The sequence below is a fragment of the Burkholderia savannae genome, assembly GCF_001524445.2.
GTDB lineage: Bacteria > Pseudomonadota > Gammaproteobacteria > Burkholderiales > Burkholderiaceae > Burkholderia > Burkholderia savannae.
The window spans coordinates 516,737-1,436,760 of the sequence record NZ_CP013417.1 but is presented as its reverse complement, the minus strand read 5'-3'; the positions used below and the strand labels follow the sequence as shown (position 1 = coordinate 1,436,760).

Genomic DNA, 920,024 nt, shown 5'->3' with positions numbered 1-920,024 from the left:
CGCGGCGACGTGCATGCGGCGGCGGAACTCGCGCAGGCCGACGACGGGGACGCCGGACCGCTGCTGTGACGGCGGGCGGGTGCGGTCGGATCGACCGGGCCGGCGGAGCGCTCGGCCTTCGGGATGTGACGGACGACTCCGCTTGCGAGCGGCGCGTCCGGACGAACACGACGGAATCAATCGACCTCGGTCGCCGTCCCGAATCGACGCGGCGCGGCACGGCGCGTTCAAGGCGAAGCCGTCGATCTCGGTCGTTCCCCCCGCGAGCCGAGGCAGGTTCGCGCGCCCGTTCGGACTGCTAGATGCTCTGCCCATCGCGGCGCGCCTCACGCAAGCCATTTATCGAATCCGCGTCGGCCAACGCTCTACGTACGCGGCGCGCACTCGATCGCGCACGCGCCGCCCCGTCGCCTCGCTCGATTCGTTCGCGCCGTTTCGCCGTTCGCCCGACGAGGCTCCGCCGCGCATGCGGCCTCACCGCGGCACGAGCCGCACCATATGGCGGATCGACCCGAACTGCGCAAGACGCGGCCCCGCGAGCCGATAGCCCATCCGCAGATAGAGCCGCGCGGCCGGGTTGTCGACGAACACGCGCAGCTGCGTCTCCCGCAAGCCGCGCGCCTTCGCGAAGCGATGCGACATCTCGAGCAGGTACGTACCCGCGCCGCGCTGCCGATGCCCCGGCGCGATCTGCACGTCGCGGATGTGCAGCGAATCGCCCTCTTCGGTGATTCTCAACAAACCGATGGGCGAACCGTCGAGCTCGAGAATGAAGTTCTCCGAGTCGCGCCAGCTCGCGAAAAAGAGATCCGCGCGCCATTTGAGGCCGTGGCGCTCGTAGTATGCATTCATGTTGCCGTGCGTGAGCGCTTCCGCGAATTCGAAGTCGCCCGGCTCGGCGGAGCGCAGCAGATAGACGAGAGGAGCGGCGGCGGAATCGGACATGGCGTGTTCGCAAAACCTGCGTCATCGCCACGATAGCGCAGCCGGCGCGCGTTGCAATGCCGATTTGCACGCATGCGGCCACGATGCACCGAACAATCCGGCAGGAATCGGGACGGAAAACAAAAAGCCCGTTCAGGCGTTCCTGAACGGGCTTCGATTTGGCGGAGCGGACGGGACTCGAACCCGCGACCCCCGGCGTGACAGGCCGGTATTCTAACCGACTGAACTACCGCTCCAGTCTTGCTGCTTGCCTGGCAGGCGTCGGTGCTTCCTGCCGGCGCATCGTCTCGACGTTTCGTTCGAACGACGCCTTGTGTTGGCGTCCCCTAGGGGATTCGAACCCCTGTACTCACCGTGAAAGGGTGATGTCCTAGGCCTCTAGACGAAGGGGACAACGTACTGCTTACACCTTTAACGAAAAAGCCCGTTCACATGCAGCCTGAACGGGCTCTCGATCTGGCGGAGCGGACGGGACTCGAACCCGCGACCCCCGGCGTGACAGGCCGGTATTCTAACCGACTGAACTACCGCTCCACTTCTTGCACCCTGATCGACAAGCGTCGGTTACGCTCTTGCCGACCCGCTTCGTTTCCAATGAAACGCCGCTGATGTTTGGCGTCCCCTAGGGGATTCGAACCCCTGTACTCACCGTGAAAGGGTGATGTCCTAGGCCTCTAGACGAAGGGGACAAAATCTTTTCAGATTTGTCTTACTGCTTTGTTCTTGCCGTCAATTTTCACCAACAGCAAAGAATGAAATTCTAACTTCTTTCATTCCGTTTGTGAAGCATTTTTTCTGTCACTCAATGCTTCGCAAACCTCACTCACTCTGCGTTCAACTGGTGGAGGTAAGCGGGATCGAACCGCTGACCTCTTGCATGCCATGCAAGCGCTCTCCCAGCTGAGCTATACCCCCGTGTCTCGTTGACTGCTGAACAACAGAGAAGCGAGATTGTAGAGACGGTTTTGAGGTTTGTAAATACCCCATTTGCGATTCGAGCAAAATTCTTTGCGAAGCCGCGCACTCGGGACATCGAACCATTCGAACCACGCGGCCTCGGCTTGCGCGCGCTATGCGAGCGCCGCTTCGAGACGCGACACGACGACGTCGCGACCGAACAGCAGCAGCACTGCGTCGATCGACGGCGTGTGCGTCGTGCCCGCGACGACCAGGCGCACCGGCATCGCGAGCTGCGGCATCTTCAGCTTGTGCGCGCCGAGCGTCGCCTTCAGTGCGGCCGCGATCGCCTCCTTCGTCCAGTCGGCCGCCTTCAGCGCCGCCGCGAAATCGGCGAGCGCCGGGCGCACCGCCTCGGTGACGTGCTGCGCGAGCGCGTCGGCATCGGGCGCGGGCGCGCGATAGAACATCGCCGAGTTCTCCGCAATCTCCTTCACCGTCGACGCACGATCCTTCATGAGCCCGATCACGCCCGCCAGGCCAGGGCCCTTCGCGATCGCGTCGGCGTCGACGCCGAGCGCCGCGAAGAACGGCTTGGCGAGCTCGGCAAGACGCGCGTCGTCCGCTTCCTTGATGTAGTGGTTGTTCAGCCAGTTCAGCTTGTTGTGGTCGTACTGCGCGGGCGACTTGCCGAGATGCTCGAGATCGAACCAATCGACGAACTGCTCGCGCGAGAAGATCTCCGCGTCGCCGTGCGACCAGCCGAGGCGCGCGAGATAGTTGAGCACCGCTTCCGGCAAATAGCCGGCGTCGCGATAGCCCATCACGCTCATCGCGCCGTGGCGCTTGCTCATCTTCTCGCCCTGCTCGTTCAGCACGGTCGGCAGGTGCGCGTACACCGGCACCTCGCCGCCCAGCGCGCGCAGGATGTTGATCTGACGCGGCGTGTTGTTCACGTGGTCGTCGCCGCGGATCACGTGCGTGATGCCCATGTCGAGATCGTCGACGACGACGCAGAAGTTGTACGTCGGCGTGCCGTCGGGACGCGCGATGACGAGGTCGTCGAGCTCCTCGTTCGAGATCTCGACCCGGCCCTTCACCGCATCATCCCACTCGACCGCGCCCGTCAACGGATTGCGGAAGCGCAGCACGGGCTTCACGCCGGCGGGCGGCTCCGGCAGCACCTTGCCCGGCTCGGGGCGCCACGTGCCGTCGTAGCGCGGCTTGTCGCCCGCCGCGCGCTGGCGCTCGCGCAGCGCGTCGAGCTCTTCCGTCGACATGTAGCACGGATAGACGAGGCCCTGCTCCCGCATCTGCTCGAGCACTTCGCGGTAGCGGTCCATCCGCTGCATCTGGTAGAACGGGCCTTCGTCGTAATCGAGGCCGAGCCATGCCATTCCTTCGAGGATCGCGTCGACGGACGCCTCGGTCGAGCGCTCGACGTCGGTATCCTCGATCCGCAGCACGAACGTGCCCTTCATCTTGCGGGCGAAGGCCCACGGATAGAGCGCGGATCGGATGTTGCCCAGGTGGATGAAGCCCGTGGGGCTCGGCGCGAAACGGGTGCGGACAGGACGGGTCATAAACGATAGCTCGAACGCTTCAAACGGCGCATCAATTGAAACGACGCGGCGGCGCACGCCGCACGGCAATGCCGGGGTGCATGCGCGACCGGAACGCAAAGAGCACGAATTATACTCGCCGCGCGGCGCTTCCTCGTCGCGCGACGCCCGGCTCGCGCGGTTTGCGGCGGGGCCGCGCGTCATCGCCCAACTTACGCGCCCACACGCCCCTTCAAGCGGCGCGGCGCAGCGCCGCACGCGACCGGTCCGCCTCGAGCCCCGCAGCCTTCGCATTCCGGCGCCCCGGCAGCGGCGAACGAATCTCGCGCCCGGATATCTTCTCAAACGCCAGCCGGCCTCGCCCCCTGGCCATTCGGCCAACGGCCGCCTCGCCGCCCGGCCGAAGCTTTCGCGCGCGCGCCGCCAGTTGCTTTATGATGTGCGCGCCGCGGCCGCCATGCCGGCGCCGCGCATGGTCGCGCGCAATTTTCGGCGTGGCCGCCGGAATGTCGCCGTGCGCGGCGCGCCCATCGCGGCCGCGCACGGTCCGCAGTTGGAGATCGAGCCGATGTCGTCCCCCCGTTTGTCCCGCCGCACGTTCACGCTCGCCTGCGCGTCGGCCATCCTCGCCGCCTGCACGTCGACCGGCACGAAGCCGACGACGTCGGGCGCCGTCACGCTGCCTGCGAACCCGCCGCAGCCGCGCGAAAAGCCGGTCCGGATCGGCATCGCGCTCGGCGGCGGCGCCGCGCGCGGTTTCGCGCACGTCGGCGTGCTGAAGGCGCTCGAGGCGCGCGGCATCCCGATCGAGCTCGTCGCCGGCACGAGCGCGGGCTCGGTCGTCGGCGCGCTGTACGCATCGGGGATGAACGCGCTGCAGATCAACAAGCTCGCGCTCGCGATGGACGAGGCGTCGATCAGCGACTGGGCGACGCCGTTCCGCTCGCGCGGCCTGCTGCAAGGCGTCGCGCTGCAGAACTTCATCAACAAGACGCTCGGCAACCGGCCGATCGAGAAGATGACGAAACCGCTCGGCATCGTCGCGACCGATCTGAAGAGCGGCCAGCCGATCCTGTTCCAGCGCGGCAACACGGGGCTCGCGGTGCGCGCTTCGTGCAGCGTGCCGTCGGTGTTCGAGCCGGTGCGGATCGGCGATCGCGAATACGTCGACGGCGGACTCGTGAGCCCCGTGCCCGCGTCGTTCACGCGCAGGATGGGCGCGGACTTCGTGATCGCGGTCGACATCTCCGCGCGCCCGGACGGCGCGACGACCGGCAATCCGATCGAAATGCTGCTGCAGACGTTCACGATCATGGGTCAGACGATCAAGACCTACGAGCTCGACAAATACGCCGACGTCGTGATCCGCCCGAACCTCGCCGCGATGGGCGGCAGCGACTTCAACCAGCGCAACGCGGCGATCCTCGCAGGCGAGGAAGCGGTCGCGCGAATCATGCCGGAGCTGCAGCGCAAGCTCGCGGCCGCGCGCTCGACGGCGGCCGCCCCGGCGCGCCGCGCACGCGCCGCATCACCTCGGAACCGCCGCCCAAAAGCAAAAGCCCCGCTTCCATCGGAGAGCGGGGCTTCGACGCGCCCGGCAATCGGCCGGCGCGAGCGGTGCGCGACTCAGTTGCTGCCGTTCGCGCTCGTCGCGCTGACGTTGCCGTCGCCGATCGTCGCCTTCACGCGCTGGCGCAGATCGTCGGGCTTCGCCGAGAACTGCGTCTCGATCCGGCGCGCGCCGGTGAAACGCTTTTCCCAGTAGCCGCTATCGAGATCGTCGACGCGGATCGTGCTGCCCGTCGACGGCGAATGCACGAACTTGTTGTCGCCGATGTAGATGCCGACGTGCGAGAACGTGCGGCGCATCGTGTTGAAGAACACGAGGTCGCCCGGCTTCAGCTCGCTCATCCGGACCTTCTCGCCGACACGGCTCATCTCTTCCGCGCGGCGCGGCAGCGACATGCCGAGCGTGTCCTGGAACACGTAGCGCACGAAGCCGCTGCAGTCGAGGCCCGAATCCGGCGTGTTGCCGCCCCAGCGATAGCGCACGCCAATCATGTTCAGCGCGCCGACGACGACGTCGCCCGCCTTGCCGGCCATGCCCGACAGGAATGACTTCGCGCCGCCCTGGCTCTTCGCGGGCGTCGCGGCACTGACCTGCTGGAGATTCTGGGAGGAGGAGGCCGATTCGGCTTGAGCCGAACCGACGGCATTCTGACTGGAACTGCTGACTTCGTCGGCGAACGCGCCGGGAGCTGCAGCGATCAGGACGCCGACGAACATCCCGGCGACGACGCGCGTGCAAGCCTGGGTCAGATATCGGTGCTGCATTGGTCGATGGATTTGCGCTGGAAACTCAGCTGATTAGCGGAAAAATTTCGGTCGATACTAGCCACGAAGTATTTGTTTGTCAAAAGGAATTGAGAATTTCAATCAAACTTCTTGCACCATTCGTATTCATCATACTTAACGAACGGCTTTCAGCAATTTTTGCGTGTAAGGATGCACCGGATCGGTGAAGATCCGCTCGACATCGCCCGTCTCGACGATCGCCCCGCCCTGCATCACCGCGACCCGGTGCGCCATCGCGCCGATCACTTCCAGATCGTGGCTGATGAACACGTAGCCGAGGTTGTATTTGCGTTGCAGATTCGACAGCAGCTTCAACACTTGTTGCTGGATCGACACGTCGAGCGCGCTCGTCGGCTCGTCGAGCACAAGCACGCGCGGCTCCAGCACGAGCGCGCGCGCGATCGCGATCCGCTGGCGCTGGCCGCCCGAGAATTCGTGCGGATAGCGATGCAGCACGGTACGGTCGAGGCCGACTTCGCGCAGCACGGCGATCACCTTGTCGCGGCGCGCGCCGGCCGCGAGCTGCGGGCGATGCAGCTCGAGCCCTTCGGACACGATCCGCTCGATCGTCTGCCGCGGCGAAAGCGAACTGAAGGGGTCCTGAAATACCACTTGCATGTTCGCGCGCAGCGCGGTCCGCTCGCGGCCGTGAAAGCTCGCGAGCGCGCGGCCCTCGAATTCGATGTCGCCGTGCGCGACCTTCTGCAGCCCGAGGAGCGCCATCGCGAGCGTCGACTTGCCGGAGCCCGACTCGCCGACGATCCCGAGCGTCTCGCCCTGCCGTACCGACACGCTCGCGTCCGACACAGCGGTGAAGCGCCCCGAGCGGAACCAGCCCTCGAAACCCGGCAGCTTCTGCTTGAACTGCACGGTGACGCCGCGCGCGTCGAGCACGACGGGCGCGATCGGCAGCACCGGCGACACCGCGCGCTGCGGCCGGCTGTGCAGGAGGCGCTGCGTGTACGGATGCTCGGGCGCGTCGAAGATCCGCTCGACCGGCCCGCATTCGACGAGCTTGCCCTTCTCCATCACCGCGACGCGCTCGGCGAAGCGCCGCACGAGGTTCAGATCGTGCGTGATGAGAAGCACCGCCATCCCGCGCTCGGCCGCCGCGTCGCGCTGCAGCTCGAGCAGGAGCTCGACGATCTGCGCGCGAATCGTCACGTCGAGCGCGGTCGTCGGCTCGTCGGCGAGCAGCAGGCGCGGCCGGCACGCGAGCGCCATCGCGATCATCGCGCGCTGCCGCTGGCCGCCCGACAACTGGTGCGCATAGCTGTCGACGCGCTCGCGCGGCTTGTCGATCCCGGTGCGCGCGAGCAGCGTGATCGCACGCTCGCGCGCGTCGCGCTTCGACACGCCGTCGTGCAGCTCGATCGTCTCGCCGATCTGCTCGCCCACCGTGAAGAGCGGATTGAGCGCCGTCATCGGCTCCTGGAAGATCATCGCGATATCCGCGCCGCGCAGCCCGCGCATCGCGCGCTCGCTCTTGTCGGCGAGATTCTCGCCCGCGAAGCGGATCGTGCCGCTCACGTCGGCGTCGCGCAACAGGCGCAGCACCGACAGCGCGGTCACGCTCTTGCCGGAGCCCGACTCGCCGACGAGCGCGACGCGCTCGCCGCGGCCGATCGCGAGCGACACGTCGTCGACGGCGAGCGTGTCGCCGAAGCGCACGCGCAGCCGCTCGAGCGACAGCAGCGGCTCGCGCGGCGGCGCCGCCGCGCCGTCGTCCGCATTGCGCACGGCGCTCATCGGACGCCTCCCGCCGCGCGCGTCGTGTCCGCGACGCGCGTATCGAGCGCGTTGCGCAGTGCGTCGCCCATGAAGGTCAGCAGCAGGAGCGTCGCGACGAGCACGCAGAACGTCGCGAGCGAGATCCACCATGCGTCGAGGTTCGCCTTGCCCTGCGCGAGCAGCTCGCCCAGGCTCGGCGTCGGCGGCGGCACGCCGAGCCCGAGAAAATCGAGGCTCGTGAGCGCGAGGATCGCGCCGCTCATCCGGAACGGCAGGAACGTGATGACGGGCGTGAGGCTGTTCGGCAGCACGTGCCGCCAGATGATCTGCCAGTTCGTGAGCCCCATCGCGCGCGCGGCGCGCACGTAGTCCTGCGTGCGGTTGCGCAGGAATTCGGCGCGCACGTAGTCGGACAGCCCGATCCAGCCGAACAGCGACAGCAGCACGATCAGCAGGATGAAGCTCGGCTCGAATATGGAAGCGAAGATGATCAGCAGATAGAGCTCCGGCATCGAGCTCCAGATTTCGATGAGCCGCTGGCCGACGATGTCGATGCGTCCGCCGAAGAAGCCCTGCACCGCGCCCGCCGCAATGCCGAGCAGCGTGCCGATGAACGTCAGGACGAGCGCGAACTCGACCGACACGCGAAACCCGTAGACGAGCCGCGCGAGCAAATCGCGCCCCTGCGCGTCGGTGCCGAGCCAGTTCCCGCGCGAAGGCGGCGCCGGATTCGGCCGCTTCGAGAAGTAGTTGAGCGTGTCGTAGTAGTAGCGGTTCGGCGGATACAGCGCGAAGTTGCCGGGCGCGTCGAGCTTGCCGCGCACGTAAGGATCGAGATAGTCGGCGGGCGTCGGGAAATCGCCGCCGAAGGTCGTTTCCGGATAGCTCTTGAAGAGCGGGAAGTAAAAGTGGCCGTCGTAGCGCACGACGATCGGCTTGTCGTTCGACCACAGCGGCGCGGCGAGGCTCGCCGCGAACGCGATCACGAAGATCACGAGGCTCCAGTAGCCGAGGCGCTGCTCCTTGAAGCGCAGCCACACGCGCCGCGCGGGCGACGGCGACACCCGCGCGCGCGCGGCGTCGATCCGGGAAGAGACGGCGAGTCGGCTCAAATCAGCGCTCCAGTTGCTCGAATTGAACGCGCGGGTCGACCCACACGTAGCAGAGATCGGACACGAGCTTCGTCGCGAGCCCGATCAACGTGAAGATGTAGAGCGTGCCGAGCACGACCGGATAGTCGCGCCGGATCACCGATTCGTACGACAGCAGGCCGAGCCCGTCGAGCGAGAACAGCGTCTCGATCAGCAGGCTGCCGGTGAAGAACGCGCCGATGAACGCGGCCGGAAAGCCGACGACGAGCGGCAGGAGCGCATTGCGGAACACGTGCTTCCACAGCACGCTGCGCTCCGAGAGCCCCTTCGCGCGCGCGGTCAGCACGTACTGCTTGCGGATCTCGTCGAGGAACGCGTTCTTCGTGAGCATCGTGATCACCGCGAAGCTGCCGACGACCGACGCGACGATCGGCAGCGCGATGTGCCACAGGTAATCGGCGATCTTGCCGGCGACGGAGAGCTGCGCGAAGTTGTCGGACGTGAGGCCGCGCAGCGGGAAGATCTGCCAGAACGAGCCGCCGCCGAACAGCACGAGCAAGAGCACGCCGAGCACGAAGCCGGGAATCGCGTAGCCGACGAGAACGACGAGGCTCGTCGCGAGATCGAACGGCGAGCCGTTCCTCACCGCCTTCGCGATGCCGAGCGGCACCGATATCAGGTAGGTGAGCAGGAAAGTCCACACGCCGATGCTGATCGACACGGGCAGCTTCGACACGACGAGCGACCAGACGCTCTGATGATGGAAATAGCTGTCGCCGAGATCGAAGCGCGCGAAGCGCTCGAGCATCAGCCAGTAGCGCTCGAGCGGCGGCTTGTCGAAGCCGTACAGCGCTTTCAGCTGCGCGAGCTGCTGCGCGTCGACGCCCGTGTACGAGCGCATCCCGAACGGCGCGCTGCCCCGCTCGGCGCCCTTGCGCAGCTCCTGCACCGCCTGCTCGACCGGGCCGCCCGGCACGAACTGGATCACGGCGAACGTGATGGTCAGGACGCCGACGAGCGTCGGGATCATCAGCAGCAGACGTTTGAGGATGTAGCTCCACATAGGCGCACTCGGCACTCAGGCGTGTTCGAACGGTTTCGTCAATCGGCGGGCGCGGCAAGCGCGCCGCGCGGCGTACGCCGGGCCCGTGCGGCGCGCGCCGTGCGGGCCGCCGTCACGGCTCGGCGGACGCGCCGTGGCCAGGGCTCGCCCACCACGTCGACGCGACCCAGCCTTCCGCCGAATAGTACAGCGGCAGCGTCGACGGATAGGCGAGCGTGCGCTTGAACGCGATCCGGTGCGTCGCGCTGTACCACTGCGGCACCGCATAGTAGCCGTGCATCAGCACGCGGTCGAGCGCGTGCGTCGCATCGAGCAGTTCCTGCCGCGTCTCGGCCTGCGTGAGCGCCTTCAGGATCGCGTCGACCGCGGGCGACTTGAGCCCGGTCAGGTTGTCCGAGCCCTGCTCGTCCGCGTAGCGGCTCGCGAAGCGCGCGACCTGCTCGGCGCCCGGCACCTGGACGCCGGGGTAGCGGACCGTCGTCACGTCGTAGTCGAACGCGTCGAGGCGCTTTTGCAGCAGCGCGTAATCGGCCGTCCGATACTTCGCGACGATCCCGAGCTTCGCGAGATTGCGGATGTACGCGGTAACCACTCCCTCGAACGCCGAGCCCGAATCGTCGAGGATCTCGAATACGAACGGCTCGCCCTTCGCGTTGCGCAACGCGCCGTCGCGGTAGGTCCAGCCGGCTTGCGCAAGCAGCGCGCGCGCCGTCAGCAGGTTCGCGCGCAGCGATGCGGGCGGATCGGTGACGGGCTGCACGGTCATCGGCCCGAACACCGCCGGGTCGAGCTGCGCGCGCAGCGGGTTCAGCAGCGCGAGCTCGCCCGCGCTCGGCACGCCCGTCGCCTGCAGGTCGGTATCGGCGAAGTAGCTGTTCAGGCGCGTGTAGGCGCTGTAGAACAGCTGCCGGTTCAGCCATTCGAAGTCGAACGCGAGATCGAGCGCGCGGCGCACGCGCACGTCCTGGAACAGCGGCCGCCGCAGGTTCATGAAGAAGCCCTGCATGCCCGCGCCGTTGTGCTGGCGAAACTCGCGCTTCACGAGCTCGCCGCTGTCGAAGCGCTTGCCGACGTCGCGCCGCACCCAGTTTCGCGCGATGTACTCGATGAGCACGTCGTACTCGCCTGCCTTGAACGCCTCGAGCCGCGCGACGCCGTCGCCGTACAGCTTGTAGACGATGCGCTCGAAATTGTTCGTGCCGATCCGCACGGGGAGCGCGGCGCCCCAATACGCGGGATTGCGCCGGTACGCGATCGTGCGGCCGGTGTCGTAGCGCTCGATCAGGTACGGGCCGCTGCCGATCGGCTGCTCGAACGCGAGCTGGTCGAACGGCATGCGCGAGCCGTCCGGCCGCAGGCCCCATTTGCGCGAGAACACCGGAATGCCGCCCGCGATCAGCGGCAGCTCGCGGTTTTTCCGGCGAAACTCGAAGCGAACGGTCGCCGGATCGACGATCACCGCGCGCGTGATGTCCGCGTAGTACGCCGGGTATTGCGGCGCCGCCTGCGGGCTCTTCAGCGCGTCGAACGAATGCTTGACGTCCGCCGCGGTGACGGGATCGCCGTTCGAGAAGCGCGCGCGCGGATTCAGATGGAAGGTGACCGACAGCCCGTCCGGCGCCACCGCGATGTCGTCCGCGAGGAGGCCGTACGCGGACGCGGGCTCGTCGGCGCTGCCCGTCGTCAGGCTCTCGAACAGCAGGTCGAGGCCGGGCGCCGGGTTGCCGCGCATCGTGAACGGATTGAACTTGTCGAATGTCGTGAGCCGGTTCGGATTCGCGAGCACGAGCGTGCCGCCCTTCGGCGCGTCCGGGTTCACGTAGTCGAAATGCTTGAAGCCGGGCGGATACTTCGGCTCGCCGTACTGGGCGATCGCGTAAGCCGCGTGGGCGGCCGGCATCGCGGCGAGCGCGAGCGCGACGCCCGCGGCCGTCCGGCGCACGAAATGCACGAAATGCACGAAGCGCACGAGCGCGGCGCGCCGATCGGCCGCCCGTTGCGGCGCGGCCGGTCGCGCGGCCTGTTTGGGTGTCGCCGCGCGTCGCGGCGGTCGCGGCCGGCTGGCCCGGGGCGAACCGATCGTCATAGAAGCCTTGGCAGTCGTTCGAGGATGGCGATGTGAGAGAATTCTACCCACTCGCAACCGATTACAGCCAACCGGCGCCCGCCGATGCGCGGGCGCGGGCGCCACACATAGGAGAATTCATGGGCTTTCTCGACGGTAAACGTATTCTGCTGACGGGCCTCTTGTCGAACCGCTCGATCGCTTACGGCATCGCCAAGGCGTGCAAGCGCGAAGGTGCCGAGCTGGCGTTCACCTACGTCGGCGATCGCTTCAAGGATCGCATCACCGAGTTCGCGGCCGAGTTCGGCAGCGAGCTCGTGTTCCCGTGCGACGTCGCCGACGACGCGCAGATCGACGCCCTCTTCACGTCGCTCAAGGCTCACTGGGACACGCTAGACGGCCTCGTCCACTCGATCGGCTTCGCGCCGCGCGAGGCGATCGCGGGCGATTTCCTCGACGGCCTCACGCGCGAGAACTTCCGCATCGCGCACGACATCTCCGCGTACAGCTTCCCGGCGCTCGCGAAGGCCGCGCTGCCGATGCTGTCGAGCGACGCTTCGCTCCTCACGCTCTCCTATCTCGGCGCGGAACGGGCGATTCCGAACTACAACACGATGGGCCTCGCGAAGGCGGCGCTCGAGGCGAGCGTCCGCTATCTCGCGGTGTCGCTCGGCGCGAAGGGCGTGCGCGTGAACGCGATCTCGGCGGGCCCGATCAAGACGCTCGCGGCAAGCGGCATCAAGAGCTTCGGCAAGATTCTCGACTTCGTCGAGAGCAACTCGCCGCTCAAGCGCAACGTGACGATCGAGCAGGTCGGCAACGCGGGCGCGTTCCTGCTGTCGGACCTCGCGAGCGGGGTCACGGCCGAGGTGATGCACGTCGACTCGGGCTTCAACGCGGTGGTGGGCGGGATGGCCGGCCTCGAAGAGTAAGCGCGGCGCGGCGGCGGGCGGCCCGAGCCGCGGCGCTTCGGCGCACGGCGGCGCCCGGCGCGAAAAGGACGAACCCCACGCTCGCGAAAGCGCGGGGTTCGTCGGATGTTCGAACCGCCCGTTCCTCGGGCGGTTTTTTCATGGGGCCGGCGGCGGCATGCGTCGCTCGACGCGCCGTATGCCGGCCGGCGCACGGCCGAACGCCGGCATCAGTGACGCCAGCCGTTGTGGCGGCCGTTGTCCCGGTGGCCGCGGTCCCAATCGCGGTGATGGCGATACCATTCGTCGCGGCCCCAGTAGCGGCGGCCGTCCCAGTAACGGTCGCCGTGCCAGCCGATCACGATCGACGGCACGGGCGCATACACGGGGGCCGGTGCGTAGACGGGAGCCGGCTGATACACGACGGGCGGCGGCGGCGGCGCGTAGACCGGCGCCGGAGCGACGTAGACGGGCGCGGGCACACCGACGTTGATGCCGACGCTGACGCCTGCCAACGCGGCGCCGGATGCGAGCAACGCGGCGAGACCGGCCGCGAGCGAGGCAGCACGCAAGGTTTTCATGGACTCCCCTTCTGGTTGATTCGTTGGTTTCGACTATAGCGGGAACCGTCTGCGCCGCATATTTCAACTTTGTAAGAACTGATGCGCGGCATCGCATCGCGATCGGATCGCTAACGTTTCGTTACATTCGGCCCGATGCGGCCGGCCCGCCGCTCTGGACGCGGCGAAGCGGCGGCGAAACGCGCATCCGCCGCGTCGTAAAAGACGGGGAAAAGGATCGAGAATCGGCCGGCGTCGCCGCCCGCCTGTCAGCGCGCCGCGCCGGCGAATCGAAGAGAGGTTTTCCGCCCGCCGGGCTCGCATGCGCGAACGAGGCGGCCAATCGAGCGGGGAAGCGGGGAAGCCCGACGCGAAAGCGGCCGAATGCCGCCGAATGTCATCGAATCTCGGCCGATGCGGTGCGGCGGGTCGGTGCGGCGGGTGCGGCGGGGCGGCGGGTGCGGCGGGGCGGCGGGTGCGGCGGGTGCGGCGTAGCGGACGTTAGGCGCGCACGCATCCGTTGCGCCCGCCCGTCGCCCTGCATGCTGCGCGAGCGGCCTTCCCGACGCGCGGCGGATGCGCGCTCGCCGCGCGCCGGCTGGAGAGCCCGCCCGCGCCGCCGCACGCCCGGCGGCGCGCGCGTCGTCAAGCCGACACGGCCTCGACGGTCGGCGTTGCGGGCACCAGCGCATCGACGACGCGCAAATGCACGGGCACGTACTTGTGATAAGGCGTGCGCGACAGCGGATCGCAGTGCGCGCCCGACGTCAGGCGATTGAGCTCGGGCCCGATCGGCGCCCCGCCCTTGTAACGCATGCCATAGCCGTGCGGCAGCGTGACCATCCCGCGCCGCACGCTGTCGTCGAGCTCGGCGACGACCTCGATGCTGCCCGTCGCCGACGCGCACACGAGCTTGCCGCCGTCTGCGACACCTAGCGCGGCCGCATCGTCAGGATGAATCCGCAGCGAGCCGTGGGGATCGACCTTGCGCCACGACGGATCGCGATAGATCTGGTTCGCGTTGTACGCGCGCCGCTCGCCCGCCATCAGCACGAACGGGTAATCGGCGCCGGGCGGCGTCTCCGTCCCGAGCGCGCGCAACTCGTCGATCATCTCCGGAATGTGCAGATGCACGCGGCCGTCCGGATGGCGGATGAAGCGCCACATTTCGTGAAACTCGTGAATGCTCATCACCGTCCCGGAGCGCCGCTCGAGAATCGCGCGAAAGAGCGCGGTGCCGAGCGTCGCCCGGTTGCCGCGAATGCCCGCGCGGCGCACGGCCGCGTAGTGCTGCTGCGCATACAGCATCGTGAGCGGCAGCAGCGGCGCAATACCCGCGGCGTCGTTCGGCAGCGCGCGTCCGAGCGTGCGATAGACGATCGACGCCGCATGACGCTGCCACTTCTTGTTCGCCGCGAGCGCGATGCCGAGCGCGCCCATGTAGACGAGGTGCTTCGACGCGCGCGGCTCGAGCCGCGCGACGCGCTCGAGGAGCGGAAACCGGCCCGGCAGTTCGCCCATCTTCTCGAGCAGCCGCGTGTAGATCTCGGGCTCCGGCAGCGATTCGCCGAGCGGCGGCAGCAGCGCATGCCGCAGATGGAACGCGTTGGCCGGGAACTCGAGATTGAAACCCGTCGCCTCCCATTTCTCGAACTGCGACGCGGCGGGCAGCACGTAATGCGCGAGGCGCGCCGTCTCCGTCATCGCGACGTCGATCACGACAAGCAGTTCCAGCTTGCCGAACGCGCGCTCGTACGCGTTCGAATCGGCATACGTGACGACCGGATTCGCGCTGTCGACGAACACCGCGCGCACGCGATTCTCGTCCGCGTGCTCGATTTCGTCGGGCAGGATGTTGGGCGGATAGATGCCGGCGATCGGAAACATCCTGTGACGCGCGGTCCGCTTGAGCGGCTTGCCGTTCTTGCGCACGCGCTCGTCGGTGTGGCCGATGACGGGCAGCAGGAACGTATGCAGGTTGTTGCCGCCGCGCTTGCCGAAGTTGCCGGTCAAGAGAAACAGCAGCTTCTCGAGATAGCCGTTGAGCGTCGTGTGCAGCGTGTGCTGGATGCCGAGATCGATGCGCAGGCACGCGGCGCGTGCGGTCGCGAACCCGCGCGCGACGCGCTCGACGTCCTCGAGCGGCACGTCCGCGCGGCGGGCGTACTCGGCGATCGGCACATCGCGCAGCGCGCGCTCGACGAACTCGAAACCCGCGCAGCGCCGCGCGATGAACTCGCGGTCGATCAGCCCGTCGCGCAGGATGATCGCGAGCATCGCGCTCATCAAATACGCGTCCGTGCCGGGGCGCACCTGCAGATGGAGATCGGCTTGCTTGGCCGTCTCCGAGCGCCGTGGATCGACGACGACGAGCGTGCGGTTCGGGTCCTTCTTCAAGTCGCGCAGCGTGTCGCGTGCGTTCGGGATGCCGTGCGCCTGATATGGATTCGCGCCGATGACGAGCACGTAGTCCGCATGCTCGATGTCCTCGGTCGTGTGGCAGTCCTGACGGCCGAACAAGCGGCCGTTGAGCCAGAAATCGCCGGTCTTTTCCTGGCCGAGCGCGTTGTACGCGTAGCGGCTTCGCATCGCCGCGAGCAGTTGCCGGCTATACGCGCCGCCGACATGATTGCCCTGCCCGCCGCCGCCGACGAACGCGAACGCGTCGCCGCCGTGCCGCTCGCGCAGCGCGACGAGACGTTGCGCGATGTCGTCGAGCGCCTCGTCCCACGTGACGCGCACGAAGCTGCCGTCGGGCTCGCGACGCAGCGGATGCGTCAGGCGGTCGTCGTGATGCTGGTAGTACGTGAGGCGCGCGGCCTTCTGGCACAGATAGCCTTTCGAAATCGGGTGATCGTCGTCGCCGCGGATTTTCGCGAACTTGCCGTCCACGACGTCGACGACGAGACCGCAATTGCGCGAACACAGGATACAGGCGGTTTTTTCGACTGCCATCGCACGCTCCATCTGCCGGCGCACTCGCCGGAATCGGGGAATGGTGAATATCAAATAACGATCGTTATCGAAACGGACGTTATTCCACGTATTGACCGAAGTCAATCGAACAGACGCTCCAAACGCAGCGTGCATCGACGCGGCGATCGCCGAAACGCGAGCAAATGCGCCGCGCGTGCGTCGTCGACGCCGAACGCCGAACACCGGACGCCGAACACCGAACGCCGCGCGCACAAAGAGAAACGGCTTCGCGAACGCTGGCGTCGGCGCGCTTGCCGTCACGGCCGGCGTGACGACGAGCGCGTGTTGCTCGCAGCTCCATTCGGAATCCGAATGACCGCACGCGATCATCGGACGCGATCATCGGACGCGATCATCGGACGCGATCATCGGACGCGATCATCGGACGCGATCACCGGACGCGAACACCAGACGCGATCGTTGCGCGCGAAACGCCGAAAGTGCCGTCGACGCGCGACAGTCGCTAGAAACAAGAAACGCTCGTCGGGCCGCGCGGGCGCCCGAGCGCCGCACACGCCGATCAGCCCGAACGGGACTGCCCCGCGCCCTTTCCTACCGCAGGAATGTCGCGCGCGCACCCGCGCACCGCACGACGCACGCATGCCGTTCACGCACGGCGACAGCGGCGGCGACGCGACAATCGCGGACGCGGTGCGAACGACGACGACGCGTGAACGTTCCGACGACCGACGACCCACGCAACGACGAGCGCACGCGACGGCGACACCCGCGCGCCGCGCCGCCGCGCACCGTCATTTCTCGACAAAGGCGCGCTCGATCACGTAATCGCCCGGCGCATGGCTCGTCCCCTCGACGAAGCCGCGCCGCGCCAGGATCTCGACCAGATCGGCGAGCATGCTCGGGCTGCCGCAGATCATCGCGCGATCCACGGCGGAATCGAAAGGCGGCAGGCCGATGTCGTCGAACAGCTTGCCCGAGTCGATCAACTCGGTCAGGCGCCCCTGACGCTCGAACGTCTCGCGCGTCACGGTCGGGTAGTAGATCAGCTTGTCGCGCACCAGATCGCCGAAGTACTCGTTCTCGGGCAGTTCGGACGTGATGTGATCGAAATAGCCGAGCTCGCTCTTCCAGCGCACGCCGTGCGTGAGGACGATCTTGTCGAACGCCTCGTAGTATTCGGGATCGCGGATCACGCTGATGAAGGGCGCGAGGCCCGTGCCCGTCGACAGCAGGTACAGATGCCTGCCGGGCCGAAGGTTGTCGATGATCAGCGAGCCGGTCGGCTTACGGCCGACGAGCAGCGTGTCGCCGACCCGCAGATGCTGAAGCCGCGACGTGAGCGGGCCGTCGGGCACCTTGATGCTGTAGAACTCCAGATAATCGTCGTAGTATGCGCTGACGACGCTGTAGGCGCGCATCAGCGGCTTGCCTTCGATCTCGAGCCCGATCATCACGAACTGGCCGGTCTTGAAACGCAAGCTCGGATTGCGCGTCGTCTTGAAGCTGAACAGCGTGTCGTTCCAGTGATGAACGGACAGCACCGTTTCATGGGCGTTCGCGGACATCTCTTCCTCATCCTCCCGTCATGTTCATGAAGCGTACGACCTGCGGCGGCGCGTTCAGATCGAAGTGATGCCGCTCGGGCTTCAGCGGCATCGCGGCGACGATCGCGTCGCGCAAGCGCTCGCCGTCGCCTGGGCGAGCGCGCAGCACGTCGCGCAGCTCGACGCCGTGCTCGTTGCCGAGACACAGCAGCATGCGGCCGCTCGCCGTGACGCGCACCCGGTTGCAGTCGCCGCAAAAATTGTGGCTGTGCGGCGAGATCACGCCGATGCGAATGTCGCTGTCCGCCATCCGGAAATAGCGTGCGGGGCCGCCCGTCGATTCGGTGCTCGGAAATAGCGGATAGGCGAGCCGGATCTGCGCGAGCACCGCCTCGCTCGACACGAAGCTCGAAGCCCGGTCGTGCTCGTCGATCGCGCCGAGCGGCATCTCCTCGATGAACACCAGATCGAGCCGCTCCTCGCGGGCGAAACGCACCAGATCCAGCACCTCGTCGTCGTTGCGCCCGCGCAGGATCACGCTGTTCAGCCTGATGCGCCGGAACCCGGCGCCCTTCGCGGCGGCGATGCCGGCCAGCACCGCCTGCAGGCGGCCGGTGCGCGTCAGCGCGCCGAAGCGCTCAGCGCGCAGACTGTCGAGACTGACGTTGATGCGATCCAGGCCGGCCGCCTTTAACGGTGCGGCGAACCGCGCGAGGCGCGCGCCGTTGGTCGTCAGCGTGAGTTCGTCGAGACCCGGCAGTTTCGCCACGCGCTCGACGAGCGTCGTCAAGCCGGCGCGAACGAGCGGCTCGCCGCCCGTGAGCCGGATCTTGCGCACGCCGAGCGAGACGAACGCCTCGGCGACGGCCGCCAGTTCGTCGATCGTCAGCACGTCGCCGTGCGGCAGGAACCGCATGTCCTCCGCCATGCAATAGACGCAGCGGAAATCGCAGCGGTCCGTCACCGACAGACGCACGTAGGTGACGTCGCGGCCGAAGCGATCGGCGAGCGCGCGGCCCATGTCAGTTCGCACCGCGCGGCTTCGCGCTTTGGGATCGCCGCTCGCATGCGGCACGCCGCCGGCACGGGCGCTGATCGAATCGATGCGGCATGACGGGCATCACGCGCCGTTGCGGTCCAACTGGGCGAGCTTGCCTTTCACGTCGGTCCACGTCGCGTGATCGGAAAGCGCCGGCTTCCTGCCGGTGATCCGAGGCCAGTTCGGATGCTCGGCGAGCTCGGCGTTGAGCGCGATGAAATGCCGTTGATCGTCCGGCAAGTCGTCGGCCGCGCGTATCGCGTCGATCGGGCACTCCGGCTCGCACAGCGCGCAGTCGATGCATTCGTTCGGATCGATGACGAGAAAATTAGGCCCCTCGTGAAAACAATCGACGGGGCACACGTCCACGCAATCGGTGTGCTTGCAGCGAATGCACGCTTCCATCACGACAAAGGTCATCCGGTATCTCCCTGACGGCGGACTCGGGCCCGCGCATGTTGAATGCCGACGATGAGCGCAGGGCTTCACGGTCTTCCGTCGCGCGCTCGACATCGTTTCGAGCAGATAGTAAGTTCCAATTTGGAACCTATCAAGAAGAAACAGGAATTCTAGAATGAGCCGACTACGCGATGTCCGGCCCGCCGCTCTGTGCGTCGATGTCCGGGTCGCGAGATGACGGACGTACACGGCAAGCGCGTTGTCGCACAAGCCAGCGAGCGCGAATTGCGCCGGCACGCGAGATCGCTCCGCGACGTCACGCATACGGCGCATTCACATGCGAAGCGCTGCGGCACGAATCGCGCTGCGCGCAACGCGCAGCCGAGACATTCCATGCAGGCGGAACCCCGGTTCATCGGCCGCTCGATGGATATGGCGCGCTGCGCCGAGCCGAAGCCCGGGTCGTCGATGGCCGGCCGCGCGTTGCGAGCTTGATTGCTCCGCCCCGACGATCGCCCTGCCCGCCTCCGACGGACAACGCGAATGCGGCTTGCGCGCGCTACTCGAGCCAATACCGCGCGACGCCGCCGCGCGCATCGTCCTCACGTCACGCGTGCGACGCCGCTTCGGGCTCGAGTTCGGGCTCAGGCTGGCTCGGACGCGCCAACCGATCGCCGGAATGCCGATGGCGAGCAAAACGCGCAGAGACACGCGCCGCATTCCGGGCAGCAGGCCCGTCGAGGCCCGATGCGCTTCGCCGCCACGCACCTTTGCGCACTGCCCCGCTTCGGCCCCGACGCCGAGGCACGCCCACCCCATGGCGCGAGCGCCGCATGCACACGGTGCGCGCGGTTTTCTCGGCTGCCGCGAAACGCTCCGTCCGGCCGGCTGCGATTGAAGCTCGTTTCAATAACGATCGTTATGGTAACGGACGTTATTCTATACTCCAATCGAAGTCATTCGATCAAGGCCGCGAATACGGAAGCGACATGCGTTACACAGCGAAACACAAGGAGGCAAGCCGGGCCCGCCTCATCGAGGCAGGCGCCGCGCTCGCGAAGCAAAGCGGCTTCGCGAACACCGGCATGGACGCGCTCACCGCGGCGGCCGGCGTGACCACGGGCGCGTTTTATTCGCAATTCCGCTCGAAGCCGGAATTCCTGCACGCGATCGTCGAGCACGAGATGTCGAAGGTGCTCGCGACGGTCGAGAACCGCTCGAAGGACGACCTCGTCGCGGCGTTGCGCGGCTATCTGAGCACCGCGCACGCCGATCATCCGGAACTCGGCTGCCCCGTGCCCGCGCTCGGCGCGGAGATCGCGCGCGCCGACGTCGCGACGCGCAAGATGTTCGAGGATCTGATCAAGCGCTTTCAGACATCGATCGCGAACGCGCTGCACGACGACGAAGCGGCGTGGACGCTCGGATGCGCGGCGATCGGCGCGGTGCTCGTCGCGCGTGCGATGGCGACGCCCGAGCGCCGCGACGAAGTGCTTCGCTCGGTGCTTGCCTACACGATGCGATCGTTCGGCGGCGGCGCGCCGAAGAAATGACGGGCGCGCCGCGCGCGTCGAACACGCGGCGCATCTCGCGGCAAGCGCGCGCCGCCCACGCCTCGCGCGCGGGCGCGCCGAGCGTCAGTTCGCGATTCTGAACGGCGGCGCCGGATGCGCGCGTGCGGAGATTGTCTGTTGCGGCGGCAAACCTGCATCGTCCGTCGGCGTCGCTCGCGAACGCGTGATATGCAAGTCGTCCGCGCCGTTCAGCGCTTGCCGCTCGAGCGAATCGTCGCTTGCGTCGCGATGCAGCGGAACGCGCCGTGCGTGCGGCGCATTCTCGTCGTACGCTTCGGGCACCGTATGCAGCCGCTCGCCGCTCATGCCGGCAACCATCTGCGGGACATACCGCGCGGCCGACAATAACCTCCATCGGTAGCGGCCCATCATCGACAGGAAGATCGGCCTCGCGGCCGATTTCGAGTGCAACCGGGCGTCGGGCACGCGCCTGCGCTTCAACGCGAAGCCGTCCCCTCGCATCGGCGTGCCGACGTGATTCGGGCTTGCGGGATTCTCGTATACGCCGCTCATCGTCGCGCCGGCTTCGAGTAGTCCGAAATGGGAGGAATCCGCGCTATGAAGCCGGGCGACACCAACCGATGCTCGACCGGCGGCCGCGACTCCGCGATCGCCCCGCCACATGGCATCCGGAACTGGACACGCATCGGCTCGTCGTGATTCTCTCGGCATGGCCGGCCGTCAAACCGGCAAATCCGCACACCCAGTCCGGATGGGCCCGGTGCGCCGCGCGCGTGTCGATGACACGAACCATCGGAGTCCGAATCAGTGCAACCGACTCGCGCGATGCATCATCGCGCAGGCAAAGCTTCGCGCCGTCGCACGCGCTCAATGCCGCCGCGCGGCGGACGGGATTCCTGCGCTCGGCGGCCGGGCAGCGACAGATCGGAGGTGTCCCGAGCGGCAGACGGCTGCGACCGCGAATGCCCGAAGTGCCCCGCCGCCTGTTCCCGGCCTACGATCACGCATGCTCGACCGAGATGTCGATTCAGCTCCGCTCGATCGCGCCCGGCGTGTCCGCTCCAACCGGCGGGCACGCCGGCTCGCCGTCCGGCCACGGCGTCAGGATATCGAAGCCGCCTTCCGTGACGACCACCATGTGCTCCCACTGCGCGGACCACGAACGATCCTGCGTCACGACCGTCCAGCCGTCTGCGAGTTGCCGCGTTTCGGCGCGCCCCGCATTGAGCATCGGCTCGACCGTGAAGATCATGCCGGGCGCGAGGCGAAGCCCCGTTCCCGGCCGCCCGTAATGGAGCACCTGCGGTTCGTCGTGGTAAATGCGACCGATGCCGTGGCCGCAGTACTCGCGCACGACACTGAGGCCCTCGCGATGCGCGACGCTCTGGATCGCATGGCCGACGTCGCCGAGCGTCGCGCCCGGACGCACCGCCGCGATTCCCGCCATCATCGCTTCGAAGGTCGCATCGACGAGACGGCGCGCAGCCGCGGCCGGCTCGCCGACGAAATACATGCGGCTCGTATCGCCATACCAGCCGTCGATATCGAGCGCGACGTCGATGTTGACGATGTCGCCGTCCATCAATGCGTGATCGGATGGAATGCCGTGGCAGACCACATGGTTCACGGATGCGCAGATCGTCTTCGGATATCCGTGATAGCCGATGTTCGCGGGTCGCGCGTGCAGGACGTCGACGATGTAATCGCGGCACAGCCGGTCGAGCTCGTTCGTCGTCGCTCCGGCCTTCACGTGCGGCGCGATCATGCTCAGCACCTGCGCGGCCATCATGCCGGCGCGGCGCGCCATCGCGATCTCGGCCTTCGAGCGGATCGGAACGTGTCGTGAACGTGCCATCATGCGGTCCTCGCGGCGGCGGTGGAGGTCGTCGTCGCTTCGTCGCCCTGAATTTCCGCCTCGATCAACAGGCGGCAAATCTCCGCGTAGCTGAGCGTCGGATGCAATTCGGCGAGCATCCCGATACGCAGCCAGTGCTCCGCCTGCGCATTGATCGATCGGCTTAGCGCGGCGCTCGCATGGCGCAGCGATTCATGCATCTGATCGGATATCTTGACTATTCCCATGGCACGAATTTATACGATTTATATACGGATCGTATATTACCGGATATGCGGCGCGCCGATCAAGCGCGCCGTCGCACATGGTCACGCACAATGGGCTTCGGGAATCTCGGCGCAGACATCGACGAACGCGCGGCCTTCCGCCGCCGGCAGACGGCGCCGTGAATACCGCGCATCAAGCAAAAGTGCCCCGCCGCGCCATTCGGGAACCGATTCGGCGAGACGGCCCTTGTCGATCAGTTCCCGTACGCCATCTGGCTCGACGCGCGCGATGCCGGTTCCGGATGGCCGTGCGCCGAACGGAACGCCGGCATCCACGACAAGCATGCGCCCCTCGCCGTCATGCGCGGCACCCGACGTCCGGCCCCCGCGGCACGCTCATGCCAGCGCCCGCCCCGTGATCGGGCTGCGCGTCTGGACAATAGCGTTCGGCGCGATCGGCGGGCATCGCAAGACGGCCGTGTTTCCTCACGCCCGCGAGCGCCGCGACGATCATCGCGCCAATCTTCGGCAGCTTGCACGCGACGAGCGACGACGCGAACGGCTGCCCGAAAAGGATCGCGACGTCGAGCCCATCGTCGACGAAACCGCCCCGCGGCCTTCGCTCAATCAATTCCGCCGACCACCCGGGATGGCGATCGAGGCGACATGTCGCGAGAGGCGGCGCGAGCAACCCGCGCGAGCAGAACCTGTCGATGTTCACGCGCAAGCGGCCGCGCACCGCAGTCGATGCACAGGCCCATCGGCAACAGCGCATCGCTGATGCCAACCAGCTCAAACGCGACGGAGTCCTCACGATATTTGGGCTTTGAAGAAACGTTTCGCCGCGACGCGCTCAGACGGGCGCGCGATCGCCGCCGTAACCGGCGGTCCCGCACGCTACCGCGCCCAGTTCGACTGCATCGCGGCGAGGCAGCGAGATGCTGCATTCCGCATCGACCGAGAAAAGCGATGCACGCGATGATCGGCATAGCCGACAAAGTAGCCGGCGCGCTCGCGCAAATGCCGCTCACGGTGCCGCGCGACAAGCGTCGTTCGGCGCACAACGGAAGAGGAATACGCATTCGCGCAACCGGATGCCGAACAGCTTCGGCGAGAGCCGGATCGCGTTCGAGCGCGGCGAAGCAGAATCGACCGCGGGAGAAGCCGAACAACGCGCGGCGCTGCGCGCTCGCCACATGCGCGGGCTGAACCGAGCATGCACGCGGATTGCGACGCCGCACGCGAGAGAGCGTCAGCGACAAGCAAGGTGTGTGCGACGCGACGCGTTGCCGTCCGCACCCGCCCGCATCCATGCGCGCCCGGCCGCCAATCGATTGGCAATACGAACCAACGCGATTCCGACCGAGACGAAAGCGCCGCCGCGCATTGGCATTTCCAACACACCGGAAAAAGAAAAGCCCCGCAAGTCCGAGAACTTGCGGGGCTTGTTCCGCCATTTCTGGCGGAGACGGAGGGATTCGAACCCTCGATCCAGGTTTTGGCCCAGATGCTCCCTTAGCAGGGGAGTGCCTTCGACCTCTCGGCCACGTCTCCCAAACCTTCGCTCGCGCCAGGGAGGCAGCGCGACGAAGCCAAGATTCTATAGGGTTACGGGGCCAAGGTCAATTTCCAAGACGCATTTTCTTTCGTGCGTCATGGAAATTTCATCACGCCTGGTCGAGTTCGAATGCCTTGTGCAGCGCGCGGACCGCCAACTCCATGTATTTCTCGTCGATCAGCACCGAAATCTTGATTTCGGACGTCGAGATCATCTGGATGTTGATGCCCTCTTCCGACAGCGTACGGAACATCGTGCTCGCGACGCCGACGTGCGAACGCATCCCGACGCCGACCACCGACACCTTCGACACCTTCGGATCGCCCAGCACCTGCTCGGCGTTCACGTGGCCCTTCACCTGATTCGTGAGGATGTCCATCGCCTTCTGGTAGTCGCCGCGGCCGACGGTAAACGTGAAGTCAGTCTTCCCCTCGACGCTCTGGTTCTGGATGATCATGTCGACGTCGATGTTCGCATCGGCGACCGGGCCGAGGATCTGATACGCGATGCCCGGCTTGTCGGGCACACCCATCACCGCGATGCGCGCTTCGTCGCGCTGGAACGCAATGCCCGAAATGACTGCCTTTTCCATGGTCTCGTCTTCTTCAAAAGTGATCAGGGTGCCCGAGCGCATCTCCTCGTCGAGCGGAATTTGCGGATCGGTGAGACTCGACAGCACGCGCGTCTTCACGCGGTACTTGCCCGCGAATTCGACGGAGCGGATCTGCAGCACCTTCGAGCCGAGGCTCGCCATTTCCAGCATTTCCTCGAAGGTCACGCTATCGAGCCGGCGCGCCTCTTCGACGACGCGCGGATCGGTCGTGTACACGCCGTCGACGTCCGTGTAGATCAGGCATTCGTCGGCCTCGAGCGCGGCCGCGACCGCGACCGCCGACGTGTCCGAGCCGCCGCGGCCGAGCGTCGTGATGTGGCCGTCCGGATCGACGCCCTGAAAACCCGTGATGATGACGACCTTGCCCGCGTCGAGATCGCGGCGCACGCGCTCGTCGTCGATCGAATGAATGCGCGCCTTCGTGTACGCGCTGTCGGTCTTGATCGGCACCTGCCAGCCGGCGTAGCTCATCGCTTCGACGCCGATCTCTTGCAGCGCGATCGACAAGAGGCCGACGCTGACTTGTTCGCCCGTCGACGCGATCGCGTCGAGTTCGCGCGGGCTCGGCTGGCTCGAAATCTCTTTCGCGAGACCGAGCAAGCGGTTCGTTTCGCCGGACATCGCGGACGGCACGACCACCATCTGGTGCCCGGCCTGATGCCATTTTGCGACGCGTTTCGCGACGTTCTTGATGCGCTCGACCGAGCCCATCGAAGTGCCGCCGTATTTATGTACGATGAGTGCCATTGTCGTTCAGAACTGAAGAAGGGCCGCACGGGCGTACTGGACAGACCGCGATGCCGTTCGGTCACGCGGCTTGTGGCTGTGGACGGACGACGGGGAGAACGGCTGGGGCGCAGCACGCGGGCGTGGCGATTTGCCCGGAAAAGGCGGATCAGGCCGCGCAAACCGGGTACGTCACGCGGAAAACCTGCACAAAACGCTCGAAAATCGAGCCGAGCAAACGCTTGAGCGTACCCGATCGACGGCCGCTTGACAAGCCGCGCGGACATCGGCAGGCCGGGTCGCGACCTTTTTCCGGCGACGCGGAATTCACGGCTGCCGCGACGCGCGCCGGATACGCCGCGCTATGCGATCAGCACGTCCGGCCGCCATTCGATGCGCCGCCAGCCGCCCGGCGTGTCGACGCCGTCGTGCGCCGCGCGGTTCACGCCGACGCGCGGCACGAACAGCAGCCGGTCGCCCACGTACAGCAGCGGCACGTCGCGCTGCCATGCGGGCACGCCCCGCTCCTGGAACAGGTTCTTCAGCGTGCGCCCGGGCCCGCCCTGCCAGGTGCGCATCCGCTCGCCGCCCGCGCGCGCGCGGGCATGCAAGTCGGCCGCGGCGAGCAGCGCCTCCGGCACCGCATCGTGCTCGTGCGCGGCGGCCGGGCTGAACACGAACGTGCCGCGCCACGCGGGCAAGCGCCAGACCTCCTGCCCCCGCCATGCAAGCGCGCATTCCGGCAGCGGCGCGGCGGCAGCGGCCGCTTCGTCGCGCGCATCGGCATCGTCGTCAGCCGCATGAGCGCCGACCGCTTGCACGTCCGTCGCTTCCGCGCCCTCGCCGACTTCCCATTGGACGTGGTCGCGATAAAGGCGCAAGCGCCATCCGGCGTGATCGACGCGCAGCGCGTGCGCATCGCGCGCCGCGCGCAGCTGCTTCATCATCTCGGCAAGACGCGCGGCGGACGCGCCCGGCAGCCCGAGCGAGCGCATCCAGTAGCGCAGCAGATTCGCGCCGCGCTCGTCGTCGAGCGCGACAAGCGCATCGCGCGACAGCACGCGGCCGTCTTCGCGCGCGAGCGCGCGAAGATCGATCGCGGCGAGGTCGTCGAGCAGCCGCTGCGCGGCCGCCGCGTGCTGCGCGGCGCGGCCGAGCGCGTCGCGAAAGCCCGGGAAGTGCGGCGCGAGCGCGGGAAGCACGTCGACGCGCAGCGCATTGCGCGCGTAGCGCGTGTTCGTGTTCGATTCGTCGTCGATCCAGCGCAGCGCATGCTGTTGCGCATAGCGCTCGAGCTGCGCGCGCAGCAGGTGCAGGAACGGACGCACGCGCACGACGTCGGCCGATGCCGGCCGGTATTGCGGCGCCATTGCGGCAAGCCCCGCGATGCCCGCGCCGCGCAGCAATTGCAGCAGCACCGTCTCGGCCTGATCATCCGCATGCTGCGCGAGCCACAGCGCGTGCACGCCGTGGCGCGCGCACATCGACTCGAGCGCGCGATAGCGCGCATCGCGCGCGCTCGCTTCGACGCCCTGCCCGCTCGCGCGCGACACGTCGACACGCGCCGCGTCGAACTGCACGCCGAGCGCGCTCGCCGTTTCCGCGCAGTGCGCGAGCCACGCGTCGGCGTTCGCGCTCAGGCCGTGGTGGACGTGCAGCGCGATGCAACGCCCGGCGCCCGCTGCCCGCACGGCCGCGTGCAGCAACACGGTCGAATCGAGGCCGCCGCTATACGCGAGCGCGATGCGCGCATCGCCAGGCAGCGCGGACAGCGCGACGCCGATCGCATCGAGCACGACGCGATCGGCGGAAAACTCTTGTGGGGGAATCACAGCGGGAAGGCGCGTCGCGCCTCGCGAGTCGACGGCCCGGCGCTCACGCGCCCGGCGTCGTTTCCTTGAACTTGCCGTAGGCCATCAGGCGCTCGAAGCGGCGCTCGCGCAGCGCATCGATGCTCATGCCCTGGAACTGGCGCAGCGAATCCGCGAGCGCGCGGCGCAGCAGCGCGGCCATGCCCTTCGGATCGCGGTGCGCGCCGCCGAGCGGCTCGTTGATGATCTTGTCGATGAGGCCGAGCGCCTTCAGGCGATGCGCGGTCAGGCCGAGCGCCTCGGCCGCTTCCGGCGCCTTCGCGGCGCTCTTCCATAGGATCGACGCGCAGCCTTCCGGCGAGATCACCGAGTACGTCGAGAACTGCAGCATCATCACCGTGTCGGCAACCGCGATCGCGAGCGCGCCGCCCGAGCCGCCCTCGCCGATCACCGTCGCGATGATCGGCGTCTTGAGCTCGGCCATCACGTACAGATTGCGGCCGATCGCCTCCGATTGGCCGCGCTCTTCCGCGCCGATGCCCGGATAGGCGCCCGGCGTGTCGACGAACGTGAAGATCGGCAGCCCGAACTTTTCGGCGAGGCGCATCAGGCGCTCCGCCTTCCGATAGCCTTCCGGGCGCGGCATCCCGAAATTGCGCGCGGCGCGCTCCTTCGTGTCGCGGCCCTTCTGATGGCCGATCACCATGCACGCGTGGCCGTTGAAGCGGGCGAGGCCGCCTACGATCGACTGATCGTCCGCGAACGCGCGGTCGCCGTGCAGTTCGTGGAAATCGGTGAAAAGCTCGCTCACGTAGTCGAGCGTGTACGGCCGCTGCGGATGGCGCGCGATCTGCGACACCTGCCACGGCGTCAGATTCGCATACAGATCCTTCGTGAGCTGCTGACTCTTCTTCGACAGCCGCTCGATCTCTTCCGAGATGTCGACAGCCGAATCGTCCTGCACGAAACGCAGTTCCTCGATCTTCGCCTCGAGCTCGGCGATCGGCTGCTCGAAATCCAGAAATGTGGTCTTCATGTGTTTGAAATCCTTGGGTCTTGCGGCAGCGCGTATTCTAACCGCGCTCGCCTGGCGCAAGACCGGGTCGCAACTATCGATTAGCGAAAAGCAATAGCCGCGATCAGCTATTGGCCGTCAGCGGATCGAGACTGCGCCACATATACCAGGTGGCAACCGTCCGCCACGGCTCCCAGTTCGCCGCCACCTCGCGCGCCTCGCTGCGCGTGACGGGTTCTCCGCTGAAGTAATTGACGCTGATCGCGCGAATGAGCCCCAGATCGTCGAGCGGCAGCACGTCCGGCCGCGACAGGTTGAAGATCAGGAACATCTCGGCCGTCCACCGGCCGATCCCGCGGATCTGCGTGAGCTCCGCGATCACGTCCTCGTCGTCCATCGTCGCCCATTTGTCGACGTGAAGCGCGCCCGACACGAAGTGCTGGGCCAGATCCAGAATATATTCCGACTTGCGCTTCGACAGACCGCACGCGATCAATTTTTCCTGGCCGAGCTTGATGATCTGCGGCGGCGCGAGCTTCGGGCAGGCGGTTTCGATCTTGACCCAGACCGACTGCGCGGCCGCGACCGAGATCTGCTGCCCGACGACCGAGCGCGCGAGCGTGACGAACGAATCGCCGCGCTTGACGAGATGCGCCGGGCCGAACTTCGGAATCAGCTTCTTCAGGATTCGGTCGCGCTTGACGAGATCGGCGCACGCCTTGTCCCAATATGGCGGACGCGCGACCGCCTCGGCGTCGGTGAGCTGCACCGGCACGGCCGCCTCGGACACGCGCGCCTTGCGCGCGGCCGGCTCCGCCGATGCGACGACGACGGCCTCGCGCGGCAGCGCGTCGGCGCCCCGCTCGCCGTCGACCTTCGCGCGCGCCGGCTTCGTGGCCGCCGCGCGCAAGCTCGGCTTATGCGCGGCGCCATTGGCCGCGCCGTTCGGCGCCGCGCGCTTCGCGCTCGCCTCGTGCACCGCCGGCGCACGCGCGCCGGCCCGCTTGGCCGCAATCGGCGGCTGCGTCGCCGCACGCTTGGCCGGCGCTTTTCTGGCCGTTGCCATCTAGCCTCCTACCTGGCGAATCGATCAGTGGGACAGACGATGCGCGCTCATACGCGGCGCCACTCGGTCGACCCGCCCGGTTTGTCTTCAAGTGCGACCCCGGCCTCGAGCAGTTCCGCCCGAATCCGGTCCGCTTCGGCATAGTTCTTCGCTTGCTTCGCCGCGACGCGCGCGGCGATCTTCGCTTCGATCTCTTCCGGCTCGAGCGCGCCCGCGCGCGCCGTGCCCGACGCCTGCTGCAGGAACTCGCGCGGCTCGCGGCCGAGCAGGCCGAGCAGGCCCGCGAGCCGCTTGAGCTGGCGCGTGAGCGCCGGATCGCGCGTGCGGTTCACCTCGGTCGCGAGCTCGAACAGCACGGCGACCGCGACGGCCGTGTTGAAATCGTCGTTCATCGCGGCCGCGAAACGCTGCGCGTGCGCCTCGTTCCAGTCGAGCGGCGCCGCATCCGGCGTCGCGTCCTTCAGCGCCGTGTAAAGACGCGTGAGCGACGCGCGCGCGTCGTCGAGATGAACGTCGCTGTAGTTGAGCGGCGAACGGTAGTGCGTGCGAACGATGAAGAAGCGCACGACCTCGGCATCGTACTTCTCGAGCACCTCGCGGATCGTGAAGAAGTTGCCGAGTGATTTCGACATCTTCTCACTATCGACCTGCACGAAACCGTTGTGCATCCAATAATTGACGAAAGTTTGTCCCGTCGCACCCTCGCTTTGCGCGATCTCGTTCTCGTGGTGCGGAAACTGCAAGTCCTGACCGCCGCCGTGGATGTCGAAATGATTTCCGAGCAGCGTGCAACCCATCGCCGAGCATTCGATGTGCCAGCCCGGACGGCCCAGGCCGTATTTCGATTCCCACGACGCGCCCGCCGGCTCCTCCGGCTTCGCGCGCTTCCACAACACGAAATCGAGCGGATCTTCCTTCGCGTCGTTCGCGGCGACGCGCTCGCCCGCGCGCAGATCCTCGAGCGACTTGCCGGAAAGCTTGCCGTAGTCCGCGAACTTGCGCACCGAATAATTGACGTCGCCGTCCTTCGCCTGATACGCGTAGCCGTTCGCCTCGAGCTTCTCGATCATGCCGAGCATCTGCGCAATGAAATCGGTCGCGCGCGGCTCGATGTCCGGGCGCTCGACGCCGAGCGCGTCGAAGTCCGCGTTCATCGCGTCGGTGAAGCGGCGCGTGAGCGACTTGATCGTCTCGCCGTTCTCGACCGCGCGGCGGATGATCTTGTCGTCGATGTCGGTGACGTTGCGCACGTACGTCACGCGATAGCCGATCGCACGCAGCCAGCGCTGGACGATGTCGAACACGACGACCATCCGCGCATGACCGATATGGCAGTAGTCGTAAACGGTGATCCCGCAAACGTACATCCGCACTTCGCCGGGCTGCCGCGGCACGAAAACTTGCTTGTCACGCGCGAGCGTGTTGTAGATGCGCAGTGATTCCATAGAGACGAAAGTGAGCCGAAGGAAACCGCCTGGCGATGCTCGCCGTGCATGCGGCACCCGACAGGACTTCTGTTGGCTGGGCCGCGTGCCGTGCGCTTCCTCGGATGACATGCGGCGATCGATCCGCAAGTGAAGCGGTGACGGCCACGAGAGGCAAAGACTATCCGCGGCTCGCCGGAACGCGCGGACGTTTTGTTAGAATGGGTCGGAGTATAACATTCCGATTTGAGCCTATGAAACCTTCCCGCGGCCGTGCGCCGAGCGCTGCGACCCTTGTTGCGACCGCCGCCGTGAGCGCCGCGCTCGCGCTCTTTCCGGGCGCGGCGGCCCTTGCGCAGAAAGCGCCCGCCCCCATCGACGGCACGCCGGAAATCGACGCGTCGATCGCGAGCCGGAACTGGACGCAGGCGCTCGCGCAGCTCGACGCGCGCATCGCGTCGAACCCGCGCGACGTGCAGGCACAGTTCAAGCGCGGCGCGGTACTCGCGCGCCTGAACCGCGACGACGAAGCGATCAAGCAGTTCGTCGAGCTGACACAGGCCTACCCGGAGCTGCCGGAACCCTACAACAACCTGGCGGCGCTCTACGCGAAACACGGCCGCTACGACGAAGCGCGCAGCGCGCTCGTCACCGCGACGCAGGCGAACCCGAACTACGGCCTCGCCTACGAGAACCTCGGCGATCTCTACCTGCGCCTCGCGGCCGAATCGTACAAGCGCGCGCAATCGCTCGGCCGCACGAGCGGCGCGACCGCGCAGCGCCTGTCGGACCTGCAGAAGATCATCGCGCCGCCGAAGGCGAAATCGGCGGCCGCGCCGGCGTCGGCCACGCGCGACTATTCGGCGCGGGCGGCCGCGAACGTGACGACGACCACCCTGCCGCTTTCCCCGACGTTCCAGTTCGGCGGACCGAGCGGCACGCTTGCGATGCCGCCCTACGTCGCGCCGTCGCAATAACACCGCGACGCCGCGCCTTTCCTTCACCCACCCAGAGGACCGTTATGAAACGTCTGTTGCTGGCGCTCGGCAGCGCCGCCCTCCTCGCGACCGCCCCCGCGTTCGCGCAATCGGCCGCGACGCACCCCGTCGTGCAGCTGAAGACCACGCAGGGCGACATCCGCGTCGAGCTGTACCCGGAGAAGGCGCCGAAGACCGTCGCCAACTTCCTCGATTACGTGAAGGCGGGCCAGTACAACGGCACGATCTTCCATCGCGTGATCAAGGGCTTCATGATCCAGGGCGGCGGCTACAAGACGAACTTCGACGAGAAGCCGACCCGCGCGCCGATCCCGCTCGAGAGCCAGAACGGCCTGAAGAACGCGACCGGCACGATCGCGATGGCGCGCACGAGCGATCCGAACTCGGCGACCGCGCAGTTCTTCATCAACACCGTCGACAACGCCGGCCTCGACTATCCGAACCCGGACGGCAACGGCTACGCGGTGTTCGGCAAGGTCGTGTCGGGCATGGACGTCGTGAAGAAGATCGAAGCCACGACGACGACGGTGCGCGGGCCGATGCGCGACGTGCCGGAAAAGCCGATCGTGATCGAATCGGCGACGATCGTCTCGAAATAAGCCCGCCCGACTCTTCCGCGCGGCCGCGTCGTCCCGAGCGGCCGCGCGCCGTTTAACCCCCATCCACCGAAGGAACCATCATGATCGAACTGCATACGAACCACGGCGTCATCAAGCTCGAACTCGACGAGGCGAAGGCGCCGAAGACGGTCGAGAACTTCCTCAACTACGTGAAGAAGGGCCACTACGACGGCACGGTCTTCCACCGCGTGATCAACGGCTTCATGATCCAGGGCGGCGGCTTCGAGCCGGGCCTGAAGCAAAAGCCGACCGACGCGCCGATCGCGAACGAAGCGAACAACGGCCTGAAGAACGACACGTACACGATCGCGATGGCGCGCACGAACGATCCGCACTCGGCGACCGCGCAGTTCTTCATCAACGTGAACGACAACGACTTCCTGAACCACTCGTCGCCGACGCCGCAGGGCTGGGGCTACGCGGTGTTCGGCAAGGTCGTCGAAGGCCAGGACGTCGTCGACAAGATCAAGGCCGTCAAGACGGGCAGCAAGGGCTTCCATCAGGACGTGCCGAACGACGACGTCGTGATCGAGAAGGCCGTCGTGGTCTGAACCTGGCGCGACGAGGCACCGGAATGTTGCAGGAAACGCCGCCGCGAAGCGTCTTTGCGGGCGTGCCGGGCGAACGCGGGCTCGCGCACGCGGCTCGCCCGTTCCTGTTCGTCTCCGATCTGCATTTGAGCGAAGCGATTCCGCGCACGGTCGCGGCGTTCGAGCACTTCGTGCGCGTGACGGCCGACAGCGCGGATTCGGTATTCATCCTCGGCGACTTGTTCGAATACTGGATCGGCGACGACGTCCTCGACCACGATCCGTTCGCCGCGCGAATGGCCGCGCTGCTGCGCACGTTCTCCGAGCGCGGCATCGCGCTTTACGTGATGCGCGGCAATCGCGACTTCCTGCTCGGCAAGCGTTTCATGAAAGCGGCGGGCGCGCTCTTCATTCCAGATCCGTCCGTCGTCGTCGCGTTCGGCAACCGCATCGCGCTCGCGCACGGCGATGCGCAGTGCACGGCCGACCGCGGCTATCAATGGTTTCGCCGCTTCGCGCGCAACGGCCTCGCGCAGCGGCTCTTTCTCGCGTGGCCGTTCGCGTGGCGCCGCGCGCTCGCCGAGCGGATGCGCGCGTCGAGCGAATCCGGCCGGATGCGCCCCGCATCGCCGCGCTATGACGTGACGCGCAAGGGCATCGCCGCGCTATTCAAACGCAGCGGCGCGCGCACGATCATCCACGGCCACACGCACAAGCCGGCGCGGCACGTCGAGGCGGGCGGCGTGCGCTGGGTATTGCCCGACTGGGAACTCGACCACGCGCCGCACCGCGGCGGCTACCTGTGCGTCGACGCACAAGGGATACGCGCGCTGCCGCTCGATTGAGCATCGGGCACGTTCGAGACGGACGAGCGGGCAGCGCGGCTTCCGGCTGCCCCGCGAACTCGGTCGTGCCGCGCCGAGCGAACCCGGCGCGCCCCCATGCTCCACGCTCATTGGATTCCTGACGAGCGATGCGGCGAACCTTCGCGCCGCGCGCGACGGCAGGTTCGCGTCGCTTTGATCAGCTTTCGCGCGATGCCGCTCGGTGTCGGCTCGAATATGACGATGCATCGCAAACGGACCGCGCGCGGCGATATCCGATGCGAGGCATGCCGCGCGCAGCGCATCCTGCGCCCGCCCGACTCAGCGCCCGGCCGTCTTCCCGTCGAGCGCCCCGCCCTCGAACGCCGCGGAAAGTCGGCGCAAATCGAGCCGCGCGCCGTCCGCGCCCTGCAATGCATCCAGATGCGCGCCCAGCCGCTCGAGCGCGGCGACGATTTCGTCGACGCGCTGCGCCTCCTTCGCCGCATGATCGATGAGGCCGTGGACCGCGAGCGACATCGGATCGTCGGCGTTCGGCGTGATCCCGTACGCGCAGAACGCCGCGCGCTCGGGCGCGCGCTTCGCGTCGGCCGGCATCACGACCCGCGCCGGGTTGCCGACCGCGGTGCCGCCCACCGGCACCGGTTTCACGACGACCGCGTTCGAGCCGATCTTCGCGCCCGCGCCGACCGTGAAGCCGCCCAGCACCTTCGCGCCGGCTCCGACGATCACGCCGCGCTCGAGCGTCGGGTGACGCTTCGCGCCGCGCGTGAGCGACGTGCCGCCGAGCGTCACGCCCTGGTAAATCGTGCAGTCGTCGCCGACGACGGCCGTTTCGCCGATCACGACGCCCATCCCATGATCGATGAACACGCGCCGGCCGAGCGTCGCGCCCGGGTGGATCTCGATGCCGGTCAGGAAGCGGCCGACCTGCGACACGAACCGGCCGAGCCAGCGCCAGCCCGAGCGCCAGCACGCGTGCGCGAGCCTGTGGAACACGAGCGCATGCAGCCCCGGATAGCACGTGAGTGTTTCCCAGGCGCTGCGGGCGGCGGGATCTCGCTCGCGGATCGTGGCGACGTCTTCGCGAAGTCTCGTGAACATGATGGTGACGATGGAAGGAGGAAACCCGGCGCGCGGCCGCCGGGCGGAGCCGTTATCGCTTTGACAGCTTTGCTTATGACGTTCGGACGATTGTAGATCGGCCGCCGCGAGTGCGCAGCAGGCGCCGCGTTCTCCCTGCCGCGATCACGGATATAGCGCGCCGGCGGCAGACCGGCGCACGCCGCTACTCGCCTCGCCCGGCGCCGATGCCGGAATCGTCCGCGTCGACCGCGTCGCCGGCCTCGCCCGCTTCGCCTTCGCCGTCGCCCGAGGCGCCCGCACGCGCTTGCGCGCCGCCCGAATTCAGCAGGATGTGCTTCGCGATCCCGCGGACGATGTTCACCTCCTCGCGTTCGAGCCCCGTGCGCGCAAAGAGCCGCCGCAGCCGCGGCATCAGCTTCTTCGGATTGCGCGGATCGAGGAAGTCGAGCGCGATCAGCGCATTTTCCAGATGCACGAACATTCGCTCGATCTCGTCGCTCTGCGCGAGCGTGCCGAGCGCGGCGTCCCGCGGCGCGGCCGATGCGTCGCCTTCGAGCAGCGCGACGCGCAACTCGTACGCGAGCACCTGCACCGCCTGCGCGAGATTGAGCGAGCTGTACGCGGGATTCGCCGGAATATGCGCGAGCGCGCTGCAGCGCTCGACCTGCTCGTTCGACAGGCCCGTGCGCTCGTTGCCGAACACGAACGCGATGTCGCCGGTATGCACGTGCCGGAGGGCACTCGCGGCGGCCGCGCGGGGCGCGAGCCGCGGCGGCCCGTATTCGCGCGACCGCGCGGTGAGCGCGATCGACCACTGCACGCCGTTCAGCGCATCGGCAAGCGTCGGCACGACATGCGCGGACGCGAGCACGTCGTCGGCGCCGCTCGCCATCGCGAGCGCTTCCGGATCGCTCTGCACGTGCGGCACGCGCGGCGCGACGAGCACGAGGCGCGAAAAACCCATTGTCTTCAGCGCGCGCGCCGCCGCGCCGACGTTGCCGGGGTGACTCGGCTCGACGAGCACGAAGCGCGTCGACGTGAATCCGCCGCGTGCGGCGCGCGCCGGACGGGATGTGGCCGCGCCGGCGGACGGCGCGGACGGTTTCTGCTGAGATTCCAAGACTTTCATTTGACTGATCGGGATGCCGGTATGGTATCGCCAACTCGCCGACAAACCCACTCGTCCGAATGGCCAGCCGAACCGTGCACGCGATCGTTTCACAAAAAACCGCCGCGAGTCGGGTAAAATTACGTCCTTGCCCGCGGCGCCCGCACTGTTCGGCCCGCCCCCGCTCTTTGCCAATTCGTCTTTCGTCGGCGAAACGCCCGCCTGCCGCCACGTGCGCGCCCGGGCGCGTCTCGCTGGTTCGATCACCACTCGTGGCGGCCTTGCGCCGCCGGCTTCAGGATTCAGGCTCATGCATCCCATGCTCAACATCGCTGTCAAGGCTGCTCGCCGCGCCGGACAGATCATCAATCGCGCATCGCTCGACCTCGACCTGATCGAGATCCGCAAGAAACAGCAGAACGATTTCGTGACGGAAGTCGACAAGGCGGCGGAAGACTCGATCATCGAAACACTGAAGACCGCCTACCCCGATCACGCGATCCTCGCCGAGGAATCCGGCGAATCGGGCAACGAATCCGAATTCCAGTGGATCATCGATCCGCTCGACGGCACGACGAACTTCATTCACGGCTTTCCGTACTACTGCGTGTCGATCGCGCTCGCGCACAAGGGCGTCGTCACGCAGGCCGTGGTCTACGATCCGAACCACAACGACCTCTTCACGGCGACGCGCGGCCGCGGTGCATTCCTGAACGATCGGCGCATCCGCGTCGGCCGACGCGACCGCCTCGCCGACGCGCTGATCGGCACAGGCTTCCCGTTCCGCGAGAAAGACGGCCTCGACGCATATTCACGCCTTTTCACCGAGATGACGCAAGCGTGCACCGGGCTACGCCGCCCGGGCGCAGCCGCGCTCGACCTCGCCAACGTCGCGGCGGGCCGCCTCGACGGATTCTTCGAGCAGGGCATCAACGTCTGGGACGTCGCCGCGGGCAGCTTGCTCGTCACCGAGGCGGGCGGCCTCGTCGGCAACTACACGGGCGATTCGGACTTCCTGCATCGGCGCGAGATCGTTGCCGCGAACCCGAAGATCTACGCGCAGATGATCCCGATCCTGAGCCGCTACACGCACACGCGGCCGGCCGAGGAATGAGCAGCGGCCGCACCGAAGGCGCGTGACGCCAAGTCGCTTCGGCGGCGAGATCGGCGGCCCGCGGCGCCTCGAGCGCCGCGGGCCGTTTCGCTTTCAGGCCGGCTCGAACGAGCCGGCTCGCATCGCGGATGACGCTTTCCGCTTTACGACGTCGCGGTGAAACGTACCGCAGCGCGCTTCATCGCGACGAAAAAGGCGGCCGGCGGGCCACATCGCGACGCGAACGACGGCCATCACACTTGCGCCGCCTGCTTCGCCGGCCTCCATTACCGAACGGCAAAGCCTCCCATCGACGTGCCCGGCTGGCAATTGCTCGCGTAGATGTAGAGTTGCTTGCCCATCACAAATGCCGACGTGATGAGCGGATACACATCCTTGTTTCCGTTCAAGTACGACAGGGTGCCGACCGTCACCTCCATGACCCCGTTCTTGTCGATGAAGAGCTTGCTGATCGTGCCCGACGTGCACAACGTATCGGCGTGCGCGTACGACGAAGCCAAAAGCATTGCGGAAACGACAGCGGCGAGAGTCTTTTTCATTTCATTCTCCTAAATAAAAAAATGACGCTTCGATTGAAACACTGACTGCATGCATACACTCTTGCACTACACACTCAACTCCACCAACACTTCAACACTCGAGCATTCGTCGCGGATCGATGCGCGACAGAGTTCGGCCTGTACGGATCGCGGGCGCTCGATCGCATCGCGTCGGCCGCAGCGCGCACCGGATACACATCCGTCGAATTCGAAATAAACGGGCGCGGCATGACATCCCACCCGATTCGGTGGACGCACCGTGAATTGCAATGGATTCAAGCGCCGAGATTCATGGCAGTGCCGAATCCGCGATCGGCACGGCCTGCATCGGCAATCGAAAAATCACGAATCCGTCATCGTCGCGCGACCGCGTGCGAAGCGCCACGCCGCGCGCACTCGTATCGAGCCCACCCGCTGCAAAGCCGACAAGATTCGACGAGACATCATGGCCCCTTTTTTTTCGCGGGATATTGCCGACGCGCGCGAAATCGCCGCATCGTTCGATTAATCATTTTCCCGCTACTTCCCCGACTTCCACGATGCCGCATCGTTTCGACTCGAACGAGTCAATCGGCGGACATCGGCATTTCAATCAATGATCATCCGGCAGAGATACTCGGGTGGAGATACCCGACAACGCCGTATGCTGATTTCTTCTCGGTCAACACTGTACGGCCATCGTCAATCCGGCGTGTCGACGTGCTGTTTTCGTCACTTCGTCGCACACGCCTGATAGCAATCGCGCATTTCCGGATTCTTTTTATTTCTGCGCTCGACGGAGACTATTACCACTCCTCCAACAAAACCAATGGTATTAATTTATCCGCCCCTTCAATCAATAGCATTCGCCATGCATCGATAACAAAATAGACAATATAAACACCATCATACAATCATATTCTTACATCGGGAATGAATCAATAAACAATGCAGCACCGAATTCAGCACGCTCGGCATCAATTTTGCCTTTTAATTCGCGTTCCAATTATTGTTCGCGATCGCGTTCGAATACGGGCATTGAATCTCCGCGGTGTCGACGCGTCGCCCGCCTGCCGCCGCCCTACGCTCGGATGCGCGACGATCGCTCGACATCGCGGTTCGATCCGCGTCGACGCGCGGCTGAAACGGTCCCAACGGTTTCGATTGTCGATGGGTCGGCGTCGAATTCGAACGTCGACGGCGTCCGGCGAATGAACCGTGACGATGCTCGTCAAACCCGCGCATGTTCAACACCGAATTTTCTTTCGTTCGAGGCGACGGCCGGCGCGCCACGAAACGCCGCACTCGCCCGCGATCAAGCCGCACGATGCGCACGAATCGGCGCTGCCCGAACACGTTGGCCATCCGGCCGGCTTCGCGCAGCGCTACGACAAGGTAAACTCTCACCCAATTCCGCATACGCAGACAGATATTCGCAAGATGGCCACCCAAATCGATGCCTCCCCCGACGCAGCGGCAGCGGCCGCCGCGCAGCACACGCCGATGATGCAGAGGTCTTTCCGCCTTATCTGAAAAGGCGTAGGTCAGAAAGCTACGCCAAAACCTACTCCTGCCCTTTTTGGGGATCGACTGTTCCCGCCCCAAAACGGTCCTCGGACGTTGACGAAGAGGTGGCCTCACTCGTTCGGACAGTTTTCTGAGATTTTTAAGTGGAACGTCCGAGGCAATCATGCTGCCGATTTGATCGCAGGCAGCGTCGCGAAGTATGCCTCATCCGGCGTCCGATCCGCCAGGCTCGAATGGGGCCGTTTTCGGTTGTACAGCTCGATGTAGTCGCCGATGGAGCGCCGGGCATGGCTGACCGACTCGTAAGCTCGCAGGTAAACCTCTTCGTACTTGACGCTGCGCCACACGCGTTCGACGAACACGTTGTCGCGCCAGGCCCCTTTACCGTCCATCGACAGCCGCACGCCTCGACCCAGTACGGCCTCGGTGAACGCGCCCGCCGTGAACTGGCTGCCCTGATCGGTGTTCACAATGTCCGGCAGCCCGTAGCGCGCGAACGCTTCCTCGAGCGCCTCGACGGCGTGCACTGCTTCCAGCGTGATCGCCACCCGGTGCGAGAGCACCTTGCGACTTGACCAATCCACTACTGCCGTCAGGTACACGAAGCCTCGCGCCATCGGAATGTATGTCGTGTCCAGTGCCCACGCCTGATTGGCCCGGGCGATTTTCATGCCGCGCAGCAGGTACGGCCAGATCTTGTGCTGCGCATTGCGTCGGCTCGTGTTCGGCTTGCAGTACAGCGCTTCCACGCCCATGCGTTTCATCAGCGTGCGCACGCGGCGGCGGCCGACCTCATAGCCTTCCCGGCGCAACAGACGCGCCAGCATCCGCGCTCCGGCAAACGGAAACTCCATGTGCAGTTCGTCGATCCGCCGCATCAGCAACTGGTCCGCCTCGCTCACTGGCTGCGCCCGGTAATACGCGCTCGATCTCGCGATGCCAACCAGTCGCGTCTGTCGCGAAACCGGCAGCGCATGCGTACGGTCAATCATCGCTTTGCGCTCAGCAGTCCGGCTTTGCCGAGCGCTCCTGACAAAAAATCGTTCTCCAGCGTCAACTGTCCGATTTTCGCGTGCAGCGTTTTCACGTCCACCGGCGGCTCGTTCGACGGTGGAGCGGCCGCGCCGAACACATCCGCCGCACGCTCCTGCAGTTGCCGCTTCCACTCCGTGATCTGGTTCGGGTGCACATCGAACTGCTGCGCCAGTTCGGCCAGCGTGCGCTCGCCCTTGACCGCCGCCAGGGCCACTTTCGCTTTGAACGCCGCTGAGTGCGTCCGTCGGGTTCTCTTCGTCATCTTTCCGGTTCCTTTGCCTGCATTATCGCTGGCTCAGGCCCCGGGCATTCCACTTACCCGACTGTCCGAATTTGCGCGGCCACCTCTCAATGCGGCGCGGCGGGGGTTAGGAACGCACCCAGCGGGTGTGGAGACACCGCCTCCTCAATCTGGAGGTGACGAAAGAGCGTTCGTCGTTGCCAATCCAATGACCCGTTGCGGGATGGAACCGACGTCTAAACGTCGTAGCTCCTACGAATGTCAACGACGCTTGATGGCCGCATTCGGCCGTCCGATGCCCCGGAGCGGCCATTTGCATACACCACCGCCCTCGGTCAGATAGCCCAAGGCGCATACGGCCGCAGCGCGTCAACCGTCTGTACGAGACCTTGGCTGGCCATCGTGTCGAGATAGTCTGCCACTGACTTCGGCGGACTCCTCATCGACTTGCGATGTCGCGCGACCGCCTCCATCACCTTGTGCTTGTTCAAGTCCCACAAGTCGACGATAAAGTCGTCGGGATGCTGCGCCGACACGTTGTACTTTGCGACCCGCTCCTTGGGAAAATCCTTGATGTTCATCGTGACGATGAGTTCCGCCCCAGCATGCATGGCCGCCGCGACGACATGACGGTCGTCAGGGTCGGGCAACTCGATCACCTCGATCAGATGCTCATAGTTTTCAACTTTCGCGTCGCGAACATGCATGTCCATCAGTTCCCGCGTACGCTGGATCGCCTCGGGTTTCAGGTCGGTTCGCTTCGCGAGCAAATTCCTAGTCCACTCGTCATGAATCATATCGGTCCAACGCGCGCGGTACAGGTCCGTCAGCGCGAGATGCATCAACAAGTCGCGCAACGGAGCCGGATATAGGACGCACGCATCGTAGACAACGGTAAAGTTCGACGACATCCAATCAATATCCCATTCCAAGTTCTTGCGCCTGGGCCGTCAGTTCAGCTAGCGCGTCGAGACGGTTCGCATCGATCTTGTTTTTGTACTGAATCAGATCCAGATACATCACGCGTCGATGCGTATTTACCTTCCGGAATGGGATCTCGCCCTGCTCAAGAAGTTGAACTAGGTACGGACGCGAGACATTCAGAAGGTCGGCGGCTTGCTGGGTCGTCAATTCGGCATGGATTGGAATGATCGACACTGCGTTGCCATTTCCGATCTGATGGAGGATCTCGTCTAGCAGCCTCAATGCCGAGGTCGGGAGCGTGACCGTATGCGTATCCCCCTTCTCGTCCTTGAAATCAAACTGCTGAGTCTCGGCGTGGCTGTTCACGACCGTGACCAAATTCCGCCGAGACTCGCGCGCGAGCTCGGCCTCGTGTTCGGACGGGAGGACCGCAGGAGTGACAGTGGTGTTCATGATCTATCTCGGTGATGTCAAGCAAAGTGCCGACATCATAAATCGAAATATTCGAAACTGCAACCAACTCGAAATATCCGAAACAGAAGGTAGGTGCCCCTCATATCCGCCGATCATAAAAAGGGAATGAACATGCGGCCGGCGGCGCTGCGACCCAATCGCGATGCAGGAGCGGCGACGACTCTCAACACTCCAAGCAAGGGACAAGAACTGACCGAATGGCTAAGATCGCACCGGCGCACAAGGGCCACTGGTAAACTCGCGCGTCCAAAGTAACTTTCTGCCGGTCCCATGAAAACTCCGTCGTCGACCGACGTCCTCGCAGGCCATACGCCAGTGATGCAGCAGTACCTGCGACTTATTTTACAAGGCTCGGCGCACAAAACTACGCCAAGACCTACGCTCGCCCTCTTTTGGATCGGCCGTTACCGACCCGTTTGAGTCAGTCGGAAGCGCCAAAAGCGGTCAGACCAAGAAGCTTACTCTTGTACGCGCACTCAAGAGTCGTTACCTATAATGAAACCGCACAAACCGAGAAGTAGCAGCGAACGCTTGACCTCGACCGGACATTAATAAAAACTGGGGGATGAAATGTTTCGATTTGCTTCCTTAGTTTTTGCAATTATCTTTCTTTGTGGTTCACTCGGGGGCTGCGGTATCAATGCGGTAATTCGGAAGGCGCAGGCTGACGGTGCGCTTTTGACTGCCGCTCAGCCAATTTCCCTGAAGAACGTATATGGCGACCTAAGTGACATGCAAAAAAAAGCGGTGATCCCGGCGACGAATGACGCTAAGGGGAGCCCGGTGCCTGCACATTTCGATGATCCCATCGCCGACCATCACAAACGGGACTATGTGGGCGCAGTGCTGGCTGATTCGGCCCAAAAATGCGATGCGTTTATCGGCTCGCTTTCGGCCGGGCAGCGAGCCAACGACGCGGCGTTCGACATCGTTACGACTGCCTTGAATGCGATGGCGACGGCGTTTACGCCCGTCAATACTATCCATGCATTGACCGCTGGTGCGACATTTACGTCTGGCACGCGATTGGCGATCGACACCGACGTCTATGCAAAGGAAACTGCTCAATTGATTGCTCAAGCGGTCGATGACACTTATTACAAGCAATACGCGACGTATGCCGCAACGCTGAGCCAGCAAGACGAAATCAAAATCATTCCGTCAGTCGAGGTCGCGAAGATAAAGGCCTTCCACAAGGATTGCTCGCTAGATCGAGCTTTGGTTCATATATTCGGCAATCAGACCAAGGGCCCCTCACCCAAGCCTCCAATGTCCGTCTCCGACCTTAAGGTGGGCACGTTGCCTGCGCTGGCAGACGGGACGGTGTACGTCATCGAGAAATTGCCGGGGGATGGCACTGTCACGTACGCGACATATCAACCCGGTAGCGGTAAGCCGTCAGCCGATCAGTCTGCGCCTGCGGATCTATTCCTGAAAGCTATCTCGGGTCAATAGAGTCACGCCCCTTTGCCGTTCACTTGTAAGCGCGAATTTAACCCCACCTAGAATCGAAAGCTGAACGAGCGCAGGCTTGCGTCCGCAACTACAACTTGCGGACGCAACCGATGACACAGAACGAAGTTGATTTCCTGCCACTGCGGGTGACCGGCGTGACCGCGACGGGCAAGCGCAGGTTTGACGCCGAGGGTAAGCGCAAGCTGATTGAAGCCTGCCTGCAGCCGGGCGCGTCAATTGCCGGACTGGCGTTGAAGGCGGGTGTGAACGCGAACCAGCTGCATAAGTGGATTCAATTGCGCGAACGCGCGAATGCTGCTGTGACGGCGTGCGTCGAGCCCTTGCCATCGGCATTCGTGCCGGTCGTTCCGATCAACGAGGTGGCACCGGTGCGCACGAACCCCGAGCCGGTGAACGTACGGCGAACGTCACACAGGTACGAAGCGGCGAAGGCAATGACGCCGGCGCGACTATCAGCGCAGTTGCCCAACGGCGTAACGCTACAGCTCGAATGCGCCGCACACGATGGCGCTCTCGTGAAGGCGATGATCGAAGCGTTGGGGGCACGCTGATGTTCCGCTTCGACGCGGACCTGCAGATCTACCTGCACCGCGAGCCCATCGACTTCCGCGCCGGCATCAACAGCCTCGTCGCGCTGGTCGAGCAGTCGATGCTGCTCGATCCGCTTGCGCGAGCCGTCTTCGCGTTCCACAACCGCAAACGCGATCGCGTGAAGCTTCTGCTGTATGACCGGGCCGGATTCTGGCTCCTATTGAAACGCCTCGAGGCCGACCGTTTCGTTTGGCCCCGCCGTCAGCAAGCCGTGATCGAACTGACGGCCGAGCAGCTTCACCTGCTGCTCGACGGCGTCGATATCGACGCCGTGCGCCGCCACCCAGCGCGGCAGTACTGCCACACGAACTGAAGCAGGGTATCGCCGCTGTTGCCAGTAAACAACGGCGGCTTTAGCTGTTACAAATTCGCGTAAACCTATTTGGCTCTGCGTTTCGCTATCGTTGAGCGCATGTCCCCTCCCAATCTCCCCCGACTTCCGCGCACCGCCAAGGCCTATATCCACAAGCTGGAGGAGCGGGTGGCGGCCGATGCTCAGGTCATTGCCGAGCGTGACGCCAGGATCGACGAATTGACCAAGCGCCTGGATGCGCTGGAAGAGCAATATCGTCTCGCGTTGGCCCGACAGTACGCGCCGAAGAGCGAGAAGCGCCGCGACCGCGTGTTCAACGAGGCCGAAGAGGCAGCCCACGCTGAGCCGGCCGAGGAGGACGACGGCGAGCCGCTGACGTTGCCCGATACCGGGTTGCCGGAACCCGGCCAGCCTGAACCGCGCAAGCGTGGCCGCAAACCGCTGCCCGCGGACCTGCCGCGCGAGCGAATCGAGTACGACCTGCCCGAAGACCAGAAGATCTGCCCGTGCTGCAGCAAGGCAATGCATCGGATGGGCGAGGAAATCAGCGAACAGTTGCACATGCAGGTCAAGGTCTCGGTGCTGCAGCACGCGCGTTTCAAGTACGCGTGTCGGCACTGCGAGCGTCACGGCACGCACACACCGATCGTGGTCGCGCCGATGCCGGCGCAGCCCTTGCCGGGTAGTCACGCCAGTGCATCGATGATCGCCGCCGTCACGGCCGGCAAGTATGTCGACGGCACGCCGCTGTACCGGATGGAAGACGTGCTCGCACGCTCGAATATCGCAGTCAGCCGCGGTACGCTGGCGAACTGGATCATCCGCCCCGCCGAGCTTCACTACACGCGCCTGTTCAAGGCGCTCAAGAAGATTCTGCTCAGCCAGTGGCTGATTCACGGCGACGAGACCACCGTCCAGGTCCTGAAGGAGAACGGCCGAAACGCGCAGGACAAGTCATACATGTGGGTCTACCGAAGCGCGGAGGATAGCGAGCAGCCGGTGGTGCTGTTTGAGTACCAGCCGGGGCGTGGCCAGCAGTACCCGAAGGAGTTCCTCGGAGACTACGCGGGCACGCTGATGACGGACGGCTGGCCTGCGTGGCGGACGGTCAAATCGGCCACGCACCTCGGATGCCTTGCGCATGGACGCCGGATGTTCACGGATGCGCTCAAGGGGCAGAAGAACAAACCGAGCCCCCGCATCACGAAGGCGCTCGAATTCTTCCAGGCGCTGTACCAGGTCGAGACGCTCGCCAAACAGACGTTGCCCGAAGGCGAGACGCTGGCCGATTACCGGTACCGCTTGCGCCAACAGCACAGCGTGCCGTTGCTAAACGCCTTCAAGAGTTGGCTCGACGAGCTCGCGCCGAAGGTTCTGCCCAAGAGCCTGCTAGGCGAGGCGATCGGCTACTGTCTCCGGCAATGGCCTTACCTGAGTCGCTATGTGGACGATGGCCGGTTTGCAATAGACAACAACGTCATCGAACGCGACATCAGGCCGTTTGCCACGGCGAGAAAGTCGTGGCTCTTCAGCGATACGGTCGACGGCGCGAAAGCGAGCGCGATGGTCTACAGCCTGATGCTCACGTGTCGAGCCTGTGGCGTCGATCCCCATGCCTATCTGCTGCACGTGCTGACCGAATTGCCGCAGCGCGCACCGGATGCCGATATTAGCGACCTGCTACCGTTCAACTTCGCTCGACAGCAAGCCGTTACCGGGTAACTCCGATCGCTACCGCGCTGGGCCGAAGTATTGGTCCCACTGTTCCGAATCGGGATCGAGTCGGCGCACAATCGCGTCGTCTGCCCGCGCGATCAACCGTTCCAGCATCTGGCGCTTCGTTACCGAGTAACGGCGAGCTAACCGCGTCAGAGCAAGATACGCTTCCGTGCTCATCCACATATCCAGACGTCGATCACCGTTGCCGTCCTTGCCTGCCGTCTCGCGCCTTGCCCGATAAGCCGCCTGCCGCTGCGCCGTCGTTTGCGTCATCTCGCATCTCCTTCGTTACCCGGTAACTATCGATTCGAAACATGTTACCCGGTAACACGTCACCTAACGACGTGTGGCGGATTTAGCGCTTACGTTCACTTCGCCAAGTGCACTGGTGCCAAGTGGGTGATGGTGTCCGCGTCTTCCTTCGACGGGCCCAGCGCGTAGCTTATCAATAGACGGTCGCCATGCGACCGCGAAGGGCCGTTCATGGCCGACTGCCGCCTGATTCCGTCGGCCGAACCCGACCCGGAACTACCATTCGGGTCACAGGGACGTCAATGGCCGATCTGAGAATCTCACGGTCATCCGCTGGGTCTGTCCGCGAACGTCTGACAGGAGTTCGTTATGTCTTCGATTGGCTTCTGACTAATCTGCTTGGGCCGGCTCCGCTTGCGGCAGCGCCTCCCAAAAAGCCTGCCGGCAGCGGGCGGTTGGCAAAAGGATTTCTATATAGCTGCAATGTCCAACCTATTTCGTCAGTCGTTCGATAATCTTCGAAGACGATTACACCGGAAATATGTCTCCATCGCGGAAAGAGCGGATTAAGACCCTCCTGAAACGCATCAAACGGATTCGGAAGGTTGTTGGCGTCAATGACCACGAGATATGGATTTCCGACCGTCCCTTGGAAATTCCGTGCTTTCTTCTTTGCTGAATTCAAATACCCCGAAAAGGGAGCTGTGTAACAGACCTTCACTCTTGGCGGAGCTTCTTTAGCCTCGGGGCCTGCAAGTGTTTGACTTAGCGTGAACAATTTAACCGCATCAGTGGGCCACCAGTCGGGTGTTTCCTCCTTCTCGCCGGCTGTGAAGATTTCGTGAGGGGCGCGGGCTATAGGTTTGCTTCTGAGGTGCCACGAGCTTTCCTCATTTATCATGTCCTCGCTCCCAATCGTATTCGCAGCATGATAAAGGCGGGTTCTTGTTTCTGGTGTGAGAATATCTAGCAAGTGCACCACTAGATCAAACGGTCTTGCAATGGAATGTAGGTGGCTCGCAATTTCTGTGGCTTGCTGAGATAGCTCGATATGTTTGGCCTTTTTTTGAGAGCGAGTGACTTCAACTTCTATTGGTTCATTCAGTATAGTCACGTTGAGATCATGAGTTTTTTCGTGAGTCCGCCCCACAGGCTCAACTGACGCTGCACCGACTCCTAACAACAAACTCGCAGCCTGAAGCTCGGAGAAGTCGTCTATATTCAATTCGCCCTGTAATGAGAAGGGTTTTGCGAAGCGGGAAAGGAATGGTGTTCGAGAAAAGGCATTGGGTTCAATGAAGGTTAGCGGAAGCCCCCACCTTATCGCGCTATGCGCAGAAAATTTTTGATCTATCGCCGACAAAACTACGGAGTTTTCCGAGAGAAATCGTTCAAGAGCAAGCAGACAGGATCGGGCGGGCTCGCTAGTGACAAAGAGAGGCGCGTTCTCAAGTATGTCGTAAATGTCCATGGGGCTTCTCGATTGGTAAAGGAAGTGGGTATTACCTCGCGATCGTTCGGAGATCGCATACGAACACACATAATCGGACCCATATAGATTCATTTCCGACGGTCGAGGAGGAATATGTTATCTCATCGAGCCGGCAGCCCAGCGGCTAGCGAAAGAGAATCTGATGCTCGAGCAAAGGAGACGCTGGAATGTCATCTGGAGAACTCGGCCGAACGACCGTAGGTGGCCGCATTCGGCCGCCCGATGCCAACCCGGAGCGGCCATTTGCATACACCACCGCCCTCGGTCAGATACCTTACCAGTGTTTACGGAGGCGACGGAAGTGATGCAGCCAGGCATGCGTGCGCTCGACGACCCAGCGATATTTGCCAAGGCCGCTGCCATGTTCGGTACGGCGCTTGGCGATCACGGGCTCGATACTGCGATCGCGCAACGCGCGTCGATGTCGCTCGGAGTCGTAACCGCGATCGGCGTAGACCACACGCGGTCTCTGCAATGGGTGGCCACGCAATCCACGAATCGGCGGAATCGCGTCGATCAGCGGCAGCAACTGCGTGACGTCGTTGACGTTCGCGCCGGTCAGGATCGCGGCGAGCGGGGTGCCGTTGGCGTCGGTGACGATGTGGTGCTTGGAACCGGGTCGCGCACGATCGGTAGGGTTTGGCCCAGTTTTTGGCCCGCCCCAACGGCACGGATCGAGGATGAATCGATCGCAGCTCGAGAGAAGTCGATCTGGTCTGCTGCTCGCAGCTTCGCAAGAAGCAGCTCGTGCAAGCGATCCCATACGTCTGCGGCCTGCCAGTCGCGTAACCGTCGCCAACATGTCACGCCCGAGCCGCAACCCATCTCGGCAGGCAGGTCGCGCCAGCACAGTCCGGTCTTGAGGACAAACAGGATGCCAGTCAACGCAGCGCGATTCGAAACCGGCAGGCGCCCTGGGTTCTTCTCGCGCCGCGGCTTGGGTCGCGGCAGCAGCGGTTCGATCAGTGTCCACAATTCGTCGTCGATGATCGGCTTGGCCATCTCCTCGGTCTCGGTTGTTCCGATGCCTGAGGTTAACAGCTCGCCGCGAAAGTTAACAGCCCCAGGGGCCCTTTTTGAAACCGTCTCTTACGGATTAGCTTCCGGTGATGCACACGCGCTTGATCTCGGCAGTTCATGCACAAAAGCGTCGTAACGCTGCTGCGGCTCAAACTTCGAATTAGCCTCAGCACTCATCAAAGCGTTGACAATATCAGTAGCACAAAGCCGCACGAGTTCGACCCGACGAATCGGATTTTCGCTCCTATGTTCATCAGAATTCGCACAAACTCCCCCAATTGGTCTTTGAATTGGTCGTGCAGCCCAAGCTAGGTACATCCCGTGCAAACACTTGTCTGCACTGATAAAGAGAGTCTGAAGCCTTCTCAATAAAATAGTTGGATCAGATGCGGAATTGTTTGAATGGCTTTCATTGTATGGCGCAACTCCTTTTGCGAGCTGGATGTTTGCGTAGAGGCTCGTCCCGAAATCTGATACGGCTTGCTCGTATTCCCGATTCTTATCTCTGATTTCCTGCGTGGAAATTGTATTTGTCAGCGCGTCATATAGACGATAGCTTCGTATCTCAAGTAGGTAGATTGATTGGATAAGATGCTCAGTACCCACTCTGTAGATTTCTAGTTGCCTGGCCTTCAGTTCAGCCCGCTGATCTTTATGCTCTCGCCATTGCGAATAAATTCCACCAAATACTACGGTTAGAATGAAGCCAATAATGAGAAGTATCGCTGGATGACGAAAAAAACGATCGAGCGGCGACCGGCGTTTTGCTGGCCCCCGCCAGCGTCTATTGGACCAAGTTCCCATTCCTCCGCTCCACAAAGGCAGCTATTGGTATCGAAGTAGGGCCCCGGTTAGCTCGCCAATCAAGCATTCTTAGACAAAGCCAGCCGCGCTTGTGCCAGATGCCAAATCGACACAGCGATGGGGTTCGAAGGGACAGAGCAACTGGTGGCCCCCCCCTTAAGCAACTTTGTAGTGTCATCGGCCACTTTTTTCAGCTCCGATGTACCGGAGCTAACTGCCCGTCTCGTGGTTCGGGGAATGGAACGAGTGCCGAAAACCATGTGCAACAAACCCTTTCCGCACCATGCTACTGCACGCAGAGCGCACTATCCGCGGGCTTTGCCCCAAGCATCGTCGCAAACATATTCTTCCGAAGGCACCGAAATCTGCGCCGGCGTATATCGCACCAAAGATCGATAGGTGATCCTTTGGGACGCACATTCGATCGATGACGAAGTACAACGATCCCCGAGCGCAACGAGCCATCATGCCGTGCTGATAGAGGATAACGAAGACGACACGTCAGCGCCGGGCACGGACGGCTCGGACGTCACACAACTGTCAACTCTGACAGGTGTCGTGGCTGCACAACCTTAACAACCGCATCTACCGTACTCGATGGTAAATTTGCACGCAAATTTGCACGAGGGGGCCAAGTGGCAAAGCGCGCGATTATTTGCGTCGGCGATACGACGACACACGGCGGCAAGGTAATCGAAGGCTCGCCGACCTTCACGCTCGACGGGCGCGGCGTCGCCGGCGTCGGCCATAAGGTACTTTGCCCGCGCTGCAAGGGCATCTTCCCGATCCTCCCCGATCTGCTCGGCCGCCGCTACCCGCACACGATCGGCGACCGTGACACCGCCGTCGAGGGCATGCGCACGGCGTGCGGCGCGGAGCTGATCGCGTCGCAGGGAACCGGGACGATCGACGACGTCGGCGCGGGCGAACGCGGGGACGGCGGCTCGCCCGGCGGATCGGCGGCCGCAGCGGCGGCCGCGGTCGCCCCTTCCCCCGCCCTTTGCCTCGAATGCCTGAAGGCGGCGGCCAAGAACGCCGCGACGATGGTCGCGCGCGGATGACCATGACGCCGTCGGCCATCGAAGCACATTTCGACGCGCGCCGTTCGCCAATCACGCTGCCCGTGCGACTCTTCGCGGTGGTCGACGCGCTGCTCTTCGCCGAAGCCTCGGACGCCCCGCCGCTGCGCCGCGCGAACTACTCGATCGCGCTTTTCGACGGCACGCCCGACGCGTCGCTCGCCGATCACGGCCCTTGGCTGATCGATTACGCACTCGCGCCGGGGCCGATCCGGCGCGTGCTCGCCGAGCTGGCGGCCGGGCCGGTCGGCATGTCGTGGCTTGTCAGCGCGTATCCGTTCGAGCGGCTGGCCGCCGAATTGCGCGAGCGCCTCGACGTGCGGCTCCCGGACGGCCGCACGGCGCTGTTCCGCTTCTACGACGCGCGCATCCTGCCCGACATCGCGCGCGTGATGAGCGACGCGCAGCGCACGCAATTCTTCGTCGCGACGTACGACTGGCTCGTCGAGGTCGACGGGCGGCTGACCGGAGTGCATCCGCATGCTTGAACTGACCACGGAACAGGTCGCCGGACTGGCGGAGATCGACGAGCGCGGCTTCGTCGAACGCGTTCGGCAGGATCTCGTGAAGGAGAATCCGGCGTTTGCCGATGACGACGGCTTGTCGTCGCGGCTATGGACCGCGTATCGCGCCGCGCGCGCATTCGGCATCGAGCAGGACGAGAACATCGTCGCGTTCCTGAGGCTCGAGGCGTACGCGCCGAGCTTCTACGAGAAGCCCGCGACGAAGGCTTGGTTCACGCGCCCCGGCCGTTCGGCCGACGCGCGCTTTCATGATTATCTACGCGTCATCAAATGGCGCATCGAACATCCGGACGGAGGGCTGGAACATGGCGGGATTGGTGTTTCCGGTGATAGAAGCGGCGGCGGTGGAGCTTGGACCGATCTTGGCGCGCGCTGGCGTCGCCTTGTTGGGCGGGGCGACGGTGGCGGGAACGGCGAGTCTGTCGGGTGACACGCCGAAGGAAGACAGCAAGGCGACGCCGGATGTCAGGGCATTACCGCGCACGGGGGAAAGCTGCAAGAAATGTCCTCCCGAACAAACGGGCCTTCCTGTACGCCGCCGCTATCGGATGAATCGCGAGCCTCGAGAGTACCAAGGAAGAATCACTGGCCGTCCTTACAGCATCGAGGAAGGGTGGAGCGAAGAATGGAACTGGTGCAGCGTCGACTTCGATGGCTTTCGGAGCGACGAATGTCTGCTACAGGAAGCAAAGGGGAACTATGACCAGTTCTTCAGCCGCAGTACAAAGAAGCCTTTCAGGTGGTTCAAGGGACTCAGTAAGATCACTCGCGAGATCGAGGTACGAGCGATGGCGATACACGCGAACCCGCCGACGAAGCTAAAGTACTATTTCCAAACACCGCTCACGATGTCCTATTTTCGGACCACGCTTGCGGAAAATGGCATTCCTTTCGTTGTTACTGGTTGAACATGAAAATTACGTCCCGATTCAGAGATCCTCTGCACGACGCGGCTGATTTACCCGTGGTTTTCGAACAACTCGGAGCAGTTGCAAAGGCAATTCACCTACATGCACCTACTCTATCGACATGGTACTTGACCGGCGATACGAAAGAGGAAGCACACCTTTACCCCGCCTTCGAAAACTGGAAGCCGACCACACCCGCGCTGGCTGTCCTGAGGACGGAGTTTTCGGATGCGCCCCATCAGCCGCAAATCATATCGCTTTGGGATGGTGGTGACGACGAGAGTACCGGCGCAACTCTGACCTTTCTCGTCGCCACAAAGGAGCGCCCGAAGAAGATTGAAGTAGATTCCAATGACGAGTCCGTATTTAGCGTCGACCAAGCAATCGATATCGTCAGAGACATCACTCAACTGACGTCCCCGGCTTACGTCACCGTCGAGCCGTTCGGATATGTCGACAAGCAGGTTTTCGACGACAAGCCCGGCGTCGGCTGGATGCTCTACTTGCCGAAGGTTATTACGCAACAGCAGGTTCCCGAGGCCCGAGCGCTGATTCCCGTACCCGCCAAAGGCAAACAGACCGGCACGATCATCGTCAGCGTCACGGACGCCCCGTTCTCGATCGACAATCCCGAGCACGTCGCGATCGCGAACCGCATTGAGATCCGGCTCGTCGATCAAGACCTGCTCCCCGCCTACGTCGATATCTGAACAAGCCGGCGCGATTGCCGCGCCGGCTGCACGCGTCAAAACAATCCGACCGGCTCGGCTGAATCGTCCCAACTGAAAATGATCAGCTCGCGCCGCTCGACGCCCTTCCCGCCGCCTATCGTGTACTGAATCGGCACGCTCTCGATGTGGAAGCCGGCGAACACGCGCCGGATCTCCGGATGGTCGTTGAGGCTGACGATCGCGCGCCCCTTGATCGATCGCAGCCGCTCGGCCATCTTCTCGTATTCCACGAACGGAAACGCAACGCCGTACCCTTCCGTCTCGAAGTACGGCGGATCGAGATAGAACAGCGTGTGCGGCCGGTCGTAACGATCGATGCAGGTCGCCCAATCGAGCCGCTCGATGTATGCATTCGCAAGGCGAATGTGCGCCGCCGATAGCTCCTCCTCGATGCGCAGCAGATTCAACCCAGGCGGATGCTCCGTTCGTGTCCCGAACGTCTGCCCTTCGAGCTTCCCGCCAAAGCAACTTTTCTGAAGGTAGTAGAACCGTGCCGCACGCTGGATATCGGTGAGCGTTTCCGGGACCGTGTGCTTGAGCCATTCGAACACCTGCCGGCTCGTCAGCGCCCATTTGAACTGACGCACGAACTCTTCGAGGTGGTGCTGAACGACGCGATACAGGTTCACCAGCTCGCCGTTGATGTCGTTGATCACCTCGACCTTGGCCGGCGGTCGCATGAAGTAAAGCGCAGCCCCGCCCGCAAACACTTCGACGTAGCAATCGTGCTTCGGAAAACGCGGAATGATGTGATCTGCAAGGCGACGCTTGCCGCCGATCCACGGAATAATCGGATTTGCCATGGTGAAAGCCGTTTTTAAACTTGGTGTAGAATCCGGCCCGCCTACCGGTAGGTAGCAGGGCCTTGGCCGATTCACTGGCACAGACAGTGGAAAGGCGACCGGCATGCGTGTTCCCGCACGCGCGCCGGTCGCCCTGTTTCTCGTTACTTCTTGTCTTCGCAGCTCGGCGTTTCGGGCCGAACCGCACACACATAGCCCTGTAGGGCCGTCAGTTTGTCGATCTCGCGCTGATCGTCCCCAGCGACTGCAAAAACGCGTTCCGCAACCGCTGCGTCGACGTCTGCGAAGGCGGCGGCACCATCGCCCATGCCGGCGGCGCTGGAAGCGCCGGACATGCCGTCGCGATCGGCTGCCGTGCAGTTTCGGACGGCGACGCGCAGCCGCTCAGTGCCAGCGGCAAGAGCAGCCCGCAGGCTGCGATTCTCGGCTTCATGCTCGTTCCTCTCCTTCGTGGTTCGTTGGTCGACGGCGGCCACCGCCGACGCCGCCGCATCGTGCGCGGCGATCGCACGCTGTTCGGCGTCGAGCGCCGCGTGCGAGATCGCGTCCAACGCCTCGGCGTGCCGTTGCGCATCGAGCGCTCGCGCGACCTGCTCGTCGGCAAGCCGGCGTGCGCCGATCAGGTGTTCAATCCCAGCGCCAGCCGCCATGCCAAGCAGCGCGGCCAACAGATACGGGGTTGCTTTCGGCATCACAGCCCCCGCTCACAGATCGCGCGCTCTTCCGCGCGCCGCTTCACCAAGCCGGGCAACTCCCGGCCCCGCGCCGTCACCCATTGCGGGCGACCGTCGTCGGACTCGTTGATCGCGCGGCATGCGCCGCGCAGGTCGCCCACGTTGAAGCGCTTCGCCGTCGTGCTGGCGCAGTAGGCGTTCGCGCCGACGTTGTATGCAAAGCTCACGGCCGCCGCGAGCTGATACGGACGATCCTTCAGCCCCGGCGTGCAACGCAGCACGGGTTCGGCGTGCGCAATCAGTTGCGTTTCGAGTGACGCGCGGCACTCGGCCTCGCTGTACACCCTGCCGACGACGACGTCGCGCGTGTCGCCCATGCACTTCGTCGGAATAGCGACCGGGTCGAGATAGCCCACCAGCTTGACGCCCTCGAACTTCGGCACGACCACCGTCAGCACACCCGCCGAGATCGCGCCGACGACGCCGGCAAGCGTCTTCTTCGGCACCTTAACCATGCTTGCCACCTCGACGCCCCTTGTTCTTGATCATGTAGTAGCACTGAAGGCAGATGTAGCCGCCCGTCAGAATCGACACGAGCAGCGACGCCCACCAGTTCGCGTCGTGCCCCGATGCCCACAGCCACAGCGACGACGCAACCGGCGGGGCGCTCTTCGCAGCGCTCGCCGCAATTTCGCTTTTCACAGTGATTGACTCCACAAATAGAAAGAGCCGCTCCGGTTGCCCGTGAGCGGCTCTGCTGTATGCCCTGCGTCCGCGTTACGGCTGCGGCGCGGGGATGACGAGATTGATCTTCTTCGCCTGCTTCTTGCCGTGTCCGGCCTTCGCCTTACCCTTGTTGCCGGCGTTCAGCACGACTTCCGTCTCCCAACTACGCCCGGCGTACTCGTGCGTCACCGACTCGACGAGGAAATCGCCGTCCGCATCGCGCTTGAAACCCTTCAGCGTCACGGTTTTCTCTGCTGACACATCGGCGCGGCCGAGCATCCGCAAGCGGCTCGTGGCCGTGTGCCGGTTCAGCTTCGCCAGTCGCGCGGACGCCGCGGCCTTCGCCGCCTGCGGACTGGCAAATGCGTGCCGCTCGGTATGGATCGCTGCAGCGCCCGGCGGTGCATCCGGATTCGGGATCACGAGATCGATCTTCTTGCCCGACTTCGCGTCATGCACCTTCGTGCGCACGGCTGCGAAGCTCGCGCGATCCGGAAACGCAATCTCGTAGTCGATCAGTTGCTCCGGCGCGAGCACGAGCGCCGGCAGCACCTTGCCGCTCGTGCTCTTGCCGCCGCCGATCGGTGTGACGATCAGCTTGCCGGCCTTCACGGTCGCCGTCGCCCCGTACTGCCGCGCGATCCGCGTGACGAAGTGCAGGTCGCTTTCGCCGAACTGATCCGCACGCGGCACGACCACGTCGATCGAGCATGCAGCCGCCCACTTGTTGCGCCGGGCGATGTCGCCGACGACGTCGGCGAGCTTCGCGTTCGACCAACTGCCGTAGCGGTGCGTCTTCGACGTCGCCCGCAGATTCGCCGGCCGCCCCCGGATCGCCACCGTCGCAGGCGGCCCGCGCAACACGATCTCGTCGATCGCGTACTCGCCGAGCAACGACAGCCCTTGCCCTTCCCAACCGAGCGAGATCTTCAGCGTCGCGCCCTTCGGCGGGAAGCGGATCACGCCGTCGCGGTCGTCGAGCTCGATCTCGCACTCGTCCGCCTCGAGGCCGGGCTTGTCCGTCGTCCGGATCCGCAGCACGCGGTCCTGAATCGTGCGCGTGATGTCCGCGCCGTTCGCGATGATCTGGAATATCGCCTGCATCGCCCGCCCTCACGACCAAAGCTGAATCGGTTCATCGCGCGGCGCGTCGAGATCCGGCAGCGTGATCAGCACGCCCGAGCGGAACGGCTGCGGTTCGCGCGCGAGGCCCGGATTCGCCTCGTAGACGGCTTCGACGGTCCCGCTCAGCGTGCCGTAGGCGGCATAGCAGAGCGTGTCGAGCACGTCGCCGTCAGATGTTCTTAAAGTCCTCGCCATAGCGGCCAAACTCCAGACTGAAGGTTTGCTTGCGTGGCGCTCCGTCCGACATGAGCGCCTCCTGTTCTTCCTCGATCGATTGCAGATACCACCGCCCGAACACGTCGCCCGTGCCGCCCGTCAGTTGCACCGGCTTCATCTGCCCGCCGATCGCGCGCAATGCCTCCAACTGGCGCGCGCCCGCCCCGAGCGCCGGGAACACGACGCCGGACAGCACGATCGTTTCGCCGCCCTGACTCACCGCCTGCAACGCTTCCGGCCGGTTCAGGCGCTCTTGCGAGGCGACCTTGTAGCGGGTCGTGCGCCGCAGCTTGTCGAACGCGGCCGTCGACAGCCCGAAGTTAAAGCGCCGCCCCTCGTCGGTCGTCAGCGTCAGCAGATGAGGGGTCGCCGACGAAGCGTCGCCGCCCAACGCATCGAACGCCGCGCCGAGTCCGGTCGCCTGCAACACGGATTTCACGGCCTTCGCGTTATCGGAGCCGACGACGGCGGCAAACTGCGTTTCAGCGCCCTTCAGCGCCGTCGTCACGGTTTGCGCCGCCGCGTGAATCTGCGGATGGTTCGAGGCGTTCGCGATCCGCAGCACGCTGCCGACCGCGCCGGCCGTCGCGCGAAACCCGCGCGTCACCTCGCCCACCTTCGGGCTCAGATCGGTTGCGACCGATAGCGCGCTGCTCGCACCGTTCAGCAGCTCGGCGGCCGACGTCAGGTTGCCGGTCGCGAGCTTCGTCAACGTGTCGACCGTGTTCCGGCTCGCCGCGCGATTGCGCTCGTAGACGCGGTTCACGTGCTGCGCGCGCTCGGCCGCAATGCTGGCCTGCGTCGCCGCCTGCGTGATGCTCTTCACGAAATCCATCGCCTCTCCTACAGGTGCGGCGCGTCGAACAGCGCCGACCGGTTGTTGTTGTTCATTGATTGGGTCATCGCCCGCTGGATCTGCGGATTGATCCGCGCGAGCAGCCGGTCGGCCATCGCCTGATCGCTACCGCCCTCCAGCTTGATGTTGAAGACCGGCGCAAAGCTGTTTTGCTGCTCGACCTTGAACGCGCGCCGCTCGGCGACGCCGGGCTCGACAAGCGCTTTCGCGTTCGCGACCGCGCGCGCGGCTTCGGGCGTGTCGCCGCGATGCTGGAACGCCCATCGCGTGAGCGCCCCGAGCAGCTTCTGACCGGCGAAGGTGCCGATCGCCCCGCCCGCGACGCCGCCGATCGCAGCGCCAATCGGCCCGCCGAACGCGCCGATCGCCGCGCCGAGCTTCGCACCGACCACACCGCCCGCGAGACTGCCGCCGATACCCGCGAAGTTCTCGGCCTTCCGCGCGCGTGGATCGTCGCCGGCCGCGACCGCGTAAGCGTCCTTTGCAGCGAGCCCGACCTTCAGCACCGTGCCCGCGAGCGCGATCTTGCCCGCGTACGGCAACACGCGGCCCGCCATACCGCCCAGCGCCCGGCCGAGCCGCCCGAAGCGTCCGGCCCGGCCCGCCTTGCCGCTCGCCACGCCCTCGATCAGATCGCCGACGGAGCCGCCGCCGATGCCGCCGCCCGGCAGGTTGACGACGAAGACACGCTGCACGCCGCTGGCCGCCGCGCCGAGCGCATCGAGCGCCGGCCCACCGCGCCCCGGCTTCGCTCCCTTGCCGCCCTTCCCGCCGCCGCCCCGCGCCATCCGCGCGCCACGCGCGACGTCGAGCACGCCGCGACCGATCGACCACGCCGCACGCGCACCGCGATGCGCGATCGCCGCCCCCGCGACGCCGATGACGGCCGCCGCCGCGCGCGGCGACGCATCGACGATGTCGCGCACCTTCGCGCCGGCTTTCTTCGCCTGCTCGCCCGCCAGATCCGTCACCGGCCGCAACGCGTCGCCGATGCTGCGCATCGCCTCGTCCCACTGCTCGACGACCTCTTTCCAGATCTGCTTGGACGCAGCGCGGCGGTCGTTGAGATCCTTCTCAATCTCGCCGCTCGCCGATGCGGCGTTGCGTTTCAGATTCGTGTAGAGGTCGGCGTTCTGCAAGTACGCGGTAAGCGCCGCCTTGACCTGCATGTCGGTAAACAGGTCGCCCGTCTTCATCGTCTCTTCGAACGCGCGAATCTGCTTCTGACGCTTCGCCGGATCCAGCTCGGCGTTGATCGACTTCGCCGCCTCGGCCAACTGCTTCGCCTTCGCCGGATCGACCCGCTCGATGTACGCGCGCGCGAGCACGAACGACGCTTCGAGCGTCGACCAGCCCTTGCCGATCGCCTCCTTCATCTTCGCTTCGTAGTCGACGCCGGCTTTCTCGTAGTTGCGCTTCGTCTCGCCCGAGCCGATTTTCGAGAACCAGTTCTTCAGGTTGTTCGCGGCTTCGTCGGGGTTGCCCGCCGTCTTCATCTGCACCTGAAGCATCGCGCCCAGCTGCGTCACCGAGTCCTGCCCCGTGATGCCGATCTTCTTCATTTCCGCGAGCAGCACCGGGAACCAGCGAGCCATGTCGACCGACTCGAACGAGCCTTCCTTGCCGAGATACGCGATCGCCTCCAGCGCCTTAAGCATCGCGGCCGGGTCCTTGATGTCCGCGTTCTGCTCCAGCGCCTGGATCATCTTCGCCGTCTCGACGCTCGTCGCGCCTTGGCCGATCGAGAACTTCGCCACCGCCGGCGCGAAGCCGAGCGCCCGGTCGAGATCCATCCCGCCCGCCACCATCTGATTGACCGCCTCGGCCAGCTCGTTGCGGTTCATCCCGTTGGCCAACGCATCGCGCCGAATCCGTTCGGACATCGCGCGCTCTTCTCCCGTGCGCGCGATGCCCGCCTTGATCGCGATGTCGCGGATGATCGCCTGATACTGTGCCGACACCATCGTCGGCACCGCGATCGCGGCGGTCAGCTTCATCGAATCGCCGACCGCGCCGCGCATCGCCTCCCGGCCGCCGCTCAGGCGCTCGTGCCCCATTGCGCGCAGTTCGAGCCCGCGCGCGGTGCGGCCGAGCCGCGCATACGCGCGATCGAGCCGGTCGACCTCGATGCCGGCGTCGCGCAGCGTCCGCAGATTCGAATCCAGCTTGCGCCGGATCGTCTCGGCCGCGCTGTCGCCCGCGCGATGCAGGCGGCGAAACTCGTCCTGTAACTTGATCGTCTCGCCGATCTGGCGCTGCCACATGCCTTTTTCAGCGGCCGTCTTGCGCAGCCCGACGATCTTCGATTGCGTGTCGGAGATCGCCTTGCCGAACGTCGCGGATACCGCCCCGCCGATCACGATCCCCAACGCGATTTCGCGTGCCATCTCCGCTCCCTGTCACGTCAATCCGTCAACCACCACACCAGCTCCTCAAGCGTCAAGTCATCGATCGCTTGCGGACTGATCGAACACTCACGCAGCAGGCGCTTCGCCATCGCCTTGACGGTCTTTTCGTGCAATCGGGCGAGGGGTTCGAAAGGAGTCGTACGCGCGTTGCATCGCGACGTAATCGGCCATGTCCATCTGTTCCAGCTCGTCGGGCGCGACGTCGGCGAGCATCGCGAACAGCGTGATCTCGCGCAGCTCGTCGTCGTCCTGCGCACGCTTGGTCGCGCCGCGCACGTCGCGCACCTTCGGGCGGCGCATCGTCAGCGTGTCGCGCAGCACGCCGTCGAGCGTGATCGGGTAGTCGAGCTTGATCGTGATCGTGTCCATCGTGTTTCCTCAAAGTAAAAAGGGGCGCTGAGCGCCCCTTGGGTTCAAAGTTGCTTTGCCGCGCGTTACATGCCGAGATCGCGGCGCACCTGTGCGAGCTGGTCGACACCGTCGATCACGCGCACGAAGCCGAACACGTCGATCTCATGCATGACCGAGCCGGCGATCTCCAGCTTGTAGTAGTTCAGCGACACGGCATATTTGATCTCCGCCTTCTCGCCCGGCTTCCACGAGCCGGAATCGACCTCGGTCAGCATGCCGCGCATGTGAACCGCGATGGCCTTGCTGCCGCCCTTGATGTCGCGAAACGACCCGCGAAACGCGGCGTTGAACGCGGTGCCGTCCGCGATGCCGAAGAACTTCAGCACGTCGCGCTCCAGCGTCGACATCGCGAACGACGCTTCGAGCGCCTCCATGCCTTGATCCGTCTTGACGGCGGCGTCCATGCCGCCCGCACGAAAGTCGTCCGTCTTGATCTTCAGCTTCGGCGGCGTCACCTCGGTCGTGCGGCCGACGAAGCCGCGCCCGTCGACGTACATCGCGAGATTGAATAGGGTTTCCGGAATCACGCGTCACCTCTTACTGTTGGGTATCGAGCACTTCCGTGAGCCACTGATTCGTGATCTCGAAACGGAAGATCGGGTTTTCGGCGGGCGGGACGTCGGTGAACCGGATGTTCCAGTACACCTTGCCCTGCTCGAGCTGGCTCGCGCTGTTCAGGCGCGCATCCGCGTAGACTTCGAAGTTGATGACCGCGCCCTGTGTGCGCAGATCGCGCATGAACGCTCGCAGCCCTTCCGTGACGTCCTTCACGTACGTCGCCGTGATGCCGCGGTCGACCGCCCACTTGTGGCCCGCCTGCACCGCGTCCATCACGATGTCGAGCGTGCGCACGCGCGTGACGAACGTCCATTTCGGATCGGCCGACAGCGTGCGGTTGCCCCACAGCCTAAAACCGCCGTCGCGGATGATCGTCGTGACGAACGCGTTGTTCAGCAGGTTCGCGCGGCACGTCTCGTCGCCGTCGAGAAACTCGATCGGCCGGCTCGTGCCCGTGATGCCGACGATTTCCTTGTTCGACGGCGACGCCCAGAAGCCGATCGCCGCATCCGTCTGGCAGAACATGCCGGCCGCATACGCGGACGCCGGCGCGTCGGTGTCGACGTTCGCGCCCGTGTCCCAGTAACGCACGCCCGGATCGACCAGATACAGCCGCTTGCTGCCGAAGTTTTTTGCGTACGCGATCGCCGCCTCGTCGTCCGTGTTCGGGCCGTCGAGAATCGCGATCGCGCGCAGCTTGTTCGCGAGCGCGTCAGCGGCCGTCGCGACGGCCTGCTTCGACGTGTGGCCCGGCGCGATCAGCAGGCGCGGTTGCAGGTTGAACAGCGATTTGCCGTCGAGCAGCGCTTGCAGGCCGGTTCGCTTGCCGGCCGCCGAGACGCCGCCAATCACGTCCGACGCGAGCTGCGCGGCGTCGCCCTGCTTCTCGACGCCGACCGCGACGATCGCCGCCTTGCTCTGCGCGAAGATCGCGCGTGCGGCTCGCGCGACGGCGCTGTGCTCGCCGAACGCCTGCGCCGCGTCGTGCTCGTTCGTGAGCCGCACCGGCACGCTCGGTTGCACGAGATCCGCGCCCGGCGCGTACGTGTCGACGAGGCCGACCACCGACGACGACGGCACCGCGATCGTGCGCGGGCCGACGTCGACGACGGTCGTCGTCACACCGTGATAAAACGAGGTAGCACCCATTCAGGTCTCCAGAAATAAAAAAAGCCGCTCGGGTGAGCGGCTTCGATGACGAGCGAGTGGCGGTTACTGCGACGTGTCGGACGACGCGGATTCCTCAGCGGCCTGACTGGCCGCCGCCTGTTCTTCCGCCCGCAGCTTCTCCTCTTCGACCCGCTGTTTCTCCTCGACGGCGATCCGGATCGCCGCCTCGTCCGGCTCGTCCGGCCACACGTGCGACGCCGGGAACTCGGCCGACTCGACAATGCGCACGAGCGCCATCTGATACGCGGCCCACGCCTCGAAGAGCGCGCGCTCGAACGGATCGAGCTGCCCCGCCGCGAGCGCGTCAGCCTTGCCGCGATTCTTCGTGCGCGCCTTCTCCATGCGCGACGTGAAGTCGTTCATCGCCGCCTCGCGCTGCTTGCGCGCGACGATCTGCTCGTCGACGCGCCACGCGCCATCGCGCCAGACGTGCTCGTCGGACGGGCGCGGTGTCTCGGTCAGGCCGACGTCTTCCGGCTTCACGCCTGAGCGCGTGATCTCGGCCGGCGACCCACTGTCGGTGCGGTACAGACGCACGCCGCGATAGTCGGGCAGCAGCACCCATGTGCCGTCTTTCCAGAACGGCCACGTGAGCGGCGGGCGCTCGGGCAGCGGCTCGGCCGTGCAGAACGCCGGCACGAGCCAGCGCTTCGAATTGAGCGGATCGATGTCCGCCAGAAAGCTGACGACGTATTGGCCCGTCGCGTTGTCGTATTGATTGCAGAGCATGTTTTCTCCCTTGTCAGTAGGCGCGAAGCATCGCCATCACGGCGACGTTGCGCGGTCTGGATTCGTTACCGCCGTCAGCCGTGACGCTGACCGTGTGTCGATGACGGCCGCCGCCGCCGATGCCGACGTTATGGCCGTGACCGCCGTCCGTCGCGATCGCGTGGCTGTGCCCGCCGGCAACGCTCGTGCGGGACTCGCCCGCACTCTGCTGAACGGAATTCAGGCCCGGATAGCCCTGCCCGCTACCGGGCGCGCCCGGCGCAGTGTGGACGTGATCCCCGCTCCACTGCGTCGCCCCGCCGTGACTGTGGTTACCCTGCGCGTCGGTCCACGCCGTGTGAACGTGATCCGGTGCCTCATCCGTCGAGGCTGCGTGCGCGTGCGAGCGATTCTGGCTGTCCTGTGACGTCCCGATTCTGCGATCGACATCGAATCCGCGTCCGTCGTCCCAACAGCGCATGAACTCGCCGCGCAGTTCGGGAATCCGGAACGTCGCCGCGCCGTCACCGTCCGAATAGCAGCCCCAATTGCCGGTCGACCAGTCCTTCTCCGCGACGAGTGCGCCGCTTGCCTGCGCGTACGCCCACAGCGCCGGATAATCCGCGCGCTTGAGCACCGCGCCGTTGCACTTCAGATAGCCGGCCCGCGCGCTCGTGCGCATCTCGAAGACGATCTGTCCGACGGACGCCGTTGAAATCGCATCGGCAACCCATTGCGTCGTCGCGAGACGCGTCGAACGATCCCCCGACGGCGGCGTCGGCCCCGTCACGGGTTGATCGAACACAGCAAGCGTCGGCGTGAAGCGCAACACCGAATTCGTATTGCAAGTGACGCCGAATACGCCGTCCGCGAGGTGATAGAGACCAGTATCTGGCGCTCCGTCGTTGCCGAATGCGAGCGATGGTGCGGTGACGCTGCCCTCGGCCAATACGATGCGCGTGCCCGGCTCGCACGTCAGGTCGCCCTTGAGCGTGCCGCCCGTGTTCAAGTCGAGCGGCGTGAGGTTGCCTTCGTGCCACGCGATCCGGCCATCGATGCGGAACGTGTGGTCAGCAAACATGTATTGATACGACGATCCCGTCGACGACCACCAGCCGGTGCTGAGCTGGTTCGCGTAGAGGTACCCGTCGGCCGGACCGAGCTTGATATGCCCTTCGTTTGCGTTCCGTCCCACTTCGAGATCGTGGGCGATGTTCACGGTGCCACCGAAGACCGTGCCCGATCCGTTTCCGTCGATGATGACCTGCCCCGTCGACAGTGACCACGAGAACGGCCGATAGTCGTTGAACCCGCCGTCCGGGACGCCCTTCGGCGTCGACAGGAGATACACGCTCCATCCGTCGTTGCGGATGAACGCGCCGTAGCCGTCGCAGACTGCACGGAACTGCCCGCCGTCGCCGTGATCGAGCCCGGCACGCACGCCGTTGTCGAACGACGCCGCGACCGACGTGCGCATCTTCCGCTGACCGGTCGCGTCGAGCGACCATTCGGCAGCCGGCACCCCCTTCAAAGTCACTTGGAGCACGCCCGCCTTCGGCGAGAAGAGCCCCGTGTCGGGGTCGCCGTCAAAGCCGAATCCGGCATTGCTGCCGGCACCCGATCCGACCTTGCCGAGCAACGCGCCGGTCATCGCGTCGCCAGCCTTCGATACCTTGTCGCTGTCCTGCTGCTCGATCGCCCCCTTCAGATAGAGCGTTCGATTGGCAAGTTGTTTCGCTTGCACGTTGTCGATCCCGTCCGGACCGCCCATCACCGGGTCCGATGTCTCCAGCTGATAGACGCCCTCTTCCCATTGAGCACGTTCCTTCAGGTTTGCCATGCTGCCACCACTCCCCGTGAATATTGGCCGTTGCGGACGGCCGTACCGTTGTGGCGGATCGCGACCGCCGAGTAATCCAACTTGACCAGTTGACTGCGCGCGGGCGCGTAGCGCTCGATCGCGCGCACCAGCGCCTGCCCTTGATCGCGCGTGATCGACCGCTTCAGCTTCACGATGTACTCGGCCCACGCGCTCGCGCGCCCGTGAACGTAGTTGCCGTCCCGCAGCGCCGAGCCGTCGCGACGCTTCGCGACCCGCCCTTCCTGTATCTCGATGTCGCCGAAGCCGAGCCGTCGAACGATTTCGCGGACGGCCCACGGCGTGCCCTTCTTTCGGTGCAGCGCCAACGATCCCTTGATCAGCGCACGCCGCGCATCGTCCGACTCGGCCAGCTCCCACCCGTCGACGGCGACGGACCACGCGAGCCACGGCAGGAACGCGGCCGGGCATCGATCGACGTCCATCAGCGTGCGAAGGATCTCCGGATCGACGCTCGGCCGCAGCACGCGCGCGAGCGCGGCTTCGAGCGGCGTCTGATTCAACGGCAATAGACGCTCACTCATCGAGCACCTTCAGATTCAGGACGACGGACGTGCAATCGGCGAACTCTTGCCCGTTACACGTGACGTCGCCCAACGGGGCTTTCAGGTCGACGCGCGCGACGCTGCTGCCGCGCGGATGAAGCGCGCCCGCGATCGCCGAGCGCGCCATCCCGAGCTTGAGCCGGCGTGCCGCGTCGATCGCGGCGTCGAGATCGCGCCGACGCTCGGCCAGCACGACGGCTGGGTCCGGGCCGCGCCCCACGTAGACGTCCGCCTCGATCACGAATGCAACCGGCCGGGCCGGCACGACGAGCACCGTGTCGGTCAACGGCCGCACGTCTTCGGCGGACAATGCGGCGCGCACCTTCCCGAGCAACGCCTCGTCCGCGACACCCCCGTTCGACTGCGACATGATCGTCACGCGAACCGTGCCCGGCTCCGGACGATCGACTTGCACGTCGAGCACCTCCGGCGACACGTCGAGCGCGTGCTTACGATAGGCGTCGATCGGCCCCGCGTCGGTCGACGTCTCGATCGCCAGTTGCGTGCGCAGTCGGAACCGCTCGTCGCGTTCGTAGACCGGCGCGCGCGGCGGCGTCGCATCCGGATCGCCTGGATCGACGAGCGCTTTCTCGACGCCCATCAGAACCGCGACGTGTTCGAGATCCGCGCCGGTCGCGTACGCGAGCATGGTCGCCCGCGCAGCATCGTTGAATCGTGCGCGCGATCGGATCTCGTCGTATGCCGCCAGCTCGATCAGCTTGACGACCGGATCGGATTCGAGCGCCGCGCTCCAGTCCGGATAGATGCGCTTGAAGTACGCGAGCTTCATCTGATACGCCGTTTCGAAATCGAGCGTCTCGACCAGATCGGGCGGATGGAGCAGCGACAGATCGATCATCGTCATGCCGTCACCTCGAAGATTTCCGCCTTGCCGTCAACCTCGCCGCGAATCTCGAACGTCACGCGCCCATCGACGACCGCAAGCGCGGCGACACGTTCAAGCTTGATTCGCGGCTCCCATCGCCCGATCGCGCGCGCTGCTTCGGCCTGCGCCGACGAGATCCACCCGCGCGTGATCGGCAGGTCGACCATCGCCGGGATGTCCGAGCCGTACTCCGGCCGCTCGCGACGCGTGCCCCGGCGCGTGCCGAGGATGTCGCCGATGCTCTGCTTCAGGTGCGCGAGGCCCCTGAGTGGTGCGCCGGTCCACCGGTCCATGCCGACCAGTTCGCCCGCGACGGTCATACGCGCCCCTCAAGCCGGTTGAAGTCCGGATGGGTATCGAGATACTCGACGTGCTGCGCTTCCCTCGCGACTGCCTCACCTTTGATGACCCGCAGCACCGAACCGTCAGGAAACACGACGACACGACTACGGAAACGCGTATCGAGAAAGGTTGCGCTCGTTGGCGCGAATGCTCGCGAAACAACATGTGCCATCGGATACCCTCAGAATGAAAAAGCCCCGCTCAAGGCGGGGCTCAAAAAAGTCACTTTGAAAAATTCCAGTATCTCACGACGATACAGCGCTATTACTCGGCTCGAAGGAGGGTAAGCCGAAGAGGTCGAATCTCGTCGCCCTTTGCTTTTACGCAAAAATCGCCGCCTTTTGCCCATAATTTCGCTTTTTCCTTCCGTTGCTCCTCATTCCAAGTCGTCGATTCCACGGATGAAAAATTGAACTGCCCTCTGCAAAGCAACAGAACATTGTTGAAGCTGAAACGAGTAAATGCATAGGCGAAGTAAGCGGCAGGTTGACCATCAACCTGGGGTTTTACAGGAACAACATTTATCCTCACAGCCCGCATTGCCGCGACAAGTTCAGGTTTGAGAATCTGGTATATGTGCGGCCGCTCCTCCAGCACTCCACTCGCCCTCATAATAAAAGTTGTCACAGGCGCAAAGTACAGCACCCCTACAAATAATAGATATCCAACAAATACACATACAAGCATCATCGCCTTTGAAGCACGGACTGTTGAATTCCCTCTAATCTTCACAAGCAGGTAGGCCAATCCCGGTGCCATACCAGCCATACTAAACACACCCAAAAGCAAGAAGATCAGCAAAGAAGCAACGGTTCCAAACTTCGCGTCACTGAACAACTCCAAGCACAGGAGCATCGGAACAGATACCGCTACAGCTCCAAGCGTAGCGAACAATGAAAACATCAGAGCTCGCCCACAATACCGCAACGCCCGCATTATGACCTCGTTCATCCACGAGCGATACGAATACCATTTCTTCGATGTATCCCGGTCACCAGGGGGCATTGGACTACCACCGATCCGCCTCAAAAAAATATTCCTATTCCTAATCACGAAATACAACGCCACAACATAAGCGGCGACGATGGACATCGTGTAGGCAAGCCAAGGTGGCTGATCAAGCGCGATAACGGATAACGCCAAGATGAAGAGCCATCCAATCGGCGTGGAAAGATGCAACCTCCAGACCGCACGGGACAGATCATCCTTGAATTTTTCATCACCTGACGCAGCAATTTCTTCGTATGCACTGACGACCGGCCCAATGATCATCGATGGAAAAATGAATTGCACAAAGACAGCAAACATCAACAGGCATGCCGTCACAAACATCACAATGAAGCCAGAAATGGACACCACCGCATCCGAAAAAAGCTGCTCCCAGCCTATCTTTCGTAGATAGCTCCACAGCATCATCGCCGGAAAGAACAAGAATATTGGCGCGAATTTCCACGCGACATCAAGAGAGTCCTTTATTACGGGTATAGAGGCAGAATAGAAGCCAAGTATGCGCTTCAAAGTAACCTTTATCTCGCCAGACTCTTCTTTTCTTCGTCTTATCTTCTCGGCTTCCAACTTTTTATCCGGCGATCCGAATATATTTTCTTTCTCCGCCACCTGCGCACCGTCATCTCCGCTCGTTGGATCGAGTACTTTCGTATCCATTTATGCTGGCCCCTCTTGGAACGAATTCGAATTTGAGAGCTCGATTCTAGATCCTTAGAGCCATCCGTCGACCTCGTAAAAATACCGGTGCAGCGTGACTTCTGCCATCTACATAGGCGGGCTCACTGGAGCTCCGTCGCCTTGCTCCACGTGACTGTGCCCAAGGAACGACTTGCCGCCGATCTCGACGTCGGCCGTATAGCGAGCGCCGCCGTCGACTTCGACTGCCGGGCCGCCGTTCGCGCCTGCCCGGCCCTGCATGCCGCCGTTGAACGTCAAGCGCTGCTCGGTCGTCGTGTTGCCCGTGAACGTCGAATCGGGAACGTCGCCGAGCAGTTTCTCGGTGCGCAACGTCACGCCGTCCGCGCGTAGCTCCAGTTCCGTCTCGCCGATGCGGAAAACGATGCGCCCGCCCGCCGGCACGTCGATCCGGTACTCGTGCGACGCGTGGTCATAGACCTGCGACGCCCCATCCGGGAAGTCGAACGCCGTTTCGCTCGCGCTTCGTCGTGCTGCCCCACCGTGCTGTTCCGCGTAGTAGCCCGGCACCGCGTACGCGCTCGACAACTCGCCGGACGACGAGAAGACCGACGCCTGCTCGCCTTCGGACGGCGGGCGCCAGAAGCGCACCGCGCCCGCCGCGACCGTGAACCACGGCAACCAGTCACTGACCCAATCGCCGACGCGCACACGGCATCGCGGCGGGTCGTACGACACCGCGTCGACCGTGCCTTGCTGCACGAGGCACGCAAGCCGCCGGTCGATCTCACCGATTTCATACTCGAGCATCGTTACTCCGCATAGTCGGCCGGCGCGTCCTGCGCCGGGTCCCAATAGCTGCCTTCGTTGCCCGGCCCCGTTTCCGGGTCGACACCCCATACAAGCGTGCTACCGCCCGGAATCTCCGCCAGCTCACCGCCGATCCCGAATTCGTGCGTCCATTCGACGAGCCACACGAGGTACGTATCGAGCTGGGGGCGAAACGGGTCTTCGCCAACCTGAACCACCCTGCCGGGCGCGATCGGCAAGCCCCACGTCTGCATGTGAACCGCGAGCGCGACGCGCGCGGCAATCTCGCGCACGTGCAGCTCGTGCCCCGCGCCGTACGGATCGACGATGATGCGCGCCTGCATGCGACCGATCAGCGAGACGCAACCCGTTCCGTCGTCGTGCCCCGGCTCCATTTCGGACAGTTCGACCGCAATCAACGGCGTCGGAATCTGCGCACCGATCTCCGGATACGCTTCGATTCGTTCGATCGTCGGCAGTGCTTCGCGCAGGCCCTTCACGATCGCGTCGTGCAGCAATTTGAGGTTATCGAGCACGTCCCATCACCTTTTGTAGTTCGTAGTTCACTTCTTGCCGCAGGATCGTCAAGAGCCGCTGCTCGCACGCCTTCGCCGCGCGGCGAAACGCCGGGTCGCCTGTCTCATGCCAATCGACCGTCACGACGCGATACGGCAGCCGTGCCTTCCCGACACGCTCGAAGATCGGCCCGTCCGGTTGTCGCTTCGACTGCCGCCACGCGCCCGGAAACGACGAACGGCCGGCGCGCATGCCTTTGCGCGTCTTCACGACCGAGCCGAGGCGGTGCGCCTCGATCGGGTTCAAGCCGAGCCACACCTTGCCGGTATCGGCCGACCGCAGGAAAAAGTAGAGGCGTCGGCGGATCGCTTTCTGAGGAATGCGCGTCGCCGCGCTGACCTCCTTCGCCGTCTGGCTCTTGATCCACGCGGCCGTCTTGCGCAGCGTGCGTCGCCACGCGGCCTGCATCGCGGACGGCGAGATGCCCTGCAGGACGGCCGTGACCGCGCCGACATCGATTTCGACTTTCAGTGGGTTCATGTCATTGCAACATCAGGATCGTCCAGCCCGTGCCGTCCGGTTGCGCCTCGACGACGCGATAGCGCCCGCTGTGCGTGACGACGACGCTGCCGGGCCGGATGCCGACGGCGTCTTCGTCGATCACGTGCAGCATCGGCGCGACCAGATTCGTGCGTTTCGACCCGAGATCGGGGCCAAGCCAAGGCGCGTTGAACATGCCGCGCACGGGACGGCCGTCGACGACCACGTCGTCATCGGCCAGATCTCGCAGCACGGCCGCGTCAACGTCCGCAATCAGATCGTGGAACGCCACGCGTCACGCCTTCAGACGGATGCACGCGCGCGGGCGCGTGCAGAGGTGGATCGGGTTCGACTGCGCCTCGATCTCGACGCCCTTGTTGAACGGCATGACTTCCTGCCGCGCGTAGTACGGCAGGCCGATCGTGTTGACCGCGTCGACATAATCGCCGGGCGCGAAGCGCGAGATGAACAGATCCGCCACGCCTTCCGGCACCGCATACGCTTCGTCGTCGCCGACGAACGGGATGCCGCCGACCTTGCCCCGATAGCGCTCGAACACGATGCCGTCCAGCTCGATCGCGCCACGCGGATCGCCGCGCAGCGCCGCAGCCGCCGCCGTGTTGAGGAACGTCTCTTTGACGGTCGGCAGCGTCAGCAGCTTGCGCCAGAAGTTGCGCCCGCAGAACGCGCGCACGCTCGAAAACGGCACGTTGCCGAGCGCATCCTCGATCGCTTCGAGCGTGTCTTCGTTCTTGATCCGGATCTCGGTCTTCGCGTTCGACAGCTCGTATTCGATGACCTGCTGCTCGATGCCGAAGCGATCGAGCAGGTTCGCGACGACGTGCTTGCCGTCCGCGTCGAGGATCACGCCGCGAACCGCGCCGAGGCGGTGGTATTCGTGCGTCGCGTCGATCTGACGACGCATCTTCGCGAGCCGCTTGTCGACGTAGCGCTGCACCGTCTCCAGTTCCGAATCGTCGCCGAACGCGCGCAGATTCTGGATCTCGTCCGCCTTGATGACCGCGCGTTGCGGCAGGTGGACGGTGTTGAACGGAATCAGGCTCGGCTTGCTGCCCAGCACGTTCGGCGCGGGCGAGCCGCGCACACCGGCCGCCACGAGTGCGAGCGTGTCGCCGTCGCGCTCGATCTGCACCGTCGTCGTCGTGATGCCTTCCTCGTCGAACAGGCCCGTCTCGCCGAGGCGGCCGGGCAAGTGCGGCTGCTCGTTGATGGACGCCGTCAGGGACGACAGCGAGAACGCGTCGTCGTTGAAGATTGCGATGTCTGCCATATGCACTCCAGAAATGAAAAAGCCGCGCATCGGCGCGGCTTTGGGATAAGGGATTCGCCGGGATCAGCGGATGACGATGTGATGCGCGGCCAGATCGTCGCGGGCGGGCGCGTCGAGGCCCGCGAGCAGGCGCGCGTCGACTTCGGCGAGCCGCTTGATCGCGACCGCCGGGCGCGGCGTGTCGGACGCCGGCAACGGCGCGTAGAGGATCGCGACCGCGACTTCCGCGCCGGTCGCCGCCGCGTTGTCGTACGGCGCGTATTCGCCGGTCCCGATCGTGCCGAGCACGCAGCCGGACGGCAGCGCCGGGCCGGCCGCGACCGTGATCGCATCGCGCGAGATCTGGCCGGGGCCTTCCGAAATCAGAAATTCGGCGGGCAACGTGCCCAAAGTCTTGATGTTGGACATTCAGCGCTCCTTTCAGCGATGAAAAGTTACTTGGCCACGCGGCGGGCCGCGTAGATGTCGGACGTGCGCAATGCGCGGCTACGCGCTTGCGTCTGCTGCTGTGCCGGATCGGGTCGGCTGTTGATGCGGGTGCTCGACGCCGTGAGACGCTCGAACAGCCGCGCGCGCACCTGATCCGGCGACAGGCCGTCCGCGACGTATTGCGCGGTCAGGTCCGTCTGGTTCGCCGCGAGGCAGATCCCCGCGATGTCGGTCGCATTGCGGATTGCGCGATCGACCGTCTCGCGGTCGCGCAGGCCGGTCGCGGCGATCACGCCTTCGGCGCATGCCGCGAGATTCGCTTCGCGCAGCGAATTGAACACGTGCGCGGCGAGTGCCGTGACGTCGGGCGTCTGGGGTTTCGGTTCCGGCTCGGGATCCGGCGTTGGATCGGCCGGCGGTTCCGCGTCCGATTCGCCGGCCGCATCGAGCAACGCACGAACCTGCTCCGGCACGGCCGAGAAGCGCGCGAGAAGCGGCGCAGCGCCGGCCGACGCCGCCAGCTTCACCGGGGCCTCGATCACGTCGCAAAAGCCCTTCTCCTTCGCCTGCGCGGCCGTCAGCCACGTCTCCGCGTCCATCATGGCCCGCACGTCGTCTTCGGACAGACCGCTGCGCTGCGCGTACGCCGCCAGAATGCCGGCGCTCGCGTTGTCGAGCAGTTCGGCGACACGGCGCAGATCTTTCGATTCGCCGGCCGCGACCGTGTGCGGATGGTGGATCATCAACAGCGCGTTCTCGGGCATCTCGATCTCGTCGCACGCCATCAGCACCAGCGACGCGGCGGACGCCGCGATGCCGTCGACGCGCCCCTTCACCTTGCCGGCGTACCGCCGCAACGCGTTGTAGATCGCGAATGCGTCGAACACGTCGCCGCCCATCGAGTTGATCGCGACCGTGATCGACGATGCGTCGGTCGCGACGGCGTCGAGCTGCGACACGAAGTTCTGCGCGTCGGTGCCCCAAAATCCGATGTCGCTATAGATCCGGATCTCGGCAACCTTGCCGCCACCCGCCTGCGCCTGTGCGCGGATGTCCCACCACTTGCGGTTTCGCTTCATTCCCCATCCTCTTTCAAATCACTACCGTTTCCGTCTTCTATCGCGAGCTGCGTGTCGTATCGCAGGCCGAGCCGTTGCTCGCGCGCGAGATCCGCCGCGTTTTCCGCGTCGACCTGCTCGGGATCGTCGCCGCGCGCGAGCACTGCGCCCGTGCGGCTCGCGAGGCCCGCGCGGATCTCCATGCGCTTCGCGGTGACGTCCTGCACCGGGTGGATGTACGGCCAGCCCTGCGGCACCCATCGCACGCGCAGATAGTCGCGACGCCGGCGGAAGTAATCGGGCATCGGCATCGCGCCCGACAGCGCGCACGCGTCGACCCACCAGCGCCACACCTTGCGGCAGAACTGGTGAATGAACACGTTCCACTGAATCTGTTCGACGCTGCGCCGGAACTCGTTGAGGATCACGCGCAGCACGCGGTCGCTGACGTCCCGCAGATCGCCCGTGAGCACTTCGTAAGGCATGCCCACCGAAGCGGCCGACGCCATGAGCTGCTGGCGCATGAACGGCACATAGTCGTTGCCCGCGCCCGGCGGCTCCGAGAACTTCACTTCCTCGCCGGGCGCAAGCTCCTGCATCCCACCCGGTTCGAGCGACACGACCGGCGAAAACCCGTCGTCGTCGTATCGCATCGGCGCTCCGGAAACGGGATCGCCCATCGGGCCAAGCTCCGCGTGCGGCTTCGTGATGAAGCCCGCGAACAGGTTGCTGACCTCTTGCCGGAACAACACCGCGTCGTCGAAGTTGTCGAGCGAATGCAGCCGCAGCAGCACCGTCGACAGCTCAGGCACGCCGCGCACCTGTCCCGGCCGCAATGCGAGGAACACGTGCGCGATCTCGTCGGCCGGCACCCGCACCGTCCGCGTGCTGTCGCCGGCCTGCCGTCCATACTCGCCGGGATGTCGCGTCAACAGGTGATAGGCAATGCGCCGTCCGTCGTCGTCGAACTCGACGCCGTTGACGATCTCGCCGTGCGGCAGGCGCTCGTTCTTGCTCACAGGCAGATGATCGGCTTCGAGCAACTGCACCTGCAACGGCACGGCTAATCCGTCGTGCCAGCTACGCAGACGCCGCCGCACGAGCACCTCGCCGTCGCTAAAGAACGCACGAGCGGCCAACGTCTGCAATCCCGCCATATCGAACAGCCCGTCCGCGTCGATCTCCGCTGCGCTGTCTTCCCAAAGCAGCTTTTGCGCGTTTCGCATCGTCTCGTCGGGATGTCGCGGATGCGCCTGTATGCCGGAGCCGATCGTGTTCGACACGAGCCGCGTGATCGCGGCTTTCGCCCAAGGGTCGTTTCGAATCGCGTCGCGCGCCCGATGCCGCATCAGCGGCAGGTTTTGCGCCGCCGCCGCGTTCGGCCCCGCGCTCGACGCCTTCCACGACCGTGCGCGAGCGCCGCCCGTGCTCGCGGATTCGTACGCCGCCGCCTTCAGCCGCGTCGGCACCACGAATCCGCGCCGAGCGAGCATCGGATACGCGCGGCTCATCGAACCCCCTTGCCGGCGTGCCGCAGCCGAACGATGCGCGAGCGCCCGCTCGCGCCGTCGAGCGCGCGAATGATCTCGGTTTGCGCCTCGCGAAGCTCCAAGATCGAGCGGTACTTCACGCGGCGATCCGCATACTGCACTTCGAGCTCGCCTTTCGCGATCGCGGACTGGATGCGATCCAGATCCTGTCTTGTGTAAGCCATCGGCTTTCTCCTAGCGACGCGTCAGGTAGGCCGAGCGGCCGACGCGACGCCCCTGAATGCGCGAAACCCCGCTCGGTGGCGGGGTTTCGTTGGGTTTTGCGGTTTGCTGCTGCGGTGGTGGCTCCGTGTCCGCATCGCGATCCTCCGGCTGATCCGGCAGCACCTCGACCGGCAGCGCCGACGGCAACGCGTCGAGCACCGGCACCGCCTCGAACAGCGACACCTGCGACAAGCGCTGCTGCTCGACCTGCCAGTGCGGCTCCGTCATCAAATGCGTCTTGACGCTGCGCGCCGCGTGCAGCGCGTACACCTCGCAGTCGAGCGCTTCGTTACGTGCGCCGGCCTTCTTTTGCCAGACGCGTTTGGTCCCGATGCGAGCGGGCACCTTCACCTCGGCCGTCAACTGCGACAGGTAGTCCGACCGGACGTCGCGATACCAGTGCATGCGTCCGGGGCCGTCGCCGTCCAGCTTGAGCCGGTTGTCGAGAATCAGATCCTTGGCCTTGCTGACGCCGACCATGAACGGCCGCAGCCCGTACTTCGCCGCCTTGCTGTTGTTCCGCGTCGAGTCGACCGACGCGCGCGGCGTGCTGAAGATCTCGGCATTGGCATCCGTGCTGCCCTTGATCGCCAAGACGATCAAACCTTGCCGCTGCGCCGCGCGCACGTACCTGTAAACCGCGTCCGACGTCGAGCCGTCCGACGAGTCGATCGACGTCGCCCGGATCCGCAGCAGGCCGCCCGACTCATGACGGTACGCGTGCGTGATCAGCGTCGTGAGCGCGCCCCATACGCCGCCCGTCAACGGGTCTTCGCGTTGGTCCATCACGTTGCCGAAGATCTCGTCCCACGCGATCAGCCAGCTCTCCTCGCCCCGCCCCCACGCGCGCATCACAATCGCGAGGCGGTCATGCTGCACGTCGACGCCGAGCGTGAGCAGCAAGCCGCCCATCGGCACCGTGAACGGTGGATACGGCATCGCGCGTTCGGCGAGCGCGTCGATTTCGGGAAGATCGCTCTTGTACTTGTACGGCCGCCCCTGCGAGTTGTTGACGAATGAACGCATCTTCGTGTCGTCGCCGGAACGTAGTGCCTTCTCCGCCGTGAGCCACTTCTTCACCAGCTCGGCCATGCGCGAGCCGGGGAACGGCGACACCAGCTCGTTCAGCCGGAAACCGGCGACGCCGTAAAACGGCGCGGTCGCCACCCATCGGCCGCGTCGCACCGCGCGGATGCGCATCGGGTCGTCCCACAACGTGCCGCAGTGCGGGCACGTGTATCGCGCCGACTCCGGCCGGGCGCGGCCGAACACCTCGTGCGCCACATCGGCGTCTTCCGTCCACGTGACGTTCTCCCACGTCAGCTCGTGTTCCTCGCCGCAGTCCGGGCACGGCACCAGATAGACGCGCTGATCGGACGCCACGTATGCCTGCTGAATGCGCGAGAAGCCGTCGACCGTTGGCGTGCCGCCGAAGATCACCTTGCGCCGGCTGTCCGAGTAGCTCTTGTTGCGCTCCTCCAGCAGCGTGATCGAATCACCCTGCTCGCGCACGTTCTGATTCGCGTCGTCCGGCTCTTCGACTGCGACGACGGGCGCAGGCGTCGACTTCACGTCGTCCGGCGCGTTCGACGTGATGAACTTCAGGAACCCGCGCGGGAATGTCTTGTGATCCCACAAGTTGTTCTTGTCGCGGCTCGCATGCACGGGCAGTTTCGCCGACAAGCGAGGCGTCACCTCGACCATCGGCTCGAATTTCTCCATGTTGAACTTCTTCGCCGACTTCTCTTTCGCGAACATCACGATCATCGGGCACGGATCGACGTCGATTCGCCGGCCGATGTAGTTCAGCAGCACCCCGTCCGTCCACGCGACCTGCGCCGACTTCATGCACACGACCTTTTGCACGCGCGGATCGTCGAGCGCCGTATGCATGCCGAACACCCAAGGCGTGATGTTCGGGTTATACCGGCCAGGACTCGCCGTCGCCTTCGCGCTCATCCGGCGATGCTTGCGCGCCCAGTCCGTCGTCCCGATCTTCTCCGGCGGACGCAGCAGCTGCGCGATCCGCCGAATCACCGTCCGAACCGTCTCGGTCGTATCCAGAAAGCTGTTCAAGACACCCATACATATGCTCGTTCAACCATTCGAGGTCAATTTCAACGTCATGCAGCGCGCGCAATTCCTGCACGAGCTTGTCGGATAGCGCGAGCAATTCCGTCTGAAAGGCACCGACCATCTGGCCATATGCCTGCTCAAGCTGCGCGGCGTTGACCAACTGCCCTTTCTTTTCGGCGAGCGTCAGCAGCTTGATTTCGCGATCCACGCGTTCAGTCATCGCGCGCTCGGCCACAAGATCGATGCCGGTCTCGCTCGCGCGGCCGGCGGCCATCTCTCGCAAGTGCCGAAGGTAAGCCATGCGGATCTCATCCATCGACGCCGTTCGATAGTCGATGTTGAGCCGATCGACCAGACGCGAAACCGTCGACCGCTCAAGGTCGAGGTGCTCCGCGATCTGCTGCTGAGTCAGCATGTGAATGTGCCCCCCTATAGAGATTCAACAGTAGAGAAAAAACGCGGGTGCGCACCCCCGCATGCACCCGCGCCATAGGGTCCCCTGCCCATTTTCTAGGCATCGGCGACCCCGACCGCAAGCACCGCGACCGCGTGATCACCCGCACGCTCCATCGCCCACACGATGCGGTCCATTGGATCGTCGAATACGAAGCCACGCGCGGTAACGCGCCCCGTGCTTCGATCCTCATTCCACGCCGACCAGACCTCGCCCGGCCCGCCATTCGCCAACTCGCTTCGCATTTCAGCGCCCCAATGCAAAAAGCCCTGAGGGCTTTCGCACTCAGGGCTTCAAAATCTTCGGACGAGCAACGACCCGGAACAGGCCGCGTCACTCGGTGAATACCGGAATCAAATTGTCAGGGCGAAGTGTAGATGAAGACCTTACGGTTGAGCAACACTTTCTTTCTCTGCCTCTTTCATTTTGTCGATGATCGCCTGCATCGACACATACTCAACCTTGGGTTCGCTGAGCTTCTCGTCGATCGCGCGCTTCGCATGAGTAAGCGCCAAATCGAAAATCGACGTCGGTCGCGCCTTCAAACCAAGGCGACGGCAGATGTAGGCGGGATGCGCACGCCACACGTAATGCATCTGCAAAACCTTGCGATCCTGCGGCATCAATCGACGGCACGCGAGTTCGATCTTCTGCGCGTCCGCTTCGTCGAGCGTCGCGCTGATCGTTCGCCCGCCCGTGCCCGGAAAATAGATCGACGCGACAAGAGAATCGCCGTGCGCGCTGCCCGAGCGCATCGCCCTTGCCCAATTGTTCAAACGCTCTTCCAGTGTCATACCGTTCCCCGAATCAATCCTCATATCGACCGACGTGCGCCCCGCAATAACCCCGCCGTGACGAACCCGCGCCGATGATGGTCGATGCCGCGCGCGTGCAGCGGCACCCGTTCTCTACGTGCGCGCACTGCCGGTCGTCGGCGGCGGCTTGAGCCGCAGGCACGGCACTAGGACGACCTGCTTCAAGCGACGCGTTGCGACGCCTTCTCACCTCATCCCAGTTCTTTCGCAGTCGCGCAGGCGATGTGACGATGCGTTGCCAGAACTTGTCCCGATCGGCCCATGCGTATAGCCGCACGATCTCCTTCTGATCCCTGCCGTCGATGGCCAACATTGCGTCGACATCGGCGATCCATTTCGACCAGTTCGGCACATCGCCACCCGGATCACGGGCACGCAGGCGCTCGAACATCCAGCACGCCATCGATGACGACAGATCGTCACGGTTTTCACTTTGCTCACCCGCCCTGTGGTTAACCAACGACGCTTGAGAGAGAGTATGTTTTTTACTATTACTGTTTACTGGTTTACTAGTTGGAACGTCGTTCAGGTAACTTTCCGCTTCGCCTGCGCAAAACGCCCCGTCAGACAGCTGATCGGAACCACGTTCAGGTAGTGCCGCAACCTCATCGGAACGTCGTTCCGAAGTGCCGCATTTTTCAGCAGCATCGGAACCAGATTCCGAATTGCCCAATTTTTCATCAACATCGGAACCACGTTCCGATTCGCTCGCAATGATGTCGAAGTCGATCGCATCGCGCTGGCGAAGTGCGACATCCTTGGGAACGGCAAGGCGATAATGCGCATGTGCCCAACGGCGGGCCGGACGCCGCGACCGCCAACGCGCCAACCAACCGTGACGCTCGGCGACTTCGAGATGCGTGCTGACGCTGCGCTCCGACAGGCTCGCCTTCTCGGCAATCGTTCCGATCGACGGCCAGCAGATATCGTCCATTGCGTTCGCATACTCGGCGATCACAAACAATACCAACTTCGTGGTGGACGGCAGATCGCTACCGGTCATGGCTCGACGCCATGTGAAGAATGGTGAAACGGCAGACATAGTCAATATCCTTCGCCCGGCTCGGCGAAATTTTCGAACCGGGTTGTAGCGTTCTTAAACGCGAGCCGCACGGTCCCGATCGGCCCGTTGCGTTGCTTCGCGATGATGATTTCGGCGGTCCCCGTGTCGGGGCTGTCCGGGTTGTAGACCTCGTCGCGGTAGATGAACAGGATCACGTCGGCGTCCTGCTCGATCGAGCCTGACTCCCGAAGATCCGACATCACGGGACGCTTGTTCGGGCGCTGCTCCAGCCCTCGATTCAACTGAGAAAGCGCGATCACCGGCACGCGCAATTCGGTCGCAATTTGCTTGAGCGCCCGTGAGATCCCGCTGACCTCCACCGCCCGCATCTCCGTGCTGGCACCATCCCCCGACATCAGTTGGAGGTAGTCAATGACGACGACACCAAGTTGGCCGTGTTCGCGATGCAGGCGTCGCAATCGGGTTCTCAGCATCGACGGGGTCAGCGACGATCCTTCGAGAATGTGGAGATTCGCTTCGGACATGACCCGCACGCCGTGCGTAATACGCGACCAGTCGCTGTCTTCCAGCGAGCCGGTTCTCAGGCGATGTTGGTTGACCCGAGAAATCGATGCGAGCATACGCGTCGCAAGCTGCTCGGCAGGCATTTCCATCGATACAACGGCAGCCGGCAAACCGGACCGTGTGGCGACGTTTTCAGCGATGTTCATCGCGAGGGATGTCTTACCCATCGACGGCCGACCGCCGACGATAATCAACTCGCCTTCATGCATCCCGTCGAGGCGACGATCCAGATCGTCAAAACCGGTCGCCGTGCCAGTGACGCCGCCCTTGTCTTCGCGCTGATACAGCATGTCGATCCGCTCGACGACGCGACTCAACGTCGGCAGCATGGGCATGAAACCGTCGTCCTTGCGCCGATCCGCGTCGGACAAATGGAGAAACGCAGATTGCGCCTGATCGATGATGTCGGCCGGCTCGCGCCCGCCCGTGTGATGGCACAGCTCCATCACATGCTTCGCAGCGCGCAGGCAACCACGCAACAGCGACCTGTTTCGCATGATTTCCGCGTAGCGCTCGACATTGGCCGCACCCGGAGTCGATTGAACGATCTCGTTCAAATACTGCAATGGCCGCTTGATCTTCGCACCGGTTGCTTGCAGGCGCTCGAACACCGTGACGACATCGGCGCGCCGCTGATCAAGCACAAGTTGCTTGATCGCGGTATAGATGAGGCGATGGTCACGCAACGTAAAATCGTCCGTCGCGATCTGACCGCCAATCCGGTCATATACATCGCTATCCAACATCAACGCGCCCAATACCGCCTGCTCGGATTCAATCGAGGCGATCGGCTCATGTGCGTCGATCGGGTCCATTGCGCCCATATTTCCCCTGTCGATGATGACGTGTGATTTCGTTGACCCGTGGTCGAACCGAGTCCGGCCAAGGTGGCTTTTTCGTCAACTACGCCTGCGCCGAGCGAGGCGCGCGGCGGTTTGAATCAGCCGCTGAAACAGACGTTGCCCTTTGCGGCCCGTCGCGATGATCTGCTCGGCTTCGCGATCGTCGATTCGCTGATCTTCGAGCGCGCGAGACACGTCGTTGGCGACCTGCCCCACATGCGCTTGCAAGCGGAGTGTCGTCGTTACGAGATGCATCGTGCCCGGCTCGTGGCCGTCAACCGCGTGGTGATCGTCAACGCGCTCGGCAACCAGCCCGAACCGGGCGTTGAGCGCATGTAGCGCGTCGAGCGCGTGCGCCTCGGCTTCGCTCTTCTCCTGCATCCACTCGATCAACAGCTCGAACATCTCCATCGAGAGGCGACTGTCGCCCACACCGCGCAGGCGCAACCGGAGCGACTCCGGTGTGATGTTCTTGCCGCGCCTGTTTGTCAGGTAATTCGCTGCATCGGCCACGCCACCCGGCGCGTTGCGCACGGACGTGTAGAGCACGTCGAGCCATTCTGTACTGTCGTATCGGCAGGTCATTGAACTATTGGTGGATACTCGTTTTCAATCTTTTGCAGCTCGAGGGTGGGAAGTACGATTCGCTCTGCCTCCCCCGCAATCGACGGATCGGATCACTTGGTCGCGGAATTGCAGTACCTCTGTTCGGCCGACCGCTTGCCAAGGCAGTCGAGAAGCGCTTGAACGGTCGACACGCGCGGGTCAGAGACCACCCGTCCACCGATCTTCGCGAGCGTTTGATAGGGCACGCCGCTTTGCTTCGCAATTGCCGGCCAATCCCCCTTTGCTGCATCGAGCTGACGCAGCACGGCCGCAAGAATCGGCTCGCTTCCGGTCTCCATGACGCCCCCAAACACAATGGCAAGCCGCGATTTTATCCACTTAAGGAATTTCATTCAACCGATGAGTAGGGCAAACCATCCGCTAATGGGTATCCAAATTCGGCAAGATGTCGGCATGAAAACGCCGCCCACGAAGTCATCGCTTCGAATGATCTTGGCCCGCAAGCTGCGGTGGTACATGGATCACTACCCGCACGTGGACAAGCAAGAAAAGGTTGCCAAGCGCGCCAGCATTTCCCAAAGCTCGGTCAATCGAGTCCTGTCCGGGAAGGTAGATACGCAGATGCGGGTTGTAGAATCGCTCGCTAACGCCATCGGCATATCGCCAACCGATCTGCTGATCGACGACGAGAACGACGCGTCGGTAATTCATTACGATCGTGTGCGCTACGCCCAACTCCCCGAGGCGGAGAAGAAGGCAATCGAGCGATACATTGAATTTGTTCTGAGTCAGGCCGCCGCTACAACCGTCGAGGAAGATGAATCGACGACCATCGACGAAGTCATTCCGGCCTCACCGGAATCGAAGAAGCGCGCAGCAACCGCCGCTCAACGCCCATTATCGAATGAATTGTTGAGCGATGACCACAACCACAAAACCCGCATCCGAGGGACCAGAACGCGCAGCCGATAACGTCTACGAACTCCCCACGATACGAAGACGCACCCGGCAGACCACCATTCGCGCATTCCTGCATGATTTAATAGCCCGCCACGATCGGTCGCCGGCGGTCGCTGCCGCCGCCGTACTATTACGCGAGGACGGCACAATATCCATCTCCGCCAAAGGCGTGGACGCCGACACCGCAGAGGATGTCTTGGCCGGCGTGCACCAGCTAGCCGAGCGCCTCGAATACGCCCGGAATCAACACCCACCTCGGTTCGTCCGCCAACGCGGAACCGCAAGCATCCTCGCGACTGCGACGATCGGACTTGCAGCCGCAGCATACCTAAACACCTCAGCATGGCTTGATGCGGCACTAGTCCTTACGTGCCACGCCGCAACACTACTGTTTACCCCACGAAAACCTCGATAGCACGAACCCCGCTGCCAAACCCGGCGGGGATTATCTGAGGATAATTATCCGTATATGGATTGACAAGAGATTTTCCATTAATGGATACTCCGGCTGTCGCGTCGTACGACGCTCAACCGGAGATTCACCCCATGAAACCGATCGATCTTCACGCTGAGGCCCGCCGGAACTGGCTCCGCAACGAGCAAGCGCCCCGCGTTACACCTTCCGAGCCCGCACGCCAAAGCAACTTGGAAAAGTCACTGCTGTTCAAGTGCGTCTTCGCCGCCGCCGCCCTGATCATCGCCGCGAATGTGCTGGATAGCGGCCCCGTCGCTGACAAGCCCGCCACCTTCCACGCCAACGTCTGACGCTCACGCGCCGAGGACGGCTTGCGCACTCGGCGTAAAGGAGATGATGAAGTCATGCCCAGAATCAACGCAGCGCAGCACGCGGGCATCCCGCGCCGGGACACGCTGTCGCCCCGGACCGTCGCCCGTTACGAACGCGATCGCCAGCTTCCGACGTCGCCGCTCCTCATCGGCAAGCACGTCGTCATGCGCCGACCGCTCGTAGACGGCGTCTATATCGAGTACCTGATCATGGACGGCAACACTATTGCCGCGAAGCAGATCTCGATTCCAGACGAACCGACGTGTGCGGACGCGATCAAGCGCCTTCGCGCCGCGACAAGCGCCGAGCCGGAAAAGCACTCCTGCCCGAAGAAGCCGCGCGCGTTCAGGATCAGGGAGGCATCATGATCGACAACGCCCTCCCGAATGCGGCTCCGCGCAGACTCAACCCGTTCGTCGACCTCACGCCCGCTCAACGGGCCGACCTGACGGCTCGAATCCTGACCGTGTTCAGGCACGCCACGCACGCGATGACGTCCGACGAGGTGTGCACGACCCACTTCGCCGACATGCCGGGCGCGGCTGCGCAATGCATCGATAAGCTCGCGCGGGGCGGATGGTTGCGCCGCCAACCGCGTCCGCACGATCTGCGTTTCCTCTACTGGCTCACCGGATCGGACGCAGCCCCGCCGCTGTCGGTCCCCTGCAAGCAGGCAGACGGCACCTATTCGAACGATGCCGGCGGCGCACTCGCGCCTCGACATGCGCCGCGATCCGCCGTGCCCGCCGGATCCGCGCACACGCGCCCCGAACTCCACACGATCGTCACGCGAGACGCGGAACGTCACGTCGCCGTCTCGTTCCCGCATCTCCGCTCGCTTGAGATTTCCGTCGACTCGCTGCTTGGGTCGGATACCCGCACGTTGCGATTCCTGCGCCTGTTCCGCCAGAGCATCGACCTCGAAGTGTCGCGACTCGAACAGATGATCCAGAACCGGAGGACCGCGTGAAGCGCATGACGACCTACAAGCATCCGACGTCGTACAACGAGATCGTCGCTCACGCGAATGCCGTTCATGCACGTCGTCTCGCTCAACTCAAGAAGGCCGAGAAGCACATCCGAGCGATCGAGCGCGACCTCACGTTGGTCGCTGAAGCCGGCATTTACATTGACGTTGACGAGCATTCGATGCGCCTCGAAGACTGCCGCGCCCCCGGCGAATACCGCTACAACGGCCGCGCGAAATGGGCTCTCCGAATCTATGCCGGGATTTTCAGCGAGACGGCCGATCGCGCCGTCCGCGCGTTTCTCGCGCTCGGCTGGATCGTCGAGCGCATTGATATCGCTCCGAATCGCGCGAATCTCCTGCTTCGTCGACCGAAAACGCAGTCTCGCCTGATCCTCGACGGCTCAATGGAACTCGCTCGCAGTCTCCAACCGCAGGAGGCCGAGTAATGGATGCCCGCACCCAATCGCTCGCGCTCGTCGAGCCGATCGTCACCGGCAATGCGAAGGCCGCTGCTGCGGCGGCGGGCGCGACGTCGGCGGATCTCTGGATGGTGCCGTACGAACAGCTCCACTACGATCCACGCGACAACGTGCGCCCCGTCGATCAACAGTGGGTGTCGCACCTCGCTGCGCTGATGATCGCCAACGGCTACGACAAGAGTCAACCGCTCCATTGCTACATCCGGAAGGTCGACGGGAACGACCTCATCTACGTCTACAAGGGACAACACCGCTACCTCTCCGCAGGCAACGCGATCCGCGCAGGAAAGAACCTCGGCAAGATCCCCGTCGTCGTGCGCGATGCGAAGACGGTTGAACGCTCCGAGATGGTGATCGACGGCTACCTTAGCAACGAAAGCAAGCGCGCGTCTCCGCTCGAACTCGCGACGGTCGTCGCGGAACTGCGCGACGTACACGGCCTCGACACGAAAACGATCTGCACGCGCCTGAACGTTACGGATCAAACCATTCGTGACGTCGGCCTGCTTGAAAATGCGCCGGCGGAGATTCACCAGTTCGTCCGCGACGGCTCCATCTCCGGCTCGCTCGTGATCAAGGAGATACGGCGGCACGGCGCGGAACGGGCACTGGAGCGGATCGTCGCGGGCATGTCGAAAGCGAAGGACGCAGGCAAGACGAAGGTCACGAAAAAGCATCTCCGTGCCACATCGCCCAAGAGCGTCGTGGCGTCGGCTGCCGCCGCCGAGCCCCAACGGAAGATTGGCGAACAGCACGCAAAGCAGCTTTTGCAAGCGCTGCAAAGCGTATTGCACGATCCGTGCTTCGGCAAGTTGTCGCCGGGAACGATCGAAGGCGTACATCGCGCGTTGACGGGTCTCGAAGACCTGCTCGATGCCGTGCCGACGCGTCGCTCGAAGTATCCGATCGCCAAGGCAAACGAGCACGGCGTGTACGAGCCATCTGAAATCCTGTCCGCGCCCATCTCAAAGAGCACCGGGCGCACGCCCGTCGAGATTCGGCTCGCACAAATCGCCGAGGGCGATTGGGAATTCGGTTTCTCGTACACCTTCAGCAGCGCGGGCGGATCGTCGCCATGCAAGCGCATCGAAGGCGAATCGCCCGGCCGTTACAGGACGCGCGTCAAAGCGATCCGAGCTGCGGTTCAGGTGCTCACCCGCACCCTCGAAAACAGCAGCGCCTCGAAAGCGAAGGAAATGGCAAGCGTTCGGCGGTGGCTCGACAAGCTGTTCACGACGCCGGACCCGGACTGGACGCCCGAACTGGCACAGGAGGCGGCCCAATGACCCCGCGTCCGGCCCTTTCTACCCCACGTCCGCTGCCGCGAAAGCGGGAACGCGCGGACAAGCGCCCGGCTATCACACTGGCGAGCGTCGACGGCAATGCAGTTTCAAAGCGTGTGCGCGGGCTTACGCCCGCAAAGGCACTCCAGAAGAACGAAACGCCGCGTGCGCGGCGAAAAGCAATCCAGAGAAACGAAGCCCCTGCGGATGCCCGCAGGGGCATGCACGCACGCCTCGACGCGCTTTGCATCGAGATCCGCGCCCTTGTGAGCGACGTCTCGCACTCGGCCGACATCGTGCTGCTCGACCTGATGGCCGACGATGCCGGCAGCTACGCACGGCACAAAGCGGCGCAGGACGCTCGCACGTGGGCCGCAGCAGCCGGCGTCACGCTCGAAACGGGTTTGATGCAGCTCGGCCGGGCGATACCACGCGATCAGAATTGAGGATGACCATGAACGACAAACAGAACACCGCACCGAACTGGTTGCAGGAAGGCGATTTGCTCTATCGCATCACGATCGACACGCACCGGCAAAACCATGACGAAATCTATGTCACGCTGGCTGAAGGATCGCGGGACATACGTGCACGAGCAGCGCGCGCTGCTGAGCTTCGGGAAACTTTGAAGCGGCTCGGACCCAATAGGCTAACCGATGGCACCTCGCCCGAAGCGCTCACGAAGCTCAAAAGGCTCATTGCCGCCGACGAATACGCGATCTCGTTTCAGACGATGCAGCAGTATCGATCCGCGCTGCTACGGGAAATTGACAACGCGAGTCCCGTTCGCTCGATCCCGGCTACGATGACGCAAGAACAGCACGCGGCGATCGAGTTCGCGCTTGGCGCATGTGCCGGTCATCCGGCCGGCGAACAGCATGTGGCCGCACTTGAATCACTGCTTTCGCGGGGAGGCGACCACGCATGACTGTCGCGATGAAGCCCATATATCTCGACATCGCATCGGTATCAGCGGCGGTCTCCCTGTCGCCCGCGGTCATCCACAAACTCGTCCGGCAAGAGGAGTTCCCGAAGCCGCGCGCCCTTTCCGGGCGACGCGTCGGTTGGCTCACGCGGGAAGTCGAAGAATGGGCAGAAGCTCGAACGCCGTCCGAGTTCCTGCCGCCGCCTAACTGCGGGACCGGCCGGCGGAAAGCGACAATTGATGCGACCGGGTAACAGCCTCCAGCTTCTCATCGAGCTTCGTCAACCAGAGCCGGCGCTCGGCGTCATACGAGTGCCGGTTATAGATACCGCCGACACCCGGCAACATGTGCCCAAGGATGGCCTCGCCGATCTCGTACGGACAGCCGAGCGCAGCCAACATCGTGCGAGCCGTTCGACGCAGATCGTGAGGGGCCCAATGCGTGACCGGAAGACGCGGCCGGGCTTGTTCCGGCCGCGTCTCGCTATAGGGCATATGGAAATGAACGGCCTGACCGAACACCTTCTGCTGCATGTGCCCGCCTCGCTCAGCCGGGAACACCCTCCCCTTGCCGTAACGTTCGAGGCGTCGACGCACAACAGCATCCGCACGTCCGATTAACGGCACACGAAGATCCGTCGCCTGCTCGTGCCGGGCGTTCTTGGTCTTGGCCTTGGGAATCGTCCACCACAGCCCGTCCCGTTCGTCGGTAATCTCCGCCCCTTCCATTGCGCCGATCTCGGCACCGCGCGTCCCGGTCCAAAGGTACAGCGTCAACGCATCCTCGACATTGCGACTGAAATTCGGCAACCAGTTGATCAATGCACCCGCCTCGACGTCGCTCAGGAACCGCTTTGCGGTACCGACCGGCTGCCCTTGGATCCGTCTGCCGTTGCTGCGTAGTCGACCGCGCATGATTTGTCGCCACCAGTTCGACGCAGACTCGGGCAGCCGGCCAGCATCCAGAGCATAGTCCCAAGCGGCCCCGAGTTCGAGTCGAAGCTTCGACGCCTGCACCGGAATTTGCCGATACGAGTCGATCTTGCTGAACGCGCGCTCGCGCGTCAGCTCGGCGGCCGGCAGCGCTGCAATATCTCCCAACATCGTCCGGAACATCCGGGCCACTTCGGCCGCCCCCTTCGGCTGGCGATTGCGCTCGACGTGCCCCTTCAGGTAGGCCATACAGATATCGCGCACTGTCGGCGAATCCCCTTGCTGTACCATAACGCCGACAGAATCGTTTGCTTGCCGCTTGGCGAGCGCCGGGTCGTTGCCTGAGTTGCGCTCTTGTTTCAGACGCTCCCACTCAACGGCGGCCGCCGCGATGGAAAGCGCTGGCCACTCGCCGATTTTGATTTGTCGCATACGCCCATCGACGAGCGACTTGTAGCGGTAAATCCAACTGCGACGCGATGCCGTCGCCTCGAGCCTGAGCCCCGGACAGCCATCGATTTTCAGGTGTGCACCGGGCAAAAGTTGCTTTGCCGATCGGGCGTCAAACCGCATTCAGACCTCAGCGTAGGTTTCCGCCACGCGCATAACATCAGCGGCGTAGGCGTAGGTTCTGGAAGAGCCGAAAAGCTACGCTGACAATGGAAATTTAGCAAGATGTCGATAGGCGGGGATATTCAACAGTGAACACCCCGAAATGGACGGAAAGCCTTGATGGATAAGGACGTGCAAGAAATTACGGATTCAAAACAGCAGCTTACAGAAGGGGCGTTTAGCAACCACACGCCGATGATGCAGCAGTACTTACGCATCAAGGCAGAACATCCCGGAACACTCGTGTTCTACCGGATGGGCGACTTCTACGAGCTCTTCTTCGAGGACGCGGAGAAAGCCTCGCGCCTGCTTGATCTGACGCTCACGCAGCGCGGCGCGTCCGCCGGCACACCGATCAAGATGGCGGGCGTGCCGCATCACGCGGTCGAGCAATACCTCGCGAAGCTCGTGAAATTCGGCGAATCGGCGGCGATTTGCGAGCAGATCGGTGACCCCGCGACGTCGAAGGGGCCCGTCGAGCGCAAGGTCGTGCGCGTCGTCACGCCGGGCACGCTGACCGACGCCGCATTATTGTCCGACAAGAGCGACGTGTTCCTGCTCGCGCTTTGCGTCGGACACAACAAGCGCGGCGTAGCGTCGAACATCGGTCTCGCCTGGCTCAACCTGGCGAGCGGCGCGCTGCGGCTCGCCGAGGTCGCGCCGGATCAGATCGCCGCGGCGCTCGAGCGCATCCGGCCCGCGGAAATCCTCGCGGCCGACGGCACGATCGAATCGGTGCCGGCCGGCATGGGCGCGATCACGCGCGTGCCCGCCTGGCACTTCGACATCGCATCGGGCACACAGCGCCTTTGCGATCAGCTCGAAATCGCGAGTCTCGACGGCTTCGGCGCGCAGGCGCTCACGAGTGCCTGTGGAGCCGCCGGCGCGCTGCTGATCTACGCGGCGTCGACTCAGGGCCAGCAGCTTCGCCACGTGCGCAGTCTCAAGGTGGAAAACGAGTCCGAATACATCGGGCTCGATCCGTCGACGCGACGCAATCTCGAACTCACCGAAACGCTGCGCGGCACCGAGTCGCCGACGCTCTATTCGCTGCTCGACACCTGCTGCACCGCAATGGGCAGCCGCCTGCTGCGCCATTGGCTGCATCATCCGCCGCGCGCGTCGGTCGCGGCGCAAGCGCGCCACCAGGCGATCGGCGCACTACTCGACGCCGCCGCGAACGCGAGCCTCGACAGCCTGCGCTCGGCGCTGCGGCAAATTGCCGACGTCGAACGGATCACCGGCCGCCTCGCGCTGCTGTCCGCGCGGCCACGCGATCTGTCCAGCCTGCGCGACACGTTCGCCGCCCTGCCCGTGCTGCGCGAGCGCGTCGCCGAAATCGCACCGAACGCGGCCGCGCTCGGCCGCCTTGAAGCCGCGCTCGAGCCGCCCGCGGGCTGCCTCGATCTGCTGACGCGCGCGATCGCGCCCGAGCCTGCTGCGATGGTCCGCGACGGCGGCGTGATCGCCCGCGGCTACGACGCGGAACTCGACGAGCTGCGCGACATCTCGGAGAACTGCGGTCAGTTCCTGATCGACCTCGAAACGCGCGAGCGCGCGCGCACGGGCATCTCGAATCTGCGCGTCGAATACAACAAGGTCCACGGCTTCTACATCGAGGTCACACGCGGCCAGACCGATAAGGTGCCCGACGACTACCGTCGCCGCCAGACGCTCAAAAACGCCGAACGCTACATCACGCCCGAGCTGAAGACGTTCGAGGACAAGGCACTGTCCGCGCAGGAGCGCGCACTCGCCCGCGAGCGCGCGCTTTACGACAGCGTACTGCAGGCGCTGCTGCCTCACATCGAAGGATGCCAGCGCGTCGCAAGCGGCCTCGCGGAACTGGACTTGCTCGCGGCCTTCGCCGAACGGGCCCGCACGCTCGACTGGGTTGCACCGGAATTCACCGACGAGATCGGCATCGAAATCGATCAAGGCCGCCATCCGGTCGTCGAAGCGCAGGTCGAGCAGTTCATCGCGAACGACTGCTCGCTGAACACCGATCGCAAGCTACTCCTCATCACCGGCCCGAACATGGGCGGTAAATCGACGTTCATGCGGCAAACAGCGCTCATTGCGCTGATGGCGTACGTCGGCAGCTACGTGCCGGCGAAGGCGGCCCGCTTCGGTCCGATCGACCGCATCTTCACGCGCATCGGCGCGGCGGACGATCTCGCGGGCGGCCGCTCGACGTTCATGGTCGAAATGACGGAAGCCGCCGCGATCCTGAACGACGCCACGCCGCAAAGCCTCGTGCTGATGGATGAAATCGGCCGCGGCACGTCGACGTTCGACGGCCTCGCGCTCGCGTGGGCGATCGCGCGCCACCTGCTGTCGCACAATCGCTGCTACACGCTGTTCGCGACGCACTACTTCGAGCTCACGCAACTGCCGGCCGAATTCCCGCAAGCGGCGAACGTGCATCTGTCGGCGGTCGAACATGGGCACGGCATCGTGTTCCTGCACGCAGTCGAGGAAGGCCCGGCGAATCAGAGCTATGGGCTGCAGGTCGCGCAGCTTGCAGGCGTCCCCGCGCCGGTGATTCGCGCCGCCCGCAAGCATCTCGCGCACCTCGAACAGCAGTCCGCCGCGCAAGCGACGCCGCAGCTCGATCTCTTCGCCGCGCAGCCGGCCGTCGACGAACCGGAATACGACGAACCGCCGGTGGCCGTGCCGCATCCGGCTTTCGAGCGCCTGCTCGCACTCGATCCGGACGACTTGAAGCCGCGCGACGCACTCGACCTGCTCTATGAACTGCACGCGCTCGCCCGCACAGGCGCAACGGATGCGCAACGCTGACGGCATCGCGCCTCACGCGGCGCTTCGCTCGCGCGTCGCCGCTTTCGCGCTCACGTGCGCGCTTGCAGGCGGCATGCTGGCCGCGCCCGCGTCGTCGCGTGCGGGCGGCGAGCCGTATACGTTCGGGGTTCTGTCCGGCGTGATCGCGTCGTCCGACGACGAGCCGCCCGCTCGGCGCCTGCTCGACGCAATCGCACGCGACCGCTCGGTGTCGTTCATCGTCTACGAAGGTAACCTGAAGGGGCCGAAGGAAGCATGCCGCGATCAGTTGTACGAGCAGCGCAACGCACTGTTCGCGACGTCCCGCGTTCCTATCGTGCTGCTGCCGGGCCAGTTCGACTGGGCCGCGTGCGGCGCGCGCGACGCCGGCGCGTACGACCCCGTCGAGCGGCTCGACTTCCTGCGCCAAAGCGTCTTCACCGAGCCGGCACTGCCCGCCGCGAATCCGATGCTGCTCACGCGCGAGAGCGAAGTGCCGCGCTTTCATCCCTATCGGGAAAACGTTCGCTGGGTGCGCGACGACACGGTGTTCATCGGCCTGAACGCGCCCGCGCCGAACAACCGCTACCTGACGGCGGGCGGCCGCAACGGCGAGTTCGAGGATCGTGTCATCGCGAATGCGTTCTGGATCGATCACGCGGCCGAGTACGCGAAGCGCCGCAAGGCGCGTGCGCTTGTGATCTTTCTCGAGGGCGATCCGCAGTTCGACCGCTACGAACGTTCGGAGCGCTTCGGATGGCTGCGCTTCAACCGCCCTCGCACGCGCGACGGCTTTCGCGAATTCAAACGCGCATTGGTGAGAGCGGCCACGGTTTTTCGCGGCTCGATCGTCGTCGTCCATCCGAACGGCGAGACGCTCGCGAACGGCTTCAGGATCGACCGTCCGTTACGCGACGACAAAGGGGATCTGGTCGGCAACCTGACGCGCATCGCGATCGCGCCGCATGCGCGCCTGGCTCAATGGGTGCGAATCGGCGTCGATCCGGCGAAGCAGCCGATGTTCAACGTGAGCATGCAGACCGTGCCGAAGCATCTGCCTCAACCGCCTGCCCTGCCCGTCGTGCCGCATGACGACACGCCGCTGCCCGAAATGCCGGAAATCCCGGCGTCGCCGACGCTGCCCGATTCGGGCGCGAGCGGCGCGCAACCGCCCGGCTATGATGATTGGCATGGCGCGCGCGACGACCCATTCGATCACCGCGCGCCGTCGAGCGCGACATCCGGCGAGACTCCGGGCGTCGCCGCGCCCCGCTCAATGCAGGGTGCGCACTGAGCTGTTGTCTTCGTTGTCGTTATCGTCGTCCTCGTCTTCGTCGACGATTTCGAGCCCTTCCGCGCCGTGCGCGTGCTCGTGCTCGATCTCGTCCTCGGTCGCTTCGCGCACGTCCTTGACGGTCAGCGAAAAGCGCAGCGCCATGCCGGCGAGCGGGTGATTGCCGTCGAGGACGACCTTGTCTTCCGCGATGTCGGTCACCGTGTAGATCAGCGAGTCGATTTCCTCGTCGCCGTCTTCCGGCGTGCCTTCGAATTGCATGCCGACTTCGAGCGGCTCGGGGAAGCGGTCGCGCGGCTCGATCTTCACGAGTTCAGGATCGTAATCGCCGAACGCATCCTGCGGCTCCAGCTGGATTTGCGCTTGATAGCCGGGTTCCTGGCCGTCGAGTTGTTCCTCGATCTTGGGGAACGTGCCATCATAGCCGCCGTGCAGATAGACCATCGGCTCATCGCTCTCCTCGATCAGATTGCCTTGCGCATCCGACAGCTTGTAAGCGACCGACACGACAGTATTTTTTGCGATTTTCATCCAATTCTCCCAAGTACAACAGTCATTATACGATGCCCAAACGGCCACTACCCGAACCGTCCGGCCGTGTGCGCGAGCGCACTCGCGCGCCGCTGTCCGAGGCGCCGACCCAGCTTCTCGGCAACCTCACGCCCGCGCATTTCATGCGCCGATATTGGCAGAAAAAGCCACTTCTGATCCGGCAGGCGATTCCCGACGTCGCGCCGCCGCTCTCGCGCGACGCGCTGTTCGAGCTCGCGGGCGACTATGACGTCGAATCGCGTCTCATCACCCATTTTCGTAACAGATGGCAACTGGAGCATGGTCCGTTCTCGCTCGAGCATCTGCCGCCCGTGAAACGGCGCGAATGGACCCTCCTCGTGCAGGGTCTCGATTTGCATGATGACAGCGCCCGCTCGTTGCTCGAACGGTTCCGGTTCGTTCCGGATGCGCGCCTCGACGATCTGATGATCTCGTACGCGACGGACGGCGGCGGCGTCGGCTCGCATTTCGACTCGTACGACGTGTTCCTGCTGCAGGTGCACGGCAAGCGTCGCTGGCGAATCGGCGCGCAGCAGGACTTGTCGCTGCAGGAAGGATTGCCGCTCAAGATCCTCGAGCATTTCGAGCCGACCGACGAATGGGTGCTCGAGCCCGGCGACATGCTGTATCTGCCCCCGCACGTCGCGCACGACGGCGTCGCGATCGGCGAATGCATGACGTGCTCGATCGGCTTCAGAGCTCCGTCCGCGGGCGAGTTGCGCACGCAGTTCCTCTATCACCTGGCCGAGCGCGGCGGCTTGCGCACGGGCGCACGCGACGACGCGCCGTATCGCGATCCCGCGCAGCCCGCGGTCGACACCCCCGCGAGGCTGCCCCCGGAGATGACCGAGCGCGTCGCCAGGACGCTCGCCGGCATCAAATGGGACGAGCACGATATTGGCGATTTTCTTGGCTGCTATTTGAGCGAGCCCAAATCGAACGTCGTTTTCGATCCTCCTGCCCGCCGGCTCGGCGAAACCGCGTTCGCGGCCCAGGCCGCGCGCCGGGGCGTCCGGCTCGACAGGAAAGCGGCGTTGTTGTATAACGCGCGCTCGTACTTCATCAACGGCGACGCGTATTCGCTCGCGACGGCGGCGAAATGGCTGCCGGAACTGGCCGATTCGCGCCGGATGGGGGCGAAACGGTTTGTAACACTCTCCCGGGACCCCGCCATGACAGGCCTGCTGCACGAGTGGTATTGTGCGGGCTGGATACGGGTGGGTGAGATGGAGTAGAGTTGCCCGGCCGTACGCCCATACGAACGCATGTTTTGTATGGGAAAGACAACGTATTGACCCCGCATTTGTCGACGGTCGATAGGAAAGTGCATATAATTTCCGCCCAAGCCGTAGGGAAGATTCACGCTCTAGAAGTGCATCTCCACCAGCGGCCCAGGTCGGTGTTGGAGCACATTACCGGTATTGTTTCGCGCTGTTGCTTACCTTTAACCATAAAAGGACGTGATCATGAAGAAATCCCTCCTCGTAGCTTCCCTGTTGGCTGCCGTTGCGCTGGCTGCGTGCAACAAGAGCTCCGAGCAAGCTGCTTCGTCGGCTGCTAGCGACGCTACCGCCGCTGCTGCTTCGGCTGCTTCGGGCGTTGCCGCTGCTGCTTCGGAAGCGGCTTCGAGCGTTGCCGCTGCTGCGAGCGATGCAGCTGCTGCTGTGGCGTCGGCTGCTTCGGCAGCGACGGCTGCTCCGGCTTCGGGCGCAAGCCAGTAAGTCGCACCAGCATCAGCTGAAAAAAAAACCGGCCCGTGGGCCGGTTTTTTTTACGTCCTTCGCACGGTCCCCGTGCATCTGTTCCGCGGTTTCGCGGACGCCGACGAATCGTTGCGGCGCCCGCAGGCACGCGCTCGGGCGCGTGCACGCCCGCCGACGGCGCCGACGCATCAACGCAGGCTGAGCCAGCCGAAACCCTCCTCCTGCGACGCGACGAGCACGTCGCCCGCCCCACCCCCCAAAGCCGCCGCCAGCGCCGCCTGCGCGTGCGCCGGCGTATTGTTCTGCTGGCTCAGGTGCGCGGCCACCAGGTGCCGCAGCCGGCTGCGATCGAGCTCGGCGAGGATGGCGGCCGCCGCCTCGTTGCTCAGATGGCCGTGCGAGCCCCCGATGCGCGCCTTCAGCGACGCCGGATAGCGGCTTGCCGCAAGCATCGCGACATCGTGGTTCGCCTCCAGCACGAGGCCGTCGCAGCCGCTCAGCACGGCGCCGATGTGCGGCGTCGACATGCCGACGTCGGTCAGCACGCCAAGACGCGCCGCGCCGTCGCTGAAGACGAACTGGAGCGGCTCGCGCGCGTCGTGCGGGACGGTGTAGGGCCGCACGCACACGTCGCCCAGCGCGGCCTCCTCGTCGCTCCAGAGCACGTGGAGGTCGACGTCGGCTTCGTCCGCGCCGACCGCGCGCGCGGTGCCCCAGCTCATGTACAACGGCAGCGACGCACGGCGCGCGAGCGTCAGCGCGCAGCCGACGTGGTCGCCGTGTTCGTGGGTGACGAGGATCGCGTCGAGATCGTCGACGCGCAAATCGAGGCGCGCGAGCCGGCGTTCGAGTTCTTTCGCCGAGAAGCCGCAGTCGAGCAGAAGGCGCGTCGTCGTCACGCCATCCGATGCTTCGACGACGAGCGCGTTGCCTTCGCTGCCGCTTCCGAGGCTCGCGAATCGCACGAGCTTAGTTCAGCTGCGCGTGCAGCAGCGAGATGATCCGCTGCGCGTCGGACGAGTTGTCGATCTGGCCGTTCGTGTCGAGGACGGCCACTTGCGTATTCGAGTCGCCCTGCGCGCGCACGTTGACGAGGAATTCCTTGCCCGGCTTCGCGGCCGTCGGGCCACCGTAGAACAGCTTGCCGAACAGGCCGTCGCGCTTGAGCTCTTCCATCGAATTCGCGTAACGGACGTAGTAGATGCCCTTCGAGCGATCTCGATTGTCGACCGTGAAGTTCGTCCGGTCGAGCGCGAGGCCGACACGCAGCCACGCACGGTCGAACGATTCGGCCAGATCGAGCGTCGACGCGCCGCCGTTGGCGCCGACGACCGTCGCGGGCGCCGTCGCCGGACGCGCATCGGCGAGCAGTTGCTTCGCCTGCGCGTCGGTCAGGCCGAATTTTTCCATCAGCTTCGCGAGGAACACCGCTTCGAGCACCGGATTGCGCGGACGCTCTTCCCAGCGCGACGACGTGCCGCCCTGCGCGCCCGTCAGCTTCTCCTCCATCGCGCTATGCGTGATCGAGATGTCGGTGTTGCCGCCGGACGTACGCGTGACGAGCGTGCGGAACCGATCGCGCGTGCCCGACGAATAGGCGAAATCGATCACTCGGCCGATCGTGCGGCGGAACCAGTCGTCCGGGATGTTCGCGCGGTTTTCCGCCCAGTCGGTCGCCATGATGCCGGTCGAAGGCGCGTCCGTCTTCAGCACGAAGCCGTTGTCCTGCCAGAATTCCTTCAATTGCGGCCAGAGCTGCTCGGGCGTGCGGCCGTCGACGACGAGCCAGCGGCGGTCGCCGTCGCGCTCGACGTGCATGCCGAACGGGTCCTGCGCGCTCGGCTGCCCTTCCGTCGCGTTGCCCGCGGCCGTCACGGCGCGCGTCGGTGCGGAGCCGAGGCCCGAGTTCGTCGGCGGCGCGACGTACGACGGGCTGAGCGGCATCGCCGTCAGATCCTGCGGCACTTGCAGCGGAGGCGCCGAGCCGGTCGACTTGTAGTTGACCCGGTCGGGCGCGAGATAGTCGTTCAGCGTGTCGCAGCCGGCGAGCGCGCCCAGCGCGAGCGCCAGCACCGAAACCTGGATCGCACGGGAGGAAAAGGCGGAATGTTTCATGAAGTCCTTCGTCTTGCTAGAACGCGTGTCACGCACGACGCCGGGAGCGGCCGGGTCGGGTCGGATCGATCGGGATGCGGCGCGGCCGCACGGGCGGCCGCGTTGGGCCTCACAGGAGGCCGGCCTCGCGAAGCGCGCCGCGCACGGCTTCGTGGCAGCGCTCGTCAAGCGGCGTAAGCGGCAGGCGGATGCCGCCTGCGATCTTGCCCATCTGCTGCAGCGCCCACTTCACCGGAATCGGGTTCGCCTCGATGAACAGATTCTTGTGCAGCGACAGGAGCTTCATATGAATCTCGCGCGCCGCCTTCGCGTCGGCGGCAAGCGCCGCGCGGCACAGTTCGCTCATTGCGCGCGGCGCGACGTTCGCCGTCACCGAGATGTTGCCGTGGCCGCCGAGGAGCATCAGCGCGATCGCGGTCGGATCGTCGCCGCTGTAGATCGAGAAGTTCGCGGGCGCCGCGTTGATCAGCTGCGCGGCGCGATCGATGTTGCCCGTCGCGTCCTTCACGCCGATGATGCCCGGCACCTGCGCGAGCCGCAGGATCGTCTCGTTCGACATGTCCGCGACCGTGCGCCCCGGCACGTTGTAGAGGATCACCGGCAAGTCGACCGCTTCAGCGATCGCCTTGAAGTGGCGGTACATCCCTTCCTGCGTCGGCTTGTTGTAATACGGCACCACCTGCAGCGTCGCGTCGGCGCCCACCGCCTTCGCGTGCTTCGACAGCTCGATCGCCTCGGCCGTCGAATTGCCGCCCGCGCCCGCGACGATCGGAATCCGCTTCGCCGCATGCTTGACCGCGGTTTCGATCATGAGGACGTGCTCGTCGACGGAAAGCGTCGCCGATTCGCCGCTCGTGCCGACCACGACGAGGGCATCCGTCCCCTCTTCGATATGCCAGTCGACCAGCTTGCGGAAGGCCGCCAGATCGAGGCCGCCGTCCTCGAGCATCGGGGTGACGATCGCGGGGACGCTGCCGCGGATTTGAATGCCGTCTTGAGTGCCGTTAGCCATGAAACAAACGCGATGAAAAATCGGTAAAAGTCGATTGTAGCGGATTAGCCTGCCAGTCCGTAACGCGGATATCCCGCCCCTTCTTCCGCCGCGGCGCGCTCGCGCACCGCGCAGATTCGTTGGACGAATGCGTCGCGCGGCGTGGCGGCGAACCCGTCCTCGAACGCGACGACGCGCAACTGCCCGCGCACCGCGCCGAGCAACTCGCCCGGCGCGAGCAGAAACGCCGGATTGGACGGTTTGCCGACCGTTTGGTTGCCTTGCGCGAACGTCTCGTACAACAGCACGCCGCCCGGCGCGACTGCGGCGACGAGACGCGGCAGCAGCGGACGATGCAGATAATTCGTCACGACGACCGCGGCGAAGCGCGCGTCGTCGGCAAGCGGCCACGGCGCGGCTTCGAGATCGGCCGCCTGCTCGGCGACGCCCGGCAGTGCGCCGAGCGACGCGAGTGCGGCCGGCTCCCGCTCGAGCGCGCACACCGGATGGCCGCGTTCGGCGAACCAGCGCGCGTGGCGGCCGTGGCCCGCGGCGACATCGAGCACCGTGCCGCCCGCCGGCACGAGATGCGACCACTTGCGTATCCACGCGGACGCCTCGGCCGACGCGCCGTGCGCCGCCGCGCTCGGCGCGCCGTCTACCGCGATCGTCAGCGTCTTCAACTGTACGCGAGCCCCATCGCCTCGCGCACGTCGCGCATCGTCTCGACCGCGTGCTTGCGCGCCTTGTCGCAGCCGTCCGCGACAATCGCGCGCAGCAGCGACGGATCGTCCATGTACTTCTGAGCGCGCTCGAGCATCGGCTGCTGTTCGCGCAAAATCCCTTCGACCACCGGTTGCTTGCAGTCGAGACAGCCGATGCCCGCCGAGCGGCAGCCATTCTGCACCCACTCGTGCGTTGCTTCGTCCGTATAGACCTGGTGCAGTTGCCACACCGGGCACTTGTCCGGATCGCCCGGATCGGTGCGGCGCACGCGCGCCGGATCGGTCGGCATCGTGCGGACTTTCTTCGTGATCGTCGCCGCGTCCTCGCGCAGGCCGATCGTGTTGCCGTACGACTTCGACATCTTCTGCCCGTCGAGGCCGGGCATCCGAGACGCCGCGGTGAGGAGCGCCTGCGGCTCGACGAGGATGATCTTGCGTGCGCCTTCGAGATAGCCGAACAGGCGCTCGCGGTCGCTCATCGACAGGCTCTGCGATTCCTGCAGCATCGCGCGCGCCTGTTCGAGCGCCTCGTCGTCGCCTTCCTGCTGATAGGCGTTGCGCAGCTCGTGATAGAGCTTCGCGCGCTTGCCGCCCAACTTCTTCGCCGCTTCGAGCGCCTTCTCCTCGAAGCCCGGCTCGCGGCCGTACAGGTAATTGAAGCGGCGCGCGATCTCGCGCGTCATCTCGACATGCGGCACCTGATCCTCGCCGACCGGCACGAGCGAGCCGCGATAAAGCAGGATGTCGGCCGCCATCAGCACCGGGTAGCCGAGGAAGCCGTACGTCGACAGATCCTTGTCCTTCAGCTTCTCGATCTGCTCCTTGTAGGTCGGCACGCGCTCGAGCCAGCCGAGCGGCGTGCTCATCCCGAGCAGCAGCGCGAGCTCGGCATGCTCGGGCACCTTGCTCTGGATGAAGAGCGTCGCCTGCGCCGGATCGATGCCGGACGCGAGCCAGTCGATCAGCACGTCCCAGACGTTCTTCTCGATCACCTCGGGCGTTTCGTAGTGCGTCGTCAGCGCATGCCAATCGACGACGCAGAAGAAACACGGGTACTCGGACTGCAGCTTGACCCAGTTCTTCAGCACGCCGTGATAGTGGCCGAGGTGGAGCGACCCGGTGGGTCGCATGCCGGAAAAGATACGGTCTGGGAACATGATTGTCGTTAGAAAAGCGAGGCGAAAGGAGTCAGGATGGCCGTCACGACGGCGTAGCCGGCGCCCACCAGCGGCCTGAGCCACAATTTCGTCAGAAGGCCCGTCGCGACGAGCGCGAGCACGATGAAAAAGCCGTACGGCTCGAGCCGCGACAGCGCGATCGATTGCTTCGGCGGCAGCAGCGCCGCGAGCACGCGCCCGCCGTCGAGGGGCGGCAGCGGAAAGAGGTTCAGCACCGCGAGCACCAGATTGACGCCGACGCCCGCGCCCGCCATGCGCGTGAAGAACGGCTCGTCGATCGCGAGCGCGGCGAGGCCGATGCTCACGAAGCCCCAGATCAGCGCCTGGACGAAGTTGCAGCCCGGCCCCGCGAGCGCGACCCACAGGCTGCCCCAGCGCGGGTTGCGCAGATTGCGGAACGTGACGGGCACGGGCTTCGCGTAGCCGAACAGGAACGCCCCGCTCGTCAGGAAGTACAGCACGAGCGGAATCACGATCGTGCCGAACGGATCGATGTGGCGCATCGGGTTGAACGACACGCGGCCCATCATGTAAGCGGTGTTGTCGCCGAGCAGGCGAGCGACGTAGCCGTGGGCGGCCTCGTGCAGCGTGATCGCGAAGATCACGGGCAGCGCATAGACGGCGATTGTCTGTATCAGGGAAGAAGCATTCATAGCGCGCTATTGTAACAAGCGGGAAACGCGCGAACGACGCGCGTGCATGCGGACCGCAACGGCGGCCGCTCCGGTGCGCCGGGGCGGCGCGGCTGCGCTCACGCGGCGAGGCCGAACGGCTCGAGCGGCCCGCGGCCGGCCCGCACGAGCTGCGGCGCGTCGCCCGTCAGGTCGATCACCGTCGACGGCTCGCGCGGACACGCGCCGCCGTCGATCACGAGGTCGACCTGCTTTTCGAGGCGCACGCGGATTTCTTCGGGCTCGTTGAGCGGCTCGTCGTCGGGCGGCAGGATCAGCGTCGTGCCGAGGAGCGGCTGGCCGAGCGTCTCGAGCAGCGCGAGCGTGATCGCATGCGCGGGCACGCGCAGCCCGATCGTCTTGCGCGACGGGTGCGACAGCCGCCGCGGCACTTCCTTCGTCGCCTGCAGGATGAACACGTACGGCCCCGGCGTCACCGACTTGATCAGCCGGTATTGCCGGTTGTCGACCATCGCGAACGTCGCGAGCTCGGACAGATCGCGCACGAGCAGCGACAGATGCTGCTTCTCGTCGAGCCCGCGGATGCGGCGCACGCGCTCGACCGCGTCCTTGTCGTCGAGATGGCACGCGAGCGCATAGCTCGAATCGGTCGGCAGCGCGATCACGCCGCCGCCCCGCACGATTTCGGCCGCCTGCTTGACGAGGCGCGGCTGCGGATTATCCGGATGAATCCTGAAGAATTGGGACATGGGGACAAAGAGTATGGTTCGGCGCGCACGCCGGCCCGCGGCCGGACGCGCCGCCGGCGGACGCCGCTACAGCCAGCGCTCCCAGACGGGTTTGAGATCGGACGGCAGCGGCGGCAGGCTGCCGAGCTCGGTGCGCCCTTCGCCCGGCGCGTGGAAATCGGAGCCGCGCGACGCCTCGAAGCCGAAGCGCCGCGCGACGTCGGCGTATTCGCGGTACTGGTCGGGCGTGTGGCTGCCCGTCACGACCTCGATCGCGACGCCGCCCAAATCGATGAATTCGGCGAAGAACGCGTCGAATTCGATGGGCGTATACGCATAGCGGCCCGGATGCGCGACGACCGCCTCGCCGCCCGCCTGCCGAATCCACGTGACGGCGTCGGACAGCTTCGCCCAGCGGTGCGCGACGTAGCCTGGCTTGCCGTCGCCGAGATAGCGGTCGAACACGTCGGGAATCGACGCCGCATGCCCGTTGTCGACGAGAAAGCGTGCGAAGTGGGTGCGCGAGATCAGATCGGGATTCGACGCGTATGCGAGCGCGCCTTCGTAAGCGCCTTCGATGCCGAGCGCCGCGAGCGCGTCGCCGATCGCCATTGCGCGCGCCGCGCGGCCGTTGCGCGTGCGGTAAAGGCCATCGACGAGCGTGCGGTTCTCCGGATCGATGTTCAGGCCGACGATGTGCACGGTGCGCGACGCCCACGTCACCGAAATCTCGACACCGTGCAGATAGCGCATGCCGAGCGCCTCGGCGGTTTCGCGCGCGGCGCGCTGGCCGCCGACCTCGTCGTGATCCGTCAGCGCCCACAGCGTGACGCCGCCCGCATGCGCGCGACGCGCGACGTCGGCGGGAGAAAGCTGACCGTCGGAGACGTTCGAATGGCAGTGGAGATCGGCGTTCATCGTGGGCATCGGAGACTAAGCGTTCATTCTACTGCAATGCGCAAATTCGCCGAATGCGCCCCCGATGCCAATGGACGGGGCCGCGGCCGATTCCGGGGCCTTGCCTCGGTGCTCTCTCGCGTTTCGCGTATCTCCTTTCGCCGATTGGCCGATTGGCTGATTGGCTGATTGGCTGATTGGTCGACTTGTCGCCGAGCCGGAGCGGCGATCCCGATGTCAGCTCACGCGCAAAACGCCTCGATCAGCGCCGCGATCTGTTCCGGCTGGTCGTGATGGACCATGTGCCCCGCATCCTCGACGAGTTTTTCGCGCCAGTCGGCGAACGCCGCAAAACGCGCCTTGAATTCGGGAATCGGAATCTCGCCCGCGAGAAACGCCAGCGTCGGCGAATCGACCGCCTCGACGTGCAGCACCTTCGCGCGCACCTTCGACCAGATCGCCATCACCTCGTCGAGCCGGTACAGCAGCGGGCCGCGCAGCTTGTGCGCGGGATCGGCGAGCAGCTGGTATTGACCGTGCGCATCGCGCATCGACCAATGCTCGGCAAGAAACGCCGCGCGGCGCGGCTCGAGGCGCGGATTGGTCTTGACGAGGCGCGCGGCGACGTCCTCGAGCGACGCGTAGCGCTTGAGCGTCGGCGGCGTGCGTAGCTCGTCGAGCCATTGCCCGACGCGCCGCGGCGCCTGCTCGACGCGCGCGGGCGCGAGCCCGAATCCCTCCAGATCGACGACCCGCCGCACCCGCTGCGGCCGCGCACCCGCGTACAGGCAAACGACGTTCGCCCCCATGCTGTGGCCGATCAGATTGACTTCGCCGTCGGGCGTGTAGTAGTCGATCAGCGCATCGAGGTCCGCCAGGTATTCGTGGAACCAGTAATGGCCGCCGCCCTGCGCGGCGACCGGCCAATCGGACAGCCCGAAGCCGCGCGCATCGGGGGCGATCACCTGCCAGTCGCCCGCGAGCGCGTCGACGACGAACTGAAACGACGCCGCGACGTCCATCCAGCCGTGCAACATGTAGAGCGTCGGCGCATCGGGCCGCCCCCAGCGGCGCACATGCAGTTTCACGCCGCGAACCGTGACGAAATCGGAGACAGATTGAGTGGAATGCATCGCAGCCGCCAAAAAAAGAATGACCGTTCGATTATATCGATCCGGCTCACCTGGCGTCGGCCGGGCTTCAAGTCGGCGTGCGTGTCGAGGCACTTCTCTAGGTAAGCCGAGCGGCTGCAGCGGGCGCTCAATTGAGGGGCAGATCCAGAGGAACCGCGCAAACCGCCACGAATCGGCCCGAATCGGCACCAATCGTCGAAAACCGTCGCGATTCACCGCGATTCGCCGCAATTCGAATTCGTCGCGACTCGCCGGGTTGAGCAACGGCGGCATCTCCGACCGCCAACGTTGATCGGCGGATACCGATCGTGGCGCGCTCACGCCCCGGTTTGGCGAGCGAGGCGCACAGATCGCACGACAGCTTCGACGCGCCGATCACCGCGTCACCGCGTCACCCGGCGACCGCCCCTCCCGATCCGCCCGCCGGTCCTGTCGACCTGCCGTCCCGCGCACGGCGCACGCGCGGCCGCCGGACCACGGCCGCACACGCAGCGCGAGCCCATCATGCCTTCGGCTCGATGTCCTGCGCGACGAGCGCGTTCAATTCGTCGTCGTCGAATCCCGCGGCGCGGCGGGCATCGAAATTGAACGGGCCGCGCAACCGCGGCGCACGGTACTGCGCAGCGAGCCGTTCGTAGGTCGCACGCGGATCGAGCCCCGCCTCGTCGCACAGATGGCGAAACCACCGATTGCCGATCCACACGTGGCCGATCTCGTCGCGCAGGATCACGTCGAGAATCGCCGCAGACGCATCGTCGCCCGCTTGCTGAAGCCGTGCGCGGATCGGCGGCGACGCATCGAGCCCGCGCGCCTCGAGCGTGCGCGGCACGAGCGCCATTCGCGCGAGCACGTCGCCCGCCGTGCGCTCGCACATCTCCCACAGGCCGTCGTGCGCGGGAAAATCGCCGTACGCATGGCCGAATTCGGCAAGGCGCGCGGCGAGCAGCGAATAGTGATGCGCCTCCTCGGCCGCGACCTTCAGCCAGTCCGCATAGAACGCCGCGGGCATCTGCGCGAAGCGCCACACTGCGTCAAGCGCGAGATTGATCGCGTTGAACTCGATATGCGCGAGCGCATGCAACAGCACCGCGCGCCCTTGCGGCGAACGCATGCTGCGCCGCTCGAGCCGGCGCGGCTCGACGAGCGCCGGGCGCGCGGGCCGCCCGGGCAGGCCGCCCCCGGGTGCGCTCAGCTCGCGCTCGGGCCAGGCCGCCGCGCGGCCGTCGGCGAGCGCCGCGCGCAACTCGGCGACGAGCGCGGCCTTGCGCACGGGATCGGGCTCGCAAAGCGCGGTAAGCGCGTCGCTGCGCGCGCAGCGCAAGGGTTCGGGCGACGAAATCGGCACGTGTGGCATGAGAAGGCGACGCGCCCGCGCGGCACGCGCGCGAACGGCCGGGACAACCGTTTACAATAAAGGATTCGATCGCGCCGCATCCAAGCGCGACACAACCGCGCGCCATTGTACCGGCCGCCCAGACAAGCCCCAAGGGAGACATCGTGACCATCTACAAGCTCGGCGACAACGCCCCGTCCATCCACGAAAGCGTGTTCGTCGCGGACAGCGCGTCGATCGTCGGCAAGGTCGTGCTCGAAGAGAACGCGAGCGTGTGGTTCGGCGCGACGATCCGCGGCGACAACGAGCCGATCACGGTCGGCGTGGGCAGCAACGTTCAGGAAGGCGCGGTGCTGCACACCGACCCGGGATGCCCGCTCACGATCGCGCCGAACGTGACGGTCGGCCATCAGGCGATGCTGCACGGCTGCACGATCGGCGAAGGCTCGCTGATCGGCATCCAGGCGGTGATCTTGAATCGCGCGGTGATCGGCCGCAACTGTCTCGTCGGCGCCGGCGCGGTGATCACCGAGGGCAAGACGTTTCCGGACAATTCGCTGATTCTCGGCGCGCCGGCGAAGGTCGTGCGTACGCTGTCCGACGAGGACATCGCGCGGATGCACATGAACACGAAGAGCTACGCGATGCGGCGCGCGTATTTCAAGGAGCAGCTCGTGCGGATCGGCTGATCCGCCGCGCGCGAGCCGTTTGATCGTCAAGGGAAAAAAGTGAGCGACCAGTTACAGAAATTCATGTTCAACGCGGCCCCGGTGCGCGGCGAGATCGTCTCGCTGCGCAACACGTGGCAGGAGGTGCTCACGCGCCGCGATTATCCGATGCCCGTGCGCAACGTGCTCGGCGAAATGATGGCGGCGTGCGCGCTGCTGTCGGCGAACCTGAAGTTCGACGGCACGCTCATCATGCAGATCTTCGGCGACGGCCCGGTGAAGATGCTCGTCGTGCAGTGCAGCTCGGATCTCGCGATGCGCGCGACCGCGAAGTTCTCGGGCAACGCCGCGCAGAGCGTCGGCGACGGCACTTCGTTCGCCGAGCTGATCAACGCGAGCGGCCACGGCCGCTGCGTGATCACGCTCGATCCGGCCGACAAGCGGCCGGGCCAGCAGCCGTATCAGGGCATCGTGCCGCTGAACGGCGAGGACGGCCCGCTCGCGTCGATCGCCGACGTGCTCGAGCATTACATGCGGCACTCCGAGCAGCTCGACACGCGCCTCTGGCTCGCGGCCGATCACGATCGCGCGGTCGGCGTGCTGCTGCAGAAGCTGCCGGGCGACGGCGGCATCGTGCCGCGCGTGGAGGAAACCGACGAGGACACGTGGGAGCGCGTCTGCACGCTCGGCGGCACGCTGTCGCCGAAAGAACTGCTCGAAGTGGAACCCGCGACCGTGTTTCGGCGTCTGTTCTGGCAGGAGAATGTGCAGCACTTCGAACCGACCGCCACGCGCTTCCAGTGCACGTGCTCGCGCGAGAAGGTCGGCGGGATGCTGCGCATGCTCGGGCGCGTCGAAATCGACGGCGTGATCGAGGAGCGCGGCCACGTCGAAATTCACTGCGAATTCTGCAACCAGCGTTACGAATTTGATCCGGTCGATGTCACGCAGCTATTCTCGACATCCGAACTCGGTGCGGGCGTCGCGCCCGCCGCTGCGCAGAAGCACTGAGGCGCCCGCGCACGGGCAACGCGCCGCGCGCGCCGTGCGGCGGGCACGGCGCCGGCACAAGCCAGGAGGCAGTAGCATGAAACCGATACTCGTTCGCGCCGCGCCGCTCGCGGCGCTCGTTGCGGCCGCGTCGCTGAGCGGATGCGTCGCGCCGCCGTCGATGACCGTCTTGAGCCGTCTGCCCGAGCAGGCGGGCACGACGACGCACACGCTCACGCCCGACGAGCGCAAGCGCTACGACGAGATCGACCGGCAAGTGCTGCGCGAGCAGAACGCGGCGATCGCGGCCGACGAAGCGGCGCGCGCGTGGTCGTACTACTATCCGCCGCCCATCACCTATTACGGCGGCTACTACGGCGGCGGCTGGGGGCATGGCTGGGGCACGGGCTTCAGCTACGGCTACCCGGGCTGGTGGTGGTGAAACGCCGAATTCCGGCAGTTCCGGCGAATTAAGAACCCACGAGAAACAAAAAAGCGCGGCCGCAAGACCGCGCTTTTTTACTAGGCTTTCCGAAGCATCTCGATTGCGTGAAAACCGTACCGCTCCGCACCTCCGAGCCGGCATCGCCCGCACCGCGATCCGGCGCGCTCGGCGTGCAGCCCGACGGCGCGCCCGTCAGCCGTGCGCGGGCTTGTGGGCCTTGTCGCCGCCGTGCCGCTTTTCAGGCTTCGCGCGCGACACGGGATTCGGCACGACGCGCACCGGCGCGGCCGACACCTCGCCGCGCGTCGACGCCGCCGGCTGCGCGTTGCCCTGCGCCGCTGGCGCCGGCGAATTCGGCGACACGAACTGCACGAACACCTCGCTGTCCTTCACCATGCCCATCTCGTAGCGCGCGCGTTCCTCGATCGCCGACGTGCCGTTCTGCAAATCCTGCACTTCGCCCGCGATCCGCTCGTTGCGCAGCTTCGCGTCGGCGTTCTTCTGCAACTGGTCGTTCAACTGCTGCCGCAGTTCATGCACCCGCAGCCAGCCGCCATGCCCCCACCACAACGGGTACTGAATCACGACCAGCAAAGCGATCAGAACGACGGTAACGAGCCGCATGAATAAGCCGCAGATATAAGAAGCGCCGCTTCACGATATCGCGAAGCGGCGTCATCATCGATGAACAAGAGCGATAGTAACGCGTCAGCGCACGTCAGCGCAGGTTGTAGAACGCCGATTTGCCCGGGTAGCTCGCGATGTCGCCCAGATCCTCTTCGATGCGAAGCAGCTGGTTGTACTTCGAAATGCGATCGCTGCGCGACAGCGAGCCCGTCTTGATCTGGCCGGCGTTCAGGCCGACTGCGATGTCGGCGATCGTCGAATCTTCCGTTTCGCCCGAGCGGTGCGAGATCACGGCCGTGTAGCCGGCGCGCTTTGCCATCTCGATGGCCGCGAACGTTTCGGTGAGCGTGCCGATCTGGTTGATCTTGATGAGGATCGAGTTCGCGATGCCCTTCTCGATGCCTTCCTTCAGGATGCGCGTGTTCGTGACGAACAGGTCGTCACCGACCAGCTGCACCTTCTTGCCGAGACGGTCGGTCAGCAGCTTCCAGCCGTCCCAGTCGCTTTCGTGCATGCCGTCCTCGATCGACACGATCGGGAACTTGTCGGCGAGCGTCGCGAGGTAGTCGGTGAACTCGGCCGACGACAGCTGCAGGCCTTCGCCCGCGAGCTGGTACTTGCCGTCGTGGTAGAACTCGGAGGCCGCGCAGTCGAGCGCGAGCAGCACGTCTTCGCCCGCGCGGTAGCCGGCCTTCTCGATCGCCTGCAGGATCGTCGACAGGCATTCGTCGTTGCTGCCGAAGTTCGGCGCGAAGCCGCCTTCGTCGCCGACTGCCGTGCTCATGCCGCGGTCGCTGAGGATCTTCTTCAGCGCGTGGAACACTTCCGCGCCGCAGCGCAGGGCTTCACGGAACGTCGGCTGGCTCACCGGGACGATCATGAATTCCTGGATGTCGAGGCTGTTGTTCGCGTGCGCGCCGCCGTTGACGATGTTCATCATCGGCACCGGCAGCTGCATCGCGCCCGAGCCGCCGAAGTAGCGGTACAGCGGCAGGCCGGCTTCCTCGGCGGCCGCCTTCGCGACGGCCATCGACACGGCCAGCATCGCGTTCGCGCCGAGGCGCGACTTGTTGTCGGTGCCGTCGAGCTCGAGCAGCGTCTTGTCGAGGAACGCCTGCTCGGACGCATCGAGGCCCATGATCGCTTCGGAGATCTCGGTGTTGATGTGCTCGACCGCCTTCAGCACGCCCTTGCCGTTGTAGCGGCCGGCTTCGCCGTCGCGCAGCTCGATCGCCTCGCGCGAGCCGGTCGATGCGCCCGACGGCACCGCCGCGCGGCCCATCGTGCCCGATTCGAGCAGCACGTCGCATTCGACGGTGGGGTTGCCGCGCGAATCCAGAATTTCGCGGCCGATGATGTCTACGATTGCACTCATGGTTTCCTCTGAAAATAACGACGGATTCTGTCTTCAGCGACGGCTGCCGATGCGTGCGCGGCAGCCGCTCCTGCTACTGACGCGCGCCGCGGCCGCCGAGTTCATCAATTGAAATCGTTTTCCAGGAACGGCGCGCGCTTCACCGCCTGATCGAGCGTGACGAGCGTCTCCAGCAGCGCGGCCATCCTGCCGAGCGGCACCGCGTTCGGGCCGTCCGACTTCGCCTCGGCCGGGTTCGGATGCGTCTCCATGAACAGGCCCGCGACGCCCGTCGCCACCGCCGCGCGCGCGAGCACCGGCACGAACTCGCGCTGGCCGCCCGAGCTCGTGCCCTGCCCGCCCGGCAACTGCACCGAGTGGGTCGCGTCGAACACGACGGGCGCGCCCGTCTCGCGCATGATCGCGAGCGAACGCATGTCCGACACCAGGTTGTTGTAGCCGAACGACACGCCCCGCTCGCACGCCATGAAGCGGTCGTCCGACAGCCCCGCCTCGCGGGCGGCGTCGCGCGCCTTGTCGATCACGTTCTTCATGTCGTGCGGCGCGAGAAACTGGCCCTTCTTGATGTTCACGGGCTTGCCCGATTGCGCGCACGCGCGGATGAAGTCGGTCTGGCGGCACAGGAACGCGGGCGTCTGAAGAACATCGACTGCGGCCGCCACCTGCGCGATCTCGTCGATCTCGTGCACGTCGGTCAGCACCGGCACGTTCAGCTGCCGCTTCACCTCGGCGAGAATCCGCAGGCCCTCGTCCATCCCGAGCCCGCGAAACGACTTGCCCGAGCTGCGATTGGCTTTGTCGTACGACGACTTGTAGATGAACGGCACGCCGAGCTTCGCGCAGATTTCCTTCAGCCGGCCCGCCGTGTCGATCGTCATCTGCTCCGATTCCACGACGCACGTGCCGGCGATCAGGAAGAACGGCTTGTCGAGCCCGACTTCGAACCCTGCGAGATTCATGCTTTCGCTCCGGCGCGCGACTGCTGATACGCGAGCGCGGCTTGGACGAACGACTTGAAGAGCGGATGGCCGTCACGCGGCGTCGACGTGAATTCCGGGTGGAACTGGACGCCGACGAACCACGGGTGCATCGTGCGCGGCAGCTCCATCATTTCCGGCAGATCCTCGCTCGGCGTGCGCGCGCTGATCACGAGGCCGCCCGCCTCGAGCTGCGGCACGAAGCGATTGTTGACCTCGTAGCGGTGGCGGTGGCGCTCGTTCACGTCCTTGCCGTAGATCTCCTCGGCGAGCGTGCCCACCTTGATCGGGCAGCGCTGCGAGCCGAGCCGCATCGTGCCACCGAGATCCGAATCCTCGGTGCGCTTCTCGACCTTGCCTTCGCGGTCGTACCACTCGGTGATCAGCGCGACGACGCGCTCCGGCGTGTTCTGATCGAACTCGGTGCTGTTCGCCCGCGCGAGGCCGACGACGTCGCGCGCGAATTCGATGACAGCGAGCTGCATCCCGAGGCAGATGCCGAGATACGGCACCTTCGCCTCGCGCGCATGGCGGATCGCGGCGATCTTGCCTTCGGTGCCGCGCCGGCCGAAGCCGCCCGGCACGAGCACGGCGTCCAGATGCGCGAGGCTCGCGGCGCCGTTCGTCTCGAGCTCTTCCGAATCGATGTACTCGATGTTGACCTTGGTCGACGTGTGGATCGACGCATGGCGCAGCGCCTCGATCAGCGACTTGTACGACTCCGTCAGGTCGACGTACTTGCCGACCATTCCGATCGTCACCTCGTGCTTCGGGTTCTGAAGCTTATCGACGAGCTCCGACCACATGCTCAGGTCGGCCGGCTTCGGATCGAGCTTGAGCTCTTCGCAGATGATCTTGTCGAGGCCTTGGTCGTGCAGCATCTGCGGGATCTTGTAGATGCTGTCGACGTCCCACACCGAGATCACCGCGTCTTCCGGCACGTTCGAGAAGAGCGAGATCTTCTTCGATTCGTCGTCGGGGATCGGGCGATCGGCGCGGCAAAGCAGCACGTGCGGCGAAATGCCGATCTCGCGCAGCTTCTGCACGCTGTGCTGGGTCGGTTTCGTCTTCAGCTCGCCCGCCGTCGCGATGAAAGGCACGAGCGTCAGGTGAACGAAGCATGCGCTGTTGCGCCCGAGGCGCAGGCTCATCTGGCGCGCCGCCTCGAGGAACGGCAGCGACTCGATGTCGCCCACCGTGCCGCCGATCTCGACGATCGCGACGTCCGGCTCGCCGCACGTGGCCGACGCGGCGCCGCGCTCGATGAACGCCTGGATCTCGTTCGTGATGTGCGGGATCACCTGCACGGTCTTGCCGAGGTAATCGCCGCGACGCTCCTTGCGGATCACCGATTCGTAGATCTGACCGGTCGTGAAATTGTTGGCCTTGCGCATCTTCGTGCTGATGAAGCGCTCATAGTGGCCGAGGTCCAGATCGGTTTCCGCGCCGTCTTCCGTCACGAACACTTCGCCGTGCTGAAACGGGCTCATCGTGCCGGGGTCGACGTTGATGTAGGGATCGAGTTTGAGGAGGGTGACTTTGAGGCCGCGCGATTCGAGGATCGCGGCGAGAGAAGCGGCGGCAATGCCCTTGCCGAGGGAAGAAACTACGCCGCCGGTGACGAAAACATATTTGGTCATCGCTGGATGCTCGCGGGAAAAACGGATTATACCGTAAAGGCCGCGCGCCACTCAGCAATCGACGCTCGATCGCACCCTTTCCTTCTCCTTTCCGAGCTTGCCGGCAGCCGCCCGGCCGTCGTGCAGGGCGCGCACGCCGCATGCCGCGTATCACCGCGCGTCGCACCGCACGCCACGCGAATCCGGTGCGCCGCCCCAGCGGCTCATCCGGCGTCGCAATCGACCGTCGGTGCGCGCCGCGGCATATGCGACATATGCGTGCCGCGCGCCGCCGCGATCACCCGCGCCGCGCGTCGGCGCCGCCGCCCTCCGCGGCACGCAGCATGTTGAGCATGCGCTGCAGCGCTCGCGCGGTCTCGAGCGGGCGCTCCATCGGGAAGAGGTGGCTGCCCTCGAGCCATTCGATCCGGCCGTGCGCCGCGCGCTGCGTCGCCGCGAGCCCGATCTGGCGGATCTCGCGCGAGCGCGTGCCGGCGAGAAAGCCGACCGGCACGGGCGCGCCGCGCGCGAGGCGCGGGCCGAGCGTGTGCGGCAGTGTCCGGTAGATCATGTATTCGATCTGCCGATCGAACGCGAGCGCGCGCTCGCCCGCCGCACTCGTCTGCGGAATGCCGTAGTCGATGTAATCGGACAGCATCCGCTCGTCCCAGCGCGCGAACGACGGCTTCGCGCGGAAGTGGCGCCACGCGTCGTCGCGGCTCGCCCAATGGACGCGGCGGTTGCGCGTCGCGGCGGCGGGCGACAGGCGCTCGTCGAGCCCCGTCCATTGGCTCACGCGCAGCGCGCTGCTGCGCCAGCCTGCAATCACCGGCGAATCGAGCATCACGACGCCGCGCACCCATTGCGGGCGCTTGAGCGCCGCCATCAGCGACAGGTAACCGCCGAGCGAATGGCCGACGAGCCATACGGGCCGCTCGTACGCGCGGCCGATGTCGTCGAGCAGTTGCTCGACGAGGTGCGGCCAATCGCGCGTCACCGGAAAGCGCCGGTCGTGGCCGATCCGCTCGATGTAGCGCCACTCGTAGTCGTCCGCGAGCTCGGCGAAGATCGTCCGGTAAGTGGAAGCCGGAAAGCCGTTCGCATGCGAAAAATGGATGATGTCCTTCAAACGCCGCTGTCTCCCTGTCGTAGCCTCCGCGTCACGTCACCGGTCCATCCAGTAGCGCCGCTGCGCGTCCCGGTATCGTATCGGAGCGGGAACCGCGCCGCTCGACGCCACGTCGATGCGCACCGCGCCGTCGCGATCCGTGCGCGGCAGTTCGATGCCGCGCCCGGCATAGCGCGCCCAGACGGTCGGATGCGGATGCTGAAACCTGTTGGCGTAGCCTACCTGAAATATGGCAATGCGCGGTTCGACCGAATCGAGGAAAGGTTCGGTCGACGACGTGCGGCTGCCGTGATGCGGGACGACGAGCACCTGCGCGGCGAGCGCATCGCGCGATCCGGCGACGAGCGCACGCTCCGAGCGCGCGTCGACGTCGCCTGTCAGAAGCGCCGAGCCCTCGCCCGCCGACACGCGCAGCACGCACGACTGCGCGTTCGTCGCGCCGCCCGCGCGCGGGCCGCCGTCGGGCCAAAGCGTCGCGAACTCGACGCCGTCCCAGCGCCAGCGCTGGCCCGCCGCGCACGGTAGCGCATCCGTCACGCCGGCCGCGCGCGCGGCGCGCCACAAGCGGTTCGACGGCGGCAGCCCGCCCGTCATCTGCGCGACCGCGACCGAATCGAGCACGGCGGGCGCGCCGCCCGCGTGGTCCGAATCCGCGTGGCTCACGACGAGCGCGTCGAGCACGCGCACGCCCCGTGCTCGCAGGAACGGCACGACGATCCGCTCGCCCGCGTTCGACGCCTCCGGCCCCGGCCCCGCGTCGAACAGCAGCGCGTGCCGCGCGGTTTCGATCAGCACCGCGGAGCCCTGCCCGACATCGAGCGCCGTCAGCCGGAACGCGCCTTCGGGCGGCGCGAGCGGCGCGGGAACAACGAGCGGGAGCCACGCGAGCGGCGCGGCGCGGCGCAGCGGCCAGCCGCGCGGCGTCAGCGCCCAGACGACACCCGCCGCCGCCGCCGCGAGCGCGAAACCGTCCGGCGTCGGCAGCATCCAGACCGTGCGCCCCGCGCCGGCCGTCGCCTCGAGTAGCCGCATCAGCATCGCGACGAGCGCATGCGCGAGCGTATAGGCGAATGCATCGAGCGGCGCGGGCAGCACGACGCCCGCAAGCACGATCGGCGTGACGAGCGAGCCGACCCAGGGAATCGCGAACGCGTTCGCGAGCGGCCCGGCGAGCGGGATCTGCGCGAACCACAGCACGGTGAGCGGCGCAAGCGCGATCGTCACCGCGTACTGCGCTCGCGCGGCGTCGCTCGAGCGCCGAAAGAGCCGCCTCATCGACCGCGCCGACCACGCGCACGCGGCGCGCAGCCGCGACGCGCGCGACGGCGACACTCCCTCGCCCACCGCGCCGTCGATCACGCCCGGCACGCCGCGCGCGTCGTCGGTCTCGCGTGCGTCGCGCGCCGCGCTTCGCCCCGACGACACGAACAGGATCGCCGCCACCGCGCCGAACGACAGCCAGAAGCCGGGCGACGTCACCGCCCACGGATCGGCGAGCAGCACGCAACCGAGCGCCGCCGCGAGCACCGACGACGGCGCGAGCGAACGCCCGCTCAGATACGCGACGCCCGCGGCGGCGAGCATCCACCACGCGCGCTGCGCGGGCACGTTGAAGCCCGCGAGCGCCGCATAGCCTGCACTGCCCGCGATCGCGGCGAGCGCCGCGATCTTCTGCGCGGGCACGACGAGCGGCCAGTTCCGCCCGACGTAGCCCGAGCGCCGCCAGAACCCGCCCGCGAGCCACGCGCACAGGCCGCCGACCATCCCGACGTGCAGCCCGGAGATCGCGACGAGATGGCTCGTGCCGGTATCGCGCAGGATGCGCCGGTCGCCGTCGTCGATGCCGTCCTGCGCGCCGATCGCGAGCGCGACCACGATCCCGCGATGCGCGGCGTCGCCGAGCGCGTCGGCGATTCGCCCGCGCAGGCGCGCGCGCAGCCGGTCGACCGTGGCGACGATGCCGGGCGCCCTGCCGGCCAGCCGCCGCGCATCGTGCGTCGCGGACACGTAGCCGAGCGCACGGATGCCGCGCGCGAGCCACGCCGCCTCCGCGTCGCGCACGCCGAAGTTCGCGTTGCCGTGCGGGCGCTTGAGACGCACGCGCAGCCGCCACCGGTCGCCCGGCGCGAATTCGGGCGGCGGCGTGGCCGCGCGGCCGAACGCGTACCACGCAAGCGACAGCGTCGCGGGAAATCGGGCGATGCCCGCATCGTTGGCGTCGACGTCGAACAGGAAACGCACGCCTTTCGCGTCGCGCGACGGCAGCCCGCGCACCGCGCCCGTCACGACGATGTCGCGCCCCTCCCATTGCTTGGGCAGCGCATCGGCGAGCCGCCACTGCGCGCGCGCCGCCGCGTAGCCGAAGCCCGCGAGCGCCGCCGCGCAACAGCATGCGCACAACCCGGCCCGTCGCACGCTCGCGCGCGCATCGCCGCGCAGCGTGACCGCGAGCCACGCGCACCAGCCGAGCGCGAGCGCGCCGCCCGCCCATTCCGCCGCACCCGGCAGCGCCGCCTGCTGCTGCAGCGCGACGATGCCGAGCGCGAACGCACCGCACATCGCCCGCATCGCGCCTCCGTCTTTCGCGCCGCGAGAGCGACGCACGTCCGTCACGAATCGATTATGCGGACGAAAGCGCGAGACGCGGCAGCGCGGCGAGCGCGTTGGCCGAAGTGGATAGCGAAAGCGCGTCGGCGTCGATGCCACGCAGCGCGGCGATCGCCGCGCCGATGAGCGGCACCTGGTCGGGCGTATTGCGCTGCTTGTAGCGCCATTCGGGGGGAATGTCGGGCGCGTCGGTCTCGACGACGAGCGCGTCGAGCGGCAGTTGCGCGGCGAGCCGCCGGATCTGCAGCGCGCGGCCGAATGTCACGTTGCCGCCGAAGCCGAGCTTGAGCCCTTGCGCGAGATACGCGTCGGCCTGCTGGAAGCTGCCGTTGAACGCGTGCGCGATGCCGCGCCGCACGCCCGCGCGCCGCAGCCCGGCCAGCACGCGATCCTGCGACTTGCGCACGTGGCACACGACGGGCAGATCGAAGTCGCGCGCGAGCCGCAATTGCGCGTCGTAGATGAATTGCTGCCGGTTGTCGTCGAGACCCGGCACGAAGTAGTCGAGGCCGATCTCGCCGATGCCGACGAAGCGCGGATCGTCGAGGCTCGCGTCGACCTCCATCCGCAGCCGATCGAGATCCTCGTCGCGCGCCTGCGGCGTGTACATCGGATGAATGCCGAGCGCGTACACCGCGCCTTGCGTCGCATGCGCGAGCTCGCGCACCGTCGCGAAATTCATTCGCCCGACGCTCGGGATCACGATGCGCGACACGCCCGCCGCCCGCGCCGCGCCAGCGACGATCTCGCGGTCGGCGTCGAACTCCGGCGCGTCGAGATGGCAGTGCGTGTCGATCCACATCGCGTCACACCGGCACGGCCGGCTCCTCGTGCAGCACACCGTCGCGCAGCCGCAGGATACGGTCGCAGCGCGCGGCGAGATCGGGATCGTGCGTGACGATCACGAAGCTCGTGTCGAGCGTGCGCGACAAATCGAGCATCAGATGGAACACGTGATCGGCAGTCGAGCCGTCGAGGTTGCCGGTCGGCTCGTCGGCGAGCACGCACGCGGGCTTCGTGACGAGCGCGCGCGCGATCGCGACGCGCTGCCGCTCGCCGCCCGACAGCTCGCCCGGCCGGTGCTTCGCGCGCGCGCCGAGCCCCACCTGTTCGAGCATCTCGCGCGCGTGGTGGCGCGCCTCCTCGGTCGACATCCGGCGAATCCTGAGCGGCATCGCGACGTTGTCGAGCGCGGTGAACTCGGGCAGCAGATGGTGGAACTGATAGACGAAGCCGAGCGCGCGATTGCGCAAGTCGTTGCGCTCGCGCTCGGCGAGCTGCGTAAACGGCTTGCCGAGCAGCGACACCTGCCCCGCGCTCGGCTCGTCGAGGCCGCCCAGCACGTGCAGCAGCGTGCTCTTGCCCGAACCCGACGCGCCGACGATCGCGAGCTTCTCGCCGCGCCGCACCGACACCTCGGCGTTGTCGAGCACCTGTACGTTGAAGCCGCCCTGCACGAACGTCTTCGTGACGCCGCGCGCCTCGAGCACGTATTCGCGCGCGGCGCCACCTTGATGGTTCTGATTCATCGTCTGTTCGAAGACCCGGTCATTCATAGCGCAGCGCCTCCGCGGGGCGCACCTTCGCGCCGCGCCAGCTCGGATAGAGCGTCGCGAGCGCGGACAGCGCGAACGCGATCACGCCGATCCGGATCACGTCGCTCGCGACGAGCTCGGACGGCAGCTCGCTGATGAAGTACACCGACGGCGGCAGGAACTGCACGCCGAACGCGTGCTCGATCATCGGGATGAGCCACGGAATGCTCCACGCGATCAGGCAGCCGAGCGCGACGCCCGTCGCGGTGCCGACGAAGCCGATCGTCACGCCCTGCACGACGAAGATCTTCATGATCGAGCTCGGCTGCGCGCCGAGCGTGCGCAGGATCGCGATGTCCGCCTGCTTGTTCGTCACGGTCATCACGAGCGACGACACGAGGTTGAACGCCGCAACCGCGATGATGAGCGTGAGGATGATGAACATCATCCGCTTCTCGATCTGCACCGCCGAGAACCACGTCTTGTTCTGCTGCGTCCAGTCGCGGATGTACAGGTCGCCCGACAGCGTGTGCGCGAGCTCGCGCGCGACCTGCGGCGCCTTCTGCATGTCGACGAGGCGCAGCCGCACGCCCGTCGGCGCGGGCAGCCTGAAGAGCGCCTGCGCGTCCTGGATGTCGATCATCGCGAGCGTGCTGTCGTATTCGTAATGGCCCGATTCGAAGATGCCGACCACCGTGAACTGCTTCAGGCGCGGCATCATCCCGGCCGGCGTGATCGTGCCTTCCGGCGCGACGAGCGTGACCTTGTCGCCCACGCCCACGCCGAGGTTGCCCGCGAGCGCGTCGCCGAGCACGATCCCGAACTGGCCGGGCGCGAGCGCCGTGAGCGAGCCCGCCTTCATGTCCTTGCCGATATCGGACACCTGCGGCTCGAGCGACGGCTCGACGCCGCGCAGCATCACGCCGCTCACCGCGTCCTGCCGCGTGAGCAGCGCCTGCGCGTCGACGTACGGCGCCGCGCCGGTCACGGACTTGTTCAGGCGCGCTTCCTTCGCGCTCAGTTGCCAGTCGGGCATCGAGCCCGTCGGCGAGAAGACCTCGACGTGCGCGAGCACCGACAGCATCCGGTCGCGAACCTCTTTCTGGAAGCCGTTCATCACGGACAGCACGACGATGAGCGCCGCGACGCCGAGCGCGATCCCGAGCATCGACACGAGCGCGATGAACGAAATGAAGCCGTTGCCGGTCGTGCGTTTGCCGGCGCGAGTGTAGCGCCAGCCGATCTGCCATTCGTACGGAAGTTTCAAGCCTATCCTTTCTGCTGGTTGGAACGCCGCGCGCTGCGCGAATTCGCGCGCAGGAACCGGGCGGACCCGGTTACGCGCGCAGTGTGCCACACAATGCTTAATCGCCCCTGAAAACGTTCCGGATCGGGCGGCCCACGTCAGGGCGGCACACGCCGTGACAGCCCGCGCCGGGGCGGCTGGCGATCGAGCGATCCGCGCTACGGCGGCCCGGCGGCCGGCCAGTCGGACAGCGGCGACGCGGCCGATCCGAACGATTCGAACGATTCGAACGATTCGAACGGGTAGATCGGATCAATCGGATCAATCGGATCAATCGGATCAATCGGATCAATCGGGTCGATCGGGTCGATCGGGTCGATCGGGTCGGTCGATTCGGCCGCATCCTGCCATCCGGCGCCTCCACCGAATCCGGCACGACCGATTCGGCCCCGATCGAGCCGCGAATGCGGCCGCGCCACCGGCGCGCGAGCGCGCGGCAGGCCCGAAGCGCACGGCGCGCCGATCCGCAATTTTACCAACTCGGCCGCGCGCGCCGCACATGCGACGCGCGGCGCGACACCGGCGACCGGCTTTGCCGTTTGGCCTACAATGCGCACCATCATGCGTGCCCAACGTCTTCATTTCCTCGTGCCCTTCGCGCTGCCGTCGGCCGCCGACGCCGCGTCTTCCCTCCACACGCTCGACAGCCCCGCGCTCGCCCGGCTTCTCGCTCGCGCGCGCCTCGTCGAACACACGGTCGGCGAAGACTTCCAGCGCACGCTGCCGCACGAGCGCTGGCTCGCGCGCCGCTTCGGCGCGATTCCCGAGGATGCCGACGATGCGCCGCTCGCGCCGTACATGCTCGTCGCCGACGGCGGCACGCCCGGCGACGACACGTGGGCGTGCGTCGAACCCGTGCACGTGCAGATCGCGACCGATCACCTCGTGCTGATCGATCCCGCGTCGCTCGAGATCGGCGACGATGAAGCCGCCGCGCTGCTCGACACCGCGCGCCCGCTGATCGAGGAACTCGGCGTGAAGGTGCAGGCGCCGCGCGCCGCGCGCTGGTACCTGTCGAGCCCGCAGCTCGCCGGACTCGCGGGCGCCGCGCCGCTGCGCGCGAGCGGCCGCAACATCGAGATCTGGCTGCCGCACGAGACGCAGACGGGCGAACGCTCGCGCGCATGGATGAAGCTGCAGAACGAGGTGCAGATGGCGTGGTTCCGGCATCCCGTGAACGAGGCGCGCGAAGCGCGCGGCTACCCGGCCGTCAATTCGATCTGGTTTCATGCGCAAGGCGCGCTGAAGCCCGTGACGAGCCCGTTCGCGCGCGTGCTGTCGCGCTCGCCCGGCGCGCGCGGGCTCGCGCTCGTCGCGGGCGCGGCCGCGGGCGAGCCGCCCGCCACGTTCGACGCGCTCGCCGCCGGCGCCGCGCCGCAGCCCGACGGCGCGACGCTCGTCGAGCTCGACACGCTGACGACGCCGTTCCTCGAGCACGACTGGGCGCGCTGGCACGACGCGCTCGCCGCGCTCGAGCGCGACTGGTTCGCGCCCGCTCTCGACGCGCTCGCGCAAGGCCGCATCGGCGAGCTCGCGCTCACGCTGTGCGGCGACACGAGCGCCGCGACGCTCGCCGCGACGCGCGGCGACCTGCGCAAGTTCTGGCGCCGCCGCGCGCTCGCCTCCCTGTTCGAATAACGACAACCATTTCGCATGACCCGCATCGTCACCCGCATAGCCGCCCCCGCCGCGCTCGACGCGCTCGCCCGCCACGGAATGCATCCCGTGCTCGCCCGCCTGTACGCGGCGCGCGGGATCACGTCGCCTGCCGACGTCGAAACCGCGCTCTCGCGCCTCGTGCCGCCCGCCCAGCTGAAAGGCTGCACCGCCGCCGCCGCGCTGCTCGCCGACGCGCTCGAAGCCGGCCGCAAGATGCTCGTCGTCGCCGATTACGACTGCGACGGCGCGACCGCATGCGCGGTGGCCGTGCGCGGCCTGCGGATGTTCGGCGCGAAGATCGACTACCTGGTGCCGAACCGCTTCGAATACGGCTACGGATTGACGCCCGAGATCGTCGAGCTCGCCGCCGCGCGCGAGCCCGATCTGCTCATCACCGTCGACAACGGGATCGCGAGCGTCGACGGCGTCGCGGCCGCGAACGCGCGCGGCATCGACGTGCTCGTCACCGATCACCACCTGCCGGGCGACACGCTCCCCGCCGCACGCGCGATCGTCAACCCGAACCAGCCGGGCTGCACGTTTCCGAGCAAGCACGTCGCGGGCGTCGGCGTGATGTTCTACGTGCTGCTCGCGCTGCGCGCCGAGCTGCGCGCACGCGGCGCGTTCGGCGACGACCGCCCCGAGCCGCGTCTCGACGGCCTGCTCGACCTCGTCGCGCTCGGCACCGTCGCCGACGTCGTGCGCCTCGACGGCAACAACCGCGTGCTCGTCGCGCAGGGCCTGCAGCGAATCCGCAACGGCCGGATGCAGCCCGGCATCGCCGCGCTCTTTCGGGCGGCGGCGCGCGATGCGCGCAGCGCGTCCGGCTTCGATCTCGGCTTCGGCCTCGGCCCGCGCCTGAACGCGGCGGGCCGCCTGTCGGACATGTCGCTCGGCATCGAATGCCTGACGACCGACGACGTCGGCCGCGCGTGGGAGCTCGCGCAGCAACTCGACGCGATGAACCGCGAGCGGCGCGAAATCGAGGCGGGCATGCAGCAGCAGGCGCTCGCCGATCTCGCGTCGGTCGACCCGGCCGACGCGGCGACGATCACGCTCTTCAACCCGCAATGGCACCAGGGCGTGATCGGGATCGTCGCCGGGCGGCTGAAGGAGCGCTTCCACCGGCCGTCGTTCACGTTCGCGCACGCGGACGACAGCGGCGCGCGCGTGAAAGGCTCGGGCCGCTCGATCCCGGGCTTCCATCTGCGCGACGCGATCGACCTGATCTCGAAGCGCGAGCCCGATCTGATCGTCACGTTCGGCGGCCACGCGATGGCGGCGGGCGTCACGCTCGATACCGGAAACGTGCCGCGCTTCGCCGCCGCGTTCGAGGCGGTCGCGCGCGAATGGCTGTCCGACGACGCGCTCGCGCGCGTGATCGAGACGGACGGCGACCTCGAGGATGCGTACTTCACGCCGCAGATCGTCGAGCTGCTCGATTCGGCCGTCTGGGGCCAGGGCTTTCCGGCGCCGCTCTTCTCGGGCGAATTCGACGTGGCATCTCAGGCGCTCGTCAAGGACAAGCACCTGAAGCTGCAATTGATGCGCGGCCGCCAGCGCTTCAACGCGATCTGGTTCAACCACGCGCAGCCGCTGCCCGCGCGCGCGACGGTCGCGTTCCGGCTCGCGAGCGACACGTGGAACGGCATGACGCGCGTGCAGCTGATCGTCGAGCACGCGGCGTAACGCCACGCGCGTTTCCGATCGACGGGCGGCGGCAGCGCGCGCCGCGATACGCAACCGGCCGAACGAAATTCGGCGCAACGACAGGCGACGCATGGAACGCATGCCGAGCGTACACGGCGTCGCGAGGCATTGCGCGGCATCACGCGAGGTCACGCGACATCGTGCCGCGTTCGCCGCGCATGCGAACGCCTCGCTCGGCGGTCGCACCGGCCCGCCCGCCGCTCCATCGCGCTTCGCTCGCGCCGCGGTCGCACGCTCGAACGCCCGCGCGCCGATCCGTCGCGGCTGCCTCGCGAATCGATTCCGCGCGTCCCGGACCGCCGGCACCGCTCGGACGATCCGCGCAGCCCGCAGTCCGCGCGTCCGCACGCCATCGCGGCGCCCGAGCACGACGCCGAATCCCGCGGCGCCCGCCGCCGCCCGGCGCCCCCCGCCACGCCCCGCCCGATCGGCGCCTCCCGCGCCCCTCGCCGCGCCCCTCGCCGCGCGCGGCCGTGCGGGCGGCGCGGTACCGGCCGAGGCCCTCGATCGGCTATAATTTCCCCTTTTCACGAAGCGTCAAAAGCGAACAAGATCATGGAAGCGGAACGTCTGAACGCGATCGAAAGCTCCCTCGCGGACCTGCGCCGGCGCGCGGGCGAGCTACGGGGGTATCTTTGACTACGACGTCAAGTCCGAACGTCTAGCCGAAGTCAACAAGCAACTCGAAGATCCGAACGTCTGGAGCGACTCGAAGAACGCCCAGGCGCTCGGCCGCGAGAAGAAATCGCTCGAGAGCGTCGTGATGACGCTCACCGGGCTCGATAACGACCTGCGCGACGCGCAGGACCTGTTCGATCTCGCCCGCGAAGAAAGCGACGAGGACACGCTCGTCGCGACCGAAGGCGATGCGGCGAAGCTCGAGGCGCGCGTCGCCGACATCGAATTCCGCCGGATGTTCTCGAACCCGGCCGATCCGAACAATTGCTTCATCGACATCCAGGCGGGCGCGGGCGGCACCGAGGCGTGCGATTGGGCATCGATGCTGCTGCGCCAGTACCTGCGCTACTGCGAGCGCAAGGGCTTCAAGGCGGAAGTGCTCGAAGAGTCCGACGGCGACGTCGCCGGCATCAAGAACGCGACGATCAAGGTCTCGGGCGAATACGCATACGGCTATCTGCGCACCGAAACGGGCATTCACCGCCTCGTGCGCAAGTCGCCGTTCGATTCGTCGGGCGGCCGCCACACGTCGTTCTCGTCGGTGTTCGTGTATCCCGAGATCGACGACTCGATCGAAGTGGAGATCAACCCGGCCGACCTGCGCATCGACACGTACCGCGCTTCGGGCGCGGGCGGTCAGCACATCAACAAGACCGACTCGGCCGTGCGGATCACGCACATGCCGACGGGCATCGTCGTCCAGTGCCAAAACGACCGCTCGCAGCACCGCAACCGCGCGGAAGCGATGGCGATGCTGAAGTCGCGCCTGTACGAAGCCGAGCTGCGCAAGCGCCAGGCCGAGCAGGACAAGCTCGAATCGAGCAAGACGGACGTGGGCTGGGGCCACCAGATCCGCTCGTACGTGCTCGACCAGAGCCGCGTGAAGGATCTGCGCACGAGCGTCGAAATGAGCAACACGAAGGCCGTCCTCGACGGCGACCTCGACGACTTCATCAGCGCGAGCCTCAAACAGGGCGTGTAAGCGCCCCCGCGCGGGCGCGGTCCGGCCGGCCCGCGCGCCGGCCGCGTCGGCGCCGCGCCCCGCTGCCGCATTACCATCGAACCCGACCACCATGACCGAATCGACCCAACCGCAGGCCGCTGTCGCAGCGGACGAAAACCAGATCATCGCGGAGCGCCGCGACAAGCTGCGCACGCTGCGCGACCAAGGCATCGCCTATCCGAACGACTTCCAGCCAGCCCACCATGCGGCCGATCTGCAGACCGAATTCGCGGACGCCGACAAGGAAGCGCTCGAGGCGAAGCCGCTCGAAGTGTCGGTCGCCGGCCGGATGATGCTCAAGCGCGTGATGGGCAAGGCGAGCTTCGCGACGGTGCAGGACGGCTCGGGTCAGATCCAGTTCTTCGTGACGCCCGCCGACGTCGGCGCCGAGACCTACGACGCGTTCAAGAAGTGGGACCTGGGCGACATCGTCGCCGCGCGCGGCGTGCTGTTCCGCACGAACAAGGGCGAGCTGTCGGTGAAGTGCACGGAGCTGCGGCTGCTCGCGAAGGCGCTGCGCCCGCTGCCCGACAAGTTCCACGGCCTCGCCGACCAGGAAACGCGCTATCGCCAGCGCTACGTCGACCTCATCGTGACGCCCGAGACGCGCGCGACGTTCCGCGCGCGCACCAAGGCGATCGCGTCGATCCGTAAGTTCATGAGCGACGCCGACTTCATGGAAGTCGAGACGCCGATGCTGCACCCGATCCCGGGCGGCGCGGCCGCGAAACCGTTCGTCACGCACCACAACGCGCTCGACATGCAGATGTTCCTGCGCATCGCGCCGGAGTTGTACCTGAAGCGGCTCATCGTCGGCGGTTTCGAGCGCGTGTTCGAGATCAACCGGAATTTCCGCAACGAGGGCGTGTCGCCGCGCCACAACCCGGAATTCACGATGATGGAGTTCTACGCCGCGTACACCGACTACCGCTGGCTGATGGACTTCACCGAGCAGTTGATCCGCCAGGCGGCCGTCGACGCGCTCGGCACCGCGACGATCCAGTATCAGGGCCGCGAGCTCGATCTCGCGAAGCCGTTCCATCGTCTGACGATCACGCAGGCCATCCAGAAGTATGCGCCGCAGTACACCGACGGCCAGTTGTCGGACGACGCCTACCTGCGCAGCGAACTGAAGCGCCTCGGCGTCGACGTCGCGCAGCCGGCGTTCCTGAACGCCGGCATCGGCGCGCTGCAGCTCGCGCTGTTCGAGGAAACTGCGGAAGCGCAACTGTGGGAGCCGACCTTCATCATCGACTACCCGATCGAAGTGTCGCCGCTCGCGCGCGAATCGGACACGGTGGCCGGCATCACCGAGCGCTTCGAGCTCTTCGTCACCGGCCGCGAGATCGCGAACGGCTTCTCGGAGCTGAACGATCCGGAGGATCAGGCCGCGCGCTTCAGGAAGCAGGTCGAGCAAAAGGACGCGGGCGACGAGGAAGCGATGTTCTTCGACGCCGACTACATCCGCGCGCTCGAATACGGGATGCCTCCGACAGGCGGCTGCGGAATCGGCATCGACCGTCTCGTGATGCTGCTCACCGACAGCCCGACGATCCGCGACGTGCTGCTGTTCCCGCATCTGCGCCGCGAGGACTGAGCGCCTCGCGAGCCGCCCGCCGCCCGCCGCCCGTTTTCCCGCCCGATTCCCCGGGGCAAAACGCGGCGGCGGGCGGCGGCAGGCCCGCCTGCTTTGTAACCGCCAGTAAATCCCGGCCGCCGCGCCGCCGTCTTCTTCCGTCCCCTTCTTCACGCTGCCTTTGCGCCGCTTGCGCGAGCGGGCGTTTGACAGTGTTTGACATGCAAGTTTGCGCAGCGAATCGTTACAACTTGAAACGGCGTACCCGCGGCGTTTGATCGACACTTCGCTTCGGAAAATGACGCACCACCGTGTGCGGCTCGCTTTGCATGAGATCGGGGTGACCGCTGAAGCACCAACCTCGATCGACGTACTTTGCATGAGATCGGAGTGACTGCTGAAGCACTAACTCCGATCGACGTGCTTTGCATCGGATCGGAGTAACCGCTGAAGCACTAACTCCGATCGACGTACTTTGCATCGGATCGGAGTAACCGCTGAAGCACTAACTCCGATCGACGTGCTTTGCATGGGATCGGAGTAAGTGCTGAAGCACTAACTCCGATCGACGTGCTTTGCATGGGATCGGAGTAAGTGCTGAAGCACTAACTCCGATCGACGTGCTTTGCATGGGATCGGAGTAAGTGCTGAAGCACTAACTCCGATCGACACCGGAGAGTCGAAAATGGATAACCAGAACACCACCACGCAACAACGCCAGCGCATCCATCCGCTCGTCGCGACAGCCGCGGGCGCCGTCATCATCGCGAGCCTCGCCGCAACGGCCGCCGTCACCGGGCTGTTCCCGAAGGCGAGCAGCACCGATGCGCAGAACCCGCAGACGCAAGCCGCGCTGATCGCGTCGCAGCCGGCCGTCGACACGGCCGCCGCCGCGAGCGCCGCCCTCGCCGCGCAAGCAGCGCAGCAGCAGGCGGCGCAACGTCAGGCGGTCGCGCAAGCGGCGCCGAAGCCCGCGCCGCGTCCGGCGCGCCATCACCACACGGCGGCCGCGCCGCAACCGCCGCAATATGCGCAGCAATCGTCGCAGCAGCCGCAATCGTCGTACTGCGCGACTTGCGGCACCGTCGCCTCGATCGTGCCGGTGCGCACGGCGGGCACGAGCTCGGGGATCGGCGCGATCGGCGGCGCTGCCGCGGGCGGCCTGGTCGGCAACCAGTTCGGCCACGGCAACGGCCGCACCGCGATGACGATCATCGGCGCGCTCGGCGGCGGCCTCGCGGGCAATGCGGTCGAAAAGCAGGTGCGCAGCGAAACCGATTATCAGGTCCAGGTGCAGATGCAGGACGGCTCGACGCGCACGTTCACGTACCACAATCCGCCGCCGTTCGGCCAAGGCCAGCGCGTGCGGGTCGAGAACGGCACGCTCGTCGGCGCGTGACGCGAGCCGCGCGGCGCGAGCGGCTGCGCGCCGCATGCGCGTGCAGCCGAGCGATTCGGCGTCGCGGCCGCGCTGTCGGCCCGCCATGAAAAAACGGCTCGTGATTGCGTCACGAGCCGTTTTTCCTTGAATCCTTGCCGGAAATTTCGCGACCGCCGCGTCGCCCACGTCGCCGCGAGCCGTCATCCGATCCGCTATCCCGATTCATACGCCGCCGGGCTGGCGATCGCGCGACGCCGATCGAGCGGGCCGAGACGCACGCCGTCACGTCATCTCGCCATCTCGCGCTCCGCCTCGAGCGCGGCTGCCCCGCGCACCGGGCGCGACGGCGCCGCATCACACCGCATCGCGCCGCTTCGCCTGGCCTTTCGCCCAGCCCCAGCGTCGACCCGGCCCACGCTTGCGCCAGTCCCCCGCGCCGCGTCAGTCTTCGTCGTCGAAGTCCGATTCGTCGATCCAGTGCGCCTGGATCGCCTCGAGAATCTTCTCGCCCGAATGACTCGGATCGTCGTCGAAGCCGTCCAGCGCCAGCACCCATTGCCGCAGATCGACGAAATTGATCCGCTGCGGATCGACATCCGGATGCTTGTCCGCGAGCGCGATCGCGATCTCGCGGGAATCGGTCCATTTCATCGCCGAATCTCCTCGCCTCAGTGATTTTCCTTCGCGTGGTTGATCGAGTACTTCGGAATCTCGACGACCAGATCCACGCCCTCCTTCACGACCGCCTGGCACGACAGGCGCGACGTCGGCTCGAGGCCCCATGCCTTGTCGAGCAGGTCGTCCTCGTCCTCTTCGGACGGCTCGAGCTCGTTGAAGCCTTCGCGGATGATCACATGGCACGTCGTGCATGCGCACGATTTCTCGCACGCGTGCTCGATCTCGACGCCGTTGTCGAGCAGGTTGTCGCAGATGCTCTTGCCGGGCACGGCGTCGATCACCGCGCCGTCCGGGCACAATTCGACGTGCGGCAGTACTACGAGTTGAGGCATGTTCGTTCCGTTCGTTCAGCCAGTGCGCGGCTTGCCGCCGCGCCGTCCATCGCCGCGCCGGCGGCCGGTCGGCCGCGCGGCTCGGTTCGTATTCAGATCTCGTCGAGCTTGCGGCCGGCGAGCGCCCGCTTGATGCTCTTGTCCATCCGGCGCGCGGCGAATTCGTCGGTGCCCTCGGCGAGCGCCTTCGTTGCCGCGTCGATCGCGTTCGCGTCGTCGCCCGTCGCGACCGCGCGCAGCGACGCGACGAGGCCGTCGACCATCGCGCGCTCGTGCGCGTCGAGCAAATCGCCGTCGGCGGCGAGCGCCACGTCCGTCGCGTCGACGAGGCGCTGCGCCTCGACTTGCGCCTCGCGCAGCGCGCGCGCTCGCATGTCGACTTCGGCCGTCTTGAAACTGTCTTCGAGCATGCGCGCGATATCGTCGTCGCCCAAGCCGTACGACGGCTTCACGACGACCGACGCCTCGACGCCGGAGTGCTGCTCGCGCGCGAACACCGACAGGAGGCCGTCCGCGTCGACCTGATAGGTCACGCGAATTCGCGCGGCGCCCGCCGCCATCGGCGGAATGCCGCGCAGCTCGAAGCGCGCGAGCGACCGGCAGTCGGCGACGAGCTCGCGCTCGCCCTGCACGACGTGGATCGCCATCGCGGTCTGGCCGTCCTTGAAGGTCGTGAATTCCTGCGCGCGCGCAACGGGAATCGTCGAATTGCGCGGAATGATCTTCTCGACGAGGCCGCCCATCGTCTCCACGCCGAGCGACAGCGGAATCACGTCGAGCAGCAGCCAGTCGTCGCCGCCGCTGCGGTTGCCCGCGAGCAGATCCGCCTGGATCGCCGCGCCGAGCGCGACCACCTGGTCCGGGTCGAGGTTGACGAGCGGCGGCTGGCCGAAATGCTTCGCGACCGCGTCGCGGATCACGGGCATCCGCGTCGCGCCGCCGACGAGCACGACGCCCTTGATGTCGGCCGCGCTCACCTGCGCGTCGCGCAGCGCCTTGCGCGTCGGCGTCAGCGTGCGCTGCACGAGCGGCTCGACGAGCGCGGCGAACGCGTCGCGCGTAATCGTCTGCGCGAGCTTTTCGCCCGTCGACAGCTTCACGTCGACATGCGCGTCCCGCGCGAACGACAGCGCCTCCTTCGCGCCGCGCACGCGGTCGAGCAGCAGGCGCACGTCCTCGGGCGCGAGCGCCGCCGCCTCGATGCCCGCTTGCGCGAGCACGTGCGCGAACAGCGCGTGATCGAAATCGTCGCCGCCGAGCGCCGAATCGCCGCCTGCCGCGAGCACTTCGAACACACCCTTCGTGAGCTTCAGGATCGACAGGTCGAACGTGCCGCCGCCGAGGTCATAGACCGCGTAGAGGCCTTCCGCGCCGTTGTCGAGCCCGTACGCGATCGCGGCCGCGGTCGGCTCGTTCAGCAGGCGCAGCACGTTCAGGCCCGCGAGCCGCGCGGCGTCCTTCGTCGCCTGGCGCTGCGCGTCGTCGAAATACGCGGGCACCGTGATCACCGCGCCGACGAGCTCGTCGCGGAGCGTGTCTTCGGCGCGCTGGCGCAGCGTCGCGAGAATTTCCGCCGACACCTCGACCGGGCTCTTTACGCCGTCGACCGTACGGATCTGCACCATGCCGGGCGCATCGACGAATTCGTACGGCGCGTTCGCCGCGCCTTCGACCTCCGCCTTGCCGCGCCCCATGAAGCGCTTGACCGACACGATCGTGTTGCGCGGATCGATCGCCGCCTCTTCCTTCGCGGTATGGCCGATGCGGCGGCCGCCCTTCTCGAGATAGCGGACGACGGACGGCAGCAGCACGCGCCCGTCGTCATCGGGCAGCGCCTCCGGAATGCTGTTGCGCACCGCGGCGACGAGCGAATTCGTCGTGCCGAGGTCGATGCCGACGGCGAGGCGCCGCTGATGCGGCGCGGGCGCCATGCCGGGTTCGGAAATTTGCAGTAAAGCCATCTGTATGTTCGATGGGGGCCGAAGCCCCGCTTGCATCGCGTGCGTAATGCGCGCGGTTAGTGTTCGAGGCGCTCGATCTGAGCGCCGATCTCGGCCGACACGCGCTCGACGAACATCAGTTGCCGCACGGCCTCGGCCGCGCCCTGATCCGAGCCGCTGTCGAGCAGCGCGCCCAGCTTCGCGAGGCGCGCGCGCCGCTCGTCGCGCAATTCGGCGAGCAGCGCATCGAGCTCGCCGACGTTCTTCGCGGCCGCCGCATCCTCGATGCGCTCGCGCCACTCCATCTGCTGCATCAGGAACGCCGGCTCCATCGCCGTGTTGTTCTCGGCGCCGACGTCGACGCCGCGCAAGTGCAGCAGGTACGTCGCCCGCTTGAGCGGATCGCGCAGTGTCTGGTACGCCTCGTTCGCACGCGTCGCCCATTGCATCGCGATGCGCTTTTGCGCGTCGCCCGCCGCGGCGAAACGGTCCGGGTGCACCTGCGACTGCACGGTGCGGTACGCGGCGTCGAGCGTAGGCTCGTCGAGCGCGAATTGCACCGGCAGGTGAAAGAGATCGAAATGGCTGTCTTTCAGCGAAACCATCGCGTAATAGCTGTAGCGCTCAACTCGTTGTCGACTGCGGCACGACGTCGACCGATGTGCCGCCCATTAAAAAGGCGGCCCGCGCCGCCTCTCGTCCGCCTCGCGCGGATGCCGTCACACGCGGAACGATTCGCCGCAGCCGCACTCGTCCTTCACGTTCGGGTTGTTGAACTTGAAGCCCTCGTTCAATCCCTCGCGCGCGAAGTCGAGCTCCGTGCCGTCGATGTACGCGAGGCTCTTCGGATCGACGAAGACCTTCACGCCATGGCTTTCGAACACCTGATCCTCGGAGGCGAACTCGTCGACATACTCGAGCTTGTACGCGAGGCCCGAACAGCCGGTCGTGCGCACGCCGAGCCGCAGGCCCAGCCCCTTGCCGCGCCGCGTCAGATACTTCTGCACGTGCTGCGCAGCCTTTTCGGTCAGTGTGATAGCCATAGTGTCCTTCGTCGCACGAAGCGAGCCTCGTGCGTCATGCGTCTAAACCCAAAACCGGTCGACCCTGCGTCGAACCCGCGGCGCCGCTTACGCGGCGGCCTTGCCGTCTCCAGCGCCTTCGTGGTCGTGGCGCTTCTTGTAGTCGGCAACGGCCGCCTTGATCGCGTCTTCCGCGAGGATCGAACAGTGGATCTTCACGGGCGGCAGCGCGAGCTCTTCGGCGATCTGCGTGTTCTTGATCGCGAGCGCCTCGTCGAGCGTCTTGCCCTTCACCCATTCGGTGACGAGCGAGCTCGACGCGATCGCCGAACCACAACCGTAGGTCTTGAACTTCGCGTCCTCGATCACGCCGTTCTCGCCAACGCGGATCTGCAGCTTCATCACGTCGCCGCACGCGGGCGCGCCAACCATGCCGGTGCCGACCGCGTCGTCGTCCTTCGCGAACGAGCCGACGTTACGCGGGTTTTCGTAGTGATCCAGAACCTTGTTGCTGTAAGACATGATTCAAACTCCTTGCTTCGTTTCGTCTGCGCGGCACTCAATCGCCCGCGGAAATATCGTTGCGCTCAGTGCGCCGCCCATTCGATCGTCGACAGATCGACGCCGTCCTGATGCATTTCCCAAAGCGGCGACAGGTCGCGCAGCTTGGCGATCTTGCTCTTCAGCAGATCGATCACGTAGTCGACTTCCTGCTCCGTCGTGAAACGGCCGACCGTGAAGCGGATCGAGCTGTGCGCGAGCTCGTCGTTGCGGCCGAGCGCGCGCAGCACGTACGACGGCTCGAGCGAAGCCGACGTGCACGCGGAACCCGACGACACCGCGACGTCCTTGATCGCCATGATCAGCGACTCGCCTTCGACGAAATTGAAGCTGATATTCAGGTTGTGCGGGATACGATGCTCGAGGTCGCCGTTCACGTAGGTCTCCTCGATTTGCGACAGGCCGCGCAGCAGCTTGTCGCGCAGCATCCGGATGCGCTCGTTCTCGGTCGCCATTTCCTCCTTGGCGATGCGGAACGCCTCGCCCATGCCGACGATCTGGTGCGTCGGCAGCGTGCCCGAGCGCATGCCGCGCTCGTGGCCGCCGCCGTGCATCTGCGCCTCGATGCGCACGCGCGGCTTGCGGCGCACGTACAGCGCGCCGATGCCCTTCGGGCCGTAGGTCTTGTGCGCGGAGAACGACATCAGGTCGACCTTCAGCTTCGCCAGGTCGATCTCGACCTTGCCCGTCGCCTGCGCGGCGTCGACGTGGAAGATGATGCCCTTCTCGCGGCAGATCTCGCCGATCGCCTCGATGTCCTGGATCACGCCGATCTCGTTGTTCACGTGCATCACCGACACGAGGATCGTGTCCGGGCGCAGCGCGGCCTTCAGCGCGTCGAGCTCCAGCAGGCCGTCGTCCTTCACGTCGAGATAGGTCACCTCGAAGCCTTCGCGCTCGAGCTCGCGGCACGTATCGAGCACCGCCTTGTGCTCGGTCTTCATCGTGACGATGTGCTTGCCCTTGCCCTGATAGAAGTGCGCGGCGCCCTTGATCGCGAGGTTGTCGGATTCGGTCGCGCCGGAGGTCCAGATGATTTCTCGCGGATCGGCGTTGACGAGCGCGGCCACCTGCTCGCGCGCCTCTTCGACCGCGCGCTCCGCGTCCCAGCCGTATGCGTGGCTGCGGGACGCCGGATTGCCGAACTGCTCGCGCAGATACGGCACCATCTTGTCGACGACGCGCGGATCGACGGGCGTCGTCGCGCTGTAGTCCATGTAGATGGGCAGGTGGGGGATCTCGTTATTCATCTATCGCTCCGGGTATGCGTTCGTGCGGGGACTGTTCGTTGTGCTGCCGCGTTCAATGCGCGGCAATCATGAGCTTGCGATGTTGAAGACCGAATTCGGGCCGAGCGGAATCGAGCGCACGGGCTCGACGCTCGCCGCAACGGGCTCCGGCTTGCGCTTGTCGCGCAGCACGGCGGGCGTGCCTTCGCGGGCGCGCTGCTGATCGACGAGATCCTGCAGCGATACCGAATCGAGGTATTCGACCATCTTCTGGTTCAGCGTCGACCAGAGCTCGTGCGTCATGCAATGGCCGTCGGGCTGCTTCGTGCCTTCGCACGCGCCCTTGCCGCCGCATTGGGTCGCATCGAGCGGCTCGTCGACCGCAATGATGATGTCGGCGACCGTCACGTCCTGCGCGCGGCGCGCGAGGTTGTAGCCGCCGCCCGGTCCGCGGACCGATTCGACGATTTCATGCCGGCGCAACTTGCCGAACAACTGCTCGAGGTAGGAGAGCGAAATCCGCTGGCGCTGGCTGATGCCTGCAAGCGTCACCGGGCCTTGCTCCTGGCGCAGCGCCAAGTCGATCATCGCCGTGACGGCGAAACGGCCTTTGGTGGTGAGTCTCATGGTATTGAATGGGCAGCAATCTTGACGATTTTGGTCAAGTATAAATATTTGACAAATTTAGTCAAGTATCCCTGCCGCTAAAAGGGGGTTGTATGTGCGGCGCTTCAGCGCGCCGTTTCGCGCAAGCGCTCGAGGAGCCCGCGGCACGCATCCTCGCACTGATCGAGCACCCGCTCGAAGCCGCGCGCGCCGCCGAAGTACGGATCGGCGATTTCGCGCGCCGATGCGTCGCTTGCATATTCCATCAGCAGCCGGATCTTGCCCTGATGCTGCGGCGGGCAGCGCTTGCGCAGTTCGGCGAAGTTGGCGGAATCCATTGCGAGCACGAGATCGAAGCGCTCGAAATCGGCTGCGCCGATCTGCCGCGCGCGCAGCGCCGACAGATCGTAGCCCCGTGTGCGCGCCGCTTGCTGCGCGCGCGCATCGGGCGCCTCGCCGACGTGCCAGTCGCCCGTGCCGGCCGAATCGATCGCGATCGTCTCGTCGAGCCCCGCTGCCGCCACCTGGTGCCGCATCACCCCTTCGGCGGTGGGCGAGCGGCAAATGTTGCCGAGGCAGACGAAACAGATCGCGACGCTTTTCATCACGCAACCAGACAATCGCGGCGAACCGCACGGATGGACAGCGCGCCATTATACAAAGGCGCACCGATTCCCGCTTGCGCCAGATTCGGCTTCACGGCAGCTTACAAAGCCTTTGCGCCGGCGAGCGGCGCGACGGGCGACGCGGCGGGCAGCGCCTGCGACGCGTCGTCGACGAGCCCGTACGACACCGTGCGCGCGAGCTCGGCCGACGCATCGCGCGCGACCGCCTGCCCGCGCTGCGGCGCGGCCCCGGACAGGTACAGGTAAGCGGCGGCGGCGAGCGGCACGACGATCGCAAGCGGCCAGTACATCGATATTGTCTTTCTCATGATGCGACCTCTCTCGGCTGGCGCATTGGGACGCTCCCCAATGCTGACATGTCGAGATTCTATAGATCGCACCTATCGAGATAAATATGCGAATAGCGAACGCAGTGTTGTCGCTCGATGAACAGTCGCGGCGCAACGCGTTCCCCGTCCACGCGCGCCGCGCTTGCGCACGGTCAAGTCAGCGTGTCGACGACGACGGATCGAGATGCGTGCGCGACGCCGCGTACAGCTCGCGGAACGTCCTGCCGGCTGGTGCCGGGATGTCGCGCGTCGCGGTCCAGCCGCGCGCGAACGGGAACCGCCCGAGCGTGCCAGCGACGCCGCCCGACGTGCCGCCCGCCCGCTCGAGCACGCGCACGACGAGCTTCGTCGCGAACGCGTACAGCGTGGGCCGCCGCGCGAAAAAGCCCCACGCGGCGAGCGCCGCGCGCTCGCGCCACGGCCGCAGGTGACGCTCGACCTGCTTCTCGCGCAGCTTGCGCAGCAGGCCCGAAATCGGGATGCCGACCGGACAGACGCTGTCGCACTCGCCGCAGAGCGTCGCGGCCTGCGGCAAATCGAGCGCCTTGTCGAGCCCGACGTAGCTCGGCGTCAGCACCGAGCCCATCGGCCCCGGATACACCCAGCCGTATGCGTGCCCGCCGACCTTCTGATAAACCGGGCAGTGGTTCATGCACGCGCCGCAGCGAATGCAGCGGAGCATCTCCTGGAACTCGCCGCCGATGAGCCCGCTGCGGCCGCCGTCGACGAGCACGACATACGAATGCTCGGGCCCGTCCTCGTCGCCCTCTCCCCGCACGCCCGTGAGCAGCGAAAAGTAGTTCGACGTCTTCTGCCCGGTGGCCGAGCGCGGCAGGAGGCGCATCGCGGTCGCGAGATCCTCGAGCGTCGGCAACACCTTTTCGATTCCCGTCACCGCGACGTGCACGCGCGGCAGCACCGTGCACATGCCTTCGTTGCCCTCGTTCGTCACGAGCACGACGGAGCCCGTCTCTGCGATCACGAAGTTGCCGCCCGTCACGCCCATGTCGGCCGACAGGAAATGGGGGCGCAGCACCTCGCGCGCCTCGCGGGTCATCTCCGGAATCTCGGTCAGGCGCGGCCGTCCGTGCGTCCTCGCGAACAGCTCGGCCACCTCTTCCTTGTCCCGGTGCAACACGGGCGCGATGATGTGGCTCGGCGGCTCGTTGTCGTTGATCTGCAGGATGTACTCGCCGAGGTCGGTCTCGATCGACTGCACGCCCAGCCGGCCGAGCACAGCGTTCAGATTCGCCTCCTCGGTCACCATCGACTTCGTCTTGATGACCTTCTTCACATCGTGCCGCCGCGCGATGTCCGCGACGAGCGCCGCCGCGTCGGCCGTCGTCTCCGCGTACAGCACGGTCGTCCCGCGCCGCGCCGCCTCGCGCTCGAACATCTCGAGCCACACGTCGAGCCGCTCGAGCGCACGGTTGCGGCGCGCCTTCAGCTCCGCGCGCGTCGCGACGAAGTCGATCTGCGTGACGGCCTGCGCGCGTCCCGACACGAATTTCGTCGACAGCCTCTTGAGATTTTCCTGCAGGCGCGCATCGGCGAGCTTTTCGCCCGCGCGCGCCTTGAAATGCATCGATTGGACTTGCATGGCGGCTCGTGAGGTTCGTGGTTCTCGTCGCGATCGTTCGTTCGGCGGGGCGGCGCTCAGACGTCGCCCGCGAGCACCTGCGCGACGTGCAGCACGCGCGTATCGCGGTCGCGCGTGCGGCGCAGGCGCCCTTCGATGTTCAGCATGCAGCCGAGATCGCCGAGCACAACCGCGGGCGCGCCCGTCGCGCGCACGTTCGCGCATTTCTCGTCGACGATCGCGCTCGAGATGTCGCCGTACTTCACCGCGAACGTACCGCCGAAGCCGCAACAGTGCTCGCAGTCCTTCATCTCGTCGACGGCCACGCCGCGCTGCGCGAGCAGCGCGCGCGGCTGCGCCTTCACGCCGAGCTCGCGCAGGCCCGAACAGGAATCGTGGTACGTGACGGGCCCCTTGAACTCGCCCGGCTCGAGCTTCACCCGCGCGACGTTGGCGAGGAAGTCGGTCAGTTCGTAGACTTTCGTGCGCAGGCGCCCGTAGCGCGCCATCAGCTCGGGATCATCGCGAAAGAGGTCGCCGTAATGGACGCGGATCATCCCGCCGCACGAGCCCGACGGCACGACGACGTAGTCGAACTGCTCGAATTCGGCGAGCGTCTTTTCCGCCAGATCGCGAGCGATCGCGCGCTCGCCCGAGTTGTACGCGGGCTGGCCGCAGCAGGTCTGCGAAGGCGGCACGACGACTTCGCAGCCCGCCTCTTTCAGCAGCTTGAGCGCCGAAAAACCGATCTCGGGCCGCATCAGGTCGACAAGACACGTGACGAACAAACCGACTCGCATAGGCGCTCCTTCGAGAAAACGGCGCTCATTATCCGCCGTTTGCGCGGCAAGACCAACGTTGCGCCGCAATCGCGCAATGCCCGGCGCCGAGCGAGGACTTCCTCGAACACCGTTCGCTTTTTTCACTATACGAGATACAATCGCCGCATTGGTACTTGATGCGGCAATCGATTCCTCACGATGAGCAACCCGAACCCGGATTCCAAGACATCGATCCAGGTGATCGAACGGATGATGCGGCTCCTCGATGCGCTCGCCGCGCACAGCGATCCGGTCAGCCTGAAGGAACTCGCGCAGCGCACCGAACTGCACCCTTCCACCGCGCACCGGATCTTGAACGACATGGTGACCTGCCGTCTCGTCGATCGCTCCGACCCCGGTACATACCGGCTCGGCATGCGCCTGCTCGAGCTCGGCAATCTCGTGAAGGCGCGCCTGTCGGTGCGCGACGCCGCGCTGATGCCGATGCGCGAGTTGCACCGGCTGACGGGCCAGACCGTGAACCTGTCGGTGCGCCAGGGCGACGAGATCGTCTACATCGAGCGGGCGTATTCGGAGCGCTCGGGAATGCAGGTCGTCCGCGCGATCGGCGGCCGCGCGCCGCTGCACCTCACGTCGGTCGGCAAGCTGTTCCTCGCGGCGGACGAGACGTCGCGGGTGCGCGCGTACGCAACGCGCACGGGCCTCGCCGGCCATACGCAAAACAGCATCACCGATCTGCCGAAGCTCGAGCGCGAGCTCACGCTCGTGCGCCAGCAGGCGTGCGCGCGCGATAACGAAGAGCTCGAGCTCGGCGTGCGCTGCATCGCGGCCGGCATCTACGACGATTCCGGCAAGCTCGTCGCCGGGTTGTCGCTGTCCGCGCCCGCCGACCGGCTCCAGGACGCGTGGCTCGGCCAGTTGAGCCGCACGGCGCTCACGATCTCGGAATCGCTCGGCTATCGCCCGGAAACCGCGAGGGAAGCGGACGCGCTGGCGCAAAAGCAGGCGTAGGCGCGCGCGCATCGCGCTCCAGCGCTCGGCCGCCCCGCGCCTCCGGTGGCCGGCGCACAAAAAAAGCCCCGCATTCGCGGGGCTTTTTGCTGGGCGATGCGACGCTCGGCCGCGTCCGCGATCAGGTCCCGCCCGCCGGCGTGTTCGCCGCCGTCAGGCGCTCGCCGCCGCCGTTGTCGAGCCAGTTGCGCACGCGCGACGCATCGGCGAAACGCGAGTACTTGCCGAACGAATCGAGCAGCACCATCACGATCGGACGGCTGTGAATCGTCGTCTGCATCACGAGGCACTCGCCCGCTTCGTTGATGAAACCAGTCTTCTGCAGGCCGATGTCCCACGAAGGATTGCGCACGAGCGCATTCGTGCTGTTGTACGCGAGCGTCCGCTTGCCGGTGTTCACCTCGTAGCTGCGGTCGGTCGAGAACTTGCGGATGAGTGGGTACTGATACGCCGCGTTCACCATCTTCACGAGATCGCGCGCGCTCGACACGTTCTGGCTCGACAGCCCAGTCGAGTTCTCGAAATGCGTGTCGGACATGCCGAGCGCCTTCGCCTTCGCGTTCATCGCGGCGATGAACGCCGGACGGCCGCCCTGGTAGTAGCGCGACAGCGCGGCCGCCGCGCGGTTCTCCGACGCCATCAGCGCGATGTGCAGCATGTCCTCGCGCGACAGCACCGAGCCCACCGACAGGCGCGAACCCGTGCCCTTCTCGTAATCGCGATCCTCGTCGGTCACTTCGACCTCGTCGGTGAGCTGCGACTTCGAATCGAGGACGACCATCGCGGTCATCAGCTTCGTGATCGACGCGATCGGCACGACCGCGTGCGAATTTTTGTCGAAGAGCGGCTCGGACGTGTTCTGGTCGACGACGTAGGCGACGCTCGAGCGCAGCGCGAGCGAATCGGGCGTGTCGTGCAGGCCGAACGCCTGGCCGACCGACGGCGGCCGCGGCTGGAACGCGACGCGGCGCACGCCGCTGTGGTGACGGCCGTTCGACACGTAGGTCACGCGCTTGCGCGCGCCTTTCGCGCGCGGTTCGGCGCTCGACGACGCGGCGCGCAGTGACTTCTTCGCCGCGCTCTTCTTGCCTTTCGCGCTCTGCGCGGTCTTGGCGGTGGCGGCGAACGCGTCCGCGGGCGCGACGGCGGCCGTCGCCACCATCAGCGAGACGGCGACCGAAACGGCGGTGCCGAGCGCCACGCTCTGCATCATCCTGAGCGGTGCAAACAGTTGGGCTTTCATTGGGGTCCGAACAAAACGGCGGGAGGTTTCCGCAAGTGTAGTAAAAGCTGAAAAATAAGCAATATTAGGCACTTACCGATCTTCGTTAAACCGAAATGTAAGAATCGATCGTACCAGACCAATCGGCCCCGTCTCTTCCATCGAAAAATACGATGAAGAAAACGAAGCTCCCGACGCGCGCGACACACAAATCACCCACCGGTTGACCAGAATATCGGCGGCGCGACGGACAAGCTGAAGCAGGGGAAACCACGAATTCGACAGGCGAAGCGGGCCGGACGACCCGCCGATAGGCACGGCGGCGGGCGTTGACGCCCGCCGCCGTGCCGAAAACAGCGACCGCTTCGACATGCCAGAATGTTAAACGTTCCGTCACTCCGATCGGTTTACTCGCGTCGCGATGGTGCACTCTCGTGCGTGCGGCGGGCCTCCGAACCGGCTCGGGACACACGCTGAAACCGATCCCACCGAGACATTGCAAACTATTGTTTTGTCTAGAAATTGTCAGGTTTGTGCAATGCACCAAAAGTACTTGACATTCAATTCTGGCGCCCTAAAATAGAATCCATTGTTGCGTTGCACAAAGCAGTTTCAGGTATCTGTTCCCCAAAGTTGTGCCCTTTTCCTTCACGATCCCCGATCGAACTTCAGGAGCATGAACATGTCTTTGCTGACCCCCGAGCAAATCGCCGCTGCCCAGAAAGCTAACATCGAAAGCCTCTTCGGCCTCACGACGAAGGCGTTCGAAGGCGTCGAAAAGCTGATCGAACTCAATCTGCAAGTGGTGAAGTCGACGCTCGCTGAAAGTCAGGAAAACGTGCAGCGCGCGCTGTCCGTGAAGGACGCGCAGGAACTGCTCGCGCTGCAGGCGAGCCTCACGCAGCCGATCGCCGAGAAGGTGCTCGCGTACGGCCGCCACGTGTACGAAATCGCGTCGGCCACGCAAGCCGAATTCGCGAAGGTCGCTGAGGCGCAGTACGAAGAACAGAACCGCAAGGTGCAAGCGCTCGTCGACAACGTCGCGAAGAACGCGCCGGCCGGCTCGGAAACCGCCGTCGCCGCGCTGAAGTCGGCGATCAACGCCGCGAACACGACGTACGAAACGGTGCAGAAGGCCGCGAAGCAAGCGGTCGAAATCGCCGAAACGAACTTCAACGCCGCCGCTGCCGTCGCCACGAAGGCGGCGAATACCGCGGCCGCCGCGTCGCGCCGCAGCACCACCGGCGGCAAGACCGCGTAAGCGCCGGCGGCATCATCTGCTCGTTTGGGGAAAGCCGCGCATCTGCGCGGCTTTTTTCTCGGCCGAGAATGTCCGCCGCGCCGGGCGTCTTGTGCGCCCCCGCAAAATGAAACGGCGCCTCCCCTTGCTGGGGGAGGCGCCGTTTCTTCGTGCGGCCGCTGCGTGACGGCCGCGCCGCTTACTTCTTGCGCTGCGGCGGCAAGTCCGTGCAGACGCCTTCGTACAGCTCGGCCGCCATGCCGACCGATTCGCCGAGCGTCGGGTGCGGATGGATCGTCTTGCCGATGTCTTCCGCGTCCGCGCCCATCTCCACCGCGAGACACACTTCGCTGATGAGGTCGCCCGCGTTCAGGCCGACGATGCCGCCGCCGATCACGCGGTGGGTTTCCTCATCGAAGATCAGCTTCGTGAAGCCCTCGTCGCGGCCGTTCGCGATCGCGCGGCCCGACGCGGCCCACGGGAACACGGCCTTGCCGTACTTGATGCCTTCGGCCTTGCACTGATCTTCCGTCTTGCCCGCCCACGCGACTTCCGGATCGGTATAGGCCACCGACGGAATCTGCAGCGCGTCGAAGTACGCCTTCTCGCCGTGCGCGGCTTCCGCCGCCACGTGGCCTTCATGCACCGCCTTGTGCGCGAGCATCGGCTGGCCGACGATGTCGCCGATCGCGAAGATGTGCGGGACATTCGTGCGCATCTGCGTGTCGACGTCGATGAAGCCCCGATCCGTCACCGCAACGCCTGCCTTGTCGGCGCCGATCTTCTTGCCGTTCGGGCTGCGGCCGACCGCGACCAGCACGAGGTCGTAGCGCTGCGGCTCCGCCGGCGCCTTCTCGCCCTCGAACGTCACGTAGATGCCGTCGTCCTTCGCTTGCGCGCCGACCGTCTTGGTCTTCAGCATCACGTTGCCGAAGCGCTTCGCGTTGTACTTCTCCCAGACTTTCACGAGATCGCGGTCCGCGCCCATCATCAGGCCGTCCATCATTTCGACGACGTCGATCTCGGCGCCGAGCGTCGAATACACCGTCGCCATTTCGAGGCCGATGATGCCGCCGCCGATCACGAGCATGCGCTTCGGCAACTGGCGCAGTTCGAGCGCGCCCGTCGAATCGACGACGCGCGGGTCCTCCGGCATGAACGGCAGCTTCACGGCCTGCGAGCCCGCCGCGATGATCGCCTGCTTGAACTTGACGATCTTCTTGCCGCCGTCCGTCTGCACTTCGATGTGGTGCGGATCGACGAACGCGCCGACGCCCGTCACCACGTCGACCTTGCGCGCCTTCGCCATGCCGGCGAGACCCGTCGTCAGCTTCTTGACCACGCCGCCCTTGAAGTCGCGCAGCTTGTCGAGATCGACTTGCGGCTTGCCGAACGAAATGCCGTGCGCGGCGAGCGCCTGCGCCTCCTCGACGACGAGCGCGGTGTGCAGCAGCGCCTTCGACGGAATGCAGCCGACGTTCAGACACACGCCGCCGAGCGTCGAATAGCGCTCGACGAGCACCGTCTTCATGCCGAGATCGGCCGAGCGGAACGCGGCCGAATAGCCGCCGGGGCCGGCGCCGAGCACGAGCATGTCGCACTCGACGTCGGCGGCGCCGCCGAAGCTGCCGGCTTGCGGCGCGGGCGCGCTCGCCGGTGCGGCTGCGGCCGCTGCCGGCTTCGCCGGTTCGGCGGGCTTGGCCGGCGCGGCCTCGGCCGACGCCTCGACGAGCGCGATCACCGTGCCTCGCGAGACTTTGTCGCCCGGCTTGATCTTGATTTCCTTCACGGTGCCGGCGACGTCGCTCGGCACTTCCATGGACGCCTTGTCCGATTCGAGCGTGAGGAGCGTCTGCTCCTTTTCGATCACGTCGCCGGGCTGGACGTTGACTTCGATGACGTCGACGCCGGTGAAATCGCCGATATCCGGAACCTTGACTTCGATGAGACTCATGTACCGTCCCCTTCTTGATTAACTGCTGACAGACGGAGGGAAAACTCGCGAATTGAACCTGAACTACGGCCTGACTGGAGAACGGGAGCATGGGCAGGACCACCTTTGCCGTCCGCCCAAGGACGCGCCTTTCTTTTGGTTACTTTTCTTTGGAAGACAAAGAAAAGTGACCGCCGCCCCGCGCAGGAGCGACGCCAGCAGACCGTTAGGAAAGCAAGTTCAACGATGAAACGTGGATAACCGACAAAAAACCCACGCCCCCGCGAGCCTCCCCGCTCATCAAAGAATCACGCGACGGAAGTCGCCGAGAATCGCGCCGAGATACGCATTGAACCGCGCGGCTTCCGCGCCGTCGATCACGCGATGGTCGTACGACAGCGACATCGGCAGCGTGAGGCGCGGCACGAACTGCTTGCCGTCCCACACGGGCTTCGTTGCGCTGCGCGACAGGCCGAGGATCGCCACCTCCGGCGCGTTGATGATCGGCGTGAAATGCGTGCCGCCGATGCCGCCCAGCGACGAGATCGAGAAGCAGCCGCCCTGCATCTGGTCCGGCTTCAGCTTGCCCTCGCGCGCCGCCTTCGACAGTTCGCTCATTTCCTTCGCGATGTCGACGAGGCCCTTCTTGTCCGCGTCGCGAATCACCGGCACGACGAGACCATTCGGCGTGTCGGCGGCGAAACCGACGTGGTAGTACTGCTTGAAGACGAGGTTGTCGCCGTCGAGGCTCGCATTGAACGTCGGGAACTTCTTCAGCGCCGAGACGACCGCCTTGATCACGAACGCAAGCATCGTGAACTTCACGCCCGCCTTCTCGTGCTCCTTGTTCAGTTGCACGCGCAGCGCCTCGAGCTCGGTGATGTCCGCTTCGTCGTTGTTCGTGACGTGCGGGATCATCACCCAGTTGCGATGCAGATTCGCGCCCGAGATCTTCTTGATGCGCGACAGCGGCTTCGCCTCGATCGGGCCGAACTTCGTGAAATCGACCTTCGGCCACGGCAGCAGGTTCAGCTCGCCGCCGCCCGCCGGTGCGGCTGCCGCGGCGGGCGCCGCGCGTTGGCCCGTCATCACGCCCTTCACGAACGCGGTGACGTCTTCCTTCGTGATGCGGGCCTTCGGGCCCGTGCCCTGCACGCGCGACACGTCGACGCCGAGCTCGCGCGCGAACTTGCGCACCGACGGCGACGCGTGGCTCGCGCGATACTCGCCGCTCGCGGCAGGCGCGAGCGCGGCGGCGGGCGCCGCTCGCGGCGCGGGTGCGGCGGCGGGTGCAGGCGCGGAAGCCGCCTGAGCAGGCGCCGGCGCCGCCTGAGCGTGCGCCGCCTGCGGCGCGGCCGCGCCGCCGCCCGCCGCTTCGAGCACGACGATCAGCGAGCCCTTCGACACCGCATCGCCCACCTTCACCTTGATGGCCTTGACGACGCCCGCGGTCGGGCTCGGCACGTCCATCGTCGCCTTGTCCGATTCGAGCGTGACGAGCGACTGCTCGGCCTCGACCGTATCGCCGACCTTCACCGATATCTCGATGACGGGCACGTCCTTGTAGTCGCCGATGTCCGGCACTTTCACGTCGACCGTGCCGCCGCCGGCGGCCGGCGCGGGCGCCGCCGCGGCAGCGGCGGGCGCCGGCTGCGGGATGGGCGCCGCGGCGCCGTTCGCCTGCGCGGGCTTAGCGGCCGCTTGCGCGCCGTCGAGCAGCACGATCAGCGAGCCCTGCGACACCGCGTCGCCGACCTTGACCTTCACTTCCTTGACCGTGCCGCCGACGGGGCTCGGCACGTCCATCGTCGCCTTGTCGGACTCGAGCGTGACGAGCGACTGCTCGGCCTCGACCGCATCGCCCGGCTTCACGAGCACTTCGATGACGGGCACGTCCTTGTAATCGCCGATATCCGGCACCTTGACTTCGATCGCTTGACTCATCTGTTTCAGTCTCCTGTCGATCAGCGTCGCCGCGCGGGCGGCCGACTCTGATCCCATGCAAGGCGGAGCCGCGCCGCCCGCCCCGCCCTCGTCGACGAAAGCGGAAACGGGCGCGCGGCGTCACGCGGCGCGTGCGTTAAACCGTCATCGGGTTGGGTTTGGCCGGGTCGAGCTCGTACTTCGCGATGGCGTCCGCCACGACCTTGCGGTCGATCGCGCCTTCGTCGGCGAGCGCGTTGAGCGCCGCGACCGTGACCCAGTACCGGTCCACTTCGAAGAAATGGCGCAGCGCCTTGCGCGTGTCCGAGCGGCCGAAGCCGTCGGTGCCGAGCACGACGTAGCGGCGATCGACCTGGCCGCGAATCTGGTCGGCGAGCGCGCGCACGTAGTCGGTCGACGCGATCACCGGGCCCTGCGCGTCCTTCAGGCACTTCTGCACGTGCGACAGGCGGCGCTCCTCGGCCGGATGCAGCAGGTTCCAGCGCTCGACTTCGTGGCCTTCACGGGCGAGCTCGGTGAAGCTCGGCACGCTCCACAGATCGGCCGCGACGCCCCAGTCGTTCTTCAGCAGATCCGCGGCGGCGATCACTTCGTTGAAGATCGTGCCCGCGCCGAGCAGTTGAACGCGCGGCGCCTTCTGATCGGCGTCGGCTTTCTTGAACGAGTACATGCCCTTGATGATGTCGGCCGCCACGTGCTCGCCCTGCGGAATCGCCGGATGCTCGTAGTTCTCGTTCATCACGGTGACGTAGTAGTAGACGTCCTCCTGCTCCTGCACCATCCGGCGCAGGCCGTCCTGCATGATGACGGCGAGCTCGTAGCCGAACGTCGGATCGTAGCTCACGCAGTTCGGCACCGATGCGGCCCACAGCAGCGAATGGCCGTCCTCGTGCTGCAGGCCTTCGCCGTTGAGCGTCGTGCGGCCCGCCGTGCCGCCGAGCAGGAAGCCGCGCGAGCGCATGTCGCCCGCCGCCCATGCCAGATCGCCGATCCGCTGGAAGCCGAACATCGAATAGAAGATGTAGAACGGCACCATGATCTCGCCGTGCGTCGAGTACGACGTCGCCGCCGCGATCCAGTCGCACATGCCGCCCGCTTCGTTGATGCCTTCCTGCAGGATCTGGCCGGTTTCCGATTCCTTGTAGAACATCAGCTGGTCGGAATCCTCCGGCACGTACTTCTGGCCTTCCTGGTTCCAGATGCCGATCTGGCGGAACAGGCCCTCCATGCCGAACGTGCGCGACTCGTCCGGCACGATCGGCACGACGCGCTTGCCGAGCGTCTTGTCCTTCAACAGGATGTTCAAGATCCGCACGAACGCCATCGTCGTCGAGATCTCGCGGCCTTCGCCCGTGCCCTTCAGGAGCGGCTCGAACGCTTCGAGCGCCGGCACCGGCAGCGACTGCGCCTTCTCGCGGCGCTGCGGCAGGTAGCCGCCGAGGTCCATGCGCTGCTTGCGCATGTATTCGAGCTCCTTCGAGCCTTCCTCGAATTTCACGTACGGCACGTCGGCGATCTGCTCGTCGGTGATCGGCAGGCGGAACTGGTCGCGGAACTTCTTCAGTTGCTCGACGGGCAGCTTCTTCTGCTGGTGCGTGATGTTCATCGCCTGGCCCGACTCGCCCATCCCGTAGCCCTTGATGGTCTTCGCGAGGATCACGGTCGGCGCGCCCTTCGAGTTGCTCGCCTCGTGGAACGCCGCGTAGATCTTGTGCGGATCGTGGCCGCCGCGGTTCAGGTTCCAGATGTCGTCGTCGGACCAGTCGGCGACGAGCGCCTTGAGCTCCGGCGTGTTGAAGAAATGCTCGCGCACGTACGCGCCCGACTCCGACTTGTACGTCTGATACTCGCCGTCGACGACTTCCATCATGCGGCGCATCAGCGCGCCCGTCTTGTCGCGCGCGAACAGCGCATCCCAGCGGCTGCCCCAGATCACCTTGATCACGTTCCAGCCCGCGCCGCGGAATTCCGATTCCAGCTCCTGGATGATCTTGCCGTTGCCGCGCACCGGGCCGTCGAGACGCTGCAGGTTGCAGTTGATCACGAACACGAGGTTGTCGAGCTTCTCGCGGCTCGCCATGCCGATCGCGCCGAGCGATTCCGGCTCGTCCGTCTCGCCGTCGCCGAGGAACGCCCACACCTTGCGGCCCTGCGTCTTCGCGATGCCGCGCGCTTCGATGTATTTCATGAAGCGCGCCTGGTAGATCGCCATGATCGGGCCGAGGCCCATCGACACGGTCGGGAACTGCCAGAAGTCCGGCATCAGCCACGGGTGCGGATACGACGAGATGCCGTTGCCGCCAACTTCCTGGCGGAAGTTGTCGAGCTGGTTCTCGGTCAGGCGGCCGAGCAGGAACGCGCGCGAGTACACGCCGGGCGACGAGTGGCCCTGCACGAACACGAGATCGCCGCCGTGCTCGGCGGACGGCGCGTGCCAGAAGTGGTTGTAGCCGACGTCGTAGAGCGTGGCGGCCGACGCGAACGACGCGATGTGGCCGCCGACGTTCGTGTCCTTGCCCGCGCGCAGCACCATCGCGATCGCGTTCCAGCGCGTGTACGAGCGAATCCGGTGCTCGATGTCCTGGTCGCCCGGAATCTTCGCCTGGGCTTCGACGGGAATCGTGTTGATGTACGGGGTGTTCGCGGAGAAGGGCAGGTGCTCGCCGTGCATCCGCGCGAATTCGATCTGCTTTTCGATCAGGTAGTGCGCGCGGCCGGGGCCGACGGAGGAAATCACGCCGTCGAGCGCTTCGAGCCATTCGACGGTTTCCTGCGCGTCGTCGTCGCGTTCGGCCGCAACGTACTTCATCACTTCATTAGGTACAGCGGACATTCTCGTCTCCTGGGTGTCCTGGAATATGAAGATGGCCTTCGCGCGACGACGCATGCCGCCGGCTGCAACAAGCTCCCGCGGATTGTAAAGAGCGTCACACGCAGCGCGCAACAAAATTTTCGAATTATGAGATCATTTCTCGCAATACGAAATATTGCTGCGCCGCACCCATCCGATCGGCGTGTGCGGTTGATCATGCATCGATGATTCCGCTTTCGGTTCAACCTCTCTTGTACGCCTTTTGCGCATGGCGCGCTGAGCTACAATCCTGCCATGTTGACCGATCGGCTTTTCGCACGCTCGGCGCGACCGTCGGGCTCGCCGGCGGAGTCGCAGCCGTCCCGCTGGCACCACGGACCGTGGTGGTCCAACTCTTACCTGCTGACCCCCCTCCTGTCGATCCTGGTCTTTCTCGTGGTGATGAGCCTCATTCTGTGGAGCCTCAACCGCCGCGAGGAGCAGCAGCAGGAAGACACGCTGTTTCGCAACGTCGCGTGGGCCCAGCAGCAGATCCGGCTGTCGATGACGGGCGCGCAGGAGCAGCTTCAGGCGTTCGCGCGCGACATCGCCGCGGGCCGCGTCGACGAGCACGCGTTCCAGTCCACGGTCGGCGACGTGATGCAGGCGCATCCCGAGATCCTCTATCTGAACTGGTACACGGCGCCCGGCACGAAACGATGGCCGACGATGCAACTGCCGGTACTCGGCCAGCGGCTCGCGAAGCCGAACGACGCGCAGATGGACGAAGTCGTGCGCGGCGCGTACGGCGAGGCGCGCAGCACGCGCCGGCAATCGTATTCGCCGCTCGTCTACGACGACTTCGGCAACGGCTATCTGACGCTGCAGACGCCCGTGATCCGCGAGCGCGAATACCTCGGCTCGATCGCCGCGGTGTTCTCCGTCGAAGGGATACTGAAGCACGACATCCCGCCCGAGCTGTCCGCGAAGTACAAGATCTCGATCACCGACGCGAACAACCGCGAGCTCGCGTCGACGTCGTCGCGCCCGCGGCTGCCGCGCGACGCGCACTACGACCTGCCGCTCGATCCGCCCGGCCAGGGCCTCACGGTGCGCGTCTACGCGTACCCGCAGACGACGAACCTGACCAACAACACGCTCGTGTGGCTCGTCGCCGGCCTGTCGTGCTTCGTGCTGTGGAGCCTCTGGAGCCTGTGGAAGCACACGCGCCAGCGCTTCGAGGCGCAGCAGGCGCTGTACGCGGAGGCGTTCTTCCGCCGCGCGATGGAGAATTCCGTGCTGATCGGCATGCGCGTGCTCGACATGCACGGCCGCATCACTCACGTGAACCCGGCGTTCTGCCGGATGACGGGCTGGGACGAGAGCGACCTCGTCGGCAAGACCGCGCCGTTCCCTTACTGGCCGCGTGACGCGTATCCGGAAATGCAGCGCCAGCTCGACATGACGCTGCGCGGCAAGGCGCCGAGCTCCGGCTTCGAGCTGCGCGTGCGGCGCAAGGATGGATCGCTGTTCCACGCGCGCCTCTACGTGTCGCCGCTCATCGACAGTTCCGGCCGCCAGACGGGCTGGATGTCGTCGATGACCGACATCACCGAGCCGAAACGCGCGCGCGAGGAGCTCGCCGCCGCGCACGAGCGCTTCACGACGGTGCTCGAGAGCCTCGACGCGGCCGTGTCCGTGCTCGCCGCGGACGAAGCGGAGCTCCTGTTCGCGAACCGCTATTACCGCCATCTGTTCGGCATCCGTCCGGACGGCCATCTCGAGCTGTCGGGCGGCGGCTTCGACAGCGCGCAGGCGTCGTCGGACTCGATCGACATGGTCGACGCGTACGCGGGCTTGCCCGCCGCCGCGCTCACCGAGAGCACGGCGGACGCGCAAGAGGTGTACGTCGAGAGCATCCAGAAGTGGTTCGAAGTGCGCCGCCAGTACATCCAGTGGGTCGACGGCCACCTCGCGCAGATGCAGATCGCGACCGACATCACCACGCGCAAGAAGGCGCAGGAGCTCGCGCACCAGCAGGAGGAGAAGCTGCAGTTCACGAGCCGGCTGATGACGATGGGCGAGATGGCGTCGTCGATCGCGCACGAGCTGAACCAGCCGCTCGCCGCGATCAACAACTACTGCTCGGGCACGCTCGCGCTCGTGAAGAGCGGCCGCGCGTCGCCTGAAACGCTGTCGCCCGCGCTCGAGAAAACCGCGCAGCAGGCGCTGCGGGCCGGGATGATCGTCAAGCGAATCCGCGAGTTCGTCAAGCGCAGCGAGCCGAAGCGGCAGCCGTCGCGGGTCGCCGACATCGTCGCCGACGCGGTCGGCCTCGCCGAAATCGAGGCGAGAAAGCGCCGGATTCGGATCGTCACCGAAATCCGCGCAAGAATGCCTATTATTTATGTCGACCCCGTGTTGATCGAGCAGGTGCTCGTGAACCTGATGAAGAACGCGGCCGAGGCGATGCAGGAGGCGCGGCCGCAGGCGGAAAACGGCGTGATCCGCGTCGTCGCCGACCTCGAATCGGGCTTCGTCGACATTCGCGTGATCGACCAGGGTCCGGGCGTCGACGAGGCGACGGCCGAACGCCTGTTCGAACCGTTCTACAGCACCAAATCGGACGGGATGGGCATGGGGCTCAATATCTGCCGCTCGATCATCGAATCGCATCGCGGGCGTCTGTGGGTGGTCAACAACGTCGAGCCGGACGGCTTCGTGTCGGGCGCGACGTTCCACTGCAGCCTGCCCATTGGGGAACCGGAGGATCTCGGTCACCGATCCGAGACATCGCCATCACAAACCGTAACGGGAGAGATATGAATAGCCCTGTCACCACCTCTCAGGAAACCGTCTTTGTCGTCGACGACGACGAGGCCGTGCGCGATTCGCTGCGCTGGCTGCTGGAGGCAAACGGCTATCGCGTGCAATGCTTCTCGAGCGCCGAGCAGTTCCTCGATGCCTACCAGCCCGCGCAGCAGGCGGGACAGATCGCGTGCCTGATCCTCGACGTGCGGATGTCCGGGATGAGCGGCCTCGAGTTGCAGGAACGTCTGATCGCCGAGAACGCGGCGCTCCCCATCATCTTCGTGACCGGCCACGGCGACGTGCCGATGGCCGTGTCGACGATGAAGAAAGGCGCGATGGATTTCATCGAAAAGCCGTTCGACGAAGCCGAGCTGCGCAAGCTCGTCGAGCGCATGCTCGACAAGGCGAGAAGCGAAATCAAGAGCGTCCAGGAGCAGCGCGCGGCGAGCGAGCGCCTGTCGAAGCTGACCGCGCGCGAACAGCAGGTGCTCGAGCGGATCATCGCCGGCCGCCTGAACAAGCAGATCGCCGACGATCTCGGCATCAGCATCAAGACGGTCGAGGCGCACCGCGCGAACATCATGGAAAAGCTCAACGTCAACACGGTCGCCGATCTGCTGCGGCTCGCGCTGTCGAAGAAGCAGGCGTAAGCGCTTCTCTCCCCCTCCGCCGCCCGGCGCGCGCCGGGCGAGCGCGTTCTTTTGCGGCGCGACATTCCGCCCGCCCCAACCGGTTTGCGCTCCCGCTCACCCCATCCTCCGTTGCGCCGCGCCCCGTTTTCCATTCGTCTCGCGCGCCGCGCGTGGCGCGATTCGACTCGATCGATGTCGGGTGACGGCAGGCGGGCGGTATAATTCGATGCTTCGCTGCAGCGCAACCTGGCGCCGCACGCCCGCATCTCCAACCTTGTCAAGCAGATTCCCACCATGACAGCCACCCTGATCGACGGCAACGCCCTTTCGAAGACCCTGCGCGCGCAAGCGGCCGAGCGCGCCGCCGCGCTCGCCGCACGCGGCCACCGGCCGGGCCTCGCGGTGATCCTCGTCGGCGACAGCCCGGCGAGCGAAGTCTACGTGCGCAACAAGATCAAGGCGTGCGAGGACAACGGCTTCTTCTCGCTGAAGGACCGCTATCCTGCGACGCTCTCCGAGCCCGAACTCCTCGCGCGCATCGACGAGCTGAACCGCGATCCGAAGATCCACGGCATTCTCGTGCAATTGCCGCTGCCCGCGCACATCGACAGCCACAAGGTGATCGAGGCGATCGCGCCCGAGAAGGACGTCGACGGCTTCCACGTCGCGAACGCGGGCGCGCTGATGACGGGCAAGCCGCTCTTCCGCCCGTGCACGCCGTACGGCGTGATGAAGATGTTCGACGCGTACAAGATCCCGCTGCAAGGCGCGAACGCGGTCGTGATCGGCCGCTCGAACATCGTCGGCAAGCCGATGGCGCTGCTGCTGCTCGAAGCGGGCGCGACCGTCACGATCTGCCACAGCAAGACGCGCGACCTCGCCGCGCATACGCGCGCGGCGGACGTCGTCGTCGCGGCGGTCGGCAAGCGCAACGTGCTGACGGCCGACATGGTGAAGCCGGGCGCGACCGTGATCGACGTCGGGATGAACCGCAACGACGAAGGCAAGCTGTGCGGCGACGTCGACTTCGCGGGCGTCTTGCAAGTCGCGGGCCACATCACGCCCGTGCCGGGCGGTGTCGGCCCGATGACGATCACGATGCTGCTCATCAATACGATCGAAGCCGCCGAGCGCGCCGCCGCGGCGGCCTGACGGCGAACGGCGCCGGGAACCTCGCGGCGCACGCGCCGAGCCGCTTCGATCGGCGATTCCCGTGCGCGGACGGCTCGCCGGCACCCGCCCGCGGCCCGTGCCGGGCGATGCGGCGGCGCAGTAGCGATCGGCGGGCGATGGCCGGTGATGCCTGCCGTTGGCCCACGGTGCGCCCGCGGTGCGCCCACTGGTAGCCGATGGCCGCCGCGCGACGCCGGTCGCGCCATGCACCAGCGCCGGAACGCCGTCGGCGCCCGCAACCTGCCATCGCCTCTGAGCCCCGCCAAGCGTTCGCCGCCGCGCTGTACGCCATGGCCGCGCCCCCAGTGCCGCCACGCATGCGGCGGCCCTCGTCTCGCGGGGCACCCCGAGCAAGGCGCGCCGCGCGGGCGACCGACGGCCCGAAGAAGAGGCGCAATGGCGGATCTCGCGCGCCACCCCCTCCGCCCTCGCCGCACACATGCCGCACCCGCGCCGCCTGCGCGAATCGAACGGCCTTGCGCACGCCCGCTTCGACGCGCCGCCCGCGCGCGCCGTCCGGCTTTCCCCGCTGCGTACGCTCGGTCACCCATCGGCGCCCGGCGTTCCCGCCCCAATCGCTTCGTTAGAAACTATCGATTGGAAAGCGCGCGATGCGCCCCAATAATGTCGACATGAAGCGACGATCGGCGCCGTGCGCCGCCGTCATTCGCCTAACCCGAAACCGAAACCGCCAGGGAGCACTATGTCCGTCAGCGCAAACGCCAACCCGCTTCTCGATTTCTCAGGCCTCCCCCGCTTCGGCGAAATTCGCCCCGAGCACGCGACGCCCGCGCTCGACACGCTGCTCGCGAACGCGAACGACGCCGTCGAGCGCGCCGCGCGGCCCGACACGCCCGCGACCTGGGCGGCCGTCGTCGAGATCATCGAGCATGCGACCGAGCCGCTCGGCCGCGCGTGGGGTGTCGTCGGCCACCTGAACGCGGTCGCCGACACGCCCGAGCTGCGCGCCGTCTACGGCGAGAACCTGCCGCGCGTGACCGAATTCTGGTCGAGCGTCGGCCAGAATCTCGCGCTCTACGAGAAGTACAAGGCGATCGCCGCGAGCGCCGAATATCCGACGCTGTCCGTCGAGCGCAAGAAGATCCTCGACAACGCGCTGCGCGACTTCCGCCTGTCGGGCGCCGAACTGCCCGAGGACCAGAAGCCGCGCTTCGCGGAGCTGCAGGAGCAGCAGGCGGCGCTGTCGAAATCGTTCTCCGATCACGTGCTCGACGCGACGAACGGCTACGCATACTTCGCGCAGGGCGAAGACGAGCTCGCCGGCCTGCCCGCCGATGCGATCGCAGCCGCACGCGAGGCCGCGCAGAAGGAAGAGAAGGCCGGCTGGAAATTCACGCTGCACTTCCCATCGTATTTCCCGGTGCTGCAATACGCTCGGAACCGCGCGATGCGCGAGGCGATGTACCGCGCCTACGTGACGCGCGCGTCCGAGCTCGGCCCGCAATACGGCGACGGCAAGGCCGACTGGGACAACACGACGATCGTCGCCGACCAGCTCGCGCTGCGCCGCGAGGAAGCGCAGATGCTCGGCTATCACGACTTCGCCGAGGTGTCGCTCGCGCCGAAGATGGCGGAATCGCCGCAACAGGTGATCGCGTTCCTCGAGGATCTCGCGAAGCGCGCGCGCCCGTTCGCCGAGAAGGACTGGGACGAGCTGCGCGCGTTCGCGTCGAGCGAGCTCGGCCTCGCGGCGCTCGAGCCGTGGGACGTCGCGTACGCGGCCGAGAAGCTGCGCGAGCAGCGCTACGCGTTCTCCGAGAACGAGGTGAAGCAGTATTTCCCCGAGCCCGCGGTGCTGAAGGGCCTCTTCACCGTCGCCGAGACGCTGTTCGGCGTGAAGATCGCGCGCGACGAAGCGCCCGTCTGGCATGAGGACGTGCGCTTTTTCCGCGTCGAGAATCGCGACGGCTCGCTCGTCGCGCAGTTCTATCTCGACCTCTACGCGCGCGAAGGCAAGCGCGGCGGCGCGTGGATGGACGACGCGCGCTCGCGCGCGAAGCGCGGCGACGGCAGCGTGCAGACGCCCGTCGCCTATCTGACGTGCAACTTTTCGGCGCCGATCGGCGGCAAGCCCGCGTGCTTCACGCACGACGAAGTGATCACGCTGTTCCACGAGTTCGGCCACGGGCTGCATCACATGCTCACGCGCGTCGACGAGATCGGCGTATCGGGCATCAACGGCGTCGAATGGGATGCGGTCGAGCTGCCGTCGCAGTTCATGGAGAACTTCTGCTGGGAGTGGGACGTGCTGTCGTCGATGTCGTCGCACGTCGACACCGGCGAGCCGCTGCCGCGCGCGCTGTTCGACAAGATGCTCGCCGCGAAGAACTTCCAGAGCGGCCTCGGCACGCTGCGCCAGATCGTGTTCTCGATGTTCGACATGCTGCTGCACGTCGACTTCGATCCCACGGCGGACAACGCGAGCGTCAACGATTTCGCGCGCGAGATCAACGAGCGCTTCCACGTGATCCCGCAAGCGCCGTTCTCGCGCTGGCCGAACACGTTCAGCCACATCTTCGCGGGCGGCTATGCGGCCGGCTACTACAGCTACAAGTGGGCCGAAGTGCTGTCCGCCGACGCGTATGCGGCGTTCGAGGAAGCGGCCGGCTCGGCGGGCAGCGTGCTCGACGCGACGACGGGCGCGCGCTACCGGCGCGAGATCCTCGAAGTCGGCGGCAGCCGCGCGGCGATGGATTCGTTCAAGGCGTTCCGCGGCCGCGAGCCGAACATCGACGCGCTGCTGCGCCACAGCGGCATGGCGGACGCCGCGCCGGCGCGCGCGTAACGCAACGCACGCGCCGGCGCGGCGCGCTCGAGCCCGACGATCGGCCGAGCACGCGACGCCCCACCGCTGCTCCGCTGCTCCGCTGCTCCGCGATCCGCGATCCGCGATCCGCAAAAGACGGCAACCTGTTGGCATGGGTTGCCGTTTTTTTTATCGCCCGTCGACACGGCAAGTGCCGGCCGCTCGATCACGCTTCGGGCGACGCGTCGTCGTCGAGACTTTCGTCCTCGTCGTCGAACAGCGCGATCTGCCCGTGCCGCTCGGCGGTATCCTCGTCGATCCGCACGCCGACGCCCAACAGCCGCACCGCCTGCTTGCGGCGCGCGAGCCCTTTCGCGAGCAGCGCGACGGCGGTCTCGGCATCGGTCGCATCGGCGACGCATTCGACCGTCGTGCGCTGGAAATCCGCGAAGCGGATCTTCACGTACAGCTTTCTGATCGAGCGCGCGGCGCCCGCCCGCTCGATCCGCGCATCGAGCAGCACCGTCAACCGCCGGATCTCGGCCGCGCATTGGTCGAGCGTGGCGAGATCCTGGACGTAGGTCGTCTCGACGCTCACCGACTTGCGCTCCTGGTCCGCGCGCACCGGCCGCTCGTCGATGCCGCGCGCGAGCTCGTGGAGCCGCCGGCCGAACGCGCCGAACTCGTGATGCAGATCGAACAGCGACCAGCCGCGCAGCTCGTCGCAGGTGCGGATGCCGAGCTTGTCGAGCCGCGCCGCCGTCACCTTGCCGACGCCGTGCAGCTTGCGCACGGGCAGCGCGGCGACGAACGCGTCCACTTCGTGCGGCCGCACGACGAAAAGCCCGTCGGGCTTGTTCCAGTCGGACGCGATTTTCGCGATGAACTTGTTCGGCGCGACGCCCGCCGACACCGTGACGCCCACCGTGTCGCGCACGCGCTCGCGGATCTCGCGCGCGATCAGCGTGCCGCTGCCGTGACAGCGCGTCGCGCGGCTCACGTCGAGATACGCCTCGTCGAGCGACAGCGGCTCGACGTCGGGCGTGTAGTCGCGATAGATCGCCATGATGAGCCGCGACGCCGCGCGGTACTTGTCCATCGCGGACGGCAGAATCAGGAGATCCGGACACTTGCGCATCGCAAGCGCCGACGACATCGCCGAATGCACGCCGAAGCGGCGGGCCTCGTAGTTGCAGGTCGCGATCACGCCGCGCTGATCGGGGCGGCCGCCGACCGCGAGCGGGCGGCCGCGCAGCGACGGATCGTCGCGCATCTCGACCGACGCGTAGAAGCAGTCGCAGTCGCAATGAATGATCTTGCGCGCGAACGGGGCCGCGTCGCCCGAAGGCGGCGAAGACGTGTCGGAGGAAGGCGTCGGCTTGTCCAAGGTGCCGATACTGTACAAAAACACAGTGCGTGTTTCAACTGTGCGGCGGGGCGTGACGCCAAGCGCCCGAAAAGAAACAGGAACGCCGGCTGCAGCGGTTCGAACACACGGCAAGCGCCGCGCCGCGATCGCGACGACGGTCGCTCGATGCATATGCATCGAGCGAGAAGAAACAGGCATGCCAAGCATCGCGCGCACGCGTCGCTCGCGCAACCGTCAAGACCGGACGAGACGAGCACGCCGCCCGATCGAAGTCGAATGAAGCCGAAAACGGGAGAAAACCGGACGCGGAAAAACAAAAACCCGGCTCGAGAGCCGGGTTTTTGTCTTGGCGATTCGCGCATCGGTCACTTGCGCGTGGGACATCGCCGAATTTGGTTGCGGGGGTAGGATTTGAACCTACGACCTTCGGGTTATGAGCCCGACGAGCTGCCAGACTGCTCCACCCCGCGTCAGAGAAATAAAAGTATATGGGTTTTAAGCAGGTACGTCAAACTTTATTTCAAACAATCGTCACACACGCCGCCGCGCACCCGCCGATCGAACTAGTCCGGTCGACCCATCGGCACGCACGCGCCCGTTCTCCCGGCGAATAGGCAAGCGCGCCGCCCGTCCCTACTCTTGAGACGCTCCTCCTCGTCCCGAGAGAATCGTCATGGCTTCAATCTCCGCTCCTCCCGCATCGCTCGACAAGCGCGCGATGCCCGTGCTCGCGTCGAGCACGATTGCGTTCACGCTGTGCTTCGCCGTCTGGATGATGTTCGCGATCCTCGGCATTCCGCTCAAGAAAACGCTCGGCCTGAACGACACCGAATTCGGCCTCATCGCCGCGATGCCCGTGCTCACCGGCTCGCTGATCCGCGTGCCGCTCGGCATCTGGACCGATCGCTACGGCGGGCGCATCGTGTTCTTCATCCTGATGCTCGTCACCGTCGCGCCGATCTGGCTGATCGCGTACGCGACCGAGCTCTGGCAGTTCCTCGTGCTCGGCCTCTTCGTCGGGCTCGCGGGCGGCTCGTTCTCGGTCGGCACGCCGTACGTCGCGCGCTGGTTCCCGAAGGCGCGCCAGGGCCTCGCGATGGGCGTGTTCGGCGCCGGCAACTCGGGCGCGGCCGTCAACAAGTTCGTCGCGCCCGCGCTCATCGCCGCGGCCGGCACGTGGACCATCGTGCCGCGCGTCTATTCGATCGCGATGCTCGCGATGGCGCTCATCTTCTGGGTGTTCTCCGCGACCGATCCCGCGCACCGCTCGACAAACGCGACGTCGCTGCGCGCGCAGCTGCGCGTGCTGAAGGACCCGCGCGTGTGGCGCTACTCGCAGTACTACTCGGTCGTGTTCGGCGGCTATGTGGGGCTGTCGCTGTGGCTCACGCAGTACTACGTCGGCGAATACGGCTTCGGCATCCAGTCGGCCGCGTTCCTCGCCGCGTGCTTCTCGCTGCCGGGCGGCGTGCTGCGCGCGATCGGCGGCTGGCTGTCCGACCGCTACGGCGCGTATCGCACCACCTGGTGGGTGATGTGGGTGTGCTGGGTGATGTTCTTCCTGCTCAGCTATCCGCCGACCGACTTCACGATCCGCGCCGCGCACGGCCCGCTCGGCTTCCATCTGTCGCTCACGCCCGTCATGTTCACCGTGCTGCTGTTCGCGGTCGGCATCGCGATGGCGGTCGGCAAGGCGTCGGTCTTCAAGTTCATCGCCGACGAGTTCTCGGACGACATCGGCGCGGTGTCGGGCATCGTCGGTCTCGCGGGCGGCCTCGCCGGCTTCGCGCTGCCGATCCTGTTCGGCGCACTCGTCGATCTGACGGGCGTGCGCTCGACCTGCTTCATGCTGCTCTACGGCGCCGTCAGCGTGAGCCTCGTCTGGATGTACTTCAGCTTCCGCGCCGAGCGCGCGGCGCACGACCAGCGCGTGCTCGCCGCCCGCTCCGCGTGAGCAGTTCCTTCGTCATCTTCGTTCACTCAACGGATTCGATCATGTCCACTTCTCTACTCGTGCGCTGGGACCCCGAAAACCCGGCCTTCTGGCAAGCCAAGGGGCGCCCCGTCGCGTGGCGCAATCTCGCGATCTCGATTCCCGCGCTGATGCTCGCGTTCGTCGTCTGGTCGCTCTGGAGCGTCGTCGTCGTCAATCTCGATCGCGCCGGCTTTCACTTCAGCAAGAACCAACTGTTCTGGCTCACCGCGCTGCCCGCGCTCTCGGGCGCGACGCTGCGCATCTTCTATTCGTTCCTCGTGCCGATCTTCGGCGGCCGCCGCTTCACCGCGATCTCGACCGCGACGCTCCTGATCCCCGCGCTCGGGATGGGGTTCGCGCTGCGCGATCCGGGCACGGGCTATCCGACGCTCCTCATCCTCGCGCTCCTCTGCGGCTTCGGCGGCGCGAACTTCAGCTCGTCGATGGCGAACATCAGCTTCTTCTTCCCGAAGGCGAAGAAAGGGCTCGCCACGGGGCTCAATGCGGGGATCGGCAATTTGGGGGTGTCCGTCGTGCAGTTCGTCACGCCGCTCGTGATCTCGGCCGGCCTCTTCGGCGCACTCGCGGGCGATCCGCAGACCGTCTCCGCGCACGGCACGACGACGAGCCTGTGGCTGCAGAACGCGGGCTTCGTGTGGGTGCCGTTCATCGTCGTCGCGACGCTCGCCGCGTGGTTCGGGATGAACGACATCGCCGACGCGAAGGCGTCGTTCGCCGAGCAGGCAGTGATCTTCCGCCGGCTGCACAACTGGCTCATGTGCTGGCTGTACGTCGGCACCTTCGGCTCGTTCATCGGTTTCTCCGCGGGCTTCGCGCTCCTCACGAAGGCGCTCTTCCCGAGCGTGAATCCGACCGCGTACGCGTTCATCGGCCCGCTCGCGGGCGCGCTGATGCGGCCCGTCGGCGGCTGGGTGTCCGACCGGATCGGCGGCGCGCGCGTGACCTTCTGGACCTTCGCCGCGATGATCGCGGCGGTCGCGGGCGTGATCGCGTTCCTGCCGTCGGGCAGCGACGCGGGCAATTTCGCGGGCTTCCTCGCGATGTTCATCGTGCTGTTCGCGCTGACGGGCGTCGGCAACGGCTCGACGTTCCGGATGATTCCCGTGATCTTCCTCACCGAGCGGCAGCGTGCGGCGCAGGGCCAGGACGAAGCCGCGCAGAAGCAGGCGGTGCTCGACGCCGGCAAGGAATCGGCCGCGGTGCTCGGCTTTTCGGGCGCGATCGGCGCGTACGGCGGCTTCTTCATTCCGAAGAGCTTCGGCACGTCGCTCGACATCACGGGCTCGGCCGTGCCGGCGCTCGCGTGCTTCATCGCGTTCTACGTGTCGTGCGTCGCGATCACCTGGTGGTTCTATGCGCGCCGCAACGCGTCGATGCCGTGCTGAACGCGCGCTGACGCAGCCCCTTTCCGGACGCGGCGCGCTGCGACACGCCGCCGCACCGGACATGCATTCCGCCAGGGCGCGCCGCGCCCTCTAGTTCTTTCGAACTAGTTCTTCTCCCTCCCCTGTCCCGCTCCATCGGCGAATGGGCGCGCGAGCGCACGCGCCGTAATCTCGGAGTGTCCCCTGACACAAGCATTCGCAGCACCCGAGGGCGACCGCGGATGCCCTTGGAGAAACACACGATGAGTCACTTTCTGGATCGGCTGAAGTTCATGTCGCGCGTGAAATCCACGTTCTCCGACGGCCACGGCGCCGTCGTCGACGAGGACCGGCGCTGGGAAAACGGCTACCGCAGCCGCTGGCAGCACGACAAGATCGTCCGCTCGACGCACGGCGTGAACTGCACCGGCTCCTGCTCGTGGAAGGTCTACGTGAAGAACGGCCTCATCACGTGGGAAACCCAGCAGACCGACTATCCGCGCACCCGAGCCGATCTGCCGAACCACGAGCCGCGCGGCTGCCCGCGCGGCGCGTCCTACAGCTGGTACGTCTACTCCGCGCAGCGCGTCAAGTACCCGATGATCCGCGGCCGCCTGATGGAAATGTGGCGCGAGGCGCGCAAGACGATGGACCCGATCGCCGCGTGGGAATCGATCAGCCAGAATCCGGAGAAGGCGCGCCGCTACAAGAGCGTGCGCGGACTGGGCGGCTTCGTGCGCGCCGACTGGAACACCGCGACCGAGCTCATCGCCGCCGCGAACGCGTACACGATCAAGCGCTACGGCCCGGACCGCGTGGTCGGCTTCTCGCCGATTCCGGCGATGTCGATGGTGTCGTACGCGGCGGGCGCGCGCTACCTGAGCCTGATCGGCGGCGCATGCCTGTCGTTCTACGACTGGTACTGCGACCTGCCGCCCGCGAGCCCGCAGGTGTGGGGCGAGCAGACCGACGTGCCCGAATCGGCCGACTGGTACAACTCGAGCTACCTGCTCGTCTGGGGCTCGAACGTGCCGCAGACGCGCACGCCCGACGCGCACTTCTACACCGAGGTCCGCTACAAGGGGACGAAGACGGTCGCGATCTCGTCCGACTACGGCGAGATGGTCAAGTTCGGCGACATCTGGCTCGCGCCGAAGCAAGGCACCGACGCCGCGCTCGCGATGGCGATGGGCCACGTCGTGCTGAAGGAATTCCACGCGGCGAACAAATCCGCGTACTTCCGCGACTACGTGAAGCAATACACCGACATGCCGATGCTCGTGCTGCTGCGCGAGCGCGACGGCGTGCTCGTGCCCGACCACTTCCTGCGCGCGTCGCACCTCGCCGATTCGCTGAACGAAGCGAACCATCCGGAATGGAAGACGCTCGCGATCGACGCCTCGACGGGCGACATCGTCGCGCCGAACGGCTCGATCGGCTTTCGCTGGGGCGAGGCCGCGCACAACGGCGGCGAGAAGGTCGGCCACTGGAATCTCGAAATGAAGGACGGCGGCAGCGGCCGCGCGATCGATCCGAAGCTTTCGCTCGTCGATGCGCACGACGAAATCGTCGACGTCGGCTTCCCGTACTTCGGCGGCGAGCACGAATCGCTGCTCGCGCGCCGCGTGGCCGCGAAGCGCGTCGCGCTCGCCGACGGCACGAGCGCGCTCGTCGCGACCGTGTACGACCTGCAGATGGCGAACTACGGCGTCGACCAGGGCCTCGGCGGCCCGAACGTCGCGGCGAGCTTCGACGACGACGTGCCCTACACGCCCGCGTGGCAGGAAAAGCACACGGGCGTCGCGCGCCACCTCGTGATCCAGGTCGCGCGCGAGTTCGCCGACAACGCGGACCGCACGCGCGGCAAGAGCATGGTGATCGTCGGCGCGGCGCTCAACCACTGGTATCACAACGACATGATCTACCGCGGCATCATCAACCTGCTGATGATGTGCGGCTGCATCGGCCAGAGCGGCGGCGGCTGGGCGCACTATGTCGGCCAGGAGAAGCTGCGTCCGCAGTTCGGCTGGGCGCCGCTCGCGTTCGCGCTCGACTGGTCGCGCCCGCCGCGCCAGATGAACGGCACGTCGTTCTTCTACAACCACACGAGCCAGTGGCGCCACGAAAAGCTCGCGGTGGACGAGATCCTCGGGCCGACCGCCGATCGTTCGAAGTACGAAGGCATGACGCTGCTCGACCTGAACGCGAAGTCCGAGCGGATGGGCTGGCTGCCGTCCGCGCCGCAGCTCGGCAAGAATCCGCTCGACGTCGTCGACGAAGCCGAGCGCGCGGGCAAGGAGCCCGTCGCGTACGCAATCGAGATGCTCAAGAGCGGCAAGCTCGCGTTCGCGTGCGACGATCCCGACAACCCCGCGAACTTCCCGCGCAACATGTTCGTGTGGCGCTCGAACATTCTGGGCAGCTCGGGCAAGGGCCACGAGTATTTCCTCAAATACCTGCTCGGCACGCAGAACGCGCTCTTCAGCGACGAGGCGGATGCGCTCAAGCCGTCCGAGGTGCACGTGCGCGACGCCGCCGTTGGCAAGCTCGACCTGCTCACGGTGCTCGACTTCCGGATGAGCACCACGTGCCTGTACGGCGACATCGTGCTGCCGACCGCGACCTGGTACGAGAAGGACGACCTCAACACGTCGGACATGCACCCGTTCATCCATCCGCTGTCCGAAGCCGTGCAGCCGCTGTGGGAAAGCAAGACCGACTGGGAGATCTACAAGGCGATCGCGAAGAAGTTCAGCGAGATCGCGGGGCCGTACCTCGGCACGCGGCGCGACCTCGTTTGCACGCCGCTCATGCACGACACGCCCGGCGAGCTCGGCCAGCCGTTCGAGCCGAAGGACTGGCGCCGCGGCGAATGCGACCTGATCCCCGGCAAGACCGCGCCGTCGATGACCGTCGTCGAGCGCAACTACGGCGACATCCACAAGAAGTTCACGTCGATCGGGCCGCTCCTCGACAAGCTCGGCAACGGCGGCAAGGGCATCACGTGGAACACCGAGCATGAGGTGAAGGAGATCGGCGCGCTGTCGGACACGGTCGCCGAACCCGGCGTGAGCCGCGGCCGCCCTCGCCTCGACACCGCGATCGACGCGGCCGAGATGATCCTCACGTTCGCGCCGGAGACGAACGGCCACGTCGCGGTGAAGGCATGGGACGCGCTCTCGAAGATCACGGGCCGCGATCACACGCACCTCGCGATCGGCCGCGAGCACGACAAGATCCGCTTTCGCGACGTGCAGGCGCAGCCGCGCAAGATCATCTCCGCGCCGACGTGGTCGGGCCTCGAATCGGAGGAAGTGAGCTACAACGCCGGCTACACGAACGTTCACGAGCTGATTCCGTGGCGCACGCTCACGGGCCGCCAGCAGTTCTATCAGGATCACCGCTGGATGCTCGACTTCGGCGAAGGCTCGTGCGCGTACCGGCCGGCGATCGACACGAAGACCGTCGCGCCGCTGCACAAGCGGATGTCGAACGGCCAGCCCGAGCTCGTGCTGAACTGGATCACGCCGCACCAGAAATGGGGCATCCACTCGACCTACTCGGACAACCTGCGGATGCTGACGCTCTCGCGCGGCGGCCCGCACGTGTGGATCTCGGAGGCCGAGGCGCAGCAGGCCGGCATCCGCGACAACGACTGGGTCGAGGTGTTCAACGTGAACGGCACGCTGACCGCGCGCGCGGTCGTGTCGCAGCGCGTGCCGGCCGGCATGTGCCTCATGTATCACGCGCAGGAAAAGATCGTGAACGTGCCCGGCGCGGAGACGAGCGGCAAGCGCGGCGGCATTCACAACTCGGTCACGCGCACCGTGACGAAGCCGACGCACATGATCGGCGGCTACGCGCAGCTCGCGTACGGCTTCAACTACTACGGCACCGTCGGCAGCAACCGCGACGAATACGTGATCGTGCGCAAGATGAACCGGGTGGACTGGCTCGAAGAGCCGCTTAACGAAGGAGCAGAACAATGAAGATCCGCGCACAAGTGGCGATGGTGCTCAATCTCGACAAATGCATCGGTTGCCACACCTGCTCCGTCACCTGCAAGAACGTGTGGACCTCGCGCGACGGCGTCGAGTATGCGTGGTTCAACAACGTCGAGACGAAGCCGGGCGTCGGCTACCCGCGCGAGTGGGAGAACCAGGACAAGTGGCAAGGCGGCTGGAAGCGCAACGACGCCGGCAAGCTCGAGCCGCGCCAGGGCGGCAAGCTGAAGATCCTCGCGAACATCTTCGCGAATCCGAACCTGCCCGCGATCGACGATTACTACGAGCCGTTCACGTACGACTACGCGCATCTGCAGAACGCGCCGCTCTCGCAGACGCCGCCGACCGCACGCCCGGTCTCCGCGATCACCGGCCAGAAGATGGAGAAGATCGAATGGGGGCCGAACTGGGAAGACGATCTCGGCGGCGAGTTCAAGTCGCGCAGCCGCGACAAGCTGTTCGAGGCCGTGCAGAAGGAGATGTACTCGACGTTCGAGAGCACCTTCATGATGTACCTGCCGCGCCTTTGCGAGCATTGCCTGAACCCGGCCTGCGTCGCGTCGTGCCCGTCCGGCTCCGTCTACAAGCGCGAGGACGACGGCATCGTGCTCGTCGACCAGGACAAGTGCCGCGGCTGGCGCATGTGCATCTCCGGGTGCCCGTACAAGAAGATCTACTTCAACTGGCAGACGGGCAAGGCCGAGAAGTGCGTGTTCTGCTTCCCGCGCATCGAGGCCGGCCAGCCGACCGTGTGCTCGGAAACCTGTGTCGGCCGCATCCGCTATCTCGGCGTGATGCTCTATGACGCGGACCGCATCGAGCAGGCCGCATCCGTCGCCGATCCGCAACAGCTCTACGAAGAGCAGCTCGCGGTGTTCGTCGATCCGCACGATCCGGCGATCGAGCGCCAGGCGCTCGCCGACGGCGTCCCGCAAAGCTGGATCGACGCGGCGAAACGCTCGCCCGTGTACCGGATGGCGTGCGAATGGAAGGTCGCGTTCCCGCTGCATCCGGAATACCGGACGCTGCCGATGGTCTGGTATGTGCCGCCGCTCTCGCCGATCCAGGGCGCCGCGCAGTCGGGGCACATGGGGATGAACGGCGTGATTCCCGACGTGCGCAGCCTGCGGATTCCGCTGCGCTATCTCGCGAACCTCTTGACGGCCGGCGACGAAGCGCCGATCGCCGCCGCGCTCGACCGGATGCTCGCGATGCGCGCGTACAAGCGCGCGCAGACCGTGCACGGCGAGCACGACGCGCAGGTGCTCGAACAGGTCGGGCTCACCGCCGAGCAGGTCGAGGACATGTATCAGCTGATGGCGATCGCGAACTACGAGGACCGCTTCGTGATTCCGTCGTCGCACAAGGAAATGGCCGAGGACAGCTTCGACGAGAAAGGCAGTTGCGGCTTCTCGTTCGGCAACGGCTGCTCCGGCGGCACGTCGGACGGCACGCTGTTCGGCCGCAAGAAGGAAACGGCGGTGTCGTACGCGGCGCTGCCGAGCGTCACGCGCAAGAAAGCGAGCGCCGCATGAGCGCATCGCACGAGGAAAACGTCATGTCGATCTATCCGATTCTGTCCGCCCTCCTGACCTATCCCGAGCAGGAGCTGCTCGACGCGCTGCCCGACGTCGAGCGCGCGCTCGACGCGTTCCCCGACGCGCGCGCGACGCTCGCGCCGCTCGTCGAATCGCTGCGCGCCGCGCCGCTCATCGAGCTGCAGGAGCGTTACGTCGCGACGTTCGACCGCACGCCGTCGCACTCGCTGCATCTGTTCGAGCACGTGCACGGCGAGAGCCGCGACCGCGGCCAGGCGATGGTCGATCTGCTCGACGAATACCGCCGCCGCGGCTTCGAGCCCGTCGGCAGCGAGCTGCCCGACTACGTGCCGCTCTTCGTCGAGTTCCTCGGCGCGATCGAGGACGACGGCGACGCCGATCACGCGGCGCGGCTTCTCGGCGACGCGATCGACGTGCTCGCCGCGCTCGGCGAGCGCCTCGCGCGCGCGCAGAGCCCGTATGCGGCCGCGTTCGCGGCGCTGCGCGCGCGCTCGCCCGTCGAGCCGCGGCCCGTCGCCGAGCCGCCGCCGCGCACGATGGACGAAGCGCTCGAGCGCTTCGGCCCCGGCCACGACGGCGTCGAGCCGCTCCTCGCGCCCGCGGCGAACGCGTCGAACGCGCAGCCGATCCGCTTTCATCCGCCGCGCCGCGCGGCGACGCCCGCTCCCCGCGCGTGACGCGGGGGCGTCGCGAACCCGTTTCGAGGTCACGTCATGGATTATCTGAATACGTTCGTCTACGGCATCTATCCGTATATCGCCGCCGCCATCTTCCTGTTCGGCAGCCTCGCGCGCTTCGAGCGCGAGCAGTACACGTGGAAGTCCGACAGCTCGCAGCTCTTGCATCGCGGCGCGCTGCGCACGGGCAACATCCTCTTTCACGTCGGCGTGCTCGGGCTCTTCTTCGGGCACCTCGTCGGGCTGCTCACGCCCGTGGCGGTGTGGGACGCGCTCGGCGTCACGCATCACTTCAAGCAGCTCGTCGCGATGACGGCGGGCGGCGTGATGGGCTCGCTCGCGCTCGCGGGCCTCGCGATCCTGCTGCACCGGCGCCTGACGAACGCCCGCATCGCGGCCGTCACGCGCCGCGGCGACAAGGTGCTGCTCGCGTGGCTCCTCGTCACGCTGGTGCTCGGCCTGTCGACGATCTTCGAATCGGCGAGCCACACCGACGGCCATCTGATGGTGCAACTGATGACCTGGGCGCAGCACATCGTCACGTTCCGCGGCGACGCGGCGAGCTACGTCGCCGACGCGCCGTTGCTCTTCAAGGCGCACCTGTTCATGGGCATCTCGCTTTTCGCGATCTTCCCGTTCACGCGGCTCGTTCATGTGTGGAGCGGCTTCGCGTCGGTCACGTACGTCGGCCGCGCGTGGCAGCTCGTGCGCACACGCCGCTAGGCGCGGTTCGAGCGGGGTCGGAGCAAACGCATCGCGGCGCGCCGGGCGGGTGCGCCGCGATGCCTCACGCGCCGGAATGTCGCATCGGGAGCGCAACATTCGGCAGGACAATTGTCATGTTCAAAAAAATCATGACGTGCTATGACCCCCGCCCTCCCCGACTCCCCCGCCCCGTGGCGGCACCGCCTGTCGACGCGGATCGTCGCGCTCTCGGCGATCGCGTGGGCGCTCGTCCTCGCGATGGTGGGCGGCACGCTGTGGCTGTCGTGGCAGCTCGAAGGCGCGGGCGCGGCGATCAACGACGCCGGCAGCCTGCGGATGCGCGCGACGCGCACGTACGTCGAGATGACGGGCGCGGGCGTCGAGCCGCGCCGCCAGCTCGCGGCCGAGGTCGACACGATCGACGGCACGCTCGCGCGGCTGCGCCGCGGCGATCCGTCGCGCCCCCTCTTCCTGCCGAAGACGTCCGTCATCCAGCATCAGCTCGACATCGTCACCGACCGCTGGAGCGGCACGCTGCGCCCGCTCGCCGCCGCGGCGCTGCCGGGCGCGCCTCAGCCTGACGCGGCCGCCGCCTATCTCGTCGCACTGCCGGGCTTCGTCGACGAAGCCGATCTGCTCGTGCGCGAGATCGAATCGGACAACGCGCGCAAGACGACGTGGCTGCGCCTGTCGCAGATCGTGCTCGGCCTGCTCGCCTGCTCGGGCGCGGTCGCCGTCATCTATCTGCTGTTCCTGTGGATCATCCTGCCCGTGATGCAGCTGCGCGACGGCCTGAAGCGGATGGCCGCGCGCGAATTCGCGGTGCGGCTGCCCGTGCAGACGCGCGACGAGTTCGGCGATCTCGCGCGCGGCTTCAACCGGATGGCGAGCGAGCTGCAGGAGGTCTACGCGGGGCTCGAGGAACGCGTGCAGCAGAAAACCGCGCAGCTCGCCGCGCAGAACCGCGAGTTGAGCGCGCTCTACGAGATCACCGCGTTCCTGAACCGCCCGCAGGCCGTCGACGAGATGTGCGCGGGCTTCCTGTCGCGCACGATCGCGCAATTCGACGCCGACGCGGGCAGCATCCGCGTCACCGATCCGACGGGCGAGAAGCTGCACCTCGTGATCGCCGAGGGGCTGTCGACCGAGCTCACCGATCTCGAGCGCTGCATGCCCGTCGACGACTGCTTCTGCGGCACCGCGACGCGCGCCGAGACGGCCGTGCTGCACGACCTGCGCGGCGGCGCCGCGCACTCGCCGACGCCGTGCTCGCGCGAAGGCTTCGCGGCCGTCGCGGTGTTCAGGGTGATGACGCAGGACGCGGTGCTCGGCTCGTTCTCGCTGCATTATCGCGATGCGTCGCGGCTGCCCGCCGACGAGCGGCGCGTGCTCGAGACGCTAGGCCGCCATCTCGGGATCGCGCTCGATCACGTGCGGCTGTCGGCGAGCGCCCGGCAGCTCGCGGTCGCCGAAGAGCGCAATCTCGTCGCGCAGGGGCTGCACGACAGCATCGCGCAGAGCCTGAATTTCGTGAACCTGCAGACGCAGATGCTCGGCGACGCGATCGCGCACGACAATCTCGCCGATGCGCGCGACATCGTGCCGATGCTCAAGCATGGCGTCGAGCAAAGCTACGCGGACGTGCGCGAGCTGCTGCTGAACTTCCGCACGCGCCTCGCGCAAGGCGAGCTGAAGGCGGCGATCGAGGAAACGATCGCGCGCTTCGAGAAGCAGACGCGCATCGCGTGCGCGCTCGACTATCGCGAGACAAGCGGCGCGCCGCTGCCGCCCGACGAGCAGCTGCAGGTGCTGTTCATCCTGCAGGAAGCGTTGTCGAACGTGCGCAAGCACGCGCACGCACGGCACGTCGCCGTCGAAGTCGACAACGGCGCCGCGTTCCGGCTGTCCGTCGCCGACGACGGCTGCGGCTACGATCCGGCCGCGCTCGCCGCGCGCGCGGACACGCACGTCGGACTCACGATCATGCGCGAGCGCGCCGCCCGCCTGCGCGCGACGCTCACGTTGACAGGCGCGCCGCAACGCGGCGCGCGCGTCGAGCTGGTGCTGCCCGCCGACGCGCGACAGGCGGCATAGGAACAAGAACGAGGACCAGCATCATGACCATACGCGTACTGTTGATCGACGACCACACGCTCTTTCGCAGCGGCGTCAAGCTGCTGCTGCAACGCCAGCCGGATTTCGAAGTCGTCGACGAAGCGTCCGACGGCGTGGAGGGCGTGAAGCGCGCGAAGCGGCATCAGCCCGACGTGATCCTGCTCGATCTGAACATGCCGGGGCTGTCGGGGCTCGAAACGCTGCAACTGCTCGTGCAGGACGTGCCGTCCGCGCACGTCGTGATCCTCACGGTGTCGGAGGACGCCGAAGAGCTGACGACCGCGCTGCGCGACGGCGCATGCGGCTTTCTCGTGAAGAACATCGACGCGGAGACGCTCGTCGCGGGCATCCGCAAGGCGGCCGCGGGCGAGCCGGTGATCGCCGAGAGCATGACGGCGAAGTGGATCGCGAGCCTGCGCGCGCCGCAGCCCGCCGCACGGCCCGCGCCGGCCGCCGCGCCCGCCGCCGCGCACGCGTCGGTCGATCCCGACCAGTTGACGCCGCGCGAGCACGACATCGTGCGCGCGCTCGCGCGCGGCACGAGCAACAAGGAGATCGCGCGCGAGTTCGACGTCGCCGAGAGCACGGTGAAAATCCACGTGCAGAACATCCTGAAGAAGCTGAACCTGACGAGCCGCGTGCAGATCGCGGTGTATGCGGTCGAGCGCGGATTGACCGCGCAGCATCCGGCCGAGGTGTGACGCGGCGGCGGCGATCGGGGCACGCCACCGTACGCCGGCGCGCATCGCGCGATCCGTGATATCCGCGGCCGCGGCCGCTGCGGCGCCGAGCGTTCCGCGCTCCGGCGGTCCGGCCTCGCCCCGGCGTTGTCATGGATGTCCATGGCTCGCGGTAAGATGACGGCCTCACGCATCCTGCCGATCCTCCCATGAAAATCGCCACCTGGAACGTCAACTCCCTGAACGTGCGCAAGCAGCACGTGCTCGACTGGCTCGCACAGAGCGGCGCCGACGTGCTGTGCCTGCAGGAGCTCAAGATCCCCGACGAGAAATTCCCGAGCGACGAGCTCGAAGCCGCCGGCTACCGCAGCTGGTTCGCGGGCCAGAAGACCTACAACGGCGTCGCGATCCTCGCGCGCGCGAGCCTGCCGTTCGACGAAACGGACGTCGTGCGCAACATCCCCGGCTTCGAAGATGCACAGCAGCGCCTCATCGCCGCGACGGTCGGCGGCGTGCGGATCGTGTCCGCGTATTTCCCGAACGGCCAGGCGCTCGACTCCGACAAGTTCGTCTACAAGATGCAATGGCTCGACGCGCTGCAGGCGTGGCTGAAGGACGAGTTGCAGCGCTACCCGAAGCTCGCGCTGCTCGGCGACTACAACATCGCGCCCGAGGATCGCGACGTGCACGATCCCGCGAAATGGGAAGGCCAGAACCTCGTGTCGCCGCAGGAGCGCGCGCACTTCGCGCAACTGATCGGGCTCGGTTTCGCCGATGCGTTCCGCCGCTTCGATCAGCCCGAGAAGACTTTCACGTGGTGGGACTACCGGATGCTCGCGTTCCGCCGCAACGCGGGGCTGCGGATCGATCACATCCTGCTGTCGCCCGCGCTCGCCGAGACCTGCACGAGCTGCACGGTCGATCGCGTGCCGCGCACGTGGGAGCAGCCGTCCGATCACACGCCCGTCGTCGCGCAGATCGGCTGAGCCCGCTGCGCGCGGCCCCCGCCGCCGCCGCTCGGCGACGCGCGGCGTTCGCCGCAAGCGAGGCGGCGGCGCGCCGCGGCGGACGCCACGCCGATGCCGAACGTCGCGCCGAACGCGACGCAAGCGCCGCGCCGCGCGCATCTGCGAACGCATCGCCACGCCGCCCGATGCAAACGGGGCGCTCGAAGCGCCCCGTTTGCGTCAGCCTACCGATGCGGGCGCCATCCGCGCAGCCCGCATCGCCTCGCGCCGGATCACGATTCGAGATGCAGTTCCTGAATCTTGCGCGTGATCGTGTTGCGGCCGATGCCGAGCCGCTCCGCCGCCTCGACCTTGCGGCCGCGCGTGAAGTCGAGCGCCTCGCGAATCACCGCGGCCTCGAAGCGGCGCGCGAGCGCGTCCATCACGTCCGCCGAATTCTCGCGCAGCAGGCGCGCGACCTCGGTCCGCAGCCCGTGCTCCCACAGCGGATGCCCGGCTATCGTGCCCACGGCCGCGTGCGCGCTCGCGACGACGGGTGCGGCGAGCACCGCGCTCGCCGCGTGCGGCTCCGCCGCGCCGTTGCCGGCGACCGATGCGTCCGCATTCGCCGCCGCCTCCACCGGCGCGGCGCTGCCCGACGCCGTCTGCGTCGCGACGAGATCAGGCGGCAGATCCTTGATCTCGACCGTCTGCGCGGGCGCCATCACCGTCAGCCAGTTCGCGAGGTTCTCGAGCTGCCGGACGTTGCCCGGAAACGGCAGCGACGTGAGGTACGCGAGCGCCTCGTCCGACACGCGCTTCGGCTCGACGCCGAGATCGCGCGCGCTCTTCTGCAGGAAATGCCGCGTGAGGAGCGCGATGTCCTCGCTGCGTTCGCGCAGCGGCGGCAGCCTCAGCCGGATCACGTTGAGCCGGTGATACAGATCTTCCCGGAAGAGCCCCTGCCGCACGCGCGCCTCGAGGTTCTGGTGGGTCGCCGCGATCACGCGCACGTTCGCGCGCAGCGGGCTGTGGCCGCCGACGCGATAGAACTGCCCGTCCGACAGCACGCGCAACAGGCGCGTTTGCAGGTCGAACGGCATGTCGCCGATTTCGTCGAGGAACAGCGTGCCGTTCTCGGCCTGCTCGAAGCGGCCCTGGCGCGTCGTCTGCGCGCCCGTGAACGCGCCGCGCTCGTGGCCGAACAGCTCGGATTCGAGCAGATCCTTCGGGATCGCCGCCGTGTTCAGCGCGATGAACGGGCCGTTCGCGCGCGGGCTGTGCCGATGCAGCGCGCGCGCGACGAGCTCCTTGCCCGTGCCCGATTCGCCCGTGATCAGCACGGTCGCGGCCGAATGCGACAGCCGCCCGATCGCGCGAAACATGTCCTGCATCGCGGGCGCCTGGCCGAGCATCTCGGGCGCTTCGGCGAGCTTGTCGTCCTCGGGCACGCCGCCGCGCAGGCTCTCTTCGACCGCGCGCCGGATCAGCTCGACCGCCTTGTCGACGTCGAACGGCTTGGCGAGATACTCGAACGCGCCGCCCTGAAACGCCGCGACCGCGCTGTCCAGATCCGAGAACGCCGTCATGATGATGACGGGCAGCCCCGGCAGCCGGTCGTGCATCGCCTGCAGCAGTTCGAGCCCCGAGCCGCCCGGCATCCGGATGTCGGATACGAGCACCTGCGGCGTTTCCTGGTCGAGCGCGGCGAGCGCGTCGCGTACGTTCGCGAAGCTCCTCGTCGCGAAGCTCTCGCGTGCGAGCGCCTTCTCGAGCACCCAGCGGATCGATTGGTCGTCGTCTACTATCCAGATCGGCTTCATAGTCGGTCAGAGGTATGGAGAATCGCTGCGCCGCCGCTCAATGATCGAGCGGCAGCAGAATCTGAAATTCGGTTCGGCCCGGCCGGCTGTCCACTTCGATCATCCCGTCGTGCTGCTGGATGAACGTCTGCGCGAGCGTGAGCCCGAGCCCGCTGCCGTCGTCGCGGCCCGACACGAGCGGATAGAAGATCCGGTCGCGGATGTCGTCCGGAATGCCGGGGCCGTTGTCGATCACGTGCAAGTCCAGTGCCAGCTTGTACAGGCGCTTGGCGATCGTCACCTTGCGCGCGATGCGCGTGCGCAGCTCGATCTTCGCGTCGCCCTGCGCGATCCGCTCGCGCAGCGCCTGCGCCGCGTTGCGCACGATGTTCAGGAGCGCCTGGATCAGCTGCTCCTTGTCGCCGCGCAGATCGGGCACGCTCACGTCGTAATCGCGCTCGATCGTCAAGCCGCGCGGAAATTCCGCGAGCATCACCGCGCGCACCCGTTCGCACACTTCGTGGATGTTCACATCGCCGACGATGTGCGGATGGCGATGCGGCTCGAGCAGCCGGTCGACGAGCGTCTGCAGCCGGTCCGATTCCTTGATGATCACCTGCGTGTATTCGCGCAGCTCGCCGCGCTCGCGCTCGCCGAGCTCGAACTCGAGCAACTGCGCGGCGCCTCGAATCCCGCCGAGCGGGTTCTTGATCTCGTGCGCGAGATTGCGGATCAGCTGCTTGTTGACGGCCGTGAGGTCGTGGATGCGCTCCTCGCGGTCGGTGCGCGACTGCCGCTCGTTCTCGAACAGCTCGACGAGCACGAAATCCTGCGCGCCCTCGAGAAAGCCGACGATCGCGTGCACGTGCAGCGGCTCGCGGCCCGGGCGGTCGAGCACGGTGTCGAGATGCGTCGCATGAAAGCGCTCCTCGCCGATCGCGGTGATCGTCGTCGCGAGCTCGCTCGCGTTCGGGAAGATCTCGCCCCACGGCATCTGCGACAGCTGCCGGCGCGAGATGTCGAGCATCGCCTCCGCCGACGGATTGGCGAACGCGATCGTGAGCGTGCGCCGGTCGAGCACGAGCACGACCGTCGGCAACGCTTCCAGCCCCGTGAGGAGCCCCGAGCGCACGAGCCGGTCGTCGTCCGACAAGCGCTCCGGGTGGCCGGCCCTGGCCTTGATCAGATTCTTCAGAACCATCTTGCGTGGATGCCGTGTCAAAAACCGCCGTCGCGGGCGGAGCAAAAAGGGGACGGCGTCCCGCCGTCCCCTTTCAAGGCCCGATGCCTTCGCGCGCAGTTGCCGCGCGAAGGCCGGTGGGCGCCGCGGCGCTTCGTCCGCCGACGAGACGAAGCGCCATCGCCGCTTACAGCGAGTAGTACATCTCGAACTCGATCGGGTGCGTCGTCATGCGGAACTTCGCGAGCTCCTGCTCCTTGAGGCCGAGGTACGCATCGATCATCGCGTCCGTAAACACGCCGCCGCGCGTCAAGAACTCGCGGTCGTTGTCGAGTGCTTCGAGCGCCTGGTCGAGGCCCGCGCACACGGTCGGGATCTTTGCATCCTCTTCCGGCGGCAGGTCGTACAGGTTCTTGTCCGCGGCCTCGCCCGGATGGATCTTGTTCTGGATGCCGTCGAGACCCGCCATCATCAGCGCGGTGAAGCACAGGTACGGGTTCGCCATCGGGTCCGGGAAGCGCGTTTCGATGCGGCGGCCCTTCGGGTTCGACACGTGCGGAATGCGGATCGACGCCGAGCGGTTGCGCGCCGAGTACGCGAGCTTCACGGGCGCTTCGAAGTGCGGCACGAGACGCTTGTAGGAGTTCGTCGTCGGGTTCGTGATCGCGTTCAGCGCGCGCGCGTGCTTGATGATGCCGCCGATGTAGAAGAGCGCCGTTTCGGACAGGCCCGCGTAGCCGTTGCCCGCGAACAGGTTCTGGCCGTCCTTCCAGATCGACTGGTGAACGTGCATGCCCGAGCCGTTGTCGCCGACGACGGGCTTCGGCATGAACGTCGCCGTCTTGCCGTACGAGTGCGCGACGTTATGGATGATGTACTTCGCCCATTGCGTCCAGTCCGCGCGCTCGACGAGCGTCGAGAACTTCGTGCCGATTTCGTTCTGGCCCTGGCCCGCCACTTCGTGGTGGTGCACTTCCACCGGAATGCCGATCTGCTCGAGCAGCAGGCACATTTCCGAGCGCATGTCCTGGAACTGGTCAACCGGCGCGACCGGGAAGTAGCCGCCCTTCACGCCCGGGCGGTGGCCCGTGTTGCCGCCTTCGAATTCCTTGCCCGACGACCACGGCGCTTCTTCCGAGTTGATCTTCACGAAGCAGCCCGACATGTCGGTGTTCCATTGCACCGAGTCGAAGATGAAGAATTCCGGCTCCGGACCGAAGTACGCGGTGTCGCCGATGCCCGTGCTCTTCAGGTACGCTTCGGCGCGCTTCGCGAGCGAGCGCGGATCGCGCTCGTAGCCCTTGCCGTCCGCGGGCTCGACGACGTCGCAGGTCAGAACGAGGGTCGACTCTTCGTAGAACGGGTCGATGAAGGCGGCGTTCGGGTCCGGCATGAGCAGCATGTCCGACGCCTCGATGCCCTTCCAGCCCGCGATCGACGAGCCGTCGAACGCGTGGCCGCTTTCGAACTTGTCCTCGCCGAAGGCCGACACCGGCACCGACACGTGTTGCTCCTTGCCGCGCGTGTCCGTGAAGCGGAAATCGACAAACTTGACGTCCTCGTCCTTCACGAGCTGCATGACGTCGGCGACGGTTTTACTCATAACCTCTTCTCCTGATTGAACAAATCCGGCGGACTGGGACCGCCTCGTTAAGCGAGCTGCTGAGCGCAGCGTTCTTTGCCGCGTACAACCGATTCGAACGGGATCTTTGTAGCAGCTTCCATGCCATGCATGCGCCAGATCGGCGCGAAACGCGCGAGGGCTCGCCCCGTCAGGGCCGGGGCGCGCCCTTTCGGGGCTTCGATGCGCCCGGACGCCGCCCAGCGCGCACCTCGGTTGTGCAATGTATGGTTCCGCACACACGAAAATCCCTATTTTGGTGCCGATCGAGCATTTTGCACCTTTTCGGTGACAACCGCACATCGAAGCGATCGCCTGCCGGAAATCGCCGGCCGTCGCCGCGCACCCGGCGCGCTAGAATGCTTTTTTGATCCGCAGGAGACCTCCCGCCATGAGTACGCTTGAACAGCTTTACGCGCAAGCCGACACGCGCCGCACGCAAGGCAACCTGAACTACGCGGGCGCGCTCTCGCCCGCCGAGGCCTTCGAACTGCTGCAACTCGATCCGACCGCGCGCCTCGTCGACGTGCGCACCCGCGCGGAGCTCGACTGGGTCGGCCGCCCGCTCGTCGGCGACGGCCAGTACGCGCACATCGAATGGACCCGCTATCCGGGCGGCGTGCCGAACGCGGAATTCATCGATCAGCTGCGCATGGCCGCGCAGCCCGATCAGCCGATTCTGTTCCTGTGCCGCAGCGCCGCGCGCTCGAAGCTTGCCGCGGTGGCCGCCGCGCAGGCCGGCTTCACGAAGGCGTTCGATCTGCTTGAAGGGTTCGAAGGCGCAAAGGACGCGCAAGGACACCGCAAGACCGTCGAAGGCTGGTGCCATCGCGGCCTGCCCTGGATCGGCGCGTAACGCGCACTGCCGCCCGCCATCGTCGGGCCGGCCGATGACACGGCGATGACGTGACGCGCCACGGCGGCGCCGGGGCGCCGGCGTCGGGCGGCCCGGTGTGGGGCGAGGCAGTCGGTCGGGTCGGGTCGGGTCGGGTCGGTCGGGTCGGGTCGGGTCGGTCACGCAAGATGCGACGCCCGTCGGCGTCGACGGGCATGCGGCCCGGGCGCGATCAAGCGCCCTTCCTCTTTTCTTCTATCGCCTGGCAATCTTGCATCGGCGCGGCGATGGCCTGCGCCGCCCGCCCGGCTCAGCCGCGTTGCGGCTCGACGATATCGCCGCCGAGCAGATGCACGCCTTCGCGCAGCTTCACGAACGCGGCCGCGACCGCTTCCGGCTCGCCCTTCACGCCGAGATCGATGTGCCGGCGCGCATAGATCCCGCCCTTTTCCGCATCGCCCACGCTCGGCAGGCTGAACACCCGCACGCCCGGAAAGTCGCGCTCGATCTTCTCCATCAGCGGCGTCAGCGTCGATTCGGGCAGCTCGAACACATAAAGCGAACGCTCCGCGTGCGGCGTCGCGTGGTGCAGGTGCGCGTACTTCGTGTCGAGCACCCATTCGATCATCGGCCACGCCATGACCGGAAAACCCGGCACGAAGTGGTGGTCGGCGCACGAAAAACCCGGAATCCGGTTGTAGCCGTTCGGAATGATCGTCGCGCCGCGCGGAAACACGCCCATGTTGAGGCGATGGCGGTTCTCGGGCGAATCGAGATCGACGGGCGTCGCCGGGTCCGTGTGCGTCTCGCGAATCCGCTCCTCGATCAGCGCCTTCGCCTGCGGGTGCAGCTCGAGCGGCACGCCGAGCGCGGCGGCCGCGCACTGGCGCGTGTGGTCGTCGGGCGTCGCGCCGATGCCGCCCGTCGAGAACACGATGTCGCCCGACGCGAACGTGCGCGCGAGCGTCGCCGTGATCCGCGCGGGATCGTCGCCGACGTACTCGGCCCAGCCTAGCGCGAGCCCCCGCGCGCTCAGGAGCTCGATCACCTTTGCGAGGTGCTTGTCTTGGCGGCGGCCGGACAGGATCTCGTCGCCGATGATGATGATGCCGATGGTCATGCTTGCCTCGTCAAATCCGTGGAAGTCGCGCTCGCCGCCGCCGCGCGTTGATCCTGCAGCGCGCGCAGGCAATAGAAGCCGAACCACAGCGCCGAAAACACCAAGATGAACGCGTAGACCCAGATCATCGCGGCGGCGACGAACGGAAACAGCACCATCATCCAGATCGACGACACCCAGATGAAAGTCGGCACGGTGCCGAGCAGCCCGCTCGCGACGCCGATCCCGAAGAGCGGCCAGCGATGCTTGCGGACGAGCATGCGGCGCTCGTCCGCGCTCGCGTGCAGCGCGAGCGCGTCGTAGGTCATCACGCGGTACGTGAGCCAGCCCCAGATCACGGGCGGCAGCAGCGCGAAGAACGGCGGAATCAGCCACAGCGGCACCGTGACGATCAGCAGCACGATGCTCGCGAGCGCGGCCCACAGCGAATTGAACACGCTGCCGAACCAGTTGCCGCCGCGCTTCATCTCGAGCGATGCGAACTGCCGCTTCGACAGATGGGTGACGACGGCCGGCATCGACAGCGTCGCGATCAGCAGCAGCACGGTCAGCACGATGAGCGGGATCGTGAGCGACACGACGACGAACGGCGCGACGACCGCATGCAACTGCGACGCGCCGATCGCGTTGAAAAACTTATAGAGGAGCGCCGTCAGCGCGAAGCCGTCGAGCGCGGCGCGCGCGGCGTCGACGAGCGGCTGCCACGCGAACCACAGCACGACGCCCCAGACCACCGCGGCGACGATAAACGGCATGAAGGTGAGCCAGAGCATCCGCGGGTGCAGCGCACTCGCGAGCGCCCGGCCGAAGGAGCGCAGCAGATCGTTCATGCGGGACGGATCATCGATCGAGAATTGGGAAAGGCTCGGAAAGGATAAACCACGCGGCATGCGCGCGGCAAAACGGGGCGGTAGCACGGCGTCGGATGGCGAACGCGAGAATCGCGTGCATGCGCCGCGGGCGATGGCCGGCGAGCGTCGGGCGATGCGCGATGGGCAACGGAAACGAGAGCGGGCGTGACAGGCAACGGGTGACGAACAAAGGGCAGCGGGCAGTTGGGCGGTTGGGCAGCGATCGCGGCGTCGCGCGACCAATATGGCAATGGCCGGCCGCCGAAATACGGTATCAACGGCGAATGAAACCCGAAGCGAAAAGCCGCCCGGCATCGCCCGGGAAACCGCCGCCGCGCTCGCATGCCGTCCGCCGGGCGTCGGGCGTCGGCAAAAGTCCGGACGCGGCCCGAAAACGCGTGAAAACACAGATGGGCAGCGACGGAAATCGCCCGGAAACGAACACAAAGCGCCGCTGAAAGCGCCGCTCGACGCGACGCCGAGAAAGAAGCGACAGACTCGCCGGGGACGACGGCCCCGGGCGGCCCATTCGAAAGACCCGCTTCGCGGACGAAACGCACGGCGCGGCGCGCGCGATTTCCAGCCGGCGCCGCACGCCGCCGCGCCCCCCCGCCCGAGCCGGCCCGAAACGCCGCTCGCCCCGCCCCCGCCGCGCCCCGCTTACGCCGAAGCAGCGCCGCGCGCCTTCTTCGGCGCGAGCCGCCGTGCGATCCGCACGAACGCGAGCCAGTGCTGCGCCCAGAAGCCGTCGCCATACGACACCCCTTCGTACTGCTCGCGGATTCCCGTCGGCTCCGGCGTGCGGTTCCACGACGCGGTGCGAAACAGCATGTCCCACCACGGGAACAGCACGCCGAAGTTGCAGCCGTATTTCGTGCCCTCGTGGCCATAGCCGACCGCATGATGGCGGCGGTGGAACGTCGGGCTGACGAACAGGCGTTCGCCGAGCCAGCCGAACGGCAGCCGAGCGTTCGTATGCTGGACACTCTGCACGAAGTTCGTGAGCGCGGTCAGCACGACGAATTGCGACGGCGACACGCCGATCACGAGCGCGATCGCCGCGAAAAAGCACGCCTGGATCACGTCGTCGAGCAGGTGATTGCGGTCGTCGCACCAGAGCGACATCTGGCGCTGGCTGTGATGCACCGCGTGCAGCTCCCACCACACGCCGATCCGGTGCTGCCAGCGGTGATACCAGTAGCCGGCGAAATCGAGCACGATCAGGTAGATCGCGAACGCGACGACCGGCTTCGACGTGACGCCCGGCCACAGGTAGTCGAGATTGAAGTTCGAGACGCCGTGGAGGCGCAGCCGCGCCTGGAAGTTGTCGAAAAGCGGCTGCAACGCGAAAAAGAAGAACAGGTTGAAGATCCCGAGCTTCGCGATCAGCGTGTAGATCACGTCGACCCGCGCCTCCTTGCGGTTCGCCCATTGCTCGACCGGGCGCAGCGCCTCGAGCGGGCGCAGCAGCACGTACATCGCGACGACTTGCAGCGCGCCGACGATCACCCAGTAGAGCGCGTCGTACGTGTCCTCGTCGTAATCCATCAGGCCGACCTTGAACATCACCGGCTGCACGACATCGACGTACAGCCAGGTCTGCAGATCGGACACGAAGCCGTCGAGCGCGGCGACGATCATATGCAGCATGAACCGCTCCCCCGCCTCGTCACGCGCCGTTCGGCGCCGTCCACGGTGCCCGGTCGTAGAAATAGATCCCGTGCGGCGAGCGGCCGACCGAAATCGTCTGGATCAGCTTGCGGCTCGGCAGGTCGATCACGCCGACCTTCTTCGCGAAGCGGAACGTCACCCACAGCGTCTTCTTGTCGGCGGACAGCTCCATGTCGTCCGGGCCGGGCAAAAGGCCCGTGATGTCGCCGACGTTCACGAGCGCGTTCTCGTCGATGATGCTGATCGTGTTCGCGACCCGGTTCGTCACGGCGACGTGCGTGCCGTCCGCGAGCGAGCGGAAGTTGTGCGCGCCCTTGCCGGTCGGAATCGTTTTCACGATCTTCTGGTTGCGCCAGTCGACGACGGCGACGTAATCGGCGCCCGTCATCCCGATCAGCACGTACTTGTCGCCGGGCGTGAGCCAGAGGCCCGCCGGCACCTTGCCGACCTTCATCTTCCACTTGACCGTCTGCGTCGCCAGATCGATCGCGGCGAGCTCGCCCGACACCTGCAGCGACACGAGCACCGTCTTGCTGTCCTTCGTGAACGCGAGGTGGCTCGGCATCACCTCGAGCGGCACGCGCTTGGCGAGCTTCAGATCGCGGCCGTCATAGCTGTAGATGTCGACGCGGTCGAGCCGCAGGCCCGCCGCGACGAACCACTTGCGGTCGGGCGAGAAGCCGAGCTGGTACGGATCGTCGATTCCTTCGAGCGTGCGCTGCGGCTTGCCCGTCTTCGGATCGAGGAACATCAGGCTGTTGGACACCGAGTTCGCGACGATCAGCGACGAATTGTCGGGCGTCGCCATCAGGTGGTGCGGCTCCTTGCCGGTCGGATACTGACCGACGACCTGGCGGGAGCCCTCGTCGATCAGGGAAAGCGTCGCTTCGGCCGAATTCAGCACGATCACGTTGTTCGCGAAGGCGGCGACGGGCGCCAGCACGGCGGCGGCAAGCGCGAGCGTGCGGCCGAGGGAAAGGAAATTGCGCATGAAGACTCACGTCGTGGACTGGCGTGATTGTAAAACGCGCGAGAGCGCCTCCGGTTGACGTCCCGCGCCCGTGTGTGAACCCGCATACTCTGAACCGCGTTCAGCGCTGCATCGACTCCCACACTTTGTAGAGCCGCTTGACCGATACCGGCATCGGCGTGCGCAACTCCTGTGCGAAAAGCGAGATCCGCAGCTCCTCGAGGAGCCACCGGAACTCGGCGAGCCGCGCGTCCGCCACGCCGCCGCGCTGCGCGACCGAGCGCTGATAGTGCTGCGCGAGCGGCTGCAGCTCGGCGAACTGGCGCGCGTCGCGGGCGGGATCGGCCTTCAGCTTGTCGATCCGCAGCGCGACTCCCTTCAGGTAGCGCGGGAAGTGCGCAAGCTGTGCGTAAGGCGTGTCGACGACGAAGCGCTTGCCGGCGAGCGCCGCGAGCTGGCCCTGCATGTCCGCGTGCGCGGCCGGGAACGGCTTCGCCTGCGCGAGCTTCTTCGCGAGCCCCGCGTATTCGGCGAGGATCTGCCCGACGAGCCGCGCGATCTCCTGCGCGAGCAGGTTCAGGCGGCTCCGGCCCTCGTCGCGGCGCGCGTGGAAGCTCGCGTCGTCGGCGGGCAGCGGCTCCTGCAGGCACGCGCGATCGAGCGCCGTCACGATCAGCTGGTCGCGCAGCTCGTCCTGCGTGCCGAGCGACATGTACTGCATCGCCATCTCGCGCAGCCCCGGCAGGTTCTTCTCCAGATACTTGATCGGCTCCTTGAGCTGCAGCGCGAACAGGCGTCTGAGGCCCGCGCGGTGAATCCGCGCCGCCTCCTCGGGCGAATCGAACACCTCGACGTCGCAATGCGTGCCGCGATCGACGAGCGCCGGATAGCCGAACAGCGTCTCGCCGCGCCGGCGGATCTCGAGCAGCTCCGGCAGCTTGCCGAAGTTCCACGTCGTGAGGTTCTCGTAGAGCGCCGTCGCGCCGGCGTCGGCCGCGCCCGCTTGCGCCGCCGACGGCGCCGCGGCCTGCGACGACGCGCCGGCGCGCGCACCTGCACCTGCACCTGCACCTGCACCTGCACCTGCACCTGCACCGGCGCGGGCGGCGGGCCGCGCGCCGCCCGCCGCAATCGCGGCGGCGGCCGTGCCCGCGCCGTCGCCCGCCGGCGCGAGCGTGGCCGCGGCGGCGATCTTCTGGAAGTGCTGCTGCGCCTGCGCGCCCAGCTCCGCGCGCAACTGCGCGAGATTGCGGCCCATCGCGAGCTGCCGGCCGTGCTCGTCGATCACCTTGAAGTTCATGAACAGGTGCGCGGGCAGCGTCTCGAGCTTGAAGTCGGACGTCTTCGTCGCGACCTGCGTCTCTGCGCGGATGTCGGCGATCAGCGCCTCGACGAGGCCGCCCACGCCTACGCCGGCCGCGCCGAAGCGCTCGGCGCCGGCGCGCTCGACGAAGCCCGCCGCGTACTCGGGCAGCGGCACGCAATGGCGGCGCAGCTTCTGCGGCAGCGACTTCAGCAGCAGTTGCACCTTCTCCTTCAGCATCCCCGGCACGAGCCACTCGGCGCGGCGCGCGTCGACCTGGTTCAGCGCGAACAGCGGCACCGCGAGCGTCACGCCGTCGCGCGGCGCGCCGGGCTCGAAGTGATACGAGAGCGCCATCTCGACGCCCGCCATCGTCGCGCGCTTCGGGAACAGGTCGGTCGTCACGCCGGCGGCCTCGTGGCGCATCAGGTCGTCGCGCGACAGATACAGCAGGCGCAGCTTGTCCTCCGGCTGCCCGCTCTTCCTCACCTCGTCGCGATACCAGCGCTCGAACGCGGCGCCCGTATGGACGCCCTGCGCAATCGCCTGATCGTAGAACGCGTGGATCAGTGCGTCGTCGACGAGCACGTCCTGCCGGCGCGACTTGTGCTCGAGCTGCTCGATGTCGGCGAGCAGCTTGCGGTTGTGCGCGAAGAACGCGAGCTTCGTGTCGAATTCGCCGTCGACGAGCGCGCCGCGAATGAAGAGCTCGCGCGCGCGCGCCGGGTCCTGCCGGCCGAACGCGACGCGCCGCCGGTGATAGACGGTGAGCCCGTACAGCGTCGCGCGCTCGTACGCGCTGACCTGCGCCGGGCGCTTCTCCCAGTGCGGCTCCGACAGCGATTTCTTCAGCAGGTGCGCGCCGATCCGCTCGATCCATTCGGGCTCGATCTTCGCGATGCAGCGCGCGTACAGGCGGCTCGTCTCGACGAGTTCGGCCGCCATCACCCAGCGCCCCGCCTTCTTCACGAGCGCGGAACCGGGCCACAGATGGAACTTGATCCCGCGCGCGCCGAGATAGTGCGGCTCGTCGTCGGCCTTGAAGCCGATATTGCCGAGCAGGCCCGTCAGCAGCGACAGGTGGATCTGCTCGAACGTCGCTTCGGCCTCGTTCAGCCGCCAGCCGTGCTCGCGCACGACGGTCAAGAGCTGCGAGTGGACGTCGCGCCACTCGCGCAGCCGCAGGTGCGACAGGAAATTCTGCCGGCATGCGTCGACGAGCTGCCGGTTGGACTTCTTGTGCGCGACGGCCTCCTCGAACCACGCCCAGATCCTGAGCCACTGGACGAATTCGGAGCGCTCGTCGGCGAAGCGCCGGTGCGCCTGGTCGGCCTGCTCCTGCGCGTCGAGCGGGCGGTCGCGCGGGTCCTGCACCGACAGCGCGCTCGCGATCACGAGCACTTCCCGCAGAGCCTGCTGGTCGCGCGCGGCGAGGATCATCCGCCCGACCCGCGGATCGAGCGGCAGGCGCGCGAGCTCGCGGCCGAGCGGCGTGAGCGCGTTGTCGTCGTCGACCGCGCCGAGCTCGTTGAGCAACTGATAGCCGTCCGCGATCGCTCGGCCGGGCGGCGGCTCGATGAACGGGAACGATTCGATCGCCGACAGATGCAGCGATTTCATCCGCAGAATCACCGAGGCGAGCGACGAGCGCAGGATTTCCGGATCGGTGAAGCGCGCGCGGCCGGCGAAATCGCTCTCTTCGTAGAGGCGGATGCAGATGCCGTCGGCGACGCGGCCGCAGCGGCCCGCGCGCTGGTTCGCGGCCGCCTGCGAAACCGACTCGATCTGCAACTGCTCGACCTTGTTCCGGTACGAATAGCGCTTCACGCGCGCGAGGCCCGTATCGACGACGTAGCGGATGCCCGGCACCGTGAGCGACGTCTCGGCGACGTTCGTCGCGAGCACGATCCGGCGCGCGTTCGACGGCTTGAACACGCGCTCCTGCTCGGCCGCCGACAGCCGCGCGAAGAGCGGCAGGATCTCGGTGTGCGGCGGATGGTGCTTGCGCAGCGCCTCGGCCGCGTCGCGGATCTCGCGCTCGCCGGCGAGGAACACGAGCACGTCGCCCGGGCCTTCGCGGCACAGCTCGTCGACCGCGTCGACGATGCCGTCCATCAGGTCGCGCTCCGCCTCGCGCGCGGTCTTCGCGCGGTCGCGGCCCGAGCCCGCGCCCTCCGCGTGGCGCACGGCGGCCGGCCGGTCGTCGGCGATCGGCCGGTAGCGCAGTTCGACCGGATACAGCCGCCCGCTCACCTCGATCACCGGCGCGGGCCGCTCGTCGCTGCCGAAATGGCGCGCGAAGCGGTCCGCGTCGATCGTCGCCGACGTGACGATCAGCTTCAATTCCGGCCGCTTCGGCAGGATCTGCTTCAGGTAGCCGAGCAGGAAATCGATGTTCAGGCTGCGCTCGTGCGCCTCGTCGATGATGAGCGTGTCGTACGCCTTCAGCAGCGGATCGGTCTGCGTCTCGGCAAGCAGGATGCCGTCCGTCATCAGCTTGACGGACGCGCCCGGCGCGAGATTGTCGGTGAAGCGCACCTTGTAGCCGACCACCTCGCCGAACGGCGTGCCGAGCTCCTCCGCGATCCGCCGGCCCGTCGACGACGCCGCGAGCCGGCGCGGCTGCGTGTGGCCGATCAGGCCCGAGCCGCCCGCGCCGAGGCCGCGACCGAGCGCGAGGCAGATCTTCGGCAACTGGGTCGTCTTGCCCGAGCCCGTCTCGCCGCAGACGATCACGACCTGGTGAGCGGCGATCGCGCGCGCGATCTCGTCGCGCTTGCCCGACACGGGCAGGCTCTCGGGAAACGTGATCGGCGGAACGGGATTCGGCGCGATGCGCGCGCGCGGCGGCCGGGTGGCGCGAGGGCCGCAATCGCGGCGCTCGGCGCTCGGCGCGCGATCCGGCTCGGGGGCCGTCTGCCGGGGGCGCGGCGGCCGTTGCGCCGACGCGCCGGCGGGGCGCGGCTCGCCCGGCGTGCCCGCGCTTTTTTGAGCGGGACTTTTAGGTACATTCGACATGGGGGCGCATTATAATCCCGCCCATGAATTCCCAAACCGACCTTCCCGCCGCCCAATCGGGCGTCGCGCCCCAGCAATCCGCCGACGAAGCCGTCCATCACGCGCAGTTCGTCGACTGGATGCGCTCCGTCGCGCCCTATATCCACAAGTTCCGCAACAGCACGTTCGTCGTCGGCTTCGGCGGCGAGGTCGTGCAGCGCGGGCTGCTGAGCGCGCTCGTGTCCGACATCGCGCTGCTGCAGGCGATGGGCATCCAGATCGTGCTCGTGCACGGCTCGCGGCCGCAGGTCGAGGAGCAGTTGAGCCTGCACGGCGTCGAATCGGCGTTCTCGCACGGCCTGCGGATCACCGACGCGCGCGCGCTCGAATCGGCGAAGGAGGCGGCGGGCGAAGTGCGCCTCGACATCGAGGCGGCGATCAGCCAGGGCTTGCCGAACACGCCGATGGCGCACGCGCACATCAGCGTCGTGTCGGGCAACTTCGTCACCGCGCGGCCGGTCGGGATTCTCGACGGCGTCGACTTCGCGCACACGGGCGTCGTGCGCAAGATCGACGCGGAATCGATCCGCCATTCGCTCGCGAGCCGCAAGCTCGTGCTGCTCTCGCCGCTCGGCTTCTCGCCGACGGGCGAGGCGTTCAACCTGTCGATGGAAGACGTCGCGTCGGCGGCCGCGATCGCGCTGCGCGCGGACAAGATCATCTTCCTCACCGAGTCGCCCGGCATCGTCGACGAAGCGGGCGAACTCGTGCGCGAGATGTCGCTCGACGTCGCGGCCGAGCTGCTCGACTCGGGCGACCTGCAAGGCGACGACGCGTTCTACCTGAAGCACGCGATCCGCGCGTGCCGCGGCGGCGTCGCGCGCGCGCACCTGATTCCGCAGTCGCTCGACGGCAGCGTGCTGCTCGAGCTGTTCCTGCACGACGGCGTCGGCACGATGATCTCGTACGAGAACCTCGAGAGCCTGCGCGAGGCGACGCCGGACGACGTCGGCGGCATCCTGACCCTCATCGAGCCGCTCGAGACGGACGGCACGCTCGTGCGGCGCGGCCGCCACCAGATCGAACGCGACATCGATCATTTCTCGGTCATCGAGCACGACGGCGTGCTGTTCGGCTGCGCGGCGCTCTATCCGTACTCGACGGAGAAGATCGGCGAGATGGCGTGCCTGACGGTCGCGCCCGAAGCGCAAGGCTCCGGCGACGGCGAGCGGCTCCTCAAGCGGGTCGAGCAGCGCGCCCGCGCACGCGGCCTCACGCGGATCTTCGTGCTCACGACCCGCACCGAGCACTGGTTCCTGAAGCGCGGCTTCGTGAAGGCGAGCGTCGACGACCTGCCCGAAGACCGCCGCAAGCTCTATAACTGGCAGCGCAAGTCGCTCGTGCTGATGAAGCAGCTCTGAGCGGCGCGGCGCGCCCTTCCCCCCAGATTACGATTACAGGAGAGGTACACGATGGCCCGGATGATTCACTGCGCGAAGCTCGGCAAGGAAGCCGAGGGACTCGACTTCCCGCCGCTGCCCGGCGAGCTCGGCAAGCGGTTGTACGAGAGCGTGTCGAAGGAAGCATGGCAAGGCTGGCTCAAGCAGCAGACGATGCTCATCAACGAGAACCGGCTGAACATGGCCGATCCGCGCGCGCGGCAGTATCTGATGAAACAGACCGAGAAGTATTTCTTCGGCGAAGGCGCGGACCAGGCGTCCGGCTACGTGCCGCCGACGCAGGGCTGACGCGCGCGGCCGCTTCCGCGCTCCACGTTCCACGTTCCGCACGTCGGATGAAAACCTCGGGCAGCTATCGCTGCCCGAGGTTTTTTTACGGACATGCTCCGTGCGCCGAGCGATCGCGCGCCGGCCCGCCGCGCCACGCCGTCACGGCTTCGCGAGCGCCGCGCGCGCCGCCCCGACGTCGGCGCGCCTGCCGCGCTCGAGCGTCGCGATGCACACGAGCGACACCGCCGCGAGCGCGCTGTAGAACGCGGCGAGCGGCCACCACTGGCCGGCGAAACGGTGCGCGAGCAGCGTGCCCGCGAGCGGCGTGAGCCCGCCCGCGAGCGCCGCGCACAGCTGATACGACAGCGAGATCGCCGAGTAGCGCACGCGCACGTCGAATGCAGTGGACATGAAGCCCGCCATCACCGCGTACGAGCTCGACATGCACATCACCGCGATCGCGATGCCGGCGACGATCGCGACGGGCCGCCCCGTCGACACGAGCGCGAACATCGGATACGGCGAAGCGATCGCGAGCGCGGCGGCCGTCTTCAGGAAGCGCCCCGTGCCGATGCGCTGCGCGAACCAGCCGGACGCGAGCTGCGTGCCGAGCTGGATGAACGCGACGACGAACAGGCAATCGAGGATCATCGCGCGATCGAGCCCGAGCGTTTGCGTCGTGTAGTTCAGCATGAACGTATTGACGAACCACGCGCCGGCGACGCCGATCACGTTCGCGCCGAGACAGAGCAGCACCGTGCGCCACGCGTTGCACACCACTTCTGCGACGGGCAGCGCCGACGTGAGCCGCTGCGCCTTCACGCGCGCGAACTCCGGCGATTCGGCGACGCCCGCGCGAATCGCGAGCCCGACGACGAGAAGCGCCGCGCTCGCGAGAAACGGCAGCCGCCAGCCCCACGACAGGAACGCGTCGCGCTCAATCCCGGCCGCGAGACGAAACGCGAGGAGCGCGAGAATCAAGCCGGCCGGGCTGCCGAGCTGCGCGAACGACGCGAAGAACGTGCGCCTGTCCGCGCCCGCGTGCTCGCTCGCCATCAGCACCGCGCCGCCCCATTCGCCGCCGATCGCGATGCCCTGCGCGATCCGCAGCACGACGAGCGCGAGCGGCGCGACGACGCCCGCCTGCGCATACGCGGGCAAGAGCCCGATGCCGACCGTGCCGAGCGCCATGATCACGAGCGTCGCGACGAGCGCCTTCTTACGGCCGATCCGATCGCCGAGATGGCCGAACAAGAGGCCGCCGAACGGCCGCGCGAAAAAGCCGACCGCGAACGTGCCGAACGACGCGAGCGTGCTGAAGAACGGCTCGCTCGACGGAAAGAACAGCTTGCCGAAGATGAGCGCGGACGCGGTCGCGTAGATGTAAAAGTCGTACCACTCGATCGTCGTGCCGACGAACGCCGCGAGCGCGGCGCGCGCGGGCTGGCCGACCGGCGCGCGGTCGGCGCGGTCATCGTGCAGGGATGTCATCGTTGTCTCCATGTCTTTCATCGGTGGCGCGACTCGCGCGCGCCTTCACCGTTCGGGCCGGATCGCTCCGGGTTCGGCCGTGCGAAGCGGGCGTCGCGGGCGGTTCGGCCGACGGGCGCATCGATCGCCCTCGGACGCCCGGCCGCGCGCTCGCCCCGCGCCGACCATCGAGCCGCGGCCGCCGCGTCAAGCCGGCGGCCGCGTCCATTCGCTCACGTCGCCTCCTTCAGCACGCCCGCCTCGGCGAGCCGCGCCTGCGTCGCCGCGTCGATGCCGAGCGCATCGAGCACCGCGCGCGTGTCGCGGCCGAGCGACGGCGGCGCGACGCGGTACGTCGCGGGCGTGCGCGACAGCTTGATCGGCGACGCCGCCCCGCGATAGCGGCCCATCTCGACGACGAGCGCGCGATGCAGCGTGTGCGGATCGCGCGCGACGGCGTCGACCGTGCGCACCGGCCCGCACGGCACGCCCTCGCCCATCAGCTCGCGCGCGAGCGTCTCGCAGTCGTGCTCGGCGAGCCGCGCTTCGAGGCGCGCCTTCAGCTCGGCGCGGTGCGCGCAGCGGCTGCGGTTGTCGACGAAACGCGGATCGCTCGCGAGCGACGGCACGCCGAGATGCGCGCATAGCCGCGCGAACTGACGGTCGTTGCCGACCGCGAGAAAAATCGGCGCGCTCGCGGTGCGATAGCTGTCGTACGGCGCGATGTTCGGATGCGCGTTGCCGCTGCGCGCGGGCGTGCGCCCCGAGCCGAACCAGTTCGGCAGATGCGGATGCAGGAGCGACACGCCGCAGTCGTACAGCGCGATGTCGATCGACTGGCCGGCGCCGCTCTTCTCGCGCTCGGCGAGCGCGAGCAGGATGCCGGCGAGCGCGTTCAGGCCCGTCACCATGTCGACGATCGGCAGGCCGATGCGCGTCGCGTCGCCGTCGGCGTCGCCGTTGACGCTCATCAGGCCCGCCATCGCCTGAATCACCGCGTCGTAGCCCGGCAGCCCGCCGAGCGGGCCGTCGGCGCCGAAACCGGTGATCGCGCAGTGAATCAGGCGCGGAAAGCGCGCGCGCAGGTCGCGTTCGTAATCCATCCCCCAGCGCGCGAGCGTGCCGGGTTTGAAGTTCTCGACGAGCACGTCCGCGTCCTCGAGCAGACGCCAGAGAATCGCGCGGCCTTCGTCGCGCGACAGGTCGAGCGCGATGCCCTCCTTGTTGCGGTTCACGCCGATGAAGTACCACGCGTCGTCGTCGAAGAACGGCGGGCCCCAGCCGCGCGTTTCGTCGCCCGTCGGCGGCTCGATCTTGATCACGCGCGCGCCGTGGTCCGCGAGCGCCTGCGTGCAATACGGGCCGCCGAGGACGCGGCTCAGGTCGATCACCTTGAGGCCGGCGAGCGCACTGGGTGGCGCGGTCGTAGTCGTCGTCGCGTTTTTTGGGATGGTTGGGTTCGGTGTGTTCGCGGTGTTCTCGGTGTTCGCGATGGATACGATTCTCATCCCCGGCTCGCTAGACGGCACGAGCGATTCGCGCGGCGCGAACGCCGAACACGATGCGTGCGCTGCATGCCCCGCCGCGCCGGCGCCACCGGATGCCTGCGCCGAACCGATCGCCCGCGCAGCCGCCGCATCGACCACAAGCCCGCTCGACGGCGGGAACCGCTTCGAGACATCGCCGCTCATGCCGCCTCTCCCGACCCATCGCCGAGCAGCCGCAGCGCATCGTCGAGCGCGATCGGCCGATCGTTCAGCAGCGCCGCGAGCACGCCGGCCTGCGCATCGGCGCGCGGCAACGCGAGCGGATCGACGGGCGAAAGCCTGTAGCGCAACACGAGATGCGCGAGCGCGAGCCGCCGGTGATCGGGCGCAAGCCGCATCCCTTCGCTCGCGAGCAGGATCGCGGTCGTCGCGTGATAGAGCGAGGACGCCGCCTGCCGCACGAGCGCGTCTTCCCCCGTCCGCGCGACATGCTCGATCGCGTCGCTCGCGCGATCGAGCGCGCGGCGCAAACGCGTCGCACTCGCGTCGGGCAGCCGCGCCGCGTCGAGCGTGGCGCACAGGAACGCGCGCAGCGGCGCGAGCGCGCCTTCGCGCTTGACCGCCCGCGCGACGTCGAGCGCGACGATGTTGCTCGTGCCCTCCCAGATCGAGCCGAGATGCGCGTCGCGCAGCACGCGCGCGTCGCTCCACTCCTCGATGTAGCCGGTGCCGCCGCGCACCTCCATCGCGTCGCCGGCGACGCGCCGCGCATCGCGGCACGCGCGGAACTTGATGAGCGGCGTGAGGAGCCGCACGCAGCCGGCCGCCTGCGCATCGCCCGCGTCCGCCTTCGTGAGCAGCAGCGCGATCTGCATGAAGAGCGACCGCGCCTGCTCGGTCGGCACGAGCATCTTGACGAGCTGCCGCTGCATCAGCGGCATGTCGATCAGCTTGCGGCCGAACGCCTCGCGATGGCGCGCGACGTGCAGCGCCTCCGTCGCCGCGCGGCGCATCAGCCCCGCCGCGCGCACGCCGTTCGACAGCCTCGACATGTTGATCATGTCCGCCATCTGATGAAAGCCGCGCCCGATCTCGCCGATCAGATACGCTTGCGCGCCCTCGAGCGTGATCTCGCCGCTCGCCATCGAGCGGCTGCCGAGCTTGTCCTTCAGCCGCACGATCCGATAGCGGTTGCGCGAACCGTCGGCGAGCGTCTTCGGCAACAGGAACAACGCGAGCCCCTTGACGCCCTCGGGCGCGCCCTCGGGCCGCGCAAGCACCATCGCGAGATCGGCGTCCGCGTTCGAGCAGAACCATTTGTCGCCGTACAGACGCCAGGCCGTCGAGCCGTCGGCGGCCGTCTCGCGCACCGCGCGCGTCGCGATCCGGCCGACGTCGGAACCCGCCGCCTGCTCGGTCATGAACATCGCGCCTTGATACAGCACGTCGAAATCGCGCGACGCGAGCCGCGGCAGGAAGCGCTCGACGAGCTCGCGCGAACCGTAACGGCGCAGCGTGCGCGTCAGCGAATCGGTCATGCTGACGGGACAGCAGAGACCGAACTCGGCCTGGACGAACAGGAACGTCAGCGCGTACTTGACGAGCGGCGGCGGCGCATCGGCGCGATGGCTCATCGCCGCCAGCCCGAGCTCCGCATACGCGACGCGCTCGAGCGCGACGTAGTCCGGATGCTTGTCGATCGATTCGAGGGGCTCGCCGCGGCGCGTGCGCGGATGAAGCGCGGGCGGATTCTTGTCGGCGCGCGACGCGAGACGGTCGAGCTCGTCCGACGCGCGCAGCCCGAGCGCGCGCAGCTCGGGCTCGAGCCCGCGATAGCGCGCGTCGCCGAGATGCAGCCGCAACAGCGCCGCGCAATCGGGGTCGCTCGTGAAGAAGTTGATGCCCCGCGAGTCGGGGATGTTGGCGGCGCCCGCCGCGGGCGCGCTCGCGTCGACGATTTCCTTCATCATGTTCATCGCTTGTCTCCTGGCGCATGTCTCCTGGTTCGACGAGCGTAGAACCCCGATCGATAATCGTCCAATACAGGATTTATCCAGTACGATAAGCTGTATTTATCGATCGAGCCGAACGGAGACGTGATGGACCTGAAGCAATTGCGCTACTTCGTCGCCGTCGCGGAGGAACTGCATTTCGGCCGCGCGGCGAAACGGTTGTTCATCTCGCAGCCGGCCCTCAGCTTCGACATCCGCAAGTTCGAGGACGAACTCGGCGTGCAGCTGTTCGCGCGCACGAGCAAGTCGGTCGCGCTGACGAATGCCGGCGAAGTGCTGCTCGGCGAGGCGCGCCGGCTGCTGCTGCAGGCGCAGGAAGCGCGACGTCTGACGATTCGGTCGGCGTCGGGGCTCGCGGGACGGCTCAGGATCGGCTTCGTCAATTCGATGCTGTACCGCGGACTGCCGCCCGCGGTGCGGCGCTTCGAGGCGGACTATCCGAACGTCGAAGTCGTGCTGAAGGAGATGAACACGCACGAGCAGGTGCAGGCGATCCTGCGCGCGCAGATCGACGTCGGCTACGCGCATTGGGGCACGTTCCCGCCCGAAATCGACGCCGACACGATCTTCTCCGAGCCGTTCCTTTGCTGCCTGCCCGCGTCGCACCGGCTTGCACGGCGCAAGCGCATCGATCTCGCGACGCTTGCGCACGAGCCGTTCATCCTGTTCCCGCGCGACGCGGCGCCCCACTACCACGACCTCATCATCGCGCAGTGCGTGAGCGCCGGCTTCAGCCCGCAGATCCGGCACGAGGCGCGCTTGTGGCAAACGGTGCTGACGATGGTCGAATTCGAGATGGGCGTCGCGCTGGTGCCGAGCGTGCTGCGCCAGGTGCGCAGCGAGCGGCTGCGCTACCTGCCGCTTGGCGGCGATGCGCTCGAATCGCACACGTTGCGGCTGCGGCGCGCGAACGAGCGGGAACCCGTCGCCGAGCGGCTCGAGGAGTATCTAGACGACGAGATCCGGCGCCTTCGCGGCGCGACGAAGTGACGGCGCACGCGGCGCTGAAAAAGTACTGGATAAAAGTGCCCGATTGCCGGTAGAATCCGGTCCCGGGCCGCGCGATGCGCGGTCCGCACCCGTCAGATGGGTTATGTTGGAAAAAGTGCTTTACGAAACGAAAAAGCTCTGACATAATTCAAGGCTCTTTGGGCGGTTAGCTCAGCGGTAGAGCACTGCCTTCACACGGCAGGGGTCACTGGTTCGATCCCAGTACCGCCCACCAAAGACACCAAGCGTAACCTCTGGCGGCGCTTCAAAGACTGGTTCAGGCAGATCCTCAACGGACACCCCGAACCAGCGCTCAGCTAATAAGCAAAAGAGCCCCGCACTTGCGGGGCTTTTTTTTGGGGCTCTCCCGGTCTTCCCGAGGAACGACGCCGACCATCGCATCCGATCTCAACAGGGCAGTCTTGCCGCCAGCGCCCAAACAACCTCACCGGCTTGCTTGCGCACCCAGCACAAATAACAAACCCCGCCTGAGCGGGGCTTATTGTGATGCGGCAACCAACCTACCGTCGAGTGCCAGCGAACACCGATAACACACCGTGATCCTTTTCCCACTGTGCCGCTCGCCGCACACGAGCACGAAGTGCATCAAGGCTCAAACTCGGCTTGGACACGACCGCCTTAGCGCGTGCCCGTGCCTCTCGCAATTGGGCCTGCTGTTCGTCGTTCAACTGCTCGGCGGAAGCCCGCACCTCACTGCGCGTGATGAACATCGCTCCCTTCTTGCGAGATATCTTCGACGCCTTAGCCACAGCTTTACCGCCGACTCTTTGCTTGCCCGAAGTGCGCCCCCTGGGCGACTTGAACGTTTTCAAAGCGGACATTTTGCTTACCTCCGTAGCCTATCTTACTGGACTGAAGCGGTTTTGAACATGGCATGCGTCTCTCGCCCACGCTTCTTCATCCGTTCGTACCCGAATTGTTCGTAATAAGCTTGCAAACCCGACAGGGGGTTATCCAGCACAATTCGATTCGACCCGAAAACTGCCGCCACCACCTCGAGGACTGCGTCCACCATCGTCATAGCGAGACCCGATGGGACTTCGTTCTCGTCCTTCTCCAGAAACAGCAGATTCGTATGCAGATGCGCATCGCTAACCCGTATCAGCGCGAGGATTGGTACGCCCGTATCCGTCTGTACGCCAATGAAGCAACTACGCGGCATGTTCCGGCATTTTTTGATCGCCTCCCCCCAATCAAGCACTGCGTCTTGCGGCCAACCAGCGATGATCCCCCTCACCGCATCCCACCGCACAATCGATAATGTCGGCGCAGGCTCTGTCCCCCAGAGCGTTGCAATCATGGGCTCCGCCTGATCTAGCGCCACCTGCACGTTAGCGTGAAAAATTGTCCGAGTTGACGTCACAGTTGTTATTAGACAAGACAAAAACAATTACATGAAAACCGGATATAGGCGGCAACCGACAGGCTCAATTCTGCCAGACCGACACAACGCCAGAACCAGAACACTATGCATCATTGGGCTCCCCTTACTCACGGGCAGGCAGCAACAACTGAACCGCAGCAACCCCGACGTGCGGCGCTAAGTGCGCGTAGCGCTCCGTGACCGTGATCGACGAGTGCCCAAGTAGGTCTTTGACGACATACAAGGAGACTCCCGCCATGACCAGCCATGATGCGAACGTGTGGCGCAGATCGTGGACGCGAAAATCCTCGATTCCCACGCGCCCACATGCGGCCCGAAATCCTTTCTGGATCGTCGTCAACCGATCGCCCGAAGCCACCGCGAACACCCATCGCGATCTCGATGCATGGCGCTTTACCCAATCGCGCTGATCGCGTAACGCCGTCACCGCCTCATCGTTCAACGGCACAACACGCCGCTTACCGTTCTTGGTGTTTTCCGGGTCCAACTGCAACACCCGCCGATCAAAATCGACACGCGCCCATTCCAACATCAACAACTCGTTTTTACGGCACCCCGTATGTAACGCCAGCCGAATGAAATTCGACAAGTGCGGCCGACGCGCAAAGCGCCCCGCACTCTCAACCAACGATTCCGCCTCACTGCGACTAATCCAACGTACCCGCGACGCCCCGGACGTTATCGCAAGTCTAACGACCGGATTAGGCAGATCCGATCGATCGTACTCGATTCGTACGAAATTGATTGCGGCAGAAAAAAAGCGCAGTTCGCGTTGAATGGTCGTTTCAAGCACCCCTTCATCCCGTCGAGCACTGATATAGCCCCGCACATCGGCCCGTTTCAACGCGACAAGATCGCGGCCACCAAAGTAAGGCTGCAATCGCTTCAACGAATATAAATCCCTCTGCCGACTACGGTGCGTCTTGGCAGACAGGTAAATTCCGACAACTTCCTCGAAAGTCATTTTTCTTAACGTCTCACGCGCCATCGATTATCAATAAACTCGGAAACGTGAATAATCACCTTAATCGTGGAAGTTTGCCAAGACACCAACAATCTATTCCGCGTCAAGCCAGCCCAACGAATCAATTAGCTGTCAACGTTTCCTGTCGCCATCCAGAACACCCCCACCCCCTGATTCCAATAGAACTGCGCCCCGTCGCACGTCGCGCCGTTCTCAAGCACGCACCGATGCGCAGCCACAACCGCATCCATCGCGCCCGCCTCCGAGCCCAAGTGCGCATAGGTCGTCGTCTCCGGCACGACAATGCCCTTGCTCGTCCAATATCGCTTCTTATTGAACGTCGACGCGTCCGCATCCTTGCCGACATACTTTGCGATGTACGTCGCAATCCGATGCCGCATCGCCCGCCCCTTGCCGCCGATCCGCCTAAAAAAGCCGTTTTTGCCGAATCCACGCGTGCTGTCGTTCACCGCACCATCGGTTCCCGCCTTGCTGATCACCGACAGCCAGATCGAGCGCAACAGTTTCCAGTTCTGCCGACCGCTCACGGCCACGTGGATATGCCATGCGCCGCGCTGCTGTCGTTCGAGCACCGCCACGTAATGGAAGTCTTGCAACTTGTTCAGCCGTCGCCGGAACTCGTCCCACCACTTCGCCCATACTTCAATGCGCGCCTCATTCGCACGCGTCGAGAGCGTCAGCATGCGATCGGCCCGGATCGCCTTGCAGCGCTTCCGAATCATCCGCTTCGATCGCTCGATCGACGTGCGAAGCGACTTGTTGGACTTCGTTGCAACATCGTCTTCCGTCTCCCCCTCCAGAGCCACACGCTTTCCCCGAAGACCGCGCGGACGCAAACGCAGCTCATGAAAATGGCGTTGCACGGCCACGCTGAACGCTACGACCTCCTGCTGTCCATCCTCGAATCGCTGCGTGCGCACGATGTATTCGTCGCTGAACGGCGAATAGTCCGAGCACTGGAACGCCGACGCACTGTCGCAACGCGAGCGATTCAGCGCCTGCATCGAACCGACATCGTTCACCAGACTTTGGAACGAACGTGTTTCCTGACCTACAATGGCTGCATCCACGTTGGATACCTCGTATATCCGATGTTGATCACGGCCCGGGATCGCTGCGAACGATCGTCGGGCTTTTCTTTTTCTCACGCCTGTTCCAGGCGTCAACGTGAGCTATTTCCGTTAAGTGTTAGAGGTACAAGTTTAGGGGCCGCGCTGCGCGCGGCCCGCCCGGCGCGCTCTGCTGCGCTGGGCGAGCCCCGCGCACTTCAACCCCCAACCCCTCGCCACCGAACCGCCTACGCCCGCCCCTATCGCGCCGGAAGCGCCCCGCGCGGCAGTGCCTTGCAGAATGGAGGGGCCATCGCCGCAGCGCCTCCGCTCCCCGCCCCCGCGATTACCCGCTACTCGGTCCGGCGGGCCGCGCTGAGCCGCGCGACAAAGGCCAGGACTTCGCATTGCCGCCGTCGCCCTACGCCGCTTCGGCCTCGGCCGGACACTCCCGACGCTAGACGCCCGATTTTTCGTTACGCCCGCGATCGAGATAACGATTAAATCCGTCCATGTCGTACTCAAACGCCCCGCGCATCAACTCGTCAGCCCAATACGCCAAGCGCTCGACCACTTCTGCCTTTGATAGCCCCGCATCAACCGCCAGCCGATCAAGCGCGAAATGTGCCCGTTGGTCGACGGTAAAACTGAATCGGCGACGCTCGTAATCCTTGCTCGCATGAATCGGCAATCGCACCACTCGCCGAACCCAATCAACCTCATGCACGACTGACGCACGCGAACGTTGCGGATCGATAGCCTTGCGCTTCGACGCCTCTAAATCGCGACGGAGTTGCGCCAATTCTTCGCGAAGCCGCTCGTTCTCCATTACTAGCTCGTCATAAGCGTCGACAGCAGGTGGAATATTTTTCGTTACCGTAACGGGATTGCCTGACGCCTTGCGCCGCTCGCGGTATGCCGCCTGACGTTGCGCATTCGTCAACGCTCCGTCTTCCTTGCGAGGACGACCGCGACCACGCTTTTTCGTTACGACCTCAAGTGGTAACGGAATTGTTTTCGTGTCTTCGGGATGAATCATGGCGAACGCTCCATATCGGCATTGACCTTATTTTACGTTACTTGTAACGATAAATTAATATTCGTCACTCGTAACGATAAATATAATTCGCTAACCCGCTCAGATCCGCTGAACCTGCAAAACCAACAAAACCTCCGTGCGCTGCTTCGAGCTGGATCGACCATCGAGAAAGCTCGGCAGCCACGCATAACCGCTGCGCGCCGTCGCGTTGCGATCCTGAATCAAGCCGCCCAACACGACGACCTCACCGTCCTTCAATCGCGTCACCGTCTGTAGCTGCCGCGTGTTCTTCGTCGGCGACGTATCGACGCCGGTTTTCGTCGCGACGAAATCGGAAATCTCCTCACGCACCTTGAGCTCGATCACCTCGCGCATCACGGTCGGCTCGACGTCGAAAATCAAACCCGCATCCTGATAGGTGATCGACTGAACCGGCGTGCCGGTCGAGCCTTGGTAGCTCACGCTCGATTGCGTCGGCACCTGCTGCCCGACGTTCAGGCGCACGCGTTCGCCCGATACGATCCGCACGTGCGGCGCGCTGACGACCTTGAATCGCGAATCGGCATTCAGTGCCGATATCGCCGCGTCGACGCCCGGCCCCGTGAAGCGAACCGCGCTCGTATCCGACGACGTGTCGCCGCTCGAAACGCGAAGCTGACCGCTCAGCATGCGAACCGCGATGCTCCACGCCGTGTTGGTCGAATCGGTGTTCGCCACTTCGTACACCCAACCGCGAACGACCACCTCGCTCGGCACCGTGTCGAGTTCCGGCACGACCTTGCGCAACAGCGCGACTTCATCATGCGAGCCCACGATCACGAGATCGTCGCCGCGCGCCTGCACGCTCGTTTCAACGGGCATCGCGGGCACGTCGCCGGCCGGCGTTGCGGATTCGCCGGGCACCTGTACCGCGCCGACAGGTTGCGGCGGCATGCTGACGGGCGACATCAAAGGCATCGCGCGCGCGCCAATCATCGGCTCGATGAGCGAGCGCAGATAGTCGACGCGGCGATAGAGCGGCTTGTAGACGAACACGTCTTGATCGGCTTTTTCGCGCGCGGCGCCGGGCTTCTTCATCACGTAGTCGACGCCGTTCTTCGTCACGACCTGAAAGCCGAGCGATTCGAGGAAGTCGCCCATGACCGTGCGCACGTCGCGATTCCGATCGTCCAGGCGGAACGACACGAGCCGTCCGTCGCTCAGCACATCCGGGCCGAGCACGTAAGGCGTATGCATCGCCTCCTGATAGATCAGGTCGACAATCTGCGCCACCGTCACGAACCGCAGATCGAACGACGTGCCGGCGACGTGCTTCAACGGCGTCAACGTCGGTGCGGCGACTGGCGCCGGCGCGGCGGCCGACAAGCTCGCGTCAACCGGGAGCGTCGGCAACGGCGGCACCGCGCCAACCGCCGCCACCGAATACGCGATCAACGCCCCAATCAGCACTCCGTATCGCGTCATTGCATCCCCCCGCCTTGTTCTGTTTTTCCGGCTTGTGCGCCGGACCATGCACCAACGGTCTTTCCGTCAACCTCACCCGTCAGCAGCATCCCTTCGCCGCTGAATCCCGCCAGCGACACCGGGCGCAATCGGCCGTCCGCCGCGACGAGCACCACGTAACCGGCGCCTTCCGTCACGTAGCGCCCGGCAATGCGCCAGTCAGACGACAGGGGCACGGCCGGCGCGCGCTCGACCTTCGCGGATTGCGACGACGGTGCAGGCGCACCGGCTGTTTCGTGTGCCGACTCCGACATACCCGGCGTCACCCCGAAGCCGTCGCGCGCGCTGTAGAAGAACTTCACCGAGCAGTAGAGCAACACGCCCAACGCGATCGGCACGACGAACAACGCCTTGGGAACGACCGCCTGCTTCTTCGTGTGGACTTCGGCGCTCGTGTAGAGCCTGAACACCTCGCGCGGATACGCCCATTGCCGTTTCACCGCGTCTTTCAGGCTGCTCGGGTTGTGGCAGTGGTCCCACTCGTAGAGCATCGCGCGCTTGAGCCCGAACAGGTTCCGCACGTGGATATGCCGCCCGACCAGATCGCGCACCGTCTTGCTGATCCGCTGCGGATGCTGCGTGATGAGGATGAAGTCGACGCCCTTGTGGCGATGCACGTGCAGTTGCTCCACGTCCGGCGTCGGCTTTTGGCTGACCGTCGTCGGCGGGTAGATGCGTTGCGCCTCATCGATCACGATCAAGTCGTGCGCTTCGGCCTTTTCGTGCCACTGGCGCAACCAAGGCTCGTCAATCTCGACGTGCTCGATTGCCAGATCGCGAATGCCGTCGACCAGCACGCGACGCCCCTTCGCAATCTTCGTCAGCAACCAGACCGCGTGCAGCGTCTTGCCGCTCCCCGGAACCCCTGTGATCAACGTGATCATTTGCCGAACACCATTTTCGTTGTAGACGTGAGCATGTAGAACGACACGCGCGCCGAAAGCCCGCCGAGCACGTACGCGATGCCGTCGCCCACGCCACCAAGCGCGAGCACGTTCGCGATATCGGAGCTCAAGCCGCCGACGCTCGCCGACATCCATTGCACAACCTGAGCGAACACCAGATCGATTCCCGTGACCGTCACGAAGCCGATGCCGAGCGCGACCAGTACGCGCGTGACGATCGGTCCGACCAGCGACACCAGTAGGCTTGCCCAGCTCATGCCGCCAACCCCGTCACGAAGATGACGCCGGCGAGCAGCGCGCCCAGCAACAGCACCAACGGGCGCAGCTTCAAGGCGAACTCGCACAGCGGCTCATAGCTGAACGAAAGCTCGCTGCCGAACACGACGACCCGCTTCGGTTCCGGGCACACGCCCTTGGTCAATCCGATCGAGAGGGGCGACAGCGAAATGCGCTTCGTATTGCTGTTCACGGCCACATCCGACGCGCTGCCGAGCGGCGCGCATGCCGACGCATCGGGATGCATCGCGCAAATGTCGTCGCGCGACGGCCGGCCGTTTCCCGGATTGGTGCCCGGCGCCGGCGTCGGCACGGGAACGGGTTGCGGCAGCGGCTGCGGGATCGGTTGCGGTATGGGTTCGGGAACCGGACTCGGCACCGGCTCCGGGATCGGCATGGGCACCGGGCCGGGCACGGGTTCGGGCACTGGAATCGGCGCCGGCTGCGGAACCGGACTCGGCACGGGCTCGGGCACCGGGCGCGGCACAGGCACCGGCTCCGGCAGCGGAACCGGCACGGGCTGCGGCACCGGTTGAGGAATCGGGCGCGGCACCGGTACGGGCTGCGGTTGAGGCAGCGGTTCAGGCACCGGGCGCGGCTGCGGATTCGTCCCCGGCACCGGCACCGGCGCGGGAGCGGGGCGCGGCTGGGGTTCCGCTTCGGATGCCGGGCGCGGTTCCGGAATCGGCACGGGCACCGGCACCGGCTTCGGCACGGGAATCGGGATCGGCCGCGGCGGCACGAACGGCGTTATCAGAACGTCTTTGCCCTTCGGCGCGGCGGACGAGAACAGATCGGCGACGGTCGGCACCTGCCCCGGATTCTCTTTCGCCCACTCGGCAATATCGCGCTCGCTGATCGGCTGATACGGCAGGCCCTCGTAGCCGGGCTGCGATGCCGCGTTCTTCCACGTCTCGTTGACGAGGTTCGTAATCGTCGAAGTAGGCAATCGCGTCGCCGCGACCTTCGACGGCATGCGCGGCCACAGCTTCGACAGATCGTCGGCCACGAGCGGCACGACTTCCGGCTTGTATTGAAACAGCGAATCCTTCCCGCTTTGCACGACGCTGCGATAGGTGACGCGCCCGTTTCTGCCTTTGATCGCGACCGTTCGCGACTCCGTGTAATGCAACGCGATCGGGTTCCCGGGCACGTTCTGCATCGGCGCGAAATACAGCACGTGCGAGTGGACGTTTGTGTCGTTTTCCTCAACACAACCTGAATTCAGGCCGCAGTGCCCAAGGTATTGATACAGATACCACGCGAATTGCTGAGCCTGTTCGAGCGTGCTCGGCAGGATATCGAACGGTCCGCGCGTCGCGTAGAAATTCGACGTGCCGAATCCCGGCGAAAACGGATAACCGTTACAGAACGTGTTGTTTGCCGCACACGTCCCGTTCCGATAGATCGGAATGCCGGCCCGCGCAGCCCACACTTCCGGCAGCAACATCTTTTGGCGCGTCGGATCGATAGCGATCGCGGGCGGCTGAATCGGTGCATAGTTGTCCCCGACACTGGCGGGCAACGCGTTCACGCCAAGCGCGACTTGATCTTCGTTCCATAAGAAGCTCGCATCGCCCAACTGAAGAGCCGAGCCCAGCGCAAGAATGCCCATGCCCGCCAGAATCGTCAGCCAAACCGGCGCCCCCGCGAAGGCGAGCGCAGCAGCGGCCCCGGTCCCGACGACATTGAGCATGGTCGACGCCTGCCCCATGCCCGCCAGCGTCGCCGCAATGCGCGGATCGGATGCGGCGATGCCGCGTGCGATCGCGAGGCGCGTCAAGATCGCCGCCTGAGCGCGATTGATCACGAAGGTTTCAATCGGCGCGAGCGCTGCCTGTGCATGCGCCTGCTGATTGCACAACATCGCGAACGCCGCGAACAGCGCCAACCAGACGCCGCGAATTCTCTTGCGCATGCTCACCCCATCAAGATCAGCGCGGCACCGCCGATCGTGCCGACCGTCACGCAAAACTCGACGCAGAACCAAAGCATGACTAACTCTCCGAAGCAGATTCGAGAAAGCGACGCATCGCACGCAGCCCGTACGCGATCGCAAACACAAGCAGCATCGCCGCCCCCACTTTCAGGCCCGCAGCCGCCCCGCCATGCATCGGTGCATCACCCGCCGCACCGCCGTTCACAAGCGTCAGATGCACGACCTGTTGCACGCCCATCGAGCCATCGGACAACGCGCAGGGCGTTTGCCCCGTGCCCACCGGCTCACCGGCCGCGCTGCCGCACACCATCACGTCGATGCCTTGCGCCGCGCGTGCGCCGAATGCAATGCCGAACAACGAAGCAACCACCCACCTTTTCATTGGCTTTCACCCAAGAAAAAGCCCCCGGTACGCGCGCACATACCAGGGGCTCAGGAGTTCACGCGATCAGCGACCGAGGAAGCTCTTCACCGCGCGATAGCCGAACATCGCCGCCGACACCGCGAGCACCGCACCGCCGACGAGTGCGATGTTCGGGCCGATACCGGTAATCGAGCTCACGACCGGGCCAACGTCCATCGCCACGACCGGCACGTCCGCCGCGAATGCACCCATGCTTGCCGTAGCGAGCGCCGCAACTGCAACCAACTTCTTCATTTGATTTTTTCCTCTCAGGTTCAGGCCCGGTAGTGAGAGAACCGCCCGTGTGGGCCAGCTTCGAGCGATCCGGTTTCCTTGACGGATTACGACGATGCAGCCGCAGCCTTAGCGGTCGGTCGACCAAACGGCACCAGCGACACGATGCGGGGTTCGAGCTTGCCCTCCATCGACTGTTGAAGCGCGAACTCCGCGAGATAGTCGCCGGTCGGGGAATCCTTCAGCGCGGCCGGCAGATTGATCGTGCCGACGAGGATTTGCTTACCCTCGCTGCTCTCTTGCTCCAGCACGCATTGCGCCGTGTGAATCTCCCACGGCTGGCCGGTGCGCTTCGAAATGCCGCCGCGCTGGATCACTTGCAGAATGGTCAACTTTTGCTTGCTCATGAAAACTCCCTGTTAGGACTGCTATACGTAATGACTAGAGCCGCTCCGGCTACATGCGCGACGTACGCGCGAATCGAAAAAGGTGGACGCTAGGTCAGCCGTCCACAAAGCGCCGCGCTATCCGAGGGCCGAAATAACGCGGCGTACTACGGGGGAAATCACTTAACGGTTCCGACGGCGACTCAATCGGACCCGCACACGTCGGATGAAGCTCTCGAGGATGCGCTCCAACTGGATAGCGAGCACTGTCGAGGACACGAACGCCAGCAAAACGCAGAACACGAGGCGATAAAGGTAGATTTCGCTCAACTTGCCCCCCCCTACGCCATGCGAGCGATGACGCATGACGGCGCACTGACTTGAACGGAAATCAACGTGAGGGAATCGGCACGGCGACCACGGCGCGACAGCTCCGAGCGGGCCTTTCCCCGCGCACTTTCGGCATTGCGGGCTGTGACAGCGACGACGGCAACACGGTTGTGACCGCATTGCGTGTAGGCATGGACTTGGTATTTCGGCACTACCTCCCCCCCCGTTTGGTTGTGATATGACCCCGTTAGTGTGGGGTTTACCTTTCCTGACAGCCTGTTAGACTTCGCCAATCAACCATTTCTGGTCGCAACCAAAATTGGTAGCCAAAGAATAGCAACCAATTTTGGTAGACGCAAGGGATTTGTATGAATATCTCGCAATTGATCGACGCTGCACGCGAAAAAGCCGGTTCGTCGGCAACGTTAGCCGAGGGGCTTGGCATGCATCCGAACCGCCTAACAGACTGGAAAGCAGGCCGCCGCAAACCAGAAGCGAGCGAGATCGCATATCTCGCGGAACAAGCCGGGCTCCCGGTCCTAGAAACTGTTGCGGAAATCGAGGGCCAACTTAACGGGCGATATGCGCACATTTGGAAAACCGCCCTCGCGAATTTGCGGGCAGTGAGCGTTGGCGGCGCACTGGCCCTGTTGGTCTGGACGGGCTTTGGCGGCACCGTACCGAACAACGCCCAAGCAGCAACAGCCCACTGCCTTCACACGGCAGGGGTCACTGGTTCGATCCCAGTACCGCCCACCAAAGAATTCAAGCACTTAGCCAGTGCTTAAACGCCTCCTAGTTTGCTCTCGGGACACTCCGGGGACACCTAGGAGGCGTTTTCACATGGCGACCATCACTCGTCGCGACACCCACTCCCCCGAGCATCGTTGGCAAGCAAAGGTACGGCTCAAGGGGTTCCCCGTCCAATCCAAATCATTCCCGACCAAGGCAGAAGCGGAGAACTGGGCGCAGTCCATTGAAGCCGAAATGCGCCGAGGGACGTTCGTGGACACCGCCGCTGCGCGAGCAACTACCCTAGGCGACCTCCTACAGCGCTACGCTGAGCGCGTATCCCCGACCAAGAAAAGCGGCGAGCAGGAAGTCAAGCGCATCCGGTCCATGCTGGCGTGGCCTCTATGCCAGTACGCAGCCGCTAACGTATCGCCCGCCGTGCTGGCTGAATGGCGCGACGAGCGCCTACAGTCGGTCAGCGGAAGCACGGTCAACCGGGAGCTAAATCTGCTGTCGCATGTGTTCTCGACGGCGATGATCGAATGGGCGATCCACCTGCCTGCCAATCCGGTAAGCCGCATCCGACGACCGAAGCACAACAAGCCACGCAACCGACGCACCGAGGGCGGCGAAGAATCGCTGCTTCTGTATGAATGCAAGCGAGCCCGCAATAAGCATCTCTACCCCGCCGTACTCCTCGCAATCGAAACCGGGATGCGACGAAGTGAAATCGTAGGCATCGAGTGGGCGAACATCAATCTTGACCGCCGAGTCCTCTGGCTACCCGATTCCAAGAACGACGAAGAGCGAACCGTAGCCCTATCCTCCCGCGCTGTGGACGCGCTTGCTCAGGTCACTGCCGACCGAATTGGCCCAGTATTCCCCGGCCTGACGGTTGATGCAATCAAGTGCGCATACCGCCGAGCCCGTAGCAGGGCGAACATTGACGGCCTGCGCTTCCACGACCTCCGGCACGAAGCGACAAGCCGCCTATTCGAGAAAGGTCTCAATCCGATGGAGGTAGCCAGCATCACGGGCCATAAAACTCTGAGCATGCTACAGCGGTACACGCACCTCCGGGCCGAGGACTTGGCGAAGAAACTGGGTTAGCCCTGCCACGAAACAGCAACACTCGGGCGGCATAGTGGTCGTCCCGAGCAAAGTCAGCATGACTGCCCGCGCCTACAACCTCAAATGGAGAACAGGCATGGGCACTATCCAATCACGCTCCCGCCGCAGCGGCATACGCCTTCAAGCAACAATCCGCGTCAAGGGTTTCCCGACGCTCTCCCGCGCGTTCCAAGACAGGACAGACGCCGAGACATGGATTGCCGAGCAAGAGGCATTCATCCACCACCGCATCCACGCGTCGAAGATGGAAACCGAGCGCCAGCGAATCGCCGCTGAGTGTGAAGTCCAGTACCGCACGCTGGGCGATCTGATGCGACGCTACCTCACGACCGTTACGCCCGGCAAGCGCGCCGCCGACCAAGAAGCAATCCGCATGAACGGCCTTCTCAAGCATGCGATAGCGGACTGCCCGATCCTCAACCTCGACCGCCCACGCGTAGCAGAATGGCGCGACACTCGCCTGCTGACGGTCAGCGGATCGACAGTCAGGCGGGATATGACGTTGCTCGCGCACGTCGTCAAAATCGGTATTGAGGAATGGTCTGCACCGCTGACAGAGAATCCGTTCCGCGCAGTACGTCGTCCCGCAGAGGCACCGCCACGGGATCGACGCTTGAAGCTGGGGGAACAAGCCGCACTACTCTCCGCGTGTGATGATGCCCGCGCTCCGTACCTGCGCCCGGTAGTTGAACTTGCCCTCGAAACAGCAATGCGGCAATCCGAGCTTGTCAGCCTCGATTGGCAGCGCATCCGCTTGTCCGGACGCTGCGCCTATCTGCCCATGACGAAGAACAGAACAGCTCGCGGCGTGCCCCTGTCTTCGCGTGCCATCGAGATACTTGCAACTCTCAACAGACGCGGGAACGGTGCCGGCGCAGTGTTTGCGGGCGTAACGGCGGAGGCAGTGAAGCGCGCCTTCATCCGCGCCACACGGCGCGCATGCCTCGACAACTTCCGCTTCCACGATCTGCGTCATGAGGCGACCTCGCGATTCTTCGAGCGCGGGCTGACCGTGCCGGAAGTAGCCCGCATTACCGGTCATAAAACATGGGCGATGCTCGAACGGTACACTCACCTGCAACTTGACGACGTAGCACGGCGGCTGGACGGCCCAGCCGATCCGGCTGTAACGCCGCTGACCATCGAGCAATTAACGCACGAGCTACGGCGGCTTGTGGCAAGCGCGGATAGACTGCTACCGGATCGCCCGCACCAACCTTGAGCAGCTCAGCCGAGGAAGTCCAGCTGCCTTGTGTTGAATAGCGCTAGAGGTCAGTTTGCCGTTGCGCGAAGCCGAGCCATCGCCAACCCGATTGCGACATAGCGCCGCCCACCTAATCGCCGAGGCGGTTGTCAATCCGAATCTCGGGCGCTTCCGTCGCCACGTACTCCTTACGAGCACCACTCATTCTCCAGTTTCGAATCGGGTTCCCACTGCCGCGCAGCGTAAAGTCGGGTCCGATAGGGTATCCAGCGTACCGACGGATAGCAAGCGCGGCTCGCGTCGGCTTCGCCTCGCTCGGCTGACGCCCGCGCCAACAGATACAGAAACGAGTGACCGGTGCGACAAGCGACACCCTCACGGGTGCCACCTGCCTGCTACCGCGCTGCTGCACGCTTAGTAAGCCCAGCCCCAAGCGTTCTTGCTCGAAAGCCCAATGTCCGGGTCGACGTGTTCCGGCTTGTTGCCAAAGGTATCCCGCATACGTTGGGCGACCACCTTCGCGTCGATGTTAATCATTTGCTGATGCCCTTGTCGATTCGTCAGGAACAAGGACATGAAGCCGTTACCAAGGTTCTCGCCGGACGTTACTTGCCAATACGGGTACTCCATCGCGGCCGCTTTACTGCGTGAACTGAACGGCGTCAGCGCCATGCCTACATCAGTAGCATCCCCGGTAATCTCCGGCTCCAGCGGCCCCGCCTGCGTCACGATCGCCCACTTCAACGCCGCCTGATAGTTCTCCTGCCCCTGCCGCCCCACTGCGCCGGGGAACTCCCGATTCACCATCTCGTAGAACGGGCGCGCGCCGAAGGCTCGGTTGTTCAAGACAACTGCGCCGGGCACAAGGTCCGCATTCGCCACCACTTGCAACAGCGCGGTACGTGCCGCTGTGTCGTCGTCGTATGCGTATGCTTTCTTGTACTGCGCGATGAGTGGCGCGATATGTGCGGCAAGCTGCCGCTTGTTGCCGTCCGTCAGGTTGTATGGTGTTAGCTCACCATCCCCGCCCCACAGCGGAATCATGCGTTTGAACCACCCCGGCGAAGCGCTCGCCACAGCGCGCTTCGCATCCTGTACCTCCTGCGCCGTAGCGACTGCCCCTGCGCCCCGGCTGATTAGGTGCCGGGCTGTCTTGAGTTGCAAAGGATCATCCAGCTTGTACCCGCTGTTCAACAACGCAATCACCTTCGGCCCCATCGAGTCGCCCATGTACGCCATCACTGCCCCTTCGCCCCCGGTCCCTCGCCGCAACGCGTCCGCGTACTGCAATGCCTGCGCCATGTCCGGGGTAAGCGGCGCGTCTCCATTCAGCATGAGGTTCATTTGCTGGGTCAACACTTGCTTGAGCATCGGGGATTGGAGCGACGAATCATAGGCAACCGTGCTCAGCTTATCGAACAGGTTAGCCTGTGCGTCCGGATGATTCGCGAACTGCGTGCCGGTAGCCTGTTGGAACATGGTGTCTACAGCTTGCGCCTTCGCACCATCCGGGAGCGGCAAGCCCGTCAGGGCCGCTGGCGACGAGCCGTTAACAGCCTTCATCACAAGCTCAATCGACTGATCGTAGTTCAACTGCTTCAACTGCGCCTTCTGGTACTGCGCCAGAATATTGGCGTTCCCCGCGTCGAGCATCTTGTGCATCTGCGCCCGCTGTTCGTTGTCGTACATCGCGGTAGCATCGCCGTTTAGCTTCCGGTTCGAGTCCTCCATCGAGTCCATCGCGGCATCAAGTTTCGCGTGCCCTTCCGGAGACGAGTCCATTCCTGTCGTGCCATGTTGCAGACTCCACCGGAGATCCGCTCGCGATGTGAACAGGTTCCTCGCTGCCGGGTTCTTCAATGAGGACTCGTGCTCCAGTCGCGGAATCTGTACTTCGAGGTTGTCCTTCATGTCAGTCGGCATGGACTGGTATTCAGGCATCGCCCTAACAGCGCGCACCGCCTGCCAGTGTCCGCTACGCGCATTGCTGAGCGTGATGTCGCGGAGCCCGCGCTGATACGCCTCCGTGGTCATGTTCGCGGGTCGAATGAGCTGGTTCGTAAAGTCAGCGTAAGCGCGGTCCACGTCTGCTTGCTGGGGGTTGTTGTTCGCCGTGAGTGTGTCCTGTAACGCTTTGCCGCCGACCGTTCCAAGGTTCGTAAAGCCGTTGTACGCCTGTTCCTGCGTGAACTGCATGTACTGGCCCATGTGCGTGTCGAGCATTCGCGGAAGTTGCTCGGCGAACCCTTGCTGTACCAGAGAATCGAACGCGGGGTCACCGGTACTCTGAACCTGATTCATCTTGTCCACGATGTACGCCCGCACTTGGTCCGGCGACTTCTCACGAAGCAGGGGCATCGCCTGCATGAACTGCGACTGTGCGTCCTGCATTGCCGCTGCGACGTTGAACGCCTGCGCGCCTTGCACTGTAGCGTCCGGGCCGTACAGCTTCGTGTACCACGGCTGTTCGTTCTCGATGTCGATCAGGCTCTTGCCCTGCGCCGCTTGGGCCATGCCCTCGGCGTACTGTCGCTTCTTCGTGCGGTCGATGTACGGCTGAAGCATCCCGCCCGCCAGCTTGTTCAGTGCATCGAGCGTCACGCCGGAGCCGAGCACGCCTTGCCGGACCACTGCGCCCGAGTATGCGGCGATGTCCGTGCCGCCTGCGGCCAGCGGCCCGCTCGACTGTCCGCCGCTACCCGGACCTCCAGAGAAGCTATTTGAGCCCCCAATGCCGAGCGTACTTTGTTGAGTTACAACGCCGCCATCACCCGACAGCGAAAAGCTCACGTTTGCCATAACCTCTCCTTAATCCAGCCTGAAATTGAATGAATTGTTGCCCCTCGCATTGCCGCCCGAGTCGCCGCCGCCTACCGTGAACCCGTACGCGTTGTTACCGGATGTGCCGCTGCTACCGCCACCCCATGCACCGCTGAAACTGCTCACACCGCCCAGGATCGACTGTGACGCGTAGTTCGCCGTATTGCCGACACTGCCGCTGAAGCCACCGACGCTCCCGCCGCCAGTGTTTCGGAATTGCTGAAACCCCGCCCCGCCAGCAGCGCCCATGAGCGCCCCCTGTGCGGGCGTGATGTCCGGCGACTTCTCCGGGGCGAGGAACGTCTGTGCGATGTCCTTCTGGTAGTTCATGCCCGCGACGGTCTGCCCGTAGTCCTGCGAGGTGATGAGGTTCGAGCGCAGGCCCGCCGCTGCCATCACCTGATCGAAGGACATCTGCGCGCCCTTCGTAGCCTGCATCGTCGTGAGCCGTGATGTTGTGGTCTGCATAGTCGCGCGCATGATGTCGGCGGACGTGCCACCAACCCCACTAGCGGCCGCATCGGCTCGCAGCGCGCCGAGTTGGCCCGCAGCCGCGATCTGTTGCTCCACGCTACCGCGCACCATCGCGTCAGTTGCGCGCGCCATGTTCACCGCCTCCGCGTTCGTCTGCGAGCCGATGGCGATAGCACGGTTCTGGTTGCCAATCGAGCGCTGGGTGTTCGACAGCGCCGCCTGCGCCGCGAGGAACGCGTTCCCCGCTTCGCGGATCATGTTGTTGTTGTCCGCCGAGTCCTTCGACAGCATGTTCGCTGCTTCAGTCTTCGCGGAGTCCACCTTGTATTGCGCGTCGTTCTGCGCGTTCTGGATGCGGGCCTGCATCATGCCAACGCCCGCGCCAGCAATCATCTGAAACAGCGCGCACATTAGACTGTCCCGCCGTCAGGTTCGAAAGAGAATGATATGTACATCTGTACTCCTTATTTAATACCACACCACTAAGCGCGGCTGGGCTGATTGGTCGGTCTTCTACGTTCGGCTGACTGCGGGACATGCTACGCGCCGCACACAAAACCGCGTGCGCCACACGACAGCCGTTTTCGACCGGGCAGTTTCAGTGCTGCTCAGCGCGTTCCGACGTTTCACTCTGCTCTATCGCCCGCGCTCGTGCGAGTAGATCGGGACCGAATGCAAAGGCGCGCTCGGGGTCATCAGTAACATGCGCGTTGTCCGGCTCGCGCTTACGGAACTCCACAATCACCTCCGACAAGATCGCCTGTGTACGGGCCAGCCCTGCCGTGCTGAGCAAGACTTCCATCGCCCGGTTGTATGCCTGCTCATTCGTCAGACGTGCATTCTCGGTCATTTTCAAATCACTTTTCATACGCAATCCTTATTTACTAGTCGTTTAAATTACCGATTCGGGCCATGCCGGATCGTCACACCGACCAGCCCGCCAGCCGCATCACTTCCACTAGGTCAGGCTCTTTGCTACCGATCTCGAAGATGCGCGTTGGATGGGCGTTGCGCCAGTCCTCAGAGTGGACGCCGAGCCGGTCACAATTCACGGCTAACCGCCCGGTCGGGTACACCCGCGCTCGCCAGTCACCAATCACGAACGCCCAAACCTCGCCCGCAGCCTCGCGGCGTTTCCTCTCAAGCCGGTCCAAGTAGCCGTCCCGGCTTTGCTTACGCAAACCGAGCGAGACACAGCGGTTACGTGCATCCAATGCGAACCCCGTGCGCAATGTGTGGCACGTCCAGCACGAGTTGTCATAGACCCGCCGCTTCACGCTGTCACACTTCACACACGGCTTACCGCCGTACCATGTCTGCCCGGCGATAAGGGCATCAATCCGCTGCGGATACATCGTCTGCTTCCGGAGCGCCTGTTCGAATGTCTCGTCAGCCCGCGCCGCTTCCCGGTGTCGGCGCGTCAGCTTCGCCGCGAACGGCGGAACCTGCCACATGCCACGGGTTCGGTTGTGCTTCGCTCCCTTGGGCTTCATGCTGTCTCGAACAAAGCGTTCAACTCGGCGTCGGTCGGATCGGGGAGCGGCAAGCCGGTTACAACCTCAACCGGAGTTACAACCTTCGCTCGGGTTGTAACCTCAGCCCACGATGGAACGCCCCCGGTTGTAACCCGAACAATGCGCCGCCATACCGCCTTGCCGTGCTTGTTCGCCCGCTCGAAGTATTCCCGCTCGGAAGCGTTCTGCTCTAGTACGTGGCTCATCGCTGCCTCCCGGCCAAATCGGCGAACGTTCGCCTCAACGCCGCCTCGATGTCCCCAGCCGTCCTGCGAGCGTCCAGATCGAGCGCTACGGCGATGCGCCCACAGTCGGATACCTCGGTGAGTATCAAGTCCCGCAGCAGCCGTACGGTGCGCTTCTCGGCTTCCGTCACGCCGTCAGCTCCGCAGCAAGCGTCTCCGCCGGCCTCCCGTTACCGAACTCGGGCACACCTCGCGACTTCATTTCTCGGTCGGACAGTTTCGGTGCGCCGCCAGCAAACGCCACTATGCCTCGGCCATTTTTCATTCGCATTCCTTATCGATTAAATTAAAAGTTATCCCGGATTGCCCGTGGTTTTAGACTGGCGCAGTTCATCCCGTGTCGCGACATATCTATCGAACGCGACCCGAACTGCATGCTCAGCGAATCGAACAGCGTCCCATTCCGGTACATACGGCAGACGCCCGGAGGCTTCAATCTCCATTCTGAGGCGCTTTGCTACTGCCTCATTGCGCGCCTTCGCAAGAAGCGTGCGGAACGTCAACTCACCCCGCCTATCTTCCCCGGCGTGCTCATGCGCCTTGATGGACTTACCCGCGAACTGGAACAGTGGCCCAAGCAATGACTCTCCCGCCATGATCCCCGCCCGCTTCAGCGATGGAAGATACCGGCGCACATTGTCGACCCGCTTGCCAGTCAGTTCCGAGTACCATCGGCAAAGCTCGTGGAACCCCGGCGTAACGCCGCGTCGCCTATTGCGGAACTGTAGACAGAACCTAGCGAAAGCTCGCGACTCAGGCTTTAAGCTCGACATAGCGGCATCCCGTTGCAATGCTCGATGTCCAACCGCTCCAGCGATACGGATACCGTATTTCTCTGAGTCCGCCGCCTGTATGACCTCCCCGGTATCAAGGTTCACGTAATCATTAACCTCGACCGATTGGTATCGGCTGCTTAGCTCGCCGGCGACCATGACTGGCGGCATCAGCTTCCTCCAAACAGACCTTACCGAGAGCGCCGCCCATGCCGGATATCCTCGGTGCCTGCCGGGGTCGGCATCAGCTTCGAGCAAGTGCATTCTTAGACAAATACAACACAAGCCATTGATTAATAATAGAATTCCCCTTGTTGAAGTGAGGCAAACACCTCGGTGAGTCCACACGATGCCGAAGCTCTATCCAGATCATCGGATCGTTAAAGCCCCACGATGCTGCCGCGCCGGCGCGCAGGCCTGCGGATGGCTACGTAGACGAGCGCCGCCCAGCCGGGCATGGCATGGCTCGCTGGTGAAGTACTGCGTTGCCGGGTGTCTCGGCTTGCCGTCCGTCCACCACGCAGACGGCAACCTCAGCGGTGGGTTCGCTGCCGCTTCTCTGCCTCGCATGAGGCCGTAGCTAGGCGCAGTCCCACCAGCACATTGTTAAAGAACGCTTCGCATCCGGCAAACTGTTACCGGGCATCCGCTCGCAGCGCTAAGGCGCGCGCTCACATCCTGCCCTTCTGTCCACCTTCCACCGAGCCAGCAGCGCCAATGCGCCGCCCACTCGTTCCCGTCAGCGTCCAGCACAGGGCCGTAAACGCAAAAAAGGGCGCGTAGCGACACCGAGCAAGCGGACCATAGGCCAGCCTACCCAATGCAACTACGCGCCCTTGGATTCCCGTGCGATGGAGGGTTATGTCCATCACCGGAGCGGCCTCATGAGGCGGGCACGTTAGCTGAACCCTCGCGGATCAACCGCTGTTCAACTCGGGGCTAAAAGCCGCCATGACCTCACTACTACCGCATCGGCATTTCTACCGATGACGCGATCGTACCCTGAAAAAGCCCGCCCGTCAACAACCTGAAAGCATTTAATCAGTGAACCGTCAGCTCAGCGACAGTCAAAGCCAACGCGTGCGCCGCAATCTCCGCTTCTTCCGCCCGGTATCGGTCGCCCTTGCTGCCACTCAGCGCTGCTCGCTCACGCCACGCCGTCGCGCCAGCATCAGCGGCACGCAGCACCCTCGCCGCCCGCTCAGCGCTGCCCGCCTTCTTCGTCCACGGCTCGGACTGCAACACCCATCCTTCGGTATCCGCCACCGTCCCAGCCTCGGCGAGCATTTCATAGCCCGGCTCGCCAGCATTCGCAAGCTCTCCCGCCCTGTCTTCGTAACCAGCGAAGAACGCGCCGCGCACGTCATCATTCCCGGCCCACTCCGGGCAAACCTTCTCGAACATGACTTCCCACATGACCTCGCAATGCTCGGCCATGCTCGCCGGTCCCCACGGCTCATCCAGCCAGCGCGGCCAATCCTTCTCGGCGAATTCTGCACCTTGGTCGTACGCCTCGGCCTGTGCTGCGTCGATGTCGATGTTCGCGATGCTGATGCTCGTTTGATTCATGGTCATTTTGCGGTACTCTGCGGGCGCGCTGGCCCGCATCGGTTAGGTGATGCCCGGTCGATCCGCCAAGACTGAACCGAGCGTTACTGCGGTACGTGCGGTGCCAGCGCCTCAGTCAGCACCACCTCCTGGACTGACTGGCTTTCCTACTTCGTACTCGCACTGAGCCTGTTCGGTATGCAGCACGCTCGGCGGCGTCTTCGTCATCTGGTACGACATGGCGCGCATTAGGAGCTTCATCTGTAGCTCTCGATCTGCTGCGCTTTCGAATGACTTGGCGATGGACTTCAATTGCTCGCCGCGTTCTAACTGAATCCAGAAGCCCGCCAGCGTTTCGGTTTCGTAGATGCACTGCATAGTCTGCTGGCGGGTTGCCTGACGGCTCTCAGCGTGGCCCTCGGCTACATAGAGGGCGGTCACAGCGGCAACCACGACGATGGCTACGGTTCTCATGCCTGCTGGTCCTTAGCTTCTGCGATGGCTCGTTTAACAGCTGCTGTACTGATGGCGAAATGCTCGGCTGTTTGGCTGATACTCGCGCCGTGTTCTGCACGCCATGCACGAACTTCAGAATAGTCTGCTTTCCGCCTCCGTCCGACATTGGCGTAGCTGCCGTCTGTCTTCGCAATGGCGATACCCCGAGCCTGCATCTCGCGACGGTTCAGATAGTCCGCCTCGCCCTGTGCAGCCATGAATGCGAGCACGGCATCCCGCGTAGCCTTGCTAATCGCGTCCGTAGCGCCCCCATCGAACACCATGTTGTTCAGTGTGCAGATAACCCGCACCTTGGCTTTCATGAGCCGCTGCATAGTCTCGTGTAGCTCGTCGTACCGGCGACTGATCCGATCCAGCCAACGCACGTACAGCACACCACCCTTGCGTAAGTCCCGCTCGACAATCGCCCACTGCTCCCGATCCAGTGGCGCGACGTGATACCCGCTCACGCCTTCATCTATGAACACGTCGTCAGGCTCGACACCGTGCGCTGCTGCGTCTGCGTGCTGGCTCGCGCTCGACTGCCCATCCGTCGTGCTGATACGTCCGTAATACAGGGTTCTCATGGCTAGCTCGCTGGATCGAAATTGTTCATAGCTCGAATAATGACATGGATCGAATCTAGGGTCAACTATTTCGATCCAAGCTAGCGCACTCCTCTACCTAGGTCGATGAGGTACACCATTTCGAACCAGAATGGGTACATCCGCGAGCAGGGCAAATAGCGGACAATGCTTGGACAATCCAACTCCGTTTCAAAGATCGATGGCGACGCTTAACGAAAATGGGCAAGTCATTGCGCATTGCATCGAATGCAATGGCGCGCTCACAGTGTTCTTGGCTGGCGATCCACGGATCGGGCAAGGATTCGGGCAAATAACTCGACAGGTCTCAGAGCAGACAGCGCAGGTCTATCAACTCGTTCGCTGCACAGGATGCGGGTCCGGCGCGTTACTGACACTGCAATCTTTCCGTCGCCACGGGCAAGTAGGGTTGCTCGATTTCTATCCTGAAGCCCAAGACAGACTCTCCCTCCCGGCTGGCGTACCGGACGGCATTGCAAAGGAGTTTCGCGAGGGTGAAAGGTGTCGCGAAGCTGGCTGTTTCCGGGCGGCTGCGGCAATGTTCCGCTCGGTACTCGATAAGACTCTGCGTGCAAACGGATACAAGGAAAAGCGCGGCACGAATCTTGAGCAGCAAATTGATACAGCGGCTGCCGACGGCGTGATTACTGCAGCTCGCCAACGGCGCGCACACGATGAGATTCGCGTGCTTGGCAACGATGTTTTGCATGAGGCGTGGGAGCCTGTCAGCGCAGACGACGCAGCCGCCGCTCGACAATACGCACAACGCATCCTCGAAGACTTCTACGATGATCGCGAGTCCGTGTTGAAACTGCTACGGGCCAAGGGCAGAGTGGCGGACGAAGATCGACCACCGGGCACGGAATGAACCGCGCAACTATCCACCCGCGACCGATCCTCACTAGAGAAACGCGCACAGCCGCGCACGGGGGAGCGCAGGCGCGGGCGGGCGGCGTAAGTCCGCGCAGAAATCTCTATCGAATTTCGGCTCGGCAGTTTGCGACCGTTGCCCTTACAGCACCCGGTCAGAACTGATATTCTCTCGGCTGGCACTTCGCCATAACCGTCCCTTTTATGGGGACACTCCGGGGACACTCGGAGGGCAAATTAGGCATGAATTCGCGGGTAGGTAGAGCACTGGAAGGCCCGCGCAGCAAGGCGGAGCGGGTCTGAAGAAGCCCTTCACACGGCAGGGGTCACTGGTTCGATCCCAGTACCGCCCACCAAAGATTCGCCGCTTGTGGCGACGCGTCAAACGCTGGATCGAGCAGTTTTCTCCGGCGCTAGCGTAAAGCCATTCGGCAAAGAAAAAGCCCTGCACTCGCAGGGCTTTTTTTCTTCGCCCCCAGATTCACTGGGAAGCAATGACGACTTCTCAACCCGCCCCCGTGAGTAGGTCAAACAAGACCGTTACTCAACACTACGTCGAGCCATCGTCCTCTTGTTGTTGCCGCTCAGCGCGCTGCCGCTCGTCCTCAAGCCAGCGCATGGTCCTGCGATCTTGTAGCTTGCCTCGCACAATATCGATGACCAGGACAATCCCCGCGATTGCCAGCGTCAGCTTGGGACTGATGGCAAGACCGAACACGACCAAGACGCCCAGCAACTCGTAGAAGCGACTTTCCCACTTCCTCGCTTCGGCAGCGGCTTGCACCCAAGCATCGTAGTAGTCATCCAGGCGCTTGCTACCGAGAAAATCTTCGCTCCTATGTAAGCGCTAAATCCGCCACACGTCGTTAGGTGACGTGTTACCGGGTAACATGTTTCGAATCGATAGTTACCGGGTAACGAAGGAGATGCGAGATGACGCAAACGACGGCGCAGCGGCAGGCGGCTTATCGGGCAAGGCGCGAGACGGCAGGCAAGGACGGCAACGGTGATCGACGTCTGGATATGTGGATGAGCACGGAAGCGTATCTTGCTCTGACGCGGTTAGCTCGCCGTTACTCGGTAACGAAGCGCCAGATGCTGGAACGGTTGATCGCGCGGGCAGACGACGCGATTGTGCGCCGACTCGATCCCGATTCGGAACAGTGGGACCAATACTTCGGCCCAGCGCGGTAGCGATCGGAGTTACCCGGTAACGGCTTGCTGTCGAGCGAAGTTGAACGGTAGCAGGTCGCTAATATCGGCATCCGGTGCGCGCTGCGGCAATTCGGTCAGCACGTGCAGCAGATAGGCATGGGGATCGACGCCACAGGCTCGACACGTGAGCATCAGGCTGTAGACCATCGCGCTCGCTTTCGCGCCGTCGACCGTATCGCTGAAGAGCCACGACTTTCTCGCCGTGGCAAACGGCCTGATGTCGCGTTCGATGACGTTGTTGTCTATTGCAAACCGGCCATCGTCCACATAGCGACTCAGGTAAGGCCATTGCCGGAGACAGTAGCCGATCGCCTCGCCTAGCAGGCTCTTGGGCAGAACCTTCGGCGCGAGCTCGTCGAGCCAACTCTTGAAGGCGTTTAGCAACGGCACGCTGTGCTGTTGGCGCAAGCGGTACCGGTAATCGGCCAGCGTCTCGCCTTCGGGCAACGTCTGTTTGGCGAGCGTCTCGACCTGGTACAGCGCCTGGAAGAATTCGAGCGCCTTCGTGATGCGGGGGCTCGGTTTGTTCTTCTGCCCCTTGAGCGCATCCGTGAACATCCGGCGTCCATGCGCAAGGCATCCGAGGTGCGTGGCCGATTTGACCGTCCGCCACGCAGGCCAGCCGTCCGTCATCAGCGTGCCCGCGTAGTCTCCGAGGAACTCCTTCGGGTACTGCTGGCCACGCCCCGGCTGGTACTCAAACAGCACCACCGGCTGCTCGCTATCCTCCGCGCTTCGGTAGACCCACATGTATGACTTGTCCTGCGCGTTTCGGCCGTTCTCCTTCAGGACCTGGACGGTGGTCTCGTCGCCGTGAATCAGCCACTGGCTGAGCAGAATCTTCTTGAGCGCCTTGAACAGGCGCGTGTAGTGAAGCTCGGCGGGGCGGATGATCCAGTTCGCCAGCGTACCGCGGCTGACTGCGATATTCGAGCGTGCGAGCACGTCTTCCATCCGGTACAGCGGCGTGCCGTCGACATACTTGCCGGCCGTGACGGCGGCGATCATCGATGCACTGGCGTGACTACCCGGCAAGGGCTGCGCCGGCATCGGCGCGACCACGATCGGTGTGTGCGTGCCGTGACGCTCGCAGTGCCGACACGCGTACTTGAAACGCGCGTGCTGCAGCACCGAGACCTTGACCTGCATGTGCAACTGTTCGCTGATTTCCTCGCCCATCCGATGCATTGCCTTGCTGCAGCACGGGCAGATAGAGGTGGCCTCACTCGTTCGGACAGTTTTCTGAGATTTTTAAGTGGAACGTCCGAGGCAATCATGCTGCCGATTTGATCGCAGGCAGCGTCGCGAAGTATGCCTCATCCGGCGTCCGATCCGCCAGGCTCGAATGGGGCCGTTTTCGGTTGTACAGCTCGATGTAGTCGCCGATGGAGCGCCGGGCATGGCTGACCGACTCGTAAGCTCGCAGGTAAACCTCTTCGTACTTGACGCTGCGCCACACGCGTTCGACGAACACGTTGTCGCGCCAGGCCCCTTTACCGTCCATCGACAGCCGCACGCCTCGACCCAGTACGGCCTCGGTGAACGCGCCCGCCGTGAACTGGCTGCCCTGATCGGTGTTCACAATGTCCGGCAGCCCGTAGCGCGCGAACGCTTCCTCGAGCGCCTCGACGGCGTGCACTGCTTCCAGCGTGATCGCCACCCGGTGCGAGAGCACCTTGCGACTTGACCAATCCACTACTGCCGTCAGGTACACGAAGCCTCGCGCCATCGGAATGTATGTCGTGTCCAGTGCCCACGCCTGATTGGCCCGGGCGATTTTCATGCCGCGCAGCAGGTACGGCCAGATCTTGTGCTGCGCATTGCGTCGGCTCGTGTTCGGCTTGCAGTACAGCGCTTCCACGCCCATGCGTTTCATCAGCGTGCGCACGCGGCGGCGGCCGACCTCATAGCCTTCCCGGCGCAACAGACGCGCCAGCATCCGCGCTCCGGCAAACGGAAACTCCATGTGCAGTTCGTCGATCCGCCGCATCAGCAACTGGTCCGCCTCGCTCACTGGCTGCGCCCGGTAATACGCGCTCGATCTCGCGATGCCAACCAGTCGCGTCTGTCGCGAAACCGGCAGCGCATGCGTACGGTCAATCATCGCTTTGCGCTCAGCAGTCCGGCTTTGCCGAGCGCTCCTGACAAAAAATCGTTCTCCAGCGTCAACTGTCCGATTTTCGCGTGCAGCGTTTTCACGTCCACCGGCGGCTCGTTCGACGGTGGAGCGGCCGCGCCGAACACATCCGCCGCACGCTCCTGCAGTTGCCGCTTCCACTCCGTGATCTGGTTCGGGTGCACATCGAACTGCTGCGCCAGTTCGGCCAGCGTGCGCTCGCCCTTGACCGCCGCCAGGGCCACTTTCGCTTTGAACGCCGCTGAGTGCGTCCGTCGGGTTCTCTTCGTCATCTTTCCGGTTCCTTTGCCTGCATTATCGCTGGCTCAGGCCCCGGGCATTCCACTTACCCGACTGTCCGAATTTGCGCGGCCACCTCTCTCAGCCACCCGGCTGTCAACGCCTCAATGTCCGCACTATTTTTTCAACGGCCACTCGGAATCAAATCCGACATGTCACGCCATAGGCTTGCCGCCCCCACCAATATGAAGTTCCTGAGCGCGGCATACGAGACGCTCCCGACGCGATCTCTGTTGCCTCTCGCTTTTCGGCGAATTGCCGTCGATGAAGTGCAGTTCCGCCATCTCAACGCCGACTAGCCCGTCACTTCGCACAAGTATGTGGGGACACCGGGAAGCCCCAGCCACTCCCGTCAGTTCGAGATAGTCGCCATGAAACGACAGAGACAATCGCCATTCGCGCTCTTTCTTCTCGACTTCCCCCTTTGCCCCGAAAGGTTAAGTCTTTTTGTCTAGCGCTCATTTACCCGTCCATCACGGCCGATGAAAAATCGTTGCCCCCCCACTTTGCCCCGCTCACCGTCTAAATATCGCTCACGTTGTACGTTTCAGCATTCCCTGGATTTGTCCGCCCATGACGCGAAGCTAAACCTGTACCTACGAAACCATCACCATCAATTTAGATTGGCACGGCAACTGATCATGAGCATGGAATTTCCGCATCGATAACGCACCAACATCGCAACACGATACATCTCAAAAACGTGTACAAGCCTCCTCCACCCAAGCGTCACGCAAAACGCCCCTCTCACACGCCTCTTCAAAAATCCGGATAGTTAGTCTCCCATTTCTTCCTAAAATCCCCCTGAGAGATTCCATGCCTCTCCCGACAAAAATCCATTGCATCATAATAATCATCAAAAACATGGTAAGCGTAATTTTCCGAATGATCCGAAAAAACCTCCTGATCCTCATGATATTGCCGCTCGACAGTAAAGCTCTCTACTTTATAAAGCCATAAGGCGTCGCGCCTCGGCATCCTGCCAAACACCTCGATTTCCGGATACAAATCTTCCACGGAAACACCTTCCTCGATCAACTCTCGCGCCCGTTCATCCATATATCGAACGGCTCTGACTATCACATACTTAGACCCGCCATCAGGCAATATTTCCTCATAAAACATGCCATTCTCATCACCTCGAACTCCGGAAGGGAATGGGCTGTAATAAAACCTGGACTCTTTATCCATCGCCAATCATCCTTACGATCGAACTCTAATAAAATATTCTTATTATCTTTCCATCAAAATTATGGATCTGGAGGTGATCGCCCTGCAAGGCGTGATCCCCCGGTTTTGCATTCGCATCCGCAGCATCCCAATGGTAAGTACCTTCCCGCTCATACGCACCACGCCCACCGGGCAACCAGTCCGAGCCGCTTTCAGAGATCTTTCCCTTCGGAAGCGCCTGCCCTGTTGTATTCCTATATGCTCGAGGCATGCCCTTGCCCGTGGTTAGCGCGATCAACAATTCCTCGGCCTCCGCCCTTGAATTAACGGTTATTTGAGCCCTCTTACCCGAATTCAATTGCTCCTTTATATTTTTTAGATCACTTACGCAAGACAATCCCCACGGATCGATCCAGCCAATAGGATTCGGCGCATACTGATACTGATTCAACCCGCCCGCCAACCCGATCGGGTCCGGCGTAATGAACCGCCCCACGTCCGGATCATAGTATCGGAACGTGCTGTAACAGAATCCCGTCTCCAGATCCTCGTACTGCCCCTGAAACCGCAACGCCTGCGGCAGCGGCTGCATCACGTCCCCCGACGGATTCGCCTGGAATTCCGGTGCGTACGCTTGCAGCACCGTATTCCCCCACGCTCGATATCGCGTCCGCCACACCACCCGGCCGCCTCGGTCCGTCAGTTCCTCCGGCGCGCCGCCCGCGTTCGCGTGGAAATAATAGATCTTCGCCTCGGGCTTGGCTTCGGCCTCCGGCTTGTCGTGCTCGTCGCCGTGATACAGCCGCCACAGCCAATGGCTGTCGTCGCTGACCGCGTCGATCCGCGCCAGCGGCACATAGCCGTCGCCCTCGTACAGGTAGGTCACCGCCTGATGGCCGCGATACTCCTGCGCAAGCCGCATCCCGTCCCACACGAAGCGCGTCGTGCCGAACGCATCGTGCTTCGCGATCCGTCGGCCCAACGCGTCGTAGCTAAAGCGCACTGTCTGCTCGACGCCGCGCCGCACCGTCCTCACCTCGACGAGCCGATGCTCGACGTCGTACTTCAGATGCTGCTCCGTGTGCCCGCCCGTCAGCTTCTCGACGAGCCGCCCATGCGCATCGTACCGATAGCGGCGATCTCCGCTCATTAGCAGACGATTGCCCTCCACCCGCCCAGGCTGCCCCACCGGCCGCAGGTTCGACGCCGCATCGTACGCAAACGCCTCGGTCAGGACGCCTGCCGCATCCGGCCGCCCGCCTGCGCCCGCGCCGGCGGCCGTGCCGCCGAGCAATCGGCCGGCCGGGTCGTAGTGGTAGTTCAGCTCGCCGCCCAACGGATCGATCCGCGCCGTCAGCTCGCCGCCGCGGTCATACGCGAACGCCTTGCGCAGCAGATCCCGGCTCTGTCGAGTGCCGAAAGCAGCCCATGAACCCGGCGTGCGCTGCCAGTCACCGATCCATTGCCCGATCTTTCGCGACAAGCCGTCATACGCCGTCGCCAGCGTCTGCGCGCCCTGCGTCCGGCTCACCTCGCGATGCAGACGATCGCGCTCGAAATCGCAGACGGTCTCGCCGTTCGATGCAATCCGGTGCAGATGGCCGCTGCCGTAATACAGCCAGCTCAGCGTGCGGCCGTCCGGCAACGTCGTGCCGGTGCGATTGCCGAGCGCGTCGTATTCATGCGCGAGACGCGTCGTCGCGACCTGCCCGTCGTCGCCGGCCACATCCGACGTCTCCGCAACGAGCCGATCCAGTTCGTCATATGCAAACGTGACGGTGTTCATCGGGCGGCCGTCGAGATGCTTGCGCGCAATCCGTTCGAGGCGCCCGGTCGCGTCGTAATCGTATGTCGTCACGGTTTCCGGGGTGCGCCTGCGAACGAGACGCCCCAGCGCATCGCGCTCCAGCTCGATCGTGATCTGCTCGGGCGTGCCCGCCGCCTGCCGTACGACGATCGGCGCACCTCTCGCATCGCGCTCGTATTCGACGCGCAATCCGTCCGGACCGATCTGTTCGATCAGGCGATCGCCCGCGTCATAGGCAAACCGGTAGCTGTCGCGCAATTCGTTGCGGAGCGTGCGCAGATTGCCGGCCGCATCGTATTCGAAGCTGACCCGATGCCCGTTCGCATCCGTTCTCGACGCAAGGCGCCCGGCCGCGTCGTACGCGAATGCGGTCGCATGTCCGTTTCCGTCGACGAACGCGGCCAGTTCGTCCGCGAGCGACCAGCGATATTGTTCATCTCCGCCGGTCGGCAATCGCGTCTCGACGATCCGGTCGCGGCCGTCATGGCGATAGCGCGTCGTATTGCCGAGCGCATCGGTCAGCGCCACCATCCGGCCGCGCGCGTCGTGTTCGAACCGCGTCGTGATGCCCGAGCAGTCGGTGCGCGCAATCAGCCGGTGCTGCCCGTCCCATCCGAAGTGCGTGATGCCGCCGCGCTCGTCGACGATCGCCGCCGGCCGCCCTTGGCGGTTGAGCCGAAATTCGATGCGCTGCCCGAGCGGATCGGTCTCGCCGACGCGGTTGCCGCGCATGTCGAATTCATATTTCCATTGCCGCCCGTCGGCGAGCGTCTGCTGTTCGAGCGCCATCCATAGCGGATGCCATGCGAATTGCGTTTTCTCGCCGAGCGCATTCGTCAGCTCGGTGGGCAAGCCGCGCTCGTCGTCGTAGCGAAGCCGCGTCGTCGCGCCGTTCGGCTCCACGAACCCGAGCAGCTCCCGGTTCGGACTCCAATCGAAACGCCAGTTCCGCCCGAGCGCGTCGGTGTGCGCGGTCACGAGATAATCGGCGTTCCATTCGCATAGCTGCGTGCGCCCGAGCTGGTCCGTCACGCGCGCCGCCTGACGCTCGAAATCGTACGTGATGCGATAGCGCTCGCCGTCGTCGGTCCAATGTTCGACGATGCGCGCCTCGCGATCCGCCAGACCGTTCTCTTCCGCGAGCGCCTTGCGCTCGAACTCCTCCCACGCGTAACGCGCGGTCTTGCCGCCCGGCAACCGGTGCATCGTCATGCGCCCGGCCGGATCGTAGCCGAAGCGGCGTCGTTCGCGCCCTTGTGCGTCGGACACGCTCGCGAGCAGCCCGTCGGACGTGTACGTGTAGCTCACCAGGCATTCGCTCGCGCCGCCCGCGTGCAGGATCACGCGCGACATCCGCTCGCGGCGCGACGCATCGTATTCGATCCGCACGCGATGGCCCGCCATCGTCGCGAGCTCGTCCAGCCGGCCGTGCGCGTCATAGTGAAAGTGCAGCTGGTTCGCGTTGCGATCCTCGAACACGACGGGACGCAGCGTTTGCGTCGCGAGACCGGAGCGCGGCAGCCCGAAATCGAAGCACATGCCGTCGTCCTGCTCGACCATCCAGTGTCCGCCCGGCGTACACGCGAAGGTCAGCCCCTCGCTGCGATTGAAGTACTTCCGGCCCGGCTGCAGATCGGGCACCGGGGTGCTGCGTCCTTGCGCGTCGATCCAGCGATGCGGATTCTCGCCGCCGGCGCCGAGCCGCAGCTCGACCGCGTACGGCAGGTTCCAGCCGCGCCCGAGCGGGCGATCGTCACGCGGATCGAGGCTGCTGTAGAAGCGCTGCCAGACGATCGGCACCGGTGCGCTCAGCACGAAATCGAGGTCTTCTTCGCCGTCGAGAATCTTCGCGCCCGTCGGCAGATGGACCGGATGCCCGATGCGCCCCGACATCACGCTGCCGACGAGCTTGTCGGCCGCCACGTTGATCGCGAAGTTCATCGCGAAGCACGCGAGCTTGCTGGCAAGCGGCCCCTTGCCGCGTATCGCCTGGCAGAGCGCGATCGCGAGCCCCGCGTATTTCGCGATCGTCGCGAGCCACGGCGGCATCTCGCTCGTGACGTCGCGCACGCGCACGCGATCGCCGCCGATGCTCACGTTCGTCGACCCGGTGTTGATCTTGCCGTCGCAGGTGGTCGCATCCTTGATGCGCGATGCGGGCCGACCGTTGACGAACACGCTCGACGAGCCTTCGGCGAGATGCTCGCCCGCCGGATTCGGATGATTCGAGCAGGCGACGAAATCCTGATCGACCGGCACGAACAGATCGGCGACCGACTGCGGCTCGACGCCGGGCGGCAGCGGCGGCGCCGGCATGCCCGCCGCGCGCGCGGCGCCGCGCCCGTTCACGAAGACGTCGGTCGAGCCCGTCGAGATCGCGCCCTTCACGTCGCCGGGAATGAAGCTGTCGATCAGCTCGCCCGCTTTGTCCGATAAATAGCCCTCCAGCGAATCCGAGCCGAGAAAATGCGACGCCGCCGCATTGACGACCTGCGACATCACCGCGCCGACGACGGCGCCGAGCACCACCGCTCCGAGCCCGCCCGTCCCGACGACGAAAGCCGCCGCCGCCCCGATCGCCGCGCCGACCAGCAGGCCCGCGCCGATCGTCGCCGCCACTTTCAGCATCTGCGCGAGCAGCGATGTGTGCGTGAAGGTGTCTTGCGCGCGAGCGGCGGCGAGGAGCGACATGGCGGGATCAGTTCTGGTTCACGGGAGCAACCGGGGCCGTGGCGCGAGCGGCATGTGTACGAGGCGCGCGCGAACCCGCACGCGTCAAGCGTGGGCGCTGTAACTGGCGAGCAGCGTCCGCCACGTCGCGCGGTGCGCGTCCGTCAGCGGCGTCTGGCTCGACAGCGTGATGACGAGCAGACGCGGCGCGTCGGTCACGGTCATCGCCTGGATCTGGTAGAACGCCGATCCCGACTGACGGAACGTGCTTTCGAGCTCCAGCGCCGGCGCGCGCCGCTCGCCGATTTCCACCGGCCTACGCGAGATTTCCTTGAAACCCGTCACGTGGCGCGTCATCAGTCCGATCTGCCGCTGCATGCATCGGCCCAGATCCTCGCCGCCGATCAGTTGATCGCGGCTCACGACGATCTGGAACGTGCCGCTCGTGTCGGGATGCGTGAGCGCGAGCACGTTGACCGTGCGATCGTCGCCAAGCGAAGGAATCTCGAAACTGCACTCTTGCGTGAGATATTTCATGTTCGGCTCGTTGGCAAAGAACTCGCGCGCGGACCGCGCGCAGGCAGACGGGCGAGCGCGTCAAGGATTCAGATCGATCTTCTTGCCCTGCATCAGGAAGTAATCCGAAGCATGTTCGACGATCTGCACGCCCTCGAGCTTGATGAGGCCGTCCTTCGTCATCGTGATGCTCGACTTGCCGCACCGGATGACGACCTGATCGGTGACGTCGAGCACGTAGGTCCCGGCGGGCGGCGGCGCGGCGTCCTGCGCGGGCAGCGCGCCCACGGTCATCGCGAACGCGCTGCCGACGCCCACAGTCTGGTTGTTGCCGGTATTCGAAACGTGATCCTGCTTCACGTTGAGCGTGTGATTGCGCCCCACCGCCGAGCGATGATCGTTCCCGACGCTGCGCAGCTCGTCGTGCTCCACCTCCGTGCGCATGTCGCGCTCGGCCTGCAGCCACAGCTCCTCTTCGCCCTGCTTGTCGTCGAAGCGGATCGCGTTCGCGGTGCCCGCGTGCCCTTTCATCGAGCGCGACAGGATGCCGCTTTGCGTCGCGTTCTCCGGCAGCTTCCAGGGCGGCATGTTCTGCGCGTTGTAGACGCGCGAAATGATGATCGGCCGATCCGGATCGCCGTCGAGGAACGACACGACCACCTCGTCGCCGATGCGCGGAATCGTCACGCCGCCGAAACCGCCTCCCGCCCACGGCTGGCCGACGCGCACCCAGCACGAGCTGCCCTGATTGCGCTGCCCGAGCCGGTCCCAATGGAACTGCACCTTCACGCGCCCGAGCGAATCGGTGTAGATCTCCTCGCCCTTCGGGCCGACCACGATCGCCGTCTGCGGGCCGGCGATGACCGGGCGCGGCATCGCGAGCGACGCACGGAAAGGGATCTTCTTGCGGATGCACTGGAAGCTCGCCGTGTACGATGCGGCGCCTTCGTTCGACTGATAGTTGTTCAGGCCGTGATGGTGCACCGCGGTCAGCAGGAATTGCCGGTCCTCGGGCCGCGCGCCGCCGTGATCGTAATGATCGGTGAGCTCGAAATAGCGGCCGGGCGCGAGCGTGCGGCAGTTGCCCGCGCCGGTGAACGCCTTGCTGCCCGCCGCCAGCGCTTCGAGCCGGAAGCGCGCGAGCTCCTCGCCGCGGTCCGTCGAATCGAAGCCGTGCAGCCCGACGTAGTCGTACACCTCGTACGGCTCGACGCTGCCCTGCTCGGCCTTCGTGTCGCCCGACACGTAGCGCCGCGCGCCCGGCACCTTGTAGTCGAACGTCTTGAGGCTGACGGTGCTGGACGTCAGTTGTCGATGCGCGGCGAACTGCGACACGATCGCTTCGTCGTCGACGACTTCGCCCGCCGAATATCGCAGCGCCAGCGCGCCGTCGATCGGCTTGGCGTGAGTCGAATCGTCGGTGACGATCAGCTTGTGGCCGTCGTTCGCATGCTCGAAATAGTAGAAGAGCCCTTCCTGCTCTATCAAGCGGAGCACGAAGTTCAGATCGGTTTCGCGATACTGCGTGCAATAGCTATATGGCTTGAGCGCGCGGGACAGACGAAACGCGTAGGACGCCAGTTTCGCGTACTGCGAGAACACGCCGTCGAGAATGTCGCGAACGCTCTTGTCCTGGAAAATGCGCGAATCGACGCGCCGCGACAGCATCCACAGCCACGGCCGGACGGTGGCCGCATACGTCGCGAGGCCGCCGTCCGCGCCGGTATGGCTGAACTGCGTCACATAACCGTGGAAATGGCGCTCCGAGCCGCCGCTCGACGGGGTCGCCAGCTTCAGCGATACGGTGACCGGCTGCCCAATCATCTGCTTGAGCTCGATCGTCGGATCGCGCGACGCGAGGCCGATGCGCATGTCGAACAGAACGGACAAGCCTTCGCTGCATTGAAAATCGCTGACGACGAGCGCCGACTGACCGGAAAGCGGTGTCCGAATGCTCAGCAGGCGACTATTCTGCAGGTTCAGAAAACCCGCAAGGTCGGATAATTGCATGTTTGCCCCCGGCGCGCCCTCGTTCTTTTTGACGACATAGCAGGACGAAAATATAACGCATTAACTTGGAAAGTCACTGCGTTTTTTCCGGGTTTTAAAGCCAGCCCTAATTGCCCTCGACAAAACTCGGAAATTATTTCGCACACCTCGAAAAAATCATAATCGGACGGTAACACTTACATTATCGAATCGGTTCCGGCGTATTCGTGAAGAAGATCGATCGGCCGCATCATTCGACAGACTCGCATTAAATCGGACCGCCGATTATATTGACGGTTTATCGACGATTTTCCGAATGCCTTCCGGCAAGCGTCGCGACGTGATCGGCCTGAAACCCGTTCCATCCATTGCCATTCCACTGCCATGCCGAACGCACCTGCCTTGTGGGAGCCGTACTGCCATCGATCGGAAGCGGAATTCCATCTGTCGAACTTCGCCGGCAAGGTGCTCGGCCCAAAGGCGGGCGTCGTGTTTTTCGACGGCATTGGCGCGTCGCGCCTGAAATCGGCGACGCCCGACGCCAACGGCAATGCGCTCGATTTGGTGGTCGCCGTGTCCCGCCCGCCGCTGATGCCGGCCGATCCGCCCAACTCCGCGACACCTCAAACCATCGATCAATTGTCGATGCAGTGGGCGCAGAGCGTGTCCGCGGCCAGGCGATCGGCGCCCGGCCCCGCGCTGCTCGGGCCAGGCATCTCGAAGGCCCGCGACTTCATCGAGGAACACAAGAGCGCATTCGACGGCGCAGCCGTCGTCGGCGACACGTTCGGCATCCTGGCGGGCGCCGTGTCGTTCGCCGCGATACTTGCCGGCGGCGTGACGCTTCTGCCCGTGCTGGGCCTCGTGGCCGGCATGACGTCGGCATTGCTGCTGCTCGAAGACAGCCGGATGTTGAAGTACGAGCTGACGGGCGACGAGGTTCGCAAGAAGCCACTCGGCAACGCGTGGCACTACAAGGTACTCGAAACCGTGGGGCCGATCCTCATCCTGCCGGACCTCGTCGCGAGCGGTCCGCGCACGCTGGCTTCGCTGCCCCGCGTCGCGCGGGAAGCCGGCGAAATTTCCGAAGAGGCCGTCCAGGCGACGAAGCGGCTCGCGTCGCAACGCAACGCGCTCGACGCGATCAAGAGCGCGTCGCTCGACAATCCCAATCGGGCCGCGGCTCAGGCGCAGGCCCGGCAGGTGGAGGAACAGGCGAGCCGCTTCGCCGACGCCGTGCGCGAAGCGCAACGGAAACTGATGCAGGCTCGTCGCGAACTGCTGCTGTTGCGGACGATCGAAGCGCCCGCCTACATGGCATCCATCTACGGAGCCAGCGTGTACGGCATCGATCCGCCCGATAGCGTCACGCACGGGATCGACCGGCTTCAGCAGCGCCTCGGCGGCGAGCCTCGGCAAGACCCTGACCACCCCGCTCGCCTCCTCGTCCCCGATCGCCCGATGACGTCTCAACCCGGCGCGCCCGCGCCCGTCCTGCAATTTCAAGTCGGCGTCGGCCATCGTCCGGGAGCCGCGCATTGACGAACTTCGATCATTCCGCTGACGCGACGGCCGCGCGTCGTGCCTCCGGCGCCGCGGCGCGCCCCGGAAATCGCCCCGCCGGCGCGCCGCCCCAGGCGATTCCCGCGGGCATGGCGTTCTTCGTCGCGGTCGGCACGACCTTCATGGAACTCTTCGACTGTCTCGGCGACGTGGTGGGATTTGCTTCGGAAAACTACCGATTCGAGGAGATCGCCGTGGCCGCGGCGATCATGCTGACGGTGGGCATCGGATTCGGCAAGGGGAAGCGCTGGGCCGTGCGGCTGTTTCGTTGGCTATCCTATGCGGGCATGGCGGCGCTCGCCGCGGTGCTCGCGTTCGGCGCGTTCCTCACGATGGGCACCCACCCGCTCGACGCGGGCCTTGCATGGGTCATCTTCGCATTCGCCGTCGTGCAGATTCCGCTATACGTCGTCATATTCCGCGCGCTAAGACGCGTGCGCTGGCTCGATCCCGAGTCGCTGCCGCACGAGTGGGAGCCGTCGGCCCGTGAAGCGCGCGGCCGCTGAGCGCGTGCCGATTCCGGCGCTTACCCGACGACCGGAGCGCGGCGTCTCTCCGTGCGATGCGCGGCGCGCGGCGCACGGTGCGCTTGGCCGCGCGCCGCCCGCGCCGTGTCACGCGATGCCCAGCTGCTTCGCGGTCGCATCGATCGCCCGCTTCGCCTTCTCCACGATCTCGTCGATCTCAGTCTTCGAGACCACGAGCGGCGGCGACAGCAGCATCCGGTCGCCCGTCGCGCGCATGATCAGGTTGCCGTTGAAGCAGTAGTCGCGGCAGATCGTGCCGACCTCGCCGCCGTTCTCGAAGCGCTTGCGCGCGCCCGGCTCGCGCGCGAGCTGCAGGCCCGCGACGAGCCCCGCGCCCGAGATCTCGCCGACGATCGGATGATGCGAAAACGTCTCGCGCAGCAGTTTCTGGAAGTAGGGGCCCGTATCGGTCTTCACGCGCTCGACGATCTTCGCGTCGCGCAGCAATGTCAGGTTCGCCACCGCCACCGCCGCCGCGACCGGATGCCCGGAGTACGTCATCCCGTGATTGAACTCGCCGTGCGCGATCAGCGCGTCGGCGATCCGGTCCGACAGCGCGACCGCGCCCATCGGCACGTAGCCGCTCGTCAGCCCCTTCGCGAGCGTCATCAGATCCGGCTCGAAGCCGAAGTGCCGATGCGCGAACCATTCGCCGGTGCGCCCGAATCCGCCGATCACCTCGTCGGCGACGAGCAGCACGTCGTACTTGCGGCAGATTCGCTCGATCTCGGGCCAGTACGTCGACGGCGGGAAGATCACGCCGCCCGCGCCCTGGAACGGCTCGCCGATGAACGCCGCGACGTTGTCCGCGCCGAGCTCGAGAATCTTCGCCTCGAGCTGCCGCGCGCGCTCGAGCCCGAACGCCTCCGGCGTTTGCCCTTCGCTCGCTTCGCCGAAGTAATAAGGCTGATCGATGTGCACGATGTGCTCGACCTTCGACGGCATCTGCTCGTGCATGTAGCCCATGCCGCCGAGCGTCGCGCCCGCGATCGTCGAACCGTGATAGCCGTTCTTGCGCGAGATCACGAACTTCTTCTGCGGGCGGTTCTGCGTGCGCCAGTACTGATGCGCGACGCGCAGCACCGTATCGTTGCCCTCGGAGCCGCTGTTGCAATAGAAGAAGCGGTTGAACGACGGCGGCGCGATCTGGGCGAGCAGCGCGGACAGCTCGATGATCGGCGGGTGCGTGGTCTTGAAGAACGTGTTGTAGAACGGCAGTTCGCGCAGCTGCCGGCTGCCGGCCTCGATCAGCTCCTCGCGCCCGTAGCCGACGTTCACGCACCAGAGCCCGGCCATCCCGTCGATGATCTTGTTGCCGTCGGAATCCCACAGATACACGCCCTCGGCCTTCACGATCACGCGGCTGCCCGTGCGATTGAGCGAGCCCATGTCCGAGAACGGATGGATATGGTGCGCCGCGTCGAGCGCGCGGTACTGCGCGGTGCTGCGCTGCTGCGCACTCGCGCGCAGCGGCTGAACGAGGGCGATGTCTTCGGTTCGATACGTCACTTCGATCTCCTGAATGCGTCGTACATACGCACGCTCAAACGTGCAGCAGCAGGTGCTTGCGCTCCCACGAGCTGATCACGCGGAAAAATGCTTCGTACTCCGTTTCCTTCAACGCGAGATAGGCCTTCACGAACTTCTCGCCGAGCATCTCGGCAAGCGGCGCGCACGCGCTCATCAGCGTGAGCCCTTCCTCGAGATTGCGCGGCAACTGGTACGGCAGGCTGTAGCCGTCGCTCGCGAGCGGCTCGGTCGGCTCGAGCGCCTGCGTGACGCCGAGGTAGCCCGCCGCGAGCGTGCCCGCGATCGCGAGGTACGGGTTGCAGTCGACGCCCGGAATCCGGTTCTCGATCCGTCGCGCGGCGGCCGCCGAATGCGGAATCCGGAAGCCGACCGTGCGGTTGTCGTAGCCCCACTGCACGTTGATCGGCGCGGCCATGAAGCGCGACAGCCGGCGATACGAGTTGATGTACGGCGCGAAGATCGGCATCAGCGCGGGCGTGTACTTCTGCAGCCCGGCAAGGTACGCGCGAAACATCGGCATCACTTCGCCGCCCGCGCCGATGAAGAGATTGCGGCCCGTCTCGAGGTCGACGACGCTCTGATGGATGTGCATCGCCGAGCCCGGCTCGTTCTCCATCGGCTTCGCCATGAACGTCGCGTACATGTTGTGGCGCAGCGCCGCTTCGCGCACCGTGCGCTTGAACAGGAACACCTGGTCGGCGAGCGACAGCGCATCGCCGTGCAGAAAGTTGATCTCCATCTGCGCGGCGCCGACTTCGTGAATCAGCGTGTCGATGTCGAGCCCCTGCAGCTCGCAGTATTCGTAGATGTCCTCGAAGAGCGGATCGAACTCGTTGACCGCTTCGATCGAATACGACTGCCGCCCCGTCTCCGCGCGCCCCGTGCGTCCGACGGGCGGACGCAGCGGCAGATCCGGGTCCTTGTTCATGTCGACGAGATAGAACTCGAGCTCCGGCGCGACGACGGGCTTCCATCCCTTCGCGCGATACAGGTCGAGCACGCGCCGCAACACGTAGCGCGGCGAGATCTCGACGGGCGAGCCGTCGAAATGCACGCAATCGTGAATCACCTGCGCGGTCGGATCGACCGCCCACGGAATCAGGCAGATCGTCGACGCGTCGGGCACGCACACCATGTCGGGATCGGTCACGCCGGTGAGCGTGCCGTCTTCCGGGTAGTCGCCGGTGACGGTCTGCACCATCACCGCTTGCGGCAGCCGCATCGATTCGCCCGTTTCGAACTTGTTGCGCGGGATGATCTTGCCGCGCGCGATCCCCGCCATGTCGGGAATGATCGCTTCCACTTCGGTGATCCGGTGTTGCCTCAAAAAATCATCGATGTCTTGCATGTGAGCCTCTCTTCGATAAGCGTCGACGGCCTTCACGCGCGCGTCGCGCGTTCGGCCGTCCTGCGCATTCGGGCGCGGCACGCCGCGCCGAACGCCGCAAAGATTTCTCGCGACAGCGGATTGCCGTCGAACCGCCATTCCGGATGCCACTGCACGCCGAGCGCGAACGCGCGCGCGTCGCGCACGCCGATCGCCTCGACGAGCCCGTCGGGCGCGCGCGCTTCGACGGTCAGCCCGCCGCCGAGCCGCTCGATCCCCTGCGCGTGCAGCGAGTTGACGTCGACGCTTTCCGCGCCGTGCGCAAGCCGATGCAGCAATCCGCCCGGCTCGAGCCGGACCGGATGCGCGGAGCCGTATTGCACGTCGACCGGAGCGGACAGGTTCTCGCGATGATCGGCGCGGCCGCTTTGCGCGTGCACGGCCTGATGCAGCGTGCCGCCGTACGCGACGTTCAGCTCCTGCATGCCGCGGCAGATCGCGAGCACCGGCACGCCGGCGTCGATCGCCGCGCGCACGAGCGGCAGCGTCGTCGCGTCGCGCGCCGCGTCGTGCAGCGTGCCGGGCGCGCTCGCCGGGCCGCCGTAGCGCTCGGGCTCGACGTTCGAATAGCTGCCCGTCAGCAGCAAGCCGTCGATGAGCGCGAGCAGTTCGTCCGCGCGCTGCCGCGCGCCGAGCGCGGGCAGCACGATCGCGAGCGCGTCCGCGCCGGCGACGACGGCGCTCAGGTATTTCTCGCCGGCGACATGCGCGACATGCAGGCCGACCGTCTTGCGATCCGCGCAAACGCCGACGACGGGCCGCCGCCCGGCGACGAAATGTTCATCCATCGCGCTTCCTCCGATTCGACAGGCGCGACGAACGCGCGCGCAGCACGCGCGACGCATCGCGTTCGTCGAGAAAAACGGAAACGACGCCGCGCACAGCGGCATGCATGCACGTACGCGCGCGCCCGATGCGCGGCGGCGTGCGTGGCGTGGGCTCGACGGATTCGCGCGCGGCGCGGTCACGCAACGCGCGGCCCGCGCGCGATGCGATGCGCGCGCCGCCCGTTCGCATGCGGCTCGGCAACGCGACGGCAATGCGCAGCGACGACGAACCGGCGAGCGACGAGGAGCGACGAGAAGAGGCGCTAGGGCAACAGCGATGCGACGCCGTCGTCGTGAACCGCCGTGTAGGCGCGCGCGGCGACCGCGTTGTGACGGCGCACGGAGCGCCGGGACACGGTGGCGAAGATGGACAGGCTTGGGCTAGCGAGATACTTGCCGCAGCCAACGTCGGCGGCGTCGACGGCGTGCGGAAGGCTCGCGCGCCGACTTCGATCCCGCCTGACCAAGGGGCCTTGGACTCTCACGATTACACTCGACTGACTGTTTAAAGTATTGAACGCGGCAAGCGGCGATGCGACTCGGCATGCGCCGCCGCCCGGCCAGCCGGTCGATCGTCGCGAACGTCGCTGCAGCCCGTTCGCGAGTGGCGGCGGCGCGGGAAAACGCCACCGTGATCGATGTGACGGCTAGCTGACAATCAGCTTATCGTATCTGGAAATGCCGTCAATTCCGTTTCAAAAATACGGATCTAGGGTTTTCCCTTAATTCACGGCGGATGCATTGCTTAAAATATTCGACGATAACCGTCGATGGACGCGCGCATTGCGCGGCGTCGGCTCGTAGTCGGATCGGTATCCGAACGATTCCCGCCTCCCATGCTCGCTTCGCGCGGCGAACGAGCGAACCACGAGCGAAACCCGCATTCGTTTCGCATCGCAAACGAATGCGCGACGCAATCCGCCGCGCATCGCCCAGCGCGAAGCGCCGCGAATGGAGGCTGCCCTACAACGAGGTCAGCGATGCTCGAGTGCGGCCCTCGCGAGCGCCTCGAGCAGCGGCACGATCCGCCGCGCCTTTGCTTCGTCGTACGAATAAGGCCGCGTTTCGTCCATGTAGGTCGCTTGCACGAGCTCGAGCTGCACCGCCTGCACGCCGTGCTCCGGCGCGCCGTAGTGACGCGTGATGTAGCCGCCCTTGAAGCGCCCGTTCGCGATCGACGTGTAGCCGCCGTGCTTGTCGACGAGCGCGGCCAGCTTGTCGGCAAGACCCGGCGCCGCGCTCGCGCCGTTCGACGTGCCGAAGTTGAAGTCCGGCAGCCGGCCTTCGAAAAAGCGCGGCACCTGCGAGCGGATCGAATGCGCTTCCCACAGCAGCACGCGGCCGTGCGCGCCCTTCAGGCGCTCGAGCTCGCCTGCGAGCGCATCGTGATACGGCCTCCAGTAGCGCTCGCGACGGCGTGCGATCTCGGTGACGGTCGGCTCGTCGCCTTCCGCGTAGAGCGGCGACTTGTCGAACGTATCGACGGGCACGAGGCCCGTCGTATCCTGGCCCGGATAGAGATTCGCGTCGTCGGGCGGACGGTTCAGATCGACGACATAGCGCGCGTGCAACGGCACGATCACCGACGCGCCGAGCGTCTTCGCGAAATCGTACAGACGCTCGAGATGCCAGTCGCAATCGTCGACGTGGCGCGCGACGGGCGTCATCGTCTCGGCGATTTCGTCGGGAATGCGGGTGCCCGCGTGCGGTATCGACACGAGCAGCGGCAGCGTGCCGCGATGCAGCGTGAATACCGGCGGATACGATGCGGTGTTCATGATCGTTCGACCTCGTTGATGATGCCGCGCTTCGTGCGGCGCGCTCCCCGCCGCGCGCCGCGCGGCTCGCACGTGGCGGCCGGCTGCGCCGCTGCGCGCGCGAAGCGCTCGGCTTGCATGATTTTCATTGCGGCGCGCGCGGCACCCCGCCCTCGCGCCGGATGCCGGATGCCGGATGCCGGATGCCGGATGCCGCAGGCATGCTGACCGCATCGCGCGGCGGCCGCGCCGGCGCATCTTCGTATCATCCGTCGCTTGCGCAAGCCGGTCGCGCTTCAGCGCAGCAGTTGCGCGAGCGCCGCGCGATACCCGGCGTACGCGGATGCCTCGTCACGATGACGCCGCGCACTCACCACCTGCTCGCCGCCGACATACACGTCGAGCACCGGCGTGTCGCCGTGCTCGGCGAACACCGCACCCGACAGCCACGTGTCGCTGCCATGCTCGGCGATCGACGGATGCGTGGGATCGAGCACGATCCAGTCGGCGCGCCGGCCCGCCTCGAGCGCGCCGACCGGCCGGCCGGCCGCGCGCGCGCCGCCCGCGAGCGACGCCGCGAACAGACGGTCAGCCACGTGAGTATGCGCCGAATCGGCGAGCACGTTGCGCTCGCGCCGCACGAGACGCTGCCCGTATTCGAAGAGCCGCAGCTCGGCGCGCCAGTCGACGCTCGCGTGGCTGTCCGAACCGATGCCGATCGCGCCGCCCGCCGCGAGATAGTCGAGCGCCGGAAAGATGCCGTCGCCGAGGTTGGCCTCGGTCGTCGGACACAGGCCCGCGATCGCGCCGCTGCGCGCGAGCGCACGCGTCTCCACCGCGTCGAGATGCGTCGCATGGACGAGGCACCAGCGCGCGTTTACGTCGAAGCGATCGAGCAGCCATTGCACCGGCCGCGCGCCGTATGCGCGCACGCAATCGTCGACTTCCGCGGTCTGCTCGGCGATGTGGATGTGCACCGGCGCATCGGCCGGCAGTGCGCCGAGCAATTCGCGCAGGCCACCCTCCGATACCGCGCGCAGCGAATGCGGCGCGATCCCGTAGCGCAGCCCCCCGTGCTCGGGCAGCTCGCCGCGCAGCGCATCGAGGAGCGCGAGAAGCGCATCGGGCGTGTTGATGAAGCGGCGCTGGTCGTCGCGCGGCGCGCGTTCGCCGAAGCCGCTGTACTGGTACGCGACGGGCAGCATCGTGATGCCGATGCCCGCATCCCGTGCCGCGCCGACGACGCGCGCCGCCAGCTCCGCGAGCCGCGGATAGCGCGCGCCGTCCGGCGCATGGTGAACGTAATGAAACTCGCACACCGACGTATAGCCGCTCTTCAGCATCTCGACATAGAGCCAGCGCGCGACCGCAGCGAGCGCGTCGGGCGTGATCTTCAGCGCGAAGCGGTACATCAGGTCGCGCCAGCTCCAGAACGTGTCGGACGGATTCGCGCGATATTCGGTGAGCCCCGCCATCGCGCGCTGGAACGCGTGCGAATGCAGGTTCGGCATGCCGGGCAAGAGCGGCCCGTTCGCGTGCGCGACGCCCGCGGGCGCCGGCGCGTTCGCGCTCACGTCGACGAGCGCGCCCGTCGCGTCCCAGCGCAGCAGCACGTCGCGCTGCCAGCCGCCGGGCAGGTATGCGTGCTCGGCAAACAACATCGAATCGGTCATCGTCATGCCTGTCTTCCGTCAGCGCGCATCGCGCGCGAACACCGTCACCCCGCCCTTCACGACACGCTCGCACAACGGCCGGCCGAACCAGTACGCGAGCTCCGCGAGCGTCGACACCGACCACACCGCGAAATCCGCCTGCCGCCCGGGCGCGAGCGAGCCGTGCAGATCGCCTGCGCCGAGCGCCGACGCCGCGTGGCGCGTGACGCCGAGCAGCGCCTCTTGCACTGTCAGCTTGAAGAGCGTGCAGCCCATGTTCACCGTGAGCAGCAGCGACGTGAGCGGCGACGTGCCCGGGTTGTGATCGGTCGCGAGCGCGATCGGCACGCCGTGGCGGCGCAGCAGATCGATCGGCGGCAGTTTCGTCTCGCGAATGAAGTAATAGGCGCCCGGCAGCAGCACGGCGGTCGTGCCGGATGCGCGCATCGCCGCGACGCCCGCCTCGTCCAGATATTCGAGATGATCCGCGGACAGCGCGCGATAGCGTGCGGCGAGCGCGGTGCCGCCGCCGTTCGACAGTTGCTCCGCGTGCATCTTGACGGGCAGCCCGCGCCGCACGGCCGCTTCGAACACCCGCTCGCTCTGCGCGAGCGTGAAGCCGATCCGCTCGCAGAACACGTCGACCGCGTCGACGAGCCCCTCGTCGGCGAGCTCGGGCAGCATCCGCTCGCAGACCTCGTCGATGTATTCGTCGGCGCGGCCGGTGTACTCGGGCGGCAGCGCGTGCGCGCCGAGGAAGGTCGTGTAGACGCTCACCGGGAAGCGCTCGCCGAGCTGCCGCGCGACGCGCAGCATTCGGCGCTCGCTCGCGAACTCGAGCCCGTAGCCGGACTTGATCTCGATCGCGGTGACGCCTTCCGCGAGCAGCGGCCGCAGCCGCGCGGCCGCCTGCTCGAAGAGCGTCGCCTCGCTCGCTTCGCGCGTCGCGCGCACCGTCGACACGATCCCGCCGCCGCGCCGCGCGATCTCTTCGTAGCTCGCGCCCGCGAGGCGCTGCGCGAACTCGTCCGCGCGCTGGCCGCCGTAGACGAGATGCGTGTGGCAATCGACGAGGCCGGGCGTCACCCACGCGCTGCGCAAGTCCTCTCGCGGCCAGTGCACGTAGCCGGCCGGCACGTCGCTCGCGCGCCCGATCCATGCGACCGTGCCGTCGCCGTTCACCGCGATCGCGGCGTCCGCGATCGTGTCGTTCGGGTCGCCGTGCGCGCACAGCTTCAAGTTGTGCCAGAGAATCGATTTCATCCGCTCAAGCCTTGTCGTGAAGAAGCGTCACGCCGACCGCGAGCAACGCGCCGCCGCCGCGAATCGCGCATCGCAGCTCGCCGTTCGCGGGATCGTCGATGCGCAGCGTGTCGAACGGGTGCAGCGCGATCGGCGCGCCGTCGCCGAGATCGACGACGCTCGCGCCGCTCGCGCAGAACAGCAGCACGGTGTCCGCATGCAGCGCATGCGCCGCGCCGGCGTGCCAGACGTCGACGCTGCCGCGCGCGGCGTCGCGCCGCGTCATCAGGTTGAAGTCGCGCGTCGGGCCATCGTGCAGCTCGGCCGCGAGCTCGGCTTCCCCCGCGAACGCGGCGCGCTCGAGCGGCGCGCGCAGCTCGTGCCGCGCGCCGTCGGCGTCGACGAGCGTCATGCCCGCGCCCGCGAGCAGCACGAGCGTCCGGTCGACGCCGGCGAAGCGCGAGAACGGCCCCGCCTGCGCGACGTCCGCGACGCTCACGCGCCACGCGAACGCATCGAACGCGCCGCCCGCGGCGCGCTCGCCCGACGGATGCGCGGCGATCTCGCGCGTCACGCCGCCGCCGTTCTTCCACGGCGACGCGACGAGCGAGTCCGCACGTATCAGCGTCGCTTGCATCGTAGACGACACCATCCGCATCAGCGGCCGAGCATCGGCAGCTTCAGGCCCGCTTCCGTCGCGGTGCGCTGCGCGAGCTCGTAGCCGGCGTCCGCATGGCGCATCACGCCCGTGGCCGGATCGTTGAACAGCACGCGGCCGAGGCGCTCGTGCGCGGCGTCGGTGCCGTCGGCGACGATCACGACGCCCGCATGCTGCGAGAAGCCCATGCCGACGCCGCCGCCGTGATGCAGCGACACCCACGACGCGCCGCCCGCCGTGTTCAGCAGCGCGTTCAGCAGCGGCCAGTCGCTGACCGCGTCCGAGCCGTCCTTCATCGCTTCCGTCTCGCGGTTCGGGCTCGCGACCGAGCCGGTGTCGAGGTGGTCGCGCCCGATCACGATCGGCGCCTTCAGCTCGCCCGTCCTCACCATCTCGTTGAACGCCTGGCCGAGACGGTAGCGATCCTTCACGCCGACCCAGCAGATCCGCGCGGGCAGCCCCTGGAACGCGATCCGCTCGCGCGCCATGTCGAGCCAGTTGTGCAGGTGCGGATCGTCGGGAATGAGTTCCTTGACCTTCGCATCGGTCTTGTAGATGTCCTCGGGATCGCCCGACAGCGCGACCCAGCGGAACGGCCCCTTGCCTTCGCAGAAGAGCGGCCGGATGTACGCGGGCACGAAGCCCGGGAAATCGAACGCGTTCTCGACGCCCATCTCCAGCGCCATCTGGCGGATGTTGTTGCCGTAGTCGAGCGTCGCCGCGCCGCGCTCCTGCAGCGCGAGCATCGCGCGCACCTGCACGGCCATCGACTGCTTCGCCGCGCGCACGATGCTCTGCGGATCGACCTTCTGCGCTTCGCGCCACTGCTCGACGCTCCAGCCCTGCGGCAGATAGCCGTTGATCGGATCGTGCGCGCTCGTCTGGTCGGTCACGCAGTCCGGCGTGATGCCGCGCGCGACCATCTCCGAGAACACGTCGGCCGCGTTGCCGAGCAGGCCCACCGATACCGGCTTGCCCGCGCGCTTCGCCTCGTCGATCATCGCGAGCGCTTCGTCGAGCGTCTTCGCCTTCTTGTCGACGTAGCGCGTCTTCAGGCGAAAGTCGATTCGCGATTCATCGCATTCGACCGCGATCATCGAGAAGCCCGCCATCGTCGCGGCGAGCGGCTGCGCGCCGCCCATGCCGCCCAGGCCGCCCGTCAGGACCCAGCGGCCCTTGGGATCGCCGTTGAAGTGCTGGTTCGCGACCGCGAAGAACGTCTCGTACGTGCCCTGCACGATGCCCTGGCTGCCGATGTAGATCCAGCTGCCCGCCGTCATCTGGCCGTACATCATCAGGCCCTTGCGGTCGAGCTCGTTGAAGTGATCCCACGTCGCCCAGTGCGGCACGAGGTTCGAATTCGCGATCAGCACGCGCGGCGCGTTCTCGTGCGTGCGGAACACGCCGACCGGCTTGCCCGACTGCACGAGCAGCGTCTCGTCGTCGTTCAGGTCCGCAAGCGACGCGAGGATCTGATCGTAGCAATCCCAGTTGCGCGCCGCGCGGCCGATGCCGCCGTACACGACGAGCGCGTGCGGATGCTCGGCGACCTCCGGATCGAGGTTGTTCTGGATCATCCGGTACGCGGCTTCGGCGAGCCAGTTCTTGCAGACCTTCTCGCTGCCGCGCGGCGCACGGATCACGCGGGTCGGATCGAGACGCGGATCGATGTGTTTCGGGTGGTTCATGACGACTGCTCCCGGAAAGGAAAGTGAGTTTCGTTAAGCGTTCAGAAATGGCCGGTGAAGCGATAGCGGCTGCCCGGATGCCAGAGGTTCACGACCGACGCGACGACGCCTTGCGACCACGTGCGCCGATGCAGCACGAGGCACGGCTCGGTCTCGCTCATCTCGAGCTCCTCGCGCATCACGCGATCGGGCATCGCCGCCTCGATCCGGTACTCGACGCGCTGCAGCGGCGCGACGCGCATCAGGTACTGGTTCGGCGTGATCGCCGAGAAATCCTGCTCCGCGTAATCCGCGGCGACGGCCGGATTGACCCAGCGCTCTTCGAGCTGCACCGGCTCGTCGTTCTCGTAATGCAGCATCACCGAGCGGAAAAGCTTCGTGTTGAGCGGCACCTGCATTTCGTCGGCGAGCGCGTCGTCGGCCTTCATCGTGACGAGATCGAGCACGCGCGCATGGTGCCGGTGGCCGCGCGCGGCGATTTCGTCGGAGATGCTGCGGATCGCGACGAGCGTCGACTCGTACTTCGGCCGCGCGACGAAGGTGCCCGCCCCCTGGATGCGCGTGAGCACCTGCTCGGCCGTGAGCTCGCGCAGCGCGCGGTTGACCGTCATTCGCGCAACCTTGAACTCGCGCGCGAGCTCGTTCTCGGACGGCACCTGATCGCCTTCCGCCCATTCGCCGGCGTGAATGCGATCGAGGATGAAGTCCTTGATTTCCTGATAGGCGGGCGTGCTCATCGTCTTATTGTTCCGATTCGAACGCGAGCGGGCTCAGCGTCGCGAACGCGCGCTCGCGCACGCGCTGCGCGACCACCGCGATGTCCGGCGCGAAGTAATGGTCGAGATCGTAGTGCGCGACGTCCGCGCGGATCGTCTTCATCGCGTGCTGCAGCGCCGGGCTCGTTTCGTGCGGCGCGCGCAGATCGACGCCCTGCGCGGCGGCGAGCAGCTCGATCGCGAGGATGTTCGCGACGTTCTCCGCGATGTCCGCGAGCTTGCGCGCGGCGAACGTCGCCATCGACACGTGGTCCTCCTGGTTCGCCGAGGTCGGCAGCGAATCGACCGATGCCGGATGCGCGAGCGTCTTGTTCTCCGACGCGAGCGCGGCGGCCGTCACGTGCGCGATCATGAAGCCCGAGTTCACGCCGCCGTCCTTCACGAGGAAAGGCGGCAGGCCGGAGAGCGTCGCGTCGATGAGCAGCGCGATGCGGCGCTCGGCGAGCGCGCCGATCTCGGCCGCGGCGATCGCGAGGTTGTCGGCCGCGAACGCGACGGGCTCCGCGTGGAAGTTGCCGCCCGACAGCACTTCGCCCGTATCCGGGAAGATCAGCGGGTTGTCCGACACCGCGTTCGCTTCGATGAGCAGCACGCCGGCCGCGTGGCGAATCTGGTCGAGGCACGCGCCCATCACCTGCGGCTGGCAGCGCAGGCTGTACGGGTCCTGCACCTTGCCGCAGTCGCGGTGCGACACGTTGATCGCCGAGCCGTCGAGCAGCGACCGGTACGCGGCCGCCGCGTCGACCTGGCCGCGATGGCCGCGCAGCTCGTGAATGCGCGCGTCGAACGGCTTCACCGAGCCCGCCGCCGCGTCGACCGACAGCGCGCCCGACACGAGCGCCGTGCGGTACAGGTCTTCGATCGCGAACAGGTTGTCGAGCGCGAGCGCGGTGGACGCCTGCGTGCCGTTCAGCAGCGCGAGGCCCTCCTTCGCTTCGAGCGTGAGCGGCGCGAGGCCCGCGACGCGCAGCCCGTCGACGGCGCTCGCGCGCTCGCCGCGGATGAACACTTCGCCGATGCCGAGCAGCGCCGCCGACATGTGCGCGAGCGGCGAGAGATCGCCCGACGCGCCGACCGAGCCCTTGACCGGGATGAGCGGCAGCACGTCGGCGTTGAACAGCTTGACGAGCGCGTCCATCACGACGCGGCGGATGCCCGAGTGACCGCGGCCGAGGCTCGACAGCTTGAGCGCCATCAGGAGGCGCACGACGGGACGCGACATCGGCTCGCCGACGCCGACCGCATGCGAGAGCACCAGATTCCTCTGCAGCAGCTCGAGCTGATCGTGCGGGATGTGCGTGCTCGCGAGGCGTCCGAAGCCCGTATTGATGCCGTAGGCCGGCTCGCCCTTCGCGGCGATGTCGGCGACGGCTTGCGCGCCCCGGTCGATCGCGGCGAAACTCGCGGGATCGAGCGTGATCTGCACGTTCTCGCGGGCGATCCGGCGCAGTTGCGGGAGAGTCAGGCGGCCTGGGGTCAGCGTGATCATGAAGGGGTCCTGTCTATACAAGTTTCGGGATGAGTTGAGTGTAGTGACTCGATGTTGTATAGACAACTTGTTTTTCAAAAATCCGGGCTAGGAGTTTCCCCTAGTCCGGCGGGCGGGCGAAGCCGGATCGGGGCGCAGCGGCGGAGGCCGCCCGGGCGGGTCGACGAGCGCGACAATGGAAGTGGCCGGCCGGATTTCGCAGCGCTTCGCGCTTTGGGCGCGCGCTCGAACGACGATGGCGTCGCGCGCCGCGCCTTTCACCACGCGAAGCAGGATTTCGAAGGCGTTTCGCCAAGTTCCGATCCCGAATCATCGCCTCCCGGATTTGGCGGCCCCGACTCCTCGGATGGATCTCGATTTCCGTCGGCTTCCGATCGTCCGGCGTTGCGATCGCTCCGGTGGCCGGGCGTGGGCGACGCACGTTCGCGCGACGCCCGCGCCCAGCCGCGCGGAGATCGGCTCCGCTGGCGACGATCGCGCGCAGCCGCCGAAACCCGCATTGCCGCCGCTGCGACGGACATGTGAAGCCTCAAGGGGGAATCGGCGGGCGCGGAGCAGCGATGAGGCCATGAAGCGCCGACGAGATGAGTCGATCAGGCGGCAAGACGATCAGCCGATCGCGTCGATGCACGGACGCTCGAGCGCCGGCGGCCGTCCGTTCCGAACGCCTCGAACGAAACGAAGCGCCGCGCGGCGTGACTGACGCGCCGCCTCGAAACGGCTCGCCCGCCGCTAAAACGTGCCGCCGCCCGCACGCCGCCAGGCGACGCACGCGGCATAGCCCGCGGGCGCGTCGAGCCATGCCGCCTCGAACGCCGCCACGCCGCTCGCGGGCGAGTTCGGCTCGACGATGCCGACGACGGGCGCGCCGCCGTTCCCGCCCCGCGGCGGCGACGCGCCGCCGAGCACCGAAAACGCGGTCAGGCCGCCGCCGATCCCCGTGCCGAGCGCTTTCAGGAACGCCTCCTTCGCCGCCCACACGCGATAGAACGCCGCTTCGCGCTCGCCAGCGGGCAACATGGCGATCGCCGCCGCGTCCGCGGGCGCGAACACCGCGCGGCCGAGCGAGCTCCAGTCGACGCCCGCCCGCCCCGCCTCGATGTCGACGCCGACGCGCGCGGCGCGGCTCCACGCGATCAGCGCATGCGCGCCGGAATGCGACACGTTGAAGTCGAGCGTCGGCGCGAGCGCCGCGTGCGCCGGCGCGAGCCGCGGCCGTCCCCATGCATCGGCGACGATCCGCAACTCGGCGGGCGGCACGCCGAGCGCCGCGCCGATCACGCCGCGCAACGCGGCGCGCGTCGACGCGCTGCGCAGCGCGTCGTCCGCGCGAACGAAGCGGCTGGCGCGCTCACGCTCGTCGTCGCTCAGCCAATCCATCGTGCGCGCGCCGCGCGGCGCATCGAAATCGAAGTCGAGCCGCACGAGCCGCACGCCGGCGCGTTGCGCCGCCGCGGGCGGCGACAGCTCGACGGCGCGGCAGGCGTCGTCGAGCGTGAAAGGCAAGGCGGCGTCGGTCGTGAATGGCAAGGCGGCATCTGTCGGCTGGCGCATCGGCGGCGGGGCACGTCGTGCAGACAATGGAATGCGTTCGATGGTAACGGATCTTCGTGCGCCGAGCCGCGCCGGCCGCAGCCGGCGCGCGCCGCTCAGCCGGTGGCCGTCCGCCCGCCCTTCACGTCCTCGTCCTCGTCCTTGCCCTTGTCCTCGTCGCGCGCCGCGCGGCCGCGCTCGGGCGCGGACGGTTGCCGATAGACGTCGCCCGGCGTATCGGGCGCGAGTTCGCCCGTCTGGAGCCAGCCGAGCGCGATCGGCCAGAGCGTCTTTTCGAAGCGGCTGTGGAAGAACGCGAAATGCCCGACCGACGCCGCGCCGATCTGCTCGGGCGCGATCCGCAGATGCGTGACCGCGCTGTGCGCGTAATAGCCGAGCAGGCGCTCGACCGCCTCGACGCTGCCGAACTCGTCGTCCGACAGGCCGATGGCGAGCGTCGGCGCGGTCAGCCGCGCGAAACGCTCGACGAGATCGCGCCGCGCGTCGGCCGTCTCCGCGATCGGCGCGCGCGCGAACGCGTCCTCGAAGCGCGGCCGGCTGCGGCTCCACGACAGCGCGACGCCGCGCGGCGTGTCCTCCATCCAGCCGAGCCGCTTCGCGGGAACGTAGCCGAACAGGCGCGCGAGAATCGGCATCGCGACATGCCATTTGATCAGCATCCGCAGCCGATGCGAGCCCGCGTAATCACGCCAGTACGCATATTGCGAGCCGACCGTGAGCACGCGGCGCACGAGCGCATTCGAATTGGCGAGCCCGAGCGTGACACCGCCGACGCTGTGCGCGACGACGTCGACCGGCTGGCCCCCAAACGCGCGCGACGCGTATTGCAGGACCGCGTCGCAATCGAGACGCCCCCAGTCGAGCCAGGTCGCACGAAAGCCGGCGAGCGACGCGGGCCGCGACTCGCCGATGCCGCGATAGTCGTAGACGAGCACGTCGCTGCCGTGGCTGAACAGATACGCGGCAAAGCGGAAGTAATAGCGGCAGCGCACCGAGGTCGCGCAATTGACGACCGTCACCGGCCGGCCGGCTGCGGGGCCACGGTGCCGCCACGCAAAGCCGCGCACGAGGAAGCCGTCGGCGGCCGGCGCGACGAAGGGTTCAGGCGGAATGGCGTCGGGCCGCTGCTGGTCCGGCATGTCGTCTCCTGTCATGGTCGTTTTCGTCGATTCGGAACCGTGCGCCGCCGCGGCGCGAAGCTCGCCTGCGGCGGCCATTTTTTCTCGGCTTTCGCAGGGTCGGCGGACGAACGTCCGGGAGATCGCTCGCCGAAATCGGGCGGCGGCGCGACGACGTCGCGCAGGATCGGCGCGCGTCGGCGCGGCGCGTGCGCCGCCGTCTGCTCGGGTTCCGCTCAGCTTCTACTCAGGTTCCGCGTTTCGCCGCCTCGCATGCGGCCGCGCGAACATCGCACGGATACGCCGTCCGATTCACATCGGCGCGGCGTGCGGGCGACACGCGCGCGGCCGAATGACACGGCGAAACAGCAACGATACGTTACTCGATTTACGAAAAAGCGGCAGCGGACACACGCCGCGCCGGAAAATGATGGCGAGCGGCCCACACGCGAAGTGCGGCGCGATGCAACGCAACTCGACGTGACGTGACGTGACACGACACGCCATGAAGCGGTGCATCCTGCCCCGGTCGAGCACAAGCGACGGCGACGCCGTGCGAACGCGCCGGCTCGCCGTTCAACACTTAGCTTGCATCGAAGATGATCGCCGGAATCGCGCCCGATTCCGCGCCGCGGCGGCGCATCGATCCGTCGGCGCACGCTCTCCGGGGAAACGGCGATGAAGACGGCGCGACGGCGCGCGAAACGACGTCGTCGCATCGATGCCCGTCAGGCGAATGCGAGGACCGACGCCGCGATGCGCGAGCAAGTGAAAATGTAGCGCCGCGCCACGGCGATTCGCGACGTTCCGGCTAAGCGTTCGCGGTAGTCCATCATGCGCGCGTCGACGCCGGCGCGCCCGCATTGCGCCAACCGCCGCCCACTCGCCGCAACGGAAATCGGCCGGCGATGCGGCTGCCCCCTTGCTTCTCGACGCCCCCGCTTCTCGCCGCCCTCATGTGCCGCCGCGCGACTCGAAGAATCCGGCCCCCGGCGTCACCCGCCCGAGCCGCCGAGCCCGGTTCGGCCGAGCCGGGTTCAGCTCAGCAACCCGAGCATCGCCGCGCGCACGACGGCGGCCGTCTTGTTCGCGGTCCTGAGCTTCAGGATCGCGTTCTTTACGTGGAAGTTCACCGTATCGACGGAGATCGCGAGAATCTTCGAGATTTCGCCCGACGTCTTGCCGTCCGCCGCCCACTTGAGCACCTCGACCTCGCGCTCGGTCAGCCCGCGCTCCGGATCGGCCATCAGCTTCGGCAGCATCAGGTGGCCGAGCGCGGCGTGCGCGGTGCGCACGAGCCAGCGCATCCGGTATTCCTTCGCATCGAGCTCCGCCTCCGTCACCGGCTCGCGCGTGCGCACGAGCGCGAGCATGCCCATGCCGCCATACGCGTCGAAGTTCGACTGCGCCCAGCCGAACTTCAGCCCGAACGACTGCGCCTCGACCCACATTTGATGCGCGGACGCAAACAGCGTCTCGTTCAGGACGATCGGCTGCTGCGACCGGCGCCCGTGCGCAAGGATCGGATCGACATCGAGAAAGCCCGCCTCCGCATAGCGGCGCTTCCATTGCTCGGGAAAATTGCTGCGCGTCTCGATTCGCGGCCTGGACACCGGCCACGGCACGCGCAGCCCATACGCGCAGTATTCGAAATCGAGGGCCGTGGCGGCGATTTCGATGCTTCGAAACGCCTCTTCCTCGGATCGCGCTCCGTCCAGCCCCGCGAGCAGATCCTCTGCCCAATTCCCCATCGCCGCCCTCATCGGATCTCCATGTTCGGACAGGCCGAAGTTTCTCGCGCAGCGGTGCGACGCGCCGCATCCGGTGCGGCAATGCGAGGCAAGATCAACCGGCCCGAATGATCAGCGTGTATTTATTTGTGCTTGTGCGGTTTGCGTTTTGGTGCAATTCGATTCGAATTACACATGCGCGGCAACCTTCGGGCAAATGAGATTTTTTCATTCGCCAAAACGGGGCCATACGCTGCTCGAATAGACGAAGGGATCGCTCAATGCTTGTGTGGATTATTCACGCGCGTTGCGCGCGCATCTCAAAAAAAGCCCTTGCTGGAGCCGCTGCGAAGCGAATGACGGATGAATGACGGAGCCTCGTCGGAATGCGGCGATGCATGCGTTGCGCGAGGCTTGCCCGATATCTCGTTCTTCAAATCCACGAGCGCGACGGACGCATTGCGCGCACGACACCGCCCATGTCGAAAGAAAGGAAACGATGCGCGCATCGCGATGCAATGCAATGCAATGAGTGACCGGCGTGCGTCATCGGATAAATGACGCACGCCGCTTGCCGCGCGACCGACGATGAACGCCCATCCGGGCCCGGCGATCCGCGCAAGCGGCGCTCCTGCGCGCGACGGCGCCCTCGTCGCGATACGCAGCGCGCGCCGCGGTGCGATGCGGCCGAGCGCGCGAAGAGCGAAGCCGCGCTTGCGGCATGCCGCAAGCGCAATATGCAGAGACAAATCGGAAGAACAACGCGCGAGCGCGCGGCTACCTACGCGGGCACGCGACGCATGCCCCACACCGCCCATTGCGCGACGGCGAGCAAGCTCGACGCGTCGTTAATCGATCAGTTGGCTGCCGACGATAGCCGGCGCGGCGAGTGCAGCGGGTACAGCGAGTGCAGCGGACACTTGAGCGGACGCGCCGAGCTTCGCGGGCAGCACGGTCACCCGCATGAGTTGCGCCATGACGTCGGCGAGCGAAAGCGCGACGCTGCAGTTCGACGTGTCGATCGAGATATCGGGTGCGACGGGCGGCTCGTAAGCGCCCGACACGCCCGTGAACTGCATCAGCCGCCCTTGCTCGGCGCGCGCGTACATGCCCTTCGGATCGCGCGCGCGGCACACTTCGAGCGGCGTCGACACGTAAGTCTCGAAAAAGCCCGTCCCGACGATCGAGCGGGCGAGATCGCGATGCGCCTGCAGCGGCGAAATCGTCGCGACGATCACGATATAGCCCTCGTGCTGAAACAGCTTCGCGACGTGCGCGAAGCGGCGGATGTTCTCCATCCGGTCGGCGTCCGAAAAACCGAGATCGGAGCACAGGCCGGTGCGCAGCGCATCGCCGTCGAGCACGATCGCCTTCGCGCCGCTCTCGAGCAGCCGGTTCAGCAACACGTTCGCCGTCGTCGTCTTGCCGGCCCCCGGCAAGCCCGTCATCCAAACGACCGGGGCGACCGCCTCCGGCGGAAAGCCGCCATTCATATCCATGCGCTAGCCTCTGTCAAACTCTTCCTGACACTCTCGAAGAGTTTAACAACTGATAAGGATCAAAAAAGTGAACTTTCTGTAATATTTCCGCCATATTAATTACGAAAAATTAAACGTACCACCGCAGGATTCATCGGGTCGCCCCAATCGCGTCGAGCGCGCGCCGACGCGCGGCGTGGTGCGCGACGATCGGCAGCGCATAGGTGTCGCCGAGCCGCACGCGCGCCGCCTCGAGCTGCGCGGGCGGCGCGAGCCAAGGCTCGTGGATCGCGCTCGACGGCAAGCCGGCGAGCTCGGGCACCCAGCGCCGCACGTACGCGCCGTCCGGGTCGAACTTCTTGCCCTGCACGACCGGATTGAAGATCCGGAAATAAGGCGCGGCGTCCGCGCCGCAGCCCGCAACCCACTGCCAGTTCGCCGCGTTCGACGCGGCGTCCGCATCGACGAGCGTGTCCCAGAACCACGCTTCGCCTTCCCGCCAGTCGATCAGCAGATGCTTGACGAGGAACGACGCGCACACCATTCGCGCGCGGTTATGCATCCAGCCCGTCGTCCATAGCTCGCGCATGCCCGCGTCGACGAACGGATAGCCCGTGGCGCCGCGCCGCCATGCGGCGAGCGCCGCGGGATCGTCGCGCCACGGCATCCCGTCGAGATTGTGGCGCAGGTTGCGGCGCGGCAGATCCGGGAAGCGGTACAGTTGTCCGTAGCAGAACTCCCGCCAGCCGAGCTCGCCGAGAAACTTGTCGAGATCCGCCTGCGTCGCCGCGCCGTACGCGTGCGCATCGACCGCCGCATGCCAGATCTGCCGCACGGACAGGTTGCCGAAGCGCACGTACGGCGACAGGCGGCTCGTCGACGCGATGCCCGGCCGGTCGCGCTCGGTCGCGTAGCCGCCGAGCCGGCTGTCGACGAACGCGCGCAGCAGGCGGTGCGCGGCGTCCTCGCCGCAGCGCCACGCGTCGCGCAAGCCGCCCGTCCAATCCGGGCGCGTCGGCAAAAGCGCGAGCGCATCGAGCGTGACCTGCCGCTGCGCGATCCCGTGCGGCGGCGCGCAGCCGCTCAAGCGCAGCGGCGCGGCGAGCGGCGCCGCATGCACGCCGCGCCGCAGCGCCGCGCGCCAGTATGCGCCGAACACCTGATACGGATGGCCTGACTCGGCGACGACGTCGCCCGGCTCGAACAGCAGGCTCGCGTTGAACGTCTCGACCGTGACGCCGCGCGCTTCGAGCAACGTCTGCACCGCATTGTCGAGCGCGCGCTCGGCGAGCGCATAACGGCGGTTCCAATAGACCGCGCTCGCGCCGAGCGCCGCGACGAACGAAGCGATCGCGTCGGCCGCGTCGCCGCGCAGCAGCACGAGCCGGCTACCCAGCTCGGCGAGCGCGGCGTCGAGCGCGCGCAGCGATCCGTGCAGCCACCAGCGCGCCGCGCCGCCCAGCGGTCGCGCGCCGGCGCGCTCGTCGAACACGTAGACGCCGATCACCGGACGTCCCGACTCGGCGGCGCACGCGAGCGCGGGATGATCGGACACGCGCAGATCGTCGCGAAACCAGACGACGGCGCAAGCGCTCGGAGCGAATGCTGACAATGGATAGGCCCGCAGAAAGAAAAACGAAAGATCGTCAACTCGAATCGCATCGAGCCCCTCGCGGCGCGGAATCGGCGAATCCCGCTCGCCTTGCGGGGCAATCTCGTTCAGTATCGATCTTTCATGATCCCTGCGTCGCCCCTCAATATACGGAATTACCCTCGGTTTTATCCGTTATTTGTTCAGCAATTGCGGAATACGCGGACGTTTGAATCACGGCCCGACGCTAGCGACGCGGCGGCGCGCGCCGGCCGAGCCGTCGTTTGGAGGTCGCGCCCTAATCCGAATGTTTGGCTGAACGATAATTGAGCACGTATAAATCAGCGCAACGGGCATGAACTCGTCGGCGCGAATGGTAATCGCTTGCGCACGTATTAAATCGGAGCACAACAAAATCGGTACCCAACTTGGAGGGAGACAATGGCAATTCCGCAACCGGCTTCGGCGGCCTGGACCGACACGAAACGCTATGGGTGGCTGCTCGGCGCGCTGACGATCACGCTGCCGCTCCTCGCCGCGCTCCTCGCGCTGTCGACCGGCTGGCACATCTTCTGGTGGTTCGGGCCGCTGTTCGCGTTCGGCGTCATCCCGGTGCTCGACCTGCTGATCGGCGTCGACAGCGAGAATCCGCCCGAATCCGTCGTGTCGCAGCTCGAAAGCGATCGCTACTACCGCTACGTCGTCTATCTCGCGACCTTCATCGTCTACGTCGCCTTCGCGGGCGCGATATGGATCGTCGCGACGAAATCGCTCGCGTGGTACGACTATCTCGGCTTCGCGCTGTCGCTCGGCGCGGCGACGGGCATCTCGATCAACACCGCGCACGAGCTCGGCCACAAGACGAGCCCCTTCGAGCGCTGGCTCGCGAAGATCACGCTCGCGCCCGTTGCGTACGGCCACTTCTTCGTCGAGCACAATCGCGGCCATCACGTGCGCGTCGCGACGCCGAACGATCCGGCGAGCGCGCGCTACGGCGAATCGTTCTGGGTGTTCCTGCCGCGCACCGTGACCGGCAGCGTCGCATCCGCGTGGCGGCTCGAACGGGAGCGTCTCGCACGCGGCGGCCGCTCGGTCTGGACATGGCGCAACGAAGTGCTGCAGGCGTGGGCGATGACGGTCGCGCTGTGGGGCGCCGCGATCGCGTTCGGCGGCGCGAAGGTGATTCCGTTCCTGCTGATCCAGGCGGCCTACGGCGCGTCCCTGCTCGAGGTCGTGAACTACGTCGAGCACTACGGGCTCGGCCGCAAGCAGTTGCCGACCGGGCGCTACGAACGTTGCACGCCGCAGCATTCGTGGAACAGCAATCACGTCGTGACGAATCTGTTCCTCTATCAGTTGCAGCGCCACGCCGATCATCACGCGAATCCGACGCGCTCGTATCAGGCGCTGCGGCACTTCGACGATTCGCCGCAACTGCCCGCCGGCTACGCGGCGATGATCCTGCTCGCCTACGTGCCGCCGCTGTGGTTCAGCGTGATGAATCCGCGCGTGGTCGCGCATTACGGCGCGAACATGGCGCAATCGAACATCAAGCCGTCGATCCGGCAGAAGGTGCTCGCGGATCTCGCGATCGCGAACACATGACGATTCCGCGACGACTCGGGCCGCCGTCACGCACGGCGGCCCGTCGAGCGGTGAGCGTCGTGCGGTGAGCGTCGTGCGGTGAGCGTCGTGCGGTGAGCGTCGAGCGTCGAGCGTCGAGCGGTGAGCGGTGAGCGGTGAGTGTCGTGTGTCGTGTGTCGTGTGTCGTGTGGCGTGCGGCGTGCGGCGTGCGGCTGCAAGATGGATCACATGCGCGGCCGCGTGCCCGTCGCCCGAATCGGATATCGCTTGATTTTCGTCAAGCGGACATCACGCTGCGGCGCTTTCGTTCGCGCGCCATCGCATCGCTCCTGCGCTTTTCCCCCTTCTTCGCATAGCCGGCTGCCGCTTCTTCGCCGGCATCCGGCAACACATCTAGCCCATCGCATCGCGCCGACTATGATCGGATCGCGTCGCGCCCGTTCCGACTGAATCGCGTCTTCCGAACTGCGCGACGCGCGGCTCATCCGCGCCGCATATTGCCGGCGTCGCGCGCGCTCGCCGAGCCGTGCCCAACCCGCGCGGCGGCATCGCGCCGGGCCGCGACCAATTGACACGCCGTCTTTCCCGCCACGCCCCGCGACCCAATATCGGCGCGCCTTCGCGACCGGCCGCGCGCGTGGCGTAACGCCGTCGCGCCGCCCTGTCGCGGCATCGAGCCTTTACAAGCGCGTGGCCGTCTCATACCATCCCCTTAAACATACATTCTTTGTACATGTTTAATCGACGGCCCGTTGCGCCGCCGTCGCATTGAACGTTTTCTCCACATCCCACCCTCTTGAAAGGAGAGAGGTCATGCGCTCCACACGTCGTCTATGGACATGGCTCGGGCTCGTCTGCCTCACGTCATTCGCCGTCCTGCTATGGCTCGGCAGAGACATCTATCTCACCGCACCGCCGATTCCGAACGCGGTCGTCAGCGAAAATGGGCGCGTCATTTTCACTGGCGAGCAGATCAGGCGCGGTCAACAAGTATGGCTCGCGTCGGGCGGCCAGCAGCTCGGCACCGTCTGGGGCCACGGCAGCTATGTCGCGCCGGACTGGTCGGCGGACTGGCTGCACCGCGAGGCGCTCGAGCTGCGCGACGCATGGGCGCGCCAGCAATTCGGCGCGCCTTACGCGAAGCTGTCCGTCGAACAGCAAGGGCTGCTCGATGCACGCCTGAAGCATGAAATGCGCGCGAACCGCTACGACGCCGCGAGCGATCGCATCACGCTGTCGGACGCACGCGCGGCCGCGGTGCTGCGCGTTGCCGAGCACTACGAAGCATTGTTCGGCGCCGATCCGTCGCTCGACACGCTGCGCGAGCAATACGCGATGACATCGGGCTCGGTGCCGGGCGCAGCCGATCGCACCGCGCTCGCGTCGTTCTTCTTCTGGTCCGCGTGGTCGGCGACGACCGACCGCCCGGGCGAAACGAACGTCACGTACACGAACAACTGGCCGCACGAGCCGCTCGTCGGCAACACGCCGACGGCCGCGAACGGCATGTGGTCGATCGCGAGCGTGGTCATCCTGCTCGGCGCGATCGCCGGCATGATCTGGTATCACACCGCGCACGGCGAACACGACGCGCCGCTCGCCGTGCCGACGAACGATCCGCTCTTCAACGTGAAGGCGACGCCGTCGATGCGTGCGACGAAGAAGTATTTCTACGTCGTGATCGGCCTGCTGCTCACGCAGGTCTTCATGGGCGCGATCACCGCGCACTACGCGGTCGAAGGCCACAGCTTCTTCGGCATTCCGCTCGCGGACGTGATGCCGTGGATCGTGAGCCGCACGATCCATACGCAGTTCGGCGTGCTCTGGATCGCGACCGCTTGGCTCGCGACGGGCCTCTACATCTCGCCGTTGCTCTCGGGCCAGGAGCCGAAGCTGCAGAAGCTCGGCGTCGACGTGCTGTTCTGGGCGCTGATCTTCATCGTCGTCGGCTCGACCGTCACGGGCTGGCTCGGCACGCTCAAGCATCTCGGCACCAACTTCTCGTTCTGGATCGGCAACCAGGGGCTCGCGTACACGAGCATGGGCCGCGTCTGGCAGATCCTGCTCTTCGTCGGCCTGCTGTTCTGGCTGTTCCTGATGGGGCGCGCGCTGATGCCCGCGCTGCGGAACAAGGCGACCGAAGGCCGCGGCCTGATCGGCATGGTGTTCCTGTCCGCCGCGTGCATCGGGCTCTTCTATGCGTCGTCGCTCGCGTGGGGGCAAAACACGCACTACTCGATGATCGAGTACTGGAGATGGTGGCTCGTGCACCTGTGGGTCGAGGGCTTCTTCGAAGTGTTCGCGACCGCGGTGATCGCCCTCATCTTCGCGCGCCTCGGCCTCATCCGCTTCGAAAGCGCGAATCGCGCGATCGTGATGGAAACGATCGTGTTCCTGTTCGGCGGCATTCTCGGCACGCTGCACCATCTGTACTTCACCGGCACGACGACGTCGATCATCGCCGTGGGCGCCGTGTTCTCCGCATGCGAAGTGGTGCCGCTCGCGCTCATCGGCCTCGAAGGCTGGCAGACGTATCGCAAGTCGCAAGCCGCGCCGTGGGTCCAGTCGTACAAGTGGGCGATCCTCTGCTTCGTTGCCGTCGGCGTGTGGAACACCGTCGGCGCGGGGCTGCTCGGCTTCTCGATCAACCCGCCGATCTCGCTCTACTACGTGCAAGGCCTGAACATGACGCCCGCGCACGGCCACGCCGCGCTGTTCGGCGTGTACGGGATGCTCGGCATCGGCCTGATGCTGTTCTGCCTGCGCGGCATGTCCGCCCGCAACGCGTGGAGCGACGGCCTGCTCAAGCCCGCGTTCTGGCTGCTGAACGTCGGCCTCTTCATGATGGTGTTCATGTCGATCCTGCCGTCGGGCATCTATGAAGCGTACGCGAGCGTGACGAAGGGCCTCTGGTACGCGCGCTCGCCGGAGGTCGTGCACGCGCCGATCATGAACGCGCTCGTATGGCTGCGCGTGCCGGGCGACGTCGTGTTCGCGTTCGGCGTGCTGTATCTCGGCTGGTTCGCGCTTCGCCTGCTGCGCCGTCCCGCGCCGTCGCAGCCCGACGAGCGCACAGTCGGTCAGGCCGCGCAACGCACGTAAGCATCGCAACCTCGGGCCGGCCGCGCACGACGCGCGGCCGGCCCGCTCCCCTCCCCTCTCCGTTCGAGGACTACCATGTCCGATTCCTCAGCAACCCGAAACGAAACGCCGGACGAGCTCGCGCTGCGCGACGCGCTGCGGGCCGTCATCGATCCGGAGATCGGCGTCAACATCGTCGACCTCGGTCTCGTCTACCGGATCGAGCGTACCGGCGAGCGCATCGTCGTGACGATGACGATGACGTCGCCCGCCTGTCCGATGGCGGGCGTCGTGATCGACGACGTGCAGGCGACGCTCGGCGAGATCACGTCCGATGTGCTGGCAGTGGACGTCGATCTCGTCTGGGAGCCGCCATGGGCGCCCAAGATGATGAGCGACGCCGCCCGCGAGCAGATGGGCTGGCCGATCGCCTAGCGCGCCCGACGACTTCGACGCGATCCCGACGCGATGCCGACCGCCATGCTGCCGACCGCTTCGCCCGCCCGCCCGATCGTTCGCGCCGCTGCGGGCGCCGTCATCGTCGCGTTGCTCGCGTGCGGCGTCGCGACGGGCCTCGCGCGGCTCGGCGCGGCCGCCCCCGCGCACGCCGTGTCGAAGCTCGCGTGGCACGGCGTGCTGATGATCCCCGTGTTTTTCGGCGCGGTCATCGGCATCGAGCGCGCGGTCGCGCTCGGCACGCGCTGGGCGTATCTCGCGCCGGCGGCGGCCGTCGCGGCCGGCGTCGCATTGCTCGCGGGCGCGCCGCCTGCGTTCGCCGCCATGCTGCTGGTCGGCGCGGCGAGCGTCGCGCTCGCCGTCGGCGCCGCGGTGCTGCGACGGCAAGCCGCGCTGTTCCTGTGGGTGCTCGCCGCGAGCGTCGCATGCTGGTGGGCGGGCAACGTCGTCTGGCTGCTGACGGGCGATCCGTTTTCGGCCGTCGCCTGGTGGCTCGCGTTCCTGATCCTGACGATCGCCGCCGAGCGGCTCGAACTCACGCGCGTACGCCCGCTGCCGCGCGGCGCGAGCGCGTGCTTCTGCGGCATCGCCGCGCTGCTGCCCGCGGCCGCCGCGCTCACGCCCTGGCAGCCGCTGCCCGCACTGCGGCTGTTCGGCGCGGGCGAACTGCTGCTCGCCCTGTGGCTGATCCGCTACGACATCGCGCGCCGCACGGTGCGCCGGCGCGGCCTCACGCGCTTCATCGCCGTCTGCCTGCTATCGGGCTACGGCTGGCTCGCCGTGAGCGGCGCGCTCGGCCTGGACGGCGCGCTCGCCCCCGGCCATCCGGCGCACGACGCCGCGCTGCACGCGCTCACGCTCGGCTTCGTGTTCTCGATGATCCTCGGGCACATGCCGATCATCGTGCCGGCCGTCGCGCGGCTGCGCGTCGCGTACCGGCCGTTCTTCTATGCGCCGCTCGCGCTGCTGCACGCGGCCGTCGCACTGCGCGTCGCGGGCGGGCTCCTCGATGCGTTCGCATTGCGGCGCGCGGGCGGCGAAGCCGCCGCCGTCGCGATCGCAAGCTTCGCTGCGACACTCGCGATCGGCGTCGCGCTCGCGCGCCGCTCGCGCGCGAAGACGCGCCGCGACGGCGCCGAGCGCTCCATCTAGCCCGCCGCGCGCGCGGCGTCAACGGCCCGACGCCGCAGCCTTGCGCGCGAACAAGGCCGCGACCGTGCAATCTTGTCGCAGCGCATGCGCGCGTTTCTTCTTTATGATGCATGTAGAAAGCAACATATCGAAAAGGGGAACGTCATGCTGCTCGCCCGCTCGACCGAGCGCAACGCGCGCTCGCAGCCCGACGGCCGCCGCGCCTCGCTGTGGTCGACCGGCTTCCGGCCCTTCTACCTAGGCGGCGCATGCTTCGGCGCGATCGCGATGCTCGCGTGGCTAGGCGCGCTCGCGGGCCACGACTGGGCGGGCCACACGCCGCCGACGAGCGGCCTCTTCTGGCATGCGCACGAAATGATCTTCGGCTTCGGCGGCGCGATCGTGTCCGGCTTCCTGCTGACGTCGGTGCGCACGTGGACGTCGACGAATCCCGCGCAAGGCCCGTCGCTCGTCGCGCTGTGGCTGCTGTGGCTCGCCGGCCGCGTGCTGATGTGGACGGGGCCCGGCTGGCTCGCGGCCGCCGTCGACGTCGCGTTTCTGCCGGCGATCGCGTATGCGCTCATCCGTGCGTTGATCGGCGCGAAAAATCGGCATGGCATCTTCCTGCCCGTCGCGCTCGGCATGCTCGCCGCGCTCAACGCACTCTTTCACCTGTGGATTCGGCTCGGACACGCCGACTGGGCGCTGCGCTGCGCCGATCTCGCCGCGGGGCTGCTCGTGCTCTTCATCGTCATCATCGGCGGACGCATCATCCCGTCGATCACGACGGCCGCGCTGCCGGAACTGCCCGTCAGGCAGTGGCGGATCGTCGAATCGTCGGTGATGTCGGTCACGCTCGCCGCGCTCGTCGCCGATGCGGCCGGCGCGCCGGCGCCGGCGATCGCCGCGCTCGCGTGGACGGCCGCCGCGCTGCATGCGGCGCGGCTCGCCGGCTGGCGCTTCTGGGCGACCGGGCGACGGCCGATGCTGTCGATCCTGCATGTCGCCTATGCGTCGATCGCCGCCGGCTTCGCGCTGACGGCTTTGAGCGCGCATGGGCTCGTCGCGCATTCGCTCGCGCTGCATACGTTCACGACGGGCGCGATCGGCTGCGCGATCGTCGGGATGATCACGCGCACCGCGCTCGAGCATACCGGACGCGAGCTTGCCGCAAGCGCCGTCGAACGCATCTGCTACGGGCTCCTGATCGTCGCGACGCTCGCGCGCGTCCTCGGCCCCTGGCTCGTTCCCGCCGCGACGGCGCAGTGGCTCGTCGTCGCGGGAATCGGCTGGAGCGCCGCGCTGCTCGTCTATCTCGCCCGCTATGCCGTGTTCTTGATGTCGCCGGCCATGGCCGCGCCCGGATCGGACACGAGCTCCGGCAGCTAAGCCAAGCGTTGCCGCGCGGCGACGCGCGTCGTACGCGGTTGCTTCCGGCGAAGGCTCTCGCCGGCAGTCGTCATGCGAAGCACGCACGTTCGATCGAATAAGGACCGACGGGTTGGTCGTCGCGCCGCCGTCGCGCATGCAGCGATCCGACGTCGGCAATGATGCAGTGACGCGTTCGCCCCGCGCGCGCGAAACGCACACCATGCCCGAACATGGCGCGCCGTCGCGGACGAATCGTCACGCACGCCGGCAATGACGCGCGCGAAACACCCGCGATTCGCAGTTCGCGCTCCGCACGCATCCGGATGCGGAGCCATCGCACATCGCGCGCGCCCGATCTTCACGGCATGCTTGCGCCGCGCGCCCGCTCGTGTCCGTCGTTCACCTCAGCGCGACGCATCCCGCCACGCGCTCGCCCGTCGCGCCGGCAATCCGCGCGGCCCGACCGCCCATGTCGCACCCCTAATTCACCCCGGCTTAATCGCCGTCAAGCACACACCAAACTTCGCGGAATCGCCGTTGACCCATACAACATCTGGTATTTAGCATTCATCCCGTCACCAGATTTTGTGCCACCAACGAGAGAGGCCCACGTTGTCCGAGACCATGCTCCCCCACGCCGCGTCGAATCCGGCGTCGCGCGACAAGCCGCTGATCGACGTCGAATCGTCGATCAACGAATACCTGCAACGGCAGGACTGGCGCGTCAACGCAAACGCGAACCAGGGCTATTCGCTCGGCGGCCTGATCCTGAACGTGTCCGGCAAGGTGATCGCGAATTACTGGCTGAGCCACGTGTATCCGGGCGAGATCGGCGAAGCGCACCGCAACGCGGACCTGCACATCCACGATCTCGACATGCTGTCCGGCTATTGCGCGGGCTGGTCGCTGCGCACGCTGCTCGCCGAAGGCCTGAACGGCGTGCCCGGCAAGGTCGAGTCGGGCCCGCCGAAGCACATGTCGAGCGCGGTCGGCCAGATCGTGAATTTTCTCGGCACCTTGCAAAACGAATGGGCGGGCGCGCAGGCGTTCAGCTCGTTCGACACGTACATGGCGCCGTTCGTGCGCCGCGACGCGCTCACCTACGCCGAAGTCCGGCAGTACGTCCAGGAACTGATCTACAACCTGAACGTGCCGTCGCGCTGGGGCACGCAGACGCCGTTCACGAACCTGACGTTCGACTGGATCTGCCCGGAGGACCTGCGCGAGCAGGTGCCTGTGATCGCCGGCGAGGAGACGCCGTTCGCTTACGGCGATCTACAGGCCGAAATGGACATGATCAACCGTGCGTACATCGAAGTGATGCAGGCAGGCGATGCGGCGGGCCGCGTGTTCACGTTCCCGATTCCGACCTACAACATCACGGCCGATTTCGACTGGCACAGCCCGAACGCCGAGCGCCTGTTCGAGATGACCGCGCGCTACGGCCTGCCGTACTTCCAGAACTTCATCAATTCGGAGTTGAAGCCGAACATGATCCGCTCGATGTGCTGCCGTCTTCAGCTCGACCTGCGCGAGCTGATGAAGCGCGGCAACGGGCTCTTCGGCTCGGCCGAGCAGACGGGCTCGATCGGCGTCGTCACCGTGAATTGCGCGCGGCTCGGCCATCTGCACGCGGGCGACGAGCGCGCGCTGCTCGCGCGGCTCGACGAGCTGCTCGACTACGGCAAGGACAGCCTCGAGATCAAGCGCGAGGTGATCCAGCGTCACATGGACAACGGCCTCTTCCCGTATACGAAGCGCTATCTCGGCACGCTGCGCAATCATTTCTCGACGCTCGGCGTCAACGGCATCAACGAGATGATCCGCAATTTCACCCACGATGCGCATGACCTGACGACCGACTGGGGCCACGCGTTCGCGCTGCGCCTGCTCGATCACGTGCGCGCGCGCATCGTCGAGTACCAGGAGGAAACCGGCCACATGTACAACCTCGAGGCGACGCCCGCCGAAGGCACGACGTATCGCTTCGCGAAGGAAGACCGCCGCCGCTATCCGGACATTCTGCAGGCGGGCACGCCGCAGATGCCGTACTACACGAACTCGTCGCAACTGCCGGTCGGCTTCACCGACGATCCGTTCGAGGCGCTCGAGCGGCAGGACGACCTGCAGCGCAAATACACGGGCGGCACGGTGCTGCATTTGTACATGACCGAGCCGCTTTCGTCGGCCGACGCGTGCCGCACGCTCGTCAAGCGCGCGCTCACCCGTTTCTCGCTGCCGTATCTGACCGTCACGCCGACGTTCTCGATCTGCCCGACGCACGGCTATCTCGCCGGCAGCCACCCGTTTTGCCCGAAGTGCGACGAAGCGCTGCTGCGTCGCAAGTTGTCTCAATCCCAACCGATGGAAGCCTGAACATCATGACGACACTGAAAACCAACGACCAAGCCGCCCTCGCCGCGATCGCGCTGTCCGACGACGAGCGCCAGCCGTGCGAGATCTGGACTCGCGTGATGGGCTACCACCGCCCCATGTCGTCGTTCAACGTCGGCAAGAAAGGCGAATTCCACGAGCGCAAGTACTTCCGCGAACGCGAGTCGAGCGACGTCGCGTTGCGCGCCGCGGCGTAAGCGCACGGCCCGCGCGATGAACCTCGCCCTCGCCCGGCGTCATCCGCTCAAGGTGGGCGGGCTCGTCCCGTTCACCGCGACCGATTATCCCGGCCGGTTCGCCGCGGTCGTGTTCGTGCAGGGCTGCCCATGGCGATGCGGATATTGTCACAACCCGCATCTGCAAGCGCGCTCGCAACCCGCCGCGATCGAATGGGACGCGCTGCTCGCGTTCCTCGCGCGCCGCGTCGGCCTGATCGACGCCGTGGTGTTCAGCGGCGGCGAGCCGTCGATCGATCCGGCGCTCGCCGCGTCGATCGACGACGTGAGGCGGCTCGGCTTCAAGGTCGGCATGCACAGCGCGGGAACGCATCCGCGGCGGCTCGCGCACCTGCTGCCGTCGCTCGACTGGATCGGGCTCGACGTGAAGGCACCGTTCGACGACTACGCGCACACGACGCACGTGCGTACGAGCGGCGGCCACGCGCGGCGGAGCCTCGAAGCGGTGCTCGCAAGCGGCGTCGCGTACGAATGCCGGACGACCGCGCATCCCGACCTGCTGCCGGAGCCCGCGCTGCTGCGGCTTGCCCATGAACTCGCCGATCTCGGCGTCGAGAATTACGTGCTGCAAGTGTTTCGCGCGCAGGGATGCGGCGACAGCACGCTGAATGCCACGCCGGTCATCGGCTATCCGAGCGATGCATTGCTCGGCAGGCTCGATCGCCTGTTCGCGAATTTCGCGGTTCGACGCGGTTGAATCGGCGCGCATGCGCTCTGCGTCCATGCGATCGCGTGCGCGCGAGCGGTGAAATCAAAGATGCCCCCGAGCGCAAGATGCACTCTGCAACGACGACTCCGAGGGCGCTTTCGCCGCATGCGACGCATGCGTCGATCCCACCGCTCGAGTGCCGAGCAAGCCAGACGCCGACAAGCCGCCCGCGATTCTCCCGAACGAAATCACACCTTGTCTTGCAGTGCGGCATCTGCGCGCTCGTCGACGCGCGCGGCGCCGTCATGCGCGTGCTCGCGCCCGCATCGCGCGAGCCGCAACGCTTCGTCGCGCGCGAGCGCAAGAATGCGCTTCGCGTCGGCCGGGTCGAAGTCCTCGTGAAAGCGCTTCCTGACGCCGTGCTCGCCGAGTTGCACATGCGCGTCCGGCGCGATCCCGTGCCGCCCGAGGCTTTTTTTCGCGCACACGAGCGGGCAACCGTCGATCGCGATAATCGGCCGGCCCGAATGCGCGAGCTTCAACAGCGACGGCACGTCGCCGCCGACGCCCACGATGCACGACATCTCCGCGTCGCCGCTACGGTCGAGCCGCACCGCGACGTGATTCGCGAGTTGCGCGACGTTCGAACATCCCGAGCACGAATAGACGATCGGCAGCGTCTTCGTTTCGTTCTTCATTCCGCTCTCCTGAACGAGCGCTCCCCGGATTGCGCGCCTATCAGTCCGGCATTCCGCCGCGCTCGATCGGCCGCGAACGGAACAGCCGCGCCGGCAGCCACTGATCGAACGAGAACGCCGACAGATCGATCGCGTCGAGCGAATTCTTCACGAGCAACCCGAGCTCGGTGTCGCCTTCCATCGTCAGGCGCCGGCTGAAGAACAGCGTGTCCGGATCTTCGCGGCGTTGCGACAGCAGATAGAAATCGTATGCGGTCGCGCCGATCGTCAAGTCGACGTCGCGTCGGCCGGACAGCGCGGAAAACGCGCCGCGCCGGCAGACGAAATCGAACGCGACGCCCGCGTCCTTCACTTCGATGCGCAGCGGGCGATCCTCCAGCAGCGCGAGCGTCTCCGCGGGCAAATGCTTGCGCAGCACGAGATTGATCCCGCCCGCGAACAGCAACGCCCCCGGATACGCGGGCAGTTTCGACAGCAGCTTGCCGACCATGGGCGGCAATTGATAGATCGCGGCATTCATCACGGAATCCTCACAAACCAATCGGAAGCGGCGCGGCACAGGCCGCGCCGACGGCTTCAGCGCACGACGCGCTCGAGGCCCGGCTTGCCGTGCCAATAGCCGTTGCACGACGCTTCCGGCATCCGCTCGTGCAGCGCCGCGAGCGCGTCGCGCGCATTCGTGCGGCCGCTCAGCACGCCGTGGAACGCATCGATCACGTCGCCCATGTGCTGCGATTGCGGGCTGAGCCTCACGACGTCGACGTTCAGCGCACGCAGCGCGTCGATCTCGTCGATCAGGTTGTAGACGCGCGCGGATTGCGTCGAGATGCCGTTGAGCACGAGAAACGGCTCGCCTTCGCGCGTGTGCAGCGGCAAGCCGTCCGGATGCTCCATGCATACGTACTGGCAGTTGTCCTTCGGAAAATTGCGGTTCCGCGCGGTGAAGCAGCGCGCGGAAAACGCGAGCGGAATGCGCCCGTACGCGAACACTTCGGTTTCCAGATGCTCGGCACGCTCGGCCTGCATGCTCGCGAGGCCCGCCTCGCTCATCTCGGGCGGCATCACCCAGCGCCGCGCGCCGAGTTCCGCGAGCATCGCGAGCGTCGGCGGGTTGTAGACGTTGAGCCACGGCCCGGCGACGAACGCGCGCCGCGCGCTGCAGCGCACGGCGCCCATGTCGTTCGCCTCGACCAGATAGCGGCCGTTCTCGACGATCTCGCGCATCGCCTTCAGATCGCGGCCCGATTCGAGCAGCACCTGCGTCGACAGCACGACCTCCTTGCCCGCCTCGGCCAGCATGTCGGCAATCTCGAGCCAGTCCGCTGCGCGCAGTTCGTGGCGGCGCGAGCAAACGGTTTCGCCGAGATAGACGATGTCGACGGGCGTCTCCGACATCGCCTGATAGAACTGCATCGTCGCGACGCGCGGCCAGTAGTACTGCACCGGCCCCAAAGCAATTTTCATGATCCTCGCTCCCGCATTCAGGCGTGCGCCGTCGTGCGTGTCATTTCCACGGCCGGTGATAAGCGCCGAGCGTATGCTGCTGCCCTTCCGCGACCTTGTTCAATTCCGTCATCCATGCGGGCTTCACGTAGTAGCGCGCAAGGTTCGCCGCGCACTGATCGATCGCGTCGCGCCACACGCGCGTCACCTGCGCGACGTATGCGGGGCTGCGCTGGCGCCCCTCGATCTTGATCGCGCGTATGCCGATCTGCATCAGCTTCGGCAGCAGCTCCAGCGTATTCAGGCTCGTCGGCTCCTCGATCGCGTAGTAGCTTTCGTCCGCGACGGTGAAGCGGCCCTTGCAGAGCGTCGGATATCCGGCGTTCTCGCCGTCTTCGTAGCGATCGATCAGCACGCCGTTGAGCCGCGATTCGAGGCCGTCCGGCGTTTTCTGCCAGCGCACCGCCTTCGCCGGCGAGCACACGCCGCGCGTGTTCGGCGATTCGCCCGTCGCGTACGACGACAGCGCGCAGCGCCCCTCGACCATCACGCACAGGCTGCCGAAGCCGAACACTTCGATTTCGACCGGCGTGTTCTCGGCCACCTGCTCGACCTGCGTGAGCGACAGCACGCGCGGCAGCACCGCGCGCGCGATGCCGAAATGCTCGTGATAGAAATTGATCGCCTCGTAGTTCGTCGCAGAGCCCTGCACCGACAGGTGCAGCCGCAGCGCCGGATAGCGTTCGTGCGCGAAGCGCATGAGCCCCGGATCGGCGACGATGATCGCGTCGACGCCCGCGTCGGCCGCGCGGCCCACCGCTTCACGCCAGGCCGTCCAGCCGTCCGGCTGCGGATACGTGTTGAGCGCGACGAGCACCTTGCAACCGCGCTCGTGCGCGTAGCGAATGCCGGCGTCGATCGCCTGCGCGTCGAAGTTCAGGCCGGCGAAGTTGCGCGCGTTCGTCGCGTCGCGAAAACCGAGATACACGCAGTTCGCACCGTTGTCGACCGCGGCCTTCAGCGCGGGCAGGCTGCCCGCCGGACACACGAGTTCGATCGGCACGGCGCCTGTCGCGATGTGACTGCTTTGCGTCATGGCATGACGGCTCCATCAAGGAAACGAAAAACCGCTCGCGGCATGCCGTCGAGCGGCGAGAACGGGCGTCGCCCGAAGCGAAGCGCCTTCAGCCGAGCGCGGGCAGCGGCACGCAAGCCGGCTCAGGCGAGACGACCGCGGCGGCCGCGCGCTTCACGCCCGTCAACAGATAGTCGATCAGCTCGCGCACCGAACGGATCTCGTGGCCGAACGGCAAAATCTCGGAGCCGCGGAAGAACAGGCCGCGCTTGATGTCGCCCGCGAGCGCGAACGCGAGCCGCGTATCGATGCAGAACTGGCCGTGCTTCGCGATGCCGTCGCGCAGCCCGCATTGCTGCAGGCAATCGAAGCCGACGAGGCATTTGCGCGGCTTCGCCGCGCGCTGCAGCTTCTTTTCCCGCTCCAGATAGTTCGCGAGCCACGGCGTGCGCACCGCGCGCGCCGGCAGGCCCGCGACGCTCATGAACGTGACGATGTCGTCGGGCCTCGCTTCCAAGAGCACTTTCTTGAAGTTCGGATGCGCATCGCCCTCTTCCGTCACCGCGAACGGCGTGCCGAGCTGCACCGCGCTCGCGCCGAGCGCGAACAATTGCCGCACTTGCTCGTGGCTGTGAATGCCGCCCGCCGCGATGAGCGGAATGCGCTCGCGCTCGATGCCGAGCTCCTTGAACAGATCGAACGTACCTTCGAGCACTGCGGGAAACGCGAAATTCGGATTGTTCAGGCTGTCGGTCGTCGGCGCGCCGAGATGGCCCGCCGCGTAGCGCGGGTTCTCGATGACGACGGCGTCGGGCAGGCGATTCTTGCGCATCCACTTCTTCAGCACGAGCCCGATGCCGCGCGCGTCCGACAGGATCGGAATCAGCGCGACATCGGGAAAACCAGCGGCGAGCTCGGGCAAATCGAGCGGCAGGCCCGCGCCGACGACGACCGCATCCGCGCCGCTCTCGCACGACTGGCGCACGTAGGACGCGTATTCGGACAACGCGCGCATCACGTTGACGGCGACGAGCCCGCAGCCGTTCGCGAGCGACTTCGCCGCGCGAATCTCGCGATCGAGCGCCTCGAGATTCGCCGCATCGATGAGCGCGCGATCGCGCGAGCGGCCGGTGCGCGCCATCAGGTCCGGATGATGCCGACGCAGGTCGACGCTCGAGATCGTGCCGCACGCGCCGAGCGACGCGACGGTGCCGGCAAGCCGGTGCGCGGACACGCCGACGCCCATCCCGCCTTGCACAATCGGCAGCAGCGACCTGCCCTTGATTACGAGATTCTTGAATACGGTTTTGGCGACGGACACGGCAAATTCCTGAAAGGGGCGGCTTACGCCCGGTGCGTAAGTGTGCGGCCGAACCCGTTTCCGTCGCCTTAATCCGCGTCAAGGTCTCTGCCCGGGTCGACGACCAATCCGGGGTTATGATCAGAATACCGAAACATGGCTGCGGCGCGGCGCCGCGCCGTGCCATTGCGGCGGCGCCGAGCGCGCCCTTCGTGCGCATTCGCGACGCCTTTCTCAGCCGACATGCTTCCCGCCATGCAGCGCAAACTCGAACTCGACAATTCTCCCGCGCTGAGCGCGCCGCTGCGCTTTTTCGCAAGCGCGCCGCTCTTCGCGATCGCCGCGGCCGGCGTGCTGCTGTGGGCGGGACCGGACGCGTTCGCGTCGCGCTGGTCGCCGTATGCGCTCGCGCTCACGCACCTCGTCGCACTCGGCATGCTCGCGTCGACGATGATCGGCGCGATGATCCAGATCATGTCGGTCGCGGCGGGCATTCGGATTGCGTCGCCCGTCGCAAGCGCGACCGCGATCCACGCGTGCCTGGTGCTCGGCACGCTGCTGCTCGCGGCCGCGTTCGCGTGCCGGGCCCCCGCGCTGTTCGCCCCTGCCGCGCTGCTGCTCGGCGCCGCGTTCCTGGGGTTCCTGCTCGTCTGCGCGATCGGCTTCGCGCGGCACCGGCGACGCATGCCCGCCGGCGCCGCGAGCGTGCTGCGCACCGTGCGCATCGCGCTGCTCGCGCTTGCGGCCACCGTCGCGCTCGGCACATCGCTTGCGTTCGCGCTCGGCGGGCATCTACCCTTCTTCTCGATCGATCTCGTCGATCTGCACGCGGCCTGGGGGCTGGCCGGATGGGTCGGGCTACTGACGATCGGCATCTCATTTCAGTTGATTCCGATGTTTCAGGCCACCGAGCCCTATCCGCGCATCGTCACGCGCTGGCTGGGTCCATGCGTGTTCGCTTGGCTCGTTGCGGCGTCGATCGTCGCCGTCGGATCGGCCGGCCGCTTCGGTTTCGTGGCCGGCGTGATTCGCGTCGCGCTATACGTGACATACGCGGCGTACGCCACGCTCACGTTTTACCTGCTGTGGACCCGCAAGCGCCCCGAAGCCGACACCACGACGCTATTCTGGCGCACCGCGACAGCGAGCGTCGCAGGCGCGAGCGTGCTCTGGATCGTGAACGCAAGCGTCGGCGGCCGCGACGTTGCAATCACGACGGGCGTGTTGCTGACGATCGGCGGCGCATGGTCGGCGATCAACGGCATGCTCTACAAGATCATTCCGTTCCTGCTGTGGTATCACGCGCAAAAGGCGAGCGACACGGCGATCCCCGCCATGCCGAAGGTCAAGGACATGCTGCCGGAGCGCATCGCCCGCAGGCAGTTCTTCGCGCATGTCGCCGCCTTGCTGCTGCTCGTCGCCGCGAGCGTCGCGCCGGGCGCATTCGCGCGGCCGGCCGCCGTCGCGCTCGGCGTGTCGGCAGGCTGGCTCGCCGTCAACATGCTCGGCGCATGGCGGCGCTACGCACAGGTCAAGCGACGCGTCGCGTCGTCAGTACTGCATCTCGGAGCGTAGCCGATCGACGTCGGGGATGAAGATGTCGCGGCCGTTGACGACGACAAGCTCGCGCATGCAGAGATCGCGCAGCACGCGCGAGAAGTGCTCGGGCGTGAGATTCAGCCGCGACGCGATCGCCTTCTTGCCCGTCTCGAGCCGGATCTGCAGGCCGGATTCCGCGGGTGCGTCGTTCTGCTCGAGCAGATAGCTGATCACGCGCTGCGTGCCCGAGCGCAGCGAATACGTCTCGACGTCGACGACGAGCTGATGCAGCCGCATGCTGAGGCTCGCGAGCATCCTGCGCGCGAACGCCGGGTTGTGATCGAGCTCGTCGGTCACGGCGGCCTTCGTCACGTGCAGGAGTAGCGCGTCGGAGAGCGTCTTCGCCGTCACCGCGTACGGCTTGTCCATGAACATCACCGCTTCGCCGAAGCTGTCTCCCGGCCCGAGCAGACGCACGATCTTCTCGATGCCGAGCGGCGAAAACGAGCTCAGCTTGATCTGCCCGTAGACGATCATATGAAAGCCGCCGCACGGGTCACCGCGGCTGAACACTGTCTGCCCGCGCGACACCTGCGCGCGCATCGTGCCCCGCGCGAGATTGTCGAGCTCGCCGCGCGAAAGCCCGCTGAAGAGCGGCAACCGTGCAAGGAAGTCCTGCACCGGGATCTTGCTTTCTTTCATCACGCCACCTTCTAGATCAGCTTCGAATAGGACGCAGCGGCCGGCCGGCCGAGATAGCCGTCGAACACCATGCCGATCGCGCGCACGAACATGCGCCCCTTCGGCGTAACGGCGATCCGGTCCGCTTCGATCGCCAGCAGGCCGGCGTCGCGATAGGGCTCGAGCCGCGCCAGCTCGGGCGCGAAATACTGCGTGAAATCGATGCCGTGCCTGCGGCCGATCGCCGCGAAATCGACGGGCGTGCTGCACATCACCGTCATGATGACTTCGCGCCGCAGCAGATCGTCGGGCGTCAGCGCGAAGCCGCGCTCGATCGGCAGGCGTCCCGCGTCGAGATGGCGGTAATACGTCTTCAGCGAGCGCGTGGACTGGCTGTACGACGCGCCGACCTTGCCGATCGCGGAAACGCCGAAGCCGATCAGGTCGCATTCGGCCTGCGTCGTGTAGCCCTGGAAATTGCGATGGAGGCTGCCCTCGCGCAATGCGTTGCTAAGCTCGTCGCCGGGTTTCGCGAAGTGATCGAGCCCGATGTACACGTATCCGGCGTCGAGCAGCCGTTGCGTCGATTCGATGAAGATGCTCAGCCGGTCTTCGGCGGGCGGCAGCTCCGATTCGACGATCAGGCGCTGCGCCTTGAAACGGCTCGGCAGATGCGCGTAGTTGTACACCGCGATGCGATCGGGCGACAGCCGGATCACCTCGTCGAGCGTGCGCGCGAAACTCGCGGGCGTCTGCCGCGGCAACCCGTAAATCAGGTCGATGTTGACCGATTCGAAGCCGGCCTCGCGGCTCGCGGCGAGCGCGCGCTCGACCATCGGCAGCGGCTGGACCCGGTGCACCGCCTCCTGGACGGACGGGTCGAAATCCTGAACGCCGAAGCTCGTCCGGTTGAAGCCGAGCGACGCGAGCGACTGCAGCGTCCGCTCATTGACCGTGCGCGGATCGATCTCGACGCCGAGCTCCGCTTGCGGCGCGAATTCGAAGTGGCCGCGCAGCGCGCGCATCAGGCGCGCGAGCTCGTCGGTCGCGAAGAACGTCGGCGTGCCGCCGCCGAGATGCAACTGCGTCGTCAGGCGATCGCGGCCGAGATGCCGAGCGACGAGGTCCATCTCGCGGATCAGATAGTCGACGTACGCGTTCGTCCGGCTATGGTCCTGCGTGATGATCTTGTTGCACGCGCAGAAGTAACAGAGCGATTCGCAAAACGGCAGGTGCAGATAGACGGACAGCGGCGGATTGCGCTCGGCCGTCGCGCGTCGCGACAGATATTCGCGGTAGGCGTCTTCGTCGAATGCGTCGGAGAACCGGTCGGCCGTCGGGTACGACGTATAGCGCGGCCCCTGGCGGTCGAAGCGCCGGATCAGCGCTTCGGAGATCTGAACGTCCGCGAACGCGGGCGCGGCGTGTTGGGGAGCGGGCGCGGCGGTATCCGCGCCTTCGTTCGTATGCTTCGTGATGTCCATCTGCTTATACCCTGGCATGCCGCGCAAAATGCCGGCGTTTCATTGTCGGGCGTGCAGTGCGAACGGACTTGATGCAAGTCAACCTCCGACGTCGCGCACGTGCCGCTCGCGGCGCGGCGCGCGTATACGCTGAAGGGCTGTTCGCCCGCTACGCGAGCACGAAGCGCCCGACGAGTTGTCCCATGTGCTCGGCCTGCTCGCGCAGCGACGCGCTCGCCGCCGCCGATTCCTCGACGAGCGCCGCGTTACGCTGCGTCACTTCGTCCATCTGCGTGATCGCCGCGTTGACCTGTTCGATCCCTTCGCTTTGCTGCTCGGATGCCTTCGCGATTTCGCTCACGACGGTATCCACGCTGCGAATCGATGCGTTCACGCTGCGAATCGCGTCGTCCGCGCGCCTGAACAGCGACGAGCCGTCGGTCACGTGCCGGATCGATTCGTGAATCAGTTCCTTCACGTCCTTCGCGGCGCTCGCGCTGCGATGCGCGAGCGCGCGCACTTCGCCCGCGACCACCGCGAACCCCTTGCCCTGCTCGCCCGCTCGCGCCGCCTCGACGGCCGCGTTCAGCGCGAGGATGTTGGTCTGGAACGCAATGCCCTCGATCACCGACACGATGTCCGCCATCTTGTTCGAGCTGTCGTGGATCTGCGTCATCAGCGACACCGCATGCCCCACGATCCGGCCTGTGTCGGCCGCGCGCTCGGACGCCTGCGCGCTCAGCGTGCTCGCGTGCGAAGCGTTCGATGCGTTGTGGCGCACCGTCGACGTCAGTTCCTCCATGCTCGCCGCCGTTTCCTCGAGCGACGCCGCCTGCGTTTCGGTGCGGCCCGACAGATCGAGATTGCCGGCCGCGATCTGCTGGCTGCCGACCATCACCGAATCGGCGACGCGCCGCGTCTCGGTCAGCGTCTGCGCCCATACGTCGAGCAGCGCGTTGAAGCCGCGCTTGATGAACGCGAACTCGTCCTTGCCGCTCACCGCGAGGCGCCGGCGCAGATCTCCGTCGCCCACCGCATGCATGCAGGAAGACAATTGCGCGACGTTGTCGTGCGTCGACATCGCGAACGCGACGAACAGATAGAGCGCGCACGCGACGAGCGCGACGCTCAGCGTCATGATCGCGGTCACCTTCATCTGCTCGGCGTGCGCGCGCGCCGCGAGCCGCTCGCGCAACTGCTGCGCGAGCGCGCCATGCGCGCGGTACAGCGCGTCGATCGCATCGCTGCCTTGGCCGAAGTACGTCTTCGCGTCGATCGACGCATCGCCACCCGCGAGCGAGGCCACCGTGCGCTGAAATGCCGCGACCGCGCCGAGATCGATGCCGCCCGGCGTCTGCGCGCCGCCGCCGGCGCCGCGCGTGCCGTTCACGCGTTCGAGGTGATGCCGAATCACGTTCATCTGCTCGGCCAAGCCGCTCGCGCGCACCGCGAGCTCGCGCTTGTCGGCGTCGCCGAGCGCGCCGCTGCTCAGCGCGGCCGAGCCCTTGCCGCGCAACACGCCGACGGTCTCGGCCGTACCCGGCAGCACGAACAGCACCGAGTCGATCAGGTGATAGTTCGATGCGTCCGGATCGACACCGAGCTGCGAGGCGACCGCCAGATCCTTCTCGAACAGAAAGATCGAATGGATGACGTCGGTGTGCGAATCGAACAGCGCCGCGGCGGATGTGCCGAGCCCGCCCGTCGCCGCCTTCGCGTACTGGCTCGCGAGCGCGTCGACCGGCGCAACGACATCGAATCGGCCGGTGTCGCGCACCTGCTGCTTCAATGCCGCGACGAGACGCTCCGCGCTCGCGCTCGCCGCGTCGAATTTCCCGCGCATCGCTTCGTTGCCCGCGAGCACCGAAGCGCCCGCGCCGCGCCGCACCTGCACGGCCTTCAACAGATCCTGCGTCGTTTCGAGGATCGAGATGCCGTCGCGCTCGCTTTGCGTCGTCGCATAGGCATGCAACGCGACGGCGAGCGTCGCGTAGAGCGCCGCAACGAGCGGCACGATGAACAGCGCGGCGAGAATCGCGAGCTTCCTGGGCAACTTCATGCGCGCCATCAAGCGCATTCCAGGTCCAAATATTTGCTTGCTCATTCCTGCCCCTTTTCGATGTGATGAGACGACCGTTTCGGCCTCGTTTCCGCCGTATACGGATCGTTCGACCCGACACTTAAGCGAACTTAAGCAAAATCAATCGTCAGACATCGCCATCAAAATCTTCGCCACATCGCCCAAATTGCGCGAGCTGCACGTATTGCGCACATCGACGCAGCCGTTTGCGCAATACGTGCAGCTCGCGCACGCATGATTCGACGTTCGCGCACGCTGCGTCATTTGTACGCATCGAACGCGGCGCCTCCGAATTCGTGCGTCGCTGTGCCGCATGCTCGGCAACGCTCGGCTTTCCTGAACATTTCCTGACGCAGATCAAAATCACGCCCGATGACGGATACCCGCAACGCGTTCGATCAAGAATCTCCGTACGCGCGCGACGCATCATCCATGCGGGAGCACCGCGCCACGCGGCCGTTCGTCGGTGGACCGGCCGGCTCGTTCGCCGCCGCCGCGGCATCGCGACCCGCGGTCGCGCACGAGCGTTGGACCCGCATCGATTCACGCATTAAGATACATAATGTATGCATCTTAACAGGAGAGCCAACGTGAAGATCCCGCTCGCGACCCATCAACCTTCTCGGCAGCCCACCGGCCTGCCGGTGCTGCGGCTCGGGTTCAGGCCGTTTTATCTCGGCGGCGCTTATTTCGGGATCGTGTCGATCGCGCTCTGGCTCGCGTCGCTGCACGGGTTTCCAGTGGCCGGCCGGTCGCCCGCGATGAGCGGCCTTGCGTGGCATGTCCACGAGATGGTGTTCGGGTTCTCGGCCGCGATCGTCGTCGGCTTTCTGCTGACGGCGATCCGAGCATGGACCTCGCGCGATACGCCGCACGGCGCGCAGCTCGCCGCCCTTTGGCTGCTATGGGCGGCGGGACGCCTGCTCGTCTGGGCGGGCCCCGAACCGCTCGCCGCCGCCGTCGACTCCGCGTTCCTGCCGATCACCGCGCTCATCCTGCTGCGCGTGCTGCTCGCCGCACGCAACCATCGCAACGTGTTCCTGACTGTCGCGCTCTTTCTGCTCGGCGCGCTCAACGCGCTCTTTCACTGGTGGGCCACCCACGGACGCCTCGATCTCGCGCTGCAAGCCGCGTATTCGGCCATCGGTCTCGTGTTGCTGTTCGTCGTCGTGATTGCCGGCCGCATCGTGCCGACGTTCACGATGAACGCGATTCCCGGGTTCGCGGTCAAGCGCTGGAAATTCGTCGAGACGCTCGCCGCGCCGGTCACCGTGCTCGCGCTCTGCGCGGATGCGATTGCGCTGCCCGGCGCGCTCGTCGCCGCCGTCGCGTTCGCGGCGGCCGCGCTGCACGCGACGCGCATCGTCGGCTGGCGCTCGTGGCGCGTCGGCGCGCGGCCGATCCTGTGGATCTTGCACGTCGCGTATGCGTGGGTGCCGCTCGGCTTCGCGATGCTCGCGCTCGCCGCGCTCGACGTCGCGCCGCACTCGCTCGCGATTCACGCGCTGACGGTCGGCGTAATCGGCTGCGCGATCGTTGCGATGATCACGCGCACCGCGCTCGGCCATACCGGCCGGCCGCTGCGTGCGGGACCGAACGAAATCGCATGCTATTGGCTGCTGATCGCCGCGACGCTCGTGCGCGTGTTCGGGCCCTGGGTCGCGCCCGACATGACGAGCGTCTGGATCGATGCGGCGGGCGCGTGCTGGGTGGCGGCGTTCGCCGTCTATGCAATGCGCTACACGGGCTACCTGACTTCGCCGCGCATCGACGGCAAGGCGGGCTGAACCGGACGCGCGTCACCGTTGGGTTCGCGGCGCACGTGAGACGCGGGCAAGACTGCACGTTTTCGGAAAATACCGCGACGACCGCCGCGTCGCGCCTCGACAGATCATCGCGGAACGCGTGCCCGGATCGAGACGGACTCCGAAATACTTTTTCGCTATCCGCTTGCATCGCGGCATCCGGCGAATCGCCTCGTCACTCGAACGCGTATTTCGTTGCTTGCCATCGCGCGCCGCACCATCACATCGGCTCGGCTCGCGGCACGCGCGGACACGCCGCTGCCTTCGCGTTCGCGCGCACAGCTCGCAAAGACACGACTCGAAGCAGGGTCTCCGTGCCTTCGCTTGCGGCCCGCCAAATAGATGCATACCATGTACAACAATTAGGATGATCGACCGATCGCGAGTCGCGCGATGCGCAGCGCTTCGCATCGCACCGTCGTGACCGCCCTGCTCCACACGGATTCGCCCATGCTCAACGTCGCCCCACCCACGCCGCTCGCCCGAGCGCTCGAACAACCCTACCGGCAAGGATTCGTGACCGACATCGAATCCGATGCGCTGCCGCCCGGCCTCGACGAAAACGTCGTTCGCGAGATTTCGCGCCGCAAGCGCGAGCCGGCGTTCCTGCTGGAGTGGCGGCTCGCCGCATTCGAGCGCTGGCTCGCGATGACGCCGCCCGACTGGGGCAAGCTGCGCATCGCGCCGATCGATTTCCAGGCGCAGTCGTACTATTCGGCGCCGAAATCGCTGAAAGACCGGCTGAAGAGCCTCGACGACGTCGATCCGAAGCTGCTCGAGACTTACGAGAAGCTCAACGTGCCGCTGCACGAGCGCGCCCGGCTCGCCGGCGTCGCGGTCGACGCGGTGTTCGATTCCGTGTCGGTCGGCACGACCTTTCGCGAACAGCTCGCCGAAGCGGGCGTGATTTTCTGCTCGTTCTCGCATGCGGTCGAACACCATCCGGAGCTGATCGAGCGCTATCTCGGCACCGTCGTGCCGCCCGCCGACAACTTCTACGCGGCGCTGAATTCGGCCGTGTTCTCCGACGGCTCGTTCGTCTATGTGCCGCAGGGCGTGCGCTGCCCGATGGAGCTGTCGTCGTACTTCCGGATCAATGCGCGGAACACCGGTCAGTTCGAGCGAACGTTGATCATCGCCGAGCCCGGCAGCCACGTCAGCTATCTCGAAGGCTGCACCGCGCCTCAGCGCGACGAGCATCAACTGCACGCGGCCGTCGTCGAACTCGTCGCGCACGACGACGCGTCCATCAAATATTCGACCGTGCAGAACTGGTATCCGGGCGACGCGAACGGCGTCGGCGGCATCTACAACTTCGTGACGAAGCGCGGGCTGTGTGCGGGCGCGCGCTCGCGCATCGCGTGGACGCAGATCGAAACCGGGTCCGCGATCACGTGGAAATATCCAAGCGTCGTGCTGCGCGGAGACGAATCGAGCGGCGAATTCCATTCGATCGCCGTGTCGAATCACTGCCAGCAGGCCGACACCGGCACGAAGATGATCCATCTCGGCCGCAATACGCGCAGCCGAATCGTGTCGAAGGGCATCAGCGCCGGCCGCGCGCAGAACAGCTACCGCGGCCTCGTGCGCGTGGCGCGCACGGCCGAAGGCGCACGCAATCACACGCAGTGCGATTCGCTGCTGATCGGACCGCAGTGCGGCGCGCACACGTTCCCGTACGTCGAGAGCGCGCGCGGCGACGCCGTCGTCGAGCACGAAGCGACGACGACGCGCATCTCCGAAGACCGTCTCTTCTATTGCCAGCAACGCGGCATCGATCCGCAGGAGGCCACGGCGCTCATCGTCGGCGGTTTCTGTCAGGCCGTGCTCGAAGCGCTGCCGATGGAATTCGCGCTCGAAGCGAAAGCGCTGCTCGCGGTATCGCTCGAAGGCGCCGTCGGCTGATCCCACACATGAAGAACCGAGGAACCACCATGAATCGATCCGAACCCTTGCTGCAGGTATTCGATCTGAGCGTCGACGTCGCGGAGCGCCGCGTGCTGGAGTCGGTGTCGCTTACCGTGCCGGCGGGCGCGCTCGTCGTGCTGATGGGCGCGAACGGCAGCGGCAAGAGCACGCTCGGCATGACGCTCGCGGGCCACCCGGCCTATCGCGTCGCGCGCGGCCACGTGCGCTTCGACGGGCATGACCTGCTCGCGATGACGGTGCAGCAGCGCGCGCGCGCCGGCCTGTTCCTGTCGTTCCAGGCGCCGCCCGATATTCCCGGCGTGAAGAACAATCTCTTCGTGCGCACCGCGCTCAATGCGGTGCGCGAAGCGCGCGGCGACACGGCGCTCGACGCCGTCGATTTTCTCGGCGACGCGCGCGCGGCCGCTACGCGCGTCGGCCTGTCCGATTCGATGCTCAACCGTTCGATGAACGAAGGTTTCTCGGGCGGCGAGCGCAAGCGCAACGAGCTGCTGCAACTCGCGCTGCTGCGCCCTCGGCTCGCGATGCTCGACGAGATCGACTCGGGCATGGACGTCGACGGCGTGCGCGCGGCGATCGACCTGATCGGCCGGCTGCGTGAGCAAGGCACCGCGTTCGTGATCGTGTCGCATTACCTGCAGATGATCGAATCGCTCGCGCCCGATACCGTGTTGCTGCTCGATCGCGGGCGCATCGTCGAATCCGGCGATCTCGGTCTGGCGCGGGATATCGCGGCGAAGGGCTTCGTTCGCACGAACGCACTCGCGGAGGCCTGACGCGATGACGACCACCGACACCGAACGGATCGCCGCGCGAGCGCGGCTCTCTGAACGCGGCTGGGTCCCGCGCCGCGCCGAATCGTTTCGCCATCTTCCGCCGCCCGCCGCCGACGCCTGGCTCGGCGACGACGCTCGCCGCACGCGATCGGCCGCGCCGAGCGCGCCGGCGCGCGCCGGCTGGCTGCTTGCGCCCGTCGGCTCCGGCTCGCTCGGGCATGTCGACGCACGCCGGCTGGGCACGGCCGATCCCGCCGAGCGCGCCGCATTGTTCGCGGATCTGCCGACGTCCGGCGAAGGCGACGCCGCGCCGTTCTTCTGGGCACATCGCGCGCTGTGCGAATCCGGCCTGCGTCTGCGCATCGGCAGCGGTTCGGCGCAATGCCCGCCCGTGATGCTTCAGTTGCGGTTGCAGCCGCACGCGAGCGTCGAAGCGCCGCTCGTCGTGATCGACGTGATGCCCGGCGCGCGCTGCGTGCTGATCGAATCGCACGGGCACGAAGCCGCGGGCCGCAACGGCCCGATCACGCAGAACCTGCGGGCGCATATCCGGCTCGGCGCCGGCGCGTCGCTCTATCATTTGCGCGTCGCGACGCCTCGCGCGCTCGACCGCATCGCGCATCACGTGCACGTGCAGCTCGAGTGCGGCGCGCAATATCGGCAATCGCTGCTCGCGGCGGGCAGCGAGTACCACCTGCAACGCACGGTGCTCGATCTGCGCGGCGAGCATGCGCTCGCCCGCGCCTCCGGCGTGCTGTTCGCATCCGCGCACGCGAAGCTCGAACAGCAGATGCGCGCAACGCACGCGGCGCCGCGCACGAAGAGCGCGATCGATTCGCTCGCGCTCGCGAGCGGCAACGCGCAGATCGTCGCAAACGCGTTCTCGTCGATTGCGGCGGGCGCATCGGGTGCCGATCTCCGGCAGCGCCTGAGCGGCATTCCGACGAGCGGCGAACCGCGCGTCGTGCTGCGGCCGCATCTCGAGATCCATCACGACGACGTGCAGGCGGCGCACGGCGCGACGTGGGGCGCATTGCCCGAAGACGCGCTCTTCTACGCATGCCAGCGCGGCCTCGATCGACGCGATGCGCGGGCGTTGATCATCGCGGGCATGGCGCGCTCGGCGCTCGCGCGCGGCATCGACGCGCCCGGCATGCTGGAGACGCTCGGCGGCGATACGCTCGTCGCACGCGAGGTCGAGCGGCATCTGGCCGAACAGGCGGAAACAACGGCGGCAACGGAGGTTCGCCATGGGTGACATGCTGCGCTCGGCGACGATGGTGAACGCGTTTCCCGCACTCGCGCAGCGCGTCAACGGCGCGCCGCTCGCCTATCTCGACAACGCGGCGACGACGCACATGCCACGGCCCGTTCTCGACGCGATGCGCCGCTTCGACGAGCGCGATCGCGCCAACATTCACCGCGGCGTCCACACGCTGAGCCAGCGCGCGACCGACGCCTACGAGCGGGCGCGCGACACGCTGACGCGTTTCGTCGGCGGGCGCGCCGATCATCTGCTCGTCTTCACGTCGGGCGCGACCGACGCGCTGAATCTCGTCGCGCACGGCCTGTCGCTCGCGGGCCATACGCGGGCCGTGCTGCAGGAAGGCGACGAGATCGTCGTCAGCGCTCTCGAGCATCATGCGAATCTCGTGCCGTGGCAGATGGCCGCGCGCCGCTGCGGCGCGCGGCTGCGAATCCTGCCCCCGGACCCTGAGGGCCGCCTGCACGTGAAGGATCTCGAACGATTGCTGACGCCGCGCACGCGCGTGTTCTCGGTCACGGCCTGCTCGAACGCGACCGGCGAGCGGCCGCCCTACGAAGCGCTGCTCGCCGCCGCGCACGCGGCAGGCGCGCTGACGGTGCTCGACGCCGCGCAGGCAATGAGTCACGAAGTGCCGGACCTGTCGACGCTCGCGTGCGACTTCGCCGCATTTTCCGGCCACAAGATGTACGGGCCGATGGGCACCGGCGCGCTCGTCGGCCGCCGGGAGGCGCTCGATCGGCTCGTGCCGCTGCGCTTCGGCGGCGACATGGTGAGCTGGGTCGGCGAAACCGACGCGACGTTCGACGCATTGCCCGCGAGGCTCGAAGGCGGCACGCCGAACGTCGCGGGCGCGATCGGAATGGCGGCCGCCGCCGACTATATCGACGAAATCGGCCGAGAGGCGATCGACGCTCACGTGCGCGCGCTGCGCGACCACGCGGCAGCGGGCCTCGCGGCGCTCGACGGCGTGACCGTGCTCGCCGCGCACACGTCGTCGGCGATCGTGTCGTTCGTCGCCGACGGCGCGCATCCGCACGACATCGGCACGTTGCTCGACGAGCGCGGCGTCGCGTTGCGCACGGGCTATCACTGCGCGCAGCCGCTCCTCGAGCGGCTCGGCTGCGGGCCGACGACACGCGCATCGTTTGCGCTGTACAACACGCACGACGAGGTCGAACGACTCGTGGCCGGCGTCGCGCATGCACTCGAGGTATTGCGATGAATTCGACACTCTCCCTCGCTGCGCCCGCCGACGCGCGAAACACGCTCTATCAGGAACTCGTGGTCGAGCACAAGCGCGCGCCGCGTCACTTCGGCAAGCTCGTCGATCCGACGCACGAGGCGCGTGGGCACAATCCGCAATGCGGCGACGATCTGAAGGTGCAGTTGCGCATCGAAGGCGGCCGGATCGGCGACATCCGCTTCGAAGGCCACGGCTGCGCGATCTGCATCGCGTCCGCGTCGATGATGACCGAGGCCGTGATCGGCCGCGACGTCGAAGCCGCACGGCAGCTCCAGCAGCGATTCCGCGCGGTGCTCACCGGCCAGGCCGAGCACGACGAGGCCCATCTCGGCAAGCTCGCGAGCCTCGTCGCCGTGCAGCGCTATCCCAGCCGGATCAAATGCGCGCTGCTCGGTTGGCACGCGCTCGCACACGCGCTCGACACACACGCGACCGATGCGTCCGAACACGAGGCGCACGCATCATGAGACATCCGAAAGAAACGGTCGTCCTGCAACGGCCGGTTGCCGTCGAATGCGTGCCGTCCGGCGCGCCGCTCGACCTGCCCGCGGGCACGATCGCCGACGTCACGCAGGCGCTCGGCACGAACTTCACGCTCGTCGTCGGCGGCCAAATGGTGCGGCTGCGCGGCGCGGATGCGGACGCGATCGGCCGGCCACCGCCCGACGAGATCGAAGCGCCGGACGGCCCCGTCTCGCACGACGAGGCGCAAGCGTTCGTCTGGCGGACCCTGAAGACCTGTTACGACCCGGAGATTCCAGTCGACATCGTCGAGCTCGGCCTCATCTACGCCTGCATGATCGAGCCCGCCGAGCACGATCGCTTGAAGGTATCGATCAGGATGACGCTGACCGCGCCCGGCTGCGGAATGGGAGAAGCGCTCGCCGACGAAGTCGCCGACAAGGTGCTCGCGCTGCCGTTCGTCGGCGAGGTCAACGTGGACATGGTGTTCGATCCGCCGTGGGATCGGTCGCGGATGTCGGAGACGGCGATGCTCGCGCTCGGTCTTTGAAGAAACGGCGCTGCGACGCGGCGAAGCATGAGCCGTCAAAGCCGGCCGAAAGCGCCGTGACGCCCGCGCTTGCGGGCGCTTCCTTTCGCGGACGCTGTCCGCGCCGACGTAACGCGGCGCGACATGACGCGACGCGCCGAACATCCGTGCGAACATCCGTGCGGACATCCGGCGAACGACGCCCGCCGCGCATTCCCGCCCGCCGCCGTTCATGCGGAGCGACGCGACGCCAAGCGCGGACACCGCGCCATGTTGCGTCGCGCCGCGTCAAGCCGTGCGATTCAACCGCCGCAGCCGCCGCCCGAGCAGCAGCTGTCGCCCGCATCGTGCCCGAGCGCGCCGTCGCGCTTCGCGATCTGCACGCGCCACTGCGACGGTCCCGCCTCCAGGTACGTCCATTCGAACGAATCGGCCGCGAGTTGCTCCAACTGGTAATAGAGCGGCTTCGGATCGTGATCGTTGATCAGTTGCAGCGCTTCGCCGCCGGGCAACGCATCGAAGGTGCCGAAGATCAGTGCATGGCGCTTGTGATGAGGAATCCTACGAACGTCGATGATGGATGCGTACTGCTCGCTCATGGCATAGCCCTTGAAAAGGAGAAAGACGCGGCGCGCGACCCGTGTGGAACGCCCGCCACCCGCCGGGAAGTGCCGTCGGCGATTGCCCGGCTTGCAACATGCAGCCGTTAGCTATATAAAGTGCATGTATTGCGCATCTTATAGCGCGCCACCCTAGATAGCAACATTGAATATGCATCTTTTTGCCACGTATGCGACTCTCTGAATACACGGACTACACGCTGCGCGTGCTGATGTATTGCGCGTCGAATCCGGATCGCCTCATCACGATCGCGGAGCTCGCCGAGCGCCACCACGTGTCGAAGAATCACCTGACGAAGATCGTCAACAGCCTCGCGCGCCAAGGCACGCTCGAGACGACGCGCGGCCGGGGCGGCGGCGTGCGTCTCGCGCTGCCGCCCGAGCGTATCGGCATCGGCGACGTGATTCGCGCATCCGAAACGGACTTTCGGCTCGTCGAGTGCTTCGACCGGAACACGAATACGTGCATGCTCGCGGCGAAGTGCCGGCTCGAGCGGCTGCTCGACCGCGCCTTGCGCGCATATTTCAAGGAACTGGACGGCGCGACGCTCGCGGATCTCGTCGGCCCGCCACCGAAGAATGGATTGAGCGCGGCCGAGAAGATGCACGAATTCGCGATCGCGATGCCGGCGAAAGCGACCGCGCGAACGCGATGACGGGTTCGCGTTCGAACGCGAACGGGCGCCGCCGCGCGCCCGCTTCTCACGAATGCGGCAGTCGATCGTCGCGCGGCTGAATCGGCCGCGCCCTCTTCCGTCGCCGCTACCGCGCCGCCGCCGGCGCCCGGCCGACAGCGGCGAAGCCGCGTCAGACTTCGGTCCGCTCGTCGAGCATCGCGAAGTTGAGCATCTTCAGGTGGGCGACCATCATCGAGTCCATCGTCCGGACGTGATGATCGAACCAATCCGATACTTCCGCCAGCAGCCGGCGGCCCAGTTCGAACTGCGCGTCGCGCGCGATCTTGTCGCGCACGGACGCCGCCACTTTCAGCACTTCGTCGTGATCGGCCGCATGGCAGTACTGCGGCCCGAACTTCGTGCTCGCCATCCAGCGCTCTTCTCGTTCGAAGTGCTGACGGCAGTGATCGATCCAGACGTCGAACGCCTGCAGGAAGTGCGCGTCGTCCGCGCGCGCGGCTGCGTCGAGCAACTGGACGAATTCCGTGTGAACGGCATCGACGAACGGATCGTCGAGCTTCAGCTCGGGCTTCAGGTTGGGTGAAGGATCTTGCATCGGAAAGGCGGTGTAGTTCGTGATTCGATAGGCGACCTGACGGATCGCGTCTTCGAAGGTACATGCCGCCCTCGCCCTTCGCTCGCCGATCTTCGTTCACGTTGATTCAACACAAGCTTTTCGGAGCATACGGGCTCGCCCATGCGCGCAAAGCCGGCGCGCGGCGTGTCGGCTTTCATTTTTCCGCCACTGTCTTTCCAACCCATTTTGGGCCGTGCATCGGGCTCGCCTGAACATGCATCAAGACCTCGCCCCATGCGTTGTTTGCGAATCGTCAACATGCAATCCGCGAAATTCCGCTACATTCCGCCGCCAAAGCGACTGGTTGTCGCATCGAGTGCGACGAATGCGTTTCGGCGTCTCGCTAGGCCTGCTTCATCACAAACAAACTTAGGCAAATTCAATGGTCCGAAGAATAACGAGTAGAGCGTCCGCGATCCTGCGATTAGGACTCGTCGCGGATCTTTCCGGATGCAGCGAGCTGCACGTGCTCGATCCGAAGGGCGCGATCGGCGCCGCGGAGAAGGCGTTGATCGCCACGTCGACGTGGGCGATGCTGATCGTCGTCGTGCCGGTGATCCTCCTCACGCTGCTCTTTGCGTGGCGCTACCGCGCGTCGAACCGCAACGCGACCTACTCGCCGAAGTGGGCGCATTCCACCGCGATCGAGATCGTGATCTGGACGGTGCCGTCGCTGATCATCCTGTTCCTCGGCATCCTCACGTGGAAGACCACGCACGAGCTCGATCCGTATCGGCCGATCCAATCGTCGGTGAAGCCGATTGACGTCGAGGTCGTCGCGCTCGACTGGAAGTGGCTCTTCGTCTATCCGGACCTCGGCATTGCTTCGGTGAACCAACTGGCGGTGCCTGTCGGCACGCCGATCAATTTCCGGATCACGTCCGATTCGGTGATGAACTCGTTCTTCATTCCGCAGCTCGGCACGCAGGTCTACGCGATGGCCGGCATGCAGACGCGCCTGCACCTGATCGCCGACGAGCCGGGCGACTTCGCCGGCATCTCCGCGAACTACAGCGGCCGCGGCTTCTCCGACATGAAGTTCCGCACGCTCGCGACGTCGCGCGACGCGTTCGACGCGTGGGTCGCGAAGGTGCGCGCGTCGGCCGACCGGCTCGACATGAGCGCGTACGGCCAGCTCGCGCAGCCGAGCGAGAAGCAGCCCGTGCGCTACTACTCGACGATCGACCCGCGGCTCTTTCACAACATCATCGCGAAGTACAACAACGGCCACGTCCTCGATCTGACGGACGCCGCCTGTCGGACGAAGGGGTAACGCATGTTCGGTAAATTGACGCTTTCTGCCATCCCGTTCGATCAGCCGATCGTCATGGGCGCGGCCGTGTTCATGGCGCTCGTCGCGCTCTCGGTCGTCGGCACGCTGACCTACACGAAGCGCTGGAAATGGCTGTGGTCCGAGTGGCTCACGTCGGTCGACCACAAGAAGATCGGTGTGATGTACATCATCGTCGCGGTACTGATGCTGCTGCGCGGATTCGCCGACGCCGTGATGATGCGCCTGCAGCTCGCGCTCGCATACAACGGCCCGGGCTACCTGCCGCCGCATCATTACGATCAGATCTTCACCGCGCACGGCGTCATCATGATCTTCTTCATGGCGATGGCGCTCCTCGTCGGGCTCTTCAACCTGATCGTGCCGTTGCAGATCGGCGCGCGCGACGTCGCGTTCCCGTTCCTCAATTCGCTGAGCTTCTGGATGACGGCCGTCGCCGCGCTGCTGATGAACGTCTCGCTCATCGTCGGCGAATTCGCGCAAACAGGCTGGCTCGCGTATCCGCCGCTGTCGGAGCTGCAGTTCAGTCCGGGCGTCGGCGTCGATTACTACTTGTGGGCGTTGCAGATATCCGGCGTCGGCACGCTGATCACCGCGATCAACTTCTTCGTGACGATCATCCGGATGCGCGCGCCCGGCATGACGCTGATGAAGATGCCCGTGTTCACGTGGACCGCGCTCTGCTCGAACGTCCTCATCATGGCGACGTTCCCGATCCTGACGGTCGCGCTCGCCCTCCTCGCGCTCGACCGCTACCTCGGCATGCACTTCTTCACGAACGACGCCGGCGGCAACGCGATGGTCTACCTGAACCTGATTTGGGCGTGGGGCCATCCCGAGGTGTACATCCTCGTGCTGCCCGCGTTCGGCATCTATTCGGAAGTGATCTCGACGTTCTCGAAGAAGCCGCTCTTCGGCTACAAGACGATGGTCTACGCGTCGTGCGTGATCATGGTGCTCGCGTTCCTCGTGTGGCTGCACCACTTCTTCACGATGGGCTCGGGCGCGAACGTGAACGCGTTCTTCGGGATCATGACGATGGTGATCGCGATTCCGACCGGCGTGAAGATCTTCAACTGGCTGTTTACGATGTACCGCGGCCGCATCGAGTTCACCGCGCCCGTGCTGTGGACGATCGGCTTCATGGTGACGTTCACGCTCGGCGGGATGACGGGCGTGATGATGGCGATCCCCGGCGCGGACTTCGTGCTGCACAACAGCCTGTTCCTGATCGCGCACTTCCACAACGCGATCATCGGCGGCGTCGTGTTCGGCTATCTCGCGGGCTTCCATTACTGGTTCCCGAAGGCGTTCGGCTTCAAGCTCGACGAGAAGCTCGGCAAGCGCGCGTTCTGGTGCTGGTTCATCGGCTTCTACGTGTCGTTCGTGCCGCTTTACGTGCTCGGCTTCATGGGCATGACGCGCCGCCTGAATCATTACGACAACCCCGCATGGCATCCGTGGCTCATCGTCGCCGCGTGCGGCGTCGCGTTGATCGCGATCGGCGTGCTGCATCAGGTCGCGCAGGTGTGGGTCGCGGTACGCAACCGCAACCAGCCCGCCTACCGCGACACGACGGGCGACCCGTGGGACGGCCGCACGCTCGAATGGGCGACGACGTCGCCGCCGCCCGTCTACAACTTCGCGGTGATCCCGACCGTGCACGCGCTCGACGAGCTCGCGTACCGCAAGGAACATGGCCTCGGTGTCGGCGCCGGCAAGAAGATCGTCTATCAGGACATCCACATGCCGTCGAACACGGGTGCGGGCTTCATCATCGGCATGTTCAGCCTCGTGCTCGGCTTCGCGCTCGTGTGGCACATCTGGTGGCTCGCGATCGCGTCGCTCGTCGGCATCGTCGCGACGGTGATCCTGTATAGCGCGGGCGACAACGACGGCTATTACATTCCGGCCGAAACGGTCCGCAAGATCGAGGAAAAGCGCACCGGCGCGCGCATGCCGGCGCAGCCGGCCGAAGTCGAACTGGAGGTCAACTGATGTCGCACAACACGATGATGCTCGACCACGCGGCATCGCACGATCATCCGCCGTCGCATTCGGTGTTCGGCTTCTGGCTGTACCTGATGACCGACTGCGTGCTCTTCGCGGCGCTGTTCGCGACGTTCGCGGTGCTCGGCAATCAGTTCGCGGGCGGCCCGACCGGCAAGGACCTGTTCGACATTCCAGGCGTCGCGCTCGAGACCGCCGCGCTGCTGCTTTCCAGCATCACGTACGGCTTCGCGATGATCGGCGCGCACAAGCGGCGGCGTGGCGCGGTGTTCGGCTGGCTCGCGGTGACGTTCGTGCTCGGCGCGGCGTTCCTCGCGATGGAGCTGCGCGAGTTCTCGCACCTGATCGCCGAAGGCGCGGGGCCGCAGCGCAGCGCGTTCCTGTCGTCGTTCTTCACGCTCGTCGGCACGCACGGGCTGCACGTGACGGCCGGCCTCGCGTGGATGATCGTGCTCGCCGCGCAGGCGCTGCGCCGCCCCGAGCTGACCGAGCGGGACATCCGCAGGCTCACCTGCCTGAGCCTCTTCTGGCACTTCCTCGACATCGTCTGGATCTGCGTGTTCTCCTTTGTCTATCTTGCGAGCGTGATCTGAATGGCACATACGCATCTTTCTCACGGCGATGAAGCGCACGGCACCATCGGCGGCTACATCGCGGGTTTCGTGCTGTCGGTGCTGCTGACGGCCGCGTCGTTCGGCCTCGTGATGGGCGGCGTGCTGCCGCCGCGCGAGACGCTCGTGTCGCTCGCCGTGCTCGCCACCGTGCAGATCGTCGTGCATCTCGTTTATTTCCTGCACATGAACACGTCGTCGAGTCAGCGCTGGAACGTGATGGCGTTCAGCTACACGGTGCTGACCGCGCTGATCCTGATCTTCGGCACGGTCTGGGTCATGCACAACGTCGGCATGAACATGATGTCCCGATAGACAAGCCTTGCGACAAGCCTCGCGACGGGTCTTGCCGCGCGTCGGCGATGCCGTCCCGCGCTGGACGGCATCGCTCTTGTTGCATGTTTGCCGCTTTGCTTGTTCGTTGCTCTCGCCGCGCCGGGCGCACGCGCCGATCCGGCCGTCTGCACGTGGTGCACGCGTTACCGGATTCGACGGCGCCGCGCGAGCCGATTTCGATTCGTTTTCGATTCGTGTTCCGAAGCGTCGGCGAACATGAGCGACGATCGACATTCGCATCGTCCGTCGCTTCGCCGACGCCATTGCAACCGCATGCGCACGTGCTCACGCTCGCGTCGTCGCGCGGGCCTCGGGCGCGGCGCCTGCGATCCGGCGACCGGTATCCGCGCCGCCGTTCGGCGGGCGAAGCGCGGGATACCGGCACCGGCGCCTCGATGTCTTTTTGTGCTATCGACTCCATGAACGACTCCTCCAACCCCATTCGCGTCGACGAGCCGATGCCGCACCGCAAGGTCATCCGCTCGTGGATCACGCCGTTCGGCGAGCGTGTGATCGTCCGCTCGATCGCGCTGCTCGTCGTCGATTATCTGCTGCTCCTCGCCGCGCTCGCAGGCGCGCTGCTCGCGCCGTCCAGCGTCGCGAAGATCGTCTGCGGCATGGCGGCCGGCTTCGTCACCGGCCGCCTCTTCATCATCGGCCACGACGCGTGCCATCAGAGCCTCACGCCGAATCACCGGCTCAACCGCTGGCTCGGCCGCATCGCGTTCCTGCCGTCGCTCACGCCATACAGCCTGTGGGAAGTCGGCCACAACGTCGTCCATCACGGCTACACGAACCTGAAGGGCTTCGATTTCGTGTGGGCGCCGCATACGCCGGACGAGTTCGCCGCGCTGTCGCCGACGCGGCGTTTTCTCGACCGCATCTATCGCAGCGGCTGGGCGCCGGGGCTCTACTATCTCGTCGAAATCTGGTGGCTGCGAATGTACTTTCCGGCGAAGGCCTACCTCGGCGCGTCGCGGCCGATATTCCGGCGCGACTGCCTGCTCGTCACGGGCTTCGCCGCGCTGTGGATCGGCGCGGTCGTCTGGATCGCCGCGGCGACGCATCAGTCGACGCTCCTGCTGCTCGTCACCGGCTTTGCCGTGCCGTTCCTGTTCTGGTGCTCGATGATCGGCTTCGTCGTCTACGTCCACCACACCGATCCGCGGATCTCGTGGCACGCGAACCGCGCCGAATGGTCGCGCGCGGCGCCGTTCGTGTCGACGACGCTGCACCTGACGTTTCCGTTCGGCATCGGCGGGCTGCTGCATCACATCATGGAGCACACCGCGCATCACGTCGACATGAGCATCCCGCTGTACGGGCTGAAGGGCGCGCAGGCGAAGCTCGAAGCAATGCTGCCGGGGCGCATCGTCGTGCAGCGCTTCGGCTGGCGCTGGTATTTCGACACCGCGCGGCGCTGCAAGCTCTACGACACCGAGCGCAAGTGCTGGACCGATTATCGCGGCCGCGCGACGAGCGACGCGCATCTGCGCGCAGACGCGCCGATGGCGGATCAGCGGCCGGGCGGCGCGCAAGGCGGCGCGGGCGGCTCGGCCCGACCGAACGGCGCATGATGCGCGCGGCGCGCGCGGCCGGTCGCATCCGCCGCGCGCGCCGCTATCGCGAAGCGGCGCCGGTCGCCCTTGCGCCGAGCGGCACCGGCGCGCCTCAAAACGAAACCGGCCGCTTGCGCGGCCGGTCGATTCGAGCACATCGCGACGAGCGGCGAGCCGCCCGTCGAATGCGTTACTTGAGCGTCACGGGCACGCTGAAGTATTTCTTCGCGAAGCCGTCGATCGTGCCGTCGGCCTTCAGGTCCTTCAGCGCCTGATTGACCGCGTTCTTCAACTGCGCGTCGCCCTTGCGCAGACCGAAGCCGACGCCCGTGCCGAGGATCTCGGCGTCGCTCACGTGATCGCCCGCGAACGCGAAGCCCGCGCCCTGCGGCTTCGACAGGAAGCCCTTCGCGCCCGCTTCCGAATCCTGGAACGTCGCGTCGAGGCGGCCCGACTTCAGGTCTTCGTACGCGAGATCCTGCGTCTGGTACGGCACGACTTCGACGCCCGCCGGCGCCCAGCGCTTCTTCGCGTACGCTTCCTGGATCGTGCCCTGCAGCACGCCGATGCGCTTGCCCTTCAGCGACGCGGTCGTCGGCAGCAGGCCGCTGCCCTTCTTCGCGATCAGCTGGTTCGGAATCGTGTAGATCGGATCGGTGAAGTCGATCGCCTTGCGACGCTGCTCGGTGATCGTCATGTCGGAGTTGATCGCGTCGAACTTGCGCGCCTGCAACGCCGGGATCAGCCCGTCGAACGCGTTCTCGACCCACACGCACTTGACCTTCAGCTTCGCGCACACCGCGTTGCCGATGTCGATGTCGAAGCCCGCCAGCTTGCCGTCCGGCATCTTGTATTCGAACGGCGCATACGACGCCTCGACGCCGAAGCGGATTTCCTTCAGGTCGGCGCCAAACGCGCTGCCCGCCTCCAGCGCCGCGGCCGTCGCGACCGCGAACACGGCCATCTTCCGCCAGTTCAACTTCATCAGGTGTTCTCCTCGCTTTGAACGAACAATGTCAGTCAACGACCGGACCGCCGCATCATTGCAGCGCCGAAATTTCCGGACAATCGCGCGGGTCGGCCGTGATGCGGCGCAACAGCCGCAAGGTCGCGATTGTACCGTCTCGCGCGCCCCGAGCCGTCGAACGCTCGCTCGCGCGGCGCCGCATCGAATGGGGGGCGCGTCGAACGGAAGTTGCAAGACGATGTCGCAATCGCGCAAGGCATGTGCCGGAACGCGCGGCGATCGCGCCCGGCTACGCGGCGCAGGCGTCGGCGGCGCGTTTCGCCTCGATGCGCTCGCCGTGCCGCGCGAGCCGCCCGCCGCGCGACGTCGGCCGATAGCCGCGCGTCGAGCGCGCGCACAGCCGCCGCCCGGGCTCCGCTCGATGCGCCGCACCGCGCGGAACACGGTGGGCGCGTCGAGGTTCATCCGGCGCGCCGCTTGCGCGAGCGTGCCCGCGCGCACGAGCGCGAGCGAGCGCCGCCTGCGTGTCGATGGCCGTCGGTTCATATCGCGTTTCCACACGCATCGTTTCGCGCCTTTTCCGTTATCGTCGAGTGCGTCGCCGCTATTCGAGCGACGTATCCCGGGCGCGCCTTCGAGCGCCGCCCGCCGCCTTCGACCTATCGTCAACACGAGGAAACGCTCGCTCATGAAGCTCTATTACACGCCCGGCGCCTGTTCGCTCGCCATTCGCATCGCGCTCACGGAAGCCGGCCTGCCGTTCGAAGCCGTCAGGGTCGATCTGTCCAAACATCGGATCGCCGGCGACGGCGGCGACTTCCACGCGGTATCGCCGCGCGGCTACGTGCCGCTCCTCGAGCTCGACGACGGCACGCGCCACACCGAAGCGGCCGCGCTGCTGCAGCGCGTCGGCGATCTCGCGCCCGCCGGCGCGCTGATTCCCGCGCACGGCACGCCGGCGCGCTACGAGGTGATCGAATGGTTGACGTTCGTCAGCTCCGAGCTGCACAAGACGTACAGTCCGTGGCTCTTTCACGACGACACCGCCGAGTCGACGCGGCGTCAATGCCTCGACAAGCTCGATCGACGCCTGAACGAAGTCGACGCGCATCTCGCGACGCGCGAATATCTGAGCGCGAGCGGCTTCACGGTCGCCGACGCGTATTTGTTCGCGGTCGCGAACTGGTCGAACTTTCTGCGCATTCCGCTCGCGCCGTATCCGCATCTCGTCGCACTGATGGAGCGGATCGCCGCGCGGCCGAAGGTCAAGGAAGCGCTGGCGGCGGAAGGGCTCGACCGCTGAATGCGCGAGGCGCCGGGTTGCGCCGGGCCGAGCCGGGCCAAGGTCCGGCCGGACCGCATCGGGCCCGGCCCGCGCTTCACGCGAGCGACGCGTGCGTGTCGCGCGTCGTCTCGATGACGAGAAGCCCCGCTCGCAGGCCGGGCTTCACGGCCGGATTCGGGAACACGATGCGCTCCTCGGCATGACGCACCGCGTAGCGGTAGTCGCCGTCGCGCGCGAGCAGCGTGCCCTGCGCGAACGGCGTGAAGTTCGGCACGTCCTTCGCGACGAGAAGCTCGAGCGCGTCGCTTTGCTTCGTGATCTGGTCGACGACCGTGAACACGCGCGGCAGCGGCCCGCGCGGCGCGTCCCGGCGGCCGGAGACGAGGCCGCGCACCGCCGCGTCGGCGAGCGCGAAGCGCGCGAGATCGTTCGCGCCGAACGGCATCACCTTGCCGAGTTCGAGCGTGCACGCGAGCGCGCCGCACGTCGCCGCGGTGAAGTGCGAAAACGTGCTGCCCTTCGCCGTATGCAGCAGCACCGCGGCGATCCCCGCTTCGCCGAGCCACTCGAACATCGTGCGCGTCGGCGGCTCGCCCGTGTGCGGCAGCAGCGCGAACTGCTCGAACACCGACGCGCGAATCGCCGTGTGCATGTCGATGTGCCAGCGCGCGCCCCTCGCGCGGCCCGCCGTCGCGAAGAAGGCCGACGTGGCCGCCTCCAGCTGCGCCGCGCGCGGCGCCTCGCGGCTCGCCGCGAGCTGCGCGTGGCGAGCGCCGAAGAGCCGGTTCAGGTCATCGTCGAGATAGCGCTCGCCCGCGCGCATCGCGCCCGGATTGCCGAGCGCGACGAGGAGGCGACAGCGCAGCGGCAGCGCGCCGCGCGCGAGATCGCGCACGAGCATCGACAGCAGCTCGATCGGCGCCGTCTCGTCGCCGTGCACGCCCGCCGATACGAACACGCTTTGCCTCGCCAGCGCCGCGTCGGCGGGCTCGAGCTGCAGCAGCCCGTCGCCGAGCCAGCGCCAGCGCACCGCCGCACGCGCCGCGCATTCGCCCGCTTCCGCGCGCGGCTTTTCGCCCGCGAGCGTCAGCGCGAGGAAATCGTCGAGCCACGCGGCGTCGCCGCCGCGATCAGCGCTGGAAGTCATAGAGCGAGCCGAGGCCGAGGATCTGCGTCAGCGCATCGAGCGCGGTGCGCGATTCGTCGAGCAGCGCGGGATCGGCGAGATCGACGGGCGACAGCCGGTCGCGGTAGTGCTTGTCGATCCACGCGTCGAGCGACGCGAACAGCGCGTCGTTGATCCACACGTTCGACTTCACCGCCGCGCGCTCCGCATCGGTCAGCACGACGCGCAGCCGCAGGCACGCGGGCCCGCCGCCGTTCTTCATGCTCTCGCGCAGATCGAACACGCGCACGTCGCGAATCGGCCCGTTACCGGCGACGAGCGCGTCGAGATACGCGGACACGTTCGCGTTCTCGCGGCATTCCTGCGGCACGACGAGCAACTGCCGGCCGTCGTCGCGCGTCAGCAGCTGGCTGTTGAACAGGTACGAGCCGACCGCGTCGGCGACGCTCACCGCGCGATCCGGCACCTCGATCACGTTCAGCTGCGCGCCGAGCGCGCCGAGCGATGCGGTGAGCGCGTCGTACACCGCCTGCCTGTCGACGAACGCGCGCTCGTGGCAGAACAGCGTGTCGCGATTGCCGACCGCGATCACGTCGTTGTGGAACACGCCCGCGTCGATCACGTCCGGGCTCTGCTGCGCGTAGATCGTCGCCTCCTCGCGCAGGCCGTGGCGATGCGCGACCGCGCGGCTCGCCTCGAACGTCTGGCGCGCGGGAAAGCGCGTCGGCTCCGGCCCGCGGCGGAATTCGGCGCGGCCGTACACGAAGAATTCGACGCCGGGCGCGCCGTATTCCGCGCAAAAGCGCGTGTGATTCGCCGCGCCCTCGTCGCCGAGCGCGGGCGTGCCGGGCAGCGCGTCGTGCACCGCGAAGCGCGCTTCGTCCGCGAAGATCGCGGCGAGCGTGCGACGCGTCGATTCGTGCTCGATCGCGCGATGCAGCTTGCTGCACAGATTCGCCGGCGTGAAGTGCACTCGGCCGTCGCTCGTGTCGGCGGACGGGCTCACCGTCGCCGCGTTCGCGGTCCACATCGCGGACGCCGAGCTCGCGGCGGCGAGCATCTCGGGCGCCTGCTTCGCGGCCTTCGCGATCACGTCGGCGTCCTTGCCGGAGAAGCCGAGCTCGCGCAAGAGGCGCAGCGACGGCCGCTCCTGCGGCGGCAGCACGCCCTGCGCGAAGCCGAGCTCGGCGAGCTGCTTCATCTTGCGCAGCCCCTGCTTCGCGGCCGCCTTCGGGTTCGCGTCGGATTTCTCGTTCGACAGCGACGCGACGTTGCCGAACGACAGCCCCGCATAGTTATGGGTCGGGCCGACGAGCCCGTCGAAATTGGCTTCTTTAGCGTTCATCGTCGTATCCTGCTCAGAAATGAAGGCCCGGCGAGAGGCTCGCGGGCATCTGCAATTGCGCGCTCTCGACCGACGCCATCGGATACGCGCAGTAATCGGCCGCGTAGTACGCGCTCGGGCGATGGTTGCCGGAGCGGCCCGCGCCGCCGAACGGCGCCGCCGACGACGCGCCGTTGGTCGGCCGGTTCCAGTTCACGATGCCGGCGCGGATCGCGCGGCGGAACGTGTCCCAGGCTTTTTCGTCGTCGGCGAGCAGGCCCGCCGACAGGCCGAACGCGGTGTCGTTCGCGCGCGCTATCGCGTCGTCGAGATCCGTATAGCGAATGATCTGCGCGAGCGGGCCGAAATGCTCTTCGTCGGGCAGCTCGCGCACGTTCGTCACGTCGAGAATCGACGCGTTGACGAAGCCGAGCGCGGAATCGCGCTGCTTCATCTCGACGATGGGCGCAGCGCCCAGCTCGACGAGCCTCGCCTGCGCGGCGACGAGACGCGACGCCGCGCGCGCCGAGATCACCGCGCCCATGAACGGCTGCGGATCGGCGTCGTAGACGTCGGCCGTGATCTTCGACGTGACGTCCGCGAAGCGCGCGAGGAAGCGATCGCCGAACGCGCCGTGCGGCACGAGAATCCGGCGCGCGCACGTGCAGCGCTGCCCCGCCGACAGGAACGCCGACTGGATCGCGTGATGCACCGCCGCGTCGATATCCTCGACGTCGGCGACGACGAGCGGATTGTTGCCGCCCATCTCGAGCGCGAGCACGATCTCCGGCCGGCCGCCGAACTGCCGGTGCAGCACCGTGCCCGTGTCGGAGCTGCCGGTGAAGAAGAGCCCATCGATCTGCCGATGGTTCGCGAGCGCGACGCCCGTGTCCTTCTTGCCCTGCACGAGATTGAGCACGCCGGCGGGCAGCCCCGCGTCGTGCCAGATCTCGACGGTGGCGCGCGCGACGCCGGGCGCGAGCTCAGACGGCTTGAACACGACGGCATTGCCCGCGATGAGCGCCGGCACGATATGCCCGTTCGGCAAGTGGCCGGGGAAGTTGTATGGACCGAACACCGCGACGACCCCGTGCGGACGATGCCGCAGCACCGCGACGCCGTCGCCCATCGGCGTGCGCCTTTCGCCCGTGCGCTCGTGGTACGCGGCGATCGAGATGTCGACCTTCGCGGCCATCGACGCGACCTCGGTGCGCGCCTCCCACAGCGGCTTGCCGGTCTCGCGGCCGATCATCGTCGCGAGCGCTTCCTTGCGCTCGACGAGAAGCGCGGCGAAGCGCTTGACGATCGCGCAACGCGCGTCGAGATCGAGCGCCGACCACGAAGCGAATGCGCGCCGCGCGCTCGCGACCGCGCGGTCGACGTCGTGCGCCGACGCGCTCGCGCCTTCCCACACGCGCTCGTTCGTGCCGGGGTTGCGCGACGCGAAGACGGCTCCCGCGCCGTCGACCCAGGCGCCGTCGATGAAGAGTTCAGTCATGTCCGTTATCTCTGTTTGGGTTTGAGCGGCAATACGCGCACGAGATCGCCCGCGCTCACGCGCAGCGCGGCGGCATCGTCGGCCGACAGCATGAACGCGCCGTCCTCGACGAGTCCCGGCGCGACGCCGACGCGAAAATCGGTGAGCGACGTGTTCGACACGAGCGAGCGCGGTGCTTCGTCGCGTCCGTCGCCCCCATCACGCCGGTCGCGCCCGGCGCTCGCGCCGATCGCGACCGGCACGACGACGCTCTCGCGCACCGTGCGCAGATCCGAGACGTGGCATTCGAGCACGGGGCCCGCATCGAAGATGTCGACGTGGTTCTGATAGCGCAGCCCTTCCGCTTCGAGCATCTTGCGCGCGGGCAGCGTGTCGCGATGCGTGAGCCCGATCACGTCCTGCGCGTCCCGCGGCAGCAGGTCGACGTAGACTGGAAAGCGCGGCATCAGTTCCGCGAGGAACGACTTGCGGCCGTGCGAGCTCAGATAATCGGCGGCGTTGAAATCGATCTGATAGAAGTGCGATCCGACCGCGCGCCAGAACGGCGACGTGCCGTCGTCGTCGAAGTGCCCGCGCAGCTCCGCGCAGATGCGCTCCGGAAAGCGTTCGCGGAACTGCGCGATGAACATGAAGCGCGAGCGCGACAGCAGGCCGCCTACGCCGCCCGTCCGGTAGCGCGGGCTCAGGAACAGCGAGCACACTTCCGCGTAGCCCGTCAGGTCGTGCGAGATGTTCAGCAGCGACATCTTCGTCCACACGCCGAGATCCTGGCTCGCGTGGACGACCGTGCTCACGCGATAGTTGTAGAACGGCTGCGCGAGGCCGACTTCGGTTTCGATTCCGCACACGCCGGCGATGTCGCCCGACTGCGAATCTTCCATCACGAAGAAATAGCCGGCCTCGGCGGGCGTCGCGCAATTCTCGAGCGTGCGGCGCGTGCGCTCGATTCGCGCGGCGAGCGCGTCGCGGTCCGGCTTGAACGTGGTGAGCCCCGGTCCGGTTTCCTGCGCGAGCGAGACGAGCGCATCCACGTCGCCCGTTTGTACGACCCGAACGACGATCATGCTGCGTCTCCTGGTTGGTCCGACGGTTGGCCGTCGCGCTGATGCAGCGGCACGCAGCGCACCGTGTCGCCGTCGGCGACGCCGAGCGCCGCGCGCGCGTCGGCGGGCAGCGGCGCGTCGGCGCTGTCGGCGGGCAGATCGGCGAGCACGCAGCGAAACGCGTCGCCGCGCCCGCTCGAGAGCAGATACGTGGTGTCGCCCTGCGCGCGCGCCGCCTCGCGCACCGTGCGCTCGGCGTGCTTCGTCACGCACGCGGTGCGGTCGACCTGCGCGGTCAGCACGGGGCCGGCGTCGAAGATGTCGACGTAGCGGTCCGGCTCGAAGCCCTCCTCGAGGTGGATGTCGTACGCGAGGAGCGCGTGCTCGTTCGGCTCGCCGAGCACGCGCTGCGCGGCCTCGGGCAGCAGCGGCACGTAAAGCGGATAGGTCGGCATCACTTCGGCGATGAACGTGCGGCTGCGGCCGCCCGACTCGATCTCGACCGCGGCGAAGTCGCGCCCGAAGAACTTGCGGCCGACCGCCTCCCAGAACGGCGACGCGCCCGTCTCGTCGGTGACGCCGAGCAACAGCGAGAACACCTCGGGCGTGAAGCGGCTGCGGTTCGCGGCGATGTACATCATCCGTGCGCGCGAGATCAGATGCGCGGCGGCGTCGCCGCGCAGCGACGGATCGACGTAGAAGCCGGCGAGCCGGCTCTTGCCCGTCAATTCGTGCGACATCGTGAGCGCATGGATCTTGCGGTTCACGTGCAGCTCGCGCGACGCGTGGATCAGCGCGTCGTTGCGGAACGCGTAGAACGGCTCCGAATAGCCGGCCGCGGCGACGATGCTCGCGGTGCCGAGCAGCTTGCCCGTCGCGCTGTCCTCGAGCACGAACAGATAGAACTCCTCGCCGGGGAAGTCGACTTCCGCGCGAAACGAGTCCTCGGAAAGCGCGACGCGCGCTTCGAGCGCCGCGCGGTCGTGCGGCAGCGAGTGCAGCACGGGTTGCGCGGTGCGCGCCATCTGCGCGAGCGCGTCGAGATCGGCGAGTCTGCCGGGGCGTACGAAGAGCATCGTCGTTCCTGTCTACGTCAGCATTACTACGTCAGCGATATGGGCCGCTTGGGCGCTGCTTAGGGGCTGCTTAGGGGCTGCTTAGGGGCTGCTCAGCGCGGCGTAGCTTCGGCCTGCGCGGCGAGCACCTGCTCGACCGCCTTCTCGAAGCGCGCGAGGCCTTCGTCGAGCACGTCGAGCGGAATCACGAGCGACGGCGCGAAGCGCAGCACGTTCGGGCCGGCGATCAGCATGATCACGCCATGGTCGGCCGCGGCCGACACGAAATCCTTCGCGCGGCCGTCGAACGCGTCGACGAGCTCCGCGCCGATCAGCAGGCCCTTGCCGCGAACTTCCTTGAAGAGCTTGAAGCGCGCGTCGATTTTCTCGAGCGTGGCCGTGAGGCGCGCGCTGCGCTCCTTGACGCCTTCGAGGAGCGCCGGATCGCTGACGAGCTCGACGACCTTCTCGGCGATCGCCGACGCGAGCGGATTGCCGCCGTACGTCGTGCCGTGCACGCCGACCTTGAAGTGCGCGGCGAGCTCTTTCGTCGTGAGCATCGCGCCGATCGGGAAGCCGTTGCCGAGCGCCTTCGCGGTGGTCAGGATGTCGGGCGTGACGCCCGTGTCCATGTACGCGTAGAAATGGCCGGTGCGGCCGACGCCCGTTTGCACCTCGTCGAAGATGAGGAGCGCGCCGTGCGCGTCGCATGCTTCGCGCAGCGCCTCGAGGAACGCGGGATCGGCGGGGATCACGCCGCCCTCGCCCTGGATCGGCTCGACGATCACGGCGCAGGTCTTCGGGCCGATCGCGGCCTTTGCGGCGGCGATGTCGTTGTACGGCAGGTGCCGGATGCCTTCGGGCACGGGGCCGAAGCCTTCCGAATACTTCGATTGTCCGCCGACGCTGACGGTGAAGAACGTGCGGCCGTGGAACGACTGGAGGAACGACACGATCTCGTACTTGTCGGCGCCGTGTCGCTCGAACGCGACTCGGCGCGCGAGCTTGAGGGCGGCCTCGTTGGCTTCGGCGCCGGAGTTCGCGAAGAACGCGCGATCGGCGAACGTGAGCGATTCGAGGCGCTTCGCGAGGCGCAGGACGGGCTCGTTCGTGTAGCCGTTGCCGATGTGCCAGAGCTTGCGGCCTTGCTCGTCGAGGACCTTGAGGAGCTCCGGATGACCGTGGCCGAGCGCGGTGACGGCGATGCCGCCCGCGAAATCGACGTAGTCGCGGCCTTCCGTGTCCCACACGCGCGAGCCTTCGCCGCGCTCAGGCACGAACGGCGCGGGGGCGAACACCGGCACCATCACTTCATCGAAAGTCTGACGGGACACGTTCGGGCTCTTCATGACGATTCCTTTCGTTTCGTAAGAGGTAACAGATTCAAGTTTAGGCAACGCCGCGCGATGCGTCTTGCGCAATTGCGACGCGATTTGTCGGATGGGGTTCTTTTGCCCTTTTCGGCGGGCGACGATTTTTTGTCGGTTGTTTGGCGTATGTGTGTGTCGTGAATGGCCTGTGATGTTTGCGGTCTGTCAGCGTCGCCCCTCCCCGGGGCGGGGGTCACTTTTCTTTGTCTTGCCAAAGAAAAGTAACCTAAAGAAAGGCGCTTTTTCGGCCCAGGCCTAAGGCGACATGCTCGTTCGTGTCGGCACGGCCCCAACGTGTCGCGTCGCACCGGAACGCGGAGCGGATCGCGCGGGGGCCGTGTCGTCGCATCGCCCGCCGGCTCCTTTTTCGCTGCGCTCGGACGATGGGCACATCAAGGCGCGAGCCTCGGATTTGAATAATTGGCATACCTTGAGATTGGCGGCATGCGTCGTGCGGGGCGAGCCGTGACATGAAAGAGTGGTTTGCAGCGAAGTGAGCGGTGAAGCTGGCGAGAAGAGCGAACGCAGCTCCCTTTGCTGTCCGCCGAAGGACGCGCCTTTCTTTTGGTTACTTTTCTTTGGCAAGACAAAGAAAAGTGACCCCCGCCCCGGGGAGGGGCGACGCTCACAGACCGCAAACATCACAGGCCATTCACGACACACACACATACGCCAAACAACCGACAAAAAAAACGCAACGAAGAAAGCGCCCCCAAGGACTGCTCACGCTCAGTCCCGAGCCGGCGGCCGCTCCACCAAGGCCCCCGCGCGAGGCGGCTCGGCGCCCCCCTTCCCGTGCTGCTTCTCGAGCCACGCGCGCCGATCCTCGCGCGGCGTGACGCCGAAGCGTTCCCGATAGGCATTCGAAAAATGCGCCGCCGAAGAAAACCCGCACGCGAGACTCACCTGCACGACCGACTTGCTCGTGCGCTGCAACTGCGTGCGCGCCTTCAGCAACCGCAAATTCAGGTAATACTTCGACGGCATCGCGCCGAGATACTGTCTGAAGAGTCGCTCGAGCTGCCGCCGCGACACGCCGACGAGCCCCGCGATCTCGTCCGTCGTCAGCGGGTCCTCGACATTCGCCTCCATCAGCAGCAGCGCATCGTTCAATCGCGGGTGCCGCTCGCCCGGCGCCGTCACGAACGGAATCCGCTGGCGCTCCTCGCCGCTGCGAAGCGGCCCCGTGCCGAGCGCGTCCGCAACCCGCTCCGCCAGCTCCGGCCCCTGATCGCGGCCGATCATCGCCAGCATGAAATCAACGCTCGCCTGGCCGCCCGCGCACGTCGCGCGATCGCGGTCGATCTCGAAGATCTGCTGCGTGACGATCGAACGCTCGAATTGCTCCGCGAACTGCTGGTAAGTCTCCCAGTTCACGCTCACCCGGTAGCCCGACAACTGCCCCGCCATCGCGAGCCACCACACGCCGTGATGAATGCCCGTCACGAGCGGCGTGCGCTGGCCGACCCGCGCGAGGCTCGCGAGAAAGAGCCGGTAATCGGCGAACTGCTGGAACCGCTCGCTGACGACGATCAGCCAGTCGCAGACGATCGCATCGTTGAACGCGGCGTCCGCGTGCCACTGCGCGCCGCCCGCGAGCGGCACCGCGCGGCCGTCCCACGAGCACACCTGCCAGCGGTACAACAGGCGCGCGTCGATCTCGTTCGCGAGATTCAACGCGTCGACGATCGGCCCCACGCCCGACATCGACACGGGCGGCAACGCGACGATCGCCACCTGTATCGTGCGGGCGGGATTCGCTGGACGATTCACGGACGTCACGACCTGCCGCGTCGACCGTTACTTGAGGCTGCCCGACAGGAACTGCCTCAGGCGCTCGCTTTGCGGACGCCCGAGCACGTCGGCCGGATCGCCCTCTTCCTCGGTGCGCCCCTGGTGCAGGAACATCACGTGGTTCGACACGTTGCGCGCGAAGCCCATCTCGTGCGTGACGACGATCATCGTGCGCCCTTCCTCCGCGAGCTTCTGCATCACCTTCAGCACTTCGCCGACGAGCTCCGGGTCGAGCGCCGACGTCGGCTCGTCGAACAGCATCACGTCCGGATGCATCGCGAGCGCGCGCGCAATTGCGACGCGCTGCTGCTGACCGCCCGACAGATGCGACGGATACTGCTTTTCCACGCGCGGCGCGAGGCCCACCTTCTCCAGATATTCGCGCGCGCGCTCCTCGGCCTCGCGCTTCGGAAGGCCGAGCACGTGCACCGGCGCCTCCATCACGTTCTCGAGCACGTTCATGTGCGCCCACAGGTTGAAGTGCTGGAACACCATCGCAAGCTTCGTGCGAATCCGCTGCAGCTGCTTGTGATCGGCGACTTCGAGGCTGCCCGCGCGATCGGCCTTCGTGCGCACCGTCTCGCCGTCGACGACGATCTGACCCGCGTTCGGCCGCTCAAGAAAATTGATGCAGCGCAGGAACGTGCTCTTGCCGGAGCCGCTCGCGCCGATGATGCTGATGACGTCGCCCGCCTTCGCGTTCAGCGACACGCCCTTGAGCACCTCGTTGTCGCCGTAGCGCTTGTGGATGTCCCGCGCCTCGAGCTTGCACGCGGCGGTCGTGGTCGTGGTCTCTGCCAACTGGCTCTCCCTGGAGTGAAATCAATGACGGCCGGCCGCGAGATACGCGAGCCAGTGGCGCTCGGCCCGACGAAAGGCCGCGACGAGTGCGAACGATACCGCAAGATAGATCAGCGCGGCGATTCCGAACGACTGGAACGCCATGTACGTCGCCGAATTCGCGTCGCGCGCGACCTTCAGGATATCGGGCACGGTCGCCGTGAACGCAACCGTCGTCGCATGCAGCATCAGGATCACTTCGTTGCTGTAAAGCGGCAGCGCGCGGCGCAGCGACGACGGCAGGATCACCCGGCGGTACATCGTGAGCGGGCTCATCCCGTACGCGCGCGCCGCCTCGACCTCGCCGTGCGGGATCGCGCGGATCGCGCCCGCGAAGATCTCGGTCGTGTACGCACAGGTGTTGAGCGCGAACGCGAGGATCGCGCAGTTGAAGCCGCTCCTGAAGAACGCGTCGAGGAACGCATGATCGCGAACGAACGCGAGGCTGTACATCCCGGTGTAGATGAGGAGCAATTGCACGTAGAGCGGCGTGCCGCGAAACACGTACGTGTAGAAGCGCACGGGCGTCGACAGCCAGCGGTTCTTCGACACCCGCGCGACCGCGAGCGGCACCGCGCAGGCAAAGCCGATCGCGAGCGACGCGACGAGCAGCCACAGCGTGACGGCAAGCCCCGACATGCGCTGGCCGTCCCAGTAGAAGAACGCGCGCCCGAATTCCTGGAGAATCTCGATCATAGTTCCGCGTGCCTCACGCCGATGGAATAACGCTTCTCGAGCTGCCTGAGCACGAGATTGGAGACCGTCGTGATCGCGAGATACACGAGCGCCGCGACGAGGATGAAGAAGAACATGTTGAACGTGCTCTTGCCCGCGTCCTGCGCGGCTTTCACGACGTCGGCCAGGCCGATGATCGACACGAGCGCGGTCGCCTTCACGAGCACCTGCCAGTTGTTGCCGATGCCGGGCAGCGCGAAGCGCATCATCTGCGGAAACATGATCCTCACGAACACGCGCATGCCGCTCATCCCGTACGCGCTGCCCGCCTCGAGCTGGCCGCGCGGCACCGAGAGGAACGCGCCGCGAAACGTCTCGGTGAAGTACGCGCCGTAGATGAAGCCGAGCGTCAGCACGCCCGCGACGAACGGATCGATGTCGATCTGATCCCAGTTCATCAGATCGGTGAACTGGTTCAGCCAGATCTGAATGCTGTAGAACAGCAGCAGCATCAGCACGAGATCGGGCACCGAGCGGATGAGCGTCGTGTAGCCCGTCGCCATCGCGCGCAGCGCGCGATTGTGCGAGAGCTTCGCCACCGCGCCGACGAGGCCGAGCACGATTGCGGCCGCGAGCGACAGCACCGACAGCTCGATCGTCTGCACGGTGCCGGCCCAGATGAGCGGGCCAAAGCCGTATAGAAACACGCTTGTCTCCGTGATCGTGATGGGAGTGGCGCACGGACGGCTGCGCCGGTTTGACGCGGATAGTCGCAAGCGAAAAAAATCGGCTCAAATGGCGGTGGCGCGCAATGCTGCGCCGCAATATCACGGCGACGCCGGCGCGCGGCACGCGCACAGCACTGTTTTAGCGGGGTAAACGTCGGCGGCGGGCATTGCCGGCCGCGCGTCGTGCGCAGCTTTTTTGCAAGTTTCGAGTCGCTTTTGCGATAGGGACGACGGGCGCGGACGAGCGGCCGCAGCGGACGGTTCGCGGCGACGCACGATGATCGGCAGCGGGTTCGCGGGCGTTCGAGCCGCTCGCACCGCTCGCAACCAGTCGGGCACTGTCGGCAGCGCCTCGAAGCGAGTCTGAGCGCCTGGAACGGCTCCGGATGGCCTCGAAAGGCGTGAATGACGCACGCCGACGGCGCCAGTGGTCGTCGGCCGCGCTGCGCGGCATTGACCGGCACGCGCGGCGAAAGCCGCGAGATGACGAGATGACGAGATGATGAGATGACTCGAGGACGCGACGACGAAGCGAGGACGCCGTGAGAAGCCGGCGTCAGCGAGTGCCTGCCGGCGCCGAGGAGAAATCCGACGGCCAGCGAGTCACCCCGAGCGCCGACAGATTTTGCGAGCGCGCTCGCGAGCGTCCGCGATCGGCCAAGCCGCTCATGACGACGAACCGGCCATTGCGCCGCAAAGAACCGGCAAGGCGCGGCAGGCGCTCGGGCGCACGCGGCGCACATGCCTGCGTTCGCGTACGCGCAGTCGCGACGGACGAATACGAACCGATTGGGCCACGCGCCGACGCCCCACGGGGCCGGCCGCCCTCGACGCAGCCCCGCCCCGCCTCGACGCTCAGTGCCCCTTCAGGATGTCCGAGCGCGACGTCGTATAGACGAGCCCGTCCGGCCCGAAATGAGCGTTGAAGAACGCATCCTGATTGACGCCGTCCTCGAGCCAGCGCCAGCTCCACACCGTCTCCGGCTTGAGCGGATAGCGCGCAACCTCGGTCGGCTTGCCGAGCAGCCGCCGCACCTCGTCCTCCGACATGCCCGGGCGAACCTTCGCGAAGTTCGCGGCCGTCAGCACCTGCGTCGCGGCGACGAAGCGGCCGTTCGCGTCGATGTCGACCATGTAGGTCTCGTTGCCCATCGGGCCGCGCGGATATTCGAGACGCTTCGAGCCGTCGGTATAGACGCGCTCGGTTTCGGGCCGGCCCATCTGGCCGCGGATCTCGGCCTCCGTCGTCACGCCGGGCGTGAGGCCCTTGAGGAACAGCGGCGCGGGCTTGACCGCGTTGAAAAAATCCTTGAATCGCTGCACGGTCTGCTCGCTTTGCTGGTCGTCGCAGCCGGCGAGCACGAGCGCCGCGCCGAGCATTGCCACGGGAAGGACACGGAATCGGAACATCGTCATCGGGAAATGGCGCGACTTGCGCGTGACATCGAACACGCGCGCAAGCATACCGCACCGCGATCATCGTGCGCGGAAAGCGCGACTCGATGAAGCGCTCGAAGTGTGGTCCGTTTCACCGCGACGCGTCGCTTCTCGCGGCTGCTCACGGCTTCTCGTGGCTTCTCATCGTGTCGCGCCGTGTCGAGACGGCACTCGGCGGCGAGCCGCGGTTGGCAATCGCCCCGGCTTCGCGACGCGAAAGGAGGACAATCGCAACGCCCCTAGCCGCACGGCCGGACGATCGCCGGCGGAACCGCCGAGCGTGCGCGCGGTCGGCTCCCCTTTGAGCCTTTGAGCCTTTGAGCCTTTGAGCCTTTGAGCCTTTGAGCCTTTGAGCCTTTGAGCCTTTGAGCCTTTGAGCCTTTGAGCCTTTGAGCCTTTGAGCCTTTGAGCCTTTGAGCCTTTGAGCCTTTGAGCCTTTGAGCCTTCGTGCCTTCGTGCCTTCGTGCCTTCGTGCCTTCGTGCCTTCGTGCCTTCGTGCCTTCGGACGATCGATTCGGCAGCCCGGCGAGTCAACAGCCGAAAGGAAGCGCCGCGTCGCCCGACCACGCGCTCACAGCAGCGTCTCGACCTCGCGCTCGCGCCGCGCCTCGGCGGCTGCGACGCGGGCCGCGCGCCGCGCGTGGCTGCGAATCCGCCGTCGCGTGCGCGACAGCTCGACGAGCTGCCACGACCCGAGCGCCAGCGCGCCGAACAGCAGCTCGCGCACGCGCTTGACGAGCGCGAGCGACAGCGCCGCCTCGCGATCGACGCCGAACATCTGCGCGAGCAGCACGACGGTCGCCTCCTGGACACCCAGCCCGCCCGGCACCATGAACGCCGCATGGCGCACGGCCTGCGTCATCGCCTCGATCGCGATCGCGCCGCCGATCGACACCGGATGGCCGAGCAGCGCGAGCGCCCAGTAAATTTCGAGCGCGCCGACCACGTAGCCGGCGAGCTGCCAGAAGAATGCGCGAAACAAGAGGCCCGCGCGCGACATCAGCGCGTCGATGTCGGCGTCGAGGCGCTTGCCGTCGACGCCTTGCAGCAGCCTGTGCGAATCGCCGAGCAGCCGGCTCGCGAAGCGCTCGATCGCATGGAAGACACCGCCGCGCCGCATCAGCGCGAACGCGAGCACCGGCATCGGCAGCGACAGCACGAGCGCGACGCCGATCGTCTTCGCGCCGACGCTCTCCTGCGTCGCGGCGAGCAGCAGCACGAGGCCGAGCGCGGCGAACGCGTACTGAACGGCGATCGTCACCAGCACCTCGACGATCACCGACGCCGTCACGCGGCTCGCATCGGGCACGCGCCAGCGCGCGAGCCGGATGCCGACGATCTCGCCGCCGACGCCGACGACGGGCAGCAGGCGGTTCACCGCCTCGCGCACGGTCGCGATCCACCAGAGGAACGGCAGCGACGCGCGCTTGTCGAGCAGCAAACGCCAGGCGTGCGCGTCGAGCAGCAGCGGCAGGCCGTGAAACGGCACGAGCCACAGCAGCGCGAAGCCGGCCTGGCCGATCACGCGGACGGCGTCGCCGACGCCCTCGTGCACGACGAGCGCGAGCAGGATCGCGATCCCGATCGGCCAGCCGAGCCATTTGATCCAGCGGATCATGACGGCTGCGCCCCGGTGATCCGCGCGCCGCGCGGCAGGCGCGCACGCGCGCGATCGCCGAACACGTCGGCGAAGCCGCCGCACGCGACGCCCGCCGCCTGCACCGCGGCCGCGACGCGCGGCGACAGGAGCGCGGCGAGCTCGTCGGCCGGCCGGTAATCGCGCATCGACGGCGTGATCGGGCCGTCGCCCGCCTCCGCCGGATGCGAGTAGATCTCGCCGACGCCCGGCGGCAGCTTCGCGAGCGCGTCGAGCAGCACGGCCTCGTCCATCGCGCCCGTGTGCTCGATGCCGACCACGTAGTCGTTGTGCGCGATGCCCGCGCGGTCGAGCCGCGCGCGCACGAGCCCGATCCACGGCTTCAGCCAGAACGGCGTCGACGGCTCGTACGGCAGCCGCATCGCGGAAAGCCCGAATTCGCGGCCGATCTCGACGAGCATCGACAGCACGGTCGGATGCAGATGGAAATGCTTGTGCGTGTTCACGTGATCGAGCGCGAGCCCGGTCGCCGCGAACGCCTCGAACTGCGCGCGGATCTCGCGGCGCAGTTGCGCTCGCACGTGCGGCAGGAAGAAAAAGCGGCAGCCGTCCTTCGCCATCGCGTCGCCGAAACGGCCGTCGGGGCCGACGAGCGCGGGAATCTCGCTTGCGGGCAGCGTCGCCGGCCCGTCGGCGAGCACGACGTGCAGGCCGACCGCGAGCGACGGCAGGCGCTTCGCGCGCTCGATCGCGTCGCGCGCGGCCGGCGCGCCGACCATCAGGCTCGCGGCCGCGAGCACGCCGTCGCGGTGCGCACGCTCGACGGCGGCATTGACCCGCTCATGCAGGCCGAAATCGTCCGCCGTGAAGATCAGCGCGCGCCGCGCCGCGTCGGAGGCAGCCACCGATTACGCCTCGTGCGCGCGCAGGAAGCGGAAGAATTCGACGCCCTCGCGCAGACGGCGCTTCATCATGTCCCAGCTCGTCAGCATTTCGCGCAGGATCTCCCAGATCTTCGACGGGCGGAAGTAGAACTCGCGGTAGAAATGCTCGAGCTCGTGGTAGATGTCTTCCTTCGACAGGTGCGGATAGCCGATCGCCGCGAGCTGCACGCCTTCCTTGCTGACGAGGTTGATCGTCTTGTTCTCCTCCATCCAGCCGTTCTCGATCGCCTGGTTGTACAGGCGCGTGCCCGGATACGGCGCGGCGAGCGACACCTGGATCGTGTGCGGATTGATTTCCTTCGCGTACTCGATCGTCTTCTTGATCGTTTCCTTCGTCTCGCCCGGCAGGCCGAGGATGAAGGTGCCGTGGATCTTGATGCCGAGCTTCTTGCAATCCTCGTTGAAGCGGCGCGCGATGTCGGTGCGCAAGCCCTTCTTGATGTTCAAGAGGATCTGGTCGTCGCCCGACTCGTAGCCGACGAGCAGCAGGCGCAGCCCGTTTTCCTTCATGATCTTCAGCGTCGAATACGGCACGTTCGCCTTCGCGTTGCACGACCACGTGACGCCGAGCTTGCCGAGCCCGCGCGCGATCTCCTCGACGCGCGGCTTGAAGTCGGTGAAGGTGTCGTCGTCGAACATGATTTCCTTCACTTCCGGCATGTTGTCGCGAATCCACTTCACTTCCGCGAGCACGCTCTCGACCGAGCGCACGCGGTAGCGGTGGCCGCCCACCGTCTGCGGCCACAGGCAGAACGTGCACTTCGAGCGGCAGCCGCGGCCCGTGTAGATCGACACGTACGGGTAGTTCAGATAGCCGATGAAATAGTTGTCGATCTTCAGGTCGCGCTTGTAGACGGGCGCGACGAACGGCAGCTCGTCCATGTTCTCGATCATCGGACGCGCTCCGTTGTGCTCGATCGAGCCGTCCTTCGCGCGGTAGCTCATGCCGAGAATCTCGGCGAAGGGCTTGCCTTCGGCGATATCCTTGCAGGTGTAGTCGAACTCCTCGCGGCACACGAAATCGATCGCTTCCGTCGCGGTGAGCGAGTTGTGCGGATCGACCGCGACCTTCGCACCGACCATGCCGACGAGCATCGACGGCTTCATCTTCTTCAGGTCTTCCGCGAACATCGCGTCGGTCGGGAACGACGGCGTGCTCGTGTGGATGATCACGAGATCATAGTCCTTCGCGATCTTGAGCGTGTCTTCGACCGACAGGCTGTCGGCCGGCGCGTCGAGCACGCGGCTGCCCGGCACGAGCGCGGCCGGCTGCGCGAGCCACGTCGGATACCAGAAGGACCGGATCTCGCGCTTTGCCTGATAGCGGGAGCCCGCGCCGCCGTCGAAGCCGTCGTACGACGGTGCCTGCAAGAACAGCGTTTTCATGAATGCTCCGGTAGCCTGCTGCATAGATATCAATTCGTTCCAGTACAAATGTTTCGAAAACCGCGGGCGGCCCGTGGCCGCCCGCGCATCCCGTATATGTGTCGCGCCGTGTCGCGCGCCCTTCAGCGCCCGTCGCCCGCTTCGACGACGGTCGCGCGCGCGTCGCCGCCGACGACCGTCATCCTGGCGCCCCGCCACACGACCTGCGTGCCGAACGCGGCGACGAGCCACTCGAGCGCGAGCAGCGCGTCGCGCACCGGCACGAGCGGCAAATCGTGCCAGAACGCACGCCAGCCGGCCGAGCCGCGCGCATGCAGCGCGAGCCGCGCGAGCGTGCCGATCGCGGCGGCCGCGCCGGCCGTGGCACCCGCCGCCGACGCCGGGCCGAGCCACGCCGCGAGCGCCGCGCCGGCCGCGAGCCACGGCGCGGTGAACGTGATGAACAGGAAAGCGAAACCCGCCGGATTCAGCGAGCGGATCGTGCGCAGCCAGCGCGTCTCGCGCAGCCAGAGCGGCGCGAACGACGGCTCCGCGACGTCGGTCGCCACGTTCACCTCGGAGAGCACCGTGCGCAGCCCGAGCCGACGCGGCAGCTCGGCGAGCCAGTAGTCGTCCGCGAGTTCGTCCTTCAGCGCCTTGAAGCCGCCGATCGTATCGAGCGTCGCGCGCGTCAACGCGAGCGTCGCGCCGAATCCGAAGCGGCTCGACCCGCCGAGGTGGGTGATCCGCACCGACGGCGCGAACCACGCATCGACGAATTGCGCGCCGATCCGCGTCCAGAAGCCGCCGACGCTGCGCGCATGATACAGGCAAGTGACGACGCCCACCGACGCATCGGCGAGCGGCGCGGTCACGCGCGTCAGATAATCGGGTTCGACCGCGATGTCGCTGTCGGCGATCACGATGCGGCCGTGGCGCGCGCGCTCGGCGAGATTGACGAGGTTGCTGACCTTCAGGTTCGAGCCGTACACGCGCGCGTCGATCACGAGCTCGATGTCGCAGTCGGGATAATCGGCCTGCAGCCGCCGCACGACGGCGATGGCCGGATCGGCCGCCGACGCGACGCCGAACAGCAACTGGTAGCGCGGATGCCGCTGCTCGCAGAAGGTCGCGAGATTTTCGTACAGATGCGGCTCCGCCCCGCACAGCGGCTTCAGCACGCTGACGGGCTCGAAGCCGTCGCGCACGGCCGTGCGCGGCGTGCGCGGCGCCGGCGCGAACGCCGCGAGCACCGCATAGCCGCACGATGCGCAGGTGAGCGCGAGCAGCACCCACCCGACGATGGAAAGCGATTCCGTCATGCCGCTCGCCTCCGAACGATCGGACGGCGGGCGAAACGGGGACACGATGCTTCGGCGGGGACGAATTCGAACACGATCCCAACTCCTCTTACTTGCACTTTCAACGACGCGCAACGCACCGGAACCGGCCGTACGGCCGCAATCCCGAGGCTCCTCGTGCGGCTTTTCGCGGCAAGCGCAGGGAGAATTGAACGGAATCCGTGAGCGCGATTGGTGTGTAGGCCGCGAATTTTAGCAGCGACGCGCGGGCAGCGCTTGCCGCGCGTACCGAAAAGCACTGTTTCTGAACGGCAAATCCACGCAGATGCAATCAATTTCCGCGCAATTGCCCTCCTCTTAGCGTAAGCGCTTTGCAGGAAGCACGCTGTCCAAAACGTAAGGGTTTCTGTGGATTTTTGTACCAGATGAAATATTCGAGCCAAATCGTCCCGGATTTCATCAAATTTCTTGCGATTACAGTCTATTACAGAACAATCTTTCGCGCCGCTCCGCGTCAAGTTGACGCCGCGGCTCGCCCCTGACGACGGCAGGGATATCTTTCGGCCGCCGACGCGATCCGGAGCGCTTTGGCACAATCAGCGGCAACTGTTGTGTGCACGCATCACCGGTGGGCCGCGCCGCACGCGCGTCGGCCCATGTTCCGTCCCCCTACGCCATCGGTTCCGCCGTCGCCATGATCCCGTTCTCCGTTCTCGACCTCGCGCCGATTCCCGCCGGCGCCGACGCCGCACAGGCGTTTCGCCATTCCGTCGACCTCGCCCGCCACGCCGAGCGCCTCGGCTATCGCCGCTACTGGCTCGCCGAGCACCACAACATGCCCGGCATCGCGAGCGCCGCGACCGCGGTCGTGATCGGCCACGTCGCGGGCGCGACGCAGACGATCCGCGTCGGCTCGGGCGGCGTGATGCTGCCGAACCACGCGCCGCTCGTGATCGCCGAGCAGTTCGGCACCCTCGCGTCGCTGTACCCCGGGCGCATCGATCTCGGCCTCGGGCGCGCGCCCGGCACCGATCAGACGACGGCCCGCGCGCTGCGGCGCGACCTCATCGGCAGCGCGGATGCGTTCCCGGACGACGTCGTCGAGCTGCAGCGCTACTTCGCCGCGCCCGCCCCGGGCCAGCGCGTGCGCGCGGTGCCGGGCGCCGGCCTGAACGTGCCGATCTGGCTGCTCGGCTCGAGCCTCTTCAGCGCGCAGCTCGCCGCGATGCTCGGCTTGCCGTTCGCGTTCGCGTCGCACTTCGCGCCCGACTACCTGATGCGCGCGCTCGACGTGTACCGCGCGCAGTTCCGGCCGTCCGCGGCGCTCGCGAAGCCGTATGCGATGGTCGGCGTGAACGTGTTCGCCGCCGACACCGACGACGACGCGCGGCGCCTGTTCACGTCTCTGCAGCAGCAGTTCCTGAAGCTGCGGCGCGGCACGCCCGGGCAGTTGCCGCCGCCCGTCGAGTCGCTCGATGCGCTCGGCGCGACCGAGCAGGAGCTCGCGAGCGTCGCGCAGGCGCTGTCGTTCGCGGCGGTCGGTTCGCGCGATACGGTGCGCGAGCGGCTGCGCCGGCTGATCGCGCAGACGGGCGCGGACGAGTTGATCGTCGCCGCGCAGATCTACGATCACGGCGCGCGGGTGCGCTCGTACGAGATCGCCGCGCAGGTGCGCGACGCGCTTCGCGACGAGGTCGCGGGTTGATGGGGAGGCGCGGCGGCGCGATGTCGATGTCGATGTCGATGTCGATGTCGATGTCGATGTCGATGGCGATGTCGATGGCGATGGCGATGGCAGCGGTGGCGGTGGCGGTGGCGGTATAGATCTAGATGCGATATCAGCGCCGGCGTCGGCGTCGTCATCGGTAACGTCGCCGCTGACGCAGATGCCGCTATTGCTGCGGATCTTGCTCCGGCTACGCCCACGGATGCGGATGCGGATGCGGATGCGGATGCGGATGCGGATGCGGATGCGGATGCGGATGCGGATGCGGATGCGGATGCGGCAACGACGATACATCTGTCGGCAACGCGCGTATCTTCGTGCACGAAAGTGCCAACAAAGCGGCCGACGAACGACCGCCGAATCCGCCGCGAACGCGAACAGGACGAGCCACGCGCGCCCCCCGGTCCGCCGTCCGCCCCGCCCTGCCACGCCGCCTTCCGGCGGTCGCGCCTATTCGCTTGGCGCGCGCGCCGCGTGCGCGGGCCTCGCGTCCGCGAGCCCGTCGAGCAGCGCCTTGTGGAAAGTCGCCGGGTCCTGGATCTGCGGCGCGTGGCCGAGCGCCGGAAATTCGTAGAGCACCGCGCCCGGAATCGCCGCCTGCGCGCGCTTCGCGAGCGCCGGATAATGGCCGAGCCTCGCGTGCACGTCGGGCGGCGCGACGTCCTTGCCGATCGCGGTCGTGTCCTTGTCGCCGATGAGGAGCAGCGTCGGCACCGTGATCGCGCCGAATTCGTAGACGACCGGCTGCGTGAGGATCATGTCGTAGACGAGCGCCGAGTTCCACGCGACGGCGTCGCGCCCCGGCCCGCGATACATGCCAGCAAGCATCTGCACCCAGCGCTCGTAGGCGGGCGACCACCCGCCCGCGTAGTACGTGCGCTGCTCGTAGCGGCGAATGCCGTCCGCGGTCGTTTTCAGCTCGCGCGCGTACCAGTAGTCGACTGACAGCGGCGGCACGCCGAGCGCCTTCCAGTCCTCGAGGCCGATCGGGTTGACGAGCACGAGCTGCTGCGTGTCCTTCGGGTACATCAGCGCGTAGCGCACCGCGAGCATGCCGCCCGTCGAGTGACCGACGATCGTCGCCTCCTTCACGCCGATCGATTCGAGCAACGCGTGCGTGTTGTGCGCGAGCTGCTGGAAGCTGTACTGATAGCGCGCGGGTTTCGTCGACTTGCAAAAGCCGATCTGGTCGGGCGCGACGACGCGGTAGCCCGCCTTCGCGAGCACGTCGATCGTCTGCTCCCAGGTGCCCGCGCAGAAGTTCTTCCCGTGCAGCAGCACGACGGTGCGGCCATTCGGGCGCCTGGGGAGCACGTCGAGGTACGCCATCTGCAGCGTTTCGCGCTGCGACGTGAACGCGTAGCGATGCACCGGATACGCATACGCGAAGCCCTCGAGCTCCGCGCCGTACGCCGGGCCGTCGCCCTTCGCGCGCGCGGCGGCGCTCGCCGGCGCGGCGACGGCGGACGCCGCGCCGGCTTGCGGCGTAGCCGAGGTCGCGGCCGAGGTCGTGGCCGATGCGGCGCCCGAAGCCGTGGCCAAAGCAGCGCCCGGGACGACGCCCGCAACGGCCGCCGACGGCGCGGATGCGCGTGCCGACGGCGCGCCCGCGACGACCGGCGTGCTTGCGCACGCCGGCGCTTGCGGCATCGCCGTCACCGCGGCGGCCGCGGACATCGCGGCGAGCCGCGCGAACCGCATTATGCGAATCTGGAACATCATCGAAGCCGAGAAGAGAGAAGGAAACGGCCGGCCGGACATTCGCGCGGGCCGCACGCAATTTTACTTTCGACGGGCTGACGACACCCTCGTTACTGTATTACCAGATGTTTCCGCGAATGCGGAAAAGTCATGTATCGTTCGACGTAGTCCGACGAGCCCGCCGCGCGCAGGCACACTCGATCATGAAAAACGTCCTCAGCATTCAGTCGCACGTCATCTACGGCCATGCGGGCAACAGCGCCGCGGTGTTTCCGATGCAACGGCTCGGCGTCAACGTGTGGCCGCTCAACACCGTGCAGTTGTCGAACCACATGCAGTACGGTCATTGGGCGGGCAGCGCGATCGACGCGGCGAAGATGGAGCAGCTCGTCGACGGCATCGCGGCGATCGGCGCGCTCAAGCGCTGCGACGCGGTCCTCTCGGGCTTCCTCGGCTCGCCCGCGCAGGCGCGCGCGGCCGTCGAGATCGTGCGCACCGTGAAGGCGACGAACCCGAATGCGTGGTACTTCTGCGATCCCGCGATGGGCCAGACGGGCGGCATCCGCCCGGAGCCCGGCGTCGAGGAGTTCATCGTCGCCGAGTTGCCCGAGCTCGCGGACGGCATGGCGCCCAATCACGGCGAACTGCAGAAGCTCGCCGGAAAGCGCGTCGAGACGGTCGCGGAGGCGGTCGACGCGTGCCGCTCGATCATTCGCCGCGGCCCGCAGGTGATCCTCGTCAAGCATCTGCACGACCGCAACAGCCCTGCCGACCGTTTCAACATGCTCGTCGTCACCGAAACCGAAGCGTGGATCGGCCAGCGCCCGCTGTATGCGTTTCCGCGGCATCCGGTCGGCGTCGGCGACCTGACGAGCGCGGTCTTCGTCGCGCGGCGGCTGCGCGGCGACAGCGTGCGCGCCGCGTTCGAGCACACGCTCGCCGCCGTGCATGCGGTCGTGAAGGCGACCTACGACGCGCGGCGCTACGAGCTCGAGCTCGTCGCCGCGCAGGACGAAATCGCGCAGCCGAGCGAGTGGTTCGGCGCCTGGGTCACGGGCGCGGATTGATGCGGCGCGCGCACCCGTCCGCGTGTTGACCCGCACGCTCCGTCGCGCGCTTTTGCACCGGACGCCGCCGCGTGGGGGGTTCTCGCCGCTCTCGCTGTCCTCGCTGTCCTCGCTGTCCTCGCTGTCCTCGCTGTCTCCGCCGTCTCTGCCGTCTCTGCCGTCTCCGCTGTCTCCGCCGTCTCCGCTGTCTCCGCTGTCTCCGCTGTCTCCGCTGTCTCCGCTGTCTCCGCTGTCTCCGCTGTCTCCGCCGTCTCCGCCGTCTCCGCTGTCGCAGTTGCCGTCGCCTTCACCCTCAACCTCACCGCAACCACCTTCCTCGCGGCCACCGCTGCAATCGGCGCGCGCGCCTTCGTCGAGACGTCGGCCGCGCGCGTCGCGGGCCCGCTCGCGCCACACGACGAAATCTCGCCGGCCCCCCTGCGCCCGTCTCGCCGCGCCGGCGAGCGCCGTCGCGCTCGCGCGCGCGACACGGCATCCGCATGCGCACCGGCGCACGTTCATCCGGATGACACCGTTTCCCCGATATCCTCCCGGCGGCGTTGCGCGGCGGCGCTGCCGCGCAAGACGGCATCACGCATCGCGACCAACTCCCCTTCGGCCGCTGCCGCTCCGGCGGTCTCGCCCCACTCCAGACAAGGAAGCGACAACATGACCAATCAGAATCGCCGCGACTTTCTGCGCCTCGCCGCCGGCACGGCGGGCGCCGCCGCCTTGCAGCTCTTTCCGCCCGTGATCCGCGAAGCGCTCGCGATTCCCGCGAACCGCCGCACCGGCACGATCCGCGACATCGAGCACATCGTGATCCTGATGCAGGAAAACCGCTCGTTCGACCATTACTTCGGCAAGCTGCGCGGCGTGCGCGGCTTCGGCGATCCGCGCCCGCTCGTGATGCAGAACGGCAAGTCGGTGTTCCATCAACCGGTGCTCCTCGGCCCGGCCGAGCTGCCGCCGTTCCATCCGGACGCGTCGAATCTCGGCATGCAGTTCCTGCAGGATCTGCCGCACGGCTGGCAGGACATGCACGGCGCCTGGAACAAGGGCCGCTACGACCGCTGGATCGCGAACAAGGGGACGACGACGATGGCGTACCTCGAGCGCGACGACATCCCGTTCCACTACCAGCTCGCCGACGCGTTCACGATCTGCGACGCGTACCACTGCTCGATCCCGAGCTCGACCGATCCGAACCGCTACTACATGTGGACCGGCTACGTCGGCAACGACGGCGCGGGCGGCGGCCCCGTGCTCGGCAACGAGGAGAAAGGCTACGGCTGGAGCACGTATCCGGAGACGCTCGAGCAGGCGGGCGTGTCGTGGAAAATCTATCAGGACGTCGGCACGGGCCTCGACGCGGCGGGCTCGTGGGGCTGGACGCAGAATCCGTACATCGGCAACTACGGCGACAACTCGCTCCTCTACTTCAACCAGTACCGCAACGCGCAGCCGGGCACGCCGCTGTACGACAAGGCCCGCACGGGCACCAACGTCAGCGCGGGCGGCACCCTCTTCGACGTGCTGCAGCAGGACGTGAAGAACGGCACGCTGCCGCAGGTGTCGTGGATCTGCGCGCCGGAAGCGTATTCCGAACACCCGAACTGGCCGGCGAACTACGGCGCATGGTACGTCGAGCAGGTGCTGAAGGCGCTGACGTCGAATCCGGACGTGTGGAGCAAGACCGCGCTCTTCATCACGTACGACGAAAACGACGGCTTCTTCGATCACGTCGCGCCGCCGTTCGCGCCGCAATCGCGCGACAACGGGCTGTCGACGGTGTCGGCGGCGGGCGAGATCTTCCCGGGCGACGCGACGCACATGGCCGGGCCGTACGGGCTCGGGCCGCGCGTGCCGATGCTCGTCGTGTCGCCGTGGACGAAGGGCGGCTGGGTCTGCTCGCAGACGTTCGATCACACGTCGCTGCTGCAATTCGTCGAGGCGCGCTTCAACGATCGCTATTCGGTGCGCGCGCCGAACGTGACGCCGTGGCGCCGCACGGTGTGCGGCGACCTCACGTCCGCGTTCAACTTCGCGAGCCCCGACGACAGCTGGCCGCAGTTGCCCGACACGAGCGCCTACGCGCCGCCCGATCGCAATCGCCATCCGAGCTACGTGCCGGTGCCGCCCGTCGCGCAATCGATGCCGAAACAGGAAGCGGGCCTGCGCGCCGCGCGCGCGCTGCCGTACGAGCTCTTCGTGCTCGGCCGCATCGACAAGTCGACCGGCAAGTTCAAGCTGACCTTCGCGAACACGGGCCGCGCGGGCGCGTCGTTCCAGGTGACGGCCGGCAATCGCCCCGACGGCCCGTGGGCGTACACGGTCGACGCGCACAAGCGCCTGTCCGATGAGTGGAGCACGGCGCTCACGCTGAGCATCTACGACCTGACCGTCTACGGCCCGAACGGCTTCCTGTGCCAGTTCCGCGGCTCGACCGCCGCGGCGCTCGGCCTCGCCGCGAACCCGGAAGTGATCTACGGCTACGACGTCGCGAACGGCAACGTCACGCTGCGCCTGTCGAACCGCGGCCGCGCGACGGTGCGGCTCACGGTGACGAACGCGTACGGCAACGACAGCCCGCGCGTCTACGAGCTCAAGCCCGGCCAGCGGATCAACGACTACTGGGATCTGCGCGACAGCCACAGCTGGTACGACCTCACCGTCTCCGACGGCGCGCCGAACGGCTTCCTGCGCCGCTTCGCGGGGCACGTCGAGACGGGCCGGCCGAGCACGAGCGATCCGCTGATCGCGACGGTCTGAGCGTCGACGCGCACGCTCGCGCGCGCCGCTTCGGCGGTGCGCGCGGCGAGCGCAACGCGCGCCGGCGATCGCGCCGTTGCGCGACGGGCGCTCGCACGGCGGCGTGATCGCGCGGCGGCGGCCGAACGGTTACGAGAAACACGGGGCGCGACGCGCGCGGCACGGCGCGTCGCACCTGATTGCGTTGCGTTGCGTTGCGTCGCGTCGCGTTGGGTTGCGTTGCGTGACGACCGATCGGTTGCGCGCAGGCGAACCGTCGCACGAAATCGGAATCGCATCGAGCGGCGAGAACGGTGGGCCGTACCTTCTTCGTCGACGGCGCGCACTCGCTGCATCCGCGATCACATCGGTTTCCGCTTGCCGCACTTCCGCTCCCGTCTTTCTGTTTCTCTCGCCTTCCGTTTTCCGCTCTCTGCGTGCTGCTCATCGTTCGCCGTTCGCCGTTCGCCGTTTGCCGTTCGCCGTTTGCCGTTTGCCGTTTGCCGTTTGCCGTTTGCCGTTTGCCGTTTGCCGTTTGCCGTTTGCCGTTTGCCGTTTGCCGTTTGCCGTTTGCCGTTTGCCGTTTGCCGTTTGCCGTTTGCCGTTTGCCGTTTGCCGGCATCGAGCATCGCCCCGTTTGCGCGAAGCGCAACCTGCGAGCGGCCCATCCGCCGTTCTTTCGATCACCCTCCCCTCCGCCCGCTCACGGCCGCCGGGCGCCGCCTTCTGCCGCAATGCGCCGCTCACCCGCACGCACGCAAGCGCGGCGCCAATCGCCAACAGTCTGCAGAATCGAGGCCGCCCCGCCATTTCCCACCCTCGCCCGCCGTCGCGCGGCTATGCGCAAATCCGCATCCGATGCGCCGCAAATCGACAAGACTCGCCCAATTTGGCCTTCTATAAATCGGAAAGCCAGCTTCGCCGCGCCGAGCCGACCCGCCGGCCGCGACGCGGGCTTCGTGCATCCGCGCCACTCGCGTCCCGTTCGCGCATCGCCTACAAGGAAAGAACATGAGACTCCGCTCGCCCCTGTCCTCCCTCGCCCTCGCCGCCGCGCTCGCGTGCGGCGCAACCGGCGCCGCGCGCGCCGCCGACGACACGCCCGTCAAGATCGGTTTCGCCGCGCCGCTCACGGGCGTCAACGCGGGCTACGGCAAGGATCTGCAAAACGGCGTGCAGCTCGCGATCGACGACGCCCGCGCGCAGAAGATCAAGATCGCCGGCAAGCCCGCGCGCTTCGAGCTCGTCGTCGAGGACGATCAGGCCGATCCGCGGATCGGCGTGCAGGCCGCGCAGAGCCTCGTCGACAAGAAGGTGTCGGTCGTCGTCGGCCACTTCAATTCGGGCACGACGATTCCCGCATCGGTCGTCTACGACAAGGCGGGCGTCCCCGTCATCGATCCGGCCGCGACGAATCCCGTCATCACGTCGCGCGGGCTCGCGAACGTGTTCATGGTGATCGCGACCGACGGCCAGAACGCGGGCAACGCGGGCCGCTACGCGATCGACGTGTCGAAGGCCAAGCGGATCGCGATCGTCGACGACCGCACCGCGTTCGGCCAGGGCGAAGCCGACGAATTCGACAAGGCGGTGAAGGCCGCAGGCGGCGCGATCGTCGCGCGCGAATACACGAGCAACCAGGCAGTCGACTTCCGCGCGCAGATCACCAGCCTCAAGAGCAAGAACGTCGATCTGATCTTCTTCGGCGGCCTCGATTCGCTCGCGGCGAATTTCATCAAGCAGATGAAGCAGCTCGGCCTCGCCGCGCAATTCGTCGGCGGCGGCGGCGTGAAGGACGCCGAATTCATCAAGATCGCGGGCCCGGCGGCCGAAGGCGCGATGGCGTGGGAATACGGCCGGCCGCTCGACCAGCTGCCGCAGGGCAAGGATTTCGAGGCGCGCTTCAAGAAGCGCTTCGGCGTCGACGTGCTGTCGTACGCGCAATTCGGCTACGACGCGACGTGGGCCGCGATCAGGGCGATGCAGGCGGCGGGCTCGACCGAGCCGGGCGCGTATCAGCCCGCGCTGAAGAAGATCGACTTCGAGGGCATCACCGGGCGCATCGCGTTCGGCGGCGACGGATCGCTCAAGAGCGGGATGTCGACGCTCTATCAGGTGAAAAACGGCGCATGGCAGACGATCGTCACGAAGGGGGGCTGATCGGCCGCCCCTGAATTCGGCGGGCCGCACGCGACGCGCTGCACGCGCGCGGCCTTTTTCCCGACCGGCGCGCATCGCGCCTTTGCCTTGGAGTTTCGATGCATTCGAATGTCGTCATCGTCGGCGGCGGCGTCATCGGCAGCGCGACCGCCTATTTCCTGCGCACGCTCGATCCGGGCATCTCCGTGACCGTGATCGAGCGCGATCCAACGTATGCGCGCGCGTCGTCCGCGCTGTCCGCGGCGTCGATCCGCCAGCAGTTCTCGACGCCGCTGTCGATCCGGATGTCGCTCTTCGGAATCGAATTCCTGCGCTCGCTCGGCGAGCGGCTCGCGGTGGACGGCGAGCGCCCATCGATCGATCTGCACGAAGGCGGCTACCTGTTTCTCGCGACGCCCGCGGGCGACGCGACGCTGCGCGAGAACCACGCGCTGCAGACGTCGCTCGGCGCGCAAATCCGCTATCTGCCGCGCGACGCGCTCGCCGCGACGTTTCCATGGCTGCACGCCGACGATCTCGCCGCCGGCTGCTACGGCGAGCGCGGCGAAGGATGGTTCGACGGCTACGGGCTCGTGCAGGCGCTGCGCCGGAAGGCGCGCGCGCTCGGCGCGCAATACGTGAGAGCCGACGTGACGGGCGCGCGCGTCGACGGGCGGCGCGTCACGCAATTGCTGACGGCCGACGGCCGCGCGTTCGACTGCGACGCGATGGTCAACGCGGCCGGCCCGTGGGCGCGCTCGATCGCGGCGCTCGTCGGCGTCGACCTGCCCGTTCACGCGCGCCGCCGCAGCATCTTCAACGTGACGTCGCCCGCCGTGCTGCCGCGCTGCCCGCTCGTCATCGATCCGAGCGGCGTCTATTTCCGGCCGGAAGGCGCGTCGTTCATCTGCGGCGCGGCGCCGCCGCCCGAGCGCGACTTCGACGATCTGCCGCTCGACGACGTCGACCACGCGCTCTTCGACGAGCTGATCTGGCCGACCCTCGCGCACCGCGTGCCGCAGTTCGAGGCGCTGCGGGTCGCGCGCAGCTGGTCCGGCTATTACGAGTACAACGTGCTCGACCAGAACGCGATCATCGGGCCGCATCCGGACGTCGACAACTGCATCTTCGCGAACGGCTTCTCGGGGCACGGGCTGCAGCAGGGGCCGGCGACGGGGCGCGGCGTCGCGGAGCTGATCGCGCTCGGACGGTACGATTCGCTCGATTTGTCGCCGCTCGGCTTCGAGCGCGTGCTGGAAGGCCGGCCGATCGTCGAGAAGAACGTCGTTTGACGGAAGACGCGCCCGAGGCGCCGCGCGCGCGACGCATGCGCAAGCCGCGAACGAGCTCGGCGGCGATGCGTGCCGCGATGCAGCGGCGCCCGCGCCCTCATTTGCGCAGGCACACACCCCCCCATGCGTCGCCTGCGGCGCGTCAGAATCCGACGCCGCGCGCCATCCCGGCCGCCGCGAACACGATCACGACGACGAGCATCGCCTGCACGTGACCGATCCGCGCGTACGCGGGCGCGCGCGCGAGATCCGGCAGCATCCCGCGCCGCGCGGTCACGCGCCAGCGGATGAGGCCCGTCATCGGAATCAGTTCGAGCACGAGGATCAGCGCGAGCGCGCCCATTTTCAGATGAAAGAGCGGCGCGTGCAGATAGTATTCGCCGCCCTTCTCGAAGCCGCCGAACGCGCGGACGATGCCCGTCGTGATCAGCACGAGCGCGGACACGCCCCAGATCGCGTCGGCTCTGAACACGTCGGGCAAATCGGCGGACTGCCGCGACGCGGCGACGCGGCGACGCGCTTGAGCGCACGGCTGCGCGCGGCGATCGACGCGAGCGCGAAACCGAATGCGAGCAAATGGACGGCGGCGAGCAACCATCGAACGGTCAGCATCGGTCCTCCTTGTGTCGGCCAGGCGGACGCGGCGGCGCGAGCCGGCCCGCCGGCGTCACGCGACCTGCTTGAGCGATGCGTCAAGCGCACGCGCCGCGACGCGGTCTCCTTCCGTCGCGAGCGGCGTGCGCATCACGATCTGGCGGTTATGGCCGACTGCGGCGGGCGAATCCCACAGCAGCTCGAGCTTCGGCCGCGCGAACCGTCCGCCCGTGGGCGGCGCGGGCCGCGCCGACGACGGCGTTTTCGTCGACGCAGGCGGCGCGGCGGGCGCGGCGGCCCCCGGCTGCGCGGCGAGATCCGGTTGCGCGGCGGCGACCGGGGCGTCACTGCCCGGAACGGCGGCCGGCGCATCGATCACCGGCACATCGGCGCCCGGCGCATCGGCGCCCGCCACGGCGGAACAAGACGCAGCGGACGGCTGCGGCTCGGCCCCGTTCGGCCAGCGGACCGACAGCTCGCGCGCGTCGTATTGCCCGACCTTGCGGCTTTCCATCCAGACGACGACGGTGCGCGTGAGCGTATCGAGCGAGATCGCGTAGCGGCCGATCGCATAGCGGCGCGCGGCGACGTTGGTGCGCCACAGCGCGCGCGGCCGGCACATCCAGACGACGGCCGCATAGAGCGCGGGCGCGGCGAGCAGCCAGCCGTTGCTGAGCGTCAGCGCATGCAGCGCGCGGCGCCAGCCGGCCGCCCACGTGAACACGCCGACCGACCACACGGCAAACAGGAAGCCGAGCAGCGCGAAGAAGCGCAGCGCCTGGCGCAGCCACTGCGGAAGCGGATGGAACGGGCGCTCGGCGCGCGCCTGCGCGCCCGGGAGCACCAGCAGCAGGAACATGAGGACGACGTTGATGCACGCCCACGGCGACGACGCCATCGCCGACAGCGACGCGCGATAGCCCATCAGCGACATCGAGAAGAGCCAGCGGGCGAGCAACACGAGACCGATGGCTCGCAACGCGAAAATGACGCCCGAGCCGGGAGCCGGATTCGCACGCGTGGGTTTCGTTCTCGCCAAAACGCTCTCCTCTTGACGGCCTTGCCGGGGCCCGATTTTACGGCACGGCCATTATAGGGACATTACTAGGTCGACTGATGCCCGTGCGCCGCAAATCGCCGGATTGCGTCGTTTCCGGACACAGTGGCGCGGCGTGAATACAACAGATGGCGCGCGCGGTGCGCCCCCCGGGCCGGCCGGAAAACCGGCCCCGAATGCAAAATGCCCCGCCCGGTCGACCCGGGCGGGGCATCGATCAAACTTCCGGCGCTCGACGGCGCTGCGCCGCGCAACGTCGCGCGCGGCGCACATGAAGCGCGTCAGCCCGCGTTGACTTCGCGCAGCACCGTGCGGCGCTTCTGGCGCAGCAACTCTTCGTAGCCCTTCACGTAGTTCCGCGCCATCACCTTCGACGTGAAGCGCGCGTCGAACGCGGCGCGCACGCGCTCGCGCGGCAGCGTGGCCAGGCGCTTGACGGCGGCGACGGCCGACAGCTCGTCTTCGACGACGAAGCCGGACACGCCGTTTTCGATCACTTCGGGCACCGAGCCGCGCTTGAACGCGATGACCGGCGTGCCGCACGCCATCGCTTCGATCATCACGAGGCCGAACGGCTCCGGCCAGTCGATCGGGAACAGCAGCGCGTGCGCGTTGCCGAGGAACTCGGCCTTCTCCGCCTCGCTGATCTCGCCGATGTATTCGACGTGCGGCAGCGAGAAGAGCGGCTTGATCTTTTCCTCGTAGTACGCGCGGTCTGCCTTGTCGAGCTTCGCCGCGATCTTGATCGGCATGCCGGCCTGCTCGGCGATGCGGATCGCCGTGTCGACGCGCTTCTCGGGCGAGATGCGGCCGAGGAACGCGAGGTAGCCCGGCTTCACGTCCGGGATCGGCTTCAGCAGGTTCTCGGGCAGGCCGTGGTAGGTCGTCTGCAGCCAGTTCGCCTGCGAAAGCGGAATGCGCTGGTTGTCGGAAATCGACACGACGGGCACGTCGCTGAACGTGTTGAAGATCGGCTGCAGTTCCGGCAGGTCGAGGCGGCCGTGCAGCGTCGTCAGATGCGGCACCGGCTGGCGCGAGAACAGCGGGAACGGGTAGTAGTCGATGTGGAAGTGCAGCACGTCGAACTCGTCCGCGCGGCGGCGCACTTCCTCGAGCAGCAGCATGTGCGGCGCCATCACGTCGCGAATCGTCGGATCGAGGCGCAGCGCCTGCGGCCACACGGCCTCGAGCTTCGCGGAGGTCTGCGAATCGCCGCTCGCGAAGAGCGTGACGTCATGCCCCATCTCGACGAGCGCCTCGGTCAGATAGGACACCACCCGTTCGGTACCGCCGTACAGTTTCGGGGGAACCGCTTCGTGCAACGGAGCGATTTGAGCGATTCGCATGCGTAACTCCTAAAAAATCGGCAAACAATAAGACAGCGGGACGATCGCCCGCCTGCCGAACGCCGCCGCGACGTCGGTTGGACGCTAGGCGAGCCGGCTCGCGACACTGAGGCTGCGTCGCCTCGCAGGCCGCACCGCACGGGCAGTTAACGTTTCAGCGGGAAATCCGTTGACAGGTTCCAGTAAAACACCTAAGGACAAACCCGAAGTCGATTATCGGGGGTCGCGATCAGTGCGGCGCACAACATTTCAAAGTCTTTACGTTGTTACAAAGACGCAACACTTTGCCAATCTTCTGACAGGAAGACCGTTTTAGAGTAGTCGCGTCTGCCCCGCTCCCTGCGGCGACAGGCCGTGCGCGCGACGGTTTTTCGTCGATCGGCGAGCGGAACACGCCACGAAGCGCAAAATTTTATCCCAAAATGAGTCGCATACCCCGGCGTTACGCAACTCGGCGGCAGCGCGACACACCGGCTTGATTACAATGCCGGCTTTCGCCTGCTTCTCGGCGCGACGTTCGGACGCGGCGTTCAACCCTCGTTTCACCCACACGCACTGATTTTGGAAGCTCTCACCCCTGCCCAGCGCAACGTCTACAACGCGAAGCTCGCGAGCTACGCCGACCGGCCGCTCGCGTTCCTGTTCCGCTACATCCGGATGCACCCTGTCGCGCACGTCATCGTGCTCGCCAGCGTGCTCGCGGCGGTCGGCTGCGCGCTCGGCTCGCAATACGCGATCAAGCACCTGATCGACGTGCTCGCGGCCGGCCGCCATCATCCGGGCCCGCTCTGGGGCGCGTTCGCGCTCCTCGTCGGCCTCATCGCCGCGGACAACCTGCTATGGCGCGTCGGCGGCTGGGTCGCCGCGCACACGTTCGTCGCGGTGACGGGCGACCTGCGCCGCGACCTGTTTCAATATCTGAGCGGCCATTCGCAGACCTACTACGCGGAGAAGCAGCCCGGCACGCTCGCGAGCCGGATCACCGCGACGTCGAACGCGATCTACACGGCCGAGAACACGATGGCGTGGAACGTGCTGCCGCCGTGCATCGCGGTGATGGGCGCGATCCTGATGATCATCGTCGTCAATCCGCTGATGGCGCTCGGCCTGCTGTCGTGCTCGGGCGTGCTCGCGATCGTGCTGTTCAAGCTCGCCAAGCGCGGCTCGGTACGCCATCACCGCTTCGCCGCGAGGGCGGCGGCCGTCGACGGCGAGCTCGTCGACGTGATCGGCAACATGGGGCTCGTGCGCGCATTCGGGATGACGCTGCGCGAGCAGAAGCGCTTCGGCGCGACCGTCAAGGCCGAAATGGACGCGCGGCAGCAGAGCCTGCTCTATCTGGAGAAGCTGCGCCTGCTGCACGCGGTGATCACCGCGATGCTGTCCGCGGGCCTCCTCGGCTGGGCGCTGTGGCTGTGGGACCAGGGCCGCGCGACATCGGGCGACATCGTGCTCGTCAGCTCGCTCGGCTTCACGATCCTGCACGGCACGCGCGACCTCGCCGTCGCGCTCGTCGACGTCACGCAGCACGTCGCGCGCCTCGCCGAAGCGGTGAAGACGCTTCTCGAGCCGCACGGCATGCCCGACCGCTCGGACGCGATTGCGCTCGCGCCGCGCGGCGGCCGCGTCGACTTCGAGCGCGTGACGTTCGCGTATCCGCACCGCCGGCCGATCCTCGACCACTTCGACCTGCACATCGAGCCCGGCCAGCGCGTCGGGCTGATCGGCAAGTCGGGCGCGGGCAAATCGACCGTGCTCGCGCTGCTGCAGCGCTTCTACGACATTCAGCAAGGCTCGATCCGGATCGACGGCCAGGACCTCGGCTCGATCACGCAGGAAAGCCTGCGCCAGTCGATCGCGCTCGTGCCGCAGGACATCTCGCTCTTTCACCGTTCGATCTACGAGAACATCGCGTACGGCCGCCCCGAGGCGACGCACGAGGAAGTGCTCGCCGCCGCGCGCGAGGCGCGCTGCACCGAGTTCATCGAGGCGATGCCGGAGGGCTTCGAGACGATCGTCGGCGATCGCGGCGTGAAGCTGTCGGGCGGCCAGCGGCAGCGGATCGCGATCGCGCGCGCGATCCTGAAGGACGCGCCGATCCTGCTGCTCGACGAGGCGACGTCGGCGCTCGACAGCGCGTCCGAGGAAGCGATCCAGGCGGCACTCGACCGGCTGATGACGGGCCGCACGGTGATCGCGATCGCGCACCGGCTGTCGACGCTGCGCAACTTCGACCGGATCATCGTGATGAGCGCGGGCAAGGTGATCGACGACGGCAGCCCCGACGCGTTGCGCGAGCGCCCGGGCCTCTATCGCGACCTGCTCGCGAAGCAGCACGGCCGGCATCTGCCCGCGCCCGCGCCGGCGCCCGCGGACGGCAACGGCGACGACGATTCGTCCGCGTCCGACGACGACGAGCGCGTCGCCTAGCGGGGTGCTCCGCGTGTGCGGCGTGTACCGCGCCGCGCGGTGGGCGTTGGGCGTTGGGCGTTGGGCGTTGGGCGTTGGGCGTTGGGCGTTGGGCGTTGGGCGGCAGTGCGGCGGTGTCGAGCCGATCGTCGCCCGGCTGCCGCCTGTACGCAATCCTCGCCCCGCCAGAAAAAAGGCCCGGCCGGCATATGCCGGCCGGGCCTTTTCGTTGCGCTCGTCGGCGACGATCGGGAAGGCGTTCGGTCGATGCGGCCTCCAAGCATTCGCGACTTTCGACTTTCGACTTTCGACGCTCGCGTCGCGAATCTCGCCGATTCCACACGATTCGACTCCGCGCGATTCGGCATTCGGCACGCATCGCCCGCATGACCGGCACGAACGCGCCGCGCCCAACCCGCGAATCCTCAGCCGCTCCCGCGAGCGCGGCGCGCTATTTCCCGAGATCGCGCAAGAAGTTGTCGCGCCACACCGACACGTTGTTCTCGCGCAGCCGCGCGAGCATGTCGGCGTGGCGCGCGCGCCGCTCGGCGAGCGGCATCGACAGCGCGCGTGACAACGCGTCGGCCATTCCGCCGATGTCGATCGGGTTGACGATCAGCGCGCCCGTGAGCTCGCACGCGGCGCCCGCGAAGCGCGACAGCACGAGCACGCCCGGATCGTCCGGGTTCTGCGCGGACACGTACTCCTTCGCGACAAGGTTCATCCCGTCGCGCAGCGGCGTCACGTAGCCCACGCGCGCGAGCCGGTACAGCGCGGCGAGCACCGGCCGCTCGTATTGCCGGTGGATGTAGAGGATCGGCGCCCAGTCGAGCTCCGCGAAGCGCCCGTTGATGCGCCCCGACTCGCCTTCGAGCTGCCGGCGGATGTCCTGGTACGCGCGCAGGTCGGCGCGCGTCGACGGCGCGATCTGCAGGAACGACACGTGGTTGCGGAACGACGTCTCGTGCTCGAGCAGCTTCTCGAACGCGCGAAAGCGCTCGACGAGCCCCTTCGAGTAATCGAGCCGGTCGACGCTCATCACGAGCTGCCGCCCGCGCAGCGACGCCGCGAGCGATTTCACCGCGCGGCCGTTCTCGCCCGCCTTCGCGAGCGCGGCGATCTCGTCCGGATAGACGCCGATCGGATAGGCGGCCGCGCGCAGCGAGCGCCCGAACGCGTCGACGCGCGCCGGATGCGCGGTGCGATCGACCGCGCCGCCCGCCTCGTATTCGACGTATTCGAAGAACGCGCGCAGATCGGTGTCGGTCTGGAAGCCGAGCAGGTCGAACGCGCACAGCGCGTCGACGAGCTCGCGATGCGGCGGCACGTTCACGAGCACCTGCGCGGCCGGAAACGGAATGTGCAGGAAGAAGCCGATCCGGTTCTTCACGCCCGCCGCGCGCAGCGCCTTCGCGAACGGGATCAGGTGATAGTCGTGCACCCAGATCACGTCGTCGTCGCGCAAGAGCGGCACGAGCTGCTGCGCGAGCCACACGTTCACGCGCGAGTAGCCTTCGAACTCGTGGCGGTCGAACTGGATCAGGTCCGCGCGGTAATGGAACGCGGGCCACAGCGTCGCGTTCGAGAAGCCCCGGTAGTACTGATCGTAATCGCGCCGCGACAGGCCGATCGTCGCGAACGTGACGGGGCCGTGCTCCTCGACGCGAATCTGCGGCGCGCCCGACGCGACGACCTCGCCGCTCCAGCCGAACCACATGCCGCCCGTTTCCTTCAACGCGTCGTAGACGCCGATCGCGAGGCCGCCCGCAGCCGGCTCCCCTTCCGAGATCGGCGCGACCCGGTTCGAGACGATGATGAGACGACTCATGCGAGCGCGCGCCCCGCGTCGATCCAGCGCGCGAGCTGCTCGCGGAACGCGGCGACCGATTCGACGCGCGCGCGCGCCGACGTGTCGCCCGCGCCGACCTTGATCGACAGCCCGCCGTTCGCGTTGACGACGGCGAAGCCCAGCTCGTCGGTCAGATCGTCGCCGGCGAACACCGGCATGCGGCCGGCGAACGGCGGCTCGTTCAGGAACGCGGCGACCGCGCGCCCCTTGTCGACGCCCTTCGGCTTGATCTCGAACACCATCTTGCCCGGCTGCAGCACGTACGCGTCCGGATAGTCGGCGACGAGCCGCTCGGCCGCCGCGCGCGCGACGCCCTCGCGCTCGGGCGCGTTGCGAAAGTGCAGCGCGAGCGCCGCGCCCTTGATCTCGAGCAGCATGCCGGGATGCCGCTCGACGACCGCCGCGAGCTCGCGCTCGATGCGCAAGAGGCGCGGATCGTCGAAGCCGATCCGCTGCGTGTCGCCGTTCGCGTCGCGCCGCTCGGCGCCGTGCAGGCCCGCCACCGGCAGATCGGGCAGGTTCAGGTACGCGTCGATGCTGCCGATGCCGCGCCCCGACACGATCGCGACCGCGCCGTGCGAGAGCCGCCGCAGTTCGTCGACGAGCGCGGGCACGTCGGGCGGCACCTGGATCGCGTCGGGCGTCGGCGCGAGGTCGACGAGCGTGCCGTCGAAGTCGAGAAAGAACGCGGTGCGGGCAAGGGGAAGGGAAAGCGGGACGGATTGCATCGATTCGCTGATGAGAATGGCTGCCGGCGGGCGCGCCCGCCGGGCGAATGTGCGCATCTTACCGCGCCTCGTGCACGATGAACAAAAGCGCGGGCCTGCGACGCGCGGCCGGCATGCGCATCGCTGCGACATTTTGCCCCGGTTCGATGCGCGGTGCGCGTTTCGAAAAGACGATCTCGATCAAATTGCGCTACAGTCGCAACCGCCGATAGAAACAGCGAGACGCCGATGCGCCGCGATCCTCGATCCTCGATCCTCGATCCTCGATCCTCGATCCGAGGAGCCGAGGAGCCGAGATCCGAGGCCCTCGCGGCCGGGCCCGACGCACGAGCCGGGACGCGGCCGCGCGCCAGAGGCGCGGCATGATCGATGCGTCCGCCATCGCGGACGACGCCATCGCGGACGACGCCTCGATCGCCCCCGAAACCGCCGCGCTTCGCCGTCGCGCAAGATTGCTTCGAACCGAATTCGCCGATGCCGCTTCCCCTTTTCGCGGCGCGCGCGCGTGCCGCCTCGCCCGCTTGCGCCCGCACAACGCGCGTGATCCGCTTCGCCGCCGCCTGCGCGGCGGCGGCCGCGCTCGCCGGCTGCTCGCCGCGCGGCGAGCCGTGGCGGCTCACGAACGTGACGAGCCATCTGCCCGACCTGACGTTCTCGCTCACGGGCGAGGACGGCAAGCCGATCGACGCGTCCGCGTTCCGCGGCCGCATCGCGCTCGTCTACTTCGGCTACACGCATTGCCCGGACGTGTGCCCCGAGACGATGGCGCGCCTGATGCAGGTGCTCGCGCTGCTCGGCCCCGACGCGCGCGGCGGCGTGCGCATCCTGTTCGTGTCGGTCGATCCGGCGCGCGACACGCCGGCCGCGATGCGCGACTATGTCGGCGCGTTCGACGCCGAGCACGCATACGGGCTCACGGGCAGCGAGCAGCAGATCGAATCGCTCGCGAAGCGCTACCGCGTCGCGTATCAGATGGAAAAGCGCGATCCGAACGGCAACTACGAGGTCACGCACAGCTCCGCCGTCTACGTGTTCGACGCGCAAGGCCGCGCGCGCCTGCTCGCCACCGACCAGGATTCCCCCGACGCGATCGCCGCCGATCTGCGCCGGATCATCGCCAACCGTTCCTGAACCGGAACTCACTTACCGACAAGCCGATGACGCTCAAACCGAAATCCCTCGCCGCGCTCGCCGCCCTCTCGCTCAGCCTGCACGCGTACGCCGCCGGCGCCGCTTCGATCAGCGCGCAGAACGCGTGGGTGCGCTGGCTGCCGAACAAGCTGCCCGCCGCCGGCTACGTGACGCTCGTCAACGCGAGCGACAAGCCGATCGATCTCGTCGACGTCGACAGCCCCGAATACGGGATGACGATGCTGCACCAGACCGTGTCGAACGGCTCGACGCAAAAGATGGAGATGGTCGACAAGCTGACGATCCCCGCGCGCGGCAAGGTCGACATCGCGCCGGGCGGCTATCACTTCATGCTCGAGGAGCCGAAGCGCGCGATCAAGCCGGGCGACACCGTGCATCTGCGCATGCAGTTCTCCGACGGCGAGAAGCTCGACGCGCCGTTCGTCGTGAAGTCGCCCGCCGCCAAGTAAGCGTCGCGCGATGAACCTGCTGTACTGGCTCGAGCCGTGGGAGCCGTCGCCCACCGTCGTGATCGCGGTGCTCGCGGCCGGCGTGCTGTTCGCGCGCGGCGCGCGCAAGGCGAAGGTGTCGACGTCGCGGCGCGTCGCGTTCTGGTTCGGACTCGCCGCGCTGTACGTCGCGCTGCACACGCGCCTCGACTACTTCTTCGAGCACGAGTTCTTCATGCACCGCGCGCAGCATCTGGTGCTGCATCACCTCGGGCCGTTCTTCATCGCGCTGTCGTATCCGGGCGCGGCGATCCGCGCCGGCGTCCCGTTCTCGTGGCGGCAGCGCTACGTGCGCCCAGCGCTCGCGCAGCCGTTCGTGCGCGCAACGCTCGACGTGCTGTTCAATCCGGTCGTCGCGGTCGTGCTGTTCGTCGGCCTGATCTATTTCTGGCTGCTCTCGCCGATCCACTTCGTCGCGATGCTCGACTGGCGGCTCTATCGCGTGATGAACTGGAGCATGGTGATCGACGGGCTGCTGTTCTGGTGGCTCGTCGTCGATCCGCGGCCCGCGCCGCCCGCGCGGCTCGCGCCGGGGCGGCGCATCCTGATGGTCGTCGCGGCGATCCCGCCGCAGATCGTGCTCGGCGCGCTGATCTTCTTCACGCCGCACGAGCTCTATCCGATCTATTCGATCTGCGGGCGCGCGTTCACGTGGCTGAGCCCGCTGCGCGACCAGCAGATCGGCGGGCTGCTGCTGTGGATTCCCGGCTCGATGATGAGCGTGATCGGCGCGCTGATCGCGCTGCGACACTGGATGCGCCTGTCCGCGCGCGGCCGGCTGTCCGACGAGCGCGCGGCGCGCGCCGAGCTCGCGCGCATCCGCGCCGCCCGCTCGACGCCCTGACGATCGCGCGTCGCGCGCCGAACCCATGCAGATCCCGCGCTTAGTCGGCGCTTAGTCGGTTCTCGATCGGTTCTCGATCGACGCTCGATCGGCACTTAATCTGCGCTTAGTCGGCGAGTTCGGCGCGGCCGCTCGCGGCGGGCCTCACGCGATCGAGCGCATCCAGACGTGCGCAATGCCGTCTTCGTCGTGCACGTCCGAGCTCGGCGCGAAGCCGAACGCGCCGTAGAACTTCTGCAAATGCGCCTGCGCGTGCAGGCTGATCGGCGTGCCGGGCCACTGCACGCGCACGCGCTCGAGCGCGGCCGCGAGCATCGCGTTGCCGAGGCCCATGCCGCGAAACGGCTGCGTCGTCAGCACGCGTCCGATCCGCACGTCCGGCTCCGCCGCGTCGGGCGGCAGCACCCGCAGGTAGCATGCGAGACGGCCCTGCGCGTCGTATGCGCCGAGGTGCCACGCGTCAAAATCCGCGTGATCGATGTCGCGGTACACGCAGTTCTGCTCGACGACGAACGCGTCGCTGCGCGCGGAGAGGATCGCGTAGATTTCCCGCGGCGTCAGCGCGTCGAACGGCTTCCAGCGCCAGTCGAGCGCGACGGGCGGCGGCGCGGCGGTGGCGGACGAAGCCGCCGTCGTGGATGTGGACATGATCGATATTCCGAATGATTGGCGGCGCTGCTGCAAAGCGCGGAACGATCGATTATGCCTCGAACGGGCGCGCGGCCGCTTCGCGAATGCAAGGCCGACGCGCGCGCCGCACGGCAGCGGCCGCGCGCCCGCGAGCTCGACGCAGGCCGGCCATTCGCGTCCGCACGCGGCCCCGCACGCACGACGCACGAAAGAAGCCCCGCTCGTCGCGGGGCCGTCTTCCTTCGCTAAGCGCTCATCTTGCCGAAGCGGCCGGCGTTGAAATCGTCGACCGCCTGACGGATCTGCGCTTCGCTGTTCATCACGAACGGACCGTAGCCGACGATCGGCTCGTCGATCGGTTCGCCGCTCAGCCACAGCAGCGTCACGTCGTTGTTCGCTTCGATTTCGACGTCGCTCCCGTCCCGCGCGAACTGCACGAACTGCGCCTCGCGCACGACTTCCTCGCCGTTCACGAGCGCCGTGCCGCGCAGCACGACGAGCGCGAGCGTGCGGCCCGCCTCGGCGCGAAACCGCGCACGGCCGCCCTGCTCGAGGCGCACGTCCCACACGTCGAGCGGCGTGTGCGTGCGCGCCGGCCCGCGGCGGCCGTCGAACTCGCCCGCGATCACCCGCACGCGCCCCGCGCCGTCGGGCAACTCGACGCTCGGGATGCTGTCGCTCAGCAGCGTCTGGTAGCCGGGCTCGGACAGCTTGTCCTTCGCGGGCAGGTTCACCCAGAGCTGCACCATCTCGAGCGTGCCGCCGTTGCGCGCGAACTGCTCCGAATGGAACTCCTCGTGCAGGATGCCGCCCGCCGCCGTCATCCACTGGACGTCGCCCGGGCCGATATGGCCGCCCGCGCCCGTCGAGTCGCGATGGTCGACTTCGCCCTGATAGACGATCGTCACCGTCTCGAACCCGCGGTGCGGATGCTGGCCGACGCCGCGCCGGCGGGCCGTCGGCTCGAAGCGCGCGGGGCCGGCGTAGTCGAGCAGCAAGAACGGGCTCAGATGCGCGCCGTGGCTGTCGTAGCTGAACAGGGACCGCGCCGGAAAGCCGTCGCCGACCCAATGCGAGCGAGGCGCGCTGTACACCCCGACGATTTGCTTCATGTTCCTCTCCTTTCGTTCCTGGCCGAAGCGATCGCTTCGATCAATGGATAGAAGATAGAATCTGAACGATACCTTCGGTAGTGCGCGAAAATCGCACTCAGCGTTCCATATGGAGAACGATGAATCATGCGGGATCTGAACGATCTCTATTACTTCGTCCAGGTCGTCGATCACGGCGGCTTCGCACCCGCCGGGCGCGCGCTCAACATGCCGAAGTCGAAGCTGAGCCGCCGGATCGCGCTGCTCGAGGAGCGGCTCGGCATGCGCCTCATTCAGCGCTCGACGCGGCGCTTCGCGGTCACGGACACCGGCCAGACCTATTACGCGCATTGCCGCGCGATGCTCGTCGAGGCGGATGCGGCCGACGAGGCGGTCGCGCTGATGCGCGCGGAGCCGCGCGGCATCGTCCGGGTGACCTGCCCCGTCGTGCTCCTCGATGCGCTCGTCGGCGACATGGTCGCGGCGTTCATGGCCGAATGTCCGCTCGTCGAGATTCATCTTGAGGAAACGAACCGGCGCGTCGATGTCGTCGGCGAAGGCATCGACGTCGCGCTGCGCGTGCGGCCGCCGCCGCTCGAGGACAGCGATCTCGTGCTGCGCGTGCTCGCGGAGCGCGGGCAATGCCTCGTCGCGAGCCCGCGGCTGCTAGAGCGCGCCGGCGCGCCGCGCGTGCCCGCCGATCTCGCCGCGCTGCCGAGCCTCGCGCTCGGTCTGCCGCAAGACGAGCACGTGTGGAATCTGCACGGTCCCGACGGCGCGCACGCGGCGATCCGTCACCGGCCGCGGCTCGTCACGCGCGGCATGCCCGCGCTGCGCGCGGCGGCCGTCGCGGGCGTCGGCGTCGTCCAGTTGCCGACGATGATGGTCCGCGACCAGCTCGCCCGCGGCGAGCTGCGGCAACTGCTGCCCGGCTGGGCGCCGCGGCGCGAGATCGTGCACGCGGTGTTCGCGTCGCGCCGCGGGCTGCTGCCGTCCGTGCGCGCGCTGCTCGACTTTCTCGCGCAGCGCTTCGCCGCGCTCGAGCCCGACTAGACGTGCGCCCGGACGCTCGGCGCGCCGCTCGATGGGCGTCCAAGCGTGCGTTCGTTCGAGCGCCTGTTCGAGCGCCCGATCGCCCCCCGTCGACGGCACGGCCACGCCGCGCGTCACGCCGAATTCCCGTAGACTGCGCAAGCCACGGCCGCGCGCGGCCGCCGTTCAATCGTCACGTCAATCGCTCATGTTCGCGCTCTCCGAAACCCTTCCGTCGTCGAAGCCCGCGCTCTACGAAACGCTCGCCGCGCAGGCGCGTGCGCTCGTCGAGACGGAAACCGACGTCGTCGCCAACGCGGCGAATTTCTCGTCGCTCGTCTACCACTCGCTCGACGGCCTCAACTGGGCTGGCTTCTATTTCTACGATGGCCGCGAGCTCGTCGTCGGGCCGTTCCAGGGCAAGCCCGCGTGCGTGCGCATCGCGCTCGGCAAAGGCGTATGCGGCACGGCCGCGCAGACGCGCAGCACGCAGGTCGTGCGCGACGTGCACGCGTTTGCCGGCCACATCGCGTGCGATTCGGCGTCGCAATCGGAGATCGTCGTGCCGCTCGTCGCGCGCGACGGCACACTGATCGGCGTATGGGACGTGGACAGCCCGCTGATCGGCCGCTTCGACGACGACGATGCGAAAGGGATGGAGGCGCTGTGCCGGGTGTTCGTCGAGCTCGCGTGGGAAAACGCGGTGCGGCGCGGCGAGTAACTCGGGTATCCCGGCGATGCCGACGCGCACGGCGGACACCATCGCCGGTGAACCGTTCGGCCCGTCTTTCGACTGCGCGCGCGGCGTCGACCGATGCATGCTGCGCCGCGCCGGCCGCGTCGGCCGCGTCGGCCGCGCCGGCCGCATACAACGACGCGACTCATTGGCTACGGGCATGGCCTTCGCACGCGGACGCCGCGGCGGCGAACTTGCCTTGCGCGAAGCTATCCGCAACGTCACGCGCGATGCGTCAGCGTGCGGCGAAGGCCGCTGCCATGTCATGCGCTTCCCGGCATCGACATGGCCTTCGTCACGGAGGATGCGGCCAATGCGTTCCTCGCGCCGCCCGAGCCTAACCGAGACTTTTTTGCATGCGCGGTATGAACCGTCTGCTGGCGGACCGCCATGCCGCGCACGCGCGTCGGCATAGCCCTCCTCACGCAGAAGGCGCGACCGACACACCCACGTCGCCCCGATCGCGGTGGCCGCGCACCGGTTGCCCAGCCGCCCTTTCATCGAACCGGCCGAAAGCGGCCGGCTTCGCGCCACGCGTTTCGGTCGTCCGCGCCTATCGCACGATTCCGCCGCCTTGGCCGCGCAGCGCAACCCGCGACGCGCGTGCGCCGCGCCCCCACCAGCCCCACATCGCGAGCGCGATGATCGCAAGCAACGGTAAAACCAGCACGCTGCCCTCGGGCCCGGCCGCGCCGCCGCTCAGCAGCGCATGGCCGACGGGGTGCGCGGTCAGCCGCACGCCTTCGACGAGCCGGCCGCTGTCCGGCGCGCCGTAAAAGTACGATTCGCCCCAGTCCCACGCCGCATGAAAGCCGATCGCCCACCAGAGCGATCCCGTGTACCAAAGCGACAGACAGAAGACGAGCCCGAACAGCATCGCCGACGCGAGCCCCATGATCGATTCGTCCGGGCTCATCGCGTGCAGCACGCCGAACAGCGCCGACAGCAGCACCGCGCCCCACCAGAAGCCGAGCCAGCGCGCGAGCTTGTGGAGCAGGTAGCCGCGCAGCAGCGATTCCTCGAAAATCCCGGTCATCACGAACATCGCGGCCCAGACGGCCGCGTATTCCCATGCGCGCGCGCCGTGGATCGCCGGCGCGTCGAAGCGCAGCAGCCCCGCTTGCCATAACGCGAATACCAGCGCCGATATCGCCGCGAAGCCGCACACCACGCCGCCCGCGAAGCGCGACGCGCGTGCGCTGCCTTGCAGTCCGTACGAAAACGGCGAGCGACGCTCGATCCACGCGAGCAAAAAGGTGGCGAGCGCAACCGATGCGAGCTGCATCGCTTCCATGGCGGCGCCGTTCGCGACGGGCAGCGCCTCGTCGCCCACGGGCATCGGCACCAACCGGTGCGAGACGAACGCGAATGCCGCGATCGCGCCGACGAAGATCGCGACGAACAACGCGGCGCCCCACGGCGCGCGCAAGCCGTCGCGGCCGAAGAAGAATCGACGCAGGCGGCCGCCGCGCGGTTCCGTTTGCGTCGACATCGACGCCGACGTCGACACGCGGCCCGACGGCGCGGGCGAATTCGAATGAATCGGTTCCAAGAGCGCTCCCGGTCGAACGTCAAACGGACGGCCGCTCGCGCGATCGAAGCAGATCGTCGCGCGCGGCGTGCCGCGAATGCAAACCGAACGCGATTGTCACACCGGAAGGCGAGAAAACGAACAGGAAAACAAAAAAAGAAAAGCGCCGCGCATCGGGGGCTTGGTGCGGAGGCGCGAGCCGGAGTCACGCCGATCTGCGCGACTTTGCCGGGCGGCATGAATCCGCATGCGTCAAAAGCGGCTGCACGATTGCAATTCACTCGCACCACCGAATCGATATCCGCTCCCGACCGCCGCTTGCCCGCCTTCTAGTCTTGCCGCTGCCTGCAACGTCCGCCTCGACGTAGCCCCTCGTCACGGAGACCGAAACCATTTGTGCGCATGCGCACGCGACGCCCGACGCTCCGCCGCATCGCCGCATCGGCGCATCGGCGCATCGCCGCATCGGCGCACGTTCGCTTCCGCCTCTATCGACCGCTCCGAGCATCGTCATCCTTCACCGAGCGCAACGTCGACATCCGACATTCAATACGCAGCCGCATTTCGCCCATTTACCGAAAACAATCACGCCCGAGGTTTTTAAAATCAAAACCATCCGGCGCGCTCTATCGAAAATCAACAATGATAAATTAATACCATTTGAACTACCCAGGTGCGAATCATAATCTCCATTCTGCGCCGCAGCACCACCCATAAACCACGCTTAATTCCGATAAATAATTACAACTCATTCCATCAATATCTCAGAACCAGACATTAAAAAAGATTGCCAATCCGGACGTCGATCGCTTCCTGCCCGGAGGCAATGCAGTGCCGCCCAGCAGCTCCTTTTTTCACGCCATCAACGCGCTCAACGAGAGGAAGACCATGAAAATATTCTCGACCATCATTTTTTCAGTCATGATGCTTTTTTCCTCCTATGCCTCCGCAGACATCGTTTGCAAATCAGGAAAAATCAACAAAATCGAAACCGACTCGAACGGCAATCTCGTGGCCACGATTCTCGACGCCTCGTACTCATTTAGCGAAAGAGAAGTCTTCCCGCTCATATACTCGGCGTTCTCCGAAAATAGGGATTTCTACATCTACGGAAATACGTGCTACAACGGAGCGCCGGCAAGCCACTTCGCCATTCGATAGCCCAGCAGCAGCGTTCACATCGTCAATCAGATCGTGGCCGATCGGCGATCACCGGTCGGCCGTACTTCTTGCCGTACCGCCACAAGACGCTCTCGCGTCGAACGCCACGCATACGGCCCGCCGTCGCGCATACGGCAAGCGGCTGCCGGCGCCCCATTGCTGCTGCGCCGGCGCGTGAACGCCGGAAAAATCCCCGACCGGCACGGGCAGCCGGGCATCCCAACGTCGATTCGCGCGACGATATCCAACGAATCTGCAGCGGCCGACCTTGCACGTGGTCGTCATGCGGGCACGCACGCGAAGCGGCCGCGTTATCCACGGTTCATCGGCGCGCACATCCGCCTCGGCAACCATCGCGCTCGACAAGCCGTCAACCAGTCAAGATCGAGCGCCGACGCAACCCGCGCACGACGCCTCTACTTACCGCCAATCATGAGCGCGTCCATGCGCGTGCCCCGCCTTGGCCGAAACACGCGAGGAAAACGCGCCCGCGCTTGAAAGCTCGGCAACCGGAGAGAAAGCGGCTCGGCGCCAAGCGCCCAGGCATCCGACGACGAACGGGCAAAGGCGGCAACGACAACCCACCGCTGAAAGCTCATGGAAAGACAAACTCACGCATCACCGCTCCGATATACGCTCGAAGCGATCCGTCTTGATCTCGCCCTGCCTTTTAAAGAGATGTTCCTATCGGAAGGATCATCGTTGCATGCCATAATTCGCCGCAGCATTCGGGCTCGTTCGTCATCCTTTCAAGGCCATGCGTCGCCTTCTCCACCGCAAGATCGGCAGCCTTCTCGGATTGTTCGCAATCCTGATGGCGACGCTCGCGCCGACGGTCTCGCACTCGCTGTCGAACAGCCGTCATTCCGGCACGCTGCCGGGCGCCGTCTGCTCGGCGCGGGACGGCTCAAACGCGACGCCGTCCGACACATCCTCGTCGTCCGAAAAGGCGATTCACGAGCAAGCGTGCGCATATTGCGGATTGCTCGCCCACGTGCCCGTGGTACCGAGCGCGACCGCCGAATTCGCCCCCGAGAACGGGGCGCGCCATACGTCATCGGCCGCACCGGTTCAGCCGATACGTCGCCGCGTCCCGTTCACCACGGCGCAGCCGCGCGCGCCGCCCGCCCTGTCCTGACTGAAGCAGTCTTGCCGCGACGAACGCGTCATTGCGTCGCCGCGGTGTCGCGCGTCCGCCAACGGACGCGCGATCGCCCCCATGCAACCCTTCGACACGGATAAGTCATGCGCACCATTACCCCTCGCGGCGGTTTGCCCGCGCTCTCGACGCTCGTCGCCCCGGCTGCCGTAGCCGCGACGCTTTTCGCGCCCTGCGTTGCCGCCGCCCATGCGATTGCGGGCAATCGCGTGTTCCCGGCGACGATGGCGGTCGACGATCCCGGCGTCGGCGACGAACTCAATCTCGAGTTTGGCCACCTCAAATCGCAAACGGGCGACGGCGACGCCCAAGGCACCAATACGACGTCGCTCGAATGGGACAAGCTGATCACGCCGAGCTTCGCGCTGTCCCTGACCGGCACCTACGTGAACGTGAACGCGCCGAACGGCGGCTCGGCGCGCGGGTTCGACAACTTCGCGCTCGGCGCCAAGTATCGTTTCTACGTGAGCGCCGCACACGAATTCATGGCGTCCGTCGGCGTGATCGCCGAGCTTGGCGGAACCGGCTCAAAAGCGATCGCCGACCCGCATTCCGCGCTGACTCCGACGCTGTACGTCGGCAAGGGTTTCGGCGATTTGCCCGACGCCCTGAAATACTTGCGCCCGTTCGCGGTCACGGCCACCGTCGGGCCGCGGCTGACGACGAGCAGCGCCGATCCCGACTCGCTGAACTGGGGCGTGACGTTGCAGTACAGCTTGCCGTACCTGCAGAACTTCGTGCAGGACGTCGGGCTCAAAGCCCCGTTCAGCAACCTGATTCCGGTCGTCGAATTTCCGATGAACACCTGCACCGGCGGACCGTGCGCCGGCCATACGACCGGCACCGTCAACCCCGGCCTGCTCTGGCTGAATCGCTGGGGGCAATTCGGCGTCGAGGCGCAGATTCCCGTCAATCGCGCCAGCGGAAAAGGCGTCGGAGTCTTGCTGCAAGCCCATCTCTATCTGGACGACGTGCTCCCCAACTCGCTCGGCAAGCCGCTCTTCGGCAAAGGAGAATGAACGTGACCGTAATTCGCCCAATTCACCCTGCGTGCGCCGCGGCGGCGATCGTCGCGGGCGTCGTCGCTTCGCCGGCGGCGTTCGCGCATGTCTTCCCGCAATCGCAAACTCCGTCGGCGGGCGCCGAAGTGCCGCCGCCCGCGAACGTGACGATCGTGTTCGACGGACCGCTCGAGCCCGCGTTCAGCGCGCTGACGGTCAGCGACGCGACCGGCAAGCCGGTGAGCCGCGCGAAGGCGACCGTCGCGCCGAACGACGCGAAGACGATCAGCGTCGCGTTGCCCGCGCTGGCGCCCGGCAAATACGTCGTCCACTGGGTGGCCGTGGCCTCCGACGGCCACCGGACACAGGGTGACTATTCGTTCAAGGTGAAATGACGCGAACCGACGTTGCACATCCGCAGCATTTTCGTCACTTTCACCGCGCTGCGCGCGGCCTCAATGTAGTCGCCCGATCCTCCGGTTAGCGCGGACGCATTCGTCACACGATGCCGGCGTCCGTCGCCGCACCGGCGGCACGCCGGCATCGCGTCGCGCCGCCGCGCCGCATCGGCTCGTCGTTGGCCCGCTGGGCTGCGTCGTCCACCCGATCCGGCACGCCTCGCGCCGGACGCGCCACGTATCAATGCTGCGACGTTTCTCGTCGATTTCCCTATGGAGCGGCCGCCCGCTTGCGCCCCGCGCCCCGATACGTCCGGCGTCCGACCGGCTTGGCACGCCGCTAGCTTGTCTCCTCACGCTGCCAACGGCGGGCTCGACGCGCATTCAAGAACGACGTGTCATCCGGCGCTTCCTCACGGAAGCCCTGCCGGGGCATGTCCGATTCGTCTCGACGCCACGGGCTGACAGTGCGCCGGTTGTCCGAACATTCAAAATCCTCCTCCCCGTCGATGCTTCGCACGCGTCGCGGACGAGTTCATCAGGACGAGGCGCGTACTCGGAATGTTGGAAATCACCAATCGTCCATCCCGACGGAGAGCACCATGTTGGTCAAGTCATTTCGGTTCTTCAGGACGTGCCTGATCCTACTTTCGCTATGCTTCGCGATTCTTCCCGGACGGGCCCATGCAGTTTCGAATCAGTTGCTGCTGCTGTTGCCGGACAATTTCACGCTGCCCGATCCGCGCGTGTCGGCGTGGCTCGACGCGGCTTCCGAGGAAGGCCTGCAGATCTCGATCATCTACGACAGCCAGTTCGAACAGGCCGGCGCGTCGTTGCAACAGTATCAAGGCCTCATCCTTCCCGATCAGGTTCACACCGTCGCGGCCGATGCGCTCGTGACGGCGATCCAGAACTACGCGCTCAACGGCGGGCGCGTGATGATGGTCTACGATTTCGGCGCGCTCACGTCGACCGGCTTCTATCCCGTTCCTCAGTCGAGATTCAGCTCGATGGTGGGCGTGAGCTACGTGCTGTACGACTCGCTCGGCGGCAACATGATCGGGCTCGGCCCCGTGACCGGCATGGGAAGCACGCTGCGCGCGCTGCAGATTCCGCCCGGAAAGTCGATGGCGTGGTCGACGAGCGGCTCCACCACGACGACCGCCGTCAAGACGTCGGCGCTGGTGTCGGTGTCCGCGTCGCCCGGCCAGGTTCTGTACCTGCAACCGAGCCCGTCCAACCCCGGCGGATTGTCCGGCTACAACCACAACGCATACTTCAACTACAAGACTGAGAACGGGCTCGCGTCGAATATCAGTCTGGATCTCGGCCGGATTTCCAAGGGCCAGCAAGTCAAGGCGGGCACGTACACGGCAACGTCGACCAAGAGCACGTCTTCGTCGACGAAGAAGACGACGGGCGCGACCGCGCTCGCCACGACGTCGCCCGCCGCGACCACCGACACGCTCGAAGGCATCTCGGGCTACGTGTACGGCTTCCTCACTTACCCGAGCTTCGTCACGCAGGGCACGTACAGCGGCACGGCCCTGCTGACCTCGCCGAACTTCGGCCTCGTCGCCGGCTATAACCCGTACGGCAGCGGCGGCGTGCTGTTCGTGAACATGCCGCTCAGCTACCTCGAAGGGCAGACCGACGGCATGCCGCTGCACGGCTTCCTGCACTACTTCACGACGAACGTGCTGTCGATGCCGCACCTGTCGCTCGAACCGAGGGCGCAAGCGGGCATGGTGCTCAACTGGCATTTCTGCGCGGAAGAGATGATTCAGCCGGCCCAGTATCTGAAGTCGCTCGGCATCTGGAACAACGGGCCGTTCTCGATCGTCGTGACGGCCGGCCCGGACGACGCGGCGATCGGCGACGGGCTCGGCATCAATCTGACCAACAACACGCAGGCGAAGCAGCTGATGACGTACCTGTTGAGCAAGGGGCACAACATCGGCAGCCACGGCGGCTGGGATCACGACTACTGGGGCGCCAATGCCAGCGAGACCGATCAGAGCACGTTCCAGCAATACCTCGTGCTGAATCACCAGGCGGTGCAGACGGTGACCGGCAAGCCGGATGTCGAATGGGCCGCGCCTGAAGGCAATACGCCGACCTGGGCCGTCACCTGGCTCGAAAGCAACGGCTATTCGGGCTACTACTTCACCGGCCACACCGGCATGGCGCAAACGCGCGCCTACCGGAACGGCGCGCTGTTGAACCCCGGCATCTGGGCATTCCCGGTGATGCCGTTCGGCAAGTACGCGACTTTCGAGGAATTCCAGGAGTTCGGCGTGTCGACGACGGACGTCACGAACTGGTACGAAGCGCTGATGAACTTCGTCGTGGCCAACCGCACGACCCGGCTCATCTACATGCATCCGCTCGGCGCGTCGTGGTATCCGGGCGTGCTCTCGACGATCTTCACCTATGCGAACACGTTGATCGCGACGGGGCAATACAAGTGGTACACGATGGATCAGCTGACCCAGTTCGACAGAAAGCGCTTGCTCGTCACGTGGACGGCGACGGACACGGGCAGCAGCTGGTCGTTCGCCGCTTCCCAGCCGACGAGCCTGCAGGACGTGACGTGGCTGCTGCCGAAGAACGCCTTCCAGTTGCCGGTCGTGACCGGGGGAAGCGCCACCGTCGTGACGACCGATCCGACCAACTGGCTGGTGATCGCGGGCGCGGGAACGGCCCTGACGTTCACGAGCGCCAAGCTGTAATGGCGCGACCGCGACGCAGGATAGGCGCGGCCGATTCCCGATCGGGCGATCGGAAGTCGGCCGCGCCATCCGGATCGCTCACGTCGGAGGGACGACATGAAACGACACACGTTGCGACACGCGATGTGCATTCTCGCCGGATCGGCCGCGCTCGCGCTCTCGCCGGCGGCGCCATTCGCGCAGCAAGCCGGCCGGCCGCTTCAGGGCTTCGTTCGCCCGCCGTTCCATCTGCACGCGCAAGGACGCGCGGCTGCGGCCCCGGCCGGCATGTCGCCGGCGCAGATCCGGCACTTCTACGGCTTCGATCAGTTGCCGAGTGATTTTCGGGGCGGCAAGCAGATCATCGCGATCATCGACGCATTCGACAACCCTTCCGCCGAGGCCGATCTCGACGTGTTCAGCCGTCGATTCGCCCTCCCCCCCTGCAACGCCGCGAACAGATGCTTCGCCAAGGTCTACGCGAGCGCCGACCGCAGCCGCCCGCCGGCGGATGCGGGTTGGGCGCTGGAAAGCTCGCTCGACGTGCAGTGGGCGCACGCCATCGCGCCCGACGCAAAAATCGTGCTGATCGAAGCCGCATCCGACGCATTCGGCGACATGATGGGCGCCGTGGCGCTCGCGGTCGCCGCGCCGCCCAAAGGCGTCGGCGCGAAGGTCGTGTCGATGAGCTGGGGCGGCAGCGAATTCCTGTCGGAAACGCAGTACGACGGGCTGTTCATGAGCGCGAACGGCGTGTCGTTCGTCGCCGCGTCGGGCGACGGCGGCAACGCCGTTGACTATCCCGCCGCGTCGCCGTACGTACTCGGTGTCGGCGCGACGACGATCGCCACCGACGCGAGCGGACGCTACGCCGGCGAAACCGCATGGCCGGGAAGCGGCGGCGGCCAGAGCGTGATCGAATCGGAGCCGCCTTATCAGACGCGCTTCGGGATACCGTTCGACACGCCCGGCGCACGCGGCGTGCCGGACGTCGCCTACGACGGCGATCCCGCGTCCGGCTTCGCGATATACGATTCGTACGGATACGGCGGTCAGCGCGGCTGGTTCGTGGTCGGCGGAACGAGCGCGGGCGCGCCGCAATGGTCGGCGTTGCTGGCGATCGCGAACAGCGTGCGCGTCGAACGAGGCAAATCCACGCTGAGTGCGCTCAGCGCCGTCGAAGCGCTCCTGTACGGCATCGCGTCGGCTTCGTACCAGACGGCCTTTTACGACGTCACGAGCGGCTCGAACGGCACTTGCGGCTCGCTGTGCGATGCGATGCGCGGCTACGACTACGTAACCGGACTCGGACGCCCGATCGCCGGCAGTCTGGTTCAAGCGCTGATCGATGCGCCGTAACGACGATTTGCCCGTGCGGGCGTCGACGACGCACGGCGGCGGCTCGCCTCCGCCGCCCCCGGCGCGCGCGCGCTCAGACGCTCGCCCGCGCGCTTCGATGCAGACGGCCGAGCCGTGCGCCGCCGGCTCGCCTGCCGTTGCGGCGCGCGCGCTGGAGCGGCTCGCCTCGCTGCTCGTGCTGACGTTCGCGCTGTCGGCCATCGCGACGCTACGGGCCGCCGCATCGCCCGACGACGTCCCCGGCGAAGCCATCTACCGCCACGGCGTGCTCGCTTCCGGCGCCCCGCTGCGCGCGCTGCGCGAAGGCGGCCTGCGCATGGAAGGCGCCGCGGCCGCATGCGTCAATTGCCATCGGCGCAGCGGGCTCGGCGCCAAGTCGGGACGCACGACGATCCCGCCGATCGCCGGAACCTACCTGCTCCACGCAAGCACGCTCGGCGGCGAGAATCCCGGCATGCCGTACGTCGAAAGCATGCGAAGCGAGCGGGCCGCCTATTCCGACGAGACTCTCGCCCGCGCGATTCGAAGCGGAATCGACGCGCAAGGCAGGCAGCTCGGTTACCTGATGCCGCACTTCGTGATGGCCGACGACGACATGGCCGCATTGATCCGCTATCTGAAACAGCTCGATCCGCTACCCGCGCCGGGCGTCACCGACACCGCGTTGCATTTCGCGACGATCGTCACCCCGGACGCCGATCCCGTGAAGCGCCGCGCAACGCTCGACGTCTTGCGGCACTACTTCGCCGACAAGGAAGCGTTTCCGACGAGCGCGGCCCCGCAGGGATTGCAGACGGCGGACCCGGGCTCCGCTGCACGCCGCTGGCGGCTGCACGTCTGGGAGCTGAACGGCGCGGCGTCGACATGGGAAGCGCAACTCGCGCGCCACCTGGCCGCCGAACCGGTGTTCGCGGTGATATCCGGAATGGGCGGGCGAAACTGGGCGCCCGTTCGCGCGTTCTGCGAGCACGCGCGGATTCCGTGTCTGTTTCCGAACGTCGACGTGCCGGACGTCCGCGACGGCGACTTTTATTCGATCTACTTCTCGAAAGGCGTGCTGCTCGAGGCCGCGCTGATCGCCGCGGAAATCGAGAGCGGCGATCGCGAACGCGCCCCGCGCGCGATTCGCGAAGTGTACCGGGTCGGCGACAGCGGCGAAGCGGGCGCGCAAGCGCTCGCCGCTGCGTTGCGCGCACGCGGGCTCGACGTGTCGCGCGATGCGCTGATGCCGGGCGATCGCGTCGAGCAGGCGTTGAGCGGCCTCTCCGGCGACGATGCGCTCGTGTTGTGGCTGCGCCCCGCCGATATCGCGTCGCTGGGCCGCGACGCGCGTGCGCGAACCGTCTACATGTCCGGACTGATGGGCGGCCTCGATCATGCGCCGCTGCCCGAGCGCTGGCGCGCGATCACGCACATCGCGTATCCGTTCGATCTGCCCGATCGCGTCCGGCGTCGCGTCGACTACATGCTGGACTGGGCCGCGGCGCGGCACGTCGCCATCGTCGACCAGCAGGTGCAGGCGGACACGTTCCTCGCTTGCGTGCTGCTCGAGGAAGCGCTGGGTCATGTCACGGGCGCCTACGTGCGCGACTATCTCGTCGAGCGCATCGAAGACACGCTCGAGCAGCGCGTGATCACGGGCTACTACCCGCGCCTGACGCTCGCGCCGGGGCAGCGCCTCGCATCGAAAGGCGGCTACATGGTCCACTTTGCCGATATGAGCGGTACGCGCATCGTGGCCGACGGGGCCTGGACCGTTCCATAGACGTAGACGCCGCCCTGCCGCATTCGCAGGACGACGGCTCTGCCGCGCCGCAAGCGGGCTTCCCGCCCCGGGGACGCGCCATGCGGCCCACACCATGAGGAGACGAAAATGAACACGTTCCCGAAGCTTCCCCTGCTCGCCGATCTCGTGATCGCGGGCGCCTTGTTCGCCGGACACACCGCGCGGGCGCAGGAACCGATGGAGATGGATCACCACGCGCAGCATCACATGATGATGGCCGGGATGAAAACGTCCACGGCCGCCTATGCCGTGCCGGCCGTCATGCTGGTGCGCGACGACGGCAAGACCGTCGCGCTGAAAGACGAACTGGACGACGGACGTCCGGTCGTGCTGACGTTCATCTATACCACCTGCACGTCGATCTGCCCCGTCATCAGCCAGACGCTGTCGCAGCTTCAACAGGCGCTCGGCGCCGATCGCGACAAGGTACATATCGTGTCGATCTCGATCGATCCGGAAAACGACACGCCGGCGCGCCTGCGCGAATATGCCGCGAAATTCGGCGCGGGGCCGCAGTGGCAGCATTACACGGGTACGACGGCCGCAAGCGTGGCTGCGCAGAAGGCATTCAACGTTTACCGGCAGGACAAGATGGACCACAACCCGGTTCTGCTGCTGCGCGCCGCGCCGGGAAAACCCTGGCTCCGAATCGACGGATTCGCGACTAGCGGTGATCTGCTGCATTTGTACCGTTCGCTCGCGGCGTCCAATTGACGGAGCCGCCGAACGGCGAAAACGCGCTCGATTCGCAAGCACTCGTCGCCGCCGCTCACGCGCCGACGGCAAGCGCGATGCGATACGCGAACTCAAACGGACGCCGGCCCGGCGAAGACGCCACGACGGTTCGAATGAACGAACGATCGAAAGCGCGCATCCGGCGGCCGGGCGCAGCGCGTCACCGATCGGCGCGATCGACCTCGACGCCGCGCCACTGTCGAACCTGACAGGTGTCGTGGCTGCACAACCGCAAATCCCATACCTCGCGCGCTCGATGGTAAATTCGCACGCAAATTGACACGAGAGGGCCAAGTGGCAAAGCGCGCGATCATCCGCGTCGGCGACACGACGACGCACGGCGGCAAGGTAATCGAAGGCTCGCCGACCTTCACGCTCGACGGGCGCGGCGTCGCCGGCGTCGGTCACAAGGTACTTTGCCCTCGCTGCAAGGGTATTTTCCCGATCCTCCCCGATCTGCTCGGCCGCCGCTACCCGCACACGATCGCCGGTCGCGACACCGCCGTCGAAGGCATGCGCACGGCGTGCGGCGCGGAGCTGGTCGCGTCGCAGGGAACCGGAACAATCGACGATATCGGCGCGGGTGAACGCGGGGACGGCGGCTCGCCCGGCGGATCGGCCGTCGCAGCGGTTGCTGCTGTCGCCCCATCCCCCACCCTTTGCCTCGAATGCCTGAAGGCGGCGGCCAAGAACGCCGCGACGATGGTCGCGCGCGGATGACCATGACGCCACCGACCATCGAAGCTCATTTCGACGCGCGCCGTTCGCCAATCACGCTGCCCGTGCGACTCTTCGCGGTGATCGACGCGCTGCTCTTCGCCGAAGCCTCGGACGCCCCGCCGCTGCGCCGCGCGAACTACTCGATCGCGCTTTTCGACGGCACGCCCGACGCGTCGCTCGCCGATAACGGCCCTTGGCTGATCGATTACGCGCTCGCGCCGGGGCCGATCCGGCGCGTGCTCGCCGAGCTGGCGGCCGGGCCGGTCGGCATGTCGTGGCTTGTCAGCGCGTATCCGTTCGAGCGGCTGGCCGCCGAATTGCGCGAGCGCCTCGACGTGCTGCTCCCGGACGGCCGCACGGCGCTGTTCCGCTTCTACGACGCGCGCATCCTGCCCGACATCGCGCGCGTGATGAGCGACGCGCAGCGCACGCAATTCTTCGTCGCGACGTACGACTGGCTCGTCGAGGTCGACGGGCGGCTGACCGGAGTGCATCCGCATGCTTGAACTGACCACGGAACAGGTCGCCGGACTGGCGGAGATCGACGAGCGCGGCTTCGTCGAACGCGTTCGGCAGGATCTCGTGAAGGAGAATCCGGCGTTTGCCGACGACGGCGGCCTGTCGTCCCGACTATGGACCGCATATCGCGCCGCGCGCGCATTCGGCATCGAGCAGGACGAGAACATCGTCGCGTTCCTGAGGCTCGAGGCGTACGCGCCGAGCTTCTACGAGAAGCCCGCGACGAAGGCTTGGCTCACGCGCCCCGGCCGCTCGGCCGACGCGCGTTTTCATGACTATCTGCGCGTCATCAAATGGCGCATCGAACATCCGGACGGAGGGCTGGAGCATGGCGACATTGGCGTTGACGCTCTTGGAAGCGGCGATAACGGAGCTTGGTCCCGTCTTGGCGCGCGCTGGCGTCGCCTTGTTGGGCGGGGCGACGGTGGCGGGAACGGCGAGCCTGTCGGGTGACACGCCGAAGGAAGACAGCAAGGCGACGCCGGATGTGCGGGCTTTGCCGCGCACTGGCGAAAGCTGCAAGAAATGTCCGCCAGAGGGTGGAGCGAAAATTCGCCGCAATCATGGTGTCAACTGGAATGCGTACCGATATCAGGCACGCATTACTGGCTTTGCGTTCGACACTAAGGAATGTCGCTGGAGCGATGAGTGGAATTGGCTCGGCATCGACTTCGACGGCTTCCAGCCCGGCGAGTGCTTGCTACAGGAAACCAAGGGCAATTACGATCAGTTCCTCGATGGTTCGATCCCGAAGGCCGACAAATTTTTCAAAGGATTCGACTCGATGGAAGCCACTGCCGTACGACAGGGCGCAGCCGTGCGGGCCAACCCTCCAGCGCGATTGATGTGGTACTTCCAAACACCGCTCGCCCACCAACGCATGCTCATTATATTGAGACGGTCGGGTATTACCTCCGTCGTTCAGCCCTGAGAACCTCCATGAACATCACCGCCAGTTTCCGCGATTCGTCGCTCACTGCATTCGATTTTCCTGAAATCTTGGCGCGGGTATCGAAGATCATCGACGCGCTGAAGGCGCACGATGACTCTTTACGATATGAGAACTGGATGCTCAAAGGAGACAGCCAGGAAGACGCAACTAGGTACCACGTCTATGACGCTGCCGGCATCGCCACGCCAGCGGCGCTCGCCGTACTTCGCGAGGAGTTTCGCAACAGCAAAGACTTCACCTACGTAGCGATGTGGGATGGCAATCTTACTAGCGACGACGGCGCGTCCATATCGTGCCACGTCGGGGATAAATCCCTCCCTGACACATTGACCCTTCGCATCGAGGGTGAACGGTGGAGCGCCTACGCGGCCATTTCCGGAATCGTATCGACAATGGTCGCTGTATTCAGCCCAGCACTCGTCGAGGTGAGTTTCGACGAGTACGCTGTAAAGCAGGTTTTCGACGACAAGCCCGGCGTCGGCTGGATGCTCTACTTGCCGAAGGTCATTACGCAACAGCAGGTTCCCGAGGCCCGAGCGCTGATTCCCGTACCCGCCAAAGGCAAACAGACCGGCACGATCATCGTCAGCGTCACCGACGCCCCGTTCTCAGTCGACAATCCCGAGCACGTGGCGATCGCGAACCGCATCGAGATCCGGCTCGTCGATCAAGACCTGCTCCCCGCCTACGTCGATATCTGAGCCAGCCGGCGCGATTACCGCGCCGGCCGCACTCGACAAAACAACCCGGCCGGCTCCGCTGAATCGCCTCAACCGAGAATGATCCGTTCGCGGCGGTCGACGCCCTTTCCACCGCTCACCGTGTATTGAATCGGCACGCTCTCGATGCAGGAGCCGGCAAACACACACCGGATCTCCGGGTGGACATTGAGGCTGACGATCGCGCGGCCCACGATCGACCGCAATCAATCGGCCATCTTCTCGTACTGCGCGAACGGAAACGGTACGCCGTATCCTTCCGTCTCGAAATATGGCGGGCCGAGGCAGAACAACGCGTGCGGCCGATCGCATCGATCAATGCACGTCACCGCCCATTCGAGCCGCTCAATGTAGGCATTCGCAAGGCGAATTTGCGCAGCCGACAGCGCTTCCTCAATGCGCGGCAGAACCAGCCGCCGCAACGCAGTCGTCGCCGTTCCGAACGGCTCCCCTTCCAGCTTGCCGCCGAAGCCATGTTCCCGAAGGCGGCCGATGCGCGCCGTGCGCCGGATATCGATGAAGACGCCCGGGACCGTATGCCTGAGCCATTCGCATACCTGCCCGCTCGCTGGTGCCCAATTGAGCGGCGCGGAAATTTGAGCGGCGCGGAAAAAAGAAAAGCCCCGATCAACGGGGCTTTTTCTGGAGGCGCGAGCCGGAGTCGAACCGGCCTACACGGCTTTGCAGGCCGCTGCATAACCGCTTTGCTATCGCGCCGTAAGCGGTCTGCCGAACATCGCGAAAACCAGTTGGCCTGCAACGATCGACAGTTTTTTGATTGAAGGCCATCGGGCCCATCAAACAAAAAGGGAAGCTCGGCTTCCCCTTGTTCTGGAGCGGGAGACGAGTCTCGAACTCGCGACCTCAACCTTGGCAAGGTTGCGCTCTACCAACTGAGCTACTCCCGCATCGTCCTGCACTGCATGCTTTGCCGAACAACACGCCAAGCAAAACGCTGCTTTCAAACCTGGAGCGGGAGACGAGTCTCGAACTCGCGACCTCAACCTTGGCAAGGTTGCGCTCTACCAACTGAGCTACTCCCGCGTTTTACTTCATCCACCGCACTGCGCCAGGCACCGTTCAGTGGAGAAACGAGATTATGGTGAAACTCGAATTATGTGTCAAGCGTTTTTCGCGCCCTTTTTCTTCGACCGCATCCTCGCGCTCGTTGACGCGCAATCGGGCATGCGCGCCGAATGCTTATGCGGCGCCCCCGCGTTCGCGAATCTGCGGCCACGCCAGCTTCATGTAGTAGAGCATCGACCAGATCGTCAGCACGGCCGCGAGATAGATGAGCCACTCGCCCCACACGCGCGTGTCGATCGCGATGCCGCCGCCGAACGGCAGCCGGCCGTAGTACAGCAGCATCGGAATCGCAATCATCTGGCACGCGGTCTTGAATTTGCCGAGCGAATTCACCGCGACGCTCTTCGACGCGCCGATGTGCGCCATCCATTCGCGCAGCGCCGAGATCGCGATCTCGCGGCCGACGATCACGAGCGCGATCGCCGCGTCGAGGCGCGCGAGCTGCACGAGCACGAGGAGCGCCGCCGTCACCATCAGCTTGTCGGCGACGGGATCGAGAAACGCGCCGAACGCCGACGTCTGGTTCCACTTGCGCGCGAGATAGCCGTCGAACCAGTCGGTCAGCGCGGCCAGGATGAAGATCGCCGCCGCCGCCAGATTGCGGTGGTCGGCGCTCAGCACCGTATCCGGCAGATAGAACACGCCGACGACGAGCGGAATCAGCACGATTCGCACCCACGTCAGGAAAATCGGGAAGTTGAACGGCATGGCACGCGACACGGTTGAAGGATTTGCCATTGTGCCGCGTCACCCGCGCCGCCACAAGCAACGCGCCCGGCGCGGGCCGCGCCGCCTGGCTCGCCGGCCGGCGCGGCCCGCCCTCAGTGCAGTTGCCGGTAGATCTGCTCGGCGAGCGCGCGCGAGATGCCTTCGACGCTCGCGAGCTCGTCGACGCTCGCCGCGACCACGCCGCGCAAGCCGCCGAAGCGCGCGAGCAGCCGCTGCCGACGCTTCGCGCCGACGCCTTCGAGCTCCTCGAGCCTCGACGTCTGGCGCGTCTTCGCGCGCTTCGCGCGCATGCCGGTGATCGCGAACCGGTGCGCCTCGTCGCGGATCTGCGCGACGAGCATCAGCGCCGCGCTCTCCTTGCCGAGCTCGAGCGGCGCGCGGCCGTCGGCGAAGATCAGCGTCTCGAGCCCGACCTTGCGCCCCTCGCCCTTCGCGACGCCGACGAGCATCGCGATGTCGAGCCCGAGCTCGGAGAACACCTGGCGCGCGATCTCGACCTGGCCGCGGCCGCCGTCGATCAGCACGATGTTCGGCAACCGGCCGGCCGACGCGGCCGCGTGCACCGCGTTGCCGTCGATGCCGGCCGCCTCGTCCGCCGACGCCTCGGCGGCCGCTTCCTCGACCATCTTCTCGTAGCGGCGCGTGAGCACCTGGCGCATCGCGGCGTAGTCGTCGCCGGGCGTGATCCCCGTGATGTTGTAGCGGCGGTACTCGGACGACTGCATCTTGTGATGGTGATAGACGACGCACGACGCCTGCGTCGCCTCGCCCATCGTGTGGCTGATGTCGAAGCACTCGATCCGCAGCGGCGCGAGATCGTCGCTCTCGTAGCCGAGCACGCCGGCGAGCGCGCGCGTGCGCGCCTGCTGCGAGCCCTGCTCGGACAACAGCCGCGCGAGCGCGAGGCGCGCGTTCTGCTCGGCCATCGCGAGCCACGCGCGCTTCTGGCCCTGCGGCTGCCGCACGACCGACACCTTGTGCCCCGCCTGCTCGACGAGCAGATCGATCAGCTCGCGATTCGCGATCGCGTGGCTCGCGACGAGAATCGGCGGCACGCGATTGCCGAGATAGTGCTGCGCGACGAACGCTTCGAGCACTTCGGTTTCGAGCGGCGCGGCGTCGGCCTCCTGCGGCGCGGCGTCGTCGCCGATGTCGGACGGCGCGGTTGCTTCAGTTGCTTGCGCGGCTTCGCCGGCTTCGGCAATTGCGGCTGCCCGCGACGCTTCGGTGATCGCTTCGGCCATCGCGTCGGCGCTTCGTTCGACGCTTTCGTCGGCACACGCTTGCGCGCTCGCCTCGACATGGCGTGCCGCGCCGCCGTTCTCGCTCGCGCCCGCCGCATCCGCCGCATCCGCCGCATCCGCCGCGTCCGTTGCCGCATCGCCGGCGAGCCGCGCCTGCGCATCCGCTCCGGCACCCGCCTCGTCACCCGCCTCGTCACCCACGTCGTCGCCCGCCTCGTCGCCCGCTTGCGCGCCCGGATCGCCGGCAAGCGCGAGCGCGCTTTCGACGTGCGTCGGGAAGTACGCCTTGTCGCCGAGATGCCGGCCGCCGCGCACCATCGCCAGATTCACGCACACGCGGCCGCCTTGCGCGACGACGGCGAGAATGTCGACGTCGCTGTCGCCGCCGACGTCGATCGCCTGCTGATGCAGCACCTTCGCGAGCGAGCTCATCTGGTTGCGCACGGCCGCCGCCTGCTCGAACTTCAGCTCGGCCGCGAACGCATGCATCTTCCGCTCCAGCTCGCCCATCACCTCGTTTTGCCGGCCGAGCAGGAAGCGCGACGCGTTGTCGACGTCGCGCGCGTAGTCCTCTTCGCCGATCGCGCCGACGCACGGCGCCGAGCAGCGGCCGATCTGGTGCAGCAGGCAAGGACGCGTGCGGTTGTTGAACACCGAGTCCTCGCAGGTGCGCAGCTGGAACACGCGCTGCAGGATCTGGATGCTCTCGCGCACCGCCCACGCGCTCGGAAACGGCCCGAAGTACTGGTTCTTCTTGTCGACCGCGCCTCGGTAGTACGCCATCCGCGGAAACTCGTGCCCCGTGAGCTTCAGGTACGGGTACGACTTGTCGTCGCGAAACAGGATGTTGTAGCGCGGCGCGAGCGCCTTGATCAGGTTGTTCTCGAGCAGCAGCGCCTCGGCCTCCGAGCGCGTGACGGTAGTCTCGATACGCGCGATGCGCGTGACCATCATCGCGATCCGCGGCGAGAGCTGCGTCTTCGTGAAGTAGCTCGACACGCGCTTTTTCAGGTCGCGCGCCTTGCCGACGTACAGCACCGCGTCCTGCACGTCGTAATAACGGTAGACGCCCGGCAGATGCGGCAATTGGGCGAGGATCGGCTTGGGTTCGAAACGGGATTCGGGTGCGTCGGGGGATGTCATGCTCAATGCGGGCGCGAGCGGCGCGCGCGAACAAGGTCATTTAGAATCGCCAGTTTAGAGCATTCGCCGCGCGCGATCGCGGCCGGCTCGCCGCGGCACGCGCCCGCTCGGCGTTCGGCTTGCCGGTTCGCCGGTTTGCCTGCCGGTTTGCGTGCCGGCTTGCGCGCCGATCGGCCGGTCGGCGCCCCACTCGCTTCGCTTGGCACAGATCAGATGACGTCGTCCGCTCCCCTCACGCCCCCCGCCTCCGCCCTCGCCGACATTCGCCCCACGGACGCCGCCGCAAGCGCGATCGCATGCGACATCTTCTGCGCGGTCGTCGACAACTTCGGCGACATCGGCGTGTGCTGGCGTCTCGCGCGCCAGCTCGCGGCCGAGCACGGCTGGCAGGTGCGGATCTTCGTCGACGACCTCGCGACGTTCGCGCGCCTTCAGCCGGCCGCCAGGCCCGACGCCGCGCGCCAGACCGTCGACGGCATCGTCGTCGAGCACTGGCGCGCGCCCGCGCACGCCGGCGACACGCTCGAGATCGCCGACGTCGTGATCGAAGCGTTCGCATGCGAGCTGCCGGGCGCGTACGTCGCCGCGATGGCGCGCCGCGCGCGGCCGCCCGTGTGGATCAATCTCGAATACCTGAGCGCCGAGGACTGGGTCTGCGACTTCCATCTGCGGCCGTCGCCGCACCCGCGCTACCCGCTCACGAAAACCTTCTTCTTCCCCGGCCTCGGCCCCGGCACGGGCGGCGTGCTGAAGGAGCGCGACCTCGACGCGCGCCGCGCCGCGTTCGAAGCGAGCGGCGACGCGCGCCGCGCGTGGTGGCAAAGCGTCGCACGCGCGCCGATGCCCGGCCCGGACGCGACCGTCGTGTCGCTCTTCGCATACGAAAACCCGGCGCTCGACGCGCTCCTCGAGCAATGGCGCGACGGCGGCGAGCCGATCGCGCTGCTCGTGCCGGAGGGCCGGATCTCCGCGAGCATCGCGCGCTTTTTCGGGGTCGGCTCGTTCGGCGCCGGCGCGCACGCGGCGCGCGGCAGCGTCGCCGCGCACGGGCTCGCGTTCGTCGCGCAGCCCGACTACGACCTGCTGCTGTGGGCGAGCGACGTGAACTTCGTGCGCGGCGAGGATTCGTTCGTCCGCGCGCAATGGGCGCGCCGGCCGTTCGTCTGGCAGATCTACCCGCAGGCCGACGCCGCGCATCTGCCGAAGCTCGACGCGGCGCTCGCGCACTTCAACGCGCGCGTCGATCACGCAACGCGCGCGGCCACCGAGCGCTTCTGGCACGCATGGAACGGCGCGGGCGCGCCCGACTGGGCCGATTTCTGGCGGCACCGCGCGGCGCTCGCCGCGCGCGCGGCGAGCTGGGCGGACGAACTCGCGGCCGTCGGCGGCCTCGCCGGAAATCTGGCGAATTTTGCAAAAACTCAGTTAAAATAAGCGGTTATCCAATGGCTGACCACGCAAGCGCGTCCGTTATCGGCGCGACGCGCCAGGATAAAGGGGGCCGTCCGGCCGCGACCGATCACAGACGCGGCCGCTCGGCTGCCGGTTCGAGCCCGCTTGCGCCGTTGGCCGTTGAGCAACGCTCAGGCAACTTCTCTCGTTCAGGATAGTTTTAGTTATGAAAACCGCACAGGAACTCCGCGTAGGCAACGTCGTGATGGTCGGCAACGACGCTTGGGTCGTGTCGAAGACGGAATACAACAAATCGGGCCGCAACGCCGCCGTCGTCAAAATGAAGCTGAAGAATCTGCTGACGAACGCGGGCCAGGAATCGGTCTACAAGGCGGACGACAAATTCGACATCGTCGTGCTCGACCGCAAGGAAGTGACGTACTCGTACTTCGCGGACCCGATGTACGTGTTCATGGACGCCGACTACAACCAGTACGAAGTCGAAGCGGAAATGATGGGCGACGCGCTCAACTACCTCGAAGACGGCATGACGTGCGAAGTCGTGTTCTACAACGAAAAGGCGATCTCGGTCGAACTGCCGACGATCCTCGTTCGCGAGATCACGTACACGGAGCCGGCCGTCAAGGGCGACACGTCGTCGGGCAAGGTGCTCAAGAACGCGAAACTCTCGACGGGCTTCGAGCTGCAGGTGCCGCTCTTCTGCAATACCGGCGACAAGATCGAAATCGACACGCGCACGAACGAATACCGCAGCCGCGCATAAGCGCCGTTTGCGCGATCAGGTCGAACAAAGCGCCCTTCGGGGCGCTTTTTGTTTATTCGGCGCCGCTTATTGCATAAAGGCGCCACATCATAAACAATGCTTTGCAGAAACCGTGACGGGATTCAATTTGTATCATCCGTAACTGTTTTATAGTCGATAACAAATACCGTACGCCAAGTGCGCGATGGGGCATAAAATTCATTTCTCATCCCGAAATGGGGGCTGTACGCCGGTCCGGCCGACGGATCGGTCTTTCAACTCGCGCACACCATGCCACACGCCCTGATTGTCGAAGACGATCCCAATAGCTTGTCCGGCCTGACCGCGCTGCTCGCGGCGGACGGATTCTCGGTCGATACGGCGACGTCGCTCGCCGAGGCGCGCGGCGCACTCGCCCGCTCGATTCCCGACGTCGTGCTCGTCGACCTGAACCTGCCCGACGGCAGCGGCTTCGATCTGTTGCAGAACCTGCCGCAGCAGCAGCCGAACGGCTCGCTGCCGGTGATCGTGCTGACGGGCAACGCGACCGTCGAGAGCGCGATCGAAGGGCTGCGGCACGGCGTCTGGGATTACCTGCTGAAGCCCGTCAACATCCCGCGGCTGCGCAGCCTGCTCGCGCGGATTCCCCGCCCGTACGAGTTGATCGAGGAAGTGCAGGCGCTGCGCGCGACGCTGCGCCGCCTCGGCCGCTTCGGCTCGCTCGTCGGGCGCAGCGACGCGATCCAGCACGTCTACGACATGATCGAGCACAACGCGCGGACCGAAACCGCGGTGCTGCTGTGGGGCGAGCCCGGCACGGGCAAGGAGGCGGCCGCGCGCACGCTGCACGACCTGAGCCGCCGCCGCAAGGGCCCGTTCGTCGCGTTCGACTGCCGCGCCGCCGTTCAGTCGCCGCGCAACATCGAAACCAACGGCCGCGCGGTCGAGAGCATGCTGCTCGGCCGCGAGCGCGGCGCGTACACGGGCGTCGAGCGGCGCGACCCGGGCGTCTTCGAGCAGGCGAGCGGCGGCACGCTGTTTCTCGAGGAAATCACCGCGTTGCCGCTTTCGCTGCAGGAGGCGCTGCTGCGCGCGCTCGATTCGCAGAACTTCATGCGCGTCGGCGGCACGATCGAGATCGCGAGCGACTTCCGGCTGATCGCGACGACGCGCCGCCCGGCCCGCGAGGCGGTCGCGAACGGCACGCTGCGCGAGGATCTGTGGCTGCGCCTCGACGCCGCGTCGATCGGCCTGCCGCCGCTGCGCGAGCGCGACAACGACGTGATCGAAATCGCGGAAGCGTTCGTCGACGACCTGAACCGCGACGCGCGCGCCGCGGGCCTGAACATCACCGACAAGCGCGCCGCGCCGGGCTTCATCCGCGAATGTCTCGCTTACGACTGGCCCGGCAACGTGCGCGAGCTGCTGGAGCGCGTGCGGCTCGCATACGACCAGTCGGGCGACTTCATCGAAACGCTGCGCGCGGGCGACGCGTATCCGCAGCCCGGCGCGGCGCTGAACGGCAGCAGCGTGCAGGTGCGCGTCGGCACGCCGCTCGCCGACGTCGAAGACCTGCTGATCCGCGCGACGCTCGACGCGGTCGGCGGCACGCGCCACCGCGCGGCGACGCTCCTCGGCATCAGCCCGAAGACGCTCTACAACAAGCTGCAACGCATGAAGATCGGCTGACGCCCGATCGACGTCGACGCGAGGGCGGCCGCGCGCCGCCCTCGCCCGTTTCGCATCAGGCGAACGTACTGCGCAGGAGCGCCTGCGCGCGCAGATAGCGCGGCTCGCGCATCAGCTTGTTCCATTTGAGCGCCTTGCCGCGCGGCCGCATCTGCTTGATTCGCCGCAGCGATTCGCGCGACGTCGTCGCGCGCAGCGCGTCGAGCACCCGCTCCGCCGCATCCGGCTGATTGCAGATCAGCACCATGTCGCAGCCCGCGTCGAGCGCGGCCTGCGCCGCCTGCGCGAGCGTGCCGCCTTCGCGCGCCGCCTCCATCGACAGATCGTCGCTGAACACCGCGCCCGGAAAGCCCAGCCGGCCGCGCAGCACGTCTTGCAGCCACACGCGCGAGAAGCCCGCCGGCCTCGCATCGACTTGCGTGTAGATCACGTGCGCCGGAATGACCGCCGAAAGCGACAGCCCGAGCCAGTCGTACGGCGCGGCGTCGTTCGCGAGGATCTCGTCGAGCGGACGGTCGTCGGTCGGCAGCGCGACGTGCGAATCGGCTCGCGCGAAACCGTGACCGGGAAAATGCTTGCCGCAGTTCGCCATCCCGGCGAGCGCGAGCCCGTGGTTCAAGCTCTTCGCGAGCAGCGCGACGACGCGCGGATCGCGATGGAACGCGCGATCGCCGATCACCTTCGAGCGGCCGTAATCGAGATCGAGCACGGGCGTGAAGCTCATGTCGACGCCGCACGCGCGCAGCTCGGACGCGAGCACGTAGCCGGCCGCGGTCGCCGCCTTCGTCGCGTGCAGCACGTCCTTGTCCCACAGCTCGCCGAGCCGGCGCATCGCGGGCAGCACCGTGAAGCCGTCGGTGCGAAAGCGCTGCACGCGGCCGCCTTCGTGGTCGACCGCGATCAGGATGTCGTCGCGAATCGCGCGGATCGCGTCGGTGAGCGCGACGAGCTGCGCGCGGCTCTCGAAGTGGCGCGCGAACAGGATCACGCCGCCCGTCTGCGGATGTGCGAGACGGCGCGCGTCGTCGCGCGTGAGCGTCGTGCCGGCGACGTCGAGCATCACCGGGCCGGGAGTCAGTTTCATCGAATCAGCCCTTGCGGAGAAGGAATCAGGAAGCGGCGGCCGAGCGCGCGGCGGCGACGTCGTCGGGCGCCTCGGCGACGACGAACGTCACCGCGTAATCGCGCTCGTCGCTCACCGTCACGCGCGCGGTGATGCGGCGCGCATCGAGCCATGCGGCGAGCTCGCCCGACGCGACGACGTACGGCTCGCCGCTCGGCCGGTTGAGCGTTTGCAGCGCGCGCCACGTCATCGGCCAGTGCATGCCGAGGCCGATCGCCTTCGAGAACGCTTCCTTCGCCGAAAAGCGCGTCGCGAGGAACGCGATGCCGCGCGCCTCCGAGCGCGCGCGCCGCGCGCGGAACACGCGCAGCTCGTCGGGGCCGAGCACCTTCTCCGCGAAGCGGCCGTCCGTGCGCGCGAGCACGGCGGCGATGCGGCTCACCTGGACGAGATCGGTGCCGATGCCGTAGATCGCCATGCGTATCAGCGGCCGCCGTGCAGCGCGGCGACGCGCGCCGCGACCATGATCGCCTTCATCTCGCGCACCGCGTTGTCCCAGCCGACGAACACCGCGTGCGCGACGATCGCGTGGCCGATGTTCAGCTCGGCGATGCCGGGCAGCGCGGCGATCGCCTGCACGTTCGTATAGTGCAGCCCGTGCCCCGCGTTCACCTTGAGCCCGAGCGCGATGCCCGCGTCGACGCCCGCCGCGATCCGCTCGAACTCGCGCCGCTGCTCGGCTTCGCCGTGCGCATCCGCGTAGCGGCCCGTGTGCAGCTCGATCACGGGCGCGCCCGTCTCGTGCGCGGCGCGGATCTGCGCGTCGTCCGGATCGATGAAGAGCGACACGCGCACGCCGGCGTCCGCGAGCTGCCTGCATGCGGCGCGCACCGCGTCGAAATGGCCGGCAACGTCGAGGCCGCCTTCCGTCGTCAGCTCCGAGCGCTTCTCCGGCACGAGGCACGCGTCGTGCGGACCGATCTCGCACGCGATGTCGAGCATCTCCGCCGTCACCGCGCATTCGAGATTCATCCGCGTTTTCAGCAACGGACGCAGCGTGCGCACGTCCGCGTCGACGATGTGCCGGCGGTCTTCGCGCAAATGCAGCGTAATCGCGTCGGCGCCCGCGTCCTCGGCGGCGAGCGCCGCGCGCACGGGGTCCGGATACGCTGTGCCGCGCGCGTTGCGCAGCGTCGCGACGTGGTCGATATTGACGCCCAGTTCGATGGCGGTGGGCGATGTCAGGAAAAAGCTCATAGGTTTTGCAGGTCGATCAGGATCTGACGCGTGGCGAGCGGCGTGCCGCCCAGATAGGTGTTGAGCAGGAAGCGCATCAGCGTCTTGCTTTGCGCGACGGTCTGCGCCCGATGGTAATCGTCCTCTTCCATGTCGAGCAACGTCTGGCCGGCGATCACCGGCCAGTGCGACGGTACGTCGCCGCCCGCGTCGCGCACGCCGCGCTCCGGATCGAACACATAGAGCTTGTCGGGCTCGACCGCGCGCCGCGCGACCGTGCGCTTGAGCGACATCGCATAGCCCGTCTCGCGCAACAGCACGCGCTCGAACGAGCGCAGCACCTGCACGGGCGGCTCGCCGTGCGCGAGGCGCGTGAGCGTGACGAGATAGTGCTTGAAGAGCGGCGGGTGCGGGTCCTCGCGCGCGCAGAACTTGACGAGCAGCTCGTTCACGTAGAAGCCGCACAGGAGCGCGTCGCCCGCGAGCGGCAGCATGCCGCCCACCCATTCGGCGCCCGTCAGCGTGCGCAGCTCGGACTTGCCGGTCCACGACAACGACAGCGGCTGGAACGTCTGCAGCACGCCGCGCAGCGCCGAATGCGGGCGTTTCGCGCCCTTCGCGACGAGCGCGATGCGGCCGTGATCGCGCGTCAGCACGTCGACGACGAGGCTCGTCTCGCGATACGGATAGCCGTGCAGCACGAACCCCGGCTGCTCCGCGATCCGGAATTCGGATGTGCGCGCGGCGGCGCGGCGCGGCTTGCGCGCCGGCTTCTCGGCGTCCGGCGCGGGCGGTGCAGACAGCGCGGGCTGCGTAGACGGCGCGATCGAAGGTTGCGGGTCGGCGTCGGCCTCGTCGGTCATCCCGACATCGGACGTCCCGTCATTCGTACCCATAGGCGCGCAGCCCCGCTTCGTTGTCGGCCCAGCCGCTCCTCACCTTGACGAAGGTTTCGAGATAGACGGGGCCGTCGAACAGCTTCTCCATGTCCTGTCGCGCCTCGGTGCTGATCTGCTTGAGCTTCGCGCCCTTCTTGCCGATCACCATCGCCTTGTGCGAGTCGCGCTCGACGAGGATCGTCGCGAACACGCGCGTGAGCCGCCCCTCCTCCTCGAACTTGTCGATGACGACGGTGCTCGTGTACGGCAGCTCGTCGCCCGTCCAGCGAAACACCTTTTCGCGCAGGATCTCGGCCGCGAGAAAGCGCGAGCTGCGATCGGTCAGATCGTCTTCGCCGTAGATCGCGTCGCCCTGCGGCAAGTACGGCTTGATCGTGTTCATCAGCCGCTGGATGTCCTCCGAATGCTTCGCCGACAGCGGCACGATCTCCGCGAACTCGCGCAGCTCGCCCATCTTCTGGAAGAACGGGTACAGCGTGTCCTTGTCCGACACGCGGTCGAGCTTGTTCGCGACGAGCAGCGTCGGCGTGCCGGGCGGAATCAGGTCGAGCACCTTCTGGTCGTCGGGGCCGAAGCGGCCCGCCTCGATCACGAACAGGATCGCGTCGACCGATGTCAGCGTCGACGTCACCGCGCGGTTCAGCGACCGGTTGAGCGCGGTGCTGTGGCGCGTCTGGAAGCCGGGCGTGTCGACGAAGATGTACTGCGCGTCGTCGAGCGTGCGGATGCCGGTGATCCGGTGGCGGGTCGTCTGCGCCTTGCGCGACGTGATGCTGATCTTCTGGCCGACGAGCGCGTTCATCAGCGTGGATTTGCCGACGTTCGGACGACCGACGATCGCGATCATGCCGCAACGGAAACCGGTGGGAGCGGGTGCGTTCATATCAGGTTGCTGCTGGGTTCGGAAGCGGCCGCGCGACCGTGCGCGACCGCAATGTCGATTGGGACGATGTCAATGACCTGCATCGGCGACGCGCACGGGCGCGGCGGCCAGATCGGGCTCGGCGGCGGACGGCGACGCATCGCGGGCGCGCGGCGGACGGTCGGACGCCCCCGCGGCGCCGCGCGCGGCGGCGTCGGTTTTCTCGGCCGTCTTGTCGGACGCTTTTTCCGGGGCATGATCGGACGGCTTGTCATGCGGCTTCTCGAGCCCCTTGTCGTGTCCTTTGTCGAGCCCCTTGTCGGACACGGGTTCCGTCGCCTTCTCCGCCGGCTTCTCCGGCAACTTGTCGGCCGCCGAAGCAGGCTTGTCCGCCGGCTTCGCCGCGCGCGGCTCGGCCTTGTCGACACCATGTTCGACGTGCGCCGCGCGGATCACCGCGACGGGCGTGGCGGCGTGCGAACGCACGGACGCATCGTCGGCCTGCGCGGGCGCAGCGAACGACGCCGCCGCATGAGCCTGCGCGCCCGCCTTCGCGTCGGCGGATTTCGCCTCGACGGGCTTCGCGTCGGCCGAGGCTTTCGCGTCGGCCGCCTTCGGATCGTCGGCTCGGAACTCCGCGATCTTCGGGTCGGCGTGCTTCGGCTCAGCCGCCTTCGCGTCGATCGGCACGGCTTCGAGCGCGGCCCTCACGTCAACCGCCTTCGCGTCGGCAGCCTTCGGATCGACGCCCGCCGCGTGATTCACGCCACGCTCCTTGCGATCCGGCGAGCGCAGGTCGAGCGCCTCCTGCACGCCCTTCACGCCCGGCACGATCTCCGGCTCCACGTGCTTCGCGCCGCGCGCGCTCTTCGAGCGCTTCGGCTTCGCGGCGAGCATCGGCGCGGCCGCCATCACCTCGTCGAGCGCCTTCTTCGCGGCGGCCTGCTCGGCCGCGCGGCGGCTCGCGCCCGAGCCGGACACCTTCACGTCCAGCTTCGGCACCGTGCATTCGACTTCGAATTGCTGATTGTGCGCCGCACCATGCGTCGCGACGACGGTGTAGGTCGGCAACGCGATCTTGTGGCCCTGCAGATACTCCTGCAGCAGCGTCTTCGCGTCCTTGCCGAGCGTGCGCGGATCGATGTGATCGAGAATCGGCACGTACAGGCGCTTGATGACCCCTTGGGCGGCTTCGAAGCCGCCATCGAGAAACACCGCCCCGATGATGGCTTCGAACGCGTCCGCGAGGATCGACGGTCTTCGGAACCCGCCGCTGCGCAGCTCGCCCTCGCCGAGCCGCAGGCCGTCCGAGATATTGAGGGCCTGAGCGATTTCGTAGAGCGACTGCTGCTTGACGAGGTTCGCCCGCACGCGCGACAAGTCGCCCTCGTCCAGCTTGCCGAAACGCTGGAACAAAAGGGCGGCCACCGCGCAATTCAGAACGGAGTCGCCAAGAAACTCGAGCCGTTCGTTATGCGTGGCACTGTGACTGCGATGGGTCAAAGCCTGGCGCAACAATTCCGCATTGCAAAATTCATAGCGCAGCCGGCTTTCCAACTGGGATAGGGCCATGGACAGGAGTATAACGCGGGCGCCGCTTCGGTCGGCAAACGCGACCTGGCGCGAAAAGGCGTGGCGAGGCGGTGTTGCCGCCGGTTCTTAAAGTCGTTCGGCAACACGCCGCGCAGCCCTCGCGCGGCGTGTCGCAACATCGACGCACAGCTCAGTTGAACGAGCCGACGCGTTTCAGTTCGCTGAAGTTCATCCAGATGAAGAAGGCGCGGCCGACGATGTTCTTGTCCGGCACGAAGCCCCAGTAACGACTGTCCGCGCTGTTGTCGCGGTTGTCGCCCATCATGAAGTAATGGCCGGGCGGCACCTTGCAGACGACGCCGCGGCTGTCGTACTGGCAGTTGTCTCGATACGGATAATCGTCCGCGCCCATTACGAACGGCGGCACCGCCGGATTATTGAGGATCGCGTTCTTGCGCGCGCCGATCGTTTCCTCGAACTGCTTCGCGTAGTTCATCCGCTCTTCGTCGAAGTAGTCGGGCAGCGGCGCCTCGGGCACGGGCTGGCCGTTGATCGTCAGCTTCTTGTCCTGGTACGCGACCGTGTCGCCCGGCAGGCCGATCGCGCGCTTGATGTAGTCGACCGATTCGTCCTTCGGATAGCGGAACACGACGACGTCGCCGCGCTGCAGCGGGCGGCCCTCGGTGATCTTCTGATTCGTGATCGGCAGGCGCAGGCCGTAGTCGAACTTGTTGACGAGGATGAAATCGCCGACGAGGAGCGTCGGCACCATCGAGCCCGACGGAATCTTGAACGGCTCGACGATGAAGGAGCGCACGACGAACACGACGAGAATCACCGGGAAGAAGCTCGCCGTGTACTCGAGCCACCACGGCTGGCGCAGCTTCTCGTCGCGCAGCCGCGCGCGCGTTTGCGGCGCGTTCTCGTCGGCGAAGCGCTCGCCGATCCGCTCCTGCTGGCGGTCGAACTCGGCGACCGCCGCGTCTGCCGCCTTCTTCCGTTGCGGCAGGAAAACCAGCTTGTCCAGCACCCATGCAATGCCCGTCACGACGACGAGCACGAAAAGGATCAACGCAAAATTCATAGAGGATCAGTCCTGTTTATTTGTCTTCGACTCGCAAGATCGCCAGGAACGCCTCCTGCGGGATCTCGACCGAACCCACCTGCTTCATTCGTTTCTTGCCTTCTTTCTGCTTCTCGAGCAGTTTCTTCTTGCGCGTGATGTCGCCGCCGTAGCACTTCGCCAGCACGTTCTTGCGCAGCGCCTTGATGTTCTCGCGCGCGATGATGTGCGCGCCGATCGCCGCCTGGATCGCGACGTCGTACATCTGGCGCGGAATGATCTCGCGCATCTTAGCGGCGACTTCGCGGCCGCGATACTGCGACTGCGAACGGTGGACGATGATCGAGAGGGCGTCGACCTTGTCGCCGTTGATCAGCATGTCGACCTTCACGACGTCCGACGTCCGGTATTCCTTGAACTCGTAATCCATCGACGCGTAGCCGCGCGACACCGACTTCAGCCGATCGAAGAAATCGAGCACGATCTCCGCCATCGGGATTTCGTACGTGAGCTGCACCTGCCGCCCGTGATACTGCATGTTGATCTGCATGCCGCGCTTCTGCTCGCACAGCGTGATCACCGAGCCGACGTAGTCCTGCGGCATGTACAGGTTGACCGTCACGATCGGCTCGCGGATCTCGGCGATCCGCGCGGGCTCCGGCATCTTCGCCGGATTCTCGACCATGATCGTCGCGCCGTCGCTCTGCACGACCTCGTAGACGACCGTCGGCGCGGTCGTGATGAGGTCCATGTCGAACTCGCGCTCGAGCCGCTCCTGGACGATTTCCATGTGCAAGAGGCCGAGAAAGCCGCAGCGGAAACCGAAGCCGAGCGCCTGCGACACTTCCGGCTCGTATTGCAACGACGCGTCGTTCAGCTTCAGCTTCTCGAGCGACTCGCGCAGCGCGTCGTACTGGTTCGCCTCGACGGGATAAAGGCCCGCGAACACCTGCGGCTTCACTTCCTTGAAACCCGGCAGCGGCTCGGGCGCGGACTTCGTCGCGTGCGTGACCGTATCGCCGACCTTCGCCGCCGTCAGCTCCTTGATGCCGGAGATGATGAAGCCCACCTGCCCCGCCGACAGCGATTCGAGGTTGCGCGACTTCGGCGTGAACACGCCGACGTGCTCGACCGCGTACTGCGCGTCGGTGGCCATCAGCTTGATCTTTTCCTTCGGGCGCAGCGTGCCGTTGACGATCCGCACGAGCATCACGACGCCGACGTAGTTGTCGAACCACGAATCGATGATGAGCGCCTGCAGCGGCGCGTCGGGGTCGCCCTTCGGCGGCGGCACCTTCGCGATCAGCGACTCGAGCACGTCCTCGACGCCCAAGCCCGTCTTCGCGCTGCAACGCACGGCGTCCGTCGCGTCGATGCCGATCACGTCCTCGATTTCGGCGATCGCGTTCTCCGGATTGGCAGCCGGCAGATCGATCTTGTTGAGCACGGGCACCACTTCGACGCCGAGCTCGATCGCCGTGTAGCAGTTCGCGACGGTCTGCGCCTCGACGCCCTGGCTCGCGTCGACGACGAGGAGCGCGCCCTCGCACGCGGACAGCGAGCGGCTCACTTCGTACGAGAAGTCGACGTGCCCCGGCGTGTCGATGAGGTTCAGGTTGTAGACCTTGCCGTCGCGCGCGCGATAGGTGAGCGCGGCGGTCTGCGCCTTGATCGTGATGCCGCGCTCGCGCTCGAGATCCATCGAGTCGAGCACCTGCGCTTCCATTTCGCGGTCGGACAGGCCGCCGCAAAGCTGGATGATGCGATCCGCGAGCGTCGACTTGCCGTGGTCGATGTGCGCGATGATCGAGAAGTTGCGAATATGATCCATTCAGTGCCGATCAAGCGAAAAAGGCGCGCTCGACGACCGCGGAGCACGCCTTGTAAGTCGGTGAAAAAACGGCCTATTTTAGCCGAAAAGGCCCGCTAGGGGCGGCATTTTGGACCTCGGGCGCGCGCCCCTGGCCAGCGGCGCGCGGCGCGATCGTTCGGCGGGCGCTGCTGGCCGCGCGGCGCATGCCGCTACGGTGCGGCCGCACCCACTCTCCCCATACGTTCTTTTAGGCGCCCGCCTTCGACGCCGGCGCCGCGCGTCACGCCCCGCGCCGCGCGAGCGCCTCCCTGACCCGCGCCTCGTCGAAGCGGTGCCGGCACACCTCGACGCCGTCGAGCAGCAGCACCGGCACGTCCTCGTCGTAGCGCGCGACGAGCGCCGGCTCCGCGTCGATGTCGACGTAGTCGACGCTCGCCGAGCATTCGGCCGCGACAGGCGCGAGCGCGTCGCGCATGTCGTCGCACAAATGGCACCAGCCTCGGCCGTACAGCGTGAATCGCGCGGCGGCGCTCACTTCTGACGCGGCCGGATCGGGATGAACTGCGTGTTGTCGCCGCGCCGCACGAGCACCGCGACCGCGCGCTGCGGATCGAGCTTCGAGGCCACGTCGACGAACTGCTTCGCGCTCGTGATGTCGACGTCGCCGACGCGCAGCACGATGTCGCCGCGCTGCAGGCCCGCGCGCGCGGCCGGGCCGTCGACCGCATCGATCTGCACGCCGTTGCGCAGCTTGAGCGTCTTCAGCTGCTCGGGCGACAGGTCGCTGACCGTCAGACCGAGCGCATTGCTGCGCGGCTTCTGCTGCGGCGCCTGGCGGCTCTCGGTCTTCGCGCCCTTGTCGGTCGGGAATTCGGCGATCGTGATCGGCAAATCGCGCGACTGCCCCTTGCGCCACACCGTCACCGTCGCCTTCGCGCCCGGCTTCGTGTCGCCGACCATGCGCGGCAGATCCGACGCCGTGTCCACCGGGCGGCCGTTGAACTTCAGGATGATGTCGCCCGGCTGCAGGCCGGCCTTGTCGGCCGGGCCGCCCGGCTCGACGCTGCTCACGAGCGCGCCTTCCGCCTTCGGCAGGCCGATCGAATCGGCGACTTCCTTCGTCACCTCGCCGATCGCGACCGCGATTCGGCCGCGCGTGACCTTGCCCGACGCCTTCAGCTGCTCGGCGACGCGCATCGCCTCGTCGATCGGAATCGCGAACGAGATGCCCATGAAGCCGCCCGTGCGGCTGTAAATCTGCGAGTTGATGCCGATCACCTCGCCCTGCATGTTGATGAGCGGGCCGCCCGAATTGCCGGGGTTGACGGCGACGTCGGTCTGGATGAACGGCAGGTAGTCGCCGGTGTTGCGGCCCTTCGCGCTGACGATGCCGGCCGTGACCGTGTTGTCGAGGCCGAACGGCGAGCCGATCGCGACGACCCATTCGCCGACGCGCACGCGGTTCGAATCGCCGATCGCGACGGTCGGCAGGTTCGTTGCGCTGATCTTCACGATCGCGACGTCCGTGCGCTCGTCGACGCCGATGAGCTTTGCCTTGAATTCGCGCTTGTCGGTGAGCGTCACGTAGATCGTGTCCGCGTCGTCGACGACGTGCGCATTCGTCATCACGTAGCCGTCAGGCGACAGGACGAAGCCCGAGCCGACGCCGCGGTTCTGCTCGGTGTCGGGCGCGTCGGGCGTGCTCGGCGCGTTCTTCTGCCCGCCCGGCGGCTGCGGCAGCGGGATGCCGAAGAAGCGGCGGAAGAATTCCGACATGTCGCCGTTGTCGAGGCCGGGCGGCAGCGCGCCGCGCGTATCGGCCGGCACGCTGGCCGTCGTCCGGATGTTGACGACCGCCGGGCCGACTTTCTCGACGAGGTCCGCGAAATCGGGCAAAGCCGCGCGCGGCGCGGGCGCCGTGCCCGTGGCGGCGGGCGCGGCCGTGACATTCGGAGCCGCCGTCGCCGAGTGCGCGGCAAGCGGCGCCAAGGCCGCCACCGCTGCGGCGACGAGCCTGGTGCGCAGCGAGGGATTCATCATGTCGGAAACCGGAAGGTTACTTGGAAGCCTTGTATTCTATGGCAGACGCGAACTGCTGCAACGTCGCGGGAGGCGCTTCGCCGAGAACGGTGATCCAGAAATCGCCGCGGCGCTTGACGAGCACGTGCGTCGCGCCGGTGCTGCCCGCCCCTTCCTTGCGGCTGTTCTTTTCGGCTGGCTCGATAAAGACCGAAATGGTCGCGAGACCGTCGGTGAACACGGCCTGATCGACCGGAATCGGCGGATCGCTCGCGTCGCGCGCGGCCATCGGGCGGCGCACCTCGCGGATCTTGCGGAAGCCCGCGACCGTCGGCGCGATCTGCCAGCCCTGCGCCTCGATGTCGATGGGCGCCACCGGCGGCCGCACGACGGTCCAGCCGCCGAGATTGCGCATGCCGGCCGCGATCGCAGTCTTCTGGTTCGGCGCCGCGGCGCCGAGCTGCAGCTGCGAAAACGCGATCTGCTCGAGCACGTGATCGTCGGCATCGAGCGTCTGCGAACGCAGCAGAAGCCCCGTCTTCGCGTCGGTCCACAGCTTGTACGCGAAGCGGTACGCGTCCTTCGGCACGAGTTCGACGACCTGCGCGTCGAGGCCCGCGACGCGGTCGCGCCCGAGCGCCTTCGGCTCGTAGACGGACAGCACCTGCTCGCCGCCCGCACCCAGCAGCGCGGGGAACGAATCCTTGTTCTGGCGGCGCTCGACGACGCAAAGCCGCCGCTCGGGCACGAACGTGTAGAGATCGTCGTTGTGGCGCAGCAGCTTGCGCGGCTTGCCGTCGAGGCTTTCGACCTGCTCGAATTCGCCGTCGCCCTTCGACGCGAAATGGACGATCCGGGACGACTGCACGTACGCGCCGCGCTGATACACGAACGTGCCTTCGTAGTTCTGCTGCTGCGCGGCCTGCTGGATGCGATCGAGCCACTCGGCGGCCGAGCGCCGGGTGGCCACGGGATTGTCGGGCTGCTGAGCGAAGGCGGCGGATTGGACGGACAACAGCGCGGCCGCGCACAGCAACAGCGCCGGCAGCCGCCTCCAACCGAGGATGGCTTGATTCAACTGCAACGTCCGCATCGAATTTATTGGCCTTGCGTGGTGACGGCTGTGCGAATGACCGGCATCGAACCCGTCACGACGGGCTGCTGCGCGAACTGTTGATGCGCTTCGAGATATTGATCGAGGCTCGCATCGCGAATGATGTTCGCGTCCTGCAGCGCGGGCTGAGCGGCCGACACGCGTTGCAGGCCTTGCTGCGCGGGGCTCACCGACGCAACCTGGACAGCACCCGGCGCGCCGACGCGCTGCATCTGCGGCACGACGATCCACGTCAGCGTCGCCGCGGCGGCCGCGACCGCGAACGCGGGCACGACCCGGCGCCGCAGCCCCAGCAGCCGGCGCGCGACGGGCGCGGCGGCGGGCGCGAGCAGGTGCGGCTCGGCCACGAGGCTCGCCGAGAAGCGGGCCATGAATGCGCCGCTTTCGGCCGGCTCGAGCGTGAGCTCGTCGGACCGAAGCGCGTCGCCGATCACGTGATACTGTGCCCATGTCGCGCGCTCGGCGTCGCCCAGCCCTGCGAGAATCTGTTTCAGCGAAAGGCCCTCAGGCGCTTCGCCGTCGACCAGAGCGGACACGCGCTCGCGTTGCGAACACGTATGCGACTGCGTAGAGACCGACCCCATGATGCTCCCCATCTTGCACACCCCGTCGTAACACACGACTCCGTAACTAGACCCCAAGCCGCTTCGATTCGCCTCAGGCGCTCACCAGCGCTTGCCTTCCGGCGTATCGAGCAGCGGCCGCAATTTTGCAGCGATCGCCTCGCGGGCGCGAAAGATCCGCGAGCGAACGGTGCCGATCGGGCATCCCATCATCTCCGCGATCTCTTCGTAGCTCAGACCTTCGATTTCGCGCAGCGTGATGGCCGTTCGCAGCTCTTCCGGCAACAGCGCCATCGCGGCGTTGACCGTTTGGGCGATCTGCTTGCTCATCAACATCGACTCAGGCGTGTTGATATCCCTTAGTTGGTCCGCATCGGAGAAAGTTTCAGCCTCTTCGGCATCCGCGTCGGTGGACGTGGGCGCCCGGCGCCCCTGGGTCGCAAGGTAGTTCTTCGCCGTATTGACGGCAATCCGGTACAACCACGTGTAGAACGCCGACTCGCCGCGAAACTGCGGCAACGCGCGATAGGCCTTGATGAACGCGTCCTGGGCCACGTCCTCGACCTCCGCGGGATCTCGCACGAGGCGCGAGATCAACCGGATGATCTTGCGGTGGTATTTGGAGACCAGGAGTTCGAACGCCGCCTTGTCGCCATTCTGTACGCGCTCGACCAGTACCTGATCGATTTCTTTTTCACTCACCTGACAAATCCGTAAACGAGGGAAGCAACGCGGAGCGCTATTGTAACGTTCCCGCTCGAGGCGCTCATGCGCGTTTGAGCCAGGGAACGGTCCCGGCCGCGTTCATGCCGCCGCGAGCGTCCCGCGCGCGGCGCGCCGGCCGAGCACGCAGAGCGCGCGGAACACGGGCGCGTCGACCGCGTCCACCGGGATCACGAGCGGCGTTGCGCGCCGGCCGCGGCCTTGCACCGTCAGCACGACGAGCAGATCGCTCCATTGCGTGCAACCGGCGATCCGACCGCGCGCGAGCAGCCGCCCGCCGCGATCGAACGCCGCGAGCACGCCCGCACCGGCATCGATCCGCAACGCGGCCGGCTGGCGCCGCTCGCAGGCGGCCCGTGCGCGCAGCGCGACGAGCGCCGCGACCAGCACGGCGAGCGCCGCCGCCCCGCCGTTGCCGACGAGCGGCGCGGCGCCCGCATGCACCGCCGCGCCGACGACCGGCACGAACAGCGCGCATGCGGCGCGCAAGCACGCCGACGCGCGCAGCACGACGTGCTGCGCACCTGCCGATGCGGCGTGGAACGGCTCCGTCAAGCGACCCCGCGTCAGACGCGCTTGAAAACCAGCGTGCCGTTAGTCCCGCCGAAGCCGAACGAGTTCTTCAGCGCGATGTCGATCTTCATCTCGCGCGCTTCGTTCGCGCAATAGTCGAGATCGCACTCGGGATCTTGGTTGAAGATGTTGATCGTCGGCGGCGACACCTGATTGTGGACCGCGAGAACCGTGAACACCGATTCGAGCCCGCCGGCGCCGCCGAGCAAGTGCCCCGTCATCGACTTGGTCGAGTTGACGACGATGTCCTTCGCGTGGTCGCCGAACGCGCGCTTGATCGCGACGGTCTCGGCCAGATCGCCGAGCGGCGTCGACGTGCCGTGCGCGTTCAGATAATTCACCTGATCGGCATTCACGCCCGCGTTGCGCAGCGCGGCCAGCATGCAGCGGCGCGCGCCGTCGCCGTCCTCGAGCGGAGCCGTCATGTGATAGGCGTCGCCGCTCATCCCGTAGCCCGCGACTTCCGCGTAGATCTTCGCGCCGCGCGCCTTCGCGTGCTCGTACTCCTCGAGCACCATCACGCCCGCGCCCTCGCCGAGCACGAAGCCGTCGCGGTCCTTGTCCCACGGACGGCTCGCCGTCGCCGGATCGTCGTTGCGCTGGGACAGCGCGCGCGCCGCCGCGAAGCCGCCGATGCCGAGCGGCGACACGGTCGACTCCGCGCCGCCCGCGATCATCACGTCGGCGTCGCCGTATTCGATGAGGCGCGCGGCCTCGCCGATGCAGTGCAGGCCGGTCGTGCACGCGGTGACGATCGCGAGATTCGGGCCCTTGATGCCGAACTTGATCGACAGGTGGCCGGAGATCATGTTGATGATCGACGCCGGCACGAAGAACGGCGAGATCCGGCGCGGGCCGCGATTGAGCAGCTCGGTCTGCGTGACTTCGATCATCGGTAGCCCGCCGATGCCCGAGCCGACCACGACGCCGACGCGCTCCGCGTTTTCGTCGGTGACCTGGAAGCCGCTGTCGTGCATCGCCTGCACGCCGGCCGCGATCCCGTAATGGATGAAGGTATCCATGTGGCGCGCTTCCTTCGCCGGGATGTAGTCCTCGACGTTGAAGCCCTTCACCTCGCCTGCGAAGCGGGTCGAGAAGTTCGTCGCATCGAACTTCGTGATATTGACGATGCCGGACTTGCCGGCCACGAGATTGGCCCAGCCGTCGGCAACATTATTGCCAACAGGCGAAATCAGCCCAAGGCCTGTAACAACAACACGACGGCGGCTCACGGTAACCTCTTTTCCATTGAATGACAAAAACAAAAGCCACAGCGGCCACAGGAACCACTCCTGCGAGCCCTGTGGCTGTTAGCTCGGCCGGCGACGACGCCGACGCGATCGCGCATCCAGCGCAGCGTGTGCAAAAACTTGCAGACGGCGTGCGTGTTACGCCTTGACGTTCGCGCGAGCGTAGTCGATCGCTTGCTGAACGGTCGTGATCTTCTCTGCCTCTTCATCCGGAATTTCCATGCCGAACTCGTCTTCGAGCGCCATGACCAGTTCGACCGTGTCGAGCGAGTCCGCGCCGAGGTCGTTCACGAACGACGCTTCGTTCTTGATTTCAGCTTCGGCGACGCCCAGTTGTTCGGCGACGATCTTCTTGACGCGTTGTTCGATATTGTCCATTACCCCTCCGAGGGAAAGTTCAGATTTACAAGTGCGCGCATTTTAGCAGGTTTGGTGCTGCCCAAAATGCGCGCCGGCTTTGCGGCCAAGCATGCGCCGGATGCGCTGTCACGCATGCACGGCGCGGATGGTAAACGAATTCCGTTACGACATGAACATGCCGCCGTTCACGTGCAGCGTCGTGCCCGTGATGTAGCCGGCCTGCGGCGATGCGAGGAACGCGACCGCATGCGCGATGTCCTCCGGGCTGCCCAGGCGGCCGAGCGGAATTTGCGTCTTCAGCGCGGCCTGCTGATCTTGCGGCAGCACCTTCGTCATGTCGGTGTCGATGAAGCCCGGCGCGACGCAATTCACGGTGATGCCGCGGCTGCCGATCTCGCGCGCGAGCGCGCGCGTCATCCCCGCGACGCCCGCCTTCGCGGCCGCGTAGTTGATCTGCCCCGGATTGCCCGCGGAGCCGACCACCGACGTGATGTTGACGATGCGTCCGCCGCGCGCCTTCATCATCGGGCGCAGCACCGCGCGCGACAGACGGAATACCGCCTTCAGGTTCGTGTCGATGACGGCGTCCCACTCTTCGTCCTTCATCCGCATCGCGAGCTGATCCTGCGTGATGCCCGCGTTGTTGACGAGCACGTTCAGCGCGCCGAACTCGCTGAGCGTCGACTCGACGAGCGCGTCGACCGTCGCCGCATCGTTGACGTTCAGCACGGCGCCGCGGCCTTCGAGCCCGGCTTCCTTGAATGCGGCGGAAATGCCCTCGGCGCCCGCTTCGGTCGTCGCGGTGCCGATCACCGTCGCGCCGCGGCGCGCGAGCTCGAGCGCGATCGCGCGGCCGATCCCGCGCGACGCGCCGGTCACGATCGCGACTTGTTTGTCGAGAGTCTTGTCCATGCAGTGGTTCCGTGTTTCGGTTGAATCGGCAAGCTTGCGCGCCTGACGCAACGTCAGGCGGCGGCGAGCTTGAGCGCTTCGTCGAGCGACGCCGGATCGAACACCGACGCGCCAACCAGGTTGCCGTCGATGCGCTTCGTGAGGCCCGCGAGCACCTTGCCCGGGCCGCACTCGATCACGTGCGTCACGCCTTGGCGGGCGATGTGCTGCACGCACTCGACCCAGCGCACGGGGCCCGCCGCCTGGCGCACGAGCGCATCCTTGATCGCCTCGGGATCGGACGCCTGCGCGACGTCGATGTTGTTGACGACGGGAATCTGCGGCGCCTTCACGTCGACCTTCGCGAGGTAGTCGCGCAGCTTGTCCGACGCGGGCTTGAGCAGCGACGAGTGGAACGGCGCCGACACGGGCAGCGGCAGCGCGCGCTTCGCGCCCTTCGCCTTCGCGATTTCGCAGGCCCTCTCGATGCCCGCCTTCGTGCCCGCGATCACGACTTGCGCGGGCGCGTTGAAATTCACCGCTTCGACGACGCCCGACGCCGACGCCTCGGCGCACACCGCGCGCACCGCATCGTCGTCGAGACCGAGAATCGCCGCCATCCCGCCCACGCCGACGGGCACGGCCGTCTGCATCGCCTGCGCGCGGAAGCGCACGAGCGGCAGCGCGTCGCGAAACGCGATCGCGCCCGCGGCGACGAGCGCCGTGTATTCGCCGAGGCTGTGGCCCGCGACGATCGACGGCTCCACGCCGCCCGCCTGCCGCCACGCGCGATAGCACGCGTACGCGGCCGTCAGCATCACGGGTTGCGTATTCGTCGTCAGATTGAGTTCGTCGGCCGGGCCGTCGGCGATCAGCTTGCCGATGTCCTGACCCAGCGCGTCGGACGCTTCGTCGAGCGTCTCGCGCACGACGGCGACGTCGGCGAATGCATTGAGCATGCCGACCGATTGCGAGCCCTGGCCCGGAAAAACGAATGCAAATTTCATATCGTCCCCAAATGAATCGAATCGAGCGGCGCGCACGAACTGCGCGCCGATGGGATGCGAGGAGAAACCCGTCAGAAGCGGAAGACCGACGCGCCCCACGTGAAGCCGCCGCCGACGCCTTCGATCAGCACGTGCTGGCCGCGCTTGATGCGGCCGTCGCGCACGGCGACGTCGAGTGCGAGCGGGATCGACGCGGCGGACGTGTTGCCGTGCTCGTCGACGGTGACGATCATGCGTTCCTGCGGCAGGCCGAGCTTGCGGCACGTGCTTGTCATGATACGGATATTGGCCTGGTGCGGAATCAGCCAATCGACCTGCTCCGGCGCGAGATCCGCCTTCGACAGCGCTTCGACCGCGACCTTCTCCAGCACGTTCACGGCGAGCTTGAAGACGGCCTGGCCGTCCATGTGCAGGAATGCGCTGCCCGCGACGACGCCGCGGTTCACGTTGCCCGGCGTGCAGAGAATGTTCGAGTAGCTGCCGTCCGCGTGCAGCGCACTGCCGAGGATGCCCGGCTCTTCGGACGCCGACAGCACGACGGCGCCGGCGCCGTCGCCGAACAGCACGCAGGTCGTGCGGTCCTTGAAGTCGAGGATGCGCGAGAACGTCTCCGCGCCGACGACGAGCGCCGTGCGATGCTGCCCCGTGCGGATGAAGCTGTCGGCCGTGGCGAGCGCGTATGCGAAGCCCGAACACACCGCCTGCACGTCGAACGCGGCGCCGTTGTTCTTGATGCCGAGCTTGTTCTGCAGCAGGCACGCCGTGCTCGGGAACACGAAATCGGGCGTCGACGTCGCGACGATGACGAGGTCGATCGACTGCGGATCGACGTCGGCAGCCTCGATCGCGCGCTGCGCGGCGACGAGCGCGAGATCGCTCGTCGTCACGTCGGGCGCGGCGAAGTGCCGCGCGTGGATGCCCGTGCGCGCGACGATCCACTCGTCGCTCGTCTCGATGCCATCCTTCGCGAGACGAGCGGCGAGTTCTTGATTCGTGACGCGGTCGGGCGGCAAGTAGCTACCCGTGCCGAGCACGCGGGAATAGAGGGTCGATTGGGCCATTATGTCTTCGAGGAAAGCGCGGCGGAGGGCTCGGCTGGCTGGCCTGCGGACGGACTCGCCTGCCCCGCTCCGCCCGCGTCGCGACCGCTTTCGCCAAGCGGCGCGGCGTTTTCCGCCATCGCTCGCGAAAGACGCTCCAGCACGCCATTTTTGACGGCATCATACCCGCGTTTGATCGCCCACTCAAACGCGTACGCGTCGGCGGAGCCATGGCTCTTGATGACGAGACTGCGCAAGCCGAGCAGCGCCGCGCCGTTGTACTGGCGATGATCGACCCGCTTCTTGAAGCGCAGCAGCACGGGCAGCGCGAGAAACGCCATCAGCTTCGACAAAAGCGAGCGGCTGAACTCTTCCTTGATGATGTCCGCGAGCATCTGCGCAAGGCCCTCGGACGTCTTCAATGCAACGTTGCCAACGAAGCCATCGCAGACGATCACGTCGACGGTGCCCTTGTAGATGTCGTTTCCTTCGACGTTGCCGCGAAAATTCAACGTGCTCGCGCGCAATAGCTCGCCAGCGCGCTTGATTGTTTCGTTGCCCTTGATGATCTCCTCGCCGATGTTGAGAAGACCGATCGTCGGCCGCTCCTTGCCCTCGAGCGCCGCGACGAGCGCGTGCCCCATTTCGGCGAACTGCAGCAGGTGCTGCGGCTCGCAGTCGACGTTCGCGCCGAGGTCGAGCATCATCGTGTAGCCCGTCGGATTCGGCAGCGCGAACGCGATCGCGGGCCGCTCGATGCCGGGCAACGTCTTCAGCACGTAGCGCGACACCGCCATCAGCGCGCCGGTGTTGCCGGCGGAGATGCACGCCTGCGCCTCGCCTTCCTTCACGTGATTGAGGGCGACGCGCATCGAAGAGTCCTTCTTCTTGCGCAGCGCCACTTCGACGGGATCGTCCATCGCGACCACTTCGGTGGCCGGCACGACGGACAGCGCAGGCTCGCCGAGCGCCTTGCACTTCTTGAGTTGCGCCCGGATCGCGCTTTCGATGCCGACGAGCATCAGGTGCGCGTCGGGATGCGACCGAACGAACTTGACTGCCGCGGGAACGGTCACGGACGGGCCGTGGTCGCCTCCCATGCAATCGATTGTGAGCTTTACAGTCATGGAATGCGACGAATTTCAGGCACAAAAAAGCGGCAGTTGAATGCCGCCTTCTTGTTGAGCCAGGAAAGTGTCAAGCGAACCGGTTGTCGCGCGACGAGCCTGAATGGCCATCAGACGCGCGCCACGGAGACGGAAACGCTTAGTCGTTCTTCGTCTTGACGACTTTCTTGCCGCGATAGTAGCCGTTCGGGCTGATATGGTGACGCAGATGCACTTCACCCGTGCTCGGCTCGACGGCGAGCGGCGAGGTCGTCAGGAAATCGTGCGAACGATGCATGCCGCGCTTCGACGGCGACTTCTTGTTTTGTTGAACTGCCATGACTAACTCCTAAAAATTTTCCGGATTCTAACACAGCCCGATCCGGCGCTTGCTACCCCGGCCCTGCGGCCTCACGCCTTCCCGCGCCCCAACTGCTTAGTGTTTGCCGCCGTCCCCGCCCTTTTTCAGCGCTTCGAGCGCCGCGAACGGATTCGGCCTGTCGCTTTCGCCCGCCGGTTCGTCGGACGTATCGTCCGTATCGGCCGCTGGACCGCTCACGCCCGACACGAGGCTTTCGTGCACCGCCGGACAAACGTCGTGCTTCGGCACGAGCGGCAGCGAAAGCAGCAACTCCTCTTCGATCAATTCGACGAGATCGAACTGGCGCGAGCCGACGATCACATCGACGTCATCTTCGTCGAGCGGAAATTCGTCCGCCTCTTCCTCGGAGGCGACGATCCGGTACACGACGTCGATGTCGAACGACTGCCGGTACGGCGTCACGCAGCGCTGGCACTCGAGCCACGCGGCACCGTGCAGCGCGAGCCGCAGATAAGGCTGTTGCCCCTCGGCGCCGTCGTCCTGCAGCTCGGGCTGCGTCGAACCCTCGGCCTGCCAGGTGAATACGGTGTCGCGGTCTGGCGCGTCCGCCGGCACTTCGTTTAACATGCGCGGCAACTGCGAAAGCCGGACGGCACCCGCCGCCTGCCGAGCGCTGCGCGCAAATTCGAACAGATCGATCGCATGCGGATCGAGCGAAACCGCAGGCTTACCTGAAGACGGATTCATGTGCGCTCCTGCCGTATCAACCCTCGGTACAACTCGTCGTTCGTGCAGGCGGCCCGCGCACCACGCGCCCGATGCGTGGCGCACGATGCGCACGCCCGATGTGTACGTACGCCGATGGGACGCATCGGGCCGTGGTCGGGCACTCGCAAAAACCCTGCCGATGAAAAGCGCAAGAGCATACCCGTTTTATCTTTTCGAGTCAAATACTTAAGGCATCACCGAACACACCCCCGCCGAGCGCCCGCGTGCCGCGCGGCGGAGGCCATTCCTTCACATCCGATCTTTCGAACCGACCGATACCCGACACCATCATGCCGGACAACGCTTCCAGCCCGCCGCGGCTGATCCTCGCCTCCAGCTCCCGCTACAGGCGCGAGCTCCTCGAACGCCTGCGCGTGCCGTTCGACGTCATCACGCCCGAAGTCGACGAAACGCCGCTGCCGGACGAAACGCCGTCGGCGACCGCGCTGCGGCTCGCCGCCGCGAAGGCGCGCGCCGCGGCCGAACGCGCCCGAGCGCCTCACGGCGCGCTCGTGATCGGCTCCGATCAGGTCGCGACCTTCGACGGGCTGCAGATCGGCAAGCCGGGCACGCATGAGCGCGCGCTCGCGCAACTGCAGGCGATGCGCGGCCGCGAGGTCGAATTCCACAGCGCGCTTTGCCTGTACGACAGCCGCTCGGGCGCGACGCAGATCGAAGACGTGGTGACGCGCGTACGGTTCCGCACGCTGACCGACGTCGAACTCGACGCCTATTTGCGCGCGGAGACGCCGTACGACGTCGCGGGCAGCGCGAAATCGGAAGGGCTCGGCATCGCGCTTCTCGACGCGATCGACTCCGACGATCCGACCGCGCTCGTCGGCCTGCCGCTCATCGCGCTCACGCGGATGCTGCGCGCGGCGGGCTATCCCCTCTTCGGCGCGCGGGCGCCGGCTTCCGGCGGAGCGAACGGACGATGACGGCAGGCACGCTTTATCTGATCCCGAACACGCTCGGCGAAGGCGACGCCGAGATGCTCGCCGCCGTACTGCCCGCCGCCGTGCAGGCGCGCGCCGCGTCGCTCGGCTATTACATCGGCGAGAACGCGAAGACGACGCGCGCGTTCCTGAAGAAAATCGGCACCGAGCGGCCGATCCAGGAAATCGAGATCCGCGAGCTGAACGTGAAGACGCCCGCGGGCGAGATCGGCAAGCTGCTCGCGCCCGTGCTCGCCGGCGCCGACGCCGGGCTCGTGTCGGAAGCCGGCTGCCCCGCCGTCGCCGATCCGGGCGCGCTGCTCGTGCGGCGCGCGCACGAGCGCGGCGTGAAGGTCGTGCCGCTCGTCGGGCCGAGCTCGATCCTGCTCGCGCTGATGGCGTCCGGCCTGAACGGCCAGAGCTTCGCGTTCCACGGCTATCTGCCCGTCGACGCCGCCGCGCGCGCGAAGCGCCTGCGCGAGCTCGAGCAGCAGTCGCGCAAGGCGAATCAGACGCAAATCTTCATCGAGACCCCGTACCGCAATCACGCGATGCTCGATGCGCTCGTCGCGACGTGCGCGCCGTCGACGCTCGTATGCGTCGCGGCCGACCTCACGCTGCCGACCGAGACGATCGCGAGCCGCTCGGCCGCAGAATGGAAAAAGGCGCCCGTGCCCGATTTGCACAAGCGCCCTGCGATTTTCCTGCTGCTCGCGAACTGAGCGCGGCGGACCGCGCCGTCAGCGCAGCTTCAGCTCGCCGCCGGCCACGGCCGCCTTCAGCGCGGCCTTGCCGACCGCCGCGCCGAAGCGGCGCGCGACGCGATCGGTCAGGCTTTCCTTGACCGTGTAGTCGACGAGATCGGGCGCCTTCAGCACGTCGCGCGCGACGGTATCGGTCGTCCCGTAATCGTCGGCGAGGCCGAGCTCGATGCTCTTCGCGCCCGTCCAGAAAAGCCCCGAGAAGATCTCCGGCGAGTCGTGCAGCCGCGCGCCGCGGCCGTCCCTCACCGCCTTGATGAACTGCTCGTGGATCTGGTCGAGCATCTCTTGCGCGTGCGCGTCCATCTTCGCCGTCTCCGGCGAGAACGGATCGAAGAAGCCCTTGTTCTCGCCCGACGTGTGCAGCCGCCGCTCGACGCCGAGCTTGCCCATCAGCCCGGTGAAGCCGAAGCCGTCCATCAGCACGCCGATCGAGCCGACGATGCTCGCCTTGTCGACGTAGATCTTGTCGGCCGCCGCCGCGATGTAGTAGCCGCCCGACGCGCACATGTCGGAGACGACGACGTAGAGCGGCTTCGCCGGATACTTCTTGCGCAGCCGGCGGATCTCGTCGTAGACGATGCCCGCCTGCACCGGGCTGCCGCCCGGGCTGTTGATGCGCAGCACGACGCCCACCGTGCCCGAATCCTCGAACGCGCTGCCGAGCGCCGTGTTGATGTCCTCGGCGTTCGCGTTGGTGCTCGCCGCGATTTCGCCGTCGATCGTCACGACGGCCGTGTGGCGTCCGCTCGCGAGCTTGCTGCCGTCGCCGGACACGCTGAGGAACGCGAACGCGAGCACGGCGAGCACGACGAGGAACGCGAAGCGGAAGAATATCCGCCAGCGCCGTGCGGCGCGCTGCTCCTTGATCGCCGCGAGGGCGACGCGCTCGAGCACCGCGCGCTCCCAGTTTGGTTCGCGAGCGGCGGCGCTCGCCGCGGAAGAGGAAGACGGATCGGGCGGATTGATTTGATCGGACATGCGTGAAAGTCAGTGGTCAGAAGAGGCCGGGCGCAGATCGCCGTCGGGCAGCCAGAACACCGCGCGGCCGCCCGGCGTATCCCGCTCGTCGACCTGAACGGCGCGCAGCCGCGCGCCGCGGCACGGGCCGCCGACGCACTTGCCCGTCTCCGGCTCGTAGATCGCGCCGTGCGTCGCGCACATCAAGTATAAGCCCGACGATTCGAAGAACTGGCCCTCGGCCCAGTCTAGTTCCATCGGCACGTGCGCGCAGCGGTTCAGGTAACCGTACGCGCGCCCCTCGTAGCGCACGAAGAACACGACGGCAGGCTCGCCGCGCAGCGTCGCGTCGACCCGCACGCCCTCGCCGCCGTCGACGAGCGCGTCGGCCGCGCAGACGAAGCGCGCGTCGCCGCCGCCCGTCATGCGTGCTCCCGCAGCCAGCCGGCGAGCGCCGCGACGTCGGGCGCGACGAAGCGCGGCGACAGCGCCGCGAGCGCGTCGCCCGAATGCGCGCCGTACGCGACGCCGATGCCCGCCGCGCCCGCGCTCGCCGCCATCTGCAGGTCGTGCGTCGTGTCGCCGATCATCACGGTGCGCGCCAGATCCTGCCCCAATTCGCGCGACAGCTCCTGCAGCATCGCCGGATGCGGCTTGGAGAACGTTTCGTCCGCGCAGCGCGTGCCGTCGAAGAGGCTCGTGAGCTTCGCCTGGTCGAGCGCGCGGTTCAGGCCGACGCGCCCCTTGCCCGTCGCGACGGCGAGCAGGTAGCCGGTGTCGCGCAGTTCCTCGAGCATCTCGCGCACGCCGGCGAACAGCTCGATGCGCTGGTCCTTGACGAAATAGTGGAACCGGTAGCGTTCGGCGAGCCGCGGATAGTCGGCGGTATCGAGGCTCGGCGCGGTCACGGCGAGCGCGTCGCGCAGGCCGAGCCCGATCACGTAGCGGGCGGCCTCGTCGGATGGCACGGGCACGCCGAGATCGCGGCACGCGGCCTGGATGCTTTGCGCGATGTGCGCGGTCGAATCCATCAGCGTGCCGTCCCAGTCGAAGACGATCAGATCAAATTGCTGTCGGGCCATGCGTGTCACGCGTGTTCGCGCAAGTCGGTGAGTTGGTCGAGAAATTGCCGGCACTCGGCGGGCAGCGGCGCGTCGAACTGCAGCGGCTCGCCCGTCAGCGGGTGCGCGAGGCGCAGCCGGTGAGCGTGCAGGAACATCCGCTTGATCGACGGCACCGCGCTCGCGCGCGCGAGCGTCTTGTTCAGCGCGAAATCGCCGTACTTCGCGTCGCCGACGATCGGCAGGCCCAGATGAGCGAGGTGCACGCGAATCTGATGGGTCCGACCCGTTTTGAGTTCCGCCTCGACGAGCGCATAGCCCGGCCAGCGGTCGACGAGATTGAACACCGTGTGCGACGGCAGCCCGTCTTCCTGGACGCGCACGCGCCGCTCGCCGTCGGGCGTCGAGTACTTGAAGAGCGGCGCCTTCACCGCGCGGCGGCGGCCCCAGTCCGCCGCCCAGTCGCCGTGCACGCATGCGTAGTAGCGCTTGTCCATCCGGTTGTCGCGGATCTGCTCGTGCAGCCCGACGAGCGCCGAACGCTTCTTCGCGAGCATCAGGATGCCCGACGTCTCGCGATCGAGCCGGTGCGCGAGTTCGAGGAACTTCGCGTGCGGCCGCGCATGGCGCATCTGCTCGATCACGCCGAACGCAACCCCGCTGCCGCCGTGCACGGCGACGCCCGCCGGCTTGTTGAGCGCGATGATCGCGTCGTCCTCGAACAGGATCTCGAATTCCGCGGCGGGCACGGGCGCGGGACCGGCCGCGCGCGCGAGGTCGGCCGCCGCGACGCGCACGGGCGGCACGCGCACGACGTCGCCGAACGCGAGCCGGTACTGCGCATCGATCCGGCCCTTGTTCACACGGACTTCGCCGCTGCGCAGAATCCGGTAAATGTGACTCTTCGGCACGCCCTTGCAGACGCGCAGCAGGAAATTATCGATGCGCTGCCCGGCTGCGTTTTCGTCGATCTCGATGAGCGAAACCTGGCCGCTTGCGACCGAATTATGGGATTTTTTGCCTAACTCATTCATACTGAATATAATTTTGCGCAGCTTTCCGTAATGGAGCGGCCTGATCGGCCGGTTTTCGGGCGGACTGCGTGAGGCGCAAGCGCAAACTGTTATTTTACTTGCGCCCGGGGCGTGCTGCTCGTCCTCACGAAATGAAAGCAGCAAGTTGCACGCACGGCACCCCGCTCTGGCAGGGATCGCGCCCACAGGCGGATTCGGTCGGAGCCGTGCCGCGGTAACGGAATGTTGGACAAAAAGAATTTGTTGGGAGCTGCGGCGCGGCGCGATGTTAGCCCGGCGCGGCTCCCTGTTGCGAATAGAACGGCGTGCGCCCGATGTGGTTCCGCAAGAGCGCGGAGCTTGGCGACGTCAAAACCAAGGAAGGAACACCCCAGGCGGGAAAGTCGGGCTGGATTCGATACTCCCCGCTGCGGCCGAGCCGCAGCATATGCCGCCACCCGGCGCCGCGCGCACTTTGCGCCGCGCCCCGCGGCAGTGCCCGGTCGGAGGCTTAGCGCGCCCTGCGGCGCGCGGAGTGTCGACGCCGTGTGCTTTGAAGCCGTGTTCGCAGGCGCCCTCTGGCCGCGGCCCGTCGTATGGGCTCGCGCCTCATCAGGCCATTCTCCCGCCATCATTCCCGCTCCAGCGTGCTCGTGACAACACAACAAGGCGCGGCCTGACGTCGTCCCGCGCTCCGCCTGACAACCGGAGCGCGCCGCCGGCAGAGCCGCCTGGAGTCGTTCAATGAAACGCATGCTGTTCAATGCGACGCAGCAGGAAGAACTGCGCGTCGCCATCGTCGATGGGCAGAAGCTCATCGACATCGACATCGAAACCGCCGGACGCGAACAGCGCAAAGGCAACATCTACAAGGGCGTCGTCACCCGCATCGAGCCGTCGCTCGAAGCCTGCTTCGTCAACTACGGCGAAGACCGCCACGGCTTCCTGCCGTTCAAGGAAGTCGCCCGCCAGTACTTCAAGGAAGGCGTCGACATGCGCTCCGCGCGCATCCAGGACGCGTTGCGCGAAGGCCAGGAGCTGATCGTCCAGGTCGAGAAGGAAGAGCGCGGCAACAAGGGCGCGGCCCTCACCACGTTCATCTCGCTCGCCGGCCGCTACCTCGTGCTGATGCCGAACAACCCGCGCGGCGGCGGCGTGTCGCGCCGCATCGAGGGCGACGAGCGCCAGGAACTGCGCGAAACGATGGCGCAACTGCAGATCCCCGACGGCATGAGCATGATCGCCCGCACGGCGGGCATCGGCCGCAGCGCCGAGGAACTGCAGTGGGACCTGAACTACCTGCTGCAGCTCTGGCGCGCGATCGAGGCGGCGTCGCAAAGCGGCCACCCCGGCCAGCCGATGCTGATCTACCTCGAATCGAGCCTCGTGATCCGCGCGATCCGGGACTATTTCCAGCCGGACATCGGCGAAATCCTGATCGACACGACCGAGATCCATGATCAGGCCCGCGCGTTCATGGACATCGTGATGCCCGACAACGTCGGCAAGGTGAAGCGCTATCACGACGACGTTCCCCTCTTCTCGCGCTTTCAGATCGAGCACCAGATCGAGACCGCGTACTCGCGCACGGTGCCGCTGCCGTCGGGCGGCGCGATCGTGATCGACCACACCGAGGCGCTCGTCGCGATCGACGTGAACTCGGCGCGCGCGACCAAGGGCGCGGACATCGAGGAAACGGCGACCCGCACGAACCTCGAGGCGGCCGACGAAGTCGCGCGCCAGCTGCGCCTGCGCGACCTGGGCGGCCTGATCGTGATCGACTTCATCGACATGGAATCGGCGAAGAGCCAGCGCGAAGTCGAGCAGCGCCTGAAGGATGCGTTGAAGCATGACCGCGCGCGCGTGCAAATGGGCAAGATCTCGCGCTTCGGGCTGATGGAGCTGTCGCGCCAGCGCCTGCGTCCGGCCCTCTCCGAAGGCAGCCACGTGACGTGCCCGCGCTGCAACGGTACGGGCCACATCCGCGACACCGAATCGTCCGCGCTGCAAGTGTTGCGGATCATTCAGGAAGAAGCCATGAAGGAGAACACCGCGGCGATCCACTGCCAGGTGCCCGTCGAGGTGACGGCCTTCCTGCTCAACGAAAAGCGCCAGGAAATCAACAAGATCGAGTCGCGGTTCAAGGTCGGCGTCGTGCTGATTCCGAACAAGCATCTCGATACGCCGCACTACAAGCTCGAGCGCCTGCGCCACGACGACGCGCGCCTCGACGATCCGCGCGCCTCGTGGAAGATGGCCGAGGAAGCCGCCCGCGAGCTCGAGGCCGAAACCGGCTACAGCAAGCGCGCGGAGGAAACGAAGCCGCGTCAGGAAGCGGCCGTGAAGGGCATCACGCCCGAGCGTCCGGCACCGAGCCCCGCACCGCAGCGCCAGCCCGCACCCGAGGCGGCGCCCGCCGCCGTCGCACCGGCGAGCGGCGGATTCGTCAAGTGGCTGAAGAACCTGTTCGGCATGCAGCCGGCCGCGGCCTCCGCGCCGGCGCCCGCCGCGCAGGAAGCGGCCGCGCGTCCGGCGCGCGAGCGTGGCGAGCGCGGTGAAAAGGCCGAACGCGGCGGCGATCGCAATCGCAACCGTCGCGGCGGCGGCGCGCAACAGGCAGGCGGCCGCGACCAGGCCGCAGCGGGCGGCGGCCGCGCTCAGGCGCCGCGCGCCGAGCGCGAAGGCAAGGAAACCCGCGAGCCGCGCGAAGGCCGCGAGGCACGCGAAGGCCGCGGCGGCCGGGACAACCGCGAAGGTCGCGAAGGCCGTGAACCGCGCGAAAGCCGTGAGCAGCGCGAGCCGCGTGAGCCGCGTGAGCGCGCCGAAACGGTCGATGCCGCGGAAACACCGCGCAGCGAGCGCCGTGAGCGCGGCGAACGCGGCGAGCGGCGCAAGCCCGTGCCGCACGTCGCGACGCTCGAAACGGTGAACCGCGGCGAAAGCGCCCACGCGGAACCGGCCGAGAAACCGGCGCATGCGCTCGGCGCCGAAGCCGGCGTCGAGGCCGATTCGAACGCCCGCGACGGCGAGGAACGCCGCCGTCGCCGTCGCGGTCGCCGTGGTGGCCGCCGCGAGCGCGAGGACGAAGCCGCAGGCACCGTGCAAGCGGCGGAAGCCGGCGAAGACGTGACGGCCGAAGCGACCGCAGCCGATGTGCACGAAGCCGCCGCGCCGGTTGCCGGCCATGAGCCGCAGCACGCCGCGCAGGCGGGTGTAGCGGCGGTAGCGGCGTCAGCCGTCGCCGCGGAAGCGGTCGCTCACGTCGAGAGCGGCGCGACGGCCGAGCCGCAAGCGGCAGCCGAAACGCCCGCCGCCGGGGCCGAGCAGGCTCCGGCAGCGCCCGCTCGCGCTGTCGAAGCGCCGATGCAAGCCGCAGCGGTGGAGGCCGCACCGGCAGCCGCGGCGCACGCCGAGCCGGCTCCGGCCGAAACCGTGCAGGCGCAAGCCGCCGCGCCGGCCGAGGCCGCTGCCGTCGAGGCCGCACCGGTTGCAGCCGCCGCGGCGGACGTGTCCGAAGCGGCGGCTCCGGCGATTGCTCCGGCCCCGGTTGCCGAGCCAGCGCCGGCCGTCGCGCCGCAGCCCGCGCCTGTCGCGGCCGCGCCCGTCGAAACGCGCATCGCGCACGAGCCGCCCGCCGTCGCCGAAGCACCGGCTGCGCCGGCTGCCGAGGCCATCGCACCGGCTACGGCCGCCGCCCCCGTCGCGGCCGCGCCGGGCACGAGCCTCTCAACGGTGCTCGAAGCCGCCGGCCTCGTCTGGGTCAATACGGACGCGGACAAGCTGCATGCCGCTCAGGCCGTCGCCGCGCAAATCGTGCAGCCCATGCGCGTGCCGCGCGAACGCAAGCCGCTGCCGCCCGTCGACACGACGCCGATGCAGCAAGTCGAGACGACTCACCGCTGATCCGGTCGTCCATCGCACGAAAAAGCCCGCCCCGAAAAGGCGGGCTTTTTTGTCTGTGCTCCGGTTCTGCGGGTTTCCATGCCCGGCCCCTCCCGGCGCTTCCAGCTAAAATGGAGGTCTGGCTTATCTTGCAACGCACATGTCCCGACGCATCATCCCCGTGACCCCGGTGAGCGCGGCGCCCGATCTGCCCGGCGCCCTGCTCGCGCCGAGCGGCACGCTCCGCGACGCCTTCGCGCGCCCGTTGCGCGACCTGCGCATCTCGGTCACGGACCGCTGCAACTTCCGATGCGTGTACTGCATGCCGCGTACCGTGTTCGGCAAGGATTACCCGTTTTTGCCGCACAGCGCCCTCCTGACGCTCGAGGAAATCGAGCGGCTCGCGCGGCTTTTCGTCGCACACGGCGTCGAAAAAATCCGCATCACGGGCGGCGAGCCGCTCCTGCGTAAAAACATCGAATTCCTGATCGAGCGCCTCGCAAAGATGACGACCGTCGACGGACGGCCGCTCGACCTCACGCTGACGACGAACGGCTCGCTCCTCGTGCGCAAGGCGAGGAGCCTGCGCGACGCGGGGCTCTCGCGCGTGACGGTCAGCCTCGACGCGCTCGACGACACGCTCTTCAAGCGAATGAACGACGCCGACTTCGCAAGCGCCGACGTGCTCGACGGCATCTTCGCCGCGCAGGCGGCGGGCCTTGCGCCCGTGAAGGTCAACATGGTCGTCAAGCGCGGCACCAACGACGCCGAGATCGTGCCGATGGCGCGCCGCTTCAAGGGCACGGGCGTCGTGCTGCGCTTCATCGAATACATGGACGTCGGCACGTCGAACGGCTGGAACATGGCCGAAGTGCTGCCGTCCGCCGACGTGGTCGCGCGCATCGCCGAGCACTTCCCGCTCGTGCCGCTCGAGCGGCACACGCCGTCCGAAACCGCGCAGCGCTGGGGCTACGCGGACGGCAGCGGCGAGATCGGCGTGATCTCGAGCGTCACGCGCGCGTTCTGCGGCGACTGCACGCGCGCGCGGCTGTCGACGGAAGGCAAGCTGTATCTGTGCCTCTTCGCTTCGTCCGGCCACGACCTGCGCAGCCTCGTGCGCGGCGGCGCGACCGACGAGCAGATCGCCACCGTGATCGGCCACATCTGGCAGGCGCGCACCGACCGCTATTCGCAATTGCGCGGCAGCGCGCCGGCGACGGTAGAAGCGGCAAGCGAAGCGAAGCGCGTCGAAATGTCCTACATCGGCGGCTAGGCGCGCCGCCCGCTCGACGCGCCCGCCGCTTTCACGATGCCGCCGCACGCCGCCCCCTCCTCCACGATCACCGGCCTGCTGCTCGCAGGCGGGCGCGGCACGCGGATGGGCGGCGTCGACAAAGGGCTGCAGCCGCTGCGCGGCGAGCCGCTCGCGTTGCACGTGTTGCGCCGGCTCGCGCCGCAGGTCGACGCGCTCGTCATCAGCGCGAATCGCCATCTCGATGCATACGCGGCGCTCGGCGCGCCGTTTCACGCGCGCGTCATTACGGACACGCACGCCGACTTCGCCGGCCCGCTCGCCGGGCTCGCCGCAGGCATGCGCGCGGCGAGCACGCCGCTCGTCCTGTGCTCGCCATGCGATTCGCCGTTCCTGCCCGCCGATCTCGCCGCGCGCCTGCGCGCCGCGCTCGACGCGCAGCGCGCGGAGATCGCGTTCGCGACGACCGTCGACGCGAACGGCGGCGCCTCGGCGCAGCCCGTCTTCGCGCTCGTGAGCACCGCGCTCGCCGACGATCTCTGCGCCTATCTCGCGTCCGGCGAGCGCAAGATGCGCGCGTGGTACGCACGCCACAAGACGGCCGAAGTGCCGTTTGACGACGAGCGGGCGTTTTACAATGCAAACTCTTTGCGGGACTTAGCCGGCCTCGAACGCGCATGACGGGCCGCATCTCGTTGCTCGCGCCGCCCGCCGCTTGCGATGCGAGCGCGTCACAACGGCGGCCGGGACACCGGCCCCGAACACAATCCGCCTAGCGGCGCCGTCATCGATGACCACGCACACCACGCCTACGCCATCCGCCACGTCCGAGAACGCCGTCGCGCTGACCGTCGACGAAGCGCGCGCGCTCGCGTTGCGTTTCGTCGAGGGCGTCGCGCAGGTCGAGCGCGTCGCGCTGCGCGATGCGCTCGGCCGCGTGCTCGCCGGCGACGTCGCATCGCCGTTCGACATTCCCGCCTACGACAACGCCGCGATGGACGGCTACGCGTTCGACGGCGCGGCGCTCGCCGCGCCGGCCGCCGACGGCACGCTCGAGCTCGCGGTCGCGGGCCGCGCGCTCGCGGGCCATCCGTTCGACGGCCCGCGTGTCGCGAGCGGCGCGTGCGTGCGGATCATGACGGGCGCGCGCATGCCCGCGGGCTGCGACACCGTGATCCCGCAGGAAAAAGTCGATGCGGCGGGCGACGTCGTGCGCTTTCCCGCATCGGCCGCCGCGCGCGGCGACCACTGCCGCCGCGCGGGCGAGGACCTCGCGCGCGGCGCGAGCGCGCTCGCCGCCGGCCGCGTCGTGCGCGCCGCCGATCTCGGCCTGCTCGCGTCGCTCGGCATCGCCGACGTCGCGGTGCGCCGCCGCGTGCGCGTCGCGTTCTTCTCGACGGGCGACGAACTGCAACTGCCGGGCGAGCCGCTGCGCGACGGCGGCCTCTACGACAGCAACCGCGCGACGCTCGCCGGGATGCTCGCGCGCGTCGGCGTCGACGCGCTCGATCTCGGCATCGTCCGCGACGATCCCGCCGCGCTCGAAGCCACGCTGAAGGCCGCGGCCGCGCAGGCGGACGCGGTGATCACATCGGGCGGCGTGTCGGTCGGCGACGCCGATTTCACGCGCGCGCTGCTCGACAAGCTCGGCGACGTCACGTTCGCGAGCGTCGCGATGCGCCCGGGCCGGCCGCTCGCGTGCGGCCGCATCTGGGCGGGCGCACGCGACGCGCGGCCCGCGCTCTTCTTCGGCTTGCCGGGCAATCCGGTCGCGGTTGCGGCGACCTTCGTCGTGATCGTGCGCGACGCGCTCCTCGCGCTGATGGGCGCCGACGCGCCGCCGCTTCCCCGCTACCCGGCCGTCTGCGACGCGCCGCTCAAGAAGCGCGCGGGGCGCACCGAATTCCTGCGCGGGCGCGCGGCGCGCGACGCGAGCGGCGTCTGGCGCGTGACGCCCGCCGGCTCGCAAAGCTCGGCGTCGCTCAAGAGCCTGAGCGACGCGAACTGCTTCATCGTGCTCGCGCACGACGCCGCACGCGTCGACGCCGGCGCGACGGTCGACATCCTGCCGTTCGACGGCGTCATCTGAATCCGATCTCAGCACTTCCACGGGGGCAACTCGCATATGAAAAAACAAATCTCATCGATCGCGCCGGGGCAGACCGCGAAAGCGCTGATCCTCGTTTATCTGACGTTCAGCGTGCCGATCGTGCTGCTCGGCATCGTCAACGCATTCATCCGCGACCAATCGGTCGGGCTGGGCACGATCGTCAGCACGATCTTCAGCGCGCTGCTGCTGAACGCGATCGTCGGCTTCGTGCTGCTGTGGATCGCGTGCCACGCGTACAACTGGGTCGCATCGCGCTTCGGCGGCATCGAGATCGTGCTGTCGGACGCGCCGGAGGAAGCGTGAGCGCAGCGGCCGACGAGACGATCGCGATCCGCGCGGCCGCGGCGGCCGACGTGCCCGCGATGCTCGCGCTGATGCGCGAGCTCGCCGAATTCGAGAAGCTCACGCATCTGTTCGTCGCGACCGAAGCAGATCTCGCCGACGCGCTCTTCGGCGCGCGGCCGTCCGCCGAGGCGCTCGTCGCGGAAAACGGCGGCGCGATCGTCGGCTACGCGCTCTACTTTCACAACTATTCGACGTTCCTCGGCCGCCGAGGCCTCTATCTCGAAGACCTGTACGTGCAGCCGTCGCAGCGCGGCACGGGCCTCGGCACGCAGTTGCTGCGGCGGCTCGCGGCGATCGCGGTCGAGCGCCGCTGCGGCCGCTTCGAATGGACCGTGCTCGATTGGAATCAACCGGCGATCGACTTCTATCGGAAGATGGGCGCGGACGTGCTGCCCGATTGGCGCGTCGTGCGCGTGACGGGCGACGCGCTCGCGCGGCTCGCGGGCGGCGGCGCCTGAATCGGCCGCGAGCCGATGCACGTCCATGCGCGTCGATGTCACGCCGGCATCACGCCGACATCGCTTGCTTCGGCCCGCGATCGGCGCGAAACGCGACGGGCGGCCGGCAAAAACGCGAGCGCACGAAGCCGAACGAGGCCGCCCGGCACACGATCGAACCGGCAAAGCAAAACGGGGCGCACGCGGCGCCCCGTTTTTCGTTCCGCACGCCAGAGGCGCGCGAGACCAGCGATGCTTTCGCCGTTGCGCGCGGCGCGCGTCAGCTCTCGTCCGCCTCCGCGCCGTCGGCGCCCAGCAGCCCGTTCGCGACCTCGCCCGGCAGCGCCTCGACCTGCTTGAGCTTGCGGTTCATCACGCGCGTGCGCTGCTCGGCCGCCTCGATCGAGCGCGTGACCGTCTCGAGCTGCGACTTCGTCCGCGCGAGCACGTCGCCGAACTTGCCGAACTCGGTCTTCACCGCGCCGAGCACCTGCCAGACCTCGCTCGAGCGCTTCTCGATCGCGAGCGTCCGGAAGCCCATCTGCAGGCTGTTCAGGAGCGCCGTCAGCGTCGTCGGGCCGGCGACCGTCACGCGATAGTCGCGCTGCAGCAGATCGGTGAGGCCGGGACGGCGCAGGATCTCCGCGTAGAGCCCTTCGGTCGGCAGGAACAACAGCGCGAAATCGGTCGTATGCGGCGGCGCGACGTACTTCTCGGCGATCGTGCGCGCCTCCGCGCGAATCCGCGCCTCGAGCGCGCGCGCCGCTTCGTCGACGGCCGCCGCGTCCGCGCGCTCCTGCGCGTCGATCAGGCGCTCGTAATCCTCACGAGGGAATTTCGCGTCGATCGGCAGCCACACCGGCTGAGCTTCGCCTGTCGCGCCGTCGTCGTGCCGGCCCGGCAGCCGGATCGCGAACTCGACGCGCTCGCCGCTCTTCGGCACCGTCGCGACGTTCTTCGCATACTGGTCCGGCGTCAGCATCTGCTCGAGCAGCGCCTCGAGCTGCACTTCGCCCCAGGTGCCGCGCGTCTTCACATTCGTCAGCACCTTCTTCAAATCGCCGACGCCCGCCGCGAGCGTCTGCATTTCGCCGAGCCCGCGATGCACCTGCTCGAGCCGGTCCGACACGAGCTTGAACGATTCGCCGAGCCGCTGCTCGAGCGTCGCGTGCAGCTTCTCGTCGACGGTGCGGCGCATCTCCTCGAGCTTCGCCGCGTTGTTCGCCTCGATTTCCTTCAGGCGCGTTTCGAGCGTCGCGCGCACTTCTCCGATCCGGCGATCGTTCGCCTCCGTCAGTTGCTTGAGCTGCTGATTGAGCGTGTCGCCGAAATGCCTGAGCGCCGCGCCCTGCTCTTCGCGCGCGAGCTGCGCCTGCCGCTGCAGCGTGTCGCGCATCGCGTCGAACTGCTGCGTGTTGCCCGCGACGAGCTTCGCGAGCTGCTGCGCGAAGCCGTCGATCTGACTGTTCTGCACGGTCGCGACGCTCGAGAGCTGCGCGGCGAGCGTCTGCTGCAGTTGCGCGAAGTTGCCCGCGAGCTCGGTGCGCGAGTTGCGCGCGCCGTCAACGATCTCCGCGCGCAGCTCGCGCTCGAGGCGCTCGGCCGCATGCGCGTGCGCGTCGTTTGCGTCGTCGATCTGCTCGGCGAGCCGCTCGAGGCCTTCGCCGCGCGAGCCGCCGCGCAGCAGCGCGAAGAGCGCGACGGCGAGCGCTACCGCCAACGCGACGACGGCGGCCAGCAACAAGGTTTCGGTCATATGCGAGCCTTCCCCAGCACGCCGGGATTGATCGGATTCGGCGGACGGCCCGCGCGCGGCCCGACGCCGAGCGCCGCGATCAGATTGTCCGCCGCGAGATTCGCCATCGCGCGGCGCGTGCCTTCGCTCGCGCTCGCGATGTGCGGCGTCAGCACGACGTTCGGCACCTCGAGCAGCGCCGGATGCACGCCCGGCTCGCCTTCGAACACGTCGAGGCCGGCTGCGGCGATCCGCTTGTCGCGCAGCGCCGCGGCGAGCGCGGCGTCGTCGACGATCCCGCCGCGCGCGATGTTCGTGAGCGTCGCGGTCGGCTTCATCAGCGCGAGCTCGGCCGCGCCGATCGTATGGCGGGTCTCGGCCGAATACGGCAGCACGAGCACCACGTGATCGGCCTGCGCGAGGAGCGCCGCCTTCGACACGTACTCGGCATTTAACTGCGCCTCGATCTCCGGCGCGACGCGCGAGCGGTTGTGATAGATCACGCGCATGTCGAAGCCGCGCGCGCGCCGCGCGAGCGCCTGGCCGATGCGGCCCATGCCGATCACGCCGAGCGTCGCGCCGTGGATGTCCGCGCCGAGAAAGCTGTCGTACGACCACTTGCGCCACTGCCCCGCGCGCAGCCAGTGCTCCGCTTCGGCCATCCGCCGCGCGGCCGCCATCATCAGCGCCCAGCCGAAATCGGCCGTCGTCTCGTTCAGCACGTCGGGCGTGTTGGTGCCGAGCACGTGCGCGGCGTTGAACGCGCCGATGTCGAAGTTGTTGTATCCGACCGCCATGTTCGACACGACGCGCAGCCGCGGCGCGGCCGCGAGCACCGACGCGTCGATCACGTCGCTCGCCGTCAGCGCGCCGTCCTTGTCCGCGAGACGCGCCTTCAGCGCGAAGGGCGACAGCGCGTCGCCGTCGTTCCAGTCCACGTCGAAATATTGCTTGAGCCGCTCGATCACGTCCGGGAAGATCGAGTGCGCGACCAGGATTTTCTGCATTGCCGTCTCCGTCACGCCGCGCGGGCGGCGAACGCGCGCATCGCGCCGCCCGCCGCCCGCGCGGCCGTCATCGTCATCTTGCCTAACCGCCGAAAAACACCCACGTCGTCAGCAAAAACACCGGCACGAGAATCACGAGCGCCCAGCCGAGGTACGCGAAGAAGCTCGGCATTCTCACACCGCGCGACTCGGCGATCGCCTTCACCATGAAGTTCGGCGCGTTGCCGATATAGCTGTTCGCGCCCATGAACACGGCGCCCGCGGAAATCGCCGCGAGCGTCGTCGCGCCCGTCGTCATCAGCGCCTGCGCGTCGCCGCCCGCGAGATTGAAGAACACGAGATAGGTCGGCGCGTTGTCGAGGAATGACGACAGCACGCCCGTCGCCCAGAAATACATCGCGTCGATCGGCTTGCCGTCGGCGTCCGTGACGAGATGGACGATCGGCGCGAACACGCCGTCGCCGCCCGCGCGCAGGATCACGATCACGGGCGCGATCGTCACGAAGATGCCCGCGAACAGCTTCGCGACCTCCTCGATCGGCGCCCAGTTGAACGCGTTGCCCTCGCGCGCCGAGCGCGGCGTGATCGCGAGCGACACGAGCGCGACCGCGACGAGCGCGACGTCGCGCACCGCGTTCTGCAGCGCGACGTGCGTGCCGAACAGGTCGAACGTGACCCCCGGCTTCCACAAGCCGCTCATCAGCACGAGCGCGATCACCGCGCCGAGCAGCACGAAGTTGATCTTGCCCTCGATCGACACGCCGTGCGAATCGGGCGTCGGATCGAGGAACGGCTTGCGCTCCTCGCCGCCCTTCCGATAGAAGTACGTATCGATCGCGAAGAAGAGCGTGAGCAGGATTGCGCAGATGAAAAGCATCGGCCGCGCGAGATGGATCGTCGTCCAGAAGAAATCGATGCCGTTCAGGAAACCGAGGAAGAGAGGCGGATCGCCGAGCGGCGACAGCGAGCCGCCCGCGTTCGCGACGAGGAAGATGAAGAACACGACGACGTGCACGACGTGCTTGCGGTTGTCGTTCGCGCGCAAGAGCGGCCGGATCAGCAACATCGCGGCGCCCGTGGTGCCCATCACGCTCGCGAGCACGGTGCCGAGCGCGAGAATGCCGGTGTTGAGCTTCGGCGTGCCGTGCAGGTTGCCGCGCACGCAGATGCCGCCCGCGACCGTATACAGCGACGTCAGCAGCACGATGAACGGAATGTATTCCTCGAAAAGCGCGTGCATCAGCGTGCCGAACGCGGTGCCGAAGCCGAACGTCGCGGCGAACGGAATCAGGAACGCGACCGCCCAGGCCGCGGCGATCTTGCCGAAATGGTGATGCCAGAACACGGGCGCGATCAGCGGAAAGAGCGCGATCGACAGCAGGATGCCCGCGAACGGGATCGCCCAGAACGCGGAAAGCGCGGCACCGTCGAGCGTTGCGGCCGATGCGAGCGCGGGAGCGGCGCCTAGCGCGCCTCCCAGCGCCATGCCCGCCCAGGCGGCATGTCGTTTCATGTGAGTTCCTCTTGAATTGCGAATGGATACGGCGCGCAACGCGACGGCGGCGACCGTGGCGTCACGCGTCACGCGTCGCGCACGACGATCGCGTGAACGCGATACGGCCCGTGCGCGCCGAGCACGATCGTCTGCTCGATGTCGCCGGTGCGCGACGGCCCCGACACGAAGTTCACCGCGCGCGGCAATGCGCCGCGCTCCGCGCGGATCAACGCGAACGCGTCCTCGTGCCCCGCGACGATGCGCGACGCGCTCACGAGCGCGATATGGGTTTCGGGCAGCAGCGCGGCGGACGAGCACGTCTTCGGACTAGACAGCAGAACGAGCGAACCGGTTTCCGCCGTCGCGCAAAAACAGCCGGTGATGCCGACGACGTCGCCGTCCACGGGCTTCCTGAATTCGACCGCGAGCCCCGCGCCCGCCCAGTCGAGTTCGTCGAGCGTCGGCCACGCGATCGCCTGCGTGCCGAGCCCCGTGCGCCGCAGATACGCGGCGGCCGCGGCGGGCGCGTCGCGCATCGACGCGACGGTGTCGACGGTCGTCTCGAGCCGCAGCGCCTCGTCGACGAAGCGCGCGACGAGATCGCCTTCGAGCGGCGGCCGCGGCCCCGCCGGATGGCGCGCGACGTAATCGGCCGCATGCTCGCGCTCCACCTCGGCCAGCTCGGCCGGGCGGCCCTGCGCGGCGCGGATGCGCGCGAGGATGTTGCGGCGGGCAGCCGATGTGTCCATGAACTCCTCGTGACGATGGCCTTCGATACCGGCCCGATTATACCGGCCGATGCGGCGCGCGCCCGTCGCGGCGGACACGAAAAAAAGCGGGCCGTGCGGCCCGCATGCGCGCTGCGTCGATGCGGCCGCGCTCGCGCGCCGCCCTTGCGGGCGGCGTCACTTGCCCGCGTCGTCGTCGGGCGGCTGCGTGATCCCGAACACCTGGCGCAGATACGCGAGGTACGCCTTGTCGTCGCACATGCTCTTGCCGGGCGAATCGGACAGCTTCGCGACGGGCTGCCCGTTGCAGCGCACCATCTTGATGACGATCTGCAGCGGCTGGTAGCCGAGATCGTTGGTCAGGTTCGTGCCGACGCCGAACGCGAGCTTGCAGCGCCCGCGGAACCGCTCGTACAGCTGCATGACCTTCGGGATGTCGAGCGCGTCGGAAAACACGAGCACCTTCGTGCGCGGATCGCAGCGATTTTCCTCGTAGTGCTGGATGAGCCGCTCGCCCCAGTCGAACGGATCGCCCGAGTCGTGGCGCGCGCCGTCGAAGAGCTTGCAGAAATACATGTCGAAGTCGCGCAGGAACGCGTCCATTCCGTAGACGTCCGACAGCGCGATTCCGAGATCGCCGCGATATTCCTTCGCCCACATCTCGAAGCCGTAGGTCTGCGAATCGCGCAGCCGCGGGCCGAGCGCCTGGCAGGCCTGCAGATACTCGTGCGCCATCGTGCCGAGCGGCGTGATCTCGTGCTGCATCGCGTAGTAGACGTTGCTCGTGCCGGCGAACTGCGCGCCGAGCCCGTCGCGCAGCGTGCGCAGCACCTCCTCGTGCCAGATCTTCGAGAAGCGGCGGCGCGTGCCGTAGTCGGCGATCTTGCAATCGGCGAACTCGGGCTTCGCGCCGAGCAGTTGGATCTTCTCACGCAGCCGCTCGCGCCCTTCGCGGTAGTCGGGCCGGCGCTGCGTGTTGCGGAAGTACACCTCGTTGACGATCGCGAGCACCGGGATCTCGAAGAGGATCGCATGCAGCCACGGCCCCTTGATCTCGATGTCGATCTCGCCGCTGCCTTTTTGCGACGGCATGATCGAGATGTATTTCTCGTTCAGATGAAAAAGCGCGAGGAAATCGACGAAATCGCTCTTGATGAAGCGCAGCCGGCGCAGGTAGTCGAGCTCGGGATCGGTGAAACGCAGCTCGCACAGCGAGCGGACCTCGGCGCGGATCTCGTCGATGTACGGCACGAGGTCGACGCCGGGCGTGCGGCACTTGAAGCTGTATTCGACGCTTGCGGCGGGAAAATGATGCAGAACGACCTGCATCATCGTGAATTTGTACAGGTCGGTATCGAGCAGCGAAGTGATGATCATGATTCCAGACTGCCAAGATCGAGACGGAGCCCGAGCGTTCGCGCGCGGCGCGCCTGCCCTCCGGTTGACGCATGTTACCCGAATGCGGCGCAAATCCGCGCCGAAGCGCCGCGGCGCCGCGCGTTCCGCCATAAACTAATCACGAAACGGTATAAGCGGCGAAGTCGAGCGCGCAATGCGGGTTTGGCGCATCAGTTACAATGCCGGTTTTGGCGCCATGCGTCGCCCCCATACATACCTAGATTCCGCCGCAGGAGCGTTTTGAATGACCCACGTTGTGACTGAAGCGTGCATCAAGTGCAAATACACGGATTGCGTCGATGTATGCCCTGTGGACTGTTTCCGTGAAGGCCCGAACTTTCTCGCGATCGATCCGGACGAGTGCATCGACTGCGCGGTGTGCGTCGCCGAATGCCCGACCAATGCGATCTACGCCGAAGAAGACGTGCCGGGCGACCAGCAGCAGTTCACCCCGCTGAACGCCGAGCTCGCGAAGAACTGGCCGTCGATCACGAAGACGAAGCCCGCACCCGCCGACGCCGACGAGTGGAAAGACGTGCAGGACAAGCTGCACCTGCTCGAGCGCTGATCGCCCGCGCTCGCGGGGCGCGACGCGACGTCGCGTGACGAAGCCGATGTGCAAAAGTATTGACAGATCGGCCAGCGCCTCATAGAATCTCATTTCTCTGCTGTTTGTTCCCCGATAGCTCAGTCGGTAGAGCGCCGGACTGTTAATCCGTAGGTCCCTGGTTCGAGCCCAGGTCGGGGAGCCAAGAATTGCAAAGGCCCGTTGCAGACGGGCTTTTTCATGGCCGCCTAGTTTCGAGGCGTCAAGCACGCCGAACCGTCTTATTCCCCGATAGCTCAGTCGGTAGAGCGCCGGACTGTTAATCCGTAGGTCCCTGGTTCGAGCCCAGGTCGGGGAGCCAGCTTCGAAGGCCCGTCGTTCGCGACGGGCCTTTTTGCTTTTCCCCTCTACGTTTTCGTTGTGCCGCGCACCGTCGCGCCGGCGGCGGCGTGCTAGAGTCGTGCTCTGCTTCTCGCCACGCATCCGCCGCTTCCCCACCGATGAAAAACCGTTATTTCGCTGTCCTCGCGACCTGCGCCGCCCTCGTCTCGATCGCCACGCCGGCCGCGCGCGCCGAGGAAGTCGCAAGCGTCAACACCAATTTCCGCCTGACGGGCTCCGACCGCGTCGTCGTCGAAGCGTACGACGATCCGCTCGTGAGCGGCATCACGTGCTACGTGTCGCGTGCCCGCACGGGCGGCATCAAGGGCACGCTCGGCATCGCCGAGGACCCGACCGAGGCGTCGATCGCGTGCCGGCAGGTCGGCCCGATCCGCTTCACCGAGCCGCTCAGGCAGCAGACCGACGTGTTCAGCGAGCGGCTGTCGTTCATCTTCAAGACGCTGCACGTCGTGCGCGTCGTCGACAAGAAGCGCAACACGCTCGTCTATCTGACCTACAGCGACCGGATCGCGACGGGCAGCCCGAAGAACAGCGTGACCGCGGTGCCCGTGCCGACCGGCACGCCGATTCCGGTCAGATAACGGGCGCACCCGCATCGCCGGACCGTCGCGAGCCGCCGCCATGCGATCCGAACGCGCGCACGAGCAGGTCCGATACTGGCGCACGCCGCTGCTGCCGGACGCCGACTTCGTCACGGCGACCTACCGCGACCATGCGTTCGCGCCGCACTGGCACGACGCGTACACGATTCCCGTCATCGTGGCGGGCGCCGAGCGCTACACGTGCCGCGGCAGCGCCTATGTCGCCGACACGGGCTCGATCCCCGTCATCAATCCGGGCGAGATCCACACCGGCTCGCGCGCGGCCGAAGACGGCTGGCGCTATCGCGTGGCCTACGTGCCCGTCGACTTCATCCGCGCGCTCGCCGACGAAATCGCGGGCACGCCGCAGCCGCAGCCGTGGTTCCGGCTCGACGTCATCCACGACGCGGACCTCGCCGCGCGGCTCGTCGCCGCGCATCGGCTGATGGAAGCGAGCGGCGCGACGGGGCTGCGTGAGGCGATCGATCGGCTGCTGCGAGGCGAACGCGTCGCGGCGGCGGGCCGCGCTTCGGGTTTGGCTTCGGGTTTGGCTTCGGGTTTGGCTTCGGGTTTGGCTTCGGGTTTGGCTTCGAGTCCGGATTCCGGTCCGGCTTTGGATTCGGGTTCCGGCTCGGTTTCGACTTCGGCCTGGCTGCCGGATGCGCTCCCTCGCGACGCAAGCGCGCCCCGGCCGATCGACGATCCGCTCTCCGCCGAAACCGCGATGCTCGACGCCTACTCGACATTGATCGCGCGTCACGCCGGCAATCGCACCGCGCCGCGCGACGTCGCGGCCGACCGCCGGCGCGTCGATGCGATGCGCGAGCGGCTCGCCGCCGATCTGTCCGAATCCGTCACGCTGTCGGACGTCGCGCGAGCGGCCGGGCTGTCGCCGTTCCATGCGGCGCGCCTGTTCTCGCGCGCAACCGGCATGCCGCCGCACGCATGGCGCAACCAGTTGCGCCTGCAACGCTCGCTCGCACCGCTGCGCGCGGGCGCGAGCGTCGCCGACGTCGCCGCCGCGTGCGGCTTCTCCGATCAAAGCCACTTCACCCGCCATTTCAAACGGATGTTCGGCGTGCCGCCCGGGCGATGGCAGCCGTCGTAGCGTTGTAGCGACAGACGCGCATCGCCGCCGCCGTCGCTTCCCGCTCCGGCGAAGGTACCGGTACCAGCTTTGGCTTTGGCTTTGGCTTTGGCTTTGGCTTTGGCTTTGGCTTTGGCTTTGGCTCGGGCTTTGGCTCGGGCTGGGCCTTCACGACATCGACATCGCAAGAACGTACAAGCGAGCGCCTCTCCCGCGCGGCTATCCTCCATCGCACAGGAGGTAGCCGCCTTGTCCCAGTCCCGCTCCACGCATCCCCCGCCCGCCCGGCTCGGCGAATTCGCCGCCGGCATGCGCGACACCGTTCCGATGATGGTAGGTGCCGCCCCCTTCGGCGTGATCTTCGGCACGCTCGTCACGACGGGCCCGCTCGCGCCGTGGCACGGCGAGCTGATGTCGTTCGCGCTCTTCGCCGGCTCCGCTCAGTTCATCGCGCTCGGCCTGATCGCGGGCAGCGCGAGCTATGCGGTCGTGCTCGCGACGACGTTCGTCGTCAATCTGCGCCATCTGCTCTACAGCGCGACGCTCGCGCCGTACGTCGCGCATCTGCCGCTGCGGTGGCGCGCGACGCTCGGCGCGCTGATGACGGACGAGGTTTTCGCCGTCGCGTACGCGCACTACCGTCATGCCGAGCCCGGCGCGACCGGGCCGGACCACTTCTTCGGCTCCGGCGTCGCGATGTACGTGAACTGGCAGGTGTGGACGATCGCGGGCCTGCTGTTCGGCGCCGCGTTCCCGCGCCTGCAGTCGCTCGGGCTCGACTTCGCGATGGCGGCGACGTTCATCGCGATCGTCGTGCCGCAACTCGCCTCGCTGCGCAATCTCGCCGCCGCGGTGACGGCGGGCGCCGTCGCGCTCCTCTGCCGCGCGTGGCCGTACAAGCTCGGGTTGCTCGCCGCCGTCGCCGCGGGCGTCGTGATCGGCGTCGCGCTGACCTGGTTCGCGGAGCAGCGCGCGCGCCGGCGCGCGGAGGCCGCATCATGAGCTACGCGCTGCTGATTCTCGGAATGGCGGCGCTCACGTACGCGATCCGCACGACGCTCTTCCTGCTCGGCGATCGCCTCGCCTTCCCGCCGCTTCTCCTCGCCGCGCTGCGCTTCGTCCCCGTGACCGTGCTGACCGCGATCATCGTGCCGATGACGCTCGCGCCGCACGGCGGCGACGCGGAGCTGACCTGGCGCAATCCCCGGCTCGTCGGCGCCGCTGCCGCGGTGCTCGTGTCCGCCGCGACGCGCCGGCCGCTCGTCACGATCGCCGCCGGGCTCGCCGTGTTCTTTTTCTGGCAGGCGATCGTGCCGCCGCGCGGCTGGCTGCCGGGCTGAGCCGCGTGCGCCGCCCGCACGCGCGGCATCGGCGCGCACGGCCCTCAAGTTCCCGCGCGCACAGCCGTTAAGAGGATGAAGCCCCGCGCCCGGCGACCGAATCCCGTCATCCGATCCGGCCGGACAGCACGACGACCGACGGCCAGCCGGCCGATCCGCGCAGCCGACACGCGGCCTGCCCACGTCGGCTGCGCGCGGGCGAAAGCGCCGGTCGAGCCGACCGGCATCGAGCATCGAGACAGACATGGGCCAAATCACTCTCACGCTGAAAGACGACACCGTCGCTTCCCTGCGCAAAGACTTCGATGCGTTCTTGCGCGTGTCGCTCAAGCTCGATCCGCAGTTCGTCACGCCGTCGTTCGAGGATTTCCTGCGCGCGAAGCTGCTCGACAGCATGGTGCCGCTCACCGAGCACGCCGTGCAGCGGCTCCTGCAAGGCGGCCAGTATGCGTGGGCGAAGCGCACGCTCGACAAGGAGTTTCCGGACGTCGTCGCGATCCTGATCCGGCAGGCGGGCGAATTCGGCTTCGGCTTCGCGTCGCGCTCCGAATGGACGCCCGACGAACTCGCGAAAGCATGCCGCGAATGGGCGGCCGCCGTCGTGTCCGGCGCGCAGGGGGATGCGGCGCTCGTCGATCCGCTCGCCGCGCAGATCAAGGCGGCCGTCACCGACATTCAGACGCTCGAGGAGCGGATGCAGACGCCCGCGTGGCGGCTCGCCGAATCGCTGCGGCAACGCGTGTACGAAGCGAAGCTCGCGTGCGAGATGAGCGTCGGCAGCGTCGCGCGCGAGAAGCTCGGCGAGCTGCGCGGGCTGCTCAGGCTCGGCATCGCGCACGGCTCGTTCCAGAAGCAGGAAGCGCAGCAGATCATGGAATACCTGCGGCTCCTGAAGCCCGAGATCTTCGTCGAGGAGCCGTACGACATCTTCACGCGCATCGCCGCGTGGCTGCGCAGCGTGTTCATCGTCACGCCGCCCGCGCGCGGCGCGCAGAACACGGCGCAGCCGCAGGGGCGCCGCCGCCAGTAGCCAGTAGCCAGTAGCCATAGCCGTTGCAATTGCCGTTGGCCGTAACCAGTCACGCGCGGCGCGCTCGTTCGCGCGCGCGCAAACGCGGTTCGAGCACGAAGGCGGACCGCTAAAACGCAACGGCCCGGACCGCGCGATGCGATCCGGGCCGTCGTCCATCGGTCGACGCGCAACGCGCCAGGCGAGCCTTCCGGGGCGAAGCCCGCTTGCCGCGCGCCGGCCTTCGGCGCTTACTCGCCCGCGCCGGCCTTCACGCCGCCGTTGACGGACAGCGAGCCGTTCGCGCCGCCCGCGACACCCTTCGCCAGACCGCCCGCCGCGCCCGCGACGCCGCCGACCGCATTGCCCGCCGCGCTCGTCGCGCCGTTGACGGCGTTGCCCGCCGCATTCGTCGCACCTTCGACCGCGCCGCTCGCCTTCGTCTTCGCGTCCGCGCCGAGCTCGGCCGCTTCGTCGGCCTTCGCCTTCGCCTTGGCCTTCGCGTGCGTCACGTGCTTCTTCGCCGAATGCTTGACGGCATTCGCCGCCGCTTCCGGCGATGCGGCCGACAGGTCGCCGCCCGCGTTCAGTTGCGCGCTCGCGCCCGCCTTCTGGCCGAGCACGTCGGCCGAGCCGCCGACCGAACCTTGCGTCGCCACGCCGGCCGTCTGCGCGAAAGCGGTCGTCGCCACCGCCGCCACCGCGGCACCGATCAACATTGCACGAATCTTGGACATCGCAATTCTCCTCAACAAAGTCGTTGGAACGGCGTGCCGTCGAAGGCCGCCGCTATGTGCCCGCCGCGACATGCAGCGAGTCCGTGTACAGACCGGCCGATTTCGTTCGCGGTTCGCCGTTCTCGACAACTGTTACCCACCGTTTCATTTGCTGACGAGTTCGACACACTCGCTTACACGCGGCGGCCCGAATCGCGCGAAACCCCGAAAACATTTGACGCGCGCCTTACACCGCTTGCGCCGCGCATCGCTTATGATGCGATGCCGCCGTCGCGCGGCGCGCTCTTCTTTCCCGTTCTCACTGCCATGCCCAACCTGGATTTCACGCTGACCGGCGAATTCGTCGAACTGCATAACTTGCTCAAGCTCACCGGTCTCGCGGACAGCGGCGGCTCGGCGAAGATGCTCGTCGCGTCGGGCGCGGTGAAGGTCGACGGCGCGCCCGAGCTGCGCAAGACGTGCAAGATCCGCGCGGGCCAGGTCGTGCTGCTCGGCGACACGCGCATCGCCGTGCACGCCGCGACGTAGCGAGCCCCTGTCGGCCGTAAGGCCATCAGAAGCCGGCATCGACAGCGTTCGCGGAAACTCGTAATCTCATTGTTTCCTAAAAATAAGCAAAGGCGCGGGCAGGCCGTCCGCGCGAACGCGTCCCATGTCGCCTACCAGTTTCACGCGAGCGGCCGCCGCGCCGCCCCCCACCCTGTCCCGTCACGCCGCCGATACGGCGCGCCTCGCCGCGCCGCTCGCGATCGCGCAGCTGTCGCAAATGGCGATGAGCGTCACCGACACCGTGCTGCTCGGCTCGCTCGGCCCCGACTCGCTCGCGGCGGGCGGCCTCGGCGCGAATCTGTTCTTCGTCGTCGTGACGCTGCTGCAAGGCGTGCTGACGTCGGTCAGCGTGAGCGTCGCGCACGCGCGCGGCGCGCAGGCCGAGCACCGCGTGCCGCACATCTACTGGACGGGCTTCGCGCTGTCGTTGCTGCTCGCGGTTCCGGCGTTCGCGCTGCTGTCGTTCGCGGAGCCGCTCCTGCGCGCGTTCGGCGAACCGGCGGCGCTCGCGCGCAATGTCGGCGAATACGCGGCCGTGCTGCGCTTCGCGGCCCCCGGCAGCCTGATCGGCGTCGGGCTGATGCGCTCGTTCCTGCCCGCGATCGGCGCGGCGAAGCGGCTGCTGTGGGTGTCGCTCGCCGGCGTCGGCGTCAACGCGTTCCTCAACTACGGCCTGATCCACGGCGCGTTCGGGCTGCCTCGCCTCGGCTTCCTCGGCTCCGCGACCGCGACGACGATCACGATCTGGCTCTCCGCGCTCTTGCTCGTCGCGCTGCTGCACGGGCGGCCGGCGTTCAAGCACTTCGTCGTCGCCGCGCGGCCGCGGCTGCCGCTGATGGGCGAGCTGTTCGGCATCGGCTGGCCGGTGGCGATCACGTACGGCGTCGAATCGACGCTCTTCCTCGCGACGGGCCTCACGGTCGGCGTGCTCGGCGAATCGTCGCTCGCCGCGCATCAGATCGCGCTCAATGTCGCGTCGGTCGCGTTCATGGTGCCGCTCGCGATCGGCCAGGCGGCGAACGTGCGCGTCGGCTACTGGGCGGGCGCGGGCGCGCCCGTTGCCGCGCGGCACGCGGGCTTCGTCGCGCTCGGGCTCGGCATTGCGTTCATGTCGCTGTCGGGACTCGTGCTGATCGTCGCGCCGCACGCGATCGTCGGCCTCTATCTGAAGCTCGACGATCCCGCGAACGCGCACACCGTCGCGCTCGCGACGTCGCTGCTCGGGATCGCCGCCGTGTTCCAGATCGTCGACGGGATGCAGACGGTCGGCTCCGGCTGCCTGCGCGGCCTGAAGGACACGCGCGTGCCGATGCTCGCCGCGACGCTCGGCTACTGGGGCATCGGCTTTCCGACCGGCTACTGGTTCGCGTTCCATGCGGGCCTCGGCGCGCGCGGGCTGTGGTGGGGGCTCGCCGCCGGGCTCGCGAGCGTCGCGGTGCTGATGACGTGGCGTTTCCATCGGAAGAGCGCGGCGCTCAGGACGCATGCGCGCGGTTAAGCGCGGGCTTCGGCGCGCGCGTTAGCGCGTTAGCGCGTTAGCGCGTTAGCGCAGGCGAACACGGCGACGGCGATCCGCGCAAGCGCTCATTCGCCGCCGCGAGCGGCCTATGTTCATTTCATCGGACTCTACGGCACGCATCATCGCAAGCATCGGCCGATTCGCCGCACGATGCGCGCATGCGATCGCCGCCTCGTCGACGCCGTCGAATCGGCTGACCGCCATCCATCCGGCAAGGCGACGCCGACCGGACAGTCCGCGTCGCCTCGCGTCGAGTGCGGCCGCGCGCGACGTCGGCGCCGAGCGAAATCGGCGCATCCACGTCCCGCCAATCGCGCCGGCGCTCGCATACGCCACGCCGTCCCGATCGCCGCGACGCGCGTGCGCCCCGCCCCGCCCGCGCCCGATTCCTCCCGCGTTCGCATTGTCCGCCACGCGCGCCGCGGCACGAAATCGCGCGCGGCGCTATGCTTGCCGATCAAGCGGCCGCCGTCGCGAGAACGGCCCCGTCCCCGCATGCGCATTGCGCCGCGTCCGCGCGGCGTCCCCCGTCATCTGAAGGAGCAATCATGAGCGAAGCAGTACGGATGGAACGCGACACGTTCGGTGAAATCGCAGTGCCCGCGGCCCGGCTATGGGGCGCGCAAACGCAGCGCTCGCTGCAGAACTTCAAGATCTCGACCGAGAAGCAGTCGCCCGAGCTGATCGAGGCGCTCGCGCTGATCAAGCGGGCGGCCGCCGCCGTCAATCTCGAGCTCGGCGTGCTCGCGCAAGACAAGGCGAACGCGATCATCGCCGCCGCCGACGAGATCGTCGCGGGCAAGCACCCCGACGAATTCCCGCTCGCGGTCTGGCAGACGGGTTCGGGCACGCAGACCAACATGAACCTGAACGAGGTGATTGCGAACCGCGCGAGCGAGCTGCTCGGCGGCGAACGCGGCGAGAGCCGCAAGGTGCATCCGAACGACGACGTCAATCGCGGCCAGTCGTCGAACGACGTGTTCCCGACCGCGATGCACATCGCCGCCGCGCGCGCGATCGTCACGCATCTGCTGCCCGCGCTGCGCACGCTGCGCGCGACGCTCGACGCGAAGGCAGCCGCGTTCGCCGACATCGTGAAGATCGGCCGCACGCACCTGCAGGACGCGACGCCGCTCACGCTCGGCCAGGAATTCTCCGGCTACGTCGCGCAGCTCGATCAGGGCATCCGCCACGCCGAAGCGGCGCTGCCGCATCTTTACGAGCTCGCGCAAGGCGGCACCGCGGTCGGCACCGGGCTCAACGCGCATCCGAAGTTCGCCGCGGGCGTCGCGGCCGAGATCGGCCGGCTCGCCGGGCTGCCGTTCGTCAGCGCGCCGAACAAGTTCGAGGTGATGGCCGCGGCCGACGCGCTCGTGTTCGCGCACGGCGCGCTGAAGACCGTCGCCGCGAGCCTGATGAAGATCGCGAACGACATCCGCTGGCTCGCGAGCGGGCCGCGCTGCGGGCTCGGCGAGCTGTCGATTCCGGAGAACGAGCCGGGCAGCTCGATCATGCCGGGCAAGGTCAACCCGACGCAGTCCGAAGCCGTGACGATGCTGTGCTGCCAGGTGTTCGGCAACGACGTCGCGGTGAACTTCGGCGGCGCGAGCGGCAATTTCGAGCTGAACGTGTTCCGGCCGATGATCGCGCACAACGTACTGCAATCCGTGCGGCTGCTCGCGGACGGCGCGCAGAGCTTCAACGATCACTGCGCGGTGGGGATCGAGCCGAATCGTCCGCGCATCGACGCGCTCCTGAACGAATCGCTGATGCTCGTGACGGCGCTCAATCCGCACATCGGCTACGACAAGGCCGCGCAGATCGCGAAGAAGGCGCACAAGGAAGGCACGACGCTGAAAGCCGCGGCGCTCGCGCTCGGCTACGTGACCGAAGCGCAGTTCGATGAATGGGTGCGGCCGGAGAAGATGGTCGGCAACGGCTGATGTCCGATGCCGGCGACGCGCGACGCGCACGGCGGGGCCGCGACTCGGTCGGCGTCGCGCGGGCCGACGACGGCCCAGCGCGGCGGCGGGCCGGTGGCGGAGCCCGCGCTCGCCCGCGCTGGATCGGCGCCGGGCGGCCGGCGCCATGTGATTGCCGGTTGTCGTTCGATGGTCGCCGGTTGATCGTCGCCGGCTTGATCGAACGCGCTCGATCATCGGCGCTCGATCGTCTGCGTTCGATCCGATGTAATCGAATCGAAGCGCACGATCATCATCACGTGAACGTGCTCGCGGGCATTCGATCGCCGCCGCCCTGCCGACCGTACGATCCCGGCGCGCCCTCGATGCACCCTCGACGCGCAATCGCTGCAGCATGCGTGAGCAACGTGTGCGACGCACGTCGACGCAAGCCCGCGCACGCCGCCCCGCTTTCACGCCGCGCCGCGCCGCTCCAATGAAAAACGCCGCGAACGATCGCGGCGTCTTCGGTTCGATGAGCCCGGCGGCCCCCGCTCACGCGCCCGCTTGGCCGCGCGACGAGCGCCGATGCGCGCTCACACTTCCCCTTTCGCGACTTCCTCGGGCTTGAGCTCGACGATCTTGTCGAGCGCGGCCCGCACTTCCATCGCGTATTGCGCGAGCCGCTTCTGCTCGTCGGTGGAGGGCTCGAACGGCGGCACGGGCACCGGATTGCCGTTCTCGTCGACCGCGACGAACACGACGAGGCAATCGGTCGTCTGGCGCAGCACGCCGCCCTTCGGATCGCCCGCGTGCACCGACACGTGGATGTGCATGCTCGTGCGGCCCGTCGCGACGACGCGCGCCTTCAGCTCGACGAGATTGCCGACGAGGATCGGCCGCTGGAAGCGGATGTTGCCGACGCTCACCGTCACGCAATAGCGGCTCGACCAGATCGCCGCGCACGCATACGCGGTCTCGTCGATCCATTTCATCAACGCGCCGCCATGCACCTTGCCGCCGAAGTTCACGGACGTCGGCTCGGCGAGGAAGCGGAAAACGGTTTCGGTGCGATCAAGCGGCGCGGAAGGCGTGGCGGGCATGTCGGCTAGCTCCAGTTCTGCGGTGTAGCGGGAAAGGAGATGATTATACGTTGCGCTGCGACAAAGTGTCGCGCCCGCCGAGCCGGGCCCGCCGCGCACGCCGGGGCAAAAGCGGCGCTAGCTCGCGGCCGCGCCGTCAGTTGCGGATCGTGATGCCCTGATCGATCGTGCCGTACATCTCGATGCGGCCGGTGCCGGCGCCGGACCCGCCCGCGCCGCCGGACGCGCAGCCGGTGCAGACAAAGACGGCAATGAGGGTTGCAACAAGCGTTTTCATCGGGAGAAGCGTCGTCGAATGGCCGGCGCGCCGCGATGGCGCGCCGCCGGGTCAGCGGTCGTCGCATTTTACGCGCGCTGTCGGGACACGCGCCGAAGGCGGCGGGCGCATGACGTCGGGTCGCCCTAATCCGAGACACCTTGCCCTGGACCTGCTCCTTGCCCTGAGCCCAAACCTAAACCTAAACCTAAACCTAAACCTAAACCTAAACCTAAACCTAAACCTAAACCCAAACCTGAGCCAGAGCCAGAGCCAGAGCCAGAGCCAGAGCATGCGCCCGAACCGGAGCCAATGCCACGACTTGAACCTGAACCCGAACCCCGGCATGCGCCCGAACCGCAACGCCGGCTTCAGTCATCAAGCCCGGCGCGCATTCGACATTTCACCCGACGCCGAAACATCGAATGCAATACGCGCCTACACTCGAACACATCCCCCTGTCCGAAATCCGCCAATGTCCGACTCCGACCGCCACCACCATTTCCCCGGCCTGAGCCATCTGGGCGCGCTGCTCGCCGATCCGGGGCGCGCCGCGATGCTCTGGGCGCTGATGGACGGCAGCGCGCGCCCCGCGGGCGAGCTGACGATGATCGCCGGGCTGTCGCCGTCAGCGGCAAGCGCGCATCTCGCGCGGCTCGCGGACGGCGGCCTCCTCGCGCTCGACGTGCGCGGCCGCCACCGCTACTACCGGATCGCGTCGCCCGACATCGCCGCGGCGATCGAGGCGCTCGCGAACGTCGCGCAGGCGGCCGCGCCGCGGCGCCCGACGCCGCAACCGGCGCGCACCGTGCCGCCCGACATGCGCTACGCGCGCACCTGCTACGACCACATGGCGGGCGAGCTCGCGGTCCAGGTGTTCGAGCGGCTGATGTCGCGCGGCTGGCTGACGATGGCGGACGGCGCGCTCGACGCGACCGCGGCGGGCGCCGCGCAGTTCGCGCAATGGGGCGTCGACGTCGGCGGCCAGCGCGCGAAGCGCCGCCGCTTCGCATGCACGTGCCCGGACTGGAGCGAGCGTCGTCCGCACCTGGGCGGCGCGCTCGGCGCCGCGCTCCTCGACAGCTTCTGCCGGCGCGGCTGGATCGAGCACGCGGCGAAGCCGCGCGTGCTGCGCGTGACGCCCGCCGGGCAGCGCGAATTCGACGCGCTGTTTACCGGCGGATGACGCGCGCTTTCATCGGTCTGACGAATTCCCGAGTGCCGACAATTCTTGTTACACGCACGTCAAATCGCATAACAAAACGACCGTCACTGAAACATGTCGAGCGGATAGAGTGGATTCATACGGCGCGTGCCACGCCGGACATAACAGAGACAATGATGACCATCCTCGCCGTTCGTAGTCCATTTGCGCTGTCGCGCATCGCCCGCCACACGCTCGTCGCCGTCGCGATGCTCGCCGCCTTGCCGCCCGCCATCGCGCAGACCATCGATGCGCCGCCCGCCGGCGTCGCCCAGCAAGCGGGCGGCGATCCGCCGAGCCGCGTCGCGCGCCTCAATTACCTGTCCGGCGCCGTGACGACCGAGCCCGCGGGCGCGAGCGACTGGTCGTACGCGGCCGTCAATCGCCCGCTCACGACCGGCGACCAGCTATGGAACGATTCGGGCGCGCGCTCCGAGCTGCACATCGGCTCGACCGCGGTGCGCCTCGGCCAGTCGACGAGCCTGTCGCTCCTCAACCTCGACGACACGAACACGCAGTTGAAGGTGCCGCTCGGCACGCTGTCGACGCACGTGCGCGAGTTGCCGCCCGGCACGTCGTACGAAGTCGACACGCCGAACCTCGCGCTCGCGGTCGGCTCGCCCGGCGACTATCGGGTCGACGTCGCGCCCGACGGCTCGAGCACGACCGTCACCGTGCGGCGCGGCAGCGCGACTGTCTACGGCGACGGCGCGCAGATGCCGGTGTCGGCCGGCCAGCGGGTCGTCTTCACGGGCACCGGGCTGCAAGTCGCGGACACGGGCGCCGCGCCGCCGCCCGACGGTCTCGACGAATGGGCCGCGAGCCGCGATGCCGCCGAGGAGCGCTCGGTGTCGGCGCGCTACGTGTCGCGCGAAATCCCGGGCTACCAGGATCTCGACGCGAACGGCTCGTGGCGCGACGACCCCGATTACGGCGAGGTGTGGGTGCCGAGCGCGGTGCCCGCCGGCTGGGCGCCGTATCGCACCGGCCACTGGATCTGGCAGGCGCCGTGGGGCTGGACCTGGGTCGACGACCAGCCGTGGGGCTTCGCGCCTTACCACTACGGCCGCTGGGCCTACGTCGACGATTCGTGGGCCTGGGTGCCGGGCCCGCTCGTCGTCAGCGCGCCGCCGTGCTACGCGCCCGCGCTCGTCGCGTTCGTCGGCGGGGGCGGCGGCGGCTTCGACTGGAGCGTCGGCCTCGCGATCGGCGGAATCGCGGCAGCGGGCGTCGCGTGGTTCCCGCTCGGCCCGCACGATCCGTGGCGGCCGAGCTGGGGCGGCTGGAGCCCGCACTACTATCAGCACGTGAACCGGACGGTGATCGTGAACAACGTCAACAACATCAACGTCAACAAGACGGTGAACGTGACGAACATCACGAACATCCACAACACGTACGTGAACTTCCGCGCGCCGAACGCGGTGACGGCCGTGCCCGCGACCGCGTTCGTCCACGGGCAGCCGGTGTCGCGCTTCGCGCAGAAGGTCGATCCGCAGCAGTGGCGCAACGCGCACGTCGGCTCGGGCGCGCCGGGCGTCGCGCCGGTGCGGCAAAGCTTCGCGGGCGCGCTGCGCAACGCCGCGTACCGGCCGCCCGCGGCCGTCGAGCAGCGCGCGATCGTCGCGACGCGCAACCCGGTCGTGCCGGCCGCCTATCACGACCAGCTCGCCGCGCACCTCGCGCAAAGCGGCGCGCGGGTGCCGGGCGCGGGCGCGCCCGTCGTAAAGACCTCGGCGCCGCCGAACTATGCGATGCGGCCGGTGCGCTCGCCCGAAAACGCGGGTGCGCCGAACCGCTGGGCGATGCGCAACGTGCAGCTCGTCGATACGCACGCGCCTGTCGCTCAACCCGGCCGCCGACCGCAGGGCGGCGCCGGCAACCCGGCCGCGCGCGCGGGCGAGCCACCGCAGCCGAACATGCCGCAGCCGAATGCGGCCCAACCGAACCTCGCGCGCCCCGGCATCCCGCAACCGGGCCTCGCGCAGCCGAATGCGCCGCACGCGCCGGGCGGCCCGCAGAACGCGATGCAGCCGAACGTGTCTCGCCCGAATCCCGCGCCGGCGTTCAACAATGGCGTACCGCGGCCGCCCGCAGCCGACGAGGGCCTAGGCGCGCGCGCGGAATCACGCGCACCGGGCGAAGCGCAGCGCGCGCAGCCGTCGTGGACGCAGCCGCATCCGCCGATCCAGCAGCAGCACGCGAACGAAGGCCAGCCTCGCGCGAACGCCGGGCCGAATGCGCCGCTCAATTACCGTTCGCCGACGCAGAACGCGGTGCCGCCGATCCGCTCGACGCCCACGCCCATCCACCCCGCGCCGTCCGCGCCGCAGCCCGCCGAGCGGACGCAGCCGCAGCCCGCGCCGCGAAACGAAATGCGCGCGACCGAGGCGCCGCGCGGCATGCCGCGTCAGGACGCGCCGCGCAACGAATATCGCGCGCCGGCCCCTGCGCCACGTCCGCAGACGGAAGCGCCGAGGATGGAAGCGCCTCGCGCCCCCGCGCCGCGAATGGAGGCGCCTCGCATGGAACCGCGCCCCGCGCCGCCGCCGCCCGCCGTGCCGCACACCCCACCGCCTCCCGCGCCGCGCCAGGAGCCGGCGCGCCAGGTGCGTCCGGACCAGCAGCACGGCTCCGATGCGCACCGCGAAGAACGTCGGCGTGCGTGAGGTCGCGCCGCGCATCAAACAAAAAAACCCGCGAGTTTCGCGGGTTTTTTCATGATTCGGCCGACGAGCGGCGCGCCGCTCAGACGGCCATCGGCGCGCTCAACGGCTCGTGATGGCGATAACCGGCGAGCGTGAAATCCGACGGCTCGACGCGCTCGAGCCATTCCGGCTCGTACTTGCCTGTCTTCGCGTAATCGGGCACGCGCTCGGCGATCTCGAGCCGCGGGCTCTCGAACGGCTCGCGCTCGAGCTGCTGCTTCAGCATGTCGAGCTGATTCTCGTAGATGTGCGCATCGCCGACGAAGTACGTGAACCAGCGCGGCGCGTAGCCCGTCAGCCGGCCGACGAGCGCGAGGAGCGCCGCGCCTTCCGCGAGATTGAACGGCGTGCCGAGTCCGACGTCGTTGCTGCGGATGTACAGGCACAGCGAGATTTCGCGGCGCTCGACGTTCGGCAGGAACTGATACAGCAGATGGCACGCGGGCAACGCGATCTCGTCGAGCACCGCGGGGTTCCAGCCGTGAAACAAAATGCGCCGGCTCGACGGATCGCGCACGATCGTGTCGAGGCAATCGCGCAGCTGATCGATCGCCTTGTGGAGCAGCACCTTGCCCGCGCCGCCTTCGTCGAATCGGGCGACGACGCGAAAGCCGCGCGACGTCGCATCGGCGATCTGCGCGTCGGCGTGCGCGTCGAGCACCTTGTAGCCCGGCCACTGCCGCCATTGAACGCCGTACACGTCGCCGAGATCGTCCTCGCCGCGGCGGTACGGGTTCGCGAGCCACTGCGCGTTCTCATTCGCATTCGCGTCCCACACCTTGCAGCCGAGCGCGCGGAAATCGGCCGCGCTGCGCTTCGCGCGCAGGAAGCCGACGAGTTCGCCGATCGCCGACTTGAACGCGAGCTTCTTCGTCGTCACCGCGGGAAAGCCCTGCTGCAGATCGAAGCGCAGCATCGCGCCGGGCATGCTGACCGTGCGGATGCCCGTGCGGTTGTTCTGCCAGGTGCCGGTGTCGAGAATGGTGCGAACGAGGTCGAGATACTGTTTCATGCGGGTTCCTCCGGCCGCGGAAAGCGGCCGTGCCCGCCATTTTAGCAAGGGCCGCGTCAGCAGGCCCGACGCAGGTCCTCTTCGCGCTTCGCGCGCGTGCTGCCGTCGTCGCGCATCCCGTACGCACAGAGCAGACGGTAGAGCGTCACGCGCGACACGCCGAGCTCGCGCGCGGCGTCCGCGAGCCGGCCGCGATGCCGCAGCAGCGCGACTTCGATCGCGTGCCGCTCCGCGCTTTCGCGCGCCTCCTCGAGCGACATCGGCACGACTTCCGCGTAGTTCGACAGCTCGAGATCCGCCGCGCTGATCATCCGCCCTTCCGACATCACGATCGCGCGCCGCACCCGGTTGATCAGCTCGCGCACGTTGCCCGGCCACGCGTAGTTGTGAAGCGCGGCGATCGCGTCGGGCGTGAAGCCGCGCAACCGCCGGTGCGCGTCGCCCTTGAAACGCTCGAGCATGTGCCGGGCGAGGATCTCGATGTCCTTGCCGCGCGCGCGCAACGGCGGCTCTTCGAGCTTCAGCACGCATAGCCGGTGATACAGGTCCTCGCGAAAGCGGCCGTTGCGCAATGCGACCTGCATGTCGACGTGCGTCGCCGAGATGATCCGCACGTCGACCGGAATCGACGTGTGCCCGCCGACGCGCTCGACCTTGTGCTCCTGCAGGAAGCGCAAGAGGCTCGCCTGGCTCTCGAACGGCAGATCGCCGATTTCGTCGAGGAACAGCGTGCCGCCGTTCGCGGCTTCGATGCGGCCGATCTTGCGCTGATTCGCGCCGGTGAACGCGCCGCGCTCGTAGCCGAACAGCTCGGCCTGCAACAGCGTCGGCGGAATCGCGCCGCAATTGATCGCGACGAACGGCGCGCTCACGCGCGACGAACGCTCGTGAATCGCGACCGCCGTGAGCTCCTTGCCCGTCCCCGATTCACCGGAGATGAACACGGGCGCGTCGGTCGCGGCCACCTTGCGGATCATCTTGAAGAGCGCGAGCATCGCGTCGCAGGTGCCGACCATCTCGCCTTCGTTGCGCACCGTCGCGGCGGCGGGCGCGAGCCCTTCCGACAGCGTGACCATCCCGTACGCGTGGCCGACCGATTCGACGATGCGCTCGCATTCGTAAGGCACCGTCACGTAGTCGAAACAGTAATCGCGCACGAGCCGGCGCACCGCGTCGTCTTCCATCTGCCCCCGCCTCGTCGTCGCGATCCATCCCACGTTCGGCGTCTTCAAGCTGGCTTCGAGCTCGCGCAATTCGGCGGCCCCGACGCCGCAAGAAAAATCGAGCAAGCCGCCCGCGATCACGTCGCGCGCGGCGGAGCGCCGCATCTCGCGCGGCGAATCGACGACGTCGACCTGCCATCCGTGCTGATCGAAACAGCGCCGCAGATCCGCATCCGGACGATGGGAATAGTAGATGAGATGCCTTGCCGCAACATCCATGACGCCACCCAGTCAATCGAATTGCGTCGCGCCGCCTGGCACAGGCGCGCGACGGAACCGAGCCGGAACCCGCGAGAGGAGCTCGGCTCGTCATTTTTCACAACACTGGAACTGCGTTTCCCCGTAGATCGGCGCTTGGCTCGAAAAAGAGCGGTGGTCACGGCCGCCCGTTTCTCGACTCTATGTTGTTTCAGCGTACTGACAAGCGTGCGACAAAGCAAATGAATTAAATCAACTCTTTTCAGCATGGACTGCATTAAAACGGCATTGCATTCTTCTGCTTAAACTCCGAAAGACTGTGTTTATCAATTCGCTTAATTCGTTGCACGCTTGAATAGAAGATTAGATTAACCCGTCAATTTTTGAATCAGCGGTATTCCCAAGTGCCCGTTTCAGACCTGAAACGTTTTGCGCGCGATCGAGCGCGCCCCGATTCGTCCGCGCATTCGCGCAGCCCGCCCGGTCAACGGATTGCGCGCGATGGCATGCATTTCGCTGGATCACCGGCAAACCGGAGAGACGCCATGCGAATTGCGGCCTGTCTTGCCTATCGACCTCATTGCACCGCCACTGTGCTCGCCGCGTGGTTTGCCGTGTTGTCCCCTTTCGTCGCAACCGCGCACGAAAACGAAACAAATCGAATCACCGATGCGCAGCCCATGCACGTCGCCTCGGCCGAATGGACCGAACGCATCGCGCGCGTCGACGCCGGCGCGTTCGCGCGACCGCGCGAGCGCACGGCGACACCGGTTCCCGTCGCGACGCCGGCACCGCTCGTCGGCGGCGGCGCAGCCGTGACGCTATGGGACGAGATCGGCCCGCCGACGCCGCTGCCCGTGCCGGCCGACGCACAGCGCACGGTCAGCAGCGACGGCACGCGCGATACGAGGCAATGACGCATTCGAATGCAAAGGGCGAGCCCGCCGCGACAAAACAACGCAACGCGAACAGGAGACGAGATGACCGCAATGCCCGACGCTTCGCACCCGTCGTCGCGCCGCACGCTGTCCGCCGTGCGGATCGGTTTCAGCGACGCGAACGTGCGCGCCGAGCCGATGGGCGCGGTTCCGCGCGGCGCGGCGCGCGAGCACGCGGTCGAATCGCGCGCGGCGAATCGCCGACGCGCGTCGCGCATTCGCGACGATCGCGACCGTCTCGGCGCGCCGGCCGTGCATGCCTGCATGCGGCGCGCGAACGCGGCCGCCGCGCGCCGCACGCGCGTTTGGCCTCACTCCGATTCGAAGCATTCGCACATTTCCATCCGGCTCGCTCGGCTTCGCGCATCGCATGCGCCGACGAGCGCCGGATGCATCGCATTGTCGAACCCGTCAGGTTCGCCGCCCGCGCTTCGTCGCGCGGGCGCCGCAGGCCTTCAGCGCCGCAGCGTCACGATCCTCACGCTGAGCGCGGAAGTGGAGACCGCCCCGGATAGCGCGCTATCCGAGGCGGCCTCGAAACACGGAAATCTGGGACAGCCGTCGGGGGGGCATGACATGCAGCGTGCATTGCGCCACGGCGACGCGCTCGCACATCTCATCGGAATCGTCCAGGTCGTCCAGATAGCCGAAGCCGTTCATGCAACGGCAAACGTTTTGGTGCTCCGTCCCCCGGCGGGCACTCTTTTTGACAACGGAATTCCTAGACGTCGGAGCGCAGGATGACGACGCGCCCACGCTTTGCAGCGGCGAAGCCTGCAACGGCCGCCGGTTTCGCGCCCGCCTCGGCGCTTCGCCCGACTTCAGACAACGCACGCGGCGTCGCGCCGCGCAACGCCGTGCCGCGCGGATGCGCGCGCGTCGATCGCGCCGACGCCGCCGCGACAAGCGGGCGCGATCAGCGGATCGCAATGACATCGAGCGTGGCCCGCGACGCGCGCCGCCGACGCGATTCGCATCGGGCCGCGTGCGCATCGGCGCTTGTGCGCGCACCGGCCGCGGCATGCATGCCGCGGCGGTCGCGCCGGACGCACGACGCCGGCAACGCCGGCGACACTGACGACGCCGGCGACGCGGCGGCGCGTCGCGCCGGCGCACACGTTTTTCCGGCGCGGCGAGCGAACCGGCTCGCCGCGTCGAGCACACGTCGCGGCGCGGCGCGTGCGATCGGCATCATCGAATCGAAGACCGCCGGCAATGCCGGCGACAGGCAAGACAACCATTCGTCGTCGCCGCGCTGACGCGCAGCCGTCGACGGCTCTTACCGGGGAGTGTGCGTCGCGCCGCCGAACATGCGGCGCGTCGCGCAACGGGGGGACCGACATGGCCGGGGAAACCGCGCCGACGCTCGTTCGGCCAGCCGCCGCATTCGCGCGCCGCGCGCCGTGCGCGCGCGTCCTCGATCGCGGCGTCGCCGCTCGGCCGGACACGGTCGGCGGCGCCGCGCGGCCGCGTCGTCCGACTTCACGCACCCGGCACGCGCGCGCCGTCCGTGCATCGCGCGACGCGCGTCGCGCGCATCGCCGCGCTTCCGACCTGAACGAATGCTCGACGAATACGCATGCGCCGCGCCCGAGCCGAGCGCCGGCCAAACGGCGTCGCCCCCTTCGCCGCTCGCCCGCCTCGATCGCGGCGCCGGCGCGCTCGCCGCGACGCATGCGGCGAACGCGACGCCCGCACCGGACATCGCGCGCCGCTCTCGGCGCGCACATCCGCGACACGTTCTGAACAACATCCATGCAGAGGTGCATCGTGCAAGACTCCCGCTCCTCCTCCGGTTGCACGCCGCCCGGTCACGCCGCGCATCCGTGCGTCCCGCCGGCCGACACGGCCGCGCGCCAGCTCGTCTACCTGTCGCGCACGCCCGACACGGTGCTCGTCGAGCATCTGCGCGCGCGACACTGGAACGTGCACGTCGCACGCTCGGCGAACGAAGCGGCGCGGCGCGTGAAGCCGGACGAGCCGCAGGCGGGAATCGCCGATCTCGACGGCTTCGCGCCGCGCGAGCTGCCGACGCTCGAATCGGTGCTGCGACAACAGCAAGTCGGCTGGATCGCGCTCGCGGGCGACACCCGCCTCAACGATCCCGACGTGCGCCGGCTGATTCGCCAATACTGCTTCGACTACATGCAAGGCCCGCCGCCGCACGAGACGATCGATTACCTCGTCGGCCATGCATACGGCATGGTCGCGCTGTGCGACCTCGATATCGCGGCGGGCGCCGCGCAGGCGACGGGCGACGAGATGGTCGGCGCGTGCGACGCGATGCAACAGCTGTTCCGGATGATCCGCAAGGTCGCCGCCACCGACGCGACCGTGTTCATCTCCGGCGAATCAGGCACCGGCAAGGAGCTGACCGCGCTCGCGATCCACGAGCGCTCGGAACACCGCAAGGCGCCGTTCGTCGCGATCAACTGCGGCGCGATTCCGAATCACCTGCTGCAGTCGGAACTGTTCGGCTACGAGCGCGGTGCGTTCACGGGCGCGAGCCAGCGCAAGATCGGCCGCGTCGAGGCGGCCGACGGCGGCACGCTGTTCCTCGACGAGATCGGCGACATGCCGCTCGAAAGCCAGGCGAGCATGCTGCGCTTCCTTCAGGAAGGCAGGATCGAGCGCCTCGGCGGGCACGATTCGATTCCCGTCGACGTGCGGATCATCTCGGCGACGCACGTCGATCTCGAGGCGGCGATGCGCAACGGCCGCTTTCGCGAGGACCTGTATCACCGGCTATGCGTGCTGAAGCTCGAAGAGCCGCCGTTGCGCGCGCGCGGCAAGGACATCGAGATCCTCGCGCATCACATCCTGCATCGCTTCAGAAGCGACGGCGCGCGCAGGATTCACGGCTTCACGTCGTGCGCGGTCGAGGCGATGTACAACTACCAGTGGCCCGGCAACGTGCGCGAGTTGATCAACCGAATCCGGCGCGCGATCGTGATGTCCGACAGCCGCCAGTTGTCGGCCGCCGATCTCGATCTCGCGCCGTTCGCGACGCGCCAGGCGACGACGCTCGCCGAGGCGCGCGAGCGCGCCGAGCGCCGCACGATCGAGGCGTCGCTGCTGCGGCATCGCAACCGCCTGACCGAGGCGGCGGCGGAGCTCGGCGTGTCGCGCGCGACGCTGTATCGGCTGATGGTGTCGCACGGCCTGCGCGACTTGTCGTGGGGAACGCATCGACCGGGCGCGAGCGCCCCGGACGACGAGGCCGACCACGCGTGACGCGCGCGCGGCATGCGGCGCGCGGAACGCGGAACGCGGAACGCGAAGCGTCCGCCGCCGGGCACGCCGCGACGCGAATCACGCACCCGTCGCCTTTCGAGCCGGCGCGACGCGCGAACGCCGCCCGTGCGGCGGCGCCGAACGAAGCCGAAGCGCCGCGCGGCGGCCGACGCGCGATCCGGTAGAATCGTGCCCTTCCGGCATCTCTACTGTTCCCGTCATGACGACGCTGACCCTGATCGTCGCACGCGCCCGCAACGGCGTGATCGGCCGCGACAACCAACTTCCGTGGAAACTCCCCGAGGATCTCGCGTTCTTCAAGCGCACGACGATGGGCGCGCCGATCGTCATGGGCCGCAAGACGCACGAGTCGATCGGCCGGCCGCTGCCCGGCCGCCGCAACATCGTCGTCACGCGCGACGCCGCGCGTCGCTTCGACGGCTGCGACACGGTCACGTCGCTCGGCGACGCGCTCGCGCTCGCCGAGCGCGACGGCGCGGCCGAGGCGTTCCTGATCGGCGGCGCGCAGCTTTACGCGGAGGGCCTGCGCCACGCGGACAAGCTGATCGTCACCGAGATCGACGAGGACTTCGAAGGCGACGCGTCGTTCCCCGCGCCCGATCCCGCGCATTGGGAAGAGGTGTCGCGCGATGCGCATCGCGCGGCGCAGCCGAACGAGTTCGCGTACGCGTTCGTCGTCTACCATCGCAGGCGCGCCGGCTGACGAACGCCGGACGGCGCATGATCCCGCGCCCGCCTGCCCGACGGCATAACGTCCGACGACAAAAAAAGCGCCGCTTCCCGCGGCGCTTCTTGCTTTTGCGCGCGATCGAACCGATCGCGGCGCTCACTGCCCGGCGATCGTCATCTGTTCGATCAGCACCGAGCCCGTTTCCTTCGTGCCGCGCACGATCGAATCCGCGCCGATCGCGACGATGTGGCGGAACATCTCCTGCAGCGTGCTCGCAACCGTGATTTCCTCGACCGGATACTGGATCACGCCGTTCTCGACCCAGAAGCCCGCCGCGCCGCGCGAATAGTCGCCCGTCACATAGTTGACGCCCTGCCCCATCAGTTCGGTCAGCAGCAGGCCCGTGCCGAGCTTCTTGAGCATCGCGTCGAAATCGTCGGCCGGCTTCGTCTGCGCGCTCCTCAGCGCGATGTTGTGCGAGCCGCCCGCGTTGCCCGTCGTCTGCGTGCCGAGCTTGCGCGCCGAATACGTCGACAGGAAATAGCCCTCGACCACGCCGTCCTTCACGACGCTGCGCGCGCGCGTGCGCACGCCTTCCTCGTCGAACGGCGCGCTGCCCATCGCGCGCGGCACGTGCGGGTCCTCGACGATCTGCACGTGCGGCGCGAACACTTCCTTGCCGAGGCTGTCGACGAGGAACGACGTCTTCCGATACAGCGCGCCGCCGCTCACCGCCTGCACGAACGCGCCGAGCAGGCCCGCCGCGAGCGGCGCCTCGAACAGCACGGGCACCTTGCGCGTGTCGAGCCGGCGCGCGCCCATCCGCGCGAGCGCACGCTCGGCCGCATAGCGGCCGACCGACTCGGGCGACGCGAGCTCGTCCGCGCGGCGCTTCGACGTGTACCAGTCGTCGCGCTGCATGTGGCGGCCGCTGCCCGCGATCGGCGCGCACGCGACGTAGTGGCGCGAGTACGGATAGCCGGCGAGGAAGCCGCGCGTCGTCGCGAGCACGAACTGCGAGTGCTGCGCGGACACGCTCGCGCCTTCCGAATTGCGGATCTGCGGGCTGACCGCGAAAGCGGCGTCCTCCGCGCGGCGCGCGATGTCGACCGCTTCGTCGGCCGAGATGCACCACGGATGGTAGAGGTCGAGATCGCGCGGATCGGTTTCGAGCAGCTCGGCTTCGGCAAGCCCGGCCGCGTCGTCCTCGGCCGTGAAGCGCGCGATGTTGTACGCGGCCGCGACCGTGTCCTTCAGCGCGGCGGGCGAGAAATCGGACGTGCTCGCGTTGCCGCGCTTCTTGCCGATGAAGACGGTCACGCCGACCGTCTTGTCGCGGTTGTGCTCGATCGTCTCGACTTCGCCGCGCCGCACCGACACCGACAGGCCGTCGCCTTCGGAGATCTCGGTCGCGGCGTCGGTCGCGCCGAGCGCCTTCGCGTGCCGGAGGATGTCCGTCGCGATTTCTTTCAGTTCGTCCTGCGTGTGCGGGAAATAGTGCGCCTGGGCGTCGAGGTTTGCAGCCATCGTCGTGATATCCGGTGGCGGGCGGGTCGCCCGCGTGTTTCGAAATGTGCGTATCCCGCGATCATAGCAAGGTCCGGCGCCGGCGACGCGAGTCGGCGAACGCAGCGCGCTGCGGCGATGCGCGGCGTGCGGTGCGCGCCGCGATACAATGCCGCCCATGACACGCAAAACCCGCATCCAACCGATCGAGCACGCCGGCGAGGACGCCGACCACGGCTACGATCGCCCGAGCAAATCCCAACTGAAGCGCGACATGCACGCGCTGCAGGAACTGGGCTCCGCCCTCGTCGAGCTGCCGAAGGACGCGCTAAAGCGCATGCCGATGCCGGAAGATCTCGCCGACGCCGTGCGCGAGGCGCGCCGCATCACCGATCACGAGGGCAAGCGCCGCCAGGTTCAGTACGTCGGGCGCGTGATGCGCTCGCTCACCGCCGACGAGACGGCCGCGCTGCGCACGGCGCTCGACACGCAGCGCGGCGTGAACAAGGCCGAGACGGCGCGCCTGCACTGGATCGAACGCACCCGCGAGCAACTGCTCGCGAGCGACGACGCGCTGACCGCGTTCATCCGCGAGCATCCGGCCGCCGACGTGCAGGAAGGCCGCACGCTGATCCGCAACGCGCGCAAGGAAGTGCAGCAAGGCAGGCCGCCGCGCTACTTCCGCGAGCTGTTCCAGTGGATCAAGACGGCGAGCGGCTCGGCGGGCGACGCGCACGACTCGCCCGAGCACTCCTCCCCTTCCGACGATGAAGACGACGACGACCAAGCGTAACCATCCCGACGAACTCGTGATCGGCCTCGTGTCGATCAGCGACCGCGCGAGCAGCGGCGTCTACGAGGACAAGGGCATCCCGGCGCTCGCCGAGTGGCTCGCGGCCGCGCTCGCGTCGCCGTGGCGCGCCGAAACGCGGCTCATCCAGGACGACGCGCCGACGATCTCGGCGACGCTCATCGAGCTCGTCGACACACTCGGCTGCGACCTCGTGCTGACGACGGGCGGCACGGGCCCGGCGCGCCGCGACGTGACGCCCGAGGCGACGCTCGCGGTCGCGACGAAGGAGATGCCGGGCTTCGGCGAGCAGATGCGGCAGATCAGCCTGAATTTCGTGCCGACCGCGATCCTGTCGCGGCAGGTCGCGGTGATCCGCGAGACCGCGGACCACGCGGCGCTGATCGTGAACCTGCCCGGCCAGCCGAAGTCGATCAAGGAAACGCTCGAAGGGCTGCGCGGCGACGACGGCAAGGTCGCGGTGCCGGGTATTTTCGCTGCGGTGCCGTATTGCATCGACCTGATCGGCGGCCCTTACGCGCAGACGAATCCGGCCGTATGCGCGGCGTTCCGGCCGAAGAGCGCGGTGCGCGCGCCGAAGTGACGGCGGCCGTTGGCGGCGTGGCCGCGCAGCTCGCCAAGGCAGCCGATTCCGTGATAGGCGCCTCCGCGGCAGACAGCCTTCCGGAAGACGCCCCCGCCGCGGGCGGTCGAGGCACATTCGACGCACGCGGGCCGCGAGGCCCGTCCGACGTGCCGGCCGCGCACACGGCGGCCTTCGTGGAGCACGCGGCGCGGCGCAACGCGGCGACATGCGGCGCGGGCGCCGCGTCGTACGCCGGCTGCGGGCCGCTCGGCGCGGCGCGCGAGCGCGCCGGCACGCGCCGCGCACGGGCACCGCGCCGGATCGCGCGCGCCGCCCCGCTCCGCTTAAGCGGTCTCGCCCGCCGGCGCGGCCGGGATCAGGAAGTGCTCGCGATAGTACTTGAGCTCGTCGATCGACTCGTGGATGTCGGCGAGCGCGGTATGCATCGCGCGCTTCTGGAAGCCCTTGTAGATCGCGGGCTGCCAGCGCCGACACAGCTCCTTGAGCGTGCTGACGTCGAGATTGCGGTAATGAAAGAAACGCTCGAGCTCCGGCATCCAGCGCGCCATGAAACGGCGGTCCTGGCAGATCGAGTTGCCGCACATCGGCGACTTGCCGGGCGGCACGTGCTGGCCGAGAAACGCCGCGATCTGCGCGGCGGCGTCCGCCTCGGTGACGCGCGACGCCCGCACGCGGTCGATGAGGCCGGAGCGGCCGTGCGTGTTCTTGTTCCAGTCGTCCATCTTCGCGAGCGTCTCGTCGCTCTGATGGATCGCGAGCACCGGCCCTTCGAGCGCGACGTCGAGGGTCGAATTGGTGACGACGACGGCGATCTCGATGATGCGGTCGGTGTCCGGGTTCAGGCCCGTCATTTCCATGTCGAGCCACACGAGGTTCAATTCGTTGCGAACGAGCGCGGGCTGGCCGGCCGCGGCGGAGATATCGGTCATGTGCAATCCTGGGAAATGGGCGGACGGCGCGCGCCGCCGGGCGGGCCGGCAAACGACGAGCGGGCCGGGTCCGCAAGAACATATAATTCTCGCATAGATACCACCAGCGCCTTCGATGTCCGCCTATACCTTCACCCTGCTCTTCGCCGTCGCGGTCGTCGCGATGACGGGCACCAAGCTGTGGCTCGCGTCGCGGCAGATCCGCTTCGTCGCCTCGCATCGCGCCCGCGTGCCCGCGCAATTCCGCGAAACGATCCCGCTTTCCGCGCATCAGCGCGCCGCCGACTACACGATCGAGCGCACCCGGCTCACGATGTTCGAGATCGTCGTGGGCTCGGCCGTGCTCGTCGGCCTCACGCTCCTCGGCGGCGTCGGCGCGCTCGATTCGCTGCTCTCCGGCTGGCTCGGGCGCGGCTACGGCCAGCAGGTCGCGCTCGTCGCCGCGGTGCTCGTGATCTCGGGCGCGGTCGACCTGCCGTTCGAGTACTACCGCCAGTTCGGCATCGAAGAGCGCTTCGGCTTCAACCGGATGACCAAGCGCCTGTTCTTCGCCGATCTCGCGAAGAACGCGCTTCTCGGCGCGGCGCTCGGGCTGCCGCTCCTCTTCGTCGTGCTGTGGCTGATGAACCAGGCGGGCGCGCTCTGGTGGCTGTGGACGTGGGCGGTGTGGGTCGGCTTCCAGATGCTCGTCCTCGTGCTCTACCCGAGCTTCATCGCGCCGCTCTTCAACAAGTTCGAGCCGCTGTCCGACGACGCGCTGCGCACGCGCATCGAAGGGCTGATGAAGCGCTGCGGCTTCGCGGCGAAGGGCCTCTTCGTGATGGACGGCAGCCGCCGCTCCGCGCACGGCAACGCGTACTTCACGGGTTTCGGCGCGTCGAAGCGGATCGTGTTCTTCGATACTTTGCTCGCCCGCCTGACGGGCAACGAGATCGAAGCGGTGCTCGCGCACGAGCTCGGCCATTTCAAACGCCGCCACGTGATGAAGCGCATGCTCTGGACGTTCGCGCTCAGCCTCGCGCTCCTCGCGCTGCTCGGCTGGCTCGCGCAGCGCGCGTGGTTCTACACGGGCCTCGGCGTGATGCCGTCGCTCGCCGGCAGCAACGCGGGCGTCGCGCTCGTGCTGTTCTTCCTGTCGATGCCGGTGTTCCTGTTCTTCGTCACGCCGCTCGGCAGCCTGAGCTCGCGCAAGCACGAGTTCGAAGCCGACGCGTTCGCCGCGAGCCAGACCGACGCGCGCGACCTCGTCAACGCGCTCGTGAAGCTCTACGAAGACAACGCATCGACGCTCACGCCCGACCCCGTCTACACCGCGTTCTATTACTCGCACCCGCCCGCGTCGCAACGGATCGACCGGCTGCTCCAGCACTCATGAAGCACGCGCCGACCAAGCAGCCGGCCAAGGCCGCCGCGCGCGGCGGCGAGCGCGTCGAAGGGCGCGTGATCGCCGCGCACGGCCGCCACTACATCGTCGCGCCCGCCGACGGCGGCCCGATGCTGCAGTGCTTTCCGCGCGGCAAGAAAAGCGACGTCGCGGTCGGCGACCGCGTCGTCTACGAACGGACGTCGGCCGATCAGGGCGTGATCGTCGAGATCGGCGAGCGGCGCAACCTGCTCTACCGCTCCGACCAGTTCAAGTCCAAGCTCTTCGCGGCGAATCTCGATCAGTTGCTGATCGTGCTCGCGACCGAGCCGTATTTCAGCGAAGACCTGCTCGGCCGCGCGCTGATCGCCGCCGAGGCGAACGCGCTGAAGCCCGTCGTGGTGCTGAACAAGATCGACGTCGAGGCCGCGCTGCCGGCCGCGCGCGAGCGTCTCGCGTCATACCGCGCGCTCGGCTACGACGTGCTCGAGCTGTCGATCAAGGGCGCGCCCGACGACGCGCGCGCGCAGCTCGCGCCGCGTCTCGCCGGCCATTCGACGATCCTGCTCGGCCAGTCGGGGATGGGCAAATCGACGCTCGTGAACCTGCTCGTGCCCGACGCCGAGGCGGCGACGCGCGAGATCTCCGCGGCGCTCAACAGCGGCCGCCACACGACGACGTTCACGCGCCTCTATCCGCTGCCGGAAGGCGGCGCGCTGATCGATTCTCCCGGCTTCCAGGAGTTCGGCCTCTATCATCTGACGGAAGGCCGCCTCGAGCGCGCGTTCCCGGAGTTCCGGCCGCTGTTGCCGCATTGCCGTTTCTATAATTGTCATCATCTGCACGAGCCGGGCTGCGCGATCCTGGAAGCCGTCGCCGGCGGCAGGATCGCGGCCTCGCGCCACGCGCTGTACGCGCAGCTCGTGCACGAGGCGAGCCAGATCGTCCGCTAGCCCGGCGGCCCGGCGGCCCACGCGCCGCCGCCGCCCGTTCGTCACGCACGGAGGAGACGCCGATGCGCTTCAAGGCCCCCGACCTCGCCACCGCCCAGCACTGGGCGAACGTGCTCGACGTCGCAGGCGTCGGCTGCGAGCTGCACAACTGTTACGCCAGCGGCGCGCTCGGCGGCCTGCCGATGGACGCGTGCCTGCCGGAAATCTGGCTCGACGACGAGCGCGACGAGGCGCTCGCGCGGCGGCTGATCGAGGCGGCATCGGCCGGGCCGCCCGCCGGCGCGGCGCCGTGGCGCTGCGCGCGCTGCGGCGAGACGCTCGATGCACAGTTCACCGCGTGCTGGCATTGCGGCGCGGGCCGCGACCCGCGCGACGGCTGACCGCACCGCGTGCCGGCTCGCCCCGCAGGCCCGACGCCGCACCAATAACGTGCGCGCCCCGCTCGACACGGCACGAGGCGCAAAAAAGCCGGCTCGAAGCCGGCTTTTTCGTTGGCTGTCGCGGTCGGGGCGAAGCACGCGCAACGCCCCCGCCGCATCACGACACCCAGACGGCGATCGTCAGCATCAACAGAAGCAGCATCCACAGGATCACCGCGCGCCACACGAGGCCGACGGCCGACTGCAGCGTGCGCGGCGTGCAGTCGTCGCCGACCGTCACCGGCCCGTTGTCCCCCGCCGCGAGCGCATCGATGCTCGACTGCTCGGCGAGCGGGCCCGCGAGCCGCGCGCCGAGCGCGCCGCTGCCGGCCGCGAGCAGCACGCCGTCGTTCGAGTCGGGCCACTGGCGCGTGTGATTGCGCCATGCGTAGATCGCATCCTCGAAGTTGCCGACGATCGCGAAGCCGAGCGCCGTCAGGCGCGCCGGCACCCAGTCGATCACGAAGAACGCGCGCTGCGCGAACGTCGAGAACGCCGCGGTGCGGTCGTCCGCCGGCGCCGACCAGCTGCGCGACAGATATTCGGCGATCCGGTACAGCACCGCGCCCGCCGGGCCGACCGGCAGCACGAACCAGAAGAACACGCCGAACACGTGCCGATGCGACGCGACGACCGCGTGGATCAGCGTATGGCGGACGATCTCGCTGACCGGCATGTCGACCGTGTCGATGCCCGTCCACTCGCGCAGGATGTCGCGCGCGCGCGGCACGTCGTCGTTGTTGAGCGCGAGGTGGATGTCGGTGAAGTAATGGCTGAACTGCCGGAAGCCGAGCGTGAAGTACACGACGACGACGTTCCAGAGGAACGCGAGCACGAAGCTCACCTTGTACAGCAGGAAATAGACGAGCCCGACGGCAAGCACCCAGGGCAGCACGACGACGAGCCAGGCGAGCACGCCATGCTTCCTTTTGCCGGCGTCGAAGCCGTGCGCAGCCGATTCCGCATGAGACTGAAACAGCGCGAAGACCGGATTGCTCGGCGACAGCGCGCGGACCTGTTCGATGATGAGGGCAAGGAGAACCGAGAAGAAAGTCATGCGAAGGGCCGTGCCGTTCTGGGTGATTGATTTTTCGCGTAAAGATAGCACAGCGGGCGCGCCGGATGGCTGCGGCGTGCGTCGACTGTGGCGCCGGCCGCTAGGCCGCGAGGAAGCGGTACAGGTTGCGCAGCATGCCGGCCGTCGCGCCCCAGATGAAATACTGGCCGCCGACCGGCCCGCGCGGATACGGCATCGCGAAGAAGCGCCGCTCGCCGCCCTCCCAGCGGAACACCCTCACCTGGTGGTGCGCGGGGTCCATCAGGAAATCGAGCGGCACTTCGAAAATCTCGGCAACTTCGAGCGTGTCCGCCTGCACCGTGAACGGCGGATGCACGAGCGCGACGACAGGCGTCACGCAAAAACCCGTGCCCGTCAGATAGTCGGGCAGCGCGCCCAGCAATTCGACGCGCTCGCGCGCGAGCGCGATTTCCTCGCGCGCCTCGCGCAGCGCGGTGGCGTTCGCGTCGCGGTCGTCGGGCTCGCGGCGCCCGCCCGGGAAACTGATCTGGCCGGCGTGGTCGTTCAGGTGGTCCGCGCGCTGCGTGAGCAGCACGGTCAGGCCACGCTCACGCACGACGAGCGGCACGAGCACCGCCGCGCTGCGCGGATCGACGCCGTCGGCGAGCTGCACCTCGACGGGCTCCTGCGTCCATTCGGGCGGCTGCTCGAAACGGCTGCGCAAGCCGGCCGGCGTGAGCAACGGCGGCGGGACGGCCGGCAGACCGGCGCCGGTCGTCTCGATCGGCAGCACTTCGGGGTCGATGATGGGGCGACGGATCAAGGGGACGCTCTTCTCGGAATGGATATGACCATATTGTCGCGCCGGAAAGAAAAAAACGCCCATCGCGGCGGATCGTCGGGCGGCACTGCCGTCGGCAACCGGCAAATCGGCGGCGCGTGCGTCGATGCGTGGCTCATTATATGGTGCCGCAGCGATGCCGTCCGCGGCGCACCGATCGACGGCATGCAAGTTGGCCCGATTCGCGCTACATCCACGAACCGCCTGACGCGCCCGCGATCGAACGAATATCCGGCACGAACCGGCGCCGCCGTTTGTGCATCCCGCGGAACCGGCAACTTGCATGCGAGCGCCATCCGCGCGGCCCGGGATTCGGACCGCTCGGGCAACCGTCGTCGCACCCGGGCCTTCGAGAGCCGGGGCGATTCGGCCCCGCGCCGGGCAAACCCGGACGAGCGGAAAACCGGCCCGACAGCCGCTTCGCCCGCCCGGCAACAAGCCCGACAGCAAGCCCGACCATCGGCAAACCGAGCGCCGACGAACCAGCATGAACCCCGGCGCGCCTCGCTGTCACGCCCCACCCGCCCATATCACGATGCCCCCGCGACATGACGAACGCCTACGCACTCCACTCGATTCGCTACAACGACGCGCCCGACGCGCTTCGACGCCAGTTCGCCCTGCTCCACCAACGCGTCGACCCCGACGATGCATTTGCCCCCGGCGAAACGACTCCGGTGATCCACGATCCTCGCCTCGACGCGATGTCGTTCTACGTATCGACGCCGGCGAACCATGAAGTCGTCGGCTACTCGGCCGTCGTGCGCAAGACGATCTCGCACGCGGGCGAGCGCTTCTCGATCGGCGGGCTCAGCTGGGTGGCGACCGATCCCGCGCACCGGCGCGCGGGCCTCGGCACGCGCACGGTCGCGGCGGCGACGCAGTGGCTGCAAGCGAGCGGCATCGACATCGGCGTGTTCACGTGCGATCCGCCGCTCGCGCGCTTCTATGCGCGCGCCGGGCGCTGGCCGGTCGCCGCGCGCGTGACGCTGATCGGCAGCCGCGCGCAGGGCGCGCTGCGCAGCGACACGCTGAACAAGGTCGTGCTGATGCGGCTCTTTTCCGCGAAGGCGCGGGCCGCCGAAGCGGAACTGAGCCGTGCGACGATCGATCTCGACCTGCCCCTCGGCCAGTTCCTGTGAGCGAGCCACCGCGCGCCGGCCTTGCCGGCGCTCCGCTGGCACGAGCAGCACGCGTGCAGGCCGATGCTCGCCGTTTCAAGGCAGTGCGTCGAGCCGCCGATCGGTTTCACCCGAATGCGCAATCGCGCGACCGCGGTCGAATGCAAAAAGCCGCGGCAGCGCCGCGGCTCTCGACACGCTGCGAAAAAAAAGCGCCGTGCGGGAGCTTCCCGCACGGCGCTTTTCCGCACCTGACGAAACGCGCGCCGATCGACATCCGGCGCACGTTCCCGAGCGCGCTTACTGTTGCGCAGCAGCGGCGCGATCCTTCGACACCAGCTTTTCCTTGATTCGAGCCGACTTGCCCGAACGCTCGCGCAGGTAGTACAGCTTCGCGCGACGCACGTCGCCGCGACGCTTCACGACGATGCTCGCCAGCAGCGGCGAGTACGTCTGGAACGTACGCTCGACGCCTTCGCCCGACGAGATCTTGCGGACGATGAACGACGAGTTGAGGCCACGGTTGCGCTTCGCGATCACGACGCCTTCGTAAGCCTGAACGCGCTTGCGGTTACCTTCCACCACGTTCACGTTCACGATCACCGTGTCGCCCGGGGCGAATGCGGGGATCGTCTTGCCTGCGAGCGCGCGCTCGATCTCTTCCTGCTCAAGTTTTGCGATCAGATTCATCACTGACTCCTAAAGCCATCTTGTCGGCGTTTGCGCCCGCCTGCACCCAGGCTCGGCCCCGATAGAGGATGGATTCACATCTGGCGCCGCGCACGCATGCACGGCACCGCCATATTCGCGAGCGAAAGCGCCGCCGCCTCAGGAGGCCTGCTTCGCTTCTTTCGCGAGACTTGCAAGCCACGCCTCGTCGGCCCGGCTCAGCAACTTTTCGCGACGCGCCCGCGCGATCAGATCGGGACGCTTCGCAAGGGTGTTTCTCAACGCTTCCTGCCTACGCCAGCGTTCGATCTCGGCATGATGTCCGCCGAGCAGCACGTCCGGCACGCGCACGCCCTCGTATTCCTCGGGGCGCGTGTAATGCGGGCAATCGAGCAGCCCGTCGGCGAAACTGTCCTGCACCGCCGATTGCGCATCGTTCAGCACGCCCGGCAGCAGGCGCACGACGGCGTCCATCAGCGCCATCGCAGGCAACTCGCCGCCCGACAGCACGAAGTCGCCGAGGCTCAGTTCCTCGTCGACGCAACGATCGATCAGGCGCTGGTCGATCGCCTCGTAACGGCCGCACAGCAGCACGACGCCCGGCTCCGCAGCCATCCGCGCGACGCGCTCGTGCGTGAGCGGCGCGCCCTGCGGCGACATCATCACGACACGCGACGTCGCGACGCCCTGCGCCGCCTGCTCGGCCTTAGCCGCGCCGATCGCCGCTTCCAGCGGCTTCGCGAGCATCACCATGCCGGGGCCGCCGCCATACGGGCGATCGTCGACGGTACGGTAATTGTCGGTCGTGAAATCGCGCGGATTCCACGTGCGCAGGCCGAACCGCCCCTGCTTCACCGCGCGGCTCGTGATGCCCCAGTCGGTCAACGCGCGAAACATCTCCGGAAAGAGCGTGACGACGTCGAACTGGATCGCGCTCTGCGTGGCTTCGTCCATTTCAGTAATCGGCTTCCCAGTCGACGACGATGCGCCCCGCCGCCTGCTCGACCGCCTTCACGTACGCGCCGACGAACGGAATCAGCCGCTCGCCGGTTTTCGGCCCGCCATCCTTGCCGGTTGCCGGATATTCGACGCGCATGATCGAATGCACGCCGTTGTCGATCATGTCGGCGACCTTGCCGAGCGCGACGCCCGCCTCGTTGACGACGTCGAGGCCGATCAGATCGACCCAGTAGAACTCGTCGGCGGCGAGCGCCGGGAAATCGCCGCGACGCACGAACACGCGAAAACCGCGCAGCGCGAGCGCCGCATCCCGATCGGCGGAGCCGGCCGGATGCGCGACGATCGCGTCGCCATGCAGCTTCGCCTGCGTGACGCGCGCGGATTTCCGCTCCGCGCCCTTTTGCAGCCACCAGTCGCGCGCGTTGAGGAGCGCGTCGCCGCCTCGCCCCGCACCGGCATGGGCCGCGAGCTTGACCCAGCCCTTGAGGCCGTACGCGTCGACCACCGCGCCGACCTCGACCGCATCGTCCGGCCACGACTGCGCCGCGTCGATGCGAATTGCTTCCGAATCAGCCGCGCCGCCGCTCGCCGCTTTCACGGGCGCGCGCTCGACCGGCTTGCGGACGAATACGCCGAACGACGGCGCTTGTCCGCGCTTTGCGCTACCGGAGTCGTGACCAGCCATCAACGAACCTCGCAGCCGGCACTTCCGGCACGCCGCGCCATGTTAGGCAGCCGGCTGCGCCTTTTGCGCTTGCTTCACGAGACGCTCGACGGTCGGCGACAGTTGCGCGCCAACGCCTTGCCAGTACGTCAGGCGGTCTTGAGCGATGCGCAGCGCTTCGCCCTTCGTCGCGACCGGGTTGTAGAAGCCGACGCGCTCGATGAAACGGCCGTCACGACGGTTGCGCGAATCGGTGGCGACGATGTTGTAGAACGGGCGCTTCTTCGAGCCGCCGCGAGCCAGACGGATGATGACCATATGAATTCCTTCGGGGAAACCGGGTTCGAAAACTACTGAAACGTGCGATTATAGCCCGAAATCGATGGCACAACAAACACTTACCCGGCAAAAAAACCCGGCTGCCGCCTCCGGAGACTTACAATTGCCCCGTCGCGCGCTTCGCGCTCGCCCGCCTTCGTCCGTCATGCGTCCTTCCACCGCCCTGTCGCGCATCGTTTCGTCAGACCTGCCGGCTTTGCTGCGCGCGGCGGCCGCCGCCTGTCTCGTTCTCGCCACAATCGCAGCCACAATCGCGGCCGCCGATGCGTCGGCCGCGCTGCCGATCGACGAACTGCGCGTGCCGCCCGGCTTCCGCGTCCAGGTGCTCGCCGACGACGTGCCCGCCGCGCGCGAAATGGCGTGGTCGCCGCGGGGCATCCTGTACGTCGGCAGCATGGAGGGGCGGGTGCACGCGCTCGTCGTGCGCGACGGCCATGTGCGCGAGCATCACGTGATCGCATCCGGGCTCGAGATGCCGGTCGGCGTCGCGTACCGCGACGGCGCGCTCTACGTGTCGGCCGTATCGCGAATTTTACGCCTCGACCGGATCGACGAGCGGCTCGCCGCGCCGCCGAAGCCCGTCGTGGTCACGAACGCGCTGCCGACCGAACGCCATCACGGCTGGAAATTCATCGCATTCGGGCCCGACGGCAAGCTCTACGTGCCGACGGGCGCGCCGTGCAACATCTGCGTCGCCGACCGCGACCGCTACGCGATGATCGGCCGGATGAATCCCGACGGCAGCGGCTACGAGGTCTATGCGCGCGGCGTGCGCAACACGGTCGGCTTCGCATGGCATCCGGCGACGCACGAGCTCTGGTTCACCGACAACGGCCGGGATCTGATGGGCGACGACCGCCCCGACGACAAGCTGAGCCGTGCGCCGCGCGCGGGCCTCGACTTCGGCTATCCGTTCTGCCACGGCGGCGACGTGCTCGATCCGCAGTTCGGCGGCGGCCACACGTGCGCGAGCTACGTGCCGCCTGTGCTCAAGCTGGGCGCGCATGTCGCCTCGCTCGGCATGCGCTTCTATACGGGCGACATGTTCCCGCCCGACTACCGGGGCAATATCTTCATTGCCGAGCACGGTTCGTGGAACCGCAGCCGCAAGGTCGGCTACCGGGTCATGCGAGTGATCGCCTCGCCCGACGGCCGGTCGGCGCGCCAGGAGGCCTTCGTCCAAGGGTGGCTCCGGCCCGACGAAAGCGTCTGGGGACGCCCCGCCGATGTGCTGCCGCTGCCGGACGGCTCGCTCCTCGTCAGCGACGACTACGCAGGCGCGATCTACCGGATCACCTACGATGCGACGCATTGACGCAACCATCGCGTGACCGTGCCGCGCCCCACATCGTAGAATGCGAGCCGACCGCCGCGCCCCGCCTCGCCTCGCCGGGGCGTCCACGAAGAAGACCTCTCTGCCTGCCCGACATGTCCAGCAGCACGACCACGCCGCCCCGCTTTCGCTCAAAGACGCTCACCGCACTGCTCGCCTTCCTGTTCGGCTCACTCGGCGCGCACCGTTTCTATCTATACGGCTGGAAAGACCTCGCGGGCTGGGCGCACGTGTTCGCGACGATCGTCGGCGTTCCCGGGTTCCTGCTGCTCGCGGCCTCGGGGCGCAGCGCCGCGCTCGGCTGGTGGCTCGTCATGCCCGGCGCGATTTCACTGCTCGCCGCCTTCCTCGCCGCGCTCGTCTACGGGCTGCGCGCCGACGACAAATGGGACGCGCAATTCAACGCCGCAACGGACCGCCGCAGCCGCTCCGGCTGGGGCGTCGTGTTCGTCGTCATCTTCTCGCTGCTGATCGGCGCGTTCCTGCTGATGACAGGGCTCGCGCTCGCGTTCCAGACGTACTTCGAATCGCAGGTCGAGGCGGCCAAGCAAATTTCGCAATGATGCGTGCGCAGGCGCGGCCGACGCGACACACATACCCCGCACGAATACCCCGCGCGCATCACGCGCTCTAGAACAGGCTGAGCTGCGACGCGTCTTTCGCTTGCGCCGCCTTGCCCGGCCGCGCGAGCGGCGTCCGCGGCTTCGACTGCCGCTGCGCACCGAACCGCGAGAAATCGAGAATGCCGCGCGAGCGTTCGTTCAGCCCGCAGCGCTTGACCGCCATCCGGAAGCGCTGCCTGAGCAGATCCGCCCACATGCCGTCCCCCTTCATTCGCCGGCTGAAATCCGAGTCGTAGTCCTTGCCGCCGCGCATGTCCCGCACGCGCGCCATCACGCGCTCCGCGCGATCCGGGAAATGCGCGGCGAGCCATTCGGTGAAGAGCGGCGCGACCTCCCACGGCAGCCGCAGCACGATATAGCTCGCATGCGTCGCGCCAGCGTCCGCGCACGCCTCGAGCACGCGCTCGAGATCGGGCTCGGTGACGAACGGAATCATCGGCGCGACGCTCACGCCGACGGGCACGCCCGCGTCGCGCAGCGCGCGGATCGTCCGCAGCCGGCGCGAAGGCGTCGCGGCGCGAGGCTCGAGCGCCCGCGCGAGCTCGGGATCGAGCGTCGTGATCGTGACGGCCGCCATCACCTGCCGGCGCTCGGCCATCGGCGCGAGCAGATCGAGATCGCGCTCGATCAGCGACGACTTCGTGATCGCGGCAAACGGCTGCCCGTGATCGTGCATCACCTGGATCACCTGCCGCGTGATCGCCAGCTCGCGCTCGACCGGCTGATACGCGTCGGTGTTCACGCCGAGCGCGATCGGCTCGGGCACGTAACGGGGCTTCGCGAGCTCGCGCGCGAGCAACTCCGCCGCGTTCACCTTTGCGTAGATCCGGCTCTCGAAATCGAGCCCCGGCGACAGCCCGAGATAGCTGTGCGTCGGCCGCGCGAAGCAGTAGATGCAGCCGTGCTCGCAGCCGCGATACGGGTTCAGCGACACGTTGAACGGGATGTCCGGCGACGCGTTGCGCGTGAGGATCGTCCTCGCGCGCTCCTCGAACACCTGCGTGCGCAACGCGGCGGGCGGCTCGCCGTCGTCGTCGCGCGTCCAGCCGTCGTCGACCGCCTCGCGCTCGACGATCTCGTAGCGCCCCTGCAGGTTGCCCACCGCGCCGCGCCCCTTGCGGGGCGCGGGCGGCGCTACCGGATATTCGACGTCGGATCGATCGTTCATCGTGCCTCTGCTACGCGGCCCGAGCCGCGAATGACAAAACCGCCAATTACTGTATAAACATACAGTAATTGGCGGTTTGTGCCAAGCGCCGAGAATTCGCGCGCGCGCCCGCGCGCACGCGCGCTCGCCTCACTCGTCGACCGCGATCGCCAGCGTCTCCTTGATCTCTTCCATCACGACATAACTCTTCGACTGCACGGCGCCCGGCAGTTGCAGCAGGATGTCGCCGAGCAGCTTGCGGTAGTCGGCCATCTCGCCGATCCGCGCCTTGATCAGATAGTCGAAGTCGCCCGACACCAGATGGCATTCGAGCACCTCGTCGATCTTCATCACCTCGCGCCGAAACTGCTCGAACATGTTGCCGCTCTTGTGATCGAGCGTGATCTCGACGAATACGAGCAGCGCCGCGCCGAGCTGCGCCGGGTCGACGCGCGCGTGATAGCCCGTGATCACGCCGTCGCGCTCCATCCGCCGCACCCGCTCGATGCAAGGCGTGACCGTCAGGCCGACGCGCTCGGCGAGGTCCTTCATCGCCATGCGGCCGTCCTCTTGCAGCAGCTTCAGAATGCGCCGGTCGAGCTTGTCGAGCGCGCGTACCGGCTGGCGTTGGGTTCTCATCGTTTTTTTACTGAAAATTGAAAAAATACAATAACAAAACCTATAGTCTCAACAATACCATAGCGCAAAAAACTAGGTTGGGTGGAAATCGCAGAGCGCACCGGGTGTGCCGCGCGCCGCCCGGCGTCTTCTCTATCCGGAGCAGCTATGCGAGTGGTTATCTTGGGCAGTGGCGTGGTCGGCGTGGCGAGCGCCTATTATCTGGCTCGCGCGGGCCATGAAGTCACGGTGATCGACCGCGAGGCCGGTCCCGCCCTCGACACGAGCTTTGCGAACGCGGGCCAGATCTCGCCCGGCTACGCGGCGCCGTGGGCCGCGCCCGGCGTGCCGCTGAAGGCCGTCAAGTGGATGTTCGAAAAGCATGCGCCGCTCGCGATCCGCCTCGACGGCACGCGATTCCAACTGCAATGGATGTGGCAGATGCTGCGCAACTGCACGACCGAGCGCTACGCGCTGAACAAGGGCCGGATGGTGCGCCTCGCCGAATACAGCCGCGACTGCCTGCAGGCGCTGCGCGCCGACACGGGCATCCAGTACGAAGGACGCACGGGCGGCACGCTCCAGGTTTTCCGCACGCAGCAGCAGCTCGACGGCGCCGCGAAGGACATCGCGGTGCTACGCGAGGCGAACGTGCCGTTCGAGCTGCTGTCGAGCGACGAGCTGAAGAAGGCCGAACCGGCGCTCGCCGCGGTCTCGGAAAAGCTGACGGGCGGCCTGCGGCTGCCGGGCGACGAGACGGGCGACTGCCAGCTCTTCACGACGCGCCTCGCCGCGCTCGCCGAGCAGCTCGGCGTGAAGTTCCGCTTCAACACGAGCATCGACGCGCTCGCCATCGCGGGCGGTAAGATCGCGGGCGTTCATTGCGGCGGCGAGATGGTGCGCGCCGACGCGTACGTGGTCGCGCTAGGCTCGTACTCGACGGACTTCGTCGCGAATCTCGTGAAGATTCCGGTGTATCCGCTGAAGGGCTATTCGATCACCGCGCCGATCGTCGACGCGGCGAAGGCGCCGGTGTCGACCGTGCTCGACGAAACCTACAAGATCGCGATCACCCGCTTCGACGATCGCATCCGCGTGGGCGGGATGGCGGAGATCGTCGGCTTCGACAAGCGGCTGCGCCAGGCGCGCCGCGAAACGCTCGAAATGTGCGTGAACGACCTGTTCCCGGGCGGCGGCGACACCGCAAGCGCGTCGTTCTGGACCGGCCTGCGTCCGATGACGCCGGACGGCACGCCGATCGTCGGCCGCACGCCGGTGCCGAACCTGTTCCTCAACACGGGCCACGGCACGCTCGGCTGGACGATGTCGTGCGGCTCCGGCCAACTGCTCGCCGACCTGATGTCGGGCAAGAAGCCGGCGATCCGCGCGGACGACCTGTCCGTGCATCGCTATCTGAGCGAAACGGACGGCGAGCATCGTCCCGCCTACGCATGACGCACTGACGCGCGAATCGGGCGGCCCGCATGCGCGGCCGCGTTCAAAAGGAACGGCGCCCAAGGGCGCCGTTTTTCGTTTCAGCGTTTCGTTTCGGCGTCTAGCCGCCGAGCCGGACGATCAGAACTGGTCTTCCGTCAGCGCGAACACGCCCTGCCCGCCCTTCGCGCCGACGATCGACGCTTCGAGCCCGCTCGCCTGCGCGAGAATGTGCTCTGCGTAGAACTGCGCGATCGCGATCTTCGCGTCGTAGAACTTCGGATCGTCGGCGCGTTTTTGCTGCGCGGCGAGCAGCGCGCGCGCCATTTGCCAGCCGCACAGCACGACGCCCGCGAGCTTCAGATACGGCACGCTGCCGGCAAACACCGCGTTCGGATCGCCCTTCACGTTCGCGACGACGAAGTCGACGACGGCCGACAACGCGCGCGCGCCGTCTTCCAGTTGCGCCTTCATCGCGGCGAATGCCGGGCCATCGTGCGCGCCGAGCGCGTCGGCCGTCTGCCGGATCTCGCCGACGATCGCCTTCGCGACTGCGCCGCCGTCGCGCGCCGTCTTCCGGCCGACGAGGTCGTTCGCCTGGATCGCGGTCGTGCCTTCGTAGATCGCGAGAATGCGCGCGTCGCGGTAGTACTGCGCGGCGCCCGTTTCCTCGATGAAGCCCATTCCGCCGTGCACCTGAATCCCGAGGCTCGCGACCTCGTTGACCATCTCGGTGCTCCAGCCCTTCACGACCGGCACCAGATACTCGTAGATCGCCTGATGCCGCGCGCGCACGCCTTCGTCGGCGGCGCGGTGCGCGTGATCGCAATGCGCGGCGGCGACGTAGGACAGCGCCCGCGCGCCTTCCGTGAGCGCGCGCATCGTCGCGAGCATCCGGCGCACGTCCGGGTGATGAATGATCGTCACCGACTGCTTCGCGGAACCGTCGACGGGACGGCTCTGCACGCGCTCCTTCGCGAACTCGGCGGCCTTCTGGTACGCACGCTCGGCGACGCCGATCCCCTGCATCCCGACGCCGAAGCGCGCCGCGTTCATCATGATGAACATGTACTCGAGGCCGCGGTTCTCTTCGCCGACGAGATAGCCGATCGCGCCGCCGTGGTCGCCGTACTGCAGCACCGCGGTCGGGCTCGCCTTGATGCCGAGCTTGTGTTCGATCGACACGCAGTGCACGTCGTTGCGCGCGCCGAGGCTGCCGTCGTCGTTGACGAGGAACTTCGGCACGATGAACAGCGAGATGCCCTTCACGCCTTCGGGCGCGTTCGGCGTGCGCGCGAGCACGAGGTGGACGATGTTGTCGGCCATGTCGTGTTCGCCCCACGTGATGAAGATTTTCGTGCCGAACACCTTGTACGAACCGTCGCCCTGCGGCTCCGCGCGCGAGCGCACGAGCGCGAGATCGGAGCCCGCCTGCGGCTCGGTCAGGTTCATCGTGCCCGTCCATTCGCCGGAAATGAGCTTCGGCACGTAGCGGGATTTCTGTTCGTCGGTGCCGGCCGTGAGGAGCGCCTCGATCGCGCCGTCGGTCAGAAGCGGGCACAGCGCGAACGACAGGTTCGACGCGTTCAGCATTTCGATGCAAGGCGTCGCGATCAGCTTCGGCAGGCCCTGGCCGTCGTATTCGGTCGGATGCTGGAGCCCCTGCCAGCCGCCTTCGACGAACTGGCGGAACGCCTCCTTGAAGCCGGGCGTCGCCGTGACGGCGCCGTCCTTCCAGCTGCTCGGATTCTTGTCGCCTTCGACGTTGAGCGGCGCGAGCACCTCGCCGCAGAACTTCGCCGATTCGTCGAGCACGGCGTGCGCCGTATCGAAGCCGGCGTCCTCGTAGCCGGGCAGCTTCGCGACCTCATCGATGCCGGCCAGCTCCTTCATCACGAACAGCATGTCCTTGACGGGTGCGGTATAGCTCATGTTGCTCCTCTCCTAGTCTGCTTATGGTGTGAAAAGGGGCGCTCGCCGCGCCCCTTTGTTCATGTTCGACCTGCTCGCGCGTTGAACGCAACGCGCGCGGCGCGCGTCAGCCGAGCTCGTTCACGAGTTCCGGCACGAGCGTGAACAGATCGCCGACGAGGCCGTAGTCGGCCACGCTGAAGATCGGCGCTTCGGGGTCCTTGTTGATCGCGACGATCACCTTCGAATCCTTCATGCCGGCCAGGTGCTGGATCGCGCCCGAGATGCCCACCGCGATGTACAGCTGCGGCGCGACGATCTTGCCCGTCTGGCCCACCTGATAGTCGTTCGGCACGTAGCCCGCGTCCACCGCCGCGCGCGACGCGCCGAGCGCCGCCTGCAGCTTGTCGGCGAGCGGCTCCAGCACCTTCGTGTAGTTCTCGCCGCTGCCGAGGCCGCGGCCGCCCGACACGATGATCGACGCCGACGTCAGTTCCGGACGATCGAGCTTCGTCACCTCGCGGCTCACGAACTGCGACACGCCCGCGTCCGCCGCCGCGTCGATCTTCTCGACCGGCGCGCTGCCGCCTTCGGCCGCGACCGGATCGAAGCCCGTCGCGCGCACCGTGATCACCTTGATCGGATCGCTCGACTGCACCGTCGCGATCGCGTTGCCCGCGTAGATCGGGCGCTCGAACGTATCGGCCGAATCGACCGCCGTGATGTCCGAGATCTGCGCGACGTCCAGCTTCGCGGCGATCCGCGGCGCGATGTTCTTGCCGTATGCGGTCGCCGGCGCGAGGATGTGCGAGTAGTCCTTCGCGACGTTCAGCGCGGTCGCCTCGACGTTTTCCGCTAGACCGTCCGCGAGTTGCGGCGCGTCGGCCAGCAGCACCTTCGACACGCCCGCGATCTTCGCCGCCGCGTCCGCCGCGCCCTGCGCATCGCGGCCCGCGACCAGCACGTGAATGTCGCCGCCGATCTTCACCGCGGCGGCCACCGTGTTCAGCGTCGATGCCTTGATCGATGCGTTGTCGTGTTCGGCAATTACCAGAATCGTCATTTCTTTGCGCTCCCCTTACAGCACCTTGGCTTCGGTCTTCAGCTTTTCGACCAGCGTCTTCACGTCCGGCACCTTCACGCCCGCCGCACGCTTGGGCGGCTCCGCCACCTTCAGCGTCTTCAGGCGCGGCGCGACGTCCACGCCGAGGTCTTCCGGCTTCACCGTCTCGAGCGGCTTCTTCTTCGCCTTCATGATGTTCGGCAGCGTCACGTAGCGCGGCTCGTTCAGGCGCAGGTCGGTCGTCACCACGGCCGGCAGCGTGAGCGACAGCGTCTCCGCGCCGCCGTCCACTTCACGCGCGACGATCGCACGGCCGTCCGCCACCGTCACCTTCGACGCGAACGTCGCCTGCGGCAGATTCGCGAGCGCGGCCAGCATCTGGCCCGTCTGGTTCGAATCGTCGTCGATCGCCTGCTTGCCGAGGATCACGAGCTGCGGCTGCTCCTTGTCGACCAGCGCCTTCAAGATCTTCGCCACGCCGAGCGGCTGCACCTCGTCATTCGATTCGACGAGAATCGCACGGTCCGCGCCGATCGCGAGCGCCGTGCGAAGCGTTTCCTGAGCCTGCGCGACGCCCACCGACACCGCGATCACCTCGGTCGCCACGCCCGCTTCCTTCAGGCGCACCGCCTCCTCGACCGCGATCTCGTCGAACGGATTCATCGACATCTTCACGTTCGCGATATCGACGCCCGTGCCGTCCGACTTCACCCGGACCTTCACGTTGTAATCGACCACTCTCTTCACTGGCACCAGGATTTTCATGCACACGCTCCAAAGTTACGAACACGACCAGCGGCCATTTTATAGCGAGGCTCGGCCGCGCGGCGGCGACGCCGGGCATTCAATTTGCGGCTACCGAGGATAGCGTCCCCTTGCGGCATGCCGACAATAGCGAACGGTCGTTCTATTTTAAAAGAGAAAAAACCCGGACGCCAAGCCCGGGTTTTCGATTTCCGCCTCTAATCGGCGGCGCCCCTCGTTTCGCTCACCACGCGGCGATCACCGCGCCGCCGAATTGACGCTCGATGAAGCGCTTCACGTCGGGCGACCGGTACGCGGCGACGAGCTTCGCGACCCACGGCTTGTCCTTGTCTTCCGAGCGCACCGCGAGAATGTTCGCGTAAGGGCCGTTCGGACCCTCGATCGCGATCGCGTCCTGTTTCGGCTTCAGGCCCGCTTCCATCGCGTAGTTCGTGTTGATCGCGGCGGCGTCGACATCGGCGAGCGAGCGCGGAATCTGCGCCGCGTCAAGCTCGACGATCTTCAGCTGCTTCGGGTTATCGACGATGTCGAAGCGCGTCGCCTTCAGGCCCGCGCCGTCGCGCAGCTTGAGCAGCCCCTGCTTCTGCAGCAGCAGCAACGCGCGGCCGCCGTTCGTCGGATCGTTCGGGACCGCGATCCGCGCGCCCGGACGCAATTCCGCGAGCGATTTCACGCGCTTCGAGTAGATGCCCATCGGGAACGTGACCGTGTCCGCGACCTTGACGATCTTGTAGCCGCGATCCTTCACCTGCGCTTCGAGATACGGATAGTGCTGATAGCTGTTCGCGTCGAGGTCGCCCGCCGCGAGCGCCGCGTTCGGCTGCACGTAGTCGGAGAACTCGACGATCTTGATGTCGAGCCCGCTCTTCGCGGCGACCTTCTTGACTTCCTCCATCACCTGCGCGTGCGGGCCGCCCGTCACGCCGACCTTGATCGTCTGCGCCTGCGCATGCGCGCTTGCGACGCACGCGGCCGCGCCCAACGCGGCGGCGAGCTTCAGCATCGTTCTTCGTTGCATCTCCGGATCTCCTCACCGGTTGCGGCGCCGTCGCCGCCGCGTATCGCGTATCGCGGCGCGCGGCGCTCGTTCGTCTTCGATTGCGCTACTTGTGGCTCAGGCGCCGCACGAGCCAGTCGCCGAACGACTGCGCGATCTGCACGAACACGATCAGGATCGCGACGACCGTCCACATCACTTCGGGCAGATAGCGCTGATAGCCGTAGCGGATGCCGAGATCGCCGAGGCCGCCGCCGCCGATCGCGCCCGCCATCGCCGAATAGCCGACGAGCGACACGAACGTGATCGTGAGCCCCGCGACAATGCCCGGCAGCGATTCGGGCAGCAGCACCTTGAACACGATCTGGCCCGTCGTCGCGCCCATCGCCTGCGCGGCTTCGATGAGGCCGCGATCGACTTCGCGCAGAGCGGTTTCGACGAGCCGCGCGATGAACGGCGCGGCCGCGATCGTGAGCGGCACGACGGCGGCCGCCGTGCCGATCGACGAGCCGACGGCAAGACGCGTAAACGGAATGACCGCGACGAGCAGGATGATGAACGGCGTCGAGCGCACCGCGTTGACGATGCCGCCCAGCACGCGGTTCACCGCGAGGTTCCGCAGCACGCCCTGGCGGTCGGTCAGGTACAGCAGCACGCCGAGCGGCAGACCGACGAGCGCGCCGACCGCCCCGGAGATGCCGACCATGATCAGCGTCTCCCAGAACGACTGCACGAACATATCGAACATTTCACTCAACATACGAAAGCTCCTCGACGACCACGCCCTGCTCGCGCAGATACGCGAACGCCTGCCCCACCTTGCCTGGCTCGCCGGTGGCGAGCACCGCGAGCGACCCGAACGCGCGGCCCTGGATTTCGTCGATCTGGCCGTGCAGGATGTTGAAGTCCAGCTCGTAGCGGCGGATCGTCTCCGACAGGATCGGCTGATCGACGCCCGAGCCCGTGAACGCGAGGCGCAACAGGTGCCCGGAGCCCGTCTTCAGGCGCTCGGCGACGCGCGCCTTCATCGCGGGCGGCAGTTCCTGCGCGATCACGTCGCCGATCAGCGCGCGCGTGACTTCGTGGTGCGGACGCATGAACACGTCGATCACGTTGCCTTCCTCGACGACGCGCCCCGCGTCGAGCACCGCGACGCGATCGCACACGTCCTTGATCACTTCCATCTGGTGCGTGATGAGGACGATCGTGAGGCCGAGCTCGCGGTTGATGCGTCGAAGCAGGTCGAGGATCGCGCGCGTGGTCTCCGGATCGAGCGCGGACGTCGCCTCGTCGGACAAGAGCACCTTCGGCTTGCTCGCGAGCGCGCGCGCGATGCCGACGCGCTGCTTCTGGCCGCCGCTGATCTGCGCCGGATAGCGGTCTTTCTGCGCGGCGAGGCCGACGAGATCGAGAAGCGGCAGCACCGTCGCCTCGATCTCCCCGCGCTTCACGCCCGCGAGCTCGAGCGGCAGCGCGACGTTGTCGAACACCGTGCGCGACGACAGCAGGTTGAAGTGCTGGAAGATCATCCCGATATCGCGCCGCGCGCCGCGCAGCTCGCCGGCGGACAACTGCGTCAGGTCGCGCCCGCCGACGGACACGCTGCCTTCCGACGGCCGCGTGAGCAGGTTGATCGTGCGCACGAGCGTGCTCTTGCCGGCGCCGCTGCGGCCGATGATGCCGAAGACCTCGCCCTGCGGAATCGTCAGATTAACGTTGTGCAGCGCCTCGATCCAGCCGCGAGGCCCCTCGAATCGCTGCGAAAGGTTGCGAATTTCGATCATGTAAACAAAGCGGCGGAACCGCGCAGCCGGATGTGCCGGGCTTCGCTGTCGACCGCCGCCGCATCTAGGTCTAGGGAATAACCCGCGAGTTTACCGCATCCGCCACATTTCACTTAATAATCGATTTCCACCTTTTCATAACCAAACGCGATTAGAGGGCTGCGCCCGCACGGGCCGTCACGGACGGCGTCTATGATCGAGCGCATCCTTCATAACTACTCGCTCCGGAGACTCACGCCATGGACGCTGCCGCTTCGACTTCGCTCCGCTCCGCCGCTGCCGCCGGCGCGGCCCCGCAGCGCGGCAACCTGCGCACGGCCGACGGGCTCGCGCTCGCGTCGTACCGGTGGCCGGCTGCGCCGGGGTTCGCGGCGCCGCGCGCGAGCGTCGCGCTCGTGCACGGGCTCGCCGAGCACGCGGGACGCTACCAGGCGCTCGCCGAGCGGCTGAGCGCGGCGGGCATCGAAGTCGTCGCGATCGATCTGCGCGGGCACGGGCATTCGCCCGGCGAACGCGCATGGATCGAGCGCTTCGATCAATATCTGCAGGATGCGGATGCGCTCGTCGCGAGCGCGGCGCGCGACGGCACCCCGCTCTTCCTGATGGGGCACAGCATGGGCGGGGCGATTGCCGCGCTCTACGCGGTCGAGCGCGCGCCCGCGCGCCGCGCGGGCTTCGCGGGCCTGATCTTGTCGAGTCCCGCGCTCGCGCCGGGCCGCGACGTGCCGAAGTGGATGCTCGCGATGAGCCGCTTCATCAGCCGCGTATGGCCCCGCTTTCCGGCGATCAAGATCGACGCCGCGCTGCTGTCACGCGATCCGGCCGTCGTCGCCGCGAATCGCGCCGATCCGCTCGTCCATCACGGTTCGGTGCCGGCGCGCACCGGCGCCGAAATTCTCGACGCGATGCGGCGCATCGAGGGCGGGCGCGCGGCGCTGCGCGTGCCCGTGCTCGTCTATCACGGCACCGCCGACAAACTGACGGAGCCCGACGGCAGCCGCGACTTCGGCCGGCACGTCGGCTCGCCCGACCGCACGCTCACGCTATACGAAGGCAACTATCACGAGACGATGAACGATCTGGAACGTGAGCGCGTGATCGGCGCATTGATCGACTGGATTCTTGCGCGTGCGCCGGCGCACGGGTAATGCCGGGACCAAGCGGAGCGCAAGGACACCGGAACACGTTGCGCGAAGACGGGAGCGACGCGAGGTGAAGAACGGCGCGCCGCCAGCGCCGCGCGGATTCGCAACCGGCGCGGCGGCCGCGCCACCGCGCCACCGCTGCCTGAGCGCTCGCCTGGTCGATCGGGCGCGCCGCCGCGAACGGGATACGATCTCCGCCGCGCGTTGCTGGCGCTTGCCGATGCGCGCCGGCGCTCGACGGCCGGCGTCGCGCGCCATCGCGCCCGTCATCGCCCGCCCGTCGCTCGCCGTCTCGCGAGCTCACACCCCGGCGAGCACACGCAGATGCGCGACCACGCTGCGCCCGAGCGCGGACAGGTTGTAGCCGCCTTCGAGGCAGCTCACGATGCGGCCTTGCGCATGCCGCCGCGCGACTTCGCAGATCTGCGTCGTGAGCCACTCGTAGTCGGCCTCGACGAGCCCCATTCCGCCGATGTCGTCCTCGCGATGCGCGTCGAACCCCGCCGATACGAACAGCATCTGCGGCTTGAACGCGTCGAGCCGCGGCAGCCACATCAGGTCGACCGCCTCGCGCACCGCCATTCCGTTCGTGCGCGCGGGCATCGGCAGATTGACCATGTTCGGCGCCTGATGGTCGACGCCCGAGAACGGATACAGCGGATGCTGGAAGAAGCCGCACATCAGCACGCGCTCGTCGTTCGCGAACGCAGCCTCGGTGCCGTTGCCGTGATGAACGTCGAAATCGATGATCGCGACGCGCTCGAGGCCATGGATCTCGAGCGCATGGCGCGCGGCGATCGCGACGTTGTTGAAGAAGCAAAAGCCCATCGCGCGCGCGGGCTCCGCGTGATGGCCAGGCGGGCGCACGCTGCAGAACGCGTTGTCGTAGCGGCCCTCGAGCACGGCGTCCGTCGCCTCGACGGCCGCGCCCGCGGCGCGCAGCGCCGCGCGCCACGTGTAGCGGTTCAGCGACGTGTCGGGATCGATCTCGACGTAGCCTTCCTTCGGAATCCGGCTGCGGATGTAGTCGATGTGCGCCTGCGTGTGCACGCGGGCAAGCGCCGTCTCGCTCGCGAACGGCGCCGTCTCGTGGACGATCAGATCGTCGATGCGGCTCGCGATCAGTTGATCCTGGATAGCCGACAGCCGCGCCGGCGACTCGGGATGCCACTCCCCCATCTCGTGCAGCATGCAGTCGGGGTGCGTGTAAAAGGCCGTTGGCATAAGCTCGTTCCGCGACGCGGCCGGTGCGCGCCGCAGGTCTCCGTCAAGGATGTCCGCGATATCGTCTGGTGCGAAGTTCGCCGCTAACTTACCACAACGCGCCCCGCGCCGGGCCGGCGCGGCGGGCGCGTCGGTTATACTGGCCCGAAATCATCCGCCTCGTCCGCCTCGCTTCGACATGACTTTCAACCAGCCTGCCGCCCCCGCCTCGCTCGCCTTCCGCCTTCGCTTCCCGCTCGCCGCGCTGTCGCTCGCCGCAACGCTTCTCGCGTCCGCCGCCGTCGCGCAAACGCAGCCCGCCGCGGCCGTCGACGCGCAAGCGCAGCCGCAAACGCAACAGCAACAGCAACAGCAACAGCAGCCGCAGCCGCAGCCGCAGCCGCAGCCGAGCGTGCAGCAAGGGCAGACGTTCGAAGAAGAAATCGTTCCGCAGCGCTACGCGAACAACCCGAAGATCGACGCGTTCATCGCCGACATGGCCGCGCGCCACGATTTCGACGTGAACGCGCTGCACACGCTCTTCGCGCGCGTCAGCTATTCAGCGACCGCGGCGAAACTCGTGATGCCCGCGCCGTCGCCCGCCGTCAAGAACTGGCGCGTCTACCAGTCGCGCTTTCTCGACGCCGTGCGCGTGAACGCCGGCGTGAAGTTCTGGCGCGCGAATCAGGGAACGCTGCAGCGCGCAGCGGCGGAATTCGGCGTGCCGCCGGAGGTGATCGTCGGCATCATCGGCGTCGAGACGATCTACGGCCGCTACATGGGCAACTTCCGCACGCTCGACGCGCTGACCACGCTCGCATTCGACTATCCGAACACGCCGAATCGCGACTCGCGCCAGGAGACGTTCCGCAAGAACCTCGAAGACTTCCTCGTGTGGACGCGCGACAGCCAGCTCGATCCGACGAGCGTGCTCGGTTCGTACACGGGCGCCGTCGGCATCCCGCAGTTCCTGCCGAGCAGCATCCGCGAATACGCGGTCGACTACGACGGCAACGGGCACATCGATCTGCGCGCGAGCCAGGCCGACGCGATCGGCAGCGTCGCGAATTATCTGAAGCAGCACGGCTGGGAGACCAGCCGCCCGGTGGTATGGAACATCGCGCCCGACACGGGCAGCCTGGGCGTCGCGCAAGCGGCGGCCGACGGCCGCCCCGAGCCGCACTGGGCGCTGTCGCAGTTGCTGCGCGCGGGCCTCGTGCTCGACGAGCCGTCCGTCAACATCGCATCGGAGGCGAGCACGCCCGTCACCGTGATCGATCTGCCGACGCCCGGCCGCTCAACCGAATACAAGCTCGGACTGCAAAATTTCTACGTGCTGACCCGCTACAACCGCAGCTTCTTCTATGCGCTCGCCGTGTATCAGCTGGGCGAGCGCGTGAAGGCGCAGATGGAAGCGAGCGGCGCGCTGACGGCGCCGCCGGACAATGCCGCGCCCGCCGCGCAACCGTCGTCGGAATGACATTGCGTGCGGCCTGCGCCGTCGCGCCAATGAAAAAGCGCCGCTAGCGGCGCTTTTTCATTGACGGCCCCGCGCAGCCGGACCGCGCGTCACGCGGGGAACACGCCCGTCGACAAATAACGGTCGCCGCGGTCGCAGACGACGAACACGATCGTCGCGTTCTCGACCTGCCGCGCGACGCGCAGCGCGACTTCGCACGCGCCGCCCGACGAAATTCCGCAGAAGATGCCCTCGACGGCCGCGAGCTTGCGCGCCATCGCCTCGGACGCGGCCTGGCTCACGTTCTCGACGCGATCGACGCGGCTGCGATCGAAAATCTTCGGCAGATACGCTTCCGGCCATTTGCGGATGCCCGGAATGCGCGAGCCCTCTTCCGGCTGCGCACCGACGATCTCGATGTTCGGATTCCTCTCCTTCAGATACTGCGACGTGCCCATGATCGTGCCCGTCGTCCCCATCGCGGACACGAAGTGCGTGATGCGGCCCTCGGTCTCGCGCCAGATCTCAGGGCCGGTGCCTTCATAGTGCGCGATCGGATTGTCGGGATTCGCGAACTGATCGAGGATCACGCCCTTGCCTTCGCGCTGCATCTGGTCGGCGAGATCGCGCGCGAACTCCATGCCGCCCTTCACCGGCGTCAGCACGATTTCGGCGCCGTACGCGGCCATGCTCTGGCGGCGCTCGACGGACAGATCCTCCGGCATGATCAGCACCATCTTGTAGCCGCGGATCGCCGCCGCCATCGCGAGCGCGATCCCGGTGTTGCCGCTCGTCGCCTCGATCAGCGTGTCGCCCGGCTTGATCGTGCCGCGCTCTTCCGCCTTGCGGATCATCGACAGCGCGGGGCGGTCCTTCACCGACCCCGCCGGATTGTTGCCTTCCAGCTTCGCGAGAATCACGTTGTTACGAGCGCGAATCTCGTCGTCCGGCAAGCGGACGAGCTGCACGAGCGGCGTATTGCCGATCGTGTCTTCGATAGTTTTGTAAGCCATGAACGTCACGTTTATCCGATGCCGATGAGTGGATCGATTGTAAACCAGCGGAGAAACGTACGCGCACGACGGCCGTCAAGCCCTGACCGCCGCCGCGGACATTCGGCGGCTCTCTCGAGCAATGCGCTGCGGCCACGCAAAAAGCCCGCGGCGTGCGCCGCGGGAATTCGCCGCCGAAGCAGCGCCTGAAGGAGACATCGCCGTTGCCGCCGACCGTGCGATCGCTCGACCGCGGGATCGTCGGCGCCGGAATCGTCAGCAGCCCGGATTATTTCTTGCCGGCGGCCGCCGCTTTCTGCGGCGCCGCGGATGCGGCGGGCGCACGCGCCGCGCCGATCGCGAGGCCTTCGGCCTGCAAGCGCTCGACCGTCTTGCCGCCCATGCCCTTCACCCTGCGCGAGAGATCGGCCGCATCCTTGTACGGGCCGTGTGCGCTCCGCTCGTCGATGATCGCCTTGGCCTTCGCCGGGCCGATGCCCCTGATGCCGCGAAGCGCATCGTCGTTCGCGGCGTTGACGTCGACGGCAGCCCATCCGTGCGCGGCCGCGGCGCACAGCGCGACCGTCGCGAGAAGTTTCTTCAGCATCTGGATCTCCGTAGAAAAACGGCCGGCGGCTGCCGACCGTGAGATCCAGTCTAAGGATGCGGGCGCGCCTCTCAAAGCTGGCCGAACAGCCAACGCACGTAACGGTCGACGCCCTCTTGCACCGTCAGGAACGGCGCATCGTAGCCCGCCGCGCGCAGCTTCGTCTGGTCGGCCTGCGTGAAGCACTGGTACTTGCCGCGCAGCGCGTCCGGGAACGGCACGTATTCGACGAGGCCCGCGTCCACCTGCTCGCCAAGCGTGAGCGCGGGCTTGCCTTCGAGCGCGCGCAACGTGTTGACCACCGTCGTCGCGATGTCGTTGAACGGCTGCGCGCGGCCGGTGCCGAGATTGAAGATGCCCGATTTCTCCGGATGGTCGAAGAAATACAGGTTCACCCTCGCGACGTCCTCCACCGACACGAAATCGCGCGTCTGCTCGCCCGGGCCGTAACCGTTGTATTCGCCGAACAGCTTGACCTTGCCCTCGGCGCGGAACTGGTTGAAGTTGTGGAACGCGACCGACGCCATCCGGCCCTTGTGCGACTCGCGCGGCCCGTACACGTTGAAATAGCGAAAGCCCGCGATTTGGCTCTTCGCGCTCGGCAAGACGCGGCGAATCACCTGGTCGAACAGGAACTTCGAATAGCCGTAGACATTCAGCGGCGCCTCGACCTCGCGCTCCTCGACGAAGCGCGTCGAGCCGCCGTAGATCGCCGCCGACGACGCGTACAGGAACTGCGCGCCCTGCGCGAGGCACGCGTCGAGCACCGCGCGGCTGTAGCGGAAATTGTTGTCCATCATGTAGCGGCCGTCGTGTTCCATCGTGTCCGAACACGCGCCTTCGTGGAACACCGCACGCACCTTGCCGAATTCGCCGCGCGCGAAGCGCTCGACGAATTCGGTCTTGTCGAGATAATCGTCGATCTCGCAATCGACGAGGTTCTTGAACTTGTCCGCGCGCGTCAGATTGTCGACCGCGATGATGCGCGTCTCGCCGCGCTCGTTCAGCGCCTTGACGATGTTCGCGCCGATGAAGCCGGCCGCGCCGGTAACGATGAGGGTCATGATCGTCCTACCGATGAAAATGGGCACACGGCGCGCGGCAGCGCGCGCCATGCGCCGTTCAATGAAACAGTTCGTCGTACTCGACGGTCGCGGTGCCGAGCTTGCCGACCACGATGCCCGCCGCGCGATTCGCGAGCACGACCGCCTCGACGAGCGGCAGCCCCGCGCCGAGCATCGTCGCGACGGTCGCGATCACCGTGTCGCCCGCGCCCGACACATCGTACACCTCGCGCGCAAGCGCGCTCACGTGCAGCTCGCCGTCGTTCGAGAAGAGCGTCATCCCCTCCTCCGAGCGCGTGAGCAGCAGCGCGTCGAGCGCGAGCTCGGCGCGCAGCTTCGTCACGCGCGCGTGCAGGTCGTCCTCGGACGTCCACTGCCCGACAACTTCGCGCAGCTCCGCGCGGTTCGGCGTGATCAGCGACGCGCCGCGATAGCGCGCCCAATCGGCGCCCTTCGGATCGACGAGCACGGGCTTGCCCGCCGCGCGCGCCTTCGCGATCATCGTCGTCACGTGCGTGAGCCCGCCCTTCGCGTAGTCCGACATCAGCACGACGTCGTACGAAGGCAGCAGCGCGTCGAAGCGCGCGAGCCCCGCGAGCAGCACTTCGTGCGTCGGCGCCGCCTCGAAGTCGACGCGCAGCAATTGCTGCTGCTGCGCGAGCACGCGCAGCTTGATCGTCGTCGGCAGCGACGGATCGCGCTCGAGATACGGCGTCACGCCGCTTTCGCCGAGCAGCTCGACGAGCCGCTCGCCCGGCTCGTCGCCGCCGACGACGCACAGAAGGCCTGCCTGGCCGCCGAGCGTCACCGCGTTGCGCGCCACGTTCGCCGCGCCGCCCAACCGCTCCTCCTGCCGCTGCACGTGCACGACGGGGACGGGCGCCTCGGGCGAGATCCGGTTGACGTTGCCGAACCAGTAGCGGTCGAGCATCACGTCGCCGACCACGAGCACGCGCGATTTCGCAATCTGCTCGCGCGGCACGCCGCTCGCCGAGGCGGCGAGCGGCGCGCGCTTATCCGCGCGCGGAGGAAGAGACGGGCTCGACATAGGGGCGTCCAATCGCGTGGTAATCGATGCCGAGTTCGGCCATCGCATCGGGTTCGTACAGGTTGCGGCCGTCGAAGATCGCGGGCGCCTTCAGCACCGCCTTCAGATGCGAGAAATCCGGGCTCTTGAATTCCTTCCATTCGGTGACGATGACGAGCGCGTCCGCGCCTGCGAGCGCATCGTCGGCCGAGTCGACGAACGCGATCCGCGCGAGCGCGTCGGGCGCATCGTGCAGGTCGAGCGCGAACACGCGCCGCGCCTCGTCGATCGCGACCGGATCGTACGCGCGCACCGTCGCGCCGCGCGCGAGCAGCGACGCGATCAGGCGCCGGCTCGGCGCTTCGCGCATGTCGTCGGTGTTCGGCTTGAACGCGAGCCCCCAGACGGCGAACGTGCGGCCCGTCAGATCGGCGCCGTAACGCTGCTCGATCTTGCCGAGCAGCACGTTCTTCTGCGCGTGGTTCACTTCCTCCACCGCCTCGAGGATCTTGAGCGGCTGGCCGTTTTCGCTCGCGGTGCGGATGAGCGCTTGCACGTCCTTCGGGAAGCACGAGCCGCCGTAGCCGACGCCCGCGTACAGGAAGTGATAGCCGATCCGCGGATCGGAGCCGATCCCGCGCCGCACCGCCTCGATGTCGGCGCCGACGCGATCCGCGAGATTCGACATCTCGTTCATGAACGAGATGCGCGTCGCGAGCATCGCATTCGCCGCGTACTTCGCGAATTCGGCCGAGCGCACGTCCATGTAAATCGTCCGCTCGTGATTGCGGTTGAACGGCGCGTAGAGCTTTTTCATCTTCTCGCGGGCGATCGCGCCCGCTTCGTCGTCGTCGACGCCGATGATGATCCGGTCGGGCCGCATGAAATCGTCGACGGCCGCGCCCTCCTTCAGGAACTCGGGGTTCGACACGACCGAGAAGCGATGCCCGGCGCTGCCGGCAAGGCCGCGCGCGGCAAGCGCCTCGTCGATCACGGCGCGCACGCGCTGCGCGGTGCCGACGGGCACCGTCGATTTGTCGACGATCACCTTGTAGCCCGCCATGTGACGGCCGATGTTGCGCGCCGCCTCGAGCACGTATTGAAGATCGGCGGAGCCGTCCTCGTCGGGCGGCGTGCCGACCGCGATGAACTGGATCTCGCCGTGCGCGACGCTCGCCTCGACGTCCGTCGAAAACGTGATGCGGCCCGCGGCGCGCGTGCGCGCGATGATTTCCTGCAGCCCGGGCTCGTGAATCGGCATGCCGCCGTTGTTCAGGATGTCGATCTTGCGGGGATCGACGTCGAGACAGAACACGTCGTGGCCGATCTCGGCGAGACACGCGCCGGTGACGAGGCCCACATAGCCCGTGCCGATGATGGTGATCTTCATAAGTATTCCGATGATTCGCTCGAGCGGACGGCGTCCGCCCGGTTCAGGCCCGCGCCGGCGATGTCACGCCGGCTGGCGCGGCCTGCCCCATTACTGCCCCGCTACGCAACGGCGGGCTCGACGCGCCGCGGCGCATAGGTTTCCCATCCGCTGCATCCGGGGCACTGCCAATAGAAGAGGCGCGCCCGGAAACCGCAATTCTGGCATGTATATCGTGGCAAATTTTTGGTGCGCTGCTTGACGAGCGTGCGCATCATTTCGAGCTCGGCGCGGCGGGGCTCGTCGGCCGCGGCGATCTGCGCATCGAGCAAGTGCAGCATGCCGGACAGATTCGGCGCCTTTTCCATCTGCGAGCGCGCGAGCGCGTGCGCGGCGCCGTTGCCGCGCATCTGCGCGACGTACTGATAGACGACGTCGAGCAGATCGTTCGACGGATAGCGCCGCGCGTAGTCCGTCAGCAGATCGGCGCCGTCGGCCGCCCGATCGAGCGCCACGTAGGATTTCATCAGCTTGTCGGCGACGAGCGGCAGGTACGCGGGATTCTGCGTCTCGATCCGGCGCCAGTGCTCGATCGCCGCGAGATGGTCGCTCGCTGCGGCGGCAGCGTCGCCCGACAGGATCGTCGCACGCGCGTTCTGCGGATTCACCGCGAGCGCGTCGCGCAGATGCCCGGCCGCGAGTTCGGCGTTCTTGCGCAGCAGCGCGTCCTGCGCGAGCTCGCAATGGAATTGCGAGATCTCCGTCGCAAGGCGCGGCGCGCCCATCGATTCGATTCGCGTCGCGGTGTCGATCGACTTGTTCCAGTCCTTTTCGATCTCATAGATCGTGAGGAGCGCGCGCTGCGCGTCGAGCGCGTAGTCGCCTTCGGAGAGCTTGTGGAACGCCTCTTCCGCGCGGTCGAGCAGGCCCGCCTTCAGGAAATCCTGCCCGAGTTCGAAGAGCGCGTGATCGCGCTCGTTCACGGGCAGATCGTTGCGGCTCAGCAGGTTCTGATGGACGCGAATCGCGCGGTCCGTCTCGCCTCGACGGCGAAACAGGTTGCCAAGCGCGAAGTGCAGCTCGACCGTTTCGGGATCGAGCTTCGCGACTTCGATGAACGCGTCGATGGCTTTATCCGGCTGTTCGTTCAGCAGGAAGTTCAGGCCGCGGAAATACGAACGCGGCAGATTCGCGCTCTCGGACAGCAGCTTGTTGAGGTCGTAGCGCGACGCCATCCAGCCGAGCGCGAACGCAACGGGAATGGCGAGCAGCCACCAGAAATCGAGATCCATGCGACGTGTCGAAAAAAACCTGGGCCGCGCATCGTGCACGGCGTCGGCATCGTTAAATGACGGGCGGCATCGGCGGCTGGTCGACGACGGCCGGGTTCTCGCGCACAGCGCGCAAGTCGCGCTTCAGGCGGCCGTTCTCCATCCGCATCCGGAAAATCGCGGGCAGCGCAGACAACAAACCCGCGATCAGCCCGACGCCGAAGAACGCGAGGCCGATCAGGATCAGCGGAGCCTGCCAGTTGTACCCGGCTAGAAAATTCAGCGTGGCGCTTTGCGTATTGGCCAGCGCAAGCACCAGCAGCAGCACGAACACCAGCACACGGATCAACCAGACGATGAACTTCATGACTCCCTCTCTTTGACTGAGATTGTTCGGCAGCGCGTGCGACTCCCCTTCGCAGCGCTTCAGGCGCCCCGTATTGTAAAGGAAGCGTTTCGCGCTTCGTGAATCGCTTGTGCCGGCGCTTGACACGCTTCGCGAAACGCGCGCGGCGCGCCAAAGAAAAAGCGCCCGCGAGGGGCGCTTTCTTTCAGCCATGCTGGTTCGGCATCGACCGCGGCGGAACCGTCACTCGCCGCTTTCCGGCTCGTCGTTCTTCAACGGCTCGCCGGCACGGCCGTCGACGCGCTCGCGCAATTCCTTGCCGGGCTTGAAGTGCGGCACGTACTTCTCAGGCACCTGCACTTTCTCGCCCGACTTCGGATTGCGTCCGACGCGCGCCGGACGGCGGTTCAGACCGAAGCTGCCGAAGCCGCGAATTTCGATGCGATGCCCTTTCGACAAGGCGTCGGACATCGCATCGAGCATCGTTTTCACCGCGAAATCCGCATCCTTCAACACGAGCTGCGGAAATCGCGATGCCAGCTGGGCGACCAACTCGGATTTGGTCATACTTCAGCAGACCTCGCGAGGCTTACTGGTTCTGGCCGTCGAGCTTCGCCTTCAGCAGCGCGCCGAGGTTGGTCGTGCCCGTCGCAGCGGCGCTCGAATCGGCTTGCAGGCCGCGCATCGCTTCCTGCTGCTCGGCCGAATCCTTCGCCTTGATCGACAGGTTGATGCCGCGCGACTTGCGATCGATGTTGATCACCATCGCGTTGACCTTGTCGCCTTCCTTCAGCACGTTGCGTGCGTCTTCGACGCGATCCTGCGAGATTTCCGACGCACGCAGGTAGCCTTCGACGTCCGGCGTGAGCGTGATGACCGCGCCCTTCGCATCGACCGACTTCACGACGCCGTCGACGATCGAGCCCTTGTCGTTCATCGCGACGTAGTTGCTGAACGGATCGCCTTCGAGCTGCTTGATGCCGAGCGAGATGCGCTCCTTCTCGACGTCGATGCCGAGCACGATCGCCTCGACTTCGTCGCCCTTCTTGTACTTGCGAACCGCTTCTTCGCCAGCTTCGCTCCACGACAGGTCCGACAGGTGGACGAGGCCGTCGATGCCGCCCGGCAGACCGATGAACACGCCGAAGTCGGTGATCGACTTGATCGCGCCCGTGATCTTGTCGCCCTTCTTGAAGTTGCGGCTGAAGTCATCCCACGGATTCGGCTTGCACTGCTTCATGCCGAGGCTGATACGACGACGGTCTTCGTCGATCTCGAGGACCATGACTTCGACTTCGTCGCCGAGCTGAACGACCTTCGACGGAGCGACGTTCTTGTTGGTCCAGTCCATTTCCGACACGTGGACGAGGCCTTCGATGCCCGATTCCACTTCGACGAACGCGCCGTAGTCGGTGATGTTCGTGACCTTGCCGAACAGGCGCGTGCCCGACGGGTAGCGGCGCGAGATGCCTTCCCACGGATCGTCGCCGAGCTGCTTGATGCCGAGCGAGACGCGGTTCTTCTCTTGGTCGAACTTGAGGATCTTCGCGGTGACTTCCTGGCCGACCGACAGAACCTCGCTCGGGTGACGCACGCGGCGCCATGCGATGTCGGTGATGTGCAGCAGGCCGTCGATGCCGCCGAGGTCGACGAATGCGCCGTAGTCGGTGATGTTCTTGACCACGCCGTTGACGATCGCGCCTTCCTTCAGCGTCTCGAGCAGCTTCGCGCGCTCTTCGCCTTGCGTGGCTTCGATCACCGCGCGGCGCGACAGCACGACGTTGTTACGCTTGCGGTCGAGCTTGATCACGCGGAACTCGAGCGTCTTGCCTTCGTACGGGGTCGTGTCCTTGACGGGACGCGTGTCGACGAGCGAACCCGGCAGGAACGCGCGGATGCCGTTGACCATCACGGTCATGCCGCCCTTGACCTTGCCCGTGATCGTGCCGGTCACGAGTTCGTTGTTGTCGAGAGCCTTTTCCAGCGACAGCCACGAAGCGAGACGCTTCGCCTTGTCGCGCGACAGGATCGTGTCGCCGTAGCCGTTTTCCAGCGCGTCGATCGCGACGGAAACGAAATCGCCCGCCTGAACCTCAACCTCGCCCTGATCGTTCAGGAATTCCTCGATCGGAATGTAGGCCTCGGACTTGAGACCGGCATTGACGACCACGAAGTTGTGGTCGACACGCACGACTTCGGCGGAGATCACTTCGCCGGCGCGCATGTCTTGGCGGGTCAGCGACTCTTCGAACAGAGCCGCGAAGGATTCGGTATTCGGGTTGGAGGTTTGCAGGTCGGACATAAAAATCGGTTTGTGCGTGGTTTCGCTCTACCGCCCGCGCCGGCCGCAACGGCTGGCGACGCGCCCGCGAATCCACACGGGGTAAGGGTTTAACACACGCTTCGCGCGACGCGCGAAGCACCTACTGCGCTTTCGCCCCCGATCAGGCGGGCTGGCCGAGCTCCCGATACCACGCGAGCACCTGTGCGACCGATTGCTCGATCGTCAAGGCCGACGTGTCGAGGGGCTTGGCGTCTGCCGCAGGCTTGAGCGGCGCGGCGGCGCGATTGCTGTCGCGCGCGTCGCGTTCGCGCAAATCCTGGAGCAAGTTATTCATATTAGCAGAAAAACCTTTTTGCATCAATTGCTTATGCCGGCGCGCGGCGCGCGCCTCAACGCTTGCCGTCAGGAACACCTTCAGCACCGCGTCCGGGAAGATCACGGTCCCCATGTCTCGGCCGTCCGCGACGAGCCCGGGGGTCTTGCGAAACGCGCGCTGCCGCGCGACGAGCGCCGCGCGCACGGGCGCGTGGACGGCGATCGCCGACGCCCGGTTGCCGACCGCCTCCGCGCGGATCGCGTCGGACACGTCGACGCCGTCGAGCTGCGCGCAACCCTCGCGGAACGTGATGTGGAGGCCGTCGACCAGCTTTGCAAGCGCGTCGACGTCGTCGGGCTCGACCTGATAGCGGATGCTCGCGAGCGCCGCGAGCCGGTACAACGCGCCGCTGTCGAGCAGGTGAAAACCGAGGTGCGCGGCGACGAGCGCCGCGACGGTGCCCTTGCCGGATGCCGTCGGGCCGTCGATCGTGATAACTGGGGTCGGGTGAAAAGGTCGAGTCGATTTCATCGGGTCAATACGGGCGTCACGCCTTCGCGAGCGCCAGGAAACGGTCGAAATAGTCGGGGAACGTCTTGCCGACGCACTTCGGATCGTTGATGCGCACGGGCACCCCGCCCAGGCTCACGAGCGAGAAGCACATCGCCATCCGGTGGTCGTCGTAGGTGTCGATCGCCGCGTTCGGCGTGAGCTGCGCGGGCGGCGTCACGACGAGATAGTCGGCGCCCTCCTCGACCGTCGCGCCGACCTTGCGCAGCTCGGTCGCCATCGCGGCGATCCGGTCGGTTTCCTTCACGCGCCAGCTGCCGATGTTGCGCAATGTGCTCGCGCCGTCGGCGAAGAGCGCGGCGACCGCGATCGTCATCGCGGCGTCCGGAATCAGGTTGAAATCCATGTCGATCGGCGCGAGCCTGCCGTGGTCGTGGCCGATGCCGCGCACTTCGATCCAGTCGTCGCCCATCGTCACGTTCGCGCCCATCTGCATCAGCGCATTCGCGAAGCCGACGTCGCCCTGGATGCTCGCGCGGCCGACGCCCTCGACGCGCAACGGCCCGCCGCCCAGCGCACCCGCCGCGAGGAAGTACGACGCCGACGATGCGTCGCCCTCGACCATGATCGCGCCGGGCGACCGGTAGCGCACGCCCGACGGCACCGTGAAGCGCTGCCAGCCGTCGCGCTCGACCGTCACGCCGAAGCGCGCCATCAGCTTGATCGTGATCTCGACGTACGGCTTCGAGATCAGCTCACCCTCGATCTCGACGATGCTTGCGCCGTCCTTCGCCTTCACGAGCGGCAGCGTCATCAAGAGCGCGGTCAGGAACTGGCTCGACACGTCGCCGCGCACGCGGATCGGCGCGTCGACCGAGATCGTCGCGGGCCGAATCCTGAGCGGCGGAAAGCCCTCGCTGCCTTCATAGTCGATCCGCGCGCCGATCTGGCGCAGCCCGTCGACGAGATCGCCGATCGGACGCTCGTGCATCCGCGGCACGCCGTGAATCCGGTAGTCGCCGCCGTTCACCGCGAGCGCCGCCGTCAGCGGCCGCACCGCCGTGCCCGCGTTGCCGAGGAAGAGATCCGCGGTTCTCGCGGTGAACGCGCCGCGCGTGCCGCCGACGACGCAGGTGTCGCCGTCGCGCGACAGCTTCACGCCGAGCTTCGTCAACGCGTCGAGCATCACGCGCGTATCGTCGGAATCGAGCAGGTTCGTGACGGTCGTCTCGCCCTCCGCGAGCGCCGCGAGCAGCAGCACGCGATTCGAGATGCTCTTCGAGCCGGGCAGGCGCACCGTGCCTTGCGCATGGGAGAACGGGCCGAGATCGAGATGTTCCATGTGAAATCCTGTTGCAGGGATAGCTGAACGGACAGCGGATGCGGGTTTCGCGCCGCGCTCGCGCCACGCCGAGCGCGCCGCGCGCGAGCGCGCGAACACGGTTTCGAGCGCGGCGCCGTCGCCCGCGTCGATCGCCGCGCGCAGCCGTGCGAGCACGCGCGTGTAGGCGTCGAGCTCGTCGAGGAGCGCCGCGCGGTTCGCGAGACACACGTCGCGCCACATTTCCGGGCTCGACGCGGCGATGCGCGTGAAGTCGCGGAAGCCGCCCGCCGCGTACGAGAATTTCAGCTCGGCATCGGATTCGCCGAGAATCTGCTCGACGAGCGCGAACGACAGCACGTGCGGCAGATGGCTCACCGCCGCGAACACGCGGTCGTGCTGCTCGGCGCTCATCGCGCGCACGTCGGCGCGCGCCGCGCGCCACATCGCTTCGACCCGCGCGAGAGCGTCCGGCGCGTTCTCCGGCAATGCGCACAGCACGACGTTGCGGCCGACGTACAGATCGGCGAGCGCCGCGTCGACGCCGCTCGATTCGCGCCCCGCGATCGGGTGGCCCGGCACGAACTGGCCGATCCGCGCGCCGAGCGCCGCGCGCGCGGCCGCGACGACGTCCGACTTCGTGCTGCCCGCGTCGGTGACGATCGTCGACGCGTCGAGAAACCGCGCGATCCGCGCAAGAAGCGCGCCCGTCTGCGCGACGGGCGCGGCGAGCAGCACGAGATCCGCGCCCGCGAGCGCGTCGCGCAGTTGCGCGTCGTCGTCGAGCGCCGCCGCGCGGTCGATCACGCGCAATGCGAGCGCGCGCTCGATCGACGCCGTCGAGCGGCCGACGCCGACCACCTCGCGCCTGCCGCCCGACGCGCCTTCGCGCAACGCGAGCGCGAGCGAGCCGCCGATCAGCCCGACGCCGAAAATCACCAGTTTGTCGAAAGAAAAGCCTGACACGACGAGAGCCAAGTAACGCGCGTCCGGGCCAGGCCCGGGCGCGCGAGGGTCAATATCGAACGGCCGCCGGCCCGGCGCGCCGCACATTCGCAAGCGCGAAGAGCCATGCGCCGCCTCGCTGCGGCAAGCCGTTCAGCCGTGAACCTGCCGCCGCGCGCCGCTTCGGCCGATGCGGCCGAAGCAGGCCGCGCCGGCCCGCGCAACGCAACGCGATGCGCTTCACCGCGCGCGCGGATACGAACCGAGAATCTTCAGGAATGCCGCCTTCTTGCCGAGCTCCGCGAGCGCGGCCTTGACGGCGTCGTCGTCGCGATGCCCTTCGATGTCGATGTAGAAGTAATACTCCCACGTGCCGACCCGCGCCGGGCGCGATTCGAAGCGCGTCATCGACACGCCGTGCCGCGCGAGCGGCTCGAGCAGCTTGAACACCGCGCCCGGCTCGTTCTTCACCGACACGATGAGCGACGTCTGGTCGTGCCCGCTCTGCCCCGCCGGCTCCTTGCCGATCACGGCGAAGCGCGTGCGGTTGTGCGGATCGTCCTGGATCAGCGCATACGCGATCTGCAGCCGGTAGTGCGTCGCTGCGCGGTCGCCCGCGATCGCGGCGACCGTCGCGTCGTCGGCCGCGAGGCGCGCGGCTTCCGCGTTGCTCGAGACGGCCTGCCGCTCGAGATGCGGCGCGTTCGCGGCGAGCCAGTGCTGGCACTGAGCGAGCGCCTGCGCATGCGCGCAGACACGCTTCACGCCGTCGAGCGTGCCCGTCTGCGTGAGCAGGTTGTGATGAATCGGCAGCGACAGCTCGCCGCCGATCAGCAACTGCGTGTGCAGCAGCAGATCGAGCGTGCGCGACACCGCGCCTTCCGACGAGTTCTCGACCGGCACGACGCCGAATGCCACGGCGCCCGCCTCGACCGAGCGGAACACTTCGTCGATCGACGGGCAAGGCAGCCCCTCGATCGAATGGCCGAAGTAGTCGAACATCGCCTGTTCGCTGTACGTGCCGACAGGCCCCAGGAACGCGACGTGAATCGTCTGCTCGAGCGCACGGCTCGCCGCCATGATCTCGCGCCAGATCGCGCTGATGTGCTCGCTCGCGAGCGGCCCGCCGCTCATGTCCTGCAAGCGCGTGATCACCTGCTGCTCGCGCTCCGGCCGGAACACGGGCGCGTTGAAGTGCTTCTTGACCTCGCCGACCTCGAGCGCGACCGCCGCGCGCTGGTTCAGCAGCGCGATCAGCTGCGCATCGATCGCGTCGATGCGCTCGCGCAAAGGCTTCAGGCGGGTATTGAGTTCGTCGTCCATGAATTGACAAGCGTGCTTAGGGAGCGGCGCGCGTCACGCGCATCGCCGCTCGAAATCTCTCATGTACTCGACGAGCGCCTGCACGCCCGCGAGCGGCACCGCGTTATAGATCGACGCCCGCATGCCGCCGACGGACTTGTGGCCCTTCAACTGCAGCAGCCCGCGCTCTTTTGCGCCGGCAAGGAAGTCTTCGTTGCGCGATTCGTCGGCAAGAAAGAACGGCACGTTCATCCGCGAACGCGCCGACTTCTCGACCTTGTTCAGATAGAAGCTGCCCGCGTCGATCGCGTCGTACAGCAGCTTCGATTTTTCGATGTTGCGCTTCTCGATCTCGGCAAGGCCGCCTTGCGCCTTCAGCCACTTGAACACGAGGCCCGCGATGTAGATCGCGTAGGTGGGCGGCGTGTTGTACAGCGAATTGTTGAGCGCGACCGTCTTCCACTCGAACGCCGACGGGCAGATCGACAGCGCGCGGTCGAGCAGATCCTCGCGGACGATCACGAGCGTCACGCCCGCCATCCCGATGTTCTTCTGCGCGCCGCCGAAGATCGCGCCGTACTTCTCGATCTCGATCGGACGCGACAGGATGTGCGACGACACGTCGGCGACGAGCGGCACGTTGCCGAGATCGGGGATGTCGAACGTCTCGACGCCGTCGATCGTCTCGTTCGTGCACAGGTGCACGTACGCCGGATCGTCGGACATTTGCCATTCGGAGAACGCCGGCACGCGCGTGAAGCCCGCTTCCGTCTTGCCCGTCGCGGCGAGATGCGGCGCGCAGTATTTCTTCGCCTCGTTGAACGACTTCTGCGACCACGAGCCCGTGACGATGAAGTCGGCCGTCGTCCGCGAACCGAGCAGGTTCATCGGCACGATCGCGTTCTCGGCGATCCCTCCGCCCTGCAGGAACAGTATCCGGTAGTTCGCGGGCACGTCGAGCAGCTCGCGCAGATCGGCAAGCGCCGCCTCGTGGATCGACATGAATTCCTTGCCGCGATGGCTCATTTCCATCACGCTCATGCCGCTGCCGTTCCAGTCGAGCATTTCGGCGGCCGCCTGGCGCAGCACTTCCTCGGGCATCGCCGCGGGACCGGCGGAGAAATTAAAGACGCGCATCGTGAGAACCTCGGAAGGGACGCGGCCGCCTCGATCCGCCGAAAGCCGCGCGGGAAAAGGAAATGGCCGCTTGCGCTGTCGCGCAAACGGCCATTATCGCACTGTCCTGACGAACCCGCCAAACCCGGGCGGCGAACGCCCCGGCCGGCGGGCCTCAGCCGGCGCGGCTTACTTGCCCGGCTTGACCGTCGCGACTTCCTTGTCGGCTTGGTCGCGCGTCGCCTTGATCGCCTGCGGCATGTACTTCTGCATCAGGCCGTTCACGACGTCGCGGCCGACCTGATCCTGAACCTGGATGAACTTGCGGCCCGTCGGGCTCTTGTAGAACGTCGTCAGATCCTTGATCTCCGACGTGCTGTAGTACTTCGCGTACGCGTCGTACTGAGCCTGCATCGCGTCGTTCGTGAACTGCTGCGTGCCGAACACCTTGCCCGCGCCGTCGACGAGCTTCGGCACCGCATTCTTTTGCAGCGTCGGCACGGCGGCTTGCTTTTGCTTGTCGTTCAGCGTCTTGTTCTCCGACAGCGCGTCCGACAGGATCGCCGGCACGAGCTGCTTCGACTGCATCTCGGCGCTGTTCGCGATGGCCGCGACGAGCTTCGGCGCGTCGATCGCGTCGAGCAGATCCTTGATCGCCGCCTTCTTGTCTGCGTCGATCGGAGCAGCGGCCGCCGGAGCCGAAGTCTGGTTCGACAGCGACTGAGCCATCGCGAACGCCGGAACCATCGCTGCCAGCAGGACCAGTTGCTTGAATCGTTTTTGCATCATCACTCCCTCATGGAAATATGCACAGTTTATACGCCGCGCCCGTCACGCCGCATCTTTGCGTGCGCGCCGGGCGGCGGCTCGACGGTCACAACCGGCTCAGGCGTCGCCGCCCTCCGACGCGTCGTCGTCGTCGGGATCGGCATCCGCCTCGGCGATCTGCTGCAGACCCGAAAGCTTGGTGCCTTCATCGAGACTGATGAGTGTAACACCTTGCGTCGCCCGTCCCATCTCGCGGATCTCCGACACGCGCGTGCGGATCAACACGCCCGCCGTGGTGATCAGCATGATCTGATCCTCGGCGTCGACGAGCGTAGCGGCCACCACGCGACCATTGCGCTCGGACGTCTGGATCGCGATCATCCCCTTCGTGCCGCGGCCGTGGCGCGTGTACTCGGTGATCGGCGTGCGCTTGCCGAAACCGTTCTCGGTCGCGGTCAGCACCGATTGCTCCTCGCTGCCCGCGACGAGCATCGCGATCACCTGCTGACCTTCGTCGAGCTGCATCCCGCGCACGCCGCGCGCCTCGCGGCCCATCGGACGCACGTCGTTCTCGTCGAAGCGCACCGCCTTGCCGGCGTCGGAGAACAGCATCACGTCGTGCGCGCCGTCGGTGATCGCCGCGCCGATCAGGTAGTCGCCCTCGTCGAGGCCGACCGCGATGATGCCCTTCTTCATCGGCCGGCTGAACGCTTCGAGCGGCGTCTTCTTGACGGTGCCCAAGGCCGTCGTCATGAACACGTACTTGTCGGCCGAGAATTCCTTGACGGGCAGCACGACGTTGATCTTCTCGCCGTCCTGCAGCGGGAACATGTTGACGATCGGACGGCCGCGCGAGTTGCGCGAGCCCTGCGGCACCTCGTAGACCTTGACCCAGTACACGCGGCCGCGGTTCGAGAAGCACAGGATGTAGTCGTGCGTGTTCGCGATGAAGAGCGTCTCGATCCAGTCGTCTTCCTTCATCTGCGTCGCCTGCTTGCCGCGGCCGCCGCGCTTCTGCGCGCGATATTCCGACAGCGGCTGCGACTTCACGTAGCCCGCGTGCGACATCGTCACCACCATGTCCTGCGGCGTGATCAAGTCTTCCGTATTCAGCTCGGTCGCGTTCAGCTCGATCTTCGAGCGGCGCGCGTCGCCGAACTCGGCCTTCACCGCGTTCAGCTCCTCGCTGATCATCACGGTGATCCGCTCGGGCCGCGCGAGAATGTCGAGCAGATCGGCGATCTGCGCCATCACGTCGCGGTATTCGCCGATGATCTTGTCCTGCTCGAGGCCCGTCAGACGCTGCAGGCGCATCTGGAGGATTTCCTGCGCCTGCGTATCGGACAGCCTGTAGAGGCCGTCGCCCTGCATGCCGAACGCCGGGCTCAAGCCTTCCGGGCGGTACGCGTCGCGCCCGCCCGCCGCAGCGTTCTCCGTCTCGGCGCGCGTCAGCATCTCGCGCACGAGCGACGAATCCCACGACTTCGCCATCAGTTCCTGCTTCGCGATCGGCGGCGTCGGCGCGGCCTTGATGATCGCGATGAACTCGTCGATGTTCGCGAGCGCGACGGCGAGGCCCTCGAGCACGTGGCCGCGTTCGCGCGCCTTGCGCAGCTCGTAGACCGTGCGCCGCGTCAGCACTTCGCGTCGATGCGACAGGAAGCACTGCAGGATTTCCTTCAGATTGAGGAGCTTCGGCTGGTTGTCGACGAGCGCGACCATGTTCATGCCGAACGTGTCTTGCAGCTGCGTCGCCTTGTAGAGGTTGTTCAGCACGACCTCGGGCACTTCGCCGCGCTTGAGCTCGATCACGACGCGCATGCCGCTCTTGTCGGACTCGTCGCGGATGTCGGAGATGCCCTCGAGCTTCTTCTCGTTGACGAGCTCGGCGATGCGCTCGAGCAGCGAGCGCTTGTTGACCTGGTACGGCAGCTCGTCGACGATGATCGCCATCCGCTGGCCGCGGTCGATCTCCTCGAAGTGCGTCGTCGCGCGCATCACGACGCGGCCGCGCCCCGTGCGATAGCCGTCGCGCACGCCCGCGACGCCGTAGATGATGCCGGCCGTCGGGAAATCCGGCGCGGGGATGATCTCGATCAGCTCGTCGACGCTCGCCTGCGGATTGTTCAGCAGATACAGGCACGCGTCGACGACCTCGTTCAGGTTGTGCGGCGGAATGTTGGTGGCCATGCCGACCGCGATCCCCGACGAACCGTTGATGAGGAGGTTCGGAATCCGCGACGGCAGGATGAGCGGCTGCGTCTCGCTGCCGTCGTAGTTCGGGCCGAAGTCGACGGTTTCCTTGTCGATGTCCGCGAGCAGCTCGTGGCCGATCTTGGCCATCCGGATTTCGGTGTAGCGCATCGCGGCCGCGTTGTCGCCGTCGACGGAGCCGAAGTTGCCCTGGCCGTCGACGAGCATGTAGCGCAGCGAGAAGTCCTGGGCCATCCGGACGATCGTGTCGTAGACCGCGGTGTCGCCGTGCGGGTGGTACTTACCGATCACGTCGCCGACGATACGCGCGGACTTCTTGTAAGGCCGGTTCCAGTCGTTGTTCAGTTCGTGCATTGCGAACAGCACGCGCCGGTGCACGGGCTTCAAGCCATCGCGGACATCCGGAAGGGCACGTCCGACGATCACGCTCATGGCGTAATCGAGATACGACTTGCGCATTTCCTCCTCGAGGGAGGTGGGCAGGGTCTCTTTGGCGAATTGATCCATGTATCCGTATCTTTTCGGAGCGAAGACGGGGCCGCCTTTCGCGTGGGCGCCGCTCGCGCGACGCAACGTGCGATTCTAACATGCGCCCCAACCCGCCCCAACGCGGCCCCTCTATATAAGAATGGCGAAACTCGCGCGGCCGCTTCGCCGCCACCCCGCCCCGCCGCACGCACAAAAAAACACAAAACGATCAACGAAAGGTTCGCATTTCAAAAAATCTGCAATTCCCCGCCAACAGACTTGACAATTTTCAAAACATGCGGCAAGCGGTGTTGCACTCGCGCCACAATCGATAGACCGATCTTAGGGTGGGGAGGATTTTTTTTCGTGGGAAGGGAACGATATGGCAAAATGCCAACGCACTGAAAGTTAGACGCTGCTCGAAGTCTACACAGAGCGGTGCCGCGTTTTTTGTGCCGCACCAATGTTATACTTCGAGCAATGTATGACTTGTCATCGTCAACAGGCTCGCAGTAAACCTGCGGTAATCTCAATTTCGAGAGGAGAAATATGAATAAACTTTCAAAGCTCGCGTTCATTGCAGCTACCGCAGTTATGGCTGCATCCGCTTCGGCACAGTCGGTGCCGGCGTCGCGTCAAGCCGTGAATGACAACTGGGTGAATGGCACGGGCGAATGGGTGTGGATGAACGGCACGAACGAGCTCTGCTGGCGCGATGCGTTCTGGACGCCGGCCACCGCCAACGCGAAGTGCGATGGCGCACTGGTCGCCCAGGCACCGGCACCGGCCCCGGTTGCACCGGCTGCTCCGGTCATCACGAGCCAGAAGATTACGTACCAAGCCGATACGCTGTTCGACTTCGACAAGGCCATCCTGAAGCCGGCCGGCAAGCAGAAGCTTGACGAACTGGCCTCGAAGATCCAAGGCATGAACGTGGAAGTGGTCGTCGCCACGGGCTACACCGACCGCATCGGTTCGGACAAGTACAACGACCGTCTGTCGCTGCGCCGTGCGCAAGCCGTCAAGTCGTACCTTGTCAGCAAGGGCGTTCCGGCGAACAAGGTTTACACGGAAGGCAAGGGCAAGCGCAACCCGGTCACGGGCAACACCTGCAAGCAGAAGAACCGCAAGCAGCTCATCGCCTGCCTCGCACCGGACCGCCGCGTGGAAGTCGAAGTGGTTGGTACGCAGGAAGTGCAGAAGACGACCGTTCCGGCGCAGTAAGCCGCGGATCGATCGCATCTGCTTCAAAAGCCCCGCTTCGGCGGGGCTTTTTCATTGACGCGGCCCGGACATCGCTCGGCCGCGTTCCTGGCGACCTCGCCCGCTTAGCTTATATACTCGTGGCTTGACGGGCGCGCCGCCACCCTCTTTCCCGCATCCGCTTGCCGACATGACGAACGCCGATCCGCACGAACTCCAGAAATTCAGCGACCTCGCCCACAAATGGTGGGACCCGAACGCCGAATTCAAGCCGCTGCACGACCTCAATCCGGTGCGTCTGAACTGGATCGACGCGCATGCGCATCTGCCGGGCAAGCGCATCGTCGACATCGGCTGCGGCGGCGGCATCCTGTCCGAATCGATGGCGTCGCTCGGCGCGCAGGTCAAGGGCATCGATCTCTCGACGGAAGCGCTCGGCGTCGCCGATCTGCACAGCCTCGAGAGCGGCGTGACCGTCGATTACGAGGCGATCGCGGCCGAAGCGCTCGCCGCGCGCGAACCGGGCACGTACGACGTCGTCACGTGCATGGAGATGCTCGAGCACGTGCCGTCGCCCGCGAACATCGTCGCCGCATGCGCGACGCTCGTGAAGCCGGGCGGCTGGGTGTTCTTCTCGACGCTGAACCGCAACCTGAAGTCGTACCTGCTCGCCGTGATCGGCGCCGAGTACATCGCGCAGATGCTGCCGAAGGGCACGCACGACTACGCGCGCTTCATCCGGCCATCCGAGCTCGCACGCTTCGTGCGCGCAGCCGATCTGCAGACCGTCGAGATCAAGGGCATCACGTATCACCCGCTCGCGAAGCGTTTCACGCTGTCGAACGACACCGACGTCAACTATCTCCTCGCATGCCGCCGCAGCGCCTGACCCGCCACCCGTTTCGATCTCGTCCATGAGCTCATCCTCGCCCTCCTTCGCCGCGTCGCCGACCGACGAGCCGCGCCTCGATGCATGCGAAGCCGTGCTGTTCGATCTCGACGGCACGCTCGCCGACACCGCACCCGACCTCGCCGCCGCAGTCAACAAGATGCAGCGCTCGCGCGGCGTCGCACAAACGCCGCTCGACGCGCTGCGTCCGCTCGCATCGGCGGGCGCCCGCGGCCTGATCGGCGGCGCGTTCGGCATCGCGCCGGCGGACGTGGAATACGATGCGCTGCGCGACGAATTCCTCGCGAACTACGCGACCGACCTGTGCGTGCAGACGACGCTCTTTCCGGGCATCGGCGCGCTCCTCGACGCGCTCGACGCGCGCGGCGTGCGCTGGGGCATCGTGACGAACAAGGCCGCGCGGTTCACCGATCCGCTCGTCGAACTGCTCGGCCTCGCCGGGCGCGCGGCGTGCGTCGTCAGCGGCGACACGGCGTCGCACCCGAAGCCGCATCCGGCGCCGCTGCTGTACGCGGCGCAGCGGCTGTCGCTCGCGCCCGCGCGGATCGTGTACGTCGGCGACGACCTGCGCGACATCCAGGCAGGCAGCGCGGCCGGGATGCCAACGGTGGCGGCCGCGTACGGCTATTGCGGCGACAGCGCCGTGCCCGCCGAGTGGCAAGCGCAGCATCTCGTCGAGACAACGGACGAACTGGAGCGATTGCTGCGCGCGTTGCGCTATAATGTGTAATCCGCTGGGGGCGACCTGGTTTCGACAGGGGTTGTGAAGCGGCTAGGGCATGTCGAGGACCCGTCACCTCGTTAATCAATGGGAAAAACGTAACTGCAAACGACGATACGTTCGCACTGGCAGCCTAAGGGCCGCCGTCCTCTGCCTAGTTCACTGACGGGCTAGTGTCGCAAGACCGGTAGCAATACCGACAGAGGTCATATACGTCAGTTAAGCCTTGCCGGCGTCACGACGGCCGGGTCGAAAACTTAGTGAATCGCCGCAACGGAGCGTGTTCGTCCGCGACGTCACGGTTAAATCAAAAGACAGAACTAAACATGTAGAACTGGTCGTGGACCGCTTCTGGACGCGGGTTCGATTCCCGCCGCCTCCACCATTTTCCTGCCTAGCGTCACCCGTCTTTACCCAGAAAACCCCGCCCAGCTTGGCTTCGCGGGGTTTTTTATTGCAAACTACGCCCAACGTTGTCCGGTAGAAACAACCCCAAACCGGGGGTTTTTCTGGGGGCTCTCCAGCCCTCCATCAATCGACAACCCCCAAACCCCATTCATCCTCAGCCAGCAAAGGAACGCGCATGGCACTGACTGATATGGCGATCCGCCGCGCCAAGCCCATGGAAAAAACAGCAGAAGCTATTCGACAGCGGCGGACTGTTCCTGCTTGTCACCCCAGCAGGGCGAAAGCGATGGGTCTTGAAATATCGATTCGGCGGCAGAGAGAAGAGCTTGGCGTTTGGCACCTATCCGGAAGTTTCGCTGGTAGAAGCGCGCAAAAAGCGGGATGCCGTACGCGAAAAACTGGCGGCGAACATTGATCCAGGCGAAGCCAAGAAAGCCGAGAAGCGCACCCAGCGTCTCAACGCGGAACACTGGTTCGAAGCCATCGCGCGCGAGTGGCACGCGAAATACGCGCCCACATGGTCGGACAGTCACGGAGACCGTATCTTGCGCCGCCTAGAGGTGGACGCCTTCCCGTGGATCGGCGGCAAGCCAATGGCGAACCTGACGCCGCCTGACGTACTCGACATCCTGCGCCCCACCGAATACCCCGAAGCCCTTGTTCCGCAAGGGCTTTTTTTTGCCGCGATAGTCTCGCGCCGCGCTTTCGTCGATCGTCGGCGCGAGCGGCGCATTCCGCGCGTGCCGCCCTTCGTCCGCATCCGGCCTCTTCGCCAGATCCGATCGACCGCGTCGCGGCCGATTCGCGTTGGCAATGCGCGGCATGCGCCAGCGCAACACAGCGGGTAATACACGATGGCCTGTGTTTTTGATCGTGGCAGGCTAGCTTGCCGGTCGCAAAGCCGAAGCCGATTTCATCGGAACGGCGCCGTGACAGCTTGCCGCTCAATTCCCCTGGAACCAACCATGCGGATTCCCGAACTCGCGCTCTTCCTGCGTGCATGGCTGCGCAATCCCCGTCAGGTCGGCGCGCTCGCGCCGTCCGGTCCCGCGCTCGCCATGCTGATGACCGCCCAGATTCCCGGCGACAGCGCGCGCGTGATCGAACTCGGCGCGGGCACGGGCGTCTTCACGCGTGAGTTGCTGTCGCGCGGCGTCGCCGCCGAGCGGCTCGTGCTCGTCGAAGCCGATCCGGCGTTCGCCGCGACGCTGCGTCGCCGCTTTCCCGACCTGCGGGTCATGAACATGGATGCGGCCGAACTCGGCATCACGCGCGGCCTGTTCGGCGACGCGCGTGCGAGCGCCGTCGTCAGTGGCCTGCCGCTCGTCGCGATGCCCGTCGAGCAGGCGGTTGCGATCGTGCATGGCGCATTCGCGATGCACCTCGGCCCGGGCGGCGCGTTCTATCAGTTCACCTATCTGCCTCGCTGCCCGATTCCCGCAAGCCGGCTCGCGGCGATCGGCATTCGCGCGGAGCGCATCGGCATCGCATGGGCGAACGTGCCGCCCGCGGCCGTCTACCGGCTGCAGCGCTGTGCGGACTTCTGGGGTTCCCCGTCGCCGATCGGCCATGCGTGGCCGGGCGCGCGGCCGCCCTCGACGGCCGCTTGACGTCATGCCGGCGGCGAGCCGGCGCCGTCGCTTACGGCGTTCGCGTTCGCCTGTCCTCGCTTCGTTCGCCTGTCCTCGCTTCGTTCGTCAGCGGGCGATCTCATGCGTCGTGCCACGCATGCCCGCCGGATGCGCTGCGCGGCCGGCGTGCATCCGCCGCGCATCTCGCGCGGCCACCTCGGTCGGCGCCGCGCAAGAGCGCCGTCAATTCATCGGGCACTTCAGGTTGCAGCCGTTCGGATCGCCTATGTCGCCCTTCCTGCGCAGATCCGATTTCTTGCCGCTCTGATATTTTTTCGACGGCGCCGACGCGGCGAACTGCATCTGCGGATGCTCGTTCAGCCGGAACTGGTCATTCAGGATGCCGCCCGGCACGCCGGGCGAGTTCTGCGCGAACGCGACCGTCGCGGCCACGGCGAGCGCGCCCGCGGCGGCGGACGCGACGGCGAGATGGGTCAGGAGCTTCATCGGTGTGTCGGGCGCCGGTCGGCGCTTTGGCTCATACGAAAGTAAGCGGCAAGCGTAACGCAAATGCGCGCGCCTTGCAGCGCCGCTCGCATACCCGCTTCGTTACCGTCCGTGACCGCTCGCGCGCGCGCCGTCGGCGGTGCCCGCGAGGCCCGCCGCCACGTCGACGAGCGTGCCGCACGCGCCCGGATCATAGCCGTCGAGCCGCGCGACGGCGGCGTGGTAGCCGTCGTCTCGCAGCAGCGAAAGCGCGCCCGCGAGCGGCGCATCGCCGAGCCGCGAGCGCTCGCACGCGAAGTAATAGTCCTCGTCGACGATCGGTATGAAATCGAGGCCGAAATGGCGCGCGGCAGGCTCGACGCCGAAGCCGAGATCCGCCATCCCGCTCGCGACGAACGCGGCGATCGCCGAATGCGTCAGCTCCGCCGATGCGTAGCCGTCGATCCGCTCCGGATCGATGCCGATGTCGCGCAGCGCGAGATCGAGCAGCATCCGCGTGCCGGAGCCCGGCTGCCGGTTGACGAAGCGGATGTCGCCGCGCGCGAGGTCGGCGAGGCCCTCGATCCGCTTCGGGTTGCCGCGCGACACGAACAGGCCCTGCTTGCGGCGCGTCAGATGAATCAGCACGTGATCGGCATCGTCGAGCCACGGCCGGTAGATCTGCGCGCAGTGCGCGCGAAACACGCCGCGCGGCAGGTGAAACCCCGCCAGATCGCATTCGCCGCCCGCGAGCGCGCGCATTGCCTCGACGCTCTCGCGGTACTTGATGTCGACGGGCGAGCCGGCTTCGACGAGCGCTGACACGAGCGCCGCGACCGCGTAGCCGTGCGACGCATGAATCCGCAGCGCGCCCGCGTGCCGCACGAGCCGCCGGTTCAGCCCGCTCGCGACCTCGGCGGCGAGCGCGCGCAGGTTGCCGTCGAGGCGCTCGCCCGCGAGGCGCTGCGCAGCGACGACCGCCTGCCCGAGTTCGGACAGCGACGAGCCCTTGCCGCGCACGGTCTCGATCAGCGCGCCGCCGACGCACGCCTCGAGCGCGCGCAGAAGCCCCCACGCGTGCCGGTACGACAGCCCTTTCGCCTCGGCCGCCTGCGCGATGCTGCCCGTCGCCGCGACGAGTTCGAGAAGCGGTGCCACATCAGTCAGGCTCGCGGTGCGGCCGCCGTTGTCGCGCACGATCAAATGCGCGTCGCATTCGACTCGAATCATTTATGCAATCCCGTTTCCTATTGCAGCCGTCATTCTATCGATTTATCGTTGACTCATATCAATATCTCAAAGTCTGTTTGCGCTCCATATGAACCCAAAGCGCATATATGACTTCGGAGGAGGCAACCGGATGTCCCCCCATTCCGTCGCGCCCGACGCGCTCGTGCGCGCACACGCGCAACCCGGCAAATCGCTCGTCGCGATCCTGCATGCGATCCAGGACGACGCGGGCTACGTGCCGCCCGCATGTGTCGAGCCGCTCGCGAAGGCGCTCAATCTGTCGCGCGCCGAAGTGCACGGCGTGCTGACCTACTATCACCACTTCCGCACCGCGCCGCCCGCGCGCGTGACGATCCGGCTCTGCCGCGCGGAAGCGTGCCGCAGCATGGGCGGCGAGGCGCTCGTCGCGCACGCGCAGGCGCGCGCCGGCTGCCGCATCGACGGCGAGCACGGCGGCGAAGTCGCGCTCGAATCGGTCTACTGCCTCGGCCTTTGCGCGCAGTCGCCGTCGCTCACGATCAACGACACGCTCCACGCGAAGATGTCGCCCGCGCGCTTCGACGCGCTCTTCGACGCGGCCGTCCGCGCGAAGGAGCCCGCATGAGCACGCGCATCTACGTGCCGCGCGATTCCGCGGCGCTCGCGGTCGGCGCAGACGCGCTCGCCCGCGCGATCGAGGCCGAGGCGGCCGCGCGCGGCACCGCGATCGAGCTCGTGCGCAACGGCTCGCGCGGGCTCCTGTGGCTCGAGCCGCTCGTCGAGATCGGCACGGCCGCGGGCCGCGTCGGCTACGCGAACCTCACGGCGGCCGACGTCCCCGCGCTCTTCGACGCCGGCTGGCTCGACGGCGGCGAACACCCGGCGCGCGTCGGCATCGTCGACGAAATGCCGTACCTGAAGCGCCAGCAGCGGCTCACGTTCGCGCGAATCGGCATCACCGATCCGTTGTCGATCGACGACTACGTCGCGCACGGCGGGCTCGAAGGCCTGAAGAATGCGCTCGCGCTCGACGGCGCCGCCGCCTGCGAGACGCTCGTCGAATCGGGCCTGCGCGGACGCGGCGGCGCCGCATTTCCGGCGGGCGTCAAATGGCGGACCGTGCGCGAAGCCGCGGCCGCGCAGAAATACGTCGTCTGCAACGCGGACGAAGGCGATTCCGGCACGTTCTCCGATCGCCTCATCATGGAAAGCGATCCGTACTGCCTGATCGAAGGGATGATCATCGCGGGCGTCGCGACGGGCGCGACGATCGGCTACATCTACGTGCGCAGCGAATATCCGCACGCGATCGCGGCGTTGGGCGAAGCGATCGCCCGCGCGCGTACCGCCGGCTGGCTCGGCGCGAGCGTGCTCGGCACCGCGCACGCGTTCGAGCTGCACGTCGCGAAAGGCGCGGGCGCGTACGTGTGCGGCGAGGAAACGGCGCTCCTCGAATCGCTCGAAGGCAAGCGCGGCGTCGTGCGCGCGAAGCCGCCGCTGCCCGCGCTCGCGGGACTCTTCGGACAACCGACCGTCATCAACAACGTGATCACGCTCGCGACCGCGCCGATCATCTTCGCGCGCGGCGCGGCGTTCTACCGCGACTACGGGATGGGCCGCTCGCGCGGCACGCTGCCGTTCCAGCTCGCGGGCAACGTGAAGCGCGGCGGGCTCGTCGAGCTCGCGTTCGGCGTCACGCTGCGCGAGCTGCTGTTCGACTTCGGCGGCGGCACCGCGAGCGGGCGCCCGGCGCGCGCCGCGCAGGTCGGCGGCCCGCTCGGCACCTACCTGCCCGACAGTCAATGGGACATCCCGCTCGACTACGAGGCGTATGCGGCCATCGGCGCCGTCGTCGGACATGGCGGCATCGTGCTGCACGACGACACGTCGAACCTCGCCGCGCTCGCCGAATACGCGATGCACTTCTGCGCGCTCGAATCGTGCGGCAAGTGCACGCCGTGCCGGATCGGCTCGACGCGCGGCGTCGAGACGATCGCGAAGATCCGCGCGGGCGACACGTCGGAAAAGCAGGTGCGCCTGCTGCGCGAGCTCTGCGACACGATGACGGCGGGCTCGCTCTGCGCGATGGGCGGCATGACGCCGTACCCGGTGCTGTCCGCGCTCGATCACTTCCCCGAAGATTTCGGCCTCGCCGCGCGCGCGAAAAACGCTGCGCCGGCCGCGGCCTGACAGCAGGAGTCCCAATGACCTCTTCCGCTTTCGATTCGCCCCGGCAAGGCTGCGGCTCCGGTCAGTGCGCGTGCAAGAGCGCGGCGCAGGCGCGCCGCCCCGATCCGTTCGACGACACCGACTACGGCACGCCGGCGCGCCGCGCCGATACCGACGTCACGCTCGACATCGACGGCCGCACGGTGACGGTGCCGGCCGGCACGTCGGTGATGCGCGCGGCGATCGAGGCCGGCATCAACGTGCCGAAGCTCTGCGCGACCGATTCGCTCGAGCCGTTCGGCTCGTGCCGCCTGTGCCTCGTCGAGATCGAGGGCCGGCGCGGCTATCCGGCGTCGTGCACGACGCCCGTCGAAGCCGGCATGAAGGTGCGCACGCAAAGCGATCGCCTGCAGGACCTGCGCCGCAACGTGATGGAGCTCTACATCTCCGATCACCCGCTCGACTGCCTGACGTGCGCGGCGAACGGCGACTGCGAGCTGCAGGACATGGCGGGCGCAGTCGGGCTGCGCGAGGTGCGCTACGGCTTCGACGGCAAGAACCATCTGCGCGACGCGAAGGACGAGTCGAATCCGTACTTCAGCTACGACCCGTCGAAGTGCATCGTCTGCAACCGCTGCGTGCGCGCATGCGAGGAGACGCAAGGCACGTTCGCGCTGACGATCGCCGCGCGCGGCTTCGAATCGCGCGTCGCGGCGAGCGCGGGCGACGCGTTCATGGATTCGGAGTGCGTATCGTGCGGCGCGTGCGTCGCCGCGTGCCCCACCGCGACGCTCGTCGAGAAGAGCGTCGCGCTGCTCGGTCAGCCCGAGCACGCGGTCGTCACGACCTGCGCGTATTGCGGCGTCGGCTGCTCGCTGAAGGCGGAGATGAAGGGCGACCAGGTCGTGCGGATGACGCCGCACAAGAACGGCCAGGCGAACGAAGGCCATGCGTGCGTGAAAGGCCGCTTCGCATGGGGCTACGCGACGCACAAGGACCGCATCACGAAACCGATGATCCGCGAGAAGATCACCGATGCGTGGCGCGAAGTGAGCTGGGACGAAGCGATCGGCCATGCGGCCGCGCAGTTCCGCCGCATCCAGGACAAGCACGGCCGCGATTCGATCGGCGGCATCACGTCGTCGCGCTGCACGAACGAAGAAACCTATCTCGTGCAGAAGCTCGTGCGCGCGGCGTTCGGCAACAACAACGTCGACACCTGCGCGCGCGTGTGCCACTCGCCGACGGGCTACGGGCTCAAAGTCACGCTCGGCGAATCGGCGGGCACGCAGACGTTCGCGTCAGTCGGCTCGGCCGACGTGATCGTCGTGATCGGCGCGAATCCGACCGACGGCCATCCGGTGTTCGGCTCGCGGCTCAAGCGCCGCGTGCGCGAGGGCGCGAAGCTGATCGTCATCGATCCGCGCAGGATCGATCTCGTCGACGGCCCGCACGTGAAGGCCGTCCATCATCTGCAACTGCGCCCCGGCACGAACGTCGCGCTCGTCAACGCGCTCGCGCACGTGATCGTCACCGAAGGGCTCGTCGACGAGGCGTTTGTCGCCGAACGCTGCGAGCCGCACGCGTTCGACGTGTGGCGCGCGTTCGCTGCGCGGCCCGAGCATTCGCCCGAGGCGACGGCCTGTATCACGGGCGTGCCGGCCGACGCCGTGCGCGCCGCCGCGCGCCTGTATGCGACGGGCGGGCGCGCCGCGATCTTCTATGGGCTCGGCGTGACCGAGCATGCGCAGGGCTCGACGATGGTGATGGGCATCGCGAATCTCGCGATGGCGACGGGCAACCTCGGCATCGAGGGCGCGGGCGTGAACCCGCTGCGCGGACAGAACAACGTGCAGGGCTCGTGCGACATGGGCTCGTTCCCGCACGAACTGCCCGGCTACCGGCACATCGGCGACGCCGCGGTGCGTGCGCTCTTCGACGAGGCCTGGTCGACGACGCTGCAGCCGGAACCCGGCCTGCGCATCCCGAACATGTTCGACGCGGCGCTCGACGGCAGCTTCAAGGGCCTCTACTGCCAGGGCGAGGACATCGTCCAGTCGGACCCGAACACGCAGCACGTCGCGGCCGCGCTGTCGTCGCTCGAATGCCTCGTCGTGCAGGACATCTTCCTGAACGAAACCGCGAAGTACGCGCACGTGTTCCTGCCGGGCGCGACCTTCCTCGAGAAGGACGGCACGTTCACGAACGCCGAGCGCCGGATCTCGCGCGTGCGCCGCGCGATGAAGCCGCTTTCCGGCTATGCGGACTGGGAGGTGACGCTGATGCTGTCGCGCGCGCTCGGCTACGAGATGCGCTACGCGCATCCGTCCGAGATCATGGACGAGATCGCGCGCCTCACGCCGACGTTCGCAGGCGTGTCGTACGCGCTGCTCGACGAGCTCGGCAGCGTGCAGTGGCCCTGCAACGACGCGGCGCCCGAAGGCACGCCGACGATGCACGTCGATCACTTCGTGCGCGGCAAGGGCAAGTTCATGATCACGCAGTACATCGCGTCGCCGGAGAAGGTCACGCCGCGCTACCCGCTCATCCTGACGACGGGCCGGATTCTGTCGCAGTACAACGTCGGCGCGCAGACGCGCCGCACGGAGAACGTGCGCTGGCACGACGAGGACCGGCTCGAGATCCATCCGCACGATGCGAACGATCGCGGAATCAGGTCGGGCGACTGGGTCGGCGTCGAATCGCGCGCGGGGCAGACGGTGCTGCGCGCGCTCGTGACCGAGCGGATGCAGCCGGGCGTCGTCTACACGACGTTCCACTTCCCCGAATCCGGCGCGAACGTGATCACCACCGATAGCTCGGACTGGGCGACCAACTGCCCGGAATACAAGGTGACGGCGGTGCAGGTCGCGCCCGTCGCGCAGCCGTCCGAGTGGCAGCGCGCGTACACGCGCTTTCGCGCGGAGCAGCTCGCGCTGCTCGAGCGGCGCACGACGGCGAGCGCGCCGGCGACGTCGAGCGCAACGGCGACGGCAACGGGCAAGTGAGGTCGACATGGAAAGCCGACACCTGATCGACATGGCCAACCAGATCGGCGCGTTCTTCGCGTCGATGCCCGATCACGACGAGGCGGTCGCGGGCGTCGCCGATCACATCCGGCGCTTCTGGGAGCCGCGGATGCGGCGCGCGCTCCTCGCGGCGCTCGACGATCCGAACGACGAGGCCGCGACAAGCGTCGCGCCGATCGTTCGCGAGGCGATCGACAGGCACCGCGCATCGCTCGAACCGGCGCCCGCGCCCGAAACGCCGCGCGCCGCATAGGCGGCCGCAGGCGCGCGTCGCGACGCGCGCGACGCCGCCGTGCCGCGCGAACGACGCGCGCTCGCTGCTCGCAGCATCGCGTGCGGACAGACGCCGCATCGCGCGGATCGGCGCTGACGCTTCGCGCACGCCGCCCCCATCGCCGCGTTCGCGTTGACGCCGCATCGCGACGACGCAACGCTCGCCCGCTTCAAAGACGCGACAACCGCAAGGCAAGACGGCGAGACGGCGGCGCCGCTCGTCGCGCGACCGCGCGCCTGGCGCTTGCGTCGAGCACGCCGTCGCCCTCAAGTCTCGAGCCGCATCCCCGAAAACCACGTCTCGCAATGGTGCAGCAACGCGCTCGCATCGGTCGCCGGGCGACCGCGCGCGGCGACATAGCCGTCCGGCCGCAGCAGATAGAACGCCGGCCGCGCGCCCCCGTACGCATCGCTCAGCAGCGGCGCGCCCTCGCCTTGCGCGTCCGTCAGGCGCCAGCAGCGCACCGCGCCCGGCATGATCCGCTCGAGCGCGCCGGCAAGCGTGCGGCCGTCCTCGCCGGGGTCCGACGGCAGCGTGTCGTCGACGGCCGAGCGCGGCTCGAGCACGAGCAGCGTGAAATGCGCGGGATCGTGCAGATCGAAGAGGCGCGCGACGCCGGGCGCCTTGCCGAGCGGCCCGTCGAGCACTTGCACGAGCGCATCCGGCGCGCGTTCCCCGGCGCGCGGCCCGCCGTCGAGCACGCGCTCGAGCGTGAGCGGGCTCTTCCGGTACTGGATCGCAAGCTCGCTGACCGTGCGGCGCGCCGCATCCCGCAGCGGCCCGAACGACGCGAGAATCGGCACGACGTGCTCGCGCAGCAGCCTGAGCGGCCCGCGCCCCGCCTCGACGACCTGCGTCGCGAAGCTCGTCTGCCGCAGCACGTCGCGCTCGATCGGATGGCGCTCGTCGTGATACGTGTCGAGCAGCCGCTCGGGCGCGTTGCCGGCCAGCACCCGCGCAAGCTTCCAGCCGAGATTGAACGCCTCCTGGATGCCCGTGTTCATCCCCTGCGCGCCCGCCGGGCTGTGCACGTGCGCCGCGTCGCCCGCGAAGAACACGCGCCCGCGGCGCAGTTGCGCGACCATCCGGCTGTGCAGATGAAAATACGACGACCACGCGAGATCGCCGATCTTCAGCTCGGGCATCACGCGCGCGCGCACGATCTCGCGACACAGTTCGAGCGACGGCCCGTGCTCGTCGTCGAGCGCGCCGTTGCGCGGCGGTCGATCCGCGACGAGCCGGTAGCGCCCGTTTCCCATCGGAAACAATCCGGCGATGCCGTCGCCCGTCGTGAACAAATGAATCTCGTCGTCCGGCCAGTCGGCGTCGACATCGAGATCGGCGAGCATGAACGTCTGCTCGAACGCATGCCCGACGAATTCGACGTCGAGCAGATGCCGAACGGTGCTGTGCGCGCCGTCGGCGGCCACGACGTACGACGGCTGCAGGCTCTCCTCGCGGCCGTCGCCGTGGCGCAGGCGGACATCGAGCGCGCCGTCCGGATCGGTGCAGTGCGTGAGCGTCACGCCGCGCTCGACTTCGACGCCGAACGTCGCGAGATGCTCGGCCAAGAGCCGCTCGGTGACGGTCTGGTCGAGAAACAGCAGGTACGGATAGCGCGTTTGCAACGGATCGAAATCGAGCTCGGCGATGCGCTGCCCGCCCGAGTACAGGATCGCGACACGCGCGCGATGCCCGAGCTCGACGAACCGTTCGACGACGCGCTGCTGCTCGAGGAGCTCGAGCGTTCTGGCCTGGATGCCGATCGCGCGTGAAAAGCGCGCGGGCTGCGCCGCCTTGTCGACGATCCGCACCGGCACGCGGGCGCGGGCGAGGCAGAGCGCGGCGGCAAGCCCGGTCGGCCCGGCGCCGACGATCAGGACGGGAGGAGTGGCGAGCGGAACGACTGCCATAAAGACCTCGTCGATACGCAACATTCGCAGTCTACGCCCGCCGCCTCGCCGCATCCATAGCGCGGCGCGCCCCCGAATCGGCGGGCGCCGTCCGAGGTGTGGGAAAATGCGAGGTTTCCCGTTTGTCTCGCGTCATGGAATCCGCTTTCGACCGCGCATTCGCCGCACACCGCGCAGGCCGGCTCGACGTCGCCGAACACGGCTATCGGGCGGCGCTCGCGGCCAACCCCGCCGACGCCGATGCGCTGCACCTGTTCGGCGTGCTGCGCCATCAGCAGGGCCGGCACGAAGAAGCGGCCGATCTCGTCGGCCGCGCGGTCGAGTTGCGTCCGAACGACGCCGCGCTGCAACTGAACCTCGGCAATGCGTTCAAGGCGCTCGGTCGCCTCGACGACGCGATCGAGCGCTTTCGCAACGCGCTCACGCTCGCGCCGACGTTCCCGCTCGCGCACTACAACCTCGGCAACGCGTATGCGGCGCAGGAGCGTCACGACGACGCGGTCGACGCGTTCGAGCGCGCGCTCGCGCTCACGCCCGGCGACGCATCGATCCACAACAACCTCGGCAACGCGCTCAACGCGCTCGGCCGGCACGACGACGCGCTCGCGGCGTTTCGCCGCGCGCTCGAGTTGCGTCCCGGCCACGCCGGCGCGCACAACAACCTCGGGATGGCGCTCGCCGCGCTCGGAAACACCGACGAAGCGATCTCGCATTTTCGCGCGGCGCTCGCCGCCGAGCCGCGCTTCGTCGCCGCGCATTTCAATCTCGGCAACGCGCTCGATGCGATCGGCCGGCATGCGCAGGCGCTGCCCGCGTTCGAATCCGCGCTCGCGCTGCAGCCGCGCTTTCCGCTCGCGCTGTTCGGGCTCGCGAACGCGCTCGCGGCGCTCGGCCGCCATCGCGACGCGCTGCCGCATTACGAGCGCGCGGTCGGACTCGATCCGTCGTTCGTGCTCGCGTGGCTCAATCTCGGCACCGCGCACCACGCGCTCGGCGCGCACGAGATGGCGCTGCGCGCATTCGACCAGGCGCTGCGGCTCGATCCCGCGCATGCGCTCGCGCAAATGCATCGCGCGGTCACGCTGCTCACGCTGCGCGACTTCGCGCGCGGCCTGCCCGCGTATGAAGCGCGGCATGCGCTGCCGGGCGCGGCGCCCCTCGGGCCGCTGCCGCGCTGGCAAGGCGAGCCGATCGAAGGCCGCACGCTGCTCGTGCGCGCCGAACAGGGTTTCGGCGACACGCTGCAGTTCGTGCGGCTCGTTCCGCTCGCGCGCGAGCGCTGCGCGCGGCTGATCCTGCAGGTCCAGCCGGCGCTGCTGCCGCTCGTCGAGACAATGGCCGCGCGCTGGCGCGTGAGCGTCGTGCCGACCGATACGGCGCGCATGCCCGTGGCCGATCTCGTCTGTCCGCTCCTCAGCCTGCCGTTCGCGCTCGGCCTCGAATACGACGCGATCCCGTCCCGCACGCCGTATCTCGACGTGCCGGATGCCGCGCGCCGCCGCTTCCGCGGCTCGCTCGGCGGACACGCGAAGCGCAAGCTCGGGCTCGCGTGGTCCGGCAGCGCTCAGGTGCAGGAAAACCGCGCGGTACCGCTCGACACGCTCGCGCCGCTCTTCGCGCTCGCCGGCGTCGACTGGATCGTGCTGCAGCCGGCGCTGTCGGACGCCGAGCGCGCGGCGCTCGACGTGCATCCGCATGCGGCGCGCATCCACCGCCTCGATGGCTTGACCGATTTCGCGGCGACGGCTGCACTCGTCGATCGGCTCGACGGCGTCGTGTCGATCGACACCGCGCTCGCGCACCTGGCGGGCGCGCTCGGCAAGCCGCTGTGGCTGATGCTGCCCGTCGCCGCCGACTGGCGCTGGAGCACGGGCGACGATAGTCCGTGGTATCCGCATGCGCGGCTCGTCCGGCAATCGCAGCCGGGACGCTGGGACGATGTGGTCGCGACGGTCGCGGCCGAGATCGCGCGCGGGTGACGGCTCGCGCGCATTCGTGCGGGACCGCCTTCGGCCGTTCGAGCGTCGTATCCGCGAATCGTCGCTCGTGCAGGGCGCGCCGCGCCGTTATGGGTGGAATTCGCGCCCTTCTCGCCTTCTCGCCTTCTCGCCTTCTCGCCTTCTCGCCTTCTCGCCTTCTCGCCTTTGAGCCTTTGAGCCTTCGTGCCTTCGTGCCTTCGTGCCTTCGTGCCGCAATATTGTCGATGCCGCGCCCGCATACCGCCACGGCTCGCGACAACGATCCTCGCCGCCGCCACGCTCCGCCGCCGCAAATCGCTTCGCCCAAACAAAAAAACGGAGCGCTAGGCGCTCCGTTTTCCGCTTCGTCCATCGCGGCCCGCTCGCGCCGGGCCGCACGTTCGCTCAAGCCGTCTTGTACTGATTGCGCGCTTCCGGCGACCGGTACAGCGCGAGCGTCGCGATCAGCCCGCAGATCGCCGCGAGGCCGAGCCAGAGGCCCGGCGCCGCCTTGTTGCCGGTCTCGTGGATCAGCAGCGTCGAGATCGCCGGCGTGAAGCCGCCGATCGTCGTCGCGAGGCTGTACGCGAGCGAGAAGCCCGCGGTGCGCACGTCGGCCGGCATCACTTCGGTCAGCGCGACGACCATCGCGCCGTTGTACGAACCGTACAGGAACGACAGCCACAGTTCGGCCGTCAGCAGCCGCAGGAACGACGGCGAACCGACGAGCCACTGCATCACCGGATACGCGGTGAGGATCGTGAGCGCGGTGAACGCGATCAGCACCGGACGACGGCCGATCCGGTCGGACAACGCGCCCGACAGCGGCAGCCAGACGAGGTTCGACAGCCCGACGCAAACGGTCACGACGAGCGCGTCGATCGCCGACAGATGCAGCACTTCCTTGCCGAACGTCGGCGTATACGCGGTGATCATGTAGAACGACACCGTCGTCATGATGACCATCCCCATGCCCGCGAGCACGACGCCCCAGTTCTCGAGCATCGACTTCATGATCTCGCCCATGCTCGGGCGGCGGCGCTTCGCGAGGAACTCGTCGGTCTCCTTCAGCGAACGGCGGATCAGGAACAGGAACGGCACGATCAGGCAGCCGATCAGGAACGGGATGCGCCAGCCCCACGCCGTCATCTGCTCGACGGGCAGCGCGCGGTTCAGCAGCACGCCGACGAACGCGGCGAACACGACGGCCACCTGCTGGCTGCCGGACTGCCACGACGTGTAGAAGCCCTTGTTGCCCTTCGTCGCGATCTCGGACAAGTACACCGATACGCCGCCCAGCTCGACGCCCGCCGAAAAGCCCTGCAACAGCCGCCCGAGCAGCACGAGAATCGGCGCGAGCACGCCGATCGTCGCGTAGCCCGGAATCGTCGCGACGGTCAGCGTGCCGAGCGCCATCAGCGCGAGCGTCAGGATGAGGCCCTTGCGGCGGCCGTGATGGTCGATGTAGGCACCGAGCACGATCGCGCCGACGGGGCGCATCAGAAAGCCCGCGCCGAACACCGACAGCGACAGCATCAGCGACGCGAACGCGTTGCCGTTCGGGAAGTAGGTCTTGGCGATCGCTGACGCGTAGTAGCCGTAGACCATGAAGTCGTACATCTCCAGGAAGTTGCCGCTGACGACGCGGAACACGGTCCTGGCCTTGGATTCCTGCTGTATTGCGGGGGACGCTGTAGACATGTCTCTCTCGATAAGGCTGCGCCGCGGCCGATCGAGCGGCATGCGGCGCGTATCACATCGTGTTTCTTGCCCCGGCGCGCCGGGGGCGGTGCAGATCGATGATGCGCTGCACGGCGCCTGCCATCTTACTGCGAACGGCGGCGGGATGCGTCGATGCGTCACTTGCGAAGTCGTTCGAAAGGATTTTGAAAACTGACGAATACGCCGGGATTTCCGGCGTTTATCGTGTGAGCGATGCGGCGTCGCGCCGCGAGAATCACGCGGCCGCACCGCCGCTCTCCGACTCTCCGACTCTCCGACTCTCCGACTCTCCGACTCTCCGACTCTCCGACTCTCCGACGCTTCGACGCTCCGGATGCCGAACGAACGACGGGCCGCACCCGCGTGCGGCCCGTCATGTCGTCTCGCGCCGAGGATGTCGCGCGCCGATCGGCTACAGCCGCGTCTCGCGCGCCGCGCGCAGGAACGTGTCGAGAAGCGGCGTGCAGTCGAGCAGCTCCGGGCCGCCCGCGCGATGAAACTCCGGGTGCCACTGAACGCCGACGACGAACGGCGCGCGGCGATAACGAATTCCCTCGATGATCCCGTCTTCCGCCGACACCGCCTCGATGTTCAGATCGCGGCCGATATCGCGAATCGCCTGATGGTGGATCGAGTTGACGATCGCCTCGCGGCGGCCGGGGAACATGTTCGCGAGCGTCGAGCCGTCCGGGAAGCGGATCGCGTGCCGGTGCTGGTCGTAGTGCTCGCTCACGTGCGCGCCCGCCGTCGGCACGTCGGTCGCGATGTCCTGATAGAGCGAGCCGCCGAACGCGACGTTGATCAGCTGGCAGCCGCGGCACACGCCGAGCACCGGCTTGCCCGACTCGATGAACTCGTGCAGCAGCTCGAGCTCGTACATGTCGCGCACGCGGTCGCCGGGCCACTCGGAATACGCGTCGGAAGCCGCGTACGTCTGCGGCGACACGTCGGCGCCGCCTTGCAGCAGCAGCCCGTCGAGATGCTTCGCGTAGTCGCGCAGCCGGATGTTGCTCGGGTGCAGCATCCCCTGATGGCCGACGGTCGGAATCATAAACACGAGCACGTCGCGCGACATCACCCAGTGCGCGATCGATTCCTCCAGATATTGCAGCGTCTTGCCGCGCAGCCCCGGCGCGCCCGGCTCCGGATGGAAGATCCGCGCCGACACGCCGATGCGCAGCGTGCGTTGCGTGATCCGCTGGCCGGCGCGGTCGAACAGCCGGCGCGCCCGCGCGGCGATGATCCGGCCGAACACCGACCACGGCGTATCGCTCTGTTTCAGGTACGCGGGCGGCGCAGGCGGCGCGGCGCTCGCGGGCGGCGGGCGCGACGCCTCGAAATCGGGCGGCGCGCCGAAGCCGGGCGGCGGCGAGCCTGCCCTCGCGGCGGAAGCCGCGCCGGCGGCCGTCGCGCCCGGCGGCGCGGCGGCGGATGAACCGGCCGATGAACCGGCCGACGCGGCGGCTGGGCGCGCGCCCGGGCCGCCCGGGCCGACGCCGGGCGCACCGGGCTCGGCAATCGTATCGGTCGGCGCCGAGCCGGGGTCGCCGACGTCCTGCGCGGCCGCGATCTGCGCGGCGAACGCGCCGACGTGAACGGTCGCGCCCACGGACGGATTGTCGGAAACGGAAGACGATGCCGCGCCGGCGTGGCCGGAAGACGTCGCAACGGAAGAAGAGGCAGAACCGGACTGCTCGGCTCTTGCGGACGTGTTTTCGCTCATGACGAAGGTCTGGCGCGTCGGTCACGCGGAGAATCAACGAGAATTCATTATGCTTCAGTACACGATCGGCGGCAAACCGACAGCGTTTCGTCAATATTGTTGCAATGTTGTGTCGAATTCACGCCGACGCACGTTGCAATCGCGCGACGACGCGCATGATTCGGCGTGCGAAACGGCGCGCGTGCGCGTCGAGCGCGCATAGAGCGCGCGTCGGCAAACTGCATCGCGATGCGCCGCCCAGGCGCTTCGCCCCCCTGACTTCATGCGCGGCTCGCATGCAATCTCGCATCGGCTGACGGCGCACGCGAATAAACCTCACACGAACCTGCAGTCGACCGCAAACGTCGTTCGGATATCGCAACGGCCGCATGTCCGCACGCCCGAACGCCACCGCAGCGATCCGATTCGCCGCCGCGCGGCGATTCGGCATCCTGCGCGTCGGCCGACGCGAGCCGCGCACGCGAAGCGGCGAGCCGCCGGACTCAGCCCCGCGCCGCAGCGCTGTTCTACAATGCGCGAACCCGAGCGTCGCACGCCGCACGCGCGGCTTCGCGACGCGACGCGCCGCGCCGTGACGTGTCGTGCCGAGCGCGCTTCGCGCGGCGCGTCGCCAACCCGATCGAGCCCGATACCGCCATGACCACTTTCGCCCCCTTCCCGCCGCTCGCCCGGCTCGCCGCCGATCTCGCCGCCGGCACGACGACCAGCCGCGCGCTCGTCGAAGCCGCGCTCGAACGGATCGCCGATCCGGCGGGACAGGGCGCGGTCGCGTTCACCGAGGTCGATGCGCAAGGCGCGCGCGCGACCGCCGACGCGCACGATCGCCTGCGCGCCGCGGGCACTGTGCTGTCGCCGCTCGCGGGCATTCCGGTGTCGGTGAAGGATCTGTTCGACATCGCGGGGCAGGTCACGCGCGCGGGATCGCGCGTGCTCGCCGATGCGCCCCCCGCGACCGCCGACGCGATCGCCGTCGCCCGCCTGAAGCGCGCGGGCGCCGTGCTCGTCGGCCGCACGAACATGAGCGAGTTCGCGTTCTCCGGCCTGGGCCTGAATCCGCACTACGGCACGCCGCGCTCGCCGTACCGGCGCGGCGTGCCCGGCGACGAGCGGATCGCGGGCGGCTCGTCGTCGGGCGCGGCCGCGTCGGTTGCGGACGGCATGGCCGCCGTCGCGCTCGCGACTGACACGGGCGGCTCGATCCGGATACCCGCCGCGCTCTGCGGACTGACGGGCTTCAAGCCGACCGCGAGCCGGATTCCGAGGCAAGGCGGCGTGCCGCTTTCGGCGACGCTCGATTCGTTCGGCCCGATCGGCGTGTCGGTTGCGTGCTGCGCGCTCGTCGACCGGGTCCTCGCGGGCCTCGAGCCGCACGTGAGCGCCGCGCGGCCGCTCGAAGGCGTGCGGCTCGGCGTGCTGACGAACTACGTGACGGACGGCGTCGACGCGCACGTCGCGGCGTCGCTCGACACGGCGCTCAAGCACCTGGAAGCCGCGGGCGCGATCGTGTCGGAAGCGCGCTTCGCGCCGCTCGACACGCTGCCCGACATCAATCGCATCGGCTTTTCGTCGATCGAGGCGTACGCGTGGCATCGCCCGCTCATCGCCCGCCACCGCGACGCGTACGATCCGCGCGTGCTCGCGCGCATCCTGAAGGGCGAGCCGGCGAGCGCCACCGATTATCTCGATCTCGTCGCCGCGCGCGCGGCGCTCATCGACGAAGCGGCGCGCACCGTGTGGCAGCGTTTCGACGCGCTCGTCGCGCCGACGGTGCCCGTCGCGCCGCCGCGCATCGACGAGCTCGAGCGTGATGACGACGCGTTCGCGCGCACGAACGCGCTCGTGCTGCGCAACCCGAGCGCGTTCAACTTTCTCGACGCCTGCGCGCTGTCGCTGCCGTGCCATCCGCGCGACACGGCGCCCGTCGGCCTGATGCTCGCCGCCGCGCCGCATCGCGACGACGCGCTGCTCGCGATCGGCCAGGCGGTCGAAGCGGTGCTCGCGACGATCCGCTGACGCCGCCCGAAGACGGCGCGGCGTTCGCGTTAAAATCCGACGATTCATTTTCCTGACCGCTCGAAGGAATCCCGTTTCGATGAACAACCTGATGCTCTCGCTGCGCCGCGAACGGCGCCTGCTCGTGCTGCTCGGCCTCGTGTGCCTCGCGCTTCTGGCCGGCGCGCTTTATCTGCAGTACGTGAAAAACGAAGATCCGTGCCCGCTTTGCATCATCCAGCGCTATTTCTTCGTGCTGATCGCGTTGTTCGCGTTCATCGGCGCGGGCATGACGAGCGGCGCGGGCATCGTGGTGACCGAGGCGCTCATCGTGCTGTCGGCCGCCGCGGGCGTCGGCACCGCCGCGCGCCATTTGTACGTGCAACTGAACCCAGGCTTCAGTTGCGGCTTCGACGCGCTGCAGCCGATCGTCGACAGCCTGCCGCCTGCGCACTGGCTGCCGGGCGTGTTCAAGGTCGCCGGGCTGTGCGAGACCGTCTATCCGCCGATCTTCGGCATCCTGCTGCCCGGCTGGGCGCTGATCGCATTCGTGCTGATCGTCGTGCCCGTCGCCGTGAGCCTGCTGCGCCACCGCGGCCGGCTGCGCTGACCTGCGTCGGCGCGGCGGCGCATGGGGATCGCGATAGATCGCTCCGCGCCGCCGCTGCTCGGCCGCTGCTCGTTTTCCCGAGCGCGGCGGCCCGGGAGCCGACGCGCGCCGGCGGCGCCGCATCCGCGTCCCGCCCCGCCGCGACCCGCGCGGGGCAATGGTTTCCCGCCGCCCGGCAACTTCGGACGGGCGCGCGAATCCTACGTGCATCATGATCGCCGCCGAATAGCCCGCATCATTGCCAGGCCATGCCGCCATTTTTTTGCGGTGCTATCTTCGTTTCCGGATGGCGATCTACGTGCGCGAGGCGGGAGGCTCTCGACCCTGCGTAACGCGCGCCTGATCCGCAATGTCCCGTGGATTCGCCATGACAACGCAAACCATCCGCATTTCCCGCCGCAGCCCTGTCCGCGCCGCCCCGCGCATCAAGGCGCGAGGCGCCCGGCCTGACGACGGCGCGCGCCGCGCCGGTTCGCCGCGAGTCCGCCCGTCCGCCGCGCGCCGTCGCGACGCGCAGCCGATGCGCGCCGCCGCTCGCCGTTGCCGCGTCCGCGGCGTGTCCCTCGTCGTCTTCGGCCGCATTGCCTCCGGCCACGGCGATCGAGCCGGCTGCGCGAGCTTCACGTGCAGCACGTCGCGGACGGGCGCCGCGATCACGCGTTCGTCGCGCCGAGACGCCAAGCGCGCGCGCGCCGCGGCTGCCACCGCGCCCCGGCGAGCGCCGCGCACGACGCGTCCCGACGCGACCGCTCTCGCCCGCACGCGCCGCGCGAATCGCACGGCAGCAGCCGCCCGGCGGGCCGTCGCGGTCTGACTCAGGATCAGGAGAAGCGCCGGATGGAAACCTGGCTCACCGACCTGCAGCACCTGCTCGCCCGCGGCGACGCGGCCGTCCTCGTGACGGTGGCGCGCGTCGACGGCTCCGCGCCGCGCGACGCGGGCACGAAGATGCTCGTCACGCGCGAAGCCGCACGCCACACGATCGGCGGCGGCCATCTCGAGTGGAAGGCGATCGAGATCGCCCGACAGCTGCTGAAGGAAGGCGCGCACACGCCGCATGCGCGACGGCTCGAACGGCTCGCGCTCGGCCCGAGCCTCGGCCAATGCTGCGGCGGCGCGGTCGTGCTCGCATTCGAGCGGCTCGACATCGCCGATCTCGGCTGGGTCACGTCGCTCGCCAAGCGCACGGCGGCGGGCGCGCCGACCGTGCGCAGCGTGTCGTTCGGCCCCGACCCCGACGCGGTGATGCTGAGCGAGCCCGAGCCGGGCGCCGCGCGCCCCGACTGCCTGCTGTGGGAAATGAGCGGCGCGCCGCTATTGACCGAGACGATCGCGCCGCGCGCGTTTTCGGTCGTGCTGTTCGGCGCCGGGCACGTCGGCGCGGCGCTCGTGCGCGTGCTCGGCACGCTGCCCTGCCACGTCCGCTGGGTCGACGAGCGCGACGCGCAGTTCCCGCCGCCCGATGCGCTCGCGGGCATCCGCAACCTGTCGCTTGACGCGAACGACGCGCCCGACGAAGCGATCGACGAAGCCGAGCCCGGTGCGTACTTCGTCGTGATGACGCACAATCACGCCCGCGATCTCGAGCTCGCGCACCGCATCCTCGCGCGCGGCGACTACGCGTACTTCGGCATGATCGGCTCGCGCACGAAGCGGGTGCAGTTCGAGCACCGGCTCGCCGCGCGCGGCATCGACCCGTTGCAGATCGCGCGGATGCAGTGCCCGATCGGCGTGCCCGGCATCGTCGACAAGGCGCCCGAGGCGATCGCGATCGCCGTCGCCGCGCAGATCCTGCAGACCGTCGACGCGCGCCGCGCGAACGAGCATCCGGCCGCATCGCCTTCGCCGCCCGGCGCGCGCGCATGCTGAGCCGCCGTCATTCAAACCAGGTTACGCATACAGACACCACGATGACCCCGACATTCCAAGACAAGATCGCCCGCGCGCCGAAAGCGGAGCTGCACATCCACATCGAAGGCTCGCTCGAGCCCGAGCTGATCTTCAAGCTCGCGCAACGCAACGGCGTGAAGCTCGCATACGACTCGATCGACGCGCTGCGCGCCGCCTATGCGTTCAGCGATCTGCAGTCGTTCCTCGACATCTACTACGCGGGCGCGAGCGTGCTCCTCACCGAGCAGGATTTCTACGACATGACGGCCGCGTACGTCGAGCGCGCGCTCGCCGATCACGTCGCGCACGCGGAGATCTTCTTCGATCCGCAGACGCACACCGAGCGCGGCGTGCCGATCGAGACCGTCGTCGCGGGCATCGAGCGCGCGCTCGCCGATGCGCAAAAGCGCGGCTTCTCGAGCAAGCTGATCCTGTGTTTCCTGCGTCATCTGTCCGAGGAGGACGCGCTCGCGACATTCGAAGCGGCGCTGCCCCTCTTCGATCGCTACGCGCAGCGCCTCGTGGGCGTCGGCCTCGATTCGTCCGAGCGCGGCAATCCGCCGTCGAAGTTCGCGCGCGTGTTCGAGAAGGCGCGTGAGCGGGGCCTGAAGCTCGTCGCGCACGCGGGCGAGGAAGGCCCGCCCGACTACGTGACGCAAGCGCTCGACGTGCTGAAGGTGGATCGCGTCGATCACGGTGTGCGCAGCGCGGAAGACGCGGCGCTCGTCGCACGTCTCGCGAACGAGAAGATCGCGCTCACCGTCTGCCCGCTGTCGAACCTGAAGCTCTGCGTGTTCGACGACCTGACGAAGCACACGCTGAAGGATCTGCTCGACCGCGGCGTCGCGGTGACGATCAACTCCGACGATCCCGCGTATTTCGGCGGCTACGTCAACGCAAACTACTTCGCGACCGTCGACGCGCTGCAGCTTGGCGATGCCGACGTCTACACGGTGATCAAGAACGGCTTCGACGCGTCGTTCGTGAGCGCCGACGAACGCGCGGCGCTGATCGCGAAGCTCGACGCGCACTGGCACGCGGCCTGACGGCCGAAACGACGCGCGCGCTGCATGCGGGGCGCGCGAAAGCGCGCGCGTCGTGACGCGATGCGCTCGACACGAGACTCTGAGGAGAGCTTAACGATGGACCTCTATCAAGGCACCGCCGCGCCCGCGAAGCGCTCGGCGCTCGAGCGCCGCTTCGGCATTCGCGAGTCCGGCTCGCGGCTGCGCACCGAGATCGTCGCCGGCGTGACGACGTTCCTGACGGCGATGTACATCATCGTCGTGAATCCCGGCATCCTGTCGCAGGCGGGCGTGCCGTTTTCGGCCGCGCTCACGGCAACCGTGATCGTCAGCTTCCTCGGCAGCTGCGCGATGGGACTCTACGCGCGCAACCCGGTGCTCGTCGCGCCCGGCATGGGCATGAACGCGCTCTTCACGTTCGTGATGGTCCACGGCGGCAAAATGCCGTGGCAAACCGCGCTCGGCTGCGTGTTCTGGGCGGGCGTGCTGTTCGCGACGCTCGCCGCGTTCAACGCGCGCAAGCTCGTCGTCGACGCGATTCCGGCCAACCTGCGGCACGCGGTGTCGTGCGGAATCGGCCTGTTCATCAGCCTGATCGGGCTCGTGAACGCGAAGTTCATCGTCGGCGATCCGGTGACGATCGTCCATGCGACGTCGCTCAATCCGGTGATCGTCACGTTCCTCGCCGGCCTCGCGATCACGACCGTGCTCGTCGTGCGCCGCGTGACGGGCGCGCTCATGCTCGGCATCGTCGCGACCACGCTGCTCGCGATCCCGATCGGCCGCGTGTGGGGCGACGGCAGCGCGTACTGGCCCGCCGCGATCGCGGTGAAGACGCTCGTCAACTGGAACGGCTTCGTCGCTGCGCCGGACTTCTCGGCGATCGGCCAGCTCGATCTGCTCGGCTCGCTGAAATTCGCTTACTGGCCGTTCATCTTCGTGATGCTGTTCACCGCGTTCTTCGACGCGCTGTCCACGTTCATGGCGATTTCGGAAGCGGGCAACCTGCGCGACCGCGACGGCAATCCGCGCAACATTCGCCAGTCGATGATCGTCGACGCGTTCTCGGCCGTCGTATCCGCGCCGCTCGGCACGAGCCCCGCGAACGCGTACATCGAATCTGCGGCGGGCATCTCGGCGGGCGGCCGCACGGGGCTCGTCGCGGTGGTCGCGGGCCTGTGCTTCGTGCCGTTCCTGTTCCTGTCGCCGCTGCTCTCGCTCGTGCCCGCGATCGCGACGGCGCCCGCGCTCGTGCTCGTCGGCGTGTTCATGATGGAATCGATCACGAAGATCGAATGGCATCGCTTCGACGAGGCGATCCCCGCGTTCCTCGCGATGATCCTGATCCCGCTCACGTACTCGATCACCGAAGGCATCGCGTACGGCTTCCTCGCGTTCGTCGTGCTGAAGCTCTTCACGGGCCGCCGCCACGAAGTAAAGCCGGCGATGTGGGTGGTCGCCGCGCTGTCGGTGCTTCTCGTCGCACAGCTCTGACTTCAATCGATACGGATTCCCAACGATGACTCAAACCGCTTTCCGCGCGCGCCTCTTGCGATTCGACGGCGATCCCGCGCAATCGGACAATGCGGCCGCGTACGACGAAGACGGCCTCGTGATCGTCGACGACGGGCGCGTCGTCGCGGCCGGCGCGCATGCGGCGCTCGCGCCGCGGCTCGCGCCGGGCGCGACGCTCGTCGAGATGCGCGACAAGCTGATCGTGCCCGGCTTCATCGACACGCACGTTCATTATCCGCAGACCGAAATGATCGCGTCGCCGGCGCCGGGCCTGCTGCCATGGCTCGACCGCTACACGTTCCCGACCGAGCGGCGTTTCGCCGATCCCGCGCACGCGCGCGACGTCTCGGACTTCTTCCTCGACACGCTGCTCGCGTGCGGCACGACGACGGCGCTCGTCTACTGCACCGTGCACAAGCAGTCGGCCGATGCGTTCTTCGACGCAAGCGACGCGCGCGGTTTGCGGATGGTCGCGGGCAAGGTGCTGATGGACCGCCACTGCCCCGAGTTCCTGCGCGACACCGCGCAATCGGGCTACGACGACAGCGCCGAGCTGATCGCGCGCTGGCACGGCCGCGGCCGGCAGCTGTACGCGCTCACGCCGCGCTTCGCGCCGACGTCGACGCACGAGCAGCTCGAAGCGTGCGGCGCGCTCGCGAAGCTTCATCCGGACGTGTTCATCCAGAGCCACGTCGCCGAGAACCTCGACGAAATCCGCTGGGCGGCCGAGTTGTTCCCCGAGCGGCGCAGCTATCTCGACGTCTACGATCACTACGGCCTGCTGCGCCGCCGCGCGGTCTACGGCCACTGCATTCATCTCGACGACGACGATCGCCGGCGCTTCGCGGAAACGGGCGCGATCGCCGCGCACTGCCCGACGTCGAACCTGTTCCTCGGCAGCGGCCTGTTCGATTTCGATCGCGCGAATGCGCAGCGGATGGCCGTCACGCTCGCGACCGACGTCGGCGGCGGCACGTCGTTCTCGATGCTGCAGACGATGAACGAGGCGCACAAGATCGCACGGATGACCGGCCATCACCTGAGCGCGACGCGCATGTTCTGGCTCGCGACGGCGGGCGCGGCGCACGCGCTCGAGCTGGCGGACACGATCGGCACGCTCGCGCCGCGCACGGAGGCCGACTTCGTCGTGCTCGATCCGACCGCGACGCCGCTGCTCGCGCGCCGCACCGCGCGCGCGGAATCGCTCGAAGAGCTGCTGTTCGCGCTCGCGCTGCTCGGCGACGATCGCGCCGTCTATCGCACGTACGCGGCGGGTCGCTGCGTGCATCGGCGCGACGGCGCCGACGCGAGCTGAGCGGCCGAGCACGCAGGCAGGCGACCGTTCGGCGGCGGAACACGCCGCGCCCCCCCGCTGAAGCGACACGCATCGACTGACGTGCGAATCACGACCGACGACCGCGCGCGACGCTGCGGTGCAGCAGTCGCGACGGCAAAGACGCCGGCACGAGTCGAATCGCCGACACACGCGGCGCGTGCTCGCTGCCGCGCCCGCGCCTGCACCGCGCTCGCGCGCCCTGGCGCGCCGATTCCCCAATTCGACCCGATTCGATCCGATTCAAATCGGACTCGACCGAAACCCGACGCTTCCCCGCCCGTCCTCCGCAACCCGCAGCGCCCGCCCCCGCCCGCCGTGCCCGCCTGCGCCGGTGCGGGCGGCATCCCCGCCACATCGATTGCCAGCATCGCTTCGCTCCACGCGACGCGACGCAACGCAACGCGACGCAACAATCCTTCCCTTCGTGCAAAAAAGGCGTGCTAGAATCCGCTCCTCATTGGGGAGTAGCCGCTCCGCTTGAGCCGACGCCGCCCGGCGCGCTCGTGACGGAGGCGTCCGTCAACAGACTTGGCCGTCGCGGCCATGGCGGACGCAGCCCGCAAGGCCTGGCGAGACCGATGGTTCACCGCACGCCGCAGATGGGCCCGGCGCGCGGCGAATCGTCGCTCGCGTTCAACCAGGCCCTGGGATATTCATTCCGTGACTCAAGCCTTCCTAATCTCGACGGGCGCCGTCGCCCTCGCCGAAATCGGCGACAAGACCCAGTTGCTCTCTCTCGTCCTCGCCGCCCGCTACCGCAAGCCGCTGCCGATCATCGCCGGCGTCCTCGCCGCGACCCTGATCAATCACGCGTTCGCCGGCGCGCTCGGCGAGTGGCTCGGCGTGTATCTGACGCCGTCGGTGATGCGCTGGGCGCTCGCGATTTCGTTCATCGGGATGGGCTTGTGGATTCTCGTGCCGGACAAGCTCGACGCCGCCGAGGCGAACGCGAACCGCTCGCGTCTCGGCGTGTTCGGCGCGACGTTCGTCGCGTTCTTCCTTGCCGAAATGGGCGACAAGACGCAGATCGCGACCGTCGCGCTCGCCGCGCGCTTCCAGGATTACGTCGGCGTCGTCGCCGGCACGACGTTCGGGATGATGCTCGCGAACGTGCCGGCGATCCTGCTCGGCGACCGCTTCGCGCACCAGCTGCCGACGAAGCTCGTCCATGCCATCGCGGCCGTGCTGTTCGTCGTGCTCGGCGCGCTCGCGTTCGTTCGCGGCGGCGCCTGACGGCGCGAAAACCGCATCAGGCAGACGGACCATTCGTGGGCGCAGCCCCACCGCGCACGGCCGCGGCTCGCGGCGAAGGCAGCGGCCCGTTGTCCGCCGGCCCGGCGCCCGCTTCGCCGATATGCCGCTTCTTCGACCGGCCCGGCCGCTTCACCGGCCGCCCAGACCACCGGCTTCCCGCTCCGCCGACCTGCCTCGACGCCAGGCCGCCTCTCAACGCGCCGGCGCCGCGGCGGCGCCGGATGCGGGCGCGGCCGGCACCGCGCGCTCGTTCGACGGCATCGGCGCGGGCGCGCCGTTCTTGTCGACGGGCAGCCGCACCGTGCGCACGGTGCCGTTGCCGAGCGGGAAATCGGCGAGCGCCGCGCGGGCGAGATACGGCATCGCCTGCAGCAGCGACGAGCCTTCGCCCGCGTTGCGCGCGGCGACGTTATAGACCTCCTTGCCCGTCGCGCGCTCGGTGATCCGGATTTCGAGCGAACGCTGGAAGATCTGGTAGCTCTGATTCACGTAGCCCGCCGGAAACGGTCCCCACGGACCGAACGGCCCCCACGGGCCGCCGCGCCAGTACGGGCCGGGGCCGAACCACGGGTCGTAGTAGACGGGCTGCGGCACCGACACCCAATCGCTCTTGATGCCGTACGCGAGCCCGACGAGATAGCGCGCGGCCTTCTCCGGCGCGCGGGTGAATGCGTAGGCCGACAGCTCGTTGCCGACGATCTGCTCGTAAGTCGACTGCTCGAGGCTATTCTGCTGCTCGGCGGTCCGGGCGAACGCGTAGGTGCGCGTCGCGTCGCTGCCGCTCCAGTTCGAGAACGCCGTGACCTGCGTCGTGACGTAGGACGTGCAGCCGGACAGCAGCACGATCAGGGCACCCGCGAGCCATGCCGCGCCGCGGATGATGGGATTGCGTTTCATGTTCGTCCTCTTGATCGATGGCGTCGCGCGGGCCGGCCGGGCGTCGCGATGACCGGATCATACGCCGCCCGCGCGGGCACCGCGCCGATAATACGAAGACCGTTCGGCGCGCCGAAAAGTTCGCCCCGCGCACCGCGCGCAAAGGCTTTGTACAATGGGCTCCTGCCGCCGCGCCGCCCGATCGGCGCGCCCCCTACTTTCTTAAGCCCACGATCGACATGTCCGATACCGCCGCTCCATCCGCCGTGATCCGCCGCAGCGACTACACGCCGCCTGCGTTCCTGATCGACGCCGTCGCGCTCGAATTCGATCTCGAGCCGGCGCGCACGATCGTCAAGAACACGATGCGCGTGCGTCGCAACCCGGACGCCGCGCCCGCGCCGCACTTCGAGCTGATAGGCGAAGCGCTCGAGTTCGTCGGCGCGCGGCTCGACGGCAGGCCGTACGACGCCGTGCGCGCGCACGAGCACGGCCTCACCGTCGAGAACGTGCCCGACGCGTTCGAGCTCACGATCGAGAACGCGTGCGCGCCCGAATCGAACACGACGCTGTCCGGCCTGTACGTGTCGAGCGGCAATTTCTTCACGCAGTGCGAGGCGGAAGGCTTTCGCCGCATCACCTACTTCGTCGACCGTCCCGACGTGATGGCGTCGTACACGGTCACGCTGCGCGCGGACGAGGCCGCGTACCCGGTGCTGCTGTCGAACGGCAACCTCGTCGATTCCGGCGGGCTGCCGGGCGGCCGCCACTTCGCGAAATGGGAAGACCCGTTCAAGAAGCCGAGCTATCTGTTCGCGCTCGTCGCGGGCAAGCTCGTCAAGCTCGAGGAAAAGATCACCTCGGGCAGCGGCAAGGAAAAGCTGCTGCAGGTGTGGGTCGAGCCGCACGATCTCGACAAGACCCGCCACGCGATGGATTCGCTGATCCATTCGATCCGCTGGGACGAAAAGCGCTTCGGCCTCGAGCTCGATCTCGACCGTTTCATGATCGTCGCCGTCGGCGACTTCAACATGGGCGCGATGGAGAACAAGGGGCTCAACATCTTCAACACGAAGTACGTGCTCGCGAATCCGGAAACGGCGACCGACGTCGACTTCGCGAACATCGAATCGGTCGTCGGCCACGAGTATTTCCACAACTGGACCGGCAACCGCGTGACCTGCCGCGACTGGTTCCAGTTGAGCCTGAAGGAAGGCCTCACCGTGTTCCGCGACCAGGAGTTCTCGGCCGACATGTCGGCGGGCGACGGCGAGCATGCCGCGGCGCGCGCGGTCAAGCGGATCGAGGACGTGCGCGTGCTGCGCCAGCTCCAGTTCGCCGAGGATGCGGGCCCGATGGCGCACCCGGTGCGGCCCGAGAGCTACGTCGAGATCAACAACTTCTACACGATGACCGTCTACGAGAAAGGCGCGGAAGTCGTGCGGATGTATCAGACGCTGTTCGGCCGCGACGGTTTTCGCAAGGGAATGGATCTGTACTTCCAGCGCCACGACGGCCAGGCGGTCACCTGCGACGACTTTCGGCACGCGCTGGCCGACGCGAACGGCCGCGACCTCGCTCAGTTCGAGCGCTGGTATAGCCAGGCGGGCACGCCGCGCGTGACGGTCCGCACCGCGTACGACGCCGCCGCGAAGCGCTATTCGGTGACGCTGCGGCAAGGCTACGGCGAAGCCGCGCCCGCCGCGCGCGACACGCAGAACGGGCCGCTGCTGATTCCGTTCGCGATCGGCCTGATCGGCGCCGACGGCCGCGACCTGCCGCTGCGGCTCGAAGGCGAGACGGCCGCGTCGGGCACGACGCGCGTGCTCGAACTGACCGACACGGAAACGACGTTCACGTTCGTCGACGTCGACGAAGCGCCGCTGCCGTCGCTGCTGCGCAATTTCTCGGCGCCCGTGATCGTCGAATACGACTACCGTGACGAGGAGCTCGCGTTCCTGCTCGCGCACGACAGCGATCCGTTCAACCGCTGGGAAGCGGGCCAGCGCCTCGCGACGCGCGCGCTGCTCACGCTTGCCGCGCGCGCGGCCGCGCAGCAGCCGCTCGCGCTCGACGACGCGTTCGTCGCCGCGTTCAAGCGCGTGCTGACGGACGACACGCTGTCGCCCGCGTTCCGCGAGCTCGCGCTCACGCTGCCGTCGGAGGCCTATCTCGCCGACCAGATGACGCAAGCCGATCCGGCCGCCGTCCATCGCGCGCGCCAGTTCGTGCGGCGCCAGCTCGCGACCGCGCTGCGCGACGAGTGGCTCGCGGTGCACGAGCGCCACCAGACGCCGGGCGCGTATGCGCCGACGCCCGACGACTCCGGCCGCCGCGCGCTGAAGAACCTCGCGCTCGCGTATCTCGCCGAGCTCGACGAGCCGGCCGACGCGGTCCGTCTCGCGAACGCGCAATACGACGCCGCGAACAACATGACCGACCGCTCGGCCGCGCTCGTCGCGCTGCTGTCGGCGGCCGCCGGCTCGGCCGACGCCGCGCGCGCCGCCGATCGCGCGCTCGACGATTTCTACCGCCGCTTCGAGAAGGAAGCGCTCGTGATCGACAAGTGGTTCTCGATGCAGGCGACGCGGCGCGGCACGCCCGAGCATCCGACGCTCGACGTCGTGCGCAAGCTGCTCGCGCATCCGGCGTTCAACCTGAAGAATCCGAACCGCGCGCGCTCGCTGATCTTCGGCTTCTGTTCGGCGAATCCGGCGCAGTTCCACGCGGCCGACGGTTCGGGCTACGCGTTCTGGGCCGACCAGGTGCTCGCGCTCGACGCGCTCAATCCGCAGGTCGCCGCGCGGCTCGCGCGCGCGCTCGAGCTCTGGCGCCGCTTCACGCCGGCGCTGCGCGACAAGATGCGCGACGCGCTCGAGCGTGTCGCCGCGAACGCGCAGTCGCGCGACGTGCGGGAGATCGTCGAGAAGGCGCTCGCCTGACGGCGGTTGCGGCCGCCCGTTTCCCGGCGGCCGCGGACGAAAAAGCCGGCATCGCGTGTTGCGATGCCGGCTTTTTTATCGAGCGAGCGGACGACCGCCCGATCGGCTGCGCGAATCGAAGCCGAAGCCGAAGCCGAAGCCGAAGCCGAAGTCAATCGAATCGAGTCGGGTCGAATCGATTCGAGTCGAGTCGTGCGGCCCGCGCGAGCGATGCGCGCGCCCGCCGACGCAAAACACACGCGCGCGCCGCATGCCGCGCCCGGCCGTCACGCGCCGCCGCGTCACATCACGCGAGCGCCGCCTGCGCGACCGTCTCCCGCACGCGCTTCGCCGCCTCGACCATCGCGGCGAGCGCCGCGTCGACCTGCCGCCACTCCCGCGTCTTCAGCCCGCAGTCCGGATTCACCCACAGGCGCTCTGCCGGAATCCGCTCAAGCGCGAGCAGGATGAGCCGCTCGATCTCGTCCGCGTCGGGCACGCGCGGCGAATGGATGTCGTAGACGCCCGGCCCGATCTCGTTCGGATACGCGAACGTCTCGAACGCGTCGAGCAGCTCCATGTTCGAGCGGGTCGTCTCGATCGAGATCACGTCGGCGTCGAGCGCGGCGATCGACGGCAGGATGTCGCCGAATTCCGAATAGCACATGTGCGTGTGGATCTGCGTCGCGTCCGCGACGCCCGACGACGCGACCTTGAACGCGCGCACCGCCCAGGCGAGATACGCGGCGCGATCGCGCGCCTTCAGCGGCAGCCCTTCGCGCAGCGCCGGCTCGTCGATCTGGATCATTCCGATGCCGGCCTTCTCGAGATCGAGCGTCTCCTGGCGCAGCGCGAGCGCGATCTGCAGCGCGGTCGTCGCGCGCGGCTGGTCGTCGCGCACGAACGACCATTGCAGCATCGTGACGGGCCCCGTCAGCATGCCCTTCACCGGCTTCGCCGTCAGGCTCTGCGCGTACGACGCCCAGCCCACCGTCAACGGCTCCGGCAAATAGACGTCGCCATAGATGAGCGGCGGCTTCACGCACCGCGAGCCGTAGCTCTGCACCCAGCCGTTGCTCGTGATCGCGAAGCCCCACAGCAGCTCGCCGAAGTACTCGACCATGTCGTTGCGCTCCGCCTCGCCGTGCACGAGCACGTCGAGCCCGTACGCGAGCTGCTTGTCGATCGCGATGCGCACCTGCTCGCGCATCGCCTCCAGGTAGCCGAGATGATCGAGCACGCCCTGTTTGAGCGCCGCACGCGCGCGGCGGATTTCCGGCGTCTGCGGGAACGAGCCGATCGTCGTCGTCGGCAGCGGCGGCAGATCGAAACGCGCGTGCTGCGTGGCCGCGCGCGCCGGATAGGCGCCCGCGCGGCGTGCGTCGGCATCGGTCAGCGCCGCGACGCGACGCTTGACGAGCGGGTTGTGAATGCGCGCCGACGTACGTCGCGCGTTCGCGGCCGCCGCCGCATCGTCGAACTCCGCCGCGACCGCCGCGCGTCCCTTCACGAGCGCGTCGCGCAGCGCCGCGACCTCGCGCGTCTTCTGTACCGCGAACGCGAGCCACGCCTTCAGCTCGTCGTCGAGCTTCGGCTCGTGCGTGAGGTCGACGGGCGCGTGCAGCAGCGAGCAGCTCGTCGCGACCCACAGCCGTTCGCCGAGCGCATCGCGCACCGGCGCGAGCCGCGCTAGCGAGCGATCGAGATCATTGCGCCACACGTTGCGGCCGTCGACGATCCCGCACGACAGCACCTTGTCGGCCGGATAGCCCGCGACGAACGCGTCGAGCTGCGCGTCGCCGCGCACGAGGTCGATGTGCAGCCCCGCGACGGGCAACGCCTTCAGGAGCGCCGCGTGCTCGCTCGCGTCGTCGAAGTAAGTCGCGACGAGCAGCTTCGGCGCGTCGGGCGCGAGCGCTTCGTAGACAGGCTGCGCGGCGTCGCGCCACGCGGCGGGCAGATCGAGCGCGAAGATCGGCTCGTCGATCTGCACCCAGTCCACGCCCGCTTGCTTCAATCGCGCGAGCAGCGACCGATACGCGGGCACGAGGCGCGGCAACAGCTCGAGGCGATCGGCGAGCCCGTCGCGCGCTTTGCCGAGCCACAGCAGCGTGAGCGGGCCGACGAGCGCCGCCTTCGCGCGATGGCCGAGCGCGCGCGCTTCGCGCACTTCGTCGAAAAGCCACTCGACGCCCGGCCCGAACGTCGTCGCGGGCGAGTACTCGGGCACGAGATAGTGATAGTTCGTGTCGAACCACTTCGTCATTTCCATCGCCGGCTGCGCGGCGTTGCCGCGCGCCGCCGCGAAGTAGTCGGCGAGCGTGAGCGCGCGCGCGTCGAAGCCGAACCGCAACGGCAGGCCGCCGACGTGCGCGAGCGTCGTCAACACGTGGTCGTACCACGCGAAGTCGCCGGCCGTCACGCAGTCGAGCCCGGCCGCGCGCTGCGCCTGCCAGTGCGCGGCGCGCAGCGCACGGCCGGTCTCGACGAGCGCGTGCTCGGCGTCGGCCGACGCGCCTTCGCGCCAATAGCGTTCGAGGGCGAACTTCAGCTCGCGTTGCGCGCCGATGCGCGGAAAACCCAGGATGTGTGCGGTGGTCATCTCGATCCTCCAGAAGTGACCGGCAGTATCGGATTTGCCCTATCATTACTCAAACGAAAGTTTTTGCCGAATATCATGAATTCTTTTCAACATAGTAACCAGCCAGGCGCTTCTCGATGATCCGCTCACCGCTCGAATTCCGGCATCTGCAGACGCTCGCGGCGCTGCGCGACACCGGCAACCTGTCGCGCGCCGCGCAGGTTCTGTGCCTCACGCAGTCGGCGCTGTCGCACCAGTTGAAGGCGCTCGAAACGCACTTCGGGCTGCCGCTGTTCGTGCGCAAATCCGCGCCGCTCACGTTCACCGCGGCCGGCAAGCGCCTGCTCGCGCTCGCCGGCGAGGTCGTGCCCGCGATCGAGGAAGCCGAGCGCGACATCGCGCGTCTCGCGCTCGGCACGGGCGGCACGCTGCGGATCGCGGTCGAGTGCCACACCTGCTTCGACTGGCTGATGCCCGCGATGGATGCGTTCCGGCAGCGCTGGCCGGAAGTCGAGCTCGACATCGTGTCGGGCTTTCACGCGGACCCGATCGGCCTCCTGCATCAGGACCGCGCGGATCTCGCGATCGTCGCCGAGGCCGACGCCGACGAAGCCGTCGACCATCACCCGCTCTTTCGCTTCCAGATCGTCGGGCTCGTCGGCAACGACCACGCGCTCGCGCAGAAGCCGTCGCTGTGCGCGGACGATTTCCGCGACGAGACGCTCATCACGTACCCGGTGCCCGACGAAATGCTCGACATCGTCCGGCAAGTGCTCAAGCCCGCCGGCATCGAGCCGAAGCGGCGCACGTCGGAGCTGACGGTCGCGATCCTGCAGCTCGTCGCGAGCCGCCGCGGCGTCGCGGCGCTGCCGCTGTGGGCGGTCGCGACTTACCTCGACAAGCGTTACGTGAGCGCGCGAGCGGTGCTGCGCGCCGACGGCTCGACGCTGTCGGGCGAGCTCTACGCGGCGACGCTGCCCGCGTTCTCGACGCGCCCGTACGCGGCCGACTTCGTCGCGACGATGCGCGAGACGAGCGCAACGTCGCTGCCCGAGATCGAGCTGCTGTAAGCGGCGCGGCGCGCCGTTCCGACCCGCTTTCGCCGAAAAACCGTCTGCGGCAGGTCGCCACGGGTAAAATCGAGCCTATTCCTATCCCAACATCCAACGCATTCGTCAGCCTCTCGGAGTTCCCCATGTCCATTTCCCGACGCACCACGCTTTCCAAGTATCTGATCGAGCAGCAGCGTGAGACCAACAACCTCCCCGCCGACCTGCGCCTGTTGATCGAAGTGGTCGCGCGCGCGTGCAAGGCGATCAGCTACAACGTCAGCAAGGGCGCGTTGGGCGATGCGCTCGGCACGGCCGGCAGCGAGAACGTGCAGGGCGAGGTGCAGAAGAAGCTCGACATCCTGTCGAACGAGATCCTGCTCGACGCGAACGAATGGGGCGGCAATCTCGCGGCGATGGCGTCGGAGGAAATGGAAACATTCTTTCCGATCCCCGCGAACTATCCGCGCGGCGAGTACCTGCTCGTGTTCGATCCGCTCGACGGCTCGTCGAATATCGACGTGAACGTGTCGATCGGCACGATCTTCTCGGTGCTGCGCTGCCCGGACGGCCAGCTGGCAACCGAGCAGTCGTTCCTGCAGCCGGGCACCGAGCAGGTCGCGGCGGGCTATGCGGTGTACGGCCCGCAGACCGTGTTCGTGCTGACGACGGGCAACGGCGTGAACTGCTTCACGCTCGACCGCGAAGTCGGCTCGTGGGTGCTCACGCAAAGCAACCTGCGGATTCCGGAAGACACGCGCGAATACGCGATCAACGCGTCGAACGCGCGCCACTGGTACGACCCGGTGAAGCGCTACGTCGACGAGCTGAACGCCGGCGCCGAGGGCCCGCGCGGCGAGAATTTCAACATGCGCTGGATCGCGTCGATGGTCGCCGACGTGCACCGGATTCTGAATCGCGGCGGCATCTTCATGTACCCGGCCGACAAGCGCACGCCGGATCGCCCGGGCAAGCTGCGCCTGATGTACGAGGCGAACCCGATGTCGTTCATCGTCGAGCAGGCGGGCGGCGCGGCGACGACGGGCCTGCAGCGCATCCTCGACGTGCAGCCGACCGGCTTGCACCAGCGCGTGCCGGTGATTCTCGGCTCGAAGAACGAGGTCGAGCGCGTCTCGCGCTACCACCAGGAAGCCCAGTCGTAACGCGACGTCGCGCGAGCGACGGCCGAGCGCGCCCCGCTCGTTCGCATTCGGCGCGGCGAACGCGATGCCCGCCCGTTGCGGGCGTGCTCCGGTCGACCGGAGCACGACAAACGCGAGCTCGCATGGAGCCGTCATGGTGCGAGCTCGCGTTTCGATCGATGCGAGGCCATCGAATGCCTGCGCAAAGCGGTGAATCGATCGACGGGAATCCCGATGAATCAAGCAGTTACCGGCACCAATAAGCATTCTCCACAATTTTTTGCCAAATCCTCTTGCCAGCGTGCCGGTAGCTCCATATAATTTCGTTTCTCTGTTGCCGGTGTAGCTCAGTTGGTAGAGCAGCGCATTCGTAATGCGAAGGTCGTAGGTTCGACTCCTATCTCCGGCACCAACAGATTCAAGGGCTGCGATGCGAAAGCGTCGCGGCCCTTTTCGCTTTCCGGCGTCGCGCTCGCGTCTTGCGTGACGGCGCGCATCGCGACATTCGCCGCAGCGTCGCTTGCGAGACGCATGCGGCACATGTCGGCGCGCGCGTGCATCGAGAAGCCCTTTTCGTCGCGCCGCGCCGCCATCGAATGCGCACGTCGAGCGAATCGCCCACTGCCCCGCGTCCAGGCCGCGCCCGAAACCGTGATGAAGTCATTTCGAACTCGTTGCGAAATACGCCGTCCCGTTTCCGCGTCAATCAGATTGAGCCGGCCCCTGCGCCCCGATCCGCAAGACACGTCGAAGCTCCCGTCGCTGTCGGCGTTGCGCACGTTCGAAGGGTCCGCGCGCGGCTACAGCCTCACCGAAGCCGCGCATCATCCGCACGTCACAGTGGGCGCCGCGAGCCGCCAGATCAAGATGCTCGAGGACGAGCTCGGCGTGAAGCCGTTCGACCGCGAGGCGAGCAGCCTCTAACGGGTGACGATCCGGTTTTTCTTCAAGTCCTGCGTGCATGCGCCTCCTCGTGATCCAACCCGCCAGTGCCGCGCCATCGCGGCGCCGTGGCGAACGCCTTCGCGCAGTGCGTCCGGCAGACGCTTGCGCAACGACGGCGCGCGGAGAATCGCCTCGGTGATGCCGGCCGGCGTCGCCGCGCGGCTCAGGCAAGTCTGCGTCTCGCTCACGCTCAGCACCCGGCCGCACGCTGCGCCCAATCGAGAACGCCGCGCCAGTCGCCGAGCCCGCACGCGGCCGCGCATTCGAACACATCGTCGACGCACACCGCGATACCCGGCCGCATCGCAATACGCGAGCGCAATAGGCAGACACGGGCCGAGGGCCGTGAGCGCGTCGAATGGCGCTTCGCTGCCCAGCTCGACGACTCGCGTTCCGATGCGCTCGAACTACGCCTTCGCGTGCGCGCTCGCGCCGCCGTAGCACGCGCCGATCGAGCGGCCGGCGGCGATCGTGTCAGGAGAACTGATCATCGCCCGCGCGGGTCGACACTCATCGCGCACTTGGCGCGCGCGGATACGGATCTCACGCGGGCGGCGGCACCCGAGCTCGCCGAGAAACGCGCGCCGCCCGCCCTCTTTCGCTCAGCCATTCAGGAGCGTGACGATAAGTTCCCCGAACGAAGCGTGGAATGGCCGCCGCGCCGCCGCCGTTGCCCGCGGCGTTGGCCAGGTCCACCCGATCCACGTCGAGCGCGCGCAGCGAACGCTTATAAGACGTCGACGGCAACGCATATCTCGACTTCACGAGCGGCATCGCCGTGCTCGACACCGGGCATCGGCATCCGCGAGTCGCGGCCGCCGTGCAGGCGCGGCTCGCGCACGTCCGCAACCAGTTGCCGGCCGCAGATGCACTCGATGCGTCGTTGCCGTGGACGCCTATCACCGAGCGCGACAACCGGCTCGCGCAAGCGGGTGCGACGGTCGCGATCGCATGGCGGTTCACGCGCATGATGTTGCCGGCCATCGTCGACGAAACCGCTCATCCGCATCTGACGGCATTCTCCGCGTCCGCGGAGGACACGCCGCTCTTCGCCGCCTTTCCGCTCGCTTGAGACCGGCTGAAACCGACTGAATCCGACGCGCCGGCCGAGGCGTCGCGCAACGAAGCGTATCGCGTCGGCGTTGCGGTGCCGAACCCGTTTCAACCGAACGAAACGCGCACGCGTGCGTTCTGCCGCCGTGAACGGTGGCGCACCGCACGGTGCGCCGGTTCGTCGCCGCCTACCGTGGAAACTTTCGCATCGCGAACGGCTCGGCATTCGCTGCGGCGCCGCATGCGCGACGTTCGCCGCCGCGGCCGAATCACCGCAAAAGAATCGCGCGCGGATTTTTCTTACGCTTTTATTTCAATGCGCGTACCGGCGCCCGTCCGACAAAAAATATTTGGTCAATTCGGACGAGATGCGTAACATTACTTAACGATCCTGACCCGTCTATTGAAGTAAATTGCGGGGGCGACGCTCCGGGATCGGCGTGCGATCCGCGTCACGTCACAGGCAGCGCCCGACGTCGGTTCATTCGTGGGAATTAACAAAGGAGAGAACCACCATGGCTCATGGCTTGATTATGTGGCTCATCATCGGCGCAATCGCAGGCTGGCTCGCCGGCCTGCTCGTGAAGGGCGGCGGCTTCGGGCTGCTCGTGGACATCATCGTCGGCATCGTCGGTGCCGTCATCGGCGGCTGGCTCGCCGGCATTCTCGGCATTCACATCGGCGGCGGCTTCATCAGTTCGATCATCGTCGCCGTCATCGGCGCCGTCATTCTGCTGTTCGTGATCCGGCTATTCAAACGAGCCTGACGCCAGCTTCGCCCGGCGCGCCGCGCGGCCGCCGGGCGCTTGCGCCGCATTTCCCGTCTCGCGGCCACCCGCCGCTTCTTCGCATTCCCGATCGTCCAATCCCCTCGTTTCGCGCGAAAGGCATTCGCTCGCCATCGCACCGTACATGCACGCTCGAACACGACACGCGGCGCGATGTTGCGCGATGCGCGCCGCCGGCAAAGCGGACGCAGCGCCCGCTTGCCGGCGACGGCATGCGCCGCGCGCCGATCGTCAGGGCTCCCGACGTTGCAGCCACGCATCGAGCACGGCCGGCGCGAGCAGACCGCTCTTCGCGCGGCGCATGCCGTCCGCGTCGATCCACAGCGTGCGCGGCAGCTCCCCGCGCCAGCCCGGATCGAGCGCCACGCGCAACCTTTCCGGCATCGGCTCGGCGTTCGCATATTGCATGACGTTCGGGGGCAGCTTCATCTGCGCGAACGCGCCGGCGAGCTGCGGCGCGTGCTCGTCGAGCGAATCGAGCGCGACGAGCGCGATCCGCACCTGCGGATGGCGCCGCTGCCATTCGACGAGATGCGCGGCGTTCTCGCGGCAGTAGCCACAGTCGAGCGACCAGACTTCGACGACGAGCGGCGCGCCGCGCCCGCTCGCATAGAGCGACGCGACATCCGCCGCGCGCAGCGGCTGCGGCGATTGCGGCGGTTGCAATTCGCCCGCGATGCTCGACGCCGCGATCGCGAGCGCAGCGAGCATGAGCATCCTGCGCTTCATCGTTGCCCCTCCACGTCGATCAGCCGGTAGCCGTCGTTGCGCGTGCGCCATGACAGATAGACGCGCCCGCGATCAGTCAGCAATTGCGGATTGTCGCTCGCGCCGGACGTCTGCGCGATCGTGCGCGGCGCGCTCCAGTGCGCGCCGCCGTCGTCGGAGCGACGCAACTTGATGCGCATCGTGTCGCCGTCGAACGCCTTCCATGCGAGCCAAAGCGCGTCGCGCGGCGCGACGATCGCCGCATGCGACGCCTGCTCGTTCGGTGTCGCCGGATCGTCGCCGAACGCGAACGGCGTGCCGAGCGGCGCGCCGCCCGCATCGAGCCGCGAATAGAACACATCGGCCCTGCCGTCGACGACGCCGAACCACGCGAGATGCCGCACGCCATCGTTCGTGATCGCGAGCGCCGGTCCGTGATCCGGACACGCTTCGACCTGCCAGTTCGAGAACGTCGCGCGCACGGGCTCGACCGCGCGATCCGCCGACACCGGCAGCACCGCGATCGCGTGGTCGCGAATCTGGCCGGGAAACACGTTGCGCCACGCGGCCTGCACGCGCCCGTCGGGATCGGCCGCCATCGCGATCCGGCAGCATTCGCACGTGTGGTCCGTCACCTTGCGCTCCGGCGCGAAGGTCGCGCCGCCGTCGGCCGACACCGCGTAGTAGATCGCCGCACCGTCATACGCTCTCCCTGAGCGCTGCGCGGCGAGAAGGTCGCGCTTGTCGATCCACGCGGCGAAGACGCGGCCTTGCGGATCGACCGTCAGCATGTCGAAGCGATGCGTGATCGCCTGCCGGTCGCGATGCACGGTGACGGGCACGGACCACGTCGCGCCGCCGTCGAGCGAGCGCGAGAAGCGCACCATTCCGGTGTACGGCGCATCGAGCGGCATCGACCACGTGACGTAGACCGCACGCCCGTCCGGGCTCGCGGCAAGCTTCGGCCGGTTCTCGGCGCTCGTGTAGACCGGCTCGGGCAGCGCATTGACCGTCGCGGGCGCGGACAGCGTGCGCCCCGCGTCGTCCGAATGCGCGACGACGACGTGCTGTCCCTCGACCCACGCGACCCACAGCCGATGACGCGCATCGAACGCGGCGCCCGTCGCGAGCGGCGCTTTCTGCGCGGCGCCGGCAGTTGCCGAGTCCATTGCCATGTGAGCGGCATGCGGCGCGGACGCCACCGCAGCCGGCCGCGCGTCGTGCGCGAGCGCACCGCAGGCGAGCGCGAGCAGCGCGACGCCTGCCGGCCCATGCTTCAAAGCGACCATTTCAACTCTCCATAGAAGGTGCGGCCCGGATACGGGTGGAACACGTAGTAGCGGCGATCGGTCACGTTGTCGATGCCGAACGACGCAAGCCAGTGGCGATCGAAACGGTAGCGCGCCTTGAGATCGACGACCGTATACGAGCTGGTGCCGCCGTACACGTTCGGGTTCACGTCGCTGTTGTCGAGCGTGCTGAATTGGCGCCCCGAATAGCGCACGCCGACGCTCGTCATCCAGTGCTCGTCGAAGCGGTACGACGCGAGCAGGTTCGCGCGCATGCGCGGAACTCTCGGCCAGCGCGCGCCGACGTAGCTCGGATTCGCCGCGTCGGCGAGCGTCTGCGCGTTCGTCGCGGAGACGTTCGCGTCGACATCGAGCCCCTTGATCCCGACGTCCTGCCCCGAGAACGCGAGTTCGACGCCGCGCACGCGCACGCGCCCGACGTTCGAGATGTTCGTGTACGTCGAAGCGCCTGCGACCGTCGTCTGGCTGTAGATCGAATTGCGCAGGTCGCTCTGGAACACGCTCGCGCGCACGACGCCGAAGCCGACGTCGCGCTCGGCCGTGAAATCCCAGTCGATCGCCTTTTCCGGCTGCAGGTTCGGGTTGTTGTTGACGATCGCGTTGTTCGAGATCGTTCCTTGAAACAGCTCGGCGACGGTCGGAAAGCGCGTGCCCGTCGCGAACGACAGCCGCAAGCGCCACGCGTCCGCGGGCTGCCATTCGAGCGCGAGCTTCGGCGACAGCGCGGTCGCGCCGCGATCCGCATAACCGAGCGTCGCGCCCGCATTGCCGAGCTCGCCGCCGTACGCGTCCCAGCGCTCGTAGCGCAGGCCGAGCGTCGCGAGCCAGCCGGGCGCGAAACGCCACGCGTCCTGCGCGTACAGCGCCTGCGTGCGCGTGTTGCCGCGATAGCTGTTCGCGAGCGTCGTCGGCGCCGCGTTCCGCCAGTCGGCCGTGTTGTAGGTCGCGTTGCGCAGGAAATACGTGTCGAAGTGATAGCCGAACGAGAAGCGATGCCCGCGCACGTCGGGCGATTCCGCGCGCAGATCGACGGTGCGCCAGCCCGTGCCGTCGCCATGGAACACCGTGCCGGGCCCGCCGTCCCACGCGCCGGGCGGTGCGCTCGACGCGCTGCGCAACACGTCGCGCGACACGTCGTATGCGGAAGCGCTCGCCGACAGCTTCCAGCCGGACGCAAGCCGCGCGTCGAGCCCGAGCCCGTACAGCCAATTCTCCTGGTCGCCGTTCTGCGGCGCGAATGCGGTCGGCGACACCGTGTAGCTGCGCCCGCCGAACGACACGTTGCCGCCGTACACCGGGTTGCCTGCCGCATCGCGCAGGAACGTGTCGCCGTGCTGGCGGTAGTGGTTCTCCCAATGCCCGAGCGTGACCGTCGCGTCGACGTGGTCGGTGAACGCGTAGCCGAAGCGCAGCGTCTCGTTGAGCTGCTCGGTGCGCTCGATCGTCTGCGCGCCGACGATCGTCCGCGGCCGGCCGTTCGGGCCGACGTCTGAAGCCGCGCCCGTCACCGGCACCGGCGCGCCGAGCTTCGGATCGTACGCGGCGTTCGGGCTCGCGTACTGCATCGGCTGGCTGTCGTTCTCGAGCCGGTCGAGCGACAGCGCATACCAGAAACGTCCGATCCGGTCGGCGAGCCGCGCGGTCTGGTGATTGCCGCCGAAGCTGTCGGCGAAGCCGTAGCCGTCACGGTAACGCTGCGTGAAGAACTGCGTCGACACCGACGCCTCGAGCCGCTCCGGCTTGCGCGTCGTGATCTGCACGGTCGAGCCGATCGCGTTGCCCGGATAGAGCGCGGAAAACGGGCCGTACAGCACGTCGACGCGCGCGATGTCGTCGGGCTGGATCAGCGACCAGCGCGGCGGATACGAATAGCTCGAACCGAGCAGATTGGACAGCAGAAGGCCGTCCGCATAGACGAGCCCGCGCGCGCTCTGCAGCTCGTTGAAATCGCGGCCGGCGAACACGGAGTTGCGATCGCCGATGTAGCGGCGGCGCACCATCAGATTCGGCGCGTACTTGAGCGCGTCTTCGGTCGTCACGTTGACGTGCGAATCGATCTGATCGCGCGTGAGCGACTCGACGACGCCGGGCGTGTCGGGCGCGAATGCGGGGCGCTGCGCGGTCACGGTAACGACATTCAAGGTTTTCCCGGATGCCGTCGTCGCGGCGGCGGCGTCGGACGTTGAATCGGCAGGGGCGGCGCCCGTCGGCGCCGCATGAGCGGCCGGCCAGGCGAGCGCCGCGGCGCAGGCGGCCGCGAGCCGCCTGCGCGCGGCGAGCGCGGCAAGAGCATGAGACATGGAGAAGCAAATCCTGAAAACGTGGTCGGCGGATCGCCGCGCATGCGAACGCACGCCGCGCCCGTCTTCGCAGAAGAACGGACGTGACGCCCGACGTCGCGCGCGCGACGGCGCTCACGCGTGGCAACGCGCGAGCGGGCTGCTGAGATCAGACCGGGACGGTTTCAGGCGGGGCGCGCGGCTGCGCGATGCGCACGCCGCGGCGGAAGAAGACGGCGGGCCGCTCGACGCGGCTCGCATACGCGAACGCACGAACGAAGCACGGCAACACGGGCGCGCTCGAACCGAGCGCGACGTTCGCGGCGAAGCCGGGACAGTAGACGCAATGAGCGACGTGCGCGAGCGCGCCGTCGTCCTTGCGCGTCTCGCCCGCGCCGACGATGCGCTTCGCGCCCGCTGCGCTGCACAACTCGAGCGCGAACGGCGCGTCGGCCGCATTCGAGGCGGCGCGCGCGTAGCCGATGACGGGCGACAGTACGTTGAGTACCAGCGCCAGCCAGACGAGGCTCATCCATCGCGTCGAACGTTTCATCGCAGCTCGGGAAAAAGAGGCGCGCAGTATAACAAGTCAGTTTGCGGCTGCGCTTCGAACGATGCGCATCCGTTCGGAAACGCGCATTGCCGCAAATCAACGCAAATGCATGTACCGTTTAAGCAACAGAGACAAAATCTAACGATTGAACACTGGCACAAAGCAAAGCTGGCGTTCGATAATTCTCTTACCCAAGGAGAGAGAACATGGACGAAAGGCCAACCCGCATTCCGCCTCCCGAGAAGGTGATGAGCCCGGACCCCGAGCCCGTGGCCGTCGAGTTTCTCGCCGAGCTGCCCGAACATGTGCGCGCGTTTTTCGACGAGCAGCACAAGCTGTGCACGCCGAAGTAACCGTGCACGGCCCGACGGCGCATCCGTGCCGGTGAATCGTCGCGTGCTCGCGAACGCTTCCTTGCGCACCGCCGCCTTCTCGTCTCGGCAACCCATACCGAACCCGGGCCGCAACGGCCAGCCGGGTCGAGGCTGCTGCGTCCGCTGATCCCTCGCTTGCGCCGCGTCGCTGCGCAACGTCTTCGCTTATTCTTCTGTTTTTTCCACCACTCGGCTCCCGCAAGCCGGCATTGTCGTTTTTCGCCATGAAACCATCTCTTTGTGCAAGCCTGGCTGCCGCCGCGCTCGGCCTCGCCGTGCTGACCGCGCCTCGCGTCGCCGCCGCCGACGGCGACGACACCGCGCTCACGAACCTCGTCGCGCTCGCGTCGCAGCGCCTCGCGCTCGCCGAGCCCGTCGCTCAATGGAAGTGGATCAACAAGAAGCCGATTTCGGACCCGCCGCGCGAAGCGGCGCTGCTGGCCGACGTCGAAAAGCGCGCGACGGCGAGCGGCGTCGATCCCGCTTACGCCCGCACTTTTTTCGACGACCAGATCACCGCGAGCAAGCAGGTGCAGAACGCGCTCTTCGCGACGTGGCGCGCGACGCATGGCCCCGAAGGCCCCGCGCCCGATCTCGCGACGAGCACGCGGCCGCAGCTCGACCGGCTGACTCAGTCGCTGATCGCTGCGCTCGCGCGCGTCGCGCCACTGCGGGACGCGCAGGATTGCCCGTCGCGTCTCGCACGCAGCATCGCGAACTGGAAAACGCTGACGCGCTACGATTCGGGCCAGAAGGACGCGCTCGGCACCGCGCTGTCTCACGTCTGCACGGCGGGCGGCGCAAGCGCCGTCGGCTAGGCGGCAGCGGACGCGGCGCCCGCGAGCGGGATCGGTTGCAGCCCGCGCGCAAGATGCGTTCGCAGAATGCGGCGCACCGCGGGCGCCGCCTCCGCGTCGCGTCCGCCCGCCTCGCGCGCTTCGGCCGCGAGCGCCGCGGCCTGCTCGATCGACGCCACGGCGCCGACGTAGCGCCAACCGTCAACCACATGAAAGACGCTCGACTCGCCGCGCTCCTCGAACGCGACCGGCCCGTCGAACGGCCAGCCCGCGTCGCCCGCGGCGCTTCGGTCCGGCCGCCGGTTGAACGAAGGCGCGAGCGACGCAATCCAGTCCGCCTCGGCCAGCAGCGCGCCGAGCTCGCCGCCCGTCTCGCGCCACTCGACCCGCCTAACCAGCTGCGCAAGCCGCATTTCCTTCGACGAGCGCCGCTCCCCCGTCAACAGCGCGCGCAGCCTCTGCCGGACCCGAACGCTGCGGCCGACGTAGAGCGGCACATCGTCGTCGCCGAAGAGCGCATACACGCCGCAGCCGGCGGGCGCGCGCTCCAGATGCGCCTCCGTCAACGTGCCCGCGAGCCGGAAACGGCGCGTCGTGCGCGCGATTTGCTCGCGCAACTGATCGGCCGGAATCGCGTCGTGCAATGTTTGCCAGAACTGCCAGATGAGATCCGCGTCGGCGAGCGCCCAGTGGCGCGCCGAAGGCATGAGCGCGTGCCGCTCGATCAGCGCGTCGAGCCCGTGACGCGACTCGCGCGGGAAAAGCGCGCGCGACAACCGCACCGTGCAAAGCACGTCGGGATTAAACGCGAAGCCCGCGCGCTCGAATTCCGCGCGCAGGAACCCGCGGTCGAAGCTGGCGTTGTGTGCAATGAAGAGCTTGCCGTCGAGCCGCTCGAACAATGCGGATGCGATGTCGGCGAACGTGGGCGCGCCGCGCACCATGGCGTCGGTGATGCCCGTGAGTTGCTGGATGAACGCTGGAATCGGCTGCCGCGGATCGACGAGCGTCGTCCAGGTCGACACGTGATTCGCATGCACGGCGACGACGCCGATTTCGGTGATGCGATGCTCGACGGCCGAACCGCCGGTGGTTTCGAGATCGACGAACGCGAGCGGCGTGTCGATCGCAGGGTGGAGCAGCGGCGAGACGGACATGGATGGCGGGCGGACGGCACTTCGTGTGTTGTCGGACGGACGCGGGGGCGGCCCCGGCGCTAGCAGTCCCTATTCTACTCGCCCAAGAAATCAAAACCCCCGCCTAGGCGGGGGTTTGCACGGCCCTCGGCGCGTTTCAGGCGTTCAAAGCGCCTGAATATTCGCGGCCTGCTTGCCCTTCGGGCCGGTTTTCACTTCGAACGACACACGCTGATTCTCCTTAAGGGTCTTGAAGCCCTCCATCCTGATTTCGGAGAAATGGGCAAACAAATCTTCGCCGCCATTGTCCGACGTAATAAAGCCGAAGCCCTTAGCATCGTTAAACCATTTCACGATACCGGTATCCATATTCCTAGTTCCCCACTAAATAAAAATAAAACACGGGCTACGCCCTTATACCGTCACACAAAGCTCCGACGCTTCCTCTACCCCCTTCTTTCGACGTGCGGGAAGCACTGCAAGCTTGGTGGTGCTTTTATAAATGGGAGAATCCAATTCAGTCAAGAAAATTTTTGATGACCGCTTATACGATTTGATAAGAATACAACTGGAATCGGTACACTAGGAGCGAGAAATTAATTAACCGCAACAACACCTGTCATTATTACCGGGGTAGCTGACTATTAAAATCCGCAAAAGAAAAATCTACCGCGATCGAGCGAATTGACGAGGCTTAGTATTTGTCCGGGTTGCGGTGCGCAAGAACCTTTGCAATGCTGAGCGTCGCCCCGTAGGGCGCGGGAGACTGTCATGCTGAACGGCATCAAACGCTTCGCACACCGGCTCGGCATTGCGCGCCGCAACAATTCGACGGGCCGCGCGCCGGCGGCGCCCACGATGTTCGCGAGCGAATTCGATGCGACGTGGCATGGCGATCATTGGCAGAACCTGCTTGCATCGCCGCTCGATGCGCGTCACTACGTGATGGAAGACTGGGCGCAGCCCGTCCTGCCCGCGCAGGAAGAGCCGACCGACGCGTCGCCTCCACCCAGGCGCCGCAGGCGCTGGTATGAACAATAGGAGTGGGCAAAAAAAAGCGCGACCGGAGAGTCGCGCTGACAAAGGTTTGGAGATCTTTTCCGTCAACGAAAAAGTCTGCTTTGGTAAGCAGAAACCTCAGTATAACGAGTTGACTCCCTTTCATTAATCGTACTCCCCACAAACCTCTATTGCCGAAGTGTCAATAATCGCGCGCATGCGGGATGCACCTCGGCCGGCTCTCCACCGATTGTCGCTGTCGCGCAACGTCGCCGAAGGTTCGGGAGCGGAAAAATATTTGCTCAATCCAGCCCAAAGCCTTGCCCCGCAAGGGTTTCCGCCGCCACCCCAATTATTGCTGAAAAGAAAATACATTATTTCTTAATCCGGATTCATCGACTTTCGGCAACGCTCTTTTACACTGCGGATAGCTTGTGATGACGGGCGGCGGTATGCGCCCGAGACATGCCCCGGCTCGGTTTCTCGCAGCAGCCGCCGGGAACATCGAAGAACAGGTCAGATATCGTTATCCACCCTGTTTCGGACGGAGATAAACCCAATGAAAAAGACCCTCATCGTTGCCGCTCTCTCTGGCGTCTTCGCGACGGCCGCCCATGCGCAAAGCAGCGTGACGCTGTACGGCCTGATCGACGCCGGCATCACCTACACGAATAACCAAGGCGGCCACAGCGCGTGGTCGCAATCCACCGGCTCGGTCAACGGCAGCCGCTGGGGCCTGCGCGGTGCCGAAGATCTCGGCGGCGGCCTCAAAGCGATTTTCGTGTTGGAAAACGGCTTCGGCATCAATAACGGCACGCTGAAGCAGAACGGTCGCGAGTTCGGCCGCCAGGCGTTCGTCGGCCTGTCGCACGAGCAATACGGCACGCTGACGCTCGGCCGTCAATACGACAGCGTCGTCGACTACCTCGGGCCGCTGTCGCTGACGGGCACGCAATTCGGCGGCACGCAGTTCGCGCACCCGTTCGACAACGACAACCTGAACAATTCGTTCCGGATCAACAACGCCGTCAAGTACACGAGCGTGAACTGGGCCGGCCTGAAGTTCGGCGCGTTGTACGGCTTCTCGAACAGCAACGAGTTCACGAACAACCGCGCCTATAGCGCGGGCGTGTCGTACAGCTACGCGGGCTTCAACGTCGGCGCCGGCTACCTGCAACTGAACAACGACTTCGGCCCGACGGTGTCGAACGCATCGGGCGCGGTCGCACTCGACAACACGTTCGTCGGCAAGCGCCAGCGTGTGTTCGGCGGCGGCTTGAACTACACGTACGGTCCTGCGACGGCTGGCTTCGTGTTCACGCAATCGCGCGTCAATCGCGCGACGGCGATCGGCGCGAGCGCATCGGGCCTCTCGAGCGGCATCGCGCTCGACGGCACGTTCATGCGCTTCAACAACTATGAAGTGAACGCGCGCTACGCGTTCACGCCGGCCTGGACGGTCTCGGGCTCGTACACGTACACCGCGGGCTTCATCGAGAACCATCACCCGGGCTGGAACCAGTTCAACCTGCAGACGGCCTACGCGTTGTCGAAGCGCACGGACGTGTACCTGCAAGGCGTGTATCAGAAGGTCAACAGCGACGGCACGGGCCTCGGCGCATACATCAACGGCATCGGCGGCATGTCGTCGAGCGAAAAACAGGTCGCCGTCACGGCCGGCCTGCGTCACCGCTTCTAACCGGTCCTTCGGGCCCGATCAAAAGCGCCCCTTTCGGGGCGCTTTTTTTATGATCGATCGGATGGGCACGGAGCTGCTTCGCCCGAGTGCGCGCGATGTCGGCGGCATGTCTGCGCGGCTCGCGAGCCGCGGATGCATTGCTCGCGGCCGGCGTGCGAGAAGAGCAACGCGCTCTCCCCTCATGACTCACGCCGCGCCCGGCGCCGGGTAGCGAACGTCGAGCACGTCGATCGGCTCCGGCCCCACGGGCGTCACCAGCGTGACCGTGTCGCCGACGCGCGCCTTCAGCAGCGCACGCGCGACGGGCGAGATCCAGCTCACGTGCCCGCGATCCAGATCGACCTCGTCGACGCCGACGATCGTCACCGTATGCTCGGCGCCGTCCTGCGTCGCGTAATCGACGGTCGCGCCGAAGAACACCTGATCCGCGTTCTCCTGGCGGCTCGCGTCGACGACTTCGGCAAGATCGAGACGCTTCGTCAGAAAGCGGATGCGGCGGTCGATTTCGCGTAGACGCCGCTTGCCATAGATGTAGTCGCCGTTCTCCGAGCGATCGCCGTTCGATGCCGCCCACGACACGAGCTTCACCACCTCGGGGCGCGCTTCGTCGATCAGATGCAGCAACTCGTCGCGCAGGCGCTTGTGGCCCGCCGGCGTGATGTAGTTCTTCGCGCCGGGCGGAATCGCGGCCTGCGCGTGGTCGAGGTCGTCGTCGTCTCCGTCCGACTCCTTCACAAACGCCTTGTTCATGATGCAATTTAAGCGACTATCGGATGCTGTAAGGTTACACGAACAGCCTTATCTGATAAATCGTGGAGAAAGGCTTCCCTTTTTAAATTTGTTTGCTATAATCCCACTTCTGCGTGCGGCTGTAGCTCAGTTGGATAGAGTACTTGGCTACGAACCAAGGGGTCGTGGGTTCGAATCCTGCCAGCCGCGCCATTTTTTCAAGGGCCTTCTCGCGAGAAGGCCCTCTCAGTTCAAAGTTGTACCGCTTTGCGTGCGGCTGTAGCTCAGTTGGATAGAGTACTTGGCTACGAACCAAGGGGTCGTGGGTTCGAATCCTGCCAGCCGCGCCATTTTTGAAGGGCCTTCCTCCGGGAAGGCCCTTTGTTTTTGCGCGCGGATGGATGCGCCCCGCCGCTCCGCACGGCCGGCACTGAAAGCCCGCGCCCACCGCCCTTTCCTGCGCCTCTCGTCGCCTCGCCGCGCTCCAGACGAAAACGGCGGCCCGAAGGCCGCCGATGCCGCGCTTGCCTGCGCCCGCGCCGGGCGCCATCCGCACGCTAGTAATCCTGCCGCTCGCGATCGATCCGCATCCCGCCGTCGTGGCGCGCATGCACGACGTCGTCGTTCGAGCGCTCGCGCATGATCCGCATCACGTCCGGATTCGTGCGAACGCGGCGCATCACGTTCGCGAGATGCACGCGATCGCTCACCTGGATCACGAAGCGCAACACCGTCGATTCGTGCGTCAGATCCTCGTCCATCGCGATATGGACGATGTTCGCGTCGGCCGACGTGATGTCCGCCGCGACGCGCGCGAAAATGCCCTTCGTGTTCTTCACGAGCGCCTTCACCGCGACGTCGAACAGGCGGCCCGGCTGCGGCGCCCATGCGACGTCGATCCAGCGGCCCGGATCGCGCCGGTGAATGCGCTGCGCGACGCGGCAGGCCGTCGTATGAATCGCCATCCCGAGCCCGATGCCGATGTAGCCCATGATGTCGTCGCCCGGAATCGGCCGGCAGCACGCGGACAGCTGCACCGACATCCCCTCCGTGCCGGTGATCACGACGGGCGGCGCGTGGTTGGCCGCGTGACGCTCGGCGCGCGGCAGATCGTCGTCCGCATCGCGCCCGCTCATCAGCACTTCGATTCGCTTCGCCATCACGGCGGCCACTCGGCGGCCGAGACCGATGTCCGCGAAGATCTCCTGACGGCTCTTGTTGCCCGTCCACTGCACGAGCTTTTCCCACACCTCGGGCGCGACGTCCGCGAGCGCGAGCCCGTAGCCCTTCAGGCTCTGGTCGACGAGGCGCTCGCCGAGTTGCACCGACTCGTTCAGGCGCATCGTCTTCAGATAATGCCGGATCGCCGAGCGCGCCTTGCCGGTGCGCACGAAGCCGAGCCACGCAGGGTTCGGCTTCGAGTACGGCGCGGTGATCACCTCGACGATGTCGCCGCTCTTGAGCTCGGTGCGCAGCGGCAGCAGTTCGTTGTTGATCTTCACGGCGACGCACTGGTTGCCGAGATCGCTGTGGATCGAGTATGCGAAGTCGAGCGCGGTCGCGCCGCGCGGCAGCGCCATGATCTTCGACTTCGGCGTGAACACGTAGACCGCGTCCGGGAACAGGTCGATCTTCACGTGCTCGAGAAATTCGCTCGAATCGCCCGCCTCGCTCTGGATGTCGAGAAGCGACTTGAGCCATTGATGCGCGCGCTTTTGCACGTCGTTCAGATCCGCGCCGCCGTTCTTGTACAGCCAGTGCGCGGCCACGCCCGCCTCCGCGATCTCGTGCATCTTGCGCGTGCGCACCTGGAACTCGATCGGCGCGCCGAACGGGCCGACGAGCGTCGTGTGCAGCGACTGATAGCCGTTGACCTTCGGAATCGCGATGTAATCCTTGAACTTGCCCGGCACCGGCTTGTAGAGCGCGTGCAGCACGCCGATGCACGTGTAGCAGTCGAGCGGATGCTCGACGACGATCCGGAAGCCGTACACGTCGAGCACCTGCGAGAACGACAGCTGCTTGTCGCGCATCTTCTTGTAGATGCTGAAGATCGTCTTTTCGCGGCCGGTGATCTCGGCGTCGATCTTCGCGTCCGCCATCGCGCGCTGCACCGACTCGAGGATCTTGCTGATCACTTCGCGGCGATTGCCGCGCGCGGCCTTCACCGCCTTTTCGAGCGTCGCGTAGCGATGCGGATTGAAGTTCGCGAAGCTCATGTCCTGCAGCTCGCGATACGTGTTGTTCAGGCCGAGGCGGTGCGCGATCGGTGCGTAGATGTCGAGCGTCTCGCGCGCGACGCGGCGGCGCTTTTCCATCGGCACCGCGCCGAGCGTGCGCATGTTGTGCAGGCGGTCGGCAAGCTTCACGAGGATCACGCGCACGTCGCGCGCCATCGCGAGCAGCATCTTGCGGAAGTTTTCCGCCTGCGCTTCCTCGCGGCTCCTGAACTCCATCTTGTCGAGCTTCGACAGCCCGTCGACCAGCTCCGCGACCTTGGGGCCGAAGCGCTCGGCGAGCTCGCTCTTCGTCACGCCCTGGTCTTCCATCACGTCGTGCAAGAGCGCCGCCATGATCGCCTGGGCGTCGAGCTTCCAGCCGGCGCAGATTTCCGCGACGGCGACGGGATGGGTGATGTAGGGTTCGCCGCTCTGGCGATACTGGCCGAGGTGGGCTTCGTCGCTGAAGTGGAACGCCGCCTTGACCTCTTTGATTTCCTCAGGGCTGAGGTAATCGGCAAGCGCGGCCGTCAGCTTCGCGATGGAAACGACGCCGTGCTTGCGCGGCTGCTCCGGCGTCGCGGTCGGCCCGAACAGATGGCGAAACGACTGTTCGAGGACCGCGTCGATATATTGACGCGCGGAGGACGGTGCGGTGGCCTCGGCGTGCCCGGCCCCCGAGGAGGCGGACGATGGTGTGGTGCTCATTTTCGCCTCCTAGGTTCGCTCGTCGGTTGCGCGTGGACTACATGGCTGAAGAAACCGAGTGTGCCTTAAACGGGCACTTTCTTCAGCATTTCGACACCGACCTGGCCGGCCGCGATCTCGCGCAGCGCGACGACCGTCGGCTTGTCGCGGCTTTCGATCTTCGGCGTATGGCCTTGCGCGAGCTGCCGCGCGCGATAAGTGGCGGCGAGTGCCAGTTCGAAGCGGTTCGGAATCTGCTTCAGGCAGTCTTCAACGGTTATGCGAGCCATGTTGGGTCGTTCCTTCTGAATATGTTCCTTATTCTACCTTATGTGCCTCGTTCGCCGCCGTCACTCCGCGTGCGGCAGATGAATGCCGAGCTCGACGAAAAGTTCGGTGTGCCGCGCATATTGCGACGTGAAGCGCAGGCGCGTCGCGGCGACGATGCACTCGAGCTCGGCAAGCGCGTGCTCGAAGGTTTCGTTGATGACGACGTACTCCGCTTCCGCGGCGTGCGCGATCTCACTGCCCGCCGCGAGCAGGCGCCGCGTGATCACGTTCGGCTCGTCCTGCCCGCGCTTTTTCAGGCGCTCCTCGAGCGCGGCGAGCGACGGCGGCAGAATGAAGATGCCGACCGCGTTGCGGAACTGTTTCTTCACCTGCTGCGCGCCCTGCCAGTCGATTTCGAGCAGCACGTCGTGGCCGTTCTTCATCTGCTCTTCAATCCAGACGCGGGACGTGCCGTAGTAGTTGCCGTGCACTTCGGCGCTCTCGAGAAACTCGTGGCGCGCGTGACGCTCGCGGAAATCCTCGACCGTCGTGAAGTGGTAATGCTGGCCGTCCTGCTCGCCGGGGCGCGCCTTGCGCGTCGTGTACGAAATCGACAGGCAAATCTCCGAATCCTTCGACAAGAGCGCGTTGACGAGTGTCGACTTGCCCGCGCCCGACGGCGCGACGACCATGAAGAGATTGCCGGGATAGACGCCGACGTGCAGCGAATGCGCTGCCGCGCCGTCGCGGTTCGAATCGGTCATGTTGCGTTACTCCAGGTTTTGCACTTGCTCGCGCATCTGCTCGATCAGCAGCTTGAGCGCCATCGACGCGTCGGCGAGCTCCTTCGCCGCCGCCTTCGAGCCGAGCGTGTTCGCCTCGCGGTTCAGCTCCTGCATCATGAAATCGAGACGCTTGCCGACGCGGCCGCCCTTCTCGATCACGTGGCGCGTCTCGTTCAGATGCGCGGTGAGGCGCGACAGCTCCTCGGCGATGTCGATGCGGATGCCGTACATCGTCACTTCCTGACGAATGCGCTCGGCCGCCTCCTCGCGCGAAGCGATGGGCGCGCTGCCTACCGGCGCCGCGATGCCGAGCGCCTCCTGCAGCCGCTCGACGATCTTCTGCTGGTGCTTCGCGATCAGCTCCGGCACGAGCGGCGCGATGCGCGCGACGATCGCCTCCATCTCCGCGACGTTCGCGAGCAGCATCGCCGCGAGCTGCGCGCCCTCGCGCGAGCGCACGACGACGAGCTCGCCGATCGCTTCCTTGCCGCATGCGAGCACCGCCTCGCGCAGCGCCTCGGCGGACACGCCGCTCTCGGCAAGCACGCCGGGCCAGCGCAGGATCTCGCCCGAGCGCAGGCGGCCGACGCCCGGAAACGCGTCGAGCACCGCGCGCTCGAGCTCGGCGAGCTGGCTGAGCGCCGCGTGGTTCAGCGCGCCCGCGTTCACGTTCTGGTCGCCGCGCTGCAAATTGATGCGCACGTCGACCTTGCCGCGCGACAGCTTGTTCATCAGCATCTCGCGCAGCGCCGGCTCGCACGCGCGCACATCGTCCGGCATCCGGAAATTGAGGTCGAGGAACCGCGAATTCACGGTCCGCAGTTCGACCGATACGCTCGTGCCGCCGTTGCCGGAGGCCGTCGTGAGATCGCGCGTCGCGCTCGCGTAGCCCGTCATGCTGTAGATCATCGTTCGTCCCGTCGTTTGATGGCCCAGCGGGCCAGGAGGATTCGAGACGCCCGGCGCTTGCGAGGCGCGGGGCGCGAAACAGCCATTATCCCATTTTTGCGTGCCGGACCCGCCGGGCCGACGCGCCGTGCGCGCGGTAAAATTCAGCTTTCTCCTCTGCACATTGCCCCGATGACGAATTCCTCCCCACGCCCGAGCGGCCGCCGCGCCGACCAACTGCGCGACGTGCGCATCACGCGCCACTACACGAAGCACGCGGAAGGCTCGGTGCTCGTCGAGTTCGGCGATACGAAAGTGATCTGCACGGCGAGCGTCGCCGAGCGGGTGCCCGAATTCCTGCGCGATCGCGGCCAGGGCTGGCTCACGGCCGAATACGGCATGCTGCCGCGCGCGACGCACACGCGCAGCGACCGCGAAGCCGCGCGCGGCAAGCAGACGGGCCGCACGCAGGAAATTCAGCGCCTGATCGGCCGCGCGCTGCGCGCGGTGTTCGATCTGAACGCACTCGGCCCGCGCACGCTGCACCTCGACTGCGACGTGATCCAGGCCGACGGCGGCACGCGCACGGCAAGCATCACGGGCGCGTTCGTCGCCGCGCACGACGCGGTGACGAAGCTCGTCGCGGCGGGCAAGATCGCGCGCTCGCCGATCACCGACTACGTCGCCGCGATCTCGGTCGGCGTGTTCGGCGGCGAGCCCGTGCTCGATCTCGATTACGACGAAGATTCCGCGTGCGACACCGACATGAACGTGGTGATGACGGGCGCGGGCGGCTTCGTCGAGGTGCAAGGCACCGCGGAAGGCGCGCCGTTCTCGCGCGCCGAGATGAACGCGCTCCTCGACCTCGCGCAAGCCGGCATCGGCGAGCTCGTGCGCCTGCAGCGCGCCGCGCTGGAGGCCTGAGATGTCGCACGCATCGAACGACGCCGCGCTCTCGCGCATCGTCCTCGCGTCGAACAACCCCGGCAAGCTGCGCGAGTTCGCCGCCCTCTTCTCGACGGCCGGCATCGCTGTCGTGCCGCAGGGTGAGCTCGGCGTATCGGAAGCCGACGAGCCGCACGTGACGTTCGTCGAGAACGCGCTCGCGAAGGCGCGCCATGCGTCGCGCGCGACGGGCCTGCCCGCCGTCGCCGACGATTCCGGCCTGTGCGTGCCCGCGCTGCTCGGCGCGCCGGGCGTCTACTCGGCGCGCTACGCGCAGCGCGCCGGCCGCGAGAGGAGCGACGCGGCAAACAACGCGTATCTCGTCGAGCAACTGCGCGACGTCGCCGACCGGCGTGCGTACTACTGCTGCGTGCTCGCGCTCGTGCGCCACGCGGACGATCCGGAGCCGATCGTTGCCGAAGGCCGCTGGGCGGGCGAGATCGTCGATGCGCCGCGCGGCGCGCACGGCTTCGGCTACGATCCGCACTTCTTCGTGCCGGCGCTCGGCGCGACGGCGGCCGAGCTCGAGCCGGCCGCGAAGAACGCGGTCAGTCATCGCGCGCTCGCGCTGAAAGCGCTCGTCGCGCGGCTCGGAGAGATTCGATGAGCGACGCCGCCGCCAACGGCGCGCGCGTCGTCGCGACGTTCGCCGCGCCCGGCAAGATCCGGCTCGCGTCGCTGCCGCCGCTCGCGCTGTACGTGCATTTCCCGTGGTGCGTGCGCAAGTGCCCGTATTGCGACTTCAATTCACACGAATGGAAGGACGGCGGCGCGCTGCCCGAGCGCGACTATCTCGACGCGCTGCGCGCCGATCTCGAGCACGCGCTGCCGCTCGTCTGGGGACGCCAGGTGCATACGGTGTTCATCGGCGGCGGCACGCCGAGCCTGCTGTCGGCGGCGGGCCTCGACCGGCTGCTTTCCGACGTGCGCGCGCTGCTGCCGCTCGACGCGGACGCCGAAATCACGCTCGAAGCGAACCCCGGCACGTTCGAGGCGGCGAAGTTCGCGCAATTCCGCGCGAGCGGCGTGAATCGCCTGTCGATCGGCATCCAGAGCTTCGACGAGGCGCACCTGAAGGCGCTCGGCCGAATCCACGACGCCGCGCAGGCGCGCGCCGCGGTCGAGATCGCCGCGCGCACGTTCGACAATTTCAATCTCGACCTGATGTTCGCGTTGCCGAGCCAGACGCTCGACGAATGCCGCGCCGATCTCGAAACCGCGCTGTCGTTCGCGCCGCCGCATCTGTCGCTCTATCACCTGACGCTCGAGCCGAACACGTATTTCGCGAAGTTCCCGCCCGCCGTGCCGGACGACGACATGTCGGCCGACATGCAGGACTGGCTGCACGAGCGCACCGCGCAGGCGGGCTACGCGCGCTATGAGGTGTCCGCTTACGCGAAGCCGCATCGGCAGTGCAAGCACAACCTCAACTACTGGCGCTTCGGCGACTATCTCGGCATCGGCGCGGGCGCGCACACGAAGCTGTCGTTTCCGAACCGAATCCTGCGTCAGGCGCGCTACAAGCATCCGGCGACATTCATCGAGCAGGCGAAAGCGGGCGCGGCGGTGCAGGAGGAACGCGAAGTCGGGCCGCGCGATCTGCCGTTCGAGTTCATGCTGAACGCGCTGCGGCTCGTCGAAGGCGTGCCCGTGCACAGCTTCGCCGAACGCACCGGCATGTCGCTCGCCGCGATCGAGCCCGCACTCGCGCAAGCCGAGCGACGCGGCCTCATCGTCCGCGATCACGTGCGCATCGCGCCGACGCCGCTCGGCCAGCGCTTCCTCAACGATCTGCAGGCGCTTTTCCTGCGCGACGAATGACCGGCTGACGCTCGATCTGCACCCAGGCGACGCTCGGCCGAAGAACGAGCGGCCGATGCGCAAACGCGCGAATCGAACGCGGCGACGCCGACGATTCGCGCGCCATTTCGGTTACAATGCACGGCCTTGGAAGCGTGGCCGAGTGGTTTAAGGCACTGGTCTTGAAAACCAGCGACGGGCAACCGTCCGTGAGTTCGAATCTCACCGCTTCCGCCAGGACACGCTTTCCCCGCCTCTCAATAAATGCCGCAAAGCCAAGCCGGACAAAGGTTTGCGGGCAATCTGAGCTTTCGTAAGCATCCAAGAAAAGTCGTAAAATTCCAAATTTTGCCGGGTACTTTTCCGGGTACTTTTTGGACCTATAACGACAATGCCTGAGAGCCTCCTACGTCATCTGCAATGCCGCGCGGCCAAGCCGCGCGAACGCGCCTATCGCCTTAGCGATGGCGGCGGTCTCGCATTGCTCGTCAAGCCCAACGGATTGAAGTACTGGCAGTTCCGGTACATGAAGCCGGACGGCCGCGAAGGCTTGATACAGATCGGCCCGTACCCACGCGTCACGCTAGAGGCCGCAAGAGCGGCACGGAACGAGCATCGCGCGGCCGTGCAGGGCGGCAACGATCCTGCGATGCTGCGCAAGCAGGAGAAGGCCCGCCGCAAGATCGACGCAGCCCGCGCGCTGAACTTCAAGCAGTGCGCCACGGCGTTTATCGAGGCACGCAGTGCGGAATGGGTGAATCCGAAGCACACGCAACAGTGGACGAACACCCTCGCGACCTATGCCTATCCCATCATCGGCGCATTGCGCCCGGCCGACATCGACACGGACCTCGTGCGTCGAGTGCTTGAGCCGATCTGGCTAACGAAAAATGAGACCGCATCGCGCCTGCGCGGCCGAATTGAGAACGTGCTGGATTGGGCGAAGGTGCGTGGCCTGCGTGACGGCGAGAACCCGGCTCGCTGGAGTGGACATCTCGATCAACTGCTAGCCGCGCCGACCAAGGTGCAAAAGCCCAAGCATCACACCGCCCTTCCCTTCACGGAAATTGGCGCGTTCGTCGCAGAACTGCGCGGCATGGTCGGCACGGCGGCGCGTGCGCTGGAATTCACGATCCTGACGGCGATGCGTACCGGCGAGGTGATCGGTGCGCGCCACGATGAATTCGACGCGGATGCGCAGCTTTGGACCGTTCCAGCCGAGCGGATGAAGGCCAAGCGAGCGCATCGCGTTCCGTTGTCGGCGGCGGCGTTGGCACTGCTGAAAGCGCTGCCTACGTCGGAGGATTCGCCCGTCGTGTTCGAGGGCATGAGGGCTCGACGGCCGATGTCCAACATGGCGATGCTGCAAGTGTTGGAACGCATGAAGCGTGGCACGCTGACTGTCCACGGCTTCCGCTCGACGTTCCGGGATTGGGCGGCAGAGAGCACATCGTTTTCGAACGAGGTAGTCGAGATGGCGCTTGCGCATGCGATCCGCGACAAAACCGAGGCGGCGTACAGGCGCGGCGACCTGTTCGAAAAGCGCCGCACGCTGATGCAGGCATGGGCCGACTACATCGAGCAAGAAGTGGCGACCACATTAACCAAGGCCGCAGCCTGACCGCTTGGCCGCTCGGGCGTTCGACGGTGCGCCTGTTGGTCGTGAGCGCCATTGCCGCTATGAATATGTCCCCCTTCCGTGAGTTTCTCACCGATAAAACGGGCGTGACCTGGACGTGACGCGATCAATTGATTTAGCCCGCTATGATTATGTGGCCCCCCTATATCCGTCACCAGTAGAGAAAGGACGCGGGTGTGAGCCCCCGCATGCCGGCGACGGCATGGGGGCCCCCCGCGACTCCGGCCGCTGAACCCTTGCGATGGACGCAACAATGTGGGTGGGAGCGCGTCGCCGACTTCCCCCTGCGGAAACGCGTTTTCGATGGTTTCCAACTCGCGGAGAGCCGCGCCCGGCCTACGCTTGCGCTTGTCTCGGGTGTCCGCCGCAAAGCCGCTCAGCGCAAAACACGCTGGAGATTTGGAGATAAACGCCAGAATCGGCCGCAAAGCCTTGTGGCGTAAGGCTTTGATTGTCTCCAAACAGACTTGGAGAACGCTGGAGATACTGGAGATAAACGAACCCGGATCGTTACGAATTCAGCAAGATTCGAGACCGGCTTTCCCGGCTCGTGCCCAGTGATTTACGGGGCTGCTCCAATCGAAATTTAGGACAATCTATAGCTCAACATGACAGCTAGGCGACATGACGAACTGAAAATGGTCCGTAAATACCGTGTCCTTGAATGCACCATAGCGCGACGATTCAAGGCATGGCAAGAATCTCGGGAAAACTTGATAAGGACGGGAACCTTGTGTCGCTCGGCGCGGCGATTCGCGCTCGCCGCAAGGAATTGGTGATGTCGCAAGAGGCGTTGGCTGATTTTGCAGAGATCGACCGCTCGCACATGGGCAAGATTGAACGCGGTGAACGAAACGTTACCTTCATGAATATCGTCCGCATTGCGCACGCATTGCAACTTCTTCCCTCCGAGTTACTGCGTAACGCCGGCCTGTAGGCGCAGGCAACACATAGCGTGCGCCGCCCGGTTCCATCTGGTGCGCATTGCCAAAGCAACTTTGATTCGCGGGTGTGGAATCGCGCGCAAAGGAATTCCCGCCGCCGCCCTCCCGCACGGCGGCGGCGCGGTTCACAGTTCGAGCGTGAAGATCGACGGACGAACGCGGTACACCATGAATTTCCCGTGGCCGGGGATGTACTCCTGTCGATACGGATAGCCGTCGCTGCGCGGCATCAGCACGCCGCGCTTCATCAACGCCTTGGCGACCATCTTGTGATCGAAGCCGGCGCACACGTCCTTGCGAAACACGGCCGCCTCGATCAGATATTCCGTCTCGACGCTTTCGGCATCGTCGATGCTCATCTTGTCGCCGAACTCGGCGTAATACTCGCGATCGGACGCGATCGCCGTGCGGCGCTCGTCGCGCTTTACGTGCTGCTTGAAGCCCGCCCGGTGCGGCACGTTCGGCCGATGGTCGTCCTGCGCGCGGTTCATCCGCACGAAACGATTGTCGCCGTGCGCGACGAGGAAGTGCAGCACCTGACGCACGGCTTCCGCTTCGTCCGAATTGCCCGCGCCGCCGCGCAACTCCATCCAGCCCTCGAAGCAACGACGCGCCGCATCGACCGACGCGCCTTCCGGCCAACCGGTCAGGCCTTGCGCGGTCGCCAGCTCGCCCGCCACAGCAACAAGGCAGAATCGTTTCGCGACACGCGCGACCTGCGAATGCGCGCCGTCCGGCACCCATTCCGTCACCAGCTCATCAACGCGCTTGCGCAGATGTTCCGCCAGCTCGTCCGCCTGCGCGGATGCGAACTCGATGAACGCCGGCCCGGCCGTGCCGTAGTGTTTGCCTGCGTGCCGCTCTAGATGCTCGATCAACGCGGCCGGCGTCGGGAAGCCGTGCAGTTCCTCCACCACGCCCATGTCGCCCACTTCGGCAGGGATCGCCGGCAAGCGCACTTCAATGCCGCCCTTCATCGGCTTGTTCGCCTCGGCCATCAGCGCGGATACGCTCTTCTCGCCGTTCGACAGGAACAGCAGCCGCCACGTCAGGACTGGCTTGGCCGACCCGTTGCGCGACGCGCGCGCCTTACCCGACTCGTTCGCGAGCATGTAAATCACGTCGCCGACCAAGCGCGGCTCGACCTGCCCGATTTCATCGAGGATCAACAGTGCGTCGCTGTGCTGCGTGGCGACCGCTTCGAGCGCGTTGTCGGTCGCTTTCCAGCTCCGCACGTAGTCCGGCGAGCCGAACACGGACGCAGCGATCACGCCGCCCGTCGACTTGCCCTTGGAGGTCGTGCCGAGCAGGTGAAAGCCGCCCGACTGGAGCCCCGAGAAGTGCAGCAGCGGACCCGCAAAGGCGGTCGCGATGCAGAACAGCAGCCGGCTGTTGCCGACGCAGTAGGCCGCGACCTCGCGCCGCCAGTCGTCGAGCGTGCCGCGCTCCTTGAACTGGCTCTGGATCGGCGTATCGGCCTGATAGATCAGCGCCTCCTTGCCCGTGCCGATCACGCGATCGGGCAGCACGAACGCGCCGTGATGCCAGCCGACGCGCGGCACGCAGCGCACGCGCTCGTCGGGCCGCGCCATCTGGATGTAGTTCGCGATCTGCATGCGGGCGGTCTGCGTGACGCCGAGCTTGACGCCCATATCGAGCAGCATGCGCCGCAGCTCGGTGCCGTCGCCCGCGAACAGGCCGGCCGGCACCGCCCATCGCTTGAGGATGCCGTCGCGGTCGGTGAATTCCAGCAGATAGCCCCATTCGCTGCTCATCTCGTTGCGGGTCTCCGCGATCACGTCGATGCGCGTGCTGATCCAATGCGGCGGCAGCGGATCGCCCTGATTGTTAAAGCCGTGATACCAGACGCCTTCGTCGTCGACCTCGAACCGCCACGAGCCATCCTGCGCGCGAGCCGTTTTCGGGCGCTTGGCGGGCTTCGTGGCTGGCGGCCTAGCCTTGCCCTTATTGGAACCCGGCGAGCCGTCTACGGCGAGCGCTGCGCGCACGGCAGCGGCTACCGCATCCGGGCCGAGGTGTACAGCCAGATCGTTGAAGTCCGTACCGGCCGCCGGACGGTTCGGGCCGAAGTCGGGAACGGCCACCGTGCCGCCCACGGCTTCGGCGGTTGCGCGGGCCTTGGCTATTCCCGGATTGCCGTTCGTCGTGTGGTCGTCGTCGGCGCACACGACGATGCGCGCGTCCGGATACCGACCATGCAGTGCCGTCGCGACGGCGTGCAGGTTGCCGGCGTCGAACGCGACGGCGGCCGGGTAGCCCGTCGCGGCCGCGAGCGTCGCGCACGTGGCGTTACCCTCGCCGATCAGCAAGACCGAAGATACCGCGCCGCCGATCAGCGAGAAACAGCCTGCCTTACGGCCGTTCGGCAGATAGCGTTTCTGACCATCGGTCAGGATGAATTCGAGCGTCCACAGCTTGCCGTCCGCATCACGCGCCGGAATGACGAGTGCGCCGTCGCATGCGGCCGTGCCGATGCTCAGGTTGCCGCGATAGACGCGCAGCGCGTCGGCGGGGATGCGTTTGCGAACGAGGTAGGGGTGATCGGTCGGCGCGGGCTCGGCCGCCGACCAGATCGATTCGGCGAGCGCCGACGCGGCTTGCTGCTTCTCGGTCAACGCAGCCAGCTCGGCCGCCTCGCGGGCGGCGCGCTCAGCGTGCTGCCGTTCGCGCTGTTCTGGATCGACCGGCTTGGCGCGATGCGCGCGCGGATCGAAGCCGCCAAGCTTTGCGAGGTGGAACAGCGTGTTGATGGTAATCTTGCCGCCCTTGAACGACTTCCACACATCGCGGGCGTCTCTTGCGTGGTAGTTCTGCGCGCCTTGGCTCCATTCGTTCCAGAGGGCGAAACCCTCTTCGCCAAATTCGGCCTTGAGCGCCATGCCGGCCTGACGCCACGTGTCGCGATCGTCGGCCGGAACATAGCCGAGCGCGACGCTCGCCCGCTCGAATTCGGACATGGGTGTGTTACTCATAGATTCCCATTGGACGCGCGCCGGCCAGCTATCCGATTAGTAGTCCATATCGGGTAGCCAGTTACCGGCGCGCGAAGAATTGAATGATGCTGACGGCCGCCTAGCGGCCGAGCATCATGGTCGCCTCAGTGCGTCGTGCGCGGATCGCGCGTGACACCGAGCGCCGCGAACAGGTGCTGTTGCACACGCCCCATCAGGCCGGCGGCGAACGCGTGGCGGCTGACCGTGACGCGATGCGCATCGACCTCGCCGTCGTCGCGCATGCCGGCTTTCAGCCCGCGCACGAAGGCATCGACCTGAAAGGCGGCGTAGTCGTACAGACGCACTTCGCCTTTCAGCTCAAGCCATGCGTCGGCGCAGACCGCGCCGAGGTCGACGGCGAATTGCAGTTCGATCGGTGCGCCGGTATCGAGCGGCGGCGCGTTGTCGAATCCTTCAATCACGGCGGTTCGGACGTACTGGCTCATTGCGCACCTCCGACAACGGTCATCGCAAAGGCCAGCTCGCGCAGTTCGCTCGCCATGCCCTGCACCAGCCAAAGCAGGTTGACGCGCGCGCCCTCGCTCATGTCTTGAAACGTCGTGAAGCCGTCGTCGGCGAACGCCAGCAGCAGCGATTCGAGGTGCATCGCACGGCTCGCGACGAAGTGAGACAACGCGAGCGTGCCGGCGAATTCGATGCGGCGGCCGTCGTTCATGTGGATCGACAACGCATCAGCCACGCCGCACCTCCGCACGCACGAGCGCCGCGATGGCGACGAGGGCCGCGCCGGTCGCATCGAGCGTGGATGGGTACGTGTCGGCGGTGGCTGCTTCGCGCAGCGCGGCGCGGATGATCGAGTGGATAAGGGGAACATTTCGCCCGGAATAGGCGTGTGTGCACTTGCGCATTGGGTGCGACCTCCGTTTTCGTGGTAACGAACCCGGCTCCCAACGCCAATTGGGGTGGCCGGGCACATGACAGGGTTGGCGTACCGGCGAAAACGGAAACCGGCGTGCCCGAGGGCACCCCCGCCAAGGCCCGACCGTTGAAGGCGTGCGTTGACGCGCGGACGAAAAAATACCGCCAAATGGCGGTCGTCCGCCGTTTTCAGATTCCGGACGCCAATCCGGGTCGCTGCTGTCTCAGCGACACGCATAGGATACCGCGCGAGGCCGCGCGGCGCAAATTTGCCGAGCGACAAACCCGAAACGACGAAGCGGCGCAGCCGCAGCCGGCCACACCGCGTCATGGCAAAGCGACTTTGGGTGCGCGCGATCGTCATGCGCTGAGCCCGTTTTCGATCAGCGTGACCGCGATGCGTTGCAGCCGCACGGCGGAGCGGGCGTGCTGGTCGTCGCCACGCGACCACAGCACGTCGATAATGGCGTCGATTTGCTGCACCGATTGGATCGGCGAGTGGCCGGCCTGCATCGTCCAACGCGTCGCCCACGTCGAGCACCGAGCCTTCCAGCTCGCTCGCGAAAATCACACGCGACACAGGCGACAGGTTGCCCGGCGCGATGAGCAACTGGGCAATTTGCGTCGCATGAATCGCCGCCAGTTGGCAGGCGTGGCTATCCGACGCCCAAAGAGCGGTCGACACGCGCTCCAGGAACACGGCCATCCGAAGCAGATCGAGATTGCCGCACGTCACGCGCGCATCTTCGAACGCCGTGCAAGCGTCGAGCCACGCGCGACACATCGCAGCGGTTCGGCGAGCTTCACCTTGGGTCATGCTTACGCTGCCTCCCGCGTCGTCAGGGCGTCGAGCCACGCGTCCACGTCGGCGACCACGAAGCCGATGGCGCGCGGGCCGAGTTTCACGGGGCGCGGGAACGTGCCGGCCTTGATGCGGCGACGGACCTCGCTTTCGCTGAGGCCAACGCGCTCCAGCAGCGCCGGCATTCGCACGATGCGGCGCGGTTGGATTGCGGTTGCTTGGAATTGAACTGTCATAAAGCCTCCTAGATGCTCCCTGCCAATCGCAAGGATTGGAGCGGAGTCTAGAAGGCTCGCGCATGCCAATCATATGATTGGCATGCCATCGGCTAGTGCTTCTTTCCAGCCGCGCGCTGAATGGTACTGCGTGCAACGCCCCATTGGTCGGCAAGTGTCAGTTCGATATCTTTGACTTGCTTGTCCGGGTGCGCGGCGACTAGGTCGTCGTACTGCCGTTTCACTTCGTCTTTGTCAGCCGCCGTGAGCTTCGTTCGCGCGAGGGTTCCCTTGATTTGGAAGCTCGCCCGCTTCGCGCGCATCTCGTCAACGGTCGAGCCAAGCTCCTCGATGTGCTGTTCGCGGGCTTCCAACTGCGCGAACAGTCTGCTCGCCTCGGTGGAAGACAGGCGTCCTGTCGCGCATACGCTCGCGAGCAGCAGCAGTTTTTCCGCGTGGATGCGGTAGTCCGTCACCGTTTCCAGATCGGGGTAGAAGATATCCAGTGCCGCGCGATCGATGCGAGCATCCAGTTCAGCACCAAATTGGTCTCGTGCGTAATCGTTACTCTGCACGTCCGACCTGAGCCATGCTTTGAGCCAAAAGGCGACGTTCGGATCATGCTCAACGTCCCGCGCGAGCCGGACGAGATGCTCGATGGCACGAGCAGCCTCGCGAATCGCAAGCCCCGACAGCAGTTGCGCATCAGTCAGTAGATCATGCGCACCGATGTACTGTCGGGCCATCATCAACAAGTTGCCGTCATCAGCATCGGCTTCGCCACCGCGCTTGAAGATGCTATACGCCTTGTACATCAAGTTTGTTGCGGCGCGTTGTGCCCAGGCCGGGTAATCCCATCTTTCCACGACTTCGGCCCGCCGCCAGCAATACACGTTTCGGCGACAAGCGCCTTCGATTTCCCAGTACCGTCCGAGGGTGGTCTCAATAAATCGCGCCAGGCTGAGAGCCATTTCCTGCCATTCGGGGCGGCGGCGGATTACATCACGGCGATCGAGCGGAGCGAGTAGATCAGCGAAGAAGTAATCAGAGAGCGGATTGATCGCGACGTGCCGATTACGCAGCGCGATTGTGTCAAGGCAATTCACTTCATAGCCAACGTCATCAACGACCGCGCCAAACGATCTGTACAGCCCTTGTAGCAGCAAGTAGCCTCCCTGAGAAAATGTGTGTGAATAGACGCGGCGGGTTGGCAAGCCCAATTCGAACGAAAACGTGAGCCTCTGCGACGTTAGAATGAATCCAGGACACCCCTCCATCACCACCCCTCGGCAAAGCCCCGCGCAACGGCGCCGGCCGTGACGATGGCTTCGCTCAGGCCAAGTCCGACCGTGCGCCCATCTCCACGACGCGGTTTGGCGGCAGACCTAATTGGGCAGTTACATCCAACTCGTTCTTGTAGAGCAGGATGAATAGACTCAGCAGCACGCGCCGCCCCAGGTTGCCGCCCACAGGCACCACTAACGATTCGCGGCCCAGATGGCCAGCGGCATACCACCGACGGTACGTGGAGACTGCGAGACTAGCGGAACAGGCACATTCTTCATATCGGCCATAGTGGTCGCTTCAGAAAACAGAAATAACGCACGCTAGGCCCGCGAGGCCAGCCTGGCTCGGAGTTTTGGCAATCGCGCAGCAAAGGCCTGACTGAGTCATCTGGTGTGCGTGACCTTCCCCCGTTCTCCCGGACGGATGTAATGACACGCCATGCTCTGTGCTAACGAAGATCAATGTTGAATGCCGCCGGTGAGGATTGTAGAAGTATTCGTTGTTGTCGAACACATCGGCACGCGCCTCATCGATATAGCCGTGCAGTGATCTGCCCCGTGCAGGTCCTCGCTGAGACCTAACACCCGTGAGTTGCAACAATCCCACGAGAAGCTCGTAATCTGGATCCATTTTTCTTGGGAAATTATGGGGAAATTATGGACTTGCCAAATTTTGCCAAACTAAGTAGGATGCTCGCATGAGCACGATGAACATTTCCTTGCCGGAAGCGCTGAAAGTATTTGTCGACGAACAAGTCAGTCAGCGTGGCTACGGCACCAGCAGCGAGTACGTCCGCGAGCTTATTCGTAAGGATCAAGACCGTCAGCGACTTCGCGATCTGTTGTTGCAGGGAGCTGCAGCAGCGCAGACGCCGGCCGTCGATGAGGGATATTTTGACTCCTTGCGTGCACGCGTACGGAACGCTCGCGGATGAAGGTTAAGCCACTTATTCCGAGAGCGTTGGCTAGGCAAGATGTCGATGACGCAGTGAGCTGGTATGTGAACGAAGACGCCGAACGAGCCGCGTTGGGCTTCATTGATGCTTTGGAACAAGCCTACGCTCACATATGTCGCCATCCGTCCTCAGGTTCGACGCGCTATGCATACGAGCTTGGCATTCCTGAATTACGTTGTTGGTCGTTGAAGCGCTACCCGTACATAGTCTGCTATGTGGAAAGGGACGACCACATCGATGTCTGGCGTGTTCTGCATGGCCAGAGAAATTTCGCCGATTGGCTCGTCAGTGAGCATTAAGAGACCCGTTTAGCCGAAACCGCCTTCAAGGGCCGACGCGACAAGAAACGAATTCGGGATACGCCGATACCCCAAAGCGGCCCACCATATACAACGCGCAGCTACTGTACCCCGACCAACTGATAGCCAGTCGTCCTCGAACGCGCGTCGAATCCGCCATTGGCAGCGCGTCGAAAGAAGCTGGCAACGTGCCAAGGCGGCCGCTTGCCGGATGCATGGGGAAGCCAGGCGTACGGGGATACCGTCGCCTTTCGGAATCGGCGAAAAATGTCGCAGTGTTAATACGTGACGCGCGAAGGGTGGCGCGTTTCCATTGCTGCGAAGACATGACGAGTTCGGGCGCGATGATGTGGCGACATCGCGTGACGAAATAAGTCGACGTCGGCGTGCCGTCAGTACGAGGTATTGGACGACTACTCGTGAGTGACGCGAAACGCGATGAACAAGGAAAAATGATGCTGGTATGCAACATCGGCCTTCGTCATTTCACTTTGGACGCATGTCGCCCTGGGTCCGATGCTTGTCGGAGGCTACGGCCACCCCGTGCACGGTGTACTTGCCGGGCGACGAGGGATTTTCGTCCTTTTCGTACTAAATCTGGCAGTTTCTCCTCAGAGCCTTTATTTATAAGGTTCTCAGAGGCCTGTGACTATTGTCAGTAGGCAAAAAATACGTCTGCGATAACATACCTGCCCGCGATTACGGATCGCGCGAACTTGACGGGAGGCAGGAGATGCCATGTCTGGAATTTCGCTATGAGGGAAAGGATCGTCTATCCGCCTCCAGTCACCGCGGCTTGATGTGCCTCGGCATCGTATCGCATCCGATCACCACCCCGTAGTCCAAGGTTGCGCAAGGTAGTGTTGTAATGGCAAACAGGTAAGATCGGGACTCATCAAACCTGCATCGTCTTCTGGACATCACGGTCCGTGGCAAAAATGACGAATGAGTCAGCGGATTCCATTGGGGCCAGCGGGCTTCGACCTGGGTGGGCCGGATATACGCATCGGCTTGCGCTTGATCCTCGAGCGAGCGGGCAGGTTGCGAAACAGCAGGACGGATCAATCGCGTTGTTCTTCTTGTTGTTCCTCATACCGCTGCTGTCGTTCGGCGCATTCGCGATCGACGTCGCGCGCGTGGCGGTGGTGCGCAACGAGCTGCAAAACGCAGCCGATGCAGCGGCATTGACTGGTGCGGCGGCGTTGATGCAATCCATCGACACCGGTCCGAACTGGGCGCAGGCCGTCTCGACGGCGAACGGCGCGGTGGCTCTCAACGCGTCGGATGGCGTGAAGCTTTCGGCCGGCATGGTCAAGGCGGGCTACTGGAACTTGGCCGGCAGCCCGGCCGGCATGCAAGCGACGACCATTACACCTGGAACCTACGACGCGCCGGCGGTGCAGGTCACGATGACGCGCGCGACGGGCGTCAACGGCGGGGCGATACCGTTACTGCTGGGAGGCCTGCTCGGGATCGATAGCGTGTCCGGCAGCGCGACCGCTGTGGCGGCGATCGCGGCACCGGGGGCGGTCGCTTCGGGCGGATTGTTTCCGATCGCGCTGGACCAGTGCGTCTACAACCAATATTGGAACCTGGCGACCAATCAGCCGCTCGTCAATCCGTCGACGAATCTGCCGTACGAATTCATCGTGACGAACGGACAGACATACGGCATGTCCTGCATGGCAGGCCAATGGACTTCATTTCAGTCGACGGCGAACGACGTGACGACGATGACGAACCTGATGGCGACCGGCAATCCGTCGCCGTTTGCCATCGGCGACAGTATCTGGCTCGTCCCGGGGGCGAAGACGGCGCTTTACAGATCGGTTCCGGTAGGGACGACCGTGGTGCTGCCGGTCGTCACGCAGACGTCCAGCAAGACCTATGTCGCGATCGTCGCCTTCGCCGCCTTCCATATCGACGCATCGGTCGGCGGGAGCGCCAAGTACATCCAGGGGCACTTCGTCAGCGGCGTCAAACTGACCGGCGTCGCAACCGGCGTCGGGCCGTATTACGGCGTCTACGCGCCGCCAAGGCTCGCGTTTTGAGCCGAGATTCGCACGCGACGCAGGATGCGATGGGCCGCGCTGATGCGTTACCTCGACGATCCGCAAGTCCCGATCGATAACAACTGGTGCGAAAACCAGAGTCGCCGCCGGAACTCCGGATCATGGTTCGGCCGACCTTTGCGGCTACCCGGTTTCTCTTCGGATTCTGTCGAAGGTAAGCACCTCGCGGCGGCCGTCCGCAACACGACGGCCGCGTGAGGCATGATCGGGCATCGGACTACCTGGTTATCATTGGCTGGCAATCAATCAGTAGACGCCGATGGGTCAGCCTGCCGAGGCAGCTTGGTGGCCACGTTCCAGGGCAACAGTTCGTCGATGCGGTTAATCGGATGGTCAGCGATATGGGTCAGGACGTATTCGAGGTAGGCGCGCGGGTTGATCCTGTTGAGCTTGCACGTCCCGATCAGACCGTACATCGCGGCAGCCCGCTCGCCGCCGCTATCGGAGCCGGCGAACAAGAAGTTCTTGCGCCCCAAACTCACACAGCGCAGCGCGTTTTCAGCCAGGGCGTTGCTGATCTCGGCGCAGCCCTCTTTGCCATACAGCACGAGCGCATCCCACTGGTTAAGCGAGTAACGGATCGCTTTGGCCAGCTCGGATTTCTTCGACAGCGTGGCGAGCTTGCCCGTCATCCACGCCTTGATGGCTGCAAGCAACGGCACGCTTTTCTCTTGCCGCACGCGCAGCCGTTCAGCAGCAGGTCGGCCTCGGATGTCGACCTCAACGCCGTAGAGCTCGCCGATCAATTCGAGTACCTGTCGGGTCGCGTCGGTCGGCGTGCGGTCGTGAACCTCGTAGATGTACCGTCTCGCGTGGTCCCAGCATGCCGCTTCACGGATCTTGCCGCGCTCGTACAGTTCGTTGAAGCCGCTGTAGGCGTCGGCCTGCAGGATGCCCGCGAATCCGGCGAGATGGGTCTGGGGATGGATGCCTTTACGGTCGGGCGAGTAGGCAAACCACACTGCAGCCGATTCCGCCGAACCCGAACGGCTGTCGTCGCGCACGTACACCCAGAGCCGTCCGGTCTTCGTCTTCTTGTTGCCCGGCGCAAGCACCGGGATCGGCGTGTCGTCCGCATGCAGCTTCGACGTTGCCATCGTGTAGCGGCGCAGCGCCTCGGTCAGCGGCTCGCAAAGCGCCTCGCACTGACCGACCCAGCGGCCCATGCTGGCCGGATCGAGCTTCACGCCGTCGCGCGCGGCAATCTGCGACTGCCGATACAACGGCGTGTGGTCCGCGTACTTCGAGACGAGGATGTCGGCCAGCAGGCTCGGATGGGCGATGCTGCGCGTGATCGGCAGGCCAGGCATGGACGGTTGCGAGATGTGGTGGCACGGGCAGACCCACTTGCGACGGATCGTGCGAATCACCTTGAACACCGCCGCGACCCGGGCGAGTTGCTCGGACACGTCTTCTCCGAATGGCTGCATGGCGCCGCCGCACTTCGGACAGGTCGCGTCAGCTTCCAGCACGCGTTCTTCGCGTGGCAGATGCGGCGGCAGCGCTTCCTTCGGCGACGCGTCGCCGGCCGGCGTGCCCGCACTCGATTGGCGGGCGCGTCGCATATCCGCGACGCCACGCTCACCCGTCAGATCTTCGAGCGCGGTTTCGAGCCGCGCGACCTCCCGGTCCAACTGCTCGGACTTGCGCCCGAACTGCATGCGCTTGAATTTGGCGATCTGCGCCTTGAGATGCTCGATCTCGAAATCACGCTCGGCAAGCTGAGCACGGGCCTCGACCAGCAAGGCCCGCAGCGTTTCAACATCGTCAGGAAGTTCGGCGCCGTTCGACATGCGGCGCAGTTTACGAGCCTTCCGCGCGGTTTACAACATCGACAGTGCCGCGGTACGACGCGGCTGCCTCCAATCGATGCCTTCGAGCAACATCGACAGCTGCGCCGCCGTCAGATGAACCTTGCCGCCATCGGCCTGCGGCCAGACGAAGCGGCCACGCTCAAGCCGCTTCGCGAGAAGCCAGAGCCCGTCCTCGGTTGCCCACATGACCTTCACGAGATCGCCCCGGCGTCCCCGGAAGATGAACACGTTGCCACCCAGCGGATTCTCCTCGAGCGCCGTCTGCACCTTCGCCGCCAGCCCCTGAAATCCGCAGCGCATGTCGGTGATGCCCGCAACAAGCCAGACGCGTGTACCCGTGGGCAGGGAGATCACGACCGCAGACTCCCCAGTACGACCCGCAGCGTATCGGCATCGACCACGCCGTCGACCTTGACGATCACCCCGCTGATCCGAATCTCGATCGTCCCGGTTCGCGGCGTCGGATGGTCGACGTCGGGGGCATCCGGTGGCATTGTCACCGGCGGCGTCTCATGAACCACCGCCACTGGAATCAGCGACGTCGATTCGACCTGCAATTGCGCGCGATACCGGCTCCGCCAGGTGAACAGCATGTTTGCGTTGATGCCATTCTCCCGCGCCAACTTCGCAACCGACACACCAGGCTCGCAGGCCGCGGCCGCAAGCCGGCGTCGAAACTCGGGATCATGGTTCGGGCGTCCCTTGCGGCTACCCGGCTTGGCTTCCGACTCCGTCACAGTGATGTCCATCAAATCCAAAATGATGGGCACCACTTTGATGTCGCTCTTCATCGCCGTCTACGACGGCCGTCGTGAGGTGCTTACTGTCGAAGTGATGTCCATCAAATCGAAAATGATCGGCATCACTTTGGTGCCGGTTCTCGACTCCGTCTACCACGGCCTCCACGAGGCGCTGATATGACTTACCACGCAACAGCAACTGCTGACGGACTACCGGATGCGACTGGGGCTAGTGGGCGCGACCGGGTGAAAGTGCCGGATTTTGCATCCAAATGGCGCGGCTCGGTAAAGTCGAGGACTTCTCAAATTATTGATTTAAAATGTGATTCAAAACAAACCGCCAGATTTAGTACGAAAAGGACGAATACCTCGACAAGGGGGCAATGGTGCGCTGATCGTCTTCACGTCGTTCGGTGCGTCGGTTGTCTGACGGTATTCACGGGCTTGCCCGCCGTATCACTGGAACCCATCACGTGTCGGAGGGCTGTTACCGGCAGAATATGACCCGCACACCGGAAGTCAGTGGTTCCCGGGGCTGTTCGTTGCTCGTATAAGCGTCCGCACTGAACTGGCGATACGTCTTACCGTTCACGGATACCTCGCCCTGCGTCGAGCGTTCGGTCATCGCCAAGTTGCTCGTTTTCCATTGGCGCACCGTCCCAGACGCGGAAGCGTGCGACGACTCCGCGATGTGCTTTGTCGTAATATCAGCATCGGACCAGGGTTTGGCCTGCATCTTCTCGGTACGATGCCGTACTGAGCTCAACTTATCGGGTACAGTCCATGAACGGGCTTCGAAGGCTGGCGGGCGATCGAAGGTCTCGGGTTGCCATGCAAGCGCATGGCCTTCCCGCGGATCAATATAAACAACTAGCGGTTCGCTCATCATTACCATCGGAACACACCCCGAGTTTTCAGCTCGCGGCAGCATGGCGATCGTCTGTTGAACGTTGAGTGCATTCGCAGCATTTTGTTCGCTGAGAATGGCGAGCAACGCTTGGTTCGACAAGTTGGCCTGGGCGATCGCCTGCCCGCTACAGAATGCCAACATAAACAATGCGCTCCTCATGGTCGCCTCCATACAACTTGCTAGGCAAAAAGGGGTGCGGGCCCGGGGGAGCCAACACCCTCAAAGTAAGGGGAATATGGGAAGCATTATCCCCCTACGTGCGCACCCGGCCAACCAACTTCCACGGAAGACGCAGAATCTCGCACATGGCAACTCCTTTGCATATTTTAGGATGTGGTGCTCGTCGACACGACTTTCGGCGATACGTTGGTAGCCGGTGCTGCGCTTCGCTCCGTTGCGGGTCCACCTGTCCCGTCCGACGCGGGAGCGGCAACTGGCGCTGCCTGAGGCTCTGATGGGGGCTGCGTGGCCCTTGCGTCGCTATCCGTCGCCAAAGTGCCGTTAGGCTGTGAGTCGGTTTCGGGCAGGGCGTCCACGACTGGCGCGGATTTCTGTGCACCGAAGCCTTCACCTGCCGGGCCAGCGGTAATTACCGGCGCGACAATCGGGGCAGAAACCGGGGTCGGAGTGGCAGCCGGCTCGACCGACAATAACGGAGCGCTGTTCGGTATCGTGGTGCTCATCGCTTGCTGTTTCGCGTTGTCGCCTTGATCCGCCGGCGCTACGCTCGAATCTGCCTGCGACGAAGGCGCCCCCGATGCAGCGCCGACTTCGTGACTGGACTCCGACGCTCGCTTCGTCTCGGCTTGAGACGGTTTCGCATTGACGGGCGCAGCCGCGATCGCCAGTGCCGGCGCGGTGAGCTCCGCGGGTACCGGCACCGCGACTGGTGCAGCCGAGGCAACCGGCGCCGCACTGGGTACCGCGGCAGCAGTTGCTGCCTGCGCGGCCGAAACGACAGGCGCTGCGATGCGTGCGGGAACACTGGCTGCTTCGCGTTGCGTGCTAGCGCGCGCAACTGTACTGATGGCGGCCGCGTTGTTTCCAACTCCCTCGAGCGGTGGCAAGCCTAAACGATGGCGCACCAGCGGATCACGGTACTTTTCGTCATCCGCCGCAACCGCTTCGACGTTGGCTGCATTGTTGGAGCGCGCGAGCGGTGCCGTGGTGCCCGGGCAAAGATGACCGGTCGCCTCAACAGCGCGCCGATTGGCATCGCTCTGGCATAGCAGGGCGAGCGCGACATCCGTCAGCCCCATGGCCCGAAACTCGCGGGCGTCGAGGCGACGAACGCAAGCCTGATCGACCAGCGTTGTCCCACCTGTTGCGCCGAACCCGGGAAGCGACAATCCGATGCTGAGGGAACCCATGCACGTGTCCGACAGCGTCGTGGTTAAACCCGGCGCCTGAATGGTCGGGTTCGTCTTGATAGTCTGCGTGCCGGAATAATTCACGTTGTCGGTAGTCTGCGTGTTGTACGGGCTCGAGCCTGGGGTTCCCACATCCTGGGCCGCGAGGGTCGCCGCTGGCGATGAACTGGTGCCGCTTGACGGCAACGACACATTGACTTGAACGTTCGAATTCCCGCTGCCGTGCACCTGCGACGAACTGTTGCTCGTAGCGTCTCCCCCCCGCGCATTCCCGCCGCGCGACGACGTCGTCGTGTTGATGGTGTTGAGGCTTGAGCCTCCCCCTTGCCCAATCGACACGGAATTGGACGCGGACTGCGCACTCGAATTCGAGTTTGATGTCGTCTGTGCGTGCCCGCTGATCGTGGCCAATGCAAATACTGTCGCGCACGCCACCTTGATCTTTTCGCTGTTCATACGATACTCCGGATTAGGTTAACCTCCCGACCCTAACAACCGAATCACTTCCCGGTTCCTGCTCTACCTACTTTTTTGCTTCCCCGAGCTGTTTCCAGCCGTTGCCCAACTCGCGCCACGAATCGACCCAATAACCCCGATCCTGTTGAGCACCTGCTTCCTCGGCAGGGTTGCTTTTTGATGGCGTCGCCCGTTCCCGCGAGATGATCGTTTGAGTTTGGTCGTTTGGCGTTTGCAAAGACGATTGCGCATCGCCGGCCGAAGTTCGGTCGACGCAATAAGCCGATGTCGTGGCAAGCGCCAGCGCGACGGCAATCAATGTCTGCTTCATGCAAAGTCCTCACAATGACAACAGAACCAATCTGACGACCAGCGTTCGTGAGAAGCTGGTCCCCAACGGATGCATCACTTGCTGCTCGAGATGGCGCTGGCGTCACCTTGGCTTCCGCCAGATGCAGACGGCGAGCCGGCGTAACCCGTGCTGTTGGCGTTGGAGGTATTGATGTGATCTGCGCCGGCGATCGTGGCAGAGCCGTTCCTCCCGGTCAGCGCGATTGCACCCGCATTCGCATTGCCCTTGTCGTTCGCGGTGGTGGTCGTGTATTTCCTCGCGCCCAGAACGATCGTTGCAGTGACGCCGCCGGATAGCGCATCGGCGTTTGCATTCGTATCCTGGGTTGTTCCGCTGGCGCCGGCGACACCGATCCCACCGCCGGCTGCGAACGCGCCCCCGTCTTTTCCAGAACCACTGGCGGTCGAAGTCGAGTTGTGCATCGCGGAGGCCGTTGCGGTCGAGCCTGCAGGCGTGGCCGTGCTGTTTGCCGCCGATCCTGCAACAGATGTCGAGTTGCTGGTATAGCTTCCCGAACCGATGAGTACCGATCCGGACACGCCGCCTGTGACGGATTGCGTCTGGCTCGACGTAGTCGGCCCTGCCGTCGCAGCGGTCGAAAGCACTGCGAGAGCCGCCGCAAAAATAACATTCGCTTTCATGACGATCCCTTTTTGAAGGACGATTGGCAAGAAAGGAGACTGAATCCGTCCTCCCTGATGGCCTGGTCAGGATTCAGCCTCCACTTCGCTACCTGATGTCGTGTTCCCGGAACGCGCCTTAGTAGTGGCGGCTCATGCCGAGGGTCGACCATGCCTGCGCGTTCGCATCGGCGCCGCTGATACCCTGCGCTTGTGCGTTGCCGTCGCCCTTGCCGCTCACCGAGGAGGTGTTCGTATGGCCGGCGAAGGAGATCGTGCCGCTACCGGTCACGTTCTTGCCCGAGCCAGCGACGGCGCCGGCTGCACCGAGAAGTGGCCTCGCTCGTTCGGACAGTTTTCTGAAATTTTTGAGTGGACCACCCGAGGCAGCCATGCTGCCGATTTGATCGCAGGCAGCGCCGCAAAGTATGCCCTACCCGCTTCCTAGCGCAGGTATGCCCTCTATCCGTCGCAAGCGCGATTCGCTGATCGCAATGCGGGCAAATAAACATCAGCTAAGCTGGCGGCTACGCCGCCAGCCTCCCGCCTCAATTTGGCATCGGAACAGCATCAGCAACTCGTCGTCTGATGCAGTCCGTTGCGTTCATCTATCCAACTGCACTTCGACAACCGGCGCATCCACCAACACCTTCAAGAGCTCCGGCTGACGATCCAGCAGCTTCAGCAGATTGACCACGGCCGCCACGGGCGTGGCATCGCCGCTCTCGTAACGCGAGAAGGCGTTGTGTCCGCCACCGGTCAAGCGAGCGGCCTGCACTTGGCTCAGATGCAGTTTCTTGCGAATGCGACGAATTTCATGCTGCGTGTGCTCGCGTGCCTGGAGCACCAGCGCGTCACCGGCTTCTGCGTACCGCATCGCGCTTTGCGGATCGAATTCGACCTCGTCGCATGCCTTGCAGCGCCAGCCGGACAGTCCGTGAACTTGGGCGCTGAATGTTTCGTGCTGAATCGTAAAAGATTCGTTCTCGAACCGCGTCATGCCATTCCGGGTGCCGCAGTTCGCGCAGTTGCGATGTTTCATGTCACTTCTCCTTGAACTGAATGACCGGCGCCCCGTCGCTTCGCTCGGTAATCTTGATGTAGGCCAACTTGCCGTTGGGCGTGCCCGCGTGATACACGTCCTGCCATACCGTGTGATCGCCGTAGGTGGTCATGGATTTGAAGAAATTGCCGCCACGCCTATGTGACACGGAACTTAAGCCAGCAACGACGGCAAGCATGTCCGCGCTGGTGAGCCCCATGGCTCTTCCGCCATCAAGGGCAGTCTTCGTGAACGCGGCTGCCCCCAACCTGGCGACGGTGGCCTGAACGGTGGCGAGTTTGTAGTGCGGCGTGTTCTTCTCCATGCACAAACATTACCCTATAAGGGTTATTTTTGCAAGCTGCCGATCTCCGTGCGGCGGACACATCGCCCGCGCTTTCCGCCCCTTCAAGCACCGTGGCGGGGGAGAAATTTCTTTGCGCGCAGCGCTCCAGACAGCGAAGCAATTCTCGAAGCAACCAAGTGCGATCGATGAACTCGACTATCTGCCTCCAACTCTCTCTCCAAGAAAATTGGTGTTCTGGAGATACACTTGGAGACAAGGAAAGTCTTACTGGAAAAGGCTTTTCGGCCGATTTTGACGATTATCTCCAACTCTCCAACGATTTCTGCTCCTGCGGTGAAGCAAAGACGCCTGGCATCATTTGCACAATGGACGCCTTATCCGGGTACTAAATAGAGTACTTTCGGAACCAGAAATCCCGAACGCCTTGCCAAATAAGGCAGTTTGGCGGAACAAAAGGCGGAGACGACATTATCGAAGCCGGTCAAAGCCTTATAGGACGAAAGGGCCTATTTTTCTGGGTACTTGGTTGGGTACTTTTTCAATTTTTTTCCACAAAACCGTTGATACACAAGGCAGTTTGCATGACACCGCTTCCGCCAGCACACGCCTCCCCCGCCTCTCAAGAAATGCCGCAAAGCCAAGCCGGACAAGGGTTTGCGGGCCACCCAAGCTGTCATTGGCTTCCAAGAAAAGTCGCAGATTTTCAAAATCCGCCGGATACTTTTTCGGGTGCCTTCGGGATCGGAACCTGCAACGACGGTGCCCGAGAGCCTCCCGCGTGACCTTCAATTCCGCTCGGCAAAGCCGCGCGAACGCATCTACCCTACCGCCCGCCGGTCAGCGCGTGACGCGGCCTCGAGCCCCATCAGCCGAGCCAAGAGCGGCCATTTGACGAGCGCATCCTCATAAATCCGTTGAGCCTGCTCGTCGACGTAGTGCCCCGCGTCGAATCCCGCAACGTACTGCGTAAGCCCCGTCAGGTCGTTGTCGGGCTTTCCGTTTCGCGTGCTCATCGCTCCCCCACCCATACGCCGTCGGGCGTTCGCACCACGTAGCCGTCCGCGGTCTTCACCGTCACCGTGCCCTCGTTCTCGCCGACCATCTCGGTCTGCGGAAGATCCGCCGCGTAGCGCGACAGCGTCGCGCCCGGCCTGAACGGCGCGCCGCTCACGACGTTCGACAGCAATTGCGCGAGCGCGAGAAAGCTCGTCGGCTCGTCGATCACCGTCGTCGCGCCGTGATTGCCCGGAAAACCCACGAGCCGCACGCCGACGGGATCGTGGATGATGCGCGGCGTCGGTATTTCGCGCAGCCCCGCGACCTGGTTGCGATCGCCGCGCAACGCCGCGCCGTGCTCGGGCACGACCACGATCGCGGCTCGCCTGCCCGACGACGCGATCAGGTCCGCGAAGCGATCGAAGTCGTCCATCAGCTTGCGCGCGCGCAGCGGGTACGAGTCGAGGCTCGTCAAGTGGCTGCCCGGCAGTTGGTTGCCGTCGTGCAGGCTGATCGTGTTGTAGTACAGCGCGACGGGGCCCGCGGTCGTGCCGCGCTTCGCGTACCAGCTCGCGAGCGTCGCGTAGTCGTCCTTGACCGGCGAGCCGTCGAACGCGTGCATCGCGACGGGCGCGTCCGCGTTCGACAACACCGGCGCGTTCGGCGCGCCGATGTTGTCGCGAACGACCTGCAGGAAGTTGTCGAAATGGCCGTCGTGATTGAGCAGCGTCTGCGGCGCGAAGCCGGCTTCGGCCAGTTGCGCGAACAGATAGCACGACGAGGACGCCGGCTTGTACAAGTCCGCATGCGCCTCCTGTCCGCACGTCGCGCGCAGCACGCGAATCGCGGCCGGCCCGCTGTAGCTCGCCGCCGTGCTGAAGTTCGTGAACAGATAGTCGAAGCGTCCGAGCAGCGGATGATTGCGCAGCTTCGCGACGTCGAGATCGTCCCACGACAGCGAGCACACGTGCAGCACGATCACGTCGAACTGCGTGGCCGGATCGATGCGCGGATGTCCGAACGTCACGACGCGCTGCGACTCGCGCGTGCGAAACGCGGCAAGCGCCGCGTTGTGATCGAGCGCACGCGCGGCGTCGCGAGCGTCGGCGGCAGACGAGCCGTCGCCCGCCCGCGCGCCGGCGACGATCGCCTCGCCCGCCTGCCACATCGGTATCACGATCAGCGCCGCCAGCACGAACGTCGCGACGCGCACCCAGCGGTTCACGATCCCATAGACGACGATCGCGGCGATCGTCGCCAACAGCAGTGCGGGCGGCACGTATCGCGACGCGAGTTCCATCCAGTAAGCGAGACTGAACGACTCGAGGCCGCCGAACGCTTCGACGATGCGGGCGGCTGGCGGCAAGCCGGCCTCGCGGTAGATCAGCGGCACGGCGAGCGCGAGCGCGATCACGTGACGCAGCGCCTGCAATCCGCGCCGACGAATCGGCGCGGTCAACGCGAGCGCAAGCGCCAGGCCGACGTTCGCGAGCCAGAGCGGCTTCAAGTGCCCGGTCGCAAACAGCACGATCTTCAGGATGAAATACAGATTCCAGATCGTCATAGCCGCGGCTCCGTGTGATTCGTCTCGTCGTCAGCGCGCACGCTCCGCCTCTCGCGGCGAGCGCACCATCCGCAGCGTGCGTCTCGCGAGCCGTGCGTAGCCCGCGATGCCCGCCGTCGCCACCTGAACGAGGCCGCTCAGCGGCGCGTCGGACGGTTCGTCGTCGCGCCAGTCGAGCCACGCATCCGCGCGCCCGAACGTGCATTCGACGAGTTGCCGTTCGCGCTCGAGCGTCAATTGCTCGAACTGAACGCCGAGATAGCCGTCGCGCGAGCGCGCGACGCGCACGGGAAAGTGAAACGGCTGATCGCCTCGCGTGATGCAGATCCGAAGCGGCGTGCCGGGTTCGAGCATCAGGCCGGCCGGCGCCTCGAGGCCGAGGCCGCCGCTCGAATAATCGTGCGTGACGGTCGCGATGGTCGTGCCGTCGGCGAAGAGCAGCGTCGCCGGCACCCGCATCGCGATCCGGTGCGTGACGCGCACCTGCTTCGCCTCGTACGCGACGCCGATCGCCGCGCCGAGCATCATCAGGTTGTAGAGCGTCCAGCTCATCGTCAGCAGGACTGTCGACGCTTCGTCGCCCTGGGCGACGACGAGCCGCACGACTCCCGCGCAAATCGCGCCCGCGTTCAGCGCGAGCAGCGCGAGATACGGCTTCGACGTCGCCCAGTCGACGTAGGCTTCGTCGATCCGCCCGCCCTTCGCGGTCACGTTGAACCTGCCGTGCCTCGGGCTCAGGAACGCGATCGTCGTCGGCAGCGCGATGTACCACGCAAGCACCGATTCGTACACTTCCGCCCAGAACGAATGGCGAAAACGCCCCCGCATCCGCGAATTCGAGAGCTGGGCGAGCACGAGATACGGCAGCACGTAGCTCGCGAGCGCGAGCGCCGACGCGTTGATGAAATACAGATGGAAGAACAGGTATGCGATCGGCACCGTGAGGAACACGAGCCGCGGGATGCCGTAGAAGAAATGCAGCATCGCGTTGCCGTAGCAGATGCGCTGGAACAGGCCGAGGCCGCGCCCGACGAACGGGTTGTCGATGCGAAAGATCTGCGCCATCCCGCGCGCCCAGCGCATGCGCTGCTTGATGTGGCCCGCGAGGCTTTCGGTCGCGAGGCCCGCCGCCTGCACGGTCGGCAGGTACGCGCTCGTATAGCCGCGGCGATGCAGCTTCAGCGCGGTGTGCGCGTCCTCGGTGACGGTCTCGATCGCGACGCCGCCCACCTCTTCGAGCGGCCCGCGCTTGAGCACCGCGCACGAGCCGCAGAAGAACGCCGCGTTCCACAGGTCGTTGCCCGCCTGCACGAGGCCATAGAACAGGCTGCCTTCGTTCGGCACGCGGCGGAACGTACCGAGGTTGCGCTCGAACGGGTCCGGCGAGAAGAAATGGTGCGGCGTCTGCACGAGCGCGCAGTTCGGATCGCGCAGGAACGCGCCCATCGTCGTCTGCAGGAACGAGCGCGTCGGCACGTGATCGCAATCGAAGATCGCGACGTATTCGCCGTGCGTTCGCGCAAGCGCGCTGTTGATGTTGCCCGCCTTCGCGTGGCGGTTGTCGTCGCGCGTCAGATAGCCGACGCCCGCGTCGCGCGCGAATGCTTCGAACTCCGGACGACGGCCGTCGTCGAGCAGATAGACGTTGAGCTTGCCGGCGGGCCAGTCGAGGCTCTGCGCGGCGAATATCGTCGGCTTCACGACGGCGAGCGGCTCGTCGTACGTCGGAATGTAGACGTCGACGCTCGGCCAGCCGGCCGGATCGTCCGGCAGCGGCTCGACCGACCGGTCGAGCGGCCATATCGTCTGCACGAAGCCGAGCACGAGGATGAGCCACGTGTACGCCTCGGCCGCGTACAGCAGATAGCCGACCAGCGCCTCGACCGGCGTGCGGAAGTCGAGCGTTTCGGTGCTGCGCCACCAGACGTAGCGCATCATCGAAAGCAGCGCGAGCATCGCGAGCACGAGCGTCGGCACGTGGCCGGGCATGCGGCGGATCACGAGCGCGAGGCCGAGCACGGCCGCGAAGAACGCGAACTGCGCGCCCGGCAGCAGCGGCGACGTCGCGGCCCAAAGCCACAGCGCGGCGCCCGCCGCGGCGACGATCGACAGTGTCACGCGCGAACGCGCAACGCGCGTCGCGCCGCGCTCCATCCGCGCGCTCCATCGCTCCCATGGCAGCGCGCCCAGCATGACGGCGACGCGGCGCGCCGGCGCGAACCGAGCCGAATGCCGCTCAATGGCGCGACGACGAACCGCCGAGGCGGGGCGCGGCGCACGCACGACCACGCGCCAAAGCCACTCGCGCGAACTGTGCGGCTGCATCACCCCCCACTGCGTCGCCACGGCGAGTATCGCCGCCCGGAGCCAGTCGCGCGCGGCGTCGCGCCGGCCGGGCGCCGGCGGATGGAAGAACGCGCGCACGAGCCAATCGAACGACGAGCGTTCGGCGGGCACGCCAAGGCCGCGAGCGATCCAGTCGCGCATGCGGGCGGCCGCGTCGCCGATCCGGCGGCCGAGCGCGACGCGCGATGTCATTGCCGCGCTCCCGACGTCTCGCCCCCGGCCGGCGCATCGAGCCACGCGTCGACCCAACCCGCGACGCCGTGCATATCGTGCGACGCCTGCGAATGCGGCGCATCGTCGAAGAACCACGTGCCGCGCGCGAGCGACTCGGGCAGCGCCGCATCGAAATGCACGCGCTGCTCGAGCACGACGCCCGGCCCCGCCGCCGCGCGCAGCATCGCGAGCGCATCGCGCTGCATGTCGCGCGCGGGATTCAGGCGATTGACGACGATGTGCAGCGCAGTGCCGGTCTCGGCGCGCAGTTCGGGCAGCCGTGCTGCGGCCGTCGCACAACCGGCGGGCTCCGGCGGCACGACGCACAGCGCGAGATCCGCGCAGCGCAGCGCGTGCGCCGCCTGCTGCGACGGATAGCGCGCGGCGTCGATCAAGGTCACGCCGTTGCCGGGCAAATCGACGTCGACGAGCGAACGCGCAAGCCACTCCGGTTCGGCCGAGAGCCGCAGGTCGCACGCGAGCGCCTGCGCGGGATCGACGTCGCCATACGGCACGAACAGCACGCCGTCCGCGCTGCGCCAGGTGTGCGCGTGCCATGCGGCGGCCGCGCCCGACAGCGCGTGCGCGATGCCCGCCGACGCGAATGCGTCGAGCCCGAGCGGCACGCCGAGCAGATTCTGCGGATCGAAATCGAGCGCGACGACCGGGCGGCCGCGACGCGCGAGCAGCACGGCGAGCGCGGCCGTCAGCGTCGTGCGGCCCGCGCCGCCCGCCGTCGAAATCACGGCGATCGTCTTCATCGCGCGTCCTCACGTTCGGCCGCCTCGCCGGCGCCCGGCACATAGCGGCCGCGCAGCACGACGGGCGCGACGTCGAACGTCGAGGCCGCATGCCGGCGAAACCGCGCGGGCGCCTGCAGGCCGCGCCCGATGCCGAGCCGCCGCGACGCGATCCACGCGGGAATCGCGATCGCCACGCCGAGCACGAAACCGATCAGCATCCAAGTCATGGCCGCCCCTTCGGATCGCGCAGCGGCATCGCGAAGCGCGTCGCATCGCCGAGATGGCGGACGGCGGCTTCCGGCTGCGGCGAAACGGCGGCCGGCGCGGACGCGCACGCCTCGATTGCGTCGGATCGCCGGCCGGCCGTGTCGGCCGACGGCTTTTCCGCGATGGGCTCGTCCGCCGGACGCGCCGCGTGCGCCCGCGGGAACAGGTCGCTGTAGTCGGCGATCGGCGCGCGCCGGTTCGCCGCCAGCAGGCGATCCAGTTCGAGCTTGATGCTCTCGTTGGCGAGATGCACGATGCGATCGGACACGCGCTCGACCGGCACCTGGAAAAGGCGGTCGAGCACGCGCCGCACGTCGGGCAGCTCGCATGCGAACAGAAACAGGTAGACGTGCTGCGCGTCGGCCGTCAGCACGTCGCCGGCGCGGCGCGGCACGCACGCGCGCAGCGCATCGGCGTGCGCGACGCCCGGCAGCAGCGTCAGCTTGACGAGCGCATGCGGCAACGCGAGCGCGGCGCTGCGCTCGAGCACCGCGCGCACGTGCAGGCAGAACGCGCCCACCGGCAGATAGCCGAGCGCCCCTTCGCCGAGCAACGCCGCGAGCGCGGCGCGATAGTCCGACGGCACCGGGCGCGCATAGAGCTGGCCTTGCAGCGAGCGCAGCACGGCCAGCACGCGCGCATGCGGCAAGTCGCGCGCGATCACCTGGTTCGCGCCGAGGCTCAGCATCAGCAGCTCGAAGTGATGGCGCAGCACTTCCCCGCGCTCGACCACGACGATCTTCAGCGCGCCGCCGCAGCCGCGGCGCAGCGCGTGAACGATCGCGCACAGCGCCTCGAGCTGCGCATGCCCGGCGTACGCGAGCACGGCGGTCGCCGCGTGAGCCGCCGTGCAGGCCGCGAGCACCGCGTCGTTGTCGGAGACGACTTCCCATTCGTCGGGCGTCCACGTCTCGTTCCCGACCACCGCGCGCGAGACGACGACGCGCGCCTCGTCCGCGGCGAGGCGCTGCGCTTCGCGCGCGTCGGCGGCGCTGTCGTCCGCCGCCGTCAGCCGGCCCGCCGGCGTGAAGCGCAGCGCGCGCGCTTCGCCCGTCGCGAGCGCGCCGCGCGTGCGCCAGAAATCGACGACCCACAGCAATTCCCCGTGCGAGCGCTGCAGTTGCGCGACGCCCGCGCACGCGCGATGGAAGCCGCCGAGCTGCGCGCGGCGGGCATCGCGCACGATCGGGCGATCGTCCGGCGCGGCGTCGCGCGCCTGTCCGCTCGCGCCGTCGGGCGATGCGTCGCCGAGCAGCAGCACGACGGCGATCCGGCGCGCGAGGCACCAGGCGGCGAGCGCGCGCCCTTCTTCCGCGAGCGCCGCAGGATCGCTCCAGTCGAACCAGCGCTCGGCGCCCTCGACGAAATACAGCGCATTCGCACGAAAGCCGAATCGTTTCAGCGCGGCGAGGCCGCCGGCGAGCGCGGCGAACGGCGATTTGACCGCCTCGCCCGTTTCACCCGTTTTGCCCGCTTCGCCGCCCGAACGCACCGGCATCGCGAGCACGTTCAGGCGGCGCGGCCAGCCGCGCGCCGCGTTCGCGAAGCCGCGCTCACGCAAGCGAGCCGACGCCGACCGCGCGTCGCACGCAAGCACGACCGTGACGTCGCGCGCGCCCGCTTGCCGCGCGCTTTCCCAGACGAGCGCGTCGCAACCGGGCGTGCGCGCCGCCGCGTACACCGCGTATAGTCCGCCCGGCTCGAGCTTCGTCCATTCGCCGGGCAGCGCGTCGATCGCGAGGCGGCCCCAGTCCGCGCCGGCCGGCGGCGTGCGCGTCCGGCCGAACGCGCGCACGCCGGCGAGCAGCCGGGCGCCGAGGGTCGAGTAGCGGGCGGAATCGGATTCGGTGTTCACGCGCGAATGCTCCTTCCGACGTCTAGTAACTCGAATAGAGCCGAACCGGCTCGGGGGACAGACGGCTCTCGTTCTTGCGCGCGTCGAACGCATAGCGCAGGTACAGCAGCCCCGAGCTCGGCGCATAGTCATGCGAATGATCGATGCTGATGCGCGCGCCGATCACGAGATGCGGATTCACGCGGTACTGGACGATGCCGTCGACGCCGTAGAAGAACGCGACGCCCCGCGTCGATCCGCCGCCGAACACGAGGCCGCCGAGCGCCTGCGGCGGCTTCAGGCCGGGGACGTTCGGCAGCCCGTTCGGGAAATACGGCGCGTTTCTCTCGTAGCTGTTCGTCACGCCGGCCGTGACGGTCAGATCCCACGTGAGCGCGCCGCGCCGGCCGAGCCACTCGATCGGCACGCCGAGCGACAGGTAACGCTGCGGACTGTAGTAGCCGCCCTGCCCGTAGGTATAGAAACGCAGGTTGTTCGCGTAGTGCCAAGCATTGCCGACGAGGCCCGCGTCGACGCGCATGCCCGCGCGCCGGTAGACGGGCACGGTGAAGCCCGTGCGCAACGTGATCTCCGCATTGTCGGCAACGTTGCGCCCGGTCAGCACGCCCGCGCCGACATCCGCGAAAACGTTCGCCGCGCCGACGTCGACGCTCGCGTGCACGTCGACGCCGTCGCGCCGCCGCCCCCCCACGCCGCGCCTGTCCACGGATCGCGCAAGCCCGCATACGACAGCTCGCTGCCCGTGTCGTCGGGCCGCCGCGACGCGCCGATCGAGAAGCGCGCGGGCCCGGCGCCGAATCGATATCTCACGCCGCCGACGACGTAGTGCACGGGAAAGCCGAGCGGCGTCGTGCCGACGTCGACGCGCCACGCCTCCGACTGATAGCCGACACCGAATCCGACGCCCGTCGCCGACTGATGCAGCGAGCCGGGCGGATTCACGTTCTGCGACGCGAACGCGGAATACGTCGCGAACGTGGCGAGCGCGTACGCGTTCGGGTCGCGCGTGTCGAGCGTGCCCGCGTCGAGATGCACCGCGTCGAGATGAACGAAGAAGTGGCCGTCGTAGCGATACGGCATCTGCAGATAGACGGTTCCCTGCTGCGCGTGATATTCGGAGACGCCCGCGTCGCCCGATTTGTATGCGGGAAGCCACCCCGCCTCGATTTCCGGATTGCGCCGCTGCCGCAGATCGCCCCATGCGTCTTGCGCGGGCGTCGCGCCGTCGCGGCCCGGCGCGACGCCTTCCGCGCGCTCCTGCGAGAGCGACAAGCGATAGAGCGACTCGGCTTCGCCGTAACGGCCCTCGTCCTGCGCGACGCGGCCCGCTTCGACGGTAACGTCGGCGCGCGCCGGATAGGCGATGCGAAGCGCATCGGTCACCCGCCGCGCTTCGTCCGGCCGCCGCAGCGCGGTGAACCGGCGGGCGGCGGACAGGCGGACGTCGACGTCGTCCTCCGGCGCGCGCGCGAGCACGTCGCGCACGATCGCGAGCGCGCCGTCGCGATCGCCGGCCCGCTCGAGGATGCGGGCGAGCGACAGGCGCGCGTCGGCATCGTCGGGCGCGCGCGCGAGAATCGGCGCGAGCGCGTCCCGCGCGGCCGCGTCATGGCCCTGCTCGCGCTCGAGGTCGGCCAGCTCGAGCGCATAGCGCCTGTCGGCCTTCTCTTCCGGGCTCGCGGCGTCGAGCAGCCGACGCGCCCGCGCATAGTCGCCGCGCGCGAGCGCGTCGTCCGTCTTGCGCAGCACGAGCCGCAGCGCCTGGTCGTCGACGCGCGCCTTCTGCCCGACGGTCAGATTCGGCTCGTCGCGCAGCGCGGCGAGCGCGGCGGCGAGCTCGTCGTCGCGCCCCGCGCTGCCGAGCAGATCGCCGTAGCGCAACCGCACGTCGACGTCCGCGCGCTGCGGATGCGCGGCGATCCAGTCGCGCAGCAGCGCGACGCCGCGATCGCCGTCGCCTTCGGCGATCCATTGCGCGCCGACGGCGGCCGTCATGTCCGGATCGTCCGACGCGAGCGCCGCCGCGCGATCGAGCGCCGCGGCGGCCGCGCGCGTCTCGCCGCGCGCATAGGCCGCACGCGCGGCGTCGATCGCCTCTCTTGCGTCGAGCTTGCGCGCGAGCGCGTTCATTCCGTCGGTGCGCTCGCCGCGCGGCACCGGCGCGAGCGCCGCCTGCGCGCCCGCCGTGTCGTCGATCGACGCGAGATAGAGCGCGCTCGCGTAATGCATGTCGGATGCATCGGAAATCCCGAGCCCGTCGCGCATCACCGTCCGGCCGAGCTGAGGCAGGCCCATGTCGCGATACAAGCGCGCGAGCGCGAAACGTGTCCACGGCGCGTCGGGCGCGGCGCGCAGCGCCGCTTCGTAGCGCTCGGCCGCCGCGCCGCGCTTGCCCGCCGCCGCGAGCGCGCCCGCCTGCTGCGTGATCATGTCGGCGCGCAAGCGCGCGAGCGCGTGCCGGTCGCCCGCTGCGGAAAAACGGCGTTGCAGCGCGTCGAGCAGCGATTCGGCCTGATCGGCGCGGCCGGTTTGCTCGAGCAGCGTCGTCTCGCTGCGCACCGCCGACACGCTCGGCGCGTGCGCCGCCAGCAACTCGCGCAGCAGCGGCTCCGCGTCGCGCCAGTCGCGCCGGGCGAGCAGCGCGTCGGCGAGCATCAGTTCGGCGTCGGCCTGGCCGGGCTTCATCGCGAGCGCCGCGCGCGCCGCGCGCTCGGCGTCTTCCGTTCGGCCCTGCGCCGCCGCGGCCCGGCCTTGCGCGAGCAGGCCCCAGAAACGCGCGGTGCCGGCGAGGCTCTCCCATTTCGCGCGATTGTCGGGCGCAAGCGCGGCCGCGCGCTCGAACAGCACGCGCGCTTCGTCGTGCCGGCCTTCGCGAAGCCGCAACAAACCGAGCCCGCCGATCGCCTCCGGATCGCGCGGCCGCGCGCGCGCCGCCTGCTCGAGCAGCGGCCGCGCCGCGTCGTCGTCGCCGCGCGCGAGCGCCTGCAAGCCGCGCCGCTGCGCGACGTAGTCCGGATCGCGCTCGAGGCGGCGCTGCGCGTCGCGCTCGCGCTCGATCGCGGCGGCCGCGTCGCCGAACTCGGCATCGTCCGGCGCGAGCGCGAGGTAGGCGCGCATCGCATCGAGATAGGCGGGATCGCGGCCCGCCGACTGCAGCACTCTGCGCCAGAGCGCGAGCACGTCCGCGCGGTCGACGTCCTGCCGCCGCGCGAGCGCCGACACGATGCGGTTCGCCTCCGCGCGCGTATCGGCGCGCTCGTTCAGCAGCCGCACGAGCGCAAGCGTCGCGGCGACGTCGTCCGGATCGGCCGCTACGCTGCGGCGCAGCGCGTCGATCGCCTGCGCGCGGCCGTCCGGCGCGCGCGCGACGATCTGGTAATACTCCGCGCCGAGCGCGCCCGACGGCGCGCCGTGCGGAAACAGCGCGACGATCCTTCGCGCCGCTTCGTCGCCGCGCCCGCTGCGCGCGAGCAGGCGGATCTGCGCCATTTCCTCGCGACCGCTCGTCGCGACGCGATACTCGTCCTCGATCTGACGCGTCACCGCCGCGCCCGGCGCGACCGACCGCAGGCGCGCGAGCGCCGCCTGCGCGCCCGCGGCGTCGCCGAGGCGAAGCAGAATGCGAGCCTGCTCCGCGAGCAGCGCCGGATCGCCGGGCGCGATCAGCAGCGCCTTGCGGATCGCGTCGCGCGCGAGGTCGTCGCGGTGCTTGTTGGACCACATCCGCGCCGCCTCCAACAGACGCCTCGCGTCGGCGCGCGCGTCGGCCTGGCTCGGCGCGCGCAGGGCCGGCGGCGTCGCGGCGATCCCCGCCGTCGCCCAGACCGACGATGCGAGCCACGCGAACCGCGGCGCGAGCGCCGCCGCGCGCATCAGCGGCCCGCCGCGCACGGCTCGCTCCATCGGACGTTCAGCATGCCGTCGGCCGCGAACCGATAACGCCCGTCGCGCCAGCCGAGCCCGAACAGCGTCAGTACGGCCGTGTAATAGCCCGGCGCGGTTTCGCCGTCGAGCCGCGCGATGCGCTCGACCTGCGCGTCGCCGAGCGCGCGCTCGCCGCGCGCGTCGAGAAACGGCACCGCCGCCGCCGAAAAGCCCGCATTGCCCGCACTCGAGCCCGGCACGCCCGTCTCGGTATCGACCGTCTCCGGCGGCGCGCCGTGCGCGGCCACGTAGTTCGCGAACGGCGCGAAACGCGCGAGCAGCGGCTTCGCGAGCGGATCGTCCGCCGCGAGCATGCCCGTCCACAGATACACGCGAATCGCGTCGTACGCGCCCGCGCCGCGCGTGGCCGGATCGGCCCCGAAGCCGGCGCCCGCGCGATAGACCGTCCAGTCCGGCGCGAAGCCGCGCGGCGCGGCGTCGAGCAGCACGCGGCGCGCGCTCGAAACGAGGCGCGGCCAGCGCGCGTCGTCCGGCAGATGCGCGCCGATGCCGCGTATCACCTGCGGCGGCGAGTAGCTCGGGTTCAGCCGCCATCGGTCGCGCGCCGGCTGAAAGCCCTCCGGCCCCGGCAAAAGCGCGACGCCGAGCTCCGGCAGCGTCGCCGTCTCGTCGTCCAGCACGCGCTTCGCGAGCGCCGCGCCGCGCGCGATGTAGCTGCGCTCGCGCCATAAGCGCCCCGCCTCCAGCAGCGCGTACGCGATCCACAGATCGGCGTCGGATGCCGCGTTCGCGTCGAGCACGCGCCACGCGCCGTCGCTCGCGCGGCCCCACAGCCAGGCGGGCAAATGCGCGCTCAGGTCGCCTTGCGCGAGATTGTTCTCGGTCCAGCGAAGGAGCGCGTCGAAGGCCGGCCGGTCGTTCGCGACGAGTGCGAAGAACAGGCCGTACGCCTGGCCCTCGGACACGGTCCGCTCGTCGGCCGAACCGACGTCGATCACGCGGCCGTCGATCGACATGAAATCGCGCTTGAAGCGCGCCCAGCGGGGCCAGTCCGACGCGGCCGCGCAAACGCTCGCGTCGCCCACGGCGACGGCTTGCGCGCGAACGGCGGCGGCGCCCGCCACCGCCGCCGCGCCGACGAGCGCCGCCGTCGCCGTCGCCGCACGCCGCATCGGTCGGGCAAAGCCGGTGCGCCGCGTCGGGTCGATCGGCTCGCGGGCCATCCGTCAGCTCCTGCGGCGCCGCTCGGCGATCCGCTGCAGCACGCCGAACGCGGCGAGCGTGAGCAGCAGGCCGGCGAGCACGCCCGAGATGCCGAGCAGCAGCGGATGCTTCGCCGCGTGGCCCCAGAGCCGTTCGTACCACGACACATAGCCGACGATGTAGGTGTCGTTCACCCGCATGCTGTCCACCGCATCCGCCCGGACGAGCGCGAGATCGCCCTGCACCTGCGCGACGAGCCCGGGCTTGTCGAACACGTCGAGCAGATCGCCCAGGCGCTGCGCGTCGGTCGCCGTCAGCGCGACGACGCTGCGCCCGCGGCTGCCGGGCAGCTCGAAGCCGAGCAGCGCGCCGAGCGCGCCGCGCTGCTCGAGCAGCGCGCTGCCTTCCCGCCGCCTGTCGCCGACACGCCAGCGCTCCGTCACCGCGAACGCGGCGGGCACCATGCCGTCGGCGGGCCGCGCGCCGAAGACGACCGGCAACGCCGCGCGCCAGCGGTCGAGCAGCGGAAACGACGAGCCGCCGTCGACGACGAGCAGATCCTTGTCGACGAGCCCCGCCGCGTCGCGCTCGCGCGCGAGCGCGACGCGCAGCGCCGGAAAGCCCGTCCATTCGCCCATGTGGCCGAGCATCGCGAGGAACGCTTCGATTTCCTGGGGCGACGGCGCATCCGCGATCACGACCGCCGTTTGCGAAAGGTCCGCGTAGCGCGTGAACGGAAACCCGCTGTTCGCGAAATACGCGAGATTCGGCAACTCCGCGTAATGAACGAAGTGCGAGAAATCGATCGTCGAATCCGGATCGATCGCCGCGCGCTGCGGCTGCGACGCGACGCCCGAACACCAGCCGGTCTGCTGCGAATCGAGATTGAAGCGCAACTGCAACTGGTTGGCGCTGCCGACGCGGAACGCGGGGATGTCGACGGCACTCGTCCTGCGCGCGTCCGGATCGGACAGCAGCGGCAGTTGCAATCGTCCGCGCGCGTCGTCGGCCGACGCGAGCGGAAGACGGTACGACTTGACGAGCTGCTCGTTGATCTCGACCGACAGCGTCGAGTTGTTCGGCACCGTCGGCGCCGTGTAACGATAGCGCAGCAGCAGCGGCACGCCCGCCCCGCTCCACGAATGCAGATCGGCCGGCAGACGCAGGTTCAGCCGGATCGGATCGGGTGCGCTGCCGCGCACTTCGAGCGCGTCGGGCTGCTCGGCGAGCTCTCTGAACGCGACGGGCCGCGTCACGGGCAGCCAGCGCGGCGCGTCGTACGGCTTGCGCGGCGGGCCGGCATCGACCCGCGCGATCCGCGCCCACGGCCCGGACAGCGCCGCCTTGCCGAGCACGAGCGCACGAACCGCTTCGTCGACTTCGGCCGCGGTGCGCCCGGTGACGACGAGCAGCTTCTTGTCCGCGGCAGACGGATTGTCGGCGACGATCAGCATCGGGCCGTCGATCGCCGGCAGGCTCAACCCGGCAGGCAGCGCGGACGCAATGCCGACGACCACCGCGTGCGCGCCGGCAGGCGGCGCCGACGCGAGCGGAAAGCGCGCGTGACGGTAACTCGCGAGCGCGCCGAACCACGACGCGAGCACGCCCGCGCTGCGCAGCGTCGCGTCGTCGGGCGCCGCGGGCAGTACGAAAGGCAGCGTCAGCCGATCGTTGTCGCGCCGATCGAAGAACGGCACGGGCAGCAGCGCGAGATCGTTCGGCAGGCGCATCGCCTCCTCGTCGAGGATCAATTCGCTCGACGGGCTGACGTCGGCCCACAGCGACGAATGGTTCGGGTCCTCGCAATGATCGAGCGTGTAGTGCGCAACGAGATGCAGGCCGATCTGATTGAAATCGCTGAGCAAGCGCGAATCGATCGGAACGTCCTGCGTGACGGTGCGGCCCGCGCGCTCCGGCGCGAACGGCACGGTCGCGACGGCTTCGCCGTTGACCGTCACTTTCAGATGCGAAACGGCAAACACGAGCGCCGGCGAATACGCATAAACGAGGCGCAGCCGTGCGGCATTGACCACTCGATCGAGCCGCACGCCGGCGTTGACGATGCGCGTCGCGTCGACGCCTCGGAACTTGAGCACGTCGTATGCGCCGAGCGACGAGAACGGCAGGTGCGCTTCCGATCGCGCTTGCGATCGCGCTTGCGATTGCGCCTGCGAGGCGCGACCGTCGGCAACGCCTGCGTCCGGACGCCGGGACGCGGAGAAGTCCGCAGCGGACGCGGGCGCCGGCGCCGGCGCGGCTTCGGCGATTTGAAGCGCCGCCGCCATGGTCGACGCGACGGCGGCAGACGCGAGCGCCGCCCGCAATCGTTCGCGAAGCCGCCGTCGCGTGGCGCATCGGTCTTCTGCAGAAAATCCCAGATTGCGCATTGATTTATTTTTAATTCAACGAAATGCAACAATTGGAGCGAATTAGATAATCGGCATCATGATTGCCGAATCGACACCGAATATCTCGTAAGCGTCATGCCGATTCGAAAATCGGAATCGATTCCCTCGCCTCTTCGGCGCTGCAAAACGGATCTGCTTCAACTTTTATAATTCATCCGGTCTCACTGTGTGAGCAATATTTTTGTCTCGATTTTCCCGGTTGCAAGACGGGCGCGCATGACGTTCTCGCCGCGATGCCGCGACGAACGACGGGCGCCGCTTCGAATCGCCGCCGAAATCGCCAACGCTCGTGAACCTCATCGCGGCCGAGGCGGCGCGGCGGGTCATCAGGCGCGGCGTCCCGCGAGCGAAGCGGCGGACCGCCTGGGGAATTCGACCTGGAGCCGGCATCGCCGGACCACGAGCCGCCGGCAATCTTTTGCTGAACGAATCGAGCGTCGCGCGCAATCGACCGCGTTTTCTGCAATTGAAACCGGCATCGCGACATCTCGTCGCAAAGCGTAGCGATCCGAAATTTCCATTGCGTATTTTTCGGGCAATGCTGCCGAGACGCGCGTTCATCAGCGCGCGTGCGTCGAGCATTCGATACGGCGGCGCCGTCGCGTGTCGAACGTGCATTCCGTTTGCGATGCCGATCCAGAAAACCCTCCGCCACGCGCGCAGCGCCGCTACCGCGCGCCGATCAGCCGATATCCCTCGCCCGCTTCCGTCATGATGTGCTCCGGACGCCCAGGGTCGCGCTCCAGCTTCTGGCGCAAATGCCCCACGTAGACGCGCAGGTAATGCTGATCCTGCATGTGAGACGGCCCCCATATCTCCGTCAGCAACTGGTCATGCGTCAGCAATCGTCCGGCGTGCCGGGCCAGCAACGCGAGCAGCCGATATTCCGTGCGGCTCAAGTGCACGACCCCGCCCTCGCGCATCACGCTCCGCTCGCCGAGATCGATCGTGACGCCGCCGAAGCGCACGACGCCTCCGCGATGACGGGGATTGCCGGTCAGCCGCCGCAGACGCGCGTGGATGCGTGCGATCAATTCCGGCACCCCGAACGGCTTCGTCAGATAATCGTCCGCTCCGGCATTCAGCGCGGCCACCTTGTCGGATTCCCGATCCCGCGACGACAGGACGATCAGCGGCGCACGCGACGCGCGGCGAATCTCCCCGATCAGGTCCATGCCGTCGACATCCGGCAAGTTGACGTCGACGATCAGGAGGTCCGGATGCCGCCGCGCGACCTCGTCGAGCCCTCGTGCGCCCGTGCCGGCATCGTAGACGGCGAAGCCCTCGTGCGTGAGCGCCGCGCGCACGAAGTGACGGATGCAGGTTTCGCCGTCGATCAGCATGACGGTAGCGGTCGGCTCGCTCATGCTCGACCTTGTCGAATCGTTCGAGTCGACCGCGCGTGGCCGGCAGCCGGCGAAAATATCATGTCGTTGCCACCTCTCCAGGCTCATGCGCGGCAGACGACGTTGCGTCGAGCCCGCCGCGTTCGGTTCGCGTTCGCGCCGCCGATCTCCGGATGCCGTCGCGCCCGACACTCGCCGTCGCCGCGCGACGGCCCGCTCGCCGGCCCCGCGCGCGACGCCCGGCCTGGAGCGCCCTGCCGGATCGCTCACGACGGCCCGCCATCGATCGCCGGTCAGCGCATCGGCTTCGCTTCGTCGAGCGCCAGGTTCAGCTTCAACACGTTGACGCGCGGTTCGCCCAGCACGCCGAGCTGGCGCCCGCTCGTGCCGCCGGCAATCAGGCGGCTGACCTGATCGACGGACAAGCCCCGCGCTTTCGCCACCCGCTCCGCCTGATAGGCCGCCGCGGCCGGCGTGATCTCCGGATCGAGGCCGCTGCCCGACGACGTGATGAGATCCACCGGAATCGGCTTCGACACGTCCGTTCCCGCGGCCTTGAGCGCGTCGATCCGCCCTTTCGCTTCTTCGGCGAGCGCCGGGTTCGTGGGCCCGAGATTCGAGCCGTTCGATCCCTGCGCGTTGTACGGATTCGGCGTGGTCGCCGACAGACGCCCCCAGAAATACTGCGGCGCATCGAACTGCTGACCGATGACGGCCGAGCCGATCGCCCTTGCGTCGCGCGTGAGCAGGCTGCCGTTCGCCTGCCACGGAAACACGGCCTGCCCGATCCCGGTCACGACGAGCGGATAGAGGCCGCCCGTGATCAGCGTCAGCGCGGCGAACAGCACGAGCACCGGCCGAATCAGCGTCTTCATGATGTCGCTCCCCCGTTATGCCCAACCGAGCGCGGTCAGGATCACGTCGATCAGCTTGATGAACGGGAACGGCAACAGAATGCCGCCGAGCCCGTAGATCAGCAGATTGCGGCGCAGCAGCGCCGACGCGCCGAGCGGGCGATACTTCACGCCCTTCAACGCGAGCGGGATCAGCGCGACGATGATGAGCGCATTGAAGATCACCGCGGACAGGATCGCCGACGACGGCGACGTCAGACGCATGATGTCCAGCACGCCCAACTGCGGATACGTGGTCGCGAACGCCGCCGGAATGATCGCGAAATACTTCGCGACGTCGTTCGCGATCGAGAACGTCGTGAGCGAGCCGCGCGTCATCAGCATCTGCTTGCCGATCTCGACGACTTCGATCAGCTTCGTCGGGTTCGAGTCGAGATCCACCATGTTGCCCGCTTCCTTCGCCGCTTGCGTGCCCGTGTTCATCGCGACGGCCACGTCCGCCTGCGCGAGCGCCGGCGCGTCGTTCGTGCCGTCGCCCGTCATCGCGACGAGCCGCCCTTGCGCCTGATGCTCGCGAATCGTCGTGAGCTTCGTTTCCGGCGTCGCCTCGGACAGGAAATCGTCGACGCCCGCCTCCGCCGCGATCGCCGCGGCGGTGAGCCGGTTGTCGCCCGTCACCATGATGGTCTTGATGCCCATCTTGCGCAGCTCGGCGAAGCGCTCCTTGATGCCGCCCTTCACGATGTCCTTCAATTCGATCGTGCCGAGCACGCGCGAGATGCCGTCGCGCAATTCGGCGACGACGAGCGGCGTGCTGCCGCGCCGCGCGATGTCCTTCACGATGCTGTCGACTTCGGCGGGCACGCTGCCGTTGTGCGCTTCCATGTAGTGCTTGATCGCGTCGGCCGCGCCCTTGCGTATCTCGCGGCTCGGCGCCCCGGCGGAAGCCCCTGCGGGGGACAGGTCGACGCCGCTCATTCGGGTCTGCGCGGAGAACGACAGGAACACGGCGTGCAGCGCGGCCATGTCGCGCTGGCGGATGTTGAAGCGCTGCTTCGCGAGCACGACGATGCTGCGGCCCTCCGGCGTCTCGTCGGCGAGCGACGCCAGTTGCGCGGCATCGGCGAACGCCTCCTCGGTCACGGTCGACACCGGGTAGAACGCCGACGCCTGACGGTTGCCGAGCGTGATCGTGCCCGTCTTGTCGAGCAACAGCACGTCGACGTCGCCCGCCGCCTCGACCGCGCGCCCCGACGTCGCGATCACGTTCGCCTGCATCATCCGGCTCATGCCCGCCACGCCGATCGCGGACAGCAGGCCGCCGATCGTCGTCGGAATCAGGCACACGAGCAGCGCGACGAGCGCGGTGATCGTGACGGGATGGCCCGCCTTGGCTGCCGCGACCGAGAAGATCGAGAACGGCAGCAGCGTCGCCGTCGCGAGCAGCAGCACGATCGTCAGCGCGACGAGCAGGATCGTGAGCGCGATCTCGTTGGGCGTCTTCTTGCGCTTCGCGCCCTCGACCATCGCGATCATCCGGTCGAGGAACGCCTCGCCCGGGTTCGCCGTCACCCGGACGACGATCCAGTCGGACAGCACGCGCGTGCCGCCCGTCACCGACGAGAAATCGCCGCCCGATTCGCGGATCACGGGCGCCGATTCGCCGGTGATCGCCGATTCGTCGACCGACGCGACGCCTTCGATCACCTCGCCGTCCGCCGGAATCGCGTCGCCCGCCTCGACGAGCACGACGTCGCCGCGGCGCAGGTCGCTCGCGGTCATGATGCGGATCGGCGATTTCGGGTGCGGCCCCTCGAGCTTCTTCGCCATCACGTCGTGCCGCGCGGCGCGCAACGATGCCGCCTGCGCCTTCGAGCGCCCTTCGGCGAGCGCCTCGGCGAAGTTCGCGAACAGCACGGTGAACCACAGCCACAGCGCGACCGCGAGAATGAAGCCCGCGGGCGCCTCGGCGTCGCCGCGCAGCGCGGCGATCCACAGGACCGTCGTCAGGATGCTGCCGACGTACACGCAGAACATCACCGGGTTGCGCAACTGCGTGCGCGGCGCGAGCTTGCGCAACGAATCGACCAAAGCCGGCCGGACGATGGCCGGATCGAACATCGAGCGCGCCGCGAGGCGCGCGTGCCCGAGGTTGTCGGGGCGATGTTGCGATGCTTGGTTATCCTGAATCATGTCTACCTCGCCATGAACGACGTCAATGACCGGCGATCATCATCAGATGCTCGACGACCGGGCCGAGCGCGAGCGCCGGTACATAGGTCAGCGCGCCGACGAGCAGCACCGTGCCGAGCAGCAGCACGACGAACAGCGGACCGTGCGTCGGCAGCGTGCCGGCCGTCACCGCGATGCGCTTCTTGTCCGCGAGCGAGCCCGCGATCGCGAGCACCGGAATGATCGTGCCGAGGCGACCGAACCACATCGCGATCGCGAGCGTCACGTTGTAGAACGGCGTGTTGACCGAGAGGCCCGCGAACGCGCTGCCGTTGTTGTTCGCGGCCGAGCTGTACGCGTAGAGAATCTCCGAGAAGCCGTGCGGGCCCGGATTCGCGACGCCCGCCACGCCGGCCGCCGACAGCACGGCGACCGACGCGCCGACGAGCACGAGGAGCGGCGTCAGCAGAACGGCAATCGACACCATCTTCATCTCGTACGATTCGATCTTCTTGCCGACGTACTCCGGCGTTCGTCCGATCATCAGCCCGGCGACGAACACCGCCAGCAACGCGAAGACGAGCATTCCATAGAGTCCGGAACCCACCCCGCCGAAGATCACTTCGCCGAGTTGGATCAACATCAGCGGGACGAATCCGCCCAGCGGCGTCAACGAATCGTGCATGTTGTTCACCGCGCCGCACGACGCCGCCGTCGTGGCGACGGTGAAGATGCCCGACTGCGCGATGCCGAATCGGGTTTCCTTGCCTTCCATGTTGCCGCCGTCCTGAACGGGCGACGCGCGCTGATCGACGTTCAGCGTCGTGAAGACGGGATTGCCGGCCTGCTCCGCGGATATTTCGCCCCAGCACGCAACGGCGAACGCGATCGTCATCGCCGCGAGAATCGCATGGCCCTGCCGGCGGTCGCCCACCATGCGGCCGAACACGACGCACAACGCGGCGGGGATGATCAGTATCGCGATCATCTGCGTGAAATTGGCGACGGGCGTGGGATTCTCGTAAGGATGCGCGGAGTTTGCATTGAAGAATCCGCCGCCGTTCGTGCCGAGCATCTTGATCGCTTCCTGCGATGCGACGGGCCCCATCGCGATCGTCTGCTTGTCGGCCTTGAAGTCCGCCATCACCGCATTGCCCTTCGCGTCCTTGACCGGATTGCCTTGCGCGTCCGTCTTGGGCGCCTGGTAGTGCGTGACCTGCAACGTCGGCACGTCGACATACGACGAGAAGTTCTGGATCGCGCCCTGGCTCACGAGCGCGACGGCGACGACGAGCGCGGCCGGCATGAGGATATAGAGCGTGATGCGCGTGAAGTCGACCCAGAAGTTGCCGATCGTCTTCGACGTATGGCGCGCGAAGCCTCGGATCAATGCGACCACGACGGCAATGCCCGTGGCCGCCGAAAAGAAATTCTGCACCGTCAGCGCGGCCATCTGCGTCAGATAGCTGACGGTCTGCTCCGGCGTGTAGTCCTGCCAGTTGGTGTTCGTGACGAAGCTCACCGCGGTGTTGAACGCGGCGTCCGGCGTCATCGGGCCGAATGCTTGCGGATTGCCCGGCAGCCATTGCTGGATGCGCAACACGCCGTACACGACGACGACGCCGAGCGCGTTGAACGCGACGACGGCCATCGCGTATTGCCGCCACGACATCTCCGCGGCGGAATCGACGCCGGCTAGCCTGTACAGCGCGGTCTCGACCGGTCGCCCTACGCGGAGCACGATCGCCGACTTGCCGTCGAGCACATTCGCCATGTATCGCCCGAGCGGAATCGCCAGCGCGATCAATAAGACGATAAAAATGCCCGTCTGGATCGAATTGTTCAGGTTCATTCGAGATCCTCCGCGCGCAGAAGCGCATAGAGGAGATAGACGAACAAGACGGCCGTCGCGGCGCCCGCGAGCCACATCATCCAGGCACTCATGAGCGGCCTCCCGACGTGCGGCGCAGTTTGTCGCAACCGGCGATCATCGCGGCGATCAAGCCGCCGAATACGCCGATGGCGATGAGGTAAAGGAGATCCATGGTCGCGCCTCCAAGCGGAAACCCGCTAAACCCAGCGTATGAGAGCCACGGTAAACTTCCCGAAAAACCGAAGCGCGGGACTATAAAAGTTGCGTAAACAGAAACGGCGGAGGCGTCGGGTGAGAGAAAGCGAATGCGCGCCATCGCATCGGAGCGTCGAGCAACTTCGAGCGGCTCGATGCGAAATGAATAGAACCCCTGATCACTTCGGCGCAGCACGCCTGCGTCGGCGTCCCGCGCTCGGACGTAGCTTAGTCACGCGTTTTTACAGACAATTGACGTGAGTCAACTCTGTGACCAACGCCGAAATTTTGCATCGCCGCGTCGAACGCGGTTCGACTTCGTTTCGTTTTCTGTTCGAACTTCAATACGCCGGCAGACGTATCGATGAGGTCGCCTCGGATTCGGATTCGGATTCGGATTCGGATTCGGAGGCGTTCGGCGTTCGGCGTTGGACCACCACGAATCTCGCCATGCATAGCCGTTCACGTTTCGGAGCTCAATCAAGAATGGATAGCGAGAATTCGCGATCTTTCGACGGGACGCCTGAGCGCTAGCGCTCCCGCGCTCAAGTCGTGAATGCGTGAGTGCATGAATGCATGAATGCGCATTCACCCGCGCCTGACTGCAGGTGACGGAAAGCGGCATCCGCAAGGCGTGCGGATTCGCAAGAGGCACGCCATCGCCTCTCTTCAACCGTGAACGCACACCGTCGGCGATGCCGCGACCGCGTGCGGACCACGATGATTCGTCCGGATGCGATGCGCCGCGTGTCGGTGAGGCGCGCCGGCGCGAACGTGGCGGCGCCGCGGCGACGGCCGAGCGCGCGCGCCTGCATCGCGCTCTCGACATTCCGCCGCCCCGCGCTACGCACGGAACACGCATCGACAAGCGCGCCGACCCATCCTCCTTTACGACCTTTTTACTTGTCACCGGATCGCGGCTCAATAAAATATCAACCGTAATCCAACCGAGAGCCGGCGACATGACCATCCGATGTCCTCGTCCCCCAAGTTGCATCGCTACCTGACAGGCAGGACGCAAGCTCTTTTCCTCGAGCCATCGTCCTGCCGAAAGGCGGGCGGTGCGCGCCGCTAGCTACCCTTCCCGAGTGTCCTTCGGCCCGCAGGAATGGCCCGGCTGCCGCAACTCCGGCGGCAGCGCGCCATGCGGGGCTGCGTTCGCTCGCGGAAACCGCAACGCGCGCACGATGCCCGCGTTCCGAGGCGCGGCACGTCGCCATCGAGCCGATATCTGGCAATGGCCTTCCGACGGCGTCGACGCGCCCGGGCCGAATCCCGAGAGCCGGGACGGGCCGACCGTCGACACGACGCGGCTCCTGCTCTTCGCCCGCCCCTTCGGACTTCGCATCGTTTTGCGCGTGGCGAACGATGCGATACGCATGTGCGCCATGCGTGTTGAAGAAAGGATTGCTGATGAACGAGTTCCATGGAAATTCGGTGCCGGCGAACATGCCGCGGCTGAGCGCGCATGAAATGGCGGCGCTGATGCTGCTCGAACATGCGCCCGTCGAAATCGAGCGGGGAACGCTCGACATGACGATGCTCCGCGACGCAGGGCTGGCGGAACTGATCGATCGGGAAAAGGGCGCGCCCAAGTTCTCGATCACGCGGAAAGGAAAAGTCCTGCTGCGCATCCTGAGCGAATTGATCGCGCGGGAGAGCGTCGGGCGGCCGAGCCGGCGATCCTGATTTCGAGCGCGCGTCGCCGAACGCGTGAGAGGCAACATGTGCATCGCCGCAACACGCGCCGGACGGCTCGAGCGATTTTGATTCACGGGCATGCCCGCTCGCATGCATTGCATTTGACGAATCTGGAGCATCGACATGTTTGAAATCAACAAGAACTACACGCGCGAATTCATCCACACGGCCTGCGGCGGCAGCAAGCAGGCGTTTTTGCCCACGAAGAACGGCAAGGTCGTCGCCGCCTGCCTGCGGACGGATCTCAATCCGCAAGCGCCCGATGTCATCATCTGCGACGGCAGCGCTTCGGCAAGAGCCGCCGGCAGGACGCTCGCCAATCAGGGCGGCGCCATTCCCGTGTTCATCAAGATGGAGACGGACGCGTTTCGTTTCATCGGCCTGTTTGCCGTCAGCGAATCGTTGACCGCACCGCTCGACTGCACGCCTTTTGTGCGCAACAGCGGGTTCACGACTGGTCAGGTTTCGCGCGTCCTGAAGATGAAACGTTGCGAATAGGCGCGAGTGAAGGCGGCGCGGACGAGCGTTCGGCGCCCGGCCGCCACGCGATTCCCGGTGAGCGGCTCGGGCGCTTGCGCCCCGCGCGGCGTTTCCGTCGTCGCGCTGGCGCGCGATCGCCTGCGACACGAACGCTGGGGCTTTCGCCGCACTGATCGGCACGCCTGCGAATGCGTTCTTCGCGCAACGCGCATGTCCGCGTTGCGCGCGCGATCAACAAACTCCGGCCGGGGGCTCGCAACACAATGGCGACGTCGATGTGCGAAACGATTCGAGGCCGCAGGAAACACATCGGAAACGAACCGGAAACGATCGACCGCGAATTCGGGAAGACCGTCCTTCGCGAACGAGCAACGAGCCTCTATCGCGAATCGCTCGCTCCCCGCGGCGGTTCCTCGGCTCGCGCATCGCGCCGCGAAGCCACCGAGCACGAGCGCGACGATTCCCGTCGCGCGCCGCACGGGATGAGAACCTCGCATCGATCTCCCGGCGGCGGCCCATGATGTGCCGCCTATCGCCCAGGGCGTGGCCCCTTCCGCGCGAACTCGGCGGCGATCGGGCCATAATCCTCGAGCGGCGGAAACGTCGCGAAACCGTGCATCGCGCCGGTCCTCGCCCAAGGCAGCGCCTCGCTGGTATAGGTCTCGACGTAAGGGGTGAACCATCCGAAATCGTCGAGCATCGACGGGCGAACGTTGACGAATCCCATGCTGGGTTCGAGCTCGGTGAACACCCAGCTCTTGCACCAGTCACAATGCCGGTGACGGATCTGCTCGCCGTGCAGGCCGCCGACAACCGGCTCGCCTTCAGTCACGCGAAAACCCTGCGTGGGAATCGCCATCGACAGCGAGAAGGCGCTTGCGCTCATCTTCTGGCAACCGGTGCAGTGACACGCCATCGTCAGCAGCGGCGGTGCGGTGATCTCGAAGCGCAGCCTTGCGCAGCGGCATCCGCCCGTCCAGGGCAATTTCCAGTCTTCCATTGCGCTCTCTTCGTTGGTGGACAATCGAGGATGGGCCATCCTATTACGGATCGGGAAAGGCGATCAACGCGCATCGCGCATCGCGCATCGCGCATGCCGAAGCCGAAGCCGCAGCCGATGCCGGTGCCGGTGCCGATGCGTCGCGGCTTCGCCGACGAAACCGCCGGCGTGAGCGCATGCGTTTCGTGTTCGGCGCGACGGTGCCGGTCGAAAACCCGCTTTCGAGCGCGGCGCGGATCGAACAAGCCGCGCAGATTCGCTCCGTTCGACGGCGAAATCGCGCGGCACGGCGAGCGCCGCCATATCGCATCGTCGCATTGTCGAAGGGCGCGCATCGGATATCGCTTCGGACATCGCTCGCACCAGCACGAACTTCCGGCTGCCGCCGATAGCGGCTTGAAGAAACCTCTCGATCGATGCGACCGCGAGCACACGATTCGGCGCTCGATCGGCGGCGACGCGAGGCGGCTCCACGTCACCGCCTCGTCGACATCGCCGCGGCGACAATTGCCTTACGCCGCGAGCGCAAACGCGGCCGCCACCGCGAACGGAGCGATTACGCGGCGGGGGCGAACCGGTTCTCGCGATCACGTCGATCGTTTGTCCCGATGCACCGCCGAGCGCGCGGACCTATCATGAAATCGGTGCTCCGCCGATCCCCAGGGAGGCGATCATGACGACGCGCTCCGACTCCGTCCGAATCCGAACCGCATGGCGCGGCGCGGTGTTGTCCGCGTGCGCGGCCGCGCTCGCCGCATGCACGATCACGCTGCCGCCGCCGCACGGCGCAGTCGTCGTGCCGAGCGTGCCGTCGATGAGCGCCACCGAATACCGTGCGGCCGTCGCCGAGCGCATCGCCAATCGCAATTCGGATCGCATCCTGCGCGGCACGCCCCAGGCGATGCTGCGCTCGCTCGTGGTCGTCGCGTTCACCGTCGATCGCAACGGGCAGCTCGTGAAATCGGCCGTCTATCGCAGCAACGGCGACGACGAAGCGGAAGGCATCGCGCTCGCGTCGCTGCGCCGCGCCGCGCCGCTGCCGCCGCCGCCCGCGAAGATGCTCGACGGGCGCGGCCAGGTCGAATTGATGGAAACCTGGCTCTTCAACGACAACGGCCAGTTCCAGTTGCGCACGAAAGCGGCGCCGCAAGCGCAGACGCTCAACTGAACCGGACGCGGGCGCGAACCGCCGTTCCCGTCCGCCCGCGCGCCGCCGCACGCGGCGCGACGGCTCGCGCCCGCGTCGCTATAATTTCCCGCACCCCGTTCGGCCGCAAGGCCCGCTAGCGCGTCGCGCCTATCCGGCAAGCCGCGCCACGCATCGACGACACGCGGGCACGCAAAGGCCCGCATGGGCATGGCGTGCGCCGTCGCACGGCCGCGCGCGAACCGCCGGCATGCGCCGCCCGCTTCGCGTCGCACCCGACTCTCGATTCGAATCAAGGAGCGACGGCCGCCGCTCGCGCGCGACGAGCGATGCGCGAGCCGCCGGGCGTCGTACCGCCACAACCGGAGACCCGCATGTCGGATACCCGTCTTTCCGCTTCCGCCGCCGCGCCGCGCGCAGCCGGCACGACGAGCCATCGGCGCATCGTGTTCGCGAGCTTCATCGGCACGGCGATCGAGTTCTACGACTTCTACGTATACGCGACGGCCGCCGCGCTCGTGATCGGTCCCGTGTTCTTCCCGCACGGCTCGGCGACCGCGCAGGCGCTGTCCGCGTTCGTCACGTTCGGCATCGCGTTCATCGCGCGGCCGATCGGCTCGTTCCTGTTCGGCCACTTCGGCGACCGGATCGGCCGCAAATCGACGCTCGTCGCGTCGCTGCTCGTGATGGGCGTGTCGACGACGGCGATCGGCCTCGTGCCCGGCTACGACGCGATCGGCGCGCTCGCGCCGGTGCTGCTCTGCGTGCTGCGCTTCGGCCAGGGCATCGGCCTCGGCGGCGAATGGGGCGGCGCCGCGCTCCTCGCGACCGAGCACGCGCCCGCCGGCAAGCGCGGCTGGTTCGGGATGTTCCCGCAGCTCGGCCCGTCGATCGGCTTTCTCGCATCGAACGGCCTCTTCTTCGCGCTCGCGCTCACGCTGTCCGACGAGCAGTTCCGCTCGTGGGGCTGGCGCATTCCGTTTCTCGTGAGCGCGGCGCTCGTCGCGGTCGGCCTGTACGTGCGCCTGAAGATCGCCGAGACGCCCGCATTCCAGGCCGCGCTCGACCGGCACGAGCGCGTGCGCGTGCCGATCGCCGCGCTCGTCGCGCACCACTGGCGGCCGACGCTGCTCGGCGCGCTCGCGATGGTCGTCTGCTACACGCTCTTTTACATCTCGACGGTGTTCTCGCTGTCGTACGGCGTCGCGACGCTGCATTTCTCGCGCCAGAGCTTTCTCGGCCTGCTGTGCTTCGCGGTGCTGTTCATGGCGCTCGCGACGCCGCTCGCCGCCGCGGCCGCCGACCGCTTCGGCCGCAAGCCTGTGCTGATCGCGGGCTCGATCGCCGCGCTGCTGTCGGGCTTCACGATGGCGCCCCTTCTCGGCAGCGGCTCGACGGCGTTCGTCGCGCTGTTCCTGACGATCGAGCTGTTCTTGATGGGAGTGACGTTCGCGCCGATGGGCGCACTGCTGCCGGAACTGTTTCCGACCAACGTCCGCTACACGGGCGCGGGCGTCGCGTACAACCTGGGCGGCATCCTCGGCGCGTCGATCGCGCCGTACATCGCGCAGCTGCTCGCCGCGCGCGGCGGGCTCGCGTGGGTAGGCGGCTACGTGTCGGTCGCGGCGGCGATCAGCCTCGTCGGCGTGCTGCTGATGCGCGAGACGCGCGACGCGAAGCTGACCTGAACGCGCGAGCGACGGGCGGGCCGCGCGATCCGGATCGTGCCCCCGCCCGCGTCGAACGAGCGGCGGCCGGCCGCGTTTTCGTTACGCGTCGCCGTGTCTATACTCGATGGACGAACACCTGCCGCGCAGCGCGGCGAGCGCGACGCATTCGGCATCAGCCGACAGGAGCCGCCGCGATGGACCTCATTCGCCTGCAAAACTCCGATCTCGTGTTGATTCTCGCGCTGTCGCTCGGCGGCGCGCTGCTGCTTGCCGCGCACTTCAGGCCGAAAAGCTGGCTCGGCATCGCGCTCGAAGCGCTCGCCGCGAACCTCGCGGCCATTGCGGCCGTGATCGCGTTCGAATTACTGATGTCTTGAGCGCGCCGCGCCCGGCGAACGGGCCGCGCATGCCCGCGCACGCCTACATCGCGGCGACGCGCCGCGGCTCCTCCATCGTGCCCGCCGGATAGACGCGCTCGACCGCGCCGAGCACGTCGTCGACGCTCGGCGTGGAGCCTTCGTCCCCGATCGACAGCGACTGTGGCGCGCCGCCCACGCCCAGATGCTGGCGCGACGTCGCGCGAAAGATCATGACGGTCGGCTTCTCGAGCGCGTGCGACATGTGAACGAAGCCGGTATCGACGCCGACGACGAGCGTCGCGCGATCGATCTTGCGCGCGACGTCCGTGAGCGTCAGCTTGGGCAGCACGACGGCGCCCGGCGCGTGCGCGGCGATCCGCTGCGCCTCCTCGCGCTCGTGCTCGCCACCCCACGGCAGCAGCACGTGCAGCCCGCGGGCGAGCATCTCGCGCGCGAGCGCGCCCCAGTGATCGGCCGGCCAGCGCTTGTCGTCGTTCGACGTCGCGTGAAAGAACAGCGCATACGGCCCGGCCGGCTCCGCGTACGCCGCGAGCGGCGCCGTATGCGGCTCGCGCGACTCCGGCGGCACTTCGAGCAGGTAATCGGCGCGGCCCTGCGGCTCGTAGCCGAGCGCCTCGCCGGCGCTCACGCGCATGCCGTGCCACGCATCGCAAGCGGGGCGCGGGCCGAAGCGCCCGTTGTACGCGAACATCGCGCCGAGCTCGCCGAGATCCTGATTCCGGTAGCCGTAGCGCCGGCGCGCGCGCGCGAGAAACGAAATGATCGCGCTTTTGTAGACTCCGTGAAGGTCGATCACCGCATCGTAACGGTATGCGCGCAGCTCGCCGATCGAAGCCGCGATCACCTGCAGGTCCGCGCGGCTGCGCGCCTTCTTGAAACGCCGCAGCGGCGCGCACAGCACGCGGCTCACGCCGGTGCTCCAGCGCACGACGTCGGCGCACGATTCGTCGACGGCCCAATCCACCTGCACGCCCGGAAACGCGCGATGGATGTCCGCGACGACGGGCAGCGTCTGCACGACATCGCCGAGCGATGTCACCTTCACAATGAGAATACGTTTCATTTGTATGTGGATGTCTCCAGCTTGTTAGTTTGGCATTCTAATTAGATCGAATCGCAGAAGACAAAAATTACAATCAAATTACGATCACTCGACGTCGTCGCGGCCATGCATTGCGCTCCTTATAATTTCGTTTTTGCTCGCATCACTGCCCATGCAACGCCCTCGCCTGATTCCAACTCTCACGCGCCGCACGCAGCGGATCTGGCGCCAGTACGGCGTGTTCTGGCTCGGCGCGATCGCGGTGGGCCTGATGGCCGTCATGTATGCGCGGCTCATCGATTGGGGCTACGATGCGTTCCGCACGCTCGAGCGCGGCCGCCCGTGGCTGCCGTTCCTGCTGACGCCCGCCGTCGCCGCGCTGTCCGTCTGGCTCACGCGCCGCTTCTTTCGCGGCGCGGAAGGCAGCGGGATTCCTCAGGTGATCGCCACGCTGCACGCACAGCCTAGCGCGTTCGGCTCGCGGTTGCTAACGCTGCGCATCCTGTTCGGCAAGATCCTGATCTCGTGGCTCGGCATCGTCGGCGGCTTCACGATCGGCCGCGAAGGGCCGACCGTGCAGATCGGCGCATCGCTGATGTTCAACCTGCGCCGCTTCTACCCGCGCTCGAACGCGCTGATCGAACGGCAGCTCGTGCTCGCGGGCGCGGCGGCGGGCCTGTCCGCGGCGTTCAACACGCCGCTCGCGGGAATCGTGTTCGCAATCGAGGAGTTGAGCCGCAGCTTCTCGGCGCGCGCGAGCGGCGTGCTCATCACCGCGATCATCATCGCCGGCGTGATCGCGCTCGGCATGAACGGCAACTACACGTACTTCGGCACGATCGACATCGGCCTGCAATTTCCGAAAATGCTCGCGCCCGCCGTGCTGCTCACGGCGCTCGTCACGGGCGTCGCAGGCGGCCTGTTCGGCTGGCTGCTGCTCAACACCGGCCGCTGGCTGCCCGCGCGGCTGCTGACGCTCTACCGCGAGCGTCCGATCGTGTTCGCGGCGGCGTGCGGCGTCGCGATCGCCGCCGTCGGCGTCGCATCCGGCGGCACGACGTTCGGCAGCGGCTACGCGCAGGCGCGCGGGCTCCTCGACGGCCGCGAACAACTGCCCGTCCTGTATCCGTTGCTCAAAATGGCTTCGATGGTCGCGTCGTATCTGCCCGGGATTCCGGGCGGGATCTTCGCGCCGTCGCTGTCGATCGGCGCGGGCTTCGGCAATCTGCTGCACTACGTGTTCAGCGGGATGCATCTGCCGATGCTGATCGCCCTCGCGATGGTCGGCTATCTCGCGGCCGTCACGCAATCGCCGATCACGTCGTTCGTGATCGTGATGGAGATGATCAACGGCCACGCGCTCGTGATCTCGCTGATGGCGACCGCGCTGATCGCGAGCCGCGTGTCGCGCCTGTTCGTGCCGCCCCTCTACGAAACGCTCGCCGAGCGCTATCTGAAGCCGCCGCAGCCGAAGCACGCGGCGGCCGCGCCCGCCGCCGCCGCTCCCGCGCACACCGGCATCACGGCGCTCAAGATGCCCGAAGACGCCGAGTCGGCGCCCGCCGATCCGCTCGATACGCTGCGCGACGACGGCACGCCGGCCGCCGACGCGAACGATACGGCGACGATGGAAAAGCTCGGCGGCGCGAATGCCGCGACGCACGCCGCCGATGCGGCGAGCGAGGCCGACGCCTCGCGTGCGGCCCCGCTCGCGCAAGCGGACTCGGCTTCGGCGCTCGACGCAGACGGCGAGCCGACGGCGCGCGCCGACGCCTCCCCGCCGCAGTCGAACGGCGCACCGCATCGCGAGCCGCCGCATCGCCCGGCTCAATAGATCACGACGGGCGCCGGCCGGTAGTACACCGGCCGCGCCGGCACGATGACGCAGCCGGCCAGCGTCAGCGCGACGAGCGCAAGCGCGAACAAGGTTCGTTTCATCGCCCGGCCCTCCTCAAGCCCAGTGGCCGCGAATCCAGACCCAGCCCGGCCCGCGCTGCGCCCAGTGGCCCGGCTCCCAGTGCAGGCCGACGCGCTCGGCTTCCCAATGCCCGGCGATCCACACGTAGCGGCCATGATCCCAGCGCCAGTGGCCGCGATCCCACACATAGCCGACACGCGGCTCGGGCACGACCTCGTAGCGCACGGGCGGCGGCGCGCTCGGCGCAACGACGACGACTTCCGCGGCGGCCGGCTCGACGACGACGCCCGGCGCCGCCTGCGCAACGATGATCTCGCCGGCGCTCGCGGCGAGCGGCGCGGCGACCGCGCAAAGGCCCCCGCCCGCGACGACGAACGGCAGCACGACACGATGAAGAGAGAAAGACATCCTTGCCTCCGAGAATGTGATTGGATACGCGACGAGAGCGTATCCATTCAATGCTCGGGAAGGCGTAACGGCGGACAGACGCTGCGTTACGGGAGGCCCGAAAGTGCAACGAGAAGTAAGGCCTCGCGCGGCGGCCACGCACCGCGCGCGATGAGGCGGGAAATGCGTCAGGCTTGCGGAATCTCGATCTTCACTTCGAGCACTTCCAGATCGTCCTGGCGCTCGAGGCTCACGCGGATGTCATCGTTCGAAATCTTCACGTACTTCGAAATGACCGCGACGAGTTCCTTTTGCAGCGCAGGCAGATAATCGGCGGGCGGGCGGCCGCCCACGCGTTCGTGCGCGATGATGAGCTGCAAGCGCTCCTTCGCGACGGCCGCGGACTTCTTCTTTTCACCGAGCAGAAACGACAGAATCGACATGACGCGCCTCCGTTACTTGGAGCCGAAGAGGCGCTGCAGCAGGCCCGGCTTCTGATAGTCGGTGAAACGCAGCGGTTTGTCCTCGCCGAGGAAGCGCGCGACGATGTCCTTGTAGGCTTCCGCGACGTCGGTGCCGTCGAGGTGGACGGCGGGCAGGCCCTGGTTCGACGCGTGCAGCACTGCTTCGGACTCCGGCACGACGCCGATCAGCTTGATGCGCAGGATCTCGCTGATGTCGTCGAGCGACAGCATCTCGCCTTCGGTCACGCGTTTCGGGTTGTAGCGGGTGATGAGCAGGTGCTCCCGGATCGGATCTTTGCCTTCCGTCGCGCGCTTCGTCTTCGACGACAGGATGCCGAGGATGCGGTCCGAGTCGCGCACCGACGACACTTCCGGGTTCGTCACGACGAGCGCCTCGTCCGCGAAGTACATCGCATGCAGCGCGCCCGACTCGATGCCCGCGGGCGAATCACAGATGATGAATTCGAAATCCATCGCGATCAGGTCGTTGATGACCTTCTCGACGCCCTCGCGCGTCAGCGCTTCCTTGTCGCGCGTCTGCGACGCGGGCAGGATGTGCAGGTTCTCGCACTTCTTGTCCTTGATGAGCGCCTGGTTCAGGTTCGCTTCGCCCTGGATCACGTTGACGAGATCGTAGACGACGCGGCGCTCGCAGCCCATGATGAGGTCGAGATTGCGCAGACCGACGTCGAAATCGATCACGGCCGTCTTGTGACCGCGCAGCGCGAGACCGGAAGCGAAGCTCGCGCTCGTCGTCGTCTTGCCCACGCCGCCCTTGCCCGAAGTCACCACGATGATTTTTGCCATTTACCTACCCTGTGTTCGTCAATGAGGACCGACCGACCCGATTGCCGCGCCACGCGTGTTACGTGAGGCGCAGCGGTTCGATCATCAGTTTTTCCTGTTCCAACCGGATCTGCACCGACTTGCCGAGTACGTCGGCCGGCAGCGGGTTCTCGGTGGTCCGATAGATACCCGCGATCGAGATCAGCTCCGGTTCGAGACACGTGCAGAAGATGCGCGCGTCGTGATTGCCGTGCACGCCCGCGAGAGCGCGGCCGCGCAACGGCGCGTAGATGTGGATGTTGCCTTCCGCGATGACCTCGGCGCCGTAACTGACCGGGCCGAGCACCACGAGATCTCCCTTCGCGTAAATCTGTTGTCCTGAACGCAGCGGCTTGTCGATGACGAGCGTCGCCGATTGCGGCGCGGCGGCGGGCGCGGCGCTCGCCGACTGCGCGGGCGCCTCGACGCCGGACGGGCCGGCTTCGGCGAAGAGCGCGGCCTGCCCGGCGGCTGGCGCGTCCTGCTCCGCCGGCTGCGCGGGCGCGTCGTCCGCCGCCTTCGGCGCCGACGCGCGCCGGTCGCGCGCCTCGAGAAGCGGCAAGTCCCCGCCCGCCGCCCATGCGTGCTGGCCGGGCTGCGCGATCACGCCGATCGTCCGCATCCGCACGTCGTTCAGCATCCGGCGAATTTCGTCGAGCGGGACGCGTTCGTTGTCCGCGAGCCGCCGCACGTCGATCGCGACGACGTCGTCCGCAAAAAATTCGGGGGTCGCTTCGAAACGCTTGACCAACTCGGCGCGCAACGCATCGAGGTCGGCGGTTTTCACGATGAACAGCAACGTGTCGACCGAACCGCTGCGCAGTTCGAAGAATGGCGATTTTTTAAGCGACATGGACGTCCTGCAAAAAAATTTTTCGTATTTTACAGGCGTCCACGCCGGGGGCCATCATTTTCGGGCGCGCCGGGCGCCCGCGCGGCGCGGCGCCCGCCCGCGACGCCCGGTCCGGGCGCGGCAAGGAGGGAACGGGATCGGTTCGCACGCCGCTTACGCGTGCTCGCGCCAGACAAACAGCGATTTCATCGCGCCGGGCACGCGGGTGATAGGCGCCCGCTCGCCGGTGTCGGCGAAGCCGACGTGCTCGTAGAAACGGATCGCGCTGCGGTTCTGGTCGGCGATCCACGCGCAGATCTCGACGGCGCCGCGCGACGCGAGCCACGAGCGCGCCGTGTCGACGAGCAGCACGCCGCCGCGCAGGTGACGCACCGCGTGCGCGACCCACAGCTCGCTCACGAACGCGCGACGCGCGGGCGTGCTGTCGAAATACGCGCCGATCATGCCGGCCGGATGGCCTTCGGTGTACAACACGAACGTGGTCGATTCGTCGGACGTCGCGCGCTGCTGCGCGATCGCCGCCGCTCTCGCGGCGTCGACGGCCAGCTCGGCTTCCGGCGTCTCGCCGCTCGCATAGGGCTCGCGCAGCGAGGCGGCGCGCAGTTCGCGATACACGCCGCCTTGATCCGCGGCAATACGACGAACAGTCAAGGTCGAACTCATGCAGGCACAGCCCCCTTCGGACAGCAAGCCGTTAGCTTCAACCGAAAGCGGGGCATGAGTCAAATCGTAATTTCCGAATGGCTGCGAAATGTCGTCGATAAGCACGATATCGCGCGCAATTTCGCGCTTATGCGGCAGCGCAGCAATATGCGATGAACCGATCTGCCGGCTGTCGCGTCGCACGGGCGCGGACGTCGCCTCACCGGTCCGCCGACACGAGGGCGACCATGCGCACGGCCGCGCACGTCCGCGCCGAATGCCCGAACAGGCGAGCCGTGTCGGTAACGGCAACGCCGCGCTCATCGGCGGGCCGACGCGGAACGAAACGACGCGCATCCGTCCGGGCCCGAAGCGCCCTGCCCCATGGATGCAGGGGCATCGAGCGGCTGCGGCACGGAAATCCGGTGGTTCCCGAAGGCGCAAAGCCGCGTAGCGTATGAAAAAGCCCGCAACGTCGCGGGCTTTCCACTTGCAACGCAGGAGGCCGCGTGCGCAGTCGGCTTGCGGCGGGCCGGTTTCCGCCCGGAACCAACAGCTGCGGCGCACGGGCGAACCGCCACCTCGCGTTGCGTCGGGCGCACGCCCCGCCCTATTGGGCGCTAAAGGGCATCGTTCCCAACGAGGACAGCACGTACGTGCCGTCTGCGTTCAGATATGAGCGAACGCCGTTCAGCAAAATCTGCCCTTGCTGAGTCATGACGCCGCTCCACGTGTCCTGAATGCAATAAGGCCAGTTGGCAGGCCGAATATTCGCGATGAACGCGATGCTGTTGGGCGTGGTCACGTTGCCCACGTAGTTCCAGATTCCGGCGAGCACGCCGAAGGTCTGCTGCCCCTGCGGCGTGTATTTCGAAACGTAGCTTCCGCCGAATGTCCCGTTCCCTTCGTTTGCGTTGGCGATCGTCAACGTGAAAGCGCCGTCCTGGGATTTATAAGTTCCATTGATGTTCATGTGATTCTCCTTTTACCGAGTACACGTACATTTAGAACCTCTGGTGAGGGCGACAAGCGTCGGCCAGTCGCATCGCCGACGCATCGCCCTCTCTTCTCATTGGGCTCGCAATCGAATTGGCAGTGCAACTACCAGAAATGATAGGGAGACCGAAAGTCGCCCCTGCATCATCGCTCTGTCGCATGGAAAACTCGTGGCGCTGGCGCGGTGCAAAGCCGGGCGCTTCGTCGACGCGCGACGTTACAACGACGACGGCAAAGCCGCGGGCGCATGAGGTTACTGAGCAAGCGAATCACGACTCCACGTTCCGGTTTGCGCTGAGTCTCTTGGGTGGATGCGTCGGGGGCTCGCGCCTCGTCGGCGCGGGCCGCGTCGGCGATGATTCGAACGCGACACGGCTGCTTGCGGGTAGGTTCGAAGCCGCGATTGCGGCATTGAATCGCGATTCGCGACTCAAGGTTGTGACTTCGCCGAATCTGCGCGTGCGATCGAGGCAGGTATGCGTTGACATGTTGAAACGTCGAGCAATCGGCGCCGATCGTGGTGCCGCGCCGTATCCCGGCGCGCCGGCGCGCGCCGGCATGGAGCCTGAAGTATCGGAATGAAGACGCGATCTTCCCGGTTCAGCCAACCGCTCAGGCGAGCATGATCGGCTTGACTGTGACAAAGGAGATAAACGATTTCGTGCGCACGACGACCGGCGTCAGTAATTCGCCGACGAAGAACACGCGCGAGTTCGAATCGTCGCTCAGCGTGAAGGGGCGACGCGGTACTCATCGGCGGGGGAGCTGGTGTCGATGCGCCCGGTCAGGGTCTCCAAATCCCACGCCGCGTTCCTGCATCCCATCGATGCTGCTCAGCATGTGTTTGACCGCGCAATGCGGTCGAGCTGGTAGACGGCTAGCGTGTCGCCGCGCTTGAGATTTCTGGGGAGCGTGTCTGGAACGGGTCGTCGCAGCGTTGCGCGGAGCCGTTTTTCTTGTGGAATGCGTCGACGCCGGTCTTCGCCGACGCTTCGATCCGCGCACGCGTTTCCTGTTCTTGAGCGGAAACTCCGGCGTAATCGATGCTCGTATGGCATAAAAAAACGCCGGATTCTTCCATCGAATCCGGCGCTTCCTTAAGAGCAATCCGAGATTGCTCTCTCATCTGGCGGAAAGGGTGGGATTCGAACCCACGATACGGTATAACCGTATACCGGATTTCGAGTCCGGCGCATTCGACCTCTCTGCCACCTTTCCTTTTTTCGCTCACCGGTAGGTCGTCCCGGCGAAGCGAAGATTATAGAACACCCTTTTGCCGACTTCCAAGTTTTTTCTCAAATATTTTTCGAAGCCGCTCGGAAGCCCGCTCAGGCCGCGTTCGACGGCGCGTCGATCCGCTCGACGCCGCCCATGTACGGCCGCAACGCGACCGGCACCGTCACCGAGCCGTCGGCGTTCTGGTAATTCTCCAGCACCGCGACAAGCGTGCGGCCGACCGCGAGACCCGAGCCGTTCAGCGTGTGCACGAGTTCCGGCTTGCCCTGCGCGTTGCGGAACCGCGCCTGCATCCGGCGCGCCTGAAACGATTCGGTGTTCGAGCAGCTCGAAATCTCGCGATACGTGTTCTGCGCCGGCAGCCACACTTCGAGGTCGAACGTCTTCGCCGCCGCAAAGCCCATGTCGCCCGTGCACAGCGTGATCACGCGGTACGGCAGCTCGAGCTTCTGCAGGATCGCCTCCGCATGGCCGACCATCTCGTCGAGCGCCGCGTACGACGCCTCCGGCGCGACGATCTGCACCATCTCGACCTTGTCGAACTGGTGCTGACGGATCATCCCGCGCGTGTCGCGGCCGTACGAGCCCGCCTCCGAGCGAAAGCATGGCGAATGCGCGGTCAGCTTGATCGGCAGCGCGGACGCCTCGGCGATCGAATCGCGCACGGTGTTCGTCAGCGAGATCTCGGACGTCGAGATCAGGTATTGCGTGACGGTATTCTCCGCGCCGCCCTTCTCGACGCGGAACATGTCGTCGGCGAACTTCGGCAACTGGCCCGTGCCGTACAGCACGTCGGGATTGACGATGTACGGCGTGTACATTTCGCTGTAGCCGTGCTGCTGCGTGTGCGTGTCGAGCATGAACTGCGCGAGCGCGCGATGCAGCCGTGCGATCGGACCGCGCAGCACCGTGAAGCGCGCGCCCGACAGCTTCGCGCCCGTTTCGAAATCGAGGCCGAGCGGCGCGCCGACGTCGACGTGGTCCTTCACGTCGAAATCGAACTGGCGCGGCGTGCCCCAACGGCGCACTTCGACGTTCTCCGTTTCGTCGCGGCCGACCGGCACGCTTTCGTGCGGCAGGTTCGGCATCTGCAGCATCAGATCGGACACGCGGGCCTGAATCTCGTCGAGCTTCACCGCCGACGCCTTCATCTCGTCACCGATGCCGCCCACTTCGGCCATCACCGCCGACGTGTCCTCGCCCCGCCCCTTCATCGCGCCGATCTGCTTCGAGAGGCTGTTGCGGCGCGCCTGCAGCTCTTCGGTGCGGGTCTGGATCGCGCGGCGCTCCGATTCGAGCGCGGAGAACGCGGCGACGTCGAGGGTGTAGCCGCGATCGGCTAGGCGCTTCGCGACGCCGTCGAGGTCTTTGCGCAGCAACTGGATGTCGAGCATGGGAGGACAGGAGAATCGTTGTGTAAGAGGAGAATTCTAACGCACCGCGCGACCGCCACGGCGTCGGCCGGACGGCCGGCGTCGCAAACGGACCGCTGTTCGTGGCAGTATCGCGTTTCAGGCATGCGTGCCGCGCGCCGCGAAGCCGCTTTGCATGGGACCGGAGCGAGCGCTGACGCGCGAACGCCGGTCGACCGCGGTGCATGGGACCTGAACACGCGCTAAAGCGCTAACTCTCGTCGACTGCGGTGCATGGGACCAGAGTAAGCGCTAAAGCGCTAACTCTGGTCGACACGGAGAAACGATGGGCATCGAACTGGACAAGGACGTGCGCGACCGCGCGATCGCGTCGCTGCAACGCTATTTCACCGAAAACATGGAGGAGCCGATCGGCAACATCCAGGCCGGCGCGCTGCTGCATTTCTTCGTCCAGGAAATCGGGCCCGCGATCTACAACCTCGCAGTCGCCGACGCGCAATCGAGCCTGCAAGCGCGCGTCGCCGAGCTCGACATCGACTGCCATCACGAGCCGTTCGACTACTGGAAGAAGCAGCCCGCGCGCAAGCGCTGAACGGGCAGCCGGCCGCGGCCGCCGCTAATCCTTCTTGCCGGCGTCGCGATCGAGCTCGCGCAGCCACGCGAGCTTGTCCGCGATCTTCGTTTCAAGCCCCCGCGGCACCGGCTTGTACCAGCGCGGCTCGCGCATCCCGTCCGGCAAATAAGTCTCGCCCGCGGCATACGCGTTCGGCTCGTCGTGCGCATAGCGGTACGCGTGGCCGTAGCCGAGCTCCTTCATCAGCTTCGTCGGCGCGTTGCGCAGATGCACCGGCACCTCGCGCGACTTGTCCTGACGCACGAACGCCATCGCCTCGTTGTACGCGTTGTAGCCGGCGTTGCTCTTCGCCGCGCACGCAAGGTAGAGCACGGCTTGCGCGAGCGCGAGCTCGCCTTCCGGCGAGCCGAGCCGCTCGTACGTCCCGGCCGCGTCGTTCGCGATCTGCATCGCGCGCGGATCGGCCAAGCCGATGTCCTCCCACGCCATCCGCACGATCCGCCGCGCGAGGTATTTCGGATCGGCGCCGCCGTCGAGCATCCGGCAGAACCAGTACAGCGCGCCGTCCGGGCTCGAGCCGCGCACCGACTTGTGCAGCGCGGAGATCTGATCGTAAAAGTTGTCGCCGCCCTTGTCGAAGCGGCGCGCATTCATCGTCATCGCGCTCTCGACGAACGCCGCGTCGATCGTCGTCACGCCCGCGGACGTTGCCGCCGTCTGCGCCTGCTCGAGCAGGTTCAGGAAGCGCCGTGCGTCGCCGTCCGCGTAGCCGACCAGCGTGTCGACCGCCTTGTCGTCGAACGCGAGCCCTTCGAGCGCCGCGTCCTGCGCGCGCTTGAGCAACTGGCGCAGTTCGTCTTCCGTCAGCGACTTCAGCACGTACACCTGCGCGCGCGACAAGAGCGCCGAGTTCACCTCGAAGCTCGGATTCTCGGTGGTCGCGCCGATGAACGTGACGAGCCCCGATTCGACGAACGGCAGCAGCGCGTCCTGCTGCGCCTTGTTGAAGCGGTGGATCTCGTCGACGAACAGGATCGTGTGGCGGCCGGTGCGGTTCAGCATGTCGCGCGCCTGCTCCATCGCCTCGCGAATGTCCTTCACGCCGCCCAGCACGGCGGACAGCGCGATGAACTCGCAGTCGAACGCGAGCGCGGTCAGGCGCGCGAGCGTCGTCTTGCCGACGCCGGGCGGCCCCCAGAGAATCATCGAATGCGGCTTGCCCGATTCGAACGCGAGCCTGAGCGGCTTGCCTTCGCCGAGAAGATGCGTCTGGCCGATCACGTCGGCGAGCGTCTTCGGGCGCAGCGCCTCGGCGAGCGGCCGGCGCGGTTCGACTGCAAACAGGTCGGACATGGACCTTGGCTCCCACGAAAAACGATGGCGGCAAGCGTTCGCCGCCGGACCGGACATTATGACAGCCGCGCCGCCCGCTGCCACGGCGGGCCGGGCAGCGGCGCGGCGGCTAGGCGCGCGAGGCAGCGACGCGACGTGGCGCGCGCCCAAACGAACCGGGCCCGCCATCGCTGGCGGGCCCGGTCGTCGGTCGATGCGCCCCGGCCGCGCTCAGCCGGTGACGACGTCCGCGCCCTTCGGCACGACGAACTTGAACTGGTCGGCCTTCAGCGGCGGATTCGTCTGAATGTTCGAGAACGTGAGCAGCGTCACGTTGCCGAACACGTCGTGCAGTTCCATCGCGGCGAGCACGCCGTTCCTGAAGCCGATGCCGATCCGCTGGAACTGCGTGTCCTGCGCCTTCGGCACCATCTCAAGCCAGTCGATCCCGCCCTTCTCGCCCGCGTCGCGCAGCGTGTAGTTCTTCTCGAGATCGTTGCTGCCGAACAGGATCGCGGCGGGGCTCGCGCCGAGCGCGCCCGCCAACTTGCGCTCGGTGACCTGGTTCAGATCCTTGTCGTACACGTAGAGCTTGTCGCCGTCGGCCTGCAGCACCTGCTGGTACGGCTTCTGATACGTCCAGATGAACTTGCCGGGCCGCGAGAACACGAAGCTGCCGCTCGAGTTGTCGGTCGGCTTCACGGTCGGCACCGCGCCGCTCGCCGCCTTCGACGGCGCCTTGACGATCTGCTGCGTGAAATCGCCCTTCGCCGCGTGCACCTTCGCGACGAACGCCTTCAACTGCTCGGTGCCGCTCGCGAACGCGTGCGACGCGACGAGCGCGAGCGCCGCACCCGCGAGCGCGGCGCGCAGCGTGCGCGCGAACGTGCGCTTCGGCGCGACGCGAAAAGCGGGGTGAACTGCCAACGACTGATGCTGCATGTTGAGGTTTTCTCCGTAGACGGCCGGCGTGCGTTCGACCGACGGCGCCGGCGCGAATTCAATCTGCATCGCGCGCGGGCATGAGGATTTCGCGATTCCCGCTCGACGACATCGCCGACACGAGCCCGGACTGCTCCATCTGCTCGAGCAGGCGCGCCGCGCGGTTGTAGCCGATCCGCAGATGGCGCTGCACGAGCGAGATCGATGCACGCCGGTTCTTGATGACGACCTCGACCGCCTGGTCGTACAACGGATCAGACTCGCCGTTCGCATCGCCCGTTCCCGCGCCCGAGCCTTCGTCGCCGTCCGCCGTGCCGCCTTCGAGGAGCCCCTCGACGTAATTCGGCTCGCCGTGCTCCTTCAGCTTCTCGACGACGCGATGCACCTCGTCGTCCGACACGAACGCGCCGTGCACGCGCACGGGCAGCCCGGTGCCGGGCGGCAGGTACAGCATGTCGCCCTGGCCGAGCAGCGACTCCGCGCCCATCTGGTCGAGAATCGTGCGCGAATCGATCTTCGACGACACCTGGAACGCGATCCGCGTCGGCACGTTCGCCTTGATGAGGCCCGTGATCACGTCGACCGACGGGCGCTGCGTCGCGAGGATCAGGTGAATGCCCGCCGCGCGCGCCTTCTGCGCGATCCGCGCGATCAACTCCTCGACCTTCTTGCCGACGACCATCATCAGATCGGCCAGCTCGTCGATCACGACGACGATGTTCGGCAGCCGGCCGAGCGGCTCCGGATCGTCCGGCGTCAGGCTGAACGGATTCGGGATCTTCTCCTCGCGCTTCTTCGCGTCTTCGATCTTGTTGTTGTAGCCCGCGAGATTGCGCACGCCGAGCTTGCTCATCAGCTTGTAGCGGCGCTCCATCTCGGCGACCGTCCAGTTGAGCGCGTGGCCCGCCTGGCGCATGTCGGTGACGACCGGGCACAGCAGATGCGGAATGCCTTCGTAGACGCTCATTTCGAGCATCTTCGGATCGATCAGGATGACGCGCACCTGCTCGGCGCTCGCCTTGTAGAGCAGCGACAGGATCATCGCGTTGATCCCAACCGATTTGCCCGAGCCCGTCGTGCCGGCCACGAGCAGGTGCGGCATTTTTGCCAGGTCCGCGCAAACCGGCTTGCCGCCGATGTCCTTGCCGAGGCCGAGCGTGAGCATCGACGGCGCGTCCGCGTAGACTTCCGAGCCGAGGATCTCTGACAGGCGCACGGTCTGCCGGCGCTGGTTCGGCAGCTCGAGCGCCATGTAGTTCTTGCCGGGGATCGTCTCGACGACGCGAATCGACACGAGCGACAGCGCGCGCGCGAGATCCTTCGACAGATTGACGATCTGGCTGCCCTTCACGCCCGTCGCGGGCTCGATCTCGTAGCGCGTGACGACGGGGCCCGGGTACGCGGCGACGACGCTCACCTCGACGCCGAAATCCTTCAGCTTCTTCTCGATCAGGCGCGACGTGAATTCGAGCGTGTCGGCGGAGATCGTCTCCTGCGACGTCGGCGCGGGATCGAGCAGCGAGATCGCGGGCAGCGTCGAGTCGCCCGGCAGATCGGTGAAGAGCGGCTGCTGACGCTCCTTCTCCGCGCGCTCGGACTTCGCCGGCGTGACGACGGGCGGCACGATCGTGACGGGCTCGTGCTCCTCGATGCGCACGCGCTCCTCCTCGACCTTGCCTTCGCGCTTGACGGCCGCGGCCTCGCCGAGCCTGCGGTCGCGCTCGGCCTCGCGGCGCAGCTTCGCGAGCGTGAACGCGTTGATGATCGCATCGCCGACGCGCTCGGCGACCGACAGCCAGGAAAAGCGGAAATACAGCGACAGCCCGATCGCGAGCGCGATCAGCAGCGCGAGCGTGCCGCCCGTGAAGCCGAACGCGTGCGACACGCCGCGCGCGAGCGCCTCGCCGACGACGCCGCCCGGCGCGCGCGGCAGTTGCACTTTCAGCGACCACATCCGCAGCGCCTCGATGCCGTCGCTCGCGAGCAGCACGAGAACGAACGCGAAGCCCTCGGCGAGCCAGCCCGCCGGCCGTGCCGGCTCGTCCGGCAGCGTGTCGTGGCGGGTGATCCGCCGATAATTCGCGGCGACGCGCCGCCCGAGCAGCACGATGAGCCAATACGCGGAAAGGCCGAAGAGCAGCAGCATGATGTCGGCCGTCCACGCGCCGACCCTCCCTGCCCAATTCGCGATGTGGTCGACCTGCGCGGCGTGGGTCCAGCTCGGGTCGCGCCGGCTGTAGCTCAGGAGCGCCATCAGCAGGAACGCGAGCAGCGCGACCTGGAGAATCCAGCGAATCTCGGTCAGTAGGCGCGACATGCGATGCGGCAGCGCTTGGGCCTGAGCGGTGTAAGGTGCTTTTGCCATGAATCCGTCAAGAGGGCGATGAGGCGGCCTGCGCGCGGCAGGACGGCCGATCGTTCGATCCGATCTATTGTAAACGCTGCGCCGCCGCGCCAAGTGTAAATGACGGTAACGCCCCGCCGACTCGCGCCGGGAATGTGCACGCGTTACCACAGTTGGCGCCGCGCGAAGCTATCGCGTCGATTGAAAAGTCCATTCGGCAGCGCAGCAGACAGCCCTTTATAATGCGAGCTTTGCACCCATCTGCGACGGTATCCCGCTCGCAACGGGCCGCCCGGCAGCGTCATCCGCCCGGCCGGCCGCTTTTTACGGATCCTGCACATGTCCACGCCCAAACACGCGAAAGTCCTGATTCTCGGTTCCGGCCCCGCCGGCTACACGGCGGCCGTCTACGCGGCCCGCGCGAACCTGTCGCCCCTCCTGATCACGGGCATCGCGCAAGGCGGCCAGTTGATGACGACGACCGACGTCGAAAACTGGCCGGCCGATCCGGACGGCGTGCAGGGCCCCGAGCTGATGCAGCGCTTTCTCGCGCACGCGGAGCGCTTCAACACCGAAATCGTGTTCGACCACATCCACACCGCGAAGCTGCACGAGAAGCCGATCCGCCTCGTCGGCGACGCGGGCGAATACACGTGCGACGCGCTCGTCATCTCGACGGGCGCATCCGCGCAGTATCTCGGCCTGGCGTCGGAAGAAGCGTTCATGGGCAAGGGCGTATCGGCCTGCGCGACCTGCGACGGCTTCTTCTATCGCGGCCAGAACGTCGCGGTCGTCGGCGGCGGCAACACGGCCGTCGAGGAAGCGCTCTACCTGACGGGCATCGCGAAGAAGGTCACGGTGATCCACCGCCGCGACAAGTTCCGCGCGGAGCCGATCCTCGTCGACCGCCTGCTGGAGAAGGAAAAGGAAGGCGTCGTCGAGATCAAGTGGGACCACGTGCTCGACGAAGTGACGGGCGACGATTCCGGCGTGTCGGGCGTGCGCGTCAAGCACGTGAAGACGGGCGCGACCGAGGATGTCGCGGTGCAGGGCCTCTTCGTCGCGATCGGCCACAAGCCGAACACCGACATCTTCAAGGGCCAGCTCGAGATGAAGGACGGCTACATCATCACGAACAGCGGCCTGTCGGGCAACGCGACGGGTACGAGCGTGCCGGGCGTGTTCGCGGCGGGCGACGTGCAGGACCACATCTACCGCCAGGCGATCACGAGCGCGGGCACGGGCTGCATGGCGGCGCTCGACGCGCAGCGCTATCTCGAAAGCCTGCACGACCGCAAGTAAGCGCGCCGCGCGGGCGCTACAATGGCGTCTCGCCGCGCGCCGCCTGCCGGGTCCGACACACCGCAGCCGCTGTGCATCGCGCAGCGGCTTTTTCTTTTTCATGTCCGTCGGGCGAATCCGCAGCGTCGGCGCGCCCGCCCTTCCCCGCATTCGATTCATCATGGCGAAGAACCAGCCTCACCCGAGCGACCCCGCGAAGCGGCAAGCCGCCGCACGGGCGGTCGAACCGGCGCCCGCGCCCGCGAGCCCGCCACCGTCGCCCGCCGCGCTGCGCGGCCAGGGCCTCACCGGGCTCGGCGCGCTGCGCGCGTCGCTCGCCGGCGAATCCGAGCGCCGCGCGCGCGAAGCGGCGCAGGCGAAGCAGGCGGCCCGCCAGGCCAACGCCGACGCCGATCTGTTTCGCCGCGAGATCGGCGAGATCAAGCCGCTCGCCGCGCCGCCGCGCGCCGCGAGCGGCCGTCCGGTGCCCGAGCCCGTGCCGAAGCACACGCAGCAGGACGAGGAGGCGGTGCTGTCCGAGACTTTGTCCGACGAATTCGATCCCGAGACGCTGCTCGACACCGACGAGACGCTGTACTACCACCGCCCCGGCGTGAGCCAAGACGTCGTGCGCAAGCTCAGAAGCGGCGCATGGATCGTCCAGGCGCAGCTCGACCTGCACGGGATGCGGCGCGACGAGGCGCGCGAGGCGCTCGCCGAATTCATCCGCGACGCGGGCAAGAAAGGCCTGCGCTGCGTGCGCGTGATTCACGGCAAGGGGCTCGGCTCGGTCGGCAAGGAGCCGGTGCTCAAGGGCAAGGTGCGCGCGTGGCTCGTGCAGAAGGACGAGGTGATCGCGTTCTGCCAGGCGCGCGGCCACGACGGCGGCGCGGGCGCCGTCCTCGTGCTATTGCAGCCGGCCTAAGCGCGAAACCAAGACGGGCGGCAGCGTGCATCCCAGGCTCGCGCTCGCGATCGCCGTCCTCGAGGCGATCGCGACGCTCGCGTTCGCGATCTCCGGCTTCGTCGAGGCGCGCAAGAACCGGCTCGACTCGGTCGGCACGTTCGTCGTCGCGCTCGCGACCGCGTTCGGCGGCGGCACGATGCGCGACGTGCTGCTCGAGCGGCGCCCGTTCTATTGGGTCGAGCACCAGGGCTACATGATCGCGATCTTCGGCCTGTCGCTCGCCGCGCCGCTCGTGCTCAGGATGGCGTCGCGGCTGTCCGCCGAGCGGCTGCTGCTCGTCGCTGACGCGGTCGGCCTCGGAATCTTCAGCATCTCCGGCACGTCGATCGCGCTCGACGCGCAGATGCCGTGGTTCGTCGCCGCGATGATGGGCGTGACGACGGGCGTGCTCGGCGGGATCATCCGCGACGTGCTGTGCAACGACATTCCGCTGATCCTGCGCGATTCGCGGCCGTACGCGACTTGCGCGTTCGCCGGCTGCTTGATCTACCTGCTGCTCGTGTGGCTGCAATTCGATTCCGTCTACAGCGTGCTCGCGGCGACGGCCTTCATCCTCGTCGCGCGGCTCGTCACGTACAAGCTCGACATCCGGCTGCCGCACTAGCGGCGCTCGCTGCGCTCGCGGCGTGCGACGCAGGCGAAAAAAAGGCGGCCCGTGCCGGCACGTCCGCCCTTCTCTTCCCCGCTCCCTTGCCGTCTCACCGCCGCTCGGGCTTCGCCCGCGATCGGCGCGGCGATCGAGCCACGCACGCGTCGCGCGTGCGGCGCCGTCATCCGACGCCGCAGCCCGCGCGCGCGGAATCACGCGATCCGCGCCTCCGTCGACGGATCGAACAGCACCGCCTTCGACACGTCGAACAACAGCGACAGCTTCTGCTGCGGCCTCGGATCGGCGGCCGGGTGCACGCGGCTCACGATCCGCTTGCCGTTGACCTGCGCGAACACGTGCGTGTCGGGGCCCGTCGGCTCGGTCACGTCGACGGTCACGTCGACGGGCTGCAGGCGCGAGCTCTCGCCGTTGTGCGCGCTCCGCGCATCGGTGATGCGCTCCGGCCGCAGGCCGAGGATCACGTCGCGGCCGACGTGCCCGTTCATCCGCTTCGCGTCGAACGGCAGGTTCAGCACGCCGCGCATCGCGCCCGTGTCGAGCTCGATGCCCACGCCGCTGCCCTGCTCGACGAGCTTGCCGTTGATGAAGTTCATCGGCGGCGCGCCGATGAAACCCGCGACGAACAGGTTCGACGGCGAATCGTAGATGTCCTGCGGCGCGCCGAACTGCTGGACGACGCCGTCCTTCATCACCGCGATCCGGTCGCCCAGCGTCATCGCCTCGATCTGGTCGTGCGTCACGTAGACGATCGTCGTGCCGAGGCGCTGATGCAGCAGCTTGATCTCGGCGCGCATCTCGATGCGCAGCTTCGCGTCGAGGTTGGAGAGCGGCTCGTCGAACAGGAACAGCGCCGGATCGCGCGCGAGCGCGCGGCCCATCGCGACGCGCTGCCGCTGGCCGCCCGACAGTTGCCCCGGCTTGCGATCGAGCAGGTGCTCGATCTGCAGCATCGCGGCGACGCGATCGACAATCTGCTTCTGCTCGCCCTTCGGCACCTTGCGGATGTTCAGGCCGAACGAGATGTTCTCGCGCACCGTCATCGACGGATAGAGCGCGTACGACTGGAACACCATCGCGATGTCGCGATCCTTCGGCGACAGGTCGTTGACGACCTTCTCGCCGATCCGGATCTCGCCCTTCGTCACGGTTTCGAGGCCCGCGATCATGTTGAGGAGCGTCGATTTCCCGCAGCCCGAACCGCCGACGAGAATCAGGAACTGGCCGTCCTCGATGTCGATGTCGACGCCCTTCAGGACAGGCACGCCGTTCGGGTAGGTCTTGTACACGTCGCGGATGGAAAGGCTTGCCATGCTGTGAATCCTCTGTCTTCAGTGCGGCGCGCGTGCGCCGCGTCGTGTCTCGTATGTCTCGTATCGTTGCGCCGCGCGCGGCGCCCGCCCGTTCGCGTCGTTCGTGCCGAGCTCAGCCCTTCACCGCGCCCGCCGTCAGGCCGCGCACGAAGTAACGCCCGGCGATCACGTAGACGACGAGCGTCGGCAGCGCGGCGATGATCGCGCCCGCCATGTCGACGTTGTACTCCTTCACGCCCGTCGACGTGTTGACGAGGTTGTTCAGCGCGACCGTGATCGGCATCGAATCGACGCCGGAAAACACGATCCCGAACAGGAAGTCGTTCCAGATCTGCGTGAACTGCCAGATCAGGCACACCATGAAGATCGGCAGCGACACCGGCAGCAGGATCTTCGTGAAGATCGTGAAGAAGCCCGCGCCGTCGATGCGCGCCGCCTTCACGAGTTCCGCCGGCACGCTCACGTAGAAGTTGCGGAAGAACATCGTCGTGAACGCGATCCCGTACACGACGTGCACGAACACGAGGCCCGCAATCGTGTTGGCCATTCCGAAGAAGCCCTGCACGCGCGCCATCGGCAGCAGGATCACCTGGAACGGGATGAAGCAGCCGACGAGCAGCATCGTGAAGAGCGCATCCGCGCCGCGAAAGCGCCAGTGCGTGAGCACGTAGCCGTTGAACGCGCCGATCAGCGACGAGATCAGCACGGCCGGAATCACCATCTTGATCGAGTTGAAGAAGAACGGCTTCATCCCGTCGCAGCGCACGCCGGTGCACGCCTCGCTCCACGCCTTCGCCCACGGCGCGACCGTCCAGTTCGACGGCGGCGTCAGCAGGTTGCCCGTGCGCAACTGGTCGAGATCCTTGAACGACGTCGACAGCATCACGTAGATCGGGAACAGGAAGTACAACGCGAACAGGATCAACGCCGCGTAAATGACTGCCCGACTGAGGGTCATCTTAGGCTGCATTGCGGGTGCTCCTCGATTCCAGATACATGAGCGGCACGAGCACCGCGACGACGGTGGCGAGCATCATCACCGACGACGCCGCGCCGACGCCGAGTTGCCCGCGGTTGAACGAATACGTGTACATGAACATCGCGGGCAGCGACGACGACGTGCCCGGCCCGCCCGCCGTCAGCGCGACGACGAGGTCGAAGGTCTTGATCGTGATGTGGCAGAGGATCAGCAGCACCGAGAAGAACACCGGGCGCATGCTCGGAATCACGATTCTGCGGTAAATCGTGGGCAGCGTCGCGCCGTCGACCTGCGCGGCCTTGAAGATTTCGCTGTCGACGCCGCGCAGGCCGGCGAGGAAGAGCGCCATCACGAAACCCGTCGACTGCCACACGGCCGCGATCACGACGCAGAAGATCGCCTTGTCCGGATCGTCGAGCCAGCCGAACGAGAAATTCGTCCAGCCCCAGTCGTGCATCACCTTCTCGAGGCCCAGGCCCGGATTCAGTATCCACTGCCAGGCCGTGCCCGTGACGATGAACGACAGCGCCATCGGATACAGGAACACCGCGCGCAGCGCGCCTTCGTTGCGGATCTTCTGGTCGAGCAGGATCGCGAGAAAGAGCCCGAGCACGACGCAGATCGCGACGAACGGGATGCCGAACCAGCCGAGATTCGCGGCCGACGTCCACCAGACGTCGTTCTGGAACAGGTCCGAATAGCGGCCGAAGCCGTCGAAATCGTAGTTCGGCAACAGCCGGGAATTCGTCAGCGACAGATAGCCGGTGACGACGATGAAGCCGTAGATGAAAACCAAGGCGATCGCGATGCTGGGCGCGAGCACCAGTTTCGGAATCCAGCGGTCGGCGAACGCCGACAGCGGCGACGTGCGGTGCGCGGCAGCCGCGCTGGTTCCGTTTCCGCTAAGAGGGGCAGCCACGTGTTTCGACTCCTGGGACGAGATCGCCGCGCGCGGGCACGAAGCCGGCGCGGGCGGCGGGTACGGCGCGGGCCGGCTCGCGGCCCGTTTGCTGCGGGTGCAGCACGCAGCGCCCGGCGCGACGATGCGCGAATCCGGGCGCTCGCGCCGTGCGTTACTTCACCTTCGCGGCTCGCGCGAGCGCGGCGACCGCGCTCTTCGAGTCCTGCTGCGAGTTCATGAACTTCGTCACGACGTCGGTGATCGCGCCCGCCGTCGCGTCGCTCTGCGCCATGCCGTGCGCGAGCGACGGCACGTAGCCGCCGGCCTTGATCGCCGTCTGCTCATCAGCGTAGGACTTCTTCGCGCAATCGTCGAACTTGTCCATCTTCACGCCGAGACGCACGGGGATCGAGCCTTTCAGCAAGCTGAACTGCTCCTGGAACGCGGGCGTCATGATCGTCTTCGCGAGCGCGATCTGGCCGGGCGTCGCCGCCTTCTGGCCCTTCTGCTGGAAGAACACGAACGAGTCGACGTTGAACGTGTACGCATTCGCCGTGCCCGGCACCGCCGCGCAGATGTAGTCCTTGCCCGACTTCTTGCCGGCCGCCTCGAACTCGCCCTTCGCCCAGTCGCCCATGAACTGCATGCCGGCGCGGCCGTTGATGACCATCGCGGTCGCGAGGTTCCAGTCACGGCCGTTGCGGCCGGAGTCGAAGTAGCCCTGGATCTTGCGGACCGTGTTGAAGACTTCGAGCATCTTGTCGGACGTGAGCGTCTTCTGGTCGAGGTCGACGAGCGCCTTCTTGTAGAAGTCGGCGCCTTGCGACAGCACGACGTCTTCCCACAGCGTCAGGTCCTGCCACGGCTGGCCGCCCATCGCGACCGGCTGGATGCCCGCCGCCTTCAGCTTGTCGGCCACCTGGAAGAATTCGGGCCACGTCGCGGGCGGCTTCGCGCCGATCTTGTCGAGCGCGGCCTTGTTGATGTAGAGCCAGTTCACGCGGTGCACCGAGAACGGCGCCGCGACGGTGTTGCCCTTGTACTTGATGATCTTGTCGATCTCGGGCGGCAGGTTCTGCTTCCAGTCGCCCGCGGCCGCGTCGATGTTCACGAGCACGCCCTGGTCCGCCCAATCCTGGATGAGCGGCCCCTTGATCTGCGCGGCCGACGGCGCGTCGCCGCTGATGACCTTGGTCTTCAGCGCGGTCATCGCCGCGGCGCCCGCGCCGCCCGCGACCGCGAAATCCTTCCAGACGTAGCCCTGCTTCTGCAGGTCGTCCTTCAGCACGCCGACCGCCTTCGATTCGCCGCCCGACGTCCACCAGTGCAGCACCGTGACGTTCTCTGCCGCTTGCGACGCGGCGGCGCCGAACAACAGGCCTGCGGCGCCGAGCGCGCCCATGATCGCGCGAATTTTCATCAGTTATCTCCTCCAGATTTGGATCGATTCGTCAGGCTTTCGACTACGCGGATGCGCGAAAGCCGGCTTTGCTACGGAACGACACGGGAAATCGAGCCGCGAACGACGCATGATCGATGCGTTCGGGCCGATGCCGGCCGCGGGCTCTTAGGAACTGAGTGACTCGAAATTCAACGACCGTCTCCTCTTTGGGCTAACCGGTTCCGCCGCCTCGCGGCTCGAACCCGGGGCAGCGACGCCGCGCGAACATGCGCTTCATCAATGTCCGATAACATTTGCCGCGTGCGGCGCGCGCGCCGCACGGCCCGCCCGAAGACCGCGCCTCTTCATGCCGTGCGCTTCTTTTCTTCGTTCGGGTGCTACCCCTTGCGGCGGATTGTAGTTAAACTACAATTCAGTGTCAAAAATATTTTTATCGCACTACGGCCCGCGTCGCGGGCATCCCCAAACGGCGGAGACACATGCATACCGATTCGAGCTTCACCTTCGTTCTCTTCGGCGGCACCGGCGATCTGTCGATGCGCAAGATCCTCCCCGCGCTCTTCGAGGCTCACCGCGCGAACATGCTGTCGGAGGCCGGCAGGATCGTCGCCGTGGCCCGCCATGCGGCCGACCGCGACGGCTACCTGCAGTGGATCGACGAGCACGTGAAGCCGCATGCGGCGAAGGCGGCGGGCGGCGCGTTCGACGCAGCGGTCTGGCAGAGCTTTCTCGAGCGCATCGTCTACGTGAAGCTCGACCTCGGCCGCGCGGAGGACTACGCGCTGCTGCGCGACACGGTCGGACGCTTGTCCGGCATCCGCGTGTTCTACCTCGCGACGGGCCCGTCGCTCTTCGTGCCGATCTGCAAGGCGCTCGCCGCCGTGGGCCTGAACGAAGGCGCGCGGATCGTGCTCGAGAAGCCGCTCGGCTATGACCTGCGCTCGTCGAACGCGATCAACGACGCGGTCGGCGAGATCTTCGCCGAAGACCAGATCTACCGGATCGACCACTATCTCGGCAAGGAGCCGGTGCAGAACCTGCTCGCGCTGCGCTTCGGCAACGCGCTGTTCGAGCCGCTGTGGCGCCGCGAGTGGGTCGAGAGCATCCAGATCACGATCGCCGAGGAGCTCGGCGTCGAGGCGCGCGGCGATTTCTACGACAATACGGGCGCGCTGCGCGACATGGTGCAGAACCACCTGCTGCAGTTGCTGTCGATCGTCGCGATGGAGCCGCCGCACTCGATGGATTCCGATTCGGTGCGCGACGAGAAGCTGCGCGTGCTGCGCGCGTTGAAGCCCGTCGATCCGCGCGACATCGGCAAGGTCGCCGTGCGCGGCCAGTATCACGCGGGCGTGATCAGGGGCGCGCAGGTGCCCGCGTACGCGACCGAGCCGGGCGTGAAGCCCGAGAGCCCGACCGAGACGTTCGTCGCGCTGAAGGTCGAGATCGAGAACTGGCGCTGGGCCGGCGTGCCGTTCTTCCTGCGCACCGGCAAGCGCCTCGCCGACCGCGTCGCGGAAATCGTCGTCAACTTCCGGCCGGTGCCGCACTCGGCGCTTGGGCCCACCGCGCTGCGCGCGGGCGCGAACCGCCTCGTGATCCGGCTGCAGCCGAACGAGTCGATTCGACTGTACTGCCTCGCGAAGCAGCCGGGCGAAGGGATGAACCTCGCGAGCGTGCACCTCGATCTCGCATTCGATCAGTTCTTCAAGGAAGGCCAGATGGAGGCGTACCAGCGCCTGCTGCTCGACGTGATCAACGGCCGGCTCGCGCTCTTCGTGCGCCGCGACGAGCAGGAAGCCGCGTGGCGCTGGGTCGAGCCTATCCTGAACGAATGGGCGCGCTCGGCGAAGCCGCCGAAGCCGTACGCGGCCGGCACCTGGGGCCCCGCCGCCGCGAGCGCGATGCTCGCGCAGCACGGCACCTGCTGGCTCGAAGAAGAAAACTGACGTAACGCGGCGCGCGTGCGGCCTTCGCCCGCGCGCCGCCCGACGGTTCCCACCGAATTCATTCAATTCAATAAAAGCAGTCTGGAGGAGAAGTGATCGAGGTTCACGCTTTCGAAACCCCGCGCGCGCAATCCGAAGCGCTCGCGCAAGCGGTCGGCGAGGCGCTCGCGGCGGCGCTCGCGCGCAGCGCGCGCGCGACGCTCGCCGTGTCGGGCGGCACGAGCCCGCGGCCGTTCCTGCAAACGCTGTCGGGCGCCGCGCTCGACTGGCCGCGGATCGACGTGACGCTCGTCGACGACCGCTGGGTGCCCGACACCGACGACGCGAGCAACGCGAAGCTCGTGCGCGAGACGCTGCTGCGCAACGCGGCCGCGCAAGCGCGCTTCGCGCCGCTCGTCGACGTGCGCGAGTCGCTCGACTCGCAGATCGCGGCGCTCAACCAGAGCCCCGCGCACCCGCTGCCCGACGTCGCCGTGCTCGGCATGGGCGAGGACGGCCACACCGCGTCGATCTTCGCGGACGCGCCCGAATGGGACCGCGCGATCGCGACGGCCGAGCGCTTCGTCGCCGTCCACCCCGGCGCCGCGCCGCACGCGCGCGTGAGCCTGTCGCTCGATGCGTTGAAGCGCATCGAGCGCCTGTTCCTGCTGATCGCGGGAAGCCGCAAGCGCGAGGTGCTGGAGGCGGCCGCGGCCGCGCCGCAAAAGAACGCGATTTCGCAACTGGCCAACGACAAGGGGACGAAGCTCGATGTCTACTGGTGCGCAAACTAAGGCCGCCGCCGCGGCCCAGCACGCCGACGGGCCGCGCCTACTGGCCGACGTCGGCGGCACGAACGCGCGCTTCGCGCTCGAGACGGGCCCGGGCGACATCACGCAGATCCGCGTATACCCGGGCGCCGACTATCCGACGCTCACCGACGCGATCCGCAGGTATCTGAAGGACGTGAAGATCGGCCGCGTGAATCACGCGGCGATCGCGATCGCGAACCCCGTCGACGGCGATCAGGTCCGGATGACGAATCACAACTGGAGCTTCTCGATCGAGGCGACGCGCCGCGCGCTCGGCTTCGACACGCTGCTCGTCGTCAACGACTTCACCGCGCTCGCGATGGCGCTGCCCGGCCTGACCGACGCGCAGCGCGTGCAGATCGGCGGCGGCGCGCGCCGGCAGAACAGCGTGATCGGCCTGATGGGGCCGGGCACGGGGCTCGGCGTGTCGGGGCTCATCCCCGCCGACGACCGCTGGATCGCGCTCGGCAGCGAAGGCGGCCACGCGACGTTCGCGCCGATGGACGAGCGCGAGGATCTGGTGCTGCAGTACGCGCGCCGCAAGTATCCGCATGTTTCGTTCGAGCGCGTGTGCGCGGGCCCGGGCATGGAGATCATCTACCGCGCGCTCGCCACGCGCGACAAGAAGCGGGTGGCCGCGAACGTCGACACGGCCGACATCGTCGAGCGCGCGCACGCGGGCGACGCGCTCGCGCTCGAGGCGGTCGAGTGCTTCTGCGGAATTCTCGGCACGTTCGCCGGCAATCTCGCGGTGACGCTCGGCGCGCTCGGCGGCATCTACATCGGCGGCGGCGTCGTGCCGAAGCTGGGCGAGCTGTTCCTGCGCTCGTCGTTCCGCGCGCGCTTCGAGGCGAAGGGCCGCTTCGAGGCATATCTCGCGAACATCCCGACCTATCTCATCACCGCCGAGTATCCGGCGTTCCTCGGCGTGTCGGCGATTCTCGCCGAGCAGTTGTCGAACCGCACGGGCGGCGCGTCGTCGGCCGTGTTCGAACGAATCCGCCAGATGCGCGATGCGTTGACGCCCGCCGAGCGGCGCGTCGCCGATCTCGCGCTCAACCATCCGCGCTCGATCATCAACGATCCGATCGTCGACATCGCGCGCAAGGCCGACGTGAGCCAGCCGACGGTGATCCGCTTCTGCCGCTCGCTCGGCTGCCAGGGGCTGTCGGACTTCAAGCTGAAGCTCGCGACGGGCTTGACGGGCACGATCCCGATGAGCCACAGCCAGGTGCATCTCGGCGACACCGCCACCGACTTCGGCGCGAAGGTGCTCGACAACACGGTGTCGGCGATCCTTCAGTTGCGCGAACACTTGAACTTCGAGCACGTCGAGCAGGCGATCGACATCCTGAACAACGCGCGGCGCATCGAGTTCTACGGGCTCGGCAATTCGAACATCGTCGCGCAGGATGCGCACTACAAGTTCTTCCGCTTCGGCATCCCGACGATCGCTTACGGCGACCTGTACATGCAGGCGGCGTCGGCGGCGCTTCTCGGCAAGGGCGACGTGATCGTCGCGGTGTCGAAGTCGGGCCGCGCGCCGGAGCTTCTGCGCGTGCTCGACGTCGCGATGCAGGCGGGCGCGAAGGTGATCGCGATCACGTCGAGCAACACGCCGCTCGCGAAACGCGCGACGGTCGCGCTCGAAACCGATCACATCGAGATGCGCGAATCGCAGCTGTCGATGATCTCGCGGATTCTGCATCTCGTGATGATCGACATCCTCGCGGTCGGCGTCGCGATTCGCCGCGCCGCGCCGAACGCGGAGCTCGCCGAAGCGATGGCGCGCGCGAAGGCGCGCGCGGGCGCGAGCGCGGACGACGAGGCCGCCGACGTGCTCGACTGGCTGAGCCACGGCGCGGCGCCCGCGGCGAAGGACTGACGAGAGCATTCGACGCGCGCCGCGCCTCGCGGATCGCCGCAAGCCGGAGCCTTCGGGCTCCGGCTTTTTTTTGGTTGCGCGGCCCGGAACCGACGGGCAACGCGTCGACTCGGCTTCCCCACGATTGCACCCGGTTGCGCCGACAGCGGAGCACTTGCGCAACCCACGCGAACGATAGAAGAACTTTCCACGCGGCCGTGTAAATCCGGGATTCTTTGGAAACATTTTCCATTTTGACAAAACTATGCTTGCCTTCACTCGGCACGCATTCGTCACTGCCGTCCGCACCGATGCCGCACGAATCCGCGCGGGCGGCGAACGCCGTCGATGCGACGACGCAGCCGTAAAATCACTCGCTCAGTTTTGTCCCACGGAGATTGAAGATGAAGGCATTCAAACCGATGTTCACGTCAGCACTCGCCGCCGCGCTGTTCGGCATCGCTGCCGCTTCCGCGCACGCAGCCGACCTGCTCGACAGCGTCAAGCAGGCCGGCGTGCTCAAGATCGCGCTCGAAGGCACTTACCCCCCGTTCGACTACCGCAACAGCGACGGCCAGCTCGAAGGTTTCGACGTCGACGTCGCGAAGGAAGTCGCCGCGCGGCTCGGCGTGAAACCGCAATTCATCACGACCGAATGGAGCGGGATTCTCGCCGGCCTGCAGGCGGGCAAGTTCGACGTGATCGTGAACCAGGTCGGCATCACGCCGGCGCGCAAGCAGGCCCTCGACTTCAGCCAGCCGTATGTGTACTCCGCCGCGCAACTGATCCAGCGCGCGGACGACAAGTTCGACTACGGCGCGCCGGGCGCGCTGCAGGGCAAGCGGCTCGGCGTCACGCTCGGCACGAACTTCGCCGATCTCGCGAAGACGCTGCCCGGCGTCGAGGTGAAGACGTACCCGGGCGCGCCGGAGAAGCTGCGCGACGTCGCGGCGGGCCGCATCGACGTCAGCATGGACGACCGGCTGATGCTGCCGTACCTGATCAAGAACGCGCACATGCCGCTGCGGCCGGGCGCGACGGTCAAGGGCGGCGAGACGCAGATGGGCATCCCGTTCCGCAAGGGCAATCCGAAGTTCGCGAAGGCGATCGACGACGCGCTCGCCTCGATGCGCAAAGACGGCACGCTCAAGAAGATCTCGGTGCAGTGGTTCGGCGTCGACACGTCGGTCCCCAACGCGCAATAACCGTCACCACCCGCGCGCGTCGGCACGCCCAGGGGCCGCCGGCGCGCCCGTAAATGTTTTGGAGTCCAATTCATGGAAGCGTTCGATGTGGTCGTGCACGCCCTCCCCGTGCTCGCGAACGGCGCGATTCTGACGATGAAGTTCGCGCTCGCGTCGATGGTGCTGGGCCTGATCGTCGGCCTCGTCGTCGCGATCGTGCGAATCGGCAACAACCGGATACTGTCCGCCATCGCGCAAGGCTACGTCAGCCTGATGCGCGGCACGCCGCTGCTCGTGCAGATGTTCGTCGTCTACTACGGGCTGCCCGACATCGGCGTCTCGCTGGACCCGACTTCGGCCGGCATCTTGACGTTGACGCTCAACGCGGGCGCCTATCTGTCCGAAAGCATGCGCGGCGCGATCCTCGGCATCGGCCGCGGCCAGTGGGCCGCGTCGCACAGCCTCGGCCTCACGCACGTGCAGACGCTGCGCCACGTCGTCTGCCCGCAGGCGCTGCGCCTCGCGGTGCCGAGCCTCGGGAACACGCTGATCAGCCTCATCAAGGACACGTCGCTCGTCTCCGTCATCACCGTGACGGAGTTGCTGCGCTCGACGCAGGAAGCCATCGCATCGACGTTCCAGCCGCTTCCGCTGTATCTCGCGGCCGCGGCCATCTACTGGGTCCTGAGTACGCTGCTGTCGCGGCTCCAGGTGCGCGTCGAAAAGCGCTGCGTGCTACCGTCGGCGCACTGAACATGCGGCGGCCGTCCGGATCGCGGCACGGCCGCGCGTTGTGCAATTCGCAAGGTTTCCGAACATGATTACTCTCGACAACGTATCGAAGTGGTACGGCGCCCATCAAGTCCTCACCGGTTGCAGCGCAACCGTCACGAAAGGCGAAGTGGTCGTCGTCTGCGGGCCGTCCGGCTCGGGCAAGTCGACGCTCATCAAGACGATCAACGGCCTCGAGCCGTTCCAGCGGGGCGATATCATCGTCGACGGCGCGCGCCTTGGCGATCCGTCGATCAAGCTCGCCCAGTTGCGCGCGCGCGTCGGCATGGTGTTTCAGCATTTCGAACTGTTTCCGCACCTGTCCGTGCTCGAGAACCTGACGCTCGCGCAAATCAAGGTGCTGCGCCGCGACCAGGACGAGGCGCGCGACATCGGGCTGCGCCTGCTCGATCGCGTCGGCCTGAAAGCGCATGCGCAGAAGTTTCCCGGCCAGCTGTCGGGCGGACAGCAGCAACGCGTCGCGATCGCGCGTGCATTGTCGATGAACCCGATAGCGATGCTGTTCGACGAGCCGACATCCGCGCTCGATCCTGAAATGATCAACGAAGTGCTCGACGTGATGGTCGAGCTCGCGCGCGAAGGGATGACCATGATCTGCGTCACGCACGAGATGGGATTCGCACGCAAGGTCGCGAATCGGGTGCTCTTCATGGACAGCGGCGTGATCGTCGAAGACGCGGCGAGCGCGACGTTCTTCAGCACGCCGCGCTCCGAGCGCGCGCGCGACTTTCTCGACAAGATCCTGCACTGACCCGCTTGGCCTGCCGCCGCCCGGCGGCGTCACGACGACCCGACACCTCCACCCGGCATGAACACGACGACGCTTTCAACCAAACTGAACACTTTCGCCCGCCTGAATCTGATCGATGCGGCGACGCCGCTGCAACGGCTGCCGCGCCTGTCGGCGCACGTCGGCCGCGACGTCTACGTGAAGCGCGACGATTGCACGCCGCTCGCGATGGGTGGCAACAAGCTGCGCAAGCTCGAATTCCTCGCCGCGGACGCGCTCCGTCAAAACGCGGACGTGCTCGTGACGGCAGGCGCGATCCAGTCGAATCACGTCCGGCAGACCGCAGCGCTCGCGGCGCAACTCGGCCTCGACTGCGTCGCGTTGCTCGAAAACCCGATCGGGACCGCGCGCGACGATTACCTGCGCAGCGGCAACCGGCTGCTGCTCGATCTGTTCCGTGTGCGCGTGCACGACGTCGACAACCTCGACGACGCCGACCGGCAGCTCGAAGCGGCCGCGCAACGGCTGCGCGACGAAGGACGTCGCCCGTACGTGATTCCGATCGGCGGCTCGAACGCGCTCGGCGCGCTCGGCTACGTGCGCGCGGGGCTGGAACTCGAACAGCAGATCCGCGCCGCGGCGCTCGACTTCTCGGCCGTCGTGCTCGCATCCGGCAGCGCGGGCACGCACGCGGGCCTCTCGTTGGCGCTCGCGCATGCCTTGCCATCGCTGCCCGTGATCGGCGTCACGGTGTCGCGCACCGATGCCGCGCAGCGCCCGAAGGTGCGGCAACTGCTCGACCGGGCGAGCGCATTGCTCGGCGTCGAAACGCCGGCCGAGACGCGCATCGATCTGTGGGACGACTACTTCGCGCCGCGCTACGGCGAGCCCAATCGCGCGGGCAACGACGCAGTCAGGTTGCTCGCGCGAACCGAGGGGCTGCTGCTCGATCCCGTGTACACGGGCAAGGCGATGGCCGGCCTGCTCGACGGCATCGCGCGCGGCCGCATCGAAGGAAACGGCCCGGTGCTGTTCCTGCATACGGGCGGCGCGCCCGCGCTGTTCGCGTATCGCGACGCGTGCGGCGCGAACGCATGACGTCGCGCGAACGCTGAAGCGCCGTCACCCCGCGTTCGCGCACATCGCCGCGCCCGACGGCATCCGGCGCTATCTGTCGTCGCAATACGGCGTCGCGCACGCGTCGTGACCGCGCGACGCCGAACGCGGCCCTTCGTGCCGCGCGGCAACCGGCGCCAGCGGCAACGAAAAGCCGCATGCCGGCGGCGGCGCGCGCAAGCCGCCGGCTTCGCTACGCGACGTCGACGTTGCGGAACCTGCCCTTCACCGGCAGGCCATGCCAGCGCAGCACGAGCATGCGCCCGCCGAGGCACAAGAGGCCCGAGACGCCGATCGTCACGCCCATCGCGAACGGCGTGCCGTCGGCGAGCGCGCCGATCGCGACGCTCGCGAGCGCGCCGAGCGCGAGCTGCATCGCGCCGAACACCGCGGCCGCGGCGCCCGCGTTGTGCGGATAGCGGTGCATCAGGTCGGTCGTGCAATTGGCCGACAGAATCCCGACGACGCCGACGACGAAAAAGAGGCTCGCGACGATCGACCACAATCCGCCCAGCCCCGTCAGCGCGAAGAACGCGACGGCAAGCGACGCCGCGCAGCTCAGCAGCGACGCGCCCGCGATGATCTTCAGCGATCCGACGCGGCCGATGAGGCGCGTGTTCAGGAAGTTGCCGAGCATGATGCCGACGACGTTCAACCCGAACAGCAGCCCGTAATGCTGCGGCGACACGTGGAAGTAATCGATATAGACGAACGGCGTCGCGGTGATGTACGCGAACATCGACGCGAACGCCATTCCGCCGCACAGCATATGGCCCCACGCGACCGGATCGGCGACGATGCGCCCGTATGCGGAGAACGATGCGAGCACGGCCGAGCTCGCGCGCTTCTCGCGCGGCCAGGTCTCGGGCACGCGCAGGAACGCGGCCGTCGCGCAGACCGCGCCGAACAGCGTGAGCACGACGAACACGCCGCGCCAGCCCGAGAAGCGCAGCACCTGCCCGCCGATGAGCGGCGCGAGGAGCGGCCCGATCGCGGTGACGATCGCGACCATCGACAGCACCTTCGCCGCGTCGGCCGGCTCGTGCGCGTCGCGCGCGATCGCGCGCGCGAGCACCGACGCCGCGCCCGCGCCGAACGCTTGCAGGAAGCGCACGACGATCAGCATGTCGATCGACGCGGCGACGAAGCAGCCGACGCTCGCGAGCGTGAAGAGCGCGATGCCGCCGAGCAGCACGGGCCGGCGGCCGTAGGTGTCGGACAGCGGTCCGTAGAGCAGCATGCCGATCGAGAAGCCGGCCATGAAGCTCGTCAGCGTGCGCTGCGCGGCGGCGGCGCTCACGCCGAAGCCGGCCGCGATCGCGGGCAGGCTCGGCAGGTACATGTCGGTGGCGATCGGCCCGCACGCGGCGAGCGCGCCGAGCAACAGGATCAGCCGGCCGTCGGGCCGGCGTCTTGCGACGTGAGGCATTGGAATTCCACGGAAGCGGCCGCCGTGCGCGGGTGGGCGCGCGCGACGGCCAGGCAAGGAGGGCGGCGCCCGGTCGGGCCGCCGCGAGGCTCGATTGTACGCGACCGGTTGCCGGCGTTCTTGATGCAGGTCCGACTGGAGTGGCCGGCGTGATGTCCGGCGCATGGCGGTTTGGCGGTTTGGCGGGTTGGCGGTTTGGCGGTTTGGCGGTTTGGCGGGTCGGCGGGTTGGCGGGTTGGCGGGTTGGCGGGTTGGCGGGTTGGCGGGTCGGCGGGTCGGCGGGTCGGCGGGTCGGCGGGTCGGCGGGTCGGCAGGTCGGCAGGTCGGCAAGTCGGCGAGTCGGCAGGTCGGCGAGCGGCGGGTCGGCGGGCCCACGCCGCGTTTCATGATCCCGGCCATCGTCTCCGCGCGCCGCCGTCGCGCGGCGTCCGCGCATCGGTTAAGCTCGGCGTTTTCGTTGGACGATTCCGCGCCGAGCTGCCGACATGACCGCCTTCCTGCTAATCTGGAGCCCCAAGAAATGGCCTTGGCCCGAGCTGCCCGAAATGGCCGCGCGCGTGAAGGCGGGCGAAGCGGTCGCCGACGTCTGGGGCTGCGGCTTCTCGCGCAGCATCCTGCCGGGCGACCGCGTGTTCCTGCATCGTGTCGCGAAAGAGCCGAAGGGCGTGTTCGGTTCCGGCTACGTGACGCGCGGGCCGTACGAGGTGCCTGATCCGCAGACGAAGCGCGGCTACCGGCTTTGCATCGACTTCGTCTACGACTGGCTCGTCGACGGCCACAGCGAAGTCGTGATCCCGCGCGACGCGCTGCGCGCGCATCCGTTCTCGGTGCAGACGTGGGACGCGCAGACGTCGGGCACGTCGATCAAGCCGATGGTCGAGGGTGCGCTCGAAAAACGCTGGGCCGAACTCACCGGCAAGCGCAAGCCACCGAAGCGCGCATAGCCGGCGCACCGCCGCTCGTCACGCGCCGCCCGTCGGGCGGCGATTCGTACAGCGATTCGTACGGCAATTCGCGCTGCAATTCGCGCTGCAATTCGTGCTGCAATTCGCGCGGCGACTCGCCCCGCGCCTCATCCCGCCGTTCGCCGCGGCGAACGACGGCAATCGGCACCGAACCACGACCCATTCGTCGATCGACGCGACGAATCCGTCCGGCACCGCAGGAATCGCGCGAATCTCGCGCGCACGAGCGTCGATCGCGAACCGTTTCTCGATACGCCGCGCCGCGGCGTCGCCCGGACCCGCGTTGCCCGCGCTCCGCCCACACGCCCCGCCCCGCGCGCCGAACCGCCGCAGCGCCGGGAAAGCCCGCGCCGCGCGTCTCCGGTACAATCGGTCGGATCGATACGCCCGACGCGAGCCGCGGCGCTTCGCCGCTCGCGCGCACTCTCTCGCAGGTCCAATTCATGTCGAACAATCAGACTCTCTTCGAACGCGCTCAGCGAACCATCCCGGGCGGCGTCAATTCGCCGGTGCGGGCGTTCCGCTCGGTCGGCGGCACGCCGCGCTTCGTCGCGCGCGCGCAAGGCGCGTACTTCTGGGATGCGGACGGCAAACGCTACATCGACTACATCGGCTCGTGGGGCCCGATGATCGTCGGCCACGTGCATCCGGACGTGCTCGCCGCCGTGCAGCGCGTGCTCGCCGACGGCTTCTCGTTCGGCGCGCCGACCGAGGCCGAGATCGAGATCGCCGAGGAAATCTGCAAGCTCGTGCCGTCGATCGAACAGGTGCGGATGGTGTCGAGCGGCACCGAAGCGACGATGAGCGCGCTGCGCCTCGCGCGCGGCTTCACCGGCCGCAGCCGGATCGTCAAGTTCGAAGGCTGCTATCACGGCCACGCGGACAGCCTGCTCGTGAAGGCGGGCTCGGGGCTCCTCACGTTCGGCAATCCGACCTCGGCGGGCGTGCCCGCCGACGTCGCGAAGCACACGACCGTCCTCGAATACAACAACGTCGCGGCGCTCGACGAAGCGTTCGCCGCGTTCGGCGACGAGATCGCCGCGGTGATCGTCGAACCCGTCGCGGGCAACATGAATCTCGTGCGCGGCACGCCCGAGTTCCTGAACGCGCTGCGCGCGCTCTGCACGAAGCACGGCGCCGTGCTGATCTTCGACGAAGTGATGTGCGGCTTTCGCGTCGCGCTGGGCGGCGCGCAGCAGCACTATGGAATCGCGCCGGACCTCACGTGCCTCGGCAAGGTGATCGGCGGCGGAATGCCGGCCGCCGCGTTCGGCGGCCGCAGCGACATCATGTCGCATCTCGCGCCGCTCGGCGGCGTCTATCAGGCGGGCACGCTGTCGGGCAACCCGATCGCGGTCGCCGCGGGCCTCGCGACGCTCAAGCTGATCCAGGCGCCCGGCTTCTACGACGCGCTCGCTCAAAAGACGCGCCGGCTCGCCGACGGTCTCGCCGCCGAAGCGCGCACGGCCGGCGTGCCGTTCTCGGCCGACGCGATCGGCGGGATGTTCGGCCTCTACTTCACCGAGCACGTGCCGGCGAGCTTCGCCGACGTGACGAAGAGCGACACCGAGCGCTTCAACCGCTTCTTCCATCTGATGCTCGACGAAGGCGTGTATTTCGCGCCTTCCGCGTACGAAGCGGGCTTCGTGTCGAGCGCGCACGACGACGACACGCTCGACGCGACGCTCGCCGCCGCACGCCGCGCGTTCGCGGCGCTGCGCCCCTGATCTGCCGCACGACTGACAGGACGAATCGATGTTCTCGGAAAGCGACTTCACCCACATGCAGCGCGCGCTCGCGCTCGCCGCGCGCGGGATGTACACGACGACACCGAATCCGCGCGTCGGCTGCGTGATCGTCAAGGACGACGTCCTGATCGGCGAGGGCTTCACGCAGCCGGCGGGCCAGGATCACGCCGAAGTGCAGGCGCTGAAGGACGCGCGCGCGCGCGTCCACGACCTGCGCGACGCGACCGTCTACGTGACGCTCGAGCCGTGCAGCCACTTCGGCCGCACGCCGCCGTGCGCGCACGCGCTGATCGACGCGCGCGTCGGCAAGGTCGTCGCGGCGATGGAGGACCCGAACCCACAGGTGTCCGGGCGCGGCCTCGCGATGCTGCGCGACGCGGGCATCGACGTGCGCTGCGGCCTGCTCGCGCACGAGGCGCACGAAATGAACATCGGCTTCGTGTCGCGAATGACGCGCGGCCGGCCGTGGGTGCGGATGAAAACGGCCGCGTCGCTCGACGGCCGCACGGCGCTCGCCTCCGGCGAAAGCAAATGGATCACGGGTGACGCCGCGCGCGACGACGGCCACAAGTGGCGCGCGCGCGCGTGCGCGATCCTGACGGGCATCGGCACCGTGCGCGAAGACGATCCGCAGTTGAACGTGCGCGGCGTCGACACGCCGCGCCAGCCGCGCCGCGTGCTGATCGACAGCCGCCTCGACATTCCGCTCACCGCGCGCCTGCTCGAAGGCGGCTCGCTCCTCATCTTCTGCGGCGCGCTCGATTCGCAAAGCGAAGCGCGCGCGCTGGCGCTGCGCGAGCGCGGCGCGGAGATCGTGCCGCTCGCGAACGCGCGCGGCAAGGTCGACCTGCCCGCGATGCTCGCCGTGCTCGGCGAACGCGGGATCAACGAACTGCACGTCGAGGCGGGCCACAAGCTGAACGGCTCGCTGCTGCGCGAGCGCTGCGTCGACGAGCTGCTCGTCTATCTCGCGCCGAGCCTGCTCGGTGCCGACGCTGCCGCGATGTTCGATCTCGCCGCGCCGGCGTCGCTCGCCGATCGCACGCGCCTCGCGTTCCACAGCGTCGAGCGCGTCGGCGACGACCTGCGCATCCTCGCGCGCTTCGCGCCCGCACACGCGAGCGCGCCCCCCACTCACTGATAACGGAACCCGACACGATGTTTACCGGAATCGTCGCGGCAGTCGGCCGCATCGAAACGATCGAGCCGATCGCCTCCTCGCCCGACGCGGGCGTGCGCCTCACGCTGCGCGCGGGCGGGCTCGACCTCGCCGACGTCGCGCTCGGCGACAGCATCGCGATCCAGGGCGCGTGCATGACGGTCGTCGCGAAGACGGCCGACACGTTCGATGTCGAGGTGTCGCGCGAAAGCCTGAACAAGACGGTCGGCCTCGCCGAACCCGGCGACGTGAATCTCGAAAAGGCGCTGCGCGCGCACGATCGCCTGGGCGGCCACATCGTGTCCGGGCACGTCGACGGGCTCGGCGCCGTCACGCGCTTTGCGCCCGTCGGCGAATCGCACGAACTGCGGGTGATCGCGCCGCGCGAGCTCGGCCGCTACCTGGCCTACAAGGGCTCGATCACCGTCAACGGCGTGAGCCTCACCGTCAACGCCGTCGAGGACCGCGACGACGGCTGCGAATTCTCGATCAACCTGATTCCTCATACGGTCGAGGTGACGACGCTGCGGCATCTGAAGCCGGGAGCGAAGGTCAATCTGGAAATCGACATGATCGCGCGGTATGTCGAAAGGATGCTGTCGTCGGCGTCACTCATGAGACGCCCGTAACTGGTTAAACCAGCGCGAGTTTCGAGTTTAATCGTCCGCCGACTTACTTGGCGATCCGCTGCCGGAACCATTCCGCCAGCGCAGCTTCATCGAGCGCGCCAGCAGCAACCATTTCCATCGTCCTTACGGCGTCGGCCGGATCAAACTTCAGCCGATAGCCGTTGTCTGCCAGGAAAAGGCGCGCGACCACCCACGCAGTTCTCTTGTTGCCGTCCGCAAAGCCATGATTCCGAGCTAGTCCATACGCATAGGCGGCAGCGAGCGCCGCCGCGTCCGCATTTGCGTATAGGTCCAGGTTCTGCGGCCGAGCCAGTGCTGACTCCACTGCGCCTTTGTCGCGCACGCCATCGAGCCCTCCATGCTCGGCAAGCTGGCGATCATGCACCGCATAAGTCAGATCTGCGCGTACCCAGCGCCACGCTGTCATTGAGCCAGCGCCCGCAGAATCTCGCGGTCATCGTGCATGATCTCTTCCGCCAACTTCATCTGGCGTTCAAAATCCGGGTTGTACGGCGTAATCCGGTAGCCGCCTTCGGGCGCCTCAGTCAGATACACGGTATCGCCCTTCTGCACCTTGAGCCATGCCATCGCCTCCTTGGTAAGAATGAAGCCAGCCGAAGCTCCGACCGTTGTGACCTTGAATGTAAGCATGACGCCCTCCTTGCTATATAATTTTCATTATATAGCAATCGCTCGAAGGACATGGATTGAACCGCTCCACGACAGTTGGTGTTCAGGGACAGAAAGGTGTCCATCCCGTTCACGACGCCGACACAACACTAGAGATCAGCGAACTGGAGCGGTTGCGCGCCGAAAATGCGAGGCTCCGTGCCGTGCTCGATGCGCACGGCATCGACTTCCAACGGTCGTTGGCCGAACCAGTGGCCCCGCAGCAGTCCGAGGCGTCCCGGCTTAGTACGGACGAGAAAGTCGCTTTGTTTCGCCGGCTGTTTCAGGGTCGTACCGACGTTTATCCGGTCAGATGGCAAAGCAAGGCTGGCAAATCAGGCTACTCACCCGCTTGTGCCAACGAGTGGAGACCCGGTATTTGTGAGAAACCCCGAATCAAATGCTCCGACTGCGGCCACCGCCTCCTGATACCGTTGTCGGACCAGATTGTCTATGACCACCTTGCCGGTAGGCACACGATTGGCGTCTACCCCTTGCTGGCTGACGATACCTGTCATTTTCTTGCCGTCGATTTCGATGACGCCGACTGGCAGGAGGATGCTCAGGCTTTCAGGTCGTCATGCACCGAATTAGGCGTACCGGTTGCGCTGGAAATCTCGCGATCTGGCAATGGCGCGCACATCTGGATTTTCTTCCGGTCGGCCGTACCTGCTCGGGATGCGCGACGCCTGGGCACCGCGATCATCAGCCACACATGCGCGCGAACCCGGCAACTGAAGCTGGCATCCTACGACCGCCTTTTCCCTAATCAAGACACGATGCCGAAGGGTGGCTTCGGCAATCTGATTGCACTTCCTCTGCAAAAGACGCCGCGCGAGCAGGATTGCAGTGTATTCGTCGACGAGAACTTCCAACCCTACACGGACCAGTGGGCCTACCTGGCGTCGATTCAGTCGATGGCGACTGACTCCGTCGAGCAGACCACCATGGATGCTACGGGCGGTACGCACCCTCTCGATGTAACCTTCATTACCGAGGAGGATCAGGCAGAACCGTGGAAAGTGCGCAAAAACCGGCAAGACACACTGCCGGGTCCGATGCCAGATTCGCTCTCTGTCACAGCAGCAAATCTCGTCTATTTCGAGAAAGCATGCGTCCCCCAACCTTTGCTAAACCGGCTGATCCGCCTCGCCGCCTTTCCAAATCCCGAATTTTTTAAGGCCCAGGCTATGCGTTTCCCTGTCTGGGACAAACCACGAATTATTGGTTGCGCAGAAAACCACCCGAAGCACATCGCGTTACCGCGCGGATGTCTTGACGCCGCCCGCAAGTTGCTTCGTGACAACAGAATTCGGTGCGAACTTCACGACGAGCGGTTTTCAGGCAAACCCCTCGATGTCGCCTTTTCAGGCACGTTGCGAGCCGATCAGGAAGAGGCTGTCACGGCGATGCTTCGACACGATACCGGGGTGCTATGTGCTCCAACCGCATTCGGCAAAACAGTAACTGCGGCAGCCCTGATCGCGCGACGTGGGGTCAACACGCTAGTCCTTGTACACCGAACCGAACTGCTCCGGCAATGGCAGAAGCGGCTACAAGCGTTTCTCGGTGTCAGCAAGGGTGTTGTCGGCACAATTGGCGGCGGAAAAGTGAAGCCCAGCGGGCGAATCGATATTGCCGTCATGCAGTCGCTCTCACGCCAGGGCGACACGAGCGAGTTGATCGAGCAGTACGGGCATGTGATCGTGGACGAATGCCACCATCTCTCTGCGGTCTCATTCGAAGGATTGCTGAAGCGCGCCAGAGCGAAATATGTGCTCGGGCTGACTGCGACGCCGATCCGCAGAGACGGCCAGCATCCCATTATATTCATGCAGTGCGGACCAATCCGCCATACTGCCTCGCGACCGGACACGGCGCCACACGACCTTGAGGTCATTCCCCGAATCCAATCTTCGACGATTGACCTACCTGCCGAAGCAGGTATTCAGGATGTCTTCCGGCATGTCGCTACCGACCCGCACCGTACGGCGGCCATCGGGGACGAGGTGGTCGCTGCACTTTCCAGCGGGCGCAAGGTTCTCGTTCTGACCGAGCGCACCGAACACGTCGCGGCCATCGAAGAAGTTCTGACCAGAAGCGTGGAGAAGATTTTCACACTGCATGGGCGCATGTCGAAGAAACAACGAAGTCTCGTAATCGCCGAACTCGAAGCGTTGCCGGCAGATGCTCCACGAGTGATTCTGGCAACCGGCAAGCTCGTGGGCGAAGGTTTCGACCATCCTCCGCTTGACACGCTCGTCCTCGCAATGCCCATCTCATGGAAAGGTACGCTTCAGCAATACGCCGGAAGACTACACCGCGAGCACGCAACGAAAGCCGATGTTCGCATCCTCGATTTCGTCGACACTGGGCATCCGGGCTTGCTTCGGATGTGGGACAAGCGCCAGGCAGGTTATCGAGCAATCGGATATAGGGTAGAACATCCTAACCCGACTCATCGGCTTCTATAGCAGCCGATCAACGGCAGGAAAGTTCAGCGAGCCACAACCTGGCGCGACAACCGATTGCCCCGAAATGAATATTGAAACGTGAGCGAATACCAATACTACGAATTTGCCGCAGTCGACCGACCGCTTACTGGGCAACAGCAGGCTGAGTTGCGAACCCGCTCAACGCGTGCAACGATCACAGCCTCGAGCTTCGTCAATGAATATCACTGGGGCAACCTCAAAGGCGATCCGCTCGACTGGGTAGAGCGCTACTTCGACGCCCATGTCTATTCAGCCAACTGGGGGAGCTGCCGCCTTCTGTTGCGACTGCCACGGGCAATATTCAATGCTCGGTCGCTGCTCGATTACACCGGTCGCAAGGGGCGCGCGGCACCGTCGCAATTTGCGAAGGCGTTCAACGCAATCGACACTGGCGAACATTGCCTCCTCGACTGGTGGTTCAACGACGACTCTGGAGAACACCTTCGCTTCTCGGAAGAAGCAGACGGCGCAGGGTGGATGGCCCGGCTGCTACCCATCCGCGATGAACTGCTCAGAGGCGATACACGCCCGCTTTATCTCGGCTGGCTAGCGCGGATAGGTAATGGCGAGTTGCGCGACGATGACAGTGAACCGCCATTGCCGGACGGACTCAAGACACTGACACCTGCACAGAACGCCCTCGCTGAATTCCTGATGCTCGATCCGGACTGGCTCGCCGCCGCAGCAGAAACGAGCCCTCCACAGGCTGCTGGATCCGGGGATGATGACCGGTTCGATCCTTGGCTGCTCGAGTTGACGGAAGATGAAATGCGGGCAGCACTACGCATGCTGCTCGAAGGACGAAGCCAGGAAGCCGAGCGAACCCTTCGGCGCAGGTTCCTCACGTGGGAGCAGACAAGGCTTCCCAATCGCGTCACGAGCCCTGAACTACGACGTGTAGGCGAAATTGAGGCGCGGGTCTGTTTTCATCGTGAAGTCCGCGAGCAAAGGGAACGTGAAGCGCGCGAAGCTGCTGAAGCACGGCGCAAGACGGAGCGCGCAGGCTACCTGACATCGCTTCTCGAAGACGAGGACAGTGCGTGGTCCGCCATCGATTCGAAGCTCCTGCGTGGATCAGGGTCGTCCTACGACCAGGCTTTCCGCGCGCTACAGGATCTTGCCGAGGCGTACGCAGGCGCCAAACGCGACACGACATTTCGACGCCGCCTTGTTCGACTGATGGCACAGCACGGAAAACGCGGCGCCTGGGTGACCCGGTTGACCAAGGCGGGATATGTGTGGGAGCCAAAGCGGTGAGCAACGGAAGTACTAATTGCCCTCGGCGCCGACGGAGTGAGGCAAGGCATGTGTTGCGTCTCGTGCTATCCATTGCAGTCTCGCTTCAGCCACCGCTACTTGACGGTATACGCGTGCACTTTCGACCCCCGCGCCATGCCGAGTAAGCCTTTCCGGCCAGACTCAACATAATCGCGCGGTATGTCGAGCGGATGACGACCGCGCCGAAATAAGCGCCCGCCCCGCCACGTCCGGCGCCGCGCGCCGCCGGACGCGCCCGGGGTGCGACGCATGCGCGCGCGACCGGGCATCGGAACGATCGGCTCTTCGGCGCGCGCATGGCACCCTTTACGCCTGCTCGCCGTGCGCGACGCATCGCGCGCCGATCTTTACCGACGCTCGCAAACACCCGCCGGACGGCCGCCGCCGGGCTATCCGGCCGCATCGTCGCACGCGCCGCCGTCGGCCATTCGGCCAACACGCCGGCCGCCCTCGCCGCATCCGGCTAAAACCCGGCCGGCGTGGCGTAAAATACGCGCTTTCCCTTGCCCTGATCCTTTTATGACGCTCGCCTCCACGCCCGACATCATTGCCGAGCTCAAAGCCGGCCGGATGGTGATCCTCGTCGACGAAGAAGACCGCGAAAACGAGGGCGACCTCGTGCTCGCCGCCGAGTTCGTCACGCCGGAAGCGATCAACTTCATGGCCCGCTACGGCCGCGGCCTGATCTGCCTCACGCTCACGCAGGAGCGCTGCAAGCAGCTCAACCTGCCGCTCATGACGTATCGCAACGGCACCCAGTACGGCACCGCGTTCACGGTCAGCATCGAGGCGGCCGAAGGCGTGACGACGGGCATCTCGGCCGCGGACCGCGCGCGCACGATCGCAACGGCGGTCGCGCACGACACGCGCGCCGAGCACATCGTGCAGCCGGGCCACGTGTTCCCGATCATGGCGCAGCCGGGCGGCGTGCTCGTGCGCGCGGGCCACACCGAGGCGGGCTGCGACCTGACCGCGCTCGCGGGCTTGACGCCCGCCGCGGTGATCTGCGAGATCATCAAGGACGACGGCACGATGGCGCGCCTGCCGGACCTGATCGAATTCGGCAAGGAGCACGGCCTGAAGATCGGCACGATCGCCGATCTGATCCACTATCGCAGCCGCACCGAATCGATCGTCGAGCGCGTCGCCGAACGCACGATGCAGACCGCGCACGGCCCGTTCAAGGCGGTGCTGTACCGCGATCACCCGACGGGCTCGCCGCACATCGCGCTCGTGCGCGGCAAGCCCGCGCCGCACGACGAAACGCCCGTGCGCGTGCACGAGCCGCTGTCGGTGCTCGACCTGCTCGAGACCGGCGTGTCGACCCACTCGTGGACGCTCGACGCCGCGATGAAGGAAATCGCCTCGCGCGAGCTCGGCGTGATCGTGCTCCTGAACTGCGGCGACACGAGCGAGCATCTCGTCGACGTGTTCCGCGCGTTCGACGAGAAGGAAAAGGCGGCCGTGCTCAAGCGCCGGCCGGTCGATTTCAAGACGTTCGGCATCGGCGCGCAGATTTTGCGCGACGTCGGCGTCGGCAAGATGCAGGTGCTGTCGAATCCGCGCAAGCTCGGCAGCATGTCCGGCTACGGTCTCGAAGTCACCGGCTTCGCGCCGATGCCGGGCGGCGCGGCATCCGCCTGCGACGCCGCGTGACGGTTTCGTGTCGTAGTGTCGTACCGTTGTCAGCCTGTGCTGCAGCCCCTATCACCGCTCATCCACTCCACGGAAAGAATATGGAAATCGGACAATATCAACCGAACCTCGAAGGCGATGGCCTGCGTATCGGCATCGTTCAATCGCGCTTCAACGAACCCGTCTGCAACGGCCTCGCGGACGCGTGCGTCGAAGAGCTGGAGCGCCTCGGCGTCTCCGGCGAAGACGTGCTGCTCGTGACGGTTCCGGGCGCGCTCGAAATCCCGCTCGCGCTGCAAAAGCTCGCGGAAAGCAACCAGTTCGACGCGCTGATCGCGCTCGGCGCGGTGATCCGCGGCGAGACGTATCACTTCGAGCTCGTGTCGAACGAGAGCGGCGCAGGCATCACGCGCATCGCGCTCGACTTCAACACGCCGATCGCGAACGCCGTCCTCACGACCGAAACCGACGAGCAGGCGATCGCCCGGATGACCGAAAAGGGCCGCGACGCCGCGCGCGTCGCCATCGAGATGGCGAACCTCACGATGACGCTCGATCAACTGAGCGACGATGAAGACGAAGAGGACGAAGACGAGGACGAGGACGACGAAGACGAAGAGGAGCGCGCATGAAGAAGAGCGCCCGCCGACAATCGCGCGAGCTGGCGACGCAGGGCCTGTATCAGTGGCTGCTGTCGAACGCGGCGCCGGGCGAGATCGACGCGCAATTGCGCGGCGCGCTGGGTTACGACAAGGCTGACAAGACGCTGCTCGACACGATCCTGCATGGCGTGATCCGCGAGCATGCGACGCTTGCCGAGGCGATCTCGCCGAATCTCGACCGTCCGATCGATCAGTTGTCGCCCGTCGAGCGCGCGGTGCTGCTGATCGCGACGTACGAGCTCACGCATCAGATCGAAACGCCGTACCGCGTGATCATCAACGAAGCCGTCGAGCTCGCGAAGACGTTCGGCGGCTCGGACGGCTACAAGTACGTGAACGGCGTGCTCGACAAGCTGGCCGTCAAGCTGCGCCCGGCCGAAACGCACGCGCGACGCGACGCGTAACCCCCTTCGCGGGCGCGCGGCGCGCGCCCGCTTTTCGCTCTTTCCGCACCGCTTTGATTCGACGATGAATACCGCTGCCGATTCGCTCCTGAGGCTTGCGTCGCGCGTCGACGCGATCGAGCCGTTCTACGTGATGGAAATCGTCAAGGAGGCCACCGTTCTCGAGCGCGCCGGCCGCGACATCATTCACATGAGCATCGGCGAACCGGATTTCACCGCGCCGGAGCCCGTCGTCGAGGCGGCCGCCGCGGCGCTGCGCCGCGGCGTCACGCAATACACGAGCGCGCTCGGCATCGCGCCGCTGCGCGAGGCGATCGCCGCGCACTACGCGCGTGCGTACGGCCTGTCGATCGAGCCGGAACGGATCGTGGTGACGGCAGGCGCGTCGGCCGCGCTGCTGCTCGCGTGCCTCGCGCTCGTCGGGCGCGACGACGAAGTACTGATGCCCGATCCGTCTTACCCGTGCAATCGCCACTTCGTGGCGACGGCTGAAGGCCGCGCGGTGCTCGTGCCGAGCGGCCCCGAAGCCCGCTTCCAGCTGACCGCGAACGACGTGAAGACGCGCTGGGGCGAGCGCACGCGCGGCGTGCTGCTCGCGTCGCCGTCGAACCCGACGGGCACGTCGCTCGATCCGGCCGAGCTCGGCCGGATCGTCGACGCGGTGCGCGCACGCGGCGGCTTCACGATCGTCGACGAGATCTACCAGGGCCTGAGCTACGACGGCGCGCCCGTCACCGCGCTGTCGTTCGGCGACGACGTCGTCACCGTCAACAGTTTCTCGAAATATTTCAACATGACGGGCTGGCGGCTCGGCTGGCTCGTCGTGCCGCCCGCGCTCGTCGGCACGTTCGAAAAGCTCGCGCAGAATCTGTTCATTTGCCCGTCGGCGCTCGCGCAGCACGCGGCGCTCGCGTGCTTCGAACCGGACACGCTCGACATCTACGAGGCGCGCCGCGCCGAATTCCAGCGCCGCCGCGACTTCATCGTGCCGGCGATCGAATCGCTCGGCTTCAAGGTGCCCGTGATGCCGGACGGCGCGTTCTACGTCTACGCGCAATGCGGCGGCGTCGCGCACCCTGCGGCGGGAAACAGCGCCGCGCTCGTGAACGCGATGCTGCATGACGCGGGCGTGGTGCTCGTGCCGGGAATGGATTTCGGCGTCCATGCGCCGCGCGACTATATCCGGCTGTCCTATGCGACCGCGTACTCACGGCTCGAGGAGGCCGTCGAGCGTCTCGGCACGCTCTTCGGACGATAGAACGGGCGACGGCTGTGCGCTAACGCGCAACCTCATGCGCAAGCCCGCCGCGCGCGTAGCGAGTCGATCGCGCCCGTCGTGCGCGGCAGGTCGCACGCTATTTATAGCGTGGCGCCCGCCTCTTTCGCTTTCGCGCTTCTTTATTTGTCGGTTTTCGCATCTGTCGTCGCGGCGTACGCTTCGGCCCGACTGTTCGACGCTTCGGAAGCTCGAAGCTTGAAAGTCGAAGACTTCGGACTCCGGCGCAATTCGCACGGCCGGCCACAGTCGCAACAAATCGCAACAATTCAGCGTCACTGCGCCACCACCGCGTCGCCCTCGGTTAGTTGCATTGTAAGCGCTAAATCCGCCACACGTCGTTAGGTGACGTGTTACCGGGTAACATGTTTCGAATCGATAGTTACCGGGTAACGAAGGAGATGCGAGATGACGCAAACGACGGCGCAGCGGCAGGCGGCTTATCGGGCAAGGCGCGAGACGGCAGGCAAGGACGGCAACGGTGATCGACGTCTGGATATGTGGATGAGCACGGAAGCGTATCTTGCTCTGACGCGGTTAGCTCGCCGTTACTCGGTAACGAAGCGCCAGATGCTGGAACGGTTGATCGCGCGGGCAGACGACGCGATTGTGCGCCGACTCGATCCCGATTCGGAACAGTGGGACCAATACTTCGGCCCAGCGCGGTAGCGATCGGAGTTACCCGGTAACGGCTTGCTGTCGAGCGAAGTTGAACGGTAGCAGGTCGCTAATATCGGCATCCGGTGCGCGCTGCGGCAATTCGGTCAGCACGTGCAGCAGATAGGCATGGGGATCGACGCCACAGGCTCGACACGTGAGCATCAGGCTGTAGACCATCGCGCTCGCTTTCGCGCCGTCGACCGTATCGCTGAAGAGCCACGACTTTCTCGCCGTGGCAAACGGCCTGATGTCGCGTTCGATGACGTTGTTGTCTATTGCAAACCGGCCATCGTCCACATAGCGACTCAGGTAAGGCCATTGCCGGAGACAGTAGCCGATCGCCTCGCCTAGCAGGCTCTTGGGCAGAACCTTCGGCGCGAGCTCGTCGAGCCAACTCTTGAAGGCGTTTAGCAACGGCACGCTGTGCTGTTGGCGCAAGCGGTACCGGTAATCGGCCAGCGTCTCGCCTTCGGGCAACGTCTGTTTGGCGAGCGTCTCGACCTGGTACAGCGCCTGGAAGAATTCGAGCGCCTTCGTGATGCGGGGGCTCGGTTTGTTCTTCTGCCCCTTGAGCGCATCCGTGAACATCCGGCGTCCATGCGCAAGGCATCCGAGGTGCGTGGCCGATTTGACCGTCCGCCACGCAGGCCAGCCGTCCGTCATCAGCGTGCCCGCGTAGTCTCCGAGGAACTCCTTCGGGTACTGCTGGCCACGCCCCGGCTGGTACTCAAACAGCACCACCGGCTGCTCGCTATCCTCCGCGCTTCGGTAGACCCACATGTATGACTTGTCCTGCGCGTTTCGGCCGTTCTCCTTCAGGACCTGGACGGTGGTCTCGTCGCCGTGAATCAGCCACTGGCTGAGCAGAATCTTCTTGAGCGCCTTGAACAGGCGCGTGTAGTGAAGCTCGGCGGGGCGGATGATCCAGTTCGCCAGCGTACCGCGGCTGACTGCGATATTCGAGCGTGCGAGCACGTCTTCCATCCGGTACAGCGGCGTGCCGTCGACATACTTGCCGGCCGTGACGGCGGCGATCATCGATGCACTGGCGTGACTACCCGGCAAGGGCTGCGCCGGCATCGGCGCGACCACGATCGGTGTGTGCGTGCCGTGACGCTCGCAGTGCCGACACGCGTACTTGAAACGCGCGTGCTGCAGCACCGAGACCTTGACCTGCATGTGCAACTGTTCGCTGATTTCCTCGCCCATCCGATGCATTGCCTTGCTGCAGCACGGGCAGATCTTCTGGTCTTCGGGCAGGTCGTACTCGATTCGCTCGCGCGGCAGGTCCGCGGGCAGCGGTTTGCGGCCACGCTTGCGCGGTTCAGGCTGGCCGGGTTCCGGCAACCCGGTATCGGGCAACGTCAGCGGCTCGCCGTCGTCCTCCTCGGCCGGCTCAGCGTGGGCTGCCTCTTCGGCCTCGTTGAACACGCGGTCGCGGCGCTTCTCGCTCTTCGGCGCGTACTGTCGGGCCAACGCGAGACGATATTGCTCTTCCAGCGCATCCAGGCGCTTGGTCAATTCGTCGATCCTGGCGTCACGCTCGGCAATGACCTGAGCATCGGCCGCCACCCGCTCCTCCAGCTTGTGGATATAGGCCTTGGCGGTGCGCGGAAGTCGGGGGAGATTGGGAGGGGACATGCGCTCAACGATAGCGAAACGCAGAGCCAAATAGGTTTACGCGAATTTGTAACAGCTAAAGCCGCCGTTGTTTACTGGCAACAGCGGCGATACCCTGCTTCAGTTCGTGTGGCAGTACTGCCGCGCTGGGTGGCGGCGCACGGCGTCGATATCGACGCCGTCGAGCAGCAGGTGAAGCTGCTCGGCCGTCAGTTCGATCACGGCTTGCTGACGGCGGGGCCAAACGAAACGGTCGGCCTCGAGGCGTTTCAATAGGAGCCAGAATCCGGCCCGGTCATACAGCAGAAGCTTCACGCGATCGCGTTTGCGGTTGTGGAACGCGAAGACGGCTCGCGCAAGCGGATCGAGCAGCATCGACTGCTCGACCAGCGCGACGAGGCTGTTGATGCCGGCGCGGAAGTCGATGGGCTCGCGGTGCAGGTAGATCTGCAGGTCCGCGTCGAAGCGGAACATCAGCGTGCCCCCAACGCTTCGATCATCGCCTTCACGAGAGCGCCATCGTGTGCGGCGCATTCGAGCTGTAGCGTTACGCCGTTGGGCAACTGCGCTGATAGTCGCGCCGGCGTCATTGCCTTCGCCGCTTCGTACCTGTGTGACGTTCGCCGTACGTTCACCGGCTCGGGGTTCGTGCGCACCGGTGCCACCTCGTTGATCGGAACGACCGGCACGAATGCCGATGGCAAGGGCTCGACGCACGCCGTCACAGCAGCATTCGCGCGTTCGCGCAATTGAATCCACTTATGCAGCTGGTTCGCGTTCACACCCGCCTTCAACGCCAGTCCGGCAATTGACGCGCCCGGCTGCAGGCAGGCTTCAATCAGCTTGCGCTTACCCTCGGCGTCAAACCTGCGCTTGCCCGTCGCGGTCACGCCGGTCACCCGCAGTGGCAGGAAATCAACTTCGTTCTGTGTCATCGGTTGCGTCCGCAAGTTGTAGTTGCGGACGCAAGCCTGCGCTCGTTCAGCTTTCGATTCTAGGTGGGGTTAAATTCGCGCTTACGTTGCATTCACGACGCACCACCGTCGCCGCCCGCAAAGGCAAAAAGGCCGAGCCCCGCTCAACACAGGACCCGGCCTTTTCGATGATTCCCGATCTTCCACCCACTCGCGCTCGCGGCCGAAGCAACCTGCCGCTGCGGCGAATCCGCCGTTCGCGCGTCGTCAGGTGCCGAGCTCCGAAGCGGCGGCATCGTGCTTCGCCGCCGTGTCGACGCTCGCGTCGTCCTGCTGCGGCGCCTTCGGCGCGGTGGCTGACTTGATCGTCAGCGGGTGCGCGCCGTCGAGCGTCGTGCGCACGCGCTTTTGCGTCGCACCCGACGTCGACACGGTCGTGACCGTCACCGCGCCCTGCGCCGGCTGCTGCGACGCGTAGATCGACACCTTGCGGCCGCGCGCGACGTCGCGCAGCCGGTCGCGCTCGCCGACCACCTTCGCGCCGTAGCCGCCGTCGTCGGGCGTCGTCGCGCCGACGTACAGACGCAGCCCGCCCGCGAGCGAGCCGCCACGCGCGATGCAGTCCTTCAGCACGAGCGCGCCGACCTGGATGTTGACGAGCGGCTGCAGCGCGGCATCGGTGCCGCCGAAATACTCGAACTTGTCCGAATGCACCTTCGACATCACCTGCATCAGGCCCTGGGCCCCGACGCCGCTTTCCGCATAAGGATTGAAGCCGGATTCGATCGCCATCACGGCGAGGATCAGCAGCGGGTCGAGCCCGACGTCGCGCCCCGTCTCGAACGCCGCCTTGACGAGCTGGCCGACGGGCTCCTGCGCGACACGATAGCGGCGCGCGAGGTACGTGGCGACGAGCGCCTGTTCGCGGTTCGACGCGAGCGCGCGGTCGTCGCGCGCGTCGGCGGCGACTCGCTGCATCGGGATGAGCTTCGCGAGCGACACGGGCGACGGGCCGTTGCGCGCGGCGTCGAGGGTCGCGGCGGCGTCGACGGGCGAGGCCGTCGACGAGGGCGTTGCGTCCGCGCTGATCGATTCGCTTTCTTCGGCGTTCGCCGGGCCGAAAGCAGGCACCGGATGACCGGTGAGAAGCCGCGCCGGACCGGCCTGCACGGCCGCCGACACGAACGGCATGACTTTCGCTGCGAGCGTGCCGCGCACGTTGGGCAGCAGCCACAGCGCAAGCCCGATCGCTACCGCACAACAACCGACCACGCTGAATAGATGGTGACTGACACGCGTCCCGCGACGCAGCGCTGCGCGCAACAGCTGCGCATGCCGCTCACTGGGACGCCACGATAACCAAGCATTCATTCAGATCCTCCATGGACATGATTCATGCGGCTCGCTCGGCGCTCGAGACGAGACATGACGCGCTGCCGCGGAATCAAGACACCGAGCGTCTTGGTCGGACCGCATCGGTATCGGAGAAACGGTATAAGTACCGTTCAGAGCCACGTCGAAACAAGGCCTGCACTTGCGGCAGGCGGACGCGCGAGGCTCCTACGCAAAAAACCAGCGTCGACTGGGCGCTGGCTAGGACAACAAACAGACCGTCAGAAGGCCGTGCAGGTATCGGCGGACGGCGACGCGTTGCGTCTATAGGACCGGGGATTGAAGGTTCAACACTGGGGCCTGCAACCAATGTGAGCGGATTCTAGCAGGGTTTTATAGATCGTCAACACTATAGAAATACGATTTCATAACAAAAAGTAATGATTTGTTACGGGTCGGAATCGGGAGCCTCGTGCCGTCTGGCGTTCAGATCCGCCGCCATTTTTTGCGTTTTCATCGCTTGGCTGTCCGGCCGGGTAAAATCGGCGCTCGTTTCCGGGCGGACGCCGTGCCCGCCCCCCACCGCCGCCCGCCTGCCGCGCGCGGCCCGGACATCCTTCATGAAATACAAAGACTTACGCGATTTCATCCACAGCCTCGAACAGCGCGGCGAGTTACGGCGCGTCGCGCAACCCGTGTCGCCCGTGCTCGAAATGACCGAGCTCTGCGACCGCGTGCTGCGCGCGGGCGGCCCCGCGCTCCTGTTCGACGCGCCGACGGGCTACCGGTTTCCGGTGCTCGGCAACCTGTTCGGCACGCCGCGGCGCGTCGCGCTCGGCATGGGCGTCGACGCCGACGACGAAGCGGCGCTCGCGTCGCTGCGCGACATCGGCCGGCTGCTGTCCGCGCTCAAGGAGCCCGATCCGCCGAAGAGCCTGAAGGACGCGGGCAAGCTGCTGTCGCTCGCGAAGGCCGTGTGGGACATGGGCCCGAAGACGGTGTCCGCGCCGCCGTGCCAGGAAATCGTCTGGGAAGGCGCCGACGTCGACCTGCACAAGCTGCCGATCCAGACCTGCTGGCCGGGCGATGCCGGCCCGCTTCTCACGTGGGGCCTCACGGTCACGCGCGGGCCGAACAAGACGCGCCAGAATCTCGGCATCTACCGGCAGCAGCTGATCGGACGCAACAAACTGATCATGCGCTGGCTCGCGCATCGCGGCGGCGCGCTCGACTTCCGCGAATTCGCGCTCAAGCATCCCGGCCAGCCGTATCCGGTCGCCGTCGTGCTCGGCGCCGATCCGGCGACGACGCTCGGCGCCGTCACGCCCGTACCCGACACGTTGTCCGAATACCAGTTCGCCGGGCTCCTGCGCGGCGCGCGCACCGAGCTCGCGAAATGCCTGACGCCCGGCGTCGACACGCTGCAGGTGCCCGCGCGCGCCGAGATCGTGCTCGAAGGCTTCATCCATCCGCAGCAGGGCTCGCCCGCGGCGGCGCCCGAAGGCGCGCCGCCGCGCCCGGCCGCGGGCGCCGCGGCCGCCTACGAGCACGCGCTCGAAGGCCCGTACGGCGACCACACCGGCTACTACAACGAGCGGGAATGGTTTCCGGTCTTCACGGTCGAGCGGATCACGATGCGCCGCGACGCGATCTACCACTCGACCTACACCGGCAAGCCGCCCGACGAGCCGGCCGTGCTCGGCGTCGCGCTGAACGAGGTGTTCGTGCCGCTGTTGCAGAAGCAATTCGCCGAGATCACCGACTTCTATCTGCCGCCCGAAGGCTGCAGCTACCGAATGGCGATCGTCCAGATGAAGAAGAGCTACGCGGGCCACGCGAAGCGCGTGATGTTCGGCGTCTGGAGCTTCCTGCGGCAGTTCATGTATACGAAATTCATCGTCGTCGTCGACGAGGACGTGAACGTGCGCGACTGGAAGGAAGTGATCTGGGCGATCACGACGCGCGTCGATCCGGCGCGCGACACCGTGCTCGTCGAGAACACGCCGATCGACTATCTCGATTTCGCGTCGCCCGTCGCGGGCCTCGGCTCGAAGATGGGACTCGACGCGACCAACAAGTGGCCGGGCGAAACGCAGCGCGAATGGGGCCGGCCGATCGAGATGGACGCCGCCGTGAAGGCGCGCGTCGATCGCCTGTGGACCGAAATCGGCCTGTCGTGAGCCGGCGCGCCTCCAATCTTCGATAACGACACACCCCATGATGAGCTTCGCGCCCACGTCGATGTTGTCCGACGGCTTTTTCCTGTCGCTTTCCCTTTGCCTCGACATCGGCATCGCGAACGTCGCGATGTTGTCGCTCACGCTGTCGCACGGATTCAAGCAGGGCTTCTGGCTCGGCATCGGCTCGTGCATCGGCGATCTCGTCTATGCGGCGCTCGCGCTCGCCGGGATGGCCGTGCTGCTGCAGTTCGAGGCGGTGCGCTGGGCCGTATGGCTCGGCGGCGGCGCGGTGCTGCTCGTCCTCACATGGAAGATGGCGCGCGAGGCGCTCCTTCCCGCGCCGGCGCCCGCCACCGGCGGCAACGACACGCCCGCCGCGCCCGTTCAAGCGAGCACCTGGCGCCATTTCGCGCGCGGCATGTTGCTCGCGATGTCGTCGCCGTCGGCGATCCTGTGGTTCGCGGCGGTCGGCGGCGCGCTGATCGCGAAGGCCGGCGCGACGACGCCCTCGACGGCATCCATATTCCTGTCGGGCTTCTTCCTCGGCGGGCTCGCGTGGACGCTCTTTCTTTGCACGCTCGCGAGCCAGGGCCGCAAGCGCGCGGGCGCGGGACTGATGCGCGCGTGCCACGTCGTGTCCGCGCTGCTCTTCGCGTATTTCTCGTACAGCGTGATCGTCGGCGGCTATCGCGACCTGATCCTGAACGCGGCGGCTTGACACCCGCCTCGCCAGCCTCGCCCGCGAGGCGGCGCACGGCGATCCGCGCGCCCCTTTCGCGCGCCCCTTTCACGCGCGTCGGCCTCTCGCGCCGAGCCGCCACCGCTACCGACACGGCCACCGCGATCAAGAACCAAGCCGCTTCGCGGCCGTCCGCTCGGCGTCCATCGGAGGCATCCGTGCCGAGCGGCATCGCATCGCCGACCGAATCGACCCGCCGCGCAGGATGTCGCTCGCACACGCACGCCCGCCGACGAGCGACGACACCGCACCGCCGGTCGATCATCACGCCCGCCAGCATCGCATGCACGCCCGTCGCGTGCGCGCGAACGTTTCAGGCAACGGGCGGCGCACCGCCGCCGCCCATCCCCCCGCTCACCCGCGCAGGAACTCGCCGTAGCGCGCCAGATCGACGTTGCCGCCGCTCACGATCACGCCGATGCGCTTGCCCGCGACGGGCAGCACGCCGTCGAGCACCGCGGCCGCGCCGAGGCAGCCCGTCGGCTCGACGACCACCTTCATCCGCTGCGCGAAGAATCGCATCGTGTCGATCAATTGCGCGTCGCTGACCGTGACGACCTGCTTGACGAGCCTCTGGATGATCGGAAAGTTGTACGCGCCGACGTGCGTCGACGCCGCGCCGTCCGCGATCGTCCGCGGCGCGGGGATGTGCACGACCTCGCCGCGCGCGAGCGACTGCTGCGCGTCGTTGCCCGCTTCCGGCTCGACGCCGATCACCGCGCAGCCGGCCGCGAGCGCGGCGGCCGACAGCGCGCTGCCCGCGAGCAGCCCGCCGCCGCCGAGCGGCGCGACGAGCAGGTCGAGCTCGCCGACTTCGTCGATCAGTTCCTTCGCGGCCGTCCCCTGCCCCGCGATCACGTGCGGATGGTCGTACGGCGGCACGAGCGTCATCCCGCGCTCCTGCGCGAGCCGCGCGCCGATCTCCTCGCGGTTTTCGGTGTAGCGATCGTAGGTGATGACTTCGCCGCCGTAGCCTTTCGTCGCCGCGACCTTCGCGGCGGGCGCGTCGTGCGGCATCACGATCGTCGCGCGGATACCCGCGAGGCGCGCGGCGAGCGCGATCGCCTGCGCGTGGTTGCCGGACGAATACGTGAGCACGCCCGCGCGGCGCTGCTCGGCGTCGAAGTGCGAGATCGCGTTGTACGCGCCGCGGAACTTGAACGCGCCCATCCGCTGGAAGTTCTCGCACTTGAAGAAGATCGTCGCGCCGGTGTGCGCGTCGGCGGTGCTCGACGTGAGGACGGGCGTGCGATGCGCGACGCCGGCAAGCCTGGCGGCTGCGTCGGTCACGTCGGCGAAGGTCGGGAGAACGAGATCGGAGGCGGATTGAACAGGCATGGCGGCGAGAGCGAAAAACGCATCGTTGGACGAGGGAACAATCATTGTCCCAGCTTCGCTCGACTCGCGCAGCAGCCCGAAAGGAAAACGGCGCGGCACGAACCTTCGCCGTGCCGCGCCGTGGCATCAGGCGCGCCGCCGGCCGGGCGGCGCGTCGACGTCAGTGATCAGCGACGCCAGTACGGACGGCCGTAGTAGCCGTGATGACGCCAGTACGGGCGGCCGTAGCCGTAGTAGCCGCCGCCGACCACGACGGCGGGCGGCCCGTAGTACACGGGCGCCGGCGCGTAGACGACGGGCGGCGGGGGCGGCGCGTAATAAACGGGCGGCGGCGCGGCATAGACCGGGTAAGCCGGCGCGATCGGCACCCCGATGCCGACACCGATCGACACGTGCGCCTGCGCGGCGGCCGCAGCCCCGAGGCCCAGTGCTGCGACGGCGATCAACGGAATGAGCTTTTTCACTTTGGTTCTCCTGGCGGCGGGCTTCGGTGCCCGCCACATCAACAGCGACGGCATGCTTGCCGCATGAGACGAATGTAGCGAAATCCGGGATCGCGAGCCACGCCCATTTGTTGCAAATTGCAATTGCACAAAGCCTCGCGGCGCGGCGATGCGCGAAATCGGACGCCGCCGCGCGGGTGCGATCCGGCGGCAATTCGGCGGATGGCGAGAAGTCGCCGAACGCGCCGCTCGGCGGGCCCCGCCGCCCGTCCGGCGAACGGTAATGAACGATTACAAATTAGAGACAGCTTGTGGACGGCGCGAGACGGACGACCCCGCCCCTCGTTCCGCCCCCTAAAGCGAGCCGCCTTGGGGCCAGAGCGAACGCCGTCGCGACCGAATACGCGATACTGACGGTTTGCCGCAGATTACGGATCGCCGCCATGTCCTTGTCCGCCACGCCCCGCATCGGCTTCATCGGCGCGGGCCGCCTTGCCCGCTGCGTCGCCCGCCGCTTCGCGCGCGCCGGGTACGCCGTCACCGCGATCGCGAGCCGTTCGAACGCGTCGGCCGCGGCGCTCGCCGCGCAGATCGACGCCGATCTCGCCGTGCGCGTCGCCGCCGCTGCCGCCGCAGCCGCACCCGCCGGCCACGACGGCCACACCGACCACGACGGCCATCGCGCAAGCGCGACGCCCGGCGCGCGCTGCGCGGCGGTCGATTCGCCGCAGGCTGTCGTCGACGCCGCCGACCTCGTCTTCATCACCGCGCCCGACGACGCGCTCGGCCGAATCGCCGCCGAGCTGCGCTTCTCGCCGGCGCGCGCGGGCGCTCAGGCGCTCGTCCACTGCAGCGGCGCGTCGAGCGTCGAGCTGCTCGCGCCCGCACGCGCGCAGGGCGCGGCGACGGGCGGCTTCCATCCGCTCTATCTGTTCGGCGGCGGCGACGCCGATCTCGCGCGGATCGACGGCTGCTCGGTGACGATCGAGGCCGACGGCGCGCTGAAGGACGCGCTCGTCGCGCTCGCGGCCGCGCTCGGCTGCCATCCGCTGTCGATCCCGGCGGGCGGCCGGATGCTCTATCACGCGGCCGCCAACTACGCGGCGAGCTTCGCGCTTTGCAATCTCGCCGAATGCGTCGAGCTGTGGCGCTCGCTCGGCTTCGCCGAGGGCGACGCGCTGCGCGCGCTGCTGCCGATGCTCGCCGGCACGATCGAAACGGCGCGCGACAAGGGGCTCGCGAACGCGCTCGCGGGGCCCGTGTCGCGCGGCGACGTCGGTATCGTCGAGCGGCAGCTCGCGCTCCTCGAATCGCTCGGCGGCGACCACGCGACGCTCTATGCCCTCAACACCCGTCGCGCGGTCGCGCTCGCGCGCAAGCGCGCGTCGCCGCCCCCGTCGCTCGACGCGCTCGAGCAAGCCGTCGACGCATCGCTCGCACGTTCGCTCGACCTCGCACGCCCCGCCCGCGGCGAGCCGTGATAAGGTGACGCCCGATGCGCGCCGCCCACGGGCGGCGACGGCACGCTACCCGACTGGCCTGGATAACGAAAAGGATTCAAAGATGTTCGGCGAGATCGCCCGCTTTCTGCTCAATACCGTCTTCACGCTGTTCGGCGCCGCGCTGATCCTGCGCGTCTGGCTGCAGGCCGTGCGCGTGCCGCCGTACAACCCCGTCACGCAGGCCGTGCTGCAGGCCACGAACTGGATCGTGCTGCCGCTGCGGCATATCGTCCCGGGCGTGCGCGGCGTCGACTGGGCGAGCATCGCCGCAGCCGTCGTCACGTCGCTCGTCTACGTCGCGCTGATGGTGACGATGGCGGGCGTCGACGCGCTGTCGATCATCCCGACGATCCTCATCGTCGCGCTGCTGACCGTCGTGAAGTGGGCGCTCAATCTCGTGCTGTGGCTGACGATCCTGATGGCGCTGCTGTCGTGGCTGAATCCGCGCTCGCCCGCGATGGCGATCTTGTATCAGCTGACGGCGCCGTTCCTGAACCCGCTGCGCCGGCTGATCCCGCATCTCGGCGGCATCGACCTGTCGCCGATCCTGCTGTTCGTGATCGTCCAGGTGCTGATCATGGTCGTCACGCGCGCGGCGGTGTCGCTCACGCTGTTCGGAATCTGACACGCTATCCCTTCGGCGAATCAGCGGCGGCCGGCGCGCCGTCACCGAGATTGTCGATCACGCCGAAGCGCGCGGGAATCGTCGCGTAGCACACGCGCACCTTCTCGCGCGACACGCGCTCGACGAGCCGCTGCGCCTCTTCGGCCGTGACGATGAATTCGATCTCGATCGCAAGCGAGCCCTGCAGCTCGAAGAAGCGGTCCTCGTGCAGCACCCGGTGCTGGCCGAACCCGGCCATCGCGCGAAACGCGGAGCCGCCCCCGATGCCCATCCGGTTCGCCTCCTCGAGCAGCCATTCCCAGAGCGGCTTCCAGTGCAGCCGGTGATTCTCGTGTACGTAAAAACGCAGGAAGATCGCGTCCATAGCCGCCTCCGCCGGCGCCGGTCAGGCCGGCGCGAGCCACGCCCGCGCGGTCCACATGCCGAGCCCCGTCAATGTGAACGAACCTATCAAGTGTAGGGCAGCCACGGCGAGCGCCCAGCCGAACTCGCCCTGAGCCGCGTGCGTCATCACTTCGACCGAGTACGTCGAGAACGTCGTGAGCCCGCCCATGAAGCCCGTGATCACGAAGAGCCGCCATTCGGGCGGCAGCCCCGCCCGCGTCGTGAACGCGACGACCGCGAGGCCGACCAGATAACCGCCGATCAGGTTGGATGCGAGCGTGCCGAGCGGCACGTCGGGGAAGATCGCGTTGAGAGCGAGGCTCAGGAACCAGCGCAGCAGCGCGCCGAGCCCGGCGCCGACGAAGATCGCGACGATCGAATAGAACAAGGCCGTACCTCATGATTGACGGGGAAGATCCGCGCGCGGCCCGTGCGGCCCATGCGGCAAGGGCCACGCATCCCGCGCCGCATCGGCGGCGCGTGACGCCGGACGCGCCCGCATCGGCCGCGCACGCTCAACTTTATGCGGATTGCGGGATGTCCGGCAATCGGTCGACGCGCGCGATATCGGCCGCCCCCCCGAATGCGCCCGCGGTTTCGCTCGCCGGCCGCATCGGCGGCACCGCTTCGACCGTTCGTCATCGTCATGAAAAAATCCCGAATAAAACTTCCGTTCGTTCTATTTTCGAAGCGTCAAATAAAACGCAATCGAAAAACCAATAAATCAACCATTCGGATTATCAAGAAACTCTCCCCTGGGTTACTCCGGATATCGCACGGCCCGTTCCAGCGCATTCCCCGCCGCTTGAAGATCGCCCGCCACCGCCAATCTCCCGAGCCGTCCGATCGATTCGAAAAGAACAACGATCCCCATCCTCTGAATATCGAAATGGGCTCGGGGAATTCCCTCAATTCTCTCATTCCTATACAAAAAAAATTTTCCGCCCCGTAGAATTCAAACAGACCACTCCATTTATTGATATGGAGAATTCAACATGAAAAACAAACCCTTGCTGTCCGTCCTGATGGCGGCCGCATGCATTCAGGCATTCGCGACGTCGGCCGCGCTCGCGCAAGGCGACGGCCATTCGCCCTCGTACGTCGAAGGCACCCGCGTGCCGAAAGGCTACGCGCGACCGCCGTTCCACACGAATCCGACGCGCTTCTCGACCACCGGCGTCGCAGGCCTCGCGCCCGCCACCGTGCGGCACGCATACGGCTTCGATTCGATCGCGAATCAGGGCGACGGCATGGTGGTCGCGATCGTCGACGCCTACGACGATCCGAGGATCGAATCCGATCTCGGCGTGTTCAGCAAGAACTTCTCGCTGCCGCCGTGCACGACGCTGAACGGCTGCTTCAAGAAGATCTACGCGAGCGGCGGCAAGCCGCGCGCCGACGCAGGCTGGTCGCTCGAAATGTCGCTCGACGTCGAATGGGTGCACGCGATCGCGCCGAAAGCGAAAATCGTGCTCGTCGAGGCGGCGTCGAACAGCCTCAACGACCTGATGACCGCGGTCGACGCCGCGGTCGGCGCCGGCGCATCCGTCGTCTCGATGAGCTTCGGCGGCAGCGAGTTCAGCGGGGAGACGGGCTTCGACGGCCACTTCAGCTCGCCGCAGCGCGTCACGTTCGTCGCATCGTCCGGCGACAGCGGCAACGGCACCGAATATCCGGCCGTGTCGCCGTACGTCGTCGCGGTCGGCGGCACGACGCTGTCCGCCGACGCGTCCGGCAACTACATCGGCGAAACCGCGTGGAGCGGCAGCGGCGGCGGCGTCGGCACGTACGAGCCGGAGCCGTCCGGACAGGCGCTGTGGCCGATTCCGTACGCGGGCAGCCGCGGCGTGCCCGACGTCGCCTACAACGCGAATCCGAGCTCGGGCTTCGCGGTGTACGACTCGGTGACCTACCAAGGGCAGTCGGGATGGTTCGTCGTCGGCGGCACGAGCGCGGGCGCGCCCCAATGGGCGGCGCTCTTCGCGATCGCGAACTCGATGCGCGCCGCCGCCGGCAAAGCGAAGCTCGCCGGCTCGTACAACCTGCTCTACACGGCCGGCAAGTCCGCGTACGGCAGCGACTATCACGACGTGACGTCGGGCTCCAATGGCACCTGCGGGATGGTTTGCACCGCGAGCGGCGGCTACGACTACGTGACGGGATTGGGCTCGCCGCGCGCGCTCGACCTGGTTCAAGGGCTCGTCGCGCAACCGTGACGGGCGCGCGGCGGCGCGGGCGGCCGCTCGTCAGTCTCGCCGCCACGCGGCATCGAGCACGCGCAGCGTCTCGAGCGCGCCGCCCGGCAGTCCGATCACGTCGGCTCGCCGCGCATGCGCTTCACGAAGATTGATTCGGATCACGTCGTCGCCGATTCGCTCGCTGAAGAAGCGCACCGTCGGCACCGCCGTCCCGGCCCCGACTTCGACCACCACCACGCGCCCCGCGCGCGCGAGCCAGTCGCGCAACGCATCGTGCTGCGCGTCGTAGCGCGCGCCGAGCCATTGGGCATCGTCGAACATCAGGATGTTCGGCCGCGCGATTCCGCCGCAATGCGCACACGTGGGGACATCGCCGACGAGACTGCACGCGGGCTCGTCGACGACGGGCACGAACGACGCGGCGCCCCACGTGTGCGCCGAGCACGGGCGCAGACACTGCATCGCATGGATCGAGCCGTGGATCTCGACGATCCGCTCGGCATCGAAGCCCGCTTTCTGAAAGTGGCCGTCGACATTGCTTGTGAACACAAATGCGCCGTTGCGCATCGCCCCGGCCCAGCGCCGCAGAATGCCGAATCCCTCGTGCGGGACGACCGCGCGATACATCGCGAGCCGATGGCCGTAGAAGCCCCATGCGAGGCGCGGCCGCTCGCGAAACGCGCGCGGCGACGCGATCTCGTGAAACGCATAGCCGACATGGCCGAGCGCCGGATAGGCGCGCCACAGTCCTTCCGCGCCGCGAAAATCCGGCAGCCCGGAATCGATGCCGATGCCGGCGCCCGCCGCGACGAGCAGCGCGTCGGCGCCGGACAGCGCGCGTACGGCCGCGTCGACGCGCTCGGGGGCGATGCGCGCCGCGGCGTCGGATGCGTCGGGCGATGTGCCAAAGGATGCGCGGCGTGAGTCGGACATGGCTCGGAATCGTCGATCGAAGTCGGCACGATCATACGCCCGCGCGGCGCACGCTCAGAAGCGTTTTTGACGCCGAGCGATCATGGCGCGCGCTGTCGGCCGACGCGCGGCCGCCGGCTCGGTCGCTCCGCGATCCCCTTCACTTCGCCGCCGCACTCGCGCGCTGCAGCGCCGGCGTGCCTCGCACCAGCTCGACGATGAATGCTGAAGGCCATCGACGTCGGCGTTCCCCCGCCGGGGCCGCTCGACGTGCGCATCGAGCAAACGGTGATTGGCGTGAACTTCGTCGACACCGACTTTCGCAGCGGCCCGTACCCGGTCGCGTCGCTGCCCGCGGTGCTCGGCTTCGAAGGCGCGGGCGTCGTCGAGGCGGCGGGCGGCGAGGTCACGCGCCTGCGGCCGAGCTCGCTTGCGCACGCGAACGATCCGGGGTTGTACGCGCGCGGCGCGAGCGATCTGCTCGATGCGCTCGACGACGGAATGGTCGCGCCGATCGGCGCGCGCTATGCGCTGACCGATGCGGCGCGCGCATGCGGAGCTCGAGACGGGGAAGACAACGGGAAGCGTGATGTTGACCGTGTGACGCGGACGATGACGACGCGCGACGCTCGCGCGCGTCGTGCGTCGTGCGTCGCGCGTCGTGCGTCGTGCGGGCTCGCGAATATCCGTTCCATGCGCGCTGCCCGCTCGTCCGACGATGCCGGCGACGCGTACAACAACGCATCAGGATGCCCGTCGAGCGGCGGCAGCAGCAGCGGGCAGCGGCGTATGCATCGAACGGAGGCCAGGCACCGGCTTCCGCCATCGGCAAACCAGGCCCATTGCCATCCCCGCTTCAAACCCTGTAGAATCACGCGTTCTGCGGGCGTCGTATAATGGCCATTACCTCAGCTTCCCAAGCCCCGGCGCGTTAATCAAAACCACTATTCACGCGCGTTCTCACGTCGTATTTTCTCCCGGCTCCACGAAGAACCACTGTTGATGCGGGGTTCACGGCGATGCCAGTTTTCACCCCACTTGTGTTCCCCAAAAGCTGCAGCCCTATGCCTTGGGAAGATGAGATAATTTTGCCGCCACAATGGTTGCTGCATTTGCAACGAAGGCAAGGCGCATATCGTTCACCTTTACATCCATAACGTTCAAATACCGATGGCAACAGCAAAGCAGCAACTCGGCTCGTGGGGAGAGCAGTTGATTGTCAAGAAATGCTCTTGCCCGAAATGCAAGAGAAGCAAAACATTCAAACGGCTTCCGACCAATTTTAAGTGTGCCGACATCATCTGCGATTTTTGTGGATTCCTTGCACAAGTTAAGACCATGTCGGCGTCTGATGTTACTCCGCTACCTAAGCAGCTGTTGGGCGCCGCGTGGGGACCACAGAAAGAACGCATGGACGCGGCAATTTACTTTGCTCTGTTTCTTGTGCTTAAGACGACCGACGCTCACGCCATCTATTATCTGCCAACAGACTTTCAGAACCCTGCACTCTTTTCCGCTCGAAAACCTTTGTCCGACAACGCACGTCGCAAGGGCTGGCAGGGTTTCATGTACGTTCTGAGTGCAGTTCCGGATGGAGCATTCGTCCGCCTACTTTAGACGTATAAGGGCGCCCTTGCAGGGCATGGGCATCAGTAGCCAAATCAGATCAAACTTAAAAAATTACGGGCTGCTGGTGACAATTTGTCGATGTTAATCCCAAGACCTTCACTGTAGATTCTTCGAAGTACTCGTTGTTCCAGCTTCCCCAACTCGCGCCCCAGATCTTCAACGTTGTGTAAGCGCGAATTTAACCCCACCTAGAATCGAAAGCTGAACGAGCGCAGGCTTGCGTCCGCAACTACAACTTGCGGACGCAACCGATGACACAGAACGAAGTTGATTTCCTGCCACTGCGGGTGACCGGCGTGACCGCGACGGGCAAGCGCAGGTTTGACGCCGAGGGTAAGCGCAAGCTGATTGAAGCCTGCCTGCAGCCGGGCGCGTCAATTGCCGGACTGGCGTTGAAGGCGGGTGTGAACGCGAACCAGCTGCATAAGTGGATTCAATTGCGCGAACGCGCGAATGCTGCTGTGACGGCGTGCGTCGAGCCCTTGCCATCGGCATTCGTGCCGGTCGTTCCGATCAACGAGGTGGCACCGGTGCGCACGAACCCCGAGCCGGTGAACGTACGGCGAACGTCACACAGGTACGAAGCGGCGAAGGCAATGACGCCGGCGCGACTATCAGCGCAGTTGCCCAACGGCGTAACGCTACAGCTCGAATGCGCCGCACACGATGGCGCTCTCGTGAAGGCGATGATCGAAGCGTTGGGGGCACGCTGATGTTCCGCTTCGACGCGGACCTGCAGATCTACCTGCACCGCGAGCCCATCGACTTCCGCGCCGGCATCAACAGCCTCGTCGCGCTGGTCGAGCAGTCGATGCTGCTCGATCCGCTTGCGCGAGCCGTCTTCGCGTTCCACAACCGCAAACGCGATCGCGTGAAGCTTCTGCTGTATGACCGGGCCGGATTCTGGCTCCTATTGAAACGCCTCGAGGCCGACCGTTTCGTTTGGCCCCGCCGTCAGCAAGCCGTGATCGAACTGACGGCCGAGCAGCTTCACCTGCTGCTCGACGGCGTCGATATCGACGCCGTGCGCCGCCACCCAGCGCGGCAGTACTGCCACACGAACTGAAGCAGGGTATCGCCGCTGTTGCCAGTAAACAACGGCGGCTTTAGCTGTTACAAATTCGCGTAAACCTATTTGGCTCTGCGTTTCGCTATCGTTGAGCGCATGTCCCCTCCCAATCTCCCCCGACTTCCGCGCACCGCCAAGGCCTATATCCACAAGCTGGAGGAGCGGGTGGCGGCCGATGCTCAGGTCATTGCCGAGCGTGACGCCAGGATCGACGAATTGACCAAGCGCCTGGATGCGCTGGAAGAGCAATATCGTCTCGCGTTGGCCCGACAGTACGCGCCGAAGAGCGAGAAGCGCCGCGACCGCGTGTTCAACGAGGCCGAAGAGGCAGCCCACGCTGAGCCGGCCGAGGAGGACGACGGCGAGCCGCTGACGTTGCCCGATACCGGGTTGCCGGAACCCGGCCAGCCTGAACCGCGCAAGCGTGGCCGCAAACCGCTGCCCGCGGACCTGCCGCGCGAGCGAATCGAGTACGACCTGCCCGAAGACCAGAAGATCTGCCCGTGCTGCAGCAAGGCAATGCATCGGATGGGCGAGGAAATCAGCGAACAGTTGCACATGCAGGTCAAGGTCTCGGTGCTGCAGCACGCGCGTTTCAAGTACGCGTGTCGGCACTGCGAGCGTCACGGCACGCACACACCGATCGTGGTCGCGCCGATGCCGGCGCAGCCCTTGCCGGGTAGTCACGCCAGTGCATCGATGATCGCCGCCGTCACGGCCGGCAAGTATGTCGACGGCACGCCGCTGTACCGGATGGAAGACGTGCTCGCACGCTCGAATATCGCAGTCAGCCGCGGTACGCTGGCGAACTGGATCATCCGCCCCGCCGAGCTTCACTACACGCGCCTGTTCAAGGCGCTCAAGAAGATTCTGCTCAGCCAGTGGCTGATTCACGGCGACGAGACCACCGTCCAGGTCCTGAAGGAGAACGGCCGAAACGCGCAGGACAAGTCATACATGTGGGTCTACCGAAGCGCGGAGGATAGCGAGCAGCCGGTGGTGCTGTTTGAGTACCAGCCGGGGCGTGGCCAGCAGTACCCGAAGGAGTTCCTCGGAGACTACGCGGGCACGCTGATGACGGACGGCTGGCCTGCGTGGCGGACGGTCAAATCGGCCACGCACCTCGGATGCCTTGCGCATGGACGCCGGATGTTCACGGATGCGCTCAAGGGGCAGAAGAACAAACCGAGCCCCCGCATCACGAAGGCGCTCGAATTCTTCCAGGCGCTGTACCAGGTCGAGACGCTCGCCAAACAGACGTTGCCCGAAGGCGAGACGCTGGCCGATTACCGGTACCGCTTGCGCCAACAGCACAGCGTGCCGTTGCTAAACGCCTTCAAGAGTTGGCTCGACGAGCTCGCGCCGAAGGTTCTGCCCAAGAGCCTGCTAGGCGAGGCGATCGGCTACTGTCTCCGGCAATGGCCTTACCTGAGTCGCTATGTGGACGATGGCCGGTTTGCAATAGACAACAACGTCATCGAACGCGACATCAGGCCGTTTGCCACGGCGAGAAAGTCGTGGCTCTTCAGCGATACGGTCGACGGCGCGAAAGCGAGCGCGATGGTCTACAGCCTGATGCTCACGTGTCGAGCCTGTGGCGTCGATCCCCATGCCTATCTGCTGCACGTGCTGACCGAATTGCCGCAGCGCGCACCGGATGCCGATATTGGCGACCTGCTACCGTTCAACTTCGCTCGACAGCAAGCCGTTACCGGGTAACTCCGATCGCTACCGCGCTGGGCCGAAGTATTGGTCCCACTGTTCCGAATCGGGATCGAGTCGGCGCACAATCGCGTCGTCTGCCCGCGCGATCAACCGTTCCAGCATCTGGCGCTTCGTTACCGAGTAACGGCGAGCTAACCGCGTCAGAGCAAGATACGCTTCCGTGCTCACCCACATATCCAGACGTCGATCACCGTTGCCGTCCTTGCCTGCCGTCTCGCGCCTTGCCCGATAAGCCGCCTGCCGCTGCGCCGTCGTTTGCGTCATCTCGCATCTCCTTCGTTACCCGGTAACTATCGATTCGAAACATGTTACCCGGTAACACGTCACCTAACGACGTGTGGCGGATTTAGCGCTTACAACGTTGTGGCACATGTCATAAGCCGCCAGATATCCGTTTCGCCTCAGCATAAGCGCATGACCCAGCTTTGGTAGCGCTATCCCTCGTGTCACGAGTTCTTGTATCGAGCCAAGCTTAAGCAAGTCATCGCGAATCGCGACGATTTGCTCTTGCGTCAGTTCAAGTCGGTAGCTTGACTGGTGGCGAACCGTAAGCGCTAAATCCGCCACACGTCGTTAGGTGACGTGTTACCGGGTAACATGTTTCGAATCGATAGTTACCGGGTAACGAAGGAGATGCGAGATGACGCAAACGACGGCGCAGCGGCAGGCGGCTTATCGGGCAAGGCGCGAGACGGCAGGCAAGGACGGCAACGGTGATCGACGTCTGGATATGTGGATGAGCACGGAAGCGTATCTTGCTCTGACGCGGTTAGCTCGCCGTTACTCGGTAACGAAGCGCCAGATGCTGGAACGGTTGATCGCGCGGGCAGACGACGCGATTGTGCGCCGACTCGATCCCGATTCGGAACAGTGGGACCAATACTTCGGCCCAGCGCGGTAGCGATCGGAGTTACCCGGTAACGGCTTGCTGTCGAGCGAAGTTGAACGGTAGCAGGTCGCTAATATCGGCATCCGGTGCGCGCTGCGGCAATTCGGTCAGCACGTGCAGCAGATAGGCATGGGGATCGACGCCACAGGCTCGACACGTGAGCATCAGGCTGTAGACCATCGCGCTCGCTTTCGCGCCGTCGACCGTATCGCTGAAGAGCCACGACTTTCTCGCCGTGGCAAACGGCCTGATGTCGCGTTCGATGACGTTGTTGTCTATTGCAAACCGGCCATCGTCCACATAGCGACTCAGGTAAGGCCATTGCCGGAGACAGTAGCCGATCGCCTCGCCTAGCAGGCTCTTGGGCAGAACCTTCGGCGCGAGCTCGTCGAGCCAACTCTTGAAGGCGTTTAGCAACGGCACGCTGTGCTGTTGGCGCAAGCGGTACCGGTAATCGGCCAGCGTCTCGCCTTCGGGCAACGTCTGTTTGGCGAGCGTCTCGACCTGGTACAGCGCCTGGAAGAATTCGAGCGCCTTCGTGATGCGGGGGCTCGGTTTGTTCTTCTGCCCCTTGAGCGCATCCGTGAACATCCGGCGTCCATGCGCAAGGCATCCGAGGTGCGTGGCCGATTTGACCGTCCGCCACGCAGGCCAGCCGTCCGTCATCAGCGTGCCCGCGTAGTCTCCGAGGAACTCCTTCGGGTACTGCTGGCCACGCCCCGGCTGGTACTCAAACAGCACCACCGGCTGCTCGCTATCCTCCGCGCTTCGGTAGACCCACATGTATGACTTGTCCTGCGCGTTTCGGCCGTTCTCCTTCAGGACCTGGACGGTGGTCTCGTCGCCGTGAATCAGCCACTGGCTGAGCAGAATCTTCTTGAGCGCCTTGAACAGGCGCGTGTAGTGAAGCTCGGCGGGGCGGATGATCCAGTTCGCCAGCGTACCGCGGCTGACTGCGATATTCGAGCGTGCGAGCACGTCTTCCATCCGGTACAGCGGCGTGCCGTCGACATACTTGCCGGCCGTGACGGCGGCGATCATCGATGCACTGGCGTGACTACCCGGCAAGGGCTGCGCCGGCATCGGCGCGACCACGATCGGTGTGTGCGTGCCGTGACGCTCGCAGTGCCGACACGCGTACTTGAAACGCGCGTGCTGCAGCACCGAGACCTTGACCTGCATGTGCAACTGTTCGCTGATTTCCTCGCCCATCCGATGCATTGCCTTGCTGCAGCACGGGCAGATCTTCTGGTCTTCGGGCAGGTCGTACTCGATTCGCTCGCGCGGCAGGTCCGCGGGCAGCGGTTTGCGGCCACGCTTGCGCGGTTCAGGCTGGCCGGGTTCCGGCAACCCGGTATCGGGCAACGTCAGCGGCTCGCCGTCGTCCTCCTCGGCCGGCTCAGCGTGGGCTGCCTCTTCGGCCTCGTTGAACACGCGGTCGCGGCGCTTCTCGCTCTTCGGCGCGTACTGTCGGGCCAACGCGAGACGATATTGCTCTTCCAGCGCATCCAGGCGCTTGGTCAATTCGTCGATCCTGGCGTCACGCTCGGCAATGACCTGAGCATCGGCCGCCACCCGCTCCTCCAGCTTGTGGATATAGGCCTTGGCGGTGCGCGGAAGTCGGGGGAGATTGGGAGGGGACATGCGCTCAACGATAGCGAAACGCAGAGCCAAATAGGTTTACGCGAATTTGTAACAGCTAAAGCCGCCGTTGTTTACTGGCAACAGCGGCGATACCCTGCTTCAGTTCGTGTGGCAGTACTGCCGCGCTGGGTGGCGGCGCACGGCGTCGATATCGACGCCGTCGAGCAGCAGGTGAAGCTGCTCGGCCGTCAGTTCGATCACGGCTTGCTGACGGCGGGGCCAAACGAAACGGTCGGCCTCGAGGCGTTTCAATAGGAGCCAGAATCCGGCCCGGTCATACAGCAGAAGCTTCACGCGATCGCGTTTGCGGTTGTGGAACGCGAAGACGGCTCGCGCAAGCGGATCGAGCAGCATCGACTGCTCGACCAGCGCGACGAGGCTGTTGATGCCGGCGCGGAAGTCGATGGGCTCGCGGTGCAGGTAGATCTGCAGGTCCGCGTCGAAGCGGAACATCAGCGTGCCCCCAACGCTTCGATCATCGCCTTCACGAGAGCGCCATCGTGTGCGGCGCATTCGAGCTGTAGCGTTACGCCGTTGGGCAACTGCGCTGATAGTCGCGCCGGCGTCATTGCCTTCGCCGCTTCGTACCTGTGTGACGTTCGCCGTACGTTCACCGGCTCGGGGTTCGTGCGCACCGGTGCCACCTCGTTGATCGGAACGACCGGCACGAATGCCGATGGCAAGGGCTCGACGCACGCCGTCACAGCAGCATTCGCGCGTTCGCGCAATTGAATCCACTTATGCAGCTGGTTCGCGTTCACACCCGCCTTCAACGCCAGTCCGGCAATTGACGCGCCCGGCTGCAGGCAGGCTTCAATCAGCTTGCGCTTACCCTCGGCGTCAAACCTGCGCTTGCCCGTCGCGGTCACGCCGGTCACCCGCAGTGGCAGGAAATCAACTTCGTTCTGTGTCATCGGTTGCGTCCGCAAGTTGTAGTTGCGGACGCAAGCCTGCGCTCGTTCAGCTTTCGATTCTAGGTGGGGTTAAATTCGCGCTTACGGCGAACCAAGCTCACGCCAAGAAATTCGGCAGCCTGATCGGGTTCGTATATCACTGACTTCGAGCCGGGCTCAACCGGCGGTACAGTCAATCCGATCGGGGCAAGATGACGCGCGCAGAATTCAGCCACGCCCTCACACTCACCGCGAGATGAGGCAAAGAAAATCAAGTCGTCTGCATACCTGACCGCACGAAGACTCTGCTGCGCAATCGCGCGGTCAAACCCAGCCAGCATGATGTTGGAAAAGAATGGGGATAGCGGCATTCCCTGCCGCACGCCTCGCCCCACTTTAATGCCGAGCCGGCTGATCCTCTTCGCACCCGCCCTCGTCGCAGAAATCTCGCAACCAATCGCCTGCAGCAACAATGGATGGAGAGAGCGCTCGCGGATGACGGCTTTCAGCGCTCGCTCAAGATGCAACCGATCAATCGAGTCAAAAAAAGGCGCGATATCTGTCTTGTAGACCCATCCATACTTCGCTCGAATCTCACAAGCGTCGTGAACAGCCTTCTTCACCCCACGATCCTTCACGAAGCCATAGCTGATCTTGTTAGCAAGCCGATCTGCGTAGCGATCCGAAAGAAAATTCAAAAGCGCTCTCTGAGAGGTGGCCTCACTCGTTCGGACAGTTTTCTGAGATTTTTAAGTGGAACGTCCGAGGCAATCATGCTGCCGATTTGATCGCAGGCAGCGTCGCGAAGTATGCCTCATCCGGCGTCCGATCCGCCAGGCTCGAATGGGGCCGTTTTCGGTTGTACAGCTCGATGTAGTCGCCGATGGAGCGCCGGGCATGGCTGACCGACTCGTAAGCTCGCAGGTAAACCTCTTCGTACTTGACGCTGCGCCACACGCGTTCGACGAACACGTTGTCGCGCCAGGCCCCTTTACCGTCCATCGACAGCCGCACGCCTCGACCCAGTACGGCCTCGGTGAACGCGCCCGCCGTGAACTGGCTGCCCTGATCGGTGTTCACAATGTCCGGCAGCCCGTAGCGCGCGAACGCTTCCTCGAGCGCCTCGACGGCGTGCACTGCTTCCAGCGTGATCGCCACCCGGTGCGAGAGCACCTTGCGACTTGACCAATCCACTACTGCCGTCAGGTACACGAAGCCTCGCGCCATCGGAATGTATGTCGTGTCCAGTGCCCACGCCTGATTGGCCCGGGCGATTTTCATGCCGCGCAGCAGGTACGGCCAGATCTTGTGCTGCGCATTGCGTCGGCTCGTGTTCGGCTTGCAGTACAGCGCTTCCACGCCCATGCGTTTCATCAGCGTGCGCACGCGGCGGCGGCCGACCTCATAGCCTTCCCGGCGCAACAGACGCGCCAGCATCCGCGCTCCGGCAAACGGAAACTCCATGTGCAGTTCGTCGATCCGCCGCATCAGCAACTGGTCCGCCTCGCTCACTGGCTGCGCCCGGTAATACGCGCTCGATCTCGCGATGCCAACCAGTCGCGTCTGTCGCGAAACCGGCAGCGCATGCGTACGGTCAATCATCGCTTTGCGCTCAGCAGTCCGGCTTTGCCGAGCGCTCCTGACAAAAAATCGTTCTCCAGCGTCAACTGTCCGATTTTCGCGTGCAGCGTTTTCACGTCCACCGGCGGCTCGTTCGACGGTGGAGCGGCCGCGCCGAACACATCCGCCGCACGCTCCTGCAGTTGCCGCTTCCACTCCGTGATCTGGTTCGGGTGCACATCGAACTGCTGCGCCAGTTCGGCCAGCGTGCGCTCGCCCTTGACCGCCGCCAGGGCCACTTTCGCTTTGAACGCCGCTGAGTGCGTCCGTCGGGTTCTCTTCGTCATCTTTCCGGTTCCTTTGCCTGCATTATCGCTGGCTCAGGCCCCGGGCATTCCACTTACCCGACTGTCCGAATTTGCGCGGCCACCTCTTTGTTTTCGATCTTGGCGCGCACGATGACTTCGATGCAAAACTTGCCGTCGTCGCGCTTGCACATGCGACCGAGCAATGCAGCCTTGCCATCCCTCGACTTCGCAACGAGATAGCAATCTTCCACCACAACAGGCATCCATTGCCGGTTGAGCGAATCGACTGACATGACGCCGACCCGCTCATTCGCTGTCGGCCATGACCTTCCCTCGAACAACTTCTCGAACTCCATAAGACTTCAATCAGCGTTCACGCTACCCGCGCGAGAATCCGGCGCTGCGCCTGATATTGGACGTTCTGCGCATCGCCCTGCAACTCCTCCAGCGCTTTCATCAAAACGTCCTGATACAGCGGCAGCAACGCCGTCAACCGATCGGCGATCCCGGCGTCCGTCGCCAGATTGTTCACGAGCCTCTGATACCCGTCGAAGCCGAACATCCGGTCCCGGATCGGCCGGAGTACACACCGCCGATTGTCATTCTGCTCCTCGGTGATGTCGATGTAGCCGAAGTGCTTTAGGTCGAATGCCGCGCCGATTACTTGTCCTTGGCTGCCGCCGAGAACACAACTCAGTTCGTGCAGGGTCATGCCCGGAAATGCATTGATCAGTCCGAGTGCTCTGGCCGCCATCGGCGTCATCTGCAACGCGCTCGCGAGCGCCGACGCTCGACATCCCTCATAGGCGGTCATGAAGGCGTGAAACCGGGAAAGAGGATCGTTCGTGGTCATAGGTCGTTGATTTTTCTGGATTGGCCCTTGCCCGAGAGCGTTCGTTGTTATCCCCGACCGCTCAGGCATCTCCGCACGATACGTCACCCCCCCGACAAATTCAACCATTTTGGAATATAACATTCCAATACGGTTGTTCATCGCAATCGGAATGAAGACGACCATATCGTTCTATGACTACCCGCCCTGCCTCCCCCACGGACGACGCCCAAGACGCGCTGCTTGCCGCTCGCGTCGGAACTGCCATTGCCGAACAACGACGGGCACGCGGTCTGACTCAGGCGAAGCTCGCGGAGATGATCGATCTCGAACAGGAAGCGATCAGCCGGTGGGAACGCGGTACGAGGATGCCGACCTTGCATCGACTCCAGCAGCTTAGTGACGCGCTCGACTGCTCGGTTGACCAGTTGTTGCAGCGTGGATCTAAGCGGCCGGACGACCAACTGGCCATGATGGCGGATGCACTTGATGGATTGGATAGCGACGAGCGGGAACTCGTCGTGAATTTCGTTCAGCAGTTCGCTGACATGCTCAAGGCCAAGCATCCTGCCAAGAGCAAGCGGCGCAAGTAGCGATCAGGACTCGATGCGATGGCCGACGTACTCGGCCCATGCCGATTCGATCAGCGAAGTCGGTAACTCGCCCATCTCGTAACCCGGCACGTCTTCGAGAAGCATCAGCAGTCGGTCCGCGAACTCCGACTGAGAGAGGTTGCCGCCGAAATCTTCGCGCACAGCAACAGCCAGATCGCGCATCTGATCAATTGTCAGCGGCGGGAAATCGTTGGGGTGTTGGATGTCGTTCATGCTGGGACCATCTCCCGATTCGCGGTTGACGGCAAGTGGGTGAAAAATAGTCACTGCTCCTCACCCACCTATAGCAAATCTCCGTTGGCCGCAACTTGTCGAATTGATCACGCGGCCTACCAGCCGCAACAGGCCGACGCAATACTCACACGACGCCTCGACTACTTGATAGCATTAGGCCTTCACACGGGGGCCAAGATGACTCAACACGTTCCAGCAGGGCAAATCAAAGTTTTAGACATTCCCACACTATCTGACCGAGCAAAAACCAAATTAATTTCGGCAGGATATGTCACCCTACAAGACTTCCATGACAAGCAATTTCCAACACTCTATTCTCTAGTATCATTTGAACAAGCCAAGGAATTGCTAAAAATCCTTCTTGAAAAAAATATTTCAGTTCACTTTTCAAAAGCAGACTGGAGCGAAGATCAATGGCGCGAGTTCGTAGGAAAAATGGTTAGCGAAAATATTGTGTCATGGAGCGAAGTAGCACTCGCAGTATGCGGCGAACTCAATCCACCACAGGTAGGAACGGCAATCGCATCGAACAAATCATTTCAAAGCCGATTCCCCGCACGCGAAACTATGCGGAATGTAATGAGCTGGTTCTACGAGCAACGCGGAAAGTGCGTACTCTGCGGAACGCGAATGTTTTTAGAGGCCGACCACATTAGATCGAAGCAAGAATTTTGGGAGGCGGGCGAAGACCCCCTGAATGCTGATACACTAGATAACCTTCAGCTCTTATGTAAGCGATGCAATGTGATCAAACGACCCTCGCATGCACTCGGAGGTATTTCATTTGCCCCTGCTCAGAGCGTACTCATCTGGATTCTTCTCGCGCGCCGCCCCAAAACCAAAGCGGAATTCGCGACTCTATGTAGAGAACACGGATTGACGATGGCAAGCATCCGCTTCGACGAGGCGTGGGCGTTCGCTGTCTGGCTCCATCGCGAGGGAAAGTACGAAATGGATATTAGCTCCACATCACAAGCCCCCCTCCAAGACTTGCTTAACGACTAGGAGGCGTAACAAGCCGTTCGTACGTGCACACAGGCATGAAAGCGCGTTGAGAATCAGGGAACAATCGGGCTGATGACCGACGCGCAATGCTGGAAGAGGTTGTCCGTTTGGTCGAAAGTGACCGGTGCGCTCCTCCTAGTACAATACGGGATGCTAGACAGTCCTCGGTCGCAAGGAAGCGCAACCGCTCCCCTGCGGCCGTAGGACTAGCCCATGTTTCTAGGAAATCGAATGGCCCGACAGATCTCCGACGCTTTACGACGTCTCTATGATGAGTTCACCCGCATTCTCAGGCTGCCCCGAAATGAACTCGCAACCGACGATTCTTTTACACTCATATGCGAGCCGGTCGCAGGTTATCTGGCGACACTTCGCCAGACCACTGCCACATCCCGAACAACAAACTTTCTCGCCCAAATCAACAACAAATTCCGAATAAATGCCGAAAATATTGCCGTTTTTCTCGAGCGATCGGCCAAATCCGGATACACATTTAACTATCATGAGAAGTTGGTCATACAGCAAGCGTTCGATCGCATCGAACCCAACTTGCTATTAACCGTTCTCGATGAGCGCAATGTGCCGCGAACGATCGGCGAGCAACTAATGCGCCACGTGACTTGCGCGTCGCACGACGAAACGATTGAACACGTTACGGGAGAGCTTAATGCCCCGGCCAAGCTCCGCCGGGAAGTGGGCGACCGAAAAATAAAGCTTGAAATACTGAAATCCCTTTTTGCGTCCTTCATCTGGGCATGCGCAGAGAAAAAGGATTTGCACCGCTTCTTTGACAAGCATTTCTCTCACGAACACTACGAAGAAAGTTACTGGAACGAACTCCAAAGACGCTCCCCGCGACTATTTCATCGAGATCAAGCACTTCATTTCTTGGCACTGGATCAAGGGTGGGCGACCAATTTCAATGAGGAAGATACCCTGCGGAATTCGGCACTGAGCCTCGTAAGAAAAAGCTACGAGGCCATGAATAACCATGGCTTTTTTATTGTATTAATAGATCCAATACGATTCGGCAGTCGCGAAATTTCGTACGAGCTAGCAGCAGATATTACTCTATTTGGAGAAAAACATCTCGAACGGCCGTTGCATCGAGCGTATTTCCGCCACGAGAAAATTGCATCGACCACACTCAAGCACATTCCTCACATTGATACGGAGAAAGCCAACTTCTCACTAGTTAACGAGGGGTTTACTTATCGCGATTGCATACTATTAAACAACGGAACCAAGGAGCCGTCACAGCTACTGATTTTTCAGAAAAATCACCGCGACGAAACGCTTGTCCCTTGCCCCGCGTGCAGATCGGAAAATGTTGAGGGAAACTCGTATCCCAGCTTGGGCGTGAAGAGTTGGGAATGTCGCAATCCGTTATGCCCGGATCGGAGCAAGTACAACAGAGGGAAGCGATATTCTTTTCGTGCCCTGGCAATGCAGCAAGCCATTGACGATGAAAAGAATGATATCTCTGGCGATCTCGTCAAACGATGGCGACGTGACGTCGTTGATCGCTGGGAACCTGAATCGCTACTCACTATGATCGTGAGCTTTTATTCGATGTATGGTGATACCCTGAATTGCTATGGTGACTTCGATTATCAGCCGCAGGCTCTTTTGGGCCGTACACTCCGCTGGGAACCGCTTCCGCAGGAAGCGAAGGACGACTCGTTGCAATGGTTTCGTACCGCTCATTTCTTTCATCGGTTTGCGATCCCTTCGACCGTCACTGCATCTTGCAGCATGACCAATCTCGGCGATAATAGACTGGCCGTCTATTGTGGGGATTCGAGTTTAATTTTGCAAAACATCGATGATGACTGCATCGATGGCGCAGTCACATCACCACCATATTATAACGCGCGAGAATATTCACAATGGGACAACATGTACTGCTATCTGCAGGATATGTACAACGTGAATTTGCAAGTTTTTCGAATTTTAAAACCAGGATCGCTATATTTTTATAATATTTTTGACTACTTCGACAATGAAAATATCGTAGCACTCTCTGCACTCGGGCAAAAGCGCGTGACGCTATCCGCATACACGGTCGATCTCTTTCGAAGAATCGGATTTGAGTGCGTGGGCAACATCTGCTGGGATAAAGGAGAAATTGAGGGAAAACGCGGCTTCAATGGAGGAAATTTTTCGCCTTTCTATCAGTCGCCTTTTAACTGCTGGGAACATGTCCTCGTTTTCCGAAAACCCGGAATGCTCTCGCATGAATTTTCGGGGAGTAGAATCTTTCAGGCAAAGCCTGTGATGAAGATGATTCGTGGCAAGAACGTGCACGGGCATAGCGCCCCGTTCCCCGATGAAATTCCGCAGCTTTGCATTGACCTACTACCCGAAGACTCCGTTGTGCTGGACCCTTTCGCTGGCAGCCTAACCACTGGCCGAACTGCCGTACGTCACGGAAGAAGGGCGATCTGCATTGAGCAGAGTCACGACTATTGTGAGCTAGGGCTGGCCATTTATCAGGAGGAGCAAGTTCAACGCCAAGGAGAATTCGCTTTCTAGTCGTCGAGAGGCATCATTACGGGAGCGCATGTGGGTGCGCTCCCGTCCCGTATTAGACGGTTCAGCTCAAAAGAGCACTGCCAGCGATGCCACCGCTCCACCGCCGAGCGATGTCAGTTTCGCTACCACCGTCCAGAATCCCCCGCTTGCCATCCCCGCGCAAACCCCTGTAGAATCACGCGTTCTGCGGGCGTCGTATAATGGCCATTACCTCAGCTTCCCAAGCTGATGACGTGGGTTCGATTCCCATCGCCCGCTCCACTTTCCCGGCCGTGGATGCCATCCGCCGCCGAAGCACGCGAAGCCGCCTCGTCGAAGGCGGCTTTTTCGTATTTCGTACGCAGTATCGGGCGGCCCGTCGAACGCGACGCCGTCGCGCGCCGCGGCGCCACGCCCGCCACTCGCCTTTCATTGTCACGATGACTCACGACGACCCGAACGCCCCCGGCGTGCCGCACGACGACGCCAACGACGCAGCCTCCGCACCGGCCATCGACGCCGCGCCGGCAGCCGGCAACGCCGACGACGAATCGAACCCGCTCCATCTCCGCCGCATCCGCAGCTTCGTCACGCGCGCCGGCCGCGTGTCGACGGGCCAGCGCCGCGCGCTCGACGAGCTCGGTCCGCGCTTCGTCGTCCCGTACGGCAGCACGCAGCCGGACTGGGACGCGATCTTCGGCCGCCGCGCGCCGCGCGTGCTCGAGATCGGCTTCGGGATGGGCGCGTCGACGGCCGAGATCGCCGCGCTTCGCCCGGGCGACGACTTCATCGGCGTCGAGGTGCACGAGCCCGGCGTCGGCGCGCTGCTGAAGTTGATCGGCGAGCAGCAATTGACGAACATCCGGATCATTCAGCACGACGCGGTCGAAGTGCTCGAGCACATGATCGCGCCCGGCAGCCTCGACGGCGTGCACATCTTCTTCCCGGACCCATGGCACAAGGCGCGCCACCACAAGCGCCGGCTGATCCAGCCGCCGTTCGTCGCGCAGCTCGCGGCGCGGCTCAAGCCGGGCGCGTACCTGCACTGCGCGACCGACTGGCAGAACTACGCGGAGCAGATGCTCGAGGTGCTCGGCGCCGAGCCGACGCTCGAGAACACCGCGCAAGACTATGCGCCCCGCCCCGACTATCGTCCGGTGACGAAGTTCGAGCGCCGCGGGCTGCGGCTCGGGCACGGCGTGTGGGATCTGGTGTTCCGGAAGCGCGCGGGCTGACGCGCGACGCCGCGCGGCTCGCGCGCGGCGCAGACCGGGGAAAGAGAATCCGGTCGATTGAACGTCCAATACGGTCGCCGCGCGTCGCGGCGACCGCACGGCACGGCGGCGATGGCGGCTCGCTCGCCGCCGCCGTCAAACTCGTCGACTACCCGGGCGAAAATTCAGAACCGCGGCCTCAGCTCCACTCGATCCAGCCGCTATAGCCGACGAGCAGCACGAACAGCCCGAATGCGATCCGGTACCACGCGAATGCGGTGAAATCGTGCGACGCGACGTAGCGCAGCAGCCAGCGCACGCACGCGAACGCGCTGACGAACGCGGCGACGAGGCCGATCGAAAAGAGGCCGATCGAATCGACGCTGAACGCGCGCCAATCCTTCGCGGTTTCGTACAGCGTCGCGCCGAAAATCACCGGGATCGCGAGAAAGAACGAGAATTCGGTCGCGACGCGCCGCTCGAGCCCGAACAGCATCCCGCCGATGATCGTCGAGCCGGACCGCGACATCCCCGGAATCAGCGCGAAGCATTGCGCGAGGCCGACCTTCAGCGCGTCGAGCGGCGTCAGCTCGTCGATCGACTGCACGCGCGCCGGCGCGCCTCGCTCGCGCTGCCGGGCTTCGACCCACAGGATCGCCGCGCCGCCGACGACGAGCGCGACCGCAACGGGCACGGGCGCGAACAGCACCGATTTGATCGTTTTCTCGAACAGGAGCGCGAGCGCGATCGCCGGCAGCGTCGCGATCACGACGTTCATCGTGAACCGCCTGGCTTCGCGCTGCGCCGGCAGGCCGGTCACGACGTCGACGATCCGGCGGCGGTATTCCCAGCACACCGCGAGAATCGCGCCGAACTGGATCACGACGTCGAAGGTCTTCGCCTGCTCGGGATGAAAGCGCAGAAAGCTGCCTGCGACGATCAAATGGCCGGTGCTCGACACCGGCAGGAATTCGGTCAGTCCCTCGACGATGCCAAGCGCCAGCGCTTTGCAAATCAGTATCCAGTCCATCCGTGGCCCGTTTCCAAAGTGAATCAACCGAGGCCACGGAACCGCCGCGGCCGATCCGGCCGCGCGCGGCGCGACGTCACTTCTCGACGATCGCCACGCGTATGCCGTTTGTAAGAATTGTGATTGTACCGGGTTCGTAATTCACGCCGGCAAATTGCAATTGTTCCGGCTTGAACGTGTAGATCGGATAGTTGGTCAGCAATTGGGTCGCGAGCAGGCCAGCCGCCGCGCTGATCTGCTGCGTATAGAGTTGCGCGTCGCCGTCGACGCTCACGCTGTCGACGGCGGGCGCCTTCAGCACGACCGAGCGGCTCGGCGCGTCGTACGCGAGCTGGCCCGACACGGTGAACTTGCCGTTGACGGGCTCGCGCAGGAACGGGCTCCCGAAGCGCGCGTCGAGCCGCACCGCGACGCGGTTCCGGTCGGGCAGCAGCCCGACGACCGGATTCGCGAGCGCGACGTCGATCACCTGCGCGACCGTCTTCTGATACGGGAACTTGCGGGCGACCGCGCGCTGCACGTCGCCTTGCGAGAACGTGTAGTGATCGGGAATGAACGGGAACGTCGACGCGCACGCGGCAAGCGACACGGTGACGCCCGCCGCCGCGCACGCGGCGATCAGGAAGCGGCGCCGGTCGGGCGCGCTCGTCTGGGTCATGCTGAATCTCCTGCTGAGGCAAGCGGCGCGGCCGGCCGCGTATCGGCTTCGAGGCGGGCGAGCCATGCGAGCGCGTCGGCGCGCGACGCGCCGCACATCTCGTCGCTCGGCTTGAGGCCCGAGCAGCACGCGGGCCGCTCCGGCCGGCCGAAGATCGCGCAGCGCTCGCCGTCGGCGAGTTGCGCGCAGCGCACGCCGGCCGGCTTGCCGCTCGGCATGCCGGGAATCGGGCTCGAGATCGACGGCGCGATGCAGCACGCGCCGCAGCCTTCGCGGCACGCGTGCGCGGGCGCCTTCCCCGACATCACGGCAACTTCGCCAATCATCACATCAAACATCCCATAACAAGCCGCAACCGCCGCAAAATGCGGGATCGCGGGCCCGCGTCGAACGAAAGCCGTATTGTGCCATCCGCCGCTGCGACGTTATTACACAATTCAATGAAAGCGCCAATTTATATACTGACCGGCGTCACAGAGCACGATTCGAGCTTCCAGCATGACGCCGCCGATCCCGTCCGAAGCGCTGTTTCGACCCGACTTGCTCGCCAAATACACGGCGAACGGCCCTCGTTATACGTCCTACCCCACCGCGTTGCAGTTCCGCGAAGATTTCGATCCCGCCGACTACATCCGCGCGGCGGCCGATCCGGGCGCATCGGCAAGCGATCTGTCGCTCTATTTCCACATCCCGTTCTGCGCGGCCGCGTGCTTCTACTGCGGCTGCAACAAGATCGCGACCCGCAACCGCAAGCGCGCGCGGCCCTATCTCGATCAGCTGACGCACGAGATCGCGCTGCAGGCGGCGCTCTTCGACCCCGAGCGGACCGTCACGCAACTCCATTGGGGCGGCGGCACGCCGACCTTCCTGTCGAACGCCGAGACGGCCGAGCTGATGGCGGCGACCCGCGAATACTTCACGCTCGCGTCGGACCGCACGGGCGAATTCTCGATCGAGATCGACCCGCGCACCGCGTCGCCCGCGACGATCGTTCATCTGCGCACGATCGGCTTCAACCGCGTGAGCCTCGGCGTGCAGGACTTCGATCCCGACGTGCAGCGCGCGATCAACCGCGTGCAGCCGCTCAAGATGACGTCGGACCTCGTTCGCGCGGCGCGCGCGACGGGCTACCACTCGGTCAGCGTCGATCTCATCTACGGGCTGCCGCACCAGACGGTGTCGAGCTTCGCGCGCACGCTCGACACGATCGTCGAGCTCGAGCCCGACCGGCTCTCCGTGTTCGGCTACGCGCACATGCCGCATCTGTTCAAGATGCAGCGGCAGATCGACGCCGCCGCGCTGCCGCCGCCCGCGACGCGGATCGCGCTCCTCGGCCTCGCGATCGAGCGGCTCACTCGCGCGGGCTACGCGTACATCGGCATGGACCATTTCGCGCGGCCGGGCGACGAGCTCGTCCGCGCGCAGCGCAACGGCACGCTGCAGCGCAATTTCCAGGGCTACAGCACGCGCGCGGACGCCGATCTGGTCGGCATCGGCGCGTCGTCGATCGGCAAGGTCGGCGACGTCTACGCGCAGAACGCGAAGCATCTGCCGCGCTACGGCGCGGCCCTCGCCGACCAGCGCCTGCCGATCGCGCGCGGCGTGAGGCTGTCCGCGAACGACCGGCTGCGGCGCGACGTGATCTCGCACCTGATGTGCAACCTCGTGCTGCCGTTCTCGCATTTCGAGGCGGCGTACGGCGTGCGCTTCGCGAACAAATTCTCGCGCGAGCTCGACACGCTGCGCGGCTTCGAGCGCGACGGCCTGCTGTCGATCGGCGGCGATCGTCTGACGATTCATCCGGCGGGACGCCTCTACGTGCGCAACATCGCGATGGTGTTCGACGCATACCTGTCGGGCGCGTCCGAAAACCGTTATTCGAAGACGGTCTGAGCGCGGCGCGCGCTCGGCCCGCGTTGTTGATAAAGTGACGGTTTCATCGCACTCCGTTTTGACGCACGATGCGCACCACGCAAGCGACCCGCGCGGTCGAACGCCTGAAAGCCCGCGCCGGCAACCCGCAGTATTCGGCGGTCGGCATGCCGGGCGGCCTCTTCTACCTCGTCGACCGGGCAAGCGGCGCCGCCGAGAAGCTCTGCGCGCCGCTGCCGCTCGAGGATTTCGTCGCGTTCGTCGACGGCCTCGGCCCGAAGAAGCCGCGCAAGGCGAGCAAGCTCGACGTCGCCTTCGAGCAGCAGATCAAGAACAGCAAGCGCTAGCCGGTTTCGGGCTGCAGGCGTTCTGAAGGCAAGACATCAACCCCGTTTGGTACAATTCGAAAGTTCTTCGTCCCCTCGCTGACGGCCGTCCAGGCCCGCATGACACCATGAATATCGAAAAAGCGCGTTTCAACATGATCGAACAGCAGATCCGCCCTTGGGACGTACTGGATCACGACGTCTTGAGCTTGCTGTCGGTCGTCAAGCGTGAAAACTTCGTGCCGGCCGCGTACCGCGAGCTGGCGTTCACCGACATCGAGCTGCCGTTGCCGAACGGCCAGAAGATGCTGTTCCCGCGCGTCGAGGCCCGCATCCTGCAGGAGCTCGCGGTGAAGAAGCACGAGAACGTGCTCGAGATCGGCGCGGGCTCCGGCTACATGGCGGCGCTCCTCGGCGCGCGCGGCCAGCGCGTGACGACGGTCGAGATCGATCCGGAGCTCGCGCAGTTCGCCGAGGAAAACTTGAAGAAGAACGGCGTGACGAACGTCGAAGTCGCGCTCGGCGACGGCTCGCGCGGCTGGCCCGCGAAAGCGCCGTACGACGTGATCTGCGTGTCGGGCGGCCTGCCCGTCGTCCCGCAGGAGCTGCTCGAGCAACTGAAGGTGGGCGGCCGCCTCGCCGCGTTCGTCGGCGGCCGGCCGGTGATGGAGGCGCAGATCATCACGCGCATCGACGAGAAGCAATACCGCGTCGCCGATGTGTTCGAGACCTACGTCGAGCACCTCGTCAACGCGATCGAGCCGTCGCGCTTCAAGTTCTGAGGCAGCGCGTGCCGATGCAGATCCTGACCGCTTCCGCCCTCGCCGAATGGCTGCGCGACCCGGCGCGCCCGGCGCCTGTCGTGCTCGACGTGCGCGAGCCGTGGGAGATCGCGACCGCGAAGATCGACGGCAGCGTATCGATCCCGATGCAGCAGATCCCCGCGCGCAGCGAGGAGCTCGACGACGAGGCGGAGATCGTCTGCATGTGCCATCACGGCATGCGCAGCGCGCAAGTCGCGATGTTCCTCGAATCGCGCGGCTTCACGAAGCTCTACAACCTGCAAGGCGGGATCGACGCGTGGTCGCGCGACGTCGATCCGTCGGTGCCGCGCTACTGAGCGCGCATCGCGGCGGCGCGCGCGATGCGCGCCGCTTCGCCCGAGCGTCCCGCCCGCTTCCCGTCCCGCCTACTCCGTTTCCTTCAGCGCTTGCGCGACGATCGAGAACAGCTCGACGATCTGCGCCTCCTCCACGATGAGCGGCGGCGAGAACGCCAGGATATCGCCCGTGTAGCGGATCATCGCGCCCTTCTGGAAGCATTTGACGAAGACTTCGTACGCGCGCGCGCCCGGCTTGCCGTCGCGCGGCTTCAGCTCGACGCCGCCGACCAGGCCGAGATTGCGCACGTCGATCACGTGGCGCGCGTCCTTCAGCTGGTGGATCTCGCGCTCGAAGGTCGGCGCGATCTGCGCGGCGCGCGTGAGCAGCCCGTCGCGCTCGTAGAGATCGATCGTCGCGACGGCCGCCGCGGCCGCGAGCGGGTGCCCCGAATACGTGTAGCCGTGGAACAGCTCGATGCCGGCGGGCGCGCCGTTCACGATCGCGTCGTGAATCGCGCCGCTCGCGGCCACCGCGCCCATCGGCACGGCCGCGTTGTTCGTGCCCTTCGCCATCGTCAGCAGATCGGGCGTCACGCCGAAGAACTGCGATGCGAACGGCGCGCCGAGCCGCCCCCAGCCGGTGATCACTTCGTCGAAGATCAGCAGGATGCCGTGCTTGTCGCACAATTCGCGCAGCCGCTCGAGATAGCCCTGCGGCGGAATCAGCACGCCCGTCGAGCCCGCGACCGGCTCGACGATCACGGCGGCGATCGTCGACGCGTCGTGCAGCGCGACGAGCCGCTCCAGTTCGTCCGCGAGATGCGCGCCCCACGCGGGCTGCCCCTTCGAGAACGCGGCCTCCTTCAGGTTCAGCGTGTGCGGCAGATGATCGACGGACGGCAGCAACGCCCCGGAGTACGCCTTGCGGTTCGGCGCGATGCCGCCCACCGAGATGCCGCCGAAGCCGACGCCGTGATAGCCGCGCTCGCGTCCGATGAAGCGCGTGCGCTCGCCTTGGCCGCGCGCGCGGTGATACGCGAGCGCGATCTTCAGCGCGGTGTCGACCGCCTCCGAGCCCGAATTCGTGAAGAAGATGTGCTTCAGGTCGCCCGGCGTGTGGCGCGCGATCTTCGTCGCCGCTTCGAACGCCTTCGGGTGCCCCATCTGGAACGTCGGCGCGAAATCCATCTCCTCGGCCTGCGCCTTCACCGCGGCGACGATCTCGTCGCGCCCGTGCCCCGCGTTCACGCACCAGAGGCCCGCGGTGCCGTCGAGAATCCGGCGGCCGTCGTGCGACGTGTAGTACATCCCCTTCGCCGCGACGAGCAGGCGCGGCGCTTCCTTGAATTGCCGGTTCGCGGTGAACGGCATCCAGAACGCGGATAGGTCGGGGGTCTTCGAAACGTGTTCGGCCATGGAGGCTCCTCGGAGATCGATCGAACGATGCCTGGAATACGTCTTGATGCGCGCTGACGGGCGCGGCGCCCGAGCGTCGCACCGCGGGGAATTCGCATTGAGAGTGTAAGCACGCGGCCCGCGATGCACAACCATGCAGCATGCGCGCGCCCGGCGCTGCACCGCGACGGACCACGCGATGCGCGAACGCGGGCATCGCAGGCACCGCGGCGCATCGCCGAAAGCCCCGCCGACGGGCGCGCGCACGCGCGCCGCTTCTGGCACATGCCTTGCGTAATCGGTTCGCCGCGTGTCCGCTCCGGTGCGCGCCCACACTCCAACAGGCAAGGGGAATTCGATGAAACGTCGCAGTCTTTTGAAGTTCGGATCGATGGCAGGCGTGATGGCGCTCGCGGGGCAAAGCCCGCTCGCGCGCGCGGCGGATGCGGGCAAAGGCCCGATCAAGGTGGGCATCCTGCATTCGCTGTCGGGCACGATGGCGATCTCCGAGACTTCGCTCAAGGACACCGCGCTGATGACGATCGCCGACATCAACAAGAACGGCGGCGTGCTCGGGCGGCAGATTCAGCCCGTCGTCGTCGATCCCGCCTCGAACTGGCCGCTCTTCGCCGAGAAGGCGCGCCAGTTGCTCACGCAGGACAAGGTCGCGTGCGTGTTCGGCTGCTGGACGTCGGTGTCGCGCAAATCGGTGCTGCCCGTGTTCGAGGAGCTAAACGGCCTGCTCTACTACCCGGTTCAGTACGAGGGCGAAGAGATGTCGCGCAACGTGTTCTACACGGGCGCCGCGCCGAATCAGCAGGCGATTCCGGCCGTCGAATACATGATGAGCTCGGAAGGCGGCGGCGCGAAGCGCTTCTTCCTGCTCGGCACCGATTACGTCTATCCGCGCACGACCAACAAGATCCTGCGCGCGTTCCTGAAATCGAAGGGCGTCAAGGATTCCGATATTCAGGAAGTCTACACACCGTTCGGGCACAGCGATTACCAGACGATCGTCGCGAACATCAAGACCTTCGCGCAAGGCGGCAAGACGACGGTGATCTCGACGATCAACGGCGATTCGAACGTGCCGTTCTACAAGGAGCTCGGCAATCAGGGGCTCAAGGCGACCGACGTGCCCGTCGTCGCGTTCTCGGTGGGCGAAGAAGAGCTGCGCGGCATCGACACGAAGCCGCTCGTCGGGCACCTGGCCGCGTGGAATTACTTCATGTCGGTGAAGGGGCCGGCGAACGCGAAGTTCAAGGAGCAGTTCGCCGCGTGGGTGAAGTCGCAGAACCTGCCGGGCGGCGCGAAACGCGTGACCAACGATCCGATGGAAGCGACGTTCGTCGGCATCCACATGTGGAAGCAGGCGGTCGAGAAGGCGAAGAGCACCGATGTCGACCGCGTGCGCGCCGCGATGATCGGCCAGAGCGTGGCCGCGCCGTCGGGCTTCACGCTGACGATGGACGGCAACCATCATCTGCACAAGCCGGTGATGATCGGCGAGATCCGCGGCGACGGCCAGTTCAACGTCGTCTGGAAGACGAAGACGGCCGTCCGCGCGCAGCCGTGGAGCCCGTTCATCGCGGGCAATCAGGGCAAGCCCGATGTGGTCGGCTCGATTTCCGAGTTCCTGCGCCGCCGCCGCACGGCGCTCGCCTGACGCCTGCGCACGCGCCGCGCGAAAGCGCGGCGTCTTCATCGCGCGCGGCCGCGCCGCGCGCGCCCTCTCCCTTCGCGAGGACATACCGATGCCCACGCCTTTGAGCCGCGCCGCCCGTGCGTTCGCGGCGCTCGCCGCGTGCGCGGCGTTCGCGCTCGGCGCGCCCCGCGCGGCGCTCGCCGTCACGGCTGCCGACGTCGCCGCGCTCGCCGGCGACGACTTCGACGCGAAGACCGCCGCGGTCGACCATCTCGCCGCCGAGCACGACGCCGCCGCCGTCGCGCTCCTGAACGCGCTCGCGAACGGCGACGCGCTCGCGACCGACGCGGGACGCATCCTGATCCAGAGCGGCGACACCGCGCGCGACGCGCTGACGAACGCCCCCGCGCAGGCGGGCGACGCGCAACCCGTGATGCTCAACAACCTGCTGCGCACGAAGATCGCGAATGCGCTGTCCGGGCTCGATCTCGCTTCGCCCGATCCCGACACGCGGCGCGGCGCGATCGATGCGCTGCTGAAGAGCCCCGACGCATCGTTGAAACCGATGATCGACGCGGCGCGCGCGAAGGAGACCGACCCGACGCTCAAGCGCCGCCTCGACGCGCTGCGGGCGATCGCCGCGCTGCACGACGCCGATCCGGCGAAGCGCCTCGAAGCGGTGCGGCTCGTCGCCGCGCGCCGCGATCTCGACATGATCGAGCAACTGCGCCCGCTCGCCGCGAAAAATGCCGACGGCAGCTATGCGGAGCCCGATGCGCGCGTGCGCGACGCCGCACAGCAAGGGCTCGACGCGCTGCACACGATCCAGCGCCGCGGCGAGATCGCGGGCACGCTGTTCGCGGGCCTGTCGCTCGGCAGCGTGCTGCTGCTCGCCGCGCTCGGCCTCGCGATCACCTACGGCCTCATCGGCGTCATCAACATGGCGCACGGCGAATTCCTGATGATCGGCGCGTACGCGACCTATGTCGTGCAGACGCTCGTGCAGCGCTACCTGCCGGGCGCGTTCGACTGGTATCCGCTCGCCGCGATTCCGGCGTCGTTTCTCGCGGCGGCCGCGCTCGGTGCCGTGCTCGAGCGCACGGTGCTCAAGCACCTGTACGGCCGCCCGCTCGAGACGCTCCTCGCAACCTTCGGCGTGAGCCTCATCCTGATCCAGGCGACGCGAATGATCTTCGGCGCGCAGAACGTGCAAGTCGTCAATCCGTCATGGATGAGCGGCGGCGTGACCGTGATGCAGAACCTGATCCTGCCGTACAACCGGCTCGCGATCCTCGCGTTCGCGCTCGCCGTCGTCGGCGTCGCGTGGGCGGTGCTCACGAAGACGCGGCTCGGCCTGTTCGTGCGCGCGGTCACGCAGAACCGCCGGATGGCCGCGTGCGTCGGCGTGAAGACGGCGCGCGTCGATTCGTATGCGTTCGCGTTCGGCGCGGGCATCGCGGGGCTCGGCGGCTGCGCGCTGTCGCAGATCGGCAATGTCGGCCCCGATCTCGGCCAGAGCTACATCATCGATTCGTTCATGGCGGTCGTGCTCGGCGGCGTCGGACAGATCGCGGGCACGGTGCTCGGCGGCTTCGGCCTCGGGCTCGTCAGCAAGGCGATCGAACCGTTCTGGGGCGCCGTGCTCGCGAAGATCGCGGTGCTCGTGATGATCGTGCTGTTCATCCAGAAACGCCCGCAAGGGATGTTCGCCCTGAAGGGCCGCAGCGCGGAGGCTTGACATGACTTCGACGATCCAATCACTTTGCGTCGCGCCGAGCGCCGCCTCCCCCGCGGCGGCCGCCCCCGCCGCGCCGCGCTTCGCGCTCGGCCTGCCGCCGCGCCCCGCGCTGCTGTCGCGGCGCGCGTGGCTCGCGCTCGTCGCGCTGTGCGTCGCGGTGGGCGTCGGCGTGCCGCTCGCCGCGCTCGTCGCGCCCGAGTCGAGCGCTTTTCATCTGTCATCCTATGCAATGACGCTCGCGGGCAAGCTGATGTGCTACGCGATCGCCGCGCTCGCGCTCGATCTCGTCTGGGGCTACTGCGGCATCCTGAGCCTCGGGCACGGCCTTTTCTTCGCGCTCGGCGGCTATGCGATCGGCATGTACCTGATGCGCGCGATCGGCCGCGACGGCAAGTACGGCAGCGACCTGCCCGACTTCATGGTGTTCCTCGACTGGCATCGGCTGCCGTGGTACTGGAGCGGCACCGAGCATCTCGCGTATGCGCTCGCGCTCGTCGTGCTCGTGCCTGCCGCCGTCGCGTGGGTGTTCGGCTTCTTCACGTTCCGCTCGCGCGTGAAGGGCGTCTATCTGTCGATCATCACGCAGGCGACGACGTTCGCCGCGATGCTGCTCTTCTATCGCAACGAGACGGGCTTCGGCGGCAACAACGGCTTCACCGATTTCAAGCGCATCGCCGGCTTCGCGATCACGTCGCCCGACACGCGCACGGCGCTGTTGCTGATGACGTTCGCGACGCTCGTCGCGTCGTTCGTGGCCGCGCGCGCGATCGTCACGAGCAAGCTCGGCCGCGTCGTCACCGCGATCCGCGACGGCGAGACGCGCATCATGTTCCTCGGCTACAGCCCGCTCGCGTACAAGCTGTTCGTGTGGGTCGTGTCGGCCGTGCTGTGCGCAATCGCGGGCGCGCTGTACGTGCCGCAGGTCGGCATCATCAACCCGAGCGAGATGTCGCCCGGCAACTCGATCGAGATGGCGATCTGGGTCGCGGTGGGCGGCCGCGGCACGCTGATCGGCCCGATCGTCGGCGCGTTCGCCGTCAACGGCGCGAAGAGCGTGTTCACCGCGTACTTCGCCGAATACTGGCTGTTCTTCCTCGGCCTCATCTTCGTGCTCGTGCCGCTCGTGCTGCCGCGCGGCATCATGGGCCTCGTCGACACCGTCACGCGCAAGGGAACGCCACGATGAACGAGAACGCGATGATTCCCGACCTCGCGCAGCCGGACGGCGTCGATCTGCGCGCGGTCAGCGGCACGGCGCCGATGTCGCACGTCGTCACGCCCGGCGCGATCGACACGTCGCACGGCACGATCCTCTATCTTGAGGACGTCGAAGTGAGCTTCGACGGTTTTCGGGCGCTGAGAAAGCTGTCGCTGTCGATCGACGTCGGCGAGCTGCGCTGCGTGATCGGCCCGAACGGCGCCGGCAAGACGACGATGATGGACGTGATCACCGGCAAGACGCGCCCCGACGCGGGCAAGGTGTTCCTCGGCCAGACGCTCGACCTCGCACGCATGAACGAGCCGGAGATCGCCCGCGCCGGCATCGGCCGCAAGTTCCAGAAGCCGACCGTGTTCGAGCAGCACCCGGTATGGGAAAACCTCGAGCTCGCGATGGCGGCCGACAAGCGCTGGTTCGCGTCGCTGCGCGCGCGGCTCGACCGCGCGGCGCAGGCGCGGATCGAAGAGACGCTCGCGCTGATCCGGCTCGAGGACAGCGCGTACCGGCTCGCGGGCGAGCTGTCGCACGGGCAGAAGCAGCGGCTCGAGATCGGCATGCTGCTGATGCAGCGCCCCGCGCTGCTGCTGCTCGACGAGCCCGCGGCCGGCATGACCGACCACGAGACGATGGCGCTCGCCGAGCTGCTGAACACGCTGCGCGGCACGTGCTCGATGATGGTCGTCGAGCACGACATGGAGTTCGTCGCGGCGCTCGCGGGCGACGCGGGCCGCGTGACCGTGATGGCCGAAGGCGCGGTGCTCGCGCAAGGCACGCTCGATCAGGTGAAGCGCGACGAAGCGGTGATCGAGTCTTACCTCGGACGATGATGCGATGCTGACGATCGAAGCGCTGAACCAATACTACGGCGGCAGCCACATCCTGCGCGACGTGACGCTCGAAGCCGGCGACGGCAAGCTCACCGTGCTGCTCGGGCGCAACGGCGTCGGCAAGACGACGCTCTTGCGCTGCGTGATGGGCGTCGTACCGACGAAAAGCGGCGGCATCGCGTGGCGCGGCAAGCCGCTCGGCGCGCTGCCGCCCTACGCGCGCGTCGCCGCGGGCCTCGCTTACGTGCCGCAGGGCCGCGACGTCTTTCCGCGGCTCACCGTCGAGGAGAACCTGCTCGTCGGCGCGGCGAGCCGCAAGGCGCCGTCCAAGGTGCCCGACCGCATCTACGATCTCTTTCCGGTGCTGAAAGACATGCGCGCGCGGCGCGGCGGCGACCTGTCGGGCGGCCAGCAGCAGCAGCTCGCGATCGGCCGCGCGCTGATGAGCGAGCCGCAACTGCTGATCCTCGACGAGCCGACGGAAGGCATCCAGCCGTCGATCATCCAGGACATCGGCCGCACGCTGCGGCAGCTCGTCGACGAATCGAAGATGACGGTGCTGCTCGTCGAGCAGTACTACGATTTCGCGCGCTCGATCGCCGATCGCTACTGGGTGATGAGCCGCGGCGAGATCGTCGCGGGCGGCGCGGGCAGCGAGATGGACGCGCACGGCGTGCGTGAGATGATCGCGGTTTGAGCCGCGCGCTTCGCGGCGAAGGCGAGCCGAGCGCGCCCGTGCCGAACGCGCATTGCGTCAATCCGCGAGCGGCAAGCGGCTGCGCCGCGACGCGGCTCGCTCGCGCGAAATCGTCGCGCGCAACCATCGCGCCCGGCCGCGCCCGCGCGCCGGGTATCCTGTAGCATTGATGCGCCCGCTTTCCAGATTCGACCGATGTCCGCCCACGAACCCCACGCCACGCTCGTCCGCCCCGCCACCAAGGCGTGGCACGCCCGCCTCGAGCTCGGCTTCGAGCGGCAGCCGGCGGGGCGCACCGCGCTCGCCCATCGCCGGCACGCGGGGCCGCTGCGCGTGCAGCGCGCGCTCTATCCGGAAGGCGACGCGATCTGCCACGCGGTCATCGTTCATCCGCCGGGCGGCGTCGCCGGCGGCGACCGCCTCGAGATCGACGTGAGGCTCGACGCCGGCACGCACGCGGTGCTGACGACGCCCGGCGCGACGAAGTGGTACAAGTCGAACGGGCTCGACGCGCGGCAGCGGATCGACATCGACGTCGGCGCGCACGCGAAGCTCGACTGGCTGCCGCAGAACAATCTGTTCTTCGACGCCGCGCACGCGTCGCTCGAATTCGTGCTGAAGCTCGGCGACGGCGCGAGCGCGCTCGGCTGGGACGCGACGCAGCTCGGCCGCCAGGCGGCGGGCGAAGCGTGGTCGACGGGCAGCATCGCATCGTTCTCGAAGATCGTCGGCCCGTCGGGGCGGCCATTGTGGGTCGAGCGCGCGCGCCTCGACGCGGCCGATCCGCTGCGCGCCGCGCCGCAAGGGCTCGGCGGCTTTCCCGTCTACGGCACGCTGTGGGCGCTCGGCGCCGCATGCACCGACGCGCTCGCCGAATCGATCGCGCCCGCGCTGCCGTTCGACGACGCGCTGCGCGCCGGCGTCACGTGCGTCGCGCCCGGCGTGATGCTGATTCGCGCGCTCGCCCATTCGATGGAAACGCTGCAGCGCCTGTTCATCGACCAATGGCTTGCGCTGCGCCCGATCGTCCACGGCGTCGACGCGAAGCCGCTGCGTCTCTGGCAGACCTGATCGCCGCACGTTCCTGACGCACGCCTTTCAGAAAAACGCGCCATCTCGGTGCGCGCCGCACCGCCGCGCGGCACGAACGCGCGGATAAAACGCGTGGCACGTGCCTTGCTCTCTTGCTTCAGCAGGCCTCGCCGCACGCGCACGTTCGCAGTGCTACGATATCTTCGCGCCCGCCGCGCAGCGCGCCGCCCGAATATTACGTTTTCCAAAATGTTTCTTTCATGAAACTGACTCCCCGAGAAAAAGACAAGCTGTTGATCTTCACGGCGGCGCTTCTCGCCGAGCGCCGCCGAGCCCGCGGGCTCAAGCTCAACTACCCGGAGACGATCGCGTTCATCACGGCCGCGCTGATGGAAGCCGCGCGCGACGGCAAGACGGTCGCCGAGGTGATGCATTACGGCACGACGCTGCTCACGCGCGACGACGTGATGGAAGGCGTGCCCGAGATGATTCCCGACATCCAGGTCGAAGCGACGTTTCCCGACGGCACGAAGCTCGTCACCGTCCACCACCCGATTCCGTGAAGGCGCATCATGATTCACCGCATGGTTCATTTCCCCGCGCATTCCGCTGACGGATTCCGCGCCGCACGCACGCTTGGCCGGAGGGCCGCATGATCCCCGGCGAAATCCTCATCGACGAAGGCGAGCACGAGCTGAACGCGGGCCGCAAGACGATCGAGCTCGCCGTCGCGAACACGGGCGATCGCCCCGTGCAGGTCGGCTCGCACTATCACTTCCACGAAGTCAACGACGCGCTGTCGTTCGATCGCGCGGCCGCGCGCGGCTTTCGGCTGAACATCGCGGCCGGCACCGCGGTGCGCTTCGAGCCCGGCCAGTCGCGCACGGTCGAGCTCGTCGAGCTCGCGGGCGCGCGCGCCGTCTACGGCTTCCAGGGCAAGGTGATGGGGCCGCTCTGAGCGCCCGCCCCGACGCGACTCGTTGACACGCCCGCACGGGCATCCGAAGGATTCGACGACATGACATTACGTTTGAGCCGCCGCGCGTACGCGGAAATGTACGGGCCGACGACGGGCGACCGCATTCGCCTCGCGGACACCGAGCTGCTGATCGAAATCGAGCGCGACTATACGATCTACGGCGAAGAAGTGAAGTTCGGCGGCGGCAAGGTGATCCGCGACGGCATGGGGCAATCGCAACTGGGCGCGGCCGACGTCGCCGACACCGTGATCACGAATGCGGTGATCCTCGATCACTGGGGCATCGTGAAGGCGGACATCGCGATCAAGCACGGCCGCATCGCCGCGATCGGCAAGGCGGGCAATCCGGACATCCAGCCGGGCGTGACGATCGCGATCGGCGCGGCGACCGAGATCATCGCGGGCGAAGGCCTGATCGTGACGGCGGGCGGCATCGACACGCACATCCACTTCATCAGCCCGCAGCAGATCGACGAGGCGTTGGCTTCCGGCGTGACGACGATGATCGGCGGCGGCACGGGCCCCGCGACCGGCACCAACGCGACCACCTGCACGCCGGGACCATGGCACATGGAGCGCATGCTGCAGGCAGCCGACGGCTGGCCGATCAATCTCGGCTTCCTCGGCAAGGGCAACGCGAGCCGGCCGCAGCCGCTCGTCGAGCAGGTCGAGGCCGGCGCGATCGGCCTCAAGCTGCACGAGGACTGGGGCACGACGCCCGCCGCGATCGACAACTGCCTCGCGGTCGCCGACGACACCGACACGCAGGTCGCGATCCATACCGACACGCTGAACGAAGGCGGCTTCGTCGAAGCGACGGTCGCCGCGTTCAAGGGCCGCACGATCCACACGTACCACACCGAAGGCGCGGGCGGCGGCCACGCGCCCGACATCCTGAAGGTGTGCGGCGAGCCGAACGTACTGCCGTCGTCGACGAATCCGACGCGTCCGTACACGATCAACACGCTCGACGAGCACCTCGACATGCTGATGGTGTGCCATCACCTCGACCCGTCGATCGCCGAGGATCTCGCGTTCGCCGAATCGCGCATTCGCCGCGAGACGATCGCGGCCGAGGACATCCTGCACGATCTCGGCGCGCTGTCGATGCTCTCGTCCGATTCGCAGGCGATGGGCCGCGTCGGCGAAGTGATCATCCGCACGTGGCAGACCGCGCACAAGATGAAGGTGCAGCGCGGCGCGCTTGCCGAGGACAGCGTGCGCCACGACAACTTCCGCGCGAAGCGCTACGTCGCGAAGTACACGATCAATCCGGCGCTCACGCACGGCATCGCACACGAAGTCGGCTCGATCGAGCCGGGCAAGTGGGCCGACCTCGTGCTGTGGGAGCCCGCGTTCTTCGGGATCAAGCCCGCGATGATCCTGAAAGGCGGCATGATCGCGCTCGCGCAGATGGGCGACCCGAACGCGTCGATCCCGACGCCGCAGCCCGTTCATTACCGCGAGATGTTCGCGACGCGCGGCGGCGCGCTCGCGCGCACGTCGCTCACGTTCGTGTCGCAGCTCGCGCTCGACGCGGGCATCGGCCAACGCTACGGGCTCGCGAAAAGGCTCGTGCCGGTGCGCGGCTGCCGCACCGTGACGAAAAACGACATGATCCACAACGCGTGGCGGCCCGCCATCAGCGTCGATCCCGAAACCTACGACGTCGTCGCCGACGGCACGCTGCTCACCTGCGAGCCCGCCGCCGTGCTGCCGATGGCGCAACGCTATTTCCTGTTCTGAAGTCCTGACGAATCATCATGCGCACGATCGACAAACGCATCGCCCCGAACGTGAAACTCGCCGCCTCGCTCGTCGCGCGCGCGCCGGCGCTCACGCTCGCTTATGACGCGCGCTGCAAGAGCCGGCTCGCCGCGACGCTCGACACGGGCGAGGAAATCGCGCTCGTGCTGCCGCGCGGCACGGTGCTCGCCGACGGCGACGTGCTCGTCGCCGACGACGGCGCGCTCGTGCGCGTCGCCGCGGCCGACGAAGCCGTGCTGCTCGTGCGCGCGCCCGACGCGCTCACGCTCACGCGCGCCGCGTACCATCTCGGCAACCGGCATACGCCCGTCGAGGTCGGCGCGCATTACCTGAAGCTCGAATACGATCCCGTGCTCGCCGATATGCTCACGCGCCTCGGCGCGACGATCGAGCGCGCGAACGCGCCGTTCCAGCCGGAAGCCGGCGCATACGGCGGCGGGCATCGGCACGGGCACGACGCGACGTTCGCCGAGGATTACGCGCTCGCGCAGCAGGTGTTCGGCGAGCACCACGGCCACTCGCACTCGCACTCGCACTCGCACGATCACGATCACGATCACGATCACGATCACGATCACGATCACGATCATCAGCATGGTCCGTCCTGCTCGCACGGTCATGGCCATGGACACCGCTGAGCTCGTCGCGCTGCTGCATCTCGCGTCGCCGGCCTTGCCGATCGGCGCGTTCAGCTATTCGCAGGGCCTCGAGGCCGCGCTCGACGCGCCGCTCATCCGCAACGCCGACGACGCGCGCGACTGGATCGCGAGCGGTCTCGCCGACGTGCTCGCGCACGGCGAGCTGCCGTTCCTCGCGCATCAACTCGCGCGCTGGCACGCGCACGACGCGGCGGCGCTCGCCGAGGCGAACGACGAATTCGTCGCGAGCCGTGAATCGTCCGAGCTGCGCCGCGAAACCGAGCAGATGGGCTGGTCGCTCGCGCAACTGTGCGCGTCGCTCGAATGGGGCGACGCCGCGCGCCGCGCGACGCTCGCGTCGATCTCGCCGATCGCGCTGCCGAGCGCGTTCGCGTTCGCGGCGGCCGCGCACGGCGCGACGCCCGACGCGACGCTCGCCGCGTACGCGTTCGGCTGGGTCGAGAACCAGACGGCCGCCGCGATCAAGGCGGTGCCGCTCGGCCAGCTCGCGGGCCAGAAGATCATCGTCGCGCTGCGCGAGCCGATCCGCGCCGCGGTGCGCCGCGCGCTCGCGACGCCGCCCGACGCGATCAACACGTTCGCGCCGCAGCTCGGCATCCTGTCCGCGCGGCACGAATCGCAGTATTCGCGCCTGTTCCGTTCATAAGCATCCCAGAGCATTCTCACGCACCGAATCATGAACGCACCCCATTCCGCGGCGGCGGCCCGCCGCACGAAGAAGCTCCCGCCGCTGCGCGTCGGCATCGGCGGCCCCGTCGGCTCCGGCAAGACGACGCTCCTCGAAATGCTCTGCAAGGGCATGCGCGAGCGCTACGACCTCGTCGCGATCACGAACGACATCTACACGAAGGAAGACCAGCGCCTGCTGACGATCGCGGGCGCGCTGCCCGAAGAACGGATCATGGGCGTCGAGACGGGCGGCTGCCCGCACACGGCGATCCGCGAGGACGCGTCGATCAATCTCGAGGCGGTCGACCGGATGCTGTCGCGCTTTCCGGACGCGGACATCGTGTTCATCGAATCGGGCGGCGACAACCTCGCGGCGACGTTCAGCCCTGAGCTGTCGGACCTGACGATCTACGTGATCGACGTCGCGGGCGGCGAGAAGATTCCGCGCAAGGGCGGCCCGGGGATCACGAAGTCGGATCTGCTCGTGATCAACAAGACGGATCTCGCGCCGCTCGTGGGCGCGAATCTCGACGTGATGGCGTCCGACACGAAGAAGATGCGCGGCGAACGCCCGTACGTGATGTGCAATCTGAAGGCGCTCGACGGCGTCGCCGACGTGATCGCGTTCATCGAGAAAAAAGGATTGCTGACGGTCTGAGCGCGCGGCGCGCGATGTTCGCGGCCTGGGCTCGCGCGATCGCGGAGCGGCGCGACACCGCGATCGCGCGATGCGGCGGCCGTGGCGGCCGCGGCTGCGATGACGCCGCCGTCTCGCAACCACGCACGGCGCGATGCGGCGCTCAGTCGCGCGCAGCCCCCGTGTCGCGCCCGCCGCCCTCGCCTTCGTCGCTTGCCGCCGACACGGCACGCGGCGGCGGCAACAGCGCATTCAGCACGTCGACCGTGCGCGCGGTCGCCCCGCGATGCCGCGCGGCGAACGCGGCGCCCGCCGCGCCCATCGCGGTGCGGCGCGCGTGATCGGCGAACAGTTCGTCTAGCGTGCACGCAAGATCCGCCGAATCCCGCACCTGCGCGCACGCGCCCGCCGCGACCGCATCGGCCGTCGCCTGCGTGAAGTTGAACACGTGCGGCCCGATCAGCACCGGCACGCCCACCGCGCACGCCTCGATCAGATTCTGCCCGCCGAGCGGCAGCAGGCTCCCGCCGATGAACGCGATGTCGGCGGCCGCGTAGTACGCGCCCAGCTCGCCCATCGAATCGCCGAGCAGCACGTCGACGTTTGCCGGCAACGCGGATGCGGCCGGCTGGCCCGCCGCGGCGGCGGCCGCGTCGGCCGCCCATTCGGTGCGGCGTGCGTGGCGCAAGCCGCGCCGCTCGACGAGCGCCGCGACTTCGGCGAAGCGCTGCGGATGGCGCGGCACGAGAATCAGCAGCGCACCCGGCGTCGTCACCCCAGCGAACGCGTCGAGCACGAGCGCCTCCTCGCCGTCGCGCGTGCTCGCCGCGACCCACACCGGCCGCCCGCCGATCGCCTCGCGCCATGCGCGGCCGCGCGCGGCGAGCTCGGGCGGCGTCGTCATGTCGAACTTCAGGTTGCCGAGCACGGCGACGTTGCGCGCGCCGAGCGATGACAGGCGCTCCGCGTCGGCCGGGCTTTGCGCGAGCACGCGCGAGAAGCCGCCGAACACTTCGCGCGCGGCCGAGCCGAACTTCGCCGCGCGCCTGAACGAGCGCGCCGACATCCGCGCGTTCGTCAATACGAGCGGCACGTCGGCGCGGCGGCACTCGTCGATGAGCGTCGGCCAGACTTCAGTCTCCATCACGAGGCCGAGCGACGGCCGCCACCCATGCAGGAAGCGCCGCACGAGATGCGGCAGATCGTACGGCAGATAGCAGCGCGACACGCGCTCGCCGAAGATCTGCTCGCCCGTCGCGCGGCCGCTCGGCGTCATGTGAGTGAGCAGCACGTGCACGTCGGGCCGCGCGCGCATCAGCGCATCGACGAGCGGCTGCGCGGCGCGCGTCTCGCCGACGGACACCGCGTGCACCCAGACGATCGGCGTCGATTCGTCGATGTGGCGCGCAAGCGCGCGGCCCGGCCCGAAGCCGAAGCGCTCGCCGATATGCTCGCGATAGCCGCGCTCCTTGCGCGAGCGCCACAGCAGGCGCAGCACCGCGAGCGGCGCGATCAGCCACCACAGCGCGCGATAGATCGCTCTCAGCATCGCGCGGCGGCTCCGTCGAAGGAAACGTCGCGCGCGCTCAAACGAGAGCCCTGCCCTGCAGGCGTTCGAGAATGCCGAGCGGCGCGCGCTCCGGACGGACCATCGCGTCCACCGGCAGGAAGAAAGTCTGCTCGAGCATGAACTGGCCGGACATCACCGCGTGCGACGCCTGATCCGAGAAGCACACCCACACGCTGCCCGACGGGAACGGCATCGTCTGCTGCGGGCTGCTCTTCTGATAGTCGAGATCGGCCTTCATGCTGTCGTGCAGATTCAGCATCAGGTGGTCGTACGCGCTGCGGCGCGACTTCGTCACGTGCAGCAATTCGAGCAGCCACGCGGAGCCCGGCACCTGCGGCTTGATGCGCGGCAAGAAGCGCTTCGCGACGTCCTCGAACGGCTCGCCGACGCGCCACACGCGCGGCACGCCCGCCGGGTTCACGTTGGTGAACACGCGCAGAATCCGCTCGCCGTAATTCGGCCGCGACGGAAACGCGTCGACGTGCAGGCGGCTGTCGTCCTTGCGCCACGACGTCTCGCGCGTCTCGACCTGCATCAGGCGCAGGCTCGTCGGCGCGACGCGCAGCTTGCCGCGATACTCGGGAAAGAGGCCGTCGACGAGCGTGCCCGCCTGCTGCTGGAAACGCGCGATCAGCGCGCGCACGGCCGATTGCGTGACGGCGTCGCCCGCCACGCCGGCGAGCGCGCCGCCGTTCGGCGCGAGGCTGATGTTCTTGCGCTTCGGATCGGCGAACGCGGGATCGAGCAGCGCTTCCTCGCCGCCTTCGATCGCGAAGCGCAGATGTGAAAAGAACAGCACCTTGCCGTCTTCGAGGCCGGCGAGCAGCTGCTCGCGCGGCACGGACAGATGTTGGCCGCTCCAGTCGGCGGACGCAATTTCGATGATCTGGGATTCGCTCATGATCGCCTGTCGGGATTACAAGAGGCCGAACGACGCGAGTGCGTCCTTCACCTGCGAAAGGGACGGCGGCGCGCCGGCGGTGCCGAGATTGACGACGTTGGGCGACCAGTAGCCGCCCGTGCGCCAGGCTGTCGCGAAATTGTACAGTTCGACGGTCGGACGCTTCAGCGCCGCCGCGATGTGAACGAGGCCGGTATCGACGCCGACCGTCGCCGCCGCGCCGTCGATGAGGCCGACGACCGCGGGCAGCGACAGCTTCGGCGGCACGATCGCCGCCGCGCCGAACGCCTTCGCGAGACGCTCGCTCGTCGCGCGCTCGGCGTCGCTGCCCCACGGCAGCACGAGCGACGCGCCGCGCCGCACGAGCGCCTCGCCGAGGCCGATCCATGCGTCGTCGGGCCACTGCTTGTCGGCGCGCGACGTCGCGTGGACGAACACGACGTACGGCACCGGCAGGTTCAGATCGAGCGACGCGAGCGCTTGCGACGCGCCGCGCGTGTCGACGCCGAAATCGATCGCATCGGCAGGCGTCGGCGCGGGGTCGCCCAGCGCGGCCGCGACGAGCTGCCGCGAGCGCTCGACGACATGCGTGCGCGGCACGATCGGCACGCGCTTGTCGTAGAAGAAGCGCACCGGCCACTCGTAGCCCGCGCCGTCGGTGCGGTTGCCGAGGCCGACGAGCGGCCCGCGCGCCCAGCTCGCGACCCACGCGGTCTTGATGAGCCCCTGGCAATCGATCACGAGGTCGTAGCGCTCTTCGGCGAGCCGCCGCCGGAACGCGCGGATCTCGCGCCACGTGCCGGGCGTGCCGAGGCGCTTGCGCCAGCGCCGCAGCGAGAACGGCAGCACGTTGCGCACGCCGTCGACGAGCCGCACGAGATCGGCGAAGCCTTCCTCGACGAGCCAGTCGATCTGCGCGTCGGGATGGCGCCGGCGGATGTCGGCGATCACCGGCATGTTATGCACGACGTCGCCGAGCGACGACACGCGCACGATCAGAATTTTTTGCACGCTGAAAAAAATGGCCGGCAGCCGCCGGCACAGACCGAAAGGACGGATTTTATCGCGCCGGACGGCCGGCACAGACAAAAAGCGGCGAACGCACGAATGCGTCGCCGCTTTTTCGACAAGGCTTGCGTCAGCGCAAGGCCGGTCGGGCCGCCCCCGCCGCGCGACGCGCGAAAGTCAAGCTCAGAACGGCAGGTTCGCGTCCGGCTTCGCGGCCTTCAGCGCGCGCCGGAAATCGTCCTGGATTCGCGCGAGCGCCGCGTCGGACGTCGCCTCGAAGCGCAGCACGACCACGGGCGTCGTGTTCGACGAGCGCGCGAGGCCGAAGCCGTCCGGATACTCGACGCGCAGGCCGTCGATCGTCACGACTTCGTCGGCGCCGTCGAACTTCGCATCGGCGCGCAGCTTGTCGATCAGCTTCACGCTCTCGCCCTCTTCGAGCTTGAGCTGAAGCTCCGGCGTCGACACCGCGTTCGGCAGGCCGTTCAGAAGCGCGCTCGGATCGGCCACGCGCGCGAGGATCTCGAGCAGGCGCGCGCCCGTGTAGAGACCGTCGTCGAAGCCGTACCAGCGATCCTTGAAGAACACGTGGCCGCTCATCTCGCCCGCGAGCGGCGCGCCCGTTTCGCGCAGCTTCGCCTTCACGAGCGAGTGGCCCGTCTTCCACATCAGCGGCTCGCCGCCCTTCTCGCGCACCCAGTGCGCGAGGTTGCGCGTGCACTTCACGTCGTAGATGATCTGCGCGCCCGGGTTGCGCGACAGCACTTCCTGCGCGAACAGCATCAGCTGGCGGTCCGGGTAGATGATCTGGCCGTCCTTCGTGACGACGCCGAGGCGGTCGCCGTCGCCGTCGAACGCGAAGCCGATCTCGGCGTCGGTCGTCTTCAGCTTCGCGATCACGTCCTGCAGGTTCTCCGGGTGCGCCGGGTCCGGGTGGTGGTTCGGGAAGTTGCCGTCGATGTCGGTGAAGAGCTCGACGAGCTCGCAGCCGAGCGCCTTGAACAGGCGCGTCGCGAGCGGGCCCGCGACGCCGTTGCCCGCGTCGACGACGAGCTTGAGCGGCCGCGCGGGCTTGATGTCGCCGACGATGCGCTCGACGTACTGGTCGGCGACGTCGTATTGCTCATACGAACCGCTGCCGGCTTCGAAGCGCTCGTCGACGATGCGCTTGTAGAGGGCCTGGATCTGGTCGCCGTAGATCGCGGCGCCGCGCAGCACCATCTTGAAGCCGTTGTAGTCGGGCGGGTTGTGGCTGCCCGTGACGACGATGCACGAGTCGACGCGGCGCTCGCCGTTGGCGAGCGCGAGCGGCACGCTCGCCGCGAAGTAGCCGACGGGCGTCGGCACCATGCCGACGTCGACGACATCGACGCCCGACGCGCGCAGCCCGTCCGCGAGCGCGCCGACGAGCTCGGGGCCCGACAGGCGGCCGTCGCGCGCGACGACGACCGCGTCGCCGCCCTGCGCGCGCACTTCGCTGCCGAACGCGCGGCCGATCGCGCGCGCGACGTCGGCGTCGAGCGTCTTGCCGATCACGCCCCGAATATCGTATGCCTTGAAGATGGATTGGGAGATCATCGATTCACTCTCAGTGTCGTCCATAAAAAATTTGGCCGCCTCAACGCGAATGCGTAAAAAATTGTCGCCCGAACCGACCGGCGAGCGGCAACGCATGGCTCTGCCGATGCCGGAAGCGAATCCGATCCAACTTATAATCGCTGGTTTCAGCTACGCCGATCGCGCCCATTTTAATGCCTGAATGCTTCATCGCAGCAAAACCGCTCCCGCGGTCGGCCGGCCCGGTCATCTCGCGCACGTTTGCCCGCGGCGCGTCATGCTGAAATCCAGGCTTTCGAATCCCGACGTCGCGAAGGCCGTCGCGAACCTCGCGTGGCTCGGGCTCGAGCGGCTCACGCAGATCGGCGTCGCGATCGTCGTGAGCGGCCTGCTCGCCCGCTACTTCGGCCCCGACGCGTTCGGCAAATGGCAATACGCGAATACGCTCCTCCTCGTCCTCGCGCCGCTCACCTGGGTGTGCGGCGCGGAGATCCTCGTGCCGACGATCGTCCAGCGCACGGGCGCGCAACTGGGCGCCGTGCTCGGCAGCGCGTTCGCGCTGCGCTTCGCGGTGTCGGTCGCCGCGCTCGCGCTCACGTGGGCGGCGATCGCCCTGGGCGCGTTCGATCCGCTCGTCGGCGCGATGCTCGCCGGGCTCGCGGTGACGCTCGTGCTGCGCGAGCCGTTCGTCGGCATCGTCAATGCGTGGCTGCAGAGCATGACGTACAGCAAGCCGCAACTGCTCGCGAGCATCACGGCGGCGATCGCGAAGATGGCGCTCGTGTGGCTCTTGGTGCGCGCCGCCGCCGCGCCCGCGCGCTTCGGCTGGCTGTGGGCGCTCGAGGCCGCGGCGATCGCGGCCGCGCTGATCTGGTATTACCGCGGCCGCAACGGCGGCGCGCTCGGCTGGCGCGTCGAGCGCCCGCTCGTGCGCGAGTTCGCGACGACAGGCACCGTCTTCTGGCTCGGCCTCGTCTGCATGTACCTGTTCCTGAAGCTCGACCGGCTGATGCTCGAGCGCTACGTGTCGTTCGCCGAGCTCGGCCGCTACGCGGCCGCGCAGCAGTTGAACGAGAACTGGATCACGCTCGCGCTGATGCTCGCGCAAACGATCGCGCCCGCGTTCGTCTACCGCGTGCAGGACGCGCCGCGGCTGCGCCGCAACGTGTGGCGCCTGATCGGCATGACGGCCGCGCTGATGGCCGCGGGCGCGCTCGTGCTCGACCTGCTCGCGGGCTTCATTATCCGCAAGGTGTTCGGCCCCGGCTTCGAGACGTCGGTCGACGTGTTCCGCCTTGCGGTGTGGCTGTCGGTGCCGGCCGGCATCGAGGCGATCGGCAATCTCGTCGTGCTCAAGTATCAGGCGAAGTTCGTGCTGCTCGCGAAATGGTCGACGGCGCTCGCGCTCGCCGCGCTCGTCAACCTGATCGCGATTCCCGCACTCGGCCTCTATGGCGCGCTCGCGGGCCTCGCCGCCGGCTATCTCGCCGCCGCGTCGGTCAATTTCTATTACATCCGCCTGAAGCTGCGCCCATGACGCCCTCTTTCGCCACGCCCGGCGCCGCCCGCTCGCTCGACGACGTCGCCGTGCTGATTCCGGCATACAACGCGCACGACGATCTGCTGCGCACGCTGATGTCGTTTCGCGAGGACGCGCCCGTGCGCGTGCTCGTCGTCGACGACGGCAGCACGCCGCCGATCGCCGCGCCCGAACTGCCGGGCCTCGCGATCGACGTGCTGCGGATGCCGCGAAACGGCGGAATCGAGCGCGCGCTCGCGGCCGGCATCGACGCGCTCGCCGCGCGCGGCTTCCGCTACGCGGCGCGCATCGACGCGGGCGACCTCGCCGCGCCCGGCCGGCTCGCGAAGCAGCGCGCGTACTTCGACGCGCATCCGCACGTGGCGGGCCTCGGCACGTGGACGCAGGTCGTGTCGCGCGACGGCCGGCCGCTCTTCATGCTGACGCCCGCCGCCGATCCCGCGACGCTGCGCCGCACGCGCTTCTTTCGCTCGCCGTTCGTCCATCCGTCGATGATGCTCGACATCGCGGCGGTGAAACAGGCCGGCAACTATCGAATCAAATATCGCGCGGCGGAAGACCTCGATCTTTTTTTACGGTTAATGGAACGCTACGATTGCGCGAACCTGCCGGAGCTCGGTTTGTATTACGAATTGAACGAAGGCGGCATCAGCGCGACGAAGCGGCGGCGGCAGATCGCGTCGACGCTCGCGCTGGCGCTGCATTACTTCGATCCGCTCAATCCTTACGATTGGCTCGGCGTCGCGAAAAATCTGCTTCATTTCGTGACGCCCTATTCGACGCTGCAGCGCGCGAAGCGCCTGCTGTTCGCCCCGCGCGGCGCCGCATGACGCGCCGCGCCCGCTCACGCGCCCGCTCAGACTGGCCCGCGCATCCGATTATTTTTTTCAGCCCGACATGAGTTCCGCTTCCGCCCTGCGCATCGTTCTCGTCTGCAATACCGCGTGGGCGATCTACACGTACCGGCACGGCCTGCTGCGCATGCTGATCGCGCGCGGCGCGCAGGTGACGGTGCTCGCGCCGCGCGACCGCACGGTCGAGCCGCTCGTGCGGATGGGCTGCCGCTACGCGGAGCTGCCCGTCGCATCGAAAGGCACGAGCCCGCGCGAGGACCTGCGCACGCTCGCCGCGCTCTATCGGCACTATCGGGAAATCAGGCCCGATCTCGTGTTCCATTACACGATCAAGCCAAACATTTACGGATCGATCGCCGCATGGCTCGCGCGCGTGCCGTCGATCGCGGTGACGACGGGCTTGGGCTACGTATTCATCCAGAGAAGCCGCGCCGCACGCGTCGCGAAGGCGCTGTACCGCTTCGCGTTCCGCTTCCCGCGCGAAATCTGGTTCCTGAACCGCGACGATCTCGACACGTTCGCGCACGAGCGGCTCCTCGCGCATCCGCAGCGCGCGCGCCTCCTGCACGGCGAAGGCGTCGACCTCGAGCAGTTCGCGCTCGCGCCGCTGCCCGAGCGCGACACGTTCACGTTCGTATTGATTGGCCGCCTGCTGTGGGACAAAGGCGTGCGCGAATATGTCGACGCGGCGCGCGCGCTGCGCACGCGCTATCCGCAGGCGCGCTTCGCGCTGCTCGGCCCCGTCGGCGTCGACAATCCGAGCGCGATCTCGCGCGCCGACGTCGACGCGTGGGTGCGCGAGGGCGTGATCGATTACCTCGGCGAGGCGCACGACGTGCGGCCGCACATCGCCCGCGCCGACTGCGTCGTGCTGCCGTCGTATCGCGAAGGCGTGCCGCGCACGCTGATGGAAGCGTCCGCGATGGGCCGCCCGATCGTCGCGACCGACGTGCCGGGCTGCCGCGACGTCGTCGCCGACGGCGACACGGGCCTCTTGTGCACGGCGCGCGACAGCGCGAGCCTCGCCGCGCAACTCGCGCGGATGCTCGACATGAGCGCCGCCGAGCGGCGCGCGATGGGCGAGCGCGGCCGGCGGAAGGTCGCCGCGGAATTCGACGAAGCGAAAGTCATCGAACGTTATCATCAGACCATTTCCGCCCTGACGGGCGTCACACTTTGACGGAGCAATCAGCAATGAGCACGAAGGGCACGATCCTCGTCACCGGCGGCGCGGGCTATATCGGTTCGCACACCGCCGTCGAGCTGCTCGAGCACGGCTACGACGTCGTGATCGCCGACAACCTCGTCAACAGCAAGCGCGAGGCGATCGCACGGATCGAGAAGATCACGGGCAAGACGCCCGCCTTCCACGAAGTCGACGTCTGCGACGAGCGCGCGCTCGCGCGGGTGTTCGACGCGCATCCGATCACGGCCGCGATTCACTTCGCCGCGCTGAAGGCGGTCGGCGAATCGGTCGCGAAGCCCGTCGAGTATTACCGCAACAACCTCGACGGCCTGCTGTCGCTGCTGCGCGTGATGCGCGAGCGCAACGTGAAGCGGATCGTGTTCAGCTCGTCGGCGACCGTATACGGCGTGCCCGAGCGCTCGCCGATCGACGAGACGTTCCCGCTCTCGGCGACCAACCCGTACGGCCAGACGAAGCTGATCGCCGAGCAGATCCTGCGCGACGTCGAGCTCGCCGATCCGGCCTGGCGCGTCGCGACGCTGCGCTACTTCAATCCGGTCGGCGCGCACGAGAGCGGCCTCATCGGCGAGGACCCGGCCGGCATTCCGAACAACCTGATGCCGTACGTCGCGCAGGTCGCGGTCGGCAAGCTCGAGAAGCTGCGTGTGTTCGGCAGCGACTACCCGACGCCCGACGGCACCGGCGTACGCGACTACATCCATGTCGTCGATCTCGCGCGCGGCCACATCGCGGCGCTCGACGCACTCGAGCGCCGCGACGCGAGCCTCACCGTCAACCTCGGCACGGGCCGCGGCTACAGCGTGCTCGAAGTCGTGCGCGCGTTCGAGAAGGCGTCGGGGCGGCCCGTGCCGTACGAGCTCGTCGCGCGCCGCCCGGGCGACGTCGCCGAGTGCTACGCGAACCCCGCCGCCGCGGCCGATATCATCGGCTGGAAGGCCGAGCGCGACCTCGACCGGATGTGCGCGGACCACTGGCGCTGGCAGGAAAACAACCCGCGCGGTTTTGTATAATCCGCTGTCCAATTTCCGGGCACGCCCATGCTCAGCTTCGCCGTCGGCTTCATCGTCTCGCTTCTCGTCACGCTGCTCATCGTCCGCTATGCGCACCTGCACGAGAAATTCTCGATCGACAACGATCTCGCCGGCGTGCAGAAATTCCATGCGCGGCCGGTGCCGCGGGTGGGCGGCATCGGCATTCTGATCGGGCTCGTGGTCGCGACGGCGCTGCTGTCGCGCCGGTATCCGGCGATCGCGGGCAGCATTCTCGGGCTCGCCGCGTGCGGGCTGCCCGCGTTCGCGTCCGGGCTGATCGAGGATCTGACGAAGAAAGTGACGCCCGCCGCGCGGCTTGTCTGCACGATGGCGGCCGCGGCGCTCGCGTTCGTGCTGATGGGCATCGCGATCACGCGCATCAGCGTGCCGCCCCTCGATTTCCTGCTCGGCTACGCGGCGATCTCGGCCTCGGTCACGGTGCTCGCCGTCGCCGCGCTCGCGAACGCGGTCAACATCATCGACGGCTTCAACGGCCTCGCATCGATGGTCGCGTTCATGATGTTCGCGTCGCTCGCGTACGTCGCGTTCCAGGTCGGCGATCCGGTCGTGATGTCCGGCTCGATCGTGATGATGGGCGCGATCATGGGCTTCTTCATCTGGAACTTTCCGGCGGGCCTCATCTTCCTCGGCGACGGCGGCGCGTACTTCATCGGCTTCATGCTCGCCGAGCTCGCGATCTCGCTCGTGATGCGGCACCGCGAGGTGTCCGCGTGGTATCCGGTGCTGCTCTTCATGTATCCGATCTTCGAGACCTGCTTCTCGATCTATCGGAAGAAATTCATTCGCGGCATGTCGCCCGGCATCCCGGACGGCGTGCACCTGCATATGCTCGTCTACAAGCGGCTGATGCGCTGGGCGGTCGGCACGCGCGCCGCGCACGAGCTCACGCGCCGGAATTCGCTGACGTCGCCGTACCTGTGGCTGCTCTGCCTCGTCGCGGTGATTCCCGCGACGCTCTTCTGGCAGCACACGATCCATTTGTTCGCGTTCGTGATCGTGTTCGCGCTCACGTACGTGTGGCTTTACGTGAGCATCGTCCGGTTCAAGTCGCCGCGCTGGATGGTGGTCCGCAAGCATCAGCCGAGGCGGTAACGCGGCGGCGGCACAACGGCAGGCAAAAAAAAGCGCGAGCCGATCTTCGACTCGCGCTTTTTCCATGAAGCAGCCCATCCTGAATTGGGATCGATGCCGTTTCGGCCGCTCGCTGTTCCCGCTACCGTTTCGAGCGTTGATTCAACGAATCGAACGCTTGCCGTGCGCCTCGCATGTTCGAGCGAACGCGGCAACGAATTCAGCGGCGCGGCGCCCCGGCCTTCACGCTTCGCCGCCGCCGAATTCCTCCCGGCCGAAACCGACTGCCCAACTTGCCCGCTTCGCGGAGCTGAACGATTCGGCAGGCCCGAACGGGCACGTTCTCGGCCGGGCGCGCGCCTATACGCCGGCCCCGCCCGCGGCCCTGCTTCTCGGCCGGCGTCACGCCTCGCGGCCGATGCCGGCGACGAGCCCGTTGCCGGTCGGCACGCTCTGCAGCGTCGGCCCGGCAGCCGGCTGATACTCGGGCACCCAGCGCCGCAGATCGCGCCGCACTTCGTCGTCGCTCAGCACACGGTGCTGCATCAGCCACGGCAGCAGCTCGTCGAGCAGGTGATCGGGCACCTCGCGCGCGCGCGCGGTGCGCAGCTTCGGATGCGGCGTGCGGGTCGTCGTCTCGTCGTCGGCGAGCAGTTCCTCGTAGAGCTTCTCGCCCGGACGCAGCCCGCTGAACTCGATGCGGATGTGATCCTCGGTGAAGCCGTAGAGGCGGATCAGATCGCGCGCGAGATCGACGATCTTCACCGGCTCGCCCATGTCGAGGATGAAGATCTCGCCGCCCTGCCCCATGCTCGACGCCTGCAGCACGAGCTGCGACGCCTCGGGAATCGTCATGAAGAAACGCGTGATCTCCGGATGCGTGACCGTTACCGGACCGCCCTTCGCGATCTGCTGCTGGAATTTCGGAATCACGCTGCCCGCGCTGCCGAGCACGTTGCCGAAGCGCACCGTCTCGAACTGCGTGCGCGCGCTCGTCTGCTGCAGTGCCTGACAGGCCATCTCCGCGAGGCGCTTGCTCGCGCCCATCACGTTCGTCGGGTTCACGGCCTTGTCGGTCGAGATCAGCACGAAATGCCGGACGTCGTGGCGGATCGCCGCACGCGCGACGCGATACGTGCCGAGCACGTTGTTGCGCAACGCCTGCCACGCGTTGAGCTCCTCCATCAGCGGCACGTGCTTGTACGCGGCCGCGTGGAACACGATGTGCGGCGCATAGCGCGACATCACCTGATCGAGCAGCAGCGAATCCTTCGCATCCCCGATGATCGGCACGACGGGCAGATCGGGAAAGCGCTCGCGGAGCTCTTCGGTCAGGCGATACATCGCGTATTCGGACAAATCGAAGGCGATCAGTTGCGCGGGCTGGAATTTCAGGATCTGGCGGCAGAGCTCCGAGCCGATTGAGCCGCCCGCGCCGGTCACCATCACGACGCGGCCGCGCAGCAGCGCTTCGACGTGCGGCGTGTCGATCGTCACGGCCTCGCGGCCGAGCAGATCCTCGAGGTCGATCTGACGGATCTGCGACAGGAAGCCCTGGCCCGGCATCAGCGCGGTCAGCGACGGCAGCACCATCGCCTTGACGCCGGCGCGCACGCAGAGCGTGGCGACGCGGCGCTGCGCTTCGACCGAAGCGGACGGGATCGCGATGATCGCGTATTCGGCCTTCGCGGTCTCGGCCCAGTGCGCGACTTCGCTAATGGGGCCGAGCACCTTGTAGCCGTAGACTTCGCGCCCGTGCTTCGCGGGATCGTCGTCGAGCAGGCCGGCGAGACGCCATTCGCCGGAGCGCGACAGCTCGCGCGCGAGGCTCGCGCCCGCAGAACCCGCACCGAGCACGAGGACCGGCTTACCCTGGCCCACGAGTCCGCCGTACAGGTAAAACTCCTTCGTCGTGCGATAAAGCGCACGGGCACCACCCATTGCCAGGAACAACAGCATCGGCGTCAGCACGAGCACCGAACGCGGGATGATCGGCGCAGGTTGCAACATGACGGCACCGATCATCACAATCAAGCTGCCGAATATGACCGCTTTGGAAATCCGTACCAAGTCGGGCAAACTCGCGAACACCCAAAGGCCACGATAGAGCCCAAACACATGAAACATCACCCCATACACAGGGATGATCCAGGCGAGCGCGATTAGTCCACCAGACAGGAACTCTCCCGGAACGGAACCATTGAATCTGACAAGATAAGCAATCAGCCATGCGCCGCAAACTGCCGTCAAGTCGAACAAGAATGCGCTTAGCGACAGCCACGATGCTTTTGGTCTAATCATAAGTGGCAAACCTCGTATAGCTATTTTGTTTTCGCTGCGGATACGTGATGCCATCGGAGATCAATCGCGGCACCGACAATCGCCAGTACGCCGTACCACAGGCAGAACACGGCCCATTGCTTGCATGTCGATCGGCCCAACGCCCACAGTGCCGCGGCGATACCGGCGCACATGATGACGTATGCACACTCCGCCATACGCGCATGTCCGACGCCCGAACGAATCACCCGCTGATAGTAATGCTCGCGATGCGCTTGCCAAAACTTCTCACCTCGTAACAAACGTCTCAGTAATGTTACGGATGCATCACATATAAAGGGAGCAAACACCATGGCCGGAAACCAGATCGGCCATGCACCCGTGCGCCACCCCCAGTAGCCGAACGCGCCCGCGAGGAAGCCGACGGAAATAGATCCGGCATCGCCGAGAAAGAGTTTCGCCGGGTGAAAGTTCAACCACAGGAACCCCCCTGCCGCTCCCGCGATCGCTGCGGATGCGAGCGCAAGTCCCGGTGACGAATTCGGCGCCAGAAACGCCGCGGCTGAATAAGCGCCGAAACCGAACAGCGTCATGCCACCCGCCAGTCCGTCCGCGCCATCCATGAAATTATAGAGATTGATGAGCCATAACATCAGAAAAGCAACGAGCGTCAGCCACCACCACGGCGCCAAAGCCGGATACGCGAGCATCAATATCGCCACAGCCAAGAGATGTCCAGCGAATCGCACGCGCGCCGACAAGCCTCGGCGATCGTCGACTTGAGACATGGTTGCGAGTCCCAATGTGAGCAAGGCGATCACCCAAAGTTCGGGGGTGAAGAGCATCATGGCCGCAACCGACACCGGCACGACCCCCCATCCGCCAACGCGCGGCGTCGGACGAACATGAAGCGAACGGTCATTGGGGACGTCGGTCGCCAAGCGCCACGCAAGACCGGTCGCCAGCAAACCACGCAAGATCGCAGCGCACACCGCCGCTGCGCACAGGAAAATTCCGATGGCGCCCAGCCACGGAGAAACCAAACCATTCAGCATGACGGAATTCTACTCGGGAGAACAAGTGGTTCGATACCATCGAGCGGTCGCACACAAACCTTCACGTGTAGAAAATGGGGGGCGCCAGTCGAGCGTGCGACGTATCAGCGATGCATCTACGCGAAGACTGCCGGTCAGCCGCTCGATTTGCGGCGTGCGTCCCATCACGCGCCCCAACAGGTACAGCGCTCGCGTTGGCACTGGAAAGAGTCGTGCTGGCTTGTTCAACTGCTCGCCAATAACTTTCAGCAGATCCGTTACCGTCGGTGCGTCGTCGTCGGCCACATGAAAGGTGCAATTGGCTGCTCTCGGATCGTCCACGCAGCATGTCAGCACATCGGCGAGATTACCAACGTACAAGAGGCTGCGTCGTGCGCTGATCATTCCAAGCGGCAGTGGAACGCCACGCGCAACTACACGCATGAGACTCAAGAAATTCGCCCGCACGCCCGGCCCATAGACGAGTGGTGGACGGATGATCACAATCTCCATTCCGGACGCTCGCCCGAGCTGTCGCAGCGCCTCTTCCGCTTTCCACTTCGAATGCCCATAGGCATCTTCGGGGCGCGGCTCGGCGTCTTCGGTCAACGGCACGCCGCCGTCGCGTTCCGCCACCGCCTTGATGCTACTCACGAACACGAAGCGGCGCGCGCCCAGCTGACGAGCAGCACGTGCGATCCGCAATGTTCCAGTCACGTTGGTCGCGTCGAAAGCTGCCTGTGGATCGCGCACGCCATCCCGCATGACATGTACACGGGCAGCTAGGTGGACGACGCAGTCGATCACCTCGCCCGACCGAAATGCATTGTCATCGAGACCGACGAAATCGGCGCGATCGTCAACCCATTCCACTACGCCATGAACGCAACCGCCCGCCCGTCTGACGAGTCCTGTCACGTGATGTCCGCGATTCAGAAGGGACTCACACGCCGCACGCCCCACAAAACCGTTCGCGCCAGTCACGAGAATTCGACTCACCACCATCTCCAGCCGAAACGATTAAAGAACTTAAATGCCGACGCGACAAACAAGCGGACGTGCAACCATCCCTTACGAGCCGCCCCTCCGCCGTAATGCACGATGCGCACGTCGGGAACATAGGCGACGCGCGTCACGTCGTGCGCGCGCAAGCTGAGATCATAGTCCTCGAAATAAAGGAAGTAGCGCGCATCGAAGCCAGCAAGCGATTTGAGCACGTCCGTTCGAAACAACATGAAACAACCGCTGACGATCGGCGGTTCCCAAACGACGTCCCGCTCGTTGATCCGATCACGCATCTCATACCGCGCAAGACGCGCGCCGAATGGCTTTCGCAAACGAACCGGCAGGAAACCGCGCACAAAAAGATCGAGGACGGTCGGAACACGTCGACAAAGATATTGAATGTGCCCGTCCTCGCCTGCAATGAAAGGGGACAACAAGCCGAGAGCGGGATGACGGTCGAAGAAGTCAAGCGAACACGCCAGCGCATCGTTATCGAGATCGATATCCGGATTCAGGATGAGGTGATACCCGCTGTCGATCTGATCGATTGCAAGATTGTGCCCGCATCCATAGCCGACATTGCCGTGTCCTGACAGGACTGCGCTGCCGATGCCGTAATCGCGCAGCAAATCTGACGCCGGAGAGAGATCATGTGCGCCGCCGTTGTTCACGAGGTAGACGAAGATCGGCAATGCTGGCCACCGGCTGCGAAGTCTGTCGACGGCAACGCACAGACTGTACGCGGTCCGCATCAACACTGTCATGTCCGGCCGGTACACGACGATCGATATGGTCAATCCCCGCCCAAATCCGGGCTGCAACGTGGAGACAGTCATTTCAGAATCAGGAAAACTCGCCCCTTGCCAATTGGCAGGCGATTCATGCATCGAAAATGCAAGTTTGATGAAAAGTCGCGAAACGAGCAAGCCGGCTCACGCTCGACAAGCGCCCTCTACGCACCCAGTCCAGTGGCAAGAAATCTCGTAAGCGCTCGTCAGAACATCGCACGAGCCCGCTCACGATTGATTACACGCCATACGCCCGCACCGGATGCCGACACAAATTCCAAAACCGTTACAGTTGTTACAATCCGCGAATTTCATTATGAAAAATTACAAAATGCCATCATCTCTCCAACCGCGCTACACTACGAAAACGATTAGCTTCAACACCATCGGGCGCCGCCCGCCGTAAGGACTGGGCGCTATGGTCACCATGTCTCGGCGGCGCAGTTAAGTGGATTAGGCTTGCACGTCACTCGTTCAGCATGCCCAACTCCGGAACGTCATGTCGCTCGACACGGCCGCGTCGAGCGGCGCGCTTCCGAGCGGACATGTCTGCGGTGTCGGTTGGAATTTGCGCCATCCCGACTTTTACGAAGCAAGCTGCCTCCGGCTGCGCCGTTCGCCCGAAGCGCTCCCCGCGCCGGAGATCGAATCCCATCCCCATATCCCTCTAGATAGTCAGCAACATAATGTTCATCCTGTTCGGCTCGCCGAGATCGGGCACCACCCTCTTCAAAGAATCCCTCAATCTCCACAGTGCGATATTCATTCCGAATCAAACCACGTTCATCAGCCCGGTCGCTCACGTCATCAGCTGCATCAGCGATTGGTCGGCCGCGCGCAAAATCATCGCCGAGATCATTGTCTCGACCGATGACTACCGCGAAGTGCTTGAACCGTACATCTCGGTTCAGGAAGTCGAAGCCGTGCTTGCGCAAGCCGAACCGACGCTCGCGGGCGTCCTGTCAGCGATCTACGGCCGCATCGCAAGCAACACGGGCAAACACGTCTGCGGCGACAAGACCCCGGACGACCTGCTGTCCATCCGTAAGCTCGAACAGGTCGGCCTGCTCAACTCAAATCTCAAGTTCATCCACATCGTCCGCGACGTTCGCGGCGCGATGGCATCGCTGAGAAATGTGACGTGGGCCCCTCAGGGGATCGACGAGTACTTTCCCCGCCTCTGGAACTACACCAACCTGCATCTTTTCAAAGCGATGCAGGGGCGAACGAACTATCTGCTCGTTCGCTACGAAGACCTCGTGTCCGATCCGCGCATCGCACTGTCTTGCACTTCGTTTTTCCTCGGCCTGCCGTTCGAGGAAAACATGCTCGACAATACGCAACGAGCGCCTGTGTTGCGCAACGATCAGAGCCATCTGAACCTGTCGCAGCCCTTCCTCAAGGAACGGGCGCAGTCCTGGCAAAACGAACTCCCGCCAGAGATCAACCGCCATTGCGTCACCACGGCGGCCGAGGCAATGGCAGCATTCGGCTACCTCTGAGCGTGCGCGTTGGCAAGGCCACGGCGCCAACGCGCCCTCGCCTTGCTGCGCCACCAATGACACCGTTTACGCTCACGAGCCGACGGCATCGATCACGCTCCAATCGTCAACCAATCACCGTCGATCCAAAGGCTTCCGCGTGACGCGGGTCGATGGCGTATTCGTAGAATGCCGCCCGTGTCGGAAAGGCGGGCAGCGTCGTCTGAAAGAAGCACAGCAGTTCCGTCATGCCCTTGTTGTCGAGAAAACGCTTGAACGCGGCCAGATCCGCCGCGCCCAACTCGGTGGAAAAGAGCCTCGGACCGGACATTGCCAATGCTTGGGCAATCACGGCCGCAATTTCGATCCGTACTTTGCTCAGATCTTCCTTGATCGTATTGCGCTCGTGCACTCGGTAGACAATATGCTCACGATCGCCATCGACACACACTGAACTGTGTGCAAACGCAAACATCAGGAAATCGAGATCATGGCAGTACCGCAACGGCTGGAAACCACCAGCAGCTTGCCACAGCGCACGGTCGAACACCATGTTCGACGTCGTCGCGACAAAATTCTCGTTCAGGAGCGCCAGTTGAGCAAGCTTAGTGTCGTCGAGGAACTGCTGCGCCCGCCTCAGCCAATCGATCGCGGCGCCGCTATGCTGCCTAACGCCGTTGTCATCCATGATGCTGACTCGCCCCGCAATGAGACCGACGCCGGGTTGCTCGCGCACGATCGCTCTGCAACGCGCGAGTTTGGTAGGTACAAAAACGTCGTCGGAGTTGAGAACGGCGACAAAGTCACCGCGGCTCAAGCCAATCGCGCGATTGATCGTGTTATGCGCTCCAGCGTTGTCTTGTCGATACGCCTTCGCCTTTGGAATCTTCGACAGCACGCGCTGCGCGACGTCAAAGCCGTTGTCGGACGAACCGTCGTCGATCAGAATGATCTCGTCGGCCTGCGACGTCTGCGACAGCACGCTATCCAGCGCGCTTTCGATGTAACGGGCATGATTGTAGAGAGGGATCACGACCGAGATGGTGGCGGCCTCTACTGCTCCCGCAGAGGTCGCACGACAGAATCGGAAAATCGACATATTCGTCAATCAGTATATGCTGACCGGTCGCAAGCGGCCGGTGCTTCGTTCATTGAATATCGGTATCGAAGAACGGGAAGTAGCGCGATCGGTAGTGCAAATCTCTCGTTCGTTCCTTGATGAAGCGCGCGGGATTTCCGCCGACGATCGTATAAGGCGCCACGTCACGCGTCACGACCGCCCCCGCACCGACAACCGCCCCTTCGCCGATGTGTACGCCGGGACAAATGATCGCGCGCGCGCCGATCCACGCGTGATCCTCGATCACCACCGGTTTGCATAGACACACGAAATCCGGATTCTGCGGATCGTGCGTCAAGGTCTGGATCAACGTGTAGTGTGAAATGTTGACGTTGTTCCCGATCGTCAGCGGCACGCGGCCGTCGAGATACGTGTAGCGGTTGACGACGGTGTTGTCGCCGATCGAGATGTGATAGCCGGTAACGAAGCATCCCATCGCAATGCTCGAATCCCGGCCGATCCGCACCTGGCAGAATCGCCGCAAAAACCAATGCCGGATGCGATACGGCATGTAGTTCATGAAGAGGTGATTGCCGAGATAAAAACACACTGCCGGCTTGAAACGCCAGCGGACGAAACGGCAGAACGACTTCAACGAATGGATCATGTGCCCCCTCTCACGCCGCTCAGCGATTCGCGGCTTTCACTGCGCCCTCGATGATTTCCTCGTACCGCTTGACGATATTCGCGAAATCGAATCGCTCATAGATCTTGCAACGACCAAGCATGCCGCGCTTTTGCCACACGTCGGCATTCGATGCCATCTCGTCCATCGCATCGGCAAGGCGCGGAGCGATCGCATACTGCCGAGGCACATAGGCAAGTTCATCCAGCAGTTTCGAGTTCAGGTTCGGCGTATCGCCGTATTCGTTTGGAATCAGTATGCCAACATCGCCGTTCTCGATCACTTCCGCCGACGCGCCGGTGTCGGTCAGTATCATCGGCTTTTGATAGAACATCGCCTCGTTCATTGCGATGCTCCACCCTTCGATGAACGACGGCAGAAGAAAAGCATCCGCCATTCGATGCACGTCCTCGACATCGGGGAAATAACCCGGCATCAGAATATGCTGCTCGAGTCCATGTTCGACAAGATACTGGCGCAGCGCGTCAACGTGCGGCGGGAAGATAACATTGCCAACGCACAGTATCTTTACGTCCTGTCGGCGCGTCAGCAAATGGCGCATCGCATCCGCCATCACGTAGTGCCCCTTGTGCAAATTGTAGGACGCAACGTTCGCGAAGACGTAATCCGTGTCGGCGAGACCTAGCTGCGCGCGTGTCAGCTTTGCCGGTTTCCTCTCCCTCGCTTCGTGCTCCGAAAGGATCAACCCGTTCGGCACGGTCACGACCTTGCTCTCCGATACGCCGAGCTTCTGCACCGCGTAACGCGTCGCATTTTTCGAGACCGACACGTAGTGATCCACGTACCGGTCGTTGCTCGCGAACGACTGCGCCTGCGCGTCCGAAAAGAACGCGTAAACATTGTGGATGAACGTGATGTTCGGAATGCCGAGCCGCGCGAACAGCGGATAACCGGTATCCGAGAAGTGCGACATCGAGACATCTGCGGTCAATTCACGGAGCACGCGCTCGTACGCCGCAAGCGTGTTCGAAGACGGCAGACCGACCACCGTCAAACCCGCGTCGCGCGCAACAGCGCCGAGATGCCCAACCTTGCCCGGCGTGACGATCGTTACGTCGAATCGGTTTCTATCGAATGCGATCGCCGAGTCGAGCACCACTTTTTCAAGACCGCCTTTATCGAACGACGCCAATTCGATCACGACGCCGAGTCGGCCGTCCGAACGCGGGCGACGCTGCGGCGGCTTACGAAACATTGAAAGCAAGGAGCGCAACATGAATTTGAATGAAGTCCAGTGATTTCGTCAGTGAATATCGAACGCGTTCGACCGGAGTTTGCGGGAGCCCGCCTTGACTCCGATGGAGTCGAGCAAACCCGACAACAGGTTCGCGACGCTCTCCACGGAATACTCGGCGGCAGCCGCCACAAAGCCGGCATCGGCGACATGCTGCCAAAGCTGGCGATCTTCGTGCAGTTTCACGATCGCATCGGCGATCTCCTCCGCGCCGTCGCCCTCGAGCACCTGCTCGCCAGCGACGAGCCCCATCCCCTCGCTCGCCACCTTGCTCAGTACGCACGGTAGCCCGTGCAATAGACTGGACACAACCTTGCCTTTGATTCCTGCACCGAAACGCAGCGGCGCGACTGAAACTCGCGCGGCGTCCATCACTTCTCCAAGGTTCTCCACGAAACCGACGATCGTCACGCCGGCGACAGGGTTATCGAGCGTGCGCACTTCATCTGTCGTGCCGCTACCCACGATGCGCAATTCCGCATCCGGCAAACGCCGGCGCACGAGCGGCCAAATGTCCTTTACCAGGAACTTCACGGCATCGACGTTGGGACGGTGAGCAAAACCGCCGACAAACAGCACGCCCGAGCGCTCGTCGAACGAACGGGTCGACCGAGTAGGCAAGCGCGGAATCGGAATTCGATGTACGTTCGCGTCCGGCACGATGTCTCTGAGGATGTCGCCCTCGAGGCGGCTGACGACGATCGTCGCGTTGGCCTCGGACACCGCCTGAATCTCCGCTCGCCGCAACAGCAGCGCCTCTTCGAGAGCCTCCGGCGAACGCTCGAGAATCGCCGCTCGCTCTTCCCGCAGATAATGCAAGTCGACTGTGCCGAACACGATCTTGATACCCGGCACATCATGGCGAAGCGGCTCGATCACGTGTCGCGCGACAATGATGCGCTGTGCGATCACAACCGCGGCGCCCTTCGCTTCTTCTGTCACGAGACGATTGAGCGACGGAAGATCGGTAGCATATTGCACGCGCACGCCCCAGCGCCGAAGCGCGTCCGCATAGCTTTCGACTGGCGTCTGCTCGAAGGCCGCGATGAAACTTACGTCGAATCCGAACTCGCGGAAGATGCGCATGTACCAGTACGCGTCGACCGATCCGGAGTCTTGATCGGGCTTCGGCACGAACGCATCGACGATCACGATCTTCGGACGATGCGACAGCGGCAGCACGTCACCGAACGCCCGATCAGCGCGGAACAATTTTTCGTAACGCTGCCGAAGCGACCAGCGTTGATGCGCATCATCCCATGTAGAACTGACGGGAACGTCGGCGCACTCGTCCGGACCATGTGCGGTAAACCGCGCGAACGGCTGCAGATACGTATTCGCACCGCGCTTGGCGAGTTCGAGCGCAATCAACACAAGACCAGTCGAAACCGGCGGCACGTGATCGAACGCGCTTGCGATATCGTCCCAGATGCGCTTGCGGATTGCGATGATCCCGGGGCTCGCCGCCTTCACCGGAACGACGGTGCGAATCAACGGGTTGTCCGCCGCCAAGCCGACGCCGAACGGCTTCATCCGAGCGCTCGCATCGACAACGGCGCCTGCCGCCCGCACCTGCCCGTGCCTGTTGAGCACGAGCCCAGTCACGGCCGCCGCATCGGGAAAGCGCGCGAAGACCTCGTCAATCGCCTCAAGCCAACCGGGATGTGCAGCAAGATCTTCCGAAATCAACACGACAAATGCCTCGTCCGGCGACGCGATGAACTCGGCCAGCGTGGCGAGCGACATCCCCGCCTCCACGATCGCAAGTGCGCGGACCCCACTGTCGGCCACGAGCCGCGCGTCTGCCGGACCGGCCAGCAATACCTGGAACGGAACCGACGTCGTATGCTGACTCAACGCAGCGAGACAGTGGTCGAGCGCCTTGCCGCGACCGGTCGATTGAACGACCACGATCGCGCGCGGTACGGCAGATTGCTCGAATCGACGCAGCGTGCTCGCCGATACGGCGGTGGATATGACGGCCTCGGCGACACGGCCTCCCGGAACAGCATCCGAACGTGCCGAAGCTTGCCGCTGGCGAGCCGTGCGCAGACGCCGCGCAGCAAAACGCAACGGTTTCGTGACGCGCCAAGAGGCCGAGCGGAAAATCATGTCGGCTTGTTGGCGCAGATCTTCGTTCTCACGCAGCAGCGCCGCTATCGAAGGCTCGATCGCGGGTTCAGCCACCGGCCCGGCAGCAAACGCGTGCAGCGAACCAACCCCACCCGCGTTCGCGCGCTTCACATACCCCGCCATTTCGTCGACTTGCGACAGCAGCTGCCTCGACACTTCTTTCTGCTCAGCGAGCGCATTCAGCACTTCCCGAACGGGCATTGCGTCGGCAGGCTGCGCGGCGATAACCGCCCGAGGCACATCCCCCCCCCTCAGGCGGCCCAGTTCGCTCGTGAGCTTCGCGATCTGCGCGTTGCACTCGATGATGACTTCATTAAGTCTCACGGTTTCGACCGTTAGACGACCGATTTCCGCATCGCGCTTTAGCACCTCTTCGGTCAGTCTGACAGTGTCGGCCACCAGACGGCCGATTTCGTCAGCACGGCTCATCGTCTCGGTCGTCAAGCGCACGATCTCGGCGCCTTGGGCGCCGATCTGATCGTTGCGGGCGTTGTCGTAACGGCCGAATGACACGCCGCCGTCCAGGAGATCGTCGTCCGGCTCCGGAATCGGGCCGTCGGATGCGATCGCGATGAAATAGACCGGATCCACGACGCCGAGCGTCGAACGATATTCGCCGATCGAAGTTTCCGACCAGCAATGGATCTCACGTGCGCCCACCCTCCCTTCTCGCTGCAGCACGGAACCCGCGATCGGCTTCTGCTCGAAGAGAACGAAATGCTTGAATCCACTCTTCAACCATTCGACGAACTCGTCGCGATCGAGTTCGCGTACGTGATATTCGTTCGGCGGCGCACCCGGCGGCGAATAGATCGGTCGATTGGGCGTCGAAATTATCATCAGACCATTGGGTTTCAGCACGCGACGGGCCTCGCGCATGAAAGCCTCGTGCTCACGGAAATGCTCTAGCGTCTCGAACGAATTGAGTATGTCGACCGAAGCATCCGGCAGCGGGATGCTTGTCGCGCTACCGTATTCGAATCGCAAATTGGCCTGGTCGCCATACCTGACGCGTGCGTTCTGTACGGCTCGCGCGTCGATATCGACGCCGATCACGGACTTCGCAGCTTGCGCGAGCAGTGCCGACCCATAGCCCTCCCCGGACGCGATGTCGAGCACATCCTTGCCCGCGCAGAGCCCCGTCGAGAAGAGATAGCGATGATAGTGCTCGTATTGAATCGGGCCGCCCACCCCAGGCAGATAACGCTCACCGGTAAACTCGTGACCGTTTTCTGCACCTTTGAATCGAAACCTTCGGGCTTGCATTGTCATGTTGAAAAATCCTGCTCTACTAACTGGCGTAGCCTGGATGAACTGATCTCATTATTTGCTCCGCCGTCCTCCGCTGGTAGCGGCGACAATCACGCGACGCGATCGGATCCGCCCGTCACTACGATGCCGGCGAAACTTCGACGTGCACCATCGGCACACCGACGAGCGCGTGCCTGACCCTCGACGTATGCACGTCGAGCGGCAGCGCATCATGAATCCAATGGAGTTGGATGTGATCGTATTGCGTGCCTTCCGCCACGGCCACATTGATCGAGAAACGCCCTACGGGCAAGACGGGCATCAAGAACGAAAACTCCGCGCAAAGCGTAGTGTCCCCGTCACAGCGAACCGGCCTGTCTGCGTAACTCGCGTAGGTATTATCTCCGATCAGTTCCTGCCCCCGCTCATTCTTCAGAAAGAAGCCAACGATGGGCGACACGAGTGCATCGTCCACCTTGATGGCGACGCGCAACGTCACGGCCTCGCCACCGACGATCCACTCGAGCCGCCGCTTCTCGCCATCGACGAACGAGACGTCGACAATCTGCGCGCCGCCGGAGCCGAACGCCCGTGCATGGTGATCGAATGGCAGCACCTGAATGTCATTGCGCAGCGGCGATGCATTAATGATGTCTCGACGCTGGTCGTGCGCAGCGGGCACCTGCTTCGGCTCGACACGCTGCACACCGCTGGCAGTCCGCGCACTCGACGCCCCATGTCGCGCCTCCAAGTACGCAGTACAGACTTCAGCAGGGTCGCCCTCGGCAACGATTCGTCCGCTATCGATCCAGATTACCTTCGAGCACAGTTTCTTGATCGTCGACGTATCATGGCTGACGAACAGAATGGTTCCGTGCTTCTTGAAGACATGAAGAAACCGGTAACACTTCTGATTGAAGAAGGCGTCGCCCACGGCAAGCGCCTCGTCGATGATCAGGATGTCCGCATCGACGTGTGCAATCACTGCGAACGCCAAGCGCACGAACATGCCACTCGAATAGGTCTTGACCGGTTGATCGATGAAGTCGCCAATGTCGGCGAACGCCACGATCGAATCGTAGCGCTCGTCGATCTGCTGACGCGACAGCCCGTACAACTGCGCGTTCAGATAGATGTTCTCGCGGCCCGTGTATTCGACGTCGAAGCCGGAGCCGAGTTCGAGGAGCGCAGCCACCTTTCCGCGAACCACGATGTCTCCTGCCGTCGGCGCCAGCGTCCCGCACACGATCTGCAAAAGCGTGCTCTTGCCCGAGCCATTGCGACCGATGATGCCGACCGTCTCGCCTGCGGCCACGGAAAAGCTCACGTCGCGCAGTGCCCAAAACATGTTTGAAAGCGTGTCCGCACGGCGATGTGCCGCACTGCGCGCGGCCGCATTCGGCGCGAACCTGGCTGCGGCTCCAAGCACACTTCTTTTCAGCCGATCGGCAGGCCGTTCGTATGACGCGAACCCCTTGCTGATCTGGATAGCTTCGATTGCTATGTTTTCAGGCATGTAAACTGTTGGTCCCGAGGCGGCTTCGCGCGTCGCAAGGCGAACCGAGTGCGACATGCTCGCCCGCGAAAGGTGACGCTTCGGCCGTGGGAAACGACGCCGATGGCAAATAGGCCGTGATTCTACCTCGTTTCTCCATTTCACAATATGGGAAATTCTGCGTAGGCCTCGTTCGCTGCTCGCGGCTACGCGCCGGGCATCCAAATCCCACGGGCTATTGCGACTGTGACATTGCCACGTCGGTGCACAATCCGGCCCCTCCGGCATGCGCAACCGATTTCAGCATTTACACTTCGACACAAACAGTGTCGAAGCCCCGCCCGATCAACTGCAAATCCAGTGTGAGATAATTGCGCGTGCCGAGTGAGCCCTCGCCCCGCAACGCCGCCTCGAGATAGTCAACACAGATGCCGGCGCCCTTGCTCCATGCCCGCGAAGTTGCGACCAGCCGTCGCGCCGATCGCTTAAATGCCCGACATCCTTTGTCATTTCCGCTGAGATAGCCAATCGAATCTATGCAAAGCTTTAGCGTTTCGCCGCGATACCTCGCCGCATCGCTGGTGAAGAACCGGCGTCTGATGTTCGATCTTGCACGGCGCGACGCCGTCGGACGCTACAAAGGATCGTTCCTCGGCATACTCTGGTCGTTGCTCACGCCGATCATGATGCTAAGCGTCTATACATTCGTGTTCAGCGAGGTCTTCAAGTCGCGCTGGAGCGATTCCGCGCACAGCGCGTCGAAAGGCGAGTTCGCAGTCGTACTATTCGCCGGCATGATCATGTTCAACCTGTTCTCGGAATGCATCAACCGTGCGCCGTCGCAGATCCTGTCGAATACGAACTTCGTCAAGAAAATCGTGTTTCCGCTCGAAGTCCTGCCATGTGTGACTCTACTGTCAGCTTTGTTCCACCTCTGCGTCAGCGTGCTCATTCTCCTCGTTGCCGAATGGTTCATCGTTGGCACCGTACCCACAACCGCCTTGCTGTTTCCAATCGTCCTCGCCCCCCTTTGCGTCTTCATCATGGGCGTGAGCTGGATGCTTGCCGCGACGGGGGTCTATTTGCGCGACATCGGCCAAACGGTCGGCATCGCCATCACCGCGCTGATGTTCCTGTCACCGGTTTTCTTTCCGGTTTCCTCTCTGCCGGAGCGGTTTCGAGGATTCGTCTATTTAAATCCCATGACGTTCCCGATCGAGCAAAGTCGCGATGTGCTCGTCTGGGGTCGCATGATCGACTGGAATCACTGGATTTCTTATTCGGTGATGGCGGCAATCATCGCCTGGATCGGATTTGCCTGGTTCCAAAAAACCCGCAGGGGCTTTGCAGATGTCATCTGAAGTCGTCATCCGCGCTACTTCGCTGAGCAAGGGTTTCGAGTCGTACAACAAGCCGGCCGATCGCCTGAAGCGAAGCGTCTACGGATTGCTGGGCGGCATCGCGCCGCTAGCCACGCTAAGGCGCAGGCTGCTCACGCACGCACGATCTTGCGTTCGCATGTTCTGGGCACTCAAGGACGTCGACTTCGAGATCGCCCGTGGCGAAACGGTTGGGATCATCGGACGCAACGGCTCCGGCAAGAGTACTCTGCTACAGATCGTGTGCGGAACGCTCGCGCCAACGACAGGCGACGTGCGCACGAATGGTCGCATTGCCGCGTTGCTGGAACTCGGCTCCGGCTTCGACGCCGAATATACGGGCCGCGAGAATATCTACATCAACGGCCAGCTTCACGGGTTGACGCGTGAGCAGATCGACGCCCGCGTCGAAGACATCATCGCGTTCGCCGACATCGGACACTTCATCGATCAACCGGTCAAGATTTATTCGAGCGGCATGTTCGTGCGCCTCGCGTTCGCGGTGATCGCGCACGTCGACGCCGACATTCTCGTCGTCGACGAAGCGTTGGCGGTCGGCGATGCCTTCTTCACCCAGAAGTGCATGCGCTTTCTGCGGCGTTTCCAGCAAACCGGAACGGTACTCTTCGTGAGTCACGACGCGTCGGCGATCCGCGGGTTGTGCGACCGCGTCATTTGGCTCGATCGCGGTCAGATACTTGAATCGGGTAGCGCCAAGGCAGTATGCACTCACTACTTCGAGGCGTTCTACAAGCAGCAGCAAGGCGAAGGCGTCACATGGCAGCATGACGAGAAAGTGAGCGCGAAGGCGTCGGTTGATCAGGCCGAGCGCGACTCGGACATCGCGACGGCGGATCAACGGCTGCTTTTTCCGTTGCGCAAAACAGTCCCTGTCCCGCAAAACACAGGGATATGCATCGATCCGCATACGCTTCCCATCCACCGCACTCGCGAGCTTATCGAATCGGCACACCTGACCAACGAAAACGGCGCGCCTATCGCGTGGGTAATCGGCAGCGAGCACGTCGTGCTTCGTATCCTCGTACGACGCCCCAACTGCGGCTCAACGCCCACCATTGCGTTTTTTGTCAAAGATAGGCTCGGCGAACCGCTTTTCGGCGACGACACTTCGTTCGCACAGGTTGCGGACGAGGCTGACGCACACGCGAGCCCCGCGATCATGGCCGAGTTTCGGTTCGACATGCCGATTCTGCCTCCTGGCGAATACGCATTCTCCGTTTTCTGCACGACCTGCAAAAACGGGCCAATCGAGGTCGCCGATTGCATTCACGACGCTTTGATCGTGAAGTCCGAAGCGTCCCGCGTGGCGACCGGCCTCATCGGCGTACCGATGAGCCGCATCGATCTCTACGTTCGCGAGTCCGCTGGGGAAATTTGAGCGGCGCGGCGGCGAAGCGCTCCGTCCAACTCGACTTGCGTATGCAGCCCAACATACATGACATCCGGCCAACCTTCCAATCTCCAGGCCACCGCGCCAACTCATAGCGATACGCGTGCGGGCGCTGAGCACGAGCCTGAACGAAGCAATGCAATTCAACGCATCGCCGAACTCGAGCACGAACTCGTCACCCTTCGCGCGGACCTCGTGCGCCACCTGTCGGCGGAAAGCAAACGCGAGCAATTGGAACGCGAATTGGCTACGCTGCGCCAATCCGTATCCTGGCGCATCACCGCACCATTGAGGCAGATCGCGGCCGTCGCGCGAATCGTGCGCATCGTCAGCGAGACAATTCAGCGGCAAGCAAACGTTCAGGGGAATTATGCGGGCGCGTTCATGTACTACGGCAAAGCGCTTCGCCGCGAAGGCCTTGGTGGCTTTTTCGCTCGCCTTCGACGTTTGCGCGGCGGCATGGGATTTGCTGACGCCCCGCCGTCCGAAGCTGTCTATCACGCATGGATCGACAAATACGACACGCTCGGTGATGCGCAGCGCCTGGAAGCACAGATGCTGATGCAGGCCTTCAAGCGCAAACCGGTGATTTCGATCGTCGTGCCGACATACAACAGCGACCCGTCGCTGCTGGACGCGATGATCCGGTCGGTGCGCACACAAATCTATCCGCACTGGGAACTTTGCCTTGCCGACGACGCGTCGACAAGTGACGCGCCTGGTCGGATCATCCGCCAGCACCAAGCCGAAGATGTGCGAATCAAGGCCGTGTTCCGCGAAACGAACGGCCATATCTCTGAAGCCAGCAACAGTGCGCTGACGCTTGCGACAGGCGAGTACATTGCGCTGCTCGATCACGATGACATCCTGCCCGCCCATGCGCTGTTCGTCGTCGCCCAATACATGAATCGCCACCCCGACGCACGCATGTTCTATAGCGACGAGGATAAGCTCACCGAGGACGGCAAGCGGACGATGCCGTATTTCAAGAGCGATTGGAATCCGGCGATGTTTGCGACGCAGAACATGTTCTCTCACCTCGGCGTCATCGAGACGGCGCTGGTCAAAGCCGCAGGCGGCTTTCGCCCGGGCTTCGAGGGCAGCCAGGATTACGACCTGGCGTGGCGATGTGTCGAAATCGCCGGGCACGCCACGGTGGTCCATATTCCGCATGTGCTCTATCACTGGCGGATCACGCCGAGCAGTACCGCCGGGACCCGTGACGCAAAACCCTACGCAGCGCAAGCGGCGCTTCGCGCCGTCGACGAGCATCTGAAGCGGACCAGCATTGCGGCCACGGTCGAACAGCCATTCGATTCGCTCGGCATCCTGCGTATTCGCTATACGATTCCAAGCCCAGCGCCACGAGTTTCGATCGTCATTCCGACTCGGGATGGCGTCGCCCTCGTGCGGCAGTGCATTGACAGCGTCCTGCAAAAAACGCTCTACCCCAACTATGAGATCATTGTTGTCGATAACGGCAGTTTCGAAAACGAAACGCTCGCGTACTTCGCCGAAATCGGACAGCGGCCGAACGTCCGGATTCTGCGCGACGATTCACCATTCAACTTTTCCGCGTTGAACAATCGCGCGGCGGCCGTGTCGACCGGTGCCTATCTCTGCCTGCTGAACAACGATACCGAGGTTATCTCGCCCGATTGGCTTGATGAGATGGTGGGCCTCGCGTCACAGCCTGGCAACGGCGCGGTCGGCGCTGCGCTCTGGTATCCGAACGACGTGCTCCAGCACGGCGGTGTTCTGCTCGGCCTCGGCGGCATCGCTGGTCATATGCATCACATGTTGAGGCGTGGGCATCTCGGATATTTCAATCGTGCAGTGACGATGCAGAATCTGTCTGCGGTCACCGCCGCCTGCCTCGTGATTCGAAAGTCTGTATTCGACGAAGTCGGCGGGATGAACGAGGAACTCGCCGTCGCATTTAATGATGTCGACTTCTGCTTGCGGGTTCGCGAAGCAGGTTACGCAAACGTGTGGACGCCTTACGCCGAGCTCTATCACCACGAATCGGCGACGCGCGGCTCTGACATGGCGCCGGAGAAGTACGCACGCTTTGCAAGGGAAGTCGACTGGATGGAGCAACGCTGGGGGGCCGCGCTCGAACGCGATCCTGCCTACAACCCGAATCTATCGCTAGGCACTGACGTTTTACCCTTCACGCTCGCCGATCCGCCGCGCGTGCGCATGTTCGACTGAACTGCGTCGGTCAGTCGATTCTCGAGAAAATCAATGGGCGCGGTACGCTCCGAGTCGGCCGCGCCAACCGTCAACAATGCCGCGCCATGCCATCTTCAGGTGTGCTTTCCTATCGGTGGGAAAAAAGCAGTAAACCAGCAGACGGACCGGCAACTTGACGAGTTCCGTCGTCTTCCACGTCAGCGGCATCGACGCCCGCTTGACTAATGCGACCACGTTGCGGAACTGGTAATAGTGCCGCAACGGTCCGTGCATCGGATAGGCGCGGCCCAGCACGCGAACCGGCTCACCGCCGAGTTCATGAGTCATCCGAAGCCATGGCACTCCGACGACCCGATACCCCTTTTGCTTGGCTCGCACGCACCATTCGAGATCGACGAAATCAATGAATAGTGCTTCGTCCATCACGCCAATGTCCGACCAGCAAGCAAGATTGATGCAAGAGCCCGACGTGATGAGAAAGTCGACATCAATGGGCACATCGCCGACGGGCGGAATACGCTTGAGCTTGCCCCACCCGAAGCGAACGAACGGCGCGACGCCGCGCAACCGGCGATCCTCGTAAGCCGGACCGGCAAGCGCCACCTGCAGACCCGTAGCATTCGTGCCCATCAAGACGCGCGGCAACTCCGAGAGCAGGTTCATCGGCGGATCGCTGTCCTGGTCGAAAAGAATAGCTATCTCGAAACCGCCGCGAATCAGTGCGCCGACACCTCGGTTCAGCGCGGCTGCAATGCCCAGATTCTCGCCGTTCGCCACGTACTCGATCGACTCGGACAAGCCAATTGCATCGCGCTTCCGGGCGACGGGCGTATTGTCGACGACCACACAATGCATCGCGTTAGCAAGACGATTGGCCCTCGCAATGCATACTTCGTCGGGATGAAAAAAAACGATCACCGCACCAGTACGCGGCCAATCACCGACAGCGTCGCTCAATCCGTTTCCAGGCATAGTCGCAGCGCGTCGCGCCAATCTGGTGCAGACACGCCAAAAGTCTCGGCCAACCTTTGATTCGAAAGCTGGGAATTGAGCGGCCGCACCGCCGGCGTTGGGTAGGACGACGACAGAATCGCACGCACAACCGGCTTATTCATCAAATCGGAAAATGCGAAGATCGCCTCGGCAAACGCATGCCAGGATGTCACGCCTCCCGCCGTAAGGTGATATACGCCGGAACGTTCTCCCCACCAATCGACTTGCTGGGCACCTGTTACTACCGATTGTGCGAGCACATGTGCGGTCAACTCCGCGATCGTGCGCGACCATGTCGGCGCGCCAAACTGGTCGGCCACGACGCTCAACTCCTCGCGCTCCGCCCCGAGTCGCAGCATCGTGAGCAGAAAATTCCGACCGCGGGTTCCATACACCCAGCTTGTGCGGAAAATCAAGTGATGACAGCCGGAAGCCACGACGGCCTGCTCGCCGGCCAGTTTGCCCTTGCCGTAAACATTCTGCGGATTGACGCGATCATCCTCGACGTAGGCACCCACCTTCGTGCCATCGAATACATAATCGGTCGAGTAATGGACGAGCGCGGCGCCGAGACGCTTCGCTTCCTCGGCCAACAAGCCGGGGACCTCTGCATTCAGGCGCATTGCCGCAGCCACGTCTGCTTCCGCCTTGTCGACCGCAGTGTAAGCCGCCGGATTCACGATCCAGTCAGGTGCAACGTCCCTCACGACCCGACGCGTCGCGTCCAGATCCGACAAGTCGAGTTCGCACCGATCAAACGCGACGACTCGACCCAGGCCTTGCAAACTACGAGCTAGTTCGTGACCGACCTGCCCGTTGATTCCCGTCAGCAGAATCACCCGCTCGCGTACCGTCATGCCCACCTCATGCGTAATGTTCGGCATCGGCAAGCAGCTTGCCCGCCGCATCCTTCGCCGCAAGCAGCGGCTCGAAATCGATCGGCCATTCGATCCCGATCGCCGGATCGTTCCACACGATGCTCCGCTCGAATTCGGGATACCAGTAATCGGTCGTCTTGTAGAGGAACTGCGCAGCCTCCGACAGCACGACGAAGCCGTGCGCGAAACCGGGCGGCACCCACAACTGCCGATGGTTGTCGCTCGACAGCACGACGCCCACCCATTTGCCGAAATTCGGCGAGCTCTTGCGGATGTCGACCGCGACATCGAACACTTCGCCTTCGACCACGCGCACGAGCTTGCCCTGCGCATGCTGGATCTGATAGTGCAGCCCGCGCAGCACGCCCCTCGCCGAGCGCGAATGATTGTCCTGGACGAACTCGACGCCCGCCTCCACCTGCTCGGCGAATTCCCGCGCGTTGAAGCTTTCGAAGAAGAAGCCCCGCGCGTCGCCGAACACCTTCGGCTCGATGATCGTGACTTCAGGCAGCGCCGTCGGCGTTACTTGGATGGCCATGCAACTTGATCCGTGAGAATGTGTTTCAGATATTGTCCGTAGCCGTTCTTCGCGAGCGGCTGCGCGAGCTTCAGCACCTGCTCCGCGTCGATCCACTGCCGGCGGTACGCGATCTCCTCGGGACACGCGACGACGAGCCCCTGGCGCTTTTGCAGCGTCGCGATGAACGTCGCCGCTTCGATCAGCGAATCGTGCGTGCCCGTATCGAGCCACGCATAACCGCGCCCCATGATTTCGACGTTGAGCGCGCCCGCGGCGAGATAGCGGGAATTCACGTCGGTGATCTCCAGCTCGCCGCGCGCGGACGGCTTGATGTCCGCCGCGATGTCGCACACCTGGTCGTCGTAGAAGTACAGCCCCGTCACCGCGTAGTTCGAACGCGGCTTCGCGGGCTTCTCCTCGATCGACAGCGCGCGGAAATCGCGGTCGAACTCGACGACGCCGTAGCGCTCCGGATCGTGCACGTGGTAGGCGAACACCGTCGCGCCCGATTCCTGCTCCGACGCCCGGTCGAGCTGCTTCGCGAGATCGTGGCCGTAGAAGATGTTGTCGCCGAGAATCAGCGTCGACGGATCGCGGCCGACGAATTCGCGGCCGATGATGAACGCCTGCGCGAGCCCGTCCGGCGACGGCTGCACCGCATAGCGGATGTTCATCCCCCACTGGCTGCCGTCGCCCAGCATCGCCTCGAAGCGAGGCGTGTCCTGCGGCGTCGAGATGATCAGCACGTCGCGGATGCCCGCCACCATCAGCGTCGACAGCGGGTAATAGATCATCGGCTTGTCGTAGACCGGCAGAAGCTGCTTCGACACGGCGTGCGTGATCGGATACAGCCGCGTGCCGGAACCGCCGGCGAGAATAATGCCCTTGCGTGCCATCGATTCAACCTTTACGCGCGTTGCGCGTAGTTCGTTTCGACCCACTTGCGGTAATCGCCCGACACCACCTCGTCGACCCATTCCTGGTTGTCGAGGTACCAGCGCACGGTCTTCGCGAGGCCCGTCTCGAACGTCTCGGCCGGCTTCCAGGCGAGCTCGCGCTCGAGCTTGCGCGCGTCGATCGCATAGCGGCGATCGTGGCCCGGGCGATCGGTCACGTACGTGATCTGATCGCGGTACGACCCCGCGGCTTTCGGCCGCGCTTCGTCGAGCAGATCGCACAGCGTGTGCACGACGTCCAGGTTCTTCTTCTCGTTCCAGCCGCCGACGTTGTACGTCTCGCCCGGCACGCCGCGCGCGAGCACTTCGCGAATCGCGCTGCAGTGATCGCCGACATAGAGCCAGTCGCGCACGTTCTGGCCGTCGCCGTAGACGGGCAGCGGCTTGCCGCCGAGCGCGTTCGCGATCATCAGCGGAATCAGCTTCTCGGGGAACTGATACGGACCGTAATTGTTCGAGCAGTTCGTCGTGAGCGTCGGCAACCCGTACGTGTGATGGTACGCGCGCACGAGATGATCGGAGCCCGCCTTCGTCGCCGAGTACGGGCTGTTCGGCGCGTAAGGCGTGGTTTCGGAGAACTGCGGATCGGTCGCGGACAGCGAGCCGAACACTTCGTCCGTCGACACGTGCAGGAAACGGAACGCGGCCTTCGCATCGGCGTCGAGCGCGCCCCAGTACTGGCGCGCGGCCTCGAGCAGCGTGAAGGTGCCGACCACGTTCGTCTGCACGAAATCGGCCGGGCCGTGAATCGATCGGTCGACGTGGCTCTCCGCCGCGAAGTGCACGATGGCCCGCGGCTTGTGCTGCGCCAACAGAGCGTCGATTGCAGCGCGATCGCAGATGTCGACGCGCGCGAATACGTGCTTCGGATTCCCCTGCAACGACTTCAACGTGCCGAGGTTGCCCGCGTACGTCAGCTTGTCGACGTTCAGCACCGCTTCGCCGGATTGTGCCAGCCAGTCAAGCACGAAGTTGGCGCCGATGAAACCGGCGCCGCCCGTTACCAAGATCATGGGATTCCTTTGCTGAAATTGGGAGTCGGTCAAACAACCGGCGTGATGTCAGCATGGCCGGCATGTTCGGGAGAATGCCGTTGGTCGCTCGAGTGTCACCGCCGGTTGCGGCCGCGAGGCTCGATCGAACCATGCGCCCAAGTCGGCAGCGCACAGCTACTGCCCCACAAGGCCGCAATTATACGGGCAAGGAAGTGAAAAAACATCCCTCTAACATCTTGAAACAGCTCGGGAAGTGTGCTTACGACACGATATTTTCGAGAACGTTTCTACCGCAGCGGCCAATGCCGGATCGCATTTTTTCTGCCACCGATCCGCCCGGATCGATGGGGTTTCTTGTGATACCGTGAACCCGGTTTGGTCTCGAATGCAAAGGAATGACATCTATCTCCAGCGGCCCGCCGATCGCCTTCGGCGACCTCCAAGGTTGCCACGACGCCTATCGGCGGCTCCTCGACAAGCTCTCCCCGGCGGCCGACACGCCGCTCTGGTTCGCAGGCGACCTCGTCAACCGGGGCCCCGCGTCGCTCGCGACGCTGCGCGAGATCGCCGCGCTCGGCGAGCGCGCGGTCGCGGTGCTCGGCAATCACGATCTGCACCTGCTCGCGGTCGCGGCCGGCATCCGCACGCTGAAGCCGGGCGACACGATCGGCGAGATCCTCGACGCCCCCGACGCCGACGATCTGATCGAATGGGTGCGCCACCGGCCGTTCGCGCATTTCGAGCGCGGCATGCTGATGGTGCATGCCGGCGTGCTGCCGCAATGGGACGCGACGCTCGCGCTCGAGCTCGCCGACGAACTGCAGCGCGCGCTGCGCGCGCCGAACTGGCACGACACGCTGCGCAACCTGTACGGCAACGACCCCAATTGCTGGAGCCCGAACCTGAAGAGGACGGATCGGTTGCGAGTCGCGTTCAACGCGTTCACGCGCATTCGCTTCTGCACGCCCGCAGGCGCGATGGAATTCAGGGCGAACGGCGGCCCGGCGGCCGCGCCCGCCGGCTATCTGCCGTGGTTCGACGCGCCCGGGCGAAAGAGCGCGGACGTCACGGTCGTCTTCGGCCACTGGGCCGCATTGGGACTGATGCTGCGCGACAACCTGGTCGCGCTGGATTCGGGATGCGTATGGGGCAATCGGCTGTCGGCCGTGCGGCTCGCGCACGAGCCGGCCGAGCGCGCGGTTACGCAGGTCGCGTGCGAACGCTGCGGGGCGGCGGACGAATAACCAACCGTCTCGGCAAGCCCGACCGTGCGGGAATGCGGCCGGCGGGCGCCGCCGCCTCCCGCCGATCGATGCCTCATTGCGCCTACCCTTCGCGGCGCGGCATCGCGTCGACGCTTACCTCCGGCTCGGCCTCGCCCTCGGATTCGCCGGCCGGCTCGGCGGGCGTCGGATGCGCGGCGGCGGCAAGCCGCGCGAGATCCGCATCGAGCGGCCGCTCGACGTCTCGCTGCATCCGTGCAAGCGCATCGGCGATCGCCGCGCGCGCGCGCGCGGCCATTTCTCGCCGGTCGCCCGTCGCGGCGATTGGCTCGCACACGTAGAGATGCGCGGTGAGCGGCCCGCCGCTCAGCACCATGTCGAGCGACCTGGCAAGCGACAGATCGCCGACGTATGCCGGCGCAACCGACTGGCGCCCGCGCCCGTCTTCATACATCAGGCAGATCGGCTGCACCGCGCAGCCGGCCGACACCACCGCCTGAAACAGGTTCGAATGGAACGGCAGCAGCCCGAGGCCGTCGGACGTCGTGCCTTCCGGAAACACGCACATCAGCTCGCCCTTGTCGAGGCGCTCGGCAAGCTCGTGCATGATCCGCTTCGCCTCGCTGCGTTTCTCGCGCTGGATGAACACGGTTCCGAGGCGCTCGGCGAGCCAGCCGACGACGGGCCACGCACGCACCTCCGCCTTCGACACGAACGGCGTCGGCCGCCACGCGTTGATCACGTAGATGTCGAGCCACGACACGTGATTGCCGACGACGAGCGCGCGCTCGTCGAGCCGCGCCGCGTCGTTGTGCACGACGAGCCGCATTCCGCAAAGCTGCAGCATCTTCACGGTCCAGCGCCGCGTGATGTCCAGGCGGCGCGCGGGCGTCACGCGCTCGAAGAACAATGCGACGACCGCCATCCCGCGCAGCAGATGCAGGACGAGGCGCGTCTTGCGTAGGGCTCTCATGATGGGGCTCGCGTCAGCGGCGCTCGAACGCGACCTGGCCGCCGACGAGCGTCGCGCACACGCGCGCGGGCAGCTCGTAGCCGAGGAACGGCGTGTTGTGGCCCTGGCTCTTCAGCGCGCGGGGCTCGACGCGCCAGTGCGCATTGGGATCGAACACGCACAGGTCGGCGAGCGCGCCTTCTTCGACGCGCCCCGCGGGCAGCTTCAGCACGCCGGCGGGCGCCGAGCTGATCTTCGCGAGCGCGCGCGCCATCGGCACGCCGGCTTCCCGCGCCCATTTGACGGTCAGCGACAGCAGCAGCTCGAGGCCCGTCGCGCCCGGCGTCGCCTCGGCGAACGGCAGCAGCTTCTCGTCGTCGTCGACGGGCGTATGGTCCGAGCAGATTGCGTCGATCGTGCCATCGGCGAGCGCGGCGCGAATCGCTTCGCGGTCGCGCTCGGTGCGCAGCGGCGGATCGAGGCGGAACTGCGCGTCGAAGTAGCCGATGTCGACGTCGATCAGATGCAGGTGGTTCGCGGCGACGTCGCAGGTCACGGGCAGGCCCTCGGCCTTCGCCGCGCGCACGAGCGCGACGCCCGCCGCCGACGACAGCCGCGCGACGTGCACGCGCGCCCCCGTCACGCGCATCAGCTCGAAGAGCGTGTGCAGCGCGATCGTCTCGGCCGCGACCGGCACGCCCGACAGGCCGAGCCGCGACGCGACAGGCCCGCTCGCCGCGACGCCGCCCTTCGCGAGGAACGCGTCGACGGGCCGCAGCCACACGGCGTAGCCGTAGGTGCTCGCATACTGCAGCGCGCGCAGCAGCACCTGCGTATCGGCGACGGGCGCATCCGCCTGCGTGAAGCCGATGCAGCCCGCTTCGGTCAGCTCGACCATCTCGGTGATGGTCTGCCCTTTCAGGCCGACCGTCAGCGCGCCGAGCGGATACACGTGCGCCTGGTGCAGGTTGCGCGCGCGGAACTTCAACATCTCGACGAGGCCCGGCTCGTCGAGCACGGGATCGGTGTCGGGCGGGCACACGAGGCTCGTCACGCCGCCCGCGACCGCCGCGGCCATTTCGGATTCGAGCGTCGCCTTGTGCTCGTAGCCCGGCTCGCGCAGCCGCGCCGACAAATCGACGAAGCCCGGCGCGACGATCTTCCCGGCCGCGTCAATCGTCTTCGCCGCGTTGAAATCGGCGGGGGCCGCGCCGATCGCGGCCACCTTGCCGGCCGCGACGAACACGTCGGCCTGCCGCTCTATGCCGGCCGCCGGATCGATGAGCGTGCCGCCTTTGATATGAATCTTCATGCGCTGTCTGTTGATGCGTTGAATGCGTTGATTTCGTCGGGTCCGGCACGCGGCGCGGGGCGCCCGCGGCGCCTGGACGGCGCGATGCGTCAGTCGTTCCGTCAGTCGTTCGTGCCCGCGACTATCCCCATCACGGCCATCCGCACCGCGATGCCGAACGTCACCTGGTTCAGGATCACCGATTGCGGACCGTCGGCCACCTGCGAGTCGATCTCGACGCCGCGGTTCATCGGCCCCGGGTGCATCACGATCGCGTCGGGCGCGGCGAGCGCGAGGCGCTCGGGCGTCAGGCCCCAGCTCTTGAAATATTCCTGCGCGGACGGCAGTAGCGCGCCGCTCATCCGCTCGTTCTGCAAACGCAACATGATGATCACGTCGACGTCCTTCAGGCCTTCGTCGAGGTTGTGGAACACGCGCACGCCCATCTGCTCGAGCCCGCCCGGCAGCAGCGTGCGCGGGCCGATCGCGCGCACTTCCGGCACGCCGAGCGTCGTGAGCGCATGGATGTCCGAGCGCGCGACGCGCGAATGCAGGATGTCGCCGACTATCGCGACGCGCAGCTTCGTGAAATCGCGCTTGTAGTGGCGGATCGTGTACATGTCGAGGAGGCCCTGCGTCGGGTGCGCATGGCGGCCGTCGCCCGCGTTGATCACGTGCACGTGCGGCGCGCAGTGCTCGGCGATCAGGTACGGCGCGCCGCTCGACGCGTGGCGCACGACGAACAGGTCGGCGTGCATCGCCGACAGGTTGTTGATCGTGTCGAGCAGCGATTCGCCCTTGCTCGTCGACGACGCGTTGATGTTCAGGTTGATCACGTCGGCGGACAGCCGCTTCGCGGCGATCTCGAACGTGGTGCGCGTGCGCGTCGAATTCTCGAAGAACAGGTTGAACACCGACTTGCCGCGCAGGAGCGGCACCTTCTTCACTTCGCGGTCGGTCACGCTGACGAACTGCTCGGCGGTGTCGAGGATCTGGTTGACGATCGCGCGGGGCAGCCCCTCGATCGTCAGCAGATGCTTGAGCTCGCCGTTCTTCGTGAGCTGCGGGTTGCCCTTCAGGAAGCCGTAGCGAAAGCGCTCGGCGGGCGCGGCCGCGGCGGGGTTGCCGGTGCGGCCGGTGGTGTCGGTCGTCATGATGTGCGTGATTCCAACGTGTTGCCAAACGGCGCCCGGATGCGCGATGCGCGCGGGCGGCCGGAATGCGTGTCGCGCGCGTCAGCCGGCGCGCGCCTCGGTGCGAAGCGTGAATTGTCCCGCGTCGGTGCGCTCGAGCACGAGCGTCGCGTCGGCGTCCACGGCGAGCGTGCCCCCGGCGAAACGCGCCGCAATCGGCAGCTCGCGCCCGCCGCGATCGGCGAGCACCGCGAGCTCGACGGCGGCGGGCCGCCCGTAGTCGTACAGCTCGTTGAGCGCCGCGCGCACCGTGCGCCCGGTGTACAGCACGTCGTCGACGAGGACGATGCGCCGCCCTTCGACCTCGAACGGCAACGACGTCGGGCTCGCCTGGCTGTGCAGCCCCTTCTTCGCGTAATCGTCGCGATGCAGCGCGACGTTGACGACGCCGAAACCCGGCGCGGCAAGATCGCGCGCGAGGCGCTCGGCGAGCCATGCGCCGCCGCTGTAGATGCCGGCGAGCACGGGCCCGCCCGCTTCGGCGAACGCGGCTTCGCCATAGGCGCCGCGAATCTGGTCGAGCAGGACGCGGTAAAGCGCCTCGGCGTCAATTGAACTCATGATGATCGGGCAGTTCGTCGAGGTATTGTTGGAGGATGACACGGGCGGCCTCGGCGTCGACGCGATCCGCGCCGGCGCCGCGCGCGCGCAGGCCCGCACGCGCTTCGACCGACGAATAGCGCTCGTCGACCCAGCTCACCGGCAGGTTGAAGCGGCCGTTCAACTGATTGCCGAAGCGCAATGCCCGCTGCGTCATCTCGTGCGGCGCGCCGTCCGGATGCAGCGGCAAGCCGACGACGAGCGCGTCCGGCTTCCATTGCGCGATCAGCTCGCCGACCGCCTTGAAGCGGTGCTCGCGGTTCAGATTGGGAACGATGACGAGCGCGCGGGCCGTGCGCGTCAGCGCATTGCCGACCGCCACACCGATGCGTTTTTCGCCGTAGTCGAACGCCAGGAGCGTCGCGTCGCGCGCAAGCGCCGCGCTCATGCGTGCCCTGCCTCGCCGGAAAGCATCGACGGGCTCACGCCGAGCAACCCGAGCGCCGCTTCGAAGCGCTCCTCGGCGGGCGTGTCGAACACGATCCGCGGATCGGCCGCGACCGTGAGCCAGCCGTTCTTCGAAATCTCTTCTTCGAGCTGTCCCGCGCCCCAGCCGGCATGGCCGAGCGTCAGCAGGAAACGCTTCGGGCCCGTGCCCGTCGCGACCGCCTCGAGCACGTCCTTCGACGTCGTCATCTCGAGCCCGCCTTCGACCGTCATCGACGAGTTGTACGCGCTGCCCGCGACCGGCTCGTGCAGCACGAAGCCGCGCTCGGTCTGCACCGGGCCGCCGAAGTAGACGGGGATATGCAGGAGGGGCTCGATCTCGAGCTTCAGGTCGATGCGGTTGAACAGCGACTCGAGATCGATGTCGGTCGGGCGATTGATGACGAGGCCGAGCGCACCGCGCTCGCTGTGATCGCAAAGATAGACCACCGTTCCTGAAAACGTCGGGTCCGCCATGTTCGGCATGGCGATCAGGAACTGGTTGGTAAGGTTGATGCGATCGGAACTCTTTGACATGGTTTGAATTTTAGCAAAGACCTCGCGGCGCGACGGACGCCGCGTATCGCGGCCTCGTACGCCGCGCGGGTCGACACGACATATCACTCACTCTATCACGCGTTCGCGGCCAATCGGCATGCGCGCCGCGCGTGATTGCGCCACATCGGCCGAAAGCAAGAAGCCAGCCGAGCAGTTCACTCGCCGCCCGTCCCGTCATGCGTTCCGGGCCGCGCCCGACAATGCGCCCGCGAGCGCCGCGCACGCGTCCGTCAAGTCGGGCGGCGCGATGCCCGCCGCGATCCTGTGCAACGCGGCGCGCAGCGCTTCCGCGGCCTGCCGGCACGCCGCCGCGCCGGCCTCGTCCGTCGCGCCGAGATGCGCGCGGCGGCGCCACGCGAGCCCGAGCGCATCGGCGAGCAGCGCCGTGTGCCCGAGCCCGAGCGCACACGCGGCAGAGCCGACACGATACGCAGCCTCCGCCGCCTGCCATGCGGCGCCCGCGTCGGCCGCGCGCGGATCGAGCGCCAGTTCGGCCATCGACGCATCGGCCGTCTGCAGAAAATCTTCATATGCATGGCCGTTGACGGTGACGACACCGAGCTCTCGCGTCGGCGCGGCGCGCACCGCTTCGGCCTCGGCGCGCGCGGCGCCCGCCTCCCACAACGCCTCGGACGCCTGCGTAGCCGCGACGTGCCACGCGACGGTCAGCCCGTAGTCATGCAACAGCTCGACGTCGCTCACGTCCTCGGCCGCCGCGCCGTAAAGCGCATAGTCGCGCCAGAAAAGCGCGAGCGCCTCCCGGACAAGTGCGGCCGGCGCGATCCGCAAGCCGCGTGCCTGCTCGCCGAGCAGCAGATTGCAGCGCGCGAGAAAGCGCTTGAGTTCGACGCCGCCGTGCACGCGCAGCACCCGCACGCACGCGCCGGCGAGTCGCCAAAAGTCGTACGGAAACGGGCCAGCCAGTTCGGCCGTGCATTCGGCGAGCCCGTCGAGCGCCGTGTCGGTCGCCGCCTCGGACGCGCGCAACGCGCCGAGAAGCGCCTGCTCGTAGCGCGCGCGCAGGTGCGCAAGCGCATGCGGCGACAGCGCATACAGCGTCGCGGGCGGCACCGCCCGGCCGGCGAGCGCGAGCGCGTCGCGCGGCGTATCCGCGCGCAAGTCGCTCGCGGCCTGCGCGCACAGCGCGCCGTAATGCTCGAACAGCAGCGGCGAGCACGCGAGCTCACGCAGATTGTGCCGCTCGAGCGCGGCGCGGAAATCCCGCAACGCGGACTCGAACGCGATCGGCTGAACTTCGGTCGCCGCAAGCGGCGCGGCATGCGCAAGCGCGACGGTGAAGCGCTGCGCGGCGAGCCAGCCCGCCTCGTGCAGCGCCGCGGAAGCGACGGCAAGCGGCTCGGCCGGATCGGCTCGCCGCTCGAACGCCTGTTGCGCGGCGCGCAGCGCCGCCTCGGCCGTGGGGACGGCGCCGCCCCGCGGATTGGGCAAGGCGTCGAGGATCGGAACCGTTGCGATTTCAGAAATGATGGCCACGAGCGTCAGCACCTGAAACGAAGCCGCGCCGCAAGCGGCGCCTCAACCCGTCGATGCCGCCGCGCCGACGCCGCCGGCTCGCTCGATCGCGAACCGGCGGCGCGAGACGGTCAGATCTGGACCATCTCGAAATCTTCCTTGCGCGCGCCGCACTCGGGGCATGTCCAGTTGATGGGAACGTCTTCCCAGCGTGTGCCTGGGGCAATGCCCTCCTCCGGCAACCCAGCTTCTTCGTCGTAAATCCAGCCGCAGATCAGGCACATCCAGCTTTTATATTCCATCTTAAGCCGCGTAAAGGAAAGTCCGTTGATTTGAAGAGCCATGATGGTACCGTGTCGGCGCCGGACTGCCTAGCAATCGGCCTCTAGACACGTTTGCTCGCTGCGACGCGATAAAAAAACGCTTCGAACGAACGGAATCCGCCGCATAATTGACTGCGCGGGCGCACCTGGCTGGTGCATCCGCCAACCGGCTTCATCGTTTCCTCTTTCCATTTCCATGTCCAGCAACACCCCTCCGATCGTCCTCACTTTCGGCCTGTCCGATCCGACGGGCGGCTCCGGCCTGCAAGCCGACCTGATGACCCTCGCGAGCATGGGCTGCCACGGCGTGTCCGTGCTGACGGGCTACACCGTGCGCGACTCCGCCGCCTGCGACGAAGTCACCGGACTCGATCCCGACACCGTCGCCGCCCAGGCTCGCATGCTGCTCGAAGACATGCCCGTTGCCGCGTTCAAGATCGGCGCGGCGACGCGGGCGGAAGTCGTGAGCGCGATCGCGGAAGTGGTCGCCGATTACGACGGCGTGCCGCTCGTCCTCGCACCGGACTTCACGCTCGACGACGAGCATGTGCTAGCCGCCGACGACCTGCGCGAATCGATCGCCGATCTGCTCGCGCCGCAAACGACGCTCCTCGTCGCCGATCAAGCGACGCTCATCGCGCTCGCGCAGCCGGACGGCGACGCCGAAGCGCCGAATCTCGACGCCGCGCTGTCGCATCTGCTCAGCCAGGGCTGCGAATACATCCTGGCGACCGAGACCGGCTCCCACCGGCTCGTCAATTCGCTGTACAGCGAGGAAGGCCAGATCCGGCAGGATTTGTGGGAGCGCACGCCGCATCGGCTGATGGGCATCACCGACACGCTCGGCGCGGCGATCGCGGCGCTGCTCGCGAACGGCCAGGAGCCGCCGGAGGCGGTACGCGAGGCGCAGGAGTATCTCTATCAGGCGGCGCGCGACGCGTTTCGGCCCGGGATGGGCGCGTACCTGCCGGATCGCTTCTTCTGGGCGCGCAGCAATGAGGACGAATCGCCCGCGCCGACCGGGGTCGGCAAGCGCGCGAACTGAAGTGGCGATGCCCGGGCGCGGCATTGGCGGCACCCGGGAGATCCGGACGGTGCCGGCGAGCGGCGGGGGCTTTTAGCTTCTGGCTTCGCCTCCCCCAGCTTCGGAGCTCGAACCCCGGATCGTTGGCGCCAGCCCTCGGACTTCGGACCTCAAACTCCGCCACCGTCGCCCGATACCGTCGCCCGATACCGTCGCCCGATACCGTCGCCCGATACCGTCGCCCGATACCGTCGCCCGATACCGTCGCCCGATACCGTCGCCCGATACCGTCGCCCGATACCGTCGCCCGATACCGTCGCCCGATACCGTCGCCCGATACCGTCGCCCGATACCGTCGCCCGATACCGTCGCCCGATACCGTCGCCCCAAACGAAAACACCCGCATCGCTGCGGGTGTTTTCGTTTGGGAGAACGCGCGTCGCCGCGCGTCCTTCGATGTAATCGGCCTCAGGCCAATTACATGTCCATGCCCATGCCGCCCATGCCGCCCGGCATGCCGCCCGGCATCGGAGCGTCTTCCTTCGGCAGTTCCGCGACGGCTGCGTCCGTCGTCAGCAGCAGGCCGGCGACCGATGCCGCGTTCTGCAGCGCGGTGCGCGTAACCTTGGTCGGATCGACGACGCCGGCTTCCACCAGGTCGCCGTACTCGCCCGTCGCTGCGTTGTAGCCATAGTTGCCTTGGCCGGCAGCAACCGCCGCGACCACGACGCTCGCTTCTTCGCCGCCGTTCGTGACGATCTGGCGCAGCGGCTCTTCCATCGCGCGCAGCACGATCTTGATGCCGGCGTTCTGGTCGGCGTTGATGCCGGTCAGAGCCGCGATCGCGGTGCGTGCGCGGATCAGCGCGACGCCGCCGCCCGGGACGATGCCTTCTTCAACGGCAGCGCGGGTTGCGTGCAGCGCGTCTTCGACACGTGCCTTCTTTTCCTTCATTTCGACTTCGGTCGCAGCGCCGACCTTGATCACCGCCACGCCGCCGGCCAGCTTCGCCACGCGCTCTTGCAGCTTTTCACGGTCGTAGTCCGACGTCGCTTCTTCGATCTGCGTGCGGATTTGCTTCACGCGCGCTTCGATGTTCACGGCTTCGCCTGCGCCGTCGATGATCGTCGTGTTTTCCTTGCCCACTTCGATGCGCTTCGCCTGGCCCAGTTCGGCCAGCGTCGCCTTCTCGAGCGTGAGGCCGGTTTCTTCCGCGACGACCTGACCGCCGGTCAGGATCGCGATGTCTTCCAGCATCGCCTTGCGACGATCGCCGAAGCCCGGCGCCTTGACCGCAACGGTCTTCAGGATGCCGCGGATGTTGTTGACGACCAGCGTCGCGAGCGCTTCGCCTTCGACGTCTTCAGCGATGATCAGCAGCGGACGGCCTGCCTTCGCGACTTGCTCGAGCACCGGCAGCAGATCGCGGATGTTCGACACCTTCTTGTCGTGCAGCAGCACGAACGGGTTGTCGAGGACGGCGACTTGCTTGTCCGGGTTGTTGATGAAGTACGGCGACAGGTAGCCGCGGTCGAATTGCATGCCTTCGACGACGTCGAGTTCGTCAGCCAGCGACTTGCCGTCTTCGACGGTGATCACGCCTTCCTTGCCGACCTTGTCCATCGCTTCAGCGATGCGATCGCCGATCGACGAATCGCTGTTCGCCGAGATCGAGCCGACCTGTGCGATTTCCTTGTTCGTCGTGCACGGCTTGCTGATCTTCTTCAGCTCTTCCACCGCTGCCGCGACAGCCTTGTCGATGCCGCGCTTCAGGTCCATCGGGTTCATGCCCGATGCGACGTACTTCATGCCTTCGCGAACGATCGATTGCGCGAGGACGGTTGCCGTCGTCGTGCCGTCGCCGGCGTTGTCGCTGGTCTTGGAAGCGACTTCCTTGACCATTTGCGCGCCCATGTTCTGGAGCTTGTCCTTCAGCTCGATTTCCTTCGCGACCGACACGCCGTCCTTGGTGACCGTCGGGCCGCCGAAGCTGCGCTCGAGCACGACGTTGCGGCCCTTCGGGCCCAGCGTGACCTTCACTGCGTTGGCGAGAATGTTCACGCCTTCGACCATCTTCGCGCGGGCGGAATCGCCGAATACGACGTCTTTAGCTGCCATCTTCTAACTCCTTGAAATCTCTGAGATTGTGATCCGTTGGTGAACGCTTACTGAGCGTTGACCACGGCCATGATGTCTTCTTCGCGCATCACCAGCAGTTCCTGGCCGTCGACCTTGACGGTTTGGCCAGCATACTTGCCGAACAGAACACGATCGCCGACCTTTACGTCGAGAGCGATCGGTGCGCCCTTGTCATCGCGCTTGCCCGGGCCGATGGCCAGAACTTCACCCTGATCCGGCTTCTCAGCGGCTGCGTCGGGAATGACGATGCCCGAGGCGGTCTTGGTTTCCTGATCCAGGCGCTTGACGATCACGCGATCGTGCAACGGACGAAGGTTCATACTCACTCCTCTCTTGATTGAGACTGAAGAACGCTGAGGGAAACTACCGGACGGCTCGCCGGCCGGCAGGAATTGTTAGCACTCTCGTGCAGCGAGTGCTAATTATATGGACGGGTTTTGACAAATTCAAGAAGTGGAATCGCGCGCGATTCGGGGACGATCCGGCGGGTGGGAAGGCCGGGAAAACGGCTGCACGGCGACATCGCGCCGCACACAAATTACAACAAAAACAAATACTTGCAAAAACATCGCGTGATGCGACGGGACGCGTCGCGCGCCGCATCGTGGATTTCCCGAGCGGATCGACGGCGCATCTGCCGCGCCGACTCGGTCGATGCGGAGCACAAAATCATCGCATACGAAATCCTTACGGCCAAGCCGATTCGCCGTGACGGCAGGTCGCGGATCTGGCGGCCAGCACGGCCAATGCCGGCGACGAACCGCCGCCGCGCCCCGCCCCGTGGCACTTCGCGACGCATCTCGCTCCGAAACGACAAGGCGGCATGGCCTCTTCGCCATGCCGCCTTGCCTCGCCTTCTAGCCAACCACCTTCCGGCCGGTTACCGCCTGCCGCTGCCCCCTATATATAGGAAGGAGAGCGAAGGCGCGTCCCGCAGCATCGCCCGGACGCGCCGCGCGCCATTACTTCGGCAGCGCGCCGGCGAGCGTCGCGATCGACGACGCGACCGGAGCGAGCGGGCTCGACGCGGGTGCCGTCGACTTCGACGACGAGACCGTCAGGTTCGGCAACGACCCCACCACCGCACCGACTGACGAACTCACCGAGTTGACGACCGTGCTCGCGGCGGCGGCGCCCGTCGACAGCAGCGAGCCGGTCGAGGCGGCCGTGCTGCCGAACGCGTTGCCGCCCGACGTCAGGACCTTCCCTGCCGAGTTCGCGCCCGAACCCATCAGGGCGGAGCCGACGCTTCCGAGTTGCGAGCCCGTCGCGACGCCCGTGCCGGCCGCCCCCGTCAGGGCTCCCGTCAACGCACTCGCGCCGCCGCCGACAGCGCCGCCGATCACAGCAGCCGGACTGCCGCCCGCGACCGTCGCGATCGCGCTTGCCGCGTTGTTCGCTGCGCTCGTCAGCGCGCCAGCCGGATTGCTGACGGGCAGCGCGCTCACGAGGCCAGCGACCGCGCCCGTAACCGGGTTGCCGTTCGCCGCTCGCGCGAGCGTGCCCGCGACGTTGTTGACAGCGCCCGTCAACACGCCCGTCGGATTGGCGACGGGCAGCGCGTTAATCAGGCCGCTCACGACGGTCGTGATCGGCGTGATCGGATTGCTGCCGATCGCGTTCGCGAGCGTACCTGCCACGTTGTTCACGACGCCCGGCAGCGGGTTGTTGGCCGCCACGCCGGCGAGCGCGCCGGCCACGTTGCTGCCCGCGCCTGCGAGCACACCCGTCACGTTGCCGACGGCCCCGGCCAATGCGCCCGCGCCGTTGCTCGCCGCGCCCGCCAATGCGCCGGCCGTGTTGCCAAGGGCGCCGGGCAGCGTGTTGCTCAGTCCACCGATCGCGCCTGCGAGCGGATTATTGCTTGCAAGCCCGGTCAACGTTCCCACGGCGTTGCTCAGTGCACCCGGCAGCGGATTGTTGTTCGCCAGATTCGTCAGCGTGCCCACCGCGTTGTTCGCGACACCGGGCAGCGGGTTGTTCGCCACCGCGTTTTGCAGCGTGCTCGCGGCGTTGCTCAGTGCGCCCGGCAGCGGATTGTTGTTCGCCAGATTCGTCAGCGTGCCCACCGCGTTGTTCGCGACACCGGACAGCGGGTTGTTCGCCACCGCGTTTTGCAGCGCGCTTGCGGCGTTGCTCAGTGCGCCCGGCAGCGGATTGTTGTTCGCCAGATTCGTCAGCGTGCCGGCCGCGTTGCTCACGACGCCCTGAACGGGGTTGTGGCTCACCGCGTTCGCGAGCGCGCCCGCCAAGCTGTCGAGTGCGCCGCTGCTGATCGACGCGTCGGCCGAACCGAGCGCGCCGGCATGGATCGCCCCATGCTGCGCGTCGCCTGCGAGCGCCAATGTCGCGCCGCCGGAGCCGGCGCTGCCGAGATCGCCGGTCGATGCGGAGACCGGAAGAGTATTCAGCCCCCCTGCGACGGCCGGCGTCGCAGCCGCGACCCCAAACGCGACTGCTGCGGACAGTGCAATGCTCGTCAACTTGAAGTTTTGTTTCATATGTGACCTCGTGTGGATAGGTACCGCCGTCATTACGGCGCGGAGGTCATCGCACGGAGCATGCCAGCATGTGCGCCGAGTCGATCGCGCACTGTTTTCTTCAAAAACACAAATCGTCGGCGAATTTAATTGCTCGATATGTCGAACGGGCAGCATAGTTAACGTGTCGCCATACAGTCGTTACGAACGCCGTAACGTAACAATGCATTGCATTCCGTTACATTCAATCTCAAGAAATGTCATTATTCAATGCATACATAAATTCCTTAAAAATCCAATGAAAATTCAATAAAAAATTGCATTGATATTTCATGAAAAATATGTCATTCGCCACTCCCTCGAGACGACGACGTGCGATCATCGTCAGGATCGAGGATCGGCCTCTCATTGCGCAGATCCGTTGGGGATGGCAGGGCACTCGGAGCGAAGCAAAACTCCTTCCCGCGCGGCCAGAAAGATCCGGAGACTCGAACATCCCTGCCTCTTCCTCACGGCTCCGTCGCCCAGACGATCTACGACATGGTCAGGCACGGCCGCACATGCGGCGACGTTTGCACGCCCACTCGCCCGCACACATTCAATCGGCGACCGCCAGCCATCATCTTTCATGTCGAAATGAAATATCGATTTCATTCGCTCGACATTCTTTCTTCTTCCACATGAAATGCACTTTGAATTGAATAAAAAATGTCGACTTGACTCCTCCCAAGGTTCGTGATTTCGCTCAAAAAAAATCGAACGAATTCGATGCCGTTCACGAAACGGACATCTTCATCAAGATCGCGCGCCGAACATCGCACCCGGCGATCCGACGACAGGGCTCGCGAGAAGCACGAAGGATCAGATCGACGTGGCGCGCACGATCGATGCGACCGGCATCAAGCCGGCGATCGATCGCACGTTCGCGCTCGACGACATCGCCGGCGCGTTTCGCCGCCAAGCGGCCGGCAGACACTTCGGCAAGATCGGCCCGTCGATCTGAGCGCGAACCGCGTGGGCCGCCCGCGCGGCCGGCTCGGCACTCAGCGCATCGATCTGCGCTTCGTGTGAACGATCGGGTTGTACCGCGACGTGAAGCTCATCGTTGCGGACAACCGCGCAAGCGCAGCCGCGCCCGCACCGCCGACCTCGCTGTGCGCGGGCGAGGCGAGAAGCGCAGCGAGCCACGCGTTCAGCGCGTCGCCATGAAAGCGGCGAGCCATCGCGGTCACGATGTCGGGCGCCGCGATCATCACGCCCGCGAGCAGGTAGCACGCCCAGAAGCTGCCGGCGCCCGTCAGGCGATCGAGCCGGCAGACGGCGAGCGCGGCGAGCAGCCCCTCGGTCGAAGCGAGATCCTGTCGCTCGCCGCGAATCGCGGCCGCAACGCCATTGTGTTCGCCGCCGTACGCGGCGAGCGTGATGGGCACGTTCGCCGCGAGCGTTGCCGAAAACGCCGCGAGTGCGGCCATCGCGTCGATGCTCTTTTCGTCCGCGCCCCACATGCGTCCGATCGCACGGTCGATCACGCGGCCCGCCGCCCGTCCGTCGAAGCGCACCAGACCGCGCATCGCGTCTTCGGCGACTTCGCTGTCCGTGGCGAGCCCGCGCCCGACGCCGAACTCGATTGAGTCGAGCGCGGCCCAGCCGATTTCGGGACCGACGTAGCCGCACGCGTCGGCAACGCCATACGCGCCGTCGAACACGGCTTTCGAACCGGGCAGATGGCGATCCACGGCCGCAAGCAGCCGCTTCGTCGGCATGCGCTCGAATGTGCCGAAAGCCGTGGCGAGCGCCGTGTCCGCAGACACGCCGCCTTGCAGCGCCGCGAGCAGTTCGTTCAGAAGATCGGCGGCGGCCGCCGGGCCGTGCCGCGCGTTCGCGCCCGCCCGCGCGAGCGTGTCGCGCGCGGCGGTTGCGATGCGCGCCTCGCGGCTCGCCGCCGCCGAGGATGCGAAGCACTCCGCATGATCGAGGAGATGCCGAAGCCATGCTGCCGTGCGCAAGCTGCCGAGCGACAGGCCTTGGGCGTCGACGCGATGATTATGATTGTCAGGCATGGGTCATCCGAGAAATAGCGATGCGGATCGTGTCCGCACTCGGGCGACGGCAACTGTCGCTGCACGTCGCGCACGAGCCGCCTTCGCCCATGCGTCGAAGGCTCGACTCCGCGCGCCGCGTCGATGCGCGAACGCGTCGCCCCATTCTTTTCGACGACGGCCGCCCCGCTTTCGATCGGGCTCCGAAACGCCGGCGCGACGGCTGTTTCGCCTTCGCACCCGTTTCGCGCGCCTGCGCGCCACCCGCGCACGCATCGCGCGACGCGCATCGCGGCCCCACGCGCCCACCCCTTCAGCGCGATCGCGATGCTCGCCGGGCCGCGCATCCCGGCATAACGGCATGCGCGACTGCCCTCGCGTCAGGCGGCCTTTCGGTCGCACTTCGTCTCGCGAACGCGGCGGCTCCTGGCGGCCGCGTTCGCGCAATGCACGCGCAGCGGCTCATGATCGACGAGCCGCCGCACGCAGGAACCCCGACGAACGCGAATTACTGCACGCGGAACTTCGGCGACGTCACGACCGTCCCCGTTACCTTGCAGTCCGGCGTCAGCACCGCATTGCTGAAGGTCAGCGACGAATTCGCATCGCTCCACGTCGTGACGATCTTGCTCGGGCCGCACTGGCCGAGCAGCGTCACGTTGACCTGCGCGTTGTTGATCGTCAGTTGCGTCGCGCTGTCGGCCTGGCCCGTCCACGGACTCGTGCCGCTCGCGCTGCCCTTGATGAGCCCGCACAGGCTGTTGCTGCCGGTAAACGTCGTCGACGTGATGTTGACGATGCCCGCGGGCGTGATCGTGCCGTTGAACGTCGCGACGCAGTTCGCGGAAATCGAGCCCTTGGTCAGCAGCGTTTCGTTGGGAGACGACGTCGCCGAGAACGGCTCGCCGTTCGGATTCATCGGCTGCCCGTCGACGCGAGATACGGTGACGGCGAGCGCTGGCGTAGCTGCGGCCGCTGCGAATGCCAACGCGACAACGAACGGAACAAATTTACGGTTACGCATGGGTCTGCCTCACTTGACGAATGGCGGCATGCCGCCAGTGACGTGACGTCGCAGCCGACGAATCGCGACCGCTCGGTCACAGGAAGCCCGGGCGCCGGCGCCGCGCGCCCATGGCTCAGAACTTGTAGGAAATCCCGACGAACGTGATGAGCGGATCGGCCTTCAGCCGCGTGCGCGTCGTCGCGAGCGTCGTGCCGTCGGCCGCCTTGATGACGAGCGACGAGTACGTCTTGAGCGGCATGTACGACAGCGTCGCCGTCAGCGCCCAGTTCTTCGCGAACGCATAGCTCGCGCCGAGGTTGTAGACCGGCGTGAACGACGACGAAGCCTTCCCCTCGACCGACGTCGGCCCCGGCTTGCCGGCGCCCGCCGCGAGCACGCTGCCGAGGTTGTCGTTGATGTCCTTCGCGAAATTGCCGTTGAGCTCGATGTTCGAGAACCAGCTGTACGCCACGCCGATGCCGACGAACGGCCGGAACTTCGCGGTCGGCGAATTGAAGTAGTAGTTCAAGATGATCGTCGGGCTCCATTGCCGCGCATTTTTCACGGCGGGCTGATTCGCCGGATTGCCGAGATCGACGCTGCCGAGCGATCCGGACGGACCGGGCGGCCGGATGACGCCATGCCCCGTCAGTGCGAACTCCGGCGGAATCCCGAGCACGGACGTCACCGCGATATGGTCGGTGAAGAAGTACGTGAACGTGAGGCCTACCGTGTCCGCGTTGTTGACCGTGAGGCTCGTGCCCGGTGACGTGAACGATCCCGGCAGCCGCAGCGGCCCGTTGATCGGCGAATTGACGACGTTGGTGGTGAGGCCGTTGGTCGAATCCTGCGGCATCACGTGCAGCCAGCCGAGCGTCGCGACCAAATCGCCCGCCCCCTGCGCGAAAGCGCTCGTCGATGCACCGGCAACGACGCACGCGGCAATCAGCTTCTTCATGAAGTCTCCTGATACTCCGGTCGGTCGACGCGGGCTGCAAGCCGCGCGTCGCCGTGTGTCTCCTGTTGCGCGCGGCGCTCACTGCACGAACGCGCCCACCGTGAAATACGGGTTGTTGACGTCGCTCATGTCGAGAAAGCCGAACACGCCGCCCGTGAAGATGAACTTGCCGGTAGGCGGCCCCGACGCGGCATTCGTCTGGACCGTCGTGACGACGCCCGGCACGGCCTGCGTGTAATCGAGATCGAGCGAGCGCGTGAGCGCGACCTGCGACGCATGGAACGGATCGAGCAGCGTCGCCTGCGCGCCGACGAGCGCCGTCGCACGGTAGTCGAGCACGCTGTCGACCCCCGTGTACTCGCCGTTCTGCGAGCCCGACGCGATCGTCGCCTGCGGGCTGAGGATCGAGATCCCTGATTCGTCGTCCGCGACGGGCGAGCCTTGCGTCAGGTCGGCATTCGCCGCGCCGGTGCGGATGAAGATCGGCACCAGCTGATTGCGCAGCTTGCCAACGATCAGGATGCCCTTGCCCGCCTTCGTCGGATCGAGCGACGGCAGCGTCGCCGCAATCTGCGGCTGATAGTTGAGCGACTGGAACGCCGGCGCGTCCGCGCGCAGCGTCAGTTTCTGATTGACGGTCGCGCTCGATGCGAGCGGCTGGCCGCCGTTCTTCTTGCCGAAGTTGTCAGTCTCGACGTACGTGCCGTCCGCGTTGATCGTGACCTTCGCGTCGACCGCCGCCGGCGCGAAGTTTTGCGACGGCACCTGGTGATAGCCGAGCTGGTTGTAGTTGCCCGCGATCTTCGAAAGATCGGTCTCCTGATCGGAGAAGCTGATGAACGGGTAGTAAGGGAACGTCGTCTTCGGAATCTGGCCGACGCCGATCACGCCGCCGAACTGGATCGTCGCGCCGGGTATCGCGCCGCCCAGCACGCCTTCGCCGAGAAACACCCGCGCCGGACGGTTCGGATCGAGGCTCGCGTTGTTCAGCCGGAACGTGCACTGATTCAGCTTTTCGGTCGGCAGCCCCGTTTCGTCCGTCAGCGTGCCCGTCACGACGTTGTTCGGCGGCGTATCGCGCGTCGGCTGCACGGTGCCCGTCGCCGCCGGCACCGGCGACGCCAGATACGTGATCTGAAACGTCATCTTCGTCGTGTCGAGCTGCACGCGGACCAGTTCGCCCGAACCCGAGCCGCCCGTGAACACGGTGTTGTAATCGATCGTCTTCGGGCACAGACGGACGACGGGCGCGGGCGGCGGATCGTCCCCGCCGCCGCAGGCGGTCAGGACGGGAGCCAGTACGGCGGCGGCCAGCGATTTTCTCCAATACATAGGAATCCTCGATATCGTGAAGTCCGCGGCGGCGCCCGGCGCCGCCGCCATGTCATGCTTTACTGAACGAATGCGCCGACCGTGAAGAACGGGTTGTACTGGCTGTTGTTGACGACCATTCCGTACACGTCGCCGACCTTGATGAGCCAGCCGTAGTCGCCTTTCTTGAAGATCGCGACCGCGCCCGTGCTGCCTTGCGCATTGAAGTCGCGCGTCGCCGTCACCTTGATCTTGCCGGGCGTCGTCTGCGTGTAATCGAGCGAGAACTGCGAGCTCACGGACGACGTCATCGGATCGAGAAATGCCGCAGTCGCGCCCTGGAACAGCGTCGACGTATAGTTCGCCGCGAGCGTCGACACGGCCGAGCCGTCCGTGCAGTTTCCGGCGGACGGATAGAAGAAGCCGTCGTGATACGTGCCGGGCAATTCGGGATGAGGCGTCGTGTTGTCGAACGCGGAGCCGCTGTTGGCGGGCGCGTTCGAAGTGCCGCCGAAGCTCACGACGCCGCACGCAACCGCGCTCGTCGCGCCGATGAAGCCGCCTTGCAGCGAATTCGCCGCGAGCGGCGTGACGGGCGCGAGCACCGAGATGCCGATCTCCGCATCGGCGACCGACGCGAGCGGATTGCCCGCGTTGACGTTCGCGTAGCCGACGCGAATGACGACTGGCACGAGCCGGCCGTTGAGCTTGCCGACGATCATCACGCCCTGCGCCTGGCTCGGCGTGATGATCACGAGCGGCTGCCCCTGCCCCGCGGACGGATACGGCTGGTTCGGTTGCGGATGGCTCACGAACACGTTGTCGGGCGAGCCGTCCGCGTTCGTGCGCAGCGTCCAGGGCGTGCCGGTCGTGCGGCACGAGTAGTCGCTGCCCGGCGTGATCGTGCACGAGCCGTCCGCATTGAGCGTCTGAGTCCAGTTCACGACATCGGGCTGCCAGCCTTGCGGCGCGGCCGTCTGGAACGACGTGCCCGTCGGCAGCAGGTGCACGCCGACTTCGTTGTAGGCGCCCGCTACTTTCGTGAAATCCGTTTCGGTGTCCGTAAAACCGATGAACGGATAGAAATCGAACGTGCGCGACGGCACCGTGCCTATCGTGAAGCCGGGAAACAGCTGAAGGCCCGAGAACGCGACCGTCGCGCCCGGAATGCCGCCGCCCACGACGCCCATGCCGACGAACAGCATCGGCGGATCGGCTCGGTTGATCGTCACCGAATAGGCGCCGTCGCTCGTCGCGCCGTTGTCGAGCACGAACGCACAACGGTTCTGCTCGGCGGTCGGCAGGCCCGTTGCGTTGTGGAACGTGCCGTTGATCGTGAGACCGGCGCGCGTGTTGTTGATCTGCCCCGCCGACGTCGGCACCGACGACGCGACGAACTGCATCTGATACGTCTTCTTCGCGGTATCGAACTTGACCTTCACGTATTCGCCGCTGCCCGACCCGCCCGTGTACGTCGTCGAGTAATCGAGTGCGTCGGGGCAGAGCTTCGTCACCGTGGGCGGCGTCGTGCTCGGGCCGCTCGGCGGGCACGAGCCGCCCGAACATTGCCCGACCTGTATCGGGCTGGGATCGTCGCCGCCGCCGCAGCCGGCGACGAACGGCATCGCGGCGACCACACAGGACAGCACGGCAGCGCGAAGATTAGGAATGCAAAACATCACCCCTCCTTTTTGATCGAATCCGGTCTCGTCCGGCGTGACCTTACCGCCCGCCGGATGGTTGGTATCTCGGTGTCGCCGACTGGCGACGCGGCGATTCGCGACGCTTGGCCGCGAACGCGCGGTCAGTGCGGAATCGACCCGCGGAATTCAATGCGCGCGCCGATTCGCGGCGCGGCATGGCGATGCGGCGCCCTCAAGCGGAAATTGAATGAATATCGACGGCTAATTAGCGATGCGATTGCGCGGGAAAGCAATGCGCGCGACGACTGCCCGAATGGGAATTTGAAAAGACAACTGCTCCGCCGACCCCTCGTATGTGCGTATCATCCTCAGTCTCCGTAAGTACGCTCGTAGTTATCGTGCTGCTTTATTTGCCATGACTATGATCCGATGAATGGGCCGTGTAAACCGACACATGGTTCCAAACATCCGAGCCACGACAAACCTCGACCACTCAATGTTCTCAACGTTTTTTCAAACGTCGTACTTGGCGATGTCAAATTCCGATCGAACAGCTTTCGCGTTGCTTTCTCGCAAGCATGATGAATGACGCGGCGCATCAAAGCAACCCTTTCCGCATTTTTCGCTCGTTTCGTACGATGCAGGAAACAATGGCGTTGTTTCGATTCGCCAGAAAAAACATCAGTCGGGAATAAAAATCACATTGCGCCGGCATTTATTTTTCTCGATATTTCGCGGCGCCGATTACGAACCGGCCGAACGCTTGCGATCGCTCAGTCGGTCGCGCCGCTTTTCTGGGCGTCATAGGCCGTGCGCGCGTCGAGCACGGCGTCGATGTGCGTCTCCGCCCACACGATGATCGGCGAGATCGAATGCGCGAGCGTGTGGCCGAGCGGCGTCAGCGCATATTCGACCGATACCGGCACCGTCGCGTAAACGGTGCGGGCGACGAGACCGTCCCGCTCCAGCCGCTTGAGCGTTTGCGACAGCACCTTCTGCGACAAGCCTTCGATGTGCCGCAACAACGTGTTGAAGCGCAGCGGCTGATGCGACAGCAGCGCGAGGATCAGCACGGTCCATTTGTCCGCGATGCGATCGAGCACAAGCCGCGTCGGGCATTCCGACGCGTACACGTTACCCTTGCGCAGCGCGTCGAGAAGCGAAGGTTTCCTCTCGGTAATCTGCTCACCTTTCGGTGCGTTCTTCCTCATCGTTGCCATCCAGTCTATAGTTTCCACCGGTAACTACCTGTTCCGCAGATACTAGCACCAATTGCACGACGGTTCGCTTCCGTCGCGCGACGCGCGCGGCGCAAGGCTTCCGGTTTTCGGGACGACCGGCAACGCAGCCGGTGCCGTGTCGATTTGTCGATTCGTTTTGCTAACTTTTCAGCGAGGTGACGCGCCCAGATTCCGATTCGATGATACCGTCCTGCTTCGACGACGCCGCATCGCTTGCCCACGCGTCGCCTTCACAAAACCAATACTCTCAGGGAATCCTTCATGTTCAAGCGCTCCCTCGTGGCGCTCGCCGCCGCAGCCGCTTCCTTGTTCGGCGCAAGCCCATCTCATGCGGCGGACGCCGCCGCACCGCTTCAGATCGACGTCTACAACCCCGGCGAGAAAAGCCTCTTTCCCGTGTCGTCGGAAATCGTCACCGGCAAGACCGGCACGATCCTCATCGACGCACAGTTCCAGCGCAACGACGCCGAAGCCCTCGTCAACAAGATCAAGGCGACCGGCAAGCCGCTCAAGCTCGTCTACGTGAGCCACAGCGATCCGGACTACTACTTCGGCCTCGATACGATCAAGGCCGCGTTCCCGGATGCGAAGATCGTCGCGACGCCGCAGACGGTCGCCGCAATCCGGGCGAACAAGGACGACAAGCTCGCGTACTGGGGGCCGATCCTGAAGGACAACGCGCCGCGCTCGCTCGTCGTGCCGCAGCCGCTCAAGGGCGACAAGCTGACGCTCGACGGTCACGAGCTGCGCATCGTCGGGCTCGACGGCGCGTCGCCCGACCGCACGTTCGTGTCGATCCCGTCCGCGCGCGCGGTCATCGGCGGCATTCCGGTCGCGGCGAACATCCACGTGTGGATCGCCGATACGCAGACGCCGGAATCGCGCCGCAACTGGATCAAGACGCTCGACAGGATCGCGGCGCTGCATCCGAAACTCGTCGTGCCCGGCCACTACCTCGCGAATTCGGACGGCAGCGAACCGTACACGCTCGCGTCCGTGAAGTTCACGCGCGATTATCTGGTCGCGTTCGACGCGGAAGCCCCGAAAGCGAAAAATTCCGCGGAGCTGATCGCCGCGATGAAGGCGCGCTATCCGAACCTCGCCGACGTGTCGTCGCTCGAAATGAGCGCGAAGGTCATCAAGGGCGAGATGCAATGGCCCGTCGCCGGCGCGGCGTCCGCCTTCCCGGCCGCGGGGAGGAAGGCGCTCGTGCAGTTCGGCGACATCGGCTTTCGCCTCGACTTCAAGGACGACCACACGATGACGTTCGTCGGCACGTCCGGCCAGTACCAAGGCGCGACCGACACCGTCGAATACAAGGCGACGCAGATCCGGCCGCAAGTATTCATGGTCTATTGGCACGAGCCGAAGAGCGGTGACAACGTCGTGCACGTCGAAGATTTCGAGAACGGCGTCGTCTACACGAACATCGCGCATCGCAACGGCGAGTCCCTGCATCTGAAGGGGACGATCCGCCTCGAGGACGCGAAGTAAAGCCGAGCGTCGCACCTCCGGCCGCCTGAGCCGGGGGCGGCGGTGCAGCGGTGCGGCCGTACGACGGTGCGAGCGGCGCGGCGCTTCGCCAACGCGCCGCGCCGCGCCGCGCGAGCGATCCGCTCGATCCGGCCGCCGAACGCGCCTTCGATGCGCACGTGATCGCATCGCCCGACACGCCATCTAGTATTCTGGATTGCATGGACGTCAACCAACTGATCGCGCGCCGCGTGCGCGCCCTCCGCGACCTTCGCGGCTACTCGCTCGACGCGCTCGCGGAACGCAGCAAGGTGAGCCGCTCGAACATCTCGCTCATCGAACGCGCGCAAAGCAGCCCGACGGCCGTCGTGCTCGAACGGCTCGCGAATGCGCTCGGCGTGTCGCTCGCGTCGCTGTTCGAGGACGATCGCGACGCGCACGCCGCGTCGCCGCTCGCTCGCGCCGCCGAGCAGCCGGTCTGGAAAGATCCGGCGTCGGGCTACGTGCGCCGCAGCCTGTCGCCCGCGGTGGCGTCGCCGCTGCAGCTCGTCGAGGTGAGGTTCCCGCCCGGCGAGCGCGTCGCGTACGACACCGGCGAGCGAGACGCGGATTGGCATCAGCAGATCTGGATGCTCGAAGGCGAAATGGACATCACGAGCGGCGACGGCACGTGGCGCGTCGCCGCCGGCGACTGTCTCGCGATGCGTGTCGATCGCCCGACCCTCTTCTTCAATCCGGGCCGCAAGGCCGCGCGCTACGTCGTCGCGCTCGCCGCTGCGAACGCGATCCGTGCCGGGAGAATCGAATGAGCGACTCGATCGACGTGCGCTGCGTCGGGCCGAACGAAGCGGCCGCGTGCATCGACGCGCTGTCCGACGTGCTGATCGATTGCGTCGAAGGCGGCGCGTCGGTGAGCTTCATGGCGCCGCTCGCGCGAGACAAGGCGCGCGCGTTCTGGCGCGACGTGGCCGATGGCGTCGCGCGTGGCGATCGCACGCTCTTCGTCGCGCAACACGCTGACGGCCGCATCGTCGGCACGGTCCAGATGATCACGCGCTTGCCGGAAAACCAGCCGCATCGCGCGGACGTCGCCAAGATGCTCGTGCATCGCGACGCGCGGCGCCGCGGCGTCGCGCAGCGGCTGCTCGACGCGCTCGACGGTGCCGCGCGCGCGGCCGGCAAGACCGTCCTAGTGCTCGACACGGTGACGGGCGGCGACGCCGAGCGGCTCTACCGGCGCGCGGGATGGCAGCGCGTCGGCGTCGTGCCCGATTACGCGCTGATGCCCGACGGCGCGCCGTGCGCGACGACGTTCTTCTACAAGCGGGTCTGAGCCGCGGCGCCGGGATCGCGCGCCGCGCCAGCCGCACGTGCGACGCCTGCGCCAGCCGTCCCGTGCCCGCCGCCATCTTTCGATTGCCCGGCAACGCCGCCGTGCCTTAAGCTCGCCTGATCGGCCGTTTCGTCTGCAGATTGCACCACGTGCCACGCATGCCGCAGGCGCGCTTGCATGCGGCATCGGCGCGCCGCGGTCGGTCGATACGCGCCGTGGCCGATTCGAGCCGCAGAGCATCGCCGCCCGGCCGGTCCCGCGTTTCCTCGACGAGCGATTCCCCATGACGGTCAACCCGACTTTCGCCTTCATTGTCACCTGTCTCGGCTTCGGCTTCATCCCGGGCCCGGCGCTGCTGCAAACGGTCTCGCTGACGCTGCAGCACGGCCGACGCGCGGGCGTGCTGTCGGCGCTCGGCATCCATCTCGGCGCATTCGTCCAGATCTGCGCGGTCGCGGTGGGCGCGGTCGTCGTCTTCGACACGTCGCCGTGGCTCTATCACGCGCTGCGCGTCGCCGGCGGCGCGTATCTGGTCTGGCTCGGCGTCGAGCGCATCCGCTCGCGCGCGGGCGACGACGGCGCGCCGTCCGCCGTGCCGAGGAACGTGATCTCGTCGAGCGCGCTCATCGAGGCGTCGAATCCGAAATCGGCGCTGTTCTATCTGTCGTTCCTGCTGCAATTCGTCGATCCGGCCGCGCCGCTCGGCGTCGGCTGGCAGCTCTTCCTGCTCGGCGCGAGCGCGAACCTGCTGTTCTCGCTCGCCGACCTGACCTGCATCGCGCTCGCGCATCCGCTGCGCACGCGCGCGACGCCGGGCGGCGCGGCGATGATCGCCGGGCGCTATCTCGCGGGCGCGCTCTTCATCGCGCTCGGCGTCGCCGCGATCGTCGAGCGCTGACGCGGCATTGCACGGGCAGCCGGACGAGATCGCGCGCGTTCCCTCGCATGGAGCGCGACGCCGCGGCTTCGATCGGCGGCCCATCGCGCGTTCGCGCGCGCCGACGACGTGCTCGCATCCGCATCGCCGCGCCTTCGTCGCCGGTACCGACGCGCGCGGCACCCGGCTTTGCGCCGTCAGCCCGGCGCACGAAAATAGACAGCAATGCGTAATACATATGTAATCATTCGCTGCGACGATCGCATCCCGGCCGGCCCAGGCCGCGCGGAATGCGCCGCGCTCGCACGCGGCGCGCGGGCGCAAACGCCCGCCGCCGACGCCACCCTTTTTCGAAGCCCGTTTTCGTTTCACAGGATCGACGACATGTTCTTCAAGCGCTTGTTCGCTTTCTCCCCGGTCGCGCTCGCGTGCGCGGCGACGCTCGCGCTCGCCGCCTGCGGCGGCGACGACCCCGCCCCCACGCAGCCGATCTCGGCAAAGGTGCAGGTGGTCGGCCATCGCGGCGCGAGCGCGCTGCGCCCCGAGCACACGCTCGCGTCGTACCGCAAGGCGATCGAGGACGGCGCGGACGTGATCGAGCCGGACCTCGTCGCGACGCGCGACGGCGTGCTCGTCGCGCGCCACGAGAACGAGATCTCGGGCACGACGAACGTATCGGCGCTGCCGCAGTTCGCGAGCCGCAAGGCGACGAAGACGATCGACGGCGTGCCGCTCACCGGCTGGTTCACCGAGGATTTCACGCTCGCCGAGCTGAAGACGCTGCGCGCGCGCGAGCGCATCCCGCAGTACCGTCCGGCGAACACCGCGTACAACGATCAGTTCGAGATCCCGACGTTCGACGAGATCGTCGCGCTCGCGAAGCAAATGTCCGCGCAGGTCGGCCGCACGATCCATCTCTATCCGGAGACGAAGCACCCGACCTACTTCCAGTCGATCGGCCTGCCGCTCGAGGACCGCCTCGTCGACGCGCTGCGCCAGGACCCGTACACCGCGCGCGACGCGACCGTCTACATCCAGTCGTTCGAAGTCGCGAACCTGAAGGCGATCCGCAACCGCATCGGCGCGAGCCAGCCGAACTGGAAGCTCGTGCAGCTGATGGACGAGCCGAAGCAACGGCCGTACGACTTCGTGAAGGCGGGCGATGCGCGCACCTACGGCGATCTGTCGACGCAAAGCGGGATGCGCGAGATCGCGACGTATGCGAACGCGCTCGGGCCGTACAAGACCTCGATCATTCCGGTGGGCGCCGACGGCGCGCTGCAGCAGCCGACGAACTATGTGCGCGACGCGCACGAGGCGGGGTTGCTCGTGCATCCGTACACGTTCCGGCCGGAAAACAACTTCCTGCCGGGCTCGCTGAAGGACGGCGGCGCGCCGAGCGCACGCAACACGGCGGGCTCGGTGCGCGAGATCCAGGCGTACCTGCGCGCGGGCATCGACGGCTTCTTCACCGACGATCCCGCGGTCGGCCGCGCCGCCGTCGACACGTTCCGCCGGTGAGCCTGCGCGCGCGGGCCGCGCGTCGCCGCGGCCCGCGCGCGAACGACGCGTCGCCTGTCAGCAACCGGCAGCAAGACGCCTCACAGCGAGCTTACAATGCAGCCTCCCTTCCTTCGGAGGCCTCCCCATGACACACGGCCTGCACGGCCCGAAGCGCTGGTACGCGCTCGTCGTTCTCTGTCTGGGCGTGCTGATGATCGTGCTCGACTCGACGATCGTCAACGTCGCGCTGCCGTCGATCGGCGCGGACCTGCGCTTCGCCGAAACCGCGCTCGTCTGGATCGTGAACGCCTACATGCTGACGTTCGGCGGCTGCCTGCTGCTGGGCGGCCGCCTCGGCGACCTGTACGGCCACCGCCGGATGTTCCTCGCGGGCCTCACGCTCTTCACGCTCGCATCGCTCGCGTGCGGGCTCGCGCAGACGCAGGCCGTGCTGATCGCCGCGCGCGCGGTGCAGGGGCTCGGCGGCGCGGTCGTGTCGGCCGTCGCGCTGTCGCTCATCATGAATCTGTTCATCGAGCCGGGCGAGCGCGCGAGGGCGATGGGCGTCTACGGCTTCGTCTGCGCGGGCGGCGGCAGCCTCGGCGTGCTGCTCGGCGGCTTCCTCACGAGCGTGCTCAGCTGGCACTGGATCTTCCTCGTGAACCTGCCGATCGGCGTCGTGGTCTACGCGCTGTCCGCCGCGCTGCTGCCGAAGGCGCGCGCGCAGGCGGCCGACGCGCGGCTCGACGTCGCGGGCGCCGTCGCGGTGACGGCTTCGCTGATGCTCGCGGTCTACGGCGTCGTGAACGGCAACGAGGCCGGCTGGCTGTCGACGCAAACGGTCTCGCTCCTCGCCGGCGCCGCCGCGCTCTTTGCGGCGTTCGTCGCGATCGAGGCGCGCGTCGCGCATCCGCTGATGCCGCTCGTGCTCGTCGCGAAGCGCAACGTCGCGGCCGCGAACGCGATCGGCGTGCTGTGGGCGGCCGCGATGTTCGCGTGGTTCTTCCTGTCCGCGCTCTACATGCAGCGCGTGCTCGGCTACGGGCCGCTCGAGGTGGGCCTCGCATTCCTGCCCGCGAACCTCATCATGGCCGCGTTCTCGCTCGGCTTGTCCGCGAAGATCGTGATGCGCTTCGGCATCCGCGGCCCGATCGCGGCGGGGCTCGTGGCCGCCGCGATCGGCCTCGCGCTCTTCGCGCGCGCGCCCGCCGACGGCGGCTTCGTCGCGCACGTGCTGCCGGGCATGGCGCTCCTCGGCATCGGCGCGGGCGTCGCGTTCAATCCGGTGCTGCTCGCCGCGATGAGCGACGTCGCGCCGAGCGATTCGGGGCTCGCGTCGGGCATCGTCAACACCTCGTTCATGATGGGCGGCGCGCTCGGCCTCGCGGTGCTCGCGAGCGTCGCGTCCGCGCGCACCGATTCGCTCGTCGCCGCGCACGCGGCGCTGCCCGTCGCGCTCAACGGCGGCTATCGCGTCGCGTTCGCGTGCGGCGCCGTGTTCGCCGCCGCCGCCGCGTGCCTCGCGTTCGCGCTGCGCATCCGCGCGCAGTCGAACGCCGCGGCCGAGCTGCGCGGCGCAGCGCATTGAGTGGCGCGAAACACGCGGGCTGCGCCGGCGGCGCGCATCGCTCGCGGCGGGGTGCGGCTCGTCTGTTGCCGATTGTCGGTTGCGGGTTGCGGGTTGCGGGTTGCGGGTTGCCTGTGGCCTGTGGCCTGTGGCCTGTGGTCTGTTGCCGGTCGCCGGTCGCCGGTTAAGCGTTGCGCCGTGTGTGCTCGCCTTCGAGCGCACCGCCGCGCGACACCTTCCGAGCGCATCGTTCGCGGCTGGCGATCGAGCTCCGGCGCCGGCGGCTTCGCGCGGGCGGCGGGGTGCGGCCGCGCCGTCCGCCGCCGCCCTCTTCACGCCCGATCTCGCATCGCATGCCGCGCGCGGCTGACTGCCTTCGTCCGCTCGACGCCCTCGCGATTCTTCCCCGATCTTTTTGCGCATTTCCGCATCGACTCGCGAGTTTTGCGACAATGTCGGATTCGCCTCGCGCCGTCGCTTTCAAACGCCTAACGTTCTCCGCCGATGTCGTTGCCTCATATCGATCCGCTCTACTCCCTGTCCGGCCTCCTCGTCGGTTTCCTCGTCGGTCTGACGGGCGTCGGCGGCGGCTCGCTGATGACGCCGATCCTCGTCCTGCTGTTCAACGTGCATCCGGCAACCGCAGTCGGCACCGATCTGCTGTACGCGGCGATCACGAAGGCGACGGGCACCTTCGTGCACGGGCTCAAGGGCACGGTCGAATGGCGGATCACCGGGCGCCTCGCGGCGGGCAGCGTGCCCGCCGCCGCGATCACGCTGTGGTTCCTGCATTCGCACGGCATGCACTCGCAGGAAACGAGCCGGATGATCCAGCTCGTGCTCGGCGCCGCGCTGCTCCTCACGTCGCTGTCTCTGCTGTTTCGCCCGCAACTCGCCGCATTCGCCGCGCGGCGCACGCGCGCGCTGCCGCCAAGCCCGGCGCGCACGCTCGCCGCGACCGTGCTCACGGGCGCCGTGCTCGGCGTGCTCGTGTCGCTGACGTCCGTCGGCGCGGGCGCGATCGGCGTGACGGTCCTGCTGCTGCTGTACCCGGCGCTGTCGACGACGCGCATCGTCGGCTCCGACATCGCGCACGCGGTTCCGCTCACGCTCGTCGCCGGCATCGGGCACTGGATGCTCGGCTCGGTCGACTGGTCGATGCTGGTGTCGCTGCTGATCGGCTCGGTGCCGGGCATCGTCGCCGGCAGCCATCTGTCGGCGCGCGCGCCCGAAGGGCTGCTGCGCCGGCTTCTCGCGACGACGCTCGTCGCGGTCGGCGCGAAGCTCGTGCTTTCCTGACCCGCATCGCGCGCGCCAGGCGTTGGTCGGGCGCGCCGCGATCGCGCGGTGCGGTGCCGCGCCGGCCATCGCAGCCCATCGCTGCGCCTCGCCACCCTTCGCAGCCGTCGTCTCCTCGTCCCCTCGTCCCTTCGTCCCTTCGTCCCTTCGCTGTCTCCGACGCGGCTCGACGCAGCCACTCAGCCTTCGCGCAACCGCCACGCAAAAAAACCTCGCGAGCGCGATGCGCCCGCGAGGCAACGATCGCCGCGAAGCCGCCGCCCCCTAGCGTTGGCCGCCCGCCGTCGCGAGACGACGGCGAGCGGCCTGGCCGAAAACGGCTAGCCCCGCGTCACTGCCCCTGCTGTTGCTTCTGCTGCTTCAACTGCAGCGCCTTCTGCTGACGCAGCAGCACGCGCTGCAACGCCGTGCGGTCCGCCAGGACGCCGTCGTAGAACGTGGCGAGATCCGCCTTCATCGCGATCCGCGAATGATCGTTCAGATAGATCATGTGGCCCGACGGATAGTATTTCATCGTCAGGTTCGCCGACTTGAGCGACGGATCGAGCGGCATCTGCTGCAGCGTGAGCTCGGTCTGATGGAACGGCGTCACCGCATCGAAGTAGCCGTTCGCCGACAGCACCTTGAGGTCCGGGTTCAGGCTCATCGTCGCGGCAAGGTCGCCCGCCGTGTACAGCGTATTGCCGCCGCCGCGGCTCGCGCCCGTCGGATCGGTGTGGCTGAAGTCCCAGTTGTTGAACACCTGGTCGTTCAGATCGACGAACGACGACGTCGACACGTACTTCAGGTCGTTGTTGATGTAGTCGTTCCACAGCACCGTGTACGCGCCGCCGACGTTGCTGATCGACGGATCGTTGCTGCCCGAGTTCGGCAGGATGTACGGCGCGATGCCCTTGCCCGTGTAGTTCGCGCGTCCGTCGTACTGGCCGATCTGGATGCCCGGCACGAGCGTCAGGAAGAACGTGTACGGCGGGTTGTCGTCCGACGACGGCACGTTGCCGAGCGCGGCCGGATTGCCGAACGTCTGGATCAGCGAGACGGGATCGGTGCCGATGTATGCGCCCATCTGCTGCGCGGCCGCGAGGTTCAGGTTCAGGCGCACGTTGACGAAGCCCCCGTCCTGCGGATTCGGCGCCTGCGCGAGCGGCGTGAGCACGTTGTCCGCATAACTGCGCGCCTGCGCCATGTACGCGTCGAGATCGGCCGGTTTCGGGCTGACGGTCGTCTTGTTCCAGTAGAACGCGTCGGCCGCGAGCGTCGGGAAGATGCCGATCGCGCTCACCGCGTTCGAGTAGTCGAGGATCGACGATTGCAACGTGATCCCGTTCAGCTCGATGCCGTCCTCATGCAGCACCCATGACGTCACCGCGCTGCGCGCCGTGCCGTACGATTCGCCGAACAGGAACTTCGGCGAGTTCCAGCGCGCGTACTTCGTCAGGTAGCGCTGGATGAAGCGGTCGATCGAGTGCGCGTCCTGGTCGACGCCCCAGAAATCCTTGTTCTTCGCCGGCGCGATCGCGGCCGAGTAGCCGGTGCCGACCGGGTTGATGAACACGAGATCCGAGCGGTCGAGCAGGCTCTCCGGGTTGTCGCGCAGCCGGTACGGCGCGGGCGGCGTGAAGTTCGGGAACGACGACTGCAGCCGCTTCGGCCCGAACGAGCCGAGCAGCAGGTAAACCGCCGACGAACCCGGGCCGCCGTTGTAGAAGAACGTGACGGGGCGCGGCTTCTTCGGATCGGGATTGTCGAGCGTGTACGCGACGTAGAACATCTTCGCGTTCGGCTTCGACGTGATCGGATCGATCGTCACGAGGTGGCCGGCCGTCGCCGTGTAGGTGAGGGTCTGGTCGCCGAGCTTCACCTGCCGGTGCACGAGCGCCGCGCCTTCCGTCGCGTCCGTCACGGAATCGTTCGGGCCGGTGCCGTAGACGTCGTTGTCGATGTACGGCTGATCGGGCGGCAGCGCGGCGTTGGTCGTCGCGTCGGCGGCCGTCGTCGCGTTCGCGGACGTCGCCGAGTTCGCGACGTTCGCGGCCGCGAGCGACGGGCTGCCGCCGCCTCCGTCATCGCCGCCGCACGCGGCGACGAACAGCGCGGCAAGGGCGGCAGCGGCGACCGGTCGCGCCGCCCTGCCCAATCTGAGCGCGAAACCGTCTTTCAAGGACTTCTGTGTCTTCATTATTGCCCTCTCGAATAGAACGATAAATTCCGCCGATTGAAACGGATGATTTCATCGACGTTCCTCGCTTGGAATGCGACCGTTATGCGACGCGCACCCGAGCATTTTCGCCATGCGCAGCATTGGCGCACGGAATTATTTACCCGCTCGAATTTCCGGTTCGACGCACTGGAATCAACTCCAGAATAAAATCGGCAATCGAAATGCCGACCGCGCGGGACGCCCCCTGCGTTCCGAGCAGACAAGCCCGCCCCCTGCCAGCAGCCAAGCGGCCGCGGGCATTGTTCTTTTACAAAAAATAATCCCCACCCGATTTTCGATTAATCATCATCCGCCAACGGAATCCGATTTTTCGAGGACCGAAAAATATTCCAGAAAGGATTAATTAATGAAACAGAAATATATTAGTCACATGTAATTTTTAAAAATATGAGCAAATATCGGCGCATATTAGAAGCGCCGGTCTGCAACGTAAAGTAAGAATTTGTTACAGGAAAAATGACGAATCGCGGCGATCCGGCCGATGCGGTTCGCCAATGAAAAACGGCCGGCCGCACGTACGTGCGGGCCGGCCGTCGCGGGCAATCAGGTGCGTGCGACGCCGCGTCAGAGCGGCACGTCGATCGCCCCCGCGCTCACCGTGATCGCGTTCGCGCCGGGCGACTGGACGATGGGTGGCAGATTCGCCGTCGACAGCGCGGGCGCGGCCCCCGGCACGCCGCCGCGCGGCACCGTGCGAATCACCTGCGACGGCGGCAGCGGCGCGCCGTTCTTCAGGTGGTTCCACATCAGGTTGAGCGCCTGCTCGTCGTAGTAGTGAACGGGCACGAAGCGCGTGTCGAAGCCGGGCACGGGCAGGAACGCGTCGAAATGCTGGCCGTTCGTCACTTCGTAGAACGACAGCTGGCTCGCGTTGCCCTCGGTCGCGCTGTTCTGCGCGACATACGCGCGCGACGCGTGGTTGACGGGCACGAGCGCGTCGCTGCGGCCGTGCACGATGATCGCCGGCTTGTGCTGCAGGTTCGCGTTCACGCGCACCGCGTCGACGTTCGCGCCGATGCCGAGCTGGTTCGCGCTCCAGAGCTGACGCAGGCAAAACGCGCCCGCGAAGCTCGCGTCCGGCGTCGCGAGCCGGTGGTCGACGCCGCCCGACGCGCCGTTGAACACGAGATTGATGCCGTTCGTCGGCGGCACGCCGTTGCCCGCGCCGAACAGGTTCGTCATCGGCGACGTGGCGGGAGCGGCGACGGCGCCCGTCGCCGGGTTCGTCGTCGCGAAACTGAAGTTGCACAGGTTGTCGCTGACGCGCGAGCGCGTGTACGCGTTCGCGTACGTGACCGCGATCGCCGGCGTCGCCTGCGAATCCCACATCGGCGCCTGCAGCAGGTCCGAGTCAGCGAGATAGCCGGCCGCGTGAAGCTGCGCGAGCGCGTCGTTCGCCTGGCTCTGCGTATCCGCGCCCGACACGAGCCCGGCCGCGGCGAGCGTCGCGCAGCGCTGGATGCGGATCGACTGCGTGACGCCCGTCGGCAGCGCGCTGAGATAAGGCGCGCCCGTCGCGGCGGGCGCCGCGGCCGCGCACGGCTGCAGCAGGTTCGCGAGCGTCGCGTAATCGGCGAGCGGCCGGCCGAACGACGGCACGGGCACGCCGCCCTGCTCGACCGTCACGCCGGAGCTCAGGCGCACGTTGATCTGCGGCTCGCCGACGACGACCGCGGTGATCCAGCCGCGCGTATCCTGCTCGGCCGCCGCGAGCGCCGCGCCGCCGCCGTTGCTGACCGACGCGGCGATCGTCGTGATGTCGCCCGGGCGGTAGCGGATGCCGCGGCGCGTGCCTTCGACGACGGGCCCGAACTGCTGGTTCAGCGCCCAGTACGCGAACTCGACCGCCTGCAGCGTCACGCGCCCCCAGTCCTGCTCCGGGTTCTGCTGAGAATGCGCGTGCTTGTACGCGTAGCGATTCGGAAACGCGCTGTTGAACGAAGCGAGCGCGCCGCTCGACTCGCTCGCGGTGAAGAGGCTCGCGCTGCCGGCGCTCGCCGCGCTCGCGAGCGTGCCGTCGATCAGCGTGACGAGGCCCGTGCCGATCTCGTGCGCGCCGTTGCCGCCGCCCTTGTCGTTGTACGCGACCGCGCAGCCGCGCTTCAAGCCCCATTCGCCCGCCGACGCGATCGCGCCGTAGACGCCGCGCGAGCCCGACGCCGTCGCCGTCACGATGCACGGATTCGCCGGATCGAAGCTCGCCGGCACCTGCACGAGCAGCGTGACGTTCTTGCGGCCGGTGCCGTCGTCGGAGTACGCGAGATATTCGGTGCCGGCGATCTTGCCTTCGCCGAGCGTGTCGTTGCCGGCGAGATCGACGTTCGGCCCCCAGAAGCGCCCGTAGCCGCCGTTCGGCGTGACGTCGACGAGCGCGCGGTAGTTCGAGTAGATCGCGAGACGCCGCAGCTCCGCCGCCGTCGGCTGCGCCGGATTCGCGAAGCCGGGCCGCGTGTCGCCGCCCAAGCCCGTCTTGCCGAGGCCGGCCGTCAGCAGATCGTCGCTGACGCCGTCGAAGGCCGTGGTGCGCACGCTGCCCGAAACGAAGCCGGGCAGCACGTTCACCTGTGCGTTATCGTCGCCGTGGCATGCGCCGAGCAGCACGCTGCCGAAGAGCGCGAGCGCCAGCATCGACGCGCGCTTCGATCCGCCCCTGATCGTCGTCATTGTTGCCCCTAGTCAGCTTGATTGGTTCTAGCCGCCCGATCGTCGAGCGGCGCGCGCCGAGCCGGGCCGGCGCGCACGGCGGGCGGCGCAGCGACGCCGCCCGCGCATCGCCGTCACTGCGGCTGAACGGACAGCTTGTTGTTGACCGACGCGACGCCCGTCACGCCTTTCGCGGCCTCGACCGCCTTGTCGATCTGCGACGCATCCGGCACCGATCCCTCGAGCGTCACGACGCCGCCCTTCGCGCGCACCGTGATGTTCGACACGTTCACGCCGTTCACCTTCGAGATCGCCTTGCGCACCGCGTAGCCGAGCTTGCGGTTCGATTTGCGCGCGGTCTTCGCGGCCGCCTTCGACGCGTTCGTCGCGGCGGCGGGTTCGCTCGCCGCCGCGGCGGGCTCGCTCGCCTGCGCAAATGCGTTGCCGCACGCGAGCGCCGCGACGATCATGCCTGCGACAGCCTTCGATACGATCGATTTCATGCGTTCTCCTGATTCTGATGGTTTCGACGGGAACCGCGACAGCAGGCGATGCTCGGTCCGCGAGCGGACCGCGATGCGGCGTCGCGCGACGCCGCACGTCGGCTGCGCGAGATGATGCGGGACGTGCGCCGGCCGGGAATCGGGCCGGATGCGAACCGGCGCGCGGCGGATCGGAACCCGTCCGCTGCGCGCCTCGCCGCGCCGGAACGCTGCGCGACGACGGGCGCGGCCGTTGCGGCGCATGCGGCCGCATCGGCCGGCGCCCGGGCACGCGTTCGACAGATGAACACGCGCCCGGGCACCCTGCACAATGTAATCCACAGTCCGCGTGCGCGCCAAGTTCTCTTGCCGCGGCGCGACGCAGCGCGCCGCCGCAGAGCCGCCGAACTCGGGTACCATCGCCGCGAACAGACCGCCAGCCGTCAGTCTCATGAAGCCAGACCAACCTCGCCGCCGTCATCGGCCGCACCGCATCGTCGCCCGTTTCGTCGCGGTGTCGTGGCGCGATCTCGCGATGTCGATCGGACCGACCGTCGCGCTGTCGATCGCCGCGATCTGGCTCGCGATCGCGCTGATCCAGCCCGCGCCGCCGACGTCGCTCGCGATCTCGGCCGGCCCGCCCGGCAGCACGAACTGGCGCGCCGCGCAGCGCTACAAGCAGATCCTCGCGAAGAACGGCGTGACGCTCGACGTGCTCGAATCCGAAGGCTCGGCCGAAAATCTCGCGCGGCTGTCGGACCCGGCGCAGAAGGTCGACGTCGGCTTCGTCCAGAGCGGCATCGAGCAGAAGGAGAAGCAGGAGAATCTCGTGTCGCTCGGCAGCGTCGGCTACGTGCCGCTCGCGATCTTCTATCGCGGGCCCGTGATCGAGCGGCTGTCGCAGTTCAAGGGCAAGCGGCTCGCGCTCGGAGCCGAGGGCGCGGGCGCGCACGAGCTCGGCCTCGCGCTGCTGAAGATGAACGGCATCGCGCCGGGCGGCTCGACCGAGCTGCTGCCGCTCGCGGGCGAGGACGCGGCGCGCGCGCTGACCGAAGGCAGGATCGACGCCGCGTTCCTGTCCGGCGACTCGACGCAGATTCCGGTGATGGCGAAGCTGTTCCGCGCGCCCGGCGTGCATTTCTATTCGTTTACGCAGGCCGAGGCGTACACGCGGCGCTTCCCGTACCTGACCGACATTACGCTGCCGATGGGCGTCTACGATCCGGGCACGAACCTGCCGCCGTCGGACATCCACACGCTGTCGCCGACCGTCGAGCTGATCGCGCGCGACACGCTGCATCCGGCGCTGTCGGACCTGCTCATCGAGGCCGCGCGCGAAGTGCACGGCCACGCGACGATCCTGCAGCGCGCGGGCGAGTTCCCGTCCTCCGTCACGCACAGCAGCTTTCCGCTGTCCGACGACGCCGCGCGCTACTACAAGTCCGGCAAGACGTTCCTGTACCGGAAGCTGCCGTTCTGGGTCGCGAGCCTCGTCGACCGGCTGCTCTTCATCGTCGTGCCGCTCATCGTCGTGCTGATTCCGGGGCTGCGGCTCGTGCCGGCGCTGTACGGCTGGCGCGTGCGCTCGCGGATCTACCGCTGGTACGGCGCGCTCATCGCGCTCGAGCGCAACGCGCTCGGCGAGCACACCGCGCAGGAGCGCGTCGAGCTGCTCGACAAGCTCGACGACGTCGAGGAATCGGTCAACCGGATGAAGATGCCGCTCGCGTACGCCGGCCAGTTCTACGTGCTGCGCGAGCATATCGGCTTCGTCCGCGAGCGGCTGCTCGCGCGCGAACACGAGACGCCGTCGCCCGCCGCGCCGGACGCGCGAACGCAAACGCAGCCAAGGCCCGCCGGCAGCCCGCCTCCGTCAACCGGCGCTTGAGCCGAAATTCCGTCGCGGCGGCTGCATTTGCCCGCGCCGCCGCGTAACATTGAACAACGGGGCCGCGCGTTGCGTCCTTTTCCTCAGGAGACTCTCCATGACCGTCGGCCTCGACGCCTCCCAGCCGATATGGTTCTACGACTTCCTGTCGCCGTTCTCGTATCTGCTGCTGGAGCAGCACGGCAAGTGGCCCGGCATCGCGTTCGCGCTCACGCCGGTGGCGCTCGCCGAAATGCATCGCCGCTGGGGCCACCGCCCCGCGTCCGACGTGCCCGCGAAGCGCGTCTTCACCTATCGGCACGCGCTCTTTCGCGCGGAGCAGCTCGGCATCCCGTTCAGGATGCCGCCCGCGCATCCGTTCGATTCGACGCGCCTGCTGCTGCTCGCGATCGCGCTCGATTCGGACGTCCACGCGATCCGCGAGATCTTCCGCTTCGTCTGGCGCGAGGGGCGCGACCCGACGGCGCCCGACAATTTCGCCGAGCTGTGCGGCCGCGTCGGCATCGCGCACGACGACGACCGCATCACGTCCGACGAAACGCTCGCGCAGCTGCGCCGCAACACCGAGGACGCGATCAGCCTCGGCGTGTTCGGCGTGCCGACCTTCTGGCTGAACCGCCAGCTCTTCTGGGGCGAGGACGCGCTGCCGATGGTGCTCTACTGCGCGCGCACGCCGAGCTGGCTCGAATCGGACGAAGTGAGACGAATCAGCGCGCTGCCGTCCGGATTCGCATGACGTCGCCCCGCTTGCCGCGCCGCGGCCGCGCGATGCGCCGCGCCTGCGCCTGCGCCTGATGCCGCCTTCCCCACCGCAGATGCAACGGGATCAAGACCCCGCCGCGTCGCTCGACGTGTGGCTCGTGCGCGTGCTGCGCACGCTGCTCGTCGAGCGCAGCGTGACGCAGGCCGCGCTGCGCCTGAACCAGACCCAGCCCGCGGTGAGCGCCGCGCTGCGCAAGCTGCGCGACGCGCTCGGCGATCCGCTCCTCGTGCGCGGCAAGACGGGCATGGTGCCGACCGAGTACGGCGCGTCGCTCCTCGGCGCCGCCGAGCGCGCGCTGCACGACATCGACTTCGTCGCGACGCCGCACGGCCCGTTCGATCCGGACACCGCGCGCCGCACGTTCCGGATCGCCGCGCCGGATTACCTGAACGACTTCTTCATGCCGACGCTGATCGCGCGCTTTCGCGCGGCGGCGCCGCACGCGCGGCTCGAAATCGATTCGCTGAATCCGTCGCTCGATCACGCCGCCGCGCTCGATGCGGGCGCGCTCGATCTCGTGATCGGCAACTGGCCGAAGCCCGATCCGCGCTTCGTGCGCACCGATCTGTTCTCGGACTCCGTCGTCTGCCTGATGCGGCGCGACCATCCGCTCGCGCGCGCGCCGCTCACGCGCGACGCGTACGCGAACGCCGCGCATCTCGCGCCCGCGCCGTACATCGGCGCGCGGCACAACGCGATCGAGATCGGCCTCGCGCGCGCGGAGATCGCGCGGCGCGTCGTCGCGACGCTGCCGTACTTCGGGCTCGTGCCGCAGGTGCTGCTGCAGTCGGACCTGATCTTCACGACGACGCGCCGCTTCGCGATCCATTACGCGCAACTGCTGCCGCTCGTCGTCGCCGAGCCGCCCGTACCGTTTCCGCGCATTCGCTGCTATCAGCTCCGGCATCCGGCGCCCGATCGGCCAACCGACGTCGATTGGCTGAGCGCGCTGATGGGCGATGTGTCGGCGGCGTTGACGGTACGGGGAAAGCGGCGGTAAGGAGCCGGCGGCGAATGTGCCGCGCGAGCGTGATGCGCGACGCCGTCGGTATCGGTATCGGTATCGGCGTCGGCATCGGTATCGAGCCGTCGATGGTTACTCCGCGCGTCGCTCGTTCGCCAACGAATGCATCGCAGAGCGAAACGCCGACAAGCAGCCGGACCGCATCGCATCGACACGATGCACGCCCCGCGGATACGTCGCGCACGCATCCGTCGAAGGCCCTCGCCCGCGCCATCGCACCGCGCACGCACCGCCGAATCAGCGCGATGAAGAGCGCTCCGCTGAGCGCAGCGGCAACGTCTGCCAACGTCGGCGCGGTCGGCCCGCGGCGATGCGCGAAGAGGAGCCGCACCGCGAACGCCGCTCCGCGCACGGGCACGCCGAGCCAATCCCAGCACGCACCAATCGCAGCGCGCACTCGACGCCGCCCAGCAAGCAATGAGGGGTTTGTCGCGACCTTATCGTGACCTTATCGCATCTTGTCGCGACCTCATATACTGAATTTCGTGCCTTCCCCGCCGAACCGCGAATCGTCGATTCGCGGCCCCATGCGCCCACGCCCACGCCTTCGCCTACGCCTTCGCTCACCGCCGCCGCATCAGCGCGATGAAAAACGCACTGCCGAGCGCCGCGGTGACGATCCCGATCGGCAGATCCTCCGGCGCGGCGAGCGTGCGCGCGGCGACGTCGGCCCACACGAGCAGCGCCGCGCCGCTCAGCCCCGCGACGGGCAGCAGCCGCCCGTGCTCCGCGCCGACGAGACGCCGGCACAGATGCGGCGTCACGAGCCCGACGAAGCCGATCGCGCCGCTCACGGCGACCATCGCGCCCGTCGCGAACGACGCGATCACGAACACTTCGCGGCGCATCCGCGCGACGGACACGCCGAGCGAGGCCGCCGCGACGTCGCCGGACATCAGCGCGTTCAGCTCGCGGCGACGCGCGAACAGCAGCAGCGCCGCGAGCGCCGCGCAGCACGCGGGCGCGCCGAGCAGATCCCAGCGCGCGAGCCCGACGCCGCCCAGCATCCAGAACAGCACCGACGACGCGGCGCGCGGATCGCCGAGATACAGCAGCAGGTTCGCGACCGCGGTCATCACGAACGACACCGCGATGCCCGCGAGCAGCAGGCGATCCGATTCGAGCCGGCCGCGCCGGTACGCGAGCGCGATCACGAGCGCGGTTGCGGCGAGCGCGCCCGCGAACGCCGCGAACGACAGCGTGAGCGGCCCGAACGCCGCGCCGAAGCCGAGCGTCGCCGCGACCGCGCCGAGCATCGCGCCCGAGCTCACGCCGAGCAGATGCGGATCGGCGAGCCGGTTCGCGGTCGCCGCCTGCAACGCGACGCCGACCATCGCGAGCGTCGCGCCGACGAGCGCCGCGAGCAGCGCGCGCGGCAGCCGGATCTGCCAGACGATGCTGTCTTCGGCGATCGACGCGCCGTGCGGCGCGAGCGCATCGATGCGCAGCAGATCGGCCACGTGCGCGGCGACGATCGCGACGACGCGCGCCGGCGCGATCGGTGTCGCGCCGAGCGCGACCGCGGCGACGATCGAGCTCGCGACGAGCGCCGCGAGCGCGGGCAGCACGAGCCGCGCGCGCCATCGGCGGCCGCTCGATGCGGCAGACCCATGCGATGCATCGACGATCGTCGCGTCGCTCATCGCGCCGCCCTCGCGAACGCGTCCGGATGCAGGCCGCGCGCGATCGTCTCGACGGCCGTCGCGTTCTCGACGCCGGGCGTCGCCGCATCGTACGGAATCACGATGAAGCGGCGCGCGCGTATCGCGTCCACTTGCGCGAGCGCCGGCTGGCTCAGCAGGAACCGCTTCTTCTGCTCGGCCGTCACCGCCGAATAGTCGACGATCACGATCGCCTGCGGATTGCGCGCGACGACGCTCTCCCAGCCGACCTGCGTCCAGCTGCGCGGCACGTCGTCCATCACGTTGCGTCCGCCCGCCGCCGCGATCAGCGCGTTCGGCATCGCGAGCGCGCCGGCCGTCAGCGGCTTGTCGGTGCCGCTGTCGTAGACGAACACGCGCGGCGGCGCCTTTCCGCGCGCCGCGCCCGCCCCCGCGAGCGCGCGGCGCACCGCGTCGATGCGCGCGCGCATCGCGCCGACGACCTGCGCCGCGCGCGCGTCGACGCCGAAGATCCGGCCGAGGTTCGTCAGATCGCGATAGACGTCGTCGAACGACGCGGGCGGCCGGCGCATCACGTCCGAGCACGACTCGCTCAGCTCGTACGTTCGGATGCCGAATCGTTCGAGCGACGCGGGCGTGACCGGGCCGCCCGGATTCATCCCGTAGCCCCAGCCGGCGAAGTAGAAATCCGCGCGCGCGTCGATAAGCGCCTCGAGCGACGGATAGTGCGTCGCGAGCTCGGGCACGCCCGCGAGCGCCGCGCGCAGCCGCGCATTGCCGGTCTTCCAGCCGGCGATGCCGGTGTAGCCCGCCATCCGGCTCTTCAGGCCGAGCGCGATCATCATCTCGGTCAGGTTCGCGTCGTTGCTCACGGCGCGCGCGGGCGCGCGCTCGAACGTCACGTCGCGATCGCAGCTGCGCACCGTCACCGGAAAGGCGATCGCATCGCCCGTCGTCGCAGCGGCGGCGATCATCGCGGCCGTCGCGAACGACAGCGTGCGGGCGGCGTGCGCGCGCGCCGCGCCGGGCGAAGCAGCGCTTCGTTTCAACATCGTTCGGCATCCTCCGGATAGATCAGCGTGACCCGCGGGCGCCCCGACACCGGGTGCGCGTCGACGATCGCATCGACGCCGAACACGCCGGCAATGAGCGCGCGCGTCAGCACGTCGGCGGGCGCGCCGCTCGCGACGATGCGCCCGCCCGCCAGCACGTGCAGCCGGTCGCAATACGCGGCGGCGAGATTCAGGTCGTGGATCGTCGCGAGCGTCGTCACGCGCAGCGCGCGCACGCGCGCGAGCAATTCGAGCTGATGGCGCACGTCGAGATGGTTGGTCGGCTCGTCGAGCAGCAGCAGCGCCGGCTGCTGGACGAGCGCGCGCGCGAGCAGCGCGCGCTGCTTCTCGCCGCCCGACAGCGACGCGAAGCGCCGCTCGCGCCGCGTCCACAGATCGACGTCGCGCAGCGCGGCTTCGACGATGCGCGCGTCGTCCGCGGTGTCCGCATCGAACAGGCGCTTGTGCGGCGTGCGGCCCATCCGCGCGACTTCCTCGACCGTCAGCCCGAAATCGTCGGGCGCTTCCTGCTGCAGCACCGCGATTCGCTGCGCGCTCCAGCGCGGCGACGCGCGCCACACGTCCTGCGCGTCGAGCGTCACCGTGCCCGCCTGCGGCCGTGCGAAGCGGAACGCGCAACGCATCACGCTCGTCTTGCCGCTGCCGTTCGGGCCGATGAGGCCCGCGAGCTCGCCCGCGCGCACGGTCAGCGACAGTTCCCGCAGCACGCCGGGCGCGCCCGGCGGCGACCAGCTCAGGCATTCGATGTCGAGTGTCGCGGACATGGGCGGGCCTCGTCGAGGGTCGTCAGGATGGGCGGCGCGCTAGAAGCGCAGCGTCGCGACGAGCTCGGCCGAACGCGACGGCCCGAGCAGCCATTGCGCGCCGCCGTTCGACGTCGACGCCGCGTACGTGCGGTTCGCGAGATTGCGCGCATAGAGCGCGACGTCGACGTCGCGCGTCGCCTGCCACGCGAGCGACGCGTCGAACACCGTGTACGACGGCACCGGCACGAGGTTCGCGTCGTCGCCGTAGCGGCGGCCGACGTAGCGCACGCCCGCGTTCGCTTGCCAGCCGGGCGCGAACGCCCAGCCGATCCACAGGTTCGCGCTCTGCTGCGGGATGTCGTGCGGCACGTTGCCCGCGCGCTGCACGGCCGCATCGCCTGTGCGCTGACTGAAATCGTCGTAGCGCGCGCGCAGCCATGCCGCGTTCGCATCGATCGTCACGCCGCCCGGCAGCCGCACGCCGCCCGCGAGCTCGACCCCGCGCGACGACTGGCGGCCGACCTGCTGCGCACGCGCCGGATTGAGCACATCGGTGCTGACGAGACCGCGCTTGACGATGTCGTACACGGCGAGCGTCCAGTACGCGCGGCCCTCCGCGATCTCGTGCTTGACGCCCGCTTCCCACTGGCGGCCGGTCGCGAGCGTGTAGTTCGCCTGCGACGCCGACAGCGTGACGAGCGAGCCGACGCCCTCCGCGCCCGTCGTGTATTGCGCGTACGCGGCGAGGCTCGGCGTGATCTCGTAGACGAGCCCGCTGCGCCAGCCGGTGTGCGCGAAGGTCTTGTCGAACGTGCCGCCCGCGATCAGATCGTCGCGTCGCAACGACAGATGGTCGTAGCGCAGCCCGCTCACCCACGCGAGCCGCGGCAGCACTTCGAGCCGGTTCTCGACGAACGCCGCCGCCTGGCGCGTGCGCGTGCGAAAGCGCGGCAGCGTCGGATCGGGGCTCGCGAACGCGCCGGGATCGAAGCCGTATGCATCGACCGTCGATGCGCCGCGATACGGCGAATTGTTCGCGCCGTCGAACGCGATCTGGTTGAACTCGACGCCGATCACGAGCCGGTTCGCCCGGCCGAGCACGCGCGAGTCGATGCGCGCCGTGAGCCGCTCGCCGAACTGCCGCTCGCGATGGAAGATCTCGAGATAGTCGCCGCGCGCGACGGTGCGCGACGCCGCGTCGAGCGCGTACGATTCCGCGTCGCGCCAATGGCGGCGCGTCGCGAGGTAATAGAGCTGGCCGTCGAGCGTCACGCCGTTGCCCGCGCGATACGTCGCGGCGAGCCGCGTCCACGTGTCGTGATAGGCGATCGTCGCGTCGCCGACGTTGTAGTTGCGCTCGCGCAGCGCGCGATCGAGTACGCCGTTCGTCACCGGCGCGCCGAAATAGGTCGCGGGCTTCTGGCGGCCGTAATCGAAATCGAGCGCGATCGACAGACGCGGGTCGACGTCGAGCTTCAGCGCGCCGCCGACGGCCGTCGTGTGCGCGTCGCCGCGATCGACGAAACCGCGCGTGCGCTCGTCGCTCAGGTGGAAACGATAGGCAAGATGCGAACCGAGCGCGCCCGTCGTGTCGAACGCGACGCGCTTGCCGCCTTGCGTGCCGATGCCCGCCTGCAGCGTCGTCGAACGCTCGCGGCTCGGGCGCTTCGTCACGACGTCGACGACGCCGCCGATCGCCCCTTCGCCGTACAGCACGGACGCGGGCCCGCGCAGCACCTCGATCCGCTCGGCGGACCACGTCGAGAACGGGAACGTGGCCGTGCCCGCGGCCGGATAGAGGCGCACGCCGTCGACGAGCGTCGTCACCGATTCCTGCCCCGCGAAGCCGCGCACGCTGAGCGCGGTGCCGCCGTTGCCGGGCGCCGCGGCCGTGCTGAAGCCCGCCGCGCGCGTGACGGCGTCGACGATCGTGCGATCGCCGCGCGCGGCGATCTGCTCGGACGTGATCGCCTCGACGCTCGCGGGCGTGTCGAGGCTCGCGAGCTTCAGACGCGAGCCTGCCGAAAGCGGCGTGGACAGCGCCGGCGGCGCGTGCGGCGCGCCGCTCGTCACGTGCACGGTCGGCAGTTCGCGATGGCTTTCGCGCGCGGGCTCGGCCGGGTCCGCGTCGGCGGCGAGCGCGCCGGACGCCGTCATCGCGCACGCGAGCGCCGTCACGCAGCGCTCGATAGTCGTGCTGCGCCGTGACGGATCGGCGCAGGCCGCCTGGTCACAATGCACGGCGTGGGCGGCGTGGGCGGTGCGCGCGCCGGCCGCTGCGGGCGTCCGGCGCAACGCGCGGCAACGCGACGGCGCGTGTGGAATCCGGCTCATCGGCGAACCGCCTCGGCCGTCATCGATGCCGGGGCGCGCATCGTGCGCCCCGCTGTCGTCCCCGCTGTCGCCCCCGTTTCGCGGTCCCGGATGCGCCCCGCCTGTTTCGCTACGTTCACTGCTCGTCGACTCCCGCAACCTTGATCGGCATCGCGCGGGCGACTCGACGCCGTCGATCGGCGGCAGGGACGACGGCCCCGCCGCATCGGCGTCGCGCACGCGCGCTTGTGTGCAGGCGACGCGCGCGTCGCGCGATCGCGATTGCTTGCGGTTCGCCTACACGGCGGGGACGATGATATAACATATCATCCTACTTTTGCACGGGGATCGAGGTCGAGGAATCGAGGAATCGAGGAATCGAGGAATCGGGAGAACCGGGAGAACCGTCGGAATCGGCGCGGACGATACATTCGACCGCGATCGGCACATCACGAGCCCGCCCGACGTCCGCGCGAGCGATCCGGACCGACACATGCCGATCACGGAACAAAGCGTTCGACGACATGCCGCCTGCATGCTGCAGGCGCGCGTGCCGGCCCGCACGCGCTCACTTCGCGCAGAAGGTTTCCTGCAAATGCGTCCAGCGCACCGCGCCCGTCTGCGAATCGCGCTCGAACACGACGGTCGAGCGGCGCGTCGGCAACTCGCCCGTCGCGTCCGTCTGATACTCGCAGTAGCTGACGACGCCGTGCGTCGACTCCGCCGCGAGCGCGCGCATCTCCGAAAACGTGATCTTCAAGCCGGGCTTGCGGCCGGCGAGCCGCGCGAACAGCGCGCGCATGGCCGCGTGATCGTAGACGTTACCGTCGGTGCCGATCATCGTGAAGTGCGGCGCGAAGCGCGCCATCAGCGCGTCGAGCGCCTCGGGCCCGGATACGTCGCCCGACAGCCAGCCGCCGATCGCGTCGCAGCCGGCGACGACTTCATCGAAATACGGTTGATGCGCTTGCATGGGCTTCTCTCGTCAAGGCGCGCGACACATGGCGCGCGAATCCGCGAGTCTACGCGATGCGCGCGGCGCGCGCATTCGATGCGATCCACGCGTCGGCTATTTTCAATGGCGACGAACGCTGGTTTCCCGCGTGTGCCGCTCGGCACGCGCATGTCGCGTGCCAATGTGCGGACTTTTCCGCAAACATGCCGTTCGCGCTCGAAGGCGCAACGCGCCGATGCGCTTGGGTGCGATCGCGCGCACGACCGAACGCCGACAGTCGACTCGAGCGTCCGCGACATTCCACCCCCGATCAGCACGCCGGGCGGCCGACGCGTGTCTGCGCCGCTGCACGAAATTCGACATCGCAAACGGTGGCGCTCCACGTCGACGCGCCAAAACCGGATCGAGAGATATCGAGCGCGCCGCGAATCGACGCGCCGCGCTCGATCGCAGGCACTCCATCTGCGTCCGTTGGGGCCAGCGCATGCCCACGCCGCTGCAAGACGCGCGACGTCGCAACGGGCACGGCTCCACGCCGATGCATCAAAGCGGGATCGAAGGATATCGAGCGCGCCGCCGCAAGACCCGCGCCATCGCGGCCCGCGACGCAGCGGCTCAGCGCGCCGGAACCGGATCGAGGCCCGTCTTGCGCACGTCGTCGGCCGACGCGGGCGACGCCAGGTAATCGAGCAACGCGCGCGCCTCGCGCGGATGGTTCGCGCCGACCGGAATCCCGCCCGCGAACCGCGTGACCGATTGCAGCGCCTCCGGAATCTTGCCGACAAACGTCGCGCCCTGCACCGGCAGCAGTTCGCTCACCTGCTGGAAGCCGAGCGCGTAGGTGCCGTCGGCCACCTTCGACGCAACCGGAATGCGCGGCACCATCGTCGCCTTCGGCCTGACCTCGGCCTCGACGCCGAGCCGCTTGAACAGCTCGTTCCCGATGTAGACGCCGCTCGCGCTGTCCGAATACGCGACCGACTTCGCCTGCAGCAGCGCGGCCTTCAGCGCGTCGGGCGAGCCGATGTCCGGCACCGGCTCGCCCGCGCGCACGACCGCGCCGATCCGCGAATCGGCGAGCTCGACGCGCGAGGCCGGATCGACCTTGCCTTCGCGAATCAGCGTGTCGAGCGCGTAGCCGACCATGATCACGACATCGGCCGGTTCGCCGCGCGCGAGCCGGTTCGGGATCGCTTCGGGCGTCGCGCCCATCGACGGGCCATAGGCGATGTCGAGCGTGTTGCCCGTCGACGCCTCGAACTTCGGCGCGAGCAATTTGTACGCGGCGGTGAAGCCGCCGGAATTCATCACGTGCAGCTCGGCTGCATGCGCTTGCGCGAGCGCGGCGGCCGCAACCAGCAGCGCGACGCCGATCTGCTTCGTCAGGGCGTGTCTCATCGTTGTCTTCGTGTTCGGGCGATCGTCGGATGGGAAGCGACGGTCATCTTCGCGGAAACCGGTTTCGCTGAATAGCGCTGGTTTGTACGGATCGGCCGGCGACGGCGCGCCGTCGCCGCTCGCATTCGCGCAACACACGCGAAAGGGGCGGCTTCGGCGCGATTCGGTCTGATGCGATTCGATGCAATGCAGTGAAATGCAATTCGACGCGATGCGATGCGATGCGATGCGGCGATCGTCACACCGCGCGCCTCGTGCGCGCCAACGCGCGATGCCCGCTCACGCCGCCGCGCAATCGCCGCGCGTCACGCTCCCGCCCGCGCCGCGCGCACCGCCTGCGCCGCGCGCAGGATCGACTCGCCCGTCGCGGGCGCGGCGAGCGGCGGATTGATCGCGTACTCGCCGAGCGCCGCAATCGCGTCGCGGATCGCGAAAAACACCGAGAACGGCAGCAAGAGCGGCGGCTCGCCTACCGCCTTCGACCGGTGGATGCTGTCCTCCGCGTTGCGGTTGTCGAACAGCCTCACACGGAAATCCGGCGGACAATCGTTGACGGTCGGAATCTTGTATGTCGACGGCGCGTGCGTCTTCAGCTCGCCGCCGTCGCTCCACCACAGCTCCTCGGTCGTGAGCCACCCCATTCCCTGGATGAACGCGCCTTCGACCTGCCCGATATCGAGCGCCGGATTCAGCGACGCGCCGACGTCGTGCAGCACATCCGCGCGCAGCACGCGCATCTCGCCCGTCAGCGTGTCGACGACGACTTCCGACACCGCCGCGCCGTACGCGTAGTAGAAGAACGGCCGCCCGCGCAGCGCCGCCTGATCCCAGTGCAGCTTCGGCGTCGCGTAGAAGCCGTCCGACCAGAGCTGCACGCGCGCGCGATACGCCTGCGCGACGACTTCCTCGAACGGCACGGCCGCATCGCCCACCCGCACTTCGTCGTGCACGAAGCGCACGTCGGCCGCGCTCGCCGCGCCGGCGCCGAAGCGCTCGGCCGCGAACGCGGCGAGCCGCTCGCGCAATTGGCGCGCCGCGTCCTGCGCGGCCTTACCGTTCAGATCGGAGCCCGTCGACGCGGCCGTCGCCGAGGTGTTCGCGACCTTGCTCGTGTCGGTCGCCGTCGCGCGAATCCGCGCGAAGCCGACGCCGAGCTCGTGCGCGACGACCTGCGCGACCTTCGTGTTGAGCCCCTGGCCCATCTCGGTGCCGCCGTGGTTCACGAGAATCGAGCCGTCGGTGTAGATGTGGACGAGCGCGCCCGCCTGGTTGAAATGCGTGACGTTGAACGCGATGCCGAACTTCACCGGCGTGAGCGCGATGCCCTTCTTCAGCACCGGGCTCGCCGCGTTGAACGCGCGCGTCGCCGCGCGGCGCTCGCGGTACGCGCTCGTCGCCTCGAGCTCGGCGATCAGCTCGGGGAGCACGTTGTCCTCGATCGTCTGCCCGTAAGGCGTCACGTTGCGCTCGGTCTTGCCGTACAGGTTCGCGCGGCGCACGTCGAGCGGATCGCGGCCGAGCGCGCGCGCGACGCTGTCGACGACGTACTCGATCGCGAACGCGCCCTGCGGGCCGCCGAAGCCGCGAAACGCGGTGTTCGACTGCGTGTTCGTCTTCCCGCAGCGGCCGACGATCGACACGTCGGGCAGCCAGTACGCGTTGTCGAAGTGGCACACCGCGCGCGTCATCACGGGCCCCGACAGGTCGGCGGAGAAGCCGCAGCGCGACGTCATGTCGACCGCGACGCCTTCGATCACGCCCGCATCGTCGTAGCCGACGTCGTAGCGGGAATGAAAGTCGTGGCGCTTGCCGGTGATCATCATGTCGTCGTCGCGATCGGGGCGCAGCTTCACCGGGCACTGCAGCTTCCACGCGGCGAGCGCCGCGCAGCACGCGAACAGGCCCGATTGCGATTCCTTGCCGCCGAAGCCGCCGCCCATCCGCCGGCATTCGACGAGCACGTCGTGCGACGCGAGCCCGAGCGCGCGCGCGACGAGATGCTGCATCTCGCTCGGATGCTGCGTCGAGCTGTAGACGTGCATCGCGCCGTCCTCCTTCGGCACCGCGTACGCGATCTGCCCTTCGAGATAGAACTGCTCCTGGCCGCCGAGCGTCATCTCGCCCGACTCGCGATGCGCGGCGCGCGCGATCCGCGCGGCCGCGTCGCCGCGCGCGAGCTTCATCGGCGGCAGCACGTACGAGCCGGCCGCGCGCGCGGCCTGCGCGGTCAGGATCGCCGGCAGCTCGTCGTATTCGATCTGCGCGAGACGCGCGGCGCGACGCGCCGCATCGTGCGACGTCGCGACGACGACGAACATCGGCTGCCCGACGTACTGGACGACGCCGTCGGCAAGCACCGGATCGTCGTGGACGATCGGGCCGCAATCGTTCGCGCCAGGAATATCGGCCGCGGTCAGCACCGCGACGACGCCCGCCGCCGCGCGCACCGCGTCGAGCCGCATCGACACGATCCGCGCGTGCGGCTTCGCGGACAGGCCGAGCGCCGCGTGCAGCGTGCCCGCGACGAGCGGGATGTCGTCGGTGTAAGTCGCGCGCCCGCTCACGTGCAGATGCGCGGACTCGTGCGGGCGCGACACGTGGACCTGCTTGAACGCGTCGCGCTCGGCGTCGGCGGCGACGCTCAGGAAGGGTTCGGCTTGCTGGTTCATGATGCGATGGCTCCGCTTGGCGTCGATCGGTCAGGAGGCGGCCGGCTCGGCGGCGACTTCGCGCACGTTCACGGCCGATGCGGGCAGAGGATCGTGCGGGCGGGTCTCCAGCCAGAAGCGGTACAGCAGGTTCTTCGCGGTCTCGAGCCGATACGCGCTCGTCGCGCGCATGTCGGTGAGCGGCGCATAGTCGCTCTCGAGCGCGCGCATCGCGGCGAGCGCGGCGGCCTCGTCCCAGACGGCGTTCTCGAGCGCGCGCTCCGCGTGCGGCGCGCGCTTCGGCGTCGCGGCCATCCCGCCGAACGCGACGCGCGGCGCGCGAATCGCGTCGCCGTCGGCGATGAACGCGAACGCCGCGCAAACGGCCGAGATGTCGGAATCGAAGCGCTTCGACACCTTATACGTGCGAAAGCGCAGGTTCGCGCGCGCGCCGGTGCGCTTCGGCACCTTCAGCGCGGCGACGAACTCGTGCCCGGCCATGTCCGTCTTCTGGTAGCCGAGATACAGATCCTCGAGCGGCAGCTCGCGCACGGCCTCGCCGCCGCGCAGCACGACGCGCGCGCCGAGCGCGATGAGGCCCGGCATCGAATCGCCGATCGGCGAGCCGTTCGCGACGTTGCCGCCCATCGTGCCCGCGTTGCGGATCGGCAGCGACGCGAAGCGCTTCCACATCTCCGTCAGTTCCGGGTAGTGCGCGGCGAGCGCCGCGTACGCGGCCTCCACCGTCGCGCCCGCGCCGATCTCGATCCACTCGTCGCGCTCGACGATCCGGCGCAGCTCGCCCACCTGGCCGACGTAGATCACGTCGCCCAGCTCGCGCAACTGCTTGGTCACCCACAGGCCGACGTCGGTGCTGCCCGCTAGCACGCGCGCGGCCGGTTTGTCGGCCTTCAGCCGCGCGAGCGCGTCGAGCGTGCGCGGCGCGTCGAACGACTGGCCCGCGTGCTCGTAGTGGAACGTGTCGTCGCGGCGCAGCGACGCGAGCGTGCGCGCGAGCGCGGCGACGTCGACGCTCGCCTTCGGCGGCGGCGCGTCGAACATCCGCACGGCCGCGTCGACGATCGGCCGGTAGCCGGTGCAACGGCACAGATTGCCCGTCAGCGCGTCGGCGATCTCGGCGCGCGACGGCGTCGTCCGGCCCGTGCGCGACGCTTCGTGCCCGTGCGTCTCGTACAGCGCCCACATCGACATCGCGAAGCCCGGCGTGCAGAAGCCGCACTGCGAGCCGTGGCATTCGACGAGCGCGTCCTGCACCGGATGCAGCGTGCCGTCCGGCTGGCGCAGATCCTCGACCGTGAAGAGCGCGCGGCCGTCGAGCGTCGGCAGGAACTGGATGCACGCGTTGACCGCCTTGAAATCGACGCCGCCCGCGTCGTTCAGCTCGCCGACGACGACCGTGCACGCGCCGCAGTCGCCTTCCGCGCAGCCTTCCTTCGTACCGGTGCAACGCGCGTCCTCGCGCAGATACTGAAGCACCGTGCGGGTGACGTTCGCGCCGCCGATTTCGCGGATCGCCTGACGATGGTAGAAACGGATCGGCTCACTCATGTTGCGTCGTTCTCGAAAATGGGGACACGCCCGGACGGCGGCGGCGCGCGCCGTGCTCAAGCGGCGCGCGCACCGCCGCCGTCGGCGTCTTCGTCATATTTCGCACGCTATCACCGTCAAATTCCGGAACCCATAGCCGAGCGCGCATGCGGCTTATATCGCTGCGACGATATGCCGCTTTGCACACCGTTTAACTAAGCGGTACATGCAAGAAAACCGGTTCCATGTAAAAATTCGGCTTTCGCATCAAACGGATGCGCGTCTTCGTTCCGTCCCCCAATGTCCGCCGATTCCGCCCCCTCCCCGCGCAGCGCGTTCGCGACGACGCTGCAGATCGTTTCCGTCGTTTCGTTTACGTTCGTCTGCTACCTGACGATCGGCCTGCCGCTCGCGGTGCTGCCCGGCTTCGTCCATGACGAGCTCGGCTTTTCCGCGATCATCGCGGGCGCGGCAATCAGCGTGCAGTACTTCGCGACGCTCGCGTCGCGGCCGCTCGCCGGACGCTTCGCGGACACGCTCGGCCCGAAGCGCACCGTGTTGCGCGGGCTCGCCGCATGCGGCGCGAGCGGCGCGCTGCTGCTGTCCGCCTTCGCATTCGTGCGCTGGCCGGCCGCGAGCATCACGCTGCTCGTCGCGAGCCGGCTCGTGCTCGGCGTCGGGGAAAGCCTCGTCGGCACGGGCGCGATCCTGTGGGGAATCGGCCGCGTCGGCACCGCGAACAACGCGCGGGTGATCTCGTGGAACGGCATCGCGACGTATGGCGCGCTCGCGATCGGCGCGCCCGTCGGCGTCGCGATCTCGCATGCGCTGATTCCCGCCGTGCTCGGCGTGCTCGTGATCGCGCTCGCGGCGCTCGGCTATTACCTCGCCCGGCTGATCGCGCCCGTGCCGCTCGTGCACGGCGAGCGGATGTCGTACGCGAGCGTGTTCACCCGCGTGCTGCCGCACGGCCTCGGCCTCGCGCTCGGCTCGGCCGGCTTCGGCTCGATCGCGACGTTCATCACGCTCTACTACGCGGAGCGCCACTGGCCGAACGCGGCGCTGTCGCTGACCGTGTTCGGCACGCTCTTCATCGGCGCGCGCCTGCTGTTCGCGAACACGATCAAGACGCACGGCGGGTTCCGCGTCGCGATCGTGTCGTTCGCGTTCGAATCGGCGGGCCTGCTGATGTTGTGGCTCGCGCCCGTGCCGCACGTCGCGCTCGTCGGCGCGGCGCTGACGGGCTTCGGCTTCGCGCTGATCTTCCCGGCGCTCGGCGTCGAGGCGGTCGCGCTCGTGCCGCCCGCGAGCCGCGGCGCGGCGCTGTCCGCGTATTCGGTGTTCCTCGATCTGTCGCTCGGGATCACGGGGCCGCTCGCCGGCTACGTCGCGGGCGCGTTCGGCTATCCGCAGGTGTTCCTGTGCGCGGCCGTCGCGGCGGCGGCGGGCGTCGCGCTGTCGACGGTGCTGTATCAGCGGCAGGCGCGCTTGTCCGGCAGCGGCGCGGCGGCCTGAACGCCTGCCGCACGGCGCTCGACCGGACGAATGGCCGGCCGCGACTCGACCATAGAGCGAGAAAACCAAGAAGCCGCCCGCGCATCTCGGGCGGCTTTGTTTCATGCGGCCATCGCGCCTTCGCGCAAGCGAGCTTGCGGGCCGCCGGGGGGTGTTGGCCTAGCCGCTGCGTCGGCCCGTCGCGATGCGCGAGCGCGCCCGCGAGTGATGAATCGAATGGAAACGGCGGCCGGTGGCTAGCAGGCTGCTGAAATTCTCTCGCGAGGACTACGGCTGAAAATTTCCGCCCTCGTAAAACGCTCTACAAGCCGCTCGCGCGACTTCGGGAAGAGGTAGACGACCCGCGAAACCGTCTGCGAGCCCCCCCTCAAAGTAGTTTTTCAACAGCCTGCCAGAGGCTCGCGATTGAGTGGCGATTAACGATCGACGGCGGCTGGTCGTCCGTGGGCGCGCTGACTGTCGGCAGGCTTGAACGACTGGCGTTTAGTTGTTGGGCGATTGGCGACAATCGCGGTCGGCGGTCGGCAGCGCAACAGTATCCGTCGCAGACGACTTCGACCGCACGCACCGCGCCGCCGTCCCCGCATCGGATGCACCACACGGACCGCGCGCCGCACGGTACGCCGCCCGTTCAGGCGGCTCGCACGAAGAGCCGCCGCGTCAGATCGAACGCGACCAGATTCCCGGCGACGACGAGCATCAACCCGAGCACCGCGAGCGACGACCATCGATATCCCTCGAACACGGTCGATACGGCGAGCGCGACGATCGGAAACAGCACCGTGCAATAGGCCGCGCGTTCCGGCCCGATCCGGCCGACGAGGGTCAGGTACGCGGTGAACCCGATCACCGAGCCGGGCACCGCGAGATAGACGAGCGCGCCGAGATAGCGCGGACTCGTGTCGATCGCGAGCGGCAGCCCGGCCGCGACGCTGCCGACGGTCACGATCGTCGCGCCGATCAGCATCGCCCAGCCGTTGGTCGCGAGCGGATGAAGTCCCATCGACTGCATGCGGCTCGACAGCAGATTGCCCGCCGAGAAGCACATCGTGCCCGCAAACGCGATCGCGAGGCCGATCCAGGTCGCGCGATCGTCGACGTGCCCCGCCATCTGCTGCCAGAACAGGCACGCGATGCCCGCCAGGCCGAGCAGCGCGCCGGCAACCGCGGACGGCCGCAGCGGCCGCCCCATGAACACGCGTCCGTTGATCGAGTTCAGCAGCGGCGCGGTCGAGAACACCACGGCGACGAGGCCGCTCGGCACGACCTGCTCCGCATAGTAGAAGCACAGGAAATTGAGACAGAAGAGCGCGAGGCCCTGCGCGGCGAGATAGCGCCACGCTTCGCGCGGCGGCCGGACCGGCCGGCGCATCACGCGCAACAGCACGAACATCGCCGCCGCCGCGAGCCAGAAGCGCCACGCGATCGACACGGGCGGCGGCACGCTGCCGAGCTGCCATTTGATCGCGATCCAGGTGGTGCCCCAGATCAGCACGGTGACGACGTAAAGCGACAGATTCATGGCGGATTCGAAAGCAGAAACGGAATCGGATTCGGATTCGGAAACACGATTCCGACTATGCCGCCGCGCATCCGGCGCCGATTGTCTGGAATTGCGGTCATTTGCACCTGGGCGGGCCGTGCACGCGCGCGCACGCTTATACTCGCCCCATCATGCATACGCCCTCCACGCCTGCGCTCGATGCGCGCCTGTCCGTGCCCGCCGCCGATTTCGTCGGCGACGAGGTGCCGTTCGGCCTGCAGTCCGTCTGCCGGACGCTCGCCGAGGCGAACGCGACGCTCGAACGCTTCGCATGGCTCGGCGATCACCTCGCGATCGCCGAGTGGACGCGCATCACTGAGGAAAGCGAAACGGTCTACGCGCAGCCCGGCCATCACACGCTGTCGTGCTATCTGGACGGCGGCTACCGCACCGAGCGGCAGAAGGTCGCGCGCTACGGCGCGCCGAGCCTGCTCTGCGCGCTGCCTGGCGATCATGAATCGCGCTGGTGGGTGCGCGGCGAAATGCATTTCGTCCACCTGTACTTCCTGCCGGAGCACTTCGCGCAGCGCGCGATCCGCGAGCTCGACCGCGAGCCGCGCGAGCTGAAGCTCGCCGATCGCACGTATTTCGAGGATGCGCGCGTCGCCGCGCTATGCCGCTCGCTCGCGCTCGAGCGCTGGGACGACGCCGACGGCCGGCTGCGCGTGAACGAAACCTCGCACGAAGTGCTGAGCCTGCTGTTGCGCGGGCAAAGCATGACGTGCGCCGACACGCCGTTCAAGGGCGGGCTCGCGCCGGCCGTGCGCCGCCGCGTGCGCGACTACATCGACACGTACCTGACGCAGCCGATGACGCTCGGCGAGCTCGCGGCGCTCGCATCGCTGTCCGAATACCACTTCTCGCGCATGTTCCGCGTATCGTTCGGCCGTGCGCCGCACGCGTGGATCGCGCAACAGCGCCTCGTTCGCGCGCGCACGCTGCTGCGCGCGACGTCGCTGCCGCTCGCGCAGGTCGCCGCGCGGTGCGGCTACGCGAACGCCGCGCACTTCAGCCACCGCTTCCGCGATGCGCACGGCGCGACGCCGGGCGAGTACCGCCGGGCGATGCAGGCCGCGTAGCCGGCCCGGACATCGCCGCGCGCCGCGTCACTCGCCGCGCCCCGACAGCGCCTGCTCGAGCGCCGAGACGCCCGCCGGCAGATCGACGGGCGCCTTCAGATCGATCATCGTGCGGCCGAACGCGTGCAGCGTGCGGAACAGATTGTGCTCGCGGCATTGCTCGCCCATCTGGCCGATGCGCACGATCGGCAGGCCGAACGAGCCCGAAATCTCGACCTGGTACTGCTTCGAGATGTGTCCGCAGATGAGCCCCGGCGTGAGCCCGTCCGGCACGGCGATGCCGACCACCGAGTTCAGCCGGCACGACTCGGGCGCGTAAAGCTCGAGCCCCATTCCGGTGATGCCCGCCTGCAGCGCGAGCGAGCAGCGCAGATGCCGCGCGTAGCGGTTCTCGAGCGTCTCCGCGCAGACGAGCCGCAACGCCTCGTGCAGCGCGAGCACGCCGGACACGGGCGCCGTGTAGTGATAACCGGCGTTGTGCCAAAAGTTCTCGGCGAGCGCCATGTCGAGGCACCAGTGCGTGTTCGGCGCCGGGCGGCTCTTCATCCGCTCCCACGCGGCGTCGGAGAACGCGATCAGCGACACGCCCGGAATCGACGACAGCCCCTTCTGCCCGCCCGTGATCACCGCGTCGATGCCCCACGCGTCCATGTCGAGCGGCATCGTCGACAGCGTGCAGACGGCGTCGACGACGACGAGCGCGCCCGCCGCCTTCGCGATCGTCGCGATTGCCTTCAGATGGCGGTTCCACACCGTGTTCGACGTCTCGCCGTGGACGATCGTGACGATCTCCGGGCGCTCGCGCGCGATCGCGTCGGCGATCTCGTCGAGGCTCGCCACGGCGCGATCGGGCACGTCGATCGACGCGACGCTCGCGCCGACGCGCGTCGCCATCTCGGCCATCCGCGCGCTGAAGAAGCCGTTCTTGACCGACAGCACCCGGGTGCCGGGCCACGCGAGATTCGAGATCGCCATCTCCATCGCCGCGGAACCGGGGCCCGCGACGCCCAGCACCCACTTCGTGCGCGTCTGGAACACGTAGCGGGCCATTTCCTTCACCTGCTCGATGATCTTCGCCATCGTCGCGCCCAGGTGATTGATCACGATCGTGTTCGCCTTCGCCACCGCCGCCGGGATCGGCACGGGGCCCGCGCCCATCATGAGGAGCGGTTCTTCGGGCAGAATCGCGTCGAGCGGGACGACGACGGGACAGGGAATCGGCGAATGATCGGTCGTGGACATGAGCTGAGCGGAACAACGGGTTGAGAATACGGTGATCGATCGATCATTCCGCGAACCGTTGCAATACGCAAGTGTTTTGATCGACGCGAGCTTCGGATGGGCGCGACGGCGGCGGCGGGCAGCGCGGCGACGCATCCTGCCGGCCCGCTTCGCCCGCGCGCCTGCGTTGCCGCGAGCCGGCCGCGGCCGCCCCGGGCCGCGGCGAACCGGGTTCGCCGCTCGCCGCGCCCGCCGTCGCCCGCGGTCGTCGACGGCCCGCCTGCGACGCATCAGTACTTGACGCCCGCCGCGGCCCGCCTTTCTTCTTATTCGGCCGCCGGCGCTTTTCTCGCGCGACGCCCCCGGAAAATTCCCACCCGCGCCGTCCGAATAGGCCAAATCGTCATCAAATCCGCCTCCCACTAAATCGAAAAATCATTTTTTGCAACCCGAACCGTCAAGCTTTTCGAAAAAGCTTGCATTAACCATTCGATGCGATGCAGCAAATTTATTTGTTCCGCGCCGGAAAAGAACCTTAGACCGCATTGCAATCCGCTCACAAAAATCCCCGGAAAAATGCTCGAACGGCGTGCGCCGCACGGCGCTGCGCACTCCGAACCAGCGGAGTACCGTACTGGAAACGGTACCGCGCCGGCCGCGCCGCGCGGACGCCTCGCAGGGATTAAAACTGTCGCATTCGTCGAATATCATCCGCGCAAATCTCGGAATCGGTTCACACCCCGAAAATAGGGATCGCCGATCCCGACGACCGATTTATTACATTCGAGATGAAATAATTATTTAGTTGACTGATGCACTCAGCTTATTGAACAATTTGCCCAGCCTTCGATGATTCGATATTTAAGACAAGTTCTGTGCTGATCCGACAGCCGGCGGCTTGCCATGATCGAAGGCGAAAAACACAACATAATCATTTAATGGGCCAACGAAAGCTATGAACCAAATCCAGACCATGCGTGTTTTCGTATGTGTTGCAGAACTGCAGAGCTTCCGGCGAGCGGCGCGGAAACTCGGCGTATCGAATGCGCTCGTCACGCGTTCGATCGCGATGCTCGAGACACATCTGAACACGCGCCTCATCCATCGCACGACGCGCAATCTGTCGCTGACGGAAGCGGGCATCCGCTACCTCGACGGCTGCCGGGCGCTGCTCGAGGAGTTCGATCAGCTCGAGGCATCCGTCGAGCGGGCGGTTCATGAGCCCGTCGGCACGTTGCGCGTCGCCGTGTCCGGGTTGCTGTCGCCCGGCCGGGTCACGCCCCTCGTCGACAGCTACCGGCGTCAGTACCCGAAGGTCCGCGTGCAGCTGACGCTGACCGAAGGGCCGCTCGACGTGATCGAAGCCGGCTACGACGCCGGCCTCGTCACAGGCGGCCGCCTCGACGGCAACCCGGCGCTGATCGGCCATCCGCTGATGCCGAACACGCTCGCGCTGTGCGCCGCGCCTTCGTACATCGAACGGCACGGCGCGCCGCACCGGCCCGACGATCTCGTCCGCCATGCGTGCATCGCGCTGCCGGCCGACCAGCACTCGTCGACCTGGCGCTTCGTCGATCCGGATCACTTCACGCACGTCGTGTCGCTGCAGCCCGTCTACACGGTCAACAGCGCATCGATGGTGCGCGCGGCGACGCTCGCCGGCACCGGCATCTCGGTGCTGCCGGAAAGCTACATCGCCGACGCGCTGGAAAGCGGCGAGCTCGTGCGGATTCTCGGCGACTACCGGATCGACGATCCCGACACGCAGCTGTCGATCGTCTATCCGAACCGCCAGTTCCTGCCGGCGCGCACCCGCAGCTTCGTCGAGCACGCGCTGTACCACCTCGGCGGCCAGAAGACCGAGACGAACGGCCACTACTTCATGCGCGAGGCCGGCACGGCGAAGCGCCCCGACGTCGTCACGGGGCTCCAGTGACGCTCGGCTGAAGTAAACTAATGCGCACCCTTTACCGGAGGCAAAGCGTGCGCGTGATTCTTTTCAGCAGCCGGCAGTACGACCACGATTCGTTCGATGCCGCCAACCAGTCGTTCGGCTACCGGCTGCATTTCCAGCCTTCCCATCTCGACGCGGAGACGGCGATCCTCGCGCGCGGCTACGAGGTCGTCTGCCCGTTCGTCAACGACACCCTCGACGCCGCCGTGCTCGAGGCGCTCGCCGCGGGCGGCACGCGCCTCATCGCGCTGCGCTCGGCGGGCTTCAACCATGTCGACCTCGCGGCGGCGGCCCGGCTCGGGCTCATCGTCGTGCGCGTGCCCGCCTACTCGCCGCATGCGGTCGCCGAGCACGCGGTCGCGCTGATCCTCGCGCTCAACCGCCGCCTGCCGCGCGCCGTCGCGCGCACCCGCGAAGGCGACTTCTCGCTGAACGGGCTGCTCGGCTTCGATCTCTTCGGCAAGACGGTCGGCGTAATCGGCACGGGCCTTATCGGCAGCGTGTTCGCGCGGATCGTGGCGGGCTTCGGAATGCGCGTGCTCGCGCATTCGCTGCCGCCGCACGACGACGCGCTGATCGCGCTCGGCGTGCGCTACGTGCCGCTCGAGCAGTTGCTCGCCGAATCGGACATCGTGAGCCTGCACTGCCCGCTGATGCCCGCCACCCATCACCTGATCGACGCCGGCGCGCTCGCCCGGATGAAGCCGGGCGCGATGCTGATCAACACGAGCCGCGGCGGCCTCGTCGACACGCAGGCGCTGATCGACGCGCTGAAGACGGGCCAGCTCGGGCATCTCGGGCTCGACGTCTACGAGGAGGAAAGCGGGCTCTTCTTCGAAGACCATTCGGATCGCCCGCTGCAGGACGACGTGCTCGCGCGGCTGCTCACGTTCCCGAACGTGATCGTCACGTCGCACCAGGCGTTCTTCACGCGCGAGGCGCTCGCGGAGATCGCGCATACGACGCTGTCGAACATCCGCGCATGGCAGGACGGCGCGCCGCGAAACGTCGTCGACGCGGTGCAGCAGGGCTGACGGCGAGCGGGGGCGGACGCGCCGTGGGCAGTGCGGCGTAGGCCGTATGGGCCTTGGATCTTGGGCCTTGGGCCTTGCGCCTTGGGCCTTGCGCCTCACGCCGTGGGCCGCGGACCTTGCGTCGTGCTCCGGCACGCCGATTCGGCGGGTCGGGCCCCGTCGGCTAAACCCCTTATTGGCGCGCCGCGCGAGTCTGCTATCGTTGCGGCGATTCTTCGCCTCCACCCGTTTCGCCAGTTCACCATGCGTTTCGACGAACCCGCGATCGCCGCCGTCTACCGGGCGATCTTCGAGCGGCGCGACATGCGCCATTTCACGTCCGCCCCGGTCGATCCCGCCGTTCTCGCGCGCTTGCTGCGCGCCGCGCATCACGCGCCGAGCGTCGGCTTCATGCAGCCGTGGCGCTTCATCCGCGTGACCGACCCCGCGCTTCGCGAGCGCATTCACGCGCTCGTCGACGCCGAGCGCCGCGCGACCGCCGACGCGCTCGGCGAGCGGCACGACGAATTCATGCGGCTGAAGGTCGAAGGCGTGCGCGAATGCGGCGAGCTCCTCGTCGTCGCGCTCGCCGACGGGCGCGAGCGGCACGTGTTCGGCCGCCGCACGCTGCCGGAGATGGATCTCGCGTCGGCCGCTTGCGCGATCCAGAACATGTGGCTCGCCGCGCGCGCCGAGGGGCTCGGGATGGGCTGGGTGTCGCTCTTCGACGTCGACGCGCTACGCCGGCTGCTCGCGATGCCGGACGGCGCGAAGCCGATCGCCGTGCTATGCCTCGGCCACGTCGACGCGTTCTACGCGAAGCCGATGCTCGAGGAAGAGCGGTGGGCCACGCGGATGCCGCTCGAGGAATGCCTGTACGAGAACGGCTGGGACACCGCGCCGACGCCTGCGCGCAACACCTGATCAGGCCCTAAACACAGGGGTTTTCCCTGAGATAAAATCGCGGCTGTCCCGCTCGCTTCCATCGGCGCGCCGCATCCCGCGGCGCCGGAGGCGGCGGCCCTCCCGCGAGTCGTCCATGCCGCTGCCCCTCTTCGCCCTTGCCGTTGCCGCGTTTGGTATCGGTACCACCGAGTTCGTCATCATGGGCCTCCTGCCGAACGTCGCGCGCGACCTAGGCGTGTCGATTCCGGCGGCGGGCATGCTCGTGTCCGGCTACGCGCTCGGCGTGACGATCGGCGCGCCGATTCTCGCCGTCGTCACCGCGAAGATGCCGCGCAAGGCGGCACTGCTTTCGCTCATCGGCGTGTTCATCGTCGGCAACCTGTTTTGCGCGATCGCGCCCGGCTACACGGCGCTGATGATCGCGCGCGTCGTCGCCGCGTTCTGCCACGGCGCGTTCTTCGGCATCGGCTCGGTCGTGGCGAGCAGCCTCGTCGCGCCGAACAAGCGCGCGCAGGCGATCGCGCTGATGTTCACCGGCCTCACGCTCGCAAACGTGCTCGGCGTGCCGCTCGGCACCGCGCTCGGCCAGGCGTTCGGCTGGCGCGCGACGTTCTGGGCCGTCACCGGCATCGGCGCGCTCGCGGCAGCAGCGCTCGCCGTCTGCGTGCCGAAGCGCCTCGAGATGCCCGCCGCCGGCATCGCGCGCGAATTCGGCGTGCTGCGCAATCCGCAGGTGCTGATGGTGCTCGGCATCAGCGTGCTCGCGTCGGCGAGCCTCTTCACCGTGTTCACGTACATCACGCCGATCCTCGAGGACGTGACGGGCTTCACGCCGCACGACGTCACGCTCGTGCTGCTGCTCTTCGGCCTCGGCCTGACGGTCGGCGGCACCGTCGGCGGCAAGCTCGCCGACTGGCGGCGGATGCCGTCGCTCGTCGCGACGCTCGCGGCGATCGGCGTCGTGCTCGCCGCGTTCGCGGGCACGATGCGTACGCCGATGCCCGCGCTCGTGACGATCTTCGTGTGGGGCGTGCTCGCGTTCGCGATCGTGCCGCCGCTGCAGATCCTGATCGTCGACCGCGCGAGCCACGCGCCGAATCTCGCGTCGACGCTCAACCAGGGCGCGTTCAATCTCGGCAACGCGCTCGGCGCGTGGCTCGGCGGCACCGCGATCCACGCGGGCGTGCCGCTCGCGAAGCTGCCGTGGGCGGGCGCCGTGCTCGCGATGGCGGCGCTCGCGCTCACGCTGTGGTCGGCGTCGCTCGAACGGCGCGCGGTGCCGGGGCCGGCCGAATGCGCCTGATGCGCGGAGCGCGCGAGGCAGCGATTCGCTGCGCGGCAGGCCGGATGATGCGCCGCCGGCAACGGATCGATCGCCCCGTTGAATCGCGCTCGACGAACGGCGCGCTGCCGATCGGCGTGGCCGTCGGCCGCGCGACGTGATCGCATGCGCGGCGCGCCGGTCCGGCTTGGGCGATTGGCTCGCCGCGCAAGCGAACGTCGACGCATCGAAAGGCGCGAATCGCGTCGCGCCGTCAAGCATCGGGCATTTCCGCTTTTCGCCGAAGTCTCGTGTCACGCGCGGCTCCCGGTTGGGCTCCGCGCATTCGAATGCCGGTTGGGCCGCGTGCGCGACTCGAATCGCGCCGCCGCGCAGCGAGCATCCCGCTTTTCACCGAAGTCTCGTATCACGCGCGGCTCCCGGTTGGGCTCCGCGCATTCGAATGCCGGTTGGGCCGCGTGCGCGACTCGCACCGCGCCGCCGCGCGTCGGACATTTGCGCTTTTTCGCACATGCCGAGAATGCCGCGCGTCGCGTGCGATCATCGGCCCGGTACGGCATGCGTGAATCGGGCAGGCGCCGCCGTCCGTCCATACGACCGCGCGACACACGGCCGGCGCAGCATCGAGCCCGGCTGCCTCCACCACGCACGCTCCGCCTCCGCCTCCGCGCAGCCCCGGCATCGGCATCGGCATCGGCGTCGCCGCGTCGCGCGGCACGCATCTCGATGGAGCGATTCCGCTCCCCGGTGTAGCATCACGGCCGTCATGAAAACGATCCTCACCCGCGATTTTCTCGCGCTCATTCTCAGCGTCGCCGTCGTCGGCCTCGGCACGGGCGCCACCCTCCCCCTCACCGCGCTCGCGCTCACCGAGGCGGGCCACGGCACCAACATCGTCGGCATGCTGACCGCCGCGCAGGCGGGCGGCGGCCTCGTCGTCGTGCCGTTCGTGTCGGCAATCATGAAGCGCTTCGGCGGACGGCAAGTGATCGTCGCGTCGGTGCTCATGCTCGCCGCGGCGACCATCCTGATGCAGTTCACGTCGAGCCTCGCCGTCTGGGGCGTGCTGCGCGTCGTCTGCGGCGCCGCGTTGATGCTGCTCTTCACGATCGGCGAAGCGTGGGTCAACCAGCTCGCCGACGATGCGACGCGCGGGCGCGTCGTCGCGATCTACGCGACGAATTTCACGCTGTTCCAGATGGCGGGCCCCGTGCTCGTCAGCCAGATCGCCGGGATGACGAACGTGCGTTTCGCGCTGAGCGGCGCGCTTTTCCTGCTCGCCTTGCCGTCGCTCGCGTCGATCCGCAAGACGCCTGTCGGCGACGAGCCGCATCACGAGGCGCACGACCGCTGGACGCGCGTGATGCCGAAGATGCCCGCGCTCGTCATCGGCACCGCGTTTTTCGCGCTGTTCGACACGCTCGCCCTCTCGCTGCTGCCGCTCTTCGCGATGGAGCGCGGCGTCGCGAGCGGAACGGCCGTGCTGCTCGCGGCGATCCTGCTGTTCGGCGACACCGCGATGCAATTCCCGATCGGCTGGCTCGCCGACAAGCTCGGCCGAGAGCGCGTGCATATCGGCGCGGGTTGCGTCGTGCTCGCGCTGCTGCCGCTGTTGCCCGTCGTCGTCGCGACGCCGTGGCTCTGCTGGCCGCTCCTCTTCGTGCTCGGCGCGGCGGCGGGCAGCGTCTACACGCTGTCGCTCGTCGCGTGCGGCGAGCGCTTCCGCGGCTCGGCGCTCGTGACGGCGAGCTCGCTCGTGTCCGCGTCGTGGAGCGCGGCGAGCTTCGGCGGACCGCTCGTCGCCGGCGCGCTGATGGAGCAGCTCGGCGGCGATGCGCTGGTCGGCGTGCTGATCGTGTCGGCGCTCGCGTTCATCGTCGCCGCGCTTTGGGAGCGACGAACATTGCCGATGCACGCGGCTCGGCAGGAGCGGTGACGCAAATCGGAGCTGCGGACGTTCGCGGCCGCGAGTCCGCTGTCGTCAGCGAAAGAATGGACGAGTGCGCATGGTCGCTCGGGATTTGGCAATGTCTTGCGCGGTTTGAAACTTCTCGCTTCCGGCGTTCGAATGCTGAATGCTGAATGCTGAATGCTGAATGCTGAATGCTGAATGCTGAATGCTGAATGCTGAATGCCGAGCCGAGCCGAGCCGAGCAACGCACGGTGCAGAATACCTTGTGCCAAGCTCCAACTTCGGAATTTGCAATTTCCGACATCGAGCTCTTGGCTTCTGGCTTCTGGCTTCTGGCTTCTGGCTTCTGGCTTCGAGGTTCGAGGTTCGAGGTTCGAAATTCGAAATTCGAAATTCGAAATTCGAAGCATACGACGCATGAAGCGCCGCGCATGACGCAGCAAACGACATCCCGCCACCGCGTTGCAACGCCCCCTCCGCCCGGACACCGGACCGCCCCGACGCACCCGCCCAAACGACACGGGCGCTTGCAGCACCGAAGCCGCAAGCGCCCGATTCGACCTCTCGCACAGCCCGCGCCGCGACACTGCTCGCCGGGCGGCACGACCGTCTCCCCTCACTACGCTGTCACCCCTTCGACGCCGGCAGAATCTTCCCGACGCACGTCCCGAAGCCGACGCGATACCCGTCGCCCTGGCACCAGCCGGCGAGCGTCAGCTCGTCGCCGTCCTCGATGAACGCGCGCACGCCGCCGCTCGCGAGCGCGACGGGCTCCTTGCCGTTCCACGTCAGCTCGAGCAGGCTGCCGAACGAATCCTTCGTCGGCCCGCTGATCGTGCCCGAGCCCATCAGGTCGCCGACCCGCGTGTTGCAGCCCGACACCGTGTGATGCGCGAGCTGCTGCGCCATCGTCCAGTACATGTGCTTGAAGTTCGTGCGCGAGATCGTCGTCGCGCCGGCCGCGCCTTCCGGCTTCAGCCGCACTTCGAGCTCGACGTCGAACGCATGCTCGCCGCCGTGGCGCAGATACGCGAGCGGCTCCGGCGCCTGCTTCGGCTGCGCGGTGCGGAACGGCTCGAGCGCGTCGAGCGTGACGATCCACGGCGAGATCGACGTCGCGAACGTCTTCGCGTTGAACGGCCCGAGCGGCACGTATTCCCATTGCTGGATGTCGCGCGCGCTCCAGTCGTTCAGGAGCACCACGCCGAAAATGTGCGACTCCGCGTCCTCGCACGCGATCGGCTCGCCGAGCGCGCTGCCGCGGCCGACGATGAAGCCCGTCTCGAGCTCGATATCGAGCTTGCGGCACGCGCCGAACACCGGGCGGTCGCTGTCCGGCAGCTTCAGTTGCCCGTTCGGCCGGCGCACCGGCGTACCGCTCACGACGACCGACGACGCGCGGCCGTTGTAGCCGATCGGCATCTCGGACCAGTTCGGCAACAGCGCGTTCTTCGGATCGCGAAACATCGAGCCGACGTTCGTCGCGTGTTCCTTCGACGAATAAAAATCGGTGTAGCCGGGAATGTCGACGGGCAGATGGAGGGTCGCGTCGCGCTGCGCGACGAGCGCGCGCGCGCGCAACGCAGCGTCGTCGCGCAGCCGCGCGCAGCCGCGCTCGAAAAGGGCGCTCAGCTGGACGCGCACGCTGCGCCACGCATCGCGGCCGAGCGCGATGAAATCGTTGAGCGCCGGCCGCTCGAACACGGCCGCCTCGCCCTCCACCGTCAACAGGCCCGCGCGCGCGAGCTCGGCGAGATCGACGATCGCATCGCCGAGCGCGACGCCCGCGCGCTTCTCCGGATGGCGCGCATCGCTGAAGATGCCGAACGGCAGGTTCTGGATCGGAAAATCGCACGCGGCGTCGTTCGCCGCGTCGAGCCAGCTCTTGCGCGAAGGATCGAGGCTCGCGCGCAGTTCGTCGGGGGTAGCGCTCATCGTTGCTCCGGATTGAAGTGCTTCTTGAGGCCTTGCCAGCATTCGAAGTAATTCGCCTGCAGTTGCGCGGTGTCGAGCGCGAAGCGCGTCGGGCGAATCAGCGTGCGGGTCTCGAACATGAACGCCATCGTGTCGCCGACCTTGTTCGGCTTCGACGTGTCGATCGCCGAGGCCTTCTCGAACGTGTCCGCATCCGGCCCGTGGCCCGACATGCAGTTGTGCAGGCTCGCGCCGCCCGGCACGAAGCCTTCCGCCTTCGCGTCGTACGCGCCGTGCACGAGCCCCATGAATTCGCTCGCGACGTTGCGGTGGAACCACGGCGGGCGGAACGTGTCCTCGGCCGCGAGCCAGCGCGGCGGGAAGATCACGAAGTCGATCGCATCGACGCCCGGCGTGTCGCTTTGCGACTGCAGCACGAGGAAGATCGACGGATCGGGATGGTCGTAGCTGATCGAGCCGATCGTGTTGAAGTGACGCAGATCGTACTTGTACGGCGCGTAGTTGCCGTGCCACGCGACGACGTCGAACGGCGAATGATCGATGTCCGCGCGCCAGAGCCGGCCGTTGAGCTTCGCGACGAGTTCGAACGCGCCTTCGCGGTCTTCGTACGACGCTCTCGGCGCGAGAAAGTCACGCGGATTCGCCAGCCCGTTCGAGCCGATCGGCCCGAGGTCCGGCAGCCGCAGCAGCGCGCCGAAGTTCTCGCAAACATAGCCGCGCGCGTGCCCATCCGGCAGCGCGACCGCAAAGCGCACGCCGCGCGGAATCACCGCGATCTCGAACGGCTCGACGTCGAGGCGGCCGAGCTCCGTCATGATGAAAAGCCGCCCTTCCTGCGGCACGATCAAGAGCTCGCCGTCCGCGCTGTAAAAGAAGCGCTCGCGCATCGAGCGGTTCGCCGCGTACAGGTGGATCGCGCAGCCGCTCATCGCGGCGGCCGAGCCGTTGCCCGCCATCGTCACCCAGCCGTCGACGAAATCGGTCGGCTGCGCGGGCATCGGCAGCGGGTCCCAGCGCAACTGGTTCGGCGGAGTCGGCGGCACGTCGTCCGAATCGCCGAAGTCGGCGACGATCCGGCGCTCGCCGGACACGAGCTCGAACGGCCGATGCACGGCGGCGGGCCGGATTCGGTACAGCCACGACCGGCGGTTGTGACCGCGCGGCGCGGTGAACGCGGTGCCGGACAACTGCTCCGCATAAAGCCCGTACGGCGCGCGCTGCGGCGAGTTGCGCGCGTGCGGCAGCGCGCCCGGCAGCGCCTCGGTCGCGAATTCGTTCGCGAAGCCGCTCTGGTAGCCGGCTTCGCCCGGTTTCGATAAATCCAGTGTCATGATTGTCGTTCTCTCCATTCAAGCGACGTTCGGCGCGGCCGCGCCGCGCCGCCGCGTCACGCTCGCGAGGCCGATCACGAGGACGGCCGAGCACAGCACCGGCACGGCCGCCGCGTGGAACAGCGCGTCGTTCGACCAGCCGAGCGCGATCAGTTGCCCGCCGACGAGCGGCCCGAGCACGGAGCCGGCGCGGCCCACGCCGAGACTCCAGCCGATGCCCGTCGAGCGCAGCGACGTCGGGTAATAATGGCCCGCGAGCGCGTTGACCGCGGGCTGTCCGCCGACGACGCAAAAGCCGCCGACGAACACGGCTGCGAGCAGCCAGACGAACGCATGCGCGACCGAGCCGATCATGCCGACCGCGATCGTCGCGCACGCGAAGCACGCGAACAGCACGCGCATGAAGCCGTGCCGTTCGATGAACCAGCCGAGCGACAGCGTGCCGATCACGCCGCCCGTCTGCAGCACCGTGCCGACGATGACGGCCGTGCCGCTTGCGTAGCCCGCGTCGCGCATCACGGTCGGCAGCCAGTTCGACAGGAAATACAGGTCGATCAGGTTCATGAAGTTGATCGCCCACAGCAACAGCGTGACGCCCGCGCGCCCCGCGCGGAACAGTTCGGCAACGGGCGCGCCCTTCGGCGCCGCCTCGCGCACGACGAGCCGCGTGTCGGGCGGCACGGCGAGTTGCGGCGCGAACCTCGCGAGCCACGCGCGCGCCGCTTCGTGCCGGCCCCGCAGCACGAGCAGTTGCGGCGATTCCGGCAGGCGAGCGGCCATCGCGGCCGCAAGCGCGAGCGGCACCGCGCCGCCGACGAAGAACACCGCGCGCCAGCCGAACGCCGGAATCAGCGCGGCGCTGACGAAGCCGCCCAGCGCCGCGCCGGCCGTGAAGCCGCACGACACGATCATCATCCGCTTCACGCGGTGCACGCCCGGGCTGCATTCGCCGACGAGCGCCATCGCATTCGGCATGATGCAGCCGAGCCCGAGGCCCGTCACGAAGCGCAGCGCGATCAGCATCGGGATCGACGTCGCGAACGGCGTCGCGAGCATCGTAAGCGCGAAGAACAGCGTCGCGCCGATCAGCACCGGCCGCCGGCCGATGCGATCGGCGAGCACCGACAGGCCGAGCGCGCCGAGCAGCATGCCGAACAGGCTCGCGCTGAAGACGGGCCCGAGCGCCTGCTTCTTCACGCCCCACTCGGCGATCACGCTCGGCGCGACGTAGCCCATCGCCTGCGCATCGAAGCCGTCGATCACGAGACACAGCCCGCAGAGCGCGAGCAGCATCGCGTGAAACGCGGGCCGATGCATGTCGTCGATCACGCGCTCGATTTCGAGCACGCGCGCGCCGGCCGCCGCCGTCATTGCAGCGCCGGCGCGCCGGGCGCGCCGTCGAGCGTGGCCGCGCCGCTGCGCGCGAGCGCCATCGCCTCGCGCAGCACGTCGAGATCGCCGACCTGGTTCGCGAGCAGCAGGATCAGCTTCGCGTTGACGATCTGGCTCTCGCTGTCGGGCAGGTCGCGGTGCATGTCGATCAGCGCCTCGTAGAACGCGTCCGGATCGGATAGACGCAAGCGGGTGTCGAGGTGCATCGTGTGTCTCCTGGTCTCGGTCGGTAGCTGGTTCGGTCACGCGTTGCAGATCGCGCGGGCGAGCGCCGCGCGCACCGCGCCCGCGTCCGCCGTGCGAAAGCGCGCGCATACGTGCTGGTCCGGGCGCAGCAGATAGAACGTGCCGGGATGCGCGTCGTAGCGCTGCGCGGCGAGCCCTTCGCTGTCCTCGATCACGTCGACGCCCGCCACCGCGCGCGCGCCGCCCTTCGGCACGACGAGCAGGGGCGCGACGGGCAGCGCGTGGCCGCGCGTCGCGTCGGCGAGCGCGGGCGCGTCGCCGATCGAGCCGAACAGCAGGCCGACGAAGCCGCCTTTCAGATGCTGCAGCAGCCAGCCGGGCTCGCCGTCCGCGAGCACGGGCGCATCCGGCGCGACCGCGCCCGGGACCGGCGCGCGCTCGAACGTGTCGCCCGCCCGATCGGGCGTATTGAGCCGCGAGTCGGCGAGCACGGCGGGCACCGACAGCCGGCCGCTGTTGACGAGCTTGCGCGCGAACTCGCAGTCGCGCGCGAGCTTGAGCGTCGCGTCGCGGAACACGCGCGAGATCGGGCTCTTCGGCGTGATGAAATCGGTCGAGCGCGTCGAATTGCGGATATTCTCGTCGGCCGCGAATTCGCGCTCGCGCGCATACGTGTCGAGCAGGCGATCCGGCGCGCGGCCGTCGAGCACGAGCTTCAGCTTCCATGCGAGGTTGTCGGCGTCCTGCACGCCGCTGTTCGCGCCGCGCGCGCCGAACGGCGACACGCCGTGCGCGGAATCGCCCGCGAACAGCACGCGGCCGTGGCGGAAGCTGTCCATCCGCTGGCAGCGGAACGTGTAGACGCTCACCCATTCGAGCTCGAACTCGACGTTCGGCCCGAGCAGCGCGCGCACGCGCGGAATCACGCGCTCCGGCGCCTTCTCGGCGACGGGATCGGCGTCCCAGCCGAGCTGAAAATCGATGCGCCACACATCGTCCGGCTGCCGGTGCAGCAGCACCGACTGATTGCGATGGAACGGCGGATCGAACCAGAACCAGCGCTCGGCCGGAAACGGCGCGCTCATCTTCACGTCGGCGATCAGGAAGCGGTCCTTGAACGTGCGGCCGCGGCTGTCGAGGCCCATCATCGCGCGCAGCGGGCTCTTCGAGCCGTCGGCCGCGATCACGTAGCGCGCGCGCAGCGTGTACGGCCCGTCCGGCGTGTCGACGTCGAGCTCCGCGTGATCGGGCGTCTGCCGGATGCCCGTCACGCGGCTCTTCCAGCGCAGGTCGAGGTTCGGCAGCTCGAGCGCGCGCTCGGCCAGATAGCCTTCGACGTAGTACTGCTGCAGATTGACGAACGCGGGCCGCGCGTGTCCCACTTCCGGCAGCAGATCGAACGCGTAGATCAGCTCGTCCTGCAGGAACACCTTGCCGACGTGCCAGCCCACGCCCTTCTGCGCGACCCGCTCGCCGCAGCCGAGGCGATCGAAGATCTCGAGCGTGCGCTTCGCGAAGCAGATCGCGCGCGAGCCGCTCGACAGCGTGTCGTCGTCGTCGAGCAGCACGACGGGCACGCCCTGCTGCGCGAGATCGATCGCGGCCGCGAGCCCGACGGGCCCCGCGCCGACGACGACGGCCGGATGCGGCTCGCCTTCGTCCGCACCGGCCGCGCGCGGGCGATAGTCGAACTTCAGCGTCTGATAATCGATGGTCATGATGCCGCCCGCCGCGCTCAGCCTTCGAGGGTGTGCCACATTTCCTTGTCGCGCTCGGCCGTCCAGATCCGCGGGTCCGGATGCTGCGTGGCCTCGTCGAACGCGCGCGTCACGTCGAACGGCATGCAGTGATCGAAAATCACCCAATCGCCGAACTTCGGCTTGAGCGCCGCGTACGTTTCCTTGTAGATCGCGTTCAGGTCCTTGCCCGACGCCGCACCCGACTTCACCTTCGCGTACAGCTCGCTCACGAACGCGCGCGTGCCGGCGAGCCCGTCCGCGACTTCCTCGCGCGTCTTCAGCGCCGCGCCGCGGCCCGGCACGAGCTTCTCGGGCTCGAGCGCCGCGATCGCGTCGAGCGTCGCCGGCCAGTCCTGGAAGTACGCGTCGCCCGCGTACGGCGTCGCGCCGTACTCGACGAGGTCGCCCGACAGCAGCACCTTCTCCTGCGGCAGCCAGACGACCGTGTCGCCCTTCGTGTGCCCGCGCCCGAGCTGCATGATCTTCACTTCGAGCTTGCCGAGCCGGAGCGTCATCTCGCCCTTGAACGTGAGCGTCGGCCACGTGAGGCCGGGCACCGATTCGACCGAGCGGAACAGGCGCGGAAAGCGCTCGATCTCGCTCTTCATGTCGGCCGCGCCGCGCTCGACGATGAGCTCGTACGTGTCCTGGCTCGCGATCACGTGGTCGGCGCCGTACGCGGATGCGCCCAGCACGCGCACCGCGTGATAGTGCGTGAGCAGCACGTACTTGATCGGCTTGTCGGTGACTTCGCGGATTCGGCGGATTACGTCCTCGGCCATTACGGGCGTCGCCTGCGTGTCGGCGACGAGCACCGCGTCGTCGCCGATGATGATCCCCGTGTTCGGATCGCCTTGCGCCGTATACGCGTACGCATGCTCGGACAGGCGCTCGAACGTCACCTGCTTCTCGGTCAGGTCCGCCTGCGATGCAAATTTCTTGTCACCCGCCATCTGTCGCTCCTTGCTCCGTATTGAGGGATGCGCCGCTTTTGTCGGACAAGCCGCGCGTTCGAATGCTTGATCTGCGTCAATATTGCGATTTACGAATAGTAAAACCAATTACGATTAGTGAAATCAATGTATACCCTAACCGCCAGCGCGGAACCGATATCGATATGAGCAATTCACGCAGCCAATCACGCGCGGCGCTGCTACTATCGTTCGTATGCGGCGGCCGTTTCGGCCGCCTTTCTTCCTTCCGGAGTCCATGGTTCCGCCCACCATTCCCGAGCTCGTCGCCCGCGCGGGCAAGCTGCCGTTCCTGTGCGACCACCTCGCGCTCGAGGACGGCGCACAAAGCGCGTACGCGCACCTTCGCGACCTGAGGCTGGCGAGCGTCTACGAGCCGATCTACGACGTGTCGATGCCGGGTGCGCCGCAATCGACGTCGCTCACCGACGCGATCGAGCGCTACGGCGACGAACTGGGTTTCCAGGCGGTCACGTACCTGGGCGGCGCGCCGTTCGATCCGATCGACGCCGTCGCCGACGATCAGGAGCTCGTCGCGCTCGACCGGCTCGCGCGCAGCCTGCACGCGATCAACTTCTTCGGCGCGCAGCGGCACGGGCTGCTGTTCCTGCGCGTGCACGAGCGGCTGTTGAAGAGCGTCAAGTACGACCACGGCAAGCACTTCTCGACGGTGCTCAAGGGGTTCGGGCTGCCGCCCGAGCGCGTCGTGATCGAGCTGCCGGCCGCGGCCGTCGCGCACAAGACGTTCCTCGGCTATCTGACGAAGAGTTATCAGCACTACGGCTTCAAGGTCGCCGACAAGCTGCCCGATCCGGGACGCATCCTCGCCGTCGAGTCGGACATGGCGCGGCCGGACTACATCAAGATGGATGCGGCGATCGCGCTGCGCGAAGGGATGGTGAAGGCGCTCGTCGGCTATGCGCAGCGCGTGCGCATTCCGCTCATCTTCGATCACGTCGTCGACGAAACGCAGTTCGAGCTGCTGCGTCAGTACGACGTGCGGCTCGTGCAAGGGCCGGTGTTCTCGCAGCCGGCCGCGGTCTGACGGAGGCGGCCGCGTACGGCGCGCCGTGCGCCGCGCGGAACGCGCACGCCGCGGGCAAGATTGCGCGGCGCGATGCCGCGCCGGGCGGCGTGCGAGGAATCGGGGCGACGCGGTCGCCGCCACCGCCGGGCGCCGGTCACGCCTCGCGTTTCCCGACACGCGCGATGACACCTCCGTGATTGTCGCGTCGCGGCCGCGCATCGGTGCATCGGTGCATCGGCCGCCGCGATCGGGGCGAGGCGATTGCCGACCGCGCGAAGCGTAAGCGTCGGCTTTCCCGACGCGCGCGGCGCATGCGCCGCACTTGCGTCGCGACGCGCGCATTTCGCAATGCCTGGGGTCTGCATCGCCATCGCTCGGCAACGCCCGCGCAACGCCGGCTCAATGGTCGCCGTCGTCGCGCACCGCCAGATCGCCCGCCACTTCGAGCCCCGGAATACGGCTCGCGTACCACGTGTGCGCTTTCGGCCGAATCACCGACGGATCGTCGAGCGTCGCGTAGTTGACCTCGACCGTCGTGGGCGCATCCGAGCGCCGATATTCGAGCTGCGCGCCGCACTGCGCGCAAAAGCGCCGCTCGCCCCACGCGCTCGACGCAAACACGCGCGGCGCGCCCTTCACATACTCGAACGCGCCGATCGGCACCGTCGCCCATGCGAGCACGGCGGCGCCCGTCGTCCGCTGGCACAGCCGACAATGGCAGAAACCCGCGTCGGCGGGCACGCCGGCGATCCGGTAACGAATCGCGCCGCACGCGCACCCGCCTTCCAACGATTCCGAGCCCGGCATCACGGACATCCTGTTCACGTTGCACCTGAACGGTGCGATAGAAAGCGGGGTCTACGATACAACCGATCGCGCCAGGCTGTCGCGTTGCATCGAAGTGCGCGGCGGCGCGTCGAAATGCGGAAAGCAAGCGTTGGAATGCGCAGCGCCGAATGACCATGCCGCATTACATCATGCGCCAGCGCGCGGCCGGACGGCGCGCGGCGGCGCGCCAGCGCGCGACTCAGCCCAGTTGCCCGAGCCGCCGCGCGAGCGCCTTCAGCTTCGGGCCGACCCGGTTGCGAAACACGTCCTCGCTCATCGACGACGCCGGCCCGCTGCAGCTCAGAATCAGCCAGCGCCCTTCGCGCGGCTCGCGAAACGGCACCGCGACCGCGTTCACGTCCCCGTGCCAATCGCGAAACGAGTAGCAGCAGCCGTCGACGGCGAATTCGCCCACCGCGCGCTCCGCCGCCTCGACGAGCGCCGCCCCCGCCCGCCCCTTCCCCGCCGTCTTGCGCAGCTCGGCGAAGAGCGCGGCGCGCGCGTCGGGCGGCTGCACGGCGAGATACGCGCGCCCCATCGAGCTCGTCAGCATCGACAGCCGCGACCCCGACGCGAGCCCGAGCGTCAGCGCCGTCTCGCTGCGGATCGTCTCGAGGTAGATCATGTCGAGGCCGTCGCGGCAGCCGAGCGACACCGCCGCGCCGATCTCGCGCGCGAGCGCCTGCATGTGCGGCCGCGCGAGCGCGAGCGTGTCGGAGCCCGCGAGCAGCGCATAGCCGAGCGACAGCACGCCCGCGTCGAGCGCGTACTTGCCGAGCGCGTCGTCGTAGCGCAGATAGCCGAGCACGGTGAGCGTGTACGCGAACCGGTTGACGGTCGCCTTCGGCAGCCCGGTCCGCTCGGCGAAGTCGCGGTTGCCGAGCATCGTTTCGCCGGGCCTGAACGCACGCAGCAGATCCAGCCCCCGCGCGAGGGCGACGACGAACTTGCGTTCGTCGAGCGTGTCGGCATCGATGGTCGAAAAATTCATGCGGTGATACACTGGGTTCAATTTGCAAAACATTGTTCCGCACAGCGGAACTATAGTCAAGTGAGGAGATGACGAGATGGCTGCCGCAACCTTTCATTGGGACGATCCGCTGCTGCTCGCCCAGCAGCTCGGCGACGACGAGCGCATGGTGCGCGACGCCGCGAACGCCTACGCGCAGGACAAGCTCGCGCCGCGCGTGACGCAGGCGTTCCGCCACGAAACCACCGATACGGCGATCTTCCGCGAGATGGGCGAGCTCGGCCTTCTCGGCCCGACGATCCCCGAACAGTACGGCGGCCCCGGTCTCGGCTACGTGAGCTACGGCCTGATCGCGCGCGAGGTCGAGCGCGTCGATTCGGGCTATCGGTCGATGATGTCGGTGCAGTCGTCGCTCGTGATGGTGCCGATCTTCGAATTCGGCTCCGACGCTCAGAAGGAAAAGTACCTGCCGAAGCTCGCCACGGGCGAATGGATCGGCTGCTTCGGCCTGACCGAGCCGAACCACGGCTCCGATCCGGGCGGCATGGTCACGCGCGCGAAGAAGGTGCCGGGCGGCTACTCGCTGTCGGGCTCGAAGATGTGGATCACGAATTCGCCGATCGCCGACGTGTTCGTCGTCTGGGCGAAGCTCGACGAGGACGGCCGCGACGAAATTCGCGGATTCATTCTCGAGAAGGGCTGGAAGGGCCTGTCGGCGCCCGCGATCCACGGCAAGGTGGGGCTGCGCGCGTCGATCACGGGCGAGATCGTGCTCGATGAAGCGTTCGTGCCCGAAGAGAACATCCTGCCGGGCGTGAAGGGCCTGCGCGGCCCGTTCACGTGCCTGAACTCGGCGCGCTACGGCATCGCGTGGGGCGCGCTCGGCGCGGCCGAATCGTGCTGGCACACCGCGCGCCAGTACGTGCTCGATCGCAAGCAGTTCGGCCGGCCGCTCGCCGCCAACCAGTTGATCCAGAAGAAGCTCGCCGACATGCAGACCGAAATCACGCTCGGCCTGCAAGGGGTGCTGCGGCTCGGCCGGATGAAGGACGAAGGCACGGCGGCCGTCGAGATCACGTCGATCATGAAGCGCAACTCGTGCGGCAAGGCGCTCGACATCGCCCGCCTCGCGCGCGACATGCTGGGCGGCAACGGCATCTCGGACGAATTCGGCGTCGCGCGCCATCTCGTGAATCTCGAGGTGGTGAATACGTACGAAGGCACGCACGACATCCACGCGCTGATTCTCGGCCGCGCGCAAACGGGCATTCAGGCGTTCTTTTGAGCCTCGCGCATACGCGATCCGGGCCGGCTTCCCGCTTTGCGCTTTGGCCGACGCCCGCGCCGCCGAGGCCCGCGCGCGTTGCTCGGCAGCCACGCGCCGGCCGGGGCCTCCGGATCGCTTCGGTGTCGCCGCAAACGAAAAAGCCCCGGCACGCTCGCCGGGGCTTTTTCGTCACATGACAGTCACGCCGCGAAAACGCGCGGCGCGCACGCCGCTCACTTGTTCGGCTGCGGCGTCAGGCGCAGGTACGGACGCACCGCCTTGAAGCCCTTCGGGAAGCGCTGCTTCAGCTCTTCCGGGTCCTGCAGCGACGGCACGATCACGACGTCGTCGCCATCCTTCCAGTTGCCGGGCGTCGCGACCTTGTAGTTGTCGGTCAATTGCAGCGAGTCGATGACGCGCAGCACTTCGTCGAAATTGCGGCCGGTGCTTGCCGGGTAGGTGATGATGAGGCGCACCTTCTTGTTCGGGTCGATCACGAATAGCGAGCGCACGGTGAGCGTCTCGTTCGCGTTCGGATGAATCATGTCGTACAGCTCGGAAACTTTGCGGTCGCCGTCGGCGATGATCGGGAAGCCGACGCTCGTCGCCTGGGTCTCGTTGATGTCGTCGATCCAGCCCTTGTGCGACTCGACGCTGTCGACCGACAGCGCAATCACCTTCACGTTGCGCTTCTCGAATTCGCCCTTGAGCTTCGCGGTCAGGCCGAGCTCCGTCGTGCAGACGGGCGTGTAGTCGGCCGGATGCGAGAACAGGACGCCCCAACTGTTGCCGAGCCATCCATGGAATTTGATGCGACCGAGGCTCGAATCCTGCTCGAAATCCGGCGCGGTGTCGCCAAGACGTAGACTCATGTTGCAGCTCCTTGAACTTGCATGGGTTGGGTGCCCCGGCGCACGATGCGCACGGGCAAGCTTTTAGCTTAAGGGATTCTACGGCCGGCGCGAACGATTATTCCGTCAGATATTCATGCCTTTTCGTCATTCTTGCCGAGAGGCGTTTGACAATCCCGGAAACTTTTTCGTTCCGGATCGGCTCTCTATTGTCATTGCAAGTCGTTTACCATGCTACACAAGCGCGATCTTGCGCCGCCTGTACGCTGAGCCGCCGCGCTCGCCCGCAGGCACGGGTTTCGCTACGATGTGCGTAGGACAACCCGCCTCGGCAAGAAGGGAGTCGCAATGTCTGAAGTCAACAAGGAGAAACTGATGTCGGATATCAAAACTGTTCTCGCGGACGCGGAAGACCTGCTGAAGCAGGCCGCGAGCAGCACGGGCGACCGTGCGACCGAGCTGCGCGAGAAGGCGCTCACGCGCCTGAAGCAGGCGAAGGAGAAGGCGGCCGACGTTCAGGTGGTCGTGGTCGAAAAAGGCAAGAAGGCGGCGCGCGCCACCGACGATTACGTACACGAGCATCCGTGGACGTCGATCGGCATCGCGGCCGGCGTCGGCGTGCTGGTCGGCCTCTTGATCAATCGCAAGTAACGCGGCGCGCCAACGCGAGAGACAGCCCCCGGCGGCGCGCACGGGCGCGCCGCCGGGATTACGCGCTCCGGCCCGTCGCGGCGCCGGCCGTTCTCCGCGCGCAAGCGCTTCATCCATGACGACAGAAACCTCATCGCATCAGTCCGCGCACGGACCGCTGCGCCGCCTGCTCGGCTCCGTGTTCGCGCTCCTGCAGACCCGGCTGGAACTCGTCGGCATCGAGCTCGCCGAGGAGAAGGAGCGCCTGATGGGCGTGCTCTTCCTCGGACTCGCCGCAATGATGCTCGCGACGATGGCACTCATCAGCCTCACGGTGCTCGTCACGATCGCGTTCTGGGACACCTACCGCTGGCAGTCGCTCGCCGTCATCACCGCGCTCTACGCGCTCGGCGCGCTCTTCTGCGGACTGAAGGCGCGCTCGGGACTACGCAATGCGCCCGTCGTGTTCGAGGCGACGCTGAACGAACTGGAAAAGGACCGCGAGCTGTTCCGCGGCAAGTCGTGAACGCGCGGCCGCGCTCCTCGCCGCGCCCTTCTTCTTCTCGCCAATCTCCCGTCGACGCGCCATGAGTTACTCCGCTCCGGAACAACGATTCCGCACCGCTTCGCAGAAGCGGCACATGAGCGCGGCCCAGTACCGCGCGCTACGCAAGGAACTGCTGATCCTGCGCTCCGACGTCGAGCGCCTGGAACTCGCACAGGCGGGCGCCGAGCTGCGCCAGTCCGTCACGCATTTCAAGTGGCTGAAGTTCCTCGTGCCCGGCGTGTCGGGCGGCTCGCTCGGCAAGTCGGCGAGGAACGTGAACGCGACGCTCGGCGCGCTCGTCAGCCAGTATCCGTTGTTGAGCTCGCTCGCATCCGTCGTGCTGGCGAAGCCCATGCGGGCGCTGCTGCGGGCAAGCGCGCGCCCCGCACTCAAATGGGGTGCCGTCGGCTTCGCGGTGTGGGAGGCGTATCAGATCTGGAGGCAGGCGAAGAGCAGCGACGACTCATCCGCCCCATCCGACGCGCCGGCGCCGCGCGATCGGCGTGCGTAGCCGCAATCGGTCGAGCCTCGGGCCGAATCGCGCCTAACCCGTTCGCCAACAAGCGTCGGCGTTCGGCATATCCCGGCCGGCAGCATTCGCTCCGGCCACGCGATTCTCGCGCGTGCCGTCCGCGTGCAGCACATAGGCTCCGCAGCGGTCGTCCCGCATCGCACCATTGGCGGTCGGGCTCGCCTCCAGCGCATAACCACCACGCGCGCCGTCGAACATGATCCGCAACGCATAGACGGCGTTGTCCGAATCGGGCACCCGGTTCATTTCTTCCGGCAATGTGGCGGGCGCCCCCTCGCCGAACGCGTCGACATACTGCGCGGCGCGATACAGCGCGGCAATCGCGCTCAACCGGTTCCCGCGTTCGACATGGCCGCGATACGACGGCACCGCAAGCGCCGCCAGCACGGCCACGATCGCAAGTGCGACGATCACTTCGATCAGCGTGAAACCGCGCAAATGCGAACTGCGTTCAACATACTTCATTACCGCTTCCCTCTCCATCTATGCCGGCCGTCCCACAACCCGGCGCCAACGGCGTTCGATGCGACTGCTGTCGATCGCAACCTGCAGTTGCAGCCACTCGACCGTATCCTTCATCGCACCCACGCCACGCGCGGTCACGAGGTATGCGCGCGCGTTGGGACGACCCGGCAGCTTCCACGCTTCGATCACGCAGCTCGGCGCCTGCGCCGCGCCCGGCCATCCGGCGTATGGCCTGAACGCGCCGCCGCCGTCGAACGCGCCCGGTTGCCGCCACCCATCCGGCTCGCGTGCCGTCGTCGCATCGCCTCCCGCGGGGGCGAATGGCGCCGTACCGCTCGACAGCGCATCGGCGCACGCCTCGAGCGCGGCGTCCGCTGCGCGAAATGCAATCGATCGACTCGCGACGTTCGTCGTGCGCCGAATTTCCGTCTTCGCAATCTCGAACCACGCGGACGACATCACGATCAACGAAGCCGTTACGGCAAGTACACCTGGCAGCGCAACACCGGACGAGCCGCGCGTTGCGCGCTCGCGCCGCCACGCCGCTTCGCGCCGCACCGAATGGCGGCGAACGATCCGCACGCGTTTTGCCCGAAGCACGGCTGCGAAACGCATCATGCGCTTTCTCGATTGCGAACGGCAACATACCGTCGCAACGAGAACCTCGTGCGCGTGTCCTGCGCGCTCGACGTTCGCCCTTCGCAATCGACGTAACGCACGAGTCGCCCCGTGCGCATGCCCCGCACTTGCACGCAAACGGCCACGGCGGCCACATGCGCCCAATCCGCGGCGGTCAAAGCCGACGCATCGGTCCACTGCACTGCACCGCTCAGCCGGTAGCGCAAACGCAAGCGCTCGACGCCCTCGACAAGCGGCTGTGCGATGCCGGGCCTACCGCTGCCCTCGCAGTACAGCTCCGGCTCGCCCGTCGATGTGCTGACGCGCGCGTAGAAGCGATTGACGATCACCGGCTTTCCGTCGGCAGCGCCGACGCCCTGGCCGAGACAGTCCGTCGCTTGGCCGCTCGTCGTCGGCCAAGTGGAATTGCCGTCACCGACGTAGCGGACGACGAGGCCGTCGGAGCCGTTCGCGAGCGGATCGCATGCGAGTTGCCCGTCGGCTCCGACAGGCCTTCCCGCGACACAGCCGAACAGCCCCTGCACGGGCAGCGCATCGTGCGCGTCGAGCGGCACGAAGCCCGCGATCTGGATCTGCTGGGCAATCAGCGCGAGCGATGCCTGTGCAGCGTCGCGCAACCGCGCGGCCTCTGCCGCCGTTGCATAGGCGGCCCGCTGCACGCGATAGAGCGAGATCGCGGCCAGCAGGATCAGCAAGCCGAGCGCCATTGCGATCATCACCTCGATCAGCGTGTGGGCACGCCAACGCGCCGCTCGCATCATGAGCGCTCCGTCGATACATACGCGAGCGCCACGCATTGCCTGTCGCCGTCACGCGAAGCCGCAACATCGCCTTCACAGCGCAACGGCTCCACCGCAACCGCTCCGGAGCGTTGCCATTCGACGCGCACGCTAGCAGTGCCGGCGCCTCCGCTCGTCGCGACGAGCCTCCCGTGACGCAAACGTGACATCGACAGGTCCCAATCGACGCCCGACGGCCCGCCGGCTCGCGCCATCTCCGCCCACGAATCGGCGACGAGCATCGCCTGCTCGCGCGCCGCGGCGTCGCGTTCGCCGCGTATCGTCGCGAGAAAAGCGGCGATTACGCCAAGCGCCGCGATCGCGAGCAGCGCGCATGCGATCGCCACCTCGAGCAACGAGCTCCCGCGCATCGGCCGAAATCGCATCATGTCGACGCTCCGCAACCGCCCTCGGAAAGCCGTACGCGACCGCCTGCCGCGATCCGCAAACAGCGTCGCCAACGGTCGCCGCGCCACGCGTCAGACGCATCGCTCGGCGCGAACTCGAAACTCCGGAAGCCGCCGATTACTTGGCCCGCAGGCGGCGTAAATACGACGTCGCCGCCCGCGCCCGTCACGGCCACCTGAGCGTCGCGCACAATGCGTCGCAAGACGCGCGTTCCGCGCTCGCCGTCCGCGACGGCCACGGCCCAGCCGCACGACCAGTCGGTCGCTCCGTCGTCGCACGGCCGCCCCGCCGCGATGCATCTCGCGGCAGCGTCGCTGCGGCACAGCATGACGCGCATGCCGAGCCTGACCGCCTCCCCTCGCGCATACGCGAGCGATGCGCCGAACACGCGCGCACGTGCGTCGATCCGGTCGCGCATGCGCGCGCCGGCGAACGTTGGCGCGGCCAACGTCGCAACAAGTGCAACCAGCACGAGCACGACCATCAATTCGACGAGCATGAAACCCGCCGTCGCTCGCCCGCAACCTTCCGCTCGCATCGCCCGCTCCGTGAATCCGATGCGCCGACTCTACCGGGGCCGACGAACGGGCGCCATCTGCCGAATGGCCGAATCGCACATTGCGGCCGGACGCACGACAATCGCCCTGACGAGCACGAACACCGCGTGCTACGCGGGAGAAACGTATGGAATGGGAAACGAGACGGAAAACGGAATGCGCGAGCTCAGCGCTTGCGCGGCGGCTTCGCGGGCGCCGTGCGGCGGAATTCCTCGATCACGTCCGCGAACTCGGACACGTCTTCGAACCGGCGGTAGACGGACGCGAAACGCACATAGGCGATCGTGTCGAGCTGGCGCAACTCGTTCATCACGAGTTCGCCGAGCTTTTCGCTGCGTATTTCGCGCTCGCCGGACGCGAGCAGCTGATATTCGATTCGGGCGACCGCCGCATCGATCGCATCGGCCGCAACCGGGCGCTTGCGCAGCGCCAATTGCATGCTCGCGACGATCTTGCGACGGTCGAATTCGGTGCGGCTGCCGTCCTTCTTCACGACGGCCGGCAACGCCAGCTCGACCCGCTCGTACGTCGTGAAACGCTTGTCGCAGGCCGAGCAGCGGCGACGCCGGCGGATCGCGGCGCCGTCTTCCGACACGCGCGAATCCACCACTTGCGTATCGTCGTGCCGGCAGAACGGGCAGCGCATGGCCGATCAGCGATAGACCGGGAAACGCTTCGCGAGGTCGGCGACCTGCACGCGCACGCGCTCGATCGTCGCCGCGTCCTCCGGATTCTCGAGCACATCGGCGATCAGGTTGCCGACGAGTTCGGCTTCCTGCGTGCCGAAGCCGCGCGTCGTCATCGCCGGCGAGCCGAGGCGGATGCCGCTCGTCACGAACGGCTTTTCCGGATCGTTCGGGATCGCGTTCTTGTTGACGGTGATGTGCGCATTGCCGAGCGCCGCTTCCGCCGCCTTGCCGGTAATGTTCTTCGCACGCAGGTCGACGAGCATCACGTGGCTCTCGGTGCGCCCCGACACGATGCGCAGACCGCGCTTGACGAGCGTCTCGGCCAGCACGCGCGCGTTCTCGACCACCTTCTGCTGGTATTCCTTGAATTCCGGCGACAGCGCTTCCTTGAACGCGACCGCCTTCGCGGCGATCACGTGCATCAGCGGACCGCCCTGAATGCCCGGGAAGATCGCCGAATTGATCGGCTTCTCGTACTCGGCCTTCATCAGGATCACGCCGCCGCGCGGGCCGCGCAGGCTCTTGTGGGTCGTGGTCGTGACGAAATCGGCGTGCGGCACCGGGTTCGGGTAGACGCCCGCAGCGATCAGGCCCGCGTAGTGCGCCATGTCGACCATCAGGTACGCGCCGACCGCCTTCGCGATCTTCGCGAGACACTCGAAATCGATCTTCAGCGCGAACGCCGACGCGCCCGCGACGATCAACTTCGGCTTGTGCTCGTGCGCGAGCTTCTCGGCGGCTTCGTAATCGATGTCTTCGTTTTCGTTCAGGCCGTAGCTGACGACGTTGAACCACTTGCCCGACATGTTGACGGGGGAGCCGTGCGTCAGGTGGCCGCCGTGCGCGAGGCTCATGCCCATGATCGTGTCGCCCGGCTTGAGCATCGCGAAGAACACGCCCTGGTTCGCCTGCGAACCCGAATTAGGCTGCACGTTCGCGGCTTCGGCGCCGAACAGCGCCTTCACGCGCTCGATCGCGAGCTGCTCGACGATATCGACGTATTCGCAGCCGCCGTAGTAGCGCTTGCCGGGATAGCCTTCCGCGTACTTGTTCGTGAGCTGCGAGCCTTGCGCCGCCATCACGGCCGGGCTCGTGTAGTTTTCCGACGCAATCAGCTCGATGTGCTCTTCCTGGCGGACGTTTTCCTGCTGGATCGCTTGCCAGATCTCGGGATCGACGTTCGCAATGGTGCTTTGGGCTCTGTCAAACATACGGTTTCCGTTAAGTGTGTACAGGTTGACCGAAGTGGCCGAATGCGTCGCGCAGCCGGCGGCGCAGCCGGCTCGACGTGGCGGAGGATTCCGTGGAACGCGAGGCAGGACAGCCACCGGCAAAGCGCGCAACGCGGCGCACAACGGCTGCCCAGGCGAACGGCAAAAGCGACGCCCTGCGCTTCACGGTGGGACGCTCCACCTTGACCTCGAAAGGCCTTATCGCCAGTCACGCAGGGACATTGAGCGCGTTAGTTTATTGGATGCGCCATGAATAGGCAACCGCGCCCGGCGCCGCCCAACCATATTAAGGGACAAATCTATCGCGCATCCGGCCGGGCATTCCCGGGAATGCGTCGCGGGCGAGCGCCGCCGCGCCTTGCCGCACCGCCGCGATGCCAGTAGGCTAGCGAGTTCTCCCCAGCAAGCCTCGTTCAAGGAGCAGCAGCAATGATCGTGTTCGTTACCGGCGCGTCGGCAGGTTTCGGTGCCGCCATCGCCCGCGCCTTCGTCAATGGCGGCCACCGCGTCGTCGCCACCGCGCGCCGCAAGGATCGCCTCGACGCGCTCGCCGCCGAGCTCGGCGGCGCCCTGTTGCCGATCGAACTCGACGTGCGCGACCGCGCGGCCGTCGAAGCCGTGCCGGCCGCGCTGCCCGCGGAATTCGCCGCGATCGATGTCCTCGTCAACAATGCGGGCCTCGCGCTCGGCGTCGAGCCGGCGCACAGAGCCAGCCTCGACGAATGGCAGACGATGATCGACACCAACTGCTCGGGCCTCGTCACGGTCACGCGCACGCTGCTGCCCGGCATGGTCGAGCGCGGCCGCGGCCACATCTTCAACCTTGGCTCCGTCGCGGGCAGCTATCCGTACCCGGGCGGCAACGTCTACGGCGCGACCAAGGCGTTCGTACGCCAGTTCAGCCTGAACCTGCGCGCCGACCTGATCGGCACGCCGCTGCGCGTCACCGATATCGAGCCGGGTCTCTGCGGCGGCACCGAGTTTTCGAACGTGCGCTACCGCGGCGACGACACGAAAGCCGCGAGCGTCTATGCGAACGTCCAGCCGCTCACCGCCGAGGACATCGCGGACACGATCTATTGGGTCGCCACCCGCCCCGCGCACGTGAACATCAACACGATCGAGATGATGCCCGTCGCGCAGGCGCCCGCCGGACTGACCGTCCATCGCGGCTGAGCCCGCTCCCCGCCGGACCGCCCGCGCAGCCTGCCGGGCGGCCCCGCAAAAGGCAACATTCCGTTACGAATCAGGGAAATCGCGAACGTCCGTTCCGGTAGAATGCGCGCCATGACTGAACCCAGCCGACAGCCCGACGCGGCGCCCGACTTCGCGTGGCCGGTCCGCGTCTACTACGAAGATACCGACGCCGGCGGCGTGGTCTACTACGCGAACTACCTGAAGTTCTTCGAGCGCGCGCGCACCGAGTGGCTGCGCGCGTGCGGCATCGACCAGAGCCGGATCGCCGACGAAACGGACACGATCTTCATCGTCCGCCGCGCGGAGCTGGACTACCGCGCCCCTGCGCGGCTCGACGACGCGCTCGGAATCGTCTGCAAAATCTCGCGGCTCGGCCGCGCGACGGTGGAATTCGAACAGCAGGCGTGGCGAGACGGCACGCTGCTCGTCGCCGCGGACGTGCGAATCGGCTGCGTCGACCGCTCGACGTTCAAGCCGGCCGCCATCCCGCCGTCCGTTCGCGTCGCGCTCGAGCGTGGACCGTCCGCAAGCGGCCGGCGAGCCGTGTCAACGGCGTGCGCGTGAGTGCCGTTTAGACTGAGCCGATGAACTCGACCCCGTGATCCGCCACTAAGCAAGGTTCGGCGAAAAGCTTCCGGCGACGCGCCGCCGGCGCGTGGCGCGCTCGGTCAAGCATCTTGCCGAACGCCGCCGGAGCGCGCCGGCCGGGCGTACCTGGCCAGGCCTCCCCGAAGGGACGTTACACAAATCTCTATGAACACTTCTCAAGACCTGTCGATCATTTCCCTCGTCCTCAACGCGAGCGTGCTCGCCCAGGCGGTGATGGGGCTCCTCCTCGTCCTGTCGCTGATGTCGTGGACGTTCATCTTCCGCAAGTGGTTCGCGATCCGCCGCGCCCGCGCGCAAACCGAACGCTTCGAGCGCGATTTCTGGTCGGGCGGCGACCTGCAGGCGCTGTACCAGAGCGCCGCGAACAACCGTCATACGATCGGCGCGCTCGAGCGGATCTTCGAATCTGGGATGCGCGAATTCCTGAAGGCGAAGGAGAAGCGCCTGAACGACCCCGCGCTGCTCCTGGATGGCGCGCGGCGCGCAATGCGCGCATCATTCCAGCGTGAAATGGACGTGCTCGAGTCGAACCTGTCGTTCCTCGCGTCCGTCGGCTCGGTGAGCCCGTACATCGGTCTGTTCGGCACGGTCTGGGGGATCATGAACTCGTTCCGCGGCCTCGCGAACGTTCAGCAGGCGACGCTCGCGAACGTCGCGCCGGGCATCGCCGAAGCGCTCGTCGCGACCGCGATCGGCCTGTTCGCCGCGATTCCCGCCGTCGTCGCGTACAACCGCTACGCACACGACATCGACCGCCTCGCGATCCGCTTCGAAACGTTCATCGAAGAATTCTCGAACATCCTGCAGCGCCAGGCGCAATAAGGAGCACGCGATGGCCGGCACCCCCATTCGTTCCAGCATGCGCGGCGGCCGCTCGCGCCGCTCGATGGCCGACATCAACGTCGTGCCCTACATCGACGTGATGCTCGTGCTGCTCGTCATCTTCATGGTGACTGCGCCCCTCGTCGCGCCGTCGATCGTCAATCTGCCGACCGTCGGCAACGCCGCGCCCCAGGAGCAGACGCCGCCCGTCGTCGTCAACATCCGCGCCGACGGCAAGATCAGCGTGCGCTACAAGGGCGAGTCGGGCGCGTCGCAGGAAGACACGGTGACGAAGGCCGAACTCGACAGCTTCATCGCGTCGCGCCAGGCCGACCACCCGGATCAGCCGGTCGTGATCGCGGCCGACAAGACGGTTCAATATGACGCCGTGATGACCGTGATGTCCGATTTGAAGGCGCGCGGCGTGAAGCGCGTCGGTCTCCTCGTCAAGTCGCAATGAAGCCTCGCCAGTCGCGCACCGCCGCCTATCCGCCTCGGCCGCCGCGCGAGCGCGGCACAGGCCGCGCGTTCCTGCTTGCCGCGCTGATGCACGTGCTGCTCGCGCTCTTTCTGTACCACGGCGTCCAATGGCAGAACAGCACGCCGGCGGGCGCGGAAGCGGAGCTGTGGACGTCGGTGCCGGACACGTCGACGCCGCAGCCCGCGCCTATGCCGCCCGCGAAAGTCGCCCCTCCTCCGCCGCCCGTGAAGAACGAGGAGGCGGACATCGCATTGCAGCAGAAACGGCGCGAGCAGCAGGCCGCGGCCGCGCGCGAAGCGCAGCTCGAGGAGCAACGCCGCCAGCAGCAGCTGAAGGCGCAGCAACTCGCCGCGCAGCAGGCTGCCCAGCTCGCCGCACAAAAGGCTGCCGAGCGCGAGAAGCAGACCGAGAAGCTCAGGCAACAGCAGCTCGCCGAGCAGCAGCGCAAACTCGAACAGCAAAAGCTCGAGCAACAGAAGCTCGAACAGCAGAAAAAACAGGAACAACTCGCCGCGCAGAAGAAGGCCGAGGCCGAGAAAGCGGCGAAGGCCGCCGCGGCCGCCAAGGCGAACGCCTCCGCGAAGGCGAAGCTCGACAAGGAGCGCCAGGCCCGCCTCGCGCAATTGCAAGGCATGGCGGGCGGCGGCTCGGGCGGCGGTGAAGGCCTCGCGAAGAGCGGCACGGGCACGGGCTCGGGCGGCAATGCGGCGTCGCCCGGCTATGCGGACAAGGTTCGCCGGCGCGTGAAACCGAACATCGTGTGGGCGGGTGAGCGCGACGGTCTCGTGACCGTCGTCGCGATCCGCTGCACGCCGTCGGGCGACGTGCTCAGCGCGTCGATCCGCCGGTCGAGCGGAAATTCGGGGTGGGATCAGGCGGTGATCAGCGCGATCCAGGCGTCGGTGCCGTTGCCGCCCGATACCAACGGTCGTACCCCGTCCGAGATTACGATTACCTTCAAGGCGGCGGAATGAGCGCGTTTGCGCGTACACTCCCGCCGTCGCGCCGGGAACGAATCGGGTATTTTTGAGTCTCTGCGGTTGCGCAGCGTACATACGGGAACAGGAAGCATGAGTTTGATGACGAAGCTAGGTTTCAGGGCACTCGTGGCCTCGTGTCTGATTGCCGCGGGCAGCACCGCCCACGCGCAGGTGAACGTACTGATCACGGGCGTCGGCTCCACCCAGTTTCCGATCGCCACCGCGAATTTCGTCAATGAAGCGAGCCTGCCGCAGCAGGTCACGTCGATCGTGCGCGCCGACCTCGCGAGAAGCGGCAAGTTCTCCAACGTCGACGCGGGCAGCACGCCCGTGCCGGAGACGGCGTCGGTCGATTTCGGCGCGTGGAAGGCGAAAGGCGCGAATGCGTTCGTCGCGGGCAGCGTGAACCGCGAGCCGAGCGGCCAGTACAAGGTCAACTTCATCCTCTACGACACCGTCAAGCAGCAAAGCCTCGGCGGCCTGTCGCTCACGACGTCGAACGACAACGAGGGGATGCGCAAGACGGGCCACAAGATCGCCGACTACATCTACCAGAAGCTGCTCGGCGTGCGCGGCGTCTTCAACACGCGCCTGTCGTACGTGCAGCGCACGGGCAACGTCTACAAGCTGCTGATCTCCGATTCGGACGGCCAGAACGCGATCCCCGCGCTGACGAGCAAGGAGCCGATCATCTCGCCCGCGTGGTCGCCGAGCGGGACGAAGGTCGCGTACGTGTCGTTCGAGTTGAAGAAGCCGGTCGTGTACATCCATGATCTGCCGACGGGCCGCCGCTACGTGATCTCGAACCAGAAAGGCAACAACAGCGCGCCCGCGTGGTCGCCCGACGGCCAGACGCTCGCCGTTGCGCTGTCGCTCACGGGCAACACGCAGATTTATTCCGTCAGCGCGACGGGCACCGGGCTGCGCCGCCTGACGCGCAGCGGCTCGATCGACACCGAGCCGTTCTACTCCCCCGACGGCAAGTGGATCTATTTCACGAGCGATCGCGGCGGCGCGCCGCAAATCTACCGGATGCCCGCCGAAGGCGAGAGCGCCGGCACCGCTCAGCGCGTGACGTTTACCGGCAGCTACAATACGAGTCCGCGCGTCAGCCCGGACGGCAAGCTGCTCGCGTACATCTCGCGCACCGGCGGGGGCTTCAAGTTGTACGTTCAAGATCTGCAAACGGGTGCGGCGAACGCCGTCACCAACACGACGCGCGACGAATCGCCGAGCTTCGCGGCGAACGGCCAGTACATTCTGTACGCTACGCAATCGGGGGGCCGCAGCGTGCTGGCTGCCGTTCCGTCCGACGGCAGCGCGCCGCCGCAGATCTTGTCCGTTCAGGGCGGCGCGATTCGCGAGCCGTCCTGGGGGCCCTTCATGCAATGACCAACAGGAGAGTAACCATGATGTCGAAGAAACTTCGTCTGGCGTTCGCGGTGCTGATGATCGGCGCGCTCGCCGCATGTAAGTCGGGCGTGAAGCTCGACGAGCACGCGAACCAGGGCGGCGCGGTCAGCACGCAGCCGAACCCCGAAAACGTCGCGCAAGTGACCGTGGACCCGCTGAACGATCCGAACAGCCCGCTCGCGAAGCGCAGCGTCTACTTCGATTTCGACAGCTACTCGGTGCAGGACCAGTACCAGTCGCTGCTGCAGCAACACGCGCAATACCTGAAGAGCCATCCGCAGCGCCACATCCTGATCCAGGGCAACACCGACGAGCGCGGCACGAGCGAGTACAACCTCGCGCTCGGCCAGAAGCGCGCGGAAGCCGTGCGTCGCGCGCTGTCGCTGCTCGGCGTCGCGGATTCGCAGATGGAAGCCGTGAGCCTCGGCAAGGAAAAGCCGGTCGCGCTCGGCCACGACGAAGCGTCGTGGGCGCAGAACCGCCGCGCAGACCTCGTCTATCAACAGTAAGTAACGGAAGAATCGCTGTATGACGCACCGTCCTTCTTGGCTGCGCACGGCCGTCGCGCTGTGCGTGGCAGGTGCGGCCCTCGCGGCCGCGCCGGCGCACGCGGGCCTCTTCGACGACGACGAAGCCCGCCGTGCGGTGCTCGACTTGCGCAGCAAGTCCGACAGCCTGGCGAGCCAGCTCGCCGCCGCTCAACGCACGATCCTCGATCAGACGAACCGCCTCGACCAATTGAACCAGCAGGTCGCGACGCTACGCGGCGAGAACGAGGATCTGACGAACCGTCTGACAACGCTCGAGCGTCAGCAGAAGGATTACTACGCTGATCTCGATACGCGCCTCAAGAAATTCGAGCCGCAGAAGACGACGGTGGACGGCGTCGAGGGCACGGTGCAGCCAGGGGAAACGGACGCGTTCAACGCAGCGTCGCAGCAATTCCGCAACGGCAACTTCAAGGGCGCAGCGGCTTCGTTCCGCGCGTTCATCGCCAAATATCCGCAAAGCCCCTATCAGCCGACCGCGCAGTACTGGCTCGGCAACGCACAGTACGCGCTGCGCGATTACAAGGGATCGACGGCGACGTGGCAAGGCCTCGTGAAGAACTATCCGCAGCATCCCCGCGCGGCGGATGCGCTGATCGCGATCGGCACCAACCAGCTCGAGCAAGGCCAGAAGGCGGCCGCGAAGAAGACGTTCGAGCAGGTCGTGTCGCAGTTCCCCGGCTCGAACGCGGCGGAAACGGCGCAGAGCAAGCTGGATGCGATCAAGTGACGGCGAACGGCGCGGCCAATCGGCGAGTTGACAAGCTCACGAGGCGGCCGCTATAATTTTGCCTCTTTTGGGTCGTTAGCTCAGCTGGTAGAGCAGCGGACTTTTAATCCGTTGGTCACTGGTTCGAATCCAGTACGGCCTACCAAAGACATCAAGGGCTTGGCGTTCGCGCCAGGCCCTTTTCGCATCTGCGGCAAGTCGAATTTCGGCGGCGACGATGAAGTCGACGTACTTGGCTTCGTTCGTTACGCGCTCATCGCACTGCGTCGCATCGCTCGGCGCGACAATCCCCCACCCGGCCATCCCGCCACCCGAGCGCATCCTCGTGCGTCCGGTTTGCGCTCAGCGCTCGAAGTACGCCCGCGCGCCGCCAGCGCACGTTCCATTCACGTCGACGACAACGGTTCAAGAATTGCCTTTCGGCCTTGCGCCGTCAGGCAGCCTCAACGGATGCGCGCGCCGTCGCCTCGATTCACTTCGGCGGCAGGCAGCGGCACGCCGAAGCAACACGCCCCACCGAACGAGAAATGCACAGCTTTCGCACGCCGGACAGTTACACTCGAACGAAGCCCCCTTCCCGCGCAACCAACCCGCCGTTTCCGCTCACATCGTCTCGGCCGCAAACGTCGCCCAGCGTATGATGCACGCAGCCGCGGCCAGCGCTAATGCAATCAGCCCGCCTTCGATCAAGGCTACGCCGATCCAAACGAATCGATTCACATTCATGAGCCCCCCATGGCGTGACTGCCGTTCGGTCGTTGCGCGGGCGCCTACGCGGCGGCCCGCCCATCGACGCGACGCGATTCGATTTCAGTCGATCAATGCGAACAATGCGAATTGCGCGCCGACGGATTCACGCGCTTCTCGACGGCTGAACGCCCGCCGCCTTGCCGATGTTGCCGCGCGCATTGACCAATGCGACGCCGATCAACGTGACGCCGCCGCCCAATAGCGTGATCAACAGAGGCTTTTCGCCAAGCCAGATCCAGCTGATCAGAATCGAAAGCGGTGGAGACAGATACAGAAAACTCGTGACTTGCGATGCAGGCGCGCGCCGCAGCGCGAAATTCCACGCGATGTATCCGACGAACGTCGGCGCGATGCCGAGCCACGCCAACGCGGCGAGGCGGGCATGCGACGCGTCGCCGATCGCGGCGGCGAGATGCGGCGCGCCGAACGGCACGGCGGCAATGGTCGCCGCGGCGAACGCAGTCGCCGTCACGCCGAGCGATCCCACGCGAGCGAGAATCGGCTTGAGTCCGACCGTATAGAGCGCGAGGCCCGCAACGCTGACGAGCACCCACAGCGCGGCCGGCTCCATCCTGAAGCCCTGCCCGCTCGTGACGACGACCAACGCTACGCCCACGAGCGCGATCGCGAAGCCCGTCGCCTTGATCAGGCTGATCGACTCGCGCAGCCAGATCGCGGACAGCAGCGCGGTCGCCCCCGGCGACAGCGCGATGAGCATCGCCGCCGTGCCGCTCGGAATGCGCGTCTCCGCGTAGGCAAGACAAAGGTGATAGACCGTCAATCCGAGAATGCCGAGCACGGCGATTTTCGGCAGATCCCGCGCGGCCGGCAACGAGAAGCGCTTGACGGCCCATAACGCCGCAAAACTGATCGAAGCGACCAACAATCGCGAAAATGCGATCTCGCTAGGCGTAAATGCGCCCAGACAGTATGCAATAGCGGCATACGACGAAGACCACGTCAACAATGCAATGCCGATAGCCGAAAAGGCCCGACCGTCCAGGCGTCCGTTTATTTCCATCAGTTCGGTGTCCCCTTGATGCGACGAGTGAAATTCTTTTATATATCGATGCCGTTTCGGTGAATGATGCGCACCCCGATACGCCGAAGCAGCGTGCGCGTCACGCCCAACTGGAAAGCGCCCGCTCGAGATCGTCGATATCCGACATCGCATTCGTGCAATGCGCGGACAACCGAATGGCCGAATCGAAACCGCGCGCACCCAGATAAAGCGGCGTATGACCGCCCGCGATTTTCCACGCATTGATCCGATGCGATCTTAAATGATTAACGACTTCGATGGGCGTCCGATCTCGATGCACGAAACTCACGATTCCGCTGTGAACCGATCCCGGATGAAGCAACGCCACGTCGTCCCGATCAGCGAGCCGCTCGCAAAGCGCCGCGTAGATCTGCCGCGCCGGGTCGAGATCCCGGCCGCGCGCCTCGTCGACGGCGACCTTCAGGCCCATCAACGCCGCCAAGTGCATTTCGCTCAGCTCGAGCCGACGCGCGCTATCGTCGTGCAACCGATGCCGATCGCACGCCAGCACTTCCGCCGCGTGCAGGTCGATCGGATGTTCGCCCAATCGATCGAGCCAGCGCTGCGACACGATTGCAAAGCCGGTGCCCCGCGGGCCGCGCAGAAACTTGCGGCCCGCGGCCGTCAGCAGGTCGCAGCCGATTCGCTGGAAATCGGTGTCGAGCTGACCAGCGGACTGGCACGCATCGACCGCGTAAAGCGCGTGCGGACTCGCGCCGCGAAGGATGCGCCCGATCCGCTCGACCGGCAGCACGATGCCGCAACCCGACGGAACGTGGACCACGCTCGCGAGGCACAGCGCGTCGTCCGCGTGCGCTTCGATCCATTCCAGGTCGAGATCGCCGTTCTCGAGCAGCGGCACGACCTCCATTTCGAGCGCATGCCGCGTGCACAGCATCTGCAACGCGAGCAGATTGCCCGCGTATTCGTACGGCGTGGTCCACACCTTGCCGCGGCCGCGCCATCCGGTGATGGCATTCACGCACGTCAGCCACGCCCGCGTGCCGCTGTCGAAGAGCGCGACGTTCCTGCTCGACGGCGCGTTCAGCAGCCACGCCAGACCGGTTCGCACCGCATCGAGCGCCTCGGCGTGCATGCGTTCCGCCTCATATGCACCGTGCTCGAATTCAGCGTTCAAATAGGCTGTCATCGCGCGAATCACCGCCGGCGACGCGAGCCCCGCGCCCGCTGTATTGAAGTGAATCGGGCGCATCTCAGTATTCGCCGCCGAACACGATGCGCGACGGATCTTGGATGTCCGCCAGCGCCAGCAGGACGGTTTCCGGCGCTTCGGCAAGGCGATGAAGGAAATGCAGATACCAGTTGTCGCCGAACGTGCCGTAGACGCGGCAATTCACACCGTCGCGGCGAAGATCGCGCAGCCTGCCCGGTTGCACGCCGTGCAGCATCTCGATTTCCGCATCGCCGCCGAGCAGGCCGTCGCGCATCAGACGCTCGATGAGCGCCGGGTCCTGCGTCGCGAAACTGCGGTCGACGCCGGCGTCCGCCATGCGGCGCGCCAATTCGACGTAGCGGTCGTTCAGTGCGGAAGAGCGCGGCAGCGCCCGCTCCGGCGCTTCGTCGTACACGCCCTTGACAAGCCTGATCTTGCGCCCGGCCCGCAGCACCGCGTCGAGGTCGCCGGCCGTGCGGTGCAAATACGCCTGCAGCGTGATGCCGACGTTCGCATGCGACGCGGCGAGCTGATGGAACACCGACAGAATATCGTCGACCATCGGAAAACGCTCCATGCTGAGCGTCACGAACACGCCCCTTTCGCCCGCCGCGCCGGCGATGCGGTCCGTCACCTCGCAGGCGAGATCGCGCGCGATCAGCAAGCCGACGTTGCTCAGATCGAAATTGAGCTCCGTTCGCCGCCCCAGGCCGCCATGCGGCAGCAGATCGATCAACCGCCGATACTGCGCTTCGACGCGCCGGACCTCCTCGCGATCCGTGACGTTTTCGCCGACGCATTCGAGACCGACTTCGTATCCTTTCCCGGCCAGCACGCGCATCCGCTCGACGGCGGTGCCGGCGTCGCCGGCGACGATGTAGCGGCTCGCCGGCACTTGCAGCCATTCGCGCAACGCAGATCCTTCACGAAAACGCTGCGCATACTGCGGATTCGCGGCGAACCCCTTCAATGCGGCTGCGGCGAGCATCGTGATTTCGTCGTTCATTCAGGCACCTTGGCGGGAAGCTACGGGAAAATCGAGGGGAGCGGAAACGCGGATCTCGTCGAGAATCGATCGCATGACGGACATTCGTCCGGACGGCGCGGTGAAAATGCCGCCCGACGTCCGATTGACCGCCGCATAAGCGCAATCGCCGAGCAAGATCGTATGCGCGCGCCGAAGATTCCAGAACGGAATACCCGCGAGCAAATGATGAACGAGGTGGTAATTGTCGCCGTGCATGCCGATGAAAGCGCGCTCGAGCAGGACGGGGAAGCGGTTTCGGGTAATCGTCAGCGTGCTTCGAGTCGTGCGAATGACCGGAAAATGCTCGGAAATTTCGGAAAACCAGCCAATGATCTGGAATGTCGTAATGATCGGAACGATCCAGAAAATAACATAACCGAGCAGGCCCACCGTGACGAAGAATGCCATAAAGATGGCCGCCTGCGTCAACACCAATCCCATCAGTTCTTTTTTGTCACCCGAAATCTCGCCGAGCCGGTTCGTCATCAAATATTTCAGATAGCTGCCGACATTGAAAAGCAGGATCGTCTTGACAATGAATCGCATGACGAAATCGAGGCGATCGCGCACGTCGAACAAACCGCTCTCGATGTAGTGGATGTAATCGGGATCGCGGTTCGCGTCGCCGAGAAACGTGTGATGGTCGAGCACGTGCGATTTCACGTAAGCCCGATGGCTTTGGAAGATCGGGTAACCGGCAAGCCAGCGCCCGAAAAAATTGTTCAGCGTGCGGTTGCGCGTGAATGTCTTGTGGCAGGACTCGTGCAGCAGGGAGGCGAGCGCCCGCTGCCGCGACCCGATCACGAGCAGCGCAAGCGGATAGCACCACATCGACCAATATGTCGCATAGACCGCCGCCGCGATGCAGAGATAATCGCTCGCCAGCTCCAGCGGGCCGCGCCAGTTATTCAGGGCGAATAACGGCTTCAAGCGTTCGCGAATTTCCTTTGAGAACACATGCTTTTCTATCATGGACGTTCCTATTTTTAAGTGCTTCTTCTAGGCGCTTCCCAATGACACATGCGCACGATCGAAAACCGACTTCCCTCCAAATGTCATTCATAAATCAAACAAACATCAATCGCGAATATTACATATTAAATAGCGCTGATTAAACGACAAATTAGTCGATATCCACGTGAACTTTCGTCTGATGGACGACCGACTTCGACATTCCGACGAAAATAGCGTCGGCACGGTGAATATTCGTAGTCGGAGCTGCAATCGAAGTGCGGGTGACGCGCCGCCATGAGAAGACGATTGGGATGCGTGCGCGTGGCCGCCCCCTCTGCCGAAGAACGGAGTTTGGCCGAAGGCCCGTGGCGGCATGCAGCCGGTCCGCGATGATGGGATTCGCGACGCGGATCGCTCGTCGCCTCAGGTGTGCGCGGCACATCGGGCAACGACGTCGCGAGTTGCCGGGCAGCGTGATCTGCGTCGTTCGAGCGCGTGGTCATGCGCATCGCGAAAGCCGGGGGCGCTTAGCGAAAATATCGAGGTGGCTGCAATGGCTTCGTCCGCAGCCGGCACAAAGTCGCCCAGCGATCGCAACGGTTCAGCGGAGCCCACTGTCAACGCACGCCAAGCGCAATAGACGTCTTGCCATCCGGCACGAGCGCGCCTACGCGGCGGACGAACCGTGAAGACGCTCAACGACGCCCCAGCGCGGGCTCAGCGTGCCCTTTCCGCCGTGAATCGCCTCATGCCCGCCCGGGCATCGCGTCGAGGCGAAATTGACAAACGAGCTCTGCGCCGTAAGCGAGCCGTTCGAGTTGAGCGGGCGTCATCGCGACGAGACGAGTCGCCAGTTCGTTCGAGATGCCAAGCGTCGTCCGAGCGCGGCCGGCGTCCTCGCACAACAAGCGCCGCGCGAGCCTAAGATACCGCTGGTTGAATTCCGCGATCTCGTCGAACGCGTCTCTCTCGTCTTCCATGACCGCCCCGTTTCGATGAAGAACGCGCGCATCCGCGAACGTTCTCGCCGACGCGCTTCACCTGCCCGATGCGCGTCCGCAAGCAAAGGCTAATGGATGCGCGCCGCGCCCGTCCGACAAAATCCGGCCGCGTTCCGCCAAATGACGATCCGCGCGCACGTGTGCGCGACGCAGTCGGCTTGCAGCCGAACGCCGCGAGCGCCGCACGAAGACGTCGTCCGCGCGGTTCCCGCCGCGCGTCGACACGCGCATCGCAATCGACTTGCAGTCCCCATCGGCCATTTGCTACGCACAATCGGACAGAACGATAGGCGCGTTCGCCCGTCCGCCTTCATACTCGCCCCCGGTCAGCCGCTCCCCCCGGGCGGCGAACCTTCCGATCACTCGGAATTGGCCTGCCTGCACGCGCCGTTGCAGGCGGGCATTTTTTCTCCCGCGTCGAATCCGACGCGACGCGACGCGACGCGCTCGCGCCCGTGATCGCGCCCGGCGTCATCTCGCATCCGCATCGCAAACTCCGTCGTCATTCGCGGCGCGTCTATTCGCAAGCCGCTGCCGCCGCCACCGTGCTTGATCGAATCGACATCGTCAGAAGTCTGTCCGATTAGACCTATATTTAGCGCAACCAAACAATTCAAACGGCCCTACCATCGCATTACTGCGCCCGCATCGCCGATGTCGTTCGCTTCGAGAACGCATCGCCGGCTCGCGCGCAAACGTTCAACGTCTTCGAAGGAAGGTTCGACGCCCGATGCTGAAAGTCACAAAAGCCGTATTTCCCGTTGCCGGCCTCGGCACCCGCTTTCTGCCCGCGACGAAAGCGAGTCCGAAGGAAATGTTGCCGGTCGTCGACAAACCCCTGATCCAGTATGCGGTCGAGGAAGCGATCGCCGCCGGCATCACCGAAATGATCTTCGTGACGGGGCGTAGCAAGCGCGCGATCGAAGATCACTTCGACAAGTCGTACGAGATCGAGGCGGAGCTCGAAGCGCGCGGCAAGGAGAAACTGCTGTCGCTCGTGCGCGGCATCAAGCCTCGTCACGTCGACTGCTTCTACGTGCGCCAGGCCGAAGCGCTCGGCCTCGGCCATGCGGTGCTGTGCGCGGAGAAGCTCGTCGGCGACAGCCCGTTCGCCGTCGTGCTCGCGGATGACCTGCTCGACGGCCGCCCGCCCGTGCTGCGGCAGATGATCGACGTGTTCAATCACTATCACACGTCGGTCGTCGGCGTGGAAGAGATCGCACCGCACGATTCGAAATCGTACGGCGTGATCGACGGCAAGCGCTGGGAGGACAATCTCTTCAAGCTGGCCGGCATCGTCGAGAAGCCGGAACCCGCGGAGGCACCATCGAACTTCGGCGTCGTCGGCCGCTACGTGCTGACGCCGCGCATCTTCGACCATCTGCGCGCGCTCGAGCCGGGCGCGGGCGGAGAACTGCAATTGACCGACGCGCTACAGTCGCTGCTGAAGGACGAGCAGGTGCTCGCGCATCGCTACGACGGCACGCGCTTCGATTGCGGCAGCAAGATCGGCTATCTGAAGGCGACGGTCGAGTTTGCGCTGCGCCACCCGGAAGTCGCAATCGGCTTCGAGCAGTATCTGAGCGAGCGCTTTCCGGAGCTCGACGTGGCGTAACGCGTCGCGTACACCATGCGCGAGCGGCACATGCGAGCGTGACGACACGCGGCAGGGGCCGCTCGCGGCCGGCACGGCACGCAATGCGCGCCCGACACGCCGTGACGCTCGACGGGCGATTCACGGCACGATGGACGAGCCGACTTCGCGGCCGACTCCGCCATCGATGCCGACGTCACCGAACATCCGAGGCGCGGCGGGAATTTCGTACGGATCTCGAAATATCCGGCTTTCCCCGCAAACGCTTCTACTTCTTGAACACGCCGACGACGCCCTCATCGTCGAATACGAGCAGCGCGTTGATGCGTCGCGCCTCCATCATCAGCAACGCATCCTCGACGCGCGTGCCGAGCGGCACCATTGCCGGATCGATCGACATCAGATCCGACGCGACGCGGCGGAACAACGCGTCGCCATGCGTTTCGATCGCACGCCTCACGTCTCCGTCGGTGATGATTCCAAAGCCCGATTCGCGCCGCACGATCGCGAGCCCAAGCCGGCCTCTCGTCATCGCTTGCAGCACGTCGATCGCCTGTTCGTCTTCGTCGACGAACGGCAGATCGCCGGCCGCCATTTCGTCATCGACCTTCGACAGCAGGCGTCGCCCAAGCGAGCCGCCCGGATGGAAGCGCGCGAAGTTCTCGGGCCGAAAGCCGCGCGCCCTCATCAGCGTGACGGCGAGCGCGTCGCCCATCGCGAGCGCCGCGGTGGTCGACGACGTCGGCGCGAGCTGAAGCGGACACGCCTCCTGCTCGACGCCGACGTCGAGATGGCTGTGCGCCGCTTTCGCGAGCGTCGATCGCGCATTGCCCGTCATCGCGACGAGATAGTTGCGGTTGCTTTTCAAGAACGGAATCAGCTTGATCACTTCGTCGGTCTCGCCCGAATACGAGATCGCGAGAAACGTGTCGGCCGACGTCACCATGCCGAGATCGCCGTGATACGCCTCGCCGGGATGCATGAAGAAGCTCGGCGTGCCGGTGCTCGCGAGCGTCGCCGCGATCTTTCGCCCGATGATCCCGGATTTGCCCATGCCGCAGACGACCACGCGGCCGCTCGAATGCAGGATCGCTTCCACCGCGTCGCCAAACGCTTCGTCGACGCGCTCGGAAAGGCCTGCGAGCGCGCGCGATTCGATGTCGAAGACTTGCCGCGCGGAATCAAGATAGTTGTGATGGTTCATCGAAGAGCCGTGAAAGGCGATGAAAAATGTTGTTGGTTCTCGTCATGCGCGGCTCGCGCGCGAGCCGCGTGCAGTCCGATCACACGGCAATGTCACGCGTGCCGGGATCATTGGACGACGTGATGCCGCATCCATTGATCGAGCAGCGGGCGATACGCTTCGTCGAGCGACAACCCGGAACGCACCAGCACATGTTCCGCCACTTCGCGCGCGACGCCGTCGCCGCCCGCGCGCGACACGACGTGGTCGACGCGCCGCTTGACGAGCGCGTGCGCGTCGGCGGGTGCGTACGAAACACCCACCGAATCGATCACGGGCAAATCGTTCACGTCGTCGCCGACATACGCGATCGAATCATCGGCGAGCGACCGCTCCGATTTGATGCGCGCGTAGCCGGCGCGCTTGTCGTCGCATCCCGATACGAACACGTCGAAGCCGAGCTGTTGCGCGCGCCATGCGAGCGGCGCGCTGTGACGGCCCGACAGGATGCCGCTGCGAATGCCGTGCGCACGCAGAAGCGCGACGGCGATGCCGTCCTTCGCATGAAAGCTCTTCATGAACTCGCCGTCGCCCGTCACGTGCAGCCGGCCGTCGGTCAGCACGCCGTCGGCGTCGAACAGCACGAGCCGGATCGCGCCGCGATACGCGGGCGCGCTCATCGGATCTCGAGCGCGGGCATGCGCTTGACGAGATCGTCGATCGCCTTCACTTGCGACAGGAAGCCTTCGAGCAAATGCAACGGCAGCGCGCTCGGCCCGTCGCAGCGCGCGTGATCCGGATCGGGATGCGCTTCGAGAAAGAGCCCGGCGATGCCCACCGCCATGCCCGCGCGCGCGAGATCGACCACTTGCCGCCGCCGCCCGCCCGACGCGTCGCCGAGCGGATCGCGGCATTGAAGGCTGTGCGTGACATCGAAGATCACCGGGCAACCCGTCGTCTCGGCCATCTGCCTGAAGCCGAGCATGTCGACGACGAGATTGTCGTAGCCGAACGAACTGCCGCGCTCGCACAGAATCACCTGATCGTTGCCGGCCTCGCGGCATTTCGAGGCCACGTGCTTCAACTGCGTCGGGCTCATGAACTGCGGCTTCTTCACGTTCACCGGCTTGCCCGTCTTCGCGATCGCGACGACGAGATCAGTCTGGCGCGCGAGGAACGCGGGCACCTGCAGCACGTCCGCGACCTCGGCGACCGGCGCGGCCTGCTCGATCTCATGAATGTCGGTGATCACCGGCACGCCGAAGCGCGCCTTCACCTCCGCGAAGATCTTCAGGCCCTCGTCTAGCCCGACGCCGCGATACGAATGAATCGACGAGCGGTTCGCCTTGTCGAACGACGCCTTGAACACGAACGGAATGCCGAGCTTGCGCGTCACCGCGACGTATTCGCTGCACACGTCGAGCGTGAAATCGAGACTCTCGAGCACGTTGAGCCCGCCGAACAGCACGAAGGGCAGGTCGTTGCCGGCTGTCACGCCGGGGCTGATTGCTACGTTCATAGATCAACTCTCCCAATGGACCGCCCCGTGCCGTGCGCTGCGCTCCGATTCCGCGCGGCGGGCCCGCATGAGGGGCGGCGAATCCTCAAGACGCGCGCACGAGCCGCGACGCGTACACCGGCGCAAGCTGCCGGAAAAAACGTTCTTCGCCGAAGCGCTCGCGCGCTTCCTGCCGCGCGGCCGCCGCGAGGCGCGCGCGCAGCGCCGGATCGCGGTCAATCGATGCGAGCAGTTCGACCGCATCGCCGGCGTCGCGAAATATCGCGCCAGTTTGCAGGTGCCGTATGACGTCGACATTTCCCGCGCATGCGGACGCGACGACAGGCAGGCCGAGCAGCATCGCCTCGATGACCGACACGGGCATGCCTTCCCACGACGACGTCGACAAATATACGTCGACACAGCGCAATCGTGCGACGACTTCCGCGCGACCGAGCCAGCCGGCGACTTCGACGCCTGCGTCGCGCAGTTCCGCCTTGAGTGCCGCGTCGCCGTCGCCGATCCAGGCGAAGCGCAGGCGCGAGCCGCGCAGGCGGCGTGCGATCTCGGCGAACAGCCGCGGATTCTTCTGCGCACGAATGCCGCCGACCGTCACGACCCGCAACGTCGAACCGCACACGCCGGCCGAATCGGCTGCCGCAGGCGACGGCATCGCGCCGACTGCGTTCTCGACCACGACAACCGGCTGCCGCAAATGCGCGCGGACCGCGTCGCGTTCACTGTCGGAGCAAGCGATGTACAGGCATCGCTTCACGCACGCGATTCGCTCGAGCGCGACGAACGCCGATCGCTTGAGCGCGGAAATGTCGCGGCGCATGAACGAGATGCAGTGCGGGCTATAGAAGAACGCCGCATCCGGCAACGCGAACAGCGACGCGATTCTTCCGAGGAATCCCGCAAACGACGAATGCAGGTGCACGACGTCCGGCCTGATGCCGATCAGCGTGCGCCGCAGTTCCAGCAACACCGGCAGCGGCGGCACGCCCTTCATCTGGATGTGGCGCAGCTTGACCGTTGCGTCGAACAGCGTTTGAAGATTCGCGGGCGTATCGGGCCGGATCGAATAGACGACGTGCACGTCGTGCCCCTCGCGCGCGAGGCGATTCGCGATCAGGCACACCATCGACAACGTGCCCGTCGCGCTCGATTCGAGGATCTGCACGATCTTCATCCGCGTGCGGCCGTTGTTCGTTGCGCCCTTCTCCGGCGGCGTCGCAACCCGCCGCGGCCGTGCGGTGTCGATCGTCATCGCACGCTCCGCATCGAAGCGATCGCATCGAGATGCTCGGTGACGCCCGATTGCGAAATCATGGCCGTCCATCCGAGCCACTTCATCCATGCGGGCTCGTTGCGCGGCACGCGCAGTCGCGCGAGCGGCAGCAGCTCGTCGAATATCGATGCGCCGGTGACGTGCGAACGGATGCCGAGCGTCCGCGTCGCATCGACGTTCGACGGCGCGTCGTTGCAGACGATCTTCTTGCCGAGCGCCGCGTATTCGAGCAGCTTCGTCGGCGTCTGGAAACAGTGCGGCCGGTGATACGGGAAATAGCAAACCGCATACTCGGAGCGCTGCACGATCTTGAGCGCATCGCGCTGCGGCACACGTCCGACGAACTGGATGCCGGCGATGTGCCCGAACGTTTCGTGAATCTCCCGCTCCGGCTCGCCGACGAGCACGAGCGTGTCGCGCGCCGTGCGCGGCGCGTCGCGATACGCGGCCAGCACCCTGTGGAAGCCGCGCTCGCGGCTCATCTCGCCGATATAGCAGAACCGGCCCGCCGGGCCCTCGCCCGCCGGTTCGTTCGCGATCCCGAAGATCCAGTCCGGCACGCCCATCGGCAGCAGCAGCGACGGTATTTCGTCGCGAAACGCCATTGCGCCGCGCATCCGCTCGTTCTGAAAGATCCGCAGATCCGGCTTCGCATTCAACGCGCGCTTGAGCGCGTCCTTGACTGCCGCGAGCCGGCCGACCGACAGCGATCGGTAATCGTGAATCACGAATCGAGCGGGCGGCAGCGACCGGTAGAAGCCCATGATGCACCACAGGATGCAGTTGCTTCGGTCGCCGAACCGCGCGTAGGCGCTCGCGTCGCCATCGTGGACGTCGAAGCCGCGCTGGCCGAGAAAATCCCGGTACGCGGCGATTTCCGGGTAGTTCGCTTTCCCCGGATGGAGGATGAATACCTTCATGCTGCGCTCTTCTCCTTCTCGAGCACGCGCGCCGGCACGCCCACCGCGACGCCGCCGTCCGGCACGTCCCGCAGCAGCACGGCGCCTGCGCCGATGCGCGCGCGGTTGCCGATCCGAATCTCGCCGAGCGCGATGCTGTGCGCGCCGAATTCGACGTCGTCGCCGATGAACGGCACGCCGCTGTAGGTGCCGTCCGGCTGCAGTGTGTTGCCGATCGTCACGCCGTGCCGCAGCACGCAACGCTCGCCGATCTCGCAATAGCCGTTGATGACGAGCCCCGTGCCGTGATACAGCGTGAGGCCCTTGCCGATCTTCGTCTTGACCGGAATCTCGATGCCCATGATCCAGTCGCAGACGACGATGTAGAGCGCGATCGCCGGCGCGCCGAGCGCAAGCGTCAGCTTGCTGCGGCACGCGAGATAGTTCGCGATCCGGAAGAACACGACGACGCAGCGCGTCTTGAAGAACGCATTGCGGCGGCAATCCTCGGCGATCGCGACGATCGTCTGTTTCAGCGTCGTGCGCATGTCAGTGCTTCATCGAAAATACGTTCCTCGCCGCGCGCGGCGCGATTTCGCCCGTGCCGAAGTAATCGATGCCGTCGATCAGGAACGAATGGATGTACTTGAGCAGCCGCGCGCGATCGAATTCCTTGTAGAAGCACCGGCCGAGCGACATGACCGGCTTGCCGTACAGGAGTGCCTCGAGCCCGACCGTCGAATTGATCGTGACGACCGAATACGCGTGCCTGATCAGATCGGTCGTCGGCGACGTGACGATGTCGAAGCGATAGACGCGCTGCATCCGCACGACTTCGTCGATCACGGCCGTATCGCACTCCGCCGGATGCAGCTTGACGATCAGGTCCGCGCTTTCGTTCGCCGCGTGCTCGAACGCAAGCTGGATCGCCTTCAGATTGTCGACGTCCGAATGCAGCTTGATCTGCGTATCGCCGGACACCTGCAGCGGCAGGAACACGTAGCGCACCGCCGACAGCTCCTTCGCCGTCAGCGCTTTCGCCTCGGCCGGCGCGAGCGCGCCGTTGGTCGCGCGCACCGTATCGAAGCGCTTGCGCGCCACGCCTTGCGTGGCGGTCTTCAACGCATAGTTGACGGCCGACACCGCCTTGCGCCGCCACGACGTGCGCGCTTGCGGCAGCGGCCTCGCCTTGTATCGCTCGTAGCGCGCGAGCCAGCGGCGATGCTCGTCCTCGGTCGGCATCGGCAAGCCGTCGATGACGGCCGGACTGCGGCTGATCGACGACAGCGCGTTGACGCCGAGCCGATCGACGAACAGCTTGTCCGGCAGGTTCGAGATCTCGACGAACTTCGTCGGAACGCCGTGCGCCGCGCACGCATGCGCGACCGCGCGGCACACGAGCTGCTGCCCGTTCCACATCAGGCACTGCGAAATCAGACGGCGACGAAACACGTTGGACATCGCGGCATAGATCGCCGCCGCGTCGGCACGCGCGAGCCCGGGCGTCATTTGCCCGTTCAGCACTTCGATCGACGCGTCGGAACGAATCGCGGCCGCCGCGTCGGACGCCGCCGGCATCGGCGCGCCGCGCCGCAGATAAACCGACCGGATGCCCGCGCTCAGCGCCATCAGGTGCGCGACCGGCTCGCTCGTCGCGAACAGAAAGCCGAACTCCTTTCTGACCGCCTTCACGAGCCGCGCGGCAAAGTAATAACGCTCCATGGAATCGATGACGACGACAATCATGATCTGCGCTCAATGAAGAATTGGAGGAAACGTCATGCGTCGGCACGCCGACGAGACACGCTGCCTTTCATCACGCCAAACGTCAGCGCGATGCCGGCGATCATCAGCACGGCGCCGGAAAAGGAAAACAGGCGCACGCTCGCGAGCACCGACAGATCCGCGAGCTTCGCCGTACACAACGCACCGGCGAGCACGACGCCTGAGCCGAGCTGAAACAGGAAATCGATGCGCTGCGCGCGCGCCGCGAGAAAGATCTGCGACAGCGGCACATAGATCATCTGGAATGCGAAGAGCGGGATCATGCATTGGAAGAACGCGATCGCGCCGCTCCAGCGCGCGCCGAAGAAGAGCCCGACGAGCGGGCCGAACAACAGCGCGCCGCCTGCTGCATAGCCCGCCGCGAGCAGCGCGAGCGAGCGCGCATACGCGCCGAATACCTTCGGCACCATCGCTCGTGCGTCATCACGCGCCATCGCGGCCATCGCGTCGCGCCGAAACACGCCGCCGAGGCTCTGCGCAACCAGCGATACCGGAAAGAAACCGAGCCGATACGCGGCCGCGAAATAGCCCGCGCTCTGCGCATCGAACCAGTGTGGAATCACGATCGCGAGCGCATAGGTCAACACCGAGCCGCAAAGCGTCGACGGCAGGATGTACTTCGCGAAGCGGCTATGCTCGACGAAGAATGCACGCGTCACTTCGAACGAATAGCCGCGCCGCTTGCCGTGACAGGCAACCGCGAGCAGCATCGACAGTGCGACGAATACCGTGACCGCCGTATATGTGCCGAACGCGTCGACTCTTCCGAGCGTCGGCACGACCGTCGCGGCGAGCATGCAAGCGAGAAACGAACCGTTCACGGCGATGCGGCTCGCCGCGATCCAGCCATAGCGCCTCAGGCTGTTCAGATAGCCGCCCGCGGCCAATTGAATGAATACGGCAAAGCCATACGCGGCGACGGCGACCAGCTCCGCACGGCCCGTCACGAAAATCGCCGCACCGCCGAGCGCAACGATCGCCGTGCCGAGCGCCATCACGTTCACGAGCGCGTTGAACGACTCCGCCGCACTGTCGCTCACGCAAGCGAGCTCGTAGCGGCACGCGAGCAGCGTGCCGGCGAACGTCGCAAGCGCGAGCAAATAGTTGAAATGGCCGAGCGCCTCCGGGCCCTGGAAGCGCCCGATCAGCGAGATGCAGCCGAAAAGCGCGATCTGCCCGGCGACGACGCCGCACAGCGACACGATCGAATCGCGAGCACGGATCATCGCCGCGCTCCGGCAGTCGAATGCGCGCGCCGCGCGCACGCCGCGCAGAACCGACGATCACCGTCGCTTCCGCTCGCGTACACATGAACGTCACGCATCGCGCTTCGCTCCGTATTCGTACGCAACGTAGCGATAGCCGCCGTACTTCGATCCGTACCCGTACTGGCCGAGCCGCGGATTGATCCCGTTGAACACGATGCCGCTCAGCCGCACGCCGTTCTGCGCGAGGCGCTTCGCGGATTCGGCAATCTCGCCGAGCTTCGTCGAGCCGGCGAGCGCGACGAGAAACGCAGTGCCCGCCGTCGCGGCGAGGATGCCCGTATCGGCCACCGCGAGCACCGGCGGCGAATCGATCACGATGACGTCGTAGCGCGTCGAGAACGCATCGATCAACTCGGGCACGCGCGGGTTGAGCAACAGTTCCGCCGGGTTCTTCGGCATCGCGCCCGTCGAGATGAAGTCGAGCCCGGCGATCACGTCGCGATGCAGCACGTCGTCCGGCTGCACCGCGCCCGCGATCAGTTCGGAGAATCCCTTGCCGCGCGCGAGGCCGAGATAGTCGTTCAGATGCCCCTTGCGGATGTCGCCGTCGATCAGCAGCACGCGCTTGCCGGCCATCGTCAGCACCGCGGCGAGATTCGCCGACACGAACGACTTGCCGACGCCCGGCGCGGGGCCCGCGATCACGACGACGTTGTTCTTCGCTTCGAGCATCGCGAACTGCAGCGCCGTGCGCAGACTGCGCAGGCTCTCGACGGCCGGCTCGTCCGGATGCACGACGGACAGCAGCGACATCGCGCGCTCCTTGCGCTTCGCGCGCTCGGTCAGCGCCCGCTGCTGCTCGCTGCGCGGCACGGTCGCATAGACGTTCATGCCCAGACGGCGCTCGATCTCGTTCGGATCGGAAATGCCATGAAACAGCATCGAGCGGCCGACCGCGGTCCCGCAGCCGGCGAGCACGCCGATCAGCAGCGACGCGATCGCGACAAGCGCCTTCTTCGGCTTGACGGGCACTTCCGGCACCGCTGCCGTATCGACGAGCCGCACGTTGCCGACCTTCCCCGCTCGCACGAGCTGCAACTGCTGCATGTTGTTCAGCAACGCCGTGTAGAGATCGGTGTCGACCTTCACGTCGAGCATCAGTCGCACGATCTGCTGCTGCAGATCCGGCAGCCGCTTGATTTGCTGCTCGGCCGCGCCGCGATAGCCGTCGAGCGCGGCGATCTGCCGATCGATCGCGACGACGCTCGGATGCTTCGGCGTGAAGCGCGACAGCAGCTCCTGCCGCTTCTGCTGCAGCTCGAGCAGGCGTGTCTTCGCATCGGCCGATTGCGCGAGCACGAGCTTCGCCTCTTCGGTCAAATCGACGGTTCCGTGCTCGTCTCGCAATTTCGTCAGGCGTGCTTCGGAATCGGTCAGGTGCCGCTTGAGCGTCGGCAGCTGGGCGTTGAGAAACTCGAGCGATTGCGCGGCCTCCGCCGATTTGCGCTGGATGTTCTGCGCGACGTATTGCCGCCCGATTTCGTTGAGCGCGCTGCTGACGAGCTCCGGATCGGTGTCGCGCAGGCTCGCGACGACCACGTCCGATTGCTTGACGCGCTCCTGCACGTCGAGGTTGTCCTGCAGATCCTCGATCGTGCGCAAACGCGAGCGGCGCACGAGCACGAACGTCGCACCCGGCTTCGCGGCGGCCGCATCGACACGCAGCGCGATCGCCCCGCCCTTCGCCGCAAAGCGTTCGAGCCTGCCGACCACGCCTTCGGCGCCGCGTTCGAGATCGCCGCCCGCGAGCCGATAGCGGCGCGCATCGAGCATCGTCAGCTCGAACTTGTCGCCTTCGAGCGAACGCGGCACATCGAACGTCGCGACGTCGATGCGCTCCTGGCCCCACGCATAGCCGCCGAAGCCGGCGAAGCCCGGATTCGACAGCCCCTCATTGCGGCGCGCGAGCCAATTGCCGATCAACGGAAAGCGCTTCGGCTTCGCATCGACGAAGAGCTTCAATTGGTCGACCGCGCGCGACACGACAAGCCGCGACGCGAGAATCTGCGTCTCCGCCGCCGCGGACGATTTCACGTCGAAGAGCGACGAAACATCGCCGAGCAGGCTCTTCGCGGCGGACGTGTCCGGGCTGTCCTCGACCTGAATCAGGATGTCCGCCTGATAGACGGGCTTGCTGAGCACCGCATACGCGACGCCGATCGCAAAGCAGCCGGTCGCGATCGCCGCGATCAGCCAGCGGCTTTCGATCAGGATGTCGAGAATGGCGATGAAGTCGGTTTCGCCGTCGCTCTCGGGAAGCGCTTGTGTGCCGGATTGGTTGGAATTCATGTATCGAGATCTTGGGGATTCGGTTCCGCGCGTGCGCGCGATCGTTCACACGAGCCGCAGCCGCGACAGCCAGCCGTTCACGCCGAGCTCGATGAGCCGCGCGGACCGCTCGAACACGAAGCGCGGTTGGCGATAGGGATCGTGAACGTCGAAGTTCTCATGCTCGCCGATGCGAAACACCTTGCCGCGCGCGAGCGGATACCGGTCCTCGACGTGCCGCCGCTGCGTGCGGTCCATCACGAGAATCAGGTCCGCCGAAGCGCACTGCGCGCGGCCGAGCTGCTGCGCGCGATGCGCGGAGAGATCGATGCCGCGCTCACGCATCACGTCCTGCGCGAACGGCGCGGCGGGCAGCCCGACGAGCGCGTCGAAGCCCGCCGACGTCACCGCGCGCCCCGGCAGCGCGGCCGCGAAGAACGCGGCCGCCATCGGGCTGCGGCAGAGGTTGCCTTCGCAGACGACGAGAATCGATTCGATCATTTGGTCACGACCGCCGCGGTCAGGCCGGCGTTGACGGCCGGCAGCAACAGGCTGAGCACGCGGCTGAACCGCACGAGCCCGTTGCCGTCGACATAGACGATGTCCTTCGGCTCGAGCTCGAACTGGTTCGCGAGCACCATCGCGACAGGCGAGCTCGCGTCGAGCCGGTAGATCTGCGGCTTCGCGTCGAGCGAGCCGCGAATCACATACAGCTGCGCCGCATCGGCCGTCGTCGCGTTCAGGCTGCCTGCCTGCGATAGCGCGTCGCTCAGCATCAAGCGGCCGTTGCGCATCGGCAGCGCGGTGACCGGCTTGTTGACCTCGCCCATCACGAACACGCCGCTCTCGTCGCGCGGCGGAATGCGCAGCAGATCGCCGTCCTTGAGGACGACCCGCGAAGGATTGATCCCCTGCCCGGCGCCCGACAGATCGATCCGTTGCTCGACGCCGTTGCGCACGAGCATCACGCGGCTCTGGTCCGCGCTCGTCGAGAAACCGCCCGCGCGGCTCACCGCGTCGTGCAGCGTCATCGGAATGTCGTTGAGCGGCTGCGAGCCTGGCGTATGCACTTCGCCTTCGATATAGACCTGCTTCGCGCGGAACGACGCGATGCGCACCGTCACCTGCGGATCGCGAAACGTCTCCGCGAGCTTGCGTGCGAGCCGCGCCTGCACCTGCTCGGGCTTGAGCCCGGCGACGGCGATGCGTCCGACGAACGGAAACTGCAGCGTGCCGTCTTGATCGACGACGAAGCCTGCCGGCGCATCGGCCGTGCGCGCGGCCGTCTGCTGCTGCGCGCCGAGCGCCGCCGCGAGCTCGGGATGATCCCAGACCGTGATCTGCAGCACGTCGCCGCGCCCTATCGTGTAGCCGGACACCGGCGTCGCGAGATCGGACGCGCCGCGCGCGCCGCGCTGCGCGGCGCGCAGCGTGCGGATCAGATTCAGATCGATGTTCGTGATCGGAACCGGCAGTTGCTCGCCGCGCGGCTCGCGGCCGGCCTCAGTCGACGCGCTTGCGTCAGCGCTCGATACCGGCACGTTCGCCGGCTGCTTCATCCGCATGCCCGGCGCGACGCCGCATCCGGCGAGCACCACGCATAGCGGCACCCACATCGTCAACAAACGCACGCGTGCGCCGTACGTGCGTGTCGGCGGCGCGACGCCGCCTGCTTCCCCCAGACTACCCATCTACACCTCGACTCACTTTCTAGTTCCGGCCCTCTCCGGCCGCCGATCGCCGCGAAGCGCGCGCTCAATACGCGCCCGATCCGCGTAGGACCACGTTGACCGTTTTCAACAGGATGTACAGATCGCGTCGAAGCGACCATTCCTTCACATACGACACGTCGAGCGAAACGCGTGTCGCGTAATCGGTATCGTTGCGGCCGCTCACCTGCCACAGTCCGGTCATGCCGGGCTTCGCGGCGAGGTAGTAGCGAACGTCCTCGCCGTAGCGCGCAAGCTCCGCCTCGACGATCGGCCGCGGCCCGACGAGGCTCATCTCGCCCTTCACGACGTTCAGCAGCTGCGGCAGTTCGTCGAGGCTGCTTCGACGCAGGAAGCGGCCGATCGGCGTGATTCGCACGTCGTTCTTCAACTTGAATTCGCGCGCCCATTCCGCGCGCGCGTGCGGATCGCGTTCGAGCAGCGACTTCAGCACGGCGTCGGCGTTCATCACCATCGAGCGGAATTTCAGGCACTTGAAGCGGCGGCCGTCCCGCCCGATGCGCATGTGCCCGAATACGGCCGGGCCGCCGTCGCGCATGACGAGAAAAGCGATCACGGCGAGCACCGGCGATAACACCGCGATCAAGCACGACGCGGCGGCCACGTCGAACGCGCGCTTGACGATCCGCTTCGCGATGCCCGACGTGCGCATGCGATGCGCGACGTGGCCCACCTGATCGAGCGTCGCGGCCTTCACCTGACGGCTCGCGCGCTCGACAAGGCCGAAGATAGCGAGCGTGACCGCACGAAAAATCAACAGCCCTATGCCGCTCGTGACCGTCCAGTACGCGAACCACTCGCTCGAGAGAATTTGCGCGCGGCGCAGCGCGTACAGCAGCGCGACGGTGCCGCCCTGCACGACGAGCCATGCGAGCGCGGTGCGGCTGATCAGATGCACGGGCGAGCGCCGCCGGGACGACTCGTAGATCCCACATGCGGGAAAAACCGACAGCGACAGCGCAGCGGCGAACGCCACCAGCGATCCGTCGAAGAACTGCGCGTTCGGGCTGCCGGACGCCTCGATCAGGATCGGAAGGAACGCGCCGACCACGATCACCGCGATGTCGACGACTCTGGGAAATATCGCTGGCATATGTGAACCTCGATTGCGTTTCATCAAAAATTTACTTCGTACTTCTATATTTCTAGCCACCATGCCCGGCGTGTCGTGCACCTTTCATCGATGCATCGACATCCGAATCGACAAACATTCGGCGTTCATCGCCCGACGAAGTCCGAACGACGCCCACGGCCTCGCACGTGAGCGTGGCAAAGCTGAGGTTAGGGGTGAGACGACAGGCGCGGCGCGACGCTTGTTATGAAATCGATTCGCTCAGCCGCGACTCGAATTCGCCGCATGCGAGATCCGCGCCTGCGCCTCGGCTGCGCTCGACTGCGCGATACTCGGTCGGCGACATCGACAGATGCTGGCGAAACAGTTTCGCGAGACGATCGCCGCTGCCGAGCCCCGTGCGCCGCGCGATCTTGTCGACCGGAAGGTCGGTATGCACGAGCATGTGGCATGCATGCGCGAGCCGAACTTTCTGCACGAACTCCGACGGCGTCACGCCGATCTCCTGCTTGAATCGGCGCAGGAAGTTGCGCTCGCTCATCGCCGCCGCATGCGCCGTGTCGGCGATCGAAATGCGGTTCGCGCTGTTGTCGCGCAGTTGTTGGACCGACGCGCGAATCAACTTGCTCGCACGCGCCTCTCGCGCGGCGAACGCCGACTCGGCGGGCCGGGCGGCGATCTCCGGGCACAAACGCTCGGCAACCTCGTGCGCGACGCCGTCGCCGCAATCGTGTCGAATGACGGCGAGCGCGGCCGAGAATGCAGCACGTTCCGCCGCGGTCGGATGGACTTTCTCGGCGGACGCGGCGCCTGAGAGCATCGTGTCGATCGACAGATCATCCGCGGCCACATCGCCGCGCTCGAGATTCGTGAGCCCCAACAGGCGACGCGCCCCGTCCGCCGCGCGAACGTGGGCCCGCGCGTTGCGCAACCATTCGGACACCTTTTCATCGTCACGATCGGACGCATCCGGTTCGCCGATTGCGAAAATCGCATGCACGCTGTCGAGCGCGCGCTCGTGCAGCGGCTGGGACCAAACGGGAATGCCGGACGACGAATACACCGCACCGCCCTTCGCCGACAGCAGCAACATCTCGTAATCGCCGCCGGATTCCGCGTCTGCATGTCGGAAACGGTTGACGAGATTGAAGATCTCCGCCATGCGTCCCGCGTGCATCAACGAAAAGCCGTCAAACAAGACGACAGCGATTCCTTTCCGGTAGCACACGCCACCGAAAGCTGCACCACGACTCACGTGTGCTCCCATCCGACCAATGTTGAACGCGCATTCCATCCCGCCGGCCCTTTCCACTCATTCAGCAATGTCTATTCTGCGGTGCATCATATTCCTTCAAATGGCTGCAACAATCTTTCTGTCTGATTACGACGCCATGTTGGCGGATTGAATCTGGACATCGATTCCATCATTTATTGATCGATCCAATTCGGATTGGTGCGCACATTGCATCAAAAGACACGCGCGCACTTGTCGATTTCAGACGATCTTTCGGCAACTGAATCACTGGCCGCGCGCGGAGCATCCGATATGGACGACGGATGAAGACAGACGCGCCCGGCGCCGCGTCGCACTGGCGATCCAAACGGACTGCTAGTGAATGGAGCGGCCGAACGGCAGCACCGGCGCACGCCTGCGCGTTCATTCACCGACGCGCCGCGCTGCCGTTTCTTGTGGAGGAAATATGGCGATCTCGCATGCAAACGAGATGCAATGCGTACGCCGCCTTGGCGCCGACTCTATCGAATTCGTCGCCGAATCGCATGTATTTTTACAATTGGAATTGATCTTTCGTTACCGGCATGCCTTTAGGCTATTGCGTATTTTTACGATATTCATCTAGCGCTTTTCGATAATGTCCGGTCGAAGCCGATTTTGCGTCACGAACAATGCCTGTGATCACCGCGCATCGGCGATTTCATATATGTGAGGCGTGATGCGCGATACCCGCGCATTAACGCGACTCGCATCGATTGGACAAATCCGACGGCGGCCCGCGCTTGTGGCGCGAGAAACTGCAGTCGCTCGCAGCGACGCCTTACAATACTGCGTTTTCTTGAACGAATGCACGCGATGTGGTCTGCCATCAGCGATCTGGGCGACGCCGCCTTGACCCTTCCTCTTTCCGTCGTCTGCTGCGCGTGGCTCGTCCGCTCGTCGCCCGAGCGGCGCGACGCGCTGTCGTGGCTCGTGCTGCTCGCGGCCGGCATGCTCGTCGTCGGCTTGACGAAGATCCTCTACGCGGGGTGCGGCGTGCAGATTCGCGCGATCGACTTTCGCGTCGTCAGCGGCCACACGATGCTCGCATCGGCGGTGTGGCCGATGGCGCTCCTGCTCGGCCTGCAATGGCTGCGCTCGGACATGGCATTGACGGCGGGTCTCGTGCTCGCCGCGTTGATCGGCACGGCACGCGTGTTCGACAAAGCACATACGGTGTCCGAAGTAATCGCCGGATGGGCGGTCGGCACGCTCGTCACGCTGTCGTTCGTGCTATGGAAAGGCGCACCCGCTGTGTCGCGACGCCTTTGGCTGTACGCGTCGGTTTCGCTAATGGCAGTGCTCGCCGTCTCCTACGGGAGACACGCGCCGATTCAAGCTGCGATCGAGCAATACTCGCCGTTCCTCTGCCGTCAACTCCCCTGGTGACGGTCGGTTGCGGCCAGGACTAGTCGCCAGCCGCCGAAACCCCGTCCCGATCGGACGCGCGCGCGTGCGAAAGCGCACGCGTCGCTATACTCCCGGGCACCGCGGCGCATCGATGCCCGATGCATGCCGGCGAGCGTTTCGCACGGCAAGCGAAGCGCGCCGTCGAGGCGCGACAGACGGCACCATCGAGCGCGTCGAGGCGCGCGCCGCGCATGCGACGGTCGACATCGGCGCCGTGCGCGTGCATGCCGGCGATCTCGCTTCGGAAGCGTCGCCGCGCGATGCCAGCGCGCTCAACGCGCGACGTTCGAGCAGCACGGCTCGAAAGCGTGCGCCGCTCACGAACCACGGAGTCTTCATGCGACGCGCGAGCGTTCCCACCCTGCTCTTCGCCACCAGCGCCTGCTTCTTTTCGCTGAACGCGTTCAGCGTGCGCGCGAGCTTCGCGGCCTATGCGCTGCTCGCCGTCCTTGCGCTGTTCCGCGCACCGACGCTGTTCGCGCGCCAGCACCGGCTGCCCGCCATCGCCGCGTACTGGATGCTCAGCGTAAGCGCCGCGTTCATCGTGTCCGCGTTCGGCGATTTCTACGCGAACTTCTACGTCAAGTTCGTGCTGATCGAAACCTACATCGCGCTCGCGTTCTGGCTGTTCGCGAGCGGCGTGCTGTCGATGCGCTCGCTCGAGCGGACATGCGAGGCGCTGATCTACGTGCATGCCGCGTTCTTCCTCGTGCAACTCGGCTACTACCTGATCTCCGGCCACTTCATCGACTTCGACAGCTACGTCCGCGAGAGCGATTCCGAAGCGTTGTACGCGACGAAGGCGCTGAGCGACAGCCTCATCTCGATCCGCGCGCTCGGCCTCTATTCGGAGCCGTCGTTCTACGCGATGACGGTCGTGCCCGCGGGCGTCGTCCTGCTGCTAGCGAAGCGGCGCATGGCGGCTGCGACGATCGTCGCGTTCGCGACCGCGCTGCTGTCGTTCTCGATCGCGGCGATCATCGTCTGCGCGCTGCTGTTCGGCGTGCACTTCCTCGCCGGACGCTCGTCGATCCGGATCAAGCTCGTGATCGTCGCGGTCGCGCTCGCGATCGCGCCGGCGATGTACGGCGTGTACGACAAGCGCGTGAATCAATCCGCCGACTACGACGCGCTCGGCAGCCGCACGCTCGTGCTGCGCGAGCTGAGCGCGCGAGACGCGCTCGCCGACGCATTCGGCAACGGCCTCTTCTGGGACGAGCGGAACAACGTCGGCAAGACGCACCTGCGCGGCTATCAGGTGCGCGACAGCTCGTTCTACGTGTATCTGCTGTTCGCCACCGGCGGCGTCGGCGTCACCGCGTTCTTCGGCGCGCTGTTCATGCTGTTCCGGCGGCGCGGCCGGCGGCGCCTGCTGCTGTATCTGCTGCCGCTCCTTCTGTTCAAGTTCCACGCGCTATACGGCATGCTGTGGCTCACGCTCTTGATGTTCGTCGTCGTCGCCGGACACGCGGGGCATGCCGAGCGCTCGCCCGAGCGTCGCGAACGGCCCGGTACCGGCCGGCTGAGCGCGACCGGCGCGTCGTGCCCCTAGCGTCCGCCGCCGAACGCGTGCCGAAACGCGAAGGAGAATATCGATGTCAATTCATGGGATGCTGGCCTGCCTGTTCTGCGCGTCCGTCGTTGCGTCGTCGGCCCCACAAGTGCCGCCCGCCGCGCCGCCCGGCCGGGTGATCGCGCACAGCGCGGCGGCGACGCACGTGTTCCTCGGCTCGCCGTCGCTCGCGATCCTGCCCGACGGCACCTATGTCGCGTCGCACGACATGTTCGGCCCGTCCGCGCTGCCCGACGAAGTGCACGTGTTCGCGTCGCACGACAGCGGGCAGACCTGGGAAAAGCTGAGCGTCGTGGCCGGCCAATACTGGTCGTCGCTTTTCGTCGTCGGTGGCGCGCTGTACTTGATGGGCACCGATCGCTCGATGGGCACGCCGGTGATTCGCCGCTCGACGGACGGCGGCGCGACGTGGACGACGCCGAACGACGTGCAATCCGGACGCTTCGCGCTCAACGGCCGCTACATCACGGGGGCCGTGCCGGTACTCGTCGACCGGGGCCGCGTATGGCGCGCGTTCGAAGTCATCGACGGCGGCGACCTGCGTTCGCTCGTGCTATCCGCACCCGCCGACGGAGATCTGCTCGACACGCGCAACTGGCGCACGCCGAAGCCGCTGCCGTCCGATCATTCGTGGCTCAACAACAACTTTCTGACGTGGGAGGAAGGCAGCGTCGTGTCGACGGGCGAGCGCGATCCGGCGATCGTGTTGCGCGTGAACACGAAGCACGGGCCGGAGAAGGCGGCGCTCGTGCGCGTGCTCGCGGACGGCCGGTCGCTGTCGTTCGATCCGGCGCACGACTTCGTCGATTTTCCGGGCGGCGGCAAGAAATTCACGATCCGATTCGATTCCCGCTCGGGACGCTACTGGTCGCTCGCGAACGCGGTGCCGAACGCCGACGGCAGCGCGAATCTCGAACGCGTGAGAAACACGCTCGCGCTGACGTCGTCGCCCGATCTGCGTCACTGGAGCGTCGAGCGCGTGCTGCTTCAGAGCGTGGATCAGCAGCGGCACGGCTTTCAGTATGCGGATTGGCAATTCGAAGGCGACGACATCGTCGCGGTCGTGCGGATGGCTTTCGACGATAGCGAAGGCGGCGCACGCAATCAGCACGATTCGAACTACGTAACGTTCGTGCGGGTGCGCGATTTCAGGCATGTGGAGGCGGCGAAGCGCATCGAGGCAGATTCGCATTGACGGGCGGCGAGCATCGCACGCGATGCGATTCAACAGCGCGGGATGTACGGCGCGCGGCCGCACGCTGCACGCGCCGACTTCGGCCGATCGCCACCGCGCATTCGATGCCCGCGCATCGATTCGCGGACGGCCCGATCGCGGGCGTGTCGACGTGCGATCGATCGTAACGGCCTTGCACACGATGATCGCCGGACGATCGCACTGGTCCGCGAGAATCGCCGTGCTCGCACGATGCCGGCGGCATCGCTCACCGCCCGCCTATCGCAACATGCTTTCGAGTTTTCCGCTCGGCCCCGCGAATCCCTGCGACGCGCCGTCAAAGCGCATCCGGACGGAAGCGAGCTCGCGCGGCAGGCGTGCCGAGCGCGGACGCGCTCGCGGCATCTCGACGAAGCCGAGGCGTTCGTACAGTGCGCGGGCGCGCACATTGCTCGTCAACACGTCGAGCACGATCTCCCTGCCGGTTTCCGCGCACAACATCCCGGCCTGCATCGCTTCGTCGAACAGCGCGCTGAACGCACCGCAACCGCGCACGCGCGCGTCGGTCGCGCAATGCGCGATCAGCGTCTGCGTACGCTTCGGCGCAGGCAGCTCACTTTCGAGCACGAGCCCGCGCAGCAGCATCCGGATCGTGCGCGCGAGGCCGAAGAAGCGCAGCAACATCCACGCGACGTGCAGATCGTCCAAGGCTGTCGCGCGTCCGTCGTGCGCGGCGAGCACCGCGTCGATCGCGCCGCTTTCGGCAACCGCGACGCGATGACGCCGCCACGAAAAACGCCCTTGCTTCGACGCGAACGCGAATTCGAGGAATGCGATGCATCGTGCGGGCGGCTCGCCGAGAAAGTAGCCGAATTCCCGCACGCCGGATTCGAACACGAGCGGCGCGCATGCGTGCGCATCGCTCGCGGCGGCCGGGCGAAAGCGCCACGAAGACGAGCGCGATGCGGCCTCGGCCGATGCGCCGTGCTCACCTTCGGCGGGCGAAGTCGCCATCGTCTTCGGCGCCGCCGTCAGCGCGCGAGCCGCACGAGCGCCGCGATCGTGCGCTCGATCTGCTCGGGCTCGTGCGTCGAGCAGATGAAAAAGCGCAGGCGCGCGGCCTTCTCTTCGACGGCCGGATAGAAGATCGGCTGCACGTTGATGCCTTCGTCGAAGAGCGCGTTCGCCCATTGCGCGGCCTTCAGCGAGCTGCCGGTGATGACGGGCACGACCGCATAGCCTTCGCTCGTGCCCGTGTTGAGACCGGCGTCGCGCGCTTGCGTGAGGAATTGCAACCCGCGCTCGCGTAGCGTCGCGATCCGCTGCGGTTCGGCCTGCAGGCGTTCGAGCGCGGCGAGCGACGCAGCCGCGAGCACGGGCGAGAGCCCGACGCTGTACAGGAAGCCCGGCGCGAGATGGCGCAGGATGTCGATGAGCGGCTGGCAGCCGGCGATGAAGCCGCCGCATCCGGCGAGCACTTTGCTCAGCGTGCCCATCCACAGATCGACGTCGGCGGACGGCACGCCGCAGTGCTCGCGGATGCCCTTGCCTTGCTTGCCGAGCACGCCGAGCGAGTGCGCCTCGTCGACCATCAGGAACGCGCCGTAGCGCTGCTTGATCTCGACGAAGCGCGCGAGGTCCGGCAGATCGCCGTCCATGCTGTAGAGTCCTTCGATCGCGACCAGCACGTGCCGGTATTCGCGGCGCACGCGCGCGAGGAGCGCGTCGAGCGCGCGCCAGTCGTTGTGCGGAAAGCTCAGGCGCTTCGCGCCGCTCAGCTGCGCACCCTGCACGATGCTGTTGTGCGCGAGCGCGTCGTGCACGACGAGATCGCCCGGCCCGAACAGCGAGCCGATCACGGTCACGTTCGTCGCATGGCCACTCACGAATGCGACACAGTCGTCGGTCTCGTAGAACGACGCGAGGCCGCGCTCGAGCTCGCGCTGCACGGGCCGCTCGCCCGCGACCATCCGGCTCGCCGACGCGGACGTGCCGTAGCGGTCGATCGCATCCTTCGCGCGCGCCGACACGACGGGGTCGCCCGCAAGGCCGAGGTAGTTGTAGTTCGCATAGTTCAGGTATTCGCGGCCGCCGATGTGCGTCGTCGCGCCGGCGACGCCCTCGTGCACGCGAAAGAACGGCGACTCGACGCGCAGCTTCTCGCCCATCTCGCGGATGATCTTGACCTGCTGGTATTGCGGCATCGCCTCGAACCAGCTGCGCGGATCGCCCGTTACGTGTGCAGTGGCGGAAACCGGCGCACGACGCGCGCCGCCATCGTCGGAGACGCGATCCAGTTGCCGCTTCAAAGCTTTTGCCGCAAGTTGCTGGCGCAGGTGATCACCCAATCCCATCTGAACCGTTCGCCTGTTTTAGTCAGTGAAGTCTACATATTACGCGACGAACTCGGCCCATTCCCAGGCATTCGTCGTCGACAACAGTTTCTCGACGAGCCGGAAGTTCATCTCGTGGCTCGGCCGAAACGCCGATATGCGGCCGAGCAGCGGCGCGCCCGCGAGCGCGAGATCGCCGATCAGATCGAGCACGCGGTGGCGGACGAACTCGTCCGGCTGCCGCAAGCCGCCAACGACGCGCGAGCCGACGATCGACGCCGTGCACGACGGACGCGCGCCGCGCAGGATCGGCACGCCACGCAGGTAGCCGGCGACGATCGCGGGAATCGCCCATTTGACCCGTCCGTACGAGCGCGACGGCGCGATCTCAGCGGCGAACACGGCGGGCGTCAGCACCCCGCTCCATTGCATGTCGCCGAAACCTTTCAGGTCGTTGCGCACGCTGAGCTCATAACGCGTGGCGGGCTCGATGCGCATTTCCCGCCGAGCGGTGCCGTCGCCATCCGTCACCGTCACTGTCCGCAGCACGCGTATGAAACGCTTCGGCGCCGGCAGCGCCGTGCGCCCGCACGCGCGAAGCGCGTCGATCCAGGGCCGCGCGCTGCCGTCCAGAATCGGCACCTCTTCCGCATCGAGCTCGACGATGGCGTGATCGATCTCGCACGCGAGCAGCGATGCGAGCAGGTGCTCGACCGTGCGCACGCCGACGCCGTCCGCATTGCACAGCATCGTGCAAAGCGGCTGCGCGCGGCGCAGCGCGGGATCGGCGGCGAGGGTCGCAAGCTCGCGGCCGTCCTTCATCCGCCGGAACGCGATGCCGCGCTCCCGCTCGCGACCGCGCGCGGGCAGAATCCGCACGCGCACGCGCCGCCCGGTGTGCAGCCCGTGGCCTCCGAGCGCGAGCTCGCGCGCGAGCGTGCCTTCGCACGCCTGCCAGCCGGCGGGCGCGCTCATGCCGTCACCAGCGTCGTCGGCGAGCCGGCCACGTGCTCGTCTTCGCCGACCTTCAACGCCCGGCGCGCGTCGCCGTCGAGCGCGTGTTGCGCAGCGACCGCGGCAAGCCGCGCGTCGTCGCCGTCGCCCGTGCCCGGCTCGCCGTCCACCGCGCCCGAGATCATGTCGACGATCCGCCCGGCGAGCAAGTGCACGGTCGCGCCGTCCGCGATCGACATCACCGACAGCTTGACCTCGAACGTCTCCTCGACCGCCATCCCGAGCTCCATGCCCATCAGCGAATCCATGCCGAGATCGAGCACCGACTTGTCGAGTTCGATCCGCTCCGGCGACAGATGAAGGATGCGTGCGATCTGCGCGCGCAGATTCTGTTCGACGACGCCGACCGCCTCGTCGCGCGGCAGCGCCGCGACTTCTGCGCGCAGCCGCGTGCCGCCGTCGCGTGCGGGCTCGTTCGTGCCGCGCGCGCGCAACAGCGCGTAGCGGCGCGCGGCGGCGGCGGGCATTCCCCGCGACACCGCGTGCCAGTCGAGCCGCACGACTGCCTCGCCCGCGTCGCCCGAAAGCAGCACCCGCTCGAGCGCGGCGAGCGCCTCTGCGGACGTGATCGACACGCCGCCGATCCGCGCTTGCAGAGCCTCGCGCGTCTCGGCGTTGCGTGCCAGAAAGCCGACGTCCTCGAGCGGACCCCAAGCCATGAACGTGCCGGGCAGCCCCGCCGCGCGGCGCTGCTCGACGAGCGCCTCGACGAAGCTGTTCGCGGCGACGTAGCTCGCCTGCCCCGGATTGCCGAGATAGGTCGTTGCCGACGAGTAGACGACAAAGAAATCGAGCGCATGCTCGCGCGTTGCGCGATGCAGGTTCCACGCGCCCGCCACCTTCGGCGCGAGCACGGCGGCAAAACGCTCGTCGTCGAGATTGCGCACGAGGCCGTCGTCGATGTGCATCGCCGAATGCAGCACGCCCTTCAGCGGCGTGCCGCGCGCGTCGATCTCGCCGATCGCGCACGCGAGTGCGGTCGCATCAGTCGCGTCGCACGCGACGACGTGCGTCCTGACGCCCAGTTCCTCTCGCCAGCGCTCGACCTCGGCGCGCAGCGGCTCGGCGAGCGCGCCGCCGCGGCTCGCGAGCGTCAGGTGCCGCGCGCCGCGCGACACCATCCAGCGCGCGGTGGCGAAACCGAATCCGCCCGTGCCGCCGACAACGAAATACGCCCCCCGCGGATCGAGCGTCAATGCGCATCCGTGCGCAGCGGCGACGCCGCGCGTTGGCGCGGGCGTGCCCGCCGGATACGTGACGAGCACCTTGCCGATCTGGCGCGCCTGCTGCATGTAGCGGAACGCATCTTCGACGCGCGCAGCCGGGAATGCGCGATACGGCAGCGGATGCAGCACGCCGTCGTCGAACAGCGCGATCACCTCGCCGAACAGGCGCGCGGTCAAATCGGCGCGCACGCCCATCAGTTGATCGGCGTCGATGCCGAAATAGCTGATGTTGTTGCGAAACGGCCGCAGACCGATATAGCTGTTCTCGTAGAAATCGCGCTTGCCGAGCTCGAGGAAACGGCCGAACGGACGCAGCGTGTCGATGCCGCGCACCATCGCCTCGCCCGCGAGCGAGTTGAGCACGACGTCCACGCCCTCGCCGAGCGTCAATGCGCGGATCTCGTCGGCGAACGACAGGCTGCGTGAATCGAGCACGTGATCGGCGCCAACCAGCCGCACGAACTCGCGCTTCTCGTCGCTGCCCGCCGTCGCGAACACCTCGGCGCCGAAGTGGCGCGCGAGCTGGATCGCCGCGACGCCGACGCCGCCCGCCGCGCCGTGAACGAGCACCCGTTCGCCGCGGCGCAGCCGCGCGAGCTCGGCGAGCGCGTAGTACGCGGTGAAGAACGTCGTCGGGATCGTCGCCGCCTCTTCGAACGACAGCCGTGAAGGTTTGCGCGCGATTGCGGCAGCGCGTGTCGTCACGCGTGTCGCGAACGATGCGGGCGCGAAGCCGAGCACCGCGTCGCCCGCCGCGAAGCCGTCGACGTCGCGGCCGGCGCGCACGATGCGCCCGGCGAACTCCATGCCGATCGTCGCACCGGCGAAGCCCGCCTCGACCGCCTCGTCGGACAGCAACCCCATCGCGTACATCACGTCGCGGAAGTTCAGGCCAGTCGCGACGGGCTCGATCTCGACTTCGTCCGGCTCCAGCTCGCGCGCCGGCAGCGCGAACCATTCGAGATTGCGCAGCGAACCCGGCGAATCGAAGGCGAGCACCGCCGGCCGCCGCTCGCCGATCGCGTCAACCGCGCGCGCGTCGATCTGCGCGGCGCTCAGCATGCGCGGCACGAAGCGCCCGCGCGGCGTGAGCAGCACCTCTTCCTCGGCATCGTCGGCTAGCAGCTCGCGCACGAGCGCATCGGGCGCCGCGTCGCAGTCGGGATGCACGTCGACAAGCCGGCACGACAATTCGGGATGCTCGTTCGCGAGCACGCGGCCGAATCCCCAGAGGCCCGCCTGCGCCGGATCGAGCGGCGCGTCGAGCGCGAACGGCGCGCCGCCGCGCGTGACGACCGACAGCCGCACGCTCGCCGTCGCGTCGACGACGCCGAGTTCGCGCACGAGCCGCGCGAGCGAGACGACGCCCGTTTGCTGCGCACGCATCATCGCGGCGCCGTCGGCATCAGCCGCCAGCGCCGCATCGGGCGCGACGAACACCAGATGATGCTGCTGCGCGGGCGACGCGACCGCAACGATCTCGGCCATCCGCTGCAGCGACACGGCCTCCGCATAGCAGCCGGTGCTCGCGAGCGCACCCGCGAGCACCATGCCCGCGTCGCCGTCGTCACCCGTCGCCACGAGCCAGCGCTCTGCGTACGCGGCGGTATCGAGGCTGTCCCACACGCCGCCGTCGAGCGCTTCGCGCGCGTCACCCGCCTTCGCCGCGGGCTTGCGTGCGACGATGAACGTCGGCACGCCCTCGAGATCGAGCGATTGCTCGAGATGGCGCGCGATGTCGCGAAAGCCCGCGTGCGTGAGCAACGACTGAATCTCGGCCGGCGCTAGCGGCGTGCCGCGCGATGCATTCGCGCCGCCCTCGGCGAGCGAGAACACGATGTCGGCGAAACGGCCGCCGCGCGCCTCCACGGCGACGACGAGCCCACCCGGCGCCAGATGCCCGAACACGACGTTCAGGAATCCGAGCGAATCGTGCTGCGCGGCGAGCGCGCGATCGATCAGTATGACGTCGTAGGGCGTGCGATCGTCGGTGTCGAGCGCAAAGCCGTCGCCCGTCTTCAACGCGACCGTCTGCACCGACGGATGCGCCGCCGCGTCGAAGCCCGCGAGCTGCCGAGGTGTGCCGGCGATCGCATAGTCGCAGCGCGCGGCCAACTGCGCGGCGCAAAGCGGCTGCAGCACGTCGCGGCCGGGCGCACCGATCTCGAGCACGCGCAGCCGCCGCGGTACGCGCCACGCGTCGAGCGCCTGCTCGACGCAGGCCGTGACGAGCGCCTGAGCATGAGACCAGGTCGGCGACGCTTCGTAGAAGTGCTCGACGAGGCTGCCCCCCGTTGGCGACAGCACCTGCGCGGCCGGCTTCTCGCCGCGCAACACGGCCGGCAGCTCGGTGCCGCAATGCGCGAGCAGCGTCAGCTCCGCGACATGCGCGGGCGACTCGGCGAGCAAGCCGCGCCACAATTCGTCGAGCGCGGGCAGCGTCGCGCACGCGACATCGCTGCGCACGAGCCGCGCGCGGTCCCACTGCGCGAGCCCGTCCTCGACGAGCATCGCGGCAAGACGCGCGACGAGCCCCGCGCGCTCGTCCGAGGGCGGCACCGGCTGCTGAAACGCGTCGATCGCATCGAGCGCGCGCAGTGCGTATGCGCTCGCGAGCACGTCGAAGAGCGGCAGCATCTCGGTCAGATGGCTCGTGCGTCGCGCGAGATCCTCGCGGGACGCGAGCGTCGCAACCGCGCCCTCGACGAGCCGTTCGGGCGCGGGCAGCGCGCTCGCGTCGAACGCCGACGGCAGCGGCTTCGCATCGAGCGCATAGACAAAGCGCGCGGGCGGCGCGTGCCGCCGGCCGACGAGGTCGACGCGGCGGAACCGGCACGCGGCGAGACGCGCGACGATCGCGCCGCCTGCGTCGAGAAACTCGAACGACGCGACGATCGAATGCGGATTGCGCCGCTCGATCCGCGCGAGCACCCGCGCGACGACATCCCCGCGCAGAAAATCGATGCGTCCCAGTTGAACCGGCACGTACGCCGCGTGCGCATCGGCGCCGCCGCCGTGCGCGAGCAGCGCGAAGAGCGGATGAAAGCCGCCGTCCGTCAACGCCGGATGCAGCAGGTACGCAGCGAGCTCGGCGGCATCGCCACAGGCCTGTGGCGCGGCGACGTCGGCGAGCGCCGCGTCGCCCGCAATCCTCAGCGCACGCACCCAGCGAAATGCAGGGCCGTACGCGAGACCGAGCGCCGCCGCGCCGTCGTAGAGCGCGTCGGCGCTCGACGCGGGCTGCGCGTAGAGGCGCGCGAGCGTCTCGGGCGACACGGCGCTCGACGCGCTCAGCGCATTGCCGCTTTCGAGCAGCCGGCCGACGACGTTCTCGACCCACGGCGCATCGCTCATCCGATCGCGAGTCTCGATCCTGAACGACGCGGTGCGCGGCTCGATCGTGAAGCGAAACAGCTTCGCGTGCTGCCCCTGAAACACGACGGGCGCTCGGATCTCGAGATTCTCGATCGCGCAGTCCGACGTGCCGAAAAACGCGCACGCGGCGGCGAGCGCCATCTCGACGTAGCCCGCGCCGGGGAACGTGGCGCCGCCGTCGACGACGTGATCGGCGAGCATCGGCACGCGCGCGGGATCGAGCTGGTTCTCCCACGCGAACGCATGCTCTCGCAGCCGGTAGCCGAGGAGCGGATGCGCGCGGCGGCGATTGACTAGATCGTAGCCCTCGGGGCTCGGATCGAGCCAGTGGCGCTCGCGCTGCCACGGATAAGTCGGCAGCGCGACGCGCGGCGCGTCGGGCGCGAGGCGGTCGGGATCGATCCGCGCGCCGTGTGCGACCGCGGACGCGACTGCATAGCGCAACATCTGCGCGCCGTCCTGTTGGCGCTTGAGCGTCGGCAGCGTCGCGCCGGACAGCTTGAGCGCGGTCAGCGTCTGCTTCACGTATGTGCGCAGGATCGAATGCGGCGATACTTCGATGAACAGACGAATGCCCTCGGACACGATGGCCGCAATCGCGTCTCCGAAACGCACCGGCTCGCGGATGTTGCGCCACCAATAGCGCGCGTCAAGCGCGTCGCCTGCAAAGCGCCCGCCCGTGACGGTCGACACGAATCCGCCCGTGCCCGCACGCGGCGCGAGGCCCGCGAGCTGCTCGAGCACGACGGGCTCGATGTGCTCCATCTGCCGACTGTGGAAGGCGTAATCGAGGTCGAGCAACTGGAAGAACTGACCGTTCGCGCGCAGCGACGCCTCGATCGCCTGCAGCGCGTCGAGCGCGCCCGCGAGCGTCACCGACTGCGGACTGTTCACGCCTGCGATCTCGACGCTCGCACCGAGCTCGAGCTGCGCGATCAGCGCGCGCGCGACGTCCTCGCCGACGCCCGCTGCAGCCATCCGTCCGCTGCCGCGCGTGAGCCCTTGCGCTCGGCTGCGAATCTTGATGACGTGCACCGCGTCGGCGAGCGACAGCGCATCCGCCGCCCACGCCGCCGCGATCTCGCCGACGCTGTGGCCGACGACCCGGTCGAAGCACACGCCGCGCGCGTCGAGCACGCGCACGATCCCCACTTGAATCGCGAACAGAAGCGGTTGCGCGTTCTCGGTCGCGGCGAGCCATTCGGCGCTCGCGCCAGCGCACATCACGTCGACGAGCGATGCGCTGCCGTCCGCGCACCATAGTGCGTCGACTTCGGCGAGCGCAGCGCGAAACACCGCATCTTCCGCGTAAAGCTGCCGGCCCATCCCCGTCCATTGCGAGCCGTTGCCTGAAAAGACGAGCGCGACGCGCACATCGTGCTCGGCAGCGTGCGCCTGCGCGACGCACGCGGGCACCGGCGCGCCGCCCTGCGCGAGCGCGGCGAGCGCCGCGCGACCGTCGGCCGCGCTCGCGGGCCCGACAACCGCCCGCGCTTCAAACCATTGCTTGCGCCGCACCGCGTTGGCGGCGAGCGCGTGCCACGCGCAGCCGTCGTCGAGACGCTGCAGATAACGCGCGGCCAGCGCGGCGAGCGCCTGCGGCGCACGCGCCGTCAGCACGAGCGGCGGCGGCGCGTCGTTCGCACTCGCATCGGCGGCGAACCGCGCATTGCGCGCCGCGGCGTCGCCCGGCGCGGGCGCTTCCGTCAGCACGACGTGCGCATTCGTCCCGCCGAAGCCGAACGAATTGACGCCGATCGCGAGCGGCGCGCCGCGCGCATCGAGCGGCGTATAGCGATCGACGACGCGCAGCCGCCCGCCCGCGAAATCGATGTTGGGATTCGGCGTCTCGAAATGCAGCGAGCGCGGCACCGCGCGGTGCTTGAGGCAGCACACGGCCTTGACGAGGCCCGCCATTCCGGACGCGGTCTCGAGATGGCCGATGTTGGTCTTCACCGAGCCGATCAGCAGCGGATCGTGCTCCGGACGCTGCGCGCCCGCGACGTCGATCAGCGCGCGCGCCTCGATCGGATCGCCGACCGCCGTGCCCGTGCCGTGCGCTTCGAGATAGGCGAGCGAGCGCGGATCGATGCCCGCGCGCCGATACACGTCGCGCAGCAGCGCGGCCTGCGTCGCCGCGCCCGGCACGCTGATGCCGCCCGGCGAGTAGCCGTCCGAGTTCACGCCGGAGCCCGCGATCACCGCATGAATCGTGTCGCCGTCGGCGAGCGCGCGCTCGAGCGGTTTCAGCAGCACGAACGCGCCGCCCTCGGCGCGCACGTAGCCGTCGCCCGTCGCGTCAAACGCGCGGCAGCGGCCGCGCGGCGACAGCATCGATGCCTTCGAGAAGCTGACGAAACCGAAAGGATGCGCGAGCAGATTCACGCCGCCCGCGAGGGCGAGCTCGGCATCGCCCGTCTGCAGCGCCTGAATCGCCTGATGCAGCGCGACGAGCGACGACGAGCACGCGGTGTCGATCGACATGCTCGGCCCGCGCAGATCGAACAGATAGGACACGCGATTCGACGCGATGCTGAGCGTGTTGCCCGTCGCCGAGTACGGATCGACCGAATTCAGGTCGTCCATACTGCGATTGCCGTAGTCCGGGCTCGCGACGCCGACGTATACGCCGCAGTTGCGTCCGCGCATGTCGGCAGGACGCACGCCGGCGTCCTCGAACGCTTCCCACGCGAGCTCGAGCAGCAGGCGCTGCTGCGGGTCCATCTGGGTCGCCTCGCGCGGCGAAATGCCGAAGAAGGCCGCGTCGAAACCGGCAACATTGTCCAGCACGCCCGCGGCGAACGTGTAGCTCTTACCCGGTTCGCGCTTCGACGGATGTCGATAGAAGTCCGTACCGAATCGCTCGGCGGGCATCTCGGTGACCGCGTCGCGCTCGTCGCACAGCAGCCGCCAGAACGCGTCCGGGCTCTCTACGCCACCGGGAAAGCGACACGCCATCCCAACAATTGCAATCTTTACATTCATCTTTGTGTCGTTTTTTCCGATGCACTGGCCCGAGGACTGCCCGCCTCTTCCGCCTCGGTCGCACGAAGCAGAATCGAGCCGAGCTCTTCGACGCGCGCATCCCGCCGACAAGCGTCAGGAGTGCCGAAGTTCCGCCAGATAAAGTAGTCGCTGCGCTCGGGCGCGACGCCCAGCTTACCGAAAACGTGCGGCAGCGCCGGGACATGGTCGCCATAGAAGCACACGACCGTGTCACGCCGTCGAGCGCGCAAATGCTCGAGCAGTCGCCCGATCATTGCATCCGCATTTGCGGCGTGACGCAAGTAAACAGTGAAGTCGCGCCAATCGGCGCCGTCGCCGAGCGCGTGGCGCGCGCGCGATTCGTCCGGCTCGACCGTCTCCAGATGCAGCGGGCCGTGGTTCTCCATCGTCATCGCGAACGCGAAGAGCGGCTTCGCGCGCGGCGCGTCGAGCTCGGCGATCAGCGCATCCGCGACCGCCGCGTCGGCCACGTACGGGCCCGCGCGCGGCGCGTCGCCAAAATGCCGAATGTCGAGGAAGCGCTCGAAATGCAATAGCGGGAACACGCGCGCGCGGCCGAAGAAGTCCGCATAGTAAGGATGAATCGCAACCGTCCCGTAGCCGCCGCGCCGGAACCAGCCGGCGAGCGAATCGCACGCGCGGCGCAGAAACGCGTAAGGATAGAAGCGCGCGTAGCCGAGGCGATCCGACGCGAGCCCCGTCAGCATCGCGAACTCGGTGCGCATCGTGTTGGCGCCCCACGCGGGCACTGCAAGCTCGCCGTAAAACATTGACTCGCGCCGAGCGCGATCAAAATGCTCGAAGAGCGACGGCTCGACGCTGCTCACGACACGCCGCGCATCGAAGAACGATTCGCTCTGGATCACGATCACGTCCGGATACGCGGCGGGCCGGCCGTCGGCGAACGGGCTCGCCGCCGCCGCGCGCTCGAACGCGCGCAGCGTCGCCGGCCGCAGCCCGTTCAGCAGATAGGCGACGAAGGTCGCGAAGAATCCGTTGCGCAGCTGGTCGGCGCTCGCGTCGAGCGTGAGCGCGAGGCGCTTTGCAAGCGCGCCGCCGCAAAAGAAGCACGCGACGATTGCCGCGGCCGACGTCGCAAACGGACGCGGCGCGAGCGGCGCCTCGGCCCAGTACCCGGCGGCGAGCAGCGCGATCCCTGCCGCGATCGCCGCGACCTTGCCCACGCTCAGGAACGGCAGATACAGACGCGGATGAGAAAACAACTGGCTGAAAAGGCTGAGATCGGTGAACACGAAAGGCTCGCGCAGCGACTCGTATTTCGCGTTGCTGACAACCGCCGTCAGGCCCACGAGCGCAACCGCGACGAACGTCGAGAACAGCACGCGCGCAGTGACGAACAACACGCAGCAGCCGACGAACGCGACCGCGAGCCCGTGCAGCGCGACGGCCGCGGGTGGCCGCCGCCAGCGTGCGCGCGGCGTCGCGAGCGCATCGAGGGCGAACGACAGCGCAGCCGCGATCGCAAGGGTGAGCGCGAGCCCGCCGCTCACGCTAGCGCTCCTCGCGCGGCAAATACGACAGCCTGCCGAGGATCGCGTCCGCCAGCGCCGCAGGCAGCAATTGCAGCAGACGCATGCCGAACGCGAGCAGCCCCGGAAACGCGATTTCCGCGCGCCCGACGGCAAGCTTGCGACGGATGTGGGCGGCCGCCTTGTCGGCGGACCACAGGAACGGCTTGTCGCCCGGGAATACGTCGCTCATCGCCGTCTTCACGAAGCCCGGCAGGATCACGGACAGCCTGACGCCGTCGCGCGCGAGCAACGGACGGACCGAATCGGCATACGCCTTGATCGCCGCCTTGCTCGCGCAATAGGCGGGCGAAATCGCCATGCCGCGCAGCGCGGCGAGCGAGCTGATGAGCGCGATTTGGCCACGCCCGCGTATACGCATGCACTCAAGAACCGGCAAAATCGTGTGCATCGTGCCGTAGAAATTCGTGTCCATGACCACGCTTATTCGTGCAAAGTCTTCACAATCGCTAGACGATGCAAGGGTACTCGCAACACCTGCGTTCGCAATTAAGAGATCAATTGGATGCGATTGGTCGAAGCGCGATAACCACTCCCGCGTCTTCTCGGAATCTCGCACGTCGAGGAGCGCAGTGACTACCTCAGCCCCGGCGTCACGACAGTGCTGCGCGCAGACTCCGAGACGCGTGGCGTTCCGCCCCACAAGCCCCAACACAACACCACGTTCGGCATAACACCTGGCGAGCGCTTCGCCGAGCCCTGCACTGGCGCCGGTGATCACTATGCAGCGAGAAGAACACGCAGTCATCGGCCGACGTATCCTGCGAGTTCTCTAGCCACGGGCGGCCTCTTTCAATTGGGGAGGCAGCATATGCTGCTGGGGCAAAATGCTTGATTCGGAGGATAGGGACGTCTGTCCGACAGCAAACGGAGACGTAGCCGCCTCAAGACGGCTAACCGCACCGGCTGCGGCCATCGCGATGCCCGAGCGACTGTAGAAATCGCCGTTGATTTGTGTGTGGCGAATCACATAGTCGATGAACGCCTGATACAGTGCCGCGTCTGGGCTCTCAGCCCGTTGCCAGAAGTCGTCCAGACTCCCCTGCCACGTCATGCCCGGCATCGAATAGACCGCCGCTCCAAGTGTCATCAGCGGTCGATCGTGGTGGAGTGCGGACAAACCCACCGTGCTGTTGACGACAACTACACCGCGCGCGCGCTCGAGCAGGGTCGGCAGGTGGCCGGCCTCTATATAGCGCACACGATCCGCCATCCCTAGTTGTCCTGCAAGGGAACGGACTTGGCGATGAGAGCCTATCAGGCCGGTATCGAGCGGATGATTTTTGACTACAAGCAGCGCATCGGATGGCGCATGATCCGCAAACGAATGCAATACCTTGCTGATGACCTCGCGAATCCCAGAGAACGGCGAATGCTCGATGATCTGACTATCCGAATTCAGCTGCAGCGGGAATAGATAGTAGGGGCGCCGCTCAGTGACAAGCGCTGACGCAACTCGACGCGCCTCCGCCTTGTACCTGCTGAGCCGGGCAAAACGATTGGCGAGGCCTGCATATTCGACGAATCCGTTATATGGACGATGGCTCCGATAATTCGGGAACCGCCATGCATGGAGCGCGTTGGCCATTCGGTAGTGAATGTCGTGCCATGCTCGGATCTGGAGGCTATACCCGGTTGGCTGGCCCGGAGGATTGGTCTCGCGCCGTTCCCTATACCACGTCGGATCAAGAGGCAGCATAGAGCGGCCATTGACGCCAAACGGTTCCAGCGTAATCCAATTCGGCCGCACATAGCCTTCTTCGAATACGTGCACCCTGACGCCGAGCGATTGCGCAACCACGTGGACTGGCCGATGAATCGCACGGCAGTCGCCAAACATAAGCACGTCGCTGAAGTCCCCGGTGCTCAGCACATCGCTATACCAAAACGCAAGGTCACTTGACGCCCCGGCATAGTTCCACGCGGGCTCCTTGCCAGAATACGCAACATCGCCACCGCAAAAGTTGACACGCCGGACAATATGGCGACGGGCGAGCAGCATAGCGCATAACACCTCAAAAAATGGCGATGCGGGCCCCTGTAACACGAGGAACGAGCGTCTCATCGAAAGAGCACGAAGATTAAGAAAACCTCTAAGGAAACGCTGATCAAAGGCCCAGCGCGAAGGTTATCGGAAGCGCCGGGTCGTCATTTTCGGATGGCGAAGCGAAGTGAGGCTCATTTTGGTGAGTTCGATGCGGAAACGGGCCTCACTTCTCGCATTTTTCACACACAAGACGGATTGCCGTCATGTGCCGAGTGCAGCCGATTTCGCGCGATCACCAGGTTCGCCAATGCGAACAGGCTGAACAACTGCGCCGTGTTCTTGGCCAGCCCCTTGTAGCGCACCTTGCGATGACGAAACAGGTTTTTGACGATATGGAACGGATGCTCGACCCGCGCACGAATCTGCGCCTTGGTCCGTTCAGCCGCGATCACCAGTTCCTTCAGCAGACCGTCCTGCATGGCCTTGATCTTGCCTCGCTTGGCCGCCACGCTCCACTTCACCGACTTGCCCTTCATTTCGTCGCGCTTGTCTACGCCGACGTAGCCGGCATCGCCGAACGCTTCCTCTTCATGCCCGTGCAGCAACGCATGGGCTTGTGAGACATCGGATACGTTGGCAGATGTGCCGACCACGCTGTGAATCAGTCCCGAATTCGCATCGACGCCGATGTGCGCCTTCATGCCGAAGTGCCATTCGTTACCTTTCTTCGTTTGGTGCATTTCCGGATCTCGAGTCTTCTCAGCGTTTTTGGTCGACGGCGGCGCTTCGATGATCGTCGCGTCGACCAGCGTGCCTTCCTTCATCAGCAGTCCACGCTCGCACAGCGAAATGCCGATCTCGTCAGACAGGCCATACCACTGCTGCAAAAAGTAGATTCGCAGCATGCGTTCCAGACCGATCGGCGGCCGACCTCGTTCGCCTTTCGGGTAATACGGCGCGATCGCCGAGATCAAACGCGGCCACGGCACGACATTCTCCATCTCAGTCAGGAAGCGCTGACGCTTGGTCACAACGCTTCTTGCCCGCGCTTTCCGCTTCTGCAAAGCTGATCTGCCGTTTCATCACTATCGATCCGTTCCATCAACCTCACATCACAACGTCCCGGGCGGCCTCCACGATGACCGCCGAGCTGGATAATTCAGCGTTTCCCTAGAGCGTGTTATGCACTTTTCATCGGCGCCACCGTCCAAGGGAGATGGAAAAACGCAGACCCTACCCAAGTGACGTAACGGACGAAGAATGGAGCTTCGTCGTGCCGTATCTGACGCTGATGAAGGAAGAGGCCCCACAACGGCAATATGAATTGCGCGAGCTTTACAACGCGTTGCGCTGGTTGGCCCGTGCAGGCGCACCGTGGCGGCTGTTGCCGACGAACTTCCCGCCGTGGGAGGCCGTGTACCAGCAAACCCAACGATGGCTGCGCACAGGCTGCTTTGAGGCGATGACAGACGATCTGCGTTCGATCATTCGTCTGGCACATGGACGTCAGGGCCAACCCAGCGCGGTGATTCTCGATGGGCGGACGTTGCAATCGACGTGCGAGAGCGGTCCGCGCGCGGGATATGACGGCTACAAACGCAAACGCGGTAGCAAAGTGCACATGGCTGTCGACACCTTGGGCCATCTGCTGGCGGTGCACATCACGCCGGCTAACGAGCAGGAGCGCACTCAGGTGCAACAACTGGCGCGGCAGGTTCAGCAGGCTACGGGCCAGACGGTGAAGCTCGCTTTTGCTGACCAAGGCTATACCGGCGAACACGCGGCGCAGGCAGCACGTGACGAAGGCATAGAGTTGCAGGTCATCAAATTGTCCGAGGCGAAGAAGGGCTTCGTGCTTCTGCCACGGCGCTGGGTGGTCGAACGTAGCTTCGGCTGGGTCAACCGTTTTCGCAGGCTCGCGCGCGACTACGAGCGCTTGCCCGAAACCCTCGCCGGATTGCATTTCGTTGTCTTCGTCACTTTGATGCTGACTCATACCGTTCCGTATTTTTGAAAGTGCATAACACGCTCTAAGGAAGAACAGCTGCTCCAGCAACGGCGCTCCTGGACTTGAAGACGCCGCCAGTGCGCGCGGGTTCGTACGGAGTATAGATCAACAGTAGCCAGTCCAGCGTATGAAATTCATAATGCGAACCGCCGAAACTGCATGAAGAAGCTTGCCGATTACATAATTTTCGTGTTTATACTGCTTCTCTTCGAGACGCAACTCTTTCCTTTCCGATGGGCCGGCATGGAAAAGATTGCAGCAGCGCGCACATTGGAAGTCTTCGTTTGGGGTGCGCCGGATTTGTCTACACAATCCGGCAAATTGTTAGTGTTAGTTTGTCGCACTGGCACGCATTGCCGCTTCAGCTATGCCCTTCGCGACAAAACGTGCGGCGAAACTGTCAGGAGATCGCTATGCCCGAGGTACAGAAAGTTGCCCGCACCAAGGTCGATATGCTTGAATTGCCCAACCAACTCGACGACGTCAGACAACTCCGCCCTCTGGCAGTCTTGCCCTGCGACTGGGCCTACCGCATTCAGGATGCTGTTGCTGCACCAAACGCTCCTGGAAAAGCCGAGTCGACTCGCAGATCGAGGCCATCGTCGATCTAGCATTTGATCCGTCCGACCTATGGCTAGCTGCGCACATCCTGCGCCCAACGTCTCGCCCACACCTCGGATAGCCGGGTGGCTGAAGGCATTGAAAGCACAATGTCCACGCAAAGACGGACGGCCTCCACGGAATACCTGCTTTGCAGCGCTGGAGCGTAGCGAACGGATGGGTACCTAGCTAATATATTTGCAGCATCTTCAGTTAAAACTGGAAAGAGCTTTGGAAAATCAGATCCTCCTGAAGCGGTCTCGAGCAAGCTTCATAAAACTGCAACACACTCTTGGCATGATCAGTAGAGTAAATACCCTGTTTCTGATCCTCGTCGTACTGCCGACCATAGTTTCCATCATCTATTATGGCCTGATCGCGTCAAACATCTATGTCTCCGAGGCCAAATTTTTGGTTCGCAGCCCTGACCGTCAAGGCATATCACCGTTTGGTTTCTTTCTAAGCCAGGCAGGTTTCAGCCGATCGCAGGATGACGCCTATACGATCCAGGAGTTCATTCTTTCTCGTGATGCGCTCATCTCGGCAGATCGGGATCTACATATCAAGGCCGCCTTCGGTGCACCGTCTGTCGACATCGTGAGCCGCTTCGACGCGTTCGGCCGAAACGATAGCTACGAGAAGTTCTATCGCTATTACCAAAAGATGGTCGATGTACAAGTCGAATCGACCTCTTCGATCTTGACCTTGAAAGCACGCGCCTTTACGGCCAAAGACGCGCATGCGTTAAATGAGCGCTTGCTTGAGATGAGCGAAGCACTCGTCAACAAGCTAAACGAGCGCGCACGCCTTGACATGATTCGGTTCGCCTCTGGAGAAGTCACAGGGGCAGAGGCAAGATCGAAGGCCGCTGCGGTAGCCTTGGCTCACTATCGAGACAAGCAAGGCGTCATGGACCCCGAAAAGCAATCGGGCATCCCCCTCCAGCAAGTCGCAAAACTGCAAGATGAACTGATCTCTACCAAGGCGCAGATTTCCCTACTAGAGAAACTTGCCAAAGATAGCCCGCAGCTCCCCGCTTTTAGGCAACGAGCACAGTTGCTCACTGAAGCCATCAACACTGAATCAGCACGCATCGCCGGAGCGTCAGACCGGTCGCTGGCAAGCAAAGCGTCCGAATATCAACGTTTGGAACTTGACAAGGAGTTTGCGGACAAGATGTTGGCCAGCGCCATGAGTACGCTCGAGCAGGCTCGCAACGAAGCGCAACGCAAGCAACTTTATCTTGAGAGAATTGCGCGCCCCAGCTTTCCAGATGCATCTCTCGAACCCCGACGCCTCACCAATATCGTTATTACCTTGGTTATCTCATTGATAATTTGGGGGATATTGATGCTCTTGGTTCACGGCATCAACGAGCACCATGAATAACGGTCGCGAACGTGAGCGCCAATCGATCCGGTCCGCATTAAGGATTCAATTGCGTGTGATCGGCGCACTGCTAATGCGTGAGATTATCACGCGTTACGGTCGCCACAATATCGGTTTTCTTTGGTTGTTACTGGAGCCCATCATCTTTACGGTGGGTGTCGTCATTCTCTGGAACATTACACACAGCATGCACGGCTTCCGTGTCCCGGTTACGCCGTTTGTCGTGACTGGCTATTCTAGTCTGCTTTTGTGGCGAACTTGCTCGTTCCGCGGGCTAAAAGCAATCGAGCCGAATCGCAGCCTGCTACACCATAGGCCAGTGAAAATCCAGGACATTTTTTTTGCTCGGATGCTGCTGGAAGTGGCTGGCGTTACAGCATCGCTCGTGCTTTTGATCGTAGTAATGATTGGGATCGATTTGATGAGCTTTCCGGCTGATCTGTCTTTGATCGTCATCGGCTGGTTTTTTTTATGCTGGTTTAGCGCATGTCTCGGAATAATTCTAGGCTGCCTCAGCGAGCATAGCGATTTGGTCGAACGATTGTGGCACCCCGGCAGCTATTTTTTACTGGCGGTAAGTGGCACTTTCTTTATGGTCGACTGGCTGCCACAAACATTTCAGAATGTGGTATTGTGGTTTCCTATGACGAACGCGGTTGAAATGATGCGTGCTGGCTACTGGGGAAATTCGAATCGCTTTCATTTCAGCGTTTCTTATACATTCCTTTTCTGCCTCTCTATGACTCTCGTCGCACTTTTATTGATGGGTGACCGACGCATGAAGATGCTCACATAGCTTATGGGCGTCAAGATGCTCTCCCTGCGAAACGTTACGAAGCGATATAAGTCAAGGACCGGTAGCCATACGGTGCTCAACAGAATAAGTTTAACTATTGAACGCAGCGAAAAAATAGGCATATTCGGGAAAAACGGGGCCGGCAAATCGACGCTCATCCGCTTGATCAGCGGCCAGGAATCTCCTGACAGCGGCTTGATTCAGCGAGAGATGGCCGTATCCTGGCCCCTGGCTTTTGCAGGCGGCTTTCAGGGAAGCTTGACCGGCCTCGACAATCTTCGTTTTATCTCTCGAATTTATAACATCGATCATGAATCAATTCGCGGCTTTGTAGAGGAATTTGCGGAGCTTGGCAAGTATTTGCGCGAGCCAGTCAAAACATATTCAAGCGGTATGCAAGCGCGCCTTGCGTTTGCACTCTCACTCGCCATCGAATTCGATTGCTATTTAATTGACGAAATTATTGCAGTTGGTGATGCCAGATTTCATGAGAAGTGCGTTCATGAGCTGTTCGAAAAACGCAAAGATCGAGCATTCATCATCGTTTCTCACGATGTCGGATTTATTATGAAATTCTGCAACAGCGCCGCCGTTCTCGACCAGGGTACGATCATACGCTTCGACGATGTATCCGATGCATATGAGCACTACAGCCAGCATATCCTCGGACTAGGGTAATTACGACAATGACTACATCAACATCAGTGGTAGTCGCAAGCCTACCCATTACGTCCGGGAATGAGCGAGGGAACGAGACGATCGACTCGATGATCACGCTCGATCTAAGCGGAATAGCCTACGAAAATCACCATGCGCCCGTTTTTCATGCGTGGCTGAAATTAAATAAGCAAGAGCGTAGGCAAGCTCTGCACGACCGTTACATTTTCTTTTCTGTCACATGCTGCGTTGACCAGCACTTGACAGATTTGCTACAACTAGATTTTGCAAAAGCAAACGAATTCACAAAAGATTTACTGAGTGACCTGTCGTGCCTATCTCAAGGTCTTATCGGCTACAGTGAGGAATGGTTTCGAGGCCTCAACCAACTTGCCGGCGCATTCACTGACCGCAATTACTTGCCCGAAGCGAGTGCTGTCGTCGATATCGCACTACGAACGGGTGCGGTGAAATTTCCTCGCATTGCTCAATCGATCAGCTTACATCGCGCATATCTCGACGCGATAGCTGGGCGGCATGAACATGCATCGGAGGTTGCATTAAGGTTAGTACGCAAGCCTTACCTATTGCCTAACCGTCGGGAATTACCGAAGCTGTACCAAAAATTAATGTATATCCTTGCGGCAAGCAACCACCTCGACGAATACAAAACTGTCCTCTGGAAGGGAATTTGCAGCATCCATTCGAACGAACAGCTTCGCATCGACTTTATTTCGCAAATCGTTAAGACCTACCGGGGCGCCTTTCGCGCCTCCCTTCGCAACGAAGTTCCATTACATTACCGCCTGCCATTTCTCCTAGCTAATGTCGCGAGGCTCGCAGGCTCCAATCCGGTGTTGCGACCTCTCCGCGCTCATAAGCCTCTATGGGGCATCTATTTGGGTGTGTTACATCTGCTTCATTCGTTCAGATCGTCGTCGATGTCCGGGCCGACCGGTGTTCAGCATAGGACTGACCAGACCGGCTGGCGGTGGCATATTCCCCTCCTTGCATCAAAGCCGAAACGCCGAGTTTTGATCACGCGGGCCATGGGTGGAATCGGGGACGTGGTCATGATGACTGCGGGTCTTCGAGCTCTCGTTAAAAGATATCCCAGAGCACAGATCGATTTTGCCGTGCCGAAATCGTTTCACCCGATCTTCGAGGGACTCAAAGGGGTACGAATTATTGATGTAAACAGCGACAACGTGGACTTAGCACAGTATAACCGCTGGATCAACCTTACGGATTGCCCGGCGGGACGCATCGAGGCAAGACAATACCCGAACGTTCGGAGTAGTCGCATTGAAATTTTTGCACGCGCCATGGGTGTATCAAAATCATATGTCAGACGCTCGGTTGGTTTTTTGCCGTCCTATCAAGTTACAACCGAAGAAACGGAATGGGCTACGTTGTATCTGAGTCAAATTAACCCTGATGGCCTGCCCGTCGTAGGAATTCAGCCCTTTTCCGTTGACAGCTACAAGAATTGGCCGGATATGGAAAACTTGGCAAAGCGCTTGAGCCAGGATCATTGCGTTCTGATTTTTCACCATGAAACCATCTCTGGTTACGTTTCTTACAATATTCATAAGATATTAATGCCATTAAGGAAAAGCGTAGCCCTACTTACCAAGTGCCAGCGACTTGTTGCCGTAGACTCATCGTTCGTTCATCTATCCGCTGCGCTGGACGTCAAAACTGTCGCAATCTTCGGCCCTACGAGCGGGCGCGTTTTCTGTCGTCATTATCCTCATGTAAAATACATAACCCCCAAGAAATCGGAATTCCCGTGTTCCCCGTGTTGGCGCAACGAACACAAGCCTTGTCATCTAACGAGGGGCCGCGAGAGTATATGTTTGCGCTCCATCGCTACAGAACAGATTTTAACGGCCCTAAAAGCAAACTTCGATCGGCCAAATCCGAGAACTAATGTATTGACTCATATTCGGAACTGGATTCTCTATGGCCGAGAATAAAAGTACATACATATTGCGAAACCACTCGAGCATCGATGACTACACATTTATAAATCAATCGTCCGTTGAACAATCAAATTCTCAAGTGACCGAAATTACTTGACCACGCATCAGATTTACTTCTTTAATTTGAAATTGAGAATCATTATCCATGACAGACAAGAGCCTTGACGAAACCCAGCTAAGAGAATTGGTAATGCTCGTCACCCGAAACGGGCAGCCCAACATAAATTCGCTAGCCGAAATAACGCGAAATGACCTTGCAATTCGATGGAATTTAAAGGTTTATGGGTATCTACTTGCACGACTCCTTCTGGAGAAGGATTCTTCGCGCAAATCAATTAGCGTCGACGCATCCCCATTCCCTAGGAACTGGAAAGCAACGGAACTGAAAGATTTCGATCAAATCTGGTTTCGTTCAGTTTGCCAAGAACTACATATCGAACCAATTCTTCACAGAAAGGTCTGGGAACTCGCGTATGTCGTATCAGCGCTGCACTCATTCGATCTTCTGCGACACGGCGTGAAGGGACTTGGCTTTGCATGTGGCGAAGAACCGCTTCCTTCACTCTTCGCCAGCAAGGGTGTCGAAGTAGTGGCTACCGACCTCATGCCACACGCGGCTGCGGCTTCTGGCTGGAAAGACACTGCGCAGCACGCATCCAGTTTGGACCTTCTCTGGAAACCGGACTTGGTGTCACGGAACGCGTTTGACAAGCACGTTTCACTTCAGTTTGTCGATATGAACGACATACCGTCTTCCCTGCACGGACAATTTGATTTCTGCTGGTCTATGTGCGCGTTTGAGCATCTTGGCTCTATCGAGCGCGGGTTGTCGTTTGTTGAGAATTCGCTGAAAGTTTTAAAGCCGGGAGGTATTGCGGTCCACACGACAGAATTTAACTTTGCGAGCGATTCCGACACTATCGACAACTGGGGCACAGTACTTTTCAGGCGGAGCGACTTCGAGCGTCTTCGGGAGCGCCTTGCCCGACAAGGCTTTGACGTTCCACCTGTTTCCTACGAGACCGGCGACCACCCGGTAGACTGGTTTCTCGATGTGCCGCCGTTTCCAGGAGACCCCGGATATCTCACACAAAAGTTTCCCCAGTACCCGCACTTGAAACTTGTTGTCGACGGCTTCCCGTCTACTTGTTTCGGTTTATTCGCCCAAAAGCCGCTCTGATACATCGCAATTATGGCAACTTCGTCAATGCGGGCTATTGCCGTTACAGTGCTGATATTGATGACTGGAGGCTGCAGCACTACCCCAACCTGGCTACCGACATCCGGACCAAGCAAGAAGGACATCACTGAGCAGAAGGCGGCACTCCCGATACCCGTCATCGACATCAACGAAAGTGTCACCCAACGCCTGCTCGGCGAACGGAAGAACACGACCTTCGCTCAGGTTTTTCCCAGCCAACCTGTAGCCGAGTATCTGGTCGGCCCCGGCGACGTACTCCAGGTATCCATTTGGGAAGCACCACCCGCAACGCTGTTCGGCCAGTTGTCGGCCAGCCTGGGCGACGAGATGGGTGCGAGCCGGGCCACGACTTTTCCGGAGCAGATGGTGAATGCAGAGGGCACGATCAACGTGCCCTTCGCTGGGTCTGTGAAAGCCGCCAGCAAGACTCCGCGCGAGATTGAGGAGGCGATCACGCGACGGTTGACCGGCAAAGCCCATCAGCCGCAAGTGCTGGTAAGAATCACAAAAAACACCAGCTCGAACGTAACCGTCGTTGGAGAAGTCAACGCAAGTACGCGCATGCCGCTGACTGCCAAAGGAGAACGACTGCTGGATACATTGGCAGCAGCGGGCGGCGTAAAACAGGCCGTGAGCAAAATAACGATTCAGCTCACGAGGGGCGGACAACACTATTCGATGCCGCTCGATTCGATCATCCGGAATCCGAATCAGAACATCATGCTCCGGCCGGGTGACGTCGTAACCGCTATCTACCAGTCGTCGAGCTTCATCGCACTCGGCGCGACCGGCAAAAATCAGGAAGTTGAATTTGAAGCGAAGGGAATCAGCCTGACGCAAGCGCTTGGGCGAATCGGCGGATCGGACGATCAGCGAGCAGACGCGCAAGGGCTTTTCATATTTCGCTTCGAAGATCCCAGTACCCTTGGCGGACGGGCCGAGTCGTGGCCACATACCGCTGAAGGCAAGATACCCGTTATCTACCGACTCGATTTGAAGGATCCTCGCAGCTTCCTGGTCGCCCAGGACTTTCCGATCAACAACAGGGACGTGCTCTATATGGCCAACGCGCCCGCAGCCGAGCTGCAAAAGTTTCTCAACATATTGACGTCGTCGATCTTCACCGTAAGCAGCCTGGTCAATACGGCACGGTAGTTTGGAGACGCGTTCACGTGAACACAGTATTGATTGATGTGACAAGGCTGGTGGATCGCCGCCTTCAAAAATTGCTACCGACTGGCGTCGACCGGGTAGGCCTGGAGTACGTCGAACATTTTCGCGCGCGTTCGCGCGCTGTGGTGAGGTTCGCGGGGCGCTGGGTCGTCTTGAACGAGCGGCAATCTCAGCGTCTGTACGACTCCCTACATTGTTCCGACAGCGGTTTTACCAGTATGGTTCGTCGCTGTCTGGGCAGTGCGTATGTATGTAATTGGGATCGCGGGAGCACTGCGTCAATATTGATCAATACCGGCCATAGCGGGCTCGATCAGCCCACCTATGTCGAGCAGGCAAGGCGCCGCAATTGGAGGCTGGTTCTGTTTCTTCATGACCTGATACCCGTCACGCATCCCGAGTACTGCCGCCCAGGGGAAGCTGTAGTGCATCGGCGACGACTCGAGGCAATGCTATCGCCGAAAGTCGGGCTCATTTTAAACTCGCATGCGACGCAACGAGAACTGGAAGAGTACGCGGCTAAGGTCCAAAAGCCGGTTCCGCGCTGCGCCGTTGCGCCGCTGGCATCTGCGCGCCTGCCAAAGCCGAGTGCGGTTCGCCCGATGGCGGAGTCATACTTCGTCATGTTAGGCACAATAGAGGCTCGAAAGAATCATTGGTTTCTCCTCCACGTCTGGAAGCGGTTGGTCGAACGCTTAGGAGAACACGCGCCGGTGCTCGTTATCATCGGACGGCGCGGGTGGGAATGCGAAAACGCAATCGACATGCTCGACCGTTGCGAAAACCTGAATTCTAAGGTCATCGAACTCACCCATTGCAATGACACGGGCTTAGCCACATATCTGCATCACGCACAAGCGCTTGTATTCCCGTCATTAGTCGAGGGATACGGCATGCCACTTATCGAGGCCCTATCGACAAGTGTGCCGGTGATTGCCAGTAATCTCGACGTGTTTCGAGAAATTTCGGGAGAGATTCCCGACTATCTGGACCCACTCGACGGTCCGGCGTGGACGGACCGCATTGACGCTTACACGCGCTCCGACTCCAGAGAACGCAAAGCGCAGATCGCCCGATTGGCGGGATTCCACGCGCCAACGTGGAAACAACATTTTGAGATTGCGGAACACCTTATTTCAGAGTTGACCTCATGACCGCGAACTTCTCATCAGCAAAGGTTCTGGTTGCAGGAGATGTCATGCTCGATCGATACTGGTTCGGCGACACACGGCGCATTTCACCTGAAGCGCCGGTACCGGTCGTGCTCGTCCGCGACGTTCGTACGACGCCCGGCGGTGCAGCCAACGTTGCTGTCAACGTCGCCAACCTCGGCGCAAAAACCATGATCATGTCGGTAGTCGGCGCGGACGCGGCAGGAGACGACCTCGTGGAACTGCTCCAGAAATCGAACATCAGATGCGGCTTTCATCGCGATTCAAGGTTTCAAACGACTATCAAGCTTCGTCTGCTCGCACGGGGTCAGCAAGTCGTGCGTGCCGACTTTGAAGAGCGGCCGGATCATGAATTGCTGTTGCCGCTCATATCGTCGTTCGAAGCGGCGTTGGATGGTTACAGTGTCGTCGTATTCTCCGATTATGGGAAAGGCGGACTTGCACACTTGCGCACGATGATGCAGATGGCTCGGAAGCAAGGAAAAATCGTGCTCGTCGATCCGAAAGGGGCGGATTATTCGCCATACGAGGGAGCAACGCTACTCACGCCGAACCGTGAGGAATTCGCGATGGTTGTCGGCACGCCGTCATCGGAGGCCGACTTCGAAAGCAAGGCATTTGCTCTGCGTGATCGGCTCGGTTTCAAAGCCCTCCTCGTCACGCGATCGGAAGAAGGCATGAGTCTATTCATCGACGACCGGCACATTCGTATCCCGGCACAGGCCCGCGAAGTCTACGATGTGTCGGGCGCTGGCGATACCGTGATCGCAACAATGGCTGTCGCATTAGGAGCAGGCTGCGGCATGGAGGATGCGGCGCACGTGGCCAATCGCGCCGCAGGTATCGTTGTCGGCAAGGTAGGTACCGCCCCCATTTCACTAGAGGAGCTCAACGCATTCTGAACGTGTCGTCACGACGCGCGTTGTCGATTTCATGAAAATTCCAGTTTGCGTTCAAGGCTGCGCAACCCGAACGGACCGCTTTCACGGCAAGCTTCTGCTCAAGCTTGCGCGCATCGTTCGTGATGACGCGGTAGTGATTATGCCAGGGCCCATCTGGTCAACAGGCGCGGCCGGTGTGCCGATGTTGTCGTGGTTCGCGCCGCCTTATCGCGGCAATCCCCAGACAACGATGTGCGACGCGCTAAACCGGCTCTTCGCGCATGACAGGGCGCTGGGTGAATCGCCCGATGTGGTGCGGCTCATGAAGCGTCTCGTCCTCACCGGAGCGGGACGCGAGCGGACTGTAAGGCGCGGGTGTCCCGCAGGATTGTCGGTCGTACCACGCATGCGCAGAATTCTGCTCATCGATCAGCGGAAATGCGCTGGCTTCGGGGGGAGCACAACATTTCTGCGAATGCTCTCCACGGCGAGGGACGAACATCCTGACGCAGAACTGTGGCTGTGGCCATCTTCGGACAACGCGTCCGGGGCGTGGCAGCTCACGCCGCGGTTTCCCGAACGCGCACGCAAGATTGAACAGGGATACCACTTCTTTTCCGTCTTGAGCCAAATTGACCATGTCTACACGGTCGACGCTTTCGAGGGTTTGGAGGCCCTGATTGCCGGTATACCAGTGCGGGTTTTCGGCAAGCCTTTTTACGCGGGCTGGGGACTGACACAGGATGACATTCCTTTGCCCGAGCGCCGCGCGCGTCCGACTCTCGCCGCACTGTTCGAGGCCGTCTATCTGCGGCTGTCGCACTACATGGCCCCAGACAGTGAGGAACCGTGCAGCCTCGATCAAGTGCTTGACAGCATCGAGTTGCAGTACGCGATCCGCGACCGATTCAGCGATTACGCTCATATCGCCGGCGTGCGCTTTCAACTTTGGAAGCGCCCATTTGCGACACCATTTCTCAGCGCCGGCGGGGGCACGTTGCGCTGGCCGCATTCGCCTCGCGCGGTAAGTCCGAACGAGTGGATTGCATTGTGGGGCAGCAAACATGTCGAAAGCATTGCGCCAGGTGCCCGCGTCATTCGCATGGAAGATGGCTTTTTCCACTCACTGGGCCTGGGCTCGGACATGAGTGCGCCGCTGAGTCAGGTCATCGACCGGCGCGGTATCTATTTCGATGCACGGGGGCCCAGCGATCTGACGGACATCCTCAATGAGACGCAATTTGATAATGCTGAACTCGTGCGTGCAGAAGCGCTGCGGGAGTTGATCGTGCGCTCGGGAGTCACGAAATACAACCTTGGCCGACGGAAACCGAATTGGCGCGCGCCAGCCGGTAGAGCGCTATTGCTCGTGCCCGGTCAAGTGGCCGACGATGCGTCGATCCGCTTCGGCACGAGCCTGTTCGGTTCCGCCGAGGCCTTGCTTCGCGAAGTGCGCGCGCGTAATCCCGATGGATTCATTGTGTATAAACCGCATCCGGACGTACTTTCCGGCAACCGAATCGGGCTCGTTGACGCGTATCGCTTGGCCGACGTCGTCGACACCGATGCTGATGTGCTTTCGCTCATCGAGTACGCGGATGAAGTGCACACGCTATCGTCCCTCGCTGGTTTCGATGCGCTACTACGTGGAAAAAAAGTCTTCACATACGGCTTGCCTTTTTACGCTGGATGGGGACTCACGTCGGATGCAATCCGGCCGATACCGTGGCGACGGCGCACGCTTACACTCGAGATGCTGGTCGCCGGCGTTCTGTTACGTTATCCGATCTACTGGAATTGGAGCACTGAGCTTTATGTTACGCCCGAATCAGTGGTGCGGAAACTGGCTCCGCTCGCGGCACGGCCATTGGAGCATGTGCGCGACGATCCACATCGAGCCCTTCGCAAAGCATTTCGCTGGACCCGCAATGTACTCAAGCATTTGCTTTGGGCAGTCGCCCGGCAGCGGCAGGTGCAAAGAAGGTAAGCGCTCTTTGAAGGACGCCATTGGGTACCTCGGCCGCTGGAGCGGGTGCGCGGCAATCGAGCGCGGCCGCTCGTGAAGGCTTGGCGTTGGATGCGTAATGTACTATCGCACGCACGATGGCGAATCGCACGGCGAAATGCGATTCGCCAAGATCATCCTGACAGTTGAAAATCGGCCGACGAAACAAGGCAGGCCGGCGCGTCGAAAGAATCGAAAACCACTGGTTCAGCGGCACGAGCCAGAACAGCTTTGCAAACCGAGGTCATTCATGAACATTTTTCCGGTGATCCTGTGCGGCGGCAGCGGCACTCGCCTCTGGCCGATGTCGCGCGGCGGCTATCCGAAACAGTATCTGAAGCTCACCGGCGACAACACGCTCGTCCAACAGACCGCACTGCGCGTACGCGACGTCGAAGGCATCGGCGCGCCGATCGTCGTCACCAACAACGAGCAGCGCTTCCTCGTCGCCGAGCAGTTGCGCCAGGTCGGGATCACGCCGTCGTCGATCGTCCTCGAGCCGATGGGGCGCAACACCGCGCCCGCGATCGCGATCGCCGCTCTCCTCGCGCTGCGCGAATCGCCCGATGCGCTGCTGCTCGTGCTGCCGTCCGATCACGCAATCGACAACGAAGCCGCATTCGTCGACGTCGTGAAGACGGCGGCGACCGTCGCGGCCGACGAGCATCTCGTCACCTTCGGCGTCACCCCGGCGCAGGCGCACACCGGCTATGGCTACATCCGCCGCGGCGCGGCGCTCGCGGGCGACGCGCAGGTCTATCGCGTCGACGCGTTCGTCGAGAAGCCGGATGCCCCGACCGCCGAGCGCTTCGTCGCGGACGGCGGCTACTACTGGAACAGCGGGATGTTCATGCTGAAGGCGTCGACGTATCTCGACGAGCTGCGCAGCCACGCGCCCGACATCGCGCGCCAGGCCGAGCTCGCGCTCGATGCGGCGAAGCGCGATTGCGATTTCCTGCGGCTCGATCCGCAAGCGTTCGCGGCAAGCCCGAACGTGTCGATCGACTATGCGGTGATGGAGAAGACCGAGCGCGCAGCCGTCGTCGTCGCCGCGAATCTCGGCTGGAACGACATCGGCTCGTGGAGCGCGCTCGCCGACATCGCGGCCACCGACGCGCAGCGCAACGCGCTCATCGGCGATGTATACACCGACTCGGTCGAGAACTCGTACATCCGCGCCGAGCATCGAATGGTCGCCGCGATCGGCATCGACAACATCGTCATCGTCGAAACCGCGGACGCCGTGCTCGTCGCGCATCGCGACCGCGCGCAGGACGTGAAGAAGGTCGTCGAATGGCTGAACGCGTCGGGCCGGCACGAATCCGTCACGCATCGCCGCGTGATCCGGCCGTGGGGCTCGTACGAAGGCATCGATCAGGGCGACCGCTTCCAGGTGAAGCGCATCGTCGTCAATCCGGGCGCGCAACTGAGCCTGCAGATGCATCATCATCGCGCGGAGCACTGGATCGTCGTGAAGGGCACCGCGCTCGTCACGAACGACGGCAACGAAATCATCCTGACCGAAAATCAGTCCACCTACATTCCGCTCGGCGCCACGCACCGCCTGAAGAACCCCGGCAAGATTCCGCTCGAGCTGATCGAAGTCCAGTCGGGCGCGTACCTCGGCGAGGACGATATCGTTCGCTTCGAGGATACGTACGGACGCACGTCCGCGACATAACGCGTCGAGCCGCGCTCCGCACGCGCGCGAGCGCGGGCGGAGCGTGACGATGCGTGACGAAACGGGGCCGCCCCGGCAACGGGCCGCATGCGCGCGCATGCGGCCCGTTTCGTTTTGCGCCGCGCTCGGCCCAGAGCCGCCTAGCAGCAGGCGCGCGCAAAATCGGCTAGGCTTCGCACATCGCAGTCTGCGCGGCGAATCTCGGCGATCACGATGATCGCGGCGATCGATCCGCCCGCGCGCGTTCGACGGAGGTGCTTACGATGTGCCGCTGGCTCGCCTACACCGGCAATCCGATCCAGCTCGAAACCGTGCTGTTTCGCGCAAAGCATTCGCTGATCGACCAGAGCCTGCATTCGCGGATGGGCGCGACGACGACCAACGGCGACGGCTTCGGCATCGGCTGGTACGGAGAACCCGACGAGATTCCGTTCCTCTACCGCTGCGTGAGTCCCGCATGGAACGACCGCAACCTGCGCGAAGCGGCGCGTGCGATCCGCTCGCCGCTCTTCGTCGCGCACGTTCGCTCGGCGACCGACACGCCCGTGCAGGAAACCAACTGCCACCCGTTTCGCCGCGGCCGCTGGCTGTTCGCTCACAACGGGCTGATCCGTCACTATCACACGCTGCGGCGCGAGCTGATGATGCGCATCGATCCCGCGCTCTTCGCGTCGATCGAAGGTTCGACGGACTCCGAAGTGATGTTCCATCTCGCGCTCACGTTCGGGCTCGAGCACGATCCGCTGCCCGCGCTCGAGCGAATGGCGGGAACGATCGAGGATGCAGGCGCACATCATCGCGTCGACGCGCCGCTCAACATGACCGTCTGCGCGACCGACGGCGAGCAGGTCGTCGCGGTCCGCTATTCGAGCGAGCGCGACTCGCGCTCGCTCTTTCACAGCGCGTCGTTCCACCATCTGCACGAGCTGTATCCGCACGATCCGCGCATCCAGGCAATCGGCGACGACGCTTTCCTCGTGCTGTCCGAGCCGCTCGTCGACCTGCACGACGCGTGGGAAAAGATCCCGGAAAGCACGGCGATCATTGCGCGCCGCGGCAACATCCGGCAGGTTCCTTTCACGCCGCATCGCTCCACGTGACGCACCGGTCGCGCGGCGAAGGTTGCCCCATCGCCGCGAGTCGGTTATAAAAAAGCCCCTTTTCGCGTGGCTTCACGGCCGCCTCCGTTCAATTCATTTGGAGACCTCTTCGTGGATCTCGCCTCCGTGCAAACCTTCATCGTCACTCGCGGCATCGATTTCGGCCTGCAAGTCATCGCATCGATCGCGCTCTGGATCATCGGACGCTGGGCGATCCGGATCGTCACGAACCTGATGGGCAAGATCATCCGCAGAAGCGGAAAAGTCGACACGACGCTGTCGCACTATCTGGAGTCCGTCGTCAGCGTGCTGCTCACGGTGCTCCTAATCCTCGCGATCCTGCAAGTGTTCGGAGTGCAAACCACTTCGTTCGCCGCGCTGCTCGCGGGCCTCGGCCTCGCGGTCGGCACCGCGTGGGGCGGCCTGCTCGCGCACTTCGCGGCCGGCGTGTTCATGCAGGTGCTGCGCCCGTTCAAGGTCGGCGACGTGATCTCGGCGGGCGGCGTGACGGGCACCGTCAAGGAGCTCGGCCTCTTCGGCACGACGATCGTCACGGGAGACAACGTCGTCACGCTCGTCGGCAACAACAAGATCTTCTCCGACAACATCGCGAACTACAGCGCGACGCCGACGCGTCGCGTCGATCTGACGGCGAAGATCGCGAACGGCGTCGACGCGTCCGATGCGATCCGGCGCCTGAAGGCGGCGCTCGAGCTGATCCCGAACGTCGTCAAGCATCCGGCGCCCGACGTCGGCGTGCTGTCGTTCACGCCGGAAGGCCCGCTCCTGTTCGTGCGGCCGTCGACGCAACCCGGGAACTACTGGCAGGTGTACTGCGACACCAATCGCGCGATCCTCGACACGTTCCGCGAAGCCGGCTATCCGACGCCGGAAACCCCGATCGCGCATCGGACGACCGCGGATGCCGTCAAGTCCTGACGCCGTCGCGCGGCGCGCGCCGCGCAATCGCACCGTCGCGACGACATGCTCGCGCGGTGCGCACCGCGCAGGCCGCCCCGCTTGGCCCTTCCATCGTCGCCCCCCTCTTCGAAGCGGGCGGCGTCGCATTCGGCGATCGTTTCCGTTCCAGCTTGCCATGCGGCGACAGGCCGTTCACGCGTCGAGCCGAATCACGCCGCACGACGCACCATGAAAAACGGCGTGGCTCATGCCACGCCGTGCAATCCTGCGCACCGTGCCGCGCGCGTCGCAGGCCGCACGCGTCGCGGCGGCTCCCGCCTCTCGCCGCTCAGCGGCTCCCCTGCGTCTTCTGCCCGTCCGACTTGCGGCGCAGCAGCTTCCACAGCGCGCCGATCGCGACGGGAATCACCGCCGCGCCGATCCCGACGAGCACGATCACGTTCAGGTAATGGCGAATGAACGGAATGTTGCCGAAGAAGTAGCCGAGGAACACGAGCAGCAGCACCCAGATCAGCGCGCCGATCACGTTGAACAGCTGAAAGCGCGCGAAGCTCATCGCCGATGCGCCCGCGACGAACGGCGCGAACGTGCGCACGACCGGGATGAAACGCGCGAGCACGAGCGTCTTGCCGCCGTGCCGCTCGTAGAAGTTGTGAGTCTTTTGCAGCGCGGCGCGATCGAGGAAGCGCTCGAGCCCCGGAATGTGCGTGTTGAAGACTCTCGGCCCGATCGCGCGGCCGATCAGATAGTTGACCGTATTGCCGCCGACCGCCGCGACGAGCAGCAGCACGATGAGCCCCGCGAGCGTCATTTCGCCCGTCGCCGCGAACGCGCCCGCGATGAAGAGCAGCGAATCGCCCGGCAGGAACGGGAAGACCACGAGCCCGGTTTCGCAGAAAACGATCAGGAACAGCACCAGATAGACCCAGGCGCCATACTGCCGGATGAAATCGCCGAGAAATGCATCGATGTGCAAGACGAGGCTGACGAAATGAAGCAGCGTTTCCAAATGCGTTTCCTTGTGTCGGTGACGAAGTGAGCGCGCGCCGGCCGCAAAAAGGCCAGAAGCAGGGCCGGATGCGAAAAATCCATGCTGTCATGATACCGAAAGTGCCTTAAGCGACCGTGAAATTTGGTCGGCGAGCGACGTCGCGCACCGAGCGCGGCGGGCGACGCCCGGCACAGGCTCGCTATAATTCCGCCATGTCCGAATTCACCGATTCCGCCGTGGGCGCGACGCCCGACGGCGCCTCCCCGTCCGCGCCGCGCCAACTGCGCGCGATCCAGCCGCTGCCCGATCAGCTGATCAGCCAGATCGCGGCGGGCGAAGTGGTCGAGCGGCCCGCGTCCGTCGTCAAGGAGCTCGTCGAAAACGCGCTCGACGCGGGCGCGAGCACGCTGCGCATCATGCTCGACGAAGGCGGCGTCAAGCGCATCTCGATCACCGACGACGGCTGCGGGATTCCCGCCGACGAGCTGCCGCTCGCGCTGATGCGCCACGCGACGAGCAAGATCCGCTCGCTCGCCGAGCTCGAGGCGGTCGCGACGCTCGGGTTCCGCGGCGAGGCGCTCGCGTCGATCGCATCGGTCGCCGAAATGTTCATCACGAGCCGCACCGAGGAGGCCGCGCACGCGACGCGCATCGACGCGCAGACGGGCGTGCTCGCGCCCGCGGCCGGCACGCGCGGCACGACGATCGAAGTGCGCGAGCTGTACTTCAGCACGCCCGCGCGCCGCAAATTCCTGAAGAGCGAGCAGACCGAATTCGGCCATTGCCTCGAGATGATCCGCCGCGCGGCGCTCGCGCGGCCGGACGTCGCGATCTCGGTGCTGCACAACGGCCGCGCGGTCGAGCACTGGAACGCGAGCGAGCCGGCGGCGCGCGTGGCGAAGATTCTCGGCGAAGGCTTCTCGAGCGCGCACCTGCCGCTCGACGAGCGCGCCGGGCCGCTTGCCGTCTACGGCTGCGCGGGGCTGCCCACCGCGAGCCGCGGCCGCGCGGACCAGCAATACTTCTTCGTCAACGGCCGCTTCGTGCGCGACAAGCTGCTCACGCATGCGGCGCGCGCCGCGTACGAGGACGTGCTGCACGGCGACCGCTATCCGTCGTACGTGCTGTTCCTCGACCTGCCGCCGGAAGCCGTCGACGTGAACGTCCATCCGTCGAAGATCGAGGTGCGCTTCCGCGATTCGCGCTCGATCCACCAGTTCGTGTTCCATGCGGTGCAGCGCGCGCTCGCGCGGCATGCGGGCGCATCGCCGGAAACGACCGCGGGCGGCCACGCCGCGCATCTTTCGCCGGTCGAGCCGGCGTCGACCGAATCGTTCGCCGCGCCGGGCGCGTCGTTCGTCCGCCCGGGCCTCGCGGCCGGCGCGGACGCCGGCGCCGGCCAGCCGGCGCCCGGCAACACATGGCTGCGGCAATCGCGGATGACGCAAGGCACGCTGCCCGTCGCGCAACCGCTCGCGCTGTACGACGCGCTTTTCGGCCGGAAAGACGCGGGCACGCCGCACGGAACGACGGGCGACGGGCTCGAGGCACGCGACGCGACGGATGCAGCGGATACGCCGAGCGCTCACCGCTTCGCGACCATGCCGGGCGGCGCCGCGTCGCCCGCGTTCTCGGCGGCGGATGCGTCCGCCCTCCCGATGCACGACGAGCAGCCGCTCGGCTTCGCGGTCGGCCAGATCCACGGCATCTACGTGCTCGCGCAGAACGCGCGCGGCCTCGTGATCGTCGACATGCACGCCGCGCACGAGCGGATTCTGTACGAGCAGTTCAAACGCGCGCTCGCCGACCGCACGGTGGCCGTGCAGACGCTGCTGATTCCTGTGTCGATGAGCGCGACGCCCGTCGAGATCGGCACGGCCGAGGAAGAGCGCGAGACGCTCGACGCGCTCGGCTTCGATCTCGCGGTGCTGTCGCCGACGACGCTCGCGATCCGCGCGGTGCCCGCGCTCCTGAAGGATGCCGACCTGCAGGCGCTCGCGCGCGCGGTGCTCGCGGATCTGCACGCATTCGGCGGCTCGCGGGTGCTGACCGAGCGCCAGCACGAACTGCTCGGCACGCTCGCGTGCCATCACGCGGTGCGCGCGAACCGGCGGCTCACGCTCGACGAGATGAACGCGCTGCTGCGCCAGATGGAGGCGACTGAGCGCGCGGACCAATGCAACCACGGCCGGCCGACCTGGTATCAATTGACGCTCGGCGATCTCGACCGGCTCTTCATGCGCGGCCAATGAGCGAACGCACCGCAGCACCCGCGCGGACGGTCGCGTGCCTGCTCGGCCCGACCGCGTCCGGCAAGACGGCCGCCGCGCTCGCGCTCGCCGCGCGCCGGCCGATCGAGATCGTCAGCGTCGATTCGGCGCTCGTCTACCGCGGAATGGACATCGGCACCGCGAAGCCGACGCGCGACGAGCGCGCGGCCGTGCCGCATCATCTGATCGACATCGTCGATCCGGCCGACGCTTACTCGGCCGCCGAATTCCGCGCAGACGCGCTGCGCGTCGTCGCCGAAATCGCCGCGCGCGGCCGCACGCCGCTCCTCGCGGGCGGCACGATGCTCTACTACAAGGCGCTGACGCAGGGCCTGAACGACCTGCCGGCGGCCGACCCGGAGGTGCGCGCGACGCTCGACGCCGAAGCCGCGCGCGACGGATGGCCCGCGCTGCACGCGCGCCTGGCGAGCGTCGATCCGGCGACGGCCGCGCGGCTCGCGCCAAACGATTCGCAGCGCATTCAGCGCGCGCTCGAGGTGTATCGGCTGACGGGGCGGCCGATGTCCGCGCTCCTCGCCGCGCCGCCGCGCGACGACGACGCGGCGGCGGGCCTGCGGTTCGTGCCCGTCGCGCTCGAGCCGTCGGACCGCGCGGTGCTGCACGCGCGCATCGCCGCGCGCTTCGACGCGATGCTGGAGGCGGGCTTCATCGACGAAGTCGAGCGCCTGCGCCGGCGCGAGGATCTGCATCTCGGCCTGCCGTCGATGCGCTGCGTCGGCTACCGGCAGGCGTGGGAGTATCTGGACGGCGTGACCGACTACCGGACGATGCGCGACAAGGGCATCTTCGCGACCCGGCAGCTCTGCAAGCGGCAGTTGACATGGCTGCGCGCGATGCCGGAGCGGGTCGTCGTCGATTGCTGCGCCACGGACGCGACCGCGCGCGCGGTCGACGCGCTCGAGCGGGTGCTCGACGGCCGCGCGCCGGCCTGACGGGCTGCACGCCGCCCGCCCCGCCCGTCAGGCGGGCGACGCGAGCAGATTCGCGTCGCGCACGAGCCGCCAGCGGCCGTCCGATTTGCGCAGGATCGTCAGCGTATGGCCGCAGCGGCGCATGGTGTCGCCGCCCGGCGGCGTCACGTCGATTTCGAGGAAGTTGCGCAGGTACGCCCAGTCGCCCAGCACGCGCAATTCGTCGATCCGGTAGCGGCCGTCGATCCGCGGCGGCGGGCTCACCGCATTCGCGTCCCGCGACGCGGCGGCGAACGCCGCCTTGTCGAACGGCGGCCGGCCGGGCACCATGAAGATCGCGTCGTCGGCGATCAGATCGAGCACCGTCGTCAGATCGCCGCGCCGGCTCGCGACGAACCAGGTTTCGATCAGTTCGCGAATCGCGTGTTCGTCGTCGGTCATCGTCGTTCCTCCTATCGACCACAGGTGGCGCTTCAGCGCTCATGCCGGGCGGACGTCGACGAAACTCGGCGCATCAGCGCCTAATCCCGACCCGTGCAAAGCTGCTGGCGCTTCGGCACTTGCTCCGGCCCCATGCGCGGCCGTCATCGGCGCAGCGCGCGGCCCAGAAAAAAAGCCGCCCGGATCGGCTCCGGGCGGCTTTCGATGAACATCCCGACGGCGCGGCGCGTCAGACCACGACCGTCTGCGCCTCGCCCTCGCGGCTCGCGCGCACGGCGCCGATCTTCCACACCTGCTCGCCGGCGTCGGTCAGCTGGCGGAGCGCTTCATCCGCATCGGCGGCCGATACGATCACGGCCATCCCGATCCCGCAGTTGAACACGCGGTGCATTTCCGCGTCGGCGACGCCGCCGTGCTGCTGCAGCCACTGGAACAGCGGCGGCAGCGGCCACGTACGCTGGTCGAGTTCGGCGGTGAGGCCGTCGCGCAGCACGCGCGGAATGTTCTCGACGAGGCCGCCGCCCGTGATGTGCGCCATGCCCTTCACCGCGATCTTCTCCATCAGCGCGAGGAGCGGCTTCACGTAGATGCGGGTCGGCGCCATCAGCGCGTCGGCGAGCGAGCGGCCGTGGAAATCGGCCGACAGGTCCGGATTCGCGCGTTCGATGATCTTGCGCACGAGCGAGAAGCCGTTCGAATGGATGCCGCTCGACGCGAGGCCCAGCACCGCGTCGCCCTCGGCGATCGTGCTGCCGTCGATGATCTTGCTCTTCTCGACCGCGCCGACCGCGAAGCCCGCCAGATCGTATTCGCCGTCCGGATACATGCCCGGCATCTCCGCCGTCTCGCCGCCGATCAGCGCGCAGCCCGACAGCTCGCAGCCCTGCGCGATGCCCTTGACGACGGTCGCGGCCGTGTCGACGTCGAGCTTGCCGCACGCGAAATAGTCGAGGAAGAACAGCGGCTCGGCGCCCTGCACGAGGATGTCGTTCACGCTCATCGCGACGAGATCCTGGCCGACCGTGTCGTGTTTGTTCAGATGAAACGCGAGCTTGAGCTTCGTGCCGACGCCGTCGGTGCCCGACACGAGCACCGGTTCGCGATACTTCTTCGGCACTTCGAACAGCGCGCCGAACCCGCCGATGCCGCCGAGCACGCCGTCGCGCAGCGTTTTCTTCGCAAAGGGCTTGATCTTGTCGACGAGCGCATCGCCCGCGTCGATGTCGACGCCCGCGTCGCGATAGGACAGACCTTGAGCGTCAGGAGCGGATTTCGGAGGATTCATGGGGGAATGCGAGAAGGTCGGTAAAATGCGATTTTACCCGAAGCCGGCCGGGCGGCCGGAATTCCCCGCATCGATTCATCAGGGAACGCATCGTGCTCCATTCGTCACCGTTTTCGCCGCTCGAGCGGCCGCGCCCTCGCCTGGCGGGCGCCGCCGCACGGCGGGCCACCCGCTCGCGGCGCGCCGCCTGCCGGCCCGCCGCGAGCGGCCGCGGACGCGGACGCTCGCCGACGATGCCGTTCACGCGCCGCCGCCCTTCGGGCACGCAACACCGGACCCGATTCGCACCGTGACTGTATCCCGTCAACTGACGCTCGACCTCGGCACCCCGCCGCCCGCGACGTTCGACAATTTCTACTCGGGCACGAACGCCGAGCTCGTCACGCGCCTGCGCGAGCTCGATCTCGCGCTCGCGGCCGGCCCCGTGGCCGACCGCACGTTCTACGTATGGGGCGAAGCGGGCAGCGGCCGCAGTCACCTGCTGCAGGCGCTCGTGCACGACACGACGTACGGCCACGCGCGCTACGTGAGCCCGCAAAGCGGGCTCGACGCGTTCGTGTTCGATCCGCGCGCGTCGCTCTACGCGGTCGACGACTGCGACGCGCTCAACGATGCGCAGCAGATCGCGCTCTTCAACCTGTTCAACGAAGTGCGCGCGCATCCGATGACGGCGCTCGTCGCGGCCGGCCCCGCCGCGCCGCTCGCGCTCGACGTCCGCGAGGACCTGCGCACCCGCCTCGGCTGGGGGCTCGTGTTCCATCTCGCGCCGCTCACCGACGAAGGCAAGGTGGCCGTGCTCAAGCACGCGGCGAAGGAGCGCGGGATCGCGCTCGCCGACGACGTGCCGTTCTACCTCCTTACCCATTTCCGCCGCGACATGCCGAGCCTGATGGCGCTCCTCGACGCGCTCGACCGCTTCTCGCTCGAGCAAAAGCGGGCGGTGACGCTGCCGCTCCTGCGCGCGATGCTGGCCGCGCCGGAGCGCGACGAGGCCGCCCCGGGCCGGTTCAAGTAGCTTCAAGTAAAATGCGCATCCATGACTAATTTGGCACTTTTCGACTTGGATCACACGTTGATCCCGACCGACAGCGACCACGAGTGGGGCCGCTTCATGGTCCGTCTCGGCATCGTCGACGCGGACAGCTTCTCGCGTCAGAACGACCGCTTCTACGCCGACTACAAGGCCGGCAAGCTCGACATCCACGCGTACCTGAGCGCGATGCTCACGCCGCTCGCGAAGTATTCGCGCGCGCAGCTCGCGCAATGGCACGACCAGTACATGCACGAGGTGATCCGGCCGGCGATGCTGCCCGCCGCGATCGAGCTCGTGCGCCGGCACCAGGACGCGGGCGACCTCTGCTGCATCGTCACCGCGACGAACGAATTCATCACGCGCCCGATCGCGACCGCGTTCGGCGTCGACACGCTGATCGCGTGCGAAGTGGAAACCGTCGACGGCCGTCCCGACTCCGCGTTCACCGGCCGCCCGCGCGGCACGCCGAGCTACCGCGAAGGCAAGATCACGCGCACGCAGGCGTGGCTCGCGTCGCTCGGCAAGCGCTGGGAAGACTTCGATCGCAGCTACTTCTACAGCGATTCGCACAACGACATTCCGCTCCTCGAAAAAGTCACCGACCCGATCGCGACCAATCCCGACGACACGCTGCGCGCATACGCACGCGAACACGGCTGGCGCATCCTCGACCTCTTCCAACCGTCGTGATCAAGAAACTCATCCGCAAGCTGTTCGGGCAGGACGCCCGCGAGGCGCAAGACGCGCCGCAGGCCCCGGCCGCCCCGCGCGAAGCCGCCGTTGGCGGCGCATCGGCCGCGCCCGCCGCCGCGAGCCGCGCGAAATCCGCGCGTAGCGCGCCAAAGAAGGCCCGCAACGGCGAGCCGACCGTCGTGCCCGCGAGCGTTCACGCGATCGATCCCGCGCTCATCTCGAAAAACGCGATCCGCGTGACCGACACGCTGCAGCAAGCGGGCTTTCGCGCGTTCATCGTCGGCGGCGCCGTGCGCGACCTGCTGCTCGGCATCGCGCCGAAGGATTTCGACGTCGCGACCGACGCGACGCCGACCGAGGTCCAGCGCCTGTTCCGCCGCGCGCGGCTGATCGGCCGGCGCTTCCAGATCGTCCACGTGCAGTTCGGGCAGGAGCTGATCGAGGTGTCGACGTTCCGCGCGCTCGTCGACGCGCCGCAGGAGCCCGCCGACCCCGCGCCCGCGAAGCGCCTGAAGCGCGACGAGCTCGACCGCCGCACGCACGCGGTCGACGCGAGCGGCCGCGTGCTGCGCGACAACGTGTGGGGCGAGCAGCACGAGGACGCGGCGCGCCGCGACTTCACGATCAACGCGATGTACTACGATCCCGCGTCGCAGACCGTGCTCGACTATCACGACGGGATGGCCGACATGCGCGCGCGCCTGCTGCGGATGATCGGCGATCCGGCGACGCGCTACCGCGAGGACCCGGTGCGGATGCTGCGCGTCGTGCGCTTCGCGGCGAAGCTCGGCTTCGACATCGAGGAAAAGACGCGCGAGCCGATCAAGGAGCTCGCCGATCTGATCAACAACGTGCCGGCCGCGCGCCTCTTCGACGAGATGCTGAAGCTGCTGCTGTCGGGCCACGCGCTCGCGTGCCTGAAGCAGTTGCGCAAGCAGGGGCTGCACCACGGGCTGCTGCCGCTCCTCGACGTCGTGCTCGAACAGCCGCAGGGCGAGAAGTTCGTCACGCTCGCGCTGAACAACACCGACGCGCGCGTGCGCGCGGGCAAGCCGGTGTCGCCCGGCTTCCTGTTCGCGACGCTCCTCTGGCACGACATGCGCCAGCGCTTCGAGCAGTACGCCGCAAACGGCGAGTATCCGGTTCCCGCGATCAATCGCGCGATGGACGACGTGATCGACATGCAGACCGAGAAGCTCGCGATCCACAAGCGCTATTCGGCCGACATGCGCGAGATCTGGGGGCTGCAGTTGCGCCTCGAGAAGCGCTCCGGCCGCAGCGCGCTGCGGCTGCTCGAACACCAACGATTCAGAGCGGGGTATGATTTCCTCCTGTTACGCTGCGAATCCGGCGAGCTCGATCCCGCCGTCGGACAGTGGTGGACTGATTTCATCGACGGCGACGCCGCGACGCGCGAGGCTCTCCTCACGCAGGGCGGCAGCCGCGACAAGTCGCCTCGCAAGCGGCGCCGCCGCGGCGGACGCAGCCGCCGGACGGACGAAAGCGCCGAGGGCACGGAAGGCGCCGTGCGCGGCGAGTCCGACGCGAACGACTGACGCTTGCGCCGTCGAACGACGTAGGAAGGAAAGCCATGACGGTTGCTTATCTCGGGCTGGGGGCCAATCTCGGCGACGCGCGCCAGGCCTTGAAGGACGCAGTGGTCTGCCTCGCCCAGCAGCACACCATCACGGTGCTCGGCAAGTCGAGCCTGTACCGGACGGCGCCCGTCGACGCGGACGGCGGCGATTACTACAACTGCGTCGTGAAGATCGACACGACGCTCGCCGCGCGTGCGCTCCTCGCGCTTTGCCAGAAGATCGAGCACCACTTCGGCCGCGAGCGTCCGTACCGGAACGCGCCGCGCACGCTCGACATCGACATCCTGCTCTACGGCGAACTGACGATCGCCGAACCCGACCTCGTCGTCCCGCATCCGCGCCTGACCGAACGCGCGTTCGCGCTCGTGCCGCTCGTCGAGATCGATCCGGCGCTCGCGATTCCCGCGCGCGGCCGCGCCGACGAATTCCTCGCGGACGTCGCGCACCAGCGCATCGAGAAGGTCCAGACCTGCCAGTGCCTGGCCATGCGGGCCGCCGCCGAAAAAAACCGCTGCCGATGAACTCGACACCGCTCACCGTCACTGCCCCCGACTGGCGGCCGCCGTGCCGCTACCTCGCGATCGAAGGGCCGATCGGCGTCGGCAAGACGACGCTCGCGACGCTGCTCGCCGAACGCTGGTCGATGCGCGCGCTCCTCGAACGCCCGCAGGACAACCCGTTTCTCGAACGCTTCTATCGCGACACCGCGCGCTACGCGCTGCCGACGCAGCTCGCGTTCGCGCTGCAGCGCGAGCGCCAGGCGCGCGAGATTGCTGCGACATACGAAGCGAACACGCCGATCGTTGCGGATTTCATGCCGCAGAAGAACGAAATCTTCGCGCGGCTCACGCTGCCCGACGACGAATGGCAGCTGTACCGGTCGCTCGCCGCGCACCTCGACACGCCGGCGCCCGCCCCCGACCTCGTCGTCTATCTGCAGGCGAGCCCCGAAGTGCTGTTTGCGCGAATCCAGAAGCGCGGCGAGCCGATGGAGCTGCAGATCGGCGATGCCTATCTGCGCTCGCTCTGCGACGCATACAACGAATTCTTCTATCACTACGACCGTACGCCCGTACTGACGGTCGCGGCCGAGCACCTGAATCCGCTCGACTCCCCCGACGACCTTGCGCTGCTCGTCGACCGCATCGCGTCGATGCGCGGCCGCAAGGAATTCTTCGTCAAGGGCGGCAGCGCGCGCTGACGCACGCGCGCGGTCGCCCGTCGCGACGCCGCCCTTTCTTTCACCATCGAATCGGACCTCCCATGACCTACCTCCAGGAATCCAGCCGACCGGCCGTGACGGTACCCAAGCTGCAGGCGATGCGTGAAGCCGGCGAGAAGATCGCGATGCTGACCTGCTACGACGCGAGCTTCGCCGCCCTCCTCGACCGCGCGAACGTCGACGTGCTGCTGATCGGCGATTCGCTCGGCAACGTGCTGCAAGGCCAGACGACGACGCTGCCCGTCACGCTCGACGACATCGCGTATCACACCGCCTGCGTCGCGCGCGTGCAGCCGCGCGCGCTCGTCGTCGCGGACCTGCCGTTCGGCTCGTACGGCACGCCCGCCGACGCGTTCGCGAGCGCGGTGAAGCTGATGCGCGCGGGCGCGCAGATGGTCAAGCTCGAAGGCGGCGAATGGCTCGGCGACACGGTGCGCTTCCTCGTCGAGCGGTCGGTGCCCGTGTGCGCGCACGTCGGGCTCACGCCGCAGTCGGTTCACGCGTTCGGCGGCTTCAAGGTGCAGGGCAAGACGGAAGCGGGCGCCGCGCAGTTGCTGCGCGACGCCCGCGCGGTCGAGGAAGCGGGCGCGCAACTCGTCGTGCTCGAAGCGGTGCCGACGCTCGTCGCGGCCGAAGTCACGCGCGAGCTGTCGATTCCGACGATCGGCATCGGCGCGGGCGTCGAGTGCTCGGGCCAGGTGCTCGTGCTGCACGACATGCTCGGCATCTTCCCGGGCAAGCGGCCGCGCTTCGTCAAGGATTTCATGCACGGGCAGCCGGGCATCTTCGCGGCGGTGGAGGCTTACGTGCGCGCGGTGAAGGACGGCGGTTTCCCCGGGCCCGAGCATTCGTTCTGACGGCGCGGCCGTCCGAATCGTTTCGCACGGCGGCGCTTCGCTTACGCGGCGCAAGCGAGGTTCGGGCGCCGCACCGTCAAAAAAGTGCGGCATCCGACGCAGGCGGATGCCGCTTTTTTATTGGTCGCGGCGCGATGCGAGAGCGGGCGGGTGCACGAGCCGATGCATTCGTGGCGCGCGCGCCCGAACGGCGTCGCGCCTCGGAGCTCGCGCCGGTGCGAGCCGCCCTGCCGAAACAATGCGGCGCTCCGCGCGGCCCGTCGACCGCCGCCCGACCGCGGCTGATCGGGCGCTCCACGCGTATGCCGCTCCTGATGCGATATCGATGTTGCGCGCACGCCGCCACCGTCGCCGCGATCGCGCGATCGCCACATCATGCAACTCGCAGGCCGCAACCGCGAACCGGCAACCGCGGCCTGCGGCGCACGTCGACGCGGCCGCCCTCGCTCGGGAGCATGCCCGTCGCCGCGACAACGCCGCCCGTCCAGACCGTGCCGACTGCAGTCGTCGCGGGCCGGGCCACATAAACGAGCGCGTGTCCGGCCGCCGTCGGCGCGCCTATCGCCCCCGTTCCGCCGCCGTCTCGCCGCCTCGCACGAGCCGCGCAGGCACCGCGCCGCGCAGCGCGTTCGTCAGCATCAGCGCGTCGGCGCGCAGCACGTCGTCGAGCGTGAGCACGCACTCGGACGCCTGCAGCGCCGGATCGTCGAGCAGCACGCCGCGCATCACGCCCGGCAGCACGCCCGACGCCAGCGGCGGCGTGAGCCAGCGCCCGTCCAGCTTCACGAACACGTTCGCCCGCCCGCCTTCCGTCAGCTCGCCGCGCTCGTTGAAGAACAGCATGTCGAACGCGCCGTACGTCTCGGCGTCCTTCCACGCGCGATCGTAATCGGAGCGGCGCGTCGTCTTGTGCGCGAGCAACAGGTCGCCCGAGCGCATCGGCGCGAAGCCGTGCTCGGGGGCGAGCAGCACGTCGACCGCGTCGCCCGCGAGCGGCGCAAGCGGCGCGGCCGCGACATCGAGCGCGCCGTCCTTCGCGAGCGCGACGCGAACGCGGTGCTCGCCATCGGCGAGCTGCGCACAGCGCGCGTCGATGCGCCGCTTCGCCTGCGCTTCGTCGAACACGAAGCCGAGCGCGTCGGCGCTCGAACGCAGCCGCGCGAGATGGCGCTCGAGATGGCGCACGCCGGCCTCGCGCGTCGCGTGCATCGTCTCGAACAGCTGAAGGCCGGGATCGGCATCGGTCAGGAATCGCGCTTTCAATTCGCACTCCGCATATTCGTCGGCGGCGACGCTGTCGAGCACGATGCCCGCGCCGACGCCCATCGTGCCGCACCGCGCGCCGTCGGCCGCCGGCGCGGCGAGCGTCAGCGTGCGGATCGCGACCGACAGGCAGAAGTCGCCGCACGCATGCGTCGCGGCGCACGAGCGGGGTTCGCTCGACGCATGCGCCTCTCGGTTTTTCGCGGCGGTTTCCGCACGCGGTTCGTTATGCGTCGATCCGTGGCCGCCATCCTTCGGCGCGCGCGCCGAAGGAACGTCGGCCGCACCGCCCTTTCCGGCAATTTCGCGCCCGCCGTCGTCCGGCGGCGCATCGAGCCAACCGATCGCGCCCGTATAGAGCCCGCGCGGCGTCGTCTCGATCGCGTCGATCAGCTGCATCGTCTTGTGCTTCGGCGCCCCCGTGATCGAGCCGCACGGGAAAAGCGCGCGCAGCACGTCGGCGAACGTCGCGCCGCCGACGATGCCGGCTTCGACCGTCGACGTCATCTGCCACACCGATGCATACGGCTCGACCGAGAAGAGCGCCGGCACCGTCACCGATCCCGTGCGCGCGATCCGCGCGAGATCGTTGCGCAGCAGATCGACGATCATGACGTTCTCGGCGCGGTTTTTCGCGTCGTTCGCAAGAAACACGGCCGCTGCCGCATCCTCGCGCGGATCGTCCGAGCGCGGCGCGGTGCCCTTCATCGGCCGCGCGCGCAGGAGCGCGCCCGACTTCTCGACGAACAGCTCCGGCGAGCACGACACGACCCACGCACCGCCCGGCAGCGCGACGAGCGCGCCGTAGCGCACCGGCTGGCGCGCGCGCAGGCGGCGATACAGTGCGAGCGGCGCGCCGAACGCCTCGAAGCGCAGCCGGTACGTGTAGTTGATCTGATACGAGTCGCCCGCGCGCAGCGCGTCGTGCACGGCGGCGATCGCCGCGTCGAACGCGTCGCGCGCGACGCTCTTCGTCACGTGCGCGACGCCCGCCGCCGACGGCTCGGCCAAGCCGCCGTCGCGCGAAGCGAGCCACGCGTCGACTTCGTCGCGCGACAGCTTCGCGCATTCGGAAAACAGCAGAAAACGCAGCACGCCGCCGCCGCGCGTTCCGAGCTGCAGGTCGCGCCCGAATTCGTAATCGCCGAGCACGGCCGCGTGCAGCCCGCGCCGCGCATCGTCGGCGACGGCCGCGCACACCGCGTCGAGCTCGGCCGGATCGGCGCAGACGCGCTCGTGCGAGAACCCCAAATACAAACGACTCGACCGCGCTGCCGCGGTCGAGTCGCAATCGTCGAAGAGCGCGAACACCGCGCCCGCTTCGTCAGTCATCCTGCATCACCTGCGTGCTGCGTGCCGTCCGTCACTCGAAGAAGCTCTTCACCCGGTCGAACCAGCTCTTGCTCTGCGGGCTATGACGCGGGCCGCCTTCCGCGAGCGACTTCTCGAACTGCTTGAGCAAATCGCGCTGCTGCTCGGTGAGCTTCACGGGCGTCTCGACCTGCACGTGCACGTACAGATCGCCCGCGATGCTGGAGCGCAGCCCCTTGATGCCCTTGCCGCGCAGACGGAACGTCTTGCCCGACTGCGTGCCTTCCGGCACCGTAAACGACGCGCGGCCGGCGAGCGTCGGCACTTCGATCTCGCCGCCCAGCGCCGCCGTCGTGAACGGAATCGGCATCTGGCAGTGCAGATCGTCGCCGTCTCGCTCGAACACCGAGTGCGGCTTGATGTGGATCTCGACGTACAGATCGCCGGACGGCCCGCCGTTGATGCCCGGCTCGCCGTTGCCCGCCGAGCGGATACGCATGCCGTCGTCGATGCCCGCCGGAATCTTCACCTCGAGCGTCTTGGTTTCCTTCACCTTGCCCGAGCCGTGGCAATGCACGCATGGCTCCGGGATGTAGGTGCCGGTGCCGTGGCACTTCGGACAGGTCTGCTGGATGCTGAAGAAGCCCTGCGACATCCGCACCGTGCCCTGGCCGTGACAGGTCGGGCAGGTTTCCGGCTTCGTGCCCGGCTTCGCGCCCGAGCCGTGGCAAACGCCGCACGACGCCCAGCTCGGCACGCGGATCTGCGTGTCGTAGCCGTGCGCCGCCTGCTCGAGCGTGATTTCCATGCTGTAGCGCAGGTCCGCGCCGCGATACACCTGCGGGCCGCCGCGCGCGCGGCCGCCGCCCGCCGCCTGGCCGAAGATGTCGCCGAAGATGTCGCCGAACGCATCGGCGAAACCGCCGAAGCCTTGCGCGCCGGCCGCCCCCACGTTCGGGTCGACGCCCGCGTGGCCGTACTGGTCGTACGCCGCCCGCTTCTGGCCGTCCGACAGCATTTCATAGGCTTCCTTCGCTTCCTTGAAATGCTCTTCCGCGTCCTTGCTGTCCGGATTGCGGTCAGGGTGGTACTTCATCGCGAGCTTGCGATATGCCTTCTTGATTTCGTCGTCGCTCGCGTTCTTCGCGACGCCCAGAACCTCGTAGTAATCCCGTTTCGCCATATCGTTTCAATGCCGCCGCGCGAAGCGCGCGCAACGGCTCCTCTCGCTTCCAGTAAAGTCTTGCGACTGGTTGAGCGCCGCGCCGGCCGGCCCGCAGAAGCCGGCCGGCGCGGCGCTCGCCATAAAACAAATGTGCCCGGAGAGCCGCGAGGCCCGCCAGGCGCAAGTATGATCCGCCAATTCGGCAGTGAAGCAACGGACCCGGGAAGGCCGCGCCGGGCGCCTCGCGTGGGCGCCCGGCGCGGCCGAACCTCGACCCGGCTTCAGTCCTTCTTCACTTCCTTGAAGTCGGCGTCGACGACGTCGTCGGCCGCCTGCGCGCCGCCCTGCGCCGCACCTTCGGCTGCCGCGCCGGCAGCGCCCGCCGCGCCGGCCTGCTGCGCCTGCATGTCGGCGTACATCTTCTCGCCGAGCTTCTGCGACGCCGTCGCGACCGCTTCGATCTTCGCATCGATCGCCGCCTTGTCGCTCGACGCGCTCTTCAGCACGTCCTCGAGCTCCTTGAGCGCCGCTTCGATCTTCTCCTTCTCGCCCGCCTCCAGCTTGTCGCCGTACTCGGTGAGCGCCTTCTTCGTGCTGTGCACGAGCGCGTCGCCCTGGTTGCGGGATTCGGCGAGCTCACGCAGCTTGTGGTCTTCCGCCGCGTTCGCTTCCGCGTCCTTCACCATCTTCTCGATCTCGGCTTCGGACAGGCCCGAGTTCGCCTTGATCGTGATCTTGTTCTCCTTGCCGGTCGCCTTGTCCTTCGCACCGACGTGCAGGATGCCGTTCGCGTCGATGTCGAAGGTCACTTCGATCTGCGGCACGCCGCGCGGCGCGGGCGGGATGCCCTCGAGGTTGAACTCGCCGAGCAGCTTGTTGCCCGCCGCCATCTCGCGCTCGCCCTGGAACACCTTGATCGTCACGGCGCCCTGGTTGTCGTCCGCCGTCGAATACACCTGCGCGTGCTTCGTCGGGATCGTCGTGTTCTTGTTGATCATCTTCGTCATCACGCCGCCCAACGTCTCGATGCCGAGCGACAGCGGGGTCACGTCGAGCAGCAGCACGTCCTTGCGGTCACCCGACAGCACCTGGCCCTGGATCGCCGCGCCGACGGCAACGGCTTCGTCCGGGTTCACGTCGCGGCGCGGGTCCTTGCCGAAGAACTCCTTCACCTTCTCCATGACCTTCGGCATGCGGGTCTGGCCGCCGACGAGAATCACGTCGTCGATGTCCGACACCTTGACGCCCGCGTCCTTGATCGCGATCCGGCACGGCTCGATCGTGCGCTCGACCAGTTCCTCGACGAGCGCCTCGAGCTTCGCGCGCGTGACCTTCAGGTTCAGGTGCTTCGGGCCCGACGCGTCGGCCGTGATGTACGGCAGGTTGATTTCGGTCTGCTGGCCCGACGACAGCTCGATCTTCGCCTTTTCGGCGGCTTCCTTCAGGCGCTGCAGCGCGAGCACGTCCTTCGACAGGTCGACGCCCTGCTCCTTCTTGAACTCGCCGATGATGTAGTCGATGATGCGCTGGTCGAAGTCCTCGCCGCCGAGGAACGTGTCGCCGTTGGTCGACAGCACTTCGAACTGCATTTCGCCGTCGACGTCCGCGATCTCGATGATCGACACGTCGAACGTGCCGCCGCCGAGGTCATACACCGCGATCTTGCGGTCGCCCTTCTCGGCCTTGTCGAGGCCGAACGCGAGCGCCGCGGCCGTCGGCTCGTTGATGATCCGCTTGACTTCGAGGCCGGCGATGCGGCCTGCGTCCTTCGTCGCCTGACGCTGGCTGTCGTTGAAGTACGCCGGCACCGTGATCACGGCTTCCGTGACCGGCTCGCCGAGGTAATCCTCAGCGGTTTTCTTCATCTTGCGCAGCACTTCGGCCGATACCTGCGGCGGCGCGAGCTTCTGGTCGTGCGCTTCCACCCACGCGTCGCCGTTGTCCGCCTTGGTGATCTTGTAGGGCATCAGGCCGATGTCCTTCTGCACTTCCTTTTCCTCGAAGCGGCGGCCGATCAGGCGCTTGACCGCGAAGAGCGTGTTTTTCGGGTTCGTCACCGATTGACGCTTGGCGGGCGCGCCGACGAGGACCTCGTTGTCGTCCATGTAGGCGATGATCGACGGCGTCGTGCGCGCGCCTTCCGAGTTCTCGATGACCTTGACCTGATTGCCTTCCATCACGGCGACGCACGAGTTCGTGGTGCCGAGGTCAATACCGATGATCTTTCCCATTTTTCCTAATCTCCAGAAATTCCGTTCGCTGCGTCGCGCCGGGTTGCATCCGCCGCGCCGCGCCAAATTCGACTCTGCACTCGAAATAAGTGCGGCCGCGCCGTTTTCAAGACCCCGAAGACGATGCGGCCATTAAATTTTTTCAATCGGCGGGACGCCCGGCTTCGCCCGCGGCGTCAGCCTTCGCGCGGGCCGCGGCGACGGCCGCCTCGAACTGCGCGAGCCCGTGCCGGCTGGTCGCCCGGCCGAGCTTCCTGACGCGCCGAAAGAACAACCAGGTCGGCACGCCGTGCAGCGCGAAGCGCCGCGCGAGCGCGCGATGTTCGTAGGCGTCGCCATGGAACCATTCGAGGCCGAGCGCGCGGATCGCGTCAGGGTTCGCGAGCATCGCCTTCTTCGCGATTTCGCAGTTGAAGCAGTCGGCGCCGCGAGCCAAGCCCCCTTGGGGGCGCCCCAGAAGGACACGGCGGCGAGCGCATCGCCCGCGCTCGCGAGCCCGGCGTCGAAATTCGCGGCATCCAGCGCCCGCATGTCGAACGCCGCGAACGCCGCCGCGTCGACGCCCGTGCCCGCCATCGCCGCCGCTTACTTCGACTGCGCGACCGTCACGAGCGCCGGACGCAGCACGCGGTCGGCGATCGTGTACCCCTTTTGCAGCACGGCGACGACCGTGTTCGGCTCCTGGTCGGCCGGCACCATCGAAATCGCCTGGTGCAGATGCGGATCGAACTTCTCGCCGACCGGATTGAGCGCCGCGACGCGGCCCTTCTCGAGCGCGCTCGCCAGTTGGCGCAGCGTCAGCTCGACGCCTTCGCGGACCTTCGCGAGATCGCCGGACGTATCGCCGAGCGCCGCCTCGAGGCTGTCGAGCACGGGCAGCAGGTTTTCGGCGAAGCCCTCGATCGCGAACTTGTGCGCCTTCGCGACGTCATCCTGCGCGCGGCGGCGCACGTTTTCGGTTTCCGCCTTCGCGCGCAGGAAGCTTTCCTGCAACTCGGCGATCTTGGCTTGAGCCTCGGCGAGCGCGGCTTCGGCAGCCGGCGCCGCGTTTTCCGCGGCCTGCGCCTCGCGACCGGTTTCTTCAGTCGTTTGGTCAGTCGGGTTCTCTTGCGTGTTTTCCATATCGCTAGAAAGTCGGTTTAGAGGTTAATGCCAAAACGGCAACCGGTTCCGCGCTTTTGCGGGCAAACGGCCGGCGCCGCACAATATCGGTGCAAATGGGGCCCGGGGCGGCAAATTCAAGAGGAGTTTCCGCAAGAATCGCGCCCCCGGCGAAGGCATCGCGCCGCATTGCGGTGCGATGCGGCCGCGCGTCGCGAATTCGGGCCGAAACGGCCTGTAACAACCCTTACCGACCGTTCGCTGGATCGCACCAATGCGCTGAACTACACTTCCATCAGGCGTGTCGCGGAGCACGTATACCCTACCCCGACAGTCGCCCGACACCGGACCAGAGGCCCTTTCACCCGTCTTCTCGAGGGGAGTACCGTGAAACTGACCTTCGCTATCTCGGCAGTCGCGCTGGTACTCATCGCCGGCACGACGACCATCTGCCTATCGGGCGCCGTCACCGAACGGACGACCGAATACGGCAGCGCACGCGCGACGTTCGATCAGCTATTCAGTTCTCATTCGAAAATCTGTCGATGACGCGGCGGTCCCGCTTCGTCGGCCGCCCGTGCAACTGCGCCGCCGGCTCGCGGAAATGCCGGCGCCGCTCGAGTTCCGCGAGACGCTTCTCCCGCCCCGCTTCCGTCTCCGCGTAGAGCGTCTGCGCGACGCTCGCGGGCCCGCGCACGTCGCACACGCCGAGCACGTCAACCTCCCAGACGACGCCTTCGATCGTCACGTCGACCCGATCGCCGACGCGCACCTCCTTCGCCGGCTTGACGGCCGCGCCGCCGATCCTCACCCGCCCTTTTTCGACGGCGTCGGCCGCGAGCGAACGGGTCTTGAAAAAGCGCGCAGCCCAGAGCCACTTGTCGATGCGCAGCCGCGCGCCGGGTTCGGTCGATATCTTGAAATTCATGGCGGTCAGCTCACGGCCTCCGGTGCCGGCGCCGCGCGCACCGGCCAGCCTTGCAGGTTTTCGGCGGCGATCTCGCCGAGCGCCGAGATCCATGCGCGCGACGCATTCAGGCACGGAATCCGGTGAAACTCCTTGCCGCCGCCGTGCAGGAACTCGCCGCGCCCCTCGATCCCGATTTCCTCGATCGTCTCGAGGCAGTCGGCGGTGAAGCCCGGGCAGAACACGTCCGTGCGGCGCACGCCCGCCGCGCCCAGCTCCCTGAGCGTCGGCGCGGTATAGGGCTGCAGCCACTCGGCCTTGCCGAAGCGCGACTGGAACGTGACCCGGCACTCGAACGTCGTCAGGCCGAGCGCGGACATCAGCAGCGCGGCCGTCTGCTGGCATTGATCGTGGTACGGATCGCCGAGATCGAGCGTGCGCTTCGGCACGCCGTGAAAGCTCAGCACGAGCTTGTCGCCCGAATCGAACGCGGGCCGGCCGTGCACCGCCCAATAGTGGCGAACCTGCTCGGCAAGCGCGTGAATGTAGGCCGGATGGTCGGCGTAGTGGCGCACGGTGCGAATCTCGGGCTGGTTGCGCATCCGGCCGAGCGCGGCGAACGCCGCGTCAAACGCGGTGGCCGTCGTCGACGCCGAATATTGCGGGTACATCGGCAGCAGCAGCACGCGCTCGGCGCCCGCGCGCTTGAGCTGCGCGAGCACGTCGGCGATGCTCGGCGTGCCGTAGCGCATCGCGTACTCGACGATCACCCGGTAGCCGTTCGCCGCGAAGAGCGGCCGCACGCTCTCGACCTGGCGCTCCGTATGCACGCGCAGCGGCGAGCCTTCGGACAGCCAGACGGCCGCGTACTTCTTCGCGGACGCGCGGCTGCGCAGCGGCAGGATCAGCGTGCGCAGGAGAGCCTGCCAGACGAGCTGCGGGATCTCGACGACCCGCGGATCGGACAGGAATTGCGCGAGATAGCGGCGCACCGCGCGCGGCGTCGGCTCGTCGGGCGTGCCGAGATTGACGAGCAGCACGGCGACGCGGTGGGCGGCCGACGCGTGCGACGGCGGTTCGAGGTCAAAACGCATGGAAAGAGCGTGCCTGGGCACCGAATCGAACGACACTCATTATAGCGGGGCGGCCCGGGGCCACCAGTCGGCCGTCCGGCCGATTGCACGGCGAGCGGCGCGCCGGCACGATGGCGGTGACGGATTCGAGCGAGGGGAAAACGGCGTCGGATGCCGAAAAAGTATGATGAAACGGCGATGAAACGCGGACGGAACCGGTTACTGCTGGCTGAGCGTCATCGACAGGAGGCGCGCGGTGATGTCGACGATCGGAATCACGCGGTTGTAGGCCATCCGCGTCGGGCCGATCACGCCGAGCGTGCCGACGATCTTGCCGTTGACCTCGTACGGCGCCGTCACGACGCTCATCTCGTCGATCGGCACGAGCGTCGATTCGCCGCCGATGAAGATCTGCACGCCCTGCGCGTGGCTCGACACGTCGAGCAGTTGCAGCAGGCTCGTCTTCTGGTCGAATACGTCGAACAGCTTGCGCAGCCGCGCCATGTCGGACGACAGATCCGCCACTTCGAGCAGGTTGCGCTCGCCGGAAATCAGCACGGTTTCCTCGTCGTCGGCCTCCTCGGTGCTCGCCGTGACGGCCGCGTGCATCAGCGCCGTCATGTCGCCGCGCAGCTCGTCGATTTCCTCGCGCAGCCGGCGGCGCACCTCGTCGAACGACAGGCCGGCGAAGTGCGCGTTGATGTAGTTCGACGCCTCGGTGAGCTGCGCGGGCGTGTAGTCGCGCTGCGTCGCGATCATGCGGTTCTGCACGTCGCCTTCGGGCGTCACGATGATGAGGAGTATCCGCTTGTCCGACAGGCGCAGGAATTCGATCTGCTTGAACACGTGGCTGCGGCGCGGCGTCAGCACGACGCCCGCGAACTGCGACAGGTTCGACAACACGCTCGCCGCGGCCGCGACGACCTTCTGCTGCGGCTCGCCCGCCTGCAGCGTGGTCTGCACGAGCCGCGTGACGGCGTCGGCATCGATCGGCGACTCGACGGTCAGCATCGTGTCGACGAACAGGCGATAGCCGCGCGGCGTCGGCACGCGCCCCGCCGACGTGTGAGGGCTCGACACGAGGCCGAGCTCCTCCAGGTCGGACATCACGTTGCGGATCGTCGCCGGGCTCAGCTCGAGCCCGGAATAACGAGACAACGTGCGCGATCCGACCGGCTGACCGTCGGCGATATACCGCTCGATCAGGGTCTTGAGGAGGGTTCGTGCGCGTGGATCTAGCATGACGGAAAATTTTAGCGCAACCGGGCGGCGCCCGCGAGCATCCCGTGCGCGCCGCCCGCTTGCCCCGCTTGCCCCGCTTGCCCCGCTTGCACCCGCTTGCACCCGCTTGCGACCGGCTTGCGACCGCCCTTGGCCCGTTTTGCCGCCCCCCGGGCCGGCGAGCGGTTCTTTTCGTCATCGAGCTATGGTGTAATGCCGGCATGAAAATCGGCCACCAATTCCATACCGTCGCGCTCGTCGGACGCAGCAACACGCCCGGCATCGCCGAGCCGCTCGTGTCGCTGGCCGCGTGCATCGCGAAGCGCGGCTTCGAAGTCGTGTTCGAGGCGGACACGGCGCAGGCGATCGGCAGCGCGGGCTACCCGGCGCTCACGCCCGCCGAGATCGGCGCGCGCGCCGACGTCGCGGTCGTGCTGGGCGGCGACGGCACGATGCTCGGCATCGGCCGCCAGCTCGCGCCGTACAAGACGCCGCTCATCGGCATCAACCACGGCCGGCTCGGCTTCATCACCGACATCCCGGCGTCCGACATGCAGGAAGTCGTGCCGATGATGCTCGCGGGCAGCTACGAGCGCGAGGAACGCACGCTGCTCGAGTCGAGGATCGTGCGCAGCGGTGAGCCGATCTACCACGCGCTCGCGTTCAACGACGTCGTCGTCAACCGCAGCGGCTTCTCCGGCATGGCCGAGCTGCGCGTGTCGGTCGACGGCCGGTTCATGTACAACCAGCGCTCGGACGGCCTCATCGTCGCGACGCCGACGGGCTCGACCGCATACGCGCTGTCGTCGCAGGGGCCGATCCTGCATCCGCAGCTGCAGGGGATCGTACTGGTGCCGATCGCGCCGCACGCGCTGTCGAACCGGCCGATCGTGCTGCCGGACGATTCGAAGATCGCGATCCAGATCATCGGCGGGCGCGACGTGAACGTGAACTTCGACATGCAATCGTTCACCGCACTCGAGCTGAACGACACGATCGAGGTGCGCCGCTCGAAGCACACGGTGCCGTTCCTGCATCCCGTCGGCTACAGCTACTACGCGACGCTGCGCAAGAAGCTGCACTGGAACGAACACCCGTCGAGCGAAGAAGAAGACGACGACGCATAAGTCCTGACGCCATCCTCCGACGACACCCATGCTCCGCCACCTCTCGATCCGCGACTTCGTCATCGTCGCCGCGCTCGATCTCGAATTCGACAGCGGCTTCACAGTTTTCTCAGGCGAAACGGGCGCCGGCAAATCGATCCTGATCGACGCGCTCGCGCTCGCGCTCGGCGAGCGCGCCGACGCGAGCGTCGTGCGCACCGGCAGCAGCCGCGCCGACATCAGCGCCGAATTCACGCCGCACGACCGCGTCGTGCGCTGGCTCGACGAGCACGCGTTCGACGCCGACGACACGGTAATGCTGCGGCGCGTCGTCGACGCGGGCGGCCGCTCGCGCGCGTTCATCAACGGCACGAGCGCGACGCTCGCGCAGCTGCGCGAAGTGGGCGAGATGCTCGTCGACATACACGGCCAGCACGCGCATCAGTTGCTGATGCGCGCCGACGCGCAGCGCGAGCTGTTCGACACGCACTCGGGGCTCGTCGCCGACGCAGGCGCGGTCGCGCGCGGCTACCGCGCGTGGCACGACGCGACGCAGGCGATCGACGCCGCGCAAGCGCACGAGCGCGAGCGCCAGCTCGAGCGCGAAAAGCTCGCGTGGCAGCTCGCCGAGCTCGACAAGCTCGCGCCGCAGCCGGGCGAATGGGCCGAGATCAGCGCCGAACACAAGCGCCTCACGCATTCGGCGAACCTGATCGACGGCGTGCAGGGCGCGCTCGACGCGATCTCCGAATCGGACGACGCGATGCTCACGCAACTGGGCGCGATCGTATCGAAGCTCAGAAGCCTCGCCGAGTACGATCCCGCGCTCAACGACGCGCTCGCGTCGCTCGAGCCGGCCGAGATCCAGTTGCAGGAGGCGTCGTACTCGCTGTCGCACTATGCGCAGCGGCTCGACCTCGATCCGGATCGGCTCGCGCAGGTCGAAACGCGGCTCGACGCGCTGCACTCGACCGCGCGCAAGTTCCGGCTGCCGCCCGAGACGCTGCACGACGAGCACGAAGCGCGCCGCGCGCAGCTCGCCGAGCTCGACGCCGCCGCCGATCTGAGCGCGCTGCAGGCGATCGCCGACAAGGCGAAGGAAGCGTATCTCGCTGACGCGAGGAAGCTGTCGAAGGCGCGCGCGCAGGCCGCGAAGGCGCTCGGCGCGGCGGTGACGACGGGCATGCAGGAGTTGTCGATGGCGGGCGGGAGCTTCGAGGTCGCGCTCGTGCCGCTCGCCGAAGGCGGCGCGCACGGGCTCGAGCAGGTCGAGTTCCGCGTCGCGGGCCACGCGGGCGTGCCGCTGCGGCCGCTCGCGAAGGTCGCGTCGGGCGGCGAGCTCGCGCGGATCAGCTTGGCGCTCGCGGTGATCGCGAGCGCGGCGAGCCCGACGCCGACGCTCATCTTCGACGAAGTCGACACGGGCATCGGCGGCGGCGTCGCCGAGGTGGTCGGGCGGCTGCTGCATCAGCTCGGGCAGATGCGGCAGGTGCTGTGCGTCACGCACCTGCCGCAGGTCGCGGCGCGCGGCGACCAGCATTTCCAGGTCGCGAAGGGACAGGACGGCGCAGGCGGCACCGTGTCGACGGTCGTGCCGCTCGACCGTGCGAACCGGATCGAGGAAGTCGCGCGGATGCTCGGCGGCCTCGAGATCACCGCGACGACGCGCAAGCACGCAAAGGAGATGCTGACCGCGTGACGCGGCGGCATGCATGCCGGCCGCGACGGAACCCGCGCGGCGCGGCTGCGGTCGCGGTCGCGGTCGCGGTTGGCGGTTGGCGGTTGGCGGTTGGCGGCTGGCGGCTGGCGGCTGGCGGCTGGCGGCTGGCGGCTGGCGGCTGGCGGCAAGCAGTCAATCAGTTCGCCATTCTGTCCGGCGAGCGATTCACCTCCGCCATCAGTTGAGATCTTTAACCGGCCTCAGCACACGAAATTCCTGACACGTCCGGCTGTCTCCATCTCCGTTTCCGCAGCTCAGCCACAGAGCTACAGCCGCAGACATCGTCGGCGCCCCAGCGCATCGCTGCGCCCCTCCGGCGCACCCGGACAAATCGCGCGACAATCGGCGCACGGCGGCGCCGGCGAGTTCGCCCGGCGTCGCGAGCGTCGGGCAGCGGCCGCGCGCAAGCGCCTTCTCGTCTTTCTCGTCTTTCTCGTCCTTCTCGTCCCTCCGCCCTTCCCACCACCTGCTACCCGCTCCCCGCTACGCCCCGAACACGCGATTCCACAGCGCGGCCACCGCGTCCCGCTCGGCCGCGACCCGCTCCGGCTCGACGCGCGCCTTCTCCATCCCGTCGAGCCGCAGCCGGTGCTGCAGCCTCCGGTAGATCCGGTAGGCGGCGCCGACCGTCTCCGCTTCCTCCTCGCTCATCAGCCCGAAGCGCGACACCTCGCGCAGCAGCGCGATATTGCCGGTGTTGCGAATCATCTCCGGATGGCGCGCCGCGTGCAGCAGCACCCAGTACTGGACGATGAACTCGATGTCGACCATCCCGCCGCGGTCGTGCTTCAGATCGAACAGCTCGCTCGTGTTCGGATGCCCGGCGAACACCTTGTCGCGCATCCCGACGATCTCGGTCGCGAGCACCGCCGCGTCGCGCGGCGTCGTCAGCACCTGCACGCGGATCGCCTCGAACGCCGCGCCGATCCGCGCGTCGCCCGCGCTGTAGCGCGCGCGCGTGAGCGCCTGGTGCTCCCACACCCACGCGGTGTTCGCCGCGTCGCCCTCGCGCAGCTGATAGCGGCGGAACGCGTCGAGATCGGTGACGAGCAGCCCCGCCTCGCCGTTCGGCCGCAGCCGCAGGTCGATGTCGAACAGCGTGCCCGCGCCCGTCGCGGTGGTGAGCCACGTGATCAGGCGCCGCGTGAACGTCGTGTAGACGTCCGCCGCGCGCTCGTCCGGATCGTCGTACAGGAAAATCAGGTCGAGATCGGACGCGTAGCCGAGCTCCTTGCCGCCGAGCTTGCCGTACGCGATCACCGCGAAACGCGGCGTGTCGCAGTGCCGCTTCGCGAGCTGCGCCCAGACGACGCCGATCGTCACGTCGAGCATCGCGTCGGCGAGTTCCGACAGGCGGTCGCTCACGTGCTCGACCGACAGCTTGCCCGCCAGATCGAGCAGCAGAATCCGGAACACTTCGGCCTGGTGCGCGTGGCGCAACAGATCCATCTGGTGCTCGGCGCCGTCGGCGGCGGCGAGCCGCTTGCGCAGCGCGTCCTTGAACGCCGGCCAGTCGAACGGGCTCGCAATCGCTTCGTCGTCGAGCAGCTCGTCGAGCAATTGCGGGTGGCGGATCAGGTAGCCGCCGCCCCAGCGCGTCGCGCCGAGCACCGACAGCACCCGCTGCAACGCCGCCGGATATTCGGTCAGGAGCGCGAGATACGCGCCGCGCCGGCCGACGGTCTCGAGCAGGTCGAAGCAGCGCACCACGGTCTCGTCGCGATGCGCGGCGTCGATGCGCGGCGCCGCCTCGAGCGCGCGCTGCGCGACGCGGTCGAAGCGCACACGGCTCGATTCCGGCAGCCCCGTGTAGCGCGACGAGCGCCACACCGCCTGCAGCCGCGCGAGCACCGCCGCCGGATCGGCGAAGCCGAGCTCGGCCAGGCGCGCGGCGAGCGCGTCGTCGGCGCCGTCGTCGGCGAGCGCGCCGCTCCAGATGCAGCCCGCCGCGCCGCCTTCGTCCGCGCCGCGCTTGCCGCCGCCCGCCTTGTCGGCGAACACCTGGTCGAACTGCGCCTCGACGAACGCGCGGTGCCGGTCGAGCTCCGCCGCGAGCGCCGCGTAATCGGCGAACCCGAGCGACGCCGCGAGCGCCGCACGCTCGGCCGGATCGACGGGCATCGCATGCGTCTGCGCGTCGTTCCGGTATTGCAGCCGGTGCTCGAGCGTGCGCAGGAACAGATAGGCGTCGGCGAGGCCCGCGCGCACGTCTTCCGCGATCAGGCCGCTCGCGCTCGCGTGGCGCAGCACGGCGAGCGTCGGGCGCACCCGGAAGCCCGCGTCCTGCCCGCCGCGAATCAGCTGGAACACCTGCGCGCTGAACTCGATCTCGCGAATCCCGCCGCGGCCGAGCTTGATGTCGTCGGCCTTGTCGGGCCGCATCGTCGCGCGCCGCCGCGCCTCCTGCCGGATCTGCTCGTGCAGCGACCGGATCGCGCCGATCACGCCGAAATCGAGATAGCGCCGGTAGACGAACGGCTTGACGATCGCGTCGAGCTGCTGCGCGAGGCGGCGCGCGGCGGCGCTTTCGCGCTCGGTCACGAGCCGGCCCTTGATCCACGCATAGCGCTCCCACTCGCGCCCCTGCACGTAGAAGTACTCCTCGAGCATGCCGAGGCTGCAAACGAGCGGGCCGGAATCGCCGTTCGGGCGCAGCCGCATGTCGACGCGAAACACGTAGCCGTCGGCGGTCGCCTCGGACAGCACGCCGATCAGGCGCCGGCCGAGCCGCGTGAAGAACTCCTGCGCGGAGATCGGCGCGCGGGCGCCGCCCGCCGTCTCGCCGTCGTCCTCGTAGACGAAGATCAAGTCGATGTCCGACGATACGTTCAGCTCGCGGCCGCCGAGCTTGCCCATCCCGACGACGCCGAGCGCGAGCCGCTCGCCCGACGGGCCGCGGGGCTCCCCGTACAGCGCCTCGAGCTCGGCCGACAGCAGCGCGAGCGAGCGCTGGATCGCGGCCTCCGCGAGGTCCGTCATCGCGCCCGTGACTTCGGCGACATCGGCGCGCCCCGACAGGTCGCGCTCGGCGATCGCGCCGAACGCCTCGGCGCGCAGCTGCCGCAGCGCCTTTTTCAACGCGTCCTCGGACGGCGGCTGGCCGCCTTCGGCGAGCAGCGCGTCGAGGCGCGAATCGAGCGCCGCGCGGGCGACGGGCGCGGCCGCCCACGCGGCGATGCGCGCGGCGAGCGCCGGCCGCGCCGCGACCGCGCGGGCGAGATAGTGCGAGTAGGAAAGGGACGGCAGGTCGGAAGCGTCGGTCATCGTCGAACGCGCGTGGCGCGGTGAAAGGCCGCGGGCCGCCGCGCGCCGGCGGCGCACGGAGCCGGCGCGCGCGGCCGGCCGGACAGCCCGCAACGGCGGCGTCGCGAAAGCCGCCTGCGGGAACCCGTGTGATACATTTGAACGTCAGTTCGCAAAACTACCATACCGCCGCCCCTTCGCCGCATGTCCGACCGTCAGGATTCCGCCGCAACGACCGAAGCCGGACCTCCGCAGCACCATCACCCGGTCCTGCGTCGCGTGTTCAAGGGCTTGCTGGCGATCGCGCTCGCCGCCTACTTCGTCGCGGCCGCCGCCTTCCTCGGGCTGCGCTACGTGCTGTTGCCGCGCATCGACGAGTACCGCCCGCGGATCGAAGCCTTCGTGTCGCAAAAGCTGCACGCCGAGCTGCGGATCGGCCGGCTCGCGCCGCACTGGTCGGGAATGCAGCCGGGCGTCGACATCAGCGAGCTGACGATCCGCGGCCGCGACGGCCGCGTCGCGCTGTCGGTGCCGCACGCGACGGCCGCGCTGTCATGGCGCTCGCTCGCGCGCCTCGCGCCGACGCTGTCGAGCCTCATCGTCGACGACCCCGACCTTCTGACCGAGCGCCGCGCGGACGGCTCGCTCTTCGTCGCGGGCGTCGCGGTGCCGACGACGAAGACGGGCGCGGACGACACGTTCAGCGCGTGGCTGCTGAAACAGGAGGCGATCGTGCTGCGCGGCGGCACGCTGCGCTGGCGCGACGCGCAGCACGACGCGCCCGAGCTCGCGCTGAAAGGCATCCGGATCGCGGTGCTCAACGACGGAATCGTCCACCGGATCGCGCTGCAGGCGCCCGCGAACGGCACGCTGTTCCAGGGCCCGCTCGACTTTCGCGCGCGTTTCGTCCACAAGGCGCTCGCGCCGGTCGGCAAGCCGTCGAACTGGACGGGCGACGCGTACCTGTCGACGGGCCCCGTCGACCTGCCGACGCTCGCGCGCTACGTGAACATTCGCCTCACCGCCTACGCGGGCCGGATCGACAACGCGATCTGGGCGCATTTCGGCGACGGCCATCTGTACCGCGCGGGCGGCGAGCTGCGCGGCTACGACGTCGCGCTGCGCGTGCGCCCGACGCAGCCGCGGCTCGACATCCCCGTCGCGCGCTTCGGCTGGGATCTCGCGATCGAGCCGAAGCGCGACTACACGCTGCACCTGTCGCGGCTGCACGCGGAGCTCGGCCAGCCGCCGCTGCCCGACGGCACGCCGATCTCGCGCGCGCTCGCGCTGCACACGCTGACCGCGCGCTACCGCGTGCCGAGCGTCGACGAGGGCCAGTTGCTGAGCGTGTCCGGCGACCGCGTCGATCTCGGCATCCTCGCCGAATTCATCCGCGGGCTGCCGCTTCCGGCGCGGCTGCGCAACGAGCTCGTGCGCTTCGATCCGCGCGGGCTTGTTGCAAACTACACGATCGAGGTCGAGCGCGCGAAGCCGGCGAGCCCCGCGTTCGTCGACCAGGAGCGCCAGAGCGGCACCACCCCGATCATCCGCTACCGGTTCCAGGGCGATCTGCAGGGAATCAGTTTCGAGGCGCAGGAGCCGCCGCCCGGGCTGTCGCCGCACGGCCACCCGCGCGCGGGGATTCCGGGCGTCGAGAACCTGTGGGGCCACGTCGACGCGGACGAGAAAGGCGGCGCGGCGAGCTTCGACACCGTCGACGCGGCCGTCACGGTGCCCGGCGTGTTCGACGAGCCGCGCCTCGCGTTCGACCGTCTGCGCGGCCGCGCGAACTGGACGGTCACGCCGGCGCCGGGCGAGCGGCACGCGCGGGTCGACGTCGCGGTGCCCGAGTTCCACGTCGAGAACGCCGACGCGGCGATCGCAGTCGCGGGCAGCTACGCGAACCCCGGCCACGGCCGCGGCTCGCTCGACCTGAAGGCCGACTTCGAGCGCGCGGCCGTCGCGCGCATCACCCGCTACCTGCCGACGAGCCTGTCCGACCACCTGCGCCTCTACCTCGGCCACGCGCTGCAGGCGGGCCAGGTGAAGAAAGGCGCGACGATCGTCGCGAAGGGCCCGCTCGAGACGTTCCCGTACGAGCACGATCCGAAGGCGGGCGTGTTCCACATCGTCGCGCCGTTTTCGGGCGGCCGGTTCGAGCCGACGCCGCAGCCGCCGCGCACGCTCGCGAACGGCACGCCGAACGTGTGGCCCGCGCTCGACGGCATCGACGGCGTGTTCGAGCTCGCGCAGAACAAGCTGCGCTTCGACATCGGCCGCGCGCGCTACAAGGGCGTCGCGCTCACGAAGGTGACGGGGCGCATCGACGACCTCGGCAATCCGACGCATTCGCCGCTCGTGATCGAGGGCCGCGCGCACGGCCCGCTCGCCGATCTGCTCGACTACGCGAACCACAGCGCGGTTGCCGGGATGACGGGCCACGTCGGCAACCTCGTGCGCGCGCAGGGCCCCGCGACGCTCGCGCTCAAGCTGACGATCCCGCAGCATGTTCCGCATCCGCACGTCGGCGTCGACGCCGCGCTCGGCTTCGCCGGCAACACGCTCGAGGCCGACGGCGTGCCGCCCGTCACGCGGCTGCGCGGCAATCTCCGCTTCACCGATCACACGGCGAGCGTCGACCGGTTGACCGCACGCTTTCTCGGCGGCGACGTGCGCGCGAGCGGCGCGCTGTCGGCGAACGGCCGCTATGCGTTCGACGTCGACGGCCGCCTGTCGCTCGACGCCGCGCGCGGGCTGAACCTGCGCGGTGCGGCGGCGGCCGCGCTCGAGCGCGTCGTCGGCGACGCGCCGTACCAGATCGCCGTGCGCGGCGCGAAGGGCGGCCTGCCCGACATCACCGCGAACTCGGATCTGACGGGCGTCGCGCTCGAGTTCCCCGCGCCGTTCGCGAAGCCGGCCGGCACGCCGATGCCGTTCAGCTTCGCGCTCGCGCCCGAGCCGCAGGCGGGCGGCAAGCCGCTCGAGCGCGCGGACCTGAAGCTCGGCCCGCTCGCGGCGACCTACCTGCTCGACATCGAGCGCGGGCAGCCGGTGCGCGCGGTGCGCGGCGCGGTCGGGATGAACCGGATGCCCGACATGCCGCAGGAAGGCGTAAGCGCGGCGATCGACGTGCACGAGCTCGACGCCGACGCGTGGCAAACGTTCGCGCAGGGCTTCGGCAAGTCCGCGCACGCGCGCGAGAAGCCGGCCGCGTCGCCCGTCGATCTCGCGAGCTTCGCGCCGAAGCGCTTCGCGCTGCACTTCGGCACGCTGAAGCTGCTCAAGCGCAACTGGGAGAACGTGATCGTCGGCGCGTCGCACATCGACGATCTGTGGCAGGCGAACATCGCGTCGAACCAGGTGTCGGGCTACCTGTCGTGGGCGCCGGGCGGCGGCCCGACGGGCGCGGGCGTGCTGAGCGCGCGGCTCGCGAAGCTCGTGATCCCGCAGAGCGCCGAGCACGATCTCGTCGGCCGCGCGATCGATCTGCCGACGCCCACCAACCACGCGATGCCGGCGATCGATCTCGTCGTCGATCAGGTCGTCGCGCGCGGCCACGACATCGGCCGGCTCGAAGTCGACGCGCGCAACATCGACGAGAACGGCATCCCCGTCTGGCAGCTCGACAAGCTCGAGCTCGCGAATCCGGCCGCCAAGCTCACCGCGACCGCGAACTGGCGCACGTCGCGGCGCGCGCTCGCGCGCGGCGCCGGCGAGGACGACGCGCCGCGCCGCACGGTATTCGACTTCACGCTCGCGATCGACGACGCGGGCGCCCTGCTCGACCGCGTCGGCCTGCCGCGCACGGTCGCGAACGGGCGCGGCACGCTGTCGGGCAAGGTCGCGTGGCGCGGCGGCCCGACCGCGATCGACTATCCGACGCTGAACGGCCGCCTGTCGCTCGACCTCGCGCACGGCCAGATCCTGAAGGTCGATCCGGGCGCGGCGAAGCTGCTCGGCGTGCTGAGCCTGCAGGGCCTCGCGCGCTTCCTGACGCTCGATTTCCGCGACGTGATCGGCAAGGGCCTGCCGTTCGAGACGATCACCGGCACCGGCCGGATCGACAACGGCATCGCGCATACGCAGGATTTCGAAATGAAGACGTCGCCCGCGAAGGTGACGGTGACGGGCTCCGTCGACCTCGCGCACGAAACGCAGGACCTGAACGCGCACGTCGCGCCGAAGGTCAGCGCGAGCGCGGCCGCGATCGGCGCGGCGATCGTCAATCCGTTCCTCGGCCTCGGCGTGCTCGCCGCGAATCTCGCGCTGTCCGAGACGCTCGCGCACGCGTTCGCGGTGGACTACGCGATCACGGGCTCGTGGGCGCATCCGCACATCGAGCGTGTCGGCGGCGATCGGGGTAAGATGGGCTACGCGCCCGCGGCCGCCGACCACTGACGCGGCCGCCGGGCCCGCACCCTTTTTTCGGCAACCGAATCCGTCATGACCGATCGCCACGCCTTAGCCTCGCCGTTTCGGGTCGCCGCGCTGCAAATGGTCAGCACGCCCGATCTCGAGCGCAACCTCGCCGACGCCGGCCGGCTGATCGCCGACGCGGCGGGCTCGGGCGCGCGGCTCGTGCTGCTGCCCGAGTATTTCTGCTTCATGGGCCACCGCGACACCGACAAGCTCGCGCTCGCCGAACCGTATCGGGATGGCCCGATCCAGCGCTTTCTCGCCGATCGCGCGAAAGAGCACGGGGTCTGGGTGATCGGCGGCACGCTGCCGCTTTGCGCGCCCGAGCCGTCGCGCGTGCTGAACACGACGCTCGTGTTCGACCCGTCCGGCCGCGAGGCCGCCCGCTACGACAAGATCCACCTGTTCAACTTCGAGAAGGGCGACGAATCGTTCGACGAGGCGCGCACGATCCGCGCGGGCGACGCGGTGCGCACGTTCGACGCGCCGCTCGGCCGGGTCGGCCTGTCGGTCTGCTACGATCTGCGCTTTCCGGAGCTGTACCGGCAGATGGGCGACTGCGCGATGATCGTCGTGCCGTCGGCGTTCACGTACACGACGGGCCGCGCGCACTGGGAGACGCTGTTGCGGGCCCGCGCGGTCGAGAATCAATGCTATGTGCTCGCCGCCGCGCAAGGCGGCAAGCACGAGAACGGCCGCCGTACGTGGGGCCACAGCATGCTCGTCGATCCGTGGGGCGAAATCGTCGCGGTGCGCGACGAAGGCGCGGGCGTCGTCGCGGGCGAAATCGATCCCGCGCGGATCGCCGACGTGCGGCAGAGCCTGCCCGCGTGGCGGCACCGCGTGCTCGCATGAGCGCCGCGGCGTCGCTCAGCCGCCATTGAAAGACGGCCGCCGCGATCCATCTACCGGAAAGAAAGCGCGTCCGACAACCGTTTCAGAAATTGAGAATCCCCGAATCCGCATGAACATCATCGAACCCGGCATCCGCAATCTCGCGCTCGCGAAGGACATCCTGCTCACGCCGTACGGCCTCGACGAGAGCCTTCTCACGCGCACGCTCGCCGACATCTTCACGCATCGCGTCGACTACGCGGACCTATACTTCCAGGCCACCCGCAGCGAAGCGTGGAGCCTCGAGGAAGGCATCGTCAAATCGGGCAGCTTCAGCATCGACCAGGGCGTCGGCGTGCGCGCGGTCGCGGGCGAGCGCACCGCGTTCGCGTATTCGGACGACCTGTCGCCCGACGCGATCCTCCAGGCGGCCGCCGCGACGAAGGCGATCGCCGCCGCGGGCGGCGGCAAGCAGAAGATCCGCGTCGCATCGTCGCTGAAGGGCGTGTCGGGCCGCGACCTGTACCTGCCCGCCGATCCGCTCGCGTCGCTCGACGCGACCGCGAAGGTGAAGCTCCTCGAGCGCGTCGAGCAAATGGCGCGCGGCCGCGACCCGCGGATCAAGCAGGTGATGGCGGGCCTCGCGGGCGAATACGACGTCGTGCTCGTCGCGCGCAGCGACGGCGCGCTCGCGGCTGACATCCGCCCGCTCGTGCGCGTGTCGGTGACGGTGATCGCCGAGCAGAACGGCCGTCGCGAGATCGGCTCCGGCGGCGGCGGCGGCCGCTTCGACTACGGCTACTTCACCGATGAAGTCCTGTCGCGCTACGTCGACGACGCGGTGCACGCGGCGCTCGTGAACCTCGATGCGCGCCCCGCGCCGGCCGGCGCGATGACGGTCGTGCTCGGGCCGGGCTGGCCGGGCGTGCTGCTGCACGAGGCGATCGGCCACGGCCTCGAGGGCGACTTCAACCGCAAGGGCTCGTCGGCGTTCGCGGGCCGCATCGGCGAGCAGGTCGCCGCGAAGGGCGTGACCGTCGTCGACGACGGCACGCTGCCGAACCGCCGCGGCTCGCTCAACATCGACGACGAAGGCAACCCGACGCAGTGCACGACGCTGATCGAGGACGGCATCCTGAAGGGCTACATCCAGGACACGCTGAACGCGCGCCTGATGAAGATGCCCGTCACCGGCAACGCGCGGCGCGAATCGTACGCGGCGCTGCCGATGCCGCGCATGACGAACACGTACATGCTGAACGGCGACAAGGACCCGCAGGAGATCATCGAATCGGTCAAGCACGGCCTCTACGCGGTGAACTTCGGCGGCGGCCAGGTCGACATCACGAACGGCAAGTTCGTGTTCTCGGCGTCCGAGGCGTACATGATCGAGGACGGCAAGATCACGTATCCGGTGAAGGGCGCGACGCTGATCGGCAGCGGCCCGGAATCGCTCAAGTACGTGAGCATGATCGGCAACGACATGAAGCTCGACACGGGCGTCGGCGTGTGCGGCAAGGAGGGGCAGAGCGTGCCCGTCGGTGTCGGCCAGCCGACGCTGCGGCTCGACAACATGACGGTCGGCGGCACCGCGTCGTAATGCGGCGTTGCCGCATCGCGGCGCAGACAATTCGCGCGAATCGACGACATTGCGCGGATTGCCCGCATTTTTAGAGTCACAGGATTGCCAGCCGCGCCCCGACCGGGTATAAATCTCGTTCTCGTATCGCTTCATTGATGAGCCGCATTTCCGCCATGTCCGCAAAGTTTTACTTTTACTTTTTTTGGCATCTCAGGCCGCTGGCGGATCGAGAGGAGTGATGGCGCGCGAAGCGCAACCGAATTCCCGAAAAACCGCCGGCGAACCCGGCGGTTTTTTTTCGCCCCGCCGGTTCGCGACAGCGGCAGACGAATCGATCCACCGGCTTTCCCGAATCACCCGAATTGTCGAATTGAACAGCTAGCCGCACCCGCGTACGCCGGGCGGCGCCCCGAACCGGAGAACCCAAGCATGCCCCCGCACAATACCGACGACGTCCGCATCCGAGAACTCAAGGAGCTGATTCCGCCCGCGCACCTGATCCGCGAATTCGCGCTGAGCGAAGCGGTGTCGGAGCTCATCTACAACTCGCGCCAGGCGATGCACCGAATCCTGCACGGGATGGACGACCGCCTCATCGTCATCATCGGGCCGTGCTCGATCCACGACACGAAGGCCGCGCTCGAATACGCGGGCCGGCTCGTCAAGGAGCGCGAGCGCTTCAAGAGCGAACTCGAGATCGTGATGCGCGTGTACTTCGAGAAGCCGCGCACGACGGTGGGCTGGAAGGGGCTCATCAACGATCCGCACCTCGACAACAGCTTCAAGATCAACGACGGCCTGCGCACCGCGCGCGAGCTGCTGCTGCAGATCAACGAGATGGGGCTGCCCGCCGGCACCGAATACCTCGACATGATCAGCCCGCAGTACATCGCCGATCTGATCTCGTGGGGCGCGATCGGCGCGCGCACGACCGAATCGCAGGTGCACCGCGAGCTCGCGTCGGGGCTGTCGTGCCCGGTCGGCTTCAAGAACGGCACCGACGGCAACGTGAAGATCGCGGTCGACGCGATCAAGGCCGCATCGCAGCCGCACCATTTCCTGTCGGTGACGAAGGGCGGCCACTCGGCGATCGTGTCGACGGCCGGCAACGAGGATTGCCACGTGATCCTGCGCGGCGGCAAGGCGCCGAACTACGACGCGGACAGCGTGAACGCCGCTTGCACGGACATCGGCAAGGCCGGCCTCGCCGCGCGCTTGATGATCGACGCGAGCCACGCGAACAGCTCGAAGAAGCACGAGAACCAGATTCCGGTCTGCGCGGACATCGGCCGGCAGATCGGCGCGGGCGACGAGCGGATCGTCGGCGTGATGGTCGAGTCGCATCTCGTCGAAGGCCGCCAGGATCTGAAGGAAGGCTCCCCGCTCACGTACGGCCAGAGCATCACCGACGCGTGCATCAACTGGGACGACAGCGTGAAGGTGCTCGAAGGCCTCGCCGAAGCGGTGAAGGCGCGGCGCGTCTCGCGCGGCAGCGGGAACTGAGCGCGGCGGGCGTTGCCGCGCGACGGTTCGTTCGGTTCGTTCGGTTCGTTCGGTTCGTTCGGTTCGTTCGGTTCGTTCGGTTCGTTCGGTTCGTTCGGTTCGTTCGGTTCGTTCGGTTCGTTCGGGCCGCGGTTCGCGGCCCGATGCTCGCGGCCCGCGCTTCGCGCCATATTCTCGGTGCGTCGTCCGCGTGCGCCGTCGCACGCGAGACGTGACCGGTCGCGTAGTGCGCGCATCGCTCGGCGGCCGCCGCGTCAACGCACGCGGCACTCGCCGCCCGGCCCGCTTCAGACGCCGCGCTCCGCCGAACTTCACCGCACTTCACCGCGCGCGTCGGGCATGCGCGACGAAGCGCGGCGAACGCGCGAAAGACTCCATGATCGCCCGACCGCGACGCAGTGAGCCATATCGACGGAAATCGGAAGGACGGCTCGATCAGGCGCATGCCCGCCCCTGATCGACACGATTCCAGTCCGCGTCGAGCAGGCCGTGCCCAAAGAAAAAGCCCGGCTCGAAACGCCGGGCTTTTTCGTTTCGCTTCAGCGAACGTTCGCCGTTCGCGAGCGCTTCGTCATTCGAGCGCGCCCGAGCCGAAGATCTCCGTCTGCACGCGCTCCGGCGCGACGCCAAGCGCGACGAGCGCATCGCGCTGCTGCTTCATGAATGCGATCGGACCGCAGATGTAGTAGTCGGCGTCCGGCACGAGCGCGTGGCGCTCGAGCGCCGCCGGCGTGATCCGCCCTTCGTGGTCGTGATCGACGCCCGGCCGGTCGTTCGGGCCGACTTCCTCGTAGAACACCGCACGCTTCACGTTCGGATGCGCGTCCGCCGCATCGTTCAGCCAGTCGCGGAACGCGTGCGCGTGCGCCGACCGGCAAGCGTGCAGGAAGCGCACTTCGCGCTCGCTGCCAGACGCGACGAGCGCCGACGCCATCGACATCATCGGCGTGATCCCAACCCCGCCCGAAATCAGCACGACGGGCGTCGACGCGTTGCGGTTCAGCGTGAAGTCGCCCATCGGCGCGGTGACCTCGACGATCGAATCGACGCCGACGCCGTCGTGCATCAGCGTCGACACCTTGCCCGCCGGCACTTCCTCGCTGCGCCCCGCTTCGCGCTTGACCGAGATGCGCAGCCACTGGCCGTGCGGCGCGTCGGACAGGCTGTACTGGCGCGGCTGGTCGACGCCCATGTCGCCGACGAAGCGCTTCACCGAAACGTACTGGCCCGGCTCGAACCCTGGCGCCGCGCCGCCGTCGGCGGGCGTCAGGTAGAACGACGTGATCTCGTCGCTCTCGCGCACCTTCTTCGCGACCTTGAACGGGCGGAAGCCGCTCCACGCGGCGTTCTCGTACAGATTCGCCTCCGCGCCGATCAGAATCGCCGCGAGCTGGCCGTACGCGACGCGCCATGCATCGAGCGTGTCCGGATCGACCGCGTCGCCGAGCACCTCGACGATCGACGCAAGCAGGTTCTCGCCGACGATCGGATAGTGCTCCGGCCGGATGTTGAGGCTCGCGTGCTTGTGCGCGATCCGCGACACGGCGCCGCCGAGCGCGCCGAGATTGTCGATGTTCGCCGCGTACGCGTAGACCGCCTTCGCGAGCGTCTCCGGCTGGCTGCCCGTCTTCTGGTGCGTCTGGTTGAAGACGTTCTTCAACTCGGGATGACGCCCGAACATCCGTTGATAGAAGTGCTTCGTGATCGTCGCGCCGTGCTCCGCGAGAACCGGGGCGGTCGCTTTCACTCGGGCCATTTGCTCGGCGGTCATCTGAGTCATGAAAGTATTCCTCTGTTAAACATTCTCACACGATACATCTTTATAGGCGCATGCCCGGCAGGCAAATTGTCGCACCTCGCCACAACGAGCCCGCAATTGCAATGATGCGCATCAACGCGTTCAGCGCGCGCGGTCCCACAACACGTCGGCGCCGCCCGCCGCGCGGTTCAGCACGCGCGCGAGCACGAACAGCAGATCCGACAGCCGGTTCACGTAGCGGCGCGGCGCCGCGTTGAGCGCCTCGTGCGCGCCGAGCGCGACGATCGAGCGCTCCGCGCGGCGGCACACGGTCCGGCACACGTGCGCGAGCGCCGCCGCGCGCGCGCCGCCCGGCAGGATGAATTCCCGGAGCGGCGGCAGTTGCGCGTTGTAGTGCGCGAGCCAGCCGTCGAGGTGCGCGAGATGCGCGTCGGTGATCGCCGCATGCCCCGGAATGCAAAGCTCGCCGCCCAGATCGAACAGATCGTGCTGGATCGTCGAGAGCGCCGCGCGAATGTCGTCCGGCAGCGGCTCGGCGAGCAGCACGCCGATCTGCGAGTTCAGCTCGTCGACGTCGCCGATCGCCGCGATCCGCGCATCGTCCTTGCGCACGCGGCTGCCGTCGCCGAGGCCCGTCGTGCCGTCGTCGCCCGTGCGGGTCGCGATCTTGCTCAAGCGATTGCCCATTCGTGTCTCCCGTCGTCTGCGGCAGCGCGCGCCGCGTCGGTGAAATCCCTATTATCGCAGCCGCGCTCGCGGCGGCGCGCATGCTTTCGAGCGTAGAATGATCCGGCCCGCCTCGCCGCGGCGCCCGCCATAAAGATCCGCCCCCAGGAGACTCGCGTGAACCACCCCGCCCCGCCGCATCGCCCGCTGCCTGCCGCCTTCGTCGACGCGCTCGCCGCCCGGTTCGGCGCACGCATGTCGACTGCGGAAGCCGTGCGCGCCCATCACGGCCGCGACGAGTCGCCGTTCGATCCGCAACTGCCGGACGCCGTCGTGTTCGCGCAAACGGCCGACGACGTGCGCGACGTCGTCGGCCTCTGCGCGCGGCACGCCGTGCCGCTCATTCCGTACGGCGTCGGCTCGTCGCTCGAAGGCCATCTGCTCGCCGTGCGGGGCGGCGTGTCGCTCGATCTGTCGGAGATGAACCGCGTGCTGTCGATCGACGCCGACGACCTCACCGCGACGGTCGAGCCCGGCGTCACGCGCCGCGCGCTCAACGACGCGCTGCGCGACACCGGCCTCTTCTTCCCGATCGACCCGGGCGCGGACGCGAGCATCGGCGGAATGACCGCGACGCGCGCGTCGGGCACGAATGCGGTGCGCTACGGCACGATGCGCGAGAACGTGCTCGGCCTCACGGCCGTGCTCGCGGACGGCCGCGTCGTGAAGACGGGCACGCGCGCGCGCAAGTCGTCGGCGGGCTACGATCTCACGCGGCTTTTCGTCGGCTCGGAAGGCACGCTCGGCGTGATCACCGAGATCACGCTGCGATTGCATCCGCAGCCCGAGGCGGTGTCGGCCGCCGTGTGCGCGTTCGGATCGATGAGCGCCGCCGCGCGCGCGGTGATCGAGACGATCCAGATCGGCGTGCCGATCGCGCGCGTCGAATTCGTCGACGCGCTCGCCGTGCGCGCGATCAATCGCAACGCGCATCTCGGGCTCGTCGAGGCGCCGACGCTCTTCTTCGAATTCCACGGCACCGAATCGGGCGTGCGCGAGCAGGCGCGGCAGGTCGAGGAACTCGCCGCGCAAAACGGCGGCCAGGGCTTCGAATGGGCGACGCGCCCCGAGGATCGCACGCGCCTCTGGTCCGCGCGCCATCACGCGTATTTCTCGATGCTGCAGCTGAAGCCCGGCTGCCGCGCGGTGACGACCGACGTCTGCGTGCCGATCTCGCAGCTCGCCGCGTGCGTCGAGGAAACCGAGGTCGATCTGAACGCGTCGTCGCTGCCGTGCCCGATCGTCGGCCACGTCGGCGACGGCAACTTCCACGTCGCGATCCTCGTCGATCCGGCGAAGCCCGAAGAGCTCGCCGAAGCGGAGGCGCTCAACGACCGGATCGTCGAGCGCGCGCTGCGCATGGGCGGCACCTGCACGGGCGAGCACGGCGTGGGGCTGCACAAGATGCGCTTTCTCGCGGCCGAGCACGGCGAGAACGCGGTCGACGCGATGCGCGCGATCAAGCGCGCGCTCGATCCGGACAATCTGATGAATCCCGGCAAGATCTTCACGATCGACGCATGAAAACGACGACGCCGGCGCCGGGACGACCGAACGACGTCGCGCCGTGCGTCGCGCAACAGGAGGAGACATGAACGCCCCCGCCGAACTGTCGGCCGATCTGCGCGCGCAGCGCCAGCGCGAAATCGTGCAGGCGCTGATGGCCGTGCTGCCGACCCACTGCCTGCTGTATCGCGACGAGGACACGGCCGCGTACGAATGCGACGCGCTCTCCGCGTATCGCAGGCTGCCGCTCGCGGTCGCGCTGCCGGAGACCGAATCGCAGGTGCAGCGGATCGTGCAGATCTGCCGGCGGATGGACGTGCCGATCGTGCCGCGCGGCGCGGGCACGAGCCTGTCGGGCGGCGCGCTGCCGATCGGGCACGGCGTCGTGCTGTCGCTCGCGCGCTTCACGCGGATCGTCGAAGTCGATTCGTACGCGCGCACGGCGACGGTCCAGCCGGGCGTGCGCAATCTCGCGATTTCCGAAGCCGCCGCGCCGTATGGGCTCTACTACGCGCCCGATCCGTCGTCGCAGATCGCCTGCACGATCGGCGGCAACGTGGCCGAGAACTCGGGCGGCGTGCATTGCCTGAAGTACGGGCTCACGTGCCACAACGTGCTGCGCGTGCGCGGCGTGACGAGCGACGGCGAGATCGTCGAATTCGGCTCGCTCGCGCTCGACACGCCCGGCCTCGACCTGCTCGCCGTCACGATCGGCAGCGAAGGCATGTTCATCGTCGTCACCGAAGTGACGGTGCGGCTGATTCCGAAGCCGCAGGCCGCGCAGCTCGTGATGGCGAGCTTCGACGACGTCGTCAAGGGCGGCGAGGCGGTCGCCGCGATCATCGCGTCGGGCATCATCCCGGCCGGCCTCGAGATGATGGACAAGCCGGCGACGCAGGCGGTCGAGACGTTCACGCACGCGGGCTACGACCTCGACGCGGCCGCGATCCTGCTGTGCGAATCGGACGGCACGCCGGAGGAAGTCGCCGAGGAAATCGTGCGGATGACCGCGGTGCTGCGCGAGCACGGCGCGACGCGCATCCAGGTGTCGCGCAGCGAGGCCGAGCGGCTGCGCTTCTGGTCGGGCCGCAAGAACGCGTTCCCGGCCGCGGGCCGCATTTCGCCCGACTATTACTGCATGGACGGCACGGTGCCGCGCCGCGCGATCGGGCCGCTTCTCGCGCGCATCGAGCAGATGGAGACGAAATACGGGCTGCGCTGCATCAACGTGTTTCACGCGGGCGACGGCAACATGCACCCGCTCATCCTGTTCAACGCGAACGATCCCGACGAGCTGCACCGCGCGGAGGAATTCGGCGCGGACATCCTCGAGACGTGCGTCGAATTCGGCGGCACGGTGACGGGCGAGCACGGCGTCGGCGTCGAGAAGCTGAATTCGATGTGCGTGCAATTCTCGCGCGAGGAATGCGACGCGTTCTTCGCCGTCAAGCGCGCGTTCGATCCGCCCGAGCTGCTGAATCCGGACAAGGGAATCCCGACCCGCGCGCGCTGCGCCGAATACGGGCGCATGCACGTGCGCGGCGGGCTGCTGCCGCATCCGGACCTGCCGCGCTTCTGAGGCCGCCGCGCGGCCTAAGGGGTTCGCCCGACTGTACGATCGCGCAGCCCCGGTAAAATCGACCGAAACGAACAACGAAACACAACGCCATGGAAGAGGACGACATCGTCGCGGGGTGGGCCGCGCGCATCCGCGAAGCCGCGGCGAGCGGCCGCGCGCTGCGCATACGCGGCGGCGGCACGAAGGACTGGTACGGCCAGGCGCTCGACGGAGAAATCCTCGACGCGCGCGCGCATCACGGCCTCGTGTCGTACGACCCGGCCGAGCTCGTCGTCACCGCGCGCGCGGGCACGTCGCTCGCCGAGCTCGAGGCGACGCTCGCCGAGCGCGGCCAGATGCTGCCGTTCGAGCCGCCGCACTTCGGGCGCGGCGCGACGATCGGCGGCGCGGTCGCGGCGGGCCTCGCCGGCCCGCGCCGCGCGACGACGGGCGCGCCGCGCGATTTCGTGCTCGGCGTGACGATCCTGAACGGGCGCGGCGACATGCTGCGCTTCGGCGGGCAGGTCGTGAAGAACGTCGCGGGCTACGACGTGTCGCGGCTGATGGCGGGCTCGCTCGGCACGCTCGGCCTGATGCTCGATCTGTCGATCAAGGTGCTGCCGATTCCCGCCGCCGAAGTCACGCTGAAGTTCGACATGAGCGCGACCGACGCGGTGCGCAAGCTCAACGAATGGGCGGGCCGCCCGTTCCCGCTGTCGGCGAGCGCGTGGCGCTACGGCACGCTCGTGCTGCGGCTGTCCGGCGCGGAAGCGGCCGTGAAGAGCGCGAAGAACGCGCTCGGCGGCGAGGCCGTCGACGCTGTCGAGGCCGAGCGCTTCTGGGAAGGCGTGCGCGAGCAGAACGATCCGTTCTTCTCGTCGCTCGCGCCGGGGCACGCGCTGTGGCGCCTGTCGCTGCCGTCGATCACCGAGCCGATGCATCTGCCGGGCACGCAGATGATGGAATGGGGCGGCGCGCAGCGCTGGTGGATCACCGATGCCGACGCGCAGACGGTGCGGATGAGCGCGAAGCAGGCAGGCGGCCACGCGACGCTCTTTCGCGCGAGCGAAAGCTACGACAAAAGCGCGGGCGTGTTCACGCCGCTGCCCGCGCCGCTGATGAAAATTCACCGCGGGCTGAAGACTGCGTTCGATCCGGCGCGCATCTTCAACCGCGGCCGGCTCTACCCCGATCTCTAAAGCCCGATGCAGACGAACCTCGCCGATTTCATCCGCCATACGCCCGACGGCGAAGATGCCGACGCGATCCTGCGCAAGTGCGTGCACTGCGGCTTCTGCACCGCGACCTGCCCGACCTATCAGCTGCTCGGCGACGAGCTCGACGGCCCGCGCGGGCGCGTCTATCTGATCAAGCAGATGCTCGAAGGCGCGGAAGTCACCCGCAGCACGCAGCAGCATCTGGACCGCTGCCTCACCTGCCGCAGTTGCGAGACGACCTGCCCGTCGGGCGTCGAGTACGGCCGGCTCGTCGACATCGGCCGCAAGGTCGTCGAGGCGAAGGTGCCGCGGCCGCTGTCGCAGCGCATCGTGCGCCGGCTGCTCGCGAGCTTCGTGCCGAACGCCGCCGTGTTCGCGCCCGTCATGCGGCTCGGCCAGCACGTGCGGCCGCTGTTGCCGAAGCGGCTGCGCGACAAGGTGCCGCCGCGCGCGCGCCTGCTCGCGTGGCCGAGCGCGCCGCGCGAGCGCCGCGTGCTGATGCTCGCGGGCTGCGTGCAGCCGTCGATGATGCCCAACATCAACATCGCGACCGCGCGCGTGCTCGACGCGCTCGGCATCGAAACCGTGGTCGCGCCGGAGGCCGGCTGCTGCGGCGCGATCCGGCTGCACCTCGGCTATCACGACGAGGCGCTCGACGACGCGCGCCGCAACATCGACGCGTGGTGGCCGCACGTCGAGCGCGGCGTCGAGGCGATCGTGATGAACGCGTCCGGCTGCGGCGCGACGGTGCTCGAATACGCGCACCTGCTGCGCGGCGATGCGGCGTACGCGGACAAGGCGCGCCGCATCGTCGGGCTGACGAAGGACCTGTCCGAGCTGCTCGGCGGCTTCGAGGCCGAGCTGATCGCGCTCACGCGCCGGCGCGGAATCCACACGGTCGCCTACCATCCGCCGTGCACGCTGCAGCACGGCCAGCAGTTGCGCGGCAAGGTCGAGCGGCTGCTGGAGGCGCTCGGCATCGAGGTGCGCCTGCCCGCCGACAGCCATCTGTGCTGCGGCTCGGCGGGCACCTACTCGCTCACGCAGCCGTCGCTCGCGTACAAGCTGCGCAAGCAGAAGCTCGCGAAGCTGCAGGCGACCGAGCCGCAGATGATCGTGTCGGCGAACATCGGCTGCATCGCGCATCTGCAAAGCGGCACGCAGGTGCCCGTCGTGCACTGGGTGCAGCTCGTCGAGAACCTGCTTTACGGCTGACGCCGCGCGGCGCGCGCACGCCGCTTCGCGCGCGCCGGCTGCGCACCGGTTGTCCGCCGGTTGTCCGCCGGTTGTCCGTATAATTCCCGCATCCTCCGCGCGCAGCGGCACGCCGCCCGACGCGCGCCTCAAGTTTCGTTCGCCCTGCCATGTCCGATCTCGCCGCCCGCCTCGCCTCCGTTCACCGCCGCATCGAAGACGCCGCCCGCGCGGCCGGACGCGAGCCGCGCGCGGTCACGCTGCTCGCGGTGTCGAAGACGTTTCCGGCCGACGCGGTGCGCGCCGCGCACGCGGCCGGCCAGCGCGCGTTCGGCGAGAACTACGTGCAGGAGTCGATCGACAAGATCGATTCGCTCGCCGATCTGCGCGCCGAGCTCGAATGGCATTTCATCGGCCCGCTGCAATCGAACAAGACGCGCCCCGTCGCCGAGCGCTTCGACTGGGTGCACGCGATCGACCGGCTGAAGATCGCGCAGCGCCTGTCCGAGCAGCGGCCCGCGCATCTGCCGCCCCTGAACGTCTGCGTGCAGGTGAACATCAGCGGCGAGGCATCGAAGAGCGGCGTCGCGCCCGCCGACGCCGCCGGGCTCGCACGCGCGATCGCCGCGCTGCCCGCGTTGCGGCTGCGCGGGCTGATGGCGATCCCCGAGCCCGCGCACGACGACGAAGCGAAGCGCGCGCCGCACCGCGCGCTGCGCGCGCTCTTTGACCAGTTGCGCGCCGAGGGCCTCGCGCTCGACACGCTGTCGATGGGCATGTCGGACGATCTCGAAGCCGCGGTCGCCGAAGGCGCGACGATCGTGCGGATCGGCACCGCGATCTTCGGCGCGCGCGATTACGCTCACTGAACCCGTCACTTCTTTCTCAACGGCCTCATTCATCATGAAAATCGCATTCATCGGCGGCGGCAACATGGCCGCCGCGTTGATCGGCGGACTCGTCAAGCGCGGTGTCGCGGCAAGCGGCCTGCTCGCCGTCGACGTCAACGAAGACGCGCGCCAGCGCGCGCAAGCGCAATTCGGCGTGCGCACGGCGGCCGCGATCGACGCCGCGCTCGCCGGCTACGACGCGATCGTGCTCGCGGTGAAACCGCAAGTGCTGAAGGACGTCGCGGCCGCGCTCGCGCCGCATCTGTCGACGCAGCTCGTTGTCAGCATCGCGGCCGGCATTCGTGGCGCGGACTTGTCGCGCTGGCTCGGCGGCTATCCGCGCGTCGTGCGCACGATGCCGAACACGCCAGCGCTCGTCGGTCTCGGCGTGACCGGGCTGTCCGCGCTGCCGGACGTCGACGCGGCGGGCCGCGACCTCGCGTCGAAGGTGCTCGGCGCGGTCGGCGAGACCGTCTGGTTCGACGAAGAATCGCAGCTCGACGCCGTGACCGCGATCTCCGGCAGCGGCCCCGCGTACGTGTTCTATTTCATCGAGGCGCTGCAGGAAGCGGCGCGCCAGCTCGGCATGAACGACGCACAGGGCCGCGCGCTCGCGGTCGCGACGTTCGCGGGCGCCGCGCAACTCGCGGCGCAGTCGGGCGAGCCCGCGAGCGTGCTGCGCGAGCGCGTGACGTCGAAGGGCGGCACGACGGCGGCCGCGCTCGCATCGTTCGACGCGCAGGGCGTGAAGGATGCGATCGTGCGCGGCGTGCTCGCCGCGCAGGCGCGCGCGAAGGAAATGGGCGACGAGCTCGGCGCGGCGTAACCCGTGCTCGCCGAACCGGGGCGCGATCCGCCGCGCCCCGGTTCGGCCGTCGGGCGGCGCCTGCGCCCCATTTCGAAAGGTCGACGCTTGAAGGGTCGGTCTCACTGTTCGAACGTGTGCCCGCCGGCATACTCGCGCGCGACGAGCAGCCGACGCGCGGTTCCTCGTATGCCGCAACCTTCCGCCTTTCGCCCTCGTGCCGGCAGCAACTTGTTCGTTGCGCCGCCGCACATCGGTCACCGCATCGATCGGGCGCTCGGCATCGGCCCGCGATCGATCTCACGGCGCGGGCCCCGCGCGCCACGTGACGCGCGCGGCCCGCGCAGCCGCACCGCCCGCGGCAGCGGCCGCTCGCGACGCATCGCAGCAGCGCACCCGGAATGCCGAACGATCGCGATGCGACCGCACCGGGCTCGCCCTCCCCGCGCGCACGTTCCGGCGATGTCCGCGATGCCATCGCGGGCATCCGATTCCGACGCCCCGCGCACGCTTTCGGTTCACGCTCCAAAGCGCCGCCACCGAGGCAATTGATATTTGTGGCCCAATTAAAATGCATCACACCGTCTATTTTTAATAAATTTTTTTGCTTTATCGACATATTCCGCCACATGAATCGTCGACTCCCGATCGAATGACAATCGATTAAATTTCCGGACGAAAAATAAAAATCGCCAAGATCGGGGTCAAACGCCAAAACCCCGATATTTCACCGATCGAGACATTCGTCGATTTCGTTCAAAACCGGAAATTTCTACTTCGCACCGCCCATCGCGCCTGTACACATTACATTTCCGCGCCTTCCACCTACATCTTCTTGTAGTTTTTAATTGTGACAAAACGATGTCTAATGAAATCCAAAATGGACAATGGCATTCGATAATTTCGAATCGACTCATTGCATCCGGCCCTCCCCACGGCGTGTCGACCTATTGCTGTTGATCGGCATCCGTTGCTCGGCAAACGCTAGGAAAGGTGAATCCATGACAAAGACAAAAGCACGCGTCCTGAAGGAACTGATTTTCGGAAAAGAGCTGGAGTTCTTCATGGAGGCGCACAACGCGCTGAGCGCGAAAATCGCCGAGGAAGTCGGCTTCAAGGCGATCTGGGGCTCGGGCCTGTCGATCTCCGCATCGCTCGGGCTGACCGACCGCAACGAAGCGTCGTGGACCCAGGTCGTCGACGTCGTCGAATTCATGGCCGACCACACGTCCGTGCCGATCCTGCTCGACGGCGACACCGGCTTCGGCAACTTCAACAACGTGCGACGGCTCGTCAAGAAGCTCTCGCAGCTCGGCATCGCCGGCGTTTGCCTCGAAGACAAGCTCTTCCCGAAGATGAATTCGTTCCTCGGCTCGGGCCAGGACCTCGCGGACATCGCGGAATTCTGCGGCAAGCTGCGCGCGGCGAAGGACAGTCAGACCGATTCGGATTTCTGCGTCGTGGCGCGAATCGAGGCGCTCGTCAGCGGCTGCCCGATGGAAGAGGCGCTGCGGCGCGCCGACGCATATTGCGACGCGGGCGCCGACGCGGTGCTGATCCATTCGAAGAAGGCCGACGGGCAAGAGATTCTCGACTTCTGCACCCAATGGTCGCAGCGCGCCCCGATCGTCATCGTGCCGACGAAGTACTACAAGACGCCGACGTCCGCGTTCCGCGACGCGCGCGTGTCGGCCGTGATCTGGGCCAATCACAGCCTGCGCGCGTCCGTGACCAACATGCGACGGGTGACGCGCGCGATCTACGAGAGCCAGACCGTGGCCGGGATCGAGCACGAAATCGCGACGCTGAACGACATCTTCGAGCTCACCGGCGAATTCGAAGTGCAGGCCGCCGAGCACAAGTATCTCGCCGCGTGATTCGCGTGATTCGTGCGATTTCGCCGAAGCGGCAAGCAACGGAGCGCGATGCGGCGTAGCCCAAGCCCGCGCGCGATGCGACATGGCGGGCAATGCGACGCGTTCGCCGCGGCGTCGGGCGCATCGGCGACGCGCGAAGCGATTCGGCCTGGCGGCCCGCTCGCCGCCGAATCGGCCCGGGCGCCCGGGCGCCCGGGCACCCGTTGCGCCGGGCGGGCGCGCCGGTCTGCCTGGCGGGCATCCATCCGGCGTTGGCGGGGCATACGGCCAGCGCCAGGCAGCCGCGCCGCCGTCCCGCGTTGCGAACCATCGGCCGGCGCCGCGCCTCCCGGCGGCACCGGCCCTCGTCCCATCACCACGAACGTGAGCGCACCATGCAAACCAAGCGAATTTCTTCCGATGTCTTTCCGACGGCGCTGAATCCCGTCCTCGTCGACATGGACGTCTATGCGTCGAAGGCCATTTCGCTGCGCGCGAAGGCCGATCCGCAGATCGCGAACCTGAGCTTCGGCGAGCCCGTGTTCGGTCCGCCCGCGCATCTGCTCGACGACATCGCCCGCGAGGACCTGTCGCTCAACGCGTTCCTCGACGCGTCGAAGCGCTACGAGAATCCGCGCGGCAGCCTCGCGCTGCGCGAGGCGATCGCCGGCTGGTATCGCGACCGCTACGGACTGCTGCTCGATCCGGAGCGCGAGATCATGGCGACGCACGGCGGCGTCGAGGCGATTGCGCTCGCGCTGCTCGTGACGTCGGCGCCCGGCGATCCGGTGATCGTCAGCGATCCCTCGTATCAGCTGTACGCGCGCGCCGTCGCGACGCTCGATCGCGTGCCGCGCCGCCTGCGCCGGGAGCCTGCGCAGCACGAATACGCGAACAGCCTCGCGGACGATGCGCTGTTCGCCGGCGCGAAGGCGTTCATCGTGAACTCGCCCGAGAACCCGACTGGCTACGTGGCGAGCGGCGAGGACTGGCGACGCATCGCCGAAGTGGCCGACAAGCACGGCACCTGGGTCATTCACGACGAGGTCTACGACGTGATGCATTTCGAGCGGCCGCACGCGCCGGCGAGCACGTTCGAACCGCTCGCGCGCAACGCGATCCTCATCAACAGCTTCTCGAAGAAATTCGGCCTGCCCGGGCTGCGGATCGGCTGGATGGTCGCGCCGGCTCACGTCATCGATCAGGCGGCGAAAGCGCACGACTACCTGTACCTCGGCGTCAACATCCAGTACGAGCGCATCGCGACGCGCGTCATCGGCGACCCGAAGCGCGACGGCTGGCTCGCGCAAACTGTCGCCGATCTGCGCGCGCGCAACGTCGCGGCGCTCGAGCGCCTGTCGTCCGACGCCGGCTATCGATGGACGCGCCGCCCGCTCGGCGCGATGTTCTTGTTCCCGGACGTGAGCGGCTACTACGAGCGACTCCCGGCCGCCTTCCGCCGCAGCGGCGTGCCGATCGGCGACGAAGTCGCGCGCTTCCTCCTCGAGGCGCGCAAGGTGGCGGTCGTGCCCGGCTCGGCCTACGGCAAGCTCGGCGACAACCACGTGCGCCTCGTTCTATGCACCCAGCAACAGGCATTCGAGCAGGCGCTCGAACGGATGCGGCACACGGCTTGAAGACGACGCGCGGCTGAGCCGGCCGCCGCTTTTCGATCGAGATCTCGACTCCAAAGGCCACTTCGATGACTACACTGCGCGATTCCTTTCACGAGCGCGGCTACGTCCGCCTGCCGCATCGCGCCACGCGGATCGATCTGTCGCGCGTCGAAGCGGAATACGATCGACTGGCGTCGCAGGCCGCGCGCCGCCTCATCGAGAATCCAGGCGCGCCCGCCGAAGCCGGCGCCGTCATCGCGGTCGCCGAGCGCGCCGATCCGCACACGCTGTGCCGCTTCGAATACCTGGCCGGGGCATCCGCCTACGTGAGGCAGTCGCTCGTTCCGCGCCTCGCGCAACTGATCGAACGCGTGCTCGGCGAGCCCGTGTCGCTGTTCAAGGACAAGTGCAACCTGAAACTGCCGGGCGGCGGCGCGTTCACCGCGCATCAGGACATCACCGCCTATCGCCATTTCCCGACCCGCTATCAGGTCACGGCCGCGCTCGCGCTCGATCCCGCGGTCGCGGCGAACGGCGGCCTCGAGATGGCCGACGCGCGTGGCGGCGCACTGGCCGGCGCGCCGTCGGCGCACACGCCGCGCGGCATGCTCGCCGAGCTGCCGAGCTACGACGGCGGAGCGCGCAACGGCGACATCGTCGACGAGCTCGCCGCCCGGATGACGTGGACGCTCGTCGAAGCGCAGCCGGGCGACGTGATCCTGTTCGATTCGTACGTGCCGCACCGCTCCGACGCGAACCGGTCGGATTCGATGCGCCGCATGCTGTTCTTCACGTTCAATCCCGCGAGCGAAGGCGACCTGTACGAGCTGTACTACCGCGAGAAACGCAGCAGCCCGGACAACCCGATCTTCCACGTGGCCACGCCGACGCAACACAGCGCGATCCGGGAGGCGCCGAAATGAACGATGCCGCCGGCGGGCCGCCGCGCGCGCACGCGGCCCGGCACCGCCTCTTCACGCCGGGCCCGCTCACGACGTCGGATGCGGTGCGCGCCGCGGCCGCGATCGATCTCGGCTCGCGCAGCCCGCCCGCGGCGGCGCTCACGGCACGCCTGCGCGCGAAGATCGCGCGCATCGCCGGGTGCGGCGGCGGCTACAGCGCGGTGCCGCTCCAGGGCAGCGGAACGTTCGCCGTCGAAGCGATGCTGTGCAGCCTGCTCGCCGACGACGATCACGTGCTGATCGTCGAGAACGGCGCCTACAGTGAGCGGATGACGCAGATATGCCGGATACACGGCATCCGGCACGACGTGCTCGCGTGCGACCACGCCGCGCGCTTCGATCTGTCGCGCGTCGAGCGCGCGCTCGACGCGAGTCCGCACGTCACGCACGTCGCGGCCGTTCACTTCGAGACGGCGCTCGGCGTGCTCAACGACGTCGCGGGCCTCGTCGCGCTCGCCGCGCGGCATGGCCGCCGCGTGCTGCTCGATGCGATCAGCACGTTCGGCGCCTATCCGCTCGATTTCGCCGGACGCACGCTCGCGGCGCTCGCGCTGTCGTCGAACAAGTGTCTTCACGGGCTGCCCGGCCTCGGCTTCGTGATCGCCGACGAGCCCGCGCTCGCGCGCCGCCCCCGCCCGCGCACGCTGAGTCTCGATCTGCTCGCGCAACATCGCGCGCTCGAATCGAACGCTCAGTGGCGCTTCACGCCGCCCGTCCAGATCATGCTCGCGCTCGATCGGGCGATCGACGAATACGATGCGGCAGGCGGGCAGCCCGCGCGCCTCGCGTCGTATCGGCGGCGCGCGCAGCGGCTCGTCGACGGGCTCGCGCGCGTCGGCGTCGTGCCCGTCATCGACGCCGCGCACCGCGCGCCGATCATCACCACGTTCGCGACGCCGCCGCACGTTCGCGGCCGCATCGCCGCGCTCGAGCAATACCTGTTCGAGCGCGGGCTCGAAATCTATCCGACCAAGCACTCGAATCCGGATTCGTTCCGGGTCGGCGTGATCGGAGAACTCGACGATGCCGACATCGACGAACTCGTTCTGCGCATGTCCGAGTTCATCGCGCCGTTCGCGCCGAGCGCGGCACAGCCACGCGGCGCGCGGCGCGCGGGCGCGCGAACGCCGCCCCCCGCCTGAAATCGGCCGTCGGCCGTCCGCCGTTCGTTATCGGTCATTCGCTATCGGCCATCCGTTTCCGGTGAACCATCATGAGACACGCGATATTGACGCTGGATATTCTCGAACAAACGTCGTCCGCGCGAACGGAGCGCGATATCCACGACATCCTCTCCAGAATCACGGTGAAACTCGGATTCGACTATTTCTTTTACGGCGCGCTTACCGACATCGGAAAAGAGGAAAACCCGGTCAGGACGATTTCGGATTTTCCCGCCGCGTGGCGAGAAAAATACAAATCCGCCGGCTATATCCGGATCGACCCGATCGTGCTGCATTGCGTACGCCGCGTGATTCCGCTGCAGTGGCACGACGGCATCTGCGATTCGCGCGAGCAGCGGGAATTCATGGTCGATGCGCGCCAACACGGGCTCGTCGCGGGCGTGAGCTTTCCGGTTCATTCGGCGCACGGCGACGTGAGCGTATTGAGTCTCGCGTCGCGCGCGGCCGCCCGATCGAAGAGCCTGTCCGCGAAATACGCGCCGACGGTTCTCGCTCAAGGCGCGCTCGCCGCCGCATTCGTGCGCGAAGGCATCGAGCGCGTCTCGAACCGGCCGGACCACGAGCCGAGCGCGCCGCTGACGCATCGCGAGCTCGAATGCCTGAAATGGATCGCCGCCGGAAAATCGAGCTGGGAAATCGCGATGATCCTCGGCATATCGGAAAACGGCGTGCTTTATCACGTGAAAAAATTGATGGCGAAATTCGACGTTCAATCGAGGCATCTCGCCGTGCTGAAAGCGATGGCTTCCGGCATGGTGTAAATGCGGTCCGCCGGTCCGCGAAATTGGCCGAAAGCGCTATATCGACGGGCCGTTTGACTGGCCGGACAATCATCAATTAGAGTGAAGTGATCCCTGTCGTTGTCCCAATTTCGGATCGGCGAAATGATCAGTTATGTCGGTGGCCTGGTGTTGCTCGCAGCATTGCTGCACGCGTCATGGAATGCGATTCTGCACGGCAATCGAGACCGCTTCCTGTCGATGACGTGGATGAGCATCGGCATCGCCGCCGTCGCGATCGCCTTCGTCGCGTTCCTGCCCGCTCCCGCCGCGCCGTCCTGGCCGTACGTCGTCGCTTCGGGCATCGTGCACATCGGCTACAACCTGAGCCTCGTCTATGCGTACCGGCGCGGCGATCTCGGCGAGGCTTATCCGATCGCCCGCGGCTCGTCTCCGCTTCTCGTCACGCTCGGCGCGGCGCTCTTCGCGGGCGAGCGCCTCGGCGCGCTCCACCTGATCGGCATCGCGCTCGTTTCGGCCGGCATCGTCAGTCTCGCGTGGCAGCGCAGCAAGGTGTCGTATGCGAACGCGGCGGCAGCGCTCATGACGGGCGTCACGATCGCGCTGTACACCGTCATCGACGGCATCGGCGTGCGCCTGTCCGGCAATTCGGTCTCGTACGTCGCGTGGACCTTCGTGTTCTACGCACTGATGCCCGCCGTGTTCGTGGCGGCCCGCGGCCCGCGCGCGCTGAGCGCGCCGCGAATCGACATCGGCTCGTCGGTCGGCGGCGGCATCGTGTCGATCGTCGCGTACGGCATCGTCGTCTGGGCGATGCAATTCGGCGCGATGGGCGCCGTATCCGCGATCCGGGAAACGAGCGTCGTGTTCGCCGTGCTGATCGGCCGGATCTTCCTGAACGAGCAGGTCACGGCGAAGCGCTTCGTTTCATGCGTCGTGATCGCGGCCGGTGCGGTCTGCATCGGCGCATGAGGCCCCGAACGATGAAAGCCGCTCCGCCCCCCGGCATCTTCGCCACCGTCTGCACGCCAGACGTCACCCTCGACGCCGTTCGACGCGAGTTTCCGGTCGCGGGCCCGGTCGATCTGTCGGCGCCGCGCGCGGACCTGCGCGGCGCCGAGCAGGCAAACGTGCTGCTGACGGTCGGCCGGATCGGCGCGAGCCGGGACGCGATGGCGCGGCTGCCGAACCTGTCGATGATCTGCTGCTGCGGCTCGGGGTTCGAAGGCGTCGATCTCCCCGCCGCGCGCGATCGCGGGATCGTCGTCGCGCACTGCCCCGACGCGAACGCGTCGGCCGTCGCGGAATTCGCGATCTGCCTGCTGTCGGCGTGCGTGCGGCAGCTTCCGGCGCTGCATCGCTTCGTCGCCGACGGAAACTGGCGCGTCGCGCGCCCGATTCCCTTCCCGCGCGGACGCGGCATTGCCGGCGCGCGCGTGGGAATCGTCGGGCTCGGCGCGATCGGGCGGCGGATCGCGGCGCGGCTCGTCGCGATGGAGGCGCAAGTCGGGTACACCGCACTGCGGGCGAAGCCCGAATCGGGCCTCACGTTCTTTTCCACCGCGCTCGACCTCGCGCATTGGGCCGATCATCTCGTCGTCGCGTGCCGCGCCGACGAGCATAACCGCGGCCTCGTCGGCCGCGACGTCATCGGCGCGATCGGGCCGGCCGGCGCCCTCGTCAACATCGCGCGCGGCTCGCTCGTCGACGAAGCCGCGCTGGCCGGCGCGCTGGCCGAACGGCGACTCGGCTGGGCCGGACTCGACGTGTTCGCCGACGAACCGAACGTCGGCGAAGCGTTGCGCCGCCTGCCGAACGTCATCCTGACGCCGCACGTCGCCGCGGAAACGCTGGAAGCGCAGCAGGCGGTAGCCAGAATGGCGCTCGAGAACGTTCGATCGCATGTGGCCGGAATGCCGGTGCCCTATCCGGTCCGGCCGGGCGCGGAACGTTCGCCGAATTGAAACGGGTGTCGTGCCGCACGCCGACGAATCCGCGCGGGGGATGCGGAGGATGCGGAGGATGCGGAGGACGCGACGCGGCGCGATGCGATGCGATGCGATGCGATCACCGATCGTCAATGCCGCGCGAACGTCGGCAAGCGCGTCTCATGAAGCACGAAGACATAGACACGAAGTGGGATTCGGGCGTCGCAAAGGGCTTCGGCTTCGGCTCCGGCTTCGGCTTCGGCTTCGGCTCCGGCTCCGGCTCCGGCTCCGGCTCCGGCTCCGGCTCCGGCTCCGACTTCGACTTCGACTTCGACTTCGACTTCGACTTCGACATCGGCTTCGACTCCGGCTCCGGCTCCGGCTTCGACTTCGACTTCGACTTCGACTTCGACTTCGACTTCGACTCCGGCTCCGGCTTCGGCTTCGGCTCCAGCCTGTACCCGCACGCGGCGGCATGGCCGCGTGATCGCGCTCGCGAACGCAACGCGTGCGCCCTTGCGCGCAAGCGCTCACGCAGCTCGCGCGCAAGGGCGGCCTTCGCGCACGGTTTCGGCACATAAAAAGAAAGCGGCCCGACGGCCGCTCTCCCTTCTCCGCCGGACGACGGCCAAGCCGCCGCCATCGCGACGCCTACAGCGCAGCGAGCGCGTAATGCGCGGCGATCCCCGCGAACAGCACGCCGCCCAGCCAGTTGTTGTGCCGGAACGCCGCGAAGCACGCCATCCGCTCGCGGTCCTTGATCAGCGTGTAGTGATAGATCGAGCAGCCGGCCGCCGCGGCCCAGCCCGCCCAGTACGGCCAGCCGAAGCGCAGCGTCGCGCCGAGCCACGCGTAGATGCCGAGCATCCCCGCGTAGCAGAGCATGATCGCGAGCACGTCATGGCGGCCGAACGTGATCGCCGACGTACGCATGCCGATCTTCAAGTCGTCGTCGCGATCGACCATCGCGTACGCGGTGTCATACGCGACCGACCAGAGCACGTTGGCCGCCAGCATCGCCCATGCGATCGCCGGCACCGTGTCCTGTACGGCCGCGAACGCCATCGGAATCCCGAAGCCGAACGCGATGCCGAGGTACGCCTGCGGAATCGCGAAAAAACGCTTCATGAACGGATAGGTCGCCGCGACGACCACCGCGACGACCGACAACTCCTTCGTCAGCGCATTGAGCGGCAGGATCAGCAGGAACGACACGAGCGCGAGGCCAACCGCGATCGCGACCGCCTCCCATGCGCGGATCTTGCCCGACGTGAGCGGCCGGTCGGCGGTGCGCTTCACGTGGCGATCGAAATCGCGGTCCGCGTAATCGTTGATCGCGCAGCCGGCCGAGCGCATCAGCAGCGTGCCGAGCACGAAGATGAAGACGAGCGACGGCGCCGGGCGGCCGTCGGACGCGATCCACAGCGCGTTGAGCGTCGGCCAGAGCAGCAGCAGGCTGCCGATCGGCTTGTCCATCCGGATCAGCCGCAAATAGAGAGGAAAACGGGCGAGCATCGGGGCAAACGGGCAGCGAGCCCGGGAACGTAACCTCGGCATTGTAGAACCGTGCGGGATTTGCGGCAAAAACGCGGGAGCTGCTCTATTGCCCTTTTTTATCGTTCCTTCCGCTCGTGCTCGTGCTCGCGCTCGCGCTCGCACCTGCGCGCGGCTCGGCGGCTTCGCTCGAGACGGAAAGGCGGCAAACGCGCGGGCGCATCGATGTCGTGCTTCGTCGGCGCGGCAAGCTGCGTGGTGATCGGCGCGACGACCGCGCGCCGAGCGAGCGCGCACGCGCCGAACTCGCTCGCGCGCCGCACGGCGCTGCGCCTCTCCGCGCGACCGCTGGCGTTCGTCGACTAACGCTCGTCGTCCGTGCCGAGCTTGTCGACGAACGCGTCTTCCGGCCGCAGCACGCGCCCGCCGTGCGTGCGCGGCGCCATCGCGGCGACGGGCCGGCCGCTGCGCCGCTCGACGAGACGCGAACGCGGCTCGTCCGCCGCGAACAGCCGCGCCTCGCCCCACTGCCGCAGCGCGACGACGACCGGAAAGAGCGCGCGCCCCTTGTCGGTCAGCACATACTCGTGGTGCGCGGAGCCGTCGGACGCGGGCGCCGCCGCGAGCACGCCCGTATCGACGAGCGTCTTCAGCCGGTCGGCGAGCATGTTGCGCGCGATGCCGAGGCTGCGCTGGAACTCGGTGAAGCGGCGCACGCCGTCGAACGCGTCGCGCACGATGAGGAGCGACCAGCGATCGCCGACCGCGTCCACCGCGCGCGCGACGGGGCAGGCATCGGCGCTCATGTCTCTACGTCGGGCCATGGCTTGCGGGAATCGAAAAAAAATGCGTCGCGGCGCGCGGCGGCAAACCGTGCGTGCCGCAGACAATAAGTTGCATTCTAAAACCGTCCGCGCGGCTCGCCAATCGCCGCGCGAGCGCCGGCCCAGACCGGGCCGCGTACGCGCGCGGGCGTCGCGGAATCGCCCGGCGCGCCACATGTGAAAAAAGCCTCTCGCGGCCAGGCCGCGGGAGGCTTGCGTCAAATCGACCGACTCAGGAAAAAGACCCGCGCCACGGCGCTCGAAGCGGCGGCGGCACCGCCGCGCGCCGCTCGCTCACGCAAGCAGCGAGCGCAACATCCACGCGGTCTTCTCGTGCGTCTGCAGGCGCTGCGTCAGCAGATCGGCGGTCGGCTCGTCGCTGGCCGCGTCGGCGTCCGGGAAGATCGCGCGCGCGGTGCGCACGACGGCTTCGTGCCCTTCGACGAGCTGGCGGATCATGTCCTCGGCGGCCGGCACGCCGTCCGCTTCCGGAATCGACGTCAGTTTCGCGAATTCGCGATACGTGCCCGGCGCGACGACGCCGAGCGTGCGGATGCGCTCCGCGACGAGATCGACGGCGAGCCACAGCTCGTTGTACTGCTCCTCGAACATCAGGTGCAGCGTGTTGAACATCGGGCCCGTCACGTTCCAGTGGAAGTTGTGCGTCTTCAGGTAGAGCGTGTACGTATCGGCGAGCAGGCGGGACAGCCCTTCCGCGATTTTCTTGCGATCCTTGTCGCTGATGCCGATGTTGATCTGGGTTGCGTTGCTTTTCTTGGCCATCCTCGAGACTCCTTGTCCGATGGTTCGAACCGGCGAAAATGCATCGAAAGATCCGCATGCCGAACGCGACGTGCGCGTATGCGACATGCGCGTATCAGGCAGGCATGCGCGTATCAGGCATGCGCGTATGCGACGTGCATGTGCGACGAGCGTGCCGGCGGCATGCTGCACGTGTGCGCGCCGCGCGCGTTCGGGCCGCGCCAGTTTAGCCTAGTTCGCGATCGCGCAATTTGCGCGAAACGGATGCGCGCTCAACCGCCCGCGGCCGCCGCGAGATGACGCGCGGCCTGAGCGATCAGCACGGCCGCGCCGCTGCCCGCGATCGCGAAGCCGACGAGCCGCCGCAGCGCGACGGCGCTCGCGCGCCTCGCCGGCGCCACGTGCCTGTCGAGAATCATTTGCGTCATGATCGTCCCTCCCTGAAACGAAATCGGCGGCCCGCGGAGAAACGGCCGGTCATGCGCCCGGCCGTCTCCCGTTGCGTCGCCGCGTCAGCGGCACATCGCCGCGATCACGCGAGGTCGAAGCGGTCGAGATTCATCACCTTGTTCCAGACCGCCACGAAATCGCGCACGAACTTCTCCTCGGCGTCCGCGCTGCCGTAGACCTCGGCCAGCGCGCGCAGCTGCGAGTTCGAGCCGAACACGAGGTCGACGCGCGTGCCCGTCCACCTGACTTCGCCCGTCGCGCGGTCGCGCCCTTCGAACACGTCGTTCGCGGCCGACGCGGGCTTCCACTCGGTGCCCATGTCGAGCAGGTTCACGAAGAAGTCGTTGGTGAGCGCCTCGGTACGCGCGGTAAACACGCCGTGCTTGCTCCCCCCGACGTTCGCGCCGAGCACGCGCAGCCCGCCCAGCAGCACCGCCATCTGCGGCGCGCTCAGCGTGAGCAGTTGCGCCTTGTCGACGAGCAACACCTCCGCCGGCACCGTGTACTTGCCCTTCAGGTAGTTGCGGAAACCGTCCGCGACCGGCTCGAGCACGGCCATCGCTTCGACGTCGGACTGCTCCTGCGACGCGTCCATGCGGCCCTGCGCGAACGGCACCGTCACCGCGTGGCCCGCGTTCTTCGCGGCCTGCTCGACGCCCGCGCAGCCGGCGAGCACGATCAGATCGGCGAGCGACACCTTCTTGCCGCCCGGCTGCGCGGCGTTGAACGCCTGCTGGATGCCCTCGAGCGTCGCGAGCACCTTCGCGAGCTGCTCGGGCTGGTTCGCTTCCCAGCCCTTCTGCGGCGCGAGGCGGATGCGCGCGCCGTTCGCGCCGCCGCGCTTGTCCGAGCCGCGGAACGTCGACGCCGACGCCCACGCGGTCGACACGAGCTGCGACACGGACAGCCCCGACGCGAGCACCTTGGCCTTCAGCGCGGCGATGTCGGCATCGTCGATCAGCGGGTGGTCGACGGCCGGAATCGGGTCCTGCCACAGCAGTTCCTCGGCCGGCACTTCCGGGCCGAGATAGCGCGCGCGCGGGCCCATGTCGCGGTGCGTGAGCTTGAACCACGCGCGCGCGAACGCGTCGGCGAACTGGTCCGGGTTCTCGTGGAAGCGGCGCGAGATCTTTTCGTACGCGGGATCGAAGCGCAGCGACAGGTCGGTCGTCAGCATCGTCGGCCGGTGCTTCTTCGACGGATCGTACGCATCGGGAATCACCGCGTCGGCGTCCTTCGCGACCCACTGGTGCGCGCCCGCCGGGCTCTTCGTCAGTTCCCATTCATAGCCGAACAGGTTCTCGAAGAAGTTGTTGCTCCACTGCGTCGGCGTGGTCGTCCACGTGACTTCCAGGCCGCTCGTGATCGCGTCGCGGCCCTTACCCGTGCCGTACGCGCTCTTCCAGCCGAGGCCCTGCTCCTCGATGCCCGCGGCTTCCGGCTCGGCGCCGACGTTCGACGCGGGGCCCGCGCCGTGCGTCTTGCCGAACGTGTGGCCGCCCGCGATCAGCGCGACCGTCTCTTCGTCGTTCATCGCCATCCGCGCGAACGTCTCGCGAATGTCGCGCGCGGCGGCGAGCGGGTCGGGGTTGCCGTCCGGGCCTTCCGGGTTCACGTAGATGAGGCCCATCTGCACGGCGGCGAGCGGGTTTTCGAGGTTGCGGTCGCCCGAGTAGCGGCTGTTCGGGCCGCCGCTCAGTTCCAGCCAGATCTTCTCCGAGCCCCAGTAGACGTCCTCGGGCTCCCACGTGTCCGCGCGGCCGCCCGCGAAGCCGAAGGTCTTGAAGCCCATCGATTCGAGCGCGACGTTGCCGGTCAGAATCAGCAGGTCGGCCCACGAGATGCTGCGCCCGTACTTCTGCTTGATCGGCCACAGCAGCCGGCGCGCCTTGTCGAGATTCGCGTTGTCGGGCCAGCTGTTGAGCGGCGCGAAGCGCTGCTGGCCTTCGCCCGCGCCGCCACGGCCGTCGGCCGTGCGGTAGGTGCCCGCGCTGTGCCACGCCATGCGGATGAACAGGCCGCCGTAGTGGCCGAAATCGGCCGGCCACCAGTCCTGCGACGTGGTCATCAACGCGTGAAGATCGCGCTTCACCGCAGCGAGGTCCAGCTTCTCGAACGCTTGCGCGTAGTCGAAATCCTTGTCCATCGGATCGGACAGCGACGAGTGCTGATGCAGGATGCTCAGGTCGAGCTGATTGGGCCACCAGTCCCGGTTCGACGTCCCGCCGCCTGCGGCGTGATGGAACGGGCACTTCGCTTCATTCGACATGCGATTTCTCCTTGGTTCGTCTACGCCCACCCGTGCGGCCCGGCATCGAAGCCGGACGCCGTTCGTGGAGCGTCATTGCGGGGCAAGAAACAGGTTGATCCATCCTGCGTACGGCGCGGCGAATGGTTCGGACATGCGGGCCGGCGCGCGGCGGCGGTCAGCTGCCGTACGCGCGGTCCGCGAGGTAGGCGAACGCAATCGGACGCAGGCTCCGGATGGCAGCCCTGGCACGATTGACGACCGTCATGCGCGGCGCAATGTTCCGCCGCGGGTGCTGCTTCGCCGAGTGCATCATGACATCCTCCTTTGACGCTTGCGCTGACCGTCCGGCGACGCCGCGCCGATCCATGCAAAAAATTTTACATATAGCTATCGCAATTTTGAAGTTAATAAATTTTATTTATGTGATAGGCAAAAATAAACGGAGCCGCGAGGCTCCGTTCAGGCGCGGCGACACGGCGCGTGTCGCACACGCCGCGCTCCGCTCGATTCGGCTCAAGGCTCAGTTCACCGTCGCCGGAATGTCGAGCTTCGACACGCCGGGCAGCTCGCACGCGGTGATCGCCTCGCTGATCGCGTCGATCGCCGGCATCCGCGTGAAGCTCTTGCGCCAGACGAGCACGACGCGCCGGTCCGGCACCGGCTCCTCGAACGGCACGTACGACAGCAGATCCGCGTCCGGGCCGTTCGCATGCGGCCCCACTTCGGAGACCGACATCCGCGGCAGCACCGTGATCCCGACGCCGCTCGCGACCATGTGGCGGATTGTCTCGAGCGACGAGCCCTCGAACGTCTTCTGGATGCCGTCCGCGGTCTGCGAGAAATGCATCAGCTCCGGGCACACGCCGAGCACGTGGTCGCGGAAGCAATGGCCGTTGCCGAGCAGCAGCATCGTCTCCTGCTTCAGATCGGCCGCGTCGATCTTGCGGCGCTTCTCCCACGGATGCCCGGCGGGCAGCGCGACGACGAACGGCTCGTCGTACAGCGGCCGCACCATCAGGCCGGTTTCGGGAAACGGCAGCGCCATGATCGCCGCGTCGATCTCGCCCTGCTTCAGCAGCTCGAGCAGCTTCAGCGTGTAGTTCTCCTGCAGCATCAGCGGCATCTGCGGCACGCGGCGGATCATCTGCTTGACGAGCGTGGGCAGCAGATAGGGCCCGATCGTATAGATCACGCCGAGCCGGAACGGCCCGATGAGCGGGTCCTTGCCCTGCTTCGCGATCTCCTTGATCGCGAACGTTTGCTCAAGCACGCGCTGCGCCTGCGTGACGATCTGGTCGCCGATCGGCGTCACGCTCACTTCGCTCGCGCCGCGCTCGAAGATCTGCACGTTCAGCTCGTCTTCCAGCTTCTTGATCGCCACCGAGAGCGTCGGCTGGCTGACGAAACAGGCTTCGGCGGCCCGGCCGAAATGGCGTTCGCGCGCGACCGCGACGATGTACTTCAGTTCGGTAAGCGTCATTGCGGGTTAATCAATCATTTCATGACGATAGATTAAATTTATACACCGGTTGAGCCGATTCGCCAACCTTCGTCGAAAACATGCCGCTCCGCGCCGCGTGGCGGCAGCCGCCCGAGCCGCGCGCTCACGCCTTCAGGTATTGCTCGCGCGCGCCGAGCCAACGCGCCAGATGCTGCTCGACGACGTCCGGATGGCCGGCGATGAGGCGCGCGGCCGCGTCGCGCGCCGGCTCGATCAGCCAGCCGTCGTTTTCCAGATCCGCGAAGCGCAGCATCGCCGCGCCCGACTGGCGCGCGCCGAGGAACTCGCCGGGGCCGCGAATCTCCAGATCGCGGCGCGCGATCTCGAAGCCGTCGGTCGTCTCGCGCATCGTCTTCAGGCGCGCGCGGCCCGCGATCGACAGCGGCCCGCTGTACATCAGCACGCACACCGACGCGGCGGTGCCGCGCCCCACCCGCCCGCGCAGCTGGTGCAGTTGCGCGAGCCCGAAGCGCTCGGCGTGCTCGATCACCATCAGCGACGCGTTCGGCACGTCGACGCCGACTTCGATCACCGTCGTCGCGACGAGCAGCTGCACGTCGTTGCGCGAGAACGCGTCCATCACCGCGGCCTTCTCCGCCGGCGCGAGCCGGCCGTGCACGAGCCCCACCGTCAGCTCCGGCAGCGCGGCGGCGAGCGTCTCGAACGTCTCGACGGCCGTCTGCAGCTGCAGCGTCTCGCTCTCCTCGATGAGCGGGCACACCCAGTACACCTGGCGGCCCGCGAGCGCCGCCTCGCGCACGCGGCCGATCACCTCGTCGCGGCGCGCGTCCGCCACGAGCCGGGTCAGGATCGGCGTGCGGCCGGGCGGCAGCTCGTCGATCGTCGACACGTCGAGATCCGCGTAGTACGTCATCGCGAGCGTGCGCGGAATCGGCGTCGCCGACATCATCAGCTGATGCGGCTGGAAGCCCGCCGCGCCGTCGGCCGCGTTCGCCGCCTTCGCGCGCAGCGCGAGCCGCTGCTCGACGCCGAAGCGGTGCTGCTCGTCGACGATCACGAGCCCGAGCCGCGCGAATTCGACCGTGTCCTGAATCATCGCGTGCGTGCCGATCACGAGCTGCGCGGTGCCGAGCGCGGCCGCCTCGAGCGCCGCGCGCTTGTCCTTCGCCTTCAGGCTGCCGGCGAGCCATGCGACCGACACGCCGAGCGGCTCGAGCCAGCCGCGCAGCTTGCGCGCGTGCTGCTCGGCGAGGATTTCGGTCGGCGCCATCAGCGCGGCCTGGTAGCCGGCGTCGATCGCCTGCGCGGCGGCGAGCGCCGCGACGACGGTCTTGCCGCTGCCGACGTCGCCCTGCAGCAGCCGCTGCATCGGGTGCGGCTGCGTGAGGTCGTGCGCGATCTCGGCGACGACGCGTTCCTGCGCGCCCGTCAGCGTGAACGGCAGCGCCGCGTACAGGCGCGCGGACAGCGACGCGCCGTCGCCGCGCGCGCGGCGCGGCATCGCGGGCGCGGCGCGCGTGCGGCGCGCCTCGTGCGCGCGCTTGAGCGATAGCTGCTGCGCGAGCAGCTCGTCGAACTTGATGCGGGTCCACGCCGGGTGCGTGCCGTCGATGAGCGCCGTCTCGTCCGCGCCGACGCCCGGATGATGAAGGATGCGCACCGCGTCGGCGAGCGGCGGAACGTCGAGCGGCTTCAGGTACGCGCGCGCGATCTCGCCCGGCAGCAGCTCGGGCAGCGGCGTGCGCGTCAGCGCGTTGTCGATCGCCTTGCGCAGATACGCCTGCGACACGCCCGCCGTGCTCGGATAGACGGGCGTGAGCGCCTGCGGCAGCGGCGCGTGCTCGTCGACGGGCTTCACCGTCGGATGCACCATCTCCAGGCCGAAGAAGCCGCCGCGGACGTCGCCGCGCACGCGCAGCCGCTGGCCGACCGCCATCTGCTTGACCTGCGAGCCGTAGAAATTCAAAAAACGCAGCACGAGCTCGACGCCCGCGTCGTCGCGCAGCTTCACGAGCAATTGGCGGCGCGGCCGGTACGCGATCTCGTTGTCGAACACCACGCCTTCCGCCTGCGCGATTTCGCCCGGCAGCAGCTCGCCGATCGGCGTGAGCGTCGTCTCGTCCTCGTAGCGCATCGGCAGATGCAGGACGAGATCGATGTCGCGCTTCAAGCCGAGCTTCGCGAGCTTGTCGGCGGTTTTGACGAGCTTCGGCGCGGCCTTCGCGGCGGATGCGTCGGCGGCCGGCTTCGAGGCGGGCTTGGAAGCGGGCTTGGGAGCGGATTTCGAGGCGGATTTTGCGGCGCGCTTCGCGGGTTTCGTCGTTTCGGCCGGCGCGTCGTCGCGGTCGTCGCGGTCGGCCGGCAAGGCTTGGGCGGCCAGGAATGCCGGGGAGGCGGCCGGCACGATGCGGCCGTCGGCCGTGCGGCCTCGCGGCGCGCCCGCGCGCGGCCGCGATCGCGCGCCGGCGTCGGCGCCGAACTCGGCCCAAGCCGCCGCATGCGGCGCCTGCACCGGCGCGGCGGCGTCGGGCCGATTTGGCGCGTCGGCGTTTCGTGCGGCGCCCGATGCGCCCGATGCGCTCGGCACACTCGGCGCACTCGGCGCGCCACGATCGCCCGGTCGCCGCTCGTCGCGGCCCCCGCGCGCCTTCCTCGCGCGCTGCGCCGCACGCGGCGCGCCGGCGTTCGGCGCGTTCGGCGCGTCTTTCACGTCTTTCGCGTGGGCCGCATCCGTCGCATCCGTCGCACCCGTCACGCCGGGCGCGCGCGCGGCGGCGCGCGACGCGGCGTCGTCGGCGAATGCATCGGCTTCGGCAGGATCGGTTACGGAACGGCGAACGGGCACTGGCATCGGGTAGAAGGCTAGCAAGTACAATAGCGGCTTTCACGTCGCACGAACGAGCGACGCCGGCCAAGCCGCGCAACCCCGCCATCATAGCGGCTCGTGCGCGCCGCGACGCGCTTCGCCCGTCAGGCCGGCCGCCCCGACCCCGTTTCGCATGCTCACGCTTTCCGATTTCGATTTCGATCTGCCGCCCGAGCTGATCGCACAAACCGCGCTGCCCGAACGCAGCGCGAGCCGCCTGCTCGAGGTGGACAACACGACCGAGCCCCCGCGCCTCGTCGACCGGCGCTTCGCCGAGCTGCCCGCGTGCGTCGCGCCGGGCGACCTGCTCGTGTTCAACGACACGAAGGTGCTGAAGGCGCGCTTCTTCGGCCACAAGGCGAGCGGCGGCAAGATCGAGGTGCTGATCGAGCGCGTCACGGGCACGCGCACCGCGCTCGCGCAGATCCGCGCGAGCAAGAGCCCCGCGCCCGGCACGACGCTCACGCTGGCCGACGCGTTCGACGTGACGGTGGGCGAGCGCGTCGAGCCGTTCTTCACGCTGCACTTTCCCGACGACTGCCTCGCGCTGATCGAGCGCCACGGCCGGCTACCGCTGCCGCCGTACATCGAGCACGTGCCGGATGCGAACGACGAGGCCCGCTATCAGACGGTGTTCGCGGCGAATCCGGGCGCCGTCGCCGCGCCGACGGCCGGCCTGCACTTCGACGACGCGGTGCTCGCCGCGCTCGACGCGCGCGGCGTCGAGCGCGCGACGCTCACGCTGCACGTCGGCGCGGGCACGTTCCAGCCGGTGCGCGTCGAGAACATCGCCGAGCACCGGATGCACAGCGAGTCGTACGAGCTGACCGCCGCGCTCGTCGAGCGGATCGCGGCGACCCGCGCGCGCGGCGGCCGCGTGATCGCGGTCGGCACGACGTCGATGCGCGCGCTCGAGGCGGCCGCGCGCGACGCGGAGAATGCCGGCCGGCCGCTCGCCGCGACGCACGCGGAAACCGACATCTTCATCACGCCGGGCTATCGCTTTCGCGTCGTCGACCGGCTCGTGACGAATTTCCATCTGCCGAAATCGACGCTGCTGATGCTCGTGTCGGCGTTCGCCGGCGTCGAGACGATCCGCGCCGCGTACCGGCACGCGATCGACGCGCGCTACCGTTTCTTCAGCTACGGCGACGCGATGCTGCTCACGCGGCGCGAGACGCCGGAGACGCCCGAGACGCCGCAAACGCCGGGCGCGTAGGCGGGCGGCCCGCGCGCAACGGCGGCGAGCGCACGTGCCGAACGCGCCCGCGGCGCGGCGCGTCGCAAGCGCCGGCCGCCCGCGCAGCACTCGCCGCCTTCGCCTGCCGGGCGCACGCGCTTTTTCACCGCCGCCGGAATCCCAGCGGCACTTTCAACATGCGCCGGACTTGTCGATCCGGAGTCAGCGCTTTAGCGCATACTCCGGTCCCATGCAAAGCGCTTCCGGTGGCAAGGAGAATCAAGCGATGACCGAAGGTTCATCCCACGATCACGATACGCACGATCACGTTCGCCCGCACAACGGCCTCAAGTTCGAACTGCTGACGACCGACGGCCGTGCGCGCCGCGGCCGCGTGACGCTCAATCACGGCGTGGTCGAGACGCCGATCTTCATGCCGGTCGGCACGTATGGCACCGTGAAGGCGGTGCAGCCGCGCGAGCTCGACGAGATGCGCGCACAGATCATCCTCGGCAATACGTTTCACCTGTGGCTGCGCCCCGGCCTCGAGACGATCGCGGCGCACGGCGGGCTGCACCGCTTCATGGGCTGGCACAAGCCGATCCTCACCGATTCGGGCGGCTTCCAGGTGTTCTCGCTCGGCGATCTGCGCAAGATCACCGAGGAAGGCGTCACGTTCGCGTCGCCGATCAACGGCGACCGGTTGTTCCTGTCGCCGGAAGTGTCGATGCAGATCCAGAAGACGCTGAACTCGGACATCGTGATGCAGTTCGACGAATGCACGCCGTACGCGACCAACGGCGTGCCGACGACGCACCGTGAAGCGGCCGATTCGATGCGCATGTCGCTGCGCTGGGCGAAACGCTCGCTCGACGAGTTCGACCGCCTCGGCAATCCGAACGCGCTCTTCGGCATCGTGCAGGGCGGGATGCACGAGGATCTGCGCGACGAATCGCTCGCCGGCCTCGCCGAGCTCGGCTTCCACGGGCTCGCGATCGGCGGGCTGTCGGTAGGCGAACCGAAGGAGGACATGATGCGCGTGCTCGAGCACGTCGCGCCGCGCCTGCCCGCCGACAAGCCGCACTACCTGATGGGCGTCGGCACGCCGGAGGATCTCGTCGCGGGCGTCGCCGCGGGCGTCGACATGTTCGACTGCGTGATGCCGACCCGCAACGCGCGCAACGGTTGGCTCTTCACGCGCTTCGGCGACGTGAAGATCCGCAACGCCACGCACAAGAATTCGCTCAAGCCGCTCGACGAAACCTGCGGCTGCTACACCTGCCGGAACTTCTCACGCGGCTACCTGCACCACTTGCACCGCGTCGGCGAGATTCTCGGCGCGCAGCTCAACACGATTCACAACCTGCACTACTACCTCGAGCTGATGCGCGAAATCCGCGAGGCGATCGAGACGCACACGTTCGACGCGTTCCAGAAGCGCTTCGCGGAGGATCGCGCGCGCGGCGTCGACTGACGGGGGCGCGGCGGCGCGTCGCGCGCAGAGGCGTCGCGCACGTCGGCCGGCGCGATGCCTCCGGCTTCGCGAAACGTGCGCACGTGCGCGCGCACGTTCCGCGGCGAATCGCCGCCGCGCATCGCGGCCATGCCGCCCGCCCAATGCCCTCGCCCGTTTGCGCCGGCCGCGCCCGCGCTTCGGCGCGCATATCGGACGACCGCCGCCGACGCGCCGGACCCGCAAAACCTTACAATTATCTTTCGTTACGCGCGCGAACGCCGCCGGATCGAGGTTAACAGCTTGAAACCAAAGCGCATTTGCGCCGCTGTCGCGGTTAGGGCCGGTGGTAGAATAACCGGCTTATTTTTCGATCTTCCCTAACGGAGAGACCAACGTGTCGTTCATTTCCAATGCCTATGCGCAAGGCGCAGCGGGCGGTGCCGAATCGAGCCTGATGAGCTTCCTGCCGCTCATCCTGATGTTCGCGGTGCTCTACTTCATCATGATCCGTCCGCAGATGAAGCGGCAGAAGGAGCATCGCAACATGCTCGCCGCGATGGCGAAGGGCGACGAAGTGGTGACGAGCGGCGGGCTCGTCGGCAAGGTGACGAAGGTGTCGGAAGCCTACATCGGCGTCGAGATCGCCGAGGGCACCGAGATCACCGTGCAGAAGGCCGCCGTCACGACCATCCTGCCGAAGGGCACGATCAAATCGCTGTAAGCCCCGCCCCGCGTCCGGCCGCCCACGGCCCGCGCCGCGAAGCGCGCGGGCGCGAGCGGCGCCGGACGCGACGCCATTCCAGCCAACCATCCCGTTCGGCCCCCTCATGAATCGTTATCCAATCTGGAAATATGTGGTGATGGTCGTGGCGCTCGCCATCGGCTTTCTGTACACATTGCCCAACTTCTTCGGCGAAGCGCCGGCGGTGCAGGTATCGAGCGGCAAGGCCACGGTCAAGCTCGGCGCCGACACGCTCGCGCAAGTCGAGGCAGCGCTCAAAGCCAGCCAGGTCACGGCCGACGACGTCACCTTCGACAACGCGAGCGCCAACGCAACCATCCGCGTGCGCCTGAAGGACACCGACACGCAGCTGCGCGTGAAGGACATGCTGCAAAAGGCGCTGAACGCCGATCCGAACGATCCGCAGTACGTCGTCGCGCTGAATCTGCAGAGCGCGTCGCCGCGCTGGCTGACCGCTCTGCACGCGCTGCCGATGTATCTCGGCCTCGACCTGCGCGGCGGCGTGCATTTCCTGCTGCAAGTCGACATGACGGGCGCGCTGACGAAGAAGCTCGATTCCGACGCGTCCGACGCCCGCACGCAACTGCGCGACAAGGGCATCCGCGACGGCGGCGTGAACCGCGTCGATCAGACGGTCGTCGCGAACTTCGCCGACCAGGACACCGCCGAGCAGGCGCGCAAGCTGCTCGCCTCGTCCGTCTCCGAACTCCAGTGGGCGACGCAGCCGGGCGGCGGCGGCTACCAGGTCGTCGGCACGTTCACGCCGGCCGTCCAGAAGGCCGTCGAGGAAGCGGCGCTCAAGCAGAACCTGACGACGCTGCACAACCGCGTCAACGAACTCGGCGTGTCCGAGCCGATCCTGCAGCAACAGGGCAACGACCGCATCGTCGTCGAGCTGCCGGGCGTGCAGGACACCGCGAAGGCGAAGGACATCATCGGCCGCACGGCGACGCTCGAGGCGCGCCTCGCCGACCCGCTCAACCTGCACCCGAACCCGAACGATCCGGTGCCGCCGGGCGAAGAGCTGTTCACGCAGGGCAACCAGGCGCCGGTGCTGCTGAAGAAGCAGGTGATCTTCACGGGCGACCGCATCATCGACGCGTCGGCGGGCTTCGACGAGCATCAGCGTCCGTCCGTGAACATCCGCCTCGACTCGGCGGGCGGCCGCGCGGTGCGCGCGGTGTCGCGCGAGAACATCGGCAAGCCGATGGCGATGGTGCTGTTCGAGAAGGGCAAGGGCGAAGTGCTGACCGTCGCGACGATCCAATCGGAGCTCGGCGACCGCTTCCAGATCACTGGCCAGCCGACCCCGCAGGCCGCCGCCGATCTCGCGCTCCTGCTGCGCGCGGGCTCGCTCGCCGCGCCGATGGACATCATCGAGGAACGCACGATCGGCCCGAGCCTCGGCGCGGACAACATCAAGATGGGCTTCCACTCGGTCGTCTGGGGCTTCGTCGCGATCGCCGTGTTCATGATCGCGTACTACATGCTGTTCGGCGTCGTGTCGGTGCTCGGCCTGTCGGTGAACCTGCTGCTGCTCGTCGCGGTGCTGTCGCTGATGCAGGCGACGCTCACGCTGCCCGGCATCGCGGCCATCGCGCTCGCGCTCGGCATGGCGATCGACTCGAACGTGCTGATCAACGAGCGCATCCGCGAGGAGCTGCGCGCCGGCGCGTCGCCGCAGATCGCGATCCAGCAGGGTTACTCGCACGCATGGGCGACGATTCTCGACTCGAACGTGACGACGCTGATCGCCGGCCTCGCCCTCCTCGCGTTCGGCTCGGGCCCCGTGCGCGCGTTCGCGATCGTGCACTGCCTCGGCATCCTGACGTCGATGTTCTCCGCGGTGTTCTTCTCGCGCGGCCTCGTGAACCTCTGGTACGGCGGCCGCAAGAAGCTGCAGTCGCTCGCGATCGGCCAGGTGTGGCGCCCCGCCGCCGCCGAAGCCGCGGCCGCGCCGCAGCTCGGCCAGGACGCGCGCGCGAACGCGCCGCAGGGCGCGCGCGTCGCCGCGCCGAAGCAGCCGGCCGGCGCGCCGCGCACCGGCAAGCCGGTCGCGCGCCGCCGCTCGGGACCGGGCGTGCCGCCCAAGCAAGGCTCGTCCAACTAAGCGCCGGAGACGAACATGGAATTTTTCCGCATCCGTAAAGACATTCCGTTCATGCGGCACGCGTTGATCTTCAACGTGATCTCGCTCGTGACGTTCCTCGCCGCCGTGTTCTTCCTGCTCCATCGCGGGCTGCATCTGTCCATCGAGTTCACGGGCGGCACGGTGATCGAGGTCCAGTATCAGCAGACCGCGCAGCTCGAGCCGGTGCGCTCGACGCTCGGCACGCTCGGCTACGCCGACGCGCAGGTGCAGAACTTCGGCACGTCGCGCAACGTGCTGATCCGCCTGCCGCTCAAGCAGGGCCTCACGTCCGCGCAGCAGAGCGACCAGGTGATGGCCGCGCTGAAGGCGCAGGACGCCGACGTGACGCTGCAGCGCGTCGAGTTCGTCGGCCCGCAGGTCGGCCGCGAGCTCGCGACCGACGGCCTGCTCGCGCTCGCGTGCGTCGTGATCGGCATCGTGATTTATCTGTCGTTCCGCTTCGAATGGAAGTACGCGGTCGCCGGCATCATCGCGAACCTGCACGACGTCGTGATCATTCTCGGCTTCTTCGCGTTCTTCCAGTGGGAGTTCTCGCTGTCGGTGCTGGCCGCGGTGCTCGCGGTGCTCGGCTACTCGGTCAACGAGTCGGTCGTCATCTTCGACCGAATCCGCGAGACGTTCCGCCGCGAACGCAAGATGACGGTGCAGGAAGTGATCAACCACGCGATCACGAGCACGATGTCGCGCACGATCATCACGCACACGTCGACCGAAATGATGGTGCTGTCGATGTTCTTCTTCGGCGGCCCGACGCTGCACTACTTCGCGCTCGCGCTGACGGTCGGCATCATGTTCGGCATCTATTCGTCGGTGTTCGTCGCGGGCTCGCTCGCGATGTGGCTCGGCATCAAGCGCGAGGATCTCATCAAGGAGAAGAAGACCGCGCACGATCCGAACGATCCGAACGCGGGCGCGCAGGTGTAAGCGCCCTGTCGCACGAAAAAGCCGGTTCCTCGCGAACCGGTTTTTTTTCGCCTGCGAATCGCTTGCGCACGCGCGCCCCTCGCCTCCTTGGCTCGCCGCCGCGCACGCACGCGGTCGCACGCGCCGGCGCGCGCGACGCCGGACGCGAACGCCCCGCTACCGGAACCCGAAGCGCCGCCGCAGCGCGACGAGCGCCGCGAGGCTCACGAGCGCGGCGAAGAACGGGCCGCGGCACGAATGCGGACGATTCTAGGCACACGCCGCGCGCGCCAAAAAAGAACCGCCGCGCCCGATGCGGGACGCGGCGGTTCGTCGGAGCGATGGAGCCGCCGCGCATAGCGGGCGGCGCGCCGCTTCGCGTTACTGCTTGACCGCTTCGGCCGTGATGAGGAGCTTCGTCTTCATCTTGAAGCCGTACTGCTTGCCGTAGTCGAGGCCGAAGTCGTCGCGGTTGAATTCGCCGACCGCGTCGACGCCGCACACTTCCTTCTTCAGCATCGGGTGCGGCATGCACTTGAACGAATCGATCTTCAGCGTGAGCGGCTTCGTGACGCCGTGCAGCGTCAGGTTGCCGACGACTTCGGCCGGCTTGTCGCCTTCGAACTTGATCGTGCCCTTGTAGGTCGCTTCCGGGTATTTCGACGCGTCGAAGAAATCGGGCGTCTGCAGGTGCTCGTCGAGCTTCTGGTTGCCGGTCGCGATCGACGCGACCTTCGTCGTCACGTCGACGGTGCCCGTCTTCGCCGCGCGGTCGAGCGTCACGGTGCCGCTCGACTGGTCGAACTTGCCGCGCCACACCGACAGGCCGCCGAAGTGGTCCGCCTCGAAGCTCGGATACGTGTGGCTCGGATCGAACTGGTACGTTGCGGGCGCCGCATGCGCCGAGAACGACAGGGCGGCGGCGAGCGCGCCCGCGGCGATCATCAGTTGCTTGTTCAAATCAATCTCCTTGTGACGGCGCCGCATTCCGAAGCGGCGCAGGGGTGGTGCGAACTGCCGCCCGCGTTACTTCGCGGCGACGATGTGAAACTTGATCTGCACGTCGTCGGCGACGACGGACGTGTCCTTCCATTCGCCCGTGCCGACGTTGAACGTCGAGCGCTTGATCGGCAGCACGCCGTCGAAGACCTGCGACGCGCCGTTCTGCGTGATGGTCACGGGCACCGTCACGGGCACCGTCTTGCCCTTGATCGTCAGCTTGCCCGACACGTTGTACTTGTTGCCGCCCGCGGGCGCGATCGCGCTCGACACGAAGCTCGCCTGCGGGAACGCCTTCGCGTCGAACCAGTCCTTGCCCGCGACCTGATCGTTGTACATCTGGTCGCCGAGATCGTAGCTCGCGACGTCGATCGTCATCTGCGCGCTGCCCTGCGCGGCCTTCGACGGGTCGAACTTGATCTGCGCGGAGAACTTCTTGAACACGCCTTCCGTCGGCACGTTCATCTGCTTCGAGACGGCCGACACCTTGCTCTTCGCGAGATCGACCTGCGCGAACGCGGTGCCCGACACGGCGACCGAGGCGGCGGCGAACGCCGCGAGCATGTAGCGGTAGAACGAGACTTTCATAGCGATCCTTGTTATTTGAGGAACGGAAGCATCCGCGACAGCACGCCGTCGCGGTCGAGCCACTGGTGCTTGACGGCCGCCGCGACGTGCGCGGCGACGAGCGCGAGCAGGCCGTAGTTGAGCGCGACGTGCGCTGTCTTCAGCACCGCCTTCAGCGCGGGATCGGGGTCGATCAGGCGCGGCAGCGGCACGAGCCCGAGATAGACGACCGGAATGTTCGCGGCCGAGCTGTACAGGTAGCCCGTCACCGGAATCGCGAACATCAGCACGTAAAGGAGCGCGTGCACCGCGTGCGCGCCCGCGCGCTGCCATACGGGCATGCCGGCCGGCATCGGCGGCGGCACGTGGGTCGCGCGCCAGAGCACGCGCACGATCGCGAAAGCGAACACCGTGCAGCCGATCCACTTGTGCCACGAATAGTATTTGAGCTTCGTCGGCGTGAAGCCGTGAATGCTCGTCATCACCCAGCCGAGCGCGAAGCCGCACACGATGAGCAGCGCGATCAGCCAGTGGAGGGCGATCGCGGTGCGCGTGTAAGCTGCGGGGGACGTCGAAGACGGAAACGATGCCATGAAATCCTCAGTTCAGCGAAAAGCCGCGCCGGCGCTGCCGCATTCGTCCGACGCATGTCACGGCCGCCATGCTACCGCAACCGCCCGCGAATGGCAGAATCCCGAAATCGCCGCCCCGGCCGGGCGCGCCGGTCGGCCGGCCCGACGGCGCCGGCGGCCGGGCGCCGGTACTTGACACCGCAAAAACCGCCTTTTGATAAGATTGGCGCGGGTTCCGGCCCTGTGAACGCGGCGCCGCGACGCCGCGCAACCGCCCTTCCATATGGATAGAAACGCCCTGATTGCCTGTCACGAATGCGACGCACTGTTGCACAAACCGCCGCTTAGCGGCAAAGACATCGCCCGCTGTCCGCGCTGCGACGCGCTGCTCTACCGGAGCGGCTCGGCGCAGATCGACCGCATCTGCGCGCTCACGGCGGGCGCGCTCATCACCTTCCTGATCGCGCAGGGCTTCCCGATCCTCGAAATGGACGTGAACGGCATGCGCGTGCAGACGACGCTCTTCGGCGCGCTCGAGGCGATGTGGAATCAGGGGATGCCGCTCGTCGCGGTGATGGTGTTCTGCTCGACGCTGCTGTTCCCGCTCGTCGAGCTGTCGGCGCTCCTTTACGTGCTGATCCCGCTGCGCGCGGGCGCGATCCCGCCCGGCTTCAACCGCGTGCTGCGCGCGATCCAGCTCGTGCGGCCGTGGGGGATGATCGAAGTGTTCATGCTCGGCATCCTCGTCACGATCGTCAAGATGGTGAGCCTCGCGCGCGTGATTCCCGAGGCCGCGCTCTTCGCGTTCGCGGCGCTCACGCTGATGCTCGCCGTCGTCGTGATGTTCGATCCGCGCACGCTGTGGGACATCGCCGATTCGCTGTGCGAGCGCGCGCCGCGTGACGCGGCCGACACCGCCGCTGCGTCCGGCGCGGCCAGCCAAGCCGGCAAGGCGCGCGCGCGATGAGCGAGATCGTCACCGCCGCGCGGGCCGGCATGGCGAGCTGCCACGCATGCGGCCACGTGCAGAAGCTCACCCGCCCGTCGCCGGATTCGCTCGGCTCGCACGAAACGCCCGAGCACTGCGCGCGCTGCGGCGCCGCGCTGCACCTGCGCATACCGGACAGCATCGCGCGCACCTGGGCGCTCCTCCTCGCCGCCGCGATCCTCTACATCCCGGCGAACCTGCTGCCGATCATGCGCACGGCGTCGATCGTCGGCTCGCAGGAGGACACGATCATGAGCGGCGTCGTGTATTTCTGGGTGTCCGGCGAATGGCCGCTCGCCGTCGTCGTGTTCGTCGCGAGCATTCTCGTGCCGATGTTGAAGCTCGGCGTGCTCACGATCCTCGTCGTCACCGCGCAGCGCCGCTCCGCGTGGCGGCCGATGCAGCGCACCAAGCTCTACCGGATCGTCGAGCGGATCGGCCGCTGGTCGATGCTCGACATCTTCGTCGTCACGCTCACCGTCGCGCTCGTCCATTTCCGCTCGCTCGCGGTAATCACGGCGGGCCCCGGCGCGCTCGCGTTCGGCTCCGTCGTGATCCTGACGATGCTCGCGTCGATGCAATTCGACCCGCGCCTCATCTGGGACAACGTAGAAAACTCAGGGAATCCTCATGAATAGACCGCAAGGCCCGCAGCACGACCCGAACGCGGCCCCTCCCACCCCGCCCGGCGGCGAGCCGCCCGTCCTCCCCGAGCCCGTGATCACGCGGCGCTCCGGCTGGCTGCCGTCGCTCGTGTGGCTCGTGCCGCTCGTCGCCGCGCTGATCGGCATCGGGCTCGTCGTCAAATCGGTGCTCGAGCGCGGGCCGGAGGTCACGCTCAGCTTCAAGAGCGCCGAGGGCCTCGAGCCCGGCAAGACACAGGTCAAATACAAGGACGTCGAGATCGGCATGGTCAAGACGATCAAGCTGTCGAAGGATCTGTCGCACGTGCTCGTCGAAGTGCAGCTGAAGAAGGAGGCCGAGAACTTCGCGGTGAAGGGCTCGCGCTTCTGGGTCGTGCGGCCGCGGGTCGGCGCGACCGGCGTGTCGGGCCTCGGCACGCTGCTGTCGGGCGCGTACATCGGCGTCGACGCGGGCCGCTCGGACGAGACCGAGGAGTCGTTCACCGGGCTCGAGACGCCGCCCGCCGTCACCGGCGACCAGAAAGGCACGCAGTACGTGCTGCGCGGCGATTCGCTCGGCTCGATCGACATCGGCTCGCCGATCTACTACCGGCGCGTGCAGGTCGGCCAGGTGGTCGGCTTCTCGCTCGACAAGGACGGCACGGGCGTCACGTTCCGCGTGTTCGTCACCGCGCCTTACGATCAGTACGTCGGCCTGAATTCGCGCTGGTGGCAGGCGAGCGGCGTCGACCTGCGGCTCGACTCGAGCGGCTTCAAGCTGAACACGCAGTCGCTCGCGACGGTGATCCTCGGCGGCATCGCGTTCCAGTCGCCGCCGAACCAGTCGGCCGGCTCGCCCGCGCCGAACAACATGACGTTCCGCTTGGGCGCCGACGAGACCGACGCGATGCGCGAGCCGGACGGCGAGCCGGTGCAGGTCGTGATGAACTTCAACCAGTCGCTGCGCGGGCTGTCCGTCGGCGCGCCCGTCGACTTCCGCGGCATCGTGCTCGGCCAGGTGACGAACATCGGCATCGACTACGACCCGAAGACGAAGAACTTCACGATGCCGGTGACGATGAACGTGTTCCCCGACCGGCTCGGCCGGAAGTTCCGCGAGGCGGCGCAGGACAAGGGCGACGCGGCGCGGCGCGAGGTGCTGTCGCGGCTCGTCCAGCACGGGCTGCGCGGCCAGCTGCGCACGGGCAACCTGCTGACGAGCCAGCTCTACGTCGCGCTCGATTTCTTCCCGAAGGCGCAGCCCGTGAAGATCGATCTTGACCGCCTGCCCGTGGAGCTGCCGACCGTGCCGAACACGCTCGACGAGCTGCAGCTGCAAGTCGCCGACATCGCGAAGAAGCTCGACAAGGTGCCGTTCGACCAGATCGGCGCGAACCTGAACAGCGCGCTCGCGAACGCGGACAAGCTGTTCAAGCGGCTCGACACCGAAGTCGCGCCCGAGGCGCGCGACACGCTGTCGGCCGCGAAGCAGACCTTCGCGACCGCGGAAGCGACGCTGCAGCAGGATTCGCCGCTGCAATCGGACGTGCGCGGCGCGCTGAAGGAGCTCACGCGCACGCTGCAGTCGCTCAACGCGCTCGCCGACTACCTCGAACGGCACCCCGAATCGCTGCTGAAAGGCAAACCAGGAGATCAGAAATGACCGCACGCTCGCTCCGACCGGCGCGTTTCGCGCGCGCCGCGGCGGTGGCCGCGGCGGCGGCCACGCTCGCGGCCTGCTCGTCGTCGCCGCCCGCGCGCTTCTACACGCTCGACGCCGCGGCGGCGGCCGGCGCCGCACAAACCGTCAGCGCGAATCCCGCGTTCCTGATCCAGGTGCCGTCCGTCGGCGTGCCGGAACAGGTCGCGAAAAATCAGTTCGTCGTGCAGCGGAACGCCGCGCAAGTCGACGTGCTCGAGCAGGAGCGCTGGGCGTCGCCGCCCGCCGACGAGATCCGCCGCGCGCTGTCGTCGGCGCTCACGCGGCGGCTCGACACGATCGACGTCGCCGACGCCGCATATCCGGCGGGCGTGCCCGTCTATCGGGTGAGCGTGAACGTCCAGCGCTTCGAGTCGTGGCCGGGCCGGCATGCGGCGCTCGCGGCCGTCTGGAGCGTGCGCGCGCTGCCGAGCCTGGCGGTGATGACCTGTCGCACCGACGTCGTCGAGCCGGTGCAGCCGGGCTACGACGCGCTCGTCGCGGGCCACCGGGACGCGGTCGGCGCGCTCGCCGAGCAGATCGCGGCCGGCGTGCGCGCAATGGCGGCGGCGCGCGCGAGCGGCGCGGCGAAGGCCACGGCGAGCGGCGCGACGAGCGGGGCAGCGGCGAAGAAAGCCTCGACGGCGGCGAAGGAAACGGCGGCGGGCGATGCGTCCGTGCTCGCGACGCCGGTCGCGCGCTGTCCGGCAAATCCGGCTGCGGCGGACACGCAGCGCGTCGGCGACGCGCCGTGATGCGCGCGCGGCGCGGCGGGAGGGATCGGCGCGGCGGGGGGAATTTGGCGGTTGGGCGGTTGGGCGGTTGGGCGGTTGGGCGGTTGGGCGGTTGGGCGGTTGGGCGGTTGGGCGGTTGGGCGGCGAGCGGCGAGCGGCGAGCAGCTGACGGTTGAGGCGGTTCGCGGTTCGCGGTTAGGTAGTCGAGGCAGCGGCGTCGTGCAACTTGATCGCTCCGGAATGGATCGCGGCAGCGGTGAAGCTGGCGGAAGTGATGGAAGTGGCGGAAGCGGCGGAAGCGGCGGAAGCGGCGGAAGCGGCGGAAGCGGCGGAAGCGGCGGAAGCGGCGGAAGCGGCGGAAGCGGCGGAAGCGGCGGAAGCGGCGGAAGCGGCAAAAATGATCGCATAAGCCGGTTCGCCCGGCCTGCACCGAATCGATCGATTTTGTGCCGCTCCGGTAACGCGTGAGCCCCGCCGCCCGTGAACCGCCGGCTGTCCGGCGCAGTCGCTCCGGTCGGCACCCGGATTCGGCGGTCGCGGCCGATAGCCGCAGATCGCCCGACCAAGCCGCTGCCGTCGCCGAGCCGCCGGCCCGACCGCCACGACGCGCGCCCCGCCCTTGCCGGGCCGAATCCGGCCTCGGGGCCGTGCCCGTCGGCCTATCCGCTGGTCCGACCGCCCGCCCCAACCGGCGTGACGGCCCGACGGCCGGACAACCCGAAATCCCGACAGCCCGAAATCCCAACGGCCCAACGGCCCGACGGTCCGACGGTCCGACGGTCCGACGGTCCGTTTGACATTGTTTATCGATTCGACCGAGGAACCGACGGCGCCGCCGACAGTCGCCTTGCGTTTTTTGCGTCGATTGACGATCCTACGCACCTTCCGGCGAGCCGGGGGCCACGTGCGCCTGCCGCGCCGCCCCGCCGTCGTCTCGGACCGTGCCGGTCCGTCATCGCGCCGCGAGCCGCGGCGCCGCGCATTCGACGTACGCCAGAACGATTGCACGATCGACCGAACCGCCGCGCGCGAGCCGCCCTTGCGCCGCGCCGCCGGTTTGCGCAGCATTCCGACAGAACCCTGCCCTTCGGGGCGCCCGATATTCCGCTTATGTTCGAATCCCTGACGACCCTGATCAAGAAGTGGCGCGCGTCGCGCAGCGCGAGTCATCAGCTCGACGCGCTCCTCGCGACGGCCGACGCCGACGCTCCTTACGCGGAGCGCGCCGAATGGCTGATCGAGCTCGCGCACTGGCTGCGCCGCGACGGCGCGATGCTGGCCGCCGCGCCCGCGCAGGCCGAATCCGGCGAACGCACGTTCGCCGCGCACGCGCGGCTGCGCTACGTGCTCCACGTGCTCGATCGCAACCCCGAGTGGAAGACGAACGTCGCGCGCGTGCTGCGCGGCGTGCTGCGCGAAAGCGACGGCATCTCGCTGCTGTGCGACGCCGGAATGCCCGTGCATTCGGGCTTCTTCGGCGCGCTCGTCGAGCGGATCGACTCGTCGCTGATCCCGCCCGCGCCGAACCGCCGCGAGCTCGCCGCGCTGTTCACGCTGATGTTTCCGTCGACGCCCGACGCGCAATGGATCGACGCGCTGCCCGACGATCTGCTCGCGCGCCTGGCCGACCTGTTCGCGTTCGACGTGACCGACAAGGAGCGCCACCAGCCCGGCTCGCTCTCGCGCGACCTGCTCGCCGCGCTGCACAACCTCACGTGCCAGATCAGCTCGACGGGCCTGTCGCAGACGGTACGCAGCCGCCTGTCGGACGAGGACGCGCGCACGCCGCTCGAAGCGCAGCCGTTCTACCGGCTCACGCGCGCGATGCTCGCCGTCGAGACCGCGCAAGCCGCGCTCGACGACGGCGGCGCTCCGAGCAAGCTGCTGCACGAAGTCAACTATCTGCGCGTGCTGCTCGACGAGTGCCGCGTGTCGATCGACGACGTGTTCTCGCATCTGTACCGCAACGGCGTGTCGGTCGACATCGTGTTCCAGGTCGAGCGCATGCGCATGCGCATCCTGCGCGCGGAGACGCTGCTGA

General features: G+C 66.6%; 819 protein-coding genes, 20 tRNA genes, 1 other RNA gene, 19 pseudogenes and 2 riboswitches (2 of these 861 running past the window's edge). Of the genes and pseudogenes, 367 read left to right on the top strand and 492 right to left on the bottom strand.

Going from position 1 to position 920,024, the window contains the following annotated elements; genetic code table 11:
• A protein-coding gene (locus WS78_RS07225; protein WP_038753493.1) for an AraC family transcriptional regulator crosses the window boundary here: on the top strand, window positions 1-69 show its end. 795 nt of this gene lie to the left of the window's left edge; 69 of the gene's 864 nt are visible here — the last part of the coding sequence; the start codon falls outside the window, past its left edge; its stop codon occupies window positions 67-69.
• Between the two features lie 405 nt (window positions 70-474).
• Here the strand turns inward: WS78_RS07225 and WS78_RS07220 are convergent, their stop codons facing one another.
• The 7 genes from WS78_RS07220 to gltX form a co-directional block, all read right to left on the bottom strand.
• Complete coding sequence (locus WS78_RS07220; protein WP_038753496.1) at window positions 475-945, bottom strand: GNAT family N-acetyltransferase; 471 nt, start codon at window positions 943-945, stop codon at window positions 475-477.
• 159 nt (window positions 946-1,104) lie between these two features.
• Window positions 1,105-1,181, bottom strand: a tRNA-Asp gene (locus WS78_RS07215).
• 81 nt (window positions 1,182-1,262) lie between these two features.
• Window positions 1,263-1,338, bottom strand: a tRNA-Glu gene (locus WS78_RS07210).
• A 64-nt stretch (window positions 1,339-1,402) separates the two neighbouring features.
• Window positions 1,403-1,479, bottom strand: a tRNA-Asp gene (locus tag WS78_RS07205).
• A gap of 79 nt (window positions 1,480-1,558) precedes the next feature.
• Window positions 1,559-1,634: transfer RNA gene (locus tag WS78_RS07200), tRNA-Glu, on the bottom strand.
• A 150-nt stretch (window positions 1,635-1,784) separates the two neighbouring features.
• Window positions 1,785-1,860 (bottom strand) — tRNA-Ala (locus tag WS78_RS07195).
• Window positions 1,861-2,015: 155 nt separating this feature from the next.
• On the bottom strand, window positions 2,016-3,425 hold the full coding sequence (gltX, locus tag WS78_RS07190) for a glutamate--tRNA ligase (protein ID WP_059574491.1): 1,410 nt from the start codon (window positions 3,423-3,425) through the stop codon (window positions 2,016-2,018).
• Window positions 3,426-3,861: 436 nt separating this feature from the next.
• Between gltX and WS78_RS07185 the strand changes: the two are divergent.
• Window positions 3,862-4,908: pseudogene (locus WS78_RS07185) on the top strand (patatin-like phospholipase family protein); the annotation flags it as partial.
• Window positions 4,909-5,030: 122 nt separating this feature from the next.
• On the opposite strand, the gene WS78_RS07180 reads toward WS78_RS07185, so the two are convergent.
• The 5 genes from WS78_RS07180 to WS78_RS07155 all read right to left on the bottom strand — a co-directional run bounded on the left by WS78_RS07180 (window position 5,031) and on the right by WS78_RS07155 (window position 11,730).
• On the bottom strand, window positions 5,031-5,738 hold the full coding sequence (locus WS78_RS07180) for a C40 family peptidase (RefSeq protein WP_038753501.1): 708 nt from the start codon (window positions 5,736-5,738) through the stop codon (window positions 5,031-5,033).
• Between the two features lie 135 nt (window positions 5,739-5,873).
• Complete coding sequence (locus tag WS78_RS07170; protein WP_059574487.1) at window positions 5,874-7,508, bottom strand: ABC transporter ATP-binding protein; 1,635 nt, start codon at window positions 7,506-7,508, stop codon at window positions 5,874-5,876.
• Complete coding sequence (locus tag WS78_RS07165; RefSeq protein ID WP_038753507.1) at window positions 7,505-8,602, bottom strand: ABC transporter permease; 1,098 nt, start codon at window positions 8,600-8,602, stop codon at window positions 7,505-7,507. Before WS78_RS07165 ends, WS78_RS07170 begins: the two co-directional genes overlap by 4 nt.
• A 1-nt stretch (window position 8,603) precedes the next feature.
• Window positions 8,604-9,644 (bottom strand): microcin C ABC transporter permease YejB, encoded by a 1,041-nt coding sequence (locus tag WS78_RS07160; protein WP_038753509.1) that lies wholly within the window; start codon window positions 9,642-9,644, stop codon window positions 8,604-8,606.
• 112 nt (window positions 9,645-9,756) lie between these two features.
• A complete protein-coding gene (locus WS78_RS07155; protein WP_059574485.1) occupies window positions 9,757-11,730 on the bottom strand; it encodes an extracellular solute-binding protein in 1,974 nt (657 codons plus the stop codon).
• A gap of 119 nt (window positions 11,731-11,849) precedes the next feature.
• On the opposite strand from WS78_RS07155, the gene fabI reads away from it, so the two are divergent.
• Window positions 11,850-12,641: an enoyl-ACP reductase FabI gene (gene fabI / locus WS78_RS07150; RefSeq protein WP_038753514.1), complete on the top strand. Its 792-nt coding sequence runs from the start codon at window positions 11,850-11,852 to the stop codon at window positions 12,639-12,641.
• 209 nt (window positions 12,642-12,850) lie between these two features.
• On the opposite strand, the gene WS78_RS07145 is transcribed toward fabI, so the two are convergent.
• From WS78_RS07145 to fdxA (WS78_RS07125), 5 genes are all read right to left on the bottom strand, one after another.
• A complete protein-coding gene (locus WS78_RS07145) occupies window positions 12,851-13,201 on the bottom strand; it encodes a hypothetical protein (RefSeq protein WP_038753516.1) in 351 nt (116 codons plus the stop codon).
• Between the two features lie 624 nt (window positions 13,202-13,825).
• Entirely contained in the window at window positions 13,826-16,240 is a 2,415-nt protein-coding gene (locus tag WS78_RS07140) for a molybdopterin oxidoreductase family protein (protein WP_059574576.1), read from the bottom strand.
• A 668-nt stretch (window positions 16,241-16,908) separates the two neighbouring features.
• Window positions 16,909-17,682 (bottom strand): ferredoxin--NADP reductase, encoded by a 774-nt coding sequence (locus WS78_RS07135; RefSeq protein WP_059574483.1) that lies wholly within the window; start codon window positions 17,680-17,682, stop codon window positions 16,909-16,911.
• 7 nt (window positions 17,683-17,689) lie between these two features.
• A complete protein-coding gene (moaA, locus tag WS78_RS07130) occupies window positions 17,690-18,682 on the bottom strand; it encodes a GTP 3',8-cyclase MoaA (RefSeq protein WP_059574574.1) in 993 nt (330 codons plus the stop codon).
• Between the two features lie 99 nt (window positions 18,683-18,781).
• The gene (gene fdxA / locus WS78_RS07125) at window positions 18,782-19,120 is read right to left on the bottom strand and encodes a ferredoxin FdxA (protein WP_038753524.1); all 339 of its coding nucleotides are present in this window, start codon (window positions 19,118-19,120) and stop codon (window positions 18,782-18,784) included.
• A gap of 968 nt (window positions 19,121-20,088) precedes the next feature.
• Here fdxA (WS78_RS07125) and WS78_RS07115 point away from each other — a divergent pair.
• On the top strand, window positions 20,089-20,652 hold the full coding sequence (locus WS78_RS07115) for a TetR/AcrR family transcriptional regulator (RefSeq protein ID WP_059574478.1): 564 nt from the start codon (window positions 20,089-20,091) through the stop codon (window positions 20,650-20,652).
• An 84-nt stretch (window positions 20,653-20,736) separates the two neighbouring features.
• On the opposite strand, the gene WS78_RS07110 is transcribed toward WS78_RS07115, so the two are convergent.
• The 4 genes from WS78_RS07110 to WS78_RS35640 all read right to left on the bottom strand — a co-directional run bounded on the left by WS78_RS07110 (window position 20,737) and on the right by WS78_RS35640 (window position 23,040).
• Window positions 20,737-21,186: a hypothetical protein gene (locus WS78_RS07110; RefSeq protein WP_059574477.1), complete on the bottom strand. Its 450-nt coding sequence runs from the start codon at window positions 21,184-21,186 to the stop codon at window positions 20,737-20,739.
• Window positions 21,187-21,661: 475 nt separating this feature from the next.
• On the bottom strand, window positions 21,662-22,489 hold the full coding sequence (gene map, locus WS78_RS07105; RefSeq protein ID WP_038753533.1) for a type I methionyl aminopeptidase: 828 nt from the start codon (window positions 22,487-22,489) through the stop codon (window positions 21,662-21,664).
• A complete protein-coding gene (locus WS78_RS07100) occupies window positions 22,489-22,716 on the bottom strand; it encodes a ParD-like family protein (RefSeq protein WP_038753536.1) in 228 nt (75 codons plus the stop codon). Before WS78_RS07100 ends, map begins: the two co-directional genes overlap by 1 nt.
• 81 nt (window positions 22,717-22,797) lie before the next feature.
• Window positions 22,798-23,040, bottom strand: coding sequence for a type 2 periplasmic-binding domain-containing protein (locus WS78_RS35640; protein WP_152611820.1), 243 nt, complete (start codon window positions 23,038-23,040; stop codon window positions 22,798-22,800).
• Window positions 23,041-23,110: 70 nt separating this feature from the next.
• Here WS78_RS35640 and WS78_RS35635 point away from each other — a divergent pair, with 70 nt between their 5' ends.
• Window positions 23,111-23,476, top strand: coding sequence for a hypothetical protein (locus WS78_RS35635; RefSeq protein ID WP_156432360.1), 366 nt, complete (start codon window positions 23,111-23,113; stop codon window positions 23,474-23,476).
• Between the two features lie 679 nt (window positions 23,477-24,155).
• On the opposite strand, the gene WS78_RS07085 is transcribed toward WS78_RS35635, so the two are convergent.
• Window positions 24,156-24,249, bottom strand: a tRNA-Ser gene (locus tag WS78_RS07085).
• A gap of 113 nt (window positions 24,250-24,362) precedes the next feature.
• The gene (locus WS78_RS07080; RefSeq protein WP_059574473.1) at window positions 24,363-25,613 is read right to left on the bottom strand and encodes an aspartate kinase; all 1,251 of its coding nucleotides are present in this window, start codon (window positions 25,611-25,613) and stop codon (window positions 24,363-24,365) included.
• Between WS78_RS07080 and WS78_RS07075 the strand changes: the two genes are divergently transcribed.
• Window positions 25,596-25,838, top strand: a complete 243-nt coding sequence (locus tag WS78_RS07075) for a hypothetical protein (RefSeq protein WP_081989770.1) — start codon at window positions 25,596-25,598, stop codon at window positions 25,836-25,838. The two genes, WS78_RS07080 and WS78_RS07075, sit on opposite strands and share 18 nt — an antisense overlap.
• A 116-nt stretch (window positions 25,839-25,954) precedes the next feature.
• Here WS78_RS07075 and tilS read toward each other — a convergent pair whose 3' ends face one another.
• The 4 genes from tilS to cysS form a co-directional block, all read right to left on the bottom strand.
• On the bottom strand, window positions 25,955-27,424 hold the full coding sequence (gene tilS, locus WS78_RS07070) for a tRNA lysidine(34) synthetase TilS (RefSeq protein ID WP_059574471.1): 1,470 nt from the start codon (window positions 27,422-27,424) through the stop codon (window positions 25,955-25,957).
• A 43-nt stretch (window positions 27,425-27,467) separates the two neighbouring features.
• Window positions 27,468-28,439 (bottom strand): acetyl-CoA carboxylase carboxyltransferase subunit alpha, encoded by a 972-nt coding sequence (locus WS78_RS07065; RefSeq protein WP_038750386.1) that lies wholly within the window; start codon window positions 28,437-28,439, stop codon window positions 27,468-27,470.
• 103 nt (window positions 28,440-28,542) lie between these two features.
• Window positions 28,543-29,484: a DNA-3-methyladenine glycosylase family protein gene (locus WS78_RS07060; protein ID WP_038750389.1), complete on the bottom strand. Its 942-nt coding sequence runs from the start codon at window positions 29,482-29,484 to the stop codon at window positions 28,543-28,545.
• A 47-nt stretch (window positions 29,485-29,531) separates the two neighbouring features.
• A complete protein-coding gene (gene cysS, locus WS78_RS07055) occupies window positions 29,532-30,929 on the bottom strand; it encodes a cysteine--tRNA ligase (protein WP_038750392.1) in 1,398 nt (465 codons plus the stop codon).
• A 233-nt stretch (window positions 30,930-31,162) separates the two neighbouring features.
• On the opposite strand from cysS, the gene WS78_RS07050 reads away from it, so the two are divergent.
• From WS78_RS07050 to WS78_RS07035, 4 genes are all read left to right on the top strand, one after another.
• Window positions 31,163-31,885 (top strand): tetratricopeptide repeat protein, encoded by a 723-nt coding sequence (locus tag WS78_RS07050; RefSeq protein WP_038750395.1) that lies wholly within the window; start codon window positions 31,163-31,165, stop codon window positions 31,883-31,885.
• A 44-nt stretch (window positions 31,886-31,929) separates the two neighbouring features.
• A complete protein-coding gene (locus WS78_RS07045; protein ID WP_038750397.1) occupies window positions 31,930-32,505 on the top strand; it encodes a peptidylprolyl isomerase in 576 nt (191 codons plus the stop codon).
• 80 nt (window positions 32,506-32,585) lie between these two features.
• Entirely contained in the window at window positions 32,586-33,077 is a 492-nt protein-coding gene (locus tag WS78_RS07040; RefSeq protein ID WP_038750400.1) for a peptidylprolyl isomerase, read from the top strand.
• A 23-nt stretch (window positions 33,078-33,100) separates the two neighbouring features.
• Window positions 33,101-33,901, top strand: a complete 801-nt coding sequence (locus WS78_RS07035; RefSeq protein ID WP_038750403.1) for a UDP-2,3-diacylglucosamine diphosphatase — start codon at window positions 33,101-33,103, stop codon at window positions 33,899-33,901.
• Between the two features lie 300 nt (window positions 33,902-34,201).
• Here WS78_RS07035 and cysE read toward each other — a convergent pair whose 3' ends face one another.
• Together cysE and WS78_RS07025 are read right to left on the bottom strand one after the other, a co-directional pair.
• Window positions 34,202-34,984, bottom strand: a complete 783-nt coding sequence (gene cysE, locus WS78_RS07030; protein WP_059574469.1) for a serine O-acetyltransferase — start codon at window positions 34,982-34,984, stop codon at window positions 34,202-34,204.
• 184 nt (window positions 34,985-35,168) lie between these two features.
• Complete coding sequence (locus WS78_RS07025; RefSeq protein WP_059574467.1) at window positions 35,169-36,086, bottom strand: RNA methyltransferase; 918 nt, start codon at window positions 36,084-36,086, stop codon at window positions 35,169-35,171.
• A gap of 298 nt (window positions 36,087-36,384) precedes the next feature.
• Here WS78_RS07025 and WS78_RS07015 point away from each other — a divergent pair, with 298 nt between their 5' ends.
• On the top strand, window positions 36,385-37,188 hold the full coding sequence (locus WS78_RS07015) for an inositol monophosphatase family protein (protein ID WP_038750411.1): 804 nt from the start codon (window positions 36,385-36,387) through the stop codon (window positions 37,186-37,188).
• Window positions 37,189-37,454: 266 nt separating this feature from the next.
• On the opposite strand, the gene WS78_RS07010 is transcribed toward WS78_RS07015, so the two are convergent.
• On the bottom strand, window positions 37,455-37,727 hold the full coding sequence (locus tag WS78_RS07010) for a hypothetical protein (protein ID WP_038750414.1): 273 nt from the start codon (window positions 37,725-37,727) through the stop codon (window positions 37,455-37,457).
• Window positions 37,728-37,996: 269 nt separating this feature from the next.
• Between WS78_RS07010 and WS78_RS35630 the strand changes: the two genes are divergently transcribed.
• Together WS78_RS35630 and WS78_RS38325 are read left to right on the top strand one after the other, a co-directional pair.
• Window positions 37,997-38,326, top strand: coding sequence for a hypothetical protein (locus WS78_RS35630; protein ID WP_156437435.1), 330 nt, complete (start codon window positions 37,997-37,999; stop codon window positions 38,324-38,326).
• Between the two features lie 790 nt (window positions 38,327-39,116).
• A pseudogene (locus tag WS78_RS38325) lies at window positions 39,117-39,233 on the top strand (DNA mismatch repair protein); the annotation flags it as partial.
• 161 nt (window positions 39,234-39,394) lie between these two features.
• On the opposite strand, the gene WS78_RS07000 reads toward WS78_RS38325, so the two are convergent.
• The 3 genes from WS78_RS07000 to WS78_RS06990 form a co-directional block, all read right to left on the bottom strand.
• A protein-coding gene (locus WS78_RS07000; RefSeq protein ID WP_394335868.1) for an IS3 family transposase occupies window positions 39,395-40,530 on the bottom strand; the annotation gives its coding sequence in 2 pieces (ribosomal slippage) (window positions 39,395-40,275 and window positions 40,275-40,530; 1,137 coding nt in all).
• Between the two features lie 314 nt (window positions 40,531-40,844).
• Window positions 40,845-41,420: a PIN domain-containing protein gene (locus WS78_RS06995; protein ID WP_059576511.1), complete on the bottom strand. Its 576-nt coding sequence runs from the start codon at window positions 41,418-41,420 to the stop codon at window positions 40,845-40,847.
• A gap of 4 nt (window positions 41,421-41,424) precedes the next feature.
• On the bottom strand, window positions 41,425-41,886 hold the full coding sequence (locus WS78_RS06990) for an excisionase family DNA-binding protein (RefSeq protein ID WP_059576509.1): 462 nt from the start codon (window positions 41,884-41,886) through the stop codon (window positions 41,425-41,427).
• 591 nt (window positions 41,887-42,477) lie between these two features.
• On the opposite strand from WS78_RS06990, the gene WS78_RS06985 reads away from it, so the two are divergent.
• The 4 genes from WS78_RS06985 to tnpC (WS78_RS06970) all read left to right on the top strand — a co-directional run bounded on the left by WS78_RS06985 (window position 42,478) and on the right by tnpC (WS78_RS06970) (window position 46,009).
• Window positions 42,478-43,362, top strand: a complete 885-nt coding sequence (locus WS78_RS06985) for a hypothetical protein (RefSeq protein WP_156437539.1) — start codon at window positions 42,478-42,480, stop codon at window positions 43,360-43,362.
• A gap of 110 nt (window positions 43,363-43,472) precedes the next feature.
• The gene (tnpA, locus tag WS78_RS06980; protein ID WP_059584105.1) at window positions 43,473-43,934 is read left to right on the top strand and encodes an IS66-like element accessory protein TnpA; all 462 of its coding nucleotides are present in this window, start codon (window positions 43,473-43,475) and stop codon (window positions 43,932-43,934) included.
• Entirely contained in the window at window positions 43,934-44,287 is a 354-nt protein-coding gene (gene tnpB, locus WS78_RS06975) for an IS66 family insertion sequence element accessory protein TnpB (RefSeq protein ID WP_059580646.1), read from the top strand. Before tnpA (WS78_RS06980) ends, tnpB (WS78_RS06975) begins: the two co-directional genes overlap by 1 nt.
• A gap of 99 nt (window positions 44,288-44,386) precedes the next feature.
• Entirely contained in the window at window positions 44,387-46,009 is a 1,623-nt protein-coding gene (gene tnpC, locus WS78_RS06970) for an IS66 family transposase (RefSeq protein WP_059670996.1), read from the top strand.
• Between the two features lie 9 nt (window positions 46,010-46,018).
• Here tnpC (WS78_RS06970) and WS78_RS06965 read toward each other — a convergent pair whose 3' ends face one another.
• From WS78_RS06965 to WS78_RS35620, 4 genes and pseudogenes are all read right to left on the bottom strand, one after another.
• Window positions 46,019-46,279 (bottom strand): hypothetical protein, encoded by a 261-nt coding sequence (locus WS78_RS06965; RefSeq protein WP_059574446.1) that lies wholly within the window; start codon window positions 46,277-46,279, stop codon window positions 46,019-46,021.
• A 346-nt stretch (window positions 46,280-46,625) separates the two neighbouring features.
• Window positions 46,626-47,729, bottom strand: coding sequence for a hypothetical protein (locus tag WS78_RS35625; protein WP_156437553.1), 1,104 nt, complete (start codon window positions 47,727-47,729; stop codon window positions 46,626-46,628).
• A gap of 295 nt (window positions 47,730-48,024) precedes the next feature.
• Window positions 48,025-48,752, bottom strand: a pseudogene (locus WS78_RS06960) (IS5 family transposase).
• An 87-nt stretch (window positions 48,753-48,839) separates the two neighbouring features.
• Window positions 48,840-49,574, bottom strand: coding sequence for a hypothetical protein (locus WS78_RS35620; RefSeq protein ID WP_156437593.1), 735 nt, complete (start codon window positions 49,572-49,574; stop codon window positions 48,840-48,842).
• 635 nt (window positions 49,575-50,209) lie between these two features.
• Here WS78_RS35620 and WS78_RS06955 point away from each other — a divergent pair.
• The 5 genes from WS78_RS06955 (at window position 50,210) to WS78_RS35615 (ending at window position 52,795) form a co-directional block, all read left to right on the top strand.
• Window positions 50,210-50,635 carry a PAAR domain-containing protein gene (locus WS78_RS06955; RefSeq protein ID WP_059584022.1) on the top strand — a complete coding sequence of 142 codons (426 nt, stop codon included), beginning with the start codon at window positions 50,210-50,212 and terminating at the stop codon, window positions 50,633-50,635.
• A 2-nt stretch (window positions 50,636-50,637) separates the two neighbouring features.
• A complete protein-coding gene (locus tag WS78_RS06950) occupies window positions 50,638-51,141 on the top strand; it encodes a DUF4123 domain-containing protein (protein ID WP_059671312.1) in 504 nt (167 codons plus the stop codon).
• Window positions 51,134-51,607 (top strand): hypothetical protein, encoded by a 474-nt coding sequence (locus WS78_RS36990; protein ID WP_059608718.1) that lies wholly within the window; start codon window positions 51,134-51,136, stop codon window positions 51,605-51,607. Before WS78_RS06950 ends, WS78_RS36990 begins: the two co-directional genes overlap by 8 nt.
• Entirely contained in the window at window positions 51,492-52,085 is a 594-nt protein-coding gene (locus WS78_RS06940) for a restriction endonuclease fold toxin 5 domain-containing protein (RefSeq protein WP_226377234.1), read from the top strand. The genes WS78_RS36990 and WS78_RS06940 overlap by 116 nt, the downstream gene beginning before the upstream one ends.
• A gap of 128 nt (window positions 52,086-52,213) precedes the next feature.
• Complete coding sequence (locus WS78_RS35615) at window positions 52,214-52,795, top strand: immunity 52 family protein (protein ID WP_156437472.1); 582 nt, start codon at window positions 52,214-52,216, stop codon at window positions 52,793-52,795.
• 35 nt (window positions 52,796-52,830) lie between these two features.
• On the opposite strand, the gene WS78_RS06930 is transcribed toward WS78_RS35615, so the two are convergent.
• The 34 genes from WS78_RS06930 to WS78_RS06760 form a co-directional block, all read right to left on the bottom strand.
• Window positions 52,831-53,619, bottom strand: coding sequence for a DNA adenine methylase (locus WS78_RS06930; protein ID WP_085701511.1), 789 nt, complete (start codon window positions 53,617-53,619; stop codon window positions 52,831-52,833).
• A gap of 143 nt (window positions 53,620-53,762) precedes the next feature.
• The gene (locus tag WS78_RS06925; protein ID WP_059584749.1) at window positions 53,763-54,311 is read right to left on the bottom strand and encodes a lysis system i-spanin subunit Rz; all 549 of its coding nucleotides are present in this window, start codon (window positions 54,309-54,311) and stop codon (window positions 53,763-53,765) included.
• Window positions 54,311-54,808: a lysozyme gene (locus WS78_RS06920; protein ID WP_059584747.1), complete on the bottom strand. Its 498-nt coding sequence runs from the start codon at window positions 54,806-54,808 to the stop codon at window positions 54,311-54,313. Before WS78_RS06920 ends, WS78_RS06925 begins: the two co-directional genes overlap by 1 nt.
• Window positions 54,801-54,995: a hypothetical protein gene (locus WS78_RS06915; protein ID WP_059584744.1), complete on the bottom strand. Its 195-nt coding sequence runs from the start codon at window positions 54,993-54,995 to the stop codon at window positions 54,801-54,803. Before WS78_RS06915 ends, WS78_RS06920 begins: the two co-directional genes overlap by 8 nt.
• A gap of 75 nt (window positions 54,996-55,070) precedes the next feature.
• Window positions 55,071-56,123 carry a phage late control D family protein gene (locus WS78_RS06910; protein WP_059584742.1) on the bottom strand — a complete coding sequence of 351 codons (1,053 nt, stop codon included), beginning with the start codon at window positions 56,121-56,123 and terminating at the stop codon, window positions 55,071-55,073.
• 9 nt (window positions 56,124-56,132) lie between these two features.
• The gene (locus WS78_RS06905) at window positions 56,133-56,339 is read right to left on the bottom strand and encodes a tail protein X (RefSeq protein ID WP_024430935.1); all 207 of its coding nucleotides are present in this window, start codon (window positions 56,337-56,339) and stop codon (window positions 56,133-56,135) included.
• Window positions 56,314-57,195 carry a phage tail protein gene (locus WS78_RS06900; protein ID WP_059584740.1) on the bottom strand — a complete coding sequence of 294 codons (882 nt, stop codon included), beginning with the start codon at window positions 57,193-57,195 and terminating at the stop codon, window positions 56,314-56,316. Before WS78_RS06900 ends, WS78_RS06905 begins: the two co-directional genes overlap by 26 nt.
• Window positions 57,196-57,203: 8 nt before the next feature.
• The gene (locus tag WS78_RS06895; protein ID WP_059584738.1) at window positions 57,204-59,603 is read right to left on the bottom strand and encodes a phage tail tape measure protein; all 2,400 of its coding nucleotides are present in this window, start codon (window positions 59,601-59,603) and stop codon (window positions 57,204-57,206) included.
• A gap of 87 nt (window positions 59,604-59,690) precedes the next feature.
• On the bottom strand, window positions 59,691-59,993 hold the full coding sequence (locus WS78_RS06890; protein ID WP_038777205.1) for a phage tail assembly protein: 303 nt from the start codon (window positions 59,991-59,993) through the stop codon (window positions 59,691-59,693).
• Window positions 59,994-60,058: 65 nt separating this feature from the next.
• Window positions 60,059-60,562, bottom strand: a complete 504-nt coding sequence (locus WS78_RS06885; protein WP_059584735.1) for a phage major tail tube protein — start codon at window positions 60,560-60,562, stop codon at window positions 60,059-60,061.
• 10 nt (window positions 60,563-60,572) lie between these two features.
• A complete protein-coding gene (locus WS78_RS06880) occupies window positions 60,573-61,742 on the bottom strand; it encodes a phage tail sheath subtilisin-like domain-containing protein (RefSeq protein WP_059584732.1) in 1,170 nt (389 codons plus the stop codon).
• Between the two features lie 63 nt (window positions 61,743-61,805).
• On the bottom strand, window positions 61,806-62,492 hold the full coding sequence (locus tag WS78_RS06875; protein ID WP_059584729.1) for a tail fiber assembly protein: 687 nt from the start codon (window positions 62,490-62,492) through the stop codon (window positions 61,806-61,808).
• Window positions 62,493-62,505: 13 nt separating this feature from the next.
• Entirely contained in the window at window positions 62,506-64,311 is a 1,806-nt protein-coding gene (locus tag WS78_RS06870; RefSeq protein ID WP_059584727.1) for a phage tail protein, read from the bottom strand.
• Window positions 64,299-64,874 carry a phage tail protein I gene (locus tag WS78_RS06865; RefSeq protein WP_059584724.1) on the bottom strand — a complete coding sequence of 192 codons (576 nt, stop codon included), beginning with the start codon at window positions 64,872-64,874 and terminating at the stop codon, window positions 64,299-64,301. Before WS78_RS06865 ends, WS78_RS06870 begins: the two co-directional genes overlap by 13 nt.
• Window positions 64,867-65,760: a baseplate assembly protein gene (locus WS78_RS06860; protein WP_059584722.1), complete on the bottom strand. Its 894-nt coding sequence runs from the start codon at window positions 65,758-65,760 to the stop codon at window positions 64,867-64,869. Before WS78_RS06860 ends, WS78_RS06865 begins: the two co-directional genes overlap by 8 nt.
• On the bottom strand, window positions 65,757-66,101 hold the full coding sequence (locus WS78_RS06855) for a GPW/gp25 family protein (RefSeq protein ID WP_038717482.1): 345 nt from the start codon (window positions 66,099-66,101) through the stop codon (window positions 65,757-65,759). The genes WS78_RS06860 and WS78_RS06855 overlap by 4 nt, the downstream gene beginning before the upstream one ends.
• The gene (locus WS78_RS37495) at window positions 66,098-66,295 is read right to left on the bottom strand and encodes a hypothetical protein (RefSeq protein ID WP_082717484.1); all 198 of its coding nucleotides are present in this window, start codon (window positions 66,293-66,295) and stop codon (window positions 66,098-66,100) included. Before WS78_RS37495 ends, WS78_RS06855 begins: the two co-directional genes overlap by 4 nt.
• A gap of 92 nt (window positions 66,296-66,387) precedes the next feature.
• The gene (locus WS78_RS06845) at window positions 66,388-67,788 is read right to left on the bottom strand and encodes a hypothetical protein (protein ID WP_156437578.1); all 1,401 of its coding nucleotides are present in this window, start codon (window positions 67,786-67,788) and stop codon (window positions 66,388-66,390) included.
• Window positions 67,789-67,896: 108 nt separating this feature from the next.
• The gene (locus tag WS78_RS06840) at window positions 67,897-68,577 is read right to left on the bottom strand and encodes a phage baseplate assembly protein V (RefSeq protein ID WP_059584717.1); all 681 of its coding nucleotides are present in this window, start codon (window positions 68,575-68,577) and stop codon (window positions 67,897-67,899) included.
• A 2-nt stretch (window positions 68,578-68,579) separates the two neighbouring features.
• Complete coding sequence (locus WS78_RS06835; protein WP_059584715.1) at window positions 68,580-69,113, bottom strand: hypothetical protein; 534 nt, start codon at window positions 69,111-69,113, stop codon at window positions 68,580-68,582.
• Window positions 69,103-69,633 carry a phage tail protein gene (locus tag WS78_RS06830; RefSeq protein ID WP_059584713.1) on the bottom strand — a complete coding sequence of 177 codons (531 nt, stop codon included), beginning with the start codon at window positions 69,631-69,633 and terminating at the stop codon, window positions 69,103-69,105. The genes WS78_RS06835 and WS78_RS06830 overlap by 11 nt, the downstream gene beginning before the upstream one ends.
• Before the next feature lies 1 nt (window position 69,634).
• Entirely contained in the window at window positions 69,635-69,925 is a 291-nt protein-coding gene (locus WS78_RS06825) for a head-tail joining protein (RefSeq protein WP_059584710.1), read from the bottom strand.
• Between the two features lie 3 nt (window positions 69,926-69,928).
• The gene (locus tag WS78_RS06820) at window positions 69,929-70,954 is read right to left on the bottom strand and encodes a major capsid protein (RefSeq protein WP_082717483.1); all 1,026 of its coding nucleotides are present in this window, start codon (window positions 70,952-70,954) and stop codon (window positions 69,929-69,931) included.
• Window positions 70,955-70,987: 33 nt separating this feature from the next.
• On the bottom strand, window positions 70,988-71,332 hold the full coding sequence (locus WS78_RS06815; RefSeq protein WP_059584705.1) for a head decoration protein: 345 nt from the start codon (window positions 71,330-71,332) through the stop codon (window positions 70,988-70,990).
• 26 nt (window positions 71,333-71,358) lie between these two features.
• Window positions 71,359-72,432, bottom strand: coding sequence for a head maturation protease, ClpP-related (locus tag WS78_RS06810; RefSeq protein ID WP_059584703.1), 1,074 nt, complete (start codon window positions 72,430-72,432; stop codon window positions 71,359-71,361).
• Window positions 72,429-73,922 carry a phage portal protein gene (locus WS78_RS06805; protein WP_059584700.1) on the bottom strand — a complete coding sequence of 498 codons (1,494 nt, stop codon included), beginning with the start codon at window positions 73,920-73,922 and terminating at the stop codon, window positions 72,429-72,431. Before WS78_RS06805 ends, WS78_RS06810 begins: the two co-directional genes overlap by 4 nt.
• Window positions 73,919-74,125: a phage head-tail joining protein gene (locus WS78_RS06800; RefSeq protein ID WP_004533700.1), complete on the bottom strand. Its 207-nt coding sequence runs from the start codon at window positions 74,123-74,125 to the stop codon at window positions 73,919-73,921. The genes WS78_RS06805 and WS78_RS06800 overlap by 4 nt, the downstream gene beginning before the upstream one ends.
• 10 nt (window positions 74,126-74,135) lie before the next feature.
• Window positions 74,136-76,202: a phage terminase large subunit family protein gene (locus WS78_RS06795; RefSeq protein WP_317135633.1), complete on the bottom strand. Its 2,067-nt coding sequence runs from the start codon at window positions 76,200-76,202 to the stop codon at window positions 74,136-74,138.
• On the bottom strand, window positions 76,087-76,656 hold the full coding sequence (locus WS78_RS06790; protein ID WP_082717481.1) for a helix-turn-helix domain-containing protein: 570 nt from the start codon (window positions 76,654-76,656) through the stop codon (window positions 76,087-76,089). Before WS78_RS06790 ends, WS78_RS06795 begins: the two co-directional genes overlap by 116 nt.
• Before the next feature lie 425 nt (window positions 76,657-77,081).
• Window positions 77,082-77,489 carry a hypothetical protein gene (locus WS78_RS06780; RefSeq protein ID WP_059584694.1) on the bottom strand — a complete coding sequence of 136 codons (408 nt, stop codon included), beginning with the start codon at window positions 77,487-77,489 and terminating at the stop codon, window positions 77,082-77,084.
• A gap of 13 nt (window positions 77,490-77,502) precedes the next feature.
• Window positions 77,503-78,552, bottom strand: a complete 1,050-nt coding sequence (locus WS78_RS06775) for a helix-turn-helix domain-containing protein (protein WP_197419472.1) — start codon at window positions 78,550-78,552, stop codon at window positions 77,503-77,505.
• Window positions 78,553-78,554: 2 nt separating this feature from the next.
• Window positions 78,555-79,922, bottom strand: coding sequence for a replicative DNA helicase (gene dnaB, locus WS78_RS06770; RefSeq protein WP_059710784.1), 1,368 nt, complete (start codon window positions 79,920-79,922; stop codon window positions 78,555-78,557).
• 75 nt (window positions 79,923-79,997) lie between these two features.
• A complete protein-coding gene (locus tag WS78_RS06765) occupies window positions 79,998-80,525 on the bottom strand; it encodes a phage regulatory CII family protein (protein WP_059710783.1) in 528 nt (175 codons plus the stop codon).
• 92 nt (window positions 80,526-80,617) lie between these two features.
• Window positions 80,618-80,899 (bottom strand): hypothetical protein, encoded by a 282-nt coding sequence (locus WS78_RS06760; protein WP_059584691.1) that lies wholly within the window; start codon window positions 80,897-80,899, stop codon window positions 80,618-80,620.
• A 31-nt stretch (window positions 80,900-80,930) separates the two neighbouring features.
• Between WS78_RS06760 and WS78_RS06755 the strand changes: the two genes are divergently transcribed.
• The 9 genes from WS78_RS06755 to WS78_RS06715 all read left to right on the top strand — a co-directional run bounded on the left by WS78_RS06755 (window position 80,931) and on the right by WS78_RS06715 (window position 86,165).
• On the top strand, window positions 80,931-81,479 hold the full coding sequence (locus WS78_RS06755) for a helix-turn-helix domain-containing protein (protein WP_226377216.1): 549 nt from the start codon (window positions 80,931-80,933) through the stop codon (window positions 81,477-81,479).
• 534 nt (window positions 81,480-82,013) lie between these two features.
• On the top strand, window positions 82,014-82,232 hold the full coding sequence (locus tag WS78_RS06750; protein WP_156437577.1) for a hypothetical protein: 219 nt from the start codon (window positions 82,014-82,016) through the stop codon (window positions 82,230-82,232).
• 54 nt (window positions 82,233-82,286) lie between these two features.
• Entirely contained in the window at window positions 82,287-82,622 is a 336-nt protein-coding gene (locus tag WS78_RS06745; RefSeq protein ID WP_085701510.1) for a hypothetical protein, read from the top strand.
• Entirely contained in the window at window positions 82,619-83,224 is a 606-nt protein-coding gene (locus WS78_RS06740) for a hypothetical protein (RefSeq protein WP_059583872.1), read from the top strand. The genes WS78_RS06745 and WS78_RS06740 overlap by 4 nt, the downstream gene beginning before the upstream one ends.
• Complete coding sequence (locus WS78_RS06735) at window positions 83,221-83,670, top strand: ACP synthase (protein WP_085701509.1); 450 nt, start codon at window positions 83,221-83,223, stop codon at window positions 83,668-83,670. The genes WS78_RS06740 and WS78_RS06735 overlap by 4 nt, the downstream gene beginning before the upstream one ends.
• The gene (locus WS78_RS06730) at window positions 83,670-84,989 is read left to right on the top strand and encodes a ParB/RepB/Spo0J family partition protein (protein ID WP_085701508.1); all 1,320 of its coding nucleotides are present in this window, start codon (window positions 83,670-83,672) and stop codon (window positions 84,987-84,989) included. Before WS78_RS06735 ends, WS78_RS06730 begins: the two co-directional genes overlap by 1 nt.
• The gene (locus WS78_RS06725) at window positions 84,986-85,432 is read left to right on the top strand and encodes a hypothetical protein (protein WP_226377215.1); all 447 of its coding nucleotides are present in this window, start codon (window positions 84,986-84,988) and stop codon (window positions 85,430-85,432) included. The genes WS78_RS06730 and WS78_RS06725 overlap by 4 nt, the downstream gene beginning before the upstream one ends.
• 8 nt (window positions 85,433-85,440) lie before the next feature.
• Window positions 85,441-85,914: a hypothetical protein gene (locus WS78_RS06720; protein WP_059577256.1), complete on the top strand. Its 474-nt coding sequence runs from the start codon at window positions 85,441-85,443 to the stop codon at window positions 85,912-85,914.
• Complete coding sequence (locus WS78_RS06715; protein WP_317135632.1) at window positions 85,911-86,165, top strand: helix-turn-helix transcriptional regulator; 255 nt, start codon at window positions 85,911-85,913, stop codon at window positions 86,163-86,165. Before WS78_RS06720 ends, WS78_RS06715 begins: the two co-directional genes overlap by 4 nt.
• Here WS78_RS06715 and WS78_RS06710 read toward each other — a convergent pair.
• A complete protein-coding gene (locus tag WS78_RS06710; RefSeq protein ID WP_059577227.1) occupies window positions 86,116-87,417 on the bottom strand; it encodes a tyrosine-type recombinase/integrase in 1,302 nt (433 codons plus the stop codon). The two genes, WS78_RS06715 and WS78_RS06710, sit on opposite strands and share 50 nt — an antisense overlap.
• 159 nt (window positions 87,418-87,576) lie before the next feature.
• Between WS78_RS06710 and mutS the strand changes: the two genes are divergently transcribed.
• Both mutS and WS78_RS06700 read left to right on the top strand, forming a co-directional pair.
• Entirely contained in the window at window positions 87,577-90,258 is a 2,682-nt protein-coding gene (mutS, locus tag WS78_RS06705; RefSeq protein WP_059577224.1) for a DNA mismatch repair protein MutS, read from the top strand.
• Window positions 90,245-91,531, top strand: a complete 1,287-nt coding sequence (locus tag WS78_RS06700; protein ID WP_059577254.1) for a hypothetical protein — start codon at window positions 90,245-90,247, stop codon at window positions 91,529-91,531. The genes mutS and WS78_RS06700 overlap by 14 nt, the downstream gene beginning before the upstream one ends.
• Here the strand turns inward: WS78_RS06700 and WS78_RS06695 are convergent.
• Window positions 91,511-92,062 carry an FKBP-type peptidyl-prolyl cis-trans isomerase gene (locus WS78_RS06695; protein ID WP_059577221.1) on the bottom strand — a complete coding sequence of 184 codons (552 nt, stop codon included), beginning with the start codon at window positions 92,060-92,062 and terminating at the stop codon, window positions 91,511-91,513. The two genes, WS78_RS06700 and WS78_RS06695, sit on opposite strands and share 21 nt — an antisense overlap.
• A 68-nt stretch (window positions 92,063-92,130) precedes the next feature.
• On the opposite strand from WS78_RS06695, the gene WS78_RS06690 reads away from it, so the two are divergent.
• Window positions 92,131-93,318, top strand: coding sequence for a cupin domain-containing protein (locus tag WS78_RS06690; protein WP_059577218.1), 1,188 nt, complete (start codon window positions 92,131-92,133; stop codon window positions 93,316-93,318).
• Window positions 93,319-93,374: 56 nt separating this feature from the next.
• Window positions 93,375-93,644, top strand: a complete 270-nt coding sequence (locus WS78_RS38175) for a hypothetical protein (protein WP_081989774.1) — start codon at window positions 93,375-93,377, stop codon at window positions 93,642-93,644.
• 5 nt (window positions 93,645-93,649) lie between these two features.
• On the opposite strand, the gene WS78_RS36985 is transcribed toward WS78_RS38175, so the two are convergent.
• The 11 genes from WS78_RS36985 to WS78_RS06625 all read right to left on the bottom strand — a co-directional run bounded on the left by WS78_RS36985 (window position 93,650) and on the right by WS78_RS06625 (window position 103,506).
• Window positions 93,650-93,811: a hypothetical protein gene (locus tag WS78_RS36985; protein ID WP_162483267.1), complete on the bottom strand. Its 162-nt coding sequence runs from the start codon at window positions 93,809-93,811 to the stop codon at window positions 93,650-93,652.
• A gap of 163 nt (window positions 93,812-93,974) precedes the next feature.
• Window positions 93,975-94,751 (bottom strand): MBL fold metallo-hydrolase, encoded by a 777-nt coding sequence (locus WS78_RS06675; protein ID WP_038750423.1) that lies wholly within the window; start codon window positions 94,749-94,751, stop codon window positions 93,975-93,977.
• A 4-nt stretch (window positions 94,752-94,755) separates the two neighbouring features.
• A complete protein-coding gene (bamC, locus tag WS78_RS06670) occupies window positions 94,756-95,901 on the bottom strand; it encodes an outer membrane protein assembly factor BamC (protein WP_059577215.1) in 1,146 nt (381 codons plus the stop codon).
• A 109-nt stretch (window positions 95,902-96,010) separates the two neighbouring features.
• Window positions 96,011-96,913 (bottom strand): 4-hydroxy-tetrahydrodipicolinate synthase, encoded by a 903-nt coding sequence (gene dapA, locus WS78_RS06665; protein ID WP_038750428.1) that lies wholly within the window; start codon window positions 96,911-96,913, stop codon window positions 96,011-96,013.
• A gap of 44 nt (window positions 96,914-96,957) precedes the next feature.
• A complete protein-coding gene (locus WS78_RS06660; RefSeq protein ID WP_038750431.1) occupies window positions 96,958-97,575 on the bottom strand; it encodes a class I SAM-dependent methyltransferase in 618 nt (205 codons plus the stop codon).
• Complete coding sequence (locus WS78_RS06655; protein ID WP_059577212.1) at window positions 97,572-98,774, bottom strand: tryptophan--tRNA ligase; 1,203 nt, start codon at window positions 98,772-98,774, stop codon at window positions 97,572-97,574. Before WS78_RS06655 ends, WS78_RS06660 begins: the two co-directional genes overlap by 4 nt.
• Window positions 98,775-98,782: 8 nt before the next feature.
• Window positions 98,783-99,448: a site-2 protease family protein gene (locus tag WS78_RS06650; protein WP_038750436.1), complete on the bottom strand. Its 666-nt coding sequence runs from the start codon at window positions 99,446-99,448 to the stop codon at window positions 98,783-98,785.
• Between the two features lie 98 nt (window positions 99,449-99,546).
• Window positions 99,547-100,176, bottom strand: coding sequence for an L-threonylcarbamoyladenylate synthase (locus WS78_RS06645; RefSeq protein WP_038750439.1), 630 nt, complete (start codon window positions 100,174-100,176; stop codon window positions 99,547-99,549).
• 66 nt (window positions 100,177-100,242) lie between these two features.
• A complete protein-coding gene (locus WS78_RS06640) occupies window positions 100,243-101,073 on the bottom strand; it encodes a 3',5'-nucleoside bisphosphate phosphatase (protein ID WP_059577251.1) in 831 nt (276 codons plus the stop codon).
• 221 nt (window positions 101,074-101,294) lie between these two features.
• Window positions 101,295-102,185, bottom strand: a complete 891-nt coding sequence (locus WS78_RS06635; protein ID WP_059577210.1) for an alpha/beta fold hydrolase — start codon at window positions 102,183-102,185, stop codon at window positions 101,295-101,297.
• A 502-nt stretch (window positions 102,186-102,687) separates the two neighbouring features.
• Entirely contained in the window at window positions 102,688-103,506 is an 819-nt protein-coding gene (locus tag WS78_RS06625; protein ID WP_059577207.1) for a ferritin-like domain-containing protein, read from the bottom strand.
• 176 nt (window positions 103,507-103,682) lie between these two features.
• On the opposite strand from WS78_RS06625, the gene WS78_RS06620 reads away from it, so the two are divergent.
• The 3 genes from WS78_RS06620 to WS78_RS06610 all read left to right on the top strand — a co-directional run bounded on the left by WS78_RS06620 (window position 103,683) and on the right by WS78_RS06610 (window position 105,618).
• Window positions 103,683-104,207: a gamma carbonic anhydrase family protein gene (locus WS78_RS06620; RefSeq protein ID WP_059577204.1), complete on the top strand. Its 525-nt coding sequence runs from the start codon at window positions 103,683-103,685 to the stop codon at window positions 104,205-104,207.
• Window positions 104,208-104,246: 39 nt separating this feature from the next.
• Window positions 104,247-105,197, top strand: a complete 951-nt coding sequence (hslO, locus tag WS78_RS06615; protein ID WP_038750451.1) for an Hsp33 family molecular chaperone HslO — start codon at window positions 104,247-104,249, stop codon at window positions 105,195-105,197.
• 76 nt (window positions 105,198-105,273) lie between these two features.
• Complete coding sequence (locus WS78_RS06610; protein ID WP_059577200.1) at window positions 105,274-105,618, top strand: hypothetical protein; 345 nt, start codon at window positions 105,274-105,276, stop codon at window positions 105,616-105,618.
• A gap of 195 nt (window positions 105,619-105,813) precedes the next feature.
• On the opposite strand, the gene ftsB is transcribed toward WS78_RS06610, so the two are convergent.
• The 10 genes from ftsB to WS78_RS36980 all read right to left on the bottom strand — a co-directional run bounded on the left by ftsB (window position 105,814) and on the right by WS78_RS36980 (window position 117,359).
• Window positions 105,814-106,245 carry a cell division protein FtsB gene (gene ftsB, locus WS78_RS06605; RefSeq protein ID WP_059577197.1) on the bottom strand — a complete coding sequence of 144 codons (432 nt, stop codon included), beginning with the start codon at window positions 106,243-106,245 and terminating at the stop codon, window positions 105,814-105,816.
• Window positions 106,246-106,339: 94 nt separating this feature from the next.
• A complete protein-coding gene (gene eno, locus WS78_RS06600; protein WP_006478406.1) occupies window positions 106,340-107,623 on the bottom strand; it encodes a phosphopyruvate hydratase in 1,284 nt (427 codons plus the stop codon).
• A 104-nt stretch (window positions 107,624-107,727) separates the two neighbouring features.
• Window positions 107,728-108,582 (bottom strand): 3-deoxy-8-phosphooctulonate synthase, encoded by an 855-nt coding sequence (kdsA, locus tag WS78_RS06595; RefSeq protein ID WP_038750459.1) that lies wholly within the window; start codon window positions 108,580-108,582, stop codon window positions 107,728-107,730.
• Window positions 108,579-110,240 (bottom strand): CTP synthase, encoded by a 1,662-nt coding sequence (locus WS78_RS06590; RefSeq protein ID WP_038750462.1) that lies wholly within the window; start codon window positions 110,238-110,240, stop codon window positions 108,579-108,581. Before WS78_RS06590 ends, kdsA (WS78_RS06595) begins: the two co-directional genes overlap by 4 nt.
• Window positions 110,241-110,517: 277 nt before the next feature.
• Window positions 110,518-111,348 (bottom strand): alpha/beta fold hydrolase, encoded by an 831-nt coding sequence (locus WS78_RS06585; RefSeq protein ID WP_059577194.1) that lies wholly within the window; start codon window positions 111,346-111,348, stop codon window positions 110,518-110,520.
• A 36-nt stretch (window positions 111,349-111,384) separates the two neighbouring features.
• Window positions 111,385-113,916, bottom strand: a complete 2,532-nt coding sequence (locus WS78_RS06580) for a DNA internalization-related competence protein ComEC/Rec2 (RefSeq protein ID WP_059577246.1) — start codon at window positions 113,914-113,916, stop codon at window positions 111,385-111,387.
• A gap of 52 nt (window positions 113,917-113,968) precedes the next feature.
• Complete coding sequence (locus WS78_RS06575) at window positions 113,969-114,757, bottom strand: TatD family hydrolase (protein WP_038750467.1); 789 nt, start codon at window positions 114,755-114,757, stop codon at window positions 113,969-113,971.
• A 4-nt stretch (window positions 114,758-114,761) separates the two neighbouring features.
• On the bottom strand, window positions 114,762-115,511 hold the full coding sequence (gene lolD / locus WS78_RS06570) for a lipoprotein-releasing ABC transporter ATP-binding protein LolD (protein ID WP_052145120.1): 750 nt from the start codon (window positions 115,509-115,511) through the stop codon (window positions 114,762-114,764).
• On the bottom strand, window positions 115,504-116,757 hold the full coding sequence (locus tag WS78_RS06565; protein ID WP_038750474.1) for a lipoprotein-releasing ABC transporter permease subunit: 1,254 nt from the start codon (window positions 116,755-116,757) through the stop codon (window positions 115,504-115,506). Before WS78_RS06565 ends, lolD begins: the two co-directional genes overlap by 8 nt.
• 197 nt (window positions 116,758-116,954) lie before the next feature.
• Window positions 116,955-117,359, bottom strand: coding sequence for a hypothetical protein (locus tag WS78_RS36980; RefSeq protein ID WP_197419413.1), 405 nt, complete (start codon window positions 117,357-117,359; stop codon window positions 116,955-116,957).
• Here WS78_RS36980 and WS78_RS06555 point away from each other — a divergent pair.
• The 5 genes from WS78_RS06555 to WS78_RS06530 all read left to right on the top strand — a co-directional run bounded on the left by WS78_RS06555 (window position 117,358) and on the right by WS78_RS06530 (window position 124,821).
• Window positions 117,358-118,434: a regulator gene (locus tag WS78_RS06555; RefSeq protein WP_082717338.1), complete on the top strand. Its 1,077-nt coding sequence runs from the start codon at window positions 117,358-117,360 to the stop codon at window positions 118,432-118,434. The two genes, WS78_RS36980 and WS78_RS06555, sit on opposite strands and share 2 nt — an antisense overlap.
• A gap of 15 nt (window positions 118,435-118,449) precedes the next feature.
• On the top strand, window positions 118,450-120,144 hold the full coding sequence (recJ, locus tag WS78_RS06550; protein WP_059577184.1) for a single-stranded-DNA-specific exonuclease RecJ: 1,695 nt from the start codon (window positions 118,450-118,452) through the stop codon (window positions 120,142-120,144).
• Window positions 120,145-120,720: 576 nt separating this feature from the next.
• A protein-coding gene (gene prfB / locus WS78_RS06545; RefSeq protein WP_156432255.1) for a peptide chain release factor 2 occupies window positions 120,721-121,825 on the top strand; the annotation gives its coding sequence in 2 pieces (ribosomal slippage) (window positions 120,721-120,801 and window positions 120,803-121,825; 1,104 coding nt in all).
• A gap of 91 nt (window positions 121,826-121,916) precedes the next feature.
• Window positions 121,917-123,443, top strand: a complete 1,527-nt coding sequence (gene lysS, locus WS78_RS06540; protein ID WP_038750493.1) for a lysine--tRNA ligase — start codon at window positions 121,917-121,919, stop codon at window positions 123,441-123,443.
• Window positions 123,444-124,107: 664 nt separating this feature from the next.
• Window positions 124,108-124,821, top strand: coding sequence for a glycine zipper 2TM domain-containing protein (locus WS78_RS06530; protein ID WP_038748838.1), 714 nt, complete (start codon window positions 124,108-124,110; stop codon window positions 124,819-124,821).
• A gap of 423 nt (window positions 124,822-125,244) precedes the next feature.
• On the opposite strand, the gene iscX is transcribed toward WS78_RS06530, so the two are convergent.
• From iscX to WS78_RS06470, 12 genes are all read right to left on the bottom strand, one after another.
• Window positions 125,245-125,454: a Fe-S cluster assembly protein IscX gene (gene iscX / locus WS78_RS06525; protein WP_038748836.1), complete on the bottom strand. Its 210-nt coding sequence runs from the start codon at window positions 125,452-125,454 to the stop codon at window positions 125,245-125,247.
• 17 nt (window positions 125,455-125,471) lie between these two features.
• Window positions 125,472-125,813, bottom strand: coding sequence for an ISC system 2Fe-2S type ferredoxin (gene fdx, locus WS78_RS06520; protein ID WP_038748834.1), 342 nt, complete (start codon window positions 125,811-125,813; stop codon window positions 125,472-125,474).
• A gap of 92 nt (window positions 125,814-125,905) precedes the next feature.
• Complete coding sequence (gene hscA, locus WS78_RS06515) at window positions 125,906-127,774, bottom strand: Fe-S protein assembly chaperone HscA (protein ID WP_059577180.1); 1,869 nt, start codon at window positions 127,772-127,774, stop codon at window positions 125,906-125,908.
• Between the two features lie 56 nt (window positions 127,775-127,830).
• Entirely contained in the window at window positions 127,831-128,358 is a 528-nt protein-coding gene (hscB, locus tag WS78_RS06510) for a Fe-S protein assembly co-chaperone HscB (protein ID WP_038748831.1), read from the bottom strand.
• 114 nt (window positions 128,359-128,472) lie between these two features.
• The gene (iscA, locus tag WS78_RS06505; RefSeq protein WP_038748829.1) at window positions 128,473-128,796 is read right to left on the bottom strand and encodes an iron-sulfur cluster assembly protein IscA; all 324 of its coding nucleotides are present in this window, start codon (window positions 128,794-128,796) and stop codon (window positions 128,473-128,475) included.
• Between the two features lie 87 nt (window positions 128,797-128,883).
• Complete coding sequence (iscU, locus tag WS78_RS06500; RefSeq protein ID WP_059577177.1) at window positions 128,884-129,297, bottom strand: Fe-S cluster assembly scaffold IscU; 414 nt, start codon at window positions 129,295-129,297, stop codon at window positions 128,884-128,886.
• Window positions 129,298-129,362: 65 nt separating this feature from the next.
• Window positions 129,363-130,586, bottom strand: coding sequence for an IscS subfamily cysteine desulfurase (locus tag WS78_RS06495; RefSeq protein ID WP_059577173.1), 1,224 nt, complete (start codon window positions 130,584-130,586; stop codon window positions 129,363-129,365).
• A 66-nt stretch (window positions 130,587-130,652) separates the two neighbouring features.
• The gene (iscR, locus tag WS78_RS06490; protein ID WP_038748823.1) at window positions 130,653-131,192 is read right to left on the bottom strand and encodes a Fe-S cluster assembly transcriptional regulator IscR; all 540 of its coding nucleotides are present in this window, start codon (window positions 131,190-131,192) and stop codon (window positions 130,653-130,655) included.
• Window positions 131,193-131,296: 104 nt separating this feature from the next.
• Complete coding sequence (locus tag WS78_RS06485) at window positions 131,297-131,776, bottom strand: low molecular weight protein-tyrosine-phosphatase (RefSeq protein ID WP_059577170.1); 480 nt, start codon at window positions 131,774-131,776, stop codon at window positions 131,297-131,299.
• A 101-nt stretch (window positions 131,777-131,877) separates the two neighbouring features.
• Window positions 131,878-132,087, bottom strand: coding sequence for a hypothetical protein (locus WS78_RS06480; protein WP_161788668.1), 210 nt, complete (start codon window positions 132,085-132,087; stop codon window positions 131,878-131,880).
• A 196-nt stretch (window positions 132,088-132,283) separates the two neighbouring features.
• Window positions 132,284-133,726 (bottom strand): lactate utilization protein B, encoded by a 1,443-nt coding sequence (locus WS78_RS06475; RefSeq protein WP_038748818.1) that lies wholly within the window; start codon window positions 133,724-133,726, stop codon window positions 132,284-132,286.
• A 56-nt stretch (window positions 133,727-133,782) separates the two neighbouring features.
• A complete protein-coding gene (locus tag WS78_RS06470; protein ID WP_059577167.1) occupies window positions 133,783-134,505 on the bottom strand; it encodes a (Fe-S)-binding protein in 723 nt (240 codons plus the stop codon).
• Between the two features lie 180 nt (window positions 134,506-134,685).
• Here WS78_RS06470 and WS78_RS06460 point away from each other — a divergent pair, with 180 nt between their 5' ends.
• The gene (locus WS78_RS06460) at window positions 134,686-135,498 is read left to right on the top strand and encodes an IclR family transcriptional regulator (RefSeq protein ID WP_038748816.1); all 813 of its coding nucleotides are present in this window, start codon (window positions 134,686-134,688) and stop codon (window positions 135,496-135,498) included.
• Between the two features lie 121 nt (window positions 135,499-135,619).
• Here WS78_RS06460 and pbpG read toward each other — a convergent pair whose 3' ends face one another.
• Window positions 135,620-136,741: a D-alanyl-D-alanine endopeptidase gene (gene pbpG / locus WS78_RS06455; protein WP_038748814.1), complete on the bottom strand. Its 1,122-nt coding sequence runs from the start codon at window positions 136,739-136,741 to the stop codon at window positions 135,620-135,622.
• 661 nt (window positions 136,742-137,402) lie between these two features.
• Between pbpG and WS78_RS06445 the strand changes: the two genes are divergently transcribed.
• Window positions 137,403-137,981 (top strand): phasin family protein, encoded by a 579-nt coding sequence (locus WS78_RS06445; protein WP_038748848.1) that lies wholly within the window; start codon window positions 137,403-137,405, stop codon window positions 137,979-137,981.
• A gap of 178 nt (window positions 137,982-138,159) precedes the next feature.
• Here the strand turns inward: WS78_RS06445 and lpdA are convergent, their stop codons facing one another.
• The 4 genes from lpdA to WS78_RS37490 all read right to left on the bottom strand — a co-directional run bounded on the left by lpdA (window position 138,160) and on the right by WS78_RS37490 (window position 145,024).
• Window positions 138,160-139,914: a dihydrolipoyl dehydrogenase gene (lpdA, locus tag WS78_RS06440; protein ID WP_059577161.1), complete on the bottom strand. Its 1,755-nt coding sequence runs from the start codon at window positions 139,912-139,914 to the stop codon at window positions 138,160-138,162.
• A 279-nt stretch (window positions 139,915-140,193) separates the two neighbouring features.
• Window positions 140,194-141,837: a dihydrolipoyllysine-residue acetyltransferase gene (gene aceF / locus WS78_RS06435; protein ID WP_059577158.1), complete on the bottom strand. Its 1,644-nt coding sequence runs from the start codon at window positions 141,835-141,837 to the stop codon at window positions 140,194-140,196.
• Between the two features lie 136 nt (window positions 141,838-141,973).
• Window positions 141,974-144,670, bottom strand: coding sequence for a pyruvate dehydrogenase (acetyl-transferring), homodimeric type (gene aceE / locus WS78_RS06430; protein WP_038748808.1), 2,697 nt, complete (start codon window positions 144,668-144,670; stop codon window positions 141,974-141,976).
• A gap of 132 nt (window positions 144,671-144,802) precedes the next feature.
• Complete coding sequence (locus WS78_RS37490) at window positions 144,803-145,024, bottom strand: hypothetical protein (RefSeq protein WP_081989599.1); 222 nt, start codon at window positions 145,022-145,024, stop codon at window positions 144,803-144,805.
• Between WS78_RS37490 and fixL the strand changes: the two genes are divergently transcribed.
• The 4 genes from fixL (at window position 144,944) to WS78_RS06405 (ending at window position 152,050) form a co-directional block, all read left to right on the top strand.
• Complete coding sequence (gene fixL, locus WS78_RS06420) at window positions 144,944-147,454, top strand: oxygen sensor histidine kinase FixL (RefSeq protein WP_038748806.1); 2,511 nt, start codon at window positions 144,944-144,946, stop codon at window positions 147,452-147,454. The two genes, WS78_RS37490 and fixL, sit on opposite strands and share 81 nt — an antisense overlap.
• The gene (gene fixJ / locus WS78_RS06415; protein WP_038748804.1) at window positions 147,451-148,089 is read left to right on the top strand and encodes an oxygen response regulator transcription factor FixJ; all 639 of its coding nucleotides are present in this window, start codon (window positions 147,451-147,453) and stop codon (window positions 148,087-148,089) included. Before fixL ends, fixJ begins: the two co-directional genes overlap by 4 nt.
• A gap of 276 nt (window positions 148,090-148,365) precedes the next feature.
• The gene (gene folD / locus WS78_RS06410) at window positions 148,366-149,223 is read left to right on the top strand and encodes a bifunctional methylenetetrahydrofolate dehydrogenase/methenyltetrahydrofolate cyclohydrolase FolD (RefSeq protein ID WP_038748803.1); all 858 of its coding nucleotides are present in this window, start codon (window positions 148,366-148,368) and stop codon (window positions 149,221-149,223) included.
• 724 nt (window positions 149,224-149,947) lie between these two features.
• The gene (locus tag WS78_RS06405; RefSeq protein ID WP_059577155.1) at window positions 149,948-152,050 is read left to right on the top strand and encodes a M3 family metallopeptidase; all 2,103 of its coding nucleotides are present in this window, start codon (window positions 149,948-149,950) and stop codon (window positions 152,048-152,050) included.
• 187 nt (window positions 152,051-152,237) lie between these two features.
• On the opposite strand, the gene dinB is transcribed toward WS78_RS06405, so the two are convergent.
• Together dinB and WS78_RS06395 are read right to left on the bottom strand one after the other, a co-directional pair.
• Window positions 152,238-153,398 carry a DNA polymerase IV gene (dinB, locus tag WS78_RS06400; RefSeq protein WP_082717337.1) on the bottom strand — a complete coding sequence of 387 codons (1,161 nt, stop codon included), beginning with the start codon at window positions 153,396-153,398 and terminating at the stop codon, window positions 152,238-152,240.
• A gap of 375 nt (window positions 153,399-153,773) precedes the next feature.
• Window positions 153,774-153,850, bottom strand: a tRNA-Met gene (locus tag WS78_RS06395).
• Window positions 153,851-154,053: 203 nt separating this feature from the next.
• Between WS78_RS06395 and WS78_RS06390 the strand changes: the two genes are divergently transcribed.
• The 9 genes from WS78_RS06390 (at window position 154,054) to xth (ending at window position 167,466) form a co-directional block, all read left to right on the top strand.
• Complete coding sequence (locus tag WS78_RS06390) at window positions 154,054-155,334, top strand: MFS transporter (RefSeq protein WP_038748797.1); 1,281 nt, start codon at window positions 154,054-154,056, stop codon at window positions 155,332-155,334.
• Window positions 155,335-155,375: 41 nt separating this feature from the next.
• Window positions 155,376-156,761, top strand: a complete 1,386-nt coding sequence (locus WS78_RS06385) for a NarK family nitrate/nitrite MFS transporter (protein ID WP_038748795.1) — start codon at window positions 155,376-155,378, stop codon at window positions 156,759-156,761.
• Window positions 156,762-157,003: 242 nt separating this feature from the next.
• The gene (locus tag WS78_RS06380; protein ID WP_059577242.1) at window positions 157,004-160,729 is read left to right on the top strand and encodes a nitrate reductase subunit alpha; all 3,726 of its coding nucleotides are present in this window, start codon (window positions 157,004-157,006) and stop codon (window positions 160,727-160,729) included.
• On the top strand, window positions 160,726-162,279 hold the full coding sequence (narH, locus tag WS78_RS06375) for a nitrate reductase subunit beta (protein ID WP_059577149.1): 1,554 nt from the start codon (window positions 160,726-160,728) through the stop codon (window positions 162,277-162,279). Before WS78_RS06380 ends, narH begins: the two co-directional genes overlap by 4 nt.
• The gene (narJ, locus tag WS78_RS06370) at window positions 162,276-162,980 is read left to right on the top strand and encodes a nitrate reductase molybdenum cofactor assembly chaperone (protein ID WP_038748791.1); all 705 of its coding nucleotides are present in this window, start codon (window positions 162,276-162,278) and stop codon (window positions 162,978-162,980) included. The genes narH and narJ overlap by 4 nt, the downstream gene beginning before the upstream one ends.
• A gap of 36 nt (window positions 162,981-163,016) precedes the next feature.
• Window positions 163,017-163,703: a respiratory nitrate reductase subunit gamma gene (narI, locus tag WS78_RS06365; RefSeq protein ID WP_038748789.1), complete on the top strand. Its 687-nt coding sequence runs from the start codon at window positions 163,017-163,019 to the stop codon at window positions 163,701-163,703.
• 141 nt (window positions 163,704-163,844) lie between these two features.
• A complete protein-coding gene (locus WS78_RS06360) occupies window positions 163,845-165,779 on the top strand; it encodes a type IV pili methyl-accepting chemotaxis transducer N-terminal domain-containing protein (RefSeq protein ID WP_059577146.1) in 1,935 nt (644 codons plus the stop codon).
• A gap of 23 nt (window positions 165,780-165,802) precedes the next feature.
• The gene (locus WS78_RS06355; RefSeq protein WP_038748785.1) at window positions 165,803-166,501 is read left to right on the top strand and encodes a response regulator; all 699 of its coding nucleotides are present in this window, start codon (window positions 165,803-165,805) and stop codon (window positions 166,499-166,501) included.
• Between the two features lie 188 nt (window positions 166,502-166,689).
• Complete coding sequence (gene xth, locus WS78_RS06350) at window positions 166,690-167,466, top strand: exodeoxyribonuclease III (RefSeq protein ID WP_038748783.1); 777 nt, start codon at window positions 166,690-166,692, stop codon at window positions 167,464-167,466.
• Between the two features lie 254 nt (window positions 167,467-167,720).
• Here the strand turns inward: xth and ntrC are convergent, their stop codons facing one another.
• The 3 genes from ntrC to glnA form a co-directional block, all read right to left on the bottom strand.
• The gene (ntrC, locus tag WS78_RS06340) at window positions 167,721-169,250 is read right to left on the bottom strand and encodes a nitrogen regulation protein NR(I) (RefSeq protein ID WP_059577140.1); all 1,530 of its coding nucleotides are present in this window, start codon (window positions 169,248-169,250) and stop codon (window positions 167,721-167,723) included.
• A gap of 37 nt (window positions 169,251-169,287) precedes the next feature.
• Window positions 169,288-170,430, bottom strand: coding sequence for a nitrogen regulation protein NR(II) (gene glnL / locus WS78_RS06335; RefSeq protein ID WP_038748779.1), 1,143 nt, complete (start codon window positions 170,428-170,430; stop codon window positions 169,288-169,290).
• A gap of 166 nt (window positions 170,431-170,596) precedes the next feature.
• Window positions 170,597-172,012 (bottom strand): type I glutamate--ammonia ligase, encoded by a 1,416-nt coding sequence (gene glnA, locus WS78_RS06330; RefSeq protein ID WP_038748777.1) that lies wholly within the window; start codon window positions 172,010-172,012, stop codon window positions 170,597-170,599.
• A gap of 409 nt (window positions 172,013-172,421) precedes the next feature.
• Between glnA and WS78_RS06320 the strand changes: the two genes are divergently transcribed.
• Complete coding sequence (locus WS78_RS06320) at window positions 172,422-172,886, top strand: rhodanese-like domain-containing protein (RefSeq protein ID WP_038748775.1); 465 nt, start codon at window positions 172,422-172,424, stop codon at window positions 172,884-172,886.
• A 289-nt stretch (window positions 172,887-173,175) separates the two neighbouring features.
• Here the strand turns inward: WS78_RS06320 and WS78_RS06315 are convergent, their stop codons facing one another.
• The 5 genes from WS78_RS06315 to hrpA all read right to left on the bottom strand — a co-directional run bounded on the left by WS78_RS06315 (window position 173,176) and on the right by hrpA (window position 181,798).
• Entirely contained in the window at window positions 173,176-173,985 is an 810-nt protein-coding gene (locus WS78_RS06315; protein ID WP_059577137.1) for a competence/damage-inducible protein A, read from the bottom strand.
• Window positions 173,982-174,815: an EI24 domain-containing protein gene (locus WS78_RS06310; RefSeq protein ID WP_038748772.1), complete on the bottom strand. Its 834-nt coding sequence runs from the start codon at window positions 174,813-174,815 to the stop codon at window positions 173,982-173,984. The genes WS78_RS06315 and WS78_RS06310 overlap by 4 nt, the downstream gene beginning before the upstream one ends.
• Before the next feature lie 681 nt (window positions 174,816-175,496).
• Complete coding sequence (locus WS78_RS06305; RefSeq protein ID WP_059577133.1) at window positions 175,497-176,486, bottom strand: sterol desaturase family protein; 990 nt, start codon at window positions 176,484-176,486, stop codon at window positions 175,497-175,499.
• A 19-nt stretch (window positions 176,487-176,505) separates the two neighbouring features.
• Window positions 176,506-177,498 (bottom strand): YVTN family beta-propeller repeat protein, encoded by a 993-nt coding sequence (locus WS78_RS06300; RefSeq protein ID WP_059577130.1) that lies wholly within the window; start codon window positions 177,496-177,498, stop codon window positions 176,506-176,508.
• A 100-nt stretch (window positions 177,499-177,598) separates the two neighbouring features.
• The gene (gene hrpA / locus WS78_RS06295; protein ID WP_059577126.1) at window positions 177,599-181,798 is read right to left on the bottom strand and encodes an ATP-dependent RNA helicase HrpA; all 4,200 of its coding nucleotides are present in this window, start codon (window positions 181,796-181,798) and stop codon (window positions 177,599-177,601) included.
• A gap of 23 nt (window positions 181,799-181,821) precedes the next feature.
• On the opposite strand from hrpA, the gene argA reads away from it, so the two are divergent.
• Both argA and WS78_RS06285 read left to right on the top strand, forming a co-directional pair.
• A complete protein-coding gene (gene argA, locus WS78_RS06290; RefSeq protein ID WP_038748765.1) occupies window positions 181,822-183,198 on the top strand; it encodes an amino-acid N-acetyltransferase in 1,377 nt (458 codons plus the stop codon).
• 51 nt (window positions 183,199-183,249) lie between these two features.
• The gene (locus tag WS78_RS06285; RefSeq protein ID WP_038748763.1) at window positions 183,250-183,525 is read left to right on the top strand and encodes an oxidative damage protection protein; all 276 of its coding nucleotides are present in this window, start codon (window positions 183,250-183,252) and stop codon (window positions 183,523-183,525) included.
• Window positions 183,526-183,666: 141 nt separating this feature from the next.
• On the opposite strand, the gene WS78_RS06280 is transcribed toward WS78_RS06285, so the two are convergent.
• The 3 genes from WS78_RS06280 to WS78_RS06265 form a co-directional block, all read right to left on the bottom strand.
• The gene (locus WS78_RS06280) at window positions 183,667-184,998 is read right to left on the bottom strand and encodes an MFS transporter (RefSeq protein WP_059577239.1); all 1,332 of its coding nucleotides are present in this window, start codon (window positions 184,996-184,998) and stop codon (window positions 183,667-183,669) included.
• A 212-nt stretch (window positions 184,999-185,210) separates the two neighbouring features.
• On the bottom strand, window positions 185,211-186,668 hold the full coding sequence (locus WS78_RS06270) for a CaiB/BaiF CoA transferase family protein (RefSeq protein WP_059577123.1): 1,458 nt from the start codon (window positions 186,666-186,668) through the stop codon (window positions 185,211-185,213).
• Window positions 186,665-188,440, bottom strand: a complete 1,776-nt coding sequence (locus WS78_RS06265; RefSeq protein WP_082717334.1) for an acyl-CoA dehydrogenase family protein — start codon at window positions 188,438-188,440, stop codon at window positions 186,665-186,667. The genes WS78_RS06270 and WS78_RS06265 overlap by 4 nt, the downstream gene beginning before the upstream one ends.
• Window positions 188,441-188,563: 123 nt before the next feature.
• Between WS78_RS06265 and WS78_RS06260 the strand changes: the two genes are divergently transcribed.
• Together WS78_RS06260 and WS78_RS06255 are read left to right on the top strand one after the other, a co-directional pair.
• Entirely contained in the window at window positions 188,564-189,466 is a 903-nt protein-coding gene (locus WS78_RS06260; protein ID WP_059577120.1) for a LysR family transcriptional regulator, read from the top strand.
• A gap of 160 nt (window positions 189,467-189,626) precedes the next feature.
• A tRNA-Val gene (locus tag WS78_RS06255) sits at window positions 189,627-189,701 on the top strand.
• A 286-nt stretch (window positions 189,702-189,987) separates the two neighbouring features.
• Here WS78_RS06255 and WS78_RS35605 read toward each other — a convergent pair.
• The 12 genes from WS78_RS35605 to WS78_RS06200 form a co-directional block, all read right to left on the bottom strand.
• Window positions 189,988-190,308 carry a hypothetical protein gene (locus WS78_RS35605; protein WP_156437451.1) on the bottom strand — a complete coding sequence of 107 codons (321 nt, stop codon included), beginning with the start codon at window positions 190,306-190,308 and terminating at the stop codon, window positions 189,988-189,990.
• 23 nt (window positions 190,309-190,331) lie between these two features.
• On the bottom strand, window positions 190,332-190,787 hold the full coding sequence (locus WS78_RS06250) for a hypothetical protein (protein ID WP_156437450.1): 456 nt from the start codon (window positions 190,785-190,787) through the stop codon (window positions 190,332-190,334).
• 187 nt (window positions 190,788-190,974) lie between these two features.
• Window positions 190,975-191,859 carry a tyrosine-type recombinase/integrase gene (locus WS78_RS06245; RefSeq protein WP_249045008.1) on the bottom strand — a complete coding sequence of 295 codons (885 nt, stop codon included), beginning with the start codon at window positions 191,857-191,859 and terminating at the stop codon, window positions 190,975-190,977.
• 101 nt (window positions 191,860-191,960) lie between these two features.
• On the bottom strand, window positions 191,961-192,860 hold the full coding sequence (locus WS78_RS06240; RefSeq protein ID WP_059577230.1) for a rolling circle replication-associated protein: 900 nt from the start codon (window positions 192,858-192,860) through the stop codon (window positions 191,961-191,963).
• Between the two features lie 502 nt (window positions 192,861-193,362).
• Window positions 193,363-193,944 carry a hypothetical protein gene (locus tag WS78_RS06235; protein ID WP_059577113.1) on the bottom strand — a complete coding sequence of 194 codons (582 nt, stop codon included), beginning with the start codon at window positions 193,942-193,944 and terminating at the stop codon, window positions 193,363-193,365.
• 99 nt (window positions 193,945-194,043) lie between these two features.
• Complete coding sequence (locus WS78_RS06230; RefSeq protein WP_059577109.1) at window positions 194,044-195,408, bottom strand: type II secretion system protein GspD; 1,365 nt, start codon at window positions 195,406-195,408, stop codon at window positions 194,044-194,046.
• Complete coding sequence (locus WS78_RS06225; RefSeq protein WP_059577106.1) at window positions 195,405-196,331, bottom strand: zonular occludens toxin domain-containing protein; 927 nt, start codon at window positions 196,329-196,331, stop codon at window positions 195,405-195,407. Before WS78_RS06225 ends, WS78_RS06230 begins: the two co-directional genes overlap by 4 nt.
• Window positions 196,328-196,609, bottom strand: a complete 282-nt coding sequence (locus WS78_RS06220) for a DUF2523 domain-containing protein (protein ID WP_059577103.1) — start codon at window positions 196,607-196,609, stop codon at window positions 196,328-196,330. The genes WS78_RS06225 and WS78_RS06220 overlap by 4 nt, the downstream gene beginning before the upstream one ends.
• Window positions 196,606-198,546: a virulence factor TspB C-terminal domain-related protein gene (locus WS78_RS06215; RefSeq protein WP_059577099.1), complete on the bottom strand. Its 1,941-nt coding sequence runs from the start codon at window positions 198,544-198,546 to the stop codon at window positions 196,606-196,608. Before WS78_RS06215 ends, WS78_RS06220 begins: the two co-directional genes overlap by 4 nt.
• Window positions 198,547-198,625: 79 nt before the next feature.
• Window positions 198,626-198,949 carry a hypothetical protein gene (locus WS78_RS06210; protein ID WP_059577094.1) on the bottom strand — a complete coding sequence of 108 codons (324 nt, stop codon included), beginning with the start codon at window positions 198,947-198,949 and terminating at the stop codon, window positions 198,626-198,628.
• Between the two features lie 66 nt (window positions 198,950-199,015).
• A complete protein-coding gene (locus tag WS78_RS06205) occupies window positions 199,016-199,225 on the bottom strand; it encodes a major capsid protein (RefSeq protein ID WP_011852350.1) in 210 nt (69 codons plus the stop codon).
• Between the two features lie 86 nt (window positions 199,226-199,311).
• Window positions 199,312-199,611, bottom strand: a complete 300-nt coding sequence (locus WS78_RS06200; RefSeq protein ID WP_010107135.1) for a hypothetical protein — start codon at window positions 199,609-199,611, stop codon at window positions 199,312-199,314.
• 677 nt (window positions 199,612-200,288) lie between these two features.
• Here WS78_RS06200 and WS78_RS35600 point away from each other — a divergent pair.
• The 3 genes from WS78_RS35600 (at window position 200,289) to WS78_RS06185 (ending at window position 203,005) form a co-directional block, all read left to right on the top strand.
• A complete protein-coding gene (locus WS78_RS35600) occupies window positions 200,289-200,708 on the top strand; it encodes a helix-turn-helix domain-containing protein (protein WP_156437449.1) in 420 nt (139 codons plus the stop codon).
• A gap of 55 nt (window positions 200,709-200,763) precedes the next feature.
• Entirely contained in the window at window positions 200,764-201,762 is a 999-nt protein-coding gene (locus WS78_RS06190; RefSeq protein WP_059577088.1) for a tyrosine-type recombinase/integrase, read from the top strand.
• A 97-nt stretch (window positions 201,763-201,859) separates the two neighbouring features.
• Complete coding sequence (locus tag WS78_RS06185) at window positions 201,860-203,005, top strand: integrase (RefSeq protein WP_059577085.1); 1,146 nt, start codon at window positions 201,860-201,862, stop codon at window positions 203,003-203,005.
• Window positions 203,006-203,401: 396 nt separating this feature from the next.
• On the opposite strand, the gene WS78_RS06180 is transcribed toward WS78_RS06185, so the two are convergent.
• From WS78_RS06180 to WS78_RS06145, 8 genes are all read right to left on the bottom strand, one after another.
• Window positions 203,402-205,786 carry a hypothetical protein gene (locus WS78_RS06180; RefSeq protein ID WP_059577082.1) on the bottom strand — a complete coding sequence of 795 codons (2,385 nt, stop codon included), beginning with the start codon at window positions 205,784-205,786 and terminating at the stop codon, window positions 203,402-203,404.
• Window positions 205,787-205,795: 9 nt separating this feature from the next.
• Complete coding sequence (locus WS78_RS06175) at window positions 205,796-206,692, bottom strand: hypothetical protein (protein WP_059577078.1); 897 nt, start codon at window positions 206,690-206,692, stop codon at window positions 205,796-205,798.
• Between the two features lie 187 nt (window positions 206,693-206,879).
• Window positions 206,880-207,149, bottom strand: coding sequence for a hypothetical protein (locus WS78_RS06170; protein ID WP_059577074.1), 270 nt, complete (start codon window positions 207,147-207,149; stop codon window positions 206,880-206,882).
• Between the two features lie 55 nt (window positions 207,150-207,204).
• The gene (locus WS78_RS06165; protein WP_059577071.1) at window positions 207,205-207,774 is read right to left on the bottom strand and encodes a hypothetical protein; all 570 of its coding nucleotides are present in this window, start codon (window positions 207,772-207,774) and stop codon (window positions 207,205-207,207) included.
• A 559-nt stretch (window positions 207,775-208,333) separates the two neighbouring features.
• Window positions 208,334-208,984: a hypothetical protein gene (locus tag WS78_RS35595; RefSeq protein WP_156437448.1), complete on the bottom strand. Its 651-nt coding sequence runs from the start codon at window positions 208,982-208,984 to the stop codon at window positions 208,334-208,336.
• 870 nt (window positions 208,985-209,854) lie between these two features.
• Window positions 209,855-210,388 (bottom strand): hypothetical protein, encoded by a 534-nt coding sequence (locus WS78_RS06155; RefSeq protein ID WP_156437447.1) that lies wholly within the window; start codon window positions 210,386-210,388, stop codon window positions 209,855-209,857.
• Window positions 210,389-210,493: 105 nt separating this feature from the next.
• On the bottom strand, window positions 210,494-210,835 hold the full coding sequence (locus tag WS78_RS06150; protein ID WP_059577063.1) for a hypothetical protein: 342 nt from the start codon (window positions 210,833-210,835) through the stop codon (window positions 210,494-210,496).
• Window positions 210,832-211,443 carry a recombinase family protein gene (locus WS78_RS06145; protein WP_059577059.1) on the bottom strand — a complete coding sequence of 204 codons (612 nt, stop codon included), beginning with the start codon at window positions 211,441-211,443 and terminating at the stop codon, window positions 210,832-210,834. Before WS78_RS06145 ends, WS78_RS06150 begins: the two co-directional genes overlap by 4 nt.
• A gap of 169 nt (window positions 211,444-211,612) precedes the next feature.
• On the opposite strand from WS78_RS06145, the gene WS78_RS36975 reads away from it, so the two are divergent.
• Window positions 211,613-212,329: a DUF4145 domain-containing protein gene (locus WS78_RS36975; RefSeq protein ID WP_226377214.1), complete on the top strand. Its 717-nt coding sequence runs from the start codon at window positions 211,613-211,615 to the stop codon at window positions 212,327-212,329.
• Between the two features lie 552 nt (window positions 212,330-212,881).
• On the opposite strand, the gene WS78_RS06135 is transcribed toward WS78_RS36975, so the two are convergent.
• Window positions 212,882-213,115: a hypothetical protein gene (locus tag WS78_RS06135; protein ID WP_059577053.1), complete on the bottom strand. Its 234-nt coding sequence runs from the start codon at window positions 213,113-213,115 to the stop codon at window positions 212,882-212,884.
• A 149-nt stretch (window positions 213,116-213,264) separates the two neighbouring features.
• On the opposite strand from WS78_RS06135, the gene WS78_RS06130 reads away from it, so the two are divergent.
• Window positions 213,265-213,525 carry a hypothetical protein gene (locus WS78_RS06130; protein WP_059574446.1) on the top strand — a complete coding sequence of 87 codons (261 nt, stop codon included), beginning with the start codon at window positions 213,265-213,267 and terminating at the stop codon, window positions 213,523-213,525.
• Between the two features lie 9 nt (window positions 213,526-213,534).
• Here WS78_RS06130 and tnpC (WS78_RS06125) read toward each other — a convergent pair.
• The 6 genes and pseudogenes from tnpC (WS78_RS06125) to WS78_RS06100 all read right to left on the bottom strand — a co-directional run.
• Window positions 213,535-214,755: pseudogene (tnpC, locus tag WS78_RS06125) on the bottom strand (IS66 family transposase); the annotation flags it as partial.
• Between the two features lie 64 nt (window positions 214,756-214,819).
• Window positions 214,820-215,955, bottom strand: a protein-coding gene (locus WS78_RS06120; protein ID WP_394335868.1) for an IS3 family transposase whose coding sequence is annotated in 2 segments (ribosomal slippage) — window positions 214,820-215,700 and window positions 215,700-215,955 — 1,137 coding nt in all. Because the reading frame shifts where the segments join, the coding sequence is not laid out codon by codon here.
• A gap of 766 nt (window positions 215,956-216,721) precedes the next feature.
• The gene (locus WS78_RS06115; protein ID WP_145986746.1) at window positions 216,722-217,153 is read right to left on the bottom strand and encodes a hypothetical protein; all 432 of its coding nucleotides are present in this window, start codon (window positions 217,151-217,153) and stop codon (window positions 216,722-216,724) included.
• A 25-nt stretch (window positions 217,154-217,178) separates the two neighbouring features.
• Window positions 217,179-221,630, bottom strand: a complete 4,452-nt coding sequence (locus WS78_RS06110; protein WP_226377213.1) for an RHS repeat-associated core domain-containing protein — start codon at window positions 221,628-221,630, stop codon at window positions 217,179-217,181.
• 84 nt (window positions 221,631-221,714) lie between these two features.
• Window positions 221,715-222,146 (bottom strand): DcrB-related protein, encoded by a 432-nt coding sequence (locus tag WS78_RS06105; protein WP_052145199.1) that lies wholly within the window; start codon window positions 222,144-222,146, stop codon window positions 221,715-221,717.
• 60 nt (window positions 222,147-222,206) lie between these two features.
• The gene (locus WS78_RS06100; protein WP_059583864.1) at window positions 222,207-224,135 is read right to left on the bottom strand and encodes a type VI secretion system Vgr family protein; all 1,929 of its coding nucleotides are present in this window, start codon (window positions 224,133-224,135) and stop codon (window positions 222,207-222,209) included.
• A 363-nt stretch (window positions 224,136-224,498) separates the two neighbouring features.
• Between WS78_RS06100 and WS78_RS06095 the strand changes: the two genes are divergently transcribed.
• Together WS78_RS06095 and WS78_RS37485 are read left to right on the top strand one after the other, a co-directional pair.
• On the top strand, window positions 224,499-225,656 hold the full coding sequence (locus WS78_RS06095) for a hypothetical protein (RefSeq protein WP_059583862.1): 1,158 nt from the start codon (window positions 224,499-224,501) through the stop codon (window positions 225,654-225,656).
• Window positions 225,653-226,183: a hypothetical protein gene (locus WS78_RS37485; protein WP_226377212.1), complete on the top strand. Its 531-nt coding sequence runs from the start codon at window positions 225,653-225,655 to the stop codon at window positions 226,181-226,183. Before WS78_RS06095 ends, WS78_RS37485 begins: the two co-directional genes overlap by 4 nt.
• A gap of 108 nt (window positions 226,184-226,291) precedes the next feature.
• Here WS78_RS37485 and WS78_RS06085 read toward each other — a convergent pair whose 3' ends face one another.
• From WS78_RS06085 to WS78_RS06000, 17 genes are all read right to left on the bottom strand, one after another.
• The gene (locus WS78_RS06085; protein WP_085701507.1) at window positions 226,292-227,713 is read right to left on the bottom strand and encodes an aspartate aminotransferase family protein; all 1,422 of its coding nucleotides are present in this window, start codon (window positions 227,711-227,713) and stop codon (window positions 226,292-226,294) included.
• Between the two features lie 34 nt (window positions 227,714-227,747).
• Window positions 227,748-229,082: a glutamine synthetase family protein gene (locus tag WS78_RS06080; RefSeq protein WP_059584194.1), complete on the bottom strand. Its 1,335-nt coding sequence runs from the start codon at window positions 229,080-229,082 to the stop codon at window positions 227,748-227,750.
• A gap of 32 nt (window positions 229,083-229,114) precedes the next feature.
• Entirely contained in the window at window positions 229,115-229,909 is a 795-nt protein-coding gene (locus WS78_RS06075; RefSeq protein ID WP_059584135.1) for a gamma-glutamyl-gamma-aminobutyrate hydrolase family protein, read from the bottom strand.
• Window positions 229,910-230,211: 302 nt separating this feature from the next.
• The gene (locus tag WS78_RS36970; RefSeq protein ID WP_038750655.1) at window positions 230,212-230,415 is read right to left on the bottom strand and encodes a hypothetical protein; all 204 of its coding nucleotides are present in this window, start codon (window positions 230,413-230,415) and stop codon (window positions 230,212-230,214) included.
• Window positions 230,416-230,922: 507 nt separating this feature from the next.
• Window positions 230,923-231,726 (bottom strand): N-formylglutamate deformylase, encoded by an 804-nt coding sequence (hutG, locus tag WS78_RS06060; RefSeq protein ID WP_038750658.1) that lies wholly within the window; start codon window positions 231,724-231,726, stop codon window positions 230,923-230,925.
• 275 nt (window positions 231,727-232,001) lie between these two features.
• The gene (locus tag WS78_RS06055; RefSeq protein ID WP_082717402.1) at window positions 232,002-233,384 is read right to left on the bottom strand and encodes a formimidoylglutamate deiminase; all 1,383 of its coding nucleotides are present in this window, start codon (window positions 233,382-233,384) and stop codon (window positions 232,002-232,004) included.
• Window positions 233,385-233,396: 12 nt separating this feature from the next.
• Window positions 233,397-234,620, bottom strand: a complete 1,224-nt coding sequence (gene hutI / locus WS78_RS06050; protein WP_059584140.1) for an imidazolonepropionase — start codon at window positions 234,618-234,620, stop codon at window positions 233,397-233,399.
• A gap of 4 nt (window positions 234,621-234,624) precedes the next feature.
• A complete protein-coding gene (locus WS78_RS06045) occupies window positions 234,625-235,257 on the bottom strand; it encodes a HutD/Ves family protein (protein WP_059584142.1) in 633 nt (210 codons plus the stop codon).
• On the bottom strand, window positions 235,257-236,945 hold the full coding sequence (hutU, locus tag WS78_RS06040) for a urocanate hydratase (protein ID WP_059584145.1): 1,689 nt from the start codon (window positions 236,943-236,945) through the stop codon (window positions 235,257-235,259). The genes WS78_RS06045 and hutU overlap by 1 nt, the downstream gene beginning before the upstream one ends.
• A gap of 41 nt (window positions 236,946-236,986) precedes the next feature.
• On the bottom strand, window positions 236,987-237,682 hold the full coding sequence (hutC, locus tag WS78_RS06035) for a histidine utilization repressor (RefSeq protein WP_038750671.1): 696 nt from the start codon (window positions 237,680-237,682) through the stop codon (window positions 236,987-236,989).
• A 4-nt stretch (window positions 237,683-237,686) separates the two neighbouring features.
• Complete coding sequence (gene hutH / locus WS78_RS06030) at window positions 237,687-239,210, bottom strand: histidine ammonia-lyase (RefSeq protein ID WP_038750674.1); 1,524 nt, start codon at window positions 239,208-239,210, stop codon at window positions 237,687-237,689.
• Window positions 239,211-239,942: 732 nt separating this feature from the next.
• Window positions 239,943-240,764, bottom strand: coding sequence for a 4'-phosphopantetheinyl transferase family protein (locus tag WS78_RS06025; RefSeq protein WP_059584148.1), 822 nt, complete (start codon window positions 240,762-240,764; stop codon window positions 239,943-239,945).
• 95 nt (window positions 240,765-240,859) lie between these two features.
• A complete protein-coding gene (locus tag WS78_RS06020) occupies window positions 240,860-241,903 on the bottom strand; it encodes an alpha/beta hydrolase family protein (RefSeq protein ID WP_059584198.1) in 1,044 nt (347 codons plus the stop codon).
• A 1,016-nt stretch (window positions 241,904-242,919) separates the two neighbouring features.
• On the bottom strand, window positions 242,920-243,633 hold the full coding sequence (locus WS78_RS06010; protein ID WP_038750681.1) for an autoinducer binding domain-containing protein: 714 nt from the start codon (window positions 243,631-243,633) through the stop codon (window positions 242,920-242,922).
• A gap of 299 nt (window positions 243,634-243,932) precedes the next feature.
• The gene (locus WS78_RS35590; RefSeq protein WP_156432546.1) at window positions 243,933-244,430 is read right to left on the bottom strand and encodes a hypothetical protein; all 498 of its coding nucleotides are present in this window, start codon (window positions 244,428-244,430) and stop codon (window positions 243,933-243,935) included.
• Between the two features lie 30 nt (window positions 244,431-244,460).
• Window positions 244,461-245,111, bottom strand: coding sequence for an adenylyl-sulfate kinase (cysC, locus tag WS78_RS06005; RefSeq protein WP_038750684.1), 651 nt, complete (start codon window positions 245,109-245,111; stop codon window positions 244,461-244,463).
• A 130-nt stretch (window positions 245,112-245,241) separates the two neighbouring features.
• Complete coding sequence (locus WS78_RS06000; RefSeq protein WP_059584153.1) at window positions 245,242-246,702, bottom strand: cryptochrome/photolyase family protein; 1,461 nt, start codon at window positions 246,700-246,702, stop codon at window positions 245,242-245,244.
• A gap of 420 nt (window positions 246,703-247,122) precedes the next feature.
• Between WS78_RS06000 and WS78_RS05995 the strand changes: the two genes are divergently transcribed.
• The 8 genes from WS78_RS05995 (at window position 247,123) to WS78_RS05960 (ending at window position 257,631) form a co-directional block, all read left to right on the top strand.
• On the top strand, window positions 247,123-248,286 hold the full coding sequence (locus WS78_RS05995; RefSeq protein ID WP_059584156.1) for an alkane 1-monooxygenase: 1,164 nt from the start codon (window positions 247,123-247,125) through the stop codon (window positions 248,284-248,286).
• Window positions 248,287-249,078: 792 nt separating this feature from the next.
• Entirely contained in the window at window positions 249,079-251,367 is a 2,289-nt protein-coding gene (locus tag WS78_RS05990; protein ID WP_038750692.1) for a nitric-oxide reductase large subunit, read from the top strand.
• 75 nt (window positions 251,368-251,442) lie between these two features.
• Window positions 251,443-251,781: a metal-sulfur cluster assembly factor gene (locus tag WS78_RS05985; protein ID WP_038750694.1), complete on the top strand. Its 339-nt coding sequence runs from the start codon at window positions 251,443-251,445 to the stop codon at window positions 251,779-251,781.
• 33 nt (window positions 251,782-251,814) lie between these two features.
• Window positions 251,815-252,954: a hypothetical protein gene (locus tag WS78_RS05980; protein ID WP_059584159.1), complete on the top strand. Its 1,140-nt coding sequence runs from the start codon at window positions 251,815-251,817 to the stop codon at window positions 252,952-252,954.
• Between the two features lie 144 nt (window positions 252,955-253,098).
• On the top strand, window positions 253,099-254,322 hold the full coding sequence (locus tag WS78_RS05975) for an NnrS family protein (RefSeq protein WP_059584160.1): 1,224 nt from the start codon (window positions 253,099-253,101) through the stop codon (window positions 254,320-254,322).
• 606 nt (window positions 254,323-254,928) lie between these two features.
• Entirely contained in the window at window positions 254,929-256,680 is a 1,752-nt protein-coding gene (locus WS78_RS05970; protein ID WP_038750769.1) for a ribonucleoside triphosphate reductase, read from the top strand.
• A 2-nt stretch (window positions 256,681-256,682) separates the two neighbouring features.
• Window positions 256,683-256,895, top strand: coding sequence for an anaerobic ribonucleoside-triphosphate reductase (gene nrdD, locus WS78_RS38045; RefSeq protein ID WP_081989811.1), 213 nt, complete (start codon window positions 256,683-256,685; stop codon window positions 256,893-256,895).
• 16 nt (window positions 256,896-256,911) lie between these two features.
• Window positions 256,912-257,631 carry an anaerobic ribonucleoside-triphosphate reductase activating protein gene (locus WS78_RS05960; RefSeq protein ID WP_038750704.1) on the top strand — a complete coding sequence of 240 codons (720 nt, stop codon included), beginning with the start codon at window positions 256,912-256,914 and terminating at the stop codon, window positions 257,629-257,631.
• A 200-nt stretch (window positions 257,632-257,831) separates the two neighbouring features.
• Here the strand turns inward: WS78_RS05960 and WS78_RS05955 are convergent, their stop codons facing one another.
• The 5 genes from WS78_RS05955 to WS78_RS05935 form a co-directional block, all read right to left on the bottom strand.
• Window positions 257,832-258,281, bottom strand: coding sequence for a putative zinc-binding protein (locus WS78_RS05955; RefSeq protein ID WP_059584163.1), 450 nt, complete (start codon window positions 258,279-258,281; stop codon window positions 257,832-257,834).
• 40 nt (window positions 258,282-258,321) lie between these two features.
• Window positions 258,322-258,801, bottom strand: coding sequence for a ubiquinone anaerobic biosynthesis accessory factor UbiT (gene ubiT / locus WS78_RS05950; protein ID WP_038750709.1), 480 nt, complete (start codon window positions 258,799-258,801; stop codon window positions 258,322-258,324).
• A 56-nt stretch (window positions 258,802-258,857) separates the two neighbouring features.
• Window positions 258,858-259,745, bottom strand: a complete 888-nt coding sequence (locus tag WS78_RS05945; RefSeq protein ID WP_059584165.1) for a U32 family peptidase — start codon at window positions 259,743-259,745, stop codon at window positions 258,858-258,860.
• A 40-nt stretch (window positions 259,746-259,785) separates the two neighbouring features.
• Window positions 259,786-260,820, bottom strand: coding sequence for a ubiquinone anaerobic biosynthesis protein UbiU (ubiU, locus tag WS78_RS05940; protein WP_059584168.1), 1,035 nt, complete (start codon window positions 260,818-260,820; stop codon window positions 259,786-259,788).
• Between the two features lie 88 nt (window positions 260,821-260,908).
• Window positions 260,909-262,120 (bottom strand): NAD(P)H-dependent flavin oxidoreductase, encoded by a 1,212-nt coding sequence (locus WS78_RS05935; RefSeq protein WP_059584170.1) that lies wholly within the window; start codon window positions 262,118-262,120, stop codon window positions 260,909-260,911.
• Window positions 262,121-262,354: 234 nt separating this feature from the next.
• Between WS78_RS05935 and WS78_RS05930 the strand changes: the two genes are divergently transcribed.
• The gene (locus tag WS78_RS05930; protein WP_059584172.1) at window positions 262,355-263,674 is read left to right on the top strand and encodes a hypothetical protein; all 1,320 of its coding nucleotides are present in this window, start codon (window positions 262,355-262,357) and stop codon (window positions 263,672-263,674) included.
• On the opposite strand, the gene WS78_RS05925 is transcribed toward WS78_RS05930, so the two are convergent.
• The 3 genes from WS78_RS05925 to WS78_RS05915 all read right to left on the bottom strand — a co-directional run bounded on the left by WS78_RS05925 (window position 263,651) and on the right by WS78_RS05915 (window position 267,886).
• A complete protein-coding gene (locus WS78_RS05925) occupies window positions 263,651-264,340 on the bottom strand; it encodes a Crp/Fnr family transcriptional regulator (RefSeq protein ID WP_059584174.1) in 690 nt (229 codons plus the stop codon). The genes WS78_RS05930 and WS78_RS05925 overlap by 24 nt on opposite strands.
• A gap of 11 nt (window positions 264,341-264,351) precedes the next feature.
• Window positions 264,352-265,803, bottom strand: coding sequence for an oxygen-independent coproporphyrinogen III oxidase (gene hemN, locus WS78_RS05920; RefSeq protein ID WP_059584176.1), 1,452 nt, complete (start codon window positions 265,801-265,803; stop codon window positions 264,352-264,354).
• A gap of 148 nt (window positions 265,804-265,951) precedes the next feature.
• Window positions 265,952-267,886 carry a methyl-accepting chemotaxis protein gene (locus WS78_RS05915; RefSeq protein ID WP_059584178.1) on the bottom strand — a complete coding sequence of 645 codons (1,935 nt, stop codon included), beginning with the start codon at window positions 267,884-267,886 and terminating at the stop codon, window positions 265,952-265,954.
• On the opposite strand from WS78_RS05915, the gene WS78_RS36965 reads away from it, so the two are divergent.
• From WS78_RS36965 to sufT, 8 genes are all read left to right on the top strand, one after another.
• Window positions 267,840-268,100, top strand: a complete 261-nt coding sequence (locus WS78_RS36965; RefSeq protein WP_197419470.1) for a hypothetical protein — start codon at window positions 267,840-267,842, stop codon at window positions 268,098-268,100. The genes WS78_RS05915 and WS78_RS36965 overlap by 47 nt on opposite strands.
• A 352-nt stretch (window positions 268,101-268,452) precedes the next feature.
• Window positions 268,453-269,649, top strand: coding sequence for an NnrS family protein (locus tag WS78_RS05905; RefSeq protein WP_059584180.1), 1,197 nt, complete (start codon window positions 268,453-268,455; stop codon window positions 269,647-269,649).
• A gap of 468 nt (window positions 269,650-270,117) precedes the next feature.
• Complete coding sequence (gene sufB / locus WS78_RS05900) at window positions 270,118-271,572, top strand: Fe-S cluster assembly protein SufB (RefSeq protein ID WP_059584201.1); 1,455 nt, start codon at window positions 270,118-270,120, stop codon at window positions 271,570-271,572.
• 29 nt (window positions 271,573-271,601) lie between these two features.
• Complete coding sequence (gene sufC, locus WS78_RS05895; protein ID WP_059584182.1) at window positions 271,602-272,372, top strand: Fe-S cluster assembly ATPase SufC; 771 nt, start codon at window positions 271,602-271,604, stop codon at window positions 272,370-272,372.
• Between the two features lie 4 nt (window positions 272,373-272,376).
• Window positions 272,377-273,630: a SufD family Fe-S cluster assembly protein gene (locus WS78_RS05890; protein ID WP_059584184.1), complete on the top strand. Its 1,254-nt coding sequence runs from the start codon at window positions 272,377-272,379 to the stop codon at window positions 273,628-273,630.
• Window positions 273,623-274,861: an aminotransferase class V-fold PLP-dependent enzyme gene (locus WS78_RS05885; protein WP_059584187.1), complete on the top strand. Its 1,239-nt coding sequence runs from the start codon at window positions 273,623-273,625 to the stop codon at window positions 274,859-274,861. Before WS78_RS05890 ends, WS78_RS05885 begins: the two co-directional genes overlap by 8 nt.
• On the top strand, window positions 274,858-275,349 hold the full coding sequence (sufU, locus tag WS78_RS05880) for a Fe-S cluster assembly sulfur transfer protein SufU (RefSeq protein WP_059584189.1): 492 nt from the start codon (window positions 274,858-274,860) through the stop codon (window positions 275,347-275,349). The genes WS78_RS05885 and sufU overlap by 4 nt, the downstream gene beginning before the upstream one ends.
• The gene (gene sufT / locus WS78_RS05875; protein ID WP_059584192.1) at window positions 275,346-275,894 is read left to right on the top strand and encodes a putative Fe-S cluster assembly protein SufT; all 549 of its coding nucleotides are present in this window, start codon (window positions 275,346-275,348) and stop codon (window positions 275,892-275,894) included. Before sufU ends, sufT begins: the two co-directional genes overlap by 4 nt.
• Window positions 275,895-276,175: 281 nt before the next feature.
• Here the strand turns inward: sufT and WS78_RS05870 are convergent, their stop codons facing one another.
• A complete protein-coding gene (locus WS78_RS05870; RefSeq protein ID WP_038750750.1) occupies window positions 276,176-276,472 on the bottom strand; it encodes a DUF2249 domain-containing protein in 297 nt (98 codons plus the stop codon).
• A 191-nt stretch (window positions 276,473-276,663) separates the two neighbouring features.
• Here WS78_RS05870 and WS78_RS05865 point away from each other — a divergent pair, with 191 nt between their 5' ends.
• On the top strand, window positions 276,664-277,149 hold the full coding sequence (locus tag WS78_RS05865) for an RrF2 family transcriptional regulator (RefSeq protein WP_038750753.1): 486 nt from the start codon (window positions 276,664-276,666) through the stop codon (window positions 277,147-277,149).
• 151 nt (window positions 277,150-277,300) lie between these two features.
• Here the strand turns inward: WS78_RS05865 and WS78_RS05860 are convergent, their stop codons facing one another.
• Window positions 277,301-277,726 (bottom strand): bacteriohemerythrin, encoded by a 426-nt coding sequence (locus WS78_RS05860; RefSeq protein WP_038750756.1) that lies wholly within the window; start codon window positions 277,724-277,726, stop codon window positions 277,301-277,303.
• Window positions 277,727-278,129: 403 nt separating this feature from the next.
• Here WS78_RS05860 and cyoA point away from each other — a divergent pair, with 403 nt between their 5' ends.
• The 5 genes and pseudogenes from cyoA (at window position 278,130) to WS78_RS05830 (ending at window position 283,572) form a co-directional block, all read left to right on the top strand.
• Complete coding sequence (gene cyoA / locus WS78_RS05850) at window positions 278,130-279,020, top strand: ubiquinol oxidase subunit II (protein WP_085701505.1); 891 nt, start codon at window positions 278,130-278,132, stop codon at window positions 279,018-279,020.
• Between the two features lie 3 nt (window positions 279,021-279,023).
• Window positions 279,024-281,036, top strand: a complete 2,013-nt coding sequence (gene cyoB, locus WS78_RS05845) for a cytochrome o ubiquinol oxidase subunit I (protein ID WP_085701504.1) — start codon at window positions 279,024-279,026, stop codon at window positions 281,034-281,036.
• Entirely contained in the window at window positions 281,036-281,641 is a 606-nt protein-coding gene (gene cyoC, locus WS78_RS05840) for a cytochrome o ubiquinol oxidase subunit III (protein ID WP_038755315.1), read from the top strand. The genes cyoB and cyoC overlap by 1 nt, the downstream gene beginning before the upstream one ends.
• A complete protein-coding gene (gene cyoD / locus WS78_RS05835) occupies window positions 281,642-281,974 on the top strand; it encodes a cytochrome o ubiquinol oxidase subunit IV (RefSeq protein ID WP_038755318.1) in 333 nt (110 codons plus the stop codon).
• Between the two features lie 294 nt (window positions 281,975-282,268).
• Window positions 282,269-283,572, top strand: a pseudogene (locus WS78_RS05830) (fatty acid desaturase).
• Between the two features lie 172 nt (window positions 283,573-283,744).
• Here WS78_RS05830 and WS78_RS05820 read toward each other — a convergent pair.
• Window positions 283,745-284,539: an ABC transporter substrate-binding protein gene (locus WS78_RS05820; protein ID WP_038755339.1), complete on the bottom strand. Its 795-nt coding sequence runs from the start codon at window positions 284,537-284,539 to the stop codon at window positions 283,745-283,747.
• Between the two features lie 670 nt (window positions 284,540-285,209).
• Between WS78_RS05820 and gstA the strand changes: the two genes are divergently transcribed.
• Window positions 285,210-285,824, top strand: a complete 615-nt coding sequence (gene gstA, locus WS78_RS05815; protein ID WP_059584829.1) for a glutathione transferase GstA — start codon at window positions 285,210-285,212, stop codon at window positions 285,822-285,824.
• A gap of 76 nt (window positions 285,825-285,900) precedes the next feature.
• On the opposite strand, the gene astE is transcribed toward gstA, so the two are convergent.
• The 16 genes and pseudogenes from astE to hpnI all read right to left on the bottom strand — a co-directional run bounded on the left by astE (window position 285,901) and on the right by hpnI (window position 303,924).
• On the bottom strand, window positions 285,901-286,953 hold the full coding sequence (astE, locus tag WS78_RS05810) for a succinylglutamate desuccinylase (protein ID WP_059584777.1): 1,053 nt from the start codon (window positions 286,951-286,953) through the stop codon (window positions 285,901-285,903).
• On the bottom strand, window positions 286,937-288,277 hold the full coding sequence (gene astB, locus WS78_RS05805; RefSeq protein ID WP_059584779.1) for an N-succinylarginine dihydrolase: 1,341 nt from the start codon (window positions 288,275-288,277) through the stop codon (window positions 286,937-286,939). The genes astE and astB overlap by 17 nt, the downstream gene beginning before the upstream one ends.
• A 13-nt stretch (window positions 288,278-288,290) precedes the next feature.
• Window positions 288,291-289,754 carry a succinylglutamate-semialdehyde dehydrogenase gene (gene astD, locus WS78_RS05800; protein WP_059584781.1) on the bottom strand — a complete coding sequence of 488 codons (1,464 nt, stop codon included), beginning with the start codon at window positions 289,752-289,754 and terminating at the stop codon, window positions 288,291-288,293.
• Window positions 289,755-289,759: 5 nt separating this feature from the next.
• Entirely contained in the window at window positions 289,760-290,818 is a 1,059-nt protein-coding gene (gene astA, locus WS78_RS05795; protein WP_059584783.1) for an arginine N-succinyltransferase, read from the bottom strand.
• Window positions 290,815-291,873: an arginine/ornithine succinyltransferase subunit alpha gene (gene aruF, locus WS78_RS05790; protein WP_059584785.1), complete on the bottom strand. Its 1,059-nt coding sequence runs from the start codon at window positions 291,871-291,873 to the stop codon at window positions 290,815-290,817. The genes astA and aruF overlap by 4 nt, the downstream gene beginning before the upstream one ends.
• Window positions 291,874-291,965: 92 nt before the next feature.
• Window positions 291,966-293,201: an aspartate aminotransferase family protein gene (locus WS78_RS05785; RefSeq protein WP_059584787.1), complete on the bottom strand. Its 1,236-nt coding sequence runs from the start codon at window positions 293,199-293,201 to the stop codon at window positions 291,966-291,968.
• A 573-nt stretch (window positions 293,202-293,774) separates the two neighbouring features.
• A pseudogene (locus tag WS78_RS38170) lies at window positions 293,775-293,864 on the bottom strand (ion transporter); the annotation flags it as partial.
• Between the two features lie 87 nt (window positions 293,865-293,951).
• On the bottom strand, window positions 293,952-294,995 hold the full coding sequence (locus WS78_RS05770) for a GlxA family transcriptional regulator (protein ID WP_038755384.1): 1,044 nt from the start codon (window positions 294,993-294,995) through the stop codon (window positions 293,952-293,954).
• A gap of 27 nt (window positions 294,996-295,022) precedes the next feature.
• Entirely contained in the window at window positions 295,023-295,817 is a 795-nt protein-coding gene (locus WS78_RS05765; RefSeq protein WP_059584789.1) for an ABC transporter ATP-binding protein, read from the bottom strand.
• A 21-nt stretch (window positions 295,818-295,838) separates the two neighbouring features.
• Window positions 295,839-296,552: an ABC transporter permease gene (locus WS78_RS05760; protein ID WP_038751077.1), complete on the bottom strand. Its 714-nt coding sequence runs from the start codon at window positions 296,550-296,552 to the stop codon at window positions 295,839-295,841.
• Window positions 296,549-297,238, bottom strand: a complete 690-nt coding sequence (locus tag WS78_RS05755; protein WP_038751079.1) for an ABC transporter permease — start codon at window positions 297,236-297,238, stop codon at window positions 296,549-296,551. The genes WS78_RS05760 and WS78_RS05755 overlap by 4 nt, the downstream gene beginning before the upstream one ends.
• Before the next feature lie 876 nt (window positions 297,239-298,114).
• Window positions 298,115-298,675 (bottom strand): outer membrane protein assembly factor BamE domain-containing protein, encoded by a 561-nt coding sequence (gene bamE / locus WS78_RS05750; protein ID WP_038751139.1) that lies wholly within the window; start codon window positions 298,673-298,675, stop codon window positions 298,115-298,117.
• A gap of 592 nt (window positions 298,676-299,267) precedes the next feature.
• Entirely contained in the window at window positions 299,268-300,314 is a 1,047-nt protein-coding gene (locus WS78_RS05745; protein ID WP_059584792.1) for a lysylphosphatidylglycerol synthase domain-containing protein, read from the bottom strand.
• Window positions 300,311-301,198: a hopanoid biosynthesis-associated protein HpnK gene (gene hpnK / locus WS78_RS05740; RefSeq protein WP_038751083.1), complete on the bottom strand. Its 888-nt coding sequence runs from the start codon at window positions 301,196-301,198 to the stop codon at window positions 300,311-300,313. The genes WS78_RS05745 and hpnK overlap by 4 nt, the downstream gene beginning before the upstream one ends.
• Before the next feature lie 3 nt (window positions 301,199-301,201).
• Window positions 301,202-302,623, bottom strand: a complete 1,422-nt coding sequence (gene hpnJ / locus WS78_RS05735; protein ID WP_038751085.1) for a hopanoid biosynthesis associated radical SAM protein HpnJ — start codon at window positions 302,621-302,623, stop codon at window positions 301,202-301,204.
• 122 nt (window positions 302,624-302,745) lie between these two features.
• Entirely contained in the window at window positions 302,746-303,924 is a 1,179-nt protein-coding gene (gene hpnI, locus WS78_RS05730) for a bacteriohopanetetrol glucosamine biosynthesis glycosyltransferase HpnI (protein WP_059584794.1), read from the bottom strand.
• 673 nt (window positions 303,925-304,597) lie between these two features.
• Between hpnI and WS78_RS05725 the strand changes: the two genes are divergently transcribed.
• Entirely contained in the window at window positions 304,598-305,608 is a 1,011-nt protein-coding gene (locus WS78_RS05725; RefSeq protein ID WP_038751089.1) for an LLM class flavin-dependent oxidoreductase, read from the top strand.
• Between the two features lie 471 nt (window positions 305,609-306,079).
• On the opposite strand, the gene WS78_RS05715 is transcribed toward WS78_RS05725, so the two are convergent.
• On the bottom strand, window positions 306,080-307,306 hold the full coding sequence (locus tag WS78_RS05715; protein ID WP_394335870.1) for an alpha/beta fold hydrolase: 1,227 nt from the start codon (window positions 307,304-307,306) through the stop codon (window positions 306,080-306,082).
• A gap of 227 nt (window positions 307,307-307,533) precedes the next feature.
• On the opposite strand from WS78_RS05715, the gene pdxY reads away from it, so the two are divergent.
• Window positions 307,534-308,397 carry a pyridoxal kinase PdxY gene (gene pdxY, locus WS78_RS05710; protein WP_038751093.1) on the top strand — a complete coding sequence of 288 codons (864 nt, stop codon included), beginning with the start codon at window positions 307,534-307,536 and terminating at the stop codon, window positions 308,395-308,397.
• Between the two features lie 648 nt (window positions 308,398-309,045).
• A complete protein-coding gene (locus WS78_RS05705) occupies window positions 309,046-311,148 on the top strand; it encodes a phosphocholine-specific phospholipase C (protein ID WP_059584796.1) in 2,103 nt (700 codons plus the stop codon).
• 341 nt (window positions 311,149-311,489) lie between these two features.
• Here WS78_RS05705 and WS78_RS35580 read toward each other — a convergent pair whose 3' ends face one another.
• Window positions 311,490-311,795 (bottom strand): 6-phosphofructokinase, encoded by a 306-nt coding sequence (locus WS78_RS35580; protein WP_157131147.1) that lies wholly within the window; start codon window positions 311,793-311,795, stop codon window positions 311,490-311,492.
• A 343-nt stretch (window positions 311,796-312,138) separates the two neighbouring features.
• On the opposite strand from WS78_RS35580, the gene WS78_RS05695 reads away from it, so the two are divergent.
• Window positions 312,139-313,287 (top strand): branched-chain amino acid ABC transporter substrate-binding protein, encoded by a 1,149-nt coding sequence (locus WS78_RS05695; RefSeq protein ID WP_038751099.1) that lies wholly within the window; start codon window positions 312,139-312,141, stop codon window positions 313,285-313,287.
• Window positions 313,288-313,385: 98 nt separating this feature from the next.
• Window positions 313,386-314,558 (top strand): NAD(P)/FAD-dependent oxidoreductase, encoded by a 1,173-nt coding sequence (locus tag WS78_RS05690; protein ID WP_059584799.1) that lies wholly within the window; start codon window positions 313,386-313,388, stop codon window positions 314,556-314,558.
• Between the two features lie 142 nt (window positions 314,559-314,700).
• Here the strand turns inward: WS78_RS05690 and WS78_RS05685 are convergent.
• The 3 genes and pseudogenes from WS78_RS05685 to WS78_RS05675 all read right to left on the bottom strand — a co-directional run bounded on the left by WS78_RS05685 (window position 314,701) and on the right by WS78_RS05675 (window position 317,555).
• Window positions 314,701-315,167: pseudogene (locus WS78_RS05685) on the bottom strand (DUF2214 family protein).
• Between the two features lie 58 nt (window positions 315,168-315,225).
• Window positions 315,226-316,191 carry a hypothetical protein gene (locus WS78_RS05680; RefSeq protein WP_059584801.1) on the bottom strand — a complete coding sequence of 322 codons (966 nt, stop codon included), beginning with the start codon at window positions 316,189-316,191 and terminating at the stop codon, window positions 315,226-315,228.
• 299 nt (window positions 316,192-316,490) lie between these two features.
• Window positions 316,491-317,555: a glycosyltransferase family 4 protein gene (locus WS78_RS05675; RefSeq protein WP_038751104.1), complete on the bottom strand. Its 1,065-nt coding sequence runs from the start codon at window positions 317,553-317,555 to the stop codon at window positions 316,491-316,493.
• A gap of 561 nt (window positions 317,556-318,116) precedes the next feature.
• Here WS78_RS05675 and WS78_RS05670 point away from each other — a divergent pair.
• Entirely contained in the window at window positions 318,117-319,985 is a 1,869-nt protein-coding gene (locus tag WS78_RS05670; protein ID WP_038751106.1) for an ABC transporter ATP-binding protein, read from the top strand.
• Window positions 319,986-320,415: 430 nt separating this feature from the next.
• Here WS78_RS05670 and otsA read toward each other — a convergent pair whose 3' ends face one another.
• Window positions 320,416-321,792, bottom strand: coding sequence for an alpha,alpha-trehalose-phosphate synthase (UDP-forming) (gene otsA, locus WS78_RS05665; protein ID WP_059584803.1), 1,377 nt, complete (start codon window positions 321,790-321,792; stop codon window positions 320,416-320,418).
• Entirely contained in the window at window positions 321,789-322,598 is an 810-nt protein-coding gene (gene otsB / locus WS78_RS05660) for a trehalose-phosphatase (RefSeq protein WP_081989861.1), read from the bottom strand. The genes otsA and otsB overlap by 4 nt, the downstream gene beginning before the upstream one ends.
• A gap of 417 nt (window positions 322,599-323,015) precedes the next feature.
• Here otsB and WS78_RS05650 point away from each other — a divergent pair, with 417 nt between their 5' ends.
• The 3 genes from WS78_RS05650 to WS78_RS05640 are packed head-to-tail and all read left to right on the top strand — an operon-like array spanning window position 323,016 to window position 325,025.
• On the top strand, window positions 323,016-323,672 hold the full coding sequence (locus WS78_RS05650) for an SCO family protein (protein ID WP_059584806.1): 657 nt from the start codon (window positions 323,016-323,018) through the stop codon (window positions 323,670-323,672).
• Window positions 323,673-323,698: 26 nt separating this feature from the next.
• Entirely contained in the window at window positions 323,699-324,142 is a 444-nt protein-coding gene (locus WS78_RS05645) for a copper chaperone PCu(A)C (protein WP_038751112.1), read from the top strand.
• Window positions 324,143-324,152: 10 nt separating this feature from the next.
• Window positions 324,153-325,025: a cytochrome c oxidase assembly protein gene (locus WS78_RS05640; RefSeq protein WP_059584807.1), complete on the top strand. Its 873-nt coding sequence runs from the start codon at window positions 324,153-324,155 to the stop codon at window positions 325,023-325,025.
• Between the two features lie 144 nt (window positions 325,026-325,169).
• Here the strand turns inward: WS78_RS05640 and WS78_RS05635 are convergent, their stop codons facing one another.
• Together WS78_RS05635 and WS78_RS05630 are read right to left on the bottom strand one after the other, a co-directional pair.
• Window positions 325,170-325,673: a GNAT family N-acetyltransferase gene (locus tag WS78_RS05635; protein WP_059584831.1), complete on the bottom strand. Its 504-nt coding sequence runs from the start codon at window positions 325,671-325,673 to the stop codon at window positions 325,170-325,172.
• Between the two features lie 227 nt (window positions 325,674-325,900).
• Window positions 325,901-326,767 carry a pirin family protein gene (locus WS78_RS05630; RefSeq protein ID WP_038751118.1) on the bottom strand — a complete coding sequence of 289 codons (867 nt, stop codon included), beginning with the start codon at window positions 326,765-326,767 and terminating at the stop codon, window positions 325,901-325,903.
• A 126-nt stretch (window positions 326,768-326,893) separates the two neighbouring features.
• On the opposite strand from WS78_RS05630, the gene WS78_RS05625 reads away from it, so the two are divergent.
• A complete protein-coding gene (locus tag WS78_RS05625) occupies window positions 326,894-327,799 on the top strand; it encodes a LysR family transcriptional regulator (RefSeq protein ID WP_059584812.1) in 906 nt (301 codons plus the stop codon).
• Window positions 327,800-327,986: 187 nt separating this feature from the next.
• Window positions 327,987-328,499: a GAF domain-containing protein gene (locus tag WS78_RS05620; protein WP_038751122.1), complete on the top strand. Its 513-nt coding sequence runs from the start codon at window positions 327,987-327,989 to the stop codon at window positions 328,497-328,499.
• 568 nt (window positions 328,500-329,067) lie between these two features.
• Here the strand turns inward: WS78_RS05620 and WS78_RS05615 are convergent.
• Complete coding sequence (locus WS78_RS05615) at window positions 329,068-330,066, bottom strand: CPBP family intramembrane glutamic endopeptidase (RefSeq protein ID WP_059584814.1); 999 nt, start codon at window positions 330,064-330,066, stop codon at window positions 329,068-329,070.
• 867 nt (window positions 330,067-330,933) lie between these two features.
• Here WS78_RS05615 and WS78_RS05610 point away from each other — a divergent pair.
• The 13 genes from WS78_RS05610 (at window position 330,934) to WS78_RS05550 (ending at window position 343,247) form a co-directional block, all read left to right on the top strand.
• Complete coding sequence (locus WS78_RS05610; RefSeq protein ID WP_059584833.1) at window positions 330,934-331,206, top strand: hypothetical protein; 273 nt, start codon at window positions 330,934-330,936, stop codon at window positions 331,204-331,206.
• Between the two features lie 814 nt (window positions 331,207-332,020).
• Entirely contained in the window at window positions 332,021-332,344 is a 324-nt protein-coding gene (locus WS78_RS05605; protein WP_231752101.1) for a DUF2946 domain-containing protein, read from the top strand.
• A 107-nt stretch (window positions 332,345-332,451) separates the two neighbouring features.
• Window positions 332,452-333,384: a hypothetical protein gene (locus WS78_RS05600; RefSeq protein WP_197419392.1), complete on the top strand. Its 933-nt coding sequence runs from the start codon at window positions 332,452-332,454 to the stop codon at window positions 333,382-333,384.
• Window positions 333,385-333,395: 11 nt separating this feature from the next.
• Complete coding sequence (locus WS78_RS05595; protein ID WP_394335877.1) at window positions 333,396-333,761, top strand: copper resistance protein CopC; 366 nt, start codon at window positions 333,396-333,398, stop codon at window positions 333,759-333,761.
• Between the two features lie 605 nt (window positions 333,762-334,366).
• Window positions 334,367-336,496 (top strand): polysaccharide deacetylase family protein, encoded by a 2,130-nt coding sequence (locus WS78_RS05590; protein WP_059584820.1) that lies wholly within the window; start codon window positions 334,367-334,369, stop codon window positions 336,494-336,496.
• Window positions 336,497-336,592: 96 nt separating this feature from the next.
• The gene (locus WS78_RS05585; RefSeq protein ID WP_059584822.1) at window positions 336,593-337,834 is read left to right on the top strand and encodes a S53 family peptidase; all 1,242 of its coding nucleotides are present in this window, start codon (window positions 336,593-336,595) and stop codon (window positions 337,832-337,834) included.
• A gap of 97 nt (window positions 337,835-337,931) precedes the next feature.
• Window positions 337,932-339,599 (top strand): c-type cytochrome, encoded by a 1,668-nt coding sequence (locus WS78_RS05580; RefSeq protein ID WP_082717369.1) that lies wholly within the window; start codon window positions 337,932-337,934, stop codon window positions 339,597-339,599.
• A 108-nt stretch (window positions 339,600-339,707) separates the two neighbouring features.
• Window positions 339,708-340,334 (top strand): SCO family protein, encoded by a 627-nt coding sequence (locus WS78_RS05575; RefSeq protein WP_059584825.1) that lies wholly within the window; start codon window positions 339,708-339,710, stop codon window positions 340,332-340,334.
• A gap of 315 nt (window positions 340,335-340,649) precedes the next feature.
• A complete protein-coding gene (locus WS78_RS05570; protein ID WP_059584827.1) occupies window positions 340,650-341,075 on the top strand; it encodes a PAAR domain-containing protein in 426 nt (141 codons plus the stop codon).
• Window positions 341,076-341,077: 2 nt separating this feature from the next.
• A complete protein-coding gene (locus WS78_RS05565) occupies window positions 341,078-341,581 on the top strand; it encodes a DUF4123 domain-containing protein (RefSeq protein ID WP_226377210.1) in 504 nt (167 codons plus the stop codon).
• A complete protein-coding gene (locus tag WS78_RS05560) occupies window positions 341,574-342,047 on the top strand; it encodes a hypothetical protein (protein ID WP_059608758.1) in 474 nt (157 codons plus the stop codon). Before WS78_RS05565 ends, WS78_RS05560 begins: the two co-directional genes overlap by 8 nt.
• Window positions 341,932-342,525, top strand: coding sequence for a restriction endonuclease fold toxin 5 domain-containing protein (locus WS78_RS05555; RefSeq protein WP_226377233.1), 594 nt, complete (start codon window positions 341,932-341,934; stop codon window positions 342,523-342,525). Before WS78_RS05560 ends, WS78_RS05555 begins: the two co-directional genes overlap by 116 nt.
• Before the next feature lie 8 nt (window positions 342,526-342,533).
• The gene (locus WS78_RS05550) at window positions 342,534-343,247 is read left to right on the top strand and encodes an immunity 52 family protein (protein WP_059584628.1); all 714 of its coding nucleotides are present in this window, start codon (window positions 342,534-342,536) and stop codon (window positions 343,245-343,247) included.
• 68 nt (window positions 343,248-343,315) lie between these two features.
• Here WS78_RS05550 and WS78_RS37480 read toward each other — a convergent pair.
• From WS78_RS37480 to uvrC, 6 genes and pseudogenes are all read right to left on the bottom strand, one after another.
• Window positions 343,316-343,843, bottom strand: a pseudogene (locus WS78_RS37480) (DNA adenine methylase); the annotation flags it as partial.
• 65 nt (window positions 343,844-343,908) lie between these two features.
• Window positions 343,909-343,982 (bottom strand) — tRNA-Cys (locus WS78_RS05540).
• Window positions 343,983-344,097: 115 nt separating this feature from the next.
• A tRNA-Gly gene (locus tag WS78_RS05535) sits at window positions 344,098-344,173 on the bottom strand.
• A 60-nt stretch (window positions 344,174-344,233) separates the two neighbouring features.
• Window positions 344,234-344,309: transfer RNA gene (locus WS78_RS05530), tRNA-Gly, on the bottom strand.
• Window positions 344,310-344,465: 156 nt separating this feature from the next.
• Window positions 344,466-345,059, bottom strand: a complete 594-nt coding sequence (pgsA, locus tag WS78_RS05525; protein ID WP_038750360.1) for a CDP-diacylglycerol--glycerol-3-phosphate 3-phosphatidyltransferase — start codon at window positions 345,057-345,059, stop codon at window positions 344,466-344,468.
• 113 nt (window positions 345,060-345,172) lie between these two features.
• Window positions 345,173-347,467, bottom strand: a complete 2,295-nt coding sequence (gene uvrC, locus WS78_RS05520) for an excinuclease ABC subunit UvrC (protein WP_059584624.1) — start codon at window positions 347,465-347,467, stop codon at window positions 345,173-345,175.
• Between the two features lie 213 nt (window positions 347,468-347,680).
• On the opposite strand from uvrC, the gene earP reads away from it, so the two are divergent.
• The 3 genes from earP to WS78_RS05500 all read left to right on the top strand — a co-directional run bounded on the left by earP (window position 347,681) and on the right by WS78_RS05500 (window position 351,311).
• Window positions 347,681-348,901, top strand: coding sequence for an elongation factor P maturation arginine rhamnosyltransferase EarP (earP, locus tag WS78_RS05510; protein ID WP_038750356.1), 1,221 nt, complete (start codon window positions 347,681-347,683; stop codon window positions 348,899-348,901).
• 184 nt (window positions 348,902-349,085) lie between these two features.
• On the top strand, window positions 349,086-349,643 hold the full coding sequence (efp, locus tag WS78_RS05505) for an elongation factor P (protein WP_038750354.1): 558 nt from the start codon (window positions 349,086-349,088) through the stop codon (window positions 349,641-349,643).
• Window positions 349,644-349,913: 270 nt separating this feature from the next.
• Entirely contained in the window at window positions 349,914-351,311 is a 1,398-nt protein-coding gene (locus WS78_RS05500) for a sigma-54-dependent transcriptional regulator (RefSeq protein WP_038750351.1), read from the top strand.
• A 55-nt stretch (window positions 351,312-351,366) separates the two neighbouring features.
• Here the strand turns inward: WS78_RS05500 and nagZ are convergent, their stop codons facing one another.
• The 22 genes from nagZ to WS78_RS05390 all read right to left on the bottom strand — a co-directional run bounded on the left by nagZ (window position 351,367) and on the right by WS78_RS05390 (window position 371,495).
• Window positions 351,367-352,395: a beta-N-acetylhexosaminidase gene (gene nagZ, locus WS78_RS05495; RefSeq protein ID WP_038750349.1), complete on the bottom strand. Its 1,029-nt coding sequence runs from the start codon at window positions 352,393-352,395 to the stop codon at window positions 351,367-351,369.
• A 25-nt stretch (window positions 352,396-352,420) separates the two neighbouring features.
• Entirely contained in the window at window positions 352,421-352,852 is a 432-nt protein-coding gene (acpS, locus tag WS78_RS05490; RefSeq protein WP_059584622.1) for a holo-ACP synthase, read from the bottom strand.
• Window positions 352,853-352,857: 5 nt separating this feature from the next.
• Entirely contained in the window at window positions 352,858-353,631 is a 774-nt protein-coding gene (gene pdxJ / locus WS78_RS05485; RefSeq protein ID WP_038750344.1) for a pyridoxine 5'-phosphate synthase, read from the bottom strand.
• Entirely contained in the window at window positions 353,628-354,506 is an 879-nt protein-coding gene (recO, locus tag WS78_RS05480; protein WP_082721460.1) for a DNA repair protein RecO, read from the bottom strand. The genes pdxJ and recO overlap by 4 nt, the downstream gene beginning before the upstream one ends.
• On the bottom strand, window positions 354,493-355,392 hold the full coding sequence (gene era / locus WS78_RS05475) for a GTPase Era (RefSeq protein ID WP_038750341.1): 900 nt from the start codon (window positions 355,390-355,392) through the stop codon (window positions 354,493-354,495). The genes recO and era overlap by 14 nt, the downstream gene beginning before the upstream one ends.
• 69 nt (window positions 355,393-355,461) lie before the next feature.
• Window positions 355,462-356,943, bottom strand: coding sequence for a ribonuclease III (rnc, locus tag WS78_RS05470; RefSeq protein ID WP_059584618.1), 1,482 nt, complete (start codon window positions 356,941-356,943; stop codon window positions 355,462-355,464).
• 151 nt (window positions 356,944-357,094) lie between these two features.
• A complete protein-coding gene (lepB, locus tag WS78_RS05465) occupies window positions 357,095-357,988 on the bottom strand; it encodes a signal peptidase I (RefSeq protein WP_038750336.1) in 894 nt (297 codons plus the stop codon).
• A 16-nt stretch (window positions 357,989-358,004) separates the two neighbouring features.
• On the bottom strand, window positions 358,005-359,798 hold the full coding sequence (gene lepA / locus WS78_RS05460; RefSeq protein WP_038750333.1) for a translation elongation factor 4: 1,794 nt from the start codon (window positions 359,796-359,798) through the stop codon (window positions 358,005-358,007).
• A 262-nt stretch (window positions 359,799-360,060) separates the two neighbouring features.
• Window positions 360,061-360,315 carry a glutaredoxin family protein gene (locus tag WS78_RS05455; RefSeq protein WP_038750331.1) on the bottom strand — a complete coding sequence of 85 codons (255 nt, stop codon included), beginning with the start codon at window positions 360,313-360,315 and terminating at the stop codon, window positions 360,061-360,063.
• On the bottom strand, window positions 360,312-361,820 hold the full coding sequence (locus WS78_RS05450) for a DegQ family serine endoprotease (protein WP_038750329.1): 1,509 nt from the start codon (window positions 361,818-361,820) through the stop codon (window positions 360,312-360,314). The genes WS78_RS05455 and WS78_RS05450 overlap by 4 nt, the downstream gene beginning before the upstream one ends.
• 16 nt (window positions 361,821-361,836) lie before the next feature.
• Window positions 361,837-362,892: a MucB/RseB C-terminal domain-containing protein gene (locus WS78_RS05445; RefSeq protein WP_038750327.1), complete on the bottom strand. Its 1,056-nt coding sequence runs from the start codon at window positions 362,890-362,892 to the stop codon at window positions 361,837-361,839.
• A 5-nt stretch (window positions 362,893-362,897) separates the two neighbouring features.
• On the bottom strand, window positions 362,898-363,497 hold the full coding sequence (locus tag WS78_RS05440) for a sigma-E factor negative regulatory protein (protein WP_038750325.1): 600 nt from the start codon (window positions 363,495-363,497) through the stop codon (window positions 362,898-362,900).
• An 81-nt stretch (window positions 363,498-363,578) separates the two neighbouring features.
• Window positions 363,579-364,178, bottom strand: a complete 600-nt coding sequence (rpoE, locus tag WS78_RS05435; RefSeq protein ID WP_038750323.1) for an RNA polymerase sigma factor RpoE — start codon at window positions 364,176-364,178, stop codon at window positions 363,579-363,581.
• 102 nt (window positions 364,179-364,280) lie between these two features.
• Complete coding sequence (locus WS78_RS05430; RefSeq protein ID WP_038750322.1) at window positions 364,281-364,754, bottom strand: hypothetical protein; 474 nt, start codon at window positions 364,752-364,754, stop codon at window positions 364,281-364,283.
• 11 nt (window positions 364,755-364,765) lie between these two features.
• Window positions 364,766-366,004: a beta-ketoacyl-ACP synthase II gene (gene fabF, locus WS78_RS05425; protein WP_038750320.1), complete on the bottom strand. Its 1,239-nt coding sequence runs from the start codon at window positions 366,002-366,004 to the stop codon at window positions 364,766-364,768.
• Window positions 366,005-366,160: 156 nt separating this feature from the next.
• Entirely contained in the window at window positions 366,161-366,400 is a 240-nt protein-coding gene (acpP, locus tag WS78_RS05420) for an acyl carrier protein (protein ID WP_004197638.1), read from the bottom strand.
• A gap of 144 nt (window positions 366,401-366,544) precedes the next feature.
• Window positions 366,545-367,294, bottom strand: a complete 750-nt coding sequence (fabG, locus tag WS78_RS05415) for a 3-oxoacyl-ACP reductase FabG (RefSeq protein WP_038750318.1) — start codon at window positions 367,292-367,294, stop codon at window positions 366,545-366,547.
• A gap of 53 nt (window positions 367,295-367,347) precedes the next feature.
• Window positions 367,348-368,280: an ACP S-malonyltransferase gene (gene fabD, locus WS78_RS05410; RefSeq protein ID WP_038750315.1), complete on the bottom strand. Its 933-nt coding sequence runs from the start codon at window positions 368,278-368,280 to the stop codon at window positions 367,348-367,350.
• Window positions 368,281-368,351: 71 nt separating this feature from the next.
• Window positions 368,352-369,341: a beta-ketoacyl-ACP synthase III gene (locus WS78_RS05405; protein WP_038750313.1), complete on the bottom strand. Its 990-nt coding sequence runs from the start codon at window positions 369,339-369,341 to the stop codon at window positions 368,352-368,354.
• On the bottom strand, window positions 369,341-370,447 hold the full coding sequence (gene plsX / locus WS78_RS05400) for a phosphate acyltransferase PlsX (RefSeq protein ID WP_059584616.1): 1,107 nt from the start codon (window positions 370,445-370,447) through the stop codon (window positions 369,341-369,343). The genes WS78_RS05405 and plsX overlap by 1 nt, the downstream gene beginning before the upstream one ends.
• A 139-nt stretch (window positions 370,448-370,586) precedes the next feature.
• Window positions 370,587-370,766: a 50S ribosomal protein L32 gene (rpmF, locus tag WS78_RS05395; RefSeq protein WP_004192741.1), complete on the bottom strand. Its 180-nt coding sequence runs from the start codon at window positions 370,764-370,766 to the stop codon at window positions 370,587-370,589.
• 96 nt (window positions 370,767-370,862) lie between these two features.
• Window positions 370,863-371,495 (bottom strand): DUF177 domain-containing protein, encoded by a 633-nt coding sequence (locus tag WS78_RS05390; RefSeq protein WP_038750309.1) that lies wholly within the window; start codon window positions 371,493-371,495, stop codon window positions 370,863-370,865.
• A gap of 311 nt (window positions 371,496-371,806) precedes the next feature.
• On the opposite strand from WS78_RS05390, the gene WS78_RS05385 reads away from it, so the two are divergent.
• The gene (locus WS78_RS05385) at window positions 371,807-372,454 is read left to right on the top strand and encodes a Maf-like protein (protein ID WP_038750307.1); all 648 of its coding nucleotides are present in this window, start codon (window positions 371,807-371,809) and stop codon (window positions 372,452-372,454) included.
• On the top strand, window positions 372,451-373,173 hold the full coding sequence (locus tag WS78_RS05380; RefSeq protein WP_059584614.1) for an SAM-dependent methyltransferase: 723 nt from the start codon (window positions 372,451-372,453) through the stop codon (window positions 373,171-373,173). The genes WS78_RS05385 and WS78_RS05380 overlap by 4 nt, the downstream gene beginning before the upstream one ends.
• A gap of 18 nt (window positions 373,174-373,191) precedes the next feature.
• On the opposite strand, the gene WS78_RS05375 is transcribed toward WS78_RS05380, so the two are convergent.
• The 4 genes from WS78_RS05375 to WS78_RS05360 are packed head-to-tail and all read right to left on the bottom strand — an operon-like array spanning window position 373,192 to window position 376,267.
• Entirely contained in the window at window positions 373,192-374,193 is a 1,002-nt protein-coding gene (locus WS78_RS05375; RefSeq protein ID WP_038750303.1) for a S49 family peptidase, read from the bottom strand.
• Window positions 374,194-374,202: 9 nt separating this feature from the next.
• Window positions 374,203-374,598 (bottom strand): Rieske (2Fe-2S) protein, encoded by a 396-nt coding sequence (locus WS78_RS05370; RefSeq protein ID WP_038750301.1) that lies wholly within the window; start codon window positions 374,596-374,598, stop codon window positions 374,203-374,205.
• Entirely contained in the window at window positions 374,595-375,254 is a 660-nt protein-coding gene (locus tag WS78_RS05365) for an HAD-IA family hydrolase (protein ID WP_059584611.1), read from the bottom strand. The genes WS78_RS05370 and WS78_RS05365 overlap by 4 nt, the downstream gene beginning before the upstream one ends.
• Before the next feature lie 5 nt (window positions 375,255-375,259).
• On the bottom strand, window positions 375,260-376,267 hold the full coding sequence (locus WS78_RS05360; RefSeq protein WP_038750298.1) for an RluA family pseudouridine synthase: 1,008 nt from the start codon (window positions 376,265-376,267) through the stop codon (window positions 375,260-375,262).
• A 723-nt stretch (window positions 376,268-376,990) separates the two neighbouring features.
• On the opposite strand from WS78_RS05360, the gene WS78_RS05350 reads away from it, so the two are divergent.
• The 6 genes from WS78_RS05350 (at window position 376,991) to WS78_RS05325 (ending at window position 384,293) form a co-directional block, all read left to right on the top strand.
• Entirely contained in the window at window positions 376,991-380,149 is a 3,159-nt protein-coding gene (locus WS78_RS05350; RefSeq protein WP_059584609.1) for an Rne/Rng family ribonuclease, read from the top strand.
• Between the two features lie 139 nt (window positions 380,150-380,288).
• Window positions 380,289-381,401, top strand: coding sequence for a GTP 3',8-cyclase MoaA (gene moaA, locus WS78_RS05345; protein ID WP_038750293.1), 1,113 nt, complete (start codon window positions 380,289-380,291; stop codon window positions 381,399-381,401).
• Between the two features lie 36 nt (window positions 381,402-381,437).
• The gene (gene mobA, locus WS78_RS05340) at window positions 381,438-382,061 is read left to right on the top strand and encodes a molybdenum cofactor guanylyltransferase MobA (RefSeq protein ID WP_059584606.1); all 624 of its coding nucleotides are present in this window, start codon (window positions 381,438-381,440) and stop codon (window positions 382,059-382,061) included.
• A 109-nt stretch (window positions 382,062-382,170) separates the two neighbouring features.
• The gene (moeA, locus tag WS78_RS05335) at window positions 382,171-383,469 is read left to right on the top strand and encodes a molybdopterin molybdotransferase MoeA (RefSeq protein ID WP_038750290.1); all 1,299 of its coding nucleotides are present in this window, start codon (window positions 382,171-382,173) and stop codon (window positions 383,467-383,469) included.
• A gap of 36 nt (window positions 383,470-383,505) precedes the next feature.
• Window positions 383,506-383,793, top strand: a complete 288-nt coding sequence (locus WS78_RS05330; RefSeq protein WP_038750288.1) for a hypothetical protein — start codon at window positions 383,506-383,508, stop codon at window positions 383,791-383,793.
• Complete coding sequence (locus WS78_RS05325; RefSeq protein ID WP_038750286.1) at window positions 383,790-384,293, top strand: GNAT family N-acetyltransferase; 504 nt, start codon at window positions 383,790-383,792, stop codon at window positions 384,291-384,293. Before WS78_RS05330 ends, WS78_RS05325 begins: the two co-directional genes overlap by 4 nt.
• A gap of 259 nt (window positions 384,294-384,552) precedes the next feature.
• On the opposite strand, the gene rmuC is transcribed toward WS78_RS05325, so the two are convergent.
• From rmuC to pncB, 5 genes are all read right to left on the bottom strand, one after another.
• Window positions 384,553-386,028: a DNA recombination protein RmuC gene (gene rmuC, locus WS78_RS05320; RefSeq protein WP_038750285.1), complete on the bottom strand. Its 1,476-nt coding sequence runs from the start codon at window positions 386,026-386,028 to the stop codon at window positions 384,553-384,555.
• Window positions 386,025-387,014: a 2-hydroxyacid dehydrogenase gene (locus WS78_RS05315; protein WP_038750283.1), complete on the bottom strand. Its 990-nt coding sequence runs from the start codon at window positions 387,012-387,014 to the stop codon at window positions 386,025-386,027. The genes rmuC and WS78_RS05315 overlap by 4 nt, the downstream gene beginning before the upstream one ends.
• Before the next feature lie 82 nt (window positions 387,015-387,096).
• Entirely contained in the window at window positions 387,097-388,527 is a 1,431-nt protein-coding gene (locus WS78_RS05310) for a sodium:proton antiporter (protein ID WP_038750281.1), read from the bottom strand.
• A gap of 68 nt (window positions 388,528-388,595) precedes the next feature.
• Window positions 388,596-389,258 (bottom strand): LutC/YkgG family protein, encoded by a 663-nt coding sequence (locus WS78_RS05305; protein ID WP_038750279.1) that lies wholly within the window; start codon window positions 389,256-389,258, stop codon window positions 388,596-388,598.
• Between the two features lie 156 nt (window positions 389,259-389,414).
• Complete coding sequence (gene pncB, locus WS78_RS05300) at window positions 389,415-390,614, bottom strand: nicotinate phosphoribosyltransferase (RefSeq protein WP_059584603.1); 1,200 nt, start codon at window positions 390,612-390,614, stop codon at window positions 389,415-389,417.
• Window positions 390,615-390,879: 265 nt separating this feature from the next.
• Between pncB and fdxA (WS78_RS05295) the strand changes: the two genes are divergently transcribed.
• The 8 genes from fdxA (WS78_RS05295) to WS78_RS05260 all read left to right on the top strand — a co-directional run bounded on the left by fdxA (WS78_RS05295) (window position 390,880) and on the right by WS78_RS05260 (window position 395,622).
• Window positions 390,880-391,203, top strand: coding sequence for a ferredoxin FdxA (gene fdxA / locus WS78_RS05295; RefSeq protein ID WP_038750276.1), 324 nt, complete (start codon window positions 390,880-390,882; stop codon window positions 391,201-391,203).
• Between the two features lie 108 nt (window positions 391,204-391,311).
• A tRNA-Asn gene (locus WS78_RS05290) sits at window positions 391,312-391,387 on the top strand.
• A gap of 80 nt (window positions 391,388-391,467) precedes the next feature.
• Window positions 391,468-391,543: transfer RNA gene (locus WS78_RS05285), tRNA-Asn, on the top strand.
• 139 nt (window positions 391,544-391,682) lie between these two features.
• Window positions 391,683-392,165, top strand: coding sequence for a CreA family protein (locus WS78_RS05280; protein ID WP_038750273.1), 483 nt, complete (start codon window positions 391,683-391,685; stop codon window positions 392,163-392,165).
• 40 nt (window positions 392,166-392,205) lie between these two features.
• Window positions 392,206-393,273, top strand: coding sequence for an AraC family transcriptional regulator (locus tag WS78_RS05275; protein ID WP_059584600.1), 1,068 nt, complete (start codon window positions 392,206-392,208; stop codon window positions 393,271-393,273).
• 288 nt (window positions 393,274-393,561) lie between these two features.
• Window positions 393,562-394,254: an AzlC family ABC transporter permease gene (locus tag WS78_RS05270; RefSeq protein ID WP_226377232.1), complete on the top strand. Its 693-nt coding sequence runs from the start codon at window positions 393,562-393,564 to the stop codon at window positions 394,252-394,254.
• A complete protein-coding gene (locus tag WS78_RS05265) occupies window positions 394,251-394,592 on the top strand; it encodes an AzlD domain-containing protein (protein WP_038744493.1) in 342 nt (113 codons plus the stop codon). The genes WS78_RS05270 and WS78_RS05265 overlap by 4 nt, the downstream gene beginning before the upstream one ends.
• A 244-nt stretch (window positions 394,593-394,836) precedes the next feature.
• Entirely contained in the window at window positions 394,837-395,622 is a 786-nt protein-coding gene (locus WS78_RS05260; protein ID WP_038744494.1) for a DUF4088 family protein, read from the top strand.
• A gap of 230 nt (window positions 395,623-395,852) precedes the next feature.
• Here WS78_RS05260 and WS78_RS05255 read toward each other — a convergent pair whose 3' ends face one another.
• Window positions 395,853-396,338: a hypothetical protein gene (locus WS78_RS05255; protein WP_038744496.1), complete on the bottom strand. Its 486-nt coding sequence runs from the start codon at window positions 396,336-396,338 to the stop codon at window positions 395,853-395,855.
• Between the two features lie 306 nt (window positions 396,339-396,644).
• Between WS78_RS05255 and WS78_RS05250 the strand changes: the two genes are divergently transcribed.
• From WS78_RS05250 to fumC, 3 genes are all read left to right on the top strand, one after another.
• Window positions 396,645-396,866 carry an RNA-binding S4 domain-containing protein gene (locus WS78_RS05250; RefSeq protein WP_038744499.1) on the top strand — a complete coding sequence of 74 codons (222 nt, stop codon included), beginning with the start codon at window positions 396,645-396,647 and terminating at the stop codon, window positions 396,864-396,866.
• Window positions 396,867-396,990: 124 nt separating this feature from the next.
• Window positions 396,991-398,385 (top strand): MATE family efflux transporter, encoded by a 1,395-nt coding sequence (locus WS78_RS05245; protein WP_038744498.1) that lies wholly within the window; start codon window positions 396,991-396,993, stop codon window positions 398,383-398,385.
• Window positions 398,386-398,954: 569 nt separating this feature from the next.
• Window positions 398,955-400,349: a class II fumarate hydratase gene (gene fumC / locus WS78_RS05235; RefSeq protein ID WP_038745522.1), complete on the top strand. Its 1,395-nt coding sequence runs from the start codon at window positions 398,955-398,957 to the stop codon at window positions 400,347-400,349.
• A 554-nt stretch (window positions 400,350-400,903) separates the two neighbouring features.
• Here the strand turns inward: fumC and WS78_RS05225 are convergent.
• Both WS78_RS05225 and WS78_RS35570 read right to left on the bottom strand, forming a co-directional pair.
• Window positions 400,904-401,410: an acyl-CoA thioesterase gene (locus WS78_RS05225; protein ID WP_038745524.1), complete on the bottom strand. Its 507-nt coding sequence runs from the start codon at window positions 401,408-401,410 to the stop codon at window positions 400,904-400,906.
• 136 nt (window positions 401,411-401,546) lie between these two features.
• A complete protein-coding gene (locus WS78_RS35570) occupies window positions 401,547-401,687 on the bottom strand; it encodes a hypothetical protein (RefSeq protein ID WP_145986828.1) in 141 nt (46 codons plus the stop codon).
• A gap of 454 nt (window positions 401,688-402,141) precedes the next feature.
• Between WS78_RS35570 and WS78_RS05215 the strand changes: the two genes are divergently transcribed.
• Window positions 402,142-402,852, top strand: coding sequence for an ArsR/SmtB family transcription factor (locus tag WS78_RS05215; protein ID WP_038745526.1), 711 nt, complete (start codon window positions 402,142-402,144; stop codon window positions 402,850-402,852).
• A gap of 155 nt (window positions 402,853-403,007) precedes the next feature.
• Window positions 403,008-405,539, top strand: a complete 2,532-nt coding sequence (locus tag WS78_RS05210) for a DUF6600 domain-containing protein (RefSeq protein ID WP_059584656.1) — start codon at window positions 403,008-403,010, stop codon at window positions 405,537-405,539.
• A 79-nt stretch (window positions 405,540-405,618) separates the two neighbouring features.
• On the opposite strand, the gene WS78_RS05205 is transcribed toward WS78_RS05210, so the two are convergent.
• Entirely contained in the window at window positions 405,619-406,590 is a 972-nt protein-coding gene (locus tag WS78_RS05205) for a thymidylate synthase (protein ID WP_059584590.1), read from the bottom strand.
• 56 nt (window positions 406,591-406,646) lie between these two features.
• A complete protein-coding gene (locus tag WS78_RS05200) occupies window positions 406,647-408,032 on the bottom strand; it encodes a sigma-54 dependent transcriptional regulator (protein WP_059584587.1) in 1,386 nt (461 codons plus the stop codon).
• A gap of 659 nt (window positions 408,033-408,691) precedes the next feature.
• On the opposite strand from WS78_RS05200, the gene WS78_RS05185 reads away from it, so the two are divergent.
• The 4 genes and pseudogenes from WS78_RS05185 (at window position 408,692) to WS78_RS05160 (ending at window position 412,907) form a co-directional block, all read left to right on the top strand.
• On the top strand, window positions 408,692-408,928 hold the full coding sequence (locus WS78_RS05185; protein WP_226377209.1) for a hypothetical protein: 237 nt from the start codon (window positions 408,692-408,694) through the stop codon (window positions 408,926-408,928).
• A gap of 63 nt (window positions 408,929-408,991) precedes the next feature.
• The gene (locus WS78_RS35565) at window positions 408,992-409,693 is read left to right on the top strand and encodes a hypothetical protein (RefSeq protein WP_157131146.1); all 702 of its coding nucleotides are present in this window, start codon (window positions 408,992-408,994) and stop codon (window positions 409,691-409,693) included.
• A gap of 863 nt (window positions 409,694-410,556) precedes the next feature.
• A pseudogene (locus WS78_RS05170) lies at window positions 410,557-412,183 on the top strand (sigma 54-interacting transcriptional regulator); the annotation flags it as partial.
• A gap of 220 nt (window positions 412,184-412,403) precedes the next feature.
• A complete protein-coding gene (locus tag WS78_RS05160; protein ID WP_059584576.1) occupies window positions 412,404-412,907 on the top strand; it encodes a dihydrofolate reductase in 504 nt (167 codons plus the stop codon).
• A 123-nt stretch (window positions 412,908-413,030) separates the two neighbouring features.
• Here the strand turns inward: WS78_RS05160 and pmbA are convergent, their stop codons facing one another.
• A complete protein-coding gene (gene pmbA / locus WS78_RS05155) occupies window positions 413,031-414,401 on the bottom strand; it encodes a metalloprotease PmbA (RefSeq protein WP_059584574.1) in 1,371 nt (456 codons plus the stop codon).
• Window positions 414,402-414,558: 157 nt separating this feature from the next.
• On the opposite strand from pmbA, the gene yjgA reads away from it, so the two are divergent.
• Complete coding sequence (gene yjgA / locus WS78_RS05145) at window positions 414,559-415,173, top strand: ribosome biogenesis factor YjgA (protein ID WP_272482185.1); 615 nt, start codon at window positions 414,559-414,561, stop codon at window positions 415,171-415,173.
• Window positions 415,148-415,774, top strand: a complete 627-nt coding sequence (gene mog / locus WS78_RS05140) for a molybdopterin adenylyltransferase (RefSeq protein WP_081989424.1) — start codon at window positions 415,148-415,150, stop codon at window positions 415,772-415,774. The genes yjgA and mog overlap by 26 nt, the downstream gene beginning before the upstream one ends.
• Before the next feature lie 326 nt (window positions 415,775-416,100).
• On the opposite strand, the gene orn is transcribed toward mog, so the two are convergent.
• The gene (gene orn / locus WS78_RS05135) at window positions 416,101-416,706 is read right to left on the bottom strand and encodes an oligoribonuclease (RefSeq protein WP_059584572.1); all 606 of its coding nucleotides are present in this window, start codon (window positions 416,704-416,706) and stop codon (window positions 416,101-416,103) included.
• A gap of 115 nt (window positions 416,707-416,821) precedes the next feature.
• On the opposite strand from orn, the gene WS78_RS05130 reads away from it, so the two are divergent.
• The 3 genes from WS78_RS05130 to WS78_RS05120 all read left to right on the top strand — a co-directional run bounded on the left by WS78_RS05130 (window position 416,822) and on the right by WS78_RS05120 (window position 419,402).
• Window positions 416,822-418,081 carry a M48 family metallopeptidase gene (locus tag WS78_RS05130; protein WP_038745544.1) on the top strand — a complete coding sequence of 420 codons (1,260 nt, stop codon included), beginning with the start codon at window positions 416,822-416,824 and terminating at the stop codon, window positions 418,079-418,081.
• Window positions 418,078-419,022: a ribosome small subunit-dependent GTPase A gene (rsgA, locus tag WS78_RS05125; protein WP_038745546.1), complete on the top strand. Its 945-nt coding sequence runs from the start codon at window positions 418,078-418,080 to the stop codon at window positions 419,020-419,022. The genes WS78_RS05130 and rsgA overlap by 4 nt, the downstream gene beginning before the upstream one ends.
• A gap of 62 nt (window positions 419,023-419,084) precedes the next feature.
• A complete protein-coding gene (locus WS78_RS05120; RefSeq protein ID WP_038745548.1) occupies window positions 419,085-419,402 on the top strand; it encodes a putative signal transducing protein in 318 nt (105 codons plus the stop codon).
• Window positions 419,403-419,559: 157 nt separating this feature from the next.
• On the opposite strand, the gene WS78_RS05115 is transcribed toward WS78_RS05120, so the two are convergent.
• Together WS78_RS05115 and WS78_RS05110 are read right to left on the bottom strand one after the other, a co-directional pair.
• Window positions 419,560-420,498, bottom strand: a complete 939-nt coding sequence (locus WS78_RS05115; RefSeq protein ID WP_038745550.1) for a CobD/CbiB family protein — start codon at window positions 420,496-420,498, stop codon at window positions 419,560-419,562.
• A 100-nt stretch (window positions 420,499-420,598) separates the two neighbouring features.
• Window positions 420,599-421,282, bottom strand: a complete 684-nt coding sequence (locus tag WS78_RS05110) for a CoA pyrophosphatase (RefSeq protein WP_038745552.1) — start codon at window positions 421,280-421,282, stop codon at window positions 420,599-420,601.
• A 566-nt stretch (window positions 421,283-421,848) separates the two neighbouring features.
• Between WS78_RS05110 and WS78_RS05105 the strand changes: the two genes are divergently transcribed.
• The gene (locus WS78_RS05105; RefSeq protein ID WP_038745554.1) at window positions 421,849-422,442 is read left to right on the top strand and encodes a GNAT family N-acetyltransferase; all 594 of its coding nucleotides are present in this window, start codon (window positions 421,849-421,851) and stop codon (window positions 422,440-422,442) included.
• A gap of 279 nt (window positions 422,443-422,721) precedes the next feature.
• Here WS78_RS05105 and rplS read toward each other — a convergent pair whose 3' ends face one another.
• From rplS to rpsP, 4 genes are all read right to left on the bottom strand, one after another.
• Window positions 422,722-423,111 (bottom strand): 50S ribosomal protein L19, encoded by a 390-nt coding sequence (rplS, locus tag WS78_RS05095; protein WP_038745556.1) that lies wholly within the window; start codon window positions 423,109-423,111, stop codon window positions 422,722-422,724.
• A gap of 138 nt (window positions 423,112-423,249) precedes the next feature.
• On the bottom strand, window positions 423,250-424,044 hold the full coding sequence (trmD, locus tag WS78_RS05090; RefSeq protein WP_059584570.1) for a tRNA (guanosine(37)-N1)-methyltransferase TrmD: 795 nt from the start codon (window positions 424,042-424,044) through the stop codon (window positions 423,250-423,252).
• Window position 424,045: 1 nt separating this feature from the next.
• Window positions 424,046-424,735 (bottom strand): ribosome maturation factor RimM, encoded by a 690-nt coding sequence (gene rimM / locus WS78_RS05085; protein ID WP_038745560.1) that lies wholly within the window; start codon window positions 424,733-424,735, stop codon window positions 424,046-424,048.
• 42 nt (window positions 424,736-424,777) lie between these two features.
• On the bottom strand, window positions 424,778-425,032 hold the full coding sequence (rpsP, locus tag WS78_RS05080; protein ID WP_004189402.1) for a 30S ribosomal protein S16: 255 nt from the start codon (window positions 425,030-425,032) through the stop codon (window positions 424,778-424,780).
• A gap of 166 nt (window positions 425,033-425,198) precedes the next feature.
• Here rpsP and WS78_RS05075 point away from each other — a divergent pair, with 166 nt between their 5' ends.
• Window positions 425,199-426,368, top strand: a complete 1,170-nt coding sequence (locus WS78_RS05075) for a PQQ-dependent sugar dehydrogenase (protein WP_059584568.1) — start codon at window positions 425,199-425,201, stop codon at window positions 426,366-426,368.
• A 113-nt stretch (window positions 426,369-426,481) separates the two neighbouring features.
• A complete protein-coding gene (locus WS78_RS05070; RefSeq protein WP_038745564.1) occupies window positions 426,482-426,949 on the top strand; it encodes an NINE protein in 468 nt (155 codons plus the stop codon).
• A gap of 67 nt (window positions 426,950-427,016) precedes the next feature.
• On the opposite strand, the gene WS78_RS05065 is transcribed toward WS78_RS05070, so the two are convergent.
• Together WS78_RS05065 and WS78_RS05060 are read right to left on the bottom strand one after the other, a co-directional pair.
• A complete protein-coding gene (locus WS78_RS05065) occupies window positions 427,017-428,177 on the bottom strand; it encodes a PA0069 family radical SAM protein (protein WP_059584566.1) in 1,161 nt (386 codons plus the stop codon).
• Window positions 428,178-428,306: 129 nt separating this feature from the next.
• Window positions 428,307-428,795 carry an Lrp/AsnC ligand binding domain-containing protein gene (locus WS78_RS05060; protein WP_038745568.1) on the bottom strand — a complete coding sequence of 163 codons (489 nt, stop codon included), beginning with the start codon at window positions 428,793-428,795 and terminating at the stop codon, window positions 428,307-428,309.
• 147 nt (window positions 428,796-428,942) lie between these two features.
• Between WS78_RS05060 and WS78_RS05055 the strand changes: the two genes are divergently transcribed.
• The gene (locus WS78_RS05055; RefSeq protein ID WP_038745570.1) at window positions 428,943-430,229 is read left to right on the top strand and encodes a D-amino acid dehydrogenase; all 1,287 of its coding nucleotides are present in this window, start codon (window positions 428,943-428,945) and stop codon (window positions 430,227-430,229) included.
• Window positions 430,230-430,349: 120 nt separating this feature from the next.
• Here the strand turns inward: WS78_RS05055 and WS78_RS05050 are convergent, their stop codons facing one another.
• From WS78_RS05050 to WS78_RS05025, 6 genes are all read right to left on the bottom strand, one after another.
• Window positions 430,350-432,140: an acyl-CoA dehydrogenase gene (locus WS78_RS05050; protein WP_038745571.1), complete on the bottom strand. Its 1,791-nt coding sequence runs from the start codon at window positions 432,138-432,140 to the stop codon at window positions 430,350-430,352.
• A gap of 106 nt (window positions 432,141-432,246) precedes the next feature.
• Complete coding sequence (locus WS78_RS05045; RefSeq protein ID WP_038745573.1) at window positions 432,247-433,182, bottom strand: electron transfer flavoprotein subunit alpha/FixB family protein; 936 nt, start codon at window positions 433,180-433,182, stop codon at window positions 432,247-432,249.
• A gap of 15 nt (window positions 433,183-433,197) precedes the next feature.
• Entirely contained in the window at window positions 433,198-433,947 is a 750-nt protein-coding gene (locus WS78_RS05040; RefSeq protein WP_038745575.1) for an electron transfer flavoprotein subunit beta/FixA family protein, read from the bottom strand.
• Window positions 433,948-434,170: 223 nt separating this feature from the next.
• On the bottom strand, window positions 434,171-434,965 hold the full coding sequence (locus WS78_RS05035; protein WP_081989426.1) for a MetQ/NlpA family ABC transporter substrate-binding protein: 795 nt from the start codon (window positions 434,963-434,965) through the stop codon (window positions 434,171-434,173).
• 85 nt (window positions 434,966-435,050) lie between these two features.
• Window positions 435,051-435,704: a methionine ABC transporter permease gene (locus WS78_RS05030; RefSeq protein WP_038745579.1), complete on the bottom strand. Its 654-nt coding sequence runs from the start codon at window positions 435,702-435,704 to the stop codon at window positions 435,051-435,053.
• Window positions 435,694-436,728, bottom strand: a complete 1,035-nt coding sequence (locus WS78_RS05025; RefSeq protein WP_059584564.1) for a methionine ABC transporter ATP-binding protein — start codon at window positions 436,726-436,728, stop codon at window positions 435,694-435,696. Before WS78_RS05025 ends, WS78_RS05030 begins: the two co-directional genes overlap by 11 nt.
• Window positions 436,729-437,036: 308 nt before the next feature.
• On the opposite strand from WS78_RS05025, the gene WS78_RS05020 reads away from it, so the two are divergent.
• Window positions 437,037-437,876: an alpha/beta hydrolase gene (locus tag WS78_RS05020; protein WP_082717753.1), complete on the top strand. Its 840-nt coding sequence runs from the start codon at window positions 437,037-437,039 to the stop codon at window positions 437,874-437,876.
• A 297-nt stretch (window positions 437,877-438,173) separates the two neighbouring features.
• Here WS78_RS05020 and WS78_RS05015 read toward each other — a convergent pair whose 3' ends face one another.
• A complete protein-coding gene (locus WS78_RS05015) occupies window positions 438,174-439,097 on the bottom strand; it encodes a histone deacetylase family protein (RefSeq protein WP_059584558.1) in 924 nt (307 codons plus the stop codon).
• A gap of 178 nt (window positions 439,098-439,275) precedes the next feature.
• Here WS78_RS05015 and mltB point away from each other — a divergent pair, with 178 nt between their 5' ends.
• The gene (mltB, locus tag WS78_RS05010; RefSeq protein ID WP_059584556.1) at window positions 439,276-440,556 is read left to right on the top strand and encodes a lytic murein transglycosylase B; all 1,281 of its coding nucleotides are present in this window, start codon (window positions 439,276-439,278) and stop codon (window positions 440,554-440,556) included.
• An 89-nt stretch (window positions 440,557-440,645) separates the two neighbouring features.
• Here the strand turns inward: mltB and cysM are convergent, their stop codons facing one another.
• The 16 genes and pseudogenes from cysM to gyrA all read right to left on the bottom strand — a co-directional run bounded on the left by cysM (window position 440,646) and on the right by gyrA (window position 458,494).
• On the bottom strand, window positions 440,646-441,548 hold the full coding sequence (gene cysM / locus WS78_RS05005) for a cysteine synthase CysM (RefSeq protein ID WP_038745590.1): 903 nt from the start codon (window positions 441,546-441,548) through the stop codon (window positions 440,646-440,648).
• Window positions 441,549-441,816: 268 nt separating this feature from the next.
• Window positions 441,817-442,134 carry a ComEA family DNA-binding protein gene (locus WS78_RS04995; protein WP_038745592.1) on the bottom strand — a complete coding sequence of 106 codons (318 nt, stop codon included), beginning with the start codon at window positions 442,132-442,134 and terminating at the stop codon, window positions 441,817-441,819.
• A gap of 71 nt (window positions 442,135-442,205) precedes the next feature.
• Window positions 442,206-443,198 carry an ADP-glyceromanno-heptose 6-epimerase gene (gene rfaD, locus WS78_RS04990; RefSeq protein WP_038745594.1) on the bottom strand — a complete coding sequence of 331 codons (993 nt, stop codon included), beginning with the start codon at window positions 443,196-443,198 and terminating at the stop codon, window positions 442,206-442,208.
• A 58-nt stretch (window positions 443,199-443,256) separates the two neighbouring features.
• Window positions 443,257-444,246: a D-glycero-beta-D-manno-heptose-7-phosphate kinase gene (gene rfaE1, locus WS78_RS04985; protein ID WP_059584553.1), complete on the bottom strand. Its 990-nt coding sequence runs from the start codon at window positions 444,244-444,246 to the stop codon at window positions 443,257-443,259.
• A complete protein-coding gene (locus WS78_RS04980; RefSeq protein WP_059584551.1) occupies window positions 444,212-445,615 on the bottom strand; it encodes a UDP-glucose dehydrogenase family protein in 1,404 nt (467 codons plus the stop codon). The genes rfaE1 (WS78_RS04985) and WS78_RS04980 overlap by 35 nt, the downstream gene beginning before the upstream one ends.
• A gap of 101 nt (window positions 445,616-445,716) precedes the next feature.
• On the bottom strand, window positions 445,717-446,886 hold the full coding sequence (gene lapB, locus WS78_RS04975; RefSeq protein WP_059584549.1) for a lipopolysaccharide assembly protein LapB: 1,170 nt from the start codon (window positions 446,884-446,886) through the stop codon (window positions 445,717-445,719).
• Window positions 446,887-446,938: 52 nt separating this feature from the next.
• Window positions 446,939-447,232, bottom strand: coding sequence for a LapA family protein (locus WS78_RS04970; RefSeq protein WP_004195986.1), 294 nt, complete (start codon window positions 447,230-447,232; stop codon window positions 446,939-446,941).
• A 222-nt stretch (window positions 447,233-447,454) separates the two neighbouring features.
• Window positions 447,455-447,778, bottom strand: coding sequence for an integration host factor subunit beta (locus tag WS78_RS04965; RefSeq protein ID WP_038745600.1), 324 nt, complete (start codon window positions 447,776-447,778; stop codon window positions 447,455-447,457).
• 22 nt (window positions 447,779-447,800) lie between these two features.
• Window positions 447,801-449,513, bottom strand: coding sequence for a 30S ribosomal protein S1 (gene rpsA, locus WS78_RS04960; RefSeq protein WP_038745601.1), 1,713 nt, complete (start codon window positions 449,511-449,513; stop codon window positions 447,801-447,803).
• A gap of 142 nt (window positions 449,514-449,655) precedes the next feature.
• Entirely contained in the window at window positions 449,656-450,342 is a 687-nt protein-coding gene (gene cmK, locus WS78_RS04955; RefSeq protein ID WP_059584545.1) for a cytidylate kinase CmK, read from the bottom strand.
• A gap of 16 nt (window positions 450,343-450,358) precedes the next feature.
• Complete coding sequence (gene aroA, locus WS78_RS38160; protein ID WP_038745663.1) at window positions 450,359-451,663, bottom strand: 3-phosphoshikimate 1-carboxyvinyltransferase; 1,305 nt, start codon at window positions 451,661-451,663, stop codon at window positions 450,359-450,361.
• A gap of 153 nt (window positions 451,664-451,816) precedes the next feature.
• A pseudogene (locus WS78_RS38155) lies at window positions 451,817-452,695 on the bottom strand (prephenate dehydrogenase/arogenate dehydrogenase family protein); the annotation flags it as partial.
• A gap of 132 nt (window positions 452,696-452,827) precedes the next feature.
• Entirely contained in the window at window positions 452,828-453,910 is a 1,083-nt protein-coding gene (gene pheA, locus WS78_RS04940; protein WP_038745605.1) for a prephenate dehydratase, read from the bottom strand.
• A 33-nt stretch (window positions 453,911-453,943) separates the two neighbouring features.
• Window positions 453,944-455,026, bottom strand: coding sequence for a 3-phosphoserine/phosphohydroxythreonine transaminase (serC, locus tag WS78_RS04935; RefSeq protein WP_038745607.1), 1,083 nt, complete (start codon window positions 455,024-455,026; stop codon window positions 453,944-453,946).
• A gap of 168 nt (window positions 455,027-455,194) precedes the next feature.
• On the bottom strand, window positions 455,195-455,791 hold the full coding sequence (locus WS78_RS04930; protein ID WP_038745665.1) for a DUF2059 domain-containing protein: 597 nt from the start codon (window positions 455,789-455,791) through the stop codon (window positions 455,195-455,197).
• A 99-nt stretch (window positions 455,792-455,890) separates the two neighbouring features.
• Window positions 455,891-458,494 (bottom strand): DNA gyrase subunit A, encoded by a 2,604-nt coding sequence (gyrA, locus tag WS78_RS04925; RefSeq protein WP_038745609.1) that lies wholly within the window; start codon window positions 458,492-458,494, stop codon window positions 455,891-455,893.
• 510 nt (window positions 458,495-459,004) lie between these two features.
• Here gyrA and ompA point away from each other — a divergent pair.
• The 6 genes from ompA (at window position 459,005) to WS78_RS04895 (ending at window position 463,307) form a co-directional block, all read left to right on the top strand.
• Window positions 459,005-459,679 (top strand): outer membrane protein OmpA, encoded by a 675-nt coding sequence (gene ompA / locus WS78_RS04920; RefSeq protein WP_006025709.1) that lies wholly within the window; start codon window positions 459,005-459,007, stop codon window positions 459,677-459,679.
• A 169-nt stretch (window positions 459,680-459,848) separates the two neighbouring features.
• A complete protein-coding gene (ubiG, locus tag WS78_RS04915; protein ID WP_038745611.1) occupies window positions 459,849-460,547 on the top strand; it encodes a bifunctional 2-polyprenyl-6-hydroxyphenol methylase/3-demethylubiquinol 3-O-methyltransferase UbiG in 699 nt (232 codons plus the stop codon).
• A 25-nt stretch (window positions 460,548-460,572) separates the two neighbouring features.
• Entirely contained in the window at window positions 460,573-461,298 is a 726-nt protein-coding gene (gene gph / locus WS78_RS04910) for a phosphoglycolate phosphatase (protein WP_059584542.1), read from the top strand.
• A 6-nt stretch (window positions 461,299-461,304) separates the two neighbouring features.
• Window positions 461,305-461,674, top strand: a transfer-messenger RNA (tmRNA) gene (gene ssrA / locus WS78_RS04905).
• A 208-nt stretch (window positions 461,675-461,882) separates the two neighbouring features.
• Window positions 461,883-462,545, top strand: coding sequence for a tyrosine-type recombinase/integrase (locus WS78_RS38150; RefSeq protein ID WP_394335876.1), 663 nt, complete (start codon window positions 461,883-461,885; stop codon window positions 462,543-462,545).
• Window positions 462,546-462,662: 117 nt separating this feature from the next.
• A complete protein-coding gene (locus WS78_RS04895) occupies window positions 462,663-463,307 on the top strand; it encodes a class I SAM-dependent methyltransferase (protein WP_038745617.1) in 645 nt (214 codons plus the stop codon).
• 204 nt (window positions 463,308-463,511) lie between these two features.
• Here the strand turns inward: WS78_RS04895 and WS78_RS04890 are convergent, their stop codons facing one another.
• Together WS78_RS04890 and WS78_RS04885 are read right to left on the bottom strand one after the other, a co-directional pair.
• Window positions 463,512-463,775: a hypothetical protein gene (locus tag WS78_RS04890; RefSeq protein ID WP_038745619.1), complete on the bottom strand. Its 264-nt coding sequence runs from the start codon at window positions 463,773-463,775 to the stop codon at window positions 463,512-463,514.
• 102 nt (window positions 463,776-463,877) lie between these two features.
• Window positions 463,878-464,984, bottom strand: coding sequence for a substrate-binding domain-containing protein (locus tag WS78_RS04885; RefSeq protein ID WP_059584535.1), 1,107 nt, complete (start codon window positions 464,982-464,984; stop codon window positions 463,878-463,880).
• 130 nt (window positions 464,985-465,114) lie between these two features.
• On the opposite strand from WS78_RS04885, the gene WS78_RS04880 reads away from it, so the two are divergent.
• From WS78_RS04880 to WS78_RS04865, 4 genes are read left to right on the top strand one after another with little or no spacing between them, the layout of a single operon-like run.
• The gene (locus WS78_RS04880; RefSeq protein ID WP_038745622.1) at window positions 465,115-465,588 is read left to right on the top strand and encodes an NAD(P)H-dependent oxidoreductase subunit E; all 474 of its coding nucleotides are present in this window, start codon (window positions 465,115-465,117) and stop codon (window positions 465,586-465,588) included.
• Window positions 465,585-467,153 carry a formate dehydrogenase beta subunit gene (locus WS78_RS04875; protein ID WP_059584533.1) on the top strand — a complete coding sequence of 523 codons (1,569 nt, stop codon included), beginning with the start codon at window positions 465,585-465,587 and terminating at the stop codon, window positions 467,151-467,153. Before WS78_RS04880 ends, WS78_RS04875 begins: the two co-directional genes overlap by 4 nt.
• Window positions 467,154-467,167: 14 nt before the next feature.
• On the top strand, window positions 467,168-470,140 hold the full coding sequence (gene fdhF / locus WS78_RS04870; RefSeq protein ID WP_059584531.1) for a formate dehydrogenase subunit alpha: 2,973 nt from the start codon (window positions 467,168-467,170) through the stop codon (window positions 470,138-470,140).
• A gap of 7 nt (window positions 470,141-470,147) precedes the next feature.
• Window positions 470,148-470,414, top strand: a complete 267-nt coding sequence (locus WS78_RS04865; RefSeq protein WP_038745628.1) for a formate dehydrogenase subunit delta — start codon at window positions 470,148-470,150, stop codon at window positions 470,412-470,414.
• A 287-nt stretch (window positions 470,415-470,701) separates the two neighbouring features.
• Here the strand turns inward: WS78_RS04865 and WS78_RS04860 are convergent, their stop codons facing one another.
• A complete protein-coding gene (locus WS78_RS04860; RefSeq protein ID WP_059584528.1) occupies window positions 470,702-472,348 on the bottom strand; it encodes an FAD-dependent monooxygenase in 1,647 nt (548 codons plus the stop codon).
• 134 nt (window positions 472,349-472,482) lie between these two features.
• Between WS78_RS04860 and WS78_RS04855 the strand changes: the two genes are divergently transcribed.
• Window positions 472,483-474,327, top strand: a complete 1,845-nt coding sequence (locus tag WS78_RS04855; protein WP_059584525.1) for a tetratricopeptide repeat protein — start codon at window positions 472,483-472,485, stop codon at window positions 474,325-474,327.
• A 384-nt stretch (window positions 474,328-474,711) separates the two neighbouring features.
• Here WS78_RS04855 and tcuC read toward each other — a convergent pair whose 3' ends face one another.
• The gene (gene tcuC / locus WS78_RS04850; RefSeq protein ID WP_059584522.1) at window positions 474,712-476,007 is read right to left on the bottom strand and encodes an MFS transporter; all 1,296 of its coding nucleotides are present in this window, start codon (window positions 476,005-476,007) and stop codon (window positions 474,712-474,714) included.
• A gap of 433 nt (window positions 476,008-476,440) precedes the next feature.
• Window positions 476,441-477,751, bottom strand: coding sequence for a gamma-glutamyl-gamma-aminobutyrate hydrolase family protein (locus WS78_RS04845; RefSeq protein ID WP_038745636.1), 1,311 nt, complete (start codon window positions 477,749-477,751; stop codon window positions 476,441-476,443).
• Here WS78_RS04845 and WS78_RS04840 point away from each other — a divergent pair.
• The 8 genes from WS78_RS04840 (at window position 477,645) to WS78_RS04795 (ending at window position 487,352) form a co-directional block, all read left to right on the top strand.
• On the top strand, window positions 477,645-477,953 hold the full coding sequence (locus WS78_RS04840) for a hypothetical protein (protein ID WP_081989430.1): 309 nt from the start codon (window positions 477,645-477,647) through the stop codon (window positions 477,951-477,953). The two genes, WS78_RS04845 and WS78_RS04840, sit on opposite strands and share 107 nt — an antisense overlap.
• 434 nt (window positions 477,954-478,387) lie before the next feature.
• A complete protein-coding gene (locus tag WS78_RS04830) occupies window positions 478,388-479,764 on the top strand; it encodes an amidase (protein ID WP_038745667.1) in 1,377 nt (458 codons plus the stop codon).
• Window positions 479,765-479,843: 79 nt separating this feature from the next.
• Window positions 479,844-480,353: a disulfide bond formation protein B gene (locus WS78_RS04825; protein WP_038745639.1), complete on the top strand. Its 510-nt coding sequence runs from the start codon at window positions 479,844-479,846 to the stop codon at window positions 480,351-480,353.
• An 837-nt stretch (window positions 480,354-481,190) separates the two neighbouring features.
• Window positions 481,191-482,222: a xanthine dehydrogenase accessory protein XdhC gene (gene xdhC / locus WS78_RS04820; protein ID WP_059584652.1), complete on the top strand. Its 1,032-nt coding sequence runs from the start codon at window positions 481,191-481,193 to the stop codon at window positions 482,220-482,222.
• Window positions 482,223-482,263: 41 nt separating this feature from the next.
• On the top strand, window positions 482,264-483,289 hold the full coding sequence (locus tag WS78_RS04815; protein ID WP_059584517.1) for an adenosine deaminase: 1,026 nt from the start codon (window positions 482,264-482,266) through the stop codon (window positions 483,287-483,289).
• A 96-nt stretch (window positions 483,290-483,385) separates the two neighbouring features.
• The gene (locus WS78_RS04810; protein WP_059584515.1) at window positions 483,386-484,762 is read left to right on the top strand and encodes an NCS2 family permease; all 1,377 of its coding nucleotides are present in this window, start codon (window positions 483,386-483,388) and stop codon (window positions 484,760-484,762) included.
• 25 nt (window positions 484,763-484,787) lie between these two features.
• Window positions 484,788-486,098, top strand: coding sequence for a guanine deaminase (guaD, locus tag WS78_RS04805; protein WP_059584513.1), 1,311 nt, complete (start codon window positions 484,788-484,790; stop codon window positions 486,096-486,098).
• A gap of 468 nt (window positions 486,099-486,566) precedes the next feature.
• Window positions 486,567-486,703: riboswitch (yybP-ykoY riboswitch) on the top strand.
• A 76-nt stretch (window positions 486,704-486,779) separates the two neighbouring features.
• Window positions 486,780-487,352 carry a TMEM165/GDT1 family protein gene (locus WS78_RS04795; RefSeq protein WP_059584511.1) on the top strand — a complete coding sequence of 191 codons (573 nt, stop codon included), beginning with the start codon at window positions 486,780-486,782 and terminating at the stop codon, window positions 487,350-487,352.
• 213 nt (window positions 487,353-487,565) lie between these two features.
• Here the strand turns inward: WS78_RS04795 and WS78_RS04790 are convergent, their stop codons facing one another.
• Window positions 487,566-488,270, bottom strand: coding sequence for a DUF4136 domain-containing protein (locus tag WS78_RS04790; RefSeq protein ID WP_038745649.1), 705 nt, complete (start codon window positions 488,268-488,270; stop codon window positions 487,566-487,568).
• Between the two features lie 218 nt (window positions 488,271-488,488).
• Here WS78_RS04790 and pepN point away from each other — a divergent pair, with 218 nt between their 5' ends.
• Complete coding sequence (gene pepN, locus WS78_RS04785) at window positions 488,489-491,191, top strand: aminopeptidase N (protein ID WP_059584509.1); 2,703 nt, start codon at window positions 488,489-488,491, stop codon at window positions 491,189-491,191.
• A 286-nt stretch (window positions 491,192-491,477) separates the two neighbouring features.
• On the opposite strand, the gene metE is transcribed toward pepN, so the two are convergent.
• Window positions 491,478-493,772, bottom strand: coding sequence for a 5-methyltetrahydropteroyltriglutamate--homocysteine S-methyltransferase (gene metE / locus WS78_RS04775; protein WP_059584506.1), 2,295 nt, complete (start codon window positions 493,770-493,772; stop codon window positions 491,478-491,480).
• A gap of 116 nt (window positions 493,773-493,888) precedes the next feature.
• On the opposite strand from metE, the gene WS78_RS04770 reads away from it, so the two are divergent.
• From WS78_RS04770 to WS78_RS36960, 4 genes are all read left to right on the top strand, one after another.
• Window positions 493,889-494,821 (top strand): LysR family transcriptional regulator, encoded by a 933-nt coding sequence (locus WS78_RS04770; RefSeq protein WP_038750938.1) that lies wholly within the window; start codon window positions 493,889-493,891, stop codon window positions 494,819-494,821.
• A gap of 125 nt (window positions 494,822-494,946) precedes the next feature.
• Window positions 494,947-495,963, top strand: a complete 1,017-nt coding sequence (locus tag WS78_RS04765) for a class 1 fructose-bisphosphatase (protein ID WP_038750939.1) — start codon at window positions 494,947-494,949, stop codon at window positions 495,961-495,963.
• A 315-nt stretch (window positions 495,964-496,278) separates the two neighbouring features.
• Window positions 496,279-496,354 (top strand) — tRNA-Thr (locus WS78_RS04760).
• Between the two features lie 299 nt (window positions 496,355-496,653).
• The gene (locus WS78_RS36960; RefSeq protein ID WP_059748074.1) at window positions 496,654-496,866 is read left to right on the top strand and encodes a LysR family transcriptional regulator; all 213 of its coding nucleotides are present in this window, start codon (window positions 496,654-496,656) and stop codon (window positions 496,864-496,866) included.
• Here the strand turns inward: WS78_RS36960 and WS78_RS37465 are convergent.
• Together WS78_RS37465 and WS78_RS37460 are read right to left on the bottom strand one after the other, a co-directional pair.
• On the bottom strand, window positions 496,863-497,150 hold the full coding sequence (locus tag WS78_RS37465; protein ID WP_226377208.1) for a hypothetical protein: 288 nt from the start codon (window positions 497,148-497,150) through the stop codon (window positions 496,863-496,865). The two genes, WS78_RS36960 and WS78_RS37465, sit on opposite strands and share 4 nt — an antisense overlap.
• A 280-nt stretch (window positions 497,151-497,430) precedes the next feature.
• The gene (locus WS78_RS37460; protein WP_226377207.1) at window positions 497,431-497,661 is read right to left on the bottom strand and encodes a hypothetical protein; all 231 of its coding nucleotides are present in this window, start codon (window positions 497,659-497,661) and stop codon (window positions 497,431-497,433) included.
• A gap of 4 nt (window positions 497,662-497,665) precedes the next feature.
• On the opposite strand from WS78_RS37460, the gene WS78_RS35555 reads away from it, so the two are divergent.
• Together WS78_RS35555 and WS78_RS04735 are read left to right on the top strand one after the other, a co-directional pair.
• Window positions 497,666-497,959 (top strand): glutathione S-transferase family protein, encoded by a 294-nt coding sequence (locus WS78_RS35555; protein WP_231752086.1) that lies wholly within the window; start codon window positions 497,666-497,668, stop codon window positions 497,957-497,959.
• 496 nt (window positions 497,960-498,455) lie between these two features.
• Window positions 498,456-498,707: a GlsB/YeaQ/YmgE family stress response membrane protein gene (locus tag WS78_RS04735; protein ID WP_025990481.1), complete on the top strand. Its 252-nt coding sequence runs from the start codon at window positions 498,456-498,458 to the stop codon at window positions 498,705-498,707.
• A 252-nt stretch (window positions 498,708-498,959) separates the two neighbouring features.
• Here the strand turns inward: WS78_RS04735 and WS78_RS04730 are convergent, their stop codons facing one another.
• The 4 genes from WS78_RS04730 to WS78_RS04715 all read right to left on the bottom strand — a co-directional run bounded on the left by WS78_RS04730 (window position 498,960) and on the right by WS78_RS04715 (window position 503,578).
• Window positions 498,960-499,457 (bottom strand): TlpA family protein disulfide reductase, encoded by a 498-nt coding sequence (locus WS78_RS04730; RefSeq protein ID WP_059584502.1) that lies wholly within the window; start codon window positions 499,455-499,457, stop codon window positions 498,960-498,962.
• The gene (locus WS78_RS04725; RefSeq protein ID WP_059584500.1) at window positions 499,454-500,725 is read right to left on the bottom strand and encodes a sialidase family protein; all 1,272 of its coding nucleotides are present in this window, start codon (window positions 500,723-500,725) and stop codon (window positions 499,454-499,456) included. Before WS78_RS04725 ends, WS78_RS04730 begins: the two co-directional genes overlap by 4 nt.
• Window positions 500,713-503,046, bottom strand: coding sequence for a TonB-dependent receptor (locus WS78_RS04720; RefSeq protein WP_059584497.1), 2,334 nt, complete (start codon window positions 503,044-503,046; stop codon window positions 500,713-500,715). Before WS78_RS04720 ends, WS78_RS04725 begins: the two co-directional genes overlap by 13 nt.
• Before the next feature lie 148 nt (window positions 503,047-503,194).
• Window positions 503,195-503,578: a DUF2946 domain-containing protein gene (locus WS78_RS04715; RefSeq protein ID WP_038750944.1), complete on the bottom strand. Its 384-nt coding sequence runs from the start codon at window positions 503,576-503,578 to the stop codon at window positions 503,195-503,197.
• Window positions 503,579-503,784: 206 nt separating this feature from the next.
• Here WS78_RS04715 and WS78_RS36955 point away from each other — a divergent pair, with 206 nt between their 5' ends.
• Together WS78_RS36955 and WS78_RS04710 are read left to right on the top strand one after the other, a co-directional pair.
• Entirely contained in the window at window positions 503,785-503,931 is a 147-nt protein-coding gene (locus tag WS78_RS36955; protein ID WP_038750945.1) for a hypothetical protein, read from the top strand.
• Between the two features lie 245 nt (window positions 503,932-504,176).
• Window positions 504,177-504,770, top strand: coding sequence for a chorismate mutase (locus WS78_RS04710; RefSeq protein ID WP_038750947.1), 594 nt, complete (start codon window positions 504,177-504,179; stop codon window positions 504,768-504,770).
• On the opposite strand, the gene WS78_RS04705 is transcribed toward WS78_RS04710, so the two are convergent.
• Together WS78_RS04705 and WS78_RS04700 are read right to left on the bottom strand one after the other, a co-directional pair.
• Entirely contained in the window at window positions 504,767-505,906 is a 1,140-nt protein-coding gene (locus WS78_RS04705) for an exonuclease domain-containing protein (protein WP_059584493.1), read from the bottom strand. The two genes, WS78_RS04710 and WS78_RS04705, sit on opposite strands and share 4 nt — an antisense overlap.
• Before the next feature lie 144 nt (window positions 505,907-506,050).
• On the bottom strand, window positions 506,051-506,254 hold the full coding sequence (locus WS78_RS04700) for a cold-shock protein (RefSeq protein WP_004522324.1): 204 nt from the start codon (window positions 506,252-506,254) through the stop codon (window positions 506,051-506,053).
• 402 nt (window positions 506,255-506,656) lie between these two features.
• Here WS78_RS04700 and WS78_RS04695 point away from each other — a divergent pair, with 402 nt between their 5' ends.
• Entirely contained in the window at window positions 506,657-506,926 is a 270-nt protein-coding gene (locus tag WS78_RS04695; RefSeq protein ID WP_038750952.1) for a hypothetical protein, read from the top strand.
• Window positions 506,927-507,443: 517 nt separating this feature from the next.
• Window positions 507,444-508,583, top strand: coding sequence for a porin (locus tag WS78_RS04690; protein WP_038750954.1), 1,140 nt, complete (start codon window positions 507,444-507,446; stop codon window positions 508,581-508,583).
• 186 nt (window positions 508,584-508,769) lie between these two features.
• Here the strand turns inward: WS78_RS04690 and greB are convergent, their stop codons facing one another.
• Window positions 508,770-509,333, bottom strand: coding sequence for a transcription elongation factor GreB (gene greB / locus WS78_RS04685; protein ID WP_038750955.1), 564 nt, complete (start codon window positions 509,331-509,333; stop codon window positions 508,770-508,772).
• Window positions 509,334-509,448: 115 nt separating this feature from the next.
• Between greB and WS78_RS04680 the strand changes: the two genes are divergently transcribed.
• A tRNA-Arg gene (locus WS78_RS04680) sits at window positions 509,449-509,525 on the top strand.
• A 60-nt stretch (window positions 509,526-509,585) separates the two neighbouring features.
• Window positions 509,586-509,662 (top strand) — tRNA-Arg (locus tag WS78_RS04675).
• Window positions 509,663-509,869: 207 nt separating this feature from the next.
• Here the strand turns inward: WS78_RS04675 and WS78_RS04670 are convergent.
• From WS78_RS04670 to WS78_RS04655, 4 genes are all read right to left on the bottom strand, one after another.
• The gene (locus tag WS78_RS04670) at window positions 509,870-512,239 is read right to left on the bottom strand and encodes a RelA/SpoT family protein (RefSeq protein ID WP_059584490.1); all 2,370 of its coding nucleotides are present in this window, start codon (window positions 512,237-512,239) and stop codon (window positions 509,870-509,872) included.
• Window positions 512,240-512,304: 65 nt separating this feature from the next.
• On the bottom strand, window positions 512,305-512,508 hold the full coding sequence (rpoZ, locus tag WS78_RS04665; RefSeq protein ID WP_006025620.1) for a DNA-directed RNA polymerase subunit omega: 204 nt from the start codon (window positions 512,506-512,508) through the stop codon (window positions 512,305-512,307).
• A 60-nt stretch (window positions 512,509-512,568) separates the two neighbouring features.
• Window positions 512,569-513,252: a guanylate kinase gene (gene gmk, locus WS78_RS04660; RefSeq protein ID WP_038750958.1), complete on the bottom strand. Its 684-nt coding sequence runs from the start codon at window positions 513,250-513,252 to the stop codon at window positions 512,569-512,571.
• A 6-nt stretch (window positions 513,253-513,258) separates the two neighbouring features.
• Window positions 513,259-514,182 carry a YicC/YloC family endoribonuclease gene (locus tag WS78_RS04655; protein WP_038750959.1) on the bottom strand — a complete coding sequence of 308 codons (924 nt, stop codon included), beginning with the start codon at window positions 514,180-514,182 and terminating at the stop codon, window positions 513,259-513,261.
• A 171-nt stretch (window positions 514,183-514,353) separates the two neighbouring features.
• On the opposite strand from WS78_RS04655, the gene rph reads away from it, so the two are divergent.
• The 6 genes from rph (at window position 514,354) to WS78_RS04620 (ending at window position 519,482) form a co-directional block, all read left to right on the top strand.
• A complete protein-coding gene (gene rph, locus WS78_RS04650) occupies window positions 514,354-515,085 on the top strand; it encodes a ribonuclease PH (RefSeq protein WP_038750960.1) in 732 nt (243 codons plus the stop codon).
• A gap of 1 nt (window position 515,086) precedes the next feature.
• A complete protein-coding gene (gene rdgB, locus WS78_RS04645; RefSeq protein ID WP_038750962.1) occupies window positions 515,087-515,713 on the top strand; it encodes an RdgB/HAM1 family non-canonical purine NTP pyrophosphatase in 627 nt (208 codons plus the stop codon).
• The gene (hemW, locus tag WS78_RS04640; RefSeq protein WP_038750963.1) at window positions 515,710-516,927 is read left to right on the top strand and encodes a radical SAM family heme chaperone HemW; all 1,218 of its coding nucleotides are present in this window, start codon (window positions 515,710-515,712) and stop codon (window positions 516,925-516,927) included. The genes rdgB and hemW overlap by 4 nt, the downstream gene beginning before the upstream one ends.
• Window positions 516,928-517,055: 128 nt before the next feature.
• Window positions 517,056-517,143: transfer RNA gene (locus WS78_RS04635), tRNA-Ser, on the top strand.
• A 154-nt stretch (window positions 517,144-517,297) separates the two neighbouring features.
• Window positions 517,298-518,527 carry a tyrosine-type recombinase/integrase gene (locus WS78_RS04630; protein WP_059584487.1) on the top strand — a complete coding sequence of 410 codons (1,230 nt, stop codon included), beginning with the start codon at window positions 517,298-517,300 and terminating at the stop codon, window positions 518,525-518,527.
• A 709-nt stretch (window positions 518,528-519,236) separates the two neighbouring features.
• On the top strand, window positions 519,237-519,482 hold the full coding sequence (locus WS78_RS04620) for a helix-turn-helix domain-containing protein (RefSeq protein WP_059584485.1): 246 nt from the start codon (window positions 519,237-519,239) through the stop codon (window positions 519,480-519,482).
• Window positions 519,483-519,614: 132 nt separating this feature from the next.
• On the opposite strand, the gene WS78_RS04615 is transcribed toward WS78_RS04620, so the two are convergent.
• From WS78_RS04615 to WS78_RS04580, 7 genes and pseudogenes are all read right to left on the bottom strand, one after another.
• The gene (locus tag WS78_RS04615; protein WP_059584482.1) at window positions 519,615-522,467 is read right to left on the bottom strand and encodes a DUF927 domain-containing protein; all 2,853 of its coding nucleotides are present in this window, start codon (window positions 522,465-522,467) and stop codon (window positions 519,615-519,617) included.
• A gap of 140 nt (window positions 522,468-522,607) precedes the next feature.
• The gene (locus WS78_RS04610; RefSeq protein WP_059584481.1) at window positions 522,608-522,949 is read right to left on the bottom strand and encodes a hypothetical protein; all 342 of its coding nucleotides are present in this window, start codon (window positions 522,947-522,949) and stop codon (window positions 522,608-522,610) included.
• Window positions 522,946-523,203, bottom strand: coding sequence for a hypothetical protein (locus WS78_RS04605; protein ID WP_059584478.1), 258 nt, complete (start codon window positions 523,201-523,203; stop codon window positions 522,946-522,948). Before WS78_RS04605 ends, WS78_RS04610 begins: the two co-directional genes overlap by 4 nt.
• Window positions 523,196-523,372, bottom strand: coding sequence for a hypothetical protein (locus tag WS78_RS04600; protein ID WP_063889490.1), 177 nt, complete (start codon window positions 523,370-523,372; stop codon window positions 523,196-523,198). The genes WS78_RS04605 and WS78_RS04600 overlap by 8 nt, the downstream gene beginning before the upstream one ends.
• A gap of 370 nt (window positions 523,373-523,742) precedes the next feature.
• Window positions 523,743-524,199 (bottom strand): annotated as a pseudogene (locus tag WS78_RS38145) (hypothetical protein).
• A gap of 2 nt (window positions 524,200-524,201) precedes the next feature.
• Window positions 524,202-524,420 carry a helix-turn-helix transcriptional regulator gene (locus tag WS78_RS04585; protein ID WP_059584475.1) on the bottom strand — a complete coding sequence of 73 codons (219 nt, stop codon included), beginning with the start codon at window positions 524,418-524,420 and terminating at the stop codon, window positions 524,202-524,204.
• Between the two features lie 92 nt (window positions 524,421-524,512).
• Window positions 524,513-525,565: a hypothetical protein gene (locus WS78_RS04580; protein ID WP_226377205.1), complete on the bottom strand. Its 1,053-nt coding sequence runs from the start codon at window positions 525,563-525,565 to the stop codon at window positions 524,513-524,515.
• Between the two features lie 818 nt (window positions 525,566-526,383).
• Between WS78_RS04580 and WS78_RS04575 the strand changes: the two genes are divergently transcribed.
• The 4 genes and pseudogenes from WS78_RS04575 to WS78_RS35545 all read left to right on the top strand — a co-directional run.
• Entirely contained in the window at window positions 526,384-526,620 is a 237-nt protein-coding gene (locus WS78_RS04575) for a ribbon-helix-helix domain-containing protein (RefSeq protein ID WP_066574974.1), read from the top strand.
• On the top strand, window positions 526,617-526,940 hold the full coding sequence (locus WS78_RS04570) for a type II toxin-antitoxin system RelE/ParE family toxin (RefSeq protein ID WP_082717742.1): 324 nt from the start codon (window positions 526,617-526,619) through the stop codon (window positions 526,938-526,940). Before WS78_RS04575 ends, WS78_RS04570 begins: the two co-directional genes overlap by 4 nt.
• Window positions 526,941-528,010: 1,070 nt before the next feature.
• The gene (locus WS78_RS04565; RefSeq protein WP_226377204.1) at window positions 528,011-528,991 is read left to right on the top strand and encodes a TadG family pilus assembly protein; all 981 of its coding nucleotides are present in this window, start codon (window positions 528,011-528,013) and stop codon (window positions 528,989-528,991) included.
• A 27-nt stretch (window positions 528,992-529,018) separates the two neighbouring features.
• Window positions 529,019-529,096, top strand: a pseudogene (locus tag WS78_RS35545) (IS66 family transposase); the annotation flags it as partial.
• Between the two features lie 158 nt (window positions 529,097-529,254).
• Here the strand turns inward: WS78_RS35545 and tnpC (WS78_RS04555) are convergent.
• Genes tnpC (WS78_RS04555) through tnpA (WS78_RS04545) form a run of 3 tightly spaced genes read right to left on the bottom strand, consistent with a single transcriptional unit; the run spans window position 529,255 to window position 531,617 of the window.
• Window positions 529,255-530,805 carry an IS66 family transposase gene (tnpC, locus tag WS78_RS04555; protein WP_059584473.1) on the bottom strand — a complete coding sequence of 517 codons (1,551 nt, stop codon included), beginning with the start codon at window positions 530,803-530,805 and terminating at the stop codon, window positions 529,255-529,257.
• A gap of 30 nt (window positions 530,806-530,835) precedes the next feature.
• Complete coding sequence (gene tnpB / locus WS78_RS04550; RefSeq protein ID WP_059584471.1) at window positions 530,836-531,180, bottom strand: IS66 family insertion sequence element accessory protein TnpB; 345 nt, start codon at window positions 531,178-531,180, stop codon at window positions 530,836-530,838.
• The gene (gene tnpA, locus WS78_RS04545) at window positions 531,177-531,617 is read right to left on the bottom strand and encodes an IS66-like element accessory protein TnpA (RefSeq protein ID WP_082717739.1); all 441 of its coding nucleotides are present in this window, start codon (window positions 531,615-531,617) and stop codon (window positions 531,177-531,179) included. Before tnpA (WS78_RS04545) ends, tnpB (WS78_RS04550) begins: the two co-directional genes overlap by 4 nt.
• Here tnpA (WS78_RS04545) and WS78_RS35540 point away from each other — a divergent pair.
• Window positions 531,604-531,747, top strand: a complete 144-nt coding sequence (locus WS78_RS35540; protein ID WP_156432469.1) for a hypothetical protein — start codon at window positions 531,604-531,606, stop codon at window positions 531,745-531,747. The genes tnpA (WS78_RS04545) and WS78_RS35540 overlap by 14 nt on opposite strands.
• A gap of 306 nt (window positions 531,748-532,053) precedes the next feature.
• On the opposite strand, the gene WS78_RS04540 is transcribed toward WS78_RS35540, so the two are convergent.
• From WS78_RS04540 to WS78_RS36950, 22 genes and pseudogenes are all read right to left on the bottom strand, one after another.
• On the bottom strand, window positions 532,054-532,635 hold the full coding sequence (locus WS78_RS04540) for a hypothetical protein (RefSeq protein ID WP_063889492.1): 582 nt from the start codon (window positions 532,633-532,635) through the stop codon (window positions 532,054-532,056).
• A gap of 167 nt (window positions 532,636-532,802) precedes the next feature.
• Entirely contained in the window at window positions 532,803-534,302 is a 1,500-nt protein-coding gene (locus WS78_RS04535) for a hypothetical protein (RefSeq protein WP_082717738.1), read from the bottom strand.
• A gap of 67 nt (window positions 534,303-534,369) precedes the next feature.
• Complete coding sequence (locus tag WS78_RS04530) at window positions 534,370-534,633, bottom strand: hypothetical protein (protein WP_082717737.1); 264 nt, start codon at window positions 534,631-534,633, stop codon at window positions 534,370-534,372.
• 74 nt (window positions 534,634-534,707) lie between these two features.
• Window positions 534,708-535,295, bottom strand: coding sequence for a hypothetical protein (locus WS78_RS04525; protein ID WP_082717736.1), 588 nt, complete (start codon window positions 535,293-535,295; stop codon window positions 534,708-534,710).
• Window positions 535,296-535,413: 118 nt separating this feature from the next.
• Window positions 535,414-535,668, bottom strand: coding sequence for a hypothetical protein (locus WS78_RS04520; protein ID WP_226377202.1), 255 nt, complete (start codon window positions 535,666-535,668; stop codon window positions 535,414-535,416).
• A 210-nt stretch (window positions 535,669-535,878) separates the two neighbouring features.
• The gene (locus WS78_RS04515; protein WP_082717735.1) at window positions 535,879-536,316 is read right to left on the bottom strand and encodes a type II toxin-antitoxin system MqsA family antitoxin; all 438 of its coding nucleotides are present in this window, start codon (window positions 536,314-536,316) and stop codon (window positions 535,879-535,881) included.
• Window position 536,317: 1 nt separating this feature from the next.
• Window positions 536,318-536,641, bottom strand: coding sequence for a type II toxin-antitoxin system MqsR family toxin (locus WS78_RS04510; RefSeq protein WP_038750970.1), 324 nt, complete (start codon window positions 536,639-536,641; stop codon window positions 536,318-536,320).
• Between the two features lie 991 nt (window positions 536,642-537,632).
• Window positions 537,633-539,183 (bottom strand): cellulose biosynthesis protein BcsG, encoded by a 1,551-nt coding sequence (bcsG, locus tag WS78_RS04500; RefSeq protein ID WP_059584466.1) that lies wholly within the window; start codon window positions 539,181-539,183, stop codon window positions 537,633-537,635.
• Between the two features lie 30 nt (window positions 539,184-539,213).
• Window positions 539,214-541,721 (bottom strand): UDP-forming cellulose synthase catalytic subunit, encoded by a 2,508-nt coding sequence (gene bcsA, locus WS78_RS04495; RefSeq protein ID WP_059584464.1) that lies wholly within the window; start codon window positions 541,719-541,721, stop codon window positions 539,214-539,216.
• Window positions 541,718-542,503: a cellulose biosynthesis protein BcsQ gene (gene bcsQ / locus WS78_RS04490; RefSeq protein ID WP_059584462.1), complete on the bottom strand. Its 786-nt coding sequence runs from the start codon at window positions 542,501-542,503 to the stop codon at window positions 541,718-541,720. The genes bcsA and bcsQ overlap by 4 nt, the downstream gene beginning before the upstream one ends.
• Window positions 542,500-542,712, bottom strand: a complete 213-nt coding sequence (locus tag WS78_RS04485) for a hypothetical protein (RefSeq protein WP_038750974.1) — start codon at window positions 542,710-542,712, stop codon at window positions 542,500-542,502. The genes bcsQ and WS78_RS04485 overlap by 4 nt, the downstream gene beginning before the upstream one ends.
• Window positions 542,709-544,607, bottom strand: coding sequence for a cellulose biosynthesis protein BcsE (gene bcsE / locus WS78_RS04480; protein WP_059584460.1), 1,899 nt, complete (start codon window positions 544,605-544,607; stop codon window positions 542,709-542,711). The genes WS78_RS04485 and bcsE overlap by 4 nt, the downstream gene beginning before the upstream one ends.
• A gap of 22 nt (window positions 544,608-544,629) precedes the next feature.
• Window positions 544,630-548,510 (bottom strand): annotated as a pseudogene (locus WS78_RS04475) (cellulose synthase subunit BcsC-related outer membrane protein).
• Window positions 548,480-549,715 carry a cellulose synthase complex periplasmic endoglucanase BcsZ gene (bcsZ, locus tag WS78_RS04470; RefSeq protein WP_081989848.1) on the bottom strand — a complete coding sequence of 412 codons (1,236 nt, stop codon included), beginning with the start codon at window positions 549,713-549,715 and terminating at the stop codon, window positions 548,480-548,482. Before bcsZ ends, WS78_RS04475 begins: the two are co-directional and overlap by 31 nt.
• Before the next feature lie 3 nt (window positions 549,716-549,718).
• The gene (gene bcsB, locus WS78_RS04465) at window positions 549,719-552,082 is read right to left on the bottom strand and encodes a cellulose biosynthesis cyclic di-GMP-binding regulatory protein BcsB (protein WP_082717733.1); all 2,364 of its coding nucleotides are present in this window, start codon (window positions 552,080-552,082) and stop codon (window positions 549,719-549,721) included.
• Window positions 552,083-552,247: 165 nt separating this feature from the next.
• Window positions 552,248-552,685, bottom strand: a complete 438-nt coding sequence (locus WS78_RS35535) for a hypothetical protein (protein ID WP_156437479.1) — start codon at window positions 552,683-552,685, stop codon at window positions 552,248-552,250.
• Between the two features lie 86 nt (window positions 552,686-552,771).
• Window positions 552,772-553,470: a response regulator gene (locus tag WS78_RS04460; RefSeq protein ID WP_059584458.1), complete on the bottom strand. Its 699-nt coding sequence runs from the start codon at window positions 553,468-553,470 to the stop codon at window positions 552,772-552,774.
• A gap of 272 nt (window positions 553,471-553,742) precedes the next feature.
• Window positions 553,743-554,324: a potassium-transporting ATPase subunit KdpC gene (kdpC, locus tag WS78_RS04455; RefSeq protein WP_059584456.1), complete on the bottom strand. Its 582-nt coding sequence runs from the start codon at window positions 554,322-554,324 to the stop codon at window positions 553,743-553,745.
• Between the two features lie 15 nt (window positions 554,325-554,339).
• A complete protein-coding gene (kdpB, locus tag WS78_RS04450) occupies window positions 554,340-556,424 on the bottom strand; it encodes a potassium-transporting ATPase subunit KdpB (RefSeq protein ID WP_059584640.1) in 2,085 nt (694 codons plus the stop codon).
• Between the two features lie 94 nt (window positions 556,425-556,518).
• Window positions 556,519-558,327, bottom strand: a complete 1,809-nt coding sequence (gene kdpA, locus WS78_RS04445; protein WP_059584455.1) for a potassium-transporting ATPase subunit KdpA — start codon at window positions 558,325-558,327, stop codon at window positions 556,519-556,521.
• Window positions 558,324-558,419 (bottom strand): K(+)-transporting ATPase subunit F, encoded by a 96-nt coding sequence (gene kdpF, locus WS78_RS04440; protein ID WP_038745678.1) that lies wholly within the window; start codon window positions 558,417-558,419, stop codon window positions 558,324-558,326. Before kdpF ends, kdpA begins: the two co-directional genes overlap by 4 nt.
• On the bottom strand, window positions 558,416-558,520 hold the full coding sequence (locus WS78_RS36950; RefSeq protein ID WP_197419483.1) for a potassium ABC transporter ATPase: 105 nt from the start codon (window positions 558,518-558,520) through the stop codon (window positions 558,416-558,418). The genes kdpF and WS78_RS36950 overlap by 4 nt, the downstream gene beginning before the upstream one ends.
• A gap of 1,460 nt (window positions 558,521-559,980) precedes the next feature.
• On the opposite strand from WS78_RS36950, the gene WS78_RS04435 reads away from it, so the two are divergent.
• Together WS78_RS04435 and WS78_RS04430 are read left to right on the top strand one after the other, a co-directional pair.
• Entirely contained in the window at window positions 559,981-560,232 is a 252-nt protein-coding gene (locus tag WS78_RS04435) for a hypothetical protein (protein ID WP_226377200.1), read from the top strand.
• 135 nt (window positions 560,233-560,367) lie between these two features.
• The gene (locus WS78_RS04430) at window positions 560,368-560,742 is read left to right on the top strand and encodes a hypothetical protein (RefSeq protein ID WP_038745680.1); all 375 of its coding nucleotides are present in this window, start codon (window positions 560,368-560,370) and stop codon (window positions 560,740-560,742) included.
• Window positions 560,743-561,253: 511 nt separating this feature from the next.
• Here the strand turns inward: WS78_RS04430 and WS78_RS04425 are convergent.
• Window positions 561,254-561,676, bottom strand: a complete 423-nt coding sequence (locus tag WS78_RS04425) for a GFA family protein (protein WP_197419484.1) — start codon at window positions 561,674-561,676, stop codon at window positions 561,254-561,256.
• 721 nt (window positions 561,677-562,397) lie between these two features.
• Here WS78_RS04425 and WS78_RS04415 point away from each other — a divergent pair.
• The 3 genes from WS78_RS04415 (at window position 562,398) to WS78_RS04405 (ending at window position 564,918) form a co-directional block, all read left to right on the top strand.
• Window positions 562,398-562,892 (top strand): TonB family protein, encoded by a 495-nt coding sequence (locus WS78_RS04415; RefSeq protein WP_059584451.1) that lies wholly within the window; start codon window positions 562,398-562,400, stop codon window positions 562,890-562,892.
• A gap of 353 nt (window positions 562,893-563,245) precedes the next feature.
• Complete coding sequence (locus tag WS78_RS04410) at window positions 563,246-564,559, top strand: MFS transporter (RefSeq protein ID WP_059584636.1); 1,314 nt, start codon at window positions 563,246-563,248, stop codon at window positions 564,557-564,559.
• Between the two features lie 176 nt (window positions 564,560-564,735).
• A complete protein-coding gene (locus tag WS78_RS04405; protein ID WP_038745688.1) occupies window positions 564,736-564,918 on the top strand; it encodes a hypothetical protein in 183 nt (60 codons plus the stop codon).
• Between the two features lie 43 nt (window positions 564,919-564,961).
• On the opposite strand, the gene waaC (WS78_RS04400) is transcribed toward WS78_RS04405, so the two are convergent.
• On the bottom strand, window positions 564,962-565,984 hold the full coding sequence (gene waaC / locus WS78_RS04400) for a lipopolysaccharide heptosyltransferase I (RefSeq protein ID WP_059584449.1): 1,023 nt from the start codon (window positions 565,982-565,984) through the stop codon (window positions 564,962-564,964).
• A gap of 151 nt (window positions 565,985-566,135) precedes the next feature.
• Between waaC (WS78_RS04400) and WS78_RS04395 the strand changes: the two genes are divergently transcribed.
• Window positions 566,136-567,797, top strand: coding sequence for a chloride channel protein (locus tag WS78_RS04395; protein WP_059584446.1), 1,662 nt, complete (start codon window positions 566,136-566,138; stop codon window positions 567,795-567,797).
• A 117-nt stretch (window positions 567,798-567,914) separates the two neighbouring features.
• On the opposite strand, the gene WS78_RS04390 is transcribed toward WS78_RS04395, so the two are convergent.
• The 6 genes from WS78_RS04390 to WS78_RS04365 all read right to left on the bottom strand — a co-directional run bounded on the left by WS78_RS04390 (window position 567,915) and on the right by WS78_RS04365 (window position 572,025).
• Complete coding sequence (locus WS78_RS04390) at window positions 567,915-568,289, bottom strand: YXWGXW repeat-containing protein (RefSeq protein ID WP_059584444.1); 375 nt, start codon at window positions 568,287-568,289, stop codon at window positions 567,915-567,917.
• A gap of 167 nt (window positions 568,290-568,456) precedes the next feature.
• Entirely contained in the window at window positions 568,457-568,711 is a 255-nt protein-coding gene (minE, locus tag WS78_RS04385; RefSeq protein ID WP_004186076.1) for a cell division topological specificity factor MinE, read from the bottom strand.
• A 12-nt stretch (window positions 568,712-568,723) separates the two neighbouring features.
• The gene (gene minD / locus WS78_RS04380) at window positions 568,724-569,539 is read right to left on the bottom strand and encodes a septum site-determining protein MinD (RefSeq protein WP_038745698.1); all 816 of its coding nucleotides are present in this window, start codon (window positions 569,537-569,539) and stop codon (window positions 568,724-568,726) included.
• A gap of 58 nt (window positions 569,540-569,597) precedes the next feature.
• Entirely contained in the window at window positions 569,598-570,410 is an 813-nt protein-coding gene (gene minC / locus WS78_RS04375) for a septum site-determining protein MinC (RefSeq protein ID WP_059584441.1), read from the bottom strand.
• Between the two features lie 153 nt (window positions 570,411-570,563).
• Window positions 570,564-571,211 (bottom strand): GNAT family N-acetyltransferase, encoded by a 648-nt coding sequence (locus WS78_RS04370; protein ID WP_394335875.1) that lies wholly within the window; start codon window positions 571,209-571,211, stop codon window positions 570,564-570,566.
• Between the two features lie 451 nt (window positions 571,212-571,662).
• Window positions 571,663-572,025 (bottom strand): hypothetical protein, encoded by a 363-nt coding sequence (locus tag WS78_RS04365; RefSeq protein ID WP_038745704.1) that lies wholly within the window; start codon window positions 572,023-572,025, stop codon window positions 571,663-571,665.
• 182 nt (window positions 572,026-572,207) lie between these two features.
• Between WS78_RS04365 and WS78_RS35530 the strand changes: the two genes are divergently transcribed.
• Window positions 572,208-572,630 carry a hypothetical protein gene (locus WS78_RS35530; RefSeq protein WP_156437602.1) on the top strand — a complete coding sequence of 141 codons (423 nt, stop codon included), beginning with the start codon at window positions 572,208-572,210 and terminating at the stop codon, window positions 572,628-572,630.
• A gap of 295 nt (window positions 572,631-572,925) precedes the next feature.
• On the opposite strand, the gene WS78_RS35525 is transcribed toward WS78_RS35530, so the two are convergent.
• From WS78_RS35525 to serS, 3 genes are all read right to left on the bottom strand, one after another.
• Complete coding sequence (locus WS78_RS35525; protein WP_152611656.1) at window positions 572,926-573,129, bottom strand: hypothetical protein; 204 nt, start codon at window positions 573,127-573,129, stop codon at window positions 572,926-572,928.
• A 46-nt stretch (window positions 573,130-573,175) separates the two neighbouring features.
• A tRNA-Ser gene (locus WS78_RS04355) sits at window positions 573,176-573,266 on the bottom strand.
• Between the two features lie 110 nt (window positions 573,267-573,376).
• Window positions 573,377-574,678 (bottom strand): serine--tRNA ligase, encoded by a 1,302-nt coding sequence (serS, locus tag WS78_RS04350; protein WP_038745706.1) that lies wholly within the window; start codon window positions 574,676-574,678, stop codon window positions 573,377-573,379.
• A 304-nt stretch (window positions 574,679-574,982) separates the two neighbouring features.
• Here serS and WS78_RS04345 point away from each other — a divergent pair, with 304 nt between their 5' ends.
• A complete protein-coding gene (locus tag WS78_RS04345) occupies window positions 574,983-575,249 on the top strand; it encodes a DUF2164 domain-containing protein (protein WP_038745708.1) in 267 nt (88 codons plus the stop codon).
• Window positions 575,250-575,273: 24 nt separating this feature from the next.
• On the opposite strand, the gene WS78_RS04340 is transcribed toward WS78_RS04345, so the two are convergent.
• From WS78_RS04340 to WS78_RS04330, 3 genes are all read right to left on the bottom strand, one after another.
• Window positions 575,274-576,584 carry a replication-associated recombination protein A gene (locus tag WS78_RS04340; protein ID WP_038745710.1) on the bottom strand — a complete coding sequence of 437 codons (1,311 nt, stop codon included), beginning with the start codon at window positions 576,582-576,584 and terminating at the stop codon, window positions 575,274-575,276.
• 210 nt (window positions 576,585-576,794) lie between these two features.
• Window positions 576,795-577,505 (bottom strand): outer membrane lipoprotein chaperone LolA, encoded by a 711-nt coding sequence (lolA, locus tag WS78_RS04335; RefSeq protein WP_038745826.1) that lies wholly within the window; start codon window positions 577,503-577,505, stop codon window positions 576,795-576,797.
• 58 nt (window positions 577,506-577,563) lie between these two features.
• On the bottom strand, window positions 577,564-579,870 hold the full coding sequence (locus WS78_RS04330) for a DNA translocase FtsK (protein WP_038745711.1): 2,307 nt from the start codon (window positions 579,868-579,870) through the stop codon (window positions 577,564-577,566).
• Between the two features lie 318 nt (window positions 579,871-580,188).
• On the opposite strand from WS78_RS04330, the gene trxB reads away from it, so the two are divergent.
• The 3 genes from trxB to WS78_RS04315 all read left to right on the top strand — a co-directional run bounded on the left by trxB (window position 580,189) and on the right by WS78_RS04315 (window position 582,701).
• Window positions 580,189-581,151, top strand: a complete 963-nt coding sequence (gene trxB / locus WS78_RS04325; protein WP_038745713.1) for a thioredoxin-disulfide reductase — start codon at window positions 580,189-580,191, stop codon at window positions 581,149-581,151.
• Window positions 581,152-581,311: 160 nt separating this feature from the next.
• Entirely contained in the window at window positions 581,312-582,055 is a 744-nt protein-coding gene (locus tag WS78_RS04320) for a Smr/MutS family protein (RefSeq protein ID WP_038745715.1), read from the top strand.
• Window positions 582,056-582,080: 25 nt separating this feature from the next.
• Complete coding sequence (locus WS78_RS04315; protein ID WP_038745717.1) at window positions 582,081-582,701, top strand: trimeric intracellular cation channel family protein; 621 nt, start codon at window positions 582,081-582,083, stop codon at window positions 582,699-582,701.
• A 197-nt stretch (window positions 582,702-582,898) separates the two neighbouring features.
• Here WS78_RS04315 and WS78_RS04310 read toward each other — a convergent pair whose 3' ends face one another.
• The 4 genes from WS78_RS04310 to WS78_RS04295 form a co-directional block, all read right to left on the bottom strand.
• Window positions 582,899-584,017, bottom strand: a complete 1,119-nt coding sequence (locus tag WS78_RS04310) for an ABC transporter ATP-binding protein (protein ID WP_038745718.1) — start codon at window positions 584,015-584,017, stop codon at window positions 582,899-582,901.
• 112 nt (window positions 584,018-584,129) lie between these two features.
• Window positions 584,130-584,987, bottom strand: coding sequence for a carbohydrate ABC transporter permease (locus tag WS78_RS04305; RefSeq protein ID WP_038745720.1), 858 nt, complete (start codon window positions 584,985-584,987; stop codon window positions 584,130-584,132).
• On the bottom strand, window positions 584,977-585,915 hold the full coding sequence (locus WS78_RS04300) for a carbohydrate ABC transporter permease (RefSeq protein ID WP_038745722.1): 939 nt from the start codon (window positions 585,913-585,915) through the stop codon (window positions 584,977-584,979). The genes WS78_RS04305 and WS78_RS04300 overlap by 11 nt, the downstream gene beginning before the upstream one ends.
• Before the next feature lie 154 nt (window positions 585,916-586,069).
• Complete coding sequence (locus tag WS78_RS04295; RefSeq protein ID WP_059584439.1) at window positions 586,070-587,317, bottom strand: ABC transporter substrate-binding protein; 1,248 nt, start codon at window positions 587,315-587,317, stop codon at window positions 586,070-586,072.
• 461 nt (window positions 587,318-587,778) lie between these two features.
• Here WS78_RS04295 and zwf point away from each other — a divergent pair, with 461 nt between their 5' ends.
• The 7 genes from zwf (at window position 587,779) to WS78_RS04255 (ending at window position 595,707) form a co-directional block, all read left to right on the top strand.
• Entirely contained in the window at window positions 587,779-589,248 is a 1,470-nt protein-coding gene (gene zwf, locus WS78_RS04290; protein WP_038745725.1) for a glucose-6-phosphate dehydrogenase, read from the top strand.
• A 92-nt stretch (window positions 589,249-589,340) separates the two neighbouring features.
• Window positions 589,341-590,021, top strand: coding sequence for a 6-phosphogluconolactonase (gene pgl / locus WS78_RS04285; protein ID WP_038745727.1), 681 nt, complete (start codon window positions 589,341-589,343; stop codon window positions 590,019-590,021).
• Window positions 589,999-591,924, top strand: a complete 1,926-nt coding sequence (locus WS78_RS04280) for a bifunctional transcriptional regulator/glucokinase (protein ID WP_038745729.1) — start codon at window positions 589,999-590,001, stop codon at window positions 591,922-591,924. Before pgl ends, WS78_RS04280 begins: the two co-directional genes overlap by 23 nt.
• A 383-nt stretch (window positions 591,925-592,307) precedes the next feature.
• Window positions 592,308-593,108 (top strand): transporter substrate-binding domain-containing protein, encoded by an 801-nt coding sequence (locus WS78_RS04270; protein WP_059584634.1) that lies wholly within the window; start codon window positions 592,308-592,310, stop codon window positions 593,106-593,108.
• Window positions 593,109-593,180: 72 nt separating this feature from the next.
• The gene (locus WS78_RS04265) at window positions 593,181-593,840 is read left to right on the top strand and encodes an amino acid ABC transporter permease (RefSeq protein ID WP_059584437.1); all 660 of its coding nucleotides are present in this window, start codon (window positions 593,181-593,183) and stop codon (window positions 593,838-593,840) included.
• Window positions 593,841-593,904: 64 nt separating this feature from the next.
• Entirely contained in the window at window positions 593,905-594,630 is a 726-nt protein-coding gene (locus tag WS78_RS04260) for an amino acid ABC transporter ATP-binding protein (protein WP_038745733.1), read from the top strand.
• A 57-nt stretch (window positions 594,631-594,687) separates the two neighbouring features.
• Entirely contained in the window at window positions 594,688-595,707 is a 1,020-nt protein-coding gene (locus tag WS78_RS04255; RefSeq protein WP_059584435.1) for a D-cysteine desulfhydrase, read from the top strand.
• A gap of 211 nt (window positions 595,708-595,918) precedes the next feature.
• On the opposite strand, the gene WS78_RS04250 is transcribed toward WS78_RS04255, so the two are convergent.
• Window positions 595,919-597,154, bottom strand: coding sequence for a Bcr/CflA family multidrug efflux MFS transporter (locus WS78_RS04250; RefSeq protein ID WP_059584434.1), 1,236 nt, complete (start codon window positions 597,152-597,154; stop codon window positions 595,919-595,921).
• A 485-nt stretch (window positions 597,155-597,639) separates the two neighbouring features.
• Between WS78_RS04250 and WS78_RS04235 the strand changes: the two genes are divergently transcribed.
• The 4 genes from WS78_RS04235 to WS78_RS04215 all read left to right on the top strand — a co-directional run bounded on the left by WS78_RS04235 (window position 597,640) and on the right by WS78_RS04215 (window position 601,655).
• Window positions 597,640-598,098, top strand: a complete 459-nt coding sequence (locus tag WS78_RS04235) for a hypothetical protein (RefSeq protein ID WP_059584431.1) — start codon at window positions 597,640-597,642, stop codon at window positions 598,096-598,098.
• Between the two features lie 161 nt (window positions 598,099-598,259).
• Entirely contained in the window at window positions 598,260-599,846 is a 1,587-nt protein-coding gene (hemL, locus tag WS78_RS04225; protein ID WP_156437603.1) for a glutamate-1-semialdehyde 2,1-aminomutase, read from the top strand.
• Window positions 599,847-599,874: 28 nt separating this feature from the next.
• Window positions 599,875-601,008, top strand: a complete 1,134-nt coding sequence (ribD, locus tag WS78_RS04220) for a bifunctional diaminohydroxyphosphoribosylaminopyrimidine deaminase/5-amino-6-(5-phosphoribosylamino)uracil reductase RibD (RefSeq protein WP_059584427.1) — start codon at window positions 599,875-599,877, stop codon at window positions 601,006-601,008.
• Window positions 601,009-601,025: 17 nt separating this feature from the next.
• Window positions 601,026-601,655: a riboflavin synthase gene (locus tag WS78_RS04215; RefSeq protein ID WP_059584424.1), complete on the top strand. Its 630-nt coding sequence runs from the start codon at window positions 601,026-601,028 to the stop codon at window positions 601,653-601,655.
• A 43-nt stretch (window positions 601,656-601,698) separates the two neighbouring features.
• On the opposite strand, the gene WS78_RS04210 is transcribed toward WS78_RS04215, so the two are convergent.
• Both WS78_RS04210 and WS78_RS04205 read right to left on the bottom strand, forming a co-directional pair.
• Window positions 601,699-602,082 carry a type II toxin-antitoxin system death-on-curing family toxin gene (locus WS78_RS04210; protein WP_059584422.1) on the bottom strand — a complete coding sequence of 128 codons (384 nt, stop codon included), beginning with the start codon at window positions 602,080-602,082 and terminating at the stop codon, window positions 601,699-601,701.
• On the bottom strand, window positions 602,079-602,306 hold the full coding sequence (locus WS78_RS04205) for an AbrB/MazE/SpoVT family DNA-binding domain-containing protein (protein ID WP_059584420.1): 228 nt from the start codon (window positions 602,304-602,306) through the stop codon (window positions 602,079-602,081). The genes WS78_RS04210 and WS78_RS04205 overlap by 4 nt, the downstream gene beginning before the upstream one ends.
• A 56-nt stretch (window positions 602,307-602,362) precedes the next feature.
• Here WS78_RS04205 and WS78_RS04200 point away from each other — a divergent pair, with 56 nt between their 5' ends.
• The 7 genes from WS78_RS04200 (at window position 602,363) to WS78_RS04170 (ending at window position 610,743) form a co-directional block, all read left to right on the top strand.
• Window positions 602,363-604,798, top strand: a complete 2,436-nt coding sequence (locus WS78_RS04200; protein ID WP_317135631.1) for a TOTE conflict system archaeo-eukaryotic primase domain-containing protein — start codon at window positions 602,363-602,365, stop codon at window positions 604,796-604,798.
• 78 nt (window positions 604,799-604,876) lie between these two features.
• On the top strand, window positions 604,877-606,076 hold the full coding sequence (locus WS78_RS04195; protein ID WP_226377199.1) for a hypothetical protein: 1,200 nt from the start codon (window positions 604,877-604,879) through the stop codon (window positions 606,074-606,076).
• 540 nt (window positions 606,077-606,616) lie between these two features.
• Entirely contained in the window at window positions 606,617-607,753 is a 1,137-nt protein-coding gene (ribBA, locus tag WS78_RS04190; RefSeq protein WP_059584417.1) for a bifunctional 3,4-dihydroxy-2-butanone-4-phosphate synthase/GTP cyclohydrolase II, read from the top strand.
• Between the two features lie 80 nt (window positions 607,754-607,833).
• Window positions 607,834-608,364, top strand: coding sequence for a 6,7-dimethyl-8-ribityllumazine synthase (gene ribH / locus WS78_RS04185; RefSeq protein ID WP_059584415.1), 531 nt, complete (start codon window positions 607,834-607,836; stop codon window positions 608,362-608,364).
• Window positions 608,361-608,798: a transcription antitermination factor NusB gene (gene nusB / locus WS78_RS04180; protein WP_038745753.1), complete on the top strand. Its 438-nt coding sequence runs from the start codon at window positions 608,361-608,363 to the stop codon at window positions 608,796-608,798. Before ribH ends, nusB begins: the two co-directional genes overlap by 4 nt.
• A 64-nt stretch (window positions 608,799-608,862) precedes the next feature.
• Window positions 608,863-610,056 (top strand): pyridoxal phosphate-dependent aminotransferase, encoded by a 1,194-nt coding sequence (locus tag WS78_RS04175; protein ID WP_059584412.1) that lies wholly within the window; start codon window positions 608,863-608,865, stop codon window positions 610,054-610,056.
• 426 nt (window positions 610,057-610,482) lie between these two features.
• Entirely contained in the window at window positions 610,483-610,743 is a 261-nt protein-coding gene (locus WS78_RS04170; protein WP_059574446.1) for a hypothetical protein, read from the top strand.
• Between the two features lie 9 nt (window positions 610,744-610,752).
• Here WS78_RS04170 and tnpC (WS78_RS04165) read toward each other — a convergent pair whose 3' ends face one another.
• The 5 genes from tnpC (WS78_RS04165) to WS78_RS35520 all read right to left on the bottom strand — a co-directional run bounded on the left by tnpC (WS78_RS04165) (window position 610,753) and on the right by WS78_RS35520 (window position 615,249).
• The gene (gene tnpC, locus WS78_RS04165; RefSeq protein ID WP_059670996.1) at window positions 610,753-612,375 is read right to left on the bottom strand and encodes an IS66 family transposase; all 1,623 of its coding nucleotides are present in this window, start codon (window positions 612,373-612,375) and stop codon (window positions 610,753-610,755) included.
• A gap of 99 nt (window positions 612,376-612,474) precedes the next feature.
• A complete protein-coding gene (tnpB, locus tag WS78_RS04160; RefSeq protein WP_059580646.1) occupies window positions 612,475-612,828 on the bottom strand; it encodes an IS66 family insertion sequence element accessory protein TnpB in 354 nt (117 codons plus the stop codon).
• A complete protein-coding gene (gene tnpA / locus WS78_RS04155) occupies window positions 612,828-613,289 on the bottom strand; it encodes an IS66-like element accessory protein TnpA (protein ID WP_059584105.1) in 462 nt (153 codons plus the stop codon). The genes tnpB (WS78_RS04160) and tnpA (WS78_RS04155) overlap by 1 nt, the downstream gene beginning before the upstream one ends.
• A 246-nt stretch (window positions 613,290-613,535) precedes the next feature.
• Window positions 613,536-614,639 (bottom strand): lytic transglycosylase domain-containing protein, encoded by a 1,104-nt coding sequence (locus tag WS78_RS04150; protein ID WP_059580356.1) that lies wholly within the window; start codon window positions 614,637-614,639, stop codon window positions 613,536-613,538.
• Between the two features lie 409 nt (window positions 614,640-615,048).
• A complete protein-coding gene (locus tag WS78_RS35520) occupies window positions 615,049-615,249 on the bottom strand; it encodes a hypothetical protein (protein WP_156437584.1) in 201 nt (66 codons plus the stop codon).
• Between WS78_RS35520 and WS78_RS04140 the strand changes: the two genes are divergently transcribed.
• Window positions 615,221-616,780, top strand: coding sequence for a UbiD family decarboxylase (locus WS78_RS04140; protein ID WP_038745759.1), 1,560 nt, complete (start codon window positions 615,221-615,223; stop codon window positions 616,778-616,780). The genes WS78_RS35520 and WS78_RS04140 overlap by 29 nt on opposite strands.
• A gap of 37 nt (window positions 616,781-616,817) precedes the next feature.
• Window positions 616,818-617,498 carry a LysE family translocator gene (locus WS78_RS04135; protein ID WP_186448569.1) on the top strand — a complete coding sequence of 227 codons (681 nt, stop codon included), beginning with the start codon at window positions 616,818-616,820 and terminating at the stop codon, window positions 617,496-617,498.
• 375 nt (window positions 617,499-617,873) lie between these two features.
• On the opposite strand, the gene WS78_RS04130 is transcribed toward WS78_RS04135, so the two are convergent.
• Together WS78_RS04130 and WS78_RS04125 are read right to left on the bottom strand one after the other, a co-directional pair.
• Window positions 617,874-618,857, bottom strand: a complete 984-nt coding sequence (locus WS78_RS04130) for a threo-3-hydroxy-L-aspartate ammonia-lyase (protein ID WP_038745761.1) — start codon at window positions 618,855-618,857, stop codon at window positions 617,874-617,876.
• Window positions 618,858-619,024: 167 nt separating this feature from the next.
• Complete coding sequence (locus WS78_RS04125) at window positions 619,025-619,321, bottom strand: hypothetical protein (protein WP_059580363.1); 297 nt, start codon at window positions 619,319-619,321, stop codon at window positions 619,025-619,027.
• A gap of 422 nt (window positions 619,322-619,743) precedes the next feature.
• Between WS78_RS04125 and WS78_RS04115 the strand changes: the two genes are divergently transcribed.
• Window positions 619,744-620,781, top strand: a complete 1,038-nt coding sequence (locus tag WS78_RS04115; RefSeq protein ID WP_059580353.1) for a Rossmann-like and DUF2520 domain-containing protein — start codon at window positions 619,744-619,746, stop codon at window positions 620,779-620,781.
• An 82-nt stretch (window positions 620,782-620,863) separates the two neighbouring features.
• Window positions 620,864-621,427, top strand: a complete 564-nt coding sequence (locus WS78_RS04110) for a YggT family protein (protein ID WP_059580349.1) — start codon at window positions 620,864-620,866, stop codon at window positions 621,425-621,427.
• Between the two features lie 4 nt (window positions 621,428-621,431).
• Here WS78_RS04110 and WS78_RS04105 read toward each other — a convergent pair whose 3' ends face one another.
• Together WS78_RS04105 and crcB are read right to left on the bottom strand one after the other, a co-directional pair.
• Window positions 621,432-621,791: a DUF190 domain-containing protein gene (locus WS78_RS04105; protein WP_038745767.1), complete on the bottom strand. Its 360-nt coding sequence runs from the start codon at window positions 621,789-621,791 to the stop codon at window positions 621,432-621,434.
• A gap of 21 nt (window positions 621,792-621,812) precedes the next feature.
• The gene (crcB, locus tag WS78_RS04100) at window positions 621,813-622,199 is read right to left on the bottom strand and encodes a fluoride efflux transporter CrcB (RefSeq protein ID WP_038745834.1); all 387 of its coding nucleotides are present in this window, start codon (window positions 622,197-622,199) and stop codon (window positions 621,813-621,815) included.
• Window positions 622,200-622,210: 11 nt separating this feature from the next.
• Between crcB and WS78_RS35515 the strand changes: the two genes are divergently transcribed.
• Both WS78_RS35515 and WS78_RS04095 read left to right on the top strand, forming a co-directional pair.
• On the top strand, window positions 622,211-622,534 hold the full coding sequence (locus tag WS78_RS35515; RefSeq protein WP_145986737.1) for a hypothetical protein: 324 nt from the start codon (window positions 622,211-622,213) through the stop codon (window positions 622,532-622,534).
• Window positions 622,535-622,806: 272 nt separating this feature from the next.
• Window positions 622,807-624,027: a S53 family peptidase gene (locus WS78_RS04095; protein WP_059580346.1), complete on the top strand. Its 1,221-nt coding sequence runs from the start codon at window positions 622,807-622,809 to the stop codon at window positions 624,025-624,027.
• 30 nt (window positions 624,028-624,057) lie between these two features.
• On the opposite strand, the pseudogene WS78_RS04090 reads toward WS78_RS04095, so the two are convergent.
• Window positions 624,058-625,141, bottom strand: a pseudogene (locus WS78_RS04090) (SIR2 family NAD-dependent protein deacylase).
• Between the two features lie 2 nt (window positions 625,142-625,143).
• Between WS78_RS04090 and WS78_RS37445 the strand changes: the two are divergent.
• The 5 genes from WS78_RS37445 to tnpC (WS78_RS04065) all read left to right on the top strand — a co-directional run bounded on the left by WS78_RS37445 (window position 625,144) and on the right by tnpC (WS78_RS04065) (window position 629,338).
• Entirely contained in the window at window positions 625,144-625,818 is a 675-nt protein-coding gene (locus WS78_RS37445; protein WP_059580338.1) for an alcohol dehydrogenase catalytic domain-containing protein, read from the top strand.
• 273 nt (window positions 625,819-626,091) lie between these two features.
• The gene (locus tag WS78_RS04080; protein ID WP_082717731.1) at window positions 626,092-626,538 is read left to right on the top strand and encodes a DpnI domain-containing protein; all 447 of its coding nucleotides are present in this window, start codon (window positions 626,092-626,094) and stop codon (window positions 626,536-626,538) included.
• Between the two features lie 263 nt (window positions 626,539-626,801).
• On the top strand, window positions 626,802-627,263 hold the full coding sequence (gene tnpA / locus WS78_RS04075) for an IS66-like element accessory protein TnpA (protein WP_059584105.1): 462 nt from the start codon (window positions 626,802-626,804) through the stop codon (window positions 627,261-627,263).
• On the top strand, window positions 627,263-627,616 hold the full coding sequence (gene tnpB / locus WS78_RS04070) for an IS66 family insertion sequence element accessory protein TnpB (protein WP_059580646.1): 354 nt from the start codon (window positions 627,263-627,265) through the stop codon (window positions 627,614-627,616). Before tnpA (WS78_RS04075) ends, tnpB (WS78_RS04070) begins: the two co-directional genes overlap by 1 nt.
• A 99-nt stretch (window positions 627,617-627,715) precedes the next feature.
• Window positions 627,716-629,338 carry an IS66 family transposase gene (gene tnpC / locus WS78_RS04065; RefSeq protein WP_085701527.1) on the top strand — a complete coding sequence of 541 codons (1,623 nt, stop codon included), beginning with the start codon at window positions 627,716-627,718 and terminating at the stop codon, window positions 629,336-629,338.
• A 9-nt stretch (window positions 629,339-629,347) separates the two neighbouring features.
• On the opposite strand, the gene WS78_RS04060 is transcribed toward tnpC (WS78_RS04065), so the two are convergent.
• On the bottom strand, window positions 629,348-629,608 hold the full coding sequence (locus WS78_RS04060) for a hypothetical protein (protein WP_045598729.1): 261 nt from the start codon (window positions 629,606-629,608) through the stop codon (window positions 629,348-629,350).
• Window positions 629,609-629,984: 376 nt separating this feature from the next.
• On the opposite strand from WS78_RS04060, the gene WS78_RS04055 reads away from it, so the two are divergent.
• Complete coding sequence (locus WS78_RS04055; RefSeq protein WP_059574446.1) at window positions 629,985-630,245, top strand: hypothetical protein; 261 nt, start codon at window positions 629,985-629,987, stop codon at window positions 630,243-630,245.
• Between the two features lie 9 nt (window positions 630,246-630,254).
• On the opposite strand, the gene tnpC (WS78_RS04050) is transcribed toward WS78_RS04055, so the two are convergent.
• The 7 genes from tnpC (WS78_RS04050) to WS78_RS04020 form a co-directional block, all read right to left on the bottom strand.
• Complete coding sequence (tnpC, locus tag WS78_RS04050; RefSeq protein ID WP_059670996.1) at window positions 630,255-631,877, bottom strand: IS66 family transposase; 1,623 nt, start codon at window positions 631,875-631,877, stop codon at window positions 630,255-630,257.
• Window positions 631,878-631,976: 99 nt separating this feature from the next.
• Window positions 631,977-632,330 carry an IS66 family insertion sequence element accessory protein TnpB gene (tnpB, locus tag WS78_RS04045; protein ID WP_059580646.1) on the bottom strand — a complete coding sequence of 118 codons (354 nt, stop codon included), beginning with the start codon at window positions 632,328-632,330 and terminating at the stop codon, window positions 631,977-631,979.
• Window positions 632,330-632,791: an IS66-like element accessory protein TnpA gene (gene tnpA, locus WS78_RS04040; protein WP_059584105.1), complete on the bottom strand. Its 462-nt coding sequence runs from the start codon at window positions 632,789-632,791 to the stop codon at window positions 632,330-632,332. Before tnpA (WS78_RS04040) ends, tnpB (WS78_RS04045) begins: the two co-directional genes overlap by 1 nt.
• 59 nt (window positions 632,792-632,850) lie before the next feature.
• Window positions 632,851-633,468 (bottom strand): reverse transcriptase domain-containing protein, encoded by a 618-nt coding sequence (locus WS78_RS04035; protein WP_082717668.1) that lies wholly within the window; start codon window positions 633,466-633,468, stop codon window positions 632,851-632,853.
• A gap of 73 nt (window positions 633,469-633,541) precedes the next feature.
• Window positions 633,542-634,677, bottom strand: a protein-coding gene (locus WS78_RS04030) for an IS3 family transposase (RefSeq protein WP_394335868.1) whose coding sequence is annotated in 2 segments (ribosomal slippage) — window positions 633,542-634,422 and window positions 634,422-634,677 — 1,137 coding nt in all. Because the reading frame shifts where the segments join, the coding sequence is not laid out codon by codon here.
• Between the two features lie 53 nt (window positions 634,678-634,730).
• Window positions 634,731-634,994 (bottom strand): hypothetical protein, encoded by a 264-nt coding sequence (locus WS78_RS04025; protein ID WP_226377198.1) that lies wholly within the window; start codon window positions 634,992-634,994, stop codon window positions 634,731-634,733.
• A 17-nt stretch (window positions 634,995-635,011) separates the two neighbouring features.
• Window positions 635,012-635,491 (bottom strand): hypothetical protein, encoded by a 480-nt coding sequence (locus tag WS78_RS04020; RefSeq protein ID WP_059583635.1) that lies wholly within the window; start codon window positions 635,489-635,491, stop codon window positions 635,012-635,014.
• A gap of 173 nt (window positions 635,492-635,664) precedes the next feature.
• Here WS78_RS04020 and WS78_RS04015 point away from each other — a divergent pair, with 173 nt between their 5' ends.
• On the top strand, window positions 635,665-636,063 hold the full coding sequence (locus WS78_RS04015) for a helix-turn-helix domain-containing protein (protein WP_059583632.1): 399 nt from the start codon (window positions 635,665-635,667) through the stop codon (window positions 636,061-636,063).
• 3 nt (window positions 636,064-636,066) lie between these two features.
• On the opposite strand, the gene WS78_RS04010 is transcribed toward WS78_RS04015, so the two are convergent.
• A complete protein-coding gene (locus WS78_RS04010; protein WP_059583630.1) occupies window positions 636,067-636,297 on the bottom strand; it encodes a hypothetical protein in 231 nt (76 codons plus the stop codon).
• Window positions 636,298-636,495: 198 nt separating this feature from the next.
• Here WS78_RS04010 and WS78_RS04005 point away from each other — a divergent pair, with 198 nt between their 5' ends.
• From WS78_RS04005 to trmB, 4 genes are all read left to right on the top strand, one after another.
• Window positions 636,496-637,323, top strand: coding sequence for an HNH endonuclease (locus WS78_RS04005; RefSeq protein ID WP_082717253.1), 828 nt, complete (start codon window positions 636,496-636,498; stop codon window positions 637,321-637,323).
• 231 nt (window positions 637,324-637,554) lie between these two features.
• On the top strand, window positions 637,555-639,858 hold the full coding sequence (locus WS78_RS04000; protein ID WP_197419389.1) for a DNA-methyltransferase: 2,304 nt from the start codon (window positions 637,555-637,557) through the stop codon (window positions 639,856-639,858).
• A gap of 186 nt (window positions 639,859-640,044) precedes the next feature.
• A tRNA-Gly gene (locus tag WS78_RS03995) sits at window positions 640,045-640,119 on the top strand.
• A 158-nt stretch (window positions 640,120-640,277) separates the two neighbouring features.
• Window positions 640,278-641,072: a tRNA (guanosine(46)-N7)-methyltransferase TrmB gene (trmB, locus tag WS78_RS03990; protein ID WP_059583628.1), complete on the top strand. Its 795-nt coding sequence runs from the start codon at window positions 640,278-640,280 to the stop codon at window positions 641,070-641,072.
• A 178-nt stretch (window positions 641,073-641,250) separates the two neighbouring features.
• Here trmB and WS78_RS03985 read toward each other — a convergent pair whose 3' ends face one another.
• The 3 genes from WS78_RS03985 to WS78_RS03975 all read right to left on the bottom strand — a co-directional run bounded on the left by WS78_RS03985 (window position 641,251) and on the right by WS78_RS03975 (window position 643,065).
• Window positions 641,251-642,081, bottom strand: a complete 831-nt coding sequence (locus WS78_RS03985; RefSeq protein ID WP_059583626.1) for an undecaprenyl-diphosphate phosphatase — start codon at window positions 642,079-642,081, stop codon at window positions 641,251-641,253.
• A gap of 76 nt (window positions 642,082-642,157) precedes the next feature.
• A complete protein-coding gene (locus WS78_RS03980) occupies window positions 642,158-642,739 on the bottom strand; it encodes a DUF1439 domain-containing protein (protein ID WP_059583624.1) in 582 nt (193 codons plus the stop codon).
• Window positions 642,736-643,065, bottom strand: a complete 330-nt coding sequence (locus WS78_RS03975; RefSeq protein ID WP_038745838.1) for a YkgJ family cysteine cluster protein — start codon at window positions 643,063-643,065, stop codon at window positions 642,736-642,738. Before WS78_RS03975 ends, WS78_RS03980 begins: the two co-directional genes overlap by 4 nt.
• A gap of 172 nt (window positions 643,066-643,237) precedes the next feature.
• Between WS78_RS03975 and hemN (WS78_RS03970) the strand changes: the two genes are divergently transcribed.
• The 4 genes from hemN (WS78_RS03970) to WS78_RS03955 all read left to right on the top strand — a co-directional run bounded on the left by hemN (WS78_RS03970) (window position 643,238) and on the right by WS78_RS03955 (window position 646,057).
• The gene (gene hemN / locus WS78_RS03970; protein ID WP_038745776.1) at window positions 643,238-644,632 is read left to right on the top strand and encodes an oxygen-independent coproporphyrinogen III oxidase; all 1,395 of its coding nucleotides are present in this window, start codon (window positions 643,238-643,240) and stop codon (window positions 644,630-644,632) included.
• A gap of 68 nt (window positions 644,633-644,700) precedes the next feature.
• Window positions 644,701-644,958, top strand: coding sequence for a hypothetical protein (locus tag WS78_RS03965; RefSeq protein WP_038745780.1), 258 nt, complete (start codon window positions 644,701-644,703; stop codon window positions 644,956-644,958).
• A gap of 107 nt (window positions 644,959-645,065) precedes the next feature.
• The gene (locus WS78_RS03960) at window positions 645,066-645,719 is read left to right on the top strand and encodes a protein-L-isoaspartate O-methyltransferase family protein (RefSeq protein ID WP_038745782.1); all 654 of its coding nucleotides are present in this window, start codon (window positions 645,066-645,068) and stop codon (window positions 645,717-645,719) included.
• 14 nt (window positions 645,720-645,733) lie between these two features.
• Window positions 645,734-646,057 (top strand): rhodanese-like domain-containing protein, encoded by a 324-nt coding sequence (locus tag WS78_RS03955; RefSeq protein WP_038745784.1) that lies wholly within the window; start codon window positions 645,734-645,736, stop codon window positions 646,055-646,057.
• Between the two features lie 69 nt (window positions 646,058-646,126).
• Here WS78_RS03955 and WS78_RS03950 read toward each other — a convergent pair whose 3' ends face one another.
• On the bottom strand, window positions 646,127-647,455 hold the full coding sequence (locus tag WS78_RS03950) for an aspartate aminotransferase family protein (protein ID WP_059583622.1): 1,329 nt from the start codon (window positions 647,453-647,455) through the stop codon (window positions 646,127-646,129).
• Between the two features lie 337 nt (window positions 647,456-647,792).
• Here WS78_RS03950 and urtA point away from each other — a divergent pair, with 337 nt between their 5' ends.
• The 12 genes from urtA to ureG all read left to right on the top strand — a co-directional run bounded on the left by urtA (window position 647,793) and on the right by ureG (window position 659,324).
• Window positions 647,793-649,100, top strand: coding sequence for an urea ABC transporter substrate-binding protein (gene urtA, locus WS78_RS03945; RefSeq protein ID WP_038745788.1), 1,308 nt, complete (start codon window positions 647,793-647,795; stop codon window positions 649,098-649,100).
• An 88-nt stretch (window positions 649,101-649,188) separates the two neighbouring features.
• Entirely contained in the window at window positions 649,189-650,817 is a 1,629-nt protein-coding gene (urtB, locus tag WS78_RS03940) for an urea ABC transporter permease subunit UrtB (RefSeq protein WP_059583620.1), read from the top strand.
• 1 nt (window position 650,818) lies between these two features.
• Entirely contained in the window at window positions 650,819-652,003 is a 1,185-nt protein-coding gene (urtC, locus tag WS78_RS03935; protein ID WP_059583617.1) for an urea ABC transporter permease subunit UrtC, read from the top strand.
• Window positions 652,000-652,863, top strand: coding sequence for an urea ABC transporter ATP-binding protein UrtD (gene urtD, locus WS78_RS03930; RefSeq protein ID WP_038745794.1), 864 nt, complete (start codon window positions 652,000-652,002; stop codon window positions 652,861-652,863). Before urtC ends, urtD begins: the two co-directional genes overlap by 4 nt.
• Before the next feature lie 4 nt (window positions 652,864-652,867).
• Window positions 652,868-653,560 carry an urea ABC transporter ATP-binding subunit UrtE gene (gene urtE, locus WS78_RS03925; protein ID WP_038745796.1) on the top strand — a complete coding sequence of 231 codons (693 nt, stop codon included), beginning with the start codon at window positions 652,868-652,870 and terminating at the stop codon, window positions 653,558-653,560.
• A 195-nt stretch (window positions 653,561-653,755) separates the two neighbouring features.
• Window positions 653,756-654,631 (top strand): urease accessory protein UreD, encoded by an 876-nt coding sequence (locus tag WS78_RS03920; RefSeq protein ID WP_059583615.1) that lies wholly within the window; start codon window positions 653,756-653,758, stop codon window positions 654,629-654,631.
• A 221-nt stretch (window positions 654,632-654,852) separates the two neighbouring features.
• Window positions 654,853-655,155, top strand: coding sequence for an urease subunit gamma (ureA, locus tag WS78_RS03915; protein ID WP_009889615.1), 303 nt, complete (start codon window positions 654,853-654,855; stop codon window positions 655,153-655,155).
• Window positions 655,156-655,244: 89 nt separating this feature from the next.
• Window positions 655,245-655,550, top strand: a complete 306-nt coding sequence (locus WS78_RS03910; RefSeq protein ID WP_038745800.1) for an urease subunit beta — start codon at window positions 655,245-655,247, stop codon at window positions 655,548-655,550.
• Window positions 655,551-655,610: 60 nt separating this feature from the next.
• Window positions 655,611-657,317 carry an urease subunit alpha gene (gene ureC / locus WS78_RS03905; protein ID WP_059583612.1) on the top strand — a complete coding sequence of 569 codons (1,707 nt, stop codon included), beginning with the start codon at window positions 655,611-655,613 and terminating at the stop codon, window positions 657,315-657,317.
• 17 nt (window positions 657,318-657,334) lie between these two features.
• A complete protein-coding gene (ureE, locus tag WS78_RS03900) occupies window positions 657,335-657,976 on the top strand; it encodes an urease accessory protein UreE (RefSeq protein WP_059583609.1) in 642 nt (213 codons plus the stop codon).
• Window positions 657,963-658,643, top strand: coding sequence for an urease accessory protein UreF (locus WS78_RS03895; RefSeq protein ID WP_038745806.1), 681 nt, complete (start codon window positions 657,963-657,965; stop codon window positions 658,641-658,643). The genes ureE and WS78_RS03895 overlap by 14 nt, the downstream gene beginning before the upstream one ends.
• A 30-nt stretch (window positions 658,644-658,673) precedes the next feature.
• The gene (ureG, locus tag WS78_RS03890; protein WP_038745808.1) at window positions 658,674-659,324 is read left to right on the top strand and encodes an urease accessory protein UreG; all 651 of its coding nucleotides are present in this window, start codon (window positions 658,674-658,676) and stop codon (window positions 659,322-659,324) included.
• A 142-nt stretch (window positions 659,325-659,466) separates the two neighbouring features.
• On the opposite strand, the gene waaA is transcribed toward ureG, so the two are convergent.
• From waaA to WS78_RS03870, 4 genes are all read right to left on the bottom strand, one after another.
• Window positions 659,467-660,852, bottom strand: coding sequence for a lipid IV(A) 3-deoxy-D-manno-octulosonic acid transferase (gene waaA / locus WS78_RS03885; protein ID WP_059583607.1), 1,386 nt, complete (start codon window positions 660,850-660,852; stop codon window positions 659,467-659,469).
• 37 nt (window positions 660,853-660,889) lie between these two features.
• A complete protein-coding gene (locus WS78_RS03880; protein ID WP_038745812.1) occupies window positions 660,890-661,774 on the bottom strand; it encodes a Kdo hydroxylase family protein in 885 nt (294 codons plus the stop codon).
• A 15-nt stretch (window positions 661,775-661,789) separates the two neighbouring features.
• A complete protein-coding gene (gene waaC, locus WS78_RS03875; RefSeq protein WP_059583604.1) occupies window positions 661,790-662,857 on the bottom strand; it encodes a lipopolysaccharide heptosyltransferase I in 1,068 nt (355 codons plus the stop codon).
• A 108-nt stretch (window positions 662,858-662,965) separates the two neighbouring features.
• Window positions 662,966-664,384: a phosphomannomutase/phosphoglucomutase gene (locus WS78_RS03870; protein ID WP_082717251.1), complete on the bottom strand. Its 1,419-nt coding sequence runs from the start codon at window positions 664,382-664,384 to the stop codon at window positions 662,966-662,968.
• Between WS78_RS03870 and WS78_RS36945 the strand changes: the two genes are divergently transcribed.
• The 6 genes from WS78_RS36945 (at window position 664,344) to WS78_RS03840 (ending at window position 670,084) form a co-directional block, all read left to right on the top strand.
• A complete protein-coding gene (locus tag WS78_RS36945; RefSeq protein WP_162483261.1) occupies window positions 664,344-664,541 on the top strand; it encodes a hypothetical protein in 198 nt (65 codons plus the stop codon). The genes WS78_RS03870 and WS78_RS36945 overlap by 41 nt on opposite strands.
• Window positions 664,542-665,876, top strand: a complete 1,335-nt coding sequence (locus tag WS78_RS03860) for a lipopolysaccharide biosynthesis protein (protein WP_197419388.1) — start codon at window positions 664,542-664,544, stop codon at window positions 665,874-665,876.
• Entirely contained in the window at window positions 665,873-666,709 is an 837-nt protein-coding gene (locus WS78_RS03855; protein ID WP_059583602.1) for a glycosyltransferase, read from the top strand. Before WS78_RS03860 ends, WS78_RS03855 begins: the two co-directional genes overlap by 4 nt.
• A gap of 67 nt (window positions 666,710-666,776) precedes the next feature.
• Window positions 666,777-667,913, top strand: a complete 1,137-nt coding sequence (locus WS78_RS03850) for a glycosyltransferase family 4 protein (RefSeq protein ID WP_038745816.1) — start codon at window positions 666,777-666,779, stop codon at window positions 667,911-667,913.
• A gap of 14 nt (window positions 667,914-667,927) precedes the next feature.
• On the top strand, window positions 667,928-668,950 hold the full coding sequence (gene galE / locus WS78_RS03845) for a UDP-glucose 4-epimerase GalE (protein ID WP_038745818.1): 1,023 nt from the start codon (window positions 667,928-667,930) through the stop codon (window positions 668,948-668,950).
• Window positions 668,951-668,977: 27 nt separating this feature from the next.
• A complete protein-coding gene (locus WS78_RS03840) occupies window positions 668,978-670,084 on the top strand; it encodes an MraY family glycosyltransferase (RefSeq protein WP_038745820.1) in 1,107 nt (368 codons plus the stop codon).
• A 381-nt stretch (window positions 670,085-670,465) separates the two neighbouring features.
• On the opposite strand, the gene WS78_RS03835 is transcribed toward WS78_RS03840, so the two are convergent.
• The 4 genes from WS78_RS03835 to WS78_RS03820 are packed head-to-tail and all read right to left on the bottom strand — an operon-like array spanning window position 670,466 to window position 675,218.
• Window positions 670,466-672,364 carry a polysaccharide biosynthesis protein gene (locus WS78_RS03835; protein WP_059583599.1) on the bottom strand — a complete coding sequence of 633 codons (1,899 nt, stop codon included), beginning with the start codon at window positions 672,362-672,364 and terminating at the stop codon, window positions 670,466-670,468.
• A 20-nt stretch (window positions 672,365-672,384) separates the two neighbouring features.
• Window positions 672,385-673,398: an MraY family glycosyltransferase gene (locus WS78_RS03830; protein ID WP_059583596.1), complete on the bottom strand. Its 1,014-nt coding sequence runs from the start codon at window positions 673,396-673,398 to the stop codon at window positions 672,385-672,387.
• Between the two features lie 9 nt (window positions 673,399-673,407).
• Window positions 673,408-674,376: a UDP-glucose 4-epimerase family protein gene (locus WS78_RS03825; protein WP_063889479.1), complete on the bottom strand. Its 969-nt coding sequence runs from the start codon at window positions 674,374-674,376 to the stop codon at window positions 673,408-673,410.
• A complete protein-coding gene (locus tag WS78_RS03820; RefSeq protein ID WP_059583592.1) occupies window positions 674,373-675,218 on the bottom strand; it encodes a glycosyltransferase family protein in 846 nt (281 codons plus the stop codon). The genes WS78_RS03825 and WS78_RS03820 overlap by 4 nt, the downstream gene beginning before the upstream one ends.
• Before the next feature lie 638 nt (window positions 675,219-675,856).
• On the opposite strand from WS78_RS03820, the gene WS78_RS03810 reads away from it, so the two are divergent.
• Entirely contained in the window at window positions 675,857-676,672 is an 816-nt protein-coding gene (locus WS78_RS03810) for a sulfotransferase family protein (RefSeq protein ID WP_059583587.1), read from the top strand.
• 106 nt (window positions 676,673-676,778) lie between these two features.
• On the opposite strand, the gene WS78_RS03805 is transcribed toward WS78_RS03810, so the two are convergent.
• The 5 genes from WS78_RS03805 to WS78_RS03785 form a co-directional block, all read right to left on the bottom strand.
• Window positions 676,779-677,684 carry a glycosyltransferase family 2 protein gene (locus WS78_RS03805; RefSeq protein ID WP_231752092.1) on the bottom strand — a complete coding sequence of 302 codons (906 nt, stop codon included), beginning with the start codon at window positions 677,682-677,684 and terminating at the stop codon, window positions 676,779-676,781.
• A gap of 115 nt (window positions 677,685-677,799) precedes the next feature.
• Window positions 677,800-678,378, bottom strand: a complete 579-nt coding sequence (locus WS78_RS03800; protein WP_006025513.1) for an acyltransferase — start codon at window positions 678,376-678,378, stop codon at window positions 677,800-677,802.
• Between the two features lie 19 nt (window positions 678,379-678,397).
• Window positions 678,398-679,633 carry a glycosyltransferase family 4 protein gene (locus WS78_RS03795; protein ID WP_059583583.1) on the bottom strand — a complete coding sequence of 412 codons (1,236 nt, stop codon included), beginning with the start codon at window positions 679,631-679,633 and terminating at the stop codon, window positions 678,398-678,400.
• Between the two features lie 27 nt (window positions 679,634-679,660).
• Window positions 679,661-683,056, bottom strand: coding sequence for a glycosyltransferase (locus WS78_RS03790; RefSeq protein WP_059583582.1), 3,396 nt, complete (start codon window positions 683,054-683,056; stop codon window positions 679,661-679,663).
• Between the two features lie 118 nt (window positions 683,057-683,174).
• Window positions 683,175-684,551 carry an ABC transporter ATP-binding protein gene (locus WS78_RS03785; RefSeq protein WP_059583688.1) on the bottom strand — a complete coding sequence of 459 codons (1,377 nt, stop codon included), beginning with the start codon at window positions 684,549-684,551 and terminating at the stop codon, window positions 683,175-683,177.
• Window positions 684,552-685,066: 515 nt separating this feature from the next.
• On the opposite strand from WS78_RS03785, the gene WS78_RS03780 reads away from it, so the two are divergent.
• From WS78_RS03780 to WS78_RS03770, 3 genes are all read left to right on the top strand, one after another.
• The gene (locus WS78_RS03780; RefSeq protein ID WP_059583580.1) at window positions 685,067-685,891 is read left to right on the top strand and encodes an ABC transporter permease; all 825 of its coding nucleotides are present in this window, start codon (window positions 685,067-685,069) and stop codon (window positions 685,889-685,891) included.
• The gene (locus WS78_RS03775) at window positions 685,881-687,308 is read left to right on the top strand and encodes an ABC transporter ATP-binding protein (RefSeq protein ID WP_059583578.1); all 1,428 of its coding nucleotides are present in this window, start codon (window positions 685,881-685,883) and stop codon (window positions 687,306-687,308) included. Before WS78_RS03780 ends, WS78_RS03775 begins: the two co-directional genes overlap by 11 nt.
• A 300-nt stretch (window positions 687,309-687,608) precedes the next feature.
• Window positions 687,609-689,534, top strand: coding sequence for a glycosyltransferase family 2 protein (locus tag WS78_RS03770; RefSeq protein WP_082717248.1), 1,926 nt, complete (start codon window positions 687,609-687,611; stop codon window positions 689,532-689,534).
• Window positions 689,535-689,564: 30 nt separating this feature from the next.
• Here WS78_RS03770 and WS78_RS03765 read toward each other — a convergent pair whose 3' ends face one another.
• Genes WS78_RS03765 through rfbB form a run of 5 tightly spaced genes read right to left on the bottom strand, consistent with a single transcriptional unit; the run spans window position 689,565 to window position 693,876 of the window.
• On the bottom strand, window positions 689,565-690,473 hold the full coding sequence (locus tag WS78_RS03765) for a glycosyltransferase family 2 protein (RefSeq protein ID WP_226377197.1): 909 nt from the start codon (window positions 690,471-690,473) through the stop codon (window positions 689,565-689,567).
• On the bottom strand, window positions 690,470-691,366 hold the full coding sequence (gene rfbD / locus WS78_RS03760; protein WP_059583683.1) for a dTDP-4-dehydrorhamnose reductase: 897 nt from the start codon (window positions 691,364-691,366) through the stop codon (window positions 690,470-690,472). Before rfbD ends, WS78_RS03765 begins: the two co-directional genes overlap by 4 nt.
• 7 nt (window positions 691,367-691,373) lie before the next feature.
• Complete coding sequence (gene rfbC, locus WS78_RS03755) at window positions 691,374-691,925, bottom strand: dTDP-4-dehydrorhamnose 3,5-epimerase (protein WP_059583574.1); 552 nt, start codon at window positions 691,923-691,925, stop codon at window positions 691,374-691,376.
• Window positions 691,910-692,803 carry a glucose-1-phosphate thymidylyltransferase RfbA gene (gene rfbA, locus WS78_RS03750; protein ID WP_038752929.1) on the bottom strand — a complete coding sequence of 298 codons (894 nt, stop codon included), beginning with the start codon at window positions 692,801-692,803 and terminating at the stop codon, window positions 691,910-691,912. Before rfbA ends, rfbC begins: the two co-directional genes overlap by 16 nt.
• 11 nt (window positions 692,804-692,814) lie before the next feature.
• Entirely contained in the window at window positions 692,815-693,876 is a 1,062-nt protein-coding gene (rfbB, locus tag WS78_RS03745) for a dTDP-glucose 4,6-dehydratase (protein ID WP_059583572.1), read from the bottom strand.
• Window positions 693,877-694,253: 377 nt separating this feature from the next.
• On the opposite strand from rfbB, the gene WS78_RS03740 reads away from it, so the two are divergent.
• A complete protein-coding gene (locus tag WS78_RS03740) occupies window positions 694,254-695,102 on the top strand; it encodes a symmetrical bis(5'-nucleosyl)-tetraphosphatase (RefSeq protein ID WP_059583570.1) in 849 nt (282 codons plus the stop codon).
• An 82-nt stretch (window positions 695,103-695,184) separates the two neighbouring features.
• On the opposite strand, the gene WS78_RS03735 is transcribed toward WS78_RS03740, so the two are convergent.
• The 8 genes from WS78_RS03735 to WS78_RS03700 form a co-directional block, all read right to left on the bottom strand.
• Window positions 695,185-696,054: a lysophospholipid acyltransferase family protein gene (locus WS78_RS03735; protein WP_038752935.1), complete on the bottom strand. Its 870-nt coding sequence runs from the start codon at window positions 696,052-696,054 to the stop codon at window positions 695,185-695,187.
• 13 nt (window positions 696,055-696,067) lie between these two features.
• Window positions 696,068-697,345 carry a dihydroorotase gene (locus WS78_RS03730; RefSeq protein WP_038752936.1) on the bottom strand — a complete coding sequence of 426 codons (1,278 nt, stop codon included), beginning with the start codon at window positions 697,343-697,345 and terminating at the stop codon, window positions 696,068-696,070.
• Window positions 697,346-697,446: 101 nt separating this feature from the next.
• Window positions 697,447-698,478 (bottom strand): aspartate carbamoyltransferase catalytic subunit, encoded by a 1,032-nt coding sequence (locus WS78_RS03725; protein WP_038752938.1) that lies wholly within the window; start codon window positions 698,476-698,478, stop codon window positions 697,447-697,449.
• An 81-nt stretch (window positions 698,479-698,559) separates the two neighbouring features.
• Entirely contained in the window at window positions 698,560-699,078 is a 519-nt protein-coding gene (pyrR, locus tag WS78_RS03720; RefSeq protein ID WP_038752940.1) for a bifunctional pyr operon transcriptional regulator/uracil phosphoribosyltransferase PyrR, read from the bottom strand.
• Window positions 699,065-699,505, bottom strand: coding sequence for a Holliday junction resolvase RuvX (gene ruvX, locus WS78_RS03715; RefSeq protein ID WP_038752943.1), 441 nt, complete (start codon window positions 699,503-699,505; stop codon window positions 699,065-699,067). Before ruvX ends, pyrR begins: the two co-directional genes overlap by 14 nt.
• Entirely contained in the window at window positions 699,502-700,080 is a 579-nt protein-coding gene (locus WS78_RS03710) for a YqgE/AlgH family protein (protein WP_038752945.1), read from the bottom strand. Before WS78_RS03710 ends, ruvX begins: the two co-directional genes overlap by 4 nt.
• 195 nt (window positions 700,081-700,275) lie before the next feature.
• Window positions 700,276-701,586 carry a hypothetical protein gene (locus WS78_RS03705; RefSeq protein ID WP_226377229.1) on the bottom strand — a complete coding sequence of 437 codons (1,311 nt, stop codon included), beginning with the start codon at window positions 701,584-701,586 and terminating at the stop codon, window positions 700,276-700,278.
• Between the two features lie 119 nt (window positions 701,587-701,705).
• On the bottom strand, window positions 701,706-701,876 hold the full coding sequence (locus WS78_RS03700; RefSeq protein ID WP_004186709.1) for a rubredoxin: 171 nt from the start codon (window positions 701,874-701,876) through the stop codon (window positions 701,706-701,708).
• 217 nt (window positions 701,877-702,093) lie between these two features.
• On the opposite strand from WS78_RS03700, the gene WS78_RS03695 reads away from it, so the two are divergent.
• Window positions 702,094-702,942 (top strand): hydroxymethylpyrimidine/phosphomethylpyrimidine kinase, encoded by an 849-nt coding sequence (locus WS78_RS03695; RefSeq protein WP_038752949.1) that lies wholly within the window; start codon window positions 702,094-702,096, stop codon window positions 702,940-702,942.
• A gap of 456 nt (window positions 702,943-703,398) precedes the next feature.
• Here the strand turns inward: WS78_RS03695 and groL are convergent, their stop codons facing one another.
• The 3 genes from groL to WS78_RS03680 form a co-directional block, all read right to left on the bottom strand.
• Complete coding sequence (groL, locus tag WS78_RS03690; RefSeq protein ID WP_038744520.1) at window positions 703,399-705,039, bottom strand: chaperonin GroEL; 1,641 nt, start codon at window positions 705,037-705,039, stop codon at window positions 703,399-703,401.
• 47 nt (window positions 705,040-705,086) lie between these two features.
• Window positions 705,087-705,380: a co-chaperone GroES gene (groES, locus tag WS78_RS03685; protein WP_009889537.1), complete on the bottom strand. Its 294-nt coding sequence runs from the start codon at window positions 705,378-705,380 to the stop codon at window positions 705,087-705,089.
• Between the two features lie 642 nt (window positions 705,381-706,022).
• Window positions 706,023-707,561: a hypothetical protein gene (locus WS78_RS03680; RefSeq protein WP_082717247.1), complete on the bottom strand. Its 1,539-nt coding sequence runs from the start codon at window positions 707,559-707,561 to the stop codon at window positions 706,023-706,025.
• A gap of 829 nt (window positions 707,562-708,390) precedes the next feature.
• On the opposite strand from WS78_RS03680, the pseudogene WS78_RS37440 reads away from it, so the two are divergent.
• Window positions 708,391-708,543 (top strand): annotated as a pseudogene (locus tag WS78_RS37440) (zinc-binding dehydrogenase); the annotation flags it as partial.
• 40 nt (window positions 708,544-708,583) lie between these two features.
• On the opposite strand, the gene WS78_RS03665 reads toward WS78_RS37440, so the two are convergent.
• The 6 genes from WS78_RS03665 to WS78_RS03635 form a co-directional block, all read right to left on the bottom strand.
• A complete protein-coding gene (locus WS78_RS03665; protein WP_038751883.1) occupies window positions 708,584-709,600 on the bottom strand; it encodes a hypothetical protein in 1,017 nt (338 codons plus the stop codon).
• A gap of 487 nt (window positions 709,601-710,087) precedes the next feature.
• Window positions 710,088-710,603 carry a hypothetical protein gene (locus tag WS78_RS03655; RefSeq protein WP_038751877.1) on the bottom strand — a complete coding sequence of 172 codons (516 nt, stop codon included), beginning with the start codon at window positions 710,601-710,603 and terminating at the stop codon, window positions 710,088-710,090.
• A 115-nt stretch (window positions 710,604-710,718) separates the two neighbouring features.
• Window positions 710,719-711,543 carry an OmpW/AlkL family protein gene (locus WS78_RS03650; RefSeq protein WP_059583566.1) on the bottom strand — a complete coding sequence of 275 codons (825 nt, stop codon included), beginning with the start codon at window positions 711,541-711,543 and terminating at the stop codon, window positions 710,719-710,721.
• A 78-nt stretch (window positions 711,544-711,621) separates the two neighbouring features.
• The gene (locus WS78_RS03645; protein WP_038751897.1) at window positions 711,622-712,875 is read right to left on the bottom strand and encodes a DUF2957 domain-containing protein; all 1,254 of its coding nucleotides are present in this window, start codon (window positions 712,873-712,875) and stop codon (window positions 711,622-711,624) included.
• Between the two features lie 59 nt (window positions 712,876-712,934).
• The gene (locus WS78_RS03640; RefSeq protein ID WP_038751871.1) at window positions 712,935-714,533 is read right to left on the bottom strand and encodes a DUF2957 domain-containing protein; all 1,599 of its coding nucleotides are present in this window, start codon (window positions 714,531-714,533) and stop codon (window positions 712,935-712,937) included.
• A gap of 737 nt (window positions 714,534-715,270) precedes the next feature.
• Window positions 715,271-715,717, bottom strand: a complete 447-nt coding sequence (locus WS78_RS03635) for a winged helix-turn-helix transcriptional regulator (RefSeq protein ID WP_059583564.1) — start codon at window positions 715,715-715,717, stop codon at window positions 715,271-715,273.
• A gap of 282 nt (window positions 715,718-715,999) precedes the next feature.
• Here WS78_RS03635 and WS78_RS03630 point away from each other — a divergent pair, with 282 nt between their 5' ends.
• The 7 genes from WS78_RS03630 (at window position 716,000) to WS78_RS03595 (ending at window position 723,790) form a co-directional block, all read left to right on the top strand.
• Complete coding sequence (locus WS78_RS03630) at window positions 716,000-717,232, top strand: MBL fold metallo-hydrolase (protein WP_082717245.1); 1,233 nt, start codon at window positions 716,000-716,002, stop codon at window positions 717,230-717,232.
• A gap of 200 nt (window positions 717,233-717,432) precedes the next feature.
• The gene (locus WS78_RS03625; protein WP_059583677.1) at window positions 717,433-718,020 is read left to right on the top strand and encodes a helix-turn-helix domain-containing protein; all 588 of its coding nucleotides are present in this window, start codon (window positions 717,433-717,435) and stop codon (window positions 718,018-718,020) included.
• Window positions 718,017-718,544 carry a GNAT family N-acetyltransferase gene (locus WS78_RS03620; protein ID WP_059583560.1) on the top strand — a complete coding sequence of 176 codons (528 nt, stop codon included), beginning with the start codon at window positions 718,017-718,019 and terminating at the stop codon, window positions 718,542-718,544. Before WS78_RS03625 ends, WS78_RS03620 begins: the two co-directional genes overlap by 4 nt.
• Window positions 718,545-718,827: 283 nt before the next feature.
• Window positions 718,828-719,442 carry a LysE family translocator gene (locus WS78_RS03615; RefSeq protein ID WP_038751861.1) on the top strand — a complete coding sequence of 205 codons (615 nt, stop codon included), beginning with the start codon at window positions 718,828-718,830 and terminating at the stop codon, window positions 719,440-719,442.
• A gap of 363 nt (window positions 719,443-719,805) precedes the next feature.
• Window positions 719,806-720,942: a glycerophosphodiester phosphodiesterase gene (locus tag WS78_RS03610; protein ID WP_059583557.1), complete on the top strand. Its 1,137-nt coding sequence runs from the start codon at window positions 719,806-719,808 to the stop codon at window positions 720,940-720,942.
• A 127-nt stretch (window positions 720,943-721,069) separates the two neighbouring features.
• Complete coding sequence (locus WS78_RS03605) at window positions 721,070-722,512, top strand: DHA2 family efflux MFS transporter permease subunit (protein WP_038751857.1); 1,443 nt, start codon at window positions 721,070-721,072, stop codon at window positions 722,510-722,512.
• A 483-nt stretch (window positions 722,513-722,995) separates the two neighbouring features.
• Entirely contained in the window at window positions 722,996-723,790 is a 795-nt protein-coding gene (locus WS78_RS03595) for a sulfite exporter TauE/SafE family protein (protein WP_038751855.1), read from the top strand.
• 331 nt (window positions 723,791-724,121) lie between these two features.
• Here WS78_RS03595 and WS78_RS03590 read toward each other — a convergent pair whose 3' ends face one another.
• From WS78_RS03590 to WS78_RS03575, 3 genes are all read right to left on the bottom strand, one after another.
• Entirely contained in the window at window positions 724,122-725,969 is a 1,848-nt protein-coding gene (locus WS78_RS03590) for a S10 family peptidase (protein WP_059583554.1), read from the bottom strand.
• 606 nt (window positions 725,970-726,575) lie between these two features.
• Complete coding sequence (locus WS78_RS03580; protein WP_038751850.1) at window positions 726,576-728,675, bottom strand: D-(-)-3-hydroxybutyrate oligomer hydrolase; 2,100 nt, start codon at window positions 728,673-728,675, stop codon at window positions 726,576-726,578.
• A gap of 113 nt (window positions 728,676-728,788) precedes the next feature.
• Window positions 728,789-729,157, bottom strand: a complete 369-nt coding sequence (locus tag WS78_RS03575; RefSeq protein WP_059583674.1) for a BON domain-containing protein — start codon at window positions 729,155-729,157, stop codon at window positions 728,789-728,791.
• Window positions 729,158-729,587: 430 nt separating this feature from the next.
• Here WS78_RS03575 and WS78_RS03570 point away from each other — a divergent pair, with 430 nt between their 5' ends.
• The 3 genes from WS78_RS03570 to WS78_RS03560 all read left to right on the top strand — a co-directional run bounded on the left by WS78_RS03570 (window position 729,588) and on the right by WS78_RS03560 (window position 732,787).
• Window positions 729,588-731,024 carry a TAXI family TRAP transporter solute-binding subunit gene (locus tag WS78_RS03570; RefSeq protein ID WP_059583551.1) on the top strand — a complete coding sequence of 479 codons (1,437 nt, stop codon included), beginning with the start codon at window positions 729,588-729,590 and terminating at the stop codon, window positions 731,022-731,024.
• Between the two features lie 97 nt (window positions 731,025-731,121).
• Entirely contained in the window at window positions 731,122-731,760 is a 639-nt protein-coding gene (locus WS78_RS03565) for a 2-hydroxychromene-2-carboxylate isomerase (RefSeq protein ID WP_038751842.1), read from the top strand.
• A 79-nt stretch (window positions 731,761-731,839) separates the two neighbouring features.
• Window positions 731,840-732,787, top strand: a complete 948-nt coding sequence (locus WS78_RS03560; protein ID WP_059583549.1) for a LysR family transcriptional regulator — start codon at window positions 731,840-731,842, stop codon at window positions 732,785-732,787.
• 587 nt (window positions 732,788-733,374) lie between these two features.
• Here the strand turns inward: WS78_RS03560 and WS78_RS03555 are convergent.
• The 8 genes from WS78_RS03555 to xdhA form a co-directional block, all read right to left on the bottom strand.
• A complete protein-coding gene (locus WS78_RS03555; protein ID WP_038751837.1) occupies window positions 733,375-734,454 on the bottom strand; it encodes a FecCD family ABC transporter permease in 1,080 nt (359 codons plus the stop codon).
• On the bottom strand, window positions 734,451-735,485 hold the full coding sequence (locus tag WS78_RS03550) for an ABC transporter substrate-binding protein (protein WP_059583546.1): 1,035 nt from the start codon (window positions 735,483-735,485) through the stop codon (window positions 734,451-734,453). Before WS78_RS03550 ends, WS78_RS03555 begins: the two co-directional genes overlap by 4 nt.
• Entirely contained in the window at window positions 735,479-736,270 is a 792-nt protein-coding gene (locus WS78_RS03545) for an ABC transporter ATP-binding protein (protein WP_038751832.1), read from the bottom strand. The genes WS78_RS03550 and WS78_RS03545 overlap by 7 nt, the downstream gene beginning before the upstream one ends.
• A gap of 39 nt (window positions 736,271-736,309) precedes the next feature.
• Window positions 736,310-738,586 (bottom strand): TonB-dependent receptor, encoded by a 2,277-nt coding sequence (locus WS78_RS03540; protein ID WP_059583544.1) that lies wholly within the window; start codon window positions 738,584-738,586, stop codon window positions 736,310-736,312.
• A gap of 547 nt (window positions 738,587-739,133) precedes the next feature.
• A complete protein-coding gene (locus WS78_RS03535; protein ID WP_038751827.1) occupies window positions 739,134-739,538 on the bottom strand; it encodes a nuclear transport factor 2 family protein in 405 nt (134 codons plus the stop codon).
• Window positions 739,539-740,135: 597 nt separating this feature from the next.
• Complete coding sequence (locus WS78_RS03530) at window positions 740,136-740,918, bottom strand: substrate-binding domain-containing protein (RefSeq protein ID WP_059583671.1); 783 nt, start codon at window positions 740,916-740,918, stop codon at window positions 740,136-740,138.
• A 305-nt stretch (window positions 740,919-741,223) separates the two neighbouring features.
• Window positions 741,224-743,587: a xanthine dehydrogenase molybdopterin binding subunit gene (xdhB, locus tag WS78_RS03525; RefSeq protein ID WP_059583541.1), complete on the bottom strand. Its 2,364-nt coding sequence runs from the start codon at window positions 743,585-743,587 to the stop codon at window positions 741,224-741,226.
• A gap of 30 nt (window positions 743,588-743,617) precedes the next feature.
• On the bottom strand, window positions 743,618-745,135 hold the full coding sequence (gene xdhA, locus WS78_RS03520) for a xanthine dehydrogenase small subunit (protein WP_059583538.1): 1,518 nt from the start codon (window positions 745,133-745,135) through the stop codon (window positions 743,618-743,620).
• Here xdhA and WS78_RS38140 point away from each other — a divergent pair.
• Window positions 745,109-745,333, top strand: coding sequence for a hypothetical protein (locus WS78_RS38140; protein WP_081989932.1), 225 nt, complete (start codon window positions 745,109-745,111; stop codon window positions 745,331-745,333). The two genes, xdhA and WS78_RS38140, sit on opposite strands and share 27 nt — an antisense overlap.
• An 81-nt stretch (window positions 745,334-745,414) precedes the next feature.
• Window positions 745,415-746,629 (top strand): MFS transporter, encoded by a 1,215-nt coding sequence (locus WS78_RS03510; protein WP_059583536.1) that lies wholly within the window; start codon window positions 745,415-745,417, stop codon window positions 746,627-746,629.
• Window positions 746,630-747,260: 631 nt separating this feature from the next.
• Here the strand turns inward: WS78_RS03510 and WS78_RS03505 are convergent.
• Entirely contained in the window at window positions 747,261-748,151 is an 891-nt protein-coding gene (locus WS78_RS03505; RefSeq protein ID WP_038753424.1) for a DMT family transporter, read from the bottom strand.
• A 152-nt stretch (window positions 748,152-748,303) separates the two neighbouring features.
• Between WS78_RS03505 and WS78_RS03500 the strand changes: the two genes are divergently transcribed.
• Window positions 748,304-749,251, top strand: a complete 948-nt coding sequence (locus WS78_RS03500; RefSeq protein WP_038753468.1) for a helix-turn-helix domain-containing protein — start codon at window positions 748,304-748,306, stop codon at window positions 749,249-749,251.
• A 27-nt stretch (window positions 749,252-749,278) separates the two neighbouring features.
• On the opposite strand, the gene WS78_RS03495 is transcribed toward WS78_RS03500, so the two are convergent.
• Window positions 749,279-750,493 (bottom strand): pyridoxal-phosphate-dependent aminotransferase family protein, encoded by a 1,215-nt coding sequence (locus WS78_RS03495; protein ID WP_038753420.1) that lies wholly within the window; start codon window positions 750,491-750,493, stop codon window positions 749,279-749,281.
• A 934-nt stretch (window positions 750,494-751,427) separates the two neighbouring features.
• Between WS78_RS03495 and WS78_RS03485 the strand changes: the two genes are divergently transcribed.
• The 5 genes from WS78_RS03485 to WS78_RS03460 all read left to right on the top strand — a co-directional run bounded on the left by WS78_RS03485 (window position 751,428) and on the right by WS78_RS03460 (window position 757,563).
• Window positions 751,428-752,408, top strand: coding sequence for a LysR family transcriptional regulator (locus WS78_RS03485; protein WP_010105992.1), 981 nt, complete (start codon window positions 751,428-751,430; stop codon window positions 752,406-752,408).
• 47 nt (window positions 752,409-752,455) lie between these two features.
• The gene (locus WS78_RS03480; protein WP_038753417.1) at window positions 752,456-753,460 is read left to right on the top strand and encodes a 2-hydroxyacid dehydrogenase; all 1,005 of its coding nucleotides are present in this window, start codon (window positions 752,456-752,458) and stop codon (window positions 753,458-753,460) included.
• 243 nt (window positions 753,461-753,703) lie between these two features.
• Window positions 753,704-754,363, top strand: coding sequence for a 5,6-dimethylbenzimidazole synthase (bluB, locus tag WS78_RS03475; RefSeq protein ID WP_038753415.1), 660 nt, complete (start codon window positions 753,704-753,706; stop codon window positions 754,361-754,363).
• A gap of 115 nt (window positions 754,364-754,478) precedes the next feature.
• Window positions 754,479-755,648, top strand: a complete 1,170-nt coding sequence (locus WS78_RS03470) for an MFS transporter (protein WP_059583532.1) — start codon at window positions 754,479-754,481, stop codon at window positions 755,646-755,648.
• 733 nt (window positions 755,649-756,381) lie between these two features.
• Window positions 756,382-757,563, top strand: coding sequence for an MFS transporter (locus WS78_RS03460; protein ID WP_394335874.1), 1,182 nt, complete (start codon window positions 756,382-756,384; stop codon window positions 757,561-757,563).
• A gap of 603 nt (window positions 757,564-758,166) precedes the next feature.
• Here the strand turns inward: WS78_RS03460 and fahA are convergent.
• From fahA to WS78_RS03430, 6 genes are read right to left on the bottom strand one after another with little or no spacing between them, the layout of a single operon-like run.
• Window positions 758,167-759,474: a fumarylacetoacetase gene (gene fahA / locus WS78_RS03455; protein WP_059583525.1), complete on the bottom strand. Its 1,308-nt coding sequence runs from the start codon at window positions 759,472-759,474 to the stop codon at window positions 758,167-758,169.
• Window positions 759,471-760,805, bottom strand: coding sequence for a homogentisate 1,2-dioxygenase (gene hmgA / locus WS78_RS03450; protein WP_038753466.1), 1,335 nt, complete (start codon window positions 760,803-760,805; stop codon window positions 759,471-759,473). Before hmgA ends, fahA begins: the two co-directional genes overlap by 4 nt.
• An 18-nt stretch (window positions 760,806-760,823) precedes the next feature.
• The gene (locus WS78_RS03445; protein ID WP_059583523.1) at window positions 760,824-762,176 is read right to left on the bottom strand and encodes an MFS transporter; all 1,353 of its coding nucleotides are present in this window, start codon (window positions 762,174-762,176) and stop codon (window positions 760,824-760,826) included.
• Window positions 762,173-762,403, bottom strand: a complete 231-nt coding sequence (locus WS78_RS03440; RefSeq protein WP_038753403.1) for a DUF2783 domain-containing protein — start codon at window positions 762,401-762,403, stop codon at window positions 762,173-762,175. Before WS78_RS03440 ends, WS78_RS03445 begins: the two co-directional genes overlap by 4 nt.
• Before the next feature lie 36 nt (window positions 762,404-762,439).
• Window positions 762,440-764,101: an FAD-dependent oxidoreductase gene (locus tag WS78_RS03435; protein ID WP_059583520.1), complete on the bottom strand. Its 1,662-nt coding sequence runs from the start codon at window positions 764,099-764,101 to the stop codon at window positions 762,440-762,442.
• A 17-nt stretch (window positions 764,102-764,118) separates the two neighbouring features.
• Window positions 764,119-765,075, bottom strand: coding sequence for an MBL fold metallo-hydrolase (locus WS78_RS03430; protein WP_038753401.1), 957 nt, complete (start codon window positions 765,073-765,075; stop codon window positions 764,119-764,121).
• Window positions 765,076-765,331: 256 nt separating this feature from the next.
• Here WS78_RS03430 and WS78_RS03425 point away from each other — a divergent pair, with 256 nt between their 5' ends.
• On the top strand, window positions 765,332-766,138 hold the full coding sequence (locus WS78_RS03425) for an EAL domain-containing protein (protein ID WP_038753400.1): 807 nt from the start codon (window positions 765,332-765,334) through the stop codon (window positions 766,136-766,138).
• Window positions 766,139-766,519: 381 nt separating this feature from the next.
• Here WS78_RS03425 and WS78_RS03420 read toward each other — a convergent pair whose 3' ends face one another.
• Window positions 766,520-766,927 (bottom strand): GFA family protein, encoded by a 408-nt coding sequence (locus tag WS78_RS03420; RefSeq protein ID WP_038753461.1) that lies wholly within the window; start codon window positions 766,925-766,927, stop codon window positions 766,520-766,522.
• Window positions 766,928-767,147: 220 nt separating this feature from the next.
• Window positions 767,148-767,939: an IclR family transcriptional regulator gene (locus WS78_RS03415; RefSeq protein ID WP_059583516.1), complete on the bottom strand. Its 792-nt coding sequence runs from the start codon at window positions 767,937-767,939 to the stop codon at window positions 767,148-767,150.
• A 76-nt stretch (window positions 767,940-768,015) separates the two neighbouring features.
• Between WS78_RS03415 and WS78_RS03410 the strand changes: the two genes are divergently transcribed.
• Window positions 768,016-769,203, top strand: coding sequence for an acyl-CoA dehydrogenase (locus tag WS78_RS03410; RefSeq protein WP_038753398.1), 1,188 nt, complete (start codon window positions 768,016-768,018; stop codon window positions 769,201-769,203).
• A 215-nt stretch (window positions 769,204-769,418) separates the two neighbouring features.
• Here the strand turns inward: WS78_RS03410 and WS78_RS03400 are convergent, their stop codons facing one another.
• The gene (locus WS78_RS03400) at window positions 769,419-770,057 is read right to left on the bottom strand and encodes a peroxiredoxin (protein WP_038753397.1); all 639 of its coding nucleotides are present in this window, start codon (window positions 770,055-770,057) and stop codon (window positions 769,419-769,421) included.
• A 327-nt stretch (window positions 770,058-770,384) separates the two neighbouring features.
• On the opposite strand from WS78_RS03400, the gene WS78_RS03395 reads away from it, so the two are divergent.
• The 3 genes from WS78_RS03395 to WS78_RS03385 all read left to right on the top strand — a co-directional run bounded on the left by WS78_RS03395 (window position 770,385) and on the right by WS78_RS03385 (window position 771,724).
• The gene (locus tag WS78_RS03395) at window positions 770,385-770,687 is read left to right on the top strand and encodes a DUF883 family protein (protein ID WP_038753396.1); all 303 of its coding nucleotides are present in this window, start codon (window positions 770,385-770,387) and stop codon (window positions 770,685-770,687) included.
• Window positions 770,688-770,802: 115 nt separating this feature from the next.
• Window positions 770,803-771,192, top strand: coding sequence for a phage holin family protein (locus WS78_RS03390; RefSeq protein WP_038753395.1), 390 nt, complete (start codon window positions 770,803-770,805; stop codon window positions 771,190-771,192).
• A 115-nt stretch (window positions 771,193-771,307) separates the two neighbouring features.
• Window positions 771,308-771,724, top strand: a complete 417-nt coding sequence (locus WS78_RS03385) for a DUF3318 domain-containing protein (protein WP_038753394.1) — start codon at window positions 771,308-771,310, stop codon at window positions 771,722-771,724.
• Window positions 771,725-771,757: 33 nt separating this feature from the next.
• On the opposite strand, the gene WS78_RS03380 is transcribed toward WS78_RS03385, so the two are convergent.
• From WS78_RS03380 to glyA, 7 genes are all read right to left on the bottom strand, one after another.
• Entirely contained in the window at window positions 771,758-772,210 is a 453-nt protein-coding gene (locus tag WS78_RS03380; RefSeq protein WP_059583514.1) for a type IV pilin protein, read from the bottom strand.
• 18 nt (window positions 772,211-772,228) lie between these two features.
• The gene (locus WS78_RS03375; protein WP_038753392.1) at window positions 772,229-772,828 is read right to left on the bottom strand and encodes a pilus assembly protein; all 600 of its coding nucleotides are present in this window, start codon (window positions 772,826-772,828) and stop codon (window positions 772,229-772,231) included.
• Window positions 772,825-773,610 carry a PilW family protein gene (locus WS78_RS03370; protein WP_059583512.1) on the bottom strand — a complete coding sequence of 262 codons (786 nt, stop codon included), beginning with the start codon at window positions 773,608-773,610 and terminating at the stop codon, window positions 772,825-772,827. The genes WS78_RS03375 and WS78_RS03370 overlap by 4 nt, the downstream gene beginning before the upstream one ends.
• The gene (locus WS78_RS37435) at window positions 773,607-774,017 is read right to left on the bottom strand and encodes a type IV pilus modification PilV family protein (protein ID WP_082717260.1); all 411 of its coding nucleotides are present in this window, start codon (window positions 774,015-774,017) and stop codon (window positions 773,607-773,609) included. Before WS78_RS37435 ends, WS78_RS03370 begins: the two co-directional genes overlap by 4 nt.
• The gene (locus WS78_RS03360; protein WP_038753390.1) at window positions 774,014-774,574 is read right to left on the bottom strand and encodes a GspH/FimT family protein; all 561 of its coding nucleotides are present in this window, start codon (window positions 774,572-774,574) and stop codon (window positions 774,014-774,016) included. The genes WS78_RS37435 and WS78_RS03360 overlap by 4 nt, the downstream gene beginning before the upstream one ends.
• 185 nt (window positions 774,575-774,759) lie before the next feature.
• On the bottom strand, window positions 774,760-775,239 hold the full coding sequence (gene nrdR / locus WS78_RS03355) for a transcriptional regulator NrdR (protein WP_038753389.1): 480 nt from the start codon (window positions 775,237-775,239) through the stop codon (window positions 774,760-774,762).
• A gap of 6 nt (window positions 775,240-775,245) precedes the next feature.
• Window positions 775,246-776,493 (bottom strand): serine hydroxymethyltransferase, encoded by a 1,248-nt coding sequence (gene glyA, locus WS78_RS03350; protein ID WP_059583509.1) that lies wholly within the window; start codon window positions 776,491-776,493, stop codon window positions 775,246-775,248.
• A gap of 142 nt (window positions 776,494-776,635) precedes the next feature.
• Window positions 776,636-776,736: riboswitch (ZMP/ZTP riboswitch) on the bottom strand.
• 207 nt (window positions 776,737-776,943) lie between these two features.
• Here glyA and WS78_RS03340 point away from each other — a divergent pair.
• From WS78_RS03340 to WS78_RS03300, 9 genes are all read left to right on the top strand, one after another.
• Window positions 776,944-777,690: an SDR family NAD(P)-dependent oxidoreductase gene (locus tag WS78_RS03340; protein ID WP_038753386.1), complete on the top strand. Its 747-nt coding sequence runs from the start codon at window positions 776,944-776,946 to the stop codon at window positions 777,688-777,690.
• A 102-nt stretch (window positions 777,691-777,792) separates the two neighbouring features.
• On the top strand, window positions 777,793-778,275 hold the full coding sequence (gene ybgC, locus WS78_RS03335; RefSeq protein ID WP_038753385.1) for a tol-pal system-associated acyl-CoA thioesterase: 483 nt from the start codon (window positions 777,793-777,795) through the stop codon (window positions 778,273-778,275).
• Between the two features lie 189 nt (window positions 778,276-778,464).
• Window positions 778,465-779,142: a protein TolQ gene (gene tolQ, locus WS78_RS03330; protein ID WP_006025431.1), complete on the top strand. Its 678-nt coding sequence runs from the start codon at window positions 778,465-778,467 to the stop codon at window positions 779,140-779,142.
• A gap of 10 nt (window positions 779,143-779,152) precedes the next feature.
• Complete coding sequence (gene tolR / locus WS78_RS03325; RefSeq protein WP_038753384.1) at window positions 779,153-779,602, top strand: protein TolR; 450 nt, start codon at window positions 779,153-779,155, stop codon at window positions 779,600-779,602.
• Complete coding sequence (gene tolA, locus WS78_RS03320; RefSeq protein ID WP_038753383.1) at window positions 779,599-780,597, top strand: cell envelope integrity protein TolA; 999 nt, start codon at window positions 779,599-779,601, stop codon at window positions 780,595-780,597. Before tolR ends, tolA begins: the two co-directional genes overlap by 4 nt.
• Window positions 780,598-780,693: 96 nt before the next feature.
• Complete coding sequence (gene tolB, locus WS78_RS03315; RefSeq protein WP_038753382.1) at window positions 780,694-781,995, top strand: Tol-Pal system beta propeller repeat protein TolB; 1,302 nt, start codon at window positions 780,694-780,696, stop codon at window positions 781,993-781,995.
• A 17-nt stretch (window positions 781,996-782,012) separates the two neighbouring features.
• The gene (gene pal / locus WS78_RS03310) at window positions 782,013-782,525 is read left to right on the top strand and encodes a peptidoglycan-associated lipoprotein Pal (RefSeq protein WP_038753381.1); all 513 of its coding nucleotides are present in this window, start codon (window positions 782,013-782,015) and stop codon (window positions 782,523-782,525) included.
• Window positions 782,526-782,544: 19 nt separating this feature from the next.
• Window positions 782,545-783,294 carry a tol-pal system protein YbgF gene (gene ybgF / locus WS78_RS03305; protein ID WP_038753380.1) on the top strand — a complete coding sequence of 250 codons (750 nt, stop codon included), beginning with the start codon at window positions 782,545-782,547 and terminating at the stop codon, window positions 783,292-783,294.
• A 69-nt stretch (window positions 783,295-783,363) separates the two neighbouring features.
• Window positions 783,364-783,439 (top strand) — tRNA-Lys (locus tag WS78_RS03300).
• Window positions 783,440-784,147: 708 nt separating this feature from the next.
• Here WS78_RS03300 and WS78_RS03295 read toward each other — a convergent pair.
• The 5 genes from WS78_RS03295 to WS78_RS03275 form a co-directional block, all read right to left on the bottom strand.
• Window positions 784,148-785,065, bottom strand: a complete 918-nt coding sequence (locus WS78_RS03295; RefSeq protein ID WP_059583508.1) for a DMT family transporter — start codon at window positions 785,063-785,065, stop codon at window positions 784,148-784,150.
• Between the two features lie 100 nt (window positions 785,066-785,165).
• Entirely contained in the window at window positions 785,166-786,236 is a 1,071-nt protein-coding gene (locus WS78_RS03290; protein ID WP_231752725.1) for an aminotransferase class V-fold PLP-dependent enzyme, read from the bottom strand.
• A 64-nt stretch (window positions 786,237-786,300) separates the two neighbouring features.
• Window positions 786,301-787,266 carry a proline dehydrogenase family protein gene (locus WS78_RS03285; protein ID WP_059583501.1) on the bottom strand — a complete coding sequence of 322 codons (966 nt, stop codon included), beginning with the start codon at window positions 787,264-787,266 and terminating at the stop codon, window positions 786,301-786,303.
• Window positions 787,267-788,259, bottom strand: a complete 993-nt coding sequence (gene gntB, locus WS78_RS03280) for a guanitoxin biosynthesis L-arginine gamma (S) hydroxylase (protein WP_059583500.1) — start codon at window positions 788,257-788,259, stop codon at window positions 787,267-787,269.
• A gap of 728 nt (window positions 788,260-788,987) precedes the next feature.
• Window positions 788,988-789,221: a flagellar transcriptional regulator FlhD gene (locus WS78_RS03275; protein WP_059583497.1), complete on the bottom strand. Its 234-nt coding sequence runs from the start codon at window positions 789,219-789,221 to the stop codon at window positions 788,988-788,990.
• A 751-nt stretch (window positions 789,222-789,972) separates the two neighbouring features.
• Here WS78_RS03275 and galU point away from each other — a divergent pair.
• Window positions 789,973-790,857: a UTP--glucose-1-phosphate uridylyltransferase GalU gene (gene galU / locus WS78_RS03265; RefSeq protein WP_059583494.1), complete on the top strand. Its 885-nt coding sequence runs from the start codon at window positions 789,973-789,975 to the stop codon at window positions 790,855-790,857.
• Between the two features lie 247 nt (window positions 790,858-791,104).
• Here galU and WS78_RS03260 read toward each other — a convergent pair whose 3' ends face one another.
• The 13 genes from WS78_RS03260 to WS78_RS03200 all read right to left on the bottom strand — a co-directional run bounded on the left by WS78_RS03260 (window position 791,105) and on the right by WS78_RS03200 (window position 805,007).
• Window positions 791,105-792,040, bottom strand: coding sequence for a KpsF/GutQ family sugar-phosphate isomerase (locus WS78_RS03260; protein WP_038753373.1), 936 nt, complete (start codon window positions 792,038-792,040; stop codon window positions 791,105-791,107).
• Between the two features lie 107 nt (window positions 792,041-792,147).
• Entirely contained in the window at window positions 792,148-792,699 is a 552-nt protein-coding gene (locus WS78_RS03255) for a KdsC family phosphatase (RefSeq protein ID WP_038753372.1), read from the bottom strand.
• Window positions 792,696-793,538 (bottom strand): 3-deoxy-8-phosphooctulonate synthase, encoded by an 843-nt coding sequence (gene kdsA, locus WS78_RS03250; protein ID WP_038753371.1) that lies wholly within the window; start codon window positions 793,536-793,538, stop codon window positions 792,696-792,698. The genes WS78_RS03255 and kdsA (WS78_RS03250) overlap by 4 nt, the downstream gene beginning before the upstream one ends.
• Window positions 793,539-793,623: 85 nt before the next feature.
• Complete coding sequence (locus WS78_RS03245; RefSeq protein WP_059583492.1) at window positions 793,624-794,787, bottom strand: glycosyltransferase; 1,164 nt, start codon at window positions 794,785-794,787, stop codon at window positions 793,624-793,626.
• Window positions 794,784-795,728, bottom strand: coding sequence for a glycosyltransferase (locus WS78_RS03240; protein WP_059583490.1), 945 nt, complete (start codon window positions 795,726-795,728; stop codon window positions 794,784-794,786). Before WS78_RS03240 ends, WS78_RS03245 begins: the two co-directional genes overlap by 4 nt.
• On the bottom strand, window positions 795,725-796,255 hold the full coding sequence (locus WS78_RS03235) for a serine O-acetyltransferase (RefSeq protein WP_038753368.1): 531 nt from the start codon (window positions 796,253-796,255) through the stop codon (window positions 795,725-795,727). The genes WS78_RS03240 and WS78_RS03235 overlap by 4 nt, the downstream gene beginning before the upstream one ends.
• Window position 796,256: 1 nt before the next feature.
• A complete protein-coding gene (locus tag WS78_RS03230; protein ID WP_059583488.1) occupies window positions 796,257-797,453 on the bottom strand; it encodes a capsular polysaccharide export protein, LipB/KpsS family in 1,197 nt (398 codons plus the stop codon).
• Between the two features lie 32 nt (window positions 797,454-797,485).
• A complete protein-coding gene (locus WS78_RS03225; protein WP_059583665.1) occupies window positions 797,486-798,718 on the bottom strand; it encodes a lipopolysaccharide biosynthesis protein in 1,233 nt (410 codons plus the stop codon).
• A gap of 90 nt (window positions 798,719-798,808) precedes the next feature.
• Complete coding sequence (locus tag WS78_RS03220; RefSeq protein ID WP_059583486.1) at window positions 798,809-801,049, bottom strand: polysaccharide biosynthesis tyrosine autokinase; 2,241 nt, start codon at window positions 801,047-801,049, stop codon at window positions 798,809-798,811.
• Window positions 801,050-801,094: 45 nt separating this feature from the next.
• Window positions 801,095-801,529, bottom strand: coding sequence for a low molecular weight protein-tyrosine-phosphatase (locus tag WS78_RS03215; RefSeq protein WP_059583484.1), 435 nt, complete (start codon window positions 801,527-801,529; stop codon window positions 801,095-801,097).
• Window positions 801,526-802,719, bottom strand: a complete 1,194-nt coding sequence (locus WS78_RS03210) for a polysaccharide biosynthesis/export family protein (RefSeq protein WP_059583482.1) — start codon at window positions 802,717-802,719, stop codon at window positions 801,526-801,528. Before WS78_RS03210 ends, WS78_RS03215 begins: the two co-directional genes overlap by 4 nt.
• A 64-nt stretch (window positions 802,720-802,783) precedes the next feature.
• The gene (locus WS78_RS03205; protein WP_059583481.1) at window positions 802,784-803,851 is read right to left on the bottom strand and encodes a sugar transferase; all 1,068 of its coding nucleotides are present in this window, start codon (window positions 803,849-803,851) and stop codon (window positions 802,784-802,786) included.
• Window positions 803,852-804,074: 223 nt separating this feature from the next.
• On the bottom strand, window positions 804,075-805,007 hold the full coding sequence (locus WS78_RS03200) for a helix-turn-helix domain-containing protein (RefSeq protein WP_059583662.1): 933 nt from the start codon (window positions 805,005-805,007) through the stop codon (window positions 804,075-804,077).
• A gap of 439 nt (window positions 805,008-805,446) precedes the next feature.
• Here WS78_RS03200 and WS78_RS35505 point away from each other — a divergent pair, with 439 nt between their 5' ends.
• The 4 genes from WS78_RS35505 (at window position 805,447) to WS78_RS03185 (ending at window position 809,281) form a co-directional block, all read left to right on the top strand.
• Window positions 805,447-805,689 carry a hypothetical protein gene (locus WS78_RS35505; RefSeq protein WP_156437402.1) on the top strand — a complete coding sequence of 81 codons (243 nt, stop codon included), beginning with the start codon at window positions 805,447-805,449 and terminating at the stop codon, window positions 805,687-805,689.
• A gap of 230 nt (window positions 805,690-805,919) precedes the next feature.
• On the top strand, window positions 805,920-806,492 hold the full coding sequence (locus WS78_RS03195; protein WP_038753448.1) for a phosphatase PAP2 family protein: 573 nt from the start codon (window positions 805,920-805,922) through the stop codon (window positions 806,490-806,492).
• A gap of 358 nt (window positions 806,493-806,850) precedes the next feature.
• The gene (locus WS78_RS03190) at window positions 806,851-808,065 is read left to right on the top strand and encodes a hypothetical protein (protein WP_059583660.1); all 1,215 of its coding nucleotides are present in this window, start codon (window positions 806,851-806,853) and stop codon (window positions 808,063-808,065) included.
• Between the two features lie 58 nt (window positions 808,066-808,123).
• Window positions 808,124-809,281 (top strand): sialidase family protein, encoded by a 1,158-nt coding sequence (locus WS78_RS03185; RefSeq protein WP_186448580.1) that lies wholly within the window; start codon window positions 808,124-808,126, stop codon window positions 809,279-809,281.
• 258 nt (window positions 809,282-809,539) lie between these two features.
• On the opposite strand, the gene WS78_RS03180 is transcribed toward WS78_RS03185, so the two are convergent.
• The 8 genes and pseudogenes from WS78_RS03180 to WS78_RS03145 form a co-directional block, all read right to left on the bottom strand.
• On the bottom strand, window positions 809,540-810,274 hold the full coding sequence (locus WS78_RS03180; protein WP_059583476.1) for a GNAT family N-acetyltransferase: 735 nt from the start codon (window positions 810,272-810,274) through the stop codon (window positions 809,540-809,542).
• A gap of 17 nt (window positions 810,275-810,291) precedes the next feature.
• Window positions 810,292-811,614, bottom strand: coding sequence for an aminotransferase class I/II-fold pyridoxal phosphate-dependent enzyme (locus WS78_RS03175; RefSeq protein WP_059583474.1), 1,323 nt, complete (start codon window positions 811,612-811,614; stop codon window positions 810,292-810,294).
• 39 nt (window positions 811,615-811,653) lie between these two features.
• Window positions 811,654-812,568 carry a UDP-3-O-acyl N-acetylglycosamine deacetylase gene (locus WS78_RS03170; protein ID WP_038753358.1) on the bottom strand — a complete coding sequence of 305 codons (915 nt, stop codon included), beginning with the start codon at window positions 812,566-812,568 and terminating at the stop codon, window positions 811,654-811,656.
• A complete protein-coding gene (locus WS78_RS03165; protein ID WP_059583473.1) occupies window positions 812,565-820,193 on the bottom strand; it encodes a type I polyketide synthase in 7,629 nt (2,542 codons plus the stop codon). Before WS78_RS03165 ends, WS78_RS03170 begins: the two co-directional genes overlap by 4 nt.
• Window positions 820,190-821,725, bottom strand: a complete 1,536-nt coding sequence (locus WS78_RS03160) for an LTA synthase family protein (RefSeq protein ID WP_059583471.1) — start codon at window positions 821,723-821,725, stop codon at window positions 820,190-820,192. Before WS78_RS03160 ends, WS78_RS03165 begins: the two co-directional genes overlap by 4 nt.
• Window position 821,726: 1 nt before the next feature.
• A complete protein-coding gene (locus tag WS78_RS03155) occupies window positions 821,727-822,512 on the bottom strand; it encodes an SDR family NAD(P)-dependent oxidoreductase (protein ID WP_059583470.1) in 786 nt (261 codons plus the stop codon).
• 24 nt (window positions 822,513-822,536) lie between these two features.
• Window positions 822,537-823,829, bottom strand: a complete 1,293-nt coding sequence (locus WS78_RS03150) for a capsule biosynthesis protein (RefSeq protein WP_082717240.1) — start codon at window positions 823,827-823,829, stop codon at window positions 822,537-822,539.
• Window positions 823,830-823,990: 161 nt separating this feature from the next.
• Window positions 823,991-824,834 (bottom strand): annotated as a pseudogene (locus tag WS78_RS03145) (IS5 family transposase).
• A 133-nt stretch (window positions 824,835-824,967) separates the two neighbouring features.
• Here WS78_RS03145 and WS78_RS03140 point away from each other — a divergent pair.
• The 13 genes from WS78_RS03140 (at window position 824,968) to WS78_RS03080 (ending at window position 841,338) form a co-directional block, all read left to right on the top strand.
• Complete coding sequence (locus tag WS78_RS03140) at window positions 824,968-825,765, top strand: IS5 family transposase (RefSeq protein ID WP_059583468.1); 798 nt, start codon at window positions 824,968-824,970, stop codon at window positions 825,763-825,765.
• Between the two features lie 825 nt (window positions 825,766-826,590).
• Entirely contained in the window at window positions 826,591-827,748 is a 1,158-nt protein-coding gene (locus WS78_RS03135; RefSeq protein ID WP_226377196.1) for a hypothetical protein, read from the top strand.
• Window positions 827,741-828,544, top strand: coding sequence for an ABC transporter permease (locus WS78_RS03130; RefSeq protein ID WP_063889476.1), 804 nt, complete (start codon window positions 827,741-827,743; stop codon window positions 828,542-828,544). Before WS78_RS03135 ends, WS78_RS03130 begins: the two co-directional genes overlap by 8 nt.
• Before the next feature lie 15 nt (window positions 828,545-828,559).
• Complete coding sequence (locus WS78_RS03125; RefSeq protein WP_059583655.1) at window positions 828,560-829,222, top strand: ABC transporter ATP-binding protein; 663 nt, start codon at window positions 828,560-828,562, stop codon at window positions 829,220-829,222.
• 89 nt (window positions 829,223-829,311) lie between these two features.
• Complete coding sequence (locus tag WS78_RS03120) at window positions 829,312-831,180, top strand: glycosyltransferase family 9 protein (protein ID WP_197419387.1); 1,869 nt, start codon at window positions 829,312-829,314, stop codon at window positions 831,178-831,180.
• 151 nt (window positions 831,181-831,331) lie between these two features.
• On the top strand, window positions 831,332-832,366 hold the full coding sequence (locus WS78_RS03115) for a methyltransferase domain-containing protein (protein ID WP_063889475.1): 1,035 nt from the start codon (window positions 831,332-831,334) through the stop codon (window positions 832,364-832,366).
• A gap of 27 nt (window positions 832,367-832,393) precedes the next feature.
• Window positions 832,394-833,542 (top strand): polysaccharide biosynthesis/export family protein, encoded by a 1,149-nt coding sequence (locus WS78_RS03110; RefSeq protein ID WP_059583462.1) that lies wholly within the window; start codon window positions 832,394-832,396, stop codon window positions 833,540-833,542.
• 17 nt (window positions 833,543-833,559) lie between these two features.
• Window positions 833,560-834,714 (top strand): glycosyltransferase family 4 protein, encoded by a 1,155-nt coding sequence (locus WS78_RS03105; protein ID WP_059583459.1) that lies wholly within the window; start codon window positions 833,560-833,562, stop codon window positions 834,712-834,714.
• Entirely contained in the window at window positions 834,711-835,634 is a 924-nt protein-coding gene (rfaE1, locus tag WS78_RS03100) for a D-glycero-beta-D-manno-heptose-7-phosphate kinase (protein ID WP_082717237.1), read from the top strand. The genes WS78_RS03105 and rfaE1 (WS78_RS03100) overlap by 4 nt, the downstream gene beginning before the upstream one ends.
• Before the next feature lie 31 nt (window positions 835,635-835,665).
• Window positions 835,666-837,600, top strand: coding sequence for a capsular polysaccharide biosynthesis protein (locus WS78_RS03095; RefSeq protein ID WP_082717236.1), 1,935 nt, complete (start codon window positions 835,666-835,668; stop codon window positions 837,598-837,600).
• Between the two features lie 268 nt (window positions 837,601-837,868).
• Entirely contained in the window at window positions 837,869-839,299 is a 1,431-nt protein-coding gene (locus WS78_RS03090) for a mannose-1-phosphate guanylyltransferase/mannose-6-phosphate isomerase (protein WP_038753344.1), read from the top strand.
• 263 nt (window positions 839,300-839,562) lie between these two features.
• Window positions 839,563-840,399 carry a class II glutamine amidotransferase gene (locus tag WS78_RS03085; protein ID WP_038753343.1) on the top strand — a complete coding sequence of 279 codons (837 nt, stop codon included), beginning with the start codon at window positions 839,563-839,565 and terminating at the stop codon, window positions 840,397-840,399.
• A gap of 111 nt (window positions 840,400-840,510) precedes the next feature.
• The gene (locus WS78_RS03080; protein ID WP_059583453.1) at window positions 840,511-841,338 is read left to right on the top strand and encodes a mechanosensitive ion channel family protein; all 828 of its coding nucleotides are present in this window, start codon (window positions 840,511-840,513) and stop codon (window positions 841,336-841,338) included.
• Window positions 841,339-841,648: 310 nt separating this feature from the next.
• Here WS78_RS03080 and WS78_RS03075 read toward each other — a convergent pair whose 3' ends face one another.
• Window positions 841,649-842,329, bottom strand: coding sequence for a DedA family protein (locus tag WS78_RS03075; RefSeq protein WP_038753341.1), 681 nt, complete (start codon window positions 842,327-842,329; stop codon window positions 841,649-841,651).
• A gap of 194 nt (window positions 842,330-842,523) precedes the next feature.
• On the opposite strand from WS78_RS03075, the gene mutL reads away from it, so the two are divergent.
• Both mutL and miaA read left to right on the top strand, forming a co-directional pair.
• A complete protein-coding gene (gene mutL / locus WS78_RS03070) occupies window positions 842,524-844,563 on the top strand; it encodes a DNA mismatch repair endonuclease MutL (protein WP_059583450.1) in 2,040 nt (679 codons plus the stop codon).
• The gene (gene miaA, locus WS78_RS03065) at window positions 844,560-845,534 is read left to right on the top strand and encodes a tRNA (adenosine(37)-N6)-dimethylallyltransferase MiaA (protein WP_038753339.1); all 975 of its coding nucleotides are present in this window, start codon (window positions 844,560-844,562) and stop codon (window positions 845,532-845,534) included. The genes mutL and miaA overlap by 4 nt, the downstream gene beginning before the upstream one ends.
• Before the next feature lie 27 nt (window positions 845,535-845,561).
• Here the strand turns inward: miaA and WS78_RS03060 are convergent, their stop codons facing one another.
• The 3 genes from WS78_RS03060 to WS78_RS35500 form a co-directional block, all read right to left on the bottom strand.
• Window positions 845,562-845,954 (bottom strand): YybH family protein, encoded by a 393-nt coding sequence (locus WS78_RS03060; RefSeq protein ID WP_038753338.1) that lies wholly within the window; start codon window positions 845,952-845,954, stop codon window positions 845,562-845,564.
• 229 nt (window positions 845,955-846,183) lie between these two features.
• Window positions 846,184-847,239: a phosphoribosylformylglycinamidine cyclo-ligase gene (purM, locus tag WS78_RS03055; protein WP_059583448.1), complete on the bottom strand. Its 1,056-nt coding sequence runs from the start codon at window positions 847,237-847,239 to the stop codon at window positions 846,184-846,186.
• Window positions 847,214-847,483 carry a hypothetical protein gene (locus WS78_RS35500; RefSeq protein ID WP_156437401.1) on the bottom strand — a complete coding sequence of 90 codons (270 nt, stop codon included), beginning with the start codon at window positions 847,481-847,483 and terminating at the stop codon, window positions 847,214-847,216. Before WS78_RS35500 ends, purM begins: the two co-directional genes overlap by 26 nt.
• A 45-nt stretch (window positions 847,484-847,528) precedes the next feature.
• Between WS78_RS35500 and hda the strand changes: the two genes are divergently transcribed.
• The 6 genes from hda (at window position 847,529) to panB (ending at window position 852,642) form a co-directional block, all read left to right on the top strand.
• Window positions 847,529-848,254, top strand: coding sequence for a DnaA regulatory inactivator Hda (hda, locus tag WS78_RS03050; RefSeq protein ID WP_038753435.1), 726 nt, complete (start codon window positions 847,529-847,531; stop codon window positions 848,252-848,254).
• Window positions 848,255-848,275: 21 nt separating this feature from the next.
• The gene (locus WS78_RS03045) at window positions 848,276-848,962 is read left to right on the top strand and encodes a histidinol-phosphatase (protein ID WP_059583445.1); all 687 of its coding nucleotides are present in this window, start codon (window positions 848,276-848,278) and stop codon (window positions 848,960-848,962) included.
• The gene (gene pcnB / locus WS78_RS03040) at window positions 848,959-850,521 is read left to right on the top strand and encodes a polynucleotide adenylyltransferase PcnB (RefSeq protein ID WP_038753335.1); all 1,563 of its coding nucleotides are present in this window, start codon (window positions 848,959-848,961) and stop codon (window positions 850,519-850,521) included. The genes WS78_RS03045 and pcnB overlap by 4 nt, the downstream gene beginning before the upstream one ends.
• A 35-nt stretch (window positions 850,522-850,556) precedes the next feature.
• A complete protein-coding gene (folK, locus tag WS78_RS03035) occupies window positions 850,557-851,084 on the top strand; it encodes a 2-amino-4-hydroxy-6-hydroxymethyldihydropteridine diphosphokinase (RefSeq protein ID WP_038753334.1) in 528 nt (175 codons plus the stop codon).
• Window positions 851,081-851,764, top strand: a complete 684-nt coding sequence (locus tag WS78_RS03030) for a deoxynucleoside kinase (RefSeq protein ID WP_059583442.1) — start codon at window positions 851,081-851,083, stop codon at window positions 851,762-851,764. Before folK ends, WS78_RS03030 begins: the two co-directional genes overlap by 4 nt.
• Window positions 851,765-851,826: 62 nt before the next feature.
• Window positions 851,827-852,642, top strand: a complete 816-nt coding sequence (gene panB / locus WS78_RS03025; RefSeq protein WP_038753332.1) for a 3-methyl-2-oxobutanoate hydroxymethyltransferase — start codon at window positions 851,827-851,829, stop codon at window positions 852,640-852,642.
• A 558-nt stretch (window positions 852,643-853,200) separates the two neighbouring features.
• Here panB and WS78_RS03015 read toward each other — a convergent pair.
• From WS78_RS03015 to grpE, 5 genes and pseudogenes are all read right to left on the bottom strand, one after another.
• Window positions 853,201-855,237 (bottom strand): chorismate-binding protein, encoded by a 2,037-nt coding sequence (locus WS78_RS03015; RefSeq protein WP_059583438.1) that lies wholly within the window; start codon window positions 855,235-855,237, stop codon window positions 853,201-853,203.
• Between the two features lie 31 nt (window positions 855,238-855,268).
• Window positions 855,269-856,399 (bottom strand): molecular chaperone DnaJ, encoded by a 1,131-nt coding sequence (gene dnaJ / locus WS78_RS03010; RefSeq protein ID WP_038753330.1) that lies wholly within the window; start codon window positions 856,397-856,399, stop codon window positions 855,269-855,271.
• Window positions 856,400-856,662: 263 nt separating this feature from the next.
• On the bottom strand, window positions 856,663-858,612 hold the full coding sequence (gene dnaK / locus WS78_RS03005) for a molecular chaperone DnaK (RefSeq protein ID WP_038753329.1): 1,950 nt from the start codon (window positions 858,610-858,612) through the stop codon (window positions 856,663-856,665).
• 142 nt (window positions 858,613-858,754) lie between these two features.
• Window positions 858,755-859,188 (bottom strand): annotated as a pseudogene (locus WS78_RS03000) (thioredoxin family protein).
• Between the two features lie 9 nt (window positions 859,189-859,197).
• Window positions 859,198-859,734 carry a nucleotide exchange factor GrpE gene (gene grpE, locus WS78_RS02995; protein WP_059583436.1) on the bottom strand — a complete coding sequence of 179 codons (537 nt, stop codon included), beginning with the start codon at window positions 859,732-859,734 and terminating at the stop codon, window positions 859,198-859,200.
• Between the two features lie 366 nt (window positions 859,735-860,100).
• Between grpE and WS78_RS36940 the strand changes: the two genes are divergently transcribed.
• Complete coding sequence (locus WS78_RS36940; protein WP_162836178.1) at window positions 860,101-860,262, top strand: hypothetical protein; 162 nt, start codon at window positions 860,101-860,103, stop codon at window positions 860,260-860,262.
• Here WS78_RS36940 and WS78_RS02990 read toward each other — a convergent pair.
• From WS78_RS02990 to hrcA, 3 genes are all read right to left on the bottom strand, one after another.
• Window positions 860,234-860,641: an RNA-binding S4 domain-containing protein gene (locus tag WS78_RS02990; RefSeq protein WP_038753327.1), complete on the bottom strand. Its 408-nt coding sequence runs from the start codon at window positions 860,639-860,641 to the stop codon at window positions 860,234-860,236. The two genes, WS78_RS36940 and WS78_RS02990, sit on opposite strands and share 29 nt — an antisense overlap.
• Before the next feature lie 5 nt (window positions 860,642-860,646).
• Window positions 860,647-861,714 (bottom strand): ferrochelatase, encoded by a 1,068-nt coding sequence (hemH, locus tag WS78_RS02985; RefSeq protein WP_059583433.1) that lies wholly within the window; start codon window positions 861,712-861,714, stop codon window positions 860,647-860,649.
• Between the two features lie 198 nt (window positions 861,715-861,912).
• On the bottom strand, window positions 861,913-862,935 hold the full coding sequence (gene hrcA / locus WS78_RS02980; RefSeq protein WP_038753325.1) for a heat-inducible transcriptional repressor HrcA: 1,023 nt from the start codon (window positions 862,933-862,935) through the stop codon (window positions 861,913-861,915).
• Window positions 862,936-863,135: 200 nt separating this feature from the next.
• Between hrcA and WS78_RS02975 the strand changes: the two genes are divergently transcribed.
• Window positions 863,136-864,041, top strand: coding sequence for an NAD kinase (locus WS78_RS02975; RefSeq protein ID WP_038753324.1), 906 nt, complete (start codon window positions 863,136-863,138; stop codon window positions 864,039-864,041).
• Window positions 864,042-864,069: 28 nt separating this feature from the next.
• The gene (gene recN / locus WS78_RS02970; RefSeq protein ID WP_059583431.1) at window positions 864,070-865,719 is read left to right on the top strand and encodes a DNA repair protein RecN; all 1,650 of its coding nucleotides are present in this window, start codon (window positions 864,070-864,072) and stop codon (window positions 865,717-865,719) included.
• Window positions 865,720-866,223: 504 nt separating this feature from the next.
• Here recN and glnE read toward each other — a convergent pair.
• Window positions 866,224-869,004: a bifunctional [glutamate--ammonia ligase]-adenylyl-L-tyrosine phosphorylase/[glutamate--ammonia-ligase] adenylyltransferase gene (glnE, locus tag WS78_RS02960; RefSeq protein ID WP_059583429.1), complete on the bottom strand. Its 2,781-nt coding sequence runs from the start codon at window positions 869,002-869,004 to the stop codon at window positions 866,224-866,226.
• A 183-nt stretch (window positions 869,005-869,187) separates the two neighbouring features.
• On the opposite strand from glnE, the gene WS78_RS02955 reads away from it, so the two are divergent.
• The 6 genes and pseudogenes from WS78_RS02955 to WS78_RS38320 all read left to right on the top strand — a co-directional run bounded on the left by WS78_RS02955 (window position 869,188) and on the right by WS78_RS38320 (window position 877,720).
• Window positions 869,188-873,381 (top strand): YhdP family protein, encoded by a 4,194-nt coding sequence (locus WS78_RS02955; protein WP_059583426.1) that lies wholly within the window; start codon window positions 869,188-869,190, stop codon window positions 873,379-873,381.
• 45 nt (window positions 873,382-873,426) lie between these two features.
• Complete coding sequence (locus WS78_RS02950; protein ID WP_059583423.1) at window positions 873,427-874,254, top strand: carbon-nitrogen hydrolase family protein; 828 nt, start codon at window positions 873,427-873,429, stop codon at window positions 874,252-874,254.
• A gap of 109 nt (window positions 874,255-874,363) precedes the next feature.
• The gene (gene tldD / locus WS78_RS02945) at window positions 874,364-875,833 is read left to right on the top strand and encodes a metalloprotease TldD (protein ID WP_038753319.1); all 1,470 of its coding nucleotides are present in this window, start codon (window positions 874,364-874,366) and stop codon (window positions 875,831-875,833) included.
• Window positions 875,833-876,054, top strand: a pseudogene (locus tag WS78_RS38135) (hypothetical protein). The gene tldD and the pseudogene WS78_RS38135 overlap by 1 nt, the downstream one beginning before the upstream one ends.
• A 190-nt stretch (window positions 876,055-876,244) precedes the next feature.
• On the top strand, window positions 876,245-877,318 hold the full coding sequence (gene aroG / locus WS78_RS02935; protein ID WP_059583419.1) for a 3-deoxy-7-phosphoheptulonate synthase AroG: 1,074 nt from the start codon (window positions 876,245-876,247) through the stop codon (window positions 877,316-877,318).
• A 12-nt stretch (window positions 877,319-877,330) separates the two neighbouring features.
• Window positions 877,331-877,720, top strand: a complete 390-nt coding sequence (locus tag WS78_RS38320; protein WP_059583416.1) for a hypothetical protein — start codon at window positions 877,331-877,333, stop codon at window positions 877,718-877,720.
• A 169-nt stretch (window positions 877,721-877,889) separates the two neighbouring features.
• Here WS78_RS38320 and hmpA read toward each other — a convergent pair whose 3' ends face one another.
• Both hmpA and WS78_RS02920 read right to left on the bottom strand, forming a co-directional pair.
• Window positions 877,890-879,098 carry an NO-inducible flavohemoprotein gene (gene hmpA, locus WS78_RS02925; protein ID WP_038753317.1) on the bottom strand — a complete coding sequence of 403 codons (1,209 nt, stop codon included), beginning with the start codon at window positions 879,096-879,098 and terminating at the stop codon, window positions 877,890-877,892.
• A 120-nt stretch (window positions 879,099-879,218) separates the two neighbouring features.
• Window positions 879,219-879,764 carry a cob(I)yrinic acid a,c-diamide adenosyltransferase gene (locus tag WS78_RS02920; protein WP_038753316.1) on the bottom strand — a complete coding sequence of 182 codons (546 nt, stop codon included), beginning with the start codon at window positions 879,762-879,764 and terminating at the stop codon, window positions 879,219-879,221.
• A gap of 156 nt (window positions 879,765-879,920) precedes the next feature.
• Here WS78_RS02920 and WS78_RS02915 point away from each other — a divergent pair, with 156 nt between their 5' ends.
• The 14 genes and pseudogenes from WS78_RS02915 (at window position 879,921) to WS78_RS35490 (ending at window position 895,840) form a co-directional block, all read left to right on the top strand.
• On the top strand, window positions 879,921-881,327 hold the full coding sequence (locus WS78_RS02915) for an FAD-binding oxidoreductase (protein WP_038753315.1): 1,407 nt from the start codon (window positions 879,921-879,923) through the stop codon (window positions 881,325-881,327).
• Window positions 881,328-881,394: 67 nt separating this feature from the next.
• On the top strand, window positions 881,395-882,888 hold the full coding sequence (locus tag WS78_RS02910; protein WP_038753314.1) for an FAD-linked oxidase C-terminal domain-containing protein: 1,494 nt from the start codon (window positions 881,395-881,397) through the stop codon (window positions 882,886-882,888).
• Between the two features lie 89 nt (window positions 882,889-882,977).
• Window positions 882,978-884,066 carry a glycolate oxidase subunit GlcE gene (gene glcE / locus WS78_RS02905; RefSeq protein WP_038753313.1) on the top strand — a complete coding sequence of 363 codons (1,089 nt, stop codon included), beginning with the start codon at window positions 882,978-882,980 and terminating at the stop codon, window positions 884,064-884,066.
• A gap of 6 nt (window positions 884,067-884,072) precedes the next feature.
• Window positions 884,073-885,299 (top strand): glycolate oxidase subunit GlcF, encoded by a 1,227-nt coding sequence (gene glcF, locus WS78_RS02900; protein WP_059583414.1) that lies wholly within the window; start codon window positions 884,073-884,075, stop codon window positions 885,297-885,299.
• A gap of 149 nt (window positions 885,300-885,448) precedes the next feature.
• Window positions 885,449-886,147, top strand: a complete 699-nt coding sequence (locus WS78_RS02895; RefSeq protein WP_038753311.1) for a YggS family pyridoxal phosphate-dependent enzyme — start codon at window positions 885,449-885,451, stop codon at window positions 886,145-886,147.
• A gap of 34 nt (window positions 886,148-886,181) precedes the next feature.
• Window positions 886,182-886,994 (top strand): pyrroline-5-carboxylate reductase, encoded by an 813-nt coding sequence (gene proC, locus WS78_RS02890; RefSeq protein ID WP_038753310.1) that lies wholly within the window; start codon window positions 886,182-886,184, stop codon window positions 886,992-886,994.
• A 980-nt stretch (window positions 886,995-887,974) separates the two neighbouring features.
• Window positions 887,975-888,847, top strand: a pseudogene (aepX, locus tag WS78_RS02885) (phosphoenolpyruvate mutase); the annotation flags it as partial.
• Window positions 888,848-889,224: 377 nt separating this feature from the next.
• Window positions 889,225-890,466 (top strand): pyridoxal phosphate-dependent aminotransferase, encoded by a 1,242-nt coding sequence (locus tag WS78_RS02880; RefSeq protein ID WP_059583411.1) that lies wholly within the window; start codon window positions 889,225-889,227, stop codon window positions 890,464-890,466.
• Between the two features lie 65 nt (window positions 890,467-890,531).
• Window positions 890,532-891,368 carry a phytanoyl-CoA dioxygenase family protein gene (locus tag WS78_RS02875; protein WP_038753306.1) on the top strand — a complete coding sequence of 279 codons (837 nt, stop codon included), beginning with the start codon at window positions 890,532-890,534 and terminating at the stop codon, window positions 891,366-891,368.
• Window positions 891,365-892,549: a 2-aminoethylphosphonate aminotransferase gene (locus WS78_RS02870; RefSeq protein ID WP_059583410.1), complete on the top strand. Its 1,185-nt coding sequence runs from the start codon at window positions 891,365-891,367 to the stop codon at window positions 892,547-892,549. The genes WS78_RS02875 and WS78_RS02870 overlap by 4 nt, the downstream gene beginning before the upstream one ends.
• Window positions 892,550-892,620: 71 nt before the next feature.
• Window positions 892,621-893,352 carry a helix-turn-helix transcriptional regulator gene (locus WS78_RS02865; protein WP_226377195.1) on the top strand — a complete coding sequence of 244 codons (732 nt, stop codon included), beginning with the start codon at window positions 892,621-892,623 and terminating at the stop codon, window positions 893,350-893,352.
• 123 nt (window positions 893,353-893,475) lie between these two features.
• Entirely contained in the window at window positions 893,476-894,303 is an 828-nt protein-coding gene (locus WS78_RS02860) for a DMT family transporter (protein ID WP_059583652.1), read from the top strand.
• 11 nt (window positions 894,304-894,314) lie between these two features.
• Window positions 894,315-895,295 carry an NAD(P)-dependent oxidoreductase gene (locus tag WS78_RS02855; protein WP_226377194.1) on the top strand — a complete coding sequence of 327 codons (981 nt, stop codon included), beginning with the start codon at window positions 894,315-894,317 and terminating at the stop codon, window positions 895,293-895,295.
• A gap of 146 nt (window positions 895,296-895,441) precedes the next feature.
• Window positions 895,442-895,840, top strand: a complete 399-nt coding sequence (locus WS78_RS35490; protein WP_156437400.1) for a hypothetical protein — start codon at window positions 895,442-895,444, stop codon at window positions 895,838-895,840.
• Between the two features lie 70 nt (window positions 895,841-895,910).
• On the opposite strand, the gene ubiA is transcribed toward WS78_RS35490, so the two are convergent.
• The 8 genes from ubiA to recG all read right to left on the bottom strand — a co-directional run bounded on the left by ubiA (window position 895,911) and on the right by recG (window position 905,353).
• Window positions 895,911-896,774 (bottom strand): 4-hydroxybenzoate octaprenyltransferase, encoded by an 864-nt coding sequence (gene ubiA / locus WS78_RS02845; protein WP_038753301.1) that lies wholly within the window; start codon window positions 896,772-896,774, stop codon window positions 895,911-895,913.
• Window positions 896,775-897,115: 341 nt separating this feature from the next.
• Window positions 897,116-897,577 carry a winged helix-turn-helix transcriptional regulator gene (locus tag WS78_RS02840; protein ID WP_038753299.1) on the bottom strand — a complete coding sequence of 154 codons (462 nt, stop codon included), beginning with the start codon at window positions 897,575-897,577 and terminating at the stop codon, window positions 897,116-897,118.
• Window positions 897,578-897,871: 294 nt separating this feature from the next.
• Entirely contained in the window at window positions 897,872-898,360 is a 489-nt protein-coding gene (gene dpsA / locus WS78_RS02835) for a non-specific DNA-binding protein DpsA (RefSeq protein WP_038753298.1), read from the bottom strand.
• A 251-nt stretch (window positions 898,361-898,611) separates the two neighbouring features.
• Window positions 898,612-898,767 carry a hypothetical protein gene (locus tag WS78_RS02830; protein ID WP_038753294.1) on the bottom strand — a complete coding sequence of 52 codons (156 nt, stop codon included), beginning with the start codon at window positions 898,765-898,767 and terminating at the stop codon, window positions 898,612-898,614.
• 104 nt (window positions 898,768-898,871) lie between these two features.
• Window positions 898,872-901,058: a catalase/peroxidase HPI gene (gene katG / locus WS78_RS02825; protein WP_059583402.1), complete on the bottom strand. Its 2,187-nt coding sequence runs from the start codon at window positions 901,056-901,058 to the stop codon at window positions 898,872-898,874.
• Window positions 901,059-901,215: 157 nt separating this feature from the next.
• Complete coding sequence (locus WS78_RS36925) at window positions 901,216-901,353, bottom strand: hypothetical protein (RefSeq protein WP_186448563.1); 138 nt, start codon at window positions 901,351-901,353, stop codon at window positions 901,216-901,218.
• A gap of 207 nt (window positions 901,354-901,560) precedes the next feature.
• The gene (locus WS78_RS02815) at window positions 901,561-902,520 is read right to left on the bottom strand and encodes a hydrogen peroxide-inducible genes activator (protein ID WP_038753288.1); all 960 of its coding nucleotides are present in this window, start codon (window positions 902,518-902,520) and stop codon (window positions 901,561-901,563) included.
• 124 nt (window positions 902,521-902,644) lie between these two features.
• The gene (gene recG, locus WS78_RS02810) at window positions 902,645-905,353 is read right to left on the bottom strand and encodes an ATP-dependent DNA helicase RecG (RefSeq protein WP_197419386.1); all 2,709 of its coding nucleotides are present in this window, start codon (window positions 905,351-905,353) and stop codon (window positions 902,645-902,647) included.
• Between the two features lie 148 nt (window positions 905,354-905,501).
• Here recG and queA point away from each other — a divergent pair, with 148 nt between their 5' ends.
• The 5 genes from queA (at window position 905,502) to secF (ending at window position 911,822) form a co-directional block, all read left to right on the top strand.
• Window positions 905,502-906,587, top strand: coding sequence for a tRNA preQ1(34) S-adenosylmethionine ribosyltransferase-isomerase QueA (queA, locus tag WS78_RS02805; RefSeq protein WP_059583400.1), 1,086 nt, complete (start codon window positions 905,502-905,504; stop codon window positions 906,585-906,587).
• A 247-nt stretch (window positions 906,588-906,834) separates the two neighbouring features.
• On the top strand, window positions 906,835-908,022 hold the full coding sequence (tgt, locus tag WS78_RS02800; protein ID WP_038753284.1) for a tRNA guanosine(34) transglycosylase Tgt: 1,188 nt from the start codon (window positions 906,835-906,837) through the stop codon (window positions 908,020-908,022).
• A 376-nt stretch (window positions 908,023-908,398) separates the two neighbouring features.
• On the top strand, window positions 908,399-908,725 hold the full coding sequence (gene yajC / locus WS78_RS02790; protein WP_009913541.1) for a preprotein translocase subunit YajC: 327 nt from the start codon (window positions 908,399-908,401) through the stop codon (window positions 908,723-908,725).
• 106 nt (window positions 908,726-908,831) lie between these two features.
• Complete coding sequence (gene secD, locus WS78_RS02785) at window positions 908,832-910,856, top strand: protein translocase subunit SecD (protein WP_059583398.1); 2,025 nt, start codon at window positions 908,832-908,834, stop codon at window positions 910,854-910,856.
• 15 nt (window positions 910,857-910,871) lie between these two features.
• Window positions 910,872-911,822 carry a protein translocase subunit SecF gene (gene secF, locus WS78_RS02780; protein WP_038753280.1) on the top strand — a complete coding sequence of 317 codons (951 nt, stop codon included), beginning with the start codon at window positions 910,872-910,874 and terminating at the stop codon, window positions 911,820-911,822.
• A gap of 360 nt (window positions 911,823-912,182) precedes the next feature.
• On the opposite strand, the gene WS78_RS02775 is transcribed toward secF, so the two are convergent.
• The 3 genes from WS78_RS02775 to WS78_RS02765 all read right to left on the bottom strand — a co-directional run bounded on the left by WS78_RS02775 (window position 912,183) and on the right by WS78_RS02765 (window position 913,960).
• Window positions 912,183-912,761, bottom strand: coding sequence for a YceI family protein (locus WS78_RS02775; RefSeq protein WP_038753426.1), 579 nt, complete (start codon window positions 912,759-912,761; stop codon window positions 912,183-912,185).
• A 66-nt stretch (window positions 912,762-912,827) separates the two neighbouring features.
• On the bottom strand, window positions 912,828-913,388 hold the full coding sequence (locus WS78_RS02770; RefSeq protein ID WP_038753278.1) for a YceI family protein: 561 nt from the start codon (window positions 913,386-913,388) through the stop codon (window positions 912,828-912,830).
• An 11-nt stretch (window positions 913,389-913,399) separates the two neighbouring features.
• Window positions 913,400-913,960 (bottom strand): cytochrome b, encoded by a 561-nt coding sequence (locus tag WS78_RS02765; protein WP_038753276.1) that lies wholly within the window; start codon window positions 913,958-913,960, stop codon window positions 913,400-913,402.
• A 262-nt stretch (window positions 913,961-914,222) separates the two neighbouring features.
• Between WS78_RS02765 and WS78_RS02755 the strand changes: the two genes are divergently transcribed.
• From WS78_RS02755 to WS78_RS02730, 6 genes are all read left to right on the top strand, one after another.
• Window positions 914,223-914,906 carry a paraquat-inducible protein A gene (locus WS78_RS02755; RefSeq protein WP_038753272.1) on the top strand — a complete coding sequence of 228 codons (684 nt, stop codon included), beginning with the start codon at window positions 914,223-914,225 and terminating at the stop codon, window positions 914,904-914,906.
• Window positions 914,903-915,565, top strand: coding sequence for a paraquat-inducible protein A (locus WS78_RS02750; RefSeq protein ID WP_059583396.1), 663 nt, complete (start codon window positions 914,903-914,905; stop codon window positions 915,563-915,565). The genes WS78_RS02755 and WS78_RS02750 overlap by 4 nt, the downstream gene beginning before the upstream one ends.
• A complete protein-coding gene (locus WS78_RS02745; RefSeq protein WP_059583394.1) occupies window positions 915,558-917,213 on the top strand; it encodes a PqiB family protein in 1,656 nt (551 codons plus the stop codon). Before WS78_RS02750 ends, WS78_RS02745 begins: the two co-directional genes overlap by 8 nt.
• Entirely contained in the window at window positions 917,210-918,004 is a 795-nt protein-coding gene (locus WS78_RS02740; protein ID WP_059583392.1) for a PqiC family protein, read from the top strand. The genes WS78_RS02745 and WS78_RS02740 overlap by 4 nt, the downstream gene beginning before the upstream one ends.
• Before the next feature lie 205 nt (window positions 918,005-918,209).
• On the top strand, window positions 918,210-918,392 hold the full coding sequence (locus WS78_RS36920) for a hypothetical protein (protein WP_059583389.1): 183 nt from the start codon (window positions 918,210-918,212) through the stop codon (window positions 918,390-918,392).
• A 701-nt stretch (window positions 918,393-919,093) separates the two neighbouring features.
• Window positions 919,094-920,024: the 5' end (the start) of a site-specific recombinase gene (locus WS78_RS02730; protein WP_038744354.1), read on the top strand. Its footprint extends 1,181 nt past the window's final position; only the first 931 of its 2,112 coding nucleotides appear in the window; the start codon lies at window positions 919,094-919,096; its stop codon lies off the right edge, out of view.

Bases quoted from the DNA above. Each gene is read 5' to 3' on its own strand.
- WS78_RS05315 (WP_038750283.1), bottom strand. From the start codon at position 387,014: ATGCAGAAAATCCTGGTCGCGCACTCGATCTTCCCGGACGTGATCGAG.
- WS78_RS05985 (WP_038750694.1), top strand. From the start codon at position 251,443: ATGTCCGATTCCTCAGCAACCCGAAACGAAACGCCGGACGAGCTCGCG.
- WS78_RS05380 (WP_059584614.1), top strand. From the start codon at position 372,451: ATGACGGCAGGCACGCTTTATCTGATCCCGAACACGCTCGGCGAAGGC.
- guaD (WP_059584513.1), top strand. From the start codon at position 484,788: ATGACTCAAACCGCTTTCCGCGCGCGCCTCTTGCGATTCGACGGCGAT.
- urtD (WP_038745794.1), top strand. From the start codon at position 652,000: ATGAACGAGAACGCGATGATTCCCGACCTCGCGCAGCCGGACGGCGTC.
- WS78_RS06225 (WP_059577106.1), bottom strand. From the start codon at position 196,331: ATGATCACGTTGATCACAGGGGTTCCGGGGAGCGGCAAGACGCTGCAC.
- WS78_RS03395 (WP_038753396.1), top strand. From the start codon at position 770,385: ATGTCTGAAGTCAACAAGGAGAAACTGATGTCGGATATCAAAACTGTT.
- WS78_RS07060 (WP_038750389.1), bottom strand. From the start codon at position 29,484: ATGGCAACGGCCAGAAAAGCGCCGGCCAAGCGTGCGGCGACGCAGCCG.
- astA (WP_059584783.1), bottom strand. From the start codon at position 290,818: ATGATCGTCGTTCGGGTCGTACAAACGGGCGACGTGGATGCGCTCGTC.
- WS78_RS02745 (WP_059583394.1), top strand. From the start codon at position 915,558: ATGAATAGACCGCAAGGCCCGCAGCACGACCCGAACGCGGCCCCTCCC.
- WS78_RS03275 (WP_059583497.1), bottom strand. From the start codon at position 789,221: ATGGAAGACGAGAGAGACGCGTTCGACGAGATCGCGGAATTCAACCAG.
- WS78_RS04095 (WP_059580346.1), top strand. From the start codon at position 622,807: ATGAAAAACAAACCCTTGCTGTCCGTCCTGATGGCGGCCGCATGCATT.
- WS78_RS04790 (WP_038745649.1), bottom strand. From the start codon at position 488,270: ATGAAACGCAATCCCATCATCCGCGGCGCGGCATGGCTCGCGGGTGCC.
- WS78_RS06985 (WP_156437539.1), top strand. From the start codon at position 42,478: ATGTTTCGATTTGCTTCCTTAGTTTTTGCAATTATCTTTCTTTGTGGT.
- WS78_RS06285 (WP_038748763.1), top strand. From the start codon at position 183,250: ATGGCCCGGATGATTCACTGCGCGAAGCTCGGCAAGGAAGCCGAGGGA.
- WS78_RS03860 (WP_197419388.1), top strand. From the start codon at position 664,542: ATGCTTCATCGCAGCAAAACCGCTCCCGCGGTCGGCCGGCCCGGTCAT.
- WS78_RS07050 (WP_038750395.1), top strand. From the start codon at position 31,163: ATGAAACCTTCCCGCGGCCGTGCGCCGAGCGCTGCGACCCTTGTTGCG.
- fixL (WP_038748806.1), top strand. From the start codon at position 144,944: ATGTTGACCGATCGGCTTTTCGCACGCTCGGCGCGACCGTCGGGCTCG.
- WS78_RS04115 (WP_059580353.1), top strand. From the start codon at position 619,744: ATGTCCTTGTCCGCCACGCCCCGCATCGGCTTCATCGGCGCGGGCCGC.
- WS78_RS06920 (WP_059584747.1), bottom strand. From the start codon at position 54,808: ATGGTTAAGGTGCCGAAGAAGACGCTTGCCGGCGTCGTCGGCGCGATC.
- WS78_RS03095 (WP_082717236.1), top strand. From the start codon at position 835,666: ATGAAAATTCCAGTTTGCGTTCAAGGCTGCGCAACCCGAACGGACCGC.
- tnpC (WP_059670996.1), bottom strand. From the start codon at position 612,375: ATGTCCCCTCCCAATCTCCCCCGACTTCCGCGCACCGCCAAGGCCTAT.
- WS78_RS03285 (WP_059583501.1), bottom strand. From the start codon at position 787,266: ATGAACGACGAAATCACGATGCTCGCCGCAGCCGCATTGAAGGGGTTC.
- WS78_RS02875 (WP_038753306.1), top strand. From the start codon at position 890,532: ATGACTACACTGCGCGATTCCTTTCACGAGCGCGGCTACGTCCGCCTG.
- WS78_RS03220 (WP_059583486.1), bottom strand. From the start codon at position 801,049: ATGAATTCCAACCAATCCGGCACACAAGCGCTTCCCGAGAGCGACGGC.
- WS78_RS06645 (WP_038750439.1), bottom strand. From the start codon at position 100,176: ATGTCCCAATTCTTCAGGATTCATCCGGATAATCCGCAGCCGCGCCTC.
- WS78_RS06130 (WP_059574446.1), top strand. From the start codon at position 213,265: ATGACGCAAACGACGGCGCAGCGGCAGGCGGCTTATCGGGCAAGGCGC.
- rfaD (WP_038745594.1), bottom strand. From the start codon at position 443,198: ATGACCCTCATCGTTACCGGCGCGGCCGGCTTCATCGGCGCGAACATC.
- astB (WP_059584779.1), bottom strand. From the start codon at position 288,277: ATGAACGCTAAAGAAGCCAATTTCGACGGGCTCGTCGGCCCGACCCAT.
- WS78_RS03205 (WP_059583481.1), bottom strand. From the start codon at position 803,851: ATGCCAGCGATATTTCCCAGAGTCGTCGACATCGCGGTGATCGTGGTC.
- WS78_RS03635 (WP_059583564.1), bottom strand. From the start codon at position 715,717: ATGGCAACGATGAGGAAGAACGCACCGAAAGGTGAGCAGATTACCGAG.
- WS78_RS05055 (WP_038745570.1), top strand. From the start codon at position 428,943: ATGCGAGTGGTTATCTTGGGCAGTGGCGTGGTCGGCGTGGCGAGCGCC.
- WS78_RS06760 (WP_059584691.1), bottom strand. From the start codon at position 80,899: ATGAAATTCCTTAAGTGGATAAAATCGCGGCTTGCCATTGTGTTTGGG.
- WS78_RS05440 (WP_038750325.1), bottom strand. From the start codon at position 363,497: ATGGGGTCGGTCTCTACGCAGTCGCATACGTGTTCGCAACGCGAGCGC.
- WS78_RS06175 (WP_059577078.1), bottom strand. From the start codon at position 206,692: ATGTGCGCGCTGTTTCAGATGATTGCTGGCGCGGGCGTTGGCATGATG.
- WS78_RS04005 (WP_082717253.1), top strand. From the start codon at position 636,496: ATGACTCAACACGTTCCAGCAGGGCAAATCAAAGTTTTAGACATTCCC.
- WS78_RS04430 (WP_038745680.1), top strand. From the start codon at position 560,368: ATGTTTGAAATCAACAAGAACTACACGCGCGAATTCATCCACACGGCC.
- WS78_RS03855 (WP_059583602.1), top strand. From the start codon at position 665,873: ATGACGCCCTCTTTCGCCACGCCCGGCGCCGCCCGCTCGCTCGACGAC.
- WS78_RS06300 (WP_059577130.1), bottom strand. From the start codon at position 177,498: ATGCGCAATTTCCTTTCCCTCGGCCGCACGCTCGCGCTTGCCGCCGCC.
- tgt (WP_038753284.1), top strand. From the start codon at position 906,835: ATGACCGAAGGTTCATCCCACGATCACGATACGCACGATCACGTTCGC.
- WS78_RS35540 (WP_156432469.1), top strand. From the start codon at position 531,604: ATGTCGCTCTTCATCGCCGTCTACGACGGCCGTCGTGAGGTGCTTACT.
- WS78_RS05575 (WP_059584825.1), top strand. From the start codon at position 339,708: ATGAACACGTTCCCGAAGCTTCCCCTGCTCGCCGATCTCGTGATCGCG.
- WS78_RS03110 (WP_059583462.1), top strand. From the start codon at position 832,394: ATGCGGGCTATTGCCGTTACAGTGCTGATATTGATGACTGGAGGCTGC.
- lysS (WP_038750493.1), top strand. From the start codon at position 121,917: ATGACCGAATCGACCCAACCGCAGGCCGCTGTCGCAGCGGACGAAAAC.
- WS78_RS05200 (WP_059584587.1), bottom strand. From the start codon at position 408,032: ATGGATGTTGCGGCAAGGCATCTCATCTACTATTCCCATCGTCCGGAT.
- WS78_RS05375 (WP_038750303.1), bottom strand. From the start codon at position 374,193: ATGTCCGATCAAATCAATCCGCCCGATCCGTCTTCCTCTTCCGCGGCG.
- WS78_RS06930 (WP_085701511.1), bottom strand. From the start codon at position 53,619: ATGGCAAATCCGATTATTCCGTGGATCGGCGGCAAGCGTCGCCTTGCA.
- WS78_RS07065 (WP_038750386.1), bottom strand. From the start codon at position 28,439: ATGAAGACCACATTTCTGGATTTCGAGCAGCCGATCGCCGAGCTCGAG.
- WS78_RS04210 (WP_059584422.1), bottom strand. From the start codon at position 602,082: ATGACAGCGTGGCGCTGGGTACGCGCAGATCTGACTTATGCGGTGCAT.
- hemW (WP_038750963.1), top strand. From the start codon at position 515,710: ATGAGCGACGCCGCCGCCAACGGCGCGCGCGTCGTCGCGACGTTCGCC.
- hpnI (WP_059584794.1), bottom strand. From the start codon at position 303,924: ATGACGGAATCGCTTTCCATCGTCGGGTGGGTGCTGCTCGCGCTCACC.
- WS78_RS05025 (WP_059584564.1), bottom strand. From the start codon at position 436,728: ATGATCGAAATTCGCAACCTTTCGCAGCGATTCGAGGGGCCTCGCGGC.
- WS78_RS06925 (WP_059584749.1), bottom strand. From the start codon at position 54,311: ATGCCGAAAGCAACCCCGTATCTGTTGGCCGCGCTGCTTGGCATGGCG.
- era (WP_038750341.1), bottom strand. From the start codon at position 355,392: ATGAACGCACCCGCTCCCACCGGTTTCCGTTGCGGCATGATCGCGATC.
- ubiU (WP_059584168.1), bottom strand. From the start codon at position 260,820: ATGACGCAAAGCAGTCACATCGCGACAGGCGCCGTGCCGATCGAACTC.
- WS78_RS36965 (WP_197419470.1), top strand. From the start codon at position 267,840: ATGCGCGCCATCAAGCGCATTCCAGGTCCAAATATTTGCTTGCTCATT.
- WS78_RS04735 (WP_025990481.1), top strand. From the start codon at position 498,456: ATGGCTCATGGCTTGATTATGTGGCTCATCATCGGCGCAATCGCAGGC.
- WS78_RS04020 (WP_059583635.1), bottom strand. From the start codon at position 635,491: ATGACCACGAACGATCCTCTTTCCCGGTTTCACGCCTTCATGACCGCC.
- WS78_RS04215 (WP_059584424.1), top strand. From the start codon at position 601,026: ATGTTTACCGGAATCGTCGCGGCAGTCGGCCGCATCGAAACGATCGAG.
- ribH (WP_059584415.1), top strand. From the start codon at position 607,834: ATGGAAATCGGACAATATCAACCGAACCTCGAAGGCGATGGCCTGCGT.
- WS78_RS04205 (WP_059584420.1), bottom strand. From the start codon at position 602,306: ATGCTTACATTCAAGGTCACAACGGTCGGAGCTTCGGCTGGCTTCATT.
- cyoC (WP_038755315.1), top strand. From the start codon at position 281,036: ATGTCGCACAACACGATGATGCTCGACCACGCGGCATCGCACGATCAT.
- WS78_RS05120 (WP_038745548.1), top strand. From the start codon at position 419,085: ATGCGCTTCAAGGCCCCCGACCTCGCCACCGCCCAGCACTGGGCGAAC.
- WS78_RS36950 (WP_197419483.1), bottom strand. From the start codon at position 558,520: ATGGATCTCCTTTACCTCATCGCCATCGGCGTATTCGGCGGCTTGATC.
- WS78_RS05015 (WP_059584558.1), bottom strand. From the start codon at position 439,097: ATGCCAACGGCCTTTTACACGCACCCCGACTGCATGCTGCACGAGATG.
- WS78_RS03240 (WP_059583490.1), bottom strand. From the start codon at position 795,728: ATGAAGGTATTCATCCTCCATCCGGGGAAAGCGAACTACCCGGAAATC.
- minE (WP_004186076.1), bottom strand. From the start codon at position 568,711: ATGTCGATTCTGTCGTTTCTGCTCGGTGAAAAGAAGAAGTCCGCGGCC.
- WS78_RS03400 (WP_038753397.1), bottom strand. From the start codon at position 770,057: ATGAGTCTACGTCTTGGCGACACCGCGCCGGATTTCGAGCAGGATTCG.
- WS78_RS04515 (WP_082717735.1), bottom strand. From the start codon at position 536,316: ATGAAACATCGCAACTGCGCGAACTGCGGCACCCGGAATGGCATGACG.
- WS78_RS07145 (WP_038753516.1), bottom strand. From the start codon at position 13,201: ATGAAAACCTTGCGTGCTGCCTCGCTCGCGGCCGGTCTCGCCGCGTTG.
- WS78_RS06240 (WP_059577230.1), bottom strand. From the start codon at position 192,860: ATGCAGGCGCTGAATCGCTCGCGTTGCGACAGTGCGTCGGCGTTCCAG.
- cyoA (WP_085701505.1), top strand. From the start codon at position 278,130: ATGGTCCGAAGAATAACGAGTAGAGCGTCCGCGATCCTGCGATTAGGA.
- WS78_RS06215 (WP_059577099.1), bottom strand. From the start codon at position 198,546: ATGCGCAAGAGAATTCGCGGCGTCTGGTTGGCGCTGTTCGCGGCGTTC.
- WS78_RS06965 (WP_059574446.1), bottom strand. From the start codon at position 46,279: ATGACGCAAACGACGGCGCAGCGGCAGGCGGCTTATCGGGCAAGGCGC.
- WS78_RS02990 (WP_038753327.1), bottom strand. From the start codon at position 860,641: ATGAATTTCAAGATATCGACCGAACCCGGCGCGCGGCTGCGCATCGAC.
- WS78_RS06170 (WP_059577074.1), bottom strand. From the start codon at position 207,149: ATGAAAAGTGATTTGAAAATGACCGAGAATGCACGTCTGACGAATGAG.
- WS78_RS03370 (WP_059583512.1), bottom strand. From the start codon at position 773,610: ATGATGCGAGCGGCGCGTTGGCGTGCCCACACGCTGATCGAGGTGATG.
- glyA (WP_059583509.1), bottom strand. From the start codon at position 776,493: ATGTTTGACAGAGCCCAAAGCACCATTGCGAACGTCGATCCCGAGATC.
- hmgA (WP_038753466.1), bottom strand. From the start codon at position 760,805: ATGACACTGGATTTATCGAAACCGGGCGAAGCCGGCTACCAGAGCGGC.
- WS78_RS03555 (WP_038751837.1), bottom strand. From the start codon at position 734,454: ATGAGCGACGCGACGATCGTCGATGCATCGCATGGGTCTGCCGCATCG.
- WS78_RS06810 (WP_059584703.1), bottom strand. From the start codon at position 72,432: ATGAAGCGAAACCGCAAGTGGTGGGACATCCGCGCACAGGCGCAGGCG.
- WS78_RS04340 (WP_038745710.1), bottom strand. From the start codon at position 576,584: ATGTCCGACCTGTTTGCAGTCGAACCGCGCCGGCCGCTCGCCGAGGCG.
- fixJ (WP_038748804.1), top strand. From the start codon at position 147,451: ATGAATAGCCCTGTCACCACCTCTCAGGAAACCGTCTTTGTCGTCGAC.
- rmuC (WP_038750285.1), bottom strand. From the start codon at position 386,028: ATGACCGAAACCTTGTTGCTGGCCGCCGTCGTCGCGTTGGCGGTAGCG.
- otsA (WP_059584803.1), bottom strand. From the start codon at position 321,792: ATGAGTCGTCTCATCATCGTCTCGAACCGGGTCGCGCCGATCTCGGAA.
- WS78_RS06995 (WP_059576511.1), bottom strand. From the start codon at position 41,420: ATGTCGTCGAACTTTACCGTTGTCTACGATGCGTGCGTCCTATATCCG.
- WS78_RS35590 (WP_156432546.1), bottom strand. From the start codon at position 244,430: ATGGGCGGTGTGGGGCATGCGTCGCGTGCCCGCGTAGGTAGCCGCGCG.
- glcF (WP_059583414.1), top strand. From the start codon at position 884,073: ATGCAGACGAACCTCGCCGATTTCATCCGCCATACGCCCGACGGCGAA.
- WS78_RS05065 (WP_059584566.1), bottom strand. From the start codon at position 428,177: ATGAACGATCGATCCGACGTCGAATATCCGGTAGCGCCGCCCGCGCCC.
- lapB (WP_059584549.1), bottom strand. From the start codon at position 446,886: ATGGATCTCGATTTCTGGTGGCTGCTCGCCATTCCCGTTGCGTTCGCG.
- cysC (WP_038750684.1), bottom strand. From the start codon at position 245,111: ATGGATATGAATGGCGGCTTTCCGCCGGAGGCGGTCGCCCCGGTCGTT.
- WS78_RS04105 (WP_038745767.1), bottom strand. From the start codon at position 621,791: ATGGACGCGATCTTCCTGCGTTTTTACGTACACGAGAATCACCGGCTG.
- WS78_RS05630 (WP_038751118.1), bottom strand. From the start codon at position 326,767: ATGAAGCAAATCGTCGGGGTGTACAGCGCGCCTCGCTCGCATTGGGTC.
- WS78_RS05205 (WP_059584590.1), bottom strand. From the start codon at position 406,590: ATGAAACAGTATCTCGACCTCGTTCGCACCATTCTCGACACCGGCACC.
- ureA (WP_009889615.1), top strand. From the start codon at position 654,853: ATGAAACTGACTCCCCGAGAAAAAGACAAGCTGTTGATCTTCACGGCG.
- WS78_RS06875 (WP_059584729.1), bottom strand. From the start codon at position 62,492: ATGCTCTGCAATCAATACGACAACGCGACGGGCCAATACGTCGTCAGC.
- WS78_RS06185 (WP_059577085.1), top strand. From the start codon at position 201,860: ATGGGCACTATCCAATCACGCTCCCGCCGCAGCGGCATACGCCTTCAA.
- gltX (WP_059574491.1), bottom strand. From the start codon at position 3,425: ATGACCCGTCCTGTCCGCACCCGTTTCGCGCCGAGCCCCACGGGCTTC.
- WS78_RS05215 (WP_038745526.1), top strand. From the start codon at position 402,142: ATGTCCGACTCCGACCGCCACCACCATTTCCCCGGCCTGAGCCATCTG.
- serC (WP_038745607.1), bottom strand. From the start codon at position 455,026: ATGCGCGTCTTTAATTTCTCCGCCGGTCCCGCGGCGATGCCCGAGGAA.
- WS78_RS06700 (WP_059577254.1), top strand. From the start codon at position 90,245: ATGCGCAACGCTGACGGCATCGCGCCTCACGCGGCGCTTCGCTCGCGC.
- WS78_RS06950 (WP_059671312.1), top strand. From the start codon at position 50,638: ATGACGCCGTCGGCCATCGAAGCACATTTCGACGCGCGCCGTTCGCCA.
- WS78_RS05360 (WP_038750298.1), bottom strand. From the start codon at position 376,267: ATGAATGAGTTAGGCAAAAAATCCCATAATTCGGTCGCAAGCGGCCAG.
- WS78_RS03830 (WP_059583596.1), bottom strand. From the start codon at position 673,398: ATGCTGAATGGTTTGGTTTCTCCGTGGCTGGGCGCCATCGGAATTTTC.
- WS78_RS05075 (WP_059584568.1), top strand. From the start codon at position 425,199: ATGCGTCCTTCCACCGCCCTGTCGCGCATCGTTTCGTCAGACCTGCCG.
- urtC (WP_059583617.1), top strand. From the start codon at position 650,819: ATGACTTCGACGATCCAATCACTTTGCGTCGCGCCGAGCGCCGCCTCC.
- lolA (WP_038745826.1), bottom strand. From the start codon at position 577,505: ATGCAGCATCAGTCGTTGGCAGTTCACCCCGCTTTTCGCGTCGCGCCG.
- WS78_RS03960 (WP_038745782.1), top strand. From the start codon at position 645,066: ATGAATATCGAAAAAGCGCGTTTCAACATGATCGAACAGCAGATCCGC.
- plsX (WP_059584616.1), bottom strand. From the start codon at position 370,447: ATGACTGTAAAGCTCACAATCGATTGCATGGGAGGCGACCACGGCCCG.
- urtA (WP_038745788.1), top strand. From the start codon at position 647,793: ATGAAACGTCGCAGTCTTTTGAAGTTCGGATCGATGGCAGGCGTGATG.
- WS78_RS35505 (WP_156437402.1), top strand. From the start codon at position 805,447: ATGGAGCGGCCGAACGGCAGCACCGGCGCACGCCTGCGCGTTCATTCA.
- kdpB (WP_059584640.1), bottom strand. From the start codon at position 556,424: ATGTTCGATCCGGCCATCGTCCGGCCGGCTTTGGTCGATTCGTTGCGC.
- xth (WP_038748783.1), top strand. From the start codon at position 166,690: ATGAAAATCGCCACCTGGAACGTCAACTCCCTGAACGTGCGCAAGCAG.
- nusB (WP_038745753.1), top strand. From the start codon at position 608,361: ATGAAGAAGAGCGCCCGCCGACAATCGCGCGAGCTGGCGACGCAGGGC.
- WS78_RS05050 (WP_038745571.1), bottom strand. From the start codon at position 432,140: ATGAGCTATACCGCACCCGTCAAGGACATGCTGTTCGTGATGAAGGAG.
- WS78_RS03950 (WP_059583622.1), bottom strand. From the start codon at position 647,455: ATGGCCGAACACGTTTCGAAGACCCCCGACCTATCCGCGTTCTGGATG.
- metE (WP_059584506.1), bottom strand. From the start codon at position 493,772: ATGACCACCGCACACATCCTGGGTTTTCCGCGCATCGGCGCGCAACGC.
- WS78_RS03710 (WP_038752945.1), bottom strand. From the start codon at position 700,080: ATGTCAAAGAGTTCCGATCGCATCAACCTTACCAACCAGTTCCTGATC.
- WS78_RS03955 (WP_038745784.1), top strand. From the start codon at position 645,734: ATGCAGATCCTGACCGCTTCCGCCCTCGCCGAATGGCTGCGCGACCCG.
- WS78_RS03630 (WP_082717245.1), top strand. From the start codon at position 716,000: ATGTTCAAGCGCTCCCTCGTGGCGCTCGCCGCCGCAGCCGCTTCCTTG.
- WS78_RS02950 (WP_059583423.1), top strand. From the start codon at position 873,427: ATGACCGATCGCCACGCCTTAGCCTCGCCGTTTCGGGTCGCCGCGCTG.
- WS78_RS04695 (WP_038750952.1), top strand. From the start codon at position 506,657: ATGCTGAACGGCATCAAACGCTTCGCACACCGGCTCGGCATTGCGCGC.
- rfbB (WP_059583572.1), bottom strand. From the start codon at position 693,876: ATGATCTTGGTAACGGGCGGCGCCGGTTTCATCGGCGCCAACTTCGTG.
- WS78_RS03085 (WP_038753343.1), top strand. From the start codon at position 839,563: ATGTGCCGCTGGCTCGCCTACACCGGCAATCCGATCCAGCTCGAAACC.
- orn (WP_059584572.1), bottom strand. From the start codon at position 416,706: ATGACCGATATCTCCGCCGCGGCCGGCCAGCCCGCGCTCGTTCGCAAC.
- cyoB (WP_085701504.1), top strand. From the start codon at position 279,024: ATGTTCGGTAAATTGACGCTTTCTGCCATCCCGTTCGATCAGCCGATC.
- WS78_RS06045 (WP_059584142.1), bottom strand. From the start codon at position 235,257: ATGCGGATGGTGTCGTCTACGATGCAAGCGACGCTGATACGTGCGGAC.
- WS78_RS05265 (WP_038744493.1), top strand. From the start codon at position 394,251: ATGAGCTACGCGCTGCTGATTCTCGGAATGGCGGCGCTCACGTACGCG.
- WS78_RS06145 (WP_059577059.1), bottom strand. From the start codon at position 211,443: ATGAGAACCCTGTATTACGGACGTATCAGCACGACGGATGGGCAGTCG.
- WS78_RS05060 (WP_038745568.1), bottom strand. From the start codon at position 428,795: ATGAGAACCCAACGCCAGCCGGTACGCGCGCTCGACAAGCTCGACCGG.
- WS78_RS06445 (WP_038748848.1), top strand. From the start codon at position 137,403: ATGTCTTTGCTGACCCCCGAGCAAATCGCCGCTGCCCAGAAAGCTAAC.
- tnpB (WP_059580646.1), bottom strand. From the start codon at position 612,828: ATGTTCCGCTTCGACGCGGACCTGCAGATCTACCTGCACCGCGAGCCC.
- secF (WP_038753280.1), top strand. From the start codon at position 910,872: ATGGAATTTTTCCGCATCCGTAAAGACATTCCGTTCATGCGGCACGCG.
- WS78_RS36945 (WP_162483261.1), top strand. From the start codon at position 664,344: ATGGATTGGGAGATCATCGATTCACTCTCAGTGTCGTCCATAAAAAAT.
- glnL (WP_038748779.1), bottom strand. From the start codon at position 170,430: ATGGTTCTGAAGAATCTGATCAAGGCCAGGGCCGGCCACCCGGAGCGC.
- rfbD (WP_059583683.1), bottom strand. From the start codon at position 691,366: ATGACGGTACGCGAGCGGGTGATTCTGCTGACGGGAATCAACGGGCAG.
- glcE (WP_038753313.1), top strand. From the start codon at position 882,978: ATGGAAGAGGACGACATCGTCGCGGGGTGGGCCGCGCGCATCCGCGAA.
- WS78_RS06095 (WP_059583862.1), top strand. From the start codon at position 224,499: ATGCCGAACGCACCTGCCTTGTGGGAGCCGTACTGCCATCGATCGGAA.
- greB (WP_038750955.1), bottom strand. From the start codon at position 509,333: ATGAACAAGGCGTTTGTGAAGGAGTCGGACGGAGACGACGACGACCTC.
- WS78_RS07075 (WP_081989770.1), top strand. From the start codon at position 25,596: ATGTACGATGAGTGCCATTGTCGTTCAGAACTGAAGAAGGGCCGCACG.
- ubiG (WP_038745611.1), top strand. From the start codon at position 459,849: ATGACGAACGCCGATCCGCACGAACTCCAGAAATTCAGCGACCTCGCC.
- tolR (WP_038753384.1), top strand. From the start codon at position 779,153: ATGGCCGGCACCCCCATTCGTTCCAGCATGCGCGGCGGCCGCTCGCGC.
- WS78_RS05760 (WP_038751077.1), bottom strand. From the start codon at position 296,552: ATGATCGAGATTCTCCAGGAATTCGGGCGCGCGTTCTTCTACTGGGAC.
- WS78_RS04575 (WP_066574974.1), top strand. From the start codon at position 526,384: ATGAGCACGATGAACATTTCCTTGCCGGAAGCGCTGAAAGTATTTGTC.
- WS78_RS03735 (WP_038752935.1), bottom strand. From the start codon at position 696,054: ATGAGAGCCCTACGCAAGACGCGCCTCGTCCTGCATCTGCTGCGCGGG.
- fdx (WP_038748834.1), bottom strand. From the start codon at position 125,813: ATGCCTCAACTCGTAGTACTGCCGCACGTCGAATTGTGCCCGGACGGC.
- tnpB (WP_059580646.1), bottom strand. From the start codon at position 632,330: ATGTTCCGCTTCGACGCGGACCTGCAGATCTACCTGCACCGCGAGCCC.
- WS78_RS02895 (WP_038753311.1), top strand. From the start codon at position 885,449: ATGTCCGATCTCGCCGCCCGCCTCGCCTCCGTTCACCGCCGCATCGAA.
- WS78_RS03495 (WP_038753420.1), bottom strand. From the start codon at position 750,493: ATGTCCACGACCGATCATTCGCCGATTCCCTGTCCCGTCGTCGTCCCG.
- WS78_RS07010 (WP_038750414.1), bottom strand. From the start codon at position 37,727: ATGAAAAAGACTCTCGCCGCTGTCGTTTCCGCAATGCTTTTGGCTTCG.
- ureG (WP_038745808.1), top strand. From the start codon at position 658,674: ATGAACGCACCCCATTCCGCGGCGGCGGCCCGCCGCACGAAGAAGCTC.
- urtE (WP_038745796.1), top strand. From the start codon at position 652,868: ATGCTGACGATCGAAGCGCTGAACCAATACTACGGCGGCAGCCACATC.
- WS78_RS06495 (WP_059577173.1), bottom strand. From the start codon at position 130,586: ATGAATAACGAGATCCCCCACCTGCCCATCTACATGGACTACAGCGCG.
- gstA (WP_059584829.1), top strand. From the start codon at position 285,210: ATGAAGCTCTATTACACGCCCGGCGCCTGTTCGCTCGCCATTCGCATC.
- WS78_RS02740 (WP_059583392.1), top strand. From the start codon at position 917,210: ATGACCGCACGCTCGCTCCGACCGGCGCGTTTCGCGCGCGCCGCGGCG.
- lpdA (WP_059577161.1), bottom strand. From the start codon at position 139,914: ATGAGTCTCATCGAAGTCAAGGTTCCGGATATCGGCGATTTCACCGGC.
- kdpC (WP_059584456.1), bottom strand. From the start codon at position 554,324: ATGAAGACGCTGATTCGGCCGGTGCTCGTGCTGTTCGCCGCGCTGACG.
- WS78_RS03535 (WP_038751827.1), bottom strand. From the start codon at position 739,538: ATGCAAGCGCATCAACCGTATTTCGATGAAGTCGTCGCCGGCTGCGAC.
- WS78_RS04965 (WP_038745600.1), bottom strand. From the start codon at position 447,778: ATGACCAAATCCGAGTTGGTCGCCCAGCTGGCATCGCGATTTCCGCAG.
- WS78_RS06310 (WP_038748772.1), bottom strand. From the start codon at position 174,815: ATGAACGATCTGCTGCGCTCCTTCGGCCGGGCGCTCGCGAGTGCGCTG.
- WS78_RS07155 (WP_059574485.1), bottom strand. From the start codon at position 11,730: ATGACGATCGGTTCGCCCCGGGCCAGCCGGCCGCGACCGCCGCGACGC.
- WS78_RS03975 (WP_038745838.1), bottom strand. From the start codon at position 643,065: ATGATTGGCGAAGTTGCCGTGATGTCGGGGAAGGCGCCCGCGCACGCG.
- WS78_RS06530 (WP_038748838.1), top strand. From the start codon at position 124,108: ATGGATAACCAGAACACCACCACGCAACAACGCCAGCGCATCCATCCG.
- kdsA (WP_038753371.1), bottom strand. From the start codon at position 793,538: ATGAACGTAGCAATCAGCCCCGGCGTGACAGCCGGCAACGACCTGCCC.
- WS78_RS06870 (WP_059584727.1), bottom strand. From the start codon at position 64,311: ATGGCAAACCTGAAGGAACGTGCTCAATGGGAAGAGGGCGTCTATCAG.
- glnE (WP_059583429.1), bottom strand. From the start codon at position 869,004: ATGACCGACGCTTCCGACCTGCCGTCCCTTTCCTACTCGCACTATCTC.
- lepA (WP_038750333.1), bottom strand. From the start codon at position 359,798: ATGGATCATATTCGCAACTTCTCGATCATCGCGCACATCGACCACGGC.
- WS78_RS35535 (WP_156437479.1), bottom strand. From the start codon at position 552,685: ATGCTCGACGCACGCGCGCTGATGAACGCGCGTCTCGGCAGCATTGCC.
- WS78_RS06755 (WP_226377216.1), top strand. From the start codon at position 80,931: ATGGGTATCCAAATTCGGCAAGATGTCGGCATGAAAACGCCGCCCACG.
- WS78_RS03790 (WP_059583582.1), bottom strand. From the start codon at position 683,056: ATGACAATGCAAGCCCGAAGGTTTCGATTCAAAGGTGCAGAAAACGGT.
- panB (WP_038753332.1), top strand. From the start codon at position 851,827: ATGACCTACCTCCAGGAATCCAGCCGACCGGCCGTGACGGTACCCAAG.
- recJ (WP_059577184.1), top strand. From the start codon at position 118,450: ATGACCCGCATCGTCACCCGCATAGCCGCCCCCGCCGCGCTCGACGCG.
- WS78_RS07015 (WP_038750411.1), top strand. From the start codon at position 36,385: ATGCATCCCATGCTCAACATCGCTGTCAAGGCTGCTCGCCGCGCCGGA.
- tnpC (WP_085701527.1), top strand. From the start codon at position 627,716: ATGTCCCCTCCCAATCTCCCCCGACTTCCGCGCACCGCCAAGGCCTAT.
- WS78_RS03965 (WP_038745780.1), top strand. From the start codon at position 644,701: ATGCGCACCACGCAAGCGACCCGCGCGGTCGAACGCCTGAAAGCCCGC.
- WS78_RS06830 (WP_059584713.1), bottom strand. From the start codon at position 69,633: ATGAACCCACTGAAAGTCGAAATCGATGTCGGCGCGGTCACGGCCGTC.
- WS78_RS36955 (WP_038750945.1), top strand. From the start codon at position 503,785: ATGGACGAAAGGCCAACCCGCATTCCGCCTCCCGAGAAGGTGATGAGC.
- WS78_RS04170 (WP_059574446.1), top strand. From the start codon at position 610,483: ATGACGCAAACGACGGCGCAGCGGCAGGCGGCTTATCGGGCAAGGCGC.
- WS78_RS06390 (WP_038748797.1), top strand. From the start codon at position 154,054: ATGGCTTCAATCTCCGCTCCTCCCGCATCGCTCGACAAGCGCGCGATG.
- aruF (WP_059584785.1), bottom strand. From the start codon at position 291,873: ATGCTCTTCGTACGCCCCGGCAGACTCGCCGATCTCGACGCGCTCGCG.
- WS78_RS05820 (WP_038755339.1), bottom strand. From the start codon at position 284,539: ATGAAGTTGAACTGGCGGAAGATGGCCGTGTTCGCGGTCGCGACGGCC.
- WS78_RS38140 (WP_081989932.1), top strand. From the start codon at position 745,109: ATGGTAGAAACGGATCGGCTCACTCATGTTGCGTCGTTCTCGAAAATG.
- WS78_RS03615 (WP_038751861.1), top strand. From the start codon at position 718,828: ATGACGGTCAACCCGACTTTCGCCTTCATTGTCACCTGTCTCGGCTTC.
- fabD (WP_038750315.1), bottom strand. From the start codon at position 368,280: ATGAAATTTGCATTCGTTTTTCCGGGCCAGGGCTCGCAATCGGTCGGC.
- WS78_RS04110 (WP_059580349.1), top strand. From the start codon at position 620,864: ATGTTCGGCGAGATCGCCCGCTTTCTGCTCAATACCGTCTTCACGCTG.
- WS78_RS03030 (WP_059583442.1), top strand. From the start codon at position 851,081: ATGAACTCGACACCGCTCACCGTCACTGCCCCCGACTGGCGGCCGCCG.
- hutU (WP_059584145.1), bottom strand. From the start codon at position 236,945: ATGAACCACCCGAAACACATCGATCCGCGTCTCGATCCGACCCGCGTG.
- cysS (WP_038750392.1), bottom strand. From the start codon at position 30,929: ATGGAATCACTGCGCATCTACAACACGCTCGCGCGTGACAAGCAAGTT.
- WS78_RS04320 (WP_038745715.1), top strand. From the start codon at position 581,312: ATGGCGAAGAACCAGCCTCACCCGAGCGACCCCGCGAAGCGGCAAGCC.
- mutS (WP_059577224.1), top strand. From the start codon at position 87,577: ATGGATAAGGACGTGCAAGAAATTACGGATTCAAAACAGCAGCTTACA.
- WS78_RS05695 (WP_038751099.1), top strand. From the start codon at position 312,139: ATGAGACTCCGCTCGCCCCTGTCCTCCCTCGCCCTCGCCGCCGCGCTC.
- hrcA (WP_038753325.1), bottom strand. From the start codon at position 862,935: ATGCTAGATCCACGCGCACGAACCCTCCTCAAGACCCTGATCGAGCGG.
- WS78_RS03810 (WP_059583587.1), top strand. From the start codon at position 675,857: ATGTTCATCCTGTTCGGCTCGCCGAGATCGGGCACCACCCTCTTCAAA.
- WS78_RS06075 (WP_059584135.1), bottom strand. From the start codon at position 229,909: ATGGATGAACATTTCGTCGCCGGGCGGCGGCCCGTCGTCGGCGTTTGC.
- WS78_RS03640 (WP_038751871.1), bottom strand. From the start codon at position 714,533: ATGTTTTGCATTCCTAATCTTCGCGCTGCCGTGCTGTCCTGTGTGGTC.
- WS78_RS03470 (WP_059583532.1), top strand. From the start codon at position 754,479: ATGCCGCTGCCCCTCTTCGCCCTTGCCGTTGCCGCGTTTGGTATCGGT.
- WS78_RS03680 (WP_082717247.1), bottom strand. From the start codon at position 707,561: ATGAAACAAAACTTCAAGTTGACGAGCATTGCACTGTCCGCAGCAGTC.
- WS78_RS06080 (WP_059584194.1), bottom strand. From the start codon at position 229,082: ATGCAAGACATCGATGATTTTTTGAGGCAACACCGGATCACCGAAGTG.
- WS78_RS05250 (WP_038744499.1), top strand. From the start codon at position 396,645: ATGCCCAACCTGGATTTCACGCTGACCGGCGAATTCGTCGAACTGCAT.
- ntrC (WP_059577140.1), bottom strand. From the start codon at position 169,250: ATGAAGCCGATCTGGATAGTAGACGACGACCAATCGATCCGCTGGGTG.
- WS78_RS06355 (WP_038748785.1), top strand. From the start codon at position 165,803: ATGACCATACGCGTACTGTTGATCGACGACCACACGCTCTTTCGCAGC.
- sufT (WP_059584192.1), top strand. From the start codon at position 275,346: ATGAGACATCCGAAAGAAACGGTCGTCCTGCAACGGCCGGTTGCCGTC.
- WS78_RS03140 (WP_059583468.1), top strand. From the start codon at position 824,968: ATGGAAAAACGCAGACCCTACCCAAGTGACGTAACGGACGAAGAATGG.
- tnpA (WP_059584105.1), bottom strand. From the start codon at position 613,289: ATGACACAGAACGAAGTTGATTTCCTGCCACTGCGGGTGACCGGCGTG.
- WS78_RS04525 (WP_082717736.1), bottom strand. From the start codon at position 535,295: ATGAAAGCGAATGTTATTTTTGCGGCGGCTCTCGCAGTGCTTTCGACC.
- WS78_RS07135 (WP_059574483.1), bottom strand. From the start codon at position 17,682: ATGTCCGCGAACGCCCATGAAACGGTGCTGTCCGTTCATCACTGGAAC.
- queA (WP_059583400.1), top strand. From the start codon at position 905,502: ATGCTCACGCTTTCCGATTTCGATTTCGATCTGCCGCCCGAGCTGATC.
- WS78_RS02880 (WP_059583411.1), top strand. From the start codon at position 889,225: ATGCAAACCAAGCGAATTTCTTCCGATGTCTTTCCGACGGCGCTGAAT.
- WS78_RS06890 (WP_038777205.1), bottom strand. From the start codon at position 59,993: ATGGACACGATCACGATCAAGCTCGACTACCCGATCACGCTCGACGGC.
- pdxY (WP_038751093.1), top strand. From the start codon at position 307,534: ATGAAAAACGTCCTCAGCATTCAGTCGCACGTCATCTACGGCCATGCG.
- WS78_RS35520 (WP_156437584.1), bottom strand. From the start codon at position 615,249: ATGAAATCGCGTAAGTCTTTGTATTTCATGAAGGATGTCCGGGCCGCG.
- hpnJ (WP_038751085.1), bottom strand. From the start codon at position 302,623: ATGAAAACGCTGTTCTTGCAGGCACCGTCGTACGACGGCTTCGACGGC.
- pgsA (WP_038750360.1), bottom strand. From the start codon at position 345,059: ATGCCGTTCAACTTCCCGATTTTCCTGACGTGGGTGCGAATCGTGCTG.
- WS78_RS36980 (WP_197419413.1), bottom strand. From the start codon at position 117,359: ATGATGGTGCGCATTGTAGGCCAAACGGCAAAGCCGGTCGCCGGTGTC.
- narH (WP_059577149.1), top strand. From the start codon at position 160,726: ATGAAGATCCGCGCACAAGTGGCGATGGTGCTCAATCTCGACAAATGC.
- WS78_RS05970 (WP_038750769.1), top strand. From the start codon at position 254,929: ATGCTCCCCCACGCCGCGTCGAATCCGGCGTCGCGCGACAAGCCGCTG.
- WS78_RS05385 (WP_038750307.1), top strand. From the start codon at position 371,807: ATGCCGGACAACGCTTCCAGCCCGCCGCGGCTGATCCTCGCCTCCAGC.
- WS78_RS06780 (WP_059584694.1), bottom strand. From the start codon at position 77,489: ATGACACTGGAAGAGCGTTTGAACAATTGGGCAAGGGCGATGCGCTCG.
- WS78_RS04330 (WP_038745711.1), bottom strand. From the start codon at position 579,870: ATGGCAAAAGCACCTTACACCGCTCAGGCCCAAGCGCTGCCGCATCGC.
- WS78_RS06900 (WP_059584740.1), bottom strand. From the start codon at position 57,195: ATGGATTTCGTGAAGAGCATCACGCAGGCGGCGACGCAGGCCAGCATT.
- WS78_RS04255 (WP_059584435.1), top strand. From the start codon at position 594,688: ATGAACACGACGACGCTTTCAACCAAACTGAACACTTTCGCCCGCCTG.
- WS78_RS04610 (WP_059584481.1), bottom strand. From the start codon at position 522,949: ATGAGCCAGTACGTCCGAACCGCCGTGATTGAAGGATTCGACAACGCG.
- WS78_RS04895 (WP_038745617.1), top strand. From the start codon at position 462,663: ATGCGGATTCCCGAACTCGCGCTCTTCCTGCGTGCATGGCTGCGCAAT.
- WS78_RS06750 (WP_156437577.1), top strand. From the start codon at position 82,014: ATGAAACCGATCGATCTTCACGCTGAGGCCCGCCGGAACTGGCTCCGC.
- WS78_RS06260 (WP_059577120.1), top strand. From the start codon at position 188,564: ATGGACCTGAAGCAATTGCGCTACTTCGTCGCCGTCGCGGAGGAACTG.
- WS78_RS04345 (WP_038745708.1), top strand. From the start codon at position 574,983: ATGGGCATCGAACTGGACAAGGACGTGCGCGACCGCGCGATCGCGTCG.
- mltB (WP_059584556.1), top strand. From the start codon at position 439,276: ATGACTTTCAACCAGCCTGCCGCCCCCGCCTCGCTCGCCTTCCGCCTT.
- earP (WP_038750356.1), top strand. From the start codon at position 347,681: ATGACGTCGTCCGCTCCCCTCACGCCCCCCGCCTCCGCCCTCGCCGAC.
- WS78_RS03880 (WP_038745812.1), bottom strand. From the start codon at position 661,774: ATGAGCGAATCCCAGATCATCGAAATTGCGTCCGCCGACTGGAGCGGC.
- WS78_RS03255 (WP_038753372.1), bottom strand. From the start codon at position 792,699: ATGAGCGCGCCCGCGTATCGCGGCGCGATCCGGCTCGTGCTGTTCGAC.
- tolA (WP_038753383.1), top strand. From the start codon at position 779,599: ATGAAGCCTCGCCAGTCGCGCACCGCCGCCTATCCGCCTCGGCCGCCG.
- WS78_RS35530 (WP_156437602.1), top strand. From the start codon at position 572,208: ATGGAAAACTCGTGGCGCTGGCGCGGTGCAAAGCCGGGCGCTTCGTCG.
- WS78_RS03445 (WP_059583523.1), bottom strand. From the start codon at position 762,176: ATGACGGCGGCGGCCGGCGCGCGCGTGCTCGAAATCGAGCGCGTGATC.
- xdhB (WP_059583541.1), bottom strand. From the start codon at position 743,587: ATGAACCAGCAAGCCGAACCCTTCCTGAGCGTCGCCGCCGACGCCGAG.
- WS78_RS05030 (WP_038745579.1), bottom strand. From the start codon at position 435,704: ATGTTGAGTGAAATGTTCGATATGTTCGTGCAGTCGTTCTGGGAGACG.
- WS78_RS06855 (WP_038717482.1), bottom strand. From the start codon at position 66,101: ATGACCGTCGCGGGCGAACTGGTCGGCATGGACCGGTGGACCGGCGCA.
- WS78_RS04930 (WP_038745665.1), bottom strand. From the start codon at position 455,791: ATGCAAAAACGATTCAAGCAACTGGTCCTGCTGGCAGCGATGGTTCCG.
- WS78_RS04690 (WP_038750954.1), top strand. From the start codon at position 507,444: ATGAAAAAGACCCTCATCGTTGCCGCTCTCTCTGGCGTCTTCGCGACG.
- WS78_RS02755 (WP_038753272.1), top strand. From the start codon at position 914,223: ATGGATAGAAACGCCCTGATTGCCTGTCACGAATGCGACGCACTGTTG.
- ubiT (WP_038750709.1), bottom strand. From the start codon at position 258,801: ATGAATGCCGCGATCTATCAATTGCCGCCCATGGTCGGCAAGCTGCTG.
- uvrC (WP_059584624.1), bottom strand. From the start codon at position 347,467: ATGACATCCCCCGACGCACCCGAATCCCGTTTCGAACCCAAGCCGATC.
- WS78_RS06640 (WP_059577251.1), bottom strand. From the start codon at position 101,073: ATGAACGCCGATCTCCACTGCCATTCGAACGTCTCCGACGGTCAGCTT.
- moaA (WP_059574574.1), bottom strand. From the start codon at position 18,682: ATGGGCCGCGCGCTCGCCGATCGCTTCGGCCGCGACGTCACCTACGTG.
- WS78_RS03920 (WP_059583615.1), top strand. From the start codon at position 653,756: ATGTCCGCCCACGAACCCCACGCCACGCTCGTCCGCCCCGCCACCAAG.
- WS78_RS04810 (WP_059584515.1), top strand. From the start codon at position 483,386: ATGGACCTCTATCAAGGCACCGCCGCGCCCGCGAAGCGCTCGGCGCTC.
- WS78_RS06360 (WP_059577146.1), top strand. From the start codon at position 163,845: ATGACCCCCGCCCTCCCCGACTCCCCCGCCCCGTGGCGGCACCGCCTG.
- WS78_RS04705 (WP_059584493.1), bottom strand. From the start codon at position 505,906: ATGTCCGTCTCGCCGCTGCTCCACCCTGCGATCGACACGCCGCTCGCG.
- WS78_RS06840 (WP_059584717.1), bottom strand. From the start codon at position 68,577: ATGCTCGAGTATGAAATCGGTGAGATCGACCGGCGGCTTGCGTGCCTC.
- rpsP (WP_004189402.1), bottom strand. From the start codon at position 425,032: ATGGTCATCATCCGTCTGGCTCGCGGCGGCTCGAAGAAGCGCCCGTTC.
- WS78_RS06575 (WP_038750467.1), bottom strand. From the start codon at position 114,757: ATGTGGATCGACACGCACTGCCATCTCGACGCGCCGGAGTTCGACGCC.
- WS78_RS05225 (WP_038745524.1), bottom strand. From the start codon at position 401,410: ATGCCCGCCACGCCTTCCGCGCCGCTTGATCGCACCGAAACCGTTTTC.
- WS78_RS04060 (WP_045598729.1), bottom strand. From the start codon at position 629,608: ATGACGCAAACGACGGCGCAGCGGCAGGCGGCTTATCGGGCAAGGCGC.
- bamC (WP_059577215.1), bottom strand. From the start codon at position 95,901: ATGAAACATTCCGCCTTTTCCTCCCGTGCGATCCAGGTTTCGGTGCTG.
- sufC (WP_059584182.1), top strand. From the start codon at position 271,602: ATGAATCGATCCGAACCCTTGCTGCAGGTATTCGATCTGAGCGTCGAC.
- WS78_RS06055 (WP_082717402.1), bottom strand. From the start codon at position 233,384: ATGACGATGACCGATTCGATGTTGTTTGCCGAGCACGCATACCTGCCC.
- WS78_RS03090 (WP_038753344.1), top strand. From the start codon at position 837,869: ATGAACATTTTTCCGGTGATCCTGTGCGGCGGCAGCGGCACTCGCCTC.
- tnpC (WP_059670996.1), top strand. From the start codon at position 44,387: ATGTCCCCTCCCAATCTCCCCCGACTTCCGCGCACCGCCAAGGCCTAT.
- WS78_RS03230 (WP_059583488.1), bottom strand. From the start codon at position 797,453: ATGATTGTCGTCGTCATCGATTCCATGGAGCGTTATTACTTTGCCGCG.
- cysE (WP_059574469.1), bottom strand. From the start codon at position 34,984: ATGTTCACGAGACTTCGCGAAGACGTCGCCACGATCCGCGAGCGAGAT.
- WS78_RS03580 (WP_038751850.1), bottom strand. From the start codon at position 728,675: ATGACGACGATCAGGGGCGGATCGAAGCGCGCGTCGATGCTGGCGCTC.
- recG (WP_197419386.1), bottom strand. From the start codon at position 905,353: ATGCCAGTGCCCGTTCGCCGTTCCGTAACCGATCCTGCCGAAGCCGAT.
- WS78_RS06820 (WP_082717483.1), bottom strand. From the start codon at position 70,954: ATGCGCGGCTTTTTCATTTCTGGAGTGCATATGGCAGACATCGCAATC.
- dpsA (WP_038753298.1), bottom strand. From the start codon at position 898,360: ATGGCCAAGAAAAGCAACGCAACCCAGATCAACATCGGCATCAGCGAC.
- nrdR (WP_038753389.1), bottom strand. From the start codon at position 775,239: ATGCGCTGCCCGTTCTGCCGGCACGACGATACGCAAGTGGTGGATTCG.
- WS78_RS06155 (WP_156437447.1), bottom strand. From the start codon at position 210,388: ATGACCATGAATCAAACGAGCATCAGCATCGCGAACATCGACATCGAC.
- WS78_RS06220 (WP_059577103.1), bottom strand. From the start codon at position 196,609: ATGAGCTGGGCAAGCCTACTGGTGTCGCTGGTCGGACCGATCGTCACG.
- WS78_RS06110 (WP_226377213.1), bottom strand. From the start codon at position 221,630: ATGTCGCTCCTCGCCGCCGCTCGCGCGCAAGACACCTTCACGCACACA.
- WS78_RS06745 (WP_085701510.1), top strand. From the start codon at position 82,287: ATGCCCAGAATCAACGCAGCGCAGCACGCGGGCATCCCGCGCCGGGAC.
- fabG (WP_038750318.1), bottom strand. From the start codon at position 367,294: ATGGACAAGACTCTCGACAAACAAGTCGCGATCGTGACCGGCGCGTCG.
- WS78_RS07180 (WP_038753501.1), bottom strand. From the start codon at position 5,738: ATGCAGCACCGATATCTGACCCAGGCTTGCACGCGCGTCGTCGCCGGG.
- WS78_RS03570 (WP_059583551.1), top strand. From the start codon at position 729,588: ATGAAGCCAGACCAACCTCGCCGCCGTCATCGGCCGCACCGCATCGTC.
- tnpA (WP_059584105.1), top strand. From the start codon at position 43,473: ATGACACAGAACGAAGTTGATTTCCTGCCACTGCGGGTGACCGGCGTG.
- WS78_RS03820 (WP_059583592.1), bottom strand. From the start codon at position 675,218: ATGACTGTCTCCACGTTGCAGCCCGGATTTGGGCGGGGATTGACCATA.
- rph (WP_038750960.1), top strand. From the start codon at position 514,354: ATGACGAATTCCTCCCCACGCCCGAGCGGCCGCCGCGCCGACCAACTG.
- WS78_RS05945 (WP_059584165.1), bottom strand. From the start codon at position 259,745: ATGAAAATTGCTTTGGGGCCGGTGCAGTACTACTGGCCGCGCGTCGCG.
- WS78_RS06165 (WP_059577071.1), bottom strand. From the start codon at position 207,774: ATGAAGCCCAAGGGAGCGAAGCACAACCGAACCCGTGGCATGTGGCAG.
- WS78_RS04390 (WP_059584444.1), bottom strand. From the start codon at position 568,289: ATGTCTTTCTCTCTTCATCGTGTCGTGCTGCCGTTCGTCGTCGCGGGC.
- WS78_RS05160 (WP_059584576.1), top strand. From the start codon at position 412,404: ATGACGACGCTGACCCTGATCGTCGCACGCGCCCGCAACGGCGTGATC.
- WS78_RS02765 (WP_038753276.1), bottom strand. From the start codon at position 913,960: ATGGCATCGTTTCCGTCTTCGACGTCCCCCGCAGCTTACACGCGCACC.
- recO (WP_082721460.1), bottom strand. From the start codon at position 354,506: ATGGGTACGAATGACGGGACGTCCGATGTCGGGATGACCGACGAGGCC.
- WS78_RS03485 (WP_010105992.1), top strand. From the start codon at position 751,428: ATGAACCAAATCCAGACCATGCGTGTTTTCGTATGTGTTGCAGAACTG.
- WS78_RS03390 (WP_038753395.1), top strand. From the start codon at position 770,803: ATGACGACAGAAACCTCATCGCATCAGTCCGCGCACGGACCGCTGCGC.
- tcuC (WP_059584522.1), bottom strand. From the start codon at position 476,007: ATGTCTACAGCGTCCCCCGCAATACAGCAGGAATCCAAGGCCAGGACC.
- WS78_RS06775 (WP_197419472.1), bottom strand. From the start codon at position 78,552: ATGTCTGCCGTTTCACCATTCTTCACATGGCGTCGAGCCATGACCGGT.
- WS78_RS06555 (WP_082717338.1), top strand. From the start codon at position 117,358: ATGCGTGCCCAACGTCTTCATTTCCTCGTGCCCTTCGCGCTGCCGTCG.
- tnpB (WP_059580646.1), top strand. From the start codon at position 627,263: ATGTTCCGCTTCGACGCGGACCTGCAGATCTACCTGCACCGCGAGCCC.
- hmpA (WP_038753317.1), bottom strand. From the start codon at position 879,098: ATGACTCAGATGACCGCCGAGCAAATGGCCCGAGTGAAAGCGACCGCC.
- WS78_RS03560 (WP_059583549.1), top strand. From the start codon at position 731,840: ATGCAACGGGATCAAGACCCCGCCGCGTCGCTCGACGTGTGGCTCGTG.
- WS78_RS04830 (WP_038745667.1), top strand. From the start codon at position 478,388: ATGACCACTTTCGCCCCCTTCCCGCCGCTCGCCCGGCTCGCCGCCGAT.
- WS78_RS03045 (WP_059583445.1), top strand. From the start codon at position 848,276: ATGACTAATTTGGCACTTTTCGACTTGGATCACACGTTGATCCCGACC.
- WS78_RS05310 (WP_038750281.1), bottom strand. From the start codon at position 388,527: ATGAAACGACATGCCGCCTGGGCGGGCATGGCGCTGGGAGGCGCGCTA.
- WS78_RS05640 (WP_059584807.1), top strand. From the start codon at position 324,153: ATGAACCTGCTGTACTGGCTCGAGCCGTGGGAGCCGTCGCCCACCGTC.
- purM (WP_059583448.1), bottom strand. From the start codon at position 847,239: ATGAATCCTCCGAAATCCGCTCCTGACGCTCAAGGTCTGTCCTATCGC.
- WS78_RS03850 (WP_038745816.1), top strand. From the start codon at position 666,777: ATGAGTTCCGCTTCCGCCCTGCGCATCGTTCTCGTCTGCAATACCGCG.
- ybgC (WP_038753385.1), top strand. From the start codon at position 777,793: ATGCGCGCCATGACTGAACCCAGCCGACAGCCCGACGCGGCGCCCGAC.
- bcsG (WP_059584466.1), bottom strand. From the start codon at position 539,183: ATGACGATCTGGAATCTGTATTTCATCCTGAAGATCGTGCTGTTTGCG.
- WS78_RS03170 (WP_038753358.1), bottom strand. From the start codon at position 812,568: ATGAGCGCGCCCGCCGGCTGGCAGGCGTGCGAAGGCACGCTCGCGCGC.
- ribBA (WP_059584417.1), top strand. From the start codon at position 606,617: ATGACGCTCGCCTCCACGCCCGACATCATTGCCGAGCTCAAAGCCGGC.
- WS78_RS06320 (WP_038748775.1), top strand. From the start codon at position 172,422: ATGAGTACGCTTGAACAGCTTTACGCGCAAGCCGACACGCGCCGCACG.
- WS78_RS02870 (WP_059583410.1), top strand. From the start codon at position 891,365: ATGAACGATGCCGCCGGCGGGCCGCCGCGCGCGCACGCGGCCCGGCAC.
- minD (WP_038745698.1), bottom strand. From the start codon at position 569,539: ATGGCAAAAATCATCGTGGTGACTTCGGGCAAGGGCGGCGTGGGCAAG.
- WS78_RS05870 (WP_038750750.1), bottom strand. From the start codon at position 276,472: ATGAGCGAGCAGTACGCATCCATCATCGACGTTCGTAGGATTCCTCAT.
- WS78_RS03700 (WP_004186709.1), bottom strand. From the start codon at position 701,876: ATGGAATATAAAAGCTGGATGTGCCTGATCTGCGGCTGGATTTACGAC.
- WS78_RS03780 (WP_059583580.1), top strand. From the start codon at position 685,067: ATGCAAAGCTTTAGCGTTTCGCCGCGATACCTCGCCGCATCGCTGGTG.
- zwf (WP_038745725.1), top strand. From the start codon at position 587,779: ATGCATACCGATTCGAGCTTCACCTTCGTTCTCTTCGGCGGCACCGGC.
- WS78_RS04280 (WP_038745729.1), top strand. From the start codon at position 589,999: ATGTCTACTGGTGCGCAAACTAAGGCCGCCGCCGCGGCCCAGCACGCC.
- WS78_RS03510 (WP_059583536.1), top strand. From the start codon at position 745,415: ATGTCCGCCGATTCCGCCCCCTCCCCGCGCAGCGCGTTCGCGACGACG.
- WS78_RS04130 (WP_038745761.1), bottom strand. From the start codon at position 618,857: ATGCCTGTTCAATCCGCCTCCGATCTCGTTCTCCCGACCTTCGCCGAC.
- WS78_RS05990 (WP_038750692.1), top strand. From the start codon at position 249,079: ATGCGCTCCACACGTCGTCTATGGACATGGCTCGGGCTCGTCTGCCTC.
- WS78_RS04890 (WP_038745619.1), bottom strand. From the start codon at position 463,775: ATGAAGCTCCTGACCCATCTCGCCGTCGCGTCCGCCGCCGCGGGCGCG.
- WS78_RS05585 (WP_059584822.1), top strand. From the start codon at position 336,593: ATGAAACGACACACGTTGCGACACGCGATGTGCATTCTCGCCGGATCG.
- WS78_RS06990 (WP_059576509.1), bottom strand. From the start codon at position 41,886: ATGAACACCACTGTCACTCCTGCGGTCCTCCCGTCCGAACACGAGGCC.
- WS78_RS04570 (WP_082717742.1), top strand. From the start codon at position 526,617: ATGAAGGTTAAGCCACTTATTCCGAGAGCGTTGGCTAGGCAAGATGTC.
- WS78_RS03620 (WP_059583560.1), top strand. From the start codon at position 718,017: ATGAGCGACTCGATCGACGTGCGCTGCGTCGGGCCGAACGAAGCGGCC.
- WS78_RS03840 (WP_038745820.1), top strand. From the start codon at position 668,978: ATGCTCAGCTTCGCCGTCGGCTTCATCGTCTCGCTTCTCGTCACGCTG.
- WS78_RS05620 (WP_038751122.1), top strand. From the start codon at position 327,987: ATGTTCGCGCTCTCCGAAACCCTTCCGTCGTCGAAGCCCGCGCTCTAC.
- iscU (WP_059577177.1), bottom strand. From the start codon at position 129,297: ATGTCTTACAGCAACAAGGTTCTGGATCACTACGAAAACCCGCGTAAC.
- bluB (WP_038753415.1), top strand. From the start codon at position 753,704: ATGCGTTTCGACGAACCCGCGATCGCCGCCGTCTACCGGGCGATCTTC.
- ompA (WP_006025709.1), top strand. From the start codon at position 459,005: ATGAATAAACTTTCAAAGCTCGCGTTCATTGCAGCTACCGCAGTTATG.
- WS78_RS02860 (WP_059583652.1), top strand. From the start codon at position 893,476: ATGATCAGTTATGTCGGTGGCCTGGTGTTGCTCGCAGCATTGCTGCAC.
- WS78_RS04460 (WP_059584458.1), bottom strand. From the start codon at position 553,470: ATGAGCGAGCCGACCGCTACCGTCATGCTGATCGACGGCGAAACCTGC.
- bcsA (WP_059584464.1), bottom strand. From the start codon at position 541,721: ATGACATCGCGCGTCGCGCTCGGCCGCCGGATCGGCGACGCGGCCGCC.
- WS78_RS04585 (WP_059584475.1), bottom strand. From the start codon at position 524,420: ATGACAGTTCAATTCCAAGCAACCGCAATCCAACCGCGCCGCATCGTG.
- WS78_RS05705 (WP_059584796.1), top strand. From the start codon at position 309,046: ATGACCAATCAGAATCGCCGCGACTTTCTGCGCCTCGCCGCCGGCACG.
- WS78_RS35570 (WP_145986828.1), bottom strand. From the start codon at position 401,687: ATGAAAACGCTTGTTGCAACCCTCATTGCCGTCTTTGTCTGCACCGGC.
- aceE (WP_038748808.1), bottom strand. From the start codon at position 144,670: ATGTCCGCTGTACCTAATGAAGTGATGAAGTACGTTGCGGCCGAACGC.
- WS78_RS06100 (WP_059583864.1), bottom strand. From the start codon at position 224,135: ATGCAATTATCCGACCTTGCGGGTTTTCTGAACCTGCAGAATAGTCGC.
- grpE (WP_059583436.1), bottom strand. From the start codon at position 859,734: ATGGAAAACACGCAAGAGAACCCGACTGACCAAACGACTGAAGAAACC.
- ribD (WP_059584427.1), top strand. From the start codon at position 599,875: ATGTTCTCGGAAAGCGACTTCACCCACATGCAGCGCGCGCTCGCGCTC.
- WS78_RS03295 (WP_059583508.1), bottom strand. From the start codon at position 785,065: ATGGAAATAAACGGACGCCTGGACGGTCGGGCCTTTTCGGCTATCGGC.
- WS78_RS05960 (WP_038750704.1), top strand. From the start codon at position 256,912: ATGAACCTCGCCCTCGCCCGGCGTCATCCGCTCAAGGTGGGCGGGCTC.
- WS78_RS04980 (WP_059584551.1), bottom strand. From the start codon at position 445,615: ATGAAGATCACCATCATCGGCACGGGCTATGTGGGCCTCGTCACCGGC.
- WS78_RS03895 (WP_038745806.1), top strand. From the start codon at position 657,963: ATGGACACCGCTGAGCTCGTCGCGCTGCTGCATCTCGCGTCGCCGGCC.
- WS78_RS03385 (WP_038753394.1), top strand. From the start codon at position 771,308: ATGAGCGCGGCCCAGTACCGCGCGCTACGCAAGGAACTGCTGATCCTG.
- WS78_RS04860 (WP_059584528.1), bottom strand. From the start codon at position 472,348: ATGGCAGTCGTTCCGCTCGCCACTCCTCCCGTCCTGATCGTCGGCGCC.
- mobA (WP_059584606.1), top strand. From the start codon at position 381,438: ATGCCGCCGCACGCCGCCCCCTCCTCCACGATCACCGGCCTGCTGCTC.
- WS78_RS06740 (WP_059583872.1), top strand. From the start codon at position 82,619: ATGATCGACAACGCCCTCCCGAATGCGGCTCCGCGCAGACTCAACCCG.
- WS78_RS03185 (WP_186448580.1), top strand. From the start codon at position 808,124: ATGCTGGCCTGCCTGTTCTGCGCGTCCGTCGTTGCGTCGTCGGCCCCA.
- WS78_RS03740 (WP_059583570.1), top strand. From the start codon at position 694,254: ATGACATCTATCTCCAGCGGCCCGCCGATCGCCTTCGGCGACCTCCAA.
- WS78_RS35640 (WP_152611820.1), bottom strand. From the start codon at position 23,040: ATGCTTGTCGTGGATGCCGGCGTTCCGTTCGGCGCACGGCCATCCGGA.
- secD (WP_059583398.1), top strand. From the start codon at position 908,832: ATGAATCGTTATCCAATCTGGAAATATGTGGTGATGGTCGTGGCGCTC.
- aroG (WP_059583419.1), top strand. From the start codon at position 876,245: ATGCCCCCGCACAATACCGACGACGTCCGCATCCGAGAACTCAAGGAG.
- WS78_RS05925 (WP_059584174.1), bottom strand. From the start codon at position 264,340: ATGAAAGAAAGCAAGATCCCGGTGCAGGACTTCCTTGCACGGTTGCCG.
- rfaE1 (WP_082717237.1), top strand. From the start codon at position 834,711: ATGACCGCGAACTTCTCATCAGCAAAGGTTCTGGTTGCAGGAGATGTC.
- tnpA (WP_059584105.1), top strand. From the start codon at position 626,802: ATGACACAGAACGAAGTTGATTTCCTGCCACTGCGGGTGACCGGCGTG.
- WS78_RS06815 (WP_059584705.1), bottom strand. From the start codon at position 71,332: ATGTCCAACATCAAGACTTTGGGCACGTTGCCCGCCGAATTTCTGATT.
- kdpA (WP_059584455.1), bottom strand. From the start codon at position 558,327: ATGAACCTGAACAATTCGATCCAGACGGGCATTTTTATCGTCTTATTG.
- WS78_RS04865 (WP_038745628.1), top strand. From the start codon at position 470,148: ATGGAAAGCCGACACCTGATCGACATGGCCAACCAGATCGGCGCGTTC.
- WS78_RS06905 (WP_024430935.1), bottom strand. From the start codon at position 56,339: ATGGCGAGGACTTTAAGAACATCTGACGGCGACGTGCTCGACACGCTC.
- WS78_RS04670 (WP_059584490.1), bottom strand. From the start codon at position 512,239: ATGAGCACCACACCATCGTCCGCCTCCTCGGGGGCCGGGCACGCCGAG.
- rfbA (WP_038752929.1), bottom strand. From the start codon at position 692,803: ATGGCACGCAAGGGCATTATTCTCGCCGGCGGTTCCGGCACGCGGCTG.
- pepN (WP_059584509.1), top strand. From the start codon at position 488,489: ATGTCCGATACCGCCGCTCCATCCGCCGTGATCCGCCGCAGCGACTAC.
- tolB (WP_038753382.1), top strand. From the start codon at position 780,694: ATGAGTTTGATGACGAAGCTAGGTTTCAGGGCACTCGTGGCCTCGTGT.
- WS78_RS05045 (WP_038745573.1), bottom strand. From the start codon at position 433,182: ATGACGATTCTGGTAATTGCCGAACACGACAACGCATCGATCAAGGCA.
- WS78_RS03910 (WP_038745800.1), top strand. From the start codon at position 655,245: ATGATCCCCGGCGAAATCCTCATCGACGAAGGCGAGCACGAGCTGAAC.
- WS78_RS04140 (WP_038745759.1), top strand. From the start codon at position 615,221: ATGAAATACAAAGACTTACGCGATTTCATCCACAGCCTCGAACAGCGC.
- WS78_RS03150 (WP_082717240.1), bottom strand. From the start codon at position 823,829: ATGAGACGCTCGTTCCTCGTGTTACAGGGGCCCGCATCGCCATTTTTT.
- rdgB (WP_038750962.1), top strand. From the start codon at position 515,087: ATGTCGCACGCATCGAACGACGCCGCGCTCTCGCGCATCGTCCTCGCG.
- katG (WP_059583402.1), bottom strand. From the start codon at position 901,058: ATGTCGAATGAAGCGAAGTGCCCGTTCCATCACGCCGCAGGCGGCGGG.
- WS78_RS06245 (WP_249045008.1), bottom strand. From the start codon at position 191,859: ATGGCGCGTGAGACGTTAAGAAAAATGACTTTCGAGGAAGTTGTCGGA.
- WS78_RS05975 (WP_059584160.1), top strand. From the start codon at position 253,099: ATGCTGCTCGCCCGCTCGACCGAGCGCAACGCGCGCTCGCAGCCCGAC.
- WS78_RS02855 (WP_226377194.1), top strand. From the start codon at position 894,315: ATGAAAGCCGCTCCGCCCCCCGGCATCTTCGCCACCGTCTGCACGCCA.
- lolD (WP_052145120.1), bottom strand. From the start codon at position 115,511: ATGAATGACCGGGTCTTCGAACAGACGATGAATCAGAACCATCAAGGT.
- WS78_RS05565 (WP_226377210.1), top strand. From the start codon at position 341,078: ATGACGCCACCGACCATCGAAGCTCATTTCGACGCGCGCCGTTCGCCA.
- WS78_RS03980 (WP_059583624.1), bottom strand. From the start codon at position 642,739: ATGACCCAGACGAGCGCGCCCGACCGGCGCCGCTTCCTGATCGCCGCG.
- WS78_RS35490 (WP_156437400.1), top strand. From the start codon at position 895,442: ATGAAGCACGAAGACATAGACACGAAGTGGGATTCGGGCGTCGCAAAG.
- tnpB (WP_059580646.1), top strand. From the start codon at position 43,934: ATGTTCCGCTTCGACGCGGACCTGCAGATCTACCTGCACCGCGAGCCC.
- WS78_RS03180 (WP_059583476.1), bottom strand. From the start codon at position 810,274: ATGGCGACTTCGCCCGCCGAAGGTGAGCACGGCGCATCGGCCGAGGCC.
- WS78_RS05885 (WP_059584187.1), top strand. From the start codon at position 273,623: ATGGGTGACATGCTGCGCTCGGCGACGATGGTGAACGCGTTTCCCGCA.
- WS78_RS03550 (WP_059583546.1), bottom strand. From the start codon at position 735,485: ATGTTGAAACGAAGCGCTGCTTCGCCCGGCGCGGCGCGCGCGCACGCC.
- WS78_RS03565 (WP_038751842.1), top strand. From the start codon at position 731,122: ATGACCGTCGGCCTCGACGCCTCCCAGCCGATATGGTTCTACGACTTC.
- WS78_RS03725 (WP_038752938.1), bottom strand. From the start codon at position 698,478: ATGACGACCGACACCACCGGCCGCACCGGCAACCCCGCCGCGGCCGCG.
- WS78_RS05715 (WP_394335870.1), bottom strand. From the start codon at position 307,306: ATGTCCGCGGCCGCCGCGGTGACGGCGATGCCGCAAGCGCCGGCGTGC.
- WS78_RS06235 (WP_059577113.1), bottom strand. From the start codon at position 193,944: ATGATTCATCCCGAAGACACGAAAACAATTCCGTTACCACTTGAGGTC.
- WS78_RS06180 (WP_059577082.1), bottom strand. From the start codon at position 205,786: ATGGCAAACGTGAGCTTTTCGCTGTCGGGTGATGGCGGCGTTGTAACT.
- WS78_RS05930 (WP_059584172.1), top strand. From the start codon at position 262,355: ATGCAGCGCAAACTCGAACTCGACAATTCTCCCGCGCTGAGCGCGCCG.
- aroA (WP_038745663.1), bottom strand. From the start codon at position 451,663: ATGGAACATCTCGATCTCGGCCCGTTCTCCCATGCGCAAGGCACGGTG.
- ubiA (WP_038753301.1), bottom strand. From the start codon at position 896,774: ATGCTCGCCCGTTTTCCTCTCTATTTGCGGCTGATCCGGATGGACAAG.
- hemN (WP_059584176.1), bottom strand. From the start codon at position 265,803: ATGGACATCACGAAGCATACGAACGAAGGCGCGGATACCGCCGCGCCC.
- WS78_RS04730 (WP_059584502.1), bottom strand. From the start codon at position 499,457: ATGAAGCGCAGGATGCTCATGCTCGCTGCGCTCGCGATCGCGGCGTCG.
- WS78_RS06880 (WP_059584732.1), bottom strand. From the start codon at position 61,742: ATGGGTGCTACCTCGTTTTATCACGGTGTGACGACGACCGTCGTCGAC.
- WS78_RS04055 (WP_059574446.1), top strand. From the start codon at position 629,985: ATGACGCAAACGACGGCGCAGCGGCAGGCGGCTTATCGGGCAAGGCGC.
- WS78_RS07110 (WP_059574477.1), bottom strand. From the start codon at position 21,186: ATGAGCGGCGTATACGAGAATCCCGCAAGCCCGAATCACGTCGGCACG.
- ybgF (WP_038753380.1), top strand. From the start codon at position 782,545: ATGACGCACCGTCCTTCTTGGCTGCGCACGGCCGTCGCGCTGTGCGTG.
- WS78_RS04620 (WP_059584485.1), top strand. From the start codon at position 519,237: ATGGCAAGAATCTCGGGAAAACTTGATAAGGACGGGAACCTTGTGTCG.
- WS78_RS05185 (WP_226377209.1), top strand. From the start codon at position 408,692: ATGCACGTCGCCTCGGCCGAATGGACCGAACGCATCGCGCGCGTCGAC.
- rpsA (WP_038745601.1), bottom strand. From the start codon at position 449,513: ATGTCCGACCTGCAAACCTCCAACCCGAATACCGAATCCTTCGCGGCT.
- WS78_RS05860 (WP_038750756.1), bottom strand. From the start codon at position 277,726: ATGCAAGATCCTTCACCCAACCTGAAGCCCGAGCTGAAGCTCGACGAT.
- WS78_RS04970 (WP_004195986.1), bottom strand. From the start codon at position 447,232: ATGAAGTTCATCGTCTGGTTGATCCGTGTGCTGGTGTTCGTGCTGCTG.
- WS78_RS35625 (WP_156437553.1), bottom strand. From the start codon at position 47,729: ATGGACATTTACGACATACTTGAGAACGCGCCTCTCTTTGTCACTAGC.
- WS78_RS05210 (WP_059584656.1), top strand. From the start codon at position 403,008: ATGACCATCCTCGCCGTTCGTAGTCCATTTGCGCTGTCGCGCATCGCC.
- recN (WP_059583431.1), top strand. From the start codon at position 864,070: ATGCTCCGCCACCTCTCGATCCGCGACTTCGTCATCGTCGCCGCGCTC.
- kdpF (WP_038745678.1), bottom strand. From the start codon at position 558,419: ATGAGTGCCTGGATGATGTGGCTCGCGGGCGCCGCGACGGCCGTCTTG.
- WS78_RS02920 (WP_038753316.1), bottom strand. From the start codon at position 879,764: ATGGGCAATCGCTTGAGCAAGATCGCGACCCGCACGGGCGACGACGGC.
- WS78_RS04540 (WP_063889492.1), bottom strand. From the start codon at position 532,635: ATGAGGAGCGCATTGTTTATGTTGGCATTCTGTAGCGGGCAGGCGATC.
- eno (WP_006478406.1), bottom strand. From the start codon at position 107,623: ATGAGTGCAATCGTAGACATCATCGGCCGCGAAATTCTGGATTCGCGC.
- miaA (WP_038753339.1), top strand. From the start codon at position 844,560: ATGAGCGAACGCACCGCAGCACCCGCGCGGACGGTCGCGTGCCTGCTC.
- WS78_RS02815 (WP_038753288.1), bottom strand. From the start codon at position 902,520: ATGACGCTTACCGAACTGAAGTACATCGTCGCGGTCGCGCGCGAACGC.
- WS78_RS06715 (WP_317135632.1), top strand. From the start codon at position 85,911: ATGACTGTCGCGATGAAGCCCATATATCTCGACATCGCATCGGTATCA.
- acpP (WP_004197638.1), bottom strand. From the start codon at position 366,400: ATGGACAATATCGAACAACGCGTCAAGAAGATCGTCGCCGAACAACTG.
- WS78_RS03245 (WP_059583492.1), bottom strand. From the start codon at position 794,787: ATGACGATCGACACCGCACGGCCGCGGCGGGTTGCGACGCCGCCGGAG.
- WS78_RS05115 (WP_038745550.1), bottom strand. From the start codon at position 420,498: ATGACTTTCTTCTCGGTTCTCCTTGCCCTCATCATCGAACAGGTCCGC.
- WS78_RS05255 (WP_038744496.1), bottom strand. From the start codon at position 396,338: ATGTCCAAGATTCGTGCAATGTTGATCGGTGCCGCGGTGGCGGCGGTG.
- minC (WP_059584441.1), bottom strand. From the start codon at position 570,410: ATGTCGCTTAAAAAATCGCCATTCTTCGAACTGCGCAGCGGTTCGGTC.
- WS78_RS03695 (WP_038752949.1), top strand. From the start codon at position 702,094: ATGTCCAGCAACACCCCTCCGATCGTCCTCACTTTCGGCCTGTCCGAT.
- bcsB (WP_082717733.1), bottom strand. From the start codon at position 552,082: ATGCGCAATCTGGGATTTTCTGCAGAAGACCGATGCGCCACGCGACGG.
- WS78_RS05785 (WP_059584787.1), bottom strand. From the start codon at position 293,201: ATGAAGAGCCCGAACGTGTCCCGTCAGACTTTCGATGAAGTGATGGTG.
- moaA (WP_038750293.1), top strand. From the start codon at position 380,289: ATGTCCCGACGCATCATCCCCGTGACCCCGGTGAGCGCGGCGCCCGAT.
- WS78_RS06270 (WP_059577123.1), bottom strand. From the start codon at position 186,668: ATGAGCGGCGATGTCTCGAAGCGGTTCCCGCCGTCGAGCGGGCTTGTG.
- WS78_RS03060 (WP_038753338.1), bottom strand. From the start codon at position 845,954: ATGACCGACGACGAACACGCGATTCGCGAACTGATCGAAACCTGGTTC.
- hemN (WP_038745776.1), top strand. From the start codon at position 643,238: ATGACGCCGCCGATCCCGTCCGAAGCGCTGTTTCGACCCGACTTGCTC.
- WS78_RS05330 (WP_038750288.1), top strand. From the start codon at position 383,506: ATGAAAAAACAAATCTCATCGATCGCGCCGGGGCAGACCGCGAAAGCG.
- iscR (WP_038748823.1), bottom strand. From the start codon at position 131,192: ATGAGACTCACCACCAAAGGCCGTTTCGCCGTCACGGCGATGATCGAC.
- sufU (WP_059584189.1), top strand. From the start codon at position 274,858: ATGAATTCGACACTCTCCCTCGCTGCGCCCGCCGACGCGCGAAACACG.
- WS78_RS04175 (WP_059584412.1), top strand. From the start codon at position 608,863: ATGAATACCGCTGCCGATTCGCTCCTGAGGCTTGCGTCGCGCGTCGAC.
- dnaB (WP_059710784.1), bottom strand. From the start codon at position 79,922: ATGGGCGCAATGGACCCGATCGACGCACATGAGCCGATCGCCTCGATT.
- WS78_RS03375 (WP_038753392.1), bottom strand. From the start codon at position 772,828: ATGATGCGTTTCGCAGCCGTGCTTCGGGCAAAACGCGTGCGGATCGTT.
- WS78_RS03590 (WP_059583554.1), bottom strand. From the start codon at position 725,969: ATGAAGACACAGAAGTCCTTGAAAGACGGTTTCGCGCTCAGATTGGGC.
- WS78_RS06250 (WP_156437450.1), bottom strand. From the start codon at position 190,787: ATGATTGCAACGCTCTGGGGGACAGAGCCTGCGCCGACATTATCGATT.
- WS78_RS06385 (WP_038748795.1), top strand. From the start codon at position 155,376: ATGTCCACTTCTCTACTCGTGCGCTGGGACCCCGAAAACCCGGCCTTC.
- WS78_RS03730 (WP_038752936.1), bottom strand. From the start codon at position 697,345: ATGAAGATTCATATCAAAGGCGGCACGCTCATCGATCCGGCGGCCGGC.
- pncB (WP_059584603.1), bottom strand. From the start codon at position 390,614: ATGATCATCACTTCGCTGCTCGATACCGACCTGTACAAATTCACGATG.
- WS78_RS06210 (WP_059577094.1), bottom strand. From the start codon at position 198,949: ATGAAAAGGTGGGTGGTTGCTTCGTTGTTCGGCATTGCATTCGGCGCA.
- WS78_RS03175 (WP_059583474.1), bottom strand. From the start codon at position 811,614: ATGGGATTGGGTGATCACCTGCGCCAGCAACTTGCGGCAAAAGCTTTG.
- WS78_RS05280 (WP_038750273.1), top strand. From the start codon at position 391,683: ATGAAAAACCGTTATTTCGCTGTCCTCGCGACCTGCGCCGCCCTCGTC.
- WS78_RS06305 (WP_059577133.1), bottom strand. From the start codon at position 176,486: ATGCTGCATATGATCGTCGCCGCGCTCGACGGCTTCGTGTCCGATCTG.
- WS78_RS04510 (WP_038750970.1), bottom strand. From the start codon at position 536,641: ATGGAGAAGAACACGCCGCACTACAAACTCGCCACCGTTCAGGCCACC.
- xdhA (WP_059583538.1), bottom strand. From the start codon at position 745,135: ATGAGTGAGCCGATCCGTTTCTACCATCGTCAGGCGATCCGCGAAATC.
- hemH (WP_059583433.1), bottom strand. From the start codon at position 861,714: ATGCGTTTTGACCTCGAACCGCCGTCGCACGCGTCGGCCGCCCACCGC.
- trxB (WP_038745713.1), top strand. From the start codon at position 580,189: ATGTCCACGCCCAAACACGCGAAAGTCCTGATTCTCGGTTCCGGCCCC.
- bcsQ (WP_059584462.1), bottom strand. From the start codon at position 542,503: ATGAAGACGATCGCCGTGATTTCGACGGCGGGCGGCGCGGGCCGCACG.
- WS78_RS03835 (WP_059583599.1), bottom strand. From the start codon at position 672,364: ATGATTAGACCAAAAGCATCGTGGCTGTCGCTAAGCGCATTCTTGTTC.
- WS78_RS35620 (WP_156437593.1), bottom strand. From the start codon at position 49,574: ATGGGAACTTGGTCCAATAGACGCTGGCGGGGGCCAGCAAAACGCCGG.
- WS78_RS04265 (WP_059584437.1), top strand. From the start codon at position 593,181: ATGGAAGCGTTCGATGTGGTCGTGCACGCCCTCCCCGTGCTCGCGAAC.
- WS78_RS04535 (WP_082717738.1), bottom strand. From the start codon at position 534,302: ATGAACAGCGAAAAGATCAAGGTGGCGTGCGCGACAGTATTTGCATTG.
- WS78_RS06635 (WP_059577210.1), bottom strand. From the start codon at position 102,185: ATGCATTCCACTCAATCTGTCTCCGATTTCGTCACGGTTCGCGGCGTG.
- WS78_RS04725 (WP_059584500.1), bottom strand. From the start codon at position 500,725: ATGGTCGCTTTGAAGCATGGGCCGGCAGGCGTCGCGCTGCTCGCGCTC.
- WS78_RS06280 (WP_059577239.1), bottom strand. From the start codon at position 184,998: ATGACATCCCTGCACGATGACCGCGCCGACCGCGCGCCGGTCGGCCAG.
- rimM (WP_038745560.1), bottom strand. From the start codon at position 424,735: ATGGCTGGTCACGACTCCGGTAGCGCAAAGCGCGGACAAGCGCCGTCG.
- WS78_RS03380 (WP_059583514.1), bottom strand. From the start codon at position 772,210: ATGAAGTATGTTGAACGCAGTTCGCATTTGCGCGGTTTCACGCTGATC.
- hutI (WP_059584140.1), bottom strand. From the start codon at position 234,620: ATGAAATCGATTCTCTGGCACAACTTGAAGCTGTGCGCGCACGGCGAC.
- WS78_RS35580 (WP_157131147.1), bottom strand. From the start codon at position 311,795: ATGGGCCGCTCGCAGGTTGCGCTTCGCGCAAACGGGGCGATGCTCGAT.
- hrpA (WP_059577126.1), bottom strand. From the start codon at position 181,798: ATGTCGAATGTACCTAAAAGTCCCGCTCAAAAAAGCGCGGGCACGCCG.
- cyoD (WP_038755318.1), top strand. From the start codon at position 281,642: ATGGCACATACGCATCTTTCTCACGGCGATGAAGCGCACGGCACCATC.
- WS78_RS04715 (WP_038750944.1), bottom strand. From the start codon at position 503,578: ATGAAACGTTCGACGCGATGGATGAGCCTCGTCTGGCTGGCGCTGGTA.
- WS78_RS06725 (WP_226377215.1), top strand. From the start codon at position 84,986: ATGACCCCGCGTCCGGCCCTTTCTACCCCACGTCCGCTGCCGCGAAAG.
- WS78_RS03440 (WP_038753403.1), bottom strand. From the start codon at position 762,403: ATGCACCTCGACACCCGCTTGCGTCTATCCGATCCGGACGCGTTCTAC.
- groES (WP_009889537.1), bottom strand. From the start codon at position 705,380: ATGAACCTTCGTCCGTTGCACGATCGCGTGATCGTCAAGCGCCTGGAT.
- WS78_RS03985 (WP_059583626.1), bottom strand. From the start codon at position 642,081: ATGGACTGGATACTGATTTGCAAAGCGCTGGCGCTTGGCATCGTCGAG.
- WS78_RS06650 (WP_038750436.1), bottom strand. From the start codon at position 99,448: ATGAATGCTTCTTCCCTGATACAGACAATCGCCGTCTATGCGCTGCCC.
- WS78_RS36925 (WP_186448563.1), bottom strand. From the start codon at position 901,353: ATGATGCACTCGGCGAAGCAGCACCCGCGGCGGAACATTGCGCCGCGC.
- tnpC (WP_059670996.1), bottom strand. From the start codon at position 631,877: ATGTCCCCTCCCAATCTCCCCCGACTTCCGCGCACCGCCAAGGCCTAT.
- WS78_RS04655 (WP_038750959.1), bottom strand. From the start codon at position 514,182: ATGATCTACAGCATGACGGGCTACGCGAGCGCGACGCGCGATCTCACG.
- WS78_RS03785 (WP_059583688.1), bottom strand. From the start codon at position 684,551: ATGCCTGAAAACATAGCAATCGAAGCTATCCAGATCAGCAAGGGGTTC.
- WS78_RS05725 (WP_038751089.1), top strand. From the start codon at position 304,598: ATGATCCCGTTCTCCGTTCTCGACCTCGCGCCGATTCCCGCCGGCGCC.
- gmk (WP_038750958.1), bottom strand. From the start codon at position 513,252: ATGACCGATTCGAACCGCGACGGCGCGGCAGCGCATTCGCTGCACGTC.
- WS78_RS05405 (WP_038750313.1), bottom strand. From the start codon at position 369,341: ATGGCCCAATCGACCCTCTATTCCCGCGTGCTCGGCACGGGTAGCTAC.
- WS78_RS06105 (WP_052145199.1), bottom strand. From the start codon at position 222,146: ATGAAATATCTCACGCAAGAGTGCAGTTTCGAGATTCCTTCGCTTGGC.
- WS78_RS04235 (WP_059584431.1), top strand. From the start codon at position 597,640: ATGACCGCCTTCCTGCTAATCTGGAGCCCCAAGAAATGGCCTTGGCCC.
- WS78_RS04015 (WP_059583632.1), top strand. From the start codon at position 635,665: ATGACTACCCGCCCTGCCTCCCCCACGGACGACGCCCAAGACGCGCTG.
- rpoZ (WP_006025620.1), bottom strand. From the start codon at position 512,508: ATGGCTCGCATAACCGTTGAAGACTGCCTGAAGCAGATTCCGAACCGC.
- WS78_RS04885 (WP_059584535.1), bottom strand. From the start codon at position 464,984: ATGATTCGAGTCGAATGCGACGCGCATTTGATCGTGCGCGACAACGGC.
- WS78_RS04405 (WP_038745688.1), top strand. From the start codon at position 564,736: ATGGACCTCATTCGCCTGCAAAACTCCGATCTCGTGTTGATTCTCGCG.
- dnaJ (WP_038753330.1), bottom strand. From the start codon at position 856,399: ATGGCGAAACGGGATTACTACGAGGTTCTGGGCGTCGCGAAGAACGCG.
- WS78_RS05625 (WP_059584812.1), top strand. From the start codon at position 326,894: ATGCGGGATCTGAACGATCTCTATTACTTCGTCCAGGTCGTCGATCAC.
- xdhC (WP_059584652.1), top strand. From the start codon at position 481,191: ATGGAAACCTGGCTCACCGACCTGCAGCACCTGCTCGCCCGCGGCGAC.
- WS78_RS06150 (WP_059577063.1), bottom strand. From the start codon at position 210,835: ATGAGAACCGTAGCCATCGTCGTGGTTGCCGCTGTGACCGCCCTCTAT.
- WS78_RS03575 (WP_059583674.1), bottom strand. From the start codon at position 729,157: ATGAAATCGATCGTATCGAAGGCTGTCGCAGGCATGATCGTCGCGGCG.
- WS78_RS05275 (WP_059584600.1), top strand. From the start codon at position 392,206: ATGCGATCCGAACGCGCGCACGAGCAGGTCCGATACTGGCGCACGCCG.
- WS78_RS06910 (WP_059584742.1), bottom strand. From the start codon at position 56,123: ATGCAGGCGATATTCCAGATCATCGCGAACGGCGCGGACATCACGCGC.
- WS78_RS35595 (WP_156437448.1), bottom strand. From the start codon at position 208,984: ATGCCGCCAGTCATGGTCGCCGGCGAGCTAAGCAGCCGATACCAATCG.
- WS78_RS04855 (WP_059584525.1), top strand. From the start codon at position 472,483: ATGGAATCCGCTTTCGACCGCGCATTCGCCGCACACCGCGCAGGCCGG.
- aceF (WP_059577158.1), bottom strand. From the start codon at position 141,837: ATGAGTCAAGCGATCGAAGTCAAGGTGCCGGATATCGGCGATTACAAG.
- pdxJ (WP_038750344.1), bottom strand. From the start codon at position 353,631: ATGAGCTTTTTCCTGACATCGCCCACCGCCATCGAACTGGGCGTCAAT.
- astD (WP_059584781.1), bottom strand. From the start codon at position 289,754: ATGACTGAACTCTTCATCGACGGCGCCTGGGTCGACGGCGCGGGAGCC.
- WS78_RS05560 (WP_059608758.1), top strand. From the start codon at position 341,574: ATGCTTGAACTGACCACGGAACAGGTCGCCGGACTGGCGGAGATCGAC.
- WS78_RS05995 (WP_059584156.1), top strand. From the start codon at position 247,123: ATGGCAATTCCGCAACCGGCTTCGGCGGCCTGGACCGACACGAAACGC.
- WS78_RS04080 (WP_082717731.1), top strand. From the start codon at position 626,092: ATGGCAACAGCAAAGCAGCAACTCGGCTCGTGGGGAGAGCAGTTGATT.
- WS78_RS04410 (WP_059584636.1), top strand. From the start codon at position 563,246: ATGTCGGATACCCGTCTTTCCGCTTCCGCCGCCGCGCCGCGCGCAGCC.
- WS78_RS05675 (WP_038751104.1), bottom strand. From the start codon at position 317,555: ATGCGAATCGCTCAAATCGCTCCGTTGCACGAAGCGGTTCCCCCGAAA.
- astE (WP_059584777.1), bottom strand. From the start codon at position 286,953: ATGACTTCCAGCGCTGATCGCGGCGGCGACGCCGCGTGGCTCGACGAT.
- WS78_RS05365 (WP_059584611.1), bottom strand. From the start codon at position 375,254: ATGGCCCGACAGCAATTTGATCTGATCGTCTTCGACTGGGACGGCACG.
- WS78_RS05980 (WP_059584159.1), top strand. From the start codon at position 251,815: ATGCCGACCGCCATGCTGCCGACCGCTTCGCCCGCCCGCCCGATCGTT.
- WS78_RS03795 (WP_059583583.1), bottom strand. From the start codon at position 679,633: ATGTTGCGCTCCTTGCTTTCAATGTTTCGTAAGCCGCCGCAGCGTCGC.
- WS78_RS03415 (WP_059583516.1), bottom strand. From the start codon at position 767,939: ATGAATTTTTCGACCATCGATGCCGACACGCTCGACGAACGCAAGTTC.
- WS78_RS05130 (WP_038745544.1), top strand. From the start codon at position 416,822: ATGTCCGCCTATACCTTCACCCTGCTCTTCGCCGTCGCGGTCGTCGCG.
- WS78_RS05270 (WP_226377232.1), top strand. From the start codon at position 393,562: ATGCGCGACACCGTTCCGATGATGGTAGGTGCCGCCCCCTTCGGCGTG.
- WS78_RS03625 (WP_059583677.1), top strand. From the start codon at position 717,433: ATGGACGTCAACCAACTGATCGCGCGCCGCGTGCGCGCCCTCCGCGAC.
- WS78_RS06895 (WP_059584738.1), bottom strand. From the start codon at position 59,603: ATGGCACGCGAAATCGCGTTGGGGATCGTGATCGGCGGGGCGGTATCC.
- iscA (WP_038748829.1), bottom strand. From the start codon at position 128,796: ATGGCTATCACACTGACCGAAAAGGCTGCGCAGCACGTGCAGAAGTAT.
- WS78_RS05890 (WP_059584184.1), top strand. From the start codon at position 272,377: ATGACGACCACCGACACCGAACGGATCGCCGCGCGAGCGCGGCTCTCT.
- WS78_RS07100 (WP_038753536.1), bottom strand. From the start codon at position 22,716: ATGGGAATAGTCAAGATATCCGATCAGATGCATGAATCGCTGCGCCAT.
- WS78_RS05105 (WP_038745554.1), top strand. From the start codon at position 421,849: ATGACGAACGCCTACGCACTCCACTCGATTCGCTACAACGACGCGCCC.
- WS78_RS04260 (WP_038745733.1), top strand. From the start codon at position 593,905: ATGATTACTCTCGACAACGTATCGAAGTGGTACGGCGCCCATCAAGTC.
- WS78_RS07040 (WP_038750400.1), top strand. From the start codon at position 32,586: ATGATCGAACTGCATACGAACCACGGCGTCATCAAGCTCGAACTCGAC.
- WS78_RS03360 (WP_038753390.1), bottom strand. From the start codon at position 774,574: ATGCGAGCGGAAGGTTGCGGGCGAGCGACGGCGGGTTTCATGCTCGTC.
- gyrA (WP_038745609.1), bottom strand. From the start codon at position 458,494: ATGGATCAATTCGCCAAAGAGACCCTGCCCACCTCCCTCGAGGAGGAA.
- WS78_RS04995 (WP_038745592.1), bottom strand. From the start codon at position 442,134: ATGCTGAAGAAACTTCTCGCGACGGTCGCGCTGTGCGCCGCGGCCGCG.
- rfbC (WP_059583574.1), bottom strand. From the start codon at position 691,925: ATGGCCATCCAAGTAACGCCGACGGCGCTGCCTGAAGTCACGATCATC.
- WS78_RS05915 (WP_059584178.1), bottom strand. From the start codon at position 267,886: ATGAGCAAGCAAATATTTGGACCTGGAATGCGCTTGATGGCGCGCATG.
- WS78_RS06730 (WP_085701508.1), top strand. From the start codon at position 83,670: ATGGATGCCCGCACCCAATCGCTCGCGCTCGTCGAGCCGATCGTCACC.
- WS78_RS07045 (WP_038750397.1), top strand. From the start codon at position 31,930: ATGAAACGTCTGTTGCTGGCGCTCGGCAGCGCCGCCCTCCTCGCGACC.
- otsB (WP_081989861.1), bottom strand. From the start codon at position 322,598: ATGCGCACATTCGCCCGGCGGGCGCGCCCGCCGGCAGCCATTCTCATC.
- WS78_RS03125 (WP_059583655.1), top strand. From the start codon at position 828,560: ATGCTCTCCCTGCGAAACGTTACGAAGCGATATAAGTCAAGGACCGGT.
- WS78_RS04305 (WP_038745720.1), bottom strand. From the start codon at position 584,987: ATGCAGCCTAAGATGACCCTCAGTCGGGCAGTCATTTACGCGGCGTTG.
- ureE (WP_059583609.1), top strand. From the start codon at position 657,335: ATGCGCACGATCGACAAACGCATCGCCCCGAACGTGAAACTCGCCGCC.
- dapA (WP_038750428.1), bottom strand. From the start codon at position 96,913: ATGGCTAACGGCACTCAAGACGGCATTCAAATCCGCGGCAGCGTCCCC.
- WS78_RS06470 (WP_059577167.1), bottom strand. From the start codon at position 134,505: ATGCGAGTCGGTTTGTTCGTCACGTGTCTTGTCGACCTGATGCGGCCC.
- kdsA (WP_038750459.1), bottom strand. From the start codon at position 108,582: ATGAATCTCGCAGGGTTCGAAGTCGGGCTCGACAAGCCGTTCTTCCTG.
- pmbA (WP_059584574.1), bottom strand. From the start codon at position 414,401: ATGGCTGCAAACCTCGACGCCCAGGCGCACTATTTCCCGCACACGCAG.
- WS78_RS03425 (WP_038753400.1), top strand. From the start codon at position 765,332: ATGGTTCCGCCCACCATTCCCGAGCTCGTCGCCCGCGCGGGCAAGCTG.
- WS78_RS04135 (WP_186448569.1), top strand. From the start codon at position 616,818: ATGATGAGCTTCGCGCCCACGTCGATGTTGTCCGACGGCTTTTTCCTG.
- WS78_RS03775 (WP_059583578.1), top strand. From the start codon at position 685,881: ATGTCATCTGAAGTCGTCATCCGCGCTACTTCGCTGAGCAAGGGTTTC.
- tnpC (WP_059584473.1), bottom strand. From the start codon at position 530,805: ATGTCGAACGGCGCCGAACTTCCTGACGATGTTGAAACGCTGCGGGCC.
- glnA (WP_038748777.1), bottom strand. From the start codon at position 172,012: ATGAGTAAAACCGTCGCCGACGTCATGCAGCTCGTGAAGGACGAGGAC.
- pal (WP_038753381.1), top strand. From the start codon at position 782,013: ATGATGTCGAAGAAACTTCGTCTGGCGTTCGCGGTGCTGATGATCGGC.
- WS78_RS06485 (WP_059577170.1), bottom strand. From the start codon at position 131,776: ATGAAAAGCGTCGCGATCTGTTTCGTCTGCCTCGGCAACATTTGCCGC.
- WS78_RS03430 (WP_038753401.1), bottom strand. From the start codon at position 765,075: ATGGCGGGTGACAAGAAATTTGCATCGCAGGCGGACCTGACCGAGAAG.
- WS78_RS35525 (WP_152611656.1), bottom strand. From the start codon at position 573,129: ATGGAAGAATCCGGCGTTTTTTTATGCCATACGAGCATCGATTACGCC.
- WS78_RS06020 (WP_059584198.1), bottom strand. From the start codon at position 241,903: ATGCCGGACCAGCAGCGGCCCGACGCCATTCCGCCTGAACCCTTCGTC.
- WS78_RS06800 (WP_004533700.1), bottom strand. From the start codon at position 74,125: ATGGCTTACACAAGACAGGATCTGGATCGCATCCAGTCCGCGATCGCG.
- WS78_RS04615 (WP_059584482.1), bottom strand. From the start codon at position 522,467: ATGTCCGAATTCGAGCGGGCGAGCGTCGCGCTCGGCTATGTTCCGGCC.
- WS78_RS02770 (WP_038753278.1), bottom strand. From the start codon at position 913,388: ATGAAAGTCTCGTTCTACCGCTACATGCTCGCGGCGTTCGCCGCCGCC.
- WS78_RS04720 (WP_059584497.1), bottom strand. From the start codon at position 503,046: ATGTCTCATGCTCTTGCCGCGCTCGCCGCGCGCAGGCGGCTCGCGGCC.
- WS78_RS06610 (WP_059577200.1), top strand. From the start codon at position 105,274: ATGAAACCGATACTCGTTCGCGCCGCGCCGCTCGCGGCGCTCGTTGCG.
- WS78_RS06805 (WP_059584700.1), bottom strand. From the start codon at position 73,922: ATGAGCCGCGCGTATCCGATGCTCGCTCGGCGCGGATTCGTGGTGCCG.
- WS78_RS06460 (WP_038748816.1), top strand. From the start codon at position 134,686: ATGAGCAACCCGAACCCGGATTCCAAGACATCGATCCAGGTGATCGAA.
- mog (WP_081989424.1), top strand. From the start codon at position 415,148: ATGAAGACGACGACGACCAAGCGTAACCATCCCGACGAACTCGTGATC.
- WS78_RS05635 (WP_059584831.1), bottom strand. From the start codon at position 325,673: ATGTCCACATCCACGACGGCGGCTTCGTCCGCCACCGCCGCGCCGCCG.
- WS78_RS06580 (WP_059577246.1), bottom strand. From the start codon at position 113,916: ATGCGGGCGATGTGCGGTGCGTTCGCGCTCGGCATCGTCGCGCTGCAG.
- WS78_RS02955 (WP_059583426.1), top strand. From the start codon at position 869,188: ATGTCCGACCGTCAGGATTCCGCCGCAACGACCGAAGCCGGACCTCCG.
- WS78_RS05370 (WP_038750301.1), bottom strand. From the start codon at position 374,598: ATGACGGGCGGCGGCGACGCGCGCTTCGTCTGCGCGGCCGACGCGCTC.
- WS78_RS05650 (WP_059584806.1), top strand. From the start codon at position 323,016: ATGCCGCTTCCCCTTTTCGCGGCGCGCGCGCGTGCCGCCTCGCCCGCT.
- WS78_RS05590 (WP_059584820.1), top strand. From the start codon at position 334,367: ATGTTGGTCAAGTCATTTCGGTTCTTCAGGACGTGCCTGATCCTACTT.
- WS78_RS37460 (WP_226377207.1), bottom strand. From the start codon at position 497,661: ATGCCGCTCGTGAAGTCGAGATATGCGTTGCCGTCGACGTCTTATAAG.
- WS78_RS37445 (WP_059580338.1), top strand. From the start codon at position 625,144: ATGCTGAAGGCCATCGACGTCGGCGTTCCCCCGCCGGGGCCGCTCGAC.
- WS78_RS03165 (WP_059583473.1), bottom strand. From the start codon at position 820,193: ATGAATGTAAAGATTGCAATTGTTGGGATGGCGTGTCGCTTTCCCGGT.
- WS78_RS03015 (WP_059583438.1), bottom strand. From the start codon at position 855,237: ATGACTGACGAAGCGGGCGCGGTGTTCGCGCTCTTCGACGATTGCGAC.
- WS78_RS35605 (WP_156437451.1), bottom strand. From the start codon at position 190,308: ATGTCCGCTTTGAAAACGTTCAAGTCGCCCAGGGGGCGCACTTCGGGC.
- WS78_RS05865 (WP_038750753.1), top strand. From the start codon at position 276,664: ATGCGACTCTCTGAATACACGGACTACACGCTGCGCGTGCTGATGTAT.
- WS78_RS06710 (WP_059577227.1), bottom strand. From the start codon at position 87,417: ATGCGGTTTGACGCCCGATCGGCAAAGCAACTTTTGCCCGGTGCACAC.
- WS78_RS06315 (WP_059577137.1), bottom strand. From the start codon at position 173,985: ATGACCATCGGCATCATCATCATCGGCGACGAGATCCTGTCCGGCCGC.
- fdxA (WP_038753524.1), bottom strand. From the start codon at position 19,120: ATGACCTTTGTCGTGATGGAAGCGTGCATTCGCTGCAAGCACACCGAT.
- WS78_RS06720 (WP_059577256.1), top strand. From the start codon at position 85,441: ATGAACGACAAACAGAACACCGCACCGAACTGGTTGCAGGAAGGCGAT.
- WS78_RS02910 (WP_038753314.1), top strand. From the start codon at position 881,395: ATGAACGCCCCCGCCGAACTGTCGGCCGATCTGCGCGCGCAGCGCCAG.
- WS78_RS03655 (WP_038751877.1), bottom strand. From the start codon at position 710,603: ATGCGTAACCGTAAATTTGTTCCGTTCGTTGTCGCGTTGGCATTCGCA.
- tnpA (WP_082717739.1), bottom strand. From the start codon at position 531,617: ATGAAGAGCGACATCAAAGTGGTGCCCATCATTTTGGATTTGATGGAC.
- WS78_RS06230 (WP_059577109.1), bottom strand. From the start codon at position 195,408: ATGACGCGATACGGAGTGCTGATTGGGGCGTTGATCGCGTATTCGGTG.
- WS78_RS03195 (WP_038753448.1), top strand. From the start codon at position 805,920: ATGTGGTCTGCCATCAGCGATCTGGGCGACGCCGCCTTGACCCTTCCT.
- hutG (WP_038750658.1), bottom strand. From the start codon at position 231,726: ATGAACACCGCATCGTATCCGCCGGTATTCACGCTGCATCGCGGCACG.
- WS78_RS04010 (WP_059583630.1), bottom strand. From the start codon at position 636,297: ATGAACGACATCCAACACCCCAACGATTTCCCGCCGCTGACAATTGAT.
- WS78_RS05605 (WP_231752101.1), top strand. From the start codon at position 332,021: ATGGCGACGCTCGCGCCGACGGTCTCGCACTCGCTGTCGAACAGCCGT.
- WS78_RS05260 (WP_038744494.1), top strand. From the start codon at position 394,837: ATGGGCCAAATCACTCTCACGCTGAAAGACGACACCGTCGCTTCCCTG.
- tnpA (WP_059584105.1), bottom strand. From the start codon at position 632,791: ATGACACAGAACGAAGTTGATTTCCTGCCACTGCGGGTGACCGGCGTG.
- tolQ (WP_006025431.1), top strand. From the start codon at position 778,465: ATGAACACTTCTCAAGACCTGTCGATCATTTCCCTCGTCCTCAACGCG.
- WS78_RS03290 (WP_231752725.1), bottom strand. From the start codon at position 786,236: ATGACAGCCTATTTGAACGCTGAATTCGAGCACGGTGCATATGAGGCG.
- moeA (WP_038750290.1), top strand. From the start codon at position 382,171: ATGACCACGCACACCACGCCTACGCCATCCGCCACGTCCGAGAACGCC.
- WS78_RS03190 (WP_059583660.1), top strand. From the start codon at position 806,851: ATGCGACGCGCGAGCGTTCCCACCCTGCTCTTCGCCACCAGCGCCTGC.
- WS78_RS07160 (WP_038753509.1), bottom strand. From the start codon at position 9,644: ATGTGGAGCTACATCCTCAAACGTCTGCTGCTGATGATCCCGACGCTC.
- WS78_RS03435 (WP_059583520.1), bottom strand. From the start codon at position 764,101: ATGACCATCGATTATCAGACGCTGAAGTTCGACTATCGCCCGCGCGCG.
- WS78_RS05070 (WP_038745564.1), top strand. From the start codon at position 426,482: ATGTCCAGCAGCACGACCACGCCGCCCCGCTTTCGCTCAAAGACGCTC.
- rpmF (WP_004192741.1), bottom strand. From the start codon at position 370,766: ATGGCAGTTCAACAAAACAAGAAGTCGCCGTCGAAGCGCGGCATGCAT.
- WS78_RS02840 (WP_038753299.1), bottom strand. From the start codon at position 897,577: ATGGCCCGACGTAGAGACATGAGCGCCGATGCCTGCCCCGTCGCGCGC.
- urtB (WP_059583620.1), top strand. From the start codon at position 649,189: ATGCCCACGCCTTTGAGCCGCGCCGCCCGTGCGTTCGCGGCGCTCGCC.
- WS78_RS05450 (WP_038750329.1), bottom strand. From the start codon at position 361,820: ATGATGAATCCCTCGCTGCGCACCAGGCTCGTCGCCGCAGCGGTGGCG.
- narJ (WP_038748791.1), top strand. From the start codon at position 162,276: ATGAGCGCATCGCACGAGGAAAACGTCATGTCGATCTATCCGATTCTG.
- WS78_RS35630 (WP_156437435.1), top strand. From the start codon at position 37,997: ATGGATTCAAGCGCCGAGATTCATGGCAGTGCCGAATCCGCGATCGGC.
- WS78_RS06115 (WP_145986746.1), bottom strand. From the start codon at position 217,153: ATGGATAAAGAGTCCAGGTTTTATTACAGCCCATTCCCTTCCGGAGTT.
- fdxA (WP_038750276.1), top strand. From the start codon at position 390,880: ATGACCCACGTTGTGACTGAAGCGTGCATCAAGTGCAAATACACGGAT.
- WS78_RS04250 (WP_059584434.1), bottom strand. From the start codon at position 597,154: ATGCCTCACGTCGCAAGACGCCGGCCCGACGGCCGGCTGATCCTGTTG.
- WS78_RS02975 (WP_038753324.1), top strand. From the start codon at position 863,136: ATGAAAATCGGCCACCAATTCCATACCGTCGCGCTCGTCGGACGCAGC.
- galU (WP_059583494.1), top strand. From the start codon at position 789,973: ATGCTGAAAGTCACAAAAGCCGTATTTCCCGTTGCCGGCCTCGGCACC.
- ruvX (WP_038752943.1), bottom strand. From the start codon at position 699,505: ATGAGCGCGGCGCTTGCGCGCGACGCGACGCTCCTGGCGTTCGACTAC.
- WS78_RS35565 (WP_157131146.1), top strand. From the start codon at position 408,992: ATGACCGCAATGCCCGACGCTTCGCACCCGTCGTCGCGCCGCACGCTG.
- trmB (WP_059583628.1), top strand. From the start codon at position 640,278: ATGACTCACGACGACCCGAACGCCCCCGGCGTGCCGCACGACGACGCC.
- WS78_RS04700 (WP_004522324.1), bottom strand. From the start codon at position 506,254: ATGGATACCGGTATCGTGAAATGGTTTAACGATGCTAAGGGCTTCGGC.
- iscX (WP_038748836.1), bottom strand. From the start codon at position 125,454: ATGAAATGGACCGATTCCCGCGAGATCGCGATCGCGCTCGCGGACAAG.
- folK (WP_038753334.1), top strand. From the start codon at position 850,557: ATGACGGTTGCTTATCTCGGGCTGGGGGCCAATCTCGGCGACGCGCGC.
- WS78_RS03540 (WP_059583544.1), bottom strand. From the start codon at position 738,586: ATGAGCCGGATTCCACACGCGCCGTCGCGTTGCCGCGCGTTGCGCCGG.
- WS78_RS03665 (WP_038751883.1), bottom strand. From the start codon at position 709,600: ATGCCTGACAATCATAATCATCGCGTCGACGCCCAAGGCCTGTCGCTC.
- WS78_RS06265 (WP_082717334.1), bottom strand. From the start codon at position 188,440: ATGAACATGATGAAGGAAATCGTCGACGCGAGCGCGCCCGCGGCGGGC.
- WS78_RS03500 (WP_038753468.1), top strand. From the start codon at position 748,304: ATGCATACGCCCTCCACGCCTGCGCTCGATGCGCGCCTGTCCGTGCCC.
- WS78_RS06480 (WP_161788668.1), bottom strand. From the start codon at position 132,087: ATGTACTGGCCGCTTGCGATCGTCGTGCCGCTCGCCGCCGCCGCTTAC.
- WS78_RS03210 (WP_059583482.1), bottom strand. From the start codon at position 802,719: ATGGGTAGTCTGGGGGAAGCAGGCGGCGTCGCGCCGCCGACACGCACG.
- rnc (WP_059584618.1), bottom strand. From the start codon at position 356,943: ATGGCCCTATCCCAGTTGGAAAGCCGGCTGCGCTATGAATTTTGCAAT.
- WS78_RS03505 (WP_038753424.1), bottom strand. From the start codon at position 748,151: ATGAATCTGTCGCTTTACGTCGTCACCGTGCTGATCTGGGGCACCACC.
- rsgA (WP_038745546.1), top strand. From the start codon at position 418,078: ATGAAGCACGCGCCGACCAAGCAGCCGGCCAAGGCCGCCGCGCGCGGC.
- hutC (WP_038750671.1), bottom strand. From the start codon at position 237,682: ATGAGCACGCCCGCCTATCAGGAAATCAAGGACTTCATCCTCGATCGC.
- WS78_RS05245 (WP_038744498.1), top strand. From the start codon at position 396,991: ATGTCGCCTACCAGTTTCACGCGAGCGGCCGCCGCGCCGCCCCCCACC.
- folD (WP_038748803.1), top strand. From the start codon at position 148,366: ATGACAGCCACCCTGATCGACGGCAACGCCCTTTCGAAGACCCTGCGC.
- WS78_RS04150 (WP_059580356.1), bottom strand. From the start codon at position 614,639: ATGAATGCTTGGTTATCGTGGCGTCCCAGTGAGCGGCATGCGCAGCTG.
- acpS (WP_059584622.1), bottom strand. From the start codon at position 352,852: ATGGCGATCTACGGCATCGGCACCGATCTCGTCCAGGTGAGCCGCATC.
- WS78_RS05955 (WP_059584163.1), bottom strand. From the start codon at position 258,281: ATGAAGAACGAAACGAAGACGCTGCCGATCGTCTATTCGTGCTCGGGA.
- cmK (WP_059584545.1), bottom strand. From the start codon at position 450,342: ATGAAATCGACTCGACCTTTTCACCCGACCCCAGTTATCACGATCGAC.
- WS78_RS03610 (WP_059583557.1), top strand. From the start codon at position 719,806: ATGTTCTTCAAGCGCTTGTTCGCTTTCTCCCCGGTCGCGCTCGCGTGC.
- WS78_RS03235 (WP_038753368.1), bottom strand. From the start codon at position 796,255: ATGCGCACGACGCTGAAACAGACGATCGTCGCGATCGCCGAGGATTGC.
- gntB (WP_059583500.1), bottom strand. From the start codon at position 788,259: ATGATAGAAAAGCATGTGTTCTCAAAGGAAATTCGCGAACGCTTGAAG.
- WS78_RS04845 (WP_038745636.1), bottom strand. From the start codon at position 477,751: ATGAGCGAAAACACGTCCGCAAGAGCCGAGCAGTCCGGTTCTGCCTCT.
- WS78_RS05350 (WP_059584609.1), top strand. From the start codon at position 376,991: ATGAAACGCATGCTGTTCAATGCGACGCAGCAGGAAGAACTGCGCGTC.
- yjgA (WP_272482185.1), top strand. From the start codon at position 414,559: ATGACACGCAAAACCCGCATCCAACCGATCGAGCACGCCGGCGAGGAC.
- WS78_RS04710 (WP_038750947.1), top strand. From the start codon at position 504,177: ATGAAACCATCTCTTTGTGCAAGCCTGGCTGCCGCCGCGCTCGGCCTC.
- WS78_RS04365 (WP_038745704.1), bottom strand. From the start codon at position 572,025: ATGAACATCAATGGAACTTATAAATCCCAGGACGGCGCTTTCACGTTG.
- bamE (WP_038751139.1), bottom strand. From the start codon at position 298,675: ATGACGATGTTCCGATTCCGTGTCCTTCCCGTGGCAATGCTCGGCGCG.
- fumC (WP_038745522.1), top strand. From the start codon at position 398,955: ATGAGCGAAGCAGTACGGATGGAACGCGACACGTTCGGTGAAATCGCA.
- WS78_RS03870 (WP_082717251.1), bottom strand. From the start codon at position 664,384: ATGGACGACACTGAGAGTGAATCGATGATCTCCCAATCCATCTTCAAG.
- WS78_RS03605 (WP_038751857.1), top strand. From the start codon at position 721,070: ATGACACACGGCCTGCACGGCCCGAAGCGCTGGTACGCGCTCGTCGTT.
- WS78_RS02830 (WP_038753294.1), bottom strand. From the start codon at position 898,767: ATGACGCAAATGATTCTCGACAGGCACGTGGCGCCGGCGAGGCGCGCG.
- WS78_RS04770 (WP_038750938.1), top strand. From the start codon at position 493,889: ATGATCCGCTCACCGCTCGAATTCCGGCATCTGCAGACGCTCGCGGCG.
- map (WP_038753533.1), bottom strand. From the start codon at position 22,489: ATGGCACGTTCACGACACGTTCCGATCCGCTCGAAGGCCGAGATCGCG.
- WS78_RS06205 (WP_011852350.1), bottom strand. From the start codon at position 199,225: ATGAAGAAGTTGGTTGCAGTTGCGGCGCTCGCTACGGCAAGCATGGGT.
- fahA (WP_059583525.1), bottom strand. From the start codon at position 759,474: ATGAGCGCTACCCCCGACGAACTGCGCGCGAGCCTCGATCCTTCGCGC.
- WS78_RS02865 (WP_226377195.1), top strand. From the start codon at position 892,621: ATGAGACACGCGATATTGACGCTGGATATTCTCGAACAAACGTCGTCC.
- sufB (WP_059584201.1), top strand. From the start codon at position 270,118: ATGCTCAACGTCGCCCCACCCACGCCGCTCGCCCGAGCGCTCGAACAA.
- WS78_RS03595 (WP_038751855.1), top strand. From the start codon at position 722,996: ATGTCGTTGCCTCATATCGATCCGCTCTACTCCCTGTCCGGCCTCCTC.
- WS78_RS04295 (WP_059584439.1), bottom strand. From the start codon at position 587,317: ATGAAAATTCGCGCGATCATGGGCGCGCTCGGCGCCGCAGGCCTGTTG.
- argA (WP_038748765.1), top strand. From the start codon at position 181,822: ATGAATTCCCAAACCGACCTTCCCGCCGCCCAATCGGGCGTCGCGCCC.
- WS78_RS07170 (WP_059574487.1), bottom strand. From the start codon at position 7,508: ATGAGCGCCGTGCGCAATGCGGACGACGGCGCGGCGGCGCCGCCGCGC.
- WS78_RS06475 (WP_038748818.1), bottom strand. From the start codon at position 133,726: ATGCAAGTCCAATCGATGCATTTCAAGGCGCGCGCGGGCGAAAAGCTC.
- WS78_RS37435 (WP_082717260.1), bottom strand. From the start codon at position 774,017: ATGATGCGATTTCGGCCGATGCGCGGGAGCTCGTTGCTCGAGGTGGCG.
- WS78_RS06380 (WP_059577242.1), top strand. From the start codon at position 157,004: ATGAGTCACTTTCTGGATCGGCTGAAGTTCATGTCGCGCGTGAAATCC.
- WS78_RS04630 (WP_059584487.1), top strand. From the start codon at position 517,298: ATGCCTGAGAGCCTCCTACGTCATCTGCAATGCCGCGCGGCCAAGCCG.
- WS78_RS37465 (WP_226377208.1), bottom strand. From the start codon at position 497,150: ATGCGCGGCCGCGTGCGGGCTCGGCGACTGGCGCGGCGTTCTCGATTG.
- WS78_RS07115 (WP_059574478.1), top strand. From the start codon at position 20,089: ATGCGTTACACAGCGAAACACAAGGAGGCAAGCCGGGCCCGCCTCATC.
- WS78_RS04815 (WP_059584517.1), top strand. From the start codon at position 482,264: ATGACCCCGACATTCCAAGACAAGATCGCCCGCGCGCCGAAAGCGGAG.
- WS78_RS37495 (WP_082717484.1), bottom strand. From the start codon at position 66,295: ATGGCACATGTTGTTTCGCGAGCATTCGCGCCAACGAGCGCAACCTTT.
- WS78_RS06695 (WP_059577221.1), bottom strand. From the start codon at position 92,062: ATGAAAATCGCAAAAAATACTGTCGTGTCGGTCGCTTACAAGCTGTCG.
- fabI (WP_038753514.1), top strand. From the start codon at position 11,850: ATGGGCTTTCTCGACGGTAAACGTATTCTGCTGACGGGCCTCTTGTCG.
- cysM (WP_038745590.1), bottom strand. From the start codon at position 441,548: ATGGCTTACAAAACTATCGAAGACACGATCGGCAATACGCCGCTCGTG.
- serS (WP_038745706.1), bottom strand. From the start codon at position 574,678: ATGCTCGACATCCAGTTGCTGCGCAAAGACCTCGACGGCGTCGCGAAG.
- WS78_RS04825 (WP_038745639.1), top strand. From the start codon at position 479,844: ATGAACAACCTGATGCTCTCGCTGCGCCGCGAACGGCGCCTGCTCGTG.
- WS78_RS06190 (WP_059577088.1), top strand. From the start codon at position 200,764: ATGGCGACCATCACTCGTCGCGACACCCACTCCCCCGAGCATCGTTGG.
- efp (WP_038750354.1), top strand. From the start codon at position 349,086: ATGAAAACCGCACAGGAACTCCGCGTAGGCAACGTCGTGATGGTCGGC.
- hutH (WP_038750674.1), bottom strand. From the start codon at position 239,210: ATGATCACGCTGACCCCAGGCCGCCTGACTCTCCCGCAACTGCGCCGG.
- waaC (WP_059584449.1), bottom strand. From the start codon at position 565,984: ATGAAACGTATTCTCATTGTGAAGGTGACATCGCTCGGCGATGTCGTG.
- dnaK (WP_038753329.1), bottom strand. From the start codon at position 858,612: ATGGGAAAGATCATCGGTATTGACCTCGGCACCACGAACTCGTGCGTC.
- WS78_RS03410 (WP_038753398.1), top strand. From the start codon at position 768,016: ATGGCTGCCGCAACCTTTCATTGGGACGATCCGCTGCTGCTCGCCCAG.
- WS78_RS03155 (WP_059583470.1), bottom strand. From the start codon at position 822,512: ATGACTGCGTGTTCTTCTCGCTGCATAGTGATCACCGGCGCCAGTGCA.
- bcsZ (WP_081989848.1), bottom strand. From the start codon at position 549,715: ATGGCCCGCGAGCCGATCGACCCGACGCGGCGCACCGGCTTTGCCCGA.
- nagZ (WP_038750349.1), bottom strand. From the start codon at position 352,395: ATGAAACTGACTCCCGGCCCGGTGATGCTCGACGTCGCCGGCACGACG.
- WS78_RS35600 (WP_156437449.1), top strand. From the start codon at position 200,289: ATGAATATCTCGCAATTGATCGACGCTGCACGCGAAAAAGCCGGTTCG.
- narI (WP_038748789.1), top strand. From the start codon at position 163,017: ATGGATTATCTGAATACGTTCGTCTACGGCATCTATCCGTATATCGCC.
- WS78_RS05645 (WP_038751112.1), top strand. From the start codon at position 323,699: ATGACGCTCAAACCGAAATCCCTCGCCGCGCTCGCCGCCCTCTCGCTC.
- WS78_RS04765 (WP_038750939.1), top strand. From the start codon at position 494,947: ATGTCCATTTCCCGACGCACCACGCTTTCCAAGTATCTGATCGAGCAG.
- trmD (WP_059584570.1), bottom strand. From the start codon at position 424,044: ATGGACGAAGCCACGCAGAGCGCGATCCAGTTCGACGTCGTCACGCTC.
- WS78_RS04415 (WP_059584451.1), top strand. From the start codon at position 562,398: ATGACGACGCGCTCCGACTCCGTCCGAATCCGAACCGCATGGCGCGGC.
- WS78_RS05550 (WP_059584628.1), top strand. From the start codon at position 342,534: ATGAACATCACCGCCAGTTTCCGCGATTCGTCGCTCACTGCATTCGAT.
- pheA (WP_038745605.1), bottom strand. From the start codon at position 453,910: ATGGACGACGAACTCAATACCCGCCTGAAGCCTTTGCGCGAGCGCATC.
- WS78_RS05500 (WP_038750351.1), top strand. From the start codon at position 349,914: ATGCCACACGCCCTGATTGTCGAAGACGATCCCAATAGCTTGTCCGGC.
- ureC (WP_059583612.1), top strand. From the start codon at position 655,611: ATGACATTACGTTTGAGCCGCCGCGCGTACGCGGAAATGTACGGGCCG.
- WS78_RS05305 (WP_038750279.1), bottom strand. From the start codon at position 389,258: ATGGACACATCGGCTGCCCGCCGCAACATCCTCGCGCGCATCCGCGCC.
- WS78_RS05600 (WP_197419392.1), top strand. From the start codon at position 332,452: ATGCGCACCATTACCCCTCGCGGCGGTTTGCCCGCGCTCTCGACGCTC.
- WS78_RS06860 (WP_059584722.1), bottom strand. From the start codon at position 65,760: ATGACGATGATCGATCTGTCGCTGCTCCATCCGCCCGATCTGGTCGAG.
- WS78_RS03340 (WP_038753386.1), top strand. From the start codon at position 776,944: ATGATCGTGTTCGTTACCGGCGCGTCGGCAGGTTTCGGTGCCGCCATC.
- mutL (WP_059583450.1), top strand. From the start codon at position 842,524: ATGTCCGAATTCACCGATTCCGCCGTGGGCGCGACGCCCGACGGCGCC.
- WS78_RS05690 (WP_059584799.1), top strand. From the start codon at position 313,386: ATGCATTCGAATGTCGTCATCGTCGGCGGCGGCGTCATCGGCAGCGCG.
- WS78_RS06845 (WP_156437578.1), bottom strand. From the start codon at position 67,788: ATGGATACGAAAGTACTCGATCCAACGAGCGGAGATGACGGTGCGCAG.
- hscA (WP_059577180.1), bottom strand. From the start codon at position 127,774: ATGGCTTTACTGCAAATTTCCGAACCCGGCATGGCGCCCGCGCCGCAT.
- WS78_RS04530 (WP_082717737.1), bottom strand. From the start codon at position 534,633: ATGAAGCAGACATTGATTGCCGTCGCGCTGGCGCTTGCCACGACATCG.
- WS78_RS35515 (WP_145986737.1), top strand. From the start codon at position 622,211: ATGATTGACGGGGAAGATCCGCGCGCGGCCCGTGCGGCCCATGCGGCA.
- WS78_RS03800 (WP_006025513.1), bottom strand. From the start codon at position 678,378: ATGATCCATTCGTTGAAGTCGTTCTGCCGTTTCGTCCGCTGGCGTTTC.
- WS78_RS05035 (WP_081989426.1), bottom strand. From the start codon at position 434,965: ATGCAACGAAGAACGATGCTGAAGCTCGCCGCCGCGTTGGGCGCGGCC.
- WS78_RS03130 (WP_063889476.1), top strand. From the start codon at position 827,741: ATGAATAACGGTCGCGAACGTGAGCGCCAATCGATCCGGTCCGCATTA.
- WS78_RS03420 (WP_038753461.1), bottom strand. From the start codon at position 766,927: ATGCCGGGCTCGGAATCGTTGGAAGGCGGGTGCGCGTGCGGCGCGATT.
- groL (WP_038744520.1), bottom strand. From the start codon at position 705,039: ATGGCAGCTAAAGACGTCGTATTCGGCGATTCCGCCCGCGCGAAGATG.
- fdhF (WP_059584531.1), top strand. From the start codon at position 467,168: ATGACCTCTTCCGCTTTCGATTCGCCCCGGCAAGGCTGCGGCTCCGGT.
- WS78_RS04485 (WP_038750974.1), bottom strand. From the start codon at position 542,712: ATGACTTGGATGCTGATCGGTTTCGTGCTCGGCGTGGCGATCGCGATT.
- WS78_RS03530 (WP_059583671.1), bottom strand. From the start codon at position 740,918: ATGAGACACGCCCTGACGAAGCAGATCGGCGTCGCGCTGCTGGTTGCG.
- WS78_RS04520 (WP_226377202.1), bottom strand. From the start codon at position 535,668: ATGGCTGCCTCGGGTGGTCCACTCAAAAATTTCAGAAAACTGTCCGAA.
- WS78_RS04395 (WP_059584446.1), top strand. From the start codon at position 566,136: ATGCAACGCCCTCGCCTGATTCCAACTCTCACGCGCCGCACGCAGCGG.
- WS78_RS36990 (WP_059608718.1), top strand. From the start codon at position 51,134: ATGCTTGAACTGACCACGGAACAGGTCGCCGGACTGGCGGAGATCGAC.
- WS78_RS04875 (WP_059584533.1), top strand. From the start codon at position 465,585: ATGAGCACGCGCATCTACGTGCCGCGCGATTCCGCGGCGCTCGCGGTC.
- WS78_RS04880 (WP_038745622.1), top strand. From the start codon at position 465,115: ATGTCCCCCCATTCCGTCGCGCCCGACGCGCTCGTGCGCGCACACGCG.
- pyrR (WP_038752940.1), bottom strand. From the start codon at position 699,078: ATGAGTTCAATTGACGCCGAGGCGCTTTACCGCGTCCTGCTCGACCAG.
- WS78_RS05610 (WP_059584833.1), top strand. From the start codon at position 330,934: ATGAAAATATTCTCGACCATCATTTTTTCAGTCATGATGCTTTTTTCC.
- WS78_RS03215 (WP_059583484.1), bottom strand. From the start codon at position 801,529: ATGATCGAATCGATTCTCGTCGTCTGCGAAGGCAACCTCTGCCGCAGC.
- WS78_RS05040 (WP_038745575.1), bottom strand. From the start codon at position 433,947: ATGAAAATCCTGGTGCCAGTGAAGAGAGTGGTCGATTACAACGTGAAG.
- WS78_RS03645 (WP_038751897.1), bottom strand. From the start codon at position 712,875: ATGTATTGGAGAAAATCGCTGGCCGCCGCCGTACTGGCTCCCGTCCTG.
- hscB (WP_038748831.1), bottom strand. From the start codon at position 128,358: ATGGTTTCGCTGAAAGACAGCCATTTCGATCTCTTTCACCTGCCGGTG.
- WS78_RS04270 (WP_059584634.1), top strand. From the start codon at position 592,308: ATGAAGGCATTCAAACCGATGTTCACGTCAGCACTCGCCGCCGCGCTG.
- WS78_RS03650 (WP_059583566.1), bottom strand. From the start codon at position 711,543: ATGAAGAAGCTGATTGCCGCGTGCGTCGTTGCCGGTGCATCGACGAGC.
- WS78_RS04600 (WP_063889490.1), bottom strand. From the start codon at position 523,372: ATGCGCAAGTGCACACACGCCTATTCCGGGCGAAATGTTCCCCTTATC.
- WS78_RS05390 (WP_038750309.1), bottom strand. From the start codon at position 371,495: ATGAATCCGTCTTCAGGTAAGCCTGCGGTTTCGCTCGATCCGCATGCG.
- WS78_RS07080 (WP_059574473.1), bottom strand. From the start codon at position 25,613: ATGGCACTCATCGTACATAAATACGGCGGCACTTCGATGGGCTCGGTC.
- ftsB (WP_059577197.1), bottom strand. From the start codon at position 106,245: ATGCGGCTCGTTACCGTCGTTCTGATCGCTTTGCTGGTCGTGATTCAG.
- WS78_RS03115 (WP_063889475.1), top strand. From the start codon at position 831,332: ATGACAGACAAGAGCCTTGACGAAACCCAGCTAAGAGAATTGGTAATG.
- WS78_RS05745 (WP_059584792.1), bottom strand. From the start codon at position 300,314: ATGATCCGCTGGATCAAATGGCTCGGCTGGCCGATCGGGATCGCGATC.
- WS78_RS06790 (WP_082717481.1), bottom strand. From the start codon at position 76,656: ATGCTGACTCAGCAGCAGATCGCGGAGCACCTCGACCTTGAGCGGTCG.
- proC (WP_038753310.1), top strand. From the start codon at position 886,182: ATGAAAATCGCATTCATCGGCGGCGGCAACATGGCCGCCGCGTTGATC.
- WS78_RS04000 (WP_197419389.1), top strand. From the start codon at position 637,555: ATGGCCCGACAGATCTCCGACGCTTTACGACGTCTCTATGATGAGTTC.
- WS78_RS03120 (WP_197419387.1), top strand. From the start codon at position 829,312: ATGATCACGCTCGATCTAAGCGGAATAGCCTACGAAAATCACCATGCG.
- WS78_RS06405 (WP_059577155.1), top strand. From the start codon at position 149,948: ATGTCCGTCAGCGCAAACGCCAACCCGCTTCTCGATTTCTCAGGCCTC.
- WS78_RS05580 (WP_082717369.1), top strand. From the start codon at position 337,932: ATGCAGACGGCCGAGCCGTGCGCCGCCGGCTCGCCTGCCGTTGCGGCG.
- rfaE1 (WP_059584553.1), bottom strand. From the start codon at position 444,246: ATGTCGAGCCCGTCTCTTCCTCCGCGCGCGGATAAGCGCGCGCCGCTC.
- WS78_RS04025 (WP_226377198.1), bottom strand. From the start codon at position 634,994: ATGGAGTTCGAGAAGTTGTTCGAGGGAAGGTCATGGCCGACAGCGAAT.
- WS78_RS06200 (WP_010107135.1), bottom strand. From the start codon at position 199,611: ATGAGCAAGCAAAAGTTGACCATTCTGCAAGTGATCCAGCGCGGCGGC.
- WS78_RS06765 (WP_059710783.1), bottom strand. From the start codon at position 80,525: ATGACCTGCCGATACGACAGTACAGAATGGCTCGACGTGCTCTACACG.
- rplS (WP_038745556.1), bottom strand. From the start codon at position 423,111: ATGAATCTGATCGCAAAACTTGAGCAGGAAGAGATCGAGCGCGCGCTC.
- WS78_RS07220 (WP_038753496.1), bottom strand. From the start codon at position 945: ATGTCCGATTCCGCCGCCGCTCCTCTCGTCTATCTGCTGCGCTCCGCC.
- tldD (WP_038753319.1), top strand. From the start codon at position 874,364: ATGAACATCATCGAACCCGGCATCCGCAATCTCGCGCTCGCGAAGGAC.
- WS78_RS06590 (WP_038750462.1), bottom strand. From the start codon at position 110,240: ATGACCAAATATGTTTTCGTCACCGGCGGCGTAGTTTCTTCCCTCGGC.
- WS78_RS06865 (WP_059584724.1), bottom strand. From the start codon at position 64,874: ATGAGTGAGCGTCTATTGCCGTTGAATCAGACGCCGCTCGAAGCCGCG.
- pbpG (WP_038748814.1), bottom strand. From the start codon at position 136,741: ATGAAAGCCCAACTGTTTGCACCGCTCAGGATGATGCAGAGCGTGGCG.
- WS78_RS03260 (WP_038753373.1), bottom strand. From the start codon at position 792,040: ATGAACCATCACAACTATCTTGATTCCGCGCGGCAAGTCTTCGACATC.
- WS78_RS03225 (WP_059583665.1), bottom strand. From the start codon at position 798,718: ATGATCCGTGCTCGCGATTCGATCGTGTCGCTGTGCGGCGTCGTCGCC.
- gph (WP_059584542.1), top strand. From the start codon at position 460,573: ATGAGCTCATCCTCGCCCTCCTTCGCCGCGTCGCCGACCGACGAGCCG.
- WS78_RS07035 (WP_038750403.1), top strand. From the start codon at position 33,101: ATGTTGCAGGAAACGCCGCCGCGAAGCGTCTTTGCGGGCGTGCCGGGC.
- waaA (WP_059583607.1), bottom strand. From the start codon at position 660,852: ATGCTGAGAGCGATCTATCGCGCGCTGTGGTGGCTGATCGCGCCGCTC.
- lepB (WP_038750336.1), bottom strand. From the start codon at position 357,988: ATGAATTTTGCGTTGATCCTTTTCGTGCTCGTCGTCGTGACGGGCATT.
- WS78_RS03545 (WP_038751832.1), bottom strand. From the start codon at position 736,270: ATGTCCGCGACACTCGACATCGAATGCCTGAGCTGGTCGCCGCCGGGC.
- WS78_RS05445 (WP_038750327.1), bottom strand. From the start codon at position 362,892: ATGCGGACGTTGCAGTTGAATCAAGCCATCCTCGGTTGGAGGCGGCTG.
- galE (WP_038745818.1), top strand. From the start codon at position 667,928: ATGAGCACGAAGGGCACGATCCTCGTCACCGGCGGCGCGGGCTATATC.
- WS78_RS06010 (WP_038750681.1), bottom strand. From the start codon at position 243,633: ATGGGGAATTGGGCAGAGGATCTGCTCGCGGGGCTGGACGGAGCGCGA.
- WS78_RS06655 (WP_059577212.1), bottom strand. From the start codon at position 98,774: ATGTTCCCAGACCGTATCTTTTCCGGCATGCGACCCACCGGGTCGCTC.
- WS78_RS03200 (WP_059583662.1), bottom strand. From the start codon at position 805,007: ATGCACGCGGGACGCATGGCGGAGATCTTCAATCTCGTCAACCGTTTC.
- WS78_RS06025 (WP_059584148.1), bottom strand. From the start codon at position 240,764: ATGCGCCAGCCGACAGATGCCGCCTTGCCATTCACGACCGACGCCGCC.
- WS78_RS04310 (WP_038745718.1), bottom strand. From the start codon at position 584,017: ATGGCAAGCCTTTCCATCCGCGACGTGTACAAGACCTACCCGAACGGC.
- WS78_RS02750 (WP_059583396.1), top strand. From the start codon at position 914,903: ATGAGCGAGATCGTCACCGCCGCGCGGGCCGGCATGGCGAGCTGCCAC.